The organism is Photobacterium damselae subsp. damselae (assembly GCF_038086725.1).
GTDB classification, from domain to species: domain Bacteria; phylum Pseudomonadota; class Gammaproteobacteria; order Enterobacterales; family Vibrionaceae; genus Photobacterium; species Photobacterium damselae.
The window spans coordinates 1,614,802-2,537,547 of record NZ_CP146970.1; the positions used below are offsets into that span (position 1 = coordinate 1,614,802).

Sequence of the window (922,746 nt, forward strand, 5' to 3'; positions counted from 1 at the left end):
ACCCAGAAAAAGATGAAGTGCTTGGTGCAGCTTACTCAAAAATATATTTAGATTCGATGGGTACGGATAAAAAACAATCCCTTTATGAGATCTATAAAGAGAACTATCTTGAAGCAATGGGTAATTTATCAGAAGCTCAAAAAGAACAAGTTAACGAGTTTGCTAAAGAGTTCTTAAAAACACATACAGTGAGAGTACTTTACTAAGCCAATAGAAAATGAAAAAGATTTAGCTTTAGCAAACAGAAAAGCTCAAGAAATGGTCGATGCGGTTAAATATGTTATCTATATTGATAGTGCACATCCAAGACTAAGATTAAAGCCTCGAAAGAGGCTTTAACCCAATGAATATAGACTTATGATATGAAAAAAGGATTATTTGTACTTTTAGTTATATTGGTTTCAGGTTGTTCTGAGTACACAGAACCGCAAGAATCTGATATTGCAGTTTTTGAGAGGTTTTTATCTAAAAAAACTGTTAACCCAACTGATAACGTAAATATAGCAAGCATCTATAAAGAGGGTGATGCTCTGTTTTCACCTGTATTATCTATTCAACGACAGAAACTTGCTGAAGCAGAAGAAGAGTTACAACCTCTTGTTGAAAAAGGTGATCCAGAAGCAATGTTCTGGATGGCTAAAATTATTTATCGTTCAAGTATTAAAGATACACCTAAAGCTCTTAATCTTTTACAAAAAGCAGCTGAAAATAACCCATATGCAGCAATGGCTCTATTCCCTGATAATAGAGAGTGCCAAAGATACTTTAATGGGTATTGTGAAGATAAATGGATTGATAAAGCTAAAAAATTATTTGCAGAGCAATCTAAAAATGGAGATATAAGAGCTGAATTTTACTTAAAGAAGTTAAAAGAAGATCATGATGTATATATATCAGCTATTATTGAGGCAGCTGAGAATAATTATCTTTACCCAATAACAGAGTATGCGAATAAGATATATAGAAGTAAAAAATATAGCCAAAAGATGAATGCTTTAGCTTTTGATTTATTACAATATGGAAGAAGTAAAAATTTTATTCCAGCGCTTGAAATATTGATGGGTATTGAAATACAAGCAAATGGAACAGATACATCCAAAATTGATAAATTAGTATCTGATGGTATAACACTGGGCTCAAATGCAGCGTGGATAAGGTGTGCTATATTCTCAATACAAGATAAATCAATGTCAGATTTTAATAAATATATTATAGCTAAAGCAATTTATGAGTTTAATGGTGATGACTTCGCACTTTCTTTTGCTAAACCGATTACAGATAAAAAACAATTAGCTCTAGCAAATAAAAAAGCTCAAGAAATGGTCGATGCGGTTAAAGATGTTATCTATATTGATGGTGCACATCCAAGACAAGACTAATATAGTTAAAGAAACATTTTCTTTACTCAAAGTTAGGTGTAACTCTTTATAGACAGACATTAAAAGAGTAAAATCCCATATAGGATAAAAACATTAAAAATAATCATAATAACTAAAGCAGTTATTATTGATGAGAATAATATGGACAAGATCGAATTCAAATTAGGTAATATTGTTTACTCATATCACCTAACCAAAGAACAACAAGAGTTATTGGCTTTAACTGAACAAACAGAAGTCGATCTGAACACTTGGGATGGGTTTGGCACGGCTTTACACAATTCTATTATTCAAGCTATACCCGATGAGCTGAAACCACCGACAGAACAGGAAATCCAGTTAGCCAATAATATGGCAAAAGATCTCAATCTTGGTTTGCCTGATGGGTATCGAGAAAGTGCCAGAGTATGTCGTGTATTCATTAATCAACACCAAGCAGCTTATGATAGGTTGCTTGCTATGTTTAATGGAATCAAAGGCCAATTACTTAAGTCACATTGAAAAACAGCAAAAAATTAGTTAGTTTGAAACCGTAATGAAAAAATGATTTAAAAGGATTTCACATGTTTAAAAAGCTTGCGTCAGAGGCTCTAGGTTTAAGTGACATTGGTAAAATTATTGCACCAGGAGATTACAATAAAGTAGATTCTGATGATTATATTTTCCACGAAGATAATGAGCAGATTTTCTTTTTGATCAAATCGAAGAAAGATGAATACTGCTTTACTAACCGTGCTCTTATTCATGTAGATGGGGCATCAGCTGTGAGTTCTAAGCGTGTTTTAAAGCGTTATGAATATTCGCACTATACTTTCCGTCATGTACTGCTAGAAACCGCAGGTACAATCGATTTAGATGCAGAGATCAAATTCCAGTTAGGTGAAGAGTATTTCTCTATTGATGTCGATAAGCAGCAAATTGAACAGTTAAAAGATCTGTATAAAGCCTTGTTTGAAATTGCACACCAGCAATATTTGAACATGGTGAGTTTAGATGATGCTCGTAAATCACTAGAACTGGCAACTTCAGCCGTTGGTCGACTTTCATCCAACGCAACGCCATCAACTGAGTTTGAAAAAATGACTCAATTTGCCTTCCAGTATATTGAATCAGCCAAAGGTACGTATCAGAGAAGTGACTTTACGGAAGTATTCCAAAAGTTTATCAATAACTGATTTCTATCACTCATCGCTTAAATGAAAATACCCAAGCTAATTGACTTGGGTATTTTTTGTTAAAAACAAAGCGATGATAGGGCTACAAAAAGTGATGCTAGATCACCAGTTCATTTAATAAATCTTGATGAGTAAAATACGGTGACTGTGCATTTTCAGTTAAGTAGGGTTCTAACAAAGAGATTATGCGAAGGACTCCCGTTCGAATTAACTCTTCATCACTGTATTTATCATCAAGTAACGTTTGATAGTTAAGCCAATTAAGTGATACCAATAATAGGTTATCGGCCAAAAGAGGAACCGTCTGTTTATCACAACGAATTTTTTCTAACTCAATGAGGTGATTTATCATATCCGTCGTAATTTGACGTAGCTTTAACACCAGCGAGCGAATTTTACGGCGCATTTGCTGATCTTGGCTATTGAGATTATCAAGATTACGAAATAAAAAACGATAATGAGTAAACAGAGCCATAACCGTATGCATAAATGGCCAATAATCATCAAACTCTTTAACTTGGTTTGGATATTCGGCACTCAGTTGGGTAATGGCATGTTGAAGATCAGAAATCATAGTTGAAATGATCTCTTCTTTGCCGCGGAAATGATAGTAAAGATTACCTGGGCTGATCCCCATTTCAGTTGCAATTATCAGAGTGCTTACTTGAGAAACACCATGACGGTTAAATAAATCAAGACTCACAGCCAGAATGCGATCTCGAGTTTTCATATACAGTCCTTGTATCGATTAACCAAAATTAAAAGCAAAATAAACACGATGCGAAGAAGTGAGTCATGGACTTTGTTATCGATATCATCATAGTGTTCATGACTCACTTACTGCTGCTCGTTAGGCGGTCAACTCCAGCTCTTTAAGAAACTGGTATTCGGCCTCCATCTGTTGTTTGCTGTCTTGACCAATAAAGTTAACCAATTGCTTACCGACAAAAGGAATAGCACTGGTAATGGTCAAATTGATTTCATTACGTGTAACAGGTCCATCACCGACTGTGCTTAACGGTTCACTAAAATGCAGTGTTCCCGTCATTTCAGCTGGAACACCTTCTATAGTGACGGACATAGCGCAAACTAGGCTACCGTCATCTTGCCAAGCCCAATTTTCCACTTGTTTAATGGTGTTGTAATCGCCCAATACACTTTTCAATAAGCTAGGTACATTTGCAGGTACGTCACGATAGGTTGTCACAACAAATCCAGCAGAGGTCTCTTTTAACTCTTGCACTTTGACATTTTTTGCCCCGAGCGCTTGATATTTCTCAATGATGAGCTCTTCTTCGCTAAAGTATTGCAACAAGCTATCAAGATCTTGTTGGTAATCATGGGTTGCAGATAAATTCATGTTTGCATCCTTACATATGAATTTCACGAATTAAACTAGAGAGGGCAACAACATCTGGAGTGTGTTCTTTTGGTTGTTGGCTATCACGTTCAGGATCATCGGAATCAGGAGAAATATTAAAGCCTGCATTCATCACCAATTCGCCAAGTTTTGGATAAACACCGTGTACTAGCGCAGCAAATAGTCCTAATTTGGTCGCAATACGTTTCGGTTTTTCAATAATGGCTTTGATAATCAAATCCGCCGCTTCTTCGGAAGTCAGCAATGGAATGCCACCTTTCGCTTGACGGTAATGGTCTGCAATCATTGGTGTTTCTACTAACGGCATATTAATCGTTGTGAAATGGACTCCCTGACCACACAGTTCGGCACCTGCTGTACGAGTAAATGAATCTAGGGCCGCCTTTGATGCTGCATAAGCTGAGAATCGTGGCTGATTGGTTAATACGGCGATGGATGAGATATTAATGATGTGACCAGCTTCTTTCTCAAGCATGCCTGGCAAAGTGCCCATGATCATACGAAGCGCACCAAAATAGTTGATCTGCATTGTACGTTCATAATCGTGAAGGCGATCGACAGAATTGACTACTGAGCGGCGAATTGAACGACCTGCGTTGTTAATCAAAATATCGATAGAGCCATGGTGCTGCTTAATCAGATCCAATGTCTCTTGAGCTGGCTCATCTTTACTTAAATCACATTGATAAATTGCCGCATGACCACCCAAACGTTCAATTTCATTGCGTGTTTGTTGTAAGCGTTCTAAATCACGAGCGATTAACACCAATTTAGCATCGGTTTTTGCCAGTTTGATTGCGGTTGTATATCCAATACCTGAAGAAGCGCCAGTAATAGCGATGACTTTTCCCGCCACACAGCCTTTTAAGCTTTTCTCAACGTGCAGATCCGGATCTAGGTTTCGCTCCCAATAATCCCAAATAGGTGCGGCGTATTCACTTAGACGAGGGCAGGTGATGTTACTGCCTTCAAGTGCTTGTAGTGTATTAGTGCAATCAAATTGCGTTGGGTAGTTAAACATACTCAATGCGTCTTTAGGGACGCGTATCTCTTGACTGATTGCATCAATGAAACGTTCTAATACGGGTAAATGCGCCAATTGTTTCCACAGGTGGGATGGAACCATATTGAGTAGACGCATATCAAAACGCATAGCCATACGAGGGGCGTGACCAGCTTGAGCAAAGAGATTAATCACTTCACCTGCGCGGTATGGGTCAGGATCAACGATATGGAAACATTGCTGATCTAAATCCTCTAGATGAGAGATGTGATCAATGGTATCGGCAACATAATCGACAGGAACAATATTAAGACGTCCCCCTTCAAGACCTAATAATGGCATCCATTCAGGTAAAGCTTGACGAAGTTTTTGGATGATCTTGAAGAAATAGTATGGGCCATCAATACGCTCTGCTTCACCCGTTTTAGAGTGTCCCACTACAATACCTGGACGATAAACCCGCCACGGGATTGTACAAGATTGCTGAACGATTTTTTCTGACTCATGTTTGGTTGAGAAATAAGGGTGATCAAGACCTGTTGCTTGATCGAGCATATCTTCACGGAACCAGCCGCGGAACTGACCAGCAACCGCGATGGAACTTATATGGTGAAAACATTTTGCCTGTAGACGTTCAGCCATACGAACACAGTTTTCCGTACCTTCTATATTGGCACGCTTTAAGGCTTCTTCATCAGCTTCTAAATCATAAATAGCAGCAAGATGATAGAAGTGGGTAATTTTGCCTGTGAGTTCAGAAATGGTTTTGCTGGATAAACCTAAGTTCGTCTCGGTAATTGAGCCTGTGACTAAATGAAAACGGTCGGCAGGTAACTGATGTTTTTCGATTAACTGCTGCAGTTTTTGCTCAGCATTATCACTACGAGCCAGAAGATAAAAATTGCCAGAACGTTTTGCCAGACGAGCTAATAAATGACTTCCAATAAAGCCTGTTGCGCCGGTTATGAAATAATTCATTACCACTCCTTCGCTTATATTTGTTGAACTGAATTCCGTGCTAACCAGCAGCAACTGTTATTTTTATTGAAATAAACCGGGTCGGTTAAATCTATGAAGATACTGGTCAGATGTCTAAGTAATTATGATGTCTGACCAGTAAATAAAAACTGTTGAATTGCAATATGTTGCATTGGATCAATGTTTTTACTGAGCCATTGCTCAATTAATGAATTAAGTCACAATTTATGCGCGGTGTTGCTTACATTTTCAGACAAAAGATAGAAAAATTACGGCAGATATCTCATGAATATTTCATGTTTCTGTCCATAATGGGTTAATTTGCGAGAGGGTGCATATTTATAATAGATAGTATATTTAGCTGGGTTTATAAGATTTGGCTGGTGGATGTTATGGTTTAATACGGAAAACTAAAATGATTGCTTTTGTTTTTTCGTGTTTTTGTATTATTTAGTTTTGATTGCGTACTCTAGCGGGACGTATCAAACGATTATGATTTTTTGCAATTAAAAAGGCCATCACCGAAATGACAGCCTTTGTTGAATGAGTATTGTAATTTTAGAATTGTTGGTAAAATTATAGAGCTTGGTGAATCAGTTTGAACTCCAGACCTGCTTGCCTGTACGGGCGAAGTTATAGCCACCAAGCTCATGACCTCGTTTTTGCACTTCAGGATCGGATAGAGATTGCAGTAGCTGTTGTTGTAGCGTTCTAAAATAGATGTTCTTTGGGATCACCAATTCAAATGCTTCGGTACAAAGAGGAACAAACCCCAGTCCAAATTCTCCGGCAGTACTTTCACTGGCACAACCGACATCTGCATGTCCACGAGCAATCGCCGAAGCTAATTCTCGCTCACTGTTACAGACGTCTACTTGCGTTAACATAGATAGATTACATGCACTACCGTGGAGCCATTCTTCAAGTGCCCTCATACTACCGGCACCTTCTTGACGTAAAGCCCAACGCCAGCGAGATGCGACTAATTCATGAGGGTTTAAAGAACGATTATTTACAGCATCGGCAATTTCTTTACTTACCACTAAGCCTTGTTCACGCTCAAAGGCATGGACTAATACCCAGTTCTTATGGCCAGAATATTGTTGTAAGAGAGCAGGGTGACGAAGTGCGGCCTCTTCTGCATTACCCCAGTGAATGGCGCACATATCCACATGGCCTTTGCTTAGCATCGATAGACCTTGTCGAGTACCTGTTGATGTGTAACCAATCAATGCGGTACTACCTAATTGATTAGCCATTTTACCAACAACCATCTGCAATAGCGGATCATCAGAGCCTGCAATAAGTAAACGATCGTTTAATACGCCATTATGACAAGATTCAAGTAGCCACTTATCCAGCATTGCCTTAGGGAATAACCATTTGCCCGTTACTTTAGTTGCTGGCAATAGGCCTTCATTAGCTAATGCATAAACTTTCTTTTCGTTAAGATCGAGATATTCAGCCACTAATTTGGCATTCATAAATTCTGGAAATTCAGTCATGGATAAAACAAGCCCTTAAAGTAAATTATCTGATTGACCCTTATTCGGAGTCATTTTTTCTTGTTGTTTTTGTTCTGTGTCGGACATGGCATTCCCCTTAACATCGAGAATTAGATTATCCATGCCACTGTATACTTGGAAGCGGTGACCTTTAGCACGAGCTATCATAGTAATCCCCAGCTTTTGTGCTAGCTCATAGCCCATTTGTGTCGCGCCAGAGCGAGAAAGTAGAACGGGAATCCCCATTTGAGCAACTTTGATCACCATCTCTGAGGTAAGTCGACCTGTTGTGTAAAAAATCTTGTCGCTGCCAGTTTCACCTTTTAACCACATCTCACCGGCTAAAGTATCAACGGCATTGTGACGACCTACATCTTCAACAAAAGAGAGGATCTCGGTATCTTTACACACGGCACAACCATGAACCGCTCCCGCTGCTTTATAGGTTTCATTATGATGGGTGAGCGCTTCAAGCAATTGATAGAGTTTTGCTTGTGAGATTTGAGGCTGAGGTAAGGTTACACCCTCTAGTTTTTTCATCACATTACCGTACATGGTTCCTTGACCACAGCCAGAGGTAACGGTTTTCTTCTCAAGAGTTTTACTCACTCCATCAGTATTTTCTTTGGTAATCACCGCGGCAGAGTTGGTATCCCAGTCGATGATCACAGACTCTATTGCATTGATATCTTCAATAAAGCCTTGGTTTTTTAAATATCCTAACACTAAAGCTGAAGGTCGTTCACCCAACGTCATTAAGGTAACAATCTCAATCCAGTTCAAATACACAGTTAAGGGATGCTCGCACGCAATCTCTTTCGTCTGCATATCGCCATACTCATCCATAATGTCGACTGTAAAAGTCTGCTTAACAGACGAGTTCGTTTTAATGATCTTTGGCAACTGGGTCATCAGGGATTCCTATGGAAATAGTTTAATAGCAAGAACGATAGGCTATAAGCAAAGATTGTTCCAGTTTTGATAAGTGGTTTATTCCAAATGCGTTACCTAAGGCATAACAGCTGATTTTATACTCAATTTGTTGTTTTGCACGATAAGATCAAAGTAAAGAATCAGAAGCTTTCGTAACATGCTTTATAAATTGGTCTAATATTTGCTTAATACCTTGCGTTTTAATCTGGTCGAAAAGAGACAAAGGAGTCATCTGTGATCGAACAACAACTTGAAGAACTCAAAAAAGATGAGTCAATTTGGCCAATTCGTTTTTGTCTAAATGCAGAAGAAAAACAAATCGGTCGTTGGACTACCTTATCTTGGTCTATTGATGATGTTTGTCTATACGATGAAGATGTTACAGAAGCTCATCAAAGTGATGCGTGTTATTTATTGCCTCTAGCTTTGTTTCGTGATGAACGAACCGATTACCGCTTTAACCTAAGTTCACAAGATCCTCATCTGTTTTTTGTGTGTGAAGCGATTGATAATGAACAACTTAAACCCGTATTAGTCACGGCGGCACAAGGGGTTGCAGCTCGTTATATGGATGGTGATTACACGGTTTTACATATTAGCATTCCATTACCAATTCAAGCTTGGATGGAAGCTTACATTGGCCGTCATGGCGAGTTATTAGAATTTAAACGTAAAGGCTTTAAAGACAAAGGCCCAAAAGAGAAAAGTCGAGGACGCTCTTGTGACAAGTAATTTTTTCCAACGTTGGTCAAGTAGGAAATTAACGGCAAGGGAAGAAACGCCACAAGTAGAAGAAAAGAAAGAAGATTCTGTTGAAATTATAGATGATACAGTCGCTCAGTCTTTATCTAATGCCCATATAGATGAAGCCAACGCAAGCTCAGAATCAACCAGTCCTTGTGAACAGTCGGATACATCTGCTCTAGATAATTCTGTTTCGGATAATCATAGTTCTGAGATTGATACCGAGGTTGAAGAAACAGAAGACTTAACGTTATCGGATGTTGATAAGGTGACGTTTGAATCTGGCGCTGCCTCTTTCTTGAAGCAAGGTGTTGATAAAGCAGTTAAAAAAGCGGCCTTGCGTAAACTGTTTCATTCAAGTGAATACAACTATATCAGTGATATGGATGATTGTACCGAGGACTTCTCTCAGCTAGAAACGTTATCAGATAAAGTGAAAGGGGAACTGCGTTCTTGGGCTAAAGAACAAATTGATGATCTACTCACACCTGAACAAGCATCTGACAATAGCCAGAGTCAAGCTCAACCTGCTGAACTTACAAAGAATTCTGTAGATTCATCAGAGCAATTAAATGAGCAATCTACAGATTCTGAACTATCCTTAACAACAACTCAAACTAGCGCTGACTCTTCTGTTGAATCTCTCCCTACCGAATCAACACAAACTGAAGATTTCGCCGCACACAAAGCAACACACAAACCAGTGAACAAGAGTTAGAAAAAATTTTTTCAAAAAGTAACACTGGGACAAAAAGGGAACTAAAACCTTATATTTAATCGGGACATTTTGGCGCATTGATACAAAAAGGATGGGACATATTGTCCTATAGCTGGTGGGTCAGAGTGTCCGATTCCGATTTTAGTTCCTTATTGGTCATTTTATTCCGTTAAAAGTTGGATCGGTTATTGCTCTATAAGAAGCAAGAAGAAAACTGTTTCGAATTATTTTAGATAAACAGTTTTCTTTGAATCGGCACTGACAAACGGTGACGAGTACACAGGAATAAAAATGTTAAAAAGTACACTAGAAGCATTTTCTGATAACAATGGTCAAGCTCGATTTGCTGCTATTACTGGCACTGTTGAGTTGGCAAATCTCATTCCACCTACGGTTACCTATGAAAGCCGTGGGGATTTGTTGATCGTTGGATCTCAGGAAACAATTACTCCTTTAGCTGCTCAATTTGCTGAACTTCATTCTGTTACGTTGCTTGCCACAGAGAAAACCTCTGAAGCAACCGAGGAGAATCTATATTTTAGCGATGAAATTCATGTTAAAGGCTATCTTGGTGCGTTCGAGGTAACGTGTCGAGTTTCTGTAGCCGGTTTAGAGCCTACAACCAATCTGGCAAAAATTGCGCTTGGTCGTGATAGCTTCGATTTGATTGTGGATCTAACTGAAAACGGTGTGATGTCTTATGAAATTCCAGCACCGGGCTATTACGCTATTGGTGCTCGAAAAGACAAACTGGCTCGTGTTATTGAAGAACTACCAGACATGCTGGGTACCTTTGATAAGCCTAAGTATTTTAGATTTAATCCCGATCTTTGTGCTCATGCATCTCGTGGCGTTGAAGGTTGTGATCGTTGTTTAGATGCTTGTCCTGCTGGTGCTATTTCGGCTAATGCGGATCAAGAAATCGAAATTAACCCTTACTTATGTCAGGGCGTTGGTACTTGTGCGACTGCCTGTCCAACAGAGGCGATCACTTATGCTCTTCCAGATGCAGACGATACTCAACATTTTGTGCATCGCCTGTTAACACGTTATGCCAATGAGGGTGGGGTTAAACCTACGCTACTATTTTACGGTAACCGTGATGAAGCGAATGTGGTTAATGCTCTTGCGCATCTACCTACTTCTGTGATTCCTGTTGCTTTAGAAGAACTAGCAACTGTTGGCGTAGATACTTGGTTTAGCGCACTGTTTTATGGCGCACATCAAGTTCTTTTAGCAACTAATACGGCTTATATTCCTGCAACGATTGATCGTGTGCTTTCTGATGAACTAACAACGGCACAAATGTTTTTAACTGAAATGGGTTATGAAGCAGATCGTATTTGCTTATTTAACTTTGCTGATGTTGAAAACTACGTTCCATTTTCTGAGGCTCTATTACCTGCAGGTGAACAACTTTCAGGGAATAAGCGTCAGAAATTGTTTACGACATTAGAAGCACTATACGCACAAGCTCCAACAAAACCTGAGCATTCTACGGTTATTGAAAAAGCACCTTATGGTTCTATTTCATGTCAAGCCGATGATTGTACGCTTTGTATGGGTTGTGTGGCGGTTTGTCCAACGCGTGCTCTTCATGCAATTGGTGATCGTCCAGGCCTTCTATTTATTGAAGAAGATTGTATTCAATGTGGTATGTGTCAAAAAGCATGCCCTGAAAACGTGATTACAGTTGAACCCGGTTTTAATTGGGATTGGCAAGCACGTAAAGAAGCAAAACTTGTTCATGAAGAGCCTGCCGCATGTTGTATTAATTGCGGAAAACCATTTGCACCTGAGTCTATGGTTAAAATGCTTATTGAAAAACTTCAAGGACATTCACATTTTCAAGGTGACGCAATTCGTCGTTTATCTATGTGTGAAGATTGTCGTGTTCGAGATATTTTTTCGAAATTTGAAGACGATCCTGAAGATCAAATTCGAGTTTAACCGGAGATTGAAAGCGCTATGAACTCGCACCAAACATCATCGAATCAAGACGCAATACTGCGCATCGAAATTTACAATTTGCTGGCTCATCTTTTACGTCAATCTCCATCTCAAGATGTGCTTGATTGGCTTGCAGATTTAGATGTCGAAGGCACAAACGATCCGCATCAATCGTCAATGGCTGCGGCTTGGCCTCTATTAAAACTAGCGGCTCAAAAAGCGACACCTATTGCGGTTGCAGAAGAATATCAAGATCTATTTATTGGCATTGGACGTGGTGACGTTGTGCCTTATGGTTCTTGGTATCTAACTGGATCATTAATGGAAATGCCTCTGGCTCATCTTCGTAGTGACCTAAAACAACTGGGTTATGAACGTAATGAGTCTGTGAAAGAACCGGAAGATCATATTGCCGCTTTGCTCGAAGTGATGGCAATGCTGGTGGAAGGGGGCGATGAGCACCTTCAACGTACTTTTTTCAACCGCCATTTGGCACCTTGGTGTGAAAAAGTATCGACCGATATTAAAACGGCAAAAAGTGCTGTTTTTTACACCGCTGTTGGTGAACTTGCGCTACAGTTTTTAACAGTAGAAAAAACACGATTTTTACAAGCAGATTAATCCCTACTAACTGTTTTAGAAATCGCGACTAGAAGCATAAAAAATGATCGACACCTTTATTAAACAGGTTGAGCGACAGAGGAGCAAACTTTCATGAGTGAGCAGAAAAAACTCAACGAAAGCCGCCGTCAATTGTTGAAAAACATTGGCTTAACTGCGGCAGCTGGTGCAATTGCTGCTGGCACAACAACTGCTGTCCAAGCAGCTGCTAAGTCAGAAGAGAAAAAAGAAGAAACTAAAACAAAAGGTTATCACGAAACTCAGCATATTCGTGATTACTACAATACCTTGTAATAGACGGAGCACTCAATGAAACTAACAAAACGTTCCGACAAAGTGAGCAAGGACGAAAACCAGCTAGGTATCTCTCGTCGTTCATTTATTCGTAACTCATCAATCGCCGCTGCTGGTGGTATTGCTGGTGCAAGCATGTTCGCACCAGGCATGATGAAAAAAGCACAGGCGGCAGAGGAATTCATTCCAACTGACGCACCAAAAGAAGTGAAACGTACTATTTGTTCTCACTGTTCTGTTGGTTGTGGTATTTACGCAGAAACCCAAGAAGGTGTATGGACTCACCAGGAACCCGCTTTTGACCATCCTTTCAATGCTGGTGGCCACTGTGCTAAGGGTGCTGCACTTCGTGAACACGGTCACGGTGCGCGTCGCGTTAAATATCCAATGAAGCTTGTGAATGGTAAGTGGCAGCGTCTAAGCTGGGATCAGGCTCTATCTGAAGTAAGCCAGCAAATCCTTAAGATTCGTGAAGAGTCAGGCCCAGATTCAGTTTACTGGTTAGGTTCTGCAAAACACAACAACGAACAGGCTTACATGTTCCGTAAAATGGTGTCAATGTGGGGTACTAACAACGTTGACCACCAAGCGCGTATCTGTCACTCAACCACAGTTGCCGGTGTAGCAAACACTTGGGGCTACGGTGCAATGACAAACTCGCTTAACGATATGCACAACTGTAAGTCAATTCTGTTTATCGGTTCAAACCCTGCAGAAGCACACCCAGTGGCAATGCAGCATATCTTGATCGCGAAAGAAACTAACGACTGTAAAATTGTAGTTGTTGACCCTCGTCGTACACGTACTGCGGCAAAGGCTGATCATTATGTATCATTACGTCCAGGTTCTGACGTGGCCTTTATTTGGGGTGTTCTGTTCCATATTTTCCAAAATGGTTGGGAAGATAAAGAGTTTATTCGTCAACGCGTTTACGGTATGGACCAAGTTCGTGCAGAAGTTGCGAAATGGAATCCAAAAGAAGTTGAACGTGTAACTGGCGTACCTGAAGAACAAGTTTACCAGACGGCGAAAATGCTATCTGAAAACCGTCCTGGTTGTGTTGTTTGGTGTATGGGTGGTACTCAGCATACAACAGGTAACAACAATACTCGTGCTTACTGTATTCTTGAACTTGCTCTTGGCAACATGGGTAAATCAGGTGGTGGTGCAAATATCTTCCGTGGTCACGATAACGTACAGGGTGCAACAGACTTTGGCGTACTATCTGACAACCTTCCTGGTTACTACGGTCTATCTGAAGGTGCTTGGAAACACTGGTCTCGCGTATGGGATGTGGATTATGAATGGATGCAAGGCCGTTTCGATCCAAATACTTACGCTGGCGCAAAACCAATGAATAGCAAGGGTATCCCTGTTTCTCGTTGGATTGATGGTGTTCTTGAGAACAAAGATAAGATTGCTCAACGCGATAATATCCGTGCCATGTTCTACTGGGGTCACGCAGTAAACTCACAAACTCGTGGGCCTGAAATGCGTAAAGCTATGGGCAAACTTGACCTAATGGTTATTGTTGACCCGTACCCAGGTGTTGCATCGGTAATGAATGGCCGTACTGATAATGTATACCTATTCCCAGCATCAACACAGTTTGAAACTTACGGTTCTGTAACAGCAACTAACCGTTCAATTCAGTGGCGTGATCAGGTTATTGATCCTCTGTTTGAATCTAAGCCAGACCACGAGATCATGTATTTATTGACTCAAAAACTGGGCTATGCAGACAAACTGTTTAAAAACATCAAGGTTGAAAATAACCGTCCAGTAATCGAAGACATTACTCGTGAATATAACAAGGGTATGTGGACTATCGGTTACACAGGTCAAAGTCCTGAGCGTCTTAAAGAGCACCAGAAAAACTGGCACACATTCGATCGTACTTCTCTAGAGGCGATTGGTGGTCCAGCAAATGGTGAAACTTACGGTCTACCTTGGCCATGTTGGGGTACGCCTGAGATGAATCACCCAGGTACTCACATCCTTTATGATACATCAAAGACGGTTGCTCAAGGTGGTGGTAACTTCCGTGCTCGTTTTGGTGTTGAACATGATGGTCAAAGCCTACTTGCAGTAGATAGCTACTCTCTGGGTTGTGAATTGGAAGATGGTTACCCAGAATTCACTGATAAGATGCTGAAGCAACTTGGTTGGTGGGACGATCTAACTGCAGAAGAGAAGCAAGCTGCAGAAGGTAAAAACTGGAAGACAGACTTATCTGGTGGTATTCAGCGTGTTGCTATTAAGCACGGTTGTATTCCTTACGGTAACGCAAAAGCTCGTACTGTTGTTTGGACATTCCCTGATGCAGTGCCTCTTCACCGTGAGCCTCTGTATACACCTCGTCGAGATCTTGTTGTTGATTACCCAACATGGGATGACAAAGCGAACCTATTCCGCTTACCAACACTTTACAAGTCAATTCAGGATAAAGATGTATCAGGTGAATACCCAATCATCCTAACTTCTGGTCGTCTGGTTGAGTACGAAGGTGGTGGTGAAGAAACACGTTCTAACCCATGGCTTGCAGAGCTACAACAAGAGATGTTTGTTGAGCTTAACCTAAAAGATGCGAACGATCGCGGCATTAAAGATGGCGAAATGGTTTGGGTTGAAGGCGCAGAAAAAGGCCGTATTAAAGTGAAAGCGATGGTGACACCTCGTGTTCGTGAAGGTCTAGCATTCTTACCATTCCACTTCGGTGGCGAGTTTGAAGGTGAAAGTCTACGTAGTTACTACCCAGAAGGTTGTGCTCCTTATGTTTCTGGCGAAGCAGCTAACACGGCAACCACTTACGGTTATGACCCTGTTACTCAGATGCAAGAAACAAAAGTAACTCTTTGTAATATTACTAAAGCTTAAGGAGCTAACCCATGGCACGTATGAAATTTCTTTGTGACACAAAACGTTGCATCGAGTGTAACGGCTGTGTGACAGCTTGTAAAAACGCAAACTCAGAAGCAGTAGGTTGGGGTATCCAGCGTCGTCGTGTTGTAACACTAAACGACGGTCTTCCTGGCGAAACTTCGATTTCTGTTGCTTGTATGCACTGTAGTGATGCGCCTTGTATGGCGGTGTGTCCTGCCGATTGTTTCAGTCAAACAGAAGATGGCATTGTTCAGCACAATAAAGATCTATGTATCGGTTGTGGTTACTGCCTATTTGCTTGTCCGTTTGGTGCGCCTCAGTTCCCTAAACAACAGGCATTTGCTGAGCGCGGTAAAATGGACAAATGTACTTACTGTTCAGGTGGTCCAAATACTGAACCAGGCTCTGAAAAAGAACGCCTACTTTACGGTGCAAACCGCATCGCTGAAGGCAAGCTGCCTATGTGTGCATCTATGTGTTCTACTAAGTCGTTACTTGCAGGTGATGCAGAGAAGATCTCTGAAATCTACAGTAAACGTGTGGCGGCTCGTGGTGCTAAAGATGCTGGTTGGGCAAGCACTGCAGCTGATGAACTTGCTATGGATGCAAGTAAAGTTCGCAAGGCTTAAGCCATAAAAATTAGCGCTAGGCTTTAACGTTTAGCGCTAATTGTTCTTTTTGATTCTAACCCTGTGTTGCTTTGGTAGCACATTGATGAACTGTTCAATAGAGCAGGCAGGAGCTTTAATGACTAAGCGAATTCAACGCTGGTTAACGGTTGTGTTCACCGCTTTAATGGTTGCGTTCTCTGCATCCGTATTAGCTGCTGATAATTCTTCTTCTAACGATTTGACTGCGGGCGAGTCGGTAGTTAAGCGAGAAGTTATTGGCTTTGCTGGTGCTGATTATTGGCGCGCTGTTAAAGATGGTCAAAAGGGGTATACCACTTCAGGTTGGCCTGAGCATGACGTGTTAATCAGTGTACCAGGACAAACTTGGTATATCTTAAAAGAAAAGTGGATGTCGCCGCTTGGTGCATTAGCTATTTTTGGTAGCTTAGCAATGGTGACTTTGGCGTATTTTGTTGTTGGCCCTCTGAAACTGAGTAAGCCAAAAACAGGCCGCAAAATTCAACGCTGGAGTCGTATGGATCGTGCTCTACACTGGAGTATGGCATTTACTTTCTTAACCCTTGGTTTCAGCGGTCTGACTCTGGTTTATGGTAAACACTTTTTAAAGCCAATTTTATCTACAGATGTTTGGGGCTGGGTGATTTTTGCCGCTAAGCAATACCATAACTATATGGGGCCAATCTTTGCGATTTTGCTGTTTGCTGTATTAATCAAGTGGTGGCGTAAGAGTATCTTCAATAAAGTTGATATTCAGTGGTTCATGAAAATGGGCGGTATGGTTGGTAAACATAAAGGTTCCCATCCATCAGCAGGTTTCTCGAACGGTGGTGAGAAGGTTATCTTCTGGCTGCTTATCTTCTTCGGTATCTTTATTACTGTAAGTGGTTTTGTTCTAGATTTCCCAATTTTTGATCAAACACGTCGTCATATGGAGCTATCGAACTTAATTCATATGTTCTCTGCTCTTATTTTGATTTGTGGCTTTATTTTCCATATCTACATTGGTTTATTTGGTATGGAAGCGGGTCTTGATGGCATGATTACGGGTGAAGTTGATGAAACTTGGGCTCGTGAGCACCACAACTTATGGTTTGATGAAGTTAAAGACCTTCCTGAGAACCAACCAAAAGAAAATACAACCAAAAACAGCTGATAACTCTCATTAGCTTATTTGATATCCCAAAGCCGATACCTAGTGTGTCGGCTTTTTTATTGGTTAATTTTGCTTAAGCAGACAATAGAGATATTCTTATTTTCTTTCTGTGTTGATATTTATACTAATGTCTAACATGTGCTATCTACACCTTAAATAAAATCAATGATATAACTAAAGTCACTAGAATATATAAAAAGGAATACTATTATGCTTTTCCCTTACCGAAATATTGTCGTACTGACAGGAGCAGGCATTTCTGCTGAATCAGGCATACGTACGTTTCGATCCGAAGATGGGCTTTGGGAAAATCATCGAGTTGAAGATGTGGCAACACCAGAAGGTTATGAACGCAATCCAGAATTAGTACAGAACTTTTATAACGATAGACGCCGTCAAATTGAAGATGGCTCTGTAGCTCCTAATGCCGCTCATTTAGCCTTAGCGCAGTTAGAGCGAGAACATGAAGGGAAAGTGACTATTGTTACGCAAAATATTGATAATCTTCATGAGAGAGCGGGTAGTGTTAATGTCATTCATATGCACGGTGAACTTCTTAAGGCTCGCTGTTGTGAGTCTGGACAAACGGTAGATTGGCATGGTGATCTTCATACCAGTGATCGCTGCCATTGTTGTCAAATTCCGGCTCCAATGCGACCTGATATTGTTTGGTTTGGTGAGATGCCAATTGGAATGGATGCCATTCATCGTGCCATTTGTGATGCAGATTTATTTATCTCTATTGGTACGTCGGGTGTTGTGTATCCTGCCGCTGGTTTTGTTCATGAAGCGGTACTACAAGGATTGCACACCGTTGAGTTAAATCTTGAGCCAAGTCAGGTTCAGAGTGAATTTGAGGAAAAGATTTATGGTAAAGCGACTAAGATTGTTCCTGAATACATTAAAAACATCCTAAGCACAAATTAGCTTGGGTGTAAATAAGTGCAATTAGCATGTTTTAATTTCTAAATAAATAGGTGCTAAATCTATACGGTATATTCGGTAAGCTTGATGTATAACAATTGATCGCTATTTAGCATTTTTGCCCAGTTGCCAAGGCAAATGCTAAGAATATAATTCATCACAACTAATACATGTGAGGTTATATTCAATGTCTATGAAACCGCTTTTTTATGCTGCTATCGTTGCTGCAACCACTTTTAGTTCAATGGCATTAGCAGCATCTGCATCTATCTCATGGAGTGGTCGAGTGCCTTCTGGTGAGCCAGTTAATGTGAGCACGGATGGTAAGGTTGTTACTTATGAAGCATGGAATAAAGCTCAAGTTGAGGATCTTAAAAATAGTTCTCAATTTGAAGTAACGCCTGTAAGTAAAGAAGTGAGCTTACTTTCAGTTAAATTATAAGAACAATAACGCGAACTCTTCGTTAGTAATGTAGCGATACATTATCAAGATACCATGGTGTTTAAGAAGAGCTATAAACAAAAAGCCGAGCTATTAATAAGCTCGGCTTCTTTTTTTGTTGCGTTAGAGCAGTGTATTATTCACCTGCTTTTAGCTTTTGGAAGTACTCTTCGTAAAGCTCGTTTGCGCTACCAACGCTGTTCTGCCACTCACCAGCATCAAGTACTGATTGTGGTGGGTAAATCATTGGGTTATTAACAAATGATTTAGGTAGGAATTTCTTCGCAGTCGCAACAGGGGTTGGGTAACCAATTTGCTGTGCGATCTTCGCAGCGTTTTCAGGACGTAGAAGGAAGTCAATCATCTTGTATGCAGCATCAATATGTTTAGCTTGAGCTGGAATTGCTAAGCTATCCATCCAGAAGATTGCACCTTCTTTTGGCCATACGATATCAATTGGCGCGCCTTCTTGCTGAGCCTGGTATGCAGAACCATTCCATAGCATACCTAGAGAAGTTTCACCCGCCATGTATGGGTTAGCAGGGTAGTCAGAGTTAAATACTAATACATTAGGCATCAGCTTCTTAAGCTCTTCGTATGCTGCTTTAATTTGTGCAGGATCTTTTGTATTACCAGAATAACCTAGCTTGCGAAGACCAATGTGGAAGAACTCACGAGCATCATCCATCATCATTAATTGACCTTCCCACTTAGGATCCCATAAATCAGCCCAGCTGTGGATTTTAGACTTGTCGATAACGTCAGTATTTACACCAATACCTGTTGCGCCCCAGATGTACGGAATAGAGTAATCGTTATTTGGGTCAAAAGGCTTGTCTAGGAAGTTAGGGTCAAGATCTTTGAAGTGTGAAAGTTTAGAGTGATCGATCTTTTGTAGCATGCCTTCATCACGCATCTTAGATACGTAATAAGTTGAAGGAACTACTAAGTCGTAACCTTCACCGTTGGTCTTAAGCTTTGCATACATAGTTTCATTCGACTCATAGGTCGAATAAATCACTTTAATGCCTGTTTCTTTCGTAAACTGTTCAATAACATCTTGAGGAATGTACTCAGACCAGTTGTAGAAATACAGTTCGTTGTCTGCCGCAGACGCTACGCTTGAAAACATAGCCATTGCGCAAACAGCGCCGGTCATTAAAGAAGACCATTTTTTCATTTCTTTTAGCTCCTAACTAAAATACAGGATTTTTCGAGAGTGTTCTCTAGCGGAAAATACCGCCCCCTAGTTTTTGGTGTATTTCACTAGTAAATGGGTAACTAGAACTACGACCAAGTGATTAATAATTAATTGATCAGGCTTGGTATAGAAACATATCTATTATGAATCATAAAGATGGCATAAGTATAGCAGAGTATGATGTGCTGTTAATAAATTATCGAGATATTTACTAATCGCTGGAGAATTTATTATCAGTTGTTAGGGGATATAGCAGAATATGGTATCGATAGTTGGAAAGGTATGTATTTTTAATGTTATCAAAAGTACTGCGAGTAGCAAATTAATGCTACTCGCAGATAAGATATTAATTATCGCCTGCTTTCAGTTCGAGGAAATAATTCTCATAGCGGTTATTCATTGTACCTACCGCATCTTGCCATTCACCACGGTCAAGGTCTTCTTGAGGTGGGAACAGTGTAGGGTTATCTTTGTATTTCGCATTAGACTTTTCTACTGCGGTCAAATAACCTGTTTCCTCAGAGATTTTAGCTGCAATCTCAGGGCGCAATAAGAAATCGATCATCTTATGTGCGGCTTCTACGTTTTTAGCATTTTTTGCAATAGCTAAACTATCTACCCAGAAAATCCCGCCTTCTTTTGGCCAGATAAGCTTAATTGGTAAACCTTCTTTTTGTGCCGCTGCCGCAGATCCATTCCACAACATACCTAAGCCAACCTCACCGGATAAATATGGCGCAGCAGGGTTGTCTGAATTAAATACTAATACGTTAGGCATCAGTTTTTTCAGCTCTTCATACGCTTCATCAATCTGTTTAGGATCGGTTGTATTACCTGAATAGCCCAGTTTACGCAGAGCAATATGGAACACTTCACGAGTGTCATCCATTAACATTAACTGGCCTTTTAGCTCTGGGCGCCATAGATCAGCCCAGCTATTAAAGTCATCTGGATTATACATATCGGTATTAACCGCAAGGCCAGTCATCGCAATAACGTGTGGAATAGAGTAATCATTGCTTGGATCAAACGGCTTATCTAAGTAGTTCTTATCCAGCTGATTAAAGTTTGTTAGTTTACTTTTATCAATCTTCTGTAGCATTCCTTCATCGCGCATTTTGGCAACGAAATAGGTCGAAGGAACAACTAAGTCATAACCTTCAGGATGCGCACGTAATTTGGCATACATGGTTTCATTTGACTCGTAAGTCGAGTAGATCACTTTAATACCGGTTTCCTTGGTGAATTGCTCACGCAGCTCAGTGGAGATGTAAGGACCCCAGTTCATAAAAACAAGTTGTTTGTCTTTAGTCTCTTCTGCTGCCACATTTAGGCTAGCAGACAGTAGAGCGGAACCGATCAAAAGAGATGACCATTTTTTCATTCGAGTATCTTCATAGATGAAAGAGATAAAAAGTGGAGCGCAATCTAAAGCAGGAAAGGATTTTTGGATAGTGAAAATGTGTGTCTAAATGTAACGAATGGCGTGAGTTTCTAATAGGGTAGGAATTTGTGATAAAAAAATGGCTAACTCAATAAGTTAGCCATTTAATTTAGTGCGCAAAACTGAGTAATTATACTTTTTCTCGAGCCAGTAACTGAGAACAGATAACTAGAACAAGAGAGACAACCAGCATGATTGTCGCTAGTGCATTTACTTCAGGTGAAATACCAACTTTAACCATTGAGTAAATCTTCAAAGGTAAGATCTCGTACGTTGGACCTGTTGTAAATGAACTGATAATTACATCATCCAAAGATAGGGTAAAGCTCAATAGCCAACCTGCTGCAACAGCGGGTTTTGCCAATGGTAGAATAATCTGTTTTAGAATTACCCACTCACTTGCACCCAGGTCACGAGCTGCTTCTAACATTTTCACATCAAAGCCTTTTAAGCGGCTATATACGGTTACCACAACAAATGGTAAACAGAATGTGATGTGCGATAGTAGTAGAGTCAAGAAACCCAGTTCTGCACCCATTAGTAGGAACAACGCAAGTAGCGAAATTGCCATTACGATATCTGGTGACATCATAACGATAAAGAGCATACCTGTTACAAACTTCTTACCCTTAAACTGATAACGGAAAAGGGCAACCGCCGTTAAGCTACCAATTAATGCTGCTGCAGTTGCTGAGAAAACAGCGATAGTGATCGAGTGACCAGCAGCTTGCATCAAGCTATCGTTCGTAACGAGTTGTTCATACCATTTGAATGTAAAGCCATCCCATTTCATACCAAACTTGCTGGCATTGAATGAGTTTACAATCAGGATGATGATAGGTGTATACAAAAAGGCATACACCACACTCATAAAGCTAAATTTAAATAAGCGACCCATTATTCTAAATCCACCTTACGGTTAAGAAGTTTACCTGCACGGTAGTACGCATAAAGCAGTACAGCCATTGCTACCGTTAGAGCGATACTTGTCGCTGCACCAAACGGCCAATCACGCGCATTTAGAACTTGGCTCTTAATTACGTTACCAATAAGAAGGTTTTTCGCGCCACCTAATAGGTCTGATACATAGAACATACCTAGAGCCGGTAATAAAACAAGCAAACAGCCTGCGATGATACCTGGCATAGTGAGCGGGAAGATCACCTTAGTAAAAGTTTGGAACTTGTTCGCGCCTAAGTCACGAGCCGCTTCAATATAAGTATTGTCTAGTTTTTCAATAGCCGAATACAGTGGCAGTACCATAAACGGTAAAAGGATATAAACCAGACCAATCATTACTGCATATTCGGTGTACATAATGCGCAGCGGCTTATCAATAATGTCTAAATACATTAGCGTGTTATTTAATAAGCCACGGGTGCCCAGCATGATTTTTAGACCGTAAGTACGGATCAGTGAGTTGGTCCAAAACGGCACAATCACTAAAAACAGCATAAATGGACGCCACTTTTCAGGCATTTTTGCAATCGCGTATGCAAAAGGGTAACCAATCAATAAACACAAAATGGTTGCAGTCAACGCCATATAGAAGGAGTGCCACATCACTTTTGCGTAAAGAGGGTCGAACAAGCGGGTATAGTTATCCAGCGTGAACACCATCTTGATTAGGTTCGCATCATCTCGAGTTAAGAAACTTGTTCCGATGATCATTAGGTTTGGCATGAAGACAAAAACAACAAGCCAGCCAACGATGATCGAGATGATGATATTTTGTAGATTAAACTTCTTGCTCATCAGCTAGTACCACTTCCCAACTTTCAACCCAGGTAATGGCAACTTTCTGATCAAGAGAGTGGTCTACATCAGGATCATCTTCATTGAAGAATTCACTAACCATTACATTTTTGCCAGATTCTAGTTGTACAACAGAATCAAGAGTCATGCCTTTATAGGTACGTTCACGTACATAACCAAGGATGCCAGATACGCTATCGCCATTATGAATTTCTTCAATGCGAATATCTTCTGGACGAAGCAGTACCTTCACTTTATCACCAGGATTTACATCTAAATCACATAGGATAGTTGCTCGGCGGCCTTCAACATCAGCTAAAATACGTTTTTCATCAACACGTTCTTTAACGATAGCGTCAAATACGTTAATTTCACCAATAAAGCGCGCAACAAATAGGTTTGTCGGCTCTTCATAAATTTCACGAGGTGAGCCATCTTGTTCAACATTACCATCGCGCATAACAATAATGCGGTCAGACATTGACAGTGCTTCTTCCTGATCGTGCGTTACGAAGATAAAAGTAATACCCAGTTTACGTTGTAGCTGTTTAAGCTCGATCTGCATTTGTTTACGTAGTTTGTAATCCAATGCAGATAAAGATTCATCTAACAATAAAACTTTTGGTTTGTTAACAACTGCACGGGCGATAGCAACACGTTGCTGCTGGCCACCAGACAATTGATGTGGTTTACGAGGGGCAAACTTATCTAACTGCACCATACGCAATGCTTCCATTACACGAGGTTCAATTTCACTCGCACTAACGTTTTGCATGCGTAAACCAAACGCAACATTGTCAAACACTGTCATATGAGGGAACAGTGCATAACTCTGAAACACAGTATTTACATGGCGTTGTTCAGCCGGAATACTAGTGACATCCTTACCATCAATGATAACCTGACCGTTGTCAGCATTCTCAAAGCCAGCAATTAGACGTAGTACCGTGGTTTTACCACAGCCCGATGGACCTAGGATGGTTAAAAATTCACCATCGTTAACATTTAGATCCAAACCCGAGATGATCTGCTTACCGTCAAAGCTTTTGCCAAGACCCTTCAGCTGAATCACAGGTTTCTTAGATGTTGTTGCAGCGTTCAATTCTACGTTATCTCCACCCAGGAACCATGTACTGATTCCATTATTTTGGTAAATTTAGGGTGCGCATAATAGACGTGATGTTTTGCAATTTAAAGCGTTTTTTTCAAAAAAATATAAATATTGCAATGCTTTATAAGCATTACATTAATTATAAAATTAAGCATTATTACCGAGTGATTACTACTTAAACAAATAGCATCACTCTGAACGCTTTTTCTACGAAACGTGTCCTCATACGACTCCTAATGTTCTTGATACATCTCTATTGTGCCAAATACTTACAGAAAATTGTAACCTTTTGGACGAATTAAATAATTATCGGGTAAAAAAGGGACAAATTAAAGCGATTTGGATTAATTTTCTCTATATATGGTTTCGAATCACGTCGTGAGTAACGTACAATAGCAGTAGGTCAATTAGAATTTTGAGAATATGAAAGAACCAATGACAAAGAGCTTTCACGTTGGTGGCTCAATTGAGAAAGCCGTAAAAGGTGAAGTCGAATTAAAAGCAGTCGATGTGTTGCAAGAAGCTTGGAAGGTAACAGCGAAACATTTCTTTCGTTTTTTACCTGCAATTATTGGCTTGTTTGTTGCGCAAATTGCACTGTTGCTATTAGGTCTTAAAGTCCAACTTGGTGATCCTAATATTTTCTTTAATGCTTTTATTACGGGAGAGGGCATAACACCGGATTTGATGCAGTCTGCTCTAATGGCAAATTTCTGGTCTGATGTTCTGATTGCACCTTTATATGCCGGTGTAAGTTTAATGGCATTAAACCATGCGGTTGGTCTGCCAACAAAACCGGGACAGATTGTACGTGGTTTTTCTTTTACTCTTGTATCTATTATTACTATGTTACTGACGTCTTCTATTCAGGGCATTGGTAATACAATCTTCCCATTGGTTGGTTTGTTTTTAACGATGGCGTTAAGTTTAGCCATGACGTTGGTGTGTGAAAAGCGAGTAACACCACTAAAAGCAATCCAGTACTCGTTTATGGCGACCGTACGTAAGTTAATGCCAATGACAGCTATTTACCTTGTGATCCTCATTATGATGTTCATCTCAATGGCGACAGCAGGTCTTGGTTTACTTTGGACTCTGCCATTCTTCTTTAATGTGAAGGCCATTATTTACCGCAATATGTTTGGTATTACACTACAGGTAATGACAATTGAAGGTGACAATAAAGATTCAACGCCACCACCATCAAGTCCAGAGAATGGTTCAACAAGCTCTCAAGGCAACACTTTTGATGCTTAATAATTGATAAATCTTGAACTTTATAACAAGCGCATGGTTATATTTAGCTATGCGCTTTTTTTATAACTGATATTTAAGACTTAGCTATCAAGCTATTTCTAATGCACTATAACTTTATAGTTGTGATATCAATATAACGTAACCATGGATGGAACAATGAACTTTCGTAATACGCTATATCTTGGTTTAGCTTTAATAGGGAATCATGTCTTTGCTCAAGATCTCAACCTTCGCTACGCAGAGCTATATAACAAGCAGCGATATAATCAGGAGAGTTCTTTGGTTGAAGTCAGATCTTTTTTGATTGATAAGCAAAGTCAGCAAGCTTGTGTCATTAAACAGATTATCATGTATTCAAAGCAGCATTCAGAGCAATTACCGCTGCTTGCTAATGGGGAAGTGAAAATACCGGTTGATGCCCATTTAAGAAAAGTGAATCCAGATATTAAGATTAGCGTAGCAGATGGCCAAGATTGCAATTTTCACTATCAATTCACCTCTAAGCGAACGCCTCATAATACGATTACAGGAAAAGAAGCCTTACAGTACCAAATGGCATTTAGTCAATTAATGACAAATCTCAGCGGTATGGTCGGGTCATGGTTTGTTCCAAAGGTGACAGGGATTGAAGTTCATTTTAAAGATTCATCAAGTACCGATAAATTATGGATAAATGAATTTACTGCTACGGATAATAAACATTATGAGCTCGCTATAGAATCAATTACTCCGCTGTTTGATCAGAGTAGTAATTAATTTTGCAAAAAATGATTCATCGCATGGTGATATTACGCAAATTAGTTAAGATAAATAACAATATTTGGGGCTCACTCCCAGATTTCTTTTATTTAGGTCCAAGCTGTTTTCACTGACTTTTTAGCACGTTGATATTACTTGGATATGTAACACCGAACAGAGAAGAGTGTAAGATGGATAATTTAATCAAACGGTTTCTTCGCTACGTTAGCTTTGATACTCAATCAAATGGCGCAAATACAAATTGTCCAAGCACTCCAGGACAGCTTACTTTCGCCCAAGAGCTACAACAAGAAATGATCAACATCGGCTTACAAGATGTTAGCCTTGATGAAAATGGTTATTTGATGGGTCATCTACCTGCCAATGTTGACTATGATGTACCAGCCATCGGTTTTGTAGCCCACATGGATACCGCTCCTGATGCATCGGGTAAAAACGTGAAACCTCAAATTGTTGAGAACTATCGTGGTGGTGATATCGCATTGGGCATAGGAGATGAAGTTCTTTCTCCTATACAGTATCCAGATCTCAATAAGTTACACGGTCACAATATTATTACAACTGATGGCTCGACTTTGCTCGGTGCCGACAATAAAGCGGGTATTGCTGAAATCATGACAGCAATTGAGGTACTGGTTGCAAATCCAGAGCTTCCGCACGGTAAAATTTGTGTTGGTTTTACACCAGATGAAGAGATTGGCCGTGGTGCAAACCTCTTTGATGTTGAGAAATTTGGCGCTCAATGGGCATATACCATCGATGGTGGCCCAGTTGGAGAGCTTGAGTTTGAAAACTTTAATGCGTCATCGGCACAAGTTATTGTTCACGGCATTAATGTTCACCCGGGTACTGCCAAGGGTAAGATGATTAACTCAATGAATATTGCCGCTAAATTCCAACTTATGATGCCAGCTGATGAGACCCCTGAATGCACAGAAGGGTATGAAGGTTTCTATCACTTAACGTCAATGCAGTCATCCGTTGCAAAAACTCAGTTGAACTACATTATTCGTGATTTTGATCGTGATGGCTTAGGGCAACGTAAAGCTTTTATGCAGCAGAAAGTTGATGAGTTAAATGCAGAGCTAAATAAAAAAGGTCGAATTGAGCTGTCTATCACTGATAGCTACTACAATATGCGTGAAATGGTAGAGCCATATCCTCATATTATCGAGTTGGCTAAGCAGGCTATGGTTGAGTGCGATATTGAACCTGATATTAAGCCAATCCGTGGTGGTACTGATGGCGCACGTTTATCCTTTATGGGATTACCTTGCCCGAACATTTTTACGGGCGGTTATAATTTCCATGGTATTCATGAATTCATCACCGTTGAAGGGATGGAGAAAGCGGTAAATGTGATTGTTAAGTTGGCAGGAAAAACGGCTCTTTCCAACAAATAATTAAAATATTTAATGAGCCTCATCGCATTGTTTCTTTTGTTAGGATAGCAGTGTGGTGAGGCTTTGTTGTTTCTGGAGTATTATTTTACAAAAGTCTCAAAATGGATTAAATTTAATTTAAAGTCCACTTGAGGATTAATTATGAATTTAGCAAAAGAAACGGGATTTGATCCCAAAGCACTTTCGATGGCAGGGTTTAAAGCGGCTGATAATATTTTATCATCGTGGGGATGTACGGCGCAGCAGAGTCAAAATATTTTAAAACTCTCTAAATCGTCATACCATAAATTTAAGGCCAATCCAGAAACCACAAAGCTTAGTGATGACCAACTTGAGCGAGTAAGCTATCTCCTTAATATTCATCAAGCTTTGCGAATTGTCTTTAGTAATCCTGCAAACATTTATGGCTTTATGACAATGAAAAACCATAATGATTTCTTTGCAGGCAGGACACCTTTAGAGATCATTGAGTCGGGTAAATTTGGTGATTTGTATGAGGTTGCTCGTCGAGTTGATGCATTACGAGGTGGCTTGTGGGGGTAAAAATAGAATACAAAGGTCATCGATTGATTAATACTAAGTATCCACCGATTGCTTTATTTGATGATGTCGCGAGCCCTGAAGAATTTGAGATGCTATATGCCATTCAAGCTCTTACTAATCCTAGATTACGAGATGAGGTTGGTGATATTTGTTTAATTGACCCTGCCGAGATCCCATTTAATTGTCTGCGTGGTCGAAGTTATGCTGTTGCACCTTTTACCCATATCAATCCAAAGGGTGGTCGATTTAATGATGGATTATTTGGTGCATTGTATGTGGCTGATAATGCGCATACTGCGGCACTTGAAGTGAGATTCCACCAGCAACAGTATTGGCAAAATATTGAAGGGTTAGAGTACGATCGATTTTTATTCCGAGGTTTACTTATCTCTCATCAATCAGCCCCTATATATCATGTGTGTGGTGACGATTCCGCTATTCTCAACCCAGATTGTTATGCCGCAGCACAACAATTAGCTCGCAAAGTAAAAAAAGAAGGTTTTCAGGCAATAGAATATCCATCCGTGCGTGCTGAAGATGCGCTATGTTGGGCGATATTTACCCCAAAGCCTATTACGGATGTTGTTCAAAGCTATCTTGTTGAAATGATCTGGAATGGCGAGCAAATTGCAGAAGTTAATACAGTTGAAAATTTGGGAGTGTAAGTTAAGAAAAGGGCGCAGAAATATGCACCCTTAATATTTGTCTATTAGCAAATTACTTGTCAGATTTTTTCAATTCTTCTTCAGCTTTCTTTGCTTCTTGCTCTAAATCTGGGTGTTTCTCAAAGTGATCAACTGCCCAAGTATTTAATTTACGAAGAATCGCTGTAACCGCATGCTCTTTAGATGCGTGTTCTCCTGTTGGAAGCGCAATTTCTTCTTTACCATGAAGGCCTGTCTCATCTTCTGCAATATGAAGCCAATCTGGGTGCCAATAAAATGATTGACCCTGATCGGTAATCCAGTTGTGAACGCCACAGTTTTCGCCACGATAGTTCAGATCACTTGCTTTGTATGTCATTAATTTTTCCTTGTATACATCAGGGTGATACCTAGCTCTGTAGGTATACATTTATCGTCCTAATTAGTATAAGTTTTTTGGAGCAATAATCTGTGACTAGAGCTCCAAAAATGATACTAAATGTTACTTTAATTGTAAGCTAATTGTGACGTATATCTTAATGTGATTACAAATAACGACTTTCTAAATGCTCTTTAAAGTAGCGAGGATTCAGACTTTCTCCGGTTGCTTGACGAACAAGTTCATCAGTAGAAAGGGTTGAGGCTTTACTCCAGATGTTGGTTTCTAGCCAATTAAATATCGGACTAAGGTCGTGTTTTTCTATAAGTGCATCAACATCCATTTCACGTTTAATAGCAGCCATAAATTGTGCAGCATACATGGCACCTAAAGTATAAGATGGGAAGTAACCAAAGCTGCCATCTGTCCAGTGGATATCTTGCATACAGCCATCTTTAAAATTATCGGTCGTATCTAAGCCTAAGTACTGCGCCATCTTTTGCTGCCAAAGCGCAGGGATATCAGCAACTTCAATATTACCTTCAATTAAATCGCGCTCTATTTCGTAACGTAAAATGACGTGAGCTGGATAAGTGACTTCATCTGCGTCGACACGAATAAAGCCTGGTTTAACACGAGTCGTTAACTTGCCTAGGTTTTCTGCCGAAAGGGAAGCATCATCTGCACGGTTAAACACATTCTGAATTTCAGGTGCTAACCATGCCATAAACGCTGTGCTACGAGATAACTGCATTTCAAAAAACAGTGATTGTGATTCATGAATTCCCATAGAACGGGCTTCACCCACAGGTAGGTCACGCCATGTTTGAGGTAAGCCTTGTTCGTATCGAGCATGGCCAGTTTCATGAATGACACCCATTAAAGCAGAAGAAAAATCGGTTTCATCGTAACGGGTCGTAATACGTACATCGGTAGGCACGCCACCACAAAATGGGTGAGTACTGATATCAATACGACCATGGTTAAAATCGAAATTCAAGATCTCCATTGCTTTAATACTGAGTGTTTTTTGTTGCTCTATTGGAAATGGGCCTTGAGGGATCTGAATATTTTCTTGTGCTTGCTTTGCTTGAACCTTTTGAATTAACTCTGGAAGCCAAGTTTTAACCTCGCTAAAGATAGCGTCTAAGGTCTCTGTCGTCATTCCTGGCTCATATAAGTCAACTAGAGCGTTGTACTTACTTGTTCCTGTGATTTTTGCGCGCTCAACGGCTTCTTTACGAGAAAGTTCGACGACTTTTTCTAGATTAGCTTTAAAACCATCCCAATCATTGTTAGCGCGTTGAGTTCGCCAAGCATGTTCACATTGAGAACCCGCTAAAGATTGAGCTTCCACTAGATCAGCAGGTAAGGCAGTATATTGTTGCCATTGGCGTTTCATTTCATTAAGGCTGACTTTATCGTCATGACTTAATTCTTCTTTTTCTGCTAGTTCATACCAATTTGCAAGGTATTCAGCTGTTGCTAGGTCATGTTTCATAACCGCAAGTTCGGCCAGTGCTTCTGAACGTGCCGTATTACCACCAGATGGCATCATTGCCGCCTGATCCCAACCGCAGATCGCACTTAAATGATTAAGTCGAGAGAGTTTTCGTGCATGTTGTTCTAGTTTTTTATAGTAACTCATCTGTTTTGATCCCGATTTTAGTTAGTCAACGTAGCTAGGATAAATCACATTGTTCGATGTTGACAATCAAACGCTGTAGATAATTGTATCTGTTGTGTGTTTTTTGCTCAGGATTTCATGCTGTTACAACAGTAAATTTGTGATATCGATCGCTAAAATTTCACTAAAAATGTAACAAAAATTATCATTTCGTAAGACCGTGTGTAGCTCACACGTTTTCTTTAATTCCTAAGATATACTGGCACAACCAGTCTGCATATTTATATTTATCTATTGCTATGGATATATAAGCCTGCAGATTGGATTGATGATTTACCAAAGGGACATCGCGTTAAGATGAAGAAAACCTCTAAATTGATTTCAGCAGTGAGTGCATCAGTATTGTGTTCACTGTCTTTTTCTAGCTTTGCTGCACCATCGGTGATTCCTGATGCACCGTCGTTAAGTGCAAAAGGTTATGTGTTGATGGACTATCACACTGGCCGCGTGTTAGTTGAACATAATGCTAACGAAAAACTAAACCCTGCAAGTTTGACCAAGTTGATGACAAGTTACGTCGCAGGTCAAGAGATGAAGCAGGGCAATATCTCAAAAGATGATGTGGTTGTTATTAGCCGTAATGCATGGGCTCGTAACTTCCATGACTCATCGAAAATGTTCATCGAAGTGGGTGCTGAAGTACCTATGATGGATTTGTTTCGAGGCTTGATTATTCAGTCTGGTAATGATGCGAGTGTCGCTATTGCTGAGCATGTTGCCGGTTCTCAAGATGCCTTTGTTGGTTTGATGAACTCATGGGCGAAAAAGCTGAATATGAACAATAGCCGTTTTGCGAATGCTCACGGCCTTGATCATGATGACCTTTACAGTACGCCTTATGATATTGCGCTATTAGGTCAAGCTCTCATTCGTGATTTACCTGATATTTATCCGTTATATAGTGAAAAGTCATTTACTTATAACAACATTACCCAACGTAACCGTAATGGTCTACTGCACGACTCTAGTATGAATGTTGATGGTATGAAGACAGGTTATACAAGTGGAGCAGGCTACAGTTTAGCAAGTTCAGCAACAGAAGGTGACATGCGTTTAATTGCTGTGGTTATGGGAACAAAAAGCCCTAAAATCCGCCAAGCAGAAAGCAAGCAACTGTTGAATTATGGTTTCCGCTTCTTTGATACGGTATCGCCGCACAAAGCGGGTGATGAAATCATGACTGAACGCATTTGGATGGGTGACAAAGAGCAAGTTAAGCTTGGCGTTGCTGAAACTAGCTATGTGACACTGTCACGCAATGATGTTAAGAAAATGACAGCAAGCGTTGAAATGACAGGGCAGTTAGAAGCTCCGATCGAAAAAGGCCAACAAGTGGGTAAAGTCATTTACTCGGTTGATGGTAAAGATGTTGCCTCACAACCGCTTGTTGCTCTTGAAACGGTTAACGAAGGTAGTTTCTTTAGCAAGATCATCGATATGGTGAAAAAGTTTGTGTATGGCTTGTTTAACTAACAAGGAGTTTTAAATAAGCTCGAACACTTGAAGTAATATAATCAAAAGGCCGCGAGTAATGAACATACTGGCGGCTTTTTAATATCTAGGGGTTTAGTTCTAACTCTCAATCTCTTATAGACCAATAACCGTTATTGGATTAAATCAGTAAAAGGGTCACTATTGTTTTTAACTGCGGGATCGTTAACTTGAGATAGGGCTTCTTTGCTTGCAATCCATCCTCGTTGCTTGGTTGTTCTAAGATGATACTCTTGATTATCATCCGATCGAATCTGACCCTCTGTGGTGTTGTTAAACTGAGTGATATTTCCAATATTTCGACCTTGTTGATTGGCTAGTTTTACAATTTTAAGATCACTTCGAGGTTGACTGACATTAGTAATAATTACTGTTTGAGCCTCTCCACCTGGTAATGTTAAGTCCAACTGATCACCAACCGTTAGGGCATCCAATAAGTTATTATCCAATTCAAGATAGTTTTCATCGGGCAGTTCTGTGATTTGCTGTTCAGACACGACGGCTTTTTTTAGTTGAGGGTGAAAGTGCCAAAGCGGTTGATCAATGATGGTTATAGATTGAGGGAGTGTCGATGTTTGATGGTTTTCTGCCGTACCAAATTGCTCTAATTGTTCAAAACTAGGCTCTTCCACGTAAATATCGGACAGCTGTTGATCGATCGTATCCGTCACTTGTTGTAGTTGGTGAAAATTACTCGGAGGATCAATAACTCGATCTAAATCATCTTCACTAAAACGCTCTAATGGCACTTTGATTTGTTTCGGTTGTAACTCTTGTACCTGTTTATGTTCATCTGGTACAAGAAAAAGGTAACCAATAAACAGCGCCAATAGAATAAATAAGATGGTCAGTACAAGAGAACGGGACATAACTTACTCCGTTTTTACAATATTGATATTAAGCAGTAATTGACGTTGAAAACTTCTATTATGTAGCCCTTTGGCGCTGACATTTAAAACCCCGGAATAAGCTCCTATAGGTAAATCAAGATTATCATCAGCAACGTAACTGATGCGTAACTCACCATAATTAGGGCCTTTACGCCAGCAATAAGCCGCATTATTCATGGTTGACCAACCACAACCAAGATTTCGCTCGCCCCGTAAAGCAACACGCTCTATTGCACCTGTTTCGGTATTTTGCAGTTCAATGTGAATTCGTTTGTAGATCCCGCGGCGACCACTCCAAATAGGACGAGGTACGCCAATCATCTCTTTAGCTAAATAATAAACCGTACCATAAGTCTCTTTATCCAATCGCTCACCAAGATAAGGGGTTGACTCTGTAATTTCACCGTCGGCAGGCAGTTCTTGGTCAATAACGATATTTGCTTGAATTGGAACCTCTTGTTGGAACTGACGGTTATAGAGACTAAGAGCGATAAAACTAAAGTCTCCGGTGTAAGTACCTATAGGCAAGGATGGATTATCTTTTTGATCAAATGTCAGTTTGAGTTGACCAAGATCTGGTCGTGGATAACACCAAGCACTGTTATTGACTTTTCCCCAGCCACAGTAAGTCTTACGTTGACCTTGTAACCAAACTTTATAGCTAACATTGGATTCTTGGTGAGTGAGGTTGACCGAAAATGAGGTGGTTGCTCTTGGATAACGCCAGATATAACGAGTAGGACCATCAACAATATTTGCGCCTTTAACATAGTAAGCCGAACCTCGAATATCTTTTTCAATATTGTCAGTTAGAAGTGGTTCTTTTTCAGTTAACACAAATTGCGTCTCTACTGGCTCATCAGGGATATCATCGACCGTTTTCAGTACAGGTACTACGCTCTTAAGCCAATCACCATGAGGGCCTATAGCTGCATGACCAGAGTAGCCCCAATACCAACCAAACCACCATGAAGCAATACCTACCGCAACAGGGTGTCCTTTTCGTTCTTGCCAACTTGCAGAACCGCTATCGCCAGGAGATGCAAAAGCCCAGGAATCGGTATTTTCTACTGCTCGATTGATCAAACAGTTTGAGTAGAAGCCAATAAAATTACCTTTACCGTGGCGCTTTCCAATCCAATCGAGCTGACCAAGAGATCGCGTACCAAAAACGCCAAAACCTGTAAAATTCACACCGCTGTGTAGTTCATTCCCATCGAGAGTTGTGTTGATAAAAGGTTGGGGAATCACGTTACCTGTCGAATCTAAAGGATCGACAACCTTAGGGATTTTTGCTACCGCGATATCTGAACCGCAGTTTAAGTAATCATGAAAATAGTTGGTCGCAATTCCTGATGCTATTAACGTACCATCCTGTAGTTTGAAGGAAACCGTCTGACCTGTGTATTCATTACTTGTTGACCCTGCAAGACAGTGCGCTGCTGTTAAGATATAGCTATGACTATTATCGCTGCCCAACCAAGTACCTGAACAGTAACCGTTACCAATCACAAGCCCAACTGAGTTATAGCTTTCGGTTGAAGCTAATTCATTTAAATGAGAAGTGACCGTTTGTTTTAAAGCGGGGTCTAAACTTCCCGCAATATCAGTATATTTACTGTCGGTAAGAGCAATAGCATTGACCGAGGATGAATAAAAGAGACCGATTAGAATTAAAGCGAAAGGGATACTACGCAGTTTCATGATTCTGCATCCTGTATTGTGACTTAGTTTAAACTATAGTGGATGCATTACTTTCTTGAGCGGGATTCAGTGGTAACTGTTTGTGGTAAGTTCTTATTAAATAGTAAATAACGCTCAAATCTTAATGTTGAGATGAGAAAATAAAAAAGCCACCGAATAAGTCGATGGCTTTCAAGTTATGGTAACTTTACCGCGATTACTGCACTTGAACGACGTTCAGAGTTTCACCTGGGTCGAATTCGTTTACGTCGTCTGAGCTTACAGGTGACGTTGGGATCTCTTGCTTATCAAAAGCAATATCACCACCATCAATCGTACCAGATTCTTTAGTTACTGATTTAAAATCAAATAGATTGAAGTCAGCAAGGTGTGAAGGTACCACATTTTGTAGTGCTGTAAACATGGTCTCAATACGACCTGGGTAGCGACGATCCCAATCACGTAGCATGTCTTTAATAACCTGACGTTGTAGGTTAGGTTGTGAGCCACATAGATTGCATGGAATGATCGGGAACTCTTTTAGTTCAGCAAAACGTTCGATGTCTTTTTCACGACAGTATGCTAATGGGCGAATAACCACATGCTCGCCATTATCAGATACTAGCTTTGGTGGCATACTTTTTAGTTTACCGCCATAGAACATATTTAAGAATAAGGTCTCTAACATGTCATCACGGTGGTGACCTAGAGCAATTTTAGTTGCACCAATCTCTTTGGCTGTGCGGTATAAAATACCACGGCGTAGGCGAGAACAAAGTGAACAAGTCGTTTTGCCTTCAGGGATCTTCTCTTTAACAATAGAGTAAGTATCTTCATTAACAATCTTGTATTCAACACCAAGAGTATCAAGATATTCAGGTAAGATGTGATCTGGGAAGCCTGGTTGCTTTTGGTCAAGGTTTACAGCAATCAGTTCAAATTTAACTGGCGCGCTACGCTGAAGGCTGCGAAGAATATCAAGCATCGCATAACTGTCTTTACCACCAGATAAACACACCATAATACGATCGCCATCTTCAATCATATTGAAGTCGATGATTGCATTACCTACATTACGGCGTAACTTCTTCTGCAGTTTGTTAAAGTTGTACTGTTGAGCTTTAGTTAGCTCGTTTTGATCGCTCATTATTAAACTCTTTATCTGTAAAAGGGTGCCAAGCATCCCGTTGCGGGTATATCCGCTTGTGATAAACGGCATACATGCAAAAAGTATGGCGGGTATTTTATGTATTTCAGCCAGTAATTCCAGTGTGTTTTGCAGTTAGTCGTATATTCTTATGAAAAAAACGAAATAAAAACCGCAGATAACGTTAATTTGATCTCGTTTACTGTCTATGACATGCAAATGATGCTTATCAATTGTGCTTATTTTTGCGAGCTTATGATTGATTTACTAAAGAGAAATGTTTAATCGATAAGTTAGGTGATTTTTCTATGTTAGAATTATCATCTCGCTTCATAAAATCGAATAGGGAATTGTTGTGTCACTTAAAAGCGTACTATTATCTACTTGTATCGCTCTATCCTTAATAGGGTGTAGCTCTAAACAAGCAACTCAATTGGGATTAGGTGGTGGTACAGTCGCAAAATATCCTCAATATATGTCCAATGCAGAGATCTGTGAAACTTATCTCTATGGTCGTGCAACAACGCAAACCAAAGTCGCTTTAGCTTCTGAGTGGAATAAACGAAAACTGAGCCGAAAGTATTGCGACAAAAAATACAACGAATACTACGCAACAAAATTTGCTAAGTGGGTAACTGGCATTAAAAGTGAACAGGATGCTGTCGATGCTGCAGCAACGGTATTGCCTGCTGTGATAGATTGATTTTAAGCGGGTAAAATTCAGCTTATAAAGGAACGCCGCACTAACTGCGGCGTTTTTTAATATGGCTGAGTTATATTGAACCTATTCAATATTTGGTGCTAATGGACTGATATAACCTGTTGGTTTTAATGCTAATAAGTCACAGTTTAATCGATCGATTGTGTGTTCTGCTGTATTACCAATAAATACGGCAGATAAGCCCGTACGTCCGGTTGTTCCAAGTACTACCATTTCAACACCAAGGTCTTCAGCAACACGTGGAATGATATCTTCCGGTAATCCTTCTAAAACATGAGTTTGGGCTTCATCAATTCCGTATTTCTGGCGTAGTGCTTTCATTGATGTTAGGTGATGACCACGAACCGCATCTGTGTATGACGCAGGATCAAACTCTGGTAGTTCAATGGTAATGTTAACTGGTGTTGATGGGTAAGCGTTAACTAAATTGACTTCTGCTTCAAGCACATGGGCAAAACGATTTGCTTCATCAATAATATTATCATTGAGTTCTTCATGGGTTTCATTATCAGCAGCAAGATTTACACAAGCGAGCACTTTTCCATTTGGTTGCCATTCCTGATCTTTTACTAGAAGAACAGGGCAAGGACATTTACGAAGAAGATGCCAATCAGTTGGAGTGAAAATTACAGAGCCAAGTGTATCGTGATTGTGGGTTGCTTTAATTAACAGCTCAATGTCTTGACTAAAGACTTCTGCAATCACAGCTTCGTATGGGCGATTATGCCAAACAACAGAAATTGTGATCTCATAAGAGTCACTTTTATATGGCTCAATGATCTCTTTTAGCCACTCTTCTCGTTGCATGACAACACCACGACGCATAGCAATACGCTCATCGGCAGATAACATTGAGGTCATCTCATAAGAGAAGTCATAAATGGCAAGAAATAGGGTAATCTTTGCATTTTCAGAATGCTTAGCAAGATAAGCGGCGCGAACAAGCGCTGGTTGGTAGTCCTGATTAGGATCGGCTACCACAAGAATATTTTTGTACTTTTTCATAATGCCCCCTTAAACAATCCATAGTTCTGGTAACACTAATACAGATTGTAAGTTGCCTTGTGTAATCTGCAGGCGCTTCACTACATTAAATATAGTCGAGTTTTTGAGTGTCGCGACCTAAATATGATGTTAGAAATCAAGTTATTAACATTATTCCTTTATCATCACTTTACTCTAACACTGAGCATAAAGGGAGTATTTCTATCCATTAGATACAAAAAAAGTGATATAACGCAAAGGTCATATCACTTCTTTTTGCAAAATAACAGGGTATCTAAGTTAGATGTTGTTGTTTTTGCTTACACCAGCTAGTCGCGCCATTTCTTCATGATCTAAGATGGTAATGTATTTACCTTTAACGCTGAGCATACCTGATTTCTGGAAACGACCTAATAGACGGCTGATGGTTTCAACCGTTAAACCTAGGTAGTTACCAATATCACCACGAGTCATAGTTAGACGAAATTCACGAGGTGAAAAACCACGCTGAGAGAATCGTAGTGATAAATTATATAAAAATGCAGCTAAACGTTCTTCTGCATTCTTTTTCGAAAGCAGAAGGATCATCTCTTGGTCGCCTTTAATTTCGCTACTCATTAAGCGCATAATTTGCTGACGCAGCTTTGGCATTTTGCCAGACAGATCATCTAAAATTTCAAAAGGAATTTCACACACCATAGAAGTCTCTAAAGATTGAGCAAAACTAGGGTGTTGCATTTCATTGATAGCATCAAAGCCAACCAGATCTCCGGCCAAGTGGAAAGCGGTAATCTGTTCATCACCTTGTTCTGTGATGGTGTAACTTTTGATAGTACCAGAACGAATAGCATAAAGTGATTTCAGTTCGTCACCAGCTTTAAACAGCTCTTGACCCTTCTGAATAGGCTTTTTGCGTTCGATGATCTGATCCAATTGATCTAACTCAGACTCATTCAGTGTGAATGGAATACACAACTGACTGATACTACAATCCTGACAGTGGATCGCACATCCGCCTGACTGAATTCTCTTGGGTGTAAGTTTGTCTGAAATCATAAGCCTGTCTAACCAATTTGATGTAGGTCAATATTTTAACACATTATGAATCATTATGACGAGTATTAAAAATCCTTACATCAATTGTTTGATTGCAATGTAACCAGTTTGTATACCGTAAAACAACAAAAGTAGGGCACTTGCGTGTTTAATGTAGCGATTTTTTAAAATGGATTTTACGGTATCAGCCATGAAACCAACCAGAAGTAATGCAGGTAATGTTCCTAAACCAAAGGCTAGCATTATACTCGAACCGTTTAAGGCACTTCCCGAAACGGCCGCCCATGTGAGTGCAGAATAAACCAGTCCACATGGAAGCCATCCCCATAAAAATCCTAAAGGTAATGCATAAATAGGTGATTTTAAGGGTAGTAAACGACCTGCTATTGGTGCGATATAACGCCAAATTTTTTGTCCTTGTTTTTCCAAGAAAGTAAGACCAAACCACCAACCGCCTATATAACATGCGAGTAAAATCATCATCATACTGGCACATAGCCGTAAAGTGATGAGCATACTATTACTGCTACCAAAGCTTGTTACGCCTGTTACTAATGCTCCAATAACACCACCTAATAAACAGTAAGAGGCTATGCGGCCAAAATTGTATGATAGTAGATAAAGATAGCGGCGTTGATGGTCGGTTTTATCGATACTAAGAGTGATGGCAGCCCCCATACCGCCACACATACCAATGCAGTGGCTAGAGCCTAACAATCCAATCATAAAGGCAGCAATAAAATCTAATTCCACTATTAACAGTCCTTGTTTTTGTTATCCCGATGGCACGCTTTTTTATTGTTAGAAGTTGTTTCATCGTCTTCTTCAAACAGAATATTCGACCCTTGGCGTTCTAAATCATCGTATTGATCGCTTTTTACCGCCCAGAGAAATATCGCCACAGCAATAATGACAAAGATGATGGCTATCGGTATTAATATGTAAAGACTTGCCATTTATTTTAATAACCTTAAAGAATTTGATACAACGATAAGCGAACTCGCAGACATTCCTATAACTGCTATATAAGGTGCAACATAACCACAAACAGCCAGTGGAAGTATGATCAGATTATAACCTAATGCCCAAGCAAGATTTTGTTTGATAATGTTCTGTGTTTTTTGCGCTAATGCTCGCGCATCAAGAAGCCGTTGTAAATTATCGCCCAATAGCACCATATCAGCTGATGATTTAGCAATATCGGTTCCTCCTCCCATAGCTAAAGAGAGATGAGCCCCAGCAAGCACCGGCGCGTCGTTCACTCCATCGCCAACCATCAAACTAATGTCTGATTTTGGTAAGGACTTTAAATAGTTTAATTTCCCTTGCGGAGTTTGATTGGAGATCAATTCATCAATATTTAGAGTTTGTGCCACAGACTGAGCGTTGTCTGAATGATCACCTGTTAACATTGTGACTTTTATACCATGGTTATGAAAATGCTCTATCAACTCAAAACTTGAAGGGCGAATAGGATCAGATAAAGAAAAAGCAGCAATAGGTACACCATTTACAGATAGCCAAACTGGGTAGTGTTGGATATTGGTAAAACATTGCGCCGATCTAGTGGAGTTATAATGATTATTAAGCTCAGTTATATAAGCATATTTGCCAATACGCCAAATATCGTTGCCAAGATGTCCTTGTAATCCAAAGCCAACATGATTTTCTACTGAATCAAATTGAATCTTTTGTTGGTTATCTTCTTGCTGAAAAGCTTTAGCGATTGGATGGGATGAGTAAAACTCTAGACCCGTGGCATAAGCTTGTATTTGCTCCATTGAATAGCGTTCAGTAAAGAGGTGGGTCTCAGTGATCTGAATATTACCCTCAGTTAGGGTACCTGTTTTATCGATAATCAAACGATTGACGTTACAAAGGGTTTCTAAGACATGTTCACGACGCAATAAAATGCCAAGGCGACTTAAAGCAGAGGTTGAACATGTTAATGCTGTTGGTGTTGCCAGAGATAAGGCGCAAGGACAAGTTGCAACCAGAACGGCTAAGGTGATCCAAAGCGCATCATTAGGTTGATTAAAATGCCAGTAAAGCCAAGTAAAAGCAGCGATGGTTAAGATCGCGGCAACAAAGTAACGGGCGACAACATCTGCAACGATAGCTATCTGTGGTTTCGACTGCTGTGCTTCATCTTGTAGTCGAACAATTTGCGAGATTAATGACTCATTTTTTTCGTTCTCAACTTTAACTTTTAGAATGCCTTCACCATTGATGGTGCCTGCAAAAACAGCAGCACCTAGCTCTTTGGTTATTGGCTTTGACTCGCCAGTTAACATTGATTCATTGACAGTACTTTTACCAGAAACAATGTTGCCATCAGTTGGAATTCTTTCTCCTGCCAGTACAGTGACAACGTCACCTTTTTTAAGCTTTTTCGCGGCAACTTGTTCTCCCGACGCTAACCGAGCCATAGCTGGTATTAATTTTAATAGATTGGCACTGGCAGCTGCGGCTTGTCTTCTCGCTCGCATTTCAAGAAAACGGCCCAAGAGAAGAAAAAAGGTAAACATGGCAATGGATTCGAAAAAGACTTCTCCCGTTTCCATCACAGTAGCGTATAAACTGGCAAAATAAGCAAATAATAGGGCAATGGAAACGGGCACATCCATACCTAGTTTACGAGCTTTTAGGTTTCGCCAAGCATTGAGGTAAAAAGGTAGAGCAGAATAAAGTAAAACGGGAGTCGAAAAGATCAAACTGACCCAGCGAAAATACTGTTTAAACTCAGGTGATAGGTCGCCAAATACTTCAAAATAAAGTGCAAATGCCAACATCATAACTTGCATGGTCGCAATCCCTGCAATCCCCAGGCGATACAGATATTGTTTCATTGCACGATGATATTGCTGTTCGTGTGCATCCGCTTCAAATGGTGCCGCTTTGTAACCCAGTTGATGAATTGGGGTTAGAATTTCACTGAGCTTGATTTGATTCTCATCCCAACACAATAATGCTCTATGAGTTGTTGTATTTACTTTAACTGATTTGACGCCGGGAAGTTTGTGGACTTGTCGTTCGATTAGCCAAGCACAAGCAGCACATGAGACGCCTTCGATCGACAATAAGGCTTCTTTGAATTCGTCTTTCTGATGAACAAAGTCTTGTTGAATATCATGGTTATCATAAAGCGTGAGGGCTTGTAATTCTTCAGGTACAAGTTCAGCTTTATCGGCAGGCTCCGTTCGGAACTCATAATAAGAAGAGAGGCCACTTTGTACTATGGTGGTTGCAACAGCCTCACAACCGGGACAGCACATCGCCCTAGAGGAACCTAAGATATCGACTTGAAAGTGTGAATGTGGCGGAATATCTTCTCCACAATGGTAGCAGTGTGTATCATCATAATTAAATGTCGTCATTCCTTAACCTTTCCGTACAACCAAATCGGATCTGATATTGGCATGTTTACTCGTCCTTGTAACATCCAATCATCATTAAAGGGCTCTATCTCAATAAACCATGGACCATCAATCGATTGAGGTATTTGCATCACATATTTGCCACTTAAATTGGGGCTTAACATCTGCTGAAAATCTTTATCAGCCAGCGTACGATGAGAGAATGTAACGCGCAAGGTTGGGTATTGGGTTAATTGACCTTTATCGAGTTGAATTTGAACGTCATTATGATTTAGAGACAGTTCTGCTTTAACATTGAGTGCTTGGGCTTGATGTAAACGCGTTAAATCAAGGTTAATGGCTTTCCCTTTTTTGTAGTAATCTTCAGCCACTAAGTCGACACTGTTTTGAGAGAATATATATACGGCAGTTAAGCTAGAAATGATCGATATTGCGGGAATGGCAAACACGAACCAAGGCCAAAACTGCTTATACCAAGGCTTTGTCATAATTATTCCTTTTTACCAAACTAAGATCAGTCGGTGACTTTGATTGGTGTTGTTTGCGGGCCGGGGATGACCCGCAAATGCTTTCTTCCTATGATTTATTTATTACTATCGTCATCATCGTTATTGGTTAAGCTCCAAACATAAGATGAGATTAACTGTACTTTATCTTCACCAAGAATATCTCCCCATGCAGGCATCACACCTTGACGACCATAAGCAATAGTATCTTGTACCGCTTGTCGAGAGCCGCCATAAAGCCAAATATTATCAGTAAGATCAGGAGCACCAAAAGCAGGGTTACCTTTACCATCGGTACCATGACACGCGGCACAGACAACAAAGCGTTGCTTACCGGCAGCGGCTTCTTTTGCATTCACTTTACGTCCAGATAAACTTAATACATAGCTGGTCACTTCTTGTAACCCCTCAACACCTAAGCTATCACTCCAAGCGGGCATTACACCTTGTCGGCCTTGCATTATGGTTGTCTTAATAGCTTGAGCCTCTCCACCATATAGCCAAGCATGATCTGCAAGGTTAGGAAATCCGGCTTGTCCTCTTGCGTCAGAGCCATGGCATTGAGCACAATTTTGTAAGAAGAGTCGCTGGCCAACTTTAAGCGCATCTTGATTTTGAGCGATTTGACTGATAGGTAAGAGTTGCTGACCATCAGGGCTATAAGCTAATGTTTTAAATGTTTCACCAAAAAAAGAGTCGGCTTGAGTTAATTCTCTCACATATTGGTTAATCGCCTTATTTTGTTTTGCTAACTCCATGGATTGCTTTGAGTCAGACACGGATGTGACCGTTTGATCTGAACTTTGCCAACCCAAGAGTCCTTTGAAATTACCCAAACCAGGGTAGAGAGCAAGGTAGAGTAAACCAAATAAGATTGTGGCAATAAACATGTAAAGCCACCATTTAGGCAAAGGGTTGTTGAGCTCACGAATACCATCGTACTCGTGTCCCATATCGTCACCTTCTTCAACGCCCATCTTATCTTTAGCGCACCAATATAAAATAGCAGCTACACCTGCGATGGTTCCAAGCGTGATGATGGTTATCCATAAACTCCAAAATGTGGTCATGACTTTCTCCTGTCATTTTCACCCGCTGAAACCTCTGATTCTTCATCCATGAATACAAGATTTGCAGCTTCTTCAAAACGTTGTTTTTGTCTTTTACTGTAAGCCCAGATAACAATGGCAATAAAAGAGACAAAGAGAAATACGGTCCAAATGCTGTGAACAATACCAATATCCATTTGACCTCCTTTATTTCATTGCATGACCAAGAGATTGAAGATAAGCAATTAATGCATCCATTTCGGTTTTACCTTTTACTGCTTCTGGCGCATTTTGAATATCTTGGTCAGTATATGGCACGCCAAACTGGTCTTTGAAAATAGTCAGTTTTTTTGCGGTTAACTGTCCATCAAGTTGGTTTTCCGCGAGCCATGGAAAGGCGGGCATATTTGATTCAGGTACGACAGCTCTTGGATCCATCAAATGAACATAATGCCATTCATCAGAATATCGACCGCCAACACGAGCTAAATCAGGTCCTGTACGTTTTGAACCCCATAAAAAAGGGTGTTCCCAGACACTTTCTCCAGCTACTGAGTAATGGCCATAGCGCTCTGTTTCTGAGCGGAATGGTCGAATCATTTGACTGTGACAAACATTACAACCTTCACGGATATAGACATCTCGTCCTTCCATTTGTAGCGCGGTGTATGGCTGTAAATCTTGAACAGGTTCTGTGGTTTGTTTTTGGTACATCAATGGGGTAATTTCCACCAGAGCACCAAAACTAATGCCGACGATAATCAGTATTGCTAGCAAGCCGACATTTTTTTCTACAATTTCATGACGATTTTTAGCCATGGTGTATCTCCTTATGCCGGTTGCTCTTCAATTGCTTTTAGACTTGCTTTAGGTGCATAGATTGTTTTGTAAGCGTTATAGGCCATTAAGAACATGCCGCTTAAAAAAATTGCACCGCCAACAAAGCGAATAAAATAGAAAGGATAGGAGGCTTGTAATGATTCAACAAAGCTATAAGTTAAGGTGCCATCTGTATTTACAGCACGCCACATTAGGCCTTGCATCACGCCGGATATCCACATCGCTACGATATATAAAACAGTTCCTACCGTTGCTAACCAAAAATGTACGTTGATCAACTTAATCGAATACATTCGTTCTTGACCAAAGAGCTTAGGTAATAAATGGTATACGGCACCAATGGATATCATGGCAACCCAGCCTAAAGCACCTGAGTGAACATGTCCTATTGTCCAATCGGTATAGTGGGACAGGGCGTTTACTGTCTTAATTGACATCATAGGACCTTCGAATGTCGACATGCCATAAAACGACAATGACACAACTAAAAAGCGAAGGATCGGATCGGTTCTAAGCTTATGCCATGCTCCTGATAACGTCATAATTCCGTTGATCATACCGCCCCATGATGGTGCGAATAGAATCAGAGACATCACCATGCCAAGAGATTGAGTCCAATCAGGCAGCGCGGTGTAATGCAAGTGGTGGGGACCCGCCCAAATATAAAGAGAGATAAGCGCCCAAAAGTGAACAATAGAAAGACGATAAGAATAGATCGGACGACCCGCTTGCTTAGGTACAAAATAGTACATCATGCCTAGAAATCCTGCGGTTAACAGAAAACCAACGGCATTATGTCCATACCACCATTGAACCATTGCATCGACAGCCCCGGCATAAATGGAATAGGACTTTGTCATAGAAACTGGAATGGCTAAACTGTTGACAATATGGAGTACCGCAACCGTTAAAATAAATGCGCCGAAGAACCAGTTCGCAACATAAATGTGAGTGGTATTTCGTTTTGCTATCGTTCCGAAAAAGACGACGGCATAGGTTACCCATACAATAGCAATCGCGATATCGATCGGCCATTCTAGTTCTGCGTATTCCTTACCTGATGTCCATCCCATAGGAAGAGAAATCGCAGCGGCAACGATGATTGCTTGCCACCCCCAAAAGGTAAATGCGGCTAGCTTGCCACCAAATAGATTGGTCTGACAGGTTCTTTGAACAACATAATATGAGGTGGCAAAAAGGGCACACGTACCAAAAGCAAAGATAACGGCATTGGTATGTAATGGGCGAAGACGGCTATAGGTTAGCCAAGGTGTATCAAAGTTTAGAGCAGGCCATACTAACTGCGCAGCAATTAAAACGCCAACACCCATACCCACAATTCCCCAAAGAATCGTGGCGATAGTAAATTGGCGCACCACTGTATAGTTGTAATTCTGCTCAAGCTGTTTTATTTGGCTCATGTTGCATACTTCCACTATTAAATTTTCTACACATATGTCCTTGTGTGTACAACAAGTTAACGTAAAATATCACCTTTACATCAAGCGAATAATTTACAAAAAATACACAATTATGCTTTTTGGAAATATTGCTATTTGTTTGTAATAGTGACATTTTCCTGGTAAATGATACGATAATTAACAATTTATTGACAGAACTCAGTTCAACTATTGTTTACTTTTAAGCAACATTTATATGAAAACTTTGAAGCATGTAACATGGGAAGAGAGTTAAAATAATGGCAGCAGAGAAATTAACAAAAGGGCGTTTAATTCAGATTTTAGTTTTAATGACGGTACTGATCGCAGCATTTACATGGCGTACTGTAAGTTATGAAACTCATGAACAGAAAAGCGAATTAGCCAAAGAGTGTGATTTAACCGTAGAGCCGTGCTTATTTGATAAAGATGCTTCAGGTGTTTTAGTTACGCTGTCACAAAAGCAACCCAAAGCAGAAGCGCCACTGACCGTTGTCATTGATAATATGTCAGCAAAACCTACTGCCATTGTTGAAGGTGTTTCAATGAATATGGGCATTATCCCTGTTATTTTCGAGCAAAAAGAGGACAAATGGGTAGGGAGTTTTACTGTTCCTGCCTGTAAGCACGAGACTATGGTTTGGGCGATTAAGATAACTGAAGGTAGTTCTAATATAACAGCTAACTTTACCGTGAAAAAATAATATCTTAGTTGCTAATATCGCTACAAAAAAAGGCTTGAGAATACTATTTTCTTCAAGCCTTTTTTATATTTGATTTTAGTGGCGAACACTCTAGATTGTGCTTCGAGAAATACAGAGGGACAAAATAGAAGAAATGAGTTATTCGCTATAGATCATCTTTTTCGTCATACCACCATCAATAGTGAAGTTTTGACCTGTAATGAATCCTGATTCTTCACTTAACAAAAAACTCACCATTGCTGCAATATCATCGACCACGCCAACTCGACCGACGGGGTGTTGCTGATGATCAATCTCTCTTAATTCAGAATGACTGGCATTAATCCAACCTGGAGAAATACAGTTTACGCGAATATCAGGCCCTAGACTCATTGCCATAGAGTGTGTTAGTGCAACAATAGCGCCTTTTGTCGCACTGTAAGCTTCGGTATTGGGTTCTGATTGGGATGCACGGGTCGAACTTAAATGGATAATAGATCCGTGTGATTGTTTGAGTAATGGTAAGCATTGCTGGCTAATATATAGCGGTGCAGTTAAGTTCACATTTAACACACGTTGCCAGTCAGCCATAGCTAATTCACTAAGTGGGGCATTGTATGGATCAGAAATGGCAGCATTATTGACTAAGCCATCTAAACGACCAAAATTTTTTTCAATATCGGTTATAACGGTTTGAATATCAGATTCTGAAGTCACATCCGCTTGACGAAAACGGATTCTAGGCTCTTGCGATACAAGCTCAAACCCTGCATCTTCATTAATATCGAGAGCAATGACCGTCGCGTTTTTTTTCGCTAAGTAATGACAAATTCCACGGCCAATACCGCTAGCGCCTCCTGTTACTAAATAAACTTTTCCTGTCATTATATCCCTATCATGACTAAATTTTTTGCCGATACTACTAAATAATGACCAAAACTTATCAGACATTAATCAAATAACCATAAATTCACAAATTGATAGCTGATTGTAACACTAAAAATGTCTATTATTACTGTATCAGCTGACAAGAAATATGATCATATGGATATAGCAACAAGCTTTTCATCTCATTCCGATACCAATTTAGCCATTCGAGAGGCGATTGATTCTTTAACAACGAAAGTGTTTAAACCTCAATTGGTATTGGCATACTTTTCAGAACATTATGATGTCGTATTGCTACGTAATGCGTTATCAGAAGAATATCCAGATGCTCAAATTTTAGCTTGTAGCTCATGCCAAGGGATTATGACTGACGAAGGGTATATCTCAGATCAAGGAATTGCGCTTTGGTCAGTATCGGATCATTACGGTGCTTATGGCTCAGCGATTGTTTCAACTAACCAAAGTCCAAAGGATATGGCGCGCCAAGCAGTACTTCGAGCCATTGAAAATAGTGGTAGACCTGGCGAATTGCCTGCCTTGATCTTATTACATGCGACGCCAGGTCATGAAGAAGAAGTGATCAGCGGTATCGAAAGTGAAGTTGGTGGCGCTGTTCCCATTATTGGTGGTAGTGCTGCTGATGATCTCGTTGCAGGTCAATGGAATCTATTTACCCATCATCAAATAGCTCAAAAAGGTGTAGGGATAGTGGTATTTTATCCTTCATGCCAAGTAAGTTATTCATTTCACTCTGGGTATGCCAGTTCTGGGTTATCCGCTATTGCTACGCGAGTTGAAGGCCGAGAAGTTATCGAACTGGATGGTCGACCAGCAATGGATGTTTACCAAGAATGGTTAGGAAAAACGTTAGCTATTAACGATAGTATTGTCAGTGAAAGTAGTTTAAATCCTTTGGGGCGAATTGCAGGAACTGTGCATGATTTGCCATATTTTAAATTAGCGCATCCATTACGAGTTACTGAGCAAAGAGGTATCGAACTGTTTGCCCAAGTCAATGAAGGTGAAGTTCTTTACTTTATGGAAGGTACAGTTGAGCGACTTGTGACTCGAGCTGGTCGCGTAATTAACTCAGCTTACGATATTAGCCGTTCAAACCGACTCGATCCTATTGGAGGGATCACCATTTACTGTGCCGGTTGTATGCTGAAAGTAAAAGATCGCATGAAAGATGTGGCTAAATACGTCAACATTGCCATGCATAACGCACCATTTGTTTGTCCATTTACTTTTGGTGAACAAGGTCAGTTTGTGGGTGGTGAAAATGCTCATGGCAACCTTATGATTTCTGCCGTTCTGTTCCATAGGGATTGATAGTATGCCAAGTTTTGAATCCGAAAAATTACAGGAAACCATACTAGATTTACTTCGAAGTCAGGAACGTGAATCACAATTAAGAGATGAGAACGAAGCCATTCTTGCTGGCGTATCAGCAATGGCAGGAGCTAACAATAAACGTCAGGTTTTTAATAGCTTACTAGAAGTTATTCGCAAGTTTATTTTCTTTGAAAACGCTATTGTTTTAACTCGTGAAGATGAAATCGCACCGATACAAGAACTTGTTAGTACTAATTATTTGTTTGAAGGATCTGTTTGGCCAGTATTTAGCACTTTCAGTCGTTGTATTAATGGCGAAAGCGTAGCTCTGTTTAATCCAGAAGCTGTTGAAGAGTTTCAATCTCTGCCTCCTGATTATTTAAGATACTGCAAATCCGCTTTAGTGACAGGGGTGAAGGTTAGTTCTGGTGATGCATTGCTTATCTTTTTGCATTCAGAGAAAGGACAATTCACACCAAAATGTCGACGAGTGTTAGATCGCTTACGGCCATTAGTTGAACGTGCCATCATCGATATTGATTATCGAGAAAGACTTCAATCGTTAGTTACAGCAAGAACTCAAGAGTTAATTCATAGCCAGCAACGGTTTAAAGACTTTGCAAAAACGGTTGGTGATTGGTTTTGGGAAATAGATACTGCGTTTAACTTTACTTATATTTCGTCACCACAACTTGCTGGTCATATGATTGATCAGACCAACATATTAGATATTTTCCGCGATCAGCCCGAACTAAAACAAAAGTTAAAAGAGAAATGCGAGCAACAAGAACCTTTTGAAGATTTCGAATGGCAGTTGCCTGAATCTGAAGGGGGCTTATGGATCACGTTCACGGGGACGCCATATTTTGATAAGAATGATCACTTTTTAGGATACCGCGGTACATCAAAAAATATCACGGCTCGTAAGAAGCGTCTGTTTGCTCTCCAAGAAGCAAGAAAACAAGCTGAAAGTGCTAATAGTGCGAAGTCGCAATTTCTTGCCATGATGAGCCACGAAATTCGAACACCATTAAATGCCGTGTTAGGTTTAATGGATACTTTAGCCGATTCTGGTCTACGCCAAGAACAGATGGAGTGGGTTAAGCAGATGGATCAATCAGCTCAGCTACTTCTTACTATTATTAATGATATCTTAGACTTATCTAAAATTGAGTCAGGCAATTTTGAACTAACAAACGGTGAGATGAGTATTACAGATTGCATTAATTTGGTTGTTAATCAATTATCGGAGCAAGCTCGTAATAAGAACATTTTGCTTCAAGCTGAGATAGATCAAACAGTACCAAGTGTTATCTGTGGTGATAAAAATCGTATTGCTCAAATCATGTTTAACCTTATTGGTAATGCAATCAAGTTTACCAGTACAGGCTCGGTTCGAGTTCTAGCGCGGCGTGTCGAAGATAATATTGAAATTTCAGTAATAGATACAGGAATTGGTATAGCTAAACAAGCACAGAATAATTTGTTTCATCCATTTCATCAGGCCGATAGTAGTATAACGCGTAAGTATGGCGGTACAGGTTTAGGTCTGGCGATCAGTAAACATCTCATTTCTAAAATGAACGGTAAGATTGAACTTGATAGTTCCTTGGGTATTGGCAGTTGCTTTAAAGTGATTTTACCAATTGTGGTTCCGTTGATGACGATTGAGGTTGATGAACCTGAACAATATCCGCCATCAAACCGATGCTTGAATATTTTACTGGCCGAAGACAGCATTACAAACCAGATGGTTGCTCGATTGATGTTAGAGAAAAGAGGTCATAAAGTTCACATCGTCAATAATGGTGAAGAAGCTCTTGAAGCAATTCGTCATGGACACAAGAAATTTGATTTGGTCTTTATGGATGTTTCAATGCCATTAGTCGATGGTGTGGAAGCCACTCGAATTGTTCGTAGTGAAGGAATTGAAATCCCAATTATTGCTTTAACTGCAAATGTAATGAAACAAGACCAAATAGAATATCACGAAGCCGGCATGAATGAGTTTTTACCGAAACCCATTCGAGGCTCAGAACTCACATCAATTCTACAAAAATACCAGCACATCGTTGCGAATTAGCAAAGGCCAATCGATAGAAAAAAGATCATTGAAAGATGATCTTTTTTCTTTGGTAATTTGCAGATAAATTGAAGAACTAAGCAAACTGGACATTTGCTGCAGAGCTTAAATTTAAATGTAAATTACCTATTTTATGGTAAATTGCCAATACTGTTAAATAGCCCTTATTTTCAAATCATCCATACTAAAGAGTAGAGCAGACAAAGTGTTATCTATAAAGATATGACTTGGATTATATTAACTTGGACATCCTATTTAACATAATATACATAATGCGCACTTAGTGTGTAAGTCCCATTTAGAAATGTCATGTTGAACTAACTTCAAAAGACGCTTTTTCTTTGCTGTTTTGGAGCCTGTGGATGTTGTTAACCATGACTGATAATGAATTACTGCGAATCAAAGTTATCCAAGATATCTGTGATAAACGACTGACTGGTGTTGAAGCTTAACTTAAGCCCTCGTCAAGTTTACCGATTGGTTAAACGCTTTATTGAGTTTGGTGCTTCTGGTTTGGTCTCATTACAACGCGGTCGACCTGGCAATCATCGCTATGATGAAAATATAAAACTACAAACCTTAGCGATCCTCCATGAGCATTACACAGACTTTGGTCCAACTCTTGCCCATGAAAAACTGACTGAACGCCATGATATTCATGTGTCTGTTGAAACGATCCGTCAATGGATGATCGCAGATGGACTCTGGGTTCCTCATACCAAACGAAAGCCTCGTGTTTACCAACCTCGTTACCGCCGTGATTGTTATGGAGAGTTAATTCAGATAGATGGTTCACATCATGATTGGTTTGAAGGCCGCAGTAACAAATGTTGTCTGTTGGTTTTCATTGATGATTCCACTGGCAAACTGATGAACTTGCGCTTTAGCGAAACAGAATCTGCATTTGATTATATGGTGGCAACACGTGAATACCTTGAACAGCATGGAAAACCCACCGCTTTTTACAGTGATCGTCATGCCGTATTTCATGTCAGCAAGCGTGATGCAAAGACCGAACGATTGACTCAGTTTGGTCGTGTATTGCATGATTTAAATATAGAATTGATTTGTGCAAACAGCTCTCAAGCTAAGGGCCGTGTAGAGCGAGCCAACAAAACGTTGCAAGATCGTTTAGTTAAAGAAATGCGATTACAAGGAATCGATACTATCGAGCAAGCAAATGCGTGGCTCCCCAACTTTATCGCTGATTTTAACCGGCGCTTTGCTAAACCTGCGAAATACCCCAAAGATATGCATCGGCCAGTGCGGGAAATGACGGATGAGCTAAATGACATCTTTGCCTGGCAAGAACTACGAAAACTCTCTAAATCGCTAACATTTCAGTATGATAAGGTTGTTTATCTTATTGATCCAACGGAAGAAAATCAGCGACTAATCAATCAAGTCGACAAGGTGCTTGACCGACCAGATGGGACCATTGCTATCCAATATGGCCAACGAAAACTCACGTTCAAAGTGTTCGATAAACTGACTGATATTGACCAAGGCCAGATAGTCGATAATAAACGTTTAGGTGCCGTTTTGAAATTTGCTCAGGAAAAACAGCAAGAATTTGAGCAACAACAAACACGCAATCGTAGTAAAAAAGCCCCGACACGAACCGCTCAACAACGAGCCATTCGGCAACTTGAAGCCATCAATCCTGTCTTAGTTCACCCTGAACAATTTAAACCCAGTACCAGAAAAAAGCCGTGACTTCCCTACTCTATAACCCCAATTTCCCACTAATTAACTACCTTAAAAGGAGACATTTTATCGGGGAATAATAAGGAAATTTTAAAGTGAGTCCCATTTAGAAATGTCCTATGAACTTAGCGCAGATTTATATATTAACTTATAGATGCTATTGGCTTCACTACTCGTTTCGTATCAATATCCAGAGTCTGGCTAGATTTGAATACAAGGTGCAAAACCATGACTACTATACAATCGAAAAACAAAGTTACTGCCATTAGTTTTTACAATATGGCTTTTCTTGGTAACCCCAAAGAAGCCGTTGAATTGTATGTCGGTGATGAATACATTCAACATAACCCACTTGTACCTGATGGTAAAAATGGATTTATTGATTACTTTGAGAGAATGTATTGCGATTATCCCAATAAAACTATTGAGTTTGTTCGCGCTATAGCGGAGGAAAACTTAGTAGCTTTACATACTCACCAAACATGGCCTGATGGCGATGAGTACGTCACTATGGATTTTTTCCGTTTTGATGATAATGGAAAGATCGTTGAACATTGGGACTCAATGCAAATTATTCCAAATACAAGTATGAATCCCAATACGATGTATTAATTAATAATGATAAAGATTAAATTATCAGGTAGCAGAAACTGGCTACCTTTTTTCTCTATGGTGGCATCCTTTTGTCATCGTTTATATTTTTAATTTTCCCTAATCAGGCTGTTTTTATATTAAGTAGGATATCAAATAAACTATCAGTAATATTAGCTAGACCAATTTTAATTACTACATCATTAGTTGTTATTCTTTGTTTCATTCTCGCTCTATTCCCAATTGGTAAAACACGTTTAGGTAATCGCCAGCCTGATTACTCCTATATTTCTTGGATAACAATGGTATTTACTACTGGTATGGGATCTGGACTAGTTTTTTGGGGTATCGCAGAGCCTGCTTATCATTATTTATTTTTCAATAATTTAACAGTAACTGAAAGTCATAGTGTATCTAATGTATTGGCAATAACATATTTTCATTGGGGACTACATGCTTGGTCAATTTACACTATTGTAGGTTTGTCATATGCATGGTTCCGATATATTAGGAACAAAGATCTATCGTTAACCTCGCCTTTTATAGAACAATCAAATAATTCTATCTTTTTCGATATTATAAATATTATTACTGTTTTCACTATCATTTTCAGTGTCGCTGGAGCCTTTGCAAATTCAGTAAGCTTAATTCAAGATGGATTGAATTTAACAGCGAATACTATGAAAGGATTCAATAGTAGGATTATTATTGTCATCTTAATATCTTTGTTTTTCTGTATATCATCATTCACATCGATAAAAAAAGGAATTCGTATTTTAAGTCTTTTGAATGTTATGTTGATGTTGACACTTGCAGTCACAGTGTTTTTCACCAATGACGTAAAAAATATATTACATATTTTCATGCACTCAATTAAAGATTATATATTATTGCTGCCAAAACTATCTTTTCAACTAAATGAAAAGTCACAACAATGGAGTGTAGATTGGACAATCAATTACTTCATCTGGTGGTGTGCTTGGGCTCCTTTTGTTGGAATCTTTTTAGCAAAGATAAGCAAAGGAAGAACTGTTAGACAATTTATCTTATCTGTGATTTTTATTCCTACACTAACTTCAATGATATGGTTTTCGATCTATTCTGGTTCTGCTTTGATAAAATATTCAGAACCAGTACTGAGTGCAACTAAAAAAGATTTCACTTATGGTCTATTTGCCTTTTATGAACAATTACCGTTTTCAACCTTTCTCTCTACATCATCAATTATACTTTTATCTCTTTTCATTATTACTAGTATTGACTCCTCTGTTAATACTATTGATACCTTAATAAAAAATGATAAGCGACGTATCACTCTGCTCTATTGTCTATTAATCTCTTCACTCACTATAATACTTACTTATTATAATGATATTAATCTTAATAAGCAGATTGCGATTATTGGTGCAATCCCATTTATGATAATTATTGTTATTCAAATATATACATTTATTGTTGATGTCATTTTTTATATCTCCTTAAAAGATAGGATTAAAAATAATCCTATTAAATCTATTTGAATAATATCTCTAATTTGAATAACTGCCTAAATCTATTAGGCAGTTATAACTACAATTAACAGCCTGCTATTTCGAGTTTATAGACTGGAACTTTGTAATTAACAGGCTTTCCATCCACGATGCCACTTCTATAAAAATAATAAGATAAGTAACATTTAGATTGTTCAACTGCACTTATTGACTGAGTTTGAAAGCCAGGAGCTGATTTAGGGATAATATATGCTGGCCCATAACGAGTTCCAGTACTTAGGACACTCCAGTCACTCTTATTCATACTCATAATGGCTCTAATATTCCATTCAGTAGGAAGTATATAGCCATAATGCAAACTTACTGTTTTACCATCAATAAGCAATGTTGAGTCACTTGAATTATTCCAATCATTTGCTTCTTGTTCTGCAACCCCTTTTATTGCTGCTTTCCCATATACGATGCCATTAGCAGATTTTAAAGCTCCTTCTGCCCCTTTAAGATCTGCAATTCTTGCATCTCGTTGTAGATTTAAAAATTTTGGCATTGCTACTACAGCAAGTATCCCTAAAATCACAATAACAACGACCAATTCAGTTAAGGTAAAACCTTTATACCTATTCATACACACCATAAAAAATACCTCTACTCAATGAAATGTAGAACGTATTTTTTGTGCTGACAAGATATTATTTCAGGTATAATTCATATAACTTCAACGAAAAATAGAATATAACGTATGATTGACGACTCGATTATTATTGAAACACTAGAGCAACTAGAAAGCTTCCTTCTATCTATTGAAAATGGTGGCATGGGATTGACCAATGTTGCGGGTGTTGCCTTAGCGACTAACAATGCAAATGGTCGCCCTTTTGTTGCAGTACTTGATGATAAACACCAATTACTTTTAGGTCGCTGGGTATCACAAGAAGTTTATGATAATGGAAAAGATATGGTTCGATATGGACCAAAGAAAAAAGTCCATTAATAGATAAGACAAAGGCTTCTATTTAGAAGCCCTTTGCCTTTCATTGACTATAATATTTGAAATGTTACAGCGTCACACTTGCTTTATTTTGTATCGCTTTGATTGATTTATCGCCCGACAGTTCCTGATGATAATGAATCAAAGCGCAGAACTTTAAATGGCTTCGTTGTTTTAGGCGTAAATTTAACCGATGGATTTAATACTGGTGAATTTTGAAGTTGATTAACCGTAACATAAATTTTGCTATCAGGGCCAAAAGCAAAACCATCAGACCAATTGATCATTTTATCTTTGAAAAGAGTTTTATATGAACCATCAGGTTTAACAATACCAATAGAATTATCTGTTACCGAGGTTACATAGACATTCCCTTCACTATCAACGGTAATACCATCAGAAATTGGTTTGTCACCGTAACGTTCAATATGTTTAGTTAACTCTTGATCTGTTAAATTAAAATCTGATAGATATTTAGTACTAATTCTATACAAGGATTTACCATTCATGGCTCCAAAATAAACCCATTGATAGTCAGGACTGATCGTAATTGGATTAACTCCAAGCCTTAATGGCTGACCACCTAAGTTTATTTTTCTATCAGCAACAACCATGTCGATGTCTTCATAAACAGTAAATTTACTACCCTCAAGAACTCGTTTGGTTTGTCCTGTTTTTAAATTAACAATAATTATGGCTGACTTATCACCCGAAGCAGTATCTGCAATATAGATGTAATTATTCTTCTGATCTATTGCAAAATCATTTAGAAAAGAAGCTGAGCTTAATGTTGGCTTTGAAATATAAATCACACGCTCAAGTTGTTCTTTCTTTGTATTCCAACCGACTAAACGGCCCGCTCTCTTATCTGACGAGGTATCTAGCATCCATAAAACACCATTGTCATCAATATTGACACCAAGAACATCGTTTAATGAAAATACATTATGTTCAAGAGCCCAAGCTTTATTTGGATATGGTTTTACAGATCCATCTTTTAATAACTCACCCATTCTAAGTTCGGGCCCAAAGAAACTATGAATACTAATGAACTTTCTATTATCTTTACTCACTGCAATATTCCCAGGAGGCGTACTAATGCTTAACTCAGAATATACTTCTAGATCATTCGCATGAATAGCTCCACTCATCATTGAACCTAATAGTAAAGCAGGAGTAATCATTGATTTCAATTTAAATGTATTTTCCATAAGTTTTATCCTCTTCAACGTATGGAAAGTACTATAATGCTATTGTCTTATGCCTTAAACACACTTAAAGTTAATGCACATTTAAATAAAATTTGGTTAATAATGAAAAATATTAACGATGTCAGGTTATTTATTAAAGTTGTAGACCTTGGAAGTATATCTGGTACTGCAAGGCAACTCGACATGACATCAGCAGGGGTAAGTACCGCAATTAAACGACTAGAAGAGGAAGTCGGCACTCAATTACTTGTACGATCAACAAGAAGTATTCGATTAACTACTGATGGTGAATTTTTCTATGACAAATCATTAAAAGCGATAGAAATATTAGATTCAGCTATTGACGCATTAAAAGACCATCAAAACTATTCGGGCTCGATTAATGTTTCTGCTCCATCTGACTTTGGGCGAAACATATTGCTTAATTGGATTAATGAATTTACTAATAAACATCCAAATATAAAAATTAATCTGTTTGTTACTGATGCTCAAATTAATTTAATATCAAACCCAGTAGATTTAGCCATTCGTTATGGAACTCTACCTGATTCTGAGCTTCGAGCTTCTGTTGTGACACATAATAATTATCGAGTATTAGTCGCCTCACCTAAATATTTATCAGAATTTGGAGAACCATCAAGACCAAAAGATCTTTTAAAACATTCATGTCTGACTTTTATTATCAATGAAAAAGTATTTTCTAATTGGTGTTTTCATAATAGAGAGCAAGTTACGGTTGACTGTAATCGTACTGCAAATGATGGCGATGTAATTAAGAAATGGACGATGCAAGGATATGGGATCAGTTACCGATCTCTGCTCGATGTTTATCCAGAAATAATGGAAAACAAACTTAAAATAGTAGGTAAAAATTGGGGATTTGAGTCATTACCTTTACATTTTGTATTCACCACAAACCCCAAGTATATTAACCCTATAGCTATAGAATTTAGAACATTCATTAAAGACAAAATTAATTCAGTTTTGTCTAATTCGGATTTAAATGCCCTATTTTCTGATTAAGGCAATTTTCGCTCTTCTTTCTCTGTTGGGAAAATTTGGCACCAATCGTTTTTCATATTAACTACATTCCATCCATGTATTTTTGCCTGGTTCATTAACTCAGGGGTAAATTTCCCCTCAAAAGAACTTGGCCCATAACTCCACTCTCGTTCTTGATCTGTATGATGGATTAACATCGCAAAGCTCTCACCTTTTTGAGATGTAGTCCAGTCAAGCATTGCAGCATCACCTGTTGAGTTACCAATTGCAACAATGGGTCTTTTCCCTATGATAGTCTCGATATTGATGGCTTTTTGAGGTCCATCATTAACATAAATAAGCTTATCATTTTTAACTAACTGAGCTTTACCATTCACTTGTTTATAGCTGTAGCCAAAAGTTGTACCAATCACATTTTGTGCTGGAATATGATAAATAGCTTCACTCCATGGACGAACAAAAGCAGCACCAGCTCCTGTGACAATATAAACATCAAATTGATTAGCCTTAAGATAATCAATTACTTGGATCATAGGTTGATAAACCAAAGATGTGTATGGACGATTAAATCGAGAGGATTTATGAGTCTTGAGCCAAGATAATACTTCAGAACTGTATTGTGACGGTGTCACGCCTGACTGAGATTGCGCTAAGATAGGAAGAAGAGCAGACCAACTATGTTTAAAGACCTCTTGAATATTTCCATCCACTACCCATTTATATGGCGTTTTTTCTCCCCAATCTAAGTTTGTTTTCGCCTTTGCTTTTATTTGGTCGAACGCAAATTGAAATTGAGTATACATAGGCTTTTCTGGCCATAATGTACCATCATTATCAATCACAGCAATTCGTTCATTAGCCGGAACATAATCTGCACTATTAACATTTGTCACTTTATCAATAAATGCTAGCAATGAAGAACGAGGTGAGCTGTTTTGCCATAAAGATAAGGTCTCTCCTTGATTGTCGCATGACATCGAGAATGCTGAAAATGGTATTGATACAAATGGTAAGGCACATAGTGCAATGTGTGTAAACTTCATAACTGGCTCAATTCATTAAATTTTCATTAAGTATAATGGAATATCGGTGTAAACCACCAAATATTTTCATTAGGAATAAATAGTTTAATGTGATTGTGTACTAAGTTTAATGTTCTGACACAATATCTATATAGAAATAACAATTCTTATTCGTTAAAATGCCCTATTGGCAAAGTGTTTTACTTGAAATAATAATTATACTCATGAACCAGTCAGTGATCGATATCAAGCAGTTTGGACGCTTTGATGTTGACTTAACCAATAGAATTATTAAACGACGTGCAGATTCAGCAGAAGTAAAAGTATCAAAATCAGAAGTATTAATTTTTACATATCTTGCTGAAAATAAAGATAAAACTATACATAGAGAGAATTTACTAAAAGAGTGCTGGCAAGGAAAAGTTGTAACTAATAATTCTTTAACAGTTGCAATAAAGAATCTAAGAACAGCACTTAATGAGATTGATGAAAATAATCTTATTATTACAGAGCAAAGTTAGGTTATGCAATTAATGGAGCCAATCTAACTCATTCAGTACTAAGCGACCTTAATGATAATGACGAAAATTTAGAAATCCAAGCACTCGGTAAAAATCCACCAGCAAACAAACTAGAAATACCAAAAAAGAATATAGATATAACGTTACCATCTAAAAATCACATGGTTACCCTCTTATTTCTTTTTATAACGTATTTTATAGGCATGCAATATTTTAGCTTTATCGATGAAAAAACGATAAACGGAATACCAGTTATCTATGATGGGATTGATTTACCGAACCCTGTTGTAAACACAATCAAGCAAAACCAAGCTGATGGTGCTGCAAAATGGATTGCATACCCTATAAGTGGCATTTGTTCACGATACCAATTGTATGGTGTTATCGGTGACAACTTTATTGATTACTCAGATAAAATAAAGCAAGGTTCTTGTGATGTTTCGTAATGCTATTTTAGGTATTGGCTTAGGAGTCATATTGATTAGCGCTCAGGGTTTTTACTCAACTATGACTACCCTAGCCAAATATCATTTTTCAACATCCTATCCTTCTTTATCGCAAGAAAAGCTAAAGATGACGCTTCAACATGGCAGAATAAAAGAGCAATTAGTCGTTTATGATAAAGAACAAAAAGTGATTTTAACTAAGCAGTTAAACGGTTGGTTTTTTAGATTATTTGATCATTACTATGTATTAGGTATGCAAGGTAATGGTGCAAATCAAGAGTACTATTTAAAGTTTAAAAGCTTTTATATAGAAACCCTTACATCAGGTAACAGTTTACTGATTCGTGATCACAGAGGTATTTATAGAAGTAAATCTGGCGAGATCGTACCTTTAAATAGCGTGATGCAAGGTCAACAAATTAGTTAAGATGGGCACTCTTCGGAGTGCTTTTTAATTAACACACATTAAAGTTATAGTGCATTAGGGGTTTTATACTTCTTTTTTATGATAGCAAAACAAAGAAATCACTTGAATGGTCTCTCGGATAAAAGCTATCATTGTAAATTAAATCAAATGAATACATATGAGAATGCTATCTAATGGCTATAACTATAAGAGATATCGAATCTCACTACTACATGATAGAAGAACTCAAGTCGTTAACAAATACCAATGTCACAACCAAAGCGTTAATTAAAGGTGGATACCTCGCGGTTGATATTGGTAAGCAACTGGCGGAAGAAACGGAACGAAGAAAAGCGGTAGAAGAAGAATTAGAACAGTTAAAGCAACTATTGGATGCTCATATCAAAGCTCAGTCAGCTCTATTTAACTATATAAAAAAAGAGAAGCCATAAGTTAATATTGCCTCTCTTCATAATAAATATCGACCTAATTAACGAGATGAAATAGCCAACTCGGTATAACCTGTTGATGTATCAAACGCACGACTGAAGGCTAAATTATCATAAGCAACTAGGCAAAGCTCGCATGTATATGAAACGATAGAACCTGGTTGGAGATGCCCGCCATATACATGCCCTTCCTTATCTGCAACAGATATATGAATATGAACATGTTCAGGCGTTAATGTCCCTGCCAAGGATAGAATTTCTAATGGGCCTGACAGTTCTAGACATTGAGTTGCACTGGCCAATCGAATATTAACGGACTCTAGACAACCGACCCCAGTTACAAGGGAACCGGCTTGAATACCAGAAGAAACGACATAATCAAGAATAGATTGACGAAGATCTTGCCCTTGGGTTAATCGTAAAGCGTGTGGAGTTACCATTAAGCTCTCTTACCTTGTTTCTTCGTATTAACACTATGAGGAAAAACATTATTAATGCGTTGTTTAACTTTACTTGGGATCTGCTTAGAGAAAACAAGTTTTGTCTGAAAACGGGTTTTATAGACTTTCACTACCCCATCAAATGGCATCTTATGGCCAATATCTTTACAAGCTTGACGAAAACCATTCGGAATTTGGCCTTTCTCTTCAACCAGTTCGCCTTGTTTAAATTTAAGACGCATTATTGGACGATCTTTAAAAACAATGAAAATAACAACCACGGCGAGTAGGATTACATATTCCATCATAAGCTCCTTTCAATGTTATTGTGCGCTTTGCTCTATTATTCAAATCAATTGTAGATTACAAATAGTAAGCAAATTACTAGCCAAATTGATTAACCGATTGAAAGGCTGATAAAAAAGAGACGTTATAATCGGTTAATTAGTTAAAACTCTATTATGCGTCCATATCAAGTAAACGAGTTAAATCATCTTTTAAGTCTAAAACCGTTTTACTGGCCTTCTCTGTTCGACTACTTTCACTCAATAAGTATTCAATCGTATCAGATAAGGTAGAATCGAGTTCTTTTGATTTTTCCGCCAACTTTTCCCAAACCCGATAATCAAGATCGATAGATTTCTTTCGAGTATGTACCTGTTCGGCGTTAAAGTGACGTTTACGTTTTGCTCGAATAGCTTGTTTAAGTTTGATCTCTAGAGCTGGAGACATATGATTATCAATCCAAGTAAGCACTTTTGTTGGTTCATGCTCTAAAGATTGAAGTTGTTCGACAGCAGCTTCAACTTCACTCGAATCAATATAACGGGTAATCGCTTCACCCTCTTTCCATTTTTTGACCAGATAAGCCCATTTCCAACCGGCTTCAAGATTTTCAAGCTGCTGATATTTCATAAGATCTCTTTCTTCCTCACCAACACGATATCGTTACAGTGTAACCATAACGGAGCGAAATCACAATTGTTCCATCAATGCATACGCAGTTAAGTCAATGATTTTGCGAAATTACAGACATAAGTCCCTATTATGCTCGCTCTTATTGCATTATACTGCTGGCCTTTTCACAGTACTAAAAGAAAAAAGAATTTAGAGATATGCATGAAGAATCGTGGCGTACATTGATCCCTGATTACACGCCGTACCGTAATGTCTTAGAAAACTATAACGAATTAGCGCCAGCAGATACTGGGTTACTTCAACCACGCCTAGCAGATGCCGTACGCCGTTTTACCGCGATCACTATTCAGCCTCGTGTCCTTCGCGTGACTGCTCCTGATAATAAAATTTACCGCGATTATGTGATTGAGCTTCTGACTAAGTACGAACAAGAAAGAATTCAGAAGCAAACATCCCAGCTAAGCTTAGAGCAATCATCAATCACAGATCCAATTGTCGTGACCAGCGAATATGTTACCGAGCAATCGCTTTTTGGTACGGTATATCCACCATCAAGTGATGCAAAAGTTGTTACATATAATGTAAAACACGGTCTTATTCATCAAGCAAACAATGGTTACTTAGTTCTATCGGTAGGTGCATTAATTGCCAATCCTGGAGCTTGGAGTCGACTAAAAAGCGTATTAATGAATGGTGAGCTTGAATGGCAACCTTCTGAACCTAAAAAAGCCTACCCATTACCAACGGCTGAAAAACTCAATGTTAAGCTAGTATTAGTTGGTGACCGATTCTTGATGGCTGATCTTGATGAAGCAGAACCGGACTTATCTGCAGGTTTTGCCATGTATGGTGAGTTTGAACAAGACCTCTTACTCACCGAGCAAAGCCTTCCTGACTATTTACGTTATGTCAAAGCTATCGCTAAACGCAGTCAATTGCCTGATCTTGCCGACAGTGATGCTGTTGAAGCGTTACTATCAGCAGGTGCTCGCTACGCTGAAGATCAATCCCGAGTACCTCTTTGTTTGTTGTGGCATACCAATGTATTGTCTGAAGCGAGTATTGAATCTGAAAACCAACAGATTACTCGTGAACACTTAAAAGCCTCGCTTAATGCTAAGTTGTATCGAGAGTCTTATCTTCCTGAGCGTGCAATTGCCGATATTCATCATGGTCAAGTCGTGATTGAATGCCAAGGACAGGAAGTCGGTCAGGTCAATGGCTTAACCGTTGTTGAAATGCCAGGGCATCCGATGTCTTATGGAGAACCGGCTCGTATCTCTTGTGTAGTTCACTTTGGTGATGGCGATATTTCTGATGTTGAACGTAAAGTTGAGCTTGGTGGTAATATCCACGCTAAAGGCATGATGATCATGCAAGCATTTTTATCTACTGCATTAAATTTAGATCAAGCCCTTCCATTCTCAGCATCTATTGTATTTGAACAATCTTACTCTGAAGTTGACGGTGACAGTGCCTCTTTAGCAGAGCTTTGTGCTTTAGTCTCAGCACTTTCTGTTCAGCCGATTAACCAAGAGATTGCAGTTACCGGTGCAGTAGACCAATTTGGACGTGTACAAGCGGTAGGCGGTGTCAACGAGAAGATTGAAGGATTCTATAAGGTTTGTGTTCATCGCGGTCTTACAGGTAATCAAGGTGTTATTCTGCCGAAAACCAATCTATCAAGTCTTTGCTTAAATGATGAAGTTATCGAAGCGATCAAATCTGGACAATTCCATATCTGGACAGTAGAAAATGTTGATGAAGCCATCCCTCGTTTGATGGGACAAACATTTAGAGGAAAAGAGGATGATACTGATACTATCCTGGCGAAAATAGCAGAACGTATCGAACTGTTTCATCTAGGTGGTATGTATCCAGAAGAAAATATCTTCTCTCGCATTCGTAATACAATTCAGAACTGGTTTGTCCAGAACTGATCCGAGTTGTTTAGCGTACATGTGTAAGCTAAATTGCTCCCATACTTGTTAAGGAGCGATTTTTATCTCATGACACGCCAGAATTCATACTCTTACGAAGACTTAGTAGCATGTGGCAAACGTGAACTGCATGGACCAAACTTCCCTGCTCTGCCATCAGACAATATGTTAATGATGGACCGTATCGTTGAAATTACCGATCAAGGTGGTGAGCACGGTAAAGGTTTTATTCATGCTGAACTTGATATCAATCCTGACCTTTGGTTCTTTGATTGCCACTTTAAAGGTGACCCTGTCATGCCTGGTTGTCTTGGTCTTGATGCGATGTGGCAGCTTGTTGGTTTCTTCCTGGGTTGGAGTGGCGGCGAAGGTAAAGGCCGTGCTCTGGGTGTAGGTGAAGTGAAATTCACAGGCCAGATTCTACCAACAGCCAAAAAAGTCACTTACGACATTCAGCTAAAACGTGTTATCAACCGTAAACTGATTATGGGCGTAGCAGATGGTCGTGTTCTGGTTGATGGTAAAGAAATTTACGTAGCAAAAGATTTAAAAGTTGGTCTATTTAAAGACACAGACAGCTTCTAAGAGAGCGATTTGAAATAACAATAGATGAAAAAAGATATTGTTATAGCCTCTTCTACAATAAGGTCACTTCGGTGGCCTTTTTTATTTTGTATAAATTATATTTTTAGGGACGTGGTTCAGGGATAAAACTAAATCGTAGACATTAAAAAGCCCCTCTCCTTAAGGGGCTAAATAAGGTTAACCATGAGGGGGTTATTTAATGAGACCTTGTTGTAGATCTTCTCGGGCTTCACGCCAACCGCCAAGCCAGTTTGTACGGGCATCAACACCTTGATACGGACATGTTTCACTCGAACGACCATTTAACCCAGCCTGATAACCTCGAGCTTGAGCACGTTCCAAACGATCCCGCTTTTGTCTCTTCATAGTTCGATCCTCATCCTTAACAGATTTGTTTCAATTGGAGTGGTTTTTAACCAGTCCAGATATAAACATGATCGATTTTGGCCAAATGTTCAACCCCTAAAAACAATTCAGGCCCACAAATGTGAGCCCGAATTCAATTATGATAATTTCGTTAAAAATTATTTACGACGACGGAAACCAATAAAGCCTAGTACTGTCAAAGCAAGCACACCAAGTGAACCGCCAGAGCGTTTTACTGGTTCTTCTACATCTTTACGAGGTTCAATCGTACCACCAGCAACAGGCTCAAGCTTAACTGCAGTCAGTACCTCATAGCCATCACACTGAGCCAATGGTGACGTATCAGAGTATTGTTTTGGTGTCACGCCATCAGAAGTACACTTCAAGGCTGTTGCAGAAATCTCACCCTTATCGTTAATACCCGTTGCTTGAGCAATACGGTATTGGTTGTTATGAGCAGACTCAGCTCCACCATTAGTTAGGTCATCGACTAACCACGCACCGTTTGCGGTTAGTGCACCATCAGCTTGGCCATCATTGTATAGGAATGCACGCTGACGACGCTCACGACCATCAACTTGGTTTACTTTTTCAATATCAACCCAGCCAACAGCTTTATTTGCATCATTGATAGAAGATAAATAGCCGTTACTACCGTTAAAGAACAAACTGTTTACTGATGAAGTTAAGAACTTAGTCTGATTCGATGCATTATCATAAATAAACATACGCTCAGCATAAGAACGATCTTCGGAGTTAAAGTTCTTAGCAACACCTGCTACTTTACCATTATCATTAATCGCTGTAGCCATGGAGTACGATAGTTTACGGTCATCTCCATCAGTGATTTCAGTTCCAGGGATAAACTTAATACTCCAATCATCTGCTTTAGGATTATTAATGTCCATGTCAGATTTAGGAGTGAACACTGCTGCTCGATTTGCGTAATAGTCATTACGTACATAGTCGGTAGAGTAACCAACGGCTACAGGTTTACCATTAACTAGCGCAACAGATTTAGCATTACCTTGGAATGAGCGGTCATTATCATCAGGATCTAAAGAATTTAAGCCTGAGTTTGCCAATTCTTGTCCTTTAACTGAAGTATCACCAGCTTTAACTACCCAAAATGCAGCTTTATTTGCATAACTGGTGAACTGACATACCCAGTTACTATAGATGCTATCAGGTTCTGTTTTACATTTTCTAAATGTATCAACGTTATAGTTAGCTCGGCCTTTGCTTGCGTCTACATTACCGCCATCAATATCATCATAATCAGGCAGCTTATCACCATCATCATAATTAGATGGAGTATAAGATGCACTACCAACAACCAGAAGATCACCGCTTGGTAACTTAACTGCATGGTTAGCAACAGATTGTCCCATTTTAGTTACTAGCGCGTTGTCGCCAATTGGATTCAATTCTGTAGATGAAGAAGCAGACAGATCATTAACGAAACCACGCTTAGCAAAAGTACGAGCAAAACGTGAATTGTTATTGAAATAAGCAGAGCTAGTCACACCATATACAGTATTGCTGTTTAACGCACCAAGAACCATTGCGTTTGCAGTAACATGATCGCCACCGTCAACAATAGAACCAAGTTTATCTTGATCTGCATAACGAGAAGCATCACCAGCAAAGGTTGATAAATAGTTTGTTTGACCGTAAACAAAAGGTAATGCATTGGCAAAATAACCATTCCACCAAGCCGCTTGTTCAGTACGTAAACCACCAAAACCAGTGCCATCATCAGCTTCATTACGGTTATAGTTCTTACCGTAATAACGCATTTCAGCCCATACATCACAAGTATTAAAGCCTAGATTATCACGACAGTAACGATATAACTCATTGTAATCATTAATACGCTGATAATTATCCATATGGAATGCAACCACATCTGAATAATTAATACCATCATTACCAAAACGACTGTTACCAACAACAGTGCCGTCTTGTGCAATGCTTTGAGCGTAAAACTCTACCGCGTTATTCTTAAACTGATCCGTTGAGCCAGAACGATCATGGTTTGGATAATAATCAGTTGCAAGCGCATTTGATTGGTTATCTGGCGTCGCGACTTCCACAACCTTATAAACAGCTGCTTGAGCCTGAGTAACACCAGCAATTAGCACAGCTAGCGTAGAAAGTTTTAACATCTTATGTTGCATTAGGATTCCTTCTGCATTGCTTCTAACTCTTCCCAACGTTCAAATGCTACTTCAAATGCTTGTTCTTTCTCTGCAAGTAGAGTCAGAACTGCCTGAGTATCATTTTTCACATCAGCAAAGAAACCAGGATCGTTAATCTTCTCCTGAAGTTCTGCAATGTCGTTTTCCAATTGTTCGATTTTCGCCGGTAACTCATCAAGTTCTAACTGCAGTTTGTAAGACAGTTTCTTTGAACTACGTTGACGGTTTGCCTGACGCTGTTTCTGTTGTTCTTCTTTTTTCTTCGCCAGTTCACGTTCTTCAGCTTCTTTTTTGGCAATATTAGCTAAAGAATTTTCTCGTTGCGACTGTGCGTCATGGTAACCACCTACATATTCATTCACAACACCGTTGCCTTCAAAAATCCAGCTTGTTGTCACAGTATTATCAACAAATTGACGGTCGTGGCTTACCAATAATAACGTACCCTGATAATTGGCAAGAATTTCTTCTAAAAGTTCCAAAGTTTCGATATCAAGATCGTTGGTTGGTTCATCGAGTACCAATAAATTATTTGGCTTTAAAAACAATTTTGCGAGCAATAGTCGGTTTTTCTCACCACCTGATAGTGCTTTTACTGGTGTACGAGCACGACGAGGATGGAATAAGAAGTCTTGTAGGTAACCAAGCGCATGACGGCTCTTACCGTTCACAACCACTTCTTGTTTACCATCAGCCAAGTTATCCATCACAGTCTTTTCAGGATCCAGTATTTCGCGATACTGGTCAAAATAAGCCACTTCAAGTTTAGTACCACAATGGAACTTGCCACCGCTATTCTCTAGCTGACCAAGTAAAATCTTTAATAGCGTACTCTTACCACAACCATTAGGACCAATTAATGCGATACGATCACCACGCATTACATTAAAGCTGAAATCCTTAATGATGGCTTGATCACCAAACGAATGCGAAATATTTTCTGCTTCAAATACAATTTTACCCGAACGTTTAGCTTCTTGAAGTTGCATGTCGGCTTTACCCTGCACTTCACGGCGTTCACTACGCTCATTACGAAGTTGTTTGAGGGCACGAACACGGCCTTCGTTACGAGTACGACGAGCTTTAATTCCTTGGCGAATCCAGACTTCTTCTTGAGCTAGCTTTTTATCAAACTCAGCATTTTGTTCAGCCTCAACACGCAGTTGCTCTTCTTTCTCATCAAGATACTTTTCATAGTCGCCAGGGAAAGAGCTTAATTGACCACGATCGAGATCGACAATTCTCGTTGCCATCGAACGAATAAACGCACGGTCGTGAGAAATAAAGATAATTGAACCACGGAACTCTTTTAAGAAACCTTCAAGCCACTCAATAGTTGTTACATCCAAGTGGTTAGTCGGTTCATCAAGTAACAGGATATCAGGATCACACACTAGAGCACGAGCAAGCGCAGCTTTACGTTGCCAACCACCAGACAGGTCAGTTAGTAGTGTATTTGCCGTTAGATTCAAACTTTCTAATACTTGGGTGATACGCGTATCGATTTGCCAAGCATTTGCATGATCCAATTTCTCTTGAATGCGAGCAAGCTTATTAATGTTTGATTCACTAGGATCTGCTGTAATCAAATCCAATTGCTGATGGTATTCGCGCAGTAATGTACCTACATCCGCAAGACCTTCAGCAACGTAATCGAAGACTGTGCCTTCTGCATCACGCGGTGGATCTTGTTCCAAACGTGAAACCACCAATTCAGATTGACGCTGAATGCTACCGTCATCAAGTAATATCTCCCCTGCGATAACTTTCATCAGAGTGGATTTACCTGCACCATTACGACCAACCAAACAAACACGTTCATTGGGCTGCAGAACAAACTCTGCTTTATCTAATAGAGGATGATCGCCATAAGCCAGCTGTGCATTGCTGATATTAATTAATGCCATCTTGAGTAACCAGATTATTGTGAGAGAGCCAATCGCGTAATTGAGTGATATCAAAAGGCCAATTGAGCTCTACTGAAGGGATATGAGATAAAGAGAGAACAGGAATCGTGACACCGTAACGAGAAAACAGCGTATCATCTAACGCAATATCTATGGTTTGAACACGATCCTGAACTCCAGCCTGTACGAGCAATTGATAAGCTTGCTCGCACAGATGACATCCTTGTGTACTATATAGTGTGATTACCACTAATCTTCCTTGTGAGTTATGATCCAGCAGTTATGAATTTGTTTATTTTTAGCGAAATCCATAGGTAACGTCTTATCAGAGATATTCTTCGCCTGTAGACCTAATTCTGCTAGTGCCTCTAAATCCATCTTAAATTGGCGTTTATTGTTAGAGAAAACAATTTGGCCTTCAGGACGCAGCATACGCTTTAGATTTTCCATCAACATGATATGGTCACGTTGAACATCAAATGTCTGCTTCATACGCTTAGAGTTAGAGAATGTTGGCGGATCAATAAAGATAAGATCAAAGCTTTCATTCGACTCTTGTAGCCACTGTAAGCAGTCAGCTTGAATATAGTTGTGCTGACGACCTACCTGACCATTTAACTTCATATTGTCTTTTGCCCACTCTAGGTAGGTATTTGACATATCAACAGTCGTTGTAGATTTAGCACCACCACATGCAGCGTGAACAGTTGCAGAACCTGTGTATGAGAATAGGTTTAGGAAATCTTTTCCTTTTGCCATCGAGCCCAGTTTGCGACGAGTAATACGGTGATCAAGGAATACGCCAGTATCTAGGTAATCGTATAGATTCACTTTTAACTTCACGTCGTATTCGCTTACGGTCATAAAGCGCTCAACACTCGATAATTTCTGGTATTGATTTTTGCCTTTCTGACGCTCACGAACTTTTAAGATCACTTTGCTATTATCAACGCCAGTAACCGCAATCGTTGCTCGCATGATATCCATTAAACGGCGACGAGCCACCTCTTCTGGAATCGTCTTAGGTGCTGCATACTCTTGGATCACAATGTAATCTTTGTATTGGTCTATTGCCGCATTGTAGTTTGGCAGATCAGCATCATACAAACGGTAACATTCAATACCTTCGCGTTTAGCCCATTTAGACAGCTTAGTAATGTTTTTCTTCAAGCGGTTCGCAAAATCTGGTGCAATTTCAGTTTCTTCAACCACACCTTCACTTTGGCCTTCTTCTTTCTTAACACTACCACCGGTGATTAGGTACGTTTTTAGTACACAATCTAAAGCACCGTTGCGAAGTTTAAACTGCTTGTCAGCACGCATACGCATACAGCTTAACAATTCGTTTGAAGCAGAATAAATCGCAGCGCGAGAACCTGTAAACGCCAATTTCAGACGTTGACCAAATTCGGTATACAGAGCAATCAACTCTGGTGTAGTACCTAGACGTTCACCGTATGGAGGGTTACACAAAATCACACCATCAGAGAAACCTTCTGGTGCCATTAGGTGCATTGCATCGCCACGTTCAAAGTCAATTAACTCAGAAACACCAGCACGACCGGCGTTATCACGAGCAATGGCTAAAACACGTTGATCAAGCTCACGACCATAAATTTTAACGATCTCTTTTGCTTTGGCAGGACCACGACGTGCTTTTACTTTTGCTTCTGCGTGAATTTCAAGCCAAGCTTCTTTGTCGAAGTCTTTCAGTGCTTCAAAGCCCCAACGCTTACGCTTGATACCTGGTGCAATTTCAGCAGCTATCATTGCCGCTTCAATCACTAACGTACCAGAACCACACATAGGATCTAGTAGAGGTTGCTCAAACGTCCAACCACTCTTCATCACTAATGCAGCAGCATGCGTTTCGCGTAATGGCGCTTTACCCGCTTCACTACGATAACCACGCTGGTGTAAACCACTGCCTGCCATATCTAAACCAAGAATGGCTTTTTCGCCAGATAGACGAACATGGATACGTAAATCAGGGCGTTCACGATCGATAGATGGGCGCATTAGATCCATTTTGGTAAAACGGTCAACAATGGCGTCTTTAACTTTCATTGCACCGTATTGGCTATTACGGATTTCGCGGTTTGTACCGTTAAAATCCACCACAATACGGGTGTTACTACCAAAATAGTTATTCCAGTTAATCGCCGTTGCACCTAAATACAGGTCTAGGTCATTACGAACATTAAATTCACTCAATACGTAAATGATACGCGATGAGATACGAGTCCAAAGACAGCAACGATAAGCCTCAGCTTGAGTTGCTTTAAAACGCACACCGGCATGCACAACTTTAATGTCATGCGCGCCTAATTCTTTCAATTCATCCGCTAGTAGATTTTCTAGTCCACGGGATGTAATAGCTAAATACTGATTCATGGAGTTCTTTTCACGCTGTTGATAGGCGAAAGTATACCTGATTTAACACCAAATACCTCGTATAAAGAATTAGAAAAATTACTAACTTAATAAATTTTCATCAATCACAACGCATTTCCCAGAACTGAATTTGATATTCCATGCACAAGGCTCTTTATCCACCAGCGGAAACAGTCCCACCAAAACTAGCAATAACACCTTTATCAAACTCTTTGCCATCCATTAAAATCTGCCAAAACCTCATTGTTTACACATAAAAACAAACACCATAACACAATGATAAATAACAGTAATATTTAACAAGTCATCAATCATCTCGACAACCTTATCCAGCCAATACCCTATAAGCATTAAGCTAGCAGACGCTCAAACAAGCCACTTTCATCTTTGTTCTTTTATTACACAAGATAATTAATTGAGGAATTTTTGCTCACTATCAGCAGTAAAATCACTGATTATTCCAATAAAGAGGATGACAAAATATTTTTTTAAACATCAATAATTCGACCTAAATCACATACAAAACAGCCGAATTATTTTGACATTAAGAAAATTTGATAACGATTTTTGAGTTGCAGCGCGCGAAAAATAGGATTAGATATTAGATGCTGTAATTAGGAAATGAGATAAGCATTAGCGCCACGTGATATCAATCTGGAGTGATAGCTACGGGATATAAAAGAAGTGCTGTTTTGCAGAGATAAAGGGATTAACAATTACGGGGAACTACTCAAAATAGGCGTATTTGGGAAAGATAAGCAGACAATAAAATGCCCTATTTACAGCAGATGATGAAAGGATAATAAAAACACCTAACCCACTAACGCTAAGTAGTCTTCTTGTTCAGCAGAAAATGGAATTATGCGATCGTTCATGACTTTAATCACTTCGCAGAAAGTCATCTCTTTGCTTGAATTCAGTGTAAGTGGTTCTATAGTCGCTTGCATACACAACGATGCGCAATCCCCTGTTTCGATAACAAGAAATTGAGCTTCACCAAACTCAGTTTGTAGCGTAATCAGTTCTCCAAGCTCTGGTTGATAATCAACGCCAGATGAAGCAAAAAACCAACTCTTTGGCATAATCGGTTTATGGAAACGGGCAACCGCAACGGCATTAAGTCCAAGTTCAGCCTTGCGAGGAAGAGAGATATCTAGGTGTGTAATGGATTCTTTGAAGCATTGATACACGTCCGCATCATCAACTGTGAAAGTTTGCGTATTATAAGCTTCAGGAGTAAAGAACTTCTTTGGAGTTGCTACGCGAAAGACCATCTCATCACCGAGATCAAGCATTAATGCATCTTCTTGTTGGTCAAAATACCACATCCATGAGTCATTTGGTTTTAACACGGTTACGCTCCAACTTTGGTCTTATGCAACATCACTGATCACATAAATAAACACTGCTAGTTATTTTAATAAGGTTCAGGCGAAAAAAAAGGGGAAACAATATCCCCTTCTTACTCTTTATGCGCCGTAATTTTGACAAATTTCGCAGAAAATTACACTAATTTTTTAGCTTCATCACACAAATTTGTATTACTTCAAGCCCATAACGATATCTTTAACCAATTTAGGACCGTGATAGATAAAGCCGGTGTAAATCTGAACCAAACTTGCACCTGCTTGCATCTTTTCACGAGCAGAAATTGCAGAATCAATACCACCAACGCCAATAATTGGAATCTCACCTTTTAAGCATTCCGCCATTTTAGCAATAACAGCGGTACTTTTGTTCTGAAGAGGACGACCACTTAAGCCACCCATCTCATCACAGTGCTTCATGCCTTCAACTAAGGTACGGTCTAATGTGGTATTAGTACCAATCACACCATCAATTTTATTACGAAGTAATGAGTCACAAATTTGTTCAATCTCATGATCGTCAAGATCTGGTGCGATCTTAAGTGCTAGTGGGATATATTTCCCATGTAGCTCTGCCAGTTCAGCTTGTTTCGCTTTTAGCTGAGATAACAGATCATCTAACATCTCACCATACTGTAATGTTCTAAGTCCTGGTGTGTTTGGTGAAGAAATATTGATAGCAATATATCCTGCATATGGGTAAACCTTATCCATACAGATGAGGTAATCCTCTGCCCCATTCTCTACAGGAGTATCTTTGTTCTTACCAATGTTAATGCCGATGATACCGTCGTAGTTCGCTTTTTTAACATTCTCAACTAAATTATCTACCCCTAGGTTATTAAAACCAAAGCGGTTGATAATGCCTTCAGCAGGAATTAAACGAAATAGACGAGGCTTATCATTACCTGGTTGAGGTCGTGGTGTTACCGTACCAACTTCAACAAAGCCAAAACCCATAGCACCAAATGCATCAATACATTCGCCATTTTTATCAAGGCCAGCCGCAAGGCCAACAGGATTTTTGAACGTTAATCCCATTACTTCAACAGGATGATCTGGAATAGATTGACGATAGAATAAATCTAGAGGAGTGCCGGTAAAGCGAGAGAAGTTTTGCATTGCGAGATCATGCGCTTTTTCTGGATCAAGTTGAAAAATTGCAGATCGTGCGAGGCGGTAAAACATGATACCTCCTTTTATAAAAGCCCCGTATAAACGGGATGGCATTATTGCCTGAAAACCTCCATACGGCAATCATTTATTTTGATACAAATTACGTTAAAACAGACAGTTATGACAAACAGCCAATAAAAACAATCAATTACAGTAGAGTAAAAAATCAATAAAATGCAAACGATTACGTAAACAGGGTTTGTTTTGTGGGAAAATTAACCATATTTAGTTTGTTAGCCGTTCAATTCGATCAAAGCGATTGTCTGCCGTTACAAAAACCTTAAATCGCCCTACTAAACCAGCCTGTGTAACGAAGCTTCGAAATCGAACAGCAGGAAACTGAACCTTAAGTCCACAATCGGTATAAACCATTAGTTGACTTGCACTCCCCGAATAATGCTGCAAAAAAACTTGATACGGAATGTTAAGAGAAAACGTAAAAAATCGCATACTTGTTCTATTTGTAAATGGTTAAAGTCCAATCGAAAAAAGCCTAAGAAGTCCAACTCCTTAGGCTTTGTGCTCACTAGTGATATATCGGCTTATAGCTCAAGAGCTTTATGAATTTTCTCGAAAAGATCTTTCGCTAAATTATCAAGGTTAGCTAGCTTCTCCAGTTCGTCACGCATCAATTGCTGACGTTCTGCATCGTACTGACGATATTTTAAGAACGGTTCAATTAAACGAGCAGCAACTTGAGGATTACTGGTGTTCAAATGCGTTAGAATTTCAGTCAAGAATAGATAACCGGAGCCATCTTTTGCATGGAAATGAACTGGATTGTTTGCAGTAAAGCTCACCACTAAGCTACGGGTACGGTTAGGGTTTTTCAGTGAAAATGCAGGATGATTCATGGTTTCACGAACAACTTGCAAGGCATTATCTGCTGGATTTTTACCTTGTAGCATGAACCACTTGTCCATCACTAAGCCATCGTGAGTCCATTTATCACTAAAATCTGTCATTTGTGCTTCACGACACGCTAACTGAGCATTATTCGCCGCATTCATTGCAGCCATAGTGTCAGTCATATTAGCCGCAGCTTGATATTGAGCATCAACTAATGCGTTACCCTGCTCAGTTAATGCAAGATAAGAGAGGCATTGGTTACGGAGTGCGCGTTGAGCCATTGCTTGATGATCTAGGCTATATTGCTTTTGTGTTAATGAATGATAAATAGCACTAAATTCATCGCTCATTGCATTTGCCAGTATCTTCGTCAGTTCGCCAACAACATGATGAATCGAATCCACATCTACACATTGGTACCAACCTGCTATTTCATTTTCACTTGGCAGTGTTAGCATCTCAGCAATAAAAGCGGGATCTAATTCAGTTGACAATAAAACGCCACGGAATGCATCAACCACAGCTTCAGAAAGCTCTACATTATTGCCTTGCTGAACACGAGTTACGTTGTGACGAATGTATTTAGCCAATAGCATTTGACCTGCATCCCAACGAGCGAACTCATTACGAGCATGGGTCATTAAGAAGATCAGCTCATCATCGCTATAATCATATTGTAGTACGACAGGAGCAGAGAACTCTCTTAGCATAGAGATAACGGGTTGTGTCGTGATCCATTCAAAAACAAACGTTTGTTCTGCTTCTGTCACGTCCAATACATGATGAATCGACTCACCGTTACAGCGTAACTCATAAGGTTCACCATCCTGGTTATACAACTCGATATCAAACGGAATATGAAGTGGTAGTTTCTCTTCTTGATTTGGTGTCGCTGCAGTTTCTTGCTTAATCGTGACCGCGTAACGCGCCTTATCCTGCTCATATTCAGTTGTAACAGTTACAACAGGAGTTCCTGATTGGCTATACCAACGACGGAAGCGAGATAAATCAATCTTTGAAGCATCTTCCATTGCTTGAACGAAATCATCACAGGTAGCAGCCGTGCCATCATGACGCTCAAAGTACAATTTCATACCCGCTTGGAACTTCTCTTCTCCCAGTAACGTGTGCATCATTCGGATCACTTCGCTGCCCTTCTCATACACAGTTAAAGTATAGAAGTTATTCATCTCAATCACTTTTTCCGGACGAATTGGATGAGACATAGGGCCGCGATCTTCTGCAAACTGAGGACCACGAATAATACGGACATTTGCAATACGGTTAACAGGACGAGAGCCAAGATCTGAAGAGAATTCTTGATCTCGGAATACAGTTAATCCTTCTTTTAAGCTTAGTTGGAACCAATCGCGACAAGTCACGCGGTTACCAGTCCAGTTATGGAAGTATTCATGACCAATAACGGATTCAATGCCTTGGTAGTCAGTATCTGTGGCGGTTTTTGGATTCGCTAATACAAACTTGGAGTTGAAAACATTAAGACCTTTGTTTTCCATTGCTCCCATGTTGAAGAAATCAACGGCAACAACCATATAGATATCAAGATCGTACTCTAAACCAAAACGCTCTTCATCCCACTTCATGGCATTTTGCAGTGACGTCATCGCATAAGTAGCGCGATCTAAGTTACCTTTATCAACAAAGATCTCAAGCTCAACCTTACGACCGCTCATAGTGATAAAGTGATCTTTCAATACATCAAAATCACCAGCAACTAAAGCAAATAAGTATGATGGTTTAGGGAATGGATCTTGCCATTGTACCCAGTGGCGACCGTTATCTAGTTGCCCTTCAGCAATACGGTTACCATTACTTAATAAAAATGGGTATTCGTTATCGGCGATTACTTTTGTGGTAAAGCGAGCCAGTACATCGGGGCGATCTAAATAAAAAGTAATGCGACGGAATCCTTCAGCCTCGCACTGGGTACAATACGCACCACCCGATTTGTACAAACCTTCAAGTAATGTGTTCGCTTCTGGGTTAATTTCAGTTTCAATAGTAAGCTCGAAACTCTCAGGAAGATTAGAAAGAATGAGTTGACTCTCGGTTTCCTGATAAGCAGTCCATGGCTGGCCATCAACGCTCACACGGATAAGTTTAAGCCCATCACCATCTAGAGCTAAAACAGCGGAGCTATCATCGGTTAAACGCTTAACCTGACTAACAGCCAGTACTTTTGTTTGAGTATCGTATAAATCAAACGTCAGATCGATATCACTGATGGTATAATCAGGAGCAGTATAGTCGGCGCGGTATTTGGCAGTCGGCTGGTTAGTGTTTGTTATATCAGACATGCGTATTTTTCCTTTTTTGCCTAAACATCGAGCAGTAATGATTTCTTAATCAAGGTATACGTTTTAGATATTTTACTGTATAACCATTGATGAATAAGAATTAATATCAACTAAACTGAGAATTGCAACAATTATTTTTTACTGTACGGTAAAAATAAACTCCCTTTACTGGCTTGTTGTTTTCTCCGTTTAAGCGTATCGTTACTGCCCTAAAATTTAATGAAAGTTTGCTGGTTTTTAGCCAAAACAAACTCAAAGTAATGTAGAATTACCGGATTGCGACAAACTACAACATTAGATATGAATCATACAGGTCACAATGGGGTCATCGAATCCCTGCTTGATACAGATGCGTATAAACTGCATATGCAACAAGCAATTTTTCATCAATACCCGAACGTCGAAGCGGTTGCGGAGTTCCATTGCCGCAGCAAGGAAGACTTACGTCCGTATTGTCAACAAATCAAAGCTGAGATTGAGAAGATCTCAGAGCTTTCATTTACTGACGATGAACTGGCCTATTTATCAACATTATCATTTTTCCAAGCAGACTACCTTGCTTACTTGAAAGATTTCAAGCTTAACGCGGCAAATGTTTTCGTTGACGATTCAGGCGATCAATTATCCATCAAAATCACGGGTAAATGGCTCGACGTAATTCTTTGGGAAGTCCCACTTCTAGCAATCATTTGCGAAGTTCGTTGCTCTCACCGTTATCCTAATGCATCGGCTGCTGATGCAATCGCTCAACTAGAAACTAAAATTGAGCGCTTTTACCAAAATGCGCAGCAAAATAATATCGATTTAAGCCAGTTTGCGCTGGTGGATTTTGGTTCTCGACGCCGTTTCTCTAAAGCTGTTCACCATCAGGTTGTCGATTACTTAGCGAAAAATATGCCTGAGTTTAAGGGTACGTCCAACTACTACTTAGCTTTCACTCGCGGGTTAACTCCTGTTGGTACTCAGGCTCATGAGTGGTTCCAAGGACATCAGCAACTGTCTGGTGAACTTGCAGACTCACAACAACTTGCATTAAATCGCTGGTTACAAGAATACCCGGATTCATTAGGTATTGCCTTAACTGACTGCATCAATATGGACGCTTTTTTACGAGATTTTGATCTTCGTCTTTCAGAGCGTTTTGATGGTTTACGTCATGATAGTGGCGACCCTATCTCCTGGGGCGAAAAAGCGATCGCTCATTATCAAGACTTAGGCATTGATCCAAAGACAAAATCACTTGTTTTCTCAGATAGCCTAACTCTGGATAAAGCACTCAATATCTATAAGCATTTTGCAGATCGTATTAATGTTAGCTTTGGTATTGGTACTCAATTAACCTGTGATCTACCAGACGTAGAAACCTTGAATGTAGTGCTTAAACTTACAGAATGCCAAGGTCGACCTGTTGCAAAAATCTCTGATGAGCCAGGTAAAATTATGTGCCGAGATGAAGATTATCTCGACCAATTACGTACTGCATTTAAGATTGCAAACTAATATACAAAAGGCTAGAGCGTTATTTTTCGCATCTAGCCTTTTTCTTATCGCTACATTCATTGCTATTTCTTTGTTCTTTTATCTATCTACTCTCTAAGCATAACCGCTTCCATACCAAAATCAGTATTTGTGAGTGTCAATGTATCTGAAGCCAGTTGAAACTCACTACTATGCTGACCTGTCTCATACATAAGTACAATATTGTTATCTTCTAAATAGTACACACCTTGGTGCTGTTTCGTTTTACCTTCTTTATCTGAGACTTCAGCAGAAAAGAGAAAATCAGGACGTAAAGACAAACTTAATTCTTCAATTTCTTGATGGATATCTTTACCAGAGAGCTGAGAAGATCGCCAATTACCAGGAAGATTCTCCGGTGCAAGTTTAGTAAACCGAGCACCATCTAATATGAACTGATTGTAACTGAGCATATAACTGTGTGATTGTTCTGGATGGCCATTCGCAAATAAGGTTACTGACGACTCATCAATATCATAAGTTCCAACCCATTCATCAACAGAACCATCAGCTTTTAACATTCTAAGCATAAATTGATAAGTAGATTTAAATTTAATGTTCATTGCACGATAGTGAACACCATCACTTTCAACCCCATCATCAGAAGGACTGAACCAATACCAATCCCCCAAAAGAAACGGATAATCAAATTCAGTAATATCATGTTTATTATTAGCCAACGACAAAGACGAAGTTATCATCATAACAATGATAATGAGTATTTTCTTCATATTATGCACCTTGTTGATATAGGTCTTATATCTCCTTGCATAAATTAGACCATGACAATTTATTACTTGTTATGTTTATAAGCCTAGCTAAGATTTCAATGAACCATCCGTTTTTTCAATATCTATAAACAAAAAAAAGCCCCAACCTATCTCTAAGCTGGGGCGATAATTGTATTAATGCGTAACCTGAATTAGCTGCGTTTCACTTTTTCTTTTACAAGATCGGAAGTAATCGCAACTGCTTCATCAAGATAGACATCTGGTGCTTCATAATCTTTAGGCACATCGTCCAAAGATTTAAATGCAGGCTTACCCAATACTTTTTGTCGTTTATTCAAACGAGCTAAGCGGTCTGCATCGTCTTTATCTTGCTCTTTAATACGAGTCTTTTCGTTTAGCGAGATTGTATTAATGTCTTTCTCTGCTTTATATTGCTTAATATCTTCAGCAATAAAGCCAAATTCCATATCATTCTTGATACGAGCTTTATGCTCTGCTTCAAGTTTTGGAATTACTGGTGAGAAATTATAGATCTTCTTATAATCAGCCGGCTTGATACTATCCCAAGGTAGAGCATTATCTTCAACACTCTCACCGGTTTCAGCAGGATCAATTGCTGTTGGGAACGCAATATCAGGAACAACACCTAAGTTCTGAGTGCTGCCGCCATTAATTCGATAAAACTTCTGGATCGTGTATTGAACATGACCGAGTGGTTTATCAAACAGATCATAAATATGATTCAAAGAACGATGCTGCTGAACCGTACCTTTACCGAAGGACTGTTCACCTAACACAACGGCACGACCATAATCTTGCATCGCTGCTGCAAAAATTTCTGATGCTGATGCGCTATAACGGTTAATAAGTACAGTAAGTGGGCCATTAAAATAAACCACATTATCTGAATCGCCGTTTACTTTAACTCGACCATAACTGTCACGAACTTGTACAACAGGCCCTTCTGATATGAATAGTCCTGTTAGTGCCGTCGCTTCAGTTAGTGCTCCACCGCCATTATTGCGTAAATCGATAACGATACCGTCAACTTTATCAGCATTCAGTTTTGCAATCTCTTTTTTGGTATCTTCTGTTAAGCCAACGTAGAAACCTGGAATTTCAATAACACCAATTTTCTTACCGTTAACGGTTTTAACTTCTGACTTAGCGGCGCGATCTTCAAGACGAATCTTATCTCGAGTTATCGTGACAGTGTAACTCTTCGAATTCTTACCTTCTGGCAAGACTTCCAATATCACATCACTGCCCTTTGGACCTTTAATCAACTGGACGACGTCATCTAAACGCCAACCAATCACATCAACGATTTTCTTCCCTTTTTGGCCAACACCAATAATGCGATCGCCTTCGGACAGTTTTTTCGATAATGCAGCAGGACCACCAGCAACTAAAGAACGAATAACCGTGTAATCATCCGTCATTTGTAATACAGCACCAATTCCTTCTAATGATAGATTCATTTCTGACTGGAACTGTTCTGCATTACGAGGAGATAAGTAACTTGTATGAGGATCGACTTCACGCGCAAACGCATTCATGTAAAGTTGGAATACGTCTTCATTGTGAGTTTGAGTTAAACGCTTAAGTGCATTGTTGTAACGTTTAGTCAGAGTTTTTTTAATCTCTGCCTCGTCTTTACCTGCAAGCTTAAGATTTAGAGCATCGTATTTAACACGTTGACGCCAAATTTCATTAAGCTCATTACTGTCTTTTGCCCACGGTAATTCGGAGCGATCAATAACGAACTCTTCATTGGTGGTAAACGTAATCGGCTTATCAAGTAACGTTAACGCATATTGATAACGTTCGAGGCGGCGCTCAAGCGTTTTGTTAAAGATATCATAAGCGGCTGCACTATCACCCGCTTTGAGTTGATCATCAAACTGATCTTGCCATTTATCAAACTGTTTAATATCGCTAGCGGTAAGAAAACTGCGATTGTAATCCAGCATCTCTATGTATCGATCGTAAATCTTTTCAGAAAACTGATCGTCAAGATTAAAATGCTTATAGTGAGAACGAGTAAGGCGAGATGCAACCCTTTTAGCGGCAGTAGCATGCTGCTCTTCAGGGGCAAGCGTCGGTAAGTCACTTGATGAGTATTTGGCCTCCACGGCCTGAGCTGATGCTGCCAACATCATGCCGGCAGCGATCAGGGAAAAACGGAATCGACATTTCATACGTCGAGCATTCTCCTTACGAATGCAGGTGCTCCGCTTTAACAGCCATTACTAGACCGTTATTGAAACGTACACGTACATCGTCCTTGTTAATTTCTACAATCGTCGCTGGCATATTACCAGAACCCATGTTCACTTGAACTTGTTTGCCTTCGATGATCTCTTCAGCAGTTAGCTTACGAGTTTCAACTACAGGCTTTTTGTTAAGCTTAGCTGATTTTGGCTTAACATTCTTAGCTTTAGGTGAATTTTTCGCTTTAGGGTCACGATCTTTTTTCGCAGCAGCTTTATGAGCAGCTTGCTCTTTACGACGAGCACGTACTTTTGCCTTGCTTTCTTCTAAAGCTTTTTGCGCGTGTTCAACGTGTTCTTGCTCTAGAGCTTCACACTCGTTACCGTCTAGATCTACACGATGTGCGCCAGCTTTTACGCCATGAAGGTAACGCCATGAAGAAGTGTATTGACGTAATGCAGTACGCAGTTGCGTTTTACTTACTTTATCATCGCCTTCTAGACGCTCTGCAAGATCTTGGAAAATACCAATCTTAAGAGGCTTCGCTTCACCTTCTACAGTGAAACATTTAGGGAAACGCTCAGCAATATATGCAATCACTTCTTTACTGTTCGTTAACTTTTCAGAGTTTTCCATGAATTTACCTGACATAGAGCGAGAACATCTCGCTGTAGTACTTTGATCAAAAAGAAATAGTGGTGACTATTATAATTACCTACAGACGAAAAACCACATAAAGCATGAAATTAAAGATATTTTTGTAGCTCTTCTATGAAATAAATTAGTCCTAGCTCATCATTTTGGTCAAATCTTGACAAACTTGGGCTATCGATGTCTAAAACTCCGATCACTTCCCCGCTTACAATAAGAGGAAGAACTATCTCCGAATTGCTCACTGCATCACAAGCAATATGTCCAGGGAAGGCATGAACATCTGCAACTCGTTGTACTTTTTTCTCTGAAACAGCAGTACCACATACACCTCGTCCAACCGGAATTCGAACACAAGCGGGTTTGCCTTGAAATGGCCCTAATACTAATTGATCATCTTTTAGTAGATAAAACCCTACCCAGTTAATATCCTCTAACTCCATATTCAATAAGGCACTAATATTAGAGATATTAGCAATCAAATCGTTTTCCCCTTCAATAAGCGCAAGAGCTTGTTGAGTCAATCTTTTGTAAAAGGCTGCTTTATTTTCCATAGCTTACTCCATATATAGCCGTTAGAATGGATAACTTAATTTAAAATAGGAATCATTATCATTGTGTCACACAGAACAACAACTCAAATGATTAACTGGTCTTGGATAATTACACAAGCAAAAAAACATAAGAAACGACTTATCACAGCAAATCTCATCGCGATTATTGCTACGTTAGTCAGTGTCCCTATTCCGCTTTTAATGCCTTTGATGGTTGATGAAGTTCTACTCAAAAAACCAGGTGAAGGGATTGTCTACTTAAATCATCTTTTACCTGACCATTGGCAAGGACCAACAGGATACATCCTTATGGTGCTGTTACTGGTTGTTTTAATGCGAGTTATCAGTCAGGCACTCAATATACTGCAAAGCCGTCAGTTTACCTTGGTAGCAAAAGACATAACTTATAACTTAAGGGAACATCTACTTAATAAACTTGGCCGTATCAGCATGCGTCAATATGAAGAGAGAGGAAGTGGCGGTGTCACATCTCATCTGATCACGGATGTTGAAACCATAGATAAATTTGTTGGCGATACGCTTAGTAGATTTCTCGTGGGTTTATTAACGGTCATCGGTACTGCTATTGTACTGCTTTGGATCAACTGGAAACTGGGATTATTAATCTTACTGGTCAATCCTATCGTCGTGTATGCCTCGCAATTAATGGGTAATCGCGTCAAAAACCTAAAACGTCAAGAAAACAAATCGTTCGAAAAATTTCAGCAACGATTAGTTGAGACATTAGATGGCCTTTATCAGCTCCGTGCATCCAATAAAGAACGAGAGTTTTTAGCTCGTTTAAAACATGATGCTGATGATATTCGCCACAGCGCAGACAAATTTGCATGGCAGTCAGAGGCCGCTGGAAGAGTATCCTTTCTGCTCTTTTTAATTGGCTTTGAAGTATTTAGAGCTGCGGCCATGCTTATGGTGGTGTTTAGTAACTTAACAGTTGGTGAAATGCTGGCGGTGTTTGGCTACCTCTGGTTTATGCTTACCCCGGTCCAAGAGTTACTCAATATTCAATTTGCATGGTATGGCGCATCGGCAGCAATGCAGCGACTCAATACTTTGTTAACTCTCGATGAAGAAAAGCGCCCTCAAGCTACTGTAGACCCATTTAACGCAAACCAAGCTATCGATATTCAATTACAAGATGTTCATTTCTCCTATGATGACGAAAAGAAAATCTTAAATTCTCTGTCTTTATCTATTCCTGCGGGAAAACGCGTTGCTTTAGTCGGTGCATCTGGTGGCGGTAAGTCAACCCTCATCCAGCTTCTTTTAGGGATCTATCAGAAAAACCATGGCAATATTCTGGTTAATGGCCACCCTATCGAAGCGGTCAGTTACGAACAGTTACGAAAAAAAATGGCTGTTGTTTTACAGCACCCCGTTTTATTTAACGACACTTTAAGGCACAATTTGACATTGGGCGGACATTTCAGTGATGAACAGCTATGGCAAGCACTTGAAATTGCCCAACTCACTGATGTGACAGAACGTTTAACGGCAGGATTAGATACTGAGATCGGTCGTCAAGGTATTCGTTTATCAGGTGGTCAGCGTCAACGGTTAGCTATTGCTAGAATGGTGTTATCAAGCCCTGATTTTGTCATCTTAGATGAAGCAACATCGGCATTAGACACTGCAACAGAAGCGGCACTTCACCATGCATTAAATACTTTTTTAAATGGTAAGACGACTTTGATTGTTGCGCATCGTTTATCTGCGGTTAAGCAAGCTGATCTAATCTATGTATTAGAAGATGGACAAGTCACCCAAGCAGGAACACACGACGAACTGGTTGCAACCGATGGACTATACCAAACACTTTATGGCTCATCACAATCAACAAATATCGAGCCCGTTGTCGTTAACGCAAAATAACTGTTATTAAACCGTAACGATTTTTGCAATGTAACAACTTGAAGTAATAGACCAACTCGTTGTCATGGATAGATGCGAGTTGGTTTGCTTTTATAAGGACACAAAAATTATGTCTACAGCGAGGTTATGTCCTGGTTGTGATCTTCTTATTCAACCTAAAGATGCGAACTTAGGACAAAGCGCCTACTGTCCTCGCTGCCACACACGATTATATCGAGGTGGGGTTCGACAATTTGGCGGCGACTTAGCACTCGCTGTCGCTTGTTTAATCTTATTTGTTCCTGCTCATATTTTTCCATTGATCACGATTCGCCTTTTTGGCCAAATGATCCCCGCTACTTTACCATCAGGAACCATAACACTGGCGGGTAATTTCCCAGGAGTCGCAGCTCTTATTTTATTTTGTAGCTCTATCGCCCCTTTTCTTGTTATGTCATCGGTCATTACGACCCAACTTGGCCTACATTTTCGCCGATTCAAACTTTTTAAACGCTCACTTTGGCTATTAGAGCACTTAAAACACTGGGCGATGTTTGATGTCTTTCTTGTGAGTCTCGCTATTGCCTGTTTTAAAGTTCAAGATCATGCAGATATCTATGTTGGTTCAGGGCTATTTTCACTTGTGATCTTACAATTTCTCATGCTGGCGCTATTAACTAAAATCAGTGTGCGCAGATATTGGGATGCATGGCAGCCAGAAAAAGAACATCTTAATACAGATCTAGAGGTGCATTGTCACACCTGTCATTTAACCCAGAAACAGCAAGCCTATTGCAGACGCTGCGGCTCAGAACTTCATCACCGCGATCCGAACTCAATACAAAAAACATGGGCTTATCTTATTTCAGCTAGCGTGTTTATTTTTCCTGCAAACCTTTATCCTATTTCTATTTTCTTTAATAATGGTAAGCAACTGGAAGATACAATTTTTTCTGGTGTCGCCACACTGGTTAAAACCAATATGTCAGGTATCGCAGCAATCATCTTTATTGCCAGTATTGTTGTGCCTGTCGCCAAAATCTTAGGTTTGGCTTATATATTGTTATGTATACAGTTTAAGCGCCAAGGCTCTTTTTTAACGCGAATGAAAATGTACCGCATCATCCAATGGATTGGTAAATGGTCGATGATGGATCTCTTTGTTATATCCATAATGGTGACACTCATCGATCGCGGTCAATTATTAGATTTTACTCCGGGTCCTGGAGCCATTGCATTTGCTGTCGTGGTAGTCCTAACCATGTTAGCAGCAGAGAGTTTAGATTCTCGTTTAATTTGGGATAACTATGAACAACCAAAATAATCCACAACCTCAACCTGTTGAAATAAAGCGTGATCGTGGCATATCGCCATTATGGTTACTGCCATTACTCGCTTTGTGCTTAGCCGGCTGGCTGGTCTATAAAGCAGTGAATGAGGCGGGTGAACGCATTCAAATCCATTTTAATAACGCATCAGGCTTAATTGCAGGTCGCACAACGATCCGCTATCAAGGCTTAGAAGTTGGTATGGTTCGTGATGTTTCTTTATCTAAAGATTTAAAAAGTATTTATGTTACGGCAGATATTTACCCTGAAGCGGCAAAAACTCTTCGTTCAAACACCCAATTTTGGTTAGTCAAACCTAAAGCTTCTATTACTGGAATATCGGGCCTTGATACCTTAGTTTCTGGTAACTATATAGCCCTTCAACCTGGTGATGGTGAACCAACAACAAAATTTACCGCTTTAGAGTCTCAACCATCAGATACTCCTGTTGCTGATGGCTTAAAAGTACAATTACGTTCCCCTACACTGGGATCGGTCAGTATTGGCTCCCAAGTTTTTTATAAGAAGATCCCTGTTGGTGAAGTTTATAACTACACCCTAAGCGGTAACAAAAAACGAGTGATCATTGATCTCCTAATCTACCCTAAATACGAAAACTTGGTGACCAATAAGAGCCGTTTTTGGAATGTTAGCGGGATGAGTGCCAACATTGGATTTAATGGTGTGGACGTTCAATTTGAAAGTCTTTCCGCATTAATTGCAGGCGCTATCGCTTTTGACTCACCCGATGAAGGCAAGCCGATTGAACAAGATCATTTGTTTAGACTCTACCCCGATATCAATACCGCTGGCCGAGGTATTGCGATTAAAATCGAGTTACCAGATAACAATAATATCAATGCATCTGGCTCACCAATTATGTATCGTGGTTTACAGATTGGTCAGATCTCCGATCTTCGCTTAGATAAAGAGACCAATAAAATTATTGCGGATGCGGCTATTGAACCAAGCATGAGCGACCTACTCACAACGGGTTCGAGTTTGTTATTAGAAGAAGCTGAAGTTTCTTTAAACGGCGTGAAAAATATCGGCAATCTTATTCGAGGTAATTTCCTGCGCATCATTCCAGGAAAAGGAGAACCTACTCGTAAGTTCAAAGCCATTACTCAAGATACGCTACAAGAACAACAGAAAGGTTCAGCTAATTTCACACTAATTGCAGACACCAGTCACGGCATCAAACGTGGTACTAAACTGAACTATAAAGGCATCACTGTTGGTCGTGTTACTAATGTCACACTTGATGAGAATAAAGTAAAATTTGATGTTCTCGTGTTACCTAAATTTACTCATCTAATTCGCTCTGGTAGTCGTTTTTATATCGAAGGTGGAATTCAAGCCAATGTCAGTAACAAAGGCTTGGATGTATCTATCGCACCTGCGGATCAACTAATTACCAGCGCAATCAGTTTTACCTCTACAGGTAAGGCTAGCATTGCAAAATCCTACACTCTGTACAGAAATAAAAATCTAGCATCTTTAGCGGATAACCAACGTTCATCTGCAGCTAAATTGACTCTATTTGCCGACAAACTCCCTCCTGTTTCAGAAGGTAGCCCGATTCTGTACCGCAATTTACAGGTTGGTCAGGTACTGGGATATGCACTAAAAGGTGACGGTGTCACGATTAATATTGAAATCGAAAGCCAATACCGTCATCTTATTAATCAGCAAACCGTATTTTGGAATCGCTCAGGCGTTGAGGTTGAAGCAGGAATTGGTGGCCTTAAGTTAACAGCAAGCCCGCTAAGTACATTAATCAAAGGGGGTATTGCTTTTGATACAATGGACAACGTATCAAATAAAGAAGGTCGTGCCTTTAAACTTTATGACAGTTTGAGTGCGGCTCAAAACTTTGGTTTACAAGTGACACTCACAGCTAAAGATGCTCGTTCCATTGCTACCAACACTCCGATTCGCTATCAGGGTGTTAATGTTGGTAAAGTGGTCGAGATTGTCCCTGATTTTAAGAATGAAAGTGTCATTATTAAGGCTCGTCTATTCCCTAATTACGCACAAACATTGGCAAAATCAGGCAGCTATTTCTGGCTAGTGCAACCTAAACTGAGCCTAACAGGTACAGAAAACCTTGATTCATTACTTAGCAGTTATATTGCAGTGGAACCGGGTAATGGTCGCTATGCACAAACCTTCAAATTAGGTTCATCACAGAAATTAGAATCAGGTAAAACACTCTACCTTGAAGCAGAAGAGCGAGACTCAATTGCAGAAGGAACTCCTCTGCTCTATCGTGATATTCAGGTTGGTCAGGTTACTCATGTATCATTAGGTAAGCTATCTGATCGCGTTATTATCGAGGCGCAAGTAGACAAAGAATACAGTTACCTAGTACGTTCTAATACTGTCTTCTGGAATACTTCTGGGGTGAACGTAACACTTGGCCTAACAGGTGCCGAAGTAAAAGCAGGTACGGTTGACAGCATTTTACGTGGTGGTATTTCGTTTGCTACTCCGGAAAAACAGCCATTATCGCCAAAAGCTCATAATGGTAAGCATTTCTTGCTGCACAAAGAGGTTAATCCTCAATGGCTAAGTTGGCGAACTGCCATTCCTAAGAGCTAAAAACTAAAATTGAAAGAGTGGTCAGTGTGCCACTCTTTTTTTTATTCTATCGTTTTCATTGTATTCTTTTTTCCTATTTTCTCTGTTTGGTATAAAATCCCTGCTAAAACCCGTAAATAGAGAATCATCAGTGCATTCTAATATCTATATCCCAGACGCATTTCTAAACCTTATTGAACAAACCATGCCGAAACATCTTAATCTTGATGAGTTTGTTGCATGTTGTAAAACCCCTCTGCGTCGTAGCATTCGAGTAAACACCTTAAAAATTAGTGTTGCTGACTTTTTAGAACGTGTTGCTGACAAAGGTTGGACTCTAACACCTGTACCTTGGTGTGATACGGGATTTTGGATTGAGCGCGATGATGAAACCTCTGTATCATTAGGTAATACCGCAGAACACATGGCTGGCTTGTTCTATATCCAAGAAGCCAGTTCTATGATGCCTGTAACGGCACTACTAAAAGACAATGATAACTTAGATGTTGTGCTTGATATGGCATCAGCACCTGGCTCTAAAACAACACAGATTGCTTGTGCAATGGAAAACCGTGGCGCACTGGTTGCAAACGAGCTCGCAGCAAGTCGAATTAAGGTCTTACACTCAAACCTACAACGTTGTGGTGTTTACAGTGTTGCTCTTACTCACTTTGATGGTTGCGTTTTTGGCGGTTGGGCTCCTGAGTCATTCGATTCTATCCTATTAGATGCCCCATGCTCTGGTGAAGGTGCGATTCGTAAAGATGAAGATGCGATGAAGAACTGGACGCTAAACTCCATTGAAGAGATTGCTGAAGTTCAACGCAACTTGATTGTTAGTGCCTTCCAAGCGCTTAAGCCCGGTGGTGTTATGGTTTACTCGACTTGTACGCTAAATACTCGTGAAAACCAAGATGTTTGCCATTACCTAAAAGAAACTTATGGTGATGCCGTTGAATTTGAACCGCTTTACGATCTCTTTGAGGGTGCAAAAGAAACACTGACTGAAGATGGTTTCTTACATGTCTACCCACAAGTTTATGACAGTGAAGGCTTCTTTGTTGCTCGTATTCGTAAATTGGCTGCAGTTGAATCTCCTGTGGTTAAAAAACGTATGGGTAAGTTCCCATTCAGTAAAATGTCGAATAAAGACCAAGCTGAACTTGCTAAACAGTTTAAGCAAGATCTTGATATTACCTTACCTGAGCAAAATGATGTTTGGGTGAGAGATAAAGAAGTTTGGTTATTCCCTTCTGCGCTCAGTAATCTTATTGGTGAAATTCGTTTCCAACGTATTGGTATTCGTTTGGCTGAACAGCATAAGAAAGGTTATCGTTGGCAACATGAAGCTGTTATGACTCTTGCTACTGGTAAGGAACAAACAGCGATCGCCCTAACGGCAGAAGAAGCGAAAGAGTGGTTTATGGGACGTGATATCCGCCCAGATCAACCAGCGGGTAAAGGTGAAGTGATTGTAACATACCGCGATTACCCTATTGGCTTAGGCAAATGGGTCAGTAACCGAATCAAAAATGGTTTACCGCGTGAATTAGTACGAGATACTAACTTGTTTGATATCTAAGACAATCATGTCGAGATCTTAGCTGTAAGACAAGAATTTATCTGTAAAACTGGCAAAATTAGTATGGTGAACTAGTATTGATAGTGTAATTGATCTCCATTACTAACCAGTTAGCGCAAGGCTCTAACGAGCCATTCCCCTAGGCCCGAAACAGGAATAGTATCGGGCTATTTTTTTGCATAAAAAAACTCGAGACCAAGCTCGAGCTTTCTTTATTCTTAAACCGACAAATTATTTGTGGTTTTCTGGCTTATGAGCAATCTCTGCTTTTTTAAGCTCTTTAACGTGCTTGCTAACGTCACGACGTTCTTTTGATAGTTCAGCACTGATAATGATGTGATCATCTACACGATCTTCATAGTCAGACTTCATGTTTTCAACGATCTCAACAATTTGATCGTGGCTCATATCAGCCTTGATGTAGTCTAGTAGGTTCTCTAGAAGTTCTACACGCTTACGGTTATCGCGAATCTTACGGTCATTGTCTAAGATTTCACGCTTTAGTTTGTTCTTGCGGCGTGTTTCACGTACAAGTTCAAGGATGTTGTTCATAGCTAGTCCTTAATATGAAAATAAAACCTTGTAAAACTGATTAATATGCAAGGCTTAAGTCGTCTGTATAACTATTAACCTATTGAAGGCTCAGTTTTTTCTATAAGCTCGTTATAGCAGAAAGTAGTCATCTAACTCAAGTACCGAGAGCTAAGTTTTCACTGAATCGACTAAATACCCTCGGTGTCCTTATCAGTTAGGTATCTGTTATACCTTTTTTAGATGAATGTTTGATGAATCAAGCTTACCTTTTAAACTCACGCTTTAACCATTCAGTAAGAACAACCATACTTTTCTGCCCTGCTTTATTGTGATTACACGCCAGAAAAAAACTTAGCTCATCGCAGCGTACACTATGACCAATTTCTGTTAGCAAACCATAACGAATATCATCACGAACAAACAATCGATGAGTCACAAGTATGCCAAGACGACGAATGGTTGCTTGAACAGCCTGAATTGAAGCTGGAAATATTAAGCCTTTAGACATATCAGGAGGATTAACCCCATTTTGTTGGCACCATGTATTCCAATCATCCTTTCTCTTATCGTTAACAACAAAAATCGGTTTGCTCTGTTGTAATAATGATGCAATAACAGAAGCATCCAATAGCTCTGTATCCATACCTTTATGAGCAAGTAACTCAGAGCTACAGACCATCACTAACTCATCATCCAGAAGTGGTTCACAATAATACCCCTGCCATTCATTTCGATTTCCATGAACCAAGGCGGCATCTACACTGTGTTTATCTAAATTAAAGCATCCAATTAGATTAGACATTCGAATATCAATATCAGGCGCATATTGTTGAAAGCTTTCAACTCTTGGGATCCACCAATGCAATGCTAATGAGTTCACCATATTTAATGTCAGGTGCTCTTCTGTTTTACTGGCCAATAATTCTTCAGTGGCACTTACTATTTGCTCAAATGCTGGAGCAATTTTATCGTAATAGCGCTTCCCCTCATCATTAAGCTGTACCCTACGACCAATACGCTCAAACAAAGGTCTTTCCAGCATAATTTCTAATGACTTTATCGACTGACTGATCGCTGAATGGCTCACGTGTAATTCATTAGCAGCTACACTCATGCTTCCCGTTTGTGCTACTGCAATAAATGAATTAATCGATTTTAAAGGCAACGCTCTTTTCATCTGTAAGTTTTCCTTACATGACTGGTTAAAATTACTCGCTATTAGTTTACCATTAATCGGCGTAACATTGCTTTCTATAAACGGAGGCAACCATGCTCAAAATTGATCGCGCTGTACAATATATGCTGTTATCTACCTTAAGTTTATCAGCAACTGGACTACTGGCTAAACTTCTTAGTAATCAGCTCCCCATTCCATGGTTTAGTTTCTTACGCTTTTCTATGCCAGCATTAATACTCCTTGTAGTTTTAAGTTTTACTAACATAAAATTGCCATCAAAGCAGGAGTTTAAACCATTACTAACTCGCGCATTATGTATTGGTTTGTGTCAGTTATGTTTTCTAAAATCACTCCAAACACTCTCGTTGGTTGAAAGTGTTGTTCTTTTTGCTACTGGCCCTTTATTTATGCCAATCTTGGAACGACTTTTCTTTAAAGTTCGCATCAATGTTTGGAATATTGCAGCATTAATTGTCACGTTTGTGGGAGTGATTTTACTTGCTGGTCATAGCGGTGAAATGAAATGGCGATTTGATATTTTACTTGGCATTGCAGGTGGTATTTTTAATGCGGGTTCTCAATTAGCGCTTTATCGTTCATCTAAAAGTACATTATCACCTAAAGAGATCAATTTCTGGTGCTTTGCCTGTGCCGCTGTCTTTGTTCTTCCGATTGCTCTGTTTAGTTCAAGCGAATTTCATTTCGTTTCTCTGATCAGTTCAAATCAAGGTCTGCATCAACTACTCTTTTTAGTCATGATGGCACTGCTGGTTATTAATACTCAAGTCAATCGAGCTAAGGCTTATAAATTGGCACACAGCGGATCACAATTAGCACCTTTAATCTTCACTAACTTAGTATTCTCAACCATCTGGCAATTTGTCTTCTTTCAGCAAACCTTCACCCACCAGCAAATCTTTGGATTGAGTTTAATTGTGGTCGCAACTATGACAAACAGCCTGCTGCCTAATTGGTTAAAGAAGCAAAAAGTAGAGAAATTACACAAGAAAGTGGCTTAGAAAGTTGTCTTTGATGATGAAGCTATTGAGTTTCTTGTTTGTATGGATAAGAGACTTATGAGATTGGTGTCTACTTTATACGGGACGCTCAATGCTGCTTTGCCTGAATATTGATATGTATTAAATACCAACTAACAAACTTTCTTCTGAAGTAGTCAACAGCATCACTACTAATTACTTCAATAAGAAAATCTTATATTTTATATCGCAATCAGAATCGGGTTATTGCTATTAAAATGTTTGTAATGCCTATTCAACTATGTATCTTTGTAACCAACTCCCATCATCCCCACTGAAATTCTCTGTCGAAAATAACGAAATCACCGGCTTTATTTTCGCTAAAAACTTGCCTCTATTAGGTCAGTTACGGGATACTTAGCCTTATAACGTACTGCTTTAATAAAATATTAAGTTGTTATGCTACTTGTCAGTGATTGCGGTAACTTGATATTGAGCCAACGGCTTTTGGGAAAAATATGAAAAAAACTAACGAACCAAGCTTATACTGGATTGATTACGAAACTTTCGGCGCAAGCCCTGCGACCGATCGTCCATGTCAGTTTGCCGGTATTCGTACAGATATAGATCTCAATATCATCGGTGAACCACTCGTTATCTACTGCAAACCGCCTCATGATTACCTGCCATCTCCAGAGGCTTGTTTAATCACAGGGATCACCCCACAAGAAGCCAATGAAAAAGGTCTCTCAGAGCCTGAATTTATTGCTCGTATTCACGAAGAACTCTCAAAACCTAATACTTGTGTTGTGGGTTACAATAACGTTCGTTTTGATGATGAAGTCACTCGTTATACTTTATACCGTAACTTTTATGACCCATACGGTTGGAGTTGGCAGCAAGGTAATTCGCGTTGGGACTTACTGGATATTATGCGTACTTGTTACGCGCTGCGCCCTGACGGTATCAACTGGCCAACCGATGATGAAGGCCTACCAAGCTTCAAGCTAGAAAAACTCTCCGTAGCAAATGGCATTGAACACAGTAATGCCCACGATGCGATGGCTGATGTGTATGCAACTATTGAAATGGCAAAGTTAGTTAAACAAAATCAACCTAAGCTGTTTGATTACCTATTCAATAATCGCCATAAAAACAAGCTGCAGCAACTTATTGATGTGGTTAATCTTACCCCGCTAGTCCACGTTACAGGTATGTTTGGTATCGTATGTGGCAATACTAGCTGGATTGTGCCGATTGCATGGCATCCAGATAATAAAAATGCCGTGATTACCATTAACCTAGCGCAAGACCCAACACCACTGATTGAATTAGATAGTGAAACCATTCGTACTCGTCTATATACAAAACGTGCCGATCTAACAGCCGATGAATTGCCGATCCCGCTAAAAGAAGTTCATCTCAATAAATGCCCTATTTTAGCTCCAGCAAAAACGCTAACAGCAAATGATGCAGACCGTTTAGATATTGATCGTGAGCAGTGCTTAAAAAATCTGGCTCTTATTAAGCAACACCCAGAAATTCGAGAGAAAGTTTTAGAGGTATTTAGCGTTAAACGTGAGTTTGATAATCACGATAACGTAGATACCATGTTATATGATGGTTTCTTCTCTCATGCCGATCGTGCAGCGATGGATATCATTCGGGAAACGGCACCGGAAGAGTTAGCAAACTTACAGTTAGAAGTGGCCGATAAACGTATTAAACCACTGCTTTTCCGCTATCGCGCTCGTAACTTCCCAATGACCTTAAGTTACGAAGAACAAACACGCTGGAAGCACCACTGCCAAGATTATTTTGAAGCGAATATTCCACGTTATATGGAAAATTTTGAACAGGTTGCATTAGATAATCAAAGTGATGAGAACAAGATGGCAATACTGCACAAACTTGGCCAGTATATTTCTACTCTCTGCTGATATCAGTAGTCCATTATCTTGATTATAAGACAGATCTGTATTCTCTAATGCAGATCTGTTTTTTTTATTAATATTAAACAAGATATGTCATTTATTTTGCATACAAAAACATGGTCAGTTCTCAAATTTTACTGAGGTGTTCATGGTTGCGAAAATTAAAACAAAGTCATTCTGCTTTGGTGGCGTTAGGTTTATACCAGAAAACCGACAAATCACATGGGACAAAGACAAAAGTTGCTTTTTATCTGAACATGAAAACCGCCTACTCTGCACTCTCTGTTCCTGTGCAGGAGAAGTCGTCAGCATTCAAACGTTATATCAAAAAACATTTATCGAAATAGACCCATTTGAAGATTGTGATCAGCAATATGATCTTAATTTGTTATTGATGGCGTTATCTAAAAAGCTCAATTATCGCGGGCAAATGCTCATCCCAATCCATGTGATACCCAGCTTTGGTTATCGCGTCCCGCTACCGCATAGAAAATCGCAATCCACACATAAACCCATATTACAAAAATCATTTCCATCAACTCAAAATGAATCAGATACAGTAAGTTGTATCAATTTGGTTAAATTTTGTCAGCAGCATAAAAAACCAGTTCTAATTTCGGTATTTTTGCTAATACTTTTTGTACTATTTACAAAGATAATTTAGAAGAGTTTCAAATATTTCAGTCAATTAACAAAAAATATAAATTTTCTGCTATCGTTTCTTATACGGTAATAGTTTTGATCTTTTTATCAGTAAACAATGCAAAAAGTGTGGCAAAGCTCACATTTTATTTGTATGATGAATTAAAATTTTGTTGATTCCCAATTTGAACTTAAATGAACTACTTACGATCTTTCGCCATTGTGATGATCTGCTATTTCTTAGGACAAGGAATACAGTATCTAACCCATCTACCAATACCAGGTAGCATTATTGGTCTATTTATTCTCTTTACCGCGTTATGTTTAGGCGTGTGTCCGACCTCTTGGGTAGAAAGCACGTGTAATTTATTAATCAAACACATGGCACTGCTGTTTGTTCCAGTTGGTGTTGGCTTAATGAATTATCTGGATCTTATTTCCAACAACGTTGCGGTTATTGCAGCAAGTACTTTCGGTAGCACATTCATTGTTCTCGTTGTTTTAGGTCTTGCCGTGCACCATAAGGAGAAAGACAAATGATCTGGTTAGTTGCAACTTTGGTCTGCTTCTATGTAGCACGATACATTTCAGGCAAAATTAAAAACCCGCTATTAAACCCTTTATTGATCACGTTAATTGTTCTTATCGTACTGCTTAAATGGTTACAGGTACCTTACGAGGTTTATTTTGCCGATAACAAAATCATCAACTTCTTGTTGGGTCCTGCTGTTGTTGCGCTTGCCTTACCGCTGTACCAGCAATTGGCACATATTCGTAGTAAATGGAAAACCATTATGACCGCATGTTTTGTCGGTAGTGTGTTATCCATGACATTTGGTACGGCTATTGCGTTTTGGATGGGAGCAGATGCCCAACTTGCCGCCAGTATTTTGCCAAAATCCATTACTACCCCATTAGCTATGGCTGCATCTCAACAGATCGGTGGTATTCCTTCGATCACTGCCGCAATGGTTATTTTGGTTGGTATCTTTGGCGCTGTGTTGGGTTATCCGATTATGAAGCTGCTTAAAATTGAACATCCTCTCGCAAAAGGATTATCAATGGGTACTGTATCGCACGCATTAGGGACAGCAAAAGCGGCTGAAGAAGATTACCAAGAAGGGGCATTTAGCTCATTGGCATTGGTTATCTGCGGCATTATGACAACAATTTTAGCGCCTATATTGTTCCCAATACTGGTTCATTTATTTAGCTAATAAACTTGTGAATGAAATCGAATTCATAAGTTATTTCTCTGCATTTTTGGGAGAGAAGTCAAAAAACCTGTGTGACGCCTCTCTCAGAAATGCAAATCATGAAACACTCTAAATACATACGTGATCTAGATCACAAATCAATTTAGCGAGCTTGTCTACAATGTTTCTCCATCAACTATACGGAGTGACAACTCATGCACGCTAAAGTAATGGATGCTTTAGGTAATCTTCCGACCGAGTTAAAAACGGTTTTACTGCCTATTATTGAAGATCCTCAATTTGACGCAACCATCAGTCCTGATCAGTTTGACTATTTGTTATCTCAAACTCAAATGTCCGATTCCGATCTTCGCGTTGCCCTCCTTCCTATTGCTGCTGCTTATTCTGTTGCTCCTATTTCTAATTTCTACGTTGGTGCCATTGTTCGTGGTCTTTCTGGCCGCCTATACTTTGGGGCAAATATGGAAATTACTGGCGCATCTCTTTCTCAAACTGTTCATGCAGAGCAATCAGCAATTAGCCATGCATGGGTAAAAGGTGAAACAGGTATTTCTGATATCACCATCAACTACAGCCCTTGTGGTCACTGCCGCCAGTTTATGAATGAGCTAACAACGGCTAAAGAACTTGAAGTGCAACTGCCGCAACGTGCCGCTAAAACACTGCAAGAATACCTTCCTGAATCATTTGGTCCTGCCGATCTACAAATTACTGATGCTCTATTGGCTGAAGTTAATAACGGTTTGGTTATTGAAGAGTCGGCAGAACTGGCACAGCAAGCGTGTAAAGCCGCCAACCGAGCGCATGCGCCTTACACCAAAAACTTCAGTGGTGTAGCACTTAAAGCCAATGATGGTCGTATTTTTACGGGTATGTATGCTGAAAATGCTGCATTCAACCCTAGCCTACCACCACTTCAAGTGGCATTGATTGGCATGAACATGGCTGGCTACACATTTGACAAGATTGTTGAGGCTGCTCTGGTTGAAAAGCAAGACAGTACCATTACCCACGTTAATGATACTCAAGCTCTACTAGAAGCTATTAACCCAGACATTCCTCTACTTTACGTTGCCGCTTAATCGCCAACGTTGATGATCAATTCTAGGCCGTCGATCTATTTTCAGCGGCCTTTTTGTTTTTAAAATTCAACTCTTGGCTACTTTTAATGCCGTTAGCCTGATTTCTCACACTTAATATATTAATCTCTGACATCTCAGCGTATTATCTAGCACATTTCCTAATGAACTTGATAACGGCTTAGTCTTCATGCCTCAATCACACAACCCAATTCAAGGTGCAAGTTGGATGTTAACCGCAGGACTTGCTTTTGCGATTGTTAACAGTTTAGCTCAGTACCTCAGTATCAAACTTGGTCTACCCTCAACGACTGTGGCACTTATTCAGTATTTTATTGCGCTGATTGCTATGCTCCCTTGGCTACATAGTTTAGGTTTACGACAAGCTCTACGTACTCAACATTTTGCAACCCACTGTTTCCGTGTATTTCTCTCTGTTATTGGCATTCAATTGTGGTTGTGGGCTCTTGCCTATCCAGTACCAATTTGGCAAGGCATTGCACTTCTGATGACTTCGCCGCTGTTTGCCACTATCGGCTCAGGCTTATTTTTGAAAGAAAAAGTCGGTGCCGCACGATGGATTGCAACTATTGCCGGTTTTATTGGTGCAATGATCATCTTAGAACCGTGGAGCGATAGCTTTAACTGGGCAACACTACTACCTGTTGGTGCAGCTTTCTTCTGGGCGTGTTATTCACTCATGGTTAAGAAGCAATCAAAACACGACTCACCAACAACCATTGTGGTTTATCTGTTAATTTTGATCACCCCATTTAATATCTTCTTAGCTGCACCTGATTTTACTATGCCATCTTCAGGTCTAACATGGGCCTTATTAGTAGCAGCAGGACTCTTAACCGGGCTTGCACAATGGGCTATCGCCAAAGCCTATGCGGTTGCAGATGCCTCTTTTGTTCAACCATTCGACCATGCCAAATTGCCTCTTAATGTGCTAGCAGGTTGGCTTGTCTTTGGTTGGGTTCCGCCCGGTCGTTTATGGCTAGGTGCTGCGATCATTATTTTATCCGTTGCGTTTATTACTCAATGGGAAAAAAGAAAATAATCCCTTTCTAACCTATTTAAGAGCGGCTTAGTCAGTCGCTCTTTTTTTATTCAATTAACAGGATAAATCCATAGAAACAAGCAAAATCACTAAAGCAAACGTTTGCGCAAGGTAAATAATTCGGTATGATGCCAGCCAACAACCATATTGATTAGCTCAAAAAAGGATTCATCATGCTTGGAACAGCTTTAACAAATAGTGCAACCCGTGTACTTTTACTGGGTTCTGGTGAGTTAGGAAAAGAAGTGGCTATTGAGTGTCAACGCCTTGGGGTTGAAGTTATTGCAGTCGATCGCTATCCCAATGCACCAGCTATGCATGTTGCTCACCGTTCTCATGTTATTGATATGCTCGATGGCGAAGCATTGCAGCAAATTATTGCAACGGAAAAGCCACACTATGTTGTTCCAGAAATTGAAGCGATTGCGACAGACACGCTTGTTGAATTAGAAAAACAAGGTCTAAACGTAGTACCAACGGCGAATGCGACCAAACTGACAATGAATCGTGAAGGTATTCGTCGTTTAGCGGCTGAAACCTTATCAATACCCACTTCACCTTATCGTTTTGCCGATACTTATCAAGATTTTGTCGATGCCATTGAATTTGTTGGTACGCCTTGTGTGGTAAAACCAATTATGAGCTCTTCAGGTAAAGGACAAAGCGTCATAAAATCAGAAGCTGATTCCGCCACGGCATGGCAATATGCCCAAGAAGGTGGTCGAGCAGGACAAGGTCGAGTTATTGTTGAAGGCTTTGTTGAGTTCGATTATGAAATCACCCTGCTGACCATTAGAGCCGTTGATGGGATTCATTTCTGCGCTCCAATTGGACATCGTCAAGAAGATGGTGATTACCGTGAATCTTGGCAGCCACAAGCAATGACCGAGCAAGCTCTTATTGCCGCACAAGATGTGGCCGCTAAAGTGGTTGATGCTCTTGGCGGTTATGGACTCTTTGGGGTTGAGTTATTTGTTAAAGGCGATCAAGTTCTGTTTAGTGAAGTCTCCCCTCGCCCACACGATACAGGAATGGTGACACTAATTTCTCAAGACCAATCCGAATTTGCCTTACATGTTCGCGCTTTCTTGGGCCTACCTATTCGTCATATCAGCCAATATGGGCCATCAGCGTCTGCGGTCGTACTTGCCGAAGGTACTTCAAATGCCATTCAATTTAGTGGATTAGACCAAGCCTTAATCGAGCCTAATACTCAAGTTCGTTTATTTGGTAAACCAGAAATCCATGGTCGTCGTCGTTTAGGCGTAGTTCTAACAAGAAGAACCTCAACGGAAGATGCCATCACGGATGCAATTACCGCAAGCAAACAGATTAAAGTGCACTTCTGATTACAACTAAGATCGGATAAATAACAAAAAAGAGCTTCAATGAGAGACAATTCTCCGTTGAAGCTCTTTTTCTCATTTATCTTTCTCTGTTCTCTTTTCTCTTAGTCTATCGCTCAATTAACCACACTTCTTCAGCAAAGCGAGAGACCCCTTGCTTAATACGAGGATGATTCTCATCGCCTTCGTCACGAGCTAGACGAGAAACTTTACAACCTGAGAATAATTGTTCAATTTCTTGCTGATCAACGCTAAATGGAGGCCCTGCCATCTCTGCTTGAGGGTAATCGAGAGAAACCAATAGAATACGACCATTTTCAGCGGTAAGGCTCAAAAGATGGTTAACATAGGCTTGGCGTAGTTCTTGTGGCATTGCGACCAAAGCCGCTCGATCGTAGACCAATTCAACTGGATCAATCTGAGTAGCAAAAAAATCACCACAGTGGATAGTAATTTCATCAAATTCATAAGTGAGTTGATGACCCACCCCAGTCACTAACGGGGTATAAAGGTTCTCAGCAAAGAAAGCTTTAACGGCAATATCACTCAGTTCGATACCAACGACTTGATTATGGCGTTCTGCCAGCCATACGAGATCATTACTCTTACCACACATAGGTACTAAGACTCGCTCATTTCGCTGAGGCTTAAGTGTTGGCCAGTACTCCACCAGCAAAGGATTGATATCGGTTAAATGAAAGCCAATACGATTTTCAGCCCAACGGCTATGCCAAAATTCAGGATTCATGTTGCTGACTACTCTCTTTTTCGTTGTTATTCGCTTTTGTATTTCAGTGGTGCTTAGCAGGTAGCAGTATAACAAAGGGGTGAGATAGGTTCGAGGGAAAGGCAAGGTATGCAAACAGAAAGGCTATACCCAAGTAACCCTAACATACATAGATTATATCGGATACTTAGGTATAGATGCGCAAAAGGAGAGCCTCATGCTCTCCTTTTGCAATTCAAGCTTAATTAGTGGATTAAACTCGAAAAATTTGTTCTTCAATCTTCTTCTTAATGAGAGTCATTGAATCAACGATTTAAACATCCTGGTTTAAGATTAAGAAATACGGAATAACTTAATCGAGTCGCGACGTACAGTTACGCCACGAAAAGTTACAGGCTCTAATAGAGTCATTAACTGTTTAGATACGAAGAATTTACCGCCGTACGCGCGGTCACCGCCACGGTTAACCCAATCTGCAAATTGATCAGCAAGGCTGAACATTGAGTTACCCACAAGCAGTACTAATACTTTAGCGACTTCGCTGTCATTTTGACGATTGAACTCTGAGTCACGAACTTTCTTACGATATTCCTCAACAATTCTTTCTAGACACTCAAATCTGCTCATATTCACCACCATCATAAAAGAGGCGAGGATACTACTGCTCATAAGCGGTGAAATCAAGGGATAGCCGGGTTATTCTGTCGATAAATTGCAGTTTTTTAGTTAACTGGCAATATGTTAACCAAAAACTTATATCTAAATCACATTTTTAGAACATAGATTGTGCATATTTTATTAAGTTTCATTCTTAATGCATCTTTGCTATCCTATTTTTAAGACAAAAAACGAGAAAGGTATAAGAATGAATCCAGTTTCGGACATTATCTTGCTTGGAAGCCTTCAAACTGAGTTTAAGACAATAAAAGCTATGGTGGAGATCTATTGTAAAGATCATCATCACCCTAAAGAATCAGAAGATACGATATGTGAAAACTGTCAAGACTTCTTAGATTACGCAGAAATGCGCTTAGATCGCTGCCCGTATGGAGATGAAAAACCGACGTGTCGCGTCTGCCCTATTCACTGCTATAAAAAAGAACAGCGAGAACTTTCTAGAACAATCATGCGTTATTCTGGGCCAAAGATGCTATTAAAACATCCTATTTTGGCAATTAGACACTTACTTTCGGAAAAAAGACCTATTCCAGAGCAAATTCCTGAAAACAATACCAATCGTTTTAAACGAAAACAGCAAGAAAAGAGTAATACCATGAATAAAAGAGCAGATTAAAATCACTTAACCTATTGTTAGTTAAATGCAAATAAATGTATGGCTATTCACTAACATCCTAGGTTTTCACTATCTTTATTCACATATCCATATATAAACACTCATACTGTAAAAATTTTTACATAAAAAAACACTCGCTGTAATGACGAGTGTTTTTTGTTCAATAAGAAAATCAGTTGCGGTAATAATCGACAACTTGAATTTGTGCTTTTTGATCTGTTTTCTCTAAATTCAGTGTAAATTGGTGTTGATTCAAAACATGGACAGAACCACCAATTTCTCCAATTACATTAACCCCTTCGATTTTCTTAAAAGGCTTATCTTTTTGGTAGTTCATCGTCACTGTTAATTCGGTTGGAGCTGTCGTTTCTACCGAGAATTTACAAATACCCGATGGGCAATAAACATCCATGCTCGTGCCAGATGCTCGTTCAATTTTCTCTACGCCTTTATCTGGTGTCACACTGATTTTGGCATCTTGGCCACATCCAGTTAATAAGGAACTCACGATAATTGCAGTTAGACCTAATATTTTTTTCACTGTCGTTTCCTTATGTCCTAACAAATCATTATTTAATATCGATGATTCGACTCGCTTTACGGTATTTGACTCGCCAGCCATTCCATCGTGGTAATTCCCAACGTTTTGGATCCTGTTTACGCTTTCCGTCACAATGAACAGCGATAACCATTTTACTAGCGACATGATACTCAATTGTCATTTTGAGATCGTTTAATGCCACTACAGCAGGATAACGCTCATCAAAATCACTACGCTCCCACTCTGGAATTCCATTAAACGTAAAATCGTCACAAGTAAACATCTCAAGATCATCAACGGTTTCAACACCAAGATCTTCAATTTGTTGCGCTAGCCAATCTTTCGCAACAACGGTTTTTGCAGGCAGCTGGCATTGGGTTTCATCATATAATCCTAGAGCCAAATATAGATTCCATTGGTGGATATCAAACTCTAGTTTTGTATACAGACCATCTAAGATTTGATTCGAAATAATGAGATCAACCAAAGCCTCTTGAGCAATATCCCCTTCTGGTTGTCGCCATTCCGATTTAATCACACGCCCTGCATACACATAATCAATGGATGTTCTAACGCCGTCATCGGTTTGAATGGTCTCTCCGACTTGCTCTGTCGCTAAATGATGAGCTTCAATTAGTGACAACGTCACAGGAGCCATGCATGTTGCTAACACTAGATTTTGTTTAACACCCCGCCCAGGTAACGCATACTGATCAAACACAATTGCAGCTTCAGCATCGTCTAATAACAAGCAATCTCGACCAACTGTCAGTTCATAGAACCCATTAGTTAGAGCTTGGCGGCGTCTTTCTCTGCGCACAAAAACCAGTTCTGGTGTTGCGACCATCACAGCATCAAGCCATTCAGCTCGCTTAAATCGACTCGCGACACTTAATTCGGGTAATTCAAGGGCATCTCGAATCTGCACCGACAGTTGTTGAGCTTCTTGATGAACAAGAGGATCGACATTCAACCAATCGGGCAATTCATCAAATGGCGTACGAACAATCGCAATCAACCCAGTGGCATCACAACCTTCGATTTTTAACCACTGCTTGAGTAACGCTAGCTGCTCTTCACCATTTGGGCTCTGCCACAACTTTTGCGGGACAGATAAAGCAGCTGACAGATCCACCATAGCCTCTTTTAACCCGCGAGTTGGCATCGCGGTAATTAAGTGGGCAAATAAGGTATCAATCGGTAACGGGTAAAGCACTCTACCGTGATCAGTTATTGCCCCCTTGTCATCAATCGCCTGCATCTTAGTTAAAACATTGCGCGCTTGTTCTAGGGTTTTCTCTGGCAAAACATCAATAAAAGGTAAAGATTCTAAAGAATAGCCACAACAAAGAGCAGCAAGATACGGTTCAACTAACTCTTCTCGTAGTAATTCAGGAGGCGTGAGTCGCTCAAGTGGCGCAGCTTTGCCATATAGTCGAATGCAAGTACCTGAACGCACCCGCCCTGCACGTCCCTTTCTCTGTTCGGCACTGGCATTTGAAATAGCATGCAAACTTAATACAGTTCGTCCATTACGCTGGTGGGTTCGTCGTTCCAAACCTGAATCAATAATAAGAGTGATCCCCGGAATGGTTAGCGACGTTTCAGCAACATTCGTCGCTAAGATAATGCGTTGTTTTTCTGATTCAGTTAATGCTCGCTGTTTTTCTTGTTCACTGACAGAGGCGTGCAAAGAGATAACATCCAGTTTGCCATCCTCAATATCATCTCGATATTTCTGTTGTAAACTCTGTTTAACCGATGAGATCTCTTTACGGCCAGGTAAAAAGACTAATATATCTTGATGATGTTCTCTGTGTGCTTCTAATGCTTGGCCAATTTTGCGTTCAATATGTTGAATTTCAGGTATCGACCGAGCATCACTGGCTTGATGAATCACCTCAACATCGAACATTCGACCATTAGCAGTTAGTCTTTTTGCTGCCATATACTCAGCAAGACGCTGGCTATCTAAAGTGGCCGATGTGACAACGAGGCGGTGAGATTTTGTTTGTAATAGTAAAGATAGTAATAAATCGGTATCCCAACGACGTTCATGAAATTCATCAATAATAATGGTTTTAAAATCGGTTAATCCATTCTCACTTAACCAACGAAGAGCAACACCTGGAGTGACAAAAACAATATTAGTATCTTGATCAAATTGGTTATCGAAACGAATCGCATACCCAACTTTACTGCCCCATATTCGATTTTCATCATCGGGAGTTACTGCGATAAATTCGGCTAATGATGTACAAGCGACACGCCTTGGCTCCACCACGAGTACTTTACCGTCTTTTGCAGCCCAAATCGGAAGCCTAGTCGATTTACCCGACCCTGTTTCGGCCTCAACAACCAAATGATGAGATGACAGCTGTTGTAGGAACTCTTTTTTGACAGCATCTATCGGTAAAGAAAAAGACATACGCCTAACCAACCCAAATAAAACGAATAACGACAAAGAATTACCGTATTGTGACAATTTAGTCTGCCATTGTCATGATAGGGTTCCATCCATAGCGATAAATCGATAAGAAAAACGCAATTTCAGTTCGTAACTGGTTATTTCTCAATCCATTACTGTTTATCGGTTTAAATATCCTTAGTTTTTATCAGACAAAAATTGACTTTTTTACACCTGAGCTTATAGCCTAGTAACTATTGATGATAAACCAAGGTGTCAACATGACCGATAAAACCATTTTTAACCCTGAGCTATGGGATGAAGTAGCTGGCTTTGATTTCGAAGATATCACCTACCACCGCGCAAAAGATCAAGGTACGGTACGCATTGCGATCAACCGCCCTGATTGCCTTAATGCATTTCGCCCAAAAACAGTTGATGAGTTATTTACGGCACTCGATCATGCTCGTCAGTGGTCTGATGTAGGTTGCGTTTTATTAACCGGTAATGGTCCATCTCATAAAGGTCAATGGTCGTTCTCATCAGGTGGCGATCAGCGTATTCGTGGTAAAGACGGCTACAAGTATGAAGGCGAAGAAGCAGGTACAGCAGACGTTGCACGCATGGGCCGTCTTCATATTCTTGAAGTACAGCGCATGATTCGCTTTATGCCAAAAGTTGTGATTGCGGTTGTTCCTGGTTGGGCTGTTGGTGGCGGTCATAGCCTTCATGTTGTATGTGACCTAACATTAGCATCGAAAGAGCATGCAGTCTTTAAACAAACTGACCCAGATGTAGCCTCTTTTGACTCTGGCTATGGTTCAGCTTATCTAGCAAAAATGATTGGTCAAAAACGTGCTCGTGAAATCTTCTTCTGTGGTTTCAACTACAGCGCTCAAGAAGCTTACGAAATGGGTATGGTCAATAAAGTTGTACCACATTATGAACTTGATGAAGAAGCACTTCGTTGGGCGAAAGAGATCAACAGTAAGTCTCCTACTGCTATGCGAATGCTAAAATATGGCTTTAACCTACCAGATGATGGCCTAGTGGGTCAGCAGCTGTTTGCAGGTGAAGCAACTCGTTTAGCATACGGTACAGATGAAGCTCAAGAAGGTCGTGATGCATTCCTAGAAAAGCGCGATCAGGACTTCAGCAAGTTCCCTTGGCATTACTAATTCTAGATTAGAAAAATCGATATTATCTAGCCTCAGGGTATTATGATCTGGGGCTTTTTCTTGCTTAAACTAATAACAATATATCGATAAATTAAACATTAACAAAACAAACATAACACAATAAAAACAGTCATAAATAGACATAATTTTTCATTTGCCGATTGCGTTACTAAATCGTATCAGCTAGTAAAATCCCGCAACATTCTAGCCACCACTCACCAAACAACCGCCAACAGATAAAACAAATAAGCTCAAAAAATTAAAATTTACTCCTGCCAAATGTTACAGAGTGCAAATAAAAGACAAGAAACATGATCTATTTCTCGAAAAATGTGCGCTTAGACTTTGAAATATAAGCATAGTAGGTCTAGGATTACTCCCCAAAGAAAACCTTGCCGTGTTTTCATCTCTACTTTACGCCAAAAACAGAGTTAATTGCATGAACTACAATAAAAGACCTTTATATATCCCTTATGCAGGCCCTGCACTGCTTGAAACACCACTTCTAAACAAAGGTAGTGCATTCTCTGTCGAAGAACGCATGTTTTTCAACTTGGAAGGTCTTCTTCCTGAAGCCATCGAAACAATTGAAGAGCAAGAAGAACGTGCTTATCAGCAATACATGATGTTTGATAACGACCTCGATAAGCATATCTATCTTCGCAATATCCAAGATACTAACGAAACACTGTTCTATCGTTTAGTGCAGAACCACATCAGCGAAATGATGCCAATTATCTATACCCCAACAGTTGGTGCTGCATGTGAGAACTTCTCAAATATCTATCGCCGTGGTCGTGGTCTGTTTATCTCATACCCTAACCGTGATCGTATCGAAGAGATGCTAAACAATGCGTCACGCCAGAACGTAAAAGTAATTGTTGTGACCGATGGCGAACGTATCTTAGGTCTTGGTGACCAAGGTATCGGCGGTATGGGTATTCCTATTGGTAAACTGTCGCTATATACAGCTTGTGGTGGCATCAGCCCAGCTTACACACTTCCTGTTGTTCTTGATGTAGGTACAAACAACCCACAACGTCTGTCTGATCCAATGTACATGGGCTGGCGTCATACTCGTGTTACTGGTCCTGAATATGAAAAGTTTGTTGATGAGTTTATCCAAGCCGTCAAACTTCGCTGGCCTGATGCATTAATTCAGTTTGAAGACTTTGCACAGAAAAATGCAATGCCTCTACTTGAGCGCTATAAAGACAAAGTATGCTGCTTTAATGATGATATTCAAGGTACTGCCGCTGTAACCGTGGGCTCTTTATTAGCTGCATGTAAAGCCGCTGGAAGCAAACTGTCTGAACAACGTGTAACCTTCTTAGGTGCCGGTTCTGCAGGTTGTGGTATTGCAGAAGCGATCATTGCTCAAATGGTTTCAGAAGGTATTTCTGATGAGCAAGCGCGAAGCCAAGTATTCATGGTTGACCGTTGGGGCTTACTGCTTGATGGCATGCCTAACCTACTTAACTTCCAACAGGCTTTGGTTCAAAAGCATCATAATATTTCAGACTGGGATGTTGCTGATAACAATATTTCACTGTTAGATGTCATGCGTAACGCTAAACCAACTGTATTGATTGGCGTATCTGGTGTTCCAGGTCTATTTAGTGAAGAAGTGATCAAAGAGATGCATGCACACTGCCCTCGCCCAATCATCTTCCCACTATCAAACCCAACTAGTCGTGTTGAAGCAACACCATTTGATCTGATTCGTTGGACAGATGGTAACGCTCTAGTTGCAACCGGTTCACCATTTGAGCCGGTAGTATACAACGGTAAAACTTACCCAATTGCGCAGTGTAATAACAGTTACATCTTCCCAGGCATCGGCTTAGGTGTATTAGCGGTTAATGCTCGTCGTGTTACCGATCAAATGCTGCAAGAAAGTAGCCGAGCGCTAGCTGAATGCTCACCACTTGCAATTCACGGTCATGGTGCTCTACTGCCACCTCTTGAAGAAATTCAAAATGTGTCTCGCAAGATCGCCTTTGCTGTTGCGAAAAAAGCGGTTGAGCAGCATAAAGCGCCGAAGAAGTCTGACGAACGCATTCGTGAAAAGATTGAAGACAATTACTGGACATCTGAGTACCGTCGTTACAAACGTACGTCATTCTAATTACTCTTTCATGTCATAGTATACTCATCGAAATCCGAGCATTGTCTCGGATTTCTTTTTTCTATCAATTAATTGAATTAAATATCAGCAAATAGAGCCATTTATTGATAAACTGACATTTTATGGACAATCTACTGCATTTTTTTTCGCAAATTATTAATCTTAATGATGATTTGCCCTTTTATACGGTTCAAAACGACTTAACCTGTATAAAAGTATGTTTAATTTAGCTTTGGATGCTTATGAAACTGCGTAATATATTCCCGGCTTTTGCAGTTCTCTGTATCATTTTTGTCGGTTCGTTATTGTTGATTAACCGTTGGGTGTCTGCCGAAACATCCAACCAGATCTATCGCGATATCTCTCAAATCCCATCGCGATCTGTCGGCTTAGTACTCGGGACAAGCAAATATATTGCTAAAACATTAAATCCCTATTATGAGTATCGGATTAAAGCTGCTTTAGAGTTATACAAGCAAGATAAGATCAATGTGTTCTTATTGAGTGGTGACAATCGCCATCGTTCATACAATGAGCCATGGACGATGAAGCGAGATTTGTTAAAAGCTGGTGTTCCAGACAATGAGATTGTACTCGATTATGCTGGCTTTAGAACTTTAGATTCGATTGTAAGAGCCAAAAAGGTCTTTGAAGCCAACCACTTTGTTATTATCACTCAGAAGTTTCACTGTGAGCGTGCTTTATTTATCGCTCAAAATAAAAATATTGATGCGATCTGTTTAGCAGTGCCAGAACCGAAAGGAATGGCAGGACTTAAGCTGAGGATTCGTGAAGTTCTTGCTCGTGTTAAAGCTGTTATTGATATCTATGTCTTGCATGAACAGCCAAAATTCTTAGGCCCTAAAGAGCCGATTGAGGATCCTGTTTATCCTCCACAAGATAACAACGTAACATAATGAAAATAGCCAGCAACGATGCTGGCTATTTCTTAACTTTTCTTTTCAACCATCTTTAAGACATGCGCTCGAACTTTTCGTATATGAGCCTGAGCATCTCTTGTTATCTTCAATCTCTGCCTTTTTTTATCTCTTTGAGTCATAACCAAGCCTATTGTGTTTATTTTTTATGTCGATGACTCATAGTAATGATTTATATTTCGTTGCAAACCAATTGAGCAAACAAGTTTTTTCCATACGAGAAAGATCACATTTCTATCCCCCTTCTTTTGTAAGTTTCATTTAGAATTTTTAGTCTAGAATCACAAATCTTATTAATCCCCGCGCAGTAAGTGATTTTTATGATCACTACCCATTAACAGATATGAAACCTTGTGTACTCTATTAGCCAACAAAATCATTGTGGGTATATGACTTACTTCATATAACTCAACAAGATAATAAGAAAAATCGTCAACCCTATGGAAGGAAATACACGTTTATGACGACTCTTGCTCTCTCAATTAAAAACTGGCTGATCAATAGAAATAGTTTAATTTTTATTGCTGATGTCATTTTATTTGTTTTACTTCTCAACACCTTACCGTTTGAGAAAAATGTGGTAATTGGTTTATCTATCTTGGCTTTCGTTGCTGTTCTTTGGTTAACAGAAGCAATTCACGTTAGTATTACCGCGATTCTCGTCCCCTTACTTGCCGTTGGATTTGGGATATTCCAAACTCCACAAGCGTTAAGTAATTTCGCCAACCCTATTATTTTCTTATTTTTAGGCGGTTTTGCTCTTGCTGCAGCTCTTCATCGACAAGAACTCGACAAAGCCATTGCCGATAAAGTATTGGTCATAGCTAAAGGAAGAATGTCTGTTGCGGTCTTTATGTTGTTTGGTGTTACCGCCGTGCTTTCTATGTGGATCAGTAACACAGCAACGGCAGCAATGATGCTCCCTTTAGTTTTGGGCGTACTAAATAAAGTGGACGCTAAACAAGAGCGCAATACTTATGTTTTCGTGCTGCTGGGGATTGCTTATTGCGCCAGTATCGGAGGTATCGCAACCGTTGTAGGTAGCCCGCCTAATGCGATTGCTGCAGCAGAAGTTGGCCTGAGTTTTACAGGATGGATGGCATTTGGCTTACCTGTCACACTGGTTCTTCTTCCAATGGCCGTTGCGATACTCTATTTCATGCTAAAGCCGAACCTAAACCATATGTTCGAACTTGATCATAAACCTGTTGAGTGGAATCACGGTAAATGCATGACGCTAGCCATTTTTGCTTTAACAGTATTCTTATGGATATTCAGCAAGCCAATCAACGCTATGCTAGGTGGCTTTAGTAAGTTTGACACACTTGTGGCTTTAACTGCTATCGTCCTATTAGGTGTATCTCGTGTGGTTCGCTGGAAAGATATTGAAAAATCAACCGACTGGGGAGTCTTACTACTCTTTGGTGGTGGTATCTGTCTAAGTAACATTTTAAAGGCAACAGGCACCAGTGTCTTTTTGGCACACAGTTTAAGTGAGTTTCTTGCTCAAGCAGGCTTATTCTTTACTATATTGGTGGTTGCAACCTTTGTTGTATTTTTGACTGAATTTGCAAGTAATACCGCTAGTGCTGCGTTATTAGTTCCTGTTTTTGCAACCATTGCAGAAGCTCTAGGCGTATCTCCAGTTGTACTTTCTGCCTTGATTGCTGTTGCAGCATCGTGTGCCTTCATGCTCCCTGTTGCAACACCACCAAATGCCATTGTCTTCGGCTCTGGGCATATAAAACAATCTGAGATGATGAAGGTTGGTATCTATCTTAACCTCGCTTGTATTATTGCTCTAACCTTCTTTGCTTGGTTCTTCTGGTAAGAGCCTGCCGAGATAATCTTTCTCCTTTAAAGACGACAAAGCCGCTATCAATTCAGATAGCGGCTTTCTTTTAACTGTTATGGTTTCTTTTATCTGTTAGATGCGGCGATTAAGCTAATCCCATGCAATTTCTACTCGGTTACGCCCACGTTCTTTCGCTTTATATAAGGCTTCATCAGCACGTTCCATTAGGCGATTAAACTCTTCATTTTCTAGTTGCGCGACACCCAGGCTACAAGTGACAGAAAATTCATCTCCCCATTGATACTCGGCAATAGCTTCTCGTAAGAATTCAGCTTTCTCTGCTACAACCCCAAGAGAGGTGCTAGGACAAAATACGACAAACTCTTCCCCGCCCCAGCGCACTAACATATCACTTTTATCAATATTTCTACGTAATAAATCAGCAAACTTTGCTAGGACTTCATCACCTCGACCATGACCATATTTATCATTAATCTTTTTAAAGAAGTCGATATCAATATAGATAACCGAAAACGGCTGAGCCATATCTTTTGAATGCTCGACCACCTGTCGCACCCAATCACTGACAGCATTTCGGTTTTTTGCTTTAGTTAAAGGGTCTATGTAAGCTAATTCTTCAAAACGTAAGCTTTTTTCAAACAACACCTTATTCATTGTTTTTAAGCGAGCTGCTTTTTGTTCTGCATTTTGGATCTGCTTATACAAACGAATACGTTCAGTTGTTAAAAACACCAACGCGGTTAAAATCCAAATAACCAGCAAAATTTTGACTAAGTTTTCTTCGGAGATCCACTTACCGTAAAGAACCAGTTTATTTAATGTAATACCGTAGTGAGTCGGTTTCACATAACTGCCGGTTGCGATTTCAATTATGGAAACATTATCAAACTGAGGCCCTGCTTTTTCTATGGGTAACTCATACTCAGCTATCCACCAAGAGAGAACTTGAAAAGATTTAAGTGGAATAACTTGCAGCCCTTGATCTTTGCCAGGCGCATATTCAATCGCGTTGAACTTAAGAGAGACAGGATCTTTTTCCTTGGAATAAGACTCATCATAATTACGTAAATAAATACGAACTCGCTCACCATCCACTGGACTATCGTAATCAATATCTAAGCCAATAGCGTGATATTTGCTAAGATCCACACCAGCTGCCACATTGTCAGAAAGCGATATAGCCATCTCACAAAATGGCCATTGTGATTTCTTAACTAATTCACAATTTAAAATGGCACTGTCTGGATTAATATCAAGTTCTGCGGTTGATGCTCCACCTTGATGTGAATCATCGATTAAACGAAATGTAGAGTTCTTTGGGGTGATGACCAGTTCTTTTTCAGCACCGCCAAAATAAAACCAGCCATAAACAATAATGGTTATCGATACCAACCAATAAGCGGTATAGCGTAGGCGTTGTCTTAAATCTGCCATCGCAAGTTCCTAAAAAGACAGAGCAAATCTGTATTAAAACACAATCTGCTGAAAACTTATTTCATATGTTAAAGTATGTCTAGATATTAATTAACATTTCAATCAATGTGAGATCTAAGTTAGCCTTTTAAAGAAGAATGGACCGTGATTTGTGCCATGAATGGCGCTCTTTTTCTGAATCCTGCGAGCGCCTTCAATAATTTATATGAAATGAATTAAAATCGATATTATCGGCGGCGATTATTTTTACCGCGATTTTGGTGAATTTTTGCTTTTGCTTTTGCGCGTCGTTTTTCAGCAGAGCGCTTTGGCATTGTGGTTTCAACTGTTGCTAAAGGATCTGGCTCAAAGCCTTCTAACCACTGCTGAGGTAAGCGAGTATCCAACAGTTCTTCAATGCCTTTTAAAATCCACTCTTCGTCTAAGCTCATCAGTGTAATGGCATGTCCAGCACTGCCCGCTCGGCCTGTGCGACCAATACGGTGAACATAATCTTCAGGCTTAAATGGCATATCAAAATTCACAACATACTCTAGCTGCTCGATATCAATACCTCGCGCCGCCACATCGGTTGCAATTAATGCTCGAACTTTACCCGATTTAAAATCATCCAATGCACGCTGACGAGCACCTTGACTCTTATCGCCATTAATCGAAGCAGCTTTAATACCATCTAACCCGAGCTCTTTTACTAATTCATCAGAGCCTTGCTTAGTTTTAGTAAAGACAAGTACTTGCTGCCAGTTACGAGATCCAATCAAGTATGAAAGCAATTCACGTTTACGATGCTTATCAACCGGATAAACCATTTGTTGAACCGTTTCGGCTGCCGTATTCGCAGGCGTTACCTCAACCATTTTCGGCTCTGTCATAATATCAAACGCTAATTTCTTAACTTGCTTTGAGAACGTCGCAGAGAAAAACAGTGTCTGACGTTCAGCAGCCATGCGTTTCATAATACGCTTAATATCAATGATAAAGCCCATATCTAGCATACGATCGGCTTCATCAAGCACAAAACATTCAAGATATTTTAGTGATAGCGTACCAACATGCATGTGATCGATTAATCGTCCAGGTGTAGCAATCACGATATCAGCACCTTGTTGAAGTGCTTTAACCTGAACATTCATGCTAGTACCACCATAGGCAACAACCACTTTTAAATCGGTATGTTTACAGTAAGTCATCACATTATCGTAAACCTGCTGAGCAAGCTCACGAGTCGGTGTTAACACCAAACCACGAATCAATGCAGGTTGCTTACGCTGCTCGGTTTGTTCTGCTTCATCTGCATGTAATTCACTCGCAGCCGGATAACTCATCAAACGATGCAGCATCGGTAGTGCAAATGCAGCTGTTTTACCGGTACCAGTTTGGGCTCCAGCCATTACATCAACGCCCGTTAACGCGAGAGGAATTGCTTGTTCTTGCACTGGGGTTGGCTGCTCAAATCCAAGTTCATGGATAGCTTGAAGTAATTTCGGATGAAGACCTAGGGAGTCAAACGACATAACCGATTCCTATTAGAGGTAAAACAGAGTCAGCTTATTAATATACAACTGATAATAGGAGGCGGATTTTAACAGGCAATCTAAGATAAACAAATCCGGAAGATAAAAAATCGAGATGATAAAAATCGATAAACAAAAACGGCACACTCAAAGTATGCCGTTTCAACAAATAATCACGAATGATTTAACTCAACATGATATAGCCAAAAGCCTTGGGTATCCGTTCTTAACGCTGAATGTTTAAGAATGCAGCACCACGAACGCCACCAGCATCACCGTGTTTAGCTTTTACGATTTTTGGAGGTTGAGCAACAGACAATAGATGTTTGCCAATACGCTTTGGCACTTCATCATAGATAAGATCGAAGTTAGACAAACCACCACCTAGCACAACGACGTTTGGATCAAGTCCGGTGAAGATATTAGCAAAGCAGATTGCCAGTAGTTCCATAAAACGATCAACATGTTCAACCGCTTTTGGTTCCCCTTCTGTATTACGCTTTATGATTTCAATCGCTTTAAGTTCTTCACCATAGTAATGAGCGTATAGCAACTCAAAACCACGACCAGATAAATAGTTATCAATACAACCTTTATTACCGCAGCCACAGCTTAGTAATGGCGCATTTTCACCAAGATGGAACCATGCATCTAGAGGTAAACGCGCATGGCCTAACTCACCCGCGACATGGTTCATACCAGAAAACGCTTTACCATCAATAACAATACCACCACCAAAACCGGTACCAAGAATTAAGCCTAACACCGACTTTTCATCTTGTAGCGCCTCATCCCACGCTTCAGATAACGCAAAGCAGTTTGCATCATTATCAATAGTGACAGAACGCCCTAATTTTGCTTCTAAATCTTTGCGTAGCGGCTTGCCTTTAGCCGCTGCAATATTAGAGGTAAGTACCGTACCATCACGAGCATCTTCCATTCCTGGAATACCAATACCGACATGACCTTCACAACCAAACTCTTGATCGGCTTTTTGGATAATAGCCACAAGAGTATCAATTAATTGCTGGTAATCATCACTTGGCGTAGGTACGCGCTCCGTTGCTACACGTTCAAGTTTTTCATTAAACGCGCCAAATTCTATTTTAGTTCCGCCTACATCAAAGCCGTAGTACATTGTTCTCTCCCAGAAAAAATTTGTATCCTAAAAAGTATTGCAATCAAAGGATTATCCACACTTCTACGCCTACAGACTGTGATCAAAACCCAAGATTACTTGGCAAAATTGTCAGGTTGATCGAAAAATTAATCGCAATGGGCCAAACGAGACTTCAAAGCAGTCATCGCAGTATCATCTGCAAGCTCTCTGTTCATTTTGCCAGCAATGTAATGATCACGGAAAACATCAAACCATAAATCCAACACTTCAGCATTTCGAGCCTCACCAAATTGCTCAATAATTTTTGCAGCAACTTCAGCTGTACCTAATTGATTATCTTTGGATGCTTCACGCACTTTATAGCGAGATGGTTGTTCAGGATCGATAGATAAAACTGGGAATTGAGCTAAATACGGGCTCTTACGAAACATCTTTTTTGCTTCAGCCCAACTACCATCTAGCATAATAAATAGTGGACGTTTGCCTTGAGCGAGTTCCACTTTTTCAGCGACACGCTCAGGCTCGGCATATTCAGCAGGGAAAACAACATAAGGCTGCCACTGAGGATCATTTAGCAGTGCCATCATTTCGGTGTTTTCTTCAGTACGAGACCAAATATAAGCAAATGTATCTTCAAATAGATCGGCGATTAAGCGACCAGTATTACTTGGTTTCAGCACTTCCGTATCGTACATCACCAGAAGAAATGCCGCATTAGAATTAACCGTAGGCCGATGTTCACAGATACATAAGTGTGGTCTGAGCATACATTGACGACAGCGCTCTACTTTGCAGCCACGAGCTCGAAATGGTCGAGTTGAGCGAGCTAAACGTTCTTCGTATAGTGTGTGAACTGCATGAATGCGCATGGGGTATTACCTGAATTAGAAAAAACCGCAGCATTTTACAGAAACCTATGCTGTACCGCCAATAAATTCTAAAAGCAGTATCCGTACAGTTAAATCACCTAGGTATCGGTTATTAGTAGCTTGAAATTGCCGTATCAAATAAGTTTTTAACTAGGCCAATATACTCTTCTAAAAAACGAATCTGTTGGTTGGTGGGATAATAGCACCACACACCTGCCAGCACTTCATTAAGATCGGCCACAACAGCATCTGCGTCTTTTAATAATTGAAACCGAACATCAGGCTCTAATTCTGGGTTTTGTTCAAACACAGTCATGATATGTGTTGCAATAAGATCCATCACAATATCTTCAATGGTTTGTTCACCACTGTGTTCTTTTTGTGCCGATTCAAATAATGCCAAATTCTCGGCCAAAAACTCTATCAGAGCATGATATCCCGATGATTCTACAACCATTATACTATTAACTCATATATTAATTATTGTTTAGCATGATAATGATGCGGATAATAAATGCAATGATAACGCCCACTATTTTGGCGATATATTTCACTTTATACTCTCCCTATTTAAGGGCGAGATGATGTAACATAGTGTTGATACTTAAATAACAAAAAGGCTCAACATATGAAATTAATTCGCGCAATTCTTGGCAAGCTGATTCTGATATTAAATGCCGTTTTCTCACCAAAATCCGTTCAACGAAGCGCAGAACAGCAAGCTGACGTCAATCAACAAATGGAGTCATTAACACTTTATCAATTTGATGCTTGCCCTTTTTGCGTGAAAGTGCGTCGCGCAGCTAAGCGATTAAACCTTCCGCTCAAAACTCTAGATGCCAAACAATCAATCTATGAGCAAGAATTGGTTAATGGTGGAGGAAAACGTAAAGTACCTTGTCTTCGCATTGAAGAAGATGGCAAAACACAGTGGATGTATGAATCCAATGACATTATTGCCTATCTTGAACAGCGCTTTAATTAAGCCATATCACATCTAAAGTCTAAGCTGACACTATTCAGCTTAGATTTTATGCAATCAAACTCAATTCGCCATTCTATTATTCAATCAATTCATTTATAAAATATTAGTATTCTAAAAACACAATGAATCTAATTTGAAATATAAATACCATGAAGTCATATTAACAATAATATTTATAAATTATCGTAATATTCGGAACTCACTGTGTTTAATCGTTGCTTACCCATCTCTCTTATTGCTATTTCATCGCTGTTTGCACCTTTAGCCTTTGCTGATGCAACTCAGCACAACAGTTTTGAAGCGATTCCAAATAAAAATGAAATCGTTACTCACACCGATTTTGGCATCCAAACATACGTTTTCCATTTCAGCAGCAATGGTCAACATTTAACCAGTATTGACTTTATCGATCACATGGATACCAATCCGTACACTTGTGCTCATTGGAAATATGTCTCCGCACTCGATAACTATAATATTTACAAGCAAACTATCCTAAAAGTCAGTACAGATTATAATTCTGACGAAAAGTACTGCGTCGCTCACGCCTATGCCAGTAATAACAGTGATGGTATGGGTCAAGTCCTTCATATGATGGAAACCAAAAGCCATGTAGATATTGCAGGGTTCAATATTTCCGCAGATGGATTTTCAACTGCCGTTAATAAGCTATAAGAAAAATAATTCTAACATCAATAAGTAAGAACCGATAAGAATCGCAGGGTTATGAAACATTAAGTAGCAAATAAATGCTAAGATACGGTTAGAACATATAATTAGCTTGGAGAGTGTTTTGAGCAAGCAAATACGGCAGGCCGTTGCAGAAGGCATGTCCAAATTAGGGATAAATATCCAACCTCACGATAATTTTTCAACTATCGTGATTCTTATTTTATGTACCGTGGTCGCATTTGGTACCTACGTTATTGTCCGTTGGGGGGTGTTGAAGATACTCAACGCGATGATAAAACGGACCAAATCACAATGGGGAACTATATTGGTTCATCATCAGGTATTAGAAAAGCTGTGCTTAATCATACCTGCGGTTGTGATGAATTTATTGATCCCCTTAGTGCTAGATCAATATGTCCTACTCAGTGATTTAATTGATCGAGTCTTAGGTATTTGGCTTATTTTTGCGCTAATTAGAAGCAGTTACGCTTTCTTAGATGCTTCAAATGATATCTTCAACATGAATCATCTAAGTAAAAACCTCCCAGTAAAGAGTTTCGTTCAACTCTTTAAGTTAACCATATTCTTTATTGGTTTCTTTGTGGGAATTTCGATTTTAGCTGACCGCTCTCCTGTTTACTTTCTAAGTGGCTTAGGTGTTGCAACCGGTTTAGTGTTATTGATGTTTAAAGACACGATTCTTGGTTTTGTTGCGGGAATCCAATTAGCTGCAAACCAAATGATTCAAGTTGGCGACTGGATTCAAATGGATAAATACGGCGCCAACGGTAGTGTTGATGAAGTATCGTTAACAACCATTAAAGTAAAAAACTTTGATAATACGGTAACGAATATTCCCGCCTATGCCCTAGTGCAAGACTCCTTTATTAACTGGCGTCAAATGCAAGAATCAGGCGGCCGACGTATTAAACGATCTATTTTAATCAATATTGATACTATCCGCTTTTTAACCGAAGATGATGAGCAAAAGCTTGCGACTATTCCCTTTGTTGGTCAGTACATCAAAGAGAAAAAAGATGAGCTGAACCGTTCAGGCAATCCTTATCTGGTTAACTCGTTAACAAATATTACGGTGTTCCGAGCTTATCTAGAGGCATTCTTACAGCAAAACACCCATTTGCGCAAAGATATGACGTTTTTGGTGCGTGAATTAGAGCCAACAGCACAAGGGTTACCCATCCAGATTTATGTATTTGCTAACGATACGCGTTGGGCTTATTACGAAGGTATTCAAGCCGACATTTTTGACCATGTATTTGCAGTATTGCCTCAATTTGGTTTAGCGGCATTCCAAAGCCCTGCGGCGTCAGATATCAGAGAGATCAAGATCTAACTTATCTTTCAAATGGCACAATAACAAAAAGCCCCTTCTCATTATGTTTTAGTAAGGGGCTTTTTCATAAAACAAACTTTAAAATTAAAGCAGCTTTAAATATTCAGAATATGCTAGGCGGTTATTTCAGCAGTTTTAGCACAAGTCATTCGATAAGCTGCAAGCGGCCCACTGACTAAGGTGAAGGCAACCAAGATAGACACAGGCACTGCTGTAATAACAATAAATGATTGCAGCGCATTTAAGCCACCATCACCCGCTAATAACAGAACAGCGGCAACACAGCCCATAGTAATCGCCCAGAACAAACGGTGCTTTGAACTTGGCTCATTATCACCAGAAACAACCATCGCAATGGAGTACGCCATGGAATCACCGGTGGTTACAACAAATGTCGTTGTTAGAACCAAAAATGCCGGTAATAAAATAGAACTTAAAGGTAATTGAGCCAGTGATGCTAACAACACAGCAGGTAGACCAGCATCATTTAATGGACCAGAAATAACACCAGGATCGTTAAGCTCAAGGAAAATACCCGTACCACCCAAAACAGAGAACCAGAAGTTGGTCGCTATCGGCGCACCAATTGCAACCGCGAAGACTAAGCCTCGGATACTACGACCTTCAGAGATACGAGCAATAAAGATAGCCATCATTGGAGCAAAACCAATAAACCATCCCCAGAAAAACCATGTCCACCATACATTCCAGGCTGGTTTACTATCTGCCAAACTCAAAGAAGAAATATGACCAAGATAATCACCAAAGGCATAACCAAACTCTTTTAAAATAAATTGAGTTGGACCAAGCAGCAACATGGCTAATAGTAGACCAAAGGCCCCTACTACATTAAGGCGAGATAACCACTGTAATCCTTTATCCATTCCAGATGCCGCAGACAGTGAATACACAGCAACAACAATAGCAAGAATCACCAACTGAGACTGAACGTTATTTTCAAGCCCGGTTAATACTTCTAAGCTGTAACCAAGTTGTGAAGCAAGGAAACCAATAGGACCAATGGTACCTGCAGCAACAGCAATGATTGAACATGCGTCAATAACGCTGCCTAACCAATGGTTTTCTAAGCGCTTACCAAAGATAGGGAAAAGCAATGCACGAGGGCGTAACTTAACCCCATGCTCGTGGTGTGCGTACATAAGAATGATGGTTGAAAGTGTTCCAAGTACCGCCCATGCTAAGAATCCCCAGTGTAGGAATGCCTGACTTAGTGCTGGCTCAACAGCCGCTTGTGTTGCACCTTCGATTCCGCCAAAACTTGGAGGAGGTGTAATGAAGTGGTAAATAGGTTCTGCTGCTGACCAAAATACTCCACCACCAGCAAGCAGTGTACACATGATCATCGCAAGCCAACGGAAAGTACCGATGGTTGGTTTGGCTTGGTCACCCATTACTTTTTTCCCCATCGGGCTTAGAGCAACCAAAATAGCAATAATGAAGTTAATCAGCATCAGCCATTGCCAGCTGGTGCCAAATTCGTTCGCCGCAGATTCAAAGCCTGATTGAATTAAGGCTGTGAAACTCGATAGATCAACGAGTGCCGCGATTAGAAATAGAGCTATGAATCCAATCGTTAGAATTGGAACTAATTTTGTATCAACTTGAGGTGCTTTTTTAATGCCAGCACGGCAAGCAGTAGAATGCATAATAATCTCACTTGGTGTGTGAGGGGCAGCACATTATCAGCAAAAACCTAAGAAAACCAGTTAAATTTTTCTTTATATTTCAATATTTTTTACAATATACGTTAATTTAATGAGCATTTTTCTCAACATTTCAGTAAGTTATAAAAAACAGTATCAAAAACCATCAACGTATAAAAAAACATCATTTTTGAGGATGTTTTCTCGATTCCATTCCTGGGCGTTAGTTATTAATCAAGATTACAACTCTAAACATTTAATGTAATAAAAGATCGATCGCTATAAAAGCTTTCAACCAGAAGGTCTGACTTATTTTATATAAGAGTTCTCTTTTTTGACTCAAGATCAAATTCTTAATATTGCTAATCCTATCAATAAGTTGCTATTTTCCTCATCCACTATTTCCGTATCGGATGCACGGATTAATTGGCAAATTAAAAATATGCATCTAATTTTATAAAAAATAATAAATTTAGCTTAGGTTATCTCTATGTCAGTACATTCATTGTATTTAAGTAAAAGTCAAAATGCCGCGTTTCTCTATCGCGCAACATTTGGTTCAACTCTTGATGATGTGACGCATCTACAAAACATTGGAGTCCAGCAATGGTTTGAGGAACAAAGTCAACTCCCCCCTTCCTATCATCTTCCAGTTGTACAGCAAGCAACAGCTCTAGCTAATTTAGATAAACCCAATAGTACAATCCGTACTGGAGCTTGGTACCAACATGCACTTACGGCACCCGATCAACTTCGCCAAAGAATGGCTTATGCTCTAAGTCAAATATTGGTGATATCACAACAAGGTCTTGGGAATCGCCATGATGAAATCGCCGCTTATTATGATCTTCTTGTTCAGCACAGCTTAGGCAATTTCAAAGATCTGTTAAGGGATGTTACGACAAATCCAATGATGGGCAGATATCTCACACTAAGGGGAAGTAGAAAGGCAAACCCAAAGAAAAATAGCTTCCCTGATGAGAATTATGCTCGAGAGGTTATGCAGTTGTTTACTCTTGGTTTATGGCGTTTAAACAATCGCGGTGAAGCTCTGCTTGATAGTAATGGGCAAAAAATACCAACCTATCAACAAGATGATGTACAAGAATTAGCCAGAGTATTAACTGGCTGGACTGGTGGTAGTTTACATGTTCCGATGTATGGAAAAGAAAAATTCCATGACTACGATGAAAAAGTCGTTTTAGGGCAAACATTCCCTGCTGGGCAAAATACGCAGCAAGATCTTGAGCAGGCCATTGAAGTACTATTCAACCACCCAAATACCCCTCCTTTTATCGCTAATTTATTAATTAAACGTTTTGTAACCAGTAACCCACGTCCAGAATATATTGAACGCGTGGCACAAACCTTTATAAATAACGGTATGGGTGTTCGGGGCGATTTAAAAGCAACACTCTTCGCTATATTAACCGACGAAGATGCTCTCAATAGCATTGGCTCTCAAGGCAACCAGTCACCCCAGCAGCAACATAATCATTTTGGGTTAATTAAAGAACCTATATTAATGATTACTAATCAAGCAAAAGCACTGGGTATGTCAACAATTGGTGATTATTGGCGAGATTTTATGTCCTCATCTCGAACCTTGGGCCAATCTCCTTTAAATTCAGAAACCGTATTTAATTTCTATTTGCCCGATTTTGCGCCGCAAGGAATTCTAGAAGAACGTGGATTAACATCACCAGAGGCTAGTTTATTAACAACATATCAAATGCAGATGATCCATAACAAAATCGTACAAAATATTGAGTCACACAAAAATAAGAAGAGTACTCAATGGCGTTATGACATCACTCCATTTTTAGCCGTACATCAAGATCCTGATGCTTATACTCAACTTATCAATGAACGCATCTTTTTAGGCTTGATGCCTGCTCGTGTACATCAGCAAATAGTAGAGGCACTCACTTTGCACATCCCTCTAAAGCAAGACCTACGCCGAGTAAAAACAACCTTATATATTGCCTTTACAGCACCAGAATTCTTTACTCAGGAGGCTTTAGCATGAAAATTTCTCGCCGTCGATTTTTGCAAAGTGCCGCCGCCGTATCCGCAACATCAGCATCGGTATTACCAAATATAGCCTTAGCAAGCTCTGGTATCTCCGACTATAAAGCACTTGTTGTGGTGTTTTTATATGGCGGTAATGATGCCTATAATATGATTGTGCCGACATCTCCAGATGCGTATCAAAGCTATTTATCAGCTCGACCTGCTCTTGGTTTAACTCAATCAGAAATTTTACCTTTATCATTACACAGTGAAAATCAAATTAGCTTGGGTATTCACAGTGCGATGTCCGATTTACTCCCTTTATTTGAATCTGGCCAAGCTTCATTATTGCTCAATACAGGTCAGTTACTAACACCTGCAACCCGCTCAACAATTGCTGCTGGATTATCACCGCTTCCAGAATTTTTGATGGCGCATAATATGCAGCAAGATATGTGGCAAACCGGGGCGACAAATTACAATAATTCACTCGGGTGGGCTGGTAGAATGATGGATATGTTAGCTAGCAATACCTCAATTTCTCCCCTTATTTCCCTTAACTCTCAAAAACGTTTTAATAGCGCAAAAAATCTGAGCCAAACCGTTATAAGTAGCCAAGGTGTTGGACAATACAGTTCATGGCATGACTCAGTAAGACTGGATGAGTATTTTGCTCATTTTAAAGCAGACTATGACAATGTTTATACACAACACTTTGCCAATACAATGAAAAAAAGTGTGAGTGAAAACACTGAACTTAAAAATGTGCTCGATGCGCACCCTTCTAGCATAGTGTATCCAGATTCTAAACTTGCAACGCAATTACAAATGGTTGCAAGGATGATTAGCGCAAGACAAAGTTTGGGCCACCAGCGTCAAGTCTTCTTTGTGGGAATCGGTGGATTTGATACTCATTTTAATCAAAAGCCAACACATCACGCTTTGTTACAGCAACTGGCTCAAGCTCTCGCACTATTTCAGCAAGATTTAGATCAACAAGGTGTCACACAAAACGTTACTACTGTCACCATGTCTGATTTTGGTCGTCGCGTAATGGCAAATGAGTCAGGTACAGATCATGGATGGGCTGGACATCAACTGATTCTCGGAGGGGCAATTAAGGGGCAGAAAGCTTATGGTACCTGGCCTGATTTAACACCTGGTAGCGAAAATGATTACAATAATGGTCGCATGATACCAACCATAGCGGCAGATCAGGTCCATGCAACTTTGTGCCGCTGGTTTGGCTTATCGGATCAACAAATACTAGAGTTGTTTCCTAATTTAATTAACTTCAAATCCCCTTATATTGACTGTTTATAAAACCAAGATCAGATTCAATTAAATGATAAAGGTTCGTTATTGTACGAGCCTTTGTTTTCAGTAAGCACTAAAAATAACTACACTTTGATTATAAGATATTCCAACTTGCCCTTCCTATTAATGAAAGATTTTTTCTCCACCCATGGTCTTGGTTATCAAATATTATTAATGGAGAAAAAACATGGAATTGAAATCACAACAAGCAAGACCGACAGAATCGATTGGTTACTACATAGGTTTATTTGGCATTGTACTGGTACTTTTATGGATAGGAATTTACAAGTTCACACCAACAGAAGCCAAATTGATTGAACCTTTAGTAAAAAACCACTTTTTAATGGGCTGGTTATATCAAGTCTTTTCCATTCAAACCGTTTCTAACTTAGTTGGCAGTGCCGAAATTATTGTCGCTGCTGGTCTTATTTATGGCATCAAAAACGCAAAAGTTGGATTCATTTCAGGTATTGCAGCTAGCCTAATTTTTGTCGTTACATTAAGTTTTCTACTCACAACGCCTAATACATGGAAAGTCTCTGATGGTATTTTAGTGACTAACTTTTTCTTAGTGAAAGATGTTGTCTTTTTAGCTATCGCTGTCATGGTGGTTGAACGCAGTTGGATTCGTTTAGATCGTCAAAACACAAGCCTTCAGAATAAATAGATCTTAGCAGTCCTCCCATAAAGCCAGTATATCCCCTAGCACTCAGCCTTTAGTTCAAATCGCTGGGGGATATATAATTTCTTGCCAATTATTAATACCCGATTAAAATACTCAGCTTCTACTATGGAGGCTTGATGTGAATAGCTTAACCCAACCGATTGAGGCAAAGTTCTCTCCCTTTTCCTTATTTACCCTGTATTTGATCATATTTTTAGGCTCAGCTGGATTTTTTATCACGATTCCTGCTTATGTCAGCCTCTTTCTTACCGATCACTCCTTAGCTATTGCGCAAAATATGCCAATAGAACAGCGCCGAGAATTATTCGGAACGGTTATGTCAGCGGCCCCTTTTATCTCTATGTTTTTCACCCCGCTACTGGCCAGATTGGCAGACCACTTTGGTCGAAAAATAATGATGGCAATCTGTCTGCTCATCGCTGGAATCGGCTTTATTCTGCCGGTTTACGCCATTGCACTAGGTTCCGTTGTTTTGCTCTTTGCTGGCAATATGATCAATAGCTTAGGTTCTGCCAGTCAACCTATGGCACAAGCGGTTCTCAGTGATAACAGCGAAGGAAAAAATAAAGCGGCACTGATGAGCTTGGTCGCTGTCGTTATGACTGCTGCAATGTCGTTTGGCCCCGCACTTGGCAGTAAACTTACCGCTATGTATGGCGCAGAAGGCCCTTTTTATGCGTGTCTATTTATTGCGCTGATTTGCTTGGTGTTATTGCAGACCGTAAGGCTACCTAAACAACATAAAGCCGATTCTGATAATCCACTCTCCTTTGTGGCGCCATTACAACGCAGTCAATCGGGTCTGATTAAGAGCCTTGCTATCGTCTTTCTTGGTCAATTTAGCTGGAGTCTGTATTTCCAAAATATCTCGTTTATCTTTCCCCAAAAATGGCAGTTGGAAGTCAGTGGCAGTTTCTATCAAAATTACATGATGGCGATTGGTATTGTTATGATCATCGCACTCTTAGCCCTTCCTAAATGGATACTCAGCCGTTGGAGTGTGACTAAAGCATTACGTATAACTCTCTTATTTGCCGCTTTGGGTATGGCTGCATTAGCTCTCACCCCAACGCCGTTAACTCATACTATTGCTATGGTGATTACAGCAACGTTTGTGGCAATTTCATTTCCTCTCTATATCACTAGCCTGTCTAACCGCGCTAGTGATATCGATCAAGGATGGGCAATGGCGATGTCGAGTGCTATGGTAGGCTTAGCTTGGACTTTGACCGGATATTTAACCGCAGTATTGGTTAATATAAATCTGATGTTACCCACTTGGATTGCAGTTATCGGTTATATTGCGGCCAGTTTTTTAGTGCCCCAAATGCTGAATAAGGAGATGGTTGATGCTCAATGATCTATTAAAAAATCACCGTTTTCATCCTGTTGTTCCTAAAGAACGGCAATTTGGTCGAGCGCTGATTGTTGACCTCTCGCCAAGCAGTGAGATTTGGCAACATGTCACCGAACAACACAGCTTTTCTGATGAAATGGCACAACGGGCCGTGGCAATAGAAGCTCAAGTGGTGATCGGGCGCTACAATGAGCAACGTTTGATCTACCAAGATACCGATAATTTTGCCGGACAAGAGCACCGTACGGTTCATATGGGGATTGATCTTGGTCTGCCTGCGCTCACACCAATCTATGCGCCCTACACCGCTCAAGTTCACAGCGTTGCAAATCATAATAATGACGGTGATTATGGCCCCACGGTGATTTTATGCCACCAGCTAGAAGGCCAGAAATTTTATACTCTATATGGTCACCTTCACTGGGAAAGTGTAAAAGCGTTATCAATCGGACAAACGATTAAAACCGGTGAAGCCTTTGCCAGTATCGGAACACCAGAAGAGAACGGTGGTTGGGCGCCTCACCTACACTTACAAGTAATAAAAGATATGGGTAAACACCACAATGACTATCCTGGTGTGGTTGACCCCAAGCAGCTCGACTTTTACCTCGATAATTGCCCCGATCCCAATCTGATTTTAGGACGCGAAGATCTTTAGTCTCGGCACTAAAATCTAGCTATCGAATATCACGCCTAATAAAAAACCGCCAATATTGAATCATCAACATTGGCGGTTTTATTTTCTAGAATAGAAGGCTATTTATCGCCTAACACTCATTAATTGCATTGCGAATACGCTTGTCTGAGATCGGATATGGCGTACCTAATTGCTGCGCAAAATATGAAACACGCAACTCTTCAATCATCCAACGGATCTCTTTCACATTCTCTGGAATTGGCTGTCCTTTCGGGATCTTATTGAGCAACTCTTTGTACTCATTAACCATAGATTCCACTTTAAGAATATGAACACGGTCTTTATTAGGATCGATTGGCAGTTTTTCTAAACGACGTTCAATCGCACGCATATAACGTAAGATATCAGGCAGACGTTTCCAGCCACATTCAGTTGCAAAGCCCTTAAAGATCAACCCTTCGAGCTGCGCTTTAATATCAGATAACGCAAATGCCATAGTCAGATCGACTCGGCCTTTCAAACGCTTATTAATGTTAAAGGCTGTTGTGAGAATCTCTTCTACTTGCTTAGCAATCTCAACTACAGTATCGCCAAGCTCTGCACGTACGTAATCTTTTAGCGCCTCAAACGCCTCAGGTTGCCATACAATACCGCCCTTTTGTTCAATCAGCTTATCAATACCACAAGCAATGCAGTCATCAATCAGATCCAATACGCGACCATAAGGGTTAAAGTACAAACCTAACTTCGATTTGTTTGGTAAGTTATCGTGCAAGTACTTAATTGGTGATGGAATATTTAACAAAATCAAACGACGTTGACCTTGTTGCATAGCACGATGCTGCTCTTCTTCGGTTTCAAATAACTTGATACCAACTGAATCGTTATTATCAACAATCGCTGGATAAGCGCGAACCTCAAAGCCACCTCGTTTTTGCTGGTAACGCTCAGGCAACGTACCAAAACTCCACGTCTTTAAGCCTTCTTGTTCGATATCATCATCGGCCACTTGAGACAACGTCTGCTGCACTTTCTCTTTTAAGCTGTCTTTTAGCTCGTACAGATCTTTGTTCTCACGGAGCTTACGATTACGATGATCAACGGCCCTAAAGGTAATTTTTAGGTGATCTGGGATCTGATCGAGGTTCCAGTCTTCACGTAAAATCGTCACACCAGTAATGCGTTTTAGCTCTTTTTCCATACTGTCGAGTAATGGCGCTTCCATCACTTTAGTGCGAGACAAGAAAGCATCGGCATAGTTTGGCGCAGGCACAAAGTTACGGCGTAATGTTTTTGGTAGTGATTTAATCAAAGCAACCACCAACTCATGACGAAGACCTGGGATCTGCCAATCAAAACCATCAGGCTCAACTTGGTTTAAAATCGCCAACGGCACATGAACGGTCACACCATCGTTATCTTCACCAGGCTCAAACTGATAGCTCAATTTCAGTTTCAAGTTACCTTGATGCCAGAAGTTTGGATAATCGAGATCGGTAACGTGGCTTGCATCATTACGGAACAGCATTTCACGTTCAAAGTTCAATAACTCAGGGTTCTCTTTCGAGGCTTTTTTCCACCAAGTATCGAAGTGACGACCCGACACAACCGAAAGATCAATACGCTGATCGTAGAACTCAAACAACTGCTCATCATCGATCAAAATATCACGACGACGAGATTTGTGTTCCAACTCTTCCACTTCACGTAACAGCTTACGGTTTTGTTGGAAGAACTTATGTTTGGTATCCCAATCCCCTTCCACCAGTGCAGAACGGATGAAGATCTCACGGGAAATTGTAGGATCAATGCGGCCATAGTTAACTTTGCGTTTAGCAACAACCGGAATTCCGTATAACGTCACTTTTTCAAACGCATGAACAGCAGCAGATTTCTTCTCCCAATGCGGTTCACTGTAACTACGCTTTAATAGGTGTTGTGCTAATGGCTCAACCCACTCAGGCTGAATTTTAGCGGCAATTCGACCCCATAAACGTGAGGTTTCAACCAGCTCAGCCACCATAACCCACTTAGGCTGTTTTTTGAAAATGCCAGAACCAGGGAAGATATTGAAACGGGCATTACGAGCGCCTTGGTATTCGTTCTTCTCTTGATCTTTCATACCAATATGCGACAACAAGCCCGATAGCAACGACATGTGCACAGCATCATAACCAGCTTCAGTGTCATTAATACGCAGTTCCAGTTCACGTACCACTTGGCGCACTTGAAAGTGAATATCTTGCCACTCACGGATGCGTAAGTAGTTAAGGTAATCTTTCTTACACTGCTTACGGAATTGATTACCCGACAGTGCCTTTTGCTGCTCTTGAATGTAATCCCACAGATTCACAAACGTCATAAAGTCAGATTCTTTATCGTAGAATCGACGATGCTTTTCATCGGACGCTTGCTGTTTCTCCATCGGACGTTCACGAGGGTCTTGAATCGACAACGCAGAGGCAATGATCATTACTTCACGTAAGGCATTATTTTTCGGTGCTTCTAACACCATACGAGCCAAACGCGGGTCAATAGGTAAACGGGCTAATTGGCGACCAACCGACGTTAAGCGCTTACGTGGATCTTTGGCATTTGCATTAATTGCACCTAGCTCTTCCAATAAGCGCACACCGTCTTGAATATTGCGGTTATCTGGCGCTTCAACAAATGGGAAAGCTTGGATATCACCCAGACCAATTGCGGTCATTTGCAAAATAACAGACGCTAGGTTGGTACGCAGAATTTCTGGATCGGTAAACTCTGGGCGAGATAGGAAATCTTCTTCAGAGTAAAGACGAATACAGATACCCTCTTGCACACGACCACAACGACCTTTACGCTGATTGGCACTGGCCTGAGAAATCGGTTCAATAGGCAGACGCTGAACTTTAGTACGGTAGCTGTAACGGCTAATACGTGCTGTACCTGGGTCGATAACATACTTAATGCCCGGTACTGTTAGCGATGTTTCTGCAACGTTGGTTGAGAGAACGATACGACGACCCGTATGAGGCTGGAATACGCGGTTTTGTTCACCTGCCGACAAACGGGCAAACAGCGGAACAATTTCGGTATCACGCAGTTTTCGTTTCTCTAACGCATCGGCAGTATCACGGATCTCTCGCTCACCATTCATAAAGATCAGAATATCGCCCTGACCTTCATCATACAGCTCATCAACCGCATCAAAAATGGCTTCAAGTTGGTCGCGATCGGTATCGTCACTGTCTTCTACAATCGGACGGTAACGCACATCTACCGGATAAGTACGACCAGATACTTCAATAATTGGCGCATTATTAAAATGTTTTGAGAAACGTTCTGGGTCGATAGTTGCCGACGTAATGATAACTTTTAAATCAGGACGCTTTGGTAATAACTCGCGTAAGTAACCCAAAATAAAATCAATGTTTAAGCTACGTTCGTGCGCTTCATCGATAATAATGGTGTCGTACTGATTAAGGTAACGGTCGTGCTGAATTTCAGCCAGCAAGATACCGTCTGTCATCAACTTAATTTGGCTACGGTCAGAAACTTGATCGTTAAAACGAACCTTATAACCCACATAAGAGCCCATTTCGCATTCAAGTTCTTCAGCAATACGCGAAGCAACCGAACGGGCAGCAAGACGACGAGGCTGAGTATGACCAATCATACCTTTCACGCCACGGCCTAACTCTAAGCAAATTTTAGGAAGCTGAGTGGTTTTACCTGAACCAGTTTCACCTGCCACAATCACAACTTGGTTATGTTTGATCGCTTCTGCAATATCGTCTTTTTTCTGACTAACAGGCAATAATTCAGGGTACGTTACGGTTGGACGCTGAGTACGACGCAACTCAACCACACTCATCGATTTTGCAATATCGGCTGCAATTTCATCGAAAACAGCGTGTTTGGCTTGGTCATTTTTGATTCGTGCTGCGCCTTGCAAACGTCTGTGCAAGCGGAACTGATCGCGCATCATGCAATCTTTTATCGCAGCCTTTAGCGTCTTTTCATTATTCAAAGCGCTAGATTGAGAGTGATTAGACTGGCTCAATGGAATTCCTGATATCAATTTTCGGAGAACTGACTCGCCAAAACTGAGTATGCTCTATCCCTTAAATTTAGGGCGCAAATAGCGAGTCATTTAAATTCTAAATTTTGCCAATTCTATCACAGATTTACTTCTTGGAGAGATGAGAAAGCATTTCGTTTAGAAAAAGACTGTTACCAAAACGACAACGGTGATTTATTCAGCAATATATAACTTAATTTCATATTTCACTGGATGATAATTCATGAGATACGTTAAGCTTAGATCATGATAATTAAGCATATCCTCTCGCTATTTTGGATAATTTAACTGTAACGCTTATGGATATCGATGGAGTGTGTCATGGCCAATTGCTTTGTATATAGCTACGTTTTAAACGGCAAATTAAAATACAGTCAGCTCACCTTAGAACAGATCAATGATTGGGATGATGAGGATGGCTTATTGTGGCTGCATCTCAACTACAACTCACCCGATGCTCAAGAGTGGATCAAAAATAGCGACTTGCCTGATATTGAGAAGGACTCTTTGCTTGCATCTCGTATTCGTCCCCGAGCCAACCGTTCTAAAGATGGGTTGTTCCTCGCTCTTCGTGCCATCAATTTAAATGACAGCCCAAAAGAAGATGATATGACATCGGTGCGAGGCTATTTTACTAAGCATCTTATTGTAACAACCTCAAACCACGACATTGATTCTCTACAAAGCATTGCTAATCATATCCGTGATGGTTTCGGACCGAAAAATACCGGCAGCTTTATTGTTTCTCTTTGTGATCATCTTGCTAGTCATAAAATGAACCTCATTGATGTCTTAGATGATCAAGTCACCGACCTTGAAGATCGTATTCTGGCTAAAGCAGATCCCGATTTGCGCAGTGATGTTGCCGTAATCCGTCGTCAAACTGTATACACCCGCCGTTATGTTGCCCCTCAACGGGATGCTCTTGCTAAATTGATGACAACAGAAACGCCATTATTGAGCTTAACGGATCGTCAAAAACTGCACGAAGTTAACGATAAGCTTAGTCATGTTCTCGATGATCTTAATTCGATCCGCGAGCGTGCGAATGTGACTCAAGAAGAGTTAATGAGCTTACAATCGGAGTCTTTAAACCAGCGTGTTTATTTCCTCTCTTTGGTCACCACCATATTCTTACCATTAGGATTTCTAACCGGTTTGCTTGGCGTAAACTTAGGAGGTATTCCGGGCGCACAAGATGGTCGAGCCTTTACCATTTTCTGCATTTTACTCGCGTTTGTGTTTATGCTGCAGTTACTGTTTTTCTACCGTAGAAAATGGATATAGAGCCTAACTATAAAGAATAAATAGGAACTTTTGATTGTATAACCGTTCTAATTAATTAGAGATAAGTAACAGAGAGCAAATATGTTTACAAAGCTACGCACCCTACTTCGCCAAGTCATGAACGATGGCACCGATGCTGGGACAATGGATAGTCTCTCTATGAATTTAGCAATGGCTTCTTTACTGTGTGAAGTTGCTAATGCTGACCATGCTAAAGATCCACGTGAAGAACAAGCAAAAGTACAACTATTAACGAAACTGCTGGAAGTGGACGAACAGCAAGCACAACATCTACTCAATGAAGGTGAGCTGCGCAGTGAAAATGCGGTTTCTTTGTATGAGTTTACTAATAAGTTACGCGCATTAGAGCAAGAAGCCCGTTATGAATTGGTTGAAGCTATGTGGCAAGTCGCCTATGCAGACGGTGTAATTGATCCTATGGAAGAAGCGGTGATCCGCCAAGTAGCAGAATTGATTTATCTGGATCACTCAGAGTTTATTCGAGCAAAATTAAGCGCACAAAAACTGGCTCAGTAATTCCTCTCTTGCCATTTTACTTAAAGCGGAAATCGTCTTGGTTTTCGCTTTACCTCCAAGCGATACCTTACTCTCTGAGTTATATTTAGTTAAACCGATCACATTTTCTTTCCCTTAGGCTAAAATACCGCTTCAATTTTAGTTATTAGGATTTTGTGGTGCAGACTCTCGCTCAGCTTAAAGCCGGTGAATTACGCGGTATTACTCATTTAAAGATTTCAGAACAACTGACTGAGTTTCCAATGGAGATTTTAGATCTTGCCGAAACGTTAGAAGTGTTGGATCTATCAGGCAATCAACTGAATGCTTTTCCTGCTGAGTTTGCTCAATTAACAAAATTAAAGATTATCTTTGCATCGAATAATCCGTTTACCACCTTGCCAGAGGTTCTTGGTCGCAGCCCTAACCTTGAGATGATTGGGTTTAAAAGCTGTGCCATTAAAGAAGTGCCAGCAAACTCGCTTCCTCCTAAATTACGTTGGTTGATTTTAACTGATAATAATATTGAGCAGTTGCCTGACACGTTAGGCCAATGCGTTCATCTGAAAAAACTCGCGCTGGCTGGCAACCAACTCACTTCATTGCCACAAAGCATGTTACACTGTCACGAGTTGGAATTGGTTCGCATCTCAGCAAATCAGTTAACCGAGTGTCCTGATCAGTTATTAAACTTACCTAAGCTGGCTTGGTTTGCGTTCTCGGGCAACCCGTTTTCGCAGCATAACCTAGAGTTAGATACTGTACCTTGTGTTGATTTTTCGCAATTAGAACTGCATCACGTGTTGGGTCAAGGCGCATCTGGGGTGATCTCGAAAGCGACCTGGACTCACAATGAGCATCAGTTACCCGATGAAGTTGCAGTGAAAGTGTTTAAAGGTGAAGTCACCAGTGACGGTTATCCAAATGATGAACTGCAAGCGTGTTTAAAAGCAGGTTCTCATCCCAACTTGGTAAAATCTCTGGCTCAAGTGCAGCAGCCTGATAATCTGGCTCTAATTATGGATTTGATCCCGAGCCATTATCAAAACTTGGGCTTGCCTCCTACTCTAGCAACTTGCACCCGAGATACGTTTCCAGCCGATTTCTCACTAGAGCAAACGCAAATAGATAAAATTGTACAGCAGATGCGAGATGTCTTTACTCATCTTCATCAAAATAAGGTGTGTCATGGTGATCTGTATGCGCACAATACGCTATTTGATCGTGATGCGAATATTTTAGTGGGCGATTTTGGTGCCGCTTCGATGTACCACATGCTATCAGAGTCGCAGCAACAACAAATTCGTCAAATTGAACAACGAGCGTTAGAGCATTTTATTGATGATCTTGTCTCTATTTGTGTTCAAACTCCTGATAAGATTGTTGCTTAATAGAACCATTTTGCTTGATTAGAGTGAGCTAGCCGTTTGGTTAGCTCATATTTTGATGATACAAATAAGGTTATTAAGCGTTAATAATATGGATGTAAGTTTGCACATCAAAAAATAAGCTTAACTATTTTAGAGAAGCAAATGACGAAAAACTCACCACTCGACTTCTTGTTCCTTGATTACACAAATCTAATTCTTGGCAAATAATTTTATATATTTCAGGAGGAAATCCACCTTCAAAATTCCATTCACGTTCGCCGTTACTCATACGAGCAATGCCAGAAATATTTTGATATTTATTCCCTAATTTATGCTTCACAATATGCTTTGATAGCTGCTTGCTACTAACAAAATTCATTGGACGCATTTCACGTAAAAGTTCTTCAAATTCCATTGTCTCATCAGAAGATAATCCATACATCGATTGAATTTTTCTTGTCTTATTCGATGAGATCAGAGAAGTTTTTGAAGTGTGATGCTTACTAACCCCCTTTTTCTGCTGAACAACTGAAGCGTATTCAGGGTTAAATAAACGACCATCCCGATACAGAGTATGTAAAAAGCTCAATTGAGTTTCAAACTGATCGGAAGATTGAGAATGCGTAAATAAATATGTACCTTTCGAGGTTTGCTCAACACTATCATAAAGCAAACCACGAATACTTAGAGTTTTTGTCTCTTTTCCTAGAGTAGAAATTAAATCTGTTAGCAATTTCATTTTATTATTTCAGTAACATAAGCCAAAGTGCTAAGAATGCTATTTTTATAACAACCTAGTTCTTCAATACATTAATCATCTCTTTTTCATGATTCTGTATATTAGTCTTCCCTTTCTCATCTGGTCCCCAGTCGTCATAGCTCATCATAATGGCTTGTTTTAAACTCTCGGCACGATTGTTCTCTTGATAGAATTTCTTCTTATCTTGTGGAGAATAATTACTCAGCCTTGAGTTACTGCTTGGGGAAATGAGGCAAAGGTTGCCAAAGCGATCAACGTCTTCCATCTTTTTTGCACCAGATGGATCGGTTTGTGGGAAGTAATGCTCAACAGAAGTTCGGAATGAAAACTGAAAATCGTCAAAATGCTTTCCAAGTTCTTTTTTACCGATACCATCAAACGATTCATTGTTCGATAAGCGCTTCCATAGTAGGTAATCCAACCTGTTAAACACAAAGTTCTGAACGCCAGTGCCTTGATGCAATACCCCTGGCTCACTTTCACTAAACGCTAAACATTTATCGTTTGTGATTTCTTTAAAATAACGATCACTTAGGAGTTCAAGCTCTGCTAAGTACACTTCGCCATCAACAACAAAATTCGATTGCTGCGTTGTATTCTTATTCAAAATACTTAACGCATCGTTTAACCAACGTTTATAAACTAAAGCAGGGTTCGAGACATGGAACATTGCCAATATCATACGAACTTTTTCGTAGTAATCGCCAGTCAACGCATTTGAATACTCAGGGCTTAGACTATTACCGTATTTGTACGCATTGAGTCTTAACAAACTCCACTTACGCTTCTCATCGTGTTGGTCAGGTTTTATGACGTAACTATCAAATAGAATACGATACTTAAGCAGCTCATAGACAAACGCTTTGGCACTCACCTTTAAGCCATCATCTTTAGAGATAAACGCATCGATCAGCTTCTTATCATCTAACGAAACGATCTCTTCCGTTTGCATTAGTTTTAACACATGAAGTAAAAAGTTGGAGAAGTCGATAACCGCACCAAAACGCTCTTCCTTCTCTCGCTCTTCATCATCACCGTTTGAGCTTGATGCTTTATGTTTGATGATATCTCGCAACGTCATGGCATCTTGCTTTTGCTGTTTGCTCGTATGCTTTTCTAATATCGCATCAAAGCTAGCTGGCATCATTTGCCAACTATCACCGAATACATCTTTTCGTAGATCTGATTGAAAGCCCATCTGGGTATAACGCGTCATATTTGAACAAGCATCCCAGATAGTTGAAAAACAGCCTCTTTCCTCATCGTTAGCCAGCGTCGCCATGAATTTCGCTTTCAGTACTTCATGCTTTTCTAGCTGTTCACCACGGTTATTCATGATCTCAAAATAATGGTTAAGATCCGTTTGTGGTGGCACAACGACTCTCAGTATGGTGACGCTTTTTAATAGGTAATCGACGAACTGCTTGGTTTTCGCCTTATCATCTAAACCCTTGGCTTTGAAGTAACGCTGAATAATGTTGAAGGCAGCGTGAATATTGGGCTCTTCTGACTCGCCATTGGTATTACCCGAATAAATATCATCTAATGCTCTGGAAGACTTTGGGCGACTATCAAAGGTTAAGTTGATCGCTAACGCTTCAAGTTCATCGCAACCCAATACATTACGATGCTTTAGGTACGCCAATAAGATAGAAAGCGTAGTATGCCTTTGCTGACCGTCGATGGTTTCATACACCACATGCGATTGCTGCGAATGCGTTGTACGCTGATAAACCACAAGGCTACCCAGATAATACTTATCTTGTTTGGCTGTAACGGTTTCTTCTGCTTGGGTAATAAGCCCTGCGGCATCACTGATATCTTGAATAAGCTGTTCAATCTCTGTCGCGCCCCAAGCGTAGTTACGCTGATAAATAGGGATCACGTATTGCGTTTTGCTATCGAAAAGCGCTTTAACGGATAACTGCTCTACTTGATTAGTTTGACTCATTGAGACTTCCCGATTTCATTGCTTCAATAGACGCCTGTACGTCCTCAGCATTGTTGAACTTAGGCTCTTTGATATACGGCGGCTGAAAGTTCAACACTTGCTGAGGGTGAACCGCTTTGTTAATGGCTCTGAATAACCCATTACGCGCTTTAGCGTGATTGTCTACCGACTCCATCCCGATGCGTTGCAGATCAAGTCGTAAGAAGTAGCTCCAGCGATAACAAATCTGTGCTGCTTTCTCTAACTCCACCTCTCCGAACTTGTCGTAGTAGTACATCACCGCACACAAAAATAGGTTTCGCACGTAGCTATCCCCTTTACGGTTGCTACCACTGTAATTAGCGTGTGTATCAACGAATGAAAATAGCTTTGAATCTTTACCAACAAATAAGGCTGAGTGAATCGCCATGTAGTGCTGAATGTACTCAAAGAAGCGCTTACCGTTGATCATCACCTGATCGACTTGGAATGGATAGCCCTTGGTTTGCTTGTCCCATTTGCGAGCAGGATCGGCATTGAAAGTTTCAATCGCATAATCCAGCGCAAGCATGGAATCGACATAAGCGTACTGTGTACTGTCTAGGTTAATACCTTTGAATACATCAATATTGTGACGATTAAACTGGATGCCGTAATCACCATCAACCCAGCGGCGCATACGGAACAAGAACTCTCCCATAATGGTGTGCAAATTCGCAGACTCATCATCTGGATTTACGCCTTGCTCCCACAAACTTACGTGATGCAAACGCTCACTTTGCTCTGTTGAGTCCATCATTTCACGCAGGTGATACGCTTTTAGCAGATCATGGGGGGCAAGTGCTTTACCACGCGCATTTTGTGAATCGAAGAACTGGAATGCTTCACTCAAATCATCCAATGTGACTTGGATTAGCTCGCACTTGTTAAGTACAAAATTGAGTAATTCCTGTTTTTCTGTCGCAGGCAGGCTGGCTACTCGTTCAGAGATAAGTTGTGCATTATTTTTGAGGTTTTCAATACTGACCGATGATTCAAATGTATGCTCAAGCAAGCTAGATGAAATGCTGTTCTCTTCCTCATCCAGAATGGTGCAAAGCAAGGTTAGTGTCAGCAAGCGCTGCTGACCATCAACGATATTAAGCACAGCACTTTCTGAATCTTTGTCTTGATGCAGTACCACCGTACCAAGCCGATAACATGGCTTAGTACGGTGATGAACAATGTCATCAATCAGCTGATTAACGTGCTTGGGTTGCCATTTATATGGGCGTTGGTACTCAGGAATTGTGAGTAATTTATCCAACAACTGCGATATAGTTTGAGGCTGATTGAAGACAATTGCCATGGTTATACAGCCTGTTCAACGATAGTATCTGTGAGGTGTAGTTGAGTGGTTTGAGATTCTTTTAAGCAAGTTTTCAGGTGTTCACAGATACTCAATAGTTCGTTAGTTTTTTTGACTATTAATCTTTGCTGCCCCAAAGGAGGGATCGAAAGCACTACGTTCCACAATTTATCAGATACCAATTTGCAAGTACCATGTGAAGAGCGATCGACTAGGTCGACCATCTCGTTCTTTATCCCTTTCATTACAACAAGAAGAAACTCTGGCTCAATATAATTATAAACAAAAGCTTTCATATCTTGATTAATAACTACTGGCTTTTGGGTCAAAGCGACGGGGAAGGAATGCGCGAGTATCATTCCTCTAACAACCATCAATAGGCTGTATTCTGGAATAAGTTTGATTGTTGTTTCCAAGACAGCTTTTTCAGTAACATTGTCGATGGCTGAATCGATGTAATCTCGCTTCATATCTTTCGGAGATACCCATGGAATAGAACCTCCCCAATATTCAGAATTCCCCTTTGATGGAGTTCCGCCACCTAAATCATACCCGAGCTCTCCAAACCTTGCCCACTCCCACCCTTTCGGCAGGTCAAACGGCTTTTCATCATCAGCGATCGGCGGTAGTGCTTTTTGCTTTTTGATTTTCTTCTCTTTGATTAACTGCGCTTTTTCTTCTGCGATACGCTCTAGCAGCACAGATGCAGGTTCATCATTAAGATCTTGTGGAACTAGTTTACCCATCACCGCCAGTTGCAGAATGGTTTGTTTTAGCTGGTCGATGCTCTCTTCTGTGGTGAATAAGGTATCGAAGTGATCGCTAATGCGTGCCCAATTTTCCATTAACTCATCGGCATCTGCTGAGTTGGTTAGTGTGTTGAGTAACGTGCTCACTAACAACTGATGCGCATCAATGCTGGCTTCGGTTTGTTGTTCAAGCTGATCGCAAAGTGCCATTAGTTCATCGACTTTGGCTACGATGCGGTGTTGTTCTTCTTTTGGTGGAATTGGACAAATAGTAGAACGTAAATTGCTTTGTGTAATTTGATTTATTGTTGTTGTCGAAACACCTTCAAGATTTCTCCGATATACAGGAGAGTTTAAGAAGACCTCTACATAATCATTAATACAACTTCGGAAAATAGCCATGAATGCGCCAAAAGCCATTGGTTCATTAAGGATACGAATTTGTGCAGTTTTACCAACCAATGCCTTACTACCATTTCGAGCACAGATCAATAAATCACCAGGATCAACTAATACGGAATCCTTAACATCTTTCTGGACTCTCACTAAATCAGTTAAGTCAATTTTACCTTTTTGAATATTCGCAGATCGAAGAACAGGGATACCTTCATCGCCAGCCTCTTTAGGTGAATAAGTTAGTCCTATATTAGTTTCACCAATATTCCCTAATCTCTCCCAACTCCAGTTAGATGGGATTTCAAAGAGATAATCCTCAACACTAATAAGTTCTAATTTCTTTGACTGCTTGATTTTTTTATCTTTCACCAACTGTACTTTTTCAGCCGCAATGCGTTCAAGCAATACAGACGCAGGCTCATCACTCGGATCTTGCGGCACTAACTTACCACGCACCGCCAATTCTAAAATCAGCTCACGCAGTTTTTTAACGCCATACAGCTCTAATTTTTTACTGCTGCCACGCCCTGTAGTGGATTTGGTTTTTACCGCTGATGTCCACGTATCAATGTGTTGGGTAATTAACGATTCAACTGTCATGATCACGCCTCGCTGCCAGTCGATGATTTCAGAGCATCACCCAAGATATTCTTTAATTGGTTACGTAGTTCTGCGATCTCTTGTTGCTGCTGTTGGTAGCTTGCCAATAGCTCTTGGGGATCATGGGCAATCACTTCATCTTGATGTGGGTTTTTAATGTCTAAGTTGAAGTTACGCTCGATGATCTCTTCAATCGAGACTTTCCAAGCATGTTCATTTTCAACGCGTGCAGCAAAACCGTCAGCTTCATTGCCCCACCAATCAATCTCTTGCTGGAACTCTTCAAACTTCATCGGTTTGGTTTTGCTGTAGTTCTTCACACCCTCTGGATATGGGTGCTCATAGAACCACACTTCTTTTGTCGGTTTGCCTTTGGTGAAAAACAGAATGTTAGTTTTAATGCCTGTGTATGGGTTAAATACCCCATTTGGCAGACGCACTATGGTGTGTAGGTTACATTCTTCCGTTAGCATCTTTTTGATTTTGGTTTTAACACCTTCACCAAACAGCGTACCGTCTGGTAATACCACGCCTGCACGACCGTCTTGATCTAGCACTTCCACAATCAGTTGTAAGAACAGATCGGCGGTTTCACGGGTTTGCATCTCGGCTGGGAAGTTCTTTTCAATGCCGTCTTCTTCCGTACCACCAAATGGCGGGTTGGTCGCAATCACGTTAATGTTGCTGTCCCAGTTCGCCAACGGTTTGTTTAAAGTATTACCATGTTTGATTTGTACTGGTACTTCGATGCCGTGCAGCATCATGTTAGTAGTACATAACAAGTGCGGTAGCTGTTTCTTTTCAACACCGTGAATTTGGGTTTGCAGTGTTTGGTGATCTGTTGCAGTTTTCACGTAATGTTCTTTAACGTGATCTACTGAACAAGCAAGGAAACCACCCGTACCACATGCTGGATCCATAATGGTTTCCCCCAACTTAGGATCAAGGCGATTAACAATAAAGCGCGTTACTGCACGAGGGGTATAAAATTCACCCGAGTTACCCGCACTTTGCAAGTCACGAAGAATTTGCTCGTAAATATCACCGAATAAGTGACGCTCTTTTGAATCGGTAAAATCAATTTCGTTGAGTTTATTGATCACTTGGCGAAGCAATGTGCCGTTTTTCATGTAGTTAAAGGCATCACTGAATGCGGATTTTACAACCAAACCACGGGGATTTTTTTCACCATTAACAGGCATGTTCTTTAGGTAGTGGAACAAGTCATCATTAACAAACTCAAGTAATTTTTCGCCTGTGATCCCTTCTTCATCAGCAGCCCAGTTACGCCATAAGTATTTTTCGTTTATCGGTGCTTGGTAATCATCTTGTTCAAGTTCTAACTCTTCTTCCTGAGCATCGAAAACTTTAAGGAATAATAGCCATGACATTTGACCAAGGCGCTGTGCATCTCCATCCACACCTGCATCTTTACGCATAATGTCTTGAATAGATTTAATTACGGAACTGATAGACATGTTTTACTACTTTAGCTAACTGAAATTTTAAGAGGAATTATAACAGAGCCGGTTTTAAAATAGCTGAAAAATGCCTGTCTAAATTGACAGTTATTTGTTCAACTATAATCAAATACTCGGATCATTTTAACGCTGCCCTTTCAAATAACAGAGACTTGAAAGGGTGCTATATTTTTATGCAGATTGAGGCTGATAGATAGCGGCTTCAAGTTCGTTAACCGCTTCTAAATATTGCGGTTTACCACCAAAGCCTTTATTAATGATTTCTTTTGGACGACCCATTTCATCAAACGGTTTTACTTTTAGAACGTGGATATTTTCAATCTCTTGCACACCTTCATCGGCATATTTTTCAAGTAGATTACTCAACACCTGCTGCGCAGTTTCACCGTACTTAGTAAAGTAATTACGCTTTTTAACGCTCTCTGCTCGTTCTTTTCGCGTAAGTGGTGGCTGGTCGTAAACGACATGACAAATCATATCGAATGGATCCATATCTTTACCTACTTCTTGTTCTAATGCTTCCCAAATAATGCCAAGCTCAGCTAACTCATCAATAATCGCTTGCTTGCGGTCTGCATCATTCCAACGCTTGGTAAAATCATCTAACGAAGAAAATTGTGTTGCCATGGCTTTACGTGTGTAGTCTTTGAATGACTCTGTCACCAACTTGCCATCACTATCATAATATTGCACACGCTCAGCAATTTTAGTGACAGTGACACCTGATACATGGAATTTCTTCACTTCTTCCTTAACAGGGTCATCTCCTCCTTGCGGTGCATTGTCCTCTCCCGAGGGTGTATTAGGCGGTGGTGTTGGCTTTAAAATTGTGTTCGGATCAATATCATCACCGTCAAACGGTGTTTCTGATGTATCTTCACCATCAATACCATCGACAATATCATCCAGATCTTCTGGATTTTCAAAATCATCCGGTTTTACAACTTTGACTCGCTCTGGCGTCCCATCAAAACGTTCATCAGCAAATAGCTCTGTCGCTTTTTTGAAATCTAAAATCGAAAACCATAATTTACCGTAACGATCATCAATGCGTGTTCCACGACCAATGATCTGCTTAAATTTCGTCATCGATTTAATCGTGGTATCAAGAACAATTAGCTTACATGTTTTTGCGTCAACGCCTGTAGTCATCAACTCTGATGTTGTTGCAATAACAGGATATTTCGTCTTAGGATTAATGAAATTATCTAGCTGATCTTTACCTATTTTATCATCGCCAGTAATTTTCATTACGTACTTTTCATTCTTCTTCATCTGCTCAGGACAGCAGTTAGCAATGGCGCGACGCATACGCTCTGCATGGTCAATATCGTTACAAAAGACGATAGTTTTTGCCATTGGATCCGTACGTTTTAAATAGTTCGTGATGGTTTGAGCGACTAATTCTGTTCGCTCATCAATCACCATGGTGCGATCGAAATCTTTCTGGTTGTAGATTCGATCTGTAATGGTTTCACCATGTTTATCTTTTTGTCCCTTTGTTGGTCGCCAACCTTGTAAATCAACGTCTAAATCAACACGAACCACTTTGTAAGGGGCAAGGAAACCGTCTTCAATACCTTGTTTTAACGAATAAGTATAGACAGGCTCACCAAAGTACTCGATGTTAGAAACTTCATCGGTTTCTTTCGGTGTTGCGGTTAAGCCTATTTGAGTTGCAGAGCTGAAATACTCTAATATTTCACGCCATGCGCTCTCTTCTGACGCACTACCCCGGTGACATTCATCCACAACGATTAAATCAAAGAAATCAGGGCTAACATTCTTGAAGATTTTCTTTTCTTCTTCTTGTCCTGTCATCGCTTGGTAAAGGCCAAGGTGAATCTCATACGCAGGATCGATACTACGGTTACCAATTTTGGTCATTGCCGTGCCAAACGGCTGGAAATCGTTATTTTTAGTTTGATCGACCAAAATATTACGGTCAGCTAAGAAGAGAATACGTTTCTTCGCCCCAGACTTCCAAAGGCGCCAGATGATTTGAAATGCGGTGTAAGTTTTTCCCGTACCTGTCGCCATAACCAATAACACACGATTCTCACCAGAAGATACGGCTTCAATGGTCTTATTTATCGCATTCAATTGATAATAACGGGGTGATTTACCACTACCATCGTCATAGTAGTCTTGTGTAATCAATGGTAATTGCGTAGCCGTATAGCCTTTCCATTGGCAATACTTTTCCCAAAGCATTTGCGGAGATGGAAAATCTTCTAATCTGATTTCAGACTCTAGCCTTGCTGAATTAGTTTTATCATGAAAAATAAAACCATCACCGTTACTGGCAAAAACAAATGGAACGTCAAGTAATGATGCATAATCCAATCCCTGCTGCATGCCCGTTCCAATTTCGTGTTTGTTAGCCTTAGCTTCAACAACGGCAAGTGGAATACTCGGTTTGTGATACAAGACAATATCAGCCGATTTCACTTTTTTACGTGCAGCAATTTGGCCGCGTACCACAACCTTACCATCACGTAATTTTACTTCTTGGCGTATTTGCGTCATATCATTCCAGCCATTACTTTTAATCGCGGGAAGGATAAACTTCGAAATTATGTCGGCTTCAGAAAGCTGAGATTTAGAAAATTTTTCGACCATATAACTTTATTCCGTCTGTTATTGCAGACAATTATATAACAAAGTTCATATGATTGAAGTGATTAATATCGACATGATCGACAAACTAAGTAGTCTGATCACATTATTTGCCATTATCCCAACTAATTGATATTAAAGATCCACTACTTTCGTATCTGAACAAAACATGGGATAGAAATTTAGTTTGATCTAGTATACCGAGCCTCTTTTTGAGATAAATCGATAACAAAAGTAGACTATGTAAAGTTAGGCTGTAAATTTGCAGGTTTTAATGCACTTTATAGTTCATATATAACAATGAGAACTCAGTATGAAACGTGTCGTTCTATATACAAAAAGTCAGTGTCCACACTGTAAAGATGCTCAACGCTATCTTGATGCGAAGAAGATCCCATATCGTTTAACCGATGCCATGCAACCAAGAGGCCGCAAAGAATTGCAAGCGCTTGGTGCCCGAAGTATTCCGGTATTAAAGATTGGTGATCAGGTGATGGTTGGTTGGAACCAAAAGAATTTTGACAAGATCTTTAATTCGAAAGATTAATCAGCAAAAGGATCTTTTATAAGATCCTTTTTTGTATCTATTAAATTTAGGGATCGTTTTGGTTATGTGGTGAGTTAGCTGAATAACTAACTCACTTGTGAATAAAAGCTTGCTAGAATTTTTGCTAATTTAGAGCGTCATTGATTAAAGTTTCTATGGCAAGAGCTCTCTGTAATGATCTAGACTTCTAGCGCACTAAAACCATCACAGTTTCAATATGCTGTTAATAGCCTTTCTCGAACTTTTTAGATATCCACTTTATTACAAAGTAGTATTCGCTTTTCTAACCTCCGTTACCTACAGACAGAACCTTTAGCCAACGTTATGTTAATCATCCCACTTCTAAACACGTTTCTGGGCTTAAACGTGCTGTCGGGGAACACGTTAGTACATCCTTGGGTAAAGATAAATTAGAGCAATCACAGTCCATCAATTAAGTAATTTGAAAAATGACCGATACCCCAAGGCTTTTCATTCTTTCTTTTGAAGTCATTCATGACATTCTCTAACAAGGTGTCACAAAGGTTTGCTAAAAATTGAGGTGGATGGATGAGTTCTAGTCTGCCGCCTTCATCAAACTTATTAAAAAAAATGTAATGTACATTTTCTCGTTCCTTTGGAAAAATAGGTAAACCTTTTGCCGCATACTGTTGGTGTAACAATCCATTTCGCATTCCATACAATAAGTTTACGTGAGTGAAGTGTTCTAGTGTTTTCTTATGATGTTTTCTAGCCCCATTATCTGGCCATAGTTCAGCTATATCATCCTTTGTTGGAGCTAAGTCTAGATAAATTATGCCGTCTTGGCTGCTTCGCCACTCATCTACTATATCAGTCATACGACGTTTGAGGTCGGGTAAACCGGGTGATATTTCTAAAAAACGTTGTAGATGCATTGGGCATACTGTCTCAGCTTCAATCCAGTTGCCATGTTCTACAATTACACGGGTAAAACGTTTACGTGTCTCCACTCGACTCCCATAGCAGGTTGCACCTAATGCATCGATAAAAGAAGAGTATAATACAGCCTGCATTATTGGGAGGTTATCAGGATGTGCATTAATCTCATGTATATTGGTTAATCGTCTTTGTAGAAACTCATGTACTTCAACAATACGATCTTGAACTACTGCTAGCATTGCTACCTCTTGATTTACTACTGCCCTGATAGCCGTGTTTCATACTAGACGTATTAGAAAAATTTAGTCAATGGGAAATATGTGGGAATGTTGCAACAATTAGCTCTAACACACAACGTGGCAAATGCGGGTTAGTAGGCATTAGTGAACAAACGGACGACACAAATAAGCCCCGCATTGGCGAGGCTTGATGATATTTATCTGTAGTATTGGTGACGCCTTTTCGAATTATGCTTCCAACACTTCGCAACATCATATACGTGTGCAGGGTAATCATCCCACGGGTTAGCCAGAGATCTTCCTCTAGCTGCTCGCAGTTTGATTGGATATTCACGAAACTCAACTTTGTGTAGGAAATAGTAGCTCTTTTCCTGCTTGGTTGAAAAATGCTTGTGAGTCCCACTGCGTACGCTGGGATACATATCCCATAGGTAAGCCCCTTGCGCTTTGACATGACTTCGGTACTGTTGCTTTAGTTTTTTCATTTACCCTCCAGGTTTACATTACCTAGAAAGGGTCCTCTGCAAAGTAGTTCATTTGTCCACCATGATGTGCTGTTTACCTAAGTTTAGCAAATTCTAGATATGGCCTATAATCATTACCAAAGCTTATCAAGCAAACCCTACTTTTTAAAACAAAACAAGCAGATAACCAAACCAATCATGTACCAACCGCAAGCCATGACAATTTCCTAGCACCATAACAAATCAATCCCCTCTCTTTTATTCTTTAAAAAGTGGTTTTATATCTTAATTAAAATCAGTTTTTAACATCATAAAAACAAAGGTAAAACAAAATATTATTATAAGCGCAATTTTACGTGATAAAAATCCAACTTATGACAATGAAGCCAACTTTTTATCTATTGTATGATTAATGCTCATTATTTTATATCGCAAATAACCAATAATAACTTATCTTTATTTGGATATTTGAGCTTAACATGGAATATATATTTACTTTATTTATAGTTGGTCTCGTTGCTTACTCAATGTTGAAGAAATTCAACCCTCAAGCAACGTTAATAACAGCAGGATTGTTACTTTTAGCTTATGCGTCTATTTCTGGAATTGCACCAGTATTAGCAGAAGGTAAAACACAAGGCGCTCTATTTTTTGACTTATGGCAACGTTTTACCGAAATCACCAATACTCGCTTAGGTAAAGTCGGTTTAACATTAGTTTCTATTGCTGGTGTTTCAACCTATTTAAACCATATTGGTGCGTCACAAGCATTGGTGAAAGCCACCTCTCGCCCTGTTATGGCGGTCAAAAACCCCTATATTTTATTAATTTTAGTTTTGCTCTTTGTTTCTATTATGTATGTCTTCATAACTGGAGCAACTTCTCTATCGTTACTCTTAATGGGAACCTTATATCCCGTATTACGAAATGCTGGTGTCAGTGCAAAAACCGCGGTTGCAACCATTGTTATCCCAACAGCATGGGAATATGGCCCAGGACAAATTAATGCGGTTATTGGTGCAAATGCCATTAATGTTGAAATAATGGATTTTGTGGTTAATCACCAAACCATTTTCCAAGCATTATTATTGTTTACCATTCCTTTAGTTAATATTTTGTGGCAACGCCATTGTGACCGCAAAGATGGTTACGATCCAACTCAAGACCGTGGTAAATACTTAGCTACACTTGAAGCTCAACACGATGCGAATGATACCGTACCTAAGTTTTATGCTTTACTGCCTGTATTACCTTTCGTATTTTTGTTCGGCTTTTCGAGTATGGTCATGGAATCGATCACTATGACTATTCCAATTGCCATGATGTCGACAATTACCATTTGTGTAGTTATTGAGGCGATTCGTTTCCGTTCTATTCAACGTGCTTTTGATAATTTTGAAGCGTGGTTAAAAGGTACAGGAATGATTTTCGCTAGCGTATTAACTCTGATGATTGCTGCGGAATATTTTTCTGCGGGTTTAACCAACATCGGCGCCATCAATGCACTTATCGATACTGCAAAATCATTTGATTTAGGCCCTAGCGGTATTGTGGTGGTTTTCTCTGGCTTTATCTTACTAACCGCATTTATTACCGGTTCTGGTAATGCTCCTGTGATGGCTTTCATTCCAATTGTGCCTCAAATCGCGACAAATTTCGGAGTAAACCCTCTTCTACCACTGCTACCAATTCTATTTGCAGCTGGTATTGGCCGAACTATGTCACCTGTTGCGGGTGTAATTATTACGGTTTCAGGAATGGCAGGATTAACACCAATTGATGTTATCAAACGTACCAGTGTTCCTATGTTGAGCAGTATGGTTGTGGTATTAATTATGGCGGTGATTCAGTATTCATAATACCTAAAAAGCAAAGAGCTAGCCTTAATAAAGTGACCCTATAACGTGGGGCTAGCTCTTTTTAATAAGATGCATTTAACTGTAATTTTAACGTCCTATATTATCCCATCTGGCTATCGAGATAATAAGCAGTAAAAACGGCTACTTAGTATAAAAACTCACATCTACAGTGCCAATTAACGCCTTGGTTAATGGGTTTTTCTCAGTTGTCAGTAGCAGTTTATCAGCACCATCCCAATGTATGCCTTCCCATTGACCGTAGATCCCTAACCGCTTATACACCGCCGTTGACCAATCTAATCGGTTATTTTTCACTTTCACTAACCAAATAAAAGCGTATCCAAGCAGCATGTCTTTACGATAACCCACTAACGCCATGGTTTGAGTTTGAGGATTATAATCCGCTCCCGTAATAAGCCCTGCGGTTGGATAAGTTGCAACAGGCTTTAATAGTTGACGCTGAGCACTCTTACTTAAAACATACAGCTGAGATTGCTCATCGTTCCAATTTTTACTAAATAGCCAGATCTTATCGCCTACACTAGCAATAGCTTCACTATCAAAATTGTGTTGATAGGTCTTTGCTTTATGGAAGTTTTTAAACTGATACCGAATCACATTGTACGGCATTACAGAATGGTATTTTTCTACGTCACTAATACGCAGTTTATAAATGACTCCCCCATTACGACGCGTACTGTTATTACCAGTATCACCGACATAGAGATAGCGTTCATCTTGGGTTAGATCTTCCCAATCGTAGTTCTTATTGCCTTTAATTGAGACGGTTTTTGTAACTGTTTTATAGTCAGGAGAGAGCTGATAAATCTCGTTTTTACCACCACTGTCATTATGAGTCCAAACCCGATTGTTGATCACCGCAAGTCCTGATGTCTCATTCACTTGCACAGGGAGATCCGCTTGAACATCGATATGTAGGGGTTTTCGCACAAAATGCACTTCAGAAGATGAACAAGCCGTCGAAGTCGCAAGTATGCACAGTGATAGGAATAATCGTTTCATGATAGCTCTATAATGAAAAAAACATTAATAGCATACCATAGTCAATCTGATGCGGTTAGTCTCATACTTTGGGTTATTTCAATTTACTGTCATTTTTCTCCCTTTTTCATCCATTTTTTAAATACGACAACTGATTCAATTTATTTCCCTCTCTTTTCATTATTTAAACAGGTTAAAACTCTAATAATAGATGGCTAATATTCTTTAGTTCTAATAAAAACCCGAAAACCAACTAACACTCTAAAATAGTCATAATTTGAATAAAAAATACAATTCGATATGCTGTCTTCAACTAATTATTAAGGAGTCGTTATGAGAGGTTATCGCCTTATCTCCCTGTATTTAATTCCCCTATTAAATCGTGTAATTAAATAAACCCATACCGTCAATTTAGTTTGAAATGGCTGGGTGTAATAGAGGAATGACTATGCTCAGTTTATTAAAGAATTCGCTATCTCTAGCAATAAAGCCCCATATACTTGAAAACCTACTGAATAAAATTGATAAAACAGAAAAAAACAGTTTTGATTCGGAAATGGTATATGTTGATTCTATTGTCACAATTCGTGACCTTGTGGGACACCAAGATTACTGCTATCAACTCAGTATTCCTGGATGTGTGACTAAAGACTCTCGCCCTTTATCCATCTTGTCACCTCTTGGCTCTGAACTGATTGGACGCCGTGTCGGTGATGATATTTATGCCAAAGAAAATGGTAAATATCTGTGGTTTAAAATCATGGCAGTAAAAAATAAACATAATTTTCATTAATATCTACGCACATAAGGATATGATCATGGCTCGATATAATACAAAGAAAAAAGCTCAACGAACGTTAAAAGAAAAACGAATGGAAAAACGTAATAAGAAGACATCTGAATAAACTTTAACGTTACTTAAAATAAAAACGCCCTAACATTAAATTAGGGCGTTTTATTTGGTTATTCTAAATTAATTACTTAACTAGAATTTATTTTTTAAGGTCAAAACGGTCAGCGTTCATCACTTTAACCCAAGCATTTACGAAGTCATTTACAAACTTCTCTTCTGAGTCAGCACAAGCATAAACTTCTGCTAGAGCACGAAGCTGTGAGTTAGAACCAAATACTAGGTCTACACGAGTTGCTGTCCACTTCTCTTCGCCAGTCTTACGGTCTGTACCTACAAACACGTCTTCATCAACTGAGGTTGGTTTCCAGCTAGTCGCCATATCTAATAGATTTACGAAGAAATCATTTGTTAGGGCTTCTTTACGCTCAGTAAACACACCGTATTGAGTGTGATCATGGTTAGTATCTAGAACACGCATACCACCAACAAGTACTGTCATTTCAGGCGCTGTTAGTTTAAGTAATTGTGCGCGATCTAGTAGCAACTCTTCTTGTGATACAGAGAATTTCTTCTTCTCAAAGTTGCGGAAACCGTCAGCCATTGGCTCAAGAACTGCAAATGAATGAACATCTGTTTGCTCTTGTGATGCATCCATACGACCTGGTGCAAATGGTACAGTGATATCGCGACCTGCTTTTTTCGCAGCCATTTCAATACCAACACCACCAGCAAGTACGATAAGGTCAGCAAGAGATACTGTCTTCTCAAAACGCGCTTGAATACCTTCAAGAACATTAAGCACTTTATCTAGTTGCTCTGGTTCGTTCGCTACCCAATCTTTTTGTGGAGATAGACGGATACGAGCACCGTTTGCACCACCACGCATGTCTGAACCACGGAAAGTAGAAGCAGATGCCCATGCAGTTGATACAAGTTCACGTACAGACAGACCAGATGCTGCGATTTCTTGTTTTAGTTTCGCAATATCAGCATCATCCACTAGCTCGTGATTTACGGCTGGGATTGGATCTTGCCAAATAAACTCTTGTGCTGGAACTTCTGAACCAAGGTAACGAGCACGAGGACCCATGTCACGGTGAGTCAGTTTAAACCATGCACGAGCAAACGCATCAGCAAACTCTTGTGGATTCTCAAAGAAGCGACGAGAGATTTTCTCATACACAGGATCGAAACGTAGAGAAAGGTCTGTTGTTAGCATTGTCGCTTTGTGCTTCTTATTAGGATCAAAAGCATCAGGGTGAACTTCACCACCTTTAGATACCCACTGGTATGCACCTGCTGGGCTCTTTTCTAGTTCCCACTCATTGTAGAATAGGCTGCTAAAGAAACCATTGCTCCACTCTGTTGGTGTTGTAGTCCAAGTTACTTCTAGACCGCTGGAGATAGTGTCGCCTGCATTACCACGACCAAAGCTTGAAGTCCAACCAAGACCTTGCTCTGTAATACCCGCAGCTTCTGGTTCTGGACCTACATGAGCTGCATCGCCTGCACCGTGAGTCTTACCGAATGTGTGACCACCTGCGATTAGCGCTACTGTTTCTTCGTCATCCATTGCCATACGAGCAAATGTTTCACGAATATCATGAGCGGCTAGTAGAGGATCAGGATTGCCGTCTGGACCTTCTGGGTTCACATAAATAAGACCCATTTGTACTGCTGCTAGTGGGTTTTCAAGATCACGTTGCTCTTCTTCTTTAGAGTAACGAGTATCATCAGCAAGCCATGCTGTTTCTTTACCCCAGTAGATATCTAGTTCTGGTTCCCAAATATCTTGACGACCACCAGCAAAACCTAGTGTTTTAAAGCCCATTGATTCAAGAGCTACGTTACCAGTCAAAATAATAAGGTCAGCCCAAGAGATTTTCTTACCGTATTTTTGTTTGATAGGCCAAATTAGACGACGTGCTTTATCAAGGTTTACGTTATCTGGCCAGCTGTTTAGAGGAGCAAAACGTTGGTTACCAGTACCTGCCCCGCCACGGCCATCACCAGTACGGTAAGTACCTGCACTGTGCCAAGCCATACGAATGAAGAAAGGACCGTAATGACCAAAGTCTGCAGGCCACCACTCTTGTGAATCTGTCATAAGATCACGAAGGTCTTGCTTAACTGCTTCAAGATCTAATGTTTTAAATTCTGCCGCGTAGTCAAAATCTTCACCCATTGGGTTTGACTTGCGGTCATGTTGATGAAGTAGATCTAGTTTAAGTTGATTTGGCCACCAATCGCTTGGAGATGTACCGTTACCTGGATTTACGGCTGGATTCACAACGGTTTCATTGTTGTGGAAGGGACATTTCGACATCACTGTTCTCCTAATTATTTTACTTAACACCTAATGACGCAGGCGTTGTTTATTCCTATTAAGGATACGTTGGTCTTATAAATTCGCAACCATATGCATGTTACTAAATATGCAAATTAACTATGAACTTTTAAGCAGATAACCAAATTGTATAATCTGTAATCGATAGTTAATCTAAATCCGATTTCGAATTCATAACACCTTGACCGTTAACGCTGTTTTTCATTACAAAATAAATCGTTTCTTATTGCTCGATTCATTCGATGCACTAAATTTAATCCACAGTTGCTAATAAAACCAATTTTCCTTTTCTATTGTATTGATAGGTTTTAATTATTAGTTGTAAGCATGATTTGATTTTGTTTTTCACTTACCGTAAAGCCATAGGAAAATGTTTATGATTTAAGAGAGCAATTTTACTTGTAAATATTCATGACAATTTCTTATCGAGACCAGAAAACCACTTCGCTAGACATTCACTCCTTTTTCCCACATAAAGCAAATGTCACCTATGATTAAGACAAGTGACAATTGCTAATATTTCATCGCACATGAAATGTATCTTTATTGATTTTTAGCTCGTTTATGGGCTTATGAGGCTTAATATGAATGATTTGTTTACTAAAACTGATTATTCCTTGTACTCCAATGCTATGACTTTTGTACGCGTACCTTATGTGCGTAACCCTATCAATACCGATGCCGATATGGTTATCTTAGGTGCGCCGTTAGATCTCGCGACATCGGGTAGACCAGGAGCTCGCCTTGGTCCTGATGCAATACGTAAAGCCTCAGTCAATCTAGCGTGGGAAAGTAAAAAGTTTCCTTGGGATTTCAATTTACTCGAAGAAGCTAAGGTCATTGATGCTGGTGATTTAGTCTTCGATAGTGGTGATGCAGAAGATTTTACAACGCGATTAGAAGCCGCAGCCGATGCAATTTTGGCTGATGGTAAAACCGTGTTGACTCTGGGCGGCGATCACTTTGCGACACTGCCGCTGCTAAGAGCGTATGCAAAACATTACGGTAAAATGGCGCTCATTCATTTTGATGCCCATACCGATACATATCCACATGGTAGCCGTTATGATCACGGAACTATGTTTTATCATGCGCCAAATGAAGGGTTAGTTGACCCTGCTCACTCAGTTCAAATTGGCATTAGAACCGAATATAAAAAAGAAAATCACGGCTATCATGTTATCAATGCTATGGACGCGAATGATTTGTCTGTTGCAGAAATTGTGGCTCAAATAAAACAGACAGTTGGTGATATGCCGGTCTATCTAACTTTCGATATTGATTGTTTAGATCCTGCTTTTGCTCCGGGTACAGGAACACCTGTTATTGGTGGGATTACCTCAGATAGAGCATTAAAAATCATCCGTGGACTGACTGACATTAATTTGGTTGGTATGGATGTTGTGGAAGTTTCTCCCGCTTATGATCACAGTGATCTCACATCGCTTGCGGCGGCAACCATTGCTCTTGAGCTGATGTATCTGTGGGTAGCCAATCGTAAAGGATAATACTTCTAATCAAGACAGATAATATTAAGCGCAGCATTATTGTTGCGCTTACATTCACACTTTTGCCACTTCCTTCTCTCTCTTATTGCTCGAAAAATACTTCTTCCCTATCCTTTAACTAGTGCTTTTATCTCACTTCCTATCTTATTTCAGCTCAGGTGAATTATGTTCAAGCGTTTTGAAAAATTAACGCAAGCTTTTCCAAAAGACGATCCCAGCCAGCCCCCGAATACCATTTTTGCTTTTTGTCGCTATTACACGCGAGGATTTGAAAAGCCACTTATTATGGTTGCTTTATTAAGCGCTGTTATTGCCATGATTGAAGTTGCACTATTTGGTTTTATGGGACAACTGGTAGATTGGCTGGCAGCAAGCGATCCGAAAACGTTCTTAAGTGAAAATGCTGGCAAATTGTTTGGTATCAGCTTGGTAATTTTGATTGTGATGCCACTGTTAGTGTTACTCTCATCTTTGCTTTCACATCAATCATTGTTAGGCAACTATCCAATGTCAATTCGTTGGAAAGCACACCGATACTTACTGAACCAGAGCCTATCTTTTTATCAAGATGACTTTGCTGGTCGTATTGCGACAAAAGTAATGCAAACCTCATTAGCCGTTCGCGAAACAGTCATGAAAACCGCCGATGTGTTTGTCTATGTACTAGTGTATTTTACTTCCATGCTGGTGATTCTTGCTCAAGCTGATTGGTTGTTAATGATCCCTATGGTGGCTTGGTTAATCGCTTATATTGCCATTCAATTACATTTTGTTCCCAAACTTAAGCAAGTTGCGACAGAGCAAGCCGATGCTCGTTCTTTAATGACGGGCCGTATAGTGGATAGCTACACCAATATTTCGACGGTAAAACTGTTTTCTCATAGCACCAGAGAAACCGATTATGCCGAAGATGGCATGAAAGGCTTCTTAAAAACTGTCTACCAACAAATGCGTTTGGTAACAGGTTTTGATGTTTGTGTGCAATTGGCAAACTATTCCCTACTCTTTATTATCTCGGCGCTGTCGATTTATTTATGGATGCAAGGAGCTATTGAAATTGGGGCTATTGCGATTGCAATCAGTTTAGCATTACGTATCAATGGTATGTCGATGTGGATTATGTGGGAGGTTGGCGCATTATTTGAGAACCTAGGTACGGTTGTTGATGGTATGAAAACCTTAGCTAAACCAATTGATATTAAAGATGCACCAAATGCAAAACCTTTGTCTGTAACTCAAGGTAGCATCCGCTTTGAAGATGTCAGTTTTCATTATGGAGAGAACAAAGGCGTACTCAGTCATTTGAATCTGAATATTAAGCCCGGTGAAAAAGTCGGTTTAGTCGGTCGCTCTGGTGCGGGTAAATCAACGTTAGTTAATCTTCTGCTTCGCTTCCACGACTTAGAAGGCGGTAAAATCTCAATAGACGGTCAAGATATTGCCAAGGTTACACAAGATTCATTACGCAGCAACATCGGTATGGTGACGCAAGATACGTCGCTCTTACATCGTTCAATAAAAGACAACATTTTATATGGTCGTCCTGATGCAACAGATGATGAACTTTATGCCGCAACCAAACAGGCTCATGCTGATGAATTTATCAGTACATTAACCGATCCATTTGGTCATTGTGGTTACGATGCTCAGGTAGGTGAACGCGGGGTTAAACTCTCGGGAGGACAACGTCAACGTATCGCAATATCCCGTGTCTTACTAAAAAATGCCCCTCTACTTATTCTCGATGAAGCCACATCAGCACTGGACTCTGAAGTCGAAGCCGCGATTCAAGAGAGTTTATATGAGTTGATGGAAGGCAAAACGGTTATAGCCATCGCGCACCGTTTATCAACCATTGCAGCCATGGATCGCTTAATCGTGCTCGATAAAGGTGAAATTGTTGAGCAAGGTACGCATCAAGAACTCTTGGCGCAACATGGTATTTATGCTCAACTTTGGGCCCATCAAACGGGCGGCTTTATTGGCGAGCAAAATTTAACAGAAACCGTAAATTAATCGAATTGTGCTTTCTTCACCACAGCGAGTACCATGCTCTAAGGGCTCGCTGTTGGTGGCTGGAGATTCCCCAAAGAACCGTTAGCTGTTTATTAAGCTTTGCGACATATAATAAAAACGTTCATCTTCGCTACTGACTCTAAAGCCATTACGCATATAGAGTTGATATGCTGGGCTGATTTTAAATACTCGTAATCTTAAATAACTGGCTCCTTTTCTGAGTGCTAATTGTTTTATTTCTTTTAGCACTATCGTTCCAATGCCTCTATTTTGATACTCATCTCGCACTTGGAAATCTCGTAAATAGCACCCATCGTCATCAAAAGCTAAGCGAACAGCTCCAATACATTTCTTATCATCAAGAATATCCCAATTATTCAAGTCTGATATTTGGTTACATATTGTTATAAGTTCCCAATCAACTGAGTAATGGTCATAATAAGGTCTCATGTTATCAAAGGTTATTGTTGCAGAAGCTAACATATCCATTGTTGGCCGTAATGAAATCATAGATTCACCATATAGATTCAGTGTTTAGGTTCTGGCAATACAGCTGGTGTGCTGTCCATATAAGTTAAAAAGTTCTGCCATAACTCATGAGTTCTTTGCTCAGTAAGCTCCGTTTTACAAGAAATGGCCATTACACCTCGAATGGTCCCCTCTCTCCATTGTGTGTAAACCGCATTACAATGAGCTTTCATATAAGCTTGCCAAGCTTTTTGTGCGACCTTAATGGCTTCTACTAGTTCAGGATCATTGGCGTTATGAGTCAGGCTTGCTTTTAAGTATTGAGCAAGTTGTGCTTGTGCTGTTTCCAGTTTTATTGCGGCGCACTGATTGATCTGAATGGTATTCATCGGGTTATCACAATCTAAAACCTCATCATCAGCTAAGGTTGAGAATGACAATATCATCAAGACTGAAAGTAAGTATTTTTTCATATAACTCCTTGGTGTTAGCTCTTTGGTACTAACTTCTTGGTGTTTATTCCATTTCATTGTCTAAAAAGTGATTATAGTTTTTTAGAAAATACAGATAAAAAGAATAAAACAAAAAATGGATAGAGGTCTCCCCCTATCCATTTTTATTTACAACTTAACTCAAGCCATCATTAATGATTGTGTTCACCATCAGCATGATTACACGCTTGCGGCTCATAGCGTGTTGCTTCGACTCTTGGTACTGGAGCACTAAAGAATGCTGCAGCTGAACGTGCTTTCGCATCACCACCTTGTACCGTATAAATAGGCGCAAGTTTTGGTGCATCAATGGTGCGAGTATTTAATACCTGACCATCACACACTACCGATGCTGACACCGGGTTATCTGATGTTGCAACGTTCACATGGAACTTATTCATGTTGTCGGCATTACGACGGTTATTCTTTAACGCATATTTCAGAACAGAGCCCGATTGTGTTTCAACTTCAAGCGCACATTGACCGGCAATTAAATCAGCCGAATCATCAGAATATACATAACCAAATGCACCATGTAGCGCCGGGAAAATATAGCTATCTAACTTAGCTTGCGGATCGTAGTAACCCACTAGCGTTGTTACAGGTACACCATATTTTTCTGGATGAACCGCTTTAGTTGATTCAAATGGCGCATCTTTCACCCACGTTTGACCATCAGATACAAACGTTAGACGGCTACCATAAGGAACCAACATCTCTTGACCATTAATGGCTAAATGAGAGTTGTAACCTGCACTCGAATTAAACGTAAATACTTTGCCTTTGTTAATTTCAGATGCCGCTGGAACCGACATGTTTCGAGCCCAATGACCATTCCAAGTCGATAAGTCAACTTTATCGAAATTCTCAAATAGCGCGGCTATCTTAGTTTCATTAGCGTCCCAAGGGTTAACTGATGTCACTTCCATATTCTCAATACGATGAGTGTATTCTGCCATCGTTTGCGTTGCTTCATCCCACTTTCTAAAGCCTGTTGATGATGTTTTATCAAACACCACTTTGCTTTCTAAGTTCTTCTGTATGAAATACATGGAATACGGCGTGTACATAGTAAAGCGTTGAGCACCATACATCGCCCAGCCACCAGCCATTGCGTCACTACCATATTTAAACATACCGTTAAATGCTGGCACACATTGACCATCTAAGCAGCTTTCGCCACCTGTATTAATTGGTGAGAAGTTTGGTATAAAGACGTTTTTGCTCGAATCCCAACCCCAAGTAGAGTTTGGCATATTCGCAGGACGGTGAATCGAACCTGCAAAACCACCTGGATAGTGACCTAAACCGTAGTTATGTCCGACTTCATGGCTGAACTCATTACCAATCGAACTATCAAGCGTAACCATTCCAGCGCCGCCTGAACCACCGTGAGTTTGCAAACCATTGTTATACATACCACGAGTATTATGAGCCGTTAGCTGAGCTGCAATATATGGGTTTTCGCCTTCACCAACACCAGAGGAAGAGTAAATGCCATAGTTGGCGTTATTGATACCAATTGAGATTAGCTCTTTACCAATACGTTGGCGCATTGTACCGCCATGCCAGCCACCATCACTTGGATCGTGATCGGTCAGTAGCGTACCATCAGGCAACATCACTTCGGTCAGATGAACGGGTTCATACTCATTGACGATCATTTTACTGACAGGTGCAGTTTCAAAATACTCTCGCTGTGCTTCTTTATCTTTTTGGAAGTCGAAACGACCGCGAGGTTCAACCAGCATACCCACATCAATAGTATTGATCAGTAGCTCTGTTGGAGCACCAATCTTAATAGAATTTAGGGTACCTTTTTTATCGCCGTTAGCAAAAGAGAGCGCAAGCCCCGGCTTTAACCACTCTTTTGGTAGATCTGCAGACCAGTAACCTTGTGCATAACCGATTTCATTAAAGATCAGGTCATCTTGTAAAATCCACACACCATTCACATTTTTAAATACGGTCGTTGTACCATTGACGATAGTACGACTGCGATCTTTATAGTAATTAACGTGGGAGTTATAACCTGCACTTGAGATAAAGACGAATGTTTTACCATCCAGCTTTGGATTGTCTTGTTCTAAGTCGAATACGCGATTCCAGTGTCCGTTCCATGTACGCATAACCACTGTATCATGATCCACAAGAGCAGTTGCAATCGCTTCTGTTGTTGGGGTGCTAACATTAAAAGCTTTGCTTTCATCGTAGCTAAAATCAATATTCGTTGTGGTTAGCTCAGGCATTGACAATACGTTAGGTGCTAGCTGACTTGGATTTTTCATCTCAATCTCACCAAGCACTTGACCCGCTTTATCTGTTGCTGTAACCGTAACAGTAGAGTAATAGTCCAACTCGTTCTCAGGTTTCAACATAACCTTAGTTTTACGCTCACCGACTAAGTGCATGCGTTTTTCTTGTTCATTGGCATTAGCAGGTATGATATGCGCTTGAGCAAATAGAACAGCACCAGCTAAATTACCAGAAAGATCATTGGTAACAGTATTCGTATTAAAGAAAATCGATTCTTTCTGAGTAACATCAGGACAACCCGTTGTAGTTAATACAGTGCTTAATGGTCGCTCCCAAATATAATTACCTTCGTTATCTTTTGAACCACGAGCTGCTGCAAATAATTCAAATTTACACTGGTCACTTTTGCCCGGATAGATATCAAATCCACCGTCATACCAATACGTTTCCCATGCGGATGGAATAAAATCAAAAACTGTATTAAATTCAGAGTGGAAATCCATTAAATCAAACTTGATATTACCATCAAAATTAATTCTTAATTCTTTGCCTTTATAACTAAGATATTTTTGTTCACCTTTTTGAATGACATTGGCAGGATCTTTTGCTAATTCTGCTAACTCATTCATTTTTTGCATTACTTTGTTGGTAGACTCTTCTAAAGTTAAGGATTCTGCCGAAGCAGTTGCGCCATACAGCGAAGCTAAAATAAATAATGCTATTGTTTTCTTTTTCATAACCTAGCCCTCTTGTTGTTATGGATTAAGTATGAATTGCATTATTTTGCTCGCCAAGATAAATATACACCAATGTATATGTTGTTAATTATAACTATGATCTTACTTCAAACTTTTTAATAAACACCAATGAAAAATATTGTATTTCCTGTCAAATTGGTCTTAGTAAAAAATAATTTTATAAATAAAAAGCACTTACTTATCAGTAACATATAAAGATTCATTTATTTGACGCTATATGAAGAAAGAGATATTTAATTGACACATAGAAAAAAGCCACAAAATATATTGTGGCTTTTGTCCTTTTAGTTAGACATTAATTTATCGGCATTGATTGAATATATCTAACTTAGGCTGATAGATTTTAGTTTTAACATCCATCATACCGAGTAATGTATGAAACAAGTTGTCTTGTGTTATACCACCTTGGTTCGACTCTTTAATTAAACATTGACGATTAATTTTCTGACTCTTCTCATACGATGGCGATAACCACAATATTAGAGGAACGGTTGTCTGCTCTTTTGGTGCAATCGAATAAGGTAGGCCATGAAGATAAATACCATCTTCACCTAAAGACTCACCGTGATCTGCCATATATATCATTGCGGTATTTGCATGTTTATCATCGGCTTTTAATATATCAACAACCTGACTCAAAATATGATCGGTATATAATATTGAGTTATCGTAAGTATTGGTTACCTGCTCTCTAGTACAGTTTTGCAGATCACTGGTGTCACACGTTGGAGTAAAGTGTTTAAACTTGGCAGGATAACGGTCATCATAGGTAGGACCATGGCTACCAATTAAATGGATAACAATTAACGTATCTTGTTTCTGCTCATCAATAAATTGTTGCAGCTTATTTAATAGTATCTGATCATAGCAAGAACCGTTATGACATAGACTCGGATCTATTTTAGCGGTCATTTCAATATGTTTAATACGATCGCATACCCCTTTACAACCACCATCGTTATCTTTCCACAATAAGTTAATACCAGCATGATTAAGAACATCTATGACACTATCTTGATGGCGAACTGTTGTTGGGTTATAGGTTGCACGGGTCATATCTGAAAACATACAAGGAACAGAAACGGCGGTTGCGGTTCCGCACGATTGAACATTTTTGAAGCTGATAACATCACGTTGGCTTAACTGCGGGTTTGTATCACGTTTATACCCATTCAATGAGTAGTTCATAGAACGTGATGCTTCGCCAAGGACCATCACGACAACATTAGGTCGACCCGATTTGTTTGTATCAACCGCATCCTCTCCTAAATGTTTGAATGGCATATGTGCTTCGACTAATTGGTAACGGCCATAACGGTATGTTGCTGTAATGTAATTCGTTGGGTTAAGCAGTGCTTTTATTTCTGAATGATTACGAACTAAAGAAGCATAGTCTTTGTAATAAAACCCTGCTATCACCGCAATCACAACGACAGACACCACAATAGAAATAAGCTTTGATAGTAACTCTTTCCAAAACGGTTTAAACACGACTTTCGTCAGACTAAGAACCACGATAGGCAGCACACAAATAATCAGTAACCACGGTACTAACCCCCACGATAAATAGCTGGTTGCCTCCCCCGTATTGGTCTCAAAAATATTGACTATCATGCCGTAATCAAAAAAAGTCCCGTAGGTGTACATACCATAGGTCGCCAATGATGACAGAATGATGATTATTGGCATAAGTATGCGATGGGCAACTGGCCAAATCAGCAAAGTAAAAATGACATTCAAAGCAAAAAAGATAAATAATGGAATTGTCGCAACAAAAATCCAACTATGAGGTGGTTCTTTGCTAAATAGGTCAGACAGATGATGCCATAATCCTATGTTTTGAATGAGCGTAAAAAAAAAGGCGATCAGTGCAATATATGCGGTACTACTTAGTCGAAGTTTCATACTTTCAAGCCAGTTAACCAATATAAATAATGTATAGCACTTCTTTTTAGTATTCACTTGATTGTTAGAAAGTGCATTTTGACAAACTTATCGATAGTTTAACATTCCCACAAGGTATGAAATCATTGTTCTCAAATTTACATCAAATCCTGGCTCCAATTGATTTTTACTGGCATATAAAGCAAAAAAAACTTAAACAGTCATGATGGCTAACAGATACCTAAGTGGCATATACTATTTATATTCTAATTATGCAGTCATCGTGTTAATGAGTTATGACTATCTCCAATTTATTATTGCGCTTCCCTTCTCTTCGTAGTTTGCTCAATCTACGGACCAATATTGCAGCGTTAAGTTTTGTTACCTGTTCAGTGCCCTTTTTCTTAATGGGTCACGTTACCATGGGTATTGCATTATCTCTTGGCAGCATCAGTTGTGGTCTTGCGGATACATCCAGTGTCACTAAATATCGACTGTTAGATTATTTGGTGACAATTCCACTATTTTTTGTGGTCAGTTTAGGGGTCGAGGCTGTTTTTCCTCACTCTATCTTGTTTAGTGCCTCATTAGCTGTCGTCAGTTTTGCTCTATTTATGTTAGCGGTATTAAGCCCTCGCCTAGGTGCGATTGGTTTTGCCACAATATTATTAGCCATCTATGCCATGTTAGTGCATCAAGAAGGTCGTTCAATTTGGCTAGTTCCGACATGGTTAACGGCTGGTGCGATCTGGTATGTGTTGTGGCAATTGATTGCGATGTACTTTCTTCCCAATCAAGAATCAAAAGATATCTTAAGCGACCTATATCAGGCTCTAGCAAAAAAATTAATGATTCATGACCGTGGTTTTCTTTTTTCTACTGATAAAAACCAACTCTTTATTGAATCGGCTCGCTCTCGTTCTCAAATTACCACGCTATCGAAAACTCTAGAGTATCGAATCCACCAGCAGTTAAGTGCTGGCGAAGATAGCGCAAGTTTGCAAGATATTACACGCTTTTTAAAAATCGCAGAGCGCATATCAGAGCAAACACGGTTAATGTATTTTTCACCAACACCTGAATTAAAACAACATTGCCCACAGTGGCTCGATCGTATCCATCAGGCAAATCAAACTATTATCGGGTATTTATCGCAAGTCACCGTTAATAATGTGCACCAATTACCTTTACCACGTATTGATTTTGATGCTCTACGTTCTTTCCCGATACCGGATAACGCAAAAGAAGAGTCTGTTGCCGCTCATGCATTTATCAATAAGTTGGATATTGTTTATCTGTCTTTACAGCAACTGAGCAGTGAAATCACAGAGGTTTCCAGTTCCACGGTTTCTAAGCCCATTGTATTAAGCTGGAAATGGCAAGAAGTTGCGATCAAACTGGCAAGCCAAATGACCATGAAATCCAGTTATTTTCGTCATGCGCTTCGTGGCTCATTAAGCTTAACCACAGGTTTAATATTAGTTCGTCTATTTGAGCTAGATTTCGGCTTTTGGACTCTGATGACCAGCTTATTGGTATTACGCCCTAACTTGTCTATGACTTGGACTCGCCTTCTACAGCGTATTACAGGAACCCTTTCAGGTCTGATTGTGGTTGCAGCTCTGTTACACTTTCAGGTATCGAGCGATATTTTACCATTTATATTCTGTATTGCGGCGGTTCTGTTTTTCCATACCACCACAAAGCAATATGGGTGGGCAGTATTTTTTGTCACCCTATTTGTGTTCTCTGGTTTCTCATTAAATGGCCAAGGCAATATGATTATGTTACCAAGGTTGGATAACACTATCCTTGGTGTAACACTACCACTGCTATTTGTCTTTATCATCGCACCGGGTTGGCAAAAGAAATCATTTCCATTACAGCTGGCAACGACCGTTCAAGATTATATTGTCTATCTAACTGCATTAAACCAATACATTGGAAATAAGAATGGTGAATTATCTCTGCATGTTCAACACCAGTATCAGCGCTGTGTTCTTAACGATACCAACCTGTTTGACCACTGGATGGGATATCTTGGCGAGCCTCATTTAAGCGCACAACTTGGCGAATATATTTTGCTCTGTAGCCGTAGCTCTAATGTTATTTTGCGTATTATCACTCAGCTTAATGAAAATAAAGATGAGTTAAACCATGATGACGAAACGACAAGTGCGTTAAATCAGGCAATAGTCGCTCTACAAGATCTGCAGATGCGGTTGGGAGAATCAAAACAACAAGCGGATATTTACAGCTATATATCAAAGAGAAAAGATTCTATTTATCAAAGCTTTAGTCATATCGAAAACGAAGTATATCGCTTAGATAACAAGACATTACTCAAACTATTATCGAAAGAAGTTCAACTACTTTCTCAATAAGCTCTTAACGGTTGGTTGTACTTTAGTTGTGAGCGTAAAAATGAATCAATACCTTAGTCACTATACTCGAAATTCTGCATTTTGAAGTCACTTGGGTATAGCAGATACAAAATAGCCCAGCAAAGATAAACACTTGCTGGGCTATTTTTATCAATGGGGCAAGAATCAGTCTTGATATTCAGTATCTTCTGGACGTAACTGAAGTTGAACACCCAATAAGAAATTACGTAAGATCTGATCTTTACACTCGCGATAGTGTTTGTTTTCTGGCTTACGGAAGAAAGCACTTAATTCGTGTTTACTTAAACGGAAGTTAGCCAGCTCCAATACTTCTAGGATCTCTTCAGCCTTAAGGTTTAGAGCAATACGCAGCTTCTGGAATACCATATTATTGGTTAGACGACTTTCTGGCTCTGGTTGCTCGCCTTCACGCTTACCACGCTTTAGGTTAATTAAACCATTCAAAAATGATGCTAACTCACTATCACTCATTTTAATATAAGCAGAATCATCTTCTCTTTTTAGCCAAGATACCACTTGCTCTTCTGTTACCGTAACTTCGGCTTGAGCAAAAATGTCCACCATTGCTTTATCTTTAAAATCAAAAGTGTAGCGAATTCGGCGTAAAATATCGTTATTAGTCAAAGTAGATCCTAATCGTCAAATGATTCCAGCTCTATCAACATGATTACTGGAGGTTGCGCGATGGTAACAGACATTATGCGTAACCCCAAGTAACTTACATGTTAACTCACTTTTTTACGTTTTTTATAAACCACGCAGAAGTTACCGCGGCGCGTTCGGCACTTAGAACAACGCTCACAGTCTACAGGTTCGATATTGCCGTCTTTCCAACGTTTAATTAATTGTGGTTCAGCCAGCAGTGGACGAGAAAGCGCGAAATATTGAATGTTTGTGGTGTTGGCGATCTCTTCAATAGCGGAAAAATCACTCAATCCACCAACAGTGATAACTGGAATGCTCACATCTTGGCTGATCACTTGACCATATTGATGGAAATAACCTTCAGCCTCAATAGTATAACCATCGTGTTCCTCTCCCACCATGGTATCGGCTTTACCGTGAATATTACCGGAAACAATAATGCCGTCGACACCTAGCTGCTCAAGCTTTTTACAGATAATTCTAGTTTCGTCAAATGTCTGGCCACCTTCAAAAAACTCTGTTGCGGTCAATTTCACTAAGATAGGAAAATCGTTTCCGACCAGCTTACGAGTCTCATGGATGATTTCAACCAAAAAGCGCATACGGTTTTCTAAACTACCGCCATACTGGTCTGTACGCTGATTGTAATAAGGGCTTAAAAATTGGTTAATTAAGTAAGTATGAGCTGCATGGATCTCTATCCCATCAAACCCAGACTCTTGTGCTCGACGAGCCGCTTGAGCAAAAGCTTGTACAATATAATCAATCTCAGCTTGAGTCATCGCTTTACCTAGGGTATTCGTCCCTTTTTCAGCGACTGCACTTGGTGCAAAAATAACTCGTTCACCCACATTATAAGTCGTTTTGGTACCACCATAAGCAAGCTGCATAACAATCTTCGAATCATAACGATGAACAAGGTCAGTCAACTTTTTGTATTCATCAATAAATGAGTCGTTATACATCCCCATCATGCCAGCATTGGGTTTTTCTTCCTCTACGATATTGGCATAACCTGTCACAATCAGGCCAACTTCACCTTGCGCCAGCTCTTCATAGATGTCGTACAACTTCTCAGTCATATGCCCATCTTCTGTTGCCATGTTTTCCCATGTCGCGCTTCGTACAAAGCGATTTTTTAAAGTCATATTGCCTAGGCGACTTTCGGTAAACAGAATGCTCACACTCTATCCTCTTCTACTGTAAACTTGTTAGTGCTTCATTATTATAAAAATGGAACTAGTAGCAGCCCAATCTTGCCCATAAGGAGCATTATTGAATTAATAACCTTGTTGGCTTAATAAACAAATAACGTATTTTTTGCGAATATTTACCAAGGTTAGCAACAAGATAACAGAAGTTCTTTAATTTAGATTAAGAGAAAAGTGAATAATCTTATAATACTAAGCTAAATTAACTATTCTTAATTTATACTCACTATACTTTCAATTTTCTGCCTTATTGATAAGCCAATTTATTCTATCTTCCCCTCGCACCTTGAAGTTACTTGGGTATAATCTTTCTTTTGCAGACCAATCTAATACAGCGAACACTTAACTATGATTATTCTTACAACAAATATTGGTGATATCACCATTGAACTCAACTTAGATAAAGCACCAGTAAGCTCGAAAAATTTTAAAAAGTATTGTGAGGATGGTTTTTATGAAGGAACCATTTTCCATCGAGTGATTGACGGTTTTATGATTCAAGGTGGTGGTTATTGTGCAGATATGGAAGAAAAACCGACTCGATCTCCCATTGTGAATGAGGCTAACCGCGGGTTAAAAAATACTATCGGAACAATTGCAATGGCTCGCACAGATGCTCCTCATTCAGCGACGGCGCAGTTTTTTATTAATCTCGATGATAACGATTTTCTTGATCACACAGGCACGACTAACCTTGGTTGGGGTTACGCTGTTTTTGGTAAAGTTATCGCGGGTATGGACGTTGTCAATCAAATCGCAAAAGTAAAGACAACCTCAAAATTTGGTCATGACGATGTACCTTGCGAAACTATCACGATAGAAAAAGTAACCATTCAATAAGGGTAAGCAACTAAGAAAATAAGGTTTATTCGCATCTACCCTCAAGTAACTCGTCTTGCTGAATTACTTGGGGTTATCAAAACCATTTTCATCTAACCACTGTTCCCACGTTATAATGTTCAATTTTCGCCGCATGCTATAGGCTGAAAAAGAAATCCATAGTGCCATAGTCAATGCAAATACTAAGGCTCCAAGTAATTGGTATTGATTGGGCGCGTTATATTGCCAAATAAATAGCCACATAAAGCAATAAAATACGACTCCTTGCCCAACAAATTCATAAATAAATAATTTAAAAGGATGTTCAAACAGACATGGGCGTCTTCTTGTACCTGAAATCCTCGACCAAAGTCGAAAATAAGGTGAAATCAAGCGTTGAGGTACACCTTTTCGTTGTAGATAGAGATTGATAAATTCTTGCTTTTCCATAGCTTATCGTCCGTATCAGTATTCAAAAATAATAAAACTCTTCTAACTCATGAGGAGGCAAACTATGAATATAATTTTTATCATCATAACTTGTGCACTTCAAATTAGTCAGCAGCTCTTTATTTTTAAATACATAAACGCCTGCAAATTCGAGTTTTTCCCTTAATCCAATTTCCTTATCTAACCAATCACCGTTGGCCATTCCTGAGTAAACAATGTATTGATAAGGTTTGTTATCGAACGTCAATCGCCCTTCGCCACCACCACTGTAAGCGGCTGAACTAAAATGAACATCGCTCTTAAGTTCTAATTCAACTTTGTTTGATTTTCCGTAGCGATAAATTAACTGCTTATTAGGGGCAATACACACAGAGACCGTTTTTGATTTAATATGGCAGGAGAACGATTCTGTCTCATTTGTTTGACATAAATTTTTAGCATGCACAGTTGAGATAGTACCGAAGAATAAAAGCCATCCGATAAGGTATTTATTGTTCATGAACTAATCCTTTACTTAAGCTCTTCATTTAAAAGTAATGTCATAAATTCGCTATGAGGATCTGGTTGATAGTCAGCAAAAGGTTCACAGTATATAAAACCAAACTTTTCATATAGGTTTCGTGCTGCTTTGAAATACTCATCAGAACCTGTTTCTAAACTGAGTTTCTGATATCCCCTTGCTCTTGACGTATCAATAATATGATTAAGTAAATTAGTAGCCACGCCTAATTTGCGAGATGCAGATACGGTTCTCATTGATTTTAGCTCAGCATGCGTCTGTGTTAACTCTTTAATAGCAACGCACCCCATTAACTCAGATCCAAGCCAGCAACTAAAAAAAGTTACATCTTTTGATTTTAGTTCATCCACATCTAGCGCATGAACACTCTCAGGAGGTGCCGTTGCGTACATATCGGCTAAATGCTCTTCAAGTAAAAGAAGAACCTTACCATCAGAAAGATCATCAATTTTAATATCCATATTATTCTTCCATCATTTAAACGAACCAAGCTAAAACGAAAATCGTACTCTATAGTCAACCAGCGCGAGAACCATTAGGCATCACCACTTCAGGACACGCTAAACACGGCTGTAATTTATCTTCATAGCCAATATCAAAAAGCATACCTTGGGAGATTTCTCCTGCCATCTTCCGCTCAGGTAAGTTCACAATAAACAGTGCTTGCTTTCCTTCGATTTCTTTTGGGTTCGTTCTTTCTTGTTTTATCCCAGCAAGAATCGAGCGGGAGTGATCACCAAAATCCACAATCAGTTTCATCAATTTATCTGATTTTGCCACTTCAGAAACTTCAATAATTAACCCAACACGAATATCTATTTTTGCAAAATCTTCAAATGAAATTTCTTCTTTTATTGGAGCCGGCTTCATTATCAATCCCTCTAGAAATAAGTAGTCTCAGCCAGCCCTATCTTACACGCTTAAGTTAACCAACCAAATAGTGATTCCAGCAAAATCAGAACTGGCAATAAGGCTCAAATAATTTAGTCAACGATTTTTCTATTAAACCACTGTATAAACCACTGTATAAACCACTGTATAAACCACTGTATAAACCACTGTATAAACCACTGTATAAACCACTGTATAAACCACTGTATACAGTGTGAGTGAGCTCTCTTTTTAAATGCAAATTTTTAAAACTGTATAACTTAAAGATCTGACACACAACGACAAACTAAAAAAGAAAAAACATTACAAATCAACAAAATAAAAGAATGCAACGTATAATGGTTGCACCAAATTTTTTGTCCACCGTGTCAACTAATAGTAAAAAATGCTTGCAACCCTATCAAATTAAAACTACTGTATAGACATACAGCATGTATAAATAACCACTAGTTTTGATTTGGAGAGCAACATGGCCGCTTTATCTACTGCAATTCACTCGGTTACCGTTTCTCAAGCTTATAAGACAACAACAGCAAACCACTCTTCATTAACCACTCTTGCTGTTAACTGTCCTATTGCAGTCTCTTTTTGCGATGAGCAACAAACACAACTGGCTTATTTATTACGCTTATTAAAACAAGCAAGTGCTGAAAACCGTTGGATTATGTTTCTTGGTCAGGAAGCATTGCTAGATAAAGAGTTAATGATCCAAGCGGGAATAGATATAAAGAAGATCCTAGTCCTAAAAAATAAAAGAGGTATGACAGATCATGATTTGATGGTGAAAGCGTTACGTACAGGAAACTGTAGTGCGGTCATTGCTAATGGTGATATATCAGATTTTCAGACCCAGTCGATTTGTGATGCGACAGTTAAAGGCCATAGTACTGCGTTTGTTGTACGCAATACGTCTAGAAATATGCATACTTTTCACTAATAATATTTTCTATTTCTTAGATTTCAGCAAAATATTATACCCAAATGTATATTATGAAAAAATATGCACAAAAATTAAGATAACTTTCTAATATATGCACATATAAATCAAAATGTTAGAAATATTGACGATTCATATGTTTTTTGATCCATCACAATGAAGACCCCACTTTGGTGATTAATTGGTATGATTAATCTCAGAAAGTATGAATTCGCACAGGATGTTTTAAGAAAATGCTCTATAATCCCCCGCGTTATAGTTTTTAAACTCGGATTCTACTGTGGATAATAAGCTTGGATTAGGTGCGTTAAGCGCTCTCGTCGTTGGCTCAATGATTGGTGCAGGTGTTTTTAGCCTGCCACAAAATATGGCTGCTGTTGCAAGTCCCGCCGCTGTGATTATCGGCTGGACAATTACTGGTATTGGAATGATTTTCCTCGCTTTATCATTTCAGCATCTATGCCAATTAAAACCTGAAATAGAGAGTGGTGTTTTCGGATACGCACAGGCTGGTTTCGGCAATTTTGTCGGATTTTGTTCTGCTTGGGGTTATTGGCTAAGTGCAATGCTAGCTAATGTCTCTTACCTTGTTATTGTATTTAGTACCCTTGGTATGTTCTTTGACAAACCTGGTATGGTGTTATTTGGTGAGGGAAATACTTGGCTCTCTGTTGTCTGTTCTTCCATTTTAGTATGGGCTGTTCATGCTCTCGTACTTCGAGGAGTAAAAACAGCGGCAGTGATAAATTCAATTACTACAATCGCAAAATTGATTCCGATGATACTCTTTATCATCTGTACTATGATTGCGTTTAAGTGGCACACTTTTACCTTAGATTTTACTGGTGTACATTTTGGTGATGAACATGGCCTACTAGCTCAAGTAAAAAGCACCATGCTTATTACTGTATGGGTATTTATTGGGGTAGAAGGTGCTGTTGTCGTTTCTAGCCGCGCACGTGATCGTCGAGATATTGGTCGAGCCACAATTCTAGGCTTACTTACTGCTCTATCGATTTATGTTTTTGTTACTCTGTTCTCAATGGGTGTTATTACCACGCCAGAGCTTGCAGCAATGAAGAACCCTTCGATGGCACAAGTGCTTAATCAGATACTTGGCCCTTGGGGTGGACTCATCATTGCGGTTGGCTTGATTGTGTCAGTAACAGGGGCTTATTTGAGCTGGACGGTTTTAGCTTCCGAAGCACCCTTTATTGCCGCTAAAGAAGGTATGTTCCCTAAAGCATATCAAGAACAAAACGCAGCAGGTACTCCTGTTCGTTCACTTCGATTAACCAATATTTGTATTCAGATCTCATTGTTTGCCGTTGTATTTGCTGGTGGCACATACGATAGCTTACTTAATATTGCATCTGAGATGATCTTAGTCCCTTACTTTTTTGTTGGTGCTTATACTTTACGTTTAGCCATTGAGAAAAAGGATCGCGGAAGTTTAATGGTTGTTGGTGTATGTGCCACCATTTACGGACTATGGTTATTATATGCATCAGGCCTAGAGCATTTACTATTGTCTGCCCTACTGTACCTTCCTGGACTTATGTTTTATGTAAAAGCAAAACGAGAGCAAGGTTTAAAGCCATTTATCGGCAAAGAAATGGTTGCAGCAAGTATGCTAACAGTTGCGGCATTTGTTGCTGTAGGTATGTTGTGGCAAGGCATGATTTAAAAATTGTTTGGTAGTAAAACAAATAAATAAGAGGCTCATAATTGGGCCTCTTTTTTATTCTCTATATTTATGCCCAAGTGACTTCAAAATACAGGATAATTAATCAGTCAAATAGATAATAATATTTTCTTTATCATCATCTTGGAGATGAATTCGACATTGAGCTAACGCTTCTATTTCATTAAGCTGAGCCTCATCGAGCCCATACGGCATAGTTATTACTAATTCATCGAGATCTGCTTCTCTCGCAAGCTCAACGAGCCGTGATAAGTTCATTACATCACTTGCATTCGTTGATAATACTTTACCGGCTAGCGTATCAAATTCATCAATATTGATATGTTGACGAACACACTCAAACGTTGAAATTAGCTCTTTGAATGCCTCAATAAACGTGATGCTCTTGGGGTTACTATTTGCTAAAAAGTTAGTATAGCTAAACAGTATTTTTCTTTGAGGTGGTTGTTCCATAACCGAATCCATATAAGCTCCTTCCAACCTATGACGCTTGAGCCACACAATCTCTCTTTCTTAGATTATGCATCCATGCTCATTACGTTAATAATACTACTCGGCTTATTTTTTAGTGAGAGATCCAATTTGTGAAATTATGCTCTTGATCTCGAAATGACTTGAAAAATAACACAAAAAATTTTAATAAAAACAATAAATTAACAAATAAAAAACCATTTCTATAACCATTTGATTATTAATATCTTTAACTATAAAACAAATCAAAATCCATCAGGAATAAAAAAATCAGTAATATAACCAATTGAATTAATGAGTTATTATTATTAAATAAAAATGTAAATGTTATAGTTTACTTTTTAGTAATTAAAGAATTACTTACAATCATAAAAGTTCCCTAAGCGTTTATTATTCATACCAAGATGGGTATTATTTTTTTACCTCAATAGCATTTAATTTAGATTTTCGCTCAAAACATATTGTATTTTTAATTTTATTTCTCTTTGCTGTTTTTTTACTAGCGAATAAACACTCTCAGGAATACAATTAAGTTGCTTGGGGAGTAGTCACCACTGTTCGCCTGTCGTCATCTCGAAGCTTAATGCTTCCGGCAGTCGAGAGTTATTAATTATTAGTAACTTTGACGAGACCAACGCCATTAACACGCGTTTTGCGTGTACTTGTCTGTAGCTGTTATGCAGACAAGCTTAGTAATGTGCGGAAGGTCATGGTGAGCCCTATTTGCTGGTCCCACCTTCCGCATTCGTTTGGAAGGAGAAAAAAATGAGCCTTTTTAGTTATGAAGGGTTCGCTGTTCTAACAGTGTTAATGCTAGCTTTAGATTTATACCAAACTCGTGGTGGTGCTGTTTCTATTAAGAAAGCGGCTATATGGAGTTTATTCTGGGTTGTTTTAGCATTGCTATTTAGCGTTTTTATTTACCACTATTGGCCTCTGATGGCTCCAGATAGCACCTACACAAATGCACAAGCAACAACTGCATTTTTAACAGGTTACCTTCTTGAGAAATCATTAAGCGTTGATAATTTATTCGTATTTGCGCTTATCTTCGGTCAATTTATGGTGCCTGAACGCCTCCGTCCTCGTGTACTTATGCTAGGTGTTGTTGGTGCGTTAATTCTTCGTGGCTTTATGATTGCAGTTGGTGCTGAACTACTGGATCAATTCCACTGGGTGCTATATATCTTTGCGGCTTTCCTTCTTTATACTGGCTTCAAATTATGGAAAGAAGGTGACGAAGAGCCTGAAGACTTCTCAAACTCATTGCCTGTTCGTGTCGTGAAACGCTTCTTCCGTGTAACCGATGATTATCAAGAACAGAAAATGTTCGTGAAAGATAAAAAAGGATGGTTGGCAACCCCACTTCTTGTTGTTGTGGCGGTAATCGCACTGACTGACGTTATGTTCGCGCTCGATTCTATTCCAGCTATTTTTGCCGTGACTAGAGAGCCGTTCTTAGTATACACAGCAAACGTATTTGCGTTATTAGGTCTACGTTCTCTGTACTTTGTTCTAGAAGGAATGTTGACTCGCTTCTGTTATCTACGTGTTGCTTTGGCTTTCATCTTGAGCTTCATTGGTGTGAAGATGCTACTGGTAGGAACCGCATGGGCAATTCCAACCGCTGTTTCTCTTTGTGTTATCGCATTAACTATTACCGCTGCAATTGTTGGCTCTCTTTGGAAAACGCGTAACCAAGTCAAAGTTGAAGAAAAACCAGCAGCCGATCACCATTAAACGTAATACTAAAATAGTAATAGCGGCGATTACACTACAATAAGTCGTCGTTTTTAAACGAAAAAAAGACCAACTTAATCAAGTTGGTCTTTTTATTTAATTATTCATTTAAATTAACGACGATGATTAAAGTCTTTCATCGTAATGAATTTTGACTGAATCTTCTTACCAGATGGCGTGTCGTAATTATAGATATCTTCACGCATTTGAACTTGACCATCTTTGTTTACCCAACCAGTTAGGTAGACAAAATCAACTCCGATACGACGAGATAAACTTACGGTATCTTGCCCTTTATCTTTACGCATACTATCAAATGTGCGCATTGATGGACGATTCTGGTAGTCCAATACAAAATCAGCTAAATCATGAGCTCGTGCAACACGAACACAGCCAGAGCTTAGATCACGTTTTGTCTTACTGAACAGACCGCGAGCAGGCGTATCATGTAAGAAAATCGCATAATCATTTGGCATTAAGAATTTAACCATACCCAGTGAGTTATGAGGACCAGGCCCTTGTTGGAACTCATGTGGGAATGATTTTGGATTTACCGCAGACCAATTAATGCTACTCACTGGGATTTCTGTACGATCACGCCAGCTATTGATCACTTTAATATTGTGAGCGGCTAGGTAACCAGGGTTACGCTTAGCCTTTGGAATAACATCTTTCTGCTTAATGGTAATTGGCACATTCCAATACGGGTTAACCACCATCGTATTAATACTTGATGAAAATAGATTGGTTGGGCGACTCTCACGGCCAACGATTACTTTCGAATCAAATACGACTTTGCCATTCTCATAAACTTTGAGCATGTAGTCAGGGATGTTAACCAGAATGTGCGCTTTATCTTTAGCAAATGGGGCAATCACATTTGCGCGCTGCATATTCAAGGCTAAACGACGCGCAAGTTCACCATAAGGAATCGCCAGTTGTTGTGCAGTTGACTTACCAATAATACCATCAGCTGATAGCCCATAGCGTTTCTGGAAATGTTTAATCGCATCATTCATCACACCAGTATTACTGATCGATTTTGCTGCCATTAATTTATCGTAATTAGCTTGGTCCAGATCGCCTAGATCATAAAGCACGCGAGCAACCGCTTTACCATGAGGAATACGATCCCCTTTGCGGTAAACAGCAGGAAGATAACTTGCTTTTAGAGGGTTCGGCTCTAGCGCTTGAAACTTAGCAATGGCTTGCATTGTTGCTTCAAAATTAACGTTTGCTGGACGATGTTGCTCAAGACGAGCAAGAGTCATCGGAAATGCCTTCTCATTAGATATATAAGAAGACATCTCTTTGCTCATATTAATCGGCTTTGTTGTGAACAGTTGGTTGCGATGAGTCTTGATGTACTGCTCAAATGCCTGATAAACAAAGTAAGTATCCGTTGCCAACAGATCATAAGCACGCATATCTTTATGCTGCTCTAAATTACGAAGTTCCTGTAAACGCTGATCCATTCCAGGAAGAAGACCAGAATCAACAACAGCCTGTAACTGCTGTTCAAATTCTTTACGTAGAGAAGCCTCTTCCCATAGTGGATAAAACTTATTATCTACGTATGCTTGTTCAATTGACTGAGTAAAACAGACATTAGAAACCGCAGTTGCACATAAAGTCTTCGTACTGTGAATATTTGCATTATCCAAATATGACCAGTTTACATTACCTTGTGTAAGTGGTGCTGGGCGTTCTTCAGAGACTTGTGGTGCTGCTGATACCTCTGGAGCTGTAACTGCTGTTGAACTCTCATTTGTAGTAACAGGCGTAAACGCTTCTGTAGCAAAAGCACTGCCTGGAAATACAAGTGAAAGCGCAAGTAATTTACCTGCTCGCTGAGTGACAACACGCTTATGATTTAACATCGTCAAGCGAATCCTTACCTATTAAAAACAATACAAAATGCCAACATATATGAAACTGTTGAGTGCAAAAAATAGCATAAAAACGAGTGTATCGCGAAACTTTTATTTTGCTGACTTGGCATATCTTTCATATATATTTAGACAAATATTTGTCGTTGTTACAATCCAAATCATTGAACTTCGGTCATAAAATTTTACCCTTCACTTTTATTATCTCGATAATAAAACGTCAAAAGTTTGACAAAGACATTGATTTAAAACATAATTTTTTAGAACTTTAAAAAATGGTGTTTAATTTATGCTTATTAATCTTTTTTTACAAGTTAATCAATAATGGTTAAAAAAACACCTTAGAAGATTAATTTTTAAACACGACTATTCACTTGGATTAGCAGCCTTATATAAAGACCACTCTTCTACCACATTCCCATCTGGCAAATGACAATAGCCTACTACGCCACTTGGTTCCTTATTCATGACGACTTTTCCGCCTTGCTGCACACAATATTGTGAAGCCGGATTTGCCATATCAGCCTTTGTCACTTTAGGTTCAGAAGCACAACCAGCTAAAATAGATACGCAACCAATTGAAAATAGGATTATTTTTTTCATATATATCTCTTTTTACGTGAGTTCAAAGTCCAACACTGGATTTCTAAAAAGGAAATATACCATTGACTGTTTTTCACTTTTGGAAAATGATTATTCACGGTAGATTAGCCCACAGAGAACATAAGGACTTTCTGGGAATACATTATGAATTTTTCTGATAAATTCAAAAAAATCGCAACAGACCCTCGTTTAACGCCGAAACAAAAAACACTTTTCCTTTCATTAGAAGCAGATAGCGCTATTGAGTACCCTGCTATTTCAGCGGATGTTGAAAAAGCGATGGCTGACGGCATTATTTGTGACATGTTTGAAGGGCATGCTCCTTTTAAGCCTCGTTATGTTCTACCTGACTATAGTAAATTTTTAGCCAATGGCTCTATTTATCTCCAACTTCCACCAGCAGAAGACCTTGATGATGCATTAAATGCGTTAACCATTATCTATCATCACGTGCCATCAGTGACTAATTACCCGGTCTATCTTGGCCAACTTGATGAAATGTTGCTTCCCTATACACAAGATGTCTCAACAGATGAGCTATATAAGAAGCTAAGACGCTTTTGGATCATGCTTGACCGTACCTTGCCCGATGCCTTTATGCATGTAAATATTGGGCCAACAGATAACATTGTTTGTCGAACCATTTTGCAGATCGATGCTGAGCTTAAACAAGTTGCACCTAACTTAACTCTTATGTACGACGCAGATATCACTCCGGACTCATTATTAGAGATCGCAGTAAAAAATATCTGCGAATGCAGTAAGCCACATATTGCAAATTACCCAATGCACAAACAGACCTTTGATGAACAAGGCTTTGGTATTGTCAGTTGTTATAATGCTCTCCCTCTCGCGGGCGGTGCAAATACATTGGTCCGCATGAATCTTAAAGAAGTTGCAAAAAAAGCTAATAGCATCCGTGATTTTTTTGCTTACAATTTGCCTACTTACTGCCAAACTATGTTTGAATTGATTGACGCCCGTTGCGAGTTCTTACATAAAGAATCACACTTTTTTGAATCCAGTTTCTTAGTACAAGAGGAGCTTATCTACCCAGAGCGCTTTGCTCCGATGTTTGGTATCTATGGAATGGCTGAAGCCGTCGCAGAGTTACTTGCAAAAGAAAATTCACAAGCGGTTTACGGATATGACGATGAAGCCAATCAACTTGGCCTTCAAATTTCTGCAGCACTAAGTGACATTGTAACCTCAACACCGGTCAAATATGGCTATCAAGGACATGCTCTATTGCATTCACAAGGTGGGATCAGCTGTGATCACAATGTTACGCCAGGGATCCGTATTGCTTACGGTAACGAACCCGATCCTGTGACTCACATTCAGTCTCTTGCTGCTCAACACCAATACTATCACTCTGGTGTAAGTGAAATTTTAACAATAGATCAGACGATTAAAGGTAATCCGCAAGCTTTAATGCAATTGTGTAAAGGATCTTTCCAACTTGGATTTAGAGAGTTTACTGCCAATGTCGCCAGCAATGATTTAGTTCGTATTACAGGGTATATGGTTAAACTTTCCGATATTGCTAAATATGAAGAGCAAGGATCTCGAACGAACACCACTTGGCTTGGTGCCGACGCTTCTGTTAATACCGATGTCATGCAACGTTTGCCTCGAGTATTAAGTGGCGAGCAAATGCCAAGTTACCACTTAGTCGATAAACAATAAGATAAACAGATCAGGCAGAACCATGACCGAAGCAATAATTAATCGGATTCTGCCTTTTTCTTGTGTCGATGGGCCAGGAAATCGGCTAGTGATCTTTTTCCAAGGGTGCAATTATCAATGCAAAAATTGTCATAACCCCTACACGATTGATATGTGTAATCATTGTGGTGATTGCATTGAGACATGCCCTACTCAAGCGTTAACATTTGAAATTTTAGATAATAAGAAAAACATAGTATGGGATAGTCGCACATGTATAGAGTGCGACACTTGTTTAGAGACTTGCTCTCGCCAATCTACGCCGAAGGCAGAGCGTTATACTGTTGAGCAAATAATGGTACTCATTGAAAAGCACCAATTATTTATCAATGGAATTACAGTCTCAGGTGGCGAATCAACACTGCAGTTAGCGTTTATTGTTGAGCTTTTTAAAGCGGTTAAACAGACGCCTCACCTTCACCATCTCACATGTATGATTGATTCCAATGGGAGCTTAGGTATTCAAGGTTGGTTAAAGGTTTTACCTTATCTAGATGGCGCTATGTTAGATTTAAAAGCATGGCAGAGTGACATCCATCATGAGTTAACCGGTCATAGTAACCATCGCGTTTTTCAATCAATTAGATTGTTAGCAGAATACGGTAAATTGCATGAACTGCGCTTATTACTCATTCCATCTATTACAGATTTTGATACCAATATCGAAGAACTCGCTTTATTTATCAACCAAATTCAAACAGACAATCTAGTTAATATTCGCCTCAATGCGTTTCAACATCATGGCGTAACAGGAGATGCATTAAATTGGCCTGTTTGCCGACAAGGTGATGTAGAGTTTTTAGCTCAACAGCTGATCCAACGAGGTGTACAAAATATTCTGTTACCTGTCATATACCTCAACCATTAATCAAAATCTAAATGATTAATAAGCACATTTTACGATCTGCTCATACATCCAACGATGGGCAGGATCGTTCATACTCGGCTCATGCCATACCAAGCTGTATGCCACTTCCCCATAATTAAAAGGTAAAGGTTTAACCACAAGATCTTTGGCAATGATAGCGGTTTCAGCCCAACGCCGAGAACAAGTAAACAATAAATTGCTGTACTGACATAAGGTCGCAGCTGCACCAAAATCGGCCACAGTAACGGTTACTTGTCGGCTTTGATGCTCTTGAGCAAGTTGAAGTTCAAAGAAAGGTTGATTGAGATCGTTATCCATAATCCCAATATGATTTTGGCTAAGGTACCTCTCTATTGTCATTTCTTGTTGAGCAAGTGGATGATTCGGGTTCATTAAACAGATCATCTCATCAGTCATTAAGGTTTCCCATACCAAATGGCTTTGACTGTTTAATGGCGGCTGACTTCTGTCGTGGGGTAAAATAACAAAATCAAGGATCCCTTTACGAAGTCCATCAAAACCTATGCTGTCTTTAGACCAAATATCCAATCTTATATGTGGCGCTTGAGCAATAATATTTTGGCTCAATTGTGCAGCTAACAGATCAAAAGTACTCTCTCGCATCGCAATAGAAAACCGACCTTGATATTGGCTCACATCAAAGACTTCGGCCGTCATGATTTGATTCATATCATTGATCATTTGCCGAACGGTTGGACCTAGACGGCGAGCTAAGGGTGTTGCGATTAATTTATTACCGTGGCGATAAAACAGATCATCATTGAGGTTATCACGTAACTGATTCAGCGTTTTACTGACCGATGAGGGGCTTAAGCAGAGTCTTTCTGCAGTGGCTGTCACACTTAATGTATCAAGCATAATATGTAACGTAATAAGATGCTTCATACTAATGCGTGATAACTTAATAAGATCCATGACTGGCTATTCCCCTATTAAAAACAATTGATGACCTTAAAAACAACAATGCCCATCACAAAGGACAGGCATTGATTTTACACGATTTTATTTAGGTCGTCGTAACTTAACAAACACCATGCAGAAATTCGGCACGAGTCGCTGGATTGCGCTTAAAAATACCACCTAATGCTGTAGTGGTAGTCTCACTGGTTGCATCCATTACCCCACGAGATTTCACACAATAATGTGTAGCATCAATACGAACGGCGACATCTTCACTTTCCAATAACGTTTGCAGAGCAACCAAAACTTGTTGAGTTAAACGCTCTTGAACTTGAGGACGTTGAGCAAAGAAGCGAACGATACGGTTGATTTTTGATAAACCAATAATTTTACCGCGTGGAATATAAGCTACGGTAGCTTTACCATCGATCGTAACCAAGTGATGTTCACAGGTACTCGTTAGGGTAATATCTTTAACTCGAACCATCTCATCACAGTTCATCTTATTTTCAATAACTGTGATTTTAGGGAAGTTAGCGTAATCAAGACCGGAGAAAATCTCATCCACATACATTTTTGCAATACGGTGAGGGGTTTCTTGTAGGCTGTCATCAGTTAAATCTAGGCTAAGTAGATTTAAGATCTCACGCATATGATGTTCAATTTTTTCTTTTTTTTCATTGCGCTCGACCACAAGGTCTGTCATTGGTGTTTCCAGTCCACGAGCCGCTAATGCCTCACGAACTTTTAAAGCTGATTCGCTAAGTGTTGTCATTTTTCCTCCAACTGGCTTAGGTGCTATTTTACCCAAAACTCACCCATTCTTTCGGCCAGTGATACAAATCACGTTCGAGGATACCTGTAAATGAAAATAATTCCACCCTGAATTTAATACGGGTTAGTTTCGCTAGCCTTTTTTTGGCATAATTACTCCAATTGATACTCTCTAAGTTAACACTAGTGATGAAATCCAATCACACTATACTATTGAGATATTTATCTGAACGTTATAACTTAAAAGATATATTTCAGATACTGTTTAATTGACATAATTATAATGGACACCACTATGGGATGTTGTGACGCACCGGGTTTAATGCCGGTTGAAACTGCTCTTGATAAAATTTTGTCTCAAGTAACACCTCTTGAAGCAACCAAAACTGTCGCGCTTACTGATGCAATGGGTTACGTACTTGCTCAAGATGTACACTCTCCGATCAATGTTCCCCCTTTCGCAAACTCAGCGATGGATGGCTATGCATACCGTTCTGCCGATCTTGTTAACGCCAATACACTCACTTTAGCGGGTAAAGCTTTTGCTGGCGTACCTTTTGCCGGTGAATGTCAGCAAGGTCAATGCATTCGAATTATGACAGGTGCTGAGTTACCGAAAGGGGCTGATACCGTCATTATGCAAGAAGAAACCACAGCAGACGGTGAGACCATTACTTTTCACGATAAGCCAAAGCATGGTGATAATGTACGCCCTATTGGCGATGATGTTTGCCAAGGTGACATTGTACTGGCTAAAGGTACCCGAATCACTGCACGTGAAATGCCGCTACTGGCTTCTTTAGGTATTGCTCAGTTTGAAGTGTATGTTCGCCCTATTGTTGCATTCTTTTCAACAGGTGATGAGCTACGTCCTGTCGGTGAACCATTAGAAGCGGGCCAGATCTATGACAGTAACCGCTACGGTATCCGCGCTTTACTGGAAAAATTTGGTTGTGATGTACTCGATCTTGGCATTATTCCAGATTGTCCAGACCAACTACGTGCTGCATTTACTAAAGCCTCAACAGAAGCCGATGTAATGATCACCTCTGGTGGTGTTAGTGTCGGTGAAGCCGATTTTACAAAAGACATCTTAGATGAACAGGGGCAAATTGGTTTTTGGAAAATTGCCATGAAGCCAGGTAAACCTTTTGCATTTGGTACTATCAATAATGCTTGGTTCTGTGGCCTACCAGGTAATCCAGTATCTGCAATGTTAACGCTATATCAGTTGGTACAACCTATGTTAGCAAAACTTGCAGGTCACACTCAGTATCAAGCACCACAGCGCCTTCAAGCTATTGCAACAACTGGCTTTAAGAAGCGCCCTGGTCGAACTGACTTCCAACGTGGTATCTATCAGATTAATGCGCAAGGCCAAGTAGAAGTTGCCACCACAGGTAATCAAGGTTCAGGAGCATTTAGCTCTATGCATCTTGCAAACTGCTTTGTTGTTTTAGAGCAAGATCGCGGCCGTGTTGAAGCGGGCGAACAGGTAACCATCGAGCTTTTCAACCACACCATGTACTAACAGGAATTTTTTGTGAGCGAACTTTCCGATGCAGAAATGCTGCGCTATAACCGCCAGATTATGCTGCGCCAATTTGATTTTGAAGGCCAAGAAGCGCTAAAGAGTGCTTCGATGCTAATTTTAGGAGCTGGTGGCTTAGGTTGCGCTTCTACTCAATATTTGGCGGCTGCAGGTGTAGGAAAACTTACCCTGATTGATGATGACAAAGTGGAAGTGTCTAATCTTCAGCGACAACTGCTTCATAACGACAGCACAATTGGTCAATTAAAAGTTGAATCAGCAAAAACCGCTCTAGAAAAAATCAACCCTTATCTTGAGGTTGAAACCATTGCTAAGCGTTTAAGTGATGATGAACTTCGTCCGTTAATCGAACAGCATGATCTTGTGCTTGATTGCAGTGATAACGTTGATACTCGAAATCAATTAAACCGCCTCTGTTTTGCCATTAAGAAACCGCTTATTTCAGGAGCGGCAATTCGCATGGAAGGTCAAATTAGTGTTTACACTTATCAAGACAATGAGCCTTGCTATCAATGTCTTAGTGCCCTATTTGGTCAGCAGACTCTAAGCTGTGTTGAGGCTGGTATTATGTCACCTGTCGTCGGTATTGTTGGTGCGGTACAAGCAATGGAAGCGATTAAAGTCGTTAGTCATATGGGTACGCCATTAACCGGTAAGTTGTTGATGCTGGATGCTTTATCAATGAGTTGGCGTGAAATGAAACTGATGAAACTGCCGACATGTTCGGTTTGTGGTACTCAATCAGCCTAATCATTTTAAGATCGGTTAGAAAATACAAATCCTGCAATAGATGATGATTACATTTATTGCAGGATTTTTTATCTTGGCTAACTATATAGGTATATCAGATAGAACAAAGCCAGTAGAAAGAGATTTTCTCCGTCTACTGGCTTTTGTAAACTTATGTTTTTTTGAATTTAGCTTTTTAACCTTGCTGGTTCTGAATCTACATAAGGATTATAGCGACAGAATAATACTTACGATTGCAGCACTCATTAGGTTAGCAAGAACACCAGCCATCACTGCACGAGCACCATACTTGGCAATAAACGGACGACGCTCAGGGATTAGACTTCCCATACCGCCAATTAAGATTGCAAGCGTGGTGACATTAGCAAAGCCACATAAGGCGAAAGTAACAACAGCTACACTGTGTGGTGCCATCGTGTCTTTTACTTTCATCAAGTCAATAAATGCAACAAACTCGTTCATCACAACTTTCTGACCAATCAAAGAGCCAGCCGTTATCGCATCTGCCCAAGGCACACCAATAAGCAGAGCAACAGGTGAAAATACATAGCCTAAGATCAGTTGGAAGCTTAAATCTTTAACGCCAAATAGAGCACCAATATCGCCTAACATACCGTTTAGCAAAGCAATCACACTAATAAATGCCACCAACGTCGCACCAATGGTAACAGCCATACGCAAGCCCGACATTGCACCATCAGCGAGCGCTTCAACCACATTCGTTGCTTTAGGGATTTCGACTGCGGTAATTTCATCAGCACTGATTTTTTGTTCTGATGGCGGCACAATGATTTTAGCCATTAACAAACCCGCAGGAGCCGACATAAACGCAGCAGCAATAAGATAGCCTAAGTCCACACCCACAGCGGCATAACCTACCATAGTAGAACCAGCAACCGATGCTAAACCACAGGTCATAACAGCAAACAGTTGCGAATCATCCATGCTTTTTAAATATGGTTTGATAACTAATGGAACTTCTGACATACCAACAAAGATATTTGCAGTTGCCGATAAGGATTCTGCACGACCAGTACCTAATACTCGTTGTAATGCCCCACCGCAAACGTTCACAACTTTTTGCATAATACCGATATGGTAAAGCATAGAAATCAATGCGGAGAAAAAGATGATGATGCCTAAAACGTTCACCGCAAATACGAAACCAATACTGCCCGTTGCTAAACCACCAAACAGAAAAGATAAACCATCTTTACCGTAATCGGTCACATAGGTTACGCCGTGAGTAATCGACTGTAGAATCGTTTTACCAACAGGTACATATAGCACAAAAAGAGCAAACAGAACTTGCATTAAAAACGCCAGCGATACCATTTTAATCGGAATGCGCTTACGGTCAGTAGAAATAATCCAAGCTAATAAAATAAGAACAAAAATACCCAGTACTGCAATCATGATGTTGATCAAATATGTCAAAAGGGACGCGCATTGTAACGAGCAACAAAACACGATCAAGATCACAAAGTTATGCAAATGTTAACGTTAATTGCATCAATCAGGTTAATTCTACGTGCTACAGAAAAATATCAATAACTTATCGGTTAAAATTAGACGTACTTTTCTCATATGGAAAAAATCATTTGCTTTGAAGCAATAAGAAGCGCAATAAACTGATGAAAAACAGACCATTACAATGCTTATAATTACACCAAAGCCAGATGATAATTAAAAAAAACGCATCTTAGAATGAGCTAAGATGCGTTTATATTTAGGTTTATATTCAACTATAAATAGCGATTAATTAGTCGTTATCGTTTAAACGAATGCCGTCTTTTCCAATAACAATCAGACCCTGCTTATACAAGCCACCAATGGTCTTCTTAAAGGTACCTTTACTGGTACGGAAAACGTTGAAAATTTCTTCAGGCGTTGACTTATCACTTAATGGAATGAAACCACCCTTTTTCTCTAACGAGGTTAAAATCTTATCTGATAGGTCATCCATACGTGCTTTACCCATCTTCTGTAGAGATAGGTTGATTTTGCCATCTTCACGAATTTCTTTTACGTAAGCTTTTAGCGTCTTACCAATAAACAGCTTACCAAAACATTCGGTCTTAAATAGTAAGCCCCAATGTTGACCGTTAATGATCGCTTTATAGCCAAGATCTGTGATTTCTGCGATCAATACTGGTACTTCATCCCCAACTTTATACGTTGCCGGAGTTTTATCTAAGAAGCGGTTAAACTTAGTTGAAGCGACAATCCGACCTGTTGCTCGGTCGGTATACACTCGCACAAGAATCTCTTCACCTTCTTGCAATTTACGGCGCTGTTCGCTGTATGGTAACAGAAGGTTTTTACGCAGACCCCAATCTAAAAATGCACCAACTGTCGTGATCCCTTCAACTCGCATCTTGGCAAATTCACCCACTTGAGCGATAGGTTCATCGGTTGTTGCTACAACTTCATCGTGTGAATCATTGTATAGAAAGACTTTAATTTTATCGCCCACGTTAGTGCCGGCTGGAACTGACTGGCTTGGCAATAAGATATTACCGAAATCCTCTCCACCATCGAGAAATACGCCAAAGTCTACTAGGTTGACGACTTCTAATGTGTTGTATTGTCCAATTTTAATCATGAATCCGACACTCTCTGATCAGCATGCTACACCGTTATGTTGTGTAACAATAATAAGTGATATAACGTGTAAACTTAGCTTTGTAATTTACTAATGACAGAGCATTATACGTGATGTTCCCCATTGGTGCTCAGCAATCTTTAACTGTTTGGATATTTTTCATCCTATTAACACGGTTAATTGCATTTACTGTCATCATAATCCGAGTAATATTTCAGGTTCTAGGTTCTAGGTTCTAGGTTCTAGGTTCTAGGTTCTAGGTTCTAGGTTCTAGGTTCTAGGAGAATGACTGAGTTTAAAATAAAACAACAATAACAAGCTCAAAGTCACTTAACGAGAAAGAGATGGCTAGTACGCCAATCATTAGCAATACTAAATATCATTTCATGCAGTTTAGAGGTACGGATACAAAGTGATCACTGTCGACAAAAAAGATGGACACAAACTTAAAATCTCCCACGTCATTCAAGAAACGACTAATCGACAGCTCGATATTTATATTTTTGTGCCCGGAGAATTAGGCCTAACCAGCAATATCATCAGTGATGAAGAGTTCTACCATAACGCAATTCATGGCAAACGTACTTATTATAGTGACGTGAACCACTTGCCCCTTGTTCATAGTCGACTAGCCAGTCGAGGTAAATTATCGATTGAACAATATCGCTTAAGTTTAAGTTTGTACGCTTATCAGTATGCACTGGCTCTAGAAAAAGAGACTCACAACTTACTTGAGAACAAAGAGTCAGTCACATTAGATGATGTCAGCGAGCTGAGTGAACTGACAATTCGCATCTTAAAAAGGTTACGACGTAACGTACCGACAGATAAAAAACTGCTTAAGTACTACGAGAACATTGATAACTATCTATCATGGTTTACTGAACAACGTTGCTTGGCTATGGTGGCTCACCTACCCCGTGGTAACGAATACCCAGAAATTAAAGAACTCTTATTAGACATCTGCGCATCTGAAGAACAACACCGAATTAAACACAAATATAATTCAGAAAGAGCAATGCAAGATCAAACCCGAATGTCGAATAAGATGCGTCTTCTACGTCGTTTGATCGAATACCCGGTCACTATGAAAGAGAAAACCATAGAGCTGGGTAAAAATACCCGAAAAATTGTCACAGGTGCTGCGGCAGGTATTGTGATGATCTTTGTGACTTTAATGATGATAAAAGCGCGTGGTGTATTGGGTGATATTACCGCGTCATTTATTTTGGTTTTGTCTCTGATTTACGCTATTCGTGAAGTTTTTAAAGACGATTTAAAACAAATGCTTTGGCGTTGGCTTCGTAAAGGTCGAGCACGCTGGCGTAAACAATTTTTCGATGCTAATACCGATCACCTTATTGGCCGTCAGTTCGAGTGGATGGAATATATTAGCTACGACAAACTTCCTGAAAGCATTAGAAAGACCCGTAAACATAAAGTATCAAATAGAGAAGAGACCATTCTTCACTATAAAAGTACCACTCGAATGTCTCCAACTAAGTTCTTAAGTGGTTATGAACAGACCCGTGAATCAATTATTCTCGATTTAAGAGTTGTTGCCAGCTTAATGGAAAAAGGCTCTCAACGGATATATCAGCTCAAAGATGGTCAAGTCACAAAAGAATCGGTTGAAAAGCGCCATTTGATAAACTTAATCACAAAAGAAACGGATGAAGATAATACTGTTCGTATTCAACGCTGGAAGATCATCATGAACCGTTCAAAAATTGTAGATATCGAACCGGTTGAAGTCGCATTACCTGTAACAAAAAAATAGATGTATCACAACGGACGACAAGGCTATTGCTGTGAAAAATTTTGATGTAAATCTGCTGAAAGTATTAGAAGTCTTACTACAAGAAAAGAGTGTTACAGCAGCAGCTTGTCGCTTACATCTCAGCCAATCGGCAGTCAGTAAACAACTTGCTAAACTACGCGAAACGTTTCATGATCCTCTCTTTGAACGGGCTCCTCATGGCCTAAGACCCACACCAAAGGCTCTCTCCTTGGCACCCAATATTCATCAGATATTGCGACAAGTAGAACAGCTCACTCGCCCAGAAGATTTTGATCCTGCGAGCAGTCGTCGTAAATTTCATATCGATTTAGTGGAAACGGCTTATACCCTGACCTACCCTGATTTTATTCCTAAAATGCTGGAACAAGCACCAGAAGTTAGTTTAATCAGTCGCACTTGGAACGATGATAGCTTAAATCAACTATTACGCTGTGAAATTGATTTAGGGATTGGTATTTTTGAATGGGACGAGCGTTCAGAGATGCATTACCGAACCATTCCTAATGAATTGAATTACTATCTACTGGGCCGAGATTATCCAGTCTGTTTAATGCGAAAAGATCACCCTTCACTACAGGAAGAGTGGGATCTCGAAACGTTTTTAAAATACCGACATATTGAAGTAAGCATTGGCGGTCTACGTCGTTGGTTATTAGAAGAGGTTCTAGCTTTGCAGAATCGTCATGTTGATATTGCCATCAATATGACCGACTTTAGAACAGCCATAAAACTGTGTGAAAATTCAGATCTGTTAATGTGCTACCCTTCGTATCCAACTCATGAGTTACAAGAAACAAGTAATCTGATTGTACGACCAATTCCAATTCATTTAGACGCTGGTGGCTATGTTCTTCTATGGCATCGTCACTTTGAATTAGATCTGAGCCACCAATGGTTACGTGAGTTAATCATCCATGGCGTTAAGAAATTAGACTAAGCAATATCTCAAAATTTCATATTTAGCTTGAGAATCAGATCCATCACACAGTTTTACAAATAGAAAATTTACAGCCTCGTATTTACTGTTAGATTTCACAAAATTTAATTGTAGATACAATACCTTATGAATGAAAATCGCATTCCTAGTTTAGAGCTTGGTCGTGTCATTGCTATCTTTGCTGTTGTTATTATTCATAGCCAAGCCTTTAATACTCTACCCTTGATTAATGGTGAACCCTGGCTTGGTTATCTACTCAACCAGAGTAGTCGTTTTGCGGTTCCGCTCTTTTTCTTAATCTCAGGTTACTTAATTGCGCCGAAACTTATTGCATCCCCACTACAAACCGCGTGCTCATATAGTATTCCACTTTTAAAAGTTTGGCTTATCTGGAGCATCATTTATCTCATTGCGCCTTTTAATCTCAACACTGTGATGCAAGAGGGTTACTTACAAGAGAGGATGGGATATTGGCAATATTTAAGTGAAAATCCTATTAATTCTCTATTTGAAGGCGGATTAGTACACCTTTGGTTTATACCTGCACTCATTTGTGCCGTAATCGTCGTCGCATTCTTTATACGATTCAATAAAATAGAATGGCTTCTTCCATTTGCGTTATTACTCTTTGTCTACGGACTTCTTGCGGGAAGCTATCAGCCCTATACTGAGTTAGACTCCATTATCTTTACTCGTAATGGACCTTTTTTTGCCACATTGATGGTCGGCTTAGGATTTGAGTATCGTCGTCAGAAATGGCAATTGAGTAATACTATCGCCCTCCTATTGTTTATTGGCGGTATGTCACTGCACCTTACAGAAGCTTTTATGTTATCCCTTCTACCTGATGGGCTGTTTAATATTCATGACTTCTTGTTAGGGACACCATTATGGGGCTTAGGTATTTTTATTTTATTACTTAATCATCCTAATATTGGTAATACTCAATGGGTTCGTTACTGTGCGAAACACACCTTAGGTATTTATGTTCTCCATTTATTATTGATTATATACTTTATGAATATCTCAATGATGCTGAATCTAAACCCTTGGGTAAGTAATATATTAATCATACCTACTACTTACTGCGTCTCTTTAATTATCATCTCATTAATTGATAAAATACGCTTAAAGCACATCTTGTTGCGATAAGATTTTATAGCAAGCGGTTTAATTGATAACTTCAAATCACCGCTTGCTTATCTATCCATAAGTTATTTTCTTTTTATTAATTATGTATTACCAAAACACGATTAACCAACCCAATTAATTGCAATTATTTACCTGCAATTCTTTTAATAAAACCATTGGTAACGTTATCACCATCACAGTAAATATTAACTTAAAAATTTAGTTAAATATTTTACTTAAAATAGGTTCAAATACCAAACAACAAATAAAATCAGTATTTTCATCAAGTTAAAATAATTCATCATATCAAGATAATAGCATTATCCAGCTTTCGTAATATTTTGTGACATAAATAACGAAAATATTAAATGTAAACGCTTACACTTCTCTCCGTTAATTTAACTCACAATGGATTATAAAGATGGGAACTAACGAGATAGGATTTAGCGTTATTGATTACGCTGTTTTTGCCCTCTATGTGCTTATTATTATTGGTGTCGGCTTATGGGTTTCACGAGATAAGAAAGGAGCAACAAAAGGAACAGAAGACTATTTCCTTGCTGGTAAATCATTACCTTGGTGGGCTGTAGGTGCATCACTTATTGCTGCCAATATTTCAGCCGAACAGTTTATCGGTATGTCCGGCTCTGGATATTCCATAGGTCTGGCTATTGCATCTTACGAATGGATGTCTGCACTGACATTAATCATCGTGGGTAAATACTTCTTACCTGTCTTTATTGATAAGGGTATATATACCATTCCTGAGTTTGTTGAAAAACGCTTTAATAAATCATTAAAGACGATTCTTGCTGTATTTTGGATTGCCTTATACGTTTTTGTAAACCTAACATCTGTACTCTACTTAGGAGGCCTTGCGTTAGAAACAATTCTAGGCGTTCCAATGATGTACGCGATTATTGGTTTAGCCCTTTTTGCAATCATTTACTCGCTATATGGTGGTCTTTCTGCCGTTGTTTGGACCGATGTAATCCAGGTGTTCTTCCTTGTTCTTGGTGGCCTATTAACAACCTTTATGGCTCTAAGTTACATTGGCGGTGCTGATGGTGTATTAGGCGGTTTAAGCCACATGATTGATGCAGCGCCTGAGCACTTTGAAATGATCTTAGACCAAAGTAATCCGCAATATATGAACCTACCGGGTATTGCCGTTCTTATTGGTGGTCTATGGGTTGCGAACTTATACTACTGGGGCTTCAACCAATATATTATTCAACGTACATTAGCCGCAAAATCGGTGCAAGAAGCGCAAAAAGGTATTGTGTTTGCTGCTTACTTAAAACTGATTGTGCCGTTCCTTGTGGTTATTCCTGGTATCGCAACTTACATTATTACATCAAATCCAGAATTACTAAGTGGTTTAGGCTCTGCAGCTATGACTCACATGCCATCAGCAGCACAAGCAGATAAAGCTTACCCTTGGTTAACTCAGTTCTTACCTGTAGGTATTAAGGGTGTGGTGTTTGCGGCTCTTGCTGCTGCCATTGTGTCATCACTAGCTTCTATGCTGAACTCAACAGCAACGATCTTTACCATGGACGTGTACCGTGAATACATTGATCCAGAAGCGGGTGACCACAAACTGGTTAACGTAGGTCGCGCAACCGCTCTTGTTGCACTGATTATCGCTTGCTTTATTGCTCCTATGCTCGGCGGTATTGGTCAAGCCTTCCAATATATCCAAGAGTACACAGGTTTAGTAAGTCCAGGTATCTTGGCTGTGTTCCTTATGGGCCTGTTTTGGAAGAAAACCACCAGCAAAGGGGCTATCGTTGGCGTTCTGATGTCAATCCCATTTGCCCTATTCCTAAAACTGATGCCTCTATCTATGCCATTCATGGATCAGATGCTCTATACCCTACTGTTCACTATCGTTGTGATTGCCTTTACAAGTCTTAGCAGTACAGAAGGTGAAGAGGATCCTAAAGGTATCGCGCTTGAAGCTAAGTTATTTAAAACAGAATCAAGCTTTAACTTAGCCTCGTATGGCATCATGGTGATTTTGGCTGTGCTATACGCAGTATTTTGGTAATCATCTAATTAAGTTGCTACTCAATAGATAAATTTGAGTATCACCATAAAATAAAAGCCAGTAGCAATATAATCTACTGGCTTTTTTTGATATTAAAAATCTACTACAGCTGTTTGCGATAAGCTTTAAATAAAACTTCACCAAGATGATAAAGCCGCTTAGCCTCTTCGGTTAAATCCAGTCTATCCCCTTCAATTCGGCGTCGATTTAATTGAGTGTTTACGCCATCTTCATAGGCAGACACAATCGCTTGTTGAAGTGTGTCGACATTAAATTGAGGGACGTCCTGACTAACACACAAAGGTAAGATAATATCTGGGTTGAGTTTCTCTTTATTAAACTCAACTGCTTGAGCAATTACTTTTCCTTTTTGTGTTTGTGGATTAGACAAATCATATGGTGGTTGCCATTCATCTAATGGAGAAAGTCGATCAACTTGGTTTACCAGCACTAAAATCTTTGGTGCTTTTCGGTTTTGATTTGCTGCTAATTGATAAAATTCATCTACGGCTTGACGCAATTCGACATCCAATTTACGAGCTGATTGATTGGCTTTTAACACCCATAACACTAAATCACTATTGGTTATTTGCGACACAATCTTCTTCTGAGTGGCCTTATCACCATCTAGCCCAGGTAAATCAATTAGATGGACTAGATCGATACCATCGACTGTACACTGATGAACGGTTGCTTGATCTGTTGAAGGTAGCGCACTCACCTCTGCGGCCATTTCACCAATCAATGCATTAACCAATGATGATTTACCTGCACTTACTTGCCCCACAACCGCAACACGAAGCGGACTGACTTTAGCCGCATGAGCTTTACTGTCTTTAGCCTCTATTTCGCTCGGTGGCAGTTCATCATCCGCTAATTTAAATTGACCGCTATAAAGATCAATTGCAACAGAGGCAACTTCCTGTAGTAAGGTCGCTTTTAGTTTAAACTGGATCTCAGCACTGACATTATCAAACAGCTGCCCCAATACCATACCTCGGGCTTCGGCCAGCCAGCCAGTTGGCGTCGTAATACGAAACAGTCGGTAGATATCATAAGCACTTTTCGCATAGCCTAACTTATCACTTAGGTCATACCCATGCTGCAGCGTTGTAATACTGACTTTATCAACGAAAGGTATATTTTCTCGAAGAAAACGACGATAACGGCGACTGACTTCTTCTGTCATCAGTAAAAACTCTGGTGCAGTAAAAGAGAGTGCTTTACCCGATTTTTGGTTATAACTGGCAGCAACTTGAGTTAAAACCAGTAGCGCATGGGCTTTAAGGTTATCCCACTCTGGTTCTTCATTAATCTGGCGAACAATGGTTTCATTTACTTGTTGCCATATCTGTTGATCTTTAGCCGTCCAAGCTGGATTGCCTTCAACATCTAACCCATCTAGATCCTGCTTAATGGCCGTTTCTACCGTACGAGAACGGCGCATCCACCAGTACGGAACAAAGATAATTAAGCAAGAAGATGCAATCAGAGCAAAAAATAAAACCCATTGACCATTTGTTACTAAATCTGCAATGCCAAAACCCGCTAGAACTAAGATAGGTATCGTAATTGCTAACATAACAAGTGGTACAAAGCCATCAGATAAGCGACTTAGCAAATGGTAACTATTTTTAATTTTATTCATGATGCTTTTGCTCCATTTTTGCTTGTTCCGTTGCTACGTTTTTAACGGATTTAAATGCTTGTTCAAAAGCTTGTTTCATCTGATCTTTAGAAACTGTTTCCCCTTTACTCTTATGATATAAATACATACAAGCTGCACGACCAATCGCATAGGTAGAGGAAAAACTCATTACGGCAGCGGTTGCGCTACCTACTGTCTGACCATAAACAGGAATAAACTTCACTAACTGATTTACACCCAGTTTTGATAAATATTGAATCAAAAAGCCTGAACCCAACATACCAATAAACTCAGCATAATCTTGTTTATTCCAAGTAACGCCATATTGATTTGCCAAACTGTGTAGCATTTTGCCCTGAATAGAAGGCACGGTCACAATGCCGATCCCAGGAATGGCATCACTTGCCCCTGCAGTACCTGCGTACCAGAGAATTTCCGTTTGTAATCGAGAGAAATTGTGTTCTTCTCGTGTTTGGTGGGCATTTTTTTCTGTAATTAAACTCAACATAGGAAGTGCCGCTACCAGTGCTTGCTGTAACTGCTCTAACCCTTCTAGCTGTTCGATTTCTGGAATAAGATCAACGCAAATAGGCTGATACCAAAGTTGTTGTTCTTCCGTTAATTTATCTGGATTAATACCCCAAATATCCAACACTTGATTGTGGTGTCGAGTAATGCTCCGCTGGCGTTCTTGTTCATCTGAGATACCATTAATAGCGGTATGCACAACCAACAAGTGACGAATTTTCTTTGATTTTTTAATTGCTTTCAGAGCTTGTAAAACTTCAGACTGATCTTGTTCTTCTGCTTTCATGATGACCAATAAAGCGTGGCTTCGACCCTCGCAATATTCAATGTCATGTTTAGGATCATAATTGTCCTCAGCTAAACCACGGGTATCTAAAAAGCTCACAACTGGGTTAGCCGTTGGGTAGTTATAATCTGAAGCAGTTTGAGTACAAGGCTGAAAACCTAAACCAATTTCAGCACGACTATCTCCGGTTAAAGCTTGAACAATTGTTGATTTTCCAGCACCGGTCTTACCCAATAACCATAAGGTTGGCACTAATTTTTGCCATTCTTTACTGGCTGGCTCAATATCAGGGTTAACTGATGGGTTGATGTAATCATAAACCTTTTTAAAAAAGCGGTTCATAAACACCTTCTTTCTTGTTGTTATGCGTTTTGAACATTATGCAGTTAATCTATAATTTTGGCAAAATAAAGGGAGCACAAAGTCTCCCTATTGATAACAACGGTATGTTTTAATTTATTTTTTACTTACTGTTCTTTCGCTTCTTGTTCGCATTGTGTTTCTTCAACTACAGCTTGTGTTGTTTCTGCATCAGCTTTAAGCCATGCCATAAATAGCTCATACCAAATAGCTAAGATAACAGCACCTAGGAATAGACCGATAATGCCGGAGAATAACATGCCACCAATGGCACCAATCAGTATCACAGGCATAGGAACATCAACACCACGACCCATTAGCATTGGTTTTAAAATATTATCCGCTAATCCGCCCGCTAGCGCCCAAATTGTAAAGATGGTTGTGCCAGTACCATCACCCGTTGAGTAGACATAGAAAATAACAGGCGCCACCACAATCAGAGCTGGTAGTTGAGCAATACATAAAATAAGAACGCCCAGAGTCAATAAACCAGCCATTGGAACATGGAAAGCAAACATTGCTGAACCAATAATCATAGCCTGAATAAAGGCAACCCCAACAACACCAAGTAGCACACTACGAATCGTTGCAGCGGTTAATGTTGTCCATTTAGCACCATTTTTACCAACTGTACGGATTGAAACCTTTTGAATAGCTTCAGTGATTTTATGTGAATGAGTCATAAAACCACCAGCAACCGCTAGGGCAATAATAAAGACAACCAAACTTGCTAAGCTGCTACCCAAAATAGAAGCTAAAGTACCAACAGCAGTTTTAATTTCAGGTAAGAAATTCGTTACCGCCTTTTCCATATTCGTTGCAAATAAGCTCCACACTTCATAGATCTTATCACCCACAACCGGAATATCAGCAATACGTTGTGTCGGGCCTGGAATCTTAATATCGCCACTCTGGAGCACACTCATAGTATGAGTTATGCCATCATAAATAGATCCCGACACCATAACAAAAGGTGCAATTAATAATGCAATACAGACCAAAGCGATCACTGTTGCTGCTAATCCACGACGTCCTTTAAATACCGCCTGCAACTTATCTGTAAGTGGCATAAGAGCAACAGCAATAATAGCACCCCACAATACAGGAATAATAAAAGGCTTAACAATATCGTAAGTCCATATAATTAAAACAAGTAGCAGACCAATACGTATGGCCGATTCAACCATATTATTGACGAACAATTTATTTTGTCGTTGCTCCATCTGTTTATCCATTTTTATTCCCCTGATTATTTTTCTCTACATAACTTTGATTAGAACTGACGAGACTCGATACCACGATCGCCATATAAAACACGCCAACAATGGCTTCTAAATACACAATAACTTGGGCGATAGGTGTAATTGGACTGATATCGCCATAACCTAACGTTGTTAATGTGACAAAACTGAAATACGCCGCATTAGAAAAGTTATCTCCCCACGGCATGCTTTCCATACCCGTAAATGAATTAGGATCAAACTCTAAAAGAATGAGATAAAGGATCGCCCACATTAAGCCAAGCAATAAAAATAACGCGACTGACCCCACAATCTTATTAAACGTCACAGGCCCAGAGAAGAGCACTTGCTTTGCAATCGACTTGAACGTGCCAAAAAAGAACGCAAACATTAAGCCTAACATTGCAATATCGATTTGCTGCAGGCTAAAGAACTTTTTAACAACAATAGCACCTATCCAGCATGCTAATAGTGTCACTAAAAACCGATACCAATTTTGATCAAACCGTAAACTGACCAAACAAACCACAAAAGTTAAAATAGTAAATGCTTCTAACACATATTCTAAGATATCGCTGGTGGTTACCTGCACTAACGAAGCACTAATCAGTAGGCCAATTAATGCTAATGTTAGATAGAAAAAATTGTTTGATTCAGTAATCTTCTTTTTAACTACCACAAGATTATTTCCTTACTTCCAGTGATCCATGAATTATCCCTAACTTATCTATCTTGGTTCTCATCAGAGGCCGTATCTTGTAACACCATAATCGATGCTGACATGCCAAAACGCAGATCAAGATTTTCTGGTAACGCTTCAAGCTCTATGCGTACAGGAATGCGCTGTGCTAAACGAATCCACTGAAACACGGGATTAACATTAGGCAATAAGTTGTAGCCAACCGTGCCATCTTTTGGTGCTATACCCCATCCTATTGAGGCAACTTTAGCGTCGATAGGTAAATCAGGATGAGACATTAAGGTAACTTTAGCCTGACTTCCTGCATGAATAGCGGCAATTTGGTTTTCACGAAAGAAACCAAATACCCAAAAACTGTTTTTATCAATTAATGCAATGAGTGGTTGATTTGCAACAGCTTGCGTTCCTGTTTGAATATCAAGGTTTGAAACATAGCCATCTACAGAAGCGTAAACTTTGGTGAAACCCACGTTCAATTCTGCTGCCTTTAATTGCTCTTTCGCTATTTGAATCTGCAGTAATGACTCTTCATAAGCTATTTGGCGACGAATAAGATCCTTGTGTGATACAGCACCACGATCTTTTGCCCTAATATCACGCAGACGATCGTATTCAATCTTTTTGCCTTTAGAACTGATAATCGAGCGTTCTAATGAAACTTGAGCTTTTGATAAAGCAACATCGTAAGTACTTGAGTCAATCTCAAATAAAAGATCGCCTTTATTCACCATTTGGTTATCGATAACCGCAACATTCGTAATTGGCCCAGAGACTCTAGGTGCAACTTTGATCACATTTGCTCTCACCTGACCATCTCGGGTCCACGGATTATTGAAGTACTCTTGATATTTTTGGTAACCCAGCCATACAGCTCCACCAATGATCAAAAGATTAACTAGGATGACGATTGTCTTTTTCATCTTTCACCTAAATTTGGATATAAAAAGTATCGATCGCAACCACATAAAAAACCATGATGGCGAGAAACGTTAATGAGGGATACGCAATAAATCGTGATAACCGCGTCTTATTTAAAATCACAACGGTTATCCACGTAGCAACCAGAGACAAAACCACCACTAATAAAACTGGCGAATAATAAATATCTCCCATTGAGAGTTCGTGAGGTATCGACATTAATTCAACTCCTCAACAGGAACCTTCTCGGGATCTAATTGGGGTAACGTCACCTGCTTAGGTAAATCCGCTTTTGGCATAACAAGCTCTTCATCAAGGCTTGTTCCCCAATCAGTACGGCTTTTCATCGTTTCTATCGTAGAATCAGCAACTAAAGGTTTACCCGATGTGATTTGCCATCCACCACCTAAGGCCTTATACAGCGCAACAATTTGATTGGCGACATTACCTTTAATTTGCGCATAGCTATCTTCACTTCGAGTCATCTTCTCAACCGAGTTCAGTAAACGTTCGAAGCTGATTTGGCCATTTTCGTACTGAGTCATGGAAATATTAAAAGCACGAATAGATGAATTAACCGATTGCAGACGAAGGGCTTTTTGCTCTGTATACAAATCATAAGATTCAAGCGCATTAGTGACCTCTTGCACCGCCACTAGCACTTTTTTATTGTAATTGGTTAATGACTCTTGAAAGCGGGCATCTTCTAAGCGAATATTATTTTTTACCCGGCCATATTGAAAAATATTCCAACTAAAACTTGGGCCAGCAACAAGCATGAGAGAATCGCTAAAACTGAAACTGCGGTCAGATGGGACTGTACTATTAATACCGATTGAACCAAGTAATGAAAAGCTTGGATATAGTGCGGTTTCAGCTAATCCAATTTTGGCACTCTGGCTATGAGCTTGCAGTTCGGCAACTTGAAGATCAGGACGACGCATTACTAAGTTAGCATCAATCTGATTATCTACTTTGGGAATATGAGGTACTAAAGAGTACTTATCAGTACCATTTAAAGCTGCTTTCTTACCTACAGCATATCGCGAATCATATACTGCAATCTTTTTATCAATAGCATCAGAGCCTAACAACGTATCAACTTCTGAAGGCAATACCCCAAGTAATACCGCTAGTGCATTACGAGCTTGCAACATAGCAATTTTTAACGATGGTAGCGCCGCTTTTGTTGTGTATAACTGGTTTTTTGCTTGCTGAACATCAAGCTCGGTAACATTACCTGAGTCATATTGAACTTGGGTGATATGAACAACACGTTGTTGAATTTCAATATTACGTTTTGATAATAAAATACGTTCTTGAAAGGTACGATAATTTATATAGTTACGCGCAACTTCAGCGGTAATGGTTACAGCAATATCACGATATGAAGCAATTGATGCGTACATTAATGCTTCTGCAGATTCGATTCCTCGTGCATATTTACCCCAAACATCAAGCTCCCATCCCGCATCAAAGCTAAGAGCTGCATTATCAAATGACTTTTCGTTTTGGTAGGCCTTAGCAAGATTACCCGATACTTGCTGAACTTGTGGATATTGGAGACCTTGAGATATTCCAAGAGCCGCTCTTGCTTGAATAATACGTAATCCTGCCGCTTCAAGATCTAAATTTTGCTCAGCCGCCATCTCAACCAAATGATCCAGTGTTGGATCATTAAACTGCTGCCACCATAGTGCAACATCAGCTTGATCTTGTTGATCAACCGACTGCCATTGCGCTGGTATCGCTTTAGGCTGTAAAGACTCAAAGTTCGGGCCTAATACACTACAAGCGGTCAAGCTACATAGCGGCAAGATTGTCATGCAAGCTCGCAATGAATGTTTCAACACGTAGTCTCTTCCCTTTTAAAATCGTTTTTGACGTAAATGATCCCAGTCGATCGCAACATAAGCATCTTTACACTGGTTTATCGCTTCAAAAATATTGCGTTTCACACAGACGAAAATATAAAACTCTGCAATTTGTTGATGGCTGATCGATGTTAGATCTATTTGCTGAAAAAAATGCTCAAGTGACTTTTCACCTTTAGCATAATCAACTTGATACTGTTCAAAACCAGCTGTTAACAACTCTTTTCCTTTGCCACCCGCTAACGTTGTCGCCATCTCAGCCAAAGTGTCATCTGGATACTGACTGCGTGCTTTGTTTACTAGCGGGTTATTGTGCAAAGATTTCTCATACACATTTAAAATGGTCAGATGATTAACTAACTGTTCAGACGCGGCGGCAAAACCTATTAGTGATTCACTAGAAAGTGCAGGAAATAGCTTTAAATTAATTTTCGATGCCCATAACTTCAGCTTTGGTACCGTAAACTTAAGAACCTTAAGATGAAACTCTCGCTTTCTTCGTTGAAACTTATTGGGTTCTAAAGCAGAAAATGACATTAGGTAATGCTGAATATGACGATATAACCGCTCTCTCATAACCAAGAATAGGTGCTCAGGTTTAGATGAAAACGGGAAATAATGAGAAAAAATAATCATCAATACAACTTGATAAAACAGTACCATAACAGTCATGACGATTCCGAAATGGTAAAACATGGTGTTATCAATATTGAGAATAAACAGTCCCATTAAGAAGAAAATGGTGACCGGACCATTAAACAAGTAAAACGCAATAAAGGTATAAAGAAAAATAAAGACGCCAAGCTCTAACCCCAACGTTAAATTCGGCAGCACAAAAATATAAGCCGGGACAGCAAATAAAAAACCAAAGGTAAATAATACCAGTAGCATAACTGGGTGGACTGGCATAAAAGAAAGCAACGACATATAAATCGTTGAGAAAATCACAAAACTGTAACCACCAGGTGGATTTAAGTAGATCCAGATAAATGCAGCAACCCAATAAGTAACAAAAACCTTTATTGCCGTCTTAAAGTTTTCAGCATCCCACCAAATAAAGCGACTGGTGTTATTGATATTTGGCTTATCAAAGCTCACTCGCTCTGTTACTGAATCGATGCAAGTCACGACTTCGGTTAGCTTCGACAGCTTTTGATGTAAGCTCTTTAGAGAAAACCCTAAGGTTATTGCAGACCCCTTTTCAAAATGACCGGCATTTTTTAAAGCATCAACTTCAAAATCTACTTTTAGCTCTGATCCAATATAGTGACTTTGTTGTTCAGCCCATGCGTCATCTAGCTGAGAAAACAGTTGATTAATCTCTTCAACCGCATCTTGATAGTTGCCAATAAAGTCTTCACCATCAACATGTTGATCAAAACTGGATTGACCGACAGCAACCAACTGTTGAGTTATCTGCTTATAGTAATGTAGCGCCAAATCCCACTCGGTTTTATAGGCAGATACATCACTGCACTCTTTACTGATGAGGCTATATCGTTGATCAAGTTGCGATTGTGCTGTAAATAACGCTTTGATGAGTTCTGGAAGTGGATCGTCAAATTCATCTAACTGAGTCGGCGTTAAACTTTGACGATGAATAATACCGGCAAATACCGCTTGTTGTTTCTCTTTCAGATCAGCCGCTAATTGACGTAAATTTTGTTCTGTTTTGGTTGGAAAAAGAAACGTCCCGACTAAAGTGTATATAACAACACCGAAAACGGTCATATAAGCTCGATCGATACCATAAAGAAAGGCGCCTTCCGCATCCCCTCCATTTGACATCATTAGAGTCATGACACCCGTTAGCATAAATAACGTGGGATCTTTGGTATAAGCATTTCGAAAATAAAAGATAACGGAAACAATAACCGATACCGATAGCATATAAAGCCATTGTTCTTGAGCAAAAATACCAACCAAAGAAAGGCCAAGTACCGCTCCCACTACAGTACCAAGAACACGAAGCGAGCCTTTTGCTAGCGATTCTCTTTTACTTCCTGTAGAAGCTATCAGCATCACCGTGGTTGCAGCAGTAGAAGCTTGGGGCCACCCCATAGCCATGGGGATAAGATAAGCAAGGGTTAAGCTCAATCCGACTTTACAAGCAAACTTAAACTTGTCATTCATACAAAAGGGAAACAACCATTTTGATAATGAAAACAAAGTCGTCACTTTGCTGTTTGTGTTTGTTAACCCATCGCTTTGCGACATCCACTTTCCCCAATTTGCTGAATATATCAAGACAAGAGTAGTAAAAAGCGGGCAAATTAGCGGAATATTTTTACCTAATCTACTGATAAATTGGAAATAGGTAACATTTCAGATCTTTTAAAAACAATAGATACAACAAAGATATTAAAACAACTAAAAAAGTATCAACAACACCCTACAATAGAGGCGGACATGATATTAATCCATTGATTTAAAATGAATAATATAGTTTTAGCTAAATTAACAAAAAAGCCAAATAAGTTAAAATACAGGCAGAATTTAAAGGGGGATAATAAAAACTAAAAGTCAATATCGATTTATCACTGCAAAACAAAATATAAAGGGAGTAAATGGTTATTACTCCCTTGCAACAGTTTATGAGATCAGTGTGAATGGCGTTGTTTCTAAGGATTTAAACGCATTAGGGCCATAGCAAATAATCTTACCCCAGAAACCATACGGCTCTCATCAATATCAAAATCACCATTATGATGGCCTGCGGTCAGATCTGAGCCAATTAAGCAGTACACAGCTTTACCGCCATTGTGCTGTACTCGGTCAAATAAATAACCAACATCTTCACTTGCACCAAAATCCTTTTCACGGATGACATCACTGAAACCAGCATCCAAGCCAATGGATTCAATCAAGTTCACCATTTCAGTATCATTGTGTAAGCCAATTGCTTCACCTTGAGCCTGAATTTCTACGTTAACGCCATGAATATGCGCAGATCCCTGAGCAATTCTCTCAACTTGCTGATACATATAATTATTAATTTCGCGGTTCTCGCCTCGCGTTTCGCCTTTAAGTACAGCATTAGCCGGAATGACATTGCGCCCTTCTCCGGCCTTTAGCTGGCCCACATTAACACGCGTCATACCATCTCGGTGACGAGGAATGGCCAGCATTTGTGTCACTGATGTGCAAGCCGCCGCTAAAGCATTACAACCAGCATTAGGCTCAATACCCGCATGAGCAGGTTTACCTTTGAAATGTAAATCAAATTTGGAGCTGCATAAGAAATGCTTGGGATCGCAAACTAAGGTACCACTTGGAACATTCATTCCAACATGTGCAGCTAAGAAGTAATCCACATCGTCTAACCAGCCACTCTCAGCAATGGCTTTTCCTGCTCGACATCCTTCTTCCGCAGGTTGGAAAATAAATTTAATTTTGCCACATAACTGATCTTTATTAGCGGCAATTAATTCGGCTAACCCTAAACCGATAGCGGTGTGGGCATCATGACCACAAGCGTGCGCAATGCCCGGTGCTAAAGATGCAAAGCCTAAAAATCTTGGACGATGGGAATCATCCTGGCTTTCCATCACATCAACAGCATCAATATCGAAGCGGAAGGCAACCGTTGGGCCGTCACGGCCAGTATCAAGAACCGCACCTAAACCAGTGATACCATCCATTTGAGCCAAATACTTAGGGTCAGCCCCCCAAGTTAAGGCTCTTTTTTGCGCTTCAATAACACTTTCTTCATCGCGCCCCATTATGGCAGAACGCGCAATGATCTCATCGGCAAAAGCTAACTGATAACCGTGATGTTCCATATGAGCCGCAATTCGACAAGTGGTGAAAAACTCACACCATGCTGATTCGGGGTATCGGTGAAACTCTCTACGGTAATTCATTAAACGTTGAGATAAAGCCTGTTCATCATAGTTTTGAAAAAATGTCACTTGCGATTCCTACTGCTGTGCCTATGGTACGTAGCTAATAACCGGTAAGTTCCATAAAACCTTGCCCAGAGTGCGATCCTGTCACATGGATAGGTCCTTCCCAATATGGGAATACAAAAGGAAGCCACTGATCCTTTCGTAAAACATTTACCGTTAACTTAATATTTTGAGATGGTACATCAATTCTCCACTGTAAAGGAAATTTTTTACCATCAATTCGAGTGTAACTTAATGGAGTTAAACGAATTTGCGTATGATCAAGTTGAACAACTTTACCATTAGGCCAGCTTCTAGAACCAAAATAATAAGGTAAATCGTCTTTTTCACGCAGTTGAGACACCATAAGGGCGCTACCATCATTTAAGTGAATAGAAAACCAGTCCCAGCCAAGCTGATCTTTGGCGAGCATGCTGCTGCTCCATTCACGATCTAACCATGCTTCACCACTCACTTGATATTCTGCTCCATCAAGGGTGATTTTGCCGTCAACATCTAAAAATGGCGCACTAAAATAGCGAGAAGCCATATCAAGTTCAGGATGCTTTTTGCTATACCCCTGGTCACCTTGTAATACAATTGGACCATGCTGTGTCACTTTAAGAACCGCAGCCATTCCATCATCTGCAAATTCGACCATGCCCGGAAACGGTGTTTTACCAAGAGCTTTCCATGACCAATTATCAAGCCAAGCATGGTATGGCGTTGAGGTAACGCCAGCCTGACCTATGCCTCCACGAGCAAAACGTTCAGCATACCAAACCTTTGACTTACTAGTAATGACTGCATGAGCCATATACATTTGTGGTGTTTTCCAGCCCGTTTCTTTTTCTGTACTGGTTGCCATCCGAAAAAGTGTCCATTGAATTCCGAACTCTTTGCCTTCGGGTGATTTTACATTAGCAGTAAGGTACCACCATTCAGTTCGATACTCAGGATGAGCCCCATAGTCTCGTGGAAACTCAACAGGTTCACCTCGTACAACCGGTTCATATACATATTCATCAGAACGAGTTAACACTTCTGCCGTATTTGAACGTTCTGTTTTTTTATTGCAACCAACGAGAAGAGTTAGTGCCAAAGCTAAATAAATAATATGTGTAAATTGCTTTGTCATTAGAACGCCTCTCTTAACGACAAAATCGCGGATCGTTTAACTAAACGCCACACTGGCCATCCACCAGCAATCAACAAGACCACTAATGCCGATCCCAAGGTAAATAAATATTGAGTTGGGAAATAATGGATAGGCATGGTCCAACCGAAGGAGTATTTCAAAACAACATCAATCAGCAGCTGTGCCAAAATTAACCCCAGAGGTAGCGCCATTAAAGCAGTAAATAGACCAATTAATAATAATTGCCCCCCGCCAAGTACCGCTAACTCCAGCCCGGTCATCCCCATGCAGCGTAATAGAGCAAACTGACGTTGACGAGAGACTTCACCGGCAAGAGTGGCAAAGAAAAGTCCACACACAGCTATAAATAGCGTTAATGACCCTAATGTCGACGTGACAACAAAGGTCTGATCAAACACACGCATTGCTTGAGTCATTAAGTCAGAATTATTGCGAATGCGCTCTGGCTGTAGTCGGAAACGCTCGCCCAATTTAGCTAATAGAGCCTCGTCATTAGCGCCTGGATTCAAGTGAATAGCTAAACCAACTTGTCCTGAGTGCGGCCAATAACGGTGCCACTTATTGTATGAGATCAACAGCTGCCCATATGGATTACCATAGTCATAATAGATACCTACAATACGCCAGTTATCATTCATCGGTGTTGGTAGATCGACCATATCACCTATGTGCCAATTATTTTTAAGGGCCAGCGATTCGCTCACCATTACGGCACGTTGCGAATGTAAACTCTGCCAGTAATTTGGTTCGATATCTTTCACTGAAAGTGCCGTCATTTCACCCTCAGATTGACCAATACTCATCACTTGTAGTGTACCCGCATCGGTTGGCGTCTCTTTTTGCCAACGCCACCAAACGTCATTCACTTCAGGTTGATCTTCTAACCAACGGTACATTCTTGGTGCCATATTCATCGAAGGACGAATGTAAATATCTGCGGCAAGACGTTGTTCAAGCCAAGTGTGAGTCGTATGGCGGAAGCTTCCAACCATAGTTTCCATACCAATATTAGAGGCAAGTGCCAACATAAATGCCATTGCGGCAACGCCACGATAACTTAAACTTGAAGCCGCATCAGTAAAGAACCAACGCATTTTTACTGATGGAAATATCACACCTAAAATTTGGAACGACTTCCAGAGTAAATACGGCATTAACAACCCAGATGCGGTTAAAATTAATGCGATAAGAACAAAACCCGCAAATTGTCCATGAGGTAGTTGATAAATGCCAATTGCAACCAAGATAAAAATTAACGAAATGATTGATTGCCAAGCAAACTCACGGCCACTAAAACGAACTAGCGCCATATGAGTTGCTAACCGTACGGGTGGCGTTTTGATTAATCGAACCATCGGCCAACCACACGCGAGAATGCTACCACAACCGGCAATAATTAAGCTGGCAACGCCCCACTGCCAATGCCAACTCACAGCAAGATTAACGTTAGCACCATAGAGATCACTTAACGTTGCTGCAACCGAAGGCATTAATTGCTGTGCAAGGACCAACCCTAGCAGGTTACCGCCAATTAAACCTAAAATAATCCACAAAATTAATTCTATTGAGAGTGCTGCGGCTAGTTGTAGGCCGGTTACGCCTAACTGAGTTAATCGTCCAACTAATGGCTGGCGCTGAGTAAAAGAGAGAGACATCGCTTGATAGAAAATAAATAATCCAACCACAAACGATAACATTCCCATCGCAAACAAATTCAAATGAAACGCATTAGTTAGGGGTTCAAGTCTCGCACTTTGGTTACGTTGTAACGTTAAGCCAGGAGGTAATATCTGAGTTAAGCGCACTAATTGCTCATGGCTCATCTCACCACAAACAATAGATGTAAAGCCAGAACTTGGCTGGATATCTCTTAATCTTGCAATATCGGCAACTAACCGAGGACCGCCAGTTAACTCATCAGGTACTATTTCAACTGGACCAATTTTCTTGCCGCTATCTAATGTGATCATATCGCCTGATTTGACCCCCATATAACTAGCAAGCTGCTCTCCAGCAATAATAGGATATGGCGGTTTCATCAAGTCCAGCATATCGGCTCGCAGTGCTGCCATATTTTTCTCACTGCGAGTAAAAGCAGAGAACATAGCAACGGGATCGAGCCCGACGAGTTCAAAATCACGCCCCTGCTCTGTCACGATTCGATAGCTATCAAGCGGCGCACACGATTTAAGTCCCGCACGTCTTAATTGAATATAGAAACCTTGAGGAACTTTAAGACCTAACTGTGCTGTACGGATACGATAAGGATAAGGATTTGAAAATAGAAGTTCACCTTGTCGATAGCTTTCTCTCGCTTGTTGGTTAACCCCCATTACACCAACAAGAAGTGCAATTCCCAGCGTTAGACCAAGCCAGACCAGCATGATTTGAAATGGATGGCGCTTATAATGCCCCCATAACGCCTTAATGACGGGGCTTAACATGCAACTGTCCCCCTTGCAATCGGATACAGCCATGCATTTGAGAAGAGACTTGCTCACTGTGGGTAACAAGCAAAAGTGTACATTGCAGTTTTTGACATAAACCAGTTAACAGACGAATAACAGCGCCAGCATTACGCTCATCTAAACTGCCTGTTGGTTCATCTGCTAATAGAATTTGGGGTTCCATATACAAAGCACGTGCTATTGCAGCGCGCTGCTGCTGTCCACCGGAAACTTCTTCAGGAAAACGCTCTAACAGAGACATAAGATCAAGCGCTGATATAATTTGGCGCCATAAATCAGGGCTCTCTGGTAACCCCTTTAATTGGCGACAAAAACGAATATTGTCTGCAATAGTAATGGTCGGTAATAAATTAAACTGCTGGAAAACTAGGCCGATATTATTACGACGAAACAAAGCTCTTTGACGCTCAGAAATTGCATGAATAGGTGTGTCTCCGAGCCAGATCTCACCCGCGTCACATGAATCTAATCCTGCAATTAAATTTAGTAGCGTACTTTTACCAGAGCCGCTCTCTCCCATCAGAGCCAATTGCGCTCCGCGTTCAAGATTTAACTCTGCTCCTTGTAAAACAGAATGGTACTCACTGCCATCTTGGTAGCCTTTACAAAGCTGAGCCAGTCGTAACATTTATGCCCTCAAATCCAGTTAAGTCATTGCGTACAGCTCTTATCGTTCAATAAAGCTGTACATCTGTAAGTAAAATTTACCGCAAACCCACACAGACAGAAAGGAGTTTTCTGATCATGCACTCAAATAGAATGCAAACTGTTACACAATCAATACAAAATGGGCTGATTACCCACATAACGCTAACAAAACTGGTCAGTTATACAGCTTAAATACGTTGTTTTATTAAGCGGTTTGGTATTGTAAGATTATCCGAAATAGCCATTAATTTAAGTATATACCTAACCTAATGGCCTTAGGATTTATTTTATTAATGGCCGATTTTTTATCTCACTAAGCAACCAAGTTATTCATCCACTTTTTCGAACGTAAACGAATAGTTGATCCCACCCATTTCACAAGCTCCTCTAGCCCTAACAGAGCATAAATCCACTCTACTGGAATTTTGAAAACCAACGCACAAATGGCAACAACAGGAATACCAATAACCCACTGAGCAATAATATCTTGATAGAAACAGAATCGAATATCACCACCAGCACGTAAAATACCAACAATCATAGTCATTGGAATACTTTTGATGATTAATAATCCAGTATAAATGACAAAGAAATGCTCAGTTAATGCACGGGTTTCTGGTGTCAGCGCTGTAAATAGATTCAGAACCGGCTCTTTAATTAGCAGCATTAATATTGCCATCACCATACTACTAAGTAGGTTAAAACAGGAAACAGCCCATGCTTGGTGATAAGCTTCCTCCATTTTATTGGCACCCAACTGGTTTCCAATCATAACGGCTGCAGCATTTGAGCTACCAATTAAAAATGCAAGAGACAACGATTCTATCGGCGTCATCACGGATAATACCGCCAGCCCCTCTACCCCATATTGACCAATAATAGCGTGGTAAACAAAAATACCCGCAGACCAAGCTAAATGGTTAAATGTGGTCGGCAAAGAGAGGGTTAAAAAACGTTTTACATAAATCCATTCACAAGCAGCAATAATGGTACTTAGCCCAAAAGATAGTAGATGTTTGCGACGATATAAGTAGGCATATAAAAGACTAACTTCAACCACACCACTGATTACTGTCGCCCAAGCAGCACCAGCAATTCCCATCTCAGGAAATCCCCACTTACCGAAAATCAATAGCCAGTTCAACAGGATATTTAAGCTAATTCCGATTGCGCTAAAAAAGGTACTTACTCCAGGTTGGTGCATTGAGCGTAATCCGACAGCCATACTGATGCCAAAAGCCATTGGGAACATACTTAATGCTGTGATCTGTAAATACTGAGCACCTAAAGCCACTACTTCAGAATTATTGGTCGCAAGTGAAATTACGCTCTCCGGCGATAGAAAAAAAACACCTGCCGCTATTAGTGCCGTAATATTACTCATAAGCCAAGTTAAAGCCGTCGAACGTTTAACACCCTCGCTATTTCCTGCTCCCCAATATTGAGCAGTCAATAAAGCTCCCCCTGTGGTCACACCAAAGAGCATAATCGTTGCCACAAAAATAGCGCGTCCCGCAATGCCCATCGCAGCAACATCGGTCTGACCTAATTGGCCGAGCATTAAAATATCAACCAGACTACGACTTGAAAACATCATAGACTGAATGGAGATCGGCAAAGCGATGAGTAAAAGGCGACGTAAAAAGTCACCTTTAAATTGCTGCAATACGAGTGTGAACATTAACGCCCCAGATAAGATAATAATTCTAATTCGTCGATTCGACGGGGATATATACTCAAGTGACACCTTGATATAAACGCTCAGATTTTATACGCCCAATGTACAAACTCCAATCAAATTAACCTTATTTTTGCCGTTTTTTGTATTTAATACCAAACTGATAAATAAGGGATTTTTAAACTTTCATTTTATTCCCATAGCGAATTGTTAAATGGGTGAGATTACGATGGTTCGAACAATTTTAGTGGTAGGGGCTTCAGGTTATATTGGCAGCAATTTAGTACCGAAATTAGCCCAAAGAGGATATTCAGTTAAAGCGACAGGGCGCAACCTATCACTTTTAAAAAAGAAAGGTTGGAACAATCTAGACAACGTCTCACTGCATTATCTAGACCTTGACGAAAAGTCAGATCTGACCGAATTATTATCTGATGTAGATCTGGTTTTTTTTCTGGTTCACGGCATGACACACGGCCATGACTTTATTGACTATGAGATTGAAGCAGCACAACATTTCAGTGATGGATTAAAACAAAGCCAAGTAAAACACGTTATCTATTTAGGTGCATTACAAAGTAACAACAGTGATTCTAAACATTTAATTGCTCGAAAGGCGACAGGCGAGATATTAAGACAAAGTGAAAAACCAGTAACCGAACTGCGTGCTGGTATTATTATCGGACCAGGATCCGCAGCCTTTGAAGTAATGTGTGATTTTGTCTACCACCTACCTATTATGTTAACGCCTAAATGGGTGACTTCTCGCAATTCGCCTATCGCCTTATGTAACCTACTCCATTATCTTTTTGAACTGATCAATATGCCGCCCTCTTCACATCGTATTTGGGATGTATCAGGCCCAGAACAGATGAGCTATAAAGATCAAATGATCCGCTTAGGTAAGATCATCCATAAACCTATTCGAGTATTACCCATTCCATTTTTAAGTCCAACCTTAGCCGCTTACTGGTTAAGGTTTATTACTTCGGTTCCAACCAATATTGCCAAAGCGTTAATTGGTGGACTGAGATTTGACCTCCCAGCCGATGGGACACAGATTCAACAGGCTATACCACAAACATTATTGACCTATGAAGAAGCCGTTTCAATTGCCCTAAAAAAACAAGTAGAAGTTGTGGCAAACCCTATTTGGGGATTTGACCCAGATGCAATAGAACGTTGGCAAACCGGTTATGGTTATTATCCCAAACAAGCAGGATACACATTAAAAACAGATGCTTCACTCGATGCTTTATGGCAACAAATTCAAAGACTAGGAACTCCTGGAACGGAATATTTCTTTGCCAATTCTTTATGGCATTTACGCGAATGGATGGACAAAATAATTGGGGGTAACGCTTGTGAGCGCTATCGTCGAGACCCAGATACTTTACAGCTGGGCGATAGGATTGACTCATGGAAAGTTATAGCGCTAGAAGATAAACATTTTATTTCGCTCTTATTTGGTATGAAAGCACCAGGTCTTGGTCGACTTGAATTTACGATAAAAGATCATGGCGACTACCGCACTCTTGATATTAGAGCTTGGTGGCATCCTGCTGGTTTTAGTGGACTTTTATATTGGTTCGCCATGATGCCAGCTCACTTATTTATATTCAGGGGAATGACTCATGCGGTAGCTAAAAAAAGTAAGGCTCATATTAAAAAAGGAAAAATTGATACCCAATAATCAATTAAGACCGTTGTTATACAAATAACATACATAAATATACCTTTGATGCATATTTATTTAATGAGCAACCCAATTATAATTTCCCACACAAATACAACACTACGATTGTTTTATAAACAAGTATTTATCTAATAAAACTTAACAAACGTCTGACAGCCAATTATTTGACACACCCTATAATTGCTGGACTAAGCCGAGATTATAGATGAAGGTAAGAAATGAAAAAATGCTGCGAAAATAGTCAATATCAAAAAATCTCTCGCACTTTTTGGCAGAAGCTTTTTTATAAATCCATTTATCAATGCCAATTTTGTAACCATGTAGTTAAAATTAAATAATATGTCTAAAGATAAAAAGAAGTTAAGAAAAACGATCTCTTACTTAAATCAAAAACATCTTAAATTAGTTAGACAGAAGCATCTAAGAAAACTAAATAACGCATAGTTTTTCTATTTGATTAAACCCGACAAACTGGCCCATTATTGTCTTTGTCCCTCTTTTTCATAAATGTATTATATTGCTGATAGCAGGTTGAGAGAGTATCATCACTTTTTTATCGGTGATGCTCAATGAAACCAACAACATCTGAAGCAATGCAAAATATTATATCGCAGGTTAAAACTGAGTTACCTCTTTATGATGAGAGTACATTTACTTGTGGGCCTGAAAATAGTTGTATTGGCTGCCCTAAAAAACTGATGGAAATGCTTGAATCAGAAGTCTCTTACTGGGAACACGCTCTTGCTCGAGGGACAAAGCCTAACTTTGATGAGCTCTATCGATTTGGCAAAATGTGTAAGAATATCAAACGCGGATTAATTAGAAACAATCTTATTAAATCAGATAGTTAGATAATTCCAATAGATTGCCATCAGGATCTCTTATATACACGGAAGTTATACTCCCCATAGCCCCTGTCCGTTGGATTGGTCCTTGTAGAATAGGAATATTAAGTGAAGAGCAATGGGCACAAAAGTCAGCAATATCCACATCAACAATAAAGCATAGATCGGCACTACCAGACTGTACAGTAGCAGCTTTAGGTTCAAATTCTGAGCCTGTCTGATGCAAATTAATTTTTTGATTTCCGAACTCTAAGGCAACACGCCCTTCAGCAAAATGAATAACCTTCATCCCTAAAACGACCTGGTAAAACCTTAAAGTTCTATCTATATTTTCAACAGTTAAAACAAGGTGATCAAGCCGTAATACTTTCATAAATAAATCCTTTTACTCAAAAAATCAGGAATTAGTTCTTAAAATTTTTCGCAATAAAACTATCTAATTTATTCGCAAAATTTTGTCTATCTGCCTGACTAAGCGGTGCGGGACCTCCTGTTTGAATACCACTACTTCTTAGCGTTTCCATAAAATCTCGCATTTGAAGTCTCTGCTTAATCGTTTCTTTTGTATACATCTCCCCTCTTGGATTCAATGCATGACCATTTTTTGTAATAACTTCATCTGCTAATGGGATATCAGCAGTAATCACCAAATCGCCTGCTTCTACTTGCTGGACAATGTAGTTATCTGCCACATCAAATCCCGCTTCTACTTGTATCGAACGAATATGTGCCGATGCAGGTACTCGAATAAATTGGTTTGCGACAAGAGTCACTTGCACACCGACACGATTAGCAACCCGGAAAAGGATCTCTTTTACAACGTTAGGACAAGCGTCCGCATCTACCCAAATTTTCATAATAATTCCTATAAAAACGACCCATCTTAAGTAAGTCGTTATGCCCAAGTAACTTTGAGATGCAAAATTCAGAATACTGACATTACAGCTTGTAAGTTACTTGGGTCTCTATTCTTTTCTGGTTAATGTTTATAGTATTTCGCCATTAAATCAACTTGTTTTTTAATGACATCAATAGGAATACGACTCCCATTGATAGGTTTTAAATGGTTATCAAGCGACTGGTAACCGCCGCCAGGATATGTCACTAACATAGCATCAGGCCCTACAATAGCGTAATTATAATAACTACCAGCGATAAACCAATCTCTAGGTTTTGGATCAAACAGATTATCTCCTACACTGTAATCACTGGTTGCCGTTGGGCTATGAAAGATCTCAGACATCAATGTCGGCATTATGTCATAGTGATTAGTTCGGTAGTTAATAACTTGACCATTATGCTCAGGTAAGTAAACATACAGTGGCACATGGATTTGTACATCACTGTAGTTGCTAGAGTGTCCCCAATAATTCTGTTTATTATCGTTGAATTCTTGTCCATGATCGGATGTGATCACAATAATAGTATTCTGTAAATCTATATGCTTTAAGACTTTTGCAATTAAGCCATCAATATAAAATAGCGCGTTTTTATAACGATTATGGTAAAGGTTTGCATCAAAAGCATTATTAAGTAGCATTCGATCTACCCGGTTCCAATAGGGCTTAAACTTATCACCATTTTCTGGAAACGCCTCACCATGAGCAGAGTCGTAAAATAGAAATCCAAAATATGGCTGGTCTGTTTTATGCTTTAAAAAATCAATAAAATCGTCAGTAATTTTTTCGTCCCGCTCAACAGGAGTTTCACCCGGGGTATGTAACCTCAGCGATTGAATATCTTTAAAAATTGTTCTTGCTAAGGGCGGACTACTTAAGGATGCAGAACCTAAAACTTTGGTTTGATATCCAGACGCTATGATCTTATTTATAAAAACAGGACTTTTTTGGCTTGCATAAAAAGAATCCCAATACGTTGGTGGTAAACTATAAAACAGGCTAAACATACCTGCCTGAGTAGAATTTCCGCCACTACGATGCTGTTTAAAATTATACGTTTTTTGTGAAAACTGATTGATATGAGGCATTACAGTCTTTGTGGCATCACTCTCACGCCATGCATCAATCATAATAAAGAGTACATTCGGTCTATTCTCCCCTTGACTAACTTTTACTGGATGTAACGGGTAGTTAAGATTTGTTGTCTGCAGAGAAGAAATTTGAACTCGATTTTTTTCAGCCTTATTTCGGTCTACAATACCATGATCGTAAATAAACTCACGAGCTGTAAGAGGATAATAAAGCGGCCAATTATTATTAAATTGACTAAACTCCATGCTATAGAGTGCATTACTATAGGCATGAATACCTTGGCTTAATAATAACGCAACCAACCAACTTATAATGAGAGTCCATTTTAACCTTGATTCTGATACACGTTTACTTAACCAGAAAACAAATCCTAGTCCAATTAAATAAAAACAATATAAGCCAATAAATAACAACCAAGACATCCATGATATATCAAACACCTCACTCCCTGCATTGAAGAACATCTTGATTAATAATGCATTAATATGAAATTTATATTGTTCGAAAACGACCAAGTCGATATTTAAAATAAGTAATAAAGCAGAAAAAACAATAGCGATAATGGCTTTAAAATAGTGTGTTGGTAGTATCGCTAGAGGTAATAATAATAAATTGAATGCGAGACAAATTAATCCAAACCAACCATATTGAGTGAAAATTAAATAACATTGCTGTAATAGTGAATAACTTTGCCCATTGTCGTTGTGTATAAATGATGAAAAGCCTAATGCAATAAAAACAGTTAGACATCCCCAAAATGCCACAAGCCAACGGCAATTTTTTAGGAAGCATTGAAACATTATTGTGTACCAAGTTTCGGTATATATGAGTTTAAAATTATAATGATTAATGATTGCGATAAAATAGCAAACACTGAGAAAGATTGTTTCAGAAAAGATACGGTATTTGATTCATATCTAATGATATTTAAGTCAATATTTAAAAATACACAAAAAAATGAGGCTAACAGTTAGCCTCATTTTTATTTGATTTATTTTAGCTAAAATTAACCTTCAAGGCCTTTCTTCGCAAGATATTCATCGTATGTACCATGGAAATCTTCTACACCATCTTTCGTAATTTCGATAATGCGAGTTGCGATAGAAGATACAAATTGACGGTCGTGAGAAACAAACATCAATGTACCTTTAAAGTGCTCAAGAGCTAAGTTAAGCGCTTCGATAGATTCCATATCCATGTGGTTAGTTGGTTCGTCCATTAATAGGATGTTTGGCTTTTGCATAATTAGCTTACCAAACAGCATACGACCCTGCTCACCACCAGATAGTACTTTTACTGATTTCTTAATATCATGTTGAGAGAACAGCATACGTCCAAGGATACCACGTACAACTTGCTCGTCGTCACCCTCTTTCTTCCACTGGCTCATCCAATCCATTAGGTTTAGATCTTCTTCAAAGTCAGCGCCATGGTCCTGAGCGTAGAAACCAATGTTGCTATTTTCAGACCACTTAACCATACCTTCCATTGGTTCCATTGCACCAGCAAGTGTATTTAGGAAAGTAGATTTACCGATACCGTTCTCACCGATAATAGCAATGCGCTCACCCACTTCAACCAACAGGCGAACACCATTGATTAAGATGTTATCACCATAACCTTGCTTTAGACCTTCAACTTCTAATGCGTTACGGAACAGCTCTTTCTCTTGCTCGAAACGGATAAATGGTGACTGACGGCTTGATGCTTTTACTTCATCTAGCTGAATCTTATCTAATTGCTTCTGACGAGATGTTGCCTGCTTTGCTTTTGATGCGTTAGCAGAGAAACGACTTACGAACGTTTGAAGCTCAGCCATTTGTGCTTTTTTCTTCGCATTGTCTGCAAGTAGACGTTCACGAGCAGACTCAGCCGCGATCATGTATTCGTCGTAATTACCTGGGAATAGACGCAGCTCACCGTAGTCTAAGTCCGCCATATGAGTACATACGCTGTTTAGGAAGTGACGGTCGTGCGAAATGATGATCATAGTACAGTTACGCTCAAGCAGAACCTGCTCAAGCCATGCAACAGTATGAATATCAAGGTTGTTGGTTGGTTCGTCCAGGAGCATAATTTCTGGGTTTGCAAATAGAACCTGAGCAAGAAGAACACGTACTTTCAGACCAGGAGCAACCGCGCTCATTAGACCAAAGTGTAGATCTTCTGGAATACCAAGACCTAATAGAAGTTCACCAGCACGCGCTTCCGCTGAATAGCCATCCATTTCAGCAAATTCAACTTCAAGATCAGCAACGCGCATACCGTCGTCTTCTGACATTTCAGGCATCGCATAAATACGATCACGCTCTTCTTTTACTTTCCATAGCTCTTTGTGACCCATGATTACGGTATCAACAACAGTGTACTCTTCAAAAGCAAACTGATCCTGGCCCAGTTTTGCCATACGCTCGTTTGGATCTTTTGAAACAGTACCTGATGATGGCTCTAGCTCACCGCCTAGGATTTTCATAAAAGTAGACTTACCACAGCCGTTCGCGCCGATAAGACCGTAACGGTTACCTTCACCAAACTTAACTGAGATATTTTCAAACAATGGCTTTTCGCCAAACTGCATTGTGATATTAGCCGTGCTTATGATAACAATACCCACCCAACCTAACTGGTTGAATTAAAATACAATAAAAAAGCTGACATATAGCCAGCTCAGAGAATTATGTGAATTATATCAAATTAATTCACTGCTCACATTAAATAACTTTTTAAAGTGATGAAATCTCATTAATATGCTTCTTTTTTATATGAAATAGATTCAGTAATGACAAGTAATCAACTAAAAGATAAACCAGTTAAGTATGCTAACTGGCTAACAGAAGCGAATTTTGATAACTGCAAGCTAAACCGTAAAGCTTACGGTGAGTTTCTCATAGATTACATCACATCAGAGAATGATGGATTCGTACTCAATCTAAACGGTCAATGGGGAGCAGGTAAAACAGAATTTTTGAAAAGAACATATACAGAGTTAATCAATAGGAATCACCCCACTATATATGTTGATGCTTGGGAATCGGATTTTTGTGATTCACCATTAACAGTTGTTACCAGTGAATTATTAAATCAGCTTGAATGTTTTGATAGTTCCATTATCAGTAAATCAGACAAGCTTAAAAGACTGTTCGGTAAACTCTTAAAAGGTTCGGTTATTGCTGGTGCAGGGATGGCGACCAAATATGCCTTAGACGAAGCATCCGTCGGCGTAGAAGCAGCAAAAACTCTCTTTGAAGAAGACCCTAAAGACTTCATGAATCATTTAAAAAGTGATTATTCCGATAAGGTTCAAGCCATTAAGGATATTAGAAATGCATTAGGCAATTTAGCAAATGAACTCAATGAAAAATTTGAATATAAGCTACCTATTGTGGTTCTTGTTGATGAACTCGACCGTTGCCGACCTAACTACGCAATCGAAATGCTAGAAGTAATAAAACACTTCTTCACAACTGAACACTTCGTCTTTGTTGTAGCAACTGATACTAATCAACTAACTAAATCGATTAAAGCTGTATATGGTGATGAATTTGATTCAAACCAGTATTTAAAAAGGTTTTTTAGTAGGAAGGCGCAACTAGCAGAACCCAATATCGAACTATATCTAGATGCAATTGGTGTTGAAGATAAGCTACGAGAGAAAGGATTAAGTACACTGACACCATACCCAACAGACTACAGTCCTTTCAATAAGACAACTAAATGGTTAAGTTACATTGCAAAGGGTTATAACTTAGATATAAGAAGTCTTGACCAACTGATAGTAAAGCTTGAAGCATGTGTAAAAACGTTTGCAATTAATTATAGTAAACAATCACACCTGTTAAATATTCCTGTACTCATAACAGCCTTAATTGAGCACGATAACAATTGTGATTCTTTCTATAAAAGAGAAGATTTTACTCACGTACCAACTGATTTGAAATCAACCTACAAGATTGTAAACTTCAACTCACATAATGGTACAAACTTACAAGAACTAATTGATATATCATTTAAAATACTAACACGAGCAACTGAGCAAGATAGGTACAACCGTACATACATTTGTTCATCATTCACTTACGATGACTTTGTTAGATTGAGAGATTCGTATCAATCTGAGTCTGTGATGTTGGATTTTTTAAGCTCGGCTTTAAATGTATTAGATGAAGAAGCTGACTCTAAATTACGTTGGAGTGATTATAAAAAGGTAATAGAACTTGCTGGTAATCTAGAGTGATATAAAAAAGACCCTACTAAGGTAAACTTAATAGGGTCTTTTAAAACATACAAATGCCATTAATTGTAAACATAATTTTAGCTAATGCTATAGGTTTCAGTAAGTTTCAACATCAAATCACGTTCAGCTTTAACGTTCTCTTCATGCTCTAATTCAACTTTAAATGCAGCTGCCATTGCATCATTATAGCACTCAAGAGCTTTTAAAGATGCAGCTTTCAATTCATTGTTAAAAGCCGCAATATCTGCTTTGTAATCAGCTTTAAAGTTGTCATAGATAGCACCATAAGCCTCTTCAAGGGAATCAGAAGGTCGTGTGAAGAGCAATACACGTGATGTGCTATTCGGGTTACGTTGGAGAACTAATCCCATATTATTGGTGGCGTATGTGACTGCTATAGCCATATCGTACTCAGTTTCACAGTGGAAATAGAAGGAGTAAGAACGTAAAAGCTCTTCATCACTGTAGTTTGTCACGATAGAACCACCTTCAACATACAAATTTAATGAGCTTCTCATGAATTCAACTTTGTATGTTTCAAAAGCTGCTTTGCAAGCCTTTTCACTATATTTACGAATTGCAGAAGTGATTGGGTAATCATCACCTTTGAAGTTAAAGGTGTTAAATTTCAAGCCTAGATATGGCTTGTTTTTCATCTTAAATGTATCAGTCATTATGTAGTTACCGTGTTGAAAATTGGGAGGGAAGCCTTTTTAATACGTGCTTAGGTATTTCTCTTTGCAGAGAGAGTTATCAACACTAACTGAAAATGGTGAATAATGTGTAAGCTGGTGGTTGTAGGTAAAGGGTAGTTACCCTTATGTTGTTGTAAGCTTAACTTTGGATGTAGTGCTGAAGGAATGATTTATTTTAATGCTATTGCATTTCTTTAACTTTAAAGAAACTGTAAAGTTACTATACAATAATTTAAAAGTAATTTAGAGATACTTTAAAGATACTTTATGAATAAGAGAAGGAAAAGAAAAGTTAAAGAAAAACCTAAAAAGTATTTAAAGGAAACTGTATAGGTATTGTATAAAGGCTATGTGATTATATTAACAATTTGTCAAGTACTTGTAAAGACCCAAAGGTGCTGTTTGAGTATATTTTGAGCGCAATTGACAAAACTTTTACATTTCTGATTGATATTTAAACAACCCTATAGGATTCTGTAAGAAGTTAATCACTCATCTATTGGTTTTCTTTGATTATAGTAAATGAAGAGAATAATTGACTGGTGATTCTATATCAGCCCCTATAACGCTCTTTAATCCACTCTAAGAATACCAAGACAAACCATGTTGCATTGTAGTCGTAGTAAGCTACAGCCCGTTAGATGGCTTTACAGAGATTTCTACATATACCCTCTTAGTGATTGGTAACTACCATAGAAGTGTTCCCTAAGAATATAGAAATATTAAACACCTCCATCTTAATCTCTTTGATTATAGCAAATGAAGAGCTACATAATAGGTGTTTTGATACCACCCCTATAACGCTCTATAAGCCATTCTAAGAAGACCAAGATAAATCATATCCAATCGTATTAATAGTTCGATACAGCCTGTTAGAGAGCATTACAGGGATTCCTACATATACCCTCTTAGTGATTGGTAACTACCATAGAAGTGTTCCCTAAGAATATAGAAATATTAAACAACCCTATAGGGTTCTGTAGATGGGTTAATCACTCATCTGATGGTTTTCTTTGATTATAGTAAATGAAGAGAATAATTGACTGGTGATTCTATAGCAGCCTCTAGACACTTAACTTAACACTATACAAACATTTGTAACACAACCGCAAAAACCAACCATAAGACTCAAGTATAGGTGAATCTACGCAAAATCTAATGAACAACCAAGGGATAAGCTATCGAGATTTCACGTAGAGTTATCTATATTTTAGCCAAATGCACATTACCATTATTATGTAAAATACCATACAGAATGCATCTTATAATTAAATCGATAAAAATCAACAAGTTAATTTATTTTGTTTTATGGATAACATTTTAAATAAGAAAAAGCTAACTCAGTAAATGCTGAATAGTTACCAACTCAAAAGTAGAAACTAGCACTATGTTAATAAATTGTATAAGTTAAGAGGAGGGAATCACCTAATAATAGCCTGTTATGAAAACAAGGGGTTTCTGGACTATTGCCTGAAAGCCCCTGTTATTTGCTATGAAGTAAGTTGTATCATGCGAGGTGATTGAGCTTAATCACTCTAGTATTGGTTTAGGGGCTGGCTTATCAGGTCTATCGACTGGGAGAGTGATTTCTCTTCCATTCTCAATTAATAGATATTCATCATTTTTACGAGTCCATTTATCATACTCTAAAACATATGAACCATCTTCACTCCGAACACTGCTACCTTCTGCCACCATATGGTATCCTGATTTTATGATAGATGATTGCAATTCCTCAAAGGCGTTTAAAGCTCGCTCTTTACATAACAAATAGTCAGTCATTGCCTCTTTATCATTCTTTGGTGGCTTATACAGTCCTTGTAGGATGTATTCATCGTAATCTGCGAGTATTGTATCAAGTTCAATAAATAGCCCCATAGCATCTTGTGCATGTGCTTCTGATGCAAGCTGTATAACAATAGCATCAACATCTTTTTTGTATTCTATATGCTTTGTAGTCCACTCTTTAAACCTAGCTTGATACCTTTTATAGAGAGGGTCACTATTCAGGTCTTCGAATGAAATACTATCTTCTTGTTTTTCCATTAGTGATTCAAATTTCTTAATGTTTAGTTCTGCCTCCCTTAACAGACCCTGAGCCTCAGTTTTTTTAATTTTCAACTCATTATGAATAGCGGTATAATCTATTTTCTCAAGTGTAGGCTTTAGCGTTTTTAATACGGCGTATTCTAATATTTGATACGGTAGTGTTTTAGAGTTATCACATAAGTCCTTTCGTTTATTACTGTTAGAACAAAGCATCGCATCTTTTGAGTGCCTGTTTTTTCTCATTGAATAGTTACTACCGCAACACCCACACTTAATAAGCCCACATAAGAACTTGCCTGATAAAGGTGTTCTACCAGTCTTACCGCTATTCTTTCTTCGGGTTGCTAATTCATCTTGGACTGCGTAAAACGTTGCTTTATCAACAGCAGCAGGATACACATCATCAATATCGCACCATGTACCAATTGCTGTCTTATTTTTTAACCACTTTTTAATTGTTGCTGGATTAGTAGTATCGAATTTATGAGGATACTTCTCCTTCAGTCTTGCTAATATTCGTCTTTCACCTAATCCATTTAGATACCAATTAAATATGTTTAACATGATAGCTCTATTATCATCGGTAACTGTGTCATAACGCTGTGTGACTGGGTTAAACGTTATCCACCATGCAGTCTTTCTTTTTACTCCTAGACCCTCTTCCGCTTCATTACGCTTCTTCTCCCATGCCTTCTCCATACGCACTTGAAGTAAACGTGAATACTCATAAGCTTGGTTGATTTTTGATAGGAGTAAATAAATGGTTCCGTTTGAGTTAGTTTCTGTGTTGTATTCTTGATTGTCTTGTACTGTTACGATTTTGACACCGCTTCTTAGAATCTTCCGAATAATGTCAAACATTTCATCGAAAATTAATCTGCCTAGCCTATCCATAGCCTCTATGACAATATAATCACCAGAAACTATGTGTCCATCTTCAATAGCCGTCAGTAACTTGCCAAAGCCGCCATTGAGGTGATGACCTTTATAGCCCGACAAACCTAAATCTTCGAACTTCATATCACTCTCTTCGACTTCAGGATGACTGTTAATCCAATCTCTGAACACCTTCTTCTGACGTTCTACAGTTGAGCCACCACTTTGCTGTGAAGACGAGAAACGTATGTACGAGATAGCTTTAGGTTTACTCATAATAACCCCCACTTAAACTAGGTTGACTTACAAAATTTAAGTTATCAACAAAGCTAACTACATGGTGATATTAGCTGTTGAAATCAATGTACTGTTCCAATATATGATGTTCGTTCAAACATGAAAAAAGCCGCGTTGTTATGCGACTTTTTCTCGAAATTGCTGACTACTATAACAAAAAATGCGACTTGAATCACTGAATATCTTATAGAGGGGACAGCAATCTATTCTTAAAATCAGAACAAATATGCAAAGCAAAATGCAAAACACTCATTACTGACTACACTATTAATAAGGATGTCGTAAATGGGATGTTTATTATGAAAACGCTGTATGCCATTACTTCGTCAGTTCTTTTATTCACAGGAACTGCTGTAGCACAACCCGTACCCTTTGATCTTAAAAATCAATTCATTATTCAGTTTGAATCATCTATTAGTCATGAGAAAAGACACGCTATCGCATTAGAAATTACCAATGCTAAAGGTCAAGTACATCATCACTACACACATGCTTTACAAGGAATGTCGATAACGTTACCTCCTCAGGCGTTAACCAAATTACAAGAACGATTTGGCGATACCATTATCCATATAGAGAAAAACCAGATAGTTAGCTTAGCTAAACCAGGTAATGGTAAGGGAGGCGGGAAAGATGATGGTGATAGTGGCGGTACGACACCAAGGGCTCCTGAAGTGATACCTTGGGGAGTAAGCCGCGTTGGTGGTCCTCAAATAGCTGAATATGGCACCGCATGGGTAATTGATACTGGTATTGATAGCAGGCACCCAGATCTTAATGTAGATAAAAATCGTGGGGCTAATTTCATTCGAGGTAAAAATACTACTGAAGATGGCAATGGTCATGGTACACATGTTGCCGGAACAATTGCCGCTAAAGCCGATGGTTACGATGTTGTCGGTGTAGCGGCTGGGGCAACCGTTATTCCTGTTCGCGTCCTTGATAATAACGGAAGTGGTACAATGGATGGCGTTGTTGCTGGCGTTGATCATGTATTTAAAAATGGTCGCTACGGTGATTGTGCAAATATGAGTCTTGGCGCTCAAGGTTTTTCATCCGCTCTAGATGCAGCAATTAAAGCTGCCGCAGATAAAGGCATTATATTTGCAGTTGCCGCAGGCAATGATGCATCCAATGCTGCGAATTACACTCCGGCAAGTACGACCCACCCTAATGTTTTTACCATTTCATCTGTAGGAAAATATGATAATTTTTCTTGGTTCTCCAATTACGGCTCAGTCGTTGAATACGCATTACCAGGTGAAAATATTTTATCAACTAAAACAGGAGGAGGCACAGTTGCATACAATGGTACTTCAATGGCAGCTCCTCACTTTTGTGGTTTAGCCATTATCGGTAATTATTATATCAATGCTTACGCAAACAACGATCCAGATGGCAGCCCAGATCCAATACCTAGTTTATAATCACAAGCGGGTTGATATCCCTATCAACCCATCTTTATCTTAATAGATTTTTGAATAATTTAGTGACACTTAGGTTATATGCTAACCATATTCTTCTAGCAAAATAAATTATTGTTAAAACCCACAAGAACTCAATAAGGCTCCAAATAAACATAATAATTAATTTTACTTTATTTAACTCATATGCATCCTATTGTACTTGGTTTTTGCACATAACGCTATGCCACATAAGCATATAATAACAACTTTGACAGACATCCCTTCAACCCAATCCAGATCCTTTACATGATTATTGAGTTCAATATCGTTGACGAAAAGTGTCATGTTAGCAGTAGGTGTTTGAGAAGCCTGATACTTTGTTGTACTTTCGACGATTTCAACTCGAATAAAGCCTTAAGATGTGACAGTTTCTTTGAGTTGTTGACGTTTAGCATAAAACGTTGAAGGGCTAAGACCATTGAGCTTACAAAATTCGAGTTTTGATAATGAACTCGATTCAGATTGCTCTATCAGGATTTTCCATTCTTAAAATCAGAACAGTTTGACACATAATATTTTGTAAACCTATATGCATATAATCATTGTGCATATCCATATGCTGTAGTAGCATCATACTAGCGTTAAACACTATTATTGAGAATATTATGTTAAAAAAAGTTAGTATTTATCTTTTATCTGCTAGTTGCTTATTTGTGCAAGTGGGTTGTGCACAACATGGTAACTCTCTTCAATTTGGTAGTAATGCTACCAACTCATCTGATTTAGCTGTTCAATCTGAAGATGAAGAACAGATCATAAAAGAAGCTACTATAGCTGGTACTGTTGGTGGTGTTGCTGTTTCTGCCCTGCTTATTAGTACCGTAGGTAAAGATTGGCCACCCGCGGTACAAGTCGCTGTCAGTATTGGCGGCACACTAGCGATAAATGCTATTGCTAGGTACATAGCAATGGACCAAGTATCAATGCTTAATGATGTAACATTAGAAAATGATAAAAAAGAAGCTTTACTAACTAAAGCTAAAAAAGTGAATGCCGATGTTGCAAAATTAAATTCAGAACTCAAATCCAGCATAACAAAATACAAAAAGAACAAAAAAGGTCTTAGTGCTAAATTAGCTGAAGCAAAAATTAGCCAAGAAAATGCAGAACAAGCTCTTAAAAATAGAAAGCAATTATTGAATATTCTTGTTAAAGGTTCTGAACAGTATAAACAATTTGAAAAAGAAGTTAAGGTTCTTGAAAAAGAAAATATAAAGTTAGCATCAACAATTAAACAACTTAGTAAATTAGATGTTGGTGCTGTGTAACATATCTAATAAAATTAGACTCCAATATCATCAAAATATATTGGAGTCAATTAATTTAGGCTCTATTTAAGACTCACATAACACCTAACGTTTCAGTATTCTCTTTTATACTATTCTGTAATTCAATCTTTCTTTTTTTCAATTTTTCAAGTTGCTTAATATACTCACGGCGAGCTAACTTCATATTATCAGATTTAACTCTTCGATTCCTATATTTAAGCTCTTGTATTTCTTTATCAATATTTGACACCTGAGACTTTAATAAATTTACTTTTTTTCTAATTGTAATTTTTCATTCACTTGTTTCTTTGATATATCATATTCTTTTACAAGATTAGATTCTATTATTGCTCGCCTTTGTTCTTGTGCATTCATAGCTTTATAGTAAGTACAACCATTCATCAAAAATAATGACATAAATACTATTAGAAACTTAGCCTTCTCATTATAATTCATCTTAATTTCTCATCTCAGGTTCATCTAATAAGTTATTGTAAAGTGAATCCACTTGTATATACTGGCCTTTTCGTACTTCATTAATATGCCTCTCTAATAAATCAAGTCCTTTTATTTGCTGATTGCTAACATTATTATCCTTCAACCAGCGAGTTAATTTATCTTTCACTTCTGGGAATAATGTATAATCAGTATCATCAACTATTTGAATGACATATCTACGGTACTCTCGAAGCATATTCTTTGCTTCTATTTCATTTACCTGCCAGATTTGTGGATTGCTTGAAACTTTACGTTTCTTCTCAATAATCTTTAAATTTCGCCATGCGCTGAATAAATTATAATCAGCAACTCGAGTTAAAGACTCTAATAGGCGTTGCTCAGCAACTATAATTCTCTTCTTATTTTTTTCAATTTCAAAGTTTGCAGTATTATCTCTTCGTTCAGCATCATTTACTTTTTGTTGTAAAATCAATAATTTTTGTTCTGATGCTTGTGCATTAACAAGTGCAACATCCTGATGATTAAATTTTTCTTTTAAGTTATTTAACTCATCCTGTAACCGTGTTATTTCCAAATCCTTACTATTAACGATGATATTAAATTTATTTTCTAATGAGCTGGTGTCGACAAGTTTAGATAGATCACTATTCTTAGCCTTCTCATCTTCTAATTTTTTCGATGTAAATATGAATTCATTATTTTTTTTCTCTAAATTCCCTTTCAAGACAATAAGTTTAGATTCAATGTTTGTAAGTTTTTCACGAAGGTCATGATTATCTTCAATCAAGCGTTCTCTTTCAATATTGCTATGGTGCAGTTGGTCAGTAATTGCTTGTTGTGACAAACTTGTTTTGCCTGCAGCAGCAGATTGAGTAACTCCACTATCACTACTTAAATATTCATTATAACCTTCATCTAACTCTGTTGGTGTATATCCCGCTTCACTAACCAACGAACTAAGAGCTAAACGAAAGCCAACTTTGTTTAAACGAAGAATATTACCATCTTGTGTATAACCATCATATTCAGTACGCATTGAAACTTTTAGATTTTCAGGATCAGTACTGTAATTACCCCCTCTAATAACTAAACCACCAAATCGAGCAAAAAGAAAATCTTGCCCAAAAATGCCATAAGTTAACTCTTCGACATTTCCTAACATATCATAAAGACCAAGAGGATTAGGTTTTATATACTGAGAGCCTACCTCTTTCACTCGATTACCAGATGAATCACGATCCCACTCATACCCATCAAGAGTTTCATTACCGTTTTCATCCACATAAGGGTAAGGTCGATCAAATACATCATGAGATACATTATTACCACCACGCGCTGCGTATGCCCACTCAACTTCAGTTGGTAAACGTATATAAGCAAAGGCATTACCATTTTTAGGTAGAGCATCTCGATCATTTTTCAAGACCCAAAGATTAAGAGCTTGAATAAAAGTTAAAATTTCAGCTGGAGTTTTACCTGTTTGCGGTAACTGCGAATTATTTTCTGGCTCAACTGTAAGCCCATTTTCACGTTGCCACCAGCGCATAACAACATTCCATTGCTGTTGTGATACTTCTGTTTGACCAAGATAATACAACCAATCATTTTCGCCATTGTGGTTTTTACCAATAAATGACCCACCTAAATTCGTTGTTGAAAGCCTTTCTTTGTAATTACTATCATCACCTTCTCGTGAACCTAATTTAACCCTCTTAGACGCAAAAATTTTGTTACCATCAATACCTAAGAAAACAGGTTGAAATTTAATTATGGCATCATCTGGTAACTTAAATGTTATCGTTTCTGAAGCTGCAAATAACTTTGGACTAATAATAAAAAAAACAAATAAAAATAAAGTCCTAAATGACTGACTATAATTACTCATGAATATACCTTTTTGAATCTATTCTGCTAACAAAAAGGCCAGCAGCTAACGAACTTATTCCACCAAGGGAGAGAATACTAGTAATGATAAATAATGTATCTTGAGGCTGTAATAGTGTCAGTGATTCAGTTTCTCCTAACAAGCCAATAAACCAATGAGCAGCCATTAGACCAAAGAGCCAATAACCTAAAAATGCAATTACTATTCCAGTAGAAATTAGAATCATACTTTTAATCAATGGGAAAAATATAATTGTACTTTTATTAATCCCTAGCATATTCAAATATGCTAAATCCTTTTTACGCCTTTGTACTGAAGCATAAACGGAACTACTTACAGCAAAAATAGTTGAAATTGCAGATATGAAAGCAATCAAGAAATATATTTTTTTCATATAATCTGATAACGTTCGTATTTTCTGAACTTCATACAGTTTTGAAACGGGTTCTTTCAGTGCATTTAAGTTTAACGTAATACCAATACTTTTAACAACTTTGACTAATGACTCAAGTTGATCAATTGATTCTGCATATGCTCTAAAATAACGTATTTGCTCTCTACTTCTTAAAACAAATTCATGCTGGTCATTATTATAATTTGCCCCTATACGTTTGGCTGAACGTAACAAACCTGAAAAATAGTGACTAGCAACAATTTTCCCAGGTGGGACATTGTCTGAGATCTCAAGTTTAACAGGCATAACAACGCTAGTATTTTTTAATCCTGTTTTTAAAATAACCTCTTGATTACCTGCAAATTTTTTATCTTCAGTAGAAATATATAATATCGGCTTAATACCTTTATGCCAGCTTGGTGATTCATTATCACTTAACATATATAGATCCCATTTTTTCAATGGCGAAATAGTTTGATTAAGTTCAAGCGATATACCTTTAACATAAGGAATTAATATTGGGTCATAACCATGATTCAATAAACTATTTTTTAAAACATCAATATCTTGTTCCGTTATTGTACTATTCACTGTTTGCCATAAAATCCAATTATTCTGATTACTTTTGAATGCTGTGTATTTTTTTGGCATAGTACTAAACGGTAATCGACCTGCTAACATTTGTCTAAATATACGGTCGTCGGTTTTTTTAGAAAAACCGGTAATCACACCATCATATTCTGGCGTAAAATCAACCTCCCTATTGGCTTTTAATCCTAGATTTACCGCAGAATACCCCTTACGCCAATGGTAAATATCATTAAAAATAGCCACAGGTAGATAAATTTTCAAATCTGGCATCAATTTAGAATTTAAAATACCGACAATTTTAAAATCTAACGGCACTTCTTCAGGATAATTCGAATTCGTAGTTCTTTTAAGTAACAAGGTTAAGCTGTCTCCTTGCTGCTTACCTAATTGTTTGGCTAGTGATTCAGAAATAACAACCCAATGAATACGATCACTAATATCTTTATGATCTGATTTCTTCACAAATGGATCTTCTTTAGAGCTAGGCACTACATTTACAGAATCAGGTAACCCTTTAACATTAAGCAGCAAATGAGATGTTTCTGAAGGAATAAACTCCGCCCCTACTTTTTTTATTTCCATTAAAAATTTACTAGGCACAGGAGTTTGCATCATAAACTTTGGTCTAACAAGACGACTAGCAGGATCACTAGCTAGCGTATCTAACATGTTACCAATAATCCCTTGCTGTAAACCGAGTAAAATAATGATAGGCGTAAATATTGCACCTAAAGAAAGAGCCATACAAAACGAAAGTATCCGTTCATGAGCAATGTCCCTAAAAGCTAGCCTTGTAATATATAGGTAATCTTTAAACATCAGTATTATTATCACCTAAATGAAGATCTTCATGAAGTGTTGAAATTGTTTCACCATTTATTTGTTGTACAGTAAAGCGATACACTCGATGAGCAAAATCTTTCACTAATGAATTATCATGACTCACAATAATTAAACTTGATCCTGAATTCTGAACTCGTGTCGTTAGATTTTCCATCAACCTAACTGCACTCAAACTATCCATTGCCGATGTGGGTTCATCCGCCAAAATAATTTCTGGTTGCTGAATTAAAGCTCGCGCGATAGCCCCTTTTTGTTTTTGTCCACCAGATAATTGCAAAGGCTTTTTATTAAGTAGTTTTTCTATTTCTAAACTCTCAACAATTTCATTAAAATTGGCTTGTTTTCCTTTTTTAAGCCTTGTCACTAATGAAATATTTTGTCGTAGTGTTAAAAACTCCAGTAGCCCCCCGCTCTGAAGAATATAAGCAATATTATTACGTCGAAGCTGATTAATAGCCTTTTCATTTAAAGACAAAACATCTTTGTGATCACCATCATCAGTATTAATAATAAATTGCTCGACCTTGTCTGGCTTACATAACATTGAAATCATATCGAGCATTGTTGACTTACCACTTCCATTGGAGCCAACAATAGCGACAATCTCTTTTTGGTGTAGTTCAAAACAAGGGATTTGGATCGTAATACAATGATCCAAATCCCCCAGTTTTTTTTCTACTCCAGTAAGCACTAATCTCTTACTTGGATTTGTCATAATTTATGGTAATTGATTCAACTCAAGCGCAACAACACGATCATTTTCACTTGTTCCAGTGCTTAATTTTTTCCAGACATCAGGATTACCCTGCTCTCGTTTAAGATCTTCGTAGTGGTGCAGTTTATTATCCATTGCACGAACAAAAGACTGAACACGATCCATACTTTGGAATTCTTCGCGTGTTGTCGCCATGATGTCACTGTCATAAGGAAGATTATTAATTCCTAATGGTGCAGAAAATGCATCACGGAAGTTCACCGCAGCAGGATCAACCATTGTAAATCGAGTATTAGCACTTACAAGATCAAAGAAATCCAACGTAGTTCCGCTATCACCGCGCATCGCCATTTCACCGATATTTTTCAGCTCACGAACACGTTGTTCTAACTCATCCAATTCCGCTTCATTCAATAAAATCATCGGTGCTAATGCTTCACGTCCAGGATTATTCATTACCTTATCGGCAGTCCAGCCCACAATACCGTCTTTAGGCATTGATGGATCAGCCAACATTAGTTTTGCCTGTTGGAAGAATAACTCCGTAGAAGATCCTTCTTTCGGTTGCATTGATTCTGCATTACCAGAAGCATAAGCATCGATAGTTGTTTTTGCACCTGCAAGTGTATCTGCTACTGATTTAGCAAAATATTTAAGAGATCCGCCATCAACCACTGATAAGTGTGGAATTTGGCGACTAGTCCCATAAGCACCCTCATACGTTGAAGATAACTGCTTATACTGTTTCTTAGCTTTACGAGCATGTCGCGCAGCCCCTTTAGATTCATCGATAAACAATGAATAAATAGGAATCGCACGAGTATGTGCTTTATCTCGCAATTCTTTCAACGTGAAATTATCTTCACGTCCAGGAGCATCTCCAATAAGAACAATAAGCTTGGCACTATTTTGTCGCCATTGTTTAGAGTCCAGAGCCCCATTTAGACCATTGAATACAGCTTCTGGAATATCATCGCCTTTAACCTGCTTCTGCTGCGTCTTAATACCATTCAGCAGATTGACAAAATCTGATGCATTAACAACGCCCTTAGACGTAAAATCATTTACAGTAAATGAAAACTGTTTAGATTTATCTTGATAACCGACAAAACCAAAGCGAACATCTTTTCCATTCAAATCTGTTACAAATTGCTTCATCACAGAAAGTAACTGATCAACGTAAGGCTTCATAGAGCTAGTCAAATCCATCACAAATACAATATCTGTAGGTACATTGCCTTGATTAGTTTTACTTGTAGCATTTCGTGTTTGCGCTGCAACTTCTAACAAACGGGTAAATTGCCCATCCATATATAAATCACCTGATTTTGGTTTATAAAAATCAAGTAATGGATACATAACAACTTGCTCTTGGTCTTTACCGACCATTGGTTCAATTGCTACAGCACCTGTCGAACTGTCTACTTTTCCTGTATTAGCATCAACATAGATTTTGTCTAACTCTTCATTTCTATAGTTTTTCTTTGCTTGTATCAAAGCAAGAACATCTTCAGGTGTTTTGAAGAAAACAGAAGGATCTCTATTTAGAGAGTTAGTGAATTTCATCACCAATGCGCGCTTCCATGGAATAACATCAGATTCAGAGATCCAACCAATCGTCTTTGGATCCCAATTTTGAGGTTTTTCCTTAGGAACATATGCATCAGTTACTTGATACCAACGCATACCATCTTTATTAACTTGTTTAACAACACCAAACGCTTCATATAGTGGAAGATTGTCTCTTACAACTTTTGCTGATTCACTCGGGTTCTCATATAACTTGGCATATTGCTTAGTTAATACCCTTGCCACATTCACTATTGACGGCTGCTCACCAATACCATTCCAAAACGTTGTTGTACCGTCTTCTAGAAGGATCTCTCTTTGAATGCCTGGAATATATATTGAACGATGCTTCTTCGAATAATCAAATCCAAATTTTTCCGCTAATTTTTTATCACCATTAGCCATCTGAGCAAATAAGGCTTTTCGATCCTGATTTTCTTCTTGAGCAAAAGCCTTTACTTCAGGAGAGCAATTATAGTTAATTTCAAGAAAACCATTTAATCTCTCACCTAAGCAAGAATTAGGTTGAATTAATAAGCTCTTTAACTCTTGTTGACGATTTTTAATTTTCGCACCTAATTCTGCAGCACTCAAATCAAAAGAACTATTTGCATACGAATTAAAAGCAGACATGCCTAAAAAACTAAACGCAATACATTTAGATAAAAACATTTTCTGTCTAGTCATATTATTTGTTATCCAACATAGGTGAAGTACTATCGATACTATCTATAACACTCCAAGGGCTCGAACTACCTAATAAATCAATAGTGACAGGTCCATTTGAACTATTTGAGTTAATGGTCATTGAACCATGAATATCATGTTCCACATGATTAGCAAATTTAACAGGGATATAAGCATGCTCATTAGGTGCCACTTCTAAACCCTCGTATTTTTTATCTATGCTAAATTTATCATCTGAAAACGTCACATCGTCCAATTTTAAGTTGTCTTCACCTTTGTTAGATATTTCAACTTTTATTGTCTCGCCAGGTAAAAACGATAAATTCGTTTTATTAACATTTAATAATGCATTACTACCACTTAAGAAAAAGCTGATAGCACCTACGACTACAACTAAGCCTACAATGGCGGCGCTAATCATTCCTAACGGCAATTTTTTCTGAGGAATAATCTCTTCTAAAACAGCACCACATTTTTCACCAAAAACAGTTTCTCCTGGACAAATGGCTTCACCATTATCATTAAATGTCACAGCTGATGCAGGTAATGTTTCATTACTTGTTGCGTGTTCACAGTCCCCATCAGGACCACCCGTATTTTTGCAACGATATAAAACTTCTTTAGTCATAATGATAATGGTCCTTATAGGTTTTCCTTTAATTCAGGGATAACACGATTTACTGCTTCTTCAATCGCAGCTTTAAATTTCCCATACTTCTCGTCTTCTTCGTTACGTTTAGCTAAAAGGAAAATCCACTTAAGGTAATTACCCATATTAACTTCTGCGCGCTCAATATCTTGTTTTTGGAATTGAAGTTTATTTAATAGGTCTTCAACTTTATTACCACTTTCACGAATAAAGTGCTCATGGTAGCTAATATATAGAGCCGCTAAATCTAAATTAATATCAACTTCATATTGCTCGCTAATACGTGACACTAACTCTTTGTGTGCATTTGTAAGCTTAAATCCTGTATCAATTCGATTTTCAATTGGGCTAAATTTATCCTCTCGAGTACCAAAGTACACAGGGTTATCTAATTCATCTGGTAACTGTACTAAACCCATAGCAGCAGCAACTAATACTGATGGAAGTTTCAACTCCAATTCTTCAGCACGACTTGGCAGCATCAGATCAGGAAATTGACTTGATTCGCTATGGCATTGATAGGCAAAGAACTTACCATCATTAGCGAGCAATGCTCTGTCGTAATGCGTTTTTAGTGCCGATGTCACTGATGCCTGACGAATAGGAAAATAGAAAGCAACAGTCATTGCACTAATTTCATTAGGACAGCGTTCTTCTGGGATCACTTTAACTACAATGTCACCATCGCTATTCGACAACATTCCTTTTGCACAGTTTTGTAATGCTTCACAGAAAGATTCCGGTACACTTTGACATGAAGGAAGCAGTAGTAAACGACGCTTTCTTGGTCCAGGTACTGGTACATTTGGACGTGGTTGACCACCATCAAATGCAACCATTGGGCTAGATTTCTTAATCCATCCCTGAATGATCTGTTCTAGTGCAGGGGTAACACCTTTATATTCATCATAAAGTTCTTTAACGATATTTCGGCCAAAGAATGCTTTAAAGTCAGGATGATTCTCAACAACACTTGCGTGGAAAACATCACTATACTGTAATGTCTCTTTTCGAATAGTACTTGGAAATTCACCACGAACAAGATGCGTATTATCATCAATAGTCATCAAGCTGTTATAAGCTTGAAACTCTTTTCTATCACCTCGAAGTTCTTTTAGCTTTTCCCAGATAGAATTGCTATTTATTTCCAGTAACGCTTTATTAGTTACAAAATACTGTTGAATAGATTCATTAATCTCATTCCAATTAACCCAATCTTCAATACCTGACTTTTTATCTTTTTCAATGTTTAGTTCGTTAGAGAGGTTGTCTCTTAAAGTCGTCATATTATGTTTAAACTGACCAACTTCTTTACGTAGCAAACGTAACGCATCTAACAATACAGCACAGAAATCTGAACCATATCGAGCTGCTCGCTCATAAGTGCGATTTGAGTAATAAACAACAGATTCCGCTTGATATTGTGAGAACAGACGAACTGCATTCCCACTTATGGCATAGCCAATTTTACCGATCTTTCTGATCTCATCATTGATAGCAGTCAGTTTCTTTTGTGACGCTTTTGCCATTTTATCGTAACCAGAACTACGCTTGGCAAATTCAGCAGCCTCACTTTCAACGCGTTCAACCATCATATCAACCATTTCAGGAAGATTATTAGTTGTATAATTATCAAGATTGCCTTCTAAACCATTGATCAACATTGCTTCAATATGTTTACGGATACGAGCAACACGTTTATTAATCTCGACATTATTGCTATGGTAACCAAAGTATCGTTCAACACCACCTTGATCGCCTAACACTCGGAATCCTTCATTCCAGTACGCTTCAGCATCACGATTGAATATCGTTACCCACTGCTGCATATCTTTATATGAATCCGATTTTTTGGTTTCGCGTTCTATTTCTTCAAGCTTTAATCGCCAATCCTGTTGATAGGCTGGGAAATTTGCTTCTTCTGAATATTTAGTATCACCAGCAGCTTTATCGAGCCATAGATCGCCTTTACTAATTTCAAAATACTTAGCATTTTCTCCGACAAATGTCTGTGCATTAAAGGCTAACGGAGCATCTGTGAATGATTGCACCCAGTTGTTATATAACAATTGAAGTGTGAACTGTAAACCTAATGAAGATGCTAATCGCTGGCGGATTTTTGTTTCTGGAATAGAGACACGATGGACACCGTAAGCACCATTTTTCATTGAGCGAACACCAGTAAAACCTTCATCTGTGGTTTCTGGATTATCTTCATTTGATAACGCTTGACGAATAGAGTTAGGCAAATCACCCAATTGACGTACAGATAATTGGAAAAGTAATTCAGCAGTACTATCAATTTGTTCAGGTAACGTCGCTCGAGTACCACGATCGGTAGTATCTGTTACTAAAAATAGTGACTTATAAGTCTGCTTCAAATCGTAATGATTTGTATCATTCGCTCCAGCATCAACTGGCTTAATCGATAAACGTTTTGCATGAGGCGGGTTTCTAATATCCCAAGGTTTATATAGAGAGCGATTAAATGCATTATACTCTTTCAGAGCTGCATATTGGTTTATATAAAAACGACCTGTATTCTTATCACCTACGTCAGCTACAGTTGTAAAAGCGTGGACATAAATATTAGATTTCCAAGTATTATTCTTACCTAAATAAGATTGTAATTGAGCAATAATATCTAGCATAGTGCCGCCACCAGTACCAGTTGCGATACTACCCGCAACGTGGATATCAACCACGTATTCACCACCGTTATCCGAAAGACGCTCAAGACGATTTGCAACGCCATTCATGATATTGTCAACATTGTCACCGCTAGCTAACGCTAAACGACCTAAGCGACGTAACTGGTTACAACCACAATCTGGTTCAAGGCCAACGGTAATATTGGTTAAAAAGTCTTTTTCATCTTCACGACGCAGCCACGGCGAAACACCAGTATAAAGATCCAAGTTTTGCGCAGTATTCATCACTGAAGCACTTTTAAGTAAAACTTGCTCACGCCCCATTAACGTAATATCTTCACCAAGGCTCACCCATTCGCCACGTTTTCCTTGGCCAGCTAAATCATCAGCATGAGAGTCAATACTCAAAGTTGCAATACGAGAGATATGCTCAACACCGATGTTTTCCTTAAATTCAAAAACATCTGGAATTTGTTTATCCTCTGAACCTCGAGTACGCCACTCTACATGTAATTTTTTCTTTAGCTCACGTACAACTTCGCAGCCAGTACCGCCGACACCAATTAATAATGTATTTTTCTGCGCCATTACAAATCCTTATATAACTTTATATGCTATTTCTTTATATTTTTTGTACTAAAAATTTTCTTTAATATTTCGTAAAGCTATCCACGAAATAAAACCAACAATTATGAGTTGAACTAACAACCAAATAGAGAAGAAAATAATTGAACCAATAATTTTTATTCTTCCTGACTGCTCTAATAGTTCTTTTGAAATCCTATCGCCAGCAATTTTATATACGTCTTCTACAAGATAACTTGACTGCCTTGTTGCGAAATGTTTTTTCATATCATATAAAATATCGGCTTCGGCCGTGCCAGACTTCGCAGTAAGAATCCAGCTTAAAAATGGCATTGTTTTGTTAAAGTTATTTTCAGCAGCAACAAGATAAGTATTTGTCGCAACTAATTGAGCTTTCTCAGAATTTGTAGGAATAGTATTACCACCTTGATCTGGGTGAGGATATCTACTAAAGTTTTCTAGTTGGTGTCCTTCGTTATTTTTTAATCCTGCCACATTTTCATAAGCGTCACGAAACGTCTTATCACGCCAATCAGAATTATTCATTAAGGCAACTTCCCAACCTTTTACAACTATTTTTACTACGGGGTCAGTAAACTGAAGTGAAAATAATAAAATAACCGTAATAAACGTTGTAAAAAATGAACACAATGATCCAATCGTAAATCCGATACCAAACTCATATTCATTATTTATATTTTTTACAATAATTCTAATTAACCAGACTACAAAAGTAGATATTAATACTGCAACAGGAATACAAAGGTAAATATATTTCCCTGTTGATTTCATTTCAATAACAAGCTGAAATAAAATCATTATAACATCAGTCAATAGTGAATTTGACTGAATCAATTTTTGTAGAAAAAACTGTTCCATATTATTTATTACCAAACGTAAACCAATTGATACATACTTATACTTTTCAATCAAGCAACTTAATTAAAACAACAATTATTTAACAAGAAGTGTTAATAAGAAACTCATTATATAAATGCAATTATTAGTGTTATTTTAATCAAAAAAACAAACCAACAAATAAAACAATGTATTATTAATGTGTGATTACTGCAAGATGAGCATATTAAAACATGCAGAATAATCTCTTAAACCCACAAGTATTCTTATTAAGAATTAATACTTAATGGTTATACATTTGGAAGTTAATATCAAGTTATTTATGCACATAAAGGCATAAAAAACAACTTTCATATCAATTAGTAAGCAATTTGCTTTAATTGCAAGCACCACAACTTCCCAACTGTATGATATACATTCGATTTAATACAATATATATCCAAGTGACTTCAATATGTAGGATTCAGAGCGTTGCGTTGACTTACCTGTATCTCACTGAACCTCGCATCTTGAGGTTCCTTGGGTATAAACGTTACTAATAGATACAAAAACGCCTTATTACTGATTTTATTATCAAAGTAATAAGGCGTTTTCTGTATTCAAACAAACTCAATATTTTTATAGGTCAATTATCGACGAGGTGGGCGGCTACCGCTACGTTGATTACCAACACGGCTATTGCTGCGACCTCGAGATGTACGCTCTTTGTATGCTGATGCCGCTTTTGCTTGAGAAGCTAGAATAGAATCAACGGTTAATTCCATTGGTTCACGAGGTACAATGCCATCAGCAAATGTACGCATTCGAGGCGGAATTTCACGCTCTTCAGCCGTTGGACGCGGCATACGTTTGAAACGAGAAAGGTAGAATGCCTCTAATTTCTCTCTCGCCCACTGTGTTTTTTTCAAGTATTTCACACTGCTAGCAATTGATGGTTTGGTATTGAAGCAGTTAAAGCGCATCGCAGTGTCTAAGATCTCCCAACCATAGTGTTCAACAAGCTCAGTTAGCATTTTCTCTAGGCTTAAACCATGAAGTGGATTGTTCTGTAATAGTCGTTGCTCTAGGGTTAATTCTTTTTCTTTCTTAGCAGGTTGAGCATTCTGTTGTTGTTCTTGCATTAGTATTCCTACCGGAGATTTACGTGTATCCCCTTAGTATAAAGGCTTTAATGCTAGAGGTATAAACAAATTAAAAGCTGAAGGTGCTGAAAGGTTATTGCGTAAAGTTATTCTGATGCAAAAAAGGTAACGCGTATTTGATGTTCAATGTAAGCTGCACACATTGCGCATGCAGCTTATTTTCTAATTATTTGACTGAAATAATTATTCGATTATTCCCAATCAAGAATAACTTTGCCTGATAAACCAGAGCGCATTGCATCAAAGCCTTGCTCAAAGTCATCAATCTTGTAGTGGTGAGTAATAATTGGTGTTAAATCTAGGCCAGATTGAATCAATGATGCCATCTTGTACCAAGTTTCGAACATTTCACGGCCGTAAATACCTTTAATTACAAGGCCTTTAAAGATCACTTGGTTCCAGTCAATTCCCATGTCTGATGGTGGAATACCCAATAATGCAATCTTACCGCCATGGTTCATACTTTGCAGCATACTATTAAATGCCGATGGATTACCTGACATTTCAAGACCGACATCAAAACCTTCAGTCATACCCAGTTCTGACATTACATCTTTTAAGTTCTCGTTAGCTACGTTTACAGCACGAGTAACACCCATTTTACGAGCAAGATCCAGACGGTATTCGTTCACATCAGTGATCACAACATGACGGGCACCAACGTGTTTTGCAACTGCTGCTGCCATAATGCCAATAGGGCCTGCACCTGTGATCAATACATCTTCACCCACAAGATCAAAGGATAGAGCGGTATGAACTGCGTTACCAAATGGGTCAAAAATAGAAGCAAGATCATCTGAAATACCTTCAGGGATCTTAAACGCATTGAACGCTGGAATCACAAGGTATTCAGCAAATGCCCCTTCGCGGTTTACACCTACACCAATCGTATTGCGGCATAGGTGAGTACGACCACCACGACAATTACGGCAGTGACCACAAGTGATATGACCTTCGCCAGAGACACGGTCGCCAACTTTAAAGCCGCGAACCTCTTGGCCCATATCGACAACTTCACCCACGTATTCATGACCCACAACCATAGGTACAGGAATGGTTTTTTGTGACCACTCATCCCAGTTGTAGATATGTACGTCAGTACCACAAATTGCTGTTTTCTTGATACGGATTAATAAGTCGTTGTGCCCCATTTCTGGTTTATCAACTTCTGTCATCCAAATACCTTGTTCTGGTTTTAGCTTAGAAAGCGCTTTAATTTTCATAATTAGATGATTCCCATATCTTTACCAACAGCAATAAATGCATCAATCGCTTGGTCTAATTGCTCACGGCTATGTGCTGCCGACATTTGTGTACGAATACGTGCTTGGCCTTTTGGCACAACAGGGAAAGAGAACCCTACAACATATATGCCTTTTGCTAGTGCACGCTCTGCAAATTCTGCAGCGACTTTCGCATCACCTAACATGATTGGAATGATGGCATGATCTGCACCTGCCATAGTAAAGCCCGCTTCAGTCATACGACGACGGAAGTGCTCTGCGTTATCCCATAAATGGCTACGAAGATCGCCACTTTCAGCAAGTAAATCAATTACACGATTAGAAGCAGCAACAATGGCAGGAGCCACTGAGTTAGAGAACAGATATGGACGAGAGCGCTGACGTAACCAGTCAATCACCTCTTTCTTACCTGCTGTATAACCGCCTGATGCGCCACCCATTGCTTTACCTAAAGTACCCGTAATGATATCAATGCGATCCATTACGTTGTGGTATTCATGAGTACCGCGACCGTTTTCACCCATAAAGCCAACTGCGTGAGAATCATCCACCATCACAAGAGCATTGTATTTATCCGCTAAATCGCAGATAGCTGGAAGATTAGCAACCACACCATCCATTGAGAATACGCCATCAGTTACAATCAGTTTATGACGCGCGCCAGCGTTATCGGCTGCGATTAACTGCTCTTCTAACTCTTGCATATTATTGTTTGAGTAGCGGAAGCGCATCGCTTTACATAAGCGTACACCATCAATAATAGATGCGTGGTTTAAGGCATCAGAAATAATTGCATCTTCAGCACCTAAAATGGTCTCAAACAGACCCGCGTTTGCATCAAAACATGAGCTATAAAGAATCGTATCTTCCATACCTAAAAAAGCAGAAAGTTTTTGCTCAAGTTCTTTGTGCGCATCTTGCGTACCACAAATAAAACGCACAGAAGCCATACCAAAACCGTGTTCATCCATGCCCTGTTTTGCAGCATTGATTAATTCTGGATGGTTAGCCAAACCTAAATAGTTGTTAGCACAAAAGTTCAGTACTTCTTCGCCAGTGTTGATAGATACTGCCGCTTTTTGTGCTGATGTAATAATACGCTCTGACTTATACAAACCTTCCATTTTTACATCGGCGATTTGTTGTTGGATCTGTTGGTAAAATGCTGAAGACATGACGTTCCCCATCGCTTTCTTTTGTAATAATTTAGTGACGATATTTAATGCTGAGCCTGTTTACCGAATAAAATGTTACACAGCTCACACTTTATTGTTTTTACAGCAAAAAATAGTCATTTAAACAGCAATAAATCATGCTGAATCCCTTTTCTCGGATTCTAATTCAAAGCTATTACAACTATTATCCCCTAGTATGGAAAATGATTATTGAACCTGAGGCACAAATCTGTGGAAACGAATAAACTCATTGCTCTTATGCCCGATTTAGCGGTTTTTATTATCGTTGTCGATGAAGGCAGTTATACCGCGGCGGCAAAAAAGTTAGGAGTTACCCCATCGGCACTGAGTAAGCAGGTTTCAAAGTTAGAAAAAGCCTTGTCGGTAAAATTACTCGAACGCACAACGCGAAAATTAGTGATGAGCGAATCAGGCAAGCGAATCTACGAACAATGTACAGCCATGATGAGTGCAGCCAAACAAGCGGTTGAGATCTCCAGTTCAGAGCACACTATTCCAGCGGGTACTGTAACTGTTGCTGCGCCCAAGGCGTTTATGAGTATTATGCTCCAGCCCTTAGTTACGCCATTTCTAAATTTATACCCAGATATTCAACTTAAAATTAAAGCCCGAGATGGCGATATTGATTTGCTAGCAGAAGAAATTGATATTGTGTTTCGCTTAACTGAGAAGCCTATTGAAGGTCAAGTGTTAAAGCAAGTAGGCAAAGTCAATCTAGTATTGTGTGCAAGCCCTGATTACATTGCTCGTAAAGGGCTCCCTCAACATCCTTTGGAGCTTAAACATCATGATTGTATCTATTTGGGAGAGACCAACACCGATCATATTTGGGAGTTTCATCAAGGTACCGAGAGACACAGCATTGCAGTTACGGGGCGTTATGCCGTTAACCATTCTCAGATGCGTTTAAAAGGCGTACAAGATGGCCTAGGGATCGGTATTTTTCCTGACTTTGTCATTAAAGAAGCACTAGCTGAAGGCAGTGTTATCGATGTATTACCAGAATGGACAATTCGAGGTAACTATCAAGGAGTCATCGCCCTGCAATACGCACAAACCAAATATATGCCCGCACGTGTACGAGTTTTTATTGATTATGTCACTCAACATTTGCCACTATAGATAGATAAAAATACGTTAAGGGCTGCGGCTATGGAAAAATATATTGGATTGATGTCTGGCACCAGCATGGATGGCGTTGATGCTGTGCTGGTTGAAATGGATGACAAACAGATCAAATTGCTAGGTCATCACGCCTTTCCGATGGGAAAAAACCTTAAACAATCTTTATTAGATATCTGTCTAGGTCAACCAACCAGCCTACAAATTATCGGAGAACTGGATCATCGCTTAGGCCACCTTTTTGCCGATGCCGTTCTTGCGTTACTGGATCACACTCAAACTCCAGCATCTGAGATCACGGCGATTGGTAGCCATGGACAGACTGTGTTTCACTCACCGCAGAGTCAATACGCTTTTACCATGCAAATTGGTGATGCCAATATTATTGCAGCTAAAACAGGCATTACCACCATTGCAGATTTTCGTCGCAAGGATATGGCTTTAGGTGGCCAAGGTGCTCCCCTTGTGCCGGCATTCCATCAACAACTGTTTAGCGTTCCTGATCTCACTCGAGTTATTTTAAATATTGGTGGTATCGCAAATATCACTGTTTTAGAGCCAACTTGCGCCGTTACAGGCTACGATACAGGTCCTGGTAATATGTTGATGGACGCATGGATTCAGCGTCATCTTGACCGTAGTTACGACAAAGATGCCACGTGGGCAAAAACAGGTACTGTCAATCAACCACTGCTCACCCGTTTAATGCAAGAACCATATTTGCAACTCTCTGCTCCTAAAAGTACGGGCCGAGAGTTATTTAATTTGCCATGGTTAGATATGCATTTATCGAAACTCGAAGCAATGAACTCGCAACCACTCTCTCCGCAAGATATACAGGCTACGCTTGCTGAATACACTGCTGTTACTATTGCAGATGAAGTACGCAAACACGGAAGCAGTACGACTACAAAAGAACTGTTCGTGTGTGGCGGCGGAGCTCATAATCCTTTGCTTATGGAAAGACTGGCAATGTTGCTTCCTGATTGGGATGTAATGACAACCGCAGATCGAGGCGTTGATATTGATAATATGGAGGCCATGGCATTTGCATGGTTAGCTTATCGTACCATGCATCATCAACCGGGCAATCTGCCAGAAGTGACGGGGGCTAAAGCACTCACTAGCTTAGGTGCAATTTATCCTGCTGACTGATCGCTAACAAAACCCTGTTATAGTTACAGAAAAGTCACGGAAACGGCTATGTCTAAATTACATTATGGTATTTGGGCATACAAACAAAATTTTAGAGGAACATGTGTTAAAAGCACTGATATTTGCCATGTTAGTACCTATTACCGCTTTTGCATCGAACGTAAATAATGTCGCATTGGTCTCAAGTTCAACCCAATTTGATGACTCTCAACTGCCACAAATACAACAAAACCTTGAACAAAAAGGTTATAGCGTATCGCTGCAATATTTGGATCAAGTCATTTCTGATTTTGGTTACGTTAATACAGACCAGAAACGCGCCAAAGATCTTATTCGCGCTCTAACCGATGACAACATCGATATTTTATGGTTTGTGCGTGGAGGTGGTGGTGCCCTTAATCTGCTACCGTATCTGGAACAACATAAAGACGAATTAAAATCAGCAAAGCCCAAAGTGCTTGTCGGTTTTAGTGATGTCACTGCTTTACATCATTTTGTCAACCAAGAATTAGGCTGGCCCTCTATTCATGGCGTGACTGCAGCAACCAATTTAGAGATGGGTGGTTTTAATCAAGAGCCACTGCCAAATATTAGCGAGTTGCTTAAAAATGGTGTGGAATATGATTACGTCCTTCCTCTTAATGACCTTGCCAAAACCGCAAAAGTCAATGGCACATTAGTAGGTGGTAATCACACATTAGTTGCTGCCACATTTGGTACAAAATACAGCTACGATTTTAAAAACAAAGTCTTGTTACTCGAAGATGTCGGCGTCTCTTTCCGTCAGCTCGATCGTTTATTACAACAGATCTTGTTTTTAAATCAGTTCGATGTCAACGCAGTTATTTTTGGTCAGTACTACCCTGCCGATCCAACCGATCCTGAACGATTAATGTATAAAACTGTGCTAGAACGTTTTGCACAACAGCTGAATAAACCTGTTTATTATTTCCCTTTTATTGGGCATGGAAAATATAACCGCCCTGTAATTTTAGGGCACAGTGTTGAGCTATCTTGTAAAGAAGAATATTGCAATTTAACGCAATAACGCATCTTCAAAAAGAGTCGAGGAGTCCAATTGGCGACTCGGCTCTCAATAACAAAGACTATTGATACATTAACTTACTATTTTCTCCTATACTTTCAGAAGATCTTCACAAGTAAGATAAGCCTGAAAATACGGAGAAATATAGTGTCACTCTGGATATTATTTCAACGCTGGGCCGTTAAACACTTTACCCAACTCACAGGGCGTAATCTGCTATTTGCCCTTGTCGGCTATATTCTTACTAGTTGGATACTCCTATTTATTGCAAATGAGATAGCATTAACTCATTCGATTACTGATTTTATCTATTATCTATTTGTTACCGCTTCAACCGTTGGCTATGGTGATTTATCTCCGACAACACCAGCTGGTAAATGGATTGTGGCACTATTTATTATTCCCGGAGGATTAGGATTATTTGCACTCACAATTGGAAGAGTAACAAGTAGTTTAATTCTTTACTGGCGTAGTGGCTTATTAGGAAGACGAGAGGTTAAATTGAAGAATCATATTTTAATCTTAGGCTGGAATGAAAAAAGAACTCTACATTTAATTAAGATGCTGCAATATGAAGAGAAAGGTTACCGTCCAATTGTTCTTTGTACTCGTTCCGAAATAGAAAACCCTTTACCTGGCGAAATTGAATTTGTTCGTATCAATCACTACACAAATATTGAAGAGATGAGAAGAACCAGTCTTGAACAAGCCAGTTGCATCATTATCGATAACCCTGAAGATGATATAACCTTCACGGCTGCACTAATCTGTGCCAATTACAACCCTAAAGCTCATATTCTCGTTTATTTTAATGACGACTCCCTAACACCTCTATTGAAGTTACACTGCCCTAATGCCGAGTGTATTCCTTCTGTCGATGTTGAGATGTTGGCAAAATCAGCCATTGATCCTGGATCCAGTAAGCTTCATCATGAATTATTAAGTACCCATGAAGGAATGACTCAATATTCCGTAAAATATCCCGTCGATAAAAAACCAACACAAGTCTCTGAGTTATTTTCACATCTTAAAATTGAACACGATGCCATACTGATAGCGATTGAAAATTCCAACGGCATTATTGTTAATCCGGCACTCAGTCAAGAAATTAGACCTGAAGATACCGTTTACTATATTGCAGATGAACGAATCCGAGATTTTCGCTGGCCATAAAAAAGGCCACTATCATCAATAGCAGCCTTTTAGAATCTATTTATGTAGAACGATCTTATTTGATACCCTGAGAGCGTAGGTATTTCTTCACTTTCTTCATCGCCATTTGACGCTTAAGAGGCGATAGATAATCAATAAATAGAATACCTTTTAAGTGATCAATTTCGTGCTGAAGTGCGATTGCTAAGAAATCATCACGCTCCATATTGATCTCATTACCATCACGATCTAACGCTGTAATCGCGATCTTTTCGAAACGCTCAACATCAGCATAGTAATCAGGTACAGATAGACAACCTTCTTGACCTACTACTGGATTTTCACCACGAACAATTTTTGGGTTGATGAAAACTTGAGGTTCATTACGCTCTTCAGACAGATCAATCACAATGATCGCTTCTTTACGACCTACTTGAGGTGCAGCTAAACCAATACCATTACCAGTTTCGTACATAGTTTGAAGCATATCATCAACAAGTGTCTGAATGTGCTCTGCTTTTACGTCTACAACATCTTCTGCCTGTACACGTAACTTTGGATTTGGTTCGGTTAAAATTTCTAAAACTGCCATCTTACTCTACTTTATTCAATGCGATATCACGCGCTTATGCGTAACTTATCAAATCTAGCCGATATTTGTTAGATCTGATTCTACCGATTTTAGTCTGATTCGCCAATCAGTTCTGACGATTATTGTAATAGTTTTGATTAGCATTTGATTCTGACTAGGCTAATAACAGGAGAGAAGCTTTACTATAGTGATGAAGCGAGGGCGTTTCGTAAAGCTATGAATAATGCTTGTTTAACAATGGGTTTAGGAAGGTAATCATTCATACCGGCTCGAAAACAGTTTTCTTTTTCTTCAGGTAATACATTGGCAGTTAGCGCAATGATTATCGGTTGTTCAATGGAAGACATATTCCTTATGGCTTGAGTAGCTTCAATTCCTCCCATTCGTGGCATTTGGCAATCCATTAAGACTAAATCAGCCCCATTTTTTTCAATATAACTGGTGACTTCAACCCCATCATTTACGATATGAATATTAGTTACCTTCATTGTTTTTAATAATGTTTCAATGAGCTTCTGATTCACCTTACTGTCTTCTGCAACCACAATATGTTTATGTTGGTAACTGCTGAGATCAAAATGATTACTCTCTGATATTGATGCTTTCATCAAAGAACTCGTGGTAGATTCAAGTACAAGATCGAAATAAAACTCAGAACCTTCTGTTTCATTACTAATGACATTTAGCTCACTATTAAGTAAAAAACATAGACGGCTAGAAATGGCTAAACCCAGGCCTGTTCCACCAAATTGTCGTGATATTGAGCCATCGGCCTGCTGATAAGCTTCAAAAATAGCACTTTGTTTTTCACTGCTGATGCCAATTCCAGTATCAATAACCCGAAAACGTAAACAATCTGTCTGACTATTATCATCCTGTATCTTTTCAACAACGAGTTCAATACTGCCTTCATGGGTAAACTTGATTGCATTGCCGAGTAAATTTAATAGTATCTGTCGTATTTTTCCTTCATCGCCAATATAGGTTGCATGAAGATCTTTATCAATACGACAAGCAAAGGTTAATTTTTTATTATTCGCTTGGATTAGGATAACCGAGCCTATTTCATCAATAAATTCAGATAGGTTAAATTTGTTATTGCTAACTTCAACATTACCATTTTCTAATCTTGAAAAATCTAGAATTTCGTTAATGATGGATAATAAACCAGATGCTGAATCTTTAATGTATTTGACATATTTTTTTGACTCATTATCAAGTTCCATCTCTTCTAAACATTGAGTAAAACCAACCACTCCATTCATCGGGGTTCTGATTTCATGACTCATATTTGCCATAAATTCAGATTTTACTTTTATTGCTTTATTCAACTCATGGGTTTTATTGATTAATGCTCTATTTACTTCTCGTAATTTTCTATCATTATGATAAATACATGAATCTGCTTTTTTTATTTCATTAGCAAGTAAATAAACTTCTTCTTCTGCATCTTTACACTCTCTGATATCTATGACATTTGAGCCCATATGGGGAAGATGCTCAATGATTGAATTTATAGGCTCTATAATTCTTTTCTTGAGATACAACATAATCATAAACAAGCATAGCAAGAATGGGGTAATAAGAAGCAAAACTTGGAAAAAAACGCCATCAAAAAACAGTGACATATCATATAAAACTGAATATTTTATTATCGGTTTTCCGTCATACAAAACTGCCGAATGAAACGCATAATTCCCTTTTAATATATCAGTTCTTATTGCCGCATGGTCTTTAGGTGTTAATGACATACTGTGGTAAGCATGGATGATTTTATTGTTAGAATCATAAAAATAGACAAGCAAATATTCTGGATAATTACTTAACATTCTATTCAGTTCAATCGAAGAATCAGTATTTGAATAAAGAATAGAGTCTACAATAAGAGGAGCGGAAGCATTCATTAAATGGTCGGTATATTTTTTAATCTTCTCAGTATTGAAATAGTGTGCTGTAGACATTGTTGCTATTGTGGAAATTGTTAATATAAATAACAATGATAAAAACATCTTCCAAAAGAGTCTTATAGAACGAAATTCCCTTTCTTTTTGCTTATTCTCATGAATAATAACTTTTATACCTAAGTTCCATTTAGCCATAATCTTACTACTTCTCTATGGGTAGATTATGATTAGACCAATCAATCCAAGAGCCATCATAATGCGCTACATCATAACCCGCATACTTAAGTATTAAAAAAGACAGTCCTGACGCAGTACCTTTATTACAATAAGTTATTATCTTTTTTGTTCTTGGTATATGAGATAAATTATCTTTTAAATACTCAATATTTTTTAGCCAATTAACACCATTAGGTAACTCAACAAAAAAATCTTTTAAATTAATAAAGAGCGCATTAGGGATACGGCCTTGTTTGTCTGTGACAGAGGTTTCTCCAATGTATTCTTCGTAACTTCTAGAGTCTAATAGACTATAGATATCTTGGTTATGAGAAGCAATTTTTACAATGATTTGATTAGCATAGATACTTGAATTGAGAATAGGAATATATTCAGAGTTTGATACATTAGTTCTAATTTTAGAGGTTGAGTATTGCTGTTTCCATAATGTCAATCCACCATTTATAATTTTAATATTTTTCACACCATATAACGCTAATACCCAGTAAAGTCTAGATGCATGAAATAGGCTACCATCATCATATAGAACAATCATTTTATCGTTCGTTATACCATGTTCTCTCAGTAAAAATTCAATATGTTTTTTATCTTTAACATAATAGCCATTATTCTTTTTTTCATAGGTTGACATAAAAGGAAAACTGATGGCTTGAGGGATATGTTCCGTATTATATTGTTCAACACTTCGAACATCATAAATTAAAAGACTATTAGGTTGTGAACTCAGCTTTGTCTGTAACTCTAAAGGGGTAATAACAAAGGTCTCATTCGCTAAAATTTTTTGTGTATAAAGCACAAGCATCGTTATTATAAAAAATAAGATGAACGTAAGTAGGCTATAACGACTGAGCATATATGATCCCCTTCCTAAGTATCATGATACTCAAATAACATCGAATAATTAATTTCAAGATGAATAGTTTGAGTATACAGTCATAACTAAGCAAATATTCAGCCAACAATTAATTATTAGATATCAACACACTATAGCTATTAACATTTTTATATAGACGCAATTTGCAAAAAACCCCTGAGATCGCTCCCAGAGGTTTTCAGTTGATACGAGTAGTTACCAGTCTGTTATGCTTTAGCTGATACTAACTCTTGATCGGTTTTCTTAACGAAAGCATAAGCGACACCAGTTAAAATTGTACCAGCGGCAATCGCAATCAAATAACCAAATACAGGTGTAATCGCATTCGGGATAAGTAGCACAAACAAGCCACCGTGTGGAGCCATCAATTTTGCACCAAATAACATGGATAACGCACCAGTTAATGCACCACCAGCCATACAACAAGGAATTACGCGCATCGGATCTTTAGCCGCAAATGGGATTGCACCTTCAGAGATAAAGCATAATCCAAGAACAAATGAGGCTTTACCCGCTTCTTGCTCGTTCTGGTTAAACTTACGTTTTGCAAGGAATGTCGATAAACCCATACCCATAGCTGGTACCATACCCGCTGCCATTACTGCTGCCATTGGCGCATAGGTTTGAGAGGCTAGTAGACCAACACCAAAAGTATAAGCAGCTTTGTTTACCGGACCACCGAGGTCAAAACACATCATACAGCCAAGAATAATACCAAGTAGAACTGCGTTTGCTGATCCCATGTTGTTAAGGAACTCAGTTAATCCTGTCATTGCAGCAGAAACTGGACCACCAACAACATAAATCATCACCAAGCCAGTAAACAAACTGGATACCAATGGAATGATTAAAATCGGCTTAAGTGCTTCCATTGATTGAGGCAGCTTAACATTATTAGCGAGGAATTTTGCACTGTAACCAGCAAGGAAACCGGCAACAATACCACCAAGGAAACCAGCGCCTGTTGAACTCGCCAACATACCACCAATTAAACCAGGAGCTAAACCCGGACGGTCAGCAATAGAAAATGCAATAAAGCCCGCAAGCACTGGCACCATTAGGGCAAATGCAGAGCCACCACCAATAGTCATTAGAGCTGCAGCTAACGTACCTTCTTGCTTAAAGGCTTCAATACCAAAAACAAACGATAGCGCAATAGAAAGACCACCAGCAACAACAAGAGGAAGCATGTGAGAAACACCCGTCATTAAGTGTTTATAAGCACCTGTTTTCTCTTCTTTAGTTTCAGCTGTTGAATTAGCTGCATCTTGTTGATATGTCGTTGCTGTTGCAAAAGCCTTAGCAAACTCTTCTTTTGTTTTCTTAAGTGCAGCTCCAGTGCTGGTTTTATAGAGTTTTTTACCAGCAAAACGAGATAAATCCACTTCAATATCAGCAGCAATAATCACAAGATCAGCGGCTGCAATTTCATCTGCTGTCAGTTGATTTTTCGCACCAACCGAACCACGAGTTTCAACCTTAATCTCGTAACCTTGACGCTGACCTTCCTCTTCTAGCGCTTCAGCAGCCATAAAGGTATGAGCCACTCCCGTTGGACATGCAGTAATGGCAACAATACGTTTTGTACCTGAAGCTGGTTGTTCCACAATACTTGGAGCAGTAACCTTGTCTAAAGTTTGTGCTTTGGCTACAGCTTGCTCTAAAAACGTCTTCGTATTTTCAAAACAATCTGCAATATCAGCAACATAAACTTTTTTACCAACAAAACGTTGTAAGTCTAATGTTTTACTTGTGGCAACAACAACACAGTCTGCTTGGTTAATCTCATCGACAGTTAATGTTTTGCCATCCACAACCGATGACTGACATTCAATGGCCGCTTCCCAACCCAATTCCGCCGTTGCTTTATCAAGTAAACCTGCAGCAATAATACTATTGGCAATTCCGCTTTGGCAGGCGGTAACAATCGCTATTTTCATAATCATCCCTCAACCTTTGCAAACTGTTGTAATTTGTACTTGTTGTTCAACTTGCTTAATAACATCATGATCTTCTGCACCAACCCCAACTTGGCTCACAGCTAATGCTGATAAGGCCGTTGCAAATCGAAGAGAAGTCTCTTTATTCCAACCATTAATATGACCCCAGCATAAACCAGCTACTAAGGTATCACCCGCACCAACAGTACTGACTACCTGCATTTTAGGAGGCTTAGAAGCGAGCCAACCCTCTTGGTTTAACCACAACACACCTTCTGCACCAAGAGAGATCACGACATTGCTAATCTTTTTCTGAGCAAGCGTCTCTGCAGCTTCAATAATTTGCTTTTGAGTCGTTAACTCTTTGCCTAAGAAATCACCTAACTCTTCATCATTTGGTTTAACCAACCAAGGCTGAGCATCTAATCCGGCTGCAAGAGCTGCTTTACTGCTATCAAAAAAGACCTGCTTACCTAATTGACCTAATTTTTCAACCCAACTAGCACAAAGTTCAGGGGAAATACCCTTTGGTAAACTTCCCGCGATTACGAACACATCATGACTTTCAGCCAACAAAAACAGAGTCTGTTCAAATCGTGCGATATCAGCATCGGTAACGTAAATTCCAGGGAAGTTTAAATCTGTAACCTGTCCAGAATTTTCTACTAACTTGACATTTATCCGTGTCGCACCAGGAACACGCACAAACTGATCATTAACGCCAAGTTCATTAAATAGTTGATTAAACGCTTCTTGATTGTCTTCACCCAGCAAGCCTGTAACCGTAACTTGAGCACCGAGATCAGACAGTACCTTAGCGACATTGACCCCTTTACCCGCAGGATGAAAATCCGAGCTATCAATTAGATTTACTGAACCGGTTTGAAGTGAAGCTAAACTACCCGTTAGATCCAGCGCAGGATTAAGTGTGACAGCAACAACCTTTTTTATTTGATTTGTCATTTATTTACCCTCACCTAAGCCATCTTCAATCGCTTTACCAATCGCCTGCAACGCTTTATCAGCATCATCACCTTGTGCTGTAAATTCCAAACGATGGCCACACTTCACCCCTAAGGTAATCACTTTCATTAAGCTTTTTGCGTTAGCCCCTTTCCCTTCACCATCCAGATTTACTACATGGATATTAGAGTTAAACTGCTTAGCCACATTCACTAACATTGCACTTGGACGAGCATGTAGACCGTGAGGGTTATGGATCGTAAAGACTTGAGACTCCCCTTCGATTAATGGCTCAGTTAAAAGCACCCGTACCTTATCTTCTGATGAAGCTAATAACTCTGCAATTTTCTGTTTGCTGATCAAATGAGCCAATAAATTAAGACTCGCAACGTGGGCCTGATTACACGCAGCAACCAAAAGCAGACCTTTAACTGGTTTACCCTCTTCTACAAATTCATTTTGCACCGTCACCCAAGCCAAAGTGGTTCGAGATACATCAACCGAAGTTCGAGCCAGCCATAAACCTTGACCTAAATATGTCGCCCCATGAGCAATAGCATCGGCAACACTTTTATTAGATGCGAACTGTCGATTTTTAATTAAACCACCCGCTACAGCAATTAATTGCACCAAGTCAGTCGCAGGGAAATTCAACTGCATCAAACTTGGATCAAACTCAACTTCAGTTTGTTGCTCACCATTAAGAATCGAAATAATTTCATCAGCACTTTGGCAATCTTTAAGCTGCTGCTCAACACCATCAGCCGATAGCACTTTGGTTAGTTGTTTTAAAATACCTAAATGCTCATCCGATTTAGCGGCAATACCGATCGCTAGGTAGACCGTTTTACCATCACCCCAATCAACCCCATGAGGGAAATGATGAACTTTAACGCCCGTTTGCTTAACAAGCTCTCTGGTATCGGTTGTCCCATGTGGAATTGCAATACCATTACCTAAAAATGTTGAGTTTTGAGCTTCGCGAGCCAGCATTCCTTCAACATAACCAGCTTCAACTAATCCAGCGTCAGTCAAGTCAGCTGCGATGGCTCGAATCGCGTCAGTTTTATTAGTCGCAGCTTTTTCTAATGCAATATCGTTATTTGTTAATGACAACATAGTGTGCTCCATAATTTTCATGCACTTTGTCTTGTAACCTCAGTATCTCACTCACAATTAATTGCGCTAGAGGCTAACATTGTAAAATACGCTGAATCGTTTCAGCTTTTAGTTCAATAAAAAGTTTCGGCAAAAAATCAAATAGATAGTCATAACCTTAATACGATTAATAAAAACTACATCTCATAAAGTACAAAATATAGATTTCATTTTCGTATTGATACTCTGCTGAAACCTTTCAGCTGACATGCTGAATGGTTTCAGCTATGATTGCAAATATTCTTTAAAGCCGAATAAATAAATTATGATCCTGCGCACAGTAAGCACAAAAAGAAGTGTTAGATGATGTGTTTAAGGTATCTATACAGTAAGAATTCGATTACATATACCCGATTAGCGCTATCCTAACGTAGTTTTTAGGTGCAAAGACTGCACATTACCGCTGTATTCAAATAACGTTATTTTAGTATTAGCTTATCCATAACCAATCTCATTCGGTTATATGGATGATAAAGACGTATTAAATAAAGGTAGATATGACTTTAGATGAAATTGCAAAACTGGCTGGTGTTTCACGCACAACGGCTAGCTATGTTATCAATGGCAAAGCCCAGAAATATCGCATTAGCGAAAAAACACAGCAAAAAGTGATGGCCGTTGTTGATGAGCATAATTTTCGTCCAGATCATGCCGCCTCTTCGTTACGTGCTGGATCCAGTCGATCTTTTGGCTTAATCATTCCCGATCTGGAAAACACCAGTTACGCTAAAATCGCTAAATTGCTTGAGCGTGATGCACGACGAGCAGGCTATCAATTAATTATTGCATGCTCAGATGATGATGGCGAAACCGAGATGAAAGTGGCAGAAAATCTCATTAGCCGCCGTATTGATGCTTTAATTGTGGCAACTGTTCTACCGCCCGATACACCTTTTTATCAACAGCTACAGCAGAAAAATGTTCCCATTATTGCCATTGACCGTCCTTTAACCGATGAGCATTTTGCGTCAGTTATCAGTGAAGATTTAATGGGTGCTTATGAACTCACAAAAGCTGTTATGGATAAAAGCATAAAAACGGTGGGATTGATTGGTGCAATGAAGGAGCTCGGAGTATCAAAAGAACGTGAACAAGGCTTTATCTCTGCCGCTCAGTTATACTCTGATGCCACAATAACACTGGCTTATGGTAAACAATTTAGCCGTACAGAAGGGAAAAAACTGGTCACAAATTGGGTAAATACAGATACAGTTCCTGAGGTGATTTTAGCAACTTCATACACACTCTTTGAAGGGGTACTGGATTGTTTACTACTCTACCCTGAACATTTTAAACACGTTAAGTTGGCGACATTCGGTGATAATCGTTTGCTAGATTTTTTACCGATAAAAGTACAATCATTGTCTCAGCAATTTGAGGTTATTGCAGAAACAGCCTTAGAGTTAGCGCTGAATGCATCGGCCAAACGATATCAAGCTGGGGTTGAGGTTGTACCCAGAAAGTTATTGCGACGGTAATAAGCCATGAAAACGACTTCTACTCTATACCTAGATGAAAAGTACCCAGATGAGAAGTCGTTAACCTAAAAAAAAACAATAGACCGATTTAAGTCCAGATATTCTCAATATTATTTTCTAGCAACCACCGGGAAAATTGCGGATATTCGTCTAACCCGCGGAAGAAAATCGCACACGGTTTATTAACCTTATCGGTTTGACTTCGAACCGATTCTAATAATTCATGTAAAGCTTCATTACGGCCATCAAAGCTATAGTGCAATTGTTTATTAGAGGCATCAAAACCAAGTGTCAGTTGATATAAGGACTTAATATCAACCACGTAGCCATCAAAATAGTGCAGCAGTTTATCAGCACAAAGCAAATTGGCAGGAAGAGAAGCCAGCAAATGAACCTTTAATCCGTTAACCCCTCGATATAAACCTTGTTCAGCAAGAATATCAATGGCAGTTGCAGACTCGCTGCTGGTTCGAATATATGGAATATACACATTAAGGCTGTTTGAGGTTGAGATCATAAAACGTTTGATCGCTTCACATTCAAGTTCAAACACAGATTTATAAGACTGAGATACGAAGCGGGAGACCCCTCTCATACCAAGATAAGGGTTTAACTCTTCGGGTTGTAATTGAGCTCCGATAAGATCTGAGTAACAGTGCAGGTCAGCATAAGAAAAACAAATATGTATAGCCACTTGTCCGTTATCCGATAACTCAACTAGCCTCTTCTGGACACATTCTAACCACCATTCTGCGGCATTTTCGTAATCGTAATTAACCGTTAACGCTTCATATTCATCATGAGTTAAACGATTAGGTTCTACTAGAGCTAACGGGTGAATCCCAAGTTTCAGATAAATATCATCAAAGAAAAACAAAATAGGATCAGCTGGCTTTTTTTCCTCGGAACGATGAACGGGACAAAAATGTGCTGGTGCGAAATTTTTATTATGATTAATCATTATGCATAACTACCTTGTAAAAATGCGAAATCCTAACTATCGCATTATGCTTAACTGGATTTTAGTAAATCACAATTTGCTTTATTTTTCATCAGCTATCCTTACATTTATCCATTCGGAACAAACTCGCATTTATAGCCCTGAACAATAATTGATAACTTTTCGCCTATAAATCGTTATAGTTCAGTTATTTTCAAACAAAAACCCAATACATATCACAAGTTTGGTTTATTCTCATGATGTTTTGGGCTATCTTACACGCGTCAAAACTAGATAATAGGCAAACATAATATGCCAATGAAAACAGATGAACTTCGCACCGTTAGTCTTGGAGTGATGCCAACTCCTGCTGAAATCGAAGCTGCTTCCCCTACAACTGATGAGATAGCCCTGCATGTTGCACGCTCTCGACAGCAAGTAGAAGCCATTTTATCTGGCCAAGATTCTCGCTTACTGGTGATTGTTGGACCTTGTTCAATTCATGATCCAGAGGCTGCGATTGATTATGCTAAACGCTTACATGCGTTACAAGAAAAGTACCGTGATCAACTTTTTATTGTTATGCGTACTTACTTTGAAAAACCACGAACTGTTGTTGGCTGGAAAGGTTTAGTTTCCGATCCCCACCTTGATGGCAGTTTGGATTTGGTAGCCGGACTTCATAAAGCTCGCAAACTGCTTGTTGATGTCAATGCGCTTGGTATGCCAACTGCAACCGAATTCCTTGATATGGTTACCGGTCAATACTTAGCAGATTTGATTACTTGGGGTGCCATTGGTGCTCGTACAACAGAGTCTCAGATCCATCGAGAAATGGCTTCTGGACTTTCTTGTCCTGTTGGTTTCAAAAATGGAACCGATGGTAATATTCAAATCGCCATTGATGCTATTCGCGCAACTCGTGCACCACATGTTTTTTGCTCACCAGACAAGCATGGACAAATGACCATTTACCGTACTTCTGGTAATCCATATGGCCATATCATTCTTCGTGGTGGTAAAGCGCCAAACTATGGCGAGCATGATGTAACGCTATCTTGTCAAACTCTGGCTCAATTTGACTTACCGCAGCGCTTGGTTATCGACTTTAGTCATGGTAATTGTCAAAAACAGCATAAACGTCAACTTGATGTCGCTGCAGATATCTGCCAACAAATACAATCAGGTAGCCGTGCTATTGCTGGTATTATGGCAGAGAGCTTTATTGTTGAAGGTAACCAAGCTGTAATAGCTGGCAAAGAAAATGATCTGCAATACGGTTGCTCGATTACAGACCCATGTCTAGGTTGGGACGATACTGCAACCATGATTGAGATGCTAGCAGATGCAGTTAAAGCGACACAAAACTAAAGCTTAAACTGATTATTCTAATACACTAGGGGCGATATCATTCGCTCCTTTTTATTTATCTTCTTCTATTTAAACATATCCACTTGCAAAATATCTAAGATCATTCTGAATCTCTTTCTAATCCGCAAATCTTTCTTATACTCACTTTTATCATTTAAAGTCACTTATGTGATAACACTTTACTGAACCTAGCATCTTGAAGTCACTTGAGTATAATATCTAAAGTATAAATAACCTTTCATAATAAATAGAGGCCAGACACATGCCATCTTTTGACATCATTTCTGAAGTCGATAACGTTGAAATCAAAAATGCAGTAGACAACTCAATTCGTGAACTTGACACTCGTTTTGATTTTCGTGGCGTAGAATCAAGCATCGAACTGAACAAAGAGACAGTGAAGATCAAATCTGAGTCTGAATTCCAAATCGATCAAATCGTAGCTATTTTGCGAAACAACCTAGCAAAACGTGGCGTTGATGCAAACTCTCTAGAGCGTAAAACTGTTAACTTCTCGGGAAAAACTGCGTCTCAAGATATCGAATTTAAACAAGGTATTGATCAAGCCACCGCGAAAAAATTAGTTAAAGCAGTTAAAGACTCAAAAATCAAAGTTCAAGTTTCAATCCAAGGTGATAAGCTTCGCGTGACAGGTAAGAAGCGTGATGATCTACAAGCAACTATGGCTTTGGTTCGTGAACAAGACCTAGGTCAACCATTCCAGTTTGATAATTTCCGTGACTAATATCAGGCTGTAAAATATATTAAATTCAAAAAAGAGAGTAAATTTACTCTCTTTTTTTTAAAATAATTTGACGTATAAACATTTTTTAGTAAAATTAAAAAAATATTAGAATACCTCTCACTCGATCTAGATCACACTTTTCTTAGTGACAATTAACACTCTAATTACATCAGATTGACTCTCTTATTTCTTCTCATCAAGTTGTTTGCCACATATGCATGATCTTTACGCAAACGAAACCTTAAATGCCATAAATCAATAGTTGTACCGTATACTTTCCCCTATACTGCGCCACCTTTCTACAAGGGTTTCATTATTTTTAATAAGGTTATTGATTAGAGCGATTCGCAGACATTAACGAACAATTTGATGCCAGCAAGGAAATGCTAACCAATGACACCGGAACCGTCACTTTTATTGGTCATACAATTTACGTCCTAAATTGCAAAACCAATACCATTTAAAATCAAATCTCGTCTGTTGCTCTTTTTATCGTGAATACGATACAAGGATTGAACCCTTTAGAGGCACTTTGATATCACAGGCCGTCAACATAGCCTATTTGATACCACACAATACCTATAAAGGAGATGTCCAGTATGGACACCGCAAACAATACGACACAGAATACATCATCAAACAGCAAAAAATTAGGCTGGAGCAAAAGCGATACCGTTTGGGTACTTGGTCTATACGGTACAGCTGTAGGTGCAGGCACACTATTCCTACCAATTAACGCTGGTGTGGGTGGTCTGATCCCTCTTATCGTAATGGCACTTCTAGCTCTGCCAATGACGTACTTTGCACACCGTGGTATGACTCGCTTTGTACTGTCTAGCTCTAACCCTGGTGCAGATATTACTGAAGTAGTTGAAGAACACTTTGGCGCTAAAATGGGTCAATTGATTACCATTCTGTACTTCTTCGCAATCTACCCTATTCTATTAGTTTACAGTGTGGCATTAACCAACACTGTAGAGAGCTTTATGCAGCACCAATTGCATATGACTCCACCAGCTCGTCCTATCCTAGCTCTTGTATTGATCTTAGGTTTAATGGCGATTGTACGTCTAGGTGAGCAATTGATTGTGAAAGCGATGAGTATCCTTGTATTCCCATTCGTTGCGGTTCTTATCATGCTGGCTCTTTACCTAGTTCCTTACTGGAATGGTGCAATTTTCGATCAAGTAATCCCTGCAGGCGACAGCATCAGCTCTATCTTTATGGCTGTATGGTTAATTCTTCCAGTAATGGTGTTCTCTTTTAACCACTCTCCTGTGATCTCATCTTTTGCAGTGGCAAAACAGAAAGAATATGGCAAAGATGCTGAAGTTCAGTGTTCACGTATTCTAGGCCGTGCACACGTTATGATGGTTGTAACTGTAATGTTCTTCGTATTCAGCTGTGTACTAAGCCTATCTCCAGCAGATCTAGCAGAAGCAAAAGCTCAGAACGTATCTATTCTGACCTATTTAGCAAACCACTTTGATACCCCTGTTATTGCATACGCAGCACCAATTGTTGCAATCATTGCAATCACTAAATCTTTCCTTGGCCACTATTTAGGTGCAGGTGAAGGTCTAAATGGTATTGTTACAAAAGCAGCGCGTAGCCGTGGTAAAACTATTAGCCCTAAAGCTCTAAATACATTTACCGCAGTATTTATGCTAGTAACAACTTGGGCCGTAGCAACAATCAACCCAAGTATTCTTGGTATGATTGAGAGCCTTGGTGGTCCTGTAATTGCGATGCTACTGTTTATCATGCCTATGTATGCCATTAAGAAAGTGCCAGCAATGCACAAGTATGCAGGTAAGCTAAGTAACGTATTTGTTACAGTGATTGGTCTAATCTCAATCTCTGCAATCTTCTACTCATTAGCGATGTAATCATTTCAACTCAAATGATTCGCTGAGAAACAAAATGAAGGCCGTTGATTATTCTGCGGCCTTTTTCTTTATAATGAACAGAGCACGTTATACTGAATGTTTGGCGATGCAGCCCGTCTTTCTAATCCTTTTGAAGAGCGCGTTATAACAGCATCTGACGTTAGCCAAAATGGTACCGATAAACCAACCTTATTAAGCGCTTCTGTTGAAGAAAGAACTGCAGCATATTCATCCACTGTCGCTATACTCGCTTGCCCCTGAATCCCCTGACAAATGGCTTTAGCATCTTGATAGGCAAAACGCCCAACTCGATTAGACATCGCCTCATTACTCTCTTTCTTAACTGGCACGATCAAATCATTAGTGCCAACTTTACCAATCCGATAACCAACATACTGCTGCGCAATCTTTTTACTAGTTTGATGAGCTTGAGATCTGGATTGAGCAATAAGGGCCGCAGCTTGAGATTGTGAAATAGAGTCACTATCAGAATTTGATGCTAAATATTTAACTAGTGTCTCTCGATATCCTTTTTGAGCTAATGCGCGCTTAACTTTTGCAATATCCTTTTGCTCTACAGGACCAACCATACTACGAAAACCATTTTGATAACTGTGAATCGATATTGCGTAAGGCAGAGATGACGTTAATGATTGCATCACTTGCATTGTTTTCATCAAGTTCTTCTTTTGATATTGAAACTGAACATAAGCTTTATTGTTGATGCTCTCTTTACGGTTAACCGAGAACTCACAGCTTGGCTCATACAAAGACACGTTTTTGATTTGTCGCTCAATACAAGCAAATGAACTGGTACTGCATAACCAAAGCACAGCAATAAGAAGTAAGCGACAAAAATAACGAAATGAGAAAAACAAAGTCATATCCAAATCAAAACAAATCATTTTGCTATTGAATCTAAATCAACTTTGTATATCGAGGGAAAAACAAAAGAAATGCGAAAGAAGACTCATAATAAAAAACCCAGAGTATTTTCGCTACTCTGGGTTTAGTGCTCAGAATTCTACATCTGTAAATCAGTACAGAGATTCTTCACCTTCTGGACGTGTTTTAAAACGGCGATGTAGCCACATATATTGACTTGGCGCTTCCATAATAGAGCGCTCAATCGCCTTATTTATATAAGCAGCGGCTGTATCGGGATCGTTATGTGGAAATTCGCTTAATTCAGGGAAGATCTTCAAAGTATATTGTCCACTGTCGGTATTACGAATCATCGCAAACGGAACAACCGCGCAATGAGAGGCATCAGCAAGTAAACTCGTACCTGTTGTTGTACACGCCTTTTCGACCGCAAATAAAGGTGCAAAAGTTGAACGACGACGACCATAATCATGATCTGGGGCGTACCACATCAACTCTCCATGGGCGAGCGCCTTGAGCATACCCTTAACATCTTTACGATCAATCATATATTTATTTGAACGTATACGGCCTTCAAACTGGAAATAATCAAAACATGGATTGTTATTAGGTCGATAAACGCCAACACCAGGAGTCTTCATACCAAATGCACGAGCACCCAATTCAAGGTTCATTGAATGGATTGCAATCAGTAAAACGCCTCGTCCTTCTGCTTGCAGTTTATGGATATGCTCTAATCCTTCAATTTGCACATGGCGCTCAACACGTAAATCAGGCCAAAACCAAGCCATTCCGGTCTCAAACAATGCTAAACCAGTATTATCAATGTTTTCTTGAATTAACTGTGCACGCTCTTGCTCAGACATTTCAGGAAAACACAGCTCTAGATTTCGCTCAATAGTATGGCGACGCTTTTTCATAAAATGCATGGCTAAACGGCCGATGCCTTGACCCATACGAAATTGAATAAAGTACGGGAGCCAACTGATAAGGTACATAAGTCCGACTAAAAATAATGTCGGCCAATATTTAGGATGTAAAAAAGCTTTACGAAATGTAGGGGCTGTAAATTTGCTCATAATCTGCAAAAAATTCCATCATTATTACTCTGTTACATCAGTAACATAATTGAATCTTTTATTTTATGGTGAGAAAGCATGATCTTGCAAGTGATGTTCAATATTAGCGTTTGTTTATACAGCAACCATTAAGAATTATACCAAATGGCCGTAAGAGGCTAGAGGTGGAGAGAATATAGGGGAAGAAGGTCCAAGCAAGCCATACTTTCTTGCTTGGACTTCAATTTATAGATACAAGAATTATAGATACAAAGAAGCTTCGTTTTCTGGACGTGTTTTAAATCGACGGTGCAACCACATATACTGGCTCGGTTCAGTCAATATTGATTGCTCAACAATTTTATTAACAAACTTTGCTCCTTCGACAGGGTTTTCTTTTGGAAATTGATCGATAAGAGGCTTGTGAATCGTTAATTTATATTGACCAGATTGATTTAATCGAACAATAGTAAAAGGAACAATCGCACAATCACTGTTATCAACTAACAAACTGGTTCCTGTTGTAGTACACGCATTCTCCACCGCAAACAGTGGCGCGAATGCTGAGCGTTTCATACCATAATCATGATCGGGCGCATACCAAACCCGAGCTCCACTGTTAAGTGAATCCAACATACAGCGAACATTTTTACGATCAATCAAACTTCGGTTAGAACGCGCTCGACCTTTATACTGAAAGTAATCAAAGCACGGATTATTATTTGGTCGATAAACCCCCATTCCAGACATCTGAATACCAAATGCGCGAGCACCTAACTCTAGATTCATCGAGTGAACAGCCAGCATAAGAGCCCCTTTCCCATCTCGCTCTAATTGCTCTAAATATTCCAATCCTTCGATATCGACATGGCGCTCAACTCTTAGATCGGGCCAGAACCAAGCCATTCCTGTTTCAAACAAAGCAAGTCCCGAGTTATCAATATTTTGTTTGATCAACTCTTCGCGTTCATTGGTATCCATATCAGGAAAACACAATTCTAAATTTCGACGAATCGTTTGGCGACGTTTAGGCATCAGTTTAATGGCAAAACGCCCTATCCACCGTCCCAAATGATATTGCATAAAATACGGAAGCCAGCTGAGACTGTACATCACAGCGACTAAGCACAATGTTCTCCAGTAACGAGGATGAAGAAGAGATAAAGAAAAAGATGGAGCGTTGTATTTTGTCATAACGCTAAAAGCCTATTATTTTTTTAATATTATCGTTGCGTAACACTTCGATAAAGTAGAGCGGCATTGTAGTGATAATAAGATGAAGATAGAAGCGACAATGATTAAAACATGGAAATATCACCCAAATTCATGAATAATTTCTTGAACATCTAAAAATACGATGGACTTTTAGACTTAATAGACACAGCCAAACGATAAAAACGCAACTAAATTGTAATACAATTAACAGTAAAATCAGGAAATTACATTGGAATTATTGAATATTCGTTTTTTAGGCAAAGATTTACGCTTGGAAGGCTCAATGGCTGGATGGCAACAACTATTTTGGGACAACACTTTAGTCTCTCAGATTGCCGCTTCTGCTGATAATACCCCACTTCACCACCAATTCGAACTTAGTAATGGTGAAGATACGATTCTGTGTGAATTAGCAATATCACTCTCATGGCAACCTTTTGCCCTTCACTATAATGCCACTGCTAACCAAGAAGTCATTGCCCAAGGACAGCGGACTGAAAAAGATATCGAGCAACAAGCCCCTGTTGAGGCCCCTAAAGCTGAGCGTAAATTTAGCCTAATCGGTTTAGTTTCTTTAGGTATGAAAGCGCTAAAAAGTGCCAAACTGATCAAAGTGATTCTCGCATCAGTTAGCTTAGCCGCCTACTCTTGGCTGTTTTCTCTCAAGTTTGCACTTGCCCTCATCGCTTGTCTTGTATTCCATGAATATGGTCATGTTCGAGCCATGAAGTACTTTGGAATGAAAACCAAAGGCATCTATTTGATTCCATTTTTAGGTGGACTGGCTCTAAGTGATGAGAAAATCAACACTCGCTGGCAAGATGTGGTGATATCTATTATGGGCCCTGTTTTTGGTCTAATAATGTCGATACTCTGTACCGCTTTATATTGGCTTACAGGAGAGATGTTCTTTGCAGGACTGGCTGTTTTTAATGCCCTTCTCAATCTCTTTAATTTACTGCCAATACTGCCTCTTGATGGTGGTCATATACTCAAAAGCATCAGCTTTTCAATGAACAGTAAAGTGGGTATCACTCTCTGTACTATTGCAGCCATCGCCGGGGTAATTATTAGTTATCAGCTTGGCCTAACCCTTTTGGGTTTCTTGCTTATTATGGGTTGTCTAGAGATTGGTTTTGAGTGGAAATACCGACACCATAGCCATCTTTTGCCATTAAATCGCTACGGTCAAATTTTTTCCGCCGTTTGGTATGTTGGCTTAGTCAGCGCATTGGTTAGCATTATTTGGTATTTTGCGGGTACTGGTGACGCACTATTAGGCCTACCACTACAGGTTCTTGGCACCTAATCATGACAGAGCAAATCCCACCTGCTTTTTTTAGGTTAGATAAGAGATAAATAAAAGCCTCAAGCTGGATAAATATCAGCTTGAGGCTTAAGTTTGTATAAAATTATTTTTTATTCTTTGCCATCATGGCTTTTAGATCAGCAAAAGGATTGAATGTCGCCACCTGGTGATCATCTTCCCCAGCTTTGATAACACTGCCCATACCATTATCAGCTTCTGTATATTTTTCATGCTCATGGTCATGACAGAATAGACACAGCAACTCCCAGTTACTGCCATCTTCAGGGTTATTGGTGTGGTCATGATCAACATGGTGAACCGTTAACTCTCGTAGATTCGAGTATACGAACTCACGGGAACAACGACCACAAACCCAAGGGTATATTTTCAGAGCTTTTTCACGGTATCCAGCTTCAAGGCGTTTATATTTAGCGCTAGAGCCTGTTACATCAGAAGACATTACCTTCATCCTAAATGTTCACAATAAAAACTTTGTGTATTGAACACCGCAACCTTTGTAAATTCAAGTGGCGAACCCCATCAATGTAATAGATTTATACCTAAGTCACTTTAGATTACCGTCAACTTGGCTGTATTTGCGAGATTTGATTGAGAGTTAAAATCGTCATACAAAATTATTGTCGATAAAACACTCACAAAGCCGTCATTGTACTAGGCTAACTTGTCATATCTATCATGGCATTTACCATAAAACTGGCGTATTTTTGCGTATAAAATAAACTAACATAACGATTCTCTTGGTTTTTGAGATAAAAATTCGATCTGGTTTAGGTGTATTACTGCATGATTATGTTAGTATTCTCCCCAAATTGTTCATAGTGAATCGACCTTTCACTGTTAAGAGTAAACGAATATGGCTTTTGATTTTTCTAAGATGACTGTTGATTTATCGGCAATACCAACCACATTTGATATGGTGCATGTTGGTCTTGGCGCTCTAGTGTTAATCCTTTTGGTTATGTACATTGCTAAAAAAGGCAAACCAGTAGAAGTTGAAAAAATTGTCGAGAAAGAAGTCGAAGTAGAGAAAATCGTTGAGGTTGAAAAACCGGTTGAGAAGATTATCGAAAAGATTGTTGAAAAACCGGTTGAGAAAATCGTTGAAGTCGAAAAAGTAGTAGAGAAGATTGTTGAAGTTGAAGTGGAACCAAAACTGAAAACTTCTACACCAGATTCAGCTCTACAACTGCTGTCTTTATTACAACAAGAAGCACGCTTTATTGATTTCATGCAAGAAGATCTAAAAGGCTTCAGTGATGCAGATATCGGTGCAGCAGCTCGTGTTGTACATGAGGGTGGACATAAAGTAATTAATGAATACTTTACTTTCGCTCCTGTTCGTTCTGAAGATGAAGAAACTCGCATTACATTGCCTCAAGGTTTCAACGCTTCAGAAGTACGCCTAACAGGTAATGTAGTAGGCGAAGCTCCATTTAATGGTACATTGATCCACCGCGGCTGGAAGGTAACTGAAGTTAAGCTTCCTAAACTTGCAGAAGGCCATGATGCTCATATCGTTGCAGCCGCTGAGGTAGAATTATAATGCAAGAAACACAAGAACATCGTTACAGTATTGGTATCGATTTAGGTACAACACACTGTGTCCTTTCTTACGTTGATTTAAACGACGAAGATGCCGCTGTAACTGTCATGCCAATTCCACAGCTAACCAACCCTGGTAATGTGGAAGAACGCAGCCAATTGCCATCATTTATGTATCAAGCACATGAGTCTGAATTGGCTCCTGGTGATACAGCTCTGCCTTGGAATGCTCAACCTAAGGCTATTGTGGGCGCAATGGCTCGTACATTAGGTAGCAAAACACCTATTCGTTTGATTTCGAGCGCTAAAAGTTGGCTTTGCCATGGTGGCGTAAACCGTCGTGATGCATTTTTGCCACTTAATAGCCCTGATGAAGTAGCGAAAGTTTCTCCTGTAGAAGCAACACAGAACTATTTAGAGCACCTTGCAGATGCTTGGAATAATGCTCATCCAGAAACACCTATTTTTGATCAGGACGTAACAATTACTGTTCCTGCATCTTTTGACCCAGCCGCTCGCGATCTAACTGCAGAAGCTGCTCGTAATGTTGGTTTTAAACATTTAACACTACTTGAAGAGCCTCAAGCTGCTGTTTACAGCTGGATCAAAAATAACGATGAAACCTGGCGCGACCAAGTGAGCGTTGGTGATATCGTATTAGTTGTGGATATCGGTGGTGGTACTACTGACCTTTCTTTAGTTGCAGTAACTGAAGATGACGGCAACTTAACCCTAAACCGTGTAGCTGTAGGCGATCACATCCTATTGGGTGGTGATAACATGGATTTAGCGCTGGCTTATCGTTTAAAGATGAAGCTAGCTCAAGAAGGTAAGCAACTTCAACCATGGCAGGTTCAGGCAATTACTCACGCTTGTCGCGATGCCAAAGAAGACCTTCTTAATGACAGTGAATTGAAATCCGTTCCAATCGTTGTTCCAAGCCGTGGCTCTAAACTTCTTGGTGGTACGCTACAAACTGAATTGACTCAAGAAGAAGTACAGCAAACTTTGGTTGAAGGTTTCTTCCCACAAACTGCGGTTGAAGAGATGCCAGTGCAAACAGCTCGTGGCGCTTTAACTCAAATGGGTCTGCCTTATGCGCAAGATGCCGCTGTTTCTCGTCATGTTGCTAGCTTCTTAAGTCGCCAAAGCCAAGCTGTTGAAGAGTTATTTGAGAAATACGAACAAGTACATGATGGCTTTATTCGTCCAACAGCGATTCTATTTAACGGTGGTGTTCTAAAATCATCACTACTTGCTGATCGTCTAATGTCAATCATTAACAGTTGGCTAACGACAGCAGGTTCTGAAGAAGCAAAACGTCTACAAGGTCTTGATCTGGATCTTGCCGTAGCTAGTGGTGCGTCTTACTACGGCTCTGTTCGTCGTGGTAAAGGTGTTCGTATTCGTGGTGGTATCGCAAGCAGCTACTATGTTGGTATCGAAAGCGCAATGCCTGCAATCCCAGGTATGGAGCCACCATTAGAAGCACTATGTGTTGCTCCTTTCGGTATGGAAGAAGGCTCTGAAGTTAATGTACCAAGCCAAGAGTTTGGTCTGATCATCGGTCAACCTGTTCACTTCAAGTTCTTTGGTTCTACTGTTCGTCGTGAAGATACAGCAGGTACACATCTTGATTGGTGGGAACCAGAAGAGATGGAAGAATTGCCAGAAATTCAGGTGACACTTCCTGTTACTGAAGGTCGCAGCGCAGGTGAAGTGGTTCCAGTTAAATTGGCATCACGAGTTACCGAATTAGGAACACTTTGCCTTGAGGCTATCTCAACAGAGAATGGTCAAAAATGGCAAGTTGAATTCGACGTTCGCGAAAGCTAATTAAGACTTACGGCGCATCATACGGTGCGCCGTTTTATTATCCTTTTTATACCCATACGGTGTTTGTATAAGCATATAGGTATATACCCTCTCCTACCATTAAACTGCTTCTTTTTCACCGTATCAGTACTACTGGAGTCACAATGTCTTCTTCCCCTCGCTATTTAGTCGGTATCGACTTAGGGACAACTCATACAGTGGTCGCGTATTCACCGGTTACGGATGATTTACAAACCAGTCCTACTAAAATTTTTGAAATTGACCAATTAATTGCTCCTGGCGAAGTCGCTCGTAAAGCCTTACTACCCTCATTTCGTTATCACCCAGCAAAAGGTGAAATGAATGAAAATGAACTGGTGCTGCCATGGAATCAACAACCAGTCTCTGGTGATATTCAATCAGTTATTATTGGTGAATTTGCACGAGAATTAGGCGCAAAGGTTGAAGGTCGACAAGTCGTTAGTGCTAAAAGTTGGTTATCTCATCCCAATGTTGACCGTAATGATGCAATTTTGCCTTGGTCATCAACCGCATCTAAATCCGATGTAGAAAAAGTCTCTCCTGTTATTGCCAGTGCCAGCTATTTAAACCATGTACGTCAAGCTTGGGATTATCATCATAAAGATGCACCACTAGCAGAGCAAGAAGTGGTCATTACGGTGCCTGCTTCGTTTGATGAATCTGCTCGCACTTTAACATTAGAGGCTGCAAAACTCGCAGGTCTGCCTAAAGTTTTACTACTTGAAGAACCACAAGCAGTTTGTTACGACTGGTATGCGCAAAATCGAGAACACGCCGATACATTACTTAAAGATTTACCCCTTCTTATGGTATGCGATGTAGGTGGTGGTACGACTGACTTAAGCTTGATCAAAGTGGGTTATAAAGACCAACAACTTACCCTAGATCGAATTGGAGTTGGTGATCATCTGATGCTTGGCGGTGATAACATCGACTTAGCACTAGCTCATGTCGCAGAGCAGCGTCTTCACGGTGAGAGTAAAAAACTGAGCCCAGCAGCACTATCTAAGCTTATCCAGCAAACGCGCCGAGTAAAAGAGCAATTACTTTCAGGCCAAGCCCCTGACTCAGCGAAAGTCACCCTACTTGGTAGCGGTTCTCGTCTGATTGGTGGCGCAAAGAGTATAGAACTAACTCGACAAGAAGTGCACGATATCGCTTTAGATGGATTTTTCCCTCTCACAAGCTACGATGATCAACCTAATCAGCGTCAAGCGGCGGTCGTTGAGTTTGGCCTGCCTTATGCTGCAGATCCTGCGATCAGCAAACATCTAGCGCAATTTATCGAGCTGCACTCTACTGTGTGTCGAAATGCTTTTGCTGAATACAACGAGCATGCAGAAACCCCAATTAACATTGCTGAAAATAAGCCAGCTATTCCAATGGCGGTACTGCTCAATGGTGGTGTATTTAATAGCCCGCTATTATCTGAACGCACGTTAACGCTATTTTCCAATTGGCGTGAAGATGCTATTACTGAATTAAAAAATCCCCATCCAGATCTAGCGGTTGCTCTTGGCGCAGTTGCTTATGCAAAAGCGCGTCATGGTGCTCAACTAAAAATCGGTGGTGGTTCAGCTCGCGCCTTCTTCTTAGTTATCGGTCAAAATAATGAGCATAAGCAAGGAATTTGTTTGTTACCCAAAGGGATTGAAGAAGGTACTGAAGTCGCGTTAAAACATCGTAAATTTGCGCTAACACTGGGCGAACCCGTTCGTTTTAATTTGGTTTCAACTACGGATGATAATACGGCTCAAGCTGGCGAGTTAATTGAACTTATTGGCGATAGTTTTATTACGTTACCGCCATTTATTGCCACTTTAGATAGCGATACCGACCGTTCAGAGCTTGCAGCTAATCAAAAGGATCGAGAAGAAGTCACCCTTGCCTGTCAGCTTACCGAGGTTGGCACCTTACAAATAGAGTGTGTCAGCATTAGCGATAGTAATAAACGATGGAAAGTTGAATTTGCGATTCGTAAGGATCTTGCACGATTAGATCGTCAAGATAGTCAGAGTACCTTAGCCGAAAGTGAACTACCGCCTCGTATGACAGATGCTGTCGATGCCATCAAAAAAGTCTACGGTGGCAGTAAAAATAGTGACAACAATGCGGTTAAAACACTACGTAACGATCTTGAGAAGATGTTAGGTAATCGCGACTCATGGGAAACACCGTGTTTACGTGAATTAGCTTCTGCTCTATTAGAAAGTCGTAAACGCCGTCGTCGCTCTGATTTACATGAACGTACTTGGCTTAAATTGGCTGGCTTTACTATGCGACCAGGCTTTGGCTACCCTGCTGATGACTTCAAAATGGAGCAAATCTGGAATATGTACCAACAAGGTATTCAGTTTGCTGATAACCCACAAACCTGGTGCGACTGGTGGACATTCTGGCGTCGAGTAGCTGGTGGTTTAAGCCAAGAGCAACAGTTGGTTATCTATCATGACATTGCGAAATACATCAATCCAGTAGCAACGCGCGATAGTAAGTTGGCGAAAGAACTACAAGAGCGCAGTTACGAAGAAATGGTGCGCTTAGCGGCTTCTCTTGAGCATTTGCCATTCCAAAATAAGTTACAGTTGATTGAGTGGCTATTTGGCCGTTTGCAAAAGCCTCAACATGCCCAAGCTCACTGGTGGGCTATTGGTCGAATTGCGACAAGAACACCATTCTATGGCCATATTCATAATTTATTATCGGCTGAACATATTGCCTACTGTTTACCAGAACTGATGGAGTTTGACTGGCGTAAAGAGAGTTATATTGGCTTTGCCGCAGTTATGATGACTCGTATGACAGGTGATCGAACTTTAGATGTTAATGATGAATTAAGACAACAGGTGATCGATAAGCTAAAAGCAAGTCGAGCACCAGAGAGCTGGATTCAGATGGTATCGGAAATTAAAGAACTTACCGAAGCAGAAACAAAACGTGTATTTGGTGATGCATTGCCAAGCGGATTAAGACTGATTGGTTAAGCGCTATTAATTAAAAAGATAAAATACCCAAATGACTTATTGTTATTTGGGTATTTTTATAATTATTCCTATAAAAATATAGTTATTTTATAATTAAAAACTTAATTTCTGATTATCAATATTAAAAAAGAAACCTATTTCATATAAATTTACAAATATTATTAATTCGGATTCTTTTTAAGCAATTTTTTACATGATTCTTACAATCAAAAGGAATCTATTCACCTTTCGTTAAGGTTAAGCTTGTTATTGTTTATTTCACAGCAATAGTTTACTTGATCTGTTGATTAAGTCTGAAGTAAATCATTGAGCTGTATCGGTTTAACGAATTCACTGCATTACGCGTGGTGATGCCCACAGAATCTGAACAGCCCCAAGCATTAGTGAGTATAGTCATGAACCATAGCCAATTCGAAGTGATTGCTAAACGAATTTTTAAATCAGAAAACCAACGTGTTGCCGTAGCTGCTGTTATATTTGATGGCCTTTCTAGCTATGAAGCGGAAAAACGATTTGAACTACCAAAAGGTACGTTATCTCGTAATGTTCGTAAATATAAGAATGAAGTTGCTTATATTGAATCGGTTGTTACAGCATAAAAAAGAGAGCATTTGCTCTCTTTTTTATAAATATTAAATAACTGAACGCTATTTATTGTTCAGTTATTTAATTCCGTAGACATTAACTTTACAGCATAACAAAATAAGCCAACTGTAATTATTAATACAGAGCCAAGTTCAATCGAACTAAAAATTGCTAATTCTTGCCAAGGATTTGTATCAAATAAAGCGGATACAGAAATATTATTCCAGTCACTCACAAATTGGCTAAAACCACTTAGCACATTTATTGTATACCCCAAAACTTTCACCATCACCGTTACGGCAAAAAGTATAATAAGGGGATGATTGGTTAGTTGAGAAAGCACTAATAATACGCAAGCAATAGGCAATAACCCAATGCTGACTACAATCATACGATTGATATAGCTCATGATATGCATGAACATCTCATGAAGATTTATCGAACTTGATTGTAATAAAGCATCGGAAAGCAATAGCTTAGCAACGATCATAAAACAAAAATCAGCAAAAACTAAAAGAACGACACTAATTGCAGGAATAACGATCAATCCAACCACAAGTTTTGCGCCTAATGTCTTCACATTTGAAACAGGCATCGAGCGCCAAAAATTCCAACTGCCCTCTTGCTTCTCCTTCAATAAGGTCTTTGGCATATAAGCAAAAAAACAAATTACAGCAACTAAACCACAAATTAGAGTGTTAATACTACCAATAACACCACCAAATCCCATCGATAGTTGAATGTTATCAAATTGCTCCCAGCCATTAATCTTAAAATTGAAAGAAACATCGTTACTATTGTATAAAATCAAAATAAAATTAAGCACTAGAAATAATGCTAAAAAGAGAGGTATTCGAAAAATAACCTTGTGCTCGATGAGCTCTTTACTCAACAGCGTAAAAAATTGTTTCATCGTTTAATCACCCTGTTGAATAGCTAGAAATATTTCAGACAAACTTGGCTTTGCCACATGCCCTAACGAACTCAATTCTGCGATATCACGATCTTTAAACAAAAAAGACCACTGACCTAATACTTTCTTACTATAAATTGGGTTAAGCATCAGCGCTTTATCTTTTGTATCTTCGCTAGTTGATAGAGCATTAAAACGGAGCTCTAAATCTTCTCTAGATTCAGATAACACAACTTTTCCCTGTTTTAATATAACAATGTCCGTCAATAGATGTTCAATCTCATCAATTTCATGACTTGCTATAATAAGACTTCTATTTCCTTTCTTGTACCAATCTAAAACATCAGTATAAAAGCGTTCACGATAAATAAGATCAAGTCCTAAAGTAGGCTCATCCAAAATTAGCACCTTAGCATCAATAGCCATAACCAAAGCAAGATGCAATTGAAGCTTCATACCTTTAGATAATCGTCCGATTTTAGCTTTTAACTCAATATCTGTATCTTTAAGGTACTGCATAGCTTGCACCTTATCAAAATGACTGTTCATACCAGATACATACTTGACTAATTGCTTTACCGTCATCCACATAGGAAGGCTATTACTATCAGATAAATAGGAAAGATTCGACATCACGCCAATATGATCACGAACAGGATCCAAGCCAAAAACTTTGATCGCCTCATGACTTGCTCTCAAACCTAATATGCATTCAATTAATGTCGACTTACCCGCGCCATTATGCCCTAAAAGACCTAGGACGCGCCCAGGGGATAATGTTAAAGACACGTTTGACAAAGCGCATTGTGAACCATAAGTTTTATTTAACTGATTAATTTCAATAAAAGGATGCGATAAATCCATCACACAAAACCTTGCACTTTTTTAAATGAAGAACGAGGTTATCACAGGTTATCTTTCTCGTAATACTTGAAAGTGTATTTTTATGATAAAAAGTACCAGACAAACAGTAGAAATAGATAAGATAGTTACATTAAGTATAGGCAGGGCTAGAGAATCGATAAACGACTGTGATTTGTGTTTATTTAATGAATAACCAACTGAAAACGGGTTTATACTCAAGTCACTTAACAACAGATAATAAAATCGAGTAAAATCAGTATGATTGAACTAAACATATTACTTCGTATTTATATCTAATAGATAACAAAAAATTACCTATATAAATAAATTAATATAAGTCATTCAATATCTATCGATATATTATTTAAGATAACTTGAGTATGTCAGACAAGTGCTGATTATTCTTCTTCAGCAGAGATTGTCTGGATTAAATCTTCAGGATGTACACCATCTTTTTCCATTAAAGCCAGAATCTCAATCATTCGAGCTTGACGAGCTTCTTCTTTAAACTCATGAAGAACAGAGATAAGATTGTTAATCTTCTGAAGTGGCATACGCTTAATCACGGCCTTTTGACGACCAGGAACTTCATCAGCAAAATCAATTAAAATTTGGCGGTAATCAGTACGAGCTTCTTTTACTTCACCTGTCGCACTAACATTTTTTAACATTGCACTCAGCGCTTTCTCCGCTGCAGCGAAATTGTCCATGAAATACCTCTGGAATCATAAACGCTCTCTAACCAAAGAAGGTTAAAGATATTCGTTCTTATAATCAGCATACAATTATGCTGTGATTATATCTAAATAAAGAATAAGTATTTAGGTGTCTCGTGAATGGAGACTATGCTCAATCCTATAGAAAGTTACCAAAGGCAAGCTTGCTATTACTGATAGTATAATCACAAATCAAGGTTTTGTGCAGTTATATTCTATAGGAATCGTAAATATACTCTGTGTTTTCACTGTTGTGAACAAAAATCTACGTAAAATTGTAACTAATGTGTAGGTTACATCATCATATTCTCTATAAAGATCACAATTATTGTTTTTATCCAATACCTATGGGGAGGTAAAAGAGCTAATGTTTGAGATAATCATTTGAATATATGTGGTCTTTTGACAATTTTTTTACGGTTCGGATAACTCTTAATCTTATGGATAAGATATAATCAATCTATTATCACTAACCTGTCATTACCTATGATTACTAATAAAAAAATAACTAGATTTTCTTTGCTCAGCTCTCTTTTGCTTACCCCCCTTTTAAGCCATGCATCAATTCCAACTCATGGTGATTTTACCGCAAAGCAAACCTGTGACGCTTTTCAATCATTTAGAAAGCAAAGCAATCCACAAAACGTTCAATTATCGGTTGGACAACGCTATGAAATAACAGCGATTAACAAAGAGGCTTTCGACTGGGTACAAATTAAAGTACCAGGCTCATCACCTCTCACTCGTTGGGTTAAAAGTAGCTGTGGCGAAAGCAATTTCCTAGGCCAAAGCAAACCGACAACAAAACCATCTACTCCCAATAATAACAAAGGAAGTGGAAGTTGTAGTACAGCAGGCAACTTTGATTCTTATGTATTAGCACTAACCTGGCAGCCAGGATTTTGTGAACACTTCTCTTATAAAGGGAAAAAGCCTGAATGTGATGCAATTAATAGTGGCAAATTGGCAAGTACCAACTTGACCCTTCATGGATTGTGGCCAAATAAAAAAAGTTGCGGTACAAACTATGGCTACTGTGATGATAGCAATAAGTTAGATCTATCACGTTCGACGATCAATAAAATAGCCCCGTGGATGCCAAACTTTTACTATCAGACCAAATTTGGTGAATATGAATGGCGTAAGCACGGCACTTGCCAAACTCAAAGTGCAGATCAGTATTTTATGACGGCAGTAGACCTTGTTAAGCAGGTGGATGCCTCAGAAATCGGCCAATATATCAAAGAGAACATTGGTCGCAACATCAAAGCAGATCAGTTTAAACAAATTCTGGTCGATAAAATGGGTAAAGAGGCGGTCAATCGTATTCGTCTATCGTGTACTAAAGGCAAGTACCTTAACGAGGTCCGTATTAATCTACCAGAACCTCTAGATATGACGGCATCTCTTGTATCTCAGATGGAAAAAGCGCCACGTACCAAATCATTTTACGGAAACTGTAAAAAAATCATTCATATTGAAGCCGCAGGTAAATAAACGGTTATTCTAATATGATGGAGATCAGAGCATCGACTCTGATCTCCTCGCTTAAAACTATAACCTAAGTCTAAGTTTTGTCTTTTTTCACTCTTTTTACTATCCATTCTCAATAAAATATGTAATACCATGCATAGTAATATGGCGCTCTACCCTGTATCGTTTTTTCTTAAACGTGAATGGATTTTCCGTTCTAAATCAATGATAGAGCGCTGAACCTCACTATATATAATAATAAAGAATAGGATCTTAATAATGAACAAGCTGCCTTTATGCCCAACCTGTGGGCAAAATGATGAATACCTAATTGATGATAACGGTTGTTTTACTTGTTTATGCGGACATAGTTTCTATATTGATGAAGCAGAATGGAAAACACAAATAACTACATCTAAGTTAAGTCCTACCCATGAAGTCCCTTATTATCATTAAATGAGAATGGTAGTATTTGCATATGAGCAAACTGCGCATACTACCATATTATTTTTGACCTTTTTTGACCCAACATTACCTAGTCCGTCTTGGCTCCCCTGCTAAAAACGCTCAAAAAAACAGCTTTTAAATAATTTTCTTTAATTTCCCACTATTTGATAATTCATTTATCTTCCTTAGATTAAATCCTTTTACATTTATCAATAAAATAATGATAACAACAGCACTTTCTGAGGTTAATGGATCTCCCCTTCTATTCTCATTTTTATCTATTTTGCACCAAAACAACGCATTAATAATTTATCGTTACTTTAAATTCTCATATAGCAAGAATAATTTGTTAAAAAATATGAGCTATTTTTTAAATATCAGACTTATATAAAACCCCATAATTTAGTTAATATTACGTTAAAAATTTGTTTATGAGTATTTGGACGCTGTTCACAATTGACAACTCTAACATATCCAATCAAAAACATAAGCAATTGAAATAAAACAATATAATTTATATGGGCATTTATCCTGTAAATCTATTACATGGAATTCATTCGAATTATGTGATATAGATCTAGTTGGATTTTCGAGATTTCATGCTACTTTGCATCCGCTAAATTTGGTTACACAGTCGATTCAATGTTTCTCGTATGTGAAATTTATCACCTAGATTGAACATACTTTAAGCAACCAGAAAATCTATTATACAGAGTCGACTACTCGAACAATCATGGAAAGAGACATTCATTGTTCACTCTTTTGCAGATGCTTCATGAGTCTAGTTACAGGAAAAATTTATGAGTGTTACTAACGAAACATGGATTACGTCATTAAATGACGGCTTAATGTCAATCATTGGCGTAATAAACGGCGTTCTATGGGGCCAACTACTTGTTTACTTACTGGTTGCAGTAGGTGTCTACTTCACTTTACGCTTAGGCTTCATCCAAATCCGTCAATTCCGTCATGCGATTGATGTCTTAAAAAGTGGCCGTGACTTAGAAAACGGCATCAGTTCTTATCAAGTATTCTGTACTTCAATGGCAGCTCGTGTCGGTACAGGTAATATGGCTGGTGTTGCCGTTGCTTTAACTGTTGGCGGTCCAGGTGCTATTTTCTGGATGTGGTTAATTGCACTATTTGGGATGGCAACAGCATTTATTGAATCAACCCTTGCCCAAGTTTACAAAGTTAAAGATGTTGATGGTCAATATCGTGGCGGCCCAGCTTATTATATGGAAAAGGGTCTAGGTCAACGCTGGATGGGAACACTATTCTCTATCTTCTTGATCATCGCTTTTGGCCTTGTTTTCAATGCCGTACAGGCAAACACAATTACTGATGCTCTAAATCACTCTTTTGGTGTTAATAAAACCATACTAGGTATCGTGATTGTTGCCTTCTCTGCTTTCTTTATCATGGGTGGTCTACGCCGAGTAGCGCAAGCGTCTACCAGCATTGTTCCTGTAATGGCAATTGGTTACTTGTTAATTGCTATTGTCATCGTTGCTATGAATATTTCTGAGCTTCCTGCTGTTTTAGCACTTATTGTGAAAAGTGCATTCGGCTGGCAAGAAGCAGCAGTTGGTGGCGTGGCGTACACCATTGCTCAAGCGATGCAAAGTGGTATTGCTCGTGGCTTGTTCTCTAACGAAGCAGGTATGGGTTCAGCGGCAAACGTAGCAGCAAGTGCAACACCAAACCCAAACCACCCTGCATCTCAAGGTTTTGTTCAAATGCTTGGTGTATTTACCGATACCATCATCATCTGTACGGCTTCTGCTGCAATGATTATGTTATCTGGTGTTATGGATCAGCCGGACCACGCAACAGGTATTAGTCTACTTCAGCAAGCACTAACTAATGAGCTTGGTGGCTGGACAACCTACTTTATGGTTGCTGCAATTATCTTATTCTGTTTCTCATCGATTATTGCAAACTACACCTACGCAGAAACAAACATTATGTTCCTAAACGGTAATACGAAGAAAGGCTTATTTGTTTTCCGTCTGTGTGTGTTAGCAATGGTGATGTTCGGTTCTGTAGCCTCTCTTCCTGTTGTTTGGAATCTAGCAGATGCCTCGATGGGACTGATGGCAATGACCAATATTATTGCTCTTGTATTCCTATCTAAGCTGGCAATCAAAGTAATCAAAGATTATGAACATCAGCTTAAGGCAGGTAAGATTCCGGAATTTGACCGAACTAAATTCCCTGAACTTGATGATCTTGATGGTGCATGGCATCCAGAAGAGATGAAATTAGAAGAAGCGCAGTTTAAGAACTAAACAACGCTTTGATCAAAAAAATCAGCATATCGAATGAACTGACCCCCAATAGTTGGACACCAATTATTGGGGGTCTTTTTATTTTCTAAAATCGGTTACTTTGCCATTTTTTCTGCAGTGATTTTTATTACTTCAACAACAACATCGCTAGCTGCTTGCAATGAATTCACAGGTAGATACTCGTATATTGAGTGGAAATTATGAGCACCGGTGAAAATATTTGGACAAGGCAATCCTTTTTGCGAAAGAACGGCACCATCATAACCGCCACGCATCGGAGTGACTTTCATCTCAATATTATTACGCTTATACGCTTCTTTAGCGATATCTACTGGGAAATGAGCTTCGCCTTCTAAGCTATTAGCAACATTTTCATAACGATCAGAAAGATCAATTTCGATCGCATTTTCACCCCATAACGTCTTACAACTATCCGCTAATTGCTGCAAAAACGTCATTCTTTGACGATATCCCTCTTTGGTAAAATCACGAATATCCATTTTTAGAACAGTTTTAGCACTATTACCTGACAGCTCTTTTACCCAATAATATCCTTCTCGACCCTCTGTATATTCTGGAGCCTCCCCTGGTGGCAACATTGCAATAAATTTATGCGCCATTAGTAAAGAGTTTTTAAGTTTTCCTTTCGCTGACATTGGGTGAGCCGATTGCCCGATAAATGTAACCTCAGCATTACCTGCATTCCAGTTTTCATAAACAAACTCACCAATACCACAGCAGTCTAAGGTATACCCAAAATCGGCGCCAAAAGAGTCTACATCAAAAGCTTTTGCTCCACGTAGACCTTGCTCTTCATCAGGAACAAACCCTACTTTAACTGGGCCATGTTCAATTTCTGGGTGATCTTGCAAATATTGAAGCGCATCTAAAATTGCCGCAATAGCCGCTTTATCGTCAGCACCCAATAAACTTGTACCATCTGTCACAATGATCTCTTGGTCTACATATTGTGCGATTTCAGGAAATTCTGAAGCTTTTAATATAATGTCTAATTCTGGATTTAAACAAATATCTCCGCCTTGGTAATTTACAATATGCGCATGGGTATCATTTTTTTGTTCAGCACTGGTATCTAAGTGGCCAAAAAATGAAACCGTTGGTATTTGTTTGGTCGTATTTGCGGGCAAAGTAGCGGTTAAGATTGCCGTTTCTCGTAGTTCAATGTCTTGTAAACCTAACTGCTCGAGTTCTTGTTTAACCCAAAGTGCAAGTTCCATCTGTCCAGGTGATGATGGCATGATCCCAGCGGCACCCTTCTCACGATCTGTAGTGGTATTAATGCGAGTGTAATTTAAAAAACGATCCACTATGTTCATTGTATTTTCCTAATTCTAATTTCAAATTCACAACTTTTTTAATGCTACTTTGCATTGTCAGGTTTTAAAGAAACTAAACTCTTCAAATAACCCTTCTATTCTTTGGAAACGATTTTCTTTTTCTTTATGAATCGAAAGCCCTTTTATCAATCCTTCGATAACAGCAAAGCCAGCCGTTCGGTTATTGAAAAAACCATTACCGGCACTTTCGACAACAAACTGAATGTCACTATAGGCTGCAAAAGGATTTACGGCCTGATCGGTCATGATAATGATTGAACCACCGTGTTGATGAAACCACTTAACAAGACGAACAGTCACGCTGGAATATCGATGATATGAGATCGCAAAAAGAATATCGTCTTTGCCAACATCCACCAATTGGTGAGGAAGTTTAGAAATATCTGCTTCAATAAGGATGACCTCACGCCGCAGATAGCGAGCCAACAAATAGAAGTATGTTGCTAGTGCTTCTGATGAGGCACTCCCCATTACATAGAGCTTACCTTTTGGTTGGCGCATTAACTCAAGAGCAGATTCAAACTGCTCATCGGTAATATTATGAAAGGTTTTATCTAAATTACTGAGCACTTCAGTATGATGCTGTGCTAATAAATTATTTTCACTAGAACCTAAATCGCCGTTATCCGTTTCATAACGTTCGATAGGTGTCGTTAATGTATGGGTAAGTTCAGCTGTCACCTGTTTTTTAAAATCGATAAAGCCAACAAAGCCCAAACGTTGCAAAAAACGCCCTAATGTTGCTTTGCCCACGCCAATCTGTTTACACAGTTCATCAATTTTCGCGAAAGGTAATACGCTATAATTCGCCATAAAATACTGAGAGATCCGCTGCTCAGCATCTGTCATGGATTGGAAGTGATTTATTGCGTCAATAAAATCCTGTTTATTCATGGTAGTGGTTTCCCAGAACTTATCCATTTTGGGAAATTTTTCCACTACACAATACAAACTACAAGAGAATCCCTTTTTCCCATCACCAAATTGTGATCATTAGACAAGATGCACAATGAAATGACGTCAATAAATTCAGAGACAAATTAAAATGGCCTACCAAAACATGATAGGCCTCGTTGATATTTAATTGAGATAGCCATGTGCTTGTTTCCAACTATCACTCATTTGTTCTAAAACACAGCTAGGTAGAGGACGATGAGCCTGAGCAGGTTTTGTTACTATGGTTCGATAACCTGCCGCTTTTAATCGCAAATCAAAGGATTTATCAATGGGCATTCCCGCTCGTGCGAGATCATAACGAAATACCCTTAATGAAAGGTACTCATGGGCTTCGAGTTCTCCACCATATGGGTATTTGAGAACCTTTGCATAAGCACTTTTTGCCAGTTCGAAGTTCACGCTAATCATATGCTTACCTCCAAGTCCAATAGGGCTACTGGTTATAATCACAGTATGATGTTATTTTCGAAAAAGCAAGGTGTTTCTCATTAAATATGTTCAAATCGATTTTATTTAGGGAAAATTTGTGAACTCAGTAAATTGACAAGTAAAATATTGCCTTTAGTTTCCTAATAGGAATATTTTTTACTTACTGTTATGATTAATATTATTATTTTGTTTGGAATCACTTCATGTTAACCACGCGATCTTGCATTAAGACTGTCTCCCTTTTATTGACTCTTTTATTATCGGCTTGCTCTAGCGAACCATATGTTGGTGAAATAGAAACAATGGAAGGTGTATACACTTGGGGGCATGAGGTTCATAGTTTTCAACCTTGTAATACAGATAAATACTACTGGGTCGAAGGACAAGAATCTGTTCTAAAACCATTGATAGAAGAAGCATCAAAACTTCAAGCAGAACAAGAAGAACCCTATCAACCTATCTATGTCAAAATTAAAGCAGAAATAGAGCCTCAGGTTACAACAGGATTTGCTGCCGATTATGATGGAGCAATCAAGATCTTAGCGGTGCAAGAGACACATGCATCGGTTCCTACGCAATGCAAAGCGCCATTGTAATATTTGAATAAAAATTCGTCACTATTAACCAAAATTAAGGGTAATTCTTCACTCTATTTAGAGCCTGAATTACACTAGCTTAGTTAAAGTTCAAAGGAATCCACATGCAAAAAATCAAGATAACACCAAATCCACATGTTGCAGCGATTTTTCAAGGTTGGTCTGAGGACTGGTCAAAAGAAGCAAAAGCAGAGCAAAAAGATTCGGCAAATCAATTTCATACTGTATACAAAATTGCTGGCGAGCTGTTCACAAAAGGTGGTGAACTGGATGCTAACGTTGTGTCTGCACTCTACAACGATTGTAAGCAAAAAGTCACAATGTCTAAAGCAATGGTTGATAAAGTAAAATCAGCCCTGGCCAACGATGAAGAAAAAGCCGAGCTATTGATTAAAAAGATCAACACAACAGCGCAAGATGCCGCTTATATTGTTAAAGAACTTGGCCAACAGATGCTTGAACAAGCTTAATATCTGATTGATAGGTCACCTCCTATAACACAGGTATACTTCTTTAATTTGAATATAGAAAAGCGAGCAAGAGATACTCTCCTGCTCGCTTTTTATTTTCTCTATCCAAACATCTTCAAAATACGAAGTTATTTGGATTTAAGCGGATTATAAACCAATAATCAAAGAAACCGCCGTTGATACAATAAGCGCACCAATCATTGGAATTGCAGTTCGTTTAACTAGCTCAAAAGGTGAAACTTCTGCCACACCAGCTACGGCAACAATCGCCCCGGTAATCGGAGACATTGAACGAGCAATACCCGACGCCAACTGCATAGGCATTAACATAATGATTGAGTTAATTCCTACTTTACCTGCAATTTCTGGCACCATTGCGGCAAAAGAGAAGAACGGTGCATTACCAGAGCCCATCAAAATAGCAGCAAAGGTAATAATAACAACCATCAGGATAATCATGATTGCTGGAGATAAAGAAGCATGAACCGCAGCATCAATTACTGTATCCAAAAGACCAATTACCTTCATACCATGAGCAAAGACTTGGCCGGCAATAACTAGAGTTACTACGCGAGCAAACTGACGACCCATGCTATCAAAGTAAACAATAATGTCATTAAAGACCGCTTTAGCTCCTTGACGGAATCCTTCACAAATCATCGCAACAGCAATCGATATAAACATGGCCGTCACTACATCGATCTTCACACTTTCGATCGCTAAAGGACTTAAAATCATGATTAGACCAAGCGGAATGATAGGTAAAAATGCGTACCATGATGGTGGGTTCGCCAATTCATCTTCAACTTGGATATCATTATTATCAGCTTGAACTAATCCTTTCTTATCAAACCACTGTTGCACAAAGAAATGCAATACAGCAATGGTAATCATGGTCGCAATAGCAACTGGCATTTGGTAATTAACAAAGTACTCAGTCACTGGCATATCTGCCGTTTTTGCTGCAAGATTTACATTACCTGATGCAGGACCTAAATCCAAACAGGCTGAAGTTGCAATAACCGCAACCGCCGACATCTTACTAACACCAAGACGAACCAGAATTGGATATAGCGTTACCATTAGCAGCAAACCAAGGCCAGAAGCACTTGGAATAAACACGTTTAAGATCTGACCCATGATATAACCCAGAGCCATCACGAAATACGGTGCTTTAAAATATCCTAATGGTTTTATAGCAATATTCACTAACGCTCGTGAAGCGCCAATATGATCCATATATTTAGCAAAACCACCCACAGCCATAATGATCAGACCTAGTGATCCAACGGTTTTTGCTGTTGTGTTTTTAATAAAAGTAAAAATATCTAGCCAGCTATTACCACTTGATGCCCCCTCAGGCAGTGGCGTGCCAATATTAAATATTATTGCGGCGGACATCATAACGATACCACCAATAAACAACGTCGTTTGGGGATTGAACTTCTTATAGATCAATGTGCCCACTAAAAAGATAACAATCAAACTAAATACGGTAATCACAATCAGTACTCCATGTAGTGATTAATCCAGCAAACAGTTGTCATATTAACCAATTAAAAAGAGATAACAGCCCTTAATAATAAGCACTATACATATCTATGAAGCCCATCAATAAATCAATAATGGGAAAAAACATTCCACTCTATGGGAAAAAACATCTTCCCAAATTAGTTGTAATAACTTACTTACAATTGATTATTTATTAATCTAGAGGATGGATTAAAAATGCTACTAACTTTTTAGGAGATGCAGCAAAAGCTCCTCAATATTGTGATGAATATCAAAGAGCTTTTGGGAGAAAGAAGGTTATTTAGTTTCTGATGTTGCAGATGAAACTGCTTTAGGTTGACCCGTCTTCACGGCTGTTTTTGTTGGTTGATCCATCTGCATCATGATATGTTGCTGCTCACCCATCATTTTCATCATGTTAGCTTGCATACTGTCCATATCACCCCATGAGTTTGCAAATGCGTTATTCATATCAATTTGCATTTTCTGCATCTTATTAAAGAATGCTTTAGCTTCTTTATTATTAGGCGCAGATTTTCCTTGGAACTGGGTAATTTCATAATGCATAGGACCGTATTGCGTTTGAACAACCCCTTTGGTTACCGTTTGCACACCATCGTCAGTTTTTGTTGTCTTCGTGGTTTGGTTACTTTTTGTTGCTACCGATTTAGTCGCATTTTGCATATCACTGTTTTTAACCCATCCAGTCTGACCATTTGATGGATCACCGACTTTAGACCAATCTTTATCGATGAAAATAGTCATTAAAGGAGCATCGCCATTTATTTTTTCAATGACTTTTGACTGAGCATTAGGTTGTGAATAAATGGTAATATTACCAACATCATTATTATTGGCAGCCCAAACTAAAGAACTTGCAACTAGAGCTGCAGCGCCTGCCAAAGTAAATACAACACCCTTTTTCATACGATCCTCCCGCATGGACTATTACTGATAAAAATTAGATTTAAACTTGGCTACAGAAGTCATACTTAAAAATCATAAGTCATGCCTTATCATCATCCAAGTTATTGAGTCTGACGAGAGGCAATATTGAAATCTTAGTTTAATCAGATTAGACCTATGAATATCGAATAAGGTATCGGCCTACTTTGATGATATGTCTAGAAATGTTCAGATGTACAATGATAGATCTTACCTAATAATACTTTTTCATAGCCAATTTGCAGTTGTTTAAGAGACTGTTCAATTTGAGTAAACGCAAAACTAAAACGCTCTTTAACATCAATAAGCCATACCACTTTTTGACCTTCTACAATACAACTCTTAACTTCTTTCACTTTTTCTTTTGCATCAAAATCAAAAATATTTAATTGATAATCAATAGCAGAATCCCCAATTAAATTATCTAGTGATTCAGGGATCTCTGATGAAAATAAAATAATATCAGCTTGCTGAAGTTGATGATAAGCATACAAAGAGAGTTTTTCTGGAATTAATGGATCGATTTCAATACAACTTAAAACCGAAAGTATTGAAATATCTTGATGATCAGCATCAACTAACTCAAAGTGTGAATTATCATTAACTGCGTTTGATAAAGAATAGGTTGTATCTACTAGTGCTTTCATAATTGTTATACCAAAATCCAAACAAAGCTAAGATATTAAATTTGTTCAGATATCTCTTTAATGAGGGGAGAAAATTCTCCCCTCTTATTTCTGTTTAACTATTTATTGTATTAATTTGCAGATTTCACATGCATATTTGCAACGTATTCATCTTCAACCCAATAAATACGCTCTGCCACTTGAGCTTCAGGATTAAGCTCAACGTTTCTAAGTACACGCTCTTTAAATTTATGGTAGCCTGCTCGGTCAATAAGATGTCCCATATGTAAATATACAGGCTTACCTTCAAGCATCTCTTTTTCAAATGCCAAAAGGTTTTCAATCACTTGATGAAGTACATCTTCTGTAACCCAGTTTAAAAACATCTTACCCGTACGAGGCGTTTTCTTTGAAGTACGTCCCCCTAATTTCACCATATAGAGTTGTTTTGGGTCACGTTGCCAAGCCAATGTTGGACAGGCTAATACGCATTCACCACAGCCAATACATTTGCTCTCTTCTTTTATTGCCTTCCCGTTTTTAAGAGATAAACATCCAACCGCATGGTGTTCACAAGCACGAACACATGCACCACAGCCAATACAACGTTCAGCATTAAAGTGCATTTTTGCCACACCTAGTACCCCAAAATCAGCCATATTGGCTTTAGCACAATCGTTAGGACAACCTGCTAATACAATCTTGAGATGATAAGGCTGAGGGTAAATATGATGCTCTAACCGTTGAGCAAGACCTGTGGTGTCCGTATTTGCTTTTTGACAAATTCGACTGCCCTGACAAGCCACAATGTTACGACCAGCAATACTTTTGTACCCAGCTTGAGTATCTTCAACATCAATACCACATTGCTCAACAGTAATCTCTTGCAAGAAAGGCTCTAAGGCTTTGTTCACCTTATCGATATCTTGATATTTTATTCCAGGCATTGCGAGCTTCTGACGAGTGGTTAAATGGATAATGCCATTACCAAACTCTTGAGCTATATATTGAGCTACCGATAATAAATGAGCAGGCATGATACCGCCCGGAATACGAACACTTATCATGCACTCGCCACGAACTTTAGACAGACGATAATCACCATTTGCTCGTGTCTTAATAATATCTACATCGAGATCCATCATCTAATCCTCAATCTACTAAATACTCAGCTTGGTCAAAACGAAATACGGGGCCATCAACACAGACATACTTATCACCAATTCGGCAATGTCCACATTTGCCCACAGCGCATGCCATCTTGCGTTCGTAGTCGACCCAAATTTGCTCTTTTTTAAGGCCTTTATTTAATAGCGCTTGAACTGCAAACTTGATCATAATTGGTGGGCCAACCACTATGGCTTGAGTATTCTCTAGTTGAGAAAGATCTAACTGTTCAAAGTAATCAGTAACTCGACCAATACAAAATTCATTATTCGCCTCCCCTTCATCCAATGTAGTGATTAGGTTGATATTCTCTCGCCATAGCGGCATACATTGACGATATAACACTGCATTTTGATTACGAAAGCCCAGAATCGCATCCATACCAGAAAGTAGTTTAGGTTGTTCACTAAAGTGCTGGATTAAACCTTTAACAGGAGCAACACCTGTACCACCAGCAATAACGATAAGATGTTTTCTGTTGTAATCATTAATAGGATATCCATTACCGTGAACCCCGCGCATCCAAACGCAATCACCGACATTGAGTTCAAACAGTTTATTGGTGACTTTACCTACTTTTCGGATCAGTAAATCAATATAGTCTTCACCGCAGTCAGAGACTGAAATAGGCGCTTCGCCATACATTGGCAGTGATACTTCAACAAATTGCCCTAAACGGGCCGGAAAATCTTTTTCGACTCGAAAGTTCCATTCTGTATCTGTATAACGGGTTATCTCTAAAATTTTGTACGCCTTTGGCAACAAGGTGTTGTTATGACGTCCGCAGTTACATTGGTAAGTTGAATCATGCTGACACATAGAAACTCCTATTGTTGCTCTGATTTAATCGCATTTTCTACAATATCAGTCATGCGATTAATAATTCGGGTAAAAGAGATATATTGAGGACAGCGATCGATACAACGACCACATCCCACACACATATGTTGAGTTCCTTGGCGAGCTTTATAATCATTCACTTTATGCAATGCTCTAAAACGTAATCTTTCGCCCGTTTTATCTCGAAAAGAGTGACCACCAGCAATGGCTGTAAAATCACCAACCATACAACTAGCATGTTGTCGACGACGCTCACCGTATGTAGGATTTTCATCATAAGCAAAGTCGAAAACACTGTAGCAACTACAGGTTGGACAAGAAGTTGTGCATCGACCACAGCCTATACAACGGCGATCATACTCAGCCCAACTGGGATCATTTTGTAATATTTGACGGATTTTCTGAGGATCAGAACAAACTTGCTCCGGTAAGCGAACTTTAATCTGATTTTCTTGCACAAACTTAGGTTCATATTCTCTATCTGATCCTAGCTCAGCAAAAAAAGGGATTAGTGCTTCATCTTTAACTTTAATTACTGCTCCCTCAGTACTGACACGTATAGCCGCCGCATAATTATCTGTTTCGTTTGTTCCCATCGATATACAAAAACAAGAATCAAAGCTGTGTTCACATTCAATTAATATCAGCTTAAGTTTATCTCGTAGAGTTTGATAATAGATATCTCGATTACCACCATTTTCTAAGAACATATAGTCAAGTCGTTCTAATGCATGAATATCGCAAGCACGAAGAAATACAATCGTTGGCTTGGCTGTATGCTCTGGTTCAATGATCATATCGCCATGAAAATGAAACAGGGTTTGAGTAATAGGAAAGATAATCTCTTTTGCGGAAAAATGTGACTTCTCATGCCACACAATCTCTGACGCAGAATGAATATTTTTGTAAATTAAGTTATCTGTATGTGCAAATCGACCACCAAAATGTTCATACGTTGGAGCCATTATTTGATATGAGCATTTAAGCTCCGATATCAATCGTTCCAACTCTGTATTATTTAAATACTTAGACATTACATCACACCTTCATAGTGAATATTGTTTTCTTTTTTTATTCCATACCAGTTTATTAATTCAGCAAGATTAACAACCTCTCCAACAATAATAATGGATGGACTTTTAATGGATACTTGGTAGAGTTTTTCTGATATTGTTTTAAGCGTTGCAATAATATGGTGATGCTGATTTGTCGTCCCCTGACTAACAATCGCAATCGGAGTATTAAAATCCATCCCATGATTTATTAAGCTTTGAGTAATCCATTCAACCTTATGTAAGCCCATATAAAAAATAAGAGTATGATCCAAATGAGTTAACGCATCCCACTCAATTTGGTAGCTATCATCCCCTCCATGAGCTGTAATCATAGTCACCCCACGCGATATTCCTCTGTGTGTTAAAGGAATCCCACTGTAAGCCCCGCAACCTATTGCAGCTGTAATTCCGGGAACGACATCGTATGAGATCCCTTGTCGTTCGAGTACTAACGCTTCTTCACTTCCTCGTCCGAAAATAAAAGGATCACCTCCTTTGAGACGACAAACAATATGACCTTGATTAGCAAGTGTTATTAATAGCTCGTTAATCTCACATTGCGATGTTGATACACAGTTATATTTTTTCCCAACTTTAATTAATTGAACCTCATTAGGGACTAATTGCAGTATTTCTCTTGATACCAAATTATCGTAAACAATAACCGTCGCATTTTTTATTATTTGCAAAGCCCTAATTGTCAATAAATCAGGATCTCCTGGACCAGCGCCAACTAAATGGACAAATCCTCTTTCTTTTCTGGAAAAAATAGACTTAACATTATGACTATTTGGGTTGATTGACATAACAAACGCTACCTAAGCACTAATCTTATATAAAGAGTAATGTCATTTTATTTAGATAACTATTCACTAATTACTTAATAGGTATTTAGGAAAATTTAACCGTTTTATTTAATTGACCTATATCAAACGAAATAAAGTAATCTTATCTCTATAATGAAAATTTATTATTTATATTTAGGAATAAGGCAATATTAATCGAAATGCATAACACCATGATAATTAGTGACACAAATCACAAAATAAACACCTTTTAAGACAATACTGAATAAAACCTGAATCAGTTAATTCCATTTCAGAATAATTTTTCATTTCCTAGTTATTTTTTGTGAGTGTAATCACAATTAAATGTAATATGAATTGGTAGGATTCGCATCACATTATTTCTATTAAGACCTTATATTCAGGATTTGCTATGACAAACAAAAATCGCAACCTCCTGACATGGATTAGTTTTTTATCATATGCGCTAACGGGCTCACTAATCATCGTCACAGGTATCGTGATGGGTGATATTGCTAAGTATTTCGACTTACCAATATCAAGCATGAGTAATACCTTCACCTTTTTAAATACTGGTATTTTAATTTCAATCTTCCTGAATGTTTGGTTGATGGAAATTGTTCCGCTTAAACGTCAGCTAATGTTTGGCTTTGGCCTAATGGTACTTGCCATTCTTGGTTTGATGTTTGGTCATAACCTTGCATTATTCTCTGGCTGTATGTTTGTACTCGGTGTCGTAAGTGGTATCACTATGTCTATCGGTACTTATTTGATCACCCATATTTATGAGGGTAAGCAACGCGGTTCTCGCCTACTCTTTACTGATTCATTCTTCAGTATGGCGGGTATGATTTTCCCTGTAATTTCAACTGCCGTACTTGCCCATCATCTTGAATGGTACTGGGTATACGCTGCAATTGGCGTGATCTATCTTGCTATCTTTATTCTAGCTCTAATTTCTACTTTCCCTGAGTTAGGTAAAAAAGAAGATGAACAACAAGCTGCTCCAGAGAAAGAAAAATGGGGTGTGGGCGTATTATTCTTATCCATTGCTGCACTTTGTTACATTCTAGGTCAACTTGGTTTTGTTTCTTGGATTCCAGAATACGCGACCAAACAGTTAGGAATGACAATCACGGATGCTGGTCAACTTGTAAGTTACTTCTGGGGAGCATATATGATCGGTATGTGGATCTTCAGTGTGCTGCTTAAGAAATTTGATCTTCAGCGTTTTGTGATGGTGCTTTCTGCCCTAGCGACTCTACTGATGTACTGGTTTAATACCGATACTGATGCGAAGACACTGCTTTACGTTATTTCTGCATTAGGCTTCTTTAGTAGTGCTATTTACACTTCAATTATTACTCTAGGTTCACAGCAGACAAAAGCGGCTTCTCCTAAGTTAGTTAACTTTATTCTACTGTGCGGTACCATTGGTACAATGTTAACTTTCGTTGTTACCAGCCCTATTGTTGAAAGCTTTGGCACTCACGCTGCACTGATGACAGCAAATGGATTATACGCTGTTGTATTCCTAATGTGTTTCCTTGTCGGTTTTGTGACTAAACACCGTATTCACGGACACGCAGACGCGGCTTAACTTTTACAGTTAGTTCCGTTAAAACAAAAAAGCCATCGCACTTAATTATGCGATGGCTTTTTGTTTATATGAACAAATAACTTTGAGTTAGATTTGCTCAATCGCTAATGGATTCGTTGTTGGCTTAGGTAACTTCATATCTCGCACTATCTGAAGTCCAGAATCAGAAATTCCACCTTCATAATTAGGCGCTATTGAATTTGGTGAAAAATACGCTTGGGAACCTGGATTCCAATCCTTAAAGAAATCACTAAGATCCCGTTGGGAAGCATAAGATGCACATACCATCAATTGATCACCTTTTGTTAAGCCCGATTGAGGTTGGCACCAATTAGTCTCACCAATTAATGTCATCTCATTGTCCAACTCATTACGAGTCAAGCGGTGCATTAACTTAAAGAGATCCCAACCTGATAAAGATGATTTTGCGTTATAGAACGCAGGAACATCTTTATCTAGATACCAATCTTGAATATTAAATTCAGATTGTGCCCATAACTTCAACTGAGCAAACATGACTAGACGCATACCCACATCGGCCTCAGCCCATGCATGTATTCGATTTTGCGCAACAAATTCTGGTGCAATACGAATGTCCTGCTCAACGCGCTTCATTTTTCCTTGATGCTTTTCTTGCATATAAAGAGCAAAAATATTATTAACCACTTCAGTTGCCCCTTCGACTGCAAAAGGCGCTTCTGCTGCATTATGACCAACTTCATGAGCTAATAACCAGCTAGTCAAAGGCTGCAAACCAATTTCTTGGCTATCTGTATTGAAGCTAGAGTTCATCACTGGGTAACCAGAATGTGCAGCACCAATTGAAATTGCAATATCATTCACAAAATGATGTTTATTATTAGGACGAGATGAATCGGTTGCTCGTTGATTTGAGCCGCCTTCACCATCTTGACCATCTCTAGCATAAAAATCATTTAGATCTTGAGAGAAAATATCCAACTCTTTAGCAAAACCAACCGCGCCATTAAGGTAGTTTTTTGCCTGTAGATTCTGACTTGGTGCTGTATAAATAAAACTCTGAGATTCAATTTCACCAATTGGTGCAGGTGAGTTTAGATCATTTACCCACTGATTATCCTTAAACCATGGCGCATTTACTGTGCCAGAGAAGTTTAATGTGACATGACCCGTTTCATTTCCTTGAACATATATCAGGCCACCATAAGGTGCTGTAATAGTCTCAGTTGTGCCCGGTTGTAAAGTAAATGTTTTAGTTATACGTGGTGGACGTTTTAGACCTAACTCATGTTTTTCTCGTCCAGTCAAATCATCTGCAAGTGCAACTATCACTGTAATGGGTTTAGTATTACCTGATGCTGCAATCGTCATTGGCTCCTGTGCTATTGCCCATTGACCTGTTGATTGACGGTTGCCTGCAAACCAAGCCGCAGTCTTATTACTTAAATCGACAGCCACACTTGTACCGCCACCGCTTGACCTAGCCTCCCCTGGATATTGACGAATATCAGCTTTAATATCTAGATCAAAATAACTGCGCCCCAGCATCAAACGTGTTAGTGGTTTCTCCATATAATTAAGAGGGTAGCTTGGATTCATCCAACCAGAATATTTCCCATTTCCGGCTTTATAAATCATATTATTATCTTCAAGACTTTTCTTTAGCGAATCACTACAGGTAGTTTGACCTGGTACTTTATCGCCATAACAGTTTAAGAATTCAGTAAATCGAGCAAATCCTAAATCGTCTTGGCTAACATCATTATCCACACGATAATCAATACTGTTCCATAACCATACTGACATATTTTGATATAATCGATTTAAATCAGTATTGCTTAGACGAACACCCTGTTTTGCTTTGGTCCGGAAGTACAGTTCATGCTGATATAAGCGTTCTATATTTGTGCCTAAGTCTGCCGCTTTAATCATAGAATTAGCAACAGCGTTACCTAAAGCAAGTTCAGTGTAACGTGGAACAAACATTGTACCTGTTACAGGAATATCACTACCTTGACGACGCTCCAAACAATTTACTTCATAATCATAACCACTATTTTTACAAACTTCATAACCATCAAAGTGACTTAAAATTTCGTTTTGCTTAGCTGTAATTTGTTCTTGCGTTAGATCTGGTGTTTCTTCAAAAAAAGCCGGTCGAGTAATTAACTCACCTTTATCATTTTTTTCTTGCCATGTAGCGACTTCTAATTTTGGCTTATCGTCCGGTTTATTATTCGCAATATAATCCCACACGACAGATCCATCAGGTGAAATAGTATATGGAAGCTTATATCCATCACCTGATTCGTTTTTAACGCTAGCATAACGCTCTAATACCCAAATCGGATTTGCTCTTAATGAACGAGGGCGGTCAGGATACCCCTGCTTTCCATTAGGAACGACTGAATGGCGAGTAACGGCAATACCAGCACTATCAAGTAAACGCCCCAACTCACCTGTATTCTCTTTATCTAGGGTTTCCATAATAAGAATGGAACCACCTAGTTCAACATAGCGAATAAGTGCGGTGATATCTTCTTGAGTGAGTTTAGGCTTAGTGAGATCTGCAGATAGTGGTACATCATAATGACCTTTAATATCAATATAATCGAACCCATTTAAGATCAAAATAGGCATTTCTCTAGGATTAATATCAAAGTTAGCAATCTGTACAGTTTCTACATTGAAGACTTTATTATCAATAATGTATTTAGCTGAATGACCCCTTGTCTGGCCACCTTTTTTAAAATAAACCGTGGAGATATTAGTACCAATTGTAATCGGCTCTGCTGATGTAGAATATTCAGCCGATAGTTCTTTAAATACATTATTAAAGAAATTCGCCATATCATGACTATCATTTGTCTTAGAACACACCCCTTGAGCATTTACACTGCCATCCCAACTATAACCATTAGGGCAAACTAATATACTATTATAGCGGGCATTACCCATCAGCATGACTTTACCAAGCCCAATTTTACCTAACGTAATAAACGGTAAATTAAAAGTTGCACGCTCATGACCTACGAGTTCAGGCTTAACAATGGATGGTGATTCAGTTATAAATGCTAAACCATGATTATCCCATGCTGCTTTATCCCCAAAGGAGATCCAGTAATTATTATCATTACGGGCCATCATGACAGGAAATGCTGAATTAGAGATATTTATCGCAGCTTGTCCCCTTGCATTACCCGTACTGCCATAAAAGTTGGTACTATCATGAAAGACATGGAACTTATGAACTGGTAACCATCCTTGATTGATTCCCCATAAATTTTTCACTTGATTTAAGACATGCTTGGCATCACCCGTTGATGCGTTCATGACTCGATCGCTACTACTGGTACTAACATTGTAAAAACGAGTTAAGTTATCCATGAGATTTAGCTCAATAGCCTGATCAACCTGATGAGCTAACCCTGATTCAAATTGCTGCTCAAACTCACCTTTTACTTCAACAATTTCAGTACCATTGTTAATTTTTGTCGACTCAGATAATGACAACTGAATAATATCGTTAATCACATTAGGATACTGAGAAAAAATATTTTTAACCGTAGGGGCTACTACAATATGGTCTGCTCCCGTTGAATATCGTTTGAGTAGACGTTCAATATTACGCCCCTGGGTTTCGGGAGCTAATTCTGTTAGATAAAATGAATTTTTATTTCCTCTCACCTCGCCAAGCTCAAACGTATCAATACCAAAGGAAACAGTATCCCCCCAGTTAAAACTGAATTTACCTGTACTGTCTGTAATACCGCGACTAGATAAACTGTAGTACTCAACACCTTGAACTGGCAGTCCATTAGAGTCAACAAGAACAGCTTCAGCTAAAATAGGCTGCTGTGGCTTATAGTGATAGTTATCTTCTGCATTAGCAGAAACAAAACCTGAATTTAAATCGTCTGATGCTCCAGGAGTTACTACTGGCTTAATATCAGGCTTATGAGTAGATGGCTGACTATCTGGTTGAATGTTCTCATCTGCTATTTGCTGTAACAATTGGGAAAATTCACTCGGAGCTAAACTTAAGTCACTATCACTCTCATAAAAAGTTTTAAACTTTAGTAAATTTAAGCTCTGTAATTCTAAGTTAATTGTTTTATCTGTTAATACAGCAAAACGATTAAATAATGTATTTAAATTATCTTTTATATTTGACTTTTGCTCATCAGACAATGAAGAAAAACGGTCTGAATCCATTAAGTCTAATGTCCTTTGATAGAGAACATCGCCTTGTTTTGACGGCGATAATCCAACATTAGAAAATGTAGCAAGCTCTATTTCAGCATAGGTACAAGAAATACTGCTACCAGCATCAAAGGTAAATCCATTAGCAGGCTTGTCGTTACATAAAATTGTAGGTCCAAAAATTTGGCTATTATTAAAGCTAAATAACCCATTAATAACGATTGGACTAGATGGTTCCAGAGGTATTAATGGTTTCTCTGGCTTAACAGGTATTGAAGGCTCTAGCGGTATAAGTGGTTGCTCCGGCTCAACTGGTATTGAAGGCTCTAGCGGTATAAGTGGTTGATCTGGCTCAACAGGTATTGATGGACTATTACTATCACCATTACAGCCCGTCAATAAAGCGGCAGTAATTGCAAGAGAAAGGAGTTTTAAATGCATAAATGACTGTTCTTATAATAAAATGTATTGTTCCCCTTTCTTATATTTCCAATTAATTAGGCAAGCAATTGTCAAATAATTCAATATATAGCTAGCGATAAAATATAGTCAAATTATTAAAAATTATACTTTAACCACAACGAATATATTCCATGTACAAATTCATCATCCGCCAATAGATTGACTAAAGCTCAATAAATTCAATAACTCACCGAGCTTAAATATTATCAACCATTAAACTTTCTTTTATCATCGATACGCTTTCTATGCCAAATAGAATAATGACGTAATCCTGCTGGACCATGAGCAATAATCACTGAGAGTAATAAAACAATGATATAAAGAGCAGGCTTATCTTGAGGTAAGATAGCAAATAATCCCAATAAGCCTAGTTTTACATAAGTTAATACGCCCTTAAGTTGGATCAACCATAATCGAGAACTGATGATTTCAAAGCCAACCATAATCACTCCCGTTACCATAGCTAAAACCCACCAATGTAACCATAACGATTTATCAACGCCATAAAAGACTCCACCACTCATTCCAGCAATACCAAGAATGTGTAGTGCACGAATAAACGTCTTACCTAAACGCTGGATCCAAAAGCGAGTTTCAGACATACCAAATTGACCTTTGTGATCGCCTTTAGGTGATTTTTTATTCAAGTGATGAGAGCTTTGTTTCATAGTTGATAAACTGAGTAATTAAGAGAGTGGCAAGGATAACGGATTCCCTCAATTTTTGAAACGCACTCTATAAATTGAATAGATAAAAAAAACCCGCTTCAATTTGAAACGGGGAGATACAAAGGAAATTAATGTGATGGTCACATTTAAATTTAGGAATTGCATTTCTGCACAAATGATTAAAACTTATAGAGAACGTCTTCGCTAATTAGTTCTCTTTAAATCCGTTATTAGAGGTTTTAATTATCAACTTGATACCCTGCTAAAAACAGATCAACACAAGCATCTAAATAATGATGAAGTTCTGTTTCAAGCTCTTGCGTCTCTTGACCTAAATAACGCCAATACACCGCTTTACCATGCCACATTAACAATAATTGCATTGCCGCCTGCTCAAGCGTCATGTTCTCAGGAATAGCAATAATTCCCTGCTGCTGTTTTAATTCAAGAAACTGAACTAACAAAATAACCGTTGCTTCTGGGCCTGCCGCCAAATACGTTTTAGCTAAATCAGGATGATTATCAATTTGACTGATGGCGGTACGAAACATAAGAACCGCTTCAGTACTGAGCAACATAGCTTGAAATCGATAGGCAAACTGACACAAAAATTCACGAATCGGTAATGAGTGATCTAGCGCGGTTTCAGTAAACTCAGCAGCAACACATTTAGCTCGTATACACGTATCAAACAAATCATCTTTCGTTTTGAAATGGCTATAAACTGTTTGTTTTGATACGCCAGCTTGTTCGGCAATTAAGTCCATTGAAGTCATATAACCCTGTGACATAAATAGCTCACTGGCCGCAGCCAAAATTTGTTCTCGCTTTCTTTGACTTCGAGGGGTTAACACTTTTTTCGTACTCATTCTCAGCGCCATTTTCCTAAAATTCTAATCAAGATCTAATTTTTACTTACTGTCACAATATTTAAAACAATCAAACTGGACAGTCTAGTTTTGTTGGATTAATTTTCAACTCAAGTAACACTTTCTTATATACTTCTTTTGCCACGTAAGGGATAACACCTACGATGTATTACCGTTTATATATTCATCTATGGCTCGTATGCAGCGTTATGTTACAAAATGTGGCATTCGCATCTGAACTAAAATCCCCTTTACTCATTAATGGCCTTCAACTAGAGCTTCAAACCAGTTACCAAATTCCACGAGAGTTTGTTGGATTCATTCAAGCAAAACAGCAAACAAGTTTAGGCTCGGAACTAAACGGTAAAGTAAAACGTATCTTAGTAGATGTAGGAAGAAATGTTACGGCAGGCACACCACTTCTCGAACTCGATACCGACCTGTTACAAACAGAAAAGCAGCAACTATTTGCCCAGCAGCAACAGTTTCAGGCGCAATTAGATCTTATTAATACTAATTTAGCTCGACAACAAACTTTACAAGCGAAAGGATTTAGCGCTGCGTCAGAAATTGACTCTCTTCAAAGCCAACGAAAAGCCTTGCTAGCCAATTTGAGTCAATTACATGCAACCTTAGCAGCCAACCGGTTAAAACTGACCAAATCCACAATTCGAGCGCCTTATAATGGCAAAATTAGTGAACGTTTTGTCTCTCAAGGTGATGTTATTAATATTGGAACACCCACTTTTACCTTGCTTGCAAATGATCTAACCGAGGCTCACATCGGGGTTCCTGCGAAATATATGACGCAGATTTTAAACCAACCTAGCTGGCAGATACGTATCAATAACAAGCTCTACCCGGCTCAATTATTAAACCCAGGAGCGAGTATTGACCTTAACTCTCGTACTGTCGAGCTTCGCTTTGCTCTTCAAGCGCCTCTTCTAACAGGAGAGTTAGCCTATCTAACATACCAAGATCACCAGCAACAAAATGGGTATTGGATCCCTCTTACTGCGTTAACAGAAGGGCTGCGTGGCGTCTGGACCGTTATGGCAATTGTGCCAAAGTCTGACAAAAATCATCAAATTTTAGAGCAGCGTACCGTCAAAGTGATTTTTGCTAATGGTACTGACGCCTATATTACAGGAGCGATTCACCCCCACGAGCAGATTGTAGCAGATGGTTTACATCGCGTTGTTGCAGGCCAAGAGGTTGAAACAGCATTGCAGCCAAAGGGTAAAAATAATGAATAAGATTCTGGCGAACAGCCGCTTATTAACCCTTTTTATTGCCATTATTATTGTGAGTGGAATCTCTGCACTAATGTCGTTACCAAGAGCAGAAGATCCCATTATTCGTAACCGTAATGCGACTATTACAACAGTACTGCCCGGAGCAACTACAGAGCGTGTGGAGTCTTTAGTCACAGAAAAAATTGAAAACCAGTTACGCCAACTCGACGAAATCGCACTTATAACTTCAACCTCTCGCCCCGGTATTTCGGTTGTAGGCATCGAACTACAAGATACAATCTTAGATTCAGAACCCGTTTGGTCATTGGTTCGAGATAAGTTAACCGACATCGAACCTCAACTGCCCGCAGGGACATTATCTCCGGAGTTAGATAGCGATCACAGTTATGCTTTTACCATGATCGTAGCCCTTAGTTGGGATCATGAAAGCGAAATCAACCTGGTCACACTTAGACGCTATGCAAAAGAACTTAGCCATCGTTTACGTAATTTATCTGGAACGGAGTTTGTGGATGAATATGGTTTAATTGACGAAGAAATATTAGTCTCTATCGACCCCACTATTGCCACTAGCCTCAAACGTTCAGCAGCAACCCTATCTGAGGCAATAGCTAACGCAGATGCAAAAAATGCAGCCGGTAGACTGATCAGCCCATCCGCTAACTTTACAATAGAAGTCTCCGATAGCTTAGATTCTCTAGATCGCGTTAAGCAGGTTCCTGTTCTGGTTGATTCCAATGGTCATGTCATTCGACTCAGAGATATTGCAACTGTCACCCATCAACCGTCTTACCCAATGGATGAAATCGCGTTAACTCAGAACCATAATAAGTTGCAACCCAACATAATAATTGCCGCTCGAATGCAACCTCAGTTAAGAGTCGATCAATGGAGTAAAAAAGCGCATCAAATTATCGAGCAATTTCAGCAACAATTACCACATAATATCAAAGCTAAAGTCCTCTTTGAGCAACAGGGTTATACCCAACAGCGACTATCAGAACTTATGGGTAATCTACTGCTCGGTTTTATTATTATTTTATTTGTATTACTACTTACTCTCGGTGCTCGTTCAGCTTTAATTGTCGCGCTGTCTCTACCATTAACCAGTTTATTAACCCTTGCGCTAATGAAATACACCAATATTCCTATTAACCAAATGTCGGTAACAGGTTTAATTGTTGCGTTAGGAATTATGGTCGATAATGCTATTGTGATGGTTGATACCATTGCTCATTATCGTCATTTAGGGGCGAAGAAAATAGAATCTGCTTATAAGGCTCTGCGCCATCTTTGGTTACCCCTGCTCGGCTCAACGTTAACTACCATTTTAGCCTTTATGCCGATCATTTTAATGCCAGGAGCTGCAGGAGAATTTGTTGGTGCTATCGCGCTCACCGTATCGTTTTCTCTTGCCGGTTCTTATCTTATTGCCCACACCATTGTCGCAGGCCTTGCCGGTCGATTCTTACCTAAAAAAGAACCCTCTTCTGCTTGGTACCATACCGGGATCACCTTACCTTCGCTGAGTTGCCGTTTTGAAAAAACATTGGTATGGAGTGTTAATCATCCACTCAAAACGGTTCTACTCAGTCTTCTGTTACCGTTATTAGGGTTTATAGGGGCATCACAACTGACTGAGCAATTTTTTCCACCATCGGATAGAGATATGTTTGAAATACAAGTGTATCTATCACCTCAAAGCAGTGTTTATCATACCCAAGAATTTGTTCAACAACTGGATAGTACATTGCATCAATACTCAGATATTGAACAAGTCCAGTGGGTGGTAGGAGGCAATGTACCTTCGTTTTACTACAATATGGTAGGAATGCAAAAAGGAGCGAACAATTTTGCTCAAGCCATGGTGACTGCATCTGACTTTAACGCGGCTAATCGCATGATTAAAACGTTGCAGCAACAATTACCTATCGATTATCCCCAAGCGCAAATATTGGTCAGAAAGCTGGAGCAAGGCCCCCCTTTCAATGCTCCAATCGAGCTTCGCGTCCAAGGAAACGATCTCAACCAACTTAAGCAAATTGGTGATCAATTACGCTTAATTTTAGCTAAACATCCAGCCATAACAGAGACTCGATCAACGTTGCAATTTGGATTGCCAAAAGTGGCCGTCTCGGTCAATGAAGAAGCCAGTCAGCTAAGTGGTTTATCTTTAACACAAGTTGCGAAACTGCTACAAGCAACCTTAATTGGACAAAATAATGGTAGCGTTATCCAAGGACAAGAAGAGATTCCAATTCGAGTTCGGGTTGCTGATAGCCAAAGAGAAAATCTCAGTCATTTAAATAATCTTTTGTTGCCAATAACCAATGAAAATCAATCTATTGGGTTACCATTATCCGCCATTGCCGATTTACAATTAGAGCCAAGCCTTGGTGCAATTACACGAAGAAATGGTAACCGAGTAAATACTATTGAAGGGTATTTAATTGCAGATGTATTGCCACAAACGGTTTTAAATCAGATAGAGCAGGAGTTAAACCAATACCAAAAAACATTACCTGTTGGTTATAAAATTGATATTGGAGGTGAATCTGCAGAACGAGATGAGTCAGTTAATAACCTTATGGCTAACCTATCCTTAGTTATTACCTTAATGATTATGGTGGTCGTCGTGTCATTTAACTCATTTAGACTCAGCATGATTATTTTTGCGGTTAGTGCTCTTGCAGCAGGTCTTGGCTTATTGTCAGTATGGGTTTTTCAATATCCATTTGGGTTTACCGTCATTATTGCCCTGCTCGGTTTGATCGGTTTAGCCATTAACGCCGCTATCGTCATTCTATCGGAATTTAAAGCCGACCCCGCAGCAAGAGAGGGAAATATGACAGCAGTAGTTTCAGGCACAATGAGTTGCACTCGCCACATCACCTCTACCACAATAACAACTGTAGGAGGCTTTCTTCCTCTGATACTGGCAGGAGGCGGATTTTGGCCACCGTTTGCCGTTGCGATTGCTGGAGGGACACTGCTCACCACCCTCTTATCATTTTATTTTGTCCCTGCTATGTACTGTATCTTAGTGAAGCATCGAAAACTTACGATTAACAACAAGGTTCTAAGTTAACCGTTGTTTTCGAGTACGAAATTCTCCTGGGGAGCAGCCAAGATGCTTTTTAAACACCCGGGAGAAGTACGACACATCCTTAAATCCGGTTGTCAGTGCAATAACTGCAATCTTTTCTTTGTCAGCACTAAGAAGACCACAAGCCATATCTAACCGTTTTTTAATAATATACTGTTTGAGGGTTACCCCCATAACACTGTGAAAGAGGCGTGAAAAGTAGGTTGGAGAATAGTGACAAGCAGCAGCTAGATCTTCTTCCCGCAAAGGTGAGCTAAGATTTTCATCAATAATCTTAAGAGCGGGTCGTAACGGCTCTTCTCTCTCACTGATATCTTGAGTTATTTCATCTTCTACATCATGAGTGTGCAACCGAGTAAAGCAAGACTCTAACTGCTGACGATTAGAACTCGCAGGTAGAATATCTTCACCTCCTGCTCTTAACACGTTTAATGCTAATTCAGAATCTAACTTATGGTATACCACAATCACTTTGGTAGATGGATAACGGTTACGTATCGCTTTTAATAACGTAAATCCATCAGAAGAAGAATCTTTGATCTCCAAAAATACCAATTCTTTACCCGTCATAGAAGCCAGTAACTCAAAAGGCGAAACATCTTTAAAATTGTGTAGCTGCCGTAAGTTTTCTTTTGCTTCACAGTGTTTATCGCTATGCGTACAGTTAACCCAAATCACATCGTCACCTATTTAAGTCTACCCATCTGCCATTGTGAGAATCCCATTACTTATGATTAAATAATTCCTTTTTAGCCTATAGATAATTTTGTGAGTGAATGTTTATTTTTGCCAATTCATTGAAGATCTTACTATTTGAATAGATAAAAGAGTCTCATCAATAAGACTTCAATTAAATCAATAAAATAAACAATATTCATAATATTTTATTGCATATATAAAGCGCCATTTTTATAGCAAAATATTATTTCAAAACTTACTTATCATAATTAATCGGTCTAAAAATTAGGCGTTTTATTATTTTTATTTTGTAAATTTTTACCAATTCAACCCATTTTTAATAGGAGAGAAATAAGTCTGTGAAGCTCATCAACCTCTAATTTCTTGATGATCCTATGATAAAAAATGAACGTTAAAATAACCTTATAATTCTCTTTCAACTCAAAATAGTATGAATCAAGTAAAGCCTGTAGTACTCACTCTTCTTTCAACCATATTGTTTTCATCTTTTGTTCAGGCTGAAGAAATACAAACGACAAAACCTGTTATAGCGGCCTACTACCCAGATTGGAAAGTTTATAATCCAAGAAAAAGTTACTCCGCTGGATCAATTCCTACCGAAAAATTAACTCATGTTATTTATGCTTTTTTAGGCGTTTGTGGACCTCACTCAGCTTCTCCGGCTAATATTCAAAAAATAATGGCTCAGCAATGCCGAGGAAAACCAACCGGAACGGCTGTTATTGTCGATAACTTTGCTGCATTACAAAAACAGCTCCCAGGCAAAACAGACTACAAAGTGAGATACAAAGGAAATTTTGGTCAATTAAGTGCGCTAGTTAAAGCAAATCCAGAGTTGGTTGTTTTACCCAGTTTTGGCGGCTGGACCCTATCAGAGCCTTTTCATACCGTTGTAATTAATCCAACCTATCGTAAGAACTTCGTTGTGAGCGCCATAGACTTACTAGAACGTTATCCATTTTTTGGTGGTATTCAACTTGATTGGGAATATCCCGGAGGAAATGGGTTATCAGGTAAAGGCAAAGATAATCTTGACCAAGAAAAAATAGGATTTACAGCCTTACTTAAAGAATTAGATCATGGTTTAGAAACTCTATCTCTGAAACATCATCGACAATACGAGCTTTCTGCGGCAGTGAGTGCAAGTAATAAGAATATTAACAATATTGACTGGCCACAAGTCGCTCAGTATTTAGATCACATATTCTTAATGAGTTATGATTTTCTCGGCGGTTGGGAAAATATCGTTGGCCACCATGCCAATTTATTTGCAACGAACAAAACCCCAAATCAGGTCTCAGTCGATCAGCAGGTCAATGCATTGTTACAGCGAGGTGTATCACATCAACAAATCATTGTCGGTGTTCCATTTTATGGCCGAGGTTGGCAACAAGTTGAGGATTTCACCCCAAATACACTAGAAGGATTGACGAGCCAAAGCGGCTTAAAAAAAGGATCAGACCTTGATGATCCAGGCTATTTCACCTATCAAGATATTGCCACTCATCTGCTCAATAATCCTAAACTTGGCTATCAGTACTATTATGATGAACAGGCTCAAGCCGCCGTACTTTATCATCCCACTAAAAAAGAATTTATTACTTTTGATGATCAACGTTCAATCAAAGCAAAAACTGATTATGTCAAACAAAATCGACTTGGTGGTATTTTCACTTGGGAGATTACTGCAGATAAAGATAATCAACTTATTGAGCTAATATCGACAGAATTAAATCGATAATACAGTATTTATTCTTACCACCGATATTTCCATTTATGAAAAAAGCGCTTTCCATGTTTGTAGCGCTTTTTTTATTCAAAAAATTTTTTTAAAAAATACCTCATTTTTTTGCTGACAATCACATTTTTATCCCCTAATATTGCTGCCGTAATTTGAGTTCCGATGAAGACAGCAGGAGAGCGGCGAGGACTTTCAAACTAATGAAAGCCATAAACGCCCGCCGAAGAAGTAAGCAACCGAGTCTATTTTTTTCATGAAAATACTCGTGTGTAAATCTTTCAGGCACCCTAGTTCCATTGAATAAGGGTATGGACTGTTGTTGGAGGAGCCTCTGGAGAGACTCGTTAAATCGAGCGCCGAAGGAGCAAGTTAAACAGCATAATCTGTTTAGTGAAACTCTCAGGCAAAAGGACAGAGGAGATAAGATCAACAGCCAGAATTTCTTTCTGTAACCAACTATTTCTGTTGTTTTTTATCTCTTCCTTTGATGTTTAAAGGAGGGATGATGAATCCGCTACACGACACAATTTTTAGTTTTTTAAAAGCATTTGATAACCTTGTTTGGGGTCCACCACTACTGATCTTATTGGTTGGTACGGGTATGTATCTTACTTTTCGCTTAGGATTTATCCAGATCCGCTATTTACCACTGGCTTTACGCTACGTATTCGGTGGTAAAAAAGATAAAGACGCCCAAGGCGAAGGTGATGTTTCCAGCTTTGCAGCCCTATGTACTGCCCTATCTGCCACCATTGGTACAGGTAATATTGTTGGCGTTGCAACCGCTATCAAATTAGGTGGTCCTGGCGCCCTGTTTTGGATGTGGCTTGCTGCTTTATTTGGTATGGCAACAAAATATGCTGAATGTCTATTGGCGGTAAAATACCGTGAACAAGATGCTAACGGCCAAATGCTAGGTGGCCCAATGTACTACCTAGATAAAGGTGTCGGTAGCAAATGGTTAGCAAAACTGTTTGCCCTTTTTGCCATTGGTGTTGCTTGTTTTGGTATTGGTACCTTTCCACAAGCAAATGCGATTGTAGAAGCGGCTCAAATTTCATTTTCAGTACCAAAAGAAATTACCGTTGTTATTTTAACTGTATTAGTTGCGATGGTAACGCTTGGTGGTATTCAATCTATTTCAAGCGTAGCAAGTAAAGTTGTTCCGCTTATGGCTGGCTTTTACATTATTGCTTGCCTAATTGTACTTGGTACTAACGTTTCTCATCTACCAGAAGCCGTTAGTCTAGTTATTGAGTCTGCATTTACAGGTCATGCCGCAACAGGTGGTTTCCTAGGTGCTGGTATTATGCTTGCGATTCAATCAGGTATTGCTCGTGGTGTATTTTCTAACGAATCAGGTTTAGGTAGCGCACCCATTGCAGCAGCTGCCGCCCAAACAGAATCGAGCGTTCGTCAAGGTCTTGTTTCAATGACAGGTACGTTCTTTGACACCATCATTATCTGTACGATGACAGGTTTAACTTTAGTGGTAACAGGTGCATGGCAAACTGATCTTGCAGGTGCAACCATGACTACCCATGCCTTCTCTATGGGTCTGAACTCTGACTACTACGGTCCATTAATGGTATCAATCGGTTTGATGTTCTTTGCATTTACCACTATTTTGGGCTGGAACTACTACGGCGAACGCTGTGTAGCTTACCTATTTGGTGTAAAAGCTATTCTGCCATATAAACTATTTTTCTTAGTCCTTATCGCAGCTGGTGCATTCATGAAGCTAGATATGATTTGGATTATTGCTGATATCGTTAACGGCCTTATGGCAATTCCAAACCTTATTGGTCTTGTATGTCTACGCCATGTCATTATTGCTGAAAGCCAAACATTCTTTGCCCAGTTAAAAGCAGAGCGTGAACAAGAAAAACAGCAAGCAGCACAAGCAATGTAAGTTATTTAGATAAAAGAAATGCCTCACTATTGTCTAGTATAGTGAGGCATTTTTGTATCTAAGCAATTGAAATAACTAGTCGAGATAATGAGTCAATTGCTGATAAAGATCAAAGTTACTGTCTTCCATCCAGCACTCCGTCATCATGCCATTTTCTAATTTAAACAACATCATCCCAGTCATATGGACAGCCTGATTTTTACCAGGAATACGTAACCAGCCACCATGGTATGTTGCATGACATTGGTAAGATGCCATCAATTTATTATCATCAGATAACATATGAGTTAATTGAAATTGTACGTTTTTAAAACGCTGATGCCACATGGCTAAAAAAGACAAATATTCTTGATGTGTGACCTGGTATTTGCGTCCACCAGCCATATGAAAGATAAACGGATCAGTTGCCATCTCTTGTAGTTGCGAGCTATTTACTTTAGCAAGCACTTCAAAAAACCACTGTTTGATCCATAACTCTTTATTCATAATAACCTCAGCCAGTTTTATTAAAATCATCTAATTGGCTTATTATTAGTTATAGATGATTATATTAATAAAACTAGCCTAACCAAAATCACGACCAAGATCTGTAATTAAAATCAGCTTTGACAGAAACCTTTCATTACATCAATAATTAGACCGCTTCATATTCACGAACATAGGCGATGTTAATATCAAGGGCTGCTGCTTGTTCATAAGATAACCAAGTATCTTTTAGCTCTTTAGCAATTTTGCACGCCGCTTCAGCATCACTAATGAGTAAACGTTCAGCAAACAGTTCACCTGCGTCTTGCTTCGCTCGAAATGATGCTAATGCCACAACGTCAACAAAATGTAGAGCATCAGATGCAGAAGCAAAGGTTAATCGGTTTAATTCAATCCCCATCGCCCATAACTTAAGTTTTGCAATCGACCCCCAATGACTGGAAACAACAGCTAAATGTAAATCTTTGCGAGCTTTTAGTTCAGAAAATAAATTATGTACCTTTGTTTTATCTTGATCAGAATAATTTCGTTCAATCAGTGCTTGGCGCAATAGCTGGTAATAAGTCTTCTCAACTTGACGATGTAATACAGAGCGGCTCTCTTTGATCTGATAACATTCAATAAAATGGTCAAGAGCGCTGGCGTCAGTGACATTTAGTTTGCATAATTCATCTGCCGTCACCTGAATATTGAGCTCTTGATTGATAGCCTTAATGTAGCACTCGCGATCAAATTGATCTTCATCGATCAATAAACCATCAATATCTAATATAAATAACTTCATGAATTACCTTCTTTGTTCAGTAGAACTTTTAATCAGTGTATTCTCAATAACTTAGCAATAAAATACTGTGATCTAGATAGCTCCCTAAACAATCAGACTTCAATTAATCATCGGCTTTGCGATCCTGTGACACTTTTTAAGTTCACTCCCCTTTAATTATGCACTCACGATGAAATAAGCTAATAATTAAAGAGCGGAATCGAATATAAAAATCCAAGTGGCATTAAATAACTTGGATACAAAAAGCAATGTCGTAATAAGGATGATTACAGATGAAGAAAGAACCAAACCGTAGGCAGTTTCTCAAACTGGGTTTAGGCAGTGTGATAGGTATGACAGTCGGTGGAAAAATTCTACTTCAACCCGTATCGGCAGAAGAAATTCCTCATGTCTCACCTGAAGATCCTCAAGCAAAAGCGCTTAAATATGTCGATAAATCTACTGTTGATGGGCAAATATGTGCCAACTGTGCCCTAATACAAGGAAAGGATGGAGATGAATGGCGTCCCTGTGCAATTTTCCCAGGTAAGTTAGTTAATACTAATGGATGGTGTTCTGCATATGCGCCCAAACCAGCATAACCGTTACTGTTACCTGTAATAAAAAAGAGAGCCTTTATTGCTCTCTTTTCTATATGAAATCTCTCAATAGCCCCAAAGTGCAAGATTCTGAGAGAATAAGTTAGACATTTCTATTTAAAGCAGTGATCGGCCCAACGAGCAAGACCCGACGTCACCGAACCAAAATAACTACCACTAACAATAGGAATATTTGGCAACTGCTGCTCAATACACTGACGTAAAATCGGTGAACGAGCGGTACCCCCGGTCATAAAGATAACATCAGGTTGGGTATCAGCTTGAGCCAGTGCCTCAACAACCAGTTCTCGCATCTTCTCTTTCGGAACATCAATTGCTTCAGCTAGCTGCTGTTGATTAATATCAATCTGGAACTGATCAGCTAAAATTTGCATATGAACTTGATAAGCTTGCTGCTCAGACAAAGCAATTTTTGCCTCTTCTGCTCGTCGCACAAGTTGATAGCCTAAAGTTTCATGATAAACATGGATGAGACGTTGTAACTTTTCAGGCTCTTGAGCATCTCGGCGCAATTGATCCAGAGCTCGTAAATTAGCGTTAGAATAAAATTCCGTTTGAGCGGCTACGTTATTGATCGCAATCGGATTCCAAAATTGGCTTAATGGCATCTCGATTCCTCGCAAGGTCTTTGAACCATAACCAAACTGAGGCATGAGTTGTTTAAACGCCAAATAGATATCTAGATCGTTTCCACCAATTCGTTGTCCACTGTGGGCCAATAAACTTGCGCTACGGTCTGCTTGCTGACGCCATGTTGGCCCCATTTGGATAAGTGAACAGTCAGTAGTACCACCACCAATATCAACTACCAATACCATTTTATCTTCGGTTAGTGAGCTTTCATATTCTAGACCTGCGGCAACAGGCTCAAATTGAAATTCAACCTCTTTAAACCCTGCGCGTTTTGCAGCTTGAAGTAATATTTTTTCAGCTTGAAGGTTAGCACTCTCACCACCCGTTCCTTGGAAGTTTACCGGGCGACCAATAACCGTATTCACAATATCTTGTTGCATTGATAGCTCTGCCTGCAACTTAATATTTTTCATCATGGCACAAACAAGATCTTCAAAGAAACTGATCTGCACATCACGCAGGCCATTCGCTCCTAAAAACGACTTAGGTGATTTAACGTAATAGGTCTCTTCAGGATCGGCTAAATAGCTATCTAATGCCGCTTGACCAAACAGTAAGTCACCCTGCTCTACTATAATGTCTTCTTCACGATTAAACGCAACGGCGCGACGTAATACTTGCTCACCCACTGAATCTAACGGCTTAACCCCCATAAAACGATAGAGATACTCAGAGACAGCTTCACGGGTTGGCGCAGCTAATGTAGAAGGTATATAAGGATTATCTTGTTCTAACGGTAGTAGTTTCGGTTGACCATTTTCCATTACCGCTACAGAACAATTCGCTGTTCCGTAATCGAATCCAATAAACATAGCTATAAGCTCCGCCATTAATAAAAGCGGCGGATTGTAACGGATTTCAGCCCAAATAGAGAGAGCAATTGTGTAATTTGTGATTGATATTTAATGTATTGATAAGAATCAGGAACCATTACTTAAGATAGTGCTCTAAAATGACTACAGTTTTCTTAAAAACCAAGGTACATTGTGCCCACTTTGTAACGGCTATACCTAAGCTGACATTTATCAAAAGTTTAGGTATATCCATTAGCAGAAAGACAATATTATGAAATTAATCCTTCGTTCTTTTTTCAGTTTCCTATTTCTAGCGCTCGCACTGACAGGTTGTTCTGACTCAAACACACCTAAAGATGGCGATCAATACATGACTATTGCTAAACCAATCAGTGATATGCAAGGTGTCTATGAAGTATTTTCTTTATCTTGTGGCCACTGCCGTAGTATGGAAACCATGCTGCCTGAAATTAAAAAACTGGCTGGTGTTAAAGATATCCGCAGTGTACATGTAACGTTTAATGAAAGTGCTCAACTGGCTGCTTTTGTCTACTACGCGGCAGCGATTCAATCTCCAAATGGTGAACCAAGTGATAAGTTGACTGAACAATTGTTTGCTTATACTCAAGATACACCAAAAGATACCCCTATGGACAAGCGCAAAGAGATGCTAAACAACCTGTTTGCACAGTACAAAATGAACAGTCCATACCAATTAACTCAAACACAGCAAGAAGAAGTGTTTAGTAAAATGGATCAAGCACAGAAAATCATTGAGGCGGCTAATATCACATCGGTTCCAACCTTTATCGTAAATGGTAAATACCTAGTCAATACGCCTGCACACAAGAACTTACAAGATTTAGCAAACACCATTAAGTACCTAGAAGCTAAATAATCAATCCCGTTCTATCCAAATCTATCAAAGCCCTGCACTCACTATGCGGGGCTTTTTCTTGTAATAAGAATATACAGTTCGACACAAACTCTCATAACAAATTCGTTTCTTATTTCTTTGTCTTTTTTGAGACTGATTGTAACTATGTCTAAATGTATCAATCCAAGATTAACCAATTGATTATTCATGTTTTATATTGATTGCGAAATGTAACTTCACATTCATAATACTTGATGACGTTTGACTAATATTACAGACATTTTATCGCTTTAATGAGTCCACAAAACAAACACAAGCAGTGAAAACACAATTTTAAGGACTCATACAATGATGAAAAAAATTCTTGCACTTAGTATCAGTGCTGCATGCATAGCCACTTCAGCTCAAGCCGCTACTGTCTATCAAGATGGTGATAGCAAAGTCACCATTGGCGGACGCTTAGCAGTAAAAGCGCAATACACTGAAAGCACTAAAGATACGAGCAGTACAACAGAACTTGAAAATGCCAGTTCTCGAATTAACTTCGGCTTTGAACATCGAATGACGCAAAACTGGCTGGCAGGGGCGAAAGCGGAATGGGGATATGATGCACTTTCTAGCGGAAAACAAGAATTCTCTAACCGTTTAGGTAACCTCTATTTCGCAAATCAAGATGCAGGCCTTATTACTGTGGGTAAACAGTGGTCAACTTATTACGATATTACTGGTTGGACTGATGTATTTTGGATTTATGGCGGTGAGGCGTCAGGAACCTACGATGGTCGAGATGGTCACGGTGGTTCTGGTACAGGTCGTGCGGATGATGCCATTTCTTATCGTAACTCTTTTAACGGCTTAAACGTCGCTGCACAGTACCAATTTGAAGATGGTTCATCAGAAGGTGAGCGTCGTTATGGTTTGCAGGGTGCTCTATCTTATGATCTTGGTTTAGGGCTTAGCTTTGGTGGTGCCTATAACCTCACAAAATACCACCAGCAATCCGATGATAAAACATGGACTCTTGGCGCAAAATACAATTCAGATATGTTCTACTTGGCGGGGCAATACGGCCAATATCGTAACCATACCGATATTAACGGTAACCTGACTGACGTAGCGAAAAAAGCCTATGGTTATGAACTGGTTGCAGCTTATTTAGCAGAAGGTGGTTTATACCAAGTTTATGGTGGTTATAACCATTTGGCTGACGATAACTCTTCTGCGCGTTATTCATATGGCTTGGTTGGAGCGGCATGGACTCCTGGGAATATGGTCTTTTCAGCCGAATATAAGTTAGGCGTCACAAATAAAGATCAAAATGGGGCCAATAACGGCGCAGATCAAGTCGCCCTTTTAGCTCGCTACAACTTCTAAACTTACCGACTTCTTTTTTATCCTAAACTCCTGTTCATTGTTGATTGAGGCGAAAGTCACATCTCTTTGGCACCTACTTGCTAGGTGCCCTTTTTTTATTTTGATCATTGAGTTTAGCTCTTTTTTCCCGTCATACCATTTTTGTTCACTGTTTTTATACATTCAGCACAAAAGCAATTATTTGCGTTGAGCTTGATTATTTATTTATCCCTTTAGTGGCTACATTTATTAGGTGAAGATATGCATCTTAATCCCTATTTGGACAGTGCATGCGGTACTTCACAGGACAATAGACACAAAAAAGGAATTCTAAATGAATATTAAATTCATCACATTAGCAGTGGCATCCAGTATCGCATTTCCTGTATCGGCAGCAACAGTATATAAGGACAGCAACACAGATTTTGAAATTGGTGGACGAGTAGAAGGACGAGCTAACTTCTCTGATGCCAATAAAACCTCATCAAACAGTAGTACATATGAAGATATGTCTCGCGTTCGTCTTAATGTGCAAGGCAAACAAGAATATAACCAAGATATTTCATTTGTAGGTCGTTACGAGTTTGAATTAACAGAGCAAACCGATCCTGCCTCTGATGACGAAGTTGATATTAATACTCGTCATATGTATGTCGGAGCAGAAACCAGTATGGGTAACCTGTACTACGGTCACCAAAACAATGCTGTTACTTATTTAACAGATTGGACTGATATGGCAGAAACCTACAGTGGTTATACCAATGAATACACTGTTGCTTCTGCCGACCGAGCTAAAAATGTCATTCGTTATGCCATCACTACCCCAGAAGGAATTACGTTCCAAGCCGATGGAAACTTTAACTCAGACTCTCAAAGTGACGGTTATGGCGTAGCTCTGGCCTATGAAGTAAATAACCTAGGTGTAGGTGTAGGTTATTCAGCTAGCGATCAAACTTACAGTTGGAAAGCCGATCCGAATTTAAAGCATGATTCAGACACATACTATCTAACAGCAAAATACAGTTTTGAAGGTTTCTATGGTGCTGCGCTTTATCAGGGCGGTAAGATTGCCGATTCTGACTTCTACGCCATAGATGCTTTCGCCAGTTACACCTTTGGCGACAATATGGTCGATATATCCTATAACAAATATTCTGCAGATGATTACGTTATATTAGACATAGAATTTATCGCTATTGAATATGCCCGCTATATGGGAAATTTTGCAGCTTATGCAAGCTATAAGTTTAATTTAGTCGATGTTGCATCAGGTTATACATCTGTGGATTACATTGGCGACAACACCGACGACGAACTGATGCTAGGTGTCCGTTATAGCTTCTAATCCAACCAAATAAGATCCAACAATACCAGTCAAATTCCCCTATGATTTGACTGGTATTTTATTTAGCTTTCCTTATGTTCATTCCTGTTAAGAATAATTTAATCCACTATTTTTACACTCAAACCATCACTATAGATGAGATTAGTTCTCAACACGTTTATCGCTGTTTTATACAAACTAAGAACTTTTACCATCCTGTTTACCATAAACCCTCAGCTAGACTTATTGAAGGATAAGGGATTAGTCACATTGTCAAGACTTGAAGATCATAGTTTAGAGTGGTTTGATCAAACGCGTTGCCAATACAGGATCGATAAGATCACAGTTCATCAAAATATCTCAATGCGTTACTTAATTTGGATAATTTGAACACTACACTATGGCACGTCAATCTCTTAACTTCGTTGTATTATCAACGTATTCAAAGGTGTTATCTTATGGCGAAAAGCTCCCTTGCAGCGGATACAACTGCCAAGCAAACTATCCCATTCCAGCCAACTTCTATTGAAATTTGGGACAGTAAATATCGACTGAAATCCAAGTATGGCGATGCGATTGATCTCACCTTAGACGACACTTTCAAACGGGTAGCGAAAGCCCTATCTGCCCTTGAGAAACCCAAGCTACAACAACATTGGTATCAAGAATTTCTGTGGGCGCTTCGCAACGGTGCAATCCCCGCAGGCCGAATTACTTCTAATGCAGGAGCTTTTGAGCATAAACCCGCAACATCAACCATTAATTGCACAGTATCTGGGATCATCGAAGATTCCATGGATGATATTTTAGCTAAGGTGCATGAAGCAGGGCTTACACTGAAAGCGGGCTGTGGTATTGGTTATGATTTTTCGACCTTACGTCCACGAGGGGCTTTTGTCTCAGGTGCCGGTGCATACACATCGGGCCCACTTTCCTTTATGGATATCTACGACAAAATGTGTTTTACCGTCTCATCTGCAGGCGGTCGTCGTGGTGCACAAATGGGAACCATGGATGTTCGACACCCAGATATTATTGAATTTATTCGAGCTAAGCGTGAAGATGGACGATTGCGTCAATTCAATCTTTCACTACTGATTACCGAAGAATTTATTGAAGCGGTTAAACAAGACCTCCCATGGCAGTTAATCTTCCCAATGACCGCGAAAGAAATCGCACAAGATGGCATTGACGTTGATAATGATGAAACCATGGTTTGGGCAGACTGGCCAACAACGACTGATCTGATTGAAAATGATTTAGGCCAAGTAGCTTGTAAGATTTACCGCACTCTACCTGCTCGTAATTTGTGGAATATCATTATGACGTCCACTTACGATTATGCAGAGCCGGGCTTTATTTTGATCGATAAAGTCAATCAAATGAACAATAACTGGTTCTGTGAAGACATTCGAGCGACCAACCCTTGTGGTGAACAACCTCTTCCTCCATATGGTGCTTGCTTACTAGGCTCGGTTAATCTGACCAAATTTGTTCGTTATCCTTTTACCGAACAAGCTGAATTTGACTGGAAAGAGTTTCGTAAAGTGGTGGCCATTTTCACTCGTATGCTCGATAACGTTGTTGAAATCAATCATCTCCCATTAGAAAAACAGCGTTATGAAATTGAAAATAAACGTCGTCATGGCATGGGTTTTCTCGGTCTGGGTTCAACATTAACAATGCTAAGACACCAATATGGTAGTGCGGCATCTGTTGCTTTTACCGAACAAGTTGCTCTTGAATTAGCAGTAGTGGGTTGGCAACAAGCTCTTGAACTGGCAAAAGAAAAAGGTTCCGCACCTATTATGGATCAAGAGTTTGAAGTAACCGCAAAAATGTTACGCCAACGCCCAGAAATGCGTGATGATGGATATGAGTTAGGTGATAAAGTTAAAGGCCGAATTCTGCATGCCAAGTACAGTCGTTACATGCAGCAATTAGCAGAAGTTGAACCTGAGCTAGTTACTCAATTAATGGAAACTGGCGCTCGCTTTACTCACCATAGTTCCATCGCTCCAACGGGTACCATTTCGCTTTCTCTTGCCAATAATGCGAGCAATGGTATTGAGCCAAGCTTTGCTCATCACTACACCCGAAATGTTATCGTGGCAGGAAAGAAAACCAAAGAAAGTGTTGATGTCTATAGCTATGAATTACTAGCTTATCGAGAACTCATCAACGATAAAGCGATGCCATACAGTACCGAGCCTGACGCCATGTTACCGGACTATTTCATCACAGCTGACGATATTACGCCAAGTCAACATGTGGAAGTTCAAGCAGCGGCACAACGCTGGATAGACTCTTCAATCTCGAAAACTGCCAATGTTCCAACAAACTTTGCTTTTGAAAGCTTTAAAGATATCTATATGGACGCCTATGACAAGGGGCTAAAAGGCTGTACGACATTTCGTTTTAACCCAGAAGTATTCCAAGGCGTTTTGGTTAAAGAGAAAGACCTCGAAAATACGACTTATGTCTTTACGCTGGCCGATGGTTCTACCTTTGAAGCAAAAGGCAATGAACAGATTGAGTACGACGGTGAAATCCATACCGCAGCCAATTTATACGATGCATTAAAAGAAGGTTACTACGGTAAGTTCTAGTCAGCACTCCGATTCTAGGTACAAAATTATGGTTAGAAAAATTGAACAAAATATTGTGGGTTTTAAAGTCAAAAACCACGTTGAAGAAACACCAATTCAAGAAGAGACCGCACCTTTAGAGCAGATGCATGAGTCTATGCCTCGCCCTGAGAAATTAGTTGGTGCAACTTATAAGCTTAAAACACCAGAGCATATTTCAGAGCACTCTCTGTTTATCACAATTAATGATGTCGTCCTTAATGAGGGAACCGAGCACGAAATACGTCGCCCATTTGAGGTATTTATTAATTCTAAAAGCTTAGAACATTATCAATGGATTGTGGCGTTAACCCGTATTATGTCGGCTGTTTTTCGCAAAGGTGGTGACTGTACGTTTTTAGTCGAAGAGTTGCGCTCTGTCTTTGATCCTCGGGGTGGCTATTGGAATCAGGGCAAGTATGTTCCATCTTTGATTGCTGAAATTGGCAATATCATTGAAATGCATTTGATTGAAATCGGCATGATCAATAAGCCTGAGTTAGATCAACATCAACAAGCATTTATTGATGCAAAAAAAACAGAGCTGAGCGGTAACTCAGTCAGTAACGAGCAAGAACAAACTGATAGCAATTTTCCACCAAGTGCAACCCTTTGTTATAAGTGTCATGCCAAAGCTGTGGTCGTTAAAGATGGCTGCCAAACCTGCCTTAACTGTGGTGACTCAAAGTGCGGTTAATGATCTAATCTTGTACGCTGTAGCTTAAATTACTTCTAGCCCATCAATTCTGGTGGGCTTTTTTGTATCGACCATTTATTTGTAACAAATTGCAAACAAGAGACCTACATCACACACACATACTCATAAGCGTTACAGTTGCTTTTTCAACTCAGTGCACACTTTGTAAAAATGAGACTTAACCCACGAATTTATTTGGCGTATTTATAGGTGTATGTTTGCGTAACACTGTTTGGGCAAGAGAGCCAATGACGGCATTTTGGATCAATACAGAACCAGATAGAAAAATAAACAATAACAACAAACTCTATCCGCTAGGTAGAACTACTCCCTAACCACTCCTTTCGTACCATTGCGAAATCAGTTCTTACTGAGTCCCCCTACCCCCAAACTCAGCGTTACCTAGGGTCGGCAATTATGCTGGTACCACTAAATGGATTTTATGGAAAATTAGGAGGCTCTTTATGAGTGACATTGCGCTCTCTATCAGCATACTTGCGCTGGTAGCAGTGCTGGGACTATGGATGGGTAACTGGCGGATCCGTGGTGTTGGTTTAGGTATTGGTGGCGTATTATTTGGTGGGATCATTGTTGGTCATTATACCGATGCTTGGGGTATTGCTCTTGATGCCCATACGTTGCACTTTATCCAAGAGTTTGGCTTGATCTTATTTGTTTATACCATAGGTATTCAGGTCGGCCCTGGCTTTTTTGCTTCTCTACGTAGCTCCGGCTTAAAACTAAATGGTTTTGCCGCTCTCATCGTTGTTATTGGCTGTTTAGTCGCGATTTTACTTCATCAATTCTTTGATGTGCCCCTTCCAGTTATTTTAGGTGTCTATTCAGGAGCGGTAACTAATACCCCATCATTAGGTGCCGGACAGCAGATCTTGTCTGAGTTAGGTGCAAATGAATCCATGCTCGATTTAACGGGTATGGGCTATGCGGTTGCTTATCCTTTTGGTATCTGCGGTATTTTGCTAACTATGTGGCTGGTACGCTTACTGTTTAAAGTCAATGTTGACCATGAAGCTGATGAATACGATAGCAATAATGGTAAGAAAACAGAGAGCCTTCACACCATCAATGTTGCGGTGAAAAACCCAAATCTTAATGGACTTACTTTAAGCCAAGTTCCAGCTCTTACTGAAGGATCAATTGTCTGCTCCCGTCTTAAAAGAGGCAGCCAACTCTATATTCCAAAACCTAACACACGCATAGAAACCAACGATTTATTACACCTTGTCGGTAATCCTAAAGCGCTGGATAAAGCCCGCTTAGTGATTGGTGAAGAAGTCGATACATCACTTTCAACCCGAGGTACAGATCTTCGAGTCCAGCGTTTAGTGGTTACCAATGAAATTGTATTGGGTAAAAAAATCCGCGATCTGGAATTAAAGGAGAAATACGATGTTGTGGTTTCTCGCTTAAACCGAGCTGGCGTTGAACTTGTACCAACGAGCCAAACATCATTACAGTTTGGTGATATTTTAAATCTGGTCGGACGCCAAGAAGCCATAGAAGCCGTAAGTGGACTGGTGGGTAATGCGCATCAAAAGTTACAACAAGTGCAAATGCTGCCTGTCTTTATCGGCATTGGTTTAGGGGTATTACTCGGTTCTATCCCACTCTATCTACCCGGTTTTCCAGCAGCAATCAAACTTGGTTTAGCCGGAGGTCCCCTCATTGTTGCTCTTATTTTGGCTCGAATCGGTAGCATAGGTAAGCTGTACTGGTTTATGCCACCCAGTGCGAACTTAGCGTTACGTGAAATTGGTATTGTTCTTTTCTTAGCGGTGGTGGGATTAAAATCAGGCGGAGGCTTTGTTGATACTTTAGTCAATGGTGATGGCTTAAGTTGGATGGGCTACGGGATTCTTATTACCTTCTTACCTCTAATGATTACGGCAATAGTTGCTCGAATGTTTGGTGGACTTAATTACTTAACCATTTGCGGTATGCTAGCAGGTTCCATGACCGATCCACCCGCGTTAGCTTTTGCAAATGGACTTCACCCAACCAGTGGAGCTGCAGCATTGTCTTACGCCACGGTTTACCCTCTTGTTATGTGTTTACGCATAATATCCCCACAGTTACTCGCTCTGCTTCTTTGGGCGATGTAACCATTGCAAGCCACCACACTTCCTCATTTGGGTGGCTTGCTTTTTTATTCTATTCAATCAATCTTACATTCTTGCCTTAAATATGTGATCTAAATCATGCTATTATTTGTAGGATGATTAAAACAGGCCAGTTCAATCCCGATGACTGGTTGTCCACATAAGTCTAACTTCCATGAACTACTACGAACGCTTTGCTATCCGATATTATCGCTTTTTGTATATTTTACGGGTATTTGTGACCTTCAGTCTCATTTTGTCTATTACCCGAATTTTTGATATCCCTTATGGTACCTGGGCCCTTATTACTGCGGTCACTGTTATGGGTTCTATGCCATTTATTGGTGGCGTGTTATCAAAAGCAAAACAACGTATATGGGGAACCATGCTTGGCGCACTGCTGGGTTTATCACTCTATTTGATCCCAGTGCAATTTAGCTGGATGCATCACTTTATGTTTCTCGCGTTTATCTTAGCGGCAATGTATTACACGCAAGAAAAATACTCTTACGCCGCTTTAGTAACCGCGATCACAATTGCGATTGTAGCTGGTGGTGGACCTGAAGATTTTCATGCTGCGATGTGGCGCACTATAAACGTACTATGGGCAGGTATGACCGCTCTTATTTGCAGTTTGTATGTTTTCCCTTCCCGCGCAACAAACCATTTTTTAGATTTGGTTAGCCAATTTATGGATCAAAGCAGTCAGTATTATCATCAGCACAACCAAGAATTATCGATGAGCACATTTAACCCAATCAGTACCACAGATCTGGCTAAACTTATCGATCAACAACAAGCTCTGCTTCCCCATGCATTAAAAGAGTCGGGGCCAAATAAACAAGTTATTACTAACGCTTTACTGATTGAAAAACGTATTTATACCATGCTAGAAACATTGGTCAGTACACGTTGGGATACGCAATCGGGACAAGAAAAAATCAGTGATATGCCAGGATTAACTCAGGCCAAAGAACAACTCGCACGACGCTTTGAACGACTTAGCCGACAAGTTATCGATAAAAATGTCACGCCCATTCACAAAGATGAAATCAAGCTGTTGCACTTATTACCAAATCGAGAGCACCACGAGCAAGATGACACCAGTGATATCAGTTATTTTGGTTATCTTTGGTTAAACCGAGAGTTGGCAAGACAGTTTTCCAAACTCACACATACACTGGCAAAACTGTTTCAATATCATGATGAGATTCAATAAATAACAAAGCCCCAGATTATCTCGGTAAACTGGGGCTCTTTTATGAGTCGTATTTATTCTTTATGGCTGAGCAATACTAGTACTTCAGCATGATCGGTATGAGGGAACATATCAAACCACTGCACTTTCTCAAGCTCGTATCCCTCTAAGCGTTGAATATCAATTGCTAAAGTCTCAGGGTTACAACTTGAATAGATAATATGCTTTGGTGCAAAGTGACTTAATTGTTGACACAGTTGCTCACCAATACCACGACGAGGTGGATTTACCAGCACCAACTCAGGCGCAGTATCGTGTTCCATCGAAAATCCCGTCGAATCAAGAGCGGCAAAATCCAGATTTGTAATCCCCATTGCCTGTGCCGAACGTTGAGCACTGGCAATCGCTTCTGGTTCAATCTCGATACCCGTAACATCAGTTTCAGGGCTTACACAATGCAATGCAAAACCACCAACACCGCAGAATAGATCCCACATAGCGCTTGGTTTTATCTCACGAACCCACTGACGAGCAGTTGCATATAATTTTGCAGCAACATCTGGATTGGTCTGAAAAAAGCTTTTTGGTCGTATAACCAGAGGAACGTCATTAAGCTGTTCATCAAGATGCTGTGCTTGAGTTAAAAAGATCTCTTCATCACCTTCTAACCGAGCCATATGTACAGGCTGGATATTTACCGATACGACTTTAATGGCCGGAAAAGCTGTCATCAAGCGTTCAAGATTCGCTTCAATTCGAGGCATAGCATTATGACTGCGCAGCACAAAACGAACCATAAACTCACCCGCTTTATGGCTACGAGTTAGCAAAATAAACTTAAGCTCGCCTTTTTTCTTATTCACATTGTACGGAGGGATCCCAGATGTACGAATCCATTGCTCCAGTGCTGCCAATAAATCTTGCATATCTTGCGGATAAAGAGGACATGCTCGTAAGCTGATCGGTTTATTGTCTTCATCAACAACCGCCACCGCACCAAGACATGGTTCATGAGCTGCCCCCAATACGACCATTTTGGCTTTATTGCGATAGCCTTGAGTCGCACTTCGCACTGGTTCTAACCAATGTTGAGGCTGACAAGGTGCTAATAGTGAACGCAAACCTTGATCTTTTTTCTCAATTTGCTGGTCATAACTCAATGAAGAGAGAGGACAAGAACGACATAAATTTGAAGCAGACAGTGAACAATGCATAAGGCGAGAATCAATCAAATAACAACAATAACGATAATATGTCAGGACATGAATCGTTGATTTAGATAAAGGTGCGCTATGTTATCACAAACCTAGCGCTATTCCATAAAGAGCAAGCAATCTTGGCCCTGATGTACAATTCTCTTAATGGGGGTCTGAAACACACGATGCAGTAAAGATTCGGTCATAACTTGCTTTGGTGCACCTTTCGCTACACAAGATCCGTTTTTAAGAACTAAAACAGTATCAGCCTCACGCAGCGTACGATTTAGATCGTGGTTAGCTACAACAACCGCAATGCCTTGATCAGCCACTTGGCGTAAAATACGATATAACGCTGCTTCTTGTCCCACATCCAGAGCCGCTGCGGGCTCATCTAAAAGCAATAATTTCGCATCTGGATTAATTCGAGAATCGACTTGAAGCAGTGCCGTTGCAATTCTAACGCGCTGCCATTCACCTCCTGATAAAGACTGAATATTACGGGTCAGCTTATCGGAGATATTCAGCCTGTTTGCTATTTCATCAACGGCGGCATTCACCTGTTTATCACCAAGATCGGCAAACATCGCAATAGTTAAGCTCATATATTGGTAGACCCGCATAGCAAACGCAGGCTTATCTTGTTGAGTTAAATAACTGCGAATATGAGCTAAAGAAGTTAAATCTAATTGAGCTACTGAGCATTCATCTAGGAATACATCACCCTGTCCAATTTCTAGCCCTGACAATAACGACATTACGGTACTTTTTCCGCTGCCGTTAGGACCGATTAAATGGACAATCTCCCCTCCTTTAATGGAAAAAGACATGGGTAGTAGCCTAGGCGGTAGTGCTAAATTTTTCGCATGAAGTAGCATCATTTTGTCTCCGCCTGTGACAGTAACATCCAAATAAATATCGGCGCGCCTAACGTTGTGGTTACCACTCCAACAGGCAAATCGGCGGCGGGTAATACAATGCGCGATAAAGTATCAGCAAACGCCAATAACAACCCACCACACAGAGCAGAAAGCGGCACTAAGAAACGGTTATCTGTCCCTAAGGCCAAACGTAAGATATGTGGGATCACCAAACCAACAAAGCCAATAACCCCGCCTAAAGCAACCGAGATCCCAACTAGCAATGAAATCGCCAGAATCAATTTCCAGCGCAGCTTAGTAATATCCAATCCCAACTGTTTGGCTTGTAATTCACCCAACATAAGAATGTCGAGCTGGCGACCTTGGGTACATAGCCAAGCAATCATTGGCAATAATAGCACCAGCAGTATCAATTGCTGCCAACTCACTCCCGCAACACTTCCCATTAACCAATACATCAATTGGCGCATAGAAAGATCATCACTGAAATAGAACGACCATGTCACCACCGCACCCGATAAAATGCCTAGAGCTACACCTATGAGTAATAAGCGAGTTGTTGTCACTTTCCTTTGTCGAGAAAGCATGACTAAGATAAACGTAAACAGCAACGCACCCACCATTGCGGTCAACATAGAAATCCATGGCGAAGGTACAACGGGTAAAACAAACATTAGTACCACTAAAGCCAAACTTGCTCCCCCAGAGATACCTAATACGCCGGGTTCAGCTAAAGGGTTCGCTAGCAATACTTGAAGTACCGCACCACTAACAGCTAATGCGGCTCCAATCGATATTGCAGCAATTAAGCGCGGAAGACGAAGCTCTAACAGTAACTGTTTCGCTAAATCACTCTCTGGCGACCATGGAGTAATCCAAATTTCCCCTACCGCGAGAGAAAAGAGACAAATAAGAAGTAACAAAATGCCCGCTCCGATGAAGGCCCATCGCCAGCGTGCATTTTGCTTTTGAATTAGATGATTAAGTTGCATGATGTTGATATCTCAAATAAGAGCTACAACAATAACCGCTCTCATTATAAATAGAAAGTATCATGCATCTTAATATTCGGTGATTAGAGGATTTCTTCGATGCTTGTTGGTTTTACTAGCAATACTGCGCGTTGACCAATAGCAACATCTGGGTTTGGAAACACAATCGCTTCGCCACCTTGCTCGATATAAAATTGAGTTTCTCCGTCACCACCAATGTGCTCACCTTCATCAAAGAAAGTAAAATTAGGAACATCTGTTGGAAATAAAAAGAAGAAATCGGAACTTTGCTTTATGAGCGTTCGATTCACACGATAAACAGGCGTTTTATTACTATCCCACTTGGTTTCAACTAATTGAGGCTCTGATACTAACAATCGCATTGCCCGATCAAAATCATCTAGCTGAGTTAAATCATTTCTACCAAGTGGTGCAACTTGACCAAGTTCAATCGTTAAAGCCTGCGCCCCAAAATATTCTGCGCTGTGCCAACTGAATGTTGATGATGGTCGATTTGATAATAAAACCGCATCCAAGTTTGCTTGTTGAATAAACGAGAATAGAGAAGCACTACGAGTCGGCTTATCTGTAAATGGGCTCAAAGCAAAACGGTAATGTTGAGATTTTCGGATTGCACAGTGCAGATCTAAATGCCAACGTTCAGGCGCAACAGCCGTTGAACGACCATAAAAGTTAGAGACAATATCTTGCAGATTATTGGCAATATCACACTCTAGATTTCTTGGTTCGTTTTTCACTTGAAATAAGCGGTTAAGGTTCTCTTCAATAAATCGAGTTTGATTATTGATGGCAGTTGGATGAGCAATCATCACCAATAAACGATGCGATAACTCCAATCGTCCAGCCATAATATCGCGGACTAAACGGTCTAATAATTCAATTGGAGATGTTTCATTACCATGAATGCCCGATGATAAAATAATATCTTTAGTTTGAGCGGGTAATTGTGGTGGATTAAACTCCAAAATACCACGATCTAAAGAACGGCATAAGATACCAGATGGTAAAGTCCACTCTTCTTGAGTAAACGGTAAGGACATATCACAAGTCGCGGCTAACCACTGACCTCTTTGAACCCAATCTGTATATGTCATGATACTTTCTCCCATTTACAATTGTGCTGACTTATTATTTTTATACCCGAAGACATCAAGACATTTTTTAGTGAACAATCTTCGTAATGATGCCTCAGTAATGACTTAGGTATGGTTAAAACACCATACGTGACGAAAGTGTTAATTCCTATTATTTTATGTTCTAACTGTGTCACAGAGCAGAACATAGATAATAAAAAACCCAAGTAGAACAACTTAATCTACTTGGGCTTTGCTTTCGTTATTGAAAAACTACTTGAAATTACTTTTTAACTTCTAGCTTTTCTACACGAGCTTTTAGTTTTTGACCAGGACGGAATGTTACAACGCGACGAGCTGTAATCGGAATATCTTCCCCGGTTTTAGGATTACGACCAGGTCTCTCGTTTTTGTCTCGCAAATCAAAGTTACCAAAACCTGATAATTTAACTTGCTCACCATTTTCTAGAGCCTTACGAACTTCTTCAAAGAAGACTTCCACCGTATCCTTGGCGTCCCGTTTGCTTAATCCAACATTCTCAAACAGGTTCTCAGCCAAATCGGCTTTTGTGAGCGCCATAGATAACTCCCTCAAGACTATGTTGAATGAACACGTTATACCCTAATGCTATTATTGTGCATTTAAGCTACACAAAGTAACCGGGTAAAACACGACGAATCTTTATTGTTAATTCGAGTGTGATACATCATAGAATCAATACGCATCGGGACGACATTGATTCACTCGAGCTTAACTCAAAGACAAGTTTAAGCCAACTTGCTGATTTCCGCCAACTTTTTTACGTTAGCTAACTGTCAAATCATTGATATTTTCGCTTTATCCCTTAGGGTATACATAAGCAAACAAAGGCATAAAAGACACCATTTATAGATTATTAATCTAAAATAACCACAATATATAGATTAATTATCCAATATAATAGCAATAATCAATAAGTTAATCTTAGATAAAAAAATTTAAAAAAAACCAGAGATAGCTCAAAAAAAAAGCAGTCCGATGGACTGCTTTATGAAAACAAAGACTTAAACAGAACTTTGTATAAGAATAAATCGTTGGCTAACCCCAACGCTTTATCTATATATTAATCGCGAAGCGAAGCACCAAATTGCTCTGAAAGAACGGCTACGATACTTTCTACAGCGCCAGAAATATCAGCTTCTTCTAATGTGCGCTCAGCAGATTGAAGTGTCAATGCAATTGCAAGGCTCTTCTTACCTTCTTCAACGCCTTTACCGCGGTATACGTCAAATAGGTTCACATCTTTTAGTAGCTCGCCACCGTTTGCACGACATGCTTCAACAACTGCACCAGCAGATACAGCGTCATCCACTACTACTGCGATATCACGACGGTTCGCAGGGAACTTAGAAATAGCAACCGCTTCAGGAAGCATACGAGTATTGATAGCATCCCACTCGATTTCAAACATGACAGTACGACCGTTTAGACCAAACTTGCGCTCAAGCTCTGGGTGAACTGTACCGATGAAACCAACTTCTTTGCCATCAACAACGATTGCTGCTGTTTGACCTGGGTGTAGTGCTGGGTGCTTAGCAGGTATAAAGCTAAATGCCGCTTCGTTTGCTGTTAGCTCAAGTACTGCTTCTAGATCACCTTTAAGATCGAAGAAATCAACGGTGTTAGTTGCAATATCCCAGTGCTCTTCACTGCGAGTACCAGCAATAATACCAGCAAGCATCATCTCTTGACGCATACCGTTTTCTGCTGACTCTTCAGGAATAAAGCGAAGACCTGATTCAAATAAACGCACGCGTGGTTGCTGACGTTTCTGGTTAAATACAACCGTATTTAGTAGACCAGTCCATAGACTTACACGCATTGCTGACATTTCCGCTGAAATTGGGAAAGGCAGAATCAATGGTTCAATTTCGGGTGCAATCAGTTTTTGCTGCTGTGGTTCAACAAAGCTATAAGTAATCGCTTCGTGGTAGCCACGGTCAACTAGAAGATCACGTACACGCTTAAGCGGCAGATTTGCTTCTTTGTGCGTATTCATGCTTAGCGCAGCAACAGGAGATTGGTTTGGAATATTGTTGTAACCGTAGATACGACCAACTTCTTCCACCAAATCTTCTTCGATTGCAAGGTCAAAACGCCATGCAGGAGCAACTGCTTTCCAGCCTGCGTCTGTTGTTTCAACATCACAACCAAGACGAGTTAGGATCTCAACTACTTCTTCAGAAGCAATCTCATGACCTAATAGCGCATCAAGTTTTGTGCGACGTAGCTCAATTGTTTTTGCTTTTGGTAGATCAGCTTCAGATTCAGCTTCTACGATAGGCGCTACTTCACCACCACAAATCTCAGCTAGAAGTGCTGTTGCGCGCTCCATTGCTTTGATTTGAAGCGTTGCGTCAACACCACGCTCAAAACGGTGAGAAGAATCAGTGTGTAGACCATAGCTACGAGCACGACCGCGGATCGCGTCAGGTGCAAAGAATGCACACTCAAGCAACACATCTTTTGTTTCAGCTGTTACGCCAGATTGCTCACCACCGAAGATACCTGCAATTGCAAGTGCTTTAGCTTGGTCTGCAATCACTAAAGTATCGCTATTAAGCTCTGCTTCAGTGCCGTCTAGAAGAGTCAGTTTTTCGCCCTGCTCTGCCATACGAACAACGATGCCACCGTCGATCTTAGCAAGATCGAATGCATGCATTGGCTGACCTAGCTCAAGCATCACATAGTTAGTCACATCAACAACTGGATCGATTGAACGAATACCACAGCGACGTAGTTTTTCTTGCATCCATAATGGCGTTGCTGCTGCAACATTAACATTACGAACAACACGACCTAGGTAACGAGGACATGCAGCTGGTGCTTTAACATCGATAGCAATGGTATCAGCAGCAGTTGGCTCAACAACGTTAAACTCAGGAGCTGTTACTTCAGCACGGTTTAGAACACCAACTTCACGAGCTAGACCAGCAATGCTTAGACAGTCAGAACGGTTAGCCGTTAGGTCTACATCGATAGTCACATCGTTAAGTGCTAGGTATTCACGGAAATCCATACCAAGAACAACGTCTTCTGGTAGTTCCATGATGCCGTTAGATTCAACATCAATACCTAGCTCAGAGAATGAACATAGCATACCGTGAGATGGCTGGCCGCGTAGCTTCGCTTTCTTGATTTTGAAATCACCAGGAAGTACAGCACCTACTGTAGCAACAGCTACTTTTAGGCCTTGACGACAGTTTGGCGCACCACAAACGATATCAAGCAGTTCTTCTGCACCGATATCAACTTTAGTAACGCGAAGTTTGTCAGCATCTGGGTGCTGACCACATTCAACAACGTGACCAATTTTAACGCCAGTGAATACACCAGCCACAGGATCAACGCTATCTACTTCCAAACCAGCCATTGTGATTTGGTGAGCTAGCTCTTCGCTGTTTACTGCAGGATTAACCCACTCACGTAGCCAAGATTCAGAAAATTTCATAGTTTCTAGCCCCTAATGCTTACTTGAACTGTTTAAGAAAACGAAGATCGTTCTCAAAGAATGCACGTAGATCGTTAACACCGTAACGAAGCATAGTTAGACGCTCAACGCCCATACCAAATGCAAAGCCTGAGTATTTTTCAGGATCGATGTTTACAGAACGAAGTACATTAGGGTGAACCATGCCACAACCTAGAACTTCTAACCATTTGCCATTCTTACCTTTTACGTCAACTTCAGCTGAAGGCTCAGTAAATGGGAAGTAAGAAGGACGGAAACGGATTTCTAGATCTTCTTCGAAGAAGTTACATAGGAAATCGTGAATGATGCCTTTTAGCTGAGCAAAGTTCACGTTTTCGTCTACCAACATACCTTCAACCTGATGGAACATTGGAGTATGAGTTTGGTCGTAGTCGTTACGGTATACACGGCCAGGAGCAATAAAGCGTAGTGGTGGCTGATTTTGCTCCATAGTACGGATCTGAACACCAGATGTGTGCGTACGAAGCATCAATTCTGGGTTAAAGAAGAATGTATCGTGGTCCGTACGTGCAGGGTGATCTTCTGCAATGTTTAGCGCATCGAAGTTGTGGAATGCATCTTCAATCTCAGGGCCAGCTTCTGTTGTAAAGCCTAGCTCACCAAAGAAGCTCTCAATACGTTCGATAGTACGAGTTACAGGGTGAATACCACCATTCTCGATACGACGACCTGGTAGTGAAACGTCGATAGTTTCTGCTGCAAGTTTCGCTTCAAGCTCTGCACGTTGAAGAGCATCTTTGCGCTCAACAAGCAGAGTTTGAACAACTTGCTTAGCTTTGTTAATTTCCTGACCTGCAGTACGACGTTCTTCAGGTGGTAGCTTACCTAGGCTTTGAAGCTGAAGGGTTAGCTCGCCTTTTTTACCTAAAAACTGTACGCGGACTTCGTCCAGAGCGACTAATGAATCAGCCTGCTCAATAGCTGCCGTTGCGTTGGCAATAATCTCGTCTAGATGTTGCATCGTTTCCTCATCCACCTATTCGTGGCGTCCATTAGGGAGATATAAAAATCGCATAACGATACATAGTAATGAAAGCTGAGTCTAAATCCAAATTGAATCGTACTAAAACCGCAGATTTGAACGAAAAAAAAACGCTTTTAACCCATAAGATCCCAGACCCAAATTAAATTTTGTGAACTTTGAATGAGGCCGAACCTTTTACTACTCATTTTTTACCATTCAATTTTGCACTTTTTTCTATTTTCAAATGCGGCATTTAGCGGTAAATTACCCACTTGCTTGAATTTGGGAGTTAGTAAAATGCAAAACAAAGATGTCGCAGCATTAATTAAAATGAGTACATTTGCTGCAGTGTTATGCGCAATCTTATTGGTTATGGGTAACGTAGGTTTAACCTCTTCACTACCAGTTTTTGTGATGAACCACGTTAATATTATCCATGTAGGTTTCTACCTAGCCTTTAATGCAATGTTTATTGGCTTGCTTGGTCTGATGGTATTTAACCGCCAAAAAGCTGTTCGTAAACAAGCGATGCAAAAAGCAACCGCATAATTTACGATATCAGCCATAAATGATTTTATAAGCCCTACTTTTCGCTCAACGTAGGGCTTTTTAGTACCTGTCGCTACTTAAATTAAATTTCGTTTTTTAGGTGTGGGTGTGACATTTTTCTAGGCAGAAGAATGATAGAACAATGCGAATCTGATTAAAAAAGTATCTTGAAGCCTAAAATGCTTTGTATAGCGTCTGACACTAAACGAAAAGATTAATTTTTCTCTTAGCATAAGATGCTTTAACCTGCTCGAACCATGACTTGATAACTCGAGTTGTTTCAACATCACTTCGACATGGCATTAAAGTTCCTCTAGGCTGAGGTAAGAACTTATCTTCAATAGCCCAATCCAAGACTCTGATAGGTCTTCTATTTTCAATCCAACCAGTTTCAGTTCCATCGTCATTGACTTCGTACCAACCACCAATGACTTGAACTAAGGCAATTAGTTTTGCTCCATTTTTGATAGCAACAACGTCATTAACTTTAATAGTATCTCTAAAAGCTGCGATCGTACTTTCACCGGCCTCCCAATTACCTAACCCTATAATCTTCTGGTGTTCGAGAATAGAGAATACATGATCTTCACCATAAGATTTATCGTCTGGATGCATCTGCATATGCCAATATGTTATTTCTTTCATAAATATCCCTATGTTGTAGTTTGTACAATTACACTTAATACCCATTTAAATGGTGAGCAACGCAAAATGATGTTTCCACACACTACCAAAATCAACTCATGGTAAAAATATCACGCGTTGCTAATCCGTCTTAAAGCATTTGTTATATGATTATTCGACTTCTTTAAATACTGTGACTCTTTTTAAGCGTTCATCTTGTATATCAATAAAGTCATCAGCTAATCTATGCTCTAGCAATTGATTTACATAATATGGAGGTTCATTTCGGAGGAGCTGATCCAGATTTTGTTCACCTTGAACACCATCAGCAGTAACCTGCAAAAGTCCATTTGATAGTGCATAGGATAGTGCCCGTGTGGGTAAGTCGAAACCTCCATGACCTTGGCAGCAAAAAATACAATGCATTGGTTTTAAATCTTTGATAATTTGGGATAGACGAGTTTCATTGTTCGCTTGGTATGCTTTTACTTTTTTAGCGCTCAGCAGAGCAGTTCCATAGTGACGAACTGATGTTTTGTATGTTTGGCACTTCCAAGGAGTATCATATTTCTTAGGATCCCAATTGGTATACATACAATAAGCAGGGATCATATTGCTTTTAACAGCATCTTGAACAAGTAAATCTACTTGCTGCCCATTATTGTTTTTGTGATGCAAATGTTCGTATTTATCAGTATCCAATTTAAGCACTTTTGCTTGAATGCGCATCCCAAGCCACTTTCCACTAGCTCCTGTAAACCACCATTCCCAATCAGCACCATTAAGTGCTTCTTTATGTCGAGTAAAACTCTCGACGACCAACTTAGTGCCGCCTAATTTTTTTATATTCAATATTAGAAAGTCAGTTATCGACTCTTCTCCAAGCTGAAAACCTAGTTTTCTAACTTCTCTCAACTTGTTCCATGTCCAACTTGAATTTTTAATTAAAATATCATCAATTTGCATCGTAATTCTCTATCTAACCACATAACAGCTTCTTAATAAGCATTCTTACCATCATGCAAAAGAATGCACCTAAGACCATGTAATCATAATCAATTTAGTTCATAAATATAATGAACTTGGTTGTATTATTTTGTTTTAAAAAATTTATTTGAAATATAGAAAGTAAGAAATGTATTTAATCGGTCTTATTAAGTACAAATTGAATATTAAATCGTTTAATTTTCATTCAATTATGATTTTGATTCTGTTTTTAATAAGAAAGATTTCTTTTTAAAAACAGAACTCAAGCGATAAAATCACCACGTTTCATTATAGCTGTTGATATATACAGTAAATAAAACTAATCCAAAATCACGTTAATACGATATGAATGAGTATTTGATCTAACATGTTTTGGACAATTTTAACTAGCCATGGAATGTCATTTCTGAGTTAGAGTTGTTACTCTAACTCAGATCTGCTTGATTAGATTAAGTAGGGAAAAGCTAAGAACGGCTTTGTTTTCGTAGATTTTCTACAATTGACATAAAATCCAAATTTGCTGTTTTTTCCGTCCATCTCTCCCAAAATTTTACAGTCTCACTTAACGGTTTCTCTTTTGGTGGAGTAATTTTGATTCTACTAGGTAGGAGTACTGAATCCCCTACGACTAAAGCTTCACCAACATCCATGATAGGCAAGATATCCAGCAGGCTATCAAGGCTATCAGGAAGTAATTTCTTCACTGTCGATTGGTCTTCTGCATTAGTAAGACGCAAAGAAATTACGTTATTACATTGGCTCAAAATAGTGGTGCTAACATCTGACGGTCGCTGACTCACAATAAAGAGCGCTACACCATATTTACGCCCTTCTTTCGCGATTTTTTCAAATGACTCAATAGCTCTTTTTTCAATTGGGTTCTTACCATCTTTTTTCGGCAAATATAAGTGTGCTTCATCGCATACCATCGCTATCGGATGTCTACTCTCATGATTTGTCCAAAACTGAATTTGGTAGATGAGTCTACCCACCAATCCAACCATTACAGGTAGTATATCGGATGGTACTTCAGAGAAATCGATCACTTTAATTTGCTCTTTCTCGTTTTCAAAATTCATTAGTTTGGAAACTAACAGACCTAAAGCATCATAACCATTTTCTGAGGGTGGTGCTTGGAATAGGAAACCGTATCTACGGTCATCTAACTTGCCTTGAATTCTCGCCAATAATCTATCAAATGCACCATTGAAAGGGCCTTTCTTCTCAGTTCTAGAGCCTTGAACCATCTCTTCATTTAAGTATTTAAGAGCTTTGACAACACCTTCAATTTCGTAAGGGATGGGGCTATCCAAAGTAAACGCTTCTAGGACATCTTTCTTATTTAGACTTTTCAAGGTTGCTGTTTTGGCTTCAAGAACAGCCTCTTGAAACTTAGATACCTGATTTTGGGCACTAAAGCTGGAGCTATCTATAAATAGTGACTGCATCTCTTCTGTATTTAATAACCAATAAGGTAAATATAGAAGTTCGTCATTGCTAGTACCCAGTTCTTCTGGGCCAGGTATTCTAAGTTGTTTCGCATAGGTCAAGCTCTTATATTCACCATGCAGGTCAAAAACAATTAGATTTGATGACGGTAGCTTTGCCGCACGTTCAAGAATCGACGCAACAGTCCAAGACTTACCTGAACCAGTGCTGCCAACTAATGCAGCATGGCGCTGGAAGAATTTATTACCATCCAAAAATGCCTGAGCATTTTCATCAATCACATAAGTACCTAAATCTAAGCTATGAGCTGTATCGGAAGCTGATACAAGAATGTTCATAAACGCTTCTAGTTCATTACCCACCAAAACAAAAGCCTTTGCGTCAATGTCAGGAACTTGCATTAAAGAGCGAGTAAAAACTGGCGTATCCTCAAGTGCGTTCCATTTCACTGAGCCTACCAAGGATACTTTTACTGTGTTAATCACATCCTCTATGGCTCCTTCCAGCTCTAACTCTTCATTACTATCAACTAACTCTGCACTAGACACGGATACTGACTTCGTTACTTTTTCAACAATAGCTACCAACCATGTTTCCACACCAGAGAATACTTCAAGGCAAACGAGTTGACCGACTTTCGCCTTTCTTAGGTCTTCATCAGACTTGACATGGATAGAGACCTTTCGTGTATCAACATCCCTTACCGTCCCAATAAGAGATGTATTTGAATCAAAGTTAAAAATAGCCATCTTACTAACGTCCCATTATTTCATTCGCAAAGTGGTCAAAGCGCCACAACTCTTTATCTTCGAGGTATAGCCATTCATCAAACTGGTTGTTATAGATTCGAGTAGAGTTATCCTTTTCTGATTTGCAAACTAACCAAGTATTCTTGGCCTTAAGAAGCAATTTTTCTATTCTTGGATTGGAATCACGGGTGATAATTAATCCGTCTGATTGCTCTTTTGTCAGCTTATCTGTTATCGCATTATTGACAAGCTGAGTATCGTTAAACCCAAAACCTAAGAATAGAAACCTTTTATGAGCACGAACTGCATCATCGTATTCACCAAGTAAAACGTCTCGGTAGTCATGAAGCTTTTCATGCTTAGATGTACCAGGTGTTATTAGTAATCTTTCATAACCGCTAGGTGGTTGTTGCCACAGGTCACATTCAACAACTTCTCTGTCTTTGCAAAAAACGTTTAATGAGCCATGTACCTTATACAATTTCACATGATTTAGGAGACGAGTGACAGACTGTTTTTTTCTACCTACTTGTACCGACTCTGGATAAGTCATTTGACGCTGAGATTGCTTCCAATTTAGCGACTTTATTGCCCCCCCAAAAAAACCTGTTGTGTAAGGAACTTTACTAGTAGACATGGCAATTTCTGCTAAAAGATCATAATTCGGGGTGGCCATGTGGAGGGTAGGATTGCTCTGTGGGAGTTTTTTAACTAGGCGAGATATAATTTCATTCGCTGTCCAGTTACAGGCATCTGATAATATTTTTCCTACATTATTATCCTGTACTGAGGCAACAATCGTAGCAGTCTCATTTACCACGTAATTAAGCAGAGTTGAATCCGAAATATTATTCATTGATGCTTCAAAATCAGAGCTACCTTCAAGTAACGTTAGGACTCTATCCCACTCTCCAAGCTGTTACGCATTTAAATCATACTTAGGAATAACATTTTTTAAGTGCTGTTCAAGAGCAGGCATACCAAAGCCAAGATCTACTGCGCATGATGTACCTGTAGCAAACATAATGAATGGAATTTCATCGAAGAACTTCTGTAGCGCCTGATAAGCGATTTCTTGGGTAAGATTTTGTTTCACCTAGTTTTAAACTCGACATGGAATCATTTATGCAATAACTATCACGTCCAGCTTAAAAGTTCCATGGTATTCATCATGTTATCAAATAAATTAAGCCTTCAATTAAGTTACCTCTGACATTTACGATAACATTAGCTTTGCTTATGGGAAGCCAGCCTATTAATTTGAAGTGAGGTTATAGCCGTCACACACAATGGGGCAAAAATAAGTTTGCTAACATCACCTTATTCAACCTCTATCGGTTAAAGAAACAACAAACCATATAACAACAGAGCTTTCTTTAAGTTCATCCACATAAACTTAACTATTAACGTGTTAGGTATAGGGAACAGTTTGTCTCCCACCTATACATCTTGATACATAATCGTGACAGAGTTTTTATTCTCTTAAGTTATAGAATAGAGCTTATTAATTCATTATAAATAAGCCATGTCATCTCTTCATTCTTCTACTTATAAACAGCTTTGTATTTTGTCACAAAATCTCCATGCAGATAGCACTGGATTTAAAAAAGTACGCCAAGATGTACGTTTTAAATTCTGGGGATTAATGCACCAAAAAACCATAAAGAATCTGCTTCAAACGTTTGATAATGAAACACTATCACCTGTTTTATCAATTCACCCTAAAATCATAAAAAAGCCATTTAAATCCTATATCTGCGCAAAATGGAACACTCAGCGTCGAGTGAGTTCGGTTCAACAACATTTCCAGTTTCTACAACATAATTTCCATGCCGATGCACTCCCAGCAATTTTTACAGCTGAGGGCTATCAACTTGCTGAAGTGACTGATCAAGAAGAAAATATTTATCGTCTGTTTATCAATCGAGGACAGCAGCGAGAAGGTTCTTTAGGATTATCGTTACTGGATAGCGAAGGGAATCGAGTTTACGCAACCACCGTAAACTTTGAAACAACACCCTATCGAACTATGTATATTGGCGTTATTCAGGGACCTAATGAAGGCATCGAGAATCGTCAGCAAGTCATTAAGAGCCTCACTAAGAGTTGTCATGGATTACGCCCTAAAGCTTTGATTTTAGAGTTTGCTTTAATGCTTGCCCGATGTCTTAAAGTTACTCATATATATGGTATTAGTAATCAAGGTCATATTTATAAGTCATGGCGTTATATCGGTCGAAAACGCAGTAGTATTGTTACTTTTGATTACGATGCTTATTGGCAGGAATATGGAGCAATTCAAATTGATAAGAGCTTTTATCTTGTTCCAACTCAGCCAGAACGAAAAGACCTGAGTCAATTAAATCGTAATAAGAGAAAGCTCTATACCAAACGTTATGCTTGGTTAGATGAATTAGAGCAAAGCTTTTGCCAGAACTTAACCCCTCTCAAAAAGTAATTATTCTATTTATTGAGATAATAACTAAATACTATCCACTATGATTCCACCAGCTTAAAATCAATTTGGATATATAGAAGGTATAAAAAAGGTCAGCATTTTCGCTGACCTTTTGTTATTTAACTTATTAATTTAAGAACGATAAACCCTTAGGTTATGCCGGATCTAAATCAAGTAATGTTTGAACCTTATCTTGACTCTTAGGTTCATTACCAAAGCCACGTAAACCAACAACATGCACGTGCTCGCGATCTTTGAAGATCTTACGAACCAGCTTGTAGGTTGTACCCTTCTCTGGACTGATATTTTCAGGTGCCGCGATCAATAACTGCATATCAAGACGCTCACACAGTTCAAACAAGGTCGCAATAGACTTACCATCCAATCGCGCGGCCTCATCCAAGAACAGTAGTCGGCAAGGAATAATATCCTTACCACGTAAACGACGAGACTCTTCTTCCCAGCTTTGAACAACCATCAATAGAATTGCCTGACCCGTACCAATGGCTTCACCCGTTGATAGCGCACCAGATTCTGCTTGTAGCCAACCATCTGTACCACGGTTAACCTCAATGCTAAGCTCAAGGTAGTTACGGTAATCAAGTAGCTCTTCACCTAATGTTTGAGGTGAACGCTGACCTGTATCGATATGCGGGTTTAAACGCTGGAACAGTTTTGCCATTGCTTCTGAGAACGACAAACGCTGATTTCCAAACAGATCATTGTGTTGATCTTTTTGCTCACATAGACCCGCAAGAAGTGCTTCGTGTGTTTCACGTACTTTCACATTCAAGCGAACGCCATTAACCTGACCAAAGTAAATATTCTGTAGGCCTTGGTTTAGCATACGAATACGATTTTGTTCACGTTGAATCGTCTTGCGAATAATATTAGCAACAGAGTCCGAACTAATTGCTAGACGCTGTTCACGGGCTGTTAACTCCTCGGTTAAACGCGCCAGTTCCACTTCCATCTCTTCAATCGCTTCAACCGGATCATCGGTACGAATAATATCGTGACGAATGCGCTCACGCAGATGTTGATAAACCGCGATATAGAATAGAACTTTACGCTCTGGACGAGAAACATCTTCTGACGCTCGCAGTGCATCTCGCAACTCTTCATTATCAGAAACAGCAAGGCGTAGTGCACCTAACGCTTTATCGGATAGTGAACGCAGCTCATCAGCAGACATATAAGCCATTTCACGACGATGCAAACGGCGTTGAACATCACTTTCACGCGCTAGACGTAGAACAGAACACCATCCTGCTTTTGCTTGAACGACTAACTTACGTACGTCTTGATAATCTTTACCAACTTTGCGTAAACGCTTCGCTAAAGACTTCATTTCAAGTTCAATCGAGGTGATGGATTTCTCAAGCTGACTGCGACGGTTACGAGAACTGTGTAGTCGTTCATTAAGCTCATCACGGCGAATACGTGCACGTTCTTCAGCTTCCACATCCGCACGAACACCTAACTCATGCAGTTCACGTTCAAACTCTTGCACGGTTTCCAGTTTCGCTTGATGCGAACTCTTTAATGATGCCAATAGTTGATTATATTGGTTCATCTGAGAACGCGTCTGTTTTAAGCTTTCGCGGTTACGGTTACGCTCTTTTTCAGCAGCAGCAAGCTTCAGTTTTAGCTGTTCATTTAGCTCAGAGCTCTTGTTAAGAAGATCAACAGAATCGGCATAGCTAAAGTAGTGACGACGTTCAGCTAAATCTGCAATAGCAAAGATCAATACTTTTAGATCTTGTAACTTCTGATCGGCTTGAGCATAACTGGCTTGAAGTGCATCAAACTGCTCAGGGTCAACATCTAATGCCGAGACTAGATTTTCCAGCTCAGCTAAAGATTTGCCATGACGCTCTAGATAGATAAAGGCTTCATCCATCTGAGAAAGTTGCTGCTCAACCTCTGCAAAACGAGGCTTAATCGTGTCGTCTTCTAATAAATTAGCCACAGGGGACAATTTACCGAGTAACGCTAAACCTTCTCGAGCAGCTGCCAATTGTGAACGCTGTTGCTGCTCTTGAGCTTGAGAATCTGCAAGTTGACGTGTAGCTTGATTACGTTGCTCACGCGCAGATTTTAACTCAACTTCAGGATCCGGTAAGAATGCAACCGCCATATGTGTTGCAACAAAGCTATTGAAGCTCTGGTACAAACGCTGAAGTTTTTGTGAATCAAATGACGCTTTAGCATGATCTTCAACAACCTGATCACGCTCTTCACGTAGTGTCTCTAAACGCTGCTCACGCGCCGCTCGACCAAATAATGGTACTTTAGGGAAACGTGAATAACGCAATTGACGATCGTTAAGATGAACACAAACAGCATCTTCTAACTCATCAACATCAAAGCCACTATCGTCAAAGGCATCTGCATCACCTTCAATGATATAAAGATCATCTGGACAGTCATCAAGAGCAATCAGCTTATCTTTAATACCTTGTAGATCTGGAACAACAATCGCGTGACGAGCCGGACCGTACATCGCACTGAAATATGGCGCATCATCAATAGTGATATCGTCATAGATTTCAGACAGCATAGTACCGCCTAACGTATCTGCAAGTGCACGTAAACGTGAATCATCGCTACCGCCAGGCTGGGCTAAACGCTCAATATCGTTATCAAGTTGCTGTTTACGTGCAGCCAGTTGATCACGGTTGCTGCTTGCTGTGCGCTCTGACTCTAGCGTTTTTTGCATCGCTTCCATAACAGCCTGACTGCTATCAAGTTCTGCTTCTGACTGCTCTGCAAGTCTTTCTAATGCATCAGATGCGGCAATCCATGCAGGAGCCTTCGCTTCTAATTCGGTAATTTTTGCCGACAACTGCTGTTCTTGATGGCGCAATTCATTACGTTGCTCAACCAATGCAGCTTGATCTTGCTCTAGACTCTCAAGTGTCGCTTCATGACGCTCTTGTTCTTGAGCCAGCGCCATTTCACCATCAAGCACAACCATGAATTTCTTCTGGTAAGCCTGAGCTTGTTCTGTCGCTTGCTGTTGATTACGAACACTACGTTCAAGATCGCGATATTGTGATTTTAGCTGTTCGCCACGTTCCACTACTGAGCGCAACTCACGGGCTTTTGCTAACAATTCACGGGCTTTAACACCGGCATTAGTTCGCTCAACTGCACCAGCAATCGTGGTAACAATCGCCAAACCTTTATCAAACTGTTGTGCTGCCGCAGAGGACATATCCAGTTTATGTTTAAGTGCTAGTAATGCTGTTGTCTGCTTATCTTGTTCTTGCGTTAGTTGTTGCAGGTATGGTGGTGCTTGATCAGGTAATAATTGATGATCACCTGATAAATCACGCGCTTTCTCTAACGCCTGAATCGCTTGTTGATATTGCAAAGCTCGAGTTTGCTGCATATCAAGAGCTTGTTGATAATCTGCAAGCTGAGTTTTTAAGCTATCAACTTCTTCTTCTGTTAGCTGAGCTTGTTCTTCTGCCATAGCAAGTTGTTCAGCGGCTTCTTCCACCACCATAACTTGCTCTTCAAGACGCTCATTTAGCTCTTCTAAATCTTCACGGTAACGTTCAATTTTCTCTTGTTGACGAACCGCTGTTTGCACTAACTGCAAATGATCCGATGCCGCTTGATAATCTTGCTCAAGAGCTTGCTCATTATCGCTCAACTCACCCAACTCTGAGCTCATATTGTTCAGTGTTGTCTGTTGATCGATTAGCGTTTGACGAGAACCCATCATTTCACGACGAAGGTTTAATGTGGTTTCTAATTTTTTCTGACGCTCATTAGCATGGCGCATATAATCAGCTGCAACATAATTGGTTGCTTCTGTGATCAAATGCTTAAATAAATCACGGTCGCTTTGAGTGATCTTAATTGCTTCAAGTGTCATGCGGTTTTCACGCAATGCTGCTTCCATATCTTGGAACGCTTTCTTAACACCTGAGTTATGAGGCAACAGATAATCACGCAATGAACGAGTGATCGCACTTGAAATACCACCATATAATGATGCTTCAATTAAGCGATAGAACTTAGAGCGATCTTGGCTATTGCGCAGTTTCTTAGGTAGAACACCCAATTCAAACATCTGCGCATGATAGTCAGTTACTGAGTTAAATGTTTTAAACTGAACACCTTCAAACTCAGCCACTTTGTCTTTCACTTCATTGATCTGGCGAACACGTGCTTGGTTCTCAGAAACCGTTTCAATCAAGACTTCAGTTGGTTTGATATGTGATGGTAAGCCTTGAATTAAGAACGGCTTAATATCAACTTTCTTATCACGTCCAGCAACTTGCTGTAGCTTAACGGCAAAGATCAAACGTTGATTTTTTGAGTTTACGACATCCAATGCCGAATAACAGGCACCTGGCTTTAACTTACCGTGTAAACCTTTATCGCGAGAGGCTGTTGCACTGCCCGCTTCGGTTGTATTTCGGAAATGAAGTAAACTTTGATCGGGGATCAAAGAGGTAATAAAGGCCGCCATAGTCGTAGACTTACCCGCACCATTACCACCAGAAAGTGTTGTCACCAAATTATCGATATCAAAAGTACGCGCAAAGAAGCCGTTCCAGTTGACCATGGTGAGCGATTTGTACTTACCGCGTTCCATTAAATGTTACTCTCCTGCTCCTCAGTCGACATATCGAGTTGCTGCTGACCGCTATCAGCCTCATCTGTCATATCTTGATCATCCAGTAAACTTGACTGGCTTGGCTCTTGTTGATGGACAACCGCTTCACCATCACGAATTAGACGTAATTGCGCTTCACGGATATCATCACCAGTACGTACATCAGCACCAAAACGGAATACCGCTTCACTGATACGGAACTTGCCGTTTTCGCCAATAGGAATCAACATACCGATACGACGTAGTCGACGAAGAGATGTTTTTACTTTGTCGTACAGTTTTTCACGATCAAGATCAGAACCTGTTGCGCGGTTTGTTACCAGCTTCATTAGCTTTTGTTCATCAGCCAATGAGACTAACTCATCAAACAGCTCTTGGTTCGTAAAAATACCTTCGTGAGCTAAGCGCTCTGGGCTCAGATACAAGAAACACAGTACTTTACCCACCAACATATCAATTTCAGATAAAACTGAACGACCAATCAATGATGTTGAACGTGGACGTAGATATAAGAACCCTTCCGGTGCACGGACAAGTTCAGCATTATATCGCTTATAGAACATTGAAAGTTCTGTTTCAAACTCAATAAGATATGCGTGATTATCCAGATCTTCACTTGAAATATGTCGACCAGAGCGAAGCGCATTATCTAGTGCAGGGAAAAGTGGGTTAGCAATTGCTTTTGCCAACTTTTCAGGCATAAATTCTTCAATATTTGTTGATGACATTGGCTTGTACCTTGGCTCCGTAGTCATTAATGGCTTCCCAATCTGGCTGAATGGCATTGAAATCATCTTCTGAATAACCCATTCGTACCGCCTGATCGATAACAATGCGTGCAAGATCAAAATGATAAGCTAGCGGATGCTGTGTTAAGTAGTCTTTAAGTAACGCACTTAAATTAATTGGCGCACCCGTTGCTTTGTGCGCACTGAGCATTTCAGCAACACGATCAGCTAATTCATCATTAACCAGATCCAGTTCTTCAAACTCTAACTCACCAGGGACAATACCTGTGACTTCATCATCACGCAGTATCAAAGCCTCATCTCGCATATCGACTAGGCGATCTGCATCGGCGTAAGTAAGTAGCCATGGATTATCAAAATAGTCAGTCACAGATTGGCGTAGGCGTTGACTAAAGGCACGGTTTTTATCCATATCAATCGCGGTACGAATAAATTTGTGCACATGACGGTCATAGCCAATCCAGAGATCAATCGCTTGCTGACCCCAGCTAATAATTCGATCCAGTTTCATTTGTAGGATAAAAATCATCCCATCAACAAAATCCAGTTCTTCACGACCCTGAGTCGATTCTTGAATAATTAACAATTGAGTCTGGAGCTGATCTCCCGCCGCTTGCAACGTATCTTGAAGTTCACGAAGCGTTTCTGATGTCTCATCAAGTAACGTTTCACAACTTGAAATTGCCGCACGCCAGTCTTTATTCAATAGCTCAGCAATATCGAGTTTCACTTGCTGCTGATGCTCATCCATGGTGCGCTGATTTAAATCAATACGGTCAAAAATTTCAGCAACTGAGAATTTCAACACGGCATAGACATTTTGACGCCAATGTTTGATATCACCATCTTCTTGGGCTGATTTTGCTGCTTTATTAATTTCATCAGCAACCATGGCTAACTGAATAGACAGTTTCAAGGTCGAATATTCACGCTGACGAACATAATAATCAGTAATACCCAATGCCAATGGACTTAAGCGATATATGCTTGCCCCATCGGTGATTTCACTGGTAAAGCGCGAAATTAAACGCTGACGCACCAGCTCATTTATGGCGTTATTGGCACGAAAGGCTAGAGTTTCTTTGGTTTGTCCAAATAGATCACTAACTATGCGGAATGCATCGATCAGTTCTCCTTCCCCTAGTTCTTCATCGAAGCGATCACCGCTTAAGACAGCAATCGCCAACAAGAACGCCAGCCGCTCAGTTGGGAGGTTAATCGCAAATTCATTTTGCTTAACCCAATGCACCAACTCAGGAACGGTCTGGGTAACTTCACTCATCCGTTGTCCTTATTGCTGTTATGCTTCCACTAAATCGTTATCGCTAGGCTTACGCGCATAGACATGTATATAACGACCTAGAGATAAATACGGTTCTTGACGACACAGTTTCTGTTCCATATCAAGAACTTGTTCAAATGTATAATCACCTAAACGATGCTTTTGCATATAATCATGGAAAGTACGGACACCCGTTTTCCCCATAATTTCCAAACCAGCATCTTCAAGGCATTGATAAACTTCCTCTGGTCTGATCCCTTTTTGTGGCTGAAGCTTAAATCGCTTACGATGCGGCATACCTTCTTCGATATGCGTTAAATTGCCACAGATAAGGTTCTTAAACAGTAACCCGTGGTAGTTATAAAACATGACTGAAATGACACCGCCAGGCTTGATTTGTTCCAATAAACCGCTCAAAGCGCTAATTGGATCAACTAACCACTCCATTACTGCATGAAAAAGAATCAGATCAACAGGTTGCTCTATAAATTGTCCAACCTCTTGTACTGGACAATGAACTAAACGATATTGCTCAAGCAAACCATTTTTAGCAATTTCTTGCTCGGCTAAATTCAGCATTTCGCTAGAAAGATCACATAAAGTAACATGATGACCTAACTCGGCGATGCGCTGCGACAACTGACCTAAACCACCTCCAGCATCCAACACTTGTAGTGGCGTTTCGCTCTTAAGCTCTGCTAAGATCTGTTCAATATCCTGCCAAACGACGGTTTGTCGAATTTCGCCTTTGGCAGTCCCATATATATTTTTCGCAAATTTTTGCGCTAAATCATCAAAATTTCGGTCTTTGATCACGTCTGCTTTACGTTATGATAGCGATTATAAAAAATGTCTTTTATTTTCTCACAAGCGCTCAAGGAATAAAGGCTTGTGATGCTATTTAAAGCTCAATTGCTGAATTTTCGGACTACTCTTTCATGTTTGAACTCAAAAAATTGCTTTCCACACTATTAATGCCACTACCAGCCCTACTTATAATCGGCTTTATTGGCTTATATCTACTTTGGTTTACCCGTCGTAAGGGGCTCGCTGGAGGATTTATTACTGCGTCACTGTTAGGAATTTTACTGCTCTCCTTTCAGCCAATCTCCACCAGTTTACTGCGTCCCTTAGAGAAGCAGAATCCTCCCTTTATACCGCATTCTACGCCAGTTAACTACGTTATGGTGTTAGGTGCAGGTCATGTTATTGACAATGCGTTTCCTATTACTTCGCAATTATCACGTGCTGCATTAATGCGTTTAGTTGAAGGTATTCGTATTTATCGTATGTATCCTGGCTCAAAACTCATTTTATCGGGTTATGGCGGCGGTTCAGATATTAGTCATGCTCGTATGATGGCAAAAGTTGCCTTAGCATTAGATGTTAATAAAGCGGACATATTACTACTCGAAACGGCCAAGGATACGTGGGAAGAGGCGTTTCAAGCAGCCTCTGTTGTCGGTGATAAGAATCTGGTGTTAGTAACATCAGCTAGCCATATGTCACGCGCCTTATACGAATTCCATCAAGCCGGGTTAAACCCAATCCCAGCACCAACAAACTTTTTGGCCAGTAATAAAATTGAGCAGCCTTGGGTTCGCTATGCACCAAGCTCTAAATATTTAGAACAGTCGGAACGATACTGGCATGAACGAATGGGACAAATTTGGCAGCGTCTTCGTGATGCCTTAGTTCAAGAGCACGTTGAAAAACCACAATCCGCTGTATCTGATGTTCACGATCTCGAACAAGACAGCAAAACCGCTCAATAATTAAGCGCCCACCTCAGCAAAACTGATGTTGCAATAATGTAAAGCCAATATGCGTATTTTCCATATTGGCTTTTTTATAATTACTACTTTTTCTGTTTTGAGAAAGACAAAGAGAAATATTTTCTTCCCACCTCTTTTTAATAACTTTTAGATATATGGAATAGCTTTTTCTTATATCTAAAAGTATTAAAAAGACTACCGTTTTTTGTGATCCCCCTCTTATGATGCATACAAATTACAGAGAAAATTCCCACTCAGAATCAAGATAATCGCCAACATTTCTGAAGTAGGATGCCTAAATTCAGACACAAAATACTAAGGTCGGCACTATGATCTATCCCATCGTAAACTTAATTATTTTTGCGCTTCTCATTGCGCTGCTATACCAACAACAACGAGCTGAAAAAACACTGTCTCGTCGTGTATTTATCAGTTTAGGTTTGGGTGTTATCTTCGGTGCTTGTTTACAATTTGTTTACGGTAGCGGTTCAGAAGCGATTAACCAAACCCTTAACTACGTTAATATTGTGGGTGCAGGCTACGTTAGCTTACTAAAAATGATCATTATGCCACTCATCATGGTTTCGATTATTGGCGCTATCATCAAAGTGAAAGACTCAGGCTCTCTGGGTAAAATTTCAGGTCTTTCGATTGGTATTTTGTTAGCAACAACAGCAGCATCAGCATTAATCGGTATTTTAGTTACTCATTTATTTGGTTTATCTGCTGATAGTATTGTTCAAGGTGCTCGTGAGATCGCTCGTGGTGAAGCTCTACAGACACGTCTAACATCTGTTGAAAGCTTATCTTTTGCTGATATGGTGATCTCTTTCTTCCCGAGTAATCCATTTGCTGATTTAGCAGGTGCTCGTCCAACATCAACTATCGCCGTTGTTATTTTCTCAGCCTTTATCGGCGTTGCTGGTTTAACGGTTATCCGTACTCAACCAGAACTGGGTGCAAGTTTTGAGAAATTTATTCATGTTGCACAAGAAGTAGTTCGTGCTCTAGTTCGTATGGTTCTGAACTTAACGCCATATGGTGTTTTGGCTCTTATGAGTAAAGTTGTTGCAGGCTCTAACTATCACGATATCTTAAACTTAATTAGCTTTGTTGCTGCATCTTATGTGGGATTAGCGTTAATTTTGGTTATGCACCTCGTCTTGGTTAGCTCTGTTGGTGTAAACCCAATTCGTTATATTAAGAAGATACTTCCTGTACTAACATTTGCTTTCACATCTCGTTCTAGCGCAGGAACCATTCCTCTAAATATTGAGACGCAAGTAAAACAATTGGGCAATAGTGATGGTGTAGCAAACTTTTCAGCATCGTTTGGTGCAACAATGGGCCAAAATGGTTGTGCGGGCCTTTACCCTGCAATGTTAGCGGTAATGATTGCACCTACAGTAGGTATTAATCCTCTCGACCCTAGCTTTATGCTAACGCTTATTGCCGTAGTCACCGTGAGTTCATTTGGTATTGCAGGTGTTGGTGGTGGTGCAACATTTGCAGCTCTGATTGTATTATCAACACTTAATATGCCTGTTGCCTTAGCTGGTCTATTAATTTCAATTGAGCCTTTAATTGATATGGGACGTACCGCAATTAATGTAAGTGGCTCAATGACAGCAGGAACAATTACCTCTCGATTATTAGGTCAATATGATGAGAAGGTATTTCAACAAGATGAAGAGACTGATACGTCGCCAACCCATCTAGCATAACAATCACACCAGATTAATAAATCAAACCGCTATATCCACTTATAGCGGTTTTTTTATAATTTGAGATCATTGATTACTAAAATTGAGTAATACAAAATAAACACATAAATCAAACTTAACGAATACAAACATCATCTGATTTCTATGTTTTTTATATCAATATTGAGAATCATGATTAAGTAAATATTAAATTCGCTTACAAATAGAGCAAGAAACCTTATTTATCAACAAATTAGTTACAATTTAATTTTGTGATTTAGATCGCATAAAGTCAGCTCAAACAAGTTCATCTTAAATAGCACATACCATAGAGAATAAATAAGAGATGGTGAGTAAAATGACTATTAAAATTACAGCACGTAACTTTGAACTTCCTGATTATCTTGAAGAGCATATTCACAAAGCATTTATGAAGCTTGATAAATTTAGTATTAATTTTCATAGCAAAGATGTTTTCATGAAACTTGAACCAGAAAAGAACTTTCATGTTGAAATTGCTACTCGTTCAAATCTAGGTCAAATTGATGCATCAGCTGATAGTAAAGAATTAATTGAAGCATTAAATGAAGCATTTGCTCGTCTTGAACGTCAGCTAATTAAAAATAAAGAGAAGCCTATGTCTCATATGGCAGATCATGCTGAAAAACAAAAAGCAAAACTGATTGCTGATGAGTTAGAACAAGAAGCCGTAGCAGATAAGTAATTTTCTGATTTATTGTTGGAAATAAATCTGTCGCAGTCAAAAAAACCGAGTGAAATTAATAATCTCACTCGGTTTTTTATTGTTCTAAATAATTAAACTGTTAGCTAATTAATGCACGAACTTTTTCTAAATCTTCAGGCGTATCAACTCCTGCTGGCGGAGCATCAATTGCGACATCAACATGAATTTTTTCGCCATACCAAAGAACACGTAACTGCTCTAATGCTTCAATTTGTTCTAAAGCAGTTGGCTGCCAATTAATATAGGTATTAATAAAGCCTGCACGATATGCGTAAATACCAATATGACGCAGTAAATTATGATGAATCTGAGCTGGTTGTTGAGCGAAGTGATCACGATCCCAAGGAATGGAAGCGCGACTAAAGTACATCGCATAACCGTCTTTATCCGTTACGACTTTCACAGCATTTGGATTAAAGACTTCATCTTCATGATCAATTTCAACCGCTAACGTCGCCATTGGTGCATTTTTATGAGCCAAATTATCAGCAACTTGGCGAATGATCGTATCAGGAATTAACGGCTCATCACCTTGAACATTAACGACAATATGATCATCAGCTAAGTTGTATTTCTCGACCACTTCAGCTAAACGCTCTGTACCTGACTGATGATCGCTACGGGTCATACACACTTCACCACCAAAGGCTTGAACAGCATCAAAAACACGCTGATCATCTGTTGCCACAATCACTTTATCAGCCCCTGACTTACAAGCTTGCTCGTAAACCCACTGAACCATCGGCTTACCACCAATATCAGCTAAAGGTTTACCAGGTAAGCGAGTAGACTGGTATCGCGCTGGAATAATAACCGTGAACGACATATTAATTCACCTCTTCAGGGCTTAATGTGCGAGCTTCTGGTTCAAGTAATACCGGAATTCCATCACTAATGGGATACGCTAAGCGATCAAATTTACAAACCAGTTCATTCTTATCTTTATCGTAGTTCAGTTTTCCGTTACAAACTGGACAAGCTACAATTTCAAGCAGACGGTGATCCATACTTTTCCTTTACCTCAATGATCTGATTAATAATGGCTGTCGCATGTTCCGAATCAATCTCGGCATCTACAGGCAGATACCACCAATTGTCTCGAGCAAATCCGTGGCATTTCACCGCGTCTTTTTCAGTCATTACTAGGTGCTGCCCGTGTTGGGCAAGTTGTACTAATTCATCTTCAACCATGGCTTGATGATCGGCAAATGGTTGGCACTTAATTGGGGTGACCCCCAACGCAGATAATGTATTAAAAAATCGTGGTGGATGACCAATTCCAGCCATTGCAACCACGTCAGACAATTGCGAAACATCACATCGCAATCCTGTCTTCATATTGATTAATGGCGCCGGCTTTAAGCTCATAGCAGCTTCGTTAGCCTGAGGCTTGCCACCATTACAAATTAAGAAATCGACTTCATTAAGACGCGAACACGGTTCACGAAGCGGACCTAAAGGGATCAGTTGTTCATTACCAAATCGACGTTGGCCATCAATAACAACCAATTCGAGATCACGCTCTAACGCATAGTGCTGTAGACCGTCATCCGTAATAATGATATCAACACCTTGTTCTATCAATAGTTTTACTGCTTCAGCTCTTTTGGGCGCAACTGCAACAGGCGCTTGAGTTCGACGCTGAATCAAAACAGGCTCATCACCTACAATCGATGCAGGAGTATCACTGTTTACCAGATAAGGATAATACGGTGCTTTACCTCCGTAACCTCGTGATACAACGCCTGGTTTGTAACCGCGAGCTTGTAGTTGTTCCACCAGCCAAACCACTACTGGCGTTTTACCATTACCACCTGCGGTAATATTACCGACAACCACAACAGGTACTGGAGCTCGATAAGCTTGTTTTTTACCCGAGCGGTACTCTTCCCTGCGTTTTTTTGCTATGTAGCCAAACAGCTTACTTAACGGGAAGAAAATAGGCCAAGTTACCCCATAAAGAAACAGCATCCCCCCTTTAGGAGGATGCTGAAACCAAAGCTTTTCAATTAAGTTTGCCATTACTCACCAAATTGAATGCGATGAAGTTGAGCGTAAGCACCATCAAGAGCAATGAGCTCATCATGAGTACCGCGTTCAATAATTTCACCTTCATCAACCACTAAGATCTGATCTGCTTTCTCGATAGTTGATAATCGGTGGGCAATAACTAATGCGGTACGATCTTTTTGCAATTCATCCAATGCCGCTTGAATAGCACGCTCTGATTCCGTATCAAGGGCTGATGTCGCCTCATCAAGAATAAGAATTGGAGCATTGCGTAATAATGCACGAGCAATGGCAATACGTTGACGTTGACCGCCAGATAGGCTAACGCCATTTTCACCGATAACCGTATCTAACCCATTATCCATATCTTTAACAAAGTCCATGGCATGGGCAAGAGTTGCTGCTCGTTCAATATCTTCTCGGCTGTACTTATCACCGCTTGCATAAGCGATGTTATTGGCAATCGTATCATTAAACAGATGCACATTTTGAGATACAACGGCTACATGTTCACGTAAATTAAACAGTTCGTAATCACAAATATTAATACCGTCTAATTGAATTTCGCCACTATCAATATCGTAAAAACGCGTCATTAAGTTAGCAATGGTACTCTTACCAGAACCAGAACGACCAACCAGTGCGATAGTCTTACCGGCGGGAAGCTCAAAACTCACATTGCGCAGTGCTGGTGTATCTTTTGTTGGATAAGTAAAGGTCACATTGTTAACTGAAACATCACCGCGAACAGTATCAACTTGATATGTTCCGTTATCTTTCTCAGTTTCTAAATCCATAAGTTCAAACAGCGTATGACAAGCCGCCATACCACGTTGGAACTGAGAGGTCACGTTAGTCAGTGCTTTTAGCGGTCGCATCAAACCAAACATAGCACCAAATACCACAGCAAAAGTACCTGGGGTTAATTCGGCACGTAATGACTCTGAGTTTGCAAGTACTAAAACAACAACAAGAGCTAACGAAGCAATAAGCTGAATAACTGGGTTCGCAATCGCTTGAGCAGAAACCAATTTCATTGTTTGGCGACGCATCAAGTTACTCACCTGATCAAAACGCTGCTTCTCTACTTCTTGACCACCATAACTCAGTACAACTTTGTGGCCTTTAAGCATTTGTTCTGCTGAAGAGGTAACCGATCCCATTGCATCTTGCATATTGCGAGAAATTTTACGGAAACGCTTCGAAACAATACGAATACTGATCGCAACCACAGGTGCAATAACCAAAAGAATGGCGGAAAGCTGCCAACTGTTCCAGAACATTAGCGCCATCAAACCAATAATCGAGGCACCTTCACGCACCATGCTAACCAAAGCGCTACTGGTGGCGGAAGCAACTTGTTCTGAGTCGTACGTAATACGAGACAACAACGCACCGGAAGCTTCTTGATCGAAGAAAGAAACAGGCATCTTCATAAAATGATTAAACAAACGACGACGTAAGTTCATCACAACGTTACCCGATACCCAAGATAAGCAGTACGTAGAGATAAAACCACTTAAGCCACGTACGATCATTAAACCAATAAGATAAATTGGCATCATGGTAAGAAAATCGGTGTCAAGCTTATCAAATCCACCAAAGCTCTCATCAAGAAGAGGTTTGATCATTGATAACATAAGAGTGTCGCCTAGCGCATTAATAATTAAGGCAACAACAGCTACTGTTAATCCAAGCTTATAAACACTGATGTATGGCCACAGTCGTTTATACGTATCGACAGTAGATTTCTCTGTAATATTTGTCATGGAAACCCATATTTCAATAAGACAATTACCTCTATTCTACCCTCTAAATGACTGTATAACAAAATGTGTTCTTCTCTATCAGAGAGATATAGGTAGGATAGGTCAATGTCTAGACAATCTAGGTTTAAAACTCGGGTTACCAGCTATTTATCTCGTTGCCAGCGAAACCACTCGGTCGCCACATCCTGACGGTAACGCTGTAACTTAATTTGATTATCCACAAACTGAACACTAATTTGCCCTTCATTTGCGGTTGTTAGCCAAACAATATTTCGTTGCTCATACCGTTCTTTAATGTGTTGAGAAGGTAACCGCCAAGGGTTATAGAGATTTATTGAGGTCAATGCGTAAGAGGGTTGTAATTTATCTAACCAAGTATGGGTTGATGAGGTCGCACTACCATGATGCGGAACAACAAGTACTTCCGTTGTTAGTTGAGGGTAAGCTTTAGCCAAAAGTAATTCCACCACATCGTCAATATCACCAGTTAGTAATATTTGAGTTTGACTGAGTTTTCGTCCAGATTCTCGAATACTAATCACACAAGAATAGGGGTTAGATGCGTAATCCCTGATAACTGGCGGCCATAGGACTTCAAATTTTAATCCTTGCCACAACCAACTTTCGCCTTGTTTACAAACAGAAAAACCAGACCGCTTATCACTGGAGCGGCGCTTAACAGGATTAAAATCTGCAACAATATGATCGGTTCCTCCTGCATGATCATTATCACTATGGCTAATAATAAAACCATCCAATTGCCCTATCCCCTTTTTTGCTAATACAGGGGCAATCACTCTTCGAGCAATACTGCTGTCTTTCCACTGGCTTCCTGTATCGTATAACCACGCTTGTTGATTTTTTTCGATTAATATCGCAAGTCCATGCCCAACATCCAACATATGAATTTTCCACCCCATAGCCGGTGAACGATTATTCAAATTCCAATAAAAAAGACATAAAAGAACAAAAATTGATATGTGCCCACCGATAAATTGGCGAAGAGGTAAAAGGTACAAACTTATCCCCCACACAATAGCGCCACATAAAATCCAATAGGTATTCTCTGAAAATAACCACCATCCACCTTTGGCCCATGATGCTATATAAAGAACAGGCAACAGCGACCAATCAGCAAGTTGCCATATCAGTAGAGAAGCTGGCAACCACCATGATGTTAATATAGCCAAAAACAGTAGAGGAACCGTTACCATACTCACCCATGGGACTGCGATGAAATTGATAATAGGTGCCCAAATAGACATACCACCAAACCAGTGCCACTGTAGCGGTAGCATAAAGATAAGTAACACAAATTGCAGTTTTACTAATTCCACTGCATTAGATTTAGCTTTATGACTAAACTTCGAGTGACGAGCCGTTTTTTGCGATGATAACGATTTACCTGAAAATACTCTGGAGGCAAACAAAATCCAAACAGCCGAGAAAGAGAGCCAAAAGCCTGAGGCGTAACTCGATAACGGATTCCACACTAAACATAACGTTAATGTCACTAAAAAAATCTGCCAACTAAGCCACGTTCGCCTTGCACACAGCAGCCCCCCAGCAATCAAACACATCAATAAAGCTCTTTGAGTTGGTAAGGAGAAACCGGCGAGCCAGGCATAAGCAAGAGCAAAACTAAAACCGCAAGTTAAAGGTAGCCATAGAAATTTCTGCTGTTGTGGCAGAAGTGAACGAAGAAACCATCCAATCCCCCATCCCCACAACATAGCGAGCCCTATATGTAACCCAGAGATGGCCATCAAATGAGCTAAACCACTATCACGCAATATCAACCAGTCATCTGCCGTTAATCCATTTCGATAACCAAAAGTCAGAGCGTATAGATAAGCATGATGCTTTAGGTCTACCAGATAGGATGAAATATAATCGAAGAACTGCTGACGATAAGTAACTGAAGAATCTAGCATCATGGGGAGATTGTCGGCTTGATAAATTACTCGGCCTTTACGGGTAATCCCCTTACCTACGGCGTGTACTTCACTATCAAAACCGGCTTCATTTAGCATGCCATAAGGGCGGGAAAACTGAACGGGAATCTGCCATATTTGCCCTTGTTTTACCCAAGTTGATTGATCCCAACTAAGCTTAAAGGTAGAGGGTAAAACGTAAGATGATAGCGTATTTATTATTGGGGAGACCTCTATAGAATCTGACGAAATGTTACGATTTATCAGCGAATTTACTCTAACTTCTATGGTATGATGACTGCGTTTTTGTGGAATACTTTCTAGCTCATTCATATACTGATGAGCATATAAAAGCGCCCATGATGCACTTAATGTAAACCATAGTAGCCAATAATAACGAAAGATAAGCGCAATACTCGTTGTTACGAAGGACACCAAAATAAGCCACTGCATATTGGGTAAGACATCCCATATATGTAGCGACAAAATACCAAACACGACGGCAGTACAAAATAAAAACATCGGTCGTGACTTAAGACAAGAAAGAGCCAGAATGCCTAGACAAATTATCAAACGTTATTTGCCTAACCACGAGACAATTAAACGCCAAAAAGCCCTGCGCATATTTGGTAATGTCTTGTATAACCCTAATTTGTGGTGTTTGAATCGCCGTTCGGCATCGGGAGCTTTTGCTGTTGGCTTGTTTATGGCTTTTGTTCCATTGCCAAGTCAGATGATTATGGCGGCAGGATTGGCTATTTTGTTTGGTGTAAATTTGCCTCTTTCCGTTGCTTTGGTTTGGGTCAGTAACCCAATCACTATGCCTGTTTTGTTTTATGGAGCCTATAAAATTGGGGCTTGGGTGATGAATACCCCCCATTTGCCTTTTCATTTTGAATTGTCTTGGGAGTTTTTGCTTCACCAAATGAGTCAAATCGGACCTCCATTTCTACTGGGGTGTTTCATCTGCAGCGTAACATGCGCACTGCTCGGTTATTTTGGTATTCGAGGGCTATGGCGCTATTCGGTTGTTAGAAGCTGGAATAAACGTAAATTTCGTTTATCTACACTGACTAAGAAGAGTACTTACATCCCCAAATAAACTTAAACCTATCAAACACGCATAAAAAAACCTCGCAAGAGATAGTGCGAGGTTAAGATAGATAGGTTAACAATGAATAAAAGACGAGCTAAGTTGTGAATTACAACAAATTACTGTTCACCATCTTTCAAAGCCTTTCTCTACTCATTTGAATTGAATCTCACTTAGCAGTCGTCTTCCGTTAGAATACGAGATGTTCCATCTAAGTTTTTGAACTCATATTGCAGCCCAACATCTAACAGTTTTGCAATACCGGGAACTTGGCAAAATGAGTTCACAAATTCATTTCTTTCTCTCTCCAACCGCATATCTGCAAACGTCATGACTACGCGAGGGCCTTTTGCATAAACATCTTTAATAACCATTCCCTGCTGCGCTAAGTAAGGTAATTCTTGGCGAATAAGCTCAGCCCTCTGTTGTGCCAAGTTATTGAGATTTATTGATGGCTCCGAGCTACAACCAGTTAGAGCGAAAGCAACCAGACTCATAAATACCAAGGACTTTTTCATTCCACCTTCCAACCTGTTTATCAATATCATTAAAACCAGTGTACCTTTTATGAACCAATTTGAAATCATAAAGTTATGCAGTACGATAAAAATATGACCTTGCACGCTATGTCCGCAAATCTGTATTTATCTGGTATACAAACCTTACATTTCAAATTTAACGCTGTATTATTATTGTTAACCAAGACAAAAAACTTTACCGTTAATGTCATCATCTATAATACAAAACAGCTTAATAAATTAGAGGTTTATATGGAAAGTCCAATGCACTCAATGCTCTCTAAAGGATGGAAATGGTTCTTTATTGTTGGCATTCTAATTAGCATCGCGGGTTTATGTGCGATCAGTTTACCCGTTGTTGCTGGTGTAACAATTACCACAATCATCGGTGCAACCTTCTTATTTAGTGGTCTAGTTCAGGCTTACCATACCTTCAGTATTAAACAGTGGAACGTTAAACTTTGGTACGTTCTAGCTGCAGTTCTTTATATCGTTGGTGGTCTATTTATCTTATTCAAGCCATTAGCAGGATTGGTTACTATCACAATGTTGATGGTTGTGACCATGATCTTCAACGGTGGTACTCGTGTAGTATTTGGTTTAACAAACCGTGCCCTACCAGGTGGTAAGTGGATTGTTCTTAGCGGTATTATTTCAACTGCTATTGGTATTTATTTCTTTACCTTGCTTGATGATCCTCAGTTCTCTCTTTCTCTACTAGGTATCTTTATTGGTGTTTCATTACTATTTGAAGGCTTTAGCTTTATTTTCCTAGGCTCACAACTGAAAAAACAAGCAAATAAAATCCAGTAGTTGTTTAAATATCAAAGGGAGCTTCTAATGCTCCCTTACTTCGCCATAACCTCAGCTATCGCTCTACCTAACATTACCTTATGACAACCCTAATACATAAAGAGCATAATCAATTTCAGATTCAATGATTTTTTCTCTATCCAGCCTGAAATCTAAGGTTTTTATACTTAATAGGCTATCTTCGTTATTTTTGCTGATATAGCCTTTGCATATCAAATCTATTAGCAATAAAATGTTCGGAGTCGGTAGATTACTCATATTGAGTCGTTAAATTGTGTAGATTTACTTCATTTCTCTTCATTACTTGTTCGCTGTTACTGTCTTCAGTTACGGTCGAGCTTGGTCAGCCTAAAAATATAGGTTTGTACCGCTATGAAGTAAGTCTGAATTCAAATATTCACAATGATGATAAAGTACAATATGTGCCAAATTCTCGGTTTGTTCGTAATGAATCAAAACCAGATATAGAGCCATCAACCGACAATCCAGATAGAGTTTCCTCTTTTGATTTGGTTCGAAATTACTTTGAGCATAAGATTTTTGTCGCCAAACTTGCTCAACAACGCGTAATTAGCCATATCAACCCTCCATTTGTGCTTAATGGCTGGCGAATCAGTAATTTACAATTTCGATTTGGCCACAGCCGTAGAGAGCCATTCGTTTCATAAGCTTGTTGTTTTTAAATTTATAACTCTAATTTTAAGGAAACTTTGATGCTAGATTCATTTCTATCCATATTCACAGCACTGTGGCATCAAGATTTTGTTGCGCTAAAAAATCCAGAAAGTGTCTTAATGATCTATTTCTGCGTTACATTCGTCATTTGGCTTGAAAGTGCATTTTTACCAGCTGCTCCTCTTCCGTGTGACAGCATTGTTATACTTTCAGGCACATTAGGTGCGATGGGTATTATTGACTATAAAGTAATATTTATTTTACTAGTAGCTGCGTCTGCAACTGGTAGCTGGCTAGCTTACCTACAAGGACGTTGGTTAGATCATCTACCTAAAGTTCAGCGTTGGGTTAAGATGGTTCCACCACACCGGATGCAAACTGTTGATAGCTTATTGATGCGACATGGTTTAGTAGCATTATTTGTAGCTCGTTTTATCCCTGTTGTACGCCCATTACTACCACTTATGATGGGTCTGCGAGTTAAGAGCAAAACGCATTTTTATCGCTTCACATGGGTAAGTGCAACCGCGTGGGTTGGTCTACTGACTGGTTTTGGTTATTCATTGAAATTCTTACCAGAAAAAGTAGCTCATGTGGTTACGATTATTTTGATGGTTGCCCCTTTGATTACTTTAGCGGTTGCCGTTTGCAGTGTATTAGCAGGTTGGTTATTACGCAGAAAAAAACGTAATGCAGAAATGAATCAAACTCAAGTAGAACAATCTATTAAGTAATATTTAACAGGTTGTATATATTAAGGCTGCTTCGGTAGCCTTTTTCTTTTAATAGAACTAACAGAGCCGAGTCTAAAGGTAAATTTTAGTTAGAAAGATGAGCTCTTCAAAGTTGAATTCGAACCTAAAGACTTGGAGTATTTTGAAGTATCTATTTTAGCCCATCTCAACCATCAAGCCATTATCTTATCCGTAATTACCCTCTATTTATTGAACCAGTAAAATAGCTCTCCTCGTTTTGGTTTCTGATACAAAAAAACCCGCCTTGCGGCGGGTTTAATATAGGATTCGAATAACTTCAAATTAGAAGTAGAAACGAGTACCGAATACGATGTTAGTTAGGCTATCTTTAGCTTTGTCGCCAGAGAAGTCGATATCGTCAGTTGCGATGTTGTAGTTCGCTTCAGCTGTTAGAGCAACGTTAGGGTTGATGAAGTATTTAACACCAGCCGCTAGTTTGATGTTAAGAGCCCAAGAGTCACCGTCTTTACCAAAGTTTTCGTCGTGTATACCTTTGTCTTCGCTGTAGCTCAGGCCAGCAAGCTCAGTTGCTGCACCAACGTAAGGAACCCAGTTAGTAGAGTTAACGAAGTTGTACTCAGTGAACACACCTACTTTACCACTAAATTGATCATTCTCATCTTTAGCACGGATAGAAGCAGTACCACCCACTTCCCAGTTATCTTTAACGAAAGTACCGTAAGAACCATTTAGGTTTAGATCCCAACCGCTACCTAGTTTCGCGTTACCCTGGATACCTAGTTCCTGAGTACCAGCTGGTAGTTGAACTGCTGCTTGAGCTGCAACTGGAGCAATAACTGCTAGAGCCACTAGAAGGCTTAGTGCATTCTTTTTCATTGTAATTCCTAAATTCCATTATATAAGTAGAGACAAGCCAATAAGCTACCCATTATGGATAGCACAAGACATTCTATAATTCATAATATATTTGTCTTTTGCTTCACTTGTCTGAAATTCGGAGCGTAAATTAGCACGACTTTTCGCTGTTGTGAACCCTTCCCTGTTCAGTTTTTGTTCAAATGAACAACATTCATAATTTATTTTATAAAAAGACACCTAAATGATGAATTTAAGAAATTTCTGACATTTACGTGACATTAATTAATTTACAACACGATATACGCTGAATAAAACAGCATAGTATTTGCAATATGTAACATCTGAAATTACTTTATTTTTTATTATGGCTGGCAAATAAAATAACTGTTTAAAGCAGCAGCTAATTTTCACAAATTTTGCAGATATTTTATGTAAAAAAGACACTTTTTATTAGAGGGAGCTACTCACTTGGTTAAATCGAATAGGTTTATCAAAAATAAATAACAAAAAAAGCTCCCATCTAATGAGAGCTTTAATAAATTCTATAACATCCGTTTTTCAACTGGTACTATTTAGCACTCAATACTTGAGCAGGATGTAATCGACTGGCTCGCCTTGCTGGATACCACGTTGCAACTAAACTAAGCAAAATAGCCGTTATCGAAACCAAAATGACATCATGGATAGATAGCTGCGTCGGCAAGAAATCAACAAAGTAGATATCACCAGAAAGAAAACGATGACCAACTAGTTTTTCAATGACTTTGACAATAGCCGTTAAGTTTATCGCCAAAAGTGACCCGACAACCGCCCCAATTAAGCTACCCACTACACCCGACATTAGTCCATGCCAAACAAAAATCGATTTAATGAGACGATCTTGCGCCCCCATGGTACGTAAAATCGCAATATCAGCAGAACGATCTTTAACAGCCATCATCAAAGTCGATACAATATTAAAACAGGCCACACCAATTACCAGCACCATCACTAGGTACATAATAGTGCGAACCATCTGAATATCTCGGTATAGATAACCAAATTTCTGAGTCCAGCTTTTCAAATACACATAAACAGGCAGCGTATACCCTACCTCTTTTACAATGTGCTGTGCATTTAAAACATCGGTCACATTCAAAGAGATACCCGATACGCCATCTCCCATATCCAAATACTGCTGAGCATCTTGTAACGGTACAATCGCCAAGGTGTGATCTATTTGACCACCAAGTGCTAAAATTCCTGCAACTTGGAGACGAATACGATGGGGAGCTTTAAGTTTTGCATCAGGATCCGCGCTTGGAATCATGGCCGTTAGCCAATCGCCTCGTTTCACCTTCAGTTTATTAGCAATACCTTGACCAATGATGATCTCTTTATGCCCAGCTTTAAAATTCGACCAAGCATTATCAAGAACAAACTTAGGCAGAGCACTAACCTTAGTTTCATCTTTTGGATCAACACCTCGTATTCCAACCGCCTTAAGTTTTGCCCCTTTTTCTAACAAAGCAGTGAACTGCACATAAGGCGCAGCACCTGTCACTAACGGGCTCTGTTCAACGCGTTTAATAATAGGTTGCCAATCTTGTAATGGTGGCTTAACTGCTTCTAATTCACCATGAGGAATGACCGCAAGAACTCGATTTTGTAACTCTCGTTCAAAACCATTCATCGCCGATAAACCAAGAATAATCACGGCAACACCAACCGCAATACCAATGGTTGATGACATTGAAATAAACGATACCATCCGATTTCGTTTCTTCGCTCGGCTAAATCGGCTACCTATATAGAGAGATAAAGGTCGAAACATTACACCGCCTCAACTTGTGTTAACACACCATCTTTCATATGCATACAACGGTCAAGTTTGCTTGCCAACTCTTTGTCATGCGTCACGACCAAGAAAGCTGTTCCCGACTCTTGATTGAGTTTACGCATCAAATCATAAATCTCGACTGCAGTTTTATGATCTAAGTTACCCGTTGGCTCATCGGCCAAAACAATAGCCGGTTTATTCACCAATGCTCTTGCAATAGCAACACGTTGACGTTCACCACCACTGAGTTCCGATGGACGATGTTCTAAACGGTGTTTAAGGCCCACTAATTCTAACATGTCATGAGCACACTGACGGGCCTCAGCAACACTCACCCCACCAATCAACAATGGCATTGCCACATTTTCTGTTGCAGTAAAATCGGATAATAAGTGATGAAATTGATACACAAAGCCAATCTGTTTATTACGTAATTTAGCTTGTTTATTCGCACTTAATGAATCTAACCGAGTCCCTTTAAAGAAGACTTCACCATCGGTTGGCTCATCCAATGCCCCTAAAATATGCAATAGGGTACTTTTGCCTGAACCTGAAGAGCCAACAATAGCGACTAACTCACTGTCTTCAATTGAAAATTCAACTTCTTTTAATACTTCAGTCTCAAGCTGAGCCTCTTGATACACCTTACGCAGGTGATGACAATGTAATAATGAATTATTCATAACGTAGTGCCTCAGCAGGACGAACAGATGCAGCTCGGTATGATGGGAATACCGTTGCAAGTAAACTTAATAAAATAGCGCCAATTATAACAATGATGATCTGAACAGGCTCAATAACAACAGGTAAAGAGCCACCAATGGCTGAAAGACGAACGCCAATTATCGACATCACCGTATTTAAATTAACAGAGAGTAATGTACCTAGAATGCCGCCAAATACAGCACCAATTACCCCACTACTCGATCCTTGAACCATAAAAATGGCGAGGATCTGATGGTTAGTCATACCCTGGGTTTTTAAAATCGCAACCTCAGACTGTTTCTCCATCACCACCATAATCAGCGCAGAGATAATATTAAATGCGGCAACGCCGATGATAAGACCCAGCATTAATCCCATCATATTCTTTTCCATTTTAACCGCTTGGAATAACTCGCCACGTTGAGCTCGCCAATCGGTCCATTGCCAATGGTTAGGTAAAGGTTGCTGTTCTAATTCAGTGACAACAAAAGGATCATCAAGATACAGACGCCAACCACTCATTTGATCCGATTTAAAGTGCAATAAACGACCTGCATCCTGAATATTGGTATACACCAGCTCTTCATCAACGTTTGAGCCCGTATCATAAACCCCCACCACGGTAAATTTACGCTGGCTTGGAATTCGACCTAAAGGAGTATATTGACTGACACTCGTAACCATTAATCGGATTTGATCGCCTACTCTAACCCCTAATTGAACAGCTAACGCTTGACCAATAACAACATTAAAACTATTAGGTGTTAATTTATCGAGAGCGCCAAGAACCATATGATCGGCGATAACTTCATATTTATTAGGATCAATACCCAACATGGTCCCCGCCGAAATCGACTGAGCACTCTGAATGACGACCTCACCTCGGGTAATTGGAACAACCTTAGTCACGTGATCCATTTGAGTCAGTACGGCTGGAGCGCTATCACTCTCAAGCATACGACCACTCGCATCGGTAATTACAGCCTGTGGTAATACCCCTAAAATACGGCTTTTCAGTTGATCTTCAAAACCATTCATCACTGATAAAACAGTAACAAGAGCCATAACACCAATAGTAATACCGGCAGTAGACATATAGGAGACGAAACGACTAAAGCGATCGCCTGAGCGACCTCTTAAATAGCGTAACCCTATAAAAAAAGAGACTGGATGAAACATAACCTAGTGAAATCACTCCCTTAAATGAATAGCTCTAGAATACCTGTTCGAGTTATGGAATACCATGCAAAGAGGTAAAACTAATGTAAAAACAGGAACTAATTACCCCCCAACTTGGGTTCTAGACTTGCGGCTTGCATAAGCCTAGGCAATAATCCTTAATTAGACTTGAATCTGAGTTATTAGTTTAAAGGCATAAAATGAATCAGGATGAGTATTTTTCCGTACATTATGATTTAAAAATTAATGTATACCCTCTTGAGGACGGGGTAACCTTGCCCGACCATCAAACCTTTGTGAAGGAAATTCCTCCACTGTTTCGTGTTGCCAGTGAGTGCTCAGAACAAGAAGAGCAAGCAGAACGGTTACTAAAAGGTATTTCACAAGATGAAAATGCCGCGATTGTCCAATACCTATTCGCGCAAAACAGCAAAATTAACCTACTGCTCTCTTACGTTTTATCGCAACAAGATGATGCCAAACACCGTTTTTATACAACGTCATTTGGTGCAAGCAAATTAAACTATATTGCAACCCAACCGCTTGCAGTAAACCAATATGTTCAAACCACACTCTTCTTAGACTACCCACCAGCAGCTATCTACAGTTATGCCCAAGTCAGCCGCTGTGAACTTTTAGCAAATAATCAATTTGAGGTTGAATTACGCTATGTTCGCCTCCAAGAAGAAGATAAAGATTTACTGATTCGAGCTGCGTTACATCAACAGCAAAAACTACTACGTCAACGTGCTCAACAACGCTCAAATACGATAAAAGAATGATGAAACAAAATACAATACTCTCAATTCCTCTTCCGAAAAAAGCGGGAGAAAGTAGCTATGTTGGCAACCTATCTGGTGCAGCACTTGCATTATCGATTGCTGAATTAGCGGCTAACCATAACGGTCCCATACTTGCTGTGGTGCCAGATAGCCAAACAGCAGTCAGACTACAACCAGAGATTAGTCAGTTTACCCATACTGATGTCACTATCTTTCCTGATTGGGAAACGCTGCCTTATGACAACTTTTCCCCCCATCAAGATATCATCTCGGATCGCTTAGCTCGACTATATCAACTGCCAACGCAAGAGTCTGGGGTACTGCTCGTACCCATTAGTACGCTGCTGCAACGATTAACGCCGCGAGAATACCTCCACCAGCATGCTCTCATCGTCAAAAAAGGTGATCGCCTCTCCTTAGAGAAATTACGCCTACAGTTAGAAGCATCCGGGTATCGCCATGTGGATCAAGTTATTGAGCATGGTGAATACGCTAGTCGAGGCTCTCTACTCGATCTATATCCAATGGGTAGTAATCACCCTTATCGTATTGATTTTTTTGATGATGAAGTAGATTCCATTCGTGAGTTCGATCCTGAAAATCAACGTTCTACGGGTGAAATTGAGCATATTAATTTACTGCCAGCTCATGAATTTCCAACCGATGATCTAGCGGTAGAAAGCTTCCGTGTACGTTGGCGTGAACGTTTTGAGGCACGCCGAGAACCTGAGTCGATTTATCAACAAGTCAGTAAAAAAACATGGCCTGCGGGTATCGAATACTGGCAACCTCTATTTTTTGATCATACCGAAAGCTTGTTTGATTATTTACCCCAACAAACATTGCTTGTGACATTAGGTGAGCTTGAGCCTGCCGTTGATCAATTCTTAGCCGATGCTAATTATCGCTACGATCAACGCCGAGTCGATCCACTCCGCCCGCTTCTTGAGCCTAAAGAGCTCTGGTTAACCAAAGATGAGATGCACATTGGCTTTAAACAGTTGCCAAGAGTGCGCATTCAGCAAGAGAGTGTCGATATTGATAAAGCGGATCGCTTCAATCCAGCCCTGACCAAACTGCCAGAGTTAACGATTAATCATCAGCTAAAAGAACCATTAGCAGAACTGCGCCGCTTTACTGAACAGTTTACAGGTAAAGTCATTTTTTCTGTTGCCTCTGAAGGTCGTCGAGAAGCATTACTCGATCTTCTGGCTCGAATCAAATTACGACCAATGGTCTGTGCCAACTTAACAGAAGCAGTTGAAAGCCCATCAAATTACACCATGGTTATTGGTGCTGCTGAAAATGGCTTTTTACTGAGCGCCCCTCATGTTGCCTTTATCTGTGAAAGTGATCTTCTTGGTGAGCGTGTTGCTCAGCGTCGTCGTCGAGAAGAAAAACGAACAACCGTTAACGCAGATACCATCATTCGTAACTTAGCAGAATTGCAAATTGACCAACCCGTTGTTCATATTGAGCACGGTATCGGTCGTTATAAAGGCTTGCAAACGCTAGAAGCTGGCGGTATTACAACCGAATACGTAACGTTAGAGTACCAAAACGGTGCCAAACTATATGTGCCCGTTGCCTCTCTTCATTTAATCAGTCGCTATTCTGGCGGAGCCGAAGAAACAGCACCAATACACAAATTAGGCGGTGAAGCATGGGCCAAAGCGCGTAAGAAGGCTGCAGAAAAAGTACGAGATGTTGCAGCAGAATTGTTGGATGTCTATGCCAAGCGTGAACTTAAACCTGGCTTTAAATTTAAGCTCGATCGTGAAGCCTATGCCGATTTCTGTACAGGCTTCCCATTTGAAGAAACCCATGACCAAGCACTGGCAATTAATATGGTGTTGTCTGATATGTGTCAAACAAAGGTCATGGATCGTTTAGTCTGTGGTGATGTTGGCTTTGGTAAAACCGAAGTCGCGATGCGAGCTGCATTTGTTACTGTTGATAACAACAAACAAGTTACAGTCCTCGTACCAACAACACTGTTGGCCCAGCAGCACTTCGAAAACTTCCGAGACCGCTTTGCTAATACGCCAATTCGAGTTGAAGTTCTCTCTCGCTTTAAAACAGCGAAAGAACAAAAACAGATTTTAGCCGATGTTGAAGAAGGCAAGATTGATATCTTAATCGGTACTCATAAACTGCTTAATAGCACCGTTAAATACCATGATTTGGGTCTATTAATTGTAGATGAAGAGCACCGCTTTGGTGTCCGTCAAAAAGAGAAGATCAAAGCTATTCGAGCTAACGTTGATATTCTAACACTGACTGCTACACCGATTCCTCGAACTCTCAATATGGCTATGAGTGGGATGCGTGATCTTTCAATCATTGCCACCCCGCCTGCTCGCCGATTAGCTATCAAGACCTTTGTTCGAGAGAAAGATGACGCCATCGTTCGTGAAGCAATTTTACGTGAAATTAATCGTGGTGGTCAGGTTTACTTCCTACATAACGAAGTCGATACCATTGAAAAAACCGTAGAAGATATCAGTAAGCTAGTACCTGAAGCTCGAATCACTTTTGCTCACGGCCAAATGCGCGAACGAGAACTTGAGCGCATTATGAGTGATTTTTACCATCAACGATTTAACGTGTTAGTTTGTACAACCATCATTGAAACAGGGATTGATGTTCCAACCGCTAACACCATTATTATGGATCGTGCTGATAACTTAGGTTTGGCTCAATTACACCAGTTACGAGGCCGTGTTGGCCGCTCTCACCATCAGGCTTATGCTTACTTACTCACACCTCATCCTAAGCGTATGACAAAAGATGCCGTGAAACGTTTAGAAGCCATTGCCTCACTTGAAGATTTAGGTGCAGGATTTACTTTGGCAACTCACGATCTAGAAATTCGTGGTGCAGGTGAATTATTAGGCGATGAACAAAGCGGACAAATTCAATCCGTTGGCTTTACGCTGTTTATGGAAATGCTAGAGCAAGCCGTTGATGCATTAAAAGAAGGTAAAGAGCCTTCTCTTGATGATCTGCTTAAAGAGCAAACAGAAGTTGAGTTGAGAATGCCTGCTCTTCTACCTGATGATTTTATGCCCGACATCAATACGCGCTTGTCCATGTACAAACGTATTGCCAGCGCAAAAGATCAAACCGAACTTGATGAAATTCGAGTTGAGCTGATCGACCGCTTTGGTCTATTACCAGAAGCGACCAAAAACTTATTAGCATTAAATCAAATTAAGTTGAAAGCCGCTAAAATTGGGATTCGCAAAATTGAAGCGGGCGAAAAAGGTGGGTACTTCGAATTTAGCCAAGATGCCAATATTAACCCTGCAATTTTGGTTAACTTACTGCAAACCCAGCCACAATATTATCGAATGGAAGGACCGACAAAGCTTAAGATCTTCTTAACCGACAATGATCGTCAAAAACGTATCAAGTTTGTTAATGATCTTGTCGATCAACTATCTCAAGCTGCCTAGTCAATCGTAAAGGCCATCGAACAACTTCGGTGGCTTTTATGTTGTTCTTCCTTCGTTATACTTTATTTTAATGCAGACTCTTAATTTCTATCTTGCCTCATTAGTGGACAACAAGATGACTCAACATTTTACCCTTGAAACCGAACGTCTCTATCTCCGACCATTTAAAGATGTTGATCTGTTTCCTTTTCTACAAGCGCTTTATGATTCCATGGCCGAGCTATCACCCTGGTTAGAGTGGTGTGACTACAATTTCACCCAAGATGATGCCAAAGAGTGGATTGCGAATAGTTCTGTTGCTTGGCAAACCAATACTGGCTATGAATTTGCCGTATTTGATAAACGCAGCGACGAACTCTTAGGGGCTGTGGCACTCACCTGTTTACAGCCATTATTTAATTCCGCCAACTTAGGCTATTGGATCCATTCTAGCTATCATCATCAAGGAATTGCTAAAGAAGCATGCCAAGCAATCATCCATTTTGGTTTTGAAGATTTATCTCTTACTCGTCTTGAGATTGTCACTCATATGGACAATATCCCAAGCCAACAGACCGCACTGGCGTGTGGAGCTCAATTTGAAGCGATCTCGCGAAATCGTGTGTTAGTTAACGATATTCCAAATCCAGGTTATGTCTACTCTATCATTCCACAAGATGTTGAATAAGAGTGTGGTAACATAACTCCCTATTAATTTGTGTGTCTTTTAGTAAGGAAACCTCAGTGTCTAAAATGGTTCTTGCAATTCTACTTGCCGTTCTGGTTGCATTTTTTCTGTATCGTTCATACACCAATAAACAACTGGCAGCGGAGAATATTAAACAAGGTGAAGCATTCTTAGCGGAAAACAAAACAAAACCTGGCGTAATTACAACAGAGTCAGGTTTGCAATATTTAGTGCTACAACCAGGTACTGGCACTGTGCATCCGAAGCCAACGGACACCGTTACTGTGCATTACCATGGTACTTTGATCGATGGAACAGTATTTGATAGCTCTGTTGACCGTGGCGAGAAAATTTCATTCCCGTTAAACCGAGTGATTAAAGGATGGACTGAAGGTTTGCAATATATGGTTGAAGGCGAAAAAGTACGTTTATTCATCCCTGCAAATTTAGCCTATGGTAATAACAGCGCTGGTATTATCAAACCAGGTTCAACGCTAATTTTTGACGTAGAGTTGTTTAAAATTAACTAATTAACCCAACTCGACCAGCTGCTTTTTTGTATGAGTTCACAACTTTTAGAATTAAGCAGCTAATTTTTAAGTAAACAGCAATCTAATCAATACAATTGAGATATATGCCTAAGTCACTTTAATGTGCGAAATTCTATAAATAAGACTTAGGTATGCAGCCATTTTAAAGGACTATTATGAAGTGCTTATCTCACCAATCTCTTATTCTTTTCTCTGTTGGGTTATTAATAACAACTCAAATAAAAGCGTCTTCTTCCTTAGAGCAAGATCCAAACTTATATCGCCATTATTATGCTGCTCATGAAATCCAAACTTATCAATCAGACACTAAGCAATGGTCAACTGAGCAAGCATCTGACTGCCTAAGCCTAACTCAAGGCCCCAATCATACTGTTCAGTTTTCATTAGTATTATTTGCTACTAATTCCCACGTTTGCGCAATGGAAGGATCGGGCATTTGGGTTGGCGATACCATACGCTACCTTCCAACCCCAGAAGTAAGAGAAGAAGCACCTAATTGCGAATTAGAAATTAATGTCACTCAAGATGATATTTCACTTAGTGATATTGGAGGTGCTTGCCGTGAGTTTTATTGTGGTATCAAGGCCAATATTGACCAAGCTCGCTTCATACGCACTCACACAACAGAACAAGAATGTCGTTTAGTCAGTGATTAATAACTGCCCAATGTTGGTGTTATCATAATTTCCACACTATCACGGTATTCCCCTGCTCGTTGTTGGGTAACTGATGGAACTTCCACTTCAATTGGTATTTTTATGCCATCTGGTTGCAACCGATAGCCCTGCTTACTCGATACCTGATGTAAATTCATTACCTTAGAGTTGATCAATAACTGATACGGTATATCCCATTTACTTTGCCCCGAATGATGTCGGAGATTACCTTTGTTTAGCGAAGAAACTTCAACAAAAAAATCTTCGGTGGATTGTATGTACAAATTAGGAGCATTTGTACGAATACCAGATTGTGTTAAGTCTCCTAAGTCCCAACGATAATATTGTCCCGTTATACCGTATAAACTCAGCTTCATTGTATTTACCACAGCAACTTGCAGTGTTAACTCTTCTTTATCATAGTACTGGTTTAATTCATGTGGATTTGCCGTTAAGGTAAACTTTAGCCTCCCTTGATATTGTCCAGAGGCGACGACTTGATCGGCTGGATAGCGGATAGAAAACTGAGTTGATATCCGTTCATTTTCACCCGAGAAATCTACAATGACTTTTGAACTATCTTGACGAACTTGATTGTGTTTGAACTCTAAATCAAATTCTAACCGTTTATTGTCATGATTTATTAAAGCCCATGGAAATACAGCAGGTTCAATAACCAAAAACAGAGGGCATGAACGCTGATCGCCCCCCTCAATAATTAATGAATATTGTTGCGTTAGCCCATTAACGTGTTGACCGAAAACTTGATACTGATCCCCACCACTAGAATACGTTATCGCTCTAAGCTGGGCATTACAGTCAGCCATCGTAAATGATGAAAATAAACATAGTATTATAATAAGAGTATTTCTAAGACAGAGGTTCATAGTCCCTCCCCACTTAATTTTGTTTATTTAAACTGATCGTGCCAAGGTTTATTAGCAACGGGCTATTTTCTTTGATGTGTAAATCGTAATACAAATTATGTTTAGCAAAACGAATACTGTAATGTCCTTCTCGTAACCCAGAGATAGCAAACTTACCATTGCGATTTGTGAAAAATTCAATGGGAACATACTGGGTATTATTACGTAAAGTTGCCGAACCAACAGCAAGACTTAAAGGCTGTTTATTGGGATTCTCAAAAGCCCCCATTACCGTAATAACATCATCACTACCTATAGTAAGCGCATAACCAGAGCCATTTTCAGGATACAAAGCAAAAGATCCTTCACCTAAAGAGTATCCAGGGGGGAGATCTTCAACATCATAATTAATCTGCTGCTCACTGTACGCGACAAGATCGGGTATCAACATATTGCCAAAATTATCACTATTGGCCCTTGCTGTATCATCATTAGGCTGGATTTCAATATAGTGTTCTTTGAGGTTGGCATGTGACTTTATAATGGCAAAGCTTTCATTAACCGGCCTACCAACCGCCCATTGGCCATCAGCAAACGCAACACTTGTGGCTAATTCAACTCGTGAAACATGACTTCGATCGGTATCAGATAAGTCAACATAGCGGGTTGTATGATCGGCATTAAACTCAAATCGATTACCGGTATAATAGAATCCAGCATCAATAGCAGCATCCGTATCTTTGCTATTTTCGACACCAATAAATGTTGAGATCCCTCCCGTATTTCCCAAGTTCTTCTGATACGACAACTCACTTTGCGCTTGCTGATTATAGCTGTTGTAACTCGATATCCAGCGGCCTGTATATCCTAGCGGCCAACTGACAATGGCCTGAAGTGACAGATCATCATCAGTTCGCTTTTCATATTGATAAGTAGCCGTCACATTCCATGTAGCGGCTGTTGAAAATAATGGTGCTGATAATCCAGAACTGATAGACCAGCGATAATCATTATCATAAGAATAGCTATAGACCCCAGATAATGATCCTCTTAAGGTCGAGGTAATATTACTGTCAAAGTACAGAGTAACGGCATGTTGATCCGATTGTAGCGTCGAAAAATCCGACGTGCCATTTGACTCATATGTATCAGCATCAGATGTGACGTCATTGATTCCTACAAAATTAGGAGAAAAATACTCATATTTAATACTCAATGAAGGATTAAATTGATCCCTAGCTGGAAACTCAGCATCAAAGCCAATACTTGCCGCCCAACCACTATGATAATAGTCATGATCACTGTATGCGACATTCGTTTCAAATGTACCAATTGACGTTGCAACTAATGTTCGCTGACCTAATTGCTGAATATCTGTTTTTTTATTTGAGTCTCGGGAGATTAACCATTGCCCATTGACCCCTAAAGTCAACCAAGGGTTTAAGCCATATTCATAAAACCCACTGATAACCCGGCGTTGATTTTCATATTCCATACCTTGATTTGATAAGTTACCAGGAACACCAAAGCCTAAACTGTATTCAAATTCCCCTTCTTTTAATAAATCACGTCCAGTCGCGATATTAAAGTTCAAGGTCTCACTATTGCCATAATTATCACTGATAACAAGCTCAACATTATTATTGCCAGCAGCCAGCGGAATATCTTGCAAATTATAAGAACCAGGGGCTAAGGTAAGTCGATTCACAATAATACCATCGACTTTCACATCTACATTAGAGGTTCTTTGTAAAGTAAAACGCTGACTGGCTGTTGGACGAACGTTTCGAGTTGGAATATCTGAATAATCACGGCTAATCGATAACCCGATAATATCAGTGCTATCTTGGAACCCCACGCTAGGCTGATAAAAATCGCCAAGAGTAATTCGAGTTGCAGAATCAGAAAAATCTCGACTTAATCGAGTACCTATGCGCTTAAATTGCCAATTGCCACTATCTTCGTCATCTAAAGTAAACTCTGAAGTTAAAAAGTTCTTCTTCCAGCGAACGCCCGTTTCAAATTGATAATACTGAGTAATATTTGAATCGGATGCCTGCTGATTTTCATATTCATCATGTACCAAAGCAGCTCTTGAATTCAGATAACCACTTAATTTTGCATCCGCCTGATATTTCCTATTTGGTTGCTTCATGATTGCTGATAATGCATGCTCTTTTTGCTGAGCTTCTTGCATCGTTAACTGCATTTCAAATAATTCAGGATTAAATACCAGCTCAACACCTTGACGTTTAAAGTCATCAGGAGTCAATCTACCTTGCTTACTCTCACCCTTTAGCTGATTGATAATATCGCTACTGAGAGATTGTGATAACAATTCAAGGGTCTGTTTACTGTCCAACGAGATAGAATCATCGGTATCGATAGTAATTAATACCGAACCTAATGCATGACCATTCATGGTTAATAGTGTCTGTAACTCCAGCGGTTGTGATGTAGGGTTAAATTTTGCGGCCCCAGCAGGAAGAACCAACAGGCAAAGGAGAATATATATACTAATCAGTATTCGCATAACTAATCGTCCTTGATAAGTTCTATTGAGCGTACTTTTCTTCCTGATGTATCAATAAAAAGTGATTTCTTTTGTTGTGGGTATAAAAATAATGAGTTTGGTGATATTTGGCTAGAAGTAACGGTAAACGCCTTACCTTGCAGATCAATTAACGACATCTGATAATCTTCTAGTCTTGCGTATTTATTACCACTATTAATAATTTCAGCATTTAATCCGGTTGAGGTATTTTCTACACTCACAACATTGACCGAATCAAGTAAATTATTTGATGTAATATGAACAACAGCATTGTATCGGATTCGAATCTGAATCCCAGCCTCAGTATCTTTAGCGGTTGGGTGCTGTATAAAAGAGACAAAATAACTCTGAGATGATTGCAAAACAGAATTATCACTCCAAACTAACATCACATTCTGTCTTTTTCCTGGTTCAATAAGAAAAGCAGGAGGAAACACTTGTAGTTTATGATTAATATCATTCTTATCTTGATCAATATTGGAAGAAATCACCTCGATAGCAACTCGTTGATTAGAGTCATTATAGAGAGAAATCATCTTATTTCTCTGAGATTCTGATAGATTCCACTCTTGAACCATTGGAGATATTTCTAGACCAAGCACATAAGATGAAAAAAGAGCAAAAAATAATAAAAACATTTTCATTATATGCATCCTTATTTTCATCAATATTTATTGTGCCACAGTTTTAATCTCTATAGCTTTGGGCTTATTTTGAAATTCATTTTTCTTAGGTATGGTTATAATCAAATTTGACTTTGGTAGAACGATATTACTATCCGATAATTTCGCGACACTTTGTTTATTAAGATTGTGTTGTTTTCCTTTTGAATCGATAACCTTCCAAGTCGTCTCACTTAATCGAGCATATTTATTACCACTATTTGTCAGTTTCATTTGCCATAATTGGCCTTGAGACTGTATATCTGAAACGGCTAACTTACTTTGACTATTCTTAGGAGCCACATTCACTAAAGTATTAATATGAACAGATAGACCTAGCTGTCCTTTCTCTTGTTCAGATAGTTGAATTGGCACTTGACGAAACGAAATGCGATAAGCTTTTGATTGGACAATACTTGGATCACCAACGTATTTCACCATCACTGATTGTGAACGACCTGGCTGGATAACCGCAGTCACTGGAACAGCTAAAAACTCGTCATCAGCAGGGACTAAGGTTTCTGTTCCTTGAGCATCAATCTTCAACTCAAAAGGAATGACTTCTATTGTAAGCGGCTTTTTATCAACATTATCTACCCTCATCACCAGCTGCGAGTCACTTCCAATAGGAGCTAACTCACTAACCATAGGCTGTACTTTAAAAGCATAAGCATATTGGCTCATACCAATAAGTATCATAAAAGCAATGTTAATTATCTTTGATATCCTATCCATACTTATCCCTTAAAATAGGTGCAGTATACAAGTCTCCTGTTACTGCACCTTTTCGATGATTATTGTGCGGTAATTGCTACAGTTAATGTGTCAGAATAACCACCAGACCATGGCGCCGATTGAGTTGTCGTTAGATCAATTTGGCCGGCAATTCCAGCAGCTAAACTCGTTGAGCCTGATAGAGAGTATGTTTCAGTGTAATTATTGGTATTAAAGCCACCTGGTGCATTAAACGTATTCACATTACTACCAATAGTAAGAACGGCTTCATATGATAATGCATGATCTTCAGCATCATCAGACTCTAAGCCCCCTTCTGCGCTGATCATGGTCACAGTAGCTCCATCATAATCATTACATTGGAATGTTAGACCAGATACTGAACCAGTTTTTTGATCTGTTGATACATCACCAAAATCAACTATAGCGCTGGTTAATCCTCTTATTTCACAAACAGGTGCTACATGACCATTTAGTTTCACATCACCCGCTTGTGCCATACCAGCAGAAAATAAAGTTGTCATTGCAATTACACTTAAGCTAAACTTTTTCATTGTAAACTCCGTTTCATTCCATGTGTTTCGGTTTTTTCCGGCCTGTTGCAGCAGGCCGATTTCATTTATGTCACAATTATTTCCATGACACGTAAGCTCTTTAATATTTAAAGAACCTATTTCTAAAATTGTATTTAAAAATAGGCACTCATTTCATTTAAAACTATTTGGATACACATCTATAAATAAAGTATCTTCATAATTTCCCGCCCATAACATAGGTCTTAATAAAGCAATATTAACGCTACCTTGTTGCTTTAAATTAATATCACCACCAAATTCTATATGAACCTTGTTTTGTATTTTATGACTTGTCATATTCAAATAATTCACTCCAGCCATATCAATTCCTAACTGATAGGGAACCACTTCATTATGATATTCTTTGTGTCTAATTCCACCAAAGTCAGACTGAACAGACATACTCAAAGGACTATTACAGTTTACTTCAAAATTAATCAATCGAGGTTTTCCATATGAGAGTTCAACTGTCTGATTATCTTGAAATTTCATTGTGCACACTTCAGGAATTACACCAACTAAATCCAATGTCAATTTAGTTGGAGACGCACTAGAAACCGTTGATAAAAAAAATAGAGATAGCCAGAAATATCGCATCACAATAAGCCAATATCATTCAGATGCTATTAATCTAGTCCCTTACTAAAATAAAAAAGTATGAATACAAGTAGTATTTATTATCTATAAATTTAGAAAAGTATTAGATTTAATCTATACTCAATTTATCTTTTATCACTATAATATTTTCGTTTGGATAAAATCATATAAGGATAATCTATGAGTCAAAAAAATTTAATATATTATTGATTGGCTTAAAAACCATGAATACCGAGTTAATCATTAATCAAATTAACAACAATAGACTCAATGATATTTCATTTAGGAATATATCCAATTTTAATTATGATTTTAAAACGTCATCTTACGATCTTATTATCATTGATCATCATGCAATTTCAATAAACAAAAATATTAATGAGTTACTGGAATCCAAAGACTCTGAAACGCCCATCCTAATTTTCAATATCGATACAGATATTACAACAGACACCCTACTATCTTGGCCTAAAGTCAAAGGAATACTGTCAAAGGATTCGCCGATAGAACATTTGATAAAAAGTATCGCTGTTGTGATAGAGCATGGATTATGGCTACCAAGACAGACTCTAGAGCAAATGCTTGATTACTATCGAAATTATAAACCGAGCAATGATACACGGTTATTACCAACTCAACCTTTATTGACGCGGCGAGAAAAGCAAATTCTAGGCTTATTAACAGAAGGAAAAACCAATATAGAAATTGCTGAAACATTATTTGTTGCAGAAACAACCGTTAAGTCTCATATATATAACCTGTATAAAAAAATAGATGTCAAATGCCGAAAAGAGGCTATTTTCAAAGTTAAGCAGCTTCGACCTGAAAGTATGTGATAGCAAAAAGCCACGCAAACATGACTCTGCGTGGCTTAAAAATTTTAGGACTTTAAAGGACTTAGTGTAATTTTAGATTTGGTCGTAATACGCGGTTAATTCGACTGACTAACATCATAAGACCCGTTTTAAATACCCCATGTAGCGCCATTTGGTGCATTCGATACAGCGAGATATAAACGACACGAGCAATGCGTCCTTCTACCATCATTGAGCCCTTAGTTAAATTCCCCATCAAACTACCGACCGTAGAGAAACGGCTAAGTGAAACAAGAGAGCCATGATCTTTGTAAACATAAGGCTTAAGGGTGCGATCATTTAACTTAGCAACAATATTAGAGAAACAACGACTTGCCATTTGGTGTGCCGCTTGAGCGCGAGGAGGAACAAATGAGCCATCTTCTTGTTGGCAGGATGCAAGATCACCAATAACAAAAATATCGTCATCACGCGTTGTTTGTAGCGTTGGTTTTACCACAAGTTGGTTGATTCGGTTGGTTTCTAGCCCTGCGATATCTTTCATAAAGTCAGGCACTTTAATACCAGCAGCCCACACCATAATTTGCGCAGGAATATGCTCACCATCTTTGGTTGTTAACCCCGTTTCATCAGCTTTAGTCACCATAGTCGCAGTACGAACATGTACTCCTAATTTAGTCAACTCACTGTGTGCTGCTTGTGAAATTCGAGGAGGAAGAGCAGGAAGAATTCGCTCACCCGCTTCCACCAAATTCACATTTAGACGGGAGCTATCTAAATCACCAAAACCATAATTCTGCAGCTCTTTTACCGCGTTATGAAGCTCAGCAGATAATTCAACACCCGTTGCACCAGCACCAACAATCGCAATATCCACTGTTTGCTGATCTTTGTTTGCGTGTAGCTTTAAGAACTGGTTATTCATTTGTGTTCTGAAACGATGCGCCTGCTCTGGGCTATCGAGGAAAATACAGTTTTCTCGTACACCAGGAGTATTAAAATCGTTCGAAATCGAACCAATTGCTAGCACCAAAATATCGTATTCGAGTTCACGCTCAGGCATTAACAGTTCATTTTGCTTATTATACAACGCAGCTAATGTGATCTTCTTAGCTTCGCGATCAACAGCCTGTAAGCTACCCATTTGGAAATCAAAAGAGTGATTTTTAGCGTGTGCACGGTAGCTGATTGCATCAACTCCTGCGTCCATAGAACCAGTAGCAACTTCGTGCAAAAGAGGTTTCCATAGATGGCTTGCTTTTCTATCTACAAGTGTGATCTGGGCACGACGCTTACGGCCTAAAGTTCGACCTAACTTGGTCGCAAGCTCTAAACCACCAGCGCCACCACCAACAACGATAATTCGTGTCATATCTTCCTCTTATTTTGTATCTTAATTTGGTTTAATTTTTATGCTTTGACTGACTTATACTTGGCTATATACCTTATTGAACAACCATCTGGTAAAGATAAGCAGCAAATGCCTGTTCAATCGAGTACTGTAAACGGTGTAGGGACATTAGACAGACGGATCGGTGATCCGTCTGGGGATGTAGGAGGTAATGATGGATTATGCTTGTTTAAACGCTTTTATTGTTTGTAGATGCTGTGAGATCTTTTTAAATTTATGACTTTGTGTCTCATCCCAGACTATTTCATAGTAATCGTCTAGGGCATCTTTTGTTTGCTGATTATCTAATACTTCGTCGTTAGTTGAAAGTATACAAATGCATTTACCTGAATTTTTTTTACGAAAATCTGTAACACATTTTGTCGCAATATCAGCATATTCCTCTGGCCTATCTATTCTTCCTTCCATATTCTCTTGAGGGTTAAGGTTTGGGTTGAACATTACCTGCTTGATGCCGCACAAAAAGCCAATACGTTCAGACCAAAAAGCGCCCAGCCCCACCCCACAAATTAGAGGATTTTCATCATCCGACTGTTCAATGAGTTTATGTACTTCTTTAAGAAGATGCTGCATATCATGCTTGGGATGTAACGTACTATAACTAACAAAGCGTACATCAGGGTCGATAAACTGCAGTTGTAAGACCTTTTCATGATTACCAGGACTTGTTGAATCAAAGCCGTGTAAATAAATAATCATTGTTTCCCCTTTCGCTTTAGTATCATCCTAAGATTTTAATCTATCAGGTTTTAACCACATTGAAAGAGTTACATACAAAACTATGACGTTGTTGGCAAAATAAAAGCAACATGACTTTAATCTTACTCAAACTTAAGTATCGTCAGCCAATCTTAACCTCTGAATGAGTTCTTGTTGTAATGCTAACGCAGCATTAAGGTACTCACTGTCTTGCCACTGTTCATATCCAATGTAATACCACAAAATGGCTAGCCACATTCCCCAAGGCAGATATGTGTTCACCTGAGTTAAAATAACGTTGAACTCACTTTTTGTGAGCTGGCAATATTGAGTAACAGCCCTTTCAATCGACATATCATTGGCCAAAATCGTTAAGGCTAAATCTAATAAAGCATCCCCTGCTGCGGCATACTCCCAATCGATAACCTTTAGTCGTGACCCCTTTCTAATTAAGTTATAACGTCCTAAATCACAATGACAACATGCCAATTGTTTAGACTCTGGGATTACGGAATGGGCAAACCAAGAATGCAGTTGTAATAAACGGTGAGAATGAAGCTCTACAGGGATCTGATCCCAGTAATATTGACAACGCTGCTTAAGATCAAGTGTTGTTTGCGGGAGAGGTTGCTGATGAATCTGAACCAGCAGTTCAAGGATCTCACTATCTGAGGTCTCTTTACCCGCTTCTTTTCCTTCTAACCATTCTACGAGTAGACCTTGGTTATTACAGTAAATAGGTAATGGAGCAAGAGATGCGCTTAGCTGCTGAAGAGTCAAAAACTCCTGCTGACGATCGACTGAAAAAGCTTGGCTGATTGCTGATACGGGGCGCCAAACAGCAGTGAGTAATCGACCTTGATAATATCCGGTCAGCTTCCAACAACGGTTAGTTAAACCACCAGATAACGGTATTGCCGATGTAATCTGAAAATTAGGGATAATGTCAGCATCAAAACCATTAATAAACTGCTTATTTGCCACAATAATAGAACCTCATTACCCCTATTTTTACCACTTGAGTTTACCAGCCTTGTGGGTTTGTATTTGGTGCATCAGCCTTATCAGACCATTCAATCAGGCCTGACTTTAAATCCATCAAACGCATTGTCATACGGTAAAATGGCATTGATTGTCCATCTACTTGTTTGTTGGTATTTGACACATTTCCATACAGCATATATTGAGCACCGACCATGTTACCAAACTGAATTGCTGTACTTTGGTTTACAAGTTGATCATCACTGCTAAAGTTCAGTTGCTGGCGCACTTCTTTAACACGAGAGCTATCAACAGAAGCAAATTTACCTGAATCGTCTACCGTCTCTTTTACGGTATTTAACAATTGCTTACTATTTACATGGCTCGTTGTTTTATTCTGCATCGAACTAACAAAAAGCACAGGCTCTGCGCCCGAAGTGATTTTTTTAACCGCCGCAGATGCCAACATATTTTCAGTCAGGTTTTCTGCCACCTCATTTAAATCTGTTTTCTGCTGTGGTGGTTGAGGCTTAGGCTGAGGATTTACTGGCGTTGTTGTATCAGGCTTAGGTTGAGGCTTCGCAGGTACATTCGTTTCAGGCTTATTCCAAACATCAGAAATATTGCCATAATCAACTTGCTGAGCACAGCCACCCAATAGCAATGCAGACATACCTACAGCTGCGACAAGATGTTTTTTCATTGAGCTACCTTTAATTGTTATCATTTAAAACGCATTAGCTTGATATAAAACCACAAGCCTTTGAATCATAAAGAAGATTTATGGGTTTAACTGACGAATGCCAATTCGATATTGAATAGCATCGGCTGATGGTGCCGTACCAGCAATCGTTGCTACTTTACCCGCATTAACAGTCAAAGCTTGCCAAGCTAAACTGTCATTCAGTTCTAACCCTTGCTGATTATACCAATAAAATTGATATTCTAATTTCAGCGTCATGTTAGTTAAGTTCTTAACTGGCACAACAATATGCATAACGCCGTTAGAGATGTCTTGTTTCTGTCCATCTACAGACAAACTACTGGCTAAAAATGGATCGCTAATTACCAAATGATTATCACTAGATGCCAACGACAACCCAGTTTGAGAACCAGAACATGCTGATAAAAATAAAGAACAAAGCAATAAGAGAGTCGCTCTCACCTTTAACCTCACATCAAATAACATCCATATACCCATACGCTGTGCAGATTAAAGGCACTTGGGTATAACAAAACTGGTCAAAAAAGCATTAACCAGTTTTTATTAGCGTATTAAGCTTTAGCTTAGCCTAACAACATTGGACCTAATGGACGACCACCAAGTAAGTGCATGTGAATATGATACACTTCCTGACCACCATGAGGATTACAATTCACAATCAGGCGATAACCGTCTTCAGCAATACCTTCTTGCTCAGCGATTTTACGCGCAACCGTAAACATACGGCCCATCATAATTTCATCTTCAACTTGAACCTGATTAACCGTTGGGATCAGTTTATTTGGAATGATCAATACGTGACTTGGCGCACGAGGGTTAATATCACGAAATGCTGTTACTAGTTCATCTTGATAAACGATATCTGCTGGGATTTCGCGACGGATAATCTTACTAAAAATAGTTTCTTCTACCATGACACACTCCATATCATAATTGGATTTTTAAAAAGTATGCGCTACTCAAGATTATAGAGCAATAAAGAACGGTGTTTTAAACTCTTTTATCACCTATTTAGTTAATCTTTAGACTATTTTTTGTCGTATGGCTCTAACTTTTCCTCTTTACCCCTCTAATCAGCGTAAGTTCTGATTAAGACATTAGATATTTTCCCGATATATAACCATGGTTTTATAAATGCAGGGAAATTATGAAAACGCATCGCCTTCCATCCGTTATTCATCGTATGTATTTCAGTTTCGCGGTGATGGTGGCCTTATTGATATTCACCGTGATCTTACTGCTTAGTGGCAGCAATAAAATACACAGTCAGCTCAATACGCTTGCGGCAGATGCTTTACCTTTGGTATCAGCCTCCAACCACACCAGTGTATCTTTATTGGCAGCAGATAAAGTCTTTAAGGATTTTCTGACAAGCCAAGATATCTCTGCTATGTCCCAATACCAACATAATTTTAAGCAAGCAGAACAAGATTATTTACATGCTCAGCAGCAGTTAGCCGATATCATTATTCGCCACCCAGATTTAGCGTCCAACATGGAACAACTATTCCAATTACAACAGAGCTATTTCCAAGAGGCTGAAATAGCAATGAACAACTATCGAACTCAATTACTGGCACAGACCGAGCGCCAGCAATCAACTCGTCGTTTTCAGCGCCTACATGCTAAGTTAAATAGTGGAATCAAAGATGAAGTAGCGAAACAGCAAAATTTCTCGGTAAAAATGCTGGCAAAAAATTATTTTGAGAAGCTGTCCGAGACAGAAACCGTTACCTCTGATGCTCTTGCCAGTGAAAATATTGCTGCAATTGATCAAGCAGTGAAAGCGAATCGAAAAAGTGTGAATCACCTTGGTTTTGCCTATCGAGGTATTACAACGCAGCTTCCTGATCTGAAACCTATCTTTGATAAAGACGTTGAACAATATATCCAAGATATTGGCCGTTCTGGAGGCGTTTTAGATCAGCATTTTGAATACATTACGGCCAAAGATCGTCTCTACACTAATATTGCTACTTTGGCTCAACAAATTGATCAAGCCATGGCATTGCTTCTGCAGTTTGATCAAAAAGCCTCGCATTTAATGAACCAATCTATCTCTAATGCAGATACGGTTTATCAGCAAGGCCTTTACCGTGCATTACTGTTAGGAACTGTTGTTATACTGTTTGCGATCTTTATTGGCTGGCGTTTAGCCCACAGTGTTCGTCAACCACTAAGAGCAACACTTAATACTTTACAAGCCCTAGCTGATGGCAATATGACACAACGAATTCCCAACAGTAAATATCATGAATTCAATCAATTAAGTCAGTTTGTAAATACGGTTGCGAATAATCTTCAAGATATTTTAGGTAAAATCAATGAAGCATCAGATAGCTTAACGAACGTATCGATACAAAATCATCATTTAACTGAGCAAGCCCAACAAAAACTCAATGAACAGCGTCAGCAAACAGCATCTGTTGCAACCGCTATGACGGAAATGGAGCAATCCGTTGCTGAAGTGACAATGAGTGCCCAACATACCCAGCAAAAAGTACATGATGTTGAAAACGCTTCAATAACTGGACGCGATGTGATGAGTCAGAATATTCATAGCGCCCATGAACTCTCTGCTCGCTTAGATGAATCGGTGCAAGCCGTACAACAACTAAAATCAATGAGCAATAATATTGGCTCTATTTTAGATGTCATTCGTAATATTGCCGATCAAACCAACTTATTAGCATTGAATGCTGCCATTGAAGCCGCACGAGCAGGAGAACAAGGTCGAGGATTTGCGGTTGTAGCAGATGAAGTCAGAGTTCTAGCCAAGCGAACAACTGAATCAACCACTGAAATAGAAACTATGATTCACTCTCTACAACAAAGCTCAAATCAGGCAACCACTATGATGCAAGCGTGTGTCTCTGAGATGAACAATAATATTGAGCAAGCTTCTGATGCCAATAGTGCGATGGAAGAGATTCAAGCATTAGTTATTGAAATTAGCCAAATGAGTAGCCAAATTGCTCAAGCCGCTGAAGAGCAACGCTGCACTACCAGTGATATTGCGCGAAACTTAGAAGATATTAGCTTAATTGCCGACTCAAACAGCCAAGCAATGACAGATATTTCGTTATCAAGCCATCAATTAGAGAGCTTAGCCCAAACCCAACAACAACTGGTGACTCGCTTTACCCTCTAAACGCCCAGTAAAAACCATTTAGCAGCAAACGATTGCGTTAATATTCAACAAATGCACTCTTTGCTGCTTGTTTCGTCTTTACAATCGATATTTGAACTCTTAGAATCGGGCAAATTTTTTGAAGGGAAACAGACATGACTACGATAACAATTACCCGTCCAGATGATTGGCATGTACATTTACGTGATGGTAATGTACTTCCAGATACAGTCCGAGATATCAGTCGATATATGGGCCGAGCGATTGTAATGCCAAACCTCATTCCTCCTGTTATCGATACCGAATCTGCCCTTTCCTACCGTGACCGCATTTTGGCAAATCACCCAACGCCAACCTTCTCTCCTTTAATGACCATTTATCTTACCGACAATACGACTGCCGATGAGATCTACAAAGCAAAAGAGTCTGGTCATATTTACGCAGCAAAATTATATCCTGCTGGTGCCACAACCAACTCGGATTCAGGTGTCACTTCTATTGATAAAGTGCGCCCCGCGATTGAAGCGATGCAAGAGGTCGGAATGCCTCTACTCATCCATGGTGAGGTCACTCATAATCACATTGATATTTTTGATCGAGAGAAAACATTTTTAGAGACAGTATTAGGCCCTATTGTTGATGCATTCCCTACACTAAAAATTGTGCTCGAACATATTACAACCAAAGAAGCCGTTGAATTTGTGTTAAATGCGGGCAGTAATGTTGGTGCGACCATTACCGCTCACCATCTCCTATTTAACCGTAATCACATGCTTGTGGGTGGTATTCGTCCTCATTTCTACTGCTTGCCAATCTTAAAACGTAATAGTCACCAAGAAGCACTTATCGCCGCAGCAACCAGTGGAAATCCTAAGTTCTTCTTAGGTACAGATACCGCACCACATGCTAAAGGACGCAAAGAAGCGGCTTGTGGCTGTGCAGGTTCTTACACCGCTCATGCTGCAATTGAGTTGTATGCTGAAGTATTTGAGCAAGCAAATGCCCTTGATAAGCTAGAAGCCTTTGCAAGTTTTAATGGTGCAGACTTTTATGGCTTACCACGCAATAGTGACACCATTACATTAACCAAAGAGAGTTGGCCAGTGCCAGAAGAGATGTCTTTTGGTAACGATGTGGTTGTGCCAATCCGAGCCGGTGAAATGATGGGTTGGAAAGTGCTTTAATCACCACTTCACCTATCTAGCTTATTGATAAGACATAAATACATAGAATAAGAAAAGCGCCTTGGTATCACTATCAAGGCGCTTTTTTCAATAACGTTTCACTCTGTTTTAGCTAAAACTTAAACCATGATTAAGCCGTTTGCTCGCTCGGTAATCGAACATGATGGAACATGCGATATAACACAGGGACAACCACTAATGTCAGTATGGTTGCAAAGCCTAAACCAAACATGATGGTTACTGCCATAGGTTTAAAGAACACATCGGGTAGCAATGGGATCATACCTAAGATAGTGGTAATGGCCGCCATACAAACTGGACGAACACGACTTACCGCTGCATCAACAATGGCCTGGTATTTCTCCTTACCGCTTGAGATTTCAAGTTCAATTTGGTCTAGCAGTACAATACCATTTTTCACCAACATACCGGATAGACTTAAGAAACCAAGTAGCGCCATAAAACCAAACGGTGTATTAAGTAACAAAAGACCTAATGTCACCCCTATCACAGCAAGAGGTACCGTTGCCCAGACAATTAACGCTTCTTTTACCTTGTTAAACAGCAAAATGGTAATAAGGAACATACAGAGGTAACCCATCGGCATAGTTTGGAACAGTGACGCTTTAGCATCTGCCGAAGACTCATATTCTCCCCCCCATTCCAGTGCATAACCGGCAGGAAACTCAATTGATTCAATTTTGGACTGCATACGAGCTTGCACAGAGGCCGCCGTTTCATCACCTAATGGATCAGGGTCTGCCATAACAGTTAATACGCGCTTACGATCTTTACGAACAACTAAAGGATCTTCCCAACGAACATTAACGCCAAGGATCACCTGCTGAAGAGGAATAAATCCTTGAATTGCCGGGCTCCAAATTTTAATCCCTTCAATCGTACTAACATCAACGCGCTCTTCTTCTGGCAAACGAGCCACAATCGGCATCAAATTAGTACCATCACGATATAAACCTACCGCCATACCAGAGAAAGCCATTTGGAACAGATCGTCCACGTCTTGCTTTGTGATACCGTAACGACGAGCTTGGCTCTCATTAAAGATTGGCTCAATAACTTTGGTGCGTTCACGCCAATCATGTCGAATATTAAATGCGCCAGGATCAGCATTCATGATATCAACAACTTGCTTACCTAACCCACGCAATACCGTTGGATCGGGACCGACAAGGCGAGCTTCAATTTTTGACCCAGATGATGGACCAAGCATTACCTGCTTAAGTTTATATTCGAGTTTAGGGTGGTCTTTATCCAGTACGGCACTAAATTTACGCATTACAGGAATCACATCATCAAAACTTTTCACCCGAACGATTAATTCACCATAAGCGGCATAGCTCTTTTCTGGGGTATAGGTCAGCATGAAACGTTGCGAGCCTTTACCCGCGCTGGAACTTACATACTCAACCCCTTGCTCTTTCTCAACCACTTTTTCAAGCTGTTCCAATGTCTGGTTAGTTGCACGAATATCTGTACCTTCTGGTAACCAGATATCGACCATAAACATCGGTGTGGTTGAGGCCGGGAAAAACGACTGCTTCAATAGTGTAAAGCCATATAAGCTTGCACCTAGCATTAGTACGAGAGTAATCACCGTTAACCAAGCGCGGCGCATACAAAACTCTAGGAATGCTCGATACCAGACAAAAATCTTACCTGCATAAGGATCAACTTCTTCAGCATTAGGATCTTGCTTTACATTCTTAAAGAAAAGATCAGCAAAAAACGGCGTTAATGAGATCGCAGTAAACCAACTCAACATTAAGGAGATCAGAAGCACAGTAAAGAGTGTTCGACAATACTCACCTGTCGAGTCTTGCGATAAACCAATTGGAGCAAAAGCCATAACCGCAATCATGGTTGCACCAAGTAGAGGCCATTTGGTTTGGGTAACAATGTCAGAGGCAGCCTGCATTCGAGTCCGGCCTTTTTGCATCCCGATCAAAATACCTTCTACCACCACAATGGCATTATCCACCAGCATACCGAGTGCGATAACTAAGGCGCCAAGAGAAATTCGTTGTAAATCGATTGCAAGCCACTTCATGAAGACAAAGGTGCCTAATACGGTTAACAGCAAAATTAAACCGATTAAAAGCCCTGAACGTAACCCCATAAAGAACAGCAGCACAATAATAACAATGGCAACCGATTCACCTAAGCTAAGTACAAACCCACTAACCGACTTATCAACTTCCGTTGGCTGGCTATATACGGTATCAATATCAATACCTACAGGTTGTTGCTCTTTTAACTCGGCAAGACGTTGCTCAACCTTTTTCCCAACTTCGACAACGTTAACGCCAGAAACAAAGGAGATCCCCACATTAAGAGCTTGCTTACCGTTAAAGCTGATTAAGTTATCAGGAATTTCTTTAAACCCACGTTTGATCTCTGCTACATCTCGCAGATAAATCAACCCTTCGGCGCCTTTTTCAGTGATGATCAAATTGCCAAGTTCGTTTACATCCTTAAACTCACCGGTTGGATGAACTCGAATATACTCATCCCCGATACGAACAGCCCCTGCGCTCGATACCAAGTTCTGGGTAGCTAATGTGTTGTAAATCGTCTGCGGTGAAATACCTAAATTACTTAAGCGACGCATCGAGATCTCAATAAAGACCTGCTCTTGCTGAGTACCTGTTACCGATACTTTTCCAACGCCATCGACAAGTTCAACCTCTCGTCGTAGATAATCAACGTAATCACTGAGCTCTTTATAAGTGTAACCATCACCAGTAATGGCCAGCAAAATACCGTAAACATCACCAAAATCATCAATAACTTTTGGTTCACTCACACCGGGTGGCAAAGTGGGTTTTAAATCATTAACTTTACGACGAAGTTCATCCCATATTTGGGGTAAATCATCAGGACCATAATTATTTTTCATGGTCACCGTTATCTGAGATAGTCCACGACTGGAAATCGAATTAACTTCATCAACATAACTGAGCTGCTGAATTGCTTTTTCTATGGGATATGTGACCTCTTCTTCGACTTGCATCGGTGTTGCGCCAGCATAAGAGGTCACAATCATCGCATCTTTAATGGTAAAAGCAGGATCTTCCAAACGCCCTAAGCCAAAGAAAGACATGGTTCCGCCAATCAGGAAGATCAGCGCAACCATCCAGCTCACCACTTTATTGCGAATAAAATAAGCGGCAATATCTTGCTTCATTATTCAGCCTCCTTATTTTCGTTATTCACAATCCGAACCTTATCGCCATCTCGCAAACGGTTCCCGCCAGCAACAACAATTTTTTCGTTGGGTTTAACACCAGATACCAACCGAACCCCTTGAGGCACTACCTTATCTGTTACGACGACTCGCTTTTCTACTGTGTTTTCATTTGATACAACCCAAACGTATTTTTGCGCCATATCTAAACTATCCCCATCTTCATTAAACACAGCAGATAGAGGAACAACGGGTTCACCTTGGCGGTACACATTAAGTTTTTGCGCGTCAGCTTTCACTTCAACAGCCATACCATCAAGAATGAATTTATCTTTTGGCATCGGCATAGTTAATGTCACCAGAAAGGCGCCTGATTCAGGATCAGGTTCGGTAGTAAACTCTTTTAAACTGGCTTTATATTCTGAACCATCAGGCAAAATTATTCGTGCATCAGGTTTTGCGTCATTAATTTCTAACGCGCTGTTTTGTGAATAAATCATATCGGGTGCTTGCAGATCGATATCAACCATTTTGGTACTGTGAATATTCATTACCTGCTGCCCGATCTGCACACTCTCAAACTGTTCAACGGGCACACGGGAAATAACCCCATCAAAAGGTGCTCTTAACTGCGTAAAAGAGAGATTTAGCTTGGCAATATCTAAATTTGCTTTAGCAATACTACGTTGCGCTTTTAATTCATCAAATTGCGACTGCGCTAAATAGCCCTTTGCCACCAGCTTGGCTGAACGTTGATATTGGCTATTAATCACATTATATTTCGCCTGCTTATCATCAACCTCAATCTTGAAATCTGTTGGCTCAAGCGTGGCAAGTAACTGCCCTTTTTTTACGAAATCACTAGGGCGAACCAGTATACGAGCGACCTCGCCAGAAATACGAAACGACAAGCTGGATTTATCAGCAGCGGCAGCAACAGCAGGAAAGGTAAGTTGTGGTGCTTGCTCTGTTAAACTAACTGTTGCAATAGAGACAGGTCGAATTTGCGAACGCTCTTCAACACTGGTTTTTTCACATCCTTGCAAGCCTAATGCGAGTAAAATCCCACAAGCGATGGCGGTATATTTTTTCATTTTATAAACCTCGCTCTTTAATCCATGGGCGTACTTTTTGCCCCTCTTGCAACTCTTTCACACCCGATGTTGCAATTTGGTCCCCATCATTTAAGCCAGATATAATGTGTTGCTGCTCATCCAGTTGAACTTTAACTTTATGAGCCAAACCTTGTTCATCAATATGCCAGACATAAACCTCATCGCCCTCAATCATAAGAGCTCGTTTAGGCACAGATCCAGACTCACCTTTTGGAATGGCAAGGCGAACCTGTCCTGACATTCCCGGCAAAATATTTTTCCCTTCTGGGCGATCCATATATAACGTCACTTTATAACTGGATGTTTTGGGATCTGACTCTGTATCAATTTCTTTAAATTTGGCCTGATAGGTTTGGTCTTTAATGGTATCAAATGTCACTGTTGGCGTGATGTCATCAGTAGTCGACTGAAAGCGGGTTAGCAGATGATCTGGGAGCTGAAAAGTCACATTGATAAGGCCTGCACTTTGAATATGCATAACAGGTTGTTTTGCCCCCACATATTCATAATTTTCAATCAATGATAAAGAGACATTGCCATTGTAAGGCGCTTTCAACGTTGCATAAGCTAAATTAGCTTTGGCCTTATCTAGCGTAGCCTTTGCTTGTTTTAAGGCAGATTTAGAAGCATCAAAATCCAGCTCTGAAACCACATTGGTTTTACGAAGCTGAGCATTTCGATCAAATTGGACTTTTTCGAGCTGATAATTGGCTTGCGCCTGACGGACTTGCAGAGATAACTCATCAACATTTAACTGAGCTAACTTCTGTCCTCGTTTTACGACATCACCTGGATGAGCAAAAACATGCTGTAACTGTCCTGGTACACGAAACGCTAATACTGCTTTATCTCCCGCAGCAACAGTAGCTGGAAATGTTCGAAAACTTTGATTGTCCCCGATAGATACTGATAATAATTTGACTGGGCGCGATTCTGGCTCAGGAATTTCCTTTGCCTTTTCACCACATCCGGCTAACACCATACATGACAGTAAGGTGACCGACATTCGATGCCCCATAAACACTCTCCAATCCCTATGATTTGTCTTTCCTTGTTTAGTTGTAGTATCGAAAACAGATAAATGACAAACATAATCCATTTAAAACCCACACAATCAACAATATACACCATTATTGATCACAAAAAACAAACAAATCACATAAATATAAGACAACACAAATAAAATCGGAGGTTATCAATCACAAAATGGGAAAGCGATAGCAGATGAAAGTTATTCAGGGCTAATCAGAAAATAGGTTGTTATGAAGGGAAAGTTTCATGATTTTTTATCAATAAAAAACTCAAAACTCATAAAAACAGGATTTTATATTTATATAACCTTCTGTTTAAAAATAAAAAAGGAGCCTAGAAGCTCCTTTTGTTTACTATAAATCAATTTTCATTATGAGTTTTGCATTTCTGCAATTTTGATCCGCCATGTATCGGGACCGGTTTGGTGCGCATTGACACCTTCTGAGTCTACAGCAACAGTGACTGGCATATCTTCAACCTCAAACTCGTAGATAGCTTCCATACCCAGCTCTTCAAATGCAACAACACGAGCTTTCTTAATCGCTTTTGCAACCAAATAAGCCGCACCACCTACAGCCATTAAATAGACGGCTTTATGTTGTTTAATTGATTCGATAGCCGCTGGACCACGTTCGGCTTTACCGATCATACCCATAAGACCCGTTTCACCTAACATCATATCCGTGAATTTATCCATACGAGTTGATGTTGTTGGACCTGCTGGACCGACAACTTCATCACCTACCGCATCAACTGGACCAACGTAGTAGATAAAACGCCCGTTAAAGTCGACACCATCAGGTAAGCCTTCCCCTTTCGCAAGCATATCCTGAATACGTTTATGAGCCGCATCTCGACCGGTTAGAATCTTACCGGAAAGAAGAATGGTTTCGCCCGATTTCCACTGCAACACATCTTCTTTAGTTACAGAATCAAGGTTAACGCGACGAACTGAGTCTCCAACTTCCCAAGTCACTTCAGGCCAATCTTCTAACTTAGGTGGCGTTAATTCTGCAGGGCCTGTTCCATCTAATGTGAAATGTACATGTCGAGTGGCTGCACAGTTAGGGATCATACAGACAGGTTTTGATGCTGCATGTGTTGGAGCAGATTTAATTTTCACATCAAGAACTGTGGTTAAACCACCAAGGCCCTGAGCGCCAATACCTAAGCGATTGACACGCTCATAGATATCTAAACGGAGTTCTTCTTCTGCATTTTGGGCTCCGCGTTCTTTTAGCTCATGAATATCGATGGCTTCCATTAACGATTCTTTAGCCAATACTGCTGCTTTTTCTGCTGTGCCGCCAACGCCAATACCGATCATGCCAGGAGGACACCAACCCGCTCCCATTAGAGGAACCGTTTTTTCAACCCAATCAGCAATATCATCTGATGGATTTAGCATGACCATTTTGGTTTTATTTTCAGAACCGCCGCCTTTAGCTGCAATTTGAATATCAACTTTATCACCAGCAACCATGTCAATATGCACCACAGCTGGAGCATTATCTCGAGTATTTTTACGGCTACCTGCAGGATCGGCAACGACAGAAGCACGAAGAGGATTTAATGGATTGGTATAAGCTTGACGTACCCCTTCATCAATCATCTCTTGCACAGTTAAATCGCTGTCCCACTGAACATTCATACCAATTTTAACAAAGCAAGTTACAATGCCAGTATCTTGGCAAATAGGTCGATGTCCCTCTGCCGACATACGAGAGTTAATCAGAATTTGGGCAATAGCATCTTTCGCTGCTTGGCTCTGTTCTCTGTGGTACGCTTTTTCTAAAGCTTGCACAAAATCAAGTGGATGGTAGTAAGAGATGTACTGTAATGCATCAGCGACACTGCTAATTACATCCTCTTTACGGATGACGGTCATAATTGCCTCTTTTGATTATTATCATTCCATGGCGCCCCGACTTTCTTCCATTGTAGGGTATTGTGTTTTTAATCTCGTCCTTGGGCGTCGAACTCGGGCTATGATACTCTTACAACAAATTTTGCGCTATTTCCTAATCAAACCCCTGTCACAAAAAAGAAAATGATTTGTAAATCTCATCCCCAATTAGTGGTTCAAGCAATTGATTATCACAAAAATGTAACACAGTCTTGGTTCGAACCTCTAGCGGGTCAACCGTGGGCTATGATATTACGCTCTGCAGCAGACGATCATCCAGATAATCGTTTTGATATTTTAGTTGCAGATCCTTTAGCCACTTTACAGACACAAAATGACACAACTTGTATTAAGTTTTCAAATGGCGACGAAAAAGTCACCACTGACGATCCTTTTACAGTTTTAGAGCAACTAAAACAGCAACTAACCCCTGATATTAAAGGAATTCCAGATATTCCATTTGTTGGTGGTGCCGTCGGTTATTTCAGTTATGACTTGGGTCGACAGGTTGAGTCTATTCCGTCCATTGCTCAGCATGATATCCATCAACCGGATATGGCTGTTGGTATCTATGATTGGGCATTAATTGCCGATCACAAAGAACAAAAAGCCTTCTTGATTTCCCCTCGAGATAGTCAACGATTTGAGTGGCTAGAACAGCAAAGAAATCAAGCGCAATTGCAGCACAATAAAAACAAGCCACAACATTCTGATGATTTTGTGTTAACAACTGACTGGTCATCCAACATGACCAAAGAGGTTTATTGCAACAAATTTAACAAAGTCCGCGAATACATCTTATCGGGAGATTGTTATCAAATTAACTTAGCACAACGCTTCTCAGCACAATATCAAGGTGATGAGTGGCAAGCCTATTGTCATTTAGAGCAAAAAAACGGTGCCCCTTTCTCCAGTTTTATTCGTACAGAGTCAGGTGCCATTATTTCTGTATCACCAGAGCGTTTTCTTCAGTTAAAACAAAAAGCAATAGAAACTAAGCCGATTAAAGGTACTCGACCTCGCCATCACGATGTTATGCAAGATAAAGCGCTGGCTGTTGAGTTACAGCAATCGACAAAAGATCAGGCTGAAAATGTCATGATTGTCGATCTGCTTCGTAATGATATTGGCCGAGTCGCCAAACCTGGGTCGGTAGAAGTGCCTCATCTCTTTGCCGTAGAGAGTTTTCCTGCGGTTCATCACCTTGTAAGCACAGTGACAGGTACTTTGGATGATCAATATCAGGCAACCGATCTTCTGCGAGCCTGTTTTCCTGGAGGCTCAATTACTGGCGCGCCAAAAGTTCGAGCAATGGAGATTATTGAAGAGCTAGAACCTCACCGCCGTAGTGTCTATTGTGGCAGTATTGGTTATATCAGTCGCTGTGGGAATATGGATACAAGTATTACTATCCGAACATTAGTTGCTGAAAATAATACTATTTATGCTTGGGCTGGTGGTGGTTTAGTACTTGATAGCCAAGCAGACAGTGAATATCAAGAAACTTTAGATAAATTAGGTAAGATATTACCAACACTTCCTCGTCAACCATGATTCGATTTCTAGCATCACAGTAACGGTTAGTACACTGTGATGCTTAGTTTTTTAGGACAGTACAATGAATGAAAACCATCTACTCAATAAACTGGTTCTAACCCCTCTTATACAAGATTATAATGCTTCTCATCGAGCACGAATATCTCAACATCTCCCACCTAATTACCAATTCAAACAAGCCGCTGTTCTTATTCCTTTAGTGAAACGCCCCCAAGGTTGGCAAGTCATTCTTACTCAGCGAGCCCACCACCTAAAACATCATCCCGGTCAAATTGCCTTTCCTGGTGGACGATTTGAGCCTGAAGACGGCGATCTGATGACAACAGCCTTAAGAGAGACAAAAGAAGAAACGGGGATTGATTGCACAAAAGGACAAATTTTAGGTCGGTTACCAGCATTAGAAACAGTAAGTGGTTACCGAGTAACCCCCTTTTTTTCAACAGTAATGGAAAACTATCAAGTCAAAATTGATCCTAATGAGGTCGCCGAAATTTTTGAGGTTCCTATCAAGTTTTTACTCAATCCAGTGAATATTAAAAGTCAAAAATCACTCATTAAAGGCGAATATCATACAATTTATGCAATCCCATTCAGCCACTATTCAATTTGGGGAGCAACAGCACAAATGATTAAATTATTATCAGATCAGATTTGGGATTAGATTTTATTATCAAAATAATTAGTTTTTTTAATACCAGACACTAATTAAGTGTGATCGAGATCGCTTTTATTTGTATTGCAAAACAAGTCAGTTACAGAACGAGATCTTTATCAATGTTTTCGTGCCACAAAAAGAGAAAATGCGCACCGTTCCTATTCCGTTCCGTACAAAACTTTTGGATATATACATTATGCAAACCACTTCTACCACCGCAGCAACTGGTACTGCAAAAGCTAGATGGACTTACAAAGATTTTACTTGGGCACTTTCTCTTTTCGGTACTGCCGTTGGTGCTGGTGTTCTGTTTCTTCCAATTAAAGCGGGTGCTGGCGGTTTCTGGCCACTTGTTGCTCTTGCGCTACTTGCACTGCCAATGACTTGGTTTGCACACAAAGGTCTTGCACGTTTCGTTCTTTCTGCAAAAAATCCTGACGCAGATATCACCGATACTGTTGAAGAACATTTCGGTAAAACAGGTGCTAACATCATCACCTTCGCATACTTCTTTGCAATCTACCCTATCGTACTGATTTACGGTGTTGGTATCACAAACACAGTAGACTCTTTCATGGTTCACCAGCTAGGCATGGATTCAATGCCACGTTGGCTACTATCTGGTCTTCTTATTTCAGCAATGACCGCTGGTGTAGTATTTGGTAAAGAACTAATGCTGAAAGCAACTTCTGCAATGGTTTACCCTCTAGTTGCTATTCTACTGATTCTTTCTATCTACCTAATTCCTGATTGGAACACTTCAATGATGTCTGTTGCACCAGACTGGTCTGCAATGCCTGCTGTTGTTTGGCTTGCTATTCCAATCATCGTGTTCTCATTTAACCACAGCCCAATTATCAGCCAGTTCTCTAAAGAACAGCGTCGTGTATACGGTGAAGATGCAGTGAAGAAAACTGACATGATCACTGGTGGCGCGGCAATGATGCTAATGGGCTTTGTAATGTTCTTCGTATTCTCTGTAGTACTTTCTATGACTCCAGAGCAGCTAGCAACAGCAAAAGCAGAAAACATCTCTGTTCTTTCTTACCTAGCAAACGTACACGAATCTCCATACATCTCTCTACTGGGTCCTCTAGTTGCATTCGCTGCAATTACTTCAAGCTACTTTGGTCACTTCCTAGGTGCTCACGAAGGTCTAGTTGGTCTTGTTAAATCTCGCTCTGATATGTCTATCGGCAAGATTGAGAAAATCTCTCTAGTGTTCATCGTGGTAACAACTTGGATCGTTGCAATCATCAACCCAAGTATCCTAGGTATGATTGAAACAATGGGTGCACCAATGATTGCTGCAATCCTATTCTTGATGCCAGTATTTGCAATGTACAAGGTTCCAGCAATGGCGAAGTACAAAACATCATCAGCTGCACGTATTTTCACAGCTCTTTGTGGTATTGCGTCAATTACTTCTGTAATCTACGGTGCACTATAAAATCAGCATAAAAATATAATGCTGAACGTGAGAAACTTATCAGCAGAAATGTGTAGTAACGCATAGTCTTATAAGACAAATCACGTACAATAGACGATAATTTAAGAGCAGGGATGAACTAAAAATCATCTACTGCTCTTTGCTTTTTACTACTCGCCAAGGAAGGGGCGAGATTGAGAAAAACTAAACAGTCTTGGCCGGAGGCAAGATCGCTTCCCCCGACTGAGGTAATCAACATGATCAGTGTTTTTGATATCTATAAAATTGGTGTGGGTCCTTCCAGTTCGCACACTGTAGGCCCAATGAAAGCTGGTAAAGAATTCATCGACGATCTTCGTGCGATGGGTAAATTACGTGACATCACTAAGATTACTGTAGATGTATATGGCTCTCTATCTCTAACAGGTAAAGGCCACCATACTGATATCGCAATTATTATGGGTCTTGCTGGTAACAGCCCAGAACACGTTGACATCGATAGCATCCCTGGCTTTATTGCTCGCGTTGAAGAAACAGAGCGTCTTCCTGTAGGTATGCATTGTCATACGGTTGAATTCCCTCGTGATGGTGGTATGAACTTCCACACAACTAACCTTCCTCTTCACGAAAATGGCATGACGATTCGTGCTTGGATTGGTGAAGAAGAAGCTTATACTAAAACATACTACTCTATCGGTGGTGGTTTTATTGTAGATGAAGAAAACTTTGGTAAAGAGCAGTCATCAACTGTTCAAGTACCTTACATGTACACCACTGCTGAAGAACTATTAGCTCAATGTAAAGAAAGCGGTTTATCTATCAGCTCTCTTGTGATGGCTAACGAGCGCGCAATGAATGCTGAAGATGAAATCAGCACTTACTTCGCTAACATCTGGCGTACTATGCGTGAATGTATGGAACGTGGTATGACTGAAGAAGGTATTCTTCCTGGTCCTCTACGTGTACCTCGCCGTGCAGCCGCTCTTCGCCAGCAACTAATCACAACAGAAAAACTAAGCAATGACCCAATGACAGTTGTTGACTGGGTTAATATGTTTGCATTTGCTGTTAACGAAGAAAACGCAGCGGGTGGTCGTGTTGTTACTGCACCAACAAACGGCGCATGTGGCATCATTCCTGCGGTACTGGCTTACTACGATAAGTTTATCCAATCAGTAGGCCCTAAAGAGTACACTCGTTACTTCGCAGCTTCTGGTGCAGTTGGTGGTCTATACAAGCGTAATGCTTCTATCTCTGGTGCTGAAGTAGGTTGTCAGGGTGAAGTTGGTGTAGCTTGTTCTATGGCTGCTGCCGGCCTTGCTGAGCTTATGGGTGGAAGCCCTGAGCAAGTATGTATGGCTGCTGAAATTGCAATGGAGCACAACCTAGGTCTAACTTGTGATCCTGTTGCAGGCCAGGTACAGGTTCCATGTATCGAACGTAATGGTATTGCAGCGGTTAAAGCTATCAACGCATGTCGAATGGCTCTACGTCGTTCATCAGACCCTCGTGTATCTCTAGATAAAGTTATTGAAACTATGCTAGAGACGGGTAAAGACATGAATGCAAAATACCGTGAAACGTCTCAAGGCGGTCTAGCAATCAAAGTGATCTGCTAACAGCAAAGGCACATTTCTAGTTATGTCTAAGCCACACTTTGAGTGTGGCTTTTTTATATCTTCAATTTAGACACAACAGCATTTCCACATCTCTTCCACTTGAATGTAAGCTAATATCTAAATTATTAAAAATATTCTAAGAATTTAGCATATACCATGCATTTTTAGTTGTTAATTTGAACTTTTTTATCGTATTTGATCTCTTTTTATTCCAAAAAAAAGTCCGAAAGCAATAAATAACTCTTATGTAATTCAGAAAAACAAGCAAATTATTATAAATGAATTGATATAGGTATAGATTTTTAAACATTCACTCGAATTATACTATTCAAACAAATCGTTTAGTCCTATACTCGCACTCACGGCTTAAGACTTATCTTATATACCCAAGTTTTTTTGTAGCTTGGAATAAACAATTAATTTAGGTATATCAGAAAGAAGCTTCTCAAGGATGATATTTGATTGGTGCTGTGTTCATGAATATCAACAGCAACCTCATGGAGGACTAATATTTATAACAACAAGATCGAGTTTCGGTATGAAATATAAACGTATATTGTCACAAAGCCATATCGTCCTAAAAGAATTCTATGTTGATCATCATTTGATCGTAAACTTAAAAAATGGTGATGGCGATGTTTGTATCAACGGACAATCAGTTACAATTAGCAGCAACGCAACGTTAGTAATTCCTAAGTTTAGCCACATCTCATGCACAATTAATCAAAAAGACTGTCATAAAAATATTGAGTTACAACTATTAATGGTAGGTGAAGAAACCATTGCTCAATCATTTAAATATATGGCATCACTAAAGCAACCAAATACACCAACAGCAAACTGCATGCCGGTTTATCATCTCAATGAAACTCCAGATGTTGTTGAGCAAAATTTCCAACTATTTCAACAATCCTTACCTGCTGTTGCTGATACTAGACTTGAAAAAACGTTTTTAACCCAATCGCTTTTCTTCATTTTGTTAGCGCTTAACGAAGCTGGTATTGATGTATTTAATGTTTATCGATTCAACTATGATGAGCCAAAAGAACGAACCATTGCTCGCTTAATTACTCAAGATCCACAGCGTAAGTGGAGTGTTGATGATATGGCAAAAGCCCTATTTACAACTCAATCAACACTACGTCGCCATTTAGCAAAAGAAGGTGTTTCATTTAGTCAATTACTGCTTGATGTGCGTATGGGACTAGCATTGAATTATCTGACTTTCTCAAACTATTCAATCTCACAAATTGGCCATCGTTCTGGCTTTGGTAGTGCGGCTTACTTCTGTGATGCGTTTAAACGTAAATACGGTATTACACCATCACAGTTTAGAGCGACTTCTCGTGAACATAACGACATGTCTGCGCTTCATCAGCTAACTCCAAAAGCTGAAATGACGATTGACGTCGTTTAAGACCATGGCTTGTATCCAGAATGATCTTTGAGATAAACCTACCAACATATAACGTTGTTGGTAGGTTTTTTCTATTTGGTTTTTAAGTTATTTACCATTTTTTGACTAATCGCAGTTATCTCTTGTAGCTCTTTTTCTGTCAGTCCATCCATCATTTTCTTTTTTATCGACTCATCAACAACTCTAATTTTCTTAATAAGATCTTCACCTTCCTGCGTTAAAACTAGAAATTGACTGCGACGGTCCTGACTGTTTGATCGCTTTTCAACTAAGCTCTGCGCAATCAAGGTATTCACCAATCGTGTGATTTGAGCTTTATCCCTTGTCAACATAAGAGCTATATCATTTGCAGTACAATGAGGCGATTTTTTATTAATGATTTTAAGAACTCGCACATGCATAGGAGCAACCTCTAGCTCCAAGGCTTCAACCTGTTCATACACATGACGTTTTATTGTGTGAACTAGGGTAAACAAGCTATCTGTAAAATCAGTCTGTTCCATAAAGCATCACTCCTCTCTATTAAATTTAGTTGACAATATCAACAAATAAAATTAAGTTGATATTATCAACTAACAACAATAATAACTCAAGCTCGAGGAGATAAAGATGGAAACATCAAAAATTAAAGGCCATCAATACCGAATTACCGTAGAAGAAGTAAATCCAACCAATCAAGAAGTATTAAATCAACTAACTTTTGAATTAAATGATCGAGAAGACATGCTTCATATTGTGGAGAATGTTAAAAATCACAGTGGATTAGAAGATGATGATGCGGTAAGAGCTGGGGTGGCAATACGACTACTAGGTCCAGTACTCATGAAAAATCGTAAGGATTCTTTATTTGTTGATTTCTTTCCTCACTTTAAGACCTTTATGCAAAAAATAAAAAGCACGATTAAGGCAAATAAATCCGCCTTGTAAATGACTATGTCTCAATACAAAAAAGTTTCAAATACAAAAAAACCTCGCGTTAGTGCGAGGTTTTTTTGTTCTAACTATCTATTAAGCAGCAGCTTTTAGTGTTTCTTCTTTTTTAAGCTCGCCAACAGGAAGGATAGTACGGCCGTATTCAGCGTTAAGTACCTGTGCCATTGCGAAGTAGATAGCACTTGCGCCACAGAAGATGCCTTCAAGACCTGCAATAGTACCAATCAATGCGCTACCAGTGAAATCACGCGCTGCAAGTAGGAAGAACAGAATAGTAAGAGAACCAAATACTACTTGCTTTGCTCGTGGGTAACGAAGAGAACCAATAAACATAAAGGCAGTAAATACACCCCAAAGGCCTAGGTACCAACCCATGAAATGAGCAGGACTTGCCGCAAAGCCCATCTTAGGCATTACAATCAGGCCAACAAGAGTTAACCAGAATAGGCCGTAAGATGTAAATGCTGTTGTACCAAATGTGTCACCGCGCTTGAAGCACATCATGCCAACAAGAACTTGACCAAGACCACCGTAAAAAATACCCATAGCCAGAATCATTGAATCTAGAGGGAAAAAGCCCGCGTTATGGATATTCAAAAGAATTGTTGTCATACCAAAGCCCATTAGGCCTAGTGGTGCTGGATTAGCTAGTTTTGTTGACATTTAGGTCCCCTGCAGGAGTAAATCAATAAAAATAATAAAAAATCAAAAAATGGTGCATCCAAAAATGCGGGGCGAATTCTAAAGGATGCGATCGTTGAGATCAATGTAAAAATGACGTAAAAACGTTCATATCTGCAAAAAATTTCATTTTATTGATTTTTTGTAAAGCAATTTAATGCAGCCATCTATAAATAAGTGTTACAACTTATATCCTAAGTAATAGGTAGAAAATAATAATCGATACAAAAAATCGTTAATATTCAAAATATTAGATAAGATACCGACACATTAACTATGTTCAGTAAACGTTACTTTAGTCATATCGAGTATGTTTTCTGTCATAACTTGAAAAAAGTGCTTTTCCTATAAAACTAATTTAATAACGCGAAATCATCATACAAAACTCATAAAAAAAGCAGCTTCACACTGCTTTTTATTTAAGATTCCAATTTAACAATAATTATTCTTTATTGCGTTTCAACCATTGGCTTATCTTGTTCAATAGGGTCATCATTCGTGTCCAAATGACAACTACAGGATTGGCAAATATGCTCCAAAATACTCTCTAATCTCTCTTGACTTAGTGGTATTGGATTCCCCTTTATTGAGTTTGACAGTAAGGCGTCTTTAGCTACCTCATCAAACATGGTCGCACATAATCCATATTGACCAACCAAAGGGATCTCTAACCGAGTCAAAATGCTCTTGACCCAATCAATCCCCTCTTCTATTTCGGCACATGGCTTGATCGTCAAGATCTCGGCAAGTTTCTTATAACGACCTAATATATCTTTTCTGTTTTGCTCTTTTGCAATGGCAACATTTTCTTCCATAACATAAGGTGCTAAACGAGCCGTGATGACACCATGGGGAGCATTTAATCTACCACCCAGAGCTGCAGCAAGGCCGTGAGCAGCCCCTAGTTTGGCGTTAGTCAGAGCCATTCCCCCCAGCATAGAGGCAAAAGCCATATCAGAACGAGCTTCTGGATCATCTTGCTCACAGGCCGGAATAATAGCGGTTGCAATACGTCTTAGCCCTTCCTCACAAATCATGTCAGTTAATGCATTGGGCTCACCGCAAACATATGCCTCCATTAAATGGGTGAACGCATCCATCCCACAACATGCGGTTAATTGTGGCGACATACCATAGGTTAACGTCGGATCCACAATCGCTAAATCAGGCAACATCTCCGGACTACGCAAACTGACTTTGATATTCTCTTGAGCCGATTTTAACACCGCATTACGTGTTACTTCAGAGCCCGTCCCTGCTGTTGTTGGTATCGCAATAAAAGGAATAGGTTTACTCTGCAAAGGTAAATTTCTACCAACAACTTCGGCGTAATCATAAACACTGCCTTGGTTGGGTATTAATGCAGCAAGAGCTTTTCCGGTATCAAGCACACTACCACCACCAATTGCAATCACCATATCAGGTCGAAACTGCCTAGCCATTGCCGCCATCTCTTCAACCATCGCAATCAATGGTTCACCAAGCACTGAAACTTGCTGAAAGCGCATCGATTGTTGCTGAAAATATTCAATTAAGGGTTGAGCTCGGGAACTGTCTTGGCCTGTTACCAATAACACACTGTAACCAAATTGATTTAAAGAGCTCAGTGATTCAACCAGGGCGTGTTCACCAAATACTATCCTTGTTGATGTCATAAATTGAAACATAGGCACTCCATAACCATTAATACTACGCTCTAGAATTCATGACTTTACACATGCTATTTTTGATTTTGCACAAAATAATAGCGCTCTTTTTTATTACATCGTTATTAACCCAAGCGAGTTCACATTTTAAGCAACTAACACGATTCTAGGTTTTACCCTTATTAACAATCCATCTAACCATATGAAATAAAAGCGGTGATATTTTCATCGTTTTTATCTCTCATCGAAAAACTCTATTAAAATAAGCGATAAATCCCTCTTTCTCATTACAAAATCCCGCGTTATAGTGATGCTAATCAAATTGCTTAATACGTTATTGACTATTTTCTAATTTAAGCTGTTTGAACATAACATTATTGCAGGAGAGATATTATGTTCGTTGTTATTTTTGGTCGCCCTGGTTGTCCATACTGTGTTCGTGCTAAAGAGCTTGCTGAAAAACTGAAAGAACAGCGCGATGACTTCAACTTCCGTTATGTTGATATCCAAGCTGAAGGCATTAGCAAAGCAGATCTAGAAAAAACAGTTGGCAAACCAGTAGAAACTGTTCCTCAGATCTTCATCGACCAAGAACATATTGGTGGCTGCACTGAATTTGAAGCTTACGCTAAAGAAAACCTAGGTCTATTTAACGAATAACAAATAAGCATTAGAAAAATTTATGCTAACCATAAAAAGGATGAGTTAAGACTCGTCCTTTTTTTATAAATATTAACAGCAAATGAACAGTATTTTTAACGTACGCAAAACGCTATAACTTATTACCCTGATTAGATTTCTTCTCTAAGTGTCAGATAATTCTAAAAGTTACTATTTTTAGATTAATTTGTTCTTATTTGCTCTATATCCGCTAATGAAAATCCGTTAGAATTTTACAGATTGCTTCAGCTTATAAACTCTTTAGTTTGTCAGCTGATTTTTTGTATGGCTCGTCTAACTCCGGAAACTGTGTCGTGAACATTGATGTGGCAGCACTCCTCCACCAAAACAATATCCTTTTACTCTTTGTCGTTCTTGCCGTCGGTTTAGCGTTTGCCAAAGTTCGTATTGCAAATATGCAACTTGGTAACTCTATTGGCGTTTTATTAACCGCTCTTGTTTTTGGTAATGCTGGTTTTACCTTTAACGCAGATGCCCTCAATATTGGCTTTATGCTGTTTATTTATTGTGTCGGTATCGAAGCAGGTCCAAACTTTTTTGGTATTTTCTTTCGCGATGGAAAACACTACCTTTTACTTGCTCTCGTCGTTCTATTATCTGCAATTGGTATAACTATGACTATGGCCCACTACTTAGATATGAATCTAGGATTGGCCACAGGTCTAATGGCAGGCTCACTAACCGCCACGCCAGTCTTAGTGGGTGCGAAAGATGCGTTAAATAGCGGGCTTTCTGATATTACCGATCCAAACATGATCAAAAACTTAGTCGAAAGCTTAAGTGTTGGTTATGCCATGTCTTATTTGGTGGGGTTAGTCAGTCTAATTCTACTTGCTAAATTAATGCCTAAGTTACAAAAGCAAGATCTAGCCGAATCATCTCAGCAGATCGCACGTGAACGGGGTATTGGTGAAGTTTCACAACGTAAAGTGTATCTACCGATTATTCGAGCATACCGTGTCGGACCTGAACTCATTAATTGGATTGATGGCCGCAACCTTCGTGAACTGGGTATTTACCGTCAAACAGGCTGTTATATTGAGCGAGTACGACGTAATGGTATTTTAGCAAACCCTGATGGCGATGCGATTTTACAAGAAGGTGATGAAATAGCGTTAGTTGGTTATCCTGATAGTCATGCGCGTCTGGATCCCAGTTTCCGTAATGGCAAAGAGGTATTTGACCGCGACCTACTCGACCTTCGTATTGTAGAAGAAGAAATCGTAGTAAAAAATGACAGTATTGCAGGTAAGCGCCTTTCTGAATTAAATCTTTCTGAGTATGGCTGTTTTCTAAACCGAGTCGTGCGAGCGCAGATTGAAATGCCAATGGACCATAATATCTTATTAAATAAAGGGGATATTCTTCAGGTCAGCGGTGAAAAGAGCCGAGTTCATGGTCTTGCTGAGCGTATTGGTTTTATCTCAGTCCACAGTCAAATAGCTGACCTATTAGCGTTTTGCTGCTTCTTTATTCTAGGGCTATTGCTGGGCCTTATCACCATGACATTTGGCCATGTCGCCTTTGGGCTTGGTAGCGCGGCAGGTCTATTAGTAGCTGGTATTACTTTGGGCTTCCTGCGAGCAAACCACCCTACTTTCGGTTATGTCCCTCAAGGGGCGTTAAATATGACCAAAGATCTCGGCTTAATGGTCTTTATGGTGGGTATTGGTTTAAGTGCAGGTAGTAATCTATTTGAATCTATCACTCAAATTGGTCCAACTGTCTTTGTCACCAGTTTGATGGTGAGTGTGATTCCTGTTGTTCTGGCTTACCTATTTGGTGCCTATGTACTTCGTATGAACCGCGCTTTGTTATTTGGTGCCATCATTGGTGCCCGTACTTGTGCTCCTGCCATGGATATGATCAACGAACACGCACGCAGTACTATTCCTGCATTGGGTTACGCGGGTACTTATGCAATTGCTAACGTACTTCTTACCATAGCAGGTACTTTAATCATCATCTTAAAGTAATCCTCTCTTAGTTGGTGGGCTGACTTATTGATTGTTCATGAGTCAGCCCATATTCAGTCGCTCCCACCTACAATCATCACACTTATCTGCCACTAAACCGTTCAGTCATTTGATCCGCCATCACTTTTTAGCAGGTCAAACTCGCCAGATAAGTATTGATTCTATATAGTAATATTTATTCTATTAATGAAAAAAGCGATGACCAGTCGCTGCAGTGGGTATCCTAATTATGCGTATTCTTATCGTCGAAGATGATCCAATCCTAAGCCATCATCTAAAATCACAACTTAGCGAGCTAGGAAACCAAGTTCAATGTGCAGATACGGCAGAAGAAGGTCTGTTCTTTGCACAAAATTATCCAAATGATATCGCCATTGTTGATCTTGGTTTACCCGATCGCGATGGATTAAGCCTTATTAAAGATATGCGAAGCAAAGACTTACGCTTACCCATTCTTATTCTAACCGCGCGCTCTAACTGGCAAGATAAAGTCACTGGGCTTGAAGCTGGTGCCGATGATTATTTGGTTAAACCTTTCCAAAAAGAAGAATTAGTCGCTCGTTTAAGTGCACTCGTTCGTCGTAGTGCAGGCTTTGTAAAACCAGAAATGACTGCTGGCGATATTCGTGTCGATCTACTCGCAAAACAAGTATTCATCAACGAAGAAGTGTTAGAACTGACCGCATTTGAGTATGATTTACTCGAATATTTAATGCGCCATAGCCGACAGGTTGTTTCTAAACAGCGCCTGCTTGATGTTCTTTATGAAGATCAAGAAGGTGACCCAAATACAATTGAAGTTATGATCAGCCGCTTACGAAAGAAATTCACTAAGACAGGCCAAGAAAACCCAATCTCCACTATTCGTGGTCAAGGGTATATCTTTGAATTACAAGCACAGTAACCATTTCAAATGAAGCCCTTAATTCCTCCTCGTTTACGCCGCCGAGTTCTTGTAACTTCGGTGGCTATCATCGTTCTGATTACTTCTGCCCTTGCAGGTGTCATCAATCAACTTTACTCACAAAGTTATATGGCATCCTACTCATCAGAGCTGGTTGCTCAATTACCTATGGTGGTTGCTCAGCTTAACCGTGCAGGGTTAATCAAAGATGTTGATAAATGGATAAGCTCTGTTGATCCATCAAAAACTGATTATATCTCTGTTGTTTGTAATCAAAATGACGATACAGTTTGGCTCTCAAATCCAGAAAAACTGCATAACTTAACCAATATATGTACTCATATTCCCGATGAAATTAATACGCCAACCTTAGTCAAATTTCCTAATCATGACAGTTATATTGCCTATAACCTCAGTCGTGACAAAGAAAATGGTCAGGTATTTCAGTTAGTTGTTTTGCGTTCAGGACAAAATTACGAAGCCTCGCTTAGTCAATTGCACAAACGAACGACATTCTATTTAGGTCTATTTGTGCTAATTGCGATTACATTCTTAATTGCCGCTTTTCATTGGAGTTTCCAACCACTGCGAAAATTAGCCAACCAACTTAATGAGATGTCAGAAGCAGAGCGCAATCAGCTCGACAGTGATTATCCAATGGAGTTACAGGAGATCACAAAAGCACTAAATCGGTTAATTCTATTAAGTAATGACCAAAAAGGCCGCTATCGCCACGCTATGGATGATTTGGCACACAGTTTAAAAACTCGCCTAGCCGCAACAAATGCCCTACTGGATGACAAAGAGTTATCACGAGCTGAACTGAATCACCGTATTATGGAACAAATCAGCCAAATGGATGACTTAGTTCAATATCAGCTAAAGCGTGCAATGATGGGACAACAAGGTCTACAGCGCAGTAAAACAGAGCTCAAGCCAGCAGTGGAAACCTTTGGTCGAATGCTAAGTAAAATTTATAGCGATAAAAGTGTTAAGCTTCGCTGTAATTTTCCCGATAAACAGCTGGTGCCAATCAATAAAGATGATCTTATGGAGTTGCTTGGCAATTTACTCGAAAATGCCTATCGTTTTTGTATTAGCGAAGTCGCTATATCGGTAATTGAAAAATCAAACCTATGTGTTATCCGTATTGAAGATGACGGGCCCGGGGTCAAGCCTGAGATGAGAGAAGCTATTTTTCAGCGTGGAGTGCGGGCAGATCAACTAAACCCCGGACAAGGGATTGGATTATCAGTTTGCCATGAAATTGTAAGCAGTTACCAAGGCACGATCCATGTTGAATCGTCTCAATTAGAAGGTGCCGCTTTTATTATCAAAATTCCAAAACAAGCCTAATTAAGATAATAAAAAATGCCATACTATCAATCTAGTATGGCATTTTTCTATCAGCAGATAATCAGTTTAGCGATTAAATGTCTTGAACATCAAACTCAACAAATGGATTAACATCTGCATCGTAATCAACAGTTTCTAAACCAAAACCAAACAGTTTTAAGAACTCATCTTTATACTGTTGGTAGTCTGTCACATCACGTAGATTTTCGTTAGTCACATTTGGCCATAGTTCACGACAATGCTTTTGAATATCTTCACGAAGTTCTAGGTCATCAAGACGTAGACGATTCTTATCATCCACTTCAGGTGCAGTACCATCTGCTTTGTATAGGCGTTGAGTAAACATACGAAGGATCTGTTCCATACAGCCTTCATGTACACCCTCTTCACGCATCTTCTTAAATACCATTGCAATATACAGTGGCATTACTGGAATCGCAGAGCTTGCTTGAGTCACAACACTCTTAAGTACTGCTACATTTGCAGAACCGCCGATAGTCTCTAGCTTAGTATTAAGCTCAGATGCTGCGCGGTCTAAGTCCATCTTCGCTTGACCTAACGCACCATGCCAGTAGATAGGCCAAGTAATTTCAGTACCAATATAGCTATAAGCAACCGTTTTACAACCTTGAGCAAGTACACCAGCATCTGCAAGAGCATTGATCCAAAGTTCCCAATCTTGGCCACCCATTACCGTTACTGTATCTTGAACTTCTTGCTCAGTAGCAGGCTCAACACAAGCTTCAAATAATGTGTCTTTGTTGGTGTCAACCGCTGTTGCACGATACTCTTCACCCATAGGCTTAAGCGTAGAACGGATCATTTCGCCAGTTTCTGGTAATTTACGAACTGGAGATGCCAGAGAATAAACCACCATATCCACCTGACCCAAGTCTTGCTTGATCAGATCAATCGTCTTTTGTTTTGCTTCGTTTGAGAATGCATCACCATTTAAGCTCTTTGAGTAAAGACCTTCTTCTTTAGCAAACTTATCGAAAGCAGCAGAGTTATACCAACCTGCAGTGCCTGGCTTTTTCTCAGTGCCTGGCTTTTCAAAGAAAACACCGATAGTTGCCGCACCACCACCAAATGCTGCAGCAATACGTGATGATAGGCCGTAACCACTAGAAGAGCCGATAACCAATACACGTTTTGGTGCATTTGCAATTGGGCCCTGTGCTTTAGTGTAAGCAATTTGCTCTTTTACGTTCTCTTCACAACCCACTGGATGTGTTGTTGTACAGATAAATCCACGAATTTTAGGTTTGATGATCATGTTCAACTTCCCTTATTTAGTTGGGAGTAGGATAAAAGGTAAATGACAAATTCGCATTAATTTTATGATGATTTTATGGAAAAAGTGCAGTGGTTGGAGGTGTTATCGCTAAATTTGGTCAAAAAAAGTGCCACGTTTTTCTACGTGGCACATGGGAGACACCAGGTTTATTATCATGACAGAGTAAAACTCTTAAGCAGCCCTTCCTGGTTGCAGACCACCTGATTTAAATTCCGCTGGGTGAAAGTGATCAACTTGAATTGCTTTCTTTCTCAGTTGCTCTGCATTGTCAATTTTATCCCGTTCTTGTTCTGTGATGATCCCCTCATCCAGTGCAATTTGTAGCTTATCAGATAGCGAAGCTTTGCGTGGGATCGCACCAGAACGTATTGCTTTTGCAAGCTTTTTCTCTATTCCTTTGACCTCATACAAGGCCACAAAAGCACGCTCTAATAAACCAACAGCATCATCTTCTTTTTGTCCGATATAGCAAAGATGAGTAAGTCGCTCACGATGGGCTCCTGGTTTCATTAATAGTTTCGCTATCTCAATACTTAATTCATCTTTTGGCGCCGCGTAATGAATACCAAGAGGGAAAGTTAATGTACGCAATAAGCCGCCAACGCCTTTAACCGGGAAGTTAGCAAAAGCTTGATCAAAAGCGACACCACACTGATGTAAACAATATGTCACCCCATAATGCACAAACGGTAAATCCTCTTTTTGTCGTCCTTCATCTTCATAGCGCTTTAATACAGCCGAAGCTAAATAAAGATGACTTAATACATCCCCTAAGCGAGCAGAGACGAGCTCTCGACGTTTTAGCTCACCACCTAAGCTTAACATCGCAAAATCAGCTGATACTGCTAATGCCTTACTCATACGAGCAAGTTGACGATAATAAGTTGCCGTTTCGCCACTAACCGGAGCAGAGTTAAAACGAGAGCGGCTAAAGGCATTCAATAGCGATTTAGCAACGTTTTTAACCGCAAACCCAATATGGCTAGATAGCAGATGATCGAACTCTTTTGCTCCTGCTTTATCGTCAGGATTAGCAGCAGCATCCATCTCTTGCAGAACATAAGGATGACAGCGAGTTGCACCTTGCCCAAAAATCATCAAATTACGGGTGAGAATATTGGCTCCCTCCACAGTTATTGCAACAGGGATACCAAAATAGTGATGACCAATATAGTTCATTGGCCCTAATTGAATTGCACGACCAGCATGAATATCCATTGAGTCATTTAAAATAACCCGCGCCAGTTCGGTCATATGATATTTGGCAATGGCTGTTACTATACCTGGCTTCTGTCCACTATCGAGTGCCGTTGTGGTCAGAGTACGGGCAGATTCTAATAGATAGGTTAAACCACCAATGCGCCCCATTGCTTGAGCAACACCTTCAAAATTACCAATCGAAGTCCCAAACTGCTTACGCACATAAGAGTATGCTCCCGTGGTTCGAGCGGTAAGATGTCCAATTGCAGTGCCTAAAGCTGGAAGAGAAATACCTCGTCCCGCAGACAGACATTCCACCAGCATTCGCCAGCCCTTACCCGCATACTCTTGGCCTCCAATGAGCCAATCCATCGGGATAAAAACATCATTGCCTCGAGTCGGACCATTCATAAAAGCCATACCTAATGGATTATGACGTTCACCAATTTCGACCCCATCATGCTCAACAGGGATCAGAGCACAAGTGATACCCAGTTCTTCTTGATCACCAATTAAGTTGTCAGGGTCAAATAACTTAAACGCGAGTCCTAATACCGTTGCCACGGGAGCTAAAGTAATATAACGCTTATTCCAGCTTAACTTAATCCCGAGCACTTGCTTTCCATTAAAATCGCCGTAGCACACTTCACCACGATCAGGAATGCTTCCAGCATCTGAGCCAGCTTCAGGGCCTGTTAACGCAAAGCAAGGTATTTCATCACCATGAGCTAATCGAGGTAGCCAATACTCTTTTTGCTCTTTTGTGCCGTAATGAGACAATAGCTCACCAGGCCCTAATGAGTTAGGAACCATCACCGATACCGCAGCACTTAAACTTCGTGTGGCAATCTTAGTAACAATGGTCGAATTTGCGTAGGCGGAAAAATCAAGACCACCATATTTTTTACTGATAATTAGGGAGAAAAATTTCTCTTTACGTAAAAAATTCCAGACTTCGGCTGGTAAGTCTTTATCATGTTGAACAATCTGATAGTCATCGAGCATATCGAGTAACGTTTCAAGTTGATTATCAATAAAGGCTTGCTCATCAGAAGACAGTTCAGGTTTAGGATAATCCAGTAGCGTATCCCAATTTGGAGAACCACTGAATAACTCACCATCCCACCATACACTTCCCGCTTCCATAGCCTCTTTTTCTGTATCAGATAACGGCGGTAAAACCTTTTTAAACGTTTTAAATGCAGGATCACTTATATAGCGTTGACGCCATTTTGATAACGTACTCATAATTCAGGTCCTTTTGTCTTATACCAACTCCGTTAACTGATAAAAAGCTGGTATCACGCTTCACATTTAGGGTATTTCATTCTCTTCGCTATGATCTTGTGTCATATATTGCGTATTGCGAACTTACTCACCAACTCGTCGATGAAGATGAATCAGTTCATGTTCTATTGGTGCCGAGACTCCCGCGGCAAGGTAAGGTATTAGACGATCGAGTAAATGTTCAATATCGACTTTACTTGCAAAATCATTATCAGCGATCTCACACAGCGCCTTGCTTGAGGCCATAGTGAACACGGATGCGCCTAAGGTAAAATGCAAACGCCAGAATAAACTTTCAGGATCTAAAGACGGATTAGCTCGGCAAATAGCCGTTGTAAATAGTGACAATTCTTTTTGGTAACGATTTACAATAAACCAGCGTAAATGACCCTGAACATCGGTATAACCACGTCCAATTAATGACATAAATAATGTGGTGCCATTAGGCCGTAATTGGTTGAGTTGAAGCAATGGTGTTTGAATGGTTCTAAATACCTCTACCATCGAAAACTCATCTCGATTAAGCAGAGCTTCAAACTCTGTTTTTACTAGCGGCATAAAGCATTCAAGATAGCGACCTAATACCGCTCGAATTAGATTTTTCTTATCTCCAAAATGGTAATTTACCGACGCCAGATTCACATTCGCTTTACTGGTAATCGTTCGCAACGAAGTTTCATTAAATCCGTGTTCTGCAAATAGCCATTCTGCGGCATCTAAAATACGGCTCTTAGTATTTCCTTTATCAGTCATATTTAGTCACCTGTATTAAACAACTGTTTAAACTTTACAATACAAACATTTCATTAACAAGTTAATTTAATTTGATCAACAATTACAATACGATAGGCAGTCTGTTTATAGGGTTATTAAAATGGATAAAAAAGAAATGATGAAGGTTTTATCTTGTTGCAGGAAAAAATATCTTAGGAGTATTGAAGAATGCGGGAACTAAGCAAGGTTATGTCGGTCTTAATTAATACCACTGCTTATTCTTTTAAAGAATTTTTTGGAATTAAATTTCAAGACCCGATTCAGGACATACTGAATCGGGTTATTTTTTGCTTATGATTAAACAATCAAGCGACGTAATACATTGGTTAATAATTGGATTCTCGGCTCAATAGAGTCAATAAGTAGATATTCCTTATCACTGTGGAATCCTGCCCCCATTGGACCAAAGCCATCAAGAGTCGGTGTACCAACGGCAGCGGTAAAGTTACCATCAGAGCCGCCACCCGCATCTTCCCAGCCATAAGTTAATGCTAATTTATCGGCTTCTTCACTCACCATGGTGATTAAAGCTTCAGTATCTGCCGAAGGTTGCATTGATGGTTTAAATGTGACGCGATTAACAACAACAGACGCTCCAGATTCAAATGGATTTTTTGCCATCTGTTGTAACTTAGCATTAATTGCTTCAGCTTCTTCTGTGTCCCAAAAGCGCAGATCAACTGTGGCTTTTGCATAATCTGGAACCACATTCACCGCCATACCACCTTCAATGATTCCCACATTCATCGTAGTGCCAGTCTCAAGGTTTACCATATCTTTTATCGCTAAAGACCAGTGGCTAAGCTCATAAATGGCAGACACGCCTTCAGCTAAAGCCGAACCAGCATGAGATGCTACACCATGAAACTCAATTTCATATTTCGCATTACCTTTACGAGAACGAATCAAATTGCCACTTGGGCGAGCGGCCTCACACACGAGTACTTGGCGGCTCTTACGGGCTAATGTTTCTAACCATTGACGAGAATAAATAGAACCAATTTCTTCATCACAATTTAAAGCAATAACAACAGCAAATCGATCCAACTCATCCAGAGTTAGCCCTTGTAAAGCATACCAAGCGCTCAAAATGCCAGATTTCATATCCGTAGCGCCAGGCCCATAAATTTTTTCATTATCAAAACTCATCGGTCTTTTAGCTACTGTCCCCTCAGGAAAAACAGTATCCATGTGACCGCTGAGCATAACATCATACTCCGTTGCATCAGGCTTATTCGTGATTTCCAAACACGGTCCAGCATTAGGATCTAACTGATGTCGAATTACCGTAAAACCAATTTGTTCAAACATTGGAGTCACGATATCTGCAATTTTGCTAATCCCTGCGGGTGTATGACTACCACAATCAACATTAACCAAACACTCTAGCTGAGAGATGTATGTTGATAAGTCAAAAAGTGTTGCCATCTGTTATTCCTTTTTTTTACAAGAGTCTGAAATCAAAACCACTGTGCCCAGATACCCTTATTAATGCTCTGATCTGAGTCAGTTTATGACAAGATTTGATAAAAAATGAAAAAAACAAAGTAGAATTACCCTACAAGTCAAAACGATATGTTCAGCCCTAATTCAGCATTAAAAGCTTTTGAGATCGAACGTAGGTAGTAACAAAATTGACCATTGAAAAAAAATTTCGCTTTTTTTTGATTTTTAGTGAACCTTTAGCAATACCATGAGTCTTAATTTATGTAATTCAGATTAATGGAAAGAAGAAAAGCTCTGTATTTCCGTTAATTTAGATGCTACTGCTGCAAAACTCCTAATTGTGTTTTATGGAATATTCTTACCCACTGGTGCTACATCAGTGGGATTTTTTTATCTATCGAAAACAATTAAAAACACCGTTTCTTTTGTCATTTTCATTTCAACATATTTTTTTTGATTTTTTTTAAGATTCATGGGAACTAACTTAAAACTACTGAGTCTTATATTATAAGTTCGGAATGATAATAAAAGATTGTTAATCATAACCTTAGCTTATCTTTTATTATCATTGTGAAACCACTGCTGCTACAACTCCTAAGTTGTGTTTATGGAACATTTTTTGCCCACTAATTTTTTTAGTGGGCTTTTTTTGCAAAAAATACAGAGAAAACTATAACTTATCTTGCAAAAAACCAGTTTATGAAAAAAATTAAACTTTTTTGGAACTATTACCAAACCCCATAGTCTGAATAAGTAAGAATTGAGATTAATAGTCACGTTTCGCTGGCCGCCAAATTAGGCTATTAGTTTAAATCCACTGCTGCTACAAACTCCTAATTGTGTTTATGGAATGTTTACGCGCTGAGAAGCTATTTTCTCAGCGCTTTTTTTTGCTCCTAAATCAGAGTTCTGGAGCTAAAGAAATCAAATCAGAATGCACTAACGTCAGATCTAATGCTTTGAGCGTCATTGAGGCATCAATCCATTTTCCATTTTCATGGCTATCTTGTGACAGACTAAAGTCAGGCAATGGCAACGAGGCCAGTTCTGCCATCTTAGTGTAATAACTCGCTCGACTTGGATGAGAATTTGCGGCTAAGTGTAATATTGGACTTATTGGCTGCTTTGCAATAATGCGGCTAATGGCTGCAATACAATCGGTTAAATGAATCAAATTGACTGGATCAGCCCCCTTTTCAATGCCCTTACGACCTGATAAAAATTTCACCGGATGGCGGTTAGGGCCAATTAATCCAGATAAGCGCAAAATGGTCGAACGATCGGGCCAAGTATCCAATAATTGTTGCTCTATCTCTAAATGCGCTTTTCCTGACTCAGTCTGAGGCCTTGGTTCCGTTGATTCTGTAACACGACCTTTTGTATCACCATAAACTGCAGTTGTACTAATAAAGAGAATTCTTTTACAGCCATGATATTCCGCTGCTGTCATTAACGTTTTTATATTATGAATATGTGATTGCTTATCACTACTGCGTAATTTTGGTGGAACATTAATGACCAAAACATCTGTAGCAAAAAATGCCCTTTTATCTTTATCCTCACAAAAATAAGGGTAATCACTATTATCATCTAGTGGCACGGATATTTCGCAGCAATTAATTCCTTGTTGTCGAATTTTATTTACGCCATCTCGTGACGTTTTACTGCCAAACACTTCATAACCTAAACCTAATAAATGAAGTGCTAATGGCTCTCCTAACCAGCCGCAGCCACAAATACTCACTTTCATATCATTACCTATTGATTTTATTAATTTATATATCGACCAGCTCGATAGATTATGTCTATATTTTTCCTCTCAATATCAACAAAAGATATTACTCTGTATTTTTATCTTTATTATTTCGACCTGTAAATTAATTCCGTTACATTGAAAATAAGCAACAACTTTCAGCGTTCTATAACCAATACTTAGTAAGTTTTACTCATAAATACTTACCAAAATGAAAGGAAAAATAAGATCTTGGTCAAACTATAATAATAAAGAAAAGTAATTGTCTGATATTTACTAGGAGCAGCTCGAATAATAGTAGTATAGTTTCAGTATTGATATCGTAATTACATTATTACGAAATGAAATTCAGCAACGAAGCGCGGTAATCACTATGAATACCCTTGAAAAAATACAAAATAATTTAGAAAACTTTAGCAAATCAGAACGAAAAGTTGCTGAAGTGATCATAGCATCGCCACAAACAGCTATTCACTCAAGCATTGCAACATTAGCCAAGCTAGCGGATGTCAGTGAGCCGACAGTGAACCGTTTCTGTCGTCGTCTTGATACAAAAGGCTTCCCCGATTTTAAGCTACATCTTGCACAGAGCCTAGCGAATGGCACTCCTTATGTTAATCGTAATGTTGAAGAAAATGATGGACCAGATGCCTACACATCGAAAATCTTTGAATCAACCATGGCATGCCTTGATGTTGCAAAAAACTCACTTGACCCACAACAAGTGAATCGAGCCGTAGATCTATTAACCCAAGCAAAGAAAATTTCATTCTTTGGACTTGGAGCTTCTGCAGCAGTTGCCCATGATGCACAAAATAAGTTTTTCCGCTTTAACATCCCTATTGTGTGTTTTGACGATATTGTTATGCAACGTATGAGCGTGATCAACTGCAGCGATGGTGATGTTGTGGTTGTAATATCACACACTGGACGAACTAAAAATCTGGTGGAGATTGCTCGTATGGCCCGTGAAAATGGAGCCACTGTTATTGGGATTACAGAGAAAGATTCACCATTAGAACGCGAGTGTTCGCTATCTATTTGCCCTGATGTACCGGAAGATACTGATATCTATATGCCGATGGCCAGTCGTGTTGTTCAAATGACCATTATTGATGTGTTAGCAACAGGCTTTACCTTACGTCGTGGTGCGGGTTTTCGAGATAACCTCAAGCGAGTAAAAGAGTCACTTAAAGATTCCCGGTTTTCTAAAGAGCCCCATTTTTAAGTCTCCAATTTATCCACCAAAGAATCGTCTTAAGAGCTGGGTTTAGAGAAAATCGCCGCGCTTATAAACAGATGCTTAATTAAGGCATCTGTTTTTTTATGTCTAATTTAAACCTCATAAAAAATACTAAAATAACATACCAAGCAATAAAATAAATACCATTTAAAGCAAGATAATATTGAAGCTAACTATTCCACTCTATATACCAATACCTAAGCATCACCATTAGTGATAACTTACTTATTTACAATGATTTTTTTATTCTTGAAATATTAATTAACCATTTTGATTGACCAAGAATAACTTTTACTTTTCCTATCTTGTAGTAAACTTTTACCTACGTTTGAAGCCGATATATTTTGGCTTAAAAATCGTTCTGTAGATAAAAATGGAGTTTCAAATGGCTGATAAGCTAAGACGTACAAAAATCGTAACAACACTTGGCCCTGCAACAGACCGTGATAATAATCTTGAGAAAATTATCGCAGCAGGTGCAAACGTTGTTCGAATGAATTTCTCTCACGGTACTCCAGAAGATCATATCGAGCGTACCAAGACTGTACGCGCAATTGCAGCTAAGTTAGGCAAACACGTTGCTATCTTAGGCGACCTTCAAGGCCCTAAAATTCGTGTATCTACATTTAAAGATGGCAAAATCCAACTCGCTATCGGTGATAAGTTCACTCTAGATAGCGACTTACCAAAAGGTGAAGGTAACCAACATGCGGTTGGCCTTGACTATAAAGAATTACCTAAAGATGTTGAAACTGGCGATATCTTACTTCTTGATGATGGTCGCGTTCAGCTTCAAGTAGAATCAGTAGAAGGCAATAAAGTAAACACAGTTGTTACTGTTGCTGGTCCTTTATCAAACAATAAAGGTATCAACAAAAAAGGTGGTGGCTTATCTGCCGCTGCACTGACTGAAAAAGATAAAGCAGATATCTTAACGGCTGCAAAAATGGGTGTTGATTACCTAGCAGTCTCTTTCCCTCGTAATGGCGAAGATATGAAATATGCTCGTCGTCTTGCCGAGGATGCAGGTCTACAGGCTAAATTAGTTGCAAAAGTAGAACGTGCAGAAGCCGTTGCAACCACTGAAGCCATGGATGATATCATTATGGCGTCAGATGCAGTAATGGTTGCTCGTGGTGACCTAGGTGTTGAAATCGGTGATCCAGAGCTTGTTGGTGTACAGAAGAAACTTATCCGTCGTGCTCGTAGCTTTAACCGTGTCGTGATTACTGCAACACAAATGATGGAATCAATGATCACAAGCCCAATGCCTACCCGAGCTGAAGTGATGGACGTTGCCAATGCGGTACTTGATGGTACAGATGCGGTTATGTTATCTGCTGAAACCGCAGCTGGTAGCTTCCCTGTAGAAACCGTAACAGCAATGGCAAGTGTGTGTATTGGTGCAGAAAAAGAGCCAAGCATTAACGTATCTAACCACCGTATGGCTCGTACTTTCGCCTCTCCTGAAGAGACCATTGCAATGTCTACCATGTATGCAGCGAACCACATGGAAGGCGTTAAAGCGATGATTGCAATGACAGAATCAGGTCGTACAGCACTGATGATGTCTCGTATTTCTTCTGGTCTGCCTATCTTTGCGATGTCTCGTAACGAAGATACACTAAATCGTGCAGCACTATATCGTGGTGTAACTCCGGTATTCTTTAATCGTGACAGTGATGCAGGTCTTGATGCGGCTAAACATGCAATGAATGTATTGAAAGAAGCCGGTCACCTTGTTTCTGGTGATCTTGTTATTATCACTCAAGGCGATGTGATGGATATCGTTGGTTCAACCAATAACATGCGTATCCTAACGGTAGAATAATCGTCTTTTACATTTCGATTGATTACCGATTAATGATAAAGGTTGAGTTTAATACTCAACCTTTTTTATTTGGCTTTTTGATTTAGCTTTTTTGTTTAGCCTAGTTATCAAGAAACACCATAAACTCAAAATGGATTCCATTTGATAGGCTCTCGCCAATTAGGATTAATTTTAGCCGTCAGAATATGGTCGCGCCATTGACCATTAATTAATAAATAATCCTTGGCCTCTCCTTCTTTTTCAAATCCGACCGAATAGAGGACATTGGCACTTTTCTCATTATGGGGCATATAAACGGCAATAATTCGATGAAAATGCTTCTCTTCAAACAACCAATTAATTGTTGCTTGCAACGCCCGCCGCATAATCCCTTTACCTTGGTATTCGCTATCTAACGAGTATCCAACATGGCAGGCGTAAAAAGGTGATTTAACAACGTTACTGAAATTGATCACTGCCAATACTTGATTACTATGACGCGGGGTAACAGTAAAGTAATAGGCCATTTCATGACGGTGTAAAATTGCAATTTGTTCTAGTCGCTTCTCCCATCCTGCCACAGTAAAGAAGTTTTCTTCACGAGTTGGTTCCCAAGGTTGGAGATGAGATCGGTTTTTTTGATAATAAATTGCAATATTTTCCGCATCTTTGCAGGTCACAAGACGAATCTTGAGTTCATCCACAACAATTGTGGAAGAACGGTTTATAATTGAATGAAACATTCAAACCTCAATACGCTGAGTAAGTTCTTGGTGCTTAGGTCGTAAACTAACCACAAACAGTGAGTCACGATGTTCTTCGATTTTATTGAAACAGAGTTAGGAAAAATACTCTTATTGGCTGATTATCAAGGCCTACGACAGTTAACGGTGTGTCATCCGGGGTATCGTCCCAATGAAAGCTGGCAATATAACCCTAACTTCATGCGACCTTATACATTACAACTGAAAGAGTATCTGGCTGGTAAACGAGAAAAATTCACTTTCACTATTGCACCTCAAGGCACTCAATTTCAACAAAAAATATGGGCTGCTATTGTTAATACCCCATACGGCCAAACCACAACATACCACCAAATTGCAGAAAAAATTGGAATCCCTTCAGCAACTCAAGCAATTGGTATCGCTAAAAATGTTAACCCTATCCCGATAGTAATTCCCTGTCATCGCATCATAAATACTGAACACTGCCACTGTGGTTATCGCTATGGTTGTGATGTGGTTGATAAATTACTTGCACTTGAAAGCCATAAACTAAAACTGGTCGAGGAAGCCTAGCGTCTAGCTTTGACAAAAATCCACCGATATAAAAAGAGATAGCTTCAAACTATCTCTTTTTTACGTCGATATAACCACTTAACAATCATTAAATTGTGTAGATTACTTCGCTTTCGTTAAATCGTACTCTCGCAGTTTATTTGCAATCGCAGTATGTGACACCCCTAAGCGAGTCGCCAGTTTTCGAGTAGATGGATACGTTTTGTAGAGGTTTGCTAAAATGCCTGACTCATAACGTTTCATAATTTCATCCAGAGACCCTTCAAGTGTCTCATCACTGATAATACTGCTACTCACTTCATTTTCAGGTAAGTGAATATCTTCTATCTGCAGTACATCTGATTCAACTTGAGTCATCGCTCTAAATAAGATATTACGCAGTTGTCGAATATTTCCAGGCCATGCATATTGGGTTAAACAGTGAGACACTTCATCGGAAATAGACGGCTTAGTTTGCTGTAGTTCTTTAGCAAATTGAGAGAGAAAGAGTTCAGAAAGAGGAAGAATATCAGCCACACGCTCACGAAGTGGTGGCACCACCAGCGCTAATACATTCAGACGATAATAGAGATCTTCTCTAAATTGCCCAGCAGCTACTAATTCATGAAGACGTTTTTGGGTAGAACATATCACCCGCACATTCACTTTTATCTCTTTCTCTTCCCCGACTCGACGGAAAGTTCCATCTTGTAGAAAGCGCAAAAGTTTCACTTGTAAATGAGGCGACATTTCACCAATTTCATATAAGAAAACAGTGCCGCCTTCTGCTTGTTCAAAGATGCCTTTTTTGCTTGGCTCACCAATTGTTGCCACTTCACCAAATAATTCAGTTTCCGCTGCATTATCTGGCATAGAAACACAATTAACGACCATAAATGGTTTATCTCGACGCAAAGAACGTTGATGACAAGCACGCGCCAACATCTCTTTACCTGTCCCTGTTTCCCCTTGAATCAGCAACGGTGCATCCAACAGTGCCAATTTTTTCGCCTGTGCGACTAAATGTTTAAAGCGAGAAGAGTGACCGATAAGATGTTCAAAGCCTTGATTCCCACTGATTTTACGCATCGCAATAGGCATCTTAGCTTCTGATAAAGACTTTAGCAGAATAACTGCACTAGCAAGAACTTCATCTTCATTATCATCTGCCACATATACAGGCATGATATCCATAACATAATCAATACCAGAAATGACAACCATCTCACTTCGGCGTTTTGCCTGCTCTTTTTCAAGCCACTGATGAAAATTGAAACCGAGCAAATGATGAATTGACTCACCAAGCATAACCTGCTGTTCTTTCCCCATTAGCACTTCAGCTGCATGGTTAGAAAGATCGACTTTACCTTGGAGATTAATAGAAAAGAATGGATCAGGAAGCGTTTGAAGTAACGCAGACAATTCCTTATGTTCACGCTCACTTGGCATAAACTGAATACGACGAACATCGGTAACGCCATCCAGTTGACGAATCTGAGACATCAACTGACTAAACGACTCAAATGCCACCTCTGGGCAGTTCAGATAAATAATACCAATACGGTCGATTTCAATACCGCGAAGATCAATTTGCTGTGCGGTTAAAATATCAAGCAATTCTCGAGTAATGCCGACACGATCTTCACAAAAGACCTGTAGCCTCATACTTGTCGCCTTCTTAGATAAAGCCTATTCGCGCCACTACACTATAATAAAATTTGATAAATTATAGCAACTTAGAGGCCGTGATAATCTTAATGTCAACATTTCGTGACAAGTATGCAGTGTGCTATTAAGGCTATGTTGAGTCAAGATAGAAATCTTAGTTGTCTGTTTAACTGATGATGTTAACAGCACTATCTTGTTAATATATACGATATCTCTTTATTCAAGATCTTGTAACAGTTCTAAAATGATACGATGAAGCCACTGTGTTAATGCACTGTTTCTATTTTTTTTATGGTAATACGAGTAGAGCATTTGCAATTTTTGCTCTTCAGGTAAATCCACCTCAATAGTTCGTAGACCTTTATATCGGCTGATAGGAAAAATATGACTGGTAGGGAAATACATATCTGTTTGTAAAACGACATCAACTAGCGCAGACGGTATCTCGGAACGAAATCCAATTTTGGTCTGAAAACCTAAGCTATCCATTACATCAGCAGCATGACTTCGATGGGTGTTCCACCCTGGAATAATCAATGACGCAATCTCATAGTCCACCAAATCTTGCGGTTTTACGGTATCTTTTTTTATTGGGTGCTCATCACGCACGGCAATAACGCCATGGACCGTCCGTAATTCTCGACTTTGCACCTCTTTAGTGACGTTTGAAAAACTGTAGTTAACACCAAAATGCAGTTCTCCTTTAGCAATATCATCAATTGAGTTCATTGACCAATTCACAATTTGCAAATCAATATTGGGGGCTTGGTCTCTTACTTTGGTAAATAACCGTCCTGCTATGGCACATAATACTTGCGGCGCTAACGCAATTTTAATCGTACGCTCTATCAGTTCTGGATGAAATTCTTGTGATGCATTGAGAGTGATGGATAAACCATCTAGATGTGGTGTGAGTTGAGCAATCAATTCTTCAGCAAAAGGCGTTGCCTGTAACCCATTTAATGATTTAACAAACAACTCATCATTAAAGTGATTACGCAGCCGTTGCAAAGCATGACTGATAGCAGGCTGTGTAACAAAAAGACGTTCAGCCGCTTTACGTGTGTTTAACTCCTGCGATAAAACCAGAAAGGTACGCAGTAAGTTCAGATCTAAAGTAAAAAACAAATCCTTTGTCATCATCACTCCATAATTTCTATAACCTATTTATTTGTAACATCATTTGGAGCATAAGCAAATTATAAAAAAGAAAGCCTACCGCAATGGATAGGCTTAACGACTAAATTTATGGCAAAGATAGTTTAGTGATCTTTCTTTTTGGTCAGTTGAGCAATTAAATCATGACGAATTTCACTCAGCTTGGGTTGTTCACCCGGCAGCCAAGGTAAGGGACGCATTAAGGTAATGGCTTTCAATCCTAATCGTCCTGTTAATAGTCCAATACCAACCCCTTGTGCCACTCGTGTTGACATCCGTCCAGCCAGATCCATTGATAACACCTCAGTACCAATATCGGTAGCAATTTCTGATGCCCCTGCAAATGCCATATTAGCCAGTACTAACTTCACTAATCGGATACGGGACCAATAGCCAAGCTCGACCCCATAAACATTAGATACTTGTTCAATCAATCGGAAATTACGCCACGCCACTAACAACATATCAGCAATAGCCAATGGACTTAACGCGACCATCACAGCAGCTTCGCTTGAATAACGTGCGACTAATTGACGCGCCATTTTATCTTGTTGACTCACAACCATTTTATCGTATAGCGCCATCACCTCACGATCATTATGAGTCGCAGCTAATGAATGAATCCAACGGTCATATCCTGTATTTTCAGTAGAGATCTGACTCTGCTTAGCCAATTTGGTACAAAACGCTTTACCGTTACCAATACCGTCAGCATTTAATAATTCTTGTGCTTGATCTCGTTCAGTCTGACGATGCTTTAAACGACGCAGATTCAGTAATTCTCGACCTAATGCGGTAATACCCATGGTTGCAATACCAGCAACTAACACACTCCAACCTAGGGATAACCAATCAGCACTCTGATAAGCAGTAACAACATAATCAACCGATTGCCAGCCAACCATAGCGGCACCAGCTAGTAACAATCCTTTAAAGAAACCACCACGACGCTTTGGCTTTGAAGCTAAAATCTGATCCAGTTCTTGCTCAATTTCCGTATTATCAGCTTGTTTAGGTAAAAACTTTTTGTCTTCATCAAAACTGATTTGCGATGTCAGTTCTTTTTCCTGTTCTGTTTGAATATCAGGAGACGACTCATCAAATAAGATTTTGCTCTTATATTGTTCACTCATTACAATTTATCTCCCAATAAAAACTCTAATGCTTTATCCATTCGTATATGGGGTAAAGGCTCATCACTCTGCTGTTCTAGCGGTCTGAAATTCATAAACTCAAACCCATTGTTTTGCCAAAAGCTCTCATTAGGTAAACGTTTAGGCACCTCTCCTGGAAATAAAGTTTGGGGCTGTTCATCCATACTTACACCTCGTAACGCAGGAACTTGCTGGCCATGATGATTCACAAAACCGGGCTCTGTCGCTTGAATAGATGCCAAACTAACGCAATCCATTTCAATGCCTTCAAACGATGCGGTATGCCAAGCCTCATTTACCAACTGTTGTAATAAATTGACCAAATTAGGATGCTGTTCAGGTGTCACATGATCCGCCTTGGTTGCTGCAAATAGCACTTTATCAATTCGTGGCGCAAACATACGGCGCAATAAAGAGCTGCGACCATACTTAAAGCTCTGCATCAATTGATCAATCGCTTGACGCATATCATTGAACGATTCAGGTCCTGCATTGAGCGGTTGTAAACAGTCAACCAAAATAATCTGACGATCAAATTTCGAAAAGTGCTCTTTATAAAAACCTTTTACGATATGTTGTTGATAATATTTATAACGCTGTTTTAGCATAGCAAAGTTACTGTGCTCATCAGCCTCTTGTAACTGTTGCTCGGTATATTTATTGGTCCAGATCATTGGGAAAAATTGCAAAACAGGCGCCCCGGCCAATTCACCAGGAAGAACAAAACGCCCAGGTTGAACCCAATGCAGCCCACCTTCATCTTTACATGCATAAAGATACTGGGTGAAAGCTTGACTAATTTTTTCTAATAACGCTTCATCAACAGGAGCAAATGGATCAAATTCATCCCCTAACGCCATCCACTCTTGAGCAAGTTCTAAACGCTTACCTTTCAACACAAGAGCTTGCTGCTTAGACCAAGTCATAAAATCCATATCAAGCAGCGGCAAATCCAGTAACCACTCACCAGGATAATCAACGATATCTAAATAGAGCGTAGCGGTATCTTGTAGATATTTTAACGCTCCTTTTTGTGGCCGGTAACGCAAGGCTAAACGAATTTGGCTAACATCACGGGTCGGCTCTGGCCAAGCAGGAGGCGTTGATAAAATAGATGCCATACCTTCATCGTAGCCAAACTTAGGAATGTGCATATCCAATTGAGGTACTCGTTTTGCACCAAGTAAGTGCCCTTCGCGTACCGGAGTAAATAACGGTAAACGGGGATTAGTGCTTACATGCAGTAATTGGTTAACCAGCGATGTAATAAAAGCAGTTTTACCAGCACGAGATAGTCCCGTAACGGCCAAACGTACATGGCGATCTAAGCCACGATTAACCCATTTATTAAATTCATTACCTAATCGGTTCATACCTGTATCGTCCTATTTTTATTGTCGTTCTCAGGTGCGAGTAGAAAAACTGGAAATAAAAAGTGCTACCGCCCTTTGGAACAGCCACAGATACTCTCTAGCCTTTACCTTGTCTAACTGTAACAAAGGACAAATTAACCCTAGATGAATTTCTTATTTATCTAAATGATGTCTTAGATTTTTTATTAATAAAAACAGCAAAGCAGGCCTAATATAGCCTGCTTTTATTATCATTAGATCGTTGACTTATTACAGCTTACGAATTTCACGCTCAACGTCAAAGGCTGGTGATGTAACATAAGCTTCCATTGTACGTAATTTGCGTTCCATGGTGCTCAATTCCAGCTCTACATTTTGCAAAATCTGACCAGGAGGATGACCCGCCTGCCATGGCTTTTGCTTAATATTATGTTCTTTAAACGTTTCTTGTTGATCTGTTCGCTCTTGTGGCATCTTATCTAACATTAACCATGCGGCAATGTATGCAATCGTGGCAAAAAAACCTACCCCCAATAAAAAGGCCGAAACAGCTAAAATTCGGACTAGCCATGTTTCCATTCCAAAATATTCGGCAAGACCTGCACAGACCCCACCAAGCTTGCCGTTGACCGGATCTCGATATAAGGTTTTATGCATTATTTTTGTCTCCATTGTGGTGCTTCTGCATCTAAGATTCGCTCAAGCGTCACAATTCGCTCTTGCATCTGTTCTGCGCGGGCAACCAATTTCTGTAGTTTTTCTTGCTCTTCGCCCGATAGGCCCTCACCTAAACGACGCTTACTACGATAATGAAGAATCAACCATAGCGGAGCGACAAAAATACAGAAAACCACCAGCGGTACAGCTAAAAAACCCATAGACATTCGTTACTCTCCTTCTCGCGCAGAATCAATTAATTTAGAGTTATCAGTGAGATCGTAATCAATCACTTATTCTTTATCTTTGATGCTGGCTTTTAAACGTTCTAATTCTTTTTCGATTTCATCTTGTGCCTGAAGTTCAGCAAATTCAGACTCTAATGATTTACCTCGACCTAAGCTGTAGCTATCGGCCTGCGCTTCCATTTCATCAACTCGACGCTCATATTGCTCAAACTTAGCCAAAGCTTCATCCACTTTGCCCGTATCCAGTTGACGACGAACATCGCGGCGTGTGCCCGCTGTTTTATGGCGAACCACAAGTGCTTGCTGACGAGCACGAGTCTCTTGCAGTTTACGTTCTAGTTCTGCAACTTCAGTACTTAATTTTTCAATACTCTCTTCAACTAATTTATACTCTTCATTAAGAGTTAGTGCGACATCTGCCAATTTCTGTTTTTCAATCAGGGCAGCACGAGCTAAATCTTCACGGCCTTTTTGCAGTGCTAAACTGGCTTTTTGTTGCCATTCTGTTGTTTGAGCTTCAATCGTATTAATTCGGCGTTGAAGCTCTTTTTTATCTGCAAGTGCACGCGCAGATGAAGTACGAACTTCAACCAATGTATCTTCCATCTCTTGAATGATAAGACGGATCATTTTTTGTGGATCTTCAGCTTTGTCTAATAGTGAATTGACGTTTGCGTTAACAATATCTGCGAAACGAGAAAAAATACCCATAATTGAACTCCTTAAAGTAATCATTAGATAGCGATGTGTTTGTCTAATGAAACTGACTACATTCACCCAAAGTGATTGGTCGTTATGATTAACCGTTAATGGTTTACTTACAGGTTATATAACAAAGAGTGTGCCAACTTTTTATTTATTAAAAATCATAAAGTTATCATTGTACAGTAAAATAACAACTGCTACAGTTTAGTTAATTAGACCAACTATTGGTGAAATTAACCATGCAAAAATCAGAAAATATTATTGGTGAATCTGAGTCATTTCTCTCAGCATTAGATCAAGCATCTCGTTTGGCATCTGTAAATCGCCCCGTCCTTATTTTAGGTGAACGAGGAACAGGTAAGGAACTGATTGCTAAGCGTATACACTATTTATCGAAACGATGGGATCAACCTCTCGTTACTTTAAACTGTGCAGCATTAAGTGATGGTGTCATAGACTCTGAGCTGTTTGGCCATGAAGCGGGATCTTTTACTGGGGCGAAAGGATTACATAAAGGGCGCTTTGAACGAGCAGAACAAGGCACACTCTTTTTAGATGAACTGGCAACAGCCCCTCCTAGCGTACAAGAAAAACTGTTACGTGTGATTGAATATGGCGAATATGAACGTGTTGGTGGCAGTAAAACCTATCAATCCAATGTGCGATTAATCTGTGCCACCAATGAGAACCTACCTAAGCTCGCTCACGATGGAAAATTTCGGGCCGATTTACTGGATCGCCTCGCATTTGATGTTATTCACCTGCCACCACTACGTGAGCGGTTAGATGATATTCTACCATTAGCCGAGCACTATGCGGTTCGTATGTGCCGAGAAATGGGATTTGGTTACTTTGCAGGCTTTACCCTTCAAGCAAAAAAGAGACTGTTGCAGTACTCATGGCCCGGTAATGTACGAGAGCTTAAAAATGCCGTGGAACGTTCCGTCTTTCGCAATGGGTTAGAAGATGAAGCGGTAGATAACATTATCTTAGACCCTTTTACCCCCCCATGGCATAACACGACAACAAGCATACCCGCAGAGGTTGAGAATCAAAGCTCAACATTACCCCAACTGCCTTTAGATTTACGTCAATGGCAACAAGAGCAAGAAAAAGAGCTGATTGAACAAGCATTAGAGCACGCCAAACATAATCAACGCAAAGCGGCTGAATTACTGAACCTGAGTTATCATCAATTGCGGGGGCTTTTACGGAAATATCAGCTAGTTGGCAATAGTGACGAATAGCGCATTTTTTACTATTGGCCTGTCTTTAGTGGTTAGAATCTGCGCATAATTCATAGATAAATGTCAGAATGACTGAGGATAACTTGGTGGTTACCATGGAAAATGATAGATTTGACGACTTGATTTCATTTTACGCCTTTTCTTTATGAGCGCTTATACACGTCTTTTACTCGCTTGTGCGGGGTTATTAAGCTTGTTTGGCTGTTCTGAACCAACAAAAGAGAACACAATCCGCGACACTGGATTTATCTATTGTGGACAGGACACACCAACCACTCTCAATCCGCAATTGGCGGACGGTGGCCTCACGGTTGATTCTCTCGGAGCTCAAATCTTCGATCGTCTCTTAACCTTAGACCCTGTGAGTCATCATACTCAATCAGAACTTGCTAAAAGCTGGAAAGTGAGTGATGACGGGTTGGTCTATACCTTTACTTTACGTAAAAATATCCCTTTTCAGACAACGCCTTGGTTTACACCATCTCGCCCTTTAAATGCTGAAGATGTTGTATTTAGTTTTGAGCGTATTATCGACCCAAACAACCCTTTCCATAACGTTTCTGGTGGTCGTTACCCTTGGTTTGAAAGCAATGGGTTTAATAAATTAATTAAGTCGATCACGGTTGTTAATCCAAATACAGTACGCTTTACTCTTAACCGTCCTGATAACGCTTTTCTCTCAAATCTAGCGACCAGTTATGCGGTTGTCTATTCGAAAGAGTACGCCGAACAATTATTAAAGTCTGGGCAATTAAATAAATTGGACCTAAAACCAATCGGTACTGGCCCGTTTTATCTGTCGCAGTATCAGCCTAATGATTTTATTCGCCTAAAACGTAATGATGCTTATTGGCGTGGCAAGCCAGCAATGGAACAAGTCGTCTTTGATATCTCATCTAGAGGTACTGGAACACTGGCGAAGTTATTAAGCCAAGAGTGCGATGTATTATCTTCTCCGGTAGCAAGCCAATTGCCTGTAATTTCTAACGATAAGAATTTTAACCTTACCGCGCAAACAGGTATGAATGTCGCGTTCCTTGCTTTTAATACAGAGAAAAAACCGCTAAATAATTTAAAAGTTCGTGAAGCGATTAGTATGGCTATCAACCGTGAGGCACTATTAAACTCGGTCTATTACGGTACTGCGACTAACGCAAAAAGCTTACTTCCACCTATGTCTTGGGCTTATAACCATGACAGTGTCGTACCAAGCTATAATCCAAAAGAAGCTAAAGCACTGTTAAAACAAGCAGGATATAACCACAACCTGACATTAACGATGTGGGTACCTCTTGAACCTCGACCATACAATCCAAGTCCTCGCAAAACTGCTGAGTTGATTCAAGCGAACTTGAAATCGGTCGGAGTAAACCTTGTGTTGGACTATCAAGAGCAAGTTGATCGCACCTCTTTAAGCAATATCAATAAATTCGATTTAATTCTGTCGGGTTGGATTGCTGATAATGGCGACCCTGATAACTTTTTGCGCCCATTACTATCGTGTGATGCAAAAGAGGCTCAACTGAATATTGCTAACTGGTGTAACTTACAGTTTGATAACCTACTTGAGTTGGCATTACGAACCAACCAACAGTCTCAGCGCTTAAACTATTATTATTTAGCGCAAGATATTTTGGATAAAGATCTGCCCATTCTACCGCTTGCCCATGGCGTGTATTTCCAGGCAAATAATAAATCCCTATCTGGTGTGCAAATGAGTCCATTTGGTACTCGTTCGTTCGCCGACGTACATCGTAGCGAGTAACTTATGTTTATCTACACCATTCGTAGACTTAACTTGTTTATTATTACCCTGATGATTCTCACTATCATCGGCTATAGTATTCTTCGTCTCGATACCAATACTATGTGGAGCCAACAGCCCTTTTTTAGCGGTTGGTTTATATACCTCAAAAACCTTGCTGCTGGCAATTTAGGTATTGATATTAATGGTATCCCGGTTGCAGATGAGATCTTGGCGGTATTTCCAGCCACATTAGAGCTCTGCTTTTTTGCCTTTTTACTCTCTCTTATTATTGGTATTCCACTCGGTACCATTGCTGGTGTACGCCGCGGGCATTTTGTTGATACAGTCATTTCCTCAATTACCTTGGTGGGCTACTCCATTCCACTATTTTGGTTCGCCATGCTGTTGATCTTGCTGTTTGCTCTTCATCTTGGCTGGTTGCCTGTTTCAGGTCGTTATAGTCTGCTTTATGAGATCCATCCAGTAACAGGCTTTGCACTTATTGATATCATGCTCTCTAATGAGCCATATAAAGCTCACGCGATGTTAGATGCCATAAAACACCTTATTTTGCCAACATTGGTATTGGCAATGGCACCGATGACAGAAGTCATTCGTCTTACCCGAGCGTCAGTATCGGAAGTAATGAAACAGAACTTTATTAAAGTTGCACAAACCAAAGGCTTATCGACATTTGAAATCGTACGTCGCCATGGTATGCGTAATGCAATTCCTCCTATTATCCCCAAACTTGGCATGCAGTTCTCAACCATGATGACCTTTGCCATGTTAACGGAATCCATCTTTAACTGGCCAGGAATTGGACGCTGGCTACTTGATGCTATTGCGGCACAAAATTATATTGCGATTCAAGCAGGTGTTATTACAGTGGCAAGCTTTATCTTATTGGCGAACATCCTCTCTGATTTGATCGGGGCATTTGTAAACCCATTAGTAAGGAAAGAGTGGTATGCCATCAAATAATGTCTATTTAGAAGAAGTCATCCCAACCCAATGGGAACGAACATGGCAGCATTTTCGAGCAAACTCACTAGCAATGTTTGGACTTTGGTGTTTACTTTTCCTATTGCTGGTCACTTGTACTGCTCACTGGTTAGCCCCTTATTCTCCAATTCAGCAAGTTGGGGAACTGTTAATGCCACCATCATGGGATAACTCAGGACATGTTGAGTTCTTCTTCGGTACCGATGATCTAGGTCGAGACATCTTATCTCGTCTACTTATTGGTACGCAGTTAACCTTTGGTTATGCGCTATTAATCGCTCTAGCAGCCAGCGTGATTGGTTTTGCTATTGGTGTGTTGGCAGGTATGACAAAAGGACTAAAATCCAGCATCTTAAACCATATTTTAGATACTGTACTGTCGATACCTTCATTACTATTGGCAATTATCATGGTCGCTTATATGGGGCCTGGTGAAGCTCATGTTTTATTAGCGGTATGGCTAGCCTTAATCCCTCGTTTTATCCGGGCGATCTATACCGCTGTTCATACTGAAATGGAAAAAGATTACATTATTGCAGCTCGTTTAGATGGGGCAAATAATATGTATCTTCTCTACAACTCCGTATTACCAAATATTCTTACTGTCATTACTACAGAAATGACCCGAGCTATCTCTATTGCTATTTTAGATATCGCAGCATTAGGCTTTTTAGGTCTAGGTGCTCAACCTCCAATGCCAGAATGGGGAGCCATGCTTGGTGATTCGGTTGATCTTATCTATCTAGCACCATGGACAGTAACACTTCCAGGCTTATCCATTATGTTTAGTGTTTTGGTTATTAACCTTGTCGGTGATGGTCTTCGCCAAGCTCTGAATGCGGGGATAGACTAATGCCATTACTTGATATTCGTAACTTAACAATTGAAATTGATACCCCACAGGGCCGAGTAAAAGCGGTTGATCGTATGAGTATGACGATCAACGAAAGCGAGATTCGAGGTTTAGTGGGAGAATCGGGTTCAGGAAAAAGTTTAGTTGCCAAAGCCATTGCCGGTGTAGCTAAAGATAACTGGCACATTACAGCAGATCGCATGCGCTTAGGCGATATTGATTTACTTGCACTGTCATCGCGTGAACGTCGTAAAATCGTTGGTCGCGAAATGGCCATGATTTTCCAAGAAGCATCATCTTGTCTGGATCCATCTGAACGCGTTGGAGCTCAGTTAGAAGAAGCTATCCCCTCTTCTGCATTTTCCGGTCATCTTTGGCAACGATTTCATTGGCGTCAAAAACAGGCCATTGCCCTATTGCACAAAGTGGGTATTAAAGATCACAAACGTGTAATGCGCAGTTACTCCTATGAGCTAACAGATGGGGAATGTCAAAAAGTAATGATTGCGATGGCTATTGCTAACCGCCCTCGTTTATTGATTGCAGACGAACCGACTAATGACTTAGATTCGATTACCCAAGCGCAAATATTCCGCTTACTCAGCCGAATGAATCAGCTTGGTAACACCACCATTTTGCTGATCAGTCATGACTTAACCACGGTGACTCAATGGGCAGACCGCATTACCGTAATGTACTGTGGTCAATCAGTTGAGTCAGGTAGTCGCCAAGATTTACTTGAAACACCGCATCATCCCTACACAGAAGCGCTATTACGCGCCATGCCTGACTTTAGTGATGGTATTTGTCATAAGAGTAAGCTAGAAACACTACCAGGCTCTATACCACCACTTCAGCACTTACCTATTGGTTGTCGTTTGGGCCCCCGTTGCCCTCACGCCCAGCGTAAATGTGTGGAAGTACCCGAGCGCCGTAAAGTGAAGTCGCACAAATACAGTTGTCACTTCCCACTCAATATGGAGAAAGATAAATCATGAGTGCGTTACTTGAAGTGGTCAAACTTAAAAAAGACTACCAATATCGCTCAGGACTGTTTCGCCGTCGTACCATTGAGGCGGTAAAGCCTGTTAGTTTTTCTCTTGAAGCTGGTGAAACAATCGCTCTACTGGGTGAGAATGGCTCAGGTAAATCGACTCTCGCGAAAATGCTCGCCGGGGTTGTGGAGCCAACAAGTGGTCTTATTAAAGTCAATGGAGAGCCCCTTGTTAGTGGCGACTACGAAACTCGTTGTAAACTGATTCGTATGATCTTCCAAGATCCAAATACCGCACTTAATCCACGCATTCAGCTCGGCAGGATCTTAGAGGGGCCTCTCAAACGTAATACCAATATGACACCTCAAGAGCGCGAAAACCGAGTATTACAGACATTACGTCGTGTTGGCTTATTACCTGAGCACGCCTATTTCTATCCTCAAATGCTTGCTACAGGTCAAAAGCAGCGTGTATCTCTCGCAAGAGCTTTAATCCTTCAACCTTGTATCATTGTTGCAGATGAGGCTCTAAATGGTCTTGATATGTCAATGCGCTCACAGATGATAAACCTTCTACTAGAGCTACAAGAAGAGATGGGGTTATCGTATGTTTATGTATCCCAACACATGGGCGTCATTAAACACTTCAGTGATAAAATCATGGTAATGCAAGATGGTGAAGTGGTTGAGAAAGGAAGAACTAAAGAAGTCTTTGAGGACCCTAAGCACCCTCTAACTCAGAAGTTAATCGAAAGCCACTTTAGTGCTCCAACACAAGATCGTACGACCCGTATTAGCAAAGCGACGCCTAAAATTAAGTGTTAATCGACATTTAACCCAGTTAGGAAAAATCCACGGTCCTAATACAGAAAACGCCCTGTTTAATGCAGGGCGTTATCGTTTGCTTAGTTCAGTAAAATAAAAGCAGTCTTATTTTACACCAGCAAGAGTCGCGTTAATGTCAGCCAGAACCTGAGCTGGATTTTCCGCTTGTGTAATAGGACGACCAATAACCAAATAATCTGAACCTGCGGCAATCGCTTCAACTGGCGTCATAACTCGACGCTGATCCCCGGCAGCACTTCCCGCTGGACGAATACCTGGAGTAACTAACTTAAACTCTTGGCCTAAGTTACTTTTTAATAAAGACGCCTCTTGAGCGGAACAAACCACACCATCTAGACCGCTATTTTTAGTCAGCGTAGCCAAATTCATAACCTGCTCTTGTGGTGAACGGCTAATACCAATACCTGCTAAGTCACTGCTTTCCATACTGGTTAGTACAGTAACACCAATTAGCAGCGGACGATCTTTTCCATATGGTTCAAGGATTTCGCGTGAGGCTGTCATCATTCTCTCACCACCACTTGCATGAACGTTTACCATCCATACGCCAAGTTCGGCTGCAGCTTTCACTGCTTTTGAGCACGTATTTGGAATATCGTGGAATTTTAAATCTAGGAATACAGAATGGCCCCGATCATGCAGTTTACGCACAAAATCAGGGCCATAAAAAGTAAACATCTCTTTACCAACTTTCAACCGACAGCTTCCTGGTTCAATTCGGTCAACAAAAGCCAGAGCATCATTTTGATTATCATAGTCTAAGGCGACAATAACTTTTGGATCCATTAATTGTGTATCTAGCATTTGGGCTCCTGCTTTATCTAGAGATGTATCAAAATTCGGGCGCGATTTTACAGGAAAATTGAAACTTTGCTAGATAAATTGGTTTAAGGGCAGAAAAATAGAAGACTAAAGAGGAAAATAGAAAAGATATAGGACTAACAGATAAAATAACAGTGATGATCTCTTTCGAAACCATCACTGTTATTTTTTACAATATGTTAGTCAGGATTTGACTGTTAAAGCGTCTATTCGCCATCTAAACCACGAATAGGTTTGACTGAACCCCAACTCTTACAAGATGGACATTGCCAGTAAAGAGAATGAGCAGCAAAGCCACACTGACGACAGCGATAATGAGGCTTCATTTTAAGTTGTTCACCAACTAGATGACGCAAGCTAGTTAAACTCTCTTTCGCTCGCCCCTCTTCTGCGTCATCTAAATGATAATCCATGAGTTGATAAAAACCACGCATAGTTGGATTTTTCTGCAACTGACGAGTCATAAAGGTCTGCGCCATAACAGGGCCTTCGCGGTGCGCAATTTCATCAGCGAGCATCAACTCAGCGGTCGCGCCAACTTTACGTTCAACACATAGTTGTAAATATTTAAGCCACGTAGACTCACTGTTAGTAGCTTGATAGCACTCAAGTAGCAAAGGTAGTGCTTCACCGACAAAATCAATATCTTGATCTATGACTTTTTCTAAATACTTGATTGCTTGTTTGTATTCATGATTTTGGATATGAATTCGAGCCATCATTAATGACGCTCGTACACACTGTTTATCAACCGATAACGCTTTTTTGATATCTTGAATTGCTTTATCTGGATTTTGGGCACCTAACTCAATCATGGCTAATTCACACCAATAGTGAGCGATATCATGCTTGAGCTTTGCCTCCCCCATCTTGACTAATTGAGTGGCCATATCAATGGCTTTTTCCCACTCTCTAGTACGTTGATAAATGTCGAGTAATTGTTGAAGTGCACTTTTTCGATAATCAGGCTCATCAAGTAATTGACCAAAAATCTTTTCTGCTCGGTCAAAAAGGCCTGCGACCATATAGTCTTTAGCCAACTGCTGCAGCGAAAGGTTACGCTGTTCTATAGTTAAATTAGGACGGGCAATAAGATTCTGGTGAATTTTAATTGCCCGCTCTACCTCACCTCGGCTTCGGAAGAGATTTCCTAAAGCAAGGTGAGTATCAATGGTTTCACTATCAACCTGGAGCAGTTCGATAAAAATATCAACTGCTTTATCAGACTCATCAGATAACAGCATGTTCAAACCTGCCACATATTGTCGTGACATGTGGTTTGACTGCTCCTGTCGATCGTTACTAGCGCTTCTATTACCCATATACCAGCCATAAGCAGCTGCAATTGGAAGTAACAGAAACAATAGTTCAAGCATTAAAACTTATTCCTTTACAGGCTCTGCACGTAACTGGTCTAGCTCTTTTTGCTGCTTTGCAACTTTCTTAGTTAGACGATTTTTAGTGAAACGTGCTTTAAGATATAGGATGCCGCAGATAATCCAGCCAATAGCAAAGCCAGCACCAAAAGCGATACCCAATAGAGTAGATAGCTGAAACTCACCTTGAGCAATCAGGTAATCAAAGTTCACAAGCACTTGGTTTTGCGCACCAAGAGCAAGGGTGATAAGAAAGCAGGCAACTAGCACTATCGCTGTAAAAATTTTCATCAAAAACCTCTCACTCCTTAAAGAAAGTTAATTATACCAAGCGTTGTAGGGAAAAAACCAAGTTTTTATGTGGTTTGGCTCTCTTCTATCAAAGACTTGGGCTCTACTGCCTCGATTATGCAGGATTTTAACTCATCAGACCATAAACAACAGATATAAAAAAACGGCATACTAGTTAGTATGCCGTTTTTTTGTTCGAATCTCGTGGATTACGCTACTTGTGCATTCACACGGTCACGTAATTCTTTACCTGGCTTGAAATGAGGTACGTACTTGCCGTCTAACTCAACTTTATCACCAGTTTTAGGGTTACGACCCACACGAGGAGCACGGAAATGCAGTGAGAAGCTACCAAAGCCACGGATCTCAATACGCTCGCCCTGTTCCAGAGTAGTCGCCATTTGCTCAAGGATTTCCTTGATCGCATCTTCTACTTGTTTAGCAGAAAGATGTGTTTGTTGACTGCATAGTCTTTCAATAAGTTCAGACTTTGTCATAAACACTCCGTTTTTAGTATGTTTCTCAATAGTATAACCGCTTAGAGGGAAAAAGCTAATTAAATCAACCTCTCCCTCTAATGCTCAATTATTCGCCTTTAGCAGCTTTGAAAGCGTCAGCCATAGCGTTACCGAATGCAGCATCATCTTGCTTGTTCAGTGCAGCCATTGCTTCTTGCTCTTCAGCAACGTCTTTAGCGCGTACAGATAGGTTGATTACGCGGTTCTTACGGTCAACGCCAGTGAATTTAGCTTCAACTGAATCGCCAACAGAAAGAACTAGAGTAGCGTCTTCAACGCGATCTACAGATGCTTCAGAAGCGCGTAGGTAACCTTCAACGCCTTCAGCTAGCTCAACAGTTGCGCCTTTAGCGTCAACAGCTGTAACAGTACCGTTAACTAGAGCACCTTTCTTAGTAGCAGCAACAAAACCGTTGAATGGGTCTTCTTCGATTTGCTTGATACCTAGAGAGATACGCTCACGCTCAGCGTCTACTGCTAGAACTACTGCAGAGATTTCGTCGCCTTTCTTGAAGTCACGAACCGCTTCTTCACCTGCAACATTCCAAGAAATGTCAGATAGGTGAACTAGACCGTCGATGCCGCCTTCTAGACCGATGAAGATACCGAAGTCAGTGATAGACTTGATCTTACCAGTTACTTTGTCGCCCTTAGCTTGCATTTCTGCAAATGACTGCCATGGGTTAGCTTTACACTGCTTAAGACCTAGGCTGATACGACGACGCTCTTCGTCGATATCAAGAACCATAACTTCAACTTCGTCACCCACGTTAACAACTTTAGATGGGTGGATGTTCTTGTTAGTCCAATCCATTTCAGAAACGTGAACTAGACCTTCAACGCCTTCTTCGATTTCTACGAAGCAGCCGTAATCAGTTAGGTTAGTTACGCGACCAGTTAGCTTAGTGCCTTCTGGGTAACGCTTAGCGATAGCAACCCATGGATCTTCGCCTAGCTGCTTAAGACCTAGTGATACGCGAGTACGGTCACGATCGAACTTAAGAACTTTAACGTTGATTTCGTCGCCAACATTAACGATTTCAGAAGGATGCTTAACACGCTTCCAAGCCATGTCAGTGATGTGTAGTAGACCGTCAACACCACCAAGGTCAACGAATGCACCGTAGTCAGTAAGGTTCTTAACGATACCTTTAACTTCCATGCCTTCTTGTAGAGAAGCAAGAAGCTCATCACGCTCAACGCTGTTTTCTGATTCGATAACTGCGCGACGAGATACAACTACGTTGTTACGCTTCTGATCTAGCTTGATTACTTTGAATTCTAGCTCTTTGTTTTCTAGGTGAGCAGTGTCACGTACTGGACGAACGTCAACTAGAGAACCTGGTAGGAATGCGCGGATGCCGTTAAGTTCTACAGTGAAACCACCCTTAACTTTACCGTTGATGATACCAACAACAGTTTCAGCATCTTCGTAAGCTTTTTCAAGCTGGATCCATGCTTCGTGACGCTTAGCTTTTTCACGAGAAAGCTGAGTCTCACCGAAACCGTCTTCGATCGCGTCGATAGCTACGTCTACTTCAGAACCAACTTCGATTTCAAGTTCGCCAGCAGCGTTCTTGAATTGCTCAGCAGGGATAGAAGACTCAGACTTAAGACCTGCGTCAACTAGAACGTAACCGTTTTCGATAGCTACTACAGTACCTTTAACGATTTGACCTGGGCGAGTTTCAAGCTCTTTTAGAGACTCTTCAAACAATGAAGCAAAAGATTCAGTCATTTAATTTAATCTTCAATTAAAAACAACCATGGGTATCCTACCGCATGGGGTTGATCATAAAGCCAGTTTTCATCCATGAAACCAGCACCGTACGCTAGCGAAATGCTAACGGACATAAATTCATTTATTGTAGCTTAGATTCAGCAAAAGCTACGACTTGAGCAAGCACTTCTTCAATCGTCAATTCAGTTGAATCGATAGTCAAAGCGTCTTCAGCAGGACGTAATGGCGCAACAGCTCGATTGCGGTCACGGTAATCACGTTCTTGGATCTCGCTCAAAAGACTGTCAAAGTTAACATCTAATCCTTTCTTTTGCAACTGATTCATACGGCGATTTGCACGTTCTTCAGCACTTGCATCTAAAAAGATTTTAACTTCAGCAGAAGGGAAAACCACAGTTCCCATGTCACGACCATCAGCAACAAGACCTGGTGCTTCGCTAAATGCGCGTTGGCGGCGTAATAGAGCCTCTCGAACACGTGGTAGCGCGGCGACTTTTGATGCGGTATTGCCGACTTTTTCTGTACGAAGGGTATTAGAAACATCTTCACCTTCAAGAATAACCTTAACTAACTCGCCTTCTGCTACAAATTGAACATCCAAGTTCGCAGCCAACGGTACTAAAGCATCTTCAGATTCAAGATCGACATCATGATGAATTGCAGCAAGCGCAAGCACACGATAAATAGCACCAGAATCAAGTAAATTCCAGCCCAGTTTTTCTGCCAAAAGCATACATAGCGTACCTTTACCAGCACCGCTAGGACCATCAACAGTAATGACTGGAGCGTGAGTAGACATAGGTTTTCTCCGAAATTCTTTACAATTAAATGGGCAGAAGTGAGATAGAACACAACCACCTTTAATCGGAGGCGTATTATACGGAAAAAAATTCAAGATTTATATGCGATTGCAAAAAAGATTTTACTTAGATTGTTCATTAATGGAGCGATAGTTTTACAGGTGAGATGTTTAGACTCTAAAAAGCCAACACTGCTCATTATTATCAGAGAATAATTAAAGCAGTGTTGGTAAATTATACCGTGTTTAGTATGACCAATCCTAGACGGTACAATTTCTTTTCTATCGGCTTAATTGCTCTAATTTTGTAAAGTAATCAGGAAATGTTTTTGATGTACATTTCGGATCGTTAATCGTGACTGCAGTATCGCTTAATGCCACCAGCGAAAAGCACATCGCCATTCGGTGATCATCGTAAGTATCAATCGCCGCATGCTTCAACTGAGTAGGCGGTGTAATAGTAATATAATCATCCCCTTCCTCAACCTCTGCCCCCAACTTGCGCAATTCGGTTGCCATTGCATGCAATCGATCGGTTTCTTTTACTCGCCAATTATAGACATTTCTAATTGATGTTGTGCCAGGAGCAAATAAGGCGGCAGTCGCTATAGTCATCGCAGCATCAGGAATATGATTAAAGTCCATATCAATTGCATTTAGCTGACGGTGGCGAGCAATAATATAATCCTCTCCCCATTCAATTTCAGCTCCCATAGCTTCAAGTGCATCAGCAAATTGAATATCACCTTGAATACTGTTTTTACCGATTCCAGTAACTTTCACCTCACCGCCTTTTATTGCACCTGCGGCCAGAAAATATGAGGCAGACGAAGCGTCACCTTCTACTAGAAATGCACCTGGTGATTGATAAACTTGACCGGCTGGAACGATAAATTTTTGATAGTTTTGGTTTTCAACCTGAACCCCAAACTGAGCCATGATATTCAATGTAATATCAATATAAGGCTTAGAGACTAAATCGCCTTTGATTAAAATTGTGGTATCACTTTTTGCCAGCGGTGCAGCCATCAAAAATGCGGTTAAAAATTGGCTAGAAATTGAGCCATCAATAGAAACTTCACCGCCATCTAACCCCGTTCCTTTAATCTTCAGTGGCGGGTAATGTTCATTTTCAAGATAAGTAATATCAGCCCCAGCACTGCGCAAAGCATCAACTAGATGACCAATTGGGCGCTCTTTCATACGAGGTTCACCCGTAAGCTCAAACTCCCCTAGCCCTAAACAGAGTGCAGCGGCTAATGGTCTCATCGCTGTACCAGCATTGCCCAAATATAAACAGGTAAAATCTTTGACTGAAAATGGCTGGCCAAGACCTTCAACTGTACATTCGGTTTTATCAGCCGATAGTTGATATTGAACCCCAAGTTGCTGTAATGCATTTAACATATGACGAATATCATCACTGTCTAATAGATTGGTTAAGCGCGTCGTTCCCTGCGCTAAAGCTGCGAGTAATAAAGCTCGATTTGATACACTTTTCGAACCTGGTAAATTGACTTCACCATTAATAAGGTTGATTGGTTGTAATGTAAGGCTTTCCATGAATCCCTGTCTTCTCTCTATTTAATGCATTTTAGCAGAGTAACCAATATTGTGATTGTGATCTAGTACGTACTCCAAATAGAGTTGGGTATGAGTATAATAACGCTAAAAATCAAAGAGAGAAGATAACATGTCATCACGCACACCCATGGTTGGAATAGGGGTGATAATCCAAAATAGTGAAGGGAAAATTCTTATTGGAAAACGAAAAAATAGTCATGCGCCCTACTTCTCTATTCCTGGCGGACATTTAGAGATTGGAGAAACATTTGAAGCATGTGCTTGTCGTGAGGTACTTGAAGAAACGGGACTGAAGATAGAAAACCCAACGGTAATTGCGGTAACCAATAATCTTGAAACATTTCATGAATCAGGCAAACATTTTATTAGCGTTGCCATGTTAGCAACCGATTTTTCAGGCGAACTCTCATTACGAGAACCTGATAAATGTGAAGGGTGGCAATGGATTAAACCAGAGCAAATACCCGAGCCTCAATTTGACGCCAGTCGACAGTCCATTGCATGTTTTCTACAGCAGCAGTTTTATCTCAAACCACCGCACCAAGGCTGAAATTCATACTTTAAAAACCACTTGTACATAGGCAGAGAATAATATCATTTTCTGCCTATGTAAGTAGTTGTAGCTGCAAATAATATGAATATGGTAAGGAATTATTTCACATCAATACGATTAACAGTCAGTGTATCATTATTAAAGACACCAATCGCCTGAACATACATGCCATTCGCTAATTTTTTACTGTCGGTTATAGTATTAGCTTGATACACCACTTTCGTTGTTCCTAACATAAAGCTGCTATCAGTTAAGTCTGAGACTTTCCCTTCCACCTCGGAATTAGGCATATTATTTACAGGAGATACGCTAGTCACAACCCATTTATTATTATCTAAGTGTGCTGAGACAAGAACCCACCCTAAATCACCGCCACCATTTTTATAATCTAAGCTAAACACTTCAGGATCAGTAATAGTAACTTTGGTGCCATTCATGACTAATTGATTATCATTATTCAATACAGCTAGGCCAGAAAATGCTGGATCAAGTTTAATATCAGTAACATTGTTACCTTGAATGGTAAGTGAAACATTCATGCCTTTATGCACTGAATCGAGATTGAAATCTTGACCTTCATAGTCAACATTGGCTTGCTCGGTATTATAGGTTTTTCCATCTAGAGTTAACGTATATTCGCCTGCAGAAGCTGCTGTCAACACACCAGATGCATGAGTAATGGGCTGAGGAGCAGATTTGGTTTGTTCTGGCGCGGGCGCTTTATCACCACATGCACTAAGAAGTAAGCTCAGTGCCACCGCTAATGTTAACTTTTTCATAGCAACCTTCTAGAAATACAGTAAGTTCGTGTTTTCATAGTATAAAACGTGATCTTAACTCTCTGCTATTAAAAACACATTAATTTATAGGACAAATCATACCACAAAAGACACTCTAGAGTTTACTTTTTAGAAAAAGCCCGCACTCCAGTAGAAGTGCGGGCTCTCTTTAATTAAAACAAATAAGCTTAAATAGCACTTGTTTTAACTTATCATTTATACATCATACGTTGTTGATGCAGTGTTACCGCCAGTACCTGTCCAGTTAGTATGGAAGAACTGACCGCGAGGCTGATCAATACGCTCATAAGTGTGCGCACCGAAGTAGTCGCGTTGAGCCTGAATCATGTTCGCTGGCAGATCGGCTGTTGTATAACTATCAAGGAAAGTTAGGCCTGAAGTCATCGTTGGCATTGGTAGACCAACTTCTAGCGATTTCGCTGCAACTTTACGCCATGCTGCCATGCTACTTTGTAGAATATCTTTAAAGTAAGGATCTGAACCTAGGAATTTGATTTCTGGATTCGCATCATAAGCATCACGGATATTACCTAAGAACGCACTGCGGATAATACAGCCACCACGCCACATTAATGCCACGTTACCGTAATTTAGATCCCAGTTAAACTCTTCAGACGCTTCACGAATTAGCATAAAGCCTTGTGCATAAGAGATGATCTTAGATGCAAGCAGAGCCTGACGTAATGCGTCAACCCACTCTTTCTTATCACCTTCAATTGGCGTGATTGTTTTACCAAATAGCGCTTGTGCTTCAACACGTTGGTCTTTCATTGATGACACACAACGAGCAAAAACAGATTCAGTGATCAGTGTTAGAGGAATACCCAAATCAAGAGCATTAATACCCGTCCACTTACCGGTACCTTTTTGTCCTGCTGTATCTAAGATTTTCTCAACTAATGGCTGACCATCAGTATCTTTATAACCTAGAATTTCAGCTGTAATTTCAACTAGGTAACTATCAAGTTCGGTCTTATTCCACTCTTGGAAAATCGCTTGCATTTCATCATGAGATAAACCAAGACCAGACTTCATAAAGTGATACGCTTCGCTAATAAGCTGCATATCACCATATTCGATACCGTTGTGAACCATTTTAACAAAGTGGCCAGCGCCGTCTTTACCGACCCAATCACAACACGCTTCACCCGCTTCTGTTTTCGCAGAAATCGCCTGGAAAATTGGTTTAATTGCCGGCCATGCAGCTTCTGAACCACCTGGCATAATCGAAGGTCCAAAACGAGCCCCTTCTTCACCACCAGAAACACCAGAGCCTACATACAAAATGCCTTTTTCTTTTAGCTCAGCAACTCGACGGTTCGTATCTGGGTAGTTAGAGTTACCACCATCAATGATAATATCGCCCTTATCCAATAGCGGTACAAGTTGCTCAATAAAAGCATCGACAACACTACCTGCACGAACCATAAGCATGATTTTGCGCGGAGATTCTAGTTTTGATACAAGATCTTCTAAAGATGTCGCACCGATAATATTTGTACCTTTCGCAGGACCTTCTAGGAACTCTTCTACTTTTGATACAGTACGGTTGTAAGCAACAACTTTAAAACCATGATCATTCATGTTTAGGATAAGGTTTTGGCCCATTACTGCTAAGCCAATTACACCGATATCACCTTTCATATTTTTCTCCTTACGCCAACAGCTGTGCGGCTGCTGAATCTAAAAACCATTCTGTTTGACCAAATTGAGTCTGAATTTTTGCTGCTGGATACGGAAGTTCATCCGCAAAATGCTCACTAATTTCTTTTAGAATCTTAGCCTTACCTTCACCTAATACAAGGTAAGTAATTCGATCGGCATTTTCCAGCAAACGTGCTGTCTTTGAGATACGCTTTTGTCCTGATTCAGGATGCGTTGCAATAACAGCTAAATGTTGATCATTAAAATCTGTTTGGTGTGGAAACAGCGATGCAGTATGACCATCGGCTCCCATTCCCAATAATATCCAATCAAAAGCAGGTAACCCGTGCTTATGAGGAATTACTTTATCCATTTCATTTGCAAAACGAACCACTTCTTGTTCTGGGTCAGCTTCACCTAAAATTCGATGAATATTCTCACTCGGTAACGCAACATGCTTAAACAATAGCTCATTTGCTTCACCGAAATTACTTTCAGGATCTGTCGGTTCAACACAACGTTCATCACCCCACCAAAAATGCAGATTTTGCCAATTAATACTGGTTGCAAATGGTGCTTGAGCTAACGTTTTAAAAAGTAGCTTAGGTGTTGAGCCTCCAGATAGAGAAATATGAATAGGACGTCCTTGTTGACTCATTTCTCTCATCGTTTCAGCCAGTGAGTTCACTACCTGATCGGGAGTTTCAAATACGCGATAGTTCATCATGATCATAGCTCGCAGTAATCAGTATTAGTTAGGTTTTTACATGGGAAGCGCCATTCTCGACCATCATTACTCAGTAGCTCATCAGCTTCTTTAGGTCCCCATGTACCCGCCGCGTAACCAAATAAGTGTTCTGGATGTTCTTTATAATCAAGAATTGGCTGAACAAACTGCCAACAAGCACGAACGGCATCAGTGCGGGCAAATAACGTTGCATCCCCTTTCATACAATCAAGTAATAGGCGCTCATAGGCCGTTAACATATTACTCTCTTGCATGTCTTGGTAATGGAAATCCATCGATACTTCTTTAGCTTCAAAACCTGCACCAGGCTTTTTCAAACCAAAACTCATTAGAATACCTTCATCAGGTTGAATTCGAATGATTAACTTGTTTTCAGGAGCGGTTGTGCCAAAGACTGGATGTGGTGTCTTCTTAAAATGAATCACAACTTCAGTTACACGAGTTGGTAGTCGTTTACCGGTACGAACATAGAATGGAACGCCATTCCAGCGCCAGTTATCGATAAACATCTTCAAACCAACATAGGTTTCGGTACGAGAATCGTCTGCTACGCCATGTTCATCACGGTAACCTGGCAGATGCTTACCACGTACTTGTGACTCGGTATATTGTCCTAACACCAAATTGTTATTCAGATCAGCGTCACTCAATGGTTTAAAGCTTTGCATTACTTTAACCACTTCGTCACGAATAGAGTCTGCGTTAATTGCTGCTGGTGATTCCATCGTGGCCATTGCTAGCACTTGAAGCAAATGGTTCTGGAACATATCACGAACAGCACCAGATCCATCGTAGTATCCACCACGATCTTCAACCCCTAACGATTCTGCGGCTGTAATCTCAACAAAATCGATAAAGTTGCGATTCCAAAGCGGCTCGAACATGCCATTGGCAAAACGGAATACCAGTAGATTTTGAACCGTTTCTTTACCTAGATAATGGTCGATACGGTAAATTTGATGCTCTTTAAAACAGGCGTGAATTTGTTCATCTAGCGCATTGGCTGAAGCAAGATCATAGCCAAATGGTTTTTCTACAATCAAATTCTTCCAGCCATTAGATTCGTCATTTAATCCGTGAGCGGCTAAACACTCAGGAATCACCCCATAAAGGCTAGGTGGTGTTGCTAGATAGTAGACCGTATTACCACCAGTATGATGAGCATCTTCTAATACAGACAGACGATCCTTTAGCAGTGAATAATTCTCTTTATCGGACGTATTTACTGCCTGGTAATAAAGGTGCTGACAGAACTTCTCTAATGTTGCTTGTTCGGTTTTTTCATTTTCGATTAGAGATTTCTTGAGTTTGGTACGGAATTCGTCATCACTGTAGGCTGTACGACTAACACCAAGAATAGCGAAATCTTCAGGAAGAAGACCATTTGCGTACAAGTGATAAAACGCAGGAATTAACTTGCGATGAGTTAAGTCTCCTGATGCGCCAAAAATGACGATTGTGTTGTTTTCTGGTTTAGCCATGTAATGTTCCCACTTACATCAGATCATTAAGATCTGGGATAGCCATCAATTGTAATAATCACAATCAGTGTAATGCTATTTAGGTTCTTTAAAACATCAACTTAGTACAATGCTAAGTGTTTTATATGGTGAGAATAATAGCATTTCTCACTATAACTTATATTTGATAATACCTATCGAATTGATAGTCTATACCGTTATTCACACCACAAAAACCCATGATTTGTGGTGTTTTTGTAGCATTTTATTTCACTATATTAGAAACCTGTTATTGAATAAATTGAACTCCGACCTGTTATATCGAACATTTAACCAACAATTTATTCAACATTAACTAGAGAATGTACAAATCCCACACAGACTTCGAGGCTTATTCTGACAAAAAGATATAAAAAAAGTGAAATGACAACCAACCATTTCACTCTCTTATTTCACCGAAAAATATCAACATTGCACAGATAATCTAACAGATTAAGCTCTAATCTTTATTTTTTGCATAATAGGCCATTTTGTCTTGATACATTGCTTCATCGGCAACGTGGAACATTGTGCTAACACAAGTAGAATCTGAGCAACTATAACCAACAGCAAAACTCACTTTAATTGTCTGGTTATCTTCCGTTGTGATCACATGCTTATTACGTTCACAATGAAGTCGCTCAGTTAACTTATCACAAGCAGCAACACTGCCGTCTTCAAGTAAGATTGCATATTCATCCCCACCAAGTCGATACACTTTATCGGTATTTCGACAAGCAGAAACCAGTATATTGCCCACTGCAATCAACAGTGCATCGCCCATCTTATGCCCATGGAGATCATTCGCCTGTTTGAGACCGTTAACATCAATAATGCATAAACCAAAATGACGCTCAGGATACCGCTTTAACCGTTTTGTATATGCTTCAAAATCAATGTCAAACGCTTTACGGTTAGCCAATTCAGTTAAAGAATCCGTAATCGCTATTCGCTTTAATTCTTGATTTAGAATTTTACCTTCAAGAGTCGATGCTAATTGATTAGCAAAAATCGAAATCACTTCAAAGTCATCAATTTGTAAATCTGATGCCTGCATGATCAAAAGACCTAAGCTTTTATTATCGCTATCGAGTAAATTGAAACCATGATAGAGCTGATTACTTCGGTAATTAAAATAATCTTGATCCGTTTGCAACAATTCCAATTGTTCAAGTTTGTGAAGCGGTAGATCCTCATAGCTCCAATCTTTATGATCATATTGAAACTTTAAAGCCCACTCTGCGTCTGGATATAACTCTTTTAATTGCTGTATCACGACATCACGAAAGTCATCTGTCTGCACCTTACTAAAAAAGGCAATAAGAGACTGCATCATTTCACGACGTCGCTCTTCTCGTTTTAGCGAAGTCGATAATGCCTCTGTTTTTTCTTGAACTTTTTTCTCTAGCTTACCGTTAAAATTGCTTAGCTGCACATTCGCCACTTCTTGCGCTTTCATCGCATTGGTTAATGCTTGGTTCGTTACTGCTAAATTTTTAACTTGGGCCTGAATAGTTGAAGACATTTCTTGAATTAAGTTATCAACCGAGTAGAACTCCATAAAACGAAGATTACGTTTAGGAACACTGTAGTTGCCACGGGAATACTCTCGAACAATACGCATTAAAGCCGCTAATGGTTGAGAGACCCAACGGTAAGTCATACCAGCGCCGAATAAACCTAATGCAATGGCAATTAAGCTTAAAATTGTGAAAATCTTTAATGACTGAGTGAATTGATCGCCTTTGTACTCACGGTCCATGTACACAATTAATTCATAATTTAAAGCATCAGCAACATATTCATTATCGAGCACAATTTTTCTTTGTAACGACATCGACGGCGCATTATGTTCATTTTCGCCAGCGGTAAATAAAATAGAATCTATCGTACTTCGATTTAACTCAACCCACTCGCCGTTAGAAAGGTAAGGCTTTATCATTTTGCCTAAACTTTCCATTGGAATCACAACAACCAAATAACCTAGAGGATCTTTTTTCAAGCCTTCAGTCAATGTCGATTGATAGACAGGAACAACAACAACAACGCCACGCTCAGATGGGTTAAGTTTATTAGGCATCAGCTTTTCATCGTAATAATTGAAAATCCATTGATCCCCTTTTAAATTTTTAGAGAGTCGCGTCTGTTTTAGTAAGTGCGTTTGAATATTTTTAAGCGACTCGATACCACTAATACCATTATAGTTTTCGACTTCATCCCAATCTTTATCCAAAAGATAAGCCGACTTTACAAGTGGTGCGTTATCAACTAAAGATTCTAATGTTGCAAATACATGGCTTGAGAGAAAAAAGTTATCAATACCTTGAACTAGCAATCGATCTCGAGACAATACATCGAGGCTAGTTGACAATACATAAAAACGATAATTTATCTCTTGGCCAATCGTATTAGAGAGACGTTTTAGCTGCTCGGTCTGATAATTTTTTTCTACATCAATTTGCTGCTTCAACAACAAGCCACCAATCATTGCTGCCGGAACAACAGCAATAACCAGCATTAACAGACCTAACGAATATCTTAATCTTAACTTCATTGTTGTTTTTCTAAGCGTTGTAATTGCCCACTAGCAACCCTTTGCATATAGTCAGCGGTATTTTCTGCTGATTCACCATCTGCAAATCGATAAAAACCCTTTCCCATTGCTTGCCAAACAATAGCCATCAATACATTCGATGGCATTACTTTAGCCAAAGAAAGTTGCTCTAATATGATTTTATTATCGCCTATTGCGGTCTTCTTTAGTTGCAAAAATAGCGAATTTGAAACAGGCAATAAATGGTACTTATCATAGACCCACTTCTGGTTTGCTTTTCTTTGTACAAACTCGATAAAGCGCTTCAATTGATTTTGTACAAGCACTGAGCGTTGATCAAATTCAGGCATAGCAAGGACAAAAGTACTTTTTAAACCATACATTTTGTGACCATTAAGGCTTGGTAACATAGCCAAACCCACGTTATCACCCATTTCTTTTTTAATATCATCATATGCCCAATCACCATTAATAGCATAGGCCGACTTTCCCTGAATAAATCCAAGCTGGGCACAATGATAACCACAATGACCATCTATAATGCCGTCTGCTGCTAATAAATGATAATACTTAAGAGCATTCACCATACCTAACGAGTCCAAACTGATTTTATCGTTCTTTATTGGCCAGCCATCAGATGCGAGAAGAAATGGCATAAAGAAATACATATCATTGTAATTCCAGCCTATTGGCATAATTTGCTTAGATACAAAATCTTTTTTCTGCTGGAGCAGTTCTGACCAAGATGTGATCGGTGTTTTAACCATATTCTTATTATAATAGAGTAATAAATGGTTACCTTGAATGATCGGTACGCCTCGATATTTACCATTGACTCTCGCCGTTTCACCAACCGCGGGTTCAAAATCAGTATGAATCCAGCCTTTTGGAACCGGAGATAACTTCATCTGCTTATATAAACCTAGAAAGTCAGATGGAACTAATATCAGATCGGGTAAACCACCATATTGAGCACCTAATAGCAGTTCTGCTTTAATTTTTTGCGGATCAAACTGAACAACAGAAACTTGAATTCCCGTTTCTTTTTCAAAACGAGAAACTAGACCATCAATATAAGCAGTTGATTGATGAGAGTGCCACAGCGTAATTCTTGCATTTGCTATGCATGGAATCAGCATTAATAGCAAAATTAAGCAACGAAACACAACCAAAGATACTCTCCTAAAATAAACTGCAATTAGATATAATACCGTAAAGCAAATCAGAGATAAATGAATGCTGTTCAATCATCATCAAAGGTCAATCTGTGTGGATACTTTTTACAAAGATCTCTTACATTTGTTTATAAAGTAGCAGTTATTTCTGTTTGATTTTGTATAATTGCTGTCGACTTCACAGATTTCAATCATGAGTGAAACTTTTGTTCTTTACTTACATCTTAATTACAACAGTTTACGCATCTACTTATTACTAAATAAAGTTTCTAATGTTAAAAATCTCTTATACAAAACTACCCATAGCAATTATTGCATTGCTTTTAACAACAGCTTGCGCATCAACTCAAGCGACAACAGCAAAAACGACTCAATCTGGGCATACAACGATCTCTGCACACCAAAAGAAAGAACAAGATATGGTGAAGTTTGCACGTCGTTACATTGGTACTAAGTATGTTTGGGGAGGTACGACACCAAAGGGATTTGATTGTTCTGGATATATCCAATATGTCTATAAACATTTTGGTATTAAAATTCCTAGAACTACAGCCGCTTACCCGGAACTGTATGCGAAGAGAGTTCCCTTGAGTAAAGCGCAAGTGGGTGATCTGATCGTATTTACAGGAACCAATCCAAAAATTCGGAAACCAGGTCATGCGGGAATTATTACTGAAGTTGGGAAAGGGAAACTAAAATTTGTCCATAGTTCATCATCTCGTAAGCATTTTGGCGTAACCGAAACGAATTACTATAAAAGTGGATATCCAAAACGTTACCTAACCGTGGTACGCATGTAATCTATTCGGCCCCAATCGATATTATGGTGATATCTATTGGGGCTGTATCATTCATTAATAGAATCTAGCACTCGTCTTCTAAGTCTTTCGCAATCGCACACGCTTGCAATAAATTTAATAAACCATGAGTTTTCAACCACTCGAGTTGCTCAGCATTTTTAACTAAAAAACGCCCACTATAGTTCATCCCATTCGCAAAAATATCTTCAATACAATTACGACTTCGCGGAATGACTAGCATCCAATGACGAGTTAATAAGATATTGTAAGGCTTACATTTATTATTATTTTCTTCCGATCCAAACAGCTTCATTTCACGCATTGCAGCTAAATAAGAGATATAAAGCTTTTCGCTACTAGGGCGATGATAACGATATAGACGGTGCTCAAAAGGTAATCTTTCGGATAAAATCAACGCCTCTAATGGCACTTCTGACTGAACTAACTGCATGTGTCTATGAGCTTGACTTGCGCCAGCTACAGGGCCGCCATTATAGAAACCCAATACATTGTCAGATTCAAAACCTCTTAACCAAGCGGCAAAGTCTTCTAATTCTAACGGTGATTCTTGCGAAATAAATTGCTTTGAACAGATCAGTAGATGAGGTGTGATCACTGGAAATTTATTTAATAAGCAAACATGCTCTTCACCAGCCTCAGCAACAAACATATCTTGTTCATAAGGTAAGAAAGGGTTGAAATCGGCTGTTTGCTTAGGTGTGAATTTTCGCTGAGCGCTATTTTTAGCAACAATATGACCTAAATAGGTAATGCCATTTTGTTCAATTGCCACGGCTTCTGTTGCTATAGGATACAAGCTCCCATTTGCTTTAGCCTGCTCAATCACTTGCTCAGCCTGTTCCCAAAACATTTATCTCGAACCTTATTTAACTAATCACGAAAGATTTTATCATCCCATGCTGGCCTAAATTACCTATAGCCAGTTCATAAAATTTAGATTGCATATTTATCTAAACATTTAAGTACACACCTATCACCCTGATCTATTGTAAAGTTAAGTTTACAATGAATGTGGATTTGGCAAGATTGAAATCAACCCACTATATAGCTGTTTTCTAGTAAAATTTGTATTATCCAACTCAAGTAAAGAGGAAGTTAACTGCGATCCCTGTTCGTACTCCAAAGGTCAACTTTCTCTTGTAGTATCCTTTTTGGTCATTGAGATGCTACAAAAAAGGGGCCATTAGAGCGGTCACTCTATAGCCCCTTAATCATTTTATCCTAAGTTAGATAATCTGGGCGCCAATCAAAAAGCAGCCAAATACTAAACTTAGCATCATCGCAATTTGCCCACCACCTGCGGTATAACACATCGCAAGTTCTTTATGATTGTCCTGCTCTAACGCTTCAACTTTGCGTAATCTTATCGTCATTGCCATCGGAACAAAAATCGCAAGAAAGACTAAGATAAGACCTGCATATCCAAGAACCGCAAGGAAATGATTTGCAGCAAAAAGAGCACCAATTAAAGGCAAGATAAATGTCACAACATACGTAACAGCACGATTTTGCTTTAGAGCATCTCGATTTTGGTCAAATAACGCCATAGCAACTCCTAAGAAAGAAGTTAACAAAGCCAAACCCGTGAAAGTAGATAGAATTGCGTTAATACCTGAGAATTTTGGACTTAAAGCTGCAATCAACTCAGAAACATTAGCAAATTTAACTAATTGTTCTGCCGAGAGATTACCAACTACTGCGTACAACCAGAGTAAGTAACAAACCAGCGGTATAGCAGAGCCAACAATAACCATATTACGTAGCTGTTTATGGGATGCGTCACTGTTATAAGTCACTAAAGAAGGGATTACCACCATAAAACCAAAGCTAGTGAATAGCACTGAACTGGTTTTAATTAAGGCAACTTTATCACTGCTAGTTGCATCCACTAAATGTTCAAAGGTGATACTCGGTACTAAAGAAAAGAGTGTTAGCGCTAACATGACCACCATGATAGCGAACAGTACCCGATTTAACTTATCAATAACAGCCGTACCCGCAGCAACAATCAAACCAGCAATTACCGTAAATGCAACTTGGCTTTGAACCATAGTAAGCTCAATATTTACACTCGCGGCTAACTTTTTAACAAGGTCGCCAGAGCCAATAATATAAGCCATTAATAAGCAAACCAATAAGGCATATAAAAGGCCATTTGTGATGATTTGACCACCCTTGCCTAATGTTTTTCGCGCAATGGTATTCATACCAAGTCCGCCACCGGCCTTAATGCTCGCCTCTAGTAATAATAAAGCAGCATACGTGGTACCTAACCAGATGATGAGCATCAATACCGATCCCCACGCTAGGCCAAACTGTGCTAATACCATCGGAATAGCCAGCATTCCAGCACCTAATGCTGTTCCAGCAATAATTAACGAACTACCTAAAAGTTTAAGATTCATGGAGTTACCCTTAAATTTGCTCAATAGTAGGACAGATCTCTACTGAGTAAAAAACGCTAAAATTAAATTAATATGAGTGAATTTTTTCTTTTTTTAAAAATAAGTTATTAAAAATAAAGAAAAAACTTATATGCGTTAGGATAGAAACGAATAAATCGAGAAGAGGTAAAAAAGGCAGGACGAGACTTGACTTGCTGAGAGTGAGATGAAATAGCGGATAGAACCCTACCCGGTGATGCAACTATGGCATCGATTATGGTTGCTGAACAGTGACAGTTCATAAAATCGTACTCCTAAAACGATATACCCACTATGGGTTGCTAGCAACATCCCCATATTGCTAACGTTATGTTCCGGTCAGAACATTTTGGTCTTTATGAAAATTAACAGCTTAAGATAAAAACTCAATTATCATTTTTGGAATCTTTGATCTATGTAATGATAAATAAATATTAAACACCTATTTAACACTTATTCATTACACCTCGCACCTTCCATTATTAACTCGGTTCTTTCTCCAAGGCGACTAGAGTTAATCTATTAAAAGCAGTCGGTTTAACTGCAATCAAACTACCATCACCAAACTGAATCCCATCAAAGTACTGGCTGCCCCACTTTACTTTTTTAAATCGGGCATATCGCGCTTTAGCATATACTTCTTCTAATGCATTCACGGCTCCATGAGTTTTGGCCTGACTTTCAATAGCTGGGCTTAATAATTTTTCCGCAATAGTCATCTACGCATCCATTCCTTAAAGCAGTTCGATGATGAGTATTCCTTTTTATCAAATACTCATCACGATGCAATAGTTAATCATCACTTTTTAATTCTCTGACTCACAACAATGCCAACAATCATTGCTATCACAAACAACAATAACGTTGGATTTAGGCTAGAGATCGAGGTTAATGCAGGACCTGGGCACACGCCAGATAACCCCCAACCAATACCAAAAAGCATAGCGCCAATTACTAGAGGTCGATCAATAGACTTTAACTGTGATAACGAAAATTTTTCTGCCAAAACTGGTTTCTGACGGGGTTTAACCAGAAAATAATAACCAGGAGCAAAAACCAGCAGTGCCCCTCCCATCACAAAAACTAAACTAGGGTCCCAATCACCTGCAATATTTAAAAAACCTATCACTTTAGCAGGATCAACCATCTGGGAAATCATCATACCCGCACCAAAAAGTAACCCGGAACTTAAAGCAACGAGATAACCTAAGATACTCTTTAATTGATTCGTCATTTTACTTTCCTACTTTCTAGTGTGTTAGATAAACGGTAATCACAGCGGTAGCCATAAAAATCATTGTCGCCACCATCGAACGAACCGATAACCGCCCTATTCCACAAATACCGTGCCCACTGGTACAACCATTACCTGTATTAGTACCAAGTCCAACGAGAAAGCCGGCAATAATCACAACCCACCACTGAGACATTGGGTAAGATTCAGGAAGTGAGAAACCGAGATTGGAAAAGAGATAGCCGCTTACGCCCATACCTACAATAAATAACCCACGCCAGAATGTGTCTTTCTGCTGCGGCTTTAAAACACCGGCCAAAATACCGCTAATTCCTGCGATTTTGCCGTTAAGTAGTAATAATAATAACGCTGAAACGCCAAGCAGCATTCCACCCATTAACGCATCCCAAGGTATCAACATTGTCTGACTCTCCCAAGCAATCTTATATTAGACATTACTAAGAAACAAAAAATAAGGCAACACTAAATTAGCTTTTACTAAAATACTGTTTGCACGTATACTGCGTATAAAACAGCCTAGCAGTTCAAAGTCACATCGTCGTAAATCGATGATAATTGACTCTTGATGCCCAAATAATCTCAAGGTGCAAGGTTACTCGGGTATAAAACAAATCAGATATGAGGTGGATATGACTAAAATTGTGATTATTGGTGGTGTTGCAGGAGGCGCTTCAGCCGCGGCAAGAGCAAGACGTTTAAGTGAAGATGCTGAAATCATTGTTTTTGAACGAGGCCAGTATATCTCTTTTGCTAACTGTGGATTGCCTTATCATATTGGCGGTGATATCCCACAACGTCAAAATCTACTTTTGCAAACACCAGAGAGCTTTTTGGCCCGATTTAATGTCGATGTGCGGGTAATGAACGAAGTAACGCAGATTGATCGCCAAGCCAAATGCATTACCGTAAAAAATCTTATTGATGGTACCAGTTACCAAGAAAGCTACGACTTTTTACTATTAAGCCCTGGCGCATCTCCGATCATTCCTCCTATTGAAGGTATTGATAACCCTCTGACTCACTCTTTGCGTAATATTCCAGACATGGATCGTATCCTCGCTACTCTAGATAATCATAAACCGACTCATGCCACTGTTGTTGGTGGTGGGTTTATTGGTCTAGAAATGGTAGAAGCATTTCACCAACGAGGCATAGCCACAACGCTTCTTGAAATGGCACCCCAAGTAATGACCCCAGTCGATCCTGAAATGGCAGGTTTTGTGCACCAAGAGATTAGAGATAAAGGGATAGACTTACGCTTAAATACGGCATTAAGTGCGATTCAATATCATGAGAAAACCCAATCTCTTACCTTATCTTTAAGTAATGGCGAAAATTTAGAAACAGGTATTGTCATTATGGCAATTGGAGTTCGCCCCGATATTGAATTAGCTAAACAAGCGGGTCTAAAAATTGGGGAATTAGGCGGAATATGGGTCGATGAGACTTTGCAAACCAGTGATCCGAGTATCTTTGCTGTGGGCGATGCGGTTGAAGAAAAAGACTTTGTCACAGGAAAACAATGTTTAGTACCTTTAGCTGGTCCTGCCAACCGTCAAGGTCGAATGGCGGCGGATAATATGCTTGGTCGTAGGGAACATTATCAAGGCACTCAAGGTACAGCGATCTGTAAAGTATTTGATTTGGCTGTTGCTTCAACAGGAAAAAACGAAAAACAGTTACAGCAACAAGGTATGGCTTACCAAAAGGTGTATGTTCATACCGCTAGCCATGCAAGCTACTATCCAGGAGCTGAAACCGTATCATTAAAACTGCTGTTTGAAACCACATCGGGTAAAATTTTAGGTGCTCAAGCTGTTGGTAAAGATGGAGTTGATAAGCGTATAGATATCCTTGCCGTTGCTCAACGTGCTGGTATGACAGTAGAACAGTTACAACATGTAGAACTGACCTATGCCCCTCCGTATGGCAGTGCCAAAGATGTCATAAACCAAGCCGCTTTTGTAGCTAGTAATATAATAAAGGGCGATGCAACTCCAATTCACTATAATGAACTTGAGCAACTAACCGAAAATCAGATACTGCTTGATGTTCGTAACCCTGGAGAGCTCAAAAATATGGGCTTTATTAAAGGTGCGATAAATATCCCTCTAGATCAATTACGTCATCGCATGAATGAGTTACCTAAAGAGAAAGAGATCATTATTTATTGTGCTGTAGGATTACGTGGAAATGTGGCCTATCGACAATTGGTCAACAATGGGTATAAAGCGCGTAACTTAATGGGTGGTTATCGAACTTGGAAGTTTGCTCAAATGTAAAACTTTTCGTGATCATAAAACAAAACCATTAAAAAAAACGCTGGAGAGAGTAAACCTCCAGCGTTTTTTATTGGCTCAATATAGTTTTTAAACCGACAAAATACCGTCTTTATTGTTATCGTTATTTTTCGGATCAGGTCCAAAGCGATTTGAGCCAGCTTGTCCATCTTGAACAAAGAAGTAAATCAATACAATGGCACCAATTAAAGGAATGATACCAATAAGCATCCACCAACCACTTTTATCTAAATCGTGTAAACGGCGTACGCCAACAGCAATACTAGGAATCAAAATAAGCAGAGAGTAAATGGAGCTGATCATGCCGGTGCCCTGGGCCGTCACTTCTGTTTTGAAAACCAAATCAGCAATACTGAGCACAATCGCAATAATGGTGTTAAACAGAAAAAAGTACCAGTACTCTTTACGACGAGCGCGTCCTTTGAAACCAAAATAATTACGTAAAACCTTTAGATACCACTGCATATTCGTTTCCTATTTATCCTTTATGAACGTTTAATTCGTACCACTTTCATGATTTCCATGTCAAAGCCCGCCACTTTAATACTATCTGCATAGTAGGTCATATTGACTCTATCGCCAGTTAAACTGCGATATTTTTTCTTACGACGAAATTGAAATGGCGCACTGCAGTTTTCAATCATCAAAGTATGCAAAACCCAATCACCATCTTCTCGCTGAGTATGAGATATCACTGCGACATTATCGCTATGAATCAGATCATGATGTTTATCTAATAACTTGTCTATTGGTGATTTCATACGGTTGAGCCTGCACCATGGTCATATTTTGTGGCTGAAATAGTCTTAATCCTAGCACTTTCAGTCTGTTGACCCAAGAATAGCAGAAACAAAAACAGAGCGCCTTTATTAGGGCACTCTGTTTATAATCGCTATCACATTGTAGAACCTAAAACTTAGGTATTACATAGGAAGGAAGATACCAGCCAGTGTTGCACTCATTAGGTTTGCCAATGTTGCCGCAAAGATGGCTTTCATACCTAAGCGTGCAATGTCAGGACGACGCTGAGGAACGATACCGCCTAAACCCCCCATTAACATAGCAATAGATGTTAGGTTAGCAAAACCACATAGAGCGAAAGTAACAATAGCTTGAGAATGTTCGCTTAGCTTAGCGATTGTTTCAGGCTTCATAAGCTCAGCGAAAGCAACAAATTCATTCACGGCAATTTTTGTACCGATTAAACTCGCAGCTGTTGTTGCTTCAGACCATGGCACACCAATTAACCATGCAACAGGAGCAAATAAGTAACCAAAGATCATCTGTAGACTAAAATCATGGATACCAATTAGATTACCTAAGTGACCAAGGCCACCATTGATAAGAGCAATCAAACTGATCACAGCTAATAAGCTAGCACCTACCGCCATCGCAATCTGTAGACCACTTAGCGCACCACGTGAAGCAGCATCAACTAAGTTTACTGGTGCATCTTCTTCGCCATCATCTTCCTCATCCATCGTCATAACGGTATCTGTTTGAGGAACAATCAACTTAGCCATCATCAGGCCAGCAGGTGCCGACATAAAGCTTGCAGCAATAAGATATTTAAGTTGTACACCAAGACCAGCGTAGCCCACCATAGTGCCACCAGCAACCGATGCTAAACCACCTACCATCACAGCAAATAACTCTGAATGTGTCATTTTTGCTAAGAATGGACGAACAACTAATGGCGCTTCAACAGAACCAACAAAAATATTTGCCGTTGCTGACATAGATTCTGTACGAGTTGTACCTAGAATTTTTTGTAATAAACCACCAATACCACGAATGATCCAACCCATTACACCTAGGTAATAAAGAACTGAAATCAACGCAGAGAAGAAAACAATCGTAGGCAAAACGTTAACTGCGAACACAAAGCCAAGTTTAAACTTCGCCAATTCGCCAAAAAGGAATTCACTACCTACTTTGCCATAATCAATGATGCCAGAAACAGCACCTGATACTGTATTAAGCACATCACGACCAATTGGGACGTACAAAATAAAACCAGCAAAAATAACTTGAATAGTAAAAGCGCCTAAAACAGTACGCCAATTAACAGCACGGCGGTTTTCTGAAAAGAAATAACCTACCGCAAAAATAGTGATAATGCCTAAGATGCTGACCAAATAATGCATGGTCATTCTCCATTGTTGTGTGTGGTAAACGATTGCGGCAGGATTGTAGCGATCTAAAAAAATGTGACAAGCATCAAATTGTTATGCAACACAACATGTAATTAACAATTAACGGGGGTTTTGAGCGCATATCGTACAAAGCAAACGAAAAAAGCCAGATTATTTCTAATAAGGAATACTATTGTTGCTATATATGACAATTAAAACGATAGTTAAACGTTTAAACAACCGTTTGCGCAAACGGATGCTGTTTTCTTAATCATAAATTAGACTAAGTTTTATCAAGACTGACTCTGTCTGATTTAAACAAAAAAACCACAGTGGATACAATCAATCCTCTGTGGTTCTTTTTCATTCTAAACTCTACTCTTCTTAAGTCAGTCTCGTACTAAAGAATACCTTGGTCCCAATATGGTGGATTACCGATGTGCTGACGAACAAAATCGATAAACACTTGGACTTTTATGGGTAAAAACTTATGTCGGGGATATACCGCGTATAAGGGCATGTACTGATTCAAGTCCCAATCAGGTAATAATCGAATCAGCTTACCTTGCCGAAGTTCATCTTTCAGTAAATAGGTGGCGAGATAACCTATCCCATTCCCTGTTAACGTTGCATCACGAATAGCATCAGCAGAGTCCACACGATAGTTACCCGATACTTTGATCTGTAAAGCCTCATCATCTTTTTTAAAGCTCCAGACATTATCTTTTCGTTCCCGACTAAAATACGTAATGCAGTTATGCTCTTTCAGATCCCTCGGATGATACGGCACACCATGAAGTGCTAAATATTCAGGACTCGCGGCAAGAACAAAGTGACAATCGACTAAATGCCTTGCAACAAAGCCTTCTGGTGGTGAATCCATCATCCCAATCCATAAATCAAGCTGCTCTGCAATAATATCAACCCGGTGATCAAATAGACTCATTTCCAATTTAAGTTGCGGATATTGAGCATGAAATTCAGCAATATAAGGCGCTAAATGATTACTAGCAAAAGATTGGGCAACACCAACCTTGAGGGTTCCTTGTAAAGTATCGCAATCTGATAACAATTCACTTTCAGCTTCATTAATCTCAGCAACGATATTAGCGCAATGGGCGGCAAATGCTTTCCCAGCTTCCGTTAAAGCAAACGAGCGAGTTGTACGCTGCACCAATTGCACCCCTAGCCTCTCTTCAAGTAACTGAATCTGTTTACTCACTTGAGTACGAGATATATCGAGCAACTGAGCGGCCTTAGTAAAGCTCTGCTGCTTAGTTAGAGCATTAAACACCACCATTTGCTGAGCTTTTTTAAGCATGAAACCTCTCAAACAAAAAAAGACCTATCAAATCATCGATAGGTCTTTCAAATTCTAACGTTTAGTTTCGGTATACCGTGATACCAACCTAATCAATTATCAGCATTATAACTTAAAGAAGGATAATTGCTGCTTTTGTTGCTCAGCCAATTTAGACAACTCATGACTTGCACTAGCGCTTTGGCTAATTCCAGTCACATTCTGATTAACAATCTCAGACATATTATTCACGTTACGATTAATATCTTGTGTTACTTGAGATTGCTGTTCAGCAGCGGTTGCAACCTGAGTATTAATATCACTGATATGGATAACCGACTCAGTAATACCTACTAAAGCATCATTAGCCTGTTGCGCTAACACTTGGTTACGCTCTAACATTTCAAGGCTAGCTTGCATGCTGTCATTTGCATGGCCTGATTGCGTTTGAAGCTCTTCAATAATAGATTGGATCTCTTGTGTCGAATCTTGAGTACGAGCCGCTAGCATACGTACTTCGTCAGCCACAACTGCAAAACCGCGACCAGATTCACCAGCACGAGCGGCTTCAATTGCTGCGTTAAGTGCTAGTAAGTTCGTTTGCTCAGAGATACCACGAATTACTTCAATTACTTTACTGATCTGCTCAGACTGCTCTTTAAGTTGCGTTACAACCCCAGCTGCTTCATTTAATGTGTTCGACATTTGCTGACTGGCAGTATTACTTTCTTCAAAGATATCCAGTCCCGCTTTTGCTAGCTCATCAGTTTGCTTCGCGGTTGAATCTGCTGTAGTTGCATTATCACTTACGTTATCAGCCGTACTAGATAGTTCATTTACAGCAGAAGCTACTTGATCGATTTCATTTTGTTCTAATTGAGCATTAGCTTCAGACTGGCTCATTACAGCTGCCAGCTCCGTTGCTGCAGATGCAACATCTTCACTGATGCGAATCATTGAATCAACAGTTGAGTAAAGCTGTTCCACGGTACGATTAACATCAGAACTCAATTGAGCGATCTCATTATTACCATCATCATGAGCACGTACAGCCAAGTTACCTTGTGCAACATCCCGCATCACTTCTTGCAACTTGGTAATTGGATTCACAATTAAACCAGACAGCCACCATGCAACCGCAATTGATGCAATAAATACCACAAGAATGGCAATTGTTGCTGTATTCATTAACGACTGGCTTTTTGCGTTACTATCTGCCAATTGCTTGGTCGCAAATTCGTTTACATGGTGAGAAAGATTATTGATAGCTTGCACCATGCTATTACCAATTTCACGATATTGACTCAAGAATTGAGCGAACTCTTGTTCTGTCACTTCTTGGCGATCTCGGCGGTCTAAAATTGAAACTGCGCGATTAGAAAAATCAATATAGCCACGAATCGCTGTATTCACCGTTTGAACATCGCTGCGAAACTCAGGCACATTTTCGATTACACGAAGATCTTGTGCGATCTCCTTTGCTGCAGCATTTAATTCATCACGAAATGAATTACGACGAGAAGAATCATAAATCGCATATACCGCACTAATTCGTAATGGGTACACCTGATCATCAATCTTCGCAATGGTGTCTTTATAACTAACTAATGAATTAGTATTAGATGAAATAACTTGCTGTTCATCCTGTAGATTTGATTTCGTAATAAAGAGTGACACAAAAAGTACGGTTGCAAGTAATAAAACCGGCAACAAAATTTGGTAACGAATTGATAAGTTTTTGAGTGATAGTTGCATTAACGCCCCGCAAAGCTCTAATCGCATCCGTGCAATAAATATTGGATATAAGGTCTAATAATAGGCCGGAATATACCTTCACCCATCAAAATTGTCTATAAACCATTAAATTTCAATACCATAAAATCAAGATCGTCAAAATAACATCACACCAAAGTCAAAAATAAATCTCTTTTAATAGGCGGTACCTTATATCATTAGCCTTGCGATGACCTTCCGATCACATAGCATATTTTTTACTCCCTCATTCCTATTCAAATAATAATAGAGGTGTAATCGTCATATAGGTTTCAAACTTCTGAAACATGATTGTCATATTTCTCTCCTAATCTTTGCCTTGTTCATTCAATACCCCCTATCGGCAATAAAGCCAAACATAAAGGATTAGGAAATGATGAAAACAAAGCTTATCGGTGCAATCGCTCTAGCTGGTGCAATGGCGGTATCCACTTCTGCAGCAGCTAACGAAACGATCTCTGTTGTCGGTTCAAGCTCTGTGTCACCACTCATGGAAGTTTTTGGTGAGACATATTCCAAAGCAAATAACGTAACCGTAGAAGTACAAGGTCCTGGTTCTTCTGCTGGTATTCGAGTCGCTCACGATGGCTCAGCAGACTTTGGTATGTCATCTCGTAGCTTAAAAACAGAAGAAGAAGGCCCATCAATTAAAGAAGTCGTTATTGCTCGTGACGGTATCGCAGTAGTGGTTAACCCGAAAAACCCCGTGACTAATTTAACAAAAGAACAAGTATCTGAAATATATAAAGGTGATATCACCAACTGGAAACAAGTGGGTGGTAGCGATCAACCAATCGTAGTAGCAACTCGCGATACCGCATCAGGTACACGAGGTGCATTTGAAGACATCATGAGTCTAAAAAAGAAAATAAATGGAATTAAAGTTTCTGCTATCTCTCAACGAGCTCAAGTTGCTAGCGGTAACGGTCAGCTAAAAACAACCGTTGCCAACAACCCATTTGCTATCGGCTATATCTCTCTGGGTTCGGTGGATAACACGGTTAAGCCTCTATCAATTGACGGACACCAGCCATCAGTCGCAGCCATTAAATCAGGCGATTACAGTGTTCAGCGTCCATTTATCGTGGTTTACAAAGATGGCCGCCCATCTTCTCAAGCACTGGAATTTTTATCATGGATGACATCTGCAGACGCACAAAAAATCGTTGCAGACAAAGGCTTTATCTCAGTTAACTAATAAAAAATTTATGTGCTTAACGATAATTAAAAATGGTTAAGCACATCCCTCACTAAGCAGCTATTGTTTAGTGTATGGAGTTTATGTATGACCATCGCAAATAATATTGAAAACACGGCCACCACTATGACGGTACTAAAACCTAAAAAGAGTGTCGATTGGCGTGAATTATTTTTTAAGAATTTATTCTTACTTAGTGCTGCCATCGGCATTTTATCATTAGTTACAATCGGCTATTTTATTTTTCGTGAAGGCTTTGCAGCTTTCGCCCACTCAGGCGTAACAGGCATTGTATTTGGCCAAGATTGGCTTCCACCTGCCCTGTATGGCATTGCGCCAATGATTGTTGCCTCATTAGCATCGACGTTTGGTGCTGTTTTAATTGGGGTGCCTATTGCCCTACTTACTGCAGTATTTATCGCTGAGGTTGCACCAAAGCCAGTTGCTAATATTGTCCGCCCAATGATTGAACTGTTAGCGGGTATTCCTTCCGTTGTTTACGGTTTCTTTGGTTTAGTGATTATCGTACCAATGATTCAGGATCTGTTTAATGTTCCTGCTGGCAATAGTATTTTGGCCGGTATCATTGTTCTCGCGATTATGATTTTGCCAACGGTAATTGCAGTATCAGAAACATCTATTCGCGCAGTTCCTCGTACCTATAAAGAAGGCTCATTAGCTCTTGGGGCTTCTCATATGTTTACCATTTTCCGTTTACTTATCCCTGCCGCTCGTTCAGGAATTATGACGGGGGTTATTTTAGGTATTGCACGTGCACTTGGTGAAACCATGGCCATCATCATGGTAATGGGTAACTCACCAGCCATGCCCCGTGGTGTTTTAGATTCAGCACGAACCTTAACCGCCAATATTGCTATTGAAATGTCTTACGCTACAGGTATTCATGCGAGCGCCCTTTACGCGACAGGTATTGTTCTTCTGGTCTTCATTATGATTCTAAATGCCAGCTTACTGTATTTAAACGCTAAAGGTGCGAGGTAATTATTATGTCTTTAGTCTTCGCTAATCAAAAAAATCAACGAATAAAAGATATTATTGCACAAGGTGTTATCTGGTTATCCGCCTCTATTACCGTTGGTTTTTTACTTTGGGTTGTTTGGTACATCTTAAGTAATGGTTTGTCCCATGTGAACTGGTCTTTTATCACCAGCGACTACACCACGCTGGGTGAAGAGTCTGGGATATGGCCAATGATCGTATCGACAATATATATGGTTATTGCGTCCATTGCCGTTGCTGCTCCACTTGGCATTATGACCGCTATCTATCTAACCGAATATGCCAAAGTAGGAAGTCGTTTAGTCAAAGTAATTCGTTTTTGTACAGAGTCACTTGCCGGTATTCCATCTATCATTTACGGCCTGTTTGGTATGACATTCTTCGTTGTAGTACTGGGTTTTGGATACTCAATTCTAGCAGGCGCACTAACACTGAGTATTTTAATTCTGCCCGTGATTATTCGTACTACCGAAGAAGCATTGATGGCAGTACCTCAGACTTATCGAGAAGGCTCATACGGATTAGGAGCTTCAAAAATCTACACTATCTGGCGTCTTATTTTGCCTAGTGCAATGCCCGGTATTGTTACCTCAATTATTTTAAGTGTTGGACGTGTTATTGGCGAATCAGCTCCGGTATTTCTAACCGCAGGTATGGTTGCTCGTATTCCAGAAAGTGCTTTCGATTCGGGCCGTACCTTAACCGTTCACCTATATAAATTAACTCAAGAACTGTATACGGTTCATGAATGGAATCAGGCTTATGCGACAGCCACCATTCTTATTGTTGTGGTCTTAATCATTAATTTGATCACCAAACTGATTGCTCGTCGCTTCAATACTGCAACGTATTAACCTGATTTTAGGAAACCGAATAATGAACAAATTTAATATTGAAAATCTAAATCTTTTTTATGGTCAAAACCACGCTTTAAAAAATATCAATTTGCCTATTCCTAATCGTCAGGTTACAGCGCTTATCGGCCCCTCAGGCTGTGGTAAATCAACTTTACTACGCTGTCTAAACCGGATGAATGATCTAATTGAAGGGGTAAAAATCAATGGTAGCTTGACGATGGAAGATCAGGATATCTACGGCAATATTGATGTTGCTCAGCTGCGAATCAAAGTGGGCATGGTATTCCAAAAGCCTAACCCATTTCCAATGAGTATTTATGAGAACGTCGCTTACGGTCTTCGTGCCCAAGGCATTAAAGATAAAAAAGTGTTAGATGAAATCGTTGAGCAATCTCTTCGTGGAGCCGCTCTTTGGGATGAAGTTAAAGATCGTCTTAAATCTCATGCCTTTGGTTTATCAGGCGGTCAGCAACAACGTTTATGTATCGCTCGTACCATTGCAATGAAACCCGAAGTGATTTTGATGGATGAACCCACATCTGCACTCGACCCTATTGCAACAAAGAAAATTGAAGATTTGATGGAATCTCTAAAGAAAGAGTTCACCATCGTTATCGTAACCCACTCAATGCAACAAGCTCGTCGTATCTCAGATAGAACAGCTTTCTTTCTTATGGGTGAACTGGTTGAACATGATGATACGCAAGTGATCTTTAATCAACCACAAGATGATCGTACTCGTGGCTATGTGAATGGTGATTTTGGTTAATATGAATTTCTTATAATAAAAGCGATGGTATATTTGCCCCTTCCTAGTGAGGGGCTTTTTTTATCTAGACATATAAGACATCTAATTCATATCAACGCTCTAATTCTACATTTCGAAGTCGCTGAACAATAAACAAAGATTACATTTCTATCCTATTCTTACCTAATTTCTTAGCCATATATAACTTTTCATCGACTAACTTGTAAACATCGCTACCATTTACAGACAATCCTAACCCCATGCTTACCGTCACTTGTAAATGTTCATCAGGCCATTTGATATTTTGTATAAATTGGCGAACCCTATCCATCTCACTTTTAACAAATAGAGGGTCATGGTGACGAATTACAATAGCAAACTCTTCACCACCAATTCTGAATATTTGAGCTACTTTGGGCAAAATAAAATCTATTTTTTGAGATATTTCTTGTAAAACAAGATCACCAAAATCATGACCATAATGGTCATTAATCTGTTTAAAGTTATCAATATCAAACAGTGCTAAATAATAAGGTCTATTCCCTATCTCTTTTAGCGTATTATTATACTTTTTCCGATTGCCAATTAATGTTAAACCATCTAGTACATTTTCACGCTGCAGATGTACTAGTTTAAACAAAGCAAATGTTAATAAGAAAACTAAGCCCAACAAGACATAAGTTAACCACTCAAACCGTTTAATGTACAAGTCATTGTTATTTTTCAATGATTTGTTATTAATATTTGATGCTGCATTAGAGAATAACAACTTATAACTTATCCCAGCACGCTTCTCCATTTCAGCTTCATATGTCTGACGTAACTGATAATAATCATCATAATTTTCTTTTCTGTAATAATATTCTAACAACCCCTTATAAAGCATTTTAACATAGCGAGTATTAGTCGCTGCTGTATAACGATTTAATAACTCGGGTAAATCAATGTGCTGTTCTATATGATTATCATTTTTTAATAACCATTGCAGCTCAACGCTTTTTACCGCAATATCTTTATCTACTAAGAAATTATGATCATCGTTTTTAAGTAAATTTTTAGCTTGTTTAATTAATTGATACGATTCATCTTTAAATCCAAGGTTCATGGCTATTTCTGATTTTAAAGCCAATATGTAAATCAAATAATCATCCCATTCATTATAAGGCATTTTAGGTTTGTTTTTTATTAGATCATTTAGTGTTAACGATGCTTTATAATATTCGCCGTTAGCTATTTTATTTTCAGCTAAAATTAAAAGACTTCTTATTTTTAATCTCTGCCATTTCTCACTATGTCCCATGTGAGATGATAATAGATTTCGTAATAACCGATTCGACGTTGAGTAACCCTCAAAATAGCTGATAATACTGGCTAAATTAACTGTTCCTACAGCGATTAAATAAGGATCACCCTCTTCTTTGGCTAAAGCTAAATATTCAATCGAAGGTTGGATCATTCCATATAGGTCTTGTGATAAAAACCTTAGGGTACTGATCTTTCTTAATAAATAAAGTTGGGCAGGTTTATTATCACTTAAAGCATCTTTAACCTGAGTTAAGATAGTCACTCCAATCTTAGCGCCCTGCGGGGTATGTAATATAGGACGAATACTCTCTGCAATCTCTTGATATTCATAAGGATAATTTGATACTGGCAAAGCTAAGAAGGCGTTGATCACTTCACACTCATCAGTGACGCATTTAAATTTAAAATCTAATACGGATTGTTCATCTTTATTATTAACAACATCAATAAGAGAAACAGGTGATTTTTTTACATCAATGTTAATTTTAATTACGTATGTAGTCACACTTATGATCATTATAAAAATGATCACTTTTATAAATTTAGATGTCATTATTACTTTATTTATTATTAACCCTAGTATCTATGGGGATGATAATCCTACCTCTAAGCATATGCAAAACAATTATTATTGACCAAACTTTACATTACAACCAAAATCAATTCTTAGTAAGAATAAGTTAGTCAATAAAGTGCCAATTAAGCATCTCATTTAGTTTATCATCAATTTCATATTAAATACTTTACTAAAACCATAGAAATTCCTGACCAAATCATGACATTACATAACTAAAGTCAATATACGCTCAAGATAAGTCATCACTAATGGAAATGTACGAGCATGAAAGCATTCAATAAAGATCTAAAACAAGAGTTTATCGCCTGGTTAAATTTTATTGCTTACCTCCCATGTAGAAGCCGTTTGATTGGTTGCCTAACCAGCCATCCAATCGATGAAAACTTAATTGTCCAGTCTCCTATTTTTAATAAAACGCCATTAATCGCTATTCATCAAAAAGAGGGTCAGCCACACGATGTGAACATACTGGCAGCTTCAGCTTGTGATGTACTTATTTGTAATCCAAATCACTATGCCTTCCTCTGTGAAATACTGGCCCAGCAAAATAAGTCTAAGACGATAATATTAACCCACGAAAATTGGCTTCCAGATTGGTGCTGGATTTTCCACCAACATCGATTTTTATGCCGTCAAGACTTAGTAGCGTAAATAACTCCGAAAGTAATACTTATATAGCATCAACCAAGATAAAAAACATTCATAAAAACTGCCGCATCTTGTAGAAATTTCGCTATAATCCAGCCACTTTATTCAGTGATGGATAAGGCTATATCCACGAACCGAACCAGACCCGACTTCAGGAGTGATTTTACGCATGCGTGCACTGGTTTTATTAATGCTGTTTGTGTCAACGTTGACCTTTGCACAAAACAGTGACCCAGAATTAGATAAGTTAAATCAATTAAATACAGAGATTACAGAACTCCAAAAAGAGTCTGTAACCATGACAGGAACATCTCAGGATGTGGTTCGCTTACAACTGCTCAATAAAAATGAGCAAATGCGTGATGTATTAAGCGGGCTTGTTGCAAATCATACCGAAGAAGATAAAGACAAGATTGTTGGACAAGTTCGTCAACAAATCCAATTTATTGGAACAGCAACAACCTATCTCAATAAAAAAATTAAAGATGATGAGAAGAAACTAGATAAAGCAAGTAATGAAGAGAAATTACTTGCTCAAAAAAATCTAGATGAAGCTCGTCGTTTTTCAGTTCGCCTACTGGGAGAACAATGGCAAAACTACCAGTGGATGAAGACTCTGGGTCTGCCTCAACCTAAATCAGAACAACGCTTGATGTCTGAGGTTGAGCATCAACTTGAGTTTATGTCTGCCGCGCTTAATTTTAACAGCCAACAAGAAGAACTGTTGGGTAAACAGCTAAAATCAGCGGCAGAAAGCGAAAAAGCATCTGTACAAATTATGCATATCCTTGCTCAACGTAAAGTGGCAAGTGATACTCAAAGTCTTACTTATCTTGCTGGTGTTGCTGATAAGATGGGTATTGATACTTCTGAATATAAACAGCAGCTATTTGAAACAACAGGTAACGTTACTAACGATCTCCTAAACACCAAAGTTATTTGGTCGATTGTTTCATCTTGGACTCATGAGCTTGGCAGTTGGGTCTTTGCTAATGCACCTCAAATGCTGTTTAAGATTCTGATTTTTGTTTTAATCATTTTCTTAGCTCGTATGCTGAAAAATTTAACTCGTAAAATGGTTAAACGCGCAGTGACATCACCAAACTTAAAGATGTCACAGCTAATGCAAGAATTCTTTATCTCGATGTCAGGTAAAGGTGTGTTCTGTATCGGCTTATTGATTGCATTATCACAAATCGGTCTTGACTTAACCCCTATCCTAACCGGTTTCGGTGTGGCGGGTGTGATCATCGGTTTTGCCTTACAGGATACTCTATCTAACTTTGCCTCAGGTATGATGCTGCTTATCTATCGTCCGTTTGATGTGGGTGATTTTGTAGAAGCTGGTAGCGTATCAGGTAAAGTAAGCCATATGAGCTTAGTTAATACCACCATCAAAACCTTTGATAACCAAATCATTATTGTGCCAAACAGTAAGATTTGGGGCGATATCATCAAAAACGTTACCCATGAACGTGTTCGCCGTGTCGATATGATTTTTGGCATTAGCTACAGCGATGATATTGAATTAACAGAAAAAGTATTACATGAAATTGTTGAGTCTCACGAAAGCGTATTACGTTCTCCAGAACCAACCATTAAATTACATACTTTAAATAGTTCTTCTGTCGACTTTATTGTCCGCCCTTGGGTGAAGACCGAAGATTATTGGGATGTTTATTGGGATATTACCCGAGAAGTGAAAATGCGCTTTGACCGTGAAGGTATCTCTATCCCATTCCCTCAACAAGATGTGCATTTACATATGGTTGAGAAAAAAGATGAAGCCAATGTGGTAAGTAAACAAGCTTAATCTACATTAGCGTAACAATAAAAAGGTAGGCTTAAACGTCTGCCTTTTTGTTTATTTGACCGCATAAAAAACCACCAGCAAGTCTGTTTTTTAGATCTTCACATCACAAATTGTATCTGAATATTCCGAAGCTCTTTATATTAATGATGATTCAGATTACATTTATCGACACTATGCTAACAATAGTAACCTAATTTACGAGTATTCTTTTAGGTACTCAAATGACTTGAGTATAATAGTTGGCATGACTGAATTAGAAGAAGTTGAAGTGTATTTATGTGGTGATCTTGTTGATCGACTCATCACTTCATCTTTCGATTGCAACGAGCAACAATAGGGATATTCGCTATTCTCGCTCGATACGCAACATAATAAAATATCAGGACTAGATAATGAAAAAGCGTTTACTTACAGTATTGGCACTTCCTATGATGTTAGCAGCATGTGCGAGCAACAACGTAAATACACCAGCAAAACCTGCAACTGCGGCAGAGTTAACGGGTCAAACTTGGGTTCTAACAGAAGTTGATAACCAAGTTCTAAATATGGCAGAACCTGATGTAGCACCAACTCTTGAGCTATCAAAAGATCTAGGTGCAAGCGGTCACTCTGGCTGTAACCGTTACTTTGGTCAAGCTGAACTAAAAGACGGCCAACTACGCATTGAGAAAATGGGTATGACAATGATGGCATGTCCAGAGCCAGCGATGCTTGTTGAAGGTACTATTACAGAAGCACTAAGCAACTGGAGCACAGCTAAAGTTGCTGGTGATACTCTGACTCTTCAGTCACCAAAACACAAATTAACTTTTACTCGCAAAGCGGAAAACCAAGACGCTGAGTAATTTTTTGCCGTCTACCTGCAAGCTGTAAAAGCGAGTAAGCATAGAGAGAGCAGAAAAATAGAGTAAAAAATAACAAACCGAGTAGCCACCGAATCAATGATTAGGTTTACCTACTCGGTTTTTGTTTGTTATACGGTAAGCAATGTTATGTGGTATGCAACATTGTTTGGTGATTTCGCAGTCGTAATTCTTTGGCAGCATCAACTAACACTTCAAGGGCGGCCTCACACTCCTGCCAGTTTCGTGTTTTTAAACCACAGTCAGGATTTACCCATAATTTTTGTGGTTCAATCCATCGCTCCGCTTTGGTTAACAGATCAATAATTGCTTGTTTACTGGGAATATTGGGGGAATGAATATCATACACTCCCGGTCCAATATCATTTGGGTAATTAAACGCTTCAAAAGCACCCAGCAATGCCATATCAGAGCGAGAAGTTTCAATCGTAATCACATCGGCATCAAGATCCGCCACAGCAGAAATAATATGATTAAACTCGCTGTAACACATATGTGTATGAATCTGAGTCTCTGGCTTAGCACTACCTGCAGCTACCTTAAATGCATTCACCGCCCAAGTTAAATACGCTTCCCACTGTGATTCTTTTAACGGTAACCCTTCGCGTAGAGCAGGCTCATCAATCTGGATAATCGCAATACCCTGCTGTTGCAAATCGTCTACTTCATCTCGTAAAGCCAATGCAATTTGATTTGCAATCTCTTGTTTTGAAATATCTTCTCTTGGGAAAGTCCAAGCTAAAATCGTTACCGGCCCGGTAAGCATGCCTTTCACGGGTTTATCAGTAAGAGACTGAGTATAACTCGCCCACTCTAACGTAATCGGCTGAGAACGATAAATATCAGACACCACAATCGCAGGCTTCACACAACGCGAACCATAACTTTGAACCCATCCAAACTGAGTAGAGACAAAACCAGCCAAATGTTCAGCAAAATACTCGACCATATCATTACGCTCTGCTTCGCCATGAACCAGCACATCTAAACCGAGACGTTCTTGTCTTGCTATTGCATCTCTTATCTGTGCTTTCATTGCCGCATCGTAACTTGTTTTATCCAGGCGACCCGCTTTAAAGTCTCGACGTTGAGTGCGGATCTCACCGGTTTGAGGAAAAGAACCTATGGTCGTTGTCGGATACAGCGGCAGTTGTAATTTATTCTGTTGCAATACTTTTCGTTGGCTAAAACTCACAGTTCGCGAACTATTAGAAAAATCAGTGTTATTCACTCGCTGTTGTACTTCACTATTATTGACTTTAGTATTTTTCTGGCGCGAGTGAATCACTTCGCTGTATGTTCTGCACTGTACTTCAGCTTCGTCTTCTCCATCCAGAGCTCTTGCCAGTAAAGATAGTTCATGACATTTTTCATGAGCAAAGGCAAACCACTGTTTTACCTCAGGATTAAGTTTACTCTCTTGTGATAACTCAATTGGACTATGCAGCAGAGAACAAGAACTGGCTAACCACAAGCGTTCTCCTAGCAAGGCTTTAATCGGGGCTAACACTTCCAACCAAGATGCTAAATCTGCCCGCCAAACATTTCTGCCATTAATCACACCAGCAGAGAGCACCCAATGATTTGGAATTGCATTAGCAACCTGACTCAATTGACTCGGCGAACTGACCGCATCGATATGAATTCCATCAACATTCAATTCGACTATTTTATCTAACTGCGAGGTAACATCATCAAAGTAAGTGGCCAGCAACAATTTACTGTAACCATGAAGCATCTGATAAGTTAACTTAAATGAATGAATCCAATTGGTAGGTAACTCTAACGACAGTATTGGCTCATCAATTTGAACCCACTCAACCCCCAACGCTTTTAATTTACTCAGAATATGTTGATACGCAGCAATAAGCCTTGGCAGTAATGAAAGACGGTCAAAATTAGGATCCTCATCTTTTTCTGTTCCTAGCCAAAGATAAGACAGCGGCCCTAATAAAACGGGCTTTACTTGATGCCCCGCAGCTTGAGCTTGAGCCACTTCTTCAAATAGTTGTGGCCAACTCACAGTAAAACGATCATCTGCACTAAATTCGGGCACAATATAGTGATAATTTGTATTAAACCACTTGGTCATATCACCCGCAGCACAGCCACAACCGGTTGCCGTTTTACCACGAGCAATACCAAATAACGTATCTAAGGTAGGAAAACAGTGTTGGTGGCGCTTTGGTATGTGACCAAGCAAAAGACTGGTTCCAAGTACATGATCATACCAAGCAAAATCACCAACAGTCGCAAAGTCTAATCCCGTTTGCTGTTGCAGTTGCCAGTTCTCAATTCGAATTTTACTGCCAACATCCAGCAATTCAGATTGAGATATCTCTTGGCGCCAATATTTCTCTAGCGCAAACTTCAACTCACGTTTTTTACCAATACGCGGAAATCCTAAAATATGCGTTTTTGTTTTGTTTATTGTCATCGTGCAATCCCTTTACGTTATTCCATTACGTTCTGATTAGCCTTTACCTTGCGGGAAGCAAGAAGTGATAACAATCACAAAGAATTGAAGTAGATTATGAAATTTACTCAACTTACTAACATTGACATTATAGACGTCTAGATGTTTACAGCTCCATAGTTACACGTTACAGTGAATATCTAATGACTCATAAAATAACAAGGATCGTTGTTGTATGATTGAACTCAAACACCTCAAAACCCTAACAACATTACGAGAAACTGGCTCATTGAGTGCCACTGCAAATACACTGTGTCTCACTCAATCGGCTCTATCTCATCAAATCAAAGATCTTGAATTAAGACTCGGTTGCCAACTTTTTTTACGAAAAACTCGCCCAGTGAAATTTACGCAAGAGGGCCACTGCTTATTAACTTTAGCCGATGAGATCATCCCAAAAATCTTTCAAGCAGAAACGGATATCTCAGATCTACAGCAAAGTAATTCGGGTCGTTTACATATGGCTATTGAGTGCCATTCATGTTTTCAATGGCTCATGCCGGCTTTAAAAGAATATCAGCGCCATTGGTCAAATGTCGGCCTCGATTTTTCTTCTGGCTTTAGTTTTGAACCCATATCAGCATTGGCATCAGGCGAGTTAGATCTTGTGATCACATCTGATATTCAAACTCGCAGCGATATTCACTACGAGCCACTCTTTGATTTTGAAATGCGATTAATTGTTGCGAATCACTCACCTCTTGCCAAACTAACGTCGATAACACCGCAAGATCTGCAATCTCAAACCATAATCAGTTATCCAGTGCAGAAAAAGCGCCTTGATCTCGTTAAACATTTTCTACAGCCTGCCCACATCGAGCCACGGCAATGGAAACAAGCAGATAATACTTTAATGTTGATTCAAATGGTTTCAGCAAACTTAGGAGTTGCCGCTCTACCAAACTGGGCTGTAGATGATTTTGCCAAGCAAGGATTGATTAACAGTAAACCGTTAGAGCAAGGACTATGGCGACGTTTATTTGCCGCAGTAAGAGAAGCAGATAAGAAAAAGCCTTATTTACAAGCCTTCTTTGCTACCGCTAAAGAACAGTGTCAGCACCATTTAGCCGATATAAAAACAACCTCAATACACAAATAGCCTAGGCTCGTATATTGAGGTTGCGGTTTACCAATGTGATGATATTGCGAATAACACTTTTAGCGAAATTGATTGGTAAGAGGATCGTATTGATACCCCATTTGTGCCATTTTTTCTGTTAATTCATCTTGATCAAGCTCATAACGGCTAACAAGCTCATCCATACTGCAACATTCTAAACGCAGTCTTTCATTAACAATACCGATAACAATGTTACCATCCATACCTAGTAAGTTATTGATCTCCATATAACCTCCAACCCTAAAATAGGTAACCACCTTATTAAGAATAGTCGCTATAACAATAAAGAGACCAAAAAAAGCCTCACCGATATCACAAATCGACAAGGCTCAATGTTTACAGAACTTGGGCGCTAAGTTTTAACGCTAAAAATCAATAAAATAAATTAAGCTGAACGGCACCAGAAAGAATCAAAAGAGCAAGAGCTACCAACAACTGCCACTTATTCACCGTTTTATGTAGCAGAATATGACCAACCCATACTAAAAGACCAGCTACCAGCAATACCAATGCAGCAATAAATGATCCCGTTAATTGGCTTATTTGTTGCTCACTCAATGTCATCATATGGGCACATAAGCACAAAACAGCCAAGATACCACTCACAAAACCCGCAAAAGGCAGAATCTTATGAAAAGCTTGTAATCGAGTACGCGCTTGTGTCAACAATAAGTGACCGACTAAAGCACCAAATAGCACAATAGAAACAAGACTTAATCCAGTTTGCGCTAATGTCATTGATGGAAGAAGTAAAAGCCAACAAAAAGCGGCAAGAACATCGGCACCATAAAGGGCTTTAATTGGTCCCGCATCACGTGTTTTACCGGTTTTTACTTTTACTGTAAAAAAAGCTAACGCTAAAAAAGGAAGAACAGCAAAAGGTTGAGCAATCGTTGCAATAATCCAACCAAGCAGCAATACCGGAAGGGTTTTATGTACTCGTCCACGTTGTCCAGGACAAATTTCCCCTTTGGTTAAAACAAGAGAAAATACCAGTTGTGCACCTAGCAGTGCAGGAATAAGAAATGTTAGGTAACCCGTTGCCATAATAATAGAATCTAAACAGAGAATGGCACAAAGTATACTCAATAACAGAAGAAACTAAAAATATCGAATCTTGTCCTATCCTTAATATACCCAAGTAACATCAAGTAGCTGAGTATACAACGTAAACAACGAGGATCAGTCATGAAAAAATGGGCTTTATTAACAACCGCAATTATTTTAGGTGTAGGAAGTCTTTATGTTGGGGCGAAAAACAACGAGTCAGAACCCTTAACTCAGTTAGTTAAGCATCCTCAACATTGGCAAGTCATGGTGCCAGATACTCAATCAACCATTCACTTAGATGCAATAGAGAAATTGCAGCAACAACCTTATCTTGTTGGTCATTACCAAGGAGAAGATGAAGGAGATAACAGCACTATTTATCTAGACACCAATCAGATTAAACAAAGCAATAATTACCTAGCCTCAACCTTTATCGTGACCAATTCAGGTAGCGGATCTTTCTATTATTTAGCTTTATTTAAAGAAAATGCCAACAAACTCAATAATGTTGCAAATGTGTTTATTGGCGATCGAATTGCCGTTGAAAAGATCAATATACTTAAAACCGATCCTGTCACGATCCAGATCGATTACAAAACCCACGGCGAAAACACGCCTTATGCCCTACCTGCTGATGTTGCCAAATCTCAAGTTTATGTTTTAGATAACAATCAACTGGTGCTCAAAAAATAACGGTACTAATTTCTTTTCCCCTTAACGCCTTATATACCCAAGTCTATTCAGACAACATCATTTAGCGAGAATCACTTGGGTATATCCGCTATTTCTTACTTGATGATGCCTTATCTTCATTTAGTGGATACCAACGCAAATTGCCATTCGATTCATAATCAAAGGCTTCTTTACAGATCATATAATGCTTACCCACCTGCAGAATTGAACCAAGAGAGAACGATTTCCCATCGTAATAGCAAACTCGCTGTCCTAATAAGCCATCATTAACCACAACCACAGGTTTTACTGGTGTTGAGTAGGTCGCAGCCGATACAACGCCAGAACAAAGCAGAGCAAACAGTCCAATTAACTTCTTATTCATATAGTGACTCCTTACAGCGAACTATCTATGCCTATGATGAATAAAGAATATACAGTTTCAAATTAAAATAAACAGCATTCGCGATAAAAGTAATACGCTCAAGTTCAAAGTTTTTGCGTTTTCGTTCATTAAATAATGTTCGTTCGCGCATTTTGAGGTGCCGATCAAATAATACCCCCATAAAAAATGGCATATTTAGCCACAAGAAAGGAATCCATGCGGTTCTGTGTGAGCAAAAAAACAACAATAAGCGAAAACGAACATGACTAGTTGGTTTGAAACAGACGTCGTAATTATTGGTGGTGGCGCAACAGGTACAGGCATTATGCGTGACTGTGCACTACGTGGCATCAACTGCATACTTATCGAAAAGGATGATCTCGCCTCTGGTACAACCGGTCGAAATCACGGCCTACTTCATTCTGGTGCTCGCTATGCGGTAACAGACAGTGAATCTGCTCGTGAGTGTATTGTCGAAAACCGAATCCTGAAAAAAATAGCCCGTCACTGTGTTGAAGATACACAAGGCCTCTTTATCTCTTTGCCTGATGATGATCTCGATTTCCAAAAACAATTTATTACATCGTGTCAGCAAGCCGATATTGACGTAGAACAATTAACCCCTCAAGAAGCCCTACGTCTTGAGCCAAACTGTAACCCTAACCTAATTGGTGCAGTCAAAGTTCCAGATGGCACCTTAGATCCATTCCGATTAGCAGCGTCAAACGTAATTGATGCGGTTGAGCATGGTGCTCGATTATTTAACCACACTATGGTAACTAGCCTCATTCGTGATGGACAAACGGTAAAAGGAGTTAATTGCCTAAATTTAAAAACAGGCGAACACTTTGAGATACGTGCACAACAGGTAGTCAATGCCGCAGGGATCTGGGGCCAACAAATTTGTGAGTATGCCGATCTTAATATCAAAATGTTCCCTGCCAAAGGATCTCTGTTGATCCTGGATTACCGTATTAACAATTTGGTGATCAACCGCTGTCGTAAACCATCCGATGCCGATATTTTGGTGCCAGGTGATACCATCTCTCTTATTGGTACCACTTCTGAACGTATTGATTATGACAAAATTGATGATCTTCATGTCACCAGTAAAGAGATTGATATCTTACTTGAAGAAGGCACTAAACTTGCGCCAATTATGGCCAATACCCGCGTCCTTCGAGCCTATGCCGGTGTTCGTCCACTTGTTGCCGTAGATGGCGATACCAGCGGTCGAAACATCAGTCGAGGTATTGTTCTTCTTGATCACCATGAACGCGATGGTATGGACGGATTTATCACCATTACCGGCGGTAAGCTTATGACTTATCGTATGATGGCAGAATGGACGACCGATCTTGTTGCGAAAAAACTGGGCAATACGATGCCTTGTATTACCCACGAGAAACCGCTTCCTGGTTCTGAGCAGGCATCAGATAACATTAAACATACCGCAAGCCTTGCTAAACCCGTCTACCAATCAGCGTATTACCGTCATGGTGAACGCGCAGCAAAATTCCTCAAAGAAGAGAAGAAAAGCCAAGCGGTTATCTGTGAATGTGAAATGGTGACCAGTGGCGAAGTGGAATACGCAATCAAAGAGCTAGATGTTCATAACCTGGTTGATCTACGTCGTCGAACTCGGGTTGGTATGGGTCCTTGTCAGGGCGAGTTATGCTCTTACCGTGCCGCAGGTCTTTTTGCCGAATATGGCGATGCAACAGGTACCCAAGCAAGTCAATTATTACAACATTTCTTAGAAGAGCGCTGGAAAGGGATCAAACCTGTTTTCTGGGGTGATGCCCTACGCGAAGGCGAATTTACCTATTGGATTTATGAAGGCTTATTTGGTGTTAGCGATATCCCACAAACCGATGAACAAAGCCCACAACCACAGCAATACACAGACGAGGCCGCATTATGAAATTTGATACTTTAGTAATTGGCGGCGGCGTTGCTGGATTAAGTGGTGCGATTCGTTGTGCTGAAGCTGGCTTAAAAACCGCCGTTGTTGCAGCAGGCCAAAGTGCCCTTCACTTTTCATCAGGATCAATTGATTTACTTAGCCGTTTACCCGATGGTCAATTAGTTGAAAAACCGTTTGATGCCTTTACTGAACTGGCACAGCAAAGCCCAAATCATCCCTACAGTAAACTGGGTTCAGATGTTGTGAAACGTGCTCTTGAGTGGTATCAACACACCATGGCAAAACGTGGTATTGAACTTAGCCATCAAGCAGATTTCACCAACCACTTACGTTTAACGCCAATGGGAACATTTCGTGCAACTTGGTTATCACAACAAACTGTACACCCCTTCCCTCTGCACAATTTGAGTAAAGGTATTCAGCGCCTTGCTTTAGTGACCATGGATGGATTCCGTGATTTTCAACCAGAATTGGCGGCAGATAATCTTCGCAAACTGCCTCAATTTAACCATGTTGAGATCATAACCGCCGCAGTTGAACTACCCGATTTTGCCAAAATGCAGCGTAATCCTTGTGAATTTCGTTCCATCGATATTGGCCGAGTACTCAAAGATGAAGCTAAATTAAAGGTCTTTGCTGATGATATGAAAATTCGAGTTGGTCGCGCAGATCTTGTTGTGGTTCCTGCTGTGTTTGGCAATGGCGATGGCGCAAAAGTGATTAAGCGTCTAGAGGAGCTAACAGGCTACAACATTTGTGAACTACCAACCATGCCGCCATCATTATTGGGTATTCGTATAGAAGAAGCGATGAAGGCCTATTTCAAATCATTAGGTGGTTTGATCTTAGTAGGTGATGAAGTTAAGCAAGGCGTCTTCGAACACGGCCGTTTAAAACATATTTTTACTCGTAACCATTGGGATATGCCTCTTCAAGCAGAGCACTACCTAATTGCAACGGGCAGTTTCTTCAGTAAAGGAATGACCGCTCATAGAACGCATATCGAAGAGCCTATTTTCAACTTAGATATGGCAGAAAACTCGCACCGCGATCACTGGTATCAAAAACAGTTTTTTGCCAAGCAAGCACATCCATTTATGGCCATTGGTATTGAATCTAATACCCAGTTACAACCAAGTATTCAAGGTCAAACGATAGAAAACCTCTATTGTGCCGGAGCACTTATGGCCCATTATGATCCGGTATTCCAAGGCTGTGGCAGTGGCGTAGCCATCAGTACCGGTTTTTATGTCGCAGAACAAATTATCAAGCAACACCAGCAAACAGAGCAACAAGTAGAAGGGGCAACAGCATGAGCCTACTAAAAGACACCAGTTTCGACCAATGTATTAAATGTACAGTATGTACCGTCTACTGCCCTGTTGCTAAAGCCAATCCTCAATATCCGGGCCCAAAACAGTGTGGACCTGATGGCGAACGCTTACGTATTAAAAGCCCTGATTTTTATGATGAAACCCTAAAGTTATGTACCAACTGCAAGCGCTGTGAAACCGCCTGCCCATCGGGTGTGAAAATTGGTGATCTGATTGCTTCAGCTCGTGATCAGCATGCCAAAATGGATCTGAACATTAAAACAATTCGTGATTTTGTCTTAAGTCACACCGATTTAATGGGTACTGTTGCAACACCTTTTGCGCCGGTTATTAATGCAGTAACAGGATCAAAACCGGTCAAAACCATCATGCATAAAACCATTGGTGTACATGACCATAAAAGCTTACCGAAATACTCTCACGGTACTTTCCGTGGCTGGTATAAAAAACACGGTCAAGAGCAGCAAAACTTTACTCGTCACGTACACTATTTCCACGGTTGCTATGTAAATTATAACAACCCAGACCAAGGTAAAGATTTTGTCAAAGTGATGAATGCAATGGGATTAGGCGTCCAGTTGATGGGTAAAGAGAAATGCTGCGGCGTACCTCTAATTGCTAATGGATTCTTTGATAAAGCGAAGAAAAACGCTCGTCTTAATGTTAAAAACTTTGAACAAGCCATTGAGCAGTATGATTCAACTATCGTCTCAACCTCTTCCACTTGTGCCTTTACATTACGCGAAGAATATCCTCATGTATTAAAGGTTGATAACAGCAAAGTAGCCAACAAAATTGAGTATGTGACGAAGTTTTTATTGAAAGAGTTCATGAACGGCAATATGCCAAAAATGAAGCCAATTAATAAAAAAGTGGTTTATCACACGCCATGTCACCTTGAGCGTATGGGTGGAACCTTATACACCATCGAACTGCTTAAAATGATCCCTGGGCTAGAACTTCAAGTGCTTGATAGTCAATGCTGTGGTCTTGCCGGAACTTACGGCTTTAAGACTGAAAACTACGACACTTCAATGAAGATAGGTCACGACTTATTTGAACAAATCAAAGCTGCGGATGCCGATTTTGCAATTACCGATTGTGAAACATGTAAGTGGCAAATTGAAGAGAACACACAGCTAGAAACCATCCATCCGATCTCTTTATTAGCGATGGCTTTAGCTGATTAATTTATTAAGCTTATAACAATAATTAACACTTCCTCTATTATTGATCTTAACGCAGCACTTCCCCCCGATTAGTGCTGCGTTTTTTTATTTCGCAGTAGCAACCGATTGATTAACTTGGGAAGTATGAGAGCGATGTAACCACCAGCAAATAACATAAGCCAATAAATATAAAACTGAGCCACCAGTAACAACACCAAGCCATGCACCGTGTTGCCAGCAATAAATTAAGAAAAATCCACCTAAGCTGCCACCAACATAATAGTGAACTAAATACAGTGCAGTTGCCGTTGCTTTGGCGTCGGTCGCCTTATGACTAACCCAAGCATAAGCCAATGAGTGCGTTAAAAATGCGCCGGAGCTGATCAATAGCAAGGCAATTAACATTGCATAGATAGAATCAATCAGTGCAACCCACATACCCAGCATACTGATAGTAATACCGAGTGCCATACCCGAAATAGAACCAAATTTTTCAGCCCAGCGACCACTTAAACGTGCTGTTACCGTACCTGTTAAATAACAGAGAAAAATCATTGAAGCGTAACTTACGGGTAAATTATAAGGTGGAGCAACCAGACGGAACCCCATCACGGAATAGAGGTTAACAAATAGAGCAAAGTTAATTCCGCCAAGAATCATAGCGAACCACAATTTAGGTTGGCGTAGATGGAAAATAGCCGCTTGCGTATGCTGTTTTAATTGACCTTTTTTGGCGACAAAATGCTGTTGCTGTGGCAGTAAATAATTTACTAATAACGCGCCAAATAAGCTAAATATTGCCATACCAATCACGGCAGCATGCCAACCGAAATGCTCAGTCATAAAGCCACCGTATAAACGACCAGAAATACCCCCTAGTGAGTTAGCACTGATATAACTTCCGACAGCAAGCATCAAAGCAGTTGGCGTAAACTCTTCTGCCATATAAGCCACCGCAACCGCAGCAAATCCCGCAAGTGCCGCGCCCATTAAAGCCCGAGCAATTGTCAGCCAAAAGAGATTGCAGGCAAACACCATCGCAACCCCAATAACTGGCAATAAAAAGAGACTTATCATCATCACTTTTCGGCGACCAATGATTTCAGATCCCACCGCCCAAGGAACAAGCGTAATAGCTAACATGAGCGTTCCTCCGGCAAGTAACCAGTTTATTTGTGTTTCGCTCACTGCAAAATGCTGCGCCATTACCGGAAGCATGGGCTGAAAAAGGTAGAGGTTACAAAACACAAGAAAAGAGCCAAATGCCAAGGCAAAGCTCGCTCGTCGGTATACGGGAGTATTTTTCTCAATCATCGCATATAGCCTATTAAAGAAATGATATCTGCGATAAAAGTAGCAATTTACTCTCGATAGTTAAAATATATAATAACTATAACTTCTATAAACAAAGATTATAGCCAATGGATACTCGACTGCTCACCTATTTCCATGCTCTTGCTGAAGCGGGTAATTTTACCAAAGCCGCAGAAAAGCTTCATATTGCTCAACCCGCACTCAGCGTTGCGATTAAGAAATTAGAACAGCAGCTTGAACTCGACTTATTTCATCGTAACGAGCGAAAAATTACTCTAACTCATGAAGGTGAAGTGTTACTGCAACACGCAAAGATCATTCTTCAGCAGTTAAAAGATGCCAATATTGCCATGGCAGAGCTACGAGGATTAGAAAAAGGAGAAGTTCGTTTAGGTGTACCGAGTATGCTGGGATCTTACTTTTTCCCTCAAATCTTAATGGGGTTTAAAAGCCGTTATCCAAACTTAAAGTTGACCATGGTCGAGGCTGGTACTCAATCAATTCGAAAAATGTTGGTAGATGGTGAACTCGATCTTGGGGTTATTATCAATGAAAATGTGCCCGACTCTCTTAATGTTGAACATCTACTCACTTCACAAATGGTGGCCGTTGTTAGCCCAGAGCACCCTTTCGCTCGACAGAAGCAGGTTAATTTTGATGATTTTTTTCAACAAGAGATGGTGATGTTTAAAACCGGATATTTCCACCGTGAATTTATTGATCGAGTATGTAGCGACTATCAACTTGAGCCAAAGATCTCATTTGAGACCAATTTATTACCGATGATCTTAAACATCGTTCGTCATGATTTTGCTGTATCGGCCTTACTAGAGCTTGTAACAGAGCATGAATCTGGAGTGACTGCGGTACCTTTTGCTACACCGGTTTATCTTGATATCGCAATGGCTTGGCGTAAAACAGGCTATCTTTCACTCGCCGAAAGAACTTTTATGGACTTTGTTAAACAACATTGTCAAAAATAAGAATTAATTTCATTTACATCACAATACGTTAGCAGTCATAAGCAACAATTTTATTATCTTGTTAGTTTTTTATAACAATTGGCGAGAATAATAACCTTAATTTTATATTTACAGCTCATTTTTGAAGTCTTTTCATGTCTGTAGCACTAATTTAACATCACAAAATAATTTCTGTCTCAGATCATAACTTTTGCAGATAGGTATCGTTACAGGCAATTTTTTTCGCTACATTGCCCAATACATAATTTGTAAAATTTTTGCATTATTGGTTCACAATATTGCTTTTTTTGTTTGTAACAGTGGTTTAAATGAGGACATTCCCATGTTGGAATTATTGATTGGTCTGGCAATCACCATTGCCGTAGGCTATTTCATTGTGAAGGGATACAAAGCAGCTGGTGTGCTATTAACTGCCGGTATTTCACTGCTTATTATTGCAGGTATATTAGGTCACACTATCCTACCAGCAAAGGTAACATCAACAGGTAATCTATTTACCGATTCTCTTGAGTATGTGAAATACATGCTTCAATACCGTGGGGGCGGCCTAGGCTTACAGATCATGTTGCTATGTGGTTTTGCAAGCTATATGACTCACATTGGTGCCAACAACGTCGTTGTAAAACAATTTTCTAAACCACTGTCGTTTATCAAATCACCTTACATCTTATTAGTTGCGGCATACATTGTTGCCTGTCTAATGTCTCTTGCGGTAAGTTCTGCAACAGGTCTTGGTGTGCTATTAATGGCGACCCTATTCCCAATGATGACAGCAATGGGTATTTCTCGCCCTGCGGCGGCAGCTGTGTGTGCTTCACCAGCGGCAATCATTTTATCGCCAACATCTGGTGACGTTGTCGTTGCAGCTGAAAAATCGGGTCTACCTCTGCATGTATTTGCGGTAGAAACCGTTCTTCCTGTCTCTATCTGTGCCATCATCGTTATGGCAGTAGCTGCATTTTTCTGGAACAAGTATCTGGATAAGAAAAACAACACCCCAATGGAGAAAGTAGACATTTCTCATATGGAAGTGAAGGCACCAAGCTACTACGCTATCTTACCTTTCCTACCAATCATCGGTGTTTTTGTTTTCAACGGTGAAACTATCCCTGGCTTAAAACTAGATATCTACACTATCGTTGTTTTATCCATCACCATCGGTGCTTTAGTCGATTATGCGACAAACCGTTTAGATGGAAAGCTAACTTTAGAAAATCTTGAATCGTGCTACGGCGGTATGGGTGATGCGTTTAAAGGCGTGGTAATGCTATTAGTTGCCGCAGGTGTGTTTGCTCAAGGTCTAATGTCAGTCGGTGCTATCGATAACCTACTGCATCTTGCAGACGAAGCGGGCGCTGGCGGTGTTGCTCTAATGCTACTTCTAACAGCATTAACAGTTGCAGCAGCAATTGCAACCGGTTCAGGTAATGCACCATTCTACGCGTTTGTAGAGCTTGCACCACAGCTAGCAGGTAAGCTAGGTCTAAGCCCTGCCTTCCTAATTATCCCAATGCTACAAGCGTCTAACTTAGGTCGTACTATTTCACCAGTATCTGGTGTTATCGTTGCAACATCAGGTATGGCACAAATCAGCCCATTTGATGTGGTTAAGCGTACTGTTGTTCCGGTTATCGCAGGTCTAATTACTGTTATCGTCGGTACTATGGTTCTGGTACCTATGTACGCTTAAGTTTTAGTTTAAAACCAAAGCAAATCATTAACCCCATGGTGTTTCGCATCATGGGGTTTTGTTTATCTGAAAATACAAAAAGATACATCCAATAATTTGAAAAGGTAAATGCTAGGATAACGTTCGAATAATAGATAAACAGAGATCGAGTAATCGGATAGGCAAGTAGATAATAGACATATAGAAAAAAAGCCACCCAGAACAAACTGGATGGCTTAATTTGGCTCCTCCTGCTGGACTTGAACCAGCGACATACGGATTAACAGTCCGCCGTTCTACCGACTGAACTAAGGAGGAATAATAATGGTGGTGGGGGAAGGATTCGAACCTTCGAAGGCAGTGCCGGCAGATTTACAGTCTGCTCCCTTTGGCCACTCGGGAACCCCACCAAATTTTTGGCTAAAGCTCGGTAAAACCCAACTTTAAAATAAGTGGCGGAGAGATAGGGATTTGAACCCTAGATACGCTACAAACGTATGCCGGTTTTCAAGACCGGTGCTTTCAACCACTCAGCCATCTCTCCGCAAGTGCGATGAATAATATAGAAGAGCTGACCTGTTGTAAAGTATCTTTTTATTTAACTGCGCATCATATAACCAGTTAAACCAATAATTTAGCTATTTTTATCACACGATAAGAAACTGATTGATTTGCGATCGGACTATTGATGATGATTCAAACAAACCCTGCGTTTATTATTGGCAGGGTTTTATGCTTGAAACTAAAAATAGCGTTTATCTATTTGGGTTATTGGGTTAATACCAAAGCTCGTGCCACCTTGTAGCTATCAACAAAAGAAGAAATTGGCAAAAACTCAAAAGCACTGTGAAAATTATGTGCTCCGGTAAAGAAGTTTGGCGTAAACAACCCTTTGACAGATAACGCCGACCCATCGGTACCGCCTCGCATTGCAATTGTTTTAGCAGGAATATCTAACTGCTCAAGCACCAGATACAAACGCGTTAAAGCTTGGGTATTCTCCCCCATCGCTTGAGCAATATTGCTATACACATCTTGAATATCCAACTCAATCACTGCCTTAGGGTGTTTGATCTGCAAAAAATCGACCAACGACATAAGGTAAGATTTACGCTGCTCATAGTTCATTAAATCAAAATCACGAATAGCAACCATCGCAGATGCACTATTTTGATTACCCATAATATCTGTAACCCAAAAGTACCCTTCTCGTTCAGCGGTTTGCTCAGGCTTACCCATATCATTAAGCAGGGAGATAAAATCAGCCACAACTAAGTTAGGGTTCACTAAAACATTCTTCGCACTCATAGGGTGAGCGGTGATCCCATCAACCGTAAGTTTTGCACTACCAGCATTAAAGGTCTCATAAATAACCTCCCCCCGTTCACAACAATCTATGGTGTAACATAAATCAACCGGGAACAGGGCCAAATCTAACTGTTTCGCGCCACGTAAACCAATTTCCTCATCGGGAACAAAAGCAAAATAGATATCACCATGCACTGCTGTTTGTTGAGAAAGCTCTTGGGCTAGCGTCATCAAAATTGCAATTGCAGACTTATTATCCGCCCCCAAAACACTGGTACCATCAGAAAAAAGAATATCTTGCTGACGGTACTTCGCCAACTCTGGGTGAGAAGCTTCACTGATATGGATACCTAGAGCTTCATTGAGACAAAGTGGCTCACCTGCGTAATGTAGAACTTGCGGCTTAATCTCAGCACTTAGCCCCACATCAACCGTATCTAAATGTGCGACAAAACCTATCTTAGGTAACGATGCTTCTCCCGGTATTCGAGCAATCAAAATACTATTAGGTAATAATTCAGCATCGTGATACCCCATATCTATAAGCTCAGACTGAAGCAATATCGCTAACTCGCGCTGTCCTTCTGATGATGGAACGGCTAAATTACTGGCATCAGATTGGCTACTCACTGCCACATAGCGAGTGAAATTATTGATTAATGTTTGTTGAATATTCATTTGTCCCACCCACTTATCCATAGGTATAACCGCTATTAAAGCCAAGAGGAATGTCCAGTCCCCAGAATAGATACAGCATGGCCGTTAAGGTAACCAATAAACCAATTGAATACGGCACCATCATCGACACTAAGGTTCCGATCCCCGATTGACTAGAATAACGCTGCATATAAGAAATAATTAGAGGATAAAACGCAAACATTGGCGTGCTGACGTTTACGGCACTGTCTGAAATACGAAATGCCGCTTGTGTTAGCTCTGGTGATAAGCCCACAGCCATCAACATAGGCACTAATACTGGCGCTAAAATGGCCCATTTAGAAGAAGCAGAGGTAATGATCAGGTTTAGACAAGCGGTTAGCAAAATCACACCTAGAATCGTCACTTGACCCGGTAAGTTGATGGCTTTTAATGCTTCGGCCCCTGATAGAGCAATTAAACTGCCAATGTTTGATTTACCAAAGCAATATAAGAATTGAGCACAAAAGAAAGCAAAAACAATAAAAGAAATCAGTGATGCAGTAATATTCTCCATTGATTTAGTGACATCTTTAGCACTTTGAAAACGCTGACTCACAAAACCATAAACCAAGCCAGGTAAAGCAAAAAAGACCAATAGCAGAGGAACAATCACTTGCATTGCAGGAGCTTGAGGACTGGTTAATGACCCATCAGGTGCTCTAAATAGTGAGTTTTCAGGCACCATCAAGGCAACCACCACCGCCACTAAAGCCAACATTGAATAGTTAGCTACCTTAAATGCTTTTGTCTCTTTAGCCGTTAATGTTTCGCTACTTTCATCTTGTTGAGCAACATCAATCGGCATCGATTTTTTTAATCTTGGCTCTACAATTTTATCGGTCACATACCAACAACAACCGATCACGGCAAAAGTTGATGCAAACGAATAAAAGAAATTACACAGCACGTTCACCGAATAAGTTGGATCTAACACCCTAGCCCCAGTTTCAGTAAAGCCAGCAAGGATAGGATCAATAATCGATGGAGTGTAAGATGCGGTAAAACCACCAGCAAGGCCAGCAAACCCAGCCGCAATACCCGCTAAAGGATGTTTACCTGTTTTATAAAAGATATAAGCAGATACTGGCATTAGAATGACATAAGCCGAATCAGAAGCTACGTGGGCTAAAATGCCAATAAAAATAACCGAAGGAGTCACCACCGATAAAGGAACAAAAGAAAGCAGCTTTTTCAGTGCAGTAGAGATATAGCCAGAGCCTTCAGCAATACCTATGCCTAACGTAGCAACAATAACGATACCCAGAGGAGGAAAATTAACAAAGTTTTTCACCATTGAAGTAAAAAGAGCCATCAGCTCAGAAGAAGTAAAAAGATTAATCACTTCAATCGGTTGCTTTGTTAAGGGGTGAATATAATCAAAGGTAAACCAAGACAAAACAGCAGAAAGTCCAATACACAACAGGGTTGCCATAAAAAACAACATTGTTATGTCGGGAATTTTATTGCCTATCGCCTCTATATTATCAAGCCAACTTCGCTTACTCGGTTTTAAAACATCAACATCCATTGTCATAGCGCTATCCTAATTAATTGCAGAGATAGCTTCATTATCTTTTTAGTTCAAAAATAGACAATGCAAAATAGAGTGACTAAAACACCAGAATTCTGTTTATTTTTCGAACCGTTTCAACAAGAAAGATACAACTAAAAAACATTATACAAGGTGGGAATATTCACAGAATACCGAGCATTTGATAGTGGAATGGTATTATGCTAATGATTTTATATGAAGACAGATAGAAAAAAAGCCACCCAGAACAAACTGGATGGCTTAATTTGGCTCCTCCTGCTGGACTTGAACCAGCGACATACGGATTAACAGTCCGCCGTTCTACCGACTGAACTAAGGAGGAATAATAATGGTGGTGGGGGAAGGATTCGAACCTTCGAAGGCAGTGCCGGCAGATTTACAGTCTGCTCCCTTTGGCCACTCGGGAACCCCACCCAAATTATTAATGGTGCCGACTACCGGAGTCGAACTGGTGACCTACTGATTACAAGTCAGTTGCTCTACCTACTGAGCTAAGTCGGCACATATCTTTTACTTAAGCTCGGAAAATCCAAACTTAAAGAATAAATGGCGGAGGGATAGGGATTTGAACCCTAGATACGCTACAAACGTATGCCGGTTTTCAAGACCGGTGCTTTCAACCACTCAGCCATCCCTCCGCAGATGCAGCGAATAATATAGAACTGTTTTTACCTTGTAAACCCCAAAAATAACCGTTTGAGCAACAAATACTCTAGTTTTGAGGAACTGATCTAAAATAAGGCAAAAATAGCTGATATTTCTTTTACTTATCAGTAACCGCTAGCAATTTATAGGCAATTACATAGAGCTGCTCTTGGTCTGGATAAATCTCTTTGATCAGATCCTTTAGATTTTGCAGTTCCATAAACTCTTGTTGAGCATGAAATTCATTAATTTCCTCAAACAAAATAGGTTCAACCGACTCAATTTCGATTTCACAAAACTTTTTATTGGTTTCTAAGGTAAAGACCTCAACTTGACTACCAGGTAGATAGTAACTTTCAGATTCATCGCGAATCGTAATGGTTTTATTGCCAGAAACAATCAATGGCGCTAACCATTCAAAGAACGTAATTTTAGTTGGAACCTGGGACATGCTTTTAACCCTTAGTCATACACTCTCCTTCGATATACAGCGAATAGCAAAAAAGCACAATAGAGAGATGTCACAATTTACAGTTATAGTCGAAACGTTACATTTTATCTTTCTATACCAATATCTAATTTAGAGTAACTAAGTATCTAAATCCTCCCTTTATTGATAAGTAGAATCTCGCTCCATGAAGTTACTTGAGTATATAATCGACAGCTCAACTCATTAAAGGATTAACCATGGACAGCAAGCAGCGTATGCACTCTCAGCAAGTGTATTTTTGTGATGATAGCGAACTCGTTAAAGAGCAACTCATTTGTTTAGAACGACTGTACGACTTTAATCACTCACGTCCATCACACATCGAGCAACGACAAGCTTTAATGAAAGAGATGTTTGCCTCTGTCGGTAAAGATTGTTATATCGAACCGCCATTACACGCTAACTGGGGTAAACATACTCATTTGGGCGACAGTGTTTATGCTAATTTCAATCTGACATTGGTTGATGATACTCATATTTATATCGGTAACCATGTGATGATCGGCCCAAATGTCACTATTGCCACCGCAGGCCACCCTATTACACCAGAACTACGTAAACAGGTTTCTCAGTTTAATATTCCGGTGCATATTAAAGATAATGTCTGGTTGGGTGCTCATTGTGTTGTCTTACCTGGGGTCACTATTGGTGAAAACAGTGTCATCGGTGCTGGCAGTATTGTGACGAAAGACATTCCAGCTAATGTTGTTGCGGTTGGAAACCCTTGTAAAGTATTGCGCCCAATTAATGAGCGCGACCGTGAATTTTATTATCAAAACCGACGCTTTGATGATGAAGTATTGGCTGCAATTTAATTAATCGCCAAGCATCGACTGTTCTAGCTGCTGCTTAAGCTTAGTTAACTGCTCATAGGCAGCTGGATCGCCTTGGTAAAAATCATAGGGTTTATCGTGTAACGCACAAACAGTACCAACAACCTGATCACCATAAAAAAGTGGAAAACCTAGATACGTTCCTAAACCAAACTTCACCCAATCTTCATTACCTTGCCACTGAGGATCGATACTTGCGTCCATAACCAATAACTCTTGTTGCGTATTAACGACTTGTTCGCAATAAAGCTTATGACAACCGGCTTGTACACTTTTGGGACCTCGGTCTCCTGCTTTATAAACAGGCTGATCATTGGCAAATATCACTTCCATTGTCTCGGGATGTGATTGCATCACTAAAATCGAGTGAATCCCAGATTGTTGAGCAAGCAAGTTAAGAGTTTTGACCCAACGTAATTGATCTTCTTGTAATTTAGTAAACACCATTTTCTCGTCCTTTTTTCGGTATTGTTGTATCAGACCTCAAAGAGAAAAAATAACTTTCACGATTTGAAATATTTTTTTGAAAGATACGGTCAACTAATTTATGACTTTCTAATATTAAATATCGTCATGATAAAGGACTGGATATGGCTACAATTAGATAACCCTTTAATATTATTTTTCTCAATTATCTTTATTTCATATATTTGGGAAGATGCTGCACTATTTTTAGCTGCTGGGTTATATCTTCAAGATGAACTATCTTTTTCAACTGCTTATTTATCGATATTTATTGGTTTAATGAGCGGGGATTACTGTGTTTATTTACTGGGACGAGCCGCAAAGCATCATCGTAGTTTATATCGTTATATTTCAAGTAAACCATATTGGCAGAAAATACAATCGTTGTGCTCAACTAAAAGCTATCAAACTATTTTCATTGCACGTTGTTTACCAGGATTTAGAACAATTACTTATATGGTATTAGGTTATATTCAACTACCACATAATCTTATGATTAAAGGATTAATTTTTAGTGGAGCAATTTGGATTAGCGCGATATTCGCATTAGCTTATATTTTTAAACAATTAGTACTTGACCACCCTAACCTTGCCACACTTCTACTTGGCATATTCTTACTTATCACCCTGAGTTTAATTTATTTATTAAAAAAACCATTAGAGAAAAAACGGCCTTATAATGAAAATATTATTCAAAAACAAATCAATCTCTTGGTTTGAGTTCTTACCTTCATGGGTGATGTATTTACCCGTTGCAGTCTATTGCCTTTATCTCTCCATTCGTTATAAACATTGGGCACTACCTTTGATTGCAAACCCAGGTATTGCGCTTAGTGGTATGGTTGGTGAAGAAAAATCAGCCGTTTTTAAGCAACTTGGTACAAAAGGAAAAGCCAAGGTAGAACCTTATATTGTCTGTATTAAGCAAATAGATTCGAAGTTGGACCATTATTTAGCCCAACTAGAAAGTGCCCATTTATCTTTTCCTGTGGTCGCGAAACCCGATATTGGTTGTCGAGGTGCAGGTGTTAAGTTAATTGATTCACCAGAACAATTACACGCATATATAAATAACTATCCGAATCATCAACAATTTTTACTGCAAAAGAAAGTCGATTGGCCTCATGAAGCAGGTATTTTCTATGTCCGTTTTCCAAACCATGAGTCAGGTTTTATTCTTTCGATTACCTTGAAAATATTACCCAAAATTATCGGAGATGGGATCAATTCTATTCAACAACTGATAGAACAAGATCCGCGAGCACAACATCTAACCCACCTTTATTTTCCTACCTTATCACAACGCTTACCGGAGATTTTACCTAAAGGCGAGATTCTGGAACTGGTTTTTACCGGTAATCATTGTCGAGGGGCCATATTCAAAGACGGCAATCAATTTATTACCGATCAATTAAATTCAGCAATGAATGAAATTTTATTGGATATGGACGGTTTCTATTATGGCAGGCTCGATATTAAATTTAAGGATTTAGACAGTCTGCAAAAAGGAGAAAACTTTTCCATCTTAGAAATAAATGGAGCAAGTAGTGAAGCTGCTCATATTTGGGATAGTAATGGAACCTTCTTCTCTGCCATAAAAGTGCTTTGTCAGCAGTATAAAATTTTATATCAGATTGGTGATTTACACAGAAGAAATGGGTATCCACTTCCCTCGTTAAAACATTTATTAATTGCATGGAAAAAAGAAAGGGCCTTAGTTCAGGATTACCAACAACTGTATTAATTAAAAGGAATAACCATGAAAAAACTATTACTTATCTTTAGCTTATTGTTTTCTTTTTCTAGCTATGCGGCAGATCCAATCTATACCAAAATTTTCAGTAGTAAAGCTGTCGATGGTTACGATGTTGTTTCGTATTTTACTGAGGGCAAACCCACTAAAGGCGATCAGCAATTTCATACAGAATATCAAGGAGCAACATGGTTATTTAGTTCCAAAGAGAATCTAGCATTATTTAAACAAGATCCAATCAAATACGCACCTCAATATGGTGGTTATTGTGCATGGGCAGTTGGCGCGGATAATTCTCTTGCTCCGGGCAATCCTAAGTATTGGAAAATCGTTGATGGAAAGCTCTATCTTAACTACGACAAAAGCGTGCAAGAAACTTGGCTTACTGATGTACCCGGATTTATCACCAAAGCTAACCACAACTGGCCTGCATTGATTAAGTAACGGAAGGTATCAGATGACAGAGCTTCAACCTTTTTCTTTACCTAAAAAAACACCGCTGGGTCTTTTTGAACGATCAATGGAACATTTAACAGGGTTATCTCAACTTCAAGCGCTTTATGAGCAACGCCCTCAAGCATTATCTTCGGCTGAATTCTTACGCTATACCTTGCGTAGCCTGAATGTTCGTAGTCGCTATTTACGTAAAGACTTTGCGCAACTACCAAAAACGGGCCCTGTCGTTATTGTTGCTAACCATCCTCTAGGGGGATTAGAAGGTGTCATTCTAGCCTCTCTTATTTTGGCTCATCGACCGGATCTTAAACTCTTTGCCAATGAACTTTTGTATTCTATCCCTGAATTGCGCGATATCTTTATTCCTGTCGATGTCTTTTCAACAACCAAAGCAAAAATGACCAACAGCAATGCGTTAAATGAAGGTCGAGAGCATCTCAAAAATGGAGGGGTATTATTAGTATTTCCTGCAGGAGCTGTTTCGACACAACAAGCAGATAATATTATTGATGACCTACCATGGCGACACAGTGCAGCCAAATTGGCAATAGAAACGGGCGCAATCGTCTGTCCTGTTTATATTCAAGGACAAAACAGCCGAGCTTTCTATCGTGCAAAAAAGATTCATTCACTATTAGGTACCTGTATGTTAGGCCGTGAGCTGCTCAATAAGTCAGGTACTTGTTTAGGCGTGGCTGTTGGTGATTTGGTTAAGCCAGCAACCCTATATCACTATAAAACCATACCGCAAGTAACAGCTTACTTACGTATGCTCACATACAGTTTAGAACAATCAATAAAACCGAGACCTGAAACATTAGCGAACACTTACTCAAACACTATCTCTTTGCCTATCGATTCACGTAAACTGCTTGTTGATATTGAACATTTACCAGAAGAAGCCAAACTGATCAGTCAGGGCGGAATGAGTGCTTATATTGCCAATGTACAACAAATACCTAACCTGATTTTAGAAATTGGTCGATTGCGAGAAAGTGTTTTTCGTGCTGTTGGCGAAGGTACAGGACAAAGTATTGATACGGATCAGTTCGATAAAACCTATCTCCATCTTTTTGTCTGGGATCATAAAGACAATAAGTTAGTAGGGGCTTACCGTTTAGGCTTAGTTGATAAAATCTTGCATCAAGGGAATCTTGCCGCACTTTATACATACAGTTTATTTCGCTACGACAATACTCTATTAAAACAATTTGGCCCAAGTATTGAGTTAGGGCGCTCTATTATTGCGAAAAAATACCAACGCTCACCCACCGCTTTAGCTTTATTATGGCGGGGAATCTGTACGTTTATTAGTAGAAACCCTAAATACACCCATTTGTTTGGCCCTGTCACCATCAGTAATCGTTACTCTAAGGTTAGCCAACAAATGATGGGTGAAGTGTTAAGTCGAGAGTTTGGCGATACCGCTTTAAGTCGATGTGTTCAGCCAAGAAGTCCGTTTCAATCTCAACATTACACATGGTTTAATGACTCTATCCATAATTTAAAACAACTCGACCATTTTATTTCGCAACAAGAAAATGAAGCTTCTGGTATTCCAGTGTTATTACGGCAATACCTAAATATTGGCGGCAAAGTGATTGCCTTTAATGTGGATCACGATTTTCAAGATGCTCTGGATGGATTACTAGTGGTAGATCTGCGAGATGTGAGTCAGCGTCAACTGGCTAAATATATGGGAACTCATGCTGCCACTTCTTATCTTTCTTATCATAAAGCACATAATGATACCTATAACAGATAAAATGAGAGCAATTTATCGTTTTTAATCATCAATCATCGTATGCTAGTTATATTATTTCTTTACCATGGAAGGCATACGATGATCTCATCGACAGAAATTTACTACTGTCCTTGCTGCAAGCACGATACGCCACATATCGTTGTATTAGTTCGCAAAGAAAGCCCCTTTAAAAATGATAAGCATCAAAAGCGTAAAGAGTTTCTTTCAGGCTTGCTGCAAGGTATGTTGTTTGGTGCTTTTATGTCTTCGATGGATCAATTTTCTCGCCATATCATTTGTAGTGAATGTGGGAGAAAGTTTATTGAAGATTAATGTGCGTTATATAAATACCAGTCTAACGTATTATTAGGCTGGTATTTATCGAACTATTTATTCTTCAAACGTAATATCTTTTTTACTAAGCGAGAGTAGCGGCGCAATACATTTAGTAAACTCCTTTAATTGATGCTGTGGGATCTCCCCTACTTCCTGACTACTTCCATCAGTCATACTAAAGTTATCAACCTTTACCTGACCTTTATTCACATCCAAATTGATCTCAAGACGATAACTATCACTTGGTAATTTACTCGCACATTGGGTAATTGATTCCATTTTTACACCCGTTGTATGGGCATGACTGATCACTGGAGCGAATAAAAATAATAGAGCGAGATATTGTTTCATTTTGAATCCCTTTTTATAAAAAATACATGTTTACTTGGTATGTCAGCAGTACCGCTTGGACTCAATGTATGCCATTCACACAACACTTTGCAATAATTATTTATTGTTTTTCGATAATTTTTTGCCGAAAAATATAATGGTAAATTGATCAGAATGCGTTAATTTTAAATAATTCAAAGGATTAAGATGAGCGAGTGATATGTGTGTATTAGTGCTTTTTCTTTTGGCTGGTAAGAAGTGTTATTGGCTTGAATTTATATATTTTGAGGAACGGTGAGTAATTTGGTATTTATCAGTTGTAGTGGGGAAATTTGGTATGTTTTATAAAATTTGAAGGTGGAAATCGACTTATAATCTAAGCACACTTCTGCCCCATTATGCGTTAGACCTTTTACTCATTCATATTGTGTTAACGTGGTTTTGGATTAGTTTTATTATCTGTATATATGAACAGTTATAATGAAATATGGTGATTTTATCGCTTGAGTTCCGTTTTTAATAAGAAATATTTCTTGTTAAAAACAGAAGTAAAATCATAACCAAGTGAAAATTAAACGATTTAATATTTCAGTTTGTATTTAATAAGACTGATTAAATACATTTCTTACTTATCACATCCTCTCATTGAGCGTCAGGCGTGAAAAATTGTTATCAACTTCATGATATATAAAGATTATATCTAGTATGATAAAGGTTTTTTATGCGTGTATTTTTGCGCGAAAGTAAGAATGCTTATTAATATACTGTTAGCCCTAAAGGAGAATTAAATGAATTTGGCAAAAGTAGCTGGTAATTTTATTAGAAGAAGTGGTAGTGATGTCAGTGTATATGGCGATGAAACTTTAGACGGTTCTCCTCTGCTTACTGAACGTGCTTTAAAGAACTCGAAAAAAGGGACGGGTCAGGTAGTGTTCCAATTTCTAGAGCCTCAAAATATTGAGATTGGACACATTATTGTTCAGACAGGAGCTAGAGACCGCTGGGAAGTTACAGAGGTAGAGGATGTTTTAGTTCAAGGCACTTTTTCACATTTCGCTGCTTATGTAGAAAAGTTGGGTGTAAAGAAACCTGAAACTAATAGTAGCTCTGTGCAGAATATTACATATAACGTAAGTGGTCCTAATGCTCGTGTTAATAATCATTCCGTCGACAACTCAACAAATATGAGTGTTCAGGCAAATACCGATCTTGAATCTCTATTTGCACAACTAAGAGAGGAAATTCGGTCACAAAATGTTGAACCTAGTGTCATCAATGAAGCTCTTGAGGTTGTAGATGTAATTGAGGTTCAATCTAAGCAAGCAAAACCTAACAAAACCATTCTAGGCTCGATGCTAAATGGTCTCACAAGCTTACTTCCGCATGCGGGTAGTCTAGCTAGTATCGGTTCAATGATATTAGCGGCTACATCAGGCTAGGGCTAACAAAGCATTTAAGAGTGATTCCCAACGCTTGGCATTTTTCATTCCATCGTTGGGTTTTGTGTTTACGGTGGTATGGTTGGGTTTCGTGGTAGCGTTGCTCACACCTTAATGCGGCGTTAGCTAGTAAGGGAGAATATGAAATACTTTGGTATATTTGCAACAGTAATTTATATCACTTTTGTAAGTTGGCTGTTAAGAGACAAATTATTAGAATTAGATAGCTTACCTCTAAATGAAATAGGAGATTTTTGTGCTGGTGTGTTCGGCCCAATTACATTTTTTTGGATGATTCTTGGGTTTATCATGCAAACACAAGAACTTAAGCACAGTACAAGATCATTGGAACTTCAAGCTGAAGAGCTATCTAGATCTGTAGAGCAACAAAAAGAAATGGTTCGGTTGGCGAAAGATCAAGTTGACAGAGAGATGCAACAAGCTGCAAATTTAAGAGAGAAGCAGTTGAGAGCAGCACAAATTAGGATTGAGTTTTTAGGTAACTCTGGTTTCGGAAATTGTGGTGGGGAAGTAGAGTATAGCTTTCAACTCCGTAATTCAGGTTCTAGTGTAACATCAGTTTCTATAAGAACTTTAGATAGCTCTAGTTACAGTATTTCGCCAACTGGTTTATATTCGTGGGATTCTGGTGTAACAAGTAACTTTAAGTTGAAATTTGTAAATACAGGGCAGTTTCCTCGTTCAGCCAAGTTTGAAATAGAATATACAGACGCTTTACACGAGAAATCAAAAAAAATATTCATTATCACTGCTGATAAATGTGGGAACCACGCTTTGGCTATTCGTGAAATTACTAGCTAACAAATAAGGATATGTGTCGCGAAGCCGACACCTATCCAAAGTGTTGGACAAGCCCAAGCCTCCTTATATAAGTAAATATTGGAAATATCATCAAAGCTGATGACGAGTATTACCCTTACTTTTACTAATAGTAGTTAGCCTAAATAGAGCAAATAATCTAAGCGGTTTCTGTCCAAAAACGTTTCAAACCTAACACTTATCTTTTGTGATAACCAAACAACCATATCAAACCACAGCTATCACGATATGGGTATTTTTATAAACTTACACCTTCATTAAGGGACGATATCAGAACATTACTCATCTTAATGACAACTCAAGTCTCCAACCCACTCTCAACCATTTCCCAAGAGAAATTGATGTTTTACAGCGCAAACGTGGTAAAATCCCTCCCCTTTTTATAAAGATCAAATTCAACAGCTAGGGTTGCACTACACTAAAAGGCAAATGTGAGCTTGCCAACGTGACCTGAGCTTGTGGCAACGACCACACTAACGACAAGAAAGTAACTGTAAGCAAATGAATTTAACCAAGATTAACGAATACCCAAAATACTGGGCAGAGTGTTATGGTACGGCACCTTTCCTACCAACAACTCGTAAAGAAATGGACGAGCTTGGCTGGGATAGCTGCGATATTATCATTGTTACTGGTGATGCTTATGTCGATCACCCAAGCTTTGGTATGGCTATAATTGGTCGTCTGCTTGAGTCTCAAGGCTTCCGTGTCGGTATTATTCCGCAGCCAAAATGGGACAACAAAGACGCCTTTATGGAGCTGGGTAAACCCAACCTATTCTTTGGTGTAACGGCTGGTAACATGGACTCCATGATCAACCGCTATACTGCCGACCGTAAATTACGTCACGATGATGCTTATACCCCTAACAATGAAGGTGGTAAGCGTCCTGACCGTGCTGTATTGGTCTACTCTCAACGCTGCCGTGAAGCTTATAAAGAAGCACCTATTGTATTAGGTGGTATCGAAGCAAGTTTACGCCGTTTAGCTCACTACGATTATTGGTCAGACAAAGTTCGTCGCTCAGTACTGATGGATGCTAAGGCCGATATTCTGCTGTTTGGTAATGCTGAACGTGCTCTTGTTGAAGTAGCGCACCGCATTGCAAACGGCGAAAACGTCAAAGAGATGATCAATATTCCGGGCACTGCGGTAATGCTTAAAGAGCTACCAGAAGGCTTTAGCGAAATTGACTCTAGTCGTATTGAAAAACCAGGCCGCCCAATGGTGATGCCAAATCCATATGCGACAGAAGAGACGTGTGCCAATAACAAAGCAGAACAACAAGAGACTCCAGCTCAAGTTGTTACTGTGCAGCCATCTCGTCACGATTCAAAGCATACTGCGGTTCGTCTGCCTTCGTACGAAAAGCTACAAAATGACCGTATTTTATATGCGCACGCAAGCCGTGTAATGCATTTAGAGACGAACCCATATTCAGGCCGTGCATTAATTCAAAAACACGCAGACCGTGAGCTATGGGTAAACCGCTCCCCTACACCATTAACGACTGAAGAGATGGATTTTGTGTTTGGCCTGCCTTACGCACGTATTCCTCATCCTCGTTATGGCAAAGCAAAAATTCCTGCGTATGACATGATTAAAACCTCAGTCAATATCATGCGTGGTTGCTTTGGCGGTTGTTCATTCTGTTCGATTACCGAGCACGAAGGTCGTATCATTCAAAACCGCTCAAAAGAGTCAATCTTAAATGAGCTAGAAGAGATCCGAGATAAAGTACCGGGCTTTACAGGTACCATTTCAGACTTAGGTGGTCCAACCGCGAACATGTACCGCTTAGGCTGTTCTGATCCTAGGGCAGAAGCGAACTGTCGTCGTCCATCGTGTATCTTCCCTGAGATCTGTAAGAAGCTAAATACCGACCATAAACATACTATCGATCTTTATCGTCAGGCTCGTAACCTAAAAGGCATTAAGAAGATCTTAATTGCTTCTGGTGTTCGTTATGACCTTGCGGTGGAATCTCCAGAATATGTACGCGAATTAGTCACTCATCACGTTGGCGGTTACTTAAAGATTGCCCCAGAGCACACCGAGAAAGGTACGCTTGATCTGATGATGAAGCCAGGCATGGGTACTTACTATCGCTTTAAAGAGATGTTTGAGAAATACAGTAAAGAAGCAGGGAAAAAGCAGTACCTGATCCCTTACTTTATCTCAGCACACCCCGGCTCAACCGATGACGATATGTTAAACCTTGCGCTGTGGCTAAAAGAAAATAACTTTGAATGCGATCAGGTTCAGAACTTCTACCCATCGCCAATGTGTAACGCTACAACCATGTATCACTCAGAGACCAACCCTCTGAAAAAAGTGAAATATAAAGGCCGAGATGATCTGTTTGTTGCCAAAGGTGAACGTCAGCGTCGTCTACATAAAGCCCTGCTTCGTTATCATGATCCAGCCAACTGGGCCCTGATCCGTCAGGCTTTGGTGAGCATGGGTAAGAAGCACTTAATTGGTAACCGACCTGGTTGTCTAGTTCCACCAGAAGGTGCTGAAGAGAGCGTAACAACCTTGGCTCAAAAACGTGGTTCTGGTCGACATGCAGCGAAACGTTTTGCCACCAAACACCCTAATCAGCCAGATATTCGCAAAGATGGTAAACGCGGAAATGGCGGTAATGGTGCTAACAACGGCAACGGCAACGGCAACGGCAACGGCAACAATAACCGCTCAGGTCAATGGGATAACCAAAACCGTAATGGCCGCCCAAATAATGGTAATAATAAGCCAGCGGGTAATCGCAACGGTAATAAACCAGCTCAAGGCCAAGGCCGTAATAAACCTGCTGGACAAAAACCGACCAGCAAATTTAGCGGTAAGCCAAAAAACAAACGATAGTATAAAACTCGTTACATAAATAAATTTATAGCGCTGAACAATTTCTTTTGTCAGCGCTATTTTTTTACATAACCTTTAAGCTTTTTGCTCAATTTTCAGTAGAATAGCGATAACGCCAATCGATCCATGGGTTTATTAAAAAGGATTACTCACTCTATGGTAAAACGTACGTTATTACTGCTTTCTTTTGCGCCTTTGGCCATGCCAACTTATGCCGCTGACGAGCTATCTGCTTTTGATTCTTGCTTATTAGATGCGGTAAAAAACCAAAGTGGCAAACTGACTGTTGATGCAATAAGAAAGCGTTGCCAAGAGAGTATCGAGCAAACACCAGCACCAACAAATATTGTTAGTAACCGTATTGAAAATGAGCGAAATACGGCATTTAACCCTTTTGTGATCACCCCTCACCGGATGAACTATATTCTTCCAGTAACTTATACCGATCATATTAATAAAGGTGCGTATGATAAAACCGATTGGGCTGGGCATCTAAAAAATACCGAAGCAAAATTCCAGATTAGCTTTAAAGTCCCACTCAACTACGATGATATGTTTATTGATGGTGACGGTTTATTTTTCGCATTCACAATGAAATCTTACTGGCAGGTTTATGCTGGAGACATATCGCGCCCATTTAGAGAAACCAACTATCGTCCTGAGTTGTTCTATTTTGCTCCGACACCTTGGCAACCGCTAGGTGGTAAAACATGGATGACATTCGGTATTGAGCATCAATCTAATGGCCGAAGCCAAGTTCTGTCTCGTAGTTGGAACCGCATCTATACCAACTTCATTTATGAAAAAGACAACTTCGCTCTGTCATTCCAACCTTGGTATCGCTTACCAGAAGATGATAAACGTTACCCAGGCGATCCTGAAGGTGATGATAACCCAGATATTGCTGATTACATGGGGCATTTTGAACTGACAACAGTCTATAAATGGGATGATTATGAATTTAGCTTTTTGGGACGACAGAATTTTAGTACCCACAAAGGCTATGGCGAATTTGGTGTGACATTCCCACTATGGGGGCGTTTACGTGGCTACGCTCAATATACGACGGGTTATGGCGATAGCATGATTGATTACAATATTAACCAAAATCGTATTGGTTTAGGTGTGGCTTTAACCGATTTATTGTAACAGTTCCATAGTCATAAGAGTGACAACGCCAAGGGTTAAAATACTCACAAGACCAATAACAACTTTTTTCTGTCCATTTGCATCAAGGTACTTAATTGCAAAAATGGCCAAACCAATGAGCATTATAATTACGACGGCTTTAAACATACATCCCTCCTGGAAATTCTGTTTATATTCCTAAGTATATACCGAAGTGATGTTAAGAGGCAGGATTCAGAGCACGATTCGGGATGATAGTTTCATCACAGTAAAACAGCCGTAATAAGGCCAAATCGTAGAAATAACGCAAAATAGCGCCAAACCGTGGCGCTATTTCTATTTAAGTTGGCAATACTGAGCGATTATTGCTCAAACATTTTAATATCTTTTAGCTGAGGGATCAGTTGTTGTAGCTGATTCTCTTCTTTAGCAAGCCCTTCAACTGAAGTACAAAGCTGGTTTGACTGAGCTGCCATTTCTTTACTGTGCTTTTGTACTTGCTCTGAAATATTGGTTTTTAACTCACTAAATTTGCTTTGCATTTCAGTTAAGTTAATTTCACCATTTTTCATTTCATTAGAGAGTGCAGCAAATAACCCGGCCATAGACTCAACACTCAATTGCTTCATCGCTTGTTCAAACTCGGTTTGCCACTGAGTATCCATGTTTTCAAACGTATTCGCTGGCATCACAAACTCGCCCTTCTCATTATAGAATTTGGCTTTTGCTTGTTCACCATACTGCTTAATCAGGGTCTGAACTTTCGCAAATGATTCCTCAGAACCTAACGATTTAGACACTTGATCCATCACATCAGATGCGAGCGCCATTCCAGTATCGGCCATACCAGCCATTTGAGGGAGAAACTCTTGAACCCCATTACTGTAGGCGGCAACTGCTTGCTGCTGCATCGCATTTAAATCTAATTTTTTGCCATCAATAAATACGTTGTTATTTTCATCTATGACAAGCTTAGGTTTACCCGCCTCATAAACAGAGACTTTCCCGTCGTTTACATGAATATCGTTAGGAACAGAAACAGGACAACTTTGCGCCCATACAGAACTTGAAGAGAGAAGAAGTCCTGCTAATACCACTTTTTTCATTACTATCTCTTATTGTTGTATTTTATGAATATTCAGCAATTAGACAGTGTTTTTCTGGTTTAATTCAACTCAAAATTGCATCGAATCTGATATGCTTTTATATAGAACCGACTAAACCAACTCAATAAAAAAGAGGTAATAATGAAATTTACTACGTTATTATTTAGCTCACTAGTACTGATAACATCTTTTGCTGCATCTGCCGATATTAAGATTTCTGGTGACGGTTTTGAGTTTAGCAAAGACTGCATAAAATTAAATTCCGATAATATCTCGATCAAATCCGATGATTGTTACGATCATCCCGGCAATAAAGATAAAAATCACTCCAATCGCAGTATTCATGGTGATGATAACCCAGGCAAAGGCCACGACAAAGATCATCATAAACCAGAGAAAGAGCCTAGAGGAAAGAATAAATAATATAACTTAGCCTAACAGGTTGATTTCTTGCTTTCTTTTATTCAACATGTCGCAATGGTTTTAAAAATTAGGTGATTGGGTGGAAAAGGTCGCAATCTTTGTCGATGTACAAAATATTTATTACACAGTAAGAGAGAAATATCACTGTAACTTCGACTATAACGCTTTTTGGGCTGAAGTCTCCCAAGACCGTGAAATTGTAGCTGCATATGCATACGCCATTCATAAAGGTGACGAGAAGCAACGTCAGTTCCAGAATATTCTGCGTGGCATCGGTTTTGATGTGAAATTAAAGCCGTTTATTCAACGCAGTGATGGCTCCGCAAAAGGCGACTGGGATGTGGGCATTACTCTTGATGTGATTGAACATGCACCCGATGTTGATAGAATCATTTTACTGTCTGGTGATGGTGATTTCGATCTGCTGGTCGATAAAGTACAAGGCAAGTACCAAACCAAAGTTGAAATATACGGTGTTCCGGGATTGACCGCAGCCTCTTTAATTAATAGTGCTGATTTCTTCCGAGAGATAGAACAGACCTTACTACTTGGCCGTTAATTTTCGCAAACAACAGCCAATTAGGTATAAACAGCATGAAAAATGCCGATCCACTGAGTGAATCGGCATTTTTTATATTCATATATCTAAGTGCAAGCTTATACCGTATTAGTTAGCTTCAACCGCTTGATGGTGTTGGTAAACTCGACGCATTTTAGTGATTGCGCCCCAAACCATTTTCACAGGAACTAACGCAAAGTATAGAGAAGCAATAATAACCATTGCCGGGTCGGCGTAAACTGCATAATCACCATACTGAGTCATCGACAAGATCTGTGCAACAACGAATCCCATCAATACAGCCGCACTGATCACCGTATCCATCACCCACTGCTTAGATTCTGCTTCAACTAAGGCAGATTTTGTTTTCTTGTGTGCTTTTGCTAAATGCCAGTATGTTAAGTAACAACCGATCACGTTAACCACACCAAACACAACAGCAATACCTTCGTTAACATGACGACCACCAGCTAAAATAGCATCAATCGCAGAAACAAATGAAAGCAAACACATTACCATAATCACACTACCTTTCAGTGCAATAACGGCTGGCTCTAACATGGCAACTTTCAATGAATTTCCTGAAACCTTAGGGCTTCGGATATACATAGATGCTGCAAGAGAAATAAGTGTAAGCGTTAAGCTGACTAAAGAATAAGCGCCATCGAATACGATAACTAATGATCCCATCCACAAGCCAAGGCCAATCCCCATTAAGGCGAAAATTAATGAAGAAACAGTGGATATTTGTAATAAGCGACGCTCATGATAAACATGACACGACATAAAACACCTCAATGACAATTTTTTCGTCGTTGTTATTAGTTTTTATTGAACACAAGTCATACTATCCCCTATTCTAACAATAAGATAATCACTGAGCGTCGTAAATCTCGTCGCTAACGGTAAAATAACGCTAATATTTGTATGGTTTATAAACAACCCTTCAATCGCGTTATCATTTATGGAATACAGCGCATATGAAAATGAGCCAAATAGAGATGTTTATCTATGCGGTAAATACAGGTTCTATCGCAGAAGCGGCAAGAAAATTAGAAAAGAGCCGAACCACGGTAAGTGCAGCTCTAAGTGCTCTTGAAGATGACCTCGGCGTACAATTATTAACCCGTAGTGGCAACCGCATTACTCCCACTGAAATGGGGCAAGCCATTGTTAATGACTGTGAGCGTATTACTCTCATCGCTAATGATATTATTGCCAAATGTGAGCAACATAGAGATGGCGTAGAGTCTATGCTACGTATCGTGCGTGATGACTCTTTACCCGAAGAGTTATGGCGTGACTTGATCCGGCAAATGAACACACTTTTCCCTAAAACCAGTATCTCAATTTACATTTCACCAACCCCAGAAATTGTAAATATGGTCGAAGAAAATCTGGTTGATGTTGCGTATGGTTTATTGCCCTCACATCAAGATAGTCCAAGATTGTATTATTCCGATCTTGGCCAAATTCGAATGATGTCGGTTGCCCATGCCGATCACCCATTATGTAAATTGCAAAAAGTGACCAGCGGCGACTTAGAACGCTTTAAAGAAGTGGTTATTGCCTATATAGATGATGATGGATTACGAGCGGCAGCCTCACATTCCAGTAACTATTTGGGCTTAACCTTCTATGAGCACTTACGAGATGCCGTTTTAGATAAAGCCGGTTGGTCTTATGTTCCTGCTCTTTTGATTAAAGATTATCTTCGCCAAGGTACATTAAAGATGCTTAAACACAATCGTGCGATGAACTGGCAGTCTTATGGTGAAATAGTTGAAAGTGAATCTCGCCGTGGAGCTGTTGTGCAATGGTTATCAAATCAAATCGCAAACTATCTTCTTGATGTTTCTGACTAACCTTCTCGTATTTTCACTGCAAGAAATGCAATAAATTTTAAGTGAATAGTCACTTTCTCTAAAACACTCACCATTTATTGCATTTCTATCTAACAAACATCACCTCTACCAGATAACCATTCCTAGATAATCATCTATCAAAGATTTAATAACGTTGTTAAATCAATAACTAACCGTCATTATTTTGGCTAAAACTAGAAACTAAGACTAAGCTAGAAGAACACGATTGTGCTTACTTAATGATTCTGAATTTTGTTTTATTAAAATAAATCAGGCTCATTTCTAAGTAAAAAATCATAAAAGATGTGATGTAGATCTAGTTTGAACAGCGTTTTTAATTCAACATATATGCAAATTCAATCCATCACATTTTGTAGCCGACCCAATAAGAGAGCAAACCATGGTGTTGTGTATCACGATACAAAACGCCCATCTATCAAAAGAAAGTTGACGTCTCACGGATACAAAAATAAGGAAAGTTAATCATGTTAAAGAAGCTAACGGCCGAGTTTATCGGTACATTTTGGCTAGTTCTAGGCGGTTGTGGTAGTGCGGTTCTTGCAGCAGCATTTCCTGATGTAGGTATTGGCCTATTAGGTGTTGCATTAGCATTTGGTCTAACTGTTGTAACTATGGCTTATGCAATTGGTCATATTTCTGGTTGTCACTTAAACCCAGCCGTTACTGTTGGCCTATGGACTGGCGGTCGTTTCCCAGCAGCTGAAGTTGTACCTTATATCCTGTCGCAAGTACTAGGTGCTATCGCGGCAGCATATACACTGTACTTTATCGCAAGCGGTCAGCCTGGCTATGATCTTGCTGTAAATGGCCTTGCTGCTAATGGTTACGGTGCGCATTCACCAGGTCACTATGATTTGGCTTCTGGCTTTGTTATCGAAGTTATCATGAGCTTTATGTTCCTATTTGTGATTTTAGGTGTGACACACAAGCTAGCGTCACCACAAATGGCAGGTCTTGCTATCGGTCTAGCGCTAACACTTATCCACCTAATTAGCATCCCAGTAACTAATACATCTGTAAACCCTGCGCGTAGTACCGGTCCTGCTCTTGTTGTTGGTGATTGGGCTATTTCTCAGCTATGGCTATTCTGGGTTGCTCCTCTTATTGGTGCAGTTCTTGCGGGTATTGTTTACCGCTGGTTATGTCCAAACCAAGACTAACCTCTTAGGCTCTAGCCATAACTAAAAAAACGAGCGCTTAATCTTAAGCGCTCGTTTTGTTTTTACTGGTTTTATTTTATCTATTATAAATACCGTTATCTTAGCGGTGCTTTAACTGAGAAAGAATAGCTTGAATAGGATGCTTAAACTGAATCTTTTCAAATCGTTTTACTTGGCTTCGACATGAATATCCCGTTGCCAAACAACGATCAGTATCTAGCTTTTCGATATTAGGTTGCCAACTTAGCTGATAAACCTGCTTCGAGATCTCCAATTTATCTTGTTCATGACCAAACGTCCCTGCCATACCGCAACATCCAACCGCTACTGATTCTAATCGTAAACCAAAATGAGCAAAGATTGTCCCCCACTCTTTTTCTGCATTTGGTAGCTTAGTTTTTTCCGTACAATGAGCAAATAGATACCAAAGTTGATTATCGATTAGCGTTGGTTTTTCTTGACGCTCAGCTAAAATCGTCAGTAACCATTCATGAGCCAATTTAACCTCAAAATCACCACGATTTTCTGCCAAAATTTCTTTATATTCATCGCGATAGCATAAAACTAAAGCAGGATCGACCCCAACCATAGGAATATTTAGTTGCGCCAGTTGATTAAGAAACTCAGCCGTATTGGCCGCAGTTTGGCTAAATTGACGCAAAAAGCCTTTAATATGTTGTGCCTTACCATTGGGTTTAAAGGGCACTAACATAGGTTTTTTACCTAATTTCGCAATAAGTTCAACGAAGTCATACACCACGCCAGCTTCATAAAAACTGGTGAACGGGTCTTGCACAATGAGCACGTAATTTTGTCGCTCAGTCTCAGAGAGAGCTTGGAGCCAAGTTAAATCAAAGTGGGTTGCATGATGTCCATCTAAACGCTCCGCTAATGTTGGTACCGATAAAAGCGGCGTATCAATATAACCTAATGCTTTGGCAGTAAGCTTTTTCGACCAATTTGGCTTAATAAATCCATTCACTAAGCTCGGTGCTTTTGCCATAACAGGTAACATCGTTTCGATATGGGCCACCAAATAATCTTTGGCTGGACGCTGATAACGACTGTAGTAAATATGCATAAAGCGAGAGCGGAAGCTAGGAACATCCACTTTGATGGGGCATTGGCTAGCACACGCTTTACAAGCCAAACAGCCATTCATCGCTTCCATCACTTCATGAGAGAAATCATACTGATGACGTTGAGAGCCAAAGCTGTTTTTCCAGCGTTCAATGATCGCTTTTACTGATGGCTTTTGGCTTAGTAGCTCTTGTTCTAACTGCTCGGCAGAAATACCGTTTGCAGCCAATTGTCGCAACCATTCACGAACAAGCCCTGCCCGCCCTTTAGGTGAATGACGACGGTCGGAACTAACTTTCATCGAAGGACACATTGGCGAGCTGGTGTCATAATTAAAACAGAGCCCATTACCGTTACATTCCATCGCTTGTTTAAAGCTATCACGCGTGGTTATTGGAATTTGGCGATCAAACGTTCCCCTTTTTAGGCCATCAACTTGAACCAGTGGCTCATTACAACCCAAAGGAGTACAAATCTTCCCTGGGTTCATACGATTATCAGGGTCAAATGCCGCTTTAATGGTGCGTAACTGGGTAAATAATTCCGCACCAAAAAACTCAGGGCCATATTGAGAGCGAAATCCTTTACCATGCTCTCCCCACATTAAGCCACCGTATTTCGCCACCAGCGCTACAACGTGATCTGATAGCTGCTTCATTAATAGCTCTTGAGCTGGATCGCACATATCTAAGGCTGGCCGAACGTGCAGTACCCCGGCATCAACGTGGCCAAACATGCCATATTGCAATTGATGGCTATCGAGCAGTTGACGAAACTCGGCAATAAAATCGGCCAGATGCTCTGGTGGAACACAGGTATCTTCAGCAAAAGCAATTGGCTTACGGCTTCCTTTCGTGGCACCAAGTAGACCTACCGCTTTTTTACGCATCGTATAAATACGGTTGATACTGGCCAGATCATCACAAATTTGATAACCAATAATACCGGCTTGGTTGTCGGCTATCAGTTGATCGAGCTTTTGGCATAATAACTGAACTTGCTGACCATTTTCTTGCTCATCAGCACTGGCATACTCCACCATATTAATACCAAGCAGCTCTTTATTTGGCACATCCGTTAAAAGATCGCTCACGGTCGTCCAAACAATATCTTGCTTTGCCAGATTTAATACAGTGGAATCAATGGTCTCAACCGAGAGAGCATTGGCTTCAACCATCATAGGAGCATGGCGTAGTGCGGCATCAAAACTGTCGTATTTAATATTCACCAACGTCCGTGCTTTTGGTATTGGTGTGATATTTAATTTCGCTTCAGCAATAAAAGCCAAAGAGCCTTCAGCACCGCACAATAAACGGGTTAAATCAAACTGACTCAGATCGTCGTTATAAACGTGTTTTAAATCGTAACCAGTTAAAAAACGATTCAACGGTGGAAATTTTTCCACAATAGCAGAGCGGTACTGAGCACAAATCTCAGCAGTAACCTGTAACCCTTGCTGAGCAAAAGAGAGCTCTGCTTCTACAGGCTCTTCACGTTCTTGAATCGATGGTGACTGATAGTTTGGTGGCGATTGCGGCGCAGTTTCCAGTATTGAACCATCAGCAAATACCGCCGTTACCCCCAATACATGATCTGATGTCTTTCCGTATTTTAGTGAACCTTGACCTGAAGCATCGGTATTAATCATTCCACCTATGGTTGCACGATTACTGGTCGATAGATCTGGAGAGAAAAAGTAGCCCAAAGGACGCAGTGCATCATTGAGCTGATCTTTGATCACTCCGGTTTGCACTCTGACATACTGTTGATCAATATTGATCTCTAATATCTGATTTAGATGGCGTGAGAGATCCACCACGATCCCTGAGGTGAGCGACTGTCCATTGGTTCCCGTACCACCACCGCGCGGAGAAAATCGAATTGCTTGAAAATGGGGAGCGGCAGCCGCTTGTCCCAATAAAGACAGATCTTGAAGTGATTTAGGAAACACAACCGCTTGAGGCAATTGCTGATAAATACTGTTATCGGTTGAAACCGTTAATCGACTGGCATAAGAGGTTTCCACATCACCTGAAAACCCCATATTTTCTAATTGTGTTAGATAGGCTAGAACAGTAGGCTCTAGCGCTTCTTGCTGTGATAGTGCAGGTAACATTGCTCTCCTTGTACCAGTTACACTCGCATCCTGCGAAACTGGTTCCCTCTTTTGTCGTTAAGTTATTTCACTTTACCTCACAATGAGAGAGAAACAAACAAAGGGACTGAAGTTTATTGATTGCTCTGTATCTTCTCAATTTGCTTGCTGTACATGAGCCGATGATGAACATGTATGACGATAAAACCATGAACTGCAACCTAAAATCCACGTAATTAGAACCACAATAGTGATGCTTCTAATAGCGAGTACAATAAGAGAAACATTGGATAAATTAATCAACATATAGCCTGAATATAAAATCATACTACACCCAATTAAAAGGCAAGTAATTAAGCCTAGTAGATAGCGTAGATTCAAACGTTGGTACTGACGAGGTACATAATCATTGATTAAAAATATCGCAAGAACGCAACTAAAGAGATAAATATGATCAGGAGCTTGGGTTGTTCCTGCTATCAAGCCAAAAGCCACTGTGACATTAAGCCAGAACCATTTATTGGTCATACATCGAGTTAAGTTATGTTTATCTAAGTTAATCCATAGCGTAAAACCGGCAATCATAACGGAGCCAATAACCAAACTTGCCACAGTATCGCTGATAAAATGCACGCCGTACCATACTCTTGCGACAGCTTGGCTCAATGAAAATAGAACCACAGTACTAATGATTCCCACCCGCCATCGTGTTAATTGGGCCGACGGGTTATGGACCTTAATATAACGATAAACTTGAATCCCAATAAAGCTCCAAAGAACCAAAGCCATTAATGTGTGCCCACTAGGAAAGCCATAACCGGATGCAGCAACTTTCTGTAAGGCTGGGATAATATAAAAAGGTCGAGGTGACGCAATCGTTAATTTAATAATCGATGCCACCATAGTGACACTGAGCATCACGGTACTTAAGCGTAAAAAGCTTACTGGGCCAAAGGCAATTAAACATCCGAACAATACCGTAAAGATAAAACCATACTCTCCTGGTAAATTCGTTACTGTCATCCAAGAGCTAAAGATGGTCTGTTGCCATGATGATAATCCATCCACCCAGTGTTGAAACGTGAGCATTTGGGATAATTCCCATCGGTGGAGCGGATTAACCTCTTGACTTAAATTGTGATAATAAGTCACCGCGCTGTTTGGGGTTTGTTGTAACCATTTTTTAAGTAATGCAATATCATCAGGATAGCGATAATTTTTACCATCAACTTTAAATGGGTTAATCAAATAGACTTGTTTAACCTCTTTACCAAAATGAGCTGATGACCAGGATGCGACAGCAGTAAAACCACTTTTTGTTTTAAATTCGGTTACAGGAATCGGATCATTGGCAACACACGCATAGATTGCAGCTCGGCCTCGATATTGTAGAAACTTATCAACATGAACATGTAGCCCAGTTTCTTCTAGCGCTTCTTGAATAGCCGTTTGTGGTGCATTATAACCACTGTCAATGTATCCGCCTGGTAAAGCCAATTTTTCCGTAATGACCTCAGAAATCATAACAACTTTATTATCGTGGCGAATAATACAAACGGCTCCCACTATTCCTTCTGGTAAGGCTGAAGTTGTGGGAGATGCCCAAACAGAGCTCACCGAACCAAACATAAGACCAAAGAGAACAAAAAATAGGAAAAGTATCCGCTGACCAAAAGTGTTGCGCACAATAACAAGCCTTTATGACAAAAAGATCAATATACCCAGAACAATCCAACCTATATGGATCATCTGGGCATATCATACTTAGGAAAATCCTAATAGATAGCATTCTAGTCTCAGAACGTCATCAACATCAGAAATTAAGACATTTATTACTCAATTCCCCCCATTAAGGTGTATTTGGTTTCCATATATTCATCAATACCTTGGCGAGCACCTTCTCGACCTAATCCTGATTCTTTGATCCCACCAAATGGCGCTACTTCAGTCGAAATTAAGCCTTCATTAACCCCAACCATGCCATACTCTAGCGCTTCACTCATGGTAAAAGCGCGACTTAATGACTGAGTATAAACATAAGCAGCAAGTCCAGAATCGGTATTATTTGCACGAGTAATCACCTCTTCTTCTGAGTCAAAGACAAACGCAGAAGCCAGTGGGCCAAATGTTTCCTCTTGTGCCACTAACATATCATCATGTAAATCACGAATAATTGCCGGGGCAACAAAACAGTTTCCTGACGATTGAAGTGAACCCGTTACCAGAGATGCTCCTTTACTGATGGCGTCTTGAATATGACGTTCAACCTTCTCTGCTGCTGCACGATTAATTAGAGGGCCAATTGTAACCCCATCATCCAATCCATTTCCCATCTTAAGCTGTTCAACTTTTGCTTCTAGCTTAGATAAAAACAGATCGTAAATACCACGCTGAATATAAAGGCGATTAGCACACACGCAGGTTTGTCCTGCATTGCGATACTTAGCAATCATGTAACCGTCAATGGCTTTATCAAGATCTGCATCATCAAAAACAATAAATGGTGCATTGCCGCCAAGCTCAAGTGACACTTTCTTTACTGTATTTGACGCTTGTTGCATCAATAACTTACCAACTGGTGTTGAACCTGTGAATGAGATTTTCTTTACTAATTTATGAGAGGTTAATACCCCGCCAATAGCCACGGCATCACCTGTAATTACGCTAAAAAGCCCATCAGGAATACCCGCTTGTTGGGCCAATTGAGCGAAAGCAAGTGCCGTAAATGGAGTATCTGGAGCAGGCTTTAATACGACCGCACATCCAGCAGCAAAAGCAGGCGCACACTTTCGAGTGATCATGGCGGCAGGAAAGTTCCAAGGCGTGATCGCACCAACAACGCCAATGGCCTGATGAGAAACTAAAATACGTGCATCACTTTTATGACTTGGTACTATTTCACCATAAGTGCGCTTTGCCTCTTCTGCGTACCATTCGATAAAACTGGCTGCATACTGAATTTCACCTTTTGCCTCAGCCAACGGCTTTCCTTGCTCTAGCGTTAAAATCTGCGCAAGCTCATCAATATTGCTTAAAACTAATTCATACCAACGGCGTAAAATTTGACTACGCTCTTTTGCTAAGGTTTGCTTCCACTTTAAGTGAGTACTGTGAGCCATTTCTACAGCTTGTTCAGTTTCAGCACTGCCACAAAACGGAACAGAGCCAATAATCTCACCAGTAGCTGGATTGTTAATATCTGACAGACGTCCATCATTAGCACTGCGCCACTCACCAGCAATAATGGTTTGTTTCTGTACTAATAGATTGAGCAATTGACTCATAAAATACCCTCGGAAACTTCAAACTGTTTTATCATACAATTATACCAATAAAGGATATAAAAAAACTGCAAAGCTTTATCTGAAGATCAGTTAATTGTATTAAGACTCATCGACTACAAGAATAGATGACTGGCATCGTATTGTTAGGTATTTTTCAGCAAGAGAGGATATCAATAAAAGAGGAAAGGGTTTGATTAGAAGTTCAAAAATAAAGGCTGGAGTAATTTAGAATAGACATACAAAAATGTCTTAAAGCACACCAGGAAAAGCTTAACCCCTAAATATTCTTAGGGGTAAGAGAACTCATTTCGGACGGTGACCTTGAGTATATGTGCCGTTAGATTTAAACCACAGCACCTGCTCTTGTTTACGACCAATCAACATTGGACCATCATCAAAAAAGAGAAAGTTCTTCCAGTTACGTTTAAAAACGCTCCATTTGGTTTCAATAACGTTATATTTTTCATAACAGAAGAAAACGGTCGTATTATCTTCCCATTCAATAGAATCTAATAAACCGTCAGGAAGAATATTTTCATCTTCGTCCCACGCAGTCTGCCAATCCTTTGCCTCAGACCAGATATTTTTATCAAACGCCCAATCGCCTTGCTCAAAATGATCCGCATCGGCACTTTGTGAACTGATAAATTCACGCCAGATTTGTGCAGAGCGAGCTTGTGTTAACGGCTTAATTTGAGCTAAATCCGTCTCCGCTACGGGCATCGATGCGTGGGTAAAAATCCACTTGCGCGAGTAATTGTCAAGTTCGATATAATTCATTCGTTGTCCTACTACTTTATTGACAGCAAAATGTACCGTACTCAGGCAATAGATACCAGTACCAAGTGGACTTTACAGCGATTATTTAGTTACTTGCTTAGATCCCACATATTACTGACCCAACCACCAGCATGTTCATCATAGTGGTTACCATTAAACATGGGAGGAGCTTTCTCTGGTTTGGCTTGATTAAGAAGGTGAGAGATGTGAGTTGCCATAGGATCACCACTTTCCAGTAGTTGATGTCTCTGTGCGACTTCTTTGATGATTTGTAGGCGATATGATGACTTCATTTTTTTCATAACCCAATCCTCCTTCTCTGTTATTCAATTACATTGAGCAATACCCTTGAAATCAGTAGAGCCAAATAACAATAGAACTTGTTTAAAAAATCGTCAAATCACATTCATCATACTGAAATATCAGCATGATATTTGCCATATAGTTATTTCTTGATAAAACAATGAGATAACGTATCAGCTGATACATTATCGTCAGATAAGAAAACCAGAGGTTAAATAACAAGCTGATATATAAACTATATTTACAATAATTATTTTTATGAATTTTTCATGACAAAATCATAGATATTAATAAATAGTGATTAAATATCTTAATTTTGAGTTTTTTACATCAACAAATTAATTGAAAATAAGTAGAATGCATTCCTTAACTAAAATAAAAGGGATGGCTTGCCTTAACCCAGTTTCCCGAACAAACGAAAACAGACTACGATATGTATAATCTCGCAACAAATTTAGAACGTAACGCGAAATTTCGCCCTCACAATACAGCACTGATTCTTCAGGACGATAAAATCACCTATCAAGAACTCAACATCATGGTGAATAAGGTCGCTAATCACCTAACAAAGATTGGTATCAAGCCTGATGATAAAATTGCGCTTTCTTGTCCAAATATTCCAGCATTTGTTGTTAACTATTATGCGATCCAAAAAGTAGGTGCTGTTGCTGTTCCATTAAATATTCAGCTAAAAGGTACAGAGGTTGCGTACCACCTTAGCGATTCGGATGCTGTTGCGTTTATTTGTTTTCAAGGTAATGATGCTCTACCTACTGGAGAGTATGGTTATGAAGGTTTTGAGCAAACTTCAACTTGCCAACATTTTATCTTGATCGAAAGTGATAATACTGTCTGTGAAGAAAGTGATGCCGTTCACTCTTACAACCAATGGCTAAGCTCAGATAATGGCTGTTTCGATGCGGTATATCGCAAAGCAGAAGATACTTGCGTGATTCTTTACACGTCCGGAACAACGGGACATGCAAAAGGCGCGGAACTTAGCCAAAGTAATATGCTCTGTAATGCTCAGGCTTGCCAAGCGCTTACCAATCAGAAAGGCACTGATGTTAGCATTGCAGTACTTCCTTTATTTCACACCTTTGGTCAGTCTTTAATCTTAAACACGACTATTTTAACCGGCAGTGCTTTGGTTCTGATCCCTCGCTTTGTACCAAAAACAGTGATGCAACAAATGTATCAACACAAAGTGACGCATTTTGCAGGTGTACCCACCATGTATATTGGTCTACTTGCTTTTGCTGAAAAGCATGGTGCGGAATATCTCGATGAAATTGCCAAAAATATGAAAGTGGCGATTTCTGGTGGTGCTTCGATGCCGGTTGAGATCATTCGTCGTTTTGAAGAAAAGTTAAATGTACCCGTTATCGAAGGTTATGGCCTGTCAGAATCGTCTCCTGTTGCCGCTTTTAACCTACTGGAATATGAACGTAAACCAGGCAGTATTGGACAACCACTGCCCGGCGTTACCATGAAAGCAGTCGATAAAGATGGTAACGAAGTAGCGCAAGGCCAAGAAGGTGAATTATTAATCCGCGGTCATAACGTTATGAAGGGCTATTATAAAAAGCCAGAAGAAACGGCTAAAACTGTGGTTGATGGTTGGCTACACACAGGTGATATTGTTCGTTTTGACGAAGAGGGTTATGTCTACGTTGTTGATCGCCTAAAAGAAGTGATTATTCGCGGTGGCTACAATATTTACCCACGTGATATTGAAGAAACCTTTATGACCCACCCTGCGGTACATCAAATTGCGGTTATTGGTATTCCTCATAAATCTTTTGGTGAAGAGGCTAAGGCCTTTATTATGCTCAAAGAAGACGCTCAGGTTAGCGAAAAAGAGCTTATTAACTGGGGTAAAGAGCGTTTAGCTGATTACAAATACCCTCGTCATATCGAGTTGGTTACCAGTTATCCGATGACAGCAACCGGAAAAATCTTAAAACGCCTATTAAAATAATGCGTATTAAAGCGGTTTTAATCTCTTAGAGCTACGGCAATATAAGCGGAGGAAATAAGATTTTCTCCGCTTTTCTTTTTCTTGTCCGTGATCTTCCCCCTCGCTATACCCAATTTTAAGTTGCACTTACATAGCCTGACTGCTAACTTTTTATAAAAATAATGTAGGATTGTGTATGAAGTTAGCCTTTTATTTTTTAGTTAGTTTATCTCTTTTATCTTCGGTAGCTCATGCATCTTCGGGTATACAAAGCACATCTGCTATTATGCCTTTTAGTCAATATCACCAATGCGATAAAAGGCTCAACTATGATGTTTATTTTCACGGCCAACGCATCGGTAACTACAATCGACATATTCAATGGCAAGATGCTTTTAAGGCAACCGTAACCACTACGGGAAAAGCGAATGTTTTATTAACTAAATCAACATTAAATATGACATCTCATCTCTATTGGTCTGATAAAAAGCAACAATTTGTTAGCCAAGGTTATGAGCGTAAAATTAAAGGCCTACTATCTGGCAAGGTTACTGCGCAATTTCTTCGTGATGGTGAACAATCCAAATTGGTTGTCGATAAAACTCAATTACAGTTTGCAAGCAAAGACCTAACTCCAATTTTAGATGGTGATGCAATTGGAGCACAAATGCGTTACTTGCTCCTAAAAGGTGAGAAAAGCTTTGAGTTTAACTTTCAAGATACCGATGAAGTTAATCATTACTACTTTATCGTGAAAGGCGAAGAGATGATTAATACTCGATTTGGTAAGCTAAAAGCCATTCGAGTAGAGCAGACTCGTAAAAAAGATCGAAAGCTTGTGTTATGGTTTGCACCCTCTATTGATTATCAATTAGTCAGAGCAACCTATCACAGAAAACTCCTCGACCTTGAAGCGGTTCTCGTCAGTAAAAATTTCAGCTGTCACTAACGGGCGTCCCTTCCCTAACAGGTTTATTTAGCAACAGCTTTACCGCCAATAATTTTAAATGCAGGGGTTCCTCTCACTAAAGTATCGCGTGCAAAAATTGCATCGCAATAAGGGCAAGTGCACGGCGTTTTCGTATGATCTTCAACAATGCGTTCCTTGAAACACTTTACCAAAGCGCCTTTTCCACCTTTTCGATATTTAAACAAGACCCCTCGACAGCGGTTACAGATCACTTCCACCGTTCTAGAGGGACCTTTTTTATTAGGTTTTGCCATGCAATATCCTATCGAGTAAAAATATTCACTGGATCATAGCGAGATATCATCATAATTTCATCGTACATAAGCATAACGAAAGTCATTTACTGCAATATTGACGTAATAATAACAACCTAAGTAAAAAAACATCATATTATTATGTACATTACCATTATTATCACTATCATTATGGCAATGTAATTACACAGCCGAATTGACTCTTATATAGGAATAATCATGAAAAAGCTTCTTGTTCTTTTAGGTGCTGTTGCACTGCTATCTGCATGTTCACCAAAAGTGGGTAGCGAAGAGTGGTGTACTCAGCTAAAAGAAAAGCCAAAAGGCGACTGGACAGCCAATGAAGTGGGTGAATTTGCTAAAAGCTGTATTATTCGCTTTGATGATCAATCAGAGAAATAATCTTAAAAAGAGCCTTGTGGCTCTTTTTTTATACCTGCAATATCTTCGTAACGTCTTATGACATAATCAGATTCGGTAGATCTATTTTGTCCAGATGAAAAAAAAGCTCATCATCTGATGAGCTTTCTTATAGATGGTGCCCCGGGCCGGACTTGAACCGGCACAGCGCGAACGCCGAGGGATTTTAAATCCCTTGTGTCTACCAATTCCACCACCAGGGCACGCAATTCTTTATTGCGATGGAGACACCATCTTCAGTATCGCTTTCGCCATACTTACAAAATTTGGAGCGACACACGAGGTTCGAACTCGTGACCTCAACCTTGGCAAGGTTGCGCTCTACCAACTGAGCTAGTGTCGCATAATGGAGGCGCGTCCCGGAGTCGAACCGAGGTCCACGGATTTGCAATCCGCTGCATAGCCACTCTGCCAACGCGCCATCTTGTTGACCACTCTCTGTGGTACGGGTTGCATTCTACGGAATTATCAGATTGAGTCAATACTATTTTTTATCAAAACAAACCAACAGAACAAAAAAGAATCAAATAGATAACAAAGAAATCAATCCTGCTAATAAATTAAAAATTTCATTCTTTTAACAACGAATCTGATTTGAAACTTAATGATTAATTGCAGAGAATAAGCACACTAATTCACAATCTATTTAGGTAAGCTTTGTGTCTTATTGTAAGTTACCCACCCTATTCTTTATTGCTCTATACGCTTTAGTTGGGTGTAATGACCATCATCAACACACAAAAATTAACTTAGCAATTAATTATTTCTCTCAAGCTCCTGAGTCCATTTTGGCGAAAGTAAATATCTTAGGGCAGCAAGAGCGATTGGTTGCCAACTGGTTATCTCAAAATTTATATGAGGCAAGAGAGACATCGGAGTATCAACATAGCCATTTTATATCGCTCTACTCCAATCAAAGTCAGCGCCAAGGAACATCAATCTCAGCACTCGCATTAGTTGATGTTCTATTACTAAAACCAGAGTCTATTGATGAACATCAATTTGCGATCCCTAAAGGTAAACCGATACTAGCAACCACCATGAATCTTGCTCCTTTCCGCCATGATGGACTTAATCTCTTTGGCATTGATGGAGACAAAAACCGAGTATTTACCAAATATTACGATAAAGATCTGGTTGGCTTTATTTCATTGAATAACTCAAACTACGATCCAACAACTTCCGTCACCAAAAATGACATTGTGCGACTAAAAGAAACGGTTCACGAGTTAGAACAAAATCATATAAATAAAGTCATTCTAGTGAGTCAGTTTGACATGAAAACAACTCAGGCCATTATTGCAAAAGCCCAATTAACAAATATAGATGTCGTATTGACTCAGGAAGCCCCCAAAAAAGCAGTACTTGATGGTGGCACTTGCTATGCCTCATTCTCTAACCATTTTGATCAACTGGATCGATTGCAATTACAGTTTTCACAACAAGGTGCGATCACCATCTGCTCGTTTTAGTCATTAGACAACACAGATCTCATCGCAGAAATAGGAACTAATGCATAGGGATATGCACTGATCGCTTTCATCATCTCTCGTCCCAAACTTAACCGGTACTCAATCATCTCACCTTTGACAAAACCCGCAATATAGCCTGCAATAAATCCATTCGAAATACGCTTTGTTAATCCAACAGAACGATAAAAATACAGCCGAGATTGCGAGCTTTTCATGAGTTGTCTCATTCGTTCTGATATAACCAGCTTAGCCGAAGATGAAACAATAATTTCAGAACACCCTGATCGCATCAGATGGTACATACCTTCTCCTATCGTACGCCAACGTTTATGTTCATTTTCATATAAGACGAAGGCAAGATCAGCATAAGAAAGTATCTTAAGCACCCAATATTGCGACTGTTTTACTGTCCAGAAATAATGGCCACAATAACAATTAAAAATACACTTTCCACCTTGATGCTTTAATGCTTCAAGCAAAGTAACTAAGATGATCTTTGACTTATCATCTAATCGAGATACAGCAAAAGCCGATAAGTACAAAACATCAATCTGTTTGAGTTCAATAGCTCTTTCAAGCTTAGTTATCGAATAGGAAAAGAGGGTTGAAAATGCCGTATTATCTTGCCAATGGTGCTCTATAATTTGATTTCTAGCCTGATATTCAGGGTAGTAGAAATGTGGAAATTGCGCATTGCGCTGTTCAGTTAATTCTAATGATATGCCTTCATCGAGGCAAACTTGCTTCCATGCTTGAGTAAAGGGATCTAATCCAACAGCGGTAGCAAAATCTATATTGAACTGTTTAGAACGCCCTAAACGAGCTAGATAAACTGCGATATGAAAATCATCACCACCTATGGTCTGACAAATAGGATAATGACTTAATTCGACATAGCATTCACCCAATACAGCTATTCTCATCTCTCTTGCCTTTTCACCGCCTTTAATATTAAGCGTAATTCATTGTGGCCACAGCACCGCATTAGAAAAGTTTGGATTTCGTCAATTTCTAGTTAAATATTCCATTAGCCTACAATGTATGCTGCAAAATGATACAATTGTATCTATGAATCAATAAATTAAATCGAGACTCGGTATGGAAGTCGAACAAATAGAAATATTGAATTTTATTAATCAACAGCCCCCTTTCGATCTCTTACCTGAAGAAAAACAACAAGAAATCGCGGTTGAAATTGAGATTGCTTATTATCGTTCGGGCACTACGATTCTCAACATTGGTGACCAAATTCATGACCTGTATTTATTGCGTAGCGGTGCGGTAGAAATTTATCGCCGCAACGGAGAATTATACGATCGACTTGAAGAAGGTGATGTCTTTGGTCAAGTCGGGTTACTAATGAATAACCGAGTTCGTATGCCAGCTAAAGCGCTAGAAGATACTCTGCTCTACTGCATTCCAGAACCTATATTTAGTGCACTTTGCGATGAATTTGATAATTTTTCTGAATTTTTTGAGGTTAGAGATACTGCTCGACTTCGTAATACAGTATCAACTCAGCAAGATGAAAATGATTTAACCACATCAAAAATCAAAACCTTGTTAACCCGAGAAGCCGTTATTATCGAAAATCACTGTACGATTCAATACGCTGCTCAAACGATGGCAGATGAGAGTATTTCCTCTCTGTTAATCAGTGATCCTGAAATCAATCCAGAAGATGACGAGTTAGATCCTATTGTTGGTATTATTACAGATAGAGATCTTTGTACGCGAGTGCTCGCCCAAGGGCTTGATGTAAATCTTCCAGTTAAAGACGTGATGTCGACCAATTTAATCACTCTTGATCATAATGCTTATGTTTTTGAAGCTATGTTAACCATGCTTCGTTGTAACGTGCACCATTTACCAGTTATGCGAAACCAAAAAGCGCTTGGTGTGCTGAGCATGTCTGATATTGTTCGTTATGAATCACAAAATAGTTTGCTTTTAGTCAGTTCAATCTATCAACAACAGACCGTGGAAGAGCTAGTCGCCATTTCTAAACAGGTTAAAGACTGCTTTGTTCGTATGGTGAACGAAGATGCAAACTCACATATGATAGGGAGCGCGATGGCTGAAATAGGTCGAAGCTTTAAGCAACGACTTTTAGAATTAGCTGAAGAACAACTTGGCCATCCACCAATTCCATATTGTTTTCTTGCGTTAGGCTCAATGGCTCGTGATGAACAATTAATGGTAACCGATCAAGATAATGCCATTATTTTAGATAACAGTTATGATCCTGAAAAACACGGCCAATATTTTGCCGATCTTGCTCAATTTGTTTGTGATGGCCTAGCAGCTTGTGGCTATAGCTATTGTGAGGGAGAAATTATGGCAATTAACCCTGAGTGGCGAAAAACACGTCGTGAATGGGAACTCTGCTTTGCCGATTGGATTGATAACCCTAAACCACAAGCACTCCTTAACAGCTCCATATTTTTTGATTTAGACGGGGTATGGGGGCGCACTAAATGGGCTAAACAGCTCAATGGTTTTATTGTTAAAAAAGCGCGTAATAATCAGCGATTCTTAGCTTGCCTTGCCAGAAACGCTTTAAATAGAACGCCACCGTTAGGCTTTTTTAAAGATTTTGTGATGGAAAAAAATGGGCAGCATAATAATTCCATCAATTTGAAACGCCGCGGAACCGCCCCGCTTGCGGATTTAATCCGAGTACACGCTCTTGCTGCTGGCTCTCGTTCTCAAAACTCACTAGAGCGACTTGATGATGTTATCGAAGCGGGTATTTTGCCGCCAGGACGTGGGCCCGATCTACGAGATGCCATGGAATATATCTCTTTAGTTCGTATTCGACATCAAGCGCTCGATATTGAAGCAGGGATAGAACCCGATAACAGTATTGAACCAGAAAATATGTCAGATTTTGAGCGTCGAAACCTCAAAGATGCATTCCAAATTTTAAGTAAAGCGCAAAACTTCTTAAAGTTTCGTTATCAGCCAACTCGAAAATAAGGAGCTAAAAATGCAAGAAATAGCGCACTTTATTCGAGGTGGACAAGCGCCAAACTGGCAACAACGCTATCAAGAGCGATTATCTAAAACTCAAGATCTTCGTCTACGTCATTTTTATCAAACTGGAATGATTGACGGTAATACACCGCTAAAAGACGTACCATTTGTTGCGCTGGATTTTGAAACAACCGGGCTTAACTCCAAAACAGACGATATTGTTTCAATTGGTTTGATCCCTTTTACAATCCAACGTATTTATAGCAAACAAGCTCAACATTGGGTGGTGAAGCCTAAACGCCCTCTTGCTGAAGAGTCTGTGGTTATTCATGGGATTACCCACTCAGATATTCAAGCAGCACCCGACCTGAAACGGATTCTCGATCAGGTCTTAGATGCGTTAGCAGGAAAAGTAGTAGTGGTGCATTATAAAACCATTGAGCGCCAATTTATGGATGCAGCATTACAGCTAAGAATCGGCGAAGGTATTGAGTTTCCTGTGGTTGATACTTTAGCGTTAGAGTATGAAATTGAGCGGCAAAAACACAGTGGATTTTGGAATCGATTACGCGGAAGAAGACCTGGCTCGGTTCGTCTTAACAAATGCCGTGAACGTTATGGTTTACCAACCTATCAGCCTCACCATGCTCTTACCGATGCAATTGCTACCGCAGAGTTACTGCAGGCCCAAATAGCTTATCACTTCACTCCTGAGACCCCTATCTGTCAAATATGGGAATAATAAAAAGGCGCAGTTGGATTTTTGAACCCACTGCGCCTAATTCTTTATTTACCGATATTCAACTTAACGAAAACGTTCTGTTCTAAAGCCCATCAGCAAACTTACACACATCAAAAATAGAATAAATGTAAACGGTAAGGCTGTTGATATTGTACCGGCTTGAAGTGCTTGAATAGCCTGCGTACCACCAACCCACAATAGTGCAATCGCAATCGCACCTTCAATGGCAGCCCAGAAAATACGTTGAGGTACTGGGTTATCCACTTTACCACCAGCGGTAATACTATCGATTACAAGCGAACCGGAGTCTGAAGACGTGATAAAGAATACCAATACAAGCAGAACCGAAATAATCGATAAGATTGAACCAAATGGCAATGCGTCATACATCTGGAACATCGCAAGTGGAACTTCTTTCAGACCATTTGCACCCAAGGTACCAATATGATCAATAACCTGATGAATTGCTTGACCACCAAATGCTGACATCCAAATCGTTGTTACTACTGTTGGAACAATCAAAACAGCGATTAAGAATTCACGAACTGTACGGCCTTTTGATACGCGAGCAATAAATGAACCTACAAATGGAGACCATGAAATCCACCATGCCCAATAGACAACAGTCCAGTCATGTAACCAAGCTTCATCAGGACGATCATATGGATTGCTTAGTGGAATAAAGTTCTTCACATAACCCATAATGGTTTTTGGTAGTGTATCGGCAAAAGCACCAAAACCCACCAAAATAACGAAAACTAACAGCACAATAGCAACAAGCATGTTGATATTACTAAGTAGTTTTACGCCAGAATCAATACCTTGAGATACCGAGTAAATCGCAATCAGTGTAACAACAACAATAATGGATATTTGCAGCGTTAAACCATCAGAGATACCAAATACATGGTGCATACCGCTGGCCGCTTGTTGAGCACCTAATCCTAACGATGTTGCTAAACCAAACAATGTCGCTAATACCGCCAAGATATCAATGATGTGTCCAGCCCAACCCCAAGTACGATCACCTAGCAGTGGATAAAAGACCGAGCGAATCGATAATGGCAAACCTTTATTGTAGGCAAAAAATGCCATCGCTAAGGCAACAACACCATAAATAGCCCATGGATGCAGTCCCCAATGGTACATGGTCGCACCCATTGCAACTTCAACCGCTTGCGGGGTATCAGGTGTCACACCTAATGGTGTACCTGCCCAGCCAGTGTAATAAGCAACAGGCTCTGCAACACTCCAGAACATTAAGCCGATACCCATACCTGCGGCAAACAGCATGGCTAACCAAGACATGGTTGAGTGCTCAGCTTCTGCGTCTTGACCACCTAATCGAATTCGGCCATAAGGTGATACAATTAAAGCCACACAAAATAAAACAAAAATGTTACCTGCCCAGATAAAGAGAGAATCAAATTGATTGATTATGGCAGACTTAACACCACTAAGTGTTGCATTTGCTGTAGCAGGATCGCTAACTAGAATAGCGATTAAAAAGAGGATGATTAGACCAGCACTAATACCAAATACGGCGTTATGAACATCAAAACCCCATTTTTGGATATTATCCTGACCAATTGTATAGTCCGTATTTTCAATACTATATTTATCGTGTTTTCTCATTATTTATTATGCCTTATATTCGGCATACCTATTTATTTAGCCCTATAAACATTTTCTTACCATTTATATATAACCATTTGTTTTACTGTGATGTCAACAGGAATAATCCTGCTCAAGCATTTCATAACCTGATGAATATGCGTTAAAAGTGTGCATTTTCAGTGCATAATAGCAAGGGAATCGCTCAAGCAAAATCATTCGCCCTCTAAACATTTCAAGCTAATAACAATACATAAGTGGTCATCATCATTTCATAGCGACAAAAAAATTGGCATAAAAAAACCCATACTCCCTAAAGTATGGGTTCAATCTCATGAAAGGCAAATAATACCAATCTATTGCTTGCAAAATGCCTTAAAGCTCAAAGTCATCAAACTCGTCAGTATCTACCTGACGCTCTAAAAAGGCGACAAGATCATCATGTCCACCAATATACTTGCCATCAAGAATAATTTGAGGGACCGTTCGTACCGTTACGTTGGCAACTTGCTCGATAAATTCAATCATCTCTTCTTTGGCCAAATCCTGACCTAAAACCAATGTTGTGTATTCTGTACCACGCCCATCTAAAATGGCTTTTGCTTTCACGCAATATGGACAATTTGGCTGAGTAATAACTAGATTTGAAAATTGAGCCAGTTGCTCTTGAGTCAGAGATGTCATGGAAGATCCACCTAGAGATAATAAATCAAAGGTAGAAGATAAAAGAAACGGTAAAGTGAGTAAATTACAATCTCAATACTAATATCATAAAAGAACTGAAAATAAAGTTATCATATTGATTATAAACAACTAATATTTATTGGTATCTTTGTTGAAACTTTATGCAATATGGAAGATAGTAAAGCTACTACACCATAAAATGTCATATAACTGAAACATTTCTTCTCTAGCATGACGAAAATTTTATACCAAGAAAATATTTAATATGGAGAACTCAATACCAATGCCGCTAACTCCTTATAATCACTATAATAAAGGTGAATTAACTCAACTTCTTGATATTGCAAGAGAAGCGATTCGGGGGCATTTATTTGATGATCCTAGTGGCATTCCTGAACTAGAACTCTACACAAAAAAAATGCGCCTGCCAGCAGCTTGTTTCGTTACATTAGAAGTTGCAGGACAGCTACAAGGAAGTATTGGCACAACTCGTCCAACCTTACCTCTTGTACTGGAAATTCATAATAAAGCGATTTCAAGTGCTTATGAAGATCGTCGTTTTATGCCATTAGCAGAAGAGCAGCTTGATACTTTAACCATTGAAGTTTCAGTATTATCACAGTTAGAACCGCTTAAATTTGAAGACGAAGCCGCATTGGTTGAGTACTTGTCTCAACATCAAATCGGAGTACAGCTAACTTTTGAACATAAACAAGCCGTTATGTTACCCCAAGCTTGGTGTCACTACACCACTCCAAGTAAATTTATTCAGATGTTAAAACTTAAGGCTGGGCTGGCTATGAATTTTTGGCATCCTGATATTGTGATTGAGATTTTTACCGTAGATTCACTGAAAGAAAAGTATAACTCCATTAGAGGTCAATATTTTTAACCGATATAACCATTTGATGTATATTGATTTATTTTAAACCAGCAACATTCAGAAGTTTTCAGTTATCAATAAAAGTAAATCTTTGCATAATGTTTACTCAGCCGATTCATTACATAGGATTCACACACATGAGAAAAATCTTTGCACTTACAGCCGCGGCCCTTCTTGCCCTTGTTACATTAACAGGATGTCAATCTACAGGTGGAAAAAATGTAGGTGAAGGCGAATGGGCTAAATTGGCAGAAAAAACAGTTAACTTCAAATCAGAAACAGATACTGTTACGCCAAACCCAATGTTTGTAAATCGCAGCTTTTCTCATGTAAAACTAACTTGTACTCAAGGCACAGTGGATATTAAGGATATCACGGTAAATTATACGGATGGTTCAAGCCAAAAGCTGGATACACTTGGGATATTAACTAAAGGTTCATCAACTCGCGCAATGAAGCTAAATGATGATACTAAAAAAGTAAAAAACATTGAGATGCAATACAGCAGCCTAGGTAATCAAACACTGAACCTTGCTGGTGTGACGAAAAAAGCCAAAGTTGAAGTCCTGGGTAAGCGTAGTGTAACAACAAATCAATAAGTGATTAAAAACGACGTTACTTAAGCAACCGCACTATAAAAAAGCAAATACGCCATATTGTATTTGCTTTTTTTACTATAACGACAGCACTGTAGTCTAATAATAAAACGCTTTTTTACTTTACTGGCCAGTAACTTTATTTCGATATCGTCACATCCACCCATACCAATCTGTGGTCAGTGTATGCAGTCAAAGTCTCTTTACCATTGTAGTTTGTTATCCACGCTCGCTTTGGATCTTTTTTATCTGGCCAAAAAACGCCACTGTTTTGTATATGACAGTGAGTAGAAGGTAAAACATAATCGAGCCGTAATCCCGATACGTGAGTCCAAATATCTGGCTTGCCATTACGCTTTTGGTAGGCCCGCTTGTATTTCCCCCCCAAACTTGCCGGTACTTTCGCACCTGTTGCGACACTTTTTTCAATTAAAGGATGATTAAGGAGAGTGTTAATTCCAGCTCTAATCCCATCACCATCTATAGGATCTGCATTGAGATCCCCCATAATTACAAAAGGCTGCTGCAAATTTATGCCAGAAGTTCGCCCTTGATCGGATACCAAATAATCAGCACCATCGATGATATCGACCAACAATCGCAGTTCATCATGATTACGTTTAGCATTACGGCGCTCTTCACCATCAAAAACAGGAGGCGTTGGGTGACAACAAAGAATATTGATAATTTGTTCATCATATTCAATGGGTACACAGACATGGTTTTTTGATGACAACGGCAGTACGGCTTGAGCTTGTGGTGAGTAATACTGGGTTGGTAATAAAGCGTTCGGCATCTGTTGCCAGAGCAGCGTCTGCCAAGACTGAATGTCATCGATTTTTATAGGATATTTCGATAGTAAGACAAAACTATAATGTCCATGAAACAATCCAAATCCTAACCCATCTTCAGGAAGCGAAATAATCCCGTCGTTATTTAAATCAACTGGACTTAATTTTCCAGTATTAGATGACGGGCAATAGGAATACGGGTAGTGAATTGGTGACACATCATATTGAGAACGGTTGAGATAATGACGGCAAAAATTTTGCAGAGCGCCGTTATCTCCCCCTTCACCTAAATGGTCAAATTCACACAAGAGTAATACATCAGGACGCACACTTTGTATGGTTGCTGCAATTTTCTTAAAACGCAAAGAATCTAAAGTGGCAGTCTGCTCTAAAATAGCTGTCTCAGAATCCGCAGACATTGCCACATTAAAAGAAGCAAATCGAATCATAACTGTTTATTGAATATTATTTTAGTGGCAGTTTATTCAACTAATTGGCTTATTGCCACCTGCATCTGTTGCGCATTCGACATTGCCCGATTTTTCACATCAAATCGAGGTTCAAAAACCGATTTAAAACATTCTCGCTCAATACCATTATTCTGTTTTAACCATTGGCCTACTTCTAACAATAGAAAAGAGGGTCTCATATGAGCTGCTTGGTACAGTCGACCGAGCCAAAATAGATCCCATTGGCTTCCACACAGGACCACTTCATAATGACCCAAGACCTGATTTAAGTGTTGACAAACATCTCCAACATTTAATCCTTTGGTTATTAGTTCTTGTCTTGAACGATGGTGGAGTTGTTGTTCAGCAAAATCATCCCAATAACTCCATTGCGTTGCTGATGAAAGAGGATTAATCAGCAAGCTATATCCCTCAGCGTCAGGCAATGCGTACCCTACTTCGATTGGATATGATTGGTCAGAAAGACCAGATGCTTCAAAATTTAGAATTGCCCACATATAGCACACTCCCTGATGCATACGTACATTTCATACAATCCGATGACATCCTTTCATCGAAATTAAAATAAAAACAAATCCCAAAATTATACTTGCTTGGTTCTTATTTCTTAACTGTAGCTGTTTTTTACCCATTCTGTAGATTTAAAATGTAACAAATAACCGTTTTGCTCCTTTTTTAGTACTCATCAATTATTTATTACACTTTTAACCCATTCCTAAACTACCAGAAACGCCACCATAAATATGTGACAAAGGACTTAAATATTTCTTATGACGTTCTTAATAAGCACTTTGTTATACCAATAAAACAACCCAAGAAACAAAACCAGTAATATTCATCAAACTAAGTAATCAACAAATTGAAAATACTTCCAGTACTTGGACTCAGCTACCTTTAGTATTAGGATACTCAGCATTATCTGTTAATTTGAGATCAATTATGACACCTATTATTGGCTTTGCTGGCTACAGTGGCTCAGGGAAAACCACGCTATTAGAGCAAGTTATTCCACTACTAAAACAAAAACTGAGGGTGGGCTTACTCAAGCACAGTCATCACGATATTGATCCAGATAAACCCGGAAAAGATAGCTATCGCTTACGTCATGCTGGTTGTAGTCAAACACTGCTTGCAACAAAAGCACGTAATATTCTCTATTTTGAATATCCAGAGCAAGAACAAAAAGATCCTGTTCTAGCAGAATGTTTACAGCAACTAGATCATAGTAAGTTAGACATTGTGTTAATTGAAGGTTTTCGAGAAGAAGAGTTTCCTAAAATAGAGATTCATCGTCCCAATTACGGTAAACCCCTCTTATATCCTAACGATCCTAACATTATTGCCTTTGCGACAGATGATGAAACAGGTCTTGAAAAGGAGCTACCTCGTCTTGATATCAATAATCCATCAGAAGTCGCCAGATTTATTTTAGACTGGTTACAACAACAATAAGAGAGATGGTATGCACTATTGCCCACAATGCGGCTCGCCATCATTAGAGCGAGTTAGCTACAAAGAATTTATTTGTCAGCAGTGTCAATTTACTTATTTTCATAATGCAGCAGCGGCAGTTATGGTTGCCATTGTGGTTAATGACGAAGTATTAGTTGCAATTCGAGGTCGAGCCCCAAAAAAAGGTATGTATGATCTTCCTGGCGGATTTGTTGACCCAAATGAAAGCTTAGAACAAGCAGCCGTGCGTGAGATTAAAGAGGAGCTGGGGTTATCAATTCATTCGCTAACGTATGTTCACTCTTACAGCAATACTTACCAATATAAAACAGTAGAGTACAAAACCTGTGACTGTTTCTTTATCGTCAAGCTAAATCAAAAGCCTACCGTTATCGCTCAGGATGATGTGGCCGAAGTTCAATGGGTCAATATTCATAATATCGATATCACACAGTTTGCTTTTATATCAACTCAACAAGCCATTGAACATCTAAAAAAACAGGCTCACTCCCGACAAGAAATGGTGAATCAAGCCCAACGTTTAGGTGGTTATTAATCAGTTAAGCTCATTGCCTCAGGTTAATTAACACCAATAAAAATAGCCCCGATATTGACTATCTGGGGCTATTTTTATCTCACAAATGATTTTAATTCTCTGATGGTGTGTGTGGCGAGAAAATCATTACACCTAAATGCCCATTAGAGTTATATGACAACGTTAGTCGCCCTGCAAAAAAAGTGAATTGGTTTACATGGGCCAACTGTTCCAGATAACGTTTATCGGCATCTTGCTGCTCAGCGGTACACTCAGTAGTGTTCATAGTCGAATAATCAGCGGCTAAATTAATAAATCCTGGTCGTAAGGAATCACGAACGGCGATACTGTAACTGTGGCAGGCAGTTTTACCAATTAAGTGCTCATCTTGATAACGTAAAGTAATATTAGTCTTAGCGGAGACAGGCTCACCATATTGCCAACTATCCAATTTCCAACCACTATTATCTAACAGGTTTAACGTTAATCTCTGAACGGTTTCTTGGCTTTTCTCTTCTACTAGCTGATGATTTTTCAATTGCCATATTCGTTTAACCACATTACCTGGACAGCACATTGCATCTGTTGGGCTGGGTTCAATGGCCGTCATAATGATTTTGCCATTCTCAATGTGAAGATCTTTGACTCGTACCCGATCACCAACAAATTGAGTCGCAATATTAATAGGTTGGCCTAACCGATTTTCCATTACCGCAAGATATAAGTATTGTCCTGTGCCACCGGGGCTAAAGTCTAACATCACAACAGCATCATCTTGTTGATCAGCCGTTAAGTCTCCCTTAGCGATAATATCTGGTACAAAAATAACTTGAGGCATAATACTGCCTCCAGGTTGATAAGGTTCGCCGACCCAAATACCATTTTGCAGACGAAACGATGCTTCAATGCCATCGATGCCGTGATAAATCGTATTTTTTAAAGCAAAGAGTGAAAATGCTTGCGTTTTGGGTACGGCTAAACTGGAGCCATCTTTTGATAATGCTGCTGCCATCTGATATTTGCATGTCGAGCTATGCTCATTTTGCAAACAATCCATGAGTGATGGTGTTGCCATTACAGATGTACTCGCTATAAAAGCTGTCCCCGTCATTATTGCTCGAAGACACTTCATACCCACTCCTTCACAATCATAATTACTTATAAAATAGGTATTACCTAAAAACTAATGATATGACTTCATCAATCAAAACTAAGTTCATTTTATTTTGTGATGATCTCCATGCTCCTTCTTTGCTACCTAACTAAAGCGAAGCACAACCGTCACTCGCATCTTCTACCAGTATCAGTATAATGTCATACAAACATAACAATAATTTTCAACTAAGCATACGCCTCAGTTATCTATGCTTGAGTATCTGATGCTTGAATAACTGAAAGGCACATAGGTTTATCAATGCGCGTGAGCAACACTTATTTTCCTCTACTAGGACTGGTTCTCTCCTATTCAGCTTCAGCAGCCACATTTGCTGAATATCAACAAATACAGCAACAATCACCTAATCAAGTTCAAATTATCGATTGTCGAGACAGTAACTTTTATAACGGTTGGCCACAAAACACCATGAAATCTGGAGGCCATGTTCCGGGAGCAATCAGTTTAGATGCAAATTGGTTAAATCAAACCTCACCACATGCACTGTCTAACTTGGTGATGAGCAAGAGCATCTCAAACAAAAAACAAACATTTTTATATTGTGGTGAAAAAAAAGCTCAATCTTTAGCTCATGCATTAAAGTCTCAAGGTATTAATAATATTAAAATTATCACTCAGCCTATCGACCAATATCACGGTAAGCTAAGTGCTCTTCCTCGATTCCAGCATCTTGTACCAGCATGGTGGTTAAATGATTTAATCAAAGGTAAAGATCCACTATATGCTCCTAAAAATGGCTATAAAGTTGTTGAAGTTGCTTGGGGCCCACCAGCAAAATACTTACTGGCTCATATTCCAGGTGCTTACTACCTTAATACCAATGATATTGAATCAGAGCCTTGGTGGAACCGAGTATCACCTAAGCAGCTAAAACAGGTGATTAATGATCTTGGTTTACGCTATGACACTACGGTGATTTTATATGGTCGCGATAATACTGCCGCGGCTCGTGCTGCAAATATCCTGATGTATGCGGGAGTTAAAGATGTTCGTCTACTCAATGGTGGGTGGCAATCTTGGGTCGATGCAGGGTATTGCAGTGAGCCAATGCTAAATGAAAACCACGATAAGGTTGATTTTGGTAAGCCAATTCCAGCAAATCCAAACTACATTATTGATGTTCCACAAGCTAAGGCGTTGTTAAAACAGCCAAAGGATCAACAATCATTAGTTAGTATTCGTAGTTGGGCCGAATATACCGGTGAAACCAGCGGCTATAGCTATATCAAACCAAAAGGCCGAATCCCGGGTTCTAAATGGGGCCATGCTGGTAGTGACCCATATCATTTGGAAGATCTTCGTAACCCTGATGGTACAATGCGCAGTCCAAATGAAATCGCCCAATTATGGCAACAGTGGGATATTAAACCCAACCAAGATGTTGCTTTTTATTGTGGTACAGGATGGCGAGCATCTGAAGCTTTCTTTGATGCCTATTTAATGGGATGGAAAAATATTAGCGTATTTGATGGTGGCTGGTATCAATGGAGTGGTGATAAATCAAACCCAACAGCTGATGGTAATATTAAGCCACCTAAGCAGTAATCTAAATTAAAAATAAGCCACATATAGAGTCTTTAGCAGCTCTCTATGTGGCTTTTTCGTTTTATCGTTGTCTTAGTAATTTAACGTCAACGACTCGCCAACAACTCTATGGCACACCATGACCTTTAGATGCAACCCAAATTCGGTACCATTGCTCACGGGTTAATTGAATTTTCTGAGAAGCCAATGCTGACCGCACTCGCTCTATCTTTCCAGAACCAATGATAGCCAACGGTTTTGATGGCAATTGACGAACCCAAGCATAAATTACCTGATCTACACTTTCTGCACCCACTTCTTGAGCAATCGCAAGCAACTCCGCACGTAAACGGACAGCTTGTTCGGTTTGACCGTTAAACAGCTCACCACCAGCAAGACAAGACCAAGCCATTGGACGAATACGTAACTGTTGTAATAGATCCAGCGTACCATCATCGACCACACCAAAATTCATTGGATTAATTTCAACTTGGTTGGTAACTAATTGAAAATCTAATCGTGATTGCAGCAAAGAAAATTGACTTGGCGTGAAATTAGAGACCCCAAAGTGGAGGACTTTGCCTTGATCTTTTAATGATGAAAAAGCGTGAGCAACCTCATCAGCATCCATCAATGCATCTGGGCGATGAATCAACAACATATCGATATAATCTGTCTGTAAATTCCGTAATGACGCTTCTACAGAAGAAGTAATATGCTCAAAACTGGTATCGTAATGATTTATTTTTCTACTTGGATAATGTTCAGAGCACAGTTTAATATCACATTTAGTGATGATTTCGAGCTGAGAACGAAGTGACGGAGATCGATGTAAAGCTTCTCCAAATAGTGCTTCACAACGATAATCACCATAAATATCGGCATGATCAACGGAAGAGATTCCTAACTCCAAATGCTGATTGATAAAAGCAATTCGCTCTTCAACTGACATGTTCCACGACGCTAATCGCCAATACCCCTGAATGAACTCAGAAAGAAGTGGTCCATTTGGTGCACATTTTTCCTTACTTATCATGCAATATCATCCAATCTATGTACAAGGTTAGTGAACTCATACTAGAACTAACTGAGTTCACATGCAATGACACTAAATCTGATGAATTAGTCATTTTTTTGACACACCTATGACACCAATTTGATGCTTTCGATTAAGCTAATCATCTTCGTCATATTCATTGAGTTTTTTATGAGTGCTATTTTTCCGATCCCTGCTATTTCAATAAGTTCTCCTACTCATAAAATATCTAAAACTCAAAAATATCATAAGAAAACTAATGACCGTACTTCCCATGTAATTACTTGCAGCCCTCATTACACTGCTTATAACAAGTTAGGTGCATATATAGAACGATATAATATCGAGTCAAAACTAGATATTAGGGTTTAACCACCTACTATTTCCATTGATATTGGTATCAATATCACAATTCACCATTTCTATCCGTCATAATTTAGAATTTTATACTACGGTTATGGCAATAAACCACTAGCGATTTAAACTATGAGAACAATTTACACTCTTCTTCTATTATATTTATTTTCGGCTAGTAGCTTTGCGTATGCTCCAATTGATCAAAAAGAAAATATTCTTACATCCGAAGAAATTACTTGGCTCAATAATCAAGATGAAATCAAGTATGGTATTTTAAACCATGACTGGCCACCTTATTACATTCATAAAAAAGATGGTACTGTCGAAGGTATATATATTGATTATGCCAATGATATAAATCATTTTTTAGAAATTAGAAAAAAATCAAAATTTATTCCTTATTCTTCTATAAAGGAACTAGAGCGTGCTTTAGTCAATAATGAAATTGATGCAGTTGTGGGATTATCACCTACCCTTCGCCGTAATAAAATTATGTGGTTTACCCATTCTTTATACCAAGAAAGCCTAGGTATAATTATCAAAAACTCCATTATTGGGTTTGATGCTGATGCGATTGCCAACTTAAAATGGGGATGTGTAGCATCATCTAGTTACTGTGATGTTTTGATCACGGCTGGTGGCCAACATTTACAACAAACGAAGAATTTAACCGAAGCCATCACTTTATTTAAACAAGGAAAAATAGACGCTATTTTATCTGATTATGTTGTCCTATCTCAGCAAGAAGATGATATAAATAATGCTAGAATCATCAGTGCTGATTGGCTAAGAGCTTCAACACATAATATTGCAATACAAAAAAACAATGTCTATCTACGTGATATCTTTAATAAGGTTATCGAATTTACACCACAAGGCTCTGAAAGTAGAATTAAAGATGAAATAAAAAGCCAAACAAATAACATAAAAGCTGAAAACAAACTGACTAAAGTTATTCTTAGTAACCCAGAGATAAAACAAACAGCCTTTAGTTATACTCTACCAGGAAACTTAGTCCCATTTAGTGCTTTAAATACAAACAAAGGATTTACCCACGATTTACTGAGTCTCATATCTATGGAAACCGGATTAAGATTTAATTACTTAAAAACGAATGACTCAGTAGATTATAAAAAATTATTAACAGATCATAAAATTGATTTTTTACCGATTGCTAATGTTAATGATATAGATGCAGAACAGTTTCTTATAACAGAACCATATACAACATTAAAATATGCTGTAATAACAACGAAAAATAGACCTGAACTTTCAAAGCTTTCAGAACTTGCTAAGTTTAAAGTTGGAATGATAAAAAGCGAAAAATATTTCATTAATACCAATAACGCACAAGGGGATATTAAAAGCTATCCAAATTATAAAAACCTTATTGATGAGCTTCTTCAAGGAAAGGTTGATTATGTCGTCGTTGTATACAGTTCATTTATGGCCCATTTAAAACAACGTTATGGTATTAATGATTTTCGAGTTGCTTATATTGGTAATGATCTTGTTTTTCCAATTAGCATGGCGATACATAAAGAGAATCAAACATTAGCTCAAGTATTAAATCTTGCTCTTAAATCCGTTCCAGAAGAAGATATCAGCCAGTTAAGAAAAAAATACCAGCCATCTGTTATTTTAAAGGGATTTGACGAAAGTAAAGTTATTTTATGGACGTCTATTTCTATGTTTGTTGTCGCAGCGGTGATTGCTTTATTTTTGTTTTGGAGTAATCAATTAAAAAAAGAAGTAAAACGCCGAGAAAAAGCTGAAAAAAAAGCTGTCCAGCAATTAGACCTACTTAATGAGATTATTGAGTCAATTCCTTCTATGTTATTGATGCAAGATACCAATAATCAGCGCGTTTTTTGGAATAATAACTATAAAGAGACATTCTCTCAGTTCTGGAACCACAATAGCATGCAGCCAAGTTGGGAGGAGTACGATAAGTCAACCACTGAGAATGCAACTGTCCTCAAAACTGGAATGGATATCAACAACACTTCAAAAAGTAATTTACGCCAAACTATATTGCCAGATGGCACCACTGTTGATCTTATTTACACTAAAAAACTTATCAAAGATCGTGATAATAACAAACTAGGTGTCATGACGGTTCTTACCGATGTAAGCGATCTGATTCGTGCACAAGAAAAAGCAGAGCAAGCAATGCAAGCTCGTACTCACTTTTTAGCAACAATGAGCCACGAATTACGCACACCGATTGCAAGTATGATTGGTTTAATCGATATACTCGAAGAGAAAAATACATCTCAAGAGCAGAATGGTTATATAAACAATCTAAAATCATCTACTAATCATCTGCTATATCTTGTTAATGATATTTTGGACTTTTCACAAATAGAAGCAGGACAACTAAAACTCGATTATCAACCTTGTCGCTGGCTAAATGAAATTGGTCTATCTCTCACAAACTTTGCCCAAGAAGCTCAGCATAAGGGGGTGAAGTTTAACTTATTTTGGCAACCGACTAGAATCACGACCCTAACGATTGATTCTATTCGCGTAAATCAAGTGATTAATAATTTACTCAGTAATGCGGTTAAATTTACAGAAGCAGGCTCTATTTCCGTTTATATTGAGTTAACTCAACACTCGCTTCTGGTTAAAGTTATTGATACTGGCATTGGTATCCACGAAGAAAATATCAAGCGACTCTTCTCACCTTTTGAACAAGCAGAAACAACGATAAGTCGTACCTATGGGGGGACGGGTCTTGGCCTTAGTATTTGCAAGCAGCTGGTTGAAATGATGAAGGGTAAAATTGAGCTTCACAGCCAATTAAACAAAGGGACAACGGTGAGCTTTAAGGTGCCATATAGCCAAGGAGATATTGAGCCAATTGCGCAGAATGGCCCTATTTACTTAGAAAAAGCCAATCCCACAATCGAACAATGGTTAAAAATATGGGATATCAATTACCGTATTGCAACCAATAAAATAGACTTTCCTCTGTTGCAAATTGATGCCGCATATAGTGCTCAACATCCTTACAATATACCAACCGATCCTCTATTTCCTGGGCAATTGCGAGAGCTAATTGAAAGAATAAACAATAATGACGATACAATATCGACGAACCATAAGACTCAATATCCACATTTACTAGGCCGCATTCTTGTTGCTGAAGATCATCAAATTAATCAGATAATACTCAACAATATGCTGACTCAATTTGGTATAGAGGCCGACTTTGCTAATGACGGAGAAGAGGCATTAAATTTATGGCAACAAAACCACTACGATCTATTATTAACAGACTGTCATATGCCAAATATGGATGGTTATGAGCTAGCGAGTCAAATTCGACAAGGGTCCATCAATTCTCACGTTCCAATTATCGGTATCACGGCAGATTGCTCAAGCCAAAGTACGACAAGAGGGTCTCTGATGGGGATGAATCATGTCATGTTTAAGCCCTATGGCATTGATGAACTTTATGCTCAGTTAACTCAATATCTTTCAGTAAGCTTAAACCATACCGCTTCATTAGAGCAGATAAAATCACCTGAAAACATCTCAGTGAAACCACAATGGCTTTCCGCATTTTCAGAACATGAACCAATAAATGATATTGCTCAAGTTTTTGTTTTATCAATGAAAGATGATATAGAAGCACTTACTTTAGCCATTAATCAGGGTAATTCAGAGCAAATCAGGCGAATAGCTCATAGAGTAAAAGGCGCTCTTAGCTTAGTGAAGTTAGAGCACTTGGCAAATATGGCTGCAAATTTACAAGCATCAGCAGAAGCCGAAACGGATTTTAGTCTTATTACACAGCAAGCCACTGCCCTACAAAAAGAAATTACCGCTGAAATTGAGACAACATCAAACTGGTTATCAACTTATGACTGAAATAAAAAGCACGCAATGCCAAACCTCTACTCTACCAATGGATAAAAAAATCTTGGTACTAGAAGATCATGCATTTCAACGCTGGTTTCTAGTCAATAGTATCAAACAGCTAGGGTATCAATCGGTTTTAGAAGCCGCTTCTGGGCAAGAAGCTTTAGCTATTTGTCAGCAACAATCCATTGATATTATTTTATGCGATCTCGAACTGCCCGATATGGATGGTATCGAAGTATTACGAAAACTGTCAGAACAAAAGAAAGCACTTTCCATTATTCTTTGTAGCGCAGTAGATGAGAGTGTACTTTGTACTGTCAGTAAAATGGTCGAGGCATCTAACCTTATACTGTTAGGCCAAGCAACAAAACCGATAGAGAAAGAGCATCTATCACAACTGCTTAATAAAAGTGTCTGTTTTTCGTGTGCTTCTAATCAACAAAACCCAGGTTTTCAACCATCGCTGATAGATATTCAAAAAGCGCTAGAAAATAAAGAATTTAGCGTCCATTATCAACCTAAGGTGTGTCTAGATAATGGTCAATGGACAGGGATAGAAGCCTTTATCCGTTGGCCCCACCCTGTTTATGGCATGATAGCACCTAATCGTTTTATTCCGATTGCCGAACAGGACGATATTATCAATGCCTTGTTCCTTTATATTGCAGACCAAGCCATTACCGATTTAGCTAACTTACATCAGCAAGGATGGCAGGGAACCGTTGCAATTAACCTTGCTGCTAAAAACTTAGTCCACTTTGAAACTATGCAAGCAATGGTGAACTTGGTCGCTGATTCAGAAGTAAGTTCCAAGGACATAGTCTTAGAGTTAACTGAGCGTCAAGCTCTACCCGCTCAAGCTGAACGCTCTTTAGAGGCGATGGCTCGTCTCAATATGAAAGGATTTAAACTATCGCTTGATGATTTTGGTACCGGTTTTTCATCACTACAGCAGCTCGACTATTTTCCCTTTAGTGAAGTAAAACTCGATCGCTCTTTTGTTGATAACTGCCAAAGCAGTATTTTTAATCAAACCGTGATTGAATTTTGTATGACGCTAGCAAAACGACTGAATTTGAATGTGGTCTTTGAAGGTATTGAAGATCTTGAAACACTCAATTTCTTGCGAACGTTTCAATATGGTAGTGCTCAGGGCTTCTTTATTGCCAAGCCAATGCCATACGAACAGTTACTCGAATGGCATCAACAGTGGCAATTACAAAACCCAATACAAGATATATAAAATCTGTTCCCCAAGTGACCTATGTTCAACCTAAAAGTCACTTGGATATAGCTTTATCGTTTCACACACAGACTAGAGCGTACAGGTTGCTTTTCTATCTCTACCAAAACTTTAGCTGAGTTAGCACTGTAAGCTTTGTTAAGTGATGATACGCCTAACTTATGCTTTAGATAGTTTGTATAATCATTAAACTTATATTGGCTATATGCTTTAGGATACATACGGCTACAGCTATTATACCAATCAACATAATGTTCAAAGAACAACGTTGCCTGTTGCTCTGTCATTTTAGACATCATAATGGCCATATCTTTTGATAGCTGAAAGTGCTGATAATCGATAGGCGAATTCCAAAAACCGCCCCAATATAAAAAACCATTACGAGCAAAAATATCAACCACAGTTTCAGCCATCCCTTGGCGATCTGGTTTACCATAGCGATATATTTCACGATTGGCGTATTTTGTTCCTTCTACCGGACTGTATTTCGCTTGTCCTGTACGAGGAAATGTGACGAACGGATTTTGAACTGGATTTAAATCAATTGCAGCACCATAGGCGTGTAGGGATAGACTACTCGTTCCCTCTACCGGTCGGTAATTAAAAGCCGAGGTATTATTAGCGATCATCGATTTTGTATCATCACCACGATATTTTTCAATCGGCTCTGCTTTATGAATAGGAAACCCTTGCTGATACAGTTCATCAAAGATTTTACCTACATAAGGAGCAACCGCATCCATCACAATGATCTTTCCATTCGAATGCTTATGTCCAGAAAAGTCCCGATAATTAAATGTGACTTGCTTTAGACGCTGGCATGAAACAGGCGCCGAAGGAGACATCACTCCAACATTTTTCATTGCCAGGCACTGTTCATTCGTAATCGCCGTCACTGTTGCGGCTGAAACATTACCGGTAAAGCAAGCAACTCCAACGATAACGCCCAGCGAAATATAGTGTTTATTCATCATCCCTTTCTCTTATATATAGCTAAGTCACTTTAAAATACGCAGCTTGTGACAATCACCTGATTAACAGACAACAAAAAGACGCGACAGTGCGCGCCTCTCTTTAAATAAAACAGTACCGACAAATTAAAAGCTGATTGGCTTACGTCCTGTTGTACTATCAGGTTTACCGCCAGCCGCTTTATTGGCTGATTTTTTCGTTACTGAACGGTTACCCGCCGACTTTGATTTATGATTTGCTGGTTTTTTCTTCTCAGCTGGCTTTGACGCTTTTTTCGCGTTTGGTTTTATATCTGTAATGTTTTTTTCAACAGGCTCTTGAACGGGTTGATCACATAATACAACGTAAAACTCGCCATTAAACTCAATTACATCACCATCGTACATTTTGCAGCGCTTACGTTGCTCAATTTCACCATTTACAGCAACATAACCTTCAGAAATAGCGTATTTAGCTTCACCACCACCACTCACTAAGTTGGCAATCTTTAATACTTTATACAACTCAATCGGCTGTGCTGAAACAACTATCTCAAGCGCTTCAACTTCAATTTCTTCACACATGGTTTTACTTCCACAAAAATAATCGTTAATTCTACCTGAACTCAGGCTAAAAAAGGAAAAAATGGCTAACTCAAACAAAAAAGCATAAAGGTTCTTTTTTTATAACTCTTTTTCATTAATATTTATCAAACATTCGCAATAAAAAAACACCAACAAAAAAATTACATCTTTAATACAAAGCTAGCTAACACATCTGACAATCCTCGTCTAATCTTGCTAAATGTGGCAATTTTTTGAGCGGTTATTCGTCAGGAGGCAAAAAAGCCGGAGCAAAAGCAAGCGAATAATCATTTAATTTCTCACACCTATGTTCTGTTATACATAAGTAGTGCTATACTCTGCACCCTGACATGTGACAGTAATTGTTTATTAGAGAAAAACAATGACAGATTTATCTAAATACAGAAACATTGGTATTTTCGCGCACGTTGATGCGGGTAAAACCACTACTACTGAGCGTATCCTTAAGCTTACTGGTAAAATCCATAAGATCGGTGACACTCACGATGGCTCTACTACTACTGACTTCATGGAGCAGGAAGCTGAGCGTGGTATCACAATCCAGTCAGCAGCAGTAAGCTGTTTCTGGAACGATCACCGTCTAAACGTTATCGATACTCCAGGACACGTTGACTTTACAGTTGAAGTATACCGTTCTCTTAAAGTTCTTGATGGCGGTATCGGTGTATTCTGTGGTTCTGGCGGTGTTGAACCTCAGTCAGAAACTAACTGGCGTTACGCTAACGAATCAGAAGTATCTCGTCTGATCTTCGTTAACAAACTGGACCGTATGGGTGCAGACTTCTACAACGTTGTTGACCAAGTTAAGAACGTTCTAGGCGCAACTCCACTAGTTATGACTCTACCAATCGGCCGCGAAGAAGACTTCGTAGGTGTTGTAGACGTTCTAACTCGTCAAGCGTATGTATGGGATGACACTGGTCTTCCAGAAAACTACGAAATCAAAGAAATCCCTGCGGATATGGTTGATGACGTAGAAGCTTACCGTGAAGAGCTAGTTGAAACTGCTGTTGAGCAAGACGACGATCTAATGGAAGCTTACATGGAAGGTAACGAGCCTTCTATCGAAGAGCTTAAGCGTTGTATCCGTAAGGGTACTCGTGACCTAGCATTCTTCCCTACTTTCTGTGGTTCTGCATACAAGAACAAAGGTATCCAGCTTGTTCTTGACGCTGTTGTAGATTACCTACCAGCTCCAGACGAAGTTGACCCACAGCCTCTAACTGATCCAGAAACTGGTGAAGAGACTGGCGAAGTAGCTACAGTATCTGCAGACGAGCCATTCCGCGCGCTTGCATTTAAGATCATGGACGACCGTTTCGGCGCCCTAACTTTCGTACGTATCTACTCTGGTAAGCTAAACAAGGGTGACACTATCCTTAACTCAGCTACTGGTAAGACTGAGCGTATCGGCCGTATGGTTGAGATGCAAGCAGACGAGCGTAACGAACTAACTTCAGCTCAAGCTGGTGACATCATCGCTATCGTTGGTATGAAGAACGTTCAGACTGGTCACACTCTATGTGATCCTAAGCACGAATGTACTCTAGAACCAATGATCTTCCCAGTACCAGTAATCTCTATCGCTGTAACTCCTAAGGACAAAGGCGGTTCTGAGAAGATGGGTATTGCTATCGGTAAGATGGTTGCAGAAGATCCATCATTCCAGGTAGAAACTGACGAAGAAACTGGTGAAACTATCCTTAAAGGTATGGGTGAACTTCACCTAGACATTAAGGTAGATATCCTTAAGCGTACATACGGCGTTGACCTAATCGTTGGTCAGCCACAGGTTGCTTACCGTGAAACTATCACTACTCCAATTGAAGATAGCTACACTCATAAGAAGCAGTCTGGTGGTTCTGGTCAGTTCGGTAAGATCGACTACCGCATCAAGCCAGGTGAGCAAGGTTCAGGCTTCAAGTTCTCTTCAACCGTTATCGGTGGTAACGTTCCTAAAGAATTCTGGCCTGCAGTAGAGAAAGGCTTCGAGTCAATGATGCAAACTGGTCCTCTAGCAGGCTTCCCAGTTCTTGACGTTGAAGTTGAGCTATTCGACGGTGGCTTCCACGCAGTTGACTCATCTGCAATCGCATTTGAAATCGCGGCGAAAGGCGCATTCCGTCAGTCTATGCCTAAAGCTGGCCCTCAGCTTCTTGAGCCAATCATGCACGTTGACGTGTTCACTCCAGAAGACCACGTTGGTGACGTAATCGGTGACCTTAACCGTCGTCGCGGTATGATCAAAGATCAGCAAGCTGGTACTACTGGCGTACGTATCAAGGGTGATGTACCTCTATCAGAAATGTTTGGTTACATCGGTACTCTACGTACTATGACTTCTGGTCGTGGTCAGTTCTCTATGGAGTTCGCACACTACGCACCATGTCCTGCAAACGTTGCTGAAAAAGTAATCGCTGAGCAGAAAGAGAAAAACGCTAAGAAATAATTTTTAATTATTCTTGCTAATCTCTTAACCCCGAAGGTTCGCCTTCGGGGTTATTTTTTATCGGTATACAATCAATAGAAAATTATAAGCTCATAATTTTCTTAAACTCTTCCTCTGAATATTTCTTCTCTGTACTCTTGGTTAAATCTGTCATCATCTTATAGCGCATCTGTTTTGCCATAGAGTAAGTCTGTTGTAATTGGCTATATGAATAGTCAGAAGCCATGTCCAAAGCGGCTTGTGGATCCATTTTGTATGTTTGCTGTAACACATTATCAAGTGCGCTCACTTGCTTATATAGCTTTGTCTCTTTGTCTTGCCATAATTGATGCAGCGCAGGCAGGTATTTATTGGTATTAGTTGATGCTAATGCAGTTAAACTACGGAACTGCCAATAAGCCGAATCATCACTATAAGTGTCGGTTCCTACCGTATAAGGCTGAGGATAAGAGTGTAAACTGCTATAAAGTGGCACCAGAACCGATTCAGCTAACACGCCATAACTTTGCCAAATCAGTCCTTGAAATGGTTTGGGCATATCAGGACGAAGCGCAATAATATGAGATTCTAACTGCCTATCAACTCGAATTGGTCTTTCCCCTTTTTGTTCCAATTCGGTTCCGGCATACGTTGAACTCAACACTTTATCTATCTGTGCCACCGTGATTTTTTGGTCTGGTTTTAAAAAGAGTGGATATTGCTGTTGGCGAGTTTTCTGCTTGAAAGATGGCGTCAACATTTCCTGTCCTAGCCACTCACGATCGGTATTATATACATCACCGATTACGCCAAATGCTTTAGCAAAGTTAAATGATTTTGGATCAGGATTATCTAGCAGTTTATGTTGCGTCACAAATTCTACGAGTGTTGGAGAGTGGAGAACATCAGGTGAATTCAGATCAACACCATGGATGCGTAGACCATTTGCCATCATAGCGTAACTATCATCAGGAACTTTTACCGCTATCCATTGATGACCAGAACCAACTTCAAATAACCAGGCCTCATTAACATCCGCCAGATATAAGCTATTGCCCTCTCCTGCGCCATATTTCTCAATATATTGACCTAAGAGTTCTACTCCTTGCTTGGCTGTTTTTACTTGAGGCAAAATTAGCGTAGGGATATTAGCTTCAATCACTCCCTGCTTGACCAATGGATCCGCTGCCTGCGCTTTTTCATTCACCTCAGCACTGGTTGTGGCCGATATTGCAACGTTATATTCGTTAATACCGCGCTCTTCATAATACCGGCCGTCAGGATTCATTGTGGCAGCATCCCAATCAGGAATCGCAGAATAAGCATAAAATGAGGGTGGCATTGGAACAACCAATCCATTGCCTAACTGCCAGTCACCTGCTTGATTAGTCTGTGCCGGACGATAAGCAAGATGCTTATTCCAATTATTTACACCGAAATCCTCATTACGAGCAATCATAATACTGCCATCAGCAGAAGCCTGTTTACCGACTAAAATACCGGTACAAGCACTCGCAGATAAACTCACCGAGGCAAAAATTGCAGCACTAAGTACTGTTATCGTAAATTTCTGATTCATTATCTATCCTTGTTTATCAAAGTGACTGTTAACTGTTAGAGGCTACATTCAGCACAATATAACGATGAAACATCAACTAAGCCTATAGAGAATCAGATTTCATGTTGCGGATGGGATCACGTTACAGCGATATTTCAGGAAGAAAAAAAGGCTACCTCAAGAGATAACCTTTAATCATAAATAAATTACTTATCAATAAACGTCGTCTGCAATATCGCAATCGACTGATTAAATATCTGGTTCAAAGTATCGGCATCGAGATCATCGATACAACCCCCCTTGCCACCTTTTTCAAATGCTAAACAGATTTCAAATAACTTCATTAACCCCATGGTACCTGCAGCACCTTTTAGGGTATGGGCTAATTTAGCGATGTTATTCATATCTTGTTGTTCGATGGCAAGATTGAGTTTGTCTAAAGTCTCTCTAGAAGATTGAGCAAACAATTCAATCAACTTTTTCACCTGAGCCTCGCCCAGTACTTGTAAATCAGATCCAAGCACCGACTCTTTTAATAAAGGAAATTCATCTTGTTCCATCGTATCCTCAATAGATTGGTCATCACCCGCGCCTTTTTCAATCACCACGCGTTTGGTTCCTTTTAAAATACTGTTTAGCGTATCAATTAACTGTCTCTCAACGATCGGTTTTGGTAAAAATCCGGCAAAACCAGCAGCAAGATAGATTTCAACTTCTTCACGAAATACATGAGCAGAAAAAGCGACCATAGGCGTTGGTTCTTCCCAAGATTCGTGATTGGTCTCTTCTATACGACGTAACCGATGCAACAACTTCACGCCATCAGTATCTGGTAAATTAATATCAAGTAGAGCAATATCAAATCGCTGTTGACTGTAGATTTCTTCCGCTTGAGCTCCAGTCTCAGCAACCACCACACTGTGACCCAGTCGGTTCAAATATCCTTCAGCGACCATACTGTTGACGGGGTTATCCTCAACAAGCAATACATGCGCTGACGGTACGTTAGCAACCGTCGCTTCAGTTCGAAGAGAAATTTCTCCTTGCTCTAATGGCAATGCAAACCAGAAACAGCTGCCTTTACCTACTTCAGAATCAAGGCCGATTTCCCCTTCCATTGCAGCAATAATATGCTGGCTAATCGCTAATCCGAGTCCAGTACCACCAATGGTTTTTCGCCCCTCAGAAGCTTGTTGGAAAGCTGTAAACAGCAAATCTTGCTCATCTGCTGAAATGCCAATCCCGGTATCTTTAACAGAGAACAACAATTCACCTGGCATATCAGGGTGGGCACGCACATCAATGATCACCGAACCTGTATCAGTAAATTTAATGGCATTTCCGACTAAGTTAACCAATACCTGACGGATACGGGTCTCATCGCCAACCCAAATATCTGGCAAAGAGGTTTGAATACTTTGTTGAAGAGAAATACCTTTAGCTATCGCCCTACCATCTAGCATGTTATAGACATCAGAAATCAGTTCTCGTAATGAGAAATCAGCTTGTCGAATATCTAAATGGCCCGCCTCAATTTTAGAGTAATCCAAAATATCATTAAGAATATCAAGTAAGGTTTCGCCACTTCGATTAATCACATCCACATAACGGGATTGTTGATTAGTCAGTTGGGTATCTGCAAGCAGTGATACTGTCCCCAATACACCGTTCATTGGAGTTCGTATTTCATGACTCATCGTTGCTAAAAATGCCGATTTAGCTCTATTGGCTTTTTCTGCTTCAGCTCGTGCTTTTTCATGATTTTTAACTTCGTCATTCAGACGTGCATTTGTTTTTTCCAACTCACTCGTGCGTTTTGCAACTAAACGCTCAAGGCTAAGCTTATGCTGTTGTAGCTCTAGGCGAATTTTCCCTTCTTCTTGTGCCAAACGATGACGCTCATAAGCCGTGTCTCTTGCAACCAGAATTGCTCGCCCCATTTGGGCAAGTTCATCATCACCTTTAATCGGTAACTGAATCTCAAGATCGCCTCGCGCAATAGAGTGAAGAGCTTTGCTATAGTCATTAATTCTGCGGATAACCCGAGCATAGACATAGCGCCACATAATAAGTACAAGCGCTAGCATACCAATTGCAGAAATCACAATTAAGCTGGTTCTGGCAACGGTTAATGTTTTATCAACCATGGTTACCGCTTTTTGCGTACCATCATTAGCGGCTCGAATAATTTCATCAACCGTAGTATTGAGTTGCTGGAATAAAACGAGATTTTGTTGATCCAATCGTTCTACATCTTGCTTAGCATAAACCAGCTGCTCCATCGTCCCAAACAGTAATCCGCCTTTGTTAAGCTCTTTCATTAAGTCCATTAATTGTGCTGAACGGCTTGGATCCTCAACCGATTTCACGCGTTGACTCATAATAGTGGTTGCATTTATAAAGCGAGCTTTTAGCTTCATAAGCGTCTTTATATCAACAATTCGATTGGAATCATCTAACATATTGACGACTTGAAGTGAGAGAAAACGTAACTCAAAAAGGCGCTCAGAAAGATCCATATCGACTTCAACTAAGCTGTCTAATGCTTTGTAAACGGCAGGTTTATTATTATCCGCTACTAAGTCATAGATTCGAGATACGTTAGCAACAGCAATGGTATTTGCGTTGGAGACCTGAGATTGTGATAACTCATCAATTTGTTGTGTTGCAGAAGTCATTTCATGGACATAGCTGTTCACTTGATCTTGAAGATCAATTTGGCGACCAACTAACAGTCCAAGAAGAGCAAGGTTATCAACAATACGTTTAACATCCCCTTCTAGTTGCTCCATGAGTTTTGGATCAAAAGAAAATTGCTCTAACGTACGTAAGCTTTTGTTCAAACCTTCAATATGCACTGTTAAGGCTCGTCCTTGGCGTATACGTTCTTCTTCACTTTTTGATTTGGCAAGAACTTGCGCATTAAAAATAATACGAGTACTAAGGTCGGAGAGTTGACGAGCTTCAGCAAGTGCAGGCACTGCCGAGTTAATAACAGTACGCTCTGTTTTGGCGACGAGAGAGAATCCCGCAACACCTATCATTACAGCAATAAGAGTTAAAGCCGCCATGGTAGAGAAAGCAAGAAAAAGCTTGCTACCAATACCATTACGAGTAAACATCATACTAAATTCTCTTTATAATAAACAGTTTGCATACTTATTCGGGTATATCTGCTTTATCTAGAAATCCTTTCTAAACTACTATTTAACCTTGCGAAATAAAACGGTACTATTTTGCCAGCGTTAGCAATTCATATCCTTAATAAAGTTGGTCAAAATGCGCTTTTTTTGTCTATTAGCTTTACTTTTAACCATTCAGCCGGCTCTTGCGCGTTCGGTATATTCATTTACCCCTCCATTTGCAGCTAAACATCAGGTTGAAGAGGTAAATATTCAACCACTTGATTCAGTCTCTAAACCATGGAAGATTTGTGCAGTTTACCCTCATTTGAAAGATTCATATTGGTTATCGATCAATTATGGCATGGTTAAGCAAGCAAAAAAGCTTGGTGTTGATTTAGTTGTCTATGAAGCTGGCGGCTATCCAAACTTAAATAAGCAAACCGCGCAACTAAAGCGTTGTCATGAATGGGGAGCTGATGCCATCATCCTTGGTACTGTAGATAGCCAAGGTTATAACGGTAAATTAACCTCACTGATTGGTAATACTCCTGTCTTTGTTATGACAAATGATATTGATATGACAGACCCTGATATCAAAAAACACGTTAAGGCTCGTGTTGGGGTCGATTGGTATTATATGGGACAAAAAGCAGGTGAGTTCTTAGCAAAACGCCACCCTAAAGGCAGTGGCGAAGTTAAAGTTGCTTGGCTGCCAGGGCCTCAGCGTCGAGGAGGTACAAAGCCTGTCACTCGAGGTTTTATGGATGCCATTAAAAATAGTGATGTCCATGTTGTGACAACACAATGGGCTGACAATAGCAAAGAATTACAACGCAACTTAATTCAACAACTGTTTGTATACCATCCTGACATAAGTTATATCGTAGGTGGCGCCGTTGCCTCTGAAGTTGCGATTAGTGAACTTCGTGCAAATCATAAAACTAATAACATAAAAATTGTATCGACTTATTTAAGTCATGGTGTTTATCGTGGACTACGCCGTAATAAAATTTTATTCTCACCTTCCGATAAGATGGTTGAACAAGCCCAACTATCGCTAGATCAAGCGGTTAGATACCTTGAACATAAACCACTACTAAAAGACATTTCACCTCAAATAGAGTCATTAACACCTAATCACTTACCCACAACAGTGATTAAAGAATCTCTATCACCGGCTGAATTTCGTCCAGTTTTTGAAGTGCTCAATAATGAAATAAAGCATTAATCGTGATTTTTGTTTGAGAAAATAACTTTTATTTCGCGTATTATTCTTATAACCAATAGTAGTAATGTAAAACAGGATGAATACCATTACTGCACTTTCGTAATTTGGAGACACCAATGCAGTCAACAACGCGCACTATGACGGTACGCAAAAATATTGCACTTGTCGCCCATGATAACTGTAAGCAAGACCTTTTAGATTGGGTTCAAACGCATAAAGAAAAACTTATGCATCACAATCTGTCTGCGACTGGTACAACTGGTCATATGCTTAGAGATAAAACGGGGTTAGACATTCATTGCATGATTAGCGGCCCAATGGGTGGAGATCAACAACTAGGGGCACGTATTACAGAAGGAAGTATCGATATGATGATTTTCTTCTGGGATCCACTGAATGCTGTTCCTCATGACCCGGATGTAAAAGCGCTTCTTCGAATTTCAGCGGTGTGGAATATCCCCGTTGCCACTAACATCAGTAGTGCCGACTTTATGATTTCCTCACCGCTATTAGAACAAGAGATTGATGTTCGAATCCCCGACTATCAAGCTTATTTAGACGAACGTCTAAACTAACTGGTGTGAAAAAACCTCGCGAGCAAGCGAGGTTTTTTTATGCATAAAATTGCCAACATTTGACCATTACTTAAAGCAATTTAGAAAAAAATAACAAGTACACCGCCAGGTTTTTCTTAACCTTTTCTCAGAGATAAATCCCCACATCCAGCTTCTTAAAATCACTTGGGTATATACTAAGAAGGATTACAAAACAAAAATAAAAGGAAGTAGCATGCAATCATGGAGCTTATCTCAGCCTAATGGCCTTTCATCGTTAATCAATACGAACCTACCACCACCAATAACAAAAGATAATGAAGTTCAGATTAAAGTACATGCAGTTGGCTTAAACCCTATCGACTATAAACTTACCGATTGGGGCTACGCAACGTGGAATTACCCTCAAATTATAGGGTTAGATATCGCAGGTGTTATTGAACAAGTAGGTAAAGAGATCTCTACATTTAAAGTTGGAGATCGAGTCTTTGGCTTTTTAGATCCTCGCCAAGCAGGTGGTTTTGCTGAATATGTCAGTTGTAAACCCGACGCTTTGAGTCATATCCCCCCTCATGTTTTATACTCCGATGCCGCAGCATTACCTTGTGCAGGTTTCACCGCTTGGATAGCCCTTAAAGATAAACTCAGGCTCCCTCCTAAAAGTATTATTGCGATTACAGGTGCTGGCGGAGGTGTGGGTGGATTCGCAGTGCAGTTGGCTAAAATAATGGGATTAACGGTTTATGCCATTGCAGAGACTCATCATCATCAACGGTTATTGGGCTATGGTGCAGATGCGGCGATAGATCCAAATGATAATGTTGGCTTAAAAATTCTTGAGTTAACAGAAGCAAGGCTGCTTGATGCGGTCATTGACTGTGTCTCATCGAAAACCGCCAGTATCATGAGCGCATTGATTCGTTATAATGGGCAATTGGTCATGATTGCAGATCAATTCCAACAAATTCCAATTTTAGCAACAACCAAAGCGATCAGTATTCATGAGGTTGCTCTACATGGTACATACGCCCATGGAACCCTTGAACATATTCAACATCTATCAATGGTTGGAGAACAATTAATGACTTTGCTGGAAAATCATCAACTCAATCCGATGATTGATAAGATATTTCCTTTTTCTGAACTTCCTCAGGGCCTAAATTATCTACAGCAAAATCATCATCAAGGTAAAGTTGTAGTAAGCCTTATTGATGACCTCAAATAAAAAAACAGCCCCAGCGATGTTAATGCTGGGGCTGTTACCTTATTAATCAAGAAAAGACTAACGACCAATCCGCTTGATCTTATTATCTACCGGATATTTATCTTCAATTAGCTCATTGATAAATGGCGATACATTCATTGGGTTAGCACAAACATAAACATGCTTTTTCGCTCGAGTTAACGCAACGTAGAATAAGCGGCGCTCTTCTGCATCAGCATAGGTTTCTGCGCGAGATTGCAAAATTGAAGCAAGACCCGTTTCACGATCTAACGTTGGGAAAATGCCTTTATTAACATCAACAATGAAGACATATTGCGCTTCTTGACCTTTACTTGCGTGACAAGTCATATATTGCAGATTCAGCTGTGGCCACTGCTCTTGCCAAGCTTCTAACTTAGCAGGACGCTGCTTATTGTTACGGCCAAGGATCAATACATTAGTTTGTTTGCCTTCATAACGTTTTGCCAATTGCCCCAATTCTTGCAAAATAAAGTCTTGTGCTAGTAGCGTCACCGCTTTTTTCTTCTGCTTCTTAAAGCTTGTTAGCTCTTTCTTTACCTGCATTGGGTTTTGCTGCACAAACACATTCGCTACGTCACCAATCATATTGTTAAAACGATAAGTGGTTGAGAGCTGTGTGATATGTGTCGCTCCAAAACGTTCTTCAAAGTCTGTCGTCAAGTTTACATCAGAACCTGCAAAACGATAGATTGCCTGCCAATCATCTCCAACAGCAAAAAGGGTTGGTGCTGCTTTATCACTATTTGGCTGAGGCTGACACAGAGCTTCAATCAGGCTTAAGCGAAGAGGTGATATATCTTGGTACTCATCGACCATAACAAAACGCCAAGGAGAGATAAATTTACCTTCCTTAACATACTGCGTCGCAACTTTAATCATGCTATTGAAATCAATCTGCTTTTTCACTTTTAAGTGTTGTTGATAAGCTTCATAGCATGGCCATAATAGTTCAAGCTCACTCTTCATTCGCGGACGCATAGCCGGGTTGCTACTATCTTGGATGTCGTTTAGCAGTTGCTCTTTGGTTGCTCCGCGCTGTCCAAGTAACTCAATATGGCGCCAAATCCAATTGATCGTTTGTTCATTTTCAGCTTGTTGTTCCATGGAGTTTTCTTTGCTAAACCCAGGAATACGCCATTGAGTTAAGTGTCGCTGCCAACGTTTAGCGGATGCGGCTTTACCCCACTGCTCCATCAACATACGAGCAATCCACGCGGAACGAGCTTTATCATCCAAAGCAATTGGCGATACATTAGGACGCTCATGTTCAACTTGGCGAATGATTTCAGTACCCAGACTGTGGAACGTTGCCACTTTGACACGGTCGCTAACTTTTGCCCGCATCCGAGCATTCATCTCTTCAGATGCCATACGACCAAAAGCTAACATCAAGATCTCTTCAGGCAGAGCTTTCTGACTTGCAATCAGATAGCCTGCACGCGCTACAAGCACACTGGTTTTACCTGAGCCCGCACCTGCCAGCACAAGGTTATGATCTTGGTTAATAAGAACGGCTTCGCGCTGTGATGGATTTAAAGGTGATGACTCAAAAGAATCAAACCAAGATCCCCATTTATTCGACTCTTTCTCAATCCATTTCTTATTATGCTCATCCACCCACGCGTCATTATCACCTAACCAAGGCAAAATATGTTCGAACGCTTTCGGGCGAAAAGAAGCAGCAAGTTCTGGAGTTAATTCACTATGTTCGAGCGATGAGGTTAAGAGCTGATATAAATCGTCATGCTCTGAATCGCGTAAATACCCTTTTTGTCCTGTAAAGGCATGAATTCGTTTCAACATTTCAGGTAAGGCTGCATCAAGTTTTGCAACGCGTGCATGGGCCCAATTTTGATATGTTTGAACTAAGTCTTGAGCAAAAGGTTTACACTCTCGCCAAGGCAAGCCATGAACAGTCCAACAATATTTCTGATCAGATGAAGTCAGCTCTAATGTTCCCCACATCACGCCTCGATGCACATCAATAGAGCCATCCCAATCATCAAATGAGATTTCATCAGTTTCAGTCTGGCTTTCAAGTACTAATCGATTGTCCTGCAACTCGATACTGTAGTAATCGCCCTGAACTAGCCATTGTGCTAGTCGGCTGGCACTTAATTGCATTGTTTCACCAATTTCCATTTTTTACTTCGACAGGATCTCAACCTATCAAAGCCATATTCTTTATCGATATAAGTTCAAGATACCCAAATAACGTATTTCTGCGTCACATGATCTTGTGAAATGACTTAGGTTAACCCTAGATTACCAACAACTCTCATTATCCCATAGAGGTGGTAGATCGTTTGATTAAAATTCCTGCGAGAAAGTTCCCTTAATTCAAATCATTGTCGGATATAACGGAAGTTTGATATGTTTTAACACAGTTTTTATATCAAAATTGTGCTTTAGCTTTATTCTAACGGCAAGGTCGCCATTTTTTATCAGAAGATTGTTAATCTCTATGCAAACTCGTCACTTACATTTTACTCTCAGACGTTATTGGGCCAACGATCGGATCAATTACTGTATCCGTGTACTCATCGCCATGATCGGAGTGGTGTTTCCCTGTTGGTATCTCAACGCCACCAGCGAAGTTACCCCTTTAATTTTAGGTATTATAGCTGCCGCGCTTGCCGAAACAGACGATAATCTAACTGGTCGACTCAAAGCCCTTGCAACCACGCTTATATGTTTCCTAGTGGCTTCAGTTTCTATTGAAGTTCTCTTTGACTACCCCATTTTATTTGCTCTGGGCCTATTTAGTTCTACCTTTGGTTTTATTATGTTAGGGGCCATGGGACCGCGTTATGCCAGCATTGCCTTTGCCTCTTTGCTGCTGGCGGTTTATACCATGCTAGGAGCCGATTCCAGTGTCAACTTGTGGTACCAGCCTATGCTGTTGCTCGGAGGGGCATTTTGGTATGGTTTACTGTCGTTAACGTGGCACATTTTGTGGCCTAACCAACCCGTTCAACAAAACTTAGCTCATGTTTTTTCTCAACTTGCGACTTATCTAGATAGTAAAAGCCAACTATTTGAACCTATTGCCGATCTTCAACCGCAGCCATTACGCCTTGACGCTGCTCATAACAACGCAAAAGTAGTTGCCGCACTCAATGGAGCTAAAGCTACTCTCTTACATCGCGCACGCAGAGGACAACCGCACACTACAGGCGATCGTTTTCTTAAAATTTACTTTATGGCGCAAGATATTCATGAACGAGTCAGCTCTTCTCATTATCGTTATCAAGACTTGGCTGCGACGTTTCAACGTAGTGATGTATTGTTTCGTTTTCAACGTTTGCTACGAGCACAAGCAATGGCCTGTCGCGATATTGCAAAAGCTCTCGCAATAGGGAAACCTTATCAACATCTAGAAATTACCGAAAAAACATTAGATGAACTCCGAGAGTCTATCAACTATCTAAAAGCACAAAACAACCCTCAGTGGCGACTGCTTTTAACACAGTTAGACTATCTTTTTAGTAACTTAGCGACTGTAGAACGCCAGTTAGCCAATATCAGCAACCCAGATGCTACGGTAACTGATGAAACAGAGTTGGCTGATAATGAGGCCCATAGTATTCCTGATTTATGGCGTCGAATTACCAGTCAACTCAATCCCCAATCTCTGCTATTTCGTCACGCACTTCGCATGGCAATTGCACTAACAGTCGGGTATGGCTGCATTCAATTTCTCCATTTAGAACGGGGGTATTGGATTTTACTGACCACCCTCTTTGTCTGTCAGCCTAACTACAGTGCAACGAGACAGAAGCTGGTTCAACGAGTTATTGGTACTCTTGGTGGCTTACTAGCAGGGATCCCACTACTTTATCTCTTTCCCGGCCAAGAAGGTCAACTGGTACTGATGATTTTGGCGGGTGTATTGTTCTTTGCTTTTCGTATGGTGCGATACGATTTGGCTACCGCTTTTATCACTCTACTGGTGCTCTTTTGCTTTAACCAGTTAGGAGAAGGCTTTGCTGTTATCTTACCCCGTTTGGGCGATACGTTACTGGGATGCTTCTTAGCAGTAATTGCGGTTTCTTATATTTTGCCAGACTGGGAATCACATCGATTGCATAAAGTCATGGCCAACTCAATTAACGCCAATCGTGAATATCTAGGACAAATCATTGCACAATATCGCCTTGGTAAACGAGACTGCCTAAACTATCGAGTCGCTCGTCGTAATGCTCATAATACAGATGCGCAATTAAGCACCGCTATCAGCAATATGTTGGCAGAACCTGGTCGATATCGAATGGCAACCAATGAAAGCTTTCGATTTTTAACCTTAAATCATGCCATGCTGAGTTACATTTCGGCGCTTGGTGCTCATAGAACTCAACTGGAAGATAATGAAACTTATCATTTGGTATCTCAAGCTTATCGCTCTATTAATGAACATTTGGAATCTCTGACATTGCAGTTAGAGCAAAATAAACCGATGGCGATGCCAGAAACGGATTCAGCTCTAGAACAAAGCCTTAGCCAGTGGCGAGATGATGATTGCGAGTCAACAAAAATGGTTTTACAGCAATTACACTTAATTCAGCGTATGTTGCCGGAACTGCACTCATTAACAAACAAACTTACTGTTCGTACTAATATATCTAAGTAACAAAAAAGACTGTATTTAAATAAAAAAAGAGCCCGCATACGGTTTAAGTTATGCGGGCTCTTTAGTGAGATGAAGAGAATAAATATCGACTGTCCCTCTCTATCTATTCTCTACTTTTCTTTACTTAGTTGCAGTTTGTGCTGCTTGCTCTGAATCTTTTGCATGTAACTGAAGATATTTAAGTAGCACGCGTTCTTCATTCTTATTTAAGATAAAGTACTGACGCATTGAATTTAGGCTACCAATCCACTCATTTGCAGTAAGATGAGATGGTTTAGGTGCTGCGTGACACTGACTACAGCTATCTTGGTACATATTCTCAGCATAAGTCCATAGCGGTTTAAGTGTTGCGATCATACCTTTTTGAGCGATCCATGCGGTCACTTCAACATGATCCCATTTAGCACCATCTTTTGCTGTTTCAGTAGCAATAACCTTCTGAGTTTTCTGAAGTTCAGGCTCAAGAGCGGCAACAACAATCTTCTTACCCATCTCTTGCATCAACATATTCGCCGTTGGACCTTGTTGTGCCCAACCAGAAATTTGAATTTGCAGTTCATCGCCTTGACGATCAAGTACTTTCACTTCAGATGCAGGGAACAATTGACCTTGTGCTGAACTTGAACCTTTAGCTGCAAATAATTGCTTAGAAGTAATCGCATACAAGTTATTAGCACGAGGTGCGGTTTCTGCACTTGCACTTAACTGTGTAAACTCAGCTTGGAAACCATTCTTCATATGAGGAAGTTGGTGCACGATACCTTTGTGGCACTCGATACAGTTCATATCTTTTGCGGCTGCTGGAGTCATTGCAGCGGCTGCAGCTGGTGACTGTTTCGCGTGATCCATCGCAGAATAAGCGTGACATGATTTACAAGGTGCAGAATTAGTTGCTTTCATCATTTTCCACACATCTTCTGCCATGCGTAGACGATTTGCTTCAAATTTAGCTGGGGTATCAATATCTTTACTAACAAATTCGCTGTAAATATCACCTAAACCACCCATTTTTGCTTTCATAAAGTCAATTGGATTATTTTCAGGAATATGACAGTCACGACATTCAGCTCGTACACCATAAGCATTTTTATAGTGAAGTGAGGTTTTATATTCGATGTAGTTCTGCTTCATAGAGTGACATGAAGTACAAAACTCATTGGTTGATGTAAATTCAATTGTTTCGTGGAAAGTAAATACACCTGCAAGTGTTATTAAAATAAAAACAATCGCAATCGCTAATACCGAATAGCGACTACTTGGTTTAGTTAAAAAATGCCAAAACTTCTTCATCGGAAATCCAAAAAATGAGAGGGACAATATTTAAAGGAACTCAGAGCTATCTAAAATAATAAATTGATACTTATATTTAGACTGCTATTTAGCACTAAAAACCCTAAAAATAGTGTCGATAAAAAATTTTGGCTCAAACTAACATTCTTATATTAATGAGACAAATGCATTTATTAACATATATACATATTCAGTTCATATGCAAAAATATAGCTTCAATATCAATTCAAATAATTTAGAAAATAGCTCACATTAATACCGTAAGATATACCAAATTATCATTAATTATGAAAAAGATCTTTTCATATTTGCAACCCCGATAATGATTATCACTTATGATCAATATTTTTAATTAACTGTTTTTATTGAATAATTTATAATACAAATAGATTTTACTTTAAAACCTCAAGCAAAAAAAAACAATCATTTAACATTACCTATTCATTACAATAATATTCATAGTCATTTCTCGCTTAAATATTCTTGTATTATTGAATGGTTATTTATTAGCAAGTTATTATTTTTGAGAAATTACATTGCAAATAGCATCTGTAGTGGAAGCATATTTCAGTGTAGCCTAATGCAAATTTCATCTTTATAACGATATTAATTTAAGCGTTGATTTTTTGGACTAAAACTTCAAATATCTAGTTCATTTATTTGGTTTGTTTTCATTTAACGCTTGCTTATCTATTTAGGTATACGCCATGTCATTATCACGTCGTAATTTCCTAAAGGGATCGGTAGCCACGGCCATTGCTGCTAATGGTCTAACCCTTTTCCCTGCTGGCAAAATTTTCGCATCAGACACACAAGTTATTCCATCTGCAACTCACTACGGTCCATTTAACGCTGTTGTTAAAAATGGCAAATTAATTGGTGTTCAGCCAGTTAATGATATTGACCCATTCCCAACTGAGATGCTAACTAAGGGTATTATCAGTCGTACCTTCGACGATACTCGTATCAAATACCCTATGGTGCGTAAATCATTAGTGGAAGATCCATTAGGCGATCACAACCCACATTTACGTGGTAAAGAACCATTTGTACGTGTTAGCTGGGATACAGCAATTGCCCTAACCTCTTACTGTATTGCGCGCACTATCGAAAAACATGGTAACGAAGCGGTATTTAGCTCATCTTACGGTGGTTGGTCTCACGCAGGTCTAAACCGTCCTCAAACTTTACAAGGCCGTTTCTTCAACCTAATTGGTGGTCAAAGCTCATGTGCTGGTGACTACTCTGCTGGTGCATCTGGCGTTATTCTTCCTCACGTTATCGGTGATATGGAAGTTTATTCTCCACAAACAGCTTGGAAAGTTATCGAAGAAAATACGGAACTTGTTCTGTTTGTTGGTTGTGACCCATGGAAAACAAACCGTATTGAATTCCGTGTTGCGGATCACTCAATGCAAAAACACTGGGAAGCGTTCAAGGAAAAAGGCGTTAAGTTTATTTCCATCAACCCACAGAAGACCCAGACAGATAAAGCGCTTGGCAGTGATATGATCAACATCCGTCCAAATACGGATACTGCGTTATTCTCTGCAATGTCTTACTACTTAGTTAAGAATAACAAGCATGACCAAGCTTATATTGATAAGTACACGGTAGGTTTTGATAAGTACCTTGATTACTTAAACGGCACAACCGACGGTACAGAAAAAACACCAGAATGGGCAGCTGAAATTACGGGTATTCCAGCAGAACAAATCACCGCTCTTGCTGATCTTTGTATGTCTAAGCGTACTCAGATTGCTGCAGGTTGGGCACTACAACGTGCAGACCACGGTGAAATGATCCACTGGGCAATTATCAACTTTGCTTCAATCATGGGTAAAATTGGTAAACCAGGTCAAGGTGCAGGCTTTAGTTTCCACTACGGTAACGGCGGTACAGCTCAATCTGGTAAACGTATGCCAATTGGTCTATCGCAAGGTCGTAACCCTGTGACGAAGATTTGTCCAGTAGTTATGATCTCAGATATGCTAAATAACCCAGGCAAAGCTTACACTCGTGATGGTGCAAACCTAACACTACCAAATGCCAAACTTATCTATAATGCGGGTAACAACTTACTGTCTCACCAGCAAGATACTAATGAACTAATTCAAGCTCTAAATAACAATATTGATACGGTTATTTGTCAGGATGCTTGGTGGTGTGCTTCTGCAAAATACGCAGATATCGTATTACCAGCAACGACAACTCTTGAGCGTGATGACATCACTTCTGGTGGTACTTACAGCAACAACAAGATCTACGCAATGCGTAAAGTGATCGAACCTGTTGGTGAAAGCTTAGACGATTACGAGATCTTCTCTCGTCTTGCCTTTATGTTTAACGTTCATGATAAATATACTGAAGGTAAAACATACTTCCAGCACATTAAGTCATCTTATGAAGCATCAGACGCAACAGAAGATTTCGATACTTTCTGGAAAAATGGTGTGACTCACCTATCAACACCAGAAGAAGCGAACAACTGGACACGTCATGGTGATTTCTATAAAGATCCTGAAGCGCATCCTCTTCATACTAAGTCTGGTAAGATCGAACTATTCTGTGAAACCGTGGCCTCTTTCAAAGCTGAAGGCTGTCCTGGTATGCCACAGTGGATCCCACCATTTGAATGGCTAGGTAATGCAAAAGAAGGCCAAGTACACGTACTAAGTCCACACCCATGGATGCGTCTACACTCACAAATGGCAAATGCTGATGTAAATAGCTACGAATCAGTTCAAGGTCGTCAGATGGTTCTGATGAACAAAGAAGATGCGGCAGCTCACGGCATTAAAGATGGTGATCTTGTTGAAGTTTATAATGAGCGTGGTGCATTAATCGGTGGTGCTAAACTGACTGATGAAGCAATGCGTGGTGTTATTTACATTCACGAAGGTGCATGGCTACAGCTAGATAGCAAAGGTCGTTGTAACTCAGGCTCTATCAACATGCTAACATCAAGTAAGCCATGTAGTGGTCTAAGTGATGCAACCAGTGCAAACACCTGTTTAGCATACTTTAAGAAGTGTACCGATCCAGAATCACCAAACGAAGCGTACCAACCACCTAAGATTGTTAAGACTGAAGCACAAGTTGATCTATGGGCACTACAACTAGGTAAACGCATTAAAGCGGTTGCTGCAGCTGAAGGTCCTGAGCAATCTCCTGGTGAGAAGATGTACTACAGCAGTTGTACTCTATGTCACGCGGCACCGCACCCAAGCGACTTTACCTACAAGCAGTGGAAAGGTATTACTAACAGTATGTTCCCTCGTGCAGGCTTAAATGAGAAAGATCGTAAGCTTGTCTTAGATTTCTTAAAAGAGCATGCAAAGAAAGGTTAAGTTCACCGTTCATTGATTCGTTTGGTTAAATGCCAAAGATAAACAAAGGAGTTCTTCGGAGCTCCTTTTTTGATCTTATGCAGTATTAACAACCTAAAAAAATAGCAGCCCAATCAAGGCTGCTATTTTAATAAGAATGTCTTTAATGGTACTTGGATTACTGGATGAGATTAGAACTTTTGTACCATCGCTTGATGCGGAATATTTGCTTCCATAAATTCATCACCAACAGGTGAAAATCCCAGTTTACGGTAGAAATCAATGGCATGAGTCTGAGCACCTAAATCGACCTCGGGATACCCTTGCTGCTTGGCAAACTCAACCAACGTTGAGACTACTTTTGCACCAAGGCCTCGACCACGAGCCGCTTTTATTATTGCGATACGTCCAATATGACCATCAGATAGAATACGCCCAGTCCCCAATGCAACACCATCTTCCACAACAAGAACATGTGCAGCTTGATCGTCTAAACCATCAAATTCAATTTCAGGATCAATACATTGTTCTTTGATAAAGACGTCATCACGAACTTGGCGAATTAACTCACTGTATTGATGGTCAAATGCCACCATTTTAATTTCTAACATGATTTCCCTGTGTGCTTCTTGCTCTGATAAATATCAACCAATGAATAAGGCTTGTACAATAAAATTATCCAGTTACAAACCTTTCTTATATTGATGATGAATTGTCCCGATAATACCTGACTCTAACTGCTCTTGAGCTGTCATATCACCTTGAATATAACGACTAAACAGATTGACTAAAGTTGGCTTATCCAGATTCACCTGTGTTTCTGTTTTAATATCACGTAAATCAATCATAAAGCGAGTAAATTTATCAGGAAAATCAGTGACCGCAGATAAATTCATATAGTTCTGCTGACTATAAAGCGCATTGTGTGTACCCCGTTGCTTATCGAGTACAAATGAAGCCTCTTTTAAGCTTAAAATAGAGGCTGATTTATCACATTTACGTAAGCACTTATTATCGAATCGCTTTTTCTTACATCCCACTGTTTGATGGAACAGACACTGGCGGCTCATTAACATCATCAATGGGTGATAAATGCTGTAATACAATTCGAAATTCTCAGGACACACCATAGGGTTAATCTGCTTACGATTGATCTCGTTGGAGATAAACGCACCTTTGGCTTTAAACTCATCAGCAATACATTGAAGACTGAATGAGTTGGTAATATTAAGATAAGGTCCTGCGATCCAATCAATTTCATGCTGATAGGCAACATAAGCAATACCGTTATTGTTCGTCACCAATTGCTGAGGTTTGACTCGTTCAATAAACTCAACGGCAGCTTGGTAATTTTCACCAATTAAAATAGCTGGGAACCATGGAATCAAATGAGGATTTTGTTCAAACAGTGCCACCAGCGTTTCCAATTCCATCGAAAGCCCCTCTGGCATTGCATAATACAGCGCAACTTCATCACCATGACCCAGAGTCACATCTTTTGGTTCTGAGATCAGTACAGCCAGTTTAGGCGCTATTCCCGTAGGCTTACGATGATTAACCATATTACGCGGCTTAGGTGGCTCTATCGGTGCAACAATGGCAACATTACCATTTAAACGGTAACCCATTTGATCTTTTAGCTGAGCTAGTTCCGCAAATGGTACCGACAGTGCTTCATTTAAACCTTTCGTATTAAATTCAACAATCTCAAACTCCCCTTCATTGGCTAAACTCTGGAATCGTTTTTCCAACATATCATGGGTCAAAGTTTGCTTATTTGAGGCTCGAAGTACAGAGTCTGAGCACAGAACAAAATGATGATTTGGTGTCGTCACCGAGATCGATAATGGCTCACCTTCTTGCCCCGTTAGTACGATTGTCAGAGGTAATGAGCTAACATCCATATTGGCAGTTACTTGCTCAACGGTTTGAATAATCTCTGTTTTATCATCATAGAGTTTCTGCTTTACACCGTTGACCGCTTCTGGCGTTGTGCACTGATATACTTTAGTAAAATGCGTCACAGCATTATCACGAGGGTTATCAATAAACATATTCTTATTGATATCGCCTTGCAGATAAGAGTTAGAAAAATCACGGTTAAATACGGTATACAGTGATTTAGTATCAGTAAGCAGTGGTTGCTGATTCAGATAACGATCAATTTGCTGTCGCCACTGATCGACTACTGTATAAACATAGTGAGATTTCTTAATGCGTCCTTCTACTTTTAGTGAGTACACGCCAGCATCCGCTAGCTCTGCCATATTAGAAAACGCTGAGTTGTCTTTTAAGTTTAAAGGAAAATCTTTACCCGCAGCTGTTGTTTGGTACTGATCACGACACGGCTGACTACAACGCCCACGGTTACCTGAATTACCATTTTTCACCGAACTGATATAACACAATCCAGAGAAACCGATACAGTAAGAGCCATGAACAAACACTTCCATAAGTACATCATGTTGATGACCAAACTGAGCCAAGTGTTTAATCTCACTAATATTTAATTCGCGAGATAGGTTCACTCGGCTAGCTTGAAGCTGCTTTAAAAACAGGATTTGACCATCATTATGCGTATTGATTTGCGTGGAGGCATGAACATCTAATGTAGGGAAATGTTCTTTGATGATCGAGAACAAGCCTAAATCTTGTAGGATTACACCATCAACCTTGGTATTAACCAGTTTGTTTAGTAAACGAATAACCGCAGGAATTTCGCTGTCTAACACCACAATATTTAGGGTTAGAAAGATCTTACAATGATTCTTATGAGCCAAACGAATGATGCCGCTTAGCACATCAAAGGTGAGATTGGTGGCTCGGTTACGGGCATTAAAACTATCTAAGCCACAATAAATTGCATCAGCTCCTGCAGCAATCGCAGCTTTAATGGAGTCTAAATCACCACCAGGCGCTAATAATTCAAATTTATTCTGCATTACAATCTCACCACATTTTCTTTGTTATGTTTTCGGATGCGCTATTCTACGCAGGATACGATGCTCAGTCCAATTACGTGAGAGTCATCACACTTCCTATACCATTTACGCTGCCATAATTTAAATACCAACCTTTGTCTTGTTTGTAAGCCAAGGGATTCTCATTAAACCAAGCCCCTGCAACAAACAAGGGGACAAATATAAATTTATGGTATTTATCAAAATTATTAGTTGCCAAAACATACTGTTTGCGCATTAATAACGACAGTTACTTTATAAATCATACAAAAAGATCGAAGAGGCCTGATTTATGACTCAAACTCACGAACTGACTCAACAAGAAAAAGATGCTATCGAAGAGCTGGCAATTAATCGCGTAAATTACATGAATAGCGATCAGGTATTAGTTGAAGCTATCGACCAGAAAGTACATAACATGGAAGAACATCTAAAAGCATATTTTCATGAACGCTTCCATTTCCACCACACTAAAGCACAACAAAACTGATATCCCAGCCTTTAGCTCCTTATTGCTAAAGGCTTTTTTATAAAAAATAATAAAATAAGAAGAGAAGTAATGATGAGTTGGTTACACGGTTTTTACCGCTATATAAAACACTACTTTCCAAATGTTGGCTTGCGCCATTTACACACAACACTCGCGACTTTGATTATCTTACAAATACTCAATAGTAATTTAATCCACATGACTCATGATGGCGTTTTAAAAGAAGGTCCCTTTGCAACGCTTTTCTTGTGGTTCCATATCTGTATTGGCCTATTAGCGGTCTTTGCCACCATCGGTATGATCATATTCATGCTAACAAAGCAATCTTTTCGCCAATTTTTCCCCTACCTCTTTGGCGATAATGAAGTTTTAAAAGACGATATCAAACAGTTAATGAAAGGTAAGCTTCCAGAGCCTAGAGAAAAAGGACTGGGTAACATCATCCAGGGCTTGGGTATTGGTGCTCTTATTCTAATTGAAGCCGCTGCTCTTATTTGGTTAGCTCTTTGGGTTAGTCATTCACCGTACGCTAATGAATTCCGTGAATTACATAAAACGTTCACAGGCTTAATTGAAGTGTATCTGGTTGGACATGGTGGTATGGCATTACTTCACTTTATTGTTGAACGTAAACGCTTTATGACTAATGACTAATGACTAAGTAACAGGCTATATACCCAATCCAACTTCAAATATAAATGTTGGATTGGGTTTCTAACATGATTAACTGTCACTAAAGACCTGTTGATTAAACATTGCCGTTAGCAAATCAGCACTGCTTGCACTTCCCGTTAAGCCTAAATCTGCCGCTTGGATATTTTCTAATTCAATCTGTTGGGACTGACCATTTGTTGCAGAAACATCCATTACCACTTCTCCATTACTGGCATCGGCAACCACATTTGCTAATAGATCATCTAATGTCACCCCATCTCCATTTGGATCATCTAAAATATCAGCGATATCTATGCTATCTACACCTAATTCAAAATCGGTAACAGTGTCGATAAAGCCAGATAGATCAGCCAACTGCCAGTCGAAAGCGTCATCTCCCTCACCACCAGTTAAAATGTCATTTCCTAAACCACCACGGAGCACATCATTGCCAGCCCCAGCCTGTAAAATATCATTTTGATCACTGCCAACTAAGGTCTTATCTCCACTACCATCCACAACTAAATTACCATCAACAGCTGTCGAGGCACTGGCATCAATAGTGGGATCACTCGTTGGTTGTAAATAAACATCAAGTGTTAAATTATCAATCGATTGTTCTGTTTCACCATTAACACTCGATTGAGCACTAATCATCAATTGAGATGAACCTTGAGGTAAATCTTTAACATGTAATTGATCTAATTGACTGGCTGGAACTTCTATTACATCCATCGAAATTGGCGTTCCGATAGGACTTCCTTGGCTATTAACGATTGACGCCCCATTTAGCCCTGAGACTAAAACACTTAATTCATCAGGTACTGGATTTGCAACTGCTGCCATAATACCTAGCAAAGGAATCAAAACCCCAACAGAGCTTTGAATAACGGCGGTTTGTGGTGTAGTAAAAGAGATGGTTGGAATATCAGGCTTAGCTTGAATAGTAACAGGAATGGTTTTGGTATCGGTTTCGCTACTGACTCCAGTATTACCTTGGTCATCAACAAAAACCGTAATGGTATCCGAGCCAAAATAATCTGTATCTGCAGTATATTCAACTTGAGCCAATGCTTGATTAAGTGCGGTTAACTCTCCTTCTAGCTGTATACCACCTGATAGTTGAGTAATGGTTACACCACTTGATGCCGGAACAAATAATGCCCCATGATCGGCTCGTAGCGTCATGATAAGAGCACCACTGCCAGCATCAATATCATCCACACTGAGCCCAACAACTTGGGTCGAGATATCTTCATCAACCGTTAATGTCGAAGGAACAGTCAATACCGGAGGGTCATTAATCGGGGTGATGGTAATTGGAATGGTATCGGTATCACTCAATGGGCCAGGATCCCCCAAATTACCATTATCATTGGTCGTCATCACCAAAGCATCATTACCAAAGTAGTGGTTATCGGGGGTGTACTGCACACCACCTACCTGACTAAATAGCAGATTAATATCAGTTAACGAACCTGATAGTGTTACCTTCGTACTATCGTTACCAACAACACTGACTCCTGCTTGAGATGCTAAAGAGATAATACCTTGGGAAACAGTGAGCTGAACCGTCATTAACCCACTGCCTGAATCAGGGTCAGAAATACTCAACCCCGTTATCGATAATGCAGCATTTTCATCGGTCGTTAATGCCGTAGGATAATGATTAACAGGAGGATCATTTATGGGTTTAACTTCAATTTGAAAACTATCAATATCCTCTAACGGTCCGGGATCCCCTGTATTACCATTATCATTGGTGGTCATTGTAATGGTATCCAGTCCATTAAAATCAAGATCACCTTGATAATTAATACCTTGAGTCAAAGCGGCATTAATCGCATCCAATGAACCTTCTATTGTGATGCTTGCGGAACCGTCTCCTGTTACTGAAACCCCAGAGCTGTCCACAACCGAAATCGTTCCTGACTGTGCAGACAAAGTCACCCTCATATTGCCTGTTCCTTCATTAGCATCAACATCACTAATTCTTAGGCTGTTAATAAGCAATGGGGTATCTTCATTTACACTAAGTTGAGAGCTCGGTACTGTGTTTATTGGTGCATCATTTTCAGGGGTAATATGCAATGTGATAGGTTGGTTAATAGCCAGAGCATCAACGGCTGGGATTCCATTATCTACTGCTCGAATATTAAAATCTAAAACAATCTCACCATTAGCATCAACTGGATTAAAGACGAGATCATCCAGATCACTGCCCGCAACGGTAATAACCCAAGAACCATCACTTTGTTTTACCGCACTGCCATTATTTGGCGCATCAAATGTACTGGAGTCAGGCACATTGGTCACTACGATCAATAGCGTTTCTGGTGGGTTTTCGATCACACTACCAACAGGTGGAACCACACTGTCACTATCATCTCTTGCCTGTAATTTTAAGGATATATCAATAGGACTGTTCTCTTTCCCTTGATATTCAGTGGTAATATCTGAATCGACTCGGTCTGCAATGGGCTCTACATTGATATTAAGTTGAGTACTTTGCTCTTTAACATCTGGCAATAAATCTTCTTTGGTATAAACCGTTAAATTAATATCAAGCGTTCCGCTAAAATCTTTTGGTGGAACCAGCGACACACCAGCCAATGAGCCCGATTGTTGATCTGCAGGAATGGCAACAGACCACTCCCCACCACCTAAATTTTGAGCAGGTGCAGTTAGTGTAAAACCATCTGGGATATCAGTTAATTTGACCGAAACAATCGTCTCAGAACCATCGATATCCTCCATAGAAAAGCCAATACTGCCTAAGGAAATACCGTTAGTTTGATCTTCATTACCTGAGATCACTGCTTGGTCACCAGTAAAGATCACCTGATCATTAACGGGAATAATATCAAAACTTACCGTTGCGTTTACCGTACCGATATCTTGCTCTGTTGGTGGCGATGTTAGTGTGTAGTCAACGTTATCTTCAATGGTTGCGGCAACACTGATATCAACAGAGCCACTGTAATCCTGATGAGGCTTAAATAAGATGTCACCAAAACCGGCTGACGGTACAGTAATGGTTTGAACTTCACTTAGATTACCGCTGCCATCATCTTGTAAGAAGGCCCCTTTAGTGATATCAACGGAGAGCACCGCTTGAGTCATGGTTTCCAAACCTTCGGTCGTACTGGTGCTAATATCTGCAAGAGAAGAGCTTAAATCAAGTTGAATAATCCCGTCTTCATAAGCTTGATTTGGAATAATAACTTCTGGTTTTCCAGTTTCATCTGTTGGAAATTTATCGCTGTCCAAACCTTGAGTTTCCACAACCCCAATGTCTAAACTTGGTGCTCCTGCAGGAGGAACATCGACAATCGGAGCTATTCTCACCGTCACAGGCAAATCTTTTAGCTCTGTATCACCGCTGTTTTTATCTGTTGTTACAATACGAGCATTAAACTGAAAATCACCTGCATAATCTTCAGGTAACTTAAATGTGATTAAGCTAAGGTCAACTGTACCAATGGTGCCATTATCAAGCACATCTGCTGAAAAAACATATTCATCTTTTACGAAGTCAAACTTCATACCTGAAACAATTGTGCCCGCGGGTAAATCACTCCCAACAATAACTATCGACAGCACATCATTAGCCTGATCGTGATCGTTTGCTCCAATAACTAAATAGTCATCTAACTGATCACCCAAATTAACTGTTTTGTCCTCATCTCCTGTGATAACAAAATCGATAGGATCAGTGCTGATATCTCCTGCCATATCTGGAGAAGTGGAAGTATTCGGTGAGAAATCGAGAGTAATGGTGTCATTGAAAACCACTAAGTTACTCACATCGCCTTCACCATTGTCACCTAAATCCTGTACTTCAGCCCAAATCGTAACATCAACAATTTTATCAAAACCATTTGGAGCAATAATTTTGAGATTACTTAATTCAGAAGCGGTTACTGTCCAATCACCTTTACCATCATTAGTTCCACCAATAACCACAAAGTCATCATTTATTGGCGTGCCATCGGTGGCTGTATCAGGAAAATCAATCACAACCTCATAAATAACCTCATGACTTTGATTTTCAATAACAGTTGAATCAAGCGCTTTAGAAAAACTTAATTGACCTTGAGACTGAGCTCCTGTGGAAAGGTCAATGACCCCATCTGTTGTACTGGTAATATTAGTAATAACCGTTCCATTATCCGTAACTTGTAGCTCACCATCTGGTTCAACGACAGCTTGGATATCAACGGTTAATGTTCCCGTTATCTCTTTTGTTGCAGTAGGCTCACCATCATTGTCCGTTTGTTCTATGGTTAGTACCGAATGAAACGTTACGTCTCTATCTGAATTATCAGGAGCCCGAATTTGAAGCAAACTGCCCGACTGCAGAGCATTCACTTGCAAAGGCGTTAATGTGACAGCCCCACTCACTAAAGATAATGGTGAACCATCGATTAATAACTGATAGTCACTTGGAACATCTTTAAATTGAATACCAACAATATGTTCTTGGCTATCAACAAATCCTTGCGCAGTTCCAGGCTTCCAATTGACCGTATTATTTTGATCCTCAAAAGCATGGCCTGAGGTGGTAATAGAGTAATCCCCCGCATCAATTACAGGGGCAATATTAATCAAAATATCGCGCTCAAAGGTTTTTACATCACCGTCATCCTCGGTTACAACTACGCGAGCTTTTAGTGGTATGTCTTCTGTGCTGTGTTGGGGGGGAACCACTTCTATATTGGCAAGCGAAGCAATAGAAACCTCATACATTGGATTGCCATGACTATCGACACCTGCATAAACAAGGGAAGTGCTATCACCTGTTTTATCTCGCAGAGTAACCCCGACAGGAATATCATAAATCACCATACTGAGTGATTCAGAATGATCAATTGGCTGACGTAAAGGTATTTCACCTGTTATTACGTCAAAATCGAGCGTTGCTGTCGTGTCTTCTAAAATAAGCGTTTCGATTCCTTTATCTGGCGTATTATCAATAAATGCCCATTCCCCAATATCCAGAACGCCATTACCGTTAGGATCGATATCGATGACCACATTGGGAATATCTGATACGCCTTTCAAGGCAACTTCGATTGGTTTAGCAGGAGTAATAAATATATCTTGCGCTGGATTTAAGAGACCCGAAGGATCGGTTAACGTGGCGTGATCTTTAACGACACCTTGCACGGTAAAAGAAAAATCTAAATTACTCTCAGGTGTAGGTTTTAGAAATGCATTTCCTAATTCACTATAGAGAATTTCATAAACTCCAGAGCCTGGTGTTAACTCTGTAACCTCGACGCCATTTAGTAATAATTCTCCATCAATAGGAAGATCAGAAAAACGTAAATATAACGTCTCGGAACCGTCAGTATCTACGGTATTGGCTAAAGTAATATGGCCAGATAACGCTATCAGCTCATCTTCTAACGATTCAACCCGAGTTACTTTTAATGTTGTGGCATCGGCAATCGGTTCTACGTTAATTACAATCTCTTTTACAATAGAGTCTGCGGTGCGCTGGCCAGAAACATAAACGTGTTTTTCTTTACTTTCGGCCACAACTTCAAGCTTAATATCACCACTAAATTGGTCATTAGGATTTACAGTCACTGAATGAATATGCTTTGCCGCAATTTTATATTGGTTATTTCCTAAATCTGAAATCCCCGTACCTTCCAGCACACCATTAATATTGCCATTACTATCAGGCACCAGAGTAATAATATAAGAAAGTGTCTCGGACCCATCCGTGTCATTTAAATTGGCTTTTAGCTGCAGGGCAACATTAGCATCATCTTCAGCAACCGTGTAATGCGTTATTGTCTGAGCATCATCCCATGTAGGTACATCAGCAATACCTTCTACTGTGATAGTAAAACTGGCAGTTTGTGTTGGGTGATCTTGGGCGGCTCCGGATGTTGTTCCCACAGTGATCGCAATATCATAGTTCAGATCACCATTAATCGTTGAGAAATCAGCATTCGGGATAAAACTAACACCCACTAACTGATAATTCACACCATCACTACTGATAAAAGCTGAAGGTGGTACAACATATGACAGACCATCAGAGCTCAGTGCTAATGGCGATCCATTGTAATAAAAGATGCCATGAACGGTCGCGGGTATGGGTATGGGTATGAGAGCAGTATCAATAAACTCGCCACGATCATCATCACCAATACTAATTTGTACATTAATAGGCTCACCAATAGCAGGATTAAGTAAGCTTTCATCAGGATCAGGGTGACGCCCCTCATCTTCATAGGCAATGACAGGGCTGGTCACAATCACAACCGGGTCTTGGTCGCTAATATTTAAGGTAATATTACGTAATTCTGTATCACCATCGCCATCGGTTACTCGATACTGCACAACATGTGTTAGAACCTCATCAATATGCTTGATATGGGGCTCGGGTTCAAAAGAAACTTCTCCTGTAGCTTGAATGGCTAAAGAGCCAAGTAACTGCCCCGTATCATCATGAATATCGAAATAATTAATACCAGGGCTTGTTAATGCATGCTCTTGATTAAGATCGATGATAGCAACCACTTTTGCGCCATCAGCCCCTTCGCCAGCAACAGAAAGTACATCTTGTTGATTCGTTGCGCTGTCTCCTTCTGTGATAGAAAAACTAATATTTTCTCCATTTGGCAAATCATCAACGATAGTAACAGGTAAGGTAACATGTGCACTAAGATCGTTATCCGCATCAACGGCTTGTACAGGTAACCGAACCGTTAACTCATCAGCCCCTTGCAGTGGGTGATCAATTGCACCTAACAAGGTAAATTGATAGTGGCCAAGTGTTGAAAGCGAAACGGTAAAGATAACCCGGCCACCTGCTACTCCCTGATATTGACCACTGCCCAAATCTTGCAATAAAACGGGCTCTCCTTGGCTTTTAATATGGGTATTATCAGAAGAAAACTGTTTAGTATCAAAGAGGTAATTAATAACAGCATCACTTCCTTCTTTTACCGCTACTATACCGCTAGCTGTTTGTTCTGGTTGATTTGGCGTTGACCCTTGGTGATTAGCTCCCCCGCTATCAATATCACTTTCTTCCACTTTAAGAGGTTCTGTTGAAATAATCTGCGGGAAAACACCATCATTAATTGTGACTGAAACAGGAATGGCATTGGTCAACCAATCTTGATCGGTATCTTGAATTTGTAATTGCAGATCAATCACTATCTGCTCACCATTAACACTCACAAATCCAGAACTATCTGCGGTTTGATTATGATTTAGGGGCTGATATTGTCTAACTGTTACCGATACATCGGCATCCAATCCATTTGCACTATTGGTGGCCGTTAGTACTAACTCAAGATAGGTCTCAGTTCCTAGCGAACCAATAAGGGTCGATGTGGCAGCATCATAGTGATAGCTTAATGTTTGCCCATTTGACGTTACATCATTGGTCAGTTCATTAAGTAAACTGGCAAGCTGACTTGATGCTATCGTTATTGAGTTTGGCTCCAACCGATCAATACCCGCACTTACCGTTAACTGAGCAGTATCAAAAACGGGATAACCATCTATGCTTCCTCTTATTTCACTCAGGCTACCTTCCGTAATATCCAGACTTTGATCTCCTGTAACAGAGCCATCAGAATCAGTACCATCAGAAATAATAATTTGTAACAAACCATCGGTAACAGTGACATCATCATCCTTGTCAGTAGCAATAACGGCTAGGCTCAACTCTGTCGTATCAGAGGTATTTGTTTGGTCTAACGGTTGAGTTTGCACAATTTGGTAACTGCCATCAGTTTGTACCGTAACCGTCAATACAGTAATAGAGGGATTATCTTTTCTTACTAAAGTCAGTTGGTTATCCACCACTTGATACTGAGTAGAGTAGCCATGACTGGTTAACCCATCTAAACTTGGTTGCTTGGTGGAAAAAACCAAAGATGCAATAACATCACTACCGATATTTAGACCAATCGCACCATCAGCAGTGCCTACTTCCACTAAAGTTGTGCCAGGATCCGTTGTAAATTGAGGTATATCACCATCATCAATGCGAACAGTAATATCTAAAGGGTGTGACAGTGGATCACCATCGGTATCAAACAATTGCAGAGGCATGTCGAACGCGATTTCAGTACCATTTGCCGTTACATAACTACCGCTATAAGGAAGATGATCAAGCGGAAGATGTTGCTCTAAATGATATAGGACTTGAACATTACTGTTGTCTTGCGTTGGTGTAATGGTTAGGGCAAATACCAATTGACTCGTACTGACCGCGTTAGCCTGCCATGTCATCTCTCCCGTGGCACTATCTTGAGTAAAGGTTACCGATAAGGCATCCCCTTGGGAGGTGAGTTGTTCTAATTCTTGGATGATCTGGTTTTTCAAATTGGCATCAATGGCTAATGAACTGGCAACTAAGTCATCATCGGTTGCCAATAACACCCACTTTTTCTCTATTTGCACTGGGTATTGTTGTGTTGACGGACCAATTTCAGGTGGAACCAAATCACCTTCAACAACCATCATATCGCCCGTTGTCCCGTCAGGGTTTTCTCCATCGGTAATTTCTAACGATAAGGTGGACGCTTTACTTCTATCGCCATCAAAATCGATCACATCAACCGCTAAATCGATGTGAATTTTATTGCTACCAGCAGGCTCATCCAACGGTAAATACTGTTTGATGACATAACGTCCATCATCAGCGATCTCTAACGACAATACCGGGGTTGTGGTACCTAAAAGAACCAATGTCATTTGATTGGGATGACTGGCATCGAACAGTACTTCGGTTGCTTGGCCGTTACTGGTTAATCCTGCAAACGCGTTTTGAGGATCGTTAAATTCAACCGTTTTTATCTGATCGCTATTGGTATTAACGGTCAATTGCCCTGTAATTTCTTGAACTTGAGGGTTTTGTGGATCGTAACTTTCTGTCCAAGCAATATTGCGCCCCACAATACTCGGTGGCTCACCATCTTGTAAAATAACCTGCGCGGTTGCGGGTACATCAAGAAAATCATCATCACTATCGTGGCACTGAACAGGAATGTCTATGGTGATAGCATCATCGGTGACTTGAACATATTGACCTCCAGCATACACATTAGGATCGTGATCCAGCGGCAAATGTTGTTCGGCAGCGACCGTTAGTTCTACTCCCAATCCGCCACCAGAAGTATTCACTGCGGTTGGCGTTAGCGTAACGGTTAATACTGTTTGATTTTGACTATCAACTCCGGTTAATAACACACTGTATGGAGATGGTGTACTGCTTACCGTAAAGGTTAGAGCTAAACCTGAGGCGGTTAATTGCTCCAACTCAGCCACCAATAATGCTACCTGCCCACTATCGATGACGACGCTATCTGGCACCAAATCATCATTTAACGCGGGGATTGTTACCGAACCTTGACCTTGTGTTGGGTAGGTCATTGGATCGAGGTCGCCCTCTTGATTAACGGCTTGAGCAATCAACCCTTGTCCATCAGGATTGATACCATCCAATATTCCTATCAATAAATGACCGACATTACTGGTGTCATCGTCTTTATCTGTCACCGTCACATCCAGTGATAACTCGGTTAGGTTGGTCGTTGGGTCTTGATCTATAGGATGATACTGAGTCAGACTGTAACTGCCATCAATGGCTAAAGTCACATCAAAGACGGTTTGCTCCGCCGAGGTTGCTGTCGCGGGAATATAGACGGTCAGGACATTGCCCGATACTCTAAAATCGGTTTGGTGACCGTTACTGGTAAGCCCTTGTAAACTGGCTTGATCTAGCAAGAAGTTAGCATGGTCTATTTTATCACTGCCAACAATAACATTAATTTGCCCGGTTACGGTTTGAGTCGCAAGTGTTTCAGTAATAAGAGTCTGAGCACCATCTTGCAGCACAGGATCATTTCCGTCCAAGATATCGATAACTAACTCACCGATATTGCTTTGGTCATTATCTTTATCTGTCGCCTGAACCTGTAAACTAAGCGAGATCAGGTCTGTGGCAGTTGGCTGATTTAGAGGCAAGAACTGATCGACTTGATAGGTACCAGCCTTATCTATGGTCACTGTCAGCACATTAGCATCACTACCAACTACCTTAAGTGCTAACTCATTATCTGTAACGGTAAAATACGTCGCCTCACCATTGCTTAATAAGCCTTGTAAGCTTGGTTGATCAGATAGAAAAATTAATTTCGCAATCTCATCACTGCCGATATTCAGTCCAGCAGAGCCTGTTGTTGAACCAATTTCCGTTAACTGAGCACCACCGCCAGGAGCAAAATGGGGAATATCACCATCATCAATGCGAACGGTAATATCTAAAGGGTGTGCCAGCGGATCACCATCGGTATCAAACAATTGCAGAGGCATATCGAACGCGATTTCAGTACCATTTGCCGTTACATAACTACCGCTATAAGGAAGATGATCAAGCGGAAGATGTTGCTCTAAATGATATAGAACTTGAACATTGCTGTTGTCTTGCGTTGGTGTAATGGTTAGGGCAAATACCAATTGACTCGTACTGACAGCGTTAGCCTGCCATGTCATCTCTCCCGTGGCACTATCTTGGATAAAGGTTACCGATAAGGCATCCCCTTGGGAGGTGAGTTGTTCTAATTCTTGGATGATCTGGTTTTTCAAACTGGCATCAATGGCTAATGAACTGGCAACTAAGTCATCATCGGTTGCCAACAACACCCACTTTTTCTCTATTTGCACTGGGTATTGTTGTGTTGACGGACCAATTTCAGGTGGTACCAAATCACCTTCAACAACCATCATATCGCCCGTTGTCCCGTCAGGATTTTCTCCATCGGTAATTTCTAACGATAAGGTGGACGCTTTACTTCTATCGCCATCAAAATCGATCACATCAACCGCTAAATCGATGTGAATTTTATTGCTACCTGCAGGCTCATCCAACGGTAAATACTGTTTGATGATATAACGTCCATCATCAGCGATTTCTAACGACAATACCGGGGTTGTAGTACCTAAAAGAACCAATGTCATTTGATTGGGATGACTGGCATCGAACAGTACTTCGGTTGCTTGGCCGTTACTGCTTAATCCTGCAAACGCGTTTTGAGGGTCATTAAATTCAACCGTTTTTATCTGATCACTATTGGTATTAACGGTCAATTGCCCTGTAATTTCTTGAACTTGAGGGTTTTGTGGATCGTAACTTTCTGTCCAAGCAATATTGCGCCCCACAATACTCGGTGGCTCACCATCTTGTAAAATAACCTGCGCGGTTGCGGGTACATCAAGAAAATCATCATCACTATCGTGGCACTGAACAGGAATGTCTATGGTGATGACATCATCGGTAACTTGAACATATTGGCCTCCGGCATACACATTAGGATCGTGATCCAGCGGCAAATGTTGTTCGGCAGCGACCGTTAGTTCTACTCCCAATCCGCCACCAGAAGTATTCACTGCGGTTGGAGTTAGCGTAACGGTTAATACTGTTTGATTTTGACTATCAACTCCGGTTAATAACACACTGTATGGAGATGGTGTACTGCTTACCGTAAAGGTTAGAGCTAAACCTGAGGCGGTTAATTGCTCCAACTCAGCCACCAATAATGCTACCTGCCCACTATCGATGACGACGCTATCTGGCACCAAATCATCATTTAACGCGGGGATTGTTACCGAACCTTGACCCTGTGTTGGGTAGGTCATTGGATCGAGGTCGCCCTCTTGATTAACGGCTTGAGCAATCAACCCTTGTCCATCAGGATTGATACCATCCAATATTCCTATCAATAAATGACCGACATTACTGGTGTCATCGTCTTTATCTGTCACTGTCACATCCAGTGATAACTCGGTTAGGTTGGTCGTTGGGTCTTGATCTATAGGATGATACTGAGTCAGGCTGTAACTACCATCAATGGCTAAAGTCACATCAAAGACGGTTTGCTCAGCCGTGGTTGCCGTTGCGGGAATATAGACGGTCAGGACATTACCCGAGACTCTAAAATCAGTTTGGTGACCATTACTGGTAAGCCCTTGTAAACTGGCTTGATCTAGCAAGAAGTTAGCATGGTCTATTTTATCACTGCCAACAATAACATTGATTTGCCCGGTTACAGTTTGAGTCGCAAGTGTTTCAGTAATAAGAGTCTGAGCACCATCTTGCAACACAGGATCATTTCCGTCCAAGATATCGATAACTAACTCACCGATATTGCTTTGGTCATCATCAAAGTCTGTCGCTTGTACCGATAAAATAAGTTGCTCAAGGTTCGTATCTGTAGGCTGATTAAGAGGAAGATACTGGTTAACGGTATAACGTCCATCAAGATCAATTTCTACAGTAAGAACGATTTGCTGACTCCCCTCTACTTTCAATGAAAGCTTATTTGCCACAACCTCATAATAGGTAGGAAGACTATTACTTAATAATCCATCTAAGCTACTCTGCTGCGGTAAGAAATCCAGCGTCTTTAATGTATCACTACCAAGATCTATGGCCAGAGAGCCATCCCCTCGAACTGGTTGGGTACTGTTATCTAAAGGATCGGTGATTGATATACTTGATGATGCTGCAAGTTGTGGTGCCATACCATCTTGTATGGTGACATCAAGCTGCGCCGGTTTTTGTAATACATCACCGTCTGTCGTGGTTGCTTGTAGTGACAACGAAAAATTCAGTAACTCACCATTCATAGTCAGGTGCTGAGTGCCTAACCCTGCTGGCAATTCATCAATTGGGATATTCTGCTCAATCGATACATTCACCGTGATATTTAAGATATCGCTCTGACTTGGAGTTAAAACTAACTTTAATGCTGGCTGCCCAGTTTCAAGCAGACCTGTCAGTGTCAGTTGTCCGGATGATAATTCAACAACAGAAAACTGCAGTGATTGTCCTGCACTGGTTAGTAAATTAAGCTCATCCAGTAATAAATTAAGATCAGATTCAACAAAATGAAGGGTATTAGCAAGTAAGCGGTCAAAACCGGCATCTATAACAAAAGAGGATTGATTTGAAACGGGATATTGCTCTGCCACTACTGCGCTATCGAGATCCCCCTCAGTTAAAATAATATCTCCAGTATTACCGCCAGGAGGAGCATTACTGTCTTCAATAATAACGGTTATTGTGCCGATATTACTGTTATCACCGTCGAAGTCCGTAACAAAATAGTTCAGGGGTAAGATAAGATCAGCTAACGTTTCTGATTGATCCACAGGAAAATAGGATGTCACCACATAATCACCTGAGGTTTGTAACTCAACCGTCAGTATTAAGGTATCGGGATGATCAACATAACTTAGTGCCACTCGGTTACCTTCCACTTGATATTGAGTGGCGAGCCCTTCACTGGTAATCCCAACTAAGCTTGGTTGTAACTCTGAAAATGCAATTGAAGCAATATTATCACTGCCAATATCAATTTGAGTAACCCCTGAGACACTATGAGCCGTTAAACTTTCCTCGATTCTAACCGTGCTATCGCTTGAAACATTAGGCAATACACCATCATTGATAATCCCTTCTATGGTTAGACTATTAAGCGGCGCATTGTTGCCAACATCATATATTTCAATATCAAATAAAATTCTTAGCTGTTGATCTGTAATTGAAATAAACGAAGAATCTATCTTATCTCGATGATCTATCGGCATTTGTTGATTAATGGTCAACGTAACATTAGCATCGATACCATTATTGGCTTGTGAGGCAGATAAAACAAAGCGAATCACTTCATTTCCATCAACTGTACCCACCAGCGATTGAAAATCAGTATCATAGCTAAATATTACTTTTTGTTGGCTCGATGTGATTGTTTGATTGAGTAAATTCAGTAATTGTCCCCGACTTTCTGGCGCAAATTGAACCGATTCAGGGTTTAAAGGGAGAGAACCCGCGTCAACCAAGAGTATGGTCGATGCTGTAATGGGGTACGTTTTAGGTTCCAGATCACCTTCAGTTAATTCAATAGCACCAGACTCACCGCCTTCAGATGGAAAGTAAACCTCTGGATCATCATCAAAAGCCTGAGCTTGGGGTTGATAGTACGTTTCAAAACCCGCTTCAGCTAATAGTTGGTCATTATCATATTGAATTTCAACATCACCTGTATTGGCGGCGTGTTCACTGATATTTACACTAGAGTCGCTACCTGCATCTGGTGGCGTAAAAGCTTGAGTAGGATCTTTACCTTCTAAAACTAAATTAAAAAACTTTTGAATATCTAAATTGATTTTAGGTGCTTCGTTAAGGGCCTCATTTTCAATCAAGACATCAAAAGGCAACGTAAAACCAATTCCTGTTAAATCAACAAAAAGGTTAGGAGAGTTTGACTGAGCGATAATCGCCGCAACGCTATGAGGCTCAATCACATAAAAGTCATGACCTACAAGGACACTAATATTCGCATTATCAGCAGTAATAACAACTTCACCTGGGTAAAGTATTTGCCCATCAATAACAGGTTCTAGTTTCCCTCGCCCATCATAACTGTATGCATTTCCATTTACACCCACAACAATAATGGGCTCATCAACCTCAACCCTAAACATATCAACCCCGGTTATATCAATAATGATTCACGATAAAGTTAACAAACATGCAACATATCAAGTATGGGTCATAGGATTTTTCAAAACCAAACAAAATTGATACAAATCAAAAATAACAAGTTAACACCAGCAAAACATTGAACTAATTAAATATCTAAAAAAAAGATAATCTTTGGCTTACTCCCATAGATTTCGGTAAAATTTGCTTTTAATTAATTCATGTAGAAAAGAAGATAATGATCGACTTTGCTGTACTTCCCGTCTATCTCACCGCGGTAATTGCCCTATTATTAATTCCAGGTCCAGACATGCTGCTAATAACATCATCCAGTTTAAGCTATGGTCGTAAGGTGGGCGTATTTGCAAGTTTAGGTAACGCGACTTCTGGAATTATCCTAACTTTATTAGCGTCAATGGGTGTTTCTGCATTAATTGCAATGAACCCAATGGCATTAGAAGCTTTACGAATTTTAGGGGGTGCATACTTATTAAAGATGGGATGGGACTGCATTAGAACACAACATGTCGATGGCCCTGAACATCTACAAAAAACAAAAAGTATGGCATCAACTCTCTATCGCCGTGCTGTGATCAGTAATCTACTTAACCCTAAGGCTCTACTTTTCTTTGTTCTCTTTTTGCCTCAGTTTGTTTCCACGCACATTAAAGCGTCTTCTGGCGAACAGATGCTAGTACTTGGCTTACTCTTAAATGTTTTAGGATTACTGTTTAACTTATTTCTCGTATCTATGGTTGGTAGCGTGGGTAAATCTCTACTTAAAAGTGAAAAATTCCGCACTAATCAACATAAATTTATGGGTATTATTTTCTTTATTCTGGCAATTTGGTTACTGGCCTCACAAGTTGCAGCCCCTGCGGTTAACGCATAATTTCCCCCTCTCCTCCCTACCTTTGGGAGGAGTTATTTCCTCTATCTGGTCAAACCTGATTGAATTTGACAAAGAACAAACACAGCCCAATAAATCATCATATAAATTAATGCTATAACCTCATTCATTGAGATACGCTATTAACACATTAATCAATATTTACATTCTTTTACGCTAAAACCTGACTATAGGGCTTGAATCTAGCGATATAAAGCCACATATATAAAGGATATGTTTTTCTGTTTTTTATTTTCATATCAAATAGATAAACATTTAATCATACAGACTGAATAAATAGATGGTTCATCCTAGCAAATCTGAATTTTTTTGCTAACAATCAACTAACTGTAATGGGTCAATTATTTATTTAGGTTTGTAGTTCGTGCGACATTTTTCACTTTTTTCACCCTTTTAATGCGCACATAACGATACAACCTGTAATAAATGCAGGGAAAGCATTAAGGATTTATATGATAACTCACGTTGGCATTATCGATCAGGATCCAGTAAGACTGATCACCCCCCTTCTTGATCACGGTGTACCCGCAGACAAGATGATTTTTATTGGTATTGAAAACCAGTATGAGCAATACGAACGTCTCGCTTCCATTCTAACTCCACGCAATATTAAGGTTGAGTTTTTTGAAGTGCCTGATGTCATCAATATTGCAGCAATTCGCAGTCGGTTAGAAGAATTAGCGGCACGATTAAAAGATACCAGCGGTGAGATTTGGTTTAATGCCAGTTGTGGTCTTCGCCATCGATTACTGTCTGCTTATGAAGTGTTCCGTACCTTCCATTGGCCCATCTATGTTATCGAGCCTTACAGTGATGAAATGTGCTGGCTCTACCCTTCCGATAGAGAACAACAACAAGTTGAAGACCGTATCCAACTAACAGATTACCTAACTATTTTTGGTGCGCGTAGTGAGCTGCCAGAGCACAATATTCCTGACTCTTTAAACGAGCAATTATGGGAGTTGGGTCAACGTTGGGCAAGTTCCGCACTCGAGTTAGGCCCAGGTCTTGCGACACTAAACTACCTAGCAACAACATGTCGTAAAGAACAAAAATTGGATGTTGAGCTAAGCGAAAAACAGCAAGGCTATAAAGAGTTAGGTACATTAATTGCTGACCTTGAAGAAACCGGAATGGCTCATTACCATGAAGGTATTCTGACCTTTAAACACGAAGAAGCTCGCCGCTTTGCTAATGGCGAATGGCTAGAGAACTTAGTGCACCTAACTGTTCGAGCTATTCAAAATGAACTGCCAACTATCCAAGATCATTCGTTAGGCGTTCAGGTTTATCGTAAAATTGGTGATCGCGAAGTTCGCAATGAACTGGATGTGGCAACGATTGTTAATAACAAACTACACATTATTGAATGTAAAACAAAAGGCATGCGTGAAGACGGTGATGATACGCTTTATAAGCTAGAATCCCTTCGAGATTTATTAGGTGGTCTACAAGCTCGTGCCATGTTGGTAAGTTTCCGTCCACTGCGTCATCATGACCTAGTTCGTGCTCAAGATTTGGGACTTGCCATTATTGGTCCTGATCAACTAGGCGATTTACAAACCCATTTGTATGAATGGCTAAAAGGTGCCGGTGGCCAAGCGCATAATATTGCGTAATAAAGAAATCAAAAACGGGAGAGTCTAACTTTCCCGTTTTTTATTACTGACAACAAAAAGCCGATGTTATAGCTACTCATTAAAAGCGTATAACATCGGCTTTATTAGTATTTGATAATGCTCTGATAGCGATTATTCAGCTAGCATGCGACGTGCAGCATCAACAACAACTTTAATTGATTTAGCTTCAGTCTCTTTTAAAGTTGCGTGATCTGGGATCTCTTTTTGAGTACGGTTAATAATTACACCCGCAACACAACCCGCGCGTAGACCTGAACTTGCACACATAGTTAATAGTGTTGCAGATTCCATCTCAAAGTTCAGAACACCCATTTCTTGCCACTCTTTCATTGAGCCTTGGAAACGGCGAACAACACGACCAGTGAATGTGTCATAGCGCTCTTGACCTGGGTAGAAAGTATCGCTTGATGCAGTAACACCAGTATGAACGGTTAAACCTTCATCATCACAAGCATTCTTCATTGCAGTTGCCACATCAAAGTCAGCAACAGCTGGGAATTCCATTGGTGCAAAGTGTAGACTTGCGCCATCTAAACGAACAGAACCAATAGTAACGATCATATCGCCGACGTTGATATTAGGCTGAATAGCACCAGTTGTACCAACACGTAAGAATGTACGAACACCTAATTGTGCAAGTTCTTCCACTGCAATCGATGTTGATGGACCACCGATACCTGTAGAACAAACAACAACAGATTTACCATCTAATTTTGCACGGTAAACAGTGTATTCACGAGAGCTAGCAAGAAACTCAGGCTCATCCATAAGATTAGCAATTTTTTCAACACGAGCTGGATCGCCTGGAATGATAGCAAGCGTTGCGCCATTAAGATCAGCTTGATTCACGCCTAGGTGGAAAACTTTGTTGTCAGACATAATCTTATCCTTTTTTGTCTTGCCGCTCTGAGGTAGGTACAGAAATTATCGGCTCATGAATTATGATAATTTTCGACAGTGTTTAGTCACAAATAATTATGAGTATAAGCACTCTCGAAACTTGTAAAAAGCAGAAAAAAGATACACTTTACTTGGCATCTTTCCTCTCAAGAACATGTCATAACCATAGCTGATAGATTCAGAGAATTAAGTGATAAAAATCACATATAACGAAACATTTTTATTTTCAGATTTCAACTTTTAGTGATTTAAATCACGCTTTAACGTTTGCTTTTGTCGTGTATCACAAAATTAAGTCATATCAAGTGACAACCAATTCAGCTCTTTTTAGACAAAAACTTGTTCATTTCAGTCAAATGAGCACTCATTATTTTAAGCCGTAAAAATCTCTAGAGACAAAAAAGCGGTACCTTTCGATACCGCTTTTAGTTAATGGCTAAACCATCATACTTTTGATTTAAATTTTAATAGCCTTAATGCATTTAATGTAACTAATGCTGTAGCGCCACTATCTGCTAAGACCGCGACCCAAAGACCGGTAAATCCAAGTAAGGTCGTTACCAAAAACAGAGCTTTTAAACCAAGTGCCAATGTAATGTTTTGACGAATATTGGCCAGTGTTGCACGAGAAAGCTCAATCATAACGGGCAGTTCAGCCACTCGGTTATGAGTCAAAGCGGCTTCAGCTGTTTCAAGAGCAACATCAGTACCGCCCCCCATCGCAATACCAATTGAAGCTGTTTTCATTGCTGGAGCATCATTGATGCCATCACCAACCATTGCAACATGGGCTTTTTCTGTCGCTTTACGAACCTCTGTTACTTTGTCTTCAGGCAATAAGCTGGCTCTAAAGTCCATATTACCTAACTCACTGGCAATTGCTTGAGCCGCCCTTGAGTTATCACCGGTTAGCATTAAAGAGCGAACGCCGAGTTTTTCAAGCTTTCGTACCGCATCAATAGCATCTTTTCGTAAATTATCTCGCCAAGCAATAAGTCCTACCGCATGACCATTACGAACAGCAACCACTAATGTCTTTCCTTGTGATTCTAATGCAAGAGCCTGTTCTTTCTGATTGTCTGAAAGTTGAATGTCTTGTGGCAGACGATCTGCGGCACAAAGCATAAAATGATCGCCTTCTGTCACCCCTTGGATGCCTCGACCAACAATGGCTTGACGCTCATCAGCTTCAGACAGGGGTAAAGAGCGTTCTTTTGCTAAATTAACAACCGCCATAGCCAGTGGATGTAATGATCCCATCTCAACAGCTGCTGCTTGGCGTAGTAATTTATCATCGTCGCCATCCCAACTAACGGCATCAGTCACAACAGGTTTACCCTCTGTTAGAGTGCCTGTTTTATCAAAAGCGACCACTTCAACATGACCCAATTGCTCTAATGCTGCTCCACCTTTAATTAGCGCACCATGACGAGCAGCAGCAGCTAAACCCGAGGTAATAGCGGCAGGCGTTGAAATAACCAATGCACAAGGACAAGCAATAAGAAGTAGCGTTAAACCTTTATAGATCCATGTATCCCATACCCCACCAAAAAATAGCGGTGGTACAACAATCACTAACGCAGCAAGACCAATCATCGCAGGGGTATACCAACGACTGAATTTATCTAAGAAGCGTTCTAACGGAGCCTTACGAGCCTCGGCATCTTCAATAAGATGAAGAATACGATCAATGGCATTTTCACCTTGCGCCGAGATGATGGTCAAACGCACGACTTTATCCACCACCATACAACCAGCCATCACTTTCTCGCCCAGTTGACGCTCAACAGGAACAGATTCCCCTGTTAATGCACTTTCATCAAAACTAACAGAAGATGTTAAAATTTGACCGTCGGCAGGTAAGCGTGAACCAGGAGCGACTTCGATGATATCACCCGGTTTTAATTCACTGGCTGGCACTTTTTTCTGCTCACCATTAGGTAAAATAACCGTAGCCTCTTCTGGCACCAATGCCATTAATGCTTGAACTCCACTACGAGCGCGAGACGCGGCATAACCTTCGAGTTGCTCACCAATTAAAAACAGCAAAATAACCATCGCAGCTTCAGCTGTATCACCTAAATAGAGCGCACCAATAGCAGCCACACTCATCAAGGTTTCAATCGAGAAAGGAGAACCCGATTTAGCTAATTTAATGGCTTTAATCGCGACAGGATATAGACCAACAAGCGTTGTTAAAGTAAACGCAGCAAGACCAATAGAGTGAGAAAATTGATTAATGATTGCCGAAATCAACATTAGTCCAGCAATAATCAAAACAGCAAGATGCTGCTGCCAAAAAGGCTGTTTTACTTCAGAGCTTTTTTGGTTAGCAGAAAGTAAAGTAAAACCTGTCTGTAATGATTTCTGTTCGATCAACGACTTGATGGTTGCCGCATCACCACTATGACTTTTGGTATTTACAATTAACTTCTCAGTTGCAAACATCACCTTCGCGGTTTCAACTGGCTCTAAAGAAGTGATGGCTTTTTCAAGTTTAGCTGCACAGCTAGGACAATCCATCCCATCAACTTTCCAGCTCAATGTTAAGCCATGAGAATTGTGTGCCAGTTGATCTGCTAATTGTTGTTCTTGCTCTTTTGACATAGCAGGAGTTGCTGAGCAGCATTGAGAGCCGTGGTCATGATGGTCATGGTCAGCATGATGATGAGATGGCTCTATATGAGAAGAGGATTGCCGGCCATCACCGCCAGAATCATCTCCCGATTCAGCCTCTGATGAACAAGCATTAGAGACTGAACAGCAGCTAGAAGCGGAGCTCTGACAACAAGTATCCAAACTTGCATGTTCAACTTGAACCGTTGCCTTTGTCGTACCAACCGGTTTAACGGCATGAATATGAGGTTTTTTGTTATTACATTGCGCACACATGATCATTCTCCTTTTGTGTACTCAACCCACTATGGGCTTTTAAATTCTGTAATAACTATAAACCTTGGAGTTAAGTCCAAGGTCAATATAAAAATTGCTTATACCCAAGTAAATTCGCCATCTTGACGGTTACTTGGGTATATCTTGAACAAATAAAGCAGCACAGGAATTAGCGCAGACGTCGATACACAACCGAATTATCTAAAATCTCATTCCACGGCTGATAATCTAACCCCATATCAAAAATGTATTCTGTAATTAAAGTGCGGGCAGAGGTCAATAATTGTTCCGCTTTCCATGGTTTCTCAAAATAACTTTCAATTCGAGCTAGATTAATTGCTTCGATGGTATCTTGGTGTGTAGCCTGCCCTGTTAACAACACTTTCTTAGTATGAACAAAACGGGCATCTTGCGAGATTTCAGTGAGTAGTTCGACTCCTGTTTTTCCTGGCATAACATGATCTGAAATCACCAAAGCAATAAATTCACCCTCAGCATCAAGATCATCCATAAGTTCTAATGCTTCATCTGCCGACTCACAATCTTCAACATTAAAAAAATCATTCAGCGGTGCGAGATCTTTTAACACCGCACTGAGCACTTCTCGTTGATCATCAACACAGATAATATTGAGTTTTTCCATAACCATCCCTTACGCTATTGGTAATTTAATCCTAAATTTTGTCCGTTCAGTATCACTTTTTAAGGCTACTGTTCCGCCATAACTGTCGACAATACGTTGTACAATCGAAAGTCCCAGTCCGAGTCCAAACGATAACCCGCCTTTCTTAGTGGTGAAATTAGGCTGAAAAATCTTACGCCGAGTAGCCTCATCTATCATCGGGCCATTGTTGCTGATCGTAATGAGTAACCGATTTTTTGAATGACGAGTGATAATTTCAATTGTTGGCTCTTCTGTATTTTCTAGCGCATCACATGCATTCTTGATGATATTGACCCAGACTTGAACCAGTTCGGTTGTACTGGCCGTAATCGTTGGTAGCGTTGCTGAATGAGTCACAACATTAACACGGCGCAAATTACTCTGTAGCAGAGCCAGTGATTTATGAATTGTGTCATTAACATCTACGTCGGTCTGCCGATCTTGATCGCTGCCGCCTAATTGCTTAACCGAACGCACAATACTCGCAGCATGTTTTGCCGCAATTTTCATATCATGCAGATCACGTCCGATATCCCAATACTGCAAAGCCATATCCAAATCATTGAGCCAATCTGGGGTAATATCACCATTAGGCACCGCTCTGGCTAATAACTTAGCTTGCTCACGCGATAACGATGGATATTGTGCTATCAGCGCTTTGCTACGAACACGAACATCAGCCGAACCTGATTGCTGCCCAGATTCTATCCCCTGTTCAATAAAAGCAATGGCTTGAGGACGCTGAACTTCAAGTTGCTGACATAAAGCTTGTTGCAGACTTTCCGTTTTACTGCTTAATACACCCACAGCATTATTGAGCTCATGAGCAATGCCTGCGGCTAACTGACCTAATGTCGTTAACTGCTCAGAGGCATACAGTTTTTGCAGTGCTTTTTCCTTCTCGATCGCTTGTAAACCGGTAAGCATCTGCCTTTGAGCTAACTCATGAACCATCACAGGCATAAATTGCTCCACCAGCGAGCCATACAGTTCGGGTTCAACCGCTTTTGTTGATGCATCAATCCAAGCAATTTCACTGTCTTTTTCAGCAATAACTGTTGTGGAAGCCATTAGCGTCTGAGCAAAAAAGCTGTGCACCCCAAAAAACATACCTTGTTCAACTCGAAATACTTTTGCCGTAAGCCCTGTTGCCTCATTAAGCAGATAACCCGATAGTTCGCCTCTTTTTACCCAATATAGGCGATCGTTATAACCATTTTGCTGTAGCACTTGAGTGCCCGTACTCACCGCTTGAGTACGAGCTGACTCACGGAAATACACATCAATGATTCTCTGTAACGCTTTAGGTTGATGCATATATTTCCTTATTTAACATCAAATATGATCGATAAGATGGAGCAACCAAATCATCGCAAAACTTAGGATGACACCAACCACACCAATGACCACACCCACTCGAGCCATTTGATTGCTTTCAACATGACCGGTTGCATGAGCAAGCGCATTAGGAGGTGTACTAATAGGAAGCGACATACCAAGAGATGCCGCAAAGGTAACCACTAAAATCAGCGTAATTTCGCCCCCTAGCGGCACTAATGAAGTCATCGATGTACCCAAGGCAGCCATAATCGGCATCAGCAAGTTTGCCGTCGCGGTATGAGACATAAAGTTCGCCATAAGAAGACACAATACAGCAGAACCAATTAGCACAACGTATGGCGAATAATCATCAAATGGAATGCTATGAACCATCAATCGCGCTAAACCAGTCTGATCAAGAGCTAGACCTAAAGCGATACCACCGGAGACTAACCATAAGACATCCCATGAAATCTTTTTTAGATCTTCTTTATTGATAATTCCAGTAAGCGAAAAAATAGCAACCGGGATTAAGGCAACAGTATAAGAGTTCATGCCATGTGTTGAACCCATAAGCCAGAGCAAAATGGTTAGACCAAAGGTGATGTAAACCGTAATGGCTTTAGGTGTTTTTAAGAATTTACCTTTAATAGCAAGCTCAATCTTTTGTTGATCGGCAGGATACAGTGCATTTAATAGCACCCACGCGAACATCAATAAAATAAAGACAAACGGCACACCAAAGAACATCCACTCACCAAAAGTGATCATATTCTCGGCGCTCAGATATTTTAATGCGATAGCGTTAGGTGGAGTACCAATCGGCGTACCAATACCTCCAATATTTGCCGCAACAGGAATACACAGTGCAAAGGCGATCTTCCCAGGATCTTTAGCACCAAATAAAGCGATAACAGGAGCTAAAATCGATAACATCATTGCGGTGGTTGCGGTGTTAGACATAAACATCGAAAAAATAGCAGTGATGAGCATCAAACCAAGCATGACATATTTAGGTTGTGTACCAAAAGGCTTTAATAGCACTCGTGCCAAGTTAACATCAAGACGATATTTTGTGGCAGCCATAGCAAGAAAGAATCCGCCTAAAAACAGCATAATAATAGGGCTTGCAAAGGTTGCCATAATATCGCTGTAATTCAGTAACTCGCCAAAATGGGGCTCTCCTGCACCTTGCTGGAAGAGGAAAAAGCCTTTATTTGAGAGTAAAAGCAGTTCAAGAACAATGATCACAACAGATGTGGCATAAATAGGAATAGGTTCAAGAACCCAACAAAGCGCAGCCAGTAAGAAAATAGCTATCACTCGTTGCTGAATAACAGTCAGCCCCTCAACTGGAAATGCCTCTGCAGGAAGTAATACAACTAATAGAGGAATGAGGATCGGCACGATATACTTAATGTATTGACGCATAACAACTTAGTCCCTTAAATAACAAATCTTTTGATAGCGCAATAGACCGAGAATCAGCTCAGTCGATACGTATCTTATGGCAATCCTTGCCTCTGCCACTTTTATATCTAATTGGCACATCTAAAAATGAACAAATTGGATATCAAAGTCACGCTGTTACATTTAGCCCAGCTCTATTTTGGAGAGCTATGACAATGTTTTCCCCGAGTTAGATCAATAATTCGACGAAATATGAAAAACTTTTTTAGAAGAATGGGTTATTAAAGGCGAGAAACAGAAAAAAAGCGCCCACAAGGAGCGCAAGAAAGAGAGATTACGATCAGAACAACGAGTTTAAAGTGGATGTTTAAAACAATTACCAATTTGTGTGCTGATGGCATTGAGTACATCTCGGCGTGTAATAACACCGATCAAACGCCCATCTTCCACAACAGGATAAATTTTTGGCTTTTGGCCTGACATTACATCAGCTAATTCAATAATCGAATCATTGGGAGAAACCGTTAATACGTCGGCATGCATACACTCTTCAACAGTATGTGTATCTTGACAGTGATAACCAACCTTAAGCAGTTTATGAAGCATATCTTGCTCAGAAAGAAAGCCGACAACATGCTTAAATTCGTCTATAACTGGACCACCAATTTGCTTTGACGTTAGCATCTTATCAAGAGCAATCGATAGCGACATCTCTTTGCTAAACGTCACAGGGCGAACATTCATATAGTCTTTCACTTTGAGTGATTCCATATAACCCCCACAATATAATTGCATCTTCCACTTTGCAGAGTGATATCGTGTTTTATGCTAATACCCTGCCCCATTTCTTTTAATTGTTAGTCAAAAAATTAAAAAATACGAAAAAAATCGATAAAAAAACCCAACAAAATCGAAATTCTATTGGGTTTTATGATAGTAATTCTCTGTATTACATAAATGGAATCAACAGCATAGAAAGTGGTAATTTAGCACCAGAGGCTAACACTAAGTGATCACCCTCCACCTTCATGGAAAGATCATAAGTATTCTCTTTTTGCTCTATAACGCCCATTTTCTTAAGTGCTTTAATTTGCTGTGCCACAGCAGGGTTATTATCAACTAACGCTTTTGGTGCCACTAAACTTAGATCACCCGTTAACTGCTTCGTAATCGCGGCAATATTTTGAGATGAATTTTTAAGGCCAGGAGCTACGATTAATTTCATATGGCTATTAATGTCGCCTTGCTCTGTCTTAACACTTAAATCTTCTAAATTAAATATCACACCCTGCTCAACAAGCACATCAAGTGCATGTGCGGCAGCATCAACATCTTGCTGAGAAAGTTGACCATCAGCTGGATTTGTCATCGTACTCAGTTCAGTAATCGCTTGATAATTTAAGTTTTCAAACGCCATTTTGAAATTAAAATTAGTGAACTTCTGTCCATCTAAAGTCACAAACTGGCCAACAGAAACGGCATTAGTATTTGTTACTTGCTCAGTTGCTTCCGTTGGTTTGCCTGCATTTTTAGGCTGACTCAATACATTACTCATCGTAACTTTAATGTCACTCGCTTGAATATGTTGAGTATCTTCAGCAGTAGCTAACTTAATAGCTGCTAAATCAAAGAATTGTGAACCGATCCAAAATTGATCAACAAATTGACCATCACCACCACCTTTCAAGCCAGACAATGCCATGGTTTCCTTAGCAACCGTTGTAACATCAAACTGTGGTAGCTGATATTGGAAATTCCCTTTACCATTCACATCCATATCACCCGAAAGCACAAAAGCTTTTGAGTCTACTTTCTCACCAAGTTCACTTTGATAATGAATTGGATTCACTGTAAACGTAAACTCGGTATTACCATTTAATGCTGTTTCTGTTTCTAGTGTTACCGGCTGTACACCTTTACCCCAAATCGCATCTGCTTTTTTTCGTTCAATATCAGTTAACTGAACAGTGCTATCAGAAGTTATATGGAAAAAGCCATGCTTAATATGATGATCTAAAGTCCAAGAAGTTGGTAAACCATCATCTTCAAACAATGATTTATATTCGTCTTTAACTACGATTTTGGAAATAACATTAGAAGAGAGATAGCCACGATCATACTTTTCATTGGTAATAGTAAGGTAAGGGCTTTTATTTTTCGCAATAGAGTCTAAATAAATTCGCTCACCAATTTGACCGGTGATAAATGGCCAACACAGTACGATAGAAACAGCACCTGCACCGGCAAAAGCTTTCTTCCACATATTCAATCCTAGTTACGTGAATGTTTTAATTGTGCTCAGTGTATTACAACTTACGCTCACACCCAACCCAATTGAACAGACCACAAAAAGAATCCCTACCTTTGCAAGCTAAATCGCAAACTGAAATGAACAATTAATATACACTTGAAATTATTACGAAGATAATGAGAGCTGAAAATGAATAGCTTTGTAATTTTGTGCTTAGATGATGACCCTACCGTAGTCCAGCAGCTTCAGCAGGACTTAAACGGATTTTCCCATTTATTTGATATTCTCACCGCACAAACCATTGCAGAGGCTTATCAGATTCTGGTTCAAGTAGCGCAAAACAATCAAACTGTTGCTATGGTGCTGTGTGATAACGACTTAGGCGATGATAGCGGCATTGATTTTCTGATTCAGCTCCACCAGCACCCCATTACTGAGCAAGCGAGGACGGTTCTTCTAAATGATAAGGCTCAGCTTGATGATATTATGCAAGCAGTCAATGAAGGGCGATTAAACTACTGCTTGACCAAACCTTGGCAATCTCAAGAACTGCTCCCCATGGTTGCCAAAGAACTAACCAGTTATGTATTAAAACATCCAGAAGTTGATTGGTTACTTTACAGCCAAGTTTTAGAGCATCGTCGAATATTAAAAGCGCATATTGATAGGCAAATGTCTCGTTTTCGTTCTCGGTTTATTCAAACAACGGAAGAGGTTAATGATGAACGACTGGCTCAACAGGTTTCTAGTGCCTTAAACCAATTTTTTGCCCAAAACGATGAAACCAAGGCTCGTCGTACTTATAGTCCAGGTCATATCTTAACAACGGAAGGCCAACCTAATACTTTTCTTTGGTTTATTTCTCAAGGGGAAGTCGCGCTCTATAAAAAAGACGAGAAAAATAAGCAGCATGAAGTTGTTCGAGTCGGAGCTGGGCATTTAGTCGGCGGTATGTCGTTTATGACGGGGGAAGTCTCTTTTTCTACCGGAATTACACAAACCGTCACTGATGTAATTAAACTTGATCAGCAACTTTTTACTCAAGTGATGAACTCTCAAAATGAGTTGCTCCCGCTTTTTACCAACCTGTTATTACGTAACTTCAACCGCCGCTTACAGGGCAGCATCCAAACAGAAATGAAGCTACAACAGACCTTGCAATCGTTAGATGACGCTTATCATCAACTCATAGATAAAGAAAAGATGGCGATGCTTGGTCAACTTGTTGCGGGAGTTGCCCACGAACTGAATAATCCTGTGTCTGCGATATTACGAGGCAGTGATACCCTCAAAGAGACCATTATTAAACTAACCGATAGCCAGTTGAGCTTAGAGAATCAACAACGCGGCAATATAATTTTGCAACAAGCCATGCACTCTCGTCCGTTATCGACCTCTGATGCGCGAGCAAAAGCGAAAGAGCTGCAAAGCCAATTGGGTGATCGCCAGTTAGCTCGAAAAGCCGTACAAATGGGATTAGATAGCTCTGAATTCTTAACCGATTGGCTACTTAGTCAGAAGAAAGATTTACCCCAAGTTATGGCTGAATGGGATAACTACTATCAAATGGGTAATTTTCTGCGCTCTATTAATGTGTGTGCCCAACGTATCGCCGATCTCGTCAAAAGCCTCAAAAGTTATGCTCGTCAAGATGATGAAAGCCAGCATATGGCCAATATTCACGAAGGGATCGAAGACACATTAATCATTTTTGACAACAAATTAAAACGTAACACAGTAATAAAAAATTACGCCAATTTGCCGGAGATCTGCTGCCAACCTATTACTTTACAACAAGTGTGGACTAATCTTATTGCCAATGCATTGGATGCTATTGAGCAACCAGGAGAAATTATCATTACCACCCAATATTCCACAATTTTGGATAATGCGATTGATATCATCTTCCAAGATAATGGCAAAGGTATTCCAGCTGAGTTGCAACGAAAAATATTCGAACTGAACTACACCACAAAACGTGAAGGTAATTTTGGTCTAGGGATCGGCTTATCTGTTTGCCAACAAATCGTCAATCAACACCAAGGCCGTATTAGCGTCGAATCTAAATCAGGCAGCTACACCAAAATGATTGTTACCCTTCCTATTTCGCTACCGTTTAATCAGCAGGAGGCTGTATGAACAAATATCTTATTTTATGTGTTGATGATGAACGCGAAGTGCTTGACAGTGTCTGCCATGATCTCAGTGAACTGGAAGAATATTTTGTTATTGAAGCCGCAGAATCAGTAGCAGAAGCCCGTGATGTCTTAGCCGATACGATAACCGATGAGATCCCCCTCGCCTTAATTTTGTGCGATCACATCATGCCAAACGAAACCGGCATTGATTTTTTGATTGAATTAAAACAACAGCAAGAAACCGCTTTATCTCGTAAAGTTTTATTGACAGGACAAGCTGGATTAGATGAAACCGTACAGGCTGTAAATAACGCTAGCCTCGATTACTTTATTGCCAAGCCATGGAGTGGTGAAGCTCTAAAGCAAATAGTAACTGATCAATTAACTACTTATATCATTGAAAACGAATCAGATTTAATGCCTTGGGCTCGAATATTGGATACAGCGAGAATCATGCAGGCGATCAGTGATAATCGACTCTCACTTTCCGACTGTTAATTTATCATACAAAACTTTCATCACTTGCAAAAAAGTGATATGGTCATCACAGAAAATAACCCAGTAGATTGGTCGGATATCTTACGTCTTGCGAACTATCATTAAAGAATAAATCCAAGAATATACCGACATAATTTAGGTAAAATTTTAGGTGGTAACGATGAAAGTAGCTGTATTTAGTACAAAAAATTATGACCAAAAATCGTTTGAGCATATAAACAAACACTACCATCATGAACTGACCTATTACGACTTTCGCTTAACTCGACATACCGCAAAAATGGCCCATGGTTTTGATGCGGTATGTGCCTTTGTTAATGACGACCTTAATCACCACGTTATTGCGCAATTAGCACAATATGGCGTTAAAATTATCGCAATGCGTTGTGCGGGATTTGATAAAGTCGATTTAGAGGCAGCTAAAGTCTTTGGGATTCAAGTGGTTCGTGTTCCAGCTTATTCTCCTGAAGCTGTCGCAGAACACACACTAGGACTTATGTTGAGTCTAAACCGTCGCATTCATCGAGCGTATCAACGTACTCGTGATGCTAACTTCTCTCTCGAGGGTTTAACCGGGTTCAACTTCCATGGTAAAACAGTTGGTGTGATTGGTACCGGTAAAATTGGTATTGCGACCATGAGAATCTTAAAAGGTCTTGGCATGAATATTCTTGCTTTTGATCCTTTTGAAAACCCTGCCGCCATTGAACTTGGTGCCAAATACACCACTCTCGATGATATCTATCAACAAGCGGATGTGATTACTTTGCACTGCCCAATGACACCTGAAAATCATCATATGCTAAATGAAGAATCATTTAATAAAATGAAAGATGGCGTGATGATTATCAACACAAGTCGTGGTGGTCTACTCAACTCAGTAGATGCCATTGAAGCGCTCAAACACCGCAAAATTGGTTCTCTTGGCGTTGACGTGTATGAGAACGAGCAAGATCTGTTCTTCCAAGATAAATCTAATGATGTTATTCAAGATGATGTGTTCCGTCGCTTATCTTCATGTCATAACGTTCTATTCACTGGCCACCAAGCCTTTTTGACCGAAGAAGCTTTAGCGAATATTGCAGACACAACGCTTAATAACTTAAAACTATTTAAAGAACAAAAATCATCTGGCAATGAGTTAGTTGAACTTTAAATTAAGCCATATGAAATCTCAGGCTGATGAGTCATCATTATCAGCCTGAGCAATTTCACTCATGAGCCAAGATTGAAATGCTTGTATACGAGCTGAATCTTTTACGTCTTGTCGACAAACAACATAATAATGCTGAGGCGAGAAAACAGACATATCAAAAGGCGTAACTAATCGGTTCTCCTTTAGCTGCTCAGAGATAAACGACCGTCGCCCCATTGCAACACCGATACCTCTTTCAGCGGCTTGTAATGCTAAATCTGCACGATCAAAAGTACAGCCATTATCAGGCAGTTCTACCCCAAAACGCTTAGCCCAGTATTGCCATTCATCATTACGCCCTGCACGAGCCCAAGGCGCCGCATCATGTAACAGTAAGCATGAAATTAAATTCTCAGGATGATGATATAAATTATGCTCAACCGCGTATTCATGGTTACATACAGGTAGCATAGTTTCATCCATGAGTTTTATAGCATGTAGGCCAGCATATTTACCGTGGCCAAAATAGATCGCACAGTCAAAACTTTCAGTCTGAAAATCAACTAAGTCATTACGAGTGCGCAAATGTACCCTCACACTAGGATATTTATCTAAGAAACCTTTTAGCCGAGGCACGAGCCAACGCTGAGCAAAGGTCGGAGGCACAGAAACATTAAGCTCACCACTTAATTCTGAACTTTTAAGATCTCGGATCTCAAGGGCGATATCACCAAAATTATGAGCGAGAACCTCTTTTAGATGCTGCCCTTCTGGAGTTAACGTTAATTTTCGTGGTTGACGGATAAACAGCTTAACACCCAAAATTTCCTCTAAGTTCTTAATTTTATGACTAACAGCACTTTGAGTAAGGCATAACGTTTCCGCGGCCCGAGTAAAACTCATCTGATCGGCTGCAATCAAAAAACAATGTAACCCAGAAAGGACCGAGCCCGAAAGCTTTGGCAACTGCATAAATTATCTCATCAATTTGGCTTTGTTTAAAAAAGAGTAACAAAAAAGCCACTCAAAATCAGTGGCTTTACATAACCTTTAAAAAGAAAGCTTAAAATGTTGGTTAGTTATTTAATGCTTTTAGTAGTACTGATTTTTGCTCATCTTTTAGTAATGTCCAGTGGCATCCATCGACAGCGCCAGCAAAAATCCATAATAATTTTACATCAACACCACTACCATGAGAGCGACGAACTTTTCGATATACTTCAACAGCCCCCAATGACATAAAGCTCTTTACATCTGGAATCCCAGCTTTTTTCACCATGCGTTCTAAGGTTAAACGCATGTTCGGTAGATCACGAAGTCGACGACTGTCTTCAGAAAATTTAATGTTGCGTTCTGCACATGCATATTGAATTGATTTATTGACTAAATCACGGCATTTAGGCTCATTATCAAGATAAATAGTCGTAATATCATAATAATTAACAATGGCTGTTGTGCTACGTTTTACATGCTTGAATCTTCCGCAGTTTAAGCCGATCAATTCGTCATCCAGCGTTTCTCCACCTCGTAAAAAAATTCGACCGTTATTGATAATGGCATACATAGCACCATCAACAAAAACACCGGTTCCACCGAACATCGAACGTTTCTCAAAAGGACCGAAGTCATTCAAATAATTAAGAAATTCATCCTTGATATTCCTCACAACAGCCTCCTAGTAATCAATATTCTTCTCTCAAATAAATCTAAAATACACACTATTGTGCGTCAACAGATTGACAATAATCCATCTGTTTTATAAAGGCTACATATGAAATCAAGAACATTATAAATTTGAGAATACAGGCATATTATTCATCGCAAATAAAGCAAAAAGTGACAAAAAGAGACCATAACATTTGAGCACAATCTCTCAATTTTCATCCAAGTGTTAAAAAAATCTTTGCATTTTCAGCAGTTACGTGTCATCACATTTTTAACAAAAGTTCTCTTTTGCATGACTCTATGTGTCAAAAATCTGAACGCACTCACAGATGTTTTTTATAAATCATGTTGAAACTAATAATTTTTTGTAAAAGTGGCTTTTACTATAATTCCTATTAACAATACCGCAACAAGATAAGTCATGATTTCAATTTTCCACCCTACAAACATCGTTTAATTGACTTAGATATAAGAAACTTTGAACTTAACAACGGCATCCAAGGTTAAAATACGTATAATGCCTTCATCAAAAGCCACTATATAGAAAGAATGTCGCACTTATCATTTTTTTGGTTAAACCCAGAACATAATAAATTAATAAAAGGAATTGAGTCTGAGTTTTGTAATCTCGTCAAAACATCAATTCAAAATAACCAACTTACCTTGCCTCAAATACCAACTGTATTAACTCGATTACAACAAGCATGTTTACTTAAAGATATTACGGTAAGGGAAGTAGCAAATATTGTTATCGATGATCCAGCATTGACCGCTAAAATTATTCGTACTTCAAATGCGGTTTTGTTTAATCGCCGAAATATTGTATGTAATGATCTTTCTACGGCAATTTCCCGATTAGGGATCATTCGAGTTAGAGATATTGCCACAGTACAAGCCATTGAAACATTAAAGTTTTCATACAAACAGCACGAACAATGTAATAAAGTTCTACAGCATAGTGCTCATCGTTCACGCCAATTAGCAGGCACAATGGCTCTAATTTGTTATTCAATCAATCAGCATCCAGATAGCGCAGAACCTCTTCTACCTGAGAAAGCATTATTAACAGGCCTACTAGCTGATATTGGTTTATTCAGTTTACTTTCTGAGTACCAACGTTATTTAACGAATGGAAATTATTTAGAATTAGATGCAGCTTTATTTATTTTTCAAGAATGCTGTAGTGATATTAGCCCTATTATTTTAAAGCATTGGGGTTTTGATAATGATTACCAAGAAGTCGCATCAAATAGAAAGTTATACTCTAATGACAATATTAGCTATTTGGATATTGCACGAATGGCTAACCATCTTCTTTTGATGAAAAATAATGATGATGCTATTCATGATCATTACATTGAATTAGATCTTCTTGGCGCTGAAGTTATGTACGAGTTATCACAACTTGAGCTTTCAGAGCTTAATAAACAGGTCCATGACATTATCAAGCGTTGTGGTATTTAATCCACAATTAGCCTATTGCCAAATATATTACCGATATTTATCCCGCTCAACACCGCGTTGCTGACTCATCTAAGTAAGAGTTGCAGCAACGCTTTCAATTCTGTATTCAAAAGCAACATCAGTATCAATATTTTGGTGTAAAAATCTTTACAAAAAATAATCACCTGATTTACCTCTTTTGATTGACCTCTGATTATAACTATTGATAAGCTCCTTTCCAATGACAGCTTGTGACATAAGTCATTATTATAAAAGCAATTTATACCAAAAATGAATTAAATAAACCCCAAAAATACCAGAGAGGTTACTATGTTTTCAGGGATGCTATTTATCTTTTTGCCTCTTATTATCGGCTATCTAATCCCAATAAAAAATGCATCCTTACTAAATCATGTTAATGTCCTAACCAGTCGACTGGTTCTAGTTATCCTTGCACTGATGGGGTTAAGTCTTGCTAACCTAGATAACCTCAGCCAAAACCTAGAGCAGATTCTTCTTTATGCGGGTACATTCTTTATTGCGATCAGCTTGTGTAACCTTGTAGCCCTCCCTTTTCTGGATATCCGTTGGAATTTAGCGACAGAAAAAAAACAGAAATCCATGCCGCTAGTGAAAATGCTATTTGAATCTTTTCAGCTGATTTTTGTTGTGGGCGGTGGATTAATCGTTGGGTTACTTATCAATATGGATCTCTCTTGGGTGGATAAGGCCAGTGAAATCATACTGTTTATTTTATTATTTTTTATTGGCATCCAACTTCGAAACAGTGGCATGACGCTACGCCAAATTTTATTAAATAAAAAAGGTATGATCTTAGCCTCTGTCATTCTAACAACATCCCTTTTAGGTGGTGTGATTGCAGCACTTATTCTTGATATCCCTATCAAAAATGGATTGGCTATGGCATCAGGATTTGGCTGGTACTCTCTTGCGGGTATTTTAATGGGCGATGGTTTAGGGCCTATATATGGTGGCGCCGCTTTTTTAAATGAACTGATGCGTGAGTTAGTGGCGCTAACTTTAATCCCTATGATTATTAATCAAAGACCGGCAATGGCTATCGGTTATGCTGGTGCAACAGCTATGGATTTCACTTTACCTGTCATTCAAAATTGTGGTGGGATCCGCTGTGTACCTATCGCTATAGTCAGTGGCTTTATTCTGAGTATGTTAGTACCCGTCCTTATGCTTTTCTTCATTTCTTTATAAAACCGACAATAACAAAAAAACCTCAGCGTTATTTAGCCGAGGTTTTTGAAGTTACTTGGGTATAACCAAATAGTTTCCAAGGTGAAATTATTTGGGCATTGGTCTAGTTATTTTTTACCAAATAAGCCTGCAGCCATATTCAGCAAGCCAGAAACACCACCTACGGCGTTTAGTAACTCACCGGCAATTTCACCCGCAGGACTTGCATTATCAACCATCGCAGGCAAAGCTTCACTTAAACCCGTTTTAGCATCTTGCTCTGATAGGTTTAACTCATTAGCAAAATCAGATAGCTGAGAGCCAGAGAAGATATTAGCAATATCATCAGCAGAAATGGCATTGTTCTCACCATTACCTAACCAGCTCTGCAGAACATTCGCTAAACCTGCACCATTAATGGATGATAATAGCTGTTCAAAGTTAACACCTTGACCATTTTCATCGCCGCCAAGCAAACGAGACAGTGCAGATACAATTGAGCCCTGATTTAAACCATCTGTATTGGCTTGTGACTGGCTAAACAACTGCGCACCAATTTCTAAGATTTTTGTAATATCCATAAATATCCTCGTTTACCTTATTTTAACTAACTGACCTATCGATTCATTATGCCTGACTAATACGAAGTTTTTGTCCAGGGAAAATCAAATCTGGATTCTGAATAACTTCTTTGTTTTCTTCAAAAATTTGCTCGTATTTCGCACCGTTACCTAGTGTTTTTTCTGCAATTTTCCACAAGCTATCGCCATCTTCAACAATGTAATAAGTCACATTTGCCGTTTCTTCAGGTGCAGAAATATTATCAACAACGCTCTCAATACCTTGAGCATTGCCCGCCATCAGAATCGCTTTTTCACGTGCTGCTGCCGAATCAGCAGAGCCTGACAGCGTAGCGACTCCATTTTCAACATTAACCTGAAGATCATTTACACCTGGATTATTCTCTTCAATATGCTGAGTAATTTTGGCAGGTGCTTCATCTTCATTAGAAAATAGTTTCTTACCAATATCGCGAGCAAAATCTAATAAACCCATTTTTCTTCCTTATTTGCATTTTTATAATATTTGGATAACTGCAACAGAATCGTGACACGACCACTAAAAGATAGTGTTCAGAGATAAGAGTTCAACTCTTACTTATGGAAATAAAATCGCATTGAATAAAAACATAACCATAAGCGCCACGGCATCAGCACAAGTATAGTAAAGAGTTTAAAAAACGCACTCACATGAAATGTCAATCCAATGTAAAATATAAAACGCTGTTTAAATAAAAATGAGTGTTTGTCGGAAAAGCAGTCAATTTCTAATTTTTAGAATAAAAAAAGAGGCCTCAATGAGACCTCTTTACATTACCATAGGGGTTATGGTGTGAGATTAGTGGCTACGAATCCACTCATCCATATCTGATTTCAAGTTATCTGACTTAGTACCGAAGATTGCTTGAACACCGCTACCAGCAACAACAACACCTGCTGCACCTAGTTTCTTCAATCGGTCTTGATCTACTTTATTGACATCAGCAACTGATACACGTAGACGAGTAATACAAGCGTCTAAGTTAGTAATATTGTCTTTACCACCAAATGCTGTTACTAGCTCTTGTGCCATTTCAGATTCAGAACCTGCAACCGCAGCTGAAGCATCTTCATCTTCACGACCAGGAGTCTTAAGGTCTAGTTTAGTAATCACTACACGGAACACTACATAGTAGATGATTGCGTAGATGATACCCATTACAGGGAATAACCATAGCTTCTGAGAGTTCGCTGATAGAACAACAAAGTCAATGAAACCGTGAGAGAATGAAGTACCGTGAACCATACCTAGTAAGTTCGTTAACACATAAGCAGAACCTGCAAGGAATGCGTGGATAACGTATAGGATAGGAGCTACGAACATGAATGAGAATTCGATTGGTTCAGTAATACCTGTTAGGAACGAAGTTAGCGCAGCAGAGATCATGATACCGCCCACTTTCGCCTTGTTTTCAGGCTTAGCACAATGCCAAATAGCGATTGCAGCAGCAGGTAGACCAAACATCTTGAACATGTAACCGCCAGCTAGCTGGCCAAAACCGTTACCAGCAAGACGAGTTGCTTCATTTGCTTCTAAGTAACAAGTTAAGATACCAGTACGAGCTTCACCTGCTGCGTTCACACAGCTACCCGCTTCGAAGAAGAAAGGTACGTTCCAAACATGGTGTAGACCAAATGGGATTAGAGAACGTTCGATAATACCGTAGATACCAAATGCTACGGTTGGGTTCTGATGTGCTGCCCAATCAGAGAATGCTGCGATACCTGCACCTACTGGCTGCCATACAACAGATAGAACAAGAGCAAGAGCAATCGCACAGAAACCAGTCATGATCGGTACGAAACGCTTACCAGCAAAGAAGCCTAGGTAATCAGGAAGCTGAATACGGAAGAACTTATTAAATGCCCATGCAGCGATACCACCAGTTAGGATACCACCTAACACACCAGTATCGATTTTATCTACGCCCATCACCTGCGCCATAACACCTAGTGTTGCAGCCATGATGCCGTAACCTACGATTGCAGCAAGACCTGCTACACCGTCATTGTTAGTAAAGCCAAGCGCCACACCTACTGCAAATAGTAGAGGCATTTGACCAAACACAGAACCACCTGCCTGTGCCATAACTTGAGAAACGATATCTGGTAGCCAGCTAAAGTTAGCGGCACCAACACCAAGTAGAATACCAGCTACCGGCAAAACCGATACAGGCAACATAAGTGCCTTACCGACTTTCTGCAGGCTAGCAAAAAGGTTTTTAAACATACTGAAGCTCCTGAGTGAGATGCTTTTATTGTTAGTGTGTAAAACGAAGCGACATACCCCCGTAGTCATAATGCTTCATTTCGTGTTTATGTTTTTTTCAGCATATATGTAAGATGCGGAGCAAAATATAACTTGGGGTGAAAGATAAAAGCTATCGAAAGCAAAACTATAGTTTCAAAATATCGTTTCGATCACAGAGGTTCTAATAACAACTCACGAGCATCAGATGTGTAATCAATTGATTTAAAATAAAAAAACAACAATAAAAACTATGGTAGTTCTTTTGCAATCCTTTTCTTTATTGCAACCTTTGTTACTTTATGTAACGAAGCAAGATTGGTTTAAATTAGACTAATTTTAATAAGTTACTGATAACAAAAAATCTAGAACATTATAACCTATTGATTTTTAAATATTATTAATATTCACACTAAAAAATAAGTTTCATATTCAACATTTAGAATAGAAATGCGACATTAAATACCAGCTAGACATATATCAGCATAGTTAAACATTTTTCCGCATAAAAAAAGCCACAGTATAAACTGTGGCTTTAATCGTCTTCTTGAATTATTTAACGCGAGACAACGGTCGTATGGTTTTTCTTGTCGTGCCATGGTAAGTGGCTAAAAGCAAGAAACTGTGCGCCACTATAAAGCGCATATAACCCCAATGTCGCAACACATAAATAAATCTTATTAAACTCTCGTTTTAGGTATCGCTCTTTGGTTAAAGTTTTTCCATCAGTTGAAACGACTTTAACACTGAGTAGGTATCGAGATAAGGATGTTCCAAGTAAACGGAAACATAACCATTGATATCCCATATAAATACCAATAAATAGCATCATAATACCAATAATTAACGCAAGTAATGTTGGCAAAGCCATCGCGTCATTAAGCGATATTTTCGCGCCGGTCCCTTTAGAGATATAAGCGATAATTCCTAAGTACAAATCTTGTGCAACCATGACAAACATTTGCACAATCGACAAGTCGATCAGAAATGTACCTATTCGCTTATATTTCAGCGCGAAATTCATTACTTACCTAACTTAGAGTTAATCTGAGCTTTATAACCTGCGGCTTGTGCACCGTAGATAGCCTGAATACCAGTACCACCAACTTTCACTAAACCTTTAGCGCCAAGCTCTTGAGTCCAGTACTGGTTATCTTTAACAAGATCGCCATTCTTAACGGTAATACGTAGACGAGTGATACAAGCATCAACATCTTCAATATTATCTTTACCACCTAATGCTTCAATCATCAGATCAATTTGATCATCGTCTGAACCAGCAGCGCCTGCAGCTTTAGATGCTTGGTAATCTTTCTTACGAACAACCGCAACTGCACTACCCTTACGACCAGGAGTTTTGATGTCGTACTTCAAGATAAACCAACGGAATAGGAAGAAATATAGCGGACCATAGATTACACCCAGTAGAGGAATGTAATACCAGTGGTTATCAGTACCCGTTAGGCCTGGAAGCATACCAAATAGTGCGAAGTCGATAAAACCACCACTAAATGTCATACCCACTTTCACGTGTAACAAGTCCATAATCATAAATGATAGACCTGCTAGAGGTACGTGAATGAAGTAGTAAAGTGGAGCTGATAAGAATAGGAAAGTAAACTCAATTGGCTCTGTAATACCGGTTAAGAACGCAGTAAGGGCAACAGAGAACAGTAGACCACCAACTTCTTTTTTGTTTTCTTTATCAGCTACAGTGTACATCGCGTACGCAGCCGCAGGTAGACCAAACATCATGAATGGGAACTTACCGCTCATAAAGTTAGTTGATGAGAAGTGAGAGTAATCACCATTGGCTAAAGAGCCAAAGAAGATGTTCTGAGTACCTTTATAAACATGACCTGCAATCTCAGCTGTGCCACCAATTTCTGTCTGCCATAGTGGTAGATAGAATACATGGTGAAGGCCGACAGGAATAAGAGCACGCTCAATAATACCGAAGATGAAAGACGCAATATAACCGTGACCTGAGGCAGTCATTTCACCTAGCATTGCACCAATTGTACCAAAACCTGCACCGATGAATGGCCAGATAAATACAAGTGCAATACCGTAAAATAGTGCAGAGAAGGCACTTACGATAGGTACGAAACGTGCGCCACCAAAGAAGCCTAGGAATTCAGGAAGCTTAATATCGTGGTATTTGTTATGTAAAACAACAGTGATACCACCAGCAATCAGGCCACCAAACACGCCCATACTTAGTGTATTGTGGATGCCTAACACATCAGCAAGCACACCCGTATAATGACTGCCCATCAATACAACAGTGTTATCTGTTGTATCAACCATACCTGCTACTGATAATGTTTTTGCAATCGCAACGTTCATTACCAAATATGCAATAGTTGCAGCCAACGCAGCCGCGCCTTTTTCTGCACGAGCAAAACCAATTGCAATTGCAAGAGCAAACATTAGAGGTAAGTTAGCAAATACAATACCACCAGCGGCGGTCATGATTTGTAAGAAACTGTTTAAAACGGTACCGTCTTGCAAAATACCAATATTGTACGCTTCGATCATACTTTGGTTAGTAAAACTACCACCAATACCTAGCATGATACCTGCTGCTGGTAGTAAGGCTATCGGAAGCATTACTGCTTGCGATAGTTTACTAAAGAAGGCTTTCATGAATTGTGTCTCCTCAACATCAACTTTGAAGTGATCTTAAATATTAAAAATAGCATCCCGCTCTATATAAATTTTACGATTATGCGATTACGCTTTAATAAACTAAAAATTATGAATTTCGTATTTATATCTACTAATTTACCAAACCAATAGTTAATAAAACTCGTCATAATCACTCAGACATACGCAAAATAAAGCATAAAATCAGCTTTTTGCTTTCATTCCATCATTGGATACTGTATTGGCCTGAGGAATCCTGAGTGTGAATATAGCTTGATGACAATCACAATTTCCACGAAAAAGATAAACAACACAATTAAAATGTAAACCTGATCACACTTATGAAATTTATCAAACATCTAAGTATTCTATTCCATAAACTAATTTCGGATTACATCGCCATTAATTTTTATTGACACCTTTACCGGGCGATTAAATAACCAACACAAAGAGTATTTTGCACCCTAATAATATGAAGAATTATATTTCATATATAAAAAAGGAGGAGTTTCAGACTCCTCCTTTTATTAAATCATTTTCTTATTTTCGCTTCGCAAATGAGAATAAGTTAAAGAAATTATTTGTTGTGATTTCTTCAACCTCTTCCACCGAAACACCTTTAAGTAAAGCAATATATTGAGCGACTTCACGAACATAAGCTGGCTGATTCTCTTTACCTCGGAATGGCACTGGAGCTAAGAATGGAGAATCGGTTTCAACCAAAAGACGCTCTAACGGCAACTGCGCTACTACGTTTTTCAAATCGCTTGATTTATTGAACGTAACAATGCCTGAAATTGAGATATAAAAACCTAACTCAATAGCAGCCTGAGCAAATTCTAAATTTTCAGTGAAGCAATGGATCACACCACCACATTTTTGTGCGCCCTCTTCTCGCAATATACGCAGCGTATCTTCTCGAGCCATTCGGGTATGAATAATAAGAGGCTTGTTCAATTCCACAGCTAGACGTACTTGCATACGAAATGCTTCTTGCTGTTTTTCTGCTAACTCTGGCTGGTAAAAATAATCTAACCCTGTCTCACCAATAGCAATAACACGATCATAACTGGCAAAAGCTTTTAGTTGCTCGTAATCAAACCCTTCTTCGATATCAAGAGGATGAACACCACATGATGCAAAAACATTATCATACGGTTCGATCAATTCCATCATGGTTGGAAACCCTTGTAGAGTACAACCAATCGATAGAAAATATTCAACGCCACGTTCCTTGGCTTTCGTTAGTACATCATCAATCCCGGTGTGTAGTTCGCCATAGTTCAATTTATCTAAATGGCAATGTGAATCGACTAACACAATACTTTCCTCATAACTAATGAACGTGGAACCTTACAGCTTCAGAGCTCATTTTCTTTAAATTAACGTACTCATTAAGTAAAAATACCAGCGAATTTTGCTTAATTAAGTATAAAACCAGTCAACCATTCAACAACCAGCAACTCGATATTCAACCCACTATGACGTTCGAGCTTGCGATGTAGTTCATTCAGTTTTTGGATTTGATTTATCACTAAGTGAATCGGTAACACAGCAGCAACCTGGTGAACCAGAGCCAAAGATTCATTATGGACAAAACCTGATTGAACACCTTGCTGGACTTTTAAACAATCGACTAAAAAATAGCTCAACCATTTCAAACTTGCGATACCATCTTGCGTACAGAGCGCAGCAAGATCGTAAATCCCAATATGAGGAGGTTGAACAAAAGCAGTGAAGGTTTTAATCAAATTAACATGACGGATATCCATGCCATTTTCGACAAAATTTAAAGAGGCTATCGGTGCGCCATTATTTAAATTCACAGCTTCAGTTGAAATGGACTGCATTAACTGATTTTCAACCCAACGTTGAGTATCTTTACTATTTGGCGTAGGCAATCGCCATTTGTTACAACGACTCACAATCGTCGGTAACAGATTATCTAATGACCGAGCGGTAAGAATAAACTGGCAACCAGCAGGAGGCTCTTCTAGTGTTTTCAAAATAGCATTAGCACCAGCTTCTCCCATTGCATCGGCTTCTTCAATAAGGATTACACGTTGACCGCCAAGCTGTGAGGTCTCAACTGCCCAACGATTAGACTGCCGAACCGCATCAACGCCTATTTGCTTACCTTCTTGTTCCGGCTTAATCACATGAAAATCAGGATGGTTACCCGCAGCAAACAGCTTACAACTGTGACACACACCACAGGCTTGATGATCATTATTCTGGCACAGAACAGTTTGGGCAAGTTCACGAACTAAGACGTCTTGCCCACTACCTTTAGCAGCAAGCAATAAAATAGCGTGGTGGAAACGCTTTTGCTGTAACAGTTGCTGCCAATTTTGCCATACACTCTGTTGCCATGGGTAAATCATTTACTGCTGCTCCAACCATTGTGTCAAAGCGCTAGAGATATCCGCCGTTACCGCTTCTAAAGACTGACTAGCGTCAATAATAACTGTATTCGGGTCTTGCTCTGACAACTCAAGAAAACGCGCTCGAGCACGATGGAAAAAGTCGATATTCATTTGTTCAATACGATCAAGTGCTCCGCGTCCACGAGCTCGCTGTAAACCAAGCGCAGGATCAATATCCATATATATTGTGAAATCAGGACGAAAATCACCAAGTACGGTATTACGCAGATTCATCATTAACTGCTGATCAAAACCACGGCCTCCACCTTGATATGCTTGAGAAGACATATCATGACGATCACCAACAACCCAGCGTCCCTGTGCTAAAGCAGGTTTTATCACATTATCGACTAACTGAATGCGAGCGGCATAAAGCAGTAGTAGTTCAGCCATATCGGTTAACGGCTCATCTGGATGCCCTTCTTTAACTAATGCGCGCATCTGCTCAGCAAGTGGTGTACCACCAGGCTCACGAGTTGCCACAGGATCATGAATGCCATGTTCAGCAAGTACATTAATTACTTGTGATATTGCTGTGCTTTTACCAGCCCCTTCAAGGCCTTCAATTACGATAAATTTTCCGTTCATTTGTTTCTTAATGTTCTTAAATACTGACGCACAGCACGATTATGCTCTGCCAATGTTTTTGAAAATGTATGTCCACCTTTGCCATTAGCAACAAAGTACAAGTATTTCGTTTGTGCTGGGTGTACCGCGGCTAAGATAGATGCTTTACTTGGCATCGCGATAGGAGTTGGCGGTAGACCGAAAATAACGTAGGTATTGTATGGTGTTGGCGTTGTTAAGTCGCGTTTCCGAATATTGCCATCGTATTTATCACCCATGCCATAAATAACCGTAGGATCTGTCTGCAATCGCATCCCCTTCTCTAGACGATTAGTAAACACAGACGAAACAACATCACGCTCAGAGTCAACAGCAGTCTCTTTTTCGATGATCGACGCCATGATTAATACATCATAAGGAGTTTTTAGTGGCAGATCCTTTTCTCGACCTTGCCATGCATTTTCTAATACTGATTCCAGCTTATTGTGAGCTCGTTTAAGAATATCCAGATCACTCATACCAGCCGTATAATTATACGTTTCTGGAAGCATATAGCCTTCTAGCTTATTGGTGTCGATATTCAGCGCCTTTGCAATTTCAGCTTCAGACAGACCAACGGTTTTATGCTGCATTTCAGGTGCTTGCTGCAGTTCTTTTAGCCATTCACTAAAACGCTCGCCTTCAACAAGAGTAATCGAGAATTGATGCTCTTTGCCAGAACCGATTAATGTCAGTAACTGCTGTAATGTCATTTTCGGTTCAACTAGGTAACTACCGGCTTTTAATTGCAGTAATTCAGGCTCTACATGGCCAATCCAGCGATACCATTGCGAAGCGGGAATGATAACCTGCTTCTCAAGTTGATTTAACAAACTGCGAAAGCTTGTACCGGGTTTAACAGTAATTAACTCTTTCTGTTCTGTTGTTACTGGTTGAGATAGAGATGCCATCACTTCCTGATAAGCAAAAACAACGCCCCCTGCTGCTATTACGCCCAAGAGCACTATCACAATCATTAATTTTTTTAGCACGCTGTTAACCCCTTTATAAGCGCATTTAATAGCTGACGTTGATGAAATGTCTGATTTTCAATTTGATTAATCGGTACTAACGACATTAACGCATTAGTAATAAAGACTTCTTCTGCCCCCATAATTTCCTCAATAGGAGCATCAATAAATTCTAGCTGATAAGGCAACGTCTGTATTAACTCAATTACTTTTCGTCTCATTACTCCATGAACACCAGCAAATTTAAGTGTTGGAGTAAAAACTTTGCAACCCTTTCGCCAAAAGATATTCGCGACACTGGTCTCTGTAATATTGCCATTAAGATCAAGAACAAGGCCATCTAGCCAGTGGTTATTTTCAATTTCTTGTTTTAATAAGACTTGTTCTAATCGATTAAGGTGTTTCCAACCAGCAAGCATGGGGGCAAGACCTAAACGCTGGGAACACACACCTAAACAAATCCCTTGCTGTTGCCATTGAGAATAATGTTCGGGCCATGCAAAGGTTGTAATAATCACTTGTGTTTGAGAGCAATCTTGGCCGCTATAACCACGACCACCAGAGCCTCTAGAGATCAGTATCTTAATACCACCTTTCTCTTTGAATTTCTGAGCTAGTACGAACACCTCTTGGGTAATATGTTGCCAATTTGGCGCGCTTATCGCGAAGTAAGCCAAGGTATCTTGTAACCGCTGGAGATGAAAGTCCCACAACTGAGGCTGGCCATCTATCACCAAAATTGTTGTAAAGCAGCCATCACCATATTGTGTTGCTCGATCGCTTATCGATAAAGAATGCTGCTGTTGACCGTTAACCCAAGCCAAATTCAATCCTTAGAAACCACTTCTCAGATAAAAAAACAGCCCGGTACTAATACCGAGCTGACTTATCATATCAGGTTAATTGCTTTATTTCTTGCGGTGATAAGCTAAGAAATCGTCAATTAATCCGATTCAATTAGATTTTCTTAAACAGAAGCGAACCGTTAGTACCACCGAAACCAAATGAGTTACATAGAGCATACTCAAGGTTTACATCACGAGCAGTACCAGGTACGTAGTCTAGGTCACAACCTTCGCCTGGATTATCAAGGTTAATTGTTGGTGGAACAACCTGATCAACTAGAGTTAGAGCTGTGATGATTGCTTCAACAGAGCCCGCTGCACCTAGTAGGTGGCCGGTCATAGATTTGGTTGAAGAAACCATTACTTTATCAGCAGCACTACCCATAGCGCGTTTGATGCCTAGAGTTTCAGCAACATCACCAGCGGGTGTTGATGTACCGTGTGCATTGATATAGCCAAGTTGATCAGCATTAATACCAGCATCACGTAGACATGCTTCCATAGCAAGCGCACCGCCTGAACCGTCAGCACTTGGAGAAGTCATGTGATAAGCATCGCCACTCATACCAAAGCCGACGATTTCTGCATAAATTTTAGCGCCACGTGCTTTTGCGTGTTCGTACTCTTCCAGTACCATCACACCTGCACCATCACCTAGAACAAAACCATCACGGTCTTTATCCCATGGGCGAGAAGCTGCTTGAGGATCATCATTACGAGTTGATAGCGCTTTAGCTGCTGCAAAGCCACCCATGCCTAATGGTGTTGATGCTTTTTCTGCACCACCAGCAACCATAGCGTCTGCATCACCGTATGCGATCATACGTGCCGCATGGCCAATGTTATGAAGGCCTGTTGTACACGCGGTAGAGATTGCGATGTTTGGACCACGAAGACCATACATGATAGACATGTGACCCGCAATCATATTAACAATAGTTGATGGAACGAAAAATGGGCTGATCTTACGAGGGCCTTTTTCCATCAGAGCTTGATGACCAGCTTCAATTAAGCCAAGACCACCAATGCCAGAACCGATAGCAACACCGATGCGCGCTGCATTTTCATCTGTAACTTCAATGCCAGAATCTTTCAATGCTTGCACGCCAGCTGCGATACCGTATTGGATAAATAGATCCATTTTACGAGCATCTTTTTTCGACATGTAATCTTCGCAATTGAAGTCTTTTACCATGCCTGCAAATTGTGTAGCAAAACCTGTTACATCAAAATGCTCGATAGTGCTAATGCCGCTAGTACCTGATAGAAGTGCTTTCCATGAATCTTCAACAGTATTACCAACCGGTGTTAGCATGCCCATGCCAGTTACAACAACACGACGCTTTGACACGATTAATATCTCCGGAATTGAGGGGTAAAAATAAGGTAGAAAAGAAATCAGGCGGCCATGAGGACCGCCTGGAAGTGTTCTGAATTACTCAGCAGCGCTATTAACGTAGTCGATAGCAGCTTGAACTGTAGTAATCTTCTCAGCTTCTTCGTCTGGGATCTCTGTGTCGAATTCTTCTTCAAGAGCCATAACTAGTTCAACTGTGTCTAGAGAGTCAGCGCCTAGATCGTCAACAAAAGATGATTCGTTCTTAACTTCAGACTCGTCAACGCCTAGTTGCTCAACGATGATTTTTTTTACGCGTTCTTCGATGTTGCTCATACTAATATATTTCCTTAACAAGAATTCGCTAATGCGATTTGTTGTAGTTTATTCATTACTACAAAAGTTGCAACACTCATTGTTGCTGGTCAAACCACGATTTTCAATGAAAAACCACTTAATTGGACCTTTTTCGCCGAGAATTGCATCTTTTGTGCTTAAATCATGTACATGCCGCCGTTTACGTGCAAAGTTTCGCCCGTAATATAAGCAGCATCATCAGAGGCTAAAAATGCAACAGCTGCTGCAATTTCACGCGGATCACCTAAACGACCTGCTGGAACATTCGCTAATGTTGCAGCGCGTTGATCATCATTTAGTGCGCGAGTCATATCCGTTTCAATGAAACCAGGAGCGACAGCGTTTACAGTAATACCACGAGAAGCAACTTCACGAGCCATTGACTTAGTAAAGCCTAATAGACCTGCTTTTGCTGCTGCATAGTTAGTTTGACCTGCGTTGCCCATTGTACCAACAACAGAGCCAATACTGATAATACGACCATTACGCTTCTTCATCATCGCACGCAAAACTGCTTTTGATAGACGGAAGATAGACGTTAGGTTGGTATCCATGATGTCTTGCCACTCGTCATCTTTCATACGCATTAGCAAGTTATCACGCGTAATACCCGCGTTGTTCACTAGGATATCAACATCACCAAAAGTCTCTTTGATTTGCTTCAATACTGCTTCAATTGACTCAGGAGACGTAACATTTAATGCCATACCTTGACCTTTATCACCAAGGTATGCACTGATCGCTTCAGCGCCACTTTCTGAGGTTGCCGTACCAATAACGGTTGCGCCACGCTCAACAAGAATTTCTGCGATTGCACGGCCGATACCACGGCTAGCACCTGTTACTAGAGCAATTTTTCCTTCAAGGCTCATCAGTAGTCCTCTTTCAGATCTCAGATTACTTAGCTAGAGCTGCGTCTAATGATGCAATATCATTAACAGCAGAACCGCCAAGTGAACGATTAATACGTTTAGTTAGGCCAGTCAGTACTTTACCTGGACCCATTTCAAGTAATTCTTCAATACCTTCTGCTGCCATACGCTCAACAGACTCAGTCCAACGAACTGGACCATAAAGTTGTTTTACAAGCGCAAGTTTGATTGCAGCAGGATCAGTTTCAGTTGCAACATCAGCATTATTGATCACTGGGATCGTTGGAGTATTGAATGTCATATTTTCAAGAGCTACTGCTAGTTTGTCAGCAGCAGGCTTCATTAGTTCACAATGAGATGGAACTGAAACTGGTAGAAGTAGTGCTCGTTTAGCACCGGCTTCTTTACACAAAGCATTTGCTCTATCAACGGCTTCTTTGTTACCCGCGATAACAACTTGACCTGGAGAGTTAAAGTTTACAGGCGAACATACCTGGTCTTCTGCCGCATCAGCACACGCTTTTGCAATAGCATCATTATCTAGACCAATAATTGCAGACATCGCACCAACACCTGCAGGCACTGCTTCTTGCATTAATTGACCACGTAGTTCAACTAACTTAACTGCTTCTTTAAAATCAATAACGCCCGCGCATACAAGTGCAGAGTACTCACCTAAGCTATGGCCAGCAAGAACAGTTGGTTGCTCACCACCCTTCTCTTGCCATACACGCCAAATTGCAACAGAAGCGGTTAATAATGCCGGCTGAGTACGATGCGTTTGATTAAGATCTTCAGCAGGACCATTTTGAACTAGAGCCCATAGGTCGTAACCTAGAACTTCAGATGCTTCGGCAAATGTCGCTTGAACAATTGGAAACTGCTCAGCCAGTTCAGCAAGCATACCTACAGCTTGAGAACCTTGACCTGGAAAAACAATCGCGAACTTAGACATTCGAGAATCCTTATTGATTTAACTGCCTGTTACTTCATCGTAAAATAAGCAGCTTGAAATATTATCTACTGTGCCAACTGATTAAAATCAAGGTTAAAAAGCGGCACAGCATCCATGAATTTAGCAACCAGTTAAAACTTAACCAGTGCAGAGCCCCAGGTAAAACCACCACCAAAGGCTTCGAGTAATAACGTCTGACCACGTTGGATACGACCATCACGAACAGCTTCATCCAATGCAGTTGGCACTGTTGCAGCTGAAGTATTACCGTGGCGATCTAATGTCACAACAACTTGGTCTAAAGACATAGATAATTTCTTCGCTGTGGCTGAAATAATACGTAAATTAGCCTGATGAGGAACTAACCAATCTAGCTCAGATTTATCCATATTATTTGCAGCAAGAGTATCTTTAACTAAGTTTGATAACTGAGTTACCGCAACTTTAAATACTTCATTACCAGCCATATATAGCCAGTTATCATCGCTAAAATCTTCACCATGCTCAGGAATACCAAGACTTAGCAGGCCACCAAAATGACCATCAGCATGGATATGAGTCGATAAAATACCCGGCTCTTCACTTGCACCAACAACAACCGCACCTGCAGCATCACCAAATAAGATGATTGTTGAACGATCAGTTGGATCACATTTATGCGACAATGCATCAGCACCAATTACCAACACATTTTTCGCCATGCCGGTTTTAATGTGTTGATCGGCAATGCTCAGTGCATACATAAAGCCAGAACATGCCGCAGACAAATCAAATGCTGGGCAGCCTTTAATATCGAGCATTCCCTGAACCTGACATGCAGCAGAAGGGAAAGAGTGGCTCGCACTGGATGTTGCCATGATAATAAGATCGATATCTTCTTTGGCAATACCGGCCATATCAATTGCATTTAATGATGCTTGATATCCCATCACTGCGACGGTTTCTTCGGTGTTAGCGATACGACGCTCACGAATACCAGTACGCGCAACAATCCACTCGTCATTCGTTTCTACCATTTGCTCTAAGTCAGCGTTAGTACGAACTTGAGCTGGCAGGTAACTGCCTGTACCTAAAATTTTGCTATACATGAAGACTAATAGTGCCTCTCGAGTAAGACTTCTTCCAAACGGTTACTGATTTTTGTTGGTATTTGTCGTTCAACCTCGTACACCGCTTCACTGATTGCGTTGGTAAATGCGGTTATATCTGCACTTCCATGGCTTTTTACTACAATACCACGCAATCCTAACAGACTTGCCCCGTTATACTGGTCGGGGTTCAACTGCTTGAGGCTGTCAAATAGGTCACTAAACAACCATTTGGCAAGAATTTGTTTAAACTTACTGGTTCCTACGGCTTGGCGAATCCGGTCAATAAAGAGATGAGCCACCCCTTCACTGGTTTTTAGACTAACGTTTCCGACAAAGCCATCACAGACGATAACATCAGCTAATCCAGAATAAAGCTTATCGCCTTCTATATAGCCAATGTAGTCAATATCATCACACTGACTTAACATTTCAGCACAACGTTTGACTAAATCATTGCCTTTGATTTCTTCTTCACCAATATTAAGTAAAGCGACGCGAGGTTTACCAGATAACCACTGCTCTGCTAAAACGGCTCCCATTACCGCAAACTGGAATAATGTGTCGGAATCACATGAAACATTTGCCCCTAGATCAAGAATCCAAGTTTTAGTGGCTGCAGCAGTTGGAATAGCAGAAACTAAAGCGGGACGATCGATGCCAGGTAATTGTTTGAGGATATATCGAGACAGTGCCATTAGTGCACCAGTATTGCCGGCACTGACACAAGCGTCAGCGTTACCTTCAGAGACAGCTTCAAGAGCCATTCTCATAGAAGAACCATGGCTTCGGCGTAATGCTTGAGAAGGTCGAGCATCATTTGCAATAGCGCTATTGCTATGCACAATGGTAATTCGAGGATGGTTGAGTTGGTTTAGGAGAGTCAGCTGTGTAGTGATCGCACTCTGATCACCGAATAAGGTTACTTTGAGCTCCGGGAAGTGCAACAGTGCCTGCACAACGGCAGGCACTGTTACTTGAGGACCGAAATCCCCGCCCATTGCATCGAGTGCAACGGTTAGACCCATAAAGGTTCAACCTTACTTGTTGATAACCTTACGGCCACGGTAGAAACCGTCAGCAGTCATGTGGTGACGTAGGTGAGTTTCACCACTTACAGCGTCTACAGATAGTGCTGCAGTTGTTAGTGCATCGTGAGAACGACGCATACCACGTGCTGCGCGTGATTTCTTGCTCTTTTGTACGGCCATTAACCCTACTCCTGTTAAATTTTCACTTCTTAAGATTTTTCAATACTGCAAACGGATTCGGACGCTCATCAGCAACGGGGATCTCACCAAAAGACATGTTCGCTGAACCAACATTACAGTTAGCATCATCGTGCATAGCAACTTGAGGTAATTCTAGAATCATCTCATCTTCGATAAGTTCAACTAGGTTGATCTCGCCATTTTCGTCGACTTGAGCCGGCTCATAGGCTTCCGGTAGCTCGTCTTCCGCATTCATATTGCGAACTGGACTATAACAGAATTCAACACTGATTGTGTGCTGAAATTCTTCCTGACATCGCTGACAGGTCAACATCACTTCAACTTCTGCACTTCCGCGCATAAAAGGAATACGACGTTGGTCCAAATCAAAAGACAAGGTGACGTTTGCATCACTTATTACGCCATCAGTGGATTCAGCTAAACGCTTCAGATTTCCGATAGTGATGATGCCATCATAATCGAGTTTTTTCTGAGCTGCGCGAACTGGATCGACCTTCAGCGGCAATTTTACCTTTTGCATAGGGCGCGAATATTAGCCTTATAGTCTGTTTGAGTCAAAGGAAATGTGTCCGAATTAACAGCTTTTAGTCAATAATCGTACTGATCAAAAGCTCAAACTCGCTATGACAACATAATCCATCGCAAAATTAAATTAATTGTTAACGAGTCATGCACTTGGTTAGAAAAAAACCAGATTAGAAAGACCCATCACTGCCAATTTAAAATCGAGGCAAAAATACACCTCATCACTTCGGAGTTCAATCAGAAACTGCTTTAAAGATTCTCTTTATCTCAAAGTCAAAACTTAGGTACACTCCCTCACCATTGATACTCAGACAACATTACGTTCTAGTAAGGATTGTTATGCCTCAACCGTTACTTTTAGCTTCGACCTCAACTTATCGCCAAGCTTTACTCAAAAAATTTGGTTACCCCTTTGAAGTAGCCAGTCCAAATATTGATGAAACAGCTCAAGAGAACGAAACTGCACAACAATTGGTATTGCGCCTAGCTCAAGAAAAAGCAAAAGCATGCGCAAAAGATTATCCCACACACCTTATTATAGGCTCAGATCAGGTCTGTGTTATTGATGGGAAAATCATTGGCAAGCCTTTAACCGAAGAAAAAGCGTGTCAACAACTCAAACAAGCAAGTGGACAAACTATTACCTTTTACACCGGCCTTGCTTTATATAATGCTCAATCGGGAGAGTGCCACAGTCTTTGTGAACCTTTCCACGTACATTTTCGAGAACTCACCGAGCAGGAAATCCAACATTATGTTCGTCGGGAGCAGCCGCTATATTGTGCGGGAAGTTTTATGTGCGAAGGATTAGGTATTGCTCTTTTTGAGCGCTTAGAAGGACGAGACCCAAATACGTTAGTAGGCCTACCCTTGATTGCTCTACGTGAACTGCTGGCAAAAGAGGGAATCGATATCCTTACCAGTCAATCACGATAAAAAGACAAAAGGAGTATCCTAATGGTACTCCTTTTATTGATGTGCTGATTATCGAGAAAAAATCGAATTAATGGACGATTAAGACATCGTGCGTAATTTTTCTAAGCAGCGTTCTAATTTAGGTTCCATTGGTGCATTAATTTCCATCGCCTCATCCGTACTTGGATGAGTAAATTGGATATTTGCAGCATGTAAAAATAGGCGATTTAATCCTGTTTTCTTGGTATAAGCATCAAAACGTGGATCACCATAGCGATCATCCCAAGCAATTGGGTGACCAGTATATTGGCAGTGAACACGAATCTGATGCGTACGGCCAGTTACAGGGCTTGCTTGAACTAGAGTTGCCTGATGGAAGCGTTCTAAAACTTTGAATCGAGTATCTGACGGTTTACCATTTGGATTAACTCGGACAATGCTATTCACTTCATTTTTCAGTAGCGGTGCAGTTACCTTTTTGCACGACGCTTTCCACTCTCCCATCACAAGAGCAAAATAATACTTCTGAACCGTTTTATTACGGAACTGCTCTTGTAAACGGCGTAATGCTGAACGCTTCTTAGCAACCAATAAAATACCAGAAGTATCTCGGTCAATACGGTGCACTAGCTCTAAGAAGCGAGCATCTGGACGTAATGCACGAAGCGCTTCAATTGCACCGAACTTCAAGCCACTACCACCATGTACCGCTGTACCCGATGGCTTATTTAATACCAATAAATGATCATCTTCATAAATAATGCATGACTCAAGTTCAGCCACTTTATTTAGATTGGTACTGATCGGTGCTTGATCCTCTTTTTCAGGAATCGAAACAGGAGGAACACGAACCAGATCACCATCTTGCAACTTATATTCAGGTTTGATGCGTTTTTTGTTTACTCGCACCTCACCTTTGCGCAAAATGCGGTAGATCATACTTTTAGGTACGTTTTTAAGCCTAGCACGCAAGAAATTATCTATGCGCTGTCCGGCAAAGTCATCGCTAATTTCGATGAATTGTACTTTAGGTTTAACTTCTGTCATGAGTGTGATTATAAGCCTAATGAAGCAATGCAGCTCTGCCAGTATCGGCAAAGTTATGAACACGATTAATGGAAGGGAGTGTACCACTTTTCTTACTTTGATGAGATGTTTTCGCAGAAAATGATTGGCTAAATGGTCATCATTGAAAGTTCATTGGCTCAATAACGCAAATAATCCAGATTGCCGCTCTAGTGGCTCCCTGCTATTATTGCGTACTGTAGTAGGATAACAAGCCTACTTTTATAACAAGATGAATAAAATATCATCACAATAATTATTTTTTACACAACTCTAGCGAAAACCGCTGCATATGGCATAAGACGGAAACGTTTCGCGGAGTAACTTTTAGTGTCCGATTACAGATTTTTTTGGTGTGACAGATACGACCGCTTTGTCGGTGATGCCAGCTACAATTTAGAGACTTAACCGTCTGCAAGTAGTTGGTTTAAATAGTGTAGCCAGAGAGCACTCCTGTTTTTCCAACCGTGAGGTTGTACCCGTATATCAGTCTTGGAGTCCGGCACCACCATAAAAAACTGTCATTCGCTCGCTAAGATAATGACAATTAACGAGTAAATATAAATGAAAAGAATGTTGATTAACGCAACTCAGAAGGAAGAGTTGCGCGTCGCATTAGTTGACGGTCAGAAGCTATTTGATCTTGATATCGAAAGCCCTGGTCATGAATCTAAGAAAGCAAACATCTATAAAGGCCGCATCACACGCATCGAACCAAGCCTGGAAGCAGCGTTCGTTGACTATGGTGCAGAGCGTCATGGTTTTCTACCTCTAAAAGAAATCGCGAAAGAGTACTTCCCACAAGATTATTCTTACCAAGGTCGTCCAAACATTAAGGAAGTCCTAAAAGAAGGTCAGGAAGTTATCGTTCAAGTCGATAAAGAAGAGCGCGGTAACAAAGGTGCAGCCTTAACTACATTCATCTCTCTTGCTGGTAGCTACTTAGTTCTTATGCCAAACAATCCTCGTGCAGGCGGTATTTCTCGTCGAATCGAAGGTGAAGAGCGTACGCAACTAAAAGCGGCATTAAGCACATTAGAACTGCCTCACGGTATGGGTCTAATTGTACGTACCGCAGGTGTTGGTAAATCAGCTGAAGAGTTAGAGTGGGATTTAAATGTTCTGTTAAATCACTGGAGTGCAGTAAAAGAAGCGGCTGACGCTCAACCTGCCCCATTCTTAATTCACCAAGAAAGTAATGTGATTGCTCGTGCAATTCGTGACTATCTACGTCGAGATATCGGCGAAATCTTAATCGACAGTCCAAAGATTTTTGAACGCGCTCGCGATCATATCAAATTGGTTCGTCCAGATTTTATCTCTCGTGTTAAACGTTACGAAGGCGAAGTTCCACTATTTAGCCACTACCAAATTGAAAGCCAGATTGAATCAGCGTTCCAGCGCGAAGTTCGTCTACCTTCTGGTGGCTCTATCGTAATTGACCCAACAGAAGCATTAACCTCTATCGATATCAACTCTGCACGCGCAACAAAAGGCGGAGATATCGAAGAAACAGCATTACAAACTAACCTTGAAGCGGCAGATGAAATTGCTCGTCAATTACGTCTTCGTGACCTTGGTGGCCTAGTTGTTATCGACTTTATCGATATGACTCCGGTTCGCCATCAGCGTGAAGTAGAAAACCGTTTACGCGAAGCTGTTCGTATGGACCGCGCACGTGTACAAATTGGTCGAATTTCTCGTTTTGGTCTATTGGAGATGTCACGTCAGCGCCTAAGCCCATCCCTAGCAGAAGCAAGTCATCATGTATGTCCTCGCTGTACAGGTACGGGTGTTGTTCGTGATAACGAATCACTGTCTCTATCTATTCTTCGCTTAATTGAAGAAGAAGCATTAAAAGATAACAGCTCACAAGTATTAGCTATTGTGCCTGTTGCTATTGCATCTTACTTATTAAACGAAAAACGTCGTTCAGTTCAACACATTGAAAAATATCACGATGTTCGTGTCATTATCGTACCGAACTCAGATATGGAAACACCACATTTTGAAGTTTCTCGTGTGCGTGAAGGTGAAGAACAAGAAGCACTGTCATACCGCATTCCAAAATTACTTGCAGCACAGCGTGAAGCAGAGACTCAAGAACCTGCACAGCCTGAGCGCGTAATTAAGAAGCGTGAAGAACCTGTACTTCAAGGTTTTACTGCACCAAAAGAGCCTGCGCCAATCGCTAAGCCAGCCGCTTCTAAACCAGCAGTGCAACAACCAAGTATTTTCAACCGTATTTTCTCTGCCATTGCAAACTTCTTCTCAAGCCATATGAGCAAGAAAGAAGAAGAGCAACAACCTCAAGAAAATACGAACAATCGTCGCAATAATAACCGTCGCAACGATCGTAATGACAATCGCCGTAACGATAATCGTCGCAATGACAACCGTCGTAACGATAACCGCCGCAATAATCGTCAACAAGATTCAGAGCAGCGCGACAATCGTAACAACGAACGTCAAGAAAAAGACAACACTCGTAACAATGAGCAACGCCAGAACAATCGTCGTCGTAATAACGAACGCAATAATGACCGTAATAACGACAAAGCGACTAAACAAGACCAGCGTCAACAGCAGCAAGCTGAAAAGCCTCAAAAAACGCAGCAGCAGCGTCAACGAGACGAAGAGAAAGAGCTAAAGCGCCAAGCTCGTAAAGAAGAGATCCAAGCGCAGAAGCAACAACGTCGTCAAGAGATGCAAAAAGAGAAAGCTGAAAAGCAAAATCTTGAAGCTCAGCGTGAGAATGAAGAAAAAACAGCAAAAGTAAAACAACGCCGTCAACGTCGTCAGCTACAGAAGAAAGTTCGTATTGATGACCAACAAGATGTTGTTGAAGCTATTGAAGTATCATCAACTGCAACAGCAGAAGCGAAACCATCACCACTAATGGAGATGGGTACCGCAATGGCTAAAGCAGCTCAAGATGAAGTTAAGACTCAAGCTGTTGATATGCCAACGGCACCAGAGATGGAAGAAGCGGAAGATCAAGAGGATGCACCTCAACGTCGTAACCGTCGCTCTCCTCGTCATTTGCGTGCAAGTGGTCAACGCCGCCGTCGCATGCGTGATACTCGAGTTGAAAAACCTGAGCACGTAACACACGAAGATGTGAAGATGGTGCCAATCGATATGATGGCAACAGATTCTGTTGATGCTCTAAACGACATTGAAAATACGGTATCTATCGTTGAGAAACCAAAATCAATTCAACGTCGTCCAGCAACAGGCGTAGCATCTCCTGAAATGGCAATGGGCAAAGTATGGCCTCGTCATACTAAACCTGCGGTTGCTGCTGCAGAAGTGATTGAAGAAACGGTTGTCGAGCCTGAGCTAGACTTAGCGCAAGCTGAAGCTGCAATGGATAACGTGCTAACTCCTGCAATTATTGAGACACAACAGATTGCGGAAGTAGAAACGGTTGAGGCTGTAGCACTAACAGGTGTAGCAATGCCGGAACTTGCTATGGGTAAAGTATTCCCTATGCGCGCGGTAGAAGAGACACAACCAGTCGTATCTCTTACTGAAGAAGTAGTAGCTGAGGCTCCAGTTTTAGAACAAACTGAAGAGGTTATTGTTGAAGCAGCTCCTGTTGTTGAAGAAAAAGAAGAAGCGGTTATTGAGACCACGATTTCTCTTGCGCCAACAAAAGTGAAAGCAACAATGGCAACAAATCCTCGTGGCTTCCATGCGACTGCACCAATGGCAAAAGCTCCTGCTCCTGTATCAATGGGTCACGCAGAAACTGTTGCTGTTGCACCAACACGCGATCTTGCAACTAGCCGTCCTGCAGGCAGTCAAGTTGCAACAAACCGCGCAAGTGCACCAATGACAAAGCCAAACTTTAACTAAGTTAGAGTCTACGCCAATACAAAAACCACACTCATTTGGGTGTGGTTTTTTTATGCCCATACCCCACCAATGATTGCTCTCCCCTTTAACATTTCTAAATTTTCATCCTTAGGTTTAAATTTCCCACTAAACTAAGAAAAACAAAACCAACCTTTGTATAAAATAAGTTTAGTCACTTATAACTATGGAAAACATTAACAACAGTTAAGTATTTCCTGAATAAAAGTTGAACTAAATCACATATTTCTATAGTATCTAGCGCTTTATATGTGCATAAATCAATCGGACTAGAGCAAAACTTAATAAAATGTTTGAATTCCCATCTTTTTCGCGTCAATCCGTCAAAAATGACATCTTATCAGGGCTTACTGTCGCGTTAGCACTGATCCCTGAAGCCGTAGCCTTTGCCTTTGTTGCTGGCGTAGACCCTATGGTTGGTCTATACGCAGCTTTCATTGTCGGTCTAGTTACTGCAATCCTTGGCGGTCGTCCAGGCATGATTTCAGGCGCTACTGGTGCAATGGCCGTTGTCATGGTAAGTCTTGTTGCTGATCACGGCATCCAATACCTTTTTGCTGCCATCATGCTTGCTGGTGTATTCCAAATTTTGGCGGGGGTATTCAAACTGGGGAAATTTATCCGAATGGTGCCACACCCAGTAATGATAGGCTTTGTAAACGGCCTAGCGATTGTCATTTTCTTAGCTCAGTTAGGACAATTTAAAGTCACCAATGCCGCAGGTCAGCTAGAGTGGATGCAAGGGACACAGCTCTACATTATGTTAGGTTTAGTCGCTTTAACGATGGCAATCATCTACTTCTTACCAAAACTTACCAAAGCTGTGCCCTCTTCTCTTGTTGCCATTTTAACCGTTACGGCTTTGGTTCATGTTGTCGGTCTAGACTCTCGCACTGTTATTGATTTTGTCCGCTCAATGAGTGGCAATCCAAATGCAACTCTAGCAGGTTCACTACCCACTTTCGCCCTACCCGAAGTTGGCTTTAACCTAGAAACATTACGCATTATTCTTCCATATTCATTGATCCTTGCAGCTGTAGGACTTATTGAGTCACTGCTAACGCTTACCGTTATTGATGAAATGACAGGAACTCGCGGACATGGTAATCGCGAATGTATGGGACAAGGTGTTGCCAATATCACCTGTTCTGTATTCGGTGCCATGGGTGGTTGTGCCATGATTGGCCAGTCAATGATCAACATTAACTCGGGTGGTCGTGGTCGCTTATCGGGTATTACCGGCGCAGTAGGACTGATGCTTTTTGTTCTCTTTGGCGCGCCTCTAATTGAAATGATCCCAGTAGCAGCCCTAGTTGGTGTTATGTTTATGGTGGTTATTGGCACATTTGAGTGGGCAAGCTTTAAGATGATGCGTAAAGTACCAAAGCACGACTTCTTTACCATTATTCTTGTAACATGCGTCACCATTGCAGCCGATCTTGCCGTTGCCGTATTAGTGGGTGTGATCTACTCCGCTCTAGTCTTTGCTTGGAATCATGCAAAACGTATTTATGCCTCGACTCATATTGATGAGAACGGTGCAAAAATTTATCGTGTTAACGGACCTTTATTCTTTGGCTCTACAGCTCACTTCCTAGAGCTATTTGATGCGAAAAATGATCCAAATAACATCATCATAGATTTTGCTCAATCACGAGTTGCTGACCACTCTGCCATTGAAGCTATCGACACCATTGCTGAACGCTATGCAAATCAAGGTAAGACTCTGCATATTAAACACTTAAGCCCTGAGTGCCGCTCTTTACTTAAAAAAGCTGGTAACCTTGTGGAAGTGAATATGCTAGAAGATCCAACCTACAAAGTAGCAACCGATACGTTAGGTTAATCTTGATACTCAGCCCGTAGTTACCTGTGATTACGGGCTTTTTCTATCAACAACATTGCTTTATCTTCCCAACTCAAGCAGTATTTCCTATTCAATATTCTGATTGATACAGGAAAACCATCCATGTTTAGTATTAGTGCACCCGATCGCTCTCATATCGAACAAATCCAACATAAAATTAATAATAAAACCAAACCACTTGGTGCATTAGGTCAATTAGAAACATTAGCCTGCCAGATTGCTCTTATTCAGCAGAGCGAGCAACTCACCATTACTCAGCCCCACCTTGTTATCTTTGCGGGTGATCATGGCATCACTAAACATGGGGTCAGTATTGCACCCAGTGATGTAACAGGACAAATGGTTGCAAATTTCCTTGCAGGGGGAGCAGCTATTAACTGTTTTTGTCGTAGTAATAATATGGATATCTCGGTTGTCGATGCTGGAATTAAACATGAACCAGAGACTCACCCCCACCTGATAAAACAACGATTAGGGGCCGGTACTCATGATTTTACAGCAACGCAAGCAATGAGCCGTACACTTGTCCTTGAAGGAATAAAACTCGGGGCCTCAGTCTGTGAGACACTTTACCAGCAAGGAACAAATTGCATCGGTTTTGGTGAAATGGGAATTGGTAACACGAGCAGTGCCAGTGCCATTATGGCTTTAGCACTCAACCTTTCAGCACAAGAGTGTGTCGGCTCAGGTACCGGTATTAACTCAGAACAATTGGCAAAAAAAACCGCATTAATTGAACAAGCTATCACTCTTCATAAAGATCACTGTCATGATGCGTTTGATATTTTAGCCGCTGTTGGTGGTTTTGAGATTGTGCAAATGGTAGGCGCCATACTACAAGCGGCACAAAATAAAATGATCGTATTAGTTGATGGATTTATCGCAACGGCCGCCGCCCTTATGGCGTGTCAAATACACTCGGATTGTCGTCAGTACTTAGTTTTTTGCCACCAATCACAAGAGCAAGGACATCAAAAAATGCTGACTCACTTAGCAGCCTCTCCTCTGCTTCATTTAGATCTTCGTCTTGGTGAAGGTACAGGTGCAGCGCTTGCTCTGCCATTACTCCATGCTGCATGTGCGTTTTATAACGATATGGCCAGCTTTGATGATGCTGGAATCACTGTGTAGCCTGGAGAATTGTGATGAAATTTCCGTTTAATCGAGAGCAAATACGATATCAGTGGCAATTATTTCTGATTGCCCTGAGTTTTTTTACTCGAATTCCTGTTCCTCAAAATACACCATTTACTGAACAGAGATTAAATCAAGCTAACCGTTATTTTGGCCTAGTTGGTTGTATTGTCGGCTTGCTATCCGCTTTAAGTTATCTGGTGTTTGCCGCCATTTTACCGGTATCGATTGCGATTGGCTTTGCCATGATAACCAGTATGCTGATAACAGGAGCTTTTCATGAAGATGGTCTAGCCGATGTTTTTGATGGTTTTGGTGGTGGTTGGACGGTTGAAAAAAAACTGTCCATTATGAAAGACTCCCGGGTGGGTACCTATGGATTATGCTCACTTATTATGATGCTTGGCTTAAAATGGCTAACCCTCACCTATCTTGCCCAAGACAATGTATGGCTACCAGCTTATGCCCTATTTGTGATGCATGGTGTAAGCCGCGTGGTGGCCGCTTCACTCATCTTCTCTTACCCCTATGTTCGAGCCGATCAAACCAGTAAAGTAAAACCACTGGCAAAACAGCAAAGCCCTTTTGAACTGTGGGTTTTAATCGGTACGGGTTTAGTGCTAGTGTCTATCTTTCCAATCTCTTTAGCTATTTCACTGATTGCGGCTATGGTTATTGTTCGCTTCGCTGCTGGTGCTTGGTTTCAACAACAGCTTGGAGGCTATACCGGTGACTGTTTAGGGGCTTGCCAACAGATCGCCGAATTGATTGGATACTGTGTAATTTTAGCGTTCTACCACCATATTTTAGGGTAATGTTATGACATCAAACAGCGACAAAAACCAACGATATAAAGATCGCCAGCAGAAAGTCAAACAACACATTGATGCCAAAGTAGAAGCGGCTCAACAAGAGAAAGGTCTATTGCTCATCATCACGGGTAATGGCAAAGGTAAATCAACCTCAGGGTTTGGTACTGTTGCTCGAGCTGTCGGACACGGCTATCGCTGCGGAGTTGGTCAATTTATCAAAGGAACTTGGGATTGCGGAGAGCGTAATTTACTAGAGCAACATGGTGTCACGTTTGCTGTCATGGCAACAGGCTTTACATGGGAGACCCAAAATAAAGAAGCTGACACCCTAGCCGCTCAACAAACTTGGCAAGCGTGTAAGAAAATGCTCGCAGATCCGAGTTATGATGTCGTGTTACTCGATGAACTCACCTATATGATTACTTATCATTATATTGACCTTGATGAGTTGATCGAAGCTCTCAATAATCGTCCTCCAATGCAATCGGTTATTATTACAGGCCGAGGCGCTCACCGCTCTCTTATCGAATTAGCCGATACCGTATCGGAAGTTCGCAACATCAAACACGCTTTTGAAAATGGAATCAAGGCGCGACAAGGTGTTGATTGGTAATCATTGCATAACTGTAAGGGGGCGTAAATTTGCCCTCTTCAGTTATTGGGTCTTTGCAAAAAACTCTTTATAATTCCGAGCAAGAATATCCCCCAAGACCATTAAAACACTCAGTGTGTATTAAGAGGTTATAACACAAAGGGGAAGTGAAAGCCTTGCTTAGGAGATATCATGCCTTCACATTTACCAAAAGGGTTCAGCTCCCGATTTCTTAAGATTTTTCATATCTTAGAAGCAATTTTATTGGTTGCAATTACGCTCTCAACCGTAGTTGCCATGGTCAATGAATTTATTCATGTCATTGTAAATAAACAAATTTTACTAACTGACATCCTATTAATGTTTATCTATCTAGAAGTATTGGCCATGGTTCAACAGTTTGTTGCCAATGGTAAAATACCAGTGCGCTATCCTATTTATATTGCGATTATGGCTATTGCTCGCTATATCACTCTTGGTATGAAAGAGCTAAACGGTGAATTTATTGTTTGGTTATCACTCTCTGCATTTATCCTAGCCGCAGCAACCCTAATTATTCGCGCCGGTCACCATTACTGGCCGTATAAAGAAGATGATTCACACGAATAAATAAAAAGGGAGCTCACCAAGAGCTCCCTTTCTCTATTAATAAGCCACGTCTAACCGAGCTTTACTTTTCTGTGTAGCCTTACATTGGCACTACAACTTGCGCAAGTAAATAGCCAATCACACATGCACCAACTACCCCAATAAGACCAGGTGCCATAAAGCTGTGGTTAAAATACCATTTACCAATCTTAGTAGTACCTGTCACATCAAAGTTAACGGTTGCAATATCTGATGGATAATTTGGAATAAAGAAATAGCCATAAGTTGCTGGCATTAGACCAATCAAAAGTGCAGGATTTAGTCCCATAGCCAAACCGACAGGTAGCATCATACGAGCCGTTGCCGCTTGCGAGTTTACCACTACAGAGACAATAAATAGCGCTAATGCAAATGTCCAAGGGTAGTTTTGAACCATCTCGGTAATACCCGATTTAAATGATGGCATCGCATACTGGAAATAGGTATCACTCATCCAAGCAATACCAAAAATAGCGATTGCAGCAACCATACCCGACTTAAAGACAACGCCTTCTGGAACTTTCTGCACGTTAGTACGAGTAACCAATAAAATTAAACCACCAAATGCCAACATCATCATCTGAATGACAAGAGACATTGAAATCGGTTTCGCATCACCAATGGTGCGAATTTCAGGCACCATCGCAATAATCACAATAGAAATCAGCGCCAAAATAAACAACATAACAGCATGCATTGCCGATTTTGGTAACGCTTCATTTAATGAGGTCGATGTTGTATTTTTAATAGTCTCAGCCCAAATAGGATCTTTTAAGCGTGCTTGATATTCAGGGTCATCAGCAAGCTCTTTACCACGACGAAGGCTATATAAAGAAAGTAGAATCGTACCTAAAAGAGTCGAAGGTACAGTAACCATCAAAATGGTTAGAAGGTGAATACTTTCATTTAAGCCCGATAGTTGTGCTAAGTAGTACACCACCGCTGCTGAAATTGGGCTCGCGGTAATGGCTAACTGAGAAGCTACCGAAGATGCAGCCATTGGGCGCTCAGGACGAATACCATTTTTTAGGGCAACATCGCCAATAATAGGCATGATTGAATATACAGCATGACCTGTACCTAACATAAATGTCATGGTGTAAGTCACCAATGGGCCCAATATTGTCACTCGTTTAGGATTGCTGCGTAGAATTCTTTCAGCTACTTGAAGCATGTATTTTAAGCCACCAGCTGCTTCAAGAATCGAAGCACACGTCACAACGGCTAAGATAATCAGCATAACGGTGATCGGTGGTGATGTCGGAGGCATACGGAAAATAAACACTTCCACAATTAAGCCTAAACCAGATACAACACCTAACCCTATGCCGCCAAAACGACTGCCTGCATACAGCACAAGCAACAGGAATAAAAACTCCAAGTACAGCATGATCGCTATCTCCCTATATCGAAATCAATAAATAACCTTAAATAAACTAGGGATAGCTTGCTCCTGCCATTATGCAAACCTATTGATAAATATCAATTTGTTACAATAAAAGTATTTTTATAAATAGTTATGTGAAGAATCGCAGACATTTTCCAGTAGCGCGAAACAAATACGCTACAAATTAAAAACAGCAACAAAACTCACTGATGTTTTTTAAACAACAAAATAAAGGGAGAATAACGTGCTATAACATAAACGCCACAAAACCCCATCCTCCCCCTTATTCTTAACAAATGTCAAAACAAGGGCTATGTCTCACTACTTTTTCATTGGGATCTGTTAACGTCATTAAAGATTATCCCATGTTCATGTTGTGTTCGTATCTCATACTGATCGACTACACTGGATAAGTACCACACCAAAGTAACAGTTATGTGGGAACATGATATCAATTACTGATAAGGATGAAGTAATGCCAACAAAAGTCTCTGAGTACATGACCGCTAAAGTGATTTCCGCAACGGCAGATACCGGATTAAGAGAAGCGTTCTTTTTAATGAAGGATGAAGATATCCGCCATTTACCTATTATTGATAATCAAGGCGATCTGATTGGAATCATCAGTGATAGAGAGTTGCGTCGACCTAACTGGGTTGATGAATCCCCGGATATTGGCCATGAATATCAACTCAGTGATGACCTTAATGTTGGAGATGTCATGATCAAAGATGTGATATCTGTCCGTACTTACGACACATTAACCAAAGCAATTAGTATTATTCTTGAACACAATGTTGGTGCAGCACCTGTGCTCAATAAAGCCGGAGAGTTAGTTGGAATGCTCTCTGCTATCGATTTACTGCAAGCTTTCCAAGATACTCTAGAGAGCCAACGCTCAAATAAAAAGAAGAAAAGTGCCGCTTAATCACTCGTAGTTTAAGATCTACCTCATAATAAAAAACCGCAAGTTACCTTAAGTAGTAACTTGCGGTTTTCTTATTTAGTACACTTGTTTGCCCACTAAACAAAAACTAGACGGGCTTAATTTGAAGCAGAGGTTTGTTCTTCAACTTCAGGGGCCTCAGTCTGCTCTGCACCATCAAGACGCTTTTTCTTACTCGGCTCTGCTGTTGCTATCCATGCTGCGCAAAATAGCGTTAATCGAGCAAAAAAGTAGAAAAATGCCATCAAACCAATAATAGAACCAAATGCAGCGCCCGATGGAGATTGAGCCAACTTAGGTAGCATAAATGTCATCGCAAACTTGATGCCTTCAAATCCGATTGCTGCCATTAACGTACCAAGAATCAAAGCCTTTCGCTCTAGCTTTTTCTTAGGCAACATCCAATAAATCCACAAGAACATCAGATAGTTTGCGCTAATGGAAATAGTTAATGCAATCGTTGTTAAAACCGGCCTTAACCAAGTAACATCATTTAATCCTAATGCATTTACAATACTTGCTTGAGCAGAGCCTGCAATCGATGTTAAGGCTACTGTGAAAATAAGTGCAGCCACCAATCCGGTTAAGGCAATAAAATCTTTACCATACTGTAATAGAATATGATCTTTATCTTCTGGTTTCCGTTCCCATACATCACGTGTTTGTGCCCGAACGGCTTCTCGAAGGTTGCCCATCCAACTAATACCCGAGTAGAGAGCAATCGCAAGACCACTTAACCCCACCGTTGTACGCTGGTTCACCGCTGTATTAACTGTGTTTTTCAGGGTCTGAGCCAAACTTGGGTCTGTTACTCCATTTACAATTTTATCGATAATATCTGTTAGCAAATCGGCATTAGAAGCAAGAATAAAACCGGCAGCCGCAAATAACACCATCAAAATCGGGATCAAAGATAAAAAGGAAAAATAGGTGATAGCGGCACCAAACTGACTACCAAGTCGATCATTAAAGCGATCGGCAGCTCGAATGAAGTGAGCAATCGGTGGTAAGGCTTTGATTTTTTCTAATAACCACATTGCTGCTGCTGTGATTTTCTGAACAACTGTGCTACTCGTCTTTTCTGATACTTCGTTAGTCATAATGCTCAAAATTGTCTGAATAAACTGAAATTTAAGCGCCATAAAAATGGCTTGTTATAGCTATTGTATCGATAATGCAGGGTTTTGCTTATAGTTTTGATGAAAAAACTGACTTTTTTTACCTTCACCTTACATAACTGCGTCCAAACTAACAAAAACAATAAAGGCTCATTCATCTACTGAATGAGCCTTTATTTCTTAGTTACTTAATTAAATAACCCTTTCAACAATTGATCCGCTGCATTTTTCAGATCTTCGTTCTTTCCTTCACCACCAAAGATCTTCTCAAGGCCTCGATTGATCTCTTTTTCCGCTTTCTGTTTTAACGTATTGTTCTTAAGCAGCAGCTGTTTGAGATCTAAACGGTATTCAGGTTTATCCCAATTGCCTTTAATCTCAATCGGCACAACTAATTGTCCATTGGCTTGTTTATGATCCGAAATTAAGGCATTCACCGTAAAATCAATCTGCTCAGACACAAGATTCGTATTACCTGACCCCGATACATTAAACAAAGGCGAATGAGCCGCTAAATTGCTGGTACTTGCTACCCCATTTTTAATCGTAATCGCGGCAGATAATGATGAAAAATCTGTTTTCTTCTCGGCGCTAGCTCCGTCGATAGCTTTGCCTTTAAGCTTAGCTTTCGCTTCTCTGATCATCTCAGGTAAATTCACACCATATAGTGCACCATTATTGATACTGGCAGTCACTGAACCATATACATGCTGACGAATACTTTGCTCAGACAAGCCTTGACCCGATAGACTCACATCCAAATTTGCCGTACCCGCTAACGAATCATTATCGGCAAGTGCTTTTAATAATGGTTGAATTTGAACGCCTTTAATACGAGGACTAAAACGATACTTTGCTCGTTGTGGATTTGCATCAACCATTGCTGTCGCATCAACCGTACCTCCGTATAGTTTCGCATGTAGCTGTTTTAAATTAAGCACGCCATTTAAAATACTCATCTGCATTTTTACATCAGAAATATTCACATTAGCGACATGTAATTTATCAACCGCCAACTGACCATTGAGATCAAAGCTCTTCAATGCTGATAAATTAGGTTCTGTTACTTTGGTTTGAGAGACCGAACCTTTGGCAACATCAGAAGCTTGAGATGATTTAGATTCTGTTTGCGCAATAGTTGCATTTTGCTTTGATGACATACCCAGCCATTTATCCACATTAATATCTGGACTGTGTAAATCAAATTGAAGTTTCGGCTTGGTACTGGCTTGATAAGATAACTGACCTGTTGCGGTTACCTCATCAGCTACTAATTTAATATTTGATAATGAAGCTAATTTTTCTGCAACAAGGTATTGTGCATCACCATTCAGTGCAATCTTCATTTCAGGACGAGGTAGCATTGCACCACTTAAATCGGCAGTTAAAGCAATCTGTTCAAACTCAGCCTTAGTCAACGCTTTATCTAGGTTAAGACGTAGAGCACCTTGGCTTGCAAACTTTAGATTCGGTATGCTGCCCTGTGTTTGATACTTAATTGTTGCCCATTGACCAAAATCAAAATGGTCAAGACTTAAACTTAACTGAGGAATATGGAAGGTTTTACTTTCTGCACTTGCTGTAAAATCCACATCTTTTAGAGCTATGTGTTTATAATTTGACGATAAATTGAATGAGGTTTTACCTTTAGCACTAAAGCCAATTCCATTCGTATTACCATCTAAATCAAAATTCATCGCGCTCCATTGACCGGGAATAAAACGATCTAAGTTTAAATTTAAATTCGTGAGAAGTGTGGCACTGTCTGTCTGGTCATTATTAATGGTCGCACTGGCATTTGTCACCTCAATGCCAGCAAGAGAGATGGCCCAAGGCTGTTCAGATTTGGTTGCTGGATCATTTTGCGTCTTGGTTGATTTTTCAGAATGAGCACTCGACTCACTTGGTGACTGGCTAGCTTCACCTAAACCATCGAGGTTACTTACTCCATCTTTGCGAGTCTCAATAAAAATATGAGCCCCATTTAAGATAACCTTACCAATCTCTAATTGATGAGAAAATAGCGGCATAACCGATACTGACAACTCAGCATCTGTAAATTTCATCAAATCAGGTTCCGTAAACCCATTTGGATTACGAAATGCCGTTTTACCTACAGTTAACCCTAAAGTAGGGAAAAATCGCCAACTGATATCACCATCGATAACTAAATCTCGTCCAGTCGCTTTTTTCACTTGTTCACTGATCAGTGGTTTAAATTGATTTGGGTTAACGAGCGTCAAAAGTGCCCCGATACCCAACGCAATGATCAACAGTAATGCGACCACAACGTAAAAGAATTTTTTCATCGGATTCCCTATAGATTTTCTTAAATAGTTATTCCTAACACGTTACGCTACCCCAAGTTACTTTATTTAGCCAAAACAGATGCCTTGTAACTTGAATAACCACGTTAAAGATAAGCCTAGCCAATAGCTTTGAGACCATAATAACCAATGGAAGTTTAAAGCGGTAGCAAAGAAAAAGGGCAACCTTTATGGCTGCCCTTTCCTGATTCAGTTAATTAGCAATTATGCTTCTTTATCGTCTTCATTGATACGACTTGCAACAGCACCTTGCTGATTCTTATACTTTGCGTCTGCACGCTTATTATAAGGTTTTTCAGCAGGACCTGATAATGTCTCAAAGCTTAATGCGCCAATTGGCATGTGAGGACGTAAAGCTAATGGCAAACGACCACTGTTATAGAACTCAAGAACAATACGACCAGACCAACCTGGATCAATTCGATGAGCGGTAACATGAACCATTAAGCCAAGACGAGCCAACGACGAACGGCCATCTAGCCAACCCACAATATTAGCAGGTAACGTCACCGATTCATGGGTAACAGCAAGCGCCAATTGTCCTGGGTGAAGGAAAAAAGCTTCATCTTCAGCGACTTCAATTTCATCACTCATCACTTTATCAAGTTGAGCAGAAACTTCTTCTTTTCGACCAGAAAGATCGATATATGGTGCACCGTGATCATTGAAGATACGGAATTTATTACCAAGAGAAACATCAACAGTCAAACCACTGATGCAGTCATCTGACGGGCGTGGTTCGATGCTGATCTTGCCTTCATCGAGATATTTTTTAATATCTTTATCACAGAGTCTCATGAGAGTTTTCTCCAGAAAAAGCAAAACTTAAACATAAACAGCCCTGTTCAATTTAAGTCAGCAACAGATCAATTTATAAAAATAAGGCTGACTCAATGGCCAGCCTCAAGAAAAATATAATCTTACGATTTCAGTAATTTGGCAATATGCGCTTTTAAGACATCAATCGCAATTCGGTTCTTACCGCCGCGAGGAACGATAATATCGGCATACTGCTTAGATGGCTCAATAAATTGCATGAACATTGGACGTACTGTTTTTTGATACTGAACTAAAACAGATTCCATTGTGCGACCACGCTCTGCTACATCACGCTGAAGACGGCGTAATAAACAGATATCTAGCGGCGTATCCATAAAGACACTAGCGTGCATTAGGTTACGTAAACGAGGGTCAGTTAGAAGCAGAATACCTTCTAAAATGATCACTTTCTTTGGTGTCATTGTTGAGGTTTCTGTCATACGAGTATGTTCGCTGTAGCTATACTGAGGTACTTCAACTGACTTACCTTCCATAAGCATTTGTAGATGATCACATAGCAGATCGTGATCCAATGCATTTGGATGGTCATAGTTAGTCTTAACGCGCTCTTCCATGCTTAGGTGACTTTGATCGTTGTAGTAACAATCTTCCGTAATGACACCGATCTGATGATCGCCAACTTTTTCTTTTAATTCATTGTAAACAGTACTGGCAATCAAACTTTTACCGGATGCAGAAGCACCTGCAATACCGATAATAACGCATTGGTGTGAGTTTTCAGACATATCAGAAAGCACCTGTTGATACGAGGAGAGTAAATAACGATAAATAAACCGCACGATTATAAGCAGTTGGCCCAATAGATGCCAGTAAAAATCTGGCATCTGGCACGTTTGCTTGATTTCTATTCAAGATAAAGCGATTTATGCCTTACATTGTGCGAATAGTAATCTGCTCTGCAATAGGCTTACCTTCCCAGTATAGGCGACTTGCTACCTGTCCTGCGAGTTCAATATAGGCTTGAGCATGTTCAGATTCAGGATGAGCGGCAACCGTTGGCTTACCATTATCGATATCTTCTCGGATCTGAATATGCAGTGGTAACTGTGCTAGCAATGGTACCGAATAGCTTTGAGCCATTTTCTCTGCACAACCGGTTCCAAAGATCGCCTCATGGTGACCACAATTGCTACAGATGTGATAACTCATGTTCTCAACGATACCCAGTACAGGTACATCGACTTTGTTAAACATGCTGACACCTTTAATCGCATCAGCCAAAGCCAAATCTTGAGGGGTTGTAACCACTACCGCACCGTTTACCGGAATTTGCTGAGCTAGAGTAAGTTGAATATCACCCGTACCCGGTGGCATATCAATAACAAGATAGTCTAAATCAGGCCACCAAGTTTCATTAATAATCTGCGCTAATGCTTTTGACGCCATTGGACCACGCCAAATAGTTGCACTTTCAGCAGGGACTAAATACCCCACCGAGTTTGTGTACAAACCACAGGACTCAACAGGTAGCATCATTTTACCATCTGGAGATTGAGGCTTTTCATTGACAGTACCAAGCATCATAGGAACTGAAGGACCATAAATATCAGCATCTAATAAGCCAACTTTAGCCCCTTGTTGCTGCAAGCCTAATGCAAGGTTTACCGATGTGGTTGATTTACCAACACCACCTTTGGCTGAACTCACTACAACAATATTTTTGATACCTTTTAATGGCGCCTTTTCACCTGCAGCAAGGGGAGCTACTCGGCTTTTAACCTCAAATTCCACCGCTACATTTAATTGTGATTTTTCTTGTGCAAGCCAAGCATTTAATTGTTCTATCAAGGTTGCTGCTGCAAAAGGAAGTGTAATCGAGACAGTCCCCTGAGCCGAAACTGAAACCACATTAGGAATATCGGCCCACTCAGGATGTAACCAAGGGTGCTCGAATTGATTTAACCAACGGCAAACATCACTGACGCTTTCAAAACGTGTGATCTTTTCATTATTCATCTTCTATGCGCTCCGTTCGATGTTCATTCCTTTAACGCTGTTTTATTAAGCAATAAATAGAGAAAAATGAACATTATAGGGTAAGGCATGATTGCCTTTTCTTGGCCATACTATCACTAAAGTCAATAGTTCGCCTGATTTCCACTCTTTTGATATGAATTCTCTTATCTCTGCTAGGCAATAGCCCCGCCATCGGGTACTATTTGAGGCTACGTTTTTTACCCATCATGAGCGAAATAAGTAATTATGGCTGCAAATCCAAGAAAAATTCTGGTGACCTGCGCCCTACCGTACGCTAACGGTTCTATCCACCTTGGTCACATGCTAGAACATGTGCAAGCGGATATTTGGGTGCGCTACCAGCGCCTTCGCGGCAACGAAGTTCATTTCATTTGTGCAGATGACGCACACGGCACTCCAATCATGCTTAAGGCCCAGCAGATGGGTATGGAACCTGAGCAGATGATCGCTGAAGTGAGCAAAGAACACCAAGCGGACTTTGCTGGCTTTGATATCGATTTCAGTAACTACCACAGCACCCATTCACCGGAGAACCGTGAACTGGCTTCTTTTGTTTATAACCAGCTTAAGCAGCAAGGTTACATCACAAGCCGCACTATCTCTCAACTGTTCGATCCTGAAAAAGAGATGTTCCTACCGGATCGTTTCGTTAAGGGTACTTGTCCTAAGTGTGGCGCTGAAGATCAATACGGCGACAACTGTGACAACTGTGGTGAAACATACAGCCCAACGGATTTAATCAATCCAAAATCGGCAGTATCTGGCGCAACACCAGTAATGAAAGATTCAGAGCACTTCTTCTTTGACCTGCCTCAGTTCGAGAGCATGCTAAAAGAGTGGACTAAATCAGGTGCGCTACAAGACGAAACTGCAAATAAAATGCAAGAGTGGTTCGAGTCTGGTCTGCAACAGTGGGATATTTCTCGTGATGCACCATACTTCGGCTTTGAAATTCCTGGTGAAACTGGCAAATACTTCTACGTATGGCTAGATGCACCAATTGGTTACATGGGCTCATTTAAGAATCTATGTGACAAGCGTGACGATCTAGACTTTGACGAGTTCTGGAATAAAGACAGTTCAACTGAGCTATACCACTTCATCGGTAAAGATATCGTTTACTTCCACAGCCTATTCTGGCCTGCAATGCTAGATGGTGCTGGTTTCCGTAAGCCAAATAATGTCTTTGTACATGGTTACGTAACAGTAAACGGCGCGAAAATGTCTAAGTCAAAAGGTACCTTCATTAAAGCAGGAACTTACCTACAGCACTTAGACCCTGAATGTCTACGTTACTACTACGCTGCAAAACTAAACAGCCGTATTGACGATCTAGATCTAAACCTAGAAGACTTTACTCAACGCGTAAACAGCGATGTTGTAAACAAGATCGTTAACCTAGCTTCTCGTAATGCAGGTTTTATCGCTAAACGTTTCGACGGCAAGCTTGCTGAGCGTTGTGCTGAGCCTGAACTGTATGCAGAATTTGTCGCTGCAGCTGATCGCATTGGCGCACTGTACGAATCTCGTGAATACGGTCGTGCTATTCGTGAAATTACGGCTCTTGCAGACAAAGCAAACCAATATGTAGATGAAAAAGCACCTTGGGTTGTAGCAAAAGAAGAAGGTAAAGACCTAGAGCTACAAGAAATCTGTTCTATGGGTATTAACCTATTCCGCGTGCTAATGGCTTATCTAAAACCAGTTATGCCAAAACTTGCAGAGCGTACAGAAGCATTCCTAAATGAAACACTAACTTGGGAAGGTATCGCTCAGCCATTAACAGCTCATGAAGTAACTAAGTTTAAAGCGCTGTTTAACCGTATTGATCCAAAGAATGTGGAAGCGATGATCGAAACATCTAAAGCCGATGCAGCAGCTGAAATGGCAGCAAAAGAGCAAGCAGAAGCAGCACAGCAGACCGAGCTAAGCAAAGAGCCAATCGAACCTGAAATTGAGTTTGATGACTTTGCAAAAATCGATCTACGTATTGCGAAGATTATCTCTTGTGAATCAGTGCCAAAGGCTGACAAACTGCTTAAGTTCCAACTTGATATTGGCGGTGAAACTCGTCAAGTATTCTCTGGTATTAAAGCGGCTTACAACCCAGAAGACCTTGTAGGTAAGCTAACAGTTGTTGTTGCTAACCTTAAGCCTCGTAAGATGAAGTTCGGCATGTCTGAAGGTATGATTCTTGCTGCGGGCCCTGGTGGTAAAGATCTTTGGATTCTAGAACCACACGAAGGTGCACAACCTGGTATGCGCGTAATGTAAGCTCACATTATGTGATTAATTATAAATGCCAGCATTTGTTGCTGGCATTTTTATATCGACAAATATTGTATTTAAACAAGACTTATCCCCTTATATTTCATTCACTTATAGCATACAGTGTTAATTGTATGTTGAATCTTGATCCAGCTCCGCACTCAACTCTCAATTATGCATCAAGCGCCTTAATGTGATTAATAAATAGCGATCTTGCTCATAACTAAAATTTATAAAAATCCTTTATATTGCACACCATTAACGGGCAACGGAACGCTGCTACGAAAAACTAAAATGCAGCAAGATGCACCAAAAGAATACATATCCCCCTTTCTTTTGAATCAATGTTAAGGATTAACTATGACCTTTAGCGTAATTATAAACCTCGCCATATTTCTTGGTCTTATCGCCTTTCTGTATCACATGCAGGCAAAACATTATACTTTCACTAAACGAGTCTTTGCCGGTTTAGGTTTGGGTATTGGCTTTGGTGCTGCACTGCAAATATTCTATGGTTCAGGTTCGGAAGTAATTAAAACGTCGATTGAATATTTCGATATCGTTGGTGTCGGTTATGTTCGGCTACTGCAAATGATCATCATACCTTTGGTAATGGTGTCGATTATCTCAGCCATACTAAAGCTTAATGGCGGCACCTCTTTAGGTAAAATCAGCGGATTAACCATTGGTGTATTAATTTTTACCACCATGATTGCAGCTCTTGTTGGTATCTTAATGTCGAACCTATTTGGCTTAACGGCCGAAGGTCTTACTGCTGGTGCGGCTGAAATGGCCCGAGCGAAAAACTTAGAAACGACATTAAGTAATGTTGAAGCTATGTCATTTGCTAAATTAATGATTGAGTTTATACCGGCAAACCCATTCTTAGATATGACAGGTGCACGTCGAACATCAACCATTGCAGTGGTCATTTTCTCTATCTTTATTGGATTATCAGCCACCGGTATTGCCCGTAAAAAACCTGAAATCTTTGCTCAATTTGAAAGCTTCATCAAAGTTGCACAAGCTATTGTAATGCGAATGGTAACGCTAGTATTACGTCTGACACCATTTGGTGTGCTTGCGCTAATGACCAAGGTAATCTCAGGTTCTAATTACGCTGATATTATTAACTTAGCTAACTTTGTGATCGCATCTTATGCTGCACTTATCTTAATGTTTGTCATTCATTTAGCATTAGTGGCACTTGTTGGTATTAATCCTATCCGTCACTTGAAAAAAATCATGCCAGTACTTGCCTTTGCTTTTACCTCGCGCACCAGTGCAGGCTCGATTCCAATGAACGTGCAAACACAAGAAAAATGTTTGGGTATCCCAAGCGGTATTGCAAATTTTGCAGCCTCTTTTGGTTCCACTATCGGTCAAAATGGCTGTGCGGGTATCTACCCAGCCATGCTTGCAATTATGATTGCACCTACTGTTGGCATTAACCCTATGGACTTTGGTTTCATCTGTACCTTAATTGCCATTATTACTGTCAGTTCATTTGGTGTTGCAGGTATCGGAGGCGGAGCAACTTTTGCCGCATTGATCGTTCTCTCTGCAATGGATATGCCTGTTGCTCTAGCGGGCCTACTGATCTCCATCGAACCGCTGATTGATATGGGTCGTACAGCTCTGAACGTTTCAGGCTCAATCACGGCAGGAACAATTACCAGTAAATTGATGGGCCAAACAGATATGAACGTCTTTAACAGCGATGAAGTTGTTAACCTTGACGGTGAAGAGAGCGCAGCTTAACTATAATTTACTACTTATTAAGGAGGTGAACGTATCACCTCCTTTGTTATAGCAAGGAATCACAATGAAAATCATAATTATTGGTGGCGAAGCGGCTGGTATGAGTGCTGCAGCAAAAGCAAAACGTATTGAGCCTAATGCTGAAATTGTCGTCTATGAAGCATCAAAAGTGATCTCATTTGGCGCGTGCGGCCTGCCTTATTTCATTGGCGGTGAATTTGATAATGCAGAATATATGGCTGAATTTACCCCAGAGCAATTTGCCACCAAAGGCATCACAGTCTTAACAGAGCATCGAGTTCTCTCTATTGATGATAAGAGCCAACAGCTGACTGTTGAGCACTGCGGCGAAACATTCACAACGAACTATGATCGCCTTATGATTGCCACAGGAGCGAAAGAGATCTTGCCACCAATTGCAGGACTCGATAAACAAGGCGTTTATTCTCTACGAAAAATGCAAGATGGCTTAACCATAAAACAGGCTCTAGCCTCACCTACATGTCAGCACGTGACCGTTATTGGTTCTGGATTTATCGGACTTGAAGTCGTTGAAGCTCTGATTAATCAAGGTAAAGATGTTCGCCTTATTGAACGAGCAGAACGACTTATCCCAGATGCTTTTGAACCTGAAATTAGCCAGCTCTTGTATCACGAACTAGAGCAAGCTGGCGTCAATATTCACCTTAATGAATCAGTTGAGGCCGTTGTTGGAGACCACCAGGTTACCAGCATTAAAACTGACCAAGATATTTACCCAACCGATATGGTGATTTGCTGTACCGGTGTCAAACCTAATACCGAATTTTTACATAATACACGGCTAGAACGACTTTCTAATGGTGCGATTATTATCGATCAGCAAGGCAAAACATCCGTAGAAAATATTTGGGCAGCCGGTGATTGCGCCACAATTTGGCATGCTCAACTGCAACAGCCTGTCTATGTTCCCCTTGCTACAGGTGCCAATAAAATGGGTCGCTTAGTGGGAGAGAACTTAGCAGGAAAATCCCTACAATTTGAAGGTACCCTTGTAACCAGTTGTGTGAAAGTTTTAGGCTTAGAAGCAGGTCGAACTGGTTTGTCAGAAGCGCAAGCTCAAGCCGAAAATATTGACTATCGCTCAGTTTTTATTAGTGATAAGTGCCATACAAACTATTGCCACGGTCAATCCCCTCTTCATATTAAGCTAATATATCAAGCTCAAGATAAAAAAATCATTGGAGCCCAAATGATCGGCAATAAAGGTGCAGTCCATCGTATTGATGCATTAGCCGTTGCTATCACTTTAGGAGCGACAACGGACCAACTAGGTATGATGGATTTTGCTTATGCTCCACCATTCTCTCGTACTTGGGATATCATGAACGTAGCAGGCAATGTTGCCAAGTAAATACAATCATTCACTGGGCTCAATAGCCCAGTGAATATTTATTCAATCAAAGTCATTTTATAAACTGTAAAAAATATCCAACCTAACTATTTTCTCAAAACCATTCCTTGTAAGCATTTGTTAACCATTAACCTTTCCTCTACATTTCGCTATCAATATGAGCAAAAGAATAATTTTCAGCCAATTTTCATAGCTTGAGAATTACGCAATTATTCTACTATTCAACAGATTGATATGCCGATAGACTCGAAAAAACCGAAGAAATTACTCGAAAAAACATAAACCGAGTAAATAACGGAGGGTTTTATTGCCACAAATGTTAACAAACAGTAAAAAATATCGCTTATTGAACACTATTTCCATTTTAAAAATGTGATCTAACCGAGATCTTGCATTTTAATTTTATTTTTTACTTCGCTTTAACACCTGTTCTACTGCTACCCTGCGTAGCACCTCTGGTAAATGAATTACAGAGTGAATAATTATAAGGAGCATTCAATTAATGAAAGCAGAGAAGAAAAAAATGTCCCTAACCGGCCGAGTCATTCTTGGTATGGTATTAGGTATTTTGACAGGGTTTATTATTCGCAGTCTTTTTGCTGATGTCGCCTTTATCCACGACTACATCGTTAACGGTCTATTTGATGTAGGTGGAAAAATCTTTATTGCCAGCTTAAAGATGCTCGTTGTTCCACTGGTCTTTGTCTCTCTTGTTTGCGGAACCAGTTCGCTTAAAGACATTACAACGCTTGGACGTCTTGGTGGTAAAACTCTAGCCTTCTATATTGCAACAACGGCTATTGCTATCACCTTAGCACTCACCATGGGTACGCTGTTCAAACCAGGCGCAGGTGCGGATCTGACTGCAGCAACATCATTTAGCGCCAAAGAAGCGCCATCTTTGGGTGATGTTATCATTGGTATGTTCCCAACCAACCCTATTAGCTCAATGGCTCAAGGCAATACGTTACAGATCATTGTATTTGCGATTTTATTTGGTATTGCCATTAGTGCGGCAGGAAAACCAGGCGAACGTTTAGCGGCAGTATTTTCAGATCTCAATGAAGTCATCATGAAATTGGTCGCTCTATTGATGAACATTGCGCCATTTGGTGTGTTCTTCCTAATGGCAAAATTGTTCACAGGATTAGGCCTTGATGCCATCTTCAACTTATTAGGTTACTTCCTAGTCCTAACAGCTACACTACTTATCCACGGCCTAGTGACATATTCGGTGATGCTAAAATCCTTTACCGGACTTAGCCCGAAGACCTTCTTTAAGAAGATGGAAGATGCCATTATGTTTGCCTTCTCAACTGCATCTTCTAACGCAACCATTCCTGTTACGATGGAAACAGCAACCAAACGTATGGGCGTAAACAATAAGATCGCTTCGTTTACCGTACCGCTTGGTGCAACCATTAATATGGATGGTACTGCTATCATGCAAGGTGTTGCGACGGCATTTATCGCTCAGGCTTTTAATATTGATTTAACCATGAGCGATTATCTTGCAGTTATTATGACGGCAACATTAGCTTCGATTGGTACTGCTGGCGTTCCTGGTGTGGGTCTTATTATGCTAGCCATGGTTCTTAACCAAGTAGGCCTACCTGTTGAAGGTATCGCTCTGATTATGGGTGTAGACCGCTTGCTTGATATGATTCGTACTGCAGTAAATATTACAGGCGATACGGTTGTGACCTGTATTGTGGCAAAATCTGAAGGTGAATTAGATTTAGATCGCTTCCACGATCCTCTAGCTGGTGAAGAAGATGAAACGGTTTCTTTTCACGGTCGCGAGCAGCAAGCCAGTTAAATAGATAAATAACAAGTAAGACAGGTTAAGGCGACTTAGTTGGGGCTAAGTCGCCTTTTCTTTTATGATGAAGATAAAATATTAATGTTCTGTAGTAGTGCAACCTTGCACCTTAGCAGCGCAAACTTATTTACATCAATATTTAACGAATTGATAAATAACAAAAAAATATTGGTATTTTCTTTGCTGCTTTTTCTTCTAAGCAAATAGGGAGAGAGCTTCATGGTATTATCAATCATCATAATTCTATTCATATTCACAGTCTGTTGTGGGTATGTTATCTATCGTTACAACCGAGAATCTCAAGACCTACAGCAGCAATTTAATCAGATTATCGGATTACGACAGCTAATCTTCTTACTGCGATTTCACCGTAGAGAGAGTCATAACCGCTTACTAAAGCCGACCGAAAAACAACTCAATATTGAACAATCTTTACCTGAAAGTATTGCAATTCAAAGCTTACTTTTATCTCTACTTGGTCAAGCAGAGCACCAACACCGCCCAATGTTTCGTTTACTTAAGCAAAGAACCCTACCCATTTTAGAAGAGTGGCCTCACTATAGTATCGCCCGTAATCAAGCCGTTCATGGTAAAGCTATCCGCCATGTTTTCTATTTGATCGATGATTTAGTCACTCAGGCACTATTATCTGCCGATCAAGAAGAAGTGTTTAAACAGTATCAACTGGCATGGCCAATGATTTTAAATGCGTTAGATAGCCTTGCTCGCTTTCGCTGCGATATTGAGTTAACCAGCAAGCCCAAACAGCACTATTATCAAAGTTTACAAATACAGCTCAAAGTGATTGAACGTCGATTAAAGCAAGTCTCTTTGATTCAACAGCATCAACTACCAAATATTGCGTTCGATGATCTTGAGTACAAATTCAATCAACTCAAACACAGTGATAAACAGCCGATAGATGCGCAACAATCGCTGTATTTTTTATCTCAACAGATCTCAGATTTTATCTTTACCCTATTTGATTTAATGCTAAAAGACATTGCCCTATCAATTGATGTTCGGATGCCCGATATTGCGCCACAGCAACAGCCAAATATACTCACCCTTCAATCGAATAAACCATAAAAAAACCCAGCACAATGGCTGGGTTTTGTATGTACTTAATCGAGAAGATTAACCACCGATGTATTCAGCACCGTTCATGTACTTACGAAGTACTTCAGGGATACGAATACGGCCGTCAGCTTCTTGGTTGTTCTCAAGAATAGCAACCATAGTACGGCCTACAGCAAGACCTGAACCGTTTAGTGTATGAACAAGCTCTGGCTTCTTCTCGCCTTTACGACGGAAACGAGCCTGCATACGACGAGCTTGGAAATCCCACATGTTAGAACATGAAGAAATTTCACGGTAAGTTTCTTGCGCAGGAACCCAAACTTCTAGGTCGTAAGTTTTGCACGAACCAAAGCCCATATCGCCAGTACACAGTACAACTTTACGGTATGGTAGCTCTAGAAGCTGAAGCACTTTCTCAGCATGACCTGTTAGTTCTTCAAGTGCAGCCATTGAATCTTCAGGTTTGGTGATCTGAACAAGCTCAACTTTGTCGAACTGGTGCATACGGATAAGACCGCGAGTATCACGACCGTAAGAACCAGCTTCTGAACGGAAACAAGGAGTATGCGCAGTCATCTTCACAGGAAGATCAGCTTCCTCAGAGATAGTGTCACGCATCAGGTTAGTTACAGGCACTTCTGCAGTAGGAATTAGAGAAAGAGTACGAGGCTCTTCATCATTCACTTTTTCAGTTAGTGGCTGAGTATGGAAAAGATCAGCACCAAACTTAGGTAGCTGGCCTGTACCAAATAGGCTGTCTGCGTTTACTAGGTATGGTACGTACATTTCTGTATAACCATGTTCTTCAGTGTGAAGATCTAGCATAAATTGTGCAATTGCACGGTGTAGACGAGCGAACTGGCCCTTCATTACGATAAAACGAGCACCTGTGATCTTAACTGCGCTAGCAAAATCAAGACCGTCACTCATTTCACCAAGATCAACGTGATCTTTAACTTCAAAGTCATAAGTCTTTGGCTCACCCCAACGAGAAATTTCTACGTTGTCGTTTTCGTCTTTACCAACAGGTACTGACTCATCTGGGATGTTTGGTACAGTTTGCGTAATTGCATCTAACTCTGCTTGTAGCGCAGCAAGTGCTTTTTTCGCTTCGTCTAGCTCTGAACCAAGGTTACCAACTTCAGCAAGGATACGCTCTGCTTCTTCGTGATCGCCTTTTGCTTTAGCCTGACCAATCGACTTCGATCGCGCATTACGCTGAGCCTGAAGTTCTTCAGTTTTAACTTGAAGGGACTTACGTTGCTCTTCTAGTTGGCGTAAATTTTCTACGTCTAGTTTAAAACCACGACGCGCGAGTTTTTCAGCTGTATCGTCCAGCTCAGTTCGAAGTAATTTAGAATCTAGCATGCTAATCCTGTGCTCTTTATATTCTGAGTATGCACATCATTCCGACAGTTCTTGTCAAAATGTTCTGGTCTCAATCTGGACAAATAACGATTAAGATTTACTCAAGGTTACTTATCCAGATTGTTCTAATGTTATTCATCTTCAGTAGTACTAAAGACTATCCCTAAACGATACCCAAAAAGCCTTAGTTTTGGTAGCGCTTTAATGGGCTTTTTGCATCTAAACTGGCAAGATAATCCAACTTTTCCGCAATTTTGGTCTCAAGACCGCGATTTGAAGGGTAATAGTAACGAGTATGTTGCATTTCTGGTGGAAAGTAACACTCACCGGCAGCGTATGCTCCAGGTTCATCATGTGCGTATCGATATTCTGCCCCATACCCCAACTCTTTCATTAATTTGGTTGGCGCATTTCGCAAATGAACAGGAACCTCATAGTCAGGGCTATTAAGTGCATCTGCTTTAGCTTGATTAAACGCAACGTAGACAGCATTACTTTTGGCCGCACATGCTAAATAGACAATCGCTTGAGCAATAGCACGTTCGCCCTCATAAGCACCCACTCGAGTAAAGCAATCCCATGCAGATACCGCCACTTGCATCGCCCTTGGGTCTGCATTACCAATATCTTCAGAAGCAATAGCCAGTAAGCGCCTTGCTACATACAGCGGATCACAACCTGCTTGTAGCATTCGAGCAAACCAATATAAGGCACCATCTGGATTTGAACCACGAATCGACTTATGTACTGCCGAAATCATGTCGTACCACATATCGCCTTTATTATCGAAACGAGCAATCTTCTCACCTGCAACTTCGGCTAATAAAGGTAGCGTGATCTGCTTGATCCCCTTGCTATCCTCTTCTGCCATATCGATAAGCTGCTCAAGATAGTTGAGAGACATTCGAGCATCGCCACACACTAAATCGGCTAACCGCTCTTTGACATCGTCGACAAAATTCAGATTGGTATCGCTCACCCCACGCTCTTTATCATTAAGAGCTTGATCCAAAACTTCTAGAATTTCTTCTTTTTCCAGCGATTTCAGCTTATAAACGCGGGCGCGAGACAACAAAGCGTTATTAAGTTCAAACGAAGGGTTTTCGGTTGTCGCACCAATAAAGGTGACAGTTCCATCTTCAATGTGCGGTAGAAAAGCATCTTGCTGACTTTTATTAAAACGATGAACCTCATCAACAAATAAAATGGTACGCCGACCCGCCATTTTATTATCACGAGCTTTATCAATAGCAGCTCGAATATCTTTAACACCAGATGTTACCGCAGATACACGCTCTACTTCAGCATTAGCATAATTAGCCGCAACTTCGGCAAGAGTGGTTTTCCCCGTACCTGGCGGCCCCCATAAAATCATTGAATGCAGATGCCCAGCTTCAAGTGCTCGACGCAGTGGTTTCCCTTCTCCTAAAATGTGCTTTTGCCCAATGTACTCTTGTACTGTACGCGGACGCATTCTGGCCGCTAAGGGACGAAAATCTGAAGAGAAATCTAGGCTGAAGTTATTCAAAATAACCACTCCCATATAACAGAAAAAGGTGGCACTTACGCCACCCTAGAAAATATTGGTCACTTAGCGCTCGGCCAAGTTTCGTATGACTACCGCTATATAACCATTAATTACGCTGGTCGTCTACTTCAACCCCTTTCGGTGGTACAAACGTAAAGAGCTTCGCTGCAGGTGTTGCGGTTTTAAAATCGTTAAACGTAAATGAGCTCTTTTGTCCATCTTGCTCAACCACAGTAAAATTACGGACTTGACCATTCTTATTTACTGTCAGAACAAATTTACCCATCGATGAAGTTTTATCTTTAGGCGTTAAGGTAAAAGTATCTGCTGTTTGATGGACATTATATTGTGACCAATCACTAGCACTATTACGTGTTAATAAAACAAATGGCGTCTGTTCAGTGGCATTTTTTAACCACATTGCCGTTACTTGCTCAACAAATGGATTGTAATACCAAACCGTTTTACCATCAGAGACTAACAAATTCTCGTCCGGCTTTTGGGTATCCCAACGAAATAGATTTGGACGCTTAACCGCAACAGTACCACTACCATTAACTAAGGTTTCACCATCTGGGCTCACAACTTTTTGCTGAAAATCAGCCGTAAATGCGTTTACCTTATCCAAACGAGCACTGAGATCTTGCTGTGCATCAGCCCATACGTTTGATGCAAACAACAAAGGGGCAACTAACAAGCCCAATACTGCTTTTTTCATTCTTTTCCCTCTTTCAACAAGATCTGTCATACCAATAAAAACTATTGCCGTTGGTATAGCAGTAATTAAATAATTGCCGCCACCTAATCATATAGGATGGCGGCAATTTCATTGTTTACTCACAACAAAAAATTAATGCTGTGGTACAGGCGGTGGAGCCAATACTTCACGATTACCATTATGACCAGGAGCACTCACAATACCGTGAGCTTCTAATTGCTCAACAATACGTGCGGCTCGGTTATAACCAATTTTAAAGCGGCGCTGAACACCAGATACTGAGCCTCGACGAGTTTCAGCAACAAATGCTGCTACTTCGTCAAACAACTGGTCAAGATCATCATCACCACCAGTACCTGTCTCACCAGGAAGTAGACCTTCAGCACCCTGATCGGATTTTAAAATACCATCAATATATTGAGGCTTACCACGAGCTTTCCAATCATTCACTACGTTATGAACGTCATCATCAGATGCAAATGCACCATGCACACGAATAGTATGGCTTTGACCCGGCGGTAAATACAGCATATCACCCATACCTAATAGTGACTCGGCACCACCTTGATCAAGAATGGTTCGAGAGTCTGTCTTAGTCGATACAGTAAAGGCCATACGAGTTGGAATGTTAGCTTTGATAAGGCCGGTAATTACATCCACAGATGGACGCTGAGTAGCAAGCACTAAGTGAATACCAGCAGCACGGGCCTTTTGAGCTAATCGCGCAATCAGTTCTTCTACTTTCTTACCGACCACCATCATAAGATCGGCAAATTCATCAACGATAACCACAATACTTGGCATTTTTTCAAGTAATGGTGGGTACTCATCCATACTGTCGCCTGGACGCCATAATGGATCATGAATTGGGTGTCCAGCTGCGGCAGCTTCTTCTAGCTTAGCGTTGTAACCGGCAAGATTACGAACACCACACGCAGCCATCAATTTATAACGGCGTTCCATTTCACCCACACACCAACGAAGCGCATTACCGGCGTCTTTCATATCGGTAACCACTTCAGTTAAGAGATGAGGAATACCTTCATAGATAGACAATTCAAGCATTTTCGGGTCGATCATAATGAAACGACAATCTTCTGGCTTACACTTATACAGCAAGCTTAAGATCATAACGTTCACACCAACCGATTTACCCGAACCTGTTGTACCAGCAACGAGCAAGTGAGGCATTTTACTTAAATCAGCAACAACGGCTTCACCAGAGATATCATTACCAAGAACAATAGGTAGTGCGCCATGTTTGTTCTGGAATTTCTCACTGCTAATCACTTCAGAAAGATAAACGGTTTCACGACTCTTGTTTGGTAACTCAAGACCGATATAAGGTTTACCTGGAATAACTTCAACCACGCGAACGGCCGTTGCTGACAGGGCACGAGCTAAGTCTTTTGCAAGGCCTGAGATACGGCTAACTTTTACACCTGGTGCAAGGTCAAGCTCATAACGAGTAATAACAGGACCTGGGTAGACCCCTTTTACTTGCGCCTTGATTTTATAATCGGCCAGTTTTGATTCCACCAGACGAGCAATACGCATAAGCTCTTCTTCTGACGCAGGTTCGACAGTTTGACGAGCAGGTTGCAGTAAATCAACGGTTGGCATTGGTGTTGTTGGTGTCGGTAAGTCCGGTTCTTTTTGCATTAAAAACGGATTATCTAACCCAGCAAGATGAGCTTGTTCTTTTTGCGCATCACGAATACGTTTCAAAAAGGCTTCTTCATCACTTAGCTCTGTTGTAGCGACATCGTCAACAGCTTCAGCGGCCAACTCGGCCCGATCTAACTCAGATAAACCATCCTGCGCACCAATTTCAGGAGTAGAAATAAACTCTTGAGTCGGTTCAAATGTTGTCGCGGGTTGAGGGCGAGATTCTGCCGGCTGAGGTACAGTTTCATACCCTTGAGATGCCGCAGCATAAGCGTTTGATGTCGGTGTTGCTGCTGACTCAGATGCTACAGAATCTATCGTTTGCTGTGTCTCTTCATCAACATAAACCGTAAAATCTTCATCGCGTTCCAGTTCACGCTCTAATTCAGCTACCGTGAGCCCTTTTGCTTGTGATGTTGATGTGATCGGAGCACTCGCAGGTAACTCTGTCGTATCATCATACTCACTCATCAATGGCGCAGCTTGAGGCGCAACCATTGCTTGAACGTCGGGCTGCTGAGTCATATTAGCGGCTACAGCAGGAGCGACAACCGTAGACACTTCAGGTTGTGAAGGGGCTGGTTGGACGTGCTGAGGTACCATTTCTTGCTGAGCCTGAGCCTGAGCCTGAGCCTGAGCCTGAGCCTGAGCCTGAGCCTGAGCCTGAGCCTGAGCCTGAGCCTGAGCCTGAGCCTGAGCCTGAGCCTGAGCCTGAGCCTGAGCCTGAGCCTGAGCCTGAGCCTGAGCCTGAGCCTGAGCCTGAGCCTGAGCAGCATTAAAATCGCTCTGCGGCGCTGTTGCAACACTTGGAGTAGCCACTTGTTGGACAGCTGGAGTCGTTGATGGCTGTTGCGCATGAGTTACCGTAGAAGCAACTGTTGCAGCTGTAACAACTGGAGCTATAACAGATTCTTGCTGAACAACTGATTGAGCTTGCTGAGAAGTAGGCGCTACATTTTGACGTTGAGGCATAACAATCGTCGGTGTAGATTCAGGAGCCCAAGTTGGTTCTTGACGAGCAATACTTTCTTTATCGTCATCCAGATCTAATGTTGGTTCTGAATAGCTAGCAAGTAATGCATCATCCGCATCAAGATCATCATCAATATCTGCTAATACTTGAGCGTATGGCATGTCTACTTCGGCCGGTATTTCAGTAGCAAAAGCTCGAATACGTTCCGATTTATCTGGGCGAATTTTGTTTAAAATCCAAGTCAAAGAACCAATAGTCTTCTCACCGATAGTATCAACAATACTTACCCATGAAATACCCGTAAATAGAGTAAAACCGATGGCCCATAAGAACATCATAACTAATGTTGTTCCCAAGACATTAAGCATAGGTAACGTAATATTAGACACAACGTCACCCACTACCCCACCAGAAGAGAAGTACCAAATATCGTCAAAGTTTAAATCAGCCAGGGCACAGCTGGTCATAAGCAGAATGATCAAACCAAGCAAGCGTGTGCCATACACCATGTAGTCGGCCGACATTTTCTTTGCTCGGCGGCGGAACAATAGCCAAGAAAATAAAACTAAAACAACAGGAAAGACATAAGCCAACGAGCCAAACGTAAAGAAAAACGTATCGGCAACCATGGCACCTAATGTACCCGCAGCATTTTGGACAGGTTCTTGCCATGCCGTTTGTGACCAAGATGGGTCTGCAGGATTAAAACTGATTAAAGCCACCATAATATAAATGGCAACTAAAATGCTTATAATTAAAAAGCTCTCAATAATGCGCTGTACACCTGAAAGTCGCATTTGACGTAGCTTTTTTCCTTTTACCTTCCTCAAGAAAAACTCCGGTGTCTCTAACTAACCAATCACGCAATTCCTTCGTGCTGATCAAAGCAGATGGATATTACTTTATATTCTTATTCAACTTCTGGTTGCCCAGCCCATACCCATTTCTATCAAATAATAGCGAAAACAATAGTGTTCGACATTATACAGAAATGGGCACAAGAAACGTCGCCTTAGTGTAGACGTCTGTTACAAAAAAAGATTCATCATTATGTCAATTCATCGGTTTATCTGTCGATTAAACCAGCATCTTTATGATTTTTGAATTCACTGATGAAATATACAGTATAGAAAGGAAAGCGCCAACTATCCAAATTGCAATCTGGTGCAAGTTCAAACAATTAAGCAGAGATAAGAGAAAAGCGGTTGATGGCAGACAAAAATAGCAGGCAAAATATGAGCGACTATCTAGCCGCTCATATTACGAGAATCTAAATTCAATCAATTAACGCGTTTTAATTACCAAGTTATTTGATTGCTTCACTTCTTCCATTACAACATATGTACGAGTGTCATTTACGCCAGGAAGACGAAGTAGTGTCTCACCCAGTAATTTACGATAAGCAGACATATCTGATACACGTGTTTTTAATAGGTAGTCAAAATCACCCGATACAAGATGACATTCTTGAATATCTTCTAACTCTTGTACCGACTTATTAAACTGCTCGAACACATCAGGAGCACCACGGTTTAGTGTTATCTCAACAAAAACAAGTAGAGACGCATCTAAATACTGAGGGTTAAGTAATGCAGTGTAGCCACTAATATAGCCTTGACGTTCTAGACGACGAACACGCTCAAGACAGGGAGTTGGGGAAAGACCTACACGTTTTGATAACTCAACGTTAGAGATACGACCATCTTTCTGTAACTCGTTTAAGATATTGCGGTCAATACGATCCAATTCCTTGGACGGTTTTTTCTTGGTATCTACCATTGTTTTATTCCACCTTTTTACTTCCTTGCAAAAATATACAACATCTTTACCTAATTTAGAATCAAATCCTGAAAAATACCAATTTTCATTATAAAAAATCTCATATTCAGCATTTATATAGTCATCCATTCCATTTTATAAGTACTGCTACTCTTTGCGTTACTTATTTTTGGATAAACCATTATCTTCATTCAAGTTAGGAATGCAGTGTCAACCTAGCATAATACACTAAACATTACGGGTATAATTTCGACTGCTAAAGAAGTTTTTACCAGATCAGAGAGTAATATTAAAGCAAAATAACAAAAACAGAGGTGAATTTAGTCAGTAAATTTTAAAATTAACTAGATGATTATGTTATATAAAAGTCTTTTAGATATAGCAATCGTCACATTAGGTTACTCAATTCTCCATCAATAGCTGCGTTTTCATACGCCGTACCATATCTCTAAACTGATTTTTCATTTATTAGTTTGAAATAGGATGAAAAAATTATTAACACATTTAAATTCAGTTAATTAGCCCACGGTAATCCCCTGTTAAGATCATGGCTATTACAGCGATAGTTTATAACCTACCTGCATTCGTACGCTTTCTCTTTCTTTACTTCTTTAATTTACCTACAATCAAGCACTAATAATAAATACTCTCATTCAGCCTGGAGAAGTCATGAGTAACGTAAGACATTGTAATCTACTCATTCTTGGTTCTGGTCCTGCTGGTTACACTGCCGCTGTTTACGCTGCACGTGCAAACCTAAAACCAGTTATGATCACTGGTATGCAGCAAGGTGGCCAGCTAACAACCACAACAGAAATTGAAAACTGGCCAGGTGATGCAGGTGACTTAACCGGTCCAGCTCTAATGGATCGCATGAAAGAGCATGCTGAAAAATTTGAGACCGAGATCATTTTCGACCACATCCATTCAACTGACTTTTCTCAGCGTCCATTCCGATTAAATGGTGACATGGGTGAATATACTTGTGATGCTCTAATTATTTGTACTGGAGCATCAGCTAAATACATTGGTCTTGAATCAGAAGAAGCATTCAAAGGTAAAGGTGTATCTGCTTGTGCTACCTGTGATGGTTTCTTCTATCGTAACCAAAAAGTAGCGGTTGTGGGTGGCGGTAATACCGCAGTTGAAGAAGCGCTTTATCTGTCGAATATTGCTTCAGAAGTTCACCTTATTCATCGTCGTGATACCTTCCGCTCAGAAAAAATTCTTATCGACCGCCTGATGGATAAAGTAGAGAGCGGTAATATTATTCTTCACACCGATCGCACTTTAGATGAAGTTCTTGGCGATCAAATGGGTGTAACAGGTGTTCGCCTTAAAGATACCCAATCAGACAATACTGAAGAACTGGATGTTATGGGTGTCTTTATTGCAATCGGCCACCAGCCAAATACCGCTATTTTTGCCGATCAGCTTGCCATGGAAAACGGCTACATTAAGGTACAATCTGGCCTTACCGGTAATGCAACTCAAACCAGTGTAGAAGGCATTTTTGCTGCCGGTGATGTAATGGATCATATTTACCGTCAAGCAATTACCTCAGCAGGTACTGGCTGTATGGCCGCACTTGATGCTGAACGTTATCTTGATGCCTTAGCTCAAAAATAATCAATAACAGACCGCTGCCTTTTAGGTGGCGGTTTGCTTTTCTTTCTTATATTTAGAAGTCTTTTACTTCTAACATAAGGCTTACTTACTAGGAAACAGTCTCTTTAAGTAGTCCTTGTGTTTTGCTTTTTAACATTGAAACCATTCTATGGATAAACAATTACAACGTGATTTAACCAAGTGGTTGAAATCTCAAAGTAAACTTGCAAAGCGCTGGTTAATGCTAAGCGTTGGCTTGGGGTTTGTCTCTGGGCTATTGCTCATTGGACAAGCCGCCTTACTGGCCAGTATTCTCCATCAATTGATTATCGAACATGTCGATAAGCATCAGCTTATTAGCCAATTTATCGGTCTTGCTGTGGTGATTGGTTTACGAGCACTATGCAGTTGGGGACGGGAGATTTGTGGCTACCGCTGCGGTGAACAAATTCGCTTGCATATACGTCAACTGATCATTCAGCGACTGCAAAATTTAGGGCCTGCATATATCAAAGGTAAGCCAGCAGGAACTTGGGCAAGTTTAGTCTTGGAACAAGTTGAAGAGATGCAAGATTTCTTCGCTCGATACATTCCTCAGATGTCTATTGCTGTGTTGGTTCCATTTATTATTCTAGTTGCTGTTTTCCCTATGAACTGGGCGGCTGGTTTAATATTTTTAGGTACAGCACCTTTAGTTCCACTGTTTATGGCTTTAGTAGGCTTAGGGGCAGCCGATGCTAACCGTCGTAACTTTAAAGCGCTACAACGTCTTTCTGGGCATTTTTATGATCGCCTTAAAGGACTCCAAACCATTCGCCTATTTAATCGCGCAGAAGCCGAGGCTGAAAATTTAGATGTTGCCTCTCAAATCCTACGTAAACGTACAATGGAAGTTTTACGTTTAGCTTTCTTATCTTCTGCCGTACTTGAATTCTTTTCTGCTATTTCAGTCGCTATTGTCGCGGTTTACTTTGGTTTTGCTTTCATTGGTGAACTTAACTTTGGTAATTATGGGGCTCCAATCACCTTATTTACCGGCCTATTTGTACTGGTTTTGGCACCGGAGTTCTATCAACCATTACGCGACCTTGGTACGTTTTATCATGCAAAAGCACAGGCTATTGGCGCAGCAGAATCTATTGTTGAATTTCTAAACCTTGAAGCAGATGAGATGAATCAAGGCAGTGAGAACCTTCCTTCTCCAGAAGCGATCACTATCGAAGCTCGTGATTTAGAAGTTCTTAGCCCTGAAGGACAAGTTCTCGCAGGGCCAATCAGCTTTACCATTAACCAACAAGAACATGTCGCCTTAATTGGCCCAAGTGGCGCGGGAAAAACCAGCTTACTTAATGCTCTGTTGGGTTTCTTGCCTTATCGCGGTCAATTAACCATTAATGGTATTGAGCTTAAAGCATTAGATCAGCAACAGTGGCGTCAAACCATCAGTTGGGTTGGACAAAATCCTTTGTTATTTCATGGTTCAATCCGAGATAACATCGCACTTGGCAATCCACTCGCTACAGATGCCAATATCGCTCAAGTAGCAAAAGAAGCGTATGCCGATGAGTTTATCTCTCGTCTAGAGCACGGCTATCAACATCATGTCGGAGATCGTTCTGGCGGTTTATCTGTTGGTCAAGCTCAACGTATTGCTGTGGCTCGCGCTATGTTGCAAAACGGAGCTTTCTGGTTGCTCGATGAGCCAACGGCTAGCCTTGATGCCAATAGTGAACACTTAGTGCTACAAAGTCTTACTCGTGCCATTAATAAGCAGACAACGTTAATGGTCAGCCACCGCTTAGATCAGCTGCATTCCATGGATCGAGTCTTAGTGATGGAGCACGGTAAATTGGTTCAAAATGGCGCATTTGATGAGATTAAACATCAAGGCTTACTGGCCGAAATGCTTGCCTACAGTAAACAGATTAATCAAGGGGATCTCGATGCGTGATTTAATCCCTTATCTAAAGATGTACCGTAAACATTGGTTTGGATTAACATTAGGAATGATCCTCGGTTTAGCGACCATACTTGCGGCGATCAGCTTATTGACACTTTCTGGATGGTTCATTGCTGCATCAGCGGTTGCAGGCTTAACCATTGCACGCGAAACATTCAACTATATGTTACCCGGTGCTGGTGTTCGTGGATTTTCTATGGCGCGAACCGCAGGCCGCTGGGGAGAGCGTGTTGTTAGCCATAATGCGACGTTTAAGCTATTGGCTGATTTACGTATTTTCTTCTTCCGAAAACTAACGCCGTTAATACCGGGTCGTCAAACTAACTTACGCGATGCCGACTTACTTAACCGCTTAGTTGCCGATGTTGATGCAATGGATCACGTCTATTTACGATTAGTCAGTCCATTGATCGTTGGTGTACTAAGCCTAGTTGCAGTAACGGTATTTTTATCTTGGTTTGATCTCACTATTGGTCTGACATTAGGTGCGATTTTATTGGCTCTTATGTTGCTGTTGCCTGTTATTTTTTATCGCTTAGGTAAACGTAACGGTGAAGCACTAACATATTCAAAGGCAAACTATCGCATCACCCTACTTGATTGGATTCAAGGCCAAGCTGAACTGCTGTTGTTTAATGCTGAAGAGCGTTACCGTGTCCAAGCCGAATCAGAACAACAAAGCTTATTAACCGCTCAGCGTAAGATGGCAAACCTAACAGGTGTTGCCAATGCGATCTTGATGGCAGCCACGGGTTGGACGCTAGTTCTAATCACCTGGATTGCAGCAGATGGTGTTGGTGGCAATCCACCAGATCCTTTTGTGGCAATGGTGGCCTTTGCTACGATGGCAAGTTTTGAGCTAATGATGCCTGTTGCTGGCGCATTTCAATACTTAGGTCAAACGCTCACTTCGGCACGTCGCCTTAATGAAATCATTGAAGCGAAACCAGATACGCCGTTTGACCCAAATGGTTATCAAGCCAAGGCACAAGGTAACATTACAATCGAAAATATTAGCTACACCTATTATGGTAGTGAGCAGCCTGTTTTAAAGCAGGTTAATCTTAGCCTGAAACAGGGTGAGAAACTGGCTATTTTGGGTCGAACTGGGTGTGGTAAATCCACTTTGCTACAGCTACTTACACGTAACTGGGATCCACAACAAGGGCAAATATCTCTAGATGGTATCCCATTACCGCAATGGCAAGAAGGTGCGCTTCGTAGTGCTATGACCGTTGTTAGCCAACGCGTCGATGTGTTTAATGGCTCGCTGCGCGAAAACTTACTGCTAGCAAAGCCACAAGCCTCTGATGCTGAATGTGTGCAGGCACTTGAACAAGTTGGGTTAACTACGCTACTGGATGGCCAAGGTCTCGATACGTGGCTTGGTGAAGGTGGTCGTCAAATATCAGGTGGTGAACGTCGCCGTTTGGGTATTGCTCGCGCCCTGTTACATGATGCGCCAATCCTTCTTATGGATGAACCAACTGAAGGTCTAGACCGTAAAACTGAGCAACAGATTCTTGAGCTATTGCTTGAACATGCTAAAGACAAGACAGTCATCTTTATTACTCATAGACTTATTGGTCTTGATGAGATGGACCAGATTTGTCTTATGGATGATGGACGTATTATTGAGCATGGTAAGCATCAACAATTACTGGCTCAGAAAGGGCGTTACGCAGAGTTATGTCAACGTCTGTAGTGCTCAAAGAATAAGTACGCCATAACAACAAACGCCAAGAGTTCTATCTTGGCGTTTTTTATTATATTAAATTTTTTGATATACCTAACTGACGATAAGATACTAGGTTCTAGGTTCTAGGTTCTAGGTTCTAGGTTCTAGGTTCAGCCATGTTAACTTAGGTATATAATTATGCCACTTTCATCGCGCCACATAGACACATTATGACTATCTACTTACCACAACTTTCACCATGGGATACAGCCTTCCCCAATCCAAACGATGCTTTTGATGAGCCTAATGGTTTACTTGCTATGGGCGGTGATCTCAGCCCAGAACGTTTAATGGAAGCTTATCGTAATGGTATATTTCCGTGGTACTCTCTTGATGAACCGATTCTCTGGTGGAGCCCTAATCCTCGGGCTGGGTTCAACCCTGCAACATTTCTACCAAGCAAAAGTTTGCGTAAATTTCAGCGGAAAACGAATTATACAGTAACCATAAACCAAGCTTGTCATCAGGTCATAGAGCAATGTGCCAATTGTCGCGGTCTGGAGCAAACTTGGATCACTCCTGAAATGATTTCAGCTTATCAGAGGCTACATGATTTAGGCTATTGCCACTCCGTTGAAGTTTGGCTCAACAATCAATTAGTAGGCGGATTTTATGGTATTGCAATAGGAACCATCTTCTGTGGTGAATCCATGTTCTCTCTTGCAGATAATGCGTCAAAAATAGCGCTATGGCAGTTCTGTCGTCACTTTTATGCAAGCGGTGGGACCAGTATTGATTGTCAAATGATGAACCTTCACCTCGCTTCATTAGGGGCTGAAATCGTAACCCGAAACGAATTTCTTCTACAATTATCTACAGAGCGAGAAAAATCGATATCGAGCCACTGCTATCAACCTCAACAACTGGCCATCTATACAAGTTAATTTATGAACTCAATGTCTTTACAAATTGGTTTAACGCCAGAGTCTCAATGTAATTATTTACCCGATCAGCAAGAGCAAGTTGGGGTTGTTATGGAACAGCCGTGGCACTCTCCACTTGGCTATCAAGTACTGATTGCATCTGGGTATAGACGTAGCGGCCGTGCCATTTACAAACCTATGTGTAGGGCTTGTTCGGCATGCACTCCCCTTCGTATTGATTGTGCTCATTTTACTCCGACTAAAAGCCAGAAACGGCAACAAAACCAGATGAGACAACTGCACTGGAAGTTCAAGGCTTCTCTGGATAATAATTGGTTTGAACTGTACGAAAAATATATCAATAATCGACATAGTGATGGATCAATGTATCCAGCTAATAAAGAACAGTTTTTCGACTTTTGTACGGCGCCATGGATGGATACTTGGTTTCTCCATGTCTATGAAAATAATAAATTAATCGCCATTGCTGTAACCGATGTGTTTGAAGATTCTTTAAGTGCGGTATACAGTTTTTTTGAACCAGAACACGCTTGGTCGTTAGGCACTTTATGTGTCTTATTTCAAATTGAATTCTGCCGCCAATCAAACCGTCCATGGCTCTACCCTGGCTATCAAATTGATGCATGCAAAGCAATGAATTATAAAATCCGTTTTAAGCCTCACCAAAAATTAATTGATGGGTATTGGCAAGATTGATTGCTTAAAAGACCAACAATTTTAGAAGCGGCATAAGGTTTCTTGGCTAAATTGGCGATAAATTGCGTTTTAATCGACAACAAAAGCTGACAAAGACCATAACCAAGGGTAAAATTACGCCCTAAATTTACATTTAAACAAATTCGAGGCATCAACCAGCCCGATCAGATGAATGGCTGGTAGCCTATAAGAGGATTCAATGGCAAAAGAAGACGTAATTGAAATGCAAGGTACTGTACTTGATACACTACCTAACACTATGTTCCGTGTTGAGCTAGAAAATGGTCACGTAGTGACAGCTCACATCTCTGGTAAAATGCGTAAAAACTACATCCGTATCCTTACTGGCGACAAAGTAACTGTGGAACTGACTCCTTACGACCTAACTAAAGGCCGCATCGTCTTCCGCGCACGTTAATCTTTTCGTCAAGATTATAGATGCAAGAAACCCAGCATTACGCTGGGTTTTATTTTTTCTACGGATAAAAAAACCGCAGAGCCAAGGCCCCACGGTTACTTTTATACTTATAGAGTCATACTGAACAATGACTTAATGCGCCGCTTCCATCTCACTGCTGAATTGGAAATCTAACTGATCATTAATCAGATCAACACGCACCGAACCACCATTAACCAGCTCACCAAATAGTAACTCATTGGCTAACGGTTTCTTCAAGCTGTCTTGGATAACACGCGCCATTGGACGTGCGCCCATTGCCTTATCATAGCCTTTATCAGCCATCCATTCACGAGCCCGATCGGTTACTTCCATTGATACACCACGAGCATCTAACTGTGCTTGCAGCTCAACAATGAACTTATCAACCACTTGTGAAATAACTTCTTTCTCAAGATGATTGAACCAGATGATGCCGTCTAAACGATTTCGGAATTCTGGCGTAAAGACACGTTTGATTTCTGCCATTGCATCATAACTGTGATCTTGCTGAATCAGACCAATCGACTTACGGGTTGTTTCAGTAACCCCAGCGTTCGTTGTCATCACCAAGATAACATTACGGAAATCAGCTTTACGGCCATTGTTATCCGTTAACGTACCGTTATCCATCACCTGAAGTAACAGGTTAAATACATCTGGATGTGCTTTTTCAATCTCATCAAGCAGTACAACCGAATGAGGATTTTTAATGACAGCATCGGTTAATAAGCCACCTTGGTCATAACCAACATAGCCAGGAGGCGCACCAATCAAACGGCTGACGGTATGACGCTCCATATACTCAGACATATCAAAACGCAGTAAATCAATACCTAAAGTACGGGCAAGTTGAACTGTTACTTCCGTTTTACCCACACCCGTAGGGCCTGCAAATAGGAAAGAGCCAACAGGCTTATTATCAGCGCCTAACCCTGCACGGCTTAGTTTGATGGCTTCAGTCAATACATCAATTGCATCATCTTGACCAAATACCAGCATCTTAAGCTTACTATCAAGGCTTTGCAGTACATCACGATCACTTGATGAAACCGATTTTTCAGGAATTCGAGCCATTTTTGCAATCATAGCTTCAATATCACTGACATTGATGGTTTTCTTACGACGACTAGCAGGTGCTAAACGACAACGAGCTCCCGCTTCATCAATAACATCAATCGCCTTATCAGGTAAGTGGCGTTCATTAATGTATTTAGCCGATAATTCAACAGCTGCACGAATCGCTTTATTAGTAAAACGAACCTCATGGTGCGCTTCGTATTTTGGTTTCAAGCCCATCAAGATCTTAGTGGTATCATCAATAGATGGCTCCACCACATCAATCTTTTGGAAACGACGAGACAGTGCACGCTCTTTCTCAAAAATATTGCTGTACTCTTGATACGTGGTTGATCCCATACAGCGAAGCTTACCACTACTTAAGAGCGGTTTGATTAAGTTCGCCGCATCAACCTGACCACCCGATGCCGCACCCGCACCAATAATGGTATGGATTTCATCAATAAACATTATCGCGTGATCTTCTTTTTCTAACTGCTTCAAGATCCCCTTAAAGCGTTTTTCAAAATCACCGCGATATTTTGTTCCGGCAAGCAACGAACCAATATCTAACGAGTAAATCACACAGTCTTTAATTACATCGGGAACTTGGCCTTCAACAATACGCCAAGCTAAACCTTCTGCAATCGCCGTTTTACCTACGCCAGCTTCACCCACCAGCAATGGATTATTCTTACGACGACGACATAACACTTGAATCGTACGCTCAAGCTCTTGGTCTCGACCAATTAGAGGATCAATCCCCCCCGCTTTCGCCAGATTGTTCAGGTTGGTTGCAAAGTTTTCTAACTTATCTTCAGAGCTTTGCTCAATTCGCGTTTCATCTTGATTTGCAGATTCAGACGGTGAATTGTCATTAACACTATCTTTGACTGTACCGTGAGAAATAAAATTCACGACATCGAGACGAGTGATATCACTTTTCTTCAATAGATAAGCGGCATGAGATTCTTGTTCGCTAAAAATAGCAACCAAGACATTCGCACCTGTTACTTCATTTCGACCCGATGATTGCACATGGAAAACCGCACGCTGCAATACTCGCTGAAAACTTAACGTTGGCTGAGTTTCTCGCCCTGTATCATCTTCAGGAATTAATGGCGTCGTTTGATCGATAAACGAATGCAGCTCTTTACGCAATTGGTCTAGATCAGCGCGACACGCTAACAGAGCCTCTTGAGCAGCGGCATTATCAATAAGAGCTAATAGCAAATGTTCAACCGTCATAAATTCATGACGCTTTTCTCTTGCTCGGGCAAACGCACCGTTCAAGCTTGCTTCAAGTTCTTTGTTTAGCATAAGGCACCTCCCCTAAAAACCACTTCCCTGATGGGTTGGAAAATTTAAGCTTTTTCCATCGTACACAGTAGTGGATGTTCATGCTCACAAGCATACATCATAACTTGTGCCACTTTGGTCTCTGCTACTTCTGCTGTGAAGGTCCCACAAATCGCTTTTCCTTCATAATGAACGGTAAGCATTAACTGCGTGGCTTTCTCCAGATCCATGGAGAAAAACTTTTGTAACACTTCTATCACAAAATCCATCGGTGTGTAATCATCATTGTTTAAAATTACTTTATACATCGATGGCGGTTTAATTTGGACCTCTTCTTCCTCAAGGACATCTGAGTCAGGAGTTATCCATTCGTATAGCTTGCTCATAATTTCAATCTTAGTTCATTAGCCCGAAAGCTGACCATATCTTGAAAGATAAAAAGGTTTTACCAAAATGTTACATTCTAGGCTTGACTGTCTAGCTCGTTTTACTAAAGTGTAACCTGTAGTAGATATAAACTGCATTATAACCGCATTGGTATGCAATACTTAATCTAAGCAATAATGAGGTTTGTTACTTATTTGTGATATTGCTTGTATTCGCTGATGTGAAGTGGAACTTAAATGCAAGAAGGATGTAAAGCATGGCTATAGGTACAGTAAAATGGTTCAATAATGCCAAAGGATTTGGCTTTATCTGCCCAGAAGATGGTGATGGTGATATTTTTGCTCACTACTCTACCATTCAGATGGACGGCTACCGTACACTCAAAGCAGGACAGCAAGTCAATTATGAAGTACAAACTGGTCCTAAAGGGTTCCATGCTAGAGAAATCACTCCCATCGAAAGTAACGATGCAAAATAAGTTCTTTCATCAGAATTAAAGGTGGGATAACCCGCCTTTTTTATTGTCTGAACACCCTATTCAATGAATGATTGCTGCATAATTAACAATTCACCCAATGTTCTATACAGGTTTTACACTTTGTCAAAGAACTCAGCAAGTTAAAGCCGTTAGTATTGATCTGTCTTAAATGAGTTACCCCATTTTTACTGCTTGATCTATCATAGATCAACTCATAGTAAGAACAAATTCTCTTGCTCCATATTGACCTATTTTGAGAGTAAGCGCACGCCTAGCTTCTCCATTTGTATAAATTACGATCACAAATCCACAAAATAGAGAAATTAATGTGGTATAGCCGTTATACCCATTATTACCAATGCCAGTGAACAGAAACAAAAAGGCCCAGCGCAATGCCGGGCCAAGAGATATCTTGATAAAACGAATTACATTTGCTCAATCATATCATCAGCAAACTCAGAACATTTACGAAGTGTTGCACCTTCCATTAAACGTTCAAAATCATAAGTCACCGTTTTATTACGAATAGCCGCTTCCATTGAGCTAATGATAAGATCAGCAGCTTCTATCCAGCCTAAGTGACGAAGCATCATTTCAGCAGACAAAATTAATGAGCCTGGGTTTACTTTATCTTGGCCCGCATATTTAGGTGCTGTGCCGTGTGTTGCTTCAAATAGAGCCACACCATCACCAATATTCGCTCCCGGAGCAATACCGATACCACCAACTTGAGCAGCAAGAGCATCTGAGATGTAATCACCATTTAAGTTCATTGTTGCAATCACATCATATTCAGCAGGACGTAATAAAATTTGCTGTAAGAACGCATCAGCAATGCAATCTTTTACTACGATCTCTTTACCCGTATTAGGATTTTTCAGTGTCATCCATGGGCCACCATCAAGAAGTTGAGCACCAAATTCATCGGCAGCCACTTCGTAGCCCCAATCCTTAAATGCCCCTTCGGTAAACTTCATGATGTTACCTTTATGAACAATAGTCAGAGAGTCACGATCGTTATCGATAGTATATTGGAGGGCTGCACGCACTAAACGTTTAGTGCCTTCTTCTGAGATAGGCTTAATCCCGATTCCACACTCTTGAGGGAAACGAATTTTTGTTACACCCAGCTCTTTTTGCAGAAAGTTGATCACTTGCTCAGCTTCTACTGTGCCTGCTTGGTACTCAACGCCAGCATAAATATCTTCTGAGTTTTCACGGTAAATCACCATGTCCGTTAGTTCTGGATGTTTAACTGGACTTGGAACACCATCAAAATAGCGCACAGGACGTGCACAAATATACAAATCAAGCTCTTGACGCAGGGCCACGTTTAAAGAGCGAATACCACCACCAACAGGAGTTGTTAATGGCCCTTTAATTGCAACTTTGTATTCACGAATAAAATCGAGAGTCTCTTGAGGTAACCATGCGTCTTCCCCATAAACATGCGTCGATTTTTCCCCTGTATAAATTTCCATCCATGCAATTTTACGATCACCGCCGTACGCTTTTTGTACTGCGGCATCAACAACTTTGATCATCGCAGGGCTTACATCAACCCCAATGCCATCACCTTCAATATAGGGAATGATTGGGGTGTTAGGAACCACCAGCTTACCGTCTGAATCGAGTGTGATTTTTTGGCCATCAACTGGGACTACGACTTTACTATCCATTTAGATCTCCTAACTTCCATTTGTTATCTTTTTGTAAGATGCGTGAAAATCATACGCGAAATTTTATCAATAAGCCAATCAAGAAAATTTAGCGTATAATAAAGGCGTTTAATTCATTCACCCCTGAAATCACCTGTTATTTATGAAGCCAAATACTCCATTTCGTCAACCTCGTCGTGGTAATAATGAGCGCCGAGCATCAAGAAAAATTAATAAACCAAAACGTCCACGCGGCCCACAAAAGATCATTTTATTTAACAAACCATTTAATGTTCTTACTCAATTTTCTGGTGAACCAGGGGATGTCACACTGGCTGATTTCATCCCTGTAAAAGATGTCTATCCTGCAGGTCGTCTAGATAAAGATAGTGAAGGACTATTGGTTTTAACGAACGATGGCATTCTTCAAGCTCGGCTTACGCAACCAAAATCCAAACAACCAAAAACATACTGGGTTCAAGTTGAAGGGGCACCATCAGAGGAATCACTCCAAGCGCTGCGCAAAGGTGTTGAATTAAAAGATGGCATGACACTACCTGCGGGAGTTGAAGTTATGTCTGAACCTAACATTTGGCCTCGAAATCCACCAATACGTGAACGAAAAAACATTCCAACTACATGGCTTGCCATTACGCTAAAAGAAGGCCGTAATCGACAAGTTCGACGTATGACAGCTCACATTGGTCACCCTACGTTGCGCCTTATTCGATATAAAATGGCAGATTGGACCGTTGATGATTTAGAGCCTGGTCAATGGCGAGAAATTACGCTAGAAACATCGCCGCAATAAGCAAAGCCTAAAGACTGAGATAGCGATCAAATGCGATGATCGCTATTGTTCCTCCCATATCGCTCTTCTCACATCAATAAAAACCACTATACACACCAAATTTTTTCTACTATCATCACAACGCAAACGATTGCGCAACAATGAAAACTGCCGTTTCGTCTAGTGAAAAAGAGAACATAGAATAATTAAAGTGTGATTTCGCTCTCGATCTGTTTCAGTCGATAGCTTTCTGTTAGAATTACGCTCTTAACACTAAATTAGCGACTGAAGAGAAAAATGTCAGATAACAGCACGAAAAAAGTCATTGTCGGTATGTCCGGCGGCGTTGATTCATCGGTATCGGCTTACCTACTCCTTCAACAGGGTTATCAAGTTGAAGGTTTATTTATGAAGAACTGGGAAGAAGACGATAACGAAGAATACTGCTCTGCTGCAGCTGATCTTGCCGATGCTCAAGCTGTATGTGACAAACTTGGTATTCCTCTGCACACAATTAACTTTGCCGCTGAATACTGGGATAACGTTTTCGAATACTTCCTAGCTGAATACAAAGCAGGTCGTACGCCAAACCCAGATATTCTATGTAACAAGGAAATCAAGTTTAAAGCATTCCTTGAATTCGCAGATGAGGTTCTAGAAGCCGATTACATTGCTATGGGTCACTACACGCGTCGTACTTTCCCACAAGCAGGCGAAAAACCTCAGATGCTGCGAGGCCTTGATAACAATAAAGATCAAAGCTACTTCTTATATACTCTTAGCCACGAACAAATTGCTCGTAGTCTATTCCCTGTCGGTGAACTGGAAAAACCAGAAGTTCGTCGTATTGCTGAAGAGCAAGGATTAGTAACAGCTAAGAAGAAAGATTCAACAGGTATCTGCTTTATCGGTGAGCGTAAGTTTACAGAATTCTTAGGTAAATACCTTCCAGCTCAACCAGGTAACATTGTTACTGCTGATGAAGGTACGGTAATTGGCGAACACCAAGGTTTGATGTACCACACTTTAGGTCAACGTAAAGGCCTACACATTGGTGGTCAAAAAGGTGGAAATGGCCACGAAGACCCATGGTACGTAGTAGATAAAGACGTAAAACGTAATGAATTGGTTGTTGCTCAAGGTCATGACCATCCACGTCTTAAGTCAAACGGTTTGATTGCATCACAATTACACTGGGTTGACCGTGAACCAATTCGTCAACCTGTGACTTGCACAGTGAAGACGCGCTACCGTCAACAAGATATCCCATGTACCATTATCCCTATTGATGATGAAAATATTAAAGTGATTTTTGATGAGCCTCAGATTGCGGTTACTCCAGGCCAGTCAGCTGTATTCTATAACGGCGAAGTGTGCATGGGCGGCGGCATCATCGAAGAGCGCATCTAGTAGGAGATGTCACAAGTGGCTAACACCTTATATGACCGAACTATTGCATTTGCAGGGATTTGCCAAGCGGTAAAATTAGTCCAACAGGTAGCTCAAACGGGTCGCTGCGATAACGAAATGTTAACGGCAACGCTAGAAAGCATCTTAGTTACCGACCCTGCAAATACGTTAGCGGTATATCACAGCGATGAAGCGAATCTTCGCATTGGCTTAGAAGCTTTGGTTAAAGATATTGATAACACCTCATCGGGCAATGAACTAACTCGCTACTTAGTGGGTGTGATGGCACTAGAGCGTAAACTCTCTGGCCGTCGAGACAGTATGGCTCAATTGGGTGATCGTATTGATCTTCTTAAACGCCAAACGGAACATTTTGAATTACTTGAAGAGCAAATGCTGAGCAATATTGCGAGTGTGTATTTAGATATTATCAGTCCTCTTGGGCCTCGAATCCAAGTCTCTGGTACTCCTGCACAACTGCAAATTCCTCAAGTTCAGCATAAGGTGCGCGCCCTATTACTCGCAGCCATTCGCAGTGCTGTACTATGGCGACAAGTAGGAGGTAAACGCCGCCATCTGATCTTTGGTCGTAAACAGATGGTTGAGCAAGCAAAAATCCTTCTCGCTCGCTGCTAAACACTTTTAGTCGCTCATTCTTTTTGAGCGACTTTTTATTTGTACTATGAGTTTAACCCTTACTAATCAGGAGAGACCCAATATGGAACTGTCAGCATTGACTGCTGTTTCCCCAGTAGATGGCCGCTACGGAAGTAAAACAAGCGTATTACGCAGCATTTTCAGTGAATTTGGTCTGCTAAAATACCGCACCATTGTTGAAATCCGTTGGTTACAAAAATTGGCTGCTACTGACGCTATTGTGGAAGTTCCTGCATTCAGCGCAGAAGCGAACGCATATCTTGATCGTATTGCGGCTGAATTTAGCGAAGAAGATGCACTACGCATTAAAGAAATTGAACGTACAACAAACCACGATGTTAAAGCGGTTGAGTACTTCTTAAAAGAAAAAGTAGCGCAAGTTCCTGAACTGCACGCTGTTAATGAATTCATTCACTTTGCTTGTACTTCTGAAGACATCAACAACCTTTCTCACGCACTGATGCTAACTGAAGCTCGTGAAAAAGTGATGCTACCTGAAGTTCGTAATGTTATTGATGCTATCAAAGACCTTGCAAACCAATTCCGTCACGTACCTATGCTTACTCGTACTCACGGTCAGCCAGCTTCTCCATCAACAATGGGTAAAGAAATGGCAAACGTGGCGTACCGTATGGAGCGTCAATTTAAGCAAATTGCTAATGTTGAGATCCTAGGTAAGATTAACGGTGCTATCGGTAACTATAATGCTCACCTATCCGCTTATCCTGAAATTGACTGGCACCAGTACAGCGAAGAGTTTGTTACCTCTCTTGGCGTAACTTGGAATCCATACACAACTCAGATCGAACCACACGATTACATTGCTGAATTGTTTGATGCATTTGCTCGTTTCAATACTATCTTGCTGGACTTTGACCGTGACGTATGGGGCTATATCGCTCTGGGTCACTTCAAACAAAAAACAGTTGTAGGCGAAATTGGCTCATCAACAATGCCTCACAAAGTTAACCCTATTGACTTTGAAAACTCTGAAGGCAACCTTGGTCTTGCAAATGCCATCTTTGCTCACCTAGCACAAAAGCTACCTGTCTCTCGTTGGCAGCGTGACCTAACTGACTCAACAGTATTACGTAACCTAGGTGTTGGCTGTGGCTATGCAATTATTGCTTACACATCAACATTAAAAGGTATCAGCAAGCTAGAAGTTAACCAAGCAGCATTAGAAGCTGAGTTGGATCGTAACTGGGAAGTGCTAGCAGAACCAATCCAAACGGTAATGCGCCGCTACGGCATCGAAAAACCGTACGAAAAACTAAAAGAACTGACTCGTGGTAAACGTGTTGATAGTGAAGGTATGCGTACTTTCATTGATGGCCTAGAACTACCAGAAGAAGAGAAAGTTCGTCTAAAAGCGATGACTCCTGCAACCTATATTGGTGCAGCTGTTGAGCTAACTGATAAACTGTAAATTATTTCTGCAGTAAAATCCTCTTTAAGCGAGTCAATTTGGCTCGCTTTTTTTGTTTCAATTTTCCGTAAACATCAGAACCACCTTCTCCTCTCCATCTCACCAAAAAGAAATTTTTAAAAATAAAACAATTTAAATCAATAGCCTATCTTAAACATGCATTTTTGGTGCAACTTTGTAATTGACGATTTTATTTTTGAGAGTAAACTTGCATTCAGAATACATGTTTAAGTAATTTTATTAGAGAACCAAAGGATACGACCATGGCTATTCAAGTTAAAAATAATATTCAATGGGTAGGTCAACGCGACTGGGAAGTGCGTGATTTTCATGGTACGGAATACAAAACAACCAAAGGTACAAGTTATAATAGCTATCTAATTCGTGAAGAAAAAACAGTACTTATTGATACTGTTGATCACAAATTTAGTCATGCTTTCCTACAAAACTTAGAACAAGAAATTGATCTAAATGAAATCGACTATGTTGTTATTAACCACGCAGAAGAAGATCATGCGGGGGCGTTATCAGCATTAATGGCTCGAATTCCTGGTACTCCAATTTACTGTACCGCTAATGCTATTGACTCGATTGTTGGTCATCACCATCATCCTGAATGGAACTTTAATGTAGTAAAAACAGGTGATAGCCTTGATATCGGTAACGGCAAATCTCTTGTTTTTGTTGAAACTCCAATGCTGCATTGGCCTGATAGCATGATGACATACATGACTGGCGATGCTGTGCTATTTAGTAATGATGCTTTTGGCCAACATTACTGTGATGAACGCCTATTTAACGATGAAGTCGATCAAACTGAATTAATGGAGCAGTGCTTACGTTATTACGCCAATATCCTAACGCCATTTAGCCCTCTTGTTACGGCTAAAATCCATGAAGTACTCGGCTTTAATCTGCCTGTCTCTATGGTAGCAACCTCTCACGGTGTTATTTGGCGTGAAAACCCAACTCAGATTATTGAGCAATACCTTACTTGGGCAAACGAATACAAAGAAGACAAAATCACGATTTTCTATGACTCCATGTCGAATAATACTCGAATGATGGCAGATGCTATCGCTCAAGGTATTACTGAAACTGATCCAAATGTGAGCGTGAAAATCTTTAATGTTGCTCGCCACGATAAAAATGAAATTCTAGCTCATGTCTTTGGTTCCAAGGGTATTCTTGTTGGTTCTTCTACTATGAACAATGTCATGATGCCAAAAGTTGCAGGTATGCTAGAAGAGATTACCGGCCTACGCTTTAAAGGTAAAAAAGCGGGCGCCTTTGGTAGTTATGGTTGGAACGGTGGTGCAGTTGATCGCATTCATGCTCGTTTAACTGACGCTGGATTCTTTACTACAGTCGGCCTTAAAACAAAATGGCGTCCAGATGGTAAAGCAATCGAAGAGTGTCGTGAACATGGTCGCACAATTGCTCGTGAATGGGCCCTCGCACCTCTTACAGTAAAAACAAAACCAAGCGCAGCACCTGTAACGCCTGCGAAATCAGCACCATTAAATATTCAGCAAGCCACAGCGCCAAGTACTGAATCAAAAATGCAGTGTAGTCCTCAAAAAATTGGCCAGAAAATGCTTTGTACTGTATGCCAATGGGTATATGACCCTGAAATTGGTGAGCCTAACCAAGAGGTGGCACCAGGTACAGCATGGGAAGATGTTCCAGATAGCTTTCTTTGCCCAGAATGTGGCATTGGTAAAGACGTATTTGAACCAATTAATGACTAAATTCTGGCCGAAGAAGGAATAAGTATGTCACACCCTATTATTGTTATTGGTAGCGGTTTTGCCGCTTACCAATGGGTAAAATCTTTTCGTAAGTTAGATCAAGATACTGAAATTACCATTATTACTGCAGATAATGGTGACGATTATTCAAAACCGGATCTTAGTCATGTCTTTTCTCGACAACAACGCGCTACAGATTTGATAAAGCAATCTGCAACTGAATTTGCTCAAGTTAATGGTGTAAAGTTAATCACTAACACCTATGTTACGGCGATTGATCCACAAGCGAAAACAGTCTCAATCGATGATCAGGTTTTAACTTATTCAAATCTAATTTTAGCAACAGGCTCACGAGCATTTGTTCCTCCGTTTGCAGGCAATGCAACAGATGAGATCATTACTCTAAATAGTTTACAAGAGTTTGAACAAGCCCAAGAGCGATTAATAACAGCCAAACGAATCACGGTTCTAGGTGCAGGTTTAATCGGTACTGAAATTGCTATGGATCTTGCAAGTAGTCATAAGCAGGTTACATTATGTGATAAAGCGGCATCGATTCTTCCTGCCATGCTACCGCCATTTTTAGGCTCAGAAGTACAACATACGATGGCGTTAAATGGTGTCGATTTTAAGTTAAATCGTGGAATTTCAGCTATTAATCGACATCATCAAGAAATGCTAGTTGAACTAGATAATGGCGAAGTAATCAGTTCCGATGTTGTTATTGCCGCAATGGGGCTAAGATCAAATACGCAATTGGCACAACAAGCCGGACTAATGGTTAATCATGGTATTGTTGTTAACCAATATATGCAGACATCAGATGCAAATATTTATGCTCTCGGTGATTGTGCAGAGCTTTATGGCAGAGTGAGAGCATTTATTCAACCAACCATGTTGGCTGCCATGGCATTAGCAAAAACATTAGCAGGTACGGCAACACCCGTTCGTTTACCCGCCAGTTTAGTTAAAGCTAAAACACCTTGGATTCCACTAAATTTAGCAGGAAAAACGGTAGGCTCAGAGCTAACATGGGAAATACAGCGAAACAGTGATGGTTATGTTGCAAAAGCATTTCATATTGAAACATCAGAGTTGTCTGGCTTTATTGTTTCTCATGATCAAGCAAAGGCTGCATTCCCTCTGTTGAGGCTGCTTCCTGGCGAAGTTGCATAGCTATAGCTTAATTTAAATTCATTGCTTACATTTCTTTTTTTGGGGAAGATGGACTCTTCCCCTTTTTTATCTCTATCAAATTACGCCTAGTGTATGAAGAAATTTCATCCCCATTGGTGTCAATAACCATATAAAAATCGCACTATTTGCAACAATAGCCATCCATAAGATCAGCTTAAACGGTTGTTTTTGTGATTTATGACGTAGTGTCTGTTGAGCAACAAGAGCCCCAGGCCAACCGCAAGCAAGCTCCATTATATGAAGTGTTTTCTCAGGTATTCGCCACTCTCCACGCACTGCTGCACGTTTGTCTTTCCAATAAAATAAGAAAGTAACTAGAGACATCACACAATAAATAACAAATAAAAATAGCGGTATTTTAAAAAAGAAAACGCTACATAAAACAAAAATTAAAAAGCCAAGTGCCAAAATTACCATCTAGCTATCCTAAACTGCCTATCAAAATCATTCTAATTATTGGTAACTTAACACGATATAAGCTTAAAATTGCCAGCATTTGGTTAAAAATATCTATAACAACTCAACTCATTTTTAATTTCTCATTTACCCCCTCTTTTAATCATTATCTTGTCAGCACATCCCCCCCACCTTACTGAACCTAGCACCTTGAAGTGACTTAGGTATATAATCACGCCAATTTATACCAATATGAAAGACAGCCTTATGTACCAACTGACATTTTCATTCGAAGAGTTTTTAGAAAAATACTGGCAGAAACAACCTGTTATCATTAAAGGTGGCTTCAAAGATTTTGTTGATCCTATCTCTGCCGATGAGCTAGCAGGATTAGCGATGGAAGAAGATATCGACTCTCGCTACGTTGCAAGAGATGGTGACGAATGGGACGTACAACACGGTCCGCTATCTTTTGATAATATGCCAGAAAATAACTGGTCTTTCTTAGTCCAATCAGTGAACTACTGGCACGAAGGTGCGGCTCGTTTAGTTACCCCATTTCGTCAATTACCAGGGTGGCTGCTTGATGACTTAATGATCAGTTACTCGACTCCAGGTGGCGGTGTTGGTCCACATATTGATCAATATGATGTATTTATTACTCAAGGTTCAGGCAAACGTCGTTGGCGTGTAGGCCCTAAAAAAGACGATTATGAAGAAGAATTTCGTCACCCGGCCTTACGTCAAATTAAATCCTTTGAACCTATTATTGATGAAGTAATTGAAGCTGGTGATATTTTATATATTCCACCAGGTTTTCCCCACGATGGCGATACTATTGAAACTGCAATGAGTTTCTCTGTGGGTTTCCGCTCTCCCAAAAAACAAGAATTATTAAGTAGCTTTGCCGATCATATTATTGCGAATGATATTGGTGATGTGCATTATCATAATCCAAATTTACCTGCTCGAAATAATCATGGCGCAATATTAGCAAGTGAACATCAAGATCTTGAAAATATGATGCGCAGCTTACTTGATCATCCAGAATTAATGAAACGTTGGATGGGTGAATATCTCAGTCAGAATAGACATGAATTAGATTTGGTTGCTTGTGACCCTGAATATACTACTGAAGAGCTACAACAACAGTTGTTTAATGGTGAAACATTAGCTCGCTTAGGTGGCTTACGAGCTTTCTACCATGCAGATGAAACACATATCATTTTTATCAATGGTGAAACGTTTGAACTACCAGACTCATTAGATAAAACAGGATTTTTCCTTGCTGATATTGAATCGTTTACCGCGCAAGACCTTGGCGAATACGCGACAAATACTGACTTTATGTCGCTACTCACAACCCTTGTGAATTTAGGCTATTGGTACTTTAAAGACTAATAAGCTTTACTGGGGTGTTAAACACAACACCCCAACATAATCTCTTTATAACCAATCAGTTAAACATAAAAAACACTAAATAATACTAAAATTAAACCAATATAATTGCTTTATCATAATGCAAATAAAACAAAATATTACATGGCCTAAATACGTATTTCTCAAAAGTCTTTAGAATGGATCTTAAGTATTTTTTGCTATAGTCGACAGCGTTTTTCATAAATAGTAAATACGAGTACGTTATGGCTAAAGTACATAAACTGACATTTTTGAATGTAGCAATCCTAATAACGATCTGTATCTCAATCTTTATCGAACTATTAGATATTAATCACCAGGGTTTGTCATTAGCAGTCTATGCCATATTAGCTGTAAACCTGCTAACAAGCCTATTCTTATACTACAAACTAACACCAACCTCTATTTTATTAAAATATCAATTACTTAATGCCGTAAAGAAAAATGAATTATTACCTTACTATCAACCTATTATTGACAGTAAAAATAATACAATTTGTGGCTATGAAGTACTTATTCGCTGGAAAAAAACGGATAATAAGATCATTGAACCTTTAGATTTTATTCCAGAATCAGAACAGAACGGGTTAATCACTCCAATAACTTTTCAATTGATTAGTCAAGTTGCAAAAGATATCAAATCACTACAAGAGTTAAATCAAGGTTTTTCAATTAACCGTTATTTTAGTATTAATGTCAGTGCAACAACTTTAGAAGATGATGAACTCGTTCGATATATCAAAGCCGTATTAGAAGAATATAATATTCCGGGCCAATACTTTGCATTAGAACTCACCGAAAGAACACCAATTAAAAATTTAGAAAACGCCTCAAGAGTGTGCCAAGCATTAAATGCTATTGGAATAAAAATAAAAATTGATGATATAGGTATGGGCTACAATGATGTTACGATTCTTCAAAAATTGTGCGCAACTACCATTAAAGTTGATAAATCCTTTATCGATAAAATAGATAAAGTTGAACAGAAAAACCTTTTAGAATGCCTTGTCATTTTTGCCGATAGAGCCGAAGTAGAAATTATTGCCGAAGGTATTGAAGATAAATCTCAAGCAGAAACCTTAAATTCAATTGGTATTCACTATCATCAAGGATTTCTGTACGGCAAACCACAACCAATAACTAATATCTGTATGGGTTAAACTACTGATGTCAGAAAACAAACACTTACTTGCAAATGCACACAATCATAGTGAAAGCTTTCTTTCAATAAAAAACCAGACATGGCATAAGTTATTGATAATTAGCATTAATTCACTAGCAGTCATTGGTCTTATAGCATTTAATCTTTATCACCAAATTGAATCAAATAAGGCTTATATCGATTCGAATCTTAAACTTGTCAAGTCAAGCCTAATGACATTAGCTTATCGTAATGACCGCTATGCACAGACAGTCACAAACACAGTAAAAGAAACATCTATAATGTCTCAACCAGGCTTAGTTTCTATTTATACTTATCCATCAATGAAAGAATTTGGTTTTAATCGAGGTATTAATCCTGATAACTTATTGAATGGTAGTTTAGTTGGCTCAGGAATACCAACTGAAGATATTTATCATGATACAAACTTATTTCAAATTTTAGATGATTTATGGGCAGAGCAACATCGCCGTAGTATTATGTATAACTACTACTATATATCACATAAAAATAAATATTTTTATTTGTCATCAAAGTATTCCATCCGGGAATTCAATATGACTAAAGATTTTTTTACTACTGATTTTTATTCAGAACAAAAATTGAAGCTAAAAAAAGATACAACCTTAAGAAAGGGATTCTTTTTTACTCATCCTTATCGAGACTTCTTTACTAATGATATGGTAATATCGATAAAATCACCTGTTTTTATGACAGATAACTCTATCATGGGTGATGCTGGTGTTGATATTCCTGTTAAATCTTTAATGAATGCAATAACTCTACCGAGAGATTTTAAACAATACCTCAATATTTATTTGTATGATAAAGGTGAAAATACAGCAATTTCTCTTAATAATGGTGACCGTAGCTACTTACCATGGATTACAATGTCACAAAAAATTAATGATGATTTATCTATTAATGCTGATATATCAGGTCTTTATATTCTATATTTATCTATTCAGGATATATCTCTCATCCTAATTTTGCTTATCATACTAAACTATATGTATAGTTTATTAAAAAAGCATAAAGCTCAAAAGCATGAATATAAAATAGAAGCATATACTGATTCATTAACAGGCTTATATAATCGTAGAATTATAAAAAGCTCCGTTATGCCATTATTACAAGAAACTAAGAATACCCATTCTCCTGTTTCTTTTATTATTATCGATGCTAATGATTTTAAATTAATTAATGATCAATATGGTCATGATGTCGGAGATCTCGCCTTAAAACACATCGCGACTCAAATTTTTAATCTTAGTCGTAATAGTGATATTTGCATTCGATTAGGTGGAGATGAATTCTGTATCGTTTTACCAAATACAACTATCGGTCAAGCCTATATGCTTTAAGTCGTAGATTAGAGTGTTCTGTATTTAAAGAGGATTTTCATCCAGAAAAGATTAAAGCTACAATTACAACTAGTTGCGTCCAATTTGAAGAAAATGAAACATTGGAAGAAGTAATAGCAAGAGCAGATAAAATCTTATATAACAATAAATTACATAAGAAAGAGCGACTTGAAAAATTAAAAGAGCAACTGCTTTAAGTATAGCGACTCTTGTGATTTTCTATTTTTCACTTTTAAACGAATGAGCCCTGTATACAGTAGTTACAGGGCTCATTTCGTTTAATTAGACATTAATGCAAGCAACGGCATGAAAGTCTGAACCTTGTAGTTCGGGCTTAAGTCTTGAGCACTCTTCTGTAGCTTTCGGACATCGAGTTCTAAATACACAACCTGATGGCGGATTCATCGGTGAAGGCAAATCCCCTTCTAGTAACTCGATGTGTTTATTTCGTTCCAATTCAGGATCAGGAATGGGGACGGCAGACATTAACGCTTTGGTGTATGGATGTTTAGGGTCAGCAAAGAGCGCTTCCCCCTCTCCCATTTCTACCGCATTACCTAAATACATCACTAAAACACGGTCAGAAATATGCTTTACCACCGACAAATCATGAGCAATAAAAATTAAGCTCAGACCCATCTCTTGTTGCAGTGATTTTAAAAGATTCACAACTTGAGCTTGAATTGATACATCAAGTGCCGACACGGGTTCATCACAAATGATCATTTTAGGCTTAAGAATTAATGCTCGCGCTATACCAATACGCTGACACTGACCGCCAGAAAACTCATGTGGATAACGGTTAATTACATTAGGAAGTAATCCAACCTTGGCCATCATCTCTTTAACCTGCTGCTTTACTTCATCTTTTGACAGCTCTGGATAAAAGGTTTTGAGCGGCTCTGCAATAATTTCCCCCACCGTCATTCTTGGGTTTAATGATGCAAGCGGATCTTGGAAAATCATTTGAATTTCTTTACGCTTTAAACGCAACTCTTTAGCAGATAATGCCGTTAAATCTTGCCCGAGCCAAACGACCTTACCCTCTGTAGCTTCAACAAGACCAATAATGGCACGAGCAAAGGTTGATTTACCACAGCCCGATTCCCCCACAACGCCTAAGGTTTCGCCTTCAAAGATACGAATGCTGACCCCATCAACCGCTTTTAATTGAGTCGGCTTAGACCAAGGCCATGATGATTTTGCCGCAATACTAAAATGAACCTTTAATTCATCAATATCTAACAATACTTTTTTTTCTGCTAGCATGATGCCACCTCCATTTCAGCAAAACATGCACGTAAACGACCATCTGCAAAAGGGGTCAATATAGGTGCTTCTTGATGACAACGAGCAGACACTCGATGACAACGCTCTTGGTATGGGCAGCCGACAGGTAAATTTAATAAGTTTGGCGGATTACCAGGAATGGTTGGCAGCATTTCCCCTTCAGTATCAAGACGAGGAATCGCTTTCAGTAGCCCTTCTGTATATGGATGGCCCGGTTGATAGAAAATCTCATTGATCTTACCGTATTCCATGGTACGCCCAGCATACATCACAAGGACCTTGTCACAACTTCCGGCAACAACCCCCAAATCATGAGTGATCATAATAATCGAGGTGTTAAAATCTTGTTTAAGATCATTCAATAACTCCATAATTTGAGCTTGAACTGTCACATCAAGAGCGGTTGTTGGCTCATCGGCAATGAGTAGTTTTGGTCGACATAATAGCGCCATGGCAATCATAACTCGTTGACGCATACCACCAGAAAACTCATGAGGATACATGGTTATACGGTTACGCGCTTCGGGAATTTTTACTGCATCAAGCATACGAACCGACTCTTCGAAAGCTTGCTGTTTTGACATTCCCTTATGCAACATTAAGACTTCCATCAGCTGCTCGCTAACCTTCATATAAGGATTTAAGGAAGTCATTGGGTCTTGGAAAATCATCGCAATTTGTTCTGCTCTGATTTTGTTAAGCTCGCGCTCGGGCAAATTTAAAATATTACGACCTTCAAATTCTGCTCGGCCACTGATTTTACCGTTTTTTGCCAATAGACCCATAATAGCGAAAACAGTCTGACTTTTTCCTGAGCCTGATTCACCAACGATGCCTAATGTTTCGCCCTGATTTAGAGAAAAGTTAAGATCATTAACCGCCGTTACGATGCCATCTTGAGTCGTAAACTCAACGCGTAAATCTTTTACATCTAATAAACTCATATTACATCCTTTTACTGAAGTTGATGCTAACTCATTGTTATTGTGTAAATAGCACCAAGATCATTTATTATCCCTAACGATCTTTTGGATCCAACGCATCGCGCAAACCATCACCGACATAGTTAAAACAGAAGAGTGTTACCACCATGAAGGCTGCAGGATAGAGAAGCTGCCAAATGGCCACTTCCATTGTCTGAGACCCTTCTTGTAGCAAAGCCCCCCAACTGGTCATAGGTTCTTGCACCCCAAGGCCTAAGAAACTTAGAAATGACTCAGTTAATATCATCGATGGAACTAACAACGTTGAATAAACTGCAACGATTCCCAGTACATTAGGAACGATATGACGAGTAATAATGCCCCATTTACTCACACCACTAACGTATGCGGCTTCAATAAATTCTTTATTTCGTAATGACAGTGTTTGCCCTCGAACAATACGCGCCATATCAAGCCATGAAATTGCTCCAATCGCGATGAAAATCAACATGATATTACGACCAAAGAAGGTCACGAGCACAATGACAAAGAACATAAACGGAATCGAATATAGTATTTCCAAGATACGCATCATTACTCGGTCAGTTTTACCACCGATAAAACCAGATGTTGCGCCATATAAGGTTCCAAGTAAGACGGCAACAAAAGCACCTAAGATACCGACCATCAGTGAAATTCGACCGCCGACTAACGTTCGAGTGTACAGATCGCGACCTAGGCTATCGGTACCAAAATAGTGGCCTTCAACTCCAAATGATGGCGCTGCATGCAAAGCATACCAATCAGTATCATCAAAAGCATATTGACTGAACATCGGGCCAAAAGAGACCCAAAGAGTAATAACACACAGAATAACTAGAGAAACCATTGCAGCTTTATTGCGCATAAAACGGATTCGAGCATCCTGCCATAAACTGCGACCTTCCACTTCCAGTTGATCCGAAAACTTTTCTAAGGCCTCTACATTATCTTTTTTTACCAGCATCATAATCAGGCTCCTTAGTAACGAATCTTTGGATCGATATAGGCTAAAACAATATCGACAATGGTGTTAAATACGATAGTTAATGTACCGATCAAAATTGTCACACCAAGTACTAAGGAATAATCACGGTTAAACGCGGCATTAACAAATAGCTTTCCAATTCCAGGTAAACCGAAAATGGTTTCAATCACGACCGAACCGGTAATTATGCCGACAAATGCAGGACCCATATAAGAAACAACAGGTAATAGCGCAGGTTTGAGTGCATGTTTAATAATGATATAGGGATAACTTAATCCTTTCGCTCGAGCCGTTCGGATAAAGTTACTATTCAGTGTTTCAATCATGCTACCGCGGGTAATACGAGCAAAGGTTGCCACATAAAGTAGGGCCATACCAAACATCGGCAAAATCATATATTGCCACGAACCATCATTCCAACCACCAGCAGGCAACCATCCCATTGAGATAGAAAAAATGTAAATCAATACAGGGGCAAGAATAAACGATGGCATAACCACCCCTGCCATCGCGGTCGACATAATGAGATAATCAACCCATGTGTTGTGTTTAAGTGCCGCAATGGTCCCAACGGTTACTCCCATCACAACCGCAAAAATAAAGGCCGCAATACCAATCTTTGCTGAAACGGGAAAGGCATCAGCAACCAATTCATTCACCGTAAAGTCTTTATATTTAAAAGAGGGTCCAAAATCGCCTTGAACAATATTGCCTAAATACGTGGTGTATTGTTCAAAAACAGGTTTATCTAACCCATATTTTGCTTCGATATTCGCCATAACTTCCGGAGGTAAAGGTCGATCTGACGAAAAAGGGTTTCCCGGTGCGAATCGCATCAAAAAAAAAGAGATAGTAATTAATACAAGTAAGGTCGGTATGGCCTCAAAAATCCGTTTTGCAATGAACTTAATCATAAACTCAGCCGCTTCAATGTTGTGTTAAAACTCGCTGCCCCATCCTGAGGCAGCGTTATCGTTATAATATTTTTAGGTCGCTATTATTTTGCGATGATATAAAGATCTTTGGAGTAGATATTATCTTCAGGGTTCTTCATCGGATAACCACCTACCTTTGGATTCACCAATCGCGCATTAACATAGTGGTAAATAGGCATAATTGGCATGTCGGTCGCTAATAGACTTTCTGCATTTTTATAAGCTTGAGCTCGACTCTCAATCGAGGCAGCAGCTAATGCATCATCAAGTGCTTTGTCGTACGCTTTGCTGGTGTACTTTGGATAGTTCTGAGAGTGACCATCTCGCATAATCGCTAAGAATGTTGAAGCTTCATTATAATCACCACACCATCCAGCACGCGAAACATCAAAGTTACCTTGGCGCTTACTGTCTAAGTAACTCTTCCACTCTTGGTTTTCAAGATTTGCGGTAACCCCCAATGATTTCTTCCACATCGAGGCAATAGCAACGGCAATCTTCTTATGGTTTTCAGAGGTGTTATACAGCAGATCAAAGGTTAAAGGTTTATCGCCATATCCGGCTTCTTTAAGCAATTCTTTCGCTTTAGCAATACGTTCTTTTTGCGATAAGCTCGAATAATCAGGCAGGTCTACTTCAATGCCGTTAGTGGCAAGAGGGGTAAAGTTGTAAGCAGGAGTTTCACCTTTACCAACAATAAACTTAGCAATGACATCGCGATCAATCGCATAAGACAGCGCTTTACGCACTCGTACATCATCAAATGGTTTACGTGCTGTATTAAATTCATAGTAGTATGAACATAAATATGGCGTTACCTTAACAGCGTCTGGATGCTCTTTTACTAAACGCTTAAAGTGCTCGTTTGGCACCTCATAGGTAAGATCGATTTCACCAGCCAAGAAACGATTCATTGCCGCTACTTGGTTTTCAATCGGCAAGTATGTAACTTTGTTAATGATTGTCTCTTTATTGTCCCAATAGTTTTCATTACGAACAAGTTCGATACGCTCATTGACAACCCATTTATCCAGTTTATAAGCACCGTTAGAGACATAGTTATCAACCGAAGTCCATTTATCACCGTGTGCAGCAACGGTCTTAGCATGAACAGGTTTCATTGAAGTATGCACTAACATTGCCGGGAAATAAGGAACGGCTTTGTCGAGTGTCACTTTTAAAGTGTGAGGGTCAACGGCTTCAACACCCAATGAATCAGGCGCAGCTTTGCCATTAATGATCGCTTCTGCATTATGCATAGTCGTCATTGATAAATACGAAGCATAAGGGGATGCTGTTTTTGGATCGGCAAGACGACGCCAAGTATAGACAAAGTCTTCAGCCGTTACTGGATCACCATTTGACCATTTAGCATCTTGACGAAGATGGAAAGTCCATACTTTATTATCGCTACTCTCCCAAGACGAAGCAGCTCCAGGAACTAGGTTGCCTTTATCATCTTGGTTAATCAGTCCTTCTAAAAGATCTCGGATAATATTTGATTCTGGTACTCCAGAGACTTTCTGCGGATCAAGCGACTCTACTTCTGAGCCATTATTACGCACTAACTCTTGTGAGTCAGCCAATTTAACACCTTCAGGTACTTGCGCTGCTACAACAGAAAAACTACCAGCAGAAACAGCCAAACCTGCGCTCATCCATAGAGCCTGAGTGATTTTATTTTTATACATGCATTTACTCCAAATACATCCTTACGTCCATGATGTTCTTCAGTTGATAGGTCTCGACTCCTACGTTATTGGTCTCTATTTCATCCTCAATAAAGCCAATCAAACCGAAGAATTGCCTATGACATTAACAGGCATTGAAGCAATTAGCCACATTTCCATTACAAAAAGCAGCATTATTCTTAATAAGTGGTAATAATTCAGTAAAAAAAACCAAGCAATTTATAGCCCGTAGACATTTCTTTTAAAAAAGCCAACCAAAAAAGTAAATTCCGCCAAAAAAACTAAATCAAAAGGCATTATTGAATAAAAAACACACAATTATGCATGTAAATAGATAAATTAACTTAAACCATACAATTAATACTGGTTACTGTTAACAATCCATGGCTACTCCTCTATTTCTATATAGATCAATCTATTCATTTTTCAGACAAAATAAAAACGCCCCCACAAACACTTATTTGCAGAGGCGCTTTTGCTACAAAGTCGAATTATTTATTTTCACTATCTAGATTAATTAACTGTTTATCTTCACTTACCGCCTGATCTCGGCGCTCTAACAGTAACTGCTCTTCATCTTGATGATCGTCGCCTATGCCGAGGTCTGACATCATTTGGCGCATTTGTTTATTCGATACACGCTTATGTTTCATTACACACTCCGCTGTCAAATTCACAATCCAACCTATATCTAGGCTCACTAATAACTATGGCACACCAAATCGATTATCGCTAACAAGTTATTAACATCCAATAATACTAACAGAGCTTATCGATAGTGGCTTCAACTGAAATAACAAAATCGAATAACAAATTATGCTATTAGATTAAATTATCCCAAGGACTAAAATTTGAACTTGTTAGCACTCTAAGTTAATTATTCGATCTATTATTTTCATATTGCGAGAATCACTACGTTACGTGGGTTTAGCAATATATATCGCGTTATTACAACTAAAATAGAGAATAACAATGAGACCAGCAGGGTGTATCTCCCGACCAAGTCCTTCTTTTCGTGGACGTCATGGTTATGTACCACCGTCACGAAAACTTAAAGGCGAAGTAAAAGAGCAACAGGTAAAAGAACTGACAAAATAGTGAGACCTTCATCTCTAACAAAAAAATAGCCCCAGTGACATCTTATCTGGGGCTATTTCTTAAGGTAAATACTCAATTTAGTGTTAATGAACAGGAATTTTAGCAATCCACAGTTCATGTTGGTCTCGTACATACTCTCCCTGCTCTACCAATCCTTTTAAGTAAGCTAATCGATGATGACCTTCTAATAAATTAAATGGGGCTTTTAGTATCTTGCCGTTAGAAGCATAAAGGTCACGCTCAAAATCCAAAACGATTGGAGCTACGGGCCAAGTACCTCGCTCAGTCATATTCTGGACCAGCCAACTTCTTTGAAACATAACATTTGTCATTCGTTGTGATAATCGATCTATCACATCCTGACTAGGTGTCTGTACCTTCGCTAAAATATCTTCGGTACTCCAAGTTTCTTTCGTAAACACCATACCGCGAAAATCAAGCCATCCCCAGTTATACATGACCCCTTTCCAATGACGGTACAACCATTGTTCTAATACGTCATCAGGAAAATTTGGTAGCGTCATATGGGCTCGCTGCTTCCAATGATCCAGTGATTCACAATGACGTTCACCAAAACCATCAGGTCCAATTTCATAAAGTAAGCGATCGCTCCTGATCATAATATCACTCCCTTTTTCATTTGAACTCATAGCGCATTCCAAAATAAATAAACAATCACAATAGCTGCTTATTTATGCTTACAAAAAACATAGCACAGCCAATGAAAAAACAAAACATGAAAGATTATTCATGAATTATTCGTTATTCATTCATCCGTAAAATCGAGATGTTATTTAATCACTAAACAACGAGGGTTCCATAGTATGTTCTATTTAATAAAATAGAAAAGAGGATTCCAAAACGAATAACTATTCTTTTAGCTCTAACAAAGCTAATGTGAATAGTTTTTCGAGGAATTTATCATCATGACAAAAAAAGGAGCCTTTATAGCTCCTTTTTAATCCAATAAGTTATTTGATTTACTTATTGTGCCAGCGATCCGCTGCTGAGGTATCTGATTCTCGAGCATCAACCCACCGATTCTCTTCAGGGGTTTGCTCTTTTTTCCAAAATGGGGCTCGTGTCTTAAGATAATCCATAATGAACTCACACGCTTCAAATGAAGCTCCACGATGAGCACTTGAAACACCAACAAACACAATTTGATCGCCCAAATCAAGATCACCAACTCGGTGAATGACTCGAACTTGTAATAACGGCCAGCGGGCACGAGCTTGTTCAACAATCTCACTTAGCGCTTTTTCCGTCATACCAGGATAATGTTCTAAAGATAGACCAGTAACACTATCGCCTTGGTTAAAGTCGCGAACTTTTCCAATAAAAGTCACCACTGCACCAGCTTCTGTTCCTTGAGCTAATTTTTCATATTCATCAGCAACAGAGAAGTCTTCAAACTGAACCGAAATCATCGTTATCCTCCTGTTACAGGTGGAAAGAAAGCAACTTCATCGCCATCTTTAATCTCTGTATCGAGAGGACAAATTGTCTGGTTAACCGCGACTAATAACTTACCTGACTCTAATGCCAACTGCCATTTATCGCCACGAAGAGTCAATTGCTGACGTAATTCTTCTGCGGTATTAACGCTTGCTTCAACATCTATTTGAGACTGACCAACCAGCTCTTTTACTTGAGCAAAAAATAAAACTGTAATCATGCTTCTGCCTTAAAATGACCTGATTTTCCACCTGTTTTCTCAAGCAGACGAACCTGAGTGATAACCATATCTTTTTGTACGGCTTTACACATGTCATAAATAGTCAAGGCAGCAACAGATGCTGCAGTTAATGCTTCCATCTCTACGCCAGTTTTTCCAGCAAGCTTACAACATGATTCTATACGAACTTTGTTTTCGGCTTCAATAGCTTCAAGCTGAACTTCCACTTTTGAAAGTAAAAGGGGATGACAAAGAGGAATTAGATCCCAAGTACGTTTTGCCGCTTGAATACCCGCAATACGCGCAGTAGCAAACACATCGCCTTTATGATGTTGGCCTGAAATGATCAAAGCCAATGTTTCTGGAGCCATATGAACAAAGGCTTCAGCACGAGCTTCGCGAACTGTATCCGCTTTATTCGAAACATCAACCATATTGGCTTCACCAGAAGCGTTAATATGTGTGAATTGAGTCATTCTGAAAATTTCCTTTCTTTAAGGATGCGCAGAAACCCATCGATTAGAATACCCATGGGCTCAAATAAAATGTCTATCCGCCAATTGAGGCTAGATGAGGGGTCATGCCGGTTTTGCCTTCATCAAGAAAATGACCAACGGCTTTATTTTGTAATCCGGCTTGAATACGACTAATTAGCTCACCTTGTTGCTCATCTTGTTGGAGAAGATCACGCAGATCGACACCTTCTTCACCAAATAAACACAAGTGCAACTTACCCTTCGCAGAAACACGTAAACGGTTACAGCTTTGGCAAAAATTCTTTTCATACGGCATGATCAAACCAATCTCACCCATATAATCTGGATGACAGAACACTTGTGCTGGACCATCATTTTCACTTTTTACTTTGAGCAACCAACCATTTGCAATCAGATGATTACGAATACTCACCCCAGAAACATGGTGGTTAGTAAATAAGTTGTCCATTTCACCAGTCTGCATCAATTCAATAAATCGCAATTGAATAGGACGAGTTTTGATCCACTCAAGGAATTTAGGCAATTCTTGAGAGTTAAGATCACGCAACAAAACGGTATTAATTTTTACTTGTTCAAAGCCAGCATCGAAAGCGGCATCAATACCCTGCATAACTTGGTGAAACATATTCTCACCAGTAATTTGGTGGAACATTTTAGGATCAAGACTATCAACACTGACATTGATATTAGTAAGACCTGCATCTCGCCATGATTGAACATGCTTCGCCATGCGATAACCATTGGTTGTCATCGCAACTTTCTCAATACCTGGTTGAGAAGCGACAGTATGAATAATATCGGTAAAGTCACGGCGTAAGCTAGGCTCTCCGCCAGTAATACGAACCTTGCTAGTGCCACATTCAGCAAACGCAGACGTGACCCGACGGATTTCATCTATAGTCAGAAAAGAAGGTTTTTTCTCTTCTGGTTTATAGCCATCAGGCAAACAGTATGTACATTTAAAGTTACACACATCGGTAACAGAAAGTCGCAAGTAATAAAACTTACGATGGAAACTATCTTCAAATTGTTTCGCCACGGAACACCTTTCCAAATACGGGAGGCTAATCCATTTCTAGATCAACCCTGGTGACAAACCTCGTCACTGGCTTTATTACCTATCGTACAACTTAACTATTGCGACTTAGCAAATAAAGCTCGGAGCTATGGCTGTTATGCAAAGCAACTCATTCCATGAATCCTGAATTGCACAACGGCATTTATCTATTAAACATATCAGAGATTCAATCAGTGTCGATGATACTCTGCAAAAAATTATGCTGTATTCTACCTTTCAGGCGAAATAGCGACAATACTACTAAGGGATTTAATGAATAATTTGCCAATAAAAGAGAGGTCGTTATGTCAAATATTGTTGAATCAGCCACTCTAGATGATATTGCGTTGTATTTACAGCGAGAAGATGGCATTCCGCCCCAACAAGCTAAGCACGCAGCGCTAGAAGTGATCGCAGGTTTTAAAGACATGCAAGCAAAAGGACTCATCAAAGGATGGTATTTTAATGAACTGGGACAGCTTGAGTTGCTGCCTTCAGATAGCGCATTAAATTGGATTGCAAATCAAAAATAATTAATCTTGCGGTATCAAAATAAGAATAATCTATTATTTATCAAAAAGTTAAAACCAAAACAATTCGGCATCCGTTTTGCTTTTCCCAAGTTAATGAGAATAATGCAAAACGGAGCTTTTATGAGCCAACATATTCCCCTACTTCTGCAAAAAAGGCACATTTTACCGACAGGTCGCATGTTTATTCGCATTTTACCTGGCGTTCAAACAGAGACATTAAAAGCCTCTTTAGAAGATTGCTGCGAGCTGGGTATTTGTATGTATGAAAATACTGATAAAGATCAGCGTTTTTATCATATAGCAACTCGCGTTCATGTGGATGATTTCGATCTTGCCATTTATGACAATTCACTCACTATCAATATTTCTGGTATCGATAACGGCTTTATCAATGAAATAAGACAAGACCACGAAGGTGTTATCTGGGGAGATTATTCATCCATTCCTAAATGGCAAGAGATGAAAACACAACAAACACATAAATTACTGGCTGAGCGTCTAGAAATTATGTATCGAAGCCACCCTGAACTGGCTCAACAACATCAAGAAAAACAATTTGATAATCTAACCTGGTTATGTCAAAGATGGTTAGAAATACTGCCTCTTCCAACCAGCGAAAAACAATTATTAATGAATAGACCCAACTGCCTTGATACTTGTGATTATTTAATGAGTATGATGTTAGAGCCCCATTAAAGCCGGCTTTGATAACAACAACACCCATTTGCTTACACAATAAGCAAGAAGTTGCACTCAACGTGATATTACAGACACTTCACACGGTTTTGACTGTTTAAATAAATAAACTCTGATAAACTATTTTGAACACTATTCTTAAGTATAATTACACTGTAAATCATGGTTAATACGAATACATCAAATAAAAAAATCGTTGCCATTGGTGGTGGTCATGGCTTGGGGCGTATCCTTTCATCACTGTCTGACTATGGTTCTCAGGTCACAGGGATTGTTGCAACAACAGATAATGGAGGCTCAACAGGACGGATCCGCGCTTGCCAAGGGGGCATTGCTTGGGGTGATACCCGAAATTGCATCAATCAGCTAATTACTGAACCTTCTGTCGGCTCAATGATCTTTGAATATCGATTTCGCGGTAATGGCGAATTGAATGGTCACAATTTAGGTAATTTAATGTTAACCGCATTAGATAACCTCAGTGTTCGGCCATTAGATGCCATTAATTTGATTCGCGATATGTTGAAAGTATCGACTCACATTATTCCAATGTCTGAATATCCTGCCGATCTTGCAGCAATGACGCCTTCTGGTGAAATCATTTGTGGCGAAACCAGCGTTGATGAACTTATTGAAGTCCCTCAGCGTCTTTATGTAGATCCTGCAGTACCTGCGACCAAAGAGGCCGTTGTCGCCATTGAGCAAGCCGATTTAATTTTACTCGGCCCGGGCAGTTTCTTAACCAGTGTTATGCCATCATTACTGTTAAAAGAAATTGCTCAAGCTCTAAAACATACATCGGCTCGATTAGTTTTTATCACTAACCTAGATAAAGAGAATGGTCCAGCAGGACAGATGGATCTTGCTACTATGCTGCACTGGTGTGAACGTTCAATTGGAGGCAGAAGAATCGATATTATTCTTTCGGATAAATATTACGATGAGTTGGAATCTAGTTATCATCAGCATGTCTCCGATCTTGCCGCCAACAACCATGTATGGCGACATGATCGTAATAAATTAAAGCATGCTATTGAGCAACTCCTCATTGCTTGACATTAATTTATACTCTTGAGCAACACCTTGGACCATTTGGCGTAATTCCGGTAGATGGTCCATAATCCAAGAATCTTGTCCCTGTCGAACGCGAGATTCGCACTCTTGAGCAAGCAGAGCTAAATCGTCAGCGCCAAAACTTGCCGCACTGCTTTTAATTGAGTGACTAATTTCACCAATATCACTAACAGAGGGCTCGGCCAATAATTTAACCAGATATTGCTCTAGCTCATCACTAAATACATTAAATAAGAGTGAGACGGTATCTTCCCCTACTTCATCAGCAAGACGTTTTACTGTTTCAACGTTAACCTTAATTGTCATCGACTCAATCTCCTATTTGCTTGCCGCATCTTGCCAAGCTTGTAATTTTCTATAAATCGTAGAAGGACTAACCTCAAGAAGTCCTGCAGCGCGAGGGATATTCCCGTCACACGCATCAATGGCTTTTTGGATGGCCCGTTTTTCTACAATCCACAGCGGCTCAATTTTATTGTTATGTACCGACTCATTACTGTTATCGGCAAGAGAATATGTACTTTGTTCCAAACTATGATTGGAAACAGAATGAACAGTGTCTGCAATATTCGCGCCAATATCTTGATTTAGTGGTGGTGGTAACATTTCAGTGGTCACCACCTCTCCTGAGTGTAAAACCACAATATTACGAATCACATTTTGCAACTCTCGAATATTTCCAGGCCAGTTATATTTTTGAAAATACTCAACAACTTCAGGAGCAAAGCGGGTGAAATCTTTTCCTTCTTCAACCGAGGTCATTCCTAACAGCGCATGCGCAATTTCAATTACATCGCTTCCCCGTTCCCGTAATGGGGGTAGATTAATAGGAATAACATGCAATCGATAATAGAGATCTTCTCTAAAACGCCCCTCTTGAACTTCTACCCAAGGGTTACGGTTAGTTGCACAAACAAAACGAATATCAACAGTATTTGTTTTAGACGATCCTACTTTTTGATAGGTGCCACTTTGGATAAAACGCAGTAACTTACTTTGCAAATCCAAATCCATTTCGCACAACTCATCAAGAAAAAGGGTTCCATTATCAGCGAGTTCAACAGCACCTTGTCTTTCTGAAGAAGCCCCTGTAAATGCCCCTTTAACATGACCAAACAACTCACTTTCGATGAGCTCTTTTGGAATCGCAGCACAATTAAGGGCAACAAAAGGCTTATCATGGCGAGGACTTGCTGCATGAATGGCCTCAGCGCAAACCTCCTTACCCGTACCACTTTCTCCAGTAATAAATACTGTTGCTTTACTAGATGCGGCCGATTCAATAACTCGATATACCGCCTGCATCGCCAAGCTATTACCGATAAAGCCCTGATATTGCGCACCACTTTGCTTGGATTTAGGCTCAGCATTTGATTTGTGTTCTTGCTTTAATACGTTATTAACCGTAATTCGTAATCGATCAGCTTCACATGGTTTAATCAAAAAATCTTGAGCTCCATGACGCATAGCTTCTACAGCAACATCAATCGAACCATGAGCTGTCATAATAACGACAGCGAGATCCGGATGTAGCTCTCTAACAGCCGCAAGAACTTCAATCCCTGTCATATCTGGTAGACGTAGATCCAGCAGAATTAAGTCAGGAACAATATCATGAATAAAGCTCAGCGCTTCTTTACCCGTCCCGACTATATTGACATTTAAGCCTAACGGATTGAGGTAAGATTTATACAAAGCAGCAACAGATGCAGTGTCTTCAACCATTAGAACTTGTTTTTGTCGTGATTTGCTCTCCATTGCTCCCTCCAAAAATCAATCTAATTAAAATTAAGTTTAATCAATAAGAAAGATTATGTTCAAAAGATTCTCATTTTTTATAATCTTCTCATATTGAATTGCAAAACGCTTTGCAAAATGCAATAAAACAGGTGTAACAATGCAAATTTTGACCACAACAAAGTGACAAAGATAAGAATATAGGGATAAATAAGTACAACTGGAAAAGTTGGCACGGTCTCTGCTTTATATAAAGTAACTCTTACTTAAGAGTTAACCTAGCCAACTGACGTTGTTTGTGGAATCTATTCACTAAACAATGACGCCAACCGAACTTATTTCTCGGTTGGCTTTTTTTTATCTAATTTCTAGCTATTAGTGATAAATTGTTCACGAAGTGTGTGAATCTTATCTCTCAACTCGGCTGCTTTTTCAAATTCCAAATTTTGTGCAAAATCGTACATCTGTTTTTCAAGGTGTAGAATTTCACTTTCAAGCTGCTGCGGAGACATCGCCGAATACGTTCCTTTTTTCTCAGCAACTTTATGTAATTGAGCAGCTCGATTATGAGCTTTGGCCTTTGGACTACTTGAACCTAGCTCAAGAATATCAGCCACTTTCTTATTCAGTTTTTGAGGGGTAATACCATGTTGCTCATTATAGAGCTTCTGTTTATCCCGACGGCGTTCAGTCTCAGTTATAGCTCTTTCCATTGAGCCTGTAATCTTATCTCCATATAAGATAGCTTTACCTTCTAAGTTACGAGCTGCACGGCCAATCGTCTGGATAAGAGAGCGCTCTGAACGTAAGAAACCTTCTTTATCTGCATCTAAAATAGCGACCAACGAGACTTCTGGCATGTCTAAGCCTTCTCTAAGTAAGTTAATCCCCACTAACACATCAAACTCGCCCAAACGTAAATCACGAATGATCTCAACACGTTCAACCGTATCAATATCAGAGTGAAGATAGCGGACTCGAACGCCATGCTCAGCTAAATATTCGGTTAAATCTTCTGCCATTCGCTTAGTCAAGGTGGTGACTAGAACGCGTTCATCTTTCTCAGCTCGAATACGAATTTCAGACAAGAGATCATCGACTTGAGTTGCTACAGGACGAACTTCAATTTCAGGATCTAACAATCCAGTCGGTCTTACAACCTGTTCTGCAATTTCGCCATCAGACTTTTCAATTTCATACTTACCTGGCGTTGCTGAAACATAGATTGTTTGGGGTGCAAGAGATTCAAACTCTTCAAATTTTAACGGTCGGTTATCCAAAGCAGAAGGCAGACGGAAACCATACTCCACTAAATTTTCTTTACGCGAACGATCCCCTCGAAACATAGCTCCAATTTGCGAAACCGTAACGTGAGACTCGTCAATGATCAGTAAACCATCAGCAGGAAGGTAATCAAACAAAGTTGGAGGCGGCTCTCCCTCACTACGACCACTTAAATAACGTGAGTAGTTTTCAATACCTGAACAGAACCCTAGCTCATTCATCATTTCCACATCAAACTGAGTTCGTTGAGTAATACGTTGCTCCTCAACTAACTTATTACCATCCATAAATTGCTTACGGCGAGATTCTAACTCAACCTTAATACCTTCTATGGCTTCTAGAATTTTCTCACGAGGGGTTACATAGTGCGTTTTTGGATAAACGGTATAACGAGGAAGATCTTGCTGGATCACACCGCCAGTTAAGGGATCAAACAATGAAATACGATCAACTTCATCATCAAATAGCTCTATCCGCACCGCTTCTTTTTCTGATTCAGCCGGGAAAATATCAATTACTTCACCACGAACTCGAAATGTGCCTCGCTCAAAAGCCATATCATTTCGTGTATATTGCAATTCAGCTAAACGGCGTAAAATATCGCGCTGATCCAACATATCACCACGGCGCACATGCAACATCATTTTAAGATAAGAGTCAGGATCACCCAGACCATAGATAGCAGACACCGAAGCAATAATAATAACGTCTCGTCGTTCCATTAACGCTTTAGTGGCAGAAAGTCGCATCTGTTCGATATGAGCATTTACTGAAGCATCTTTTTCAATAAAAGTGTCGGTGGTTGGAACGTATGCTTCAGGTTGATAATAATCGTAATAAGAAACGAAATACTCAACAGCGTTATTAGGAAAGAACTCTTTCATCTCACCATAAAGTTGAGCTGCTAAGGTTTTATTGGGAGCAAGAAGTAATGTTGGACGCTTAGCCTCAGCTATCACATTCGCAATCGTAAACGTCTTTCCTGACCCTGTTACACCAAGTAACGTCTGGTGAGCGAGGCCCGCATCTAAGCCTTCAAGTAACTGCTTAATGGCTGTGGGTTGGTCTCCTGATGGAGAAAATTCAGACGCTATCGAGAATACATCATTCATTACAACGATACCTAAACTAAGATGAGTACCTTCATTTTGTAACGAATCATAAGAATGTCAATCTCGAAAAACTAAGATATAAAAATCTAACTATTACAAAGACTCTACGAGCCTTAATCTGTAAAGATATATGAAACATTTAATAAAAGCCTACAAAAATAATGTAGGCTTTATTATTAATTTAACAATAAACTATTATTTAATTAAACGAATCATTACTGCATTACTATTGTAGTTATCAGCATGACAAACTTCATCACCTTCAAAACGAACTTTTACTTTCTTATTATTTAGTAATGCTTTTTCAGCAAGGGATTGAAACTGCATAATATGAGAAGATGTATTAAACTCTAGATTACCATCAATTTCAGCATTACCACGAACGGAACGAGGAATTTCACCATCAAATACTGGTTGGTCTTGCGTTACACCTAAGCGTTTCCATGCAACCCATCCCTCTGATTCATTTTCTAATAGAACCATCACACCGTTATGTTCTGCTTGCACAGCTGCAATATTTACAGGCCCACAGTCTTGCCAATCACCAACATCTGAATGAACTCGATCATTTGCAAATGATGGTGATGCCATGACACAAAGTAGTGTTGCAAGGTATAGCTTTTTCATAAGGTCTCCATGATATATCTAGCCAACTATTAATTTAATTATAGAAAATCAAGTTAATTAACTGATTCGCAAATATCATTAAACACTACAGTTAATATGTAAAATACCCACTAGAAATAGTTATAAAGAATTAATAGATAAAAATTATAATTAATACAGTAGTATTAAGGTATAAATATAAAAATAATAAATATCACATATACTAAACCAAATATAATTATATTAAATTTAATAATTTTAATTCTAATTCAATAAAATAAATTGACAATATAATTAATAACTCTAAATGATATTTAGAATTACAATTTAAATTATTAATAGAAAAATCGAATATATAGATATCTAACTATATATTTACATTAGAAAATTAAATTTATTTTATTAAAAATTTTTAAACCCAGTAGACTAACAAACTTATCCACAGAATCTGTGGATAACACTGATGCAATCCAAATAAAAAACATAAAAATCAAATAGATAAATCAAAGTCAACTACTTTTAATAATAAAAAATTCATAATTTATATAATCGAGGAAACTTATAACAGACCATGCTCAACAAGCATTCAAACAGAAAGAAAACCAACCATAATTCAAGTGAGTGATTCTAGAAACTGATATACCTTAGTCGCTTTAAAGTAAGGGGAGGATAAGTATCTGGCTTGTAAGTAAAGCAATGAATTAGAAGGAACACTCCCTAACCGCTAATGATTAGGGAGAGAACATAAATTAGCAGCTGTGCGACATTAAGAATTGAATATCTTGACCTTGTTCATAATACACAGGTTCATTATCATAACTAAACAGTTTAAGTTTCTTACCATTTGCAGCATGATAGCTCAATTTACCATCAAGTAAATGCAACCAAGTGCCTTCAGGAATACCGATAACTGGCTCGTGTTGGTTAATTTCCAGGAACTCTTGAATACGCTCATCTCGCGTTTCACCCATATGACCTTCAACACTCGCTTCTAGATAATGAGGGTTGATCTGGAATGGGACAAAGTTTAGTGAAGAGAGCACAGCGGCTGTCACAATTGGCATATCATTAGTGGTTCGAATTGTTGGACAGCAAATATTGGTTCCTGCACTCCAACCAATATATGGCTTACCATCAAGTAATACCGCTTTACGTAAAGGACCTACAAGCCCCAAATCATGTAATGTTTTGTTTAAAATCCAAGTGTTTCCACCACTGACTAAGATACCATCAGCCTCTTCAATGGCCTTCACTGGATCTTGAGCTTGATGTAAACCAATCACTTCGCAATCAAGGCCAAAGCTATTAAAACTTTCTTGAACAGCAGCTACACGATCATCGTGACTGGAACGAATCACCGCGTATGGGATAAGTACTAATTTTTTTGCCCCGGTACGTTTGATTTGTTCAATAACTGCAGATTGAGCAAATTCCATAATGTTTGTATTGCCAGCAATTTTGCCGTTACTTAACAATAAAATATCCATCTATAATTCCCATTTCGCTGCGGTAATTTCACTATATGCTCAACAACATATAGCCATAACGTAAACCATCATCATGATATTTTGAGAAATTACTGCATCTTAGGTCACAAATTTTTACCTCTCGCTTTTTTATCAGATATTTTGACTGAATTTTCTGCAATCACCTTCTATAAACTGCTCTTAAAAGTAGCCTTACCCAAGAAAATATCGTTAACAATTTATCATTGTTGTTTGAATTATGTAAAAAACAGACAAAATAAGCGTAAGGATATGAGCAAATGACTCTGAATCATAAAAAACCCTACCCGAGAGGAGTTGTTATAACGGCCACAAAATCAGATAATATTCAGATCTTGATTTTAATATGTGTATAAGCCGGTATGACTGAATACCTTTTATTACTCGTGGGTACTGTGTTAGTTAACAACTTTGTACTCGTAAAATTCTTAGGGTTATGTCCATTTATGGGCGTATCTAAGAAGTTAGAAACAGCAATCGGTATGGGGTTAGCGACAACATTTGTACTAACTCTTGCTTCAGTGTGTGCATATTTAGTGGAAACCTATCTACTAGAACCATTAGGTTTAGAATACCTCCGAACACTAAGCTTTATTTTAGTGATTGCGGTAGTGGTTCAGTTCACTGAAATGGTGGTACACAAAACTAGCCCTACTCTCTATCGTCTGCTTGGCATTTTCTTACCATTAATTACGACAAACTGTGCCGTTCTTGGCGTTGCATTACTTAATGTAAATGAACACCACAACTTCATTGAGTCTGTTATTTATGGTTTTGGTGCCGCAGTTGGCTTCTCTCTTGTGCTGGTTCTGTTTGCTTCTATGCGTGAACGTATTGCCGCGGCTGATGTTCCTATGCCTTTCAAGGGGGCATCAATTGCTATGATTACCGCAGGCTTGATGTCTCTTGCCTTTATGGGCTTTACCGGATTGGTGAAATTGTAAGATGAGTGGAATTTTAATTGCCGTTATCGCTATTGCTATTCTTGCTGCCATCTTCGGCCTCATATTGGGCTTTGCTTCTATCCGCTTTAAAGTAGAAGCCGATCCCATCGTAGAACAAATTGATGCGATTTTACCGCAAACACAATGCGGTCAATGTGGCTATCCAGGTTGCCGTCCATACGCAGAAGCCGTAGCTAATGGTGACGCTATTAATAAGTGTACTCCTGGTGGTCAAGCAACCGTTGAAAAACTGGCTGACTTAATGGGAGTTGAAGCTGATGCTCCTGCACAAGAGGAAGAGCCTCTAAAATCAGTTGCTTTTATTCATGAAGATATGTGTATCGGCTGTACTAAGTGCATTCAAGCCTGTCCTGTTGACGCTATCGTAGGTGGAACTAAAGCTATTCATACTGTTATTAAAGATGAGTGTACAGGCTGTAAACTTTGTGTCGCACCTTGTCCTACTGACTGTATTGAGATGATTACCGTTGAAGAAACACCAGATACGTGGAAATGGAACTTAAATCAGATCCCTGTGGTGAATATTCCCGTCGAATCCGAGGCAGACAAGGCTAACTGATCATGCAATCAATTATCGAACAAATAAAACATGGCAAGCTTTGGGATTTTCATGGTGGTATCCATCCAGCAGAAAATAAAGCGCAATCAAGCCAAGCTCCAATCGCCTTTGCTGGTATTCCCCACGAGATTGTTCTGCCATTAAAACAGCATATTGGTACAAAGGGCGATATCATCGTCAATGTTGGTGATTATGTCTATAAAGGCCAACCACTCACACAAGGCGATATCGCAATGTGTGTGCCAATTCATGCTTCAACTTCAGGCACAATTACTGCCATTGAAGAGCGCACAACAGCACACCCTTCAGGTCTGAGTAATCTCTGTATTGTAATCAAACCTGATGGTAAAGATTCGTGGTTTGATTTACACCCTATTGCGGATTATGAATTAGAAAACAGTGAAGATCTGATAAATATCATTCGCTTAAATGGTATTGCAGGTTTAGGTGGCGCAGGCTTCCCTACCGCTCGTAAGTTACAAGGTGGTTTAGGCCAAGTTGATATTCTAATTATTAATGCGGCCGAATGTGAGCCTTATATTACCGCAGATGATCGCTTGATGCAGGATTATGCGGAAGAGGTTATCGAAGGCGTTCGAATTCTCCGTCATATTGTTAAACCACAATTAACCATTATCGGAATTGAAGATAATAAACCTGACGCGATCAAAGCGCTCGAACAACACGTTCATGATGGCGATAATATTCTTATTCGTGTTGTCCCAACTAAATATCCATCAGGCAGCTCTAAACAATTAGTTAAAATTTTAACTGGTCGCGAAGTACCTTCTGGTTCTCGTTCAACATCTGTTGGCGTTATTATGCAGAATATCGGTACAGCCTTTGCTATTAAGCGCGCGATTGTCAATGGAGAACCCTTGATTGAACGTGTAGTCACACTCACTGGCGATGCTTTTAGTCAACGTGGTAACTATTTTACCCGCTTAGGTACCCCTGTCTCCTATTTACTTGATACTTATGGTTATAAAGCAGATAAGAAATATCCTCGTGTCATTATTGGTGGTTCTTTAATGGGCTTTACATTGCCCCACCCTGAAGTGCCAATAACTAAAATCACGAACTGTATTTTAACTCCTAGCCGTAAAGAACTGCCACTTCATACTCATGAAATGGCATGTATTCGCTGCTCATCATGTTCCGATGTTTGCCCTTCATCATTGCTACCACAACAATTGCAGTGGTACGCAAAAGATAAAGACTACGACAAGTGTGAAGAGTACAACCTATCTGATTGTATTGAATGTGGTGCTTGTGCTTATGTCTGTCCTAGTGAGATCCCTCTAGTTCAATATTATCGCCAAGCAAAAGCTGAGATTTGGGCTCGAAAACAAGACGAAATCAATGCAGAGCGTGCACGCCAACGTTTTGAAGCCAAACAAGCTCGAATGGAACGAGATAAAGCAGAACGGGAAAATCGCTTTAAGAAAGCAGCGGACGATCGCCGCCAAGAGATGGCATCAACCGGTGGTAATGATGCAGTAGCCGCAGCTATAGCTCGAGTTAAAGCGAAACAAGCGGCTAAGAGTGAGGCTAATGAACCTAAACCAGCAGTCGCTGCAGCAATTGCTCGAGCAAAAGCGAAGCAAACGGCATCAGCACAAGCAGGAAACGAGACTCCTGATAATAGTGAAATGGCAAAACTTCGTGAAGAACGAAAACGTCAGGCAAGAGAACGTAAAGCTGCGCAGGCTGAAAATAAACAGACAGACGCTTCCACTGTAGATGAGAAACAATCTGCGGTTGCCGCTGCTGTGGCTCGCGCTAAAGCTCGAAAAGCAGCTCAGCAACAGGCGCAAAATGAGAAAACCGAAGTAGATACTCACGCAACTAGTACTGAAAGCGATCCGAAAAAAGCCGCGATTGCCGCTGCTGTGGCTCGCGCTAAAGCTCGAAAAGCCGCTCAGCAACAGGCGCAAAATGAGAAAACCGAAGTAGATACTCACGCAACTAGTACTGAAAGCGATCCGAAAAAAGCCGCGGTTGCCGCTGCTGTAGCTCGCGCTAAAGCTCGAAAAGCCGCCCAGCAACAGACGCAAAATGAGAATACTGAAGTAGATACTCACGCAACTAGTACTGAAAGCGATCCGAAAAAAGCCGCGGTTGCCGCTGCTGTGGCTCGCGCTAAAGCTCGGAAAGCAGCTCAGCAACAGGCACAAAATGAGAATACTGAAGTAGATACTCACGCAACTAGTACTGAAAGCGATCCGAAAAAAGCCGCGGTTGCCGCTGCTGTAGCTCGCGCTAAAGCTCGAAAAGCCGCTCAGCAACAGGCGCAAAATGAGAATACTGAAGTAGATACTCACGCAGCTAGTACTGAAGGCGATCCGAAAAAAGCCGCGGTTGCCGCTGCTGTAGCTCGCGCTAAAGCTCGAAAAGCCGCTCAGCAACAGGCGCAAAATGAGAAAACTGAAGTAGATACTCACGCAACTAGTACTGAAAGCGATCCGAAAAAAGCCGCGGTTGCCGCGGCTGTGGCTCGCGCTAAAGCTCGTAAAGCTGCTCAACAAGCAGCAAAAGAACAACAAAATGAGGAATGTTAGCCGTGTTTAATATTGCTAGCTCACCACACGCGCATAGTCGAAAAAGCACAAGTGCTATCATGCGAACCGTGATTCTTTGTGCTGCTTTTGGTATTGCGGCACAAACCTACTTCTTTGGTATCGGAACGCTCATTCAAGTACTGCTGGCCTCAACGGTTTCTGTACTTGCTGAAGCTTGTGTACTCAAATTTCGTAAGCGCCCTATTGTTCCTTACCTAAGAGATAATTCGGCACTACTTACGGGCGTATTAATTGGTATTTCGATTCCACCACTTGCACCATGGTGGTTAACGGTTATTGGGGTAATTTTTGCTATTGTCATCGCTAAGCATCTTTATGGCGGTTTAGGTCAAAACCTATTTAACCCAGCCATGGTTGCTTATGTGGTACTGCTAATTTCGTTCCCAGTACAAATGACGACTTGGTTGCCGCCCTCATCTCTGAGTGCGAATCCGACCTCAATGCTAGATAGTATCATGGCCATCTTTACTGGCTTTACACAAGATGGTTACAGTGTTCAACAACTTCGTCTATCAATCGATGGCGTGACGATGGCAACACCTCTTGATACTTTTAAAACTTCACTCACAACAGGTATGCATGCTGTCGATATTATGGCTAAACCTGTTTATGACTCTTTTGCAGGTATTGGTTGGGAGTGGGTAAACCTTGGATTCTTATTAGGTGGTCTTATTCTACTTAAGATGCGAATAATTCAATGGTATATCCCGGTTAGCATGCTGCTAGGTCTTTTTATTGCAAGTAGCATTGGCTATGTGGTTGATCCAGCCCAACATGCTTCACCACTGATTCATATGTTCTCTGGTGCAACCATGTTAGGAGCCTTCTTTATTGCGACTGACCCTATCACAGCATCAACAACAGTCAAAGGCCGCTTAATTTTTGGTGCATTCATTGGTGTTATGACATACCTCATTCGAACTCATGGTGGTTTCCCTGATGGTGTCGCATTCAGTGTACTACTCGCAAATATGTGTGTTCCTCTGATCGACTATTACACTCGACCTCGTACATACGGCCACACTCGATAGGAAGTAATATGTTTCAAGCAATGAAGAAAAATGGTGGCATCTTGGCACTCTTTGCCCTGCTTGCTACAGGTTTAGTGGCCATTACTCACCTTCTCACTGAAGGGCGTATCGCTAAACAACAAGAAATCGAACTCATGGATATCTTGAACCAAGTTGTTCCAGCCCAAAGCCATGATAATGTTCTTTATAAAAGCTGTACTTTGGTCAAAGATTTGCCTCGATTAGGTACGAATGATTCAGAGCCTGCTTATATTGCAACTAAGGATGGGAAACCTGTGGGTATTGCTATCCAAGCGATCGCACCTGATGGTTATAGTGGCGCAATTAAACTGATTGTAGGTTTAAATATGGATGGCGTCGTTACAGGTGTCCGTGTTCTACAACAAAATGAAACACCTGGATTAGGCGATAAAATTGAAACGTCAGTCAGTAACTGGATCTACAGTTTTAACGGCAAAAAAGTAAAAGGTGAAAATGACCCTGCTTGGCACGTTCGTAAAGATGGTGGCGAGTTTGATCAGTTTACAGGAGCAACCATCACCCCACGAGCTGTGGTTAAATCGGTAAAGAATGTGTCGCTGTTTTGGGATCAAAATAAAGACAAGATCCTTAACCAGCCACTAAATTGTTCAGGAGAGTAATAATGTCAACGAATACTGAACTGATGAAAAATGGTCTATGGTATAACAACCCAACTGTTGTTCAACTGCTGGGGTTGTGTCCATTATTAGCCGTTTCTGCAACCGTAACTAACGCGCTAGGTTTAGGTCTAGCAACCACTATGGTATTAGTCGGATCCAACCTTATTGTCTCTTTGATTCGTAACGTGGTTCCCTCCGAGATCCGTATTCCTGTCTTTGTGATGATCATTGCCGCATTAGTAACATGTGTTCAGCTTCTTATGAATGCTTATACTTATGGATTATATAAATCATTAGGTATTTTCATCGCTCTTATCGTTACCAACTGTATCATTATTGGTCGTGCAGAATCTTTTGCATCCAAAAATAAGCCTCTACCTGCAGTACTCGATGGCCTGTGGATGGGTTTAGGTATGACATCTGCTCTTGTCATTCTGGGTGCCATGCGAGAATTGCTCAGTAAAGGTACATTATTTGATGGCGCAGATCGTCTACTGGGCAGTTGGGCATCATCGCTACGAATTGAAGTGTTTCACTACGACAATGGCTTTTTACTTGCGATGCTACCACCAGGGGCTTTCTTTGGTGTTGGCCTAATGATCGCACTGAAGAATGTCATAGATAAAAAGCAGCAAGATAAGAAACATGCGGTAGAGCAACAAGCTAAAACCGTATCAACATCAGAATAAAGATAAAGGTGTCGCATTATGGCTAATAATAACCCGTAATAGCGACACCATCATTTCGCTTGGAAGCAAAGTCATGAATAATCAAAAGAGAGTTCAAATTCTCGAGCGTCTTCGCGCTGAAAATCCACATCCACAAACCGAACTTAACTGGTCAACACCTTTCGAGTTACTCATTGCCGTATTGCTCTCGGCACAAGCAACTGATGTGAGTGTCAATAAAGCAACCGATAAGCTTTATCCTATTGCTAATACTCCGCAAGCTATCTTTGATTTGGGTGTTGACGGCCTAAAAACCTACATTAAGACTATTGGGCTCTTTAATACGAAAGCTGAGAATGTGATAAAAACATGTCGCATTTTATTAGACAAACACAATGGTGAAGTACCCGAAGATCGCCAAGCTTTAGAGGCACTTCCAGGTGTTGGGCGAAAAACAGCTAACGTTGTCCTTAATACCGCTTTCGGTTGGCCAACAATTGCCGTTGATACGCATATTTTTCGAGTTTGTAATCGGACAAAGTTTGCCGAAGGTAAAAATGTTGATCAGGTAGAACAAAAACTCTTAAAAGTGGTGCCGGCCGAATTTAAAGTAGATGTCCACCACTGGCTGATTCTCCACGGCCGTTACACTTGTATCGCCCGTAAGCCTCGCTGTGGTAGTTGCATTATCGAAGATCTTTGTGAGTATAAAGAGAAAGTTTATCCCGATGAAGGTAAATAACCCTTGATACCCAAAGCGTTTCAATGCTAGACAATATCCCCCAACATTTAAGCCCTTATTTATAAATCAAAAAGTAAGGGCTTTTTTACAAACTGCGTCCTAAAGAGATCACGACTCGGCGATTTAGATTACGGCCAATAGGTGTAGTGTTATCGGCAATTTCTCGTCTCTCACCAAAGGCTTGTACTTTAATTCGATCTGGTGGTAATCCTAAAGAAATAAAGTATTCATGAAGCTTATTCGCACGACGTTCAGACAAGTCTTGGTTCTCATTTTTGGTCCCAAAAGAGTCGGTATATGTTGCCACCAGCACTAAATCAACATCTTTTGCAGCACGGACAAAATCAGCAATTTGCATCAATCGCTTTTGTGATAGCTCATTCAGTTCTTCGCTATCATTATCATAGTGCAAAATAGTGAAAGATATATCATCAAAGCTATAAGGAAGGAGTTGATTCAAACACTGATTAAACTCTTGATAAGGCTTTTGAAATGCAACAGCAGATAAGCCGACATCGATATAACGATTACTATGATACCAATCTCGATAACTGAAAGTAGGATTTCGTCCTCGCTCCAATTCAGATAGCATAGTCCATGCTGTTTTTCCGCCAACATAACCATTAAATTGCTTAAAGAATTTCAGCTTTAACATTCGCTGAGCAGCATCGCCAGGCATCCAACGAGCAGGCATTGAAACCAAATTTACATTTGCAGTCTGTCCTGTCGAACGATATAAATCGATCTCAAAATCCAGATTGATTTTTTTCCCCGCTTTAGAGACAAATTGCGCCAAGCCATAACCTGGAATTTGATGTACCAACTGGCATTCAAGCTGGGTCTTGGTTTTTAACTGCCACTGAGACTGGGACGGTTTAGCCAAATACTGGGTTACGGCAAAACTTGGTAATGGTAAAAATAAGCCGCAGCATAAGAGACAACGACTTATTATTGTTAACTGTTTTTGATACCAAGTCATAACGTTCACTGTATTTATTTACCGAGATTCCCTACTCTTATCGGCCAAACAAATAAGAACTTTAATGATTAATATACACTCATACTGACTATTGATTTCATGTCGCCAATTCGCATCTTAGAGTAGTTTGGGTATAATTAACGATCCATTTATCTACATAAATTGTGTCATGAGCCAAAATAACGAATTCAATAGCCTTAAAAGCCGCTTTCGTGGGTATTTCCCTGTTGTTATCGATGTTGAAACAGCAGGTTTTAATGCTCAAACCGATGCCTTATTAGAGATTTGTGCTGTCACACTAAAAATGGATGACGATGGCTGGCTACATCCAGCAACCACGATCCATTTTCATGTAACGCCATTTGAAGGGGCTATTCTGCATAAAGAAGCGCTTGAATTTAATGGTATCCGTGACCCTTTTAGTCCTCTTCGCGGCGCTGTCTCTGAAGAAACAGCGTTAAAAGAAATCTTTAAACAAATTCGTAAAGAGCAGAAAAATGCTGACTGTTCTCGTGCCATCATGGTTGCACATAATGCGAATTTCGATCACAGCTTTGTGATGGCTGCCGCAGAACGGGCAAAATTAAAACGCAATCCGTTTCATCCATTTGCCACTTTTGATACCGCAGCGTTAAGTGGCTTAGCTCTAGGTCAAACCGTATTAGCGAAAGCATGCCAGACCGCGAATATTCCTTTTGACAATAAAGAGGCTCATTCAGCATTATATGACACAGAACGTACTGCTGAACTATTTTGCAAGATTGTTAACAAATGGAAAGCATTGGGCGGTTGGCCTCTTGTTGATGATGAAACAGAAGAAAATCAAAACGATTAAAACATCAACAATTTAGAATCTAATTCTATTTCTAAAGCTCGAATTTATCGGGCTTTTTTTTCGTCAAAATATTAGAAAACTCCCATCAAACACACGTTTTAAACATGAAAACGAATAAAGCTTGTGCGAATAACATGAGCTTTATCAATATAAGGTTACAACAAGTTAACATTCCCTCTCGCAATACTTATACTAGGTAGATTAGGCAGATAACAAAAATTCTGGCTAAAAAAAACAATAATGATCTCTTCATGGAAGATCCAAACAAGAAGCTAAATAAATATAAGAGAGGCAGTTTCATGTCTATAAAAAAACGCTATATCAGCTTAGCGATTGCCAGTTTATTATCATCGCAATCCTATGCCGCAGGTTTTCAGGTATCAGAGCATTCGGCATCAGGATTAGGACGCGCATTTGCTGGTGAAGCCGCTATCGCTGACGATGCTTCAGTTATTGGCCGAAACCCAGCTGCCATGACCCACTTTAAGCAAGCTGAATTTTCTGGCGCACTCAGTGTTATTAATCCTTCGATTGATATTTATGACCATACTTGGGATCAAGGCGCAGAAGATGTTGCTCCTATCGCTTTTGTCCCTGCCGGTTATTATGTTCATCCAGTGAATGATCAACTCGCTGTAGGCTTAGCCATGTTCTCAAACTATGGTGTAACAACGGACTACCCAACTAACTTTAATGCAGGCTCGCTAGCGGGAAAAACTTCTCTTCTCACTGTTAATCTAAACCCTAGTATTGCCTATAAACTCACTCCGCAATTAAGTATTGGTGGTGGTGTTAGCCTTGTTTATGGTAAAGCGGAACTCAACCGCCATCTAGGTAGTTTATCTATCGCCGTTCCAGGTTCTAATCCAAGTGATAAGACAATTAGTATGGAAGGTGATACATGGGCTTGGGGTTGGAACATCGGAGCTTTCTACGAGCTTAATGAGAATAACCGTTTTGGCCTAAGCTATCGTTCTCAAGTAGATTTAGATTTTGACGGTGATTTCACCGATTATCTAGGTGTCATTACAGGTAAACCTAATAATACCATTACCGGTAGCTTATCTGTTCCACTTCCAGCTATAGCTGAATTCTCAGGCTTCCATCAACTAAATAAACAGTGGGCTCTTCATTACAGCTTACAATGGACTCAGTACAGTAAATTTAAAGAATTGCGTGCAACCAGTTCTGAATGTAAACCTGGCTATAATGGCCAATCTGGCGTCTGTTTATTAAAAGAAGAAGACTACGATGATACATATCGTTGGGCAATTGGTACAACTTATACACTAAATCCATTATGGACTTTACGTGCAGGCTTTGCTTTTGATGAGCAGGCAGGCAAACCAACACTGAGTATTCCTGATACTGATCGCTACTGGTACTCAGCGGGAGCGACTTACCACTACAATCAACATCTATCATTTGATGCTGGTTTCTCATTTATTTACAGCTCTGAAGCAACATTTACCGAAGATAGCAGTACTTTCACGTCTAAAGGTAAAGCTTACCTTGCTGCCGTTCAAGCTAACTATAAGTTCTAAGTAAATTAATGAGGAATACTACAATGAAAAAACACTATTTAGCTTTAATTATCGCAGCAAGCTTAGGACTGACAGCGTGTGGTGGTGACAGTAAAACCACAGGAACACCAACAGTAAATCCAGATATTGCTGATAGCTTAAAAGCTGAAACCAAAGTTAATTTTGATATTATATCTAACCCAACGGCACCTATCATTGTCATGCCAACTTATCTGGCAATGGATCAACAAGATGGGACCTTAAGTGTTGAAAGTAGCGCAGTCGATCCCACTAACTTAGGAGATCCTCTCGTTGCTATGGGCGAAACCGACGGTTGGAGTACCAGTCAACCAATTCAAATTAACTTTACTGGTAACCCACTTGACCCAACAACGGGCAATAACAGCTTCCATCTTATCAAATCAGGCGATCCAACCAATCAAGCCGATACAACACAACCAACAGAGCTGGTTGCAGGTGTTGATTATCAAGTAATGATTTCAGGTGATACTTTAACTGCAATCTTACTTAAACCGTTAGATCCAGCAAGCAACTATATGTTTGCAGTTACTAACGATCTGCTTGATAGTAAAGGTAATCCCGTAGGTATGAGTAACTCTTATGCCGCAATAAAAGCAACAACACCACCTCCATCAAGTGCCTTGCTGCCAGCACAAGCGATTACTCATGCCACTGAAAATGAATTTGCTCAAGTTGGTGTTGATAAATCTAAGATCATATTTTCATCATGGTTTACAACTGCATCGGTTGGTGATGTGTTGTTTGCAGCAAAATCAGCTACCGCTCTTGCAATACAAAATGGTGCTGAGAATGTTTGGAAAGGTACTGCAAAAGCAGAAGATATCACGCCATCACAGCTTAGCTCTCTGTTTAAAATAGATTTACCAACTGACGCTGGAAAAACTGTTGAGGGTAAAGGTGAAATTTATAAAGGTAATATAACCCTACCTTACTATCTTGATATTCGTCCGGATCATTTTTTAACCACACCTTGGCAAAGTGGTATGCCAAGCTTGGCTAAAATCCAATATGTACTGACTCATGGTAGCGATGCTGATAAACAGGCCGTTCAACAACAATTAAATGATCTTGGTGTCGATCCTCAAGATTTGGCAGTTGTTGGAACCGATCCAAAAGCACAAGTTCGTGTGTTAAGCGCCTTAACAGGAGCAAAAATAACACTGGCTGACGGAAAACAACTGGATCCACAACGAATCATTACTCGTTACAGCCCAGTACCAGAGCTTAAATCTGTGCAAACATTTGAGTATACTCTGGTACTACCAACCAAAGCGGAATGCCAACAACCGCTCACAAATGCAGTTACTATTTATCAACACGGTGTAACAAACAGCAAAGATACGCAGATAAAAACCACTCTTGCAGATCAGTTAATTGGTGACCAATGTCGAGCTATTTTTGCCATCAATCACCCTCTGCATGGCGATCGTGGTGTTGCTGGTCAAAACGCAGCAACAAATCCATCCATGTATCTAAACCTTGCATCCCTAACCGTTGCTCGCGACAACTTGCGCCAAAGTGTGACGGATGTGATAAACCTTAGAGCATCCATTGGTAAAATCTTTGCTCAAATGGCCCAAGCTCCAGAGTCCATTGCAAGTTTAGGGGTGTTAAACCGATTAAACCCTACTGTAGGCGTTAATTTTGTTGGTCACTCATTAGGGGCGATTACTGGTGTTGATGTAGCTAATATTGCAAACCGCTCTATTGGCAATGAAGTTGCAGATCAAACTTTCTTTAATATCGATGCCGTGGCTCTTGCAAACCCAGGTGCTGAAATTCCTTATCTACTACTGAACTCACAAGAATTTAGTTCTCTGATCAAAGGCAGCATTGTTGCAAGTGTCGATAAACAGTTTGCTGCGCAATGTGGTAACACTAATTTAGGCGTTTGCTATGCGGTGTATCAAAATAAACTCATCAATGACGGGACTCCAGAATCACTAGCAACACTACAAGCACTTTATGCTTCATTTAATCAGTTTGCCTTTGCGGCACAGACGGTAATGGATACAGTTGACCCAATCAATCACTCTGCGTTTGTGCCTAAAGAGCTGCCGGTTTACTTAGCACAGGTGAAAAATGATCAGGTTATCCCTAACTACACACCGTTAGGACAAACGGTAGCAAGCACAGATATCCCAGTACCATACTCACCATTTACAGGCACTACTCCACTATTAAAAACATTGGCACTCACTCCAACCACAGTACCCATTAAGGACACGGTTGTAAGAAATGCCGCTCTATTTAATGCAGGAGGCCACTCTTCACTTCTAAACCCTACTCCAAGTGGAGCAGTTACTGCAGAAATGCAATCAGAGGTACATTCCTTTATCAGCAGCAATGGTAAAGAACTCACTATCAGCAATCACTCTGTTCTAGATAGTCAACCATAAAGAGCTCTAGATAAAGCATCAAACAAAAAGGCTAGCACTCGCTAGCCTTTGTTTTATCCCAATATCAAACAATAACCGAGATATTATAGATCTTCGGTATGCTCAGACAGATACTTCGCTACCCCTTCAGGAGATGCGTTCATACCTTCTTTACCCTTCTCCCATTGAGCTGGGCACACTTCACCATGTTTTTCATGGAATTGAAGTGCATCCACCATACGTAGCATTTCATCAATGTTACGACCAAGAGGCAGGTCATTGATTACCTGATGACGTACCATACCTTCTTTATCGATCAAGAAAGAACCGCGGAACGCCACACCCGCTTCTGGATGCTCAACATCATAAGCTTGGCAAATTTCATGTTTAGTATCAGCAACTAACGGGTACTGAACCGGGCCAATACCACCATCTTCTACTGCTGTATTGCGCCAAGCGTTATGAGAAAATTGAGAGTCGATCGATACGCCAATAACTTCAACGCCTTTTTCTTTAAAATCGTTATAACGCTTATCAAAAGCAATAAGTTCGGATGGACAAACAAAAGTGAAATCGAGTGGATAGAAGAACACAACCGCAGGTTTACCCTGAATATGTTGAGCAAGATTAAAACTATCAACGATTTCGCCATTGCCTAAAACAGCAGCAGCGGTAAAGTCAGGGGCAGGACGACCTACTAAAACACCCATAGTTAACTCCATTAACTGAATTGATAATATTTACAACTAACTTATTGTTATAAAAAACAATACCACTTCAAAATAGTACAAAGAAATCACGATTACAAATAAACAAAGTCAATAAAACTCAGTTCAAAACATAATTTTTCCTCGACATCAGAAAAAATTTAAGCAAACTGGATTCATTGGCTGCATTTTGACTGCCATAAAATAAAAAATACCGTGATTATTGCCGCAATTTGGCATAGTCAATCGGGTATATATCACAAATGACCCAACACAACGGATGGATCGAATACTTATGAACCCAGTAGTTATTGCGGTCTGCGTCATGCTGGTGCTTGCATTATTGCGAGTCAATGTCGTAGTAGCGCTTACATTCAGTGCCATTGTGGGAGGCCTGATTGGCGGCTTGTCCCTCACTGATGCGGTTACTGCTTTCCAAAATGGACTTGGTGGCGGTGCAACAACAGCACTTAGTTATGCCATGCTTGGTACTTTTGCTGTTGCTATTTCACATTCTGGCATTACCGATGTTCTTGCGCAAAAAGTTATCAAACGTATCAGTGGTCATGAAAATGCCGCTGCTGCTACCGGAGTAAAATACAGCGTTTTAACCATTTTGCTTCTTTTAGCCATTTCTTCGCAGAATGCTATTCCAGTGCATATCGCCTTTATTCCAATTGTTATCCCGCCGCTACTACATGTATTTGCGAAACTAAAATTGGATCGCCGCTTAATTGCTTGTGTATTAACGTTTGGCTTAGTGACTCCATATATGGTGCTGCCAATCGGCTTTGGTGGTATTTTCCTAAATAATATTCTGCTAAAAAACCTGCACGATAACGGCCTTGATGTGGCAGCAAACCAAGTGCCTATCGCGATGCTACTTCCAGCTATGGGTATGGTCACCGGTTTACTGATTGCGGTCTTTTTCAGTTACCGCAAACCTCGTGAATACTCTGAGGCCAAAATTTTAGCCAATGAGCCAGAACATAAAACGATCAATATGAAGCACGTTTATGTTGCTATAGCCGCTATTTTGGCTGCACTTGGCGCACAAATTTACAGCTCATCAATGATTATTGGTGGTCTAGTTGGCTTTATGGTCTTTACGGTAACCGGCGTAATTAAATACAAAGAGACCCATGATGTGTTCACTAAAGGTGTACATATGATGGCTATGATTGGCTTTATTATGATTGCCGCAGCAGGCTTTGCTTCTGTAATGAAAGCAACCGGAGGTGTGGAAAGCCTAGTAAACTCACTGGAAGCGATTATTGGTAATAACAAGCCGTTGGCATCTCTACTTATGCTTGTTGTTGGCTTACTGGTCACTATGGGAATTGGTTCTTCATTTTCTACAATTCCAATTCTAGCAACCATTTATGTGCCTTTATGCTTGTCTTTTGGGTTCTCTCCAATGGCAACAATTGCAATCGTAGGTACTGCTGCCGCTCTTGGTGATGCAGGCTCTCCGGCCTCTGATTCCACATTAGGCCCAACATCAGGTCTTAATGCTGATGGTCAACACGAGCATATTTGGGAAACCGTAGTGCCAACCTTTATTCACTACAATCTACCACTGATTGCTGCTGGCTGGATTGCTTCGATGATCCTATAATCATCAAAAAATCCATCCATTTACCCTTTCTAAACCGCACCATTTTTGTTGCGGTTTTTTATTACCCCCTCTCTTGCTGGAAGCATTATTTAAGCGCATGATGATAAAAATAGTGCGTCATAAAGGGTTATTGAACGTATGAAAGAGTACCAGCCGATTGCTTGTCAACGTTACGATTACATTGAAATTGCTTGTATGCATCACTATCAACTCACGGTTGAATTACTCGATGGGACGGTTATACAAGGGCAGGCAATCGATACAAAAATAGAGAATAAACAAGAATTTTTATTACTTGATGTGCTATCAAAAAAAGAAGATTCCATCATACAAGTACGCTTGGATCACATCCATCAATTAACAGTGACAACACCTAACCCTCAGTTTACTCATGTCACTATTGTGGAAAAGAATGGGTAAAGAAAGCACGCTTAAAAAGAGTGAATACTGCTAAGTTCTATCTTATCCCCAATAAAAAATGCCGCTAAACAACAAAGCTTAGCGGCATCGATTCTTCTAGCAAGATGCTACTTATTCTGCATCACGACGAGCAGCAGCTTCTTTAATTAATGGCTGAAGTTCGCCTTTTTGGAACATCTCAATGATGATGTCACAACCACCGATTAATTCACCTTCAACCCATAGTTGAGGGAATGTAGGCCATTGCGCATAAATTGGTAGCTCAGCACGAATGTCTGGGTTTTGCAGAATATCTACGTAAGCGAATTTCTCACCGCATGACATTAGAGCTTGTGCCGCTTGAGATGAAAAACCACAGCTTGGTAGCTTAGGTGAACCTTTCATGTATAGCAGGATTGAGTTTTCTGCGATTTGCTGCTTAATTTTGTCGATGGTTTCCATAGCTTCCTCTTACGACGTTTATTTCTTTTTAAACATCCATTCTACTTGCTATTTAGATAGAAAAAAACGCTTATTATTTTTATGGTTTTTATTTAAGCGATCTCTATCTATTTAAAGCCTCACTACAGACAACATTGTACGAAGCATTATGCTCAATGCATCATACTAATTTAAAGAAATTTGTTCTCACCTCTTTTAATAAAGAAAAAACTTGCTAAAATAAAAACATCGATTACAGTCAGGTTGTTATCAACATAAGGAACTGAGAAAGAGTTGCTTATTTGGTGAAATAGTACTACAAGTAGTGAGGTCATCTGGCTGAATACTTGGATGGACAAAAACCTGAGTGTTGTATCTATCTAAATATCGATACCCTATTTCGTTATTGGTGTATCTCGTTGTTTAAATAGATATCGCAAGTCAGTATCAAAAGAATAACGTGAGCCTTGATGCTCATGTACAGCAATGTCCGAGGGACTACCCTCTTATAAAATGGAGAATTGAGCAATGGCATTCGAACTACCAGCTCTACCGTACGCTAAAGACGCACTAGAACCACACATCTCAGCAGAAACTCTTGAGTATCACTACGGTAAGCACCACAACACTTACGTGGTTAAGTTAAACGGTCTAGTTGAAGGCACTGACCTTGCTGACAAATCTCTAGAAGAGATCATCAAATCTTCAGCTGGTGGCGTATTCAACAACGCAGCTCAAGTATGGAACCACACTTTCTACTGGCACTGTCTAAGCCCTAATGCTGGCGGTGAACCAACAGGTGAAGTTGCTGAAGCAATCAACAAAGCATTTGGCTCTTTCGAAGCATTTAAAGCTCAGTTTACAGATTCTGCAGTTAATAACTTTGGTTCTGGCTGGACTTGGCTAGTTAAAAATACAGATGGCACACTAGCTATCATGAACACGTCAAATGCGGGTTGTCCAATCGTAGAAGAAGGTATCACACCACTTCTTACTGTTGATGTTTGGGAACACGCGTACTACATCGACTACCGTAACCTACGTCCAACATACATGGATGCGTTCTGGGCACTAGTTAACTGGGATTTCGTTGCTAAAAACCTAGCAGCATAATTACCCGATACTGCCGAGTAATGAGTTGAAATAATTAGCTCAAATGAAAAAGTAACGCCAGAGTTTATGCTCTGGCGTTTTTTGTTTCATTGACTAATACTACTATTTGGCATTGATAACTCTAGTATCATAAGCCATTGGCTAGGCCTTTTTGACTAAGCTTTTTTAAAACTAAGCTTTCTCAGCCAAGATAATTCGCAACGTACGACGAAGTGGTTCGGCAGCGCCCCATAACAACTGATCTCCCACAGTGAATGCATTTAAAAAATCATCCCCCATGGCAAGCTTGCGCAAACGGCCAACAGGAACAGACAGTGTACCCGTCACTTTTGCTGGGCTTAATTCTTGAACGGTAGCCTCACGCTCATTTGGTATGACTTTAACCCAGTCATTATGAGAAGCAATAATTTGCTCAATTTCATCCAACGGTACATTCTGCTTTAATTTGATGGTAAGAGCTTGGCTATGACAGCGCATTGCACCGATACGAACACATGTACCATCAATTGGAATAGGATTATTATCCAGACCTAAAATCTTATTGGTCTCAACCGAGCCTTTCCACTCTTCTTTGCTCTGTCCGTTATCTCGCTTAACATCAATCCAAGGAATCAAAGATCCAGCTAGAGGCGCACCAAACTCTTGGGTTGGGAAATTATTAGAGCGCAATGTTTCTGCAACTTTACGGTCAATATCTAAAATAGACGAAGCAGGATTGGCTAACTCACTAAGAACGGAATCATTCACAACTCCCATTTGAGTAATGAGCTCTCGCATATTTTTTGCACCTGCACCTGATGCCGCTTGGTACGTTTGTGATGTCATCCACTCAACAAGGCCTGCTTGATATAAACCACCAACAGCCATCAGCATTAAGCTAACAGTACAGTTACCACCAACAAAGGTATTAGTGCCAGAATTAATTCCTTGCTTAATCTGTTCAAAGTTCACAGGATCTAAACTGATAATTGAATCAGATTGCATTCGAAGCGTAGAAGCTGCATCAATCCAATACCCTTTCCACCCAGCTTGGCGCAATGCTGGATATACTTTTTCAGTGTAGCTACCACCTTGGCAAGTAATAATCGCATCAAGCTGTTTTAAACTGTCTATATTGAAAGCATCTTGTAGAAGTCCAGCCTCTTTGCCCAAATTGGGAGCGGGAATACCCACTTGTGAAGTCGAATAGAAAACCGGCTCAATATGAGCAAAATCGCCTTCTTCAACCATACGTTGCATTAGCACAGATCCCACCATGCCACGCCAACCCACTAAACCTACTTTCATCATTCTTTTGGCTCTCCCTGCTTTTTACACAAATATTGTCCATCTATAGAGATTTAATAGAAGAAAAACAAGAATTTTTTTATTAACATTAACCAGTAGTGCAACACAGTAGCACATCAATTACACCAAAAAACACAATTTTAATTAACATTTCTCTTTTTAATGCCTTGTGTGACAAATACACAAGTTACGTGCTATAGCAAAATATTTACAACCAAAAACAGCCAAAAAACCACATCAAACCATTAAATTTAACATACTAGATCAAGGTAATTACTTAAGTAATGTTCTCTTAAACAAATAGTGAATTTTGAAAAATAACTTTGACCCTGTTAATCTCCCCTGCCGCTCAAATGTAGCGGATATATTTTTCTTTACTACCCTGTATGGTTTTACTCTCTAAAAATGGGTTCCTATTCAGGATTTGTAACAGAAAAGAACCTTTATATAAAAAGTATAAATGACCAATAAAAAAGCCATTTATGCCGATAATTTAGCCATTAAGTTTGGCTTTTATAAGCAATTTGATCGCGGAGCAGATTAAGCTCACAGAAAGTGACACTCTTTATTTCATGAACAGTTTCATTTGATACAGTAGCGCCACATTAAGAATTGCTCACACTTTTTTACATAATCGATTTATTTTTGATTAGACACACTTTGGGACATCTCCCTTGTAAACAGGTTTGAAGAACAAGGTAATACGCATGGATAAAAAACAAGTAAGGCTACCATCACTGTTACAAGTGACCATTGCTCTGGGTATCTTCCTAGCGCTAGCATTTTCTTTTACTGCAAAATTAAACCTGCCGATTCAGCTCGCTCTTTATATCGGTTGGTTTGTCATCATGGCGCTAGGCTTAAAGCTAGGTCATGACTACAAATCATTAGAAAAAGCAGCAACAAAAGGTATCTCAAATGGTTTAGGGGCCGTACTTATTCTACTAGCTGTAGGTGCACTTGTAGGCACTTGGATTGCTGGTGGTATCGTTCCAACCATTATCTACTACGGCTTAAAAGCAATTCACCCGTCAATTTTCCTATTAGCGACTATGATTATCTGTTCGCTAACCGCATTGGCAACCGGCACATCTTGGGGTGCTGCTGGTACAGCTGGTATTGCAATGATGGGGATTGGTCAAGGCTTAGGTATTCCACCAGCGATGACTGCAGGTGCTGTTCTTTCAGGTTGTTACTTTGGCGATAAGATGTCTCCACTGTCTGACTCTGTTATTCTGGCCTCTTCTATGTCCAATGTTGAAATCGTTGAACACATTAAAGGCATGCTACCTATTGCGCTTATCAGTTACATTATTACCGGTGTTTTATTTACCTTAGTGGGCTATCACTACTCAGGTAATGTTGATATGTCACAAGTACAATCTGTTATTGAAGCAATGGATAAGCAATTTGTTATTACCCCATTGTCCTTTGTTCCTGTAGTGATCGTTCTTGTACTGCTTGCGATGCGTTTACCATCTTTCCCTGTGATCTCCTTAGGCTCACTATTGGGTATCGTATGGGCAATCATGGTGCAAGATATGGATCCATTGGCAGCATTCAATACCGCTTGGGCCCCATTCTCTATCCAGTCAGGTGTTGAGTTTATTGATTCGATTCTAAACCGCGGTGGTATGGAATCTATGCTAGGCTCAGTCGCGGTTATCGTATTTGGTCTTGGCTTTGGTGGTTTGCTTGATAAAGTGGGCGTACTGCAAACTATCGCTCATTTGTTTGAGAAACGTGTTAACTCAGCAGGTAGCCTATCCGTATCAACCATTGCAACCGCATTTTTAGGTAATGTATTTGGCTCTGCTATGTATGTGTCTCTAATTCTTACCCCAAAAATCTGTGCGAAAAACTACGACCGCTTAGGCTATCAACGTAAGAACCTATCTCGTAACGCTGAATTTGGTGGCACACTAACTTCAGGTATGGTGCCGTGGAGTGATAACGGTATCTACATGGCGAGTATTTTAGGTGTTGCAACCTTTTCGTACGCACCATTTATGTGGTTAAGCTTTGTTTGTATCATTGTGACCATTGTCTCATCATATATGGGCTGGTTTGTTGATCGCTGTCCACCAGCCTCAGCAGAGCAACTAGCAAAAGACGATGAAGAAGAAATGCTAGCGGTTGAAAAGCTAACTTCTTAATGAGGGCGAGCTGATATCCCAATATAGAAAGAGCACTCCTGTGAGTGCTCTTTTTTTATCTGGAATTTACTTTTCCCATCATATGACTTATTACGTAATCCATCCTCTAACCGTAACACTCCACATTTTAATTTATTCTAAATTGAAATAATTTACTGCTAGGTATCCGCAGTATCATTGCCCCCTCTCTTGAACGGGAAAAAACAATTCCTCAACAGTTAGTAAATCAGCCTATAACAAATGAATAAGCTATTGATTTTTAACAACTAAAATCAAGGGGATAAAATCGGTCAAATATTTAATTTTTTATTCAAATATGAACAATAAAGAAAGATCTGGTTCACAAATAAAAATATAAATTCCATTTTTGCCATCTTCAAGTAGCACATTTTGACCCCAGTCAATTTTTTCCCGCCATTTTTAATGACAATGCATTTATTTCCCAAAGCCGATAAAACTTTCCATCTCTGGCTGTTAACAACATTTCATATGGCATCGGCACCGTTTTTACTATTTTATTTTTTGATTCCCAAGGGGTTATTCCTATGAGCAATACCACGGAGCAAGGACGCAAAGTGACGATTGGCAGCTACATTGCCCTCGCCTTTGCTGTGATTTTCTTTTCTGGCTTTATGCAATCAAACCAATGGTACGGTGTATTTGACTTCACCACGCTAAATGGTTCTTTCGGCAGTGTTGTTTACTCAGTAAATGAAACCGCTGATGGTATTCAAACAGCCACAACTTCACTGCGTGGTAAAGGTGGTAGCGGTGCTCGTGATGGCTTCCTATTCGCCCTAACGCTTATCCCTACCGTAATGTTTGCTCTTGGTATGATTAACGTTCTAGAGCACTACGGTGCATTGGATGCTGCTCGTAAACTGCTTACACCACTGCTTCGTCCTCTAATGGGAATCCCAGGTAACTCAGGTCTGGCTCTTATCGCCTCGCTTCAAAGTACCGATGCAGGTGCTGCAATGACGCGTCAGCTTAAAGATGAAGGTCACCTAACCAAACGTGAAACCGATGTCTTTACTATGTTCCAGTTCTCAGCCGGTGCGACTATCGTAAACTTCTTCTCTTCAGGTGCTGTGCTATTTACTCTGACTTACGCCTCTGGTGAGTTAGCCGTAACCTCTTCGATTGGCCTAGCGGTTGCCGTTATGTTTGTGTTTAAGTTTGTTGGTGCCAACCTTTTCCGCATCTACCTAAACATCACAGAAGGCAAAGAAGATAAATCAGACAGCAACACACCAGCACCAAAAGAGGAGACTGCATAATGACTACTGCTAAAAAACCTATGGTTACCGACATTTTTGTTGAAGGTGCAAAAAAAGGCTGGGTTATCGCAACAACCTCAACAGTGCCAAACGTTCTTATGGCCTTCGTTATTATCAAAGCGCTACAAATTACCGGAGCTCTTGATGCAATGGGCGCAATTTTCTCACCTGTAATGGCAATTTTCGGCCTACCAGGTGAAGCTGCCGCTGTTCTTATCGGTGCCTGGATGTCGATGGGTGGTGCTGTAGGTGTGGTTATTACCCTATTTGACCAAGGGATCCTCAACGGTCAACACATTGCTATCTTGGCTCCTGCTATCTACCTAATGGGCTCTCAGGTGCAGTACATGGGTCGAATCATGGGTCCAATTGGAACAGAAGGTCGCTATATTCCAGTGATGATTGCAATCTCTGTTCTAAACGCCTTTGCTGCCATGTTTGTAATGAACATTCTGGTTTAAAACCAAGCTTTCCCCCTTGCAGGCTATAGCAGCAAATATAGCCTGCTCATTGGTTCACAATTTCTGATTTAATGGAGCTTTCAATGAGCTTTTCTCTTGAACAATATTTAGAAGAACTACGCCCTCTTATCAATGTTGATTGCGGTACATTAACGAAAGAAGGTATTGAAGTCATTGCCAATCAAATGGCAGAGAAATACCAAACCCTTGGTTGGAACGTAAAACGTGTAGATTGTGGTGCCGCAGGTACAGGTTTGGAAGTTCGTAACAAGCCAGAAGCCGATCACATTGATGTAATGCTTATAGGTCACATGGATACTGTTTTCCCTGTTGGTACAGCAGCAGCGCGTCCAATGACTACAGATGCAGAAAAAGCGTATGGTCCTGGTGTTTCTGATATGAAATCTGGCCTACTTAATATTGTTTACGCTATTCGTACTTTAGATCCAACAGTGCTAGAGAAACTGTCTATCTGTGTGTGTATGAACCCAGATGAAGAGATTGGTTCTTTGCATTCAGAGACGTGGCTAAAAAGTGTTGCCGCCTCTGCAAAACATGTTTTGGTTGCTGAAGCCGCTCGCGCTGATGGATCACTGGTTAAAGCCCGTAAAGGTATGGCGCGCTACCGTTTAACGTTCAATGGTAAAGCCGCACACGCAGGTAATGAGCCAGAAAAAGGCCGCAGTGCGATTACTGAAATGGCAAACTGGATTTTAGCGATCAACCAGCTAACAAACTTTGAAACAGGTACTACCTTCAACGTAGGTATCGTAAAAGGCGGTGCTGGTGCGAACATCGTGCCTGACCTTGCTGAAGCGGTTGTTGATGTCCGTTTCTGGGATAACGAAGAATACGCACAAGCTGATAGCCATATTCGCGCTTTAGCGGATACACCATTTGTTGATGGCGTTAGCATTACTTTAGATCGTGAAGCGCACAAACCGTCAATGGTGCCATCAACTCAAACAGAAGCTCTTATGACATTGGTTGAGCAATCAGGTCAGGAAGAAGGCATTAATATTACATGGCAAGCTGTTGGTGGTGGCTCAGACGCTAACCTAACAGCAGTTCTTGGTATCCCAACTCTGGATGGCCTAGGCCCAATTGGTGCAGGCTTCCACAGCGCTGATGAGTACCTAGTTTTAGATTCTATCGAACCACGTATTCGCCTACTACAGAATGTTCTTGGTAAGATTGCCAAGCAGTAATGAGTATTAACAAATACTGATTAATATGTCATAAAAAAAGCGAGTTGGTACACAGTGTCAGCTCGTTTTTCTTTATCTAGCCAATGACTTTCCTCTCCCTCATTGCTATCAAAAACAGCACTTCTACTACTAAAAGATTAAATTGCAGATAAAATACCACTTTAATTTCTCGAAATTGATCGGGATCAATGTGTTTGACCATACAGTGTCGTTATCCTTAACGAATATTAATATGCATTATAAATACAAGTTAAGGAATGCAAGCAATGTCGAACCTAGCAATGTTCTGCCATCAGTGCTCAATGGCACAAACAGGTGGTTGTGGTAGTACCGGAAAAACTCAAGGTACTTGTGGTAAAGATGAAAACCTATCTCGCTTACAAGATATTATGATCTTCGGTCTAAAAGGACTGTCTGCTTACCGTACTCATGCCAATGATCTGGGTGCAAATACAAAATCTGTCGATGATGTAATTGCAGAGACTCTGTACTTTACCCTAACTAATGTTAACTTCAGCTTTGACCAACACATTGCTCAGTTAATGAAAATTGGTGGTGCAGGTAGCGAAATGATGTCTATCTTAGGTGAAGCGCATCATGCTCGTCTAGGTGTGCCAACGCCGGTTTGTGTGCCACAAAACCAAGCCGAAGGTAAAGGTATTCTGGTGACAGGTCATGATCTGGATCTACTAGAACGTCTACTTATCGCAACCGAAGGTACTGGCATTAATGTGTACACGCACTCAGAGATGCTACCCGCTCACGGTTACCCAGAACTGCGTAAATACAGCCATTTAAAAGGTAACGTAGGTAAAGCTTGGTTCGATCAAAAGCAACTTTTCCAAAAGTGGAATGGCACCATTATTGTAACGACAAACTGTATTGTCCCACCAACAGGTCGTGCTGATTATGCAGATCGCCTTTATAGCTACGGTATTGTCGGTATTGACGGATGTCGTGAACTTGCTGACGACTTTGCGCCATTGATCGAGCATACCTTAAGTTTGCCTGATATTGATGGTTTTGAGAGCACTGAAACCTTAATGACAGGTCACAACTACAAGACCATTTTAGGTTTAGCTCCGCAGATTTTAGAAGCAGTTAACGCAGGTAAAATCAAGCAGTTCTTTGTTGTTGCAGGCTGTGACAAACCAGGTAAACCGAATGATTACTTCCGCGAATTAGCGCTTTCAATTCCAGAAGATTGCATTATTTTAACGTCATCATGCGGCAAGTTCCGCTTTAATGACCACGACTTTGGTGTTGTTCCAGGAACTGAAATTCCACGTTATCTCGACCTTGGCCAGTGTAATGACAGTTATGGTGCAGTCATGATTGCTCTTGCTTTAAGTGATGCTATGGGTGTACCTGTAAATGAACTGCCTGTGAATATTGTGCTGTCTTGGATGGAACAAAAAGCAGTATTGATTCTGTTGGCTCTGTTTAACTTAGGTATTCAAAATATCTACCTAGGTCCAAACCCACCAGAATTTGTTAATGAAGCTATTTTTGAGTTTTTACAACAGAACTTCAATCTTCATCTAACCGGTGATGCGAAAACAGATCTGGCAACCATGCTAAACGGCCAAATCGAGACCGCGGCAGTTTAATCGCGCTAATCATCAATCTAGTCTGAATCTAGATCATAAATAGGCGGTATGACTCAATACTGCCTAATCGACTCAAACGGTTCAATCTAATCAACAGGGTTAAATCGTTTGAGCCATATCCTTTTTTCTCTTCAACAGTGCATGTTCGCTGGGGTTGATTATGTCTATACAAATCCAACAACACACCTCTACTCAATATCACACCATGGACGGAAATGAAGCGGTTGCTCATGTGGCTTACCGCTGTAATGAAGTGATTGGGATCTATCCAATTACCCCATCTTCACCAATGTCGGAACAGTGTGAAGTATGGGAAAGCCAAGGAAAAACCAATCTTTGGGGGCAAGTACCCACCGTTATTGAAATGCAGTCTGAAGCTGGCGCAGCAGGTGCCGTTCATGGCGCATTGATGGCAGGCTCACTTGCGACAACGTTTACTTCATCACAAGGGTTATTACTTAAAATTCCTAACATGTACAAAATTGCAGGTGAGCTAACACCTTTTGTTATGCATGTTGCTGCCCGAACCCTTGCTACTCATGCCCTTTCGATCTTTGGCGATCACTCTGATGTGATGGCCGTTCGACAAACTGGCTTTGCTATGTTGAGCTCAGAGTCGGTACAACAAGCGCACGACTTTGCCCTAATTAGCCAAGCCGCTACCTTGAAAAGTCGAATTCCTTTTGTCCACTTTTTTGATGGTTTCCGCACCTCTCACGAGATCAATAAGATCGTAACAATTGATGATGCGATCATCGACCAAATGATTGATCAACAAGATGTCGATGCGTTCCACCAGCGAGGATTGACTCCTGATAATCCAACCATTCGAGGAACAGCACAAAATCCTGACACCTTTTTCCAAGCGCGAGAAGCCAGTAATCTCTTTTATGATGCGTGCCCTAATATTGTGGCAGATACCATGGCTCAATTTGCTCAATTAACGGGCCGCAATTACAAACTGTTTGATTATTACGGTCATCCAGATGCGACAGATATTACCGTTGTGATGGGATCGGCAAATGCTACCTTGACCCAAGCGGTTGATGAACTGCTAGCTCTTGGAAAAAAAGTCGGCGTGATTTCCGTCCACCTTTATCGCCCATTCTCTCTTGAACATTTTGTCGATGTATTACCACAAAGTGTTACGCGTATTGCGGTATTAGATCGAACAAAAGAGCCTGGAGCAATTGGTGATCCGCTTTATCTTGATGTGGTCGCAACCTTACAACAAGCCTTGCAACAACAAAAAATCGCACAAATGCCGATGATTGTGGGTGGTCGTTACGGCTTATCATCTAAAGAATTTACCCCAAATCATGCCAAAGGGATTTATCAAGCTCTTGCAGAAAATCAGCTTATACCATCCTTTACCATCGGTATTTGTGATGATGTGACTCATCGTTCTATTTCCTATCCAAGCCAAGCAATTTCAGAACCCAAGACACGTATTCGTGCTCTATTTTATGGTTTAGGCTCAGATGGAACCGTTAGTGCTAATAAAAATACTTTAAAGATTATTGGTGAAAATACAGAGTTACATTCTCAAGGCTACTTTGTCTACGATTCAAAAAAATCTGGCGGAGTAACGATTTCGCACCTGCGTTTTGATCACCAGCCGATTGAAGCACCGTATTTAATTGATCAAGCTGAATTTATTGCCTGCCATCAGTTCGAATTTATTCAGAAGTTGGATATGGTTGAACAGGCGGCACATGGGGCAACAGTGCTGATCAATAGCCCTTATGATAATGAACAGATTTGGGATCATCTCCCACAAGAAGTTCAACAGATCATCATAGAACGACAACTTAAACTTTATGTAATTAATGCCGTCACTATTGCACGTCAAGCGGGATTGAATAATCGTCTTAATACGATAATGCAAACCGCCTTTTTTACCCTTAGCCAATTGATGCCTGTTAATGACGCCATTGAACACCTTAAACAAGCAATAGAAAAGAGCTACAGCAAACGAGGTCCAAGTATTGTTGCAGCTAACCATAATGCGGTTGATGCAACTTTAGCGAACTTACAGCAGGTATGCATTCCAGATCAGGTAACCAGTACGACAACGCGTCCAGCGATTGTCTCTAAGCATGCCCCCGATTTAGTTCAAAAAGTAACAGCCGTCATGTTGGCAGGTAAAGGGGATCAATTGCCAGTTAGCGCATTTCCTGTCGATGGACATTGGCCGACCGCAACCAGTCAATGGGAAAAACGTAATATTGCCCATGAAATTCCAGTATGGGAGCAAGACCTCTGTACTCAATGTAATATCTGTACCTTAGTGTGCCCTCACTCTGCCATTCGCGCTAAAGCGGTGGATAAAGCGGAACTGATTAACGCACCTTGTGATTTTAAAACAGTTGATTACAAACAGCGTGACTTCAAAGGTAAGCAATACACATTACAAGTCTCCCCTCAAGATTGTACTGGTTGTAATCTCTGCACCACAGCATGTCCAGCCGTTGACCCCAACAACAGCGAACGCAAAGCCATTAATATGATGGCAAAAGCAGAAGTATTAGCAGCACAAACAGAAAATTATGAGTTCTTCAATCAGCTACCAGAGCTTGAGCGTATTGATATTAAACGTATTGATGCCCGTAGCAGTCAGTTATTGCAGCCTCTATTTGAATATTCTGGTGCTTGTTCTGGTTGTGGAGAAACCTCTTATATCAAGCTGCTAACCCAACTCTTTGGCGATCGAATGCTAATAGCAAACGCAACTGGCTGTTCATCCATCTATGGCGGTAACTTACCGACAACCCCATATACCACGGATGGACATGGCCGAGGACCTGCATGGGCAAACTCTCTATTTGAAGATAATGCTGAATTTGGTCTGGGTATGCGTCTTGCGGTTAACAGTCGCCGAGAGCATGCGCTTTACCTCCTAGAACAAGCCAAAGACATGTTACCAACCGATTTGGTCGATGCTTTACAAACCAACGCCATGTTAGGTGATGAAAACTCAGTTGTTCGTCAGCGTGAACATATTGCCGATCTCCGCTCTCGTCTTGATTACTCACATCAAGCCTTAATTGAATGTGCTGATGATTTAGTCGCGAAAAGCACTTGGATTGTCGGCGGAGATGGCTGGGCTTATGACATTGGTTTTGGCGGATTAGAGCATGTTCTTGCCACCAACAACAATGTCAATGTCTTGGTGATGGACACTCAAGGCTATTCCAACACGGGTGGTCAGCAATCCAAAGCAACCCCAACAGGAGCGGTGGCCAAATTTGCCACAAATGGTAAAAGCGCAAACAGTAAAGATATCGCAATTAATATCATGATGCTGGGTAATGTGTATGTCGCCAAAATTGCACTTGGCGCCAATATGAACCAGGCACTTAAAGCGATCCAAGAAGCAGAAGCCTATCCTGGTCCTTCTTTAGTTATTGCTTACTCACCTTGTATTACTCATGGCTTTGATATGTCTCAAGGGGTAACCCATCAACAGTTAATGGTAGAAACAGGGTTGTGGCCACTATTTCGTTTTGACCCTCGTCGCTGTGATAAAGGACGAGCCGCGCTACAACTCGATAGCAAAGCACCAAAACGAGATGTGAGTGAACTGATCGATAGAGAGAGCCGCTTTACCCAAATTAAGCGTAAAAATCCTGCGCAATATGAAGCAAACCTAGAACAACTTCGTCAACAGGTGAGTCATAAGCACACCTTGTTACAGCAACTATTAGAGTGGAAATAAGGACACAATATATGAATATCGGTATTTTCTTTGGTAGTGATTCAGGTCAAACAGAAGCAGTTGCAAACCTTATTGCCAATAAACTCAACCTAACCGCACAAGATATCCAAGATTGTGATGACACCAGTTTTGATGACTATGACCTACTGATTCTAGGTACACCTACTGTTAACTATGGCGAAATGCAGCCCGATTGGGATTACTTTGTTCCCACACTAGAAGATATGGATTTAGCGGGTAAGAAAGTTGCACTATTTGGTCTAGGCGATCAAGTGGATTATCCTGACAGTTTCCAAGATGCCATGGGCGATTTAGCCGAATTGATTGAGCAAGCAGGCGGTGAGCTAGTTGGCTTTACCTCAACTGAAAGCTATCAGTTCAATGATTCTCGCGCCCAACGCGGTGAACAGTTTGTTGGGTTAGCCATTGATGCCGATCGCCAATCAGAGCTTACAGAAGCGCGTATTGATGCATGGTTGAAGCAATTACAACTAGTATAAACAATTAAAAAGGTCGGTATAAAGCCAATTCAGATTACCGACACTTTAAATACACAAAAGGCCACCTGGTTTAATAATCATTAAATCTAGGTAGCCTTTGTGCCTTTCTGAATCTTAAACAAAATAACTCAGTAAAAAATGTCTAATAAAACGCGCTAAGTTATTTTGGCTGTTTCGTTGCGGCCGTCGCATAAATGCGAACCACGACTACAATCGATTTTATAACGAACAGCACGTAGCGGATGACGCCACAGAAAACGTGGATATGACCATTTGATCACATGCAGCATCTGCAACCTTTTAGCTGGTTGATAGCAGGGACTAATACACTGCGCACAACTTGGCTTTTCACCTCCTAACCGGCATCCAGCAACTCGGTTTTCTACATACTCGATAAGACTTTCACATTCAGGACAAACAATTGCCCCGCGATGCAACGTTTTACAATATAGGCGAATCATCGCTTTCACTGTGTTCAGTTCACGTTGCGAACGAACTGAATGATTATTGAGAACTATCATAGTGCGGGCTATTATCCGCCGCTTAAGCTTAAAAAACTTGATTAAAGTCAATTTTCACCAATCGATATAGCTTTGTGCTCTAAATAACCAACACTACCCAATGAAAACACCAGTCAAAATAAATTAAAGCGGCAATAACAGATTAAAAACCCAATTTTATATCCAACATACAATTTTACGCCTATTTTCAAGTTAACTTTGAAGATATAACTCCAACTTAGTGGCAAATAAACGATACAAAAAAAGCCACTTGGTGTTAAACCAAATGGCTTCAATAAGTTAGAGCAGAAAGAAAAGCTTAGTTGTCGTTATTTAGACGTCGATTTAGCTGATCTTTTAAGTTTGGAGGCGTACCTTTAATCGTTAAAGTATCGGTTTCTGGATCGTAGAAAATACGCTCACCCAGTAACATCGCATCAAAGTTAATGGTTAAACCACCGCCAGAACCAACAAACTTGGTTAATTTACGCATCGAAGTACGATCAGCTGGGAAGCTCTCTTCTAGCTCATAACCTTGTTGTGAAGTAAACGAGTAGAAATCAGTTCCTTCATCTGTTGTTGGTAGCTCACCAGAAAGTTCTTTAATCGTGACCTCATCGCCCGATTGGAGTTGACCATTACAATAGTCATAAACTTGTTTACGATATTGCTGCTTCTCTTCTTTATCTAAGCGAGAATCGTTACAAAAATCTTCTACCGCTTGCATTAAGACTTGGTTTTGTTCTTTAACATCTAAACCAACTTCAGCTTGCATAAAGTCTAAAAAGAAATCGGCAATCTTACGTCCGACACGACCTTTAATAAACGTTAAGTAACGCTTAGATTCAGGGTCACTTGCTAAAGCAGAGAGGTCAATACGTGCCACAATATCCATCTTGCTCACATCAAGATAATCGGTCGAGCTAATATCTAGTTGCTCTGTAACTTTCATACTGTGAACAGTCGGTAGAAGACCAATAAACAGATATTCTGTAGCCAATGATTGATATTGCGTCATCACCAAAGTACCCGCTTCAGCAAATGGGTATTTGATTAATTCGTTTTTAAGACGCTCAGCAGATTGGTTAGAAAATGTAAGAAAGTCCATCTCACCATTGCGATACTGTTTCAGCCAATGGGAAAATTCACTATCATCAGCAAAATGAGCAAAACCTTTTGCCCCTTTGCTACTGTATACACGGTGTAATTCTGCAACAAAATCTTGAGTTGCAGGAGTATCATCAAGTGCTTGATCTCTAAGGTGAACAACCAATTCATCTTGATCATTTTTCGCTAATTGATGCAGGATAACGTTAGAAAGAGTTAGGCTCATAATGCAAAAGATTTTCAGTAATACCGAACTCTAGGGTATCATAAGTCGTTTTCTTTCACATTAAACAAGACACACTATGCCAATTACTTCAAAATACAGCACTAAACAAGTTGAAAAAATCATCGATGAAGTATTCGATGTACTTGAAAAAAATCAGGTATCACCAGAGCTTGCTCTTATGATCGTTGGTGATGTTGCAACAAACGTTATCAATTCAAATGTTCCAGCGGGCCAACGCCAAGCCATCGCTGAAAAGTTTGCACTTGCTTTGCAATCAACAATTAAGAAAGACTAATTCACGTTGTGATAACAACGTCTGAAGACTGAGAAGAACTGACATTTATGGTCACCAGTGGAACACAATACAAAGACAAAGTCTCACAGCTAATTAGCTGGGGGCACTGGTTCAGCTTTTTTAATATTATCGCGGCAATGCTACTTGGTACCCGCTATATTATTCATTCTGAATGGCCAGAAACCATTTTGGGTCAACTTTACCTAGTATTAAGCTGGGTTGGTCACTTTGGTTTTCTTGTTTTTGCTATTTATATTCTGATCTTATTTCCAGCAAGCTTTATTATCCCTTCTCAGCGGGTAATGCGCTTTTTTGGAGTATTGATCGCAACAGTAGGCTTTACGGCTTTATTGTTGGATACGCACGCCTATCAAACCGTTGATCTCCACTTAAGTCCTTTAGTTTGGGATTTACTACTTAGTGGTGAAAAAACCGATTTAAATACCAGTTGGCAGTATCTATTTGTCGTTGTTCCAGTCTTCTTCTTATTTGAACTTGTTCTATCTGAAACAATCTGGCGAAAACTACGCAAACTCAGCCGAAAACGTGTTGGTGGTCCTATTGCACTGATTTTTGGCCTAAGCTTTTTATCAAGCCACCTGCTCTATATTTGGGCTGATGCTAATTTGTACCATCCCATCACAATGCAGCGTTCGAATTTCCCACTTTCTTACCCTATGACAGCAAAAAGCTTCATGGAGAAACATGGCTTACTCGACCGCCAAGAGTATAAAAAACGTCAAGAGAAACAAGGCGTTGATGAAAGCGACCAAATTCGTTATCCAATAGAAAAGCTTAACTATAGCGATCAGGGTACGAATCAAAATATTCTATTTATCATGATCGATGGCTTACGCAGCGACATGGTAAATGCAGAAACGATGCCTTACTTGTCTCGTTTTGCGCAAAATAATCTAGATTACACTAACCACTACAGCACAGGTAACAATAACCGTAATGGTATCTTCGGCTTATTTTATGGCCTACCAGGTAGCTACAGTAACAGTATGCAATTAGCGAAAAAACAACCAATTTTGCTAAATACTCTCGCTGATCGCGGTTATGATTTTGGCCTATTTAGTGGCGATGATTTCAATTCACCGATCTACCAAGACTTGCTCTTTACGCCACAAGAAATCGATGCAAGTACGACAGCCAAAGAACGCTCAGAAAAGCCGAGTGATCATCTTGCTATTACAGAATGGGATCAGTGGCTAACAAAAGAAACAGATAAGCCATGGTTTAGCTATATTGAACTGACTGCCGTACAAGATTTTGAAGAAGGTGGTAGCTATGTTGCGAAATTTAGTCCATCTATTGGTAGTAAACTTAAGCATAACCAAAATGTAGATTCCACATTACTATTGCGTAACAGCTATCGTAATGCAGCGTTTCATGTTGATCAGCTGCTTGAAAAGATTCTAACTCAGCTCAAAGAGAAAGAGTTGCTCAATAATACCATCGTTATTATCACTGCTAACCATGGTACTGAGTTTAATGAAACAGGTAGTAATACTTGGGGAGCAGATACTAACTTCAGCCAGTATCAGATCAAAGTACCTTTGATCATACATTGGCCTGAACATAGTGCTCAGCAGATATCCCGTATTACGAGTCATTTAGATATCGTACCAACTATTATGGAGTCGGTACTGCATGTTGCTTCAACACCAAGTAATTACAGTAGCGGAGTAAGCTTATTTGAAAGTGACCCAAGTCGACGCTGGGTACTTGCTGGTGATGATAAGAATATCGTTGTAGTTCGACAAAATAATACAACAGTGGTAGATAAATACGGCAATTATCGGGTATATGACCCTAACTATCAGCTAAAAGAAGAAGGCAAACCTAAGCTTTCTACCCTAATGCAAGTAATGCATGAGCTAAAACGCTTCTACCAGCCAAATAACAATTAATCTACATATCAAGGCAGCAATCATCCTATTGCTGCCTTGATTAATAATAGCTTACATCATCATCGTCACACTGTTCAAAACCATCATTCCAACCTTGCGCATAGCGTAATTTTCGATACATTCTTTCAGGATCTTGGCGATATCCATCATGATATGTCTGGCCATTTGTCCTTTGACTGTGACAACCATCTTGATATCCATCTAAATAATGGCGAGTGAATCCCAAATTGGATAACTGCTCATGGCGCGTTGTGGTGCATCCAGTCAAAATTAAGCATGTCATTACAATCAATCTTTTCATGGTATTGCTTCCTGCTACTACCATTTATCTAAGCGAAATCAGTACTTAACCATCATCTTTATCGCACTTTCTAATTTCATATCTATGCATGAATTTCTAAGTGGATGAGAGCACTATCACAACCTGATAAATATGTAATAAATTTCACATCAGAAAGCTATCATTAAGCGATTTTTGTGCCAAGAATATGGGTTTAAGGTCTTGATTAGTTTTATAGTTAGTACAATCTGGAGTTATAAAATTAAAGAATATGGAACATCTTGAAACTTTTTATGCCGAGATCATTAAGCAATGGGGACATGCTCACAGTCTTCGCACTTTATGTGAATTAACTTGCCGAAACTTAGAACAAAGTTTTGGTGTTTTGGCATGTGAGTTAGTGGTGTCATATAAAAACAGTTGGACTTCCTTAGTTGTTATGGATGAAACTGGCATCCACTATCATTTTCCACCACAAGATCTCCAAAATGATGGTGCAATCCCCTTCTACAGAATAAACAAATCACTTCGCCAAAATACGCCTTTACGCCATGTTCAAAATAACGAATTGTATATTTCTTTACCGTTAGAACGTCGCTCTCGTATCATTGGTTGCTTTATTATGAAGTTTGATTTAACAAAGTCACCTGATCTAGAAGCCACGTATTTTGCTCCTCTTGCTGCACTACTATCGGCCGAGGTTCATGCCAGTTTTGTCAGTGAAAGTATGATTGATGAACTTTGGGGGAGAAGAACTGCCGAACGAGAGTTACAAATTACGCAAGATGAGCAAAAAGAGCTGATGGAGCAACTTCAAGCGCTTCATGATCTCTCTTATATGTTATGGCGAGCAGAAAGTATGGATGCCATGCTATTTACTGCTGTTGAACAATCAAAAAAACTGCTTCATATTGATCGACTGGCTATTTTTCTCTTCGATGATAATTACCGTATGCATGGTACTTATGGTTCAGATTTACATGGAAATACTGTCGATGAACACTATTTTGAATCAGAAATACCAGACCTATGGTTTGCCAGTCATACATTAGCAAAACGTGAATACACTGCAATTCAAGCCCATACAGAGTTATATCACGATCTTAAGCAGGTCGGTTATGGTTGGAGTGGCTATATCGCACTTTGGGATGATGACGCCCCTGTGGGCTGGATAGCTTGTGACAATCTGGTTACAGGTAAGCCTCTTCGCCAATATCATAATCATATTTTTCAACAACTTGGTTTTATTATTTCGCAACATATCGTCAGACGCCAAGCAGAAGAAGAGTTAATGAAACTCAACAAAGAGCTTGAACAACGGGTGCATGAAAGAACCACTGAATTAGAACAAGTAAATCAGCAGCTCGAAAAAATGTCACGTCAAGATCCATTGACTCAAGTTGCCAACCGTCGTGTTTTTGATAACACATTTGATGAAGAGTGGCGACGAGCTGAACGCCATCAATTACCTATTTCCTTATTGATTATTGATGTTGACCATTTCAAGCATTATAACGACTGCTTTGGTCATGCGGCAGGTGATGCATGTCTTCGTAAAATCGCCAAAACATTAAACTCAGTAGAAAGAAGAGCCGGTGCTCTATTTGCCCGTTATGGCGGTGAAGAATTTGTGTTGTTATTACCAGGACAAGAACTGTCAGCTGCCACTTATACAGCAAAACGCATCATTAATGAAATTCATCAATTAGCATTACCCACAACCAGCAGGAGAACGACAGAGCTCCGTGATATGAAAGACGTAGTTACCGTGAGTGTTGGGGTTCATTGCCAGATCCCTCATGCAGCTACATCGATGGAAGAATTTTTCCGCCAAACAGATATCGCCCTCTACGAAGCTAAATCAAGAGGACGAGACCAGTACTTTGTTATTTAACACTGAAAGAAAAAACCTCAACTAACTTGAAACCTTTCTCTTTACTTTGAAGTTCGGCGTGTTGTACGTTTTTTTGTTGTGCCACTTTTACTGGTTTGTGCTCCTGATTTACGTTGATAGCTACGCTTTTTACCAAACCCTTTTTTGGGCTCAGGCGAAGTTAACGAACGTAAGCTCTCTGGCACCTCGCAGGTTTTGACTTTCTCCATAAGCTGAGTCACTTGAGTGGTCAATGCTGCCATAAAGGGCTGATAAGCATAGTTTCTCTCTGCCATATCTTGTAACTGGTGCTCCCAATGAGCCGTCATATCTGGATACGTTGACTCATCAGGTAGAGCATAAATTAACCCTCTACCGGCATCAGTTGCATGAATAGCCTTACCCTGTCGATGTAATAACTGCCTTTTAAACAAAATATCCAAAATGCCTGCTCGAGTTGCTTCAGTTCCTAACCCATCAGTATCACGTAAAATTTTCTTTAATGAGGCATCAGAAACAAAACGAGCAATTCCCGTCATCGCTTGCAGTAATGTCGCTTCGGTAAACGCTTTAGGTGGCTCTGTCATCTTGTCTTTTATTTCCCCATCACGACAAGTTAAAACGGTGCCTTTATCCAACGGCGGAACTTTATCTGCTAACCCAGCATCATCGCTGTCTGTGGCATCATCGCGTCCTAACAAAGTTCGCCATCCACCAGACATTAACTGACGCCCTTTGGCAATAAAGTGGCCATTGGCAATATCAAACACCAGCTTAGCTTCTGCATAAATAGCCGCAGGGTAAAACTGCATCAAATATTGTCGAGCAATCAATTGATAAATCTTCTCCTCATAACCGTTTAAGCTTTGAGGATTCACAGATTTTGGGGTCGGAATAATCGCATGGTGAGCATCAACTTTTTTATCATTCCACGCTTTTGATTTTAAGCTCAGATTAGCTTGTGCAACGCCATTCGCTAATGCAGGGCTCGTTGTCCCTATCGCTTGGCTGACGCTGTTGGCTTGCTTGTAGTGTTCTAATGGTAAGTAACGACAATCAGAACGGGGATAAGTGATCGCTTTATGTTTTTCATATAAAGATTGGCAGGTTGATAACACGTCTGCCGCACTCATGTTGTAACGTCTTGCCGCATCAATTTGAAGCGCTGACAATGAATACGGTAACGGCGGCGCTTGTTTGGTTTCTTTACGCTCAGATTCTATTACCGTTGCCGGTTGGCCCTTAATGCGTTTCACCACATTTTCGCACAGAGGACGACTCAGTATTCGACCATCTTCATCTTGATATGGCTCACAAGCTTTACTTGGTTGCCACTTAGCTCGAATCTCTTGTTCTTGATAAGGGATCAGAGCAAATACCTCAAAAAAAGGTTTAGGGATAAAATTTGCAATCTCATCATCTCGTCGCGTCACTAAGCCTAAAACAGGTGTTTGTACCCGCCCTACCGACAATACGCCACGATAGCCACCTTTCTGCCCCAATAGCGTATACGCACGAGTCATGTTCATACCATAGAGCCAATCAGCACGAGAGCGCGCTAAGGCCGATACAGATAATGGAATAAACTCTTTATTACTCCGCATAGACGCCAGCGCTTTTTTAACTGCGGCGGGGTTTAAATCAGAAATAAGCAGACGTTGTGCCGCATTTTTTTTACTTTGTGAAACCTTAACATAGTCAATCACTTCATCGACTAACAGCTGCCCTTCACGATCTGGGTCGCCAGCGTGGACAATCTCAGTAGCACTTTTGGCTAATTTCTTGATCACGGCAAGCTGTTGTTTTGCCGCCTTGCGAGGAATTAACTGCCATTTTTCAGGGACTATGGGTAAATCAGCCAGATTCCATTTTTTGTAACGTTCATCGTAAGCATCAGGTTCTACTTGCTCTAGTAAATGACCAATACACCAAGTCACAATATCGCCATTTCCGACCTCAATATAGCCATTATTATTTTTATGAGGCTTAGGTAAAACCGTAGCAATTGCGCGACCTAAACTGGGTTTTTCTGCGATATATAAACGTGACATAAGATAATGAGAGCTAAACTAATATTTGTGTACTGTAGCGAAATATCTAAATGAGAGCAATAAAAACACTGGATGAAAACACAGTACATTCAACACAAGAACTTGCAGCTTGTTACCGATAGGCGTAAGGTATCGCGAAAATTGTATTAGAAACCCTTTTTCATATGACAAGAATCACGACAGTAGGCGTTATTACATTAGTGGCAGCAGTCAGTGCCGCCGCTATTTATAAAGCCAAGGTGCGCAACGATCATCAAGTGGATCTCGCACCTTCACCTATCATGATGGAACAGATTCTCAATAACAAACCCAACTTTGCCGTTATTGATAGTGAAGCTGATAAGAAAAAAGCCTTTTTCCAGTACCTCACCCCAGATATCGTTAGAGAGAACAACGCGATTCTTAAAGATCGTGAGAATTTATTAGCTCTAATGAAAAAACCAGAGAAGATGACTGAGAAAAATGCTTTTCTGATCCGACTATCCAATCATTATGCATGGCCAATGCCAGCTCATGATGAAAAGACATCGGAGCCAATTTCACAACAATGGTTAACCGGGTTACTCGATCGGGTTGATGTTTTACCCGTGCCATTGGTATTGAGCCAGGCCGCTATTGAATCAGGTTGGGGAACATCTCGCTTTGCTGTTGAGGGTGATAACTACTTTGGTCTGTGGTGTTACAGCCCAGGTTGTGGCCTTGCACCATTAGAAGAGAAAGACAGTAAAAATTATCATGAAGTGGCTCGATTTAATTCATTGCAACACGCGGTTGATGCCTATTTCTTAAATATGAATACCAACCCAGAATTCCAACCGCTACGCGACAAACGAGCACAACTTCGAGCAAAAGGCCAGCCATTAACAGCAACAGCTCTAGCACCAGAACTGATTCATTACTCACAAATTGGCCAGCGCTATATCGAAGAAATTAATACGATATTACACCAAGATGGGCATTTTATGTTGGTTCCTGAAGTGCCGAAAAAAGAGCCTACGCCATAAAATAACCCTTGAAAACAAAAAGACCTTGTTACTCATACCAATAAAAATGAGTAACAAGGTCTTTAATATTTCAGCTGTAAACGCAGCGACGATTACTTAGCTTGCGCTTCTAACCACTCTTTCACGGTTTGGTAATCACCACGGAACACAATACGCTCCGCTTTTTTCTCTAATTGATAGGTATACATTGGGTCGTAGTACTGCTCAAGTAGCGGTTGTAACCATGCATAGTGTCCATCAACAGAACCCGTTGCTCGCATCTGAGCCACAGCTTGTTTTTGTGCTTCAACCAGTTGTTCATAGCGCTCATGACCAAGGCGACGATGAATTCCCATCATGCTATGTGATAAGTATTCAGAGAATTCAAACCATCCTTCTTCTTCGCCATGTAATGCGACAAAATCACGTTGCATGCGAATGACATAATCATCCATCAAGCGCTCTAAACGGACATCCATAGGATCTTGGACCACCGCAACTTTCGCTTGTTTCATCTGTTCGTGCAGTGAAACAGGAAGATTTACTGAACCAATATGACGACCTTCATCTTCATACACAAAACTGGTCATGCCGCGATCTAACTTCTTGAACATCTGCACTGCAAGATTGTTCTCAAACGCAATTTGAGTATGTTGCTCTGTAGCAAAACGACCAAATGATGAACCTCGATGATGAGCGGCACCTTCAAGATCAATACCATTTGCCAGCTCATTAACCATAATCGTTTTACCGCTACCTGTATTACCACCAACAATCAACATTGGCATTTCAGCCACTTGATCAATAGTGTCAATCAGAAAACGGCGCAACGCTTTGTAACCACCAACAACATAAGGGTAATCAATTCCAGCTTCTTTTAACCAACGTTGTGTGATTTGCGAACGTTGACCACCGCGAAAACAGTATAGATAACCATTTGGATTTGCTTTACAAAATGCTTTCCATTGAGCAACACGCTGCGCTTTAACATCACCACAAACTAATTCATGACCTAATGCAATTGCAGCGTCTTGTCCTTGCTCTTTATAACAAGTCCCTACCGCTTCTCGCTCACTGTTTGTCATTAATGGAAGATTGGTTGACATCGGGAATGCCCCTTGTTCAAACTCAATCGGAGCTCGCATATCCATTAACGGTACATCATTGACAAATAGTTGACGAAAATCTTCACAGTTTGGACGTGACATTAGCAAACCTCAATCAGTGCAGAGCCATCTTGCTCAAACAGTTCACCAATCGCTTGAAGCTCAATATTATGATGTTTTGCGATTTCCGCAATTTCATCTTCAGAGCCAGGAGCAACCGCTAGTAGTAAACCACCCGATGTTTGAGGATCGCAAAGTAGCGCTTTTTGCTCTGCTGTCATTGGTGCAATTTTATCGCCATAGCTTGCGAAATTACGCTCAGTACCACCAGGAACACAGCCTTGCTCGATATAGTCAAATACACCAGGAAGATGAGGTACTTGATCAAACCATACTTTTGCTTTTACGCCACTGCCTTCACAGATCTCACTTAAGTGACCAAGCAGACCAAAACCGGTGACGTCAGTTAGCGCTTTCACACCAGCAACATCAGCAAAATCAGCACCTGGTTTATTCAGCTTACACATCCAGTCACGAGCCAGACCTTTATGCTCTTCTGCTAACTTAGACTTTTTCTCAGCTGTGGTTAATACGCCAATACCAAGAGGTTTGGTTAAGAACAATTTACAACCTGCTTCAGCCTTGTCATTACGCTTAATGCGATCGGTATCAACAATACCTGTTACAGCTAAACCAAAAATAGGCTCTGGAGCATCGATTGAGTGACCACCAGCAAGAGAGATGCCAGCATCACGGCAAACTGCACGGCCACCTTCAATCACTTTTTGTGCAATTTCAGGGGCAAGAACATTGACAGGCCAACCCAAGATTGCAATTGCCATAATCGGCTTGCCACCCATCGCATAGATATCGCTGATTGCGTTCGTTGCCGCGATACGACCAAAATCATATGGGTCATCAACAATTGGCATAAAGAAGTCAGTCGTACTGATCACTGCAGTACCGTTACCAAGATCGTAAACGGCTGCGTCATCTTTGCTTTCATTGCCAACAAGTAGATTTGGATCAGCAAATGGGGCAATTTGAGTACGAAGGATGGTATCAAGTACCTGAGGAGAAATTTTACAACCACATCCAGCACCATGGCTGTATTGGGTTAGGCGAACATTTTCCATGCAGCGCTCCAGATAAATTTTACAGAGCGGAAGATTCTACTCCTGCCAACAAGATCTGTCACCTTTACATGGGAATCAAGTAAGTTGAATAGTTTGATAAATCTCAAAGAGAGATAAATTACGCAGCAAAAATAATAAAACCGCCAATTTTCAGGACAAATTTACCCGAAAATTGGCGATAAGACTCTCTTCGATAGACGTTATAGGTATTCAACAAACTTAGCTAAGTCTTGTTCATGCACTTTGGCTTCTCGGCATGAGGGGGTACCTAGATACAAAAAGCCCACGATCATATCTTCACCTTGAACACCTAATGCTTCACGCACCACTGGATGATAAGCCCAAGAGCCAGTACGCCAAAAACCAGAAAAACCTTGCGCCACTGCCGCCATTTGCATCGCTTGCGTAGCACACCCGGCAGACAGATGCTGTTCAAAGACTGGCACTTTATGATCCGTGGTAACTTTTGCTACCACAGTAATCACCATTGGAGCTCTAAATGGTGCATTTGATGCTTTTTCAATGACAAAATCGTCTAATTCATCGGCCTTGGCAGCAGAAACCAAAATATCCGCCAATTTTTGCAAACCATCACCTTGAGAGACAATAAAGCGCCATGGAGTTAAACCGCCATGATCAGGGGCGCGCAAACCCGCTCGAAGAATATTCTCCAACGCCTCACCAGATGGTGCTGGTTCAGCCAAGCGTGGCAACGAACGACGATTTAAAAGTAGTGTTAGCGCATCCATAACAACCTCGAATGAAAATGATTCTATTTATCTTGCTTAAGATATCACAAGCTCACTAAGATGCACTACAACTTAGCCGCTAACTCAACCCCTTGGCGAATCACACGTTTAGCATCAACCTCGCCAGCATGATCAGCCCCTCCTATCACATGCACATTCACCCCAAGCTCCTGCAAAGGTTGAACTAAACCATCGACAGAGCGCTGCCCGGCACAAATAATAATATTATCGACAGCTAAAATTCGTTGCTGGCCCTCAACGGTAATATGCAAACCTTGATCATCAATAAGGTCATAACTAACACCACCTAATAGCTCAACCCCGCGCTTTTCTAATGTCCGACGATGAATCCAGCCCGTTGTTCGCCCAGGGCCTTTGCCTACCTTGCCCTTTTTCCGCTGCATTAACCAAACTTGGCGCTGACTGACATAATCATCATAAGGAAATAAACCACCTGGGTGCTCAATACTCTGCTCAATGCCCCAATCTTTTAACCATGCTTCTAAGGTTTGATTTTCTGGCTCAGTTAAAAACGTGGCAACATCGACCCCAATACCACCGGCACCAATCACCGCAACTCTTTGCCCAACAGAGACCTTATCTCGAATAAAACTTTGATAATCAATCACACTCGAATGATCAATTCCAGGGATAGGAGGTATTCGAGGCTGTACTCCTGTTGCAATAATCACTTCGTCATACGCTTTTAATCCATCTAGAGTGGCTTCCTGACCCAGTTTTACCTTCACGCCCATTTGTTCTAATCGACGAGAAAAATACCGAATGGTTTCTTTAAACTCTTCTTTACCAGGGATCTGCATAGCAAGATTAAATTGCCCACCAACAAACTCATTTTTCTCAAGTAAATCGACAGAAAATCCCCTCTCAGCCAAAGCGATCGCACATGCCATACCAGCGGGACCAGCCCCAACAATGGCGACATTTCGCTTTTTCTCTGTTGGCGATAAGATTAATTCAGTCTCATAACACGCTTGAGGATTCACTAAGCAGCTGGCGCGTTTCCCCGCAAACACATGGTCAAGACATGCTTGATTACAGGCAATACAGGTATTGATATCTTCAGCGTGGTTTTGCTCGGCTTTATTAACGAAGTCAGGATCGGCAAGAAAAGGTCTAGCCATAGACACCATATCAGCTTGACCGTGACTGAGAATATTTTCAGCCACTTGTGGTGTATTAATTCGGTTACAAGTCACCAGTGGAATCGAAACATGCTGTTTGAGTTTTTCGGTGACCCAAGCAAAAGCAGCACGAGGAACTTGAGTTGCAATAGTGGGAATTCGCGCTTCATGCCAACCAATCCCCGTATTAATAATTGTCACGCCAGCTTGCTCTAAAGCTTGAGCTAACTCGATAACTTCTTGATGGGTGCTGCCTTGTTCAACCAAATCCAACATCGACAGACGAAAAATAATAATAAAATCAGAGCCAACCCGCTCTCTTACTGCTTTCACTAACTCGATAGGAAAACGAATACGGTTAGTAAATTCGCCCCCCCAACTATCATAACGAGTATTGGAACGCGCACAAATAAACTGATTAATGAGATACCCTTCAGATCCCATCAATTCGACACCATCATAACCAGCTTCTCGTGCCAACTCCGAGCTCTTGGCAAAAGCATCAATGGTTTTCAGAATCTGACGCTCACTCATTTTTGAAGGAGTAAATTTAGAAATAGGCGCTCGAATAGCCGATGCACTTTGCGCAAAAGGATGCATTGCATAACGTCCAGCATGCAATAATTGAAGCGCAATCTTACCGCCATTTTCATGTACTGCATCGGTTATTGTCTTATGAGCACGAGCCGCCCGAGCAGAACTAAACTCGGCACTTAATGGGTGTAATCGGCCTCGAAAATTAGGAGAAAACCCTCCTGTAACAATTAATCCTACTCCCCCCTTAGCGCGAGCAGCATAAAAAGCAGCCAATTTTTTAAATCCATCATGAGCCTCTTCCAGCCCGGTGTGCATTGAGCCCATTAAGACTCTGTTTTTTAGTACCGTAAAACCAAGATCCAACGGTGCTAATAGATGAGGGTATGCTTTATCGTCCATGGCTTCCGCTTCTCTTTATAGTATTGGTCTGACCAGTGTAGACCAAAATAAGAACAATTTTCAAACATTTATTTACATTTAAGAAACATTTTAAAGTAATCTATGAAGAGAGACTTATATCGAGCTCACAACTTAGCAAGTGTTCAATCAAACCATCAATAAATTGCAATTGATTTGTAATACTTAAAAAAACTGTAATTCGCTAGGGAGTAAGTTAGGATATAACAAAATATTAGAGTAATAGAGTTAACATCAGTATTGGGATCATTCATGAAAACCATCTTCAAAGGAATTGGTCGAGTTTGTAAAGCGATATGGAATCTTCTGAGCTTTACTCGTCAGCTTGTTCTAAACCTGATCTTTTTAATTCTGGTTGGCGCACTATTTTTTGCGTTTTACCAAGGTGATAAAGACACAGAGACACAACCACAACCTGGCGCTCTTGTTCTTGACTTATCAGGCCCTATTGTGGAGCAAAAAGATCCGGTCAATCCGATCGATAGCTTATTAAGCGAAGCGATGGGTAAAGAGCCACAACAAGAAAATGTTCTGTTTGATATTGTTGAAGCGATTCGTGCAGCTTCCGGTGATAACGACATTAAAGGGTTAGTGCTGAACCTGCAAAATATGCCAGAAACCAGCCTCACTAAACTTCGTTACATCGCAAAAGCCATCACAGACTTTAAACAATCAGGCAAACCGGTTTATGCATACGGCGATAACTTTTCTCAAAGCCAATATTATCTAGCCAGTTATGCAGATAAAGTCTTTATGTCTCCAGATGGGGCAATTCTCTTAACCGGTTATGGTAGCTATACCTTGTACTATAAGAGCCTTCTTGAGAAGTTAGACGTCACAACTCATGTCTTCCGAGTGGGTACTTATAAATCAGCAATTGAGCCTTATATTCGTGACAACATGTCGGATGCAGCAAAAGAAGCAAACACAGCATGGCTTAACCAGTTATGGCAAGCTTATACCAGTGATGTCGCTAAAAACCGTAATATTGATGCCGCTGAGCTCACACCAAAACTGCCTGACTTTATTGCTGCATTAAAATCAGTTGATGGTGATTTTGCCAAATTGAGCGTTAAACTGGGATTAGTCGATAGCTTAATGACTCATCCTGAAATGACACAGGAATTTGAAAAAACATTTGGTACTGACCAAGACCATAACTTTAATCAAATTAGTTACTACGATTACTTAGCAAGTTTGACCGACATTAACGTACCGTCGAAGAACAAAATTGCCGTAGTAATCGCAAGTGGCGCAATCATTGATGGTCCTCAACGTCCGGGAACCACAGGCGGTGATACAACCGCAGAATTATTACGAGAAGCTCGATTTGATAACAATGTAAAAGCAGTAATTCTTCGCGTAGATAGCCCAGGAGGCAGCGCATTTGCTTCAGAGTTAATTCGAAATGAAGTAGACGCATTACAAAAAGCTGGAAAACCTGTTGTGGTCTCTATGTCGAGTGTCGCCGCTTCTGGTGGTTATTGGATCTCATCAAGTGCCGATAAAATCATTGCCAACCCAACCACAATTACAGGTTCTATTGGTATCTTTGCCGTGATGACGACATTTGAAAAAGGCCTCAATAAGCTAGGTATTTATAATGATGGTGTGGGTACAACACCGTTTGCTGGTGTTGGTGTGACTCGCGCGCTACCTCAAGGCGTTGGAGAGATCTTCCAATTAGGGGTTGATCACGGTTACCAACGCTTTATCGGTCTGGTTAGCAAATACCGTCATATGTCACTGGCTCAAGTGGATAAGATTGCTCAAGGTCGAGTTTGGACTGGTGCCGATGCGAAGCGCTTAGGGCTCGTTGATGAGTTAGGTGATTTTGACACAGCAATCAGTGCAGCAGTTGATCTTGCTAAGATCAATGACTACCAAATTGAATGGATGCAACAACCATTAAGCCCAATGGAAATGTTCTTGCAGCAATTTACGACTGAAGCAAAGACACAGCTATTGACCATGGTTTTGGGTGATATGCCAAAAGCGATTACTCCAGTTACTGAAAAAATCAGTGCCGATCTAACCTCGTTAGCAAACTTTAACGATCCAAAAGGTCAATATGCGTTCTGCTTAAACTGCGGTACTTTCAATTAATGATGTTTTATCCCTAAGTAACTTCAAAGTGTTAGCTTAATTTAGAACCACACTTAGGAAAGACCACATCACCAAGAACCCAGCATTATGTCTGGGTTCTTTCGCTTCATATCAAAGATAAATATCGTATTTGAACACAAATCCAGCGTTGTCATCTTCGATCACATTTCCCATCTTCTATTGAGCTAGCGCAAACAACTTCCCTCGCATCTTCATTCTGTTTCAGTATAATGCGCCCATCTAATCTCAATAATTCTGTACACGATAATGGAAAGAAAACATATCTACATTGCTTACACTGGTGGCACCATCGGCATGCAAAAGTCAGATCACGGCTATATCCCTGTGGCTGGTTTTATGGAAAAACAGCTTGCCAGCATGCCAGAATTCCATCGTGCAGAAATGCCAGAATTTACGATTCATGAATACGCGCCATTGATCGATTCATCGGATATGACGCCTTCTGATTGGCAACGCATTGCTGACGATATCAAAGCAAATTATGACAAGTATGACGGTTTTGTCATTCTTCACGGTACCGATACCATGGCGTATACGGCATCAGCTCTGTCATTTATGTTTGAGAATCTAGATAAGCCCGTTATTGTTACAGGCTCTCAAATTCCTCTTGCTGAACTACGCTCTGATGGCCAAAGTAACTTGCTCAATGCACTGCATATTGCGGCAAACTATCCAATTAATGAAGTTACAGTATTCTTTAATAACAAGTTAATTCGAGGTAACCGCAGTACCAAAGCTCACGCAGACGGTTTTGGAGCGTTTATTTCTCCTAACCTACCGCCACTACTAGAAGCTGGTATTAATATTTCTGTTAGTAACATTGCAGAGATCAATAAAAAACCGGAAGGCCCATTTAAAGTACATAATATTATTCCCCAACCTATCGGTGTAATTACTATGTATCCTGGGATCTCGCCAGAGGTGATCAGAAACACACTGCGCCAACCAGTTAATGCGATGATTTTATTAACTTTTGGTGTTGGTAATGCGCCACAGAACCCAGAGCTTCTAGAGCAACTAAAAGAAGCCAGCGATCGCGGTGTCATTGTTATGAACTTAACCCAATGTTTATCGGGTAAAGTGAATATGGGAGGATACGCAACGGGCTGTGCTCTTGCCGATGCAGGCGTACTCAGTGGTTATGATATGACTCCTGAAGCCGCTCTTGCTAAATTACATTTCTTACTTAGCCAAGATCTTCCAGTCGAAAGTATACGAACCTTAATGCAACAAGATCTACGTGGTGAGTTAACACACTAATTGACCGATTAGCGATTTCAACATTGAGCCGAGTCAACACACTCGGCTTTTTTCTACCAGCAATATAACCTCATTATCACTCAAGCTTCGCTCTGAAAATCTCTTTAGAGTTATCTAATCCCTTTATCTCTTGCTGAAAGTCAGTTTTGGTTTTTATTTTAAGTTCGCCACCTTGGGCAACTGTCATATGTTGAGCTTCTTGATTAAATCGAGATTGATAAATCATCATAGCCTGCATTGCATTGGATCGTTGCTCATCGGTGAGTTGAACCCCATTTGCCCACTTACCAATTTCAACTGCACGGCTAAGTTGCTCATAAACATCAGGGGTCATGGCATCCAGTAAACTGTCCATATTCATATTCTAGTCGTTCTCTATTGTGATCCTTATTTCAGCCTATCCCACCTTCATAAAAGATCAATGTTCACCACCTAAACTGCCACTTAACTCACAACTCTGGTATCAAGATCTAAAAAAATTTGTTTTACATCAATCACTATTAGGCATAAATAAAAAATAACGGCATAGTGTTACTGATTACCTTATAAATATGTTTTGTTCTATGCGCTTCTCGACTGATCGTTATTCACTCTATCAAATTACCGCTGTTTGTTTATGCATTCTTCCGCTACAAGGCTGTTTTGAACGCCATAAAACAACCGATCGACTCTGTCAGGAAAAGCCGCAACTCTGTCACGATCTCAATATTGATGATGGACAGTGTCGGATCCAGCGAACCAATCTTATTTGGCAGCGAAATCGCGTATTATCAGTGCCTAATGATCTTGAACGCCTACAAGAACTCAAAGATCTAAAGAAATATCAGCTTTGTTTAGAGTTTGCAGCTCAAATAGAGCCAATTGATATGAAAGAGCGGAAAACATATCGTATTGATAAATTGCACCAAAGTTACCAATCAGAACAAAAACTTATGGAACAGCTCTTAAACTCTTATGATCCTAATGTTCTTTACTATCGCTGGACCCAAGGAAGCCAAGATGCGCTAGAGCAATTTTTAAAACAAGAAGACAGTGAACAGGTTAAAACCGCAACCCTGCAATTTGGCTATGCTGCGTACTATTCACAGCAGAAAAATTCAAACAAAGCCAAACAACACTTACTTGCAGCACTGAGCTATTTAGAGCCAAACGAAACCATTCAACCACAACTGATTCAAGGCTTAGCCACTTACGCATTTCAAGAAAATGATCTGATTCAAGCTTATATTTGGACCCAAACAGGACAACAACTTAAATTATTTGATGTGTCTGATCAGCGAATGGAACAGCACTTCTCTTTTAGCTCTAAGGAAATATCAACATTAGATAAAGTTGTAGATAAAGTTGTTAATAGCTTATTAGCTGGAAACTTTGAACCTGCATTATTGATAGTGCCTACGTTTAAAAATACATAGACACTTTTTTTGAATATTTACGTGATTTTTTTAATTACCAATACAAATAAAAATAGTTAGAGCACTAACCATTTTTATTCATCAGATTGAGTATTGAATTTTAAGGAAACCGAATTAACACAGTAGCGCTCACCCGTTGTATTAGGTCCATCAGGAAATACATGGCCTAAGTGACTATCACAACTGGCACATCGAATTTCAATCCGCTGCATTCCATGGCTAAAATCGTCTAAATAGCGAATTGCTTGAGCATCAACGGGAGCGTCAAAGCTCGGCCACCCACAACCAGAGTCGTACTTATTTACCGACGAAAACAGTGGGCTACGGCAGCATGTACAAAAATAGATACCGCTTTCTCTATTATGAAGAAGTGCCCCACTAAAAGGCGCTTCGGTACCTCGTTCTCGACAAACTCGATATTCTTCATCACTGAGAATTGTTTTCCATTCAGCCTGACTTTTATTGTTCATATAGTAACCTTCTGTATGACCATTTCTTATTAAGCAGTAAATAAAGTTGGCATTTCATCATTATGTAGCACATACTTTCTGCTCGAAGGATTTTTCTTAGTGTCAAACACAGTTTACTGTTTTTGATCTTGATATTAAAAGATAGCAACGGTTGCGATGGATATTTACACAATATTTGTATAAATTAACGTCGTTGTAGTAGGAATGTAAAAAAAATCCGAATATTTTTTTGACCTCAAGCAATTTAAATTGTTTTTTTGCTTGCAGGCTCACGAATGATTCTGTAATTTTACTACCAGTTATCTTTCATTAGAAATTAAGTTGTGGAGCAACTGTAATGACAATTAAAGTAGGTATTAACGGTTTCGGCCGTATCGGTCGTTTTGTTTTCCGTGCAGCGCAAGAGCGCAACGACATTGAAGTTGTTGGTATCAACGACCTTATCGATGTTGAGTACATGGCATACATGCTTAAGTACGATTCAACTCACGGCCGTTTCAACGGTACTGTTGAAGTTGAAGGCGGTAACCTAATCGTTAACGGCAAAACTGTACGTGTAACTGCAGAGCGTAACCCTGCTGACCTTAAGTGGGATGCTATCAACGTTGACGTAGTAGCTGAAGCAACTGGTCTATTCCTAACTGACGAGACTGCACGTAAGCACATCGAAGCTGGTGCGAAGAAAGTTGTTCTTACTGGTCCATCTAAAGACGCAACTCCAATGTTCGTTATGGGTGTAAACCACGAGACTTACGCTGGTCAAGACATCGTTTCTAACGCTTCTTGTACTACTAACTGTCTAGCACCTATCGCTAAAGTTCTTAACGATAACTTCGGCATCGAATCTGGTCTTATGACTACAGTTCACGCAACTACAGCAACTCAAAAAACTGTAGATGGTCCTTCTGCTAAAGACTGGCGTGGTGGTCGTGGTGCTTCTCAGAACATCATCCCATCATCAACTGGTGCTGCTAAAGCTGTAGGCGTTGTACTTCCAGAAGTAAACGGCAAACTAACTGGTATGGCTTTCCGCGTACCAACTGCTAACGTTTCTGTAGTTGACCTAACTGTTAACCTTAAGAACGGTGCTTCTTACGAAACTATCTGTAAAGCAATGAAAGAAGCTTCAGAAGGTTCTCTAAAAGGTATCCTAGGTTACACTGAAGATGCAGTAGTTTCTACTGACTTCAACGGTGACACTCGTACTTCTATCTTCGACGCAGCTGCAGGTATCGCACTATCTGACAACTTCGTTAAAGTTGTATCTTGGTACGATAACGAAATCGGTTACTCAAACAAAGTTCTAGACCTAATCGCTCACATCTCTAAGTAATTTGTGAAGTCATTAGACTAGAGTTAAGGCGACGCTTCGGTGTCGCCTTTTTTGTATGTAAGTTTTAGGTTTAACATTTTAACTGTGGCTAATAACCCAAAACCATCAAGTTTGATGACAAATCATGTAAGAGACTAACGAGAAAACAAGAACGCTTCCTTCACATATTTAACAAATAAATCTTAATATTAAGATATAATTTTCAACACAAAATAAGTAACTATTGTATTGATGCTTTGCTACGAAAGAGTCCATTTTTATTCAATCTAAGGTCTTGAAGAGATAAACATAAATCCAATATTTGTTTATTAGGGAATAAACCAATGAATCTGCGAAATTTACCTATTATCAATGCCCTATCAGATGCTGTAACCATCTGCGATTATCAAGGCATTCATATTGTACGAATTAACCATCCGATGGTAGAAGCTGGTATCTCACTGCATGGCGGTCACCTAATTTGGTTTAAACCTGCCGCTGAAAAAGATGTTATTTGGCTAAGCGAAAAAGCAGAGTTTGATCCAGCAAAAGCAATTCGTGGTGGTATTCCAGTTTGTTGGCCTTGGTTTGGCAAAGCAGGCACACCTTCTCATGGTTTTGCTCGTAATAGCCAGTGGACGTTAGAGCAACACCGCGAAAATGATCAGGGTGTTATCGTTAGCTTAACTCTAGAAGACAGCGAACAAACTCAAGCGATTTGGCCTCATAAATTCCATAACCGTTTGATCTTTGAAATGGGACGAGAACTAAAAGTTCACCTAACTACCACAAATACAGACAATCAAACTTGGTCATACGGTGGCGCGCTTCATACCTATTTTGATATTGCGAATATTAAGCAAATTGCAATTACTGGTATGGGGGAAGAATATCAAGATAGCACTCAAGATGGCGCTATCTGCCATGGTGACAGTGAACTAACCTTCCAAGCAGAAACTGACCGCGTTTACACACAACCAAATAACATCATTACCATTGATGATAAAGCTAACCAACGCCAGATTAACGTTGAAAACCAAGGTCATAATGCTGCTGTAATTTGGAACCCTTGGCAAGAATTGTCTATCAGTATGGGCGATATGGCTGACGATAGCTATGAGACCATGGTCTGTGTTGAATCCACGATTCATGGACAAGGTGTAACCCTAGAGCCTAATCAAGCACATACCCTAAGTACGATCATCTCTGTTGTAAAATAATTACCTCAGAAAAGAGTAAGCCCCTAAGAATATTTATTATTTTTAGGGGCTTATTATCACTAACTGAACCATATTAATATTCATAGTCTTAAGCCGACATAGTCGATAGCGGTTCAATAAGAACCCATCCATTACCATCTGGATCTGAAAAGGTCGCAAACCGCCCTCCCATAATCGTTATAATTTCTGATAATGCAACGCCTCGTTGACTCAGTTCTTTATGAGTAGACAATAAATCATCCGTTTGCACCACCAACCCTTGCACAGAACCAGCTGCCATGCCACCAAAAGGGGGAACCAAACTGATTGTGGTTTCAGCACCTTTAGGCGCTAATTGAACCCAGCGTTTATGTACGTTAGATTGATGATCTCGAATTAATTCAAACCCAAGAGCATCACGATAAAAAGCCAAAGCAATACTCTGATCAGTAACAGGTATTGAGACAGTATCTACTCGAGAAATGGCCATTACACTCTCCTTGCACATTCAATATCGCGCCAATAAAAATGCGTAATTACCTAATTAGCTTAAGACACTTAATGTGATTTTTCTCACAAAATAAGGCCAGTCTCAAATTTGATTAAGCAAAATAATCTGTGATGAAATTAAGCCATTTTCTATTTATCTGAATTGTGATGATAAAATCACCGCAGTTTACATTCTTATAACCCCATATTTTTACCTTCCATTAATATGACTTAAATTTTTTTGTTTTCAGCTCTATGACAAAAAAATAAAAAAACATGATCTATCTATTAAAACTATAAAACACAGAGAGATAATGCTAGAAAATAACCAAGTAATTTAGCAAATCATCCATTTTAATACTTATTACTGTAATTTTTGACCATTTATCTAATAACAAAAAAATTAAAATTATCTACACTAAAAAGTACCTACATTTTTTTAACAATCAACTTGCATAAGGCATTTTTTAAGAGGATAGTAGGTTTGTGTATAAATTTTGCACAACTGTAAATGTCACAAAGAGATACGAACAATGAATTAAACGATCTTTCACTTAGTAAATCACATTGATCCGAACAGTTTAGGCTTAGAGATAAAGGATGAAATAACTATCGACTTCGCACTTATTCATTGATCAATGAAACGATTCAGGGGGCAGCCATGAGTATTTTTGACCACTATCGTCAGCGCTATGAAGAAGCCAAGGATGAAGAACTGTCATTGCAAGAATTTCTTGATGTTTGTCGAGAAGATAGAAGTGCCTATGTGAACGCAGCTGAGCGCCTACTAATGGCAATTGGTGAGCCAGAAATGATTGATACGGCACAAGATCCACGCTTAAGCCGACTTTTTTCAAACCGAGTTATTGCTCGATATAAGACATTTGAAGAATTTTACGGCATGGAAGAAGCCATTGAGCAAATAGTCTCTTATCTTAAACATGCCGCACAGGGGCTTGAAGAGCGTAAACAAATTCTTTACTTACTAGGCCCTGTTGGTGGTGGTAAGTCATCACTTGCAGAGAAACTCAAAAGCCTAATGCAGAAAGTACCCATTTATATTTTGACGGCAAATGGCGAACGAAGCCCAGTTAATGATCACCCTTTTTGTTTATTTGATAAAAATGAAGATGGTGATTTGCTAAAAAATGAATACGGTATTCCTAAGCGTTATCTTAACTCCATTATGTCACCATGGGCAGCCAAGCGCCTGCACGAGTTTGGTGGTGATATTACTAAGTTCAAAGTAGTAAAAGTCCGCCCATCGATTCTTGATCAAGTCGGGGTGGCAAAAACAGAACCTGGAGATGAAAATAACCAAGATATTTCATCACTGGTTGGTAAAGTTGATATCCGTCAGCTTGAACATTTCTCACAAGATGATCCTGATGCGTACAGCTACTGTGGCGCACTGTGTAAGGCAAATCAGGGCTTAATGGAATTTGTTGAGATGTTTAAAGCACCTCTTAAAGTTCTACACCCTTTACTTACAGCGACCCAGGAAGGTAACTATAACGGTACTGAAGGACTCTCCGCCCTACCGTTTGATGGGATGATCCTCGCTCACTCAAACGAATCCGAGTGGCAATCTTTCCGTAATAACAAAACTAATGAGGCTTTCCTAGACCGAGTCTATATTGTTAAAGTTCCTTACTGTTTACGTATTTCGGAAGAGATGAAGATTTACGAAAAATTACTGCAAAACAGTCAGCTATCAACGGCGCCGTGCTCACCAAGCACCTTAGATATTCTCGCACGATTCTCTGTTCTCTCTCGCTTAAAAGAGCCTGAGAACTCAAGTGTTTATTCAAAGATGCGCGTCTACGATGGTGAAACGTTAAAAGATACCGATCCAAAAGCAAAGTCGTATCAAGAGTATCGTGACTATGCTGGGGTTGATGAAGGAATGAATGGCCTATCCACACGATTTGCCTTCAAGATTTTATCCCGTGTCTTTAACTTTGATCACTCAGAAGTTGCAGCAAACCCAGTACACCTCTTCTACGTACTTGAACAGCAAATTGAACGAGAGCAGTTCCCGCAAGATTTGGCAGATAAATATCTGGAGCATTTAAAAGGGTATCTCATTCCGAAATATGTTGAATTTATCGGTAAAGAGATTCAAACCGCTTATCTTGAGTCGTACTCAGAGTATGGTCAGAATATTTTTGACCGCTATGTCAGTTATGCCGATTTCTGGATTCAAGATCAGGAGTATCGAGATCCTGAAACAGGCCAGCTATTTGACCGTGCAGCTCTTAATAACGAACTGGAAAAAATCGAAAAACCAGCGGGCATTAGCAATCCAAAAGACTTCCGAAATGAAATTGTGAACTTTGTGCTTCGTGCACGAGCCAATCATTCAGGAAAGAATCCAAACTGGACCAGCTATGAGAAGCTCCGTACTGTGATTGAGAAGAAAATGTTCTCAAATACAGAAGAGTTACTACCGGTTATTTCGTTTAATGCGAAAACCTCATCAGAAGAGCAGAAAAAACACGATGATTTTGTCGCTCGTATGATGGAAAAAGGCTATACCCGCAAACAAGTCCGCCTCTTATCTGAATGGTATTTACGAGTTCGTAAGTCTTCATAAGTAACAGCAGATAGGTAGATGGTTTTCAGGATGAAATAAGGGGGAAGCTTATGGCGCATTTTATTGACCGCCGATTAAACGGTAAGAATAAAAGCACCGTCAATCGACAACGCTTTCTACGTCGTCACAAGCAACAGATAAAAGAGTCTATTGCAGACGCGGTAAATAAGCGCTCGATTACTGATGTCGATAGTGGTGAAGATATTAGTATCCCATCACGTGATATTAGTGAACCAAGCTTTCACCAAGGACGTGGTGGACAACGTGATGTTGTCCACCCAGGTAACGACCAATTTATCCCTGGCGATCGTATCGATCGCCCTCAGGGAGGCGCTGGGCAAGGTGGCTCAGGCGAAGGGCAAGCCAGTCCAGATGGTGAAGGACAAGACGAATTTGTATTCCAGATCTCCAAAGACGAATATCTTGATCTGCTTTTTGAAGATCTCGAACTACCAAATTTAGAAAAAAACCAAATGAACCAAATCGTAGAATGGAAAACATTCCGTTCTGGCTACAAGTCACAAGGTGTTCCATCTAATATCGCCATTGTAAAATCTTTACAGAACTCACTGGCTCGTCGAACCGCAATGAGTGCAGGAAAACGACGTCAGCTGCGAGAATTAGAACAAGCACTGGATCTTCTATTTACAACAGAACCTGCTCAGCCATTAGAAGAGGCTCGAATCAAAGAAGAGATAGAAGTGCTGCGTAAAAAAATTCGTAGCGTACCTTTTATTGATACGTTTGATTTACGTTACAAAAACTATGAACGTCGACCTCAACCGTCCAGTCAAGCTGTTATGTTTTGCTTGATGGATGTATCAGGTTCAATGGATCAGGCAACCAAAGATATCGCTAAACGTTTTTATATTTTGCTCTACCTATTTTTAAATCGAACCTATAAAAACGTTGATGTTGTATTTATTCGTCACCACACCCAAGCAAAAGAAGTCGACGAACATGAATTTTTCTACTCACAAGAAACGGGTGGCACCATAGTCTCAAGTGCATTACGTTTGATGGATGAAATTGTCAAAAAACGTTACTCACCGGATGAATGGAATATTTATGCGGCACAAGCTTCAGATGGTGATAACTGGGCAGATGACTCTCCAGGATGTCGAGAGCTGCTTAATAAAGAAATTTTGCCCGTAACTCGATATTACTCATACATTGAAATTACTCGTCGTGCACATCAAACCTTGTGGCGCGAGTATGAAGCACTACAAGCAAGTCACGACAACTTTACGATGCAAAACATTCGTGGTGTTGATGATATCTTCCCTGTCTTCCGAGAACTTTTCAAAAAACAGGTAAGTTAATGACAAATACCAATCTTGCAAAATAGATTGGTATTACCAATACACCCAAACACATGGATGTCACTTTACGTTAAGGGGAATGTATTATGGCCACCAGCACTAAATCAAAAATGCTCAGTGATGGACCAGACTGGACTTTCAATCTGCTTGAGCAATACCATCAAGAAATTAAACGTATCGCTAAGCACTACCGGTTAGATACTTACCCTAACCAAATTGAAGTTATTACAGCCGAACAAATGATGGATGCTTATTCCAGCATCGGTATGCCCATCAACTATCACCACTGGTCTTTCGGTAAACGATTTATTGAAACCGAGCGTGGTTATAAGCATGGTCAAATGGGGCTTGCTTATGAGATTGTTATTAACTCAGACCCTTGTATTGCTTATTTAATGGAAGAGAACACCATTACGATGCAGGCTCTTGTTATGGCGCATGCTTGTTACGGCCACAACTCATTCTTTAAAGGTAACTACCTATTTAAAACCTGGACCGATGCCAGCTCCATTATTGACTACCTCCTTTTTGCTCGTAACTATATTACCGATTGCGAAGAAAAGTATGGCGTAGATGAGGTCGAAAAACTGCTCGATTCCTGTCATGCCTTGATGAATTATGGAGTTGACCGTTATAAACGCCCACAAAAAATCTCTTTAGTTGAAGAAACGGCTAGACAGAAAGCACGAGAAGATTATTTACAGACCCAAGTTAACGCTTTATGGCGAACCATTCCCGTCCATAAAGAGCAGGAGCAAGAAAAACCTAAAGAGCGTTTTCCATCAGAACCGCAAGAAAACATATTGTATTTTATTGAAAAACACGCACCGCTATTAGAACCATGGCAACGAGAAGTTGTGCGTATTGTGCGAAAGGTCAGTCAGTACTTTTACCCTCAAAAACAGACCCAAGTGATGAACGAAGGCTGGGCTACCTTTTGGCACTACACCATTATGAATCACTTATATGATGAAGGACTGGTTTCTGAGCGCTTTATCATGGAGTTCCTTCACAGCCATACCAATGTTGTCGCACAGCCAAGCTATAACAGCCCCTATTACAATGGTATTAACCCTTATGCTTTAGGGTTCGCCATGTTCCAAGATATTCGCCGTATTTGTGAAAACCCAACGGAAGAGGATAAATATTGGTTCCCTGATATTGCAGGTTCTAATTGGTTGGACACAGTCCATTTTGCGATGGAAAACTTTAAAGATGAGAGTTTCATTAGCCAGTTCTTATCGCCGAAAGTGATGCGAGATTTTAAGCTGTTTGCTGTTGATGATAATGACCGTCATAACTATGTTGAGATCAGTGCTATTCACAATGAAGAAGGCTATCGTATGATTCGAGAAAAGCTCTCTTCACAATATAACCTTAGCAATAATGAACCCAATATTCAGGTTTGGAATGTCGATCTTCGAGGTGATCGTTCACTCACCTTACGCTACATTCCGCACAACCGAATTCCACTGGCTGATTCACACAAAGAAGTCATTAAACATCTACATCGTATTTGGGGGTTTGACGTTATCTTAGAGCAAGAAGAGCCCGATGGCCGCGCAAAGATCTTAGAAACCTGTCCTCCTAAAACCAACTACAATACGGAAATATAAACTGCACGCAAAAGAAAAGGGAGAGCTTAATATAGGCTCTCCCTTTACTTATTTAATCTGTAGCTCCAACGAACAAATCGTTATTACTGCTCTTCTTCGTGCATATAGCGCATGATCTCGTCTCGGTGCATAAACCAAATTGCACCACTATCGCGACCATAGGTACGAATACGCTCAGCAACTAATTCAGGCTGCTGATTATCACAATATGCCTGCATATCACGATAGTAACTTAACGCCAACTGGCACGCTTCTGGCTTCATAAAGTAGTAGCCACCAACACGAGTGTAGATTTTGCGAAGGCCATTAATGGTCAGAACATATAAGGTATTGTTTGAACACTTCGCCATGCCTTGGAACATGCGGTAGTCATAAAAGTTAAATGCACGAGCGCGACAAATTGCTTCACACAGTTCAGGATCATCCTTACCGTATTTATCGACAATTTTCTTCACTTCTTGTAGCAACTCAACTTTGTCTTCGTTCTCTTCAATAAATTCCGCAAAGCTCTCTGCTGCAAGCAATTTCTCACATGACTCGATCACATGCTGAATTAACTTGCTTGACTCTTCTGCATTACCTTTAACGGCATAACGCATAAAAATGCTACTGATATCAGTACGAGCTGCCAGTAGATCCGTTAATACTCGTTGTACATCCTGTCCATCTAGAGTAATCAGCGTATCTAAAATATTAAGACCCGACGTATCCATATAATTATTTACGCGGGTTGGCTTACCGTGCTGAATGGTCAACCACCCATCACGAGCAAGACGCTGCAATACTTCACGTAAAGTCGTACGAGTTACACCAATCAATTCAGAAAGCTCTCGCTCCGCAGGTAAGATAGATCCCTGAGGAAAGTGATTATTCCAGATGCTTTCGATAATATATTTTTCTGCAAATGTTGCTGGGCTATCTGCCTTTATAACCATTTAACTATTATCCAATTTGCTTCTTGCTTATATTTATATTGACTCATCATACCACTAGTTTTGCCATATCCCCAAACTACTTCCATTATCCTTTTTGTCGCAATTGGCCAAGATGAATATCTACAAAATGTAAACTATAAAGCATAATATTTGCGCAACTAATAACGCAAATTAGTGAACTTAGTTTGATGTTACGCAACATTCCCTTACACTTTTGCCGTTATATTAATCAGCTGAGTGTCTGGCACATTATTGCTCCCATTTTTGTGATGTAATTTTAAGAAAAGAATTAAGTTCAAGTTATTCTCTTGACTGATCTAGATCAAAAGGTAGAGTAACAGGACATGAACTTTGGGAGTGAAATGGATGTGACTGCCTGCTTTAAGTTAAACACCATATTTACCGCTTAATTCAAGTAATAACCTTACTATTGAAGCAGTTAAAGCATCACAACTTATGGTTTTTAGCTTAAAGGTCTCAATAATTCATCGTTACCTACTATTGCATGGAGCAATGTAAGTAACTCGGCCTATTGATTACTTAAGGTACTGCAGCCAGTTCTCTGTATTAACACATAATTATAAGAGACCGATTACATGGCTATATCTCTAGGGAACGCCTTTATCAAAAATTTCCTCGGTAAGGCGCCCGATTGGTACAAAGTTGCAATTATTGCATTTTTAATTATTAACCCTATTGTTTTCTTCCTTGTTGATCCTTTTGTTGCTGGTTGGCTTTTGGTAGTTGAATTTATCTTCACCTTAGCCATGGCACTGAAGTGTTACCCGCTCCAACCCGGTGGCTTACTGGCTATTGAAGCCGTTGCGATTGGGATGACTAGCCCCGAGCAAGTAAAACACGAATTGGTTGCCAATATTGAAGTTCTACTGCTACTTGTATTTATGGTGGCAGGTATCTACTTCATGAAGCAGCTGCTACTGTTTATCTTCACCAAGATCTTAATTGGCATTCGATCTAAAGTCTTACTGTCATTAGCATTTTGTGTCATGGCTGCATTTCTTTCCGCTTTCTTAGATGCTTTAACTGTTATTGCGGTTGTTATTAGCGTAACAGTTGGTTTTTACAGCATCTATCACAAGGTAGCTTCCGAACAAGATCCAAATAGCCAGCATGACCACACCTCAGATGAAAATGTGCAGGAAGTAAGTCGTGATGACCTAGAAAACTACCGTGCTTTTTTACGCAGCTTATTAATGCATGCTGGTATTGGTACCGCTTTAGGTGGTGTAACAACCATGGTTGGTGAGCCACAGAACTTGATTATTGCCGATCAAGCTGGCTGGCAGTTTGGTGAGTTTATTATCCGCATGGCTCCAGTGACAGTGCCTGTATTTATCTGTGGTCTACTCACCTGTATTTTGGTCGAAAAGTTCCACTTGTTTGGATATGGCGCTCGGTTACCTGAAAATGTACGTAAGATCTTAGTTGATTTCGATAATGAAGAACGTAAAAGTCGCACTAACCTCGATTATGCCAAGCTAATTATCCAAGTTGTAATTGCGGTATGGTTAATTGTAGGTTTGGCTCTGCACCTTGCAGCAGTAGGCTTAATTGGTCTTACCGTGATTATTCTGGCGACATCATTTACGGGGATCACTGAAGAGCATGCACTGGGTAAAGCGTTTGAAGAAGCACTACCTTTTACAGCGTTATTAGCGGTATTTTTCTCTATCGTCGCCGTTATTATCGACCAGCATCTGTTTGCGCCTATTATTCAATGGGTACTGAGTATGGAAGGCAGCACTCAGCTCACCATGTTCTATGTCGCAAATGGTATTTTGTCGATGGTATCAGATAACGTCTTTGTTGGTACGGTATACATCAACGAAGTTAAAGCGGCTCTGCTTGATGGTGTCATTACTCGCGATCAATTCGACATGCTAGCCGTAGCAATCAATACCGGAACGAACCTACCATCGGTTGCAACACCAAATGGTCAAGCGGCATTCTTGTTCGCTCTAACTTCGGCAATTGCACCACTAATTCGTCTTTCTTACGGTCGTATGGTCTATATGGCACTGCCGTATACAATTGTACTGACATTAGTAGGTCTTGCAGGTATTGAGTTACTTCTTGTACCAATGACCCATTGGTTCGAAGCCATTGGCTGGTTAACCGCTCCTGCAGCAGAAGCCATTCAAGCTGTTGTCCCTGCGGCTCATTAAGAAGCAAGAGTTTTAGACTAGGTAACAAAATATCATAAGGCCAGTTTACTTATTTCTGGCCTTATGATTGAATCTTTGCCAATTTCAAAGGTCATAGATAAATAGTTACCTAAGAGCAAAAACCTAGTAGCTTCAATTAATTAGTTATATATGATTACCCAACCAATGATGCTCTACCTAAACAGGAAGCATTGGTGTTCCAATACCAGAGAATGACATAATGCAACTGATGCAATTTTTTAACGCCTATTCAAAAAGCCGTAAAGCTTGGCTGACCCTATTGTTCTGTATCATCTTTTTTGAAGGCTGCGCCCTATTTTTTGAACATATCATGGGACTTGCACCTTGCGTTATGTGTATTTATGAACGTGTAGCAATGATGGGGATTGTCGTTGCAGCTCTAATTGGTTTAATTGCGCCACAATACCCTTATTTCCGCTGGTTAGGTTTAGCTGGATGGGCATACAGTGCGTTTCGAGGATTTGAGTTAGCTCAAGAGCATGTTGGTTATCAGTTTAATCCATCACCATTTGCAACCTGTGACCTCTTCGTAAAATTTCCAGATTGGGCACCTCTAAACCATTGGGCTCCTTGGATGTTTGAAGCTTATGGCGATTGCTCAAAAGTAGTGTGGAGTTTCTTAGGCCAATCAATGCCACAATGGCTAGTGATCATCTTTGCTGCGAACCTGCTGGCATGTGCTGTGATGATTTTGGCGCAGTTTTTTAATAAGAAAGCTTAAATAGAGCCAATAAAATAAGTACATAACCCAAAAAAGCGAAGTTTAACCATAACTTCGCTTTTTTGTTTTCTACAGTGATTACTTACCGCAACACTGCTTGAATTTTTTGCCACTACCACATGGACACGCGTCATTACGGCCGACATTTTTAAATGGATTAACCGCTTGTGCTCCCGCTCCAATTTGTAGCTCGTCACCGGCCATCATCACTTCAGTTAGCATCAAAGAGAGTTGCTGGCATAAAGTCTCAAGCTCTGGCATCGCATCAATGCCAGCTTCTTGCATCTGAGCACGAGTCTCTTCTTCATCAACTAATAGCATTAAAGTTGTGAGTAAAGCAGATAGCATACGCATAGTGCCATCATTAATCGGTTGTTCTGCCCAGTTTGGTTCAATGTGTTGCCAAACCGCCAGAAAACCTTGAGCAAACTGTGCTAAATTTGCACGGTTCTCTTTAGCCCATACTAACGTTGGATCTAGCTGATATTCGCCAGCTTTAACGGTCCGATATTGCAATTCAAAGTGATTAAGAATAAGCGTTTTATCATCATCACTAAGGGCTACATCACTCCCAAGCAGTTCTGGTAACCAAACTTCTGGCTCCATTGGTTTGGGGTTTGAATTAGCAGCAAACAGTGCACCTTCAATAAATGTTGCTGACATGCCCTGCCAATGGTCAGGAAGTTTGATTAAATCGGTCATTACTTATCTCAATTAAAATGAGTAAAAAAAAATAATTATACCCAATGGTCGAGAAGATGCGAACCCGAGAAAAATCCAACCACAAACATCAACATTAAAACAGAGGTGACAAGCTTACTCTCAACCTCTAAAATCACGCCCCTTACTGTGAATTCATCCTTTATTAAGAGTTAGCTAACCCATGCGCGTAATTTTAGGTCCGATGGAAGGAGTGCTCGACCATTTAATGCGAGAGATCTTGACCGATATTAATGACTATGATCTCTGTGTTACTGAATTTGTTCGAGTAGTTGATCGCCTTTTTCCTAACAGTGTCTTCTATCGTCTTTGCCCTGAATTACACAATGGGGGAAAAACTCGTGCAGGAACCCCAGTTCGCGTGCAAATCTTAGGACAAGATCCAAATTGGATGGCAGAAAATGGCCGTCGTGCTGTAGAACTTGGCTCCCCAGGTGTCGATATTAACTTTGGTTGTCCAGCTAAACTGGTAAACAAAAGTAAAGGTGGCGCGGTACTACTTAAAGAACCAGAGCTCATCCACCAAATCGTGAAATCTGTTCGTCAGGCTGTTGATCCCACCAAACCTGTTACAGCAAAGATTCGTCTTGGCTGGGACGACCCTAATCACTGCTTTGAGATTGCCGATGCCATTGCTCAAGCTGGCGCAGATGAAATTACCGTTCATGGTCGAACTAAAGAAGATGGCTATCGGGCAGAAGAGATTAAGTGGGATTACATTCATCAATTACAACAACACAGTCCTATCTCAATTGTTGCCAATGGTGAAGTGTGGAACTATCAAGACGGCCAACAGTGTATCGCCACTACTGGCACCCAATCTTTGATGGTTTGTCGCGGCGCAATTAACCTGCCAAATTTAGGTAATGTCGTAAAATATAACGCTGACCATATGCCATGGACCGAAGTGTTAGACCTATTGCTGCACTACTCTACGTTTGAAATTAAAGGCGATAAGGGTTTGTACTACCCTAATCGAATCAAGCAATGGTTTGCCTATTTACGTCATGAATATCCTCAAGCAAAAGCACTTTTTGCCGATGTTCGTTGTCATAATAAAGCTCAACCTATTGTTGATATTCTAACTCAAGCTCGCGCTGCGCTTTAAGTCAAACACGCTGCTAGCTCTTTTCAAATAACAGATCACATACAGGGTCTTATTATGGCCCTGTTGATCTAAGTTTAGTCACTCTCTTTTTCAATGCTCCCTGCTCACTCCAAACCACTTTTGTCTGCGCTTTGTAAAATTTTTCCCTAACAGCTATTATTTGCCGCCATTTTTTTGTCACAGCCAGATCGATTGGTTTATCCTAGACTAAAAATTAAATAAATAATCAAAGGTAACAGTATGCGTTGGCGCGATTCCAAACAAAGTGACAATATCGAAGACAGACGAGGCCAAGAACCCGCTCAAGCAGGTATGGGTGGCGCGGGCCTTATCCGTTTGATTCCATTTCTGATCCGAACCAAAGTCGGTCGTATTATTTTATTAGTCGGTGCTGCATTTTTCGCTGTTCAACATTTTACCGGCGGCTCATTATCTAGCTCACAAAGTCCATCCAAAGCAAGCTCTCACGTTGCTAACGATGAAAATAAGCAATTTGTCGCAGCCGTTCTTGGTACGACAGAAACTGTTTGGAAAAATCATTTAGGTAATCGTTATCAAGAGCCAACTTTAGTTCTGTACAACAAAGTCACTCGTACAGGTTGCGGCGTAGGGCAAGCACAAACAGGCCCATTTTACTGCCCAGCAGATCAAAAGATTTACCTTGATCTTAGCTTTATGAAAGAACTAAAACAGCTTGGTGCACCTGGAGATTTTGCCTTTGCTTATGTGATTGCTCATGAAGTCGGTCACCATGTTCAAAATCTATTGGGTACCAGTACCAAAGTACACCAACTTCAGCAACGTAGCAGTAAAGTTGAAGCCAATAAACTGAGTGTTATGTTAGAGCTACAAGCTGACTGTTACGCTGGTGTTTGGGGACACGATGTAAACAAACAGATGAACATGCTAGAGCCTGGTGATATCGAAGAAGGCATTAAAGCTGCCGATGCCGTTGGTGATGACCGCTTACAGCAAATGGCAGGCCAAGCCGTGCAGCCAGATGCATTTACCCATGGTTCTTCAGCTCAACGTATTGCATGGTTTAAAAAAGGCTTTGAATCAGGTGATCCTCGCGTTTGTGATACCTTTAGCTCAGTACAATAGTACATATCATTGGTAACCCAATAGGCTCAGTAAGGTCATCTCTTATTGAGCCTTAATCGTATTTCTACCGGCGATTTCTCTCCCAGTCCCAAAGCTCTATAGTGCAACCAGTTGCTTTAGCACAAGCAGATCGTCTAAAACGCATCACACCATAAATGTCTCAATAACTTCATCAAGATCCCATTCTCAGTAAAAATAACTTTGTGATCTGAGTATCTTTTTGTATATAGCCTCAAAATTTTTCGGAATATCGATTCAAGAAGGATCTTATGGTAAGAAAACTGATTGCTGCTATGCTGTGCTGCTACTCAACATTAAGTTACAGTGGCTTTGATGTGGTTACGCTAGGTGCTAAAGGAGGCATCCAAGATGGTAACCTAACCGCCTTTATGCTCAAATCTAACAGTGATGATAACTACATTACTTTAGATGCAGGAAGCTTAGTGAATGGATTAAGAGCTGCGGTACAAAAAGAAGCTTTTAACGACCTTACTGTACCTCCTACTTGCGATTATAACGAAGTCGGTTATCTGCTTAATAAAAAAATCAAAGGCTACTTTATCAGTCACGGTCATCTTGATCATATTGCAGGCCTTATTATTTCATCGCCCGATGACAGTTCTAAAACTATCTATGCTCTACCATCGGTTCACCAAACAATTAGCCAGCACTATTTTAACTGGAAAGCTTGGCCTAACTTTACCAATCAAGGCGAGGGTTACAAACTTAATAAGTATGTACTTACCCCATTATCAACCTCAGGCTGGCAGCAAGTTAAAGGAACAGAGCTAAAAGTAAAGACCTTTCCCCTAAGTCATTCTGGTATTGAGTCTAGTGCTTTTTTATTTGAAAACTCAGCCAAAGAAGCGGTGATTTATCTGGGTGATACTGGGCCTGATAGTGTTGAAAACAGCCAGTCATTAGATACTATTTGGAAGCAATTAGCCCCTTATATCAATGCAAGGCAGCTAAGAGGGATCTTTATTGAGTCATCATTTAGTAATAGCACGCCAGATAAAGCTCTATTTGGTCACTTAACTCCTAACTGGATACTGACCGAACTCAATAAATTGGCATCATACACAGATAATCCCCAAGCAATGGTTGGGTTAAATGTTGTGATTACACATATAAAATACAGTTTAAAACAAGGCCCAGATCCTAAGTTTGTTATTCAACGAGAGCTTAATGAAAACAATCCATTAGGTATTAATTTTATCTTCACAGAGCAAGGGGATCGCATCAAGCTCTAACTTAAAGACAAGTCAAAGATAAATCTGTGTTGATGGTAAGTAGATACTTCAAAAAGAGAGTGTCTACTTACTATTATTCTATACTCCAATCCCCTGACTTATCTCCAAGCATCATGTTTTGAATAAATCATGCTTTTAATAATGGATAAGTAAAAAACAGTAAGTGAATCAGATTAAAGCCAAAATGTACGGCAATAGCTAACGTCAGCTTTTTACTCCAATAATAGCTCAGGCCATACAATCCACCTGCCAGTGTCGCGACTATAACCAGCATTACCCCACCAGCAATGTGTGCAATACCAAACAATAAGCTCGCAAAAATTATTGCCCATACAATAGGCAATTTACGCGCTAACTGGGTTTGAATATAGCCTCGAAATAACACTTCTTCTGCAACACAAGTAAAGAGTAAGTTATTAAAGATAAACCAGCCGATCCAGCTCGGTACGGTAAAGTCAGGTTTTACAATCCCTACTCCCATCGCAACCAATGGCAGGACAACTAAGCCAACGCCAATACCCAGCCATTGTTTGGCCGTTAATTGCCACACAAAGGGTTTATCTCCCATCATATTAGGTAATAACAAAAGCAACCCAAACACAATCATGGGTTTATCTAAATTGAAATATAGAGTAAAAGGCACACTATCAGGGCTAGTGATGACCTTCTCTAATACCAATAGATTATGAAACCCAGGTAGAGCGTGAATCGTTAACGCAATAGCCCACCCCAGCACAAAAATATGCCCCGCAATGTACCAATAACCCCGACTAAACTTCTGAGTCATATAAGCAACGGCTAAACCTATTATGACCACGAATACACCAATTGGAGTCAGCACTCCAACCCATAACGCGGAGATTAGAGTCAATCCAAGCGGCAAGGACCACCATGGCTTAGACGATGATATCGCGGTCACAATCGACACCGCGAGTAGTAGCCAAACAATAAGTTCGGGAGTTGATGGAAAGACAAACATACAGGAAAGATTCTTATCCGTAAGAAAATGAAGAACTTATTATATGGGGAATAATGATATTAAGAGAAATGCTATTAGGTAATATTTTGCGGCTCTTGATGACAAAAACAGACAAAAAAGCTCGCGTAAGAGATTAGGGAGCAAAACCGAATTAGGTAATGACTCATTAAAACCGGTAAATTGGACTATTATCCCAAAGCACTACTTGTGATTTTCTTTGTCTTGTAAATACTCAGCATACTTTTTAGAAATTAATTGAGGCATATGAAGCCCGGTTTTACGAACCAAATACCAATCTAGCGCAGCTAAAATAATTAAGCCTATTATCGTTCCCATTTAAAAATTCTCCTTAACCGTTAAATCATCACGATACCAAACCATTGGTAAAATTTATAAAGCATTCATATTTATGGTTTTGATAAAAAAGCAACTCAATATAAGTATAAACACACAAACAGAAGATACAAAAAAGCTCGCGTAGTAGCGAGCTTTTAATAAGAGCGAGTGAAGTATTAATTACGATGAGGATGATTCAAGATGTGGTCTTCCCAATCGATCACATCAATTTCATACACAAATTGATCGCGTACTGATTCGCCAGCATCATGCATTGCATCTTTAGAGCCAGTCAATAATGGGTGCCATTCAGGTAGAGATTTACCTTCAGCCAATAGACGATAAGCACAAGTTTCAGGTAACCAAACAAACTCATCAATACGTTCACGAGTTAGTTTCAAACACTCTTCACCCGATTCGAAGCGGTTTGCGTAATCTTTACAAGAGCATGTTTTATTATCAAGCAGACTACAACCTACATTGGTGTAATAAATAGCATCAGTATCATCATCAATCAGTTTATGTAGGCAGCATTTACCACAACCATCACAAAGTGACTCCCACTCTTGCTCTGTCATCTCTGTTAAGTTTTTTTCTTGCCAAAACTGCGTCATGATAGCTACACCAATTTTATTCGATCATTCAATTAAAGAATGCGGTTTATATCGATCCATCAAGCAAAGTGCAAGATCATCCTACCTATTAATATCACTATAGGTTAGAAATAAGAGGCATTCTTAATTATCATTCGGCGAATTATTATTGATACAGAATTTTGACCCAACAACAAATGAGTGGTAACTTTCGCTCCCCTTGTGAAGCAGAGTCATCGGACTTATCGCTTATAAGTTGAGTTAATTAAATATAAAGAGGTAAAAAATGGAATGCAGACTAGGCTGTGGAGCATGTTGTATTGCGCCAAGTATTTCATCACCGATCCCAGGAATGCCACAAGGTAAACCTGCGGGTGTGCGCTGTATTCAACTAAACGAACAAAACCTCTGTAAACTCTTTGGCAAGCCAGAAAGACCAGAGGTTTGTCATCAATTTAAAGCATGCAGTGATGTTTGTGGTACAAGTAATGAAATTGCCCTACAAACTATTACTGAATTAGAAAATATCACCGTGAGCTAAACTCGCAAGAGATAATTCCTTACTCCGACACCTTGCCGGTTAAAATGCGTAAAGCCGCTTTTGCATGCTCAACCGCTTGATGGCCGGCATAAGTTAAGTAGCCTCCATCTTCTTGAGTTACCAAGCCTTTTGCATAAAGACGTTTAGCAGCCTCAACCATCTCTGGTGTTGCATTACTGTGAACCTTGATCCCCTCAAGATTTGAGTGCATTGGAAATTTAACCAGAAGATTCATTTCATTAACGATATCAGCGGTATATGGCATAGTCACCTCGTTACAAATGCTCCGCGAGCGGAATTAACTTATCTGTGTTCATACTAACCCTAGCAAAGAATAAAAATAGGTGTAGAGATCATGTTCTTGCAATCTTTACTTAGATAAGCGAGATCTAGCTCAAACAAATGAAATATCACGCATTTTATCTCATTTTAAACTGCATAAATTTTCAACAAAAAAAAGCCGCGTCAACATAAGATTAACGCGGCTTTCTTAATAACTAGGTATATATGACTTAAGCTTAAGCTTGAATACCTACAATTAACCAAGGTGCATTTGGCGTACGAAGATCACGCTCTAGGTGCCACACATCGGTAATATCTTCCTCAACACCTTCATGGCTATCTTTATAGCGACCAGAGAACTGGATACTTAACTGAGCCATGTTCGCATCGTAATCTGCACGTACGACTTCAGCATCGACATACATCACTTCAGTATGTTGCTCACCATTGAGTTTCGCACGCTCAGCCATTAGATCGTTAAGTAACGCAGGAGAAACATATTCACGAATCTTAGCTAGATCGTTTTTATTCCATGCTTCCTGAATCGTACGATAATGTTCACGAGAACCGTTCAAGAATGCATTTAAGTTGAAGTTTGGCGGTAAATTAAATGGTACATCACTGTCTGGAGAGAAACCTGTTGTAGCACCACTTGCCGCTTGACGATACTGAGCTTGTTGTTGATTGCGCTGTTGAGGAGAATTCCCTGCATACGCTTCACGATGACCCATTGGCGTACCTTTGTTTGCTCTCATGCCTTTTAGTAGCTTGAAGATAACAAATGCAATCACACCAATGATCAAAATGTCCATAAAGTTGATGCCATCAAAAGCACCACCAAAGAATGCAGCAATCAAACCACCAGCGAGTAAGCCACCTAATAAGCCCCCCATCAGACCTTTCTTACCTGATTGAGTATTGGTTGCTTTCTTTCCAATCGTATCGGTTTGCTGTGGTTTTTGCTGCTGTTTCATAGGCGCGGTCTTATAGCTTTTGCCAAAAGACTTACCGCCACCAAATTTCTTTGCTTCTACATGCGGAGCAGCAAACGACACCGCAATAATAAGAGCAAATAGGGTAAAGAAACGTTTCATAATGATATCCAATACCTTTTTCGATTGTGATTAACTCTTTTCTATTAAGGATAACTTATTAGAAATATGAGTAATTCTTTGCATCCTAGCGACATATAACAGAAAGTCAATGTAACTACAGAATGAAATTGTTACCAATAATTATCGCTGCTTATCAAAATTCTTGCAATTTTCATCAATCCGTCTCTTTTTCGCGATTTAACCGTATGAAATCGTAAAATTCACTATTAATCGAACGGTTGAACAATTAAAATTAGGAGGTAAACACAAAAAAGAACTCAATTATTTTTTGATAAAAATGCGTTGAGTATAGATTCGGTTGGCAGAAATCGATCTTTAGGGCACTAAAGATTAACTTTATAGTCAAAGTGAGTGTATGTTCGAAATTTTTTTCCGTTTAATTGGAAAAAAGGAATAACAAACCAGATAAATCATACCAAAAAGGAATGATTACCTGTGGTGATATTGACCCTAGTAGGCAATTAAACTTAAAATATCGAACGACATTCTATATCCCTGACGATCAGAGATAACAACACAACGAATAACAATAATTACAACATAATAGAATCTTTTACTTAAGAGTAGTATTCAATGGCAAGAAGAAACGACCACACTCGTGAAGAGTTGGTAAATATGACTTTGGAGCAGGTTAAGAATTTTCTTAACGAACATCCACACCATGAACTTAGCTTACGTAAAGTAGCGGCAATGATCGGCTATGTTCCTAGTACGTTAGTAAATGTTTTTGGTAATTACAATTTATTGTTACTGCATGCTGTTGCTCAGACACTAGACGAAATGTCGAAGGAAGCTGAAGCTAGTATGAAAGAAGCAACCTCAGCAGAAGATGCGCTTCGCAGACTGGCATATTGTTACTTAGAGTTTGCAACTCAGCATCCTTATCGTTGGCAGTTGATTTTCCAACATACGATGAATGGTGAAGATCTACCTGAATGGCAATCTGAGCGTATTGATAATATGACAGGTATGCTAGAAGCATTAATCCGTCAGATCACACCAAATAAATCAGAAGATGAAATTCTTGAAGCTAGCCGTGTTCTTTGGGCTGGTGTTCACGGTATTACACTACTAACGGTTGATGACAAGCTATTTACCTCAACACCTGTTGATGGCAAAGCGCTTATTGATAACCTGCTGAACACTTACTTAAACGCTTGGCATAGCTAAACGGACATTTATCTATGGCACTATCGCCCCACTCTAGCCTTTTGAGAAAACAACGTTTTCTACCATACTTTTTAACTCAGGCGCTTGGGGCATTTAATGATAATGTCTACAAGAATGTTCTATTAATATTAATCGCCTTTGCCGCACCCGGTGCTTTACCTTTTAGTAGCGATCTCGCTATTAATATCGCGGCAGGGCTTTTTATTCTCCCCTTTTTTCTGTTTTCAGCATCTGCGGGTGTTTTATCAGATATCTATGATAAAGCACAGATTATGCGAATCGTAAAATTTGCTGAAATCATCATCATGGCGTGTGCAGCCATCGCTTTTATCACCCAAAGCTATCTTATCTTGCTTTTCTTACTCTTTTTGATGGGAACACAATCAGCCTTCTTTGGCCCGGCTAAATACGCTTTGTTGCCACAACATCTAAAAAAAGAAGAGCTAATTGCAGGTAATGCTTTAGTTGAAATGGGCACTTTCTTAGCCATACTACTAGGAACACTCTTTGCTGGTGTTATCGCAGACAGTTCACAACATGCCCACCTTTTTGCCGGTATTTCAGTGGTCACTTTCGCCATTTTAGGTTATCTAACCTCAAGAAAGATCCCTGAAGCAAAACCGAGTCTTCATGGTGTTCAATTTCAATGGCGCCCTATTGAGCAAACAAAAACGACACTGGCTATCGCTAAAAAAGACAAAACCATCTTCCAATGTGTTATGGGGATCAGTTGGTTTTGGTTTTTAGGAGCTTGCTATTTAACACAATTTCCCAACTTTACCCGAGAGAGCTTAGGTGGTAGTGCAGCTTCAGTTTCATTATTACTGGCCCTGTTTTCTATTGGTATCGCTATTGGGTCCATGCTTTGTAATAAATTGTCTCATCAGCGAGTAGAACCCGGTATTGTGACATTAGGTTGTATTGGCATGACACTCTTTGGGGCTGATTTGTACTTTGCAACACCCAATATTGCCCCTGTTACCCAATCTGTTTTTGACTTTTTAACTCAACCAGAGCTTATTCGCGTTTTTGTCTCTTTGGTGATGTTGGGCGTTTCTGGTGGTCTTTTTATTGTGCCTCTTTACGCCTTAATGCAAGAACGTTCTCCTGAAGATGAGCGAGCACAAATCGTTGCCGCTAATAATATTTGGAATGCCATTTTTATGGTATTTAGCTCATTGGCAGCAATCATCTTTATCTCAGTTTTGAAGCTCTCTATTCCTGAGTTTTTCTTGGTTCTTGCAGTAATGAACGCGTTGGTGGTGATCTATATTTACCGACAAGCTCCTGATTTCTTCTGGCGTTTTATTGTCTGGTTAGTCAGCCATACTATGTATCGCGTTCGTCATAAGAATGTAGAAAATATCCCTCAACAGGGTGCGGCACTGTTGGTGTGTAACCATGTAACCTATATGGATGCCCTATTGCTGGCAGGCGCTTGCCCAAGACCGATACGCTTTTTAATGGATATTCGCCTATACAAATTACCGATGATCAACGCCTTTTGCCGTGCTTGTAAGGTGATCCCTGTCGATAGCCAAGATCGCCGTTCTATTCAAAAAGCGTTTAATCAAATTGATACGCTATTAAAAGCTGGCGATATTGTCTGCCTATTTCCTGAGGGGCAATTAACTTATGACGGTGAAATTGGTCCTTTTATGCGCGGGGTAGAGGTCATAACGAAACGCAATAAAGTGCCGATTATTCCAATGGCACTCCAAGGTTTATGGGGCAGCTTCTTTAGTCGAGAACGAGGACGAGCAGTACTAAAACGCCCAAAACGGTTCTGGTCGAAAATCAATATTATAGTAGGTGACCCGATTTACCCGCCCGAGGTTTCAAAAGAAGAGTTACGCGCTCAAGTCATTGAGCTTCGCGGCTCTGAAAGATGATCGATACGATTTAATAAGAAAGCCCTCACTTCATTAACTGAATGTGAGGGCTTATTTATTGTTAAGCCATTTTAATAATGAGTTCTAAAAACTGTAATGGCTTACCCAATCGGCAAGTTGTTTACGAGAAATCTTAATGCCTGATTCCATAAAAATTTCAGGCAATGCCACATAATGAATTGGTCGTTTAAAGCTGGTCACATGTTCTGCCATGTAGCTTTGTAACTGAGCAACTAACCCATCATCAAGAGCATGGCTGGTGACCAAAATAGCAACAGGACGTTGACCAAACTCATCATCCGCTATCGGTAAGATAAAGGCCTGATGAACACTTGGATGAGCTAATAGAACCTTTTCGATATCTTCTGGCTGCACATTTTCACCTCCAGAAATAAACATATTATCGACTCGACCTTGAATAAATAACTCATCATTGTGCCAAATACCAAGATCTTTAGTGGCAAACCACTCTGGCTCTAATTCATTATTTCCCACCACAGGAAAAATGGTTTTATTACGATAATACCCAAGGCATAAAGCTTTACCTTTAACAAGTATCTCGCCATCACGCAGAAACAGCTCTCGATTTGGTAAAACTTGTCCAACACCAGCGCTGTCGTCAGCCAATTTTGCGGTTACCGTTGAGCCCATTTCTGTCATGCCATAACCACACCAGCACTCAATGCCAAGACTCGTTGCTTGTTGGGTTAAAGTGACCGGAATAATGGCCCCCCCTAACAAAACACGCTTTAATTGTGCAGTACGCTGATTTTGGCTTAGATAATCCAAATAACGTTGTAATTGCGTTGGTACTAATGATGCGTGAGTAACAGAATCTAGTGCCTCATTTAAAGGTTGTTTATCATTGATAGCTAAACAAGCCCCTTGAGATAACCAACGCCAAATGATAGCCATTCCAGAAATATGAAATAGCGGCAGAGATAAAAGCCAAGTATCAGCTGCTGAATAACCAAATCGAGCCAGTAAACCCGATGCATTAGCAAGATGAGATTCAGGTGAGTGTACCGCAGCTTTTGGCGTTCCGGTTGATCCCGATGTTAGAGTCAAGGTTACCGCTCGATGCGCTTGCCACATCACTGGAATCATCTGCTGGGTTTGAGCCAATTCAAGAGTTAATGTCTGGCCTGATAATCCCGTAATATCGTAATCTACAGACCAGATAAAATCATGTTGCAACTGAGCTAACTGGGTTGAAACTTCAGCTTTCGTCAGCTTAGGGTTTAATCCGACATAGCGAGCCCCTACACGCCAAATAGCCAACAGCATCCATAATGTCTGTTCACTATTAGGTGCAATAACAGCAACCAACTGATCTCGCTTAACCCCTTGAGCTAATAAGCTTTGAGCATAAAGATCAATATAGTGTGAGACTTGAGACCAAGTCATATTAGCTTGTTGCTGATCGCCACCTAACCGAAGTGCAATATCATCGCTACGTTCTGTCGCCCAATATTGCCAAGGCCAAGTCACGAAATCATGATTTATTTCTGGCATATAATCTCTAACTCCGATAATGCCTTTACAGGTAAGTTCGATTCTGGCCACGGGGTTTCTAACTGCTCAGCAAACAGCTGCATGGTATCTAGCCCTGGAATTACGCCCGGTGTTAACCATTGTGCCACACGTGCTAATTGATTCAGACCTAAGCTTGATTCTAAGCTCGAACTGATCACTGCGGTTAAGCCCTGTTGATGCGCTTGCTCAACCAGCTGACGGCACTTATCGATCGAACCCACTAATGTCGGCTTAATAATAATAGCAGCAACACCTGGCTCCGCTTTAACTTCAAAACCGTCATCACGTACGGTTTCATCCCAAGCGATATTAATACCAGTCTCTTGCGCAAAAGCCAAACTATCTGCTGGATTGCGACATGGCTCTTCTAAAAAGGCAATGCCGGCACGAAGTTCAGGTTTGACGTATTTAGCAAACTGTTGTGCTTTTAATGGTGTCCATTGACGGTTTGCATCCAATCGCAACTTAAGCTCAGGGATCGACTCCAAAAACATATTCGCCACAATGCCATCACGCACAGCTTCATATAAGCCTACTTTAATTTTCGCAACTTTATCACCAGACATTTGGTTTAAGCGTACCACCAAATCATCTGGATCACCTGAACATAGTGGAGCAACTTGATAGTTACCTTCGACTGGCAGTACTTGAGATAATTCCAACTGAGCCATGCTAAAACCAAAAGCAACAGATGGCGACACCGCATTTAAATCCATATCACCTGTTTCAACCCATTGCTCGATCAATGCCTCAGCTTGCTGCTGTGCTTGTTCTAGTGTCTCATGACTGAATTCAGGAAGAGGCGCAATCTCACCGAAACCACAGCGATCACCCTCTTTAAGTTCAACAATAAAACCATCTCGGGTAACCAATCGTTGATTACGTAAAATGACGCCAGAATCCATAGGCAGTTGGTATTGATATAACTTAGCGCTTCGCATGATCGATAGCCTTTTATGTCAGTTGTCGTAGTAAAATCATCGTATTAATGCACTACGACACAGATTGAATGAATGTCCTTATTTGTGCTGCAAATGCGTGTGGCGCTTCTACATGCACATTGTGACCCGCTTGCTCAACGATGGTGTAATCAAGGTCAAGTTGGGTTGCGAGTTCACAGAATTTTTGATCTTTTTTGCCACAAATATACAGCATAGGTGTCGTCACTTGCGGTAAAACGGCCGTAAGTTGAGGCTGCTTTGCTAAAGATGTTGCCAGCAGCATACGTGCTACACCAGAACCTGAATTATGACTGCGTTTAACTATAAGACTTTGTCTTTGGTCATAATTTAAAGAAGAAAAAACACTTTGCTGATACCAGTCAGCTAAAACTTGCGGTAATGGCTCAGAGTCAAATCGTCTAGCCCAGTGAGTATCATTATTCCATCGAGCAGCTTGCAATTCAGGCTCAATCCCAGGGTTGCCCCCCTCAATAACCACACCGAGCAAAGCACCTAACAATGATGATTGTGAAGTCTGCGAGGTAGCGTTTGGGGTTAACAGAGGCTGACACACCGTATGCATTGCTAAACGCCCACCCATTGAATAACCGATCAAAATATAACGTTCTATATTTCGAGCAGCCAGTGTCTCCAAAATGGCTTGAGTCACCTGCTCAAATGAGGTTGGAATGGCCTCAACACTAAAACCATGACCGGGCAGATCCAACGTAATACAGGGATAGTCATGGCTTAGCTCATCAATTACATGTCGCCAATCCCGTCCATTTCCCAGTAATCCGTGTAGGAAAACAAGTGTTGGACAGGATAAGTCTGATTGTGATTGTTTAGGCAAAAAGATCTCAGAATAAAGACGCATTTTTTACCTTTGCAAATAAGGCCTTTAGCATATCACCCGCTTCACCAGATGGTGTTACCACTTCAATCACAGTCGTTTGGCTGGTTGCTTGATGGGCCTCTTGTGGGGTGATTTTAGAGAGTCCGTCACGAACAGCACAGGCTAACTCCTCGATAGATGAAGGACACTGATAGTTCAGACCAAACATCGCAGCGGCATGAGCAAAGGAAAGTCCGTGAGGCATACGATAGAAATCATCTTTTTGCTGGTCGGGAACGGGCAGTAAATCAAAAATTCCGCCGCCGTTATTATTCGTGACAATCACAACCATTGGCTGCTGCGCTTGAGTCAATAATGCTAATGAATTGAGATCATACAGCAGAGAAGTATCACCAATTAAGCAGACCATCGGGGTTTGACGCGCTTTCTGTACTCCAGCGGCTGTAGCAATCAAACCATCAATGCCAGAAGCACCACGATTGGCAAATGTTGCAGTCTCAGGCAGAGTCCCTACCATATCCAGCAAACGAACAATTAAGCTATTGCCTAAAAACAGTTCAGTACCCGTTGGTAGCCAATGACGGAGATGAGTAGCTAAAGCAAGCTCGGAGAGTTCGGTAGTCTCGGAGGCCACCAGCCGCGCAGTATTGCTTGCCGCAGTTTGTAACGATAACGCCCAATCTGCTTGAGGTGATGATTGCACCATTTGCTTAGCATCTTGTGCCCATTGACCACAATCGGTTTGAATACGTTGGGCTGATAAATGCCACTGATCTAATCGCCCAGCAAGGGGATCCAACAACCAATAAGCTTGCCATGGCTGTTGACCAATCCATTGCAGCAGACGTTTAGAGACAATTCGGCCGCCAAATTGCAGTAGAACTTGAGCTTGTGATAAGGCATCTAATGCAGCCGGGTTTTGCATCCAAATATCAAATCCTGCCCATTCACTGCTACCGCCAGCTTGCGGATCCACCAAAATAGGCCAACCAAGTGTCGTCGCAAGAGCTTTAATTGAAGTCAGTTCATTGGGTAATACACGCCCTACTACAATCACCCCTTTTTTCGAGATAAATTGCGACCACTCTGTCTGAGATTGAACAAAATCAGCATGGATAGAACTTAAGTGCTGACAATAGGCCAACTCATGATTTTGCCAATGGGCAACAGGTGATAAATATTCGGTGAAATCGAAGTCTTGTCCATAAAGCGGTTCTGGATAATGACAATTAAAATGCACTGTACCACCGCGCTGGGCTTGCTGTTGCATTAAGTCATCAATCGCCGCCAATAACCAACTTGGTGAGATATCTAAGGTTGGTGATGGAATATCAATAAATGCGGTTGCATGGCTAGAGAAGATCCCGTGTTGACGGATAGCCTGATTAGCACCACATTGAATCAATTCAGCGGGACGGTCAGAAGTTAACATAACCAGCTTTTCACCCGTTAGACCCGATTCTGCGACTGCTGGCAGCAAGTTTGCAACCGCCGTTCCCGATGTAACCACAACGGCAACCGGCTTTTGACTCGCTTTTGCAATACCTAAGGCCATAAATCCTAAACCACGTTCATCAAAGTGAGTATGAATCGTTAATTTAGGGTTATTTGAAGCGGCTAAAGTTAAAGGTGTAGAACGAGACCCTGGCGCGATACAGATATGTTCAACGCCAAGACGCGTTAACTCTTCCAACATAAGGCTCGCCCAAAGTTTATTGAGCGAGGCACGGTAGGAGTTTGAGTTAGTTAAGACAGTGGATGTTACGCCGTTTGCTGCCATTTTTCATTTTGCTCCCAAGTCTCTAACTGCATCATTGAAGCCTTTTTTGCTTCAATATCCGATGGTAGAGACTCAAATAAACTGCAAAGAGTTGAGGTTTTACGATTAAGTTCTTTCCATTCACTACTTGGATCTGAGCCTGGAACAATACCTGCGCCCGCAAACAGATGCAGTTCTTCACCTGCAATCAAGGCACTGCGAATTGCAACACAAAACTCGCTATGCTGACGACTTAAATACCCAACTGCGCCACTATACCAACCACGAGAAAACGGTTCGTGTTCAGAAATAAATTCCATCGCCTTTTCTCGAGGAAGTCCCGCAATAGCAGCTGTTGGCTGTAGATTATGGAGTAATTCTGTATTGAAAACTTGAGGGTTAAGCTCTGCTTCAATATGACGTTTGATATGCTGTACCTTACGAAGACGTACTAACTCTGGTTGATGAGCAACATGAAGAGAGTGGCTACACGAATTAAGACGGCTTACAATATCATCGACAACAAGCTGATTTTCATAGCCATTTTTGTTGTCATTCATCAACCAACTGGCTAACTCATCATCTTCACGAGCGGTTTTACCTCGACCTATAGTACCGGCTAAAGCCTCTGTTTGTAGCGCATGATCGTGGCGCTGAAATAGGCGCTCTGGCGTTGAACCAATAAAGCAGTGCTGTGCATCAAGCGCCATCATAAAATGAAAACTGTTGCTGTTATTAGCTCGGCTCGCTTTCATCATCTGCGCAGGAGTTACGGGGGTATCCAGTTGTAACGTCGTGCGTCGAGCCAATACAACTTTCTCAAAAACTTTATGAGAAATCGCATCTAACGCTTGGCCTATCATAGATGCCCAACCCGAAAAGTCCGGAGCATAGGTACGATTGACAATACGGCTTGAGATTTCATCAACCACAACAGATGAAAAGCGTAATTTCGCCAAGCCATCTAGCACTTTTTGGTAATCGTCCCCTAAATTAATCGCAACTGACCATGTTTGGCCGTGGCGCATAATCTCAAGTTGGGGCAGAAAGAAAAAAGCCGATAAACAGCGTCGATTACGATCAGTACGACCATCAAAAGAGCGACCGCCCCAGACTCGTTGATCGTCATGAATCACTTTTTCTGCCGCTAATGGGTCAGTAAAGGTTTTTACTTGACCTAAAGCGACAACCTCTTCTTGGCCATCACGAGATTGCCAATAAAATTTAGGAAATACAGGTTGGTTTTCCATCCAATCAATCAGTTCTGCTTGGATAGGCAAATCTAACTGCACCATTACACGATGAGTTGTTTGCTTGGCTTGTTGGATTTTAGCAATTAAATGCTCAACAGCTTGTTGTAACGCAGTCAAGGTAACCTCACTCAGCTCACATTGCACCAATAACGGCTCATCCCTGGCTGATCATTGCTCAAACATCATTAATCGATGCTATCTTTATTTTTTATAAATACCCATTTGAATAAAACTGAAATCATCAAAGTCTACAATTTATTCAAATTGATATAGTGATAGTCATAATTTTCAGGCAAATAAGTAAAATAAAGCAAAATATTACTTAATCATTCACCATTTTTTAAGAATTGGTAATTTTACATCATCAAAACCATAATGACTAATGAAGTGAGTATCTTGTTTTTAAGCTCATTTTGGCACATCTTCCCAACCCATTAATAAAACACTAGTTTATTACACCTAATTGAGAACCTTATCACGAAATATAATTCTGTTTGACGTCATTTTTACTAACAAGGTATTCCTCTTAGTTTGTTTTTTAGTGTAATGTGTCGAATATCATCTTTTCTTAGCAGGAATACACAAATGCAAAATTTCGGGATGTCTTCCAAACTGAATAACGTTTGTTACGACATACGAGGTCCCGTTCTAAAGCATGCCAAACGCATGGAAGAAGAAGGGCAAAAAATCATTAAACTCAACATTGGAAATCCTGCGCCATTTGGTTTTGACGCACCGGATGAAATTCTTGTTGATGTGATTCGTAATTTACCGACCTCACAAGGGTACTGTGATTCAAAAGGGATCTACCCTGCCCGTAAAGCAATTGTGCAGCACTACCAAAAACGTGGCATGCTCGACCTTGATGTTGAAGATGTCTACATTGGTAACGGTGTTTCTGAATTGATCGTTATGGCGATGCAAGCTCTACTTGATCATCAAGATGAAATTCTCGTCCCTTCACCGGATTATCCATTATGGACCGCTGCCGTTTCCTTATCTGGGGGCACACCAGTTCATTATATCTGTGATGAGGAATCCGATTGGTATCCTGACTTGGATGATATTAAGAAGAAAATTACCCCACAAACTAAGGGTATCGTCTTAATTAACCCAAACAACCCAACCGGTGCCGTATATAGCCGAGACTTTTTACTAGAAGTTGTTGAGATTGCTCGCCAGCATAATTTGATCATTTTTGCCGATGAGATCTACGATAAGATCTTATATGACGGTGCACAACATACTTCGATTGCGCCTCTGGCCGAAGATGTTTTCTGCATTACCTTTAACGGACTATCAAAGTCTTATCGTGTATGTGGTTTTCGTGCCGGTTGGATGGTGCTATCTGGTCCTCGACAAAAAGCCAAAGGTTACATTGAAGGCTTAGATATGCTGGCATCTATGCGTTTATGTGCCAACGTACCAATGCAACATGCGATTCAAACAGCGCTGGGTGGCTATCAAAGTATTAATGAGTTAATTCTACCGGGTGGCCGTCTACTTGAGCAGCGCAATAAAGCCTATGAGTTACTCACTCAGATCCCTGGTGTGTCGTGTGTAAAACCGAAAGGTGCGTTATACATGTTCCCGAAATTGGATCAAAAGAAATTTAATATTGTGGATGACCAGAGAATGGCTCTGGATTTCCTTCAACAAGAAAAAGTATTAGTGGTTCATGGCACAGGTTTTAACTGGAAGCAGCCAGATCACTTCCGAATTGTGACCCTACCACGTGTTGATGACCTAGAAATTGCGATAGGTCGCCTAGAACGCTTCTTAAGTGGTTACCGTCAATAAATTAAAGATATATCTTAAGCCTCAGTTCATACTGGGGCTTTTTTCTATTAGGATAGATGTTATATCCCCAGTGACTTGGGTATAACCGTTGCAGTAACAAGGAAGCCTCATGAAACAAAGTCACTTTTTTGCCCATCTAGCGAGAATGAAATTAATTCAACGCTGGCCCTTAATGCGCTGCGTATCTAGCGAAAATATTTCAGAGCACAGTCTCCAGGTCGCTTTTGTTGCTCATGCGCTTGCTTTAATCAAAAACCGAAAATTCAACGGAACAACCAACCCTGAAAAAATAGCACTTTTAGGTCTATTTCATGATTGTAGTGAAGTGCTGACAGGTGATATGCCAACCCCCATCAAATACTACAACCCAGCCATTGCCGAAGAGTATAAAAAAATAGAATTAGCGGCAGAGCAAAAGCTACTCTCCATGCTACCGGAAGAGTTTCACCAAGATTACGCACCGCTATTAGATAGCCACTGTATCGACCCAGATGACTACCATATAGTTAAACAGGCGGATTCTTTGTGTGCTTATTTAAAATGTTTAGAAGAACTTAATGCCGGAAACCACGAATTTGCCCAAGCGAAGAAGCGTTTGGAAGAGACACTAGCTGCACGCGAAACCCCTGAAATGCGTTATTTTCTAGAGACCTTTGCTCAGAGCTTTACTTTAACGTTAGATGAGATCAGTTAATGACTAGCGAGTTTGATTTAAGTGAACTATGGCAAGAGCGCTACAGTAACGAACAAAAAATGCGACGCAATGATCACCGCTCAGCTTTTCAACGAGATCGTGCCCGTATCTTACACTCTGCCGCATTTCGCCGGCTTCAGGCCAAAACCCAAGTCCACAGCACTGGGTTAGATGATTTCTACCGAACTCGTTTAACTCACTCCCTAGAAGTATCACAAATTGGTACGGGAATCGTGGCACAACTTAAGCTAAAACAACCAAATTTTCGCGCCTTACTGCCGTCAACTAGCTTAATGGAAAGTTTGTGCCTAGCTCATGATATTGGTCACCCTCCCTTTGGTCATGGTGGTGAAGTCGCGCTTAACTATATGATGCACAAACATGGTGGTTTTGAAGGTAATGCTCAAACCTTTCGTATTGTTACTCATTTAGAGCCTTATACTGAAAATTTAGGGATGAATCTGGCTCGACGCACTTTGTTAGGATTAATTAAATACCCCGCATTACTTAGTCAAACTCAACCACTTGTTTTTCCACCTGAAGTACCGAACTTTCGCCGTATGAAAGCCAGTGAATGGCATCCGGCAAAAGGGATCTATGATGATGATAAAGCCACCTTTGATTGGGTACTCGCTCTGCTCAGTGATAATGACCGCAGTCTGTTTAATCAGATGCGCTGTAGTCGAATTGATGATATCACTCCACTGAAGACTCGTTTTAAATCTCTTGATTGCTCTATTATGGAATTGGCTGATGATATTGCTTACGGGGTCCACGATTTAGAAGATGCTATTGTTATGGGTATTGTTACCCGAGAACAGTGGCAAGAAGCGGTAGCCAGTAAACTCGCTGAATGTGGCGATCCTTGGATTGAAGAGCAAATATCTAAAATCAGTGATCAAATGTTTGGCTCTCATCATGAGCGAAAAGATGCGATTGGCGCACTCGTTAACGCACTTTTGACCTCAATTAATATCGCCCCTAGCATTCAAGACGGAATCCATCGCTTTGATGAACCACTACTGCAATGGAACGCTTATCTATCTGATACCATGGAACTGGTTCTTAATACGCTAAAACAATTTGTCAGCATCTACGTGGTGAAAAAACCAGAGATCCAACTGTTTGAATACAAAGGCCAGCAGCTGGTGATGGAACTGTTTGAAGTCTTTGCCTCAGATCCTGAGCGTTTACTGCCAGAAGAGACTCGTCAACGATGGTTTGAAGCATGCACGAACGAAAGTAATCCGATGCGTGTTATTGCAGATTACATTTCTGGAATGACAGATGGGTATACGCAAAGGTTATATGAGAGATTACTTGGGTAGCGAGAAGCGAGAAGCGAGAAGCGAGAAATTTAACCATAGAGCAATAGAGTGTTAAAGCCCTTTCTTAACACTCTCATCATCTCGATGCTTGGATTTTATTTACCTTTCATCGCCATAATTTCGCTCAAATACGCCTTCTGGCATCTGCTTTATCTGAAAATCAATCATACGTTCAAAGGTTTCAAGTAGTGGGATATAGCGCGACTGGGGTGGTTCCATTGCAGACAGCGCTAAAAATCCCGCTTCAACCGTTGAAACCCCATTTTCTTTGGGAGACTTACGAATTCGATAATTTCCGTTATCAGCATTATCGAGCATCACTGCGGGTAACTGCTGCAAGTTTGATGAAAGTTGCCACATTTTAAATGCTTTCTTCCAAGTACCATCAAGCAAAATTAATGTTTGAATAGCGCTAGCATCGGCGGACTGTGCTACCTGAGAAATAGGTAATGCGCCTTCTCCGGGATAAATCACATAAGCTTGACGACCAGGATCAGCCAGTAACTGATTAAGTTCTTGATGATCAGAAAAATCTTCGCCTACAAATAAGCGACTATTAGGTAATGATAATGTCAGTATACGAGCGGTACCAATTGCACGCTTAGTTTCACTTGGATGTTGTAATATCCACAGTTCAGTTTTAGCATCAATAGTTTGAATCCAGTGGCAAATACAGGCTTTAATTGCCTTTCCACACTGCTTACAGTATCGGCTCATGAGGTTATCTTGTCTATTCGTACGTATTTGTTGTTAGCCATTATTATTGGTGTTATCGCCCAATTTCCAAGCCTTGCACCATATCTTAATTGGGATCGAAACGCCATTTTAGATGGCGAGGTCTGGCGGATCGTAACAGGAAATATCACTCATACCAATTGGCCTCACTTAATCATGAACTCAATTGGTTTTATTATCATCACTTTTATTTTCCGCCGACATTTCCAACCTAAAATCTACACCTTAGTTATTTTCGCCCTGAGTATAGCCATTGGTATTGGGTTATTCGCAACTTCTATTCTGTGGTACGCAGGATTCTCGGGGGTACTTCACGGATTATTTGCTTGGGGAGCAGTTAAAGATATCCAAAGTAAAAATAAAGAAGGATATCTTTTATTACTGGCACTTGCGGCCAAGGTTGGTTGGGATTGCTTTAGTGGCGGTTCAGCAGAATCAGCATCACTTATCGGGGCCCATGTTGCCGTTCAAGCTCACTTAATTGGCGCAATTACGGGCACCTTTATTGGTCTTAGCTCTTATATACAAAAAAATGAAAACTCATATTGAGAATAATTCTCAAAAAGTTCTTGCATCAAACATTAAAAGTAGTATTGTTTATACATGTTTTAAAGAACAGCCTGAGAGAGGTTCCTATGAGTCACCTACGTATTCCTGCAGATTGGACAGTTCAGCGCTCTACCCCATTCTTTACTAAAGATAATGTACCAGCAGCACTGTTAACTCATCATAATACTGCAGAAGGTGTTTTTGGACAGCTTTGTGTTATGGAAGGACAAGTTACCTATTACGGTTTTGCAGATGAAAATGCAACAGAACCAGAGGTTAAAGTGGTGATCAATGCAGGTCAATTCGCTACTAGCCCTCCACAATATTGGCACCGTATTGAAATGTCTGATGATGCGCAATTCAATATTAATTTCTGGTCAAATAAAGATAAGAAAAATCAACCACTGTTCTCGGCAAAAAAATAAATAGTCCATAATACAAAAGTACCAATCTGATTAATGGGCAGATTGGTACTAGCAAATTAGCTAACTAATAACTAAAAACATATCCTACAGTTCAATGCGATCGCGGTTTTTTTCTACGGTAGAGGGACCAATACCTTTTACCTTAGCAAGATCATCTGCGGTCGCAAATTTACCATTCTGCTTACGATATTGGATAATATTTTCAGCCTTATCTGGACCAATTCCAACCAGTAATTTATCCAACTCTTCTGCATTTGCTTTATTAATATTGACAACAATTTCAATATCTTCGTACTTATCTTTCGCTGCATAAGCTAACGGGGTAAGTAGCATTGCTAATGCCATTACTACAGCAACAAATCCTTGTTTCATATCTCTACCTTCTCTTCTCTATTCTCTTGTTAAGAAAAAATTAATACACAACATACCGTGTACGAGCAGTGTAGAAAAAGAGCCTTATTATTTTGTAGGTTATAGGCCCCAAAACAAAACGGGCTGCACAATGGCAGCCCGTTGATAGATCTATCAATTTCAATTAATTGGTAGATTGTTCCAATACTGGAGTTGAGATATCAGCGGTTTCACGAAGTGTTTGAATCGTTGTCGCCATATCTTGTTGTGCGTTCATCTGCTCAACTTGCTGAGTAAATTGAGGATCTGCCGCTTCTTTAGCAACATCTTGATCAATTACTTTATCAAGCTGAACAATTAGCACGTTACCTTTTGCATCACGAGTCACACCGTAAGTTGCTTTGCCAGCTTGAGGCTTAGCAAGACGGAATGCTACTTGAGATACTTGGTAATCAGGACCTGAACGAGTGATTGTTTGCTCACCAGAGAAACTATAACCTTCTTTGGTTAGTTGCTCTGACTTACCATCACGTAACTGTGCAACTAGCTCATCGGCTTTCTTCTGAGCTTGTTGCTCACCATCGCGTTGAGCCAATAGTGATTTCACTTTAGCTTCAACATCTTTAAATGGTAGAACTGTTTCATCACGAGCATCATCAACGCGAACGACAACAACGTGTTCTGGACCAACTTCAATCGCATCAGAGTTCATACCATCTTCACGAACTTCAGGGCTTTGTAGCGCCTGTAGAACTTTAGGATTGTTCAACACACCCGGTGCTGTTTGCTCTGAGAAGAAGTCTGTTGAGTGAACTTTTGCTTTAACTGCTTCAGCTGCTTCATCTAATGAATCTGGTGATTCAAATGCTGTTTCAGCTAGCTTAGTTTGCATCGCATAAAATTCATCGCCAGCTTTTTGCGATTTGATATCAGCGATAATTTCAGCTTTCACATCAGCAAATGGTTTTGCTTTTGCCAGTTCAATACCATCTAGAAGGATGATGTGGTAGCCAAAAGATGACTTCACAACACCAGATAGATCGCCCGGTTTAGCAAGAGCAAATGCCGCATCTTCAAATGCCGGGTCCATCACGCCTTTTTCAAACCACTCTAGCTTACCGCCATCTTTAGCGCTGAATTTGTCATCAGAATCTTTCTTTGCAAGCTCAGCGAAATTAGCACCATCTTTAAGTTGAGCTAAAATTGCTTCAGCCTTCTCTTTTGATGCAGCTGAGTCACCTGTAATTAAAATGTGGCTCACTTGACGTTTTTCAGGCGTACTGAATTTGTCTTTGTGTTCATTGTAATACGCTTGTGCATCAGCATCAGAAACTTCAATAGAATCTTTTAGCTTATCGCCTGTAATCTCAACGTAAGACACTTTAACTTGAGCTGGACGAGTAAATTGCTGTGGATTTTGCTCATAGAATGCTTTTTCTTGCTCTTCTGTAATAGAAGCTTCTGCTTTCTTAGTAAAATCAGCAAGGTTCAAGGTCAGAGTACGAATAACACGCTCTTGAGACTCAAGCATACGAAGTTCATTCACCTCGCCACTTAGAGCAAAATCACTGCCTTCGATAGCACCAAGGAACTGCTGACGAAGAAGATCGGTACGTAGAGATTCAGCAAATTGCTCAGGTGTGATACCAGAGCGACGAAGCAATAGATTGTACTGCTCGTTATTAAACTTACCGTCAACTTTAAACTCTGGCATCGCAAAAATCGCATCACGAATTTGCTGGTCACTAACACGTAGACCTAATTCATGAGCTCGTTTTTGGATCAGAACATCGTTGATCATACGCTCAAGAACACTACGGCGGAACTGCTGCACATATTGAGGATTACCCAATAGATTTGAGAAGTTTTCACCAAGCTGTGCTTGCATACGATTACGTTCGTTTTGATACGCTTGCTCAAACTCACGTTGACTGATTTCTTGTCCATCGACTTTTGCTGCAACTTGCTCGTTATTACTTGCTAAGTAGCTGCCTACGCCTGCAAAGACAAAAGATAAAATAATTAGGCTAAGAATAATCTTAAACCAAATGCTATTGGCGCCGTCGCGCAATCGCTCCATCATAACTCGCCGTATCCCCTACTATATCGAGTTGGCTATCAACCAGGTAGATTTACGTTTACTGGTATTTTTTTAGCTAAACCCATGTAAAAAGTGTTCATCCCTAAGTCATTATTAATCAAATTTTAGGCCAATAAATCGAAGGATACTATTTACAACGGTAAATCTACTCAATACCAATCGGGATAACGAAATAAATGTCACTATCTCTTTATGCTAATTGGTATAACCAGCTGTTTTAATATTAAAAAAGCGCACCATGATGATGCGCTCATTAAAATAAGAGTATAAACGCTCTTGCTCGATTATTGAAGATTCTCAACAAGTGGAATCATCATAATGAGCTCAAGGTATTAGTTTACAGAATCTTTAAGCGCTTTACCTGCTTTAAAGCCAGGTACTTTTGCTGCTGCGATTTGAATCTCAGCACCAGTTTGTGGGTTACGGCCAGTACGAGCTGCACGTTCACGCACAGAGAAAGTACCAAAGCCAACAAGCGCTACTTGATCACCTGATTTTAAAGTATCAGATACAGCTTCAATAAATGCGTCTAAAGCGCGACCAGCTGATGCTTTTGAAATGTCTGCGTTTTCTGCGATTTTATCTACTAATTGAGTTTTGTTCACAGTTTCATCCCCTTAATGAACAAGTCCTACAAGTCACATCCTTTTCTAAACGTCACTGTATTGTAGGTAAAAAACAAATTAATCTTTTATGATTCGAAACCAGTTCAGCACCGCGCTGTTATTGGATCCACTTATAGCGGCACAAAAAAACGCTGACAAGGATTTTATTCTTGAAAGCGTTCTTTCTTTACTTAACTTTGCTACGCATCACTGTTTTGCGCACGAACAAGTTCGATGCCTTCAGGATGATTTTGCAATGCAATTGTCAGAACTTCATCAATCCAGCGTACAGGTCGTACATCTAAATCAGCAATAACATTCGCTGGGATTTCTTCAAGATCGCGTTCGTTCTCTTTTGGAATCAGAACGGTCTTAATTCCACCACGGTGTGCAGCCAGCAGTTTCTCTTTTAAACCACCAATTGGCAGTACTTCACCACGCAGGGTAATTTCACCTGTCATAGCAACGTCAGCACGAACAGGATTACCCGTTAGGCTAGAAACCAATGCTGTACACATCGCAATACCCGCACTTGGGCCATCTTTTGGTGTTGCACCTTCAGGAACGTGAACATGGATATCACGTTTTTCATAGAAGTCAGAAGCAATACCAAGTCGCTCAGATCGAGTACGAACCACTGTCATTGCAGCTTGAATCGACTCTTGCATCACATCGCCCAAGGAACCAGTGTAGGTTAACTTTCCTTTACCTGGCATGGATTCAGTTTCAATAGTTAGTAAATCACCACCCACTTCAGTCCAAGCTAGGCCAACAACTTGACCTACACGGTTACTCTCGTCTGCTTTACCGTAATCAAAGCGTTGAACACCTAGATAGTCTTTTAGATTATCTTGGCTAATAGACACAGTCTTCACATCTTTGTTCAATAAAATTTCTTTTACTGCTTTACGGCATAATTTTGAAATTTCACGCTCAAGACCACGAACGCCCGCTTCACGAGTGTAGTAACGAATAATACCAATTAACGCAGAATCATCGACATCAACTTCACCAGGTTTTAAACCATTTCGTTTGATCTGTTTATCAAGTAAATGGCGCTTAGCGATGTTTAGTTTCTCGTCTTCGGTGTAGCCGGATAAACGAATAACTTCCATACGATCAAGCAAAGGGCCTGGGATATTCATTGAGTTAGACGTTGCAACGAACATAACATCCGATAGATCGTAATCCACTTCTAGATAGTGATCGTTAAAGGCGTTATTTTGCTCAGGGTCTAATACTTCAAGCAATGCTGATGCCGGATCGCCACGCATATCTGAAGACATTTTATCGATCTCATCAAGCAAGAATAGTGGATTTTTCACTCCTACTTTTGCCATTTTCTGGATCAATTTACCCGGCATAGAACCGATATAAGTACGGCGGTGACCTCGAATTTCAGCTTCATCGCGTACACCACCTAGAGCCATTCGTACATACTTACGACCCGTAGCCGCTGCAATCGATTGACCTAGAGATGTCTTACCAACACCAGGAGGACCTACAAGACATAAAATCGGGCCTTTTAGCTTATTCACCCGGCTTTGAACGGCTAAATACTCAAGAATTCGTTCTTTAACACGCTCTAAGCCATAGTGATCTGAATTTAAGATCTCTTCTGCTTTTGCAAGGTCTTTCTTCACTTTTGAACGCTTATGCCAAGGTACATTAAGCATCCAATCAATGTAGCCACGAACCACTGTTGCTTCAGCAGACATCGGCGACATCATTTTTAACTTTTGTAGTTCTTGCTCTGTTTTTTCTTTCGCTTCTGCCGGCATTTTAGATTCATCAATCTTAGCCTTCAGAGCTTCAAATTCATCTGGAGCATCATCAAGATCACCCAATTCTTTTTGGATAGCCTTCATCTGCTCATTTAGGTAGTACTCGCGCTGGCTCTTTTCCATCTGCTTTTTAACGCGACCACGAATGCGTTTTTCAACTTGTAGCAGATCGATTTCCGATTCCATCATTGCCATTAAGAACTCAAGACGTTCTGTAATATCAACAATTTCAAGTACTTTTTGTTTATCAGCCAACTTAAGTGGCATATGAGCGGCAATGGTATCAGCTAAACGAGCCGCTTCATCAATACCATTTAGCGATGTTAGAACTTCTGGTGGAATTTTTTTATTAAGTTTAACAAAGCCATCAAACTGATTAATTGCAGTACGAACCAGTACTTCTTGCTCGCGCTCATCCATTTCAGGTGTAACGAGATACTCCGCTTCTGCAACGAAGAAATCATCATCCATCAGATGCTCTACTTTGGCACGCTGCTGACCTTCAACTAACACTTTCACAGTGCCGTCAGGAAGTTTCAGTAACTGCAAAATAGTGGCGACTGTACCCACATCGTACAAATCACTAATCGAAGGTTCATCCGTGGCAGCTTCTTTCTGTGCCACCAACAGAATCTGTTTATTGTTATCCATCGCTGCTTCAAGACAACGAATAGACTTCTCCCGACCCACGAACAATGGAATAACCATATGCGGGTATACCACTACATCTCGCAGTGGTAGAACCGGGATCTCAAGGCGCTCAGAACGCTCCAGGTTCATATTCTTCTCTCTTTCGTCCGATACGAATCCAATTTAAGTATCTAAACTTATCCCAATCAAATCAATTCACTGGTTGGGATAACAAAAACTTAAAATGACTGAAAATCTTTTCTCTAATGAGTATATGGGGGTAAGTTGGCAAGATTCAACGGAATAAATCATAGAAAATAAAAAAGGAGGCTGATGCCTCCTTTTTTTGTTCCAAACGAACAGTAATTAACCAACTATTCAGCACCAGCTGCTTGGTTTTCTGTGTTTTCATAAATCAGTAGAGGCTCAGATTCACCTTTAATCACTGATTCATCAATCACAACTTTGCTAACGCCTTTGGTTGATGGCAGTTCGTACATGGTATCAAGTAGTACCGCTTCAACGATTGAACGAAGACCACGAGCACCTGTTTTACGTTCCATTGCCTTACGAGCAATAGCAACTAGGGCGTCATCGCGGAACTCAAGCTCAGCACCTTCAAGCTCAAAAAGCGCACCATACTGTTTAGTTAGGGCATTTTTAGGCTCACGAAGAATTTGAACAAGCGCATCTTCATCCAGCTCAGTTAATGTTGCAGTAACAGGTAGACGACCGATAAACTCTGGAATTAGACCAAATTTCACCAAATCTTCTGGTTCAACCTGCAAGAACAGATCAGTTAGAGTACGTGATTCATCTTTAGAACGAACCTCAGCACCAAAACCGATACCAGTACTTGTTGCAACACGCTGCTCAATTACCTTATCAAGGCCTGCGAATGCACCACCACAAATAAATAGAATCTTAGAAGTATCAACTTGTAAGAACTCTTGCTGTGGATGCTTACGACCACCTTGAGGCGGAACAGAAGCGACTGTGCCTTCAATCAGTTTTAGCAGAGCTTGCTGAACACCTTCACCAGACACATCACGTGTGATTGATGGGTTATCAGACTTACGAGAAATCTTATCGATCTCATCGATATAAACAATACCACGCTCAGCTTTTGCTACGTCATAATCACACTTCTGCAGCAATTTCTGAATGATGTTCTCTACGTCTTCACCAACATAACCCGCTTCAGTTAGCGTTGTTGCATCGGCCATAGTAAATGGAACATCCAACATGCGCGCTAGAGTTTCGGCTAGAAGTGTCTTACCACTACCGGTAGGACCGATCAGTAAGATATTACTTTTACCTAGCTCAACACCATCACTGTTAGTATCGCCATTACGAAGACGCTTGTAGTGGTTGTATACGGCTACCGCAAGTACCTTTTTCGCATGATCTTGACCGATTACATAATCATCAAGATTGTGGCGAATCTCCTGCGGAGTCGGCAATTCACTGCCATCGCGTTTAGGCAAAACTTCCTTGATTTCTTCGCGAATGATGTCGTTACAAAGATCGACACACTCGTCACAGATATACACAGAAGGGCCTGCAATTAGCTTGCGAACTTCATGCTGACTTTTACCGCAGAAAGAGCAATACAGTAGTTTACTACTACCACTCTCTTTTCGCTTATCTGTCATTCGCTAACCTCTTAATCGGGAATAATCCCTATTTACCTTGTTTTGAGTGTACAACATTCCAACTTCATTTGCGCTGCAAAATACATATTTCCTTTACAACGCACAGCCAGAATTAGCTACGGTGACTCAAAACGGCATCCACTAAACCATACTCAACCGCTTGGTCTGCAGACATGAAGTTATCACGATCTGTATCACGCTCGATCACTTCTAGAGGTTGACCTGTGTGCTCTGCAAGTAGGTTGTTTAGTTTCTGCTTGATAGTAAGAATTTCTTGCGCATGGATTTGAATATCCGATGCTTGACCTTGGAAGCCGCCCAATGGTTGGTGAATCATCACGCGAGAGTTAGGTAGACAGTAACGTTTACCTTTAGCACCACCAGCGAGTAAGAAGGCACCCATAGAACACGCTTGGCCCATACATACAGTGCTCACATTTGGCTTAATAAACTGCATGGTGTCATAAATAGACATACCCGCTGTTACGCTACCGCCTGGTGAATTGATGTATAGGTAGATGTCTTTATCTGGGTTTTCAGATTCTAAGAATAGCAACTGGGCAACAACTAAGTTTGCCATATGATCTTCTACCTGACCGGTAAGGAAAATCACACGCTCTTTTAGTAGTCGGGAGTAGATGTCGTAAGAACGCTCACCACGTGAAGTCTGCTCGACCACCATAGGAACCAGCGCATCTAAGATTGGCGACATGGCATTTTTTTCTTGGTAGCTCATACTTTATTATCCCTAAAATAAATGGTCCGAATGAAATGACTCATACGGACCATTGTTAGCAGAAGATTCGCAGTAAAGTCAAATCTCTACAATAAATTCAGCGAATTAAGCCGCAGGATTCATTAGATCGTTGAAGCCAACTTCTTTATCAGAAACCTGAGCTTTAGCAACGATTGCGTCGATTGCTTGTTCTTCTAGAGCAATGTTACGCATGTTGTTCATTAGCTGCTCGTTACCTTCGTAGTAAGCAACAACTTCTGTTGGATCTTCGTATGCAGAAGCCATTTCAGCAATGATAGCTTTAACACGCTCTTCATCAGCTTTTAGCTCTTCAGACTTGATCACTTCGCCAAGAAGAAGACCAACAACTACGCGACGCTTAGCTTGCTCTTCAAATAGTTCACGTGGAAGCTCTGGCATGTTCTGTGCGTTGCCGCCAAAACGTTGTGCAGCTTGCTGACGTAGAACATTGATTTCTTGATCGATAAGAGCTGCAGGAACTGCGATATCGTTTTGCTCGATAAGACCGTTGATTGCTTGCTCTTTGATGCGACCTTTAACCGCTTGCTTAAGTTCGCGTTCCATGTTCTTACGAACTTCAGCTTTAAGTGCATCTACAGAACCGTTTTCGATACCAAACTTAGCAACGAACTCTTCAGTTAGTTCTGGAAGCTCTTGAGCTTCAACTTTAGATAGTTTGATAGCAAATACTGCAGCTTTACCTTTTAGGTTTTCAGCGTGGTATTCTTCTGGGAAAGTTACTTCGATGTTGAACTCTTCACCCGCTTTCTTACCAACGATACCGTCTTCAAAACCAGGGATCATACGACCTTGACCCATAGCTAGAGCGAAACCTTCAGCTTTGCCGCCGTCAAATGCTTCACCGTCGATAGTACCTTCGAAATCGATAGTTACGCGGCTGTCAGCTACAGCTGGAGCATCAACTTCAGTCCAAGTAGCTTGCTGCTTACGTAGAGTTTCGATCATGTTATCAACGTCAGCTTCAGTTACTTCAACAACTGGCTTCTCAACAACAACTTTATCTAGACCTTGAAGAGCGATTTCAGGGAATACTTCAAAAGTTGCTTTGAATACTAGATCCTGACCTTCAGCCATTTCTACTGGAGTGAAAGTAGGAGCGCCTGCTGGGTTGATCTGCTCTTTAACGATAGCTTCGATAAAGTGACGCTGCATTACTTCGCCTAGGATGTCTTGACGAACAGATGCGCCAAACATTTTAGCAACCATCTTAAGTGGTGCTTTACCTGGACGGAAACCATCGAAACGACGATTCTTAGCGATTTTCTTAAGCTCTGCAGTTACTGCATCTTCAATGTTAGCTGCAGGAACTGTGATAGTTAGTTGGCGTTCTAGACCTTCAGTGGTTTCAACGGTAACTTGCATTTTATTTAACCTCAAACTTACTCAGTATTCTGAGTGATGTTGCCGATCAGTCAATCACTGATGGTGGCATCCTTTTCGTGTTACGGTTTTAAACCATAACGCCTTAATTCTGATTAACCTCTTACCTAACCCTCTACAACGAGATATCGTAGAAAACCATAGGTAAGAAATTAAAGCGCGTCATTATAACGGCAGAGTGACAAACAGTCGAGAACCGCCCTAAGACACAAATAGTTCTTAAACTGTTTTACAAAATAGGGGCATTTACGGGCATTTCAACCCTTAACTATAAAAAAAGTGGCTTTTTTAACACTCTAGAGACATTAAGAGCTGGAAAAACGAACAAGTTAACAATTTAATCAGCAATTAAGGAATATTACGAAGATCAGATCGCTTGACTGAAAAAGCCAAATTTAAATAAATAGAATAAAAATTTTTTATTTAAAATGAAAAATAGATCACAAAACAGGGAATTTGAAACAGAAAATGTAGAACAGAAAAGAAGAGGAAATGGCACGCCCTGCAGGATTCGAACCTGCGACCACATCCTTAGAAGGGACGTGCTCTATCCAGCTGAGCTAAGGGCGCATCATTGTGTAACATTACGTTACGGATTTGGATTATACGTTGCCGACTTATAAGGTCAATATTTTTTTCTTTTTTTGCTTTCAAGCGGTTAAAGTTCCAACAAAAAAAGAAAAAATCATTCTTCTACTTAATATGTAGCCCCAATTAGATACTTTCCAGCCCCAACGCAAACGATTGCGTTATAGATCTTAATCACAGAATCTGCGACAATGCTTTTATCTACTTATAACCAATCGGTATTTATCGAAAGGAACATCATGACGGCTCAAATTATTGACGGGAAATTAATTTCTCAAACAGTTCGACAGGAAGTTGCCGCAAGAGTAGCAGCACGAACCCAAGCAGGGCTACGCGCTCCTGGCCTTGCGGTAATTTTAGTTGGTCAAGATCCTGCATCACAGGTTTATGTAAATAGTAAACGTAAGGCGTGTGAAGAAGTTGGCTTTGTCTCAAAATCATTTGATTTGCCAATCACAACAACTGAGTCTGAGTTACTCAATTTAATCGCTGAATTAAATAACGACCCAATAATCGACGGGATTTTAGTTCAACTGCCGCTACCAGCAGGTATTGATACCACGACTATCTTAGAATCAATTGTTCCAGATAAAGATGTTGATGGTTTCCACCCTTATAACGTTGGTCGCTTAAGCCAGCGTATTCCAAAACTGCGTTCTTGCACTCCTAAAGGGATTATTACCCTACTTGAGCGTTATAATATTCCAGTACGCGGCAAACATGCCGTTATCGTTGGGGCTTCAAATATTGTTGGTCGCCCAATGACATTTGAACTACTCCTTGCTGGAGCGACAACCACTACTTGTCACCGTTTTACTCAAGACTTAGAAGGTCATGTACGTCAAGCAGATATATTGGTTGTTGCCGTAGGTAAACCAAACTTTATTCCGGGCGAGTGGATTAAAGAGGGAGCGACGGTAATTGATGTGGGCATTAACCGTTTAGATACGGGAAAATTGTGCGGTGATGTGGAATTTGATGTTGCTAAAACTCGTGCCAAATACATTACACCTGTACCAGGAGGTGTGGGTCCGATGACTGTTGCTACCTTGATTGAAAATACTCTACTGGCGTGTGAACAGTATCATTCTAATGAGTAGCGAGTAGCGAGTAGCGAGTAGCGAGTAGCGAGTAGCGAGTAGCGAGTAGCGAGTAGCGAGTAGCGAGTAGCGAGTAGCGAGTAGCGAGTAGCGAGTAGCGAGTAGCGAGTAGCGAGTAGCGAGTAGCGAGTAGCGAGTAGCGAGTAGCGAAATTGTCAACATACTTAGTTTGATGTCAATGTATTTTCCTACTCGCTGTACTCAAATTGGAAAACTTGGAATTTTACTTTAGCGAGATTGAGAATCTAACACCCTACTCCTAGCTTTTTATTCCAATTTTTCTTTAACGAGCTAACTTTAAAGTCCTTTAACTACATCTTGTAGATACGCTTTAAAGTCTTCGCCAAGATCTGAGTGGCGTAAGCCGTATTCAACAAATGCAGCCATATAACCTAGCTTATTACCACAGTCATGGCTCTTACCAGACATATGGAACGCATCAACCTCTTGCTGCTTCATCAGCATATCAATGGCATCAGTTAGCTGAATTTCACCACCTGCACCCACTGGCGTTTTCTCAAGTAGAGACCAAATTTCAGCCGGAAGCACGTAACGGCCTACAATAGCAAGGTTTGAAGGCGCTTCTTCCACTGGCGGTTTTTCAACCACTTTTGTCATTGGTGAACTTTCACCTGCACCTAACTCCACACCACCGATATCAGCAACACCATAGCTTGATACATCGTTCATAGGAACAGGCTCAACCATTACCTGACTGACTTTAGTCTCATTAAAGCGTTGAACCATTTTAGCTAGATTATCAGTTTCTAGGTTACTTGCAGCGTCATCCAAAATAACATCAGGAAGCACAACCGCAAAAGGAGCATCACCAACTAGTGGTTGTGCACACAAAATAGCATGACCTAAGCCTTTTGCTTGTCCTTGACGAACATGCATAATCGTGACGTCAGGAGGACAAATAGCTTGAACTTCTGCCAATAACTGACGTTTAACACGCTGCTCTAATGTGGCTTCTAGCTCAAATGATGTATCAAAATGGTTCTCAATCGAGTTCTTTGATGAATGTGTTACAAGCACAATCTCTTTAATACCCGCAGCAACACATTCATTCACAACATATTGAATTAGCGGCTTATCAACAATAGGCAACATCTCTTTTGGAATGGCTTTTGTTGCAGGTAGCATGCGAGTGCCTAAGCCAGCAACTGGTATAACGGCTTTACGTACTGAATTGTTCATTGATTATCCATTCATATAATAATTAGAAATAAATACCCATTTTTATGAGCTGATTTCTATACTAGCAAAAGAGCCCTATTCTTTTTGTTAGCGTTTAATCAAATCTTTATTATCAACACTCACAGTCACGGCACGTCCAAGTAAATTGATCAACATAAAAGAACGCTTCTCACCATCAGCTTCCTGATAAATGGCATCAATCCCTTTAAATTGACCCTGCGACAAGGTTAATGAATCACCAGGTTTAGGTAACTCGCATAACGCTTCTTTGTGTTCGTCGCAGTCTTCATTCATCATTAATTGATAAATGAGTTCTTGTTGTACTAATTGAGGTGTTGATCCCCGACGAATAAAATCTGCTACACCTCGAGTTGAACGGATCGAGGTATAACTCACTTGTTCTGGATCAAAATAAACAAACACATAGCTTGGAAATAATGGTTCTAAAACTTCCTGCTTTTTGCCTCGAACAATTTTATCGATGCGAACTTGTGGGTAGTAACACTCAACCCCTTGACGATCAAGATTGATCACTGCTCGCTCTTGTTCACTTCGCTTGCAATAAAGTAAATACCAACCTTTCATCATGAGCCCATCAACTATTAATGTATCTCTAAAATTATACCGATCCCTTACTAAGTTACCATCCTCGATCTCACATCTCCTATTAGATGCTGGAATATTATCCATTCTTAACCAAAGAGAATAAGGGAAAATAACTCAGGTTAAAAATGTAACATCCATTAAAAAATCAATTTTACAGAATAAAACACTAAAGAAATTCAAAAAATAATAACAAACAACCATAGATTTAGTCATTAATAGATTATTTAGAAAAAACACTTAGAGATATAGCAAATTAAAAACAAGCTTAAAAAAACCACAAAACATTATATTTCATACAGTTATAATGTTTTTCATTTGTTCTGAATTTGTTAAAACTTGCGGTATATTGCTTTGTGCTTTATAAAGCTAGCAGCATTAGCAAACACACAAATAATTAAAATACAGAGAATCATCATGAGCAATCAAAGTAGTGGCACTTTTATGGGCCACCCAAAAGGCTTGTTCCTCCTGTTTAGTACAGAGCTTTGGGAACGTTTCTCCTACTACGCCATGCGCGCAATATTGGTTTTATATTTGACAGATAAAACCATTAATGGCGGCTTAGGCTGGTCGACTCAAGACGCATTACAGCTATACGGAACATACACAGGTCTTGTCTATTTCACGCCTCTTATTGGTGGTTGGATTGCCGACAACATTTTAGGCCAACGCCGTTCTATCATCATTGGTGGTATCTTAATGGCAATTGGTCAATTCACTTTGGCCCTACCACACAGTATGGTTGACCCTCATGCCGTGACATTCTTTTATATCGGTTTAGGATTCTTAGTTGTTGGTAACGGTCTATTTAAGCCAAATATCTCAACTATGGTTGGTGACCTATATAAAGAAGGTGATCATCGCCGTGACGGTGCATTCACTATCTTCTACATGGGGATCAACATCGGTTCTCTACTTGCAGGTGTTATTGCAGGTACTGCTTCTACAGTATATGGCTGGAAAGCGGGCTTCCTATGTGCTGGTATCGGTATGACAATGAGCCTTATTATTCAGCTCCTATTTGCAGAGCGTCTATTAGGTAATATCGGTAAAGTTCCAGCGGCGCATCGTGCAGCGGCAATGAACAAGAGCGGTAAGCAAGAGCCTCTAACAAAAGTAGAGCGCGATCGCCTAAAAGTTATCTTAGTGATGTGTACCTTTGTAATCGTATTCTGGGCAGGCTTTGAACAAGCGGGCGGTCTTATGAATATTTACTCTCAAGAGTACACAAACCGTATGATTGGTAGTTTTGAAGTACCTGCGGCATGGTTCCAGTCACTAAACCCATTCTTCATTATTATCTGTGCCCCTATCTTGGCGTCAATTTGGGTGAAAATGGGTAAAAATGAACCAGCATCACCAGTGAAATTTGCATTAGCAATGTTCTCTCTTGCGCTAGGTTTTGCTTGTATGATCGGTGCAGCATTAGAGCAAGGTGGCGATCTAACAGTTAAAACTTCTATGATGTGGTTAGTTGGCGCATATTTCTTCCATACTATTGGTGAACTATGCCTATCTCCTATCGGTCTATCACTAGTGACAAAATTAGCGCCTCTGCGTCTAGCTTCTCTTATGATGGGTGCTTGGTTTGGAGCTAATGCCATTGCGAACTATGTCGCTGGTATTGTCGGTTCTCGTCTAGGTGAAACAGGCCCATTGGCTATTTTCTCTGGTATTGCGATTACGGCAATCGTGGCAGGTGTTTTACTGCTTCTTCTATCAAATAAACTGATTGATTGGATGCATGGCGCTGAAGGTCATAAGACGGAAGAAGAAGTTGAAGTGAAAACAGCAAACGCTTAATCCCTTCATCTTCAAGTAAAAAAGGCGATCATTAGATCGCCTTTTTTATAAGTCAATGTGTTGGGATGTGCTGCAAAGTAATACTAAAATTAGCACAATCAATTTCACTCAAAGACAATCTAGCTCCTGAAGGTGCAATTTTCAGCTTAAAACCTTGATTAAAAAAGGCTTTCTGTCCTAACCATGCTTGCCCTGAAATAGTATGATTTTCTTCACTGGTTTGAACACTTCCGCCAATTCCAGCAGGCATTAAATTCAGTTGATGGTTTACTACATCAAACAGACCAAAAATACACTTAATATTAGAGGTATAACGAGAGTTTTTTATATGTTTTTCAATTTCTTGTAGTAGTTCAATAATATGGCTTTCATGTACTCGTTGTTGACGTAAATAGTCATTGAAAAAAGCGCGTATAAGCAGAGCTGTCGCCGTACCATGGCTTGGACACGAACTACAATCTATAACATAAAAAGCCAATCGACCATCCATTAGCCAAGTATAGTCTAAAAGCACAGGTGCCTTATCAGTGGTTTGCAGTACGTAGTAGTTTAATTGCCAACTGCCACAACTGGATTTTACTTCAGGCATCAATCCCGTTAATAACTCTCTGGCTGCAATAGGATCGTTATCCAACTCCTCAAAATGCCACGCAAGCTCTTCATCGATCGTATCGTTACGTTGCGGCCAAGTGGTAGAAGCATCACCAGCATTACCTTGTTGGATATCAGCAGCTTTAAATACTGTCATCATGGCAGACTTTAGCACCATAAAATTGTCTAAAGGCTTTACCAAATAATCTTTAACCCCTAATCGTAGCGCTGTTGCAACATCTGCCATTGCCCCCGTTCCCGATACCACAATGATAGGCAGCATAGGGTATTGAACTACGGCTTCTTCAACAAACTCCATTCCCGACATTATCGGCATCGATAAATCACACAACATCAAATCAGGAATCGCGTTTTGTAGCGCTTTTAGTCCCTGTAACCCATCCTCGGCATACCGAACAGAACAACCTTGATGCTGGAGAAAAGCTGAAACCATATTGCGAAAAATAGGATCATCTTCCACAATCAGAATGTCTTTTCCTTCAAGCAATGACATGTACTTCTACTTCCAACTCTAGATAAAAAAAAGATGAATATAATAAATCACAATTATCATGCTGATTTATTAGGCATCTATATAGGTATAAGCATAGTGGAAAATGCTTTTAATATGATTTTTATTTGTTAAAAGCGTTTAATAGTTGCTAAATTTGCTAACAGGTTCAAAATATATTTCCTTAAAAGCCAAACAAAATTGGAAATAATGGCGATTTATTAGACTTTTTGTCTTTTTTAGCAAAACTTTTATTTTTTTGGGATATATTTGACCCGTTTTGTTATACAATTCCCCATTATCAGTTTTCAGTATTGACGTTTATATGAAACTTGACGATCTAAACTTATTCCGCATGGTTGTGGAAAATGGCAGTTATACCGCTGCCTCACGCAAAACCCAGGTGCCAGTTGCCACACTGACGCGTCGAATTCAAGCACTGGAAGAATGCCTGAACATTCGTCTATTGAATCGTCACGCCCGTAAGCTTTCACTTACTGAAGCAGGTCATAAGTTTTATGATGACTGTGCTCCTTTATTGCAACAGTTGGTTGATACTACTGAGCATATCAGTGAAGAGTGTAAAGGTGCCGCTGGTAAACTTCGCATTGCAGCGCCAAGTAACGTTACGAAAGTGATGTTACAACCTATGCTAAACCAATTTATGGTCGAGCATCCGGCAATTAGCATTCAACTTTATATGAGCAACGAACCCGATCAACTCGATCCAACTGATTGGGATGTTATCTTCCGCGTTGGTCCTCAACGTGACTCAACACTGATCGCTCGTCGTATCAATGAAGTAAAAGATATTCTGGTTGCAAGTCCTGAGTACTTAAAGAAAAACCCAGCACCGAAGCACGCTCAAGATCTGCACGAGCACTCATTGCTTAAAGGTAACCCTCTGCTGCGCTGGCGTTTAACTAATCACAATGGCGAAACAGTTACAATTACTGAGCGTGGTCGTTTTGAAGCGAGTGAATTAAATGTCGTTCGCCGAGCTTGTTGTGCTGGCCTTGGTATCACTTTGATGCCGGATGTAATGTTAGAAAACTACATCGAATCAGGTGAAGTTGTTCGTATTCTAGAGAACTGGTCTGCAAACCCTCGTGATGTGTATCTGATTTATAACCACCGTGATTATCAACCAGAGAAACTACGTCTGTTTATCGACTTTGCAAGTCATTACTTTGATTTGTAAAGACGAGTAGCGAGTAGCGAGTAGCGAGTAGCGAGTAGCGAAAGTTTTGGCATATTTATTTTTATGTCAATATACACTTACTACTCGCTTTATCTTGAAACTCGCCCACCCGAAATCTCTAAATCTCTTAATCTCTTAATCTCTTAATCTCTTAATCTCTTAATCTCTTAATCTCTTAATCTCGTCACCGATTCTTCCCTAATTTCCTTGCGCTTCATCACAAATCTAACTACACCTTAATATAAGCATCTCCATTCGTATTTACCTTTTTAATAGGGATTCTGCTTATGATTTGGGAACATGTCGTGGGTTTTTATCGTAACCCAATCCAAGAGTGGCATAGAGTAGATAAACATCATCAAACCATCCTTGTCAGCTTAGTACATATTGCTATTTTTGCTTTAATGCCCCCTGTAATGGCTTATTTATCAAGTGTCTATATTGGATGGGATGTTGGAATTGGCGAGCCTATATATTTAACCGCAACTAGCGCTTTAAATATGTCTTTGGCAATGTATTGCGCATTGATTATGGGGGTTATCGCCCTCGCCTATTTGACCTATTGGATGAGCCATACTTTTGGTTCCAATCCAACTTACGCCCAAGCCCTTGAGTTAGCAGCGTATACTACAACCCCTATTTTTATGGCCAGCTTTGCGGCATTGATTCCACATGTTTGGTTTTTGATGTTAGTTGGGTTATGTGCCGTTGCTTACTCGGTGTACCTACTTTACATCGGCGTCCCAATTTTGATGCACATCCCTAAAGAGCAAGGCTTTATTTACGCCAGTTCTATAGTAACGTCAGGTCTTGTGCTTTTGGTGAGTATTATTGCGAGTTCGGTGATTTTATGGAGTTATGGAATGGGGCCGGTGTTTGAGCATTAAGCGAGTAGCGAGTAGCGAGTAGCGAGTAGCGAGTAGCGAGTAGCGAGTAGCGAGTAGCGAGTAGCGAGTAGCGAGTAGCGAGTAGCGAGTAGCGAGTAGCGAGTAGCGAAATTCTTAGACATATTCATTTTTATGTCAATACATTCATTCTACCCGCTTTTTCTCGAAACTCGCAATCTATTAGTCTCGTAATCTTCGAAACTACCCTTCGTTATACAACTCAAGGTTAGCGAGATCTTGCAGCTTCTCTTGCTTACGTTTTGCCGTTTCAGAACGAAGTGCTTCAAGATGTTCAAGGTATGCTAAATCGACATCCCCTGTCACATAGTTACCATCAAAAACAGAAGTCTCAAACAGTTTGATATCTGGATTACCTTGCGCGACTGCATCAACAAGATCGCTCAGATCTTGGAAGATCAGACCATCGGCTCCGATCATTTTGCAAATTTCATCCACATCACGACCATGAGCAATCAACTCATGAGCAGATGGCATATCAATACCATACACATTTGGGAAGCGAACTTCAGGAGCCGCTGATGCGAGATAAACCTTACGAGCCCCAGCTTCACGAGCCATTTCTATAATCTGCTCAGAAGTGGTACCTCGTACAATAGAATCATCCACCAGCAATACACTTTTATCTTTAAACTCAGAGTTAATTGCATTGAGTTTACGACGCACAGATTTACGGCGCATTTGTTGTCCAGGCATGATAAAAGTACGACCAACATAGCGGTTTTTAACAAAGCCTTGGCGATACGGTTTGTCCAATGTACGGGCAATTTCTAATGCTGAATCACACGATGTTTCCGGAATAGGAATCACAACATCGATATCAATATCGTCCCATTCACGTTTGATTTTTTCGCCAAGTTTTGTCCCCATTAATACACGGGCTGCATAAACAGAGACTTTATCAATAAACGAATCTGGACGAGCAAAATAAACAAACTCAAACACACATGGGTTTAATGCTGGATTTTCAGCGCACTGCTGAGTAAACAGCTCTCGTTTATCAAACGTAATGTAGATTGCCTCACCAGGGGCGACATCGCGCATAAAGGTAAAACCTACCGCATCTAACGCAACGGATTCTGATGCCACCATATATTCGGTAATGCCATTAATTTCGCGTTGGCCGATACACAAAGGACGAATGCCATTTGGATCACGAAAAGCAATCAGACCATGGCCAATCACCATAGCCACAACGGCGTAAGCACCTTTAACCGTGCGATGAACATTACTTACTGCGGTAAAGATGTCATTTGGTGTTAATGGATAAGAGGTAGCATTTTCCAATTCATAGGCAAGAACATTAAGAAGAATTTCAGAATCGGAGTTGGTATTGACGTGACGTTTAGCTTGTTCAAACAAAGAGGCGGTAATGGCATCGGCGTTAGTTAAATTGCCGTTATGAGCTAAAGAGATACCATAGGGAGAGTTAACATAAAATGGCTGAGCTTCTGAAGCGTTAGAACTACCAGCAGTTGGATAGCGTACATGGCCAATTCCGACCGTTCCTTGTAAGCGCTGCATGTGCTTAACTTGGAACACATCTCGTACTAAACCATTAGCCTTCCTCAGACGGAAACGATTGCTTTCTAAGGTAACAATACCAGCTGCATCTTGGCCACGGTGCTGTAACACAGTTAGCGCATCATAAATAGACTGGTTTACAGGAGTTTCCCCCACGATTCCGACAATACCACACATTTTGTTTAAATTCCTCGTCGTGCATTAAATATCAAGGACTTACACTTAAGCCCTTGATATGAACTAACATCATTTGATATTAGGTAAAAAGCTCGAAGTTTCCTTGAGGTATGAGAAGAACCATTCAATCACAACGCCAAACTGAGGGATCAACTGAGATTGTTTCCACCACTCAGAGCTCGAAAAGCTGGTAAAGGCGTCAAGAAAGAAGAGAACCGCTGACACAATCAGCACGCCTCGAATACCACCAAAGACAATCCCTAACACCCTATCTGTGCCAGACAGCCCAGTTTTCTGAACAAGCTGCCCAATCACATAGTTTACTATTGCCCCCACAATGAGAGTGGCAATAAATAATGCGGCAATCGCACTACCATTTCGCAATATCGTATCGTGAATATTAGTGAAATGACTCGCTAACTGTGGATAGAAGTGACTCGCCACAAAAAACGCGCCAAACCAGATCACTAACGACAGTGCTTCTTTAACAAAACCACGGACTAAACTTATCAGAGCCGATAAGCCAATCACGCCAATAATTACATAATCAATCCAGATCATTTTTGATACTTTTCGTCTTGTTGATGCGTATTCTAACAGAAAAAATGAGAACGCAAACGTTTTCCTAAGGATTTAGTGGGTTAAATTTGAACACTCGACCTTTTAATCCCGTAATCTTTTGTAACTGTCCAATTTGCCCTGTCAGCTTATCTTTTGACGTTTCAGGACCAACAATAACTCGAACATATTGACCAGATTTTGGATTTTTTGGCGACAAGTGAGCTTGATAACCAACCGCTTGAAGTTTTTCAACTAAGGCTTGAGCATTAGAAACATTACTAAACACGCCTAACTGAATCGCCCATGAACCACTGGTTGTTGTTGCCGGTTTTTCTGGCTTAGGCTGCGGTTTCACAACAGGCTTTGGCTCAGGTTTGGGCTTGGGTTGTGGTTTTGGCTCAGGCTTCACTACAGGTTTTGGCTCGGGTTTAGGTTGAGGCTTAACCGCAACAACTGGAGTCGTTTCCGTAGCGCTTAAATCTGCATTTTGCTTATGCTCAGATTGCGAATGATCTATTGTCACCTCAGCCGGATCTTCAGGCAACGCGACTTGCTCCTCCGTAGGATCTGGAACTGTCGTATACTTTTCATCTTCGCCTGCTTTTGGCTGCAACGGTATACTAGCGAACTCTTCTTTATAATGCTCTTTCTGCCCATCAAAAATATCAGGCAGAACAACAACCCCTACGGAGACTAAAATTACGGTTCCGATCAGGCGATTTTGAAACTTACTCGCCACGTACACTCCTATTTATCAACGCAACGGGGCTCAAATCAATCGAGCCCCAAACTTTAATTTTTTAAGTAATCTGATATCTGCCCTACAGTGTAAAACGAGCCAAATACGATTACCATCTCATCAACCTCAACTTGTGTAAGAGCTTGGTTAAATGCTTCTATTGGCTTATTAAACATCTGACAAGGCGCATTAAGGTGAGCCACAATTTCATCGGCTTTAGCAGCACGAGGGCCTTCTAATGATGCAGGATACCAACAATCGACCACATCTTGCATTTCAGCGATAGTTGAAGCAATGTCTTTGTCATGCAGCATAGCAACAACCGCATGAACTTTATTTATCCCTTCTCGCTGCTTTAGCTTAGTCAACTGATTAGCAAAATAATTCGCTGAATGTGGGTTATGAGCGACATCCATGATAATGAGCGGTTGCTCTTGTACTCGCTCCATACGTCCAGGCAAAGATGCAGCCTTTAGACCTGCGACAATATGTTCATCAGTAATCTTTAATTCAGAAGCACCTAGAGCCATCAAAGCGGTTGCAGCATTTGGCAAAGGCAACGATGGAATTGGCAGATCGACTAAATCAAACGCCCCACTGTGCCAGCTCCAAGTTTGAGCCTCTTCATCAACTTTATAATCGAATTGATAACCCACTTGAAACAGCTCAGCACCAATATCATCAGCATGAGCAGCAACAGTTGCCGGTGGATGCGGTTGTCCACAAATAGCCGGTTTATTGGTTCGGAAAATCCCCGCTTTCTCATAACCAATCACATTAATGTCATCGCCGAGCCAATCAACATGATCGATAGCTAAACTGGTAATAACCGTTACATCGTGATCCACAATATTCGTTGCATCCAATCGGCCACCTAATCCCACTTCAAGTACAACCACATCCACCAGATGCTGTTTAAATAATGTAAGAGCCGATAAGGTACCAAATTCAAATAGACTTAAACTGATCTCACCACGCTGCTGCTCAACAGAAGCAAATGCTTGGCTATGTTCACTATCATCGAGCTCTTTACCGTTAATTCGCACACGTTCATTGTAACGAATCAAATGGGGAGAGCTGTAAACACCAACTGAATAACCTGCTTGCATCAGAATGGATTCCAACATGGCACAAGTAGAACCTTTACCGTTGGTACCTGCTACCGTAATAACCGTGGGAGCGGGTTTAGTGAGTTTTGATTTTTGTGCTACGGCTTGGACGCGATCTAGCCCTAAATCGATGGCACTGGTATGAAGTTGTTCAAGGTAAGTCAACCAAGTGGCAAGTGGCGCCATGGCTGATGGAGCAGTCAATCCTGACATGAAAGTATCAATCACTTGTAAGTACTAAATATGGGTTAATTTAGCATAAGTGGGGGTGTGGGGCGAGTGGCGAGTGGCGAGTGGCGAGTGGCGAGTGGCGAGTGGCGAGTGGCGAGTGGCGAGTGGCGAGTGGCGAGTGGCGAGTGGCGAGTGGCGAAATTTTGGGATATATTCATTTTATGTCAATACATTCTTTCTACCCACTCACTTTTACGTGTTACGAGAATCTCAAAATAAAGATTCTCATAACACGCCACAAGATAATTATTCTTGCTCATCTTCCTTAATAACCGCCTCTTCTTCAGCAGTTAATTCAGGTTGATGGTTCTGCGAATCAAGGGCAGGCTGATTTGTCAGTTTTGCTACTAGACCAGCCACACGCTCACGCATTTCACGACGATCAACGATCATATCAATTGCGCCGTGCTCAAGCAGAAATTCACTGCGTTGGAAACCTTCAGGCAGCTTTTCACGTACCGTTTGCTCAATAACACGCTGACCTGCAAAACCAATTAGTGCCTTAGGTTCACCAATATTGATATCACCTAGCATAGCCAAAGAAGCCGATACGCCACCCATGGTTGGATCTGTTAGAACCGAAATGAACGGCAAACCTTTTGCAGATAAACGCTCAAGTGCTGCGCTGGTTTTCGCCATTTGCATTAGAGACATTAACGCCTCTTGCATGCGGGCACCGCCACTTGCAGAGAAACAAATTAGCGCACAGTTATTGGCAATAGCTTCATCCACCGCACGTACAAATTTAGCGCCTACAACCGAACCCATTGAACCGCCCATAAAAGAGAATTCAAATGCACTCGCAACAATCGGCAAATTGTGAACCGTACCTTTCATAACAATCAGAGCGTCTTTCTCACCACTGCTCTTTTGGGCAGCAGATAGACGATCCTTGTATTTTTTTGAATCACGGAATTTTAGCTTATCCATAGGCTCAAGTTCAGCGGCGATCTCAACTTGACCTTCTGCATCTAAAAATGTTTCTAGACGACGACGCGCTTTCATACGCATATGGTGGTTACATTTAGGACATACTTCTAGGTTACGCTCTAGATCCGCGTGATACAGTACTTGCTCACAAGAAGTACATTTCGTCCAGACGCCTTCAGGAATTGAAGCTTTGCGTGATGTAACTATGTTGCTTTTCGTTAGAATTTTTTCAAGCCAGCTCATGAATGACCTTTTCTCTGGTTTCCCCCGCTCATCCAAGCCGGAGAGATAAATTACGCATTTATTGGAGTTAGATTAAAACATAAAGTTGCAGCTGTGTAGATAAAAAACTGGTATTACCTTCGCAAGGCAAAGAAACAAGGAAGAGCGGGAAAAAAGGGGAAGGGCTAAAAGATCAGGAAAATAAAGTACTGGATTTTAGCCAGTAAAGTTGGTTCCAGCTCTTCCTAGTCCCTTTTTTTCCCGCTCTTTCCCATTTACCTTCTTTTCCGGCTCTCTCTATTGCCCTCTTTCCCTTTTCTTCCCGCACTTCCTAAAACCGTCTGTTTCTGCTCTTCCCTATTTCCCCGCTCTTCCCTATTTCCCCGCTCTTCCCTATTTACCTTCTTTTCCCTATTTACCTTCTTTGCCTGTCCATCCTTGTTCCTAACTATTTCAATCTGCTAAGAATAAAGGTCCCAGCGGCACTCGAGGTAAATTAAATTCTTGCGGGTAATCAACATCAACCAAATAGAGACCTTCAGCTTTGGCAGTCGCTCCCGCTAATGTGCGATCTTTTTGCTCCAACAACCACTTAATCCATTCAGGTTTTTCTTCGCCTCGACCAACTTTAATTAAGCTACCCGTGATATTTCGTACCATATGGTGAACAAAGGCATTTGCTTTAATATCAATGATGACATAGTTACCTTGGCGCGAAACATTCAGATGCATCAAATTACGCCATGGGCTACGGGATTGACAATGTACCGCACGAAAAGAGGTAAAGTCATTTTCACCAAGCAGGTATTGTCCAGCTTCATGCATTTTTTTCTCATCGAGATCACCGTGATAGTGACTCACCCCCGAGCTTAAAATGGCAGGACGTAAAGCGTGATTATAAATAACATAACGATAACGACGAGCAGTAGCGGTAAAACGAGCATGGAAATCATCACTAACTTCTGCCGCCCAACGCACAGCAATATCACTAGGTAGATGTGCATTAACACCCATGGTCCAAGCTGCCATTTTGCGATTTACATTGACATCAAAATGCACAACTTGCCCAGTGCCATGAACGCCTGCATCAGTACGACCAGCACAAAATACATCCACTGGTTCATTGGCAATTTTAGCCAAGGCTTTTTCTAAACGTTCTTGAACACTATCTACTTCGCGTTGACGCTGCCAACCGAAATATTTAGCACCATCGTACTCGATACCTAACGCAATACGCATAATGACACTTACACTCTTTTCTAACAAATATGGGCGAAATCTTCGCTTAATGGGGGGGATTATAGGGGAATTGAAGATTAGGGGCTAGAGGGGGTTTAGGCCCTTATCTAGAAGCTAAGGGCCTATTTCAGTCAAACTAAGACACAGTGTCTTTGATTTTAATAATCATAAGTTACTTATCAATACAAACACCACTGGAACAATCTGGTAGATCAGCCCAGAACAGAACATCTTTTTCTTTAACAATACCCAACGTTAGCATCACTTGTACTAATGGTGATTTAAGAGCCTCTTCACGATCAGTAATAGTGTCAGATGAAGTAAATACAATAAAATTAACTTTATCGGCAGGAATTGTGAAGTACAGAGAGCTCGCAATACCAGCTACTGTATCAGGCAACATATCCGTCATCATCAAGACCTCAAATGAAATCTTGGCTGGAATATTGATCATATCAGGGAAGCTTCCAAGAATGATGTCGTTAATAACGCCACCAGCAGGATGCCCCTTGAAAAATAGATCGTAGTCTTCACCTAAATAATAAGGACTAGTTTCATTGATCGCATTATTAATCACATTTACTTGTTGCTGAGCATAATACTCTTTCGTTTCCCCCCCAGCCCAAGTTGTTGTGCCGGTAAAAATAAAGTTTGGTAATGGTGATTGTGAATATTGTTGTTGCAATTGCTCTTTATCAAAACCCACAATATCTAAAAATAGTGTTTGCTGAGAATCAGATAATTTAGCAAATTCATCCCATGGCATTTGCTTTGCGGCAGGACCTAAATAATTACGAAAATCATGTAGGTTCGCTTCAACATCAAGGTAGTCTTTGCGCAAAAAGTAATAATCAGTGTCATATAATTTATGCCAATTATAACGATTTCCCATCCACTTTGGTGCATCAGGAGATGTTCCTGCTAAATAATCAGCAAGAAGAGTTACCTCATTTTCTAATGCTTCTACCTTATTTGGTGTATCTTTCCATTGATATAAATTCACATATTCAGCAGAACCATCATCATATAAACTGATATGAGAAATCTTTATATTCTCGTTATTATATAAAGGTTGAATTATAGGTGCTAAATTATTTAAAGCATGGGTTGTATTTGTATAGATCTCTATATTTAAGCGATTTTTACTCTGAGCATACTCACCAATCGCTGCCACCATTTCTGGTGAGGTATTATTGCCTTTTAATGGATAAGTATGAATGTTTAACTTACTGGCATTATTAGCATCTACCGTTACACGCCCCCAAGAAACAAAACGTTGATTACTTGGGTATTCGTCTTTTGCTTGAATAATATGGACAAGTTGTTGTAGCGATGGTAAGGATGCATGATCGACATACACTTCTAGTGTAGGTGCAACAACAGTTAATGTTGTATTTGTGATGTACCTCTGATCGCCTGTAATACCTTTAAAAGTAAAACAATACTTTTCATCTTGCTTTAATTCTGGAGCCACAAAATTAAAAGAGATCGCTTGCTTGTCACTTTCACTCAAGATAGGTGTGCCACATGTTTGCTCCCAAGAATGAGATAAGAAAGAGCTAGGAGCATCAACAGGTGTCAGTTGGTAAGTTTCTGTTTCTACTACATCTGCAGAATTAGAGCTTACCGTTTCTTTCAAGCTGTCATTGTCACTATTACACGCTGAAAGTATAAAAATAGATAGAACTGTCAGTATTTTCTTCATATTAAGCACATTCACATAAAAAACTCTTAGTAGTATATTGCCTCATCTATTTAAGATGATGTTTACATTTGCTTTTTGTGAGATATGTCTCATTTGATTTCAGGTTCAATACCAACATAAAAATATCAATTGAAAATTATTATTTACAAACTGTCATACCAATAAGTAAAAAATAATGAAGCTCATTAAAAGCGCATACTATGCCACACCAGCCTTATGATGACATAGCACGCTTTAAGAGACTCAATCGTTTACGCCTTAAAACAGAACATTTGAAAAATTAGTTATTCAACAACTTCTCAGCTTCTGCTTTCACAGCCCCATCCGCTTTTGCCGTTACCTCTTCAAGTAATTCAATCGCCCCTTCCTTATCATTCATTTCAAGATAAGCTTTGGCGAGATCCAATTTACTTGCTAGCTCAGCATGGTCATCCACGTCGGTATGAGCAATATTGGTTAACACGTCAGGAAATTCATCTAAGCCCACATCCAATTTTAAGGGTTGAGCATCTAACTCTTGAGCTAAGGCACTACCATCACCTTGTGTTTCTTTCATTAACTCATCAATGCTAATAAAAGAGTGCGGCTTAGGGTCCTGTGCAACAGAAATTAATTCACTGCCGGCCTCAGGTAAAGTTAGCTCTTCTGCTTGTTGAAAAGCTTTATACGCCCCTTTTTCCCGAACAGGTTCTAATTCATGTTCAATCGACTCAATAACAGAATCAATATCATCTTTAGCTAGACTTGGCTGCTGGCTCCAATCTTCATTTTCTAAGCTAGGGTCTTGAGAGACTTGGTGCCATAACGCTTGCTCATCAGAATCAAGATCGTCATCATCTTGAGTATCGTTATGTACATGAGCTAATAAGCCATCACGTTCAGCATCTGCTAACCCTAAATCGGGATCGGTCAGTAATGCCGCCATGTCCAATCCGGCGGATTCAACAAGCTCATGATCAAATTCTGATGGTAGCGGTTGTGCTGAGTTTGCTACATCGTCATCTTGAATCGGATGTGGAGGGCGCTGAGTCGAAAAGCCCTTTTCGCGCTCGTATTGCTCTAATTCATACTGCTCTTCAAATGAGGCCTGTAGCGCTTCATCTTCATTAAACTCAGGCAATGAGGCCGGATCATAATGGGCAAAGTCGTAATCTTTTTTCTTATGCTCATCAAATGCTGACGGTTCAGATGAAGGCTCAGATGAAGCATCGGTCATTGAAGGCTCGGAGATACTCTCTTTAGTTATCTCTTCACTAGATGCCAACTCTTGAGGTGGTATCTCTTTAGATTCAGAGAGCTTAGTGTCAATTGAGTCAAGTAACTCAGGAGCCTGCTGATAACGCTCCGAGGCTTCAACCGCTTCTTGTAATTGACGAACAACATTATCCAGTGCTCGTTGTTGATCTTCGTCTGACAGCGCTAGTTCTTCATCAAGTAAGCTTTCTGCTTCAGGATCATTTAGCGCGCTTTGCTCATCAAACTCAGGCAGATCATCAAGCTCAAACGCTTCAATATGTGATTCTGACTGCGCTTTTGTCTCCGGCATTGCATGACTATTAGGCTCTCTCTCATCAAGTTCATCTAACGCTGCCTGCTCATCAAAAATAGGAAATTCATCGATAGCTTGCGCTAAACTTTGCTTTTCTTCCGCTTCTTGACGATCAAGTTCGCGCTCTAACTCTTCAACCGTTAAAGGCTTAGCTTCTGGTGCCAAATAATCGTGCGGTGATGATTCCAGAGCCTCATCCACTAAGGTATGTTGCTCTAATTCTTGGTCTAGAAATTGATCTAAAATATCATCAATATCTTCTTCAGCGACTTGAGTCTGTAACGGCTCAATCTCCTGAGACTGTTCTACTGTTGCATTGATTGCCTCAGTTGGCTTTTCACCCCAGTCATCCACTAGCTCATCAAGTAGAGCCGTACTGTTTTCTTCGAGATCTAACGGTTGTTCTAAAACAATCTCATCGTCCTCATCGGGGATCAACTCATCAAGCAGTTGAACAGAATTTTCATCCAAATCGATATCGAGATCCGCACCTAAAAGATCGTCTTCGTCTGTTATGAGTTCATCCAGTAATTGAGTGCTGCTCTCTGAGATGGCGGTCTCAACTTCAGGTACTGTTTGTGATTCTGCACTAAGATTCGATGTAGGATTAGCACTCTCTGCAGCCAACTCTTCGCTGCTGATATCCAACTCGTCTATTGGTTTTTGAACTGAATCTTCAACAGTCGGTGATGTAAACAGTTCTTGCTCTAATTGTGGTTCTAAAGAAGCCTTCTCATTAGATACAACATCAGATGCTGGTTCAGAAGTTACGGGGTCTGCTAGTTGGCTATCAATATCAACCAGCAGATCATCTAACATGGATTGATCAAGAAGCTCTTGTTCTGATTTTGGCTCTAACGGTTCAAAGCTTTCATCAAGACCTTCGGATAAATCAAAGTCATCGCTATCAATATCAACTTTTTCTTGCTGTAACGAACGTTCCCATTGAGCAGCCAAATCTTCATCAGAATGAGACGTATCCATTTGATCAATAGCACGCTCCATCTCTTCTAGACCAAGTGCCGCTTCTTCACCATTAACGGAAACCGATTTAGACGACATATCCACATCGAAATCATCATTAAGGTCAAAATCATCCAAAAAGAAATTCGGCTCAGGTGCTGGATCAGATTGTGATGTTTCAGATTCAGATGGCTTTGACTCAGATAGCTTTGCTTCCGATAGCTCCGATTCAGATAGCCCTGTCTTTTCACTCTGTTTTAAATCACGATCTAAACTTTGCTCTAGCTTGTCATTACCATCAGCAAACAGATCGTCGTCAAATAGAAGATCATCTAATTCGTCTAGCTTATCTTCAGAGTCCAAATTAGGTTCAGAAGATGACGCATCATCAATAAGCGGTAGTTGCGAATTCTTTTCCGCTTGTTCTTCTTGCTCTTCTTTTTTGCCGCGTCGATATAAGAAGAACGCCAATAAGCCCGCTAACAATCCGCCAGGGATCAAACCAGCGGCAATCAAAGCAGTAGGATTATCAGCTAATTGATTGAGCCAAGAGGTTTTATTTTCTTCTGGTACTGCTTGTTCTTGTTGGCGCTGTTGACGGATAAAATTAATCACTTCATTGCGAAATTCATCATCATCGCCCACTTGTTCGCGCAAAGATGCCATCTCTTGTTGCATCTCAGCCAAACGAACTTTCAGCATATGATTACTTTCAATCAGCTGAGTCAGTTGTTCATCAGAGGCATTAACAGGATTGGAAACATCTTGTGGTAATGATGCTGCTACATTAGCACTTACAGCTTGTGGTTTAGGCGGAATCGCACCATCACGTTGCACCGAGGCCGTATTAGATTGATTCGATACCGTATTAGCTCCAGTGTTATCGTCCCCTGTTACCGAAGATGTCACCTGGGCAGGAGCAGGCGTAATAGCTTTAGGCTGCTCAGTATTTACCTTAGTTGCAGAAGATTGTTCCGTAATCGGTTCACCAGCATCGACCGCCATTGGCCCTAATACGGTCGCAGTAGCAACAGTTGCAAGCGCTGCTTTGGTTGCGGTATTGGTCGATGGAGAGACTTTATTGGCCGGTACTGTAGGTTTTGCCGGAATTGTAAAATGGTCAGCACTTTCAACAGTCGTCGATGTTGATTTTGCAGGATTTACAGCTGGCTTAGTTTGCAGTTTGGGTTGCGCTTTTGTTTGCGTGCGGGTTTGAGATGCAGGCGCAGCGTGTTTCACAGGGGCTTTTTTTACCACTGTTTTTTTAGCGCTTGGCTTGCTAGTCGCCGTTTTTTTATTTTTAGAGGCGTAAGGTTCACGTAATTTATCTTGTTCAAGCACGCGCCTAACAAGCTGAGTGTCTTCGCGCTTAACTTGAGCAAGCGTTGGCATCACTAAGTAACTGCCAGGTATCAATCCATGAATATTGTTATTTTCAAACGCTTGGGGGTTGATATGTTTAATGGCACCAATCACCTGATACACAGAAACTGAATTATTTGGTCGATGGCGCGAAGCAATTGACCATAACGTTTCCTTTGCGCTTGTTGGCCCATAACGGCGCACATTGGTATACGGTTTATTAGGTGTTTTCACATAATCGAACGATGACGATCGCATCTGTTCGCTGTGTTGTACCCACGCATTAGGATCTTCGTTTTCTGGACCAACGATACGTACAGTATTCGCGTATGCTGGTGCAATACCACCAAATGCGGTAGCTAATGCAACGGGAAGTAAAATTCGTTTAAGTGCTTGCGATAATTCGGACACTGCCTGCTATCCTCTCTGGCAGAGATTGACGACGACTAGTTCCATTCTAACAGCCCTTAAGTCATTGTTGTCATTATTTTGTTTTATTTTGTCGGCAGGAAGGGGAAAAACTTTAGGGGCTAGGGGCTAGGGGCTAGGGGCTAGGGGCTAGGGGCTAGGGGCTAGGGGCTAGGGGCTAGGGGCTAGGGGCTAGGGGCTAGGGGCTAGGGGCTAGGGGCTAGGGGCTAGGGGCTAGGGGCTAGGGGCTAGGGGCTAGGGGCTAGGGGCTAGGGGCTAGGGGCTAGGGGCTAGGGGCTAGGGGCTAGGGGCTAGGGGCTAGGGGCTAGAAATTTTGATTCCATATCTAATAGTGTCAAGCTCTTTGCTCTTGATCTTCCTAAAAACCTTCTTTTCCCGCTCTTGCCCTTATTCCTATTACCTTCTTTTCCCGCTCTTCCCTACCCCCCTATTTTACAACTTAAATATAATCAGAAATCAACTTCTCAGCGATCTGAACTGCGTTAGTTGCCGCACCTTTACGTACGTTATCAGCTACAACCCACATGTTTAAACCACAAGGGTGACTGATGTCTTCACGAACACGGGCAACCATCACATGGTCTTTACCTGTAGCGTCGCTCACTTGAGTTGGGTACTCTGCACCGTGGAACAGTTCAATACCTTCGGCGTTTTCAAGTAGCTGTAGCGCTTCTTCAATATTAACTGGCTGTGCAGTTTCAACGTGAACCGCTTCAGCATGACCATAAAAAACAGGTACACGCACACAAGTTGGATTCACACGGATATTTGGATCACAGAAAATTTTCTGCGTTTCCCACACCATTTTCATCTCTTCTTTGGTGTAACCATTATCCATAAACTGATCGATATGAGGTAGACAGTTAAATGCAATCTGCTTTGGATAAGCGTTAGTTTCAACCGGTAGACCGTTTAACAGTTTAGCCGTTTGACCTGCTAATTCATCCACGCCTTTTTTACCAGAACCGGATACCGATTGGTATGTTGCCACGTTAATACGTTCAATACCGTATGCATCATGGATAGGCTTAAGTGCCACCAGCATTTGAATTGTTGAACAGTTTGGATTAGCAATAATATTGCGGTTACGGTACTCAGCAATGGCTTCTGGGTTCACTTCTGGAATAACCAAAGGAACATCGTAGTCGTAGCGGAAACGTGATGTGTTATCAATAACAATAACACCTTCATCAGCTGCGATAGGAGCCCAACGCTCAGACGCTTCGGCACCTGCTGAGAATAGCGCAATCTGTACCTGACTCCAGTCGAAATCTTCAACGTCAGTGACACGTGCTGACTTACCCTTAAAGCGAAGTACTTTACCTGCACTGCGATCAGACGCTAGCAAGTATAGGTTACGAACTGGGAACTGACGCTCCTCAAGTACTTCAACCATAGCTTCACCTACCGCACCAGTCGCACCTAGTATCGCGATATCAAATTCCTGACTCATGAGTTTCCTCTACAACAGTAAAACCTAATTTAGCCAGAGACTCTACCGCAAAAGCAGCCTCGCCCGCCACTGTAATCGCACTATATTCACGGCGATCCCAGTAATTTTTTCTCATTTGGTCAAAAGCTGACGCCATTTGTGAAGAATCATCCCCTGTTTTAAACATCTCAAAGCGGAATATTCCATCATCTTTACGCACATCGTAAATGAGCTGAGTTAAATTAAACAAACTCGCCTCATCCCACATACGACTTAACTGAACATAAGGGATAGGAGCAACAGGCAACAACTCTTTAGCATCGGCATATAACGGTGAGCCTATAAACTGGCAAAAAGCATTAAAGACCATGGTTGTACCACGAGCTTTACCTTCTAAACCGTAGCCAGCAATATGGGGAGTAGCAAAAGCCAACAGCGGCAAGAGTTCCAGATCAACCAAAGGCTCTTGTTCAAATACATCTAGTACTGCAGTCAGCGTTTTTTCCCCTTGCTGAGAGTCAATCAGAGCTTGCTTCAATGCTTGATTATCTACTACAGGACCACGCGCAGCATTAATCAAAATAGCGTTATTCTGCATCTTAGCCAAAAATGCCGAATCAACTAAATGATGGGTTGGATACAAACCGGTTCGGGTAATTGGCGTATGTAACGTAACGACATCACATTGCGCTAAAATCTCATCGACGGTATGAAACTGACGCGGATCGCCTTGCTCTTGCTTTAAAGGATCATTAAGTAAATAGCGAATACCTAGCGCATCTAAACATTGCGCCAGATACGTTCCGACGTTTCCCGCGCCAATAATACCAACTGTTTTATCAAAGATGGAAAAGCCGTGTTGCTGCCCTAAAACCATGAGACTACTGATAACGTATTCAGCGACCCCAACTTTGTTACAACCTGGAGCGGCGGTAAAAGTAATGCCTTTTTCTGCCAACAGCGTTTGATCAACATGATCATCCCCTGCTGTTGCGGTGCCGACAAATTTAAGCTTATTGGCTTGAGTGAGCAGTTCACGATTTACTTTGGTGACCGAACGGATCATTAACGCGTCAATATCAACCAGATCGGCAGGCGTTAAGCTACGACCCGGTTTTGCAATCACTTCGCCTAACTGACTAAATAACTCGTGCGCATACGGCATGTTTTCATCGATGAGTATTTTCAATGTGATGTCCTTTATTGTTGTCATCTCCTATCAGTGAGTACGACGAACGAGATAGGAGATCTCATAAAACGCGTTGTTATATTGAAAATAATCTCACATCTTACGCACTTTGTTGGAGATCCCGGATAGCTCGTTCCTCACTTCCGGGATGACAGAATTCCTAAAACTTAATCCGCTCCAAACAAATCACGGGTATAAACCTTATCAGCAACGTCTGCCAACTCTTGTGCCATACGGTTTGACACAATCACATCCGACATTGCTTTAAACGTATCTAAATCTCGAATCACTTTAGAGTTAAAGAAATCGTCTTCTTTTAATACTGGCTCATAAACCACAACTTCAATGCCTTTCGCCTTAATTCGCTTCATGATGCCTTGAATGCTAGATGCGCGGAAATTATCAGAACCAGACTTCATGATTAAGCGATACACACCTACCACTTTTGGTTGCTTGGCAATAATAGAGTCGGCAATAAAATCTTTACGAGTGGTATTGGCATCAACAATTGCACCAATAATATTATTCGGTACATCACAATAGTTGGCACGAAGCTGCTTGGTATCTTTTGGCAAACAGTAACCGCCATAGCCAAACGATGGGTTGTTATAGTGATTACCAATACGAGGGTCTAAACCCACACCTTCAATGATTTGGCGAGCATCTAAACCATTGGTTGCCGCATAGGTATCTAGCTCATTAAAGTAAGCAACACGCATCGCAAGATAGGTATTTGAGAACAGCTTTACCGCTTCTGCTTCGGTGGAGTTGGTAAAGAGCATTGGGATATCGTCTTTGATTGCCCCTTCTGCAAGCAAATGCGCAAACACTTGAGCTCGCTCACTCTGCTCACCAACAATAATACGAGATGGGTACAAGTTATCGTATAGCGCACGACCTTCACGTAAAAACTCAGGAGAGAAAATTAGGTTCTCGCAACCCAATTCTTGTTTAATGCGTTGTGTGTACCCTACTGGGATGGTTGATTTGATAACCATTGTTGCCGTAGGATTTTTCACCATCACATCTTTAATAACCGCCTCTACAGAACCAGTATTGAAGTAGTTCGTCGCTGTATCATAGTCGGTTGGTGTCGCGATAATAACAAAATCTGCGCCATCGTAAGCAGTTTCAGAGTCGGTTGTTGCCACTAAATTAAGAGGTTTTTCACGAAGATACTGCTCAATTTCAGCATCAACAATGGGAGATAATTTGTTATTAATTAAATCCACTTTTTCTTGAATGATATCTAAAGCAACCACTTGGTGATTTTGTGCCAATAACACGGCATTTGACAGACCAACATAGCCTGTACCTACAACAGTAATCTTCATTACACAACCTCAATAGTTTTTATATCAGAGCATGTTAGCTCTAATTGATAGGGTTAGTTTAGAGGAAAAGTAGCGCTCATTCCATAGGTGGTCTACTGTCACCTGCTATAGTGAGTAAAACGAACGAGATTGGAGATCATAGATCATATAGATCCCGGATAGCTCGTTCCTCTCTTCCGGGATGACAATGACGATTCGGATACAAAAAAGCCCGATCAAAAACTGATCGGGCAAATCCAGGAAATCGTGGGTTCCAAAATGTAGAAAAAATGCAGCAAACACTTTACTATTTCGGTAAAACTCACGTCGCGTCTGTTTTTGACACTGGCTTAGAGGATACTCAGATGTCTTTGGCTAGCCTCTTTGTACGCTTCTTTGCCAGTGTCGTCCTGGGAAAATTTGAATTTCGAGGTTTCGAGGTTTCGAGGTTTCGAGGTTTCGAGGTTTCGAGGTTTCGAGGTTTCGAGGTTTCGAGGTTTCGAGGTTTCGAGGTTTCGAGGTTTCGAGGTTTCGAGGTTTCGAGGTTTCGAGGTTTCGAGGTACTAAAGTTTGATCCCGTTCTATATGGTGTCAAGCTTTTTGCTCTTGATCTTCCTTATTTTCCCTCTCTTCCCTTTTCTCCCACCATCATTTTCCAAAGCCAATATTTCAATGACTCGTTAACTCGACTTCTCGACCACTCGAAACTATCAATTACCCTTCAAACTTCTTAATAACTAGCGTTGCGTTTGTACCGCCGAAGCCAAAGCTGTTTGACATAACCGTCTTCAACTCTTGCTCACGCATTTCAGTTACGATATCTAAACCTTGTGCTGCTTCATCTAGATTTTCGATGTTAATGCTTGGTGCAACAAAGTTGTTATCTAGCATTAGCGTTGAGTAAATTGCTTCGTGAACACCTGCCGCACCCAGTGCGTGACCTGTCATCGCTTTTGTTGCTGAAATAGCAGGACAGTTCTCACTAAATAGCTCTTGGATAGCACCTAGCTCTTTTACATCACCAACTGGAGTTGAAGTACCGTGAGTATTGATGTAATCCACTGGCGCATCAAGATCTTGCATTGCCATCTTCATACAACGAACCGCACCTTCACCTGATGGCGCTACCATGTCGTAACCGTCAGATGTTGCACCATAACCTACAACTTCACCGTAGATTTTCGCGCCACGAGCAAGAGCGTGTTCAAGTTCTTCAATAACAACCATACCGCCGCCACCAGAGATAACAAAACCGTCACGGTCTGCATCGTAAGTACGTGAAGCTTTTGATGGGTCATCATTATATTTAGTTGATAGAGCGCCCATTGCATCGAACATCATAGTCAAAGACCAATCTAGCTCTTCACCGCCACCAGCAAATACCACATCTTGTTTGCCAAGTTGAATCAGTTCTACTGCGTGACCGATACAGTGTGCCGAAGTTGCACATGCAGAACTCATGGTGTAGTTCACGCCACGGATCTTAAATGGCGTTGCTAAACATGCAGATACGGTAGAAGACATAGTACGAGGAACCATATAAGGACCTACACGCTTAACGCCTTTCTCACGCAGAATATCAACGGCAGCAACTTGGTTCATTGATGATGCGCCACCAGAACCGGCAACAAGGCCCGTACGCTCATTAGAAACTTGATCTTCAGTAAGGCCTGAATCAGCAATCGCCTGCTCCATAGATAGGAATGCATACGCGGCAGCATTACCCATGAAACGCATTTGTTTACGGTCGATGTGCTCAGCTGGGTTAATCTTTAGATCACCCCAAACTTGAGAACGAAGCTTCATCTCAGCAAATTGCTCAGAAAAGTTAATACCAGATTTGCCAGCTTTTAGGGACTCCAATACCTCTTCAACATTGTTACCAATACTAGAGATAATACCCATGCCTGTAATAACGGCTCGTTTCATGTTCAATTCCTACTGAATAACTGTTGATACACCAAAGTGTCTTGAAATAGATAATAACGACTTTACCACCAAAAAGTGGTCAGCTTTCCTAAAAATCCAGTACAATCTTGACAATTGTTACATTCTCGTCGATTTGTTCGCCACTTTTACGCCAACAAATTGCACAAATTCAGCAACGAGGTTCACTCTTTGTCTACTCAAGATACTAATCAGCACCCGGCTAAAATCGAAAATGCGGTACTGGATTGGAATGAATTAGGTACGCCTGTCTCCAACGATTTTGATGATGTCTATTTTTCTAATGCTAACGGTTTAGAAGAAACTCGCTATGTTTTTTTACAACAAAATGGCTTACCCGATCGTTGGAACGATTTTTCTCGCCGCCGTTTTGTCGTTGCTGAAACTGGCTTTGGTACGGGCCTTAACTTTCTTGCACTTTGGCAGCAGTTCAAAGCATTTCGCGCAGAAAACCCTGATGCCACAGTCAAAGAGCTGCATTTTATCAGTTTTGAAAAATTCCCAGTAACCTTAGAAGACTTAAAAAAAGCACATCTATCATGGCCTGAGTTAAGCGATCTTGCACAGCAACTTCACGCCCATTACCCACCTGCAGTAGCTGACTGTCACCGCATTATTTTAGAAGATGGTTTAATCACCCTAGATCTCTGGTTTGGTGATATCCAAGATTGTATGCCACAAGTGTGGACTGGCGATGAAGGAATTGTTGATGCTTGGTTCTTAGATGGGTTTGCACCAAGTAAGAATCTGGCAATGTGGAATCTGGATGTCTATAAAGGTATGCGTAACCTAGCGCGTTCAGGTTGTACGTTAGCGACCTTTACCGCAGCAGGCTTTGTGCGTCGAGAGCTTATTGAAGCTGGCTTTGAGATGAAAAAAGCCAAAGGATTTGGTCATAAACGGGAGATGCTAACTGGCACGATTGGTGAACGTTCAGCGCCAAGTAACACCAAACCTTGGTATCACATCAGCGCAAGAGCAGAAAACGATACCGCGCAGACCTTGAATGATATTGCCATTATTGGTGGTGGCGTAGCATCGGCTACAACAGCGCTTAGTCTCGTACGCCGAGGACAAACCGTTACCCTATACTGTAAAGATGAAAAACCAGCGCAAGGGGCTTCGGGCAATAAACAAGGTGCGGTCTACCCTCTGCTTAACGGTAATCATAATGCGCTCTCTCGCTTCTTTGCTCCTGCTTTTGTCTTTGCTCGTCAATTTGTTGAACAAACGGCGCAAAACAGCCAATTTGATCATGATTGGTGTGGTGTTGTGCAGTTGGCATTTGGGGAGAAGATGGGAGAAGAAGGGAATATAGGAAGAGAAGGAAAAGAAGGTAAAAAAGGAGGAGAAGGAAAAGCGGGAACGGAAGGTAAAGAAGGGGAAGGGAAAGAGGGAGAAGATACGAGTTTACTAGTTTCGAGTGACGAGTCTATAGAGCGTCAAGAAGAGGGAATAAAGGGAAGAGAAAAAAGTGCTGAAATGCGAAATAAGCAGCGTATTAAGCTTGATAAAATGCTGGCTGGCGGTTTTCCTAATGAATTGATTTGCGCGCTAGACCATCAACAAACTCATGAAGTAACTGGCGTTGAAACCGGCTTTGATGGGGTAAATTATCCACTCGGTGGCTGGCTTTGCCCTAAAGAGTTAACGCGAGCTTTAATTGAACAGGCGCAAGCAACGGGCCTTCTTACTCTTCATACTCAAAGTGAAGTGTGCAAGTTACAGCAAGAGAGTGATCAACGCTGGCAATTACAATTTAGCGATGGGCAGAGCAAACAGCATGCTTGTGTTGTGATTGCCAATGGTCATCGTTTTACTGACTTTGAACAAACAGCAAAAATTCCAGCTTATTCGGTACGTGGACAAGTAAGCCATATTCCAACTAATGAGCAGCTTGGCAAACTCAAAACCGTACTTTGTTATGATGGCTATTTAACACCTGAAAATCCGCATAGCCACACTCATTGTATTGGTGCCAGCTACGATCGTAACAGTGTAGATTTAGCCTTTAGCGAACAAAACCAGCATGATAACAAGCAACGTTTGATCGACAGCTTACCACAAGCTGAGTGGGCAAAATCGGTTGATGTTAGTGATAACCAAGCACGAGTTGGTGTGCGCTGCGCGACTCGTGATCACCTACCATTTATGGGAAATGTCTGTCGCTATGATGAGCTGTTAACTCAGTATGAAAACCTAAAAGAGATGCAAGCAAGTGCCGACAAGGTTCCTGTGTATAACAATTTGTTTGCTTTAATTGGTTTGGGTTCTCGCGGTTTAAGCTCAGCCCCGCTAGTAGGCGAAATGATGGCTTCGCAAATTTGTGGCGATCCGCTACCAATGCCATTATCGGTTCTTGAAGCGCTGCATCCGGGAAGAATGTGGGTGAGGAAGTTGGTTAAGGGGAGGAAGTTTGAGACCATACAGCCCCCTTGTTGAGATCCCGGATAGCTCGTTCCTCTCTTCCGGGATGACAAAGGTGCAAGTCATCCCCTACAGTGAGTGCAACGAACGCGATAGGAGATCTCATTTAGCGTATAATAAAAATGAAGATTTCTGGGACTCTACAGCCCTTTTTTGAGATCCCGGATAGCTCGTTCCTCTCTTCCGGGATGACAAAGGTACTGTCATCCCCTACAGAGAGTGAAACGAACGAGATAGGGGATCTCTTAAAGTATGTTGGAAAATGCATACTGATATCAATTTACGGTGTGCGGTAAAAGATCCCGGATAGCTCGTTCCTCGCTTCCAGGATGACAAAGGTGCTGTCATCTCCTACAGTGATTGAAACGAACGAGATAGGAGATCTCATTTAGCGTATAATAAAAATGAAGATTTCTATGACTCTATAGCCCTTGTTGAGATCCCGGATAGCTCGTTCCTCTCTTCCGGGATGACAAAGGTACTGTCATCCCCTACAGTAAGTGCAACGAACGAGATAGGGGATCTCATTTAGCGTGTGGTAAAAATGAAGATTTCTGGGACTCTACAGCCCTTGTTGAGCTCCTGGATAGCTCGTCCCTCACTTCCGGGATGACAAAGGTACTGTCATCTCCTACAGTAAGTGCAACGAACGAGATAGGAGATCTCATTTAGCGTGTAGTAAAGATGAAGATTTCTGGGACTCTACAGCCCTTTTTTGAGATCCCGGATAGTTCGTTCCTCTCTTCCAGGATGACACTCTATGCTCGGATGATGTAACACTTCATACATCATCATACAAATCAACCCAGTAACGATTAAAGCCAGTAATTAACTCATTCTTCCAGCTTCTTCGCCATTTCTTCAACTGCTTTTCTCTCTTAATGGCACTCGAAATATCATCAAAAACTTCATAATACACTAACTTTTCAACATTATACCTATCAGTAAACCCACTCGTAACATGTTGTTTATGTTGCCATACCCGTTCTTTCAATCGACTAGTGACACCCACATAAAGAACTGAATTACTTGTAGATGTCAAAATATAAACCGCGAACACGAATTATTCTCCCCCTCCCCCCATATCCACCCCACACACCACTTCTATTTCTGGATATAAGGTCATCAACTTATCAGCAAGGGCTCGTTGGGCTGCTTCTTCACCGTGGATCACATGAATACGTTTTGGTTTGTGTTCAATACCATCCACAAAAGCTAATAGGTCCTGTTGCGCGGCATGGGCAGAATAACCCGACATCTGATGAATGCAGGCATTGACTTCAACACTCTTTTTGTCGATAGAAACCTCAAGTGCTCCATCTAGTAGCTCTCGTCCTAATGTACCTTCTGCTTGATACCCAGCAAAAATGACATCGGTTCTGCTATCAGGTAACAGTGCTTTGAGATAATTCATGATTCGCCCGCCAGTACACATACCGCTTGCGGCAACAACAATGGCTGGCTCACCGCTTTTTTGCAGACGATTAATCAGTGCAAGGTGATCGCTATGATCTTCAATGGTAATACATTGGGAAAAAGATAACGGATGACGACCATGATAGACCTTGTCTTTAGCTTCTTTGGCCCACAAGTGTTGGAACTGTTGGTATTGTTCGGTAATTTTTTGCGCTAGTGGGGAATCAAGAATAACAGGAAGGGATTGCCAATTAATGGGGATCGGCTCTTTTAAGCCACAACGATAAATCGTATCCGCAATAATGTTTTCAATATCAAACAGCAGCTCTTGCGTTCGTCCCACACTAAAGGCTGGGATTAAAATCACACCACCATCGAGCAGGGAACGGTGAATGATATCAAACAGATGCAGAGCTCGCTCTTTTACACCGTGAGTGGGTTTATAGCCATAGGTACTCTCGAGCACTAGAATATCAGCTTGGCAAGGCGATTGCGGGTCGACCAACAATGGCGTATTGGTTGGGCCAAGATCGCCGCTAAATACCACCACTTGTCGATTGGGTAATTTAATCTCAATAAAGGCTGAACCTAAGATGTGGCCAGCAGGAGAAAAACGAATGGATACCGAATCAAACGATGCTAACCGTTGCTGAATCCAACAGTGATATGGCACAGGTTTGATCTGCTTTTCTATTCGCTCAATAAACTTCTGGCACTGTTTTTTATTAAGTCCAAGTTGCAGCTTTAAGCTATCTTCCAACATTAAGGGCAATAAGGCGGCAGATGCCTCGGTGGTAAAAATAGGCCCGGTAAACCCTTTAGCTAATAACCATGGAATGCGACCAATATGATCGATATGGCAATGGGTGATCAACAGCGCTTCAACGGTTGAGATATCAAACTCAATATCTAAGTTAGGGCGTGATTCTCGACCTTGAAATAAGCCACAGTCAATCAATAAGCTCGAAGTAAACCCATCTTGCTCTATCTGCAGTTGATGGCAAGAACCTGTAACGCCGTCCTTTGCTCCATGATGGATGATGTCTATTTTGTCCATATTTATCAATGTTCTTAACCTAAGCCCTTCCCTAACCAATGCGCATAGTGGCATAAGTATAGTTTGCTGCAATATCCTAAACAGAGTGCTCGGTGGTATTCACAGAATATCGGCTGATAAATAAGTTAGTTACGGTTGTGATGGTGAGGTGGGTCGAAGAAATGGGGGAGAATTGGGGGTTAGGGAAAAGAAGGAGAAGAAGGAAGAGAAGGGGAATTAGGGATTGGGGAAGAGAAGGAATAAAGGGAAAAGAAGGGGAATTAGGAATTGGGGAAGATAAGGAGGAGAAAAAAGAAAAAATGGAAGCTATGGTAAGGGAAAGAGGTGATAAAGAAAATAAGGAGAATGGGGAAACTGGTTTGTGGTGGTGCGAAAGTTTTTTTGGAGACACTTTGATTTATTACTTTTTGATTAATGTAATTTGAGTCGTTCTTTGTGATGACAAACGTATTTGAATCTACTCTCGCCTTCTCATCCCGTCTATTTTCGCTAGCCTCTTTGAGAAATCCCTTAATAGAGGCAATAACGATCAAATGAAACAACCACTTTTTATTCTTGATGCAGACCATGGTGGGATCATCAATGGTCAGTATCAAACTGCGGGAAAGCGCTCTCCTATTTGGGATGATGGCAGTCAATTATTTGAAGGGGAATTTAATCGCTCTGTCGTGGCGGGTATCAGTCAGCAGCTAACTCAGCGCAATATTAAACATCACATATTAGTACCAGAGCAGCGTGATATTCATTTGCGGGATCGTGTCCGTCGAGCGAACCGCCTTGCTAAACATTACTTACGTTATCAATGTATTTTGATCTCGGTTCATGCTAATGCTGGCGGTGGAAGTGGGTTTGAAGTCTTTACTTCTAAGGGGAAGACGCGCAGCGATGATATTGCCGATCACTTTGCTCTGTCATTTAAAGATGTATTTCCTAATAAACCGTTACGTGCGGATTTACGAGATGGGGATTATGACAAAGATCGTAGCTTTTATATTCTCAGATACACGTCTATGCCTGCGATATTAACGGAAAATTTCTTTATGGATAATGAGCAAGAGTGCAAAGAAATCTTGATGACATCAACTGGGCGGGAGATGGTGGTTAAATATCATGTGGAGGGTATCAGTAGGATTCTAGGGGCTTAGATCTTGGCTCCTGCTCTTGCATTTCCCTCTCTACCTTCCCTTCCTTCTTTTCCTTATTTTCCCTATTTCACTCCTCCCGTTCTTTTTTAAACCTCAAACTTAGGACCTTCTTTCATGAACAAACACTACATCACCATCCATGGACGTTCAAACAAACCGCCTGCTCATATTTTAGAAGATAGCTGGCTACGAGCGATTAACGATGGCAGAAAACACGTTAACCAACCTCTTATCAATAAATCGCAGTTTTCAATGGCTTATTATGCTGATGTGTTTTATCAACAGCCGCTGTATTTTGATCCTGAGCCTTATCTTCCTTCTCTTCCTAAGCCCTCCCCCCTAGAACCTTCTTTTCCTTCTCTTCCCTTTCTTCCTTATCTACCTGATATACCTAGCAATCACTCCCCTATTCCACTAGCAGTCGATGAAGATCATTTGTCGGAGATGATGGAGCAAAGTAAGTGGCGTTTGGATAATCATTTCTTTGAGCCATTATTGTCTGAATTTGGTGTTTACCGAGCGCTTAATTATCTCTCTAAGCCGTTATTGCGTTATTGGTTAACGGATGTGTACCGTTATTTTCATAACCCGACTTTTGCTTTAGAAATCGAAAAGCCTTTAATAAGATTACTCCAAGAATATCGCCATCACAGTATTACTCTTATCAGTCATTCATTGGGGACGGTGATTGCTTATAACGTATTACAGAAGCTTGCAGCACAGCGAACGACGCAAGATATCACCATTGATAAGTGGATTACTTTAGGCTCGCCATTGGGTTTGGCTTCGGTGAAAGCGCAACTTAAGCGAAATCTACAAGGTTCGTTGGCAGTTCCTGAGAATGTATTAGCTTGGCACAATTACAGTGATAAACGGGATATTGTTTGTATTGATGGGGATTTGGCGGATGATTTTGCGAAGAATAATTCAGGAGTGAGTGTGCAGGATTTTCAGGTTGTGAATGCGTATCCGGGAAATCCGCATAAGAGTTATGGGTATTTAAGAGTAGCGAGTAGCGAGTAGCGAGTAGCGAGTAGCGAGTAGCGAGTAGCGAGTAGCGAGTAGCGAGTAGCGAGTAGCGAGTAGCGAGTAGCGAGTAGCGAGTAGCGAGTAGCGAGTAGCGAGTAGCGAGTAGCGAGTAGCGAGTAGCGAAATTCTTGGACATATTCATTTTTATGTCAATACATTATTTCTCGAAACTCGCCCTCGCGAAAACTCGAAATCTAGTCACTCGCTGACTAATTACTCGCCTTCAAATACGCTTTAAAATCTTCACCAAGATCTTTATGACGCATACCGTATTCCACGAACGCTTTTAGGTAGCCTAGCTTATCGCCACAGTCGTGAGACTTACCGCTCATATGGAAAGCTTCAACGGTCTCTTCTGCCATTAGCATATCAATAGCATCGGTTAGCTGAATTTCATCACCAGCACCAGGAGGGGTAATCGCAAGCTTATCCCAAATTTTATGAGATAGAACATAACGACCAACAACGGCTAGGTTTGATGGCGCATCTTTAACCGCAGGCTTTTCAACCATGCGCGTCATTGGGCAAGACTCACCAGCTACAAGCTCAGTACCGTTGCAATCTACTACGCCGTATTTAGATACATCGCTCATTGGCACAGGTTCTACCATAATCTGGCTTGCCCCTGTCTCTTCATAGCGCTGTAGCATAGCTGCTAGGTTTTCTTTGCTTTGATCGGCGGTGTATTCATCCAAAATCACATCAGGCAGTACTACAGCAAATGGCGCATCACCCACAAGCGGTTTAGCACACAATACTGCGTGACCTAAACCTTTAGCATGACCTTGACGCACGTGCATCACAGTCACATCTTTTGGACAGATATTTTGCACTTCATCAAGAAGCTGACGTTTAACACGCGCTTCAAGGGTGGCTTCTAGCTCAAATGAAGTATCAAAATGGTTTTCAATCGCGTTTTTAGATGAGTGAGTAACTAGCACAATTTCTTTGATGCCTGCGTTTACACACTCGTTAACGATAAATTGAATTAGCGGCTTATCTACCAAAGGAAGCATTTCTTTTGGGATAGCTTTAGTTGCAGGCAGCATACGGGTGCCAAGGCCTGCTACTGGGATAACGGCTTTTTTAATATGAGTTTTCATGAAAATTAATCGGCTCCGAATAAATCGCGAGTATAGACTTTATTTGCAACATCTAATAATTCTTCTGCCATGCGATTAGATACAATCACATCGCAAGTTTGTTTAAACTCACTCAAGTCATCAATAACCAAGGAGTGGAAGAACTCTTTTTCTTTTAGGACTGGCTCATAAACAACAACTTCAATGCCTTTAGCCTTAATGCGCTTCATTATACCTTGAATGCTAGAAGCTCGGAAGTTATCAGATCCTGACTTCATAATAAGACGGTAAATACCTACGCGCTTAGGGTTTTTAGCAATAATGGAGTCTGCAATAAAATCTTTACGAGTTGTATTTGCATCAACAATGGCACCAATGATGTTATTAGGTACATCTCGATAGTTGGCACGAAGTTGCTTCGTATCTTTTGGCAAACAGTAACCACCATAACCAAATGATGGATTATTGTAATGATTACCAATACGCGGGTCTAAACCAACGCCTTCGATAATTTGACGAGCATCTAAACCATTAGTTGCAGCATAAGTATCAAGCTCATTAAAATACGCTACACGCATCGCTAAATAAGTATTAGAGAATAACTTAACCGCTTCAGCTTCTGTTGAGTCTGTAAATAAAACAGGAATATCTTGTTTAATTGCACCTTCAACTAATAGGTTAGCAAATACTTCTGCGCGTTTACTACGCTCACCTACAATAATGCGAGATGGATATAAGTTATCGTACAGTGCACGGCCTTCACGTAAGAACTCAGGAGAGAAAATAATATTTTCGCAACCAAATTGATCTTTAATCTGCTTAGTATAACCAACAGGAATCGTAGATTTAATTATCATTACTGCATTAGGATTAATTGCCATAACATCTTTAATAACAGCTTCTACTGATGAAGTATTAAAATAGTTATTTTCAGTATCGTAATCTGTTGGAGTAGCAATAACCACATACTCAGCATCTTTATACGCTAACTCTTTATCTAAAGTTGCAGTAAAGTTTAACTCTTTATTTTGAAGAAAATCTTCAATTTCCTTATCCACTATTGGAGAGATTTTATCATTAAGTAATTTTACTTTTTCTTCGATAATATCTACGGCAATAACCTCATGATGCTGTGCTAAAAGCATAGCATTTGACAGGCCAACATAGCCTGTACCTGCAATAGCGATTTTCATTTAAATACTATCCTTAATGAAATTAACTATTTCATCTTTAACAAAAAAAGGAGTTTTAACAAAAGGTACTGGTACAAAATCATAAGCTTTAGATATTATGTCTGCTGTTGATTTAAAATCAGATAGTAATAATGCATGATGATTATCAGTCATATATGTAGAGATATCAGATTGATGCTTGTCTACACGTTCCATATTAGGCACAACTATAATTTTTTTATTTAATTCTAATAATCGATATATTGATCCAGCACCCGCATGAGTAATAATTAAATCAGCATCATTATAAAATTCATCAATGTTTGATGAAAATTCAAAATAATCTGCATTTTTAGGTTTATACTTTCCTTGAGCAATTTGGAATACAAAATTAAAACCATCCAATTTAATTATTATATCATCAACATTCTTTATAAGTTCATCGAATGATGTAGTACCAACTGTAACAAAAACGTTCATAACATACCTGAATATATTGCATTTGGATAGATATCTTTTAATGATTCATTTTGAATGTAAAATCTATCGGACAAATAATACATACATTTACCTGTCAAAGACTTAGTTGTGAACCTTGACCATGTCTCTATATGAATGACTTTTATGCCAAAAGTTTTAAAAAACAGTGCTGTTAATATCGATATACCAGGTCCAGTAGAAATAATACATTTAATATTATTTTCTTTTTTTATTTTAAACAGAGTTTTTAAAATTTTAATTGGACCTAAATTTGTCAATAATTGAAAATGGCTATCTTTCTCTCTTAACTCACCACAAACATAGTGTCGACTAGACCATTCTGGTTGTACTTTAAGATCTGAGATAGTTACTATATCAAAATCACCTAAGTCATCTAATAATATTTTGGCAAGACGATTTGCCTGAGCATTGTGCCCACCAATACCAAAACTAAATAAAACAGCTTTATTTGAATACATTGATTAATATCTCTTGAACTTTACTGCGAGCATATAACCTTTTCACAAGATCAATATTATGCTCTCTCTTATAGTAATCATAATCAGGTACTAAATCTAATTTTTGACAAATAGAATCAGAACTAAAAGAATCCATTAAATTAATATCAAAACCATTTGATTGTAGTTCCTGAAATGCTGGTATTTTTGAAAGAATAACAGAAACGCCACACGCTAAGGCTTCAATTGGAACTAACCCTAAACTTTCACTTTCTGAAGGATAAATTAAACAATCAATACTTCTATACCATTTAGCCAATTCACTTTGAGACTTTGCCTTTTTAAACTTAACTCTATTTTCAATGTTTAAATTTTTTGATAAATTTTCAAGATTTGAAAGCTCAGGTCCTTCACCAATAATATCTAAAGTAAAATATTCAGTTTTAGCCAATGCCTCTAATACTAAGTGTACATTCTTCGAACTAACTAACCTTCCAGCATAACCTAATTTATATTCAAATTTTTCTTTAGTGGGAGATGGATAGAATATATTACAGTCTACACCACCGGAGGGATAAACGACTACATCACTATTTAACGTAAAGTTAGCATTTATAAAAGTTTTATATGCTTGTGATGGAACAATAACTTTATATGCTCTTTTTAAAATTAATTTCGATAAAAAAACTTTATTCTAAAAAATGTAGATGATGTCCCATCTAATTTCTTAATATCACCACCATGGACATGTATTACAATCCTCGTCCTTTTATAAAAAAAACTATATATCAATAGAGGAATTGATACATGAGATACATAGTGTGCATATACATAATTATAATTACCGAGAAATAATTTACTCAATGTTAAAATATAAAACTTTAAATAATTATTTAATTTATCAAATACATTCTTACTTTTCTTATTAATTACAACTCGATCAATTGTTAATGAATTATCGATTAAAACTGATTCGCAATTTTTCACAAATGTACCTAGAAAAGGAAACTCAGCACTAGGATACATATTAGATATAAGTAGTATAGTCATTTACTTTTTTGTATAATTTAAGTATTTTGGATGAAAATTAGTTATTAATCTACCGAAGAAATTAATATATGGAATAAATAATGGATATGTAGATGGAGAATAAAAACCTTCTGATTTTAATTCACGCTCAAATTTAGGAGTAGACATCCATATTTTTTGAAAGGTTTTATATGTTAATGTATCCTTTGCGTTTTGCTGAACCAAAATACTGAAGATATATCTAGATGCAAAAACAGGTACAATAGTTTTAAAAATACTATTCATACAAAGACTTGCTGTTGTTATATAGCGCAGGCCTCTCCCATATAAAAATTCAAAATAAGTTACCTTTTGTAATTCATCCAACTCATAAATATTTTCAATAACTTTATGAAAATCATTAACAACTAGAGTTCTTAGTTTCTCATCTACTTTACAGTACCTTGCTTCGAGTAGTTTTTCAGCAGTTAAATTGCCAGTAGTAAACGTTGGAAATAGTTTTAATAACTCACCTTTTTTACCACTATGCGTCATATAAACACCTCGTTGTAAGACGTCTCCTAAATAACCATCGAGAGCAATATACTGATCAGCTGAATTGAAGTTAACATATTTATAATTTTCATAAAATTGAGAATTATAATTTTTTACACTACCATCGAAAAGATAACTACACATTTTTTCTGTTGATTCAGATATGATATTATCTTTAAAACCAAAGGATAAATGATTTACATTCTTTTTATGAGCTAGTTTTTTTCCATTAATAACATCAAGAGACGTCTCTTGACCCCAAGTATATGTATATTTAGTATTCGATTCCATAAAAATAAGACGAGAATCAAACCCAGCAGATAACGCTGTAGACAATGAATTATTAGGGAAACAACTTATCAACTTATTTGTTAACTCAACGATATCACATACCGACTTACCATCATCATTTATTTTAAACCCAATATTATTATATGTAATTATACCATTATTAATTTCAAATAAATCTCCAGGTATAATTTTAAAAACATCGTCATACTTAGTATGATTATAAAACATATGACCTTGCTGTTCTAATATATTAGAATAATCATAATTGATCATATTAGAGGAAAAGTCTCTAGTAGATGGTGAAATTCTCATAACACCTTGATTAAGCGAATAATAATGAGGTGTTAATCCAAATGGATCTGAAAAGATCACTGCTTGCTTATGATCATAATAACCTGCAATAAAAACACCAGCAACTAGGCTATCCACTATATCTTTAATATTATTATTTTCTAAATCAGCAAATAGTTTTTCAATATTATTTAATTCATAGTCTGAATTTATAAACCATCCAGCAACAAACAGTAACTTATTATCTTTTTCATATAATGGTGTTTTGTTCTCCCATAACTTATGATCAACAAACATTTCAACGCTATTATCTAAAAATGAAAACTTTATACGAGATTTAGATTTCAATAATTCAACTTCTGAAAAATAGGGACATTCAACATTAAAATAGATGTGACTCATTTGATCATAAACCTTCTTATATAATGGTTAACGATAAGCATTCTAAACAAGTATCCGATAATTATACTAACGCAAAGAATAATAATAGCAAGTAATCCGGACCTGATACTTGAAGTGTCTAATATAAAATATATTGAGCTAAAAAGGACAAAGACTATAGCATTTATGATTAAAGAAAGCCTTTCCATACCAATCATATTTATCATAGTTGTCTCAGGAATTGATAGCTGACCTATATATATAAACAACGCTATTGCTATAGTTAAAAATAACACATGCCATAATAACATATCATTTACAACAAAGACGATATAAGCATATACAAGCAATGTTGAAATAAACATTATAATTGAAGTCTTAATCCTAAAAGATTTTATATACCAATAATATTGTTTTATATTTTTTTCAATTAATGCATCTTTAATCTCTTTTATTTTAAAATTAAATATAGCTCTCGGAAAGACAGATACTATACCAACAACAGAAACAATCAATGATATGATTTTAGTAATTTCATTAGACGCTAGATTATTTGACATGATAGGAAGAAAAAAAGAATCCCAGATGAAATTAAATTTGAATATCCAATAATAGCAGATTCTTTATTTGAGATTAGTTCAAAATTTGATGATTCCTCATTTAAGATGAACTTAAATATTAATCCTACTAGGATGTATACATACGATATTATAATAAAATTAAAATCAAATATAAATATAGTTGATACAATCCCGATAAATAAAGAGCCTTCATATAAACATCCGATCATAAATTTCTTTCTTAGAATTAATTCATTTCGAAAAATCTGATTTAGGCCAATCCCTAACGATAACAGTATTACAGATATTAAACCCCAATTAACTTCCTTATCAAATATAAATATAAATATGAATATAAATGGCAATGATATTATCATAGATTTTATTGATAATATTAGCAGTTGAATTATAGATAATTGCGATTCGTTTTTTATAATTAATATCGAATATCCAGCAGATCCAATCATTGATATAATGATAGCGAAAGAATATAACGAAGAAAAATCAGCGAATTGTAAGTTAGTGTATAGATGAGATAATATAAAGAAAACTATAACTCTACTTGCGCCAGGTGCAACTACAAATATTAATGAATACAATTTATCTAGTTTCATATTTTTTAGGTACTATATAATAAATTATTGAACTTATAAAAAACCCAAATATAACAACTAACGTGAATTTAAAAACAATAAAAACATATAAATCCAATCCCTCTCTTGTCATAAAGAAAATAAATGGGATAGACATATATCCAATTACCTTTAAAATTAAAACTTTACTTAATGTAAATATATCAATAAATTTTAAAAATAAGGCGCCCATTATATAAACAAGAAAATATCCATAGCGTCCAAACATAACCATACTTGAACCTAACATGGTAGGAGCCATATTTAAATTTCCACTTAACCCCAATATATGTGTTGTAAAGTAATAAGAATTATTCATAATTACAATCGGTTTATCTGGCCATAGGAAACGAGGAATAAAACCAGAAAATTGATTAATAAACAAATTAAAACCTTGAATTATCGGGTTATAATCTGTCATGTAGTAGTTCACAGCTATCGATTGAAAATCAAGAGGTGAAAATGAATCTGCAGTATATGATAAAATTAAAGCAACTATATCATTAGTGTCAAAATTAGCTAATGACAATGAATATCTAGCAAAAACTAACATATTCATAACTATTATAACAAGTACACCTAAGAATAGCATTCGTGTCACTTTTAACTTACCATTTTGATAAGCAATAAATGTTATAGCGACTAAACCTGCAGCTAAAATATTTCTTGAACCTCCAACAATAAAAAAATACATTAGACCACATATAATTGCAGATATATATGCTTGTTTTATATTGTTCTTTAATGAAAGAAGTATTATTGCGGGAATAAAAGCAAACATCGCCATTAAATAAAATCCACTTCCTGAATTTTCAGTAAGACGATTAGCATAATCACCGCCAAAGGTGATTCCATTTTTAGAGATATAACCAAAGCACCCTAAAGCAAATAAAATATAAAACATCATCAGTAGTATTTGATATTTTAATATAGATAGAGACAATTCATTTGATTTTTTATCTCTATCGATTTTTATAAAAGAAACAACCAGAAAATATGAAATAAAACCGACTAAAGAATAAATTAACCCTATATGGTAGATTGTTTCTGAAACTTTAGGATATACTTCACTTATCTCCCCTCTTAATAAATATAATGGATAACCAAGAAAATGTGATATATATATGAATATACCACCAATTCCACAACCAGAAAAACCTACATTTCTTAATAAGAAAGTAAGAATTAATGTTGCACAAGCAACGATTGCAAGAGACTCTATAATAATCAAAAAAGACCTATTATGTTAAGTATAGTATTTAAATGTTCATATCATGCTGTTTAATATAATCATTTGTTGACTTCTTTAGCCAAACCGTTATACGCCAAATATAACTAATCGCTATAAAATAAACAGCAAACAAAGCTAAGAAGGCAATAAACATGGTTGACTCAGCCACACCACTTAAATCAGCCCAAATGCCTATACCAGCGCAAATACTTGCCATAAAGCAAATAATAAATAAGGTCATTAGTGGCGATAAACCAATACGCTGACAAATATGATGTAAATGTTCACGATCGGGTTTAAATGGTGAATGGCCTTTACGAATACGACGCACCATAATGGTTGCCATATCCATTAGTGGAATCGCAATCAACCATAGAGCGGTAACAGGTTTAAACGCAATTACTTCTGGTTCTTGAGTACCACGGATCAGCATCCATACTACAGAAAAACCAATAAACATGCTGCCAGCATCACCCATGAACACTTTAAAACGGCGACCCAGAGGGAAACCTAAGTTGAGCATAATATAAGGAATCAAAGCAGTAACAATTAACAAGCAAACTGTCGCTAAATAACTGTTGCCGCTAATGTAGAATACAGTACCAAGAGCGGTAAAGGTTACAGATGCTAAACCACCGAGTAGACCATCAATACCATCGACCATATTAAAGGCATTAATCGCACCGATAACGGCAATAATAGTAATAATACTACCAGCGATCTCACCAAGAGCTATAGTTTCACTGCCCATCAAATAACCAAAGTTATGTAGGCTATGCTGACCGATTAAGATCATAGCAAGAGAAATACCCGCTTGAACCACTAAACGAATTTTGAAGCTGATATCAAAATAATCATCTAACGCACCCAAAACAATTAAGATTGCAGCACAAGAAAGGTACAGTTGCAGACTTGGTGCCATTGGAAGGTAAAGAGTAAAGCCTACCAATAAGGATAAATAAACTGATATGCCCCCTACTAGAGGGATAACACCTTGATGTAGCTTGCGAGCATTCGGCTTATCCACCAAACCAATTTTTTTCGCCACTTTGCGCATAATAAATAATGTGACGAAAGACATTATAAACACAAATAAATAAGCATTATTCATATAGTAGCCAACATATAAATTAAGTTTCGAGTTTCGAGTTTCGAGTTTCGAGTTTCGAGTTTCGAGTTTCGAGTTTCGAGTTTCGAGTTTCGAGTTTCGAGTTTCGAGTTTCGAGTTTCGAGTTTCGAGTTTCGAGTTTCGAGTAGGATTAAATAATTTAAAAGAAGATAGTCAAGAGAATTAAATAACTATTGATATAACCTATTTTTTAATTTTAAGCTTGATTCGTTATTTAGATACAAAAATGCTACTTACAAAGTTAGACTCTATAAGTAGCAATATAATCAATTGTGAGTACCAGAAATATATATATCTGCACTCGTAATCGCGAAACCCGCTAAGTTATGTCTTACTTCTTATCGCTCTCATACGCATAGTTATAATAACCATAACCGTATTGACCGTAATAACCGCTTGCTTTGCGAACCACTGCATTAAGAATAAAGCCTTTAATCTCAATACCATTTTGTTCAAAGCGCTGCTTAGTTACTTCAATCTCTTTAATTGCGTTCTGACCAAAGCGTCCAACAAGCAATGTTGTACCCGCATGAGCACCAACAATTGCCGCATCGGTTACTGCCAGAATTGGTGGAGTATCAACCACAACCATATCGTAATTAGCCGATGCCCAGTCTAATAACTCTTTCATGCGAGGATGCATAAGAAGCTCTGATGGGTTTGGTGGAACATCGCCACGACCAATATAATCTAGGTTTTCAACACCCGGTTGCTTGATGATTTCATTAATATTTTTCTGACCGCAAAGGAAATCAGATAGGCCCGGCTTGTGCGATACCGACATCTGACGTTCCATTCGGCCCTTACGCATATCGGCATCGATAACCAGTACACGTTGACCCGCTTTCGCGATTACGGCAGCCATATTAGCAGAGACAAAGGACTTACCAATGCCTGGACTTGGACCCGAAATCATTAAAATATTGTTCTTCGCTTCCATCATAGCAAAGTGCAAACTGGTACGAAGACTACGCAGAGCTTCAACAGAAAGATCGGCAGGGTTAGATACTGCTAATAAGGTATCTTGAATTGTTAGTTGCTTTTTACTCTTCTGCTTTTTCTCTAATTCCATCTGCCAATCAGACATAGGAATCGAAGCGTAAACAGGAAGACCAATCGCTTCAATCTCATCAGGATTTTCAACCCCTTTATGGAATGCTGCACGTAAAAGCGCAATACCAACTGCTAACATACCGCCAAGCAATGTCGCTAATACGACGATAAGCGATTTCTTCGGTTTAACGGCAATGCTTGCTGCTTGCGCTTTATCTAGAATACGAACGTTACCAACAGTACTAGCTTTAACAATGCTTAGCTCTTGTACTTTATTAAGTAGCTGCACATAAATTTGCTGGTTTACTTCCACATCACGCATTAAGCGCAGAATTTCACGTTGCGTCTTCGGTAGCTTCTCAACACGCTTACTTAAACGTGCTTTCTCTGCCAATAATGTTTTACGTTTATCAAGCAGTGAAATATAAGCCGGGTGCTCTTTAGTAAAGCGTTGTGAAATATCACTCTCTTTAAACGTTAGTTCGTTAAGTTGAGCTTCCACACCAACCATAGTATCTAGTGCCGCTTTGGCTTCTAGGTTTAAGTCCACCGATTCATTGGCTTGACGGTAACGGTTTAACTTATCTTCTGCTGCCATTAATTGAGATTTGATATCTGGCAGATGCTGTTTTAAGAACGCTAAACTGTTTTCCGCTTCAGCAGAGTTACGCTCTACGTTCTGAAGAAAATAGTTTTGGCTAATATCATTTAAGATAGCTGTAATATCTGCTTTATTAGGGCCGGTTAGGGATAGCTGAAGAATACCCGTTTGCTTGCCACGTTCAGAAACGGCAAGATTACGCTGTAGATTCTGAATCGCATCCAAACGGCTAATTTTGCTTACTGTAAAGCTATCGCCATTTTGTGCATTTAAGTCAGTTACAAACAGACGGTAATCACCTTGTTCAGCTAACTCACCCACTTTGCCCTTTAGTACTTCTTTACCTTCGCTATCGGTTAAGGTGTAAGTACCTTGTTTGGCATCATCAACAGTAAGCGTAAATGATTTTGGCTCAACATAATCTGGTACGATAAAGCGAGAGATATGAGCCGCAATTGATTCGCCTTGTAAACGCGCAAGACCTGCACCAATCACAGGCATGTAATCTGGCGTCACTACCGTAGTTAAATTTAATTTATCAACGGTTTTACCTAGTACCATGCGAGATTTGATGATCTCAATTTCTGTAGTCGCGGTAGAGTCAGATGAAAACATCTCTGACATTTCGCCACCTAACATGGCAGACATACCCGAGCTTTTGGATTCAACTTGAATTAAAGCATCGGTTTTATAGATTGGTGTCGCCAGCATCGCATAAGCAATACCAATAACCGCAAAAATGAAGGTAATTAAAATGATATTCCAGCGGTTATCGACCAAAATACCAAACAGTTTCCCCAGATCGATTTCATCTGAGGCTTGGCTCGTGGGATTATTTGTAGCGCTCATAAGGGTCCGTAATAATAGAGATATCGTGTCGAGTTATCGAGTTATCGAGTTATCGAGTTATCGAGTTATCGAGTTATCGAGTTATCGAGTTATCGAGTATCGAGAAACGAATAACAAATATCGAGTGTCAAGTATCGAGATTATGTTATGTGCTGAGAACGGTAACGGATATAACCACCAATCATTTTACTAATATCATGCAGTTCAGTAATAAGTTTATTGGCCGTTTTTTCTTCTATATATAAAAGATCACGAGCAAGCATTACTTGAGTCAGTAATTCTCCACATGATCCCTTAGCTATATATAAAAATTTCACATTATCTTTAGCTGTTTTACGTTCAGCACCTTCAGCAATATTTGATGGAATAGAAATAGCTGATCGTGAAATCTGATCTTTAAGTGCGAAATTATTAAAGTGCTTAACTAAATTACAAGTCGTTAAAGCAACCTGATAACTACGCTGCCATACCTCCAATTTCATATATTGCATATCTTCTCCCTAAGATAACGCCTAATCTCGTAACTTGTAATCTTACAATCTCGTATTCTCGTATTCTCGTATTCTCGAAAACTAAATTAATTTAACTTCTTCGCCCAAGCTTCTGCCGCTTGATCAATCAAGGTATATGCATGATCAAAAGCTTCTTTGCTTAAACGATAAGGATCGGGAATGTCCTGCTGACCAATCCATTGACCAAATAGCATGGTTTTACCACGAGCTTCTGGAGCAATATTGATTACCGCTTCTATATGACCCTTTTCCATCACTAAAATAAGATCATAATCGCGAGCAAGCTCGCTAGTTAACTGCTGAGCTTGATGGTCTTCTAATGAGTAACCATGTTCTTCGGCTACCGCTGCCGCCATTTTGTCAGCAGGTTTACCAGAAAGACCACTTTTAGCCGTACCGACACCAGCAGAGCGTACGGTTTTGTTCGGTATTTTAGTTTGTAAGATGCGTTCACCAGTTGGCGAACGACAAATGTTGCCGACACAGACAACGAGAATGTTATTAAACATAAGAATACATTTAGGTAGTGAAATTGATACTAGGTGCTAGGTGCTAGGTGCTAGGTGCTAAAGTTTGAGCCGATACAATCAGGTGCTAAGGTTTTGCTCTTGCTCTTCCTAAAAACCTTCTTTTCCTGCTCTTCCCTCTCTGCCTTCCTAGCCCTTTCTTTCTATCTTACAACGCCCTTAAATCCGTAAAGCGGTTCACACCTTCCGTCAGATCATTGAAACCTGAAATAGTAGGTAGTAACTGACGAACAACACGGTTCCAACGAGCAATTGGTGCGGCGGTTACATACACCACATCGTATGGTTCTAATTCGAATTCAGTACCAATCACTAATGCTGCGGCATCTTTAATATTAAGTTGGTAAATGTTAGCAATTGACTCATCTTGATTCATATTGCCTTTGCTATCGCGATTAGCACGAATAACAAATACCCCAGTTGCATCAGCTTCAAGTTCATTAATGCCACCAACTGAGCTTAATGCTTCGGTTAGGCTCATACCAGCACGATCAATTTTCAATAACTGAGGCTTGTTCACTTCACCCATCACAAACACTTTTTGTGCATCATTGCGAGGAACGTGAATGATATCGCCATCTTGCATTAAGCGGTTTTGAGTTAAATCACCACGTTGCATTAATGCGTACAGAGAAACAGTTTGGTCTTTACCATCGCGAGTAATAGTGACATGACGCCAATCTGCATCTTCAGCTAAGCCGCCAGCTTTATTGACCGCATCTAATAGAGTTAGAGGAATATTAGAGATAGGTTGTTGGCCTGGATTTTTAACTTCACCAGTAACGTAAGCTTTTTGAGAGCGGAACGCAGCAACGTTAACATCAACTTGAGGGCTTTCAATGTAAGCAGCTAAACGGCGGGCAATTTCACTGCGCACTTCCATAACGGTTTTGCCTACTACTTTTACCGAGCCAATGTATGGGTAAAAGATAGTACCATCAGCCTGAACCCAATTACCCGCTTCAGAAGCACTACGGTAAGAGCCAGCAGGAATGGTCAGTTCAGGATGATCCCAAATAGTAATATTTAAGATATCACCAGGACCTATACGATATTCATAACCTGCAATTTTAGCATCTAACGCAGGATTATTTTGAGCATTCACTTTTTTCTGACGAAATTTTGCCACATTATCCGCATACAGAGGATAAACATTCACTAAGTCAGAAATATCTGTTTGCTGAGTGGCTGAAGTATTAATCACTTTTTTGCCATCTACACTCAAATTTGAGCCAGGCATAGTACAACCTACCAGCATGGTCGAAGCCAATGCAGTAATGAGTAGTTTTTTTGAAAATTCCATGTTGTCGATTCGAGATGAGTAGATAGATGAAAGCGTGAAAAACGAAGAGACACGCAACTAGGTGCATTTGGAATTTAGATACGCTACCGCCCAGAGGTTAGATAGCGCCCCCAATGCTAGAAATGTTGGCAGGCGAAACATCCGTATTGATGTGGACAGTTCCTTTGCCATAAATTGTCACTCAGTCATCATGTCCATTTGTATAGTTAACCATTCCAATAGGTTAGCTGGATCACAATCACTATAAAAATTTTGCAGGCATTCTACTTAATTCCTAAATAAAAATAAATAAAATTCTACGCTCAACTATTCATATATATTTAGATATAAATGATCGACAACTTATTGTTTTTATAAAAGCACTTCGTTGTATGAATAAAAACGGATTATGCATAACAGCCCTTACATCAGTTTTTGAGATCAAGGTCACAATATCAGTTTTTATATTTATCACAGCATAGAATTTCATATCCTGATTCGAACAATATTTCGTATAGTACAAATATGTGTAACTCACTAAGAGAGTTGATTTTCTGCTCTCTTTTTCCTATTTAGTAAAGGATATATCATGAAAAAAACAGCTATCGTTGCTATTGCTGCACTATTTGCTTCATCTGCATTCGCTGCAACTGAAACTGCGGGTACAGCAGCAGGTACAGCAGGTGCAACAACTGCAGCCGCTGGTGCAACAACTGCAGTTGTAGTAGGTGCAGCAACAGCAGTAGCCGCAATCGCAGCCGCTTCTTCTGATTCAAATGACACTATCTCAAACACAACAGTAACTGCTAACAAGTAATTATTGTGGTATTTGCATAACTATTATTGTTTTTTACTCAGGCAATAATAGAATCTTTAACCGCACTCTCGCTAAGAAGTGCGGTTATTTTGTTTTATCGATTAATTTTTCTGGCAATTTGGATGCTTATGAACGTTAACAAATTGGTTCTGCCTGTTGCACTACTGCTATTAAGTGGATGTAGTCAACGCGCAAATGATGCCAACGATACTGTAAAGCTGGCAATGTTTGGCACCCCAGATGTGGTAAAAACAGCCCAAGAAATTAAACAATTACCTTATGCCAGCACCTATGTTCGCATTGGTGATCATAGCCAAATTTTTATGGTTCTTGCATTAGCAGAAACCAAATATCTTCCCGCTTCACGCCAACTAACAACGAATATTGCTAATCCATTACAATTAAAATGGATGTCGAGCGACAACGGTATGTTGGTGACAGAAAATGGCCGCATTGTAAAAACGCTAAACTTACAAGATGGCAATCTACTCTCTAGTGACAGTAAACAAACTGATCCTCTGCTATTGGGCTTGCAAAAATCCACGACGCCACTCACTTGGCAACGGACTATTAGTTGGCAACCAGGCTATCATATGGGGTATCACCTATCTTCAACTTTTCATAATGATGGCATACAGTTAGTTGATATTAATGGCCAACAAGTGAAAGCATTGCAGTTTTCAGAAACGGTTAAAGTCAAAGAGCTAGATCGCAGCTATCAAAATACTTTTTGGTTAGACCCGATTAATGGCAAGGTCATCAAAAGTCAGCAATATCCAGCTCCTGGCATGCCTCTTATCACCATGACCATTTTAAAACCTTTTGCGTAACTTAAGAGAGTCAATAATGAATATCACCAAAAACCCTCTATCTTCGTTATGCAAAATAGCCGTTCTTGTTGCGCTAATTACATCAAACAATGTATTGGCAAAGACAGAAATTAGCCCCGCCGATAATCCATCACAACAAGCGGCCCTTGCAGTTGAACTGCTCACCAGTAACAGTAATACCCCCATCACTTTGAGCTATTCTTCACCAGTAAGATTAGATCACGTTATTCATGATGGTTGGCAGCAATTTACCATTCAGCATCCCAATCAGATGCCTTACTGGTTAGGTAGTGATTTGGTTGAATTGCGTTCGCCAAAAAATAAAACTTATACATTGTCGCTGCTCAATACTCTGGCGCTTGATCAAGACAACCCTTATGCATTACGTCAAAGTGCAAAACATTTAAGTGCTTGGCTAAATCAAAATGTGGTACATCGCCGTTTATGGCAGAACCTTGATTATGACTTTGTTCGTTTAAACATTGCCAATAATCCACAGTTACAGGGAGCTTATCAGCTTGTACTGCCAACAACACCGAATAAGGTATTGGTTGTAGGAGCCGTTGACACTCCAACAGAAGTGATGTGGCAACCGCGAATCTCAGCGGCTGAACTGCTGACTCAGGTGAATGTGATTGATGAACACAACCGTAGCCAAATAACAGTAATTCAACCAGATGGTCAAATAGAGACCCACTCTATCGCATATTGGAACCAAAACCATAAAGATATCGCCCCGGGTGCAACTCTCTATGTTCACTATGAGCAAGCCTTTAATCTCCATCGCGAACTCAACCAATTTGTAATTCAATTGCTACAAAATAGGACGCTGTAATGACACTCTCTTCCCGCTTAACTGCTGGCTCTATGATGCGTCCGGCTTTTGCTTTATCCACCATTACAGTGGCATTGCTATCTAGCTTTACCGCCCAAGCTGATAATTTTAGTTATCCAGAACTGAAACACTCACAAAGTGACTTCGGTGGTGTAGGTCTATTACAGATGCCTACTTCGCGTATGAATCCTGAAGGTGAGTTTACCTTTGGTACTACCTATAACGACGATTACCATCACTACTGGGTATCACTTCAGCTATTTCCTTGGCTTGAAACCACCATTCGCTATACCCAAGTACAAGATATGCTCTACAGCGGCGATGAAGCTTTTAGTGGTAACACCAAATATACCGATAAAGGGATCGACTTTAAGCTTCGTCTATTAAATGAAAGTTATTGGTTGCCTGAAGTCTCGGTTGGTGTTCGCGATTTTGGTGGTACAGGTCTATTTGATGGTGAGTTTATTGCGGCTAACAAACAATTTGGTCCATTAGATTTCACATTAGGTATGGGTTGGGGCTACATAGGTCAGCGTGGCAATATCACCAACCCATTTTGTAAGGTCAGTGATTCGTTCTGTCAGCGCCCTTCTGACTATAAAGGTAATGGTGGCAGTTTTGATACAGGTCGTTGGTTTAAAGGCCCAGCCTCTATTTATGGCGGTGTGGAATACCAAACCCCATTTGCACCACTACGCCTAAAACTGGAATACGATGGCAACGACTATAGCCAAGATTTCCCAGTTACTCGTGGTGGCAAGTCTATGACACAAGCAACACCGTGGAACTTTGGCGCACATTATCAGTTAACCGATTGGGCTGATGCAAAGCTAAGTTATGAACGCGGTAATACGCTAACACTGGGCTTGAGTTTAAATACCAACTTTAATGATCTTAAAGCTAGCTGGTTAGACGAACCGGAACCAAAAGCCAATACAAGTCAAAATCCAAAGCAATTAACCAAAGAAGAGTGGAATACATTAGCTCAACAGATCGAATCGGTATCTGGTTATCAAGATCCAGCGATTTATCAGTCTGATTCGGTTATTACGGTTGTTGCGGAGCAGAAAAAATACCGCAACCGTGATGAAGCACACCAACGTATCACAACCTTGCTAGCAAATTCTGCCCCTACTGTGGATGAATACCGAATTATTGAGACCAAAAATCGTCAGCCCGTGATTGAACATATCTACGAGCGCGATGATGTCGTTACCGTTGCCAACAATTTAGATATTCATAAAGACGTTGCCGATATTACTCAAGTGGCTACACCAGGAAAAGTGGTTGGTAAGTCTGTGGCCGATAGCCAAGATAACTGGGATTTCGGTTTATCACCAGTTTTACAACAATCTTTTGGCGCATCAGAAGGCTTCTATCTATTTAATATCGGGGTTAATGCCTCTGCTAACTACTGGTTTAATGACAACCTTCAATTAGGTGGCTCGGTTTACGTTAATATTTACGATACTTATGACAAGTTTAAATATGAAACGCCACCAGATGGTACCGATAACATTCGTGTTCGAACTTTAATTCGTCAGTATGTTAATGATAATCCCGTGTATGCAAATAACTTGCAGCTGACTTGGATGGATAAATTTGCCAATAACTGGTACGCCCAAGCTTATGGTGGTTATCTAGAAATGATGTATGGCGGCGTTGGCGGTGAGGTGTTATATCGCCCTATGAATTCAAACTGGGCATTTGGTGCTGATCTTAACTACGTAAAACAGCGCGATCCTAATTCACAATTTGGTTTCTATACCAAAGAAGTTCAGTACGATGAACACTTAGGCCGCAATTACCGAGTTCAGACAGGTACTGCAGTCGGTAATATCACTGCTTATTACCAGCCTCAGTGGCAATGGTTAGAAAACACCCTATTTAAAGTCAGTGCAGGTCGTTATCTGGCGGAAGATGTCGGTGTGACCATTGATTTCTCGAAGCAATTTGATAGCGGTATTATCGCCGGTGCATTTGCAACCATTACAGATATGTCAACCGAAGAGTATGGTGAAGGCAGTTATACCAAAGGTTTCTATATTTCGATTCCGTTTGATTTAATGACCGTTCGACCAAGCACAGAGCGTGCGAGTATTTCTTGGATGCCTCTAACTCGTGATGGTGGTCAAATGCTAAATCGTAAATACTCACTTTATGGTTTAACCGATGCACGCTCACCATGGTATGAACGAGCACCATTAAATTAATCATAATTTGTGCTGTATTTATGTCATAGCATTACTGAAAGAGTCGCTGATTGTACTCGGGGAGAGCCTAGATATATAACGTTATATATAAGTCTCGATTATCGATTGCGACTCTATCGTATACTAAACACTTTGTTATTTTATTACTAATAACATACCAAATAAGTATACAGTATATCTATTCAGATTTTTACGAGTAGATATATGCTAAACTATCGGTTTATTGAAAGTTTTCGGTAAAAAAACACAATATAATTGCGTCAATTACTCATAATCATGTATCATTGACACAATTGTGCGAGCTGTTGAAAGTTATAAGCACAATATAATAACAGTTCTATTACACACTTAGGAATATGGACAAATTACAATGAAAAAGAGCTTAATGATTCTTCCTCTTGCTCTGCTAGTTTCAGCAGCAGCAAACGCAGCAACTGATAACCCATTCTACGCTGGTGCTCGCATCGGTAACGCTATCTACGATACAGACCACAAAGGTCCAAACGTTGATGATGCAAACCTAGCTGGCGGTGCTTTCCTTGGTTACCAAATTGCTCCTTGGTTCGCAGTAGAAGCAGGTTACACTCACCTAGGTTCAACTACAATCAAAGGTACTGATGCTAAGTTCCGTACTCAAGGCGCTGACATCGTAGGTAAATACTCTTACGCTATCAACGACAAGATCGACGTATTCGGTAAGCTAGGTGCTTACTACTACGACGTTCACACTAAGAACCTAGCGGACGCTAAAGAGCACGGTTGGGCTGGTACTGCAGGCGTTGGTGCTGAGTACTACCTAACTAACAACCTATCAACTGCTGTTGAATACCAATACTACAACGATGTAGCTGGTGCAGACATCCACTTCGCTGGTGTTTCTCTAGCTTACCACTGGGGCGCTCCAGCACCAGTAGTTGCAGAACCTGTATACGTTGATCAAGTATCTGTTGAAACTCTAGAAGAGCTAAAACTGGCTGTTCCTTTCGCATTCGACAGCACTGAACTATCTGCTGGCGACCGTTCTAAACTAGCTCCTTTCGAGCAACGTCTACAAGCACAAGATGCAGCTCAAATCTACGTTGTTGGTTACACTGACAGCCGTGGTTCTGAAGCTTACAACCAGAAGCTATCTGTTAAGCGTGCTGACGCTGTAGCTGAAGCTCTACGTAGCGTAATGAACGTTGACGGTTCTCGCATCATCGCTGAAGGCCGTGGCGAATCAAACCCTGTAGCATCTAACGATACTGCAGAAGGTCGCGCTCAAAACCGTCGTGTAGAGATCATCTCTCCATCAATCGACGTTGAAACTGTAACTCAAGTAGAGCAAGCTGCTGAGTAATAACAGTTTGTTCTTAGGTACTAGGTACTAGGTACTAGGTACTAAAAGAATAATCGATAGAAGCAGTCAGGCTAATAGTCTGGCTGCTTTTTTTATGGGATTGAATCAGAGAAGCGAGTGGCGAGTGGCGAGTGGCGAGTGGCGAGTGGCGAGTGGCGAGTGGCGAGTGGCGAGTGGCGAGAAATCTTAATTAAATATTTATATCGTTCAAGTGCTTTGTTGTTGCTTCTTATAACTCAAAATTTCAGTTTCTATTTTTTCCTCGATATTCGTAACTCAAGTTCTCGTTAAGTCATTTAAATACCACAATACTGTCTTCCTTAGTCCACTCTCGAAGCTTTCTTTAGGAACCCAACCTAATTCAGCTTGAATCTTTGTTGCATCAATCGCATAGCGAATATCGTGACCTGATCGATCTGAAATATGCGTAATAAGATCTTTAAAAGAAGTAATATTTTCTGGCTTATTAGGCACAAGATCGTCTAGCAAAGAACAGATTACTTTAACTACTTCAATATTCGTTTTTTCACAATGACCACCAATATTATAAGTTTCTCCTACCCGACCTTTAATTAGAACGCGATAAAGGGCATCGACATGATCTTCAACATACAACCAATCACGGATCTGTAAACCATCACCATAAATTGGTAGAAGATCTCCCGATAAGGCATTTGCTATCATACAAGGTATTAGTTTTTCTTGATGCTGATAAGGGCCATAATTATTTGAGCAATTGGTAATAAGAATGGGTAAACCATAAGTACGGGACCAAGCACGCAACAAATGATCGCTTGCTGCTTTTGATGCAGAATAAGGACTTGATGGACGATAAGGAGAAAATTCTGTAAACGCTGATTCGTTGTAACTTAAATCACCATAAACTTCATCAGTTGAAATATGATGAAACCGAAACTGTTTTTGCAAATCTTTGCCAAGGGAGTTCCAATATGCTCGTGCAGATTCTAACAATTGGTAAGTACCAATAATATTGGTGGCTATAAAATCATCAGAACTATCAATTGAGCGATCTACATGACTCTCAGCTACAAAATGCATGATCGCATTAGGTTGATATTTATCGAAAATCCTGTCTAAGGCTTTCTTGTCACAAATATCGACTTGCTTAAAAATATACCGTGTATTAGTAACTACATTTGTTAATGCTGATAAATTTGCAGCGTAAGTCAACTTATCAATGTTGATCACTGTATGATAAGTATTCGAGATCAAGTATCGAATCATAGCTGAACCAATAAAACCCGCTCCCCCCGTAATTAAAATATTCACAATGTCATCACTATAAGCCCAAAGTCATGTACTAATTTTATCTATAATCTAGAAAATTAGCGACTTTAGGATATAAAAAAACCGCTATCAAATGACAGCGGTTTTATGTATGGCTACAGCAGAAACATCATTTTGCACCAAAACCTGTCAGCATAGTGCGGATTGTTTTAAATACGATATTAATATCTAACCAGAAAGATAAGTTCTTAATATAGTATAAGTCATAAGCAAGCTTTTCGGTTGTTGACTCTGTATCATCAGTATAGCCTTGAACAACTTGGGCCCAGCCAGTAATGCCAGGTTTTACCATATGACGATAGCCATAAAATGGGATTTCTTGCTCAAACTGTTTTACAAAACTGTCTTGCTCTGGTCGCGGTCCAATTAATGACATATCACCTTTCAGCACATTGAAAAACTGAGGTAATTCATCAATGCGAACTTTACGAATGACCTTACCCACTTTTGTAACACGAGCCTGCTCTTGTGTTGCAAATTTGTCTTCAGCATCTGCAGCTTTAACTGTCATGCTGCGGAACTTGTAGATACGGAAAACCTTACCACCTTGGCCAACTCGTTCTTGAATAAACATTGCCGGACCTGGATTTTCAAGTTTAATCAATAACGCAGTAATCGCCATAATAGGCAATGTAACCGGGAAAGATAAGATGATAATTAAAGATTCCCAAATTCGCTTGAAGGTCATATATAACGGATTTGGTAATAGAGTACCAATAGCATTTTCAGATAAATGACGCGTTTGTACTTTACCTTCTAACATCTCTTTGATGCTATCAGCATGGAAAACTGAAATATTTGCCAAACTACAGTCTGCAATAAACTTCTCAGATTCAGCTGTCAGATTTTTATGTAAATCGACGACCAAGCTGCCTTTAACATTGGCAATACTATATGGTTGAGATAATTCATTGAAATGAATTTTTGGGTTATGTTTTAATTCTGAAGCATCAAAATTAGGTAAAGCTGATAATGTTAAATATTGGCTGTCTTGTCGAATAAGCGCAGTAACATAAAACCAAACGAACGAAATTATGCTTGCATTGATCAGAGCACTACGTGAATAATCAATACGAGTCATGAAAACAAGAGCCATCGTTAGGATAAAAACCGTTACCACTACAGGTAAAATATAGTATTTACGCTCAACCAATAGGTATGAGGTGATTTTGGGTAACACAGCTGCAATCACTAAGTAACATGCCACAGACAGCCATAACGTATTGACCACTGTATCTGGCATGCTTTTGTAGCCATAACCAGCAAAGATATAAGTCAAGCATGTAACCAACACTAGACCTATGCTATGACAGATGTATGAATTATAAATTAGTTTTTTCATTTGATTGCTATAGAGTCTGAACCGAATTTATTATGCTAACAAGCATCTAACCTATTGTAAATAATTACAAAAACTTATAGTTATAATTACTTACTCTTTTTTACACCCAAGTATGCATAATTAATAAAATAATATAAGCTATCTTTGAATGTTAATTTCTCTATCTCTCGATATAAACGCCACTGATATTTTGCGGCTGTAAATTTGTTTGATGAGACACTATTGGATTGCACTGCAAGATAATCAGCAAGAACATCATCCATTCCCCATGCATAATCCACTTTTTTTAATATTTTCAACCACAATCCTAAATCTTGACGCTTAGAAATATTAGGCATATAAACCTTACCTAGCTTCTCAGTATCATAAATAGCAGTTAAACATCCAATGCGATTACTCTTAAGCATGTCTTTATAAGTTACTTTTGTTATCGGTTTATAAGCACCTAAAAAGTTGCCTTCAGAGTCCATTCGATTATATGCCGTGTAAGAGAGCTCAACCTCATTCACTTGCATAAAAGCAATTTGTTTTTCAAGTTTATTTTGGTGCCATGTATCATCACTATCTAGAAACGCAATATAACGTCCTTGAGCATTTTCAATAGCAATATTACGAGCTATCGCAGGTCCTGCGTTCCAACTGCGTTCAACTAACTTTATTCTTGAATCTTTCTCTGAGAAAGCTCGAATAATCTCACAAGAGTTATCAGAAGAATTATCATCAACAATAATCATCTCCCAATCATTAAACGATTGAGATATAACAGAATTAATTGTTTCTTCAATGGTATTTGCACAGTTATATGAAGGTGTTATAACTGAAACTAAAGGCTTACAACTCATTACTTTTCTCAACAATTTTCAATGTCTTATTATAGTCTAGTGTTTAAATTGTTCATAAAAAAGATCTAAACACATTACCCCAAGCTTTATTTTTCATAATAATTTTTGCTTTCTTAATTAAAAAAGCCAGATAATAGACATGTCCCTTTAGACCACCTGTTGCAGCTTTAAACATTTCTAACTTTGCTTTCAACTTGTTAGGCGTTGAATAAAAATCTTGCCCAGATGAAATTAATGGGTGATATGTACAAACTGTTCGTGACTTTAACACCTTTTGTCCAGCTAGAAGTAAATTACATGTAAATATATACTCTTCACCGGATGGAAAATCAGTACCGAGTCCAAATTTTTCATTAAAACGAAGGTTACTACATAATCTACGGTTAATGATCATATCAATTGAAGAGACATTGGCGGCAGATACATCATTTAGAACTTGATATTTTTCACCTGGAAGAAATTCTACATCTTCATGATGATGTGAAACAACATACATACCATGGTCTGGATATGTTTCAACAAGATGATTGAAATGAGAATTCGCCCGATCATGAATTAAAACGTCATCATCCATAATCCATACATAATCAGCTTTTGCATGCTCCAGCGCTAGGTTTCTACTTTTTGATAACCCCTTCTCATAGGATGCTACATATCGAACATTAGAAGGAAGTTTAGAAGTCAAGTTTGAATAATCTTGACCATTAGTAATTTGATGGACCACAAGATAATCGTAATCATCACGAAAGGTAATATTGTAAATACCATCATTTAATGTAGATACCGCAATTTCTAGGTTGTGCATTTCACTACTCTTTTAGATTGATTGTCATCACTTAGACCTAAAACCGCTAAAATAAAGAACAATAAACTTAAAGCACCTTCTATTTGAGCTAAGGCAACAAAAGATAACAACATTACTAATAATAATTTTCTATAGCCTGAGTTAATAGCCAAAGATAAATACCCAAGTAACAATAGTGTACCGCCAATTATTCCTCTTTGGAAAAATTTAATAAAAATCGGAGTAGAATCAGCATTAAACTCAGCATTAGGGCCAAATCCAAACAGCGCATTAATTAAACTCCCATTCTTAACAGCATCTAGGTAAAAGCTAAATGCACCAGATCTATTATTACCAACGAATCCTCTATCCGGATCATAAGATAAACGATAGAGAATCAATTCATATAATTGGTTAAATAAAAGGAGAAAAATCATAGTACATAAACATAATAATAATATATTTCTCGTTTTAAACCAATTAAACGTCAATATAATAAGAATTACTAATATTATGTAGAAAAGTGCTGAAAATGATAACATTCCAGATATTAAAAATATAGATATCCTTAATATTGATACTCGTCTTTCTTTTTCTATTTTAAAGAAAACATACTCAATGCACAAAAGAAATATCAAATATAATCCAAATGTACCTGGTTCCCAAAATACACTTGCAAAACGAGTAAAACCGAAAGGCAAATGAATCCATGACGGATAATATGCTATCCCATACAAACTAGCATAACCTAATTTTTTGGCGTGGTCTGGAGCAACAACTAATCCAGTCGGATCAATAATATTTAAATAATTACAAATATAAGCTACAAGACCCAAAAAGCAAATAATTGCAATTACATTAAGATACCACTTAACTGTTAATAATATATTTTTTTGGACAGTACTAAAATAGCTATTAAAGAGAGTAATAAATGAATATCCGTTGGATATATAACATCACCGATAGATATAGAGTCATTCAATTTTGATATATTTATTACACATAAAGATAATGTGAAAAATATAACTGCATATTTTCTCTCATTTGACAAACATAAAACCTTCTTATAATTATCTAAAATAATAAGAAAGTTACACACATTCGCCAACAACAAAGCATATGGTATTAAACTATAAATAGACAATATCATAAACTTTGTCGATAAAAGTAAAGAGATAAGTAATAAAATACTATTTAACATTTTTTAAAACTTTTAAGACAAAGTACATCAATTGTATTATTGTATCCAATTTAACCTTTTTATTGAAAATAACATTTCTCATAAAATAGCATCTATTTTTATTGTAAAGATAATAATTAATCAAATTATCTTTATCTAGTACTTTATTGTTAAGAACATGATATTCTAAAGCTCTAACCATAGATAATTTTTGTTGATACTCATTTTTTCTTGATATACTCGAAGATAAAATACGATAATTCAACAATATATCTTTCAAATTTATCAATTTATATTTTTTACTTAACCGTAACCAAAGCTCATAATCTTCTGCATGAATATAGTCTTTATCGTAATAAAGATCTTCCCCTACAAGTTTTTTATTAATCATTACAGAAGGATGACAAAATGGAGAACCAAAGACCTTAATTGCATCATTAATTATATATTTGTCTGAAAGAATTCTTTTTCCAATTATATTCCCATTTTCATCAATATAATTATAGCTTGTTCCAACAACTGCAACATCAGGATTACTATTAAGATAAGATAATTGTATCTCAAATCTTTTAGGTTCACATACATCATCAGCATCTATTCTAGCTATTATATTATATTTAGATTCACGAACACCTTCATTTAAAGTGTAAATCAATCCTCTATTATCACGAGAAATAATTCTAATTCGATTATCAACATTAGCATAGCCATATAATATTTTAAGACTTGAATCAGTAGAGCCATCATCTATACATATCAGTTCAAAATCACTAATTGTTTGATTTAAGATACTATCAATCGTTTTATTCAGATATAACTCTGCATTATAAACAGGAAGAATTACACTAATCATAATATATTAGCCTTGTTAGTCACATATTTCTTAGCAAGATATAAGCAAGGAAATAAAAATAGAAGTTGTACAAATGATGCAAAATAAAATAAGTTATCACCCATATTAAAATGATAGCATACAACAATCACAATAGGTGTTAATAAGTAATTAACAATAGTGATTTTATATAATGGTTCATCCTGATATGTTCGCAAATAAATAAGAATAAACTCATGACATAGTATAATAAATCTTAATACAATCACGGACATTAGAATATAATTATTTAAAAATCGAGTTTCTAATTCACCACCATACCAATTTAGCGCGACATAAAATATGGCAGTAATTACAATAAAACCACAGCAACCTAATAAAACAGAGTCTTTTAATATATCAATTGTTTGATCAATCTTTTTTTCACAAATCAATCTTGTCATATTCGATCTCTTTGTCTGTAAAAAAGAAATCATTGCGATAGCAATTGCTCCAATTACTGCATTTGTTGCCCCATATTGTCCAGCATAATTACTTCCGACAAATTTAAAGAAATATATTGAATAAAAGTTCCAATAAAAGTACCCCGCAATCCAAACTAATGATAACTTATATTGAAATTTAAATAATTTCTTCCCACATGCCTTGACTGTTATAAATGGTATACTAATAAAAGATATATATATATGTTTATAATTAGTATTTAGTAAAGAAAATACAACTAAAAATAATCCGATCTGACCAAATGCTAAAGCATATAACCCCGCTCCCATAAATAAAGATAGAAGTAAAAATACAGCATATGCAACTCCAGATAACAATTTAACAAAATATACTTTCTCTGGGTTTACTTTACCTTCCTCTATGATTAAACATATATTATTGAATATATTCATACAAATGAATAATGAATATAACAGCCATGGATATAACCATTGTGATGTATTAAGTGAACTAAAAACCCATAACGAATAAATAAGCATAGCGAAAAACAAAAAGAAAGCTGTAGTCATAAAAAATACAGCTCCTAGTTTCACATAACTTTGAAAATGCTTTTTTTCACTAATTCCTGATAATGTTTGAACAAGAGCGGTACTTACACCAAGTTCAAAAACCCATTGTATTGCGGCAATCGAAATAAATGTATAATAAATACCCTGCTCATCTAATGATAATTTAGTTGTAATTAATAGAATTGATAAGGGTCCAACTAACAACCTTAAAAACAAAGAAATAATTGAATATATTGCAGACCTATGTTTTTTTAAAATATCCAATGTAATTCCTACTTACTATTTCTTTCGAAAGATAACGAAAGTGCTACCAAAAACAAACCCCAAGAAAATTCCAAGGATAACAATCAACGATCGTTTAGGAGCCTCACGATTAACTGGCTCTGATGGTTTTTTATTATATTTAATTAGCTCTAGGTTATTATTTGTAATCTTTATTTTCTTTAATAAATCAAGAGCATTTAGCATTAATTTTAAATTAGGATCAAAAACAGCATAATTTTTAATATTGCCAAGTACTTTTTCTTGCTCTGTTAGACCGCTTATACCAATATCAATAGGAAACATCTGATTATTAGAATTCAGTTCACTAATTGGCTTTCGAACATCTGCAGCTTTAGCAATCATAAGTGCATATTGAGTTTTTTCCTTTTCCAAATTAATCTTATTGACAACATTATTTTTTGCTAATTCTATCTTTGAATTATAATCAACAGTATAATTAGTTATAATAGATTTTATTGTATGCGTTATTTCTTGATTACTAATTCCTTGAATATAAGAAATATAATCCGTAAGTAGTTTATAACTATCTTTACTTGTATTTGCTAAAAATGATAGCTTATATTGTTGTTTGGCATTATCAATTTTTTTGACATTTATATATTTAGTCCATTCTTCAATATTTTTTTGTGTACGTTCAATTTTATCTTTAATAAAAATATTTTTAACTAAATTGTTACTTTCAATAAAACTTACTTTATTATCATAAGAATCAAATTCGTTAATAAATAAGTTCAAAGCATGTGAAGGTGATAACATTTTTTCCAATTCAGGATCTTTCTCATCTCCTAACACAGCAGCAAGATTAGAAACCTCTATTCTAACAGGAGAAAATGTTTGATAATTTGTTTCTGTTATGTAAGCTGTTGAGCTCCACCATTGTTTTGCATAAAATGAGTATATTAAAGCAACAAGTGTCAAAATAATCGTTGTTATTGCGATCTCTTTTTTTCCTGACCATATTAGGTTCAAGACTTCTCTTAAATCACCACCATCTGAAACATTCACATCACGATAAGAATTAGAATTCATATGTTATATAACCTTTTCCTACGCTACCGCCCTTGGGATCTGCTATAAACCCACAAAGCAAATTGTTAAACTGTTAAATTTTATTACTTAGTTCTACTTTGTAACTTATTCCAAAAATTACAAATCAATTGATAATCTGATGGATTCAGTTCAGATTTAGCACTTTCAATACTGCTAGAAATTTTAATTAATATATCATTTACCGAGGTTAAGCCATGCGACTCACACTCAGCCGCTGCAAGCGAGATATGCCCACGAAGATAGCCACCAGCAAACAACTCATCATCAGTTGCGGTATCGATAGAATCATCAATATATTGTAACAACTTTTCTTCAAACTCTTGAATAGTCATTAATTCTTTTCCTAAACTTATCTATGCATACGCTTCTAGGCGCTTTGGCTCTGGAAAATCTACCAACGTCAAAGGTGCAACGTTGTAAAACTCTCGAAAGATATCTGATAGTATTTTAGCGCGCTCTGGCATGCCATGCTGTAAGTAAGCATCCACTTGTTCACGCACTTTTAAGGTGAATGCTACTCTATCAGGCTCAAAACGTCCGCTTAAGTTGTCGCAGCTTACTTGAAAGGGAAAACCGCAACTTGCTGATAGAATCCACTCAACGGCCTGAGGTTTAACTTCTACTTTTTCAAATTCCGCTTGAATCTGCTCAGTACGCCCATCCGGTTCATACCAATAACCATAATCTTCAAGTAAGCGTCGCTCAGGGCCTGCAATACACCAATGTGCTAGTTCATGCATTGCTGATGCGAAATAGCCACGAGCAAAAATAATTTGGTGATGTTCTCTCTCTTCATTGGCAGGAAGATAGATGGGTTCGTCACCACCAAGTAGTAATTCAGTGTTGAGACTGTTTAAAAAAGTTTGATTAAAAAGTCTAATCAAATCATGGTAATCGTGCTGCATGTTACAACTTTACTTATATCTTTTTATTCGTTTAATCGATGGATTATACAGATATTTTACTTATCTATCGACATATCAACATGTAAGTATGTGCTATAGATGTCAAAAATACGTCAAGAGCCTCTTCTCTAGATTTTGCCTAAAACTAATATCTGCTCTAGCTTTTCCCTTTTTTCCTAAAAACCCCCTTCTCATCTTCTCACTATCTCGTCCTCTCACTATCTCGTCCTCTCGCATCCCCAATATTTCACCTAAACCGAATCTCTGCTCTAGCTTTTCCCTTTTTTCCTAAAAACCGCTTTTCCCTCGCTCTTTATCACCCATGAATCAAATTCATGCATAAAGCCTAACTATTTCATTAGATGTCGATTTTCTTCACAAATAGAATAAAAGCAGGACTTAAAACTAACCTTGGTGTTAACTCAACTCATGCTTTTATCAATTTTGTACATCATCGGTATTACAGCAGAAGCCATGACAGGTGCTATTGCTGCGGGTAAGCGTAACATGGACTGGTTTGGTGTTATGTTAGTAGCCAGTGCTACAGCGATTGGCGGTGGCTCTGTGCGTGATATTTTACTTGGCCACTACCCTTTAGGTTGGGTTGCACATCCTCAATATTTAGTCATCACCTGTTTGGCCGGCTTATTAACAACCGTAATGGCAAAATGGGTCGTTCGTTTTCATAAACTGTTTATTATTTTAGATGCTATCGGTTTGATAGTGTTTAGCATTATCGGTTGCCGTGTGGCGATGAATATGGGATTACCTGCGATTATTTGTGTGGTCGCTGCGGTTGTAACCGGTGTTTTTGGCGGGATGCTGCGTGATTTGATTTGTCGTCGCCAACCAATGGTCCTTCACAAAGAGCTTTACGCTTCGGTTTCTCTTATTGCTGGCGTTATCTATTGGGCAATGCTGCATTTTGGTATTGATCAAGATTTAACGATCATTGTTACCTTGGTTGTCGGTTTCACCATGCGTATGGCTGCGGTTCAGTATAGTTGGTCTCTTCCTGTATTTAGTTTTGAGGATGAGAGTGAGCGAGTAGCGAGTAGCGAGTAGCGAGTAGCGAGTAGCGAGTAGCGAGTAGCGAGTAGCGAGTAGCGAGTAGCGAGATTTTCGACATACTTAGTTTGATGTCAATATATTCTTTCTCGAAACTCGCCAACCCGAAATCTCTTAATCTCGTAATCTCGTAAGCTAGTTAATCTCCGGCGTCTCCGTCACTACTCCAAAGTTCTGTGCTCGATGACGCAGTAGATGATCCATCAAAGTAATGGCTAACATCGCCTCGGCAATCGGTACTGCTCGAATACCTACACAAGGATCATGACGACCTTTGGTGATCACCTCAGCGCTTTCGCCTTGTTTCGTGATTGTCTCACCCGGTACGGTAATGCTTGAGGTCGGTTTAAGGGCAATGTGCGCCACAATATCTTGACCGGAAGAAATTCCCCCTAAAACACCGCCAGCATGATTGGTCTTAAACCCTTGAGGTGTCATCTCATCGCGGTGTTCACTACCACGCTGTTCAACCACATCAAAACCATCACCAATTTCAACCCCTTTTACTGCGTTGATGCTCATTAATGAGTGAGCAATATCTGCATCTAAACGGTCAAAAACAGGCTCACCTAACCCCACAGGTACGTTTTTTGCCACTACAGTAAGCTTGGCTCCAATGGAATCGCCTTCTTTTTTCAATTGGCGGATCAGCTCATCAAAAGCGTCTACTTTATCGACATCAGGACAGAAAAAAGCATTTTGCTCAATTTGCTGCCAATCAACTTTATCAATTGAGACATCCCCCATTTGTGAGAGATAAGCACGTACTTCAATACCATGCACCTGTTTTAAGTATTTCTTTGCTACTGCTCCTGCTGCAACACGCATTGCAGTTTCACGCGCAGAAGAACGACCGCCACCACGATAATCGCGAATGCCATACTTTTGATGATAGGTGTAATCGGCATGGCCTGGTCGAAATAGGTCTTGAATATTTGAATAGTCTTTAGAGCGCTGGTCGGTATTTTCGATCAATAAACCAATTGAAGTTCCTGTGGTTTTGCCCTCAAACACACCTGAGAGAATTTTAACTTCATCAGCTTCACGACGCTGGGTGGTATATTTTGATGTTCCCGGACGACGACGATCTAGGTCATGCTGCATATCAGATTCGGTGAGTTCTAAGCCTGGAGGACAGCCATCAATGATACATCCAAGTGCAACTCCATGACTTTCACCGAAGGTGGTGACTCGAAAAACTTGTCCAATTGTATTGCCTGCCATGACTTCCCCTGTAATTGTCGTCTGCTTTCTGCATTTTTGATTTGGTCGTTATCTATAGTGCAAAGATGAAGGGGAAAAGGCAAGGGGGTTTTAGGGAGGAGAAGGAAGAAAAGGAAAAGGAAAAGAAGGAAGAGAAGGAAGAGAAGGAAGAGAAGGAAGAGAAGGAAGAGAAGGAAGAGAAGGAAGAGAAGGAAGAGAATAACAGCTTAATGGATCCTGTAAATAAAGACCTTGTAAATAATTCTGTGTAACTGCCTGTCTTTCCCCTGCTTCTCCCCAAATCCCTTTTTTCCTGCTCTTTCCCTTCCCTAAATCCCTTTTTTACCGCTCTTCCCCTTCTCTTCCCCCATTAAATCATTATGCAGCAGCTAACTCACGCTCAGCTTTTGCTTTACGGTATTTCTTAAGAGAGACCGCAACCAATGCTGTTACAACTGCGCCAGTTGCCATACAGATTAGAGCAAGAACAGGTTTGTTCATCGCACCTAATAGAGCAACCACTGGACCACCGTGTGCTACGCTGTTGGTGATACCGAATGAGAATGCCATAACCGCAGCAACCATACTACCGATAACGTTCGCAGGAATAACAGATAGAGGATCTTGCGCGGCAAATGGGATAGCACCTTCAGAGATACCAACAAGACCCATAGCACCTGCTGCTTTACCCGCTTCAATTTCAGAATCTTCAAAGATATTTAGCTTACGACCAATAACGGTTGCGATACCCATACCCAAAGGAGCAACTGGAATTGCACATGCCATTGCACCCATAAATTGCGTTTGACCACTTGCAATCATACCAACAGAGAATAGGAACGCGACCTTGTTAAATGGACCACCCATATCAAAGCCAGCCATACCACCAAGAACGATGCCCAGTAGCACAACGTTACCAGTACTCATCTCAGTTAGCATTGCGTTCATGTTATCCATCAAGCTCGCAATTGGCGCACCAATAACAAAGATAAATAGACCAGCAATAAACAGAGTACCCGTAATTGGGGCAATCAAAATAGGCACTAACGGCTGTACCATTTTGTGATAATTACGCGTTGCGACCCAGCGAACAAAGTAACCGACCAACAGACCAGCAACAATGGCACCGATAAAGCCCGTACCAGCACTTGCATCGTAAAATGAACCCGTGTTTGCAATCCAACCACCGATAAAACCAGGAGCTAACGCAGGACGATCACCAATGGCAAATGCGATATAACCTGCCAGAATTGGAATCATCAACTGGAAGGCTACCACACCCACATCCAGTACTTTCTGCCACATACTACCTGCTGGGATCTGCATACCAGCATCGGTTGGTTGACCACCAATAGCCAGAGAAAGCGCGATCAACAGACCACCGGTTACCACAAATGGGATCATGTGAGATACGCCATTCATCAAGTAACGATAAAGATTTGAGCGTGTTTGTGCGACTTTACTCTCGCTTGAATCTGATGTGTCATCACCATCAGCTTCAAACGGTTTTGCAACTAATGCTTGTTGAATAACACCTTTACCATCTTTGATTGGCGCTTTAACACCAGTTTTAATCAGCTTTTTACCAGCAAAACGAGCCATATCAACTTGTTTATCACAGCTAACAACAATCGCTTCTGCACGGGCAATTTCTTCGGCTGTTGGTGAGTTTTTCACCCCGATGGAACCGTTAGTTTCCACTTTTACTTCGTAGCCTAACTCAGCACCTGCTTTTTCTAGCGCTTCAGCCGCCAAATAAGTGTGAGCAACGCCGGCAGGACAACCTGTCACACCAATGATTAAGCCTTTATTTTGCTCAACGGCAACCACTTCTTTTTTATCAGCTAATAGAAGATTTAGTGCTTCTTCAGGTGTATTTGCCGCTAAGAAAGCATCAATAAAACCGTCTTCAATCAATTTAGAAGAAAGCTCAGCTAATACTTCAATGTGGTGATTTGCGCCACCATCAGGAGAGGCGATCATGAAAAAGAGTTTTGATGGCAAACCGTCTTCTGCACCGTACTCAATACCTTGGCGACTCACACCAATGGCAACTGCAGGCGATGCTACTGCGGCACTTTTTGCGTGAGGCAGTGCAACCCCTTCTTCAAAGCCGGTATTACCTAACTCTTCGCGAGCATAGATATCGGCAATAAATTGTTCTTTGTCTGCCACTTTACCTTGTTGAGTCAGCATCTCTGCCATCTCAGCAAAAACTTGATCTTTAGTGGTCGCTTGTAGGTCGAGATTTATCAGTTTCTCGTTGATTAAGGTGGTTATCATATCCAATCCCCTGTTATTTTTGTCCGCTATTGCGCTTGGGAATATTGTCGGATTTTATCAACGGAATAAGTAGTGCAGAAAAGAGGCTTTAACTGGAAATTTGTATCACACTAACTCTTGTGTGATCCATTTCTCATTGCAAGCTCGATAAGTAACACAAAGCATATTATTCACATAAACCACTATAAATCATATAGATAAAAACAAAACACAGCTTATACAGACTCTTTTATCAATAGTGCATTTATCATTCAATTATTTTCATGCTATAGAAAAAAGGCTCTAAAGATACAAGAGAATAGAGGTTTTGAGTGATGGGGGTCACGGATTTGGGGAAGAGGAGAAGGAAGAGAAGGAAGAGAAGGAAAATAGTAGCAGCTTAATGGCCCCTGTAAATAATTCTGTGTATCTGCCCTTCTTTCCCCAAATCTTTCCCAACTCCTTTTTTCCCCGCTCTTTCTCTGCTCCTCCCCAACTCCCTTTTTTTCCTGCTTTTCCCTGCACCTCCCCAACTCCCTTTTTTCCCGCTCTTTCTCTGCTCTTCCCCAAATCCCTTTTTTTCCCGCTCTTTCCCTGCTCTTCCCCAACTCCCTTGTTCCCCGCTCTTTCCCTGCACCTCCCCAACTCCCTTTTTTCCCCGCTCTTTCTCTGCTCTTCCCCAACTCCCTTTTTTCCCGCTCTTTCCCTGCTCCTCCCCAACTCCCTTTTTTCCCGCTCTTTCTCTGCTCTTCCCCAAATCCCTTTTTTCCCGCTCTTTCCCTGCTCTTCCCCAGCTCTTCCTAAAACGCAATACCCATACCAACCCCATTATCATAATGATCATAATCAGAGATCGATAAACCATACCCGCTTTCAACTAGCATATATCCACGTAAGCGCTTATAGATGGGGAAGTTCCATGTTAGTTTTTCATAGCTACGCGAGAAACCACTTTCAAGCGCATTACGTACTGTGAAAGTTAATGAGTGTTCTTTAGTTGGCATCCAATTTAGACTAATGCGGCCATTACCAAGATAATTTTCAATATTGGGATTGTAATCTCGCCCACCCATATCCAAACGCAGCCAAGGTTTTACGCTTAATGTAAATTGATCATTTTTAAAACTTACATCGGCAAAAGCACGGTTCCAGCTTCGCTCATCATTACCACCACGACCATTAGATTGATGAACAAAACCAAACGTTGTACCCGCATATTGCCAGTCAGATGTTTCGGCTAATTTGGCAGGAAAACTCCAAAATAGAGACGGTTCATACTCGTTATCTTGGAAATAAGCAGAAGAGACATAAGCTTGCCAATTAGAGCGCTGAGTATAAGCAATATACATAGCGTCATTATCAGTCAGTAAGTTTGAAAACATCTTATATTTCAAGCTTATCTGAAAGTTGACCTTGGTATTACTAAAATGATCACCACCTGGAATCTCTGGCGAATATTCAGACTTATTAGGGTTTGAAGTGTAGTAAACAGGAAGGATAAAGTTGTCTTTGTACTGCTCTAACAGTAGTGAATTATTACTGCTGTAATCTAAAGGGTTATTGACAGGAGAAGCGAGTTCATCGGCGTGAGCATGAGACATGTAACAGACAGCTGCCAGTAACATTCCACTGGTCATTAGAACATTTCTATTCATAGTATTTTAGCACTATTGGTATAAATTTAGGTTAGATATTGTGCTAATTATTACTCATAGGAATGATTTTGGCGAATATATTTATAAATCGAGTAGCGAGTAGCGAGTAGCGAGTAGCGAGAAATTATATCCCTTCTTCTCAGCCTCACTACTCGTACATTGTTATATCTAGCTGTTATATCAACGCTAGAATAATAAAACCTTAGTTATATGCTCGGGCAAAAACACCATTACAGCTTGCTTGATACGCTTGCGCATAAGCTGGAACAAACAGAGATTCACCTTTGTTGATAGTCATTGTTTGACCATTAGCATGAGTTACAGTTAGTGGCGCATCAACCGCGAATAAGATTTCTGCACTACTCACAGAAATATCAGTACCTGTTGCTTGCTTATAAACACTGAACTTAAAATCAGGCACAGGAATTGGGTAATGCAGACCACCTTCAGCTTCATTAGCCGCAAGTAGTAATGAATCAAATGGCATAGTACGGAAAATGGTATTTGCCACTAATTCTGGTACATCCATATATTTAGGTGTTAAACCAGCACGTAGCACATTGTCTGAGTTTGCCATGATTTCAAGGCCAGTACCTTTGATGTAAGCATGCGGAGTACACGCATCAAGGAACATAGCTTCACCAGGGTTGAGTGTTAATACATTCAACATCAGCGGGGCAAATAGACCGATATCACCTGGATATTGCTCAGAAAGATCCACTAACAAGGCAAAAAATTCATCGTCTTGGTGCTGCTTGCTGTAAGCGATAAGAGCTTCTACTGCTTGCTCTTTTTGCTCACCATCAAGCGATAACATCTCAGTGAAAAATTGCTCAAGACCCGCTTCTGTTTGATTAGTTTCAAACTGACTCACTAATGAGTGTAACTCAGCAATATCAAGTTGCTTAAAGTTAGCTACAATGTCTGTAATTTCGCGGAAACCATTCATTGCTTGGTACGGCGTTAACGCAAACACTAACTCTGGCTTATGGTTAGGATCTTTGTAGTTACGATTTGCCGCATTACGAGCTATACCCATCTCTTCTTCTTTTGCAAAACCCATTTCGGCTTGTGCTTTATTTGGGTGTACTTGAATTGATAGTGCTTTTTCAGCCGCTAACACCTTAAATAGATACGGTAACTCACCAAACTGAGCTTGGGTTGTTGCACCTAAAATGGCGTCTGGATTTGTAGCAATAAAATCAGATAAACGTGTGTCTTGACCATTTACTTCAATCTGTGAGCAGCCATTGGCATGCGCTCCCATCCAAATTTCAGCTTGAGGTTTATTTTCTGGATTTTCGATACCAAAAAGCTGGTTAACTGAAGTCACACTTCCCCATGCATAATCTTGGATTACATTATGCATTTTAAAAAATACAGTGTTGGTAGAGTTCGTCATTGTTCTATGCCTTATTGTTCTTAATAGCGATGACCGCTAAGCAATTTCACTGCAGAGTTTTTAACATGACTGCAAGGTGAAGATCATCCTTTAATTGTGAAAATCATCAAATTGCAAAGAAGCGTGAAAGCCATCACTGGAGATTTAAGGCTTAAATAGTAAAAAACATCCCTTTTGTTTTAGGGGTAATACTCGATATCGAAGACATCACGCAGATCAATACTTCAATAGATAATGTAGAAGACATTCTAGTTGTCTAGATTAGACTCTTATAATGTTTTATATCTTGTAAACATACTTAAATTATTAAAGGTAACTATAGCATCTAATAACCAGATGCTATAGCTATGATTAAGAGTTTCTATAAATTATCTATATTTATCGCAGGATCATTTTTGTATTCATCCAATTTAACACGATAATGACTTATTTCTTTATCACTTTCATTTGAAAATAAATCATATCGATTTGATATTTTTTCATTATTAATACCAAGCCAACTAGCTAAACCATCGGTAAAAAAAGCACCTGATTTCGATACATTATACTCATCATGTTGATAGTCATCACTAGACATTTTTATTAATGGTACGTCAAAATGATACTTACTAACTTTATTATTATTAAATAATATTTGTCCATCAACTAATCGATGGCTTAATCCATGATCTGAAAAATATATCATTGAAAATGTATCATTTTTATTTTTCTGATACTCATCTTCCAGCATAGAATAAACTTGAGATAAAAAGTCATCAGTCTTTGCAATACTATTAACATAGCATGATAAATACTTATACTTTTTATCTTTCACGGTAATAATTTTATCAAAATCCGTTATTCGATCACAAGCAGATGGGTGTGACCCATATAAATGAATGACAATTAATTTCTTCTTAATTTTATTAGATATTGTTGTTTTTATTTCTGGAAGCAATGCATAATCGCTTGTATTACTCGAATTATATGCTCCTAATTTTAAAAAATAACGATTGTCACTTTGCTTAGCAATTGCAGTAACAGGTGTATCATAAGTTCCGGTATATCCCTGATTTGATAACCAATATGTCTTATATCCTGCTGATTTGGCCAAATCGATAATATTATAATTATACTCTGGCGTCCATTTGTTAATATTACCTTGAGTTAGCATCAACCGCAAAGATGCAACAGTATTTGTACCTGCTGACTCTAAGCCATTGATAACAACACCGTTTACTTTGCTTAAAAAAGGTGTATTATTAATCGGATAACCATAAACCCCCATATAATCTCGTCGAACACTTTCACCAATAACTAATACGTAAGTATTATATTTTGATTTATCATTTAGGGTAGATTCCCCCAAGCATTATGGACTTTATATTCATTTAATTTCTTTAACTCACTAACAACATCTGTTGTAGATGAATATACTTTTTTTATAAAGTAGAATGGCGACTGATTATAAGTAATAACTAATATTGAAATAATAATAAATGTTTTATTCTTTAAATAATTAATATTATACTTTTTAGATAAGTATCTAAAAATACATAATGATATTGGTATTAAAATCGCATAAAACCAATTTACTATCGGTATTTGAGATATAAATTCATTTGCTTCAACCACATCTGTAGAAAAGACAGATGCTATATATTTATAACTAATTTCTCCAAATGTTAGACCTATTGGAGCATATATGAAAAACAATAAAACAAAAGGAATCACAATAAAAAAGAAAGATTTTCTTGAAGAGCTAAGAAATACTAAAAAAATAGTCATAATAATAATATTTTTATTATTAATATTAGCTCCACTTCCTTTATACATGAGATATGAACACAAAAAAATAAATATCAATGGTGCCAATACTTTTATAGATTTTTTAATAAAGTTCTTAAGATATTCAAGCATAATTTAATATAAAAGTTGATACATATAGCTTTTATTATACACCTGCATATGAAACTACTCCAGTGGTAATATTCGTATAGTTAAAAATGTCTTTTCCACTTATTGGTAATTAACATATAAAAACAAAAAAGAAATAATTTACTAATAATTTTAAATCATAATTATTACTATCCCCTATACTCCGAAGGCGTTCTACCCGTTTTAGTTTTAAACACCCGACAAAAATAATTCACATCTTGAAAGCCACAGCGCGTCGCAACTTCGGTTAGGCGAAAAGGGTATTTTTTTAACATAAATTTGGCTCGTTCAATCCGCACCCAACTGATGTAATCGGCCAAGCGCATATGGCCCTGTTGACGAAAAATACGCGAGAGATGATTGGGAGATACATTAAAGCGATTGGCGATGGTTTCTCGCGTAATAGGACGATGAAAGTTCTCTTGAATATAAATACAGATCCCTTGATAGAGATCTTCAACCCGATTTTTACTGTCGCTATGGATAGGCGCTTTTAGCATCTGCTGACTGTAACTGAGTAAAGCCAATAACAGATGCTCATCCATTGGAGCTTGAACCGGCTCTTTAGCCAACATATTCAGAGCTTGCAACATAGGATCAATCGCATGGCCTGTCCAAGCATGAATAGAATGCTTTTGGACATCATAAAACTTAGGTGTGTCTTTAAGTTTACTGACTAGACTAAATCCTAACTGACGCTTACCAAATAAAAGGCTGAGCACAGAGCATTCGGTATCCCAGTTCGGTTTGTTCCAGCAGTTAGGCGGAATATAAAGCGCATCGCCGGCCATCAATTTAACTTGATGTATGCCGTGCTCACCATCATCAAGCTCATTGACATACTCCCCTTTTAGCACCAACTCCAAGCGGGGAAAATTTACCTGATAACTAAACTGTGGCGGTGTATTTAAATCACTGGCAAACCAGATACGGTTAAAACTCTCACGTTCAGTTAAAATAGAATCAATAACATTGTGAAACGTTGTATTCATGTTCTTGTGCTCATCCCCTCAACAATCATAGCCCTAAACTCAACAGTATCTGTCACACTCAACAGCCCTTGGCAATAAGTACTCTCTAATAGCGATTTAGAAAATTGAGCAAAAGGCATAATCATCTCTCGTATAGCGGGTTTAGGCAGAGCTAATGCAATAATAAGTGAGACCGGACCTCGGGGGCTGTGCCAATCAATGGGCAAATTAGAAAGATACACAGCAAGACTTGGTTGCTCAATCTGTTCATTCATAATATGAGGCAAGGCAATATGATGATTCATCACTGTTGCTGAAATCTGCTCTCGATTTTGAAACGCTTGAGTTATCGCTGGTGGGCCCATTTGCCTATTATCCAATGCGATTGTCTGCGCCAGAGTTTCTAGCACTGCCGTTTTGGTTGGCGGGTGGGTATTAAAATTGGCTTTGATCATCTGATTATCATCAAAATGTAACCAATCACAATATTGTTGACGTTTGTCTTCAACAATATCGAACGCTTGCTCTGTGGTTCTCTGTTTGGCAAAAAACGGATGCTGATATTCAGCAAGAAAGTTAAGTACGACTCGATGAGCCAATTCGGCATCTAATCCTTCAATATGAAATAAACAGAGATCTTGAGGTTTAGTTGCAAGAGCCAATACGCGGAGAGGTTGATCTATATTGGCGCTCTTATGGAGGGTAACGTTCACTAAACTCATGGATGAACGAAAATAATCAGCCAGTTTTTTTAGACGATTAAGTTGATAAAGAGGCAATCCCCCTTCACCACAATAAAATAAGATGTGTTGAGAGATCGCCACAAGAAATCCTTTAGACCCGATTACGCACAGAGCTCAAGGCAACGTTCAAGAACGGCTTTAGCATCAACTAATACTTCTTCGATGGTCACACAATGAATTTTGCTGCCAGTAAAACGAGCGCGATGCTCAACTTCAATATCCGAAGCAATTAATACCACATCGGCACGGGCGATATCTTGTAGAGAGAGTTGATTTTCAATCCCCATCGCTCCTTGCGTTTCAACTTGAATTTGAATTCCCATCGCATGGGCTGTCTTATTAAGAGCATCCGCAGCCATGTAAGTGTGGGCAATACCAGTTGGGCACGCGGTTACAGCAACAATTTTCATTTCACTGATTCCATTGTTATTTTTGCCTGATGGTAGCAGGAATGATGGCGAGTGGCGAGACGTTCTCTTATCTCACAATACTCAACAAAACTAATACAAACCAATTGAATATAATCCTCACGGGTATAAACTTTGCGACTCACACATTAAATTCCATATAAGAATACAGAATGAACAAAACACTACTTTCAATTGGCTCTTTTATTACTCTTTTTTCAATCCCCACTCTGGCACAAACCGCTGATGTTAATTTAACCCCTTTTGCCCTTAATACGGATGGTCACCCTCATTATTACGCTTATCTAGCCGCGGGAACTTATGCGCCTAAGTTAAAACATATGGGTAATAGTTTTACTAAGGAAGATAAAAAGCCTGATTTTTCATTAGGTATGGGAATGGATATTAACCCTTACCTTGCAATGGAAGGTTTTTATCGCTACGCATCTACCGATTACTTTTCTGGCTTAGTTAAATTATCAGGCAATGAAATCGGTTTCTCGGTATTACCTTCCACAGGTGAAATTGCTAACACTGGCTTGAAATTATATGCCCGTTTATCAGCTAGTGTTTTAATGTCGGAGCTTAAAATATTAGGACATAATGAAGATAAAACAGATGTTGCTCTAGGTGCTGGAGCGGGTATTCAATGGAATCTTAATCATCAATTTATGCTTCGAGCAGAATACTTATATACCCAGTTTGATCATAATTTCGGTAACGATATTAAAGGTGATAACTTTGATGGTTTCCAATTCTCTGCTGGATACCGTTTTTAATCCAAAATAAGTGCTAGACCTTATCAAACATGCCGTAGAGTCACAAATTGACTCTACGGCATGTTATTTGAGATATCCTTATCTCCCTTCTTTCCCCTATCTACCTTCTTTTCCCTTTCTCCCTCTTTTCCCCTATCTTCCCTCTTTTCCCTACTCGTCCTAAACTAATCCAGATTACCTTGGCTCATTCGACCTAAATACTCTTGTTCCAACTCTTTCTCTAGCTGTGCTTCCACATAACCTGGTGATTTTGTTTTCGCTGACAGTAAACGGTACATAGCTGGTATCACAAGCAGCGTTACCAAAGTCGCAAAAGCCATACCAAAGAACACCACAGTACCAACAGCGATTCGACTTTCAGAGCCAGCGCCAGTCGATAAAATCAGAGGTAGTGCACCAAATAAAGTTGTAAAGGCCGTCATTAAAATTGGACGTAAACGTCGAACCGATGCATCAATAATGGCTTGTTCAAATTCGGTGCCTTTATCACGAAGTTGGTTAGCAAACTCAACAATCAGAATACCGTTTTTCGTCACCATACCGATCAACATGATCATACCAATTTGACTATAGATATTAAGCCCTTGCCCCATAATCCAAAGTCCGGCTAAACCACCAAAGATCCCCATTGGTACCGTGAGCATCACCACTAATGGGTTAACAAAGCTTTCAAACTGTGCCGCCAATACCAAGTAGGCCACCAGCAAAGCCAAACCAAATACCATCATGATACTGCTTTGGTTTTCACGAAAATCTTTTGACTCACCCGCGTAATCAATGGTGATATCTTTTGGTAATAACTCAATCGACTGCTGATCAAGAAAATCTAACGCTTCACCTAAAGTATAACCTTCAGAAAGATTGGCTTTTAACGTGATCGATTTCTGCTTCTGGTTATGGCTCAGCTTTTGTGCAGAAGCCACTTCTTCTACTTTTGCTACCGTATCTAGTGTGACCAATTGGCCATTTTTCGCCCTTAAATAGATCTGACTGAGATCGGCAGAACTGTTAAAGCTATTTTCGTCACCACGTAAATAAACATCGTACTCTTCACCGCGTTCGACAAATGTCGTTTCGCTGCGACCTCCTAACATCACCTCCAATGTTTTGGCAATCTCAGCAACTGGAATACCTAACTCAGCGGCACGTTGACGATCAATGTTAACCACCAGCTCGGGAGTCGTCTCAGCATAATCAAGATCCACACCTTCCATCATAGGGCTATCTTCCGCTAGAGTTTGCAACTGCTGGGCCCACTGGAATAACTCGGTGTAGTCAGAACCACCTAAGACAAATTGTACTGGTTCTGACGAGCCACCGCGGAAACCGGGCATCATAGGACGCACCATTACATCTGGGATCCCAGCTAACGCTTTACTGATCATACCAAGAGCTTGTTGCGCAGAAACCGTACGGTCGTTCCAATCTTCTAGCTGCATAATCACAAAACCAGTCTGATCGCCTGCTCGACCACCAAAAGCTGGAGATTGAATACTGACTGACTTAAGCACGCCTTGACCCAGCATCGGCAATAGACGACGTTCAACTTCATCCATATTGCCAATCATACGGTTATAACTGGTGCCTTCCGCTCCTTTAACAAAAGCAAACAGTACGCCTCGGTCTTCTTGCGGTGCCAACTGTGCTGGAATGACTTTCATCAACCCAACTGATGCCAACACACAAGCGATCACGACAATTGGCGCCATAAAACGTTTTTTCACCGCAACAGTCACAATGGCGCGATAGCCTCGTTCTAACTTATCAAATTGACGATTGATCCATTGATTAAAACGAGTCGGTTTAACATTGGCTTTTAATAGTTTTGCCCCCATGACTGGCGTTAAGGTTAATGCTATCAATGAAGAGAAGATCACCGACATTGCCAACAAAACAGAAAACTCGGTAAACAGTCGCCCTACCATGCCTTCCATAAATGAGATCGGTAAAAACACCATCACCAAAACCGCCGTGGTTGCGACAACCGCAAAGCCGACTTCTCGCGTACCTTTATAAGCGGCGAGTAACGGCGATTCACCACGCTGTAAATGGTGAAATATATTTTCGACCACCACAATGGCATCATCGACCACCAAACCAATGGCAAGAATCAGAGCCATCAAGGTTAATAGGTTGATAGAAAAACCGAAAAAGTAAGCGGCAATAAAAGCAGAAACCAGAGAAACCGGTACCGTAATTGCTGGAATTAGTGTGGCACGAGCTTGACCAATAAAGATGTACAACACCAACACAACTAATGCCCCTGTGACAAAGAGCGTGCTGTAAACTTCACCAATAGAGCGTTCAATAAAGACAGTAGCATCATAATCAAGAGTCAACTGCGTCCCTTGCGGTAGAAACTTCTGCATGCGCTCCACTTCCATGCGCACATCTTTAGCAACATTAAGTGGGTTAGCATCTGACATAGTCACAATCCCTAAGCTGAGATTGACCACACCATTGCTTTTAAAAGTCGAGTTTTCATTTTCAGCACCAACGGCCACATCGGCAATATCTTTTAAATAGACAGGAGTACCATCGGCTGCGGTTCGAACCACTAAATACTTAAAATCATCGGCATTACGATACAGACGAGCCGTGCGTACCGACATAACCGTTTGATCGTTACGAACTTCACCACCGGGTAACTCTACGTTTTCATCTTTTAGGGCATTCACAATATCTTGAGTGGTGACGCCACGCCCTGCCATCAGTTCTGGTTTGAGCTTAACATACATCACTTTATACAGGCCGCCCGACAAACTGACGGAGCTCACGCCATTGATCAAACTAAAACGATCTTCAAGTACACGTTGGGCATAATCGGTAAGTTGAGTTCGATCCATCTCCGATGAGGATAGATTGATATAAAGCGCAGGTTCACCTGAACCATTATCTTTTGACACAATAGGATCGTTAGCATCATCGGGCAGACGACGTTGAGCACGCGCAACCGCATCACGCACATCACTTACCCCTTCGGTAAGATCCCAATCCATATCAAATTCAATGGTAATTCGTGACATACCATTTCGAGTGATCGACGTTATATTATCGATCCCGCTGATCCCAGACAGTTCATCTTCAATCGGTGTGGTAACTTGGCTTTCCATGACCGTTGCCGATGTCCCCTCATAAGTTGTCATTACGGTAACAACAGGGCTTTCAATATCTGGCATTTCACGAACAGCAAGTTTAGAAAAAGAGACAACACCAAATACGCAGAGCAAAAGGCTGAGCACCACAGCAACAACAGGGCGCTTTACCGAAACATCCGATAACCACATTAGCTTGTTACTCCAGAACTTAGGGCTTTACTTGAGGGGTTAATCACAGCGCCACTACTATTATGTGCAGTAAGATCTTTTACTTTCATGCCATCTCGCATGTTCACTAAACCTTGCACAACAATCTTTTCGCCAATATTGACACCCGATTTGATCACCACTTCATTATCAACACGAGCGCCAAGTTCAACTTGAGTACGATGGGCTATATTGTTTTCATCTACCACATAGACATAACGTTTAGTACCCGAATATTCTAAAGCTTGAACTGGGATCAGAGCTTCTTTATGTGGCATAAAGCCCATGTCAGCGGCTAATAACATGCCTGGTTTTAGTGCGTTATCACTATTATTAAAAGTGACTCGTACTTTGACATTCAAAGAGTCTGCTTGAACACGAGAATCTATAGTTTGAACGGTGCCAGAAAAAGTGCGATCAGGCCACGCTTGGCTTTTCGCATTTACTTTCATTCCTGGCTGTAGTGATGCCAAGTACTGCTCAGGCACTTGAATGTCTAATCGCATCGAAGACAGATCATCAAAAGAAAACAGTTCACCGCCCATCGGCACCATATGACCAATACTGAAATCGTACAGACCCACAGTGCCATTAAATGGTGCTCGAATAGAGAGATCAGAGAGATGGGCTTTCGCTGCTTGCAATCGAGCCTCAGCGATATTGACACTAGCAGTTTGTGCTTCAAGCTCTGTTTGGGTAATCGCACCACGAGAGATCAGGCGTTTAAAATCGTTTAGTTTACGGCTTTCATCATTACGATACGCTAAAGCCTCGTTATAAGCGGCACGAGCTTTATCATCTTCTAACTGCAGTAAAAGAGCGCCTTTTTGTACCCGGGTATTAGGCTTAACTTCAATACTTTTAACCTTTGCCGCCACTTCGGATGCGATAGTAACTGCCTGTTCTGCCTGTAATTTGCCAATAAGAGAAAGAGATTGGGCAATAGAATGCGAGCCGACAGTACCAGTTGTTACTGAAATCACTCGGCTAGATGGTGCTGGCTTATGCGCCGCATGGGATGTACCTTGAAAATAGAAGTAACCGCCTGCTAATGCTGCTGATACGATTACCGCAACTGCCATTTTTTTCATTATTTTTAGAACCATCAGTAAAAATCTAACGCAATGATAACGGATGCGTTTGTAAGGTTATTCACTAAAAGGAGTAAAGAAATGTAAATTTAGGTGCTAGGGCTAAAATTTTGATCCCATATTTTCTGCTGCCAAGCTTTTGCCCTTGATCTTCCTAGAACCTAGATCCTGCTGTTCCTAGTTACCCTTCTTTTCCTGCTCTTCCCCCTCTATTCCCCTTCTCTTCCCTCTTTTCCCCGTTTCTCTTTCTTTTCCTGCTCCTCCTTGAACCTATTTACTACCACCCTCTATTCCTACTTTCCCTAGAGCCTTCCTTTCCCTCTCTTCCAGCTCTTCCTTCTTCTTTTCCTGCTCTTCCCTATTTTCCCCTGCTTCCCCTTCTCCTCCTTCTTTTCCCCGCCATCCCCCATTCTCCGCTCCTTTCTCTCCCTATATGCCGAAAAATACAGCAAGCACACAATATTTCTAATAAAAAGGGTTTACAGCTCTGAAATGTTTGTTATTATCCGCCCCGCACTTAACGAGTGTGGCTACGTAAGTAAGCAATCCCAGTGGTGGGGTTCCCGAGTGGCCAAAGGGAGCAGACTGTAAATCTGCCGGCTCCGCCTTCGAAGGTTCGAATCCTTCCCCCACCACCATCTCTTTTGAAAATAGGTTTAGTTGATAAACGTGTTTTCTGGCTAATAAGCCAAACAATTTGTTTTATTCGTTATTACGAGTATTGCGAACCCCGTGGTGGGGTTCCCGAGTGGCCAAAGGGAGCAGACTGTAAATCTGCCGGCTCCGCCTTCGAAGGTTCGAATCCTTCCCCCACCACCATCTCTTTTGAAAATAGGTTTAGTTAGTAAACGTGTTTTCTGGCTAATAAGCCAAACAATTTGTTTTATTCGTTATTACGAGTATTGCGAACCCCGTGGTGGGGTTCCCGAGTGGCCAAAGGGAGCAGACTGTAAATCTGCCGGCTCCGCCTTCGAAGGTTCGAATCCTTCCCCCACCACCATCTCTTTTGAAAATAGGTTTAGTTGATAAACGTGTTTTCTGGCTAATAAGCCAAACAATTTGTTTTATTCGTTATTACGAGTATTGCGAACCCCGTGGTGGGGTTCCCGAGTGGCCAAAGGGAGCAGACTGTAAATCTGCCGGCTCCGCCTTCGAAGGTTCGAATCCTTCCCCCACCACCATCTCTTTTGAAAATAGGTTTAGTTAGTAAACGTGTTTTCTGGCTAATAAGCCAAACAATTTGTTTTATTCGTTATTACGAGTATTGCGAACCCCGTGGTGGGGTTCCCGAGTGGCCAAAGGGAGCAGACTGTAAATCTGCCGGCTCCGCCTTCGAAGGTTCGAATCCTTCCCCCACCACCATCTCTTTTGAAAATAGGTTTAGTTGATAAACGTGTTTTCTGGCTAATAAGCCAAACAATTTGTTTTATTCGTTATTACGAGTATTGCGAACCCCGTGGTGGGGTTCCCGAGTGGCCAAAGGGAGCAGACTGTAAATCTGCCGGCTCCGCCTTCGAAGGTTCGAATCCTTCCCCCACCACCATCCTATTTAAGCCAGTTGCTTTTTTGCAGCTGGCTTTTTTCATATCTTATGTTTGTAAACCAATTTGTTTGAAATCAATTCGATAGAATAAATAAATTCGACTAATATTACCTTAGTTGTATATGGATAATATAAAAGTAGTTAGGTGTTAGGATGACGCTGGATAGATCAAAACTAAAAATCTTACTGATTGATGATCAATCCTCTTCGGCATTGATGCTAAAAAGTCTCTTTATCAAACTGGGATTCAGTCTAGTTGATATCGCAAGTAGCGCCGAAGATGCCATCTATTTGGCTCGCCATAATAAATATGAATTATTGTGTGTAGATTATCACCTTAATCATAAAATCAGCGGTGTTGATTTAGTCTCACTACTTAAAAAGAAGCATTACCTCTCTCCTGCTTGTAGCCTTCTATTTATTTCTGGCGATAATTCCAGCGAAACCATCCTAACCGCGATGACGCTTAATCCAGATGGCTTCTTAGTTAAACCTCTCTCTTTAAATATTCTTGAACAAAAATTGAGTGTCTTACTTAAAGAGAAACAACAACGCCAACCCATTTTTGATGCACTAATACAGCACAATAACGAATTAGCCATTCAACGTTGCAAAGAACAAATGCTGAAATATGGCTTTAGTAATAAGTTAAATATTCTCTTATTGGATCTTCTGGTGAGTCAACAACTGTGGAGTTCAGTTGAAATTATTTTAGAGCATCTTAAACATAGCCAACAACATCAGCTCATTATTTATAAAGCCAAACTTGCTCTATACCATAACGAAATAGACCAAGCAGAAACTCTACTGACCCAATTAATAGAAAAAGTTCCCTTGTATGGTGAAGCGTATGATCTATTGATTGAAATCTACTGCCAACAAGAACAGTGGCAATCAGCATTAATCTGGGCACAAAAAGTCCTTAAGTTAACACCCGCAGTATCAGCGCGTGCACTAGTTGTGGCCGATCTTGCGATTAAAACTCAAGATTTTCCTCTTTATTGGCAAACGGGAAAAACCTTAGTCCATTACCTGCCTGTTTGGGGGCATGAGTGGCTAGCTATTGTTAAGCGTTATTCTGATCTTTTTGAAGCCCATTTCTTTACCACACCAAATCGTCACCAAGCACTACAGCATAAAATTGTAATGAAAGCACTGTTTCTTCTGGCAAGCAATCGTCTACCAGACGGACAAACGCCACTCTTACGAGCACTAGGCAATATTTTATTGGTACGATTAGAAATTGAGGTTCAGACCAAATTAAAAGGGAAAAGACGTTTACTGGTGGGGTTAGGGGCTTATCTCAACCAAATGGATAAACTACCTGATGAGATTATTCTCGATATGCTGCCTCTACTATTGCTCTTTGGAGAAAACTACCTCTATCAAGCCATCATAGAAAAACTCAGTCTATTAGATAAAGAAAAGACTACAGAACTTAAATCAGCAATGGATGCGTTTGCTTATTTAGAACAACAATTACAGAGTGCCCGTGAGCTTCAACTTTCCCAACCTCAGCAAGCACTCTTGGTTTATCATAAATTATTAGAGCAGTATCCTGTTGCTACAGAAGTGCATTTAGGCCATTTGGAGTGCTTATATCAACTTGGCTATTTTAATAACCACTATGCGGTAACCAGTAGTATTAAGGCAATTAGTGCTATGCCGCTACCAACTGTACTTCATACAAGACGTGAACATGTTCTCAATCAGTTTAATTTGATCGCGCCAGAATTTGAGTACGAGTCAGACCCTCTCCAAGATCATAAATCGTATGTAGCAATTCCCCAGTTAGAGCAAAACTAAACCAATAAAAAACCTCCAGTCGTCACTACCACATTACGACTGGAGGTTTAATAATATTGAGACTTACTCGATCAAATCGACTGGGGACTCTTACTTAGCTAAAACCCACTCACAATAAAAGCTGCAACACCTTTAATCATAACGGGTTACTCAAGCAATCGAATTAACGAATAAAACGATTGTAGATAAATAGCAATACAAATGCGCCAAGAGTTGCTGTCACAATACTTGGGATGTTAACACCTGTTGCATTACCTAAACCGATAAATGAACCTAACCAACCACCAGCAAAGGCACCAGCAATACCTAGACCCATAGTTGCAATCCAGCCGCCACCGTCTTGACCTGGCATTAACCACTTAGCTAGAGCACCAGCAATAAGACCTAGAATGATCCATGAAATAATACCCATCTTAACTTCTCTCCATATCTTTATTTACACTGATTTGCTTTATTTCTTGGCCCTGTGATTCTGTATAATTTACAGAACATAAAAGAGCTAACTCCCAACAAAGAGACATCGAAATATAAGCTTGTGTCGTTATTTATAAGTCTAGCTTAGTGGCGGAATTCTGACAGGGCAAGAGAACTGGATTGTTTTTTATGTAGTTTTATTTAGACAGATAAATAGCATAAGGGAAAATCAGCCAAAAATAAACGTAAGACACTGTTTTAACTTATGTTTAATTTCATTTAAAACACCGTTGAATAAATCTAAAATTCACAATATAAAACACTGAGCAATTAAATTTCGCTTAAAAATAAAACGTTGCTCATAATTTTCCTCATCTCTTTATCACCTAAGAATACTGGGGTTTAATCCCATTCGTTCTGTGTTAGCATGAAACAAAATCAGAACAACAATGGATAACATAATGAAAGTTATTTCGTTTAACATTAACGGTCTTCGTGCTCGCCTTCACCAACTGCAAGCTCTAATCGAAAAGCATCAACCTGATGTGATTGGTTTACAAGAAATTAAAGTCCATGATGAAGCCTTTCCTCTCGCTGACGTTGAAGCGATGGGCTACAAAGTTTATCACCACGGCCAAAAAGCACACTACGGGGTTGCACTGCTTTGTAAACAAGAGCCTATCGAAGTAAAAAAAGGCTTTCCAACCGATGATGACGATGCCCAACGTCGAATGATCATGGCGACATTTGAGCAGGAAAATGGCAAGAAAATCACCATTATGAACGGATACTTCCCTCAAGGTGATAACATCAATCACGAAACCAAGTTCCCTGCCAAAGAAAAATTCTATGCCGATCTCATGACTTATCTCAATACGTATCACAACAATGACGAAGAGTTGATCGTTATGGGTGATATTAATATTAGCCCGATTGATCTTGATATCGGTATTGGTGATAACAATGCCAAACGTTGGTTAAAAACCGGTAAATGTTCATTCCAACCTATTGAGCGTCAATGGCTAAAAACGTTACTGGATTGGGGTTTTATCGATACCTTCCGCCAACTGCACCCTGCTGTTGATGATCAATACTCTTGGTTTGATTACCGTTCAAAAGGCTTTGATGATAACCGTGGCCTGCGTATCGATGTAATTTTAGCGACACCATCTCTTGCTGAGCGCTGTATTGAATCTGGCATTGACTACGAATTAAGAGGCATTGAAAAACCGTCTGATCATGCGCCAATTTGGTCAACGTTTAATTAATACCGCATTACTCTTACATACCGATAAAGCCCTCTTGCGATACGATAAAGCCCTCTTGCGATAAAAGACGACAGGGCTTTATTTGACTCCGCATATTCTCATATACCCAAGTAACTTCCAGCTGCGAGCTTCAACTAAATGGCTTGCTCAGCAAAGTGAGATCTTCTCGCATCTTAAATCAGTTCAAGTATACTTTGCTCTAGCACGCTAATAACAATTAGTCCCTATCATTGAGACAGACATGAAAACATTTATTCCAGGTAAAGATGCAGCCTTAGAAGAGTCGATTGAGCGCTTCCAAACTCAACTGAAAAATCTAGGCTTTAATATTGAAGAAGCTTCATGGTTAAACCCGGTTCCAAACGTATGGTCGGTACATATTCGTGATGTTGATGCTCCAATGAATTTCACCAACGGCAAGGGCGCGACTAAAAAAGCGGCTTTAGCTTCTGCGCTAGGTGAATATTTTGAGCGTCTATCAACAAACTACTTTTATGCTGACTACTACTTAGGTCAGGATATTGCGAACAGTGAATTTGTTCACTATCCAAACGAAAAATGGTTCCCAATTGATTTTGAAGAGAATCTACCACCAGAAGGGATTTTGGATGAGCGCTTAACTCAGTTCTACGATCCGACCATGGAGCTATTAGGCACAGATCTGGTTGATCTTCAGTCTGGCAATATGGAGCGTGGTGTTTGTTGCCTACCGTTTGAACGCCAAAGTGATAATGAAACCGTTTATATTCCGATGAACATTATCGGTAACTTGTATGTTTCAAATGGTATGTCTGCGGGTAATACCAAAATGGAAACTCGCGTTCAAGGCATGTCAGAAATTTTTGAGCGCGCTGTAAAGAATCGTATTATTGCTGAACGCATTAGTTTGCCAGAGATCCCGGCAGAAGTGATTGCTCAGTACCCAAGCATTAAAGAGTCTATCGATTGTCTAGAAGCAGAAGGTTTCCCTATCTTCTGTTTTGATGCATCTCTTGGTGGCCAGTACCCAGTGATCTGTGTGGTATTGATGAACCAAGATAACAATACCTGTTTTGCTTCATTTGGTGCTCACCCAAGCTTTGAGGTTTCTTTCGAACGTACCGTAACTGAGTTGCTACAGGGCCGTGGCTTAAAAGATCTGGACGTTTTCCCAGAGCCTTCTTTTGATGATGAAGAAGTGGGTGATCATCACAACCTAGAAACTCATTTTATTGATTCTTCAGGTTTGATCTCTTGGGATCTGTTTAAGCAAGAAGCTGACTTTGAGTTTGTTCACTGGGATTTTTCCGGCACAACAGAACAAGAGTTTACTCGTCTGCTTAGTATGTTCCATCAAGAAGGTACCGATGTTTATATTTCTGACTATAACCATTTAGGTGTTGATTGCTGTCGCATCATCGTACCTGGCTGGTCTGAAATTTACCCAGTAGAAGAGTTAATTGAAGCAAACAACAATGTGGCAATGGAGCTTCGTGAGACCTTCCTTGCTCTTCCTAGCGTTGAGTGGGACAGTGAACAATACGCTGAGATGTACTCTATCTTAGAAGAAGAAGGCTTTGATGATTTCAACCGTTTATACGAAATCATTGGTCTGGTTCCTGACGCAGATTCAGCATGGCAAACATTGCGTATTGGTGAGCTAAAATGTCTACTCGCACTAGCCGGTGGCGATCTTGAATTAGCACTAGAGCACGCGAGTTGGTGTGTTGACTATAACGTTTCAACTTATAGCAAAGAGCGTGCTCGTTTCTTCCGTTGTTTAGTAGCAAGCTTAAAATTAGCCCTAGATGAAGAACGAGATCCTGCGCAATATAAGCATGCGTTTGAACGTCAATTTGGTACAGATACCGTAGCAGCAGCATGGGGCTCGATTGAAGGTACAGTTCGTTTCTACGGTTTAACCGCAGGCGATCTATCTATGAGTCAATTCTCTGCACACCAAAAGCTATTAGCCTCTTACCAGAAGCTACAAGCCGCTAAGAAAAACTAAATTCTTAGTACTAAAGTTTGATCCCATATCTTCTGGGATCAAGCTTTTTGCTATTCTTCATCTTCCCCAAACCTTCTCTTCCCGCTCTTCCTCATCTCCCCCAAACCTTATCTTCCTTCTTTCCCTGCTCTTCCTCATCCCCCAAACCTTCTCTTCCCTCTTTTCCCGCTATTCCTCATCTCCCCCAAAACCTTCTCTTCCCTCTTTTCCCGCTCTTCCTATCCCCCTCTCTTTTCCTTCTTTCCCTCGCCCCTCCCCCTGTCCTATAAAGCAAAATTAACCCAATCCTTTCTTTTCCACCCAAACATTTTGCAACAATTATTTTTTTTACATGAATATTTAATCAACCAGCATACGTTAAAAACTGTTAATAAATCACGCTAATCAATTGATAAATAACACATTTGAACAATGTCACACTTTCATTCCATTTTTGTGAAATTTAATTACATTAAAAAATTTTTGTGTTTTATCAAAAAAATTATATCCTTATATATCATAAAGTTAGATTTGTATTACTTTTCAAAACCTGCAAAAACTTGTTATAAATTTTCAGCGCCATGATCTGGGTCAAGTTTAGTTGTGCTAATTTTTGCTATCATTCAGACAGCTAAAATTTCTAACCTACGAGCCATCAAGTGAATACTCAAAACAATCCATTTGACTCTCTGATGCCACCAGCAATGGCACATAAAGCTGAGGAAGTTGGCGTATATAAAGCCACTAAACACCCTCTTCAGTCATTTTTTCTAGCAATTACCGCAGGCGTTTTTATCTCTATCGCATTTGTGTTCTACACTACTGTTACAACAGGTGCAGGTGATGTTGCTTGGGGTCTATCAAAGTTTGCAGGCGGTCTAGCATTTAGTCTAGGTCTGTTCCTTGTTGTAATCTGCGGCGGCGAGCTATTTACCTCTTCTGTTCTTACCACTGTTGCTCGCGCAAGTGGCCGTATTACAACAACACAATTACTTCGTAACTGGGTTGTTGTTTATGCAGGTAACTTTGTTGGTGCTATATTCTTTGTAGTGTGTATTTGGATTGCACAACAACATATGGCTGGTAACGGTCAATGGGGTATCAACGCAATGAAAATTGCTCAACACAAACTGCACCATACATTTGGTCAGGCTGTGATGCTTGGTATTCTGTGTAACCTAATGGTTTGTCTAGCGGTATGGATGACATTCTCATGTCGCAGTGCAACAGATAAAATTATGGTTATGATTCTTCCTGTGGCTATGTTCGTCGCAAGCGGTTTTGAACACTGCATTGCTAACATGTTCATGATCCCAATGGGAATCGTAATTCACGCATTTGCAGGTCCTGAATTTTGGACTATGACAGGCGTTGATCCATCACAATTTGCAGATCTTACTGTAAGTCATTTTGTGATGAATAACCTAATCCCCGTCACCATTGGTAATATCATTGGTGGTGGCTTCTTAGTGGGTATGACTTATTGGATTATCCATCGTCGTCCAGAACTTAAAGGCCAAGGCCATCACTAAGTTTTAGACGTCGATAACACTGTTTTTTTTTCTACTGAATATACATAGGTAGGTATACAATGGCAGAGCAATTTGCTGCATGGGAAGGCTTCACAGCTGGTGATTGGCAGAACGAAGTTAACGTTCGTGACTTTATCCAAAAGAACTACACTCCTTACGAGGGTGACGGCTCTTTCCTAGAAACAGAAGCGACTCCAGCTACAGCGAAACTATGGGACGCTGTAATGGAAGGCATCAAACAGGAAAACGCAACTCACGCACCTGTTGATTTCGATACTGACGTTATCTCTACCATCACTGCACACGATGCAGGTTACATCAACAAAGAACTAGAAACTATCGTAGGTCTTCAAACTGACGCGCCTCTTAAGCGTGCTTTGATCCCTAACGGTGGTATCCGTATGATCGAAGGTTCTTGCAAAGTTTACGGTCGTGAACTAAATGCAGACATCAAAAAGATCTACTCTGAGTACCGTAAAACTCACAACCAAGGCGTTTTCGATATCTACACTCCAGATATCCTAAAATGTCGTAAGTCTGGTGTTCTAACTGGTCTTCCAGATGCATACGGCCGTGGTCGTATCATTGGTGACTACCGTCGCGTAGCGCTATACGGTATTGATTACCTAATGAAAGACAAGCTAGCTCAATTCACTTCTCTACAGGAGCGTTTTGAGAAAGGCGAAGACCTACAGATGACTATGCAGCTTCGTGAAGAAATCTGCGAACAGCACCGTGCTCTAGGCCAAATCAAAGCAATGGCTGCAAAATACGGTTGTGACATCTCTGGTCCAGCAACAACTGCACAAGAAGCTATCCAGTGGACTTACTTCGGCTACCTAGCTGCTGTTAAGTCTCAAAACGGTGCTGCAATGTCTCTAGGTCGTACTTCGACTTTCCTAGACATCTTCATCGAGCGTGATATCGCTGCTGGTAAGATCACTGAAGCTCAAGCTCAAGAAATGATCGACCACTTCGTAATGAAGCTACGTATGGTTCGTTTCCTACGTACTCCTGAATACGATGAGCTATTCTCTGGCGACCCAATCTGGGCAACAGAATCAATGGGTGGTATGGGTCTTGACGGTCGTACACTAGTTACTCGTACTAACTTCCGTTTCCTAAACAGCCTATACACTATGGGTCCATCTCCAGAGCCAAACATCACTGTTCTTTGGTCTGAGCAACTACCTGTAGGCTTCAAGAAGTTCTGTGCGAAGGTATCTATCGATACTTCTTCTATCCAGTACGAAAACGACGACCTAATGCGTCCAGACATGAACTCTGACGACTACGCAATCGCATGTTGTGTATCTCCAATGGTTGTTGGTAAGCAAATGCAGTTCTTCGGTGCTCGTGCTAACCTTGCTAAAACTATGCTTTACTCTATCAACGGTGGTGTTGATGAGAAGCTTAAGATGCAAGTTGGTCCTAAGACTGAACCAGTAACTGCTGAAGTTCTTGATTACGCAGACGTTATGGATCGCCTAGATCACTTCATGGACTGGTTAGCAACTCAGTACGTGACTGCTCTAAACGCAATTCACTACTCTCACGACAAGTACAGCTACGAAGCGTCTCTAATGGCTCTTCATGACCGTGATGTTAAGCGTACTATGGCTTGTGGTATTGCTGGTCTTTCTGTTGCAGCTGACTCACTATCAGCAATCAAATACGCTACAGTTAAACCAATCCGTGATGAAGACGGTATCGCAATCGACTTCGAAATCGAAGGCGACTACCCTAAATTTGGTAACAACGATGCTCGCGTAGATGACATCGCTTGTGACCTAGTTGAGCGCTTCATGAACAAGATCCGTACTCACAAGATGTACCGTGATGCGATCCCAACTCAGTCTATCCTAACTATCACATCTAACGTTGTGTACGGTAAGAAGACTGGTAACACTCCAGACGGTCGTCGTGCAGGTGCTCCATTCGCACCAGGTGCAAACCCAATGCACGGTCGTGATGAGAAAGGTGCTGTAGCATCTCTAACTTCTGTAGGTAAACTACCATTTGCTCACGCTAAAGATGGTATTTCTTACACATTCTCTATCGTACCAAACGCTCTAGGTAAAGATCTTGATACTCAAGAAACTAACCTAGCAGGCCTAATGGATGGTTACTTCCACCACGAAGCTGGTATCGAAGGTGGTCAGCACCTAAACGTTAACGTTCTTAACCGTGAAACTCTAGAAGACGCAGTTAAGCACCCAGAGAAATACCCACAGCTAACTATCCGTGTATCTGGTTACGCTGTACGTTTCAACTCTCTAACTCCAGAGCAGCAACGTGACGTTATTTCTCGTACTTTCACTGCATCTCTATAATTTAGAGCTTACAGTTTAGTATGAATGAAAAAAGCCGGTCTAAGACCGGCTTTTTTATTGATGTCACAGGATAAAATAGCAAACTCGAATAAACGAGATATCTCACTATCCCGTTTCCCTTTCTTACTCTACTCTTTCTTTACTACCTTGCCTTTCCCTTTTTTCCCTTATTACCTTGCTCTTCCTACTTTCCCTGCTCTTACTTCTTTGCTCTTCCTTCTTTTCCCTGCTCTTACTTCTTTTCCCTTATCACCCTTCTCTTCCCTCTTTTCCCTGCTCTTCCCTATCTTCCCTTATCAAAAATCTATTGCTTATTATGCCCTACAACCTTCATTTCACACTTCAAGCAGTCAAACACCAGTTTCAACGTTTCTCCGCCCATTTCGAGAATCATAGGTTCAGCTTTAATTCCTTCAACTTGCTTAGGACACTGGTTAAAGCTAAAACGAAGACAATGCTTGGTGATCATTAGAGGAACATCTTCATACACTTTATTAAGCTCGTAAGCATCTTCAACTTCAATAACCCCGTGTTGCTGATAAAACGCTTTGGCTGAGGTATTAGCAACATTGCCCAAATAACTCAAATGACGCTTAGGAAACTCAACATCAGGATTGTATTTACCAGGAGCCGGACGTTGATAGCCATCAAAACGTGCCTGTTCTAAAGCTGTAATACCATCTCGACGAAGACCATTTAATACCGATGCTGGCGTAAACCACATCTGACTAGTCGTCACCTGAATATCACGCGCTTCAAAATCGGTATTGCCCAATTTATTTAGTTGCTTACGAATATTGGCTAAGGTTTTTTCAGCATCATTGGCAGGTGTTTTCTCACACTCAAACTCGACTTGGGCAGAAAAACCATAGTCATCTGTTAGTGTCAGCATCAAGCCTCGATGACTATCTGCTAATATCATACTCACACCGATACGACGACGACTTGAATCTTTTGCCAACAGATCTTCAAAGGCTTTATCAAAGTTGCGGTAAACCACCATACCTACTTTGAGATCTTTTGGCATTTGGGCAAAATATAAACGATTACCATCAGCTCGGTTAACGCGGATCCCCTGAAGCTTGTCATCACTTTGCTGAACTTTAAGGTAATTCTGGCTAAAGTATGCGATACCATCACCGTTATTAAATTCAAGATCAGAATCGAGTTCAATAAAATCTTTACCCACCAAACGGACTTTACCTGCTTTTTGTCCTAGGTATTTTGGCGTGCGAAAATCACTGATCCCAGTATTACGCTCTTGAACAAAATAGTCAGTTTTACCGCGGTTAAAGCTTTTATCAGGATCGGCATTAAAATTGGTTTCGACTCGACCGTGAGACGAGGAATATAACTCAGGACGACGAGCCATAATGGCATCTAATTCAAGACGATAGTGTGCAGTAACATTTTTCACATAACTGAGATCTTTTAGGCGACCTTCAATTTTAAATGAGCGCACACCCGCATCGATAAGCGCTTCTAGATTGGCTGTCTGGTTATTATCTTTAAGTGACAACAAATGCTGATTCTCAGCTAATACTTCCCCCTGACGTGTCTTTAAATTACAAGGTAGACGACACATTTGAGAACAAGAACCACGGTTGGCACTGCGGTTAGTAAATGCATGGCTGATATAACATTGGCCGCTGTAACTCACACAAAGCGCACCATGAATAAAAAACTCAATTTGCATATTAGTATGAGTGGCGATGTCATGAATTTGAGGTAAGCTTAATTCTCGAGCTAACACGACTTGAGTAAAACCCACCTGCTCTAAAAATTCGACCTTTTCTTTATCGCGGTTATCAATTTGCGTACTCGCGTGTAAAGCCAGTGGTGGAAGATTCAGTTGTAGAATACCCATATCCTGCACAATCAGAGCATCCGCGCCTGCATGATAGATATCCCAAATCAACTGTTCTGCCTGAGCTAATTCACTGTCAGACAAAATCGTATTAAGAGCAACAAATACCTGAGCATGGTATCTATGAGCAAATTCACACAAACGCTGGATATCTTCAATACTGTTTCCGGCCGCGGCACGAGCACCAAAGGCAGGACCACCAATGTAAACCGCATCGGCACCGTGCTTAATCGCCTCAATACCAAAATCGGCATTTTTAGCTGGAGCAAGAAGCTCAATACGATTTGAAATGTTATTTAATGGCGCTGTCGATAATTCAGAGGCTGACGTCATGATTATTTACGTATGTTAGAGAAAAGAAATTGTGACAAGTATAACACTCATATAATTAGGATTAGAGAGGTCATCTATAGTAAATACTTACTAAAAGTGGTGTTTTTTTATCCTTTAAGAGATTTCACTCATACCTGATTTTGTGTCATATCTTTTCTATCACAACACAAAAACACAATTAAAACAGATAGTTAAATATTATCTTAAAATAGGAGTCGATAAATATAAGTGTGGCTAAGACTAGGTTAAATAAGTAACTTGTAATAAAATATCCACATAATAAATCGCACAATGCGGAGAGATTTTGCAATGTCAGTAAAAGGTCGAATTCACTCTTTCGAATCTTGCGGAACCGTTGATGGCCCAGGTATCCGTTTTATCGTGTTTTTACAAGGCTGCTTAATGCGCTGCCAATATTGTCATAACCGAGATACTTGGGATCTAGATGACGGCAAAGAGATCACGGTAGACGAACTGATTACCGAAGCTAAATCTTACCGCTTCTTTATGAACTCATCTGGTGGTGGCGTAACAGCATCTGGCGGCGAAGCTATGTTACAACCAGAGTTTGTGCGTGATTTCTTTCGCGCCGCGCACGCAGAAGGCATCCATACTTGTCTAGATACTAACGGTTATATTCGTAAACATACGGATGTTATCGATGAAGTATTAGATGATACTGATTTGGTGATGCTAGATTTAAAACAACTGGATGATAGCATTCACCGTGAGCTGGTTGGTGTACCCAATAAACGTGTATTAGATTTTGCTCGTTACTTACATCAGCGCGGTCAAAAAACATGGATCCGTTATGTGATTGTTCCTGGCTATACCGATGATGAACGTTCTGCTCATTTACTGGGGGAATTTATCCAAGATATGGATAACATCGAGAAAGTTGAGTTGCTGCCTTATCACCAACTTGGTGAACATAAGTGGGAAGCAATGGGCTTTGATTACCCTCTAAAAGGTGTAAAACCACCGAAAAAAGAGACAATGGAAAAGATCAAAGAGATCATCCAAAGTTACAATCCAGAACGTAAGGTAATGTACTAAGTACGCGTAATTAGCTTAGTTTGAACAATTACATAATAAAAAGAGCGCTATTTTGAAGCGCTCTTTTTGTATGAATTGGTTCACGATATAAAATAGCGATATCGTAACGCAAACTGGCAACTTAAAATGGATGGGTATTAGCTGAAATCATAATTACAACAAAGGCAATTAGAAATGCCATAATACCGATAGAAATAGGTGCTGTATGCTGAATTTTAGTTACAGGTTCTTGCTCAGTCATTGTGGTTCCTTTATTGGCGATATTTTTATAAATTTATTCTCTCGCAAGATAAATTGATTTAAATCAAAAAACCACAATAGAATTTGAAAAGGATGTTTGCAAAATTCGCTATAGATTTTTTATCAGCAATTATGTATACCTTAAGAAAATATTTCGCATTTCTAACCTACTGGATTTACACACCTTCTTTTATTTCTATAAAAACCTCCTACTTATTACGTATTTTTCCTATTTATCCATGATAAAATTATGGTATAAACACAGCGCAAACGTTTGCGTAATTAAAAATACCGCAAAATATAGCATTAACCACCAATCCGCTTTTAACTTGCAGCAACGATTTTTCGATGCCGTTACTCTCATAAGGATGCGCCTTAATGAAAAGTGATATTCAAATTTGCCGTGAGACAATTCTCACTCCAATTGATCTAATCGCCCAACAAGCTGGCATCGAACCACAAGATCTGACCCCTCAAGGAACATTAAAGGCTAAAGTAAAGCCTGCGATTTTAAATCGTTTAGCAAATAAGCCAGAGGGTAAGTTAGTCCTTGTTACCGCCATTACACCCACTCCACTAGGCGAAGGAAAAACGGTAACCACAATTGGTTTGGCCCAAGGTCTGGCGAAGATCAATCAATCCGTTATGGCTTGTATTCGTCAACCATCAATGGGACCTGTATTTGGCGTTAAAGGTGGAGCTGCAGGTGGTGGTTATAGTCAGGTCGCACCTATGGAAAAGCTGAATCTTCATCTTACTGGTGATATCCATGCCGTAACTGCAGCTCACAACTTAGCGGCTGCCGCTCTTGATGCTCGCCTATACCATGAACAGCGTCTTGGCTATGATCTATTTAGCGAAAAAACAGGCTTACCTGCACTGCGCATTGATATTGATCGCATCGTCTGGAAACGAGTGATGGACCATAATGATCGCGCTCTTCGCATGATCACTATTGGTCAAAACGAACCAGGTAAAGATATTAATGGTATCGAGCGTCACGATGGCTTTGATATTTCAGCAGCGTCAGAGTTAATGGCTATTTTGGCCCTTTCTAATGACTTAGTGGATATGCGTGCACGTATCGGAAAAATCGTGCTTGCCTATGATCTTGATGGAAATCCAGTTACGGCAGAAGATCTACAAGTAGCAGGGGCAATGGCGGTTACCATGTGTGAAGCGATTGAACCAACCTTAATGCAAACGTTAGAAGGTGTACCGACCTTAATTCATGCCGGACCGTTTGCTAATATTGCTCATGGTAATTCATCAATTATTGCTGATAAAATCGGTCTAAAACTGGCCGATTTTGTTGTAACAGAAGGTGGTTTTGGCTCAGATATGGGCTTTGAGAAAGCGTGTAATATTAAAGCCCAACAGGCAAAACGAGGCCCTGACTGTGCCGTTGTTGTTGCCACATTACGCGGGTTAAAAGCCAACTCAGGTCTTTACGATCTTCGCCCTGGCCAACCCCTACCGGATACTATTTTTACACCAGATACTAATGCCTTAACTGCTGGTTTTGACAATCTGCGTTGGCATATTAACAATGCAGCCAAATATGGGGTTCCTGTGGTGGTTGCGATTAACCGCTTCCCACAAGACAGTGATGAAGAGCTTTCTCGACTTAAAGAGATGATCCTTAATACTGAATTTAATGTTCATGTCGATGTTGCTCTAAGTGAAGCCTTTGCCAAAGGTGGCGATGGCGCAACAGAGCTTGCCCATGCCGTGGTCAAAGCCTGCCAGACTCCAGCAAACTTCACCCCACTCTATCGTTTAGAGCAATCATTAGAAGAAAAACTTATGTGTGTGGCAGAGGTCGGTTACGGCGCTCAAGCGATCGAGCTCTCTGATTTAGCCAAACAACAACTGGCTCAATTTAAAGCACAAGGGTTTGATAATCTAGCCGTTTGTATGGCTAAAACGCCACTGTCTATTACGACCGATCCTGCGATTAAAGGGGCACCAACAGATTTTGTTGTTCCAGTAAGAGAATTAAAATTATGTGCAGGCGCAGGATTTGTCTACGCACTATGTGGCAATGTAATGACTATGCCCGGCCTACCAGAAAAACCCGCATATATGAATCTGGACCTAGATGCAGATGGCAATATTATCGGTTTAAGCTAAGCTTTAACTGCTCATTTTATGCTTTATTTCCCAAGCCAAGATTTTTTCTTGGCTTTTTTATATTTTTAATTAAATAACCTTTTAAAACATAATGTTATATCTAGAACAAAACCATCAAATCACCAACAATTAGGATAAAAGATAGGCGATTGATGTTATTTCGCTTAAAATTGTTCTCAGGTCGTCGTCAGATCAATTTTTTTTAATCGTAAACTGGCTAATCTCAAGGCAGATAAAAAACAATTTAAGGCTAATTCACATGGAAATGACTAACGCTCAACGTCTGATTCTTTCAAATCAATACACATTAATGGCGCAGATGGATCCTGATAATGCGGCTAAGTATCACCGCCTACAAACCATTGTAGAACGTGGCTATGCACTACAGATGCGTGAATTAAATAAAGATTTTGGGGAGTTATCGGAAGAAGAATGTCGCCGTGTAATCGACTTTATGGAAATGTATCACGCGCTACAAGAGTCTTATAAAATGCTTGATGCCGCTCACCAACAGCAGGTGGATCATCGCCGTCTACAATTTTTAGGATTCGATGCAGCGTCAGAAGCTCAACTTGTTCATTACGTACGATTCCTAACGGATGAAGAAGGCCTATATCCTCAGTTTGATAAAGCCGAGCACCACTTCAATAGCCAAGTTCCTATGCTAGAAAAATATAAGCGTATGCTACAGACTTGGCGCAACTGCCCACGTCAATACCACTTATCGGCAAGTGAGATTCAACAAATTTTTAGCGCATAAGTCGTTTGAAATTTAGACGAAACCTGAAAAAGTCAAGATTCATACTCTTGGCTTTTTTTGTCAAAAGTGACACATACATCGCAAAAATATCATTAAAAACCATATCCTCAACCATTATCAATTAAGAATTCATTCCCCAAACTATACAAAATAGGTATAAACTACTTTTTGCATAACAAAATTCTGCCGTATTTGGGATACAGTCATATTTTATGATGCGATATTTACTACTTTTTATTCTGTTCTGTTTCGCTTATACCGCAAAAGCGCAACAACTTACGATTCTTACAACATTTACAGAATCCACTATTGCACCATTAATTTGGCAATTTCAGCAACAGCACCCAAATCTGGAAATCGATGTACTCTCACGTCGAGAGTCTGCAGCTCTGCGCCAAATAACGCACAATCGCCAACATATTGATGTTATTGTCTCTTCATCTCGCATTATTTTTGCGCCGTTGATTAAAAATAATGAGTTACTTCCTCTACCTCATCAATTACAAAACAGACAAGGCAAATACGCTTTTTTCCAATACCCGGATCCAAACATCGCAATATTTGGATATTCTGGCTATGGCTTTATTGCCAATCAAGATTATTTACAGTTACATCAGCTGCCTGCTCCTACATCCTGGGAAATGCTAACAGATCCTATGTATGCAGGCCATGTCGCTATCGGTAGTCCAAGTCGCTCAATTACTACACATTTTATGGTTGAGAGTATTTTACAGCACTATGGGTGGGATAAAGGTTGGGCATTACTTTACCAAATTGCAGGCAATACTAAACAAATTGCTGCCCGCAGCTATGGTGTTAGCGATATGGTATCCCAAGGTGTCGCCGGGGTTGGCCCTGTGTTAGACAGTTTTGCTTTTGAATACCAGAAGCAATTTCCCTTTATTGAATTTCATTACCAGAAAAATACGCCACGATTACCAAGCTTTATTGCCGGAATTAAACATCCAACATCGAATAAATACGCACTAGAATTTATAGATTATGTACTATCTGAATCCACACAGACGAAACTAAAATCACTGATTAATAAATACGCTATTAACGATAAAATGATACGTCCAGAACTGCCTGAACCGCTCAAATTATCCTTAATGAAGCAAAGAGATTTGTTAGTTAAATACCTATTTGATCAAACCATTAGTTTTCAATTAACCAATATAAACCAAGCGTGGCAATTACTGCATAATATCGATAAATATCAACATCAGTTAACGCTATCCCAACAAAAAAGCTATCAAAAAGCGAAACAGCTTGCGTCAACACCGCCAATATCAGAACAAGACGTAGACACAAGAAATTTTGCTTATTTATCATCAAGCAGGCAGGATACTCTAACTCAAAAAACACTGACTCAATGGCGTGATACCATGCACAACAATTTGCTAGAATCGATCGCAATAAGTCAAAAGGTATTATCTCAGCTAAGGGGATAAAAATGAGTGTTAGCCGCTCAAATAAAACTATCGGTAATCGCCTCATTGCTGCTATTGGGTTTATGGCCTTTCTTACCATTGCGGTAAGCTTAATTGCCGCAACCAATTGGGAGCGGCTTAATCGTCAAATAGAAACAATTGTTCATCAAAACATGCCTACACTTCAGGTTAGTTATCAACTTGAACGAAAATCGGCAGGATTACAATCTGAACTCAATGAAATCGCTCTAACGCGAGACCCTATTGTATTTACTGCATTAAATAATAAGATTGACCAACATCTTGAATCGATAACAGCAGCAATAAAAAAAACCATTTCATTAGAAAATCATGTCGCGTTGAAAAAAGAACATGAGAAACTCACTCAAGATATCTCTATTTATATCCACTTATTAGCACAAAGAAATGAAGTACTTACCAATCTACAACAAACGCAAAATGCCATAAAATGGTTACACCAAGATTTGGTTGATGAGCTTTCACCTTTACGCCAAGATGTTGAATGGCAACTAAAACGTATGATGCCAACGGTTCAACAAGACCGAGCGTTAACTGAAGTCATGACTGAGTTTTCATTAATTCAAGCAATTACCATTAAAGAAAATGAACTTCATCAATTAATCGAAGATATTATTTTGCAGCGTCGCCAACGAGATCTTGGCAATGCTTTCTATTTTATTGATTACAAAATAAAAGAAATTACGCGTTTAAGTCTACAACTGGCTCATTATCAAACTACAACTAATTATCGCCAATTATTAAAAGAGTTTATTACATTAACAAGCCCTCAAGGTGATTTGCAAAAACAGTTACGTAAAGATGTCGATTTATCACGGAAAATAACACAGTTACAAGACTCTATTGGTAACCAAATGGTATCTCAAGAAGAGTTAATTCAAGCAATGGTAACGCAAGCGGATAACGACCTTAATCAGCTTAATAAAGAAACTCGTCATACTATCACTCTAAGTAATATCATTTTATTTGGGGTGGTATTTCTAACTATGTTTATCTCTATAATGTTGTCTATCTACTTAGTGGGAAAAGGTATTGTCAAACGCCTCAATTTATTAAGTCAGGATCTAACCGCGGTTACCAATGGAAAATTAGACTCACCAATACAGGTAACTGGTGATGATGAAATAGGTTTGATAGGTAATAATTTGCGCCTATTTTGCCAACAAATGCAAGAGATGCAAAAAACCAATGCTTTGAGTCTTATCAACAATACTCAAGCCAGTATCATTACATGTAATTTATTTGGAACGATTGAGTCGATGAACCCCAGTGCGCAAAAATTATTTCAACTGGATATCACAGATTCCTTAGTACAAATTTGGAACCTATTTGAACATGATATGCACGGTCGTTTACAAGCGCTCTTTGACACCGATAGCCCTCTTTTAAATCAAGGTGCTTTTAATCTGACACTTTGTCGAAAGATTATTGATGAAACGATTTATTTACGATTGGATTTTCGAATTTTTCAACAAGGTAACCAAGATAAGGTCATCGTAACGATCACCGATATTACAGAACAAGAAAATATCGCTCGTTGGTTAGAGAACATGGTTAAAGAAAAAACCCTCTCTTTGACCAATCGTAATCGCCAACTTAAAGAAGAGATTGAAGACAGAAAACGCATTGAAGCCGATTTAAGAAATACTCAAGATGAGCTCATTCAAGCAGCAAAAATGGCCGTTGTCGGTCAAACTATGACTTCGCTAGCCCATGAACTCAATCAACCATTGTCAGCAATAAGTACATATATCTTTACAGCTAAAATGGCTATTGAACGAGAAAATTATACAAAACTTCTCACGACGATAGAGAAAGTAGATAACCTAACTTCTCGAATGGGGCGTATAATCTCAAGTCTGAAGAGCTTTTCTAAAAAACAATCAGCTGGAAATGCATTGGCTAAAGTCGAAATACAAGAATCGATAAACCAAGCAATGATGATTGTTGAGAGCCGAGCTAAAATGCAAAAAACTGTGATCAATAACTTAGTTCCACCTGGTTTATTTGCATTGGCTGATCAAGTTCAGTTAGAACAAATTTTGGTTAATTTATTAGTCAATAGCTGTGATGCTGTCGCTAGAAATCAACACCGCACCATTGATATTATTCTTCTATCGCAAGATAGCGTTTCCATCAAACTCGCGGTAAGCGATTCAGGTTCAGGCTTTGGCGAAGACATTATAAAAAAATTATTTATTCCATTTACCACAACCAAAGATGTGGGATTAGGTTTGGGCTTAAGTATCTGTCGCTCAATTATGACCCGCCTAAATGGAGATATCTTCCTTGCATCGAATCTCAACCACGGTGCAATGGTCGTTTTGGAGTTAAAACATTATGTTAGTGAGTGATGATATTCAGGTATTGGTCGTTGATGACGATAACGATGTACTCGACGCCTATCAAGATATGTTAGAGATTGCGGGGTTTGAAGTAAAAACCACCAGCGATCCCACTCAAGTCGTTACAATGATTGATCGTAATTGGCCCGGTGTTGTTGTCACCGATATGTATATGCCAGGGCTTAGTGGAATTGATCTGCTCAAACAGCTGCACCAACAAGATAAAGAACTGCCGGTGATTATTATTACTGGTCATGGTGATATCCCAATGGCAGTAGATGCGGTTCGTCAAGGTGCTACAGATTTCTTAGAGAAACCGCTACAACCTATGGCGCTAATTACCCTGCTTGAGAAGTTTATTCCACAACGCCGACAAATTATTGAGCAACGCAAAACATTAGAATTTGCAGCGAATGACACACTGCTCGGTGATAGCCCATTAATTGCAAAAATCCGAGATCAAATTGCTAATGCCGCATCGACTCGAAAAGATGTACTGATTGAAGGTGAAACAGGATCAGGTCGTCATTCTGTAGCAAAATTACTGCATAAAAATAGTGATGTTGCAGAAGGACCATTACTTGAAGTGAATGGCAGCTCTATAAAAAATGCCATGGAAATGCAGCACCATCTCAATAGTGCTCGTGGTGGTAGCTTGATTTTGACGAATCCACACTTTATGCCAATTGAGATCCAGCAATGGTTATGCCGTACGCTATTAGAGCAAGAGCGTTTAGGTAGAAAAGAAACTCGCGTATTAGCAATTGTTGAAGGGTTAGCGGAACCTTTTGTAGAAAAAGAAGAGTTTGTACCAGAATTATTCTATTTCTTAAGCCAAGTGCGTTTTTCATTACCAACGTTGAGACAACGAGCCTGTGATATTACGCCTCTATTTAAGCACTTTTTGAAACTCAGTTGCTTAAAGCTCAACAAACCGATACCAACAGTAGATAAAGCGTATATCAATACACTAAATCGTCATGAATGGTCAGGTAATGTCTTAGAGCTTAAAAATGTGGCTGAACTCTATGCTATTGGTATTGTAAAACTGGCAGGTCAAGAACGTTCGCAACCTCTAGAACAGATGAGTAGTCCTCTTGATGATTTGATCGATGGTTATGAAAAACAAGTTATTGAAGATGCGCTATATCTATTTGCGGGGCGCATAAATGATGTTTCTGCTTATCTACAAATACCACGTAAAAAGCTCTATCTTCGAATGAAAAAGCATGGCTTAGATAAAGCTGAATATAAAGCGCACAGTTCAAACTAACACTAATTTCCCCCAACGGTAATAACCAAACCTTGGGGGTATCCTCTCTTTATAATCCAAGAGCCCAACGCATAAATGTTTTTCGTTGTGTTTCATCAGCTTGTTGGTACAGTGATTTTAATAGTTCCTGGCGCTGAGTTGGAGACAATTTACTAACATCAATGGGCATGACTGTTTTTGAGCTTGCATCGAATACGGGCGTGGCCTCCACAGTCATAGTAGATGTAACAACCGGTGCTACCGCTATTTTATGGCTAGCTGATATTGTATTTTGCGTTGGTGCAGCTTCTGCTTGGGGCATAATCTGTTCAGCCAACAGTGCATTATAATCAGCAAGTAAAGGTGAACCACTAAAGCCGATTGCTTTCATCTTATATTCTACCGATTGTCCCTCTCCATTAATAAGATCAAATTTCGGTGCCTTGGCAAATTTCACAATCTCTTGAGGCGTATCGATTCTTGGAGCCACAAGCTTAATAACATCATCCTGAGCAGAAAAAGTGACGAGCAAAGGCTGAGAGTGAATATATCCCATCGATTGTGCCGTTGAGTGTGGATTTCTTGGGCTCTCAAAACGGATTAAGACTTGCTGTTGACCATCTGTTAAATTGATCTGCTTTTGAGCTTTTTTAAGTTCTTGTGACTGAGCCGCGAGAACAGAAAAATAAGACGGCATTTCTAAGCTAACATTGGCTTGCGCTGCATAAGAGCTTAAAAGTACAGCAGCATAAGCAAGTGAGGTGATTCTTTTCATCATTACTACCTAGTAAATACAGTGAAAGCCAGTAGTTGATATCACTACTGGCTTATTAATCATGCTCGGTTACAGTTTAGAATTCGTAACGTAATCCAACATGGAAGTAGTCTTCTTCTGGATTATTCCAGCCATTCCAATCAATCGATGGAATAGAACCATTACCTTTTTTACCATCACGGAAAACATAACTAGTAAAGATAGAAGAGCGATCGGTAAGCTTATATTGTGCTTCTAACGTAGTATCTTTGTATTCTGTTTCATCACCACCCTCATTTTCTAATGAGCGGTAACCAGCACGTAATGCCCAACTGTCATTAAGATCATAAACTGCAGTTAATTCATAAACTTTATCTTTACTCTTTTCACGACCATCAAAGAAGCCTAATTCGCCCTCAGAGTACATGGCACCAAGCATCAACTTCTCAATATAGTAACGTGTACCAACACCCCAGAATGTATAATCTTTCGCATCGTTATTTTTGTTGTCTGTCTCATCATATTGATACGCAACCACAGGTGCCAACTTACCTGCATTACCTAAATCTAGTGTATAACGTAGGGCACCATTGTAAGCCGTTTTCAGATCAGAAGTGCCGTTACCTAAGATATAAGCCGCTGAGACATCTAGGGCACCAAAAGTGTTTTGATATTGAAGCGTGCCATCTTGACGGAATACTTGAGTTGCCGTTGAATCAATCGCACTCACTTGACGAGCAATAGTTACATCTGATGCTGCAAATACATCAGCAATGTCAGTCAACATAATTAAGCCAGACGCTACACGACCACCAGTAATTTTACCGTACTCAGAAGCATCGATCCCTGCCCAAACATAACGAGCAGTTAAGTCCTTACTATCTGAATTAAGATTATTAGCATATTCAGCAGCATTCACTTGGTATTCAGCCCAACCAATAACTGAAACCTTATCATTAACCGTTTGTGAGCCACCAAGACCAATTCGACCATCAAAATTACCATCGACATGAGATTCATCGCCATCGTTATCACGATCAGTGATGTTAAAGCCTAAACGACCATACACATCAACATGAGAACCGTCTTCAGCTTGATAAATTGTTGCGGCCTGAACGGTTGATGCCATCATTACCGCTGGAATCGTTACTGCTAAAAGTGTTTTTTTCATTGTATTCAATCCTATTTGAACCATTTCCTTCACAACAGAACAAAGAAATCCCCCTAATTGCTTTCTTTGCCATAAAAAAAATGGATATGAAGTTATTTCTATCCTACAAATAACCAAGCAACAAAATGCTTTAAAAACATTCAATAACTTAATTAATTGTCAAAATAGCGAAAATAACTGAACGAATACTGAATAAAAAAACGCTTAATCACTATAATTTTTAGCTGTGATTGAGATCTATTTTTGCTTTTCAAAATATGTGATCCGTATCCTTCACTCCCTTAGCACTAAAATGTATAGAGCACTAATAAATTTTGAGAGCTATAAACAGAGATAGATATTTCACGAGAAAAAAATAATGAGTATCACTTTAAGAGGAATACTTATTAGGCCAATAAGGGAACAAGAAATGGGATGGTGTTGAAATCTAGTATCTCAACCGTATTTAGGTAAAATAACGCGATTCTCTTTTTGCAGGTTTTACTTATGTCTTATCAATGTCCCCTATGCCACCACGCTCTTTCTTTGACTGATCATCATTGGCGCTGCCAAAACAATCATCAATTTGATGTGGCAAAAGAAGGCTATGTAAATTTAATGCCTGCGCACCATAAAAGCTCCAAAAATCCTGGTGATAACAAAGAAATGATGCAGGCTCGCCGCTTGTTTTTAAATACTGACCACTACCAACCTTTGCGTGATGCTGTTATTGCCCAATTACAGCAATATTTACCAGAACAAGCTCAGCAACTATTAGATATTGGCTGTGGTGAGGGTTATTACACCAGTGAATTTGAACAACTGCATTCTCAATATCCTGAGTTACAGATTCATGGACTTGATATCTCAAAAGTGGCGGTAAAATATGCGGCTAAACGCTACCATAACTGTCATTTTTGTGTCGCTTCTAGCCATCGTCTTCCGTTTGCTGATGATTTCCTTGATGGTGTTGTTCGTATTTATGCCCCATGTAAAGGGGAAGAATTATATCGAACCATTAAGGCTGAGGGGATTTTAGTCGCTGTTACTCCAGCGCCACGCCATCTCTACCAATTAAAAGAATTGATCTATTCGGACGTGCATCTGCATGATGTACCACCAGAAGACATTGAAGGTTTTGAACTGATTGTTGATGATAACTTGCACTACGATATGACATTAAATGGTGAAGAAGCGAGTGCGCTTATGCAGATGACACCTTTTGCTTGGAAAACTTCAGAAGCAGTTTGGCAACAATTAAAAGCAGCACAGAACTTCCACTGCGAAGCGGATTTTGCGATTCGAGTTTATAAAAAGCATAGCAATAAAGCTTAAGTAACACACTTGTATACCAATCAAAGGTGAGAGTAACTATCAATATCATTTGATAATAACTCTCATCTTTACTACTATCCGTTGCAACGCCCAATCTCATTTTTTGCAATGGATACATTATGAAAGCTTGGTTACCTCTTACCATCGCCGCCCTCTTAACGGGATGTGCCACAGCGCCACAACCATCCTCTAAGCTCAATACTTTCTACGATTACCACATCACAGATTCCAACCACAATACGATGACAGTCGAGCAGTTAGCAAAGCAATTAGAAAATGCTGATGTTGTTTTAGTCGGTGAATGGCATGGACACCCAGCAGCTCACCTACTCCAAGCCCAGTTATTGGCAGCGTTATACCAACAAAATGCTGACCTAACCCTTTCTATGGAACAATTTACCCGAGATAAACAAGGGGTACTTAATGATTATCTTGCTGGCAAAATAGGTGAAAGCACGCTAACTAAAGAAGCCAATGCATGGCCTAATTACACCAGTGATTACCGTCCTTTAGTTGAATTTGCCAAGCAAAACCAGCTTGATGTACTCGCAGCTAATGCGCCAAAGTCTATTGTACGATGTATAGGTCAACAAGGTGGCGACTACCTAAATAAGCTGCCTGAAAATGAACGACAATGGGTTGCATCAAAACTCACGTTATCCAACGACGCCTACAAACAAAAATTTAAAGCATCGATGCATCATGGCGATGAGGCAAAGACAGAACGTCAATTTGCGGCGCAAACTGCTTGGGACGATACTATGGCTGAAAGTATTGTGAATTACTTAGTTCAACATCCAAACCATCAGATTATGCATACCGCCGGACGTTTTCATGTAATGGATGGGCTGGGTACCGCATCAAGGATCAAAGCGCGTAACCCTAAATTACAGGTAGCTCTAGTGACTCCCGTGACCAAAAACGACGACGTTACAGTAGGTTCTGTTGATTATCGAGTTGAAATGATGAGTCTGCCCAAAAGCTATGTGCAGAAAGATAAAATGATGGCTGCGATGCAAATGATCCAGCAAAGAAACAGCAACTTAAAATGTTATTAACGACTAAATTAGCTGTATTATTTAGCCACTAAAAAGCAGAACCCCACCGGCGGCCAAGCTGTGGGGTTCGAGGGAGAGACATCCAATATCTCTTGTAGCCCGTTCAATATAACAAAGCTTCCTTTCTCCATCCTGAACAGTATGCTTTTTACGTACTATATCGTTCATTTATGACAACAAAATGAACAAAAAACCAAACTATCCTACTGAAAATCTAAAACCAACGTTCTAGTGCGCTACTGTCTAATTGCTTAAATGCTCGGTTTAGCACCTCTGCTAACTCTTTATATCTTGGCGTTTTTTTTACTGGTGGTAAGGCATGACCTTCTGCACTGATCTTGTCATGAATTTCTCGATACCATGATGCTAGAGAAACCGGTAAGACTTTGCGGCTTCGTTTACCTAACCACCACAAGCCTTGCAATGGCATGGATAAAGCAAACAGTGCAACGGCCATTGCTTGTGGCATTGATGAGTAATGAGCAAACGTCATCTGACTTAAAATACTAATAACAGCCACCGCCGGCATCACTCGAATCGCGAATTTGGTTGCTTTGATATAGCGATACTCAGGAAAAATTGGCATCAATTCTTTGCGCATTGGCCAAATATCCATGTACTGCTGCCCGTTTGTAAAATGTTGCCAAAATGAGTGTCGAGTCATAATGCACCAATAAATAAACAACTTTCAAAAAAAAGTATAAAACTTAAAAAATTTAGATAATAAACTTGATTCAAATTAATTTTTTGCAAAAATCTTTTTGTTATATTCCGTAACAATCGCTATCCTATGCACGCCTTTTATAATTGTTGCCCGATATTGTGATATTGGCAACTTGGCAGCTTCAAGGATGACCCAGAATTGCTGGTTACTCAATTCCCATTAATGGAATGATTCAGAATTTAGCCCAGATTAGTACGATAGTTAAAAATCGTCTATTCTATGGGTACTTTTTATTCAAATGAATATCAACTTTCAGACAGATTATAGGTAGTCACACTCATGTCTAAGCTGGTTTTAGTTCTAAACTGCGGTAGTTCATCTCTAAAGTTCGCAATCATCGATCCAGTATCAGGTGAAGAACATCTTTCAGGTCTAGCAGAATGTCTAGGTCTTCCAGAAGCTCGTATCAAGTGGAAACTTGATGGCAAGCACGAAGCACAACTAGGTGAAGGTGCTGCTCACGAAGAAGCTCTAGCATTCATGGTTGATACTATCCTTGCTTCTAAGCCTGAGCTTAAAGAGAACCTAGGCGCTATCGGTCACCGTATCGTTCACGGTGGCGAGCAATTCACAGCATCTGCTCTAATCGACGATGTTGTACTTAAAGGTATCGAAGACGCTGCAACTTTCGCACCGCTTCACAACCCAGCTCACATCATCGGTATTGAAGCTGCTAAGCACAACTTCCCTGAGCTTAAGAACGTAGCTGTATTTGATACTGCGTTCCACCAGTCAATGCCTGAAGAAGCGTTCCTATACGCAATTCCTTACAACCTATACAAAGAGCACGGTATCCGTCGTTACGGCGCTCACGGTACTTCTCACCGCTTCATCGCTCGCGAAACTGCAGAGCGTCTAGGTAAGCCACAAGAAGAACTAAACATCATCAACTGTCACCTAGGTAACGGTGCATCTGTATGTGCTATTAAGAACGGTCAGTGTGTTGATACTTCAATGGGTCTAACTCCTCTTGAAGGTCTAGTAATGGGTACTCGTTGTGGTGACCTAGACCCTGCTGTTATGTTCCACCTACACGACAAGCTAGGCATGAGCGTTGATCAAATCAACACTATGTTCACTAAAGAGTCTGGCCTTCTAGGTCTAACTGGTGTGACTTCTGACTGTCGTTTCGTTGAAGACAACTACGGCGATAAAGAAGAAGCAACTCGTGCAATGGACGTGTTCTGTCACCGTCTAGCTAAGTACGTTGCTGGCTACACTGCGACTCTTGATGGTCGTCTAGACGCTATCGTATTCACTGGTGGTATCGGTGAAAACTCTGGCCCTATCCGTGAAATGGTTCTTAACCGTCTAGCTATCTTCGGTATCGAAGTTGATGGTGAAGCAAACCTTAAAGCACGTTTCGGCGGCGAAGGCGTAATCACTTCTGCAAACAGCCGTATTCCTGCAATGGTTGTTTCTACTAACGAAGAACTAGTAATCGCTGAAGACACAGCTCTTCTAGCAAACATCTAATTCATTAGTATCTCAAACGGCTGGCTCTATGCCGGCCGTTTTTTCATGGTATTTCCATGATGCACTTGTGGTGCTGCTCTATGGCTATCTTTTCTGAGATTCATGTTTAGAGAAGGGTTATTGAACAGCACTTTATGTCCAATAGTTCTGAGGAATCTATAGTGTCTCGTACTATTATGCTTATTCCAGTTGGTGCTGGAGTTGGTTTAACTAGCGTTAGCCTTGGTGTGCTACGCGCTATGGAACGCAAAGGCGTTCGTGTTTCTTTCTTTAAGCCTATCGCACAGCCACGTCAAGGCGGCGAGCAGCCAGACCTAACTACAACAATCATCCGTGCTAACAGCGATATGCAAATCGCTGATCCATTATCAATGGCAAGCGCAGAAGAGTTGATCCGTAACGACCAAACTGATGTTCTACTAGAAGAAATCGTTGCTCGTTTTAAAGCAGCAACTGCAAACTCTGAAGTTGCTCTTATCGAAGGTCTAGTACCAACTCGTAAGCACCCATTTGCGAACCAAATCAACTTTGAAATCGCAAAAACGCTTGATGCTGAAATCGTATTTGTTGTATCACCTGGTACTGATAACGCTTCTCAGCTTAAAGAGCGTATCGAAGTAGCATGTTCTAACTTCGGTGGCATCAAAAACAAACAAATCTCTGGTGTTATCGTTAACAAGCTTAACGCACCTGTTGATTCAGAAGGCCGCACTCGCCCTGACCTTTCTGAAATCTTTGATGATGCAGAAGCAGCACTATCTTCAAACGTTGAAGTAATGCAAGTATTTAACTCTAGCCCAATCCGTGTACTAGGTTGTGCACCTTGGAGCCCAGAGCTAATTGCAACTCGTGCAACAGACATTGCTCAGCACCTAAATGCTGAAGTTCTAAACGAAGGTGAAATCGCGACTCGTCGTATTAAGAGCATCACTTTCTGTGCACGCTCTATCCCTCACATGGTTGAGCACTTCCGTCCAGGTTCACTACTTGTAACTTCTGCGGATCGTCCAGACGTAATCGTAGCGGCTTGTCTTGCTGCAATGAACGGCGTTGAGATTGGTGCACTTCTTCTAACTGGCGGTTACGACCTACCAAAACCAGTTATGGATCTATGTGAGCGTGCATTTGCAACTGGTCTTCCAGTTCTTAGCGCACAAGGCAACACTTGGCAGACTTCTCTAAACCTACAGAGCTTCAGCCTAGAAGTTCCTGCAGATGATAAAGAGCGTGTTGAGTTTGTTAACGAATACATGGCTAGCCACATCGATGGTCAGTGGATTGAATCTCTAACTGAAGGTTCAACTCGCGAGCGTCGTCTAAGCCCACCAGCATTCCGTTACCAGCTAACTGAACTTGCTCGTAGCGCAGCTAAGCGTATCGTGCTTCCTGAAGGTGACGAGCCACGTACAGTTAAAGCAGCTGCTATCTGTGCTGAGCGCGGCATTGCAGAATGTGTGCTTCTTGGTAACCCAGAAGAGATCAAGCGCGTTGCAGAACAGCAAGGTGTGACTCTAGGTGCTGGCGTAACTATCATCAACTCTGATGAAGTTCGTGAAAACTACGTTGCTCGTCTAGTTGAGCTTCGTGGCGCGAAAGGTATGACTGAAGTAGTTGCTCGTGAGAAACTACAAGATTCAGTATTCCTAGGTACAATGATGCTAGAAAACAACGAAGTTGACGGTCTAGTATCTGGTGCTGTACACACAACAGCAAACACTATCGTACCTCCATTCCAGATCATCAAGACTGCACCAGATGCCTCTATCGTATCTTCTGTATTCTTCATGCTTCTACCTGACCAAGTATTGGTTTACGGTGACTGTGCGATCAACCCAGATCCAACAGCTGAGCAACTTGCTGAAATCGCTATCCAATCTGCAGATTCTGCAAAAGCATTTGGTATCGATCCTCGCGTAGCAATGATCTCTTACTCTACTGGTACTTCTGGTAAGGGTGCAGACGTTGATAAAGTACGTGAAGCAACTCGCATCGCTCAAGAGAAACGTCCAGATCTTGTTATCGACGGTCCTCTACAGTACGACGCAGCGATCATGGAAAACGTGGCAGCATCTAAAGCGCCTAACTCTCCAGTAGCAGGTAAAGCAACTGTATTTGTATTCCCAGACCTAAACACTGGTAACACAACTTACAAAGCGGTACAGCGTTCAGCAGACCTAGTATCTATCGGTCCAATGCTGCAAGGTATGCGCAAGCCTGTAAACGACCTATCTCGTGGTGCTCTAGTAGACGATATCGTATACACAGTAGCGCTAACTGCGATTCAGGCAAAACAAGCTGAAACTAACTAATAAGAGTTAATCTCTTAGCTAGTGAAATACAAAAATGCCCAGCACTTGCCTGGGCATTTTTTTGTTTATTTTTTGCCTAAATTTATTTTTTACCTAAAAGCTAAGCAATACAAACCTGTTGTAGAACTTCATCATCAAAAGTTTTCACAATAAGCTGGTTGCCTTCTAATAAACCATAGCTGGCAGGTAAACCATTGCGAGGAATCGTTATCGAGCCCGGATTAAAAAGATAAAGCTCATCCATCATTTCGGCAACTGGAATATGAGTATGACCAGAAACAATCACGTCACCTGCACGCAATTTGGGATGTTTATCTTTATTGTATAAATGACCATGGGTTAAAAATAGTCGCTGCCCTGTTGGCAATAAAACCCAATTAAAATCACTCATCAAAGGGAATTGGAGCAGCATCTGATCCACTTCACTATCACAATTACCGCGAACTGCCATAATACGATCAGCATAAGGGTTAAGAAGCTCAGAAACCTTAATTGGGTCATAACCACTTGGTAAGGCATTACGAGGACCGTGATTAAGAATATCACCCAGTAAAATAAGATACTCAGCACCACTTTGTTCAAAACGTTGTAGCATGTTATGGGTGCTTACCGCGCAACCATGAATATCTGAAGCAATAAATAATTTCATGACAAACTGTATAGATTGAGTAAAACACCAAGGAAGTCTACGCTAGTGCATTATTAATTGCCATTCCTTGCCATACTCATAAACAAGACAATTTTATACTCAGCAAAATGTTAGGGAGAGAAGAGTATGATGAACATATTAGTCACGGGTGGAACAGGGTTTATCGGAAAAGCCCTGCTGCGACATTTATCTCATAATCAGATTACTGTCCTTAGCCGCTCTCCTTTAAAAGCTTATGACTCACTAGGACATCACATTAAGATAATTGAAAACTTAGAGAGTTATGAGAATTTAGATCAGTTCGATGCCGTTATTAATCTAGCGGGCGAACCTATTATGAATAAGCGATGGACTGCCAGTCAAAAGGAGCTTATTTGTCGAAGTCGCTGGGCTTTAACACAATCTTTAGTCGATAAAATAAAAGCTGGAAGCAATCCGCCTCATACCTTTATTAGTGGTTCAGCCGTTGGAATTTATGGCAATACTGGGCCTGAACAAATCACAGAGGAATCAGAATATTTGACTCATCCTGATGACTTTGCCCAACACGTGTGTATGCGCTGGGAAAAAATAGCCCATCAAGCACAATCTGAGCAGACGCGAGTTTGTCTATTAAGAACAGGTATTGTATTAGCCAAACATGGCGGCGCTTTAGCAAAAATGCTTCCCGCTTATCAATTAGGATTAGGCGGAAAGCTGGGAAGTGGACAACAATATTTTCCATGGATTCATCTTAATGACATGGTAAAAGGCATCTTATATCTACTTAATCATCAAGATTTAAATGGGGTCTTTAATTTTACAGCCCCAAACCCAGTTACCAACCAAGAATTTAGTAAAACCTTAGCTCATGTCGTTAAACGCCCGCATTTGCTGACAACTCCTGCTTGGTTGCTAAAAACGGTTCTAGGTCAGTCTTCCAGCTTATTACTTGATAGCCAAAATATTTATCCAGAACACCTTATTCAAGCTGGGTTTCATTTTGTTTATCCTACATTGCAGCCAGCTTTAGAACATACTTTGGCACAACAACATTAAAATAGAGTCAATACAGATGCTTTCAATACTAATCACAGGCTGCAGCTCAGGAATTGGGTTTTATTGCGCTAAACAATTGCACCAAGCAGGACATCATGTCGTTGCAACCTGCCGAACGGAATACGATCATAAAGCGCTACAACAGCTTGGTATATCGACCGTCAATATGGAAATGAGTGATGATACATCAATCGAGAAAGGATTTGCTCAGGCATTAGCATTACTTAATGGCAACATAGATATTCTTTTTAATAATGCCGCTTATGGTCAACCAGGAGCGTTAGAAGATCTCCCTACCGAAGCGTTAAAAGAACAATTTGCCACTAATTTTTTCGGTTGGCACACCTTAACTCGCCTAACCATTAGCCAAATGCTCAAACAAAAAAGCGGTAAGATTGTGCAAAATAGCTCAGTATTGGGTTTAGTCGCAATGAAATATCGTGGAGCTTATAACGCCAGCAAATTTGCCATTGAAGGTTATACCGATACTTTACGATTAGAGTTGGCAGATACTCCTATTCACATATCTTTAATTGAACCTGGACCTATTGAAAGCCAATTTCGCGCGACCGCAAAACGTTATTTTGAACGCTACATCAATATTGAGCACTCTCGCCACAAACACTCATATCAACAAACTCTGGAACGGTTAGCGAACCCTTCTCCGTCTAATCGCTTCACACTACAGCCTGATGCGGTTTATCAACGCTTAATTTCTATCATCGAAGCAAAGCAACCTAAAGCACGATATTTTGTTACCCAACCAACCTATATTTTTGCTTTTTTACGTCGAGTTTTGCCAAGTCAGTTGTTAGATAAAATAGTGAGTAAAAGTCATTAATACTCAGCTCTCGTCATAATTGTGTCACACAACCACTATAGAGTAGATAAGGTAAATAGATAATCCCCGATTACTTTTTAGGTGTATAAATGACATTGCGCCAAATTAATCTACTTTGCGTCTGTGTAACACTAGCTCTTATGCTCACTTTTACTAACTGATTTATAAGCCCAAAGATCCTCTCTTTGGGCTTCTCAGTTTTAGTTATCCAACTTGATTCGCTAGGTTTGATCCCCATATATTAAGTATCTACCTTAAGAATGGAATACCTCTATGAATAGCTCATCTGTTATTGAAATTACCGAACAGAACTTACAGCAAGTCCTCGAACAATCCATGAGCTCTGTGGTTGTGATCAGCTTTTGGGCTCCCTCAATGCCTGAAACCGTAGAAGTTAATCGTACTCTTGAACAAATCAGTCAAGATTATCCTCAACTGATGACACTTGCGACACTAGATTGTGAGCGTCAACCTATGGTAGCAGGTCAATTTGGTGTACGAGGCCTTCCTACTGTTGCTGTATTTAAGAATGGTCAACCTGTTGATGGTTCAGCTGGGCCTCAAACAGAGCAAAGTCTGCGTGAAATGTTAGGCAAATATTTACCGAGTCCTGAAGAATTAGCATTAAAGCGCGCTTTATCATTAGTTGATCAAAAAGACTATCTACAGGCCTTACCGACCTTACGTCAACTTGCTCCTCAATTTCCTCAAGACAATATTGTTAATCTAGCTATTGCCGAATGCTTACTTGAAACGGCGCAATTTAATGAAGCCGAAGAAATATTAAATCAGATCCCAATGCAAGATCAGGATGCTAAGTACAAAGGACTACTGGCTAAACTTGAACTTCATAAAGAGGCTGCAGATTCACCAGAAATTCGAGAGCTTGAACAAAAATGGCAGTTAGAACCTAATAATTTTGAGGTAGGTTATGAGCTAGCGATCCAATACAGTCAGGCTAATCGTCATGAAGAAGCTTTAGAGATTCTACTATCAATTCTAAAAAAGGATCTAAATTTTGCCGATGGTCAAGCCAAAAAATCCATGCTTGATCTTCTTGCTGCACTAGGACAAGGCAACACATTAGCATCTCGTTATCGTCGCCAACTTTACGCCCTACTGTACTAATCTCTTTTAAATAGATAATAAAAAAGCTTCCACAAGGAAGCTTTTTTATTGAGCTATATTTTTTATTTTAGTTTGTTTTTTCAAAGACTAAGAACTTATCACCTGAATCTATAACCAAAGTATGGTTAATCAACTCAATACTCGTTGCACTACGCAAAATATTCAACATATTATTTTCTTGCGTAATTAACTCTGGTAAACACATCTTGCGCGTTACTGCTGGTAAAGTGAAATTCGTGCTTTGGCCATTTACAGAATTTAATTTACCTTTAAATGTATTACAGCCAGTAAAACCAGAGACTGTCATGTCATTTTCAATAACGATATTGGGTTGACGCTTGGTAATACCAGGTAAGTTCACTCCACCTTTTAATGTCCAGTCGCCAACAAATTTAGTTGATTCATTGAGTTGTTGATTAGAAAAACAACCGACTAATGTAGTACTTAGTAAGGCCAGAATAAGAACTTTAATATATTTCATTGCTACTTTCCCTCTCAAAATCTACTTCCTTAATCGCTTAATATTCAAACGAGTTTAGCCCGCCATCACATAAAATGGCTAAAAAAAGACTAAGGAAGAAAATTTCAAAAATAATGCCGGTGGTTTTTAATGGCCACCGGCATTGTTAAGACTTACTAAACAAAGTTAGTAAAGAGACAACCTTAAATTACTTAAGGATGATTTGAACTGAACGCTCGATTAGGTTAGCGCCGTTAGAATTACCAGCAACTAGTGGATCGTTGTTAGCAACAGAAGAAACAGTTAGACGAGATGCGTCGATACCGTTCGCTTCTAGGTACTCAGCAACACCTTGAGCACGTGCGTTAGATACTTTCTCGTTGATTGCTTTAGAACCAACAGAGTCTGTACGACCTACGATTTGTGCAGTAACTTCTGGGTTAGCATTCATTGTTGCAACAACTTCGTTTAGGTTGTAACGGCCGTAGTCGTTTAGCTTAGTTTGACCATTTTGGTATGGTAGAACGTAAGTAGAACGAGTTGCAGTTTGAACAGCTACTTCTTTAACTACTTCAACTTCGTTAGTGATAACTGCAGGAGCTACAGGTTGACCGAACTTGTAAGTCATACCCCAGTAAGCTTGAGTTAGATCTGCGTGACCTTTAGTTGTATCAAGGTTCTGGTAGTAATCTGCACCTACTTGAGTAGATAGCGCGTTAGTGATCTGGTAAGACAGACCTAGACCTGCAGTTGCAGAGAAGCTGTCTGAATGTAGGTGACCTAGGTTATCCCATGCTTCGTGACCTGACTCATTGTTGTCAGCGAAGATGTAAGAAGCACCAACTTTACCAAACGCAGATAGTTTCTGAGTTAGAGGTAGGTTACCTTTAATACCTAGAGTACCGATGTGCATATCAGCGTTACCTAGGTCATACATGAAGTCGTAGCTACCGTAAACACCAACATATTGGTTGAAGTCGTAACCAGCGTCTAGTTTAACGCTAGGAGCGTTAGTTTCGCCACCAAATACGCCTTCATCGTTGTTACCAACGTAACCCATACCTAGTGCACCACCGATCCACCAGCCATGGCCTTCACCTGAGTACCAGTGACCAGTTGCAGCAGATTTAGTTGCTACAGTGTTTGCATCAGTTGCAGTTGCGTCAGCTGCCATTGCAGAAGTTGCAACACCTAGAGATAGTGCAGCTAGTACAGATAGAGATAGAGATTTCAATTTCATTGTTAACTCCAATGCGTATTGCTTGAACTTTTCTAATTGTCCGTTCTTTTTATGTGCGTACTGTATTTTTTTGTGTGTATCGCAGAACGGCGTATGTCAGGAACGAGATACATTGTGTGATTAACGTCACTCAAAAGCAAATAATAAAAAACTATGTTCACAATTAATTGAGTTTTTTTTAGTAACGCCAAAAAAATGACTTCTGAAAAACCCTCTTTTAATCTCTACTCAAAGCAAGCACTAATTTATGAATTAAATTTATCTTCCGAAAGATATAAAAACATAATAAACAAAAGATAAATAAAAATAAAAACCAATCAAAAACAATTAATTACAGACACTTTACGCGTAGAGAAATTCCTTTACCTTGGCTAAAATCCTATTGTTCTGAGTTAATCTTCACGTTAAATTCAAGTCAAGAAACTAACACAATTTTACATTCATAAGATTTTTACATCTCTTCCCAAAATAAATTTTTTGGTAGGATTTATGATAAAAATAAACATCACTTTATTTTAGTGACTAGGAATTGAACTTATAAAGACATAAAATGTGATTGAACTCATACAAAGCACGTTCTTATATGATGATGACTCTAACGTCTTAAATATGCTCTATTGGATACACTGCGCTGTTTGCGCAGGCAATTAGCTCTATGCGGATAGCAAAATATGATCACCTATAAACATGGCAATGACCTTTTTGAACCACAAAAGAGTGCTTATACTGCCGACGATATAACAACAAAATTAAGCGCCAGTGAAACAAAGATTTTACAATACCTCATCGATAACAGTGGTGAGATAGTCAGTAGAGAAACATTATTAGACATTGGGTGGCCAGAAAAAATTGTCGTGCCCAACTCTTTAAATGTTGCGATCGCTAATCTTCGAAAGGCGTTTAAAACAAAAAATGAAATCATCATTACCATCAAAGGCGCAGGGTTCACTGTTGCCAAAAACACCTTTGTAAAGCAACAACAGACCATCAATGAAGAAGAATTATCTCAGGAAACTCTTGAGGCCGTTGATGTGTCTCAACCAAGCATTTTAGATGTCAAAACTGAAGCTAATATTCCAAAAGAGTCGTTGCTTCAAGGAGAATGTAGAAACAAGCACAAAGTTAACTGGCAAAGATCTTGTACAGCCATTCTTTCAGTATTCGCTGTATTATGGGTATTGTTATGGCTCAGTAGTTGGCAAACACCACCCTGCGTTGCATTTGAAAATCAAAAAGTGTGTGGCAACATCGAATTGTTAAAACCAGGGCAATTACCAAAAGATAAAGACGGCACGCTATACATTGATATGATGGGTAAGATTCATGCGCAAAACTAAAATTCTATTAGTAGTTATAGGCTTACTATTTCTCTACCCATTGATAAATGGCATGGGATGTGATTTTAACCTTGAGTATAAGATTCCAGGTCATGAGCGTTTTGGCAGTTGTAAGTTTGGGCAATATACACTTATTGATTACCCGGACCCAGAGAAGGGAAATGGCTATATTGTACTAAAAGGTCTCTATTTCTACGCCTTTGGTAATGCAGGACTATTAATTACCAATCATGAAGACCATACGAAAGAGATCACCAATGCGTCTATTGATAGCGTTAATAATGCCAATCGACGGTTTTGGCGCCAAGCTAAAATCTCTCACTTTGGCAATAATGAGGTAATGTTCTACTCCAATCGACCTAAAAACCAACTGCTGATTGTTCCTTATAAAGGAAAATTGTCACTAGGTGATTCTGAACATTAAAGCTTTTCATTACTCAACCCTTCAATAATAGGGCAACATGAATGCTCATTCCCTGGGCACTGCTTAGTGAGTGTTTCCAGGGTATGTTTCATTTGAATTAACTCACTGATCTTATGATCGATATCTTTCAATTTGGCGATAGCTTTTTGTTTTACATCAGCACTACGTCGATTAGGATCGCGAGACAGCGCCAATAGCTCACGACACTCTTCTAAGGAAAATCCCACTAAGCGAGAGCGTTTTATCAATAACAGTTCAGCTAAGTGCCCATCATTATAATAGCGATAACCATTATCAGCTCGCATAGGGGGAGTAATAATGCCCTTATCTTCATAAAAGCGAATGGTTTTTGTTGTTAAGTCAGTTTTTTTTGCAATATCACTAATATTCACAGTGCAACCTTTCTGTATCTGGAATCTTTTTAAACCTTAATTCATTTTATGATTAGTATCAAACTTCGACTTTCTCTCGTCATCTCAATAAAATATACCTCATAAAAATAAATATTGACCTTCCCCTTGATGGAAGGTTTATTCTACATACAGTTGAATAATCTTATTTAAGGTCATGCTATGTCTAGATTTGATCTACCAATGCAAAATGTACGTTGCATGGGATGCGTTAAAAAGATCCGTGCGGCTATTGAAACCTTACCTAACACCGTCATTCATGATATTGATACCGATCATATTGATGTTAGCAGTGATGCCCCACTTTCTAGTCTGTTTTCTATCATCGAAGAGTTAGGCTATAACGTGGGTTATCATTATCAATTTTCCTTACAAGGTCTTTCTTGTGGTCATTGCGTTGCTAAAGTGGAAGCCGCGCTTAAAGCACGAAGTGATGTTGTAAGTTATCAAGTAAGTACCGCAAGCCTTGATGTAACAGGGGCAATAAGTAAGCAGTCACTTATCGAGTTAATTGATAGTCTCGGTTATCAAGCTCTAGATGCTTCAGACTCTCTTCTAGATGAATCCGAACCAACGACAATAACGTTATATTTATCAGGACTTTCCTGTGGTAAATGTGTCGCAAAACTCAAAGCCGCTTTTGAAGCTCAATCTGTTTCTGTTCTTGAAATAGAGACAAAACATGCTGTTGTTTCATCAAATCTCAATGCGGAGCAATTGCTTACTATTGTTACCGATGCAGGCTATCAAGCCAGTTTAACTGAGCTACAAGACACTCAGCCAGTTGAAGGGGTTGTAATAACAGAAGAAGTATCACAGCCTACTGAGAATAAACAGAGTATTGCCACAACTCAGCAATTTCTGTTATCTGGGATGACGTGTGCTAGTTGTGTGGCTTCAGTAGAGAAAGCAATCGCTAGTGTTACCGGGGTAGAGTCTGTAAACGTCAATTTAGCAGAGAGAACTGCACTTGTTAGTGGCGATGGTCAAACTCAAGCTATCATCCATGCTGTTGAACAAGCAGGATACGGTGCAGAGCTAAGTGAAAATGAAGACGAACGCCGTGCTCGCCAACAAGAGCAAAACAGTCAAACCTATAAAACTCACATTAAAAACTCTATTACTGCACTGGTTGTAGGTATTCCACTTATGGCGTGGGGTGTTTTTGGTGGAAATATGATGATTAACTCAACCAGCAGCCAAATTAGCTGGGGTATCATTGGATTAATTACATTATGGCTACTTTGTACTGTTGGTAAGCACTTCTATATAAATGCATGGAAAGCGTTTCTTCACCATCGTGCCACTATGGATACTTTAGTTGCCCTTGGTACAGGTGCTGCGTGGATTTTCTCGATGTTGATCGTCATTATGCCTAACGTATTCCCACCTGCGGCGCGTCATGTTTATTTTGAAGCCTCAGCGATGATCTTAGGTTTAATTACATTGGGTCACGCTTTAGAATCTCGTGCTCGTAGCCAGACTTCAAAAGCATTAGAGCGTCTTATAGATTTGCAGCCTCAAACCGCCATCATTGTTGAAAATGGGGTTGAAGTTGAACGTCCATTAAGCGATGTGACAGAAGGCATGACATTGCGCCTTCATCCAGGAGCTAAGGTGCCTGTTGACGGCATTGTTTTAAACGGCCAAAGTTATATTGATGAATCGATGTTAACAGGAGAACCGATTCCTGCGAATAAAACGGCAGGAGAAAAGGTTCATGCTGGTACCATTAACCAACATGGTAGCATACTGTTTAAAGCCGAGCAGATTGGTGCTAATACGATGTTATCGCGTATTATTCAATTAGTTCGTCAAGCTCAAAGCAGTAAACCAGCGTTAGCTCGATTAGCCGATAAGATCTCTTCGATCTTTGTACCATCTGTCATGATCATTGCTATCGTCACCGCTATGGTTTGGTACTATTTTGGCCCTGCTCCCTCATCTATTTATATGTTAGTAGCAGCGACAACGGTTCTTATCATTGCTTGTCCTTGTGCTTTAGGATTAGCAACGCCAATGTCTGTAACCGTTGGGGTTGGCCGAGCTGCTGAAATGGGGATCTTGATCCGAGATGCAGAAGCAATGCAGTTAGCAGCCGATGTTGATACTGTTGTATTAGATAAAACCGGAACCTTAACCGAGGGTAAACCTGCTCTTACTCAAACCATAGCTTTAGCTAACTTAAACGATGAGCAAATTATCCAGCTAGCAGCAAGCTTAGAACAAGGTTCTGAACACCCTCTTGCGATTGCGATTTTAGATGCAGCAAAAGAGAAACAGCTAACATTAACAAAACCCATTAATTTTACCGCTCGCCCAGGCTTTGGGGTTTCAGGGGATGTAAACCAAACAAACATCAGTTTAGGTAATGCTCGTTTAATGGCAGAGCACAGTATTGATGTGGCTCATTATCAAGAGCAAACAACTGAGATTGCATCACAAGGTGCAACCCCTATTTATGTGGCAGTTGATAACACATTAGTCGGAATTCTCGCTATCAGTGACCCACTTCGCGAAGACTCCATTACGGCAGTTGCTCGTATGCAGAAAATGGGACTGAATGTGGTGATGCTAACGGGTGATACTGAAGTTACCGCTCAAGCTATTGCGAAAAAAGTGGGAATTGAAACCGTAATTGCAGGGGTTCTGCCAGACGGAAAAGCGGAACAAGTAGCCAAATTGCAACAACAAGGCCACAAAGTCGCCATGGTTGGTGATGGCATTAACGATGCTCCGGCTCTAGCTCGAGCAGAAGTTGGTATCGCAATGGGTAGTGGTAGTGATGTCGCTATTGAAAGTGCTCAATTTACCTTAATGCGTCATTCGTTACATGCTGTAGCTGATGCGTTAGAGCTATCAAAAGCAACCCTTAAGAACATGAAAGAAAACTTGTTTGGTGCCTTTGTCTATAACAGCCTAGGTATCCCAGTTGCTGCTGGTATTTTATACCCAATTACAGGAACCCTACTTAGCCCTGTGATTGCAGGTGCAGCTATGGCGTTATCGTCAATTACGGTTGTGACCAACGCAAACCGCTTACGTCTGTTCAAACCTCAACATAAGGACTAATAATATGTGTTTTCTATTTGGTGTTGCCGCTATTGGTTTGATTGTGTGGTGGTTTTGGTTACATCCTAAAGCGCGTTAATCATACCTAAAATTATAGCGAGTCATAATCTGATTTAATATCAAAGGTGCAGAGAATAAATGTCTGCACCTTTTTCTTTAGCTAAAAGTTCGCTATGGTAATTTTCTAACCTTCATAGGATAAAACTTAATGCGAAAATATATTTATGCTCTGTTATTACCATTTCTCTCTTTTTCTGCATTAAGTGCCCCCCTTGTATGGCAAGCACAAAAAGGGGATGTGAATTTTTACTTCTTAGGCTCCATTCATGCAGGTAAGAAAACCTTTTATCCTCTTCCTTCTGAGTTTATGGAACATTGGTCTAGCGCTAATGCTCTGATTGTTGAAGCAAATATCTTGTCATCAACTGAGGTAAAACCAGATTTATCAGGCCCAACAACCGAGCAACAGTTAACGCCTAAGCAGCAAGAACAGTTAAAAGTTATTAGTGATACCCTTTCGCTACCCTATTCCCATCTATTGGCGATGCCACCTTGGTTATCTGCCATTAATTTACAAATGGCACTGACAAATCAATTAGGTTTAGATCCGCAACAAGGTGTGGATTATCAACTACTATTAAAAGCTCAACACGATAAGTTACCAATAAAAGAGCTTGAAGGTGTTGAACAACAGTTTGCCCTACTCGCAAACCTTCCTGAGCATGGGACTCCTATGTTGCAAGAAACAGTCACCAATTGGGAACAACTAAAGCAAGATATGGCAGATTTAATTACCGCTTGGCAAACCGGTGATCAAACAAAGCTCAATCAGCTTTTTACTAATAGTCAGTTTGATGATCAAAGTGATGAACAATTAATATTTGGCAGGAATAAGCAATGGGCCCATATTTTAAGCGATCCAAAACAGTATCCTGCGGGTAATTATTTAGTGGTGGTCGGCGCATTTCACTTGCTTGGTGACAAGGGAGTTCCTGCTTTATTAGCGAAAGAAGGATTTATCGTTAAGCGAGTAAGCGAGTAAGCGAGTAAGCGAGTAAGCGAGTAAGCGAGTAAGCGAGTAAGCGAGTAAGCGAGTAAGCGAGTAAGCGAGTAAGCGAGTAAGCGAGTAAGCGAGTTTTCTCCGAAATAAAAAAACAAGCAATATATTAGTTATCAAAAAGCTTCATCATTTGACGAAGCTTTTTGATTACAATCAACTACGACGAGCAAGATGTCGTTCTCGATTATCGAGTTTTTTCTCTGGGCTTTTCTTTAACATTACATATACAGCACCACAGCCACCATGTTGACGAAGAGCCGAGTGGTATCCCATTACATCACTAATTTGCTCAAGCCATGTTGCTAAGTAGCTTTTCATTAATGCAGGTGGATTAGATCTCTCACCTTTGCCATGAACAATTAAGACACTGCGGATATCAAGCCGCTGACATTGCTTTAAGAACTTTAATACCTCTTCTCGTGCTTCTTTCAATGTCTTTCGGTGAAGGTCTAATCGAGCTTGAATTTCATATTTGCCAAGTCTTAACTTTCGAATGACCCCTTCTTGCACACCATCTCTCTTAAACTCTAACATATCGTCAGGTTTAACCATCTTGGCATAATCAATTGAAAGATATTCAGGATCACTGTCAGATAGAGTTTGAGCTGCTAACTGTCGAGCTAATTGCGCATCAGTTACATTGAATTTATTAGTGACTTCTACTGTGTCTTGTTTTATTGGCGAGACATCCGCCATCATCTCTCGAAAGAGATCCAATTCATTATTATCTGACATAACACTTCACGAGTTCATCAAGCGATATGTTAATTATAAAATTGAACTAGGCTTGCGGCTATCTTTTCATTTTTAACAAATAGACTTTGCTGCATATATAACCACAATTTGCTTTTTAATCTTATTTAGTAGACGTGAAATATACTGAAAATGCATTTTACCAATATTCTACTGACCATTTAGGCCAGAATTATGATTAATAATTAACCGCAAGCAGAGTGGTTAATGTGTGACAAATGTATCTAAGTTGTTGCTAATGCTACTATTGAGCTACTGAGATTGATTAAAATTGCTAGGAGTTGATCGAATGACGAGCAATGGATTCAATTTCATAAAAAAATACCGCAGAAAATACTGTATAGCTCTTGCGTTACGAAAAATGCTGAGTATTATAGTCGACCTCGACACGATAGAGTCGAAACAAAGTCGGTGAATAGCGCAGTTTGGTTGAGCATCTCTGCTCTTCGGTAAACAGCGGACCAGAGGGTCGGGAGTTCCTGATCTATCTAAAAGCAATAGCCTCTTCACCGACCACTATTTCAAGTAGTGGTATTTATTACCGTTGCTTACAGTCGGTGAATAGCGCAGTTTGGTAGCGCATCTGGTTTGGGACCAGAGGGTCGGGGGTTCGAATCCCTCTTCACCGACCACTATTTCAGGTAGTGGTATTTATTACCGTTGCTTACAGTCGGTGAATAGCGCAGTTTGGTAGCGCATCTGGTTTGGGACCAGAGGGTCGGGGGTTCGAATCCCTCTTCACCGACCACTATTTCAAGTAGTGGTATTTATTACCGTTACTTACAGTCGGTGAATAGCGCAGTTTGGTAGCGCATCTGGTTTGGGACCAGAGGGTCGGGGGTTCGAATCCCTCTTCACCGACCACTATTTCAAGTAGTGGTATTTATTACCGTTACTTACAGTCGGTGAATAGCGCAGTTTGGTAGCGCATCTGGTTTGGGACCAGAGGGTCGGGGGTTCGAATCCCTCTTCACCGACCACTATTTCAAGTAGTGGTATTTATTACCGTTACTTACAGTCGGTGAATAGCGCAGTTTGGTAGCGCATCTGGTTTGGGACCAGAGGGTCGGGGGTTCGAATCCCTCTTCACCGACCACTATTTCAAGTAGTGGTATTTATTACCGTTACTTACAGTCGGTGAATAGCGCAGTTTGGTAGCGCATCTGGTTTGGGACCAGAGGGTCGGGGGTTCGAATCCCTCTTCACCGACCACTTATTAGGAAGCCTTGTCGAAAGACAAGGCTTTTTTATTATCTGTTAAAAATTAGAAATCTACCATTTCGATTCTAAACCGTAATAACCACTCTTAAGGCGAGTAGAATCAACACTACCCCTGACAGTTGATCAATAATCTTCGCCCTACTCTTTAGTTTGTCCAAAATATTGGCATGAGAGAGAACTAACGCAATTAAGGTATACCAAAGGCCATCGACAATTAAAGGCGTTAAAACAATAGTTGCCTTTGCACTCCAATCATTTCCAACGGATACAAATTGACTAAAAAGCGCGATAAAAAAGAGCGCAAGCTTAGGATTTAGTAACGATATCATCGCACCATCTCGTGCTGCTTCACCTAATGAAGAGTGCTTTCCTGCTTGTAATTTTGCAGCAATCCCCCCCTTAGATCTTAACGCGTTGATACCAAGATACGCTAAATAACCCGCACCTAGATAAGTAATTAAGGTAAATACTTGTGGTGATTGCTTCAGTACTACAGCCAATCCTAATAGCGTCATCACCGCATAACAGCCAACACCACAAGCATGAGCCCAAGAAGTAATAATTCCGTGCTGTCTTCCCCCAGCCAATGTATGCTTTACCACAACAGCTAAGCTAGGCCCAGGAGACATCGCCCCCAATAAGCAAACAAAAAATAATGAAAACCAAATTGTTATTGTCACGGTATCACCTACATCCCTGTATGTATTGATTAATTAGCTTCTTAATAGCGTTATTAGTTGGCATTAATCCACTTTGCCAATCGGTGCAAACTTACCATTTGTTAAGGAAACCAAGTCTTTTGCCGCTAATTCAATATCTAATCCACGGCGGCCAGCACTTACAAAAATAGTCTCAAATTGTTCAGCCCCGGCATCCACAAAAGTTGGTAGACGCTTTTTCTGACCCAAAGGGCTTATACCACCGACAATATAACCCGTTACTTTTTCTGCCAATTTAGGATCGGCCATTTCAGCTTTTTTACCACCAGCAGCTTTTGCAGCCGCCTTAAGATCAAGCATGCCAGAAACAGGCACAACGGCAACAGCCAGATTTTTTGCATCACCATTTAAGGAAAATAACAGCGTCTTAAACACTCGGTCAGGATCAATACCTAATACCTCAGCCGCTTCGTGACCAAAGTTAGTATTGGATGGATCATGTTCATACTGATGGACGTCGTACTTAATACCGTGTTTTTTCGCTAGCTTAATTGCCGGAGTCATAGTCACTACTCTTGCTAAATTTGTATTACACGATCAGATAGTCTGATCATAAAAACTAAACTATATACCGCATATTTGTAAGACAAAACCCTAAAAACAAAAAACGGCCCATATCAGGCCGTTTTTTAATAGTAATGATTGCTTATTTATAAACAATCTCACCTTTTGGTGCGAACTTGTTAACATCAATAGGACTGTGTTTATGCAGATACTCTTTTAGTACTTCAGCATCAACAAAGCCAGTATTTACATATCCTGCATGATCCGCGATTTTTGGATAACCATCGCCGCCAGCAGCGTTAAAGCTTGGAATTGTAAAGCGATAGGTCGCTGTTGGATTTAATGCTTTACCACCAATCTTCACATCATGAACTTTGTTGTTCTCAACAACCATAGACACACCATAGAATTGGGCATAAGCGCCAGAATCTACAGGCTTAGTTGCTACAACATTTAAGTAATCAAGTACTTCGTTACCTGTCATATCAACATAAGTCACAATGTTTCCAAACGGCTGAACGGTCAGTACATCTTTATAAGTGATGTTACCTGCAGGAATCGAGTCACGCACACCGCCTGAGTTCATCACAGCAAAATCAGCTTTTGCACGCTCCATATGTGCTGCAGCAATTAAACGACCAAGGTTTGTCTGCTCAAAACGAACAACATTACGATCACCTTCTAGCTTACCGTTAGACTCTGCAATCTTAATATTTAACTGCTCTTGACCCTTATCTTGATATGGTGTTAAGAATTTAAGCACTTCTTGGTTTTGCGCGATTTCTGGCTGAATAAAGACACGCTGTTTAGAGCCATCAGCAAGTGTTACTTTCTTTTTCAAGTTCACAGGAATCAGATCATAGCTGACCATATTCAACTCACCGTTTTTAAACTCAAAATCGGCGCGACCTACATATTTACCCCATTCGTGAGCTTGAACAATCCAAGTTCCATTCTGCTGGTCTGGAGTACACTTTTCACCTGGCTGATAGTTTTTATCACTGACGTTTTTCGCTTCCATACAAACAGGTTCTTGGGAGTGACCACCCACAATCATATCCAGTTCACCAGAAGGTAGGAAACGAGCTAGAGCCACATCGCCAGGAGCGTTAACACCACGCTTACCATCTTCATAATGGCCCATGTGTGTTGCGGCAATAATAATGTCTGGGTTCTCTGTCTTCTTAAGTTCTGCGATAACTTTTTTTGCTTCTACTTTAGGATCGCGAAACTCTATCTCACCAATATATTCCGGGTTACCAATCTTCGCTGTATCTTCTGTTGTCAAACCAATAACCGCAATTTTAAGCCCTTGCTGAGTGAAAATTTGGTATGGCTGGAATAGGCGCTTCCCTGTTTTTTTATCGTAAATGTTAGCAGATAGCATTGGGAAATTGGCCCATGCTTCTTGCTTACGCAATACGTCTAAAGGATTATCGAACTCGTGGTTACCAAGCGCCATAGCATCATAACCCAATAGGTTCATACCCTTAAAATCAGGCTCGGCATCTTGAAGGTCAGATTCTGGAACACCGGTGTTGATATCACCACCAGATAATAAAAGTGAAGTACCACCCTCAGCCTTAATTTCAGCACGCAACTTATCTAGTAGAGTCTTACGTGCGGCCATACCATATTCGCCATTATTGTTTTGCCAAAAACGGCCATGGTGATCATTGGTATGCAATACCGTAAAGCGATAAGTTTTATCCGCATCCCACCCAGGTTGGTCAGCTTGGCTAGCACAACCGGATAACGCAGCCAGTAAAAGTGCACTTAATGCTGTTTTTGCAAATAGGCGTTGCTTCATGATATCCACCTTCATTGTGTTCAAAATCCTTCTTTACACATCCCGTTAATATGCAAAGACACAAAAATGAGCCTGTTGTGCGAGATAAAAGCAAAACATGGCAATTAAAAGTGGGCACAGTTTAGAGGAAATAGAAAACGGTTGCGGTAGGTTTTCACAAATCTGTTGGAAAGATCACTTTAATGCTTATAGGTCATTAAAAAAAGATGATGAATACCACAAAAAAGCCTCGGCAAAACCGAGGCTTATAATAATATCAATAGATTGTTTTGAACCAGATCACATTACGCTTTATTGATACGGCTAGAGTGCTTTAACAAAATAGCGACCACTGCAGCAACCGCAAGGAAAATACAGTAATAAGAGTGCGCTACAACCTCTAGAGGCGACAACTTAAATACCGAGCCTAACAATAACGCCTGAGCTCCATATGGAAGTAACCCTTGAATAACACATGAGAATATATCTAATAAACTTGCTGCACGTCTTGGCGTTACCCCATTTTCATCAGCTAATTCACGCGCCACACTACCAGAAACAATAATGGCAACCGTATTATTAGCAGTACAACAGTTCGTTAAACTTACAAGACCGGCAATACCAAATTCACTAGCACGTAGATTCTCATTTGCTGAGTGCTTTTTACTAAATACTCGAATAATACGGCTAATCAATTGAGTCAGATACGCTAAGCCACCTTGGCGACGCATCATCTCCCCCATACCACCAATCAGCATAGAAAGTAAAAAGATCTCCTGCATATTACCAAAACCAGCATAGATATCTTTTGCAAAGTTGCCTAAATGATAGCTTGGCTCACTAAAGAGACCGACACCACCGGCTAATAAAATCCCTAAGCTCAGCACGACAAAAACGTTCACCCCAGCAACAGCCAATACTAAAATGGTCACATACGGTAGTACTTTTAACCATTCAATCGCTTCAGTTGCAGGCACTTCAGAGCTATTGCTGCTTGCTGCAAACACAACCAGTGCAACAATCGCTGCAGGTAGAGCAATCTTAATATTTTCACGGAATTTATCCTTCATCTGACAACCCTGAGAACGTGTAGCAGCAATGGTGGTATCTGAGATGATCGATAAGTTATCACCAAACATAGCGCCACTTAATACCACGCCAGCCGTTAATGCCACATCCATATCAGCCGCTTGTGCAATGCCAAGAGCAACGGGAGCAACAGCGGCAATGGTTCCCATAGATGTACCCATAGCGGTTGCGATAAATGCTGAGATAATAAAAATGCCAGGTAAAATGAGCTCAGCAGGAAGCATCGACAGACCAAAGTTTACAGTTGCATCTACCCCACCTGTCGCCTTTGCCACTGCAGCAAAAGCACCAGCTAGAAGGTAGATCATACACATCGCAATAATATCGCCATGGCCAACACCACGGATAAATTGCTCAATGGCTTTATTGAGTTTTTCTTTACTTAATAAAATCGCCACAATAACCGCAGGTAATGCTGCAACAGGAGCAGGCAATTGATAAAAAGCAAAATCAACGCCCTGCATTGTGAGGTAACTACCTACACCAATAAATAAGGCTAAGAATATCCCAAGAGGTAACAATGCCAGCAGGGACGGGGCTGGGCTCGTTTCATTTTGTTGTGTTGTGTTTGACATAGATGACTACTGGACATCGAAATAATTATAAGTGTGAACTAAGACTAAAGGCATGCACTATAGCTGTCAACAGTAGACGTCTATACCGCTAAAATAATAGCTCTAGCGTATTTTATTCGTGTTTCTAATTATTCCTATATGGTGTTATTTTTTTGACACCAAAGCGAAAAATATGTCATTAAAAACATCTTTCAAATCATTTAGTTAAATTTAATCATACAATAAGCGGAATCCCTCGCCATTTATTCTTTTTGCCTATAAAATCGGCACTCTCGTTTTTCTTGCTGATTGAGAACACAACAATGAAGTTAACCCTCAAGCAAAAATTGATAGGCTCAAGTTTGATTGCGCTTATCTTAATGGCAACCTCTTTAACCTGGCTTGCTGCAAACCGCCTCTCTGAACAAACCCAACAAGGGATTCATTCTCGAGTTGAAAGTCTAACTAATGCAGCAACATCGGGTATTCGTGATTGGATTCAAATACGAAAAAGTATTGCTAGTGCCTTTAACCATTTTGCAACCGCCCCTGATGTTGTTCCTTATCTACAACAGGCACGCTACGCTGGAGGATTTGACGATATCTATTTTGGCACTCCTGAAGGCAAAATGTATCGCTCTCACCCAGAACGTAATCGAGCAGACTACGATCCGCGTACCCGCCCTTGGTATCAAAGTGCTGAAAGTGAAAATAAACAGCTGATCACCCCAGCCTATCGTGATGCAATTACTAATGCCCTACTCGTTACTATTGCAGAACCTGTTCACCATAATGGCCAAATGCTGGGTATTGTCGGTGCGGATGTGCTAATCGATCAGTTAATTAACGATGTAATTAGCTTAGATGCAGGTAAAAATGCCAGTGCGATGTTAATTGATCGCAACAACGGGACTTTCCTCGCCAATAGCAATCAAGATCTCTTACTAAAACCGATTTCAGCGCTAAGTTCTCAGCTTTCTATCAATAGTGTTGAACAGCAAATTAATCATCAGCAATTTGAAACCATCACTATTGATGGTCAACCTAAGCTACTTTACTTTACCAATGTTCCAAACACACCTTGGATTTTTGGTGTCGAACTGGATCAAGCAACAGAAGAAGCTAGCTACTACGCATCTTTAACGCAACTTCTCATTACGTCAGTGATCATCACATTAGCAGTTATCATTGCTGTCACATTGCTTGTGAATTATTTATTCAGAGATTTAGCTCGCGTTTCTCAAGCCTTAGCAGAGATTGCAAATGGTGAAGGTGACCTTACTCAGCGTCTTGAACCTCATAGTGAAGATGAAGTCGGCCAGCTTGCTCATAACTTCAACCGCTTTGTTGGCAATATGCACGGTATGGTAAGTCGTCTAAATGATGTCTCTTCTGCCCTAACCCAGCAAGCTCATATTACCGCTTCTCAAGCAGAAGAGCGCAGTAGCCGTATTCAACATCAACAAGATGAAATTAATATGGTCGCAACTGCAATTAATGAAATGGCAGCGGCTACCCAAGAAATTGCAGGTAATGCAGATAATACGGCTCAAACTGCAGGTGAAACAGTTGAAGTTTCAGATCACGGCTCAACTCAAGTAGGCCAAAGTCAGCAATCCATTTCCAGCCTTGCGAGTGAAGTTGAAACTGCGACAGTTGTTATTGAAGAGCTCAACAGCCATGCCCAAAGCATTAACTCTATCTTAGCGACTATCCAAGGTATTGCAGAGCAAACTAACCTACTGGCGCTTAACGCCGCGATAGAAGCTGCTCGTGCTGGCGAACAAGGTCGTGGTTTTGCCGTTGTTGCTGATGAAGTTCGAGTTTTAAGTCAACGCACTCACGCCTCCACTCAAGAAATTCAACAAACCATTGAAACCCTGCAACAAACAACAGGTAAAGCTGTCGGTATTATGGAAGACAGTCGACGTCTTGCTGAAGCCAGTGTTGATGATGCTAACTCAGCATCTGCGAGCTTAAACCAAATTACAGCAGCGGTGACTAACATCAGTGATATGGCAACTCAAATTGCATCGGCAGCTGAAGAGCAATCATCTGTGACTTCCGAAATTACCCGCAATACAGAAGGCATTCGTGATGTCTCTAATGAGTTAGCAACCGAAGCACATGAAGCTGCAAAACAAGCGGCCGATCTCTCTCAGTTGTCATTTGAATTACAACAAGAGATAAACCGCTTCAAACTCTAACATAATGGTTAAAAATAAGAGTTAAAATAAAAGGGCTTAGCAGATACTAAGCCCTTTTTTATCGTGTTGAATCAATATATTTACTGACAGTAACGGTTATTGAATTACCATAGAGAACAAAATAGCAGAAACCGCTAACGCTCCCATCAACAAGATAAATATTGTGCTGAATTTACCACGATAGTGTTTCAGTGCATCCACTTTATAAACCGCAATCATTGGCATAATAAAGAGAATCATCGCAATAATCGGTCCAGAGATCGCTTCCATCATACCTAGAATGCTTGGGTTCATTACCGCAGCAAACCAAATAGAGAAAAACATCAATACCACGCCTAAACGGTCGACTTTTTTCTCTGACCATGAAGTCTGTTTTTGTACTAGACCATTGAAGCTTTCGCGAGCTCCCATAAAGTGGCCAAGAAACGAAGAGGTAATGGCAATAAAAGCAATGAATGGACCAAGCAAAACAATAAAGTGATTATCGTGTACGTTAGCTAAAAACGATAATACAGAAACATTCTGAGCCTTTGCTTGTTGTAACTGGTCAGGAGATAGACTTAAGACACAGGAAAAAACAAAGAACAGTACAAACGACAACAACATAATTGAAGTGCGTTTTAAGATTTGTTCGGTCTTTTGGAAACCTTGCTCACCGTATTGGCGGCGTTGAGCATTGGCAAAACCTGAAATTACGGGCGTATGACTAAACGCAAAAACAACGACAGGTACAGCTAACCAAACCGATGAAATAAAATCTTTCGTCGTCGGCACAACAGAAAAATCAGGCAGTGTCCAAGAAGGAATTAGATACAGAGAAAGGCCAGCCAAAATTGCAGCGAGTGGGTACACTATCACTTCAAAGGCTTTTAACATCACCTTCTCACCAGCCATCATTACCGCAATCATTGCAAAAACCAGCACACCGGATAGAACCACTCGTGATGGGGCAGCCATATGAAGCTGATTCACAATAAAGCTATCCACTGTGTTAGTTAAGCCAACGCCATAAATCAATAGAATTGGAAAAATTGATAAGAAATAAAGTAGAGAGATCAAACGTCCAGATTTTGCGCCAAAATGTTCTTCTACTACATCGGTGAAATCACTGTCTTTTTTCGCAGAAGACAGAACAAAGCGCGCTAAACCACGGTGAGCCCAGAATGTCATAGGACCTGCAATTAAGGCCATAACGACTAACGGCCAAAAGCCACCAGCCCCGATATTAATAGGTAAAAATAAAATACCAGCACCGACCGCAGTACCAAATAAACTGAGCATCCAGCTGGTATCAGCTTTATTCCATACTGATTGGGATCGACTTACCTCAAGGGGAAGCTCTTGGGACATTGACACAATAAAACTCTCTTACACGAAATAAAATTCGGGAGTGAGTATGCGACTAGAAATAAAATATCTCAAAAGTAGACTGGCAAACATATCACCGTAAAGTCTGATACCCATTTAGCATGGTAACTACAATTAATTAAATAAGCAGAATTAAAAACCAAAAAATAAGCATAAAACTAGAATTAAAAACCAAAATTTTATGATTTTTGTTTTTTTATACAAACGATGCTTTTTCAAACAATAAAAAACGGCCTCAAGCTTTCACTCAAGGCCGTTATGGTTCAATACACAATAAAATTAGTTAATTTCGATGTGTTCAAAGCTTTTTACTAGATCATCAAGTTGCTTCACTTGCTTCAAGAATGGTTCTAGTTGTGCTAGAGGGAATGCAGAAGGACCATCACAACGAGCATTGTTTGGTTCTGGGTGCGCTTCCATAAATAGACCAGCAATACCTGTTGCCATACCCGATAACGCAAGAGAAACCGTTTGAGCACGACGACCGCCAGATGCGGCACCTTGCGGATCACGACACTGAAGTGAATGGGTAACATCAAAAATAATTGGGCTACCTTTTGATGCTTCTTTCATCACATCAAAACCTAGCATATCTACCACAAGATTATCGTAACCGTGTACCACACCACGCTCACAAAGAATAATATTGTGATTATCACATTCTGCGAATTTCTCAACAATATTACCCACTTGATTTGGGCTCATAAACTGAGGTTTTTTAACGTTAATTACCGCGCCAGTTTTTGCCATGGCCTCAACTAAATCAGTTTGACGAGCCAAGAATGCAGGAAGCTGAATTACATCAACCACTTCAGCAACTGGTTGTGCTTGATATTGTTCGTGCACATCAGTAATGATTTTAACGCCAAAAGTGTCTTTTAACTCTTGGAAAATTTTAAGGCCTTCATCCATACCAGGACCACGATAAGAATGAACCGATGAACGGTTTGCTTTATCGAAAGAGGCTTTAAATACGTATGGAATACCCAGTTTATTGGTCACTTCAACGTAATGTTCACAGATCTTCATTGCAAGATCACGTGATTCAAGTACGTTCATACCGCCAAACAAAACAAACGGCTTGTCGTTAGCAACATCAATATCGCCAACGCGAACTACTTTCTGTTCCATCATATTCATTTCTCGTTTTAGTGCAGGGTTAACGGCTCAGCATTCAGTGCCTGAACCTGTAATTTCAATAGATCAGCAGCCGGATCTTCAGGACACTGCTCAATAAAGTAGCTGTAATCTTCAGCAGCGGCATGACAACAATCTAGCTGTTGGTAGATATAACCACGATCTCGGATTTCATGTGGGTCTTCTGGATTGATCAATAACGCTAAATCACTACAAGCTAATGCCGTCATAAACTGCTCTTCACGAAGAAATGCACTTTTAAATACCGTCAACCAACGATATAGCGTTTCTTGATGCGTTGTCGTTTCCAAAAATTCCGGATCAAGCTGAGTGAAAGGACCGCGGTGACCAATCAACCAACTGCTTAAAATATGACGACTTACATATTCACCATCAAATGGATTAATAAATAAAATCTCGCCATCATACCATGTTACTTTCATTACAAACTGGGTAGGAAAACCAACGCCTACAACAGGTAAATCCAGTCTTTGTGCCAAATAAATAAAAATGGATCCCAAGGTCACAGGGATCCCTTTGCGGCGTTCAAGCACTTTATCTAAATAGACATTGTCAGAAGAAAAATACTGCTGGTGATCGCCGCAAAATCCCCATTGATGATAGAACAAACGCAATAAACCTTCTAAGCGCAACTGAGGATTAATTTCCTCCATCAGCTCATGCTCGGCTTCTTTTGCTAGATTCTCAAGCTGCAAATGAACCCAAGTAGCTGGAAAGCTCGGATCAATTCGAGAGGTCATCTCGATTGCCCCTTCCACTAGCGGCATTTGCTCCAATTCATCTTCTGTAAACTGCAACATCTCTTATTTGCCTCTATTTATACCAAAGGAGTAAATTGGTATTAACCAAAGAGTGGCACTTTTGTTACTGCTAATTTTGCAGCCAATACTAGCCATCCCAATGCACCTAAAAATGCAAAGGTTTTAAATACTTTGTTTTTACCAACATGCAAGGTGAAATATCCCAACGCAATGTAGGCTAAAACACAACTTAATTTCTGAGTTAACCACTCACTACCCGGAGTAAATGGATAAAATCCTGTAATAAAAATTAGCGCAACACCTGTAGCAACCAAGATGGTATCTACGACATGAGGGGTCACTTTCAATACTTTCTTTTGCAGTAGTGATGAGTTCGCCATCAGTAAGATATAGCGTAGGGTTAATAGCAGAACACTCAGCGCAATTGCCAATAAGTGCAGATGCTTCATTGCTTCATACATACTTTACTCTCTTTATTGTTGCCAGCAGCCAAGGGTAACACGGTCTAACCCAGCATAATCTTGCTCAGTTACCACCGCTTGATATCCCAATTCCGTTAAGATCTCTCTTACTGCTAATCCTTGCTCAAATCCATGTTCGAGTAATAACCAGCCATTGGTTTGTAAATGTTGACGGCCTTGTTCAGCAATAATTTTAATATCAGCCAAACCATTATCTGCCGCAACTAAAGCACTTTTTGGTTCAAAACGTACATCTCCTTGATCAAGATGAGGATCCTGTTCATCAATATAAGGAGGATTACTAACTATTACAGCAAACTGTTGTGTCTCTGCGAGTGGGCTATACCAACTTCCTGCTAGAAATTGGGCATTATTAAACCCAAGCGTTGCGCCATTCTCGGTTGCTAACTGTGCCGCTTCTTGGCGTAAATCAATTCCTGTCACTGTAATATCTGGGCGCTCAGAGGCAATTGCAAGAGCGATCGCGCCGGTTCCTGTACCTAAATCTAAGACTTGGCAAGGTTGAGCGGGAATCTTATCCAGTGCAAGTTCAACTAAACGTTCAGTGTCAGGTCTTGGGATCAGAGTTGATGGTGCCACTTTTAATGGTAGAGACCAAAACTCACGCACACCAATAATATAAGCGACAGGCTCCCCCGCCAAACGACGAGAAACACAGTGAGAAAAGAGAGAAAATTGAGACTCGTCCAGTTCTTTTTCTGGCCAAGTCAAAAGATAACTGCGAGGCTTATCCAGTGCGTGACATAACAAAACAGCAGCGTCTAACTGCGGGCTAGGACAACCCGCAGTCTGAAGCTCTTGAGCAGTTTGTTTTAGCAGCACTTCAATACTGCGAGACATATTAGTTCTGCTCTGCCATAGCCGCTAGCTGATCGGCTTGGTATTCCAACAATACAGGCTGAATCAAGCAATCAACATCCCCTTCCATTACCTCATTTAGACGATAAATAGTTAGAGTGATACGGTGATCCGATACACGACCTTGAGGGTAGTTGTAAGTACGGATACGGTCACTACGGTCACCAGAACCTAATAGGTTACGACGCGTGCTTGCTTCTTCTGCGTGACGCTTCTCTTCTTCTGCTTTGATGATACGAGCTGCTAGCACTGACATCGCTTTTGCTTTGTTCTTATGCTGAGAACGCTCATCCTGACACTCAACCACAATACCGGTTGGTAAGTGGGTAATACGGATTGCAGAGTCAGTGGTGTTAACGTGCTGACCACCCGCACCAGATGAGCGGTAAGTATCAATTTTCAGATCGCTTGGATTGATTTCAGGGATCTCAGCTTCTGGAATTTCCGGAAGAACTGCAACGGTACAAGCTGAAGTATGAACACGACCTTGAGATTCAGTCGCAGGTACACGTTGTACACGGTGACCGCCTGACTCAAACTTAAGCACACCGTACGCACCGTCACCAGTTACTTTAGCGATCATTTCTTTGTAACCGCCATGCTCAGCATCGTTTGCACTCATTACTTCGATACGCCAACCGCGACGTTCAGCATAACGGCTGTACATACGGAATAGATCACCAGCAAAAATACCAGCTTCATCGCCGCCAGCACCGGCACGAATTTCTAAGAAACAGTTGCGCTCATCGTTTGGATCTTTAGGAATAAGCAGAACTTGAAGTTCATCTTCTAAACGCTCGATTTCTGCTTTTGCTTCTTTGATCTCTTCTTGCGCCATTTCGCGCATTTCAGCATCGTCTTCGTTTGCCATCTCTTCAGCAGCAGCAAGATCGTCTTGTGCTTGCTTATAAGCTTGGAAACACTTGGTTACTTCTTCAAGCTGTGAATACTCTTTTGATAGAGCGCGGAACTTATCTTGATCGCTGATCACACTTGGATCACCTAGTAAGTGCTGCACTTCTTCATAGCGCTCTTCTAGGGTTTCTAATTTTACTAAGATTGATGGTTTCATAATGTTTCTAAATAGTTGTTTAGCGACGCGAGAGCCATCTATCCTCCCTAGTTACTTAGAACAGTTCTAAATACATAGAGCGGCATATTGCTATCACAAGGTATACCCATTGGAGTAACTAAGTAATCCAAAGCGAATAAATAGGTATTCTAATGGATATCGTCTAAAACTAGGAATCTAAACCTAACGTTTCGCGAATTACAGCCAATTTATCAGGATCCCCATTATGGGCGGCCTGCTGCATAGCTTTGGTTGGAGCATGAATCAGTTTGTTGGTGAGTTTATTGCTAAGCTCTGCCAACACTTTTTCTGGATTAGCGCCACTGGCAATAGCCTGCAAACTCCGAGTGAGTAACTCGCCTTTTATTTCTTCGGCATGATGACGGTATTGACGAATACTATCTACCGCTTCTAGCGAACGAAGCCAACTCATAAACGCGGCACTTTCTTCACTGACAATCGCTTCAGCTTGAATCGCGGCTACTTTACGTTGTTCTCGGTTTTTCTCAACAATACTGTGTAAGTCATCAACCGAGTATAGATAAGCATCATTTAACTCACCCACTTCTGCTTCAATATCACGCGGTACGGCAATATCAACCAATAACATCGGCTGATGACGACGCGCTTTTAAAGCATTTTCGACCATCCCTTTACCAATAATAGGCAATGGGCTCGCCGTTGAGCTAATAACAATATCGGCACGATGAAGATGCTCAGGGATCTGCTCTAAGCCAATCACTTCGGCACCAAACTCAGTTGAAAATTTCTCAGCTCGCTCACGAGTACGGTTAGCTACAATTAAACTGCTACAGCCTTGTTCTACAATATGACGAGCAACCAACTCAATGGTTTCCCCTGCACCAACCAATAGCACAGATACGCCATGTAGAGACTCAAAGATTTGTCGAGCTAATGTACAAGCGGCAAAAGCAACCGATACTGCATTACCACCGATATCCGTTTCTGTACGAACTCGTTTGGCGACGGTAAATGTTTTTTGAAACAGTTTTTCTAGCGTTCCTTGCACTGCATCGTTGTCTTTAGCATCCGAGTATGATTGTTTTACCTGTCCTAAAATCTGAGGTTCGCCTAATACTAGCGAATCTAAACCACACGCTACACGCATTAAATGGCGAGCTGCGGCTTGTTCCTCATAAAAATACAGGCTTGGCATCAACTCTTCGGCAGTGATCTGATGAAAATTGGTCAACCAGTCAATAATCACGCCGGGCCCTGACTGTGAAATGTCACAATAGACTTCAGTTCGGTTACAAGTAGAGACAATAACGCCACTTGTCACCTCAGGGTGTAATTCTAGCTCCTGTAAGGCACGAGTAAGCTTCTCCGGAGAAAAGGCTACCTTCTCGCGCAAATCGACAGTCGCTGTTTTATGGTTGATTCCTAATGCAAGCAAGGTCATGGAGACGACGTACCACTTCGCAGGTGAAAAAAGATCTAAAGACGAGATTTTACTTTATGCTTACCACTAATTAAAGGCAGTAACTTCAATCTCTCATCGTTAAATAGAGGTTAAAAGAATAAACGGAAGCGATAATTATACTAAAATTCGCAAATATGCCCAATAGACAGGCGGGAAAAACCGATTTACTTATACGCAAAGATTGTGGTTTTGCTGAATTATCGCTATTGTTTGCGCAACTATATACGTAGGTATTCTATATGCATTCAACAATCGATTTGAAATTAAAGTCATCTATTAAATCAATAGGTTGTTCTTTCAATTGGCGTGTTATCAGCCTAGGTTTTCTTGTTACATTAATGACAGGTTGTGCAAGCCAATCACCTGAAATAAGTCAAAAAGTTAATTGGCCTACTCAAGAGCAACAACTGTCCAAACTTACTCATTATCAAGCATCGGGTAAGCTCGCCTACAAAGATAATCAACAACGTTTTGGCGCAAATCTAAATTGGCAAACGAATAATCAAAACGATCATCTACTCTTAACTAATTTTCTTGGTCAGACCTTAATTAAGTTAGATACGACCCCAAAATCCGTCACCTTAATTGATTATAAAGGCAATGAATATCACGGAACCAATGCCGCAGAACTGGTTCGCCGCTTAACAGGGATTAACCTTCCTATTGAACAGATGCAAAACTGGTTAATTGGCCTACCTACCGCTGCCGATACATTCCAATTAAACGATCAAGGTGTTGTTGGCTACCTAGCAAAACAGATTGGTCCACAACTGTGGGAAATGCATTATCAAGAATACGATTTCTCACAACACCCTGCGTTACCAAGCAAAATGATCCTCTCACAAGGTAAACAAAAAATTACCCTAGTGATTAATGAGTGGAATTTAAAATAATCATGAGCCATCCAATGAATACTTTTTTTGATACCACAACCCAATGGCCCGCTCCGGCAAAACTCAATCTATTTCTCTACATTACAGGTCGCCGACAAAATGGTTATCACGATCTGCAAACACTGTTTCAATTTTTAGATTACGGTGACACGCTCACAATTACTCCCCGTCGTGATAGCGCTATCAACCTATCTCCTGCTATTGAAGGGGTAAAAACAGAAGATAATCTGATTTATCGAGCAGCAGATGCCCTACGCAAAAAAGCCAACGTGAGTTTAGGTGCAGACATTGCTATCGAAAAGATCTTACCTATGGGTGGAGGCTTAGGTGGTGGTTCATCTAACGCTGCAACAACATTAGTGGCTCTAAATCATCTATGGCAAACCCATTTAACGACTGATGAATTGGCAGAAATCGGCCTTGGGTTAGGAGCTGATGTACCCGTTTTTGTTCGTGGTATGAGTGCTTTTGCAGAAGGCGTAGGGGAAAAATTACAGTCAGCAGAACCTGAAGAAAAATGGTTTTTAGTGGCAAAACCCGATGTCAGCATCGCAACTGTCGATATTTTCACCCATCCAGAGCTAAAAAGAGACAGTAAAAAAAGACCGCTAAACGCCCTATTGGCAGGGGTTTACGAAAACGATTGCGAAAAAATCGTCCGAACACTCTATCCAGAGGTTGATAAGGCGCTTTCGTGGCTGTTAGAATACGCGCCATCAAGATTGACTGGGACTGGCGCTTGCGTGTTTGCAGAATTTCAAACCGAACAAGAAGCCAAATCAATTTTGTCTAAATTACCTAACTGGCTCCACGGATTTGTCGCTAAAGGTGTCAACACTTCACCTCTTATGCACACCTTGACTACTCATTCTTTGGAACAGTAACCACAACTTGGATGCAACCTGAGGTTTACACCGTGCCTGATATGAAGCTGTTTGCTGGTAACGCAACACCAGAACTAGCCCAACGCATTGCTGATCGTCTTTACATTTCACTTGGAGACGCAACGGTTAACCGTTTCTCCGACGGCGAAGTATGTGTTCAGATTAATGAAAACGTTCGTGGTAGCGACGTATTCATTATTCAATCAACTTGTGCACCAACTAACGACAACCTAATGGAACTTGTTGTTATGATCGATGCACTACGCCGCGCTTCAGCAGGCCGTATTACAGCCGTAATCCCTTACTTCGGCTATGCTCGTCAAGACCGCCGTGTACGTTCTGCACGTGTGCCAATTACAGCAAAAGTTGTTGCTGATTTCCTATCTAATGTTGGTGTTGACCGTGTTCTTACTGTTGACCTACACGCAGAACAGATCCAAGGCTTCTTCGACGTTCCTGTTGATAACGTATTTGGTAGCCCTGTACTGCTTGAAGATATGCTAACAAAAGATCTTGATGATCCAGTTGTTGTATCTCCAGATATCGGTGGTGTTGTTCGCGCTCGCGCAATTGCAAAACTGCTTGATGATACTGACATCGCAATCATCGACAAACGTCGCCCTCGTGCTAACGTTTCTCAAGTAATGCACCTAATCGGTGATGTTGAAGGTCGTGATTGTATTATCGTTGACGATATGATCGATACAGGTGGTACTCTTTGTAAAGCAGCTGAAGCTCTTAAAGAGCGCGGTGCTAAGCGTGTATTTGCTTACGCGACTCACCCAGTATTCTCTGGCACTGCAGCACAAAATATCCGTGAATCTGTTATTGATGAAGTAATCGTAACTGACTCTATTCCGCTACAAAAAGAGTTAGCTGAAACAGGTAAAGTATCGGTTCTAACCCTATCTGGTATGCTAGCTGAAGCAATTCGTCGTATCAGCAACGAAGAATCTATTTCAGCGATGTTTGAGCACTAATTAAGACGCTTAAACTCAGCTCAGTTTTAACGCCCTGCTTTTTGCGGGGCGTTTTATTTTTTATGGCAAACGCCTAACCAATGTCTTGCCATATCAATTTT

At 40.0% G+C, this 922,746-nt stretch carries 759 protein-coding genes, 24 tRNA genes, 3 pseudogenes and 2 riboswitches (1 of these 788 only partly in view); of the genes and pseudogenes, 346 read left to right on the plus strand and 440 right to left on the minus strand.

Annotation, left to right across the window (positions count from 1 at the left end; all coding sequences use genetic code 11):
* The 4 genes from WAX86_RS07345 to WAX86_RS07360 all read left to right on the plus strand — a co-directional run.
* Positions 1 to 206, plus strand: partial view of a sel1 repeat family protein gene (locus tag WAX86_RS07345; protein WP_341489359.1) — the final stretch only. 769 nt of this gene lie to the left of the window's left edge; the window shows 206 of its 975 coding nt (coding positions 770-975); its start codon lies beyond the left edge, outside the window; it ends in the stop codon at positions 204 to 206.
* A gap of 156 nt (positions 207 to 362) precedes the next feature.
* The gene (locus WAX86_RS07350; RefSeq protein ID WP_341489360.1) at positions 363 to 1,379 is read left to right on the plus strand and encodes a hypothetical protein; all 1,017 of its coding nucleotides are present in this window, start codon (positions 363 to 365) and stop codon (positions 1,377 to 1,379) included.
* Between the two features lie 141 nt (positions 1,380 to 1,520).
* Positions 1,521 to 1,880, plus strand: a complete 360-nt coding sequence (locus WAX86_RS07355) for a hypothetical protein (RefSeq protein ID WP_154140072.1) — start codon at positions 1,521 to 1,523, stop codon at positions 1,878 to 1,880.
* A 62-nt stretch (positions 1,881 to 1,942) separates the two neighbouring features.
* The gene (locus WAX86_RS07360; protein ID WP_005299512.1) at positions 1,943 to 2,554 is read left to right on the plus strand and encodes a PH domain-containing protein; all 612 of its coding nucleotides are present in this window, start codon (positions 1,943 to 1,945) and stop codon (positions 2,552 to 2,554) included.
* 97 nt (positions 2,555 to 2,651) lie between these two features.
* On the opposite strand, the gene WAX86_RS07365 is transcribed toward WAX86_RS07360, so the two are convergent.
* From WAX86_RS07365 to fdhD, 5 genes are all read right to left on the minus strand, one after another.
* On the minus strand, positions 2,652 to 3,284 hold the full coding sequence (locus tag WAX86_RS07365) for a TetR/AcrR family transcriptional regulator (protein WP_005299509.1): 633 nt from the start codon (positions 3,282 to 3,284) through the stop codon (positions 2,652 to 2,654).
* 120 nt (positions 3,285 to 3,404) lie between these two features.
* Positions 3,405 to 3,914, minus strand: a complete 510-nt coding sequence (locus tag WAX86_RS07370) for a DUF2505 domain-containing protein (protein ID WP_237042282.1) — start codon at positions 3,912 to 3,914, stop codon at positions 3,405 to 3,407.
* A gap of 10 nt (positions 3,915 to 3,924) precedes the next feature.
* Positions 3,925 to 5,916, minus strand: coding sequence for an SDR family oxidoreductase (locus WAX86_RS07375; protein WP_341489361.1), 1,992 nt, complete (start codon positions 5,914 to 5,916; stop codon positions 3,925 to 3,927).
* Between the two features lie 593 nt (positions 5,917 to 6,509).
* Positions 6,510 to 7,421, minus strand: coding sequence for a helix-turn-helix transcriptional regulator (locus WAX86_RS07380; protein ID WP_065172064.1), 912 nt, complete (start codon positions 7,419 to 7,421; stop codon positions 6,510 to 6,512).
* Between the two features lie 15 nt (positions 7,422 to 7,436).
* Positions 7,437 to 8,333 (minus strand): formate dehydrogenase accessory sulfurtransferase FdhD, encoded by an 897-nt coding sequence (gene fdhD / locus WAX86_RS07385; protein WP_065172063.1) that lies wholly within the window; start codon positions 8,331 to 8,333, stop codon positions 7,437 to 7,439.
* A 255-nt stretch (positions 8,334 to 8,588) separates the two neighbouring features.
* Between fdhD and WAX86_RS07390 the strand changes: the two genes are divergently transcribed.
* The 10 genes from WAX86_RS07390 to WAX86_RS07435 all read left to right on the plus strand — a co-directional run bounded on the left by WAX86_RS07390 (position 8,589) and on the right by WAX86_RS07435 (position 18,715).
* Positions 8,589 to 9,086: a DUF3305 domain-containing protein gene (locus WAX86_RS07390; protein WP_065172062.1), complete on the plus strand. Its 498-nt coding sequence runs from the start codon at positions 8,589 to 8,591 to the stop codon at positions 9,084 to 9,086.
* Positions 9,076 to 9,816 (plus strand): DUF3306 domain-containing protein, encoded by a 741-nt coding sequence (locus tag WAX86_RS07395; protein ID WP_341488547.1) that lies wholly within the window; start codon positions 9,076 to 9,078, stop codon positions 9,814 to 9,816. Before WAX86_RS07390 ends, WAX86_RS07395 begins: the two co-directional genes overlap by 11 nt.
* Positions 9,817 to 10,107: 291 nt before the next feature.
* Positions 10,108 to 11,766 carry a 4Fe-4S dicluster domain-containing protein gene (locus WAX86_RS07400; RefSeq protein ID WP_341488548.1) on the plus strand — a complete coding sequence of 553 codons (1,659 nt, stop codon included), beginning with the start codon at positions 10,108 to 10,110 and terminating at the stop codon, positions 11,764 to 11,766.
* An 18-nt stretch (positions 11,767 to 11,784) separates the two neighbouring features.
* Entirely contained in the window at positions 11,785 to 12,387 is a 603-nt protein-coding gene (locus WAX86_RS07405) for a molecular chaperone (protein WP_005299497.1), read from the plus strand.
* Between the two features lie 93 nt (positions 12,388 to 12,480).
* Positions 12,481 to 12,681: a twin-arginine translocation signal domain-containing protein gene (locus WAX86_RS07410; protein ID WP_005299495.1), complete on the plus strand. Its 201-nt coding sequence runs from the start codon at positions 12,481 to 12,483 to the stop codon at positions 12,679 to 12,681.
* A gap of 15 nt (positions 12,682 to 12,696) precedes the next feature.
* Complete coding sequence (locus WAX86_RS07415; protein ID WP_341488549.1) at positions 12,697 to 15,558, plus strand: formate dehydrogenase subunit alpha; 2,862 nt, start codon at positions 12,697 to 12,699, stop codon at positions 15,556 to 15,558.
* Positions 15,559 to 15,569: 11 nt separating this feature from the next.
* A complete protein-coding gene (fdh3B, locus tag WAX86_RS07420) occupies positions 15,570 to 16,193 on the plus strand; it encodes a formate dehydrogenase FDH3 subunit beta (protein ID WP_005299491.1) in 624 nt (207 codons plus the stop codon).
* A 118-nt stretch (positions 16,194 to 16,311) separates the two neighbouring features.
* Positions 16,312 to 17,349 carry a formate dehydrogenase subunit gamma gene (locus WAX86_RS07425; protein WP_005299489.1) on the plus strand — a complete coding sequence of 346 codons (1,038 nt, stop codon included), beginning with the start codon at positions 16,312 to 16,314 and terminating at the stop codon, positions 17,347 to 17,349.
* 210 nt (positions 17,350 to 17,559) lie between these two features.
* Positions 17,560 to 18,276, plus strand: coding sequence for a Sir2 family NAD+-dependent deacetylase (gene cobB / locus WAX86_RS07430; RefSeq protein WP_237035374.1), 717 nt, complete (start codon positions 17,560 to 17,562; stop codon positions 18,274 to 18,276).
* 184 nt (positions 18,277 to 18,460) lie between these two features.
* A complete protein-coding gene (locus WAX86_RS07435) occupies positions 18,461 to 18,715 on the plus strand; it encodes a hypothetical protein (protein ID WP_065172057.1) in 255 nt (84 codons plus the stop codon).
* Between the two features lie 136 nt (positions 18,716 to 18,851).
* Here WAX86_RS07435 and WAX86_RS07440 read toward each other — a convergent pair whose 3' ends face one another.
* The 5 genes from WAX86_RS07440 to potA all read right to left on the minus strand — a co-directional run bounded on the left by WAX86_RS07440 (position 18,852) and on the right by potA (position 24,217).
* Entirely contained in the window at positions 18,852 to 19,895 is a 1,044-nt protein-coding gene (locus WAX86_RS07440) for an extracellular solute-binding protein (protein WP_044175573.1), read from the minus strand.
* Positions 19,896 to 20,262: 367 nt separating this feature from the next.
* The gene (locus WAX86_RS07445) at positions 20,263 to 21,300 is read right to left on the minus strand and encodes an extracellular solute-binding protein (RefSeq protein WP_065172056.1); all 1,038 of its coding nucleotides are present in this window, start codon (positions 21,298 to 21,300) and stop codon (positions 20,263 to 20,265) included.
* A gap of 190 nt (positions 21,301 to 21,490) precedes the next feature.
* Positions 21,491 to 22,258, minus strand: coding sequence for a spermidine/putrescine ABC transporter permease PotC (potC, locus tag WAX86_RS07450; RefSeq protein ID WP_036763913.1), 768 nt, complete (start codon positions 22,256 to 22,258; stop codon positions 21,491 to 21,493).
* Positions 22,258 to 23,115: a spermidine/putrescine ABC transporter permease PotB gene (gene potB, locus WAX86_RS07455; protein ID WP_005299479.1), complete on the minus strand. Its 858-nt coding sequence runs from the start codon at positions 23,113 to 23,115 to the stop codon at positions 22,258 to 22,260. Before potB ends, potC begins: the two co-directional genes overlap by 1 nt.
* Positions 23,099 to 24,217, minus strand: coding sequence for a spermidine/putrescine ABC transporter ATP-binding protein PotA (potA, locus tag WAX86_RS07460; protein WP_005299476.1), 1,119 nt, complete (start codon positions 24,215 to 24,217; stop codon positions 23,099 to 23,101). Before potA ends, potB begins: the two co-directional genes overlap by 17 nt.
* Positions 24,218 to 24,661: 444 nt before the next feature.
* Between potA and WAX86_RS07465 the strand changes: the two genes are divergently transcribed.
* The 5 genes from WAX86_RS07465 (at position 24,662) to WAX86_RS07485 (ending at position 28,853) form a co-directional block, all read left to right on the plus strand.
* Positions 24,662 to 25,483, plus strand: a complete 822-nt coding sequence (locus WAX86_RS07465; protein ID WP_151183118.1) for a hypothetical protein — start codon at positions 24,662 to 24,664, stop codon at positions 25,481 to 25,483.
* A 156-nt stretch (positions 25,484 to 25,639) separates the two neighbouring features.
* Entirely contained in the window at positions 25,640 to 26,239 is a 600-nt protein-coding gene (locus WAX86_RS07470; protein ID WP_237030034.1) for a DUF2987 domain-containing protein, read from the plus strand.
* Positions 26,240 to 26,412: 173 nt separating this feature from the next.
* Positions 26,413 to 27,645, plus strand: coding sequence for a peptidase T (gene pepT, locus WAX86_RS07475; RefSeq protein WP_341488550.1), 1,233 nt, complete (start codon positions 26,413 to 26,415; stop codon positions 27,643 to 27,645).
* Positions 27,646 to 27,786: 141 nt separating this feature from the next.
* Positions 27,787 to 28,188, plus strand: a complete 402-nt coding sequence (locus tag WAX86_RS07480; RefSeq protein WP_036763907.1) for an MbcA/ParS/Xre antitoxin family protein — start codon at positions 27,787 to 27,789, stop codon at positions 28,186 to 28,188.
* On the plus strand, positions 28,179 to 28,853 hold the full coding sequence (locus tag WAX86_RS07485; RefSeq protein WP_341488551.1) for an RES family NAD+ phosphorylase: 675 nt from the start codon (positions 28,179 to 28,181) through the stop codon (positions 28,851 to 28,853). The genes WAX86_RS07480 and WAX86_RS07485 overlap by 10 nt, the downstream gene beginning before the upstream one ends.
* A gap of 52 nt (positions 28,854 to 28,905) precedes the next feature.
* Here WAX86_RS07485 and WAX86_RS07490 read toward each other — a convergent pair whose 3' ends face one another.
* The gene (locus WAX86_RS07490) at positions 28,906 to 29,211 is read right to left on the minus strand and encodes a hypothetical protein (protein ID WP_065172052.1); all 306 of its coding nucleotides are present in this window, start codon (positions 29,209 to 29,211) and stop codon (positions 28,906 to 28,908) included.
* A 166-nt stretch (positions 29,212 to 29,377) separates the two neighbouring features.
* Positions 29,378 to 30,859: a carboxypeptidase M32 gene (locus WAX86_RS07495; RefSeq protein WP_341488552.1), complete on the minus strand. Its 1,482-nt coding sequence runs from the start codon at positions 30,857 to 30,859 to the stop codon at positions 29,378 to 29,380.
* 336 nt (positions 30,860 to 31,195) lie between these two features.
* On the opposite strand from WAX86_RS07495, the gene WAX86_RS07500 reads away from it, so the two are divergent.
* On the plus strand, positions 31,196 to 32,371 hold the full coding sequence (locus WAX86_RS07500) for a D-alanyl-D-alanine carboxypeptidase family protein (RefSeq protein WP_109375025.1): 1,176 nt from the start codon (positions 31,196 to 31,198) through the stop codon (positions 32,369 to 32,371).
* 131 nt (positions 32,372 to 32,502) lie between these two features.
* On the opposite strand, the gene WAX86_RS07505 is transcribed toward WAX86_RS07500, so the two are convergent.
* The 3 genes from WAX86_RS07505 to ttcA all read right to left on the minus strand — a co-directional run bounded on the left by WAX86_RS07505 (position 32,503) and on the right by ttcA (position 36,109).
* Positions 32,503 to 33,258 (minus strand): hypothetical protein, encoded by a 756-nt coding sequence (locus WAX86_RS07505; RefSeq protein WP_341488553.1) that lies wholly within the window; start codon positions 33,256 to 33,258, stop codon positions 32,503 to 32,505.
* Positions 33,259 to 33,261: 3 nt separating this feature from the next.
* Complete coding sequence (locus WAX86_RS07510; protein ID WP_341488554.1) at positions 33,262 to 34,983, minus strand: trypsin-like serine protease; 1,722 nt, start codon at positions 34,981 to 34,983, stop codon at positions 33,262 to 33,264.
* A gap of 196 nt (positions 34,984 to 35,179) precedes the next feature.
* On the minus strand, positions 35,180 to 36,109 hold the full coding sequence (ttcA, locus tag WAX86_RS07515) for a tRNA 2-thiocytidine(32) synthetase TtcA (RefSeq protein WP_065172047.1): 930 nt from the start codon (positions 36,107 to 36,109) through the stop codon (positions 35,180 to 35,182).
* A 355-nt stretch (positions 36,110 to 36,464) separates the two neighbouring features.
* Here ttcA and WAX86_RS07520 point away from each other — a divergent pair, with 355 nt between their 5' ends.
* Entirely contained in the window at positions 36,465 to 36,812 is a 348-nt protein-coding gene (locus WAX86_RS07520) for a hypothetical protein (protein ID WP_044175596.1), read from the plus strand.
* Between the two features lie 81 nt (positions 36,813 to 36,893).
* On the opposite strand, the gene uspE is transcribed toward WAX86_RS07520, so the two are convergent.
* The 10 genes from uspE to ccoN all read right to left on the minus strand — a co-directional run bounded on the left by uspE (position 36,894) and on the right by ccoN (position 46,063).
* Entirely contained in the window at positions 36,894 to 37,835 is a 942-nt protein-coding gene (gene uspE / locus WAX86_RS07525) for a universal stress protein UspE (RefSeq protein ID WP_044175599.1), read from the minus strand.
* 279 nt (positions 37,836 to 38,114) lie between these two features.
* Complete coding sequence (locus tag WAX86_RS07530) at positions 38,115 to 38,870, minus strand: FNR family transcription factor (protein WP_036763897.1); 756 nt, start codon at positions 38,868 to 38,870, stop codon at positions 38,115 to 38,117.
* Between the two features lie 75 nt (positions 38,871 to 38,945).
* Positions 38,946 to 39,623 carry a sulfite exporter TauE/SafE family protein gene (locus tag WAX86_RS07535; RefSeq protein WP_341488555.1) on the minus strand — a complete coding sequence of 226 codons (678 nt, stop codon included), beginning with the start codon at positions 39,621 to 39,623 and terminating at the stop codon, positions 38,946 to 38,948.
* A 2-nt stretch (positions 39,624 to 39,625) separates the two neighbouring features.
* On the minus strand, positions 39,626 to 39,826 hold the full coding sequence (ccoS, locus tag WAX86_RS07540) for a cbb3-type cytochrome oxidase assembly protein CcoS (RefSeq protein ID WP_065172045.1): 201 nt from the start codon (positions 39,824 to 39,826) through the stop codon (positions 39,626 to 39,628).
* Complete coding sequence (locus WAX86_RS07545) at positions 39,827 to 42,247, minus strand: heavy metal translocating P-type ATPase (protein WP_341488556.1); 2,421 nt, start codon at positions 42,245 to 42,247, stop codon at positions 39,827 to 39,829.
* Positions 42,244 to 42,735 carry a FixH family protein gene (locus WAX86_RS07550; protein WP_036763893.1) on the minus strand — a complete coding sequence of 164 codons (492 nt, stop codon included), beginning with the start codon at positions 42,733 to 42,735 and terminating at the stop codon, positions 42,244 to 42,246. Before WAX86_RS07550 ends, WAX86_RS07545 begins: the two co-directional genes overlap by 4 nt.
* Before the next feature lie 95 nt (positions 42,736 to 42,830).
* A complete protein-coding gene (gene ccoP, locus WAX86_RS07555; RefSeq protein WP_341488557.1) occupies positions 42,831 to 43,823 on the minus strand; it encodes a cytochrome-c oxidase, cbb3-type subunit III in 993 nt (330 codons plus the stop codon).
* Complete coding sequence (locus tag WAX86_RS07560) at positions 43,820 to 43,999, minus strand: CcoQ/FixQ family Cbb3-type cytochrome c oxidase assembly chaperone (RefSeq protein WP_065172041.1); 180 nt, start codon at positions 43,997 to 43,999, stop codon at positions 43,820 to 43,822. The genes ccoP and WAX86_RS07560 overlap by 4 nt, the downstream gene beginning before the upstream one ends.
* A 10-nt stretch (positions 44,000 to 44,009) precedes the next feature.
* Complete coding sequence (ccoO, locus tag WAX86_RS07565; protein ID WP_005299428.1) at positions 44,010 to 44,621, minus strand: cytochrome-c oxidase, cbb3-type subunit II; 612 nt, start codon at positions 44,619 to 44,621, stop codon at positions 44,010 to 44,012.
* A gap of 11 nt (positions 44,622 to 44,632) precedes the next feature.
* Positions 44,633 to 46,063, minus strand: a complete 1,431-nt coding sequence (gene ccoN, locus WAX86_RS07570) for a cytochrome-c oxidase, cbb3-type subunit I (protein WP_068969343.1) — start codon at positions 46,061 to 46,063, stop codon at positions 44,633 to 44,635.
* A gap of 278 nt (positions 46,064 to 46,341) precedes the next feature.
* Here ccoN and WAX86_RS07575 point away from each other — a divergent pair, with 278 nt between their 5' ends.
* Positions 46,342 to 46,785 carry a hypothetical protein gene (locus WAX86_RS07575; protein WP_065172040.1) on the plus strand — a complete coding sequence of 148 codons (444 nt, stop codon included), beginning with the start codon at positions 46,342 to 46,344 and terminating at the stop codon, positions 46,783 to 46,785.
* A gap of 138 nt (positions 46,786 to 46,923) precedes the next feature.
* On the opposite strand, the gene WAX86_RS07580 is transcribed toward WAX86_RS07575, so the two are convergent.
* On the minus strand, positions 46,924 to 47,649 hold the full coding sequence (locus WAX86_RS07580) for an SDR family oxidoreductase (protein WP_238087220.1): 726 nt from the start codon (positions 47,647 to 47,649) through the stop codon (positions 46,924 to 46,926).
* Positions 47,650 to 47,808: 159 nt separating this feature from the next.
* Between WAX86_RS07580 and WAX86_RS07585 the strand changes: the two genes are divergently transcribed.
* From WAX86_RS07585 to WAX86_RS07605, 5 genes and pseudogenes are all read left to right on the plus strand, one after another.
* Positions 47,809 to 48,984: an FIST signal transduction protein gene (locus WAX86_RS07585; protein WP_005299419.1), complete on the plus strand. Its 1,176-nt coding sequence runs from the start codon at positions 47,809 to 47,811 to the stop codon at positions 48,982 to 48,984.
* Between the two features lie 4 nt (positions 48,985 to 48,988).
* Positions 48,989 to 51,070, plus strand: a complete 2,082-nt coding sequence (locus WAX86_RS07590; RefSeq protein ID WP_341488558.1) for an ATP-binding protein — start codon at positions 48,989 to 48,991, stop codon at positions 51,068 to 51,070.
* Between the two features lie 374 nt (positions 51,071 to 51,444).
* Positions 51,445 to 52,786 (plus strand): annotated as a pseudogene (locus WAX86_RS07595) (ISNCY family transposase).
* Positions 52,787 to 53,005: 219 nt separating this feature from the next.
* A complete protein-coding gene (locus WAX86_RS07600; RefSeq protein ID WP_036763887.1) occupies positions 53,006 to 53,389 on the plus strand; it encodes a nuclear transport factor 2 family protein in 384 nt (127 codons plus the stop codon).
* A 71-nt stretch (positions 53,390 to 53,460) separates the two neighbouring features.
* Entirely contained in the window at positions 53,461 to 54,888 is a 1,428-nt protein-coding gene (locus tag WAX86_RS07605; RefSeq protein ID WP_341488559.1) for a BCCT family transporter, read from the plus strand.
* Between the two features lie 55 nt (positions 54,889 to 54,943).
* Here the strand turns inward: WAX86_RS07605 and WAX86_RS07610 are convergent, their stop codons facing one another.
* A complete protein-coding gene (locus WAX86_RS07610; protein ID WP_341488560.1) occupies positions 54,944 to 55,483 on the minus strand; it encodes a type II secretion system protein in 540 nt (179 codons plus the stop codon).
* 114 nt (positions 55,484 to 55,597) lie between these two features.
* Between WAX86_RS07610 and WAX86_RS07615 the strand changes: the two genes are divergently transcribed.
* Positions 55,598 to 55,849, plus strand: a complete 252-nt coding sequence (locus tag WAX86_RS07615) for a hypothetical protein (RefSeq protein WP_036763882.1) — start codon at positions 55,598 to 55,600, stop codon at positions 55,847 to 55,849.
* Positions 55,850 to 55,956: 107 nt separating this feature from the next.
* Here WAX86_RS07615 and WAX86_RS07620 read toward each other — a convergent pair whose 3' ends face one another.
* Positions 55,957 to 57,057 carry an L-dopachrome tautomerase-related protein gene (locus WAX86_RS07620; protein ID WP_341488561.1) on the minus strand — a complete coding sequence of 367 codons (1,101 nt, stop codon included), beginning with the start codon at positions 57,055 to 57,057 and terminating at the stop codon, positions 55,957 to 55,959.
* A 102-nt stretch (positions 57,058 to 57,159) separates the two neighbouring features.
* Here WAX86_RS07620 and WAX86_RS07625 point away from each other — a divergent pair, with 102 nt between their 5' ends.
* Positions 57,160 to 58,080 (plus strand): LysR family transcriptional regulator, encoded by a 921-nt coding sequence (locus WAX86_RS07625; RefSeq protein ID WP_341488562.1) that lies wholly within the window; start codon positions 57,160 to 57,162, stop codon positions 58,078 to 58,080.
* Here the strand turns inward: WAX86_RS07625 and WAX86_RS07630 are convergent.
* Positions 58,077 to 59,102, minus strand: a complete 1,026-nt coding sequence (locus WAX86_RS07630) for an HAD family phosphatase (protein WP_237035383.1) — start codon at positions 59,100 to 59,102, stop codon at positions 58,077 to 58,079. The two genes, WAX86_RS07625 and WAX86_RS07630, sit on opposite strands and share 4 nt — an antisense overlap.
* Positions 59,103 to 59,317: 215 nt before the next feature.
* Here WAX86_RS07630 and WAX86_RS07635 point away from each other — a divergent pair, with 215 nt between their 5' ends.
* The 4 genes from WAX86_RS07635 to WAX86_RS07650 all read left to right on the plus strand — a co-directional run bounded on the left by WAX86_RS07635 (position 59,318) and on the right by WAX86_RS07650 (position 60,906).
* The gene (locus tag WAX86_RS07635) at positions 59,318 to 59,602 is read left to right on the plus strand and encodes a winged helix-turn-helix domain-containing protein (protein WP_341488563.1); all 285 of its coding nucleotides are present in this window, start codon (positions 59,318 to 59,320) and stop codon (positions 59,600 to 59,602) included.
* A 203-nt stretch (positions 59,603 to 59,805) separates the two neighbouring features.
* Positions 59,806 to 60,048, plus strand: coding sequence for a hypothetical protein (locus WAX86_RS07640; protein WP_237035385.1), 243 nt, complete (start codon positions 59,806 to 59,808; stop codon positions 60,046 to 60,048).
* Positions 60,038 to 60,475, plus strand: a complete 438-nt coding sequence (locus tag WAX86_RS07645) for a hypothetical protein (RefSeq protein WP_044175631.1) — start codon at positions 60,038 to 60,040, stop codon at positions 60,473 to 60,475. Before WAX86_RS07640 ends, WAX86_RS07645 begins: the two co-directional genes overlap by 11 nt.
* A gap of 173 nt (positions 60,476 to 60,648) precedes the next feature.
* Positions 60,649 to 60,906 carry a hypothetical protein gene (locus WAX86_RS07650; protein WP_044175633.1) on the plus strand — a complete coding sequence of 86 codons (258 nt, stop codon included), beginning with the start codon at positions 60,649 to 60,651 and terminating at the stop codon, positions 60,904 to 60,906.
* Between the two features lie 38 nt (positions 60,907 to 60,944).
* Here WAX86_RS07650 and WAX86_RS07655 read toward each other — a convergent pair whose 3' ends face one another.
* From WAX86_RS07655 to matP, 3 genes are all read right to left on the minus strand, one after another.
* On the minus strand, positions 60,945 to 61,343 hold the full coding sequence (locus WAX86_RS07655) for a PPC domain-containing DNA-binding protein (protein ID WP_341488564.1): 399 nt from the start codon (positions 61,341 to 61,343) through the stop codon (positions 60,945 to 60,947).
* Positions 61,343 to 61,651: a DUF3634 family protein gene (locus tag WAX86_RS07660; RefSeq protein WP_376788102.1), complete on the minus strand. Its 309-nt coding sequence runs from the start codon at positions 61,649 to 61,651 to the stop codon at positions 61,343 to 61,345. Before WAX86_RS07660 ends, WAX86_RS07655 begins: the two co-directional genes overlap by 1 nt.
* A gap of 151 nt (positions 61,652 to 61,802) precedes the next feature.
* Positions 61,803 to 62,258, minus strand: a complete 456-nt coding sequence (matP, locus tag WAX86_RS07665) for a macrodomain Ter protein MatP (protein WP_044175637.1) — start codon at positions 62,256 to 62,258, stop codon at positions 61,803 to 61,805.
* A 200-nt stretch (positions 62,259 to 62,458) separates the two neighbouring features.
* Between matP and WAX86_RS07670 the strand changes: the two genes are divergently transcribed.
* Positions 62,459 to 64,201 carry a Lon protease family protein gene (locus WAX86_RS07670; RefSeq protein ID WP_138240347.1) on the plus strand — a complete coding sequence of 581 codons (1,743 nt, stop codon included), beginning with the start codon at positions 62,459 to 62,461 and terminating at the stop codon, positions 64,199 to 64,201.
* Between the two features lie 69 nt (positions 64,202 to 64,270).
* Complete coding sequence (fabA, locus tag WAX86_RS07675) at positions 64,271 to 64,786, plus strand: bifunctional 3-hydroxydecanoyl-ACP dehydratase/trans-2-decenoyl-ACP isomerase (protein WP_005299393.1); 516 nt, start codon at positions 64,271 to 64,273, stop codon at positions 64,784 to 64,786.
* 192 nt (positions 64,787 to 64,978) lie between these two features.
* Here the strand turns inward: fabA and rmf are convergent, their stop codons facing one another.
* The 9 genes from rmf to pepN form a co-directional block, all read right to left on the minus strand.
* The gene (rmf, locus tag WAX86_RS07680; protein ID WP_036763867.1) at positions 64,979 to 65,152 is read right to left on the minus strand and encodes a ribosome modulation factor; all 174 of its coding nucleotides are present in this window, start codon (positions 65,150 to 65,152) and stop codon (positions 64,979 to 64,981) included.
* Between the two features lie 158 nt (positions 65,153 to 65,310).
* On the minus strand, positions 65,311 to 67,332 hold the full coding sequence (locus tag WAX86_RS07685; RefSeq protein WP_341488565.1) for a DUF3466 family protein: 2,022 nt from the start codon (positions 67,330 to 67,332) through the stop codon (positions 65,311 to 65,313).
* Complete coding sequence (locus WAX86_RS07690; RefSeq protein WP_005299386.1) at positions 67,332 to 69,260, minus strand: ABC transporter ATP-binding protein; 1,929 nt, start codon at positions 69,258 to 69,260, stop codon at positions 67,332 to 67,334. Before WAX86_RS07690 ends, WAX86_RS07685 begins: the two co-directional genes overlap by 1 nt.
* Positions 69,247 to 69,510 carry a glutaredoxin family protein gene (locus tag WAX86_RS07695; protein WP_068945683.1) on the minus strand — a complete coding sequence of 88 codons (264 nt, stop codon included), beginning with the start codon at positions 69,508 to 69,510 and terminating at the stop codon, positions 69,247 to 69,249. The genes WAX86_RS07690 and WAX86_RS07695 overlap by 14 nt, the downstream gene beginning before the upstream one ends.
* Positions 69,510 to 71,654, minus strand: a complete 2,145-nt coding sequence (gene rlmKL, locus WAX86_RS07700; protein ID WP_036763863.1) for a bifunctional 23S rRNA (guanine(2069)-N(7))-methyltransferase RlmK/23S rRNA (guanine(2445)-N(2))-methyltransferase RlmL — start codon at positions 71,652 to 71,654, stop codon at positions 69,510 to 69,512. Before rlmKL ends, WAX86_RS07695 begins: the two co-directional genes overlap by 1 nt.
* 812 nt (positions 71,655 to 72,466) lie before the next feature.
* Positions 72,467 to 73,006, minus strand: coding sequence for a cell division protein ZapC (locus WAX86_RS07705; protein WP_086366923.1), 540 nt, complete (start codon positions 73,004 to 73,006; stop codon positions 72,467 to 72,469).
* Positions 73,007 to 73,195: 189 nt separating this feature from the next.
* Positions 73,196 to 74,209, minus strand: a complete 1,014-nt coding sequence (gene pyrD, locus WAX86_RS07710) for a quinone-dependent dihydroorotate dehydrogenase (protein WP_341488566.1) — start codon at positions 74,207 to 74,209, stop codon at positions 73,196 to 73,198.
* 213 nt (positions 74,210 to 74,422) lie between these two features.
* Positions 74,423 to 74,647, minus strand: coding sequence for a DUF2835 family protein (locus WAX86_RS07715; RefSeq protein ID WP_068945681.1), 225 nt, complete (start codon positions 74,645 to 74,647; stop codon positions 74,423 to 74,425).
* A gap of 92 nt (positions 74,648 to 74,739) precedes the next feature.
* Complete coding sequence (pepN, locus tag WAX86_RS07720; protein WP_341488567.1) at positions 74,740 to 77,364, minus strand: aminopeptidase N; 2,625 nt, start codon at positions 77,362 to 77,364, stop codon at positions 74,740 to 74,742.
* 300 nt (positions 77,365 to 77,664) lie between these two features.
* Between pepN and pncB the strand changes: the two genes are divergently transcribed.
* Positions 77,665 to 78,864 (plus strand): nicotinate phosphoribosyltransferase, encoded by a 1,200-nt coding sequence (gene pncB, locus WAX86_RS07725; protein WP_341489374.1) that lies wholly within the window; start codon positions 77,665 to 77,667, stop codon positions 78,862 to 78,864.
* Between the two features lie 86 nt (positions 78,865 to 78,950).
* Here the strand turns inward: pncB and WAX86_RS07730 are convergent, their stop codons facing one another.
* The 4 genes from WAX86_RS07730 to WAX86_RS07745 all read right to left on the minus strand — a co-directional run bounded on the left by WAX86_RS07730 (position 78,951) and on the right by WAX86_RS07745 (position 83,032).
* On the minus strand, positions 78,951 to 79,613 hold the full coding sequence (locus tag WAX86_RS07730; RefSeq protein ID WP_005299371.1) for a lipocalin family protein: 663 nt from the start codon (positions 79,611 to 79,613) through the stop codon (positions 78,951 to 78,953).
* A gap of 191 nt (positions 79,614 to 79,804) precedes the next feature.
* Complete coding sequence (prc, locus tag WAX86_RS07735) at positions 79,805 to 81,814, minus strand: carboxy terminal-processing peptidase (protein WP_106339081.1); 2,010 nt, start codon at positions 81,812 to 81,814, stop codon at positions 79,805 to 79,807.
* 16 nt (positions 81,815 to 81,830) lie between these two features.
* Positions 81,831 to 82,463, minus strand: a complete 633-nt coding sequence (proQ, locus tag WAX86_RS07740) for an RNA chaperone ProQ (protein ID WP_005299366.1) — start codon at positions 82,461 to 82,463, stop codon at positions 81,831 to 81,833.
* Between the two features lie 110 nt (positions 82,464 to 82,573).
* Positions 82,574 to 83,032, minus strand: coding sequence for a GAF domain-containing protein (locus tag WAX86_RS07745; protein WP_065171734.1), 459 nt, complete (start codon positions 83,030 to 83,032; stop codon positions 82,574 to 82,576).
* An 87-nt stretch (positions 83,033 to 83,119) separates the two neighbouring features.
* Here WAX86_RS07745 and WAX86_RS07750 point away from each other — a divergent pair, with 87 nt between their 5' ends.
* The 4 genes from WAX86_RS07750 (at position 83,120) to rsmF (ending at position 90,397) form a co-directional block, all read left to right on the plus strand.
* Positions 83,120 to 84,925 (plus strand): ABC transporter ATP-binding protein, encoded by a 1,806-nt coding sequence (locus tag WAX86_RS07750; protein WP_341489375.1) that lies wholly within the window; start codon positions 83,120 to 83,122, stop codon positions 84,923 to 84,925.
* Between the two features lie 109 nt (positions 84,926 to 85,034).
* Positions 85,035 to 86,228 carry a paraquat-inducible protein A gene (locus tag WAX86_RS07755; protein WP_237029160.1) on the plus strand — a complete coding sequence of 398 codons (1,194 nt, stop codon included), beginning with the start codon at positions 85,035 to 85,037 and terminating at the stop codon, positions 86,226 to 86,228.
* On the plus strand, positions 86,212 to 88,836 hold the full coding sequence (locus tag WAX86_RS07760) for an MlaD family protein (protein WP_341488568.1): 2,625 nt from the start codon (positions 86,212 to 86,214) through the stop codon (positions 88,834 to 88,836). The genes WAX86_RS07755 and WAX86_RS07760 overlap by 17 nt, the downstream gene beginning before the upstream one ends.
* A 130-nt stretch (positions 88,837 to 88,966) precedes the next feature.
* A complete protein-coding gene (gene rsmF, locus WAX86_RS07765; RefSeq protein ID WP_341488569.1) occupies positions 88,967 to 90,397 on the plus strand; it encodes a 16S rRNA (cytosine(1407)-C(5))-methyltransferase RsmF in 1,431 nt (476 codons plus the stop codon).
* A 231-nt stretch (positions 90,398 to 90,628) separates the two neighbouring features.
* Here rsmF and WAX86_RS07770 read toward each other — a convergent pair whose 3' ends face one another.
* Both WAX86_RS07770 and WAX86_RS07775 read right to left on the minus strand, forming a co-directional pair.
* Entirely contained in the window at positions 90,629 to 90,949 is a 321-nt protein-coding gene (locus WAX86_RS07770; RefSeq protein WP_005299351.1) for a DUF496 family protein, read from the minus strand.
* Between the two features lie 244 nt (positions 90,950 to 91,193).
* On the minus strand, positions 91,194 to 92,108 hold the full coding sequence (locus WAX86_RS07775; protein WP_341488570.1) for a LysR family transcriptional regulator: 915 nt from the start codon (positions 92,106 to 92,108) through the stop codon (positions 91,194 to 91,196).
* Positions 92,109 to 92,200: 92 nt separating this feature from the next.
* Here WAX86_RS07775 and WAX86_RS07780 point away from each other — a divergent pair, with 92 nt between their 5' ends.
* The 8 genes from WAX86_RS07780 (at position 92,201) to purT (ending at position 100,369) form a co-directional block, all read left to right on the plus strand.
* Positions 92,201 to 93,127 (plus strand): DMT family transporter, encoded by a 927-nt coding sequence (locus WAX86_RS07780; protein ID WP_341488571.1) that lies wholly within the window; start codon positions 92,201 to 92,203, stop codon positions 93,125 to 93,127.
* A 476-nt stretch (positions 93,128 to 93,603) separates the two neighbouring features.
* Positions 93,604 to 95,025, plus strand: a complete 1,422-nt coding sequence (sbcB, locus tag WAX86_RS07785) for an exodeoxyribonuclease I (protein WP_341488572.1) — start codon at positions 93,604 to 93,606, stop codon at positions 95,023 to 95,025.
* 142 nt (positions 95,026 to 95,167) lie between these two features.
* Positions 95,168 to 95,683 carry a hypothetical protein gene (locus WAX86_RS07790; protein ID WP_341488573.1) on the plus strand — a complete coding sequence of 172 codons (516 nt, stop codon included), beginning with the start codon at positions 95,168 to 95,170 and terminating at the stop codon, positions 95,681 to 95,683.
* 173 nt (positions 95,684 to 95,856) lie between these two features.
* A complete protein-coding gene (locus WAX86_RS07795) occupies positions 95,857 to 96,201 on the plus strand; it encodes a CidA/LrgA family protein (RefSeq protein ID WP_036763782.1) in 345 nt (114 codons plus the stop codon).
* Positions 96,198 to 96,878, plus strand: coding sequence for a CidB/LrgB family autolysis modulator (locus tag WAX86_RS07800; protein WP_005299226.1), 681 nt, complete (start codon positions 96,198 to 96,200; stop codon positions 96,876 to 96,878). Before WAX86_RS07795 ends, WAX86_RS07800 begins: the two co-directional genes overlap by 4 nt.
* 194 nt (positions 96,879 to 97,072) lie before the next feature.
* On the plus strand, positions 97,073 to 97,960 hold the full coding sequence (gene cdd, locus WAX86_RS07805; RefSeq protein ID WP_044175685.1) for a cytidine deaminase: 888 nt from the start codon (positions 97,073 to 97,075) through the stop codon (positions 97,958 to 97,960).
* A gap of 187 nt (positions 97,961 to 98,147) precedes the next feature.
* Positions 98,148 to 99,020: a DMT family transporter gene (locus tag WAX86_RS07810; RefSeq protein WP_068968170.1), complete on the plus strand. Its 873-nt coding sequence runs from the start codon at positions 98,148 to 98,150 to the stop codon at positions 99,018 to 99,020.
* Between the two features lie 173 nt (positions 99,021 to 99,193).
* On the plus strand, positions 99,194 to 100,369 hold the full coding sequence (purT, locus tag WAX86_RS07815; RefSeq protein WP_341488574.1) for a formate-dependent phosphoribosylglycinamide formyltransferase: 1,176 nt from the start codon (positions 99,194 to 99,196) through the stop codon (positions 100,367 to 100,369).
* A 106-nt stretch (positions 100,370 to 100,475) separates the two neighbouring features.
* Here the strand turns inward: purT and WAX86_RS07820 are convergent, their stop codons facing one another.
* Together WAX86_RS07820 and WAX86_RS07825 are read right to left on the minus strand one after the other, a co-directional pair.
* Entirely contained in the window at positions 100,476 to 101,114 is a 639-nt protein-coding gene (locus tag WAX86_RS07820) for a thiopurine S-methyltransferase (RefSeq protein ID WP_068945670.1), read from the minus strand.
* A gap of 312 nt (positions 101,115 to 101,426) precedes the next feature.
* Positions 101,427 to 101,720: a hypothetical protein gene (locus WAX86_RS07825; protein WP_005299211.1), complete on the minus strand. Its 294-nt coding sequence runs from the start codon at positions 101,718 to 101,720 to the stop codon at positions 101,427 to 101,429.
* Positions 101,721 to 101,958: 238 nt separating this feature from the next.
* On the opposite strand from WAX86_RS07825, the gene WAX86_RS07830 reads away from it, so the two are divergent.
* A complete protein-coding gene (locus WAX86_RS07830) occupies positions 101,959 to 102,387 on the plus strand; it encodes a nitrous oxide-stimulated promoter family protein (protein WP_341488575.1) in 429 nt (142 codons plus the stop codon).
* Between the two features lie 172 nt (positions 102,388 to 102,559).
* On the opposite strand, the gene WAX86_RS07835 is transcribed toward WAX86_RS07830, so the two are convergent.
* Together WAX86_RS07835 and WAX86_RS07840 are read right to left on the minus strand one after the other, a co-directional pair.
* Positions 102,560 to 102,928: a spore gernimation protein gene (locus WAX86_RS07835; protein WP_341488576.1), complete on the minus strand. Its 369-nt coding sequence runs from the start codon at positions 102,926 to 102,928 to the stop codon at positions 102,560 to 102,562.
* 28 nt (positions 102,929 to 102,956) lie between these two features.
* Positions 102,957 to 105,356 carry a helicase-related protein gene (locus WAX86_RS07840; protein WP_341488577.1) on the minus strand — a complete coding sequence of 800 codons (2,400 nt, stop codon included), beginning with the start codon at positions 105,354 to 105,356 and terminating at the stop codon, positions 102,957 to 102,959.
* A gap of 260 nt (positions 105,357 to 105,616) precedes the next feature.
* On the opposite strand from WAX86_RS07840, the gene WAX86_RS07845 reads away from it, so the two are divergent.
* The 4 genes from WAX86_RS07845 to WAX86_RS07860 all read left to right on the plus strand — a co-directional run bounded on the left by WAX86_RS07845 (position 105,617) and on the right by WAX86_RS07860 (position 111,410).
* Positions 105,617 to 106,513 (plus strand): 1,4-dihydroxy-2-naphthoyl-CoA synthase, encoded by an 897-nt coding sequence (locus WAX86_RS07845; protein WP_005299205.1) that lies wholly within the window; start codon positions 105,617 to 105,619, stop codon positions 106,511 to 106,513.
* A gap of 439 nt (positions 106,514 to 106,952) precedes the next feature.
* The gene (locus WAX86_RS07850; protein WP_005299202.1) at positions 106,953 to 108,641 is read left to right on the plus strand and encodes an NAD-dependent malic enzyme; all 1,689 of its coding nucleotides are present in this window, start codon (positions 106,953 to 106,955) and stop codon (positions 108,639 to 108,641) included.
* A gap of 242 nt (positions 108,642 to 108,883) precedes the next feature.
* The gene (locus WAX86_RS07855; RefSeq protein ID WP_086366953.1) at positions 108,884 to 109,558 is read left to right on the plus strand and encodes a vancomycin high temperature exclusion protein; all 675 of its coding nucleotides are present in this window, start codon (positions 108,884 to 108,886) and stop codon (positions 109,556 to 109,558) included.
* A gap of 481 nt (positions 109,559 to 110,039) precedes the next feature.
* A complete protein-coding gene (locus WAX86_RS07860) occupies positions 110,040 to 111,410 on the plus strand; it encodes a DASS family sodium-coupled anion symporter (RefSeq protein ID WP_239973859.1) in 1,371 nt (456 codons plus the stop codon).
* A gap of 114 nt (positions 111,411 to 111,524) precedes the next feature.
* Here the strand turns inward: WAX86_RS07860 and WAX86_RS07865 are convergent, their stop codons facing one another.
* The 5 genes from WAX86_RS07865 to WAX86_RS07885 all read right to left on the minus strand — a co-directional run bounded on the left by WAX86_RS07865 (position 111,525) and on the right by WAX86_RS07885 (position 116,789).
* Positions 111,525 to 112,829: a GGDEF domain-containing protein gene (locus WAX86_RS07865; protein ID WP_065170497.1), complete on the minus strand. Its 1,305-nt coding sequence runs from the start codon at positions 112,827 to 112,829 to the stop codon at positions 111,525 to 111,527.
* Between the two features lie 227 nt (positions 112,830 to 113,056).
* Positions 113,057 to 114,343 (minus strand): DEAD/DEAH box helicase, encoded by a 1,287-nt coding sequence (locus WAX86_RS07870; protein ID WP_065170496.1) that lies wholly within the window; start codon positions 114,341 to 114,343, stop codon positions 113,057 to 113,059.
* A gap of 226 nt (positions 114,344 to 114,569) precedes the next feature.
* Positions 114,570 to 115,481, minus strand: a complete 912-nt coding sequence (gene nagK / locus WAX86_RS07875) for an N-acetylglucosamine kinase (protein ID WP_065170495.1) — start codon at positions 115,479 to 115,481, stop codon at positions 114,570 to 114,572.
* Positions 115,482 to 115,609: 128 nt separating this feature from the next.
* Positions 115,610 to 116,332 carry a tRNA-uridine aminocarboxypropyltransferase gene (locus WAX86_RS07880; RefSeq protein ID WP_341488578.1) on the minus strand — a complete coding sequence of 241 codons (723 nt, stop codon included), beginning with the start codon at positions 116,330 to 116,332 and terminating at the stop codon, positions 115,610 to 115,612.
* Positions 116,333 to 116,444: 112 nt separating this feature from the next.
* Positions 116,445 to 116,789 carry a DUF3802 family protein gene (locus WAX86_RS07885; RefSeq protein ID WP_065170493.1) on the minus strand — a complete coding sequence of 115 codons (345 nt, stop codon included), beginning with the start codon at positions 116,787 to 116,789 and terminating at the stop codon, positions 116,445 to 116,447.
* Between the two features lie 171 nt (positions 116,790 to 116,960).
* Here WAX86_RS07885 and WAX86_RS07890 point away from each other — a divergent pair, with 171 nt between their 5' ends.
* The 3 genes from WAX86_RS07890 to WAX86_RS07900 all read left to right on the plus strand — a co-directional run bounded on the left by WAX86_RS07890 (position 116,961) and on the right by WAX86_RS07900 (position 119,343).
* A complete protein-coding gene (locus WAX86_RS07890) occupies positions 116,961 to 117,317 on the plus strand; it encodes a glutathione S-transferase N-terminal domain-containing protein (protein WP_044175707.1) in 357 nt (118 codons plus the stop codon).
* Between the two features lie 204 nt (positions 117,318 to 117,521).
* The gene (locus WAX86_RS07895; protein ID WP_065170492.1) at positions 117,522 to 117,992 is read left to right on the plus strand and encodes a hypothetical protein; all 471 of its coding nucleotides are present in this window, start codon (positions 117,522 to 117,524) and stop codon (positions 117,990 to 117,992) included.
* Positions 117,993 to 118,110: 118 nt separating this feature from the next.
* Positions 118,111 to 119,343 (plus strand): mechanosensitive ion channel family protein, encoded by a 1,233-nt coding sequence (locus WAX86_RS07900; protein ID WP_068945664.1) that lies wholly within the window; start codon positions 118,111 to 118,113, stop codon positions 119,341 to 119,343.
* Between the two features lie 113 nt (positions 119,344 to 119,456).
* Here the strand turns inward: WAX86_RS07900 and WAX86_RS07905 are convergent, their stop codons facing one another.
* The gene (locus tag WAX86_RS07905) at positions 119,457 to 121,010 is read right to left on the minus strand and encodes a BCCT family transporter (protein ID WP_005299177.1); all 1,554 of its coding nucleotides are present in this window, start codon (positions 121,008 to 121,010) and stop codon (positions 119,457 to 119,459) included.
* A gap of 487 nt (positions 121,011 to 121,497) precedes the next feature.
* Here WAX86_RS07905 and WAX86_RS07910 point away from each other — a divergent pair, with 487 nt between their 5' ends.
* The 5 genes from WAX86_RS07910 (at position 121,498) to WAX86_RS07930 (ending at position 127,037) form a co-directional block, all read left to right on the plus strand.
* Positions 121,498 to 123,036, plus strand: a complete 1,539-nt coding sequence (locus WAX86_RS07910; protein WP_341488579.1) for a DUF1800 domain-containing protein — start codon at positions 121,498 to 121,500, stop codon at positions 123,034 to 123,036.
* Entirely contained in the window at positions 123,033 to 124,343 is a 1,311-nt protein-coding gene (locus WAX86_RS07915) for a DUF1501 domain-containing protein (protein WP_341488580.1), read from the plus strand. Before WAX86_RS07910 ends, WAX86_RS07915 begins: the two co-directional genes overlap by 4 nt.
* A gap of 181 nt (positions 124,344 to 124,524) precedes the next feature.
* A complete protein-coding gene (locus tag WAX86_RS07920) occupies positions 124,525 to 125,004 on the plus strand; it encodes a DUF417 family protein (RefSeq protein ID WP_237029219.1) in 480 nt (159 codons plus the stop codon).
* Between the two features lie 136 nt (positions 125,005 to 125,140).
* Entirely contained in the window at positions 125,141 to 126,382 is a 1,242-nt protein-coding gene (locus tag WAX86_RS07925) for an MFS transporter (protein WP_341488581.1), read from the plus strand.
* Positions 126,372 to 127,037, plus strand: coding sequence for a peptidoglycan DD-metalloendopeptidase family protein (locus WAX86_RS07930; protein ID WP_341488582.1), 666 nt, complete (start codon positions 126,372 to 126,374; stop codon positions 127,035 to 127,037). Before WAX86_RS07925 ends, WAX86_RS07930 begins: the two co-directional genes overlap by 11 nt.
* Before the next feature lie 109 nt (positions 127,038 to 127,146).
* Here the strand turns inward: WAX86_RS07930 and hrpA are convergent, their stop codons facing one another.
* On the minus strand, positions 127,147 to 131,028 hold the full coding sequence (gene hrpA, locus WAX86_RS07935; protein WP_341489376.1) for an ATP-dependent RNA helicase HrpA: 3,882 nt from the start codon (positions 131,026 to 131,028) through the stop codon (positions 127,147 to 127,149).
* Positions 131,029 to 131,400: 372 nt separating this feature from the next.
* Here hrpA and WAX86_RS07940 point away from each other — a divergent pair, with 372 nt between their 5' ends.
* The 3 genes from WAX86_RS07940 to WAX86_RS07950 all read left to right on the plus strand — a co-directional run bounded on the left by WAX86_RS07940 (position 131,401) and on the right by WAX86_RS07950 (position 134,273).
* Positions 131,401 to 132,366 carry a zinc transporter ZntB gene (locus tag WAX86_RS07940; protein ID WP_005299159.1) on the plus strand — a complete coding sequence of 322 codons (966 nt, stop codon included), beginning with the start codon at positions 131,401 to 131,403 and terminating at the stop codon, positions 132,364 to 132,366.
* A gap of 81 nt (positions 132,367 to 132,447) precedes the next feature.
* Positions 132,448 to 132,903, plus strand: coding sequence for a TerB family tellurite resistance protein (locus tag WAX86_RS07945; protein WP_036763757.1), 456 nt, complete (start codon positions 132,448 to 132,450; stop codon positions 132,901 to 132,903).
* A 158-nt stretch (positions 132,904 to 133,061) separates the two neighbouring features.
* Positions 133,062 to 134,273 (plus strand): leucine-rich repeat-containing protein kinase family protein, encoded by a 1,212-nt coding sequence (locus WAX86_RS07950; RefSeq protein ID WP_341488583.1) that lies wholly within the window; start codon positions 133,062 to 133,064, stop codon positions 134,271 to 134,273.
* A 124-nt stretch (positions 134,274 to 134,397) separates the two neighbouring features.
* Here the strand turns inward: WAX86_RS07950 and WAX86_RS07955 are convergent, their stop codons facing one another.
* The 6 genes from WAX86_RS07955 to hsdR all read right to left on the minus strand — a co-directional run bounded on the left by WAX86_RS07955 (position 134,398) and on the right by hsdR (position 144,138).
* Positions 134,398 to 134,991 carry a hypothetical protein gene (locus WAX86_RS07955; protein WP_341488584.1) on the minus strand — a complete coding sequence of 198 codons (594 nt, stop codon included), beginning with the start codon at positions 134,989 to 134,991 and terminating at the stop codon, positions 134,398 to 134,400.
* 55 nt (positions 134,992 to 135,046) lie between these two features.
* Positions 135,047 to 136,963: a DUF262 domain-containing HNH endonuclease family protein gene (locus WAX86_RS07960; protein ID WP_341488585.1), complete on the minus strand. Its 1,917-nt coding sequence runs from the start codon at positions 136,961 to 136,963 to the stop codon at positions 135,047 to 135,049.
* Positions 136,950 to 138,290, minus strand: coding sequence for a DUF262 domain-containing protein (locus tag WAX86_RS07965; RefSeq protein WP_341488586.1), 1,341 nt, complete (start codon positions 138,288 to 138,290; stop codon positions 136,950 to 136,952). The genes WAX86_RS07960 and WAX86_RS07965 overlap by 14 nt, the downstream gene beginning before the upstream one ends.
* A 2-nt stretch (positions 138,291 to 138,292) precedes the next feature.
* Positions 138,293 to 140,035 (minus strand): restriction endonuclease subunit S, encoded by a 1,743-nt coding sequence (locus WAX86_RS07970; RefSeq protein WP_341488587.1) that lies wholly within the window; start codon positions 140,033 to 140,035, stop codon positions 138,293 to 138,295.
* Positions 140,036 to 140,037: 2 nt separating this feature from the next.
* On the minus strand, positions 140,038 to 141,513 hold the full coding sequence (locus WAX86_RS07975) for an N-6 DNA methylase (RefSeq protein WP_341488588.1): 1,476 nt from the start codon (positions 141,511 to 141,513) through the stop codon (positions 140,038 to 140,040).
* A gap of 174 nt (positions 141,514 to 141,687) precedes the next feature.
* Positions 141,688 to 144,138 (minus strand): EcoAI/FtnUII family type I restriction enzme subunit R, encoded by a 2,451-nt coding sequence (gene hsdR, locus WAX86_RS07980; RefSeq protein WP_341488589.1) that lies wholly within the window; start codon positions 144,136 to 144,138, stop codon positions 141,688 to 141,690.
* Positions 144,139 to 144,448: 310 nt separating this feature from the next.
* Here hsdR and WAX86_RS07985 point away from each other — a divergent pair, with 310 nt between their 5' ends.
* Complete coding sequence (locus tag WAX86_RS07985) at positions 144,449 to 144,682, plus strand: glutaredoxin family protein (RefSeq protein ID WP_036763756.1); 234 nt, start codon at positions 144,449 to 144,451, stop codon at positions 144,680 to 144,682.
* A gap of 419 nt (positions 144,683 to 145,101) precedes the next feature.
* Here the strand turns inward: WAX86_RS07985 and WAX86_RS07990 are convergent, their stop codons facing one another.
* Positions 145,102 to 145,821: a hypothetical protein gene (locus WAX86_RS07990; RefSeq protein WP_341488590.1), complete on the minus strand. Its 720-nt coding sequence runs from the start codon at positions 145,819 to 145,821 to the stop codon at positions 145,102 to 145,104.
* A gap of 943 nt (positions 145,822 to 146,764) precedes the next feature.
* Between WAX86_RS07990 and dcuC (WAX86_RS08000) the strand changes: the two genes are divergently transcribed.
* Positions 146,765 to 148,144: a C4-dicarboxylate transporter DcuC gene (gene dcuC, locus WAX86_RS08000; RefSeq protein WP_005299138.1), complete on the plus strand. Its 1,380-nt coding sequence runs from the start codon at positions 146,765 to 146,767 to the stop codon at positions 148,142 to 148,144.
* 141 nt (positions 148,145 to 148,285) lie between these two features.
* Here the strand turns inward: dcuC (WAX86_RS08000) and WAX86_RS08005 are convergent, their stop codons facing one another.
* Positions 148,286 to 149,167, minus strand: a complete 882-nt coding sequence (locus tag WAX86_RS08005; protein WP_341488592.1) for a hypothetical protein — start codon at positions 149,165 to 149,167, stop codon at positions 148,286 to 148,288.
* Positions 149,168 to 149,594: 427 nt separating this feature from the next.
* Between WAX86_RS08005 and WAX86_RS08010 the strand changes: the two genes are divergently transcribed.
* Entirely contained in the window at positions 149,595 to 149,939 is a 345-nt protein-coding gene (locus tag WAX86_RS08010; protein WP_157756289.1) for a GreA/GreB family elongation factor, read from the plus strand.
* A gap of 199 nt (positions 149,940 to 150,138) precedes the next feature.
* Here WAX86_RS08010 and katG read toward each other — a convergent pair whose 3' ends face one another.
* Positions 150,139 to 152,325, minus strand: a complete 2,187-nt coding sequence (gene katG / locus WAX86_RS08015) for a catalase/peroxidase HPI (RefSeq protein ID WP_341488593.1) — start codon at positions 152,323 to 152,325, stop codon at positions 150,139 to 150,141.
* A 605-nt stretch (positions 152,326 to 152,930) separates the two neighbouring features.
* Between katG and speB the strand changes: the two genes are divergently transcribed.
* Together speB and WAX86_RS08025 are read left to right on the plus strand one after the other, a co-directional pair.
* Positions 152,931 to 153,854, plus strand: a complete 924-nt coding sequence (gene speB, locus WAX86_RS08020; protein WP_005299129.1) for an agmatinase — start codon at positions 152,931 to 152,933, stop codon at positions 153,852 to 153,854.
* Positions 153,855 to 154,019: 165 nt separating this feature from the next.
* Complete coding sequence (locus tag WAX86_RS08025; RefSeq protein ID WP_065170477.1) at positions 154,020 to 155,870, plus strand: ABC transporter ATP-binding protein; 1,851 nt, start codon at positions 154,020 to 154,022, stop codon at positions 155,868 to 155,870.
* Positions 155,871 to 155,951: 81 nt separating this feature from the next.
* Here WAX86_RS08025 and WAX86_RS08030 read toward each other — a convergent pair whose 3' ends face one another.
* From WAX86_RS08030 to eptA, 4 genes are all read right to left on the minus strand, one after another.
* Complete coding sequence (locus WAX86_RS08030) at positions 155,952 to 156,380, minus strand: GNAT family N-acetyltransferase (RefSeq protein ID WP_341488594.1); 429 nt, start codon at positions 156,378 to 156,380, stop codon at positions 155,952 to 155,954.
* Between the two features lie 17 nt (positions 156,381 to 156,397).
* Complete coding sequence (locus tag WAX86_RS08035; RefSeq protein WP_341488595.1) at positions 156,398 to 156,811, minus strand: lysozyme inhibitor LprI family protein; 414 nt, start codon at positions 156,809 to 156,811, stop codon at positions 156,398 to 156,400.
* Positions 156,812 to 156,981: 170 nt separating this feature from the next.
* Positions 156,982 to 159,822, minus strand: coding sequence for a M66 family metalloprotease (locus tag WAX86_RS08040; RefSeq protein ID WP_341488596.1), 2,841 nt, complete (start codon positions 159,820 to 159,822; stop codon positions 156,982 to 156,984).
* A 321-nt stretch (positions 159,823 to 160,143) separates the two neighbouring features.
* Positions 160,144 to 161,748 (minus strand): phosphoethanolamine transferase EptA, encoded by a 1,605-nt coding sequence (gene eptA / locus WAX86_RS08045; RefSeq protein ID WP_341488597.1) that lies wholly within the window; start codon positions 161,746 to 161,748, stop codon positions 160,144 to 160,146.
* 275 nt (positions 161,749 to 162,023) lie between these two features.
* Here eptA and WAX86_RS08050 point away from each other — a divergent pair, with 275 nt between their 5' ends.
* Positions 162,024 to 164,111 (plus strand): FUSC family membrane protein, encoded by a 2,088-nt coding sequence (locus WAX86_RS08050; RefSeq protein WP_341488598.1) that lies wholly within the window; start codon positions 162,024 to 162,026, stop codon positions 164,109 to 164,111.
* Between the two features lie 165 nt (positions 164,112 to 164,276).
* Here WAX86_RS08050 and WAX86_RS08055 read toward each other — a convergent pair whose 3' ends face one another.
* Both WAX86_RS08055 and WAX86_RS08060 read right to left on the minus strand, forming a co-directional pair.
* Entirely contained in the window at positions 164,277 to 164,756 is a 480-nt protein-coding gene (locus WAX86_RS08055; protein WP_036763737.1) for a DUF1456 family protein, read from the minus strand.
* A 101-nt stretch (positions 164,757 to 164,857) separates the two neighbouring features.
* Complete coding sequence (locus tag WAX86_RS08060; protein WP_341488599.1) at positions 164,858 to 165,961, minus strand: NADH:flavin oxidoreductase; 1,104 nt, start codon at positions 165,959 to 165,961, stop codon at positions 164,858 to 164,860.
* 375 nt (positions 165,962 to 166,336) lie between these two features.
* Between WAX86_RS08060 and WAX86_RS08065 the strand changes: the two genes are divergently transcribed.
* The gene (locus tag WAX86_RS08065) at positions 166,337 to 166,828 is read left to right on the plus strand and encodes a peptidylprolyl isomerase (protein WP_237032881.1); all 492 of its coding nucleotides are present in this window, start codon (positions 166,337 to 166,339) and stop codon (positions 166,826 to 166,828) included.
* A 63-nt stretch (positions 166,829 to 166,891) separates the two neighbouring features.
* Here WAX86_RS08065 and WAX86_RS08070 read toward each other — a convergent pair whose 3' ends face one another.
* The 4 genes from WAX86_RS08070 to WAX86_RS08085 are packed head-to-tail and all read right to left on the minus strand — an operon-like array spanning position 166,892 to position 168,647.
* Positions 166,892 to 167,257: a DUF6404 family protein gene (locus WAX86_RS08070; protein ID WP_237029241.1), complete on the minus strand. Its 366-nt coding sequence runs from the start codon at positions 167,255 to 167,257 to the stop codon at positions 166,892 to 166,894.
* A gap of 22 nt (positions 167,258 to 167,279) precedes the next feature.
* Complete coding sequence (locus tag WAX86_RS08075) at positions 167,280 to 167,756, minus strand: hypothetical protein (protein WP_138240392.1); 477 nt, start codon at positions 167,754 to 167,756, stop codon at positions 167,280 to 167,282.
* Positions 167,757 to 167,767: 11 nt separating this feature from the next.
* Positions 167,768 to 168,238 carry a GNAT family N-acetyltransferase gene (locus WAX86_RS08080; RefSeq protein WP_086958289.1) on the minus strand — a complete coding sequence of 157 codons (471 nt, stop codon included), beginning with the start codon at positions 168,236 to 168,238 and terminating at the stop codon, positions 167,768 to 167,770.
* 55 nt (positions 168,239 to 168,293) lie between these two features.
* On the minus strand, positions 168,294 to 168,647 hold the full coding sequence (locus tag WAX86_RS08085) for a tRNA-binding protein (RefSeq protein ID WP_237041551.1): 354 nt from the start codon (positions 168,645 to 168,647) through the stop codon (positions 168,294 to 168,296).
* 490 nt (positions 168,648 to 169,137) lie between these two features.
* On the opposite strand from WAX86_RS08085, the gene WAX86_RS08090 reads away from it, so the two are divergent.
* The gene (locus tag WAX86_RS08090; RefSeq protein ID WP_086958293.1) at positions 169,138 to 169,605 is read left to right on the plus strand and encodes a cell division inhibitor SulA; all 468 of its coding nucleotides are present in this window, start codon (positions 169,138 to 169,140) and stop codon (positions 169,603 to 169,605) included.
* 280 nt (positions 169,606 to 169,885) lie between these two features.
* Positions 169,886 to 171,292, plus strand: coding sequence for a basic amino acid/polyamine antiporter (locus WAX86_RS08095; RefSeq protein WP_065170466.1), 1,407 nt, complete (start codon positions 169,886 to 169,888; stop codon positions 171,290 to 171,292).
* Between the two features lie 99 nt (positions 171,293 to 171,391).
* Here the strand turns inward: WAX86_RS08095 and WAX86_RS08100 are convergent, their stop codons facing one another.
* Positions 171,392 to 171,775, minus strand: coding sequence for a hypothetical protein (locus WAX86_RS08100; RefSeq protein ID WP_050787754.1), 384 nt, complete (start codon positions 171,773 to 171,775; stop codon positions 171,392 to 171,394).
* A gap of 771 nt (positions 171,776 to 172,546) precedes the next feature.
* On the opposite strand from WAX86_RS08100, the gene WAX86_RS08105 reads away from it, so the two are divergent.
* Complete coding sequence (locus tag WAX86_RS08105; protein WP_065170463.1) at positions 172,547 to 173,521, plus strand: TerC family protein; 975 nt, start codon at positions 172,547 to 172,549, stop codon at positions 173,519 to 173,521.
* Positions 173,522 to 173,634: 113 nt separating this feature from the next.
* Here the strand turns inward: WAX86_RS08105 and WAX86_RS08110 are convergent, their stop codons facing one another.
* Positions 173,635 to 175,401 (minus strand): murein L,D-transpeptidase, encoded by a 1,767-nt coding sequence (locus WAX86_RS08110; protein WP_044175519.1) that lies wholly within the window; start codon positions 175,399 to 175,401, stop codon positions 173,635 to 173,637.
* A 375-nt stretch (positions 175,402 to 175,776) separates the two neighbouring features.
* The gene (locus tag WAX86_RS08115) at positions 175,777 to 176,013 is read right to left on the minus strand and encodes a DUF333 domain-containing protein (protein ID WP_086958299.1); all 237 of its coding nucleotides are present in this window, start codon (positions 176,011 to 176,013) and stop codon (positions 175,777 to 175,779) included.
* A 144-nt stretch (positions 176,014 to 176,157) separates the two neighbouring features.
* Here WAX86_RS08115 and WAX86_RS08120 point away from each other — a divergent pair, with 144 nt between their 5' ends.
* Together WAX86_RS08120 and WAX86_RS08125 are read left to right on the plus strand one after the other, a co-directional pair.
* The gene (locus WAX86_RS08120; RefSeq protein WP_065170461.1) at positions 176,158 to 177,702 is read left to right on the plus strand and encodes a YjjI family glycine radical enzyme; all 1,545 of its coding nucleotides are present in this window, start codon (positions 176,158 to 176,160) and stop codon (positions 177,700 to 177,702) included.
* 22 nt (positions 177,703 to 177,724) lie between these two features.
* Complete coding sequence (locus tag WAX86_RS08125) at positions 177,725 to 178,609, plus strand: YjjW family glycine radical enzyme activase (protein ID WP_238070503.1); 885 nt, start codon at positions 177,725 to 177,727, stop codon at positions 178,607 to 178,609.
* Positions 178,610 to 178,624: 15 nt separating this feature from the next.
* Here the strand turns inward: WAX86_RS08125 and WAX86_RS08130 are convergent, their stop codons facing one another.
* Together WAX86_RS08130 and folE are read right to left on the minus strand one after the other, a co-directional pair.
* The gene (locus tag WAX86_RS08130; protein ID WP_106259901.1) at positions 178,625 to 179,545 is read right to left on the minus strand and encodes a LysR family transcriptional regulator; all 921 of its coding nucleotides are present in this window, start codon (positions 179,543 to 179,545) and stop codon (positions 178,625 to 178,627) included.
* A 106-nt stretch (positions 179,546 to 179,651) separates the two neighbouring features.
* Entirely contained in the window at positions 179,652 to 180,305 is a 654-nt protein-coding gene (gene folE, locus WAX86_RS08135) for a GTP cyclohydrolase I FolE (RefSeq protein WP_005299068.1), read from the minus strand.
* Between the two features lie 294 nt (positions 180,306 to 180,599).
* Here folE and moeA point away from each other — a divergent pair, with 294 nt between their 5' ends.
* Both moeA and moeB read left to right on the plus strand, forming a co-directional pair.
* Complete coding sequence (gene moeA, locus WAX86_RS08140; protein ID WP_065170459.1) at positions 180,600 to 181,835, plus strand: molybdopterin molybdotransferase MoeA; 1,236 nt, start codon at positions 180,600 to 180,602, stop codon at positions 181,833 to 181,835.
* Between the two features lie 12 nt (positions 181,836 to 181,847).
* Entirely contained in the window at positions 181,848 to 182,606 is a 759-nt protein-coding gene (gene moeB / locus WAX86_RS08145; protein WP_005299062.1) for a molybdopterin-synthase adenylyltransferase MoeB, read from the plus strand.
* A gap of 207 nt (positions 182,607 to 182,813) precedes the next feature.
* Here the strand turns inward: moeB and WAX86_RS08150 are convergent, their stop codons facing one another.
* Together WAX86_RS08150 and WAX86_RS08155 are read right to left on the minus strand one after the other, a co-directional pair.
* Positions 182,814 to 184,022: a NupC/NupG family nucleoside CNT transporter gene (locus tag WAX86_RS08150; protein WP_065170457.1), complete on the minus strand. Its 1,209-nt coding sequence runs from the start codon at positions 184,020 to 184,022 to the stop codon at positions 182,814 to 182,816.
* 346 nt (positions 184,023 to 184,368) lie between these two features.
* Positions 184,369 to 185,211 carry a S1 RNA-binding domain-containing protein gene (locus WAX86_RS08155; protein ID WP_065170456.1) on the minus strand — a complete coding sequence of 281 codons (843 nt, stop codon included), beginning with the start codon at positions 185,209 to 185,211 and terminating at the stop codon, positions 184,369 to 184,371.
* 412 nt (positions 185,212 to 185,623) lie between these two features.
* Between WAX86_RS08155 and WAX86_RS08160 the strand changes: the two genes are divergently transcribed.
* The 4 genes from WAX86_RS08160 to WAX86_RS08175 all read left to right on the plus strand — a co-directional run bounded on the left by WAX86_RS08160 (position 185,624) and on the right by WAX86_RS08175 (position 191,133).
* On the plus strand, positions 185,624 to 186,991 hold the full coding sequence (locus WAX86_RS08160) for a hypothetical protein (RefSeq protein ID WP_068968126.1): 1,368 nt from the start codon (positions 185,624 to 185,626) through the stop codon (positions 186,989 to 186,991).
* 31 nt (positions 186,992 to 187,022) lie between these two features.
* Entirely contained in the window at positions 187,023 to 187,949 is a 927-nt protein-coding gene (locus tag WAX86_RS08165; RefSeq protein WP_341488600.1) for a LysR substrate-binding domain-containing protein, read from the plus strand.
* Positions 187,950 to 188,075: 126 nt separating this feature from the next.
* Positions 188,076 to 189,101 (plus strand): acyltransferase family protein, encoded by a 1,026-nt coding sequence (locus WAX86_RS08170; RefSeq protein WP_341488601.1) that lies wholly within the window; start codon positions 188,076 to 188,078, stop codon positions 189,099 to 189,101.
* Between the two features lie 400 nt (positions 189,102 to 189,501).
* A complete protein-coding gene (locus tag WAX86_RS08175; protein ID WP_036763716.1) occupies positions 189,502 to 191,133 on the plus strand; it encodes a sodium/sugar symporter in 1,632 nt (543 codons plus the stop codon).
* A 103-nt stretch (positions 191,134 to 191,236) separates the two neighbouring features.
* Here the strand turns inward: WAX86_RS08175 and WAX86_RS08180 are convergent, their stop codons facing one another.
* The 13 genes from WAX86_RS08180 to WAX86_RS08240 all read right to left on the minus strand — a co-directional run bounded on the left by WAX86_RS08180 (position 191,237) and on the right by WAX86_RS08240 (position 208,531).
* Positions 191,237 to 192,781: a GTPase gene (locus tag WAX86_RS08180; RefSeq protein WP_341488602.1), complete on the minus strand. Its 1,545-nt coding sequence runs from the start codon at positions 192,779 to 192,781 to the stop codon at positions 191,237 to 191,239.
* Entirely contained in the window at positions 192,774 to 193,937 is a 1,164-nt protein-coding gene (locus WAX86_RS08185) for a YcjF family protein (RefSeq protein WP_065170454.1), read from the minus strand. The genes WAX86_RS08180 and WAX86_RS08185 overlap by 8 nt, the downstream gene beginning before the upstream one ends.
* Positions 193,938 to 194,062: 125 nt before the next feature.
* The gene (locus tag WAX86_RS08190; RefSeq protein ID WP_065170453.1) at positions 194,063 to 195,190 is read right to left on the minus strand and encodes an AI-2E family transporter; all 1,128 of its coding nucleotides are present in this window, start codon (positions 195,188 to 195,190) and stop codon (positions 194,063 to 194,065) included.
* Positions 195,183 to 195,875, minus strand: a complete 693-nt coding sequence (locus WAX86_RS08195; RefSeq protein WP_065170452.1) for a potassium channel family protein — start codon at positions 195,873 to 195,875, stop codon at positions 195,183 to 195,185. The genes WAX86_RS08190 and WAX86_RS08195 overlap by 8 nt, the downstream gene beginning before the upstream one ends.
* Before the next feature lie 44 nt (positions 195,876 to 195,919).
* Positions 195,920 to 196,816: an HlyD family secretion protein gene (locus WAX86_RS08200; protein ID WP_065170451.1), complete on the minus strand. Its 897-nt coding sequence runs from the start codon at positions 196,814 to 196,816 to the stop codon at positions 195,920 to 195,922.
* A 7-nt stretch (positions 196,817 to 196,823) separates the two neighbouring features.
* Complete coding sequence (locus WAX86_RS08205) at positions 196,824 to 197,027, minus strand: DUF1656 domain-containing protein (protein ID WP_107200451.1); 204 nt, start codon at positions 197,025 to 197,027, stop codon at positions 196,824 to 196,826.
* Between the two features lie 5 nt (positions 197,028 to 197,032).
* Positions 197,033 to 198,640 (minus strand): TolC family protein, encoded by a 1,608-nt coding sequence (locus WAX86_RS08210; protein ID WP_237030072.1) that lies wholly within the window; start codon positions 198,638 to 198,640, stop codon positions 197,033 to 197,035.
* A gap of 42 nt (positions 198,641 to 198,682) precedes the next feature.
* Positions 198,683 to 200,821: an FUSC family protein gene (locus WAX86_RS08215; RefSeq protein WP_237033769.1), complete on the minus strand. Its 2,139-nt coding sequence runs from the start codon at positions 200,819 to 200,821 to the stop codon at positions 198,683 to 198,685.
* A 488-nt stretch (positions 200,822 to 201,309) separates the two neighbouring features.
* Positions 201,310 to 202,599, minus strand: coding sequence for an amidohydrolase (locus WAX86_RS08220; RefSeq protein WP_227000304.1), 1,290 nt, complete (start codon positions 202,597 to 202,599; stop codon positions 201,310 to 201,312).
* Between the two features lie 34 nt (positions 202,600 to 202,633).
* Positions 202,634 to 203,713 carry a lipocalin-like domain-containing protein gene (locus WAX86_RS08225; protein ID WP_065170449.1) on the minus strand — a complete coding sequence of 360 codons (1,080 nt, stop codon included), beginning with the start codon at positions 203,711 to 203,713 and terminating at the stop codon, positions 202,634 to 202,636.
* Positions 203,713 to 206,178 (minus strand): FtsX-like permease family protein, encoded by a 2,466-nt coding sequence (locus tag WAX86_RS08230; protein WP_044175502.1) that lies wholly within the window; start codon positions 206,176 to 206,178, stop codon positions 203,713 to 203,715. Before WAX86_RS08230 ends, WAX86_RS08225 begins: the two co-directional genes overlap by 1 nt.
* A complete protein-coding gene (locus WAX86_RS08235) occupies positions 206,159 to 206,830 on the minus strand; it encodes an ABC transporter ATP-binding protein (RefSeq protein ID WP_044175500.1) in 672 nt (223 codons plus the stop codon). Before WAX86_RS08235 ends, WAX86_RS08230 begins: the two co-directional genes overlap by 20 nt.
* Positions 206,831 to 207,163: 333 nt before the next feature.
* Positions 207,164 to 208,531 carry an MATE family efflux transporter gene (locus WAX86_RS08240; protein ID WP_341488603.1) on the minus strand — a complete coding sequence of 456 codons (1,368 nt, stop codon included), beginning with the start codon at positions 208,529 to 208,531 and terminating at the stop codon, positions 207,164 to 207,166.
* A 226-nt stretch (positions 208,532 to 208,757) separates the two neighbouring features.
* On the opposite strand from WAX86_RS08240, the gene WAX86_RS08245 reads away from it, so the two are divergent.
* Positions 208,758 to 210,221, plus strand: coding sequence for a DUF2867 domain-containing protein (locus WAX86_RS08245; protein WP_341488604.1), 1,464 nt, complete (start codon positions 208,758 to 208,760; stop codon positions 210,219 to 210,221).
* A gap of 572 nt (positions 210,222 to 210,793) precedes the next feature.
* The gene (locus tag WAX86_RS08250; RefSeq protein ID WP_341488605.1) at positions 210,794 to 211,075 is read left to right on the plus strand and encodes a hypothetical protein; all 282 of its coding nucleotides are present in this window, start codon (positions 210,794 to 210,796) and stop codon (positions 211,073 to 211,075) included.
* Here the strand turns inward: WAX86_RS08250 and WAX86_RS08255 are convergent.
* The 4 genes from WAX86_RS08255 to WAX86_RS08270 form a co-directional block, all read right to left on the minus strand.
* Positions 211,059 to 211,442 carry a VOC family protein gene (locus WAX86_RS08255; protein WP_341488606.1) on the minus strand — a complete coding sequence of 128 codons (384 nt, stop codon included), beginning with the start codon at positions 211,440 to 211,442 and terminating at the stop codon, positions 211,059 to 211,061. The genes WAX86_RS08250 and WAX86_RS08255 overlap by 17 nt on opposite strands.
* Positions 211,443 to 211,473: 31 nt before the next feature.
* Positions 211,474 to 211,926: a YaiI/YqxD family protein gene (locus tag WAX86_RS08260; RefSeq protein WP_068947445.1), complete on the minus strand. Its 453-nt coding sequence runs from the start codon at positions 211,924 to 211,926 to the stop codon at positions 211,474 to 211,476.
* A 122-nt stretch (positions 211,927 to 212,048) separates the two neighbouring features.
* Positions 212,049 to 213,860: a DUF3413 domain-containing protein gene (locus WAX86_RS08265; RefSeq protein ID WP_238070498.1), complete on the minus strand. Its 1,812-nt coding sequence runs from the start codon at positions 213,858 to 213,860 to the stop codon at positions 212,049 to 212,051.
* A gap of 206 nt (positions 213,861 to 214,066) precedes the next feature.
* A complete protein-coding gene (locus WAX86_RS08270) occupies positions 214,067 to 215,662 on the minus strand; it encodes an ABC-F family ATPase (RefSeq protein ID WP_341489377.1) in 1,596 nt (531 codons plus the stop codon).
* Positions 215,663 to 215,839: 177 nt separating this feature from the next.
* Between WAX86_RS08270 and WAX86_RS08275 the strand changes: the two genes are divergently transcribed.
* Positions 215,840 to 217,294 (plus strand): P-loop NTPase fold protein, encoded by a 1,455-nt coding sequence (locus WAX86_RS08275; protein ID WP_341488607.1) that lies wholly within the window; start codon positions 215,840 to 215,842, stop codon positions 217,292 to 217,294.
* 77 nt (positions 217,295 to 217,371) lie between these two features.
* On the opposite strand, the gene WAX86_RS08280 is transcribed toward WAX86_RS08275, so the two are convergent.
* Together WAX86_RS08280 and WAX86_RS08285 are read right to left on the minus strand one after the other, a co-directional pair.
* Positions 217,372 to 217,968 (minus strand): hypothetical protein, encoded by a 597-nt coding sequence (locus WAX86_RS08280; RefSeq protein WP_341488608.1) that lies wholly within the window; start codon positions 217,966 to 217,968, stop codon positions 217,372 to 217,374.
* A 1,551-nt stretch (positions 217,969 to 219,519) separates the two neighbouring features.
* The gene (locus WAX86_RS08285; RefSeq protein ID WP_341488609.1) at positions 219,520 to 221,190 is read right to left on the minus strand and encodes a recombinase family protein; all 1,671 of its coding nucleotides are present in this window, start codon (positions 221,188 to 221,190) and stop codon (positions 219,520 to 219,522) included.
* A 311-nt stretch (positions 221,191 to 221,501) separates the two neighbouring features.
* Between WAX86_RS08285 and WAX86_RS08290 the strand changes: the two genes are divergently transcribed.
* Positions 221,502 to 222,638: a S8 family serine peptidase gene (locus WAX86_RS08290; RefSeq protein WP_376788103.1), complete on the plus strand. Its 1,137-nt coding sequence runs from the start codon at positions 221,502 to 221,504 to the stop codon at positions 222,636 to 222,638.
* Between the two features lie 291 nt (positions 222,639 to 222,929).
* Here the strand turns inward: WAX86_RS08290 and WAX86_RS08295 are convergent.
* Positions 222,930 to 223,154, minus strand: a pseudogene (locus WAX86_RS08295) (IS66 family insertion sequence element accessory protein TnpB); the annotation flags it as partial.
* Positions 223,155 to 223,282: 128 nt separating this feature from the next.
* Between WAX86_RS08295 and WAX86_RS08300 the strand changes: the two are divergent.
* Positions 223,283 to 223,945 (plus strand): hypothetical protein, encoded by a 663-nt coding sequence (locus WAX86_RS08300; RefSeq protein ID WP_341488611.1) that lies wholly within the window; start codon positions 223,283 to 223,285, stop codon positions 223,943 to 223,945.
* Positions 223,946 to 224,212: 267 nt separating this feature from the next.
* Here WAX86_RS08300 and WAX86_RS08305 read toward each other — a convergent pair whose 3' ends face one another.
* The 11 genes from WAX86_RS08305 to WAX86_RS08355 all read right to left on the minus strand — a co-directional run bounded on the left by WAX86_RS08305 (position 224,213) and on the right by WAX86_RS08355 (position 239,392).
* Entirely contained in the window at positions 224,213 to 224,401 is a 189-nt protein-coding gene (locus WAX86_RS08305) for a hypothetical protein (RefSeq protein WP_341488612.1), read from the minus strand.
* Position 224,402: 1 nt separating this feature from the next.
* Positions 224,403 to 226,289 (minus strand): SUMF1/EgtB/PvdO family nonheme iron enzyme, encoded by a 1,887-nt coding sequence (locus tag WAX86_RS08310; RefSeq protein ID WP_341488613.1) that lies wholly within the window; start codon positions 226,287 to 226,289, stop codon positions 224,403 to 224,405.
* Positions 226,282 to 228,018 carry a hypothetical protein gene (locus WAX86_RS08315; protein WP_341488614.1) on the minus strand — a complete coding sequence of 579 codons (1,737 nt, stop codon included), beginning with the start codon at positions 228,016 to 228,018 and terminating at the stop codon, positions 226,282 to 226,284. Before WAX86_RS08315 ends, WAX86_RS08310 begins: the two co-directional genes overlap by 8 nt.
* 67 nt (positions 228,019 to 228,085) lie before the next feature.
* Complete coding sequence (locus WAX86_RS08320) at positions 228,086 to 228,832, minus strand: ATP-binding cassette domain-containing protein (protein WP_341488615.1); 747 nt, start codon at positions 228,830 to 228,832, stop codon at positions 228,086 to 228,088.
* Positions 228,833 to 228,835: 3 nt separating this feature from the next.
* On the minus strand, positions 228,836 to 231,088 hold the full coding sequence (locus WAX86_RS08325; RefSeq protein ID WP_341488616.1) for a VWA domain-containing protein: 2,253 nt from the start codon (positions 231,086 to 231,088) through the stop codon (positions 228,836 to 228,838).
* A 1-nt stretch (position 231,089) separates the two neighbouring features.
* A complete protein-coding gene (locus WAX86_RS08330) occupies positions 231,090 to 231,716 on the minus strand; it encodes a hypothetical protein (RefSeq protein ID WP_341488617.1) in 627 nt (208 codons plus the stop codon).
* A 14-nt stretch (positions 231,717 to 231,730) separates the two neighbouring features.
* Complete coding sequence (locus WAX86_RS08335; protein WP_341488618.1) at positions 231,731 to 234,976, minus strand: tubulin-like doman-containing protein; 3,246 nt, start codon at positions 234,974 to 234,976, stop codon at positions 231,731 to 231,733.
* 48 nt (positions 234,977 to 235,024) lie between these two features.
* On the minus strand, positions 235,025 to 235,852 hold the full coding sequence (locus WAX86_RS08340) for a hypothetical protein (protein WP_341488619.1): 828 nt from the start codon (positions 235,850 to 235,852) through the stop codon (positions 235,025 to 235,027).
* Positions 235,853 to 236,460: 608 nt separating this feature from the next.
* On the minus strand, positions 236,461 to 236,952 hold the full coding sequence (locus tag WAX86_RS08345; protein WP_341488620.1) for a VF530 family DNA-binding protein: 492 nt from the start codon (positions 236,950 to 236,952) through the stop codon (positions 236,461 to 236,463).
* Between the two features lie 212 nt (positions 236,953 to 237,164).
* Positions 237,165 to 238,196 carry an L-threonine 3-dehydrogenase gene (gene tdh, locus WAX86_RS08350; RefSeq protein ID WP_044175492.1) on the minus strand — a complete coding sequence of 344 codons (1,032 nt, stop codon included), beginning with the start codon at positions 238,194 to 238,196 and terminating at the stop codon, positions 237,165 to 237,167.
* 2 nt (positions 238,197 to 238,198) lie between these two features.
* Positions 238,199 to 239,392: a glycine C-acetyltransferase gene (locus tag WAX86_RS08355; protein WP_341488621.1), complete on the minus strand. Its 1,194-nt coding sequence runs from the start codon at positions 239,390 to 239,392 to the stop codon at positions 238,199 to 238,201.
* A 258-nt stretch (positions 239,393 to 239,650) separates the two neighbouring features.
* On the opposite strand from WAX86_RS08355, the gene WAX86_RS08360 reads away from it, so the two are divergent.
* The 4 genes from WAX86_RS08360 (at position 239,651) to WAX86_RS08375 (ending at position 243,908) form a co-directional block, all read left to right on the plus strand.
* Positions 239,651 to 240,535, plus strand: a complete 885-nt coding sequence (locus WAX86_RS08360; RefSeq protein ID WP_085999136.1) for a LysR family transcriptional regulator — start codon at positions 239,651 to 239,653, stop codon at positions 240,533 to 240,535.
* Between the two features lie 30 nt (positions 240,536 to 240,565).
* Complete coding sequence (locus WAX86_RS08365) at positions 240,566 to 241,690, plus strand: anhydro-N-acetylmuramic acid kinase (protein WP_341488622.1); 1,125 nt, start codon at positions 240,566 to 240,568, stop codon at positions 241,688 to 241,690.
* Positions 241,691 to 241,793: 103 nt separating this feature from the next.
* A complete protein-coding gene (locus WAX86_RS08370; RefSeq protein ID WP_237031574.1) occupies positions 241,794 to 242,738 on the plus strand; it encodes an LD-carboxypeptidase in 945 nt (314 codons plus the stop codon).
* A gap of 144 nt (positions 242,739 to 242,882) precedes the next feature.
* Entirely contained in the window at positions 242,883 to 243,908 is a 1,026-nt protein-coding gene (locus WAX86_RS08375) for an ion channel (protein WP_341488623.1), read from the plus strand.
* 55 nt (positions 243,909 to 243,963) lie between these two features.
* Here WAX86_RS08375 and def read toward each other — a convergent pair whose 3' ends face one another.
* The 6 genes from def to fruB form a co-directional block, all read right to left on the minus strand.
* The gene (gene def, locus WAX86_RS08380; protein WP_005298985.1) at positions 243,964 to 244,479 is read right to left on the minus strand and encodes a peptide deformylase; all 516 of its coding nucleotides are present in this window, start codon (positions 244,477 to 244,479) and stop codon (positions 243,964 to 243,966) included.
* Between the two features lie 182 nt (positions 244,480 to 244,661).
* The gene (locus tag WAX86_RS08385) at positions 244,662 to 246,578 is read right to left on the minus strand and encodes an ATP-binding protein (RefSeq protein ID WP_341488624.1); all 1,917 of its coding nucleotides are present in this window, start codon (positions 246,576 to 246,578) and stop codon (positions 244,662 to 244,664) included.
* A gap of 7 nt (positions 246,579 to 246,585) precedes the next feature.
* Positions 246,586 to 247,473, minus strand: coding sequence for a rhodanese-like domain-containing protein (locus tag WAX86_RS08390; RefSeq protein WP_341488625.1), 888 nt, complete (start codon positions 247,471 to 247,473; stop codon positions 246,586 to 246,588).
* Between the two features lie 227 nt (positions 247,474 to 247,700).
* Entirely contained in the window at positions 247,701 to 249,434 is a 1,734-nt protein-coding gene (gene fruA, locus WAX86_RS08395; RefSeq protein ID WP_065170539.1) for a PTS fructose transporter subunit IIBC, read from the minus strand.
* 9 nt (positions 249,435 to 249,443) lie between these two features.
* Positions 249,444 to 250,397 carry a 1-phosphofructokinase gene (gene pfkB / locus WAX86_RS08400; protein ID WP_065170436.1) on the minus strand — a complete coding sequence of 318 codons (954 nt, stop codon included), beginning with the start codon at positions 250,395 to 250,397 and terminating at the stop codon, positions 249,444 to 249,446.
* Entirely contained in the window at positions 250,398 to 251,516 is a 1,119-nt protein-coding gene (gene fruB, locus WAX86_RS08405; RefSeq protein ID WP_068968110.1) for a fused PTS fructose transporter subunit IIA/HPr protein, read from the minus strand.
* A gap of 536 nt (positions 251,517 to 252,052) precedes the next feature.
* Here fruB and cra point away from each other — a divergent pair.
* On the plus strand, positions 252,053 to 253,033 hold the full coding sequence (gene cra / locus WAX86_RS08410) for a catabolite repressor/activator (RefSeq protein WP_341488626.1): 981 nt from the start codon (positions 252,053 to 252,055) through the stop codon (positions 253,031 to 253,033).
* A gap of 88 nt (positions 253,034 to 253,121) precedes the next feature.
* On the opposite strand, the gene WAX86_RS08415 is transcribed toward cra, so the two are convergent.
* Positions 253,122 to 253,994 carry a putative PEP-binding protein gene (locus tag WAX86_RS08415; protein ID WP_065170433.1) on the minus strand — a complete coding sequence of 291 codons (873 nt, stop codon included), beginning with the start codon at positions 253,992 to 253,994 and terminating at the stop codon, positions 253,122 to 253,124.
* A gap of 291 nt (positions 253,995 to 254,285) precedes the next feature.
* Here WAX86_RS08415 and WAX86_RS08420 point away from each other — a divergent pair, with 291 nt between their 5' ends.
* The 3 genes from WAX86_RS08420 to WAX86_RS08430 all read left to right on the plus strand — a co-directional run bounded on the left by WAX86_RS08420 (position 254,286) and on the right by WAX86_RS08430 (position 257,978).
* On the plus strand, positions 254,286 to 255,344 hold the full coding sequence (locus WAX86_RS08420) for a 3-deoxy-7-phosphoheptulonate synthase (RefSeq protein WP_065170432.1): 1,059 nt from the start codon (positions 254,286 to 254,288) through the stop codon (positions 255,342 to 255,344).
* A 262-nt stretch (positions 255,345 to 255,606) separates the two neighbouring features.
* Positions 255,607 to 256,089, plus strand: a complete 483-nt coding sequence (locus tag WAX86_RS08425) for a YajQ family cyclic di-GMP-binding protein (protein WP_005298964.1) — start codon at positions 255,607 to 255,609, stop codon at positions 256,087 to 256,089.
* Between the two features lie 599 nt (positions 256,090 to 256,688).
* Positions 256,689 to 257,978, plus strand: coding sequence for an HAAAP family serine/threonine permease (locus WAX86_RS08430; RefSeq protein ID WP_065170431.1), 1,290 nt, complete (start codon positions 256,689 to 256,691; stop codon positions 257,976 to 257,978).
* Positions 257,979 to 258,046: 68 nt separating this feature from the next.
* Here WAX86_RS08430 and WAX86_RS08435 read toward each other — a convergent pair whose 3' ends face one another.
* The 3 genes from WAX86_RS08435 to lpxL (WAX86_RS08445) form a co-directional block, all read right to left on the minus strand.
* On the minus strand, positions 258,047 to 258,862 hold the full coding sequence (locus WAX86_RS08435) for a hypothetical protein (protein ID WP_138222017.1): 816 nt from the start codon (positions 258,860 to 258,862) through the stop codon (positions 258,047 to 258,049).
* A gap of 153 nt (positions 258,863 to 259,015) precedes the next feature.
* A complete protein-coding gene (gene lpxL / locus WAX86_RS08440; protein WP_341488627.1) occupies positions 259,016 to 259,942 on the minus strand; it encodes an LpxL/LpxP family Kdo(2)-lipid IV(A) lauroyl/palmitoleoyl acyltransferase in 927 nt (308 codons plus the stop codon).
* Positions 259,943 to 260,182: 240 nt separating this feature from the next.
* Positions 260,183 to 261,115 carry an LpxL/LpxP family Kdo(2)-lipid IV(A) lauroyl/palmitoleoyl acyltransferase gene (gene lpxL / locus WAX86_RS08445; RefSeq protein ID WP_341488628.1) on the minus strand — a complete coding sequence of 311 codons (933 nt, stop codon included), beginning with the start codon at positions 261,113 to 261,115 and terminating at the stop codon, positions 260,183 to 260,185.
* A 250-nt stretch (positions 261,116 to 261,365) separates the two neighbouring features.
* On the opposite strand from lpxL (WAX86_RS08445), the gene WAX86_RS08450 reads away from it, so the two are divergent.
* Positions 261,366 to 262,445, plus strand: coding sequence for a site-2 protease family protein (locus WAX86_RS08450; protein WP_341488629.1), 1,080 nt, complete (start codon positions 261,366 to 261,368; stop codon positions 262,443 to 262,445).
* 103 nt (positions 262,446 to 262,548) lie between these two features.
* Here the strand turns inward: WAX86_RS08450 and WAX86_RS08455 are convergent, their stop codons facing one another.
* A complete protein-coding gene (locus WAX86_RS08455) occupies positions 262,549 to 262,905 on the minus strand; it encodes a YajD family HNH nuclease (protein ID WP_341488630.1) in 357 nt (118 codons plus the stop codon).
* A 435-nt stretch (positions 262,906 to 263,340) separates the two neighbouring features.
* Between WAX86_RS08455 and WAX86_RS08460 the strand changes: the two genes are divergently transcribed.
* From WAX86_RS08460 to WAX86_RS08475, 4 genes and pseudogenes are all read left to right on the plus strand, one after another.
* Complete coding sequence (locus WAX86_RS08460; RefSeq protein WP_036764953.1) at positions 263,341 to 264,009, plus strand: DUF2760 domain-containing protein; 669 nt, start codon at positions 263,341 to 263,343, stop codon at positions 264,007 to 264,009.
* A 26-nt stretch (positions 264,010 to 264,035) separates the two neighbouring features.
* Positions 264,036 to 265,844, plus strand: a pseudogene (locus WAX86_RS08465) (Hsp70 family protein); the annotation flags it as partial.
* 143 nt (positions 265,845 to 265,987) lie between these two features.
* On the plus strand, positions 265,988 to 268,849 hold the full coding sequence (locus WAX86_RS08470; protein ID WP_341488631.1) for an Hsp70 family protein: 2,862 nt from the start codon (positions 265,988 to 265,990) through the stop codon (positions 268,847 to 268,849).
* Positions 268,850 to 269,244: 395 nt separating this feature from the next.
* On the plus strand, positions 269,245 to 269,448 hold the full coding sequence (locus WAX86_RS08475) for a hypothetical protein (RefSeq protein ID WP_005298950.1): 204 nt from the start codon (positions 269,245 to 269,247) through the stop codon (positions 269,446 to 269,448).
* 59 nt (positions 269,449 to 269,507) lie between these two features.
* Here the strand turns inward: WAX86_RS08475 and WAX86_RS08480 are convergent, their stop codons facing one another.
* From WAX86_RS08480 to WAX86_RS08490, 3 genes are all read right to left on the minus strand, one after another.
* A complete protein-coding gene (locus tag WAX86_RS08480; RefSeq protein WP_341488632.1) occupies positions 269,508 to 270,347 on the minus strand; it encodes an ABC transporter in 840 nt (279 codons plus the stop codon).
* Between the two features lie 3 nt (positions 270,348 to 270,350).
* Positions 270,351 to 271,211 carry an ABC transporter ATP-binding protein gene (locus WAX86_RS08485; RefSeq protein WP_065170423.1) on the minus strand — a complete coding sequence of 287 codons (861 nt, stop codon included), beginning with the start codon at positions 271,209 to 271,211 and terminating at the stop codon, positions 270,351 to 270,353.
* Between the two features lie 398 nt (positions 271,212 to 271,609).
* The gene (locus WAX86_RS08490) at positions 271,610 to 271,921 is read right to left on the minus strand and encodes a hypothetical protein (RefSeq protein ID WP_065170422.1); all 312 of its coding nucleotides are present in this window, start codon (positions 271,919 to 271,921) and stop codon (positions 271,610 to 271,612) included.
* Between the two features lie 525 nt (positions 271,922 to 272,446).
* On the opposite strand from WAX86_RS08490, the gene WAX86_RS08495 reads away from it, so the two are divergent.
* The 3 genes from WAX86_RS08495 (at position 272,447) to WAX86_RS08505 (ending at position 276,138) form a co-directional block, all read left to right on the plus strand.
* On the plus strand, positions 272,447 to 273,424 hold the full coding sequence (locus WAX86_RS08495; RefSeq protein ID WP_341488633.1) for a ribonuclease: 978 nt from the start codon (positions 272,447 to 272,449) through the stop codon (positions 273,422 to 273,424).
* 255 nt (positions 273,425 to 273,679) lie between these two features.
* Positions 273,680 to 273,856, plus strand: coding sequence for a hypothetical protein (locus WAX86_RS08500; RefSeq protein WP_153274592.1), 177 nt, complete (start codon positions 273,680 to 273,682; stop codon positions 273,854 to 273,856).
* 791 nt (positions 273,857 to 274,647) lie between these two features.
* Positions 274,648 to 276,138 carry a sodium:alanine symporter family protein gene (locus WAX86_RS08505; protein WP_065170420.1) on the plus strand — a complete coding sequence of 497 codons (1,491 nt, stop codon included), beginning with the start codon at positions 274,648 to 274,650 and terminating at the stop codon, positions 276,136 to 276,138.
* Between the two features lie 95 nt (positions 276,139 to 276,233).
* Here the strand turns inward: WAX86_RS08505 and pepT (WAX86_RS08510) are convergent, their stop codons facing one another.
* The 3 genes from pepT (WAX86_RS08510) to WAX86_RS08520 form a co-directional block, all read right to left on the minus strand.
* Positions 276,234 to 277,475, minus strand: a complete 1,242-nt coding sequence (gene pepT / locus WAX86_RS08510) for a peptidase T (protein WP_005298934.1) — start codon at positions 277,473 to 277,475, stop codon at positions 276,234 to 276,236.
* Positions 277,476 to 277,532: 57 nt separating this feature from the next.
* Entirely contained in the window at positions 277,533 to 278,390 is an 858-nt protein-coding gene (locus WAX86_RS08515) for a MurR/RpiR family transcriptional regulator (protein WP_005298932.1), read from the minus strand.
* Positions 278,391 to 278,576: 186 nt separating this feature from the next.
* The gene (locus WAX86_RS08520) at positions 278,577 to 278,861 is read right to left on the minus strand and encodes a hypothetical protein (RefSeq protein WP_036763687.1); all 285 of its coding nucleotides are present in this window, start codon (positions 278,859 to 278,861) and stop codon (positions 278,577 to 278,579) included.
* 224 nt (positions 278,862 to 279,085) lie between these two features.
* On the opposite strand from WAX86_RS08520, the gene WAX86_RS08525 reads away from it, so the two are divergent.
* Positions 279,086 to 279,478, plus strand: a complete 393-nt coding sequence (locus tag WAX86_RS08525) for a hypothetical protein (protein ID WP_341488634.1) — start codon at positions 279,086 to 279,088, stop codon at positions 279,476 to 279,478.
* 104 nt (positions 279,479 to 279,582) lie between these two features.
* Positions 279,583 to 279,948, plus strand: a complete 366-nt coding sequence (locus WAX86_RS08530) for a hypothetical protein (protein WP_005298931.1) — start codon at positions 279,583 to 279,585, stop codon at positions 279,946 to 279,948.
* Between the two features lie 147 nt (positions 279,949 to 280,095).
* Here WAX86_RS08530 and dcuC (WAX86_RS08535) read toward each other — a convergent pair whose 3' ends face one another.
* The 7 genes from dcuC (WAX86_RS08535) to cobA form a co-directional block, all read right to left on the minus strand.
* Positions 280,096 to 281,451, minus strand: a complete 1,356-nt coding sequence (dcuC, locus tag WAX86_RS08535; protein WP_065170417.1) for a C4-dicarboxylate transporter DcuC — start codon at positions 281,449 to 281,451, stop codon at positions 280,096 to 280,098.
* Between the two features lie 306 nt (positions 281,452 to 281,757).
* Entirely contained in the window at positions 281,758 to 282,387 is a 630-nt protein-coding gene (locus tag WAX86_RS08540) for an SH3 domain-containing protein (protein WP_341488635.1), read from the minus strand.
* 197 nt (positions 282,388 to 282,584) lie between these two features.
* Positions 282,585 to 283,052 carry a hypothetical protein gene (locus tag WAX86_RS08545; RefSeq protein ID WP_036763683.1) on the minus strand — a complete coding sequence of 156 codons (468 nt, stop codon included), beginning with the start codon at positions 283,050 to 283,052 and terminating at the stop codon, positions 282,585 to 282,587.
* A gap of 110 nt (positions 283,053 to 283,162) precedes the next feature.
* The gene (gene asrC / locus WAX86_RS08550) at positions 283,163 to 284,173 is read right to left on the minus strand and encodes a sulfite reductase subunit C (RefSeq protein WP_068968097.1); all 1,011 of its coding nucleotides are present in this window, start codon (positions 284,171 to 284,173) and stop codon (positions 283,163 to 283,165) included.
* A gap of 10 nt (positions 284,174 to 284,183) precedes the next feature.
* A complete protein-coding gene (gene asrB / locus WAX86_RS08555) occupies positions 284,184 to 285,017 on the minus strand; it encodes an anaerobic sulfite reductase subunit AsrB (RefSeq protein ID WP_341488636.1) in 834 nt (277 codons plus the stop codon).
* 8 nt (positions 285,018 to 285,025) lie between these two features.
* Positions 285,026 to 286,072, minus strand: a complete 1,047-nt coding sequence (gene asrA / locus WAX86_RS08560) for an anaerobic sulfite reductase subunit AsrA (protein ID WP_341488637.1) — start codon at positions 286,070 to 286,072, stop codon at positions 285,026 to 285,028.
* Positions 286,072 to 286,899, minus strand: coding sequence for a uroporphyrinogen-III C-methyltransferase (cobA, locus tag WAX86_RS08565; RefSeq protein WP_341488638.1), 828 nt, complete (start codon positions 286,897 to 286,899; stop codon positions 286,072 to 286,074). Before cobA ends, asrA begins: the two co-directional genes overlap by 1 nt.
* A 412-nt stretch (positions 286,900 to 287,311) precedes the next feature.
* On the opposite strand from cobA, the gene tsgA reads away from it, so the two are divergent.
* Positions 287,312 to 288,499, plus strand: coding sequence for an MFS transporter TsgA (gene tsgA / locus WAX86_RS08570; RefSeq protein WP_005298914.1), 1,188 nt, complete (start codon positions 287,312 to 287,314; stop codon positions 288,497 to 288,499).
* A gap of 87 nt (positions 288,500 to 288,586) precedes the next feature.
* Here tsgA and WAX86_RS08575 read toward each other — a convergent pair whose 3' ends face one another.
* The 3 genes from WAX86_RS08575 to WAX86_RS08585 all read right to left on the minus strand — a co-directional run bounded on the left by WAX86_RS08575 (position 288,587) and on the right by WAX86_RS08585 (position 294,680).
* On the minus strand, positions 288,587 to 293,122 hold the full coding sequence (locus tag WAX86_RS08575; RefSeq protein WP_341488639.1) for an SslE/AcfD family lipoprotein zinc metalloprotease: 4,536 nt from the start codon (positions 293,120 to 293,122) through the stop codon (positions 288,587 to 288,589).
* A 227-nt stretch (positions 293,123 to 293,349) separates the two neighbouring features.
* Positions 293,350 to 293,811 (minus strand): hypothetical protein, encoded by a 462-nt coding sequence (locus WAX86_RS08580; RefSeq protein ID WP_341488640.1) that lies wholly within the window; start codon positions 293,809 to 293,811, stop codon positions 293,350 to 293,352.
* Between the two features lie 239 nt (positions 293,812 to 294,050).
* Positions 294,051 to 294,680 (minus strand): TetR/AcrR family transcriptional regulator, encoded by a 630-nt coding sequence (locus WAX86_RS08585; RefSeq protein ID WP_005298909.1) that lies wholly within the window; start codon positions 294,678 to 294,680, stop codon positions 294,051 to 294,053.
* Between the two features lie 164 nt (positions 294,681 to 294,844).
* On the opposite strand from WAX86_RS08585, the gene WAX86_RS08590 reads away from it, so the two are divergent.
* Positions 294,845 to 295,936 carry an efflux RND transporter periplasmic adaptor subunit gene (locus WAX86_RS08590; protein WP_106142915.1) on the plus strand — a complete coding sequence of 364 codons (1,092 nt, stop codon included), beginning with the start codon at positions 294,845 to 294,847 and terminating at the stop codon, positions 295,934 to 295,936.
* Positions 295,929 to 299,024, plus strand: a complete 3,096-nt coding sequence (locus tag WAX86_RS08595; RefSeq protein WP_341488641.1) for an efflux RND transporter permease subunit — start codon at positions 295,929 to 295,931, stop codon at positions 299,022 to 299,024. Before WAX86_RS08590 ends, WAX86_RS08595 begins: the two co-directional genes overlap by 8 nt.
* Here the strand turns inward: WAX86_RS08595 and WAX86_RS08600 are convergent.
* Positions 299,016 to 299,720 (minus strand): DNA-binding response regulator, encoded by a 705-nt coding sequence (locus WAX86_RS08600; protein ID WP_005298903.1) that lies wholly within the window; start codon positions 299,718 to 299,720, stop codon positions 299,016 to 299,018. The genes WAX86_RS08595 and WAX86_RS08600 overlap by 9 nt on opposite strands.
* Before the next feature lie 451 nt (positions 299,721 to 300,171).
* Between WAX86_RS08600 and WAX86_RS08605 the strand changes: the two genes are divergently transcribed.
* Both WAX86_RS08605 and WAX86_RS08610 read left to right on the plus strand, forming a co-directional pair.
* On the plus strand, positions 300,172 to 301,482 hold the full coding sequence (locus WAX86_RS08605) for a glycoside hydrolase family 18 protein (protein ID WP_065170407.1): 1,311 nt from the start codon (positions 300,172 to 300,174) through the stop codon (positions 301,480 to 301,482).
* A gap of 321 nt (positions 301,483 to 301,803) precedes the next feature.
* Positions 301,804 to 301,907, plus strand: a riboswitch (glycine riboswitch).
* 80 nt (positions 301,908 to 301,987) lie between these two features.
* Complete coding sequence (locus WAX86_RS08610) at positions 301,988 to 303,394, plus strand: sodium:alanine symporter family protein (protein ID WP_005298899.1); 1,407 nt, start codon at positions 301,988 to 301,990, stop codon at positions 303,392 to 303,394.
* Positions 303,395 to 303,469: 75 nt separating this feature from the next.
* Here the strand turns inward: WAX86_RS08610 and WAX86_RS08615 are convergent, their stop codons facing one another.
* A complete protein-coding gene (locus WAX86_RS08615; RefSeq protein ID WP_065170536.1) occupies positions 303,470 to 303,880 on the minus strand; it encodes a nuclear transport factor 2 family protein in 411 nt (136 codons plus the stop codon).
* A 148-nt stretch (positions 303,881 to 304,028) separates the two neighbouring features.
* Positions 304,029 to 304,664: a hypothetical protein gene (locus tag WAX86_RS08620; protein ID WP_239971830.1), complete on the minus strand. Its 636-nt coding sequence runs from the start codon at positions 304,662 to 304,664 to the stop codon at positions 304,029 to 304,031.
* A 272-nt stretch (positions 304,665 to 304,936) separates the two neighbouring features.
* On the opposite strand from WAX86_RS08620, the gene WAX86_RS08625 reads away from it, so the two are divergent.
* Positions 304,937 to 305,245 carry a high-potential iron-sulfur protein gene (locus WAX86_RS08625; protein WP_341488642.1) on the plus strand — a complete coding sequence of 103 codons (309 nt, stop codon included), beginning with the start codon at positions 304,937 to 304,939 and terminating at the stop codon, positions 305,243 to 305,245.
* Positions 305,246 to 305,355: 110 nt separating this feature from the next.
* Here WAX86_RS08625 and yegD read toward each other — a convergent pair whose 3' ends face one another.
* The gene (yegD, locus tag WAX86_RS08630; RefSeq protein WP_341488643.1) at positions 305,356 to 306,708 is read right to left on the minus strand and encodes a molecular chaperone; all 1,353 of its coding nucleotides are present in this window, start codon (positions 306,706 to 306,708) and stop codon (positions 305,356 to 305,358) included.
* 253 nt (positions 306,709 to 306,961) lie between these two features.
* On the opposite strand from yegD, the gene WAX86_RS08635 reads away from it, so the two are divergent.
* The 7 genes from WAX86_RS08635 to WAX86_RS08665 all read left to right on the plus strand — a co-directional run bounded on the left by WAX86_RS08635 (position 306,962) and on the right by WAX86_RS08665 (position 316,907).
* Complete coding sequence (locus WAX86_RS08635) at positions 306,962 to 307,588, plus strand: thiol:disulfide interchange protein DsbA/DsbL (RefSeq protein WP_065170404.1); 627 nt, start codon at positions 306,962 to 306,964, stop codon at positions 307,586 to 307,588.
* Between the two features lie 327 nt (positions 307,589 to 307,915).
* On the plus strand, positions 307,916 to 308,941 hold the full coding sequence (locus tag WAX86_RS08640) for a porin (RefSeq protein ID WP_341488644.1): 1,026 nt from the start codon (positions 307,916 to 307,918) through the stop codon (positions 308,939 to 308,941).
* Between the two features lie 313 nt (positions 308,942 to 309,254).
* Positions 309,255 to 310,265, plus strand: coding sequence for a porin (locus WAX86_RS08645; RefSeq protein WP_341488645.1), 1,011 nt, complete (start codon positions 309,255 to 309,257; stop codon positions 310,263 to 310,265).
* A gap of 437 nt (positions 310,266 to 310,702) precedes the next feature.
* Positions 310,703 to 312,853, plus strand: coding sequence for an adenosylcobalamin-dependent ribonucleoside-diphosphate reductase (locus WAX86_RS08650; protein ID WP_238070470.1), 2,151 nt, complete (start codon positions 310,703 to 310,705; stop codon positions 312,851 to 312,853).
* A 28-nt stretch (positions 312,854 to 312,881) separates the two neighbouring features.
* Entirely contained in the window at positions 312,882 to 313,568 is a 687-nt protein-coding gene (locus tag WAX86_RS08655) for an NrdJb (RefSeq protein ID WP_341488646.1), read from the plus strand.
* A 464-nt stretch (positions 313,569 to 314,032) separates the two neighbouring features.
* Complete coding sequence (locus tag WAX86_RS08660) at positions 314,033 to 315,691, plus strand: putative transporter (RefSeq protein WP_005298885.1); 1,659 nt, start codon at positions 314,033 to 314,035, stop codon at positions 315,689 to 315,691.
* Positions 315,692 to 315,863: 172 nt separating this feature from the next.
* Positions 315,864 to 316,907, plus strand: coding sequence for an FUSC family protein (locus WAX86_RS08665; RefSeq protein ID WP_005298884.1), 1,044 nt, complete (start codon positions 315,864 to 315,866; stop codon positions 316,905 to 316,907).
* A 53-nt stretch (positions 316,908 to 316,960) separates the two neighbouring features.
* On the opposite strand, the gene rlmC is transcribed toward WAX86_RS08665, so the two are convergent.
* The 7 genes from rlmC to pheS form a co-directional block, all read right to left on the minus strand.
* Positions 316,961 to 318,100, minus strand: a complete 1,140-nt coding sequence (rlmC, locus tag WAX86_RS08670) for a 23S rRNA (uracil(747)-C(5))-methyltransferase RlmC (RefSeq protein ID WP_138222502.1) — start codon at positions 318,098 to 318,100, stop codon at positions 316,961 to 316,963.
* Positions 318,101 to 318,198: 98 nt separating this feature from the next.
* A complete protein-coding gene (gene btuD, locus WAX86_RS08675; RefSeq protein ID WP_341489378.1) occupies positions 318,199 to 318,960 on the minus strand; it encodes a vitamin B12 ABC transporter ATP-binding protein BtuD in 762 nt (253 codons plus the stop codon).
* The gene (gene btuC / locus WAX86_RS08680; RefSeq protein WP_068947399.1) at positions 318,960 to 319,955 is read right to left on the minus strand and encodes a vitamin B12 ABC transporter permease BtuC; all 996 of its coding nucleotides are present in this window, start codon (positions 319,953 to 319,955) and stop codon (positions 318,960 to 318,962) included. The genes btuD and btuC overlap by 1 nt, the downstream gene beginning before the upstream one ends.
* 83 nt (positions 319,956 to 320,038) lie before the next feature.
* Positions 320,039 to 321,070: a succinylglutamate desuccinylase gene (locus WAX86_RS08685; protein ID WP_068968078.1), complete on the minus strand. Its 1,032-nt coding sequence runs from the start codon at positions 321,068 to 321,070 to the stop codon at positions 320,039 to 320,041.
* A 262-nt stretch (positions 321,071 to 321,332) separates the two neighbouring features.
* A complete protein-coding gene (gene ihfA, locus WAX86_RS08690) occupies positions 321,333 to 321,629 on the minus strand; it encodes an integration host factor subunit alpha (RefSeq protein WP_036763671.1) in 297 nt (98 codons plus the stop codon).
* 523 nt (positions 321,630 to 322,152) lie between these two features.
* Positions 322,153 to 324,540, minus strand: a complete 2,388-nt coding sequence (pheT, locus tag WAX86_RS08695) for a phenylalanine--tRNA ligase subunit beta (RefSeq protein ID WP_341488647.1) — start codon at positions 324,538 to 324,540, stop codon at positions 322,153 to 322,155.
* A gap of 19 nt (positions 324,541 to 324,559) precedes the next feature.
* Positions 324,560 to 325,543 carry a phenylalanine--tRNA ligase subunit alpha gene (gene pheS, locus WAX86_RS08700; RefSeq protein WP_005298874.1) on the minus strand — a complete coding sequence of 328 codons (984 nt, stop codon included), beginning with the start codon at positions 325,541 to 325,543 and terminating at the stop codon, positions 324,560 to 324,562.
* A 300-nt stretch (positions 325,544 to 325,843) separates the two neighbouring features.
* Here pheS and WAX86_RS08705 point away from each other — a divergent pair, with 300 nt between their 5' ends.
* Positions 325,844 to 326,095: a hypothetical protein gene (locus WAX86_RS08705; RefSeq protein ID WP_044175436.1), complete on the plus strand. Its 252-nt coding sequence runs from the start codon at positions 325,844 to 325,846 to the stop codon at positions 326,093 to 326,095.
* Positions 326,096 to 326,296: 201 nt separating this feature from the next.
* Here WAX86_RS08705 and WAX86_RS08710 read toward each other — a convergent pair whose 3' ends face one another.
* From WAX86_RS08710 to WAX86_RS08730, 5 genes are all read right to left on the minus strand, one after another.
* Positions 326,297 to 326,740 carry a hypothetical protein gene (locus WAX86_RS08710; protein WP_341488648.1) on the minus strand — a complete coding sequence of 148 codons (444 nt, stop codon included), beginning with the start codon at positions 326,738 to 326,740 and terminating at the stop codon, positions 326,297 to 326,299.
* 150 nt (positions 326,741 to 326,890) lie between these two features.
* On the minus strand, positions 326,891 to 327,685 hold the full coding sequence (locus WAX86_RS08715; RefSeq protein WP_341488649.1) for a DUF6615 family protein: 795 nt from the start codon (positions 327,683 to 327,685) through the stop codon (positions 326,891 to 326,893).
* Between the two features lie 485 nt (positions 327,686 to 328,170).
* Entirely contained in the window at positions 328,171 to 329,904 is a 1,734-nt protein-coding gene (locus tag WAX86_RS08720) for an ATP-binding protein (RefSeq protein ID WP_341488650.1), read from the minus strand.
* Between the two features lie 4 nt (positions 329,905 to 329,908).
* Positions 329,909 to 330,760, minus strand: a complete 852-nt coding sequence (locus tag WAX86_RS08725; protein WP_341488651.1) for an SIR2 family protein — start codon at positions 330,758 to 330,760, stop codon at positions 329,909 to 329,911.
* Positions 330,761 to 330,823: 63 nt separating this feature from the next.
* Positions 330,824 to 331,000: a hypothetical protein gene (locus tag WAX86_RS08730; RefSeq protein WP_341488652.1), complete on the minus strand. Its 177-nt coding sequence runs from the start codon at positions 330,998 to 331,000 to the stop codon at positions 330,824 to 330,826.
* A gap of 429 nt (positions 331,001 to 331,429) precedes the next feature.
* On the opposite strand from WAX86_RS08730, the gene WAX86_RS08735 reads away from it, so the two are divergent.
* The gene (locus tag WAX86_RS08735) at positions 331,430 to 332,362 is read left to right on the plus strand and encodes a VirK/YbjX family protein (RefSeq protein ID WP_106223371.1); all 933 of its coding nucleotides are present in this window, start codon (positions 331,430 to 331,432) and stop codon (positions 332,360 to 332,362) included.
* 154 nt (positions 332,363 to 332,516) lie between these two features.
* Here the strand turns inward: WAX86_RS08735 and mukB are convergent, their stop codons facing one another.
* From mukB to cmoM, 4 genes are read right to left on the minus strand one after another with little or no spacing between them, the layout of a single operon-like run.
* A complete protein-coding gene (gene mukB, locus WAX86_RS08740) occupies positions 332,517 to 336,977 on the minus strand; it encodes a chromosome partition protein MukB (protein WP_341488653.1) in 4,461 nt (1,486 codons plus the stop codon).
* On the minus strand, positions 336,977 to 337,726 hold the full coding sequence (gene mukE / locus WAX86_RS08745) for a chromosome partition protein MukE (protein WP_341488654.1): 750 nt from the start codon (positions 337,724 to 337,726) through the stop codon (positions 336,977 to 336,979). The genes mukB and mukE overlap by 1 nt, the downstream gene beginning before the upstream one ends.
* Positions 337,707 to 339,029 carry a chromosome partition protein MukF gene (gene mukF / locus WAX86_RS08750; RefSeq protein WP_005298855.1) on the minus strand — a complete coding sequence of 441 codons (1,323 nt, stop codon included), beginning with the start codon at positions 339,027 to 339,029 and terminating at the stop codon, positions 337,707 to 337,709. The genes mukE and mukF overlap by 20 nt, the downstream gene beginning before the upstream one ends.
* Positions 339,030 to 339,047: 18 nt before the next feature.
* The gene (gene cmoM, locus WAX86_RS08755) at positions 339,048 to 339,845 is read right to left on the minus strand and encodes a tRNA uridine 5-oxyacetic acid(34) methyltransferase CmoM (RefSeq protein WP_005298854.1); all 798 of its coding nucleotides are present in this window, start codon (positions 339,843 to 339,845) and stop codon (positions 339,048 to 339,050) included.
* A 122-nt stretch (positions 339,846 to 339,967) separates the two neighbouring features.
* Between cmoM and elyC the strand changes: the two genes are divergently transcribed.
* The 3 genes from elyC to hpf all read left to right on the plus strand — a co-directional run bounded on the left by elyC (position 339,968) and on the right by hpf (position 343,231).
* On the plus strand, positions 339,968 to 340,804 hold the full coding sequence (elyC, locus tag WAX86_RS08760) for an envelope biogenesis factor ElyC (RefSeq protein WP_138241622.1): 837 nt from the start codon (positions 339,968 to 339,970) through the stop codon (positions 340,802 to 340,804).
* 329 nt (positions 340,805 to 341,133) lie between these two features.
* A complete protein-coding gene (locus WAX86_RS08765) occupies positions 341,134 to 342,528 on the plus strand; it encodes an L-cystine transporter (protein WP_068947389.1) in 1,395 nt (464 codons plus the stop codon).
* Between the two features lie 337 nt (positions 342,529 to 342,865).
* Positions 342,866 to 343,231: a ribosome hibernation-promoting factor, HPF/YfiA family gene (hpf, locus tag WAX86_RS08770; RefSeq protein ID WP_036763653.1), complete on the plus strand. Its 366-nt coding sequence runs from the start codon at positions 342,866 to 342,868 to the stop codon at positions 343,229 to 343,231.
* Positions 343,232 to 343,331: 100 nt separating this feature from the next.
* Here hpf and kdsB read toward each other — a convergent pair whose 3' ends face one another.
* The 5 genes from kdsB to WAX86_RS08795 all read right to left on the minus strand — a co-directional run bounded on the left by kdsB (position 343,332) and on the right by WAX86_RS08795 (position 349,487).
* Positions 343,332 to 344,078 carry a 3-deoxy-manno-octulosonate cytidylyltransferase gene (kdsB, locus tag WAX86_RS08775; protein ID WP_005298848.1) on the minus strand — a complete coding sequence of 249 codons (747 nt, stop codon included), beginning with the start codon at positions 344,076 to 344,078 and terminating at the stop codon, positions 343,332 to 343,334.
* Position 344,079: 1 nt separating this feature from the next.
* The gene (locus tag WAX86_RS08780; RefSeq protein ID WP_005298846.1) at positions 344,080 to 344,259 is read right to left on the minus strand and encodes a Trm112 family protein; all 180 of its coding nucleotides are present in this window, start codon (positions 344,257 to 344,259) and stop codon (positions 344,080 to 344,082) included.
* Positions 344,240 to 345,274: a tetraacyldisaccharide 4'-kinase gene (gene lpxK / locus WAX86_RS08785; protein ID WP_068968070.1), complete on the minus strand. Its 1,035-nt coding sequence runs from the start codon at positions 345,272 to 345,274 to the stop codon at positions 344,240 to 344,242. Before lpxK ends, WAX86_RS08780 begins: the two co-directional genes overlap by 20 nt.
* Positions 345,274 to 347,031, minus strand: a complete 1,758-nt coding sequence (gene msbA, locus WAX86_RS08790; protein ID WP_341488655.1) for a lipid A ABC transporter ATP-binding protein/permease MsbA — start codon at positions 347,029 to 347,031, stop codon at positions 345,274 to 345,276. The genes lpxK and msbA overlap by 1 nt, the downstream gene beginning before the upstream one ends.
* Before the next feature lie 143 nt (positions 347,032 to 347,174).
* The gene (locus tag WAX86_RS08795; RefSeq protein ID WP_341488656.1) at positions 347,175 to 349,487 is read right to left on the minus strand and encodes a DNA internalization-related competence protein ComEC/Rec2; all 2,313 of its coding nucleotides are present in this window, start codon (positions 349,485 to 349,487) and stop codon (positions 347,175 to 347,177) included.
* 31 nt (positions 349,488 to 349,518) lie between these two features.
* Between WAX86_RS08795 and WAX86_RS08800 the strand changes: the two genes are divergently transcribed.
* On the plus strand, positions 349,519 to 350,067 hold the full coding sequence (locus WAX86_RS08800) for a DUF2062 domain-containing protein (protein ID WP_005298837.1): 549 nt from the start codon (positions 349,519 to 349,521) through the stop codon (positions 350,065 to 350,067).
* Between the two features lie 164 nt (positions 350,068 to 350,231).
* Here WAX86_RS08800 and gspS2 read toward each other — a convergent pair whose 3' ends face one another.
* Positions 350,232 to 350,576: a type II secretion system pilot lipoprotein GspS-beta gene (gspS2, locus tag WAX86_RS08805; protein ID WP_341488657.1), complete on the minus strand. Its 345-nt coding sequence runs from the start codon at positions 350,574 to 350,576 to the stop codon at positions 350,232 to 350,234.
* Between the two features lie 252 nt (positions 350,577 to 350,828).
* Between gspS2 and WAX86_RS08810 the strand changes: the two genes are divergently transcribed.
* The 3 genes from WAX86_RS08810 to WAX86_RS08820 all read left to right on the plus strand — a co-directional run bounded on the left by WAX86_RS08810 (position 350,829) and on the right by WAX86_RS08820 (position 352,798).
* Positions 350,829 to 351,389 (plus strand): HdeD family acid-resistance protein, encoded by a 561-nt coding sequence (locus WAX86_RS08810; protein ID WP_036764941.1) that lies wholly within the window; start codon positions 350,829 to 350,831, stop codon positions 351,387 to 351,389.
* Between the two features lie 422 nt (positions 351,390 to 351,811).
* The gene (locus tag WAX86_RS08815; RefSeq protein ID WP_036763641.1) at positions 351,812 to 352,057 is read left to right on the plus strand and encodes a hypothetical protein; all 246 of its coding nucleotides are present in this window, start codon (positions 351,812 to 351,814) and stop codon (positions 352,055 to 352,057) included.
* Positions 352,058 to 352,102: 45 nt separating this feature from the next.
* Positions 352,103 to 352,798 carry a DedA family protein gene (locus WAX86_RS08820; RefSeq protein ID WP_341488658.1) on the plus strand — a complete coding sequence of 232 codons (696 nt, stop codon included), beginning with the start codon at positions 352,103 to 352,105 and terminating at the stop codon, positions 352,796 to 352,798.
* Between the two features lie 303 nt (positions 352,799 to 353,101).
* Here the strand turns inward: WAX86_RS08820 and WAX86_RS08825 are convergent, their stop codons facing one another.
* The 4 genes from WAX86_RS08825 to lolC all read right to left on the minus strand — a co-directional run bounded on the left by WAX86_RS08825 (position 353,102) and on the right by lolC (position 357,341).
* Positions 353,102 to 353,656 (minus strand): outer membrane beta-barrel protein, encoded by a 555-nt coding sequence (locus tag WAX86_RS08825; protein WP_341488659.1) that lies wholly within the window; start codon positions 353,654 to 353,656, stop codon positions 353,102 to 353,104.
* Positions 353,657 to 354,206: 550 nt separating this feature from the next.
* Positions 354,207 to 355,451: a lipoprotein-releasing ABC transporter permease subunit LolE gene (gene lolE, locus WAX86_RS08830; protein ID WP_005298832.1), complete on the minus strand. Its 1,245-nt coding sequence runs from the start codon at positions 355,449 to 355,451 to the stop codon at positions 354,207 to 354,209.
* Complete coding sequence (gene lolD / locus WAX86_RS08835) at positions 355,451 to 356,140, minus strand: lipoprotein-releasing ABC transporter ATP-binding protein LolD (protein ID WP_341488660.1); 690 nt, start codon at positions 356,138 to 356,140, stop codon at positions 355,451 to 355,453. The genes lolE and lolD overlap by 1 nt, the downstream gene beginning before the upstream one ends.
* Positions 356,133 to 357,341, minus strand: a complete 1,209-nt coding sequence (gene lolC, locus WAX86_RS08840) for a lipoprotein-releasing ABC transporter permease subunit LolC (protein ID WP_272468541.1) — start codon at positions 357,339 to 357,341, stop codon at positions 356,133 to 356,135. The genes lolD and lolC overlap by 8 nt, the downstream gene beginning before the upstream one ends.
* Positions 357,342 to 357,541: 200 nt before the next feature.
* Here lolC and WAX86_RS08845 point away from each other — a divergent pair, with 200 nt between their 5' ends.
* The 5 genes from WAX86_RS08845 to WAX86_RS08865 all read left to right on the plus strand — a co-directional run bounded on the left by WAX86_RS08845 (position 357,542) and on the right by WAX86_RS08865 (position 363,455).
* Complete coding sequence (locus WAX86_RS08845; RefSeq protein ID WP_005298829.1) at positions 357,542 to 358,123, plus strand: hypothetical protein; 582 nt, start codon at positions 357,542 to 357,544, stop codon at positions 358,121 to 358,123.
* A complete protein-coding gene (mfd, locus tag WAX86_RS08850) occupies positions 358,123 to 361,581 on the plus strand; it encodes a transcription-repair coupling factor (protein ID WP_341489379.1) in 3,459 nt (1,152 codons plus the stop codon). The genes WAX86_RS08845 and mfd overlap by 1 nt, the downstream gene beginning before the upstream one ends.
* A 115-nt stretch (positions 361,582 to 361,696) precedes the next feature.
* On the plus strand, positions 361,697 to 362,248 hold the full coding sequence (locus WAX86_RS08855) for a GNAT family N-acetyltransferase (protein ID WP_005298825.1): 552 nt from the start codon (positions 361,697 to 361,699) through the stop codon (positions 362,246 to 362,248).
* A gap of 56 nt (positions 362,249 to 362,304) precedes the next feature.
* Complete coding sequence (locus WAX86_RS08860; RefSeq protein WP_036763637.1) at positions 362,305 to 362,778, plus strand: FKBP-type peptidyl-prolyl cis-trans isomerase; 474 nt, start codon at positions 362,305 to 362,307, stop codon at positions 362,776 to 362,778.
* 176 nt (positions 362,779 to 362,954) lie between these two features.
* Entirely contained in the window at positions 362,955 to 363,455 is a 501-nt protein-coding gene (locus WAX86_RS08865) for a hypothetical protein (protein WP_068947383.1), read from the plus strand.
* Here WAX86_RS08865 and WAX86_RS08870 read toward each other — a convergent pair.
* From WAX86_RS08870 to WAX86_RS08895, 6 genes are all read right to left on the minus strand, one after another.
* Positions 363,452 to 364,342, minus strand: coding sequence for a hypothetical protein (locus tag WAX86_RS08870; protein WP_341488661.1), 891 nt, complete (start codon positions 364,340 to 364,342; stop codon positions 363,452 to 363,454). The two genes, WAX86_RS08865 and WAX86_RS08870, sit on opposite strands and share 4 nt — an antisense overlap.
* A 13-nt stretch (positions 364,343 to 364,355) precedes the next feature.
* Entirely contained in the window at positions 364,356 to 366,854 is a 2,499-nt protein-coding gene (locus WAX86_RS08875) for a fimbria/pilus outer membrane usher protein (protein WP_341488662.1), read from the minus strand.
* 2 nt (positions 366,855 to 366,856) lie between these two features.
* On the minus strand, positions 366,857 to 367,519 hold the full coding sequence (locus WAX86_RS08880) for a fimbria/pilus periplasmic chaperone (protein WP_341488663.1): 663 nt from the start codon (positions 367,517 to 367,519) through the stop codon (positions 366,857 to 366,859).
* A 27-nt stretch (positions 367,520 to 367,546) separates the two neighbouring features.
* Positions 367,547 to 368,272 carry a molecular chaperone gene (locus WAX86_RS08885; RefSeq protein WP_239971917.1) on the minus strand — a complete coding sequence of 242 codons (726 nt, stop codon included), beginning with the start codon at positions 368,270 to 368,272 and terminating at the stop codon, positions 367,547 to 367,549.
* Between the two features lie 59 nt (positions 368,273 to 368,331).
* Complete coding sequence (locus tag WAX86_RS08890) at positions 368,332 to 368,826, minus strand: hypothetical protein (RefSeq protein ID WP_106223721.1); 495 nt, start codon at positions 368,824 to 368,826, stop codon at positions 368,332 to 368,334.
* Positions 368,827 to 368,979: 153 nt separating this feature from the next.
* Positions 368,980 to 369,339 (minus strand): hypothetical protein, encoded by a 360-nt coding sequence (locus WAX86_RS08895; RefSeq protein ID WP_341488664.1) that lies wholly within the window; start codon positions 369,337 to 369,339, stop codon positions 368,980 to 368,982.
* A gap of 329 nt (positions 369,340 to 369,668) precedes the next feature.
* Here WAX86_RS08895 and WAX86_RS08900 point away from each other — a divergent pair, with 329 nt between their 5' ends.
* Positions 369,669 to 370,280, plus strand: a complete 612-nt coding sequence (locus WAX86_RS08900; RefSeq protein ID WP_341488665.1) for a response regulator transcription factor — start codon at positions 369,669 to 369,671, stop codon at positions 370,278 to 370,280.
* A gap of 61 nt (positions 370,281 to 370,341) precedes the next feature.
* Here the strand turns inward: WAX86_RS08900 and WAX86_RS08905 are convergent, their stop codons facing one another.
* The 6 genes from WAX86_RS08905 to hinT all read right to left on the minus strand — a co-directional run bounded on the left by WAX86_RS08905 (position 370,342) and on the right by hinT (position 374,988).
* Positions 370,342 to 371,631, minus strand: coding sequence for an NAD(P)/FAD-dependent oxidoreductase (locus WAX86_RS08905; RefSeq protein WP_065170364.1), 1,290 nt, complete (start codon positions 371,629 to 371,631; stop codon positions 370,342 to 370,344).
* 198 nt (positions 371,632 to 371,829) lie between these two features.
* Positions 371,830 to 372,369, minus strand: coding sequence for an alpha/beta hydrolase YcfP (ycfP, locus tag WAX86_RS08910; RefSeq protein WP_036763628.1), 540 nt, complete (start codon positions 372,367 to 372,369; stop codon positions 371,830 to 371,832).
* Between the two features lie 132 nt (positions 372,370 to 372,501).
* A complete protein-coding gene (locus WAX86_RS08915) occupies positions 372,502 to 373,353 on the minus strand; it encodes a phosphotransferase (protein ID WP_341488666.1) in 852 nt (283 codons plus the stop codon).
* Positions 373,354 to 373,393: 40 nt separating this feature from the next.
* The gene (lpoB, locus tag WAX86_RS08920) at positions 373,394 to 374,053 is read right to left on the minus strand and encodes a penicillin-binding protein activator LpoB (RefSeq protein ID WP_005298805.1); all 660 of its coding nucleotides are present in this window, start codon (positions 374,051 to 374,053) and stop codon (positions 373,394 to 373,396) included.
* A 78-nt stretch (positions 374,054 to 374,131) separates the two neighbouring features.
* Entirely contained in the window at positions 374,132 to 374,515 is a 384-nt protein-coding gene (locus tag WAX86_RS08925) for a YcfL family protein (RefSeq protein WP_168443777.1), read from the minus strand.
* Positions 374,516 to 374,637: 122 nt separating this feature from the next.
* Positions 374,638 to 374,988 (minus strand): purine nucleoside phosphoramidase, encoded by a 351-nt coding sequence (gene hinT / locus WAX86_RS08930; RefSeq protein WP_005298803.1) that lies wholly within the window; start codon positions 374,986 to 374,988, stop codon positions 374,638 to 374,640.
* 233 nt (positions 374,989 to 375,221) lie between these two features.
* On the opposite strand from hinT, the gene WAX86_RS08935 reads away from it, so the two are divergent.
* Together WAX86_RS08935 and pyrC are read left to right on the plus strand one after the other, a co-directional pair.
* Positions 375,222 to 377,225, plus strand: a complete 2,004-nt coding sequence (locus tag WAX86_RS08935) for a methyl-accepting chemotaxis protein (RefSeq protein WP_341488667.1) — start codon at positions 375,222 to 375,224, stop codon at positions 377,223 to 377,225.
* 134 nt (positions 377,226 to 377,359) lie between these two features.
* Positions 377,360 to 378,388, plus strand: coding sequence for a dihydroorotase (gene pyrC, locus WAX86_RS08940; RefSeq protein WP_341488668.1), 1,029 nt, complete (start codon positions 377,360 to 377,362; stop codon positions 378,386 to 378,388).
* A 130-nt stretch (positions 378,389 to 378,518) separates the two neighbouring features.
* Here the strand turns inward: pyrC and WAX86_RS08945 are convergent, their stop codons facing one another.
* The 4 genes from WAX86_RS08945 to WAX86_RS08960 all read right to left on the minus strand — a co-directional run bounded on the left by WAX86_RS08945 (position 378,519) and on the right by WAX86_RS08960 (position 385,628).
* The gene (locus WAX86_RS08945; protein WP_106142942.1) at positions 378,519 to 381,593 is read right to left on the minus strand and encodes an efflux RND transporter permease subunit; all 3,075 of its coding nucleotides are present in this window, start codon (positions 381,591 to 381,593) and stop codon (positions 378,519 to 378,521) included.
* Positions 381,593 to 382,687: an efflux RND transporter periplasmic adaptor subunit gene (locus WAX86_RS08950; protein WP_341488669.1), complete on the minus strand. Its 1,095-nt coding sequence runs from the start codon at positions 382,685 to 382,687 to the stop codon at positions 381,593 to 381,595. The genes WAX86_RS08945 and WAX86_RS08950 overlap by 1 nt, the downstream gene beginning before the upstream one ends.
* Position 382,688: 1 nt before the next feature.
* Positions 382,689 to 383,726 carry an efflux RND transporter periplasmic adaptor subunit gene (locus WAX86_RS08955; protein WP_195714546.1) on the minus strand — a complete coding sequence of 346 codons (1,038 nt, stop codon included), beginning with the start codon at positions 383,724 to 383,726 and terminating at the stop codon, positions 382,689 to 382,691.
* 384 nt (positions 383,727 to 384,110) lie between these two features.
* Positions 384,111 to 385,628 (minus strand): fumarate hydratase, encoded by a 1,518-nt coding sequence (locus tag WAX86_RS08960; protein ID WP_106142945.1) that lies wholly within the window; start codon positions 385,626 to 385,628, stop codon positions 384,111 to 384,113.
* Between the two features lie 162 nt (positions 385,629 to 385,790).
* On the opposite strand from WAX86_RS08960, the gene pabB reads away from it, so the two are divergent.
* The 5 genes from pabB (at position 385,791) to WAX86_RS08985 (ending at position 392,323) form a co-directional block, all read left to right on the plus strand.
* The gene (pabB, locus tag WAX86_RS08965) at positions 385,791 to 387,200 is read left to right on the plus strand and encodes an aminodeoxychorismate synthase component I (protein WP_341488670.1); all 1,410 of its coding nucleotides are present in this window, start codon (positions 385,791 to 385,793) and stop codon (positions 387,198 to 387,200) included.
* Positions 387,201 to 387,264: 64 nt separating this feature from the next.
* Complete coding sequence (locus WAX86_RS08970) at positions 387,265 to 387,864, plus strand: CoA pyrophosphatase (protein WP_005298789.1); 600 nt, start codon at positions 387,265 to 387,267, stop codon at positions 387,862 to 387,864.
* Positions 387,865 to 388,054: 190 nt separating this feature from the next.
* Positions 388,055 to 389,308 carry an aromatic amino acid transport family protein gene (locus WAX86_RS08975; RefSeq protein WP_138242362.1) on the plus strand — a complete coding sequence of 418 codons (1,254 nt, stop codon included), beginning with the start codon at positions 388,055 to 388,057 and terminating at the stop codon, positions 389,306 to 389,308.
* 236 nt (positions 389,309 to 389,544) lie between these two features.
* Complete coding sequence (locus WAX86_RS08980; protein WP_036763616.1) at positions 389,545 to 390,906, plus strand: L-serine ammonia-lyase; 1,362 nt, start codon at positions 389,545 to 389,547, stop codon at positions 390,904 to 390,906.
* 538 nt (positions 390,907 to 391,444) lie between these two features.
* A complete protein-coding gene (locus WAX86_RS08985; protein WP_036763614.1) occupies positions 391,445 to 392,323 on the plus strand; it encodes an AraC family transcriptional regulator in 879 nt (292 codons plus the stop codon).
* A gap of 71 nt (positions 392,324 to 392,394) precedes the next feature.
* On the opposite strand, the gene WAX86_RS08990 is transcribed toward WAX86_RS08985, so the two are convergent.
* Positions 392,395 to 392,826 carry a MarR family winged helix-turn-helix transcriptional regulator gene (locus tag WAX86_RS08990; RefSeq protein ID WP_069532115.1) on the minus strand — a complete coding sequence of 144 codons (432 nt, stop codon included), beginning with the start codon at positions 392,824 to 392,826 and terminating at the stop codon, positions 392,395 to 392,397.
* A gap of 106 nt (positions 392,827 to 392,932) precedes the next feature.
* On the opposite strand from WAX86_RS08990, the gene WAX86_RS08995 reads away from it, so the two are divergent.
* Complete coding sequence (locus WAX86_RS08995; protein ID WP_068968047.1) at positions 392,933 to 393,250, plus strand: DUF3861 domain-containing protein; 318 nt, start codon at positions 392,933 to 392,935, stop codon at positions 393,248 to 393,250.
* An 81-nt stretch (positions 393,251 to 393,331) separates the two neighbouring features.
* Here the strand turns inward: WAX86_RS08995 and WAX86_RS09000 are convergent, their stop codons facing one another.
* Positions 393,332 to 393,919 carry a GPR1/FUN34/YaaH family transporter gene (locus tag WAX86_RS09000; protein ID WP_005298785.1) on the minus strand — a complete coding sequence of 196 codons (588 nt, stop codon included), beginning with the start codon at positions 393,917 to 393,919 and terminating at the stop codon, positions 393,332 to 393,334.
* A 467-nt stretch (positions 393,920 to 394,386) separates the two neighbouring features.
* Positions 394,387 to 395,604: an iron-containing alcohol dehydrogenase gene (locus tag WAX86_RS09005; protein ID WP_106142947.1), complete on the minus strand. Its 1,218-nt coding sequence runs from the start codon at positions 395,602 to 395,604 to the stop codon at positions 394,387 to 394,389.
* A gap of 372 nt (positions 395,605 to 395,976) precedes the next feature.
* On the opposite strand from WAX86_RS09005, the gene WAX86_RS09010 reads away from it, so the two are divergent.
* The 4 genes from WAX86_RS09010 to WAX86_RS09025 all read left to right on the plus strand — a co-directional run bounded on the left by WAX86_RS09010 (position 395,977) and on the right by WAX86_RS09025 (position 400,500).
* A complete protein-coding gene (locus tag WAX86_RS09010; RefSeq protein WP_005298783.1) occupies positions 395,977 to 396,243 on the plus strand; it encodes a GrxA family glutaredoxin in 267 nt (88 codons plus the stop codon).
* Between the two features lie 314 nt (positions 396,244 to 396,557).
* Positions 396,558 to 398,240: an aspartate:alanine antiporter gene (locus WAX86_RS09015; RefSeq protein ID WP_005298782.1), complete on the plus strand. Its 1,683-nt coding sequence runs from the start codon at positions 396,558 to 396,560 to the stop codon at positions 398,238 to 398,240.
* A gap of 229 nt (positions 398,241 to 398,469) precedes the next feature.
* A complete protein-coding gene (locus tag WAX86_RS09020; protein WP_005298781.1) occupies positions 398,470 to 399,144 on the plus strand; it encodes a response regulator in 675 nt (224 codons plus the stop codon).
* Positions 399,145 to 399,153: 9 nt separating this feature from the next.
* Positions 399,154 to 400,500: an ATP-binding protein gene (locus tag WAX86_RS09025; RefSeq protein WP_341488671.1), complete on the plus strand. Its 1,347-nt coding sequence runs from the start codon at positions 399,154 to 399,156 to the stop codon at positions 400,498 to 400,500.
* A gap of 73 nt (positions 400,501 to 400,573) precedes the next feature.
* On the opposite strand, the gene fabV is transcribed toward WAX86_RS09025, so the two are convergent.
* The 5 genes from fabV to WAX86_RS09050 form a co-directional block, all read right to left on the minus strand.
* Positions 400,574 to 401,776, minus strand: coding sequence for an enoyl-ACP reductase FabV (gene fabV / locus WAX86_RS09030; RefSeq protein ID WP_044175389.1), 1,203 nt, complete (start codon positions 401,774 to 401,776; stop codon positions 400,574 to 400,576).
* Between the two features lie 192 nt (positions 401,777 to 401,968).
* Positions 401,969 to 404,245: an acyl-CoA dehydrogenase gene (locus tag WAX86_RS09035; RefSeq protein WP_341488672.1), complete on the minus strand. Its 2,277-nt coding sequence runs from the start codon at positions 404,243 to 404,245 to the stop codon at positions 401,969 to 401,971.
* A 123-nt stretch (positions 404,246 to 404,368) separates the two neighbouring features.
* Positions 404,369 to 405,037, minus strand: a complete 669-nt coding sequence (locus tag WAX86_RS09040) for a TetR/AcrR family transcriptional regulator (RefSeq protein ID WP_005298777.1) — start codon at positions 405,035 to 405,037, stop codon at positions 404,369 to 404,371.
* 318 nt (positions 405,038 to 405,355) lie between these two features.
* The gene (locus tag WAX86_RS09045) at positions 405,356 to 406,486 is read right to left on the minus strand and encodes a M20 family metallopeptidase (RefSeq protein ID WP_341488673.1); all 1,131 of its coding nucleotides are present in this window, start codon (positions 406,484 to 406,486) and stop codon (positions 405,356 to 405,358) included.
* Between the two features lie 919 nt (positions 406,487 to 407,405).
* Positions 407,406 to 408,254, minus strand: a complete 849-nt coding sequence (locus WAX86_RS09050; protein WP_341488674.1) for an SDR family oxidoreductase — start codon at positions 408,252 to 408,254, stop codon at positions 407,406 to 407,408.
* A gap of 376 nt (positions 408,255 to 408,630) precedes the next feature.
* Between WAX86_RS09050 and WAX86_RS09055 the strand changes: the two genes are divergently transcribed.
* Positions 408,631 to 409,485, plus strand: coding sequence for a MurR/RpiR family transcriptional regulator (locus WAX86_RS09055; RefSeq protein ID WP_005298771.1), 855 nt, complete (start codon positions 408,631 to 408,633; stop codon positions 409,483 to 409,485).
* Between the two features lie 400 nt (positions 409,486 to 409,885).
* Positions 409,886 to 411,331: a pyruvate kinase gene (gene pyk / locus WAX86_RS09060; RefSeq protein WP_065170343.1), complete on the plus strand. Its 1,446-nt coding sequence runs from the start codon at positions 409,886 to 409,888 to the stop codon at positions 411,329 to 411,331.
* Positions 411,332 to 411,456: 125 nt separating this feature from the next.
* Here the strand turns inward: pyk and rimJ are convergent, their stop codons facing one another.
* Entirely contained in the window at positions 411,457 to 412,053 is a 597-nt protein-coding gene (gene rimJ / locus WAX86_RS09065; protein ID WP_341488675.1) for a ribosomal protein S5-alanine N-acetyltransferase, read from the minus strand.
* Positions 412,054 to 412,122: 69 nt separating this feature from the next.
* Between rimJ and WAX86_RS09070 the strand changes: the two genes are divergently transcribed.
* Positions 412,123 to 412,608: a methylated-DNA--[protein]-cysteine S-methyltransferase gene (locus tag WAX86_RS09070; RefSeq protein ID WP_036763604.1), complete on the plus strand. Its 486-nt coding sequence runs from the start codon at positions 412,123 to 412,125 to the stop codon at positions 412,606 to 412,608.
* Positions 412,609 to 412,710: 102 nt separating this feature from the next.
* Here the strand turns inward: WAX86_RS09070 and tyrR are convergent, their stop codons facing one another.
* The 7 genes from tyrR to pspA all read right to left on the minus strand — a co-directional run bounded on the left by tyrR (position 412,711) and on the right by pspA (position 419,535).
* Positions 412,711 to 414,252 (minus strand): transcriptional regulator TyrR, encoded by a 1,542-nt coding sequence (tyrR, locus tag WAX86_RS09075; protein ID WP_341488676.1) that lies wholly within the window; start codon positions 414,250 to 414,252, stop codon positions 412,711 to 412,713.
* A 219-nt stretch (positions 414,253 to 414,471) separates the two neighbouring features.
* Positions 414,472 to 415,395: a LysR family transcriptional regulator gene (locus WAX86_RS09080; RefSeq protein WP_272468514.1), complete on the minus strand. Its 924-nt coding sequence runs from the start codon at positions 415,393 to 415,395 to the stop codon at positions 414,472 to 414,474.
* 122 nt (positions 415,396 to 415,517) lie between these two features.
* Positions 415,518 to 416,546, minus strand: a complete 1,029-nt coding sequence (locus tag WAX86_RS09085) for a YcjF family protein (RefSeq protein WP_068947354.1) — start codon at positions 416,544 to 416,546, stop codon at positions 415,518 to 415,520.
* On the minus strand, positions 416,546 to 417,940 hold the full coding sequence (locus WAX86_RS09090; protein ID WP_005298760.1) for a YcjX family protein: 1,395 nt from the start codon (positions 417,938 to 417,940) through the stop codon (positions 416,546 to 416,548). The genes WAX86_RS09085 and WAX86_RS09090 overlap by 1 nt, the downstream gene beginning before the upstream one ends.
* Before the next feature lie 249 nt (positions 417,941 to 418,189).
* Positions 418,190 to 418,576, minus strand: coding sequence for an envelope stress response membrane protein PspC (gene pspC, locus WAX86_RS09095; protein ID WP_068947352.1), 387 nt, complete (start codon positions 418,574 to 418,576; stop codon positions 418,190 to 418,192).
* Positions 418,576 to 418,803 (minus strand): envelope stress response membrane protein PspB, encoded by a 228-nt coding sequence (pspB, locus tag WAX86_RS09100; protein WP_005298755.1) that lies wholly within the window; start codon positions 418,801 to 418,803, stop codon positions 418,576 to 418,578. The genes pspC and pspB overlap by 1 nt, the downstream gene beginning before the upstream one ends.
* 66 nt (positions 418,804 to 418,869) lie before the next feature.
* A complete protein-coding gene (pspA, locus tag WAX86_RS09105; protein ID WP_005298753.1) occupies positions 418,870 to 419,535 on the minus strand; it encodes a phage shock protein PspA in 666 nt (221 codons plus the stop codon).
* A gap of 233 nt (positions 419,536 to 419,768) precedes the next feature.
* Here pspA and pspF point away from each other — a divergent pair, with 233 nt between their 5' ends.
* The 6 genes from pspF (at position 419,769) to WAX86_RS09135 (ending at position 426,200) form a co-directional block, all read left to right on the plus strand.
* Complete coding sequence (pspF, locus tag WAX86_RS09110) at positions 419,769 to 420,776, plus strand: phage shock protein operon transcriptional activator (protein WP_341488677.1); 1,008 nt, start codon at positions 419,769 to 419,771, stop codon at positions 420,774 to 420,776.
* Positions 420,777 to 420,921: 145 nt separating this feature from the next.
* Positions 420,922 to 422,541, plus strand: a complete 1,620-nt coding sequence (sapA, locus tag WAX86_RS09115) for an ABC transporter substrate-binding protein SapA (protein WP_068947349.1) — start codon at positions 420,922 to 420,924, stop codon at positions 422,539 to 422,541.
* Positions 422,542 to 422,544: 3 nt separating this feature from the next.
* On the plus strand, positions 422,545 to 423,507 hold the full coding sequence (locus WAX86_RS09120) for an ABC transporter permease subunit (RefSeq protein WP_341488678.1): 963 nt from the start codon (positions 422,545 to 422,547) through the stop codon (positions 423,505 to 423,507).
* Positions 423,494 to 424,381: a putrescine export ABC transporter permease SapC gene (gene sapC / locus WAX86_RS09125; protein ID WP_044175375.1), complete on the plus strand. Its 888-nt coding sequence runs from the start codon at positions 423,494 to 423,496 to the stop codon at positions 424,379 to 424,381. The genes WAX86_RS09120 and sapC overlap by 14 nt, the downstream gene beginning before the upstream one ends.
* Complete coding sequence (locus WAX86_RS09130; protein WP_005298742.1) at positions 424,381 to 425,379, plus strand: oligopeptide/dipeptide ABC transporter ATP-binding protein; 999 nt, start codon at positions 424,381 to 424,383, stop codon at positions 425,377 to 425,379. Before sapC ends, WAX86_RS09130 begins: the two co-directional genes overlap by 1 nt.
* A complete protein-coding gene (locus WAX86_RS09135) occupies positions 425,376 to 426,200 on the plus strand; it encodes an ATP-binding cassette domain-containing protein (RefSeq protein WP_069532142.1) in 825 nt (274 codons plus the stop codon). The genes WAX86_RS09130 and WAX86_RS09135 overlap by 4 nt, the downstream gene beginning before the upstream one ends.
* A 105-nt stretch (positions 426,201 to 426,305) precedes the next feature.
* Here WAX86_RS09135 and pyrF read toward each other — a convergent pair whose 3' ends face one another.
* The 7 genes from pyrF to aroA all read right to left on the minus strand — a co-directional run bounded on the left by pyrF (position 426,306) and on the right by aroA (position 433,331).
* Complete coding sequence (gene pyrF, locus WAX86_RS09140) at positions 426,306 to 427,025, minus strand: orotidine-5'-phosphate decarboxylase (protein WP_065170334.1); 720 nt, start codon at positions 427,023 to 427,025, stop codon at positions 426,306 to 426,308.
* A gap of 224 nt (positions 427,026 to 427,249) precedes the next feature.
* Positions 427,250 to 428,419 (minus strand): lipopolysaccharide assembly protein LapB, encoded by a 1,170-nt coding sequence (gene lapB / locus WAX86_RS09145; RefSeq protein WP_065170333.1) that lies wholly within the window; start codon positions 428,417 to 428,419, stop codon positions 427,250 to 427,252.
* A gap of 6 nt (positions 428,420 to 428,425) precedes the next feature.
* A complete protein-coding gene (locus tag WAX86_RS09150) occupies positions 428,426 to 428,710 on the minus strand; it encodes a LapA family protein (RefSeq protein ID WP_044175372.1) in 285 nt (94 codons plus the stop codon).
* A 209-nt stretch (positions 428,711 to 428,919) separates the two neighbouring features.
* Positions 428,920 to 429,207, minus strand: a complete 288-nt coding sequence (gene ihfB, locus WAX86_RS09155; RefSeq protein ID WP_005298731.1) for an integration host factor subunit beta — start codon at positions 429,205 to 429,207, stop codon at positions 428,920 to 428,922.
* 88 nt (positions 429,208 to 429,295) lie between these two features.
* Complete coding sequence (rpsA, locus tag WAX86_RS09160; protein WP_005298730.1) at positions 429,296 to 430,966, minus strand: 30S ribosomal protein S1; 1,671 nt, start codon at positions 430,964 to 430,966, stop codon at positions 429,296 to 429,298.
* Positions 430,967 to 431,090: 124 nt separating this feature from the next.
* Positions 431,091 to 431,768, minus strand: coding sequence for a (d)CMP kinase (gene cmk / locus WAX86_RS09165; protein ID WP_005298727.1), 678 nt, complete (start codon positions 431,766 to 431,768; stop codon positions 431,091 to 431,093).
* A 282-nt stretch (positions 431,769 to 432,050) separates the two neighbouring features.
* Positions 432,051 to 433,331 (minus strand): 3-phosphoshikimate 1-carboxyvinyltransferase, encoded by a 1,281-nt coding sequence (gene aroA / locus WAX86_RS09170; RefSeq protein WP_341488679.1) that lies wholly within the window; start codon positions 433,329 to 433,331, stop codon positions 432,051 to 432,053.
* Positions 433,332 to 433,461: 130 nt separating this feature from the next.
* Between aroA and WAX86_RS09175 the strand changes: the two genes are divergently transcribed.
* Positions 433,462 to 433,902, plus strand: a complete 441-nt coding sequence (locus WAX86_RS09175; RefSeq protein WP_341488680.1) for an NUDIX hydrolase — start codon at positions 433,462 to 433,464, stop codon at positions 433,900 to 433,902.
* Positions 433,903 to 434,003: 101 nt separating this feature from the next.
* Here the strand turns inward: WAX86_RS09175 and WAX86_RS09180 are convergent, their stop codons facing one another.
* From WAX86_RS09180 to WAX86_RS09205, 6 genes are all read right to left on the minus strand, one after another.
* Positions 434,004 to 434,684 carry a DUF5666 domain-containing protein gene (locus WAX86_RS09180; RefSeq protein WP_341488681.1) on the minus strand — a complete coding sequence of 227 codons (681 nt, stop codon included), beginning with the start codon at positions 434,682 to 434,684 and terminating at the stop codon, positions 434,004 to 434,006.
* A 216-nt stretch (positions 434,685 to 434,900) separates the two neighbouring features.
* A complete protein-coding gene (gene gnd / locus WAX86_RS09185; RefSeq protein WP_005298721.1) occupies positions 434,901 to 436,349 on the minus strand; it encodes a decarboxylating NADP(+)-dependent phosphogluconate dehydrogenase in 1,449 nt (482 codons plus the stop codon).
* Positions 436,350 to 436,359: 10 nt separating this feature from the next.
* A complete protein-coding gene (gene pgl / locus WAX86_RS09190) occupies positions 436,360 to 437,076 on the minus strand; it encodes a 6-phosphogluconolactonase (RefSeq protein ID WP_341488682.1) in 717 nt (238 codons plus the stop codon).
* Between the two features lie 2 nt (positions 437,077 to 437,078).
* Positions 437,079 to 438,578: a glucose-6-phosphate dehydrogenase gene (zwf, locus tag WAX86_RS09195; RefSeq protein ID WP_005298716.1), complete on the minus strand. Its 1,500-nt coding sequence runs from the start codon at positions 438,576 to 438,578 to the stop codon at positions 437,079 to 437,081.
* A gap of 478 nt (positions 438,579 to 439,056) precedes the next feature.
* The gene (locus WAX86_RS09200) at positions 439,057 to 441,150 is read right to left on the minus strand and encodes a GGDEF domain-containing protein (RefSeq protein ID WP_341488683.1); all 2,094 of its coding nucleotides are present in this window, start codon (positions 441,148 to 441,150) and stop codon (positions 439,057 to 439,059) included.
* Positions 441,147 to 442,316: an extracellular solute-binding protein gene (locus tag WAX86_RS09205; RefSeq protein WP_341488684.1), complete on the minus strand. Its 1,170-nt coding sequence runs from the start codon at positions 442,314 to 442,316 to the stop codon at positions 441,147 to 441,149. The genes WAX86_RS09200 and WAX86_RS09205 overlap by 4 nt, the downstream gene beginning before the upstream one ends.
* 326 nt (positions 442,317 to 442,642) lie before the next feature.
* Here WAX86_RS09205 and WAX86_RS09210 point away from each other — a divergent pair, with 326 nt between their 5' ends.
* Entirely contained in the window at positions 442,643 to 443,125 is a 483-nt protein-coding gene (locus tag WAX86_RS09210) for a C40 family peptidase (protein ID WP_341488685.1), read from the plus strand.
* A 64-nt stretch (positions 443,126 to 443,189) separates the two neighbouring features.
* Here the strand turns inward: WAX86_RS09210 and WAX86_RS09215 are convergent, their stop codons facing one another.
* The 5 genes from WAX86_RS09215 to WAX86_RS09235 form a co-directional block, all read right to left on the minus strand.
* The gene (locus WAX86_RS09215) at positions 443,190 to 443,996 is read right to left on the minus strand and encodes a DUF4922 domain-containing protein (protein WP_341488686.1); all 807 of its coding nucleotides are present in this window, start codon (positions 443,994 to 443,996) and stop codon (positions 443,190 to 443,192) included.
* A 376-nt stretch (positions 443,997 to 444,372) separates the two neighbouring features.
* Complete coding sequence (locus WAX86_RS09220) at positions 444,373 to 445,551, minus strand: amino acid permease (RefSeq protein ID WP_138240806.1); 1,179 nt, start codon at positions 445,549 to 445,551, stop codon at positions 444,373 to 444,375.
* A gap of 500 nt (positions 445,552 to 446,051) precedes the next feature.
* The gene (locus WAX86_RS09225; RefSeq protein WP_065172315.1) at positions 446,052 to 446,288 is read right to left on the minus strand and encodes a hypothetical protein; all 237 of its coding nucleotides are present in this window, start codon (positions 446,286 to 446,288) and stop codon (positions 446,052 to 446,054) included.
* A gap of 80 nt (positions 446,289 to 446,368) precedes the next feature.
* Entirely contained in the window at positions 446,369 to 446,803 is a 435-nt protein-coding gene (locus WAX86_RS09230) for a YeeE/YedE family protein (protein ID WP_341488687.1), read from the minus strand.
* Positions 446,804 to 446,819: 16 nt separating this feature from the next.
* On the minus strand, positions 446,820 to 447,245 hold the full coding sequence (locus WAX86_RS09235) for a YeeE/YedE family protein (protein WP_225314633.1): 426 nt from the start codon (positions 447,243 to 447,245) through the stop codon (positions 446,820 to 446,822).
* A gap of 208 nt (positions 447,246 to 447,453) precedes the next feature.
* Here WAX86_RS09235 and WAX86_RS09240 point away from each other — a divergent pair, with 208 nt between their 5' ends.
* Positions 447,454 to 449,106, plus strand: coding sequence for an FAD-dependent oxidoreductase (locus WAX86_RS09240; RefSeq protein WP_237035267.1), 1,653 nt, complete (start codon positions 447,454 to 447,456; stop codon positions 449,104 to 449,106).
* A gap of 87 nt (positions 449,107 to 449,193) precedes the next feature.
* Here the strand turns inward: WAX86_RS09240 and WAX86_RS09245 are convergent, their stop codons facing one another.
* From WAX86_RS09245 to WAX86_RS09265, 5 genes are all read right to left on the minus strand, one after another.
* Positions 449,194 to 449,589, minus strand: a complete 396-nt coding sequence (locus WAX86_RS09245) for a DUF805 domain-containing protein (RefSeq protein ID WP_036763586.1) — start codon at positions 449,587 to 449,589, stop codon at positions 449,194 to 449,196.
* A gap of 20 nt (positions 449,590 to 449,609) precedes the next feature.
* The gene (locus WAX86_RS09250) at positions 449,610 to 449,885 is read right to left on the minus strand and encodes a hypothetical protein (RefSeq protein ID WP_106260495.1); all 276 of its coding nucleotides are present in this window, start codon (positions 449,883 to 449,885) and stop codon (positions 449,610 to 449,612) included.
* A 162-nt stretch (positions 449,886 to 450,047) separates the two neighbouring features.
* Positions 450,048 to 451,271, minus strand: coding sequence for a NupC/NupG family nucleoside CNT transporter (locus WAX86_RS09255; protein WP_044175923.1), 1,224 nt, complete (start codon positions 451,269 to 451,271; stop codon positions 450,048 to 450,050).
* A gap of 388 nt (positions 451,272 to 451,659) precedes the next feature.
* On the minus strand, positions 451,660 to 452,580 hold the full coding sequence (locus tag WAX86_RS09260; RefSeq protein ID WP_115425758.1) for a LysR family transcriptional regulator: 921 nt from the start codon (positions 452,578 to 452,580) through the stop codon (positions 451,660 to 451,662).
* A gap of 105 nt (positions 452,581 to 452,685) precedes the next feature.
* Entirely contained in the window at positions 452,686 to 454,314 is a 1,629-nt protein-coding gene (locus WAX86_RS09265) for a methyl-accepting chemotaxis protein (RefSeq protein WP_341488688.1), read from the minus strand.
* Between the two features lie 394 nt (positions 454,315 to 454,708).
* Between WAX86_RS09265 and WAX86_RS09270 the strand changes: the two genes are divergently transcribed.
* The 4 genes from WAX86_RS09270 (at position 454,709) to pstB (ending at position 458,176) form a co-directional block, all read left to right on the plus strand.
* Entirely contained in the window at positions 454,709 to 455,530 is an 822-nt protein-coding gene (locus tag WAX86_RS09270) for a phosphate ABC transporter substrate-binding protein (RefSeq protein WP_106339615.1), read from the plus strand.
* A gap of 87 nt (positions 455,531 to 455,617) precedes the next feature.
* Positions 455,618 to 456,532 (plus strand): phosphate ABC transporter permease subunit PstC, encoded by a 915-nt coding sequence (gene pstC / locus WAX86_RS09275; protein ID WP_005298696.1) that lies wholly within the window; start codon positions 455,618 to 455,620, stop codon positions 456,530 to 456,532.
* A 5-nt stretch (positions 456,533 to 456,537) separates the two neighbouring features.
* Positions 456,538 to 457,404 (plus strand): phosphate ABC transporter permease PstA, encoded by an 867-nt coding sequence (gene pstA, locus WAX86_RS09280; protein ID WP_005298694.1) that lies wholly within the window; start codon positions 456,538 to 456,540, stop codon positions 457,402 to 457,404.
* Between the two features lie 22 nt (positions 457,405 to 457,426).
* On the plus strand, positions 457,427 to 458,176 hold the full coding sequence (gene pstB / locus WAX86_RS09285) for a phosphate ABC transporter ATP-binding protein PstB (RefSeq protein WP_065172307.1): 750 nt from the start codon (positions 457,427 to 457,429) through the stop codon (positions 458,174 to 458,176).
* Positions 458,177 to 458,315: 139 nt separating this feature from the next.
* Here the strand turns inward: pstB and WAX86_RS09290 are convergent, their stop codons facing one another.
* On the minus strand, positions 458,316 to 459,965 hold the full coding sequence (locus tag WAX86_RS09290; RefSeq protein ID WP_341488689.1) for a GGDEF domain-containing protein: 1,650 nt from the start codon (positions 459,963 to 459,965) through the stop codon (positions 458,316 to 458,318).
* 336 nt (positions 459,966 to 460,301) lie between these two features.
* Here WAX86_RS09290 and WAX86_RS09295 point away from each other — a divergent pair, with 336 nt between their 5' ends.
* The 3 genes from WAX86_RS09295 (at position 460,302) to WAX86_RS09305 (ending at position 463,343) form a co-directional block, all read left to right on the plus strand.
* Positions 460,302 to 460,688 carry a hypothetical protein gene (locus WAX86_RS09295; RefSeq protein ID WP_036763574.1) on the plus strand — a complete coding sequence of 129 codons (387 nt, stop codon included), beginning with the start codon at positions 460,302 to 460,304 and terminating at the stop codon, positions 460,686 to 460,688.
* 166 nt (positions 460,689 to 460,854) lie between these two features.
* Positions 460,855 to 462,498: a mechanosensitive ion channel family protein gene (locus WAX86_RS09300; RefSeq protein WP_341488690.1), complete on the plus strand. Its 1,644-nt coding sequence runs from the start codon at positions 460,855 to 460,857 to the stop codon at positions 462,496 to 462,498.
* 392 nt (positions 462,499 to 462,890) lie between these two features.
* The gene (locus WAX86_RS09305) at positions 462,891 to 463,343 is read left to right on the plus strand and encodes an META domain-containing protein (RefSeq protein ID WP_005298686.1); all 453 of its coding nucleotides are present in this window, start codon (positions 462,891 to 462,893) and stop codon (positions 463,341 to 463,343) included.
* Between the two features lie 145 nt (positions 463,344 to 463,488).
* Here the strand turns inward: WAX86_RS09305 and metE are convergent, their stop codons facing one another.
* Complete coding sequence (gene metE, locus WAX86_RS09310; protein WP_341488691.1) at positions 463,489 to 465,798, minus strand: 5-methyltetrahydropteroyltriglutamate--homocysteine S-methyltransferase; 2,310 nt, start codon at positions 465,796 to 465,798, stop codon at positions 463,489 to 463,491.
* A gap of 214 nt (positions 465,799 to 466,012) precedes the next feature.
* Here metE and WAX86_RS09315 point away from each other — a divergent pair, with 214 nt between their 5' ends.
* Positions 466,013 to 466,936, plus strand: a complete 924-nt coding sequence (locus tag WAX86_RS09315) for a LysR substrate-binding domain-containing protein (RefSeq protein ID WP_341488692.1) — start codon at positions 466,013 to 466,015, stop codon at positions 466,934 to 466,936.
* Between the two features lie 59 nt (positions 466,937 to 466,995).
* On the opposite strand, the gene WAX86_RS09320 is transcribed toward WAX86_RS09315, so the two are convergent.
* Together WAX86_RS09320 and WAX86_RS09325 are read right to left on the minus strand one after the other, a co-directional pair.
* Complete coding sequence (locus WAX86_RS09320; protein ID WP_005298680.1) at positions 466,996 to 467,184, minus strand: DUF4250 domain-containing protein; 189 nt, start codon at positions 467,182 to 467,184, stop codon at positions 466,996 to 466,998.
* A gap of 145 nt (positions 467,185 to 467,329) precedes the next feature.
* Positions 467,330 to 468,004, minus strand: coding sequence for a hypothetical protein (locus WAX86_RS09325; protein WP_341488693.1), 675 nt, complete (start codon positions 468,002 to 468,004; stop codon positions 467,330 to 467,332).
* Between the two features lie 141 nt (positions 468,005 to 468,145).
* Between WAX86_RS09325 and WAX86_RS09330 the strand changes: the two genes are divergently transcribed.
* A complete protein-coding gene (locus tag WAX86_RS09330) occupies positions 468,146 to 468,700 on the plus strand; it encodes a hypothetical protein (RefSeq protein WP_341488694.1) in 555 nt (184 codons plus the stop codon).
* Positions 468,701 to 468,788: 88 nt separating this feature from the next.
* Here WAX86_RS09330 and WAX86_RS09335 read toward each other — a convergent pair whose 3' ends face one another.
* Positions 468,789 to 469,064 carry a DUF1496 domain-containing protein gene (locus WAX86_RS09335; protein WP_065172300.1) on the minus strand — a complete coding sequence of 92 codons (276 nt, stop codon included), beginning with the start codon at positions 469,062 to 469,064 and terminating at the stop codon, positions 468,789 to 468,791.
* Positions 469,065 to 469,326: 262 nt separating this feature from the next.
* Here WAX86_RS09335 and glpA point away from each other — a divergent pair, with 262 nt between their 5' ends.
* From glpA to glpC, 3 genes are read left to right on the plus strand one after another with little or no spacing between them, the layout of a single operon-like run.
* Positions 469,327 to 470,988, plus strand: coding sequence for an anaerobic glycerol-3-phosphate dehydrogenase subunit A (gene glpA, locus WAX86_RS09340; protein ID WP_044175938.1), 1,662 nt, complete (start codon positions 469,327 to 469,329; stop codon positions 470,986 to 470,988).
* Positions 470,985 to 472,307 carry a glycerol-3-phosphate dehydrogenase subunit GlpB gene (gene glpB, locus WAX86_RS09345; protein ID WP_341488695.1) on the plus strand — a complete coding sequence of 441 codons (1,323 nt, stop codon included), beginning with the start codon at positions 470,985 to 470,987 and terminating at the stop codon, positions 472,305 to 472,307. Before glpA ends, glpB begins: the two co-directional genes overlap by 4 nt.
* Positions 472,304 to 473,515 (plus strand): anaerobic glycerol-3-phosphate dehydrogenase subunit GlpC, encoded by a 1,212-nt coding sequence (gene glpC / locus WAX86_RS09350; protein ID WP_005298671.1) that lies wholly within the window; start codon positions 472,304 to 472,306, stop codon positions 473,513 to 473,515. The genes glpB and glpC overlap by 4 nt, the downstream gene beginning before the upstream one ends.
* Positions 473,516 to 473,599: 84 nt before the next feature.
* On the opposite strand, the gene WAX86_RS09355 is transcribed toward glpC, so the two are convergent.
* Positions 473,600 to 474,808 carry an MFS transporter gene (locus WAX86_RS09355; protein ID WP_341488696.1) on the minus strand — a complete coding sequence of 403 codons (1,209 nt, stop codon included), beginning with the start codon at positions 474,806 to 474,808 and terminating at the stop codon, positions 473,600 to 473,602.
* Between the two features lie 107 nt (positions 474,809 to 474,915).
* Here WAX86_RS09355 and WAX86_RS09360 point away from each other — a divergent pair, with 107 nt between their 5' ends.
* Together WAX86_RS09360 and dcuC (WAX86_RS09365) are read left to right on the plus strand one after the other, a co-directional pair.
* Positions 474,916 to 475,791, plus strand: coding sequence for a LysR family transcriptional regulator (locus tag WAX86_RS09360; protein WP_044175947.1), 876 nt, complete (start codon positions 474,916 to 474,918; stop codon positions 475,789 to 475,791).
* A gap of 322 nt (positions 475,792 to 476,113) precedes the next feature.
* Positions 476,114 to 477,481, plus strand: a complete 1,368-nt coding sequence (gene dcuC, locus WAX86_RS09365; protein WP_065172297.1) for an anaerobic C4-dicarboxylate transporter DcuC — start codon at positions 476,114 to 476,116, stop codon at positions 477,479 to 477,481.
* 221 nt (positions 477,482 to 477,702) lie between these two features.
* On the opposite strand, the gene WAX86_RS09370 is transcribed toward dcuC (WAX86_RS09365), so the two are convergent.
* From WAX86_RS09370 to yqfB, 10 genes are all read right to left on the minus strand, one after another.
* Positions 477,703 to 477,778, minus strand: a tRNA-Asn gene (locus WAX86_RS09370).
* Between the two features lie 7 nt (positions 477,779 to 477,785).
* A tRNA-Tyr gene (locus WAX86_RS09375) sits at positions 477,786 to 477,870 on the minus strand.
* A 43-nt stretch (positions 477,871 to 477,913) separates the two neighbouring features.
* Positions 477,914 to 478,004: transfer RNA gene (locus tag WAX86_RS09380), tRNA-Ser, on the minus strand.
* A gap of 224 nt (positions 478,005 to 478,228) precedes the next feature.
* The gene (gene pepT, locus WAX86_RS09385; RefSeq protein WP_341488697.1) at positions 478,229 to 479,446 is read right to left on the minus strand and encodes a peptidase T; all 1,218 of its coding nucleotides are present in this window, start codon (positions 479,444 to 479,446) and stop codon (positions 478,229 to 478,231) included.
* 13 nt (positions 479,447 to 479,459) lie between these two features.
* A complete protein-coding gene (locus tag WAX86_RS09390) occupies positions 479,460 to 481,001 on the minus strand; it encodes an AbgT family transporter (protein ID WP_106223176.1) in 1,542 nt (513 codons plus the stop codon).
* A 264-nt stretch (positions 481,002 to 481,265) separates the two neighbouring features.
* Positions 481,266 to 481,341 (minus strand) — tRNA-Asn (locus WAX86_RS09395).
* A gap of 7 nt (positions 481,342 to 481,348) precedes the next feature.
* Positions 481,349 to 481,433, minus strand: a tRNA-Tyr gene (locus WAX86_RS09400).
* A gap of 11 nt (positions 481,434 to 481,444) precedes the next feature.
* Positions 481,445 to 481,520 (minus strand) — tRNA-Thr (locus tag WAX86_RS09405).
* A gap of 46 nt (positions 481,521 to 481,566) precedes the next feature.
* Positions 481,567 to 481,657 (minus strand) — tRNA-Ser (locus tag WAX86_RS09410).
* Between the two features lie 125 nt (positions 481,658 to 481,782).
* The gene (gene yqfB / locus WAX86_RS09415) at positions 481,783 to 482,115 is read right to left on the minus strand and encodes a N(4)-acetylcytidine aminohydrolase (protein ID WP_036763561.1); all 333 of its coding nucleotides are present in this window, start codon (positions 482,113 to 482,115) and stop codon (positions 481,783 to 481,785) included.
* 236 nt (positions 482,116 to 482,351) lie between these two features.
* Here yqfB and WAX86_RS09420 point away from each other — a divergent pair, with 236 nt between their 5' ends.
* Positions 482,352 to 482,969, plus strand: a complete 618-nt coding sequence (locus WAX86_RS09420) for a sugar O-acetyltransferase (RefSeq protein WP_005298661.1) — start codon at positions 482,352 to 482,354, stop codon at positions 482,967 to 482,969.
* On the opposite strand, the gene WAX86_RS09425 is transcribed toward WAX86_RS09420, so the two are convergent.
* Entirely contained in the window at positions 482,970 to 483,434 is a 465-nt protein-coding gene (locus WAX86_RS09425; RefSeq protein ID WP_237031519.1) for a GAF domain-containing protein, read from the minus strand.
* 126 nt (positions 483,435 to 483,560) lie between these two features.
* Here WAX86_RS09425 and WAX86_RS09430 point away from each other — a divergent pair, with 126 nt between their 5' ends.
* The 5 genes from WAX86_RS09430 (at position 483,561) to WAX86_RS09450 (ending at position 487,738) form a co-directional block, all read left to right on the plus strand.
* Positions 483,561 to 484,172: a VTT domain-containing protein gene (locus WAX86_RS09430; RefSeq protein WP_341488698.1), complete on the plus strand. Its 612-nt coding sequence runs from the start codon at positions 483,561 to 483,563 to the stop codon at positions 484,170 to 484,172.
* Positions 484,132 to 485,196: a D-alanine--D-alanine ligase gene (locus WAX86_RS09435; RefSeq protein ID WP_341488699.1), complete on the plus strand. Its 1,065-nt coding sequence runs from the start codon at positions 484,132 to 484,134 to the stop codon at positions 485,194 to 485,196. The genes WAX86_RS09430 and WAX86_RS09435 overlap by 41 nt, the downstream gene beginning before the upstream one ends.
* Positions 485,197 to 485,211: 15 nt before the next feature.
* Positions 485,212 to 485,649 (plus strand): YHS domain-containing (seleno)protein, encoded by a 438-nt coding sequence (locus WAX86_RS09440; protein WP_341488700.1) that lies wholly within the window; start codon positions 485,212 to 485,214, stop codon positions 485,647 to 485,649.
* Between the two features lie 13 nt (positions 485,650 to 485,662).
* The gene (locus tag WAX86_RS09445; RefSeq protein ID WP_341488701.1) at positions 485,663 to 487,426 is read left to right on the plus strand and encodes a lysophospholipid acyltransferase family protein; all 1,764 of its coding nucleotides are present in this window, start codon (positions 485,663 to 485,665) and stop codon (positions 487,424 to 487,426) included.
* 78 nt (positions 487,427 to 487,504) lie between these two features.
* Positions 487,505 to 487,738, plus strand: a complete 234-nt coding sequence (locus WAX86_RS09450) for a hypothetical protein (RefSeq protein WP_036763545.1) — start codon at positions 487,505 to 487,507, stop codon at positions 487,736 to 487,738.
* Positions 487,739 to 487,795: 57 nt separating this feature from the next.
* Here the strand turns inward: WAX86_RS09450 and WAX86_RS09455 are convergent, their stop codons facing one another.
* Positions 487,796 to 488,092, minus strand: a complete 297-nt coding sequence (locus WAX86_RS09455; protein ID WP_106142828.1) for a hypothetical protein — start codon at positions 488,090 to 488,092, stop codon at positions 487,796 to 487,798.
* 767 nt (positions 488,093 to 488,859) lie between these two features.
* Here WAX86_RS09455 and WAX86_RS09460 point away from each other — a divergent pair.
* The 4 genes from WAX86_RS09460 to WAX86_RS09475 all read left to right on the plus strand — a co-directional run bounded on the left by WAX86_RS09460 (position 488,860) and on the right by WAX86_RS09475 (position 494,364).
* On the plus strand, positions 488,860 to 489,510 hold the full coding sequence (locus WAX86_RS09460) for a hypothetical protein (RefSeq protein ID WP_341488702.1): 651 nt from the start codon (positions 488,860 to 488,862) through the stop codon (positions 489,508 to 489,510).
* A 141-nt stretch (positions 489,511 to 489,651) separates the two neighbouring features.
* A complete protein-coding gene (locus tag WAX86_RS09465) occupies positions 489,652 to 490,332 on the plus strand; it encodes a hypothetical protein (protein WP_341488703.1) in 681 nt (226 codons plus the stop codon).
* A gap of 519 nt (positions 490,333 to 490,851) precedes the next feature.
* Positions 490,852 to 493,215, plus strand: a complete 2,364-nt coding sequence (locus tag WAX86_RS09470; RefSeq protein WP_341488704.1) for a YgiQ family radical SAM protein — start codon at positions 490,852 to 490,854, stop codon at positions 493,213 to 493,215.
* Between the two features lie 156 nt (positions 493,216 to 493,371).
* Complete coding sequence (locus WAX86_RS09475) at positions 493,372 to 494,364, plus strand: phospholipase A (protein ID WP_112162802.1); 993 nt, start codon at positions 493,372 to 493,374, stop codon at positions 494,362 to 494,364.
* On the opposite strand, the gene WAX86_RS09480 is transcribed toward WAX86_RS09475, so the two are convergent.
* Complete coding sequence (locus tag WAX86_RS09480; RefSeq protein WP_153274601.1) at positions 494,356 to 494,511, minus strand: hypothetical protein; 156 nt, start codon at positions 494,509 to 494,511, stop codon at positions 494,356 to 494,358. The genes WAX86_RS09475 and WAX86_RS09480 overlap by 9 nt on opposite strands.
* Before the next feature lie 194 nt (positions 494,512 to 494,705).
* Positions 494,706 to 495,449, minus strand: coding sequence for a YggN family protein (locus tag WAX86_RS09485; protein ID WP_106338767.1), 744 nt, complete (start codon positions 495,447 to 495,449; stop codon positions 494,706 to 494,708).
* 141 nt (positions 495,450 to 495,590) lie between these two features.
* On the opposite strand from WAX86_RS09485, the gene WAX86_RS09490 reads away from it, so the two are divergent.
* Positions 495,591 to 495,872: a CG2 omega domain protein gene (locus WAX86_RS09490; protein ID WP_148110001.1), complete on the plus strand. Its 282-nt coding sequence runs from the start codon at positions 495,591 to 495,593 to the stop codon at positions 495,870 to 495,872.
* Positions 495,873 to 495,951: 79 nt separating this feature from the next.
* The gene (locus WAX86_RS09495) at positions 495,952 to 496,431 is read left to right on the plus strand and encodes an NYN domain-containing protein (RefSeq protein ID WP_341488705.1); all 480 of its coding nucleotides are present in this window, start codon (positions 495,952 to 495,954) and stop codon (positions 496,429 to 496,431) included.
* A gap of 108 nt (positions 496,432 to 496,539) precedes the next feature.
* Here WAX86_RS09495 and WAX86_RS09500 read toward each other — a convergent pair whose 3' ends face one another.
* Positions 496,540 to 497,217 (minus strand): cation transporter, encoded by a 678-nt coding sequence (locus WAX86_RS09500; RefSeq protein WP_036763538.1) that lies wholly within the window; start codon positions 497,215 to 497,217, stop codon positions 496,540 to 496,542.
* Between the two features lie 194 nt (positions 497,218 to 497,411).
* On the opposite strand from WAX86_RS09500, the gene WAX86_RS09505 reads away from it, so the two are divergent.
* The gene (locus WAX86_RS09505; RefSeq protein WP_005298634.1) at positions 497,412 to 498,296 is read left to right on the plus strand and encodes a LysR family transcriptional regulator; all 885 of its coding nucleotides are present in this window, start codon (positions 497,412 to 497,414) and stop codon (positions 498,294 to 498,296) included.
* 485 nt (positions 498,297 to 498,781) lie between these two features.
* Complete coding sequence (gene aqpZ / locus WAX86_RS09510) at positions 498,782 to 499,477, plus strand: aquaporin Z (protein ID WP_005298632.1); 696 nt, start codon at positions 498,782 to 498,784, stop codon at positions 499,475 to 499,477.
* A gap of 100 nt (positions 499,478 to 499,577) precedes the next feature.
* Here aqpZ and WAX86_RS09515 read toward each other — a convergent pair whose 3' ends face one another.
* From WAX86_RS09515 to WAX86_RS09535, 5 genes are all read right to left on the minus strand, one after another.
* Positions 499,578 to 502,673 carry an FAD-binding and (Fe-S)-binding domain-containing protein gene (locus WAX86_RS09515; RefSeq protein ID WP_341488706.1) on the minus strand — a complete coding sequence of 1,032 codons (3,096 nt, stop codon included), beginning with the start codon at positions 502,671 to 502,673 and terminating at the stop codon, positions 499,578 to 499,580.
* A gap of 135 nt (positions 502,674 to 502,808) precedes the next feature.
* A complete protein-coding gene (locus WAX86_RS09520; RefSeq protein ID WP_341488707.1) occupies positions 502,809 to 504,338 on the minus strand; it encodes a phosphatase PAP2 family protein in 1,530 nt (509 codons plus the stop codon).
* Positions 504,339 to 504,484: 146 nt separating this feature from the next.
* Entirely contained in the window at positions 504,485 to 505,936 is a 1,452-nt protein-coding gene (locus WAX86_RS09525) for an NAD-dependent succinate-semialdehyde dehydrogenase (RefSeq protein WP_341488708.1), read from the minus strand.
* A 303-nt stretch (positions 505,937 to 506,239) separates the two neighbouring features.
* The gene (locus WAX86_RS09530; RefSeq protein WP_065170945.1) at positions 506,240 to 506,716 is read right to left on the minus strand and encodes a DUF2947 domain-containing protein; all 477 of its coding nucleotides are present in this window, start codon (positions 506,714 to 506,716) and stop codon (positions 506,240 to 506,242) included.
* Positions 506,717 to 506,805: 89 nt separating this feature from the next.
* A complete protein-coding gene (locus tag WAX86_RS09535; protein ID WP_044173700.1) occupies positions 506,806 to 507,018 on the minus strand; it encodes a hypothetical protein in 213 nt (70 codons plus the stop codon).
* 434 nt (positions 507,019 to 507,452) lie between these two features.
* On the opposite strand from WAX86_RS09535, the gene WAX86_RS09540 reads away from it, so the two are divergent.
* Entirely contained in the window at positions 507,453 to 509,000 is a 1,548-nt protein-coding gene (locus WAX86_RS09540) for a long-chain fatty acid--CoA ligase (RefSeq protein WP_068969064.1), read from the plus strand.
* A 175-nt stretch (positions 509,001 to 509,175) separates the two neighbouring features.
* A complete protein-coding gene (locus WAX86_RS09545) occupies positions 509,176 to 509,928 on the plus strand; it encodes a DUF3108 domain-containing protein (RefSeq protein WP_239970660.1) in 753 nt (250 codons plus the stop codon).
* A gap of 23 nt (positions 509,929 to 509,951) precedes the next feature.
* Here WAX86_RS09545 and WAX86_RS09550 read toward each other — a convergent pair whose 3' ends face one another.
* Positions 509,952 to 510,203, minus strand: a complete 252-nt coding sequence (locus tag WAX86_RS09550; protein ID WP_044175990.1) for a hypothetical protein — start codon at positions 510,201 to 510,203, stop codon at positions 509,952 to 509,954.
* A gap of 219 nt (positions 510,204 to 510,422) precedes the next feature.
* Here WAX86_RS09550 and WAX86_RS09555 point away from each other — a divergent pair, with 219 nt between their 5' ends.
* Positions 510,423 to 510,605 carry a DUF3012 domain-containing protein gene (locus tag WAX86_RS09555; RefSeq protein ID WP_005298611.1) on the plus strand — a complete coding sequence of 61 codons (183 nt, stop codon included), beginning with the start codon at positions 510,423 to 510,425 and terminating at the stop codon, positions 510,603 to 510,605.
* A 134-nt stretch (positions 510,606 to 510,739) separates the two neighbouring features.
* On the opposite strand, the gene WAX86_RS09560 is transcribed toward WAX86_RS09555, so the two are convergent.
* The 3 genes from WAX86_RS09560 to WAX86_RS09570 form a co-directional block, all read right to left on the minus strand.
* Positions 510,740 to 510,826, minus strand: a tRNA-Leu gene (locus WAX86_RS09560).
* 64 nt (positions 510,827 to 510,890) lie between these two features.
* A tRNA-Gly gene (locus WAX86_RS09565) sits at positions 510,891 to 510,966 on the minus strand.
* 4 nt (positions 510,967 to 510,970) lie between these two features.
* Positions 510,971 to 511,044 (minus strand) — tRNA-Cys (locus tag WAX86_RS09570).
* A gap of 238 nt (positions 511,045 to 511,282) precedes the next feature.
* Between WAX86_RS09570 and WAX86_RS09575 the strand changes: the two genes are divergently transcribed.
* Positions 511,283 to 512,095, plus strand: coding sequence for a hypothetical protein (locus tag WAX86_RS09575; RefSeq protein WP_341488709.1), 813 nt, complete (start codon positions 511,283 to 511,285; stop codon positions 512,093 to 512,095).
* Here WAX86_RS09575 and WAX86_RS09580 read toward each other — a convergent pair.
* Positions 512,092 to 513,018 (minus strand): PfkB family carbohydrate kinase, encoded by a 927-nt coding sequence (locus WAX86_RS09580; protein ID WP_341488710.1) that lies wholly within the window; start codon positions 513,016 to 513,018, stop codon positions 512,092 to 512,094. The genes WAX86_RS09575 and WAX86_RS09580 overlap by 4 nt on opposite strands.
* Before the next feature lie 175 nt (positions 513,019 to 513,193).
* On the opposite strand from WAX86_RS09580, the gene WAX86_RS09585 reads away from it, so the two are divergent.
* The gene (locus tag WAX86_RS09585; RefSeq protein WP_065170950.1) at positions 513,194 to 515,074 is read left to right on the plus strand and encodes a DUF294 nucleotidyltransferase-like domain-containing protein; all 1,881 of its coding nucleotides are present in this window, start codon (positions 513,194 to 513,196) and stop codon (positions 515,072 to 515,074) included.
* A gap of 10 nt (positions 515,075 to 515,084) precedes the next feature.
* On the plus strand, positions 515,085 to 515,813 hold the full coding sequence (locus WAX86_RS09590; protein WP_176286326.1) for a 3'-5' exonuclease: 729 nt from the start codon (positions 515,085 to 515,087) through the stop codon (positions 515,811 to 515,813).
* Positions 515,814 to 515,876: 63 nt separating this feature from the next.
* On the opposite strand, the gene WAX86_RS09595 is transcribed toward WAX86_RS09590, so the two are convergent.
* Both WAX86_RS09595 and WAX86_RS09600 read right to left on the minus strand, forming a co-directional pair.
* On the minus strand, positions 515,877 to 517,448 hold the full coding sequence (locus WAX86_RS09595) for a BCCT family transporter (protein WP_081282929.1): 1,572 nt from the start codon (positions 517,446 to 517,448) through the stop codon (positions 515,877 to 515,879).
* A gap of 354 nt (positions 517,449 to 517,802) precedes the next feature.
* Positions 517,803 to 518,111, minus strand: a complete 309-nt coding sequence (locus WAX86_RS09600) for a glutaredoxin domain-containing protein (RefSeq protein ID WP_044175245.1) — start codon at positions 518,109 to 518,111, stop codon at positions 517,803 to 517,805.
* Positions 518,112 to 518,376: 265 nt separating this feature from the next.
* Between WAX86_RS09600 and amrA the strand changes: the two genes are divergently transcribed.
* Together amrA and WAX86_RS09610 are read left to right on the plus strand one after the other, a co-directional pair.
* Positions 518,377 to 519,003, plus strand: a complete 627-nt coding sequence (amrA, locus tag WAX86_RS09605; RefSeq protein WP_227000323.1) for an AmmeMemoRadiSam system protein A — start codon at positions 518,377 to 518,379, stop codon at positions 519,001 to 519,003.
* Between the two features lie 128 nt (positions 519,004 to 519,131).
* Positions 519,132 to 519,593: a DUF2541 family protein gene (locus WAX86_RS09610; RefSeq protein ID WP_081282930.1), complete on the plus strand. Its 462-nt coding sequence runs from the start codon at positions 519,132 to 519,134 to the stop codon at positions 519,591 to 519,593.
* A gap of 136 nt (positions 519,594 to 519,729) precedes the next feature.
* Here WAX86_RS09610 and WAX86_RS09615 read toward each other — a convergent pair whose 3' ends face one another.
* Together WAX86_RS09615 and WAX86_RS09620 are read right to left on the minus strand one after the other, a co-directional pair.
* The gene (locus WAX86_RS09615; RefSeq protein WP_341488711.1) at positions 519,730 to 520,830 is read right to left on the minus strand and encodes an endonuclease/exonuclease/phosphatase family protein; all 1,101 of its coding nucleotides are present in this window, start codon (positions 520,828 to 520,830) and stop codon (positions 519,730 to 519,732) included.
* A 32-nt stretch (positions 520,831 to 520,862) separates the two neighbouring features.
* Positions 520,863 to 521,348, minus strand: coding sequence for a hypothetical protein (locus tag WAX86_RS09620; protein ID WP_065170955.1), 486 nt, complete (start codon positions 521,346 to 521,348; stop codon positions 520,863 to 520,865).
* 442 nt (positions 521,349 to 521,790) lie between these two features.
* Between WAX86_RS09620 and mobB the strand changes: the two genes are divergently transcribed.
* Together mobB and WAX86_RS09630 are read left to right on the plus strand one after the other, a co-directional pair.
* The gene (gene mobB / locus WAX86_RS09625; protein WP_065170956.1) at positions 521,791 to 522,303 is read left to right on the plus strand and encodes a molybdopterin-guanine dinucleotide biosynthesis protein B; all 513 of its coding nucleotides are present in this window, start codon (positions 521,791 to 521,793) and stop codon (positions 522,301 to 522,303) included.
* 10 nt (positions 522,304 to 522,313) lie between these two features.
* Complete coding sequence (locus WAX86_RS09630) at positions 522,314 to 522,859, plus strand: NUDIX domain-containing protein (protein WP_341488712.1); 546 nt, start codon at positions 522,314 to 522,316, stop codon at positions 522,857 to 522,859.
* A gap of 91 nt (positions 522,860 to 522,950) precedes the next feature.
* Here WAX86_RS09630 and WAX86_RS09635 read toward each other — a convergent pair whose 3' ends face one another.
* On the minus strand, positions 522,951 to 523,970 hold the full coding sequence (locus WAX86_RS09635) for an META domain-containing protein (RefSeq protein ID WP_081313162.1): 1,020 nt from the start codon (positions 523,968 to 523,970) through the stop codon (positions 522,951 to 522,953).
* 282 nt (positions 523,971 to 524,252) lie between these two features.
* On the opposite strand from WAX86_RS09635, the gene WAX86_RS09640 reads away from it, so the two are divergent.
* Positions 524,253 to 525,557 (plus strand): rhodanese-like domain-containing protein, encoded by a 1,305-nt coding sequence (locus WAX86_RS09640; RefSeq protein ID WP_341488713.1) that lies wholly within the window; start codon positions 524,253 to 524,255, stop codon positions 525,555 to 525,557.
* 106 nt (positions 525,558 to 525,663) lie between these two features.
* Here WAX86_RS09640 and WAX86_RS09645 read toward each other — a convergent pair whose 3' ends face one another.
* Complete coding sequence (locus WAX86_RS09645; protein WP_068969178.1) at positions 525,664 to 526,572, minus strand: aldo/keto reductase family oxidoreductase; 909 nt, start codon at positions 526,570 to 526,572, stop codon at positions 525,664 to 525,666.
* Between the two features lie 486 nt (positions 526,573 to 527,058).
* On the opposite strand from WAX86_RS09645, the gene WAX86_RS09650 reads away from it, so the two are divergent.
* Together WAX86_RS09650 and WAX86_RS09655 are read left to right on the plus strand one after the other, a co-directional pair.
* Positions 527,059 to 530,808, plus strand: coding sequence for an ATP-binding protein (locus WAX86_RS09650; RefSeq protein ID WP_341488714.1), 3,750 nt, complete (start codon positions 527,059 to 527,061; stop codon positions 530,806 to 530,808).
* A complete protein-coding gene (locus WAX86_RS09655) occupies positions 530,801 to 532,045 on the plus strand; it encodes an EAL domain-containing response regulator (protein WP_341488715.1) in 1,245 nt (414 codons plus the stop codon). The genes WAX86_RS09650 and WAX86_RS09655 overlap by 8 nt, the downstream gene beginning before the upstream one ends.
* Before the next feature lie 53 nt (positions 532,046 to 532,098).
* Here the strand turns inward: WAX86_RS09655 and WAX86_RS09660 are convergent, their stop codons facing one another.
* Both WAX86_RS09660 and WAX86_RS09665 read right to left on the minus strand, forming a co-directional pair.
* Positions 532,099 to 533,019: a M15 family metallopeptidase gene (locus WAX86_RS09660; protein ID WP_341488716.1), complete on the minus strand. Its 921-nt coding sequence runs from the start codon at positions 533,017 to 533,019 to the stop codon at positions 532,099 to 532,101.
* A 123-nt stretch (positions 533,020 to 533,142) separates the two neighbouring features.
* A complete protein-coding gene (locus tag WAX86_RS09665) occupies positions 533,143 to 533,580 on the minus strand; it encodes an RNA-binding S4 domain-containing protein (RefSeq protein ID WP_044175231.1) in 438 nt (145 codons plus the stop codon).
* A gap of 382 nt (positions 533,581 to 533,962) precedes the next feature.
* On the opposite strand from WAX86_RS09665, the gene fusA reads away from it, so the two are divergent.
* Positions 533,963 to 536,050 carry an elongation factor G gene (gene fusA / locus WAX86_RS09670; protein WP_148109131.1) on the plus strand — a complete coding sequence of 696 codons (2,088 nt, stop codon included), beginning with the start codon at positions 533,963 to 533,965 and terminating at the stop codon, positions 536,048 to 536,050.
* An 82-nt stretch (positions 536,051 to 536,132) separates the two neighbouring features.
* Here the strand turns inward: fusA and WAX86_RS09675 are convergent, their stop codons facing one another.
* Both WAX86_RS09675 and torS read right to left on the minus strand, forming a co-directional pair.
* Complete coding sequence (locus WAX86_RS09675; RefSeq protein WP_341488717.1) at positions 536,133 to 537,608, minus strand: C69 family dipeptidase; 1,476 nt, start codon at positions 537,606 to 537,608, stop codon at positions 536,133 to 536,135.
* A gap of 185 nt (positions 537,609 to 537,793) precedes the next feature.
* Positions 537,794 to 540,712 carry a TMAO reductase system sensor histidine kinase/response regulator TorS gene (gene torS / locus WAX86_RS09680; protein WP_065170966.1) on the minus strand — a complete coding sequence of 973 codons (2,919 nt, stop codon included), beginning with the start codon at positions 540,710 to 540,712 and terminating at the stop codon, positions 537,794 to 537,796.
* Between the two features lie 154 nt (positions 540,713 to 540,866).
* On the opposite strand from torS, the gene torT reads away from it, so the two are divergent.
* The 3 genes from torT (at position 540,867) to WAX86_RS09695 (ending at position 543,719) form a co-directional block, all read left to right on the plus strand.
* A complete protein-coding gene (torT, locus tag WAX86_RS09685; RefSeq protein ID WP_341488718.1) occupies positions 540,867 to 541,940 on the plus strand; it encodes a TMAO reductase system periplasmic protein TorT in 1,074 nt (357 codons plus the stop codon).
* Positions 541,941 to 542,056: 116 nt separating this feature from the next.
* On the plus strand, positions 542,057 to 542,515 hold the full coding sequence (locus WAX86_RS09690; RefSeq protein ID WP_065170968.1) for a methylglyoxal synthase: 459 nt from the start codon (positions 542,057 to 542,059) through the stop codon (positions 542,513 to 542,515).
* Between the two features lie 214 nt (positions 542,516 to 542,729).
* Positions 542,730 to 543,719 carry an alcohol dehydrogenase catalytic domain-containing protein gene (locus WAX86_RS09695; protein ID WP_065170969.1) on the plus strand — a complete coding sequence of 330 codons (990 nt, stop codon included), beginning with the start codon at positions 542,730 to 542,732 and terminating at the stop codon, positions 543,717 to 543,719.
* A gap of 57 nt (positions 543,720 to 543,776) precedes the next feature.
* On the opposite strand, the gene helD is transcribed toward WAX86_RS09695, so the two are convergent.
* The gene (helD, locus tag WAX86_RS09700) at positions 543,777 to 545,882 is read right to left on the minus strand and encodes a DNA helicase IV (RefSeq protein ID WP_227000324.1); all 2,106 of its coding nucleotides are present in this window, start codon (positions 545,880 to 545,882) and stop codon (positions 543,777 to 543,779) included.
* A 322-nt stretch (positions 545,883 to 546,204) separates the two neighbouring features.
* Here helD and yccS point away from each other — a divergent pair, with 322 nt between their 5' ends.
* Positions 546,205 to 548,370: a YccS family putative transporter gene (gene yccS / locus WAX86_RS09705; RefSeq protein WP_237033540.1), complete on the plus strand. Its 2,166-nt coding sequence runs from the start codon at positions 546,205 to 546,207 to the stop codon at positions 548,368 to 548,370.
* Positions 548,371 to 548,490: 120 nt separating this feature from the next.
* Here yccS and torC read toward each other — a convergent pair whose 3' ends face one another.
* Positions 548,491 to 549,660, minus strand: a complete 1,170-nt coding sequence (gene torC, locus WAX86_RS09710; RefSeq protein ID WP_036763521.1) for a pentaheme c-type cytochrome TorC — start codon at positions 549,658 to 549,660, stop codon at positions 548,491 to 548,493.
* Positions 549,661 to 550,367: 707 nt separating this feature from the next.
* Between torC and WAX86_RS09715 the strand changes: the two genes are divergently transcribed.
* Positions 550,368 to 553,010, plus strand: a complete 2,643-nt coding sequence (locus WAX86_RS09715; RefSeq protein ID WP_065170971.1) for a molybdopterin-dependent oxidoreductase — start codon at positions 550,368 to 550,370, stop codon at positions 553,008 to 553,010.
* A 170-nt stretch (positions 553,011 to 553,180) separates the two neighbouring features.
* Here WAX86_RS09715 and WAX86_RS09720 read toward each other — a convergent pair whose 3' ends face one another.
* Both WAX86_RS09720 and WAX86_RS09725 read right to left on the minus strand, forming a co-directional pair.
* The gene (locus WAX86_RS09720) at positions 553,181 to 553,600 is read right to left on the minus strand and encodes a GNAT family N-acetyltransferase (protein ID WP_069532573.1); all 420 of its coding nucleotides are present in this window, start codon (positions 553,598 to 553,600) and stop codon (positions 553,181 to 553,183) included.
* A gap of 72 nt (positions 553,601 to 553,672) precedes the next feature.
* Positions 553,673 to 555,931: a U32 family peptidase gene (locus WAX86_RS09725; protein ID WP_341488719.1), complete on the minus strand. Its 2,259-nt coding sequence runs from the start codon at positions 555,929 to 555,931 to the stop codon at positions 553,673 to 553,675.
* Positions 555,932 to 556,241: 310 nt separating this feature from the next.
* Between WAX86_RS09725 and WAX86_RS09730 the strand changes: the two genes are divergently transcribed.
* Positions 556,242 to 556,439 (plus strand): hypothetical protein, encoded by a 198-nt coding sequence (locus tag WAX86_RS09730; RefSeq protein ID WP_065170975.1) that lies wholly within the window; start codon positions 556,242 to 556,244, stop codon positions 556,437 to 556,439.
* A gap of 69 nt (positions 556,440 to 556,508) precedes the next feature.
* On the plus strand, positions 556,509 to 557,093 hold the full coding sequence (locus WAX86_RS09735) for a cytochrome b/b6 domain-containing protein (protein ID WP_239970621.1): 585 nt from the start codon (positions 556,509 to 556,511) through the stop codon (positions 557,091 to 557,093).
* A 69-nt stretch (positions 557,094 to 557,162) separates the two neighbouring features.
* Here WAX86_RS09735 and WAX86_RS09740 read toward each other — a convergent pair whose 3' ends face one another.
* On the minus strand, positions 557,163 to 571,619 hold the full coding sequence (locus WAX86_RS09740) for a retention module-containing protein (RefSeq protein WP_341488720.1): 14,457 nt from the start codon (positions 571,617 to 571,619) through the stop codon (positions 557,163 to 557,165).
* A 236-nt stretch (positions 571,620 to 571,855) separates the two neighbouring features.
* On the opposite strand from WAX86_RS09740, the gene WAX86_RS09745 reads away from it, so the two are divergent.
* Together WAX86_RS09745 and WAX86_RS09750 are read left to right on the plus strand one after the other, a co-directional pair.
* Entirely contained in the window at positions 571,856 to 572,509 is a 654-nt protein-coding gene (locus WAX86_RS09745) for a LysE family translocator (RefSeq protein ID WP_044175208.1), read from the plus strand.
* Positions 572,510 to 572,979: 470 nt separating this feature from the next.
* Complete coding sequence (locus WAX86_RS09750) at positions 572,980 to 574,146, plus strand: Card1-like endonuclease domain-containing protein (protein ID WP_065172589.1); 1,167 nt, start codon at positions 572,980 to 572,982, stop codon at positions 574,144 to 574,146.
* Positions 574,147 to 574,278: 132 nt separating this feature from the next.
* Here WAX86_RS09750 and udp read toward each other — a convergent pair whose 3' ends face one another.
* The 7 genes from udp to WAX86_RS09785 form a co-directional block, all read right to left on the minus strand.
* On the minus strand, positions 574,279 to 575,046 hold the full coding sequence (udp, locus tag WAX86_RS09755; RefSeq protein WP_005298552.1) for a uridine phosphorylase: 768 nt from the start codon (positions 575,044 to 575,046) through the stop codon (positions 574,279 to 574,281).
* Between the two features lie 465 nt (positions 575,047 to 575,511).
* On the minus strand, positions 575,512 to 577,959 hold the full coding sequence (locus tag WAX86_RS09760; RefSeq protein WP_341488721.1) for a zinc/cadmium/mercury/lead-transporting ATPase: 2,448 nt from the start codon (positions 577,957 to 577,959) through the stop codon (positions 575,512 to 575,514).
* 169 nt (positions 577,960 to 578,128) lie between these two features.
* Positions 578,129 to 578,602, minus strand: a complete 474-nt coding sequence (locus WAX86_RS09765) for a response regulator (RefSeq protein ID WP_036763515.1) — start codon at positions 578,600 to 578,602, stop codon at positions 578,129 to 578,131.
* Positions 578,603 to 578,611: 9 nt separating this feature from the next.
* Positions 578,612 to 579,940 carry an ATP-binding protein gene (locus WAX86_RS09770; RefSeq protein ID WP_341488722.1) on the minus strand — a complete coding sequence of 443 codons (1,329 nt, stop codon included), beginning with the start codon at positions 579,938 to 579,940 and terminating at the stop codon, positions 578,612 to 578,614.
* Between the two features lie 18 nt (positions 579,941 to 579,958).
* A complete protein-coding gene (locus tag WAX86_RS09775; RefSeq protein WP_005298546.1) occupies positions 579,959 to 581,374 on the minus strand; it encodes a DASS family sodium-coupled anion symporter in 1,416 nt (471 codons plus the stop codon).
* 333 nt (positions 581,375 to 581,707) lie between these two features.
* On the minus strand, positions 581,708 to 582,124 hold the full coding sequence (locus WAX86_RS09780; protein ID WP_065172670.1) for a CBS domain-containing protein: 417 nt from the start codon (positions 582,122 to 582,124) through the stop codon (positions 581,708 to 581,710).
* A 178-nt stretch (positions 582,125 to 582,302) separates the two neighbouring features.
* Complete coding sequence (locus WAX86_RS09785) at positions 582,303 to 583,616, minus strand: DUF945 family protein (RefSeq protein WP_341488723.1); 1,314 nt, start codon at positions 583,614 to 583,616, stop codon at positions 582,303 to 582,305.
* A gap of 177 nt (positions 583,617 to 583,793) precedes the next feature.
* On the opposite strand from WAX86_RS09785, the gene WAX86_RS09790 reads away from it, so the two are divergent.
* From WAX86_RS09790 to WAX86_RS09800, 3 genes are all read left to right on the plus strand, one after another.
* Positions 583,794 to 585,743, plus strand: coding sequence for an ATP-binding protein (locus tag WAX86_RS09790; protein ID WP_341488724.1), 1,950 nt, complete (start codon positions 583,794 to 583,796; stop codon positions 585,741 to 585,743).
* The gene (locus tag WAX86_RS09795) at positions 585,740 to 586,240 is read left to right on the plus strand and encodes a response regulator (RefSeq protein ID WP_148109660.1); all 501 of its coding nucleotides are present in this window, start codon (positions 585,740 to 585,742) and stop codon (positions 586,238 to 586,240) included. Before WAX86_RS09790 ends, WAX86_RS09795 begins: the two co-directional genes overlap by 4 nt.
* A gap of 160 nt (positions 586,241 to 586,400) precedes the next feature.
* Positions 586,401 to 587,396: a 2-hydroxyacid dehydrogenase gene (locus WAX86_RS09800; RefSeq protein ID WP_065172601.1), complete on the plus strand. Its 996-nt coding sequence runs from the start codon at positions 586,401 to 586,403 to the stop codon at positions 587,394 to 587,396.
* Positions 587,397 to 587,414: 18 nt separating this feature from the next.
* Here the strand turns inward: WAX86_RS09800 and dsdC are convergent, their stop codons facing one another.
* Entirely contained in the window at positions 587,415 to 588,347 is a 933-nt protein-coding gene (dsdC, locus tag WAX86_RS09805) for a DNA-binding transcriptional regulator DsdC (RefSeq protein WP_341488725.1), read from the minus strand.
* Positions 588,348 to 588,450: 103 nt separating this feature from the next.
* A complete protein-coding gene (locus WAX86_RS09810) occupies positions 588,451 to 589,041 on the minus strand; it encodes a TfoX/Sxy family DNA transformation protein (protein WP_005298539.1) in 591 nt (196 codons plus the stop codon).
* 548 nt (positions 589,042 to 589,589) lie between these two features.
* Here WAX86_RS09810 and WAX86_RS09815 point away from each other — a divergent pair.
* Positions 589,590 to 590,504, plus strand: coding sequence for an HDOD domain-containing protein (locus WAX86_RS09815; RefSeq protein WP_065172603.1), 915 nt, complete (start codon positions 589,590 to 589,592; stop codon positions 590,502 to 590,504).
* Between the two features lie 309 nt (positions 590,505 to 590,813).
* Positions 590,814 to 591,713: a lysine exporter LysO family protein gene (locus WAX86_RS09820; protein ID WP_086957039.1), complete on the plus strand. Its 900-nt coding sequence runs from the start codon at positions 590,814 to 590,816 to the stop codon at positions 591,711 to 591,713.
* Between the two features lie 107 nt (positions 591,714 to 591,820).
* Here the strand turns inward: WAX86_RS09820 and WAX86_RS09825 are convergent, their stop codons facing one another.
* From WAX86_RS09825 to yceD, 18 genes are all read right to left on the minus strand, one after another.
* Complete coding sequence (locus tag WAX86_RS09825; RefSeq protein ID WP_065172605.1) at positions 591,821 to 592,273, minus strand: YidB family protein; 453 nt, start codon at positions 592,271 to 592,273, stop codon at positions 591,821 to 591,823.
* Positions 592,274 to 592,319: 46 nt separating this feature from the next.
* Positions 592,320 to 592,748, minus strand: a complete 429-nt coding sequence (gene lysM, locus WAX86_RS09830) for a peptidoglycan-binding protein LysM (protein ID WP_065172606.1) — start codon at positions 592,746 to 592,748, stop codon at positions 592,320 to 592,322.
* 342 nt (positions 592,749 to 593,090) lie between these two features.
* Positions 593,091 to 594,521, minus strand: a complete 1,431-nt coding sequence (gene ptsG / locus WAX86_RS09835; protein WP_239970580.1) for a PTS glucose transporter subunit IIBC — start codon at positions 594,519 to 594,521, stop codon at positions 593,091 to 593,093.
* A 574-nt stretch (positions 594,522 to 595,095) separates the two neighbouring features.
* On the minus strand, positions 595,096 to 595,563 hold the full coding sequence (locus tag WAX86_RS09840; protein WP_065172608.1) for an RDD family protein: 468 nt from the start codon (positions 595,561 to 595,563) through the stop codon (positions 595,096 to 595,098).
* Entirely contained in the window at positions 595,563 to 597,188 is a 1,626-nt protein-coding gene (locus WAX86_RS09845) for a PTS transporter subunit EIIC (protein WP_065172609.1), read from the minus strand. Before WAX86_RS09845 ends, WAX86_RS09840 begins: the two co-directional genes overlap by 1 nt.
* A 540-nt stretch (positions 597,189 to 597,728) precedes the next feature.
* Positions 597,729 to 598,508, minus strand: a complete 780-nt coding sequence (locus tag WAX86_RS09850) for a YchF/TatD family DNA exonuclease (protein ID WP_341488726.1) — start codon at positions 598,506 to 598,508, stop codon at positions 597,729 to 597,731.
* Between the two features lie 101 nt (positions 598,509 to 598,609).
* On the minus strand, positions 598,610 to 599,572 hold the full coding sequence (gene holB, locus WAX86_RS09855; protein ID WP_138241129.1) for a DNA polymerase III subunit delta': 963 nt from the start codon (positions 599,570 to 599,572) through the stop codon (positions 598,610 to 598,612).
* Positions 599,573 to 600,202 (minus strand): dTMP kinase, encoded by a 630-nt coding sequence (gene tmk / locus WAX86_RS09860; RefSeq protein ID WP_044175182.1) that lies wholly within the window; start codon positions 600,200 to 600,202, stop codon positions 599,573 to 599,575.
* The gene (mltG, locus tag WAX86_RS09865; RefSeq protein ID WP_341488727.1) at positions 600,199 to 601,212 is read right to left on the minus strand and encodes an endolytic transglycosylase MltG; all 1,014 of its coding nucleotides are present in this window, start codon (positions 601,210 to 601,212) and stop codon (positions 600,199 to 600,201) included. The genes tmk and mltG overlap by 4 nt, the downstream gene beginning before the upstream one ends.
* Positions 601,206 to 602,015: an aminodeoxychorismate lyase gene (gene pabC / locus WAX86_RS09870; protein WP_086367192.1), complete on the minus strand. Its 810-nt coding sequence runs from the start codon at positions 602,013 to 602,015 to the stop codon at positions 601,206 to 601,208. The genes mltG and pabC overlap by 7 nt, the downstream gene beginning before the upstream one ends.
* A gap of 133 nt (positions 602,016 to 602,148) precedes the next feature.
* The gene (gene fabF / locus WAX86_RS09875; RefSeq protein WP_065172615.1) at positions 602,149 to 603,387 is read right to left on the minus strand and encodes a beta-ketoacyl-ACP synthase II; all 1,239 of its coding nucleotides are present in this window, start codon (positions 603,385 to 603,387) and stop codon (positions 602,149 to 602,151) included.
* 84 nt (positions 603,388 to 603,471) lie between these two features.
* The gene (acpP, locus tag WAX86_RS09880) at positions 603,472 to 603,708 is read right to left on the minus strand and encodes an acyl carrier protein (protein ID WP_005298515.1); all 237 of its coding nucleotides are present in this window, start codon (positions 603,706 to 603,708) and stop codon (positions 603,472 to 603,474) included.
* Between the two features lie 158 nt (positions 603,709 to 603,866).
* Positions 603,867 to 604,601, minus strand: coding sequence for a 3-oxoacyl-ACP reductase FabG (gene fabG, locus WAX86_RS09885; RefSeq protein WP_005298513.1), 735 nt, complete (start codon positions 604,599 to 604,601; stop codon positions 603,867 to 603,869).
* Positions 604,602 to 604,626: 25 nt separating this feature from the next.
* Positions 604,627 to 605,556 (minus strand): ACP S-malonyltransferase, encoded by a 930-nt coding sequence (fabD, locus tag WAX86_RS09890; protein WP_115425709.1) that lies wholly within the window; start codon positions 605,554 to 605,556, stop codon positions 604,627 to 604,629.
* Positions 605,557 to 605,687: 131 nt separating this feature from the next.
* Positions 605,688 to 606,644 (minus strand): beta-ketoacyl-ACP synthase III, encoded by a 957-nt coding sequence (locus WAX86_RS09895; protein ID WP_005298510.1) that lies wholly within the window; start codon positions 606,642 to 606,644, stop codon positions 605,688 to 605,690.
* Between the two features lie 5 nt (positions 606,645 to 606,649).
* On the minus strand, positions 606,650 to 607,672 hold the full coding sequence (gene plsX / locus WAX86_RS09900; RefSeq protein ID WP_005298508.1) for a phosphate acyltransferase PlsX: 1,023 nt from the start codon (positions 607,670 to 607,672) through the stop codon (positions 606,650 to 606,652).
* 12 nt (positions 607,673 to 607,684) lie between these two features.
* Positions 607,685 to 607,855 carry a 50S ribosomal protein L32 gene (rpmF, locus tag WAX86_RS09905; RefSeq protein ID WP_005298506.1) on the minus strand — a complete coding sequence of 57 codons (171 nt, stop codon included), beginning with the start codon at positions 607,853 to 607,855 and terminating at the stop codon, positions 607,685 to 607,687.
* A gap of 22 nt (positions 607,856 to 607,877) precedes the next feature.
* On the minus strand, positions 607,878 to 608,396 hold the full coding sequence (gene yceD / locus WAX86_RS09910; RefSeq protein WP_065172618.1) for a 23S rRNA accumulation protein YceD: 519 nt from the start codon (positions 608,394 to 608,396) through the stop codon (positions 607,878 to 607,880).
* A 344-nt stretch (positions 608,397 to 608,740) separates the two neighbouring features.
* Between yceD and WAX86_RS09915 the strand changes: the two genes are divergently transcribed.
* Entirely contained in the window at positions 608,741 to 609,337 is a 597-nt protein-coding gene (locus WAX86_RS09915) for a nucleoside triphosphate pyrophosphatase (protein WP_044175158.1), read from the plus strand.
* A 78-nt stretch (positions 609,338 to 609,415) separates the two neighbouring features.
* On the opposite strand, the gene rluC is transcribed toward WAX86_RS09915, so the two are convergent.
* Positions 609,416 to 610,363: a 23S rRNA pseudouridine(955/2504/2580) synthase RluC gene (rluC, locus tag WAX86_RS09920; RefSeq protein ID WP_036763508.1), complete on the minus strand. Its 948-nt coding sequence runs from the start codon at positions 610,361 to 610,363 to the stop codon at positions 609,416 to 609,418.
* 582 nt (positions 610,364 to 610,945) lie between these two features.
* Here rluC and rne point away from each other — a divergent pair.
* From rne to WAX86_RS09950, 6 genes are all read left to right on the plus strand, one after another.
* Positions 610,946 to 614,242 carry a ribonuclease E gene (gene rne / locus WAX86_RS09925; RefSeq protein WP_138222907.1) on the plus strand — a complete coding sequence of 1,099 codons (3,297 nt, stop codon included), beginning with the start codon at positions 610,946 to 610,948 and terminating at the stop codon, positions 614,240 to 614,242.
* A 307-nt stretch (positions 614,243 to 614,549) separates the two neighbouring features.
* A complete protein-coding gene (locus WAX86_RS09930) occupies positions 614,550 to 616,106 on the plus strand; it encodes a SulP family inorganic anion transporter (protein ID WP_341488728.1) in 1,557 nt (518 codons plus the stop codon).
* Between the two features lie 123 nt (positions 616,107 to 616,229).
* Entirely contained in the window at positions 616,230 to 617,258 is a 1,029-nt protein-coding gene (gene cobT / locus WAX86_RS09935; protein ID WP_341488729.1) for a nicotinate-nucleotide--dimethylbenzimidazole phosphoribosyltransferase, read from the plus strand.
* Positions 617,259 to 617,272: 14 nt separating this feature from the next.
* The gene (locus WAX86_RS09940; protein WP_341488730.1) at positions 617,273 to 618,076 is read left to right on the plus strand and encodes an adenosylcobinamide-GDP ribazoletransferase; all 804 of its coding nucleotides are present in this window, start codon (positions 617,273 to 617,275) and stop codon (positions 618,074 to 618,076) included.
* Positions 618,077 to 618,080: 4 nt separating this feature from the next.
* On the plus strand, positions 618,081 to 618,686 hold the full coding sequence (gene cobO, locus WAX86_RS09945) for a cob(I)yrinic acid a,c-diamide adenosyltransferase (protein WP_005298493.1): 606 nt from the start codon (positions 618,081 to 618,083) through the stop codon (positions 618,684 to 618,686).
* A 171-nt stretch (positions 618,687 to 618,857) separates the two neighbouring features.
* Positions 618,858 to 619,274 carry a phosphate-starvation-inducible protein PsiE gene (locus tag WAX86_RS09950; RefSeq protein ID WP_036763499.1) on the plus strand — a complete coding sequence of 139 codons (417 nt, stop codon included), beginning with the start codon at positions 618,858 to 618,860 and terminating at the stop codon, positions 619,272 to 619,274.
* Between the two features lie 79 nt (positions 619,275 to 619,353).
* On the opposite strand, the gene WAX86_RS09955 is transcribed toward WAX86_RS09950, so the two are convergent.
* Positions 619,354 to 620,682 (minus strand): anaerobic C4-dicarboxylate transporter, encoded by a 1,329-nt coding sequence (locus WAX86_RS09955; RefSeq protein WP_005298489.1) that lies wholly within the window; start codon positions 620,680 to 620,682, stop codon positions 619,354 to 619,356.
* A gap of 472 nt (positions 620,683 to 621,154) precedes the next feature.
* On the opposite strand from WAX86_RS09955, the gene WAX86_RS09960 reads away from it, so the two are divergent.
* Complete coding sequence (locus tag WAX86_RS09960) at positions 621,155 to 621,607, plus strand: CBS domain-containing protein (RefSeq protein ID WP_068947071.1); 453 nt, start codon at positions 621,155 to 621,157, stop codon at positions 621,605 to 621,607.
* 116 nt (positions 621,608 to 621,723) lie between these two features.
* Here WAX86_RS09960 and yhjD read toward each other — a convergent pair whose 3' ends face one another.
* The 5 genes from yhjD to apbC all read right to left on the minus strand — a co-directional run bounded on the left by yhjD (position 621,724) and on the right by apbC (position 627,866).
* Positions 621,724 to 622,662 (minus strand): inner membrane protein YhjD, encoded by a 939-nt coding sequence (gene yhjD, locus WAX86_RS09965; protein WP_275667594.1) that lies wholly within the window; start codon positions 622,660 to 622,662, stop codon positions 621,724 to 621,726.
* Between the two features lie 269 nt (positions 622,663 to 622,931).
* Positions 622,932 to 625,052 carry an AsmA family protein gene (locus tag WAX86_RS09970; RefSeq protein WP_341488731.1) on the minus strand — a complete coding sequence of 707 codons (2,121 nt, stop codon included), beginning with the start codon at positions 625,050 to 625,052 and terminating at the stop codon, positions 622,932 to 622,934.
* A gap of 222 nt (positions 625,053 to 625,274) precedes the next feature.
* Positions 625,275 to 625,868, minus strand: coding sequence for a dCTP deaminase (gene dcd, locus WAX86_RS09975; RefSeq protein ID WP_036763495.1), 594 nt, complete (start codon positions 625,866 to 625,868; stop codon positions 625,275 to 625,277).
* A gap of 122 nt (positions 625,869 to 625,990) precedes the next feature.
* Positions 625,991 to 626,635 carry a uridine kinase gene (udk, locus tag WAX86_RS09980; protein ID WP_005298478.1) on the minus strand — a complete coding sequence of 215 codons (645 nt, stop codon included), beginning with the start codon at positions 626,633 to 626,635 and terminating at the stop codon, positions 625,991 to 625,993.
* Between the two features lie 145 nt (positions 626,636 to 626,780).
* Positions 626,781 to 627,866: an iron-sulfur cluster carrier protein ApbC gene (apbC, locus tag WAX86_RS09985; protein WP_341488732.1), complete on the minus strand. Its 1,086-nt coding sequence runs from the start codon at positions 627,864 to 627,866 to the stop codon at positions 626,781 to 626,783.
* Between the two features lie 246 nt (positions 627,867 to 628,112).
* Here apbC and metG point away from each other — a divergent pair, with 246 nt between their 5' ends.
* The 5 genes from metG to WAX86_RS10010 all read left to right on the plus strand — a co-directional run bounded on the left by metG (position 628,113) and on the right by WAX86_RS10010 (position 636,220).
* A complete protein-coding gene (gene metG / locus WAX86_RS09990) occupies positions 628,113 to 630,161 on the plus strand; it encodes a methionine--tRNA ligase (protein ID WP_005298474.1) in 2,049 nt (682 codons plus the stop codon).
* Positions 630,162 to 630,515: 354 nt separating this feature from the next.
* Positions 630,516 to 631,916 (plus strand): L-cystine transporter, encoded by a 1,401-nt coding sequence (locus WAX86_RS09995; RefSeq protein WP_005298471.1) that lies wholly within the window; start codon positions 630,516 to 630,518, stop codon positions 631,914 to 631,916.
* A gap of 64 nt (positions 631,917 to 631,980) precedes the next feature.
* Positions 631,981 to 633,309 carry a CoA-disulfide reductase gene (locus tag WAX86_RS10000; RefSeq protein ID WP_238070590.1) on the plus strand — a complete coding sequence of 443 codons (1,329 nt, stop codon included), beginning with the start codon at positions 631,981 to 631,983 and terminating at the stop codon, positions 633,307 to 633,309.
* 502 nt (positions 633,310 to 633,811) lie between these two features.
* On the plus strand, positions 633,812 to 635,128 hold the full coding sequence (locus WAX86_RS10005; protein WP_065172627.1) for a dicarboxylate/amino acid:cation symporter: 1,317 nt from the start codon (positions 633,812 to 633,814) through the stop codon (positions 635,126 to 635,128).
* Positions 635,129 to 635,350: 222 nt separating this feature from the next.
* Positions 635,351 to 636,220, plus strand: coding sequence for a hypothetical protein (locus tag WAX86_RS10010; RefSeq protein WP_341488733.1), 870 nt, complete (start codon positions 635,351 to 635,353; stop codon positions 636,218 to 636,220).
* A gap of 48 nt (positions 636,221 to 636,268) precedes the next feature.
* Here the strand turns inward: WAX86_RS10010 and serS are convergent, their stop codons facing one another.
* The 5 genes from serS to lrp all read right to left on the minus strand — a co-directional run bounded on the left by serS (position 636,269) and on the right by lrp (position 644,245).
* Entirely contained in the window at positions 636,269 to 637,579 is a 1,311-nt protein-coding gene (gene serS / locus WAX86_RS10015; protein WP_065172628.1) for a serine--tRNA ligase, read from the minus strand.
* A 184-nt stretch (positions 637,580 to 637,763) separates the two neighbouring features.
* Entirely contained in the window at positions 637,764 to 639,107 is a 1,344-nt protein-coding gene (locus WAX86_RS10020; protein WP_005298461.1) for a replication-associated recombination protein A, read from the minus strand.
* Between the two features lie 106 nt (positions 639,108 to 639,213).
* A complete protein-coding gene (lolA, locus tag WAX86_RS10025; RefSeq protein ID WP_005298459.1) occupies positions 639,214 to 639,825 on the minus strand; it encodes an outer membrane lipoprotein chaperone LolA in 612 nt (203 codons plus the stop codon).
* Between the two features lie 132 nt (positions 639,826 to 639,957).
* Complete coding sequence (locus tag WAX86_RS10030) at positions 639,958 to 643,263, minus strand: DNA translocase FtsK 4TM domain-containing protein (RefSeq protein WP_341489380.1); 3,306 nt, start codon at positions 643,261 to 643,263, stop codon at positions 639,958 to 639,960.
* A 487-nt stretch (positions 643,264 to 643,750) separates the two neighbouring features.
* The gene (gene lrp, locus WAX86_RS10035) at positions 643,751 to 644,245 is read right to left on the minus strand and encodes a leucine-responsive transcriptional regulator Lrp (protein WP_005298455.1); all 495 of its coding nucleotides are present in this window, start codon (positions 644,243 to 644,245) and stop codon (positions 643,751 to 643,753) included.
* A gap of 669 nt (positions 644,246 to 644,914) precedes the next feature.
* On the opposite strand from lrp, the gene trxB reads away from it, so the two are divergent.
* From trxB to infA, 6 genes are all read left to right on the plus strand, one after another.
* Positions 644,915 to 645,874 (plus strand): thioredoxin-disulfide reductase, encoded by a 960-nt coding sequence (gene trxB / locus WAX86_RS10040; protein WP_239970554.1) that lies wholly within the window; start codon positions 644,915 to 644,917, stop codon positions 645,872 to 645,874.
* 148 nt (positions 645,875 to 646,022) lie between these two features.
* Positions 646,023 to 647,804, plus strand: coding sequence for a cysteine/glutathione ABC transporter permease/ATP-binding protein CydD (gene cydD, locus WAX86_RS10045; protein WP_068969147.1), 1,782 nt, complete (start codon positions 646,023 to 646,025; stop codon positions 647,802 to 647,804).
* Positions 647,797 to 649,518, plus strand: a complete 1,722-nt coding sequence (gene cydC, locus WAX86_RS10050) for a cysteine/glutathione ABC transporter ATP-binding protein/permease CydC (RefSeq protein ID WP_341488734.1) — start codon at positions 647,797 to 647,799, stop codon at positions 649,516 to 649,518. The genes cydD and cydC overlap by 8 nt, the downstream gene beginning before the upstream one ends.
* A gap of 203 nt (positions 649,519 to 649,721) precedes the next feature.
* Entirely contained in the window at positions 649,722 to 650,435 is a 714-nt protein-coding gene (aat, locus tag WAX86_RS10055; protein WP_341488735.1) for a leucyl/phenylalanyl-tRNA--protein transferase, read from the plus strand.
* A gap of 3 nt (positions 650,436 to 650,438) precedes the next feature.
* On the plus strand, positions 650,439 to 651,131 hold the full coding sequence (locus tag WAX86_RS10060) for an arginyltransferase (protein ID WP_341488736.1): 693 nt from the start codon (positions 650,439 to 650,441) through the stop codon (positions 651,129 to 651,131).
* A 199-nt stretch (positions 651,132 to 651,330) separates the two neighbouring features.
* A complete protein-coding gene (gene infA / locus WAX86_RS10065) occupies positions 651,331 to 651,549 on the plus strand; it encodes a translation initiation factor IF-1 (protein WP_005298441.1) in 219 nt (72 codons plus the stop codon).
* Positions 651,550 to 651,681: 132 nt separating this feature from the next.
* Here the strand turns inward: infA and clpA are convergent, their stop codons facing one another.
* Together clpA and clpS are read right to left on the minus strand one after the other, a co-directional pair.
* Positions 651,682 to 653,946 (minus strand): ATP-dependent Clp protease ATP-binding subunit ClpA, encoded by a 2,265-nt coding sequence (clpA, locus tag WAX86_RS10070; RefSeq protein WP_341488737.1) that lies wholly within the window; start codon positions 653,944 to 653,946, stop codon positions 651,682 to 651,684.
* Positions 653,947 to 653,990: 44 nt separating this feature from the next.
* Positions 653,991 to 654,311 (minus strand): ATP-dependent Clp protease adapter ClpS, encoded by a 321-nt coding sequence (gene clpS, locus WAX86_RS10075; protein ID WP_036763487.1) that lies wholly within the window; start codon positions 654,309 to 654,311, stop codon positions 653,991 to 653,993.
* 257 nt (positions 654,312 to 654,568) lie between these two features.
* On the opposite strand from clpS, the gene cspD reads away from it, so the two are divergent.
* On the plus strand, positions 654,569 to 654,790 hold the full coding sequence (gene cspD / locus WAX86_RS10080; protein ID WP_005298437.1) for a cold shock domain-containing protein CspD: 222 nt from the start codon (positions 654,569 to 654,571) through the stop codon (positions 654,788 to 654,790).
* Positions 654,791 to 655,215: 425 nt separating this feature from the next.
* On the opposite strand, the gene icd is transcribed toward cspD, so the two are convergent.
* Entirely contained in the window at positions 655,216 to 656,469 is a 1,254-nt protein-coding gene (gene icd, locus WAX86_RS10085) for an NADP-dependent isocitrate dehydrogenase (RefSeq protein ID WP_065172634.1), read from the minus strand.
* A gap of 142 nt (positions 656,470 to 656,611) precedes the next feature.
* Here icd and WAX86_RS10090 point away from each other — a divergent pair, with 142 nt between their 5' ends.
* The 6 genes from WAX86_RS10090 to norW all read left to right on the plus strand — a co-directional run bounded on the left by WAX86_RS10090 (position 656,612) and on the right by norW (position 663,661).
* Positions 656,612 to 657,259 carry a pseudouridine synthase gene (locus WAX86_RS10090; protein WP_068969144.1) on the plus strand — a complete coding sequence of 216 codons (648 nt, stop codon included), beginning with the start codon at positions 656,612 to 656,614 and terminating at the stop codon, positions 657,257 to 657,259.
* Between the two features lie 276 nt (positions 657,260 to 657,535).
* A complete protein-coding gene (gene mnmA, locus WAX86_RS10095) occupies positions 657,536 to 658,648 on the plus strand; it encodes a tRNA 2-thiouridine(34) synthase MnmA (RefSeq protein ID WP_065172636.1) in 1,113 nt (370 codons plus the stop codon).
* 15 nt (positions 658,649 to 658,663) lie between these two features.
* The gene (gene hflD, locus WAX86_RS10100) at positions 658,664 to 659,284 is read left to right on the plus strand and encodes a high frequency lysogenization protein HflD (protein WP_005298430.1); all 621 of its coding nucleotides are present in this window, start codon (positions 658,664 to 658,666) and stop codon (positions 659,282 to 659,284) included.
* A gap of 82 nt (positions 659,285 to 659,366) precedes the next feature.
* Complete coding sequence (gene purB, locus WAX86_RS10105; protein WP_341488738.1) at positions 659,367 to 660,734, plus strand: adenylosuccinate lyase; 1,368 nt, start codon at positions 659,367 to 659,369, stop codon at positions 660,732 to 660,734.
* Positions 660,735 to 660,997: 263 nt separating this feature from the next.
* Positions 660,998 to 662,485: an anaerobic nitric oxide reductase flavorubredoxin gene (gene norV, locus WAX86_RS10110; RefSeq protein ID WP_148109669.1), complete on the plus strand. Its 1,488-nt coding sequence runs from the start codon at positions 660,998 to 661,000 to the stop codon at positions 662,483 to 662,485.
* Between the two features lie 24 nt (positions 662,486 to 662,509).
* Entirely contained in the window at positions 662,510 to 663,661 is a 1,152-nt protein-coding gene (gene norW, locus WAX86_RS10115) for an NADH:flavorubredoxin reductase NorW (protein WP_341488739.1), read from the plus strand.
* Positions 663,662 to 663,736: 75 nt separating this feature from the next.
* On the opposite strand, the gene WAX86_RS10120 is transcribed toward norW, so the two are convergent.
* Entirely contained in the window at positions 663,737 to 664,099 is a 363-nt protein-coding gene (locus tag WAX86_RS10120) for a DUF1294 domain-containing protein (protein WP_182079278.1), read from the minus strand.
* Between the two features lie 246 nt (positions 664,100 to 664,345).
* Here WAX86_RS10120 and WAX86_RS10125 point away from each other — a divergent pair, with 246 nt between their 5' ends.
* The 3 genes from WAX86_RS10125 to WAX86_RS10135 all read left to right on the plus strand — a co-directional run bounded on the left by WAX86_RS10125 (position 664,346) and on the right by WAX86_RS10135 (position 668,023).
* On the plus strand, positions 664,346 to 665,479 hold the full coding sequence (locus WAX86_RS10125) for a cupin domain-containing protein (protein WP_154140271.1): 1,134 nt from the start codon (positions 664,346 to 664,348) through the stop codon (positions 665,477 to 665,479).
* 242 nt (positions 665,480 to 665,721) lie between these two features.
* A complete protein-coding gene (locus WAX86_RS10130) occupies positions 665,722 to 666,657 on the plus strand; it encodes an EAL domain-containing protein (protein WP_341488740.1) in 936 nt (311 codons plus the stop codon).
* A 7-nt stretch (positions 666,658 to 666,664) separates the two neighbouring features.
* On the plus strand, positions 666,665 to 668,023 hold the full coding sequence (locus tag WAX86_RS10135; protein WP_341488741.1) for a GGDEF domain-containing protein: 1,359 nt from the start codon (positions 666,665 to 666,667) through the stop codon (positions 668,021 to 668,023).
* 282 nt (positions 668,024 to 668,305) lie between these two features.
* On the opposite strand, the gene oppF is transcribed toward WAX86_RS10135, so the two are convergent.
* From oppF to WAX86_RS10165, 6 genes are all read right to left on the minus strand, one after another.
* Entirely contained in the window at positions 668,306 to 669,292 is a 987-nt protein-coding gene (oppF, locus tag WAX86_RS10140; protein ID WP_341488742.1) for a murein tripeptide/oligopeptide ABC transporter ATP binding protein OppF, read from the minus strand.
* Positions 669,286 to 670,257, minus strand: a complete 972-nt coding sequence (locus WAX86_RS10145) for an ABC transporter ATP-binding protein (RefSeq protein ID WP_065172644.1) — start codon at positions 670,255 to 670,257, stop codon at positions 669,286 to 669,288. Before WAX86_RS10145 ends, oppF begins: the two co-directional genes overlap by 7 nt.
* Before the next feature lie 73 nt (positions 670,258 to 670,330).
* Entirely contained in the window at positions 670,331 to 671,242 is a 912-nt protein-coding gene (gene oppC, locus WAX86_RS10150; protein ID WP_044177092.1) for an oligopeptide ABC transporter permease OppC, read from the minus strand.
* A 14-nt stretch (positions 671,243 to 671,256) separates the two neighbouring features.
* Positions 671,257 to 672,177: an oligopeptide ABC transporter permease OppB gene (gene oppB / locus WAX86_RS10155; RefSeq protein ID WP_341488743.1), complete on the minus strand. Its 921-nt coding sequence runs from the start codon at positions 672,175 to 672,177 to the stop codon at positions 671,257 to 671,259.
* A gap of 83 nt (positions 672,178 to 672,260) precedes the next feature.
* Entirely contained in the window at positions 672,261 to 673,889 is a 1,629-nt protein-coding gene (locus tag WAX86_RS10160; RefSeq protein ID WP_112162707.1) for an ABC transporter substrate-binding protein, read from the minus strand.
* A gap of 491 nt (positions 673,890 to 674,380) precedes the next feature.
* A complete protein-coding gene (locus WAX86_RS10165) occupies positions 674,381 to 674,542 on the minus strand; it encodes a hypothetical protein (protein ID WP_005298409.1) in 162 nt (53 codons plus the stop codon).
* A gap of 319 nt (positions 674,543 to 674,861) precedes the next feature.
* Here WAX86_RS10165 and WAX86_RS10170 point away from each other — a divergent pair, with 319 nt between their 5' ends.
* Complete coding sequence (locus WAX86_RS10170; RefSeq protein WP_255199442.1) at positions 674,862 to 674,987, plus strand: hypothetical protein; 126 nt, start codon at positions 674,862 to 674,864, stop codon at positions 674,985 to 674,987.
* A gap of 83 nt (positions 674,988 to 675,070) precedes the next feature.
* On the opposite strand, the gene WAX86_RS10175 is transcribed toward WAX86_RS10170, so the two are convergent.
* The 5 genes from WAX86_RS10175 to moaA form a co-directional block, all read right to left on the minus strand.
* Positions 675,071 to 675,607 (minus strand): hypothetical protein, encoded by a 537-nt coding sequence (locus WAX86_RS10175; protein WP_065172673.1) that lies wholly within the window; start codon positions 675,605 to 675,607, stop codon positions 675,071 to 675,073.
* Between the two features lie 360 nt (positions 675,608 to 675,967).
* Positions 675,968 to 676,417, minus strand: coding sequence for a molybdopterin synthase catalytic subunit MoaE (gene moaE, locus WAX86_RS10180; RefSeq protein ID WP_044175071.1), 450 nt, complete (start codon positions 676,415 to 676,417; stop codon positions 675,968 to 675,970).
* A gap of 2 nt (positions 676,418 to 676,419) precedes the next feature.
* Positions 676,420 to 676,665 (minus strand): molybdopterin synthase sulfur carrier subunit, encoded by a 246-nt coding sequence (moaD, locus tag WAX86_RS10185; protein ID WP_005298404.1) that lies wholly within the window; start codon positions 676,663 to 676,665, stop codon positions 676,420 to 676,422.
* A complete protein-coding gene (moaC, locus tag WAX86_RS10190; RefSeq protein WP_005298402.1) occupies positions 676,662 to 677,141 on the minus strand; it encodes a cyclic pyranopterin monophosphate synthase MoaC in 480 nt (159 codons plus the stop codon). The genes moaD and moaC overlap by 4 nt, the downstream gene beginning before the upstream one ends.
* Before the next feature lie 73 nt (positions 677,142 to 677,214).
* Positions 677,215 to 678,201: a GTP 3',8-cyclase MoaA gene (moaA, locus tag WAX86_RS10195; RefSeq protein ID WP_065172647.1), complete on the minus strand. Its 987-nt coding sequence runs from the start codon at positions 678,199 to 678,201 to the stop codon at positions 677,215 to 677,217.
* Positions 678,190 to 678,338: riboswitch (molybdenum cofactor riboswitch) on the minus strand. (Overlaps the previous gene by 12 nt.)
* 186 nt (positions 678,339 to 678,524) lie before the next feature.
* Between moaA and WAX86_RS10200 the strand changes: the two genes are divergently transcribed.
* The 3 genes from WAX86_RS10200 to yvcK all read left to right on the plus strand — a co-directional run bounded on the left by WAX86_RS10200 (position 678,525) and on the right by yvcK (position 680,504).
* Positions 678,525 to 678,752: a hypothetical protein gene (locus WAX86_RS10200; RefSeq protein WP_341488744.1), complete on the plus strand. Its 228-nt coding sequence runs from the start codon at positions 678,525 to 678,527 to the stop codon at positions 678,750 to 678,752.
* 120 nt (positions 678,753 to 678,872) lie between these two features.
* Positions 678,873 to 679,448, plus strand: a complete 576-nt coding sequence (locus WAX86_RS10205; RefSeq protein ID WP_341488745.1) for an LON peptidase substrate-binding domain-containing protein — start codon at positions 678,873 to 678,875, stop codon at positions 679,446 to 679,448.
* A gap of 162 nt (positions 679,449 to 679,610) precedes the next feature.
* A complete protein-coding gene (gene yvcK, locus WAX86_RS10210; protein WP_065172648.1) occupies positions 679,611 to 680,504 on the plus strand; it encodes a uridine diphosphate-N-acetylglucosamine-binding protein YvcK in 894 nt (297 codons plus the stop codon).
* Here the strand turns inward: yvcK and WAX86_RS10215 are convergent.
* From WAX86_RS10215 to pepE, 5 genes are all read right to left on the minus strand, one after another.
* Positions 680,469 to 680,828 carry an Hpt domain-containing protein gene (locus WAX86_RS10215; RefSeq protein ID WP_044175059.1) on the minus strand — a complete coding sequence of 120 codons (360 nt, stop codon included), beginning with the start codon at positions 680,826 to 680,828 and terminating at the stop codon, positions 680,469 to 680,471. The two genes, yvcK and WAX86_RS10215, sit on opposite strands and share 36 nt — an antisense overlap.
* A gap of 12 nt (positions 680,829 to 680,840) precedes the next feature.
* The gene (gene luxO, locus WAX86_RS10220; protein WP_341488746.1) at positions 680,841 to 682,280 is read right to left on the minus strand and encodes a quorum-sensing sigma-54 dependent transcriptional regulator LuxO; all 1,440 of its coding nucleotides are present in this window, start codon (positions 682,278 to 682,280) and stop codon (positions 680,841 to 680,843) included.
* Positions 682,281 to 682,627: 347 nt separating this feature from the next.
* Complete coding sequence (gene uvrB, locus WAX86_RS10225) at positions 682,628 to 684,655, minus strand: excinuclease ABC subunit UvrB (protein ID WP_068969135.1); 2,028 nt, start codon at positions 684,653 to 684,655, stop codon at positions 682,628 to 682,630.
* A 195-nt stretch (positions 684,656 to 684,850) separates the two neighbouring features.
* Positions 684,851 to 685,282, minus strand: coding sequence for a hypothetical protein (locus tag WAX86_RS10230; RefSeq protein ID WP_065172651.1), 432 nt, complete (start codon positions 685,280 to 685,282; stop codon positions 684,851 to 684,853).
* A gap of 728 nt (positions 685,283 to 686,010) precedes the next feature.
* Complete coding sequence (gene pepE / locus WAX86_RS10235; RefSeq protein ID WP_341488747.1) at positions 686,011 to 686,748, minus strand: dipeptidase PepE; 738 nt, start codon at positions 686,746 to 686,748, stop codon at positions 686,011 to 686,013.
* A 380-nt stretch (positions 686,749 to 687,128) separates the two neighbouring features.
* On the opposite strand from pepE, the gene rsxA reads away from it, so the two are divergent.
* From rsxA to nth, 7 genes are all read left to right on the plus strand, one after another.
* The gene (gene rsxA / locus WAX86_RS10240) at positions 687,129 to 687,710 is read left to right on the plus strand and encodes an electron transport complex subunit RsxA (protein WP_005298387.1); all 582 of its coding nucleotides are present in this window, start codon (positions 687,129 to 687,131) and stop codon (positions 687,708 to 687,710) included.
* A gap of 1 nt (position 687,711) precedes the next feature.
* Positions 687,712 to 688,290 carry an electron transport complex subunit RsxB gene (rsxB, locus tag WAX86_RS10245; RefSeq protein ID WP_065172653.1) on the plus strand — a complete coding sequence of 193 codons (579 nt, stop codon included), beginning with the start codon at positions 687,712 to 687,714 and terminating at the stop codon, positions 688,288 to 688,290.
* A 2-nt stretch (positions 688,291 to 688,292) separates the two neighbouring features.
* Positions 688,293 to 690,851: an electron transport complex subunit RsxC gene (gene rsxC, locus WAX86_RS10250; protein ID WP_341488748.1), complete on the plus strand. Its 2,559-nt coding sequence runs from the start codon at positions 688,293 to 688,295 to the stop codon at positions 690,849 to 690,851.
* A complete protein-coding gene (gene rsxD / locus WAX86_RS10255) occupies positions 690,845 to 691,903 on the plus strand; it encodes an electron transport complex subunit RsxD (RefSeq protein ID WP_081313159.1) in 1,059 nt (352 codons plus the stop codon). The genes rsxC and rsxD overlap by 7 nt, the downstream gene beginning before the upstream one ends.
* 8 nt (positions 691,904 to 691,911) lie before the next feature.
* On the plus strand, positions 691,912 to 692,544 hold the full coding sequence (rsxG, locus tag WAX86_RS10260; RefSeq protein WP_151170730.1) for an electron transport complex subunit RsxG: 633 nt from the start codon (positions 691,912 to 691,914) through the stop codon (positions 692,542 to 692,544).
* Positions 692,545 to 692,546: 2 nt separating this feature from the next.
* Positions 692,547 to 693,233, plus strand: coding sequence for an electron transport complex subunit E (locus tag WAX86_RS10265; RefSeq protein ID WP_115426491.1), 687 nt, complete (start codon positions 692,547 to 692,549; stop codon positions 693,231 to 693,233).
* A gap of 73 nt (positions 693,234 to 693,306) precedes the next feature.
* Positions 693,307 to 693,954, plus strand: coding sequence for an endonuclease III (gene nth, locus WAX86_RS10270; protein WP_065172656.1), 648 nt, complete (start codon positions 693,307 to 693,309; stop codon positions 693,952 to 693,954).
* 85 nt (positions 693,955 to 694,039) lie between these two features.
* Here nth and WAX86_RS10275 read toward each other — a convergent pair whose 3' ends face one another.
* The gene (locus tag WAX86_RS10275) at positions 694,040 to 694,933 is read right to left on the minus strand and encodes an OmpA family protein (RefSeq protein ID WP_065172657.1); all 894 of its coding nucleotides are present in this window, start codon (positions 694,931 to 694,933) and stop codon (positions 694,040 to 694,042) included.
* Between the two features lie 169 nt (positions 694,934 to 695,102).
* Between WAX86_RS10275 and rnt the strand changes: the two genes are divergently transcribed.
* The 3 genes from rnt (at position 695,103) to WAX86_RS10290 (ending at position 699,732) form a co-directional block, all read left to right on the plus strand.
* The gene (gene rnt / locus WAX86_RS10280) at positions 695,103 to 695,768 is read left to right on the plus strand and encodes a ribonuclease T (RefSeq protein ID WP_069531771.1); all 666 of its coding nucleotides are present in this window, start codon (positions 695,103 to 695,105) and stop codon (positions 695,766 to 695,768) included.
* Positions 695,769 to 696,067: 299 nt separating this feature from the next.
* On the plus strand, positions 696,068 to 697,312 hold the full coding sequence (locus WAX86_RS10285; RefSeq protein WP_065172676.1) for an outer membrane protein transport protein: 1,245 nt from the start codon (positions 696,068 to 696,070) through the stop codon (positions 697,310 to 697,312).
* A 23-nt stretch (positions 697,313 to 697,335) separates the two neighbouring features.
* Positions 697,336 to 699,732, plus strand: coding sequence for a VolA/Pla-1 family phospholipase (locus WAX86_RS10290; protein ID WP_341488749.1), 2,397 nt, complete (start codon positions 697,336 to 697,338; stop codon positions 699,730 to 699,732).
* Between the two features lie 83 nt (positions 699,733 to 699,815).
* Here the strand turns inward: WAX86_RS10290 and WAX86_RS10295 are convergent, their stop codons facing one another.
* Positions 699,816 to 700,421, minus strand: coding sequence for a peroxiredoxin C (locus tag WAX86_RS10295; protein WP_341488750.1), 606 nt, complete (start codon positions 700,419 to 700,421; stop codon positions 699,816 to 699,818).
* Positions 700,422 to 700,713: 292 nt separating this feature from the next.
* Between WAX86_RS10295 and WAX86_RS10300 the strand changes: the two genes are divergently transcribed.
* Together WAX86_RS10300 and WAX86_RS10305 are read left to right on the plus strand one after the other, a co-directional pair.
* The gene (locus WAX86_RS10300; RefSeq protein WP_005298370.1) at positions 700,714 to 702,036 is read left to right on the plus strand and encodes a Na+/H+ antiporter family protein; all 1,323 of its coding nucleotides are present in this window, start codon (positions 700,714 to 700,716) and stop codon (positions 702,034 to 702,036) included.
* A 138-nt stretch (positions 702,037 to 702,174) separates the two neighbouring features.
* Positions 702,175 to 702,456 (plus strand): Rho-binding antiterminator, encoded by a 282-nt coding sequence (locus tag WAX86_RS10305; RefSeq protein WP_068969129.1) that lies wholly within the window; start codon positions 702,175 to 702,177, stop codon positions 702,454 to 702,456.
* Positions 702,457 to 702,567: 111 nt separating this feature from the next.
* On the opposite strand, the gene WAX86_RS10310 is transcribed toward WAX86_RS10305, so the two are convergent.
* Positions 702,568 to 702,897 (minus strand): Grx4 family monothiol glutaredoxin, encoded by a 330-nt coding sequence (locus WAX86_RS10310; RefSeq protein ID WP_005298369.1) that lies wholly within the window; start codon positions 702,895 to 702,897, stop codon positions 702,568 to 702,570.
* Positions 702,898 to 703,404: 507 nt separating this feature from the next.
* Here WAX86_RS10310 and sodB point away from each other — a divergent pair.
* A complete protein-coding gene (gene sodB, locus WAX86_RS10315; protein ID WP_065172661.1) occupies positions 703,405 to 703,989 on the plus strand; it encodes a superoxide dismutase [Fe] in 585 nt (194 codons plus the stop codon).
* 171 nt (positions 703,990 to 704,160) lie between these two features.
* On the opposite strand, the gene asd is transcribed toward sodB, so the two are convergent.
* A complete protein-coding gene (asd, locus tag WAX86_RS10320; RefSeq protein WP_341488751.1) occupies positions 704,161 to 705,279 on the minus strand; it encodes an aspartate-semialdehyde dehydrogenase in 1,119 nt (372 codons plus the stop codon).
* 704 nt (positions 705,280 to 705,983) lie between these two features.
* On the opposite strand from asd, the gene nhaC reads away from it, so the two are divergent.
* The 7 genes from nhaC (at position 705,984) to fldA (ending at position 716,209) form a co-directional block, all read left to right on the plus strand.
* Entirely contained in the window at positions 705,984 to 707,432 is a 1,449-nt protein-coding gene (gene nhaC, locus WAX86_RS10325; RefSeq protein ID WP_036763463.1) for a Na+/H+ antiporter NhaC, read from the plus strand.
* A gap of 545 nt (positions 707,433 to 707,977) precedes the next feature.
* The gene (locus WAX86_RS10330; protein WP_065172662.1) at positions 707,978 to 708,712 is read left to right on the plus strand and encodes a nucleoside recognition domain-containing protein; all 735 of its coding nucleotides are present in this window, start codon (positions 707,978 to 707,980) and stop codon (positions 708,710 to 708,712) included.
* Positions 708,712 to 709,173 carry a YjiG family protein gene (locus WAX86_RS10335; RefSeq protein ID WP_005298359.1) on the plus strand — a complete coding sequence of 154 codons (462 nt, stop codon included), beginning with the start codon at positions 708,712 to 708,714 and terminating at the stop codon, positions 709,171 to 709,173. The genes WAX86_RS10330 and WAX86_RS10335 overlap by 1 nt, the downstream gene beginning before the upstream one ends.
* 83 nt (positions 709,174 to 709,256) lie before the next feature.
* Positions 709,257 to 710,381 (plus strand): M20 family metallopeptidase, encoded by a 1,125-nt coding sequence (locus WAX86_RS10340; RefSeq protein ID WP_005298357.1) that lies wholly within the window; start codon positions 709,257 to 709,259, stop codon positions 710,379 to 710,381.
* A gap of 266 nt (positions 710,382 to 710,647) precedes the next feature.
* The gene (gene hcp, locus WAX86_RS10345; protein ID WP_065171076.1) at positions 710,648 to 711,991 is read left to right on the plus strand and encodes a hydroxylamine reductase; all 1,344 of its coding nucleotides are present in this window, start codon (positions 710,648 to 710,650) and stop codon (positions 711,989 to 711,991) included.
* Positions 711,992 to 712,151: 160 nt separating this feature from the next.
* Positions 712,152 to 715,709, plus strand: coding sequence for a pyruvate:ferredoxin (flavodoxin) oxidoreductase (gene nifJ / locus WAX86_RS10350; RefSeq protein WP_341488752.1), 3,558 nt, complete (start codon positions 712,152 to 712,154; stop codon positions 715,707 to 715,709).
* An 11-nt stretch (positions 715,710 to 715,720) separates the two neighbouring features.
* Complete coding sequence (gene fldA / locus WAX86_RS10355) at positions 715,721 to 716,209, plus strand: flavodoxin FldA (RefSeq protein WP_106339275.1); 489 nt, start codon at positions 715,721 to 715,723, stop codon at positions 716,207 to 716,209.
* Positions 716,210 to 716,364: 155 nt separating this feature from the next.
* Here the strand turns inward: fldA and WAX86_RS10360 are convergent, their stop codons facing one another.
* Together WAX86_RS10360 and yejK are read right to left on the minus strand one after the other, a co-directional pair.
* Entirely contained in the window at positions 716,365 to 716,730 is a 366-nt protein-coding gene (locus WAX86_RS10360; RefSeq protein ID WP_080551711.1) for a nitrous oxide-stimulated promoter family protein, read from the minus strand.
* A gap of 298 nt (positions 716,731 to 717,028) precedes the next feature.
* Complete coding sequence (gene yejK, locus WAX86_RS10365) at positions 717,029 to 718,042, minus strand: nucleoid-associated protein YejK (RefSeq protein ID WP_044175024.1); 1,014 nt, start codon at positions 718,040 to 718,042, stop codon at positions 717,029 to 717,031.
* A 76-nt stretch (positions 718,043 to 718,118) separates the two neighbouring features.
* Here yejK and WAX86_RS10370 point away from each other — a divergent pair, with 76 nt between their 5' ends.
* Together WAX86_RS10370 and WAX86_RS10375 are read left to right on the plus strand one after the other, a co-directional pair.
* Entirely contained in the window at positions 718,119 to 718,337 is a 219-nt protein-coding gene (locus WAX86_RS10370) for a DUF1414 domain-containing protein (protein ID WP_005298347.1), read from the plus strand.
* Between the two features lie 47 nt (positions 718,338 to 718,384).
* Complete coding sequence (locus WAX86_RS10375; RefSeq protein ID WP_341488753.1) at positions 718,385 to 720,253, plus strand: DUF3413 domain-containing protein; 1,869 nt, start codon at positions 718,385 to 718,387, stop codon at positions 720,251 to 720,253.
* A 40-nt stretch (positions 720,254 to 720,293) separates the two neighbouring features.
* Here WAX86_RS10375 and WAX86_RS10380 read toward each other — a convergent pair whose 3' ends face one another.
* A complete protein-coding gene (locus tag WAX86_RS10380; protein ID WP_075984910.1) occupies positions 720,294 to 720,554 on the minus strand; it encodes a hypothetical protein in 261 nt (86 codons plus the stop codon).
* Positions 720,555 to 720,804: 250 nt separating this feature from the next.
* Here WAX86_RS10380 and WAX86_RS10385 point away from each other — a divergent pair, with 250 nt between their 5' ends.
* Positions 720,805 to 722,427 (plus strand): GGDEF domain-containing protein, encoded by a 1,623-nt coding sequence (locus WAX86_RS10385; RefSeq protein WP_237035190.1) that lies wholly within the window; start codon positions 720,805 to 720,807, stop codon positions 722,425 to 722,427.
* Between the two features lie 41 nt (positions 722,428 to 722,468).
* On the opposite strand, the gene WAX86_RS10390 is transcribed toward WAX86_RS10385, so the two are convergent.
* On the minus strand, positions 722,469 to 724,457 hold the full coding sequence (locus WAX86_RS10390) for a DNA topoisomerase III (RefSeq protein ID WP_341488754.1): 1,989 nt from the start codon (positions 724,455 to 724,457) through the stop codon (positions 722,469 to 722,471).
* 164 nt (positions 724,458 to 724,621) lie between these two features.
* Between WAX86_RS10390 and WAX86_RS10395 the strand changes: the two genes are divergently transcribed.
* Positions 724,622 to 725,461 carry a glucosaminidase domain-containing protein gene (locus WAX86_RS10395; protein WP_341488755.1) on the plus strand — a complete coding sequence of 280 codons (840 nt, stop codon included), beginning with the start codon at positions 724,622 to 724,624 and terminating at the stop codon, positions 725,459 to 725,461.
* A gap of 92 nt (positions 725,462 to 725,553) precedes the next feature.
* Here the strand turns inward: WAX86_RS10395 and mnmH are convergent, their stop codons facing one another.
* From mnmH to WAX86_RS10415, 4 genes are all read right to left on the minus strand, one after another.
* Positions 725,554 to 726,648, minus strand: coding sequence for a tRNA 2-selenouridine(34) synthase MnmH (mnmH, locus tag WAX86_RS10400; protein ID WP_341488756.1), 1,095 nt, complete (start codon positions 726,646 to 726,648; stop codon positions 725,554 to 725,556).
* Positions 726,648 to 727,682, minus strand: coding sequence for a selenide, water dikinase SelD (selD, locus tag WAX86_RS10405; RefSeq protein ID WP_065171081.1), 1,035 nt, complete (start codon positions 727,680 to 727,682; stop codon positions 726,648 to 726,650). Before selD ends, mnmH begins: the two co-directional genes overlap by 1 nt.
* Before the next feature lie 200 nt (positions 727,683 to 727,882).
* The gene (locus WAX86_RS10410; RefSeq protein ID WP_065171082.1) at positions 727,883 to 728,431 is read right to left on the minus strand and encodes an NAD(P)H nitroreductase; all 549 of its coding nucleotides are present in this window, start codon (positions 728,429 to 728,431) and stop codon (positions 727,883 to 727,885) included.
* Positions 728,432 to 728,496: 65 nt separating this feature from the next.
* Positions 728,497 to 730,509, minus strand: a complete 2,013-nt coding sequence (locus WAX86_RS10415; RefSeq protein ID WP_341488757.1) for an NADPH-dependent 2,4-dienoyl-CoA reductase — start codon at positions 730,507 to 730,509, stop codon at positions 728,497 to 728,499.
* A 270-nt stretch (positions 730,510 to 730,779) separates the two neighbouring features.
* Between WAX86_RS10415 and sppA the strand changes: the two genes are divergently transcribed.
* Positions 730,780 to 732,633, plus strand: a complete 1,854-nt coding sequence (gene sppA / locus WAX86_RS10420) for a signal peptide peptidase SppA (protein WP_341488758.1) — start codon at positions 730,780 to 730,782, stop codon at positions 732,631 to 732,633.
* 267 nt (positions 732,634 to 732,900) lie between these two features.
* Complete coding sequence (gene ansA, locus WAX86_RS10425) at positions 732,901 to 733,914, plus strand: asparaginase (protein ID WP_065171085.1); 1,014 nt, start codon at positions 732,901 to 732,903, stop codon at positions 733,912 to 733,914.
* A gap of 76 nt (positions 733,915 to 733,990) precedes the next feature.
* On the opposite strand, the gene WAX86_RS10430 is transcribed toward ansA, so the two are convergent.
* Entirely contained in the window at positions 733,991 to 734,275 is a 285-nt protein-coding gene (locus tag WAX86_RS10430; protein ID WP_044174998.1) for a YeaC family protein, read from the minus strand.
* Between the two features lie 202 nt (positions 734,276 to 734,477).
* Here WAX86_RS10430 and WAX86_RS10435 point away from each other — a divergent pair, with 202 nt between their 5' ends.
* Entirely contained in the window at positions 734,478 to 735,329 is an 852-nt protein-coding gene (locus tag WAX86_RS10435; RefSeq protein WP_081313157.1) for a DUF2989 domain-containing protein, read from the plus strand.
* Positions 735,330 to 735,403: 74 nt separating this feature from the next.
* On the opposite strand, the gene msrB is transcribed toward WAX86_RS10435, so the two are convergent.
* Positions 735,404 to 735,799 (minus strand): peptide-methionine (R)-S-oxide reductase MsrB, encoded by a 396-nt coding sequence (msrB, locus tag WAX86_RS10440; protein WP_341488759.1) that lies wholly within the window; start codon positions 735,797 to 735,799, stop codon positions 735,404 to 735,406.
* 337 nt (positions 735,800 to 736,136) lie between these two features.
* On the opposite strand from msrB, the gene gap reads away from it, so the two are divergent.
* Positions 736,137 to 737,132 (plus strand): type I glyceraldehyde-3-phosphate dehydrogenase, encoded by a 996-nt coding sequence (gene gap / locus WAX86_RS10445; protein ID WP_044174993.1) that lies wholly within the window; start codon positions 736,137 to 736,139, stop codon positions 737,130 to 737,132.
* A gap of 323 nt (positions 737,133 to 737,455) precedes the next feature.
* Positions 737,456 to 738,331, plus strand: coding sequence for a D-hexose-6-phosphate mutarotase (locus WAX86_RS10450; protein ID WP_065171086.1), 876 nt, complete (start codon positions 737,456 to 737,458; stop codon positions 738,329 to 738,331).
* An 88-nt stretch (positions 738,332 to 738,419) separates the two neighbouring features.
* Here the strand turns inward: WAX86_RS10450 and WAX86_RS10455 are convergent, their stop codons facing one another.
* On the minus strand, positions 738,420 to 738,800 hold the full coding sequence (locus tag WAX86_RS10455; protein ID WP_065171087.1) for a VOC family protein: 381 nt from the start codon (positions 738,798 to 738,800) through the stop codon (positions 738,420 to 738,422).
* A gap of 660 nt (positions 738,801 to 739,460) precedes the next feature.
* Between WAX86_RS10455 and WAX86_RS10460 the strand changes: the two genes are divergently transcribed.
* The 3 genes from WAX86_RS10460 (at position 739,461) to WAX86_RS10470 (ending at position 744,333) form a co-directional block, all read left to right on the plus strand.
* A complete protein-coding gene (locus WAX86_RS10460; protein ID WP_065171112.1) occupies positions 739,461 to 741,395 on the plus strand; it encodes a PrkA family serine protein kinase in 1,935 nt (644 codons plus the stop codon).
* A 50-nt stretch (positions 741,396 to 741,445) separates the two neighbouring features.
* A complete protein-coding gene (locus WAX86_RS10465) occupies positions 741,446 to 742,717 on the plus strand; it encodes a YeaH/YhbH family protein (RefSeq protein WP_065171088.1) in 1,272 nt (423 codons plus the stop codon).
* 86 nt (positions 742,718 to 742,803) lie between these two features.
* A complete protein-coding gene (locus WAX86_RS10470) occupies positions 742,804 to 744,333 on the plus strand; it encodes a SpoVR family protein (protein WP_068969113.1) in 1,530 nt (509 codons plus the stop codon).
* A gap of 83 nt (positions 744,334 to 744,416) precedes the next feature.
* Here WAX86_RS10470 and fadR read toward each other — a convergent pair whose 3' ends face one another.
* Positions 744,417 to 745,268, minus strand: a complete 852-nt coding sequence (fadR, locus tag WAX86_RS10475; RefSeq protein ID WP_036763447.1) for a fatty acid metabolism transcriptional regulator FadR — start codon at positions 745,266 to 745,268, stop codon at positions 744,417 to 744,419.
* A gap of 596 nt (positions 745,269 to 745,864) precedes the next feature.
* Here fadR and nhaB point away from each other — a divergent pair.
* On the plus strand, positions 745,865 to 747,454 hold the full coding sequence (nhaB, locus tag WAX86_RS10480; protein ID WP_065171090.1) for a Na(+)/H(+) antiporter NhaB: 1,590 nt from the start codon (positions 745,865 to 745,867) through the stop codon (positions 747,452 to 747,454).
* Between the two features lie 220 nt (positions 747,455 to 747,674).
* Positions 747,675 to 748,196 (plus strand): disulfide bond formation protein DsbB, encoded by a 522-nt coding sequence (gene dsbB, locus WAX86_RS10485; RefSeq protein WP_065171091.1) that lies wholly within the window; start codon positions 747,675 to 747,677, stop codon positions 748,194 to 748,196.
* Between the two features lie 78 nt (positions 748,197 to 748,274).
* Here dsbB and WAX86_RS10490 read toward each other — a convergent pair whose 3' ends face one another.
* Complete coding sequence (locus tag WAX86_RS10490) at positions 748,275 to 748,898, minus strand: SEC-C metal-binding domain-containing protein (RefSeq protein WP_341488760.1); 624 nt, start codon at positions 748,896 to 748,898, stop codon at positions 748,275 to 748,277.
* Between the two features lie 181 nt (positions 748,899 to 749,079).
* Between WAX86_RS10490 and dusC the strand changes: the two genes are divergently transcribed.
* The 3 genes from dusC to WAX86_RS10505 all read left to right on the plus strand — a co-directional run bounded on the left by dusC (position 749,080) and on the right by WAX86_RS10505 (position 752,381).
* Positions 749,080 to 750,024 carry a tRNA dihydrouridine(16) synthase DusC gene (gene dusC, locus WAX86_RS10495; protein WP_044174977.1) on the plus strand — a complete coding sequence of 315 codons (945 nt, stop codon included), beginning with the start codon at positions 749,080 to 749,082 and terminating at the stop codon, positions 750,022 to 750,024.
* Positions 750,025 to 750,264: 240 nt separating this feature from the next.
* Entirely contained in the window at positions 750,265 to 751,128 is an 864-nt protein-coding gene (locus WAX86_RS10500) for a neutral zinc metallopeptidase (RefSeq protein WP_065171093.1), read from the plus strand.
* Between the two features lie 269 nt (positions 751,129 to 751,397).
* Positions 751,398 to 752,381 carry a 3',5'-cyclic-nucleotide phosphodiesterase gene (locus WAX86_RS10505; RefSeq protein WP_341488761.1) on the plus strand — a complete coding sequence of 328 codons (984 nt, stop codon included), beginning with the start codon at positions 751,398 to 751,400 and terminating at the stop codon, positions 752,379 to 752,381.
* A 127-nt stretch (positions 752,382 to 752,508) separates the two neighbouring features.
* Here the strand turns inward: WAX86_RS10505 and WAX86_RS10510 are convergent, their stop codons facing one another.
* From WAX86_RS10510 to WAX86_RS10520, 3 genes are all read right to left on the minus strand, one after another.
* The gene (locus WAX86_RS10510; RefSeq protein WP_341488762.1) at positions 752,509 to 753,360 is read right to left on the minus strand and encodes a CPBP family intramembrane glutamic endopeptidase; all 852 of its coding nucleotides are present in this window, start codon (positions 753,358 to 753,360) and stop codon (positions 752,509 to 752,511) included.
* 201 nt (positions 753,361 to 753,561) lie between these two features.
* On the minus strand, positions 753,562 to 753,696 hold the full coding sequence (locus WAX86_RS10515; protein ID WP_341488763.1) for a hypothetical protein: 135 nt from the start codon (positions 753,694 to 753,696) through the stop codon (positions 753,562 to 753,564).
* 176 nt (positions 753,697 to 753,872) lie between these two features.
* Positions 753,873 to 754,310 carry a YcgN family cysteine cluster protein gene (locus WAX86_RS10520; RefSeq protein WP_005298300.1) on the minus strand — a complete coding sequence of 146 codons (438 nt, stop codon included), beginning with the start codon at positions 754,308 to 754,310 and terminating at the stop codon, positions 753,873 to 753,875.
* A 265-nt stretch (positions 754,311 to 754,575) separates the two neighbouring features.
* Between WAX86_RS10520 and WAX86_RS10525 the strand changes: the two genes are divergently transcribed.
* A complete protein-coding gene (locus tag WAX86_RS10525) occupies positions 754,576 to 754,830 on the plus strand; it encodes a YkgJ family cysteine cluster protein (RefSeq protein WP_036763439.1) in 255 nt (84 codons plus the stop codon).
* Between the two features lie 19 nt (positions 754,831 to 754,849).
* On the opposite strand, the gene WAX86_RS10530 is transcribed toward WAX86_RS10525, so the two are convergent.
* A complete protein-coding gene (locus WAX86_RS10530) occupies positions 754,850 to 755,095 on the minus strand; it encodes a TIGR02647 family protein (protein WP_005298298.1) in 246 nt (81 codons plus the stop codon).
* A 253-nt stretch (positions 755,096 to 755,348) separates the two neighbouring features.
* Positions 755,349 to 756,206 (minus strand): Tim44 domain-containing protein, encoded by an 858-nt coding sequence (locus tag WAX86_RS10535; protein ID WP_171027363.1) that lies wholly within the window; start codon positions 756,204 to 756,206, stop codon positions 755,349 to 755,351.
* Between the two features lie 594 nt (positions 756,207 to 756,800).
* On the opposite strand from WAX86_RS10535, the gene WAX86_RS10540 reads away from it, so the two are divergent.
* The gene (locus tag WAX86_RS10540) at positions 756,801 to 757,397 is read left to right on the plus strand and encodes a TetR/AcrR family transcriptional regulator (protein ID WP_036763436.1); all 597 of its coding nucleotides are present in this window, start codon (positions 756,801 to 756,803) and stop codon (positions 757,395 to 757,397) included.
* Between the two features lie 14 nt (positions 757,398 to 757,411).
* Positions 757,412 to 759,289 carry an MFS transporter gene (locus tag WAX86_RS10545; protein ID WP_065171096.1) on the plus strand — a complete coding sequence of 626 codons (1,878 nt, stop codon included), beginning with the start codon at positions 757,412 to 757,414 and terminating at the stop codon, positions 759,287 to 759,289.
* An 84-nt stretch (positions 759,290 to 759,373) separates the two neighbouring features.
* Here the strand turns inward: WAX86_RS10545 and menE are convergent, their stop codons facing one another.
* Genes menE through WAX86_RS10570 form a run of 5 tightly spaced genes read right to left on the minus strand, consistent with a single transcriptional unit; the run spans position 759,374 to position 765,751 of the window.
* Entirely contained in the window at positions 759,374 to 760,804 is a 1,431-nt protein-coding gene (gene menE, locus WAX86_RS10550; protein WP_341488764.1) for an o-succinylbenzoate--CoA ligase, read from the minus strand.
* Positions 760,792 to 761,766, minus strand: coding sequence for an o-succinylbenzoate synthase (gene menC, locus WAX86_RS10555; RefSeq protein ID WP_065171098.1), 975 nt, complete (start codon positions 761,764 to 761,766; stop codon positions 760,792 to 760,794). Before menC ends, menE begins: the two co-directional genes overlap by 13 nt.
* Before the next feature lie 52 nt (positions 761,767 to 761,818).
* Positions 761,819 to 762,643, minus strand: coding sequence for a 2-succinyl-6-hydroxy-2,4-cyclohexadiene-1-carboxylate synthase (gene menH / locus WAX86_RS10560; protein WP_341488765.1), 825 nt, complete (start codon positions 762,641 to 762,643; stop codon positions 761,819 to 761,821).
* Positions 762,627 to 764,402 carry a 2-succinyl-5-enolpyruvyl-6-hydroxy-3-cyclohexene-1-carboxylic-acid synthase gene (menD, locus tag WAX86_RS10565; protein ID WP_341488766.1) on the minus strand — a complete coding sequence of 592 codons (1,776 nt, stop codon included), beginning with the start codon at positions 764,400 to 764,402 and terminating at the stop codon, positions 762,627 to 762,629. Before menD ends, menH begins: the two co-directional genes overlap by 17 nt.
* Positions 764,384 to 765,751 (minus strand): isochorismate synthase MenF, encoded by a 1,368-nt coding sequence (locus WAX86_RS10570; protein WP_081282943.1) that lies wholly within the window; start codon positions 765,749 to 765,751, stop codon positions 764,384 to 764,386. Before WAX86_RS10570 ends, menD begins: the two co-directional genes overlap by 19 nt.
* A gap of 468 nt (positions 765,752 to 766,219) precedes the next feature.
* On the opposite strand from WAX86_RS10570, the gene WAX86_RS10575 reads away from it, so the two are divergent.
* From WAX86_RS10575 to WAX86_RS10585, 3 genes are all read left to right on the plus strand, one after another.
* On the plus strand, positions 766,220 to 767,434 hold the full coding sequence (locus WAX86_RS10575; RefSeq protein ID WP_068969100.1) for a pyridoxal phosphate-dependent aminotransferase: 1,215 nt from the start codon (positions 766,220 to 766,222) through the stop codon (positions 767,432 to 767,434).
* 109 nt (positions 767,435 to 767,543) lie between these two features.
* Positions 767,544 to 768,128: a 5'-deoxynucleotidase gene (gene yfbR, locus WAX86_RS10580; protein ID WP_068947009.1), complete on the plus strand. Its 585-nt coding sequence runs from the start codon at positions 767,544 to 767,546 to the stop codon at positions 768,126 to 768,128.
* Complete coding sequence (locus tag WAX86_RS10585; protein ID WP_065171104.1) at positions 768,128 to 769,456, plus strand: anti-phage deoxyguanosine triphosphatase; 1,329 nt, start codon at positions 768,128 to 768,130, stop codon at positions 769,454 to 769,456. The genes yfbR and WAX86_RS10585 overlap by 1 nt, the downstream gene beginning before the upstream one ends.
* A gap of 99 nt (positions 769,457 to 769,555) precedes the next feature.
* Here the strand turns inward: WAX86_RS10585 and WAX86_RS10590 are convergent, their stop codons facing one another.
* On the minus strand, positions 769,556 to 770,173 hold the full coding sequence (locus tag WAX86_RS10590) for a tRNA-uridine aminocarboxypropyltransferase (RefSeq protein WP_151183070.1): 618 nt from the start codon (positions 770,171 to 770,173) through the stop codon (positions 769,556 to 769,558).
* A gap of 9 nt (positions 770,174 to 770,182) precedes the next feature.
* Here WAX86_RS10590 and rrtA point away from each other — a divergent pair, with 9 nt between their 5' ends.
* Both rrtA and WAX86_RS10600 read left to right on the plus strand, forming a co-directional pair.
* Positions 770,183 to 770,740, plus strand: coding sequence for a rhombosortase (gene rrtA, locus WAX86_RS10595; RefSeq protein WP_341488767.1), 558 nt, complete (start codon positions 770,183 to 770,185; stop codon positions 770,738 to 770,740).
* An 86-nt stretch (positions 770,741 to 770,826) separates the two neighbouring features.
* Complete coding sequence (locus tag WAX86_RS10600; protein ID WP_086957111.1) at positions 770,827 to 771,165, plus strand: DUF1971 domain-containing protein; 339 nt, start codon at positions 770,827 to 770,829, stop codon at positions 771,163 to 771,165.
* Positions 771,166 to 771,249: 84 nt separating this feature from the next.
* On the opposite strand, the gene WAX86_RS10605 is transcribed toward WAX86_RS10600, so the two are convergent.
* The 8 genes from WAX86_RS10605 to WAX86_RS10640 all read right to left on the minus strand — a co-directional run bounded on the left by WAX86_RS10605 (position 771,250) and on the right by WAX86_RS10640 (position 781,019).
* Positions 771,250 to 771,510 carry a ComEA family DNA-binding protein gene (locus tag WAX86_RS10605; protein WP_370466065.1) on the minus strand — a complete coding sequence of 87 codons (261 nt, stop codon included), beginning with the start codon at positions 771,508 to 771,510 and terminating at the stop codon, positions 771,250 to 771,252.
* Positions 771,511 to 771,700: 190 nt separating this feature from the next.
* Entirely contained in the window at positions 771,701 to 773,599 is a 1,899-nt protein-coding gene (gene ppiD / locus WAX86_RS10610) for a peptidylprolyl isomerase (RefSeq protein ID WP_341488768.1), read from the minus strand.
* A gap of 350 nt (positions 773,600 to 773,949) precedes the next feature.
* Entirely contained in the window at positions 773,950 to 774,222 is a 273-nt protein-coding gene (hupB, locus tag WAX86_RS10615; RefSeq protein WP_005298263.1) for a nucleoid-associated protein HU-beta, read from the minus strand.
* A gap of 200 nt (positions 774,223 to 774,422) precedes the next feature.
* On the minus strand, positions 774,423 to 776,786 hold the full coding sequence (lon, locus tag WAX86_RS10620; protein WP_341488769.1) for an endopeptidase La: 2,364 nt from the start codon (positions 776,784 to 776,786) through the stop codon (positions 774,423 to 774,425).
* A 224-nt stretch (positions 776,787 to 777,010) separates the two neighbouring features.
* A complete protein-coding gene (gene clpX, locus WAX86_RS10625; RefSeq protein WP_065171109.1) occupies positions 777,011 to 778,291 on the minus strand; it encodes an ATP-dependent protease ATP-binding subunit ClpX in 1,281 nt (426 codons plus the stop codon).
* A gap of 112 nt (positions 778,292 to 778,403) precedes the next feature.
* A complete protein-coding gene (gene clpP / locus WAX86_RS10630; RefSeq protein ID WP_005298256.1) occupies positions 778,404 to 779,027 on the minus strand; it encodes an ATP-dependent Clp endopeptidase proteolytic subunit ClpP in 624 nt (207 codons plus the stop codon).
* Between the two features lie 105 nt (positions 779,028 to 779,132).
* Positions 779,133 to 780,431 (minus strand): trigger factor, encoded by a 1,299-nt coding sequence (gene tig, locus WAX86_RS10635; protein WP_005298254.1) that lies wholly within the window; start codon positions 780,429 to 780,431, stop codon positions 779,133 to 779,135.
* A 511-nt stretch (positions 780,432 to 780,942) separates the two neighbouring features.
* Positions 780,943 to 781,019 (minus strand) — tRNA-Arg (locus tag WAX86_RS10640).
* 257 nt (positions 781,020 to 781,276) lie between these two features.
* On the opposite strand from WAX86_RS10640, the gene folD reads away from it, so the two are divergent.
* A complete protein-coding gene (folD, locus tag WAX86_RS10645; protein WP_341488770.1) occupies positions 781,277 to 782,137 on the plus strand; it encodes a bifunctional methylenetetrahydrofolate dehydrogenase/methenyltetrahydrofolate cyclohydrolase FolD in 861 nt (286 codons plus the stop codon).
* Between the two features lie 297 nt (positions 782,138 to 782,434).
* On the opposite strand, the gene galU (WAX86_RS10650) is transcribed toward folD, so the two are convergent.
* Both galU (WAX86_RS10650) and rfaH read right to left on the minus strand, forming a co-directional pair.
* The gene (gene galU, locus WAX86_RS10650; RefSeq protein ID WP_005298251.1) at positions 782,435 to 783,337 is read right to left on the minus strand and encodes a UTP--glucose-1-phosphate uridylyltransferase GalU; all 903 of its coding nucleotides are present in this window, start codon (positions 783,335 to 783,337) and stop codon (positions 782,435 to 782,437) included.
* An 87-nt stretch (positions 783,338 to 783,424) separates the two neighbouring features.
* Positions 783,425 to 783,922: a transcription/translation regulatory transformer protein RfaH gene (gene rfaH, locus WAX86_RS10655; RefSeq protein ID WP_036764870.1), complete on the minus strand. Its 498-nt coding sequence runs from the start codon at positions 783,920 to 783,922 to the stop codon at positions 783,425 to 783,427.
* Between the two features lie 435 nt (positions 783,923 to 784,357).
* Here rfaH and WAX86_RS10660 point away from each other — a divergent pair, with 435 nt between their 5' ends.
* The gene (locus tag WAX86_RS10660; protein ID WP_341488771.1) at positions 784,358 to 785,746 is read left to right on the plus strand and encodes a peptide MFS transporter; all 1,389 of its coding nucleotides are present in this window, start codon (positions 784,358 to 784,360) and stop codon (positions 785,744 to 785,746) included.
* A 52-nt stretch (positions 785,747 to 785,798) separates the two neighbouring features.
* On the opposite strand, the gene WAX86_RS10665 is transcribed toward WAX86_RS10660, so the two are convergent.
* Positions 785,799 to 786,851 carry a response regulator gene (locus tag WAX86_RS10665; protein ID WP_341488772.1) on the minus strand — a complete coding sequence of 351 codons (1,053 nt, stop codon included), beginning with the start codon at positions 786,849 to 786,851 and terminating at the stop codon, positions 785,799 to 785,801.
* A 322-nt stretch (positions 786,852 to 787,173) separates the two neighbouring features.
* Here WAX86_RS10665 and WAX86_RS10670 point away from each other — a divergent pair, with 322 nt between their 5' ends.
* Together WAX86_RS10670 and WAX86_RS10675 are read left to right on the plus strand one after the other, a co-directional pair.
* Positions 787,174 to 788,049, plus strand: a complete 876-nt coding sequence (locus WAX86_RS10670; RefSeq protein ID WP_036763424.1) for a LysR family transcriptional regulator — start codon at positions 787,174 to 787,176, stop codon at positions 788,047 to 788,049.
* A 287-nt stretch (positions 788,050 to 788,336) separates the two neighbouring features.
* Complete coding sequence (locus WAX86_RS10675) at positions 788,337 to 788,936, plus strand: Yip1 family protein (protein WP_341488773.1); 600 nt, start codon at positions 788,337 to 788,339, stop codon at positions 788,934 to 788,936.
* 201 nt (positions 788,937 to 789,137) lie between these two features.
* Here the strand turns inward: WAX86_RS10675 and purF are convergent, their stop codons facing one another.
* The 12 genes from purF to fabB all read right to left on the minus strand — a co-directional run bounded on the left by purF (position 789,138) and on the right by fabB (position 807,557).
* Positions 789,138 to 790,655 (minus strand): amidophosphoribosyltransferase, encoded by a 1,518-nt coding sequence (gene purF / locus WAX86_RS10680; protein WP_341488774.1) that lies wholly within the window; start codon positions 790,653 to 790,655, stop codon positions 789,138 to 789,140.
* Between the two features lie 69 nt (positions 790,656 to 790,724).
* Entirely contained in the window at positions 790,725 to 791,216 is a 492-nt protein-coding gene (locus WAX86_RS10685) for a CvpA family protein (protein ID WP_036763422.1), read from the minus strand.
* 64 nt (positions 791,217 to 791,280) lie between these two features.
* Positions 791,281 to 791,955 carry a cell division protein DedD gene (gene dedD / locus WAX86_RS10690; protein ID WP_341488775.1) on the minus strand — a complete coding sequence of 225 codons (675 nt, stop codon included), beginning with the start codon at positions 791,953 to 791,955 and terminating at the stop codon, positions 791,281 to 791,283.
* 53 nt (positions 791,956 to 792,008) lie between these two features.
* The gene (folC, locus tag WAX86_RS10695) at positions 792,009 to 793,277 is read right to left on the minus strand and encodes a bifunctional tetrahydrofolate synthase/dihydrofolate synthase (protein WP_341488776.1); all 1,269 of its coding nucleotides are present in this window, start codon (positions 793,275 to 793,277) and stop codon (positions 792,009 to 792,011) included.
* Between the two features lie 264 nt (positions 793,278 to 793,541).
* Positions 793,542 to 794,468, minus strand: coding sequence for an acetyl-CoA carboxylase, carboxyltransferase subunit beta (accD, locus tag WAX86_RS10700; protein ID WP_151170571.1), 927 nt, complete (start codon positions 794,466 to 794,468; stop codon positions 793,542 to 793,544).
* A gap of 432 nt (positions 794,469 to 794,900) precedes the next feature.
* Positions 794,901 to 795,686: a tRNA pseudouridine(38-40) synthase TruA gene (truA, locus tag WAX86_RS10705; protein WP_005298234.1), complete on the minus strand. Its 786-nt coding sequence runs from the start codon at positions 795,684 to 795,686 to the stop codon at positions 794,901 to 794,903.
* 172 nt (positions 795,687 to 795,858) lie between these two features.
* Positions 795,859 to 797,391, minus strand: coding sequence for a hypothetical protein (locus tag WAX86_RS10710; RefSeq protein ID WP_341488777.1), 1,533 nt, complete (start codon positions 797,389 to 797,391; stop codon positions 795,859 to 795,861).
* Between the two features lie 280 nt (positions 797,392 to 797,671).
* Positions 797,672 to 801,676 (minus strand): FimV/HubP family polar landmark protein, encoded by a 4,005-nt coding sequence (locus WAX86_RS10715; RefSeq protein WP_341488778.1) that lies wholly within the window; start codon positions 801,674 to 801,676, stop codon positions 797,672 to 797,674.
* 457 nt (positions 801,677 to 802,133) lie between these two features.
* The gene (locus tag WAX86_RS10720; protein ID WP_005298228.1) at positions 802,134 to 803,147 is read right to left on the minus strand and encodes an aspartate-semialdehyde dehydrogenase; all 1,014 of its coding nucleotides are present in this window, start codon (positions 803,145 to 803,147) and stop codon (positions 802,134 to 802,136) included.
* Positions 803,131 to 804,315 carry a 4-phosphoerythronate dehydrogenase gene (locus WAX86_RS10725; RefSeq protein ID WP_341488779.1) on the minus strand — a complete coding sequence of 395 codons (1,185 nt, stop codon included), beginning with the start codon at positions 804,313 to 804,315 and terminating at the stop codon, positions 803,131 to 803,133. The genes WAX86_RS10720 and WAX86_RS10725 overlap by 17 nt, the downstream gene beginning before the upstream one ends.
* A gap of 167 nt (positions 804,316 to 804,482) precedes the next feature.
* Entirely contained in the window at positions 804,483 to 805,649 is a 1,167-nt protein-coding gene (locus tag WAX86_RS10730) for a nucleotide sugar dehydrogenase (protein ID WP_106224600.1), read from the minus strand.
* Between the two features lie 693 nt (positions 805,650 to 806,342).
* The gene (fabB, locus tag WAX86_RS10735) at positions 806,343 to 807,557 is read right to left on the minus strand and encodes a beta-ketoacyl-ACP synthase I (protein WP_005298224.1); all 1,215 of its coding nucleotides are present in this window, start codon (positions 807,555 to 807,557) and stop codon (positions 806,343 to 806,345) included.
* Between the two features lie 189 nt (positions 807,558 to 807,746).
* Here fabB and mnmC point away from each other — a divergent pair, with 189 nt between their 5' ends.
* The gene (gene mnmC, locus WAX86_RS10740) at positions 807,747 to 810,017 is read left to right on the plus strand and encodes an FAD-dependent 5-carboxymethylaminomethyl-2-thiouridine(34) oxidoreductase MnmC (protein ID WP_341488780.1); all 2,271 of its coding nucleotides are present in this window, start codon (positions 807,747 to 807,749) and stop codon (positions 810,015 to 810,017) included.
* A gap of 766 nt (positions 810,018 to 810,783) precedes the next feature.
* Here mnmC and WAX86_RS10745 read toward each other — a convergent pair.
* Together WAX86_RS10745 and WAX86_RS10750 are read right to left on the minus strand one after the other, a co-directional pair.
* Positions 810,784 to 811,062 (minus strand): GIY-YIG nuclease family protein, encoded by a 279-nt coding sequence (locus WAX86_RS10745; protein ID WP_068946652.1) that lies wholly within the window; start codon positions 811,060 to 811,062, stop codon positions 810,784 to 810,786.
* A 3-nt stretch (positions 811,063 to 811,065) separates the two neighbouring features.
* Positions 811,066 to 812,475: an MBL fold metallo-hydrolase gene (locus tag WAX86_RS10750; protein ID WP_341488781.1), complete on the minus strand. Its 1,410-nt coding sequence runs from the start codon at positions 812,473 to 812,475 to the stop codon at positions 811,066 to 811,068.
* A gap of 92 nt (positions 812,476 to 812,567) precedes the next feature.
* Here WAX86_RS10750 and WAX86_RS10755 point away from each other — a divergent pair, with 92 nt between their 5' ends.
* The 3 genes from WAX86_RS10755 (at position 812,568) to WAX86_RS10765 (ending at position 814,643) form a co-directional block, all read left to right on the plus strand.
* Complete coding sequence (locus WAX86_RS10755) at positions 812,568 to 812,900, plus strand: hypothetical protein (protein WP_341488782.1); 333 nt, start codon at positions 812,568 to 812,570, stop codon at positions 812,898 to 812,900.
* Between the two features lie 108 nt (positions 812,901 to 813,008).
* A complete protein-coding gene (locus WAX86_RS10760; RefSeq protein WP_341488783.1) occupies positions 813,009 to 813,620 on the plus strand; it encodes an N-acetylmuramoyl-L-alanine amidase in 612 nt (203 codons plus the stop codon).
* Positions 813,621 to 813,734: 114 nt separating this feature from the next.
* On the plus strand, positions 813,735 to 814,643 hold the full coding sequence (locus WAX86_RS10765) for a hypothetical protein (RefSeq protein WP_341488784.1): 909 nt from the start codon (positions 813,735 to 813,737) through the stop codon (positions 814,641 to 814,643).
* A gap of 215 nt (positions 814,644 to 814,858) precedes the next feature.
* On the opposite strand, the gene galU (WAX86_RS10770) is transcribed toward WAX86_RS10765, so the two are convergent.
* The 12 genes from galU (WAX86_RS10770) to WAX86_RS10825 form a co-directional block, all read right to left on the minus strand.
* Complete coding sequence (gene galU, locus WAX86_RS10770; RefSeq protein WP_341488785.1) at positions 814,859 to 815,752, minus strand: UTP--glucose-1-phosphate uridylyltransferase GalU; 894 nt, start codon at positions 815,750 to 815,752, stop codon at positions 814,859 to 814,861.
* Between the two features lie 5 nt (positions 815,753 to 815,757).
* Positions 815,758 to 816,924, minus strand: a complete 1,167-nt coding sequence (locus WAX86_RS10775; RefSeq protein WP_341488786.1) for a nucleotide sugar dehydrogenase — start codon at positions 816,922 to 816,924, stop codon at positions 815,758 to 815,760.
* Entirely contained in the window at positions 816,925 to 817,383 is a 459-nt protein-coding gene (gene pssE / locus WAX86_RS10780) for a PssE/Cps14G family polysaccharide biosynthesis glycosyltransferase (protein WP_341488787.1), read from the minus strand.
* Positions 817,380 to 817,862, minus strand: a complete 483-nt coding sequence (pssD, locus tag WAX86_RS10785; RefSeq protein WP_341488788.1) for a PssD/Cps14F family polysaccharide biosynthesis glycosyltransferase — start codon at positions 817,860 to 817,862, stop codon at positions 817,380 to 817,382. The genes pssE and pssD overlap by 4 nt, the downstream gene beginning before the upstream one ends.
* A complete protein-coding gene (locus WAX86_RS10790) occupies positions 817,849 to 818,511 on the minus strand; it encodes a glycosyltransferase family 4 protein (RefSeq protein WP_341489381.1) in 663 nt (220 codons plus the stop codon). Before WAX86_RS10790 ends, pssD begins: the two co-directional genes overlap by 14 nt.
* 380 nt (positions 818,512 to 818,891) lie before the next feature.
* Positions 818,892 to 820,388 carry a hypothetical protein gene (locus tag WAX86_RS10795; protein ID WP_341488789.1) on the minus strand — a complete coding sequence of 499 codons (1,497 nt, stop codon included), beginning with the start codon at positions 820,386 to 820,388 and terminating at the stop codon, positions 818,892 to 818,894.
* A gap of 1,139 nt (positions 820,389 to 821,527) precedes the next feature.
* Positions 821,528 to 822,790 (minus strand): WzyE family oligosaccharide polymerase, encoded by a 1,263-nt coding sequence (locus tag WAX86_RS10800; RefSeq protein ID WP_341488790.1) that lies wholly within the window; start codon positions 822,788 to 822,790, stop codon positions 821,528 to 821,530.
* Between the two features lie 28 nt (positions 822,791 to 822,818).
* The gene (gene wecA, locus WAX86_RS10805) at positions 822,819 to 823,901 is read right to left on the minus strand and encodes a UDP-N-acetylglucosamine--undecaprenyl-phosphate N-acetylglucosaminephosphotransferase (RefSeq protein ID WP_341488791.1); all 1,083 of its coding nucleotides are present in this window, start codon (positions 823,899 to 823,901) and stop codon (positions 822,819 to 822,821) included.
* A 349-nt stretch (positions 823,902 to 824,250) separates the two neighbouring features.
* Positions 824,251 to 826,422, minus strand: coding sequence for a polysaccharide biosynthesis tyrosine autokinase (locus WAX86_RS10810; RefSeq protein ID WP_341488792.1), 2,172 nt, complete (start codon positions 826,420 to 826,422; stop codon positions 824,251 to 824,253).
* Positions 826,423 to 826,562: 140 nt separating this feature from the next.
* Complete coding sequence (locus WAX86_RS10815) at positions 826,563 to 826,913, minus strand: four helix bundle protein (RefSeq protein ID WP_109374830.1); 351 nt, start codon at positions 826,911 to 826,913, stop codon at positions 826,563 to 826,565.
* An 86-nt stretch (positions 826,914 to 826,999) separates the two neighbouring features.
* Positions 827,000 to 827,443 carry a low molecular weight phosphotyrosine protein phosphatase gene (locus WAX86_RS10820; protein WP_341488793.1) on the minus strand — a complete coding sequence of 148 codons (444 nt, stop codon included), beginning with the start codon at positions 827,441 to 827,443 and terminating at the stop codon, positions 827,000 to 827,002.
* Between the two features lie 166 nt (positions 827,444 to 827,609).
* Positions 827,610 to 828,764, minus strand: a complete 1,155-nt coding sequence (locus WAX86_RS10825; RefSeq protein WP_341488794.1) for a polysaccharide export protein — start codon at positions 828,762 to 828,764, stop codon at positions 827,610 to 827,612.
* Positions 828,765 to 829,332: 568 nt separating this feature from the next.
* On the opposite strand from WAX86_RS10825, the gene WAX86_RS10830 reads away from it, so the two are divergent.
* The 5 genes from WAX86_RS10830 to WAX86_RS10850 all read left to right on the plus strand — a co-directional run bounded on the left by WAX86_RS10830 (position 829,333) and on the right by WAX86_RS10850 (position 834,777).
* Positions 829,333 to 829,560 carry a hypothetical protein gene (locus tag WAX86_RS10830; protein WP_005298179.1) on the plus strand — a complete coding sequence of 76 codons (228 nt, stop codon included), beginning with the start codon at positions 829,333 to 829,335 and terminating at the stop codon, positions 829,558 to 829,560.
* A 128-nt stretch (positions 829,561 to 829,688) separates the two neighbouring features.
* On the plus strand, positions 829,689 to 830,390 hold the full coding sequence (locus tag WAX86_RS10835) for a YjbF family lipoprotein (RefSeq protein WP_106223742.1): 702 nt from the start codon (positions 829,689 to 829,691) through the stop codon (positions 830,388 to 830,390).
* 16 nt (positions 830,391 to 830,406) lie between these two features.
* Complete coding sequence (locus WAX86_RS10840) at positions 830,407 to 831,225, plus strand: capsule biosynthesis GfcC family protein (protein ID WP_341488795.1); 819 nt, start codon at positions 830,407 to 830,409, stop codon at positions 831,223 to 831,225.
* The gene (locus WAX86_RS10845; protein WP_341488796.1) at positions 831,225 to 833,438 is read left to right on the plus strand and encodes a YjbH domain-containing protein; all 2,214 of its coding nucleotides are present in this window, start codon (positions 831,225 to 831,227) and stop codon (positions 833,436 to 833,438) included. Before WAX86_RS10840 ends, WAX86_RS10845 begins: the two co-directional genes overlap by 1 nt.
* 370 nt (positions 833,439 to 833,808) lie before the next feature.
* On the plus strand, positions 833,809 to 834,777 hold the full coding sequence (locus tag WAX86_RS10850; RefSeq protein WP_341488797.1) for an OmpA family protein: 969 nt from the start codon (positions 833,809 to 833,811) through the stop codon (positions 834,775 to 834,777).
* Between the two features lie 276 nt (positions 834,778 to 835,053).
* Here WAX86_RS10850 and rfbB read toward each other — a convergent pair whose 3' ends face one another.
* The 10 genes from rfbB to WAX86_RS10900 form a co-directional block, all read right to left on the minus strand.
* The gene (gene rfbB / locus WAX86_RS10855) at positions 835,054 to 836,067 is read right to left on the minus strand and encodes a dTDP-glucose 4,6-dehydratase (RefSeq protein WP_341488798.1); all 1,014 of its coding nucleotides are present in this window, start codon (positions 836,065 to 836,067) and stop codon (positions 835,054 to 835,056) included.
* 127 nt (positions 836,068 to 836,194) lie between these two features.
* A complete protein-coding gene (locus tag WAX86_RS10860; protein WP_341488799.1) occupies positions 836,195 to 837,427 on the minus strand; it encodes an exopolysaccharide biosynthesis polyprenyl glycosylphosphotransferase in 1,233 nt (410 codons plus the stop codon).
* An 86-nt stretch (positions 837,428 to 837,513) separates the two neighbouring features.
* The gene (locus WAX86_RS10865) at positions 837,514 to 838,269 is read right to left on the minus strand and encodes a glycosyltransferase family 2 protein (RefSeq protein ID WP_158135136.1); all 756 of its coding nucleotides are present in this window, start codon (positions 838,267 to 838,269) and stop codon (positions 837,514 to 837,516) included.
* Between the two features lie 52 nt (positions 838,270 to 838,321).
* Positions 838,322 to 839,074 (minus strand): glycosyltransferase family A protein, encoded by a 753-nt coding sequence (locus tag WAX86_RS10870; RefSeq protein WP_341488800.1) that lies wholly within the window; start codon positions 839,072 to 839,074, stop codon positions 838,322 to 838,324.
* Entirely contained in the window at positions 839,062 to 839,889 is an 828-nt protein-coding gene (locus WAX86_RS10875) for a hypothetical protein (protein WP_341488801.1), read from the minus strand. The genes WAX86_RS10870 and WAX86_RS10875 overlap by 13 nt, the downstream gene beginning before the upstream one ends.
* A 354-nt stretch (positions 839,890 to 840,243) precedes the next feature.
* Positions 840,244 to 841,086, minus strand: coding sequence for a glycosyltransferase (locus WAX86_RS10880; protein ID WP_341488802.1), 843 nt, complete (start codon positions 841,084 to 841,086; stop codon positions 840,244 to 840,246).
* Positions 841,083 to 842,342 carry a hypothetical protein gene (locus tag WAX86_RS10885; protein ID WP_341488803.1) on the minus strand — a complete coding sequence of 420 codons (1,260 nt, stop codon included), beginning with the start codon at positions 842,340 to 842,342 and terminating at the stop codon, positions 841,083 to 841,085. Before WAX86_RS10885 ends, WAX86_RS10880 begins: the two co-directional genes overlap by 4 nt.
* A gap of 15 nt (positions 842,343 to 842,357) precedes the next feature.
* On the minus strand, positions 842,358 to 843,392 hold the full coding sequence (locus WAX86_RS10890) for a Wzz/FepE/Etk N-terminal domain-containing protein (RefSeq protein WP_341488804.1): 1,035 nt from the start codon (positions 843,390 to 843,392) through the stop codon (positions 842,358 to 842,360).
* Positions 843,393 to 843,475: 83 nt separating this feature from the next.
* A complete protein-coding gene (locus WAX86_RS10895; RefSeq protein WP_341488805.1) occupies positions 843,476 to 843,745 on the minus strand; it encodes a YfcL family protein in 270 nt (89 codons plus the stop codon).
* Between the two features lie 21 nt (positions 843,746 to 843,766).
* Complete coding sequence (locus WAX86_RS10900) at positions 843,767 to 844,318, minus strand: elongation factor P hydroxylase (RefSeq protein ID WP_341488806.1); 552 nt, start codon at positions 844,316 to 844,318, stop codon at positions 843,767 to 843,769.
* 429 nt (positions 844,319 to 844,747) lie between these two features.
* On the opposite strand from WAX86_RS10900, the gene WAX86_RS10905 reads away from it, so the two are divergent.
* Complete coding sequence (locus WAX86_RS10905; protein WP_005298157.1) at positions 844,748 to 845,383, plus strand: trimeric intracellular cation channel family protein; 636 nt, start codon at positions 844,748 to 844,750, stop codon at positions 845,381 to 845,383.
* Between the two features lie 138 nt (positions 845,384 to 845,521).
* Here the strand turns inward: WAX86_RS10905 and aroC are convergent, their stop codons facing one another.
* The gene (aroC, locus tag WAX86_RS10910; RefSeq protein WP_106262073.1) at positions 845,522 to 846,610 is read right to left on the minus strand and encodes a chorismate synthase; all 1,089 of its coding nucleotides are present in this window, start codon (positions 846,608 to 846,610) and stop codon (positions 845,522 to 845,524) included.
* Between the two features lie 65 nt (positions 846,611 to 846,675).
* Here aroC and WAX86_RS10915 point away from each other — a divergent pair, with 65 nt between their 5' ends.
* Positions 846,676 to 846,861: a hypothetical protein gene (locus WAX86_RS10915; RefSeq protein ID WP_341488807.1), complete on the plus strand. Its 186-nt coding sequence runs from the start codon at positions 846,676 to 846,678 to the stop codon at positions 846,859 to 846,861.
* Positions 846,862 to 846,967: 106 nt separating this feature from the next.
* On the opposite strand, the gene WAX86_RS10920 is transcribed toward WAX86_RS10915, so the two are convergent.
* The 9 genes from WAX86_RS10920 to WAX86_RS10960 all read right to left on the minus strand — a co-directional run bounded on the left by WAX86_RS10920 (position 846,968) and on the right by WAX86_RS10960 (position 855,949).
* Entirely contained in the window at positions 846,968 to 848,872 is a 1,905-nt protein-coding gene (locus WAX86_RS10920) for a fructose-specific PTS transporter subunit EIIC (protein WP_341488808.1), read from the minus strand.
* 379 nt (positions 848,873 to 849,251) lie between these two features.
* Complete coding sequence (locus WAX86_RS10925; protein ID WP_341488809.1) at positions 849,252 to 849,695, minus strand: hypothetical protein; 444 nt, start codon at positions 849,693 to 849,695, stop codon at positions 849,252 to 849,254.
* Positions 849,652 to 850,488 (minus strand): phospholipase A, encoded by an 837-nt coding sequence (locus WAX86_RS10930; protein ID WP_341488810.1) that lies wholly within the window; start codon positions 850,486 to 850,488, stop codon positions 849,652 to 849,654. Before WAX86_RS10930 ends, WAX86_RS10925 begins: the two co-directional genes overlap by 44 nt.
* Before the next feature lie 220 nt (positions 850,489 to 850,708).
* Positions 850,709 to 851,908, minus strand: a complete 1,200-nt coding sequence (gene manA, locus WAX86_RS10935; RefSeq protein ID WP_341488811.1) for a mannose-6-phosphate isomerase, class I — start codon at positions 851,906 to 851,908, stop codon at positions 850,709 to 850,711.
* Positions 851,909 to 852,269: 361 nt separating this feature from the next.
* Positions 852,270 to 853,256, minus strand: coding sequence for a phosphoethanolamine transferase (locus WAX86_RS10940; RefSeq protein ID WP_341488812.1), 987 nt, complete (start codon positions 853,254 to 853,256; stop codon positions 852,270 to 852,272).
* Positions 853,238 to 853,723: a hypothetical protein gene (locus WAX86_RS10945; RefSeq protein ID WP_341488813.1), complete on the minus strand. Its 486-nt coding sequence runs from the start codon at positions 853,721 to 853,723 to the stop codon at positions 853,238 to 853,240. Before WAX86_RS10945 ends, WAX86_RS10940 begins: the two co-directional genes overlap by 19 nt.
* Positions 853,724 to 853,974: 251 nt before the next feature.
* Positions 853,975 to 854,817: an AraC family transcriptional regulator gene (locus WAX86_RS10950; protein WP_044174867.1), complete on the minus strand. Its 843-nt coding sequence runs from the start codon at positions 854,815 to 854,817 to the stop codon at positions 853,975 to 853,977.
* Positions 854,814 to 855,620, minus strand: coding sequence for a PTS sugar transporter subunit IIA (locus WAX86_RS10955; protein ID WP_341488814.1), 807 nt, complete (start codon positions 855,618 to 855,620; stop codon positions 854,814 to 854,816). Before WAX86_RS10955 ends, WAX86_RS10950 begins: the two co-directional genes overlap by 4 nt.
* 20 nt (positions 855,621 to 855,640) lie before the next feature.
* Positions 855,641 to 855,949, minus strand: a complete 309-nt coding sequence (locus WAX86_RS10960; protein ID WP_005298143.1) for a PTS fructose transporter subunit IIB — start codon at positions 855,947 to 855,949, stop codon at positions 855,641 to 855,643.
* Between the two features lie 170 nt (positions 855,950 to 856,119).
* On the opposite strand from WAX86_RS10960, the gene WAX86_RS10965 reads away from it, so the two are divergent.
* Positions 856,120 to 856,725, plus strand: coding sequence for a porin family protein (locus WAX86_RS10965; RefSeq protein ID WP_341488815.1), 606 nt, complete (start codon positions 856,120 to 856,122; stop codon positions 856,723 to 856,725).
* Positions 856,726 to 856,889: 164 nt separating this feature from the next.
* Here WAX86_RS10965 and WAX86_RS10970 read toward each other — a convergent pair whose 3' ends face one another.
* Positions 856,890 to 860,012 carry a multidrug efflux RND transporter permease subunit gene (locus tag WAX86_RS10970; RefSeq protein WP_005298141.1) on the minus strand — a complete coding sequence of 1,041 codons (3,123 nt, stop codon included), beginning with the start codon at positions 860,010 to 860,012 and terminating at the stop codon, positions 856,890 to 856,892.
* Complete coding sequence (locus tag WAX86_RS10975; protein WP_341488816.1) at positions 860,012 to 861,121, minus strand: efflux RND transporter periplasmic adaptor subunit; 1,110 nt, start codon at positions 861,119 to 861,121, stop codon at positions 860,012 to 860,014. The genes WAX86_RS10970 and WAX86_RS10975 overlap by 1 nt, the downstream gene beginning before the upstream one ends.
* Before the next feature lie 553 nt (positions 861,122 to 861,674).
* On the opposite strand from WAX86_RS10975, the gene WAX86_RS10980 reads away from it, so the two are divergent.
* The 7 genes from WAX86_RS10980 (at position 861,675) to WAX86_RS11010 (ending at position 864,470) form a co-directional block, all read left to right on the plus strand.
* Positions 861,675 to 861,759: transfer RNA gene (locus WAX86_RS10980), tRNA-Tyr, on the plus strand.
* A 96-nt stretch (positions 861,760 to 861,855) separates the two neighbouring features.
* A tRNA-Tyr gene (locus tag WAX86_RS10985) sits at positions 861,856 to 861,940 on the plus strand.
* Positions 861,941 to 862,036: 96 nt separating this feature from the next.
* Positions 862,037 to 862,121, plus strand: a tRNA-Tyr gene (locus WAX86_RS10990).
* Between the two features lie 96 nt (positions 862,122 to 862,217).
* Positions 862,218 to 862,302, plus strand: a tRNA-Tyr gene (locus tag WAX86_RS10995).
* Positions 862,303 to 862,398: 96 nt separating this feature from the next.
* Positions 862,399 to 862,483: transfer RNA gene (locus WAX86_RS11000), tRNA-Tyr, on the plus strand.
* 96 nt (positions 862,484 to 862,579) lie between these two features.
* Positions 862,580 to 862,664, plus strand: a tRNA-Tyr gene (locus tag WAX86_RS11005).
* A gap of 153 nt (positions 862,665 to 862,817) precedes the next feature.
* The gene (locus WAX86_RS11010) at positions 862,818 to 864,470 is read left to right on the plus strand and encodes a response regulator (RefSeq protein WP_341488817.1); all 1,653 of its coding nucleotides are present in this window, start codon (positions 862,818 to 862,820) and stop codon (positions 864,468 to 864,470) included.
* A 163-nt stretch (positions 864,471 to 864,633) separates the two neighbouring features.
* Here the strand turns inward: WAX86_RS11010 and WAX86_RS11015 are convergent, their stop codons facing one another.
* Positions 864,634 to 864,882: a GlsB/YeaQ/YmgE family stress response membrane protein gene (locus tag WAX86_RS11015; RefSeq protein ID WP_044174852.1), complete on the minus strand. Its 249-nt coding sequence runs from the start codon at positions 864,880 to 864,882 to the stop codon at positions 864,634 to 864,636.
* Positions 864,883 to 865,345: 463 nt separating this feature from the next.
* On the opposite strand from WAX86_RS11015, the gene xthA reads away from it, so the two are divergent.
* The 4 genes from xthA to pflB all read left to right on the plus strand — a co-directional run bounded on the left by xthA (position 865,346) and on the right by pflB (position 871,986).
* Entirely contained in the window at positions 865,346 to 866,152 is an 807-nt protein-coding gene (gene xthA / locus WAX86_RS11020; protein WP_065171646.1) for an exodeoxyribonuclease III, read from the plus strand.
* 241 nt (positions 866,153 to 866,393) lie between these two features.
* On the plus strand, positions 866,394 to 868,142 hold the full coding sequence (gene ycaO / locus WAX86_RS11025; RefSeq protein ID WP_341488818.1) for a 30S ribosomal protein S12 methylthiotransferase accessory factor YcaO: 1,749 nt from the start codon (positions 866,394 to 866,396) through the stop codon (positions 868,140 to 868,142).
* A gap of 638 nt (positions 868,143 to 868,780) precedes the next feature.
* Positions 868,781 to 869,653, plus strand: coding sequence for a formate transporter FocA (gene focA / locus WAX86_RS11030; protein ID WP_264954914.1), 873 nt, complete (start codon positions 868,781 to 868,783; stop codon positions 869,651 to 869,653).
* A 59-nt stretch (positions 869,654 to 869,712) separates the two neighbouring features.
* Positions 869,713 to 871,986 carry a formate C-acetyltransferase gene (pflB, locus tag WAX86_RS11035; protein WP_065171648.1) on the plus strand — a complete coding sequence of 758 codons (2,274 nt, stop codon included), beginning with the start codon at positions 869,713 to 869,715 and terminating at the stop codon, positions 871,984 to 871,986.
* 304 nt (positions 871,987 to 872,290) lie between these two features.
* Here pflB and WAX86_RS11040 read toward each other — a convergent pair whose 3' ends face one another.
* On the minus strand, positions 872,291 to 874,186 hold the full coding sequence (locus WAX86_RS11040) for a U32 family peptidase (protein WP_341488819.1): 1,896 nt from the start codon (positions 874,184 to 874,186) through the stop codon (positions 872,291 to 872,293).
* 309 nt (positions 874,187 to 874,495) lie between these two features.
* Here WAX86_RS11040 and pflA point away from each other — a divergent pair, with 309 nt between their 5' ends.
* The 6 genes from pflA to WAX86_RS11070 all read left to right on the plus strand — a co-directional run bounded on the left by pflA (position 874,496) and on the right by WAX86_RS11070 (position 883,465).
* Positions 874,496 to 875,242 (plus strand): pyruvate formate lyase 1-activating protein, encoded by a 747-nt coding sequence (pflA, locus tag WAX86_RS11045; RefSeq protein ID WP_065171650.1) that lies wholly within the window; start codon positions 874,496 to 874,498, stop codon positions 875,240 to 875,242.
* Positions 875,243 to 875,860: 618 nt separating this feature from the next.
* Positions 875,861 to 877,615 carry a formate--tetrahydrofolate ligase gene (locus WAX86_RS11050; RefSeq protein WP_341488820.1) on the plus strand — a complete coding sequence of 585 codons (1,755 nt, stop codon included), beginning with the start codon at positions 875,861 to 875,863 and terminating at the stop codon, positions 877,613 to 877,615.
* Between the two features lie 259 nt (positions 877,616 to 877,874).
* Complete coding sequence (locus WAX86_RS11055) at positions 877,875 to 878,375, plus strand: YfbU family protein (RefSeq protein ID WP_005298125.1); 501 nt, start codon at positions 877,875 to 877,877, stop codon at positions 878,373 to 878,375.
* Between the two features lie 212 nt (positions 878,376 to 878,587).
* Positions 878,588 to 879,829, plus strand: a complete 1,242-nt coding sequence (locus tag WAX86_RS11060) for an extracellular solute-binding protein (RefSeq protein WP_341488821.1) — start codon at positions 878,588 to 878,590, stop codon at positions 879,827 to 879,829.
* Between the two features lie 2 nt (positions 879,830 to 879,831).
* Positions 879,832 to 882,201: an ATP-binding protein gene (locus WAX86_RS11065; protein WP_341488822.1), complete on the plus strand. Its 2,370-nt coding sequence runs from the start codon at positions 879,832 to 879,834 to the stop codon at positions 882,199 to 882,201.
* Positions 882,188 to 883,465, plus strand: coding sequence for a sigma-54 dependent transcriptional regulator (locus WAX86_RS11070; protein WP_238071406.1), 1,278 nt, complete (start codon positions 882,188 to 882,190; stop codon positions 883,463 to 883,465). Before WAX86_RS11065 ends, WAX86_RS11070 begins: the two co-directional genes overlap by 14 nt.
* A gap of 49 nt (positions 883,466 to 883,514) precedes the next feature.
* Here the strand turns inward: WAX86_RS11070 and WAX86_RS11075 are convergent, their stop codons facing one another.
* Entirely contained in the window at positions 883,515 to 884,222 is a 708-nt protein-coding gene (locus WAX86_RS11075; RefSeq protein WP_341488823.1) for a DUF2057 domain-containing protein, read from the minus strand.
* A gap of 73 nt (positions 884,223 to 884,295) precedes the next feature.
* Complete coding sequence (locus WAX86_RS11080) at positions 884,296 to 885,369, minus strand: porin (RefSeq protein WP_068968991.1); 1,074 nt, start codon at positions 885,367 to 885,369, stop codon at positions 884,296 to 884,298.
* 486 nt (positions 885,370 to 885,855) lie between these two features.
* On the opposite strand from WAX86_RS11080, the gene rlmA reads away from it, so the two are divergent.
* Together rlmA and WAX86_RS11090 are read left to right on the plus strand one after the other, a co-directional pair.
* On the plus strand, positions 885,856 to 886,683 hold the full coding sequence (rlmA, locus tag WAX86_RS11085) for a 23S rRNA (guanine(745)-N(1))-methyltransferase (protein ID WP_065171656.1): 828 nt from the start codon (positions 885,856 to 885,858) through the stop codon (positions 886,681 to 886,683).
* 119 nt (positions 886,684 to 886,802) lie between these two features.
* Positions 886,803 to 887,741: a ChaN family lipoprotein gene (locus WAX86_RS11090; protein ID WP_341488824.1), complete on the plus strand. Its 939-nt coding sequence runs from the start codon at positions 886,803 to 886,805 to the stop codon at positions 887,739 to 887,741.
* A 214-nt stretch (positions 887,742 to 887,955) separates the two neighbouring features.
* Here WAX86_RS11090 and yfbV read toward each other — a convergent pair whose 3' ends face one another.
* Complete coding sequence (gene yfbV, locus WAX86_RS11095; RefSeq protein ID WP_044174827.1) at positions 887,956 to 888,405, minus strand: terminus macrodomain insulation protein YfbV; 450 nt, start codon at positions 888,403 to 888,405, stop codon at positions 887,956 to 887,958.
* Positions 888,406 to 888,744: 339 nt separating this feature from the next.
* On the opposite strand from yfbV, the gene WAX86_RS11100 reads away from it, so the two are divergent.
* Together WAX86_RS11100 and pta are read left to right on the plus strand one after the other, a co-directional pair.
* Positions 888,745 to 889,941 carry an acetate kinase gene (locus tag WAX86_RS11100; protein WP_065171658.1) on the plus strand — a complete coding sequence of 399 codons (1,197 nt, stop codon included), beginning with the start codon at positions 888,745 to 888,747 and terminating at the stop codon, positions 889,939 to 889,941.
* 176 nt (positions 889,942 to 890,117) lie between these two features.
* On the plus strand, positions 890,118 to 892,250 hold the full coding sequence (pta, locus tag WAX86_RS11105; RefSeq protein ID WP_036764849.1) for a phosphate acetyltransferase: 2,133 nt from the start codon (positions 890,118 to 890,120) through the stop codon (positions 892,248 to 892,250).
* A 100-nt stretch (positions 892,251 to 892,350) separates the two neighbouring features.
* On the opposite strand, the gene yfcE is transcribed toward pta, so the two are convergent.
* Entirely contained in the window at positions 892,351 to 892,899 is a 549-nt protein-coding gene (gene yfcE, locus WAX86_RS11110; RefSeq protein WP_065171659.1) for a phosphodiesterase, read from the minus strand.
* Between the two features lie 129 nt (positions 892,900 to 893,028).
* Between yfcE and WAX86_RS11115 the strand changes: the two genes are divergently transcribed.
* The 3 genes from WAX86_RS11115 (at position 893,029) to WAX86_RS11125 (ending at position 895,906) form a co-directional block, all read left to right on the plus strand.
* Positions 893,029 to 893,937: a TIGR01777 family oxidoreductase gene (locus WAX86_RS11115; RefSeq protein WP_239974030.1), complete on the plus strand. Its 909-nt coding sequence runs from the start codon at positions 893,029 to 893,031 to the stop codon at positions 893,935 to 893,937.
* A gap of 16 nt (positions 893,938 to 893,953) precedes the next feature.
* The gene (locus tag WAX86_RS11120) at positions 893,954 to 894,778 is read left to right on the plus strand and encodes an SDR family NAD(P)-dependent oxidoreductase (protein ID WP_341488825.1); all 825 of its coding nucleotides are present in this window, start codon (positions 893,954 to 893,956) and stop codon (positions 894,776 to 894,778) included.
* Between the two features lie 273 nt (positions 894,779 to 895,051).
* A complete protein-coding gene (locus WAX86_RS11125; RefSeq protein WP_065171661.1) occupies positions 895,052 to 895,906 on the plus strand; it encodes a co-chaperone YbbN in 855 nt (284 codons plus the stop codon).
* A gap of 67 nt (positions 895,907 to 895,973) precedes the next feature.
* Here WAX86_RS11125 and WAX86_RS11130 read toward each other — a convergent pair whose 3' ends face one another.
* The gene (locus WAX86_RS11130; protein ID WP_044174818.1) at positions 895,974 to 896,387 is read right to left on the minus strand and encodes an META domain-containing protein; all 414 of its coding nucleotides are present in this window, start codon (positions 896,385 to 896,387) and stop codon (positions 895,974 to 895,976) included.
* 187 nt (positions 896,388 to 896,574) lie between these two features.
* Positions 896,575 to 897,606 (minus strand): OmpA family protein, encoded by a 1,032-nt coding sequence (locus WAX86_RS11135; RefSeq protein ID WP_068968995.1) that lies wholly within the window; start codon positions 897,604 to 897,606, stop codon positions 896,575 to 896,577.
* Positions 897,607 to 898,277: 671 nt separating this feature from the next.
* On the opposite strand from WAX86_RS11135, the gene WAX86_RS11140 reads away from it, so the two are divergent.
* Entirely contained in the window at positions 898,278 to 898,943 is a 666-nt protein-coding gene (locus WAX86_RS11140; protein WP_044174814.1) for a winged helix-turn-helix domain-containing protein, read from the plus strand.
* Positions 898,930 to 899,367 carry a hypothetical protein gene (locus WAX86_RS11145; RefSeq protein WP_044174812.1) on the plus strand — a complete coding sequence of 146 codons (438 nt, stop codon included), beginning with the start codon at positions 898,930 to 898,932 and terminating at the stop codon, positions 899,365 to 899,367. The genes WAX86_RS11140 and WAX86_RS11145 overlap by 14 nt, the downstream gene beginning before the upstream one ends.
* On the opposite strand, the gene cueR is transcribed toward WAX86_RS11145, so the two are convergent.
* Complete coding sequence (cueR, locus tag WAX86_RS11150) at positions 899,364 to 899,759, minus strand: Cu(I)-responsive transcriptional regulator (RefSeq protein ID WP_036763374.1); 396 nt, start codon at positions 899,757 to 899,759, stop codon at positions 899,364 to 899,366. The two genes, WAX86_RS11145 and cueR, sit on opposite strands and share 4 nt — an antisense overlap.
* 180 nt (positions 899,760 to 899,939) lie before the next feature.
* Here cueR and WAX86_RS11155 point away from each other — a divergent pair, with 180 nt between their 5' ends.
* Positions 899,940 to 902,849 (plus strand): copper-translocating P-type ATPase, encoded by a 2,910-nt coding sequence (locus WAX86_RS11155; RefSeq protein ID WP_341488826.1) that lies wholly within the window; start codon positions 899,940 to 899,942, stop codon positions 902,847 to 902,849.
* A 208-nt stretch (positions 902,850 to 903,057) separates the two neighbouring features.
* A complete protein-coding gene (locus WAX86_RS11160) occupies positions 903,058 to 903,891 on the plus strand; it encodes a TraB/GumN family protein (protein ID WP_188007760.1) in 834 nt (277 codons plus the stop codon).
* Positions 903,892 to 904,062: 171 nt separating this feature from the next.
* Here the strand turns inward: WAX86_RS11160 and smrA are convergent, their stop codons facing one another.
* Positions 904,063 to 904,644, minus strand: a complete 582-nt coding sequence (gene smrA, locus WAX86_RS11165; RefSeq protein WP_005298091.1) for a DNA endonuclease SmrA — start codon at positions 904,642 to 904,644, stop codon at positions 904,063 to 904,065.
* 427 nt (positions 904,645 to 905,071) lie between these two features.
* Here smrA and WAX86_RS11170 point away from each other — a divergent pair.
* The 7 genes from WAX86_RS11170 (at position 905,072) to WAX86_RS11200 (ending at position 905,874) form a co-directional block, all read left to right on the plus strand.
* A tRNA-OTHER gene (locus WAX86_RS11170) sits at positions 905,072 to 905,178 on the plus strand.
* 39 nt (positions 905,179 to 905,217) lie between these two features.
* Positions 905,218 to 905,294: transfer RNA gene (locus tag WAX86_RS11175), tRNA-Pro, on the plus strand.
* A 39-nt stretch (positions 905,295 to 905,333) separates the two neighbouring features.
* Positions 905,334 to 905,410 (plus strand) — tRNA-Pro (locus WAX86_RS11180).
* 39 nt (positions 905,411 to 905,449) lie between these two features.
* Positions 905,450 to 905,526: transfer RNA gene (locus WAX86_RS11185), tRNA-Pro, on the plus strand.
* Positions 905,527 to 905,565: 39 nt separating this feature from the next.
* A tRNA-Pro gene (locus tag WAX86_RS11190) sits at positions 905,566 to 905,642 on the plus strand.
* Positions 905,643 to 905,681: 39 nt separating this feature from the next.
* Positions 905,682 to 905,758 (plus strand) — tRNA-Pro (locus WAX86_RS11195).
* A 39-nt stretch (positions 905,759 to 905,797) separates the two neighbouring features.
* A tRNA-Pro gene (locus WAX86_RS11200) sits at positions 905,798 to 905,874 on the plus strand.
* Positions 905,875 to 905,948: 74 nt separating this feature from the next.
* Here the strand turns inward: WAX86_RS11200 and WAX86_RS11205 are convergent.
* From WAX86_RS11205 to WAX86_RS11220, 4 genes are all read right to left on the minus strand, one after another.
* Positions 905,949 to 906,563 carry a LysE family translocator gene (locus WAX86_RS11205; protein ID WP_341488827.1) on the minus strand — a complete coding sequence of 205 codons (615 nt, stop codon included), beginning with the start codon at positions 906,561 to 906,563 and terminating at the stop codon, positions 905,949 to 905,951.
* Positions 906,564 to 906,626: 63 nt separating this feature from the next.
* Positions 906,627 to 907,106 carry a Cys-tRNA(Pro) deacylase gene (gene ybaK / locus WAX86_RS11210; protein WP_044174803.1) on the minus strand — a complete coding sequence of 160 codons (480 nt, stop codon included), beginning with the start codon at positions 907,104 to 907,106 and terminating at the stop codon, positions 906,627 to 906,629.
* Positions 907,107 to 907,248: 142 nt separating this feature from the next.
* Complete coding sequence (gene ushA, locus WAX86_RS11215) at positions 907,249 to 908,916, minus strand: bifunctional UDP-sugar hydrolase/5'-nucleotidase UshA (RefSeq protein ID WP_036764845.1); 1,668 nt, start codon at positions 908,914 to 908,916, stop codon at positions 907,249 to 907,251.
* A 284-nt stretch (positions 908,917 to 909,200) separates the two neighbouring features.
* Positions 909,201 to 910,559: a Na+/H+ antiporter NhaC family protein gene (locus WAX86_RS11220; RefSeq protein WP_005298083.1), complete on the minus strand. Its 1,359-nt coding sequence runs from the start codon at positions 910,557 to 910,559 to the stop codon at positions 909,201 to 909,203.
* Positions 910,560 to 910,861: 302 nt separating this feature from the next.
* On the opposite strand from WAX86_RS11220, the gene WAX86_RS11225 reads away from it, so the two are divergent.
* Positions 910,862 to 912,745: a methyl-accepting chemotaxis protein gene (locus WAX86_RS11225; protein ID WP_005298081.1), complete on the plus strand. Its 1,884-nt coding sequence runs from the start codon at positions 910,862 to 910,864 to the stop codon at positions 912,743 to 912,745.
* A 96-nt stretch (positions 912,746 to 912,841) separates the two neighbouring features.
* Here WAX86_RS11225 and WAX86_RS11230 read toward each other — a convergent pair whose 3' ends face one another.
* The 7 genes from WAX86_RS11230 to hemA form a co-directional block, all read right to left on the minus strand.
* Positions 912,842 to 914,095 (minus strand): aromatic amino acid transport family protein, encoded by a 1,254-nt coding sequence (locus WAX86_RS11230; RefSeq protein WP_065171996.1) that lies wholly within the window; start codon positions 914,093 to 914,095, stop codon positions 912,842 to 912,844.
* Between the two features lie 297 nt (positions 914,096 to 914,392).
* Positions 914,393 to 915,247 carry a 3-deoxy-8-phosphooctulonate synthase gene (gene kdsA / locus WAX86_RS11235; RefSeq protein ID WP_065171995.1) on the minus strand — a complete coding sequence of 285 codons (855 nt, stop codon included), beginning with the start codon at positions 915,245 to 915,247 and terminating at the stop codon, positions 914,393 to 914,395.
* A gap of 14 nt (positions 915,248 to 915,261) precedes the next feature.
* Positions 915,262 to 916,071, minus strand: a complete 810-nt coding sequence (locus tag WAX86_RS11240; RefSeq protein ID WP_044174797.1) for a SirB1 family protein — start codon at positions 916,069 to 916,071, stop codon at positions 915,262 to 915,264.
* Positions 916,072 to 916,112: 41 nt separating this feature from the next.
* Complete coding sequence (locus WAX86_RS11245; RefSeq protein WP_044174795.1) at positions 916,113 to 916,493, minus strand: SirB2 family protein; 381 nt, start codon at positions 916,491 to 916,493, stop codon at positions 916,113 to 916,115.
* Between the two features lie 12 nt (positions 916,494 to 916,505).
* The gene (gene prmC, locus WAX86_RS11250; RefSeq protein ID WP_148109138.1) at positions 916,506 to 917,354 is read right to left on the minus strand and encodes a peptide chain release factor N(5)-glutamine methyltransferase; all 849 of its coding nucleotides are present in this window, start codon (positions 917,352 to 917,354) and stop codon (positions 916,506 to 916,508) included.
* 1 nt (position 917,355) lies between these two features.
* Positions 917,356 to 918,444, minus strand: coding sequence for a peptide chain release factor 1 (gene prfA, locus WAX86_RS11255; protein WP_065171993.1), 1,089 nt, complete (start codon positions 918,442 to 918,444; stop codon positions 917,356 to 917,358).
* A gap of 169 nt (positions 918,445 to 918,613) precedes the next feature.
* On the minus strand, positions 918,614 to 919,867 hold the full coding sequence (gene hemA / locus WAX86_RS11260; protein ID WP_005298074.1) for a glutamyl-tRNA reductase: 1,254 nt from the start codon (positions 919,865 to 919,867) through the stop codon (positions 918,614 to 918,616).
* Positions 919,868 to 920,127: 260 nt separating this feature from the next.
* Between hemA and lolB the strand changes: the two genes are divergently transcribed.
* The 3 genes from lolB to WAX86_RS11275 are packed head-to-tail and all read left to right on the plus strand — an operon-like array spanning position 920,128 to position 922,645.
* On the plus strand, positions 920,128 to 920,781 hold the full coding sequence (lolB, locus tag WAX86_RS11265) for a lipoprotein insertase outer membrane protein LolB (protein WP_005298073.1): 654 nt from the start codon (positions 920,128 to 920,130) through the stop codon (positions 920,779 to 920,781).
* A gap of 14 nt (positions 920,782 to 920,795) precedes the next feature.
* Positions 920,796 to 921,665 carry a 4-(cytidine 5'-diphospho)-2-C-methyl-D-erythritol kinase gene (gene ispE, locus WAX86_RS11270; protein WP_341488828.1) on the plus strand — a complete coding sequence of 290 codons (870 nt, stop codon included), beginning with the start codon at positions 920,796 to 920,798 and terminating at the stop codon, positions 921,663 to 921,665.
* Positions 921,666 to 921,697: 32 nt separating this feature from the next.
* Complete coding sequence (locus WAX86_RS11275) at positions 921,698 to 922,645, plus strand: ribose-phosphate pyrophosphokinase (protein ID WP_005298069.1); 948 nt, start codon at positions 921,698 to 921,700, stop codon at positions 922,643 to 922,645.
* Positions 922,646 to 922,746 lie beyond the last annotated feature (101 nt).

What these genes read in the sequence shown, in the direction of transcription:
- WAX86_RS08225 (WP_065170449.1), bottom strand. Translation starts at nt 203,713, where the DNA reads ATGACAAAGCAATTTACACATATTATTTATTTAGCTTTGGCACTAACT.
- WAX86_RS10850 (WP_341488797.1), top strand. Translation starts at nt 833,809, where the DNA reads ATGAAAAAGAGCTTAATGATTCTTCCTCTTGCTCTGCTAGTTTCAGCA.
- pncB (WP_341489374.1), top strand. Translation starts at nt 77,665, where the DNA reads ATGAATCATACAGGTCACAATGGGGTCATCGAATCCCTGCTTGATACA.
- WAX86_RS07410 (WP_005299495.1), top strand. Translation starts at nt 12,481, where the DNA reads ATGAGTGAGCAGAAAAAACTCAACGAAAGCCGCCGTCAATTGTTGAAA.
- luxO (WP_341488746.1), bottom strand. Translation starts at nt 682,280, where the DNA reads ATGGAGAGCAAATCACGACAAAAACAAGTTCTAATGGTTGAAGACACT.
- pepE (WP_341488747.1), bottom strand. Translation starts at nt 686,748, where the DNA reads ATGGATATTTTATTGTTAAGTAACGGCAAAATTGCTGGCAATACAAAC.
- WAX86_RS09950 (WP_036763499.1), top strand. Translation starts at nt 618,858, where the DNA reads ATGCCTTCACATTTACCAAAAGGGTTCAGCTCCCGATTTCTTAAGATT.
- WAX86_RS08855 (WP_005298825.1), top strand. Translation starts at nt 361,697, where the DNA reads ATGACTCAACATTTTACCCTTGAAACCGAACGTCTCTATCTCCGACCA.
- WAX86_RS08610 (WP_005298899.1), top strand. Translation starts at nt 301,988, where the DNA reads ATGAATCCGCTACACGACACAATTTTTAGTTTTTTAAAAGCATTTGAT.
- yhjD (WP_275667594.1), bottom strand. Translation starts at nt 622,662, where the DNA reads ATGTGGTTATTAGAAAAAATCAAAGCCTTACCACCGATTGCTCACTTC.
- WAX86_RS10605 (WP_370466065.1), bottom strand. Translation starts at nt 771,510, where the DNA reads ATGGCATTAGCAATGCTACTTACCCCGTTAGCTTATGCAGCGAAAGAT.
- asrB (WP_341488636.1), bottom strand. Translation starts at nt 285,017, where the DNA reads ATGTGTCAGCATGATTCAACTTACCAATGTAACTGCGGACGTCATAAC.
- WAX86_RS08050 (WP_341488598.1), top strand. Translation starts at nt 162,024, where the DNA reads ATGACTATCTCCAATTTATTATTGCGCTTCCCTTCTCTTCGTAGTTTG.
- WAX86_RS09470 (WP_341488704.1), top strand. Translation starts at nt 490,852, where the DNA reads ATGAATTTAACCAAGATTAACGAATACCCAAAATACTGGGCAGAGTGT.
- WAX86_RS09970 (WP_341488731.1), bottom strand. Translation starts at nt 625,052, where the DNA reads ATGAAAAAATTCTTTTACGTTGTGGTCGCATTACTGTTGATCATTGCG.
- katG (WP_341488593.1), bottom strand. Translation starts at nt 152,325, where the DNA reads ATGTCGAAATGTCCCTTCCACAACAATGAAACCGTTGTGAATCCAGCC.
- hpf (WP_036763653.1), top strand. Translation starts at nt 342,866, where the DNA reads ATGACTATTAAAATTACAGCACGTAACTTTGAACTTCCTGATTATCTT.
- WAX86_RS08480 (WP_341488632.1), bottom strand. Translation starts at nt 270,347, where the DNA reads ATGAAACAATTTTTTACGCTGTTGAGTAAAGAGCTCATCGAGCACAAG.
- WAX86_RS10845 (WP_341488796.1), top strand. Translation starts at nt 831,225, where the DNA reads ATGACACTCTCTTCCCGCTTAACTGCTGGCTCTATGATGCGTCCGGCT.
- btuC (WP_068947399.1), bottom strand. Translation starts at nt 319,955, where the DNA reads ATGCAACTTAATCATCTAATTCAAAAGCAAAATGCACGCTGGCGATGG.
- WAX86_RS10000 (WP_238070590.1), top strand. Translation starts at nt 631,981, where the DNA reads ATGAAAATCATAATTATTGGTGGCGAAGCGGCTGGTATGAGTGCTGCA.
- WAX86_RS08110 (WP_044175519.1), bottom strand. Translation starts at nt 175,401, where the DNA reads ATGTTAAATCATAAGCGTGTTGTCACTCAGCGAGCAGGTAAATTACTT.
- WAX86_RS07425 (WP_005299489.1), top strand. Translation starts at nt 16,312, where the DNA reads ATGACTAAGCGAATTCAACGCTGGTTAACGGTTGTGTTCACCGCTTTA.
- hinT (WP_005298803.1), bottom strand. Translation starts at nt 374,988, where the DNA reads ATGGTAGAAGAAACTATTTTTAGTAAGATTATCCGTCGCGAAATCCCA.
- prc (WP_106339081.1), bottom strand. Translation starts at nt 81,814, where the DNA reads ATGAAATGTCGATTCCGTTTTTCCCTGATCGCTGCCGGCATGATGTTG.
- dcuC (WP_065172297.1), top strand. Translation starts at nt 476,114, where the DNA reads ATGTTGGAATTATTGATTGGTCTGGCAATCACCATTGCCGTAGGCTAT.
- proQ (WP_005299366.1), bottom strand. Translation starts at nt 82,463, where the DNA reads ATGGAAAACTCTGAAAAGTTAACGAACAGTAAAGAAGTGATTGCATAT.
- ansA (WP_065171085.1), top strand. Translation starts at nt 732,901, where the DNA reads ATGGAAAGAAAACATATCTACATTGCTTACACTGGTGGCACCATCGGC.
- WAX86_RS09895 (WP_005298510.1), bottom strand. Translation starts at nt 606,644, where the DNA reads ATGTATAGCAAAATTTTAGGTACAGGCAGTTACCTGCCAGCTCAAGTT.
- WAX86_RS08520 (WP_036763687.1), bottom strand. Translation starts at nt 278,861, where the DNA reads ATGATTAGCGTGAACTTCGAACTGGCAAAAAGTGCTTATGCAAAGGTT.
- lpxK (WP_068968070.1), bottom strand. Translation starts at nt 345,274, where the DNA reads ATGGCAAACTTAATTGAAAAGCTTTGGTTTCAGCATCCTCCTAAAGGG.
- WAX86_RS10460 (WP_065171112.1), top strand. Translation starts at nt 739,461, where the DNA reads ATGAGTATTTTTGACCACTATCGTCAGCGCTATGAAGAAGCCAAGGAT.
- WAX86_RS10275 (WP_065172657.1), bottom strand. Translation starts at nt 694,933, where the DNA reads ATGACTTGGTATCAAAAACAGTTAACAATAATAAGTCGTTGTCTCTTA.
- manA (WP_341488811.1), bottom strand. Translation starts at nt 851,908, where the DNA reads ATGACGAACTCTACCAACACTGTATTTTTTAAAATGCATAATGTAATC.
- WAX86_RS08885 (WP_239971917.1), bottom strand. Translation starts at nt 368,272, where the DNA reads ATGGATAGGATATCAAAGATAATTAACATTGCTTTTATGATACTTATT.
- aroA (WP_341488679.1), bottom strand. Translation starts at nt 433,331, where the DNA reads ATGGAAAGCCTTACATTACAACCAATCAACCTTATTAATGGTGAAGTC.
- WAX86_RS08900 (WP_341488665.1), top strand. Translation starts at nt 369,669, where the DNA reads ATGAATACCGAGTTAATCATTAATCAAATTAACAACAATAGACTCAAT.
- lysM (WP_065172606.1), bottom strand. Translation starts at nt 592,748, where the DNA reads ATGGGTTTATTAGATTTTGCTCGCGATATTGGTAAGAAACTATTTTCT.
- WAX86_RS09780 (WP_065172670.1), bottom strand. Translation starts at nt 582,124, where the DNA reads ATGGAATCACTCAAAGTGAAAGACTATATGAATGTTCGCCCTGTGACG.
- msrB (WP_341488759.1), bottom strand. Translation starts at nt 735,799, where the DNA reads ATGAACAATAAAAGTCAGGCTGAATGGAAAACAATTCTCAGTGATGAA.
- WAX86_RS08825 (WP_341488659.1), bottom strand. Translation starts at nt 353,656, where the DNA reads ATGAAAAAGAATGCACTAAGCCTTCTAGTGGCTCTAGCAGTTATTGCT.
- msbA (WP_341488655.1), bottom strand. Translation starts at nt 347,031, where the DNA reads ATGACAAATATTACAGAGAAATCTACTGTCGATACGTATAAACGACTG.
- WAX86_RS11230 (WP_065171996.1), bottom strand. Translation starts at nt 914,095, where the DNA reads ATGTCCCAAGAGCTTCCCCTTGAGGTAAGTCGATCCCAATCAGTATGG.
- WAX86_RS10340 (WP_005298357.1), top strand. Translation starts at nt 709,257, where the DNA reads ATGAGCTTTTCTCTTGAACAATATTTAGAAGAACTACGCCCTCTTATC.
- WAX86_RS08970 (WP_005298789.1), top strand. Translation starts at nt 387,265, where the DNA reads ATGAATGAAAACCATCTACTCAATAAACTGGTTCTAACCCCTCTTATA.
- serS (WP_065172628.1), bottom strand. Translation starts at nt 637,579, where the DNA reads ATGCTAGATTCTAAATTACTTCGAACTGAGCTGGACGATACAGCTGAA.
- WAX86_RS07590 (WP_341488558.1), top strand. Translation starts at nt 48,989, where the DNA reads ATGCCAAGTTTTGAATCCGAAAAATTACAGGAAACCATACTAGATTTA.
- WAX86_RS09760 (WP_341488721.1), bottom strand. Translation starts at nt 577,959, where the DNA reads ATGTGTGCGCAATGTAATAACAAAAAACCTCATATTCATGCCGTTAAA.
- ccoN (WP_068969343.1), bottom strand. Translation starts at nt 46,063, where the DNA reads ATGAGCCAAATAAAACAGCTTGAGCAGAATTACAACTATACAGTGGTG.
- WAX86_RS09960 (WP_068947071.1), top strand. Translation starts at nt 621,155, where the DNA reads ATGCCAACAAAAGTCTCTGAGTACATGACCGCTAAAGTGATTTCCGCA.
- WAX86_RS09500 (WP_036763538.1), bottom strand. Translation starts at nt 497,217, where the DNA reads ATGTCGTGTCATGTTTATCATGAGCGTCGCTTATTACAAATATCCACT.
- smrA (WP_005298091.1), bottom strand. Translation starts at nt 904,644, where the DNA reads ATGTCAGATAATAATGAATTGGATCTCTTTCGAGAGATGATGGCGGAT.
- torS (WP_065170966.1), bottom strand. Translation starts at nt 540,712, where the DNA reads ATGATGTTTACTCGTAATGGTATTGGTAGCAAGCTTTTTCTTGCTTTC.
- rsxG (WP_151170730.1), top strand. Translation starts at nt 691,912, where the DNA reads ATGTTTCAAGCAATGAAGAAAAATGGTGGCATCTTGGCACTCTTTGCC.
- WAX86_RS08585 (WP_005298909.1), bottom strand. Translation starts at nt 294,680, where the DNA reads ATGAGTACGAAAAAAGTGTTAACCCCTCGAAGTCAAAGAAAGCGAGAA.
- WAX86_RS08945 (WP_106142942.1), bottom strand. Translation starts at nt 381,593, where the DNA reads ATGAAGCAAGATATTGCCGCTTATTTTATTCGCAATAAAGTGGTGAGC.
- WAX86_RS10575 (WP_068969100.1), top strand. Translation starts at nt 766,220, where the DNA reads ATGCAAAATTTCGGGATGTCTTCCAAACTGAATAACGTTTGTTACGAC.
- WAX86_RS09630 (WP_341488712.1), top strand. Translation starts at nt 522,314, where the DNA reads ATGCACTATTGCCCACAATGCGGCTCGCCATCATTAGAGCGAGTTAGC.
- WAX86_RS09640 (WP_341488713.1), top strand. Translation starts at nt 524,253, where the DNA reads ATGCGCGTGAGCAACACTTATTTTCCTCTACTAGGACTGGTTCTCTCC.
- WAX86_RS08530 (WP_005298931.1), top strand. Translation starts at nt 279,583, where the DNA reads ATGCAAAAAATCAAGATAACACCAAATCCACATGTTGCAGCGATTTTT.
- WAX86_RS08795 (WP_341488656.1), bottom strand. Translation starts at nt 349,487, where the DNA reads ATGTTTTTATTTTGTACTGCCGTCGTGTTTGGTATTTTGTCGCTACAT.
- mnmA (WP_065172636.1), top strand. Translation starts at nt 657,536, where the DNA reads ATGTCAGATAACAGCACGAAAAAAGTCATTGTCGGTATGTCCGGCGGC.
- WAX86_RS10230 (WP_065172651.1), bottom strand. Translation starts at nt 685,282, where the DNA reads ATGAAAAAGCTATACCTTGCAACACTACTTTGTGTCATGGCATCACCA.
- WAX86_RS11125 (WP_065171661.1), top strand. Translation starts at nt 895,052, where the DNA reads ATGAATAGCTCATCTGTTATTGAAATTACCGAACAGAACTTACAGCAA.
- WAX86_RS09120 (WP_341488678.1), top strand. Translation starts at nt 422,545, where the DNA reads ATGTTTATCTACACCATTCGTAGACTTAACTTGTTTATTATTACCCTG.
- WAX86_RS09995 (WP_005298471.1), top strand. Translation starts at nt 630,516, where the DNA reads ATGACCTTTAGCGTAATTATAAACCTCGCCATATTTCTTGGTCTTATC.
- WAX86_RS10685 (WP_036763422.1), bottom strand. Translation starts at nt 791,216, where the DNA reads ATGATCTGGATTGATTATGTAATTATTGGCGTGATTGGCTTATCGGCT.
- nhaB (WP_065171090.1), top strand. Translation starts at nt 745,865, where the DNA reads ATGGCTATATCTCTAGGGAACGCCTTTATCAAAAATTTCCTCGGTAAG.
- WAX86_RS08735 (WP_106223371.1), top strand. Translation starts at nt 331,430, where the DNA reads ATGTCATCTCTTCATTCTTCTACTTATAAACAGCTTTGTATTTTGTCA.
- rlmC (WP_138222502.1), bottom strand. Translation starts at nt 318,100, where the DNA reads ATGCATTGTTCACTGTCTGCTTCAAATTTATGTCGTTCTTGTCCTCTC.
- WAX86_RS08340 (WP_341488619.1), bottom strand. Translation starts at nt 235,852, where the DNA reads ATGGAACAGTTTTTTCTACAAAAATTGATTCAGTCAAATTCACTATTG.
- asrC (WP_068968097.1), bottom strand. Translation starts at nt 284,173, where the DNA reads ATGGATCTCGATGTAGATATTATTAAGACACGAGCAAATGGTGATTAT.
- WAX86_RS07870 (WP_065170496.1), bottom strand. Translation starts at nt 114,343, where the DNA reads ATGTCGTTTGACTCCCTAGGTCTTCATCCGAAATTACTTCAAGCTATC.
- WAX86_RS08710 (WP_341488648.1), bottom strand. Translation starts at nt 326,740, where the DNA reads ATGAAAGAAATAACATATTGGCATATGCAGATGCATCCAGACGATAAA.
- WAX86_RS08415 (WP_065170433.1), bottom strand. Translation starts at nt 253,994, where the DNA reads ATGATTAATCATAATAAAAATTTCGCACCAGCACATTTTTGTCCCGTT.
- WAX86_RS07800 (WP_005299226.1), top strand. Translation starts at nt 96,198, where the DNA reads ATGATCTGGTTAGTTGCAACTTTGGTCTGCTTCTATGTAGCACGATAC.
- WAX86_RS10585 (WP_065171104.1), top strand. Translation starts at nt 768,128, where the DNA reads ATGACTAGCGAGTTTGATTTAAGTGAACTATGGCAAGAGCGCTACAGT.
- WAX86_RS07820 (WP_068945670.1), bottom strand. Translation starts at nt 101,114, where the DNA reads ATGAATCCTGAATTTTGGCATAGCCGTTGGGCTGAAAATCGTATTGGC.
- WAX86_RS07530 (WP_036763897.1), bottom strand. Translation starts at nt 38,870, where the DNA reads ATGATTTCAGACAAACTTACACCCAAGAGAATTCAGTCAGGCGGATGT.
- WAX86_RS10510 (WP_341488762.1), bottom strand. Translation starts at nt 753,360, where the DNA reads ATGTTTGTCTTTCCATCAACTCCCGAACTTATTGTTTGGCTACTACTC.
- WAX86_RS09675 (WP_341488717.1), bottom strand. Translation starts at nt 537,608, where the DNA reads ATGAATCAGAAATTTACGATAACAGTACTTAGTGCTGCAATTTTTGCC.
- WAX86_RS08120 (WP_065170461.1), top strand. Translation starts at nt 176,158, where the DNA reads ATGAATTTTTCTGATAAATTCAAAAAAATCGCAACAGACCCTCGTTTA.
- WAX86_RS08385 (WP_341488624.1), bottom strand. Translation starts at nt 246,578, where the DNA reads ATGGCTAAATGGAACTTAGGTATAAAAGTTATTATTCATGAGAATAAG.
- WAX86_RS09480 (WP_153274601.1), bottom strand. Translation starts at nt 494,511, where the DNA reads ATGTTTAAAGCCGTCGTAATTATAATGCTCATTGGTTTGGCCATTTTT.
- WAX86_RS09725 (WP_341488719.1), bottom strand. Translation starts at nt 555,931, where the DNA reads ATGCAGAATAAATTTGAATTATTAGCGCCTGGTGGTGATTTAGACTCC.
- WAX86_RS10160 (WP_112162707.1), bottom strand. Translation starts at nt 673,889, where the DNA reads ATGTATAAAAATAAAATCACTCAGGCTCTATGGATGAGCGCAGGTTTG.
- WAX86_RS08895 (WP_341488664.1), bottom strand. Translation starts at nt 369,339, where the DNA reads ATGAAATTTCAAGATAATCAGACAGTTGAACTCTCATATGGAAAACCT.
- WAX86_RS08645 (WP_341488645.1), top strand. Translation starts at nt 309,255, where the DNA reads ATGAATATTAAATTCATCACATTAGCAGTGGCATCCAGTATCGCATTT.
- rpmF (WP_005298506.1), bottom strand. Translation starts at nt 607,855, where the DNA reads ATGGCCGTACAAAAGAGCAAGAAATCACGCGCAGCACGTGGTATGCGT.
- moaC (WP_005298402.1), bottom strand. Translation starts at nt 677,141, where the DNA reads ATGACTCAATTCACACATATTAACGCTTCTGGTGAAGCCAATATGGTT.
- tmk (WP_044175182.1), bottom strand. Translation starts at nt 600,202, where the DNA reads ATGAACGGAAAATTTATCGTAATTGAAGGCCTTGAAGGGGCTGGTAAA.
- WAX86_RS11145 (WP_044174812.1), top strand. Translation starts at nt 898,930, where the DNA reads ATGCGCAAAACTAAAATTCTATTAGTAGTTATAGGCTTACTATTTCTC.
- WAX86_RS11100 (WP_065171658.1), top strand. Translation starts at nt 888,745, where the DNA reads ATGTCTAAGCTGGTTTTAGTTCTAAACTGCGGTAGTTCATCTCTAAAG.
- accD (WP_151170571.1), bottom strand. Translation starts at nt 794,468, where the DNA reads ATGAGCTGGCTTGAAAAAATTCTAACGAAAAGCAACATAGTTACATCA.
- clpX (WP_065171109.1), bottom strand. Translation starts at nt 778,291, where the DNA reads ATGACAGATAAGCGAAAAGAGAGTGGTAGTAGTAAACTACTGTATTGC.
- WAX86_RS07380 (WP_065172064.1), bottom strand. Translation starts at nt 7,421, where the DNA reads ATGACTGAATTTCCAGAATTTATGAATGCCAAATTAGTGGCTGAATAT.
- WAX86_RS10965 (WP_341488815.1), top strand. Translation starts at nt 856,120, where the DNA reads ATGAACAAAACACTACTTTCAATTGGCTCTTTTATTACTCTTTTTTCA.
- WAX86_RS09020 (WP_005298781.1), top strand. Translation starts at nt 398,470, where the DNA reads ATGCGTATTCTTATCGTCGAAGATGATCCAATCCTAAGCCATCATCTA.
- ycfP (WP_036763628.1), bottom strand. Translation starts at nt 372,369, where the DNA reads ATGATTATTTATTTACACGGCTTTGATTCAACAAGTCCTGGTAATCAT.
- ybaK (WP_044174803.1), bottom strand. Translation starts at nt 907,106, where the DNA reads ATGACTCCGGCAATTAAGCTAGCGAAAAAACACGGTATTAAGTACGAC.
- WAX86_RS09735 (WP_239970621.1), top strand. Translation starts at nt 556,509, where the DNA reads ATGATGAGTTGGTTACACGGTTTTTACCGCTATATAAAACACTACTTT.
- mobB (WP_065170956.1), top strand. Translation starts at nt 521,791, where the DNA reads ATGACACCTATTATTGGCTTTGCTGGCTACAGTGGCTCAGGGAAAACC.
- WAX86_RS07365 (WP_005299509.1), bottom strand. Translation starts at nt 3,284, where the DNA reads ATGAAAACTCGAGATCGCATTCTGGCTGTGAGTCTTGATTTATTTAAC.
- lolE (WP_005298832.1), bottom strand. Translation starts at nt 355,451, where the DNA reads ATGTTTCGACCTTTATCTCTCTATATAGGTAGCCGATTTAGCCGAGCG.
- WAX86_RS08105 (WP_065170463.1), top strand. Translation starts at nt 172,547, where the DNA reads ATGAGCCTTTTTAGTTATGAAGGGTTCGCTGTTCTAACAGTGTTAATG.
- WAX86_RS07615 (WP_036763882.1), top strand. Translation starts at nt 55,598, where the DNA reads ATGATTGACGACTCGATTATTATTGAAACACTAGAGCAACTAGAAAGC.
- WAX86_RS09915 (WP_044175158.1), top strand. Translation starts at nt 608,741, where the DNA reads ATGCCTCAACCGTTACTTTTAGCTTCGACCTCAACTTATCGCCAAGCT.
- WAX86_RS08540 (WP_341488635.1), bottom strand. Translation starts at nt 282,387, where the DNA reads ATGAAAAAGGGTGTTGTATTTACTTTGGCAGGCGCTGCAGCTCTAGTT.
- WAX86_RS10775 (WP_341488786.1), bottom strand. Translation starts at nt 816,924, where the DNA reads ATGAAAATCGCTATTGCAGGTACAGGCTATGTTGGCCTGTCAAATGCT.
- WAX86_RS09225 (WP_065172315.1), bottom strand. Translation starts at nt 446,288, where the DNA reads ATGACTATTGCGGAAAAATTATTAAGCCCAGCTATTGAAAGTCAGGCC.
- WAX86_RS08460 (WP_036764953.1), top strand. Translation starts at nt 263,341, where the DNA reads ATGACTGTTGATTTATCGGCAATACCAACCACATTTGATATGGTGCAT.
- WAX86_RS11155 (WP_341488826.1), top strand. Translation starts at nt 899,940, where the DNA reads ATGTCTAGATTTGATCTACCAATGCAAAATGTACGTTGCATGGGATGC.
- WAX86_RS09540 (WP_068969064.1), top strand. Translation starts at nt 507,453, where the DNA reads ATGTATAATCTCGCAACAAATTTAGAACGTAACGCGAAATTTCGCCCT.
- holB (WP_138241129.1), bottom strand. Translation starts at nt 599,572, where the DNA reads ATGATTTACCCATGGCAACAGAGTGTATGGCAAAATTGGCAGCAACTG.
- oppB (WP_341488743.1), bottom strand. Translation starts at nt 672,177, where the DNA reads ATGATTAAGTTCATTGCAAAACGGATTTTTGAGGCCATACCGACCTTA.
- sbcB (WP_341488572.1), top strand. Translation starts at nt 93,604, where the DNA reads ATGAAAAAAACTAACGAACCAAGCTTATACTGGATTGATTACGAAACT.
- rmf (WP_036763867.1), bottom strand. Translation starts at nt 65,152, where the DNA reads ATGAAGAGACAAAAGCGGGATCGTTTGGAACGTGCTCAAGCTCGAGGT.
- rpsA (WP_005298730.1), bottom strand. Translation starts at nt 430,966, where the DNA reads ATGACTGAATCTTTTGCTTCATTGTTTGAAGAGTCTCTAAAAGAGCTT.
- ccoO (WP_005299428.1), bottom strand. Translation starts at nt 44,621, where the DNA reads ATGGCTAAAAATCGTCATGAAATTGTAGAAAAAAATGTCGGCTTGCTA.
- WAX86_RS10205 (WP_341488745.1), top strand. Translation starts at nt 678,873, where the DNA reads ATGAGCCAACATATTCCCCTACTTCTGCAAAAAAGGCACATTTTACCG.
- pabB (WP_341488670.1), top strand. Translation starts at nt 385,791, where the DNA reads ATGATTTGTAAATCTCATCCCCAATTAGTGGTTCAAGCAATTGATTAT.
- WAX86_RS09955 (WP_005298489.1), bottom strand. Translation starts at nt 620,682, where the DNA reads ATGCTGTACTTGGAGTTTTTATTCCTGTTGCTTGTGCTGTATGCAGGC.
- WAX86_RS08090 (WP_086958293.1), top strand. Translation starts at nt 169,138, where the DNA reads ATGGCCGCTTTATCTACTGCAATTCACTCGGTTACCGTTTCTCAAGCT.
- WAX86_RS11010 (WP_341488817.1), top strand. Translation starts at nt 862,818, where the DNA reads ATGACGCTGGATAGATCAAAACTAAAAATCTTACTGATTGATGATCAA.
- fabD (WP_115425709.1), bottom strand. Translation starts at nt 605,556, where the DNA reads ATGTCTAAGTTCGCGATTGTTTTTCCAGGTCAAGGTTCTCAAGCTGTA.
- WAX86_RS07505 (WP_341488553.1), bottom strand. Translation starts at nt 33,258, where the DNA reads ATGTCCCGTTCTCTTGTACTGACCATCTTATTTATTCTATTGGCGCTG.
- WAX86_RS11050 (WP_341488820.1), top strand. Translation starts at nt 875,861, where the DNA reads ATGAAAAGTGATATTCAAATTTGCCGTGAGACAATTCTCACTCCAATT.
- pepT (WP_341488550.1), top strand. Translation starts at nt 26,413, where the DNA reads ATGGATAATTTAATCAAACGGTTTCTTCGCTACGTTAGCTTTGATACT.
- WAX86_RS10060 (WP_341488736.1), top strand. Translation starts at nt 650,439, where the DNA reads ATGAACTCAATGTCTTTACAAATTGGTTTAACGCCAGAGTCTCAATGT.
- WAX86_RS08085 (WP_237041551.1), bottom strand. Translation starts at nt 168,647, where the DNA reads ATGAAGCCGGCTCCAATAAAAGAAGAAATTTCATTTGAAGATTTTGCA.
- sppA (WP_341488758.1), top strand. Translation starts at nt 730,780, where the DNA reads ATGAAAACCATCTTCAAAGGAATTGGTCGAGTTTGTAAAGCGATATGG.
- WAX86_RS09080 (WP_272468514.1), bottom strand. Translation starts at nt 415,395, where the DNA reads ATGACAAAGGATTTGTTTTTTACTTTAGATCTGAACTTACTGCGTACC.
- WAX86_RS07795 (WP_036763782.1), top strand. Translation starts at nt 95,857, where the DNA reads ATGAACTACTTACGATCTTTCGCCATTGTGATGATCTGCTATTTCTTA.
- cydD (WP_068969147.1), top strand. Translation starts at nt 646,023, where the DNA reads ATGGATAAACAATTACAACGTGATTTAACCAAGTGGTTGAAATCTCAA.
- WAX86_RS09220 (WP_138240806.1), bottom strand. Translation starts at nt 445,551, where the DNA reads ATGAATCTTAAACTTTTAGGTAGTTCGTTAATTATTGCTGGAACAGCA.
- WAX86_RS08425 (WP_005298964.1), top strand. Translation starts at nt 255,607, where the DNA reads ATGCCATCTTTTGACATCATTTCTGAAGTCGATAACGTTGAAATCAAA.
- WAX86_RS07490 (WP_065172052.1), bottom strand. Translation starts at nt 29,211, where the DNA reads ATGACATACAAAGCAAGTGATCTGAACTATCGTGGCGAAAACTGTGGC.
- WAX86_RS09305 (WP_005298686.1), top strand. Translation starts at nt 462,891, where the DNA reads ATGAAAAAGCGTTTACTTACAGTATTGGCACTTCCTATGATGTTAGCA.
- tyrR (WP_341488676.1), bottom strand. Translation starts at nt 414,252, where the DNA reads ATGAGGCTACAGGTCTTTTGTGAAGATCGTGTCGGCATTACTCGAGAA.
- torC (WP_036763521.1), bottom strand. Translation starts at nt 549,660, where the DNA reads ATGAAGAAGTTTTGGCATTTTTTAACTAAACCAAGTAGTCGCTATTCG.
- norV (WP_148109669.1), top strand. Translation starts at nt 660,998, where the DNA reads ATGGCTATTCAAGTTAAAAATAATATTCAATGGGTAGGTCAACGCGAC.
- sodB (WP_065172661.1), top strand. Translation starts at nt 703,405, where the DNA reads ATGGCATTCGAACTACCAGCTCTACCGTACGCTAAAGACGCACTAGAA.
- WAX86_RS09420 (WP_005298661.1), top strand. Translation starts at nt 482,352, where the DNA reads ATGGACAGCAAGCAGCGTATGCACTCTCAGCAAGTGTATTTTTGTGAT.
- WAX86_RS10295 (WP_341488750.1), bottom strand. Translation starts at nt 700,421, where the DNA reads ATGGGTGTTTTAGTAGGTCGTCCTGCCCCTGACTTTACCGCTGCTGCT.
- WAX86_RS09175 (WP_341488680.1), top strand. Translation starts at nt 433,462, where the DNA reads ATGTCATCACGCACACCCATGGTTGGAATAGGGGTGATAATCCAAAAT.
- WAX86_RS07375 (WP_341489361.1), bottom strand. Translation starts at nt 5,916, where the DNA reads ATGAATTATTTCATAACCGGCGCAACAGGCTTTATTGGAAGTCATTTA.
- WAX86_RS08040 (WP_341488596.1), bottom strand. Translation starts at nt 159,822, where the DNA reads ATGAAAAAGAAAACAATAGCATTATTTATTTTAGCTTCGCTGTATGGC.
- helD (WP_227000324.1), bottom strand. Translation starts at nt 545,882, where the DNA reads ATGGAAATTGGTGAAACAATGCAATTAAGTGCCAGCCGACTAGCACAA.
- fabB (WP_005298224.1), bottom strand. Translation starts at nt 807,557, where the DNA reads ATGAAACGAGCCGTTATTACAGGCATGGGTATTATCTCTAGTATTGGT.
- WAX86_RS10900 (WP_341488806.1), bottom strand. Translation starts at nt 844,318, where the DNA reads ATGCAGCACGATTACCATGATTTGATTAGACTTTTTAATCAAACTTTT.
- mnmH (WP_341488756.1), bottom strand. Translation starts at nt 726,648, where the DNA reads ATGTCACGTCCAAACTGTGAAGATTTTCGTCAACTATTTGTCAATGAT.
- WAX86_RS11060 (WP_341488821.1), top strand. Translation starts at nt 878,588, where the DNA reads ATGATGCGATATTTACTACTTTTTATTCTGTTCTGTTTCGCTTATACC.
- WAX86_RS07850 (WP_005299202.1), top strand. Translation starts at nt 106,953, where the DNA reads ATGAACTACAATAAAAGACCTTTATATATCCCTTATGCAGGCCCTGCA.
- folC (WP_341488776.1), bottom strand. Translation starts at nt 793,277, where the DNA reads ATGTCAGGATTGACTGCTCCATCAGCCATGGCGCCACTTGCCACTTGG.
- WAX86_RS09320 (WP_005298680.1), bottom strand. Translation starts at nt 467,184, where the DNA reads ATGGAGATCAATAACTTACTAGGTATGGATGGTAACATTGTTATCGGT.
- WAX86_RS09430 (WP_341488698.1), top strand. Translation starts at nt 483,561, where the DNA reads ATGATAAAGGACTGGATATGGCTACAATTAGATAACCCTTTAATATTA.
- fdh3B (WP_005299491.1), top strand. Translation starts at nt 15,570, where the DNA reads ATGGCACGTATGAAATTTCTTTGTGACACAAAACGTTGCATCGAGTGT.
- WAX86_RS09620 (WP_065170955.1), bottom strand. Translation starts at nt 521,348, where the DNA reads ATGTGGGCAATTCTAAATTTTGAAGCATCTGGTCTTTCTGACCAATCA.
- WAX86_RS08080 (WP_086958289.1), bottom strand. Translation starts at nt 168,238, where the DNA reads ATGGATATTAAAATTGATGATCTTTCTGATGGTAAGGTTCTTCTTTTA.
- WAX86_RS08725 (WP_341488651.1), bottom strand. Translation starts at nt 330,760, where the DNA reads ATGAATAATATTTCGGATTCAACTCTGCTTAATTACGTGGTAAATGAG.
- WAX86_RS08190 (WP_065170453.1), bottom strand. Translation starts at nt 195,190, where the DNA reads ATGGATAAACAGATGGAGCAACGACAAAATAAATTGTTCGTCAATAAT.
- WAX86_RS10820 (WP_341488793.1), bottom strand. Translation starts at nt 827,443, where the DNA reads ATGTTTAATAACATTCTCGTTGTCTGTGTCGGCAACATTTGTCGTTCG.
- WAX86_RS08660 (WP_005298885.1), top strand. Translation starts at nt 314,033, where the DNA reads ATGAGTGACATTGCGCTCTCTATCAGCATACTTGCGCTGGTAGCAGTG.
- WAX86_RS08360 (WP_085999136.1), top strand. Translation starts at nt 239,651, where the DNA reads ATGCCCGATTTAGCGGTTTTTATTATCGTTGTCGATGAAGGCAGTTAT.
- WAX86_RS10490 (WP_341488760.1), bottom strand. Translation starts at nt 748,898, where the DNA reads ATGACCGATTTAATCAAACTTCCTGACCATTGGCAGGGCATGTCAGCA.
- WAX86_RS08635 (WP_065170404.1), top strand. Translation starts at nt 306,962, where the DNA reads ATGAAATTAATCCTTCGTTCTTTTTTCAGTTTCCTATTTCTAGCGCTC.
- pyrF (WP_065170334.1), bottom strand. Translation starts at nt 427,025, where the DNA reads ATGCTAGATACACAATTAATGGATCCAAAAGTTATTGTCGCCTTAGAC.
- WAX86_RS09515 (WP_341488706.1), bottom strand. Translation starts at nt 502,673, where the DNA reads ATGTTACCTGCACTATCACAGCAAGAAGCGCTAGAGCCTACTGTTCTA.
- amrA (WP_227000323.1), top strand. Translation starts at nt 518,377, where the DNA reads ATGGAGAACTCAATACCAATGCCGCTAACTCCTTATAATCACTATAAT.
- WAX86_RS10435 (WP_081313157.1), top strand. Translation starts at nt 734,478, where the DNA reads ATGCGCTTCTCGACTGATCGTTATTCACTCTATCAAATTACCGCTGTT.
- WAX86_RS08240 (WP_341488603.1), bottom strand. Translation starts at nt 208,531, where the DNA reads ATGTTCACACTCGTATTGCAGCAATTTAAAGGTGACTTTTTACGTCGC.
- WAX86_RS07750 (WP_341489375.1), top strand. Translation starts at nt 83,120, where the DNA reads ATGATTAACTGGTCTTGGATAATTACACAAGCAAAAAAACATAAGAAA.
- yfbV (WP_044174827.1), bottom strand. Translation starts at nt 888,405, where the DNA reads ATGACTCGACACTCATTTTGGCAACATTTTACAAACGGGCAGCAGTAC.
- hemA (WP_005298074.1), bottom strand. Translation starts at nt 919,867, where the DNA reads ATGACCTTGCTTGCATTAGGAATCAACCATAAAACAGCGACTGTCGAT.
- uspE (WP_044175599.1), bottom strand. Translation starts at nt 37,835, where the DNA reads ATGAAAAAGTACAAAAATATTCTTGTGGTAGCCGATCCTAATCAGGAC.
- WAX86_RS11065 (WP_341488822.1), top strand. Translation starts at nt 879,832, where the DNA reads ATGAGTGTTAGCCGCTCAAATAAAACTATCGGTAATCGCCTCATTGCT.
- WAX86_RS09180 (WP_341488681.1), bottom strand. Translation starts at nt 434,684, where the DNA reads ATGAAAAAGTTAACATTAGCGGTGGCACTGAGCTTACTTCTTAGTGCA.
- WAX86_RS09245 (WP_036763586.1), bottom strand. Translation starts at nt 449,589, where the DNA reads ATGCAGTGGTATCTAAAGGTTTTACGTAATTATTTTGGTTTCAAAGGA.
- WAX86_RS11115 (WP_239974030.1), top strand. Translation starts at nt 893,029, where the DNA reads ATGAACATATTAGTCACGGGTGGAACAGGGTTTATCGGAAAAGCCCTG.
- WAX86_RS08170 (WP_341488601.1), top strand. Translation starts at nt 188,076, where the DNA reads ATGAATGAAAATCGCATTCCTAGTTTAGAGCTTGGTCGTGTCATTGCT.
- fabG (WP_005298513.1), bottom strand. Translation starts at nt 604,601, where the DNA reads ATGAGCCTTGAAGGAAAAATTGCTCTAGTAACAGGTGCTAGCCGTGGT.
- WAX86_RS10165 (WP_005298409.1), bottom strand. Translation starts at nt 674,542, where the DNA reads ATGAAACATAAGCGTGTATCGAATAAACAAATGCGCCAAATGATGTCA.
- WAX86_RS10370 (WP_005298347.1), top strand. Translation starts at nt 718,119, where the DNA reads ATGCCAATTACTTCAAAATACAGCACTAAACAAGTTGAAAAAATCATC.
- WAX86_RS07715 (WP_068945681.1), bottom strand. Translation starts at nt 74,647, where the DNA reads ATGCGATTTTTTACGTTTTCTCTTAACATTCCGTATCAAGTTTTTTTG.
- WAX86_RS10505 (WP_341488761.1), top strand. Translation starts at nt 751,398, where the DNA reads ATGGTAAGAAAACTGATTGCTGCTATGCTGTGCTGCTACTCAACATTA.
- WAX86_RS09085 (WP_068947354.1), bottom strand. Translation starts at nt 416,546, where the DNA reads ATGAGTGAACAATATAAGAGCAAAATCTTATTTGATGAGTCGTCTCCT.
- WAX86_RS10430 (WP_044174998.1), bottom strand. Translation starts at nt 734,275, where the DNA reads ATGAATATGGACAGTTTACTGGATGCCATGACCCCTGATGTTTATGAG.
- WAX86_RS09845 (WP_065172609.1), bottom strand. Translation starts at nt 597,188, where the DNA reads ATGAAAGCCTTCTTTAGTAAACTATCGCAAGCAGTAATGCTTCCGATA.
- WAX86_RS08005 (WP_341488592.1), bottom strand. Translation starts at nt 149,167, where the DNA reads ATGAAACGATTATTCCTATCACTGTGCATACTTGCGACTTCGACGGCT.
- WAX86_RS09070 (WP_036763604.1), top strand. Translation starts at nt 412,123, where the DNA reads ATGTTCTTCGATTTTATTGAAACAGAGTTAGGAAAAATACTCTTATTG.
- rnt (WP_069531771.1), top strand. Translation starts at nt 695,103, where the DNA reads ATGAGCCAAAATAACGAATTCAATAGCCTTAAAAGCCGCTTTCGTGGG.
- WAX86_RS10710 (WP_341488777.1), bottom strand. Translation starts at nt 797,391, where the DNA reads ATGAAGAAAATACTGACAGTTCTATCTATTTTTATACTTTCAGCGTGT.
- WAX86_RS07760 (WP_341488568.1), top strand. Translation starts at nt 86,212, where the DNA reads ATGAACAACCAAAATAATCCACAACCTCAACCTGTTGAAATAAAGCGT.
- WAX86_RS11055 (WP_005298125.1), top strand. Translation starts at nt 877,875, where the DNA reads ATGGAAATGACTAACGCTCAACGTCTGATTCTTTCAAATCAATACACA.
- WAX86_RS10300 (WP_005298370.1), top strand. Translation starts at nt 700,714, where the DNA reads ATGAACCCAGTAGTTATTGCGGTCTGCGTCATGCTGGTGCTTGCATTA.
- WAX86_RS07600 (WP_036763887.1), top strand. Translation starts at nt 53,006, where the DNA reads ATGACTACTATACAATCGAAAAACAAAGTTACTGCCATTAGTTTTTAC.
- WAX86_RS09450 (WP_036763545.1), top strand. Translation starts at nt 487,505, where the DNA reads ATGATCTCATCGACAGAAATTTACTACTGTCCTTGCTGCAAGCACGAT.
- WAX86_RS10305 (WP_068969129.1), top strand. Translation starts at nt 702,175, where the DNA reads ATGAAAGAGTACCAGCCGATTGCTTGTCAACGTTACGATTACATTGAA.
- WAX86_RS09090 (WP_005298760.1), bottom strand. Translation starts at nt 417,940, where the DNA reads ATGAACCGATTAGGTAATGAATTTAATAAATGGGTTAATCGTGGCTTA.
- WAX86_RS07825 (WP_005299211.1), bottom strand. Translation starts at nt 101,720, where the DNA reads ATGAGCAGATTTGAGTGTCTAGAAAGAATTGTTGAGGAATATCGTAAG.
- WAX86_RS08260 (WP_068947445.1), bottom strand. Translation starts at nt 211,926, where the DNA reads ATGAAAATTTGGGTAGATGCGGACGCTTGTCCTAACGTTGTAAAAGAG.
- WAX86_RS09335 (WP_065172300.1), bottom strand. Translation starts at nt 469,064, where the DNA reads ATGAATAAGAAGTTAATTGGACTGTTTGCTCTGCTTTGTTCTGGCGTT.
- prmC (WP_148109138.1), bottom strand. Translation starts at nt 917,354, where the DNA reads ATGTCTCGCAGTATTGAAGTGCTGCTAAAACAAACTGCTCAAGAGCTT.
- WAX86_RS10265 (WP_115426491.1), top strand. Translation starts at nt 692,547, where the DNA reads ATGTCAACGAATACTGAACTGATGAAAAATGGTCTATGGTATAACAAC.
- folE (WP_005299068.1), bottom strand. Translation starts at nt 180,305, where the DNA reads ATGACAACACTTAGCGAATCAGCTTTAAAAGTTCGTGAGGCATTAGCG.
- WAX86_RS08315 (WP_341488614.1), bottom strand. Translation starts at nt 228,018, where the DNA reads ATGGCTCTTTCTTTAGGTGCAATATTTACGCCTATCATTATTTTACTC.
- WAX86_RS07360 (WP_005299512.1), top strand. Translation starts at nt 1,943, where the DNA reads ATGTTTAAAAAGCTTGCGTCAGAGGCTCTAGGTTTAAGTGACATTGGT.
- WAX86_RS08320 (WP_341488615.1), bottom strand. Translation starts at nt 228,832, where the DNA reads ATGACAAATCCAAGTAAGAGATTAGTGCTTACTGGAGTAGAAAAAAAA.
- lpoB (WP_005298805.1), bottom strand. Translation starts at nt 374,053, where the DNA reads ATGAAAAAACATCTTGTCGCAGCTGTAGGTATGTCTGCATTGCTATTG.
- fabA (WP_005299393.1), top strand. Translation starts at nt 64,271, where the DNA reads ATGACACGCCAGAATTCATACTCTTACGAAGACTTAGTAGCATGTGGC.
- WAX86_RS07415 (WP_341488549.1), top strand. Translation starts at nt 12,697, where the DNA reads ATGAAACTAACAAAACGTTCCGACAAAGTGAGCAAGGACGAAAACCAG.
- WAX86_RS08505 (WP_065170420.1), top strand. Translation starts at nt 274,648, where the DNA reads ATGAGTGTTACTAACGAAACATGGATTACGTCATTAAATGACGGCTTA.
- WAX86_RS11075 (WP_341488823.1), bottom strand. Translation starts at nt 884,222, where the DNA reads ATGATGAAAAGAATCACCTCACTTGCTTATGCTGCTGTACTTTTAAGC.
- WAX86_RS09940 (WP_341488730.1), top strand. Translation starts at nt 617,273, where the DNA reads ATGAAATTTCCGTTTAATCGAGAGCAAATACGATATCAGTGGCAATTA.
- dsdC (WP_341488725.1), bottom strand. Translation starts at nt 588,347, where the DNA reads ATGCAGTTGCCAAAGCTTTCGGGCTCGGTCCTTTCTGGGTTACATTGT.
- WAX86_RS09265 (WP_341488688.1), bottom strand. Translation starts at nt 454,314, where the DNA reads ATGCAACTATCACTCAAAAACTTATCAATTCGTTACCAAATTTTGTTG.
- WAX86_RS08875 (WP_341488662.1), bottom strand. Translation starts at nt 366,854, where the DNA reads ATGCGAATACTGATTAGTATATATATTCTCCTTTGCCTGTTGGTTCTT.
- cmk (WP_005298727.1), bottom strand. Translation starts at nt 431,768, where the DNA reads ATGTCTACTCACGCTCCAGTCATTACTGTTGATGGTCCTAGCGGTGCT.
- cobT (WP_341488729.1), top strand. Translation starts at nt 616,230, where the DNA reads ATGTTTAGTATTAGTGCACCCGATCGCTCTCATATCGAACAAATCCAA.
- WAX86_RS07845 (WP_005299205.1), top strand. Translation starts at nt 105,617, where the DNA reads ATGACCGATAAAACCATTTTTAACCCTGAGCTATGGGATGAAGTAGCT.
- menH (WP_341488765.1), bottom strand. Translation starts at nt 762,643, where the DNA reads ATGCGTCTTTATTCTGAGATCTTTTTGCCTAAACAATCACAATCAGAC.
- pyk (WP_065170343.1), top strand. Translation starts at nt 409,886, where the DNA reads ATGGCTGATAAGCTAAGACGTACAAAAATCGTAACAACACTTGGCCCT.
- WAX86_RS07645 (WP_044175631.1), top strand. Translation starts at nt 60,038, where the DNA reads ATGTTTCGTAATGCTATTTTAGGTATTGGCTTAGGAGTCATATTGATT.
- WAX86_RS08305 (WP_341488612.1), bottom strand. Translation starts at nt 224,401, where the DNA reads ATGAATTATAATGAGAAGGCTAAGTTTCTAATAGTATTTATGTCATTA.
- WAX86_RS09525 (WP_341488708.1), bottom strand. Translation starts at nt 505,936, where the DNA reads ATGAGTCAATTGCTCAATCTATTAGTACAGAAACAAACCATTATTGCT.
- WAX86_RS11080 (WP_068968991.1), bottom strand. Translation starts at nt 885,369, where the DNA reads ATGAAAAAAACACTTTTAGCAGTAACGATTCCAGCGGTAATGATGGCA.
- WAX86_RS09355 (WP_341488696.1), bottom strand. Translation starts at nt 474,808, where the DNA reads ATGATTGAGAAAAATACTCCCGTATACCGACGAGCGAGCTTTGCCTTG.
- WAX86_RS08990 (WP_069532115.1), bottom strand. Translation starts at nt 392,826, where the DNA reads ATGGAACAGACTGATTTTACAGATAGCTTGTTTACCCTAGTTCACACA.
- clpP (WP_005298256.1), bottom strand. Translation starts at nt 779,027, where the DNA reads ATGAGCTACCAAGAAAAAAATGCCATGTCGCCAATCTTAGATGCGCTG.
- WAX86_RS08985 (WP_036763614.1), top strand. Translation starts at nt 391,445, where the DNA reads ATGAAATATAAACGTATATTGTCACAAAGCCATATCGTCCTAAAAGAA.
- kdsB (WP_005298848.1), bottom strand. Translation starts at nt 344,078, where the DNA reads ATGTCGTTCACGGTTATTATTCCAGCGCGATACCAGTCTACTCGCTTA.
- WAX86_RS10520 (WP_005298300.1), bottom strand. Translation starts at nt 754,310, where the DNA reads ATGACGCAGTTTTGGCAAGAAAAAAACTTAACAGAGATGACAGAGCAA.
- WAX86_RS07650 (WP_044175633.1), top strand. Translation starts at nt 60,649, where the DNA reads ATGGCTATAACTATAAGAGATATCGAATCTCACTACTACATGATAGAA.
- WAX86_RS08275 (WP_341488607.1), top strand. Translation starts at nt 215,840, where the DNA reads ATGACAAGTAATCAACTAAAAGATAAACCAGTTAAGTATGCTAACTGG.
- WAX86_RS09600 (WP_044175245.1), bottom strand. Translation starts at nt 518,111, where the DNA reads ATGACATCTCTGACTCAAGAGCAACTGGCTCAATTTTCAAATCTAGTT.
- rimJ (WP_341488675.1), bottom strand. Translation starts at nt 412,053, where the DNA reads ATGTTTCATTCAATTATAAACCGTTCTTCCACAATTGTTGTGGATGAA.
- mukE (WP_341488654.1), bottom strand. Translation starts at nt 337,726, where the DNA reads ATGTCATCAACAAATATTGAAGAATTTATGCCTGAAAAGTTGGCAAAA.
- WAX86_RS08665 (WP_005298884.1), top strand. Translation starts at nt 315,864, where the DNA reads ATGAACTACTACGAACGCTTTGCTATCCGATATTATCGCTTTTTGTAT.
- WAX86_RS07445 (WP_065172056.1), bottom strand. Translation starts at nt 21,300, where the DNA reads ATGAAAAAATGGTCATCTCTTTTGATCGGTTCCGCTCTACTGTCTGCT.
- pspF (WP_341488677.1), top strand. Translation starts at nt 419,769, where the DNA reads ATGCAAAAATCAGAAAATATTATTGGTGAATCTGAGTCATTTCTCTCA.
- WAX86_RS07585 (WP_005299419.1), top strand. Translation starts at nt 47,809, where the DNA reads ATGGATATAGCAACAAGCTTTTCATCTCATTCCGATACCAATTTAGCC.
- ccoS (WP_065172045.1), bottom strand. Translation starts at nt 39,826, where the DNA reads ATGGCAAGTCTTTACATATTAATACCGATAGCCATCATCTTTGTCATT.
- potB (WP_005299479.1), bottom strand. Translation starts at nt 23,115, where the DNA reads ATGAGCAAGAAGTTTAATCTACAAAATATCATCATCTCGATCATCGTT.
- yccS (WP_237033540.1), top strand. Translation starts at nt 546,205, where the DNA reads ATGCAAACTCGTCACTTACATTTTACTCTCAGACGTTATTGGGCCAAC.
- WAX86_RS08200 (WP_065170451.1), bottom strand. Translation starts at nt 196,816, where the DNA reads ATGAAAAAGACAATCGTCATCCTAGTTAATCTTTTGATCATTGGTGGA.
- WAX86_RS10545 (WP_065171096.1), top strand. Translation starts at nt 757,412, where the DNA reads ATGGCACTATCGCCCCACTCTAGCCTTTTGAGAAAACAACGTTTTCTA.
- fadR (WP_036763447.1), bottom strand. Translation starts at nt 745,268, where the DNA reads ATGGTTATAAAGGCAGATAGCCCAGCAACATTTGCAGAAAAATATATT.
- galU (WP_005298251.1), bottom strand. Translation starts at nt 783,337, where the DNA reads ATGAACAATTCAGTACGTAAAGCCGTTATACCAGTTGCTGGCTTAGGC.
- WAX86_RS10415 (WP_341488757.1), bottom strand. Translation starts at nt 730,509, where the DNA reads ATGGACGATAAAGCATACCCTCATCTATTAGCACCGTTGGATCTTGGT.
- WAX86_RS09720 (WP_069532573.1), bottom strand. Translation starts at nt 553,600, where the DNA reads ATGTTAGAAATTAAAATGGTGGCATTTGACCATCAATACAGTGAGTTA.
- yfcE (WP_065171659.1), bottom strand. Translation starts at nt 892,899, where the DNA reads ATGAAATTATTTATTGCTTCAGATATTCATGGTTGCGCGGTAAGCACC.
- WAX86_RS10535 (WP_171027363.1), bottom strand. Translation starts at nt 756,206, where the DNA reads ATGAAACGTTTCTTTACCCTATTTGCTCTTATTATTGCGGTGTCGTTT.
- WAX86_RS10130 (WP_341488740.1), top strand. Translation starts at nt 665,722, where the DNA reads ATGGCTAAAGTACATAAACTGACATTTTTGAATGTAGCAATCCTAATA.
- gspS2 (WP_341488657.1), bottom strand. Translation starts at nt 350,576, where the DNA reads ATGAAAAAGTCCTTGGTATTTATGAGTCTGGTTGCTTTCGCTCTAACT.
- fdhD (WP_065172063.1), bottom strand. Translation starts at nt 8,333, where the DNA reads ATGACCCAGTTGCCAAAGATCATTAAAACGAACTCGTCTGTTAAGCAG.
- WAX86_RS09040 (WP_005298777.1), bottom strand. Translation starts at nt 405,037, where the DNA reads ATGACTGATAAAGGAAATACTAAGAGCCGTATTTTAGATGCCGCAGAA.
- WAX86_RS10970 (WP_005298141.1), bottom strand. Translation starts at nt 860,012, where the DNA reads ATGTGGTTATCGGATGTTTCGGTAAAGCGCCCTGTTGTTGCTGTGGTG.
- WAX86_RS11160 (WP_188007760.1), top strand. Translation starts at nt 903,058, where the DNA reads ATGCGAAAATATATTTATGCTCTGTTATTACCATTTCTCTCTTTTTCT.
- yqfB (WP_036763561.1), bottom strand. Translation starts at nt 482,115, where the DNA reads ATGTCCCAGGTTCCAACTAAAATTACGTTCTTTGAATGGTTAGCGCCA.
- pssD (WP_341488788.1), bottom strand. Translation starts at nt 817,862, where the DNA reads ATGTATTCAAATAAAGCTGTTTTATTTAGTTTTGGTATTGGTGGGCAC.
- WAX86_RS09730 (WP_065170975.1), top strand. Translation starts at nt 556,242, where the DNA reads ATGACTCAAACTCACGAACTGACTCAACAAGAAAAAGATGCTATCGAA.
- WAX86_RS09690 (WP_065170968.1), top strand. Translation starts at nt 542,057, where the DNA reads ATGCAGTCAACAACGCGCACTATGACGGTACGCAAAAATATTGCACTT.
- cspD (WP_005298437.1), top strand. Translation starts at nt 654,569, where the DNA reads ATGGCTATAGGTACAGTAAAATGGTTCAATAATGCCAAAGGATTTGGC.
- WAX86_RS08310 (WP_341488613.1), bottom strand. Translation starts at nt 226,289, where the DNA reads ATGAGTAATTATAGTCAGTCATTTAGGACTTTATTTTTATTTGTTTTT.
- rlmA (WP_065171656.1), top strand. Translation starts at nt 885,856, where the DNA reads ATGTCTTATCAATGTCCCCTATGCCACCACGCTCTTTCTTTGACTGAT.
- WAX86_RS08285 (WP_341488609.1), bottom strand. Translation starts at nt 221,190, where the DNA reads ATGAGTAAACCTAAAGCTATCTCGTACATACGTTTCTCGTCTTCACAG.
- WAX86_RS07830 (WP_341488575.1), top strand. Translation starts at nt 101,959, where the DNA reads ATGAATCCAGTTTCGGACATTATCTTGCTTGGAAGCCTTCAAACTGAG.
- WAX86_RS11040 (WP_341488819.1), bottom strand. Translation starts at nt 874,186, where the DNA reads ATGACGTCAGCCTCTGAATTATCGACAGCGCCATTAAATAACATTTCA.
- clpA (WP_341488737.1), bottom strand. Translation starts at nt 653,946, where the DNA reads ATGCTAAACAAAGAACTTGAAGCAAGCTTGAACGGTGCGTTTGCCCGA.
- WAX86_RS08995 (WP_068968047.1), top strand. Translation starts at nt 392,933, where the DNA reads ATGGAAACATCAAAAATTAAAGGCCATCAATACCGAATTACCGTAGAA.
- WAX86_RS07510 (WP_341488554.1), bottom strand. Translation starts at nt 34,983, where the DNA reads ATGAAACTGCGTAGTATCCCTTTCGCTTTAATTCTAATCGGTCTCTTT.
- trxB (WP_239970554.1), top strand. Translation starts at nt 644,915, where the DNA reads ATGAGTAACGTAAGACATTGTAATCTACTCATTCTTGGTTCTGGTCCT.
- def (WP_005298985.1), bottom strand. Translation starts at nt 244,479, where the DNA reads ATGGCAGTTTTAGAAATTTTAACCGAACCAAATCCAAAGTTACGTGTA.
- WAX86_RS11240 (WP_044174797.1), bottom strand. Translation starts at nt 916,071, where the DNA reads ATGTTGCAGTTTACAGAAGATGAATTGGAGCAAATGCCGCTAGTGGAA.
- gnd (WP_005298721.1), bottom strand. Translation starts at nt 436,349, where the DNA reads ATGAAAGGTGATATCGGTGTAATTGGCTTAGCAGTAATGGGCCAAAAC.
- ushA (WP_036764845.1), bottom strand. Translation starts at nt 908,916, where the DNA reads ATGAAGCAACGCCTATTTGCAAAAACAGCATTAAGTGCACTTTTACTG.
- aqpZ (WP_005298632.1), top strand. Translation starts at nt 498,782, where the DNA reads ATGTTAAAGAAGCTAACGGCCGAGTTTATCGGTACATTTTGGCTAGTT.
- oppF (WP_341488742.1), bottom strand. Translation starts at nt 669,292, where the DNA reads ATGCTAGCAGAAAAAAAAGTATTGTTAGATATTGATGAATTAAAGGTT.
- WAX86_RS11140 (WP_044174814.1), top strand. Translation starts at nt 898,278, where the DNA reads ATGATCACCTATAAACATGGCAATGACCTTTTTGAACCACAAAAGAGT.
- kdsA (WP_065171995.1), bottom strand. Translation starts at nt 915,247, where the DNA reads ATGATGGAACAGAAAGTAGTTCGCGTTGGCGATATTGATGTTGCTAAC.
- WAX86_RS09270 (WP_106339615.1), top strand. Translation starts at nt 454,709, where the DNA reads ATGAAAACAAAGCTTATCGGTGCAATCGCTCTAGCTGGTGCAATGGCG.
- pstC (WP_005298696.1), top strand. Translation starts at nt 455,618, where the DNA reads ATGACCATCGCAAATAATATTGAAAACACGGCCACCACTATGACGGTA.
- udk (WP_005298478.1), bottom strand. Translation starts at nt 626,635, where the DNA reads ATGTCTGAAAACTCACACCAATGCGTTATTATCGGTATTGCAGGTGCT.
- WAX86_RS09465 (WP_341488703.1), top strand. Translation starts at nt 489,652, where the DNA reads ATGAAATACTTTGGTATATTTGCAACAGTAATTTATATCACTTTTGTA.
- cdd (WP_044175685.1), top strand. Translation starts at nt 97,073, where the DNA reads ATGCACGCTAAAGTAATGGATGCTTTAGGTAATCTTCCGACCGAGTTA.
- WAX86_RS10810 (WP_341488792.1), bottom strand. Translation starts at nt 826,422, where the DNA reads ATGAGCGCTACAAATAATCCCACGAGCCAAGCCTCAGATGAAATCGAT.
- lolB (WP_005298073.1), top strand. Translation starts at nt 920,128, where the DNA reads ATGCATTCAACAATCGATTTGAAATTAAAGTCATCTATTAAATCAATA.
- speB (WP_005299129.1), top strand. Translation starts at nt 152,931, where the DNA reads ATGAATGATTTGTTTACTAAAACTGATTATTCCTTGTACTCCAATGCT.
- pgl (WP_341488682.1), bottom strand. Translation starts at nt 437,076, where the DNA reads ATGATGAACTATCGCGTATTTGAAACTCCCGATCAGGTAGTGAACTCA.
- pheT (WP_341488647.1), bottom strand. Translation starts at nt 324,540, where the DNA reads ATGAAATTTTCTGAATCTTGGCTACGTGAGTGGGTTAATCCTGCAGTA.
- WAX86_RS09035 (WP_341488672.1), bottom strand. Translation starts at nt 404,245, where the DNA reads ATGAGTACGTTATCAAAATGGCGTCAACGCTATATAAGTGATCCTGCA.
- WAX86_RS10120 (WP_182079278.1), bottom strand. Translation starts at nt 664,099, where the DNA reads ATGGTAATTTTGGCACTTGGCTTTTTAATTTTTGTTTTATGTAGCGTT.
- WAX86_RS10865 (WP_158135136.1), bottom strand. Translation starts at nt 838,269, where the DNA reads ATGAGTTGTAAGCCTTTAGTTTCAGTTATAACACCTTCATATAACTGT.
- WAX86_RS08650 (WP_238070470.1), top strand. Translation starts at nt 310,703, where the DNA reads ATGGCGAAAAGCTCCCTTGCAGCGGATACAACTGCCAAGCAAACTATC.
- rsxB (WP_065172653.1), top strand. Translation starts at nt 687,712, where the DNA reads ATGAGTGGAATTTTAATTGCCGTTATCGCTATTGCTATTCTTGCTGCC.
- WAX86_RS09250 (WP_106260495.1), bottom strand. Translation starts at nt 449,885, where the DNA reads ATGAAATCACCAATAGACAAGTTATTAGATAAACATCATGATCTGATT.
- nth (WP_065172656.1), top strand. Translation starts at nt 693,307, where the DNA reads ATGAATAATCAAAAGAGAGTTCAAATTCTCGAGCGTCTTCGCGCTGAA.
- WAX86_RS10450 (WP_065171086.1), top strand. Translation starts at nt 737,456, where the DNA reads ATGAATCTGCGAAATTTACCTATTATCAATGCCCTATCAGATGCTGTA.
- ycaO (WP_341488818.1), top strand. Translation starts at nt 866,394, where the DNA reads ATGAAAACATTTATTCCAGGTAAAGATGCAGCCTTAGAAGAGTCGATT.
- WAX86_RS10870 (WP_341488800.1), bottom strand. Translation starts at nt 839,074, where the DNA reads ATGCACAACCTAGAAATTGCGGTATCTACATTAAATGATGGTATTTAC.
- WAX86_RS08905 (WP_065170364.1), bottom strand. Translation starts at nt 371,631, where the DNA reads ATGACACGAATTATCGTTGTTGGTGGTGGCGCTGGTGGTTTAGAGCTT.
- WAX86_RS09590 (WP_176286326.1), top strand. Translation starts at nt 515,085, where the DNA reads ATGCAAGAAATAGCGCACTTTATTCGAGGTGGACAAGCGCCAAACTGG.
- glpB (WP_341488695.1), top strand. Translation starts at nt 470,985, where the DNA reads ATGAAATTTGATACTTTAGTAATTGGCGGCGGCGTTGCTGGATTAAGT.
- WAX86_RS08500 (WP_153274592.1), top strand. Translation starts at nt 273,680, where the DNA reads ATGAACAAGCTGCCTTTATGCCCAACCTGTGGGCAAAATGATGAATAC.
- glpA (WP_044175938.1), top strand. Translation starts at nt 469,327, where the DNA reads ATGACTAGTTGGTTTGAAACAGACGTCGTAATTATTGGTGGTGGCGCA.
- pfkB (WP_065170436.1), bottom strand. Translation starts at nt 250,397, where the DNA reads ATGACAAATCAAATAAAAAAGGTTGTTGCTGTCACACTTAATCCTGCG.
- WAX86_RS10925 (WP_341488809.1), bottom strand. Translation starts at nt 849,695, where the DNA reads ATGATCATTATGATAATGGGGTTGGTATGGGTATTGCGTTTTAGGAAG.
- WAX86_RS09475 (WP_112162802.1), top strand. Translation starts at nt 493,372, where the DNA reads ATGGTAAAACGTACGTTATTACTGCTTTCTTTTGCGCCTTTGGCCATG.
- WAX86_RS07630 (WP_237035383.1), bottom strand. Translation starts at nt 59,102, where the DNA reads ATGAAGTTTACACACATTGCACTATGTGCCTTACCATTTGTATCAATA.
- gap (WP_044174993.1), top strand. Translation starts at nt 736,137, where the DNA reads ATGACAATTAAAGTAGGTATTAACGGTTTCGGCCGTATCGGTCGTTTT.
- WAX86_RS09045 (WP_341488673.1), bottom strand. Translation starts at nt 406,486, where the DNA reads ATGGCAACACTTTTTGACTTATCAACATACATCTCTCAGCTAGAGTGT.
- ispE (WP_341488828.1), top strand. Translation starts at nt 920,796, where the DNA reads ATGAATACTTTTTTTGATACCACAACCCAATGGCCCGCTCCGGCAAAA.
- WAX86_RS09010 (WP_005298783.1), top strand. Translation starts at nt 395,977, where the DNA reads ATGTTCGTTGTTATTTTTGGTCGCCCTGGTTGTCCATACTGTGTTCGT.
- WAX86_RS07545 (WP_341488556.1), bottom strand. Translation starts at nt 42,247, where the DNA reads ATGACGACATTTAATTATGATGATACACACTGCTACCATTGTGGAGAA.
- WAX86_RS07775 (WP_341488570.1), bottom strand. Translation starts at nt 92,108, where the DNA reads ATGAAAAGAGCGTTGCCTTTAAAATCGATTAATTCATTTATTGCAGTA.
- potC (WP_036763913.1), bottom strand. Translation starts at nt 22,258, where the DNA reads ATGGGTCGCTTATTTAAATTTAGCTTTATGAGTGTGGTGTATGCCTTT.
- WAX86_RS10795 (WP_341488789.1), bottom strand. Translation starts at nt 820,388, where the DNA reads ATGAGTCACATCTATTTTAATGTTGAATGTCCCTATTTTTCAGAAGTT.
- WAX86_RS09825 (WP_065172605.1), bottom strand. Translation starts at nt 592,273, where the DNA reads ATGGATATTACAAAAATCTTAGAAATTGGTGCGCAGTTGTTTAGCCAG.
- WAX86_RS09240 (WP_237035267.1), top strand. Translation starts at nt 447,454, where the DNA reads ATGACTAAAATTGTGATTATTGGTGGTGTTGCAGGAGGCGCTTCAGCC.
- WAX86_RS07770 (WP_005299351.1), bottom strand. Translation starts at nt 90,949, where the DNA reads ATGAACAACATCCTTGAACTTGTACGTGAAACACGCCGCAAGAACAAA.
- WAX86_RS10285 (WP_065172676.1), top strand. Translation starts at nt 696,068, where the DNA reads ATGTCTATAAAAAAACGCTATATCAGCTTAGCGATTGCCAGTTTATTA.
- uvrB (WP_068969135.1), bottom strand. Translation starts at nt 684,655, where the DNA reads ATGAATGATGTATTCTCGATAGCGTCTGAATTTTCTCCATCAGGAGAC.
- btuD (WP_341489378.1), bottom strand. Translation starts at nt 318,960, where the DNA reads ATGCTACTTCATGCGAAAAATTTAGCACTACCGCCTAGGCTACTACCC.
- WAX86_RS07970 (WP_341488587.1), bottom strand. Translation starts at nt 140,035, where the DNA reads ATGACAGTTGAATCGTTAATTACCCAACACATTGATACGTGGACATCA.
- WAX86_RS09200 (WP_341488683.1), bottom strand. Translation starts at nt 441,150, where the DNA reads ATGAAGTTAAGATTAAGATATTCGTTAGGTCTGTTAATGCTGGTTATT.
- WAX86_RS09790 (WP_341488724.1), top strand. Translation starts at nt 583,794, where the DNA reads ATGAATAGCTTTGTAATTTTGTGCTTAGATGATGACCCTACCGTAGTC.
- menD (WP_341488766.1), bottom strand. Translation starts at nt 764,402, where the DNA reads ATGGCAGCAAACGGCGTAACATCCACTGTCTTAACTAACTCAAACTCC.
- fabV (WP_044175389.1), bottom strand. Translation starts at nt 401,776, where the DNA reads ATGATCATCAAACCTAAAATTCGTGGATTTATCTGTACAACAACACAT.
- rsxC (WP_341488748.1), top strand. Translation starts at nt 688,293, where the DNA reads ATGCAATCAATTATCGAACAAATAAAACATGGCAAGCTTTGGGATTTT.
- WAX86_RS10455 (WP_065171087.1), bottom strand. Translation starts at nt 738,800, where the DNA reads ATGGCCATTTCTCGAGTAGATACTGTCTCAATACCTGTTACTGATCAG.
- lolC (WP_272468541.1), bottom strand. Translation starts at nt 357,341, where the DNA reads ATGTTTCATCCAGTCTCTTTTTTTATAGGGTTACGCTATTTAAGAGGT.
- WAX86_RS08245 (WP_341488604.1), top strand. Translation starts at nt 208,758, where the DNA reads ATGGTTCGAACAATTTTAGTGGTAGGGGCTTCAGGTTATATTGGCAGC.
- pta (WP_036764849.1), top strand. Translation starts at nt 890,118, where the DNA reads ATGCTTATTCCAGTTGGTGCTGGAGTTGGTTTAACTAGCGTTAGCCTT.
- yceD (WP_065172618.1), bottom strand. Translation starts at nt 608,396, where the DNA reads ATGCAAAAGGTAAAATTGCCGCTGAAGGTCGATCCAGTTCGCGCAGCT.
- WAX86_RS07945 (WP_036763757.1), top strand. Translation starts at nt 132,448, where the DNA reads ATGTTTACAAAGCTACGCACCCTACTTCGCCAAGTCATGAACGATGGC.
- eptA (WP_341488597.1), bottom strand. Translation starts at nt 161,748, where the DNA reads ATGAAACTTCGACTAAGTAGTACCGCATATATTGCACTGATCGCCTTT.
- asrA (WP_341488637.1), bottom strand. Translation starts at nt 286,072, where the DNA reads ATGTCTAAGTATTTAAATAATACAGAGTTGGAACGATTGATATCGGAG.
- WAX86_RS11220 (WP_005298083.1), bottom strand. Translation starts at nt 910,559, where the DNA reads ATGTCAAACACAACACAACAAAATGAAACGAGCCCAGCCCCGTCCCTG.
- rlmKL (WP_036763863.1), bottom strand. Translation starts at nt 71,654, where the DNA reads ATGAATCAGTATTTAGCTATTACATCCCGTGGACTAGAAAATCTACTA.
- WAX86_RS08070 (WP_237029241.1), bottom strand. Translation starts at nt 167,257, where the DNA reads ATGGAAAAGCAAGAATTTATCAATCTCTATCTACAACGAAAAGGTGTA.
- WAX86_RS09440 (WP_341488700.1), top strand. Translation starts at nt 485,212, where the DNA reads ATGAAAAAACTATTACTTATCTTTAGCTTATTGTTTTCTTTTTCTAGC.
- galU (WP_341488785.1), bottom strand. Translation starts at nt 815,752, where the DNA reads ATGAAAACTCATATTAAAAAAGCCGTTATCCCAGTAGCAGGCCTTGGC.
- lrp (WP_005298455.1), bottom strand. Translation starts at nt 644,245, where the DNA reads ATGGTAGATACCAAGAAAAAACCGTCCAAGGAATTGGATCGTATTGAC.
- WAX86_RS09330 (WP_341488694.1), top strand. Translation starts at nt 468,146, where the DNA reads ATGAAAAAATGGGCTTTATTAACAACCGCAATTATTTTAGGTGTAGGA.
- WAX86_RS09770 (WP_341488722.1), bottom strand. Translation starts at nt 579,940, where the DNA reads ATGCATCAACCTAAAGCGTTACAGAGAATCATTGATGTGTATTTCCGT.
- WAX86_RS09460 (WP_341488702.1), top strand. Translation starts at nt 488,860, where the DNA reads ATGAATTTGGCAAAAGTAGCTGGTAATTTTATTAGAAGAAGTGGTAGT.
- WAX86_RS08935 (WP_341488667.1), top strand. Translation starts at nt 375,222, where the DNA reads ATGAAAACGCATCGCCTTCCATCCGTTATTCATCGTATGTATTTCAGT.
- WAX86_RS08960 (WP_106142945.1), bottom strand. Translation starts at nt 385,628, where the DNA reads ATGACCGTCATCCGTAAAGAGGATGTAATTAGCAGTGTCGCTGATGCA.
- xthA (WP_065171646.1), top strand. Translation starts at nt 865,346, where the DNA reads ATGAAAGTTATTTCGTTTAACATTAACGGTCTTCGTGCTCGCCTTCAC.
- WAX86_RS08845 (WP_005298829.1), top strand. Translation starts at nt 357,542, where the DNA reads ATGAATCAGGATGAGTATTTTTCCGTACATTATGATTTAAAAATTAAT.
- WAX86_RS09535 (WP_044173700.1), bottom strand. Translation starts at nt 507,018, where the DNA reads ATGAAAAAAATGAAGTCATCATATCGCCTACAAATCATCAAAGAAGTC.
- WAX86_RS09585 (WP_065170950.1), top strand. Translation starts at nt 513,194, where the DNA reads ATGGAAGTCGAACAAATAGAAATATTGAATTTTATTAATCAACAGCCC.
- dusC (WP_044174977.1), top strand. Translation starts at nt 749,080, where the DNA reads ATGCGCGTAATTTTAGGTCCGATGGAAGGAGTGCTCGACCATTTAATG.
- WAX86_RS09150 (WP_044175372.1), bottom strand. Translation starts at nt 428,710, where the DNA reads ATGAAAATTTTTACAGCGATAGTGCTAGTTGCCTGCTTTCTTATCACC.
- infA (WP_005298441.1), top strand. Translation starts at nt 651,331, where the DNA reads ATGGCAAAAGAAGACGTAATTGAAATGCAAGGTACTGTACTTGATACA.
- WAX86_RS09740 (WP_341488720.1), bottom strand. Translation starts at nt 571,619, where the DNA reads ATGTTTAGGGTTGAGGTTGATGAGCCCATTATTGTTGTGGGTGTAAAT.
- menE (WP_341488764.1), bottom strand. Translation starts at nt 760,804, where the DNA reads ATGCCAGAAATAAATCATGATTTCGTGACTTGGCCTTGGCAATATTGG.
- WAX86_RS10330 (WP_065172662.1), top strand. Translation starts at nt 707,978, where the DNA reads ATGAGCAATACCACGGAGCAAGGACGCAAAGTGACGATTGGCAGCTAC.
- WAX86_RS08430 (WP_065170431.1), top strand. Translation starts at nt 256,689, where the DNA reads ATGGACACCGCAAACAATACGACACAGAATACATCATCAAACAGCAAA.
- pstA (WP_005298694.1), top strand. Translation starts at nt 456,538, where the DNA reads ATGTCTTTAGTCTTCGCTAATCAAAAAAATCAACGAATAAAAGATATT.
- WAX86_RS09765 (WP_036763515.1), bottom strand. Translation starts at nt 578,602, where the DNA reads ATGGAAAAACTCAATATTATCTGTGTTGATGATCAACGAGAAGTGCTC.
- WAX86_RS09795 (WP_148109660.1), top strand. Translation starts at nt 585,740, where the DNA reads ATGAACAAATATCTTATTTTATGTGTTGATGATGAACGCGAAGTGCTT.
- WAX86_RS07880 (WP_341488578.1), bottom strand. Translation starts at nt 116,332, where the DNA reads ATGCGCATTCATGCAGTTCACACACTATACGAAGAACGTTTAGCTCGC.
- cydC (WP_341488734.1), top strand. Translation starts at nt 647,797, where the DNA reads ATGCGTGATTTAATCCCTTATCTAAAGATGTACCGTAAACATTGGTTT.
- WAX86_RS07550 (WP_036763893.1), bottom strand. Translation starts at nt 42,735, where the DNA reads ATGACAAAGCCTTGGTATAAGCAGTTTTGGCCTTGGTTCGTGTTTGCC.
- WAX86_RS09595 (WP_081282929.1), bottom strand. Translation starts at nt 517,448, where the DNA reads ATGAGAAAACACGATAAATATAGTATTGAAAATACGGACTATACAATT.
- WAX86_RS10860 (WP_341488799.1), bottom strand. Translation starts at nt 837,427, where the DNA reads ATGAAAAAACTAATTTATAATTCATACATCTGTCATAGCATAGGTCTA.
- WAX86_RS07575 (WP_065172040.1), top strand. Translation starts at nt 46,342, where the DNA reads ATGGCAGCAGAGAAATTAACAAAAGGGCGTTTAATTCAGATTTTAGTT.
- dcuC (WP_005299138.1), top strand. Translation starts at nt 146,765, where the DNA reads ATGGAATATATATTTACTTTATTTATAGTTGGTCTCGTTGCTTACTCA.
- folD (WP_341488770.1), top strand. Translation starts at nt 781,277, where the DNA reads ATGACGGCTCAAATTATTGACGGGAAATTAATTTCTCAAACAGTTCGA.
- yejK (WP_044175024.1), bottom strand. Translation starts at nt 718,042, where the DNA reads ATGAGCCTAACTCTTTCTAACGTTATCCTGCATCAATTAGCGAAAAAT.
- WAX86_RS09660 (WP_341488716.1), bottom strand. Translation starts at nt 533,019, where the DNA reads ATGATGAATAAACACTATATTTCGCTGGGCGTTATCGTTGGAGTTGCT.
- WAX86_RS10915 (WP_341488807.1), top strand. Translation starts at nt 846,676, where the DNA reads ATGAAGGGGAAAAGGCAAGGGGGTTTTAGGGAGGAGAAGGAAGAAAAG.
- yegD (WP_341488643.1), bottom strand. Translation starts at nt 306,708, where the DNA reads ATGTTTATTGGATTCGATTACGGAACAGCGAATTGTTCTGTAGCGGTA.
- WAX86_RS07990 (WP_341488590.1), bottom strand. Translation starts at nt 145,821, where the DNA reads ATGCTAGCAGTAGTTCAAGATCGTATTGTTGAAGTACATGAGTTTCTA.
- WAX86_RS08235 (WP_044175500.1), bottom strand. Translation starts at nt 206,830, where the DNA reads ATGTTACGACTGGCTCAGCTTTGTAAAGGCTACCAAGATGGCAGTGAG.
- aroC (WP_106262073.1), bottom strand. Translation starts at nt 846,610, where the DNA reads ATGGCAGGCAATACAATTGGACAAGTTTTTCGAGTCACCACCTTCGGT.
- WAX86_RS07560 (WP_065172041.1), bottom strand. Translation starts at nt 43,999, where the DNA reads ATGGATATTGGTATTGTTCACAGCATTTGGACCGTATTTCTCTTTGTC.
- sapA (WP_068947349.1), top strand. Translation starts at nt 420,922, where the DNA reads ATGAGCGCTTATACACGTCTTTTACTCGCTTGTGCGGGGTTATTAAGC.
- WAX86_RS08490 (WP_065170422.1), bottom strand. Translation starts at nt 271,921, where the DNA reads ATGGACAATTTCGCTGCAGCGGAGAAAGCGCTGAGTGCAATGTTAAAA.
- WAX86_RS08655 (WP_341488646.1), top strand. Translation starts at nt 312,882, where the DNA reads ATGGTTAGAAAAATTGAACAAAATATTGTGGGTTTTAAAGTCAAAAAC.
- clpS (WP_036763487.1), bottom strand. Translation starts at nt 654,311, where the DNA reads ATGAGCAAGCTATACGAATGGATAACTCCTGACTCAGATGTCCTTGAG.
- WAX86_RS08280 (WP_341488608.1), bottom strand. Translation starts at nt 217,968, where the DNA reads ATGACTGATACATTTAAGATGAAAAACAAGCCATATCTAGGCTTGAAA.
- WAX86_RS07910 (WP_341488579.1), top strand. Translation starts at nt 121,498, where the DNA reads ATGTCAGTACATTCATTGTATTTAAGTAAAAGTCAAAATGCCGCGTTT.
- WAX86_RS08250 (WP_341488605.1), top strand. Translation starts at nt 210,794, where the DNA reads ATGAAACCAACAACATCTGAAGCAATGCAAAATATTATATCGCAGGTT.
- WAX86_RS09840 (WP_065172608.1), bottom strand. Translation starts at nt 595,563, where the DNA reads ATGAATTTCGCGCTGAAATATAAGCGAATAGGTACATTTCTGATCGAC.
- truA (WP_005298234.1), bottom strand. Translation starts at nt 795,686, where the DNA reads ATGCGTATTGCGTTAGGTATCGAGTACGATGGTGCTAAATATTTCGGT.
- pepT (WP_341488697.1), bottom strand. Translation starts at nt 479,446, where the DNA reads ATGAATATTCAACAAACATTAATCAATAATTTCACTCGCTATGTGGCA.
- WAX86_RS07790 (WP_341488573.1), top strand. Translation starts at nt 95,168, where the DNA reads ATGGTTGCGAAAATTAAAACAAAGTCATTCTGCTTTGGTGGCGTTAGG.
- selD (WP_065171081.1), bottom strand. Translation starts at nt 727,682, where the DNA reads ATGGAAAATGTTCGCCTAACCCAATACAGCCATGGTGCTGGATGTGGT.
- nifJ (WP_341488752.1), top strand. Translation starts at nt 712,152, where the DNA reads ATGTCTATACAAATCCAACAACACACCTCTACTCAATATCACACCATG.
- WAX86_RS11245 (WP_044174795.1), bottom strand. Translation starts at nt 916,493, where the DNA reads ATGTATGAAGCAATGAAGCATCTGCACTTATTGGCAATTGCGCTGAGT.
- WAX86_RS07350 (WP_341489360.1), top strand. Translation starts at nt 363, where the DNA reads ATGAAAAAAGGATTATTTGTACTTTTAGTTATATTGGTTTCAGGTTGT.
- WAX86_RS10170 (WP_255199442.1), top strand. Translation starts at nt 674,862, where the DNA reads ATGAGACCAGCAGGGTGTATCTCCCGACCAAGTCCTTCTTTTCGTGGA.
- WAX86_RS09445 (WP_341488701.1), top strand. Translation starts at nt 485,663, where the DNA reads ATGACAGAGCTTCAACCTTTTTCTTTACCTAAAAAAACACCGCTGGGT.
- WAX86_RS07640 (WP_237035385.1), top strand. Translation starts at nt 59,806, where the DNA reads ATGCAATATTTTAGCTTTATCGATGAAAAAACGATAAACGGAATACCA.
- WAX86_RS09695 (WP_065170969.1), top strand. Translation starts at nt 542,730, where the DNA reads ATGCAATCATGGAGCTTATCTCAGCCTAATGGCCTTTCATCGTTAATC.
- WAX86_RS10750 (WP_341488781.1), bottom strand. Translation starts at nt 812,475, where the DNA reads ATGGACAAAATAGACATCATCCATCATGGAGCAAAGGACGGCGTTACA.
- WAX86_RS10840 (WP_341488795.1), top strand. Translation starts at nt 830,407, where the DNA reads ATGAATATCACCAAAAACCCTCTATCTTCGTTATGCAAAATAGCCGTT.
- WAX86_RS10765 (WP_341488784.1), top strand. Translation starts at nt 813,735, where the DNA reads ATGAACAAACACTACATCACCATCCATGGACGTTCAAACAAACCGCCT.
- WAX86_RS09505 (WP_005298634.1), top strand. Translation starts at nt 497,412, where the DNA reads ATGAAAATGAGCCAAATAGAGATGTTTATCTATGCGGTAAATACAGGT.
- WAX86_RS08365 (WP_341488622.1), top strand. Translation starts at nt 240,566, where the DNA reads ATGGAAAAATATATTGGATTGATGTCTGGCACCAGCATGGATGGCGTT.
- metG (WP_005298474.1), top strand. Translation starts at nt 628,113, where the DNA reads ATGGCTGCAAATCCAAGAAAAATTCTGGTGACCTGCGCCCTACCGTAC.
- WAX86_RS11090 (WP_341488824.1), top strand. Translation starts at nt 886,803, where the DNA reads ATGAAAGCTTGGTTACCTCTTACCATCGCCGCCCTCTTAACGGGATGT.
- WAX86_RS08615 (WP_065170536.1), bottom strand. Translation starts at nt 303,880, where the DNA reads ATGAATAAAGAGTTATGGATCAAACAGTGGTTTTTTGAAGTGCTTGCT.
- WAX86_RS08180 (WP_341488602.1), bottom strand. Translation starts at nt 192,781, where the DNA reads ATGAATAAAATTAAAAATAGTTACCATTTGCTAAGTCGCTTATCTGAT.
- WAX86_RS09360 (WP_044175947.1), top strand. Translation starts at nt 474,916, where the DNA reads ATGGATACTCGACTGCTCACCTATTTCCATGCTCTTGCTGAAGCGGGT.
- WAX86_RS08955 (WP_195714546.1), bottom strand. Translation starts at nt 383,726, where the DNA reads ATGGGGCATCGAATGTCGGTCACCTTACTGTCATGTATGGTGTTAGCC.
- WAX86_RS08215 (WP_237033769.1), bottom strand. Translation starts at nt 200,821, where the DNA reads ATGAATGACAAGTTTAAGTTTGCTTGTAAAGTCGGATTGAGCTTAACC.
- WAX86_RS08290 (WP_376788103.1), top strand. Translation starts at nt 221,502, where the DNA reads ATGTTTATTATGAAAACGCTGTATGCCATTACTTCGTCAGTTCTTTTA.
- yfbR (WP_068947009.1), top strand. Translation starts at nt 767,544, where the DNA reads ATGAAACAAAGTCACTTTTTTGCCCATCTAGCGAGAATGAAATTAATT.
- ppiD (WP_341488768.1), bottom strand. Translation starts at nt 773,599, where the DNA reads ATGATGGAGCGATTGCGCGACGGCGCCAATAGCATTTGGTTTAAGATT.
- WAX86_RS08150 (WP_065170457.1), bottom strand. Translation starts at nt 184,022, where the DNA reads ATGATTGCAGTACTGGGTATTTTTGTTCTTATTTTATTAGCTTGGATT.
- WAX86_RS10175 (WP_065172673.1), bottom strand. Translation starts at nt 675,607, where the DNA reads ATGATCAGGAGCGATCGCTTACTTTATGAAATTGGACCTGATGGTTTT.
- WAX86_RS10890 (WP_341488804.1), bottom strand. Translation starts at nt 843,392, where the DNA reads ATGAATTCTAATTCTTATCGTGATGTGAATGTTTCAGATGGTGGTGAT.
- purF (WP_341488774.1), bottom strand. Translation starts at nt 790,655, where the DNA reads ATGTGTGGTATTGTCGGAATCGTGGGGGAAACTCCTGTAAACCAGTCT.
- pspB (WP_005298755.1), bottom strand. Translation starts at nt 418,803, where the DNA reads ATGTCTATGGGTTTTTTAGCTGTACCGCTGGTGGTTTTCTGTATTTTT.
- WAX86_RS09315 (WP_341488692.1), top strand. Translation starts at nt 466,013, where the DNA reads ATGATTGAACTCAAACACCTCAAAACCCTAACAACATTACGAGAAACT.
- WAX86_RS09745 (WP_044175208.1), top strand. Translation starts at nt 571,856, where the DNA reads ATGATCGACTTTGCTGTACTTCCCGTCTATCTCACCGCGGTAATTGCC.
- WAX86_RS09485 (WP_106338767.1), bottom strand. Translation starts at nt 495,449, where the DNA reads ATGAAAAAAGTGGTATTAGCAGGACTTCTTCTCTCTTCAAGTTCTGTA.
- elyC (WP_138241622.1), top strand. Translation starts at nt 339,968, where the DNA reads ATGTTTGAACTCAAAAAATTGCTTTCCACACTATTAATGCCACTACCA.
- WAX86_RS07440 (WP_044175573.1), bottom strand. Translation starts at nt 19,895, where the DNA reads ATGAAAAAATGGTCTTCTTTAATGACCGGCGCTGTTTGCGCAATGGCT.
- rfaH (WP_036764870.1), bottom strand. Translation starts at nt 783,922, where the DNA reads ATGAAAGGTTGGTATTTACTTTATTGCAAGCGAAGTGAACAAGAGCGA.
- WAX86_RS10540 (WP_036763436.1), top strand. Translation starts at nt 756,801, where the DNA reads ATGGCAAGAAGAAACGACCACACTCGTGAAGAGTTGGTAAATATGACT.
- nhaC (WP_036763463.1), top strand. Translation starts at nt 705,984, where the DNA reads ATGGATAAAAAACAAGTAAGGCTACCATCACTGTTACAAGTGACCATT.
- rne (WP_138222907.1), top strand. Translation starts at nt 610,946, where the DNA reads ATGAAAAGAATGTTGATTAACGCAACTCAGAAGGAAGAGTTGCGCGTC.
- WAX86_RS07930 (WP_341488582.1), top strand. Translation starts at nt 126,372, where the DNA reads ATGCTCAATGATCTATTAAAAAATCACCGTTTTCATCCTGTTGTTCCT.
- WAX86_RS10515 (WP_341488763.1), bottom strand. Translation starts at nt 753,696, where the DNA reads ATGGGAACGATAATAGGCTTAATTATTTTAGCTGCGCTAGATTGGTAT.
- purB (WP_341488738.1), top strand. Translation starts at nt 659,367, where the DNA reads ATGGAACTGTCAGCATTGACTGCTGTTTCCCCAGTAGATGGCCGCTAC.
- metE (WP_341488691.1), bottom strand. Translation starts at nt 465,798, where the DNA reads ATGACAATAAACAAAACAAAAACGCATATTTTAGGATTTCCGCGTATT.
- udp (WP_005298552.1), bottom strand. Translation starts at nt 575,046, where the DNA reads ATGTCTGACAACAAAGTTTTCCACCTAGGCGTGAATCAAGCTGATCTT.
- WAX86_RS08865 (WP_068947383.1), top strand. Translation starts at nt 362,955, where the DNA reads ATGAAGTGCTTATCTCACCAATCTCTTATTCTTTTCTCTGTTGGGTTA.
- WAX86_RS10375 (WP_341488753.1), top strand. Translation starts at nt 718,385, where the DNA reads ATGGTCACCAGTGGAACACAATACAAAGACAAAGTCTCACAGCTAATT.
- WAX86_RS09025 (WP_341488671.1), top strand. Translation starts at nt 399,154, where the DNA reads ATGAAGCCCTTAATTCCTCCTCGTTTACGCCGCCGAGTTCTTGTAACT.
- WAX86_RS11120 (WP_341488825.1), top strand. Translation starts at nt 893,954, where the DNA reads ATGCTTTCAATACTAATCACAGGCTGCAGCTCAGGAATTGGGTTTTAT.
- tdh (WP_044175492.1), bottom strand. Translation starts at nt 238,196, where the DNA reads ATGAAAATTAAAGCGCTTTCTAAGCTAAAACCAGAACAAGGTATTTGG.
- prfA (WP_065171993.1), bottom strand. Translation starts at nt 918,444, where the DNA reads ATGAAACCATCAATCTTAGTAAAATTAGAAACCCTAGAAGAGCGCTAT.
- WAX86_RS10290 (WP_341488749.1), top strand. Translation starts at nt 697,336, where the DNA reads ATGAAAAAACACTATTTAGCTTTAATTATCGCAGCAAGCTTAGGACTG.
- pspA (WP_005298753.1), bottom strand. Translation starts at nt 419,535, where the DNA reads ATGGGTATTTTTTCTCGTTTCGCAGATATTGTTAACGCAAACGTCAAT.
- WAX86_RS08130 (WP_106259901.1), bottom strand. Translation starts at nt 179,545, where the DNA reads ATGGATCTTATTAAGTTATCACGCATTAGTATGAAGCATCTTATTACG.
- WAX86_RS10470 (WP_068969113.1), top strand. Translation starts at nt 742,804, where the DNA reads ATGGCCACCAGCACTAAATCAAAAATGCTCAGTGATGGACCAGACTGG.
- WAX86_RS10010 (WP_341488733.1), top strand. Translation starts at nt 635,351, where the DNA reads ATGGTATTATCAATCATCATAATTCTATTCATATTCACAGTCTGTTGT.
- WAX86_RS09260 (WP_115425758.1), bottom strand. Translation starts at nt 452,580, where the DNA reads ATGCTTAAAAAAGCTCAGCAAATGGTGGTGTTTAATGCTCTAACTAAG.
- WAX86_RS07780 (WP_341488571.1), top strand. Translation starts at nt 92,201, where the DNA reads ATGCTCAAAATTGATCGCGCTGTACAATATATGCTGTTATCTACCTTA.
- WAX86_RS09050 (WP_341488674.1), bottom strand. Translation starts at nt 408,254, where the DNA reads ATGAAAGTGAGTATTTGTGGCTGCGGCTGGTTAGGAGAGCCATTAGCA.
- WAX86_RS07810 (WP_068968170.1), top strand. Translation starts at nt 98,148, where the DNA reads ATGCCTCAATCACACAACCCAATTCAAGGTGCAAGTTGGATGTTAACC.
- WAX86_RS07610 (WP_341488560.1), bottom strand. Translation starts at nt 55,483, where the DNA reads ATGAATAGGTATAAAGGTTTTACCTTAACTGAATTGGTCGTTGTTATT.
- WAX86_RS08345 (WP_341488620.1), bottom strand. Translation starts at nt 236,952, where the DNA reads ATGCAAGAACAACAACAGAATGCTCAACCTGCTAAGAAAGAAAAAGAA.
- lolD (WP_341488660.1), bottom strand. Translation starts at nt 356,140, where the DNA reads ATGAATAATTCATTATTACATTGTCATCACCTGCGTAAGGTGTATCAA.
- matP (WP_044175637.1), bottom strand. Translation starts at nt 62,258, where the DNA reads ATGAAATATCAGCAGCTTGAAAATCTTGAAGCCGGTTGGAAATGGGCT.
- WAX86_RS08065 (WP_237032881.1), top strand. Translation starts at nt 166,337, where the DNA reads ATGATTATTCTTACAACAAATATTGGTGATATCACCATTGAACTCAAC.
- WAX86_RS09775 (WP_005298546.1), bottom strand. Translation starts at nt 581,374, where the DNA reads ATGCGTCAATACATTAAGTATATCGTGCCGATCCTCATTCCTCTATTA.
- WAX86_RS08545 (WP_036763683.1), bottom strand. Translation starts at nt 283,052, where the DNA reads ATGAAAGCACTAGTAGATACAACCTATTCTTTATCAAACGCAGTTAAT.
- WAX86_RS10395 (WP_341488755.1), top strand. Translation starts at nt 724,622, where the DNA reads ATGACAAGAATCACGACAGTAGGCGTTATTACATTAGTGGCAGCAGTC.
- WAX86_RS07480 (WP_036763907.1), top strand. Translation starts at nt 27,787, where the DNA reads ATGAATTTAGCAAAAGAAACGGGATTTGATCCCAAAGCACTTTCGATG.
- WAX86_RS07690 (WP_005299386.1), bottom strand. Translation starts at nt 69,260, where the DNA reads ATGGCATTAATTAATATCAGCAATGCACAGCTGGCTTATGGCGATCAT.
- WAX86_RS10215 (WP_044175059.1), bottom strand. Translation starts at nt 680,828, where the DNA reads ATGACAATTAAGGTTAACGTTGAAACAGTAAAACGTCTTGCTGATGAA.
- WAX86_RS09325 (WP_341488693.1), bottom strand. Translation starts at nt 468,004, where the DNA reads ATGGCAACGGGTTACCTAACATTTCTTATTCCTGCACTGCTAGGTGCA.
- WAX86_RS10720 (WP_005298228.1), bottom strand. Translation starts at nt 803,147, where the DNA reads ATGAGTCAGGAATTTGATATCGCGATACTAGGTGCGACTGGTGCGGTA.
- WAX86_RS08030 (WP_341488594.1), bottom strand. Translation starts at nt 156,380, where the DNA reads ATGATTTCATTACGGCCAACAATGGATATGTTAGCTTCTGCAACAATA.
- lapB (WP_065170333.1), bottom strand. Translation starts at nt 428,419, where the DNA reads ATGCTTGAACTATTGTTTCTGTTACTTCCAATTGCAGCTGCTTATGGC.
- cobO (WP_005298493.1), top strand. Translation starts at nt 618,081, where the DNA reads ATGACATCAAACAGCGACAAAAACCAACGATATAAAGATCGCCAGCAG.
- WAX86_RS08765 (WP_068947389.1), top strand. Translation starts at nt 341,134, where the DNA reads ATGATCTATCCCATCGTAAACTTAATTATTTTTGCGCTTCTCATTGCG.
- WAX86_RS10665 (WP_341488772.1), bottom strand. Translation starts at nt 786,851, where the DNA reads ATGTCATTGCTTGAAGGAAAAGACATTCTGATTGTGGAAGATGATCCT.
- WAX86_RS07885 (WP_065170493.1), bottom strand. Translation starts at nt 116,789, where the DNA reads ATGGTTGTAGAATCATCGGGATATCATGCTCTGATAGAGTTTTTGGCC.
- WAX86_RS08820 (WP_341488658.1), top strand. Translation starts at nt 352,103, where the DNA reads ATGCTAGATTCATTTCTATCCATATTCACAGCACTGTGGCATCAAGAT.
- WAX86_RS08155 (WP_065170456.1), bottom strand. Translation starts at nt 185,211, where the DNA reads ATGATTAAAATTGGACAATACAACACATTAGAAGTCGTCAACCTAGTA.
- WAX86_RS08435 (WP_138222017.1), bottom strand. Translation starts at nt 258,862, where the DNA reads ATGACTTTGTTTTTCTCATTTCGTTATTTTTGTCGCTTACTTCTTATT.
- WAX86_RS08515 (WP_005298932.1), bottom strand. Translation starts at nt 278,390, where the DNA reads ATGAATAAACAGGATTTTATTGACGCAATAAATCACTTCCAATCCATG.
- yvcK (WP_065172648.1), top strand. Translation starts at nt 679,611, where the DNA reads ATGGTTAATACGAATACATCAAATAAAAAAATCGTTGCCATTGGTGGT.
- WAX86_RS07370 (WP_237042282.1), bottom strand. Translation starts at nt 3,914, where the DNA reads ATGAATTTATCTGCAACCCATGATTACCAACAAGATCTTGATAGCTTG.
- WAX86_RS09785 (WP_341488723.1), bottom strand. Translation starts at nt 583,616, where the DNA reads ATGTGGAAGAAAGCTTTTGCCGGTGCAGGTGCTGTTTCTATCGTACTG.
- WAX86_RS10670 (WP_036763424.1), top strand. Translation starts at nt 787,174, where the DNA reads ATGAAACTTGACGATCTAAACTTATTCCGCATGGTTGTGGAAAATGGC.
- WAX86_RS10880 (WP_341488802.1), bottom strand. Translation starts at nt 841,086, where the DNA reads ATGATTAGTGTAATTCTTCCTGTTTATAATGCAGAGTTATATCTGAAT.
- WAX86_RS09300 (WP_341488690.1), top strand. Translation starts at nt 460,855, where the DNA reads ATGCGTGCACTGGTTTTATTAATGCTGTTTGTGTCAACGTTGACCTTT.
- pstB (WP_065172307.1), top strand. Translation starts at nt 457,427, where the DNA reads ATGAACAAATTTAATATTGAAAATCTAAATCTTTTTTATGGTCAAAAC.
- WAX86_RS09645 (WP_068969178.1), bottom strand. Translation starts at nt 526,572, where the DNA reads ATGATAAGTAAGGAAAAATGTGCACCAAATGGACCACTTCTTTCTGAG.
- WAX86_RS10005 (WP_065172627.1), top strand. Translation starts at nt 633,812, where the DNA reads ATGAAAGCAGAGAAGAAAAAAATGTCCCTAACCGGCCGAGTCATTCTT.
- WAX86_RS08605 (WP_065170407.1), top strand. Translation starts at nt 300,172, where the DNA reads ATGAATCAAGTAAAGCCTGTAGTACTCACTCTTCTTTCAACCATATTG.
- ihfB (WP_005298731.1), bottom strand. Translation starts at nt 429,207, where the DNA reads ATGACAAAGTCTGAACTTATTGAAAGACTATGCAGTCAACAAACACAT.
- mukF (WP_005298855.1), bottom strand. Translation starts at nt 339,029, where the DNA reads ATGAGTGAAGTTACCCAGACCGTTCCTGAGTTGGTGCATTGGGTTAAG.
- WAX86_RS10815 (WP_109374830.1), bottom strand. Translation starts at nt 826,913, where the DNA reads ATGCAATATATGAAATTGGAGGTATGGCAGCGTAGTTATCAGGTTGCT.
- WAX86_RS10760 (WP_341488783.1), top strand. Translation starts at nt 813,009, where the DNA reads ATGAAACAACCACTTTTTATTCTTGATGCAGACCATGGTGGGATCATC.
- hcp (WP_065171076.1), top strand. Translation starts at nt 710,648, where the DNA reads ATGTCGAACCTAGCAATGTTCTGCCATCAGTGCTCAATGGCACAAACA.
- WAX86_RS10385 (WP_237035190.1), top strand. Translation starts at nt 720,805, where the DNA reads ATGGAACATCTTGAAACTTTTTATGCCGAGATCATTAAGCAATGGGGA.
- moeA (WP_065170459.1), top strand. Translation starts at nt 180,600, where the DNA reads ATGGGATGTTGTGACGCACCGGGTTTAATGCCGGTTGAAACTGCTCTT.
- pheS (WP_005298874.1), bottom strand. Translation starts at nt 325,543, where the DNA reads ATGCAACATCTAGACGAGATTATTGCCAACGCAACGGCAGCTATTGAG.
- WAX86_RS09555 (WP_005298611.1), top strand. Translation starts at nt 510,423, where the DNA reads ATGAAAAAGCTTCTTGTTCTTTTAGGTGCTGTTGCACTGCTATCTGCA.
- WAX86_RS08470 (WP_341488631.1), top strand. Translation starts at nt 265,988, where the DNA reads ATGTCTTCTTCCCCTCGCTATTTAGTCGGTATCGACTTAGGGACAACT.
- cobB (WP_237035374.1), top strand. Translation starts at nt 17,560, where the DNA reads ATGCTTTTCCCTTACCGAAATATTGTCGTACTGACAGGAGCAGGCATT.
- nagK (WP_065170495.1), bottom strand. Translation starts at nt 115,481, where the DNA reads ATGTACTACGGCTTTGATGTAGGCGGAACTAAAATAGAATTTGGCGCG.
- WAX86_RS08590 (WP_106142915.1), top strand. Translation starts at nt 294,845, where the DNA reads ATGTATTACCGTTTATATATTCATCTATGGCTCGTATGCAGCGTTATG.
- WAX86_RS10590 (WP_151183070.1), bottom strand. Translation starts at nt 770,173, where the DNA reads ATGAGCCGATACTGTAAGCAGTGTGGAAAGGCAATTAAAGCCTGTATT.
- WAX86_RS08705 (WP_044175436.1), top strand. Translation starts at nt 325,844, where the DNA reads ATGCAAAACAAAGATGTCGCAGCATTAATTAAAATGAGTACATTTGCT.
- WAX86_RS10905 (WP_005298157.1), top strand. Translation starts at nt 844,748, where the DNA reads ATGCTTTTATCAATTTTGTACATCATCGGTATTACAGCAGAAGCCATG.
- WAX86_RS10830 (WP_005298179.1), top strand. Translation starts at nt 829,333, where the DNA reads ATGAAAAAAACAGCTATCGTTGCTATTGCTGCACTATTTGCTTCATCT.
- WAX86_RS08485 (WP_065170423.1), bottom strand. Translation starts at nt 271,211, where the DNA reads ATGGATTTATCGCATCCTTTTATTGAAATTAATCAGTTAAATAAAACT.
- WAX86_RS09550 (WP_044175990.1), bottom strand. Translation starts at nt 510,203, where the DNA reads ATGGCAAAACCTAATAAAAAAGGTCCCTCTAGAACGGTGGAAGTGATC.
- purT (WP_341488574.1), top strand. Translation starts at nt 99,194, where the DNA reads ATGCTTGGAACAGCTTTAACAAATAGTGCAACCCGTGTACTTTTACTG.
- WAX86_RS07465 (WP_151183118.1), top strand. Translation starts at nt 24,662, where the DNA reads ATGACAAAGAGCTTTCACGTTGGTGGCTCAATTGAGAAAGCCGTAAAA.
- WAX86_RS09750 (WP_065172589.1), top strand. Translation starts at nt 572,980, where the DNA reads ATGATAACTCACGTTGGCATTATCGATCAGGATCCAGTAAGACTGATC.
- WAX86_RS11130 (WP_044174818.1), bottom strand. Translation starts at nt 896,387, where the DNA reads ATGAAATATATTAAAGTTCTTATTCTGGCCTTACTAAGTACTACATTA.
- WAX86_RS08625 (WP_341488642.1), top strand. Translation starts at nt 304,937, where the DNA reads ATGAAGAAAGAACCAAACCGTAGGCAGTTTCTCAAACTGGGTTTAGGC.
- oppC (WP_044177092.1), bottom strand. Translation starts at nt 671,242, where the DNA reads ATGCTGGTAAAAAAAGATAATGTAGAGGCCTTAGAAAAGTTTTCGGAT.
- mfd (WP_341489379.1), top strand. Translation starts at nt 358,123, where the DNA reads ATGAAACAAAATACAATACTCTCAATTCCTCTTCCGAAAAAAGCGGGA.
- rluC (WP_036763508.1), bottom strand. Translation starts at nt 610,363, where the DNA reads ATGACAGAAGTTAAACCTAAAGTACAATTCATCGAAATTAGCGATGAC.
- lpxL (WP_341488628.1), bottom strand. Translation starts at nt 261,115, where the DNA reads ATGACAAAATACAACGCTCCATCTTTTTCTTTATCTCTTCTTCATCCT.
- WAX86_RS07755 (WP_237029160.1), top strand. Translation starts at nt 85,035, where the DNA reads ATGTCTACAGCGAGGTTATGTCCTGGTTGTGATCTTCTTATTCAACCT.
- WAX86_RS10090 (WP_068969144.1), top strand. Translation starts at nt 656,612, where the DNA reads ATGAAGCCAAATACTCCATTTCGTCAACCTCGTCGTGGTAATAATGAG.
- WAX86_RS07865 (WP_065170497.1), bottom strand. Translation starts at nt 112,829, where the DNA reads ATGGCAGATTTAAGACAACGCCTACGCTATACCGCTTATTGGTTGGTA.
- WAX86_RS10945 (WP_341488813.1), bottom strand. Translation starts at nt 853,723, where the DNA reads ATGTATAAAGGAAGTGGAGCTAATATTAATAATAAAAATATTATTATT.
- WAX86_RS07660 (WP_376788102.1), bottom strand. Translation starts at nt 61,651, where the DNA reads ATGATGGAATATGTAATCCTACTCGCCGTGGTTGTTATTTTCATTGTT.
- fruB (WP_068968110.1), bottom strand. Translation starts at nt 251,516, where the DNA reads ATGTTGTCATTAACAAATAACGATATTGCATTAGAAAAAGCTGCGACT.
- WAX86_RS08640 (WP_341488644.1), top strand. Translation starts at nt 307,916, where the DNA reads ATGATGAAAAAAATTCTTGCACTTAGTATCAGTGCTGCATGCATAGCC.
- WAX86_RS08300 (WP_341488611.1), top strand. Translation starts at nt 223,283, where the DNA reads ATGTTAAAAAAAGTTAGTATTTATCTTTTATCTGCTAGTTGCTTATTT.
- icd (WP_065172634.1), bottom strand. Translation starts at nt 656,469, where the DNA reads ATGGATAGTAAAGTCGTAGTCCCAGTTGATGGCCAAAAAATCACACTC.
- WAX86_RS09135 (WP_069532142.1), top strand. Translation starts at nt 425,376, where the DNA reads ATGAGTGCGTTACTTGAAGTGGTCAAACTTAAAAAAGACTACCAATAT.
- sapC (WP_044175375.1), top strand. Translation starts at nt 423,494, where the DNA reads ATGCCATCAAATAATGTCTATTTAGAAGAAGTCATCCCAACCCAATGG.
- lolA (WP_005298459.1), bottom strand. Translation starts at nt 639,825, where the DNA reads ATGAAAAAAGCAGTATTGGGCTTGTTAGTTGCCCCTTTGTTGTTTGCA.
- WAX86_RS07840 (WP_341488577.1), bottom strand. Translation starts at nt 105,356, where the DNA reads ATGTCTTTTTCTTTACCGATAGATGCTGTCAAAAAAGAGTTCCTACAA.
- WAX86_RS08975 (WP_138242362.1), top strand. Translation starts at nt 388,055, where the DNA reads ATGCAAACCACTTCTACCACCGCAGCAACTGGTACTGCAAAAGCTAGA.
- WAX86_RS09295 (WP_036763574.1), top strand. Translation starts at nt 460,302, where the DNA reads ATGAAAGCATTCAATAAAGATCTAAAACAAGAGTTTATCGCCTGGTTA.
- WAX86_RS09000 (WP_005298785.1), bottom strand. Translation starts at nt 393,919, where the DNA reads ATGTCAACAAAACTAGCTAATCCAGCACCACTAGGCCTAATGGGCTTT.
- WAX86_RS10200 (WP_341488744.1), top strand. Translation starts at nt 678,525, where the DNA reads ATGTCAAATATTGTTGAATCAGCCACTCTAGATGATATTGCGTTGTAT.
- apbC (WP_341488732.1), bottom strand. Translation starts at nt 627,866, where the DNA reads ATGAATAATGAAAAGATCACACGTTTTGAAAGCGTCAGTGATGTTTGC.
- menC (WP_065171098.1), bottom strand. Translation starts at nt 761,766, where the DNA reads ATGCGAAGCGCTAAGTTATATCAATACCAACTGCCTATGGATTCTGGC.
- WAX86_RS07960 (WP_341488585.1), bottom strand. Translation starts at nt 136,963, where the DNA reads ATGAGTCAAACTAATCAAGTAGAGCAGTTATCCGTTAAAGCGCTTTTC.
- WAX86_RS08025 (WP_065170477.1), top strand. Translation starts at nt 154,020, where the DNA reads ATGTTCAAGCGTTTTGAAAAATTAACGCAAGCTTTTCCAAAAGACGAT.
- WAX86_RS09580 (WP_341488710.1), bottom strand. Translation starts at nt 513,018, where the DNA reads ATGAGAATAGCTGTATTGGGTGAATGCTATGTCGAATTAAGTCATTAT.
- wecA (WP_341488791.1), bottom strand. Translation starts at nt 823,901, where the DNA reads ATGAATAATGCTTATTTATTTGTGTTTATAATGTCTTTCGTCACATTA.
- WAX86_RS09930 (WP_341488728.1), top strand. Translation starts at nt 614,550, where the DNA reads ATGTTTGAATTCCCATCTTTTTCGCGTCAATCCGTCAAAAATGACATC.
- WAX86_RS08175 (WP_036763716.1), top strand. Translation starts at nt 189,502, where the DNA reads ATGGGAACTAACGAGATAGGATTTAGCGTTATTGATTACGCTGTTTTT.
- WAX86_RS07625 (WP_341488562.1), top strand. Translation starts at nt 57,160, where the DNA reads ATGAAAAATATTAACGATGTCAGGTTATTTATTAAAGTTGTAGACCTT.
- WAX86_RS09005 (WP_106142947.1), bottom strand. Translation starts at nt 395,604, where the DNA reads ATGTTTCAATTTATGACATCAACAAGGATAGTATTTGGTGAACACGCC.
- tig (WP_005298254.1), bottom strand. Translation starts at nt 780,431, where the DNA reads ATGCAAGTTACCGTTGAAACCACTGAAGGTCTAGAACGCCAACTAACT.
- WAX86_RS07745 (WP_065171734.1), bottom strand. Translation starts at nt 83,032, where the DNA reads ATGGAAAATAAAGCAGCCTTTTACAAAAGATTGACTCAACAAGCTCTT.
- WAX86_RS08595 (WP_341488641.1), top strand. Translation starts at nt 295,929, where the DNA reads ATGAATAAGATTCTGGCGAACAGCCGCTTATTAACCCTTTTTATTGCC.
- WAX86_RS09435 (WP_341488699.1), top strand. Translation starts at nt 484,132, where the DNA reads ATGAAAATATTATTCAAAAACAAATCAATCTCTTGGTTTGAGTTCTTA.
- WAX86_RS08525 (WP_341488634.1), top strand. Translation starts at nt 279,086, where the DNA reads ATGTTAACCACGCGATCTTGCATTAAGACTGTCTCCCTTTTATTGACT.
- pssE (WP_341488787.1), bottom strand. Translation starts at nt 817,383, where the DNA reads ATGAACGTTTTTGTTACAGTTGGTACTACATCATTCGATGAACTTATA.
- ptsG (WP_239970580.1), bottom strand. Translation starts at nt 594,521, where the DNA reads ATGTTTAAAAACCTTTTTGCTAGCCTGCAGAAAGTCGGTAAGGCACTT.
- WAX86_RS11135 (WP_068968995.1), bottom strand. Translation starts at nt 897,606, where the DNA reads ATGAAATTGAAATCTCTATCTCTATCTGTACTAGCTGCACTATCTCTA.
- WAX86_RS10930 (WP_341488810.1), bottom strand. Translation starts at nt 850,488, where the DNA reads ATGACCAGTGGAATGTTACTGGCAGCTGTCTGTTACATGTCTCATGCT.
- aat (WP_341488735.1), top strand. Translation starts at nt 649,722, where the DNA reads ATGACTATCTACTTACCACAACTTTCACCATGGGATACAGCCTTCCCC.
- ttcA (WP_065172047.1), bottom strand. Translation starts at nt 36,109, where the DNA reads ATGAGCGATCAAAACGAGCTAACTAAAGCTCAACAGTACAACTTTAAC.
- WAX86_RS08330 (WP_341488617.1), bottom strand. Translation starts at nt 231,716, where the DNA reads ATGACTAAAGAAGTTTTATATCGTTGCAAAAATACGGGTGGTCCTGAT.
- WAX86_RS08720 (WP_341488650.1), bottom strand. Translation starts at nt 329,904, where the DNA reads ATGGCTATTTTTAACTTTGATTCAAATACATCTCTTATTGGGACGGTA.
- cra (WP_341488626.1), top strand. Translation starts at nt 252,053, where the DNA reads ATGACTTTAGATGAAATTGCAAAACTGGCTGGTGTTTCACGCACAACG.
- WAX86_RS10920 (WP_341488808.1), bottom strand. Translation starts at nt 848,872, where the DNA reads ATGATAACCACCTTAATCAACGAGAAACTGATAAATCTCGACCTACAA.
- fldA (WP_106339275.1), top strand. Translation starts at nt 715,721, where the DNA reads ATGAATATCGGTATTTTCTTTGGTAGTGATTCAGGTCAAACAGAAGCA.
- WAX86_RS08035 (WP_341488595.1), bottom strand. Translation starts at nt 156,811, where the DNA reads ATGAAAAAATACTTACTTTCAGTCTTGATGATATTGTCATTCTCAACC.
- hsdR (WP_341488589.1), bottom strand. Translation starts at nt 144,138, where the DNA reads ATGGTCGAAAAATTTTCTAAATCTCAGCTTTCTGAAGCCGACATAATT.
- WAX86_RS07580 (WP_238087220.1), bottom strand. Translation starts at nt 47,649, where the DNA reads ATGACAGGAAAAGTTTATTTAGTAACAGGAGGCGCTAGCGGTATTGGC.
- WAX86_RS11070 (WP_238071406.1), top strand. Translation starts at nt 882,188, where the DNA reads ATGTTAGTGAGTGATGATATTCAGGTATTGGTCGTTGATGACGATAAC.
- WAX86_RS07730 (WP_005299371.1), bottom strand. Translation starts at nt 79,613, where the DNA reads ATGAAGAAAATACTCATTATCATTGTTATGATGATAACTTCGTCTTTG.
- WAX86_RS07495 (WP_341488552.1), bottom strand. Translation starts at nt 30,859, where the DNA reads ATGAGTTACTATAAAAAACTAGAACAACATGCACGAAAACTCTCTCGA.
- WAX86_RS09055 (WP_005298771.1), top strand. Translation starts at nt 408,631, where the DNA reads ATGAATACCCTTGAAAAAATACAAAATAATTTAGAAAACTTTAGCAAA.
- WAX86_RS07890 (WP_044175707.1), top strand. Translation starts at nt 116,961, where the DNA reads ATGAAATTAATTCGCGCAATTCTTGGCAAGCTGATTCTGATATTAAAT.
- WAX86_RS10525 (WP_036763439.1), top strand. Translation starts at nt 754,576, where the DNA reads ATGGAATGCAGACTAGGCTGTGGAGCATGTTGTATTGCGCCAAGTATT.
- WAX86_RS08890 (WP_106223721.1), bottom strand. Translation starts at nt 368,826, where the DNA reads ATGAAAAAGTTTAGCTTAAGTGTAATTGCAATGACAACTTTATTTTCT.
- WAX86_RS07965 (WP_341488586.1), bottom strand. Translation starts at nt 138,290, where the DNA reads ATGGCAATTGTCTTCAATCAGCCTCAAACTATATCGCAGTTGTTGGAT.
- norW (WP_341488739.1), top strand. Translation starts at nt 662,510, where the DNA reads ATGTCACACCCTATTATTGTTATTGGTAGCGGTTTTGCCGCTTACCAA.
- WAX86_RS08620 (WP_239971830.1), bottom strand. Translation starts at nt 304,664, where the DNA reads ATGAAGTTATTTATATTAGATATTGATGGTTTATTGATCGATGAAGAT.
- asd (WP_341488751.1), bottom strand. Translation starts at nt 705,279, where the DNA reads ATGATGAAAGTAGGTTTAGTGGGTTGGCGTGGCATGGTGGGATCTGTG.
- glpC (WP_005298671.1), top strand. Translation starts at nt 472,304, where the DNA reads ATGAGCCTACTAAAAGACACCAGTTTCGACCAATGTATTAAATGTACA.
- WAX86_RS08420 (WP_065170432.1), top strand. Translation starts at nt 254,286, where the DNA reads ATGCCAATGAAAACAGATGAACTTCGCACCGTTAGTCTTGGAGTGATG.
- WAX86_RS08115 (WP_086958299.1), bottom strand. Translation starts at nt 176,013, where the DNA reads ATGAAAAAAATAATCCTATTTTCAATTGGTTGCGTATCTATTTTAGCT.
- WAX86_RS08255 (WP_341488606.1), bottom strand. Translation starts at nt 211,442, where the DNA reads ATGAAAGTATTACGGCTTGATCACCTTGTTTTAACTGTTGAAAATATA.
- WAX86_RS08230 (WP_044175502.1), bottom strand. Translation starts at nt 206,178, where the DNA reads ATGTTAAGCCCCGTCATTAAGGCGTTATGGGGGCATTATAAGCGCCAT.
- WAX86_RS07985 (WP_036763756.1), top strand. Translation starts at nt 144,449, where the DNA reads ATGAAACGTGTCGTTCTATATACAAAAAGTCAGTGTCCACACTGTAAA.
- WAX86_RS07855 (WP_086366953.1), top strand. Translation starts at nt 108,884, where the DNA reads ATGAAACTGCGTAATATATTCCCGGCTTTTGCAGTTCTCTGTATCATT.
- WAX86_RS07655 (WP_341488564.1), bottom strand. Translation starts at nt 61,343, where the DNA reads ATGGTAACTCCACACGCTTTACGATTAACCCAAGGGCAAGATCTTCGT.
- WAX86_RS10135 (WP_341488741.1), top strand. Translation starts at nt 666,665, where the DNA reads ATGTCAGAAAACAAACACTTACTTGCAAATGCACACAATCATAGTGAA.
- WAX86_RS09545 (WP_239970660.1), top strand. Translation starts at nt 509,176, where the DNA reads ATGAAGTTAGCCTTTTATTTTTTAGTTAGTTTATCTCTTTTATCTTCG.
- WAX86_RS10730 (WP_106224600.1), bottom strand. Translation starts at nt 805,649, where the DNA reads ATGAAGATTACTGTTGTAGGTACAGGCTATGTTGGTCTGTCAAATGCC.
- WAX86_RS10675 (WP_341488773.1), top strand. Translation starts at nt 788,337, where the DNA reads ATGATTTGGGAACATGTCGTGGGTTTTTATCGTAACCCAATCCAAGAG.
- WAX86_RS08475 (WP_005298950.1), top strand. Translation starts at nt 269,245, where the DNA reads ATGAACCATAGCCAATTCGAAGTGATTGCTAAACGAATTTTTAAATCA.
- lpxL (WP_341488627.1), bottom strand. Translation starts at nt 259,942, where the DNA reads ATGAGCAAATTTACAGCCCCTACATTTCGTAAAGCTTTTTTACATCCT.
- WAX86_RS08870 (WP_341488661.1), bottom strand. Translation starts at nt 364,342, where the DNA reads ATGAACCTCTGTCTTAGAAATACTCTTATTATAATACTATGTTTATTT.
- pyrD (WP_341488566.1), bottom strand. Translation starts at nt 74,209, where the DNA reads ATGTTTTACCGCCTCGCACGATCTGCAATTTTTCAACTTGATCCAGAA.
- WAX86_RS10380 (WP_075984910.1), bottom strand. Translation starts at nt 720,554, where the DNA reads ATGAAAAGATTGATTGTAATGACATGCTTAATTTTGACTGGATGCACC.
- WAX86_RS08075 (WP_138240392.1), bottom strand. Translation starts at nt 167,756, where the DNA reads ATGAACAATAAATACCTTATCGGATGGCTTTTATTCTTCGGTACTATC.
- WAX86_RS10500 (WP_065171093.1), top strand. Translation starts at nt 750,265, where the DNA reads ATGCGTTGGCGCGATTCCAAACAAAGTGACAATATCGAAGACAGACGA.
- WAX86_RS08100 (WP_050787754.1), bottom strand. Translation starts at nt 171,775, where the DNA reads ATGGATTCGGTTATGGAACAACCACCTCAAAGAAAAATACTGTTTAGC.
- WAX86_RS09130 (WP_005298742.1), top strand. Translation starts at nt 424,381, where the DNA reads ATGCCATTACTTGATATTCGTAACTTAACAATTGAAATTGATACCCCA.
- lon (WP_341488769.1), bottom strand. Translation starts at nt 776,786, where the DNA reads ATGAACCTGGAGCGTTCTGAGCGCCTTGAGATCCCGGTTCTACCACTG.
- WAX86_RS08185 (WP_065170454.1), bottom strand. Translation starts at nt 193,937, where the DNA reads ATGAACCGCTTTTTTAAAAAGGTTTATGATTACATCAACCCATCAGTT.
- WAX86_RS10530 (WP_005298298.1), bottom strand. Translation starts at nt 755,095, where the DNA reads ATGCCATATACCGCTGATATCGTTAATGAAATGAATCTTCTGGTTAAA.
- WAX86_RS08125 (WP_238070503.1), top strand. Translation starts at nt 177,725, where the DNA reads ATGACCGAAGCAATAATTAATCGGATTCTGCCTTTTTCTTGTGTCGAT.
- WAX86_RS08325 (WP_341488616.1), bottom strand. Translation starts at nt 231,088, where the DNA reads ATGACTAGACAGAAAATGTTTTTATCTAAATGTATTGCGTTTAGTTTT.
- WAX86_RS07405 (WP_005299497.1), top strand. Translation starts at nt 11,785, where the DNA reads ATGAACTCGCACCAAACATCATCGAATCAAGACGCAATACTGCGCATC.
- WAX86_RS08210 (WP_237030072.1), bottom strand. Translation starts at nt 198,640, where the DNA reads ATGACAATCTTGCCGCTATGTAGCTTGACCGCTTGTAGTGTATTAGGC.
- WAX86_RS08355 (WP_341488621.1), bottom strand. Translation starts at nt 239,392, where the DNA reads ATGTCTTCAGCATTTTACCAACAGATCCAACAACAAATCGCCGATGTA.
- WAX86_RS07435 (WP_065172057.1), top strand. Translation starts at nt 18,461, where the DNA reads ATGTCTATGAAACCGCTTTTTTATGCTGCTATCGTTGCTGCAACCACT.
- pepT (WP_005298934.1), bottom strand. Translation starts at nt 277,475, where the DNA reads ATGAACATAGTGGATCGTTTTTTAAATTACACTCGCATTAATACCACT.
- WAX86_RS10390 (WP_341488754.1), bottom strand. Translation starts at nt 724,457, where the DNA reads ATGTCACGTTTATATATCGCAGAAAAACCCAGTTTAGGTCGCGCAATT.
- pyrC (WP_341488668.1), top strand. Translation starts at nt 377,360, where the DNA reads ATGACTACGATAACAATTACCCGTCCAGATGATTGGCATGTACATTTA.
- WAX86_RS07685 (WP_341488565.1), bottom strand. Translation starts at nt 67,332, where the DNA reads ATGCAACATAAGATGTTAAAACTTTCTACGCTAGCTGTGCTAATTGCT.
- WAX86_RS10600 (WP_086957111.1), top strand. Translation starts at nt 770,827, where the DNA reads ATGAGTCACCTACGTATTCCTGCAGATTGGACAGTTCAGCGCTCTACC.
- WAX86_RS08715 (WP_341488649.1), bottom strand. Translation starts at nt 327,685, where the DNA reads ATGCAAATTGATGATATTTTAATTAAAAATTCAAGTTGGACATGGAAC.
- WAX86_RS09455 (WP_106142828.1), bottom strand. Translation starts at nt 488,092, where the DNA reads ATGAAACAATATCTCGCTCTATTATTTTTATTCGCTCCAGTGATCAGT.
- WAX86_RS08265 (WP_238070498.1), bottom strand. Translation starts at nt 213,860, where the DNA reads ATGTTTCAATGCTTCCTAAAAAATTGCCGTTGGCTTGTGGCATTTTGG.
- torT (WP_341488718.1), top strand. Translation starts at nt 540,867, where the DNA reads ATGCGCTTTTTTTGTCTATTAGCTTTACTTTTAACCATTCAGCCGGCT.
- WAX86_RS10950 (WP_044174867.1), bottom strand. Translation starts at nt 854,817, where the DNA reads ATGAATACAACGTTTCACAATGTTATTGATTCTATTTTAACTGAACGT.
- WAX86_RS07955 (WP_341488584.1), bottom strand. Translation starts at nt 134,991, where the DNA reads ATGAAATTGCTAACAGATTTAATTTCTACTCTAGGAAAAGAGACAAAA.
- WAX86_RS07915 (WP_341488580.1), top strand. Translation starts at nt 123,033, where the DNA reads ATGAAAATTTCTCGCCGTCGATTTTTGCAAAGTGCCGCCGCCGTATCC.
- WAX86_RS08980 (WP_036763616.1), top strand. Translation starts at nt 389,545, where the DNA reads ATGATCAGTGTTTTTGATATCTATAAAATTGGTGTGGGTCCTTCCAGT.
- WAX86_RS09715 (WP_065170971.1), top strand. Translation starts at nt 550,368, where the DNA reads ATGTCATTATCACGTCGTAATTTCCTAAAGGGATCGGTAGCCACGGCC.
- WAX86_RS07355 (WP_154140072.1), top strand. Translation starts at nt 1,521, where the DNA reads ATGGACAAGATCGAATTCAAATTAGGTAATATTGTTTACTCATATCAC.
- WAX86_RS10895 (WP_341488805.1), bottom strand. Translation starts at nt 843,745, where the DNA reads ATGACTATTCAAGAGTTTGAAGAAAAGTTGTTACAATATATTGATGAT.
- WAX86_RS09665 (WP_044175231.1), bottom strand. Translation starts at nt 533,580, where the DNA reads ATGTGTGAAGAAATTGAAGTTGAAGCGCTTGAGATAGTTGTTTCAGCA.
- WAX86_RS10960 (WP_005298143.1), bottom strand. Translation starts at nt 855,949, where the DNA reads ATGAAAATTGTTGCTGTAACCGCGTGCCCAACTGGTATTGCCCACACT.
- fruA (WP_065170539.1), bottom strand. Translation starts at nt 249,434, where the DNA reads ATGAAAATAGCGATTGTTACCGCCTGCCAAAGCGGAATTGCCAATAGT.
- WAX86_RS08575 (WP_341488639.1), bottom strand. Translation starts at nt 293,122, where the DNA reads ATGCATTTAAAACTCCTTTCTCTTGCAATTACTGCCGCTTTATTGACG.
- WAX86_RS07940 (WP_005299159.1), top strand. Translation starts at nt 131,401, where the DNA reads ATGGCCAATTGCTTTGTATATAGCTACGTTTTAAACGGCAAATTAAAA.
- WAX86_RS08390 (WP_341488625.1), bottom strand. Translation starts at nt 247,473, where the DNA reads ATGCTCAGTCGTTATAGCCTACTTACGTTCATCTTATTTTTTATAATA.
- WAX86_RS10125 (WP_154140271.1), top strand. Translation starts at nt 664,346, where the DNA reads ATGTACCAACTGACATTTTCATTCGAAGAGTTTTTAGAAAAATACTGG.
- WAX86_RS07500 (WP_109375025.1), top strand. Translation starts at nt 31,196, where the DNA reads ATGAAGAAAACCTCTAAATTGATTTCAGCAGTGAGTGCATCAGTATTG.
- WAX86_RS08010 (WP_157756289.1), top strand. Translation starts at nt 149,595, where the DNA reads ATGCTCAGTTTATTAAAGAATTCGCTATCTCTAGCAATAAAGCCCCAT.
- WAX86_RS09390 (WP_106223176.1), bottom strand. Translation starts at nt 481,001, where the DNA reads ATGACAATGGATGTTGATGTTTTAAAACCGAGTAAGCGAAGTTGGCTT.
- pflB (WP_065171648.1), top strand. Translation starts at nt 869,713, where the DNA reads ATGGCAGAGCAATTTGCTGCATGGGAAGGCTTCACAGCTGGTGATTGG.
- WAX86_RS09530 (WP_065170945.1), bottom strand. Translation starts at nt 506,716, where the DNA reads ATGAATTATATCGAACTTGACAATTACTCGCGCAAGTGGATTTTTACC.
- mukB (WP_341488653.1), bottom strand. Translation starts at nt 336,977, where the DNA reads ATGGAACGCGGTAAGTACAAATCGCTCACCATGGTCAACTGGAACGGC.
- WAX86_RS09820 (WP_086957039.1), top strand. Translation starts at nt 590,814, where the DNA reads ATGTTTTCAGGGATGCTATTTATCTTTTTGCCTCTTATTATCGGCTAT.
- pspC (WP_068947352.1), bottom strand. Translation starts at nt 418,576, where the DNA reads ATGCATAAAACCTTATATCGAGATCCGGTCAACGGCAAGCTTGGTGGG.
- plsX (WP_005298508.1), bottom strand. Translation starts at nt 607,672, where the DNA reads ATGGGTCTAACCGTTGCACTCGATGCAATGGGCGGGGATTTCGGTCCT.
- WAX86_RS10335 (WP_005298359.1), top strand. Translation starts at nt 708,712, where the DNA reads ATGACTACTGCTAAAAAACCTATGGTTACCGACATTTTTGTTGAAGGT.
- rsxD (WP_081313159.1), top strand. Translation starts at nt 690,845, where the DNA reads ATGTTAGCCGTGTTTAATATTGCTAGCTCACCACACGCGCATAGTCGA.
- WAX86_RS09655 (WP_341488715.1), top strand. Translation starts at nt 530,801, where the DNA reads ATGACTGAAATAAAAAGCACGCAATGCCAAACCTCTACTCTACCAATG.
- WAX86_RS07975 (WP_341488588.1), bottom strand. Translation starts at nt 141,513, where the DNA reads ATGTCTATCAGTTCCGTAATTAAATCTATTCAAGACATTATGCGTAAA.
- WAX86_RS08455 (WP_341488630.1), bottom strand. Translation starts at nt 262,905, where the DNA reads ATGTCTTCTGATGTAACAGGCTCTAGCGCTAAATATAAACGCCTTGAA.
- WAX86_RS10660 (WP_341488771.1), top strand. Translation starts at nt 784,358, where the DNA reads ATGAGCAATCAAAGTAGTGGCACTTTTATGGGCCACCCAAAAGGCTTG.
- WAX86_RS07920 (WP_237029219.1), top strand. Translation starts at nt 124,525, where the DNA reads ATGGAATTGAAATCACAACAAGCAAGACCGACAGAATCGATTGGTTAC.
- ccoP (WP_341488557.1), bottom strand. Translation starts at nt 43,823, where the DNA reads ATGACCACATTTTGGAGTTTATGGATAACCATCATCACGCTTGGAACC.
- WAX86_RS09650 (WP_341488714.1), top strand. Translation starts at nt 527,059, where the DNA reads ATGAGAACAATTTACACTCTTCTTCTATTATATTTATTTTCGGCTAGT.
- WAX86_RS09635 (WP_081313162.1), bottom strand. Translation starts at nt 523,970, where the DNA reads ATGAAGTGTCTTCGAGCAATAATGACGGGGACAGCTTTTATAGCGAGT.
- WAX86_RS07905 (WP_005299177.1), bottom strand. Translation starts at nt 121,010, where the DNA reads ATGCATTCTACTGCTTGCCGTGCTGGCATTAAAAAAGCACCTCAAGTT.
- WAX86_RS10410 (WP_065171082.1), bottom strand. Translation starts at nt 728,431, where the DNA reads ATGGATGCGCTAACACTACTTTTAAATCGTCGTTCGTTGCCACGCTTG.
- WAX86_RS07400 (WP_341488548.1), top strand. Translation starts at nt 10,108, where the DNA reads ATGTTAAAAAGTACACTAGAAGCATTTTCTGATAACAATGGTCAAGCT.
- WAX86_RS07860 (WP_239973859.1), top strand. Translation starts at nt 110,040, where the DNA reads ATGACGACTCTTGCTCTCTCAATTAAAAACTGGCTGATCAATAGAAAT.
- dcd (WP_036763495.1), bottom strand. Translation starts at nt 625,868, where the DNA reads ATGAGACTCTGTGATAAAGATATTAAAAAATATCTCGATGAAGGCAAG.
- WAX86_RS08800 (WP_005298837.1), top strand. Translation starts at nt 349,519, where the DNA reads ATGCCTAGACAAATTATCAAACGTTATTTGCCTAACCACGAGACAATT.
- acpP (WP_005298515.1), bottom strand. Translation starts at nt 603,708, where the DNA reads ATGAGCAACATCGAAGAACGCGTAAAAAAAATCATCGTTGAGCAACTA.
- fusA (WP_148109131.1), top strand. Translation starts at nt 533,963, where the DNA reads ATGACAGATTTATCTAAATACAGAAACATTGGTATTTTCGCGCACGTT.
- pflA (WP_065171650.1), top strand. Translation starts at nt 874,496, where the DNA reads ATGTCAGTAAAAGGTCGAATTCACTCTTTCGAATCTTGCGGAACCGTT.
- WAX86_RS10145 (WP_065172644.1), bottom strand. Translation starts at nt 670,257, where the DNA reads ATGAGTTTATTAGATGTAAAAGATTTACGCGTTGAGTTTACGACTCAA.
- WAX86_RS07620 (WP_341488561.1), bottom strand. Translation starts at nt 57,057, where the DNA reads ATGGAAAATACATTTAAATTGAAATCAATGATTACTCCTGCTTTACTA.
- WAX86_RS10825 (WP_341488794.1), bottom strand. Translation starts at nt 828,764, where the DNA reads ATGGAATTTTCAAAAAAACTACTCATTACTGCATTGGCTTCGACCATG.
- WAX86_RS10975 (WP_341488816.1), bottom strand. Translation starts at nt 861,121, where the DNA reads ATGAAAAAAATGGCAGTTGCGGTAATCGTATCAGCAGCATTAGCAGGC.
- WAX86_RS10835 (WP_106223742.1), top strand. Translation starts at nt 829,689, where the DNA reads ATGAACGTTAACAAATTGGTTCTGCCTGTTGCACTACTGCTATTAAGT.
- WAX86_RS09615 (WP_341488711.1), bottom strand. Translation starts at nt 520,830, where the DNA reads ATGATTCGATTTGCTTCTTTTAATGTGGCAATGTCTGCGGATTCTGAG.
- WAX86_RS08810 (WP_036764941.1), top strand. Translation starts at nt 350,829, where the DNA reads ATGGAAAGTCCAATGCACTCAATGCTCTCTAAAGGATGGAAATGGTTC.
- ihfA (WP_036763671.1), bottom strand. Translation starts at nt 321,629, where the DNA reads ATGGCGCTCACAAAAGCCGATTTGGCTGAGAACCTGTTTGAGAATGTT.
- cobA (WP_341488638.1), bottom strand. Translation starts at nt 286,899, where the DNA reads ATGTCAATCAACCCAAATAGTCATAATGTTAAGTCTATTTTTTCCAGA.
- WAX86_RS10465 (WP_065171088.1), top strand. Translation starts at nt 741,446, where the DNA reads ATGGCGCATTTTATTGACCGCCGATTAAACGGTAAGAATAAAAGCACC.
- zwf (WP_005298716.1), bottom strand. Translation starts at nt 438,578, where the DNA reads ATGGCTAAACCAGAAAACAACACAATCGTCATTTTTGGCGCATCAGGA.
- WAX86_RS09815 (WP_065172603.1), top strand. Translation starts at nt 589,590, where the DNA reads ATGTCGCACTTATCATTTTTTTGGTTAAACCCAGAACATAATAAATTA.
- WAX86_RS11225 (WP_005298081.1), top strand. Translation starts at nt 910,862, where the DNA reads ATGAAGTTAACCCTCAAGCAAAAATTGATAGGCTCAAGTTTGATTGCG.
- WAX86_RS08880 (WP_341488663.1), bottom strand. Translation starts at nt 367,519, where the DNA reads ATGAAAATGTTTTTATTATTTTTTGCTCTTTTTTCATCTTATGTGCTT.
- pepN (WP_341488567.1), bottom strand. Translation starts at nt 77,364, where the DNA reads ATGTCTGATATAACAAACACTAACCAGCCGACTGCCAAATACCGCGCC.
- WAX86_RS09215 (WP_341488686.1), bottom strand. Translation starts at nt 443,996, where the DNA reads ATGTTTTGGGAACAGGCTGAGCAAGTGATTGAGCAGGCTAAAGCAAAT.
- WAX86_RS07470 (WP_237030034.1), top strand. Translation starts at nt 25,640, where the DNA reads ATGAACTTTCGTAATACGCTATATCTTGGTTTAGCTTTAATAGGGAAT.
- WAX86_RS07670 (WP_138240347.1), top strand. Translation starts at nt 62,459, where the DNA reads ATGCATGAAGAATCGTGGCGTACATTGATCCCTGATTACACGCCGTAC.
- tsgA (WP_005298914.1), top strand. Translation starts at nt 287,312, where the DNA reads ATGACAAACAAAAATCGCAACCTCCTGACATGGATTAGTTTTTTATCA.
- WAX86_RS10030 (WP_341489380.1), bottom strand. Translation starts at nt 643,263, where the DNA reads ATGCGACTTTCAGGTGTACAGCGCATTATTGAGAGCTTTTTAATTATA.
- WAX86_RS10360 (WP_080551711.1), bottom strand. Translation starts at nt 716,730, where the DNA reads ATGATAGTTCTCAATAATCATTCAGTTCGTTCGCAACGTGAACTGAAC.
- WAX86_RS11015 (WP_044174852.1), bottom strand. Translation starts at nt 864,882, where the DNA reads ATGGGTATTATTTCATGGATCATTCTAGGTCTTATTGCTGGTGCTCTA.
- WAX86_RS08580 (WP_341488640.1), bottom strand. Translation starts at nt 293,811, where the DNA reads ATGAAACAAAGCTCTCATCACTTGAATAAAAAATCACCTAAAGGCGAT.
- WAX86_RS08685 (WP_068968078.1), bottom strand. Translation starts at nt 321,070, where the DNA reads ATGACATATACAGATTGGGTTCAAAGAGGTCAGTGGTTAGCCGCGACT.
- WAX86_RS09610 (WP_081282930.1), top strand. Translation starts at nt 519,132, where the DNA reads ATGAGAAAAATCTTTGCACTTACAGCCGCGGCCCTTCTTGCCCTTGTT.
- moaD (WP_005298404.1), bottom strand. Translation starts at nt 676,665, where the DNA reads ATGATTACAGTTTTATTTTTTGCTCAAGTAAAAGAGCTGGTTGGTCAG.
- moaE (WP_044175071.1), bottom strand. Translation starts at nt 676,417, where the DNA reads ATGATTTCGGTTCAGTTTGAAGACTTCTCTGTTGCTGATGAATATGAA.
- WAX86_RS08780 (WP_005298846.1), bottom strand. Translation starts at nt 344,259, where the DNA reads ATGGATCACCGTCTGCTTGAAATTGTAGCTTGTCCAGTTTGTAACGGA.
- WAX86_RS09255 (WP_044175923.1), bottom strand. Translation starts at nt 451,271, where the DNA reads ATGCATTATTTGGTCAGCATCTTAGGCATTATCACTATTTTTGCGGTA.
- WAX86_RS09490 (WP_148110001.1), top strand. Translation starts at nt 495,591, where the DNA reads ATGAAATTTACTACGTTATTATTTAGCTCACTAGTACTGATAACATCT.
- WAX86_RS09800 (WP_065172601.1), top strand. Translation starts at nt 586,401, where the DNA reads ATGAAAGTAGCTGTATTTAGTACAAAAAATTATGACCAAAAATCGTTT.
- WAX86_RS08335 (WP_341488618.1), bottom strand. Translation starts at nt 234,976, where the DNA reads ATGGCGCAGAAAAATACATTATTAATTGGTGTCGGCGGTACTGGCTGC.
- dsbB (WP_065171091.1), top strand. Translation starts at nt 747,675, where the DNA reads ATGCAACTGATGCAATTTTTTAACGCCTATTCAAAAAGCCGTAAAGCT.
- WAX86_RS09230 (WP_341488687.1), bottom strand. Translation starts at nt 446,803, where the DNA reads ATGACGAATCAATTAAAGAGTATCTTAGGTTATCTCGTTGCTTTAAGT.
- rsxA (WP_005298387.1), top strand. Translation starts at nt 687,129, where the DNA reads ATGACTGAATACCTTTTATTACTCGTGGGTACTGTGTTAGTTAACAAC.
- WAX86_RS10310 (WP_005298369.1), bottom strand. Translation starts at nt 702,897, where the DNA reads ATGGAAACCATCGACAAAATTAAGCAGCAAATCGCAGAAAACTCAATC.
- WAX86_RS08950 (WP_341488669.1), bottom strand. Translation starts at nt 382,687, where the DNA reads ATGAAAAAATATACCGCCATCGCTTGTGGGATTTTACTCGCATTAGGC.
- WAX86_RS09425 (WP_237031519.1), bottom strand. Translation starts at nt 483,434, where the DNA reads ATGGTGTTTACTAAATTACAAGAAGATCAATTACGTTGGGTCAAAACT.